The 922,746-nt window shown below is 40.4% G+C and carries 817 protein-coding genes, 14 tRNA genes, 3 other RNA genes, 17 pseudogenes, 4 CRISPR repeat arrays, 2 riboswitches and 2 other annotated features (2 of these 859 only partly in view); of the genes and pseudogenes, 390 read left to right on the forward strand and 461 right to left on the reverse strand.

What is annotated here, in order from left to right; translation table 11 throughout:
* A protein-coding gene (locus O7C57_RS10880; protein ID WP_269723137.1) for a helix-turn-helix domain-containing protein crosses the window boundary here: on the reverse strand, positions 1 to 531 show its 5' portion. Its footprint begins 279 nt before the window's first position; only the first 531 of its 810 coding nucleotides appear in the window; its start codon is at positions 529 to 531; the stop codon falls past the left edge of the window.
* Between the two features lie 89 nt (positions 532 to 620).
* On the opposite strand from O7C57_RS10880, the gene O7C57_RS10885 reads away from it, so the two are divergent.
* From O7C57_RS10885 to O7C57_RS10915, 7 genes are all read left to right on the forward strand, one after another.
* Complete coding sequence (locus tag O7C57_RS10885; RefSeq protein ID WP_154623561.1) at positions 621 to 1,163, forward strand: GNAT family N-acetyltransferase; 543 nt, start codon at positions 621 to 623, stop codon at positions 1,161 to 1,163.
* A 215-nt stretch (positions 1,164 to 1,378) separates the two neighbouring features.
* Positions 1,379 to 2,806, forward strand: coding sequence for a Na+/H+ antiporter NhaC family protein (locus tag O7C57_RS10890; RefSeq protein ID WP_154623562.1), 1,428 nt, complete (start codon positions 1,379 to 1,381; stop codon positions 2,804 to 2,806).
* Between the two features lie 17 nt (positions 2,807 to 2,823).
* Positions 2,824 to 3,816: a D-cysteine desulfhydrase gene (locus O7C57_RS10895; RefSeq protein WP_154623563.1), complete on the forward strand. Its 993-nt coding sequence runs from the start codon at positions 2,824 to 2,826 to the stop codon at positions 3,814 to 3,816.
* Between the two features lie 448 nt (positions 3,817 to 4,264).
* A complete protein-coding gene (locus tag O7C57_RS10900; protein WP_154624133.1) occupies positions 4,265 to 4,702 on the forward strand; it encodes a GNAT family N-acetyltransferase in 438 nt (145 codons plus the stop codon).
* Positions 4,703 to 4,732: 30 nt separating this feature from the next.
* Positions 4,733 to 5,245, forward strand: coding sequence for a GNAT family N-acetyltransferase (locus O7C57_RS10905; protein WP_154624132.1), 513 nt, complete (start codon positions 4,733 to 4,735; stop codon positions 5,243 to 5,245).
* An 18-nt stretch (positions 5,246 to 5,263) separates the two neighbouring features.
* Positions 5,264 to 5,425, forward strand: coding sequence for an NAD-dependent epimerase/dehydratase family protein (locus O7C57_RS10910; protein WP_269723138.1), 162 nt, complete (start codon positions 5,264 to 5,266; stop codon positions 5,423 to 5,425).
* A complete protein-coding gene (locus O7C57_RS10915) occupies positions 5,412 to 6,134 on the forward strand; it encodes an NmrA family NAD(P)-binding protein (protein ID WP_269723139.1) in 723 nt (240 codons plus the stop codon). The genes O7C57_RS10910 and O7C57_RS10915 overlap by 14 nt, the downstream gene beginning before the upstream one ends.
* A 301-nt stretch (positions 6,135 to 6,435) precedes the next feature.
* Here O7C57_RS10915 and yqfB read toward each other — a convergent pair whose 3' ends face one another.
* The 4 genes from yqfB to frmR all read right to left on the reverse strand — a co-directional run bounded on the left by yqfB (position 6,436) and on the right by frmR (position 9,122).
* The gene (yqfB, locus tag O7C57_RS10920; protein ID WP_269723140.1) at positions 6,436 to 6,756 is read right to left on the reverse strand and encodes a N(4)-acetylcytidine aminohydrolase; all 321 of its coding nucleotides are present in this window, start codon (positions 6,754 to 6,756) and stop codon (positions 6,436 to 6,438) included.
* 66 nt (positions 6,757 to 6,822) lie between these two features.
* Positions 6,823 to 7,653: an S-formylglutathione hydrolase gene (gene fghA, locus O7C57_RS10925; protein ID WP_163861761.1), complete on the reverse strand. Its 831-nt coding sequence runs from the start codon at positions 7,651 to 7,653 to the stop codon at positions 6,823 to 6,825.
* Between the two features lie 68 nt (positions 7,654 to 7,721).
* The gene (locus tag O7C57_RS10930) at positions 7,722 to 8,834 is read right to left on the reverse strand and encodes an S-(hydroxymethyl)glutathione dehydrogenase/class III alcohol dehydrogenase (protein ID WP_154624127.1); all 1,113 of its coding nucleotides are present in this window, start codon (positions 8,832 to 8,834) and stop codon (positions 7,722 to 7,724) included.
* Positions 8,835 to 8,849: 15 nt separating this feature from the next.
* Positions 8,850 to 9,122 carry a formaldehyde-responsive transcriptional repressor FrmR gene (gene frmR / locus O7C57_RS10935; RefSeq protein ID WP_163861764.1) on the reverse strand — a complete coding sequence of 91 codons (273 nt, stop codon included), beginning with the start codon at positions 9,120 to 9,122 and terminating at the stop codon, positions 8,850 to 8,852.
* Positions 9,123 to 9,288: 166 nt separating this feature from the next.
* Here frmR and O7C57_RS10940 point away from each other — a divergent pair, with 166 nt between their 5' ends.
* Positions 9,289 to 10,071, forward strand: a complete 783-nt coding sequence (locus O7C57_RS10940; protein ID WP_269723141.1) for a GNAT family N-acetyltransferase — start codon at positions 9,289 to 9,291, stop codon at positions 10,069 to 10,071.
* Positions 10,072 to 10,447: 376 nt separating this feature from the next.
* On the opposite strand, the gene O7C57_RS10945 is transcribed toward O7C57_RS10940, so the two are convergent.
* Positions 10,448 to 10,762, reverse strand: a complete 315-nt coding sequence (locus O7C57_RS10945) for a hypothetical protein (protein WP_269723142.1) — start codon at positions 10,760 to 10,762, stop codon at positions 10,448 to 10,450.
* A 54-nt stretch (positions 10,763 to 10,816) separates the two neighbouring features.
* On the opposite strand from O7C57_RS10945, the gene O7C57_RS10950 reads away from it, so the two are divergent.
* Positions 10,817 to 11,514 (forward strand): IS1 family transposase gene (locus tag O7C57_RS10950; protein ID WP_269723143.1). Its coding sequence is split into 2 segments (ribosomal slippage): positions 10,817 to 11,066 and positions 11,066 to 11,514, totalling 699 coding nucleotides; the frame shifts between segments, so codons are not numbered across the junction.
* On the opposite strand, the gene O7C57_RS10955 is transcribed toward O7C57_RS10950, so the two are convergent.
* Positions 11,486 to 11,992: a hypothetical protein gene (locus O7C57_RS10955; protein WP_269723144.1), complete on the reverse strand. Its 507-nt coding sequence runs from the start codon at positions 11,990 to 11,992 to the stop codon at positions 11,486 to 11,488. The genes O7C57_RS10950 and O7C57_RS10955 overlap by 29 nt on opposite strands.
* A gap of 707 nt (positions 11,993 to 12,699) precedes the next feature.
* Between O7C57_RS10955 and O7C57_RS10960 the strand changes: the two genes are divergently transcribed.
* From O7C57_RS10960 to O7C57_RS10975, 4 genes are all read left to right on the forward strand, one after another.
* On the forward strand, positions 12,700 to 13,863 hold the full coding sequence (locus tag O7C57_RS10960) for an MFS transporter (RefSeq protein ID WP_154623034.1): 1,164 nt from the start codon (positions 12,700 to 12,702) through the stop codon (positions 13,861 to 13,863).
* A gap of 162 nt (positions 13,864 to 14,025) precedes the next feature.
* Entirely contained in the window at positions 14,026 to 15,120 is a 1,095-nt protein-coding gene (locus tag O7C57_RS10965) for an NAD(P)/FAD-dependent oxidoreductase (RefSeq protein ID WP_269723145.1), read from the forward strand.
* Positions 15,121 to 15,123: 3 nt separating this feature from the next.
* Positions 15,124 to 15,909, forward strand: a complete 786-nt coding sequence (locus tag O7C57_RS21640; RefSeq protein ID WP_154623032.1) for a GNAT family N-acetyltransferase — start codon at positions 15,124 to 15,126, stop codon at positions 15,907 to 15,909.
* Positions 15,910 to 16,236: 327 nt separating this feature from the next.
* Positions 16,237 to 16,788, forward strand: a complete 552-nt coding sequence (locus O7C57_RS10975; protein WP_154623031.1) for a shikimate kinase — start codon at positions 16,237 to 16,239, stop codon at positions 16,786 to 16,788.
* A 129-nt stretch (positions 16,789 to 16,917) separates the two neighbouring features.
* Here O7C57_RS10975 and ddlA read toward each other — a convergent pair whose 3' ends face one another.
* Together ddlA and O7C57_RS10985 are read right to left on the reverse strand one after the other, a co-directional pair.
* Positions 16,918 to 18,021: a D-alanine--D-alanine ligase gene (gene ddlA, locus O7C57_RS10980; RefSeq protein ID WP_163861773.1), complete on the reverse strand. Its 1,104-nt coding sequence runs from the start codon at positions 18,019 to 18,021 to the stop codon at positions 16,918 to 16,920.
* Between the two features lie 122 nt (positions 18,022 to 18,143).
* Entirely contained in the window at positions 18,144 to 19,031 is an 888-nt protein-coding gene (locus O7C57_RS10985; RefSeq protein ID WP_269723146.1) for a LysR substrate-binding domain-containing protein, read from the reverse strand.
* A gap of 166 nt (positions 19,032 to 19,197) precedes the next feature.
* Between O7C57_RS10985 and O7C57_RS10990 the strand changes: the two genes are divergently transcribed.
* Positions 19,198 to 19,812, forward strand: coding sequence for a LysE family translocator (locus O7C57_RS10990; protein WP_163861779.1), 615 nt, complete (start codon positions 19,198 to 19,200; stop codon positions 19,810 to 19,812).
* Positions 19,813 to 19,814: 2 nt separating this feature from the next.
* Here the strand turns inward: O7C57_RS10990 and O7C57_RS10995 are convergent, their stop codons facing one another.
* The 3 genes from O7C57_RS10995 to leuE all read right to left on the reverse strand — a co-directional run bounded on the left by O7C57_RS10995 (position 19,815) and on the right by leuE (position 21,526).
* Positions 19,815 to 20,282 carry an NUDIX hydrolase gene (locus O7C57_RS10995; RefSeq protein WP_269723147.1) on the reverse strand — a complete coding sequence of 156 codons (468 nt, stop codon included), beginning with the start codon at positions 20,280 to 20,282 and terminating at the stop codon, positions 19,815 to 19,817.
* Positions 20,283 to 20,290: 8 nt separating this feature from the next.
* Complete coding sequence (locus O7C57_RS11000; protein WP_154623026.1) at positions 20,291 to 20,686, reverse strand: cytidine deaminase family protein; 396 nt, start codon at positions 20,684 to 20,686, stop codon at positions 20,291 to 20,293.
* 198 nt (positions 20,687 to 20,884) lie between these two features.
* The gene (leuE, locus tag O7C57_RS11005) at positions 20,885 to 21,526 is read right to left on the reverse strand and encodes a leucine efflux protein LeuE (protein WP_154623025.1); all 642 of its coding nucleotides are present in this window, start codon (positions 21,524 to 21,526) and stop codon (positions 20,885 to 20,887) included.
* Positions 21,527 to 21,937: 411 nt separating this feature from the next.
* Here leuE and O7C57_RS11010 point away from each other — a divergent pair, with 411 nt between their 5' ends.
* From O7C57_RS11010 to O7C57_RS11025, 4 genes are all read left to right on the forward strand, one after another.
* The gene (locus tag O7C57_RS11010; RefSeq protein WP_154623024.1) at positions 21,938 to 22,753 is read left to right on the forward strand and encodes an AraC family transcriptional regulator; all 816 of its coding nucleotides are present in this window, start codon (positions 21,938 to 21,940) and stop codon (positions 22,751 to 22,753) included.
* 209 nt (positions 22,754 to 22,962) lie between these two features.
* Positions 22,963 to 23,664: an AzlC family ABC transporter permease gene (locus O7C57_RS11015; RefSeq protein WP_154623023.1), complete on the forward strand. Its 702-nt coding sequence runs from the start codon at positions 22,963 to 22,965 to the stop codon at positions 23,662 to 23,664.
* A complete protein-coding gene (locus O7C57_RS11020) occupies positions 23,661 to 23,975 on the forward strand; it encodes an AzlD domain-containing protein (RefSeq protein ID WP_269723148.1) in 315 nt (104 codons plus the stop codon). The genes O7C57_RS11015 and O7C57_RS11020 overlap by 4 nt, the downstream gene beginning before the upstream one ends.
* 177 nt (positions 23,976 to 24,152) lie before the next feature.
* Positions 24,153 to 24,623 (forward strand): DUF1456 family protein, encoded by a 471-nt coding sequence (locus O7C57_RS11025; protein ID WP_154623021.1) that lies wholly within the window; start codon positions 24,153 to 24,155, stop codon positions 24,621 to 24,623.
* A gap of 35 nt (positions 24,624 to 24,658) precedes the next feature.
* Here the strand turns inward: O7C57_RS11025 and O7C57_RS11030 are convergent, their stop codons facing one another.
* The 6 genes from O7C57_RS11030 to O7C57_RS11055 form a co-directional block, all read right to left on the reverse strand.
* Complete coding sequence (locus tag O7C57_RS11030; RefSeq protein ID WP_269723149.1) at positions 24,659 to 25,561, reverse strand: LysR family transcriptional regulator; 903 nt, start codon at positions 25,559 to 25,561, stop codon at positions 24,659 to 24,661.
* Positions 25,562 to 25,607: 46 nt separating this feature from the next.
* A complete protein-coding gene (locus tag O7C57_RS11035) occupies positions 25,608 to 26,309 on the reverse strand; it encodes a phosphohydrolase (protein WP_269723150.1) in 702 nt (233 codons plus the stop codon).
* A 120-nt stretch (positions 26,310 to 26,429) separates the two neighbouring features.
* Positions 26,430 to 27,389, reverse strand: a complete 960-nt coding sequence (gene accA / locus O7C57_RS11040) for an acetyl-CoA carboxylase carboxyl transferase subunit alpha (RefSeq protein WP_269723151.1) — start codon at positions 27,387 to 27,389, stop codon at positions 26,430 to 26,432.
* A gap of 129 nt (positions 27,390 to 27,518) precedes the next feature.
* The gene (locus tag O7C57_RS11045; protein ID WP_154623035.1) at positions 27,519 to 27,935 is read right to left on the reverse strand and encodes a helix-turn-helix domain-containing protein; all 417 of its coding nucleotides are present in this window, start codon (positions 27,933 to 27,935) and stop codon (positions 27,519 to 27,521) included.
* 58 nt (positions 27,936 to 27,993) lie between these two features.
* The gene (locus O7C57_RS11050; protein ID WP_375097465.1) at positions 27,994 to 29,460 is read right to left on the reverse strand and encodes an AMP nucleosidase; all 1,467 of its coding nucleotides are present in this window, start codon (positions 29,458 to 29,460) and stop codon (positions 27,994 to 27,996) included.
* A gap of 312 nt (positions 29,461 to 29,772) precedes the next feature.
* Positions 29,773 to 30,681: an AEC family transporter gene (locus O7C57_RS11055; protein WP_269723152.1), complete on the reverse strand. Its 909-nt coding sequence runs from the start codon at positions 30,679 to 30,681 to the stop codon at positions 29,773 to 29,775.
* A 316-nt stretch (positions 30,682 to 30,997) separates the two neighbouring features.
* Here O7C57_RS11055 and O7C57_RS11060 point away from each other — a divergent pair, with 316 nt between their 5' ends.
* Entirely contained in the window at positions 30,998 to 31,543 is a 546-nt protein-coding gene (locus O7C57_RS11060; RefSeq protein ID WP_249998764.1) for an NADAR family protein, read from the forward strand.
* Between the two features lie 217 nt (positions 31,544 to 31,760).
* On the opposite strand, the gene O7C57_RS11065 is transcribed toward O7C57_RS11060, so the two are convergent.
* A complete protein-coding gene (locus O7C57_RS11065) occupies positions 31,761 to 32,219 on the reverse strand; it encodes a GNAT family N-acetyltransferase (RefSeq protein WP_154623015.1) in 459 nt (152 codons plus the stop codon).
* A 103-nt stretch (positions 32,220 to 32,322) separates the two neighbouring features.
* Between O7C57_RS11065 and O7C57_RS11070 the strand changes: the two genes are divergently transcribed.
* Both O7C57_RS11070 and O7C57_RS11075 read left to right on the forward strand, forming a co-directional pair.
* A complete protein-coding gene (locus O7C57_RS11070; protein ID WP_269723153.1) occupies positions 32,323 to 33,810 on the forward strand; it encodes a PLP-dependent aminotransferase family protein in 1,488 nt (495 codons plus the stop codon).
* A 125-nt stretch (positions 33,811 to 33,935) separates the two neighbouring features.
* On the forward strand, positions 33,936 to 34,517 hold the full coding sequence (locus O7C57_RS11075) for a YebB family permuted papain-like enzyme (protein ID WP_163861800.1): 582 nt from the start codon (positions 33,936 to 33,938) through the stop codon (positions 34,515 to 34,517).
* Between the two features lie 46 nt (positions 34,518 to 34,563).
* Here O7C57_RS11075 and alr read toward each other — a convergent pair whose 3' ends face one another.
* The 5 genes from alr to O7C57_RS11100 all read right to left on the reverse strand — a co-directional run bounded on the left by alr (position 34,564) and on the right by O7C57_RS11100 (position 37,978).
* Positions 34,564 to 35,787 (reverse strand): alanine racemase, encoded by a 1,224-nt coding sequence (gene alr, locus O7C57_RS11080; RefSeq protein ID WP_154623012.1) that lies wholly within the window; start codon positions 35,785 to 35,787, stop codon positions 34,564 to 34,566.
* A 469-nt stretch (positions 35,788 to 36,256) separates the two neighbouring features.
* On the reverse strand, positions 36,257 to 36,493 hold the full coding sequence (locus O7C57_RS11085) for a hypothetical protein (protein ID WP_141173389.1): 237 nt from the start codon (positions 36,491 to 36,493) through the stop codon (positions 36,257 to 36,259).
* A gap of 2 nt (positions 36,494 to 36,495) precedes the next feature.
* Positions 36,496 to 36,807 carry a hypothetical protein gene (locus tag O7C57_RS11090; protein ID WP_269723154.1) on the reverse strand — a complete coding sequence of 104 codons (312 nt, stop codon included), beginning with the start codon at positions 36,805 to 36,807 and terminating at the stop codon, positions 36,496 to 36,498.
* A gap of 82 nt (positions 36,808 to 36,889) precedes the next feature.
* Complete coding sequence (locus O7C57_RS11095) at positions 36,890 to 37,678, reverse strand: phospholipase D family protein (RefSeq protein ID WP_269723155.1); 789 nt, start codon at positions 37,676 to 37,678, stop codon at positions 36,890 to 36,892.
* Between the two features lie 51 nt (positions 37,679 to 37,729).
* Positions 37,730 to 37,978 carry an ogr/Delta-like zinc finger family protein gene (locus tag O7C57_RS11100; RefSeq protein WP_071599652.1) on the reverse strand — a complete coding sequence of 83 codons (249 nt, stop codon included), beginning with the start codon at positions 37,976 to 37,978 and terminating at the stop codon, positions 37,730 to 37,732.
* Positions 37,979 to 38,058: 80 nt separating this feature from the next.
* On the opposite strand from O7C57_RS11100, the gene O7C57_RS11105 reads away from it, so the two are divergent.
* Positions 38,059 to 39,423 (forward strand): hypothetical protein, encoded by a 1,365-nt coding sequence (locus tag O7C57_RS11105; RefSeq protein WP_269723156.1) that lies wholly within the window; start codon positions 38,059 to 38,061, stop codon positions 39,421 to 39,423.
* Here the strand turns inward: O7C57_RS11105 and O7C57_RS11110 are convergent.
* The 8 genes and pseudogenes from O7C57_RS11110 to O7C57_RS11145 all read right to left on the reverse strand — a co-directional run.
* Positions 39,401 to 39,838, reverse strand: a pseudogene (locus O7C57_RS11110) (phage late control D family protein); the annotation flags it as partial. The gene O7C57_RS11105 and the pseudogene O7C57_RS11110 sit on opposite strands and share 23 nt — an antisense overlap.
* 169 nt (positions 39,839 to 40,007) lie before the next feature.
* A complete protein-coding gene (locus tag O7C57_RS11115) occupies positions 40,008 to 41,057 on the reverse strand; it encodes an HNH endonuclease (protein ID WP_269723157.1) in 1,050 nt (349 codons plus the stop codon).
* Between the two features lie 241 nt (positions 41,058 to 41,298).
* Positions 41,299 to 42,879: an alkyl hydroperoxide reductase subunit F gene (gene ahpF / locus O7C57_RS11120; protein WP_196713079.1), complete on the reverse strand. Its 1,581-nt coding sequence runs from the start codon at positions 42,877 to 42,879 to the stop codon at positions 41,299 to 41,301.
* 79 nt (positions 42,880 to 42,958) lie between these two features.
* On the reverse strand, positions 42,959 to 43,522 hold the full coding sequence (gene ahpC / locus O7C57_RS11125; protein ID WP_154623842.1) for an alkyl hydroperoxide reductase subunit C: 564 nt from the start codon (positions 43,520 to 43,522) through the stop codon (positions 42,959 to 42,961).
* 183 nt (positions 43,523 to 43,705) lie between these two features.
* Positions 43,706 to 44,830 (reverse strand): ABC transporter permease, encoded by a 1,125-nt coding sequence (locus O7C57_RS11130; protein WP_163863591.1) that lies wholly within the window; start codon positions 44,828 to 44,830, stop codon positions 43,706 to 43,708.
* 6 nt (positions 44,831 to 44,836) lie between these two features.
* Positions 44,837 to 47,593, reverse strand: a complete 2,757-nt coding sequence (gene rbbA, locus O7C57_RS11135) for a ribosome-associated ATPase/putative transporter RbbA (RefSeq protein WP_163861817.1) — start codon at positions 47,591 to 47,593, stop codon at positions 44,837 to 44,839.
* Positions 47,590 to 48,660 (reverse strand): HlyD family secretion protein, encoded by a 1,071-nt coding sequence (locus O7C57_RS11140; RefSeq protein WP_154635604.1) that lies wholly within the window; start codon positions 48,658 to 48,660, stop codon positions 47,590 to 47,592. Before O7C57_RS11140 ends, rbbA begins: the two co-directional genes overlap by 4 nt.
* Before the next feature lie 375 nt (positions 48,661 to 49,035).
* Positions 49,036 to 49,512, reverse strand: a complete 477-nt coding sequence (locus O7C57_RS11145) for a GNAT family N-acetyltransferase (protein WP_154635603.1) — start codon at positions 49,510 to 49,512, stop codon at positions 49,036 to 49,038.
* A 392-nt stretch (positions 49,513 to 49,904) separates the two neighbouring features.
* On the opposite strand from O7C57_RS11145, the gene O7C57_RS11150 reads away from it, so the two are divergent.
* Positions 49,905 to 51,650 (forward strand): ABC-F family ATP-binding cassette domain-containing protein, encoded by a 1,746-nt coding sequence (locus O7C57_RS11150; protein ID WP_269723158.1) that lies wholly within the window; start codon positions 49,905 to 49,907, stop codon positions 51,648 to 51,650.
* Positions 51,651 to 51,868: 218 nt separating this feature from the next.
* Here O7C57_RS11150 and O7C57_RS11155 read toward each other — a convergent pair whose 3' ends face one another.
* The 5 genes from O7C57_RS11155 to O7C57_RS11175 form a co-directional block, all read right to left on the reverse strand.
* Entirely contained in the window at positions 51,869 to 52,066 is a 198-nt protein-coding gene (locus tag O7C57_RS11155; RefSeq protein ID WP_154622332.1) for a DEAD/DEAH box helicase, read from the reverse strand.
* A complete protein-coding gene (locus O7C57_RS11160) occupies positions 52,059 to 52,610 on the reverse strand; it encodes a PadR family transcriptional regulator (RefSeq protein ID WP_154622331.1) in 552 nt (183 codons plus the stop codon). Before O7C57_RS11160 ends, O7C57_RS11155 begins: the two co-directional genes overlap by 8 nt.
* Positions 52,611 to 52,905: 295 nt before the next feature.
* Positions 52,906 to 54,054 carry a tyrosine transporter TyrP gene (gene tyrP, locus O7C57_RS11165; protein ID WP_249998782.1) on the reverse strand — a complete coding sequence of 383 codons (1,149 nt, stop codon included), beginning with the start codon at positions 54,052 to 54,054 and terminating at the stop codon, positions 52,906 to 52,908.
* Positions 54,055 to 54,136: 82 nt separating this feature from the next.
* Positions 54,137 to 56,077, reverse strand: a complete 1,941-nt coding sequence (locus tag O7C57_RS11170; protein ID WP_154622329.1) for a pyridoxal phosphate-dependent decarboxylase family protein — start codon at positions 56,075 to 56,077, stop codon at positions 54,137 to 54,139.
* A gap of 403 nt (positions 56,078 to 56,480) precedes the next feature.
* On the reverse strand, positions 56,481 to 57,491 hold the full coding sequence (locus O7C57_RS11175; protein WP_154623450.1) for an NAD(P)H-quinone oxidoreductase: 1,011 nt from the start codon (positions 57,489 to 57,491) through the stop codon (positions 56,481 to 56,483).
* Between the two features lie 341 nt (positions 57,492 to 57,832).
* Between O7C57_RS11175 and O7C57_RS11180 the strand changes: the two genes are divergently transcribed.
* Complete coding sequence (locus O7C57_RS11180) at positions 57,833 to 58,591, forward strand: FNR family transcription factor (RefSeq protein WP_154622337.1); 759 nt, start codon at positions 57,833 to 57,835, stop codon at positions 58,589 to 58,591.
* Between the two features lie 128 nt (positions 58,592 to 58,719).
* Entirely contained in the window at positions 58,720 to 59,664 is a 945-nt protein-coding gene (uspE, locus tag O7C57_RS11185) for a universal stress protein UspE (RefSeq protein ID WP_154622338.1), read from the forward strand.
* Between the two features lie 75 nt (positions 59,665 to 59,739).
* Here uspE and pntB read toward each other — a convergent pair whose 3' ends face one another.
* Entirely contained in the window at positions 59,740 to 61,128 is a 1,389-nt protein-coding gene (gene pntB, locus O7C57_RS11190) for a Re/Si-specific NAD(P)(+) transhydrogenase subunit beta (protein ID WP_154622342.1), read from the reverse strand.
* Positions 61,129 to 61,141: 13 nt separating this feature from the next.
* A complete protein-coding gene (pntA, locus tag O7C57_RS11195; RefSeq protein ID WP_154622339.1) occupies positions 61,142 to 62,674 on the reverse strand; it encodes a Re/Si-specific NAD(P)(+) transhydrogenase subunit alpha in 1,533 nt (510 codons plus the stop codon).
* A 384-nt stretch (positions 62,675 to 63,058) separates the two neighbouring features.
* Between pntA and ydgH the strand changes: the two genes are divergently transcribed.
* From ydgH to O7C57_RS11225, 6 genes are all read left to right on the forward strand, one after another.
* Entirely contained in the window at positions 63,059 to 64,009 is a 951-nt protein-coding gene (gene ydgH, locus O7C57_RS11200; protein ID WP_154622340.1) for a DUF1471 family protein YdgH, read from the forward strand.
* A 281-nt stretch (positions 64,010 to 64,290) separates the two neighbouring features.
* Positions 64,291 to 65,679, forward strand: a complete 1,389-nt coding sequence (locus tag O7C57_RS11205) for an amino acid permease (protein WP_154622341.1) — start codon at positions 64,291 to 64,293, stop codon at positions 65,677 to 65,679.
* Positions 65,680 to 66,180: 501 nt separating this feature from the next.
* Positions 66,181 to 66,708 (forward strand): fimbrial protein, encoded by a 528-nt coding sequence (locus O7C57_RS11210; RefSeq protein WP_154635546.1) that lies wholly within the window; start codon positions 66,181 to 66,183, stop codon positions 66,706 to 66,708.
* A gap of 45 nt (positions 66,709 to 66,753) precedes the next feature.
* Positions 66,754 to 67,425 (forward strand): fimbrial biogenesis chaperone, encoded by a 672-nt coding sequence (locus O7C57_RS11215; protein ID WP_251464219.1) that lies wholly within the window; start codon positions 66,754 to 66,756, stop codon positions 67,423 to 67,425.
* Positions 67,415 to 69,886, forward strand: coding sequence for a fimbria/pilus outer membrane usher protein (locus O7C57_RS11220; RefSeq protein WP_269723159.1), 2,472 nt, complete (start codon positions 67,415 to 67,417; stop codon positions 69,884 to 69,886). The genes O7C57_RS11215 and O7C57_RS11220 overlap by 11 nt, the downstream gene beginning before the upstream one ends.
* Positions 69,883 to 70,854 carry a fimbrial protein gene (locus O7C57_RS11225; protein ID WP_269723160.1) on the forward strand — a complete coding sequence of 324 codons (972 nt, stop codon included), beginning with the start codon at positions 69,883 to 69,885 and terminating at the stop codon, positions 70,852 to 70,854. Before O7C57_RS11220 ends, O7C57_RS11225 begins: the two co-directional genes overlap by 4 nt.
* A 75-nt stretch (positions 70,855 to 70,929) precedes the next feature.
* Here the strand turns inward: O7C57_RS11225 and hrpA are convergent, their stop codons facing one another.
* Positions 70,930 to 74,820 carry an ATP-dependent RNA helicase HrpA gene (gene hrpA / locus O7C57_RS11230; protein WP_154624106.1) on the reverse strand — a complete coding sequence of 1,297 codons (3,891 nt, stop codon included), beginning with the start codon at positions 74,818 to 74,820 and terminating at the stop codon, positions 70,930 to 70,932.
* A 224-nt stretch (positions 74,821 to 75,044) separates the two neighbouring features.
* Here hrpA and O7C57_RS11235 point away from each other — a divergent pair, with 224 nt between their 5' ends.
* Entirely contained in the window at positions 75,045 to 75,644 is a 600-nt protein-coding gene (locus tag O7C57_RS11235) for an FMN-dependent NADH-azoreductase (protein ID WP_154624107.1), read from the forward strand.
* A gap of 58 nt (positions 75,645 to 75,702) precedes the next feature.
* On the opposite strand, the gene O7C57_RS11240 is transcribed toward O7C57_RS11235, so the two are convergent.
* From O7C57_RS11240 to O7C57_RS11250, 3 genes are read right to left on the reverse strand one after another with little or no spacing between them, the layout of a single operon-like run.
* Positions 75,703 to 76,029, reverse strand: a complete 327-nt coding sequence (locus O7C57_RS11240) for a YdbL family protein (RefSeq protein ID WP_154624108.1) — start codon at positions 76,027 to 76,029, stop codon at positions 75,703 to 75,705.
* Complete coding sequence (locus tag O7C57_RS11245; RefSeq protein WP_154624114.1) at positions 76,026 to 76,199, reverse strand: YnbE family lipoprotein; 174 nt, start codon at positions 76,197 to 76,199, stop codon at positions 76,026 to 76,028. Before O7C57_RS11245 ends, O7C57_RS11240 begins: the two co-directional genes overlap by 4 nt.
* Positions 76,200 to 76,249: 50 nt before the next feature.
* The gene (locus O7C57_RS11250) at positions 76,250 to 78,841 is read right to left on the reverse strand and encodes a YdbH family protein (protein ID WP_163861837.1); all 2,592 of its coding nucleotides are present in this window, start codon (positions 78,839 to 78,841) and stop codon (positions 76,250 to 76,252) included.
* Positions 78,842 to 79,073: 232 nt separating this feature from the next.
* On the opposite strand from O7C57_RS11250, the gene O7C57_RS11255 reads away from it, so the two are divergent.
* A complete protein-coding gene (locus tag O7C57_RS11255) occupies positions 79,074 to 80,072 on the forward strand; it encodes a 2-hydroxyacid dehydrogenase (protein WP_154624110.1) in 999 nt (332 codons plus the stop codon).
* Positions 80,073 to 80,087: 15 nt separating this feature from the next.
* Positions 80,088 to 80,525, forward strand: coding sequence for an META domain-containing protein (locus O7C57_RS11260; protein ID WP_154624111.1), 438 nt, complete (start codon positions 80,088 to 80,090; stop codon positions 80,523 to 80,525).
* Between the two features lie 102 nt (positions 80,526 to 80,627).
* On the opposite strand, the gene grxB is transcribed toward O7C57_RS11260, so the two are convergent.
* Positions 80,628 to 81,266: a glutaredoxin 2 gene (gene grxB, locus O7C57_RS11265; protein ID WP_163861841.1), complete on the reverse strand. Its 639-nt coding sequence runs from the start codon at positions 81,264 to 81,266 to the stop codon at positions 80,628 to 80,630.
* Between the two features lie 1,232 nt (positions 81,267 to 82,498).
* Here grxB and O7C57_RS11270 point away from each other — a divergent pair.
* Positions 82,499 to 82,813, forward strand: a complete 315-nt coding sequence (locus O7C57_RS11270; RefSeq protein ID WP_154635557.1) for a helix-turn-helix domain-containing protein — start codon at positions 82,499 to 82,501, stop codon at positions 82,811 to 82,813.
* A 151-nt stretch (positions 82,814 to 82,964) separates the two neighbouring features.
* On the opposite strand, the gene O7C57_RS11275 is transcribed toward O7C57_RS11270, so the two are convergent.
* The 6 genes from O7C57_RS11275 to O7C57_RS11300 form a co-directional block, all read right to left on the reverse strand.
* Entirely contained in the window at positions 82,965 to 83,582 is a 618-nt protein-coding gene (locus tag O7C57_RS11275; RefSeq protein ID WP_154635556.1) for a fimbrial protein, read from the reverse strand.
* 12 nt (positions 83,583 to 83,594) lie between these two features.
* Positions 83,595 to 84,602: a fimbrial protein gene (locus O7C57_RS11280; protein WP_163861843.1), complete on the reverse strand. Its 1,008-nt coding sequence runs from the start codon at positions 84,600 to 84,602 to the stop codon at positions 83,595 to 83,597.
* Positions 84,593 to 87,082, reverse strand: a complete 2,490-nt coding sequence (locus O7C57_RS11285) for a fimbria/pilus outer membrane usher protein (RefSeq protein ID WP_163861846.1) — start codon at positions 87,080 to 87,082, stop codon at positions 84,593 to 84,595. Before O7C57_RS11285 ends, O7C57_RS11280 begins: the two co-directional genes overlap by 10 nt.
* A gap of 9 nt (positions 87,083 to 87,091) precedes the next feature.
* A complete protein-coding gene (locus O7C57_RS11290; RefSeq protein WP_154623210.1) occupies positions 87,092 to 87,793 on the reverse strand; it encodes a fimbrial biogenesis chaperone in 702 nt (233 codons plus the stop codon).
* Between the two features lie 70 nt (positions 87,794 to 87,863).
* Positions 87,864 to 88,448: a fimbrial protein gene (locus O7C57_RS11295; protein WP_154623209.1), complete on the reverse strand. Its 585-nt coding sequence runs from the start codon at positions 88,446 to 88,448 to the stop codon at positions 87,864 to 87,866.
* A gap of 1,573 nt (positions 88,449 to 90,021) precedes the next feature.
* Positions 90,022 to 90,189 (reverse strand): MbeCy, encoded by a 168-nt coding sequence (locus O7C57_RS11300; RefSeq protein ID WP_154623116.1) that lies wholly within the window; start codon positions 90,187 to 90,189, stop codon positions 90,022 to 90,024.
* Positions 90,190 to 90,494: 305 nt separating this feature from the next.
* Between O7C57_RS11300 and O7C57_RS11305 the strand changes: the two genes are divergently transcribed.
* Together O7C57_RS11305 and O7C57_RS11310 are read left to right on the forward strand one after the other, a co-directional pair.
* A complete protein-coding gene (locus O7C57_RS11305; RefSeq protein ID WP_154623118.1) occupies positions 90,495 to 91,442 on the forward strand; it encodes an FUSC family protein in 948 nt (315 codons plus the stop codon).
* Positions 91,443 to 91,495: 53 nt separating this feature from the next.
* The gene (locus O7C57_RS11310; RefSeq protein WP_269723161.1) at positions 91,496 to 92,329 is read left to right on the forward strand and encodes an aldo/keto reductase; all 834 of its coding nucleotides are present in this window, start codon (positions 91,496 to 91,498) and stop codon (positions 92,327 to 92,329) included.
* Positions 92,330 to 92,416: 87 nt separating this feature from the next.
* On the opposite strand, the gene O7C57_RS11315 is transcribed toward O7C57_RS11310, so the two are convergent.
* From O7C57_RS11315 to O7C57_RS11330, 4 genes are read right to left on the reverse strand one after another with little or no spacing between them, the layout of a single operon-like run.
* Positions 92,417 to 92,863, reverse strand: a complete 447-nt coding sequence (locus O7C57_RS11315; RefSeq protein WP_208852771.1) for a YcgN family cysteine cluster protein — start codon at positions 92,861 to 92,863, stop codon at positions 92,417 to 92,419.
* A 17-nt stretch (positions 92,864 to 92,880) separates the two neighbouring features.
* Positions 92,881 to 93,537: a fumarylacetoacetate hydrolase family protein gene (locus tag O7C57_RS11320; protein WP_154623123.1), complete on the reverse strand. Its 657-nt coding sequence runs from the start codon at positions 93,535 to 93,537 to the stop codon at positions 92,881 to 92,883.
* A gap of 20 nt (positions 93,538 to 93,557) precedes the next feature.
* The gene (locus O7C57_RS11325) at positions 93,558 to 94,646 is read right to left on the reverse strand and encodes a lytic murein transglycosylase (protein ID WP_196713068.1); all 1,089 of its coding nucleotides are present in this window, start codon (positions 94,644 to 94,646) and stop codon (positions 93,558 to 93,560) included.
* Positions 94,647 to 94,692: 46 nt separating this feature from the next.
* Positions 94,693 to 94,965 carry a YcgL domain-containing protein gene (locus O7C57_RS11330; protein WP_154623156.1) on the reverse strand — a complete coding sequence of 91 codons (273 nt, stop codon included), beginning with the start codon at positions 94,963 to 94,965 and terminating at the stop codon, positions 94,693 to 94,695.
* A gap of 129 nt (positions 94,966 to 95,094) precedes the next feature.
* Between O7C57_RS11330 and minC the strand changes: the two genes are divergently transcribed.
* The 3 genes from minC to minE are packed head-to-tail and all read left to right on the forward strand — an operon-like array spanning position 95,095 to position 96,935.
* The gene (gene minC, locus O7C57_RS11335; RefSeq protein ID WP_163861855.1) at positions 95,095 to 95,814 is read left to right on the forward strand and encodes a septum site-determining protein MinC; all 720 of its coding nucleotides are present in this window, start codon (positions 95,095 to 95,097) and stop codon (positions 95,812 to 95,814) included.
* A gap of 23 nt (positions 95,815 to 95,837) precedes the next feature.
* Entirely contained in the window at positions 95,838 to 96,653 is an 816-nt protein-coding gene (gene minD, locus O7C57_RS11340; RefSeq protein ID WP_154623128.1) for a septum site-determining protein MinD, read from the forward strand.
* A 3-nt stretch (positions 96,654 to 96,656) separates the two neighbouring features.
* Positions 96,657 to 96,935, forward strand: a complete 279-nt coding sequence (gene minE, locus O7C57_RS11345; protein WP_154623129.1) for a cell division topological specificity factor MinE — start codon at positions 96,657 to 96,659, stop codon at positions 96,933 to 96,935.
* Between the two features lie 610 nt (positions 96,936 to 97,545).
* Here the strand turns inward: minE and rnd are convergent.
* The 5 genes from rnd to O7C57_RS11370 form a co-directional block, all read right to left on the reverse strand.
* A complete protein-coding gene (gene rnd / locus O7C57_RS11350; protein ID WP_154623131.1) occupies positions 97,546 to 98,670 on the reverse strand; it encodes a ribonuclease D in 1,125 nt (374 codons plus the stop codon).
* 86 nt (positions 98,671 to 98,756) lie between these two features.
* Positions 98,757 to 100,445, reverse strand: a complete 1,689-nt coding sequence (fadD, locus tag O7C57_RS11355; RefSeq protein WP_154623133.1) for a long-chain-fatty-acid--CoA ligase FadD — start codon at positions 100,443 to 100,445, stop codon at positions 98,757 to 98,759.
* Positions 100,446 to 100,796: 351 nt separating this feature from the next.
* A complete protein-coding gene (locus O7C57_RS11360) occupies positions 100,797 to 101,399 on the reverse strand; it encodes a Slp family lipoprotein (RefSeq protein WP_154623135.1) in 603 nt (200 codons plus the stop codon).
* Between the two features lie 274 nt (positions 101,400 to 101,673).
* Positions 101,674 to 102,369, reverse strand: a complete 696-nt coding sequence (tsaB, locus tag O7C57_RS11365; RefSeq protein WP_251464236.1) for a tRNA (adenosine(37)-N6)-threonylcarbamoyltransferase complex dimerization subunit type 1 TsaB — start codon at positions 102,367 to 102,369, stop codon at positions 101,674 to 101,676.
* Between the two features lie 123 nt (positions 102,370 to 102,492).
* Positions 102,493 to 104,418, reverse strand: a complete 1,926-nt coding sequence (locus O7C57_RS11370) for an ATP-dependent DNA helicase (RefSeq protein WP_163863593.1) — start codon at positions 104,416 to 104,418, stop codon at positions 102,493 to 102,495.
* A 159-nt stretch (positions 104,419 to 104,577) separates the two neighbouring features.
* On the opposite strand from O7C57_RS11370, the gene O7C57_RS11375 reads away from it, so the two are divergent.
* Positions 104,578 to 104,925, forward strand: a complete 348-nt coding sequence (locus O7C57_RS11375; RefSeq protein WP_154623141.1) for a RidA family protein — start codon at positions 104,578 to 104,580, stop codon at positions 104,923 to 104,925.
* Positions 104,926 to 104,994: 69 nt separating this feature from the next.
* Here the strand turns inward: O7C57_RS11375 and mdtI are convergent, their stop codons facing one another.
* Positions 104,995 to 105,327 carry a multidrug/spermidine efflux SMR transporter subunit MdtI gene (gene mdtI / locus O7C57_RS11380; protein WP_154623142.1) on the reverse strand — a complete coding sequence of 111 codons (333 nt, stop codon included), beginning with the start codon at positions 105,325 to 105,327 and terminating at the stop codon, positions 104,995 to 104,997.
* 2 nt (positions 105,328 to 105,329) lie between these two features.
* A complete protein-coding gene (gene mdtJ, locus O7C57_RS11385) occupies positions 105,330 to 105,737 on the reverse strand; it encodes a multidrug/spermidine efflux SMR transporter subunit MdtJ (protein ID WP_154623143.1) in 408 nt (135 codons plus the stop codon).
* 639 nt (positions 105,738 to 106,376) lie between these two features.
* Here mdtJ and pdxK point away from each other — a divergent pair.
* Positions 106,377 to 107,225: a pyridoxine/pyridoxal/pyridoxamine kinase gene (pdxK, locus tag O7C57_RS11390; RefSeq protein WP_269723162.1), complete on the forward strand. Its 849-nt coding sequence runs from the start codon at positions 106,377 to 106,379 to the stop codon at positions 107,223 to 107,225.
* A 109-nt stretch (positions 107,226 to 107,334) separates the two neighbouring features.
* Here pdxK and zwf read toward each other — a convergent pair whose 3' ends face one another.
* Positions 107,335 to 108,810, reverse strand: coding sequence for a glucose-6-phosphate dehydrogenase (gene zwf / locus O7C57_RS11395; RefSeq protein WP_163861864.1), 1,476 nt, complete (start codon positions 108,808 to 108,810; stop codon positions 107,335 to 107,337).
* Positions 108,811 to 109,216: 406 nt separating this feature from the next.
* On the opposite strand from zwf, the gene O7C57_RS11400 reads away from it, so the two are divergent.
* Both O7C57_RS11400 and pyk read left to right on the forward strand, forming a co-directional pair.
* A complete protein-coding gene (locus tag O7C57_RS11400; RefSeq protein WP_154623147.1) occupies positions 109,217 to 110,062 on the forward strand; it encodes a MurR/RpiR family transcriptional regulator in 846 nt (281 codons plus the stop codon).
* A 413-nt stretch (positions 110,063 to 110,475) separates the two neighbouring features.
* Positions 110,476 to 111,918, forward strand: a complete 1,443-nt coding sequence (gene pyk / locus O7C57_RS11405; protein WP_154623149.1) for a pyruvate kinase — start codon at positions 110,476 to 110,478, stop codon at positions 111,916 to 111,918.
* 179 nt (positions 111,919 to 112,097) lie between these two features.
* Here pyk and O7C57_RS11410 read toward each other — a convergent pair whose 3' ends face one another.
* The 9 genes from O7C57_RS11410 to znuA all read right to left on the reverse strand — a co-directional run bounded on the left by O7C57_RS11410 (position 112,098) and on the right by znuA (position 123,255).
* Positions 112,098 to 112,532: a hypothetical protein gene (locus tag O7C57_RS11410; RefSeq protein WP_154623150.1), complete on the reverse strand. Its 435-nt coding sequence runs from the start codon at positions 112,530 to 112,532 to the stop codon at positions 112,098 to 112,100.
* 117 nt (positions 112,533 to 112,649) lie between these two features.
* Positions 112,650 to 113,669: a fimbrial protein gene (locus O7C57_RS11415; RefSeq protein WP_196713066.1), complete on the reverse strand. Its 1,020-nt coding sequence runs from the start codon at positions 113,667 to 113,669 to the stop codon at positions 112,650 to 112,652.
* 8 nt (positions 113,670 to 113,677) lie between these two features.
* Positions 113,678 to 116,167 carry a fimbria/pilus outer membrane usher protein gene (locus tag O7C57_RS11420; RefSeq protein ID WP_269723163.1) on the reverse strand — a complete coding sequence of 830 codons (2,490 nt, stop codon included), beginning with the start codon at positions 116,165 to 116,167 and terminating at the stop codon, positions 113,678 to 113,680.
* 11 nt (positions 116,168 to 116,178) lie between these two features.
* Positions 116,179 to 116,841, reverse strand: a complete 663-nt coding sequence (locus O7C57_RS11425; protein WP_154635600.1) for a fimbrial biogenesis chaperone — start codon at positions 116,839 to 116,841, stop codon at positions 116,179 to 116,181.
* Between the two features lie 179 nt (positions 116,842 to 117,020).
* Positions 117,021 to 117,551 carry a fimbrial protein gene (locus tag O7C57_RS11430; protein WP_269723164.1) on the reverse strand — a complete coding sequence of 177 codons (531 nt, stop codon included), beginning with the start codon at positions 117,549 to 117,551 and terminating at the stop codon, positions 117,021 to 117,023.
* Between the two features lie 167 nt (positions 117,552 to 117,718).
* Positions 117,719 to 118,603 (reverse strand): LysR family transcriptional regulator, encoded by an 885-nt coding sequence (locus tag O7C57_RS11435; protein ID WP_269723165.1) that lies wholly within the window; start codon positions 118,601 to 118,603, stop codon positions 117,719 to 117,721.
* Between the two features lie 1,252 nt (positions 118,604 to 119,855).
* Positions 119,856 to 120,830 (reverse strand): lauroyl-Kdo(2)-lipid IV(A) myristoyltransferase, encoded by a 975-nt coding sequence (gene lpxM, locus O7C57_RS11440; RefSeq protein WP_196713063.1) that lies wholly within the window; start codon positions 120,828 to 120,830, stop codon positions 119,856 to 119,858.
* A 109-nt stretch (positions 120,831 to 120,939) separates the two neighbouring features.
* The gene (mepM, locus tag O7C57_RS11445) at positions 120,940 to 122,277 is read right to left on the reverse strand and encodes a murein DD-endopeptidase MepM (protein ID WP_163861866.1); all 1,338 of its coding nucleotides are present in this window, start codon (positions 122,275 to 122,277) and stop codon (positions 120,940 to 120,942) included.
* Between the two features lie 18 nt (positions 122,278 to 122,295).
* Positions 122,296 to 123,255 carry a zinc ABC transporter substrate-binding protein ZnuA gene (znuA, locus tag O7C57_RS11450; RefSeq protein WP_163861869.1) on the reverse strand — a complete coding sequence of 320 codons (960 nt, stop codon included), beginning with the start codon at positions 123,253 to 123,255 and terminating at the stop codon, positions 122,296 to 122,298.
* A 76-nt stretch (positions 123,256 to 123,331) separates the two neighbouring features.
* Between znuA and znuC the strand changes: the two genes are divergently transcribed.
* Both znuC and znuB read left to right on the forward strand, forming a co-directional pair.
* On the forward strand, positions 123,332 to 124,099 hold the full coding sequence (znuC, locus tag O7C57_RS11455; RefSeq protein ID WP_247046775.1) for a zinc ABC transporter ATP-binding protein ZnuC: 768 nt from the start codon (positions 123,332 to 123,334) through the stop codon (positions 124,097 to 124,099).
* A complete protein-coding gene (znuB, locus tag O7C57_RS11460) occupies positions 124,092 to 124,877 on the forward strand; it encodes a zinc ABC transporter permease subunit ZnuB (protein ID WP_154622891.1) in 786 nt (261 codons plus the stop codon). The genes znuC and znuB overlap by 8 nt, the downstream gene beginning before the upstream one ends.
* A gap of 109 nt (positions 124,878 to 124,986) precedes the next feature.
* Here znuB and ruvB read toward each other — a convergent pair whose 3' ends face one another.
* The 6 genes from ruvB to aspS all read right to left on the reverse strand — a co-directional run bounded on the left by ruvB (position 124,987) and on the right by aspS (position 130,536).
* Entirely contained in the window at positions 124,987 to 125,997 is a 1,011-nt protein-coding gene (gene ruvB / locus O7C57_RS11465) for a Holliday junction branch migration DNA helicase RuvB (RefSeq protein ID WP_154622890.1), read from the reverse strand.
* A 16-nt stretch (positions 125,998 to 126,013) separates the two neighbouring features.
* Complete coding sequence (gene ruvA, locus O7C57_RS11470) at positions 126,014 to 126,631, reverse strand: Holliday junction branch migration protein RuvA (RefSeq protein ID WP_163861871.1); 618 nt, start codon at positions 126,629 to 126,631, stop codon at positions 126,014 to 126,016.
* Positions 126,632 to 126,703: 72 nt separating this feature from the next.
* Complete coding sequence (gene ruvC / locus O7C57_RS11475) at positions 126,704 to 127,225, reverse strand: crossover junction endodeoxyribonuclease RuvC (RefSeq protein ID WP_154622889.1); 522 nt, start codon at positions 127,223 to 127,225, stop codon at positions 126,704 to 126,706.
* A 322-nt stretch (positions 127,226 to 127,547) separates the two neighbouring features.
* Positions 127,548 to 128,291, reverse strand: coding sequence for a YebC/PmpR family DNA-binding transcriptional regulator (locus tag O7C57_RS11480; RefSeq protein WP_154622888.1), 744 nt, complete (start codon positions 128,289 to 128,291; stop codon positions 127,548 to 127,550).
* A gap of 30 nt (positions 128,292 to 128,321) precedes the next feature.
* Positions 128,322 to 128,753 carry a dihydroneopterin triphosphate diphosphatase gene (nudB, locus tag O7C57_RS11485; protein WP_208852749.1) on the reverse strand — a complete coding sequence of 144 codons (432 nt, stop codon included), beginning with the start codon at positions 128,751 to 128,753 and terminating at the stop codon, positions 128,322 to 128,324.
* Between the two features lie 10 nt (positions 128,754 to 128,763).
* Positions 128,764 to 130,536, reverse strand: a complete 1,773-nt coding sequence (gene aspS, locus O7C57_RS11490; RefSeq protein ID WP_154622886.1) for an aspartate--tRNA ligase — start codon at positions 130,534 to 130,536, stop codon at positions 128,764 to 128,766.
* Positions 130,537 to 131,118: 582 nt separating this feature from the next.
* Here aspS and O7C57_RS11495 point away from each other — a divergent pair.
* The 6 genes from O7C57_RS11495 to O7C57_RS11520 all read left to right on the forward strand — a co-directional run bounded on the left by O7C57_RS11495 (position 131,119) and on the right by O7C57_RS11520 (position 135,475).
* A complete protein-coding gene (locus O7C57_RS11495; RefSeq protein WP_154622885.1) occupies positions 131,119 to 131,442 on the forward strand; it encodes a DUF4377 domain-containing protein in 324 nt (107 codons plus the stop codon).
* A 185-nt stretch (positions 131,443 to 131,627) separates the two neighbouring features.
* Entirely contained in the window at positions 131,628 to 132,032 is a 405-nt protein-coding gene (locus tag O7C57_RS11500) for an NUDIX hydrolase (protein ID WP_163861877.1), read from the forward strand.
* A 155-nt stretch (positions 132,033 to 132,187) separates the two neighbouring features.
* Positions 132,188 to 132,586 carry an MAPEG family protein gene (locus O7C57_RS11505; protein ID WP_154622884.1) on the forward strand — a complete coding sequence of 133 codons (399 nt, stop codon included), beginning with the start codon at positions 132,188 to 132,190 and terminating at the stop codon, positions 132,584 to 132,586.
* A 133-nt stretch (positions 132,587 to 132,719) separates the two neighbouring features.
* Entirely contained in the window at positions 132,720 to 133,475 is a 756-nt protein-coding gene (cmoA, locus tag O7C57_RS11510; protein WP_163861880.1) for a carboxy-S-adenosyl-L-methionine synthase CmoA, read from the forward strand.
* On the forward strand, positions 133,472 to 134,443 hold the full coding sequence (gene cmoB, locus O7C57_RS11515) for a tRNA 5-methoxyuridine(34)/uridine 5-oxyacetic acid(34) synthase CmoB (protein WP_196713062.1): 972 nt from the start codon (positions 133,472 to 133,474) through the stop codon (positions 134,441 to 134,443). Before cmoA ends, cmoB begins: the two co-directional genes overlap by 4 nt.
* A gap of 225 nt (positions 134,444 to 134,668) precedes the next feature.
* The gene (locus tag O7C57_RS11520) at positions 134,669 to 135,475 is read left to right on the forward strand and encodes a hypothetical protein (protein ID WP_154622288.1); all 807 of its coding nucleotides are present in this window, start codon (positions 134,669 to 134,671) and stop codon (positions 135,473 to 135,475) included.
* 349 nt (positions 135,476 to 135,824) lie between these two features.
* On the opposite strand, the gene cutC is transcribed toward O7C57_RS11520, so the two are convergent.
* Both cutC and O7C57_RS11530 read right to left on the reverse strand, forming a co-directional pair.
* Complete coding sequence (gene cutC, locus O7C57_RS11525; RefSeq protein ID WP_154622287.1) at positions 135,825 to 136,586, reverse strand: copper homeostasis protein CutC; 762 nt, start codon at positions 136,584 to 136,586, stop codon at positions 135,825 to 135,827.
* A gap of 179 nt (positions 136,587 to 136,765) precedes the next feature.
* Positions 136,766 to 137,320, reverse strand: coding sequence for a VOC family protein (locus O7C57_RS11530; protein WP_163861883.1), 555 nt, complete (start codon positions 137,318 to 137,320; stop codon positions 136,766 to 136,768).
* 228 nt (positions 137,321 to 137,548) lie between these two features.
* Between O7C57_RS11530 and argS the strand changes: the two genes are divergently transcribed.
* On the forward strand, positions 137,549 to 139,279 hold the full coding sequence (gene argS / locus O7C57_RS11535; protein WP_163861885.1) for an arginine--tRNA ligase: 1,731 nt from the start codon (positions 137,549 to 137,551) through the stop codon (positions 139,277 to 139,279).
* Between the two features lie 114 nt (positions 139,280 to 139,393).
* Here argS and murJ read toward each other — a convergent pair whose 3' ends face one another.
* Complete coding sequence (gene murJ, locus O7C57_RS11540; RefSeq protein ID WP_154622285.1) at positions 139,394 to 140,929, reverse strand: murein biosynthesis integral membrane protein MurJ; 1,536 nt, start codon at positions 140,927 to 140,929, stop codon at positions 139,394 to 139,396.
* 172 nt (positions 140,930 to 141,101) lie between these two features.
* Positions 141,102 to 141,689 carry a ribosomal protein S5-alanine N-acetyltransferase gene (rimJ, locus tag O7C57_RS11545; RefSeq protein ID WP_154622284.1) on the reverse strand — a complete coding sequence of 196 codons (588 nt, stop codon included), beginning with the start codon at positions 141,687 to 141,689 and terminating at the stop codon, positions 141,102 to 141,104.
* A gap of 177 nt (positions 141,690 to 141,866) precedes the next feature.
* On the opposite strand from rimJ, the gene mdtH reads away from it, so the two are divergent.
* Together mdtH and O7C57_RS11555 are read left to right on the forward strand one after the other, a co-directional pair.
* Positions 141,867 to 143,069 (forward strand): multidrug efflux MFS transporter MdtH, encoded by a 1,203-nt coding sequence (gene mdtH, locus O7C57_RS11550; RefSeq protein ID WP_163861888.1) that lies wholly within the window; start codon positions 141,867 to 141,869, stop codon positions 143,067 to 143,069.
* Positions 143,070 to 143,195: 126 nt separating this feature from the next.
* Positions 143,196 to 143,756, forward strand: a complete 561-nt coding sequence (locus O7C57_RS11555) for a lipoprotein (RefSeq protein WP_247046774.1) — start codon at positions 143,196 to 143,198, stop codon at positions 143,754 to 143,756.
* Between the two features lie 230 nt (positions 143,757 to 143,986).
* Here the strand turns inward: O7C57_RS11555 and O7C57_RS11560 are convergent, their stop codons facing one another.
* Together O7C57_RS11560 and ghrA are read right to left on the reverse strand one after the other, a co-directional pair.
* Positions 143,987 to 144,532 carry a TorD/DmsD family molecular chaperone gene (locus tag O7C57_RS11560; RefSeq protein WP_269723166.1) on the reverse strand — a complete coding sequence of 182 codons (546 nt, stop codon included), beginning with the start codon at positions 144,530 to 144,532 and terminating at the stop codon, positions 143,987 to 143,989.
* A gap of 183 nt (positions 144,533 to 144,715) precedes the next feature.
* Positions 144,716 to 145,657 (reverse strand): glyoxylate/hydroxypyruvate reductase GhrA, encoded by a 942-nt coding sequence (gene ghrA, locus O7C57_RS11565; protein WP_154622280.1) that lies wholly within the window; start codon positions 145,655 to 145,657, stop codon positions 144,716 to 144,718.
* A 319-nt stretch (positions 145,658 to 145,976) separates the two neighbouring features.
* Here ghrA and O7C57_RS11570 point away from each other — a divergent pair.
* Positions 145,977 to 146,064: transfer RNA gene (locus O7C57_RS11570), tRNA-Ser, on the forward strand.
* A gap of 6 nt (positions 146,065 to 146,070) precedes the next feature.
* Here O7C57_RS11570 and O7C57_RS11575 read toward each other — a convergent pair.
* From O7C57_RS11575 to O7C57_RS11595, 5 genes are all read right to left on the reverse strand, one after another.
* Positions 146,071 to 147,600 carry an alanine/glycine:cation symporter family protein gene (locus O7C57_RS11575; RefSeq protein ID WP_154622279.1) on the reverse strand — a complete coding sequence of 510 codons (1,530 nt, stop codon included), beginning with the start codon at positions 147,598 to 147,600 and terminating at the stop codon, positions 146,071 to 146,073.
* A gap of 81 nt (positions 147,601 to 147,681) precedes the next feature.
* Positions 147,682 to 149,166 (reverse strand): aldehyde dehydrogenase, encoded by a 1,485-nt coding sequence (locus O7C57_RS11580; RefSeq protein WP_247046773.1) that lies wholly within the window; start codon positions 149,164 to 149,166, stop codon positions 147,682 to 147,684.
* A 10-nt stretch (positions 149,167 to 149,176) separates the two neighbouring features.
* Entirely contained in the window at positions 149,177 to 150,040 is an 864-nt protein-coding gene (dapA, locus tag O7C57_RS11585) for a 4-hydroxy-tetrahydrodipicolinate synthase (RefSeq protein ID WP_154622277.1), read from the reverse strand.
* Between the two features lie 19 nt (positions 150,041 to 150,059).
* Positions 150,060 to 151,307 (reverse strand): NAD(P)/FAD-dependent oxidoreductase, encoded by a 1,248-nt coding sequence (locus O7C57_RS11590; protein WP_154622276.1) that lies wholly within the window; start codon positions 151,305 to 151,307, stop codon positions 150,060 to 150,062.
* 9 nt (positions 151,308 to 151,316) lie between these two features.
* A complete protein-coding gene (locus O7C57_RS11595; protein WP_163861895.1) occupies positions 151,317 to 152,267 on the reverse strand; it encodes a 4-hydroxyproline epimerase in 951 nt (316 codons plus the stop codon).
* A gap of 151 nt (positions 152,268 to 152,418) precedes the next feature.
* On the opposite strand from O7C57_RS11595, the gene O7C57_RS11600 reads away from it, so the two are divergent.
* The 6 genes from O7C57_RS11600 to dauA all read left to right on the forward strand — a co-directional run bounded on the left by O7C57_RS11600 (position 152,419) and on the right by dauA (position 160,045).
* Positions 152,419 to 153,234 (forward strand): helix-turn-helix domain-containing protein, encoded by an 816-nt coding sequence (locus tag O7C57_RS11600; RefSeq protein ID WP_163861898.1) that lies wholly within the window; start codon positions 152,419 to 152,421, stop codon positions 153,232 to 153,234.
* A 547-nt stretch (positions 153,235 to 153,781) separates the two neighbouring features.
* On the forward strand, positions 153,782 to 154,417 hold the full coding sequence (locus tag O7C57_RS11605) for a CDP-alcohol phosphatidyltransferase family protein (RefSeq protein ID WP_154623331.1): 636 nt from the start codon (positions 153,782 to 153,784) through the stop codon (positions 154,415 to 154,417).
* Complete coding sequence (locus O7C57_RS11610; protein ID WP_269723167.1) at positions 154,414 to 156,180, forward strand: bifunctional alpha/beta hydrolase/class I SAM-dependent methyltransferase; 1,767 nt, start codon at positions 154,414 to 154,416, stop codon at positions 156,178 to 156,180. The genes O7C57_RS11605 and O7C57_RS11610 overlap by 4 nt, the downstream gene beginning before the upstream one ends.
* 187 nt (positions 156,181 to 156,367) lie before the next feature.
* Positions 156,368 to 157,708 (forward strand): phosphatase PAP2/dual specificity phosphatase family protein, encoded by a 1,341-nt coding sequence (locus tag O7C57_RS11615; RefSeq protein WP_269723168.1) that lies wholly within the window; start codon positions 156,368 to 156,370, stop codon positions 157,706 to 157,708.
* Positions 157,705 to 158,112, forward strand: a complete 408-nt coding sequence (locus tag O7C57_RS11620; protein ID WP_154623334.1) for a hypothetical protein — start codon at positions 157,705 to 157,707, stop codon at positions 158,110 to 158,112. The genes O7C57_RS11615 and O7C57_RS11620 overlap by 4 nt, the downstream gene beginning before the upstream one ends.
* A 238-nt stretch (positions 158,113 to 158,350) precedes the next feature.
* Positions 158,351 to 160,045 (forward strand): C4-dicarboxylic acid transporter DauA, encoded by a 1,695-nt coding sequence (gene dauA / locus O7C57_RS11625; protein ID WP_269723169.1) that lies wholly within the window; start codon positions 158,351 to 158,353, stop codon positions 160,043 to 160,045.
* A gap of 263 nt (positions 160,046 to 160,308) precedes the next feature.
* Here dauA and O7C57_RS11630 read toward each other — a convergent pair whose 3' ends face one another.
* The 7 genes from O7C57_RS11630 to O7C57_RS21645 all read right to left on the reverse strand — a co-directional run bounded on the left by O7C57_RS11630 (position 160,309) and on the right by O7C57_RS21645 (position 166,676).
* On the reverse strand, positions 160,309 to 161,211 hold the full coding sequence (locus O7C57_RS11630) for a TIGR01212 family radical SAM protein (RefSeq protein WP_154623336.1): 903 nt from the start codon (positions 161,209 to 161,211) through the stop codon (positions 160,309 to 160,311).
* 12 nt (positions 161,212 to 161,223) lie between these two features.
* Positions 161,224 to 162,078 carry a 3-deoxy-8-phosphooctulonate synthase gene (kdsA, locus tag O7C57_RS11635; protein WP_154623337.1) on the reverse strand — a complete coding sequence of 285 codons (855 nt, stop codon included), beginning with the start codon at positions 162,076 to 162,078 and terminating at the stop codon, positions 161,224 to 161,226.
* Positions 162,079 to 162,122: 44 nt separating this feature from the next.
* On the reverse strand, positions 162,123 to 162,932 hold the full coding sequence (gene sirB1, locus O7C57_RS11640; protein WP_154623338.1) for an invasion regulator SirB1: 810 nt from the start codon (positions 162,930 to 162,932) through the stop codon (positions 162,123 to 162,125).
* Positions 162,932 to 163,777, reverse strand: a complete 846-nt coding sequence (gene prmC / locus O7C57_RS11645; protein ID WP_154623339.1) for a peptide chain release factor N(5)-glutamine methyltransferase — start codon at positions 163,775 to 163,777, stop codon at positions 162,932 to 162,934. Before prmC ends, sirB1 begins: the two co-directional genes overlap by 1 nt.
* On the reverse strand, positions 163,777 to 164,859 hold the full coding sequence (prfA, locus tag O7C57_RS11650; protein ID WP_154623340.1) for a peptide chain release factor 1: 1,083 nt from the start codon (positions 164,857 to 164,859) through the stop codon (positions 163,777 to 163,779). Before prfA ends, prmC begins: the two co-directional genes overlap by 1 nt.
* Before the next feature lie 31 nt (positions 164,860 to 164,890).
* Positions 164,891 to 166,153 (reverse strand): glutamyl-tRNA reductase, encoded by a 1,263-nt coding sequence (gene hemA, locus O7C57_RS11655; protein ID WP_154623341.1) that lies wholly within the window; start codon positions 166,151 to 166,153, stop codon positions 164,891 to 164,893.
* 361 nt (positions 166,154 to 166,514) lie between these two features.
* Positions 166,515 to 166,676: a hypothetical protein gene (locus tag O7C57_RS21645; protein ID WP_269723170.1), complete on the reverse strand. Its 162-nt coding sequence runs from the start codon at positions 166,674 to 166,676 to the stop codon at positions 166,515 to 166,517.
* Between the two features lie 49 nt (positions 166,677 to 166,725).
* On the opposite strand from O7C57_RS21645, the gene lolB reads away from it, so the two are divergent.
* The 3 genes from lolB to prs all read left to right on the forward strand — a co-directional run bounded on the left by lolB (position 166,726) and on the right by prs (position 169,248).
* A complete protein-coding gene (gene lolB / locus O7C57_RS11665) occupies positions 166,726 to 167,364 on the forward strand; it encodes a lipoprotein insertase outer membrane protein LolB (protein WP_375097495.1) in 639 nt (212 codons plus the stop codon).
* Complete coding sequence (ispE, locus tag O7C57_RS11670; RefSeq protein ID WP_269723171.1) at positions 167,361 to 168,236, forward strand: 4-(cytidine 5'-diphospho)-2-C-methyl-D-erythritol kinase; 876 nt, start codon at positions 167,361 to 167,363, stop codon at positions 168,234 to 168,236. The genes lolB and ispE overlap by 4 nt, the downstream gene beginning before the upstream one ends.
* 64 nt (positions 168,237 to 168,300) lie before the next feature.
* Complete coding sequence (gene prs, locus O7C57_RS11675) at positions 168,301 to 169,248, forward strand: ribose-phosphate diphosphokinase (RefSeq protein WP_006661866.1); 948 nt, start codon at positions 168,301 to 168,303, stop codon at positions 169,246 to 169,248.
* A 651-nt stretch (positions 169,249 to 169,899) separates the two neighbouring features.
* On the opposite strand, the gene ychH is transcribed toward prs, so the two are convergent.
* A complete protein-coding gene (ychH, locus tag O7C57_RS11680; RefSeq protein WP_154623230.1) occupies positions 169,900 to 170,172 on the reverse strand; it encodes a stress-induced protein YchH in 273 nt (90 codons plus the stop codon).
* 294 nt (positions 170,173 to 170,466) lie between these two features.
* Between ychH and pth the strand changes: the two genes are divergently transcribed.
* The 10 genes and pseudogenes from pth to O7C57_RS11730 all read left to right on the forward strand — a co-directional run.
* On the forward strand, positions 170,467 to 171,057 hold the full coding sequence (gene pth, locus O7C57_RS11685) for an aminoacyl-tRNA hydrolase (RefSeq protein ID WP_163861917.1): 591 nt from the start codon (positions 170,467 to 170,469) through the stop codon (positions 171,055 to 171,057).
* Positions 171,058 to 171,177: 120 nt separating this feature from the next.
* Positions 171,178 to 172,269 carry a redox-regulated ATPase YchF gene (ychF, locus tag O7C57_RS11690; RefSeq protein ID WP_154622881.1) on the forward strand — a complete coding sequence of 364 codons (1,092 nt, stop codon included), beginning with the start codon at positions 171,178 to 171,180 and terminating at the stop codon, positions 172,267 to 172,269.
* A gap of 201 nt (positions 172,270 to 172,470) precedes the next feature.
* A pseudogene (locus O7C57_RS11695) lies at positions 172,471 to 173,591 on the forward strand (tyrosine-type recombinase/integrase); the annotation flags it as partial.
* 775 nt (positions 173,592 to 174,366) lie between these two features.
* Entirely contained in the window at positions 174,367 to 177,075 is a 2,709-nt protein-coding gene (locus O7C57_RS11700; protein ID WP_154623084.1) for a DUF2345 domain-containing protein, read from the forward strand.
* 1 nt (position 177,076) lies between these two features.
* Positions 177,077 to 178,999 (forward strand): phospholipase D-like domain-containing protein, encoded by a 1,923-nt coding sequence (locus tag O7C57_RS11705; RefSeq protein ID WP_269723172.1) that lies wholly within the window; start codon positions 177,077 to 177,079, stop codon positions 178,997 to 178,999.
* Between the two features lie 3 nt (positions 179,000 to 179,002).
* Positions 179,003 to 179,968 carry an SEL1-like repeat protein gene (locus tag O7C57_RS11710; RefSeq protein ID WP_154623086.1) on the forward strand — a complete coding sequence of 322 codons (966 nt, stop codon included), beginning with the start codon at positions 179,003 to 179,005 and terminating at the stop codon, positions 179,966 to 179,968.
* A 2-nt stretch (positions 179,969 to 179,970) separates the two neighbouring features.
* Complete coding sequence (locus tag O7C57_RS11715; protein ID WP_154623087.1) at positions 179,971 to 180,960, forward strand: SEL1-like repeat protein; 990 nt, start codon at positions 179,971 to 179,973, stop codon at positions 180,958 to 180,960.
* Positions 180,961 to 180,972: 12 nt separating this feature from the next.
* Positions 180,973 to 181,236, forward strand: a complete 264-nt coding sequence (locus O7C57_RS11720) for a PAAR domain-containing protein (RefSeq protein WP_154623088.1) — start codon at positions 180,973 to 180,975, stop codon at positions 181,234 to 181,236.
* Complete coding sequence (locus O7C57_RS11725; protein WP_154623089.1) at positions 181,233 to 182,357, forward strand: hypothetical protein; 1,125 nt, start codon at positions 181,233 to 181,235, stop codon at positions 182,355 to 182,357. Before O7C57_RS11720 ends, O7C57_RS11725 begins: the two co-directional genes overlap by 4 nt.
* Before the next feature lie 439 nt (positions 182,358 to 182,796).
* A pseudogene (locus O7C57_RS11730) lies at positions 182,797 to 183,157 on the forward strand (Arm DNA-binding domain-containing protein); the annotation flags it as partial.
* Positions 183,158 to 183,541: 384 nt separating this feature from the next.
* Here O7C57_RS11730 and O7C57_RS11735 read toward each other — a convergent pair.
* Complete coding sequence (locus tag O7C57_RS11735; RefSeq protein ID WP_269723173.1) at positions 183,542 to 184,648, reverse strand: DKNYY domain-containing protein; 1,107 nt, start codon at positions 184,646 to 184,648, stop codon at positions 183,542 to 183,544.
* Between the two features lie 54 nt (positions 184,649 to 184,702).
* Between O7C57_RS11735 and O7C57_RS11740 the strand changes: the two genes are divergently transcribed.
* Positions 184,703 to 185,400 (forward strand): IS1 family transposase gene (locus O7C57_RS11740; RefSeq protein ID WP_269723143.1). Its coding sequence is split into 2 segments (ribosomal slippage): positions 184,703 to 184,952 and positions 184,952 to 185,400, totalling 699 coding nucleotides; the frame shifts between segments, so codons are not numbered across the junction.
* A gap of 41 nt (positions 185,401 to 185,441) precedes the next feature.
* On the opposite strand, the gene O7C57_RS11745 is transcribed toward O7C57_RS11740, so the two are convergent.
* Both O7C57_RS11745 and O7C57_RS11750 read right to left on the reverse strand, forming a co-directional pair.
* Positions 185,442 to 186,989 (reverse strand): type I restriction-modification system subunit M, encoded by a 1,548-nt coding sequence (locus tag O7C57_RS11745; RefSeq protein WP_163861930.1) that lies wholly within the window; start codon positions 186,987 to 186,989, stop codon positions 185,442 to 185,444.
* Positions 186,990 to 187,191: 202 nt separating this feature from the next.
* A complete protein-coding gene (locus O7C57_RS11750; RefSeq protein WP_154624116.1) occupies positions 187,192 to 188,070 on the reverse strand; it encodes a LysR family transcriptional regulator in 879 nt (292 codons plus the stop codon).
* Positions 188,071 to 188,195: 125 nt separating this feature from the next.
* Between O7C57_RS11750 and O7C57_RS11755 the strand changes: the two genes are divergently transcribed.
* Positions 188,196 to 189,845 (forward strand): alpha-keto acid decarboxylase family protein, encoded by a 1,650-nt coding sequence (locus tag O7C57_RS11755; protein WP_269723174.1) that lies wholly within the window; start codon positions 188,196 to 188,198, stop codon positions 189,843 to 189,845.
* A gap of 81 nt (positions 189,846 to 189,926) precedes the next feature.
* On the opposite strand, the gene O7C57_RS11760 is transcribed toward O7C57_RS11755, so the two are convergent.
* The 4 genes from O7C57_RS11760 to O7C57_RS11775 all read right to left on the reverse strand — a co-directional run bounded on the left by O7C57_RS11760 (position 189,927) and on the right by O7C57_RS11775 (position 196,358).
* Positions 189,927 to 190,868, reverse strand: a complete 942-nt coding sequence (locus O7C57_RS11760) for a Gfo/Idh/MocA family protein (RefSeq protein WP_247047481.1) — start codon at positions 190,866 to 190,868, stop codon at positions 189,927 to 189,929.
* A gap of 99 nt (positions 190,869 to 190,967) precedes the next feature.
* Positions 190,968 to 192,341, reverse strand: coding sequence for an ATP-dependent RNA helicase DbpA (gene dbpA / locus O7C57_RS11765; protein WP_163861939.1), 1,374 nt, complete (start codon positions 192,339 to 192,341; stop codon positions 190,968 to 190,970).
* Positions 192,342 to 192,780: 439 nt separating this feature from the next.
* On the reverse strand, positions 192,781 to 194,358 hold the full coding sequence (locus tag O7C57_RS11770; protein ID WP_269723175.1) for a S8 family serine peptidase: 1,578 nt from the start codon (positions 194,356 to 194,358) through the stop codon (positions 192,781 to 192,783).
* Between the two features lie 425 nt (positions 194,359 to 194,783).
* Entirely contained in the window at positions 194,784 to 196,358 is a 1,575-nt protein-coding gene (locus tag O7C57_RS11775) for a S8 family serine peptidase (protein WP_154635656.1), read from the reverse strand.
* Between the two features lie 1,078 nt (positions 196,359 to 197,436).
* Here O7C57_RS11775 and O7C57_RS11780 point away from each other — a divergent pair.
* The 3 genes from O7C57_RS11780 to O7C57_RS11790 all read left to right on the forward strand — a co-directional run bounded on the left by O7C57_RS11780 (position 197,437) and on the right by O7C57_RS11790 (position 199,998).
* Positions 197,437 to 197,982: a hypothetical protein gene (locus O7C57_RS11780; protein ID WP_251464296.1), complete on the forward strand. Its 546-nt coding sequence runs from the start codon at positions 197,437 to 197,439 to the stop codon at positions 197,980 to 197,982.
* Between the two features lie 443 nt (positions 197,983 to 198,425).
* The gene (locus tag O7C57_RS11785) at positions 198,426 to 198,842 is read left to right on the forward strand and encodes a structural protein (protein ID WP_269723176.1); all 417 of its coding nucleotides are present in this window, start codon (positions 198,426 to 198,428) and stop codon (positions 198,840 to 198,842) included.
* A 559-nt stretch (positions 198,843 to 199,401) separates the two neighbouring features.
* Entirely contained in the window at positions 199,402 to 199,998 is a 597-nt protein-coding gene (locus tag O7C57_RS11790; protein WP_154623903.1) for a lytic polysaccharide monooxygenase, read from the forward strand.
* A gap of 146 nt (positions 199,999 to 200,144) precedes the next feature.
* Here O7C57_RS11790 and O7C57_RS11795 read toward each other — a convergent pair whose 3' ends face one another.
* Together O7C57_RS11795 and O7C57_RS11800 are read right to left on the reverse strand one after the other, a co-directional pair.
* A complete protein-coding gene (locus tag O7C57_RS11795; RefSeq protein WP_154623904.1) occupies positions 200,145 to 200,726 on the reverse strand; it encodes a HutD/Ves family protein in 582 nt (193 codons plus the stop codon).
* Positions 200,727 to 200,825: 99 nt separating this feature from the next.
* On the reverse strand, positions 200,826 to 202,250 hold the full coding sequence (locus O7C57_RS11800; RefSeq protein ID WP_154623905.1) for a PLP-dependent aminotransferase family protein: 1,425 nt from the start codon (positions 202,248 to 202,250) through the stop codon (positions 200,826 to 200,828).
* A 247-nt stretch (positions 202,251 to 202,497) separates the two neighbouring features.
* Between O7C57_RS11800 and O7C57_RS11805 the strand changes: the two genes are divergently transcribed.
* The 6 genes from O7C57_RS11805 to zinT all read left to right on the forward strand — a co-directional run bounded on the left by O7C57_RS11805 (position 202,498) and on the right by zinT (position 207,129).
* A complete protein-coding gene (locus O7C57_RS11805; RefSeq protein ID WP_196713043.1) occupies positions 202,498 to 203,835 on the forward strand; it encodes a cytochrome ubiquinol oxidase subunit I in 1,338 nt (445 codons plus the stop codon).
* Positions 203,825 to 204,835, forward strand: a complete 1,011-nt coding sequence (cydB, locus tag O7C57_RS11810) for a cytochrome d ubiquinol oxidase subunit II (protein ID WP_154623907.1) — start codon at positions 203,825 to 203,827, stop codon at positions 204,833 to 204,835. Before O7C57_RS11805 ends, cydB (O7C57_RS11810) begins: the two co-directional genes overlap by 11 nt.
* Positions 204,792 to 204,971: a DUF2474 domain-containing protein gene (locus tag O7C57_RS11815; RefSeq protein ID WP_154623908.1), complete on the forward strand. Its 180-nt coding sequence runs from the start codon at positions 204,792 to 204,794 to the stop codon at positions 204,969 to 204,971. The genes cydB (O7C57_RS11810) and O7C57_RS11815 overlap by 44 nt, the downstream gene beginning before the upstream one ends.
* A gap of 161 nt (positions 204,972 to 205,132) precedes the next feature.
* Positions 205,133 to 205,972 (forward strand): siderophore-interacting protein, encoded by an 840-nt coding sequence (locus tag O7C57_RS11820; protein ID WP_163861943.1) that lies wholly within the window; start codon positions 205,133 to 205,135, stop codon positions 205,970 to 205,972.
* 154 nt (positions 205,973 to 206,126) lie between these two features.
* On the forward strand, positions 206,127 to 206,303 hold the full coding sequence (locus O7C57_RS11825) for a hypothetical protein (protein ID WP_163860441.1): 177 nt from the start codon (positions 206,127 to 206,129) through the stop codon (positions 206,301 to 206,303).
* 181 nt (positions 206,304 to 206,484) lie between these two features.
* On the forward strand, positions 206,485 to 207,129 hold the full coding sequence (gene zinT, locus O7C57_RS11830) for a metal-binding protein ZinT (RefSeq protein ID WP_269723177.1): 645 nt from the start codon (positions 206,485 to 206,487) through the stop codon (positions 207,127 to 207,129).
* Between the two features lie 61 nt (positions 207,130 to 207,190).
* On the opposite strand, the gene phoH is transcribed toward zinT, so the two are convergent.
* Positions 207,191 to 207,976, reverse strand: a complete 786-nt coding sequence (gene phoH / locus O7C57_RS11835; RefSeq protein WP_269723178.1) for a phosphate starvation-inducible protein PhoH — start codon at positions 207,974 to 207,976, stop codon at positions 207,191 to 207,193.
* A gap of 511 nt (positions 207,977 to 208,487) precedes the next feature.
* Here phoH and O7C57_RS11840 point away from each other — a divergent pair.
* Positions 208,488 to 209,033: a toxin-antitoxin system YwqK family antitoxin gene (locus tag O7C57_RS11840; RefSeq protein ID WP_163861946.1), complete on the forward strand. Its 546-nt coding sequence runs from the start codon at positions 208,488 to 208,490 to the stop codon at positions 209,031 to 209,033.
* An 80-nt stretch (positions 209,034 to 209,113) separates the two neighbouring features.
* Here O7C57_RS11840 and O7C57_RS11845 read toward each other — a convergent pair whose 3' ends face one another.
* From O7C57_RS11845 to O7C57_RS11855, 3 genes are all read right to left on the reverse strand, one after another.
* On the reverse strand, positions 209,114 to 210,100 hold the full coding sequence (locus O7C57_RS11845; RefSeq protein ID WP_154623912.1) for an endonuclease: 987 nt from the start codon (positions 210,098 to 210,100) through the stop codon (positions 209,114 to 209,116).
* A gap of 378 nt (positions 210,101 to 210,478) precedes the next feature.
* Complete coding sequence (locus O7C57_RS11850; RefSeq protein ID WP_163861948.1) at positions 210,479 to 210,949, reverse strand: threonine/serine exporter; 471 nt, start codon at positions 210,947 to 210,949, stop codon at positions 210,479 to 210,481.
* Positions 210,940 to 211,749, reverse strand: coding sequence for a threonine/serine ThrE exporter family protein (locus O7C57_RS11855; protein ID WP_154622126.1), 810 nt, complete (start codon positions 211,747 to 211,749; stop codon positions 210,940 to 210,942). Before O7C57_RS11855 ends, O7C57_RS11850 begins: the two co-directional genes overlap by 10 nt.
* 202 nt (positions 211,750 to 211,951) lie before the next feature.
* Between O7C57_RS11855 and O7C57_RS11860 the strand changes: the two genes are divergently transcribed.
* Complete coding sequence (locus O7C57_RS11860; RefSeq protein WP_154622125.1) at positions 211,952 to 212,581, forward strand: TetR/AcrR family transcriptional regulator; 630 nt, start codon at positions 211,952 to 211,954, stop codon at positions 212,579 to 212,581.
* A 4-nt stretch (positions 212,582 to 212,585) separates the two neighbouring features.
* Here the strand turns inward: O7C57_RS11860 and O7C57_RS11865 are convergent, their stop codons facing one another.
* Entirely contained in the window at positions 212,586 to 212,993 is a 408-nt protein-coding gene (locus O7C57_RS11865; protein WP_163861954.1) for a hypothetical protein, read from the reverse strand.
* Positions 212,994 to 213,236: 243 nt separating this feature from the next.
* On the opposite strand from O7C57_RS11865, the gene O7C57_RS11870 reads away from it, so the two are divergent.
* Positions 213,237 to 213,530 carry a DUF5339 domain-containing protein gene (locus O7C57_RS11870; RefSeq protein WP_154622123.1) on the forward strand — a complete coding sequence of 98 codons (294 nt, stop codon included), beginning with the start codon at positions 213,237 to 213,239 and terminating at the stop codon, positions 213,528 to 213,530.
* A gap of 148 nt (positions 213,531 to 213,678) precedes the next feature.
* Here O7C57_RS11870 and O7C57_RS11875 read toward each other — a convergent pair whose 3' ends face one another.
* From O7C57_RS11875 to O7C57_RS11915, 9 genes are all read right to left on the reverse strand, one after another.
* On the reverse strand, positions 213,679 to 214,116 hold the full coding sequence (locus O7C57_RS11875) for a universal stress protein (RefSeq protein ID WP_154622122.1): 438 nt from the start codon (positions 214,114 to 214,116) through the stop codon (positions 213,679 to 213,681).
* Between the two features lie 190 nt (positions 214,117 to 214,306).
* On the reverse strand, positions 214,307 to 214,645 hold the full coding sequence (locus O7C57_RS11880; protein WP_154622121.1) for a hypothetical protein: 339 nt from the start codon (positions 214,643 to 214,645) through the stop codon (positions 214,307 to 214,309).
* A gap of 185 nt (positions 214,646 to 214,830) precedes the next feature.
* On the reverse strand, positions 214,831 to 215,259 hold the full coding sequence (locus tag O7C57_RS11885) for a universal stress protein (RefSeq protein ID WP_154622120.1): 429 nt from the start codon (positions 215,257 to 215,259) through the stop codon (positions 214,831 to 214,833).
* A 280-nt stretch (positions 215,260 to 215,539) separates the two neighbouring features.
* Positions 215,540 to 216,469 carry a Gfo/Idh/MocA family protein gene (locus O7C57_RS11890; RefSeq protein WP_154622119.1) on the reverse strand — a complete coding sequence of 310 codons (930 nt, stop codon included), beginning with the start codon at positions 216,467 to 216,469 and terminating at the stop codon, positions 215,540 to 215,542.
* 371 nt (positions 216,470 to 216,840) lie between these two features.
* Positions 216,841 to 217,623 carry a YaeF family permuted papain-like enzyme gene (locus O7C57_RS11895; protein WP_154622118.1) on the reverse strand — a complete coding sequence of 261 codons (783 nt, stop codon included), beginning with the start codon at positions 217,621 to 217,623 and terminating at the stop codon, positions 216,841 to 216,843.
* A 285-nt stretch (positions 217,624 to 217,908) separates the two neighbouring features.
* On the reverse strand, positions 217,909 to 218,133 hold the full coding sequence (sra, locus tag O7C57_RS11900; RefSeq protein ID WP_269723179.1) for a stationary-phase-induced ribosome-associated protein: 225 nt from the start codon (positions 218,131 to 218,133) through the stop codon (positions 217,909 to 217,911).
* Positions 218,134 to 218,494: 361 nt separating this feature from the next.
* Complete coding sequence (locus O7C57_RS11905) at positions 218,495 to 219,514, reverse strand: ABC transporter permease (protein ID WP_154622582.1); 1,020 nt, start codon at positions 219,512 to 219,514, stop codon at positions 218,495 to 218,497.
* A gap of 11 nt (positions 219,515 to 219,525) precedes the next feature.
* Entirely contained in the window at positions 219,526 to 221,082 is a 1,557-nt protein-coding gene (locus O7C57_RS11910) for a sugar ABC transporter ATP-binding protein (protein ID WP_247048016.1), read from the reverse strand.
* 55 nt (positions 221,083 to 221,137) lie between these two features.
* Entirely contained in the window at positions 221,138 to 222,061 is a 924-nt protein-coding gene (locus O7C57_RS11915) for a substrate-binding domain-containing protein (RefSeq protein WP_375097497.1), read from the reverse strand.
* A gap of 512 nt (positions 222,062 to 222,573) precedes the next feature.
* Between O7C57_RS11915 and O7C57_RS11920 the strand changes: the two genes are divergently transcribed.
* Complete coding sequence (locus O7C57_RS11920) at positions 222,574 to 225,879, forward strand: M66 family metalloprotease (RefSeq protein WP_269723180.1); 3,306 nt, start codon at positions 222,574 to 222,576, stop codon at positions 225,877 to 225,879.
* Positions 225,880 to 226,037: 158 nt separating this feature from the next.
* Positions 226,038 to 226,664 carry a glutathione S-transferase family protein gene (locus tag O7C57_RS11925; protein ID WP_247048068.1) on the forward strand — a complete coding sequence of 209 codons (627 nt, stop codon included), beginning with the start codon at positions 226,038 to 226,040 and terminating at the stop codon, positions 226,662 to 226,664.
* A gap of 131 nt (positions 226,665 to 226,795) precedes the next feature.
* Here O7C57_RS11925 and O7C57_RS11930 read toward each other — a convergent pair whose 3' ends face one another.
* Positions 226,796 to 227,128 carry an MliC family protein gene (locus tag O7C57_RS11930; RefSeq protein WP_154635585.1) on the reverse strand — a complete coding sequence of 111 codons (333 nt, stop codon included), beginning with the start codon at positions 227,126 to 227,128 and terminating at the stop codon, positions 226,796 to 226,798.
* A 252-nt stretch (positions 227,129 to 227,380) separates the two neighbouring features.
* On the opposite strand from O7C57_RS11930, the gene O7C57_RS11935 reads away from it, so the two are divergent.
* The 3 genes from O7C57_RS11935 to ttcA all read left to right on the forward strand — a co-directional run bounded on the left by O7C57_RS11935 (position 227,381) and on the right by ttcA (position 230,350).
* Positions 227,381 to 228,073, forward strand: coding sequence for an aspartate/glutamate racemase family protein (locus O7C57_RS11935; RefSeq protein WP_247048066.1), 693 nt, complete (start codon positions 227,381 to 227,383; stop codon positions 228,071 to 228,073).
* Positions 228,074 to 228,459: 386 nt separating this feature from the next.
* Positions 228,460 to 228,708 carry a helix-turn-helix domain-containing protein gene (locus O7C57_RS11940; protein WP_154635587.1) on the forward strand — a complete coding sequence of 83 codons (249 nt, stop codon included), beginning with the start codon at positions 228,460 to 228,462 and terminating at the stop codon, positions 228,706 to 228,708.
* Positions 228,709 to 229,435: 727 nt separating this feature from the next.
* Positions 229,436 to 230,350, forward strand: a complete 915-nt coding sequence (gene ttcA / locus O7C57_RS11945; protein WP_163861967.1) for a tRNA 2-thiocytidine(32) synthetase TtcA — start codon at positions 229,436 to 229,438, stop codon at positions 230,348 to 230,350.
* Positions 230,351 to 230,719: 369 nt separating this feature from the next.
* On the opposite strand, the gene zntB is transcribed toward ttcA, so the two are convergent.
* Both zntB and O7C57_RS11955 read right to left on the reverse strand, forming a co-directional pair.
* On the reverse strand, positions 230,720 to 231,703 hold the full coding sequence (zntB, locus tag O7C57_RS11950) for a zinc transporter ZntB (RefSeq protein ID WP_154623848.1): 984 nt from the start codon (positions 231,701 to 231,703) through the stop codon (positions 230,720 to 230,722).
* Positions 231,704 to 232,066: 363 nt separating this feature from the next.
* Positions 232,067 to 233,689, reverse strand: a complete 1,623-nt coding sequence (locus tag O7C57_RS11955) for a peptide ABC transporter substrate-binding protein (protein ID WP_196713035.1) — start codon at positions 233,687 to 233,689, stop codon at positions 232,067 to 232,069.
* Positions 233,690 to 234,191: 502 nt separating this feature from the next.
* On the opposite strand from O7C57_RS11955, the gene tpx reads away from it, so the two are divergent.
* Complete coding sequence (gene tpx / locus O7C57_RS11960) at positions 234,192 to 234,695, forward strand: thiol peroxidase (RefSeq protein WP_163861972.1); 504 nt, start codon at positions 234,192 to 234,194, stop codon at positions 234,693 to 234,695.
* A gap of 46 nt (positions 234,696 to 234,741) precedes the next feature.
* Here tpx and O7C57_RS11965 read toward each other — a convergent pair whose 3' ends face one another.
* The 9 genes from O7C57_RS11965 to pspA form a co-directional block, all read right to left on the reverse strand.
* Positions 234,742 to 235,116, reverse strand: a complete 375-nt coding sequence (locus tag O7C57_RS11965) for an ATP-binding protein (RefSeq protein ID WP_154623851.1) — start codon at positions 235,114 to 235,116, stop codon at positions 234,742 to 234,744.
* 203 nt (positions 235,117 to 235,319) lie between these two features.
* Positions 235,320 to 235,742: a hypothetical protein gene (locus O7C57_RS11970; protein WP_154623852.1), complete on the reverse strand. Its 423-nt coding sequence runs from the start codon at positions 235,740 to 235,742 to the stop codon at positions 235,320 to 235,322.
* A complete protein-coding gene (tyrR, locus tag O7C57_RS11975) occupies positions 235,735 to 237,300 on the reverse strand; it encodes a transcriptional regulator TyrR (protein WP_269723181.1) in 1,566 nt (521 codons plus the stop codon). Before tyrR ends, O7C57_RS11970 begins: the two co-directional genes overlap by 8 nt.
* A gap of 238 nt (positions 237,301 to 237,538) precedes the next feature.
* The gene (locus O7C57_RS11980) at positions 237,539 to 238,594 is read right to left on the reverse strand and encodes a YcjF family protein (RefSeq protein ID WP_154623854.1); all 1,056 of its coding nucleotides are present in this window, start codon (positions 238,592 to 238,594) and stop codon (positions 237,539 to 237,541) included.
* Positions 238,591 to 239,988 (reverse strand): YcjX family protein, encoded by a 1,398-nt coding sequence (locus tag O7C57_RS11985; protein ID WP_269723182.1) that lies wholly within the window; start codon positions 239,986 to 239,988, stop codon positions 238,591 to 238,593. Before O7C57_RS11985 ends, O7C57_RS11980 begins: the two co-directional genes overlap by 4 nt.
* A gap of 119 nt (positions 239,989 to 240,107) precedes the next feature.
* Entirely contained in the window at positions 240,108 to 240,290 is a 183-nt protein-coding gene (locus O7C57_RS11990; RefSeq protein ID WP_154623856.1) for a hypothetical protein, read from the reverse strand.
* A 92-nt stretch (positions 240,291 to 240,382) separates the two neighbouring features.
* On the reverse strand, positions 240,383 to 240,739 hold the full coding sequence (gene pspC / locus O7C57_RS11995; protein WP_154623857.1) for an envelope stress response membrane protein PspC: 357 nt from the start codon (positions 240,737 to 240,739) through the stop codon (positions 240,383 to 240,385).
* Entirely contained in the window at positions 240,739 to 240,969 is a 231-nt protein-coding gene (pspB, locus tag O7C57_RS12000) for an envelope stress response membrane protein PspB (RefSeq protein ID WP_154623858.1), read from the reverse strand. Before pspB ends, pspC begins: the two co-directional genes overlap by 1 nt.
* A 79-nt stretch (positions 240,970 to 241,048) precedes the next feature.
* On the reverse strand, positions 241,049 to 241,720 hold the full coding sequence (pspA, locus tag O7C57_RS12005) for a phage shock protein PspA (protein ID WP_154623859.1): 672 nt from the start codon (positions 241,718 to 241,720) through the stop codon (positions 241,049 to 241,051).
* Between the two features lie 278 nt (positions 241,721 to 241,998).
* Here pspA and pspF point away from each other — a divergent pair, with 278 nt between their 5' ends.
* Positions 241,999 to 243,027 carry a phage shock protein operon transcriptional activator gene (gene pspF / locus O7C57_RS12010; RefSeq protein ID WP_154623860.1) on the forward strand — a complete coding sequence of 343 codons (1,029 nt, stop codon included), beginning with the start codon at positions 241,999 to 242,001 and terminating at the stop codon, positions 243,025 to 243,027.
* An 86-nt stretch (positions 243,028 to 243,113) separates the two neighbouring features.
* On the opposite strand, the gene umoC is transcribed toward pspF, so the two are convergent.
* Positions 243,114 to 243,542, reverse strand: coding sequence for a lysozyme inhibitor LprI family protein (gene umoC / locus O7C57_RS12015; protein WP_154623861.1), 429 nt, complete (start codon positions 243,540 to 243,542; stop codon positions 243,114 to 243,116).
* A 210-nt stretch (positions 243,543 to 243,752) separates the two neighbouring features.
* Here umoC and O7C57_RS12020 point away from each other — a divergent pair, with 210 nt between their 5' ends.
* The 8 genes from O7C57_RS12020 (at position 243,753) to gstA (ending at position 251,968) form a co-directional block, all read left to right on the forward strand.
* The gene (locus O7C57_RS12020; protein WP_163861993.1) at positions 243,753 to 244,361 is read left to right on the forward strand and encodes a hypothetical protein; all 609 of its coding nucleotides are present in this window, start codon (positions 243,753 to 243,755) and stop codon (positions 244,359 to 244,361) included.
* Positions 244,362 to 244,729: 368 nt separating this feature from the next.
* Positions 244,730 to 246,415: an ABC transporter substrate-binding protein SapA gene (gene sapA / locus O7C57_RS12025; protein ID WP_247047472.1), complete on the forward strand. Its 1,686-nt coding sequence runs from the start codon at positions 244,730 to 244,732 to the stop codon at positions 246,413 to 246,415.
* Entirely contained in the window at positions 246,412 to 247,377 is a 966-nt protein-coding gene (sapB, locus tag O7C57_RS12030) for a putrescine export ABC transporter permease SapB (protein ID WP_269723183.1), read from the forward strand. The genes sapA and sapB overlap by 4 nt, the downstream gene beginning before the upstream one ends.
* A complete protein-coding gene (gene sapC / locus O7C57_RS12035; RefSeq protein ID WP_154622758.1) occupies positions 247,364 to 248,254 on the forward strand; it encodes a putrescine export ABC transporter permease SapC in 891 nt (296 codons plus the stop codon). The genes sapB and sapC overlap by 14 nt, the downstream gene beginning before the upstream one ends.
* On the forward strand, positions 248,254 to 249,249 hold the full coding sequence (sapD, locus tag O7C57_RS12040) for a putrescine export ABC transporter ATP-binding protein SapD (protein ID WP_154622759.1): 996 nt from the start codon (positions 248,254 to 248,256) through the stop codon (positions 249,247 to 249,249). The genes sapC and sapD overlap by 1 nt, the downstream gene beginning before the upstream one ends.
* Positions 249,249 to 250,052: a putrescine export ABC transporter ATP-binding protein SapF gene (gene sapF / locus O7C57_RS12045; protein ID WP_154622760.1), complete on the forward strand. Its 804-nt coding sequence runs from the start codon at positions 249,249 to 249,251 to the stop codon at positions 250,050 to 250,052. Before sapD ends, sapF begins: the two co-directional genes overlap by 1 nt.
* A 150-nt stretch (positions 250,053 to 250,202) precedes the next feature.
* Positions 250,203 to 250,991, forward strand: a complete 789-nt coding sequence (fabI, locus tag O7C57_RS12050) for an enoyl-ACP reductase FabI (RefSeq protein WP_154622761.1) — start codon at positions 250,203 to 250,205, stop codon at positions 250,989 to 250,991.
* Positions 250,992 to 251,362: 371 nt separating this feature from the next.
* Positions 251,363 to 251,968 (forward strand): glutathione transferase GstA, encoded by a 606-nt coding sequence (gene gstA, locus O7C57_RS12055; protein WP_154622767.1) that lies wholly within the window; start codon positions 251,363 to 251,365, stop codon positions 251,966 to 251,968.
* A 48-nt stretch (positions 251,969 to 252,016) separates the two neighbouring features.
* Here gstA and pdxY read toward each other — a convergent pair whose 3' ends face one another.
* The 4 genes from pdxY to anmK all read right to left on the reverse strand — a co-directional run bounded on the left by pdxY (position 252,017) and on the right by anmK (position 256,361).
* Positions 252,017 to 252,880, reverse strand: a complete 864-nt coding sequence (pdxY, locus tag O7C57_RS12060) for a pyridoxal kinase PdxY (RefSeq protein ID WP_154622762.1) — start codon at positions 252,878 to 252,880, stop codon at positions 252,017 to 252,019.
* Positions 252,881 to 253,127: 247 nt separating this feature from the next.
* A complete protein-coding gene (gene tyrS, locus O7C57_RS12065) occupies positions 253,128 to 254,402 on the reverse strand; it encodes a tyrosine--tRNA ligase (RefSeq protein WP_154622763.1) in 1,275 nt (424 codons plus the stop codon).
* A gap of 159 nt (positions 254,403 to 254,561) precedes the next feature.
* Positions 254,562 to 255,215 (reverse strand): pyridoxamine 5'-phosphate oxidase, encoded by a 654-nt coding sequence (gene pdxH / locus O7C57_RS12070; protein WP_154622764.1) that lies wholly within the window; start codon positions 255,213 to 255,215, stop codon positions 254,562 to 254,564.
* Positions 255,216 to 255,239: 24 nt separating this feature from the next.
* Complete coding sequence (gene anmK / locus O7C57_RS12075; protein ID WP_196713031.1) at positions 255,240 to 256,361, reverse strand: anhydro-N-acetylmuramic acid kinase; 1,122 nt, start codon at positions 256,359 to 256,361, stop codon at positions 255,240 to 255,242.
* A 530-nt stretch (positions 256,362 to 256,891) separates the two neighbouring features.
* Between anmK and O7C57_RS12080 the strand changes: the two genes are divergently transcribed.
* Positions 256,892 to 257,359 carry a glycine zipper 2TM domain-containing protein gene (locus O7C57_RS12080; protein ID WP_154622766.1) on the forward strand — a complete coding sequence of 156 codons (468 nt, stop codon included), beginning with the start codon at positions 256,892 to 256,894 and terminating at the stop codon, positions 257,357 to 257,359.
* 498 nt (positions 257,360 to 257,857) lie between these two features.
* Here the strand turns inward: O7C57_RS12080 and slyA are convergent, their stop codons facing one another.
* Positions 257,858 to 258,292: a transcriptional regulator SlyA gene (gene slyA / locus O7C57_RS12085; RefSeq protein ID WP_154635589.1), complete on the reverse strand. Its 435-nt coding sequence runs from the start codon at positions 258,290 to 258,292 to the stop codon at positions 257,858 to 257,860.
* A 543-nt stretch (positions 258,293 to 258,835) separates the two neighbouring features.
* Entirely contained in the window at positions 258,836 to 259,075 is a 240-nt protein-coding gene (locus tag O7C57_RS12090) for a DUF1289 domain-containing protein (protein ID WP_154625076.1), read from the reverse strand.
* Between the two features lie 170 nt (positions 259,076 to 259,245).
* Here O7C57_RS12090 and gloA point away from each other — a divergent pair, with 170 nt between their 5' ends.
* Together gloA and rnt are read left to right on the forward strand one after the other, a co-directional pair.
* Positions 259,246 to 259,653 (forward strand): lactoylglutathione lyase, encoded by a 408-nt coding sequence (gene gloA / locus O7C57_RS12095; RefSeq protein WP_154625075.1) that lies wholly within the window; start codon positions 259,246 to 259,248, stop codon positions 259,651 to 259,653.
* Positions 259,654 to 259,771: 118 nt separating this feature from the next.
* Positions 259,772 to 260,413: a ribonuclease T gene (gene rnt, locus O7C57_RS12100; RefSeq protein WP_154625074.1), complete on the forward strand. Its 642-nt coding sequence runs from the start codon at positions 259,772 to 259,774 to the stop codon at positions 260,411 to 260,413.
* A gap of 107 nt (positions 260,414 to 260,520) precedes the next feature.
* Here rnt and O7C57_RS12105 read toward each other — a convergent pair whose 3' ends face one another.
* Complete coding sequence (locus O7C57_RS12105; RefSeq protein WP_163861998.1) at positions 260,521 to 260,868, reverse strand: Grx4 family monothiol glutaredoxin; 348 nt, start codon at positions 260,866 to 260,868, stop codon at positions 260,521 to 260,523.
* A gap of 503 nt (positions 260,869 to 261,371) precedes the next feature.
* Here O7C57_RS12105 and sodB point away from each other — a divergent pair.
* Positions 261,372 to 261,950 carry a superoxide dismutase [Fe] gene (gene sodB, locus O7C57_RS12110; RefSeq protein ID WP_196713030.1) on the forward strand — a complete coding sequence of 193 codons (579 nt, stop codon included), beginning with the start codon at positions 261,372 to 261,374 and terminating at the stop codon, positions 261,948 to 261,950.
* A 77-nt stretch (positions 261,951 to 262,027) separates the two neighbouring features.
* Here sodB and O7C57_RS21885 read toward each other — a convergent pair whose 3' ends face one another.
* On the reverse strand, positions 262,028 to 262,111 hold the full coding sequence (locus O7C57_RS21885) for a YnhF family membrane protein (protein ID WP_101495216.1): 84 nt from the start codon (positions 262,109 to 262,111) through the stop codon (positions 262,028 to 262,030).
* A gap of 281 nt (positions 262,112 to 262,392) precedes the next feature.
* Between O7C57_RS21885 and purR the strand changes: the two genes are divergently transcribed.
* The gene (gene purR / locus O7C57_RS12115; protein WP_154625071.1) at positions 262,393 to 263,418 is read left to right on the forward strand and encodes an HTH-type transcriptional repressor PurR; all 1,026 of its coding nucleotides are present in this window, start codon (positions 262,393 to 262,395) and stop codon (positions 263,416 to 263,418) included.
* Here the strand turns inward: purR and punR are convergent, their stop codons facing one another.
* Positions 263,419 to 264,324 carry a DNA-binding transcriptional activator PunR gene (gene punR / locus O7C57_RS12120; protein ID WP_154625070.1) on the reverse strand — a complete coding sequence of 302 codons (906 nt, stop codon included), beginning with the start codon at positions 264,322 to 264,324 and terminating at the stop codon, positions 263,419 to 263,421.
* A 123-nt stretch (positions 264,325 to 264,447) separates the two neighbouring features.
* Here punR and punC point away from each other — a divergent pair, with 123 nt between their 5' ends.
* The 4 genes from punC (at position 264,448) to O7C57_RS12140 (ending at position 268,408) form a co-directional block, all read left to right on the forward strand.
* Positions 264,448 to 265,668, forward strand: a complete 1,221-nt coding sequence (gene punC, locus O7C57_RS12125) for a purine nucleoside transporter PunC (protein ID WP_154625069.1) — start codon at positions 264,448 to 264,450, stop codon at positions 265,666 to 265,668.
* A gap of 362 nt (positions 265,669 to 266,030) precedes the next feature.
* Positions 266,031 to 267,179 carry a cyclopropane fatty acyl phospholipid synthase gene (gene cfa / locus O7C57_RS12130; RefSeq protein ID WP_163862004.1) on the forward strand — a complete coding sequence of 383 codons (1,149 nt, stop codon included), beginning with the start codon at positions 266,031 to 266,033 and terminating at the stop codon, positions 267,177 to 267,179.
* Positions 267,180 to 267,337: 158 nt separating this feature from the next.
* Positions 267,338 to 268,093 (forward strand): helix-turn-helix transcriptional regulator, encoded by a 756-nt coding sequence (locus tag O7C57_RS12135; RefSeq protein WP_154625068.1) that lies wholly within the window; start codon positions 267,338 to 267,340, stop codon positions 268,091 to 268,093.
* A gap of 27 nt (positions 268,094 to 268,120) precedes the next feature.
* Entirely contained in the window at positions 268,121 to 268,408 is a 288-nt protein-coding gene (locus tag O7C57_RS12140; RefSeq protein WP_154625067.1) for a putative quinol monooxygenase, read from the forward strand.
* 183 nt (positions 268,409 to 268,591) lie between these two features.
* Here O7C57_RS12140 and O7C57_RS12145 read toward each other — a convergent pair whose 3' ends face one another.
* Positions 268,592 to 269,248 (reverse strand): riboflavin synthase subunit alpha, encoded by a 657-nt coding sequence (locus tag O7C57_RS12145; protein WP_154625066.1) that lies wholly within the window; start codon positions 269,246 to 269,248, stop codon positions 268,592 to 268,594.
* Between the two features lie 283 nt (positions 269,249 to 269,531).
* Here O7C57_RS12145 and O7C57_RS12150 point away from each other — a divergent pair, with 283 nt between their 5' ends.
* The 6 genes from O7C57_RS12150 to O7C57_RS12175 all read left to right on the forward strand — a co-directional run bounded on the left by O7C57_RS12150 (position 269,532) and on the right by O7C57_RS12175 (position 273,950).
* Positions 269,532 to 270,905 carry an MATE family efflux transporter gene (locus O7C57_RS12150; RefSeq protein ID WP_163862008.1) on the forward strand — a complete coding sequence of 458 codons (1,374 nt, stop codon included), beginning with the start codon at positions 269,532 to 269,534 and terminating at the stop codon, positions 270,903 to 270,905.
* 158 nt (positions 270,906 to 271,063) lie between these two features.
* Positions 271,064 to 271,140: transfer RNA gene (locus tag O7C57_RS12155), tRNA-Val, on the forward strand.
* Positions 271,141 to 271,166: 26 nt separating this feature from the next.
* Positions 271,167 to 271,243 (forward strand) — tRNA-Val (locus O7C57_RS12160).
* Positions 271,244 to 271,270: 27 nt separating this feature from the next.
* Positions 271,271 to 271,347 (forward strand) — tRNA-Val (locus tag O7C57_RS12165).
* Between the two features lie 409 nt (positions 271,348 to 271,756).
* The gene (gene pykF, locus O7C57_RS12170) at positions 271,757 to 273,169 is read left to right on the forward strand and encodes a pyruvate kinase PykF (RefSeq protein ID WP_154625065.1); all 1,413 of its coding nucleotides are present in this window, start codon (positions 271,757 to 271,759) and stop codon (positions 273,167 to 273,169) included.
* Between the two features lie 544 nt (positions 273,170 to 273,713).
* Positions 273,714 to 273,950: a major outer membrane lipoprotein gene (locus O7C57_RS12175; protein WP_004919171.1), complete on the forward strand. Its 237-nt coding sequence runs from the start codon at positions 273,714 to 273,716 to the stop codon at positions 273,948 to 273,950.
* Between the two features lie 106 nt (positions 273,951 to 274,056).
* Here the strand turns inward: O7C57_RS12175 and O7C57_RS12180 are convergent, their stop codons facing one another.
* The 9 genes from O7C57_RS12180 to ydiJ form a co-directional block, all read right to left on the reverse strand.
* Positions 274,057 to 275,130 carry a L,D-transpeptidase family protein gene (locus O7C57_RS12180; protein WP_154625064.1) on the reverse strand — a complete coding sequence of 358 codons (1,074 nt, stop codon included), beginning with the start codon at positions 275,128 to 275,130 and terminating at the stop codon, positions 274,057 to 274,059.
* A 270-nt stretch (positions 275,131 to 275,400) separates the two neighbouring features.
* A complete protein-coding gene (sufE, locus tag O7C57_RS12185) occupies positions 275,401 to 275,817 on the reverse strand; it encodes a cysteine desulfuration protein SufE (protein ID WP_154625063.1) in 417 nt (138 codons plus the stop codon).
* Positions 275,818 to 276,004: 187 nt separating this feature from the next.
* Entirely contained in the window at positions 276,005 to 277,243 is a 1,239-nt protein-coding gene (gene sufS / locus O7C57_RS12190; protein ID WP_154625062.1) for a cysteine desulfurase SufS, read from the reverse strand.
* A gap of 7 nt (positions 277,244 to 277,250) precedes the next feature.
* Complete coding sequence (gene sufD / locus O7C57_RS12195; protein WP_154625061.1) at positions 277,251 to 278,555, reverse strand: Fe-S cluster assembly protein SufD; 1,305 nt, start codon at positions 278,553 to 278,555, stop codon at positions 277,251 to 277,253.
* A complete protein-coding gene (gene sufC, locus O7C57_RS12200; RefSeq protein WP_154625060.1) occupies positions 278,530 to 279,276 on the reverse strand; it encodes a Fe-S cluster assembly ATPase SufC in 747 nt (248 codons plus the stop codon). The genes sufD and sufC overlap by 26 nt, the downstream gene beginning before the upstream one ends.
* 45 nt (positions 279,277 to 279,321) lie before the next feature.
* On the reverse strand, positions 279,322 to 280,821 hold the full coding sequence (gene sufB, locus O7C57_RS12205; protein ID WP_163862014.1) for a Fe-S cluster assembly protein SufB: 1,500 nt from the start codon (positions 280,819 to 280,821) through the stop codon (positions 279,322 to 279,324).
* 16 nt (positions 280,822 to 280,837) lie between these two features.
* Positions 280,838 to 281,218 carry a Fe-S cluster assembly scaffold SufA gene (gene sufA, locus O7C57_RS12210; RefSeq protein WP_154625058.1) on the reverse strand — a complete coding sequence of 127 codons (381 nt, stop codon included), beginning with the start codon at positions 281,216 to 281,218 and terminating at the stop codon, positions 280,838 to 280,840.
* Between the two features lie 370 nt (positions 281,219 to 281,588).
* A complete protein-coding gene (locus tag O7C57_RS12215; protein WP_154623916.1) occupies positions 281,589 to 282,005 on the reverse strand; it encodes a hotdog fold thioesterase in 417 nt (138 codons plus the stop codon).
* Complete coding sequence (gene ydiJ / locus O7C57_RS12220; RefSeq protein WP_154623915.1) at positions 282,002 to 285,058, reverse strand: D-2-hydroxyglutarate dehydrogenase YdiJ; 3,057 nt, start codon at positions 285,056 to 285,058, stop codon at positions 282,002 to 282,004. Before ydiJ ends, O7C57_RS12215 begins: the two co-directional genes overlap by 4 nt.
* A 267-nt stretch (positions 285,059 to 285,325) precedes the next feature.
* On the opposite strand from ydiJ, the gene ydiK reads away from it, so the two are divergent.
* The gene (ydiK, locus tag O7C57_RS12225; RefSeq protein WP_154623914.1) at positions 285,326 to 286,441 is read left to right on the forward strand and encodes an AI-2E family transporter YdiK; all 1,116 of its coding nucleotides are present in this window, start codon (positions 285,326 to 285,328) and stop codon (positions 286,439 to 286,441) included.
* Between the two features lie 244 nt (positions 286,442 to 286,685).
* Positions 286,686 to 286,795, forward strand: an RNA gene (gene rprA, locus O7C57_RS12230) — antisense sRNA RprA.
* 392 nt (positions 286,796 to 287,187) lie between these two features.
* Here rprA and ppsA read toward each other — a convergent pair.
* Positions 287,188 to 289,563, reverse strand: coding sequence for a phosphoenolpyruvate synthase (gene ppsA, locus O7C57_RS12235; RefSeq protein WP_269723184.1), 2,376 nt, complete (start codon positions 289,561 to 289,563; stop codon positions 287,188 to 287,190).
* 272 nt (positions 289,564 to 289,835) lie between these two features.
* On the opposite strand from ppsA, the gene ppsR reads away from it, so the two are divergent.
* The 11 genes from ppsR (at position 289,836) to O7C57_RS12290 (ending at position 303,275) form a co-directional block, all read left to right on the forward strand.
* Positions 289,836 to 290,696, forward strand: coding sequence for a posphoenolpyruvate synthetase regulatory kinase/phosphorylase PpsR (gene ppsR / locus O7C57_RS12240; protein WP_154622089.1), 861 nt, complete (start codon positions 289,836 to 289,838; stop codon positions 290,694 to 290,696).
* Between the two features lie 127 nt (positions 290,697 to 290,823).
* A complete protein-coding gene (locus O7C57_RS12245) occupies positions 290,824 to 291,873 on the forward strand; it encodes a 3-deoxy-7-phosphoheptulonate synthase (RefSeq protein ID WP_269723185.1) in 1,050 nt (349 codons plus the stop codon).
* A gap of 226 nt (positions 291,874 to 292,099) precedes the next feature.
* Positions 292,100 to 292,285 (forward strand): hemin uptake protein HemP, encoded by a 186-nt coding sequence (gene hemP / locus O7C57_RS12250; protein WP_154622091.1) that lies wholly within the window; start codon positions 292,100 to 292,102, stop codon positions 292,283 to 292,285.
* A 104-nt stretch (positions 292,286 to 292,389) separates the two neighbouring features.
* Positions 292,390 to 294,528, forward strand: a complete 2,139-nt coding sequence (locus tag O7C57_RS12255) for a TonB-dependent receptor domain-containing protein (RefSeq protein WP_269723186.1) — start codon at positions 292,390 to 292,392, stop codon at positions 294,526 to 294,528.
* Between the two features lie 114 nt (positions 294,529 to 294,642).
* Positions 294,643 to 296,643, forward strand: a complete 2,001-nt coding sequence (locus O7C57_RS12260; protein WP_154622093.1) for a TonB-dependent hemoglobin/transferrin/lactoferrin family receptor — start codon at positions 294,643 to 294,645, stop codon at positions 296,641 to 296,643.
* Between the two features lie 26 nt (positions 296,644 to 296,669).
* Complete coding sequence (locus tag O7C57_RS12265; protein ID WP_163862029.1) at positions 296,670 to 297,719, forward strand: hemin-degrading factor; 1,050 nt, start codon at positions 296,670 to 296,672, stop codon at positions 297,717 to 297,719.
* 15 nt (positions 297,720 to 297,734) lie between these two features.
* Entirely contained in the window at positions 297,735 to 298,556 is an 822-nt protein-coding gene (locus O7C57_RS12270; protein ID WP_154622094.1) for a heme/hemin ABC transporter substrate-binding protein, read from the forward strand.
* Entirely contained in the window at positions 298,553 to 299,554 is a 1,002-nt protein-coding gene (locus O7C57_RS12275) for a FecCD family ABC transporter permease (RefSeq protein ID WP_154622095.1), read from the forward strand. Before O7C57_RS12270 ends, O7C57_RS12275 begins: the two co-directional genes overlap by 4 nt.
* Before the next feature lie 5 nt (positions 299,555 to 299,559).
* Complete coding sequence (locus O7C57_RS12280) at positions 299,560 to 300,345, forward strand: heme ABC transporter ATP-binding protein (RefSeq protein WP_154622096.1); 786 nt, start codon at positions 299,560 to 299,562, stop codon at positions 300,343 to 300,345.
* Between the two features lie 651 nt (positions 300,346 to 300,996).
* On the forward strand, positions 300,997 to 301,368 hold the full coding sequence (locus O7C57_RS12285; protein ID WP_154622097.1) for a helix-turn-helix domain-containing protein: 372 nt from the start codon (positions 300,997 to 300,999) through the stop codon (positions 301,366 to 301,368).
* 329 nt (positions 301,369 to 301,697) lie between these two features.
* Positions 301,698 to 303,275: a phosphoethanolamine transferase gene (locus O7C57_RS12290; protein WP_154635596.1), complete on the forward strand. Its 1,578-nt coding sequence runs from the start codon at positions 301,698 to 301,700 to the stop codon at positions 303,273 to 303,275.
* 77 nt (positions 303,276 to 303,352) lie between these two features.
* Here the strand turns inward: O7C57_RS12290 and O7C57_RS12295 are convergent, their stop codons facing one another.
* The 11 genes from O7C57_RS12295 to btuC form a co-directional block, all read right to left on the reverse strand.
* Complete coding sequence (locus O7C57_RS12295; protein WP_196713017.1) at positions 303,353 to 304,369, reverse strand: lipoate--protein ligase; 1,017 nt, start codon at positions 304,367 to 304,369, stop codon at positions 303,353 to 303,355.
* 74 nt (positions 304,370 to 304,443) lie between these two features.
* Positions 304,444 to 304,932: a C40 family peptidase gene (locus O7C57_RS12300; RefSeq protein ID WP_154623366.1), complete on the reverse strand. Its 489-nt coding sequence runs from the start codon at positions 304,930 to 304,932 to the stop codon at positions 304,444 to 304,446.
* Positions 304,933 to 305,031: 99 nt separating this feature from the next.
* Positions 305,032 to 305,430, reverse strand: a complete 399-nt coding sequence (gene arnF / locus O7C57_RS12305; protein WP_154623365.1) for a 4-amino-4-deoxy-L-arabinose-phosphoundecaprenol flippase subunit ArnF — start codon at positions 305,428 to 305,430, stop codon at positions 305,032 to 305,034.
* Positions 305,427 to 305,774 carry a 4-amino-4-deoxy-L-arabinose-phosphoundecaprenol flippase subunit ArnE gene (gene arnE, locus O7C57_RS12310; RefSeq protein ID WP_154623364.1) on the reverse strand — a complete coding sequence of 116 codons (348 nt, stop codon included), beginning with the start codon at positions 305,772 to 305,774 and terminating at the stop codon, positions 305,427 to 305,429. Before arnE ends, arnF begins: the two co-directional genes overlap by 4 nt.
* Positions 305,771 to 307,429 carry a lipid IV(A) 4-amino-4-deoxy-L-arabinosyltransferase gene (arnT, locus tag O7C57_RS12315; RefSeq protein WP_163862041.1) on the reverse strand — a complete coding sequence of 553 codons (1,659 nt, stop codon included), beginning with the start codon at positions 307,427 to 307,429 and terminating at the stop codon, positions 305,771 to 305,773. The genes arnE and arnT overlap by 4 nt, the downstream gene beginning before the upstream one ends.
* A gap of 7 nt (positions 307,430 to 307,436) precedes the next feature.
* Positions 307,437 to 308,330, reverse strand: coding sequence for a 4-deoxy-4-formamido-L-arabinose-phosphoundecaprenol deformylase (gene arnD, locus O7C57_RS12320; RefSeq protein ID WP_154623362.1), 894 nt, complete (start codon positions 308,328 to 308,330; stop codon positions 307,437 to 307,439).
* The gene (gene arnA, locus O7C57_RS12325) at positions 308,330 to 310,312 is read right to left on the reverse strand and encodes a bifunctional UDP-4-amino-4-deoxy-L-arabinose formyltransferase/UDP-glucuronic acid oxidase ArnA (RefSeq protein WP_154623361.1); all 1,983 of its coding nucleotides are present in this window, start codon (positions 310,310 to 310,312) and stop codon (positions 308,330 to 308,332) included. The genes arnD and arnA overlap by 1 nt, the downstream gene beginning before the upstream one ends.
* Complete coding sequence (arnC, locus tag O7C57_RS12330) at positions 310,312 to 311,304, reverse strand: undecaprenyl-phosphate 4-deoxy-4-formamido-L-arabinose transferase (protein WP_163862047.1); 993 nt, start codon at positions 311,302 to 311,304, stop codon at positions 310,312 to 310,314. The genes arnA and arnC overlap by 1 nt, the downstream gene beginning before the upstream one ends.
* Entirely contained in the window at positions 311,304 to 312,449 is a 1,146-nt protein-coding gene (gene arnB / locus O7C57_RS12335; RefSeq protein WP_154623360.1) for a UDP-4-amino-4-deoxy-L-arabinose aminotransferase, read from the reverse strand. The genes arnC and arnB overlap by 1 nt, the downstream gene beginning before the upstream one ends.
* Positions 312,450 to 312,579: 130 nt before the next feature.
* A complete protein-coding gene (locus tag O7C57_RS12340) occupies positions 312,580 to 313,356 on the reverse strand; it encodes an ATP-binding cassette domain-containing protein (RefSeq protein ID WP_231131755.1) in 777 nt (258 codons plus the stop codon).
* A gap of 2 nt (positions 313,357 to 313,358) precedes the next feature.
* Complete coding sequence (btuC, locus tag O7C57_RS12345; RefSeq protein ID WP_269723187.1) at positions 313,359 to 314,360, reverse strand: vitamin B12 ABC transporter permease BtuC; 1,002 nt, start codon at positions 314,358 to 314,360, stop codon at positions 313,359 to 313,361.
* 120 nt (positions 314,361 to 314,480) lie between these two features.
* On the opposite strand from btuC, the gene O7C57_RS12350 reads away from it, so the two are divergent.
* A complete protein-coding gene (locus O7C57_RS12350) occupies positions 314,481 to 315,479 on the forward strand; it encodes a RhoGAP domain-containing protein (protein WP_269723188.1) in 999 nt (332 codons plus the stop codon).
* Between the two features lie 246 nt (positions 315,480 to 315,725).
* Here O7C57_RS12350 and ihfA read toward each other — a convergent pair whose 3' ends face one another.
* From ihfA to thrS, 8 genes are all read right to left on the reverse strand, one after another.
* On the reverse strand, positions 315,726 to 316,022 hold the full coding sequence (gene ihfA, locus O7C57_RS12355; protein ID WP_004263721.1) for an integration host factor subunit alpha: 297 nt from the start codon (positions 316,020 to 316,022) through the stop codon (positions 315,726 to 315,728).
* A gap of 4 nt (positions 316,023 to 316,026) precedes the next feature.
* Positions 316,027 to 318,414 carry a phenylalanine--tRNA ligase subunit beta gene (gene pheT / locus O7C57_RS12360; RefSeq protein ID WP_269723189.1) on the reverse strand — a complete coding sequence of 796 codons (2,388 nt, stop codon included), beginning with the start codon at positions 318,412 to 318,414 and terminating at the stop codon, positions 316,027 to 316,029.
* A 14-nt stretch (positions 318,415 to 318,428) separates the two neighbouring features.
* Positions 318,429 to 319,412, reverse strand: a complete 984-nt coding sequence (gene pheS / locus O7C57_RS12365; RefSeq protein WP_154623356.1) for a phenylalanine--tRNA ligase subunit alpha — start codon at positions 319,410 to 319,412, stop codon at positions 318,429 to 318,431.
* A gap of 123 nt (positions 319,413 to 319,535) precedes the next feature.
* Positions 319,536 to 319,660 (reverse strand) — a sequence feature (Phe leader region).
* Positions 319,661 to 319,749: 89 nt separating this feature from the next.
* Positions 319,750 to 320,106 (reverse strand): 50S ribosomal protein L20, encoded by a 357-nt coding sequence (gene rplT, locus O7C57_RS12370; protein WP_004263714.1) that lies wholly within the window; start codon positions 320,104 to 320,106, stop codon positions 319,750 to 319,752.
* 42 nt (positions 320,107 to 320,148) lie between these two features.
* Positions 320,149 to 320,346, reverse strand: coding sequence for a 50S ribosomal protein L35 (gene rpmI / locus O7C57_RS12375; protein WP_004263702.1), 198 nt, complete (start codon positions 320,344 to 320,346; stop codon positions 320,149 to 320,151).
* Between the two features lie 92 nt (positions 320,347 to 320,438).
* Positions 320,439 to 320,978 (reverse strand): translation initiation factor IF-3, encoded by a 540-nt coding sequence (gene infC, locus O7C57_RS12380; RefSeq protein WP_163863602.1) that lies wholly within the window; start codon positions 320,976 to 320,978, stop codon positions 320,439 to 320,441.
* A 441-nt stretch (positions 320,979 to 321,419) separates the two neighbouring features.
* Positions 321,420 to 321,959 (reverse strand): translation initiation factor IF-3, encoded by a 540-nt coding sequence (infC, locus tag O7C57_RS12385; RefSeq protein ID WP_163863604.1) that lies wholly within the window; start codon positions 321,957 to 321,959, stop codon positions 321,420 to 321,422.
* 3 nt (positions 321,960 to 321,962) lie between these two features.
* Entirely contained in the window at positions 321,963 to 323,891 is a 1,929-nt protein-coding gene (gene thrS, locus O7C57_RS12390; RefSeq protein ID WP_269723190.1) for a threonine--tRNA ligase, read from the reverse strand.
* Between the two features lie 555 nt (positions 323,892 to 324,446).
* Between thrS and O7C57_RS12395 the strand changes: the two genes are divergently transcribed.
* Entirely contained in the window at positions 324,447 to 325,082 is a 636-nt protein-coding gene (locus O7C57_RS12395; protein WP_154623354.1) for a lytic polysaccharide monooxygenase, read from the forward strand.
* 227 nt (positions 325,083 to 325,309) lie between these two features.
* Positions 325,310 to 325,618 carry a hypothetical protein gene (locus O7C57_RS12400; protein ID WP_269723191.1) on the forward strand — a complete coding sequence of 103 codons (309 nt, stop codon included), beginning with the start codon at positions 325,310 to 325,312 and terminating at the stop codon, positions 325,616 to 325,618.
* Between the two features lie 37 nt (positions 325,619 to 325,655).
* Here O7C57_RS12400 and O7C57_RS12405 read toward each other — a convergent pair whose 3' ends face one another.
* The 5 genes from O7C57_RS12405 to fos form a co-directional block, all read right to left on the reverse strand.
* Entirely contained in the window at positions 325,656 to 326,255 is a 600-nt protein-coding gene (locus O7C57_RS12405) for a LysE family translocator (RefSeq protein WP_154623091.1), read from the reverse strand.
* Between the two features lie 307 nt (positions 326,256 to 326,562).
* Complete coding sequence (locus O7C57_RS12410) at positions 326,563 to 327,012, reverse strand: methyltransferase family protein (protein ID WP_154623092.1); 450 nt, start codon at positions 327,010 to 327,012, stop codon at positions 326,563 to 326,565.
* A 118-nt stretch (positions 327,013 to 327,130) separates the two neighbouring features.
* A complete protein-coding gene (locus O7C57_RS12415; protein WP_154623094.1) occupies positions 327,131 to 327,532 on the reverse strand; it encodes a hypothetical protein in 402 nt (133 codons plus the stop codon).
* Positions 327,533 to 327,661: 129 nt separating this feature from the next.
* Positions 327,662 to 328,186 (reverse strand): GNAT family N-acetyltransferase, encoded by a 525-nt coding sequence (locus O7C57_RS12420; protein ID WP_154623095.1) that lies wholly within the window; start codon positions 328,184 to 328,186, stop codon positions 327,662 to 327,664.
* Positions 328,187 to 328,262: 76 nt separating this feature from the next.
* On the reverse strand, positions 328,263 to 328,679 hold the full coding sequence (fos, locus tag O7C57_RS12425) for a fosfomycin resistance glutathione transferase (RefSeq protein ID WP_154635598.1): 417 nt from the start codon (positions 328,677 to 328,679) through the stop codon (positions 328,263 to 328,265).
* 555 nt (positions 328,680 to 329,234) lie between these two features.
* Between fos and O7C57_RS12430 the strand changes: the two genes are divergently transcribed.
* Positions 329,235 to 329,939: a MarC family NAAT transporter gene (locus O7C57_RS12430; protein ID WP_154622290.1), complete on the forward strand. Its 705-nt coding sequence runs from the start codon at positions 329,235 to 329,237 to the stop codon at positions 329,937 to 329,939.
* Here the strand turns inward: O7C57_RS12430 and O7C57_RS12435 are convergent.
* The gene (locus O7C57_RS12435) at positions 329,933 to 330,592 is read right to left on the reverse strand and encodes a transglycosylase SLT domain-containing protein (RefSeq protein WP_163862070.1); all 660 of its coding nucleotides are present in this window, start codon (positions 330,590 to 330,592) and stop codon (positions 329,933 to 329,935) included. The two genes, O7C57_RS12430 and O7C57_RS12435, sit on opposite strands and share 7 nt — an antisense overlap.
* Before the next feature lie 267 nt (positions 330,593 to 330,859).
* Between O7C57_RS12435 and O7C57_RS12440 the strand changes: the two genes are divergently transcribed.
* The 4 genes from O7C57_RS12440 to O7C57_RS12455 are packed head-to-tail and all read left to right on the forward strand — an operon-like array spanning position 330,860 to position 334,410.
* Positions 330,860 to 331,771 (forward strand): metal ABC transporter substrate-binding protein, encoded by a 912-nt coding sequence (locus O7C57_RS12440; protein ID WP_154622292.1) that lies wholly within the window; start codon positions 330,860 to 330,862, stop codon positions 331,769 to 331,771.
* Positions 331,772 to 331,773: 2 nt separating this feature from the next.
* Positions 331,774 to 332,664, forward strand: coding sequence for a manganese/iron ABC transporter ATP-binding protein (locus O7C57_RS12445; RefSeq protein WP_154622295.1), 891 nt, complete (start codon positions 331,774 to 331,776; stop codon positions 332,662 to 332,664).
* On the forward strand, positions 332,661 to 333,551 hold the full coding sequence (locus tag O7C57_RS12450) for a metal ABC transporter permease (protein WP_154622293.1): 891 nt from the start codon (positions 332,661 to 332,663) through the stop codon (positions 333,549 to 333,551). Before O7C57_RS12445 ends, O7C57_RS12450 begins: the two co-directional genes overlap by 4 nt.
* Positions 333,544 to 334,410 (forward strand): metal ABC transporter permease, encoded by an 867-nt coding sequence (locus O7C57_RS12455; protein WP_154622294.1) that lies wholly within the window; start codon positions 333,544 to 333,546, stop codon positions 334,408 to 334,410. Before O7C57_RS12450 ends, O7C57_RS12455 begins: the two co-directional genes overlap by 8 nt.
* 78 nt (positions 334,411 to 334,488) lie before the next feature.
* Here O7C57_RS12455 and O7C57_RS12460 read toward each other — a convergent pair whose 3' ends face one another.
* Complete coding sequence (locus tag O7C57_RS12460; protein WP_163862073.1) at positions 334,489 to 336,777, reverse strand: FdhF/YdeP family oxidoreductase; 2,289 nt, start codon at positions 336,775 to 336,777, stop codon at positions 334,489 to 334,491.
* 415 nt (positions 336,778 to 337,192) lie between these two features.
* Here O7C57_RS12460 and O7C57_RS12465 point away from each other — a divergent pair, with 415 nt between their 5' ends.
* A complete protein-coding gene (locus O7C57_RS12465; protein WP_154621832.1) occupies positions 337,193 to 338,062 on the forward strand; it encodes a fructosamine kinase family protein in 870 nt (289 codons plus the stop codon).
* A gap of 42 nt (positions 338,063 to 338,104) precedes the next feature.
* Here the strand turns inward: O7C57_RS12465 and O7C57_RS12470 are convergent, their stop codons facing one another.
* A complete protein-coding gene (locus O7C57_RS12470) occupies positions 338,105 to 338,644 on the reverse strand; it encodes a YniB family protein (RefSeq protein ID WP_154621831.1) in 540 nt (179 codons plus the stop codon).
* Positions 338,645 to 338,968: 324 nt separating this feature from the next.
* On the opposite strand from O7C57_RS12470, the gene hxpB reads away from it, so the two are divergent.
* From hxpB to O7C57_RS12490, 4 genes are all read left to right on the forward strand, one after another.
* Positions 338,969 to 339,634 carry a hexitol phosphatase HxpB gene (gene hxpB, locus O7C57_RS12475; protein WP_154621830.1) on the forward strand — a complete coding sequence of 222 codons (666 nt, stop codon included), beginning with the start codon at positions 338,969 to 338,971 and terminating at the stop codon, positions 339,632 to 339,634.
* A gap of 189 nt (positions 339,635 to 339,823) precedes the next feature.
* Positions 339,824 to 340,399, forward strand: coding sequence for a metal-dependent hydrolase (locus O7C57_RS12480; protein WP_154621829.1), 576 nt, complete (start codon positions 339,824 to 339,826; stop codon positions 340,397 to 340,399).
* Between the two features lie 179 nt (positions 340,400 to 340,578).
* Entirely contained in the window at positions 340,579 to 341,970 is a 1,392-nt protein-coding gene (locus O7C57_RS12485; RefSeq protein ID WP_154621828.1) for an L-cystine transporter, read from the forward strand.
* Positions 341,971 to 342,262: 292 nt separating this feature from the next.
* Positions 342,263 to 342,649, forward strand: a complete 387-nt coding sequence (locus O7C57_RS12490; RefSeq protein WP_154621827.1) for a YkgJ family cysteine cluster protein — start codon at positions 342,263 to 342,265, stop codon at positions 342,647 to 342,649.
* Positions 342,650 to 342,954: 305 nt separating this feature from the next.
* Here O7C57_RS12490 and O7C57_RS12495 read toward each other — a convergent pair whose 3' ends face one another.
* A complete protein-coding gene (locus O7C57_RS12495; protein ID WP_163862079.1) occupies positions 342,955 to 343,965 on the reverse strand; it encodes a luciferase-like monooxygenase in 1,011 nt (336 codons plus the stop codon).
* Positions 343,966 to 344,253: 288 nt separating this feature from the next.
* On the opposite strand from O7C57_RS12495, the gene O7C57_RS12500 reads away from it, so the two are divergent.
* The 3 genes from O7C57_RS12500 (at position 344,254) to O7C57_RS12510 (ending at position 345,389) form a co-directional block, all read left to right on the forward strand.
* On the forward strand, positions 344,254 to 344,568 hold the full coding sequence (locus O7C57_RS12500) for a hypothetical protein (protein WP_269723192.1): 315 nt from the start codon (positions 344,254 to 344,256) through the stop codon (positions 344,566 to 344,568).
* Between the two features lie 270 nt (positions 344,569 to 344,838).
* Entirely contained in the window at positions 344,839 to 345,030 is a 192-nt protein-coding gene (locus tag O7C57_RS12505; RefSeq protein ID WP_269723193.1) for a YegP family protein, read from the forward strand.
* A gap of 170 nt (positions 345,031 to 345,200) precedes the next feature.
* Positions 345,201 to 345,389, forward strand: a complete 189-nt coding sequence (locus O7C57_RS12510) for a hypothetical protein (protein WP_269723194.1) — start codon at positions 345,201 to 345,203, stop codon at positions 345,387 to 345,389.
* A gap of 108 nt (positions 345,390 to 345,497) precedes the next feature.
* Here O7C57_RS12510 and O7C57_RS12515 read toward each other — a convergent pair whose 3' ends face one another.
* Complete coding sequence (locus O7C57_RS12515; RefSeq protein ID WP_230085767.1) at positions 345,498 to 345,851, reverse strand: hypothetical protein; 354 nt, start codon at positions 345,849 to 345,851, stop codon at positions 345,498 to 345,500.
* Between the two features lie 116 nt (positions 345,852 to 345,967).
* Here O7C57_RS12515 and O7C57_RS12520 point away from each other — a divergent pair, with 116 nt between their 5' ends.
* Positions 345,968 to 346,144, forward strand: coding sequence for a DUF2526 family protein (locus O7C57_RS12520; RefSeq protein ID WP_154621823.1), 177 nt, complete (start codon positions 345,968 to 345,970; stop codon positions 346,142 to 346,144).
* A 756-nt stretch (positions 346,145 to 346,900) separates the two neighbouring features.
* On the opposite strand, the gene O7C57_RS12525 is transcribed toward O7C57_RS12520, so the two are convergent.
* The 4 genes from O7C57_RS12525 to crcB all read right to left on the reverse strand — a co-directional run bounded on the left by O7C57_RS12525 (position 346,901) and on the right by crcB (position 351,922).
* The gene (locus O7C57_RS12525; RefSeq protein WP_154623351.1) at positions 346,901 to 348,085 is read right to left on the reverse strand and encodes a M20 family metallopeptidase; all 1,185 of its coding nucleotides are present in this window, start codon (positions 348,083 to 348,085) and stop codon (positions 346,901 to 346,903) included.
* Positions 348,086 to 348,152: 67 nt separating this feature from the next.
* Positions 348,153 to 349,394 carry a Zn-dependent hydrolase gene (locus O7C57_RS12530; protein WP_231131754.1) on the reverse strand — a complete coding sequence of 414 codons (1,242 nt, stop codon included), beginning with the start codon at positions 349,392 to 349,394 and terminating at the stop codon, positions 348,153 to 348,155.
* Positions 349,395 to 350,618, reverse strand: a complete 1,224-nt coding sequence (locus O7C57_RS12535) for a hypothetical protein (protein WP_251464359.1) — start codon at positions 350,616 to 350,618, stop codon at positions 349,395 to 349,397.
* A 923-nt stretch (positions 350,619 to 351,541) separates the two neighbouring features.
* Complete coding sequence (crcB, locus tag O7C57_RS12540) at positions 351,542 to 351,922, reverse strand: fluoride efflux transporter CrcB (protein ID WP_163862087.1); 381 nt, start codon at positions 351,920 to 351,922, stop codon at positions 351,542 to 351,544.
* 113 nt (positions 351,923 to 352,035) lie between these two features.
* Positions 352,036 to 352,108, reverse strand: a riboswitch (Fluoride riboswitch).
* A 262-nt stretch (positions 352,109 to 352,370) separates the two neighbouring features.
* On the opposite strand from crcB, the gene fetA reads away from it, so the two are divergent.
* On the forward strand, positions 352,371 to 353,024 hold the full coding sequence (gene fetA, locus O7C57_RS12545) for an iron efflux ABC transporter ATP-binding subunit FetA (RefSeq protein ID WP_163862089.1): 654 nt from the start codon (positions 352,371 to 352,373) through the stop codon (positions 353,022 to 353,024).
* A gap of 9 nt (positions 353,025 to 353,033) precedes the next feature.
* Positions 353,034 to 353,810, forward strand: a complete 777-nt coding sequence (gene fetB / locus O7C57_RS12550) for an iron efflux ABC transporter permease subunit FetB (protein WP_154621971.1) — start codon at positions 353,034 to 353,036, stop codon at positions 353,808 to 353,810.
* Between the two features lie 155 nt (positions 353,811 to 353,965).
* On the opposite strand, the gene O7C57_RS12555 is transcribed toward fetB, so the two are convergent.
* Entirely contained in the window at positions 353,966 to 354,355 is a 390-nt protein-coding gene (locus tag O7C57_RS12555; RefSeq protein ID WP_154635772.1) for a hypothetical protein, read from the reverse strand.
* A gap of 1,010 nt (positions 354,356 to 355,365) precedes the next feature.
* On the opposite strand from O7C57_RS12555, the gene O7C57_RS12560 reads away from it, so the two are divergent.
* Complete coding sequence (locus O7C57_RS12560; protein ID WP_154624729.1) at positions 355,366 to 355,656, forward strand: hypothetical protein; 291 nt, start codon at positions 355,366 to 355,368, stop codon at positions 355,654 to 355,656.
* A 145-nt stretch (positions 355,657 to 355,801) separates the two neighbouring features.
* Here O7C57_RS12560 and O7C57_RS12565 read toward each other — a convergent pair whose 3' ends face one another.
* Positions 355,802 to 356,548 carry a YnfC family lipoprotein gene (locus O7C57_RS12565; RefSeq protein ID WP_269723195.1) on the reverse strand — a complete coding sequence of 249 codons (747 nt, stop codon included), beginning with the start codon at positions 356,546 to 356,548 and terminating at the stop codon, positions 355,802 to 355,804.
* Entirely contained in the window at positions 356,548 to 357,582 is a 1,035-nt protein-coding gene (locus tag O7C57_RS12570; RefSeq protein WP_269723196.1) for a LacI family DNA-binding transcriptional regulator, read from the reverse strand. Before O7C57_RS12570 ends, O7C57_RS12565 begins: the two co-directional genes overlap by 1 nt.
* Before the next feature lie 235 nt (positions 357,583 to 357,817).
* On the opposite strand from O7C57_RS12570, the gene O7C57_RS12575 reads away from it, so the two are divergent.
* From O7C57_RS12575 to O7C57_RS12585, 3 genes are read left to right on the forward strand one after another with little or no spacing between them, the layout of a single operon-like run.
* Positions 357,818 to 358,261 carry a PTS sugar transporter subunit IIA gene (locus O7C57_RS12575; RefSeq protein WP_154624732.1) on the forward strand — a complete coding sequence of 148 codons (444 nt, stop codon included), beginning with the start codon at positions 357,818 to 357,820 and terminating at the stop codon, positions 358,259 to 358,261.
* A gap of 18 nt (positions 358,262 to 358,279) precedes the next feature.
* Positions 358,280 to 358,567, forward strand: coding sequence for a PTS sugar transporter subunit IIB (locus O7C57_RS12580; protein ID WP_154624733.1), 288 nt, complete (start codon positions 358,280 to 358,282; stop codon positions 358,565 to 358,567).
* An 11-nt stretch (positions 358,568 to 358,578) separates the two neighbouring features.
* Positions 358,579 to 359,835, forward strand: a complete 1,257-nt coding sequence (locus O7C57_RS12585) for a PTS ascorbate transporter subunit IIC (RefSeq protein ID WP_269723197.1) — start codon at positions 358,579 to 358,581, stop codon at positions 359,833 to 359,835.
* A 72-nt stretch (positions 359,836 to 359,907) separates the two neighbouring features.
* On the opposite strand, the gene O7C57_RS12590 is transcribed toward O7C57_RS12585, so the two are convergent.
* The 4 genes from O7C57_RS12590 to O7C57_RS12605 all read right to left on the reverse strand — a co-directional run bounded on the left by O7C57_RS12590 (position 359,908) and on the right by O7C57_RS12605 (position 363,680).
* Positions 359,908 to 360,720, reverse strand: coding sequence for a DUF4239 domain-containing protein (locus tag O7C57_RS12590; RefSeq protein WP_154624735.1), 813 nt, complete (start codon positions 360,718 to 360,720; stop codon positions 359,908 to 359,910).
* A 739-nt stretch (positions 360,721 to 361,459) separates the two neighbouring features.
* Positions 361,460 to 361,810, reverse strand: a complete 351-nt coding sequence (locus O7C57_RS12595; RefSeq protein ID WP_154624736.1) for a phage holin family protein — start codon at positions 361,808 to 361,810, stop codon at positions 361,460 to 361,462.
* An 876-nt stretch (positions 361,811 to 362,686) separates the two neighbouring features.
* Positions 362,687 to 363,481 (reverse strand): type I methionyl aminopeptidase, encoded by a 795-nt coding sequence (gene map, locus O7C57_RS12600; protein ID WP_269723198.1) that lies wholly within the window; start codon positions 363,479 to 363,481, stop codon positions 362,687 to 362,689.
* A gap of 1 nt (position 363,482) precedes the next feature.
* Entirely contained in the window at positions 363,483 to 363,680 is a 198-nt protein-coding gene (locus O7C57_RS12605) for a ParD-like family protein (RefSeq protein WP_154621903.1), read from the reverse strand.
* Between the two features lie 330 nt (positions 363,681 to 364,010).
* Here O7C57_RS12605 and O7C57_RS12610 point away from each other — a divergent pair, with 330 nt between their 5' ends.
* From O7C57_RS12610 to copM, 17 genes are all read left to right on the forward strand, one after another.
* Positions 364,011 to 364,436: a universal stress protein gene (locus O7C57_RS12610; protein ID WP_154621904.1), complete on the forward strand. Its 426-nt coding sequence runs from the start codon at positions 364,011 to 364,013 to the stop codon at positions 364,434 to 364,436.
* Between the two features lie 456 nt (positions 364,437 to 364,892).
* Positions 364,893 to 365,207, forward strand: a complete 315-nt coding sequence (locus O7C57_RS12615) for a Rieske (2Fe-2S) protein (RefSeq protein ID WP_154621905.1) — start codon at positions 364,893 to 364,895, stop codon at positions 365,205 to 365,207.
* A gap of 2 nt (positions 365,208 to 365,209) precedes the next feature.
* Complete coding sequence (locus O7C57_RS12620) at positions 365,210 to 365,518, forward strand: recombinase-like helix-turn-helix domain-containing protein (protein ID WP_154621906.1); 309 nt, start codon at positions 365,210 to 365,212, stop codon at positions 365,516 to 365,518.
* Between the two features lie 63 nt (positions 365,519 to 365,581).
* A complete protein-coding gene (locus tag O7C57_RS12625; protein WP_154621907.1) occupies positions 365,582 to 366,619 on the forward strand; it encodes an aromatic ring-hydroxylating oxygenase subunit alpha in 1,038 nt (345 codons plus the stop codon).
* Positions 366,612 to 367,367, forward strand: a complete 756-nt coding sequence (locus tag O7C57_RS12630) for an SDR family oxidoreductase (protein WP_154621908.1) — start codon at positions 366,612 to 366,614, stop codon at positions 367,365 to 367,367. The genes O7C57_RS12625 and O7C57_RS12630 overlap by 8 nt, the downstream gene beginning before the upstream one ends.
* A gap of 32 nt (positions 367,368 to 367,399) precedes the next feature.
* Positions 367,400 to 368,176 (forward strand): IclR family transcriptional regulator, encoded by a 777-nt coding sequence (locus tag O7C57_RS12635; protein ID WP_154621909.1) that lies wholly within the window; start codon positions 367,400 to 367,402, stop codon positions 368,174 to 368,176.
* Positions 368,177 to 368,285: 109 nt separating this feature from the next.
* Complete coding sequence (locus O7C57_RS12640; RefSeq protein ID WP_154621910.1) at positions 368,286 to 369,212, forward strand: VOC family protein; 927 nt, start codon at positions 368,286 to 368,288, stop codon at positions 369,210 to 369,212.
* A 4-nt stretch (positions 369,213 to 369,216) separates the two neighbouring features.
* A complete protein-coding gene (locus tag O7C57_RS12645) occupies positions 369,217 to 370,431 on the forward strand; it encodes an NAD(P)/FAD-dependent oxidoreductase (protein WP_154621911.1) in 1,215 nt (404 codons plus the stop codon).
* Between the two features lie 22 nt (positions 370,432 to 370,453).
* Positions 370,454 to 371,728, forward strand: a complete 1,275-nt coding sequence (locus O7C57_RS12650; protein ID WP_154621912.1) for an MFS transporter — start codon at positions 370,454 to 370,456, stop codon at positions 371,726 to 371,728.
* Positions 371,729 to 371,758: 30 nt separating this feature from the next.
* Positions 371,759 to 372,274, forward strand: coding sequence for a cupin domain-containing protein (locus O7C57_RS12655; RefSeq protein WP_154621913.1), 516 nt, complete (start codon positions 371,759 to 371,761; stop codon positions 372,272 to 372,274).
* A 15-nt stretch (positions 372,275 to 372,289) separates the two neighbouring features.
* Entirely contained in the window at positions 372,290 to 373,120 is an 831-nt protein-coding gene (locus O7C57_RS12660; RefSeq protein WP_154621917.1) for an alpha/beta fold hydrolase, read from the forward strand.
* Positions 373,121 to 373,142: 22 nt separating this feature from the next.
* Entirely contained in the window at positions 373,143 to 373,937 is a 795-nt protein-coding gene (locus tag O7C57_RS12665; RefSeq protein WP_269723199.1) for an SDR family oxidoreductase, read from the forward strand.
* A 10-nt stretch (positions 373,938 to 373,947) separates the two neighbouring features.
* A complete protein-coding gene (locus O7C57_RS12670; protein ID WP_154621918.1) occupies positions 373,948 to 374,742 on the forward strand; it encodes an aspartate dehydrogenase in 795 nt (264 codons plus the stop codon).
* Positions 374,743 to 374,755: 13 nt separating this feature from the next.
* The gene (locus O7C57_RS12675) at positions 374,756 to 376,225 is read left to right on the forward strand and encodes an aldehyde dehydrogenase (protein WP_269723200.1); all 1,470 of its coding nucleotides are present in this window, start codon (positions 374,756 to 374,758) and stop codon (positions 376,223 to 376,225) included.
* Between the two features lie 68 nt (positions 376,226 to 376,293).
* Entirely contained in the window at positions 376,294 to 377,937 is a 1,644-nt protein-coding gene (locus tag O7C57_RS12680; protein WP_269723201.1) for a thiamine pyrophosphate-binding protein, read from the forward strand.
* A 750-nt stretch (positions 377,938 to 378,687) separates the two neighbouring features.
* Positions 378,688 to 379,119 (forward strand): hypothetical protein, encoded by a 432-nt coding sequence (locus O7C57_RS12685; protein ID WP_154621785.1) that lies wholly within the window; start codon positions 378,688 to 378,690, stop codon positions 379,117 to 379,119.
* Between the two features lie 325 nt (positions 379,120 to 379,444).
* The gene (gene copM, locus O7C57_RS12690) at positions 379,445 to 379,810 is read left to right on the forward strand and encodes a CopM family metallochaperone (RefSeq protein ID WP_269723202.1); all 366 of its coding nucleotides are present in this window, start codon (positions 379,445 to 379,447) and stop codon (positions 379,808 to 379,810) included.
* 254 nt (positions 379,811 to 380,064) lie between these two features.
* Here copM and O7C57_RS12695 read toward each other — a convergent pair whose 3' ends face one another.
* The 9 genes from O7C57_RS12695 to cas1f form a co-directional block, all read right to left on the reverse strand.
* Positions 380,065 to 380,538, reverse strand: coding sequence for an anti-virulence regulator CigR family protein (locus O7C57_RS12695; RefSeq protein WP_154622574.1), 474 nt, complete (start codon positions 380,536 to 380,538; stop codon positions 380,065 to 380,067).
* Positions 380,539 to 380,856: 318 nt separating this feature from the next.
* Positions 380,857 to 381,639, reverse strand: coding sequence for an elongation factor Tu (locus O7C57_RS12700; RefSeq protein WP_269723203.1), 783 nt, complete (start codon positions 381,637 to 381,639; stop codon positions 380,857 to 380,859).
* A gap of 778 nt (positions 381,640 to 382,417) precedes the next feature.
* Positions 382,418 to 383,165: direct repeats of the CRISPR family, unit length 28 nt; unit sequence TTTCTAAGCTGCCTATACGGCAGTGAAC.
* 129 nt (positions 383,166 to 383,294) lie between these two features.
* A complete protein-coding gene (gene cas6f, locus O7C57_RS12705; RefSeq protein WP_154623419.1) occupies positions 383,295 to 383,936 on the reverse strand; it encodes a type I-F CRISPR-associated endoribonuclease Cas6/Csy4 in 642 nt (213 codons plus the stop codon).
* A gap of 8 nt (positions 383,937 to 383,944) precedes the next feature.
* A complete protein-coding gene (gene csy3 / locus O7C57_RS12710; protein WP_247047992.1) occupies positions 383,945 to 384,970 on the reverse strand; it encodes a type I-F CRISPR-associated protein Csy3 in 1,026 nt (341 codons plus the stop codon).
* A 2-nt stretch (positions 384,971 to 384,972) separates the two neighbouring features.
* Positions 384,973 to 385,920 (reverse strand): type I-F CRISPR-associated protein Csy2, encoded by a 948-nt coding sequence (gene csy2, locus O7C57_RS12715; RefSeq protein ID WP_247047990.1) that lies wholly within the window; start codon positions 385,918 to 385,920, stop codon positions 384,973 to 384,975.
* Complete coding sequence (csy1, locus tag O7C57_RS12720) at positions 385,917 to 387,188, reverse strand: type I-F CRISPR-associated protein Csy1 (RefSeq protein ID WP_269723204.1); 1,272 nt, start codon at positions 387,186 to 387,188, stop codon at positions 385,917 to 385,919. The genes csy2 and csy1 overlap by 4 nt, the downstream gene beginning before the upstream one ends.
* Before the next feature lie 211 nt (positions 387,189 to 387,399).
* Positions 387,400 to 390,786 carry a type I-F CRISPR-associated helicase Cas3f gene (cas3f, locus tag O7C57_RS12725; RefSeq protein ID WP_269723205.1) on the reverse strand — a complete coding sequence of 1,129 codons (3,387 nt, stop codon included), beginning with the start codon at positions 390,784 to 390,786 and terminating at the stop codon, positions 387,400 to 387,402.
* On the reverse strand, positions 390,686 to 390,928 hold the full coding sequence (locus O7C57_RS21650; RefSeq protein WP_269724008.1) for a hypothetical protein: 243 nt from the start codon (positions 390,926 to 390,928) through the stop codon (positions 390,686 to 390,688). The genes cas3f and O7C57_RS21650 overlap by 101 nt, the downstream gene beginning before the upstream one ends.
* Positions 390,925 to 391,902, reverse strand: coding sequence for a type I-F CRISPR-associated endonuclease Cas1f (cas1f, locus tag O7C57_RS12735; RefSeq protein ID WP_154623414.1), 978 nt, complete (start codon positions 391,900 to 391,902; stop codon positions 390,925 to 390,927). Before cas1f ends, O7C57_RS21650 begins: the two co-directional genes overlap by 4 nt.
* 276 nt (positions 391,903 to 392,178) lie before the next feature.
* A CRISPR array of direct repeats spans positions 392,179 to 392,626; the repeat unit is 28 nt; unit sequence TTTCTAAGCTGCCTATACGGCAGTGCAC.
* 996 nt (positions 392,627 to 393,622) lie between these two features.
* Here cas1f and O7C57_RS12740 point away from each other — a divergent pair.
* Positions 393,623 to 394,615 (forward strand): annotated as a pseudogene (locus tag O7C57_RS12740) (chitinase); the annotation flags it as partial.
* A 284-nt stretch (positions 394,616 to 394,899) separates the two neighbouring features.
* Here O7C57_RS12740 and O7C57_RS12745 read toward each other — a convergent pair.
* The 5 genes and pseudogenes from O7C57_RS12745 to O7C57_RS12765 all read right to left on the reverse strand — a co-directional run.
* Complete coding sequence (locus O7C57_RS12745; RefSeq protein ID WP_167520921.1) at positions 394,900 to 395,070, reverse strand: hypothetical protein; 171 nt, start codon at positions 395,068 to 395,070, stop codon at positions 394,900 to 394,902.
* Positions 395,071 to 396,014: 944 nt separating this feature from the next.
* On the reverse strand, positions 396,015 to 396,383 hold the full coding sequence (locus O7C57_RS12750) for a hypothetical protein (RefSeq protein ID WP_154622959.1): 369 nt from the start codon (positions 396,381 to 396,383) through the stop codon (positions 396,015 to 396,017).
* Positions 396,384 to 397,695: 1,312 nt separating this feature from the next.
* The gene (locus O7C57_RS12755) at positions 397,696 to 398,346 is read right to left on the reverse strand and encodes a carbonic anhydrase (protein WP_269723206.1); all 651 of its coding nucleotides are present in this window, start codon (positions 398,344 to 398,346) and stop codon (positions 397,696 to 397,698) included.
* Positions 398,347 to 398,782: 436 nt separating this feature from the next.
* Positions 398,783 to 399,124 carry a hypothetical protein gene (locus O7C57_RS12760; RefSeq protein WP_154623575.1) on the reverse strand — a complete coding sequence of 114 codons (342 nt, stop codon included), beginning with the start codon at positions 399,122 to 399,124 and terminating at the stop codon, positions 398,783 to 398,785.
* Between the two features lie 564 nt (positions 399,125 to 399,688).
* Positions 399,689 to 400,354, reverse strand: a pseudogene (locus tag O7C57_RS12765) (terminase small subunit); the annotation flags it as partial.
* A 150-nt stretch (positions 400,355 to 400,504) separates the two neighbouring features.
* Here O7C57_RS12765 and O7C57_RS12770 point away from each other — a divergent pair.
* The gene (locus O7C57_RS12770) at positions 400,505 to 400,999 is read left to right on the forward strand and encodes a hypothetical protein (RefSeq protein ID WP_154635773.1); all 495 of its coding nucleotides are present in this window, start codon (positions 400,505 to 400,507) and stop codon (positions 400,997 to 400,999) included.
* 5 nt (positions 401,000 to 401,004) lie between these two features.
* Here the strand turns inward: O7C57_RS12770 and O7C57_RS12775 are convergent, their stop codons facing one another.
* From O7C57_RS12775 to O7C57_RS12795, 5 genes and pseudogenes are all read right to left on the reverse strand, one after another.
* A complete protein-coding gene (locus O7C57_RS12775; RefSeq protein WP_336298468.1) occupies positions 401,005 to 401,139 on the reverse strand; it encodes a lysis system i-spanin subunit Rz in 135 nt (44 codons plus the stop codon).
* Positions 401,118 to 401,237, reverse strand: a pseudogene (locus O7C57_RS21655) (hypothetical protein); the annotation flags it as partial. The gene O7C57_RS12775 and the pseudogene O7C57_RS21655, both read right to left, overlap by 22 nt.
* A gap of 503 nt (positions 401,238 to 401,740) precedes the next feature.
* Positions 401,741 to 402,103, reverse strand: coding sequence for a lysis system i-spanin subunit Rz (locus O7C57_RS21665; protein WP_425476426.1), 363 nt, complete (start codon positions 402,101 to 402,103; stop codon positions 401,741 to 401,743).
* A gap of 39 nt (positions 402,104 to 402,142) precedes the next feature.
* Positions 402,143 to 402,536, reverse strand: a pseudogene (locus tag O7C57_RS12790) (M15 family metallopeptidase).
* Positions 402,536 to 402,847 carry a phage holin family protein gene (locus O7C57_RS12795; protein WP_269723207.1) on the reverse strand — a complete coding sequence of 104 codons (312 nt, stop codon included), beginning with the start codon at positions 402,845 to 402,847 and terminating at the stop codon, positions 402,536 to 402,538. Before O7C57_RS12795 ends, O7C57_RS12790 begins: the two are co-directional and overlap by 1 nt.
* 244 nt (positions 402,848 to 403,091) lie before the next feature.
* On the opposite strand from O7C57_RS12795, the gene O7C57_RS12800 reads away from it, so the two are divergent.
* Positions 403,092 to 403,736: a LysE family translocator gene (locus O7C57_RS12800; RefSeq protein ID WP_154624763.1), complete on the forward strand. Its 645-nt coding sequence runs from the start codon at positions 403,092 to 403,094 to the stop codon at positions 403,734 to 403,736.
* A gap of 356 nt (positions 403,737 to 404,092) precedes the next feature.
* Here the strand turns inward: O7C57_RS12800 and O7C57_RS21670 are convergent, their stop codons facing one another.
* The 5 genes and pseudogenes from O7C57_RS21670 to O7C57_RS12820 form a co-directional block, all read right to left on the reverse strand.
* Complete coding sequence (locus O7C57_RS21670; RefSeq protein ID WP_154624764.1) at positions 404,093 to 404,227, reverse strand: DUF1133 family protein; 135 nt, start codon at positions 404,225 to 404,227, stop codon at positions 404,093 to 404,095.
* Positions 404,228 to 404,245: 18 nt separating this feature from the next.
* Positions 404,246 to 404,536: pseudogene (locus tag O7C57_RS12805) on the reverse strand (DUF1367 family protein); the annotation flags it as partial.
* Positions 404,537 to 404,629: 93 nt separating this feature from the next.
* Positions 404,630 to 404,897: direct repeats of the CRISPR family, unit length 28 nt; unit sequence TTTCTAAGCTGCCTATGCGGCAGTAAAC.
* Positions 404,898 to 405,882: 985 nt separating this feature from the next.
* The gene (locus tag O7C57_RS12810; protein WP_230085920.1) at positions 405,883 to 406,071 is read right to left on the reverse strand and encodes a hypothetical protein; all 189 of its coding nucleotides are present in this window, start codon (positions 406,069 to 406,071) and stop codon (positions 405,883 to 405,885) included.
* Between the two features lie 230 nt (positions 406,072 to 406,301).
* Positions 406,302 to 406,478 (reverse strand): hypothetical protein, encoded by a 177-nt coding sequence (locus O7C57_RS12815; RefSeq protein WP_195848194.1) that lies wholly within the window; start codon positions 406,476 to 406,478, stop codon positions 406,302 to 406,304.
* 593 nt (positions 406,479 to 407,071) lie between these two features.
* Positions 407,072 to 407,335: a hypothetical protein gene (locus O7C57_RS12820; protein ID WP_154624645.1), complete on the reverse strand. Its 264-nt coding sequence runs from the start codon at positions 407,333 to 407,335 to the stop codon at positions 407,072 to 407,074.
* 69 nt (positions 407,336 to 407,404) lie between these two features.
* Between O7C57_RS12820 and O7C57_RS21400 the strand changes: the two are divergent.
* Positions 407,405 to 407,506 (forward strand): annotated as a pseudogene (locus tag O7C57_RS21400) (ogr/Delta-like zinc finger family protein); the annotation flags it as partial.
* A gap of 128 nt (positions 407,507 to 407,634) precedes the next feature.
* Here O7C57_RS21400 and O7C57_RS12825 read toward each other — a convergent pair.
* The 13 genes from O7C57_RS12825 to O7C57_RS12890 form a co-directional block, all read right to left on the reverse strand.
* Complete coding sequence (locus O7C57_RS12825; RefSeq protein ID WP_154635775.1) at positions 407,635 to 408,171, reverse strand: hypothetical protein; 537 nt, start codon at positions 408,169 to 408,171, stop codon at positions 407,635 to 407,637.
* A 194-nt stretch (positions 408,172 to 408,365) separates the two neighbouring features.
* Positions 408,366 to 408,452: transfer RNA gene (locus O7C57_RS12830), tRNA-Leu, on the reverse strand.
* 7 nt (positions 408,453 to 408,459) lie between these two features.
* Positions 408,460 to 408,533: transfer RNA gene (locus tag O7C57_RS12835), tRNA-Cys, on the reverse strand.
* A 24-nt stretch (positions 408,534 to 408,557) separates the two neighbouring features.
* Positions 408,558 to 408,633: transfer RNA gene (locus O7C57_RS12840), tRNA-Gly, on the reverse strand.
* Positions 408,634 to 408,796: 163 nt separating this feature from the next.
* Positions 408,797 to 409,345 carry a CDP-diacylglycerol--glycerol-3-phosphate 3-phosphatidyltransferase gene (gene pgsA, locus O7C57_RS12845; protein WP_154624726.1) on the reverse strand — a complete coding sequence of 183 codons (549 nt, stop codon included), beginning with the start codon at positions 409,343 to 409,345 and terminating at the stop codon, positions 408,797 to 408,799.
* A 57-nt stretch (positions 409,346 to 409,402) separates the two neighbouring features.
* Positions 409,403 to 411,235, reverse strand: coding sequence for an excinuclease ABC subunit UvrC (gene uvrC / locus O7C57_RS12850; RefSeq protein WP_269723208.1), 1,833 nt, complete (start codon positions 411,233 to 411,235; stop codon positions 409,403 to 409,405).
* Complete coding sequence (locus O7C57_RS12855; protein ID WP_154624725.1) at positions 411,202 to 411,888, reverse strand: LuxR C-terminal-related transcriptional regulator; 687 nt, start codon at positions 411,886 to 411,888, stop codon at positions 411,202 to 411,204. Before O7C57_RS12855 ends, uvrC begins: the two co-directional genes overlap by 34 nt.
* A 220-nt stretch (positions 411,889 to 412,108) precedes the next feature.
* Positions 412,109 to 413,341 (reverse strand): peptidase T, encoded by a 1,233-nt coding sequence (gene pepT, locus O7C57_RS12860; RefSeq protein ID WP_269723209.1) that lies wholly within the window; start codon positions 413,339 to 413,341, stop codon positions 412,109 to 412,111.
* A 34-nt stretch (positions 413,342 to 413,375) separates the two neighbouring features.
* Positions 413,376 to 414,929, reverse strand: a complete 1,554-nt coding sequence (locus O7C57_RS12865; protein ID WP_154624723.1) for an AbgT family transporter — start codon at positions 414,927 to 414,929, stop codon at positions 413,376 to 413,378.
* A 292-nt stretch (positions 414,930 to 415,221) separates the two neighbouring features.
* Complete coding sequence (psiE, locus tag O7C57_RS12870) at positions 415,222 to 415,638, reverse strand: phosphate-starvation-inducible protein PsiE (RefSeq protein ID WP_154624556.1); 417 nt, start codon at positions 415,636 to 415,638, stop codon at positions 415,222 to 415,224.
* A 658-nt stretch (positions 415,639 to 416,296) separates the two neighbouring features.
* The gene (locus O7C57_RS12880) at positions 416,297 to 416,578 is read right to left on the reverse strand and encodes a hypothetical protein (RefSeq protein ID WP_154624558.1); all 282 of its coding nucleotides are present in this window, start codon (positions 416,576 to 416,578) and stop codon (positions 416,297 to 416,299) included.
* A 208-nt stretch (positions 416,579 to 416,786) separates the two neighbouring features.
* The gene (locus O7C57_RS12885) at positions 416,787 to 418,265 is read right to left on the reverse strand and encodes a DUF3999 family protein (protein WP_269723210.1); all 1,479 of its coding nucleotides are present in this window, start codon (positions 418,263 to 418,265) and stop codon (positions 416,787 to 416,789) included.
* On the reverse strand, positions 418,249 to 420,981 hold the full coding sequence (locus O7C57_RS12890) for a DUF2339 domain-containing protein (protein ID WP_269723211.1): 2,733 nt from the start codon (positions 420,979 to 420,981) through the stop codon (positions 418,249 to 418,251). Before O7C57_RS12890 ends, O7C57_RS12885 begins: the two co-directional genes overlap by 17 nt.
* Before the next feature lie 580 nt (positions 420,982 to 421,561).
* Here O7C57_RS12890 and O7C57_RS12895 point away from each other — a divergent pair.
* The 3 genes from O7C57_RS12895 (at position 421,562) to O7C57_RS12905 (ending at position 424,282) form a co-directional block, all read left to right on the forward strand.
* On the forward strand, positions 421,562 to 422,485 hold the full coding sequence (locus O7C57_RS12895) for an AEC family transporter (protein WP_154621835.1): 924 nt from the start codon (positions 421,562 to 421,564) through the stop codon (positions 422,483 to 422,485).
* Positions 422,486 to 422,621: 136 nt separating this feature from the next.
* Positions 422,622 to 423,605, forward strand: coding sequence for a class II fructose-bisphosphatase (gene glpX / locus O7C57_RS12900; RefSeq protein ID WP_154621836.1), 984 nt, complete (start codon positions 422,622 to 422,624; stop codon positions 423,603 to 423,605).
* 188 nt (positions 423,606 to 423,793) lie between these two features.
* Positions 423,794 to 424,282 (forward strand): DUF4822 domain-containing protein, encoded by a 489-nt coding sequence (locus tag O7C57_RS12905; protein WP_154621837.1) that lies wholly within the window; start codon positions 423,794 to 423,796, stop codon positions 424,280 to 424,282.
* Positions 424,283 to 424,348: 66 nt separating this feature from the next.
* Here O7C57_RS12905 and dtpA read toward each other — a convergent pair whose 3' ends face one another.
* Positions 424,349 to 425,818: a dipeptide/tripeptide permease DtpA gene (dtpA, locus tag O7C57_RS12910; RefSeq protein WP_196712984.1), complete on the reverse strand. Its 1,470-nt coding sequence runs from the start codon at positions 425,816 to 425,818 to the stop codon at positions 424,349 to 424,351.
* A 1,038-nt stretch (positions 425,819 to 426,856) separates the two neighbouring features.
* Between dtpA and O7C57_RS12915 the strand changes: the two genes are divergently transcribed.
* Positions 426,857 to 427,882 carry an SEL1-like repeat protein gene (locus O7C57_RS12915; RefSeq protein ID WP_196712983.1) on the forward strand — a complete coding sequence of 342 codons (1,026 nt, stop codon included), beginning with the start codon at positions 426,857 to 426,859 and terminating at the stop codon, positions 427,880 to 427,882.
* Between the two features lie 49 nt (positions 427,883 to 427,931).
* Here O7C57_RS12915 and dpiA read toward each other — a convergent pair whose 3' ends face one another.
* Positions 427,932 to 428,615, reverse strand: a complete 684-nt coding sequence (dpiA, locus tag O7C57_RS12920; protein ID WP_154621838.1) for a two-component response regulator DpiA — start codon at positions 428,613 to 428,615, stop codon at positions 427,932 to 427,934.
* A gap of 1 nt (position 428,616) precedes the next feature.
* On the reverse strand, positions 428,617 to 430,245 hold the full coding sequence (dpiB, locus tag O7C57_RS12925) for a sensor histidine kinase DpiB (protein WP_154621839.1): 1,629 nt from the start codon (positions 430,243 to 430,245) through the stop codon (positions 428,617 to 428,619).
* Positions 430,246 to 430,613: 368 nt separating this feature from the next.
* Here dpiB and citC point away from each other — a divergent pair, with 368 nt between their 5' ends.
* The 8 genes from citC (at position 430,614) to O7C57_RS12965 (ending at position 438,735) form a co-directional block, all read left to right on the forward strand.
* Entirely contained in the window at positions 430,614 to 431,690 is a 1,077-nt protein-coding gene (gene citC / locus O7C57_RS12930) for a [citrate (pro-3S)-lyase] ligase (RefSeq protein ID WP_154622460.1), read from the forward strand.
* Positions 431,687 to 431,983, forward strand: coding sequence for a citrate lyase acyl carrier protein (gene citD, locus O7C57_RS12935; protein ID WP_154622461.1), 297 nt, complete (start codon positions 431,687 to 431,689; stop codon positions 431,981 to 431,983). The genes citC and citD overlap by 4 nt, the downstream gene beginning before the upstream one ends.
* Complete coding sequence (gene citE, locus O7C57_RS12940) at positions 431,983 to 432,879, forward strand: citrate (pro-3S)-lyase subunit beta (protein WP_154622462.1); 897 nt, start codon at positions 431,983 to 431,985, stop codon at positions 432,877 to 432,879. Before citD ends, citE begins: the two co-directional genes overlap by 1 nt.
* A 10-nt stretch (positions 432,880 to 432,889) precedes the next feature.
* Positions 432,890 to 434,416 carry a citrate lyase subunit alpha gene (gene citF, locus O7C57_RS12945; protein WP_269723212.1) on the forward strand — a complete coding sequence of 509 codons (1,527 nt, stop codon included), beginning with the start codon at positions 432,890 to 432,892 and terminating at the stop codon, positions 434,414 to 434,416.
* A gap of 4 nt (positions 434,417 to 434,420) precedes the next feature.
* Entirely contained in the window at positions 434,421 to 434,966 is a 546-nt protein-coding gene (gene citX, locus O7C57_RS12950; protein WP_163862289.1) for a citrate lyase holo-[acyl-carrier protein] synthase, read from the forward strand.
* The gene (citG, locus tag O7C57_RS12955) at positions 434,947 to 435,831 is read left to right on the forward strand and encodes a triphosphoribosyl-dephospho-CoA synthase CitG (protein WP_154622465.1); all 885 of its coding nucleotides are present in this window, start codon (positions 434,947 to 434,949) and stop codon (positions 435,829 to 435,831) included. The genes citX and citG overlap by 20 nt, the downstream gene beginning before the upstream one ends.
* A gap of 236 nt (positions 435,832 to 436,067) precedes the next feature.
* Positions 436,068 to 437,501: an anion permease gene (locus tag O7C57_RS12960; protein WP_154623068.1), complete on the forward strand. Its 1,434-nt coding sequence runs from the start codon at positions 436,068 to 436,070 to the stop codon at positions 437,499 to 437,501.
* Positions 437,502 to 437,679: 178 nt separating this feature from the next.
* The gene (locus O7C57_RS12965) at positions 437,680 to 438,735 is read left to right on the forward strand and encodes a 4-oxalomesaconate tautomerase (RefSeq protein WP_249998984.1); all 1,056 of its coding nucleotides are present in this window, start codon (positions 437,680 to 437,682) and stop codon (positions 438,733 to 438,735) included.
* Between the two features lie 67 nt (positions 438,736 to 438,802).
* On the opposite strand, the gene O7C57_RS12970 is transcribed toward O7C57_RS12965, so the two are convergent.
* From O7C57_RS12970 to O7C57_RS12980, 3 genes are all read right to left on the reverse strand, one after another.
* A complete protein-coding gene (locus O7C57_RS12970) occupies positions 438,803 to 439,924 on the reverse strand; it encodes an AAA family ATPase (protein ID WP_154623070.1) in 1,122 nt (373 codons plus the stop codon).
* Positions 439,921 to 440,631 carry an RNA ligase family protein gene (locus O7C57_RS12975; RefSeq protein WP_154623071.1) on the reverse strand — a complete coding sequence of 237 codons (711 nt, stop codon included), beginning with the start codon at positions 440,629 to 440,631 and terminating at the stop codon, positions 439,921 to 439,923. Before O7C57_RS12975 ends, O7C57_RS12970 begins: the two co-directional genes overlap by 4 nt.
* 276 nt (positions 440,632 to 440,907) lie before the next feature.
* On the reverse strand, positions 440,908 to 442,224 hold the full coding sequence (locus tag O7C57_RS12980) for a CitMHS family transporter (RefSeq protein ID WP_163862299.1): 1,317 nt from the start codon (positions 442,222 to 442,224) through the stop codon (positions 440,908 to 440,910).
* Positions 442,225 to 442,829: 605 nt separating this feature from the next.
* Between O7C57_RS12980 and O7C57_RS12985 the strand changes: the two genes are divergently transcribed.
* Complete coding sequence (locus O7C57_RS12985) at positions 442,830 to 443,921, forward strand: NADH:flavin oxidoreductase/NADH oxidase (RefSeq protein ID WP_154622928.1); 1,092 nt, start codon at positions 442,830 to 442,832, stop codon at positions 443,919 to 443,921.
* Between the two features lie 54 nt (positions 443,922 to 443,975).
* On the opposite strand, the gene O7C57_RS12990 is transcribed toward O7C57_RS12985, so the two are convergent.
* Positions 443,976 to 444,296: a hypothetical protein gene (locus O7C57_RS12990; protein WP_154622929.1), complete on the reverse strand. Its 321-nt coding sequence runs from the start codon at positions 444,294 to 444,296 to the stop codon at positions 443,976 to 443,978.
* Positions 444,297 to 444,455: 159 nt separating this feature from the next.
* Positions 444,456 to 445,328, reverse strand: coding sequence for a DMT family transporter (locus O7C57_RS12995; protein ID WP_154622930.1), 873 nt, complete (start codon positions 445,326 to 445,328; stop codon positions 444,456 to 444,458).
* A gap of 308 nt (positions 445,329 to 445,636) precedes the next feature.
* Between O7C57_RS12995 and O7C57_RS13000 the strand changes: the two genes are divergently transcribed.
* Positions 445,637 to 445,852, forward strand: coding sequence for a 3-oxoacyl-ACP synthase (locus O7C57_RS13000; protein WP_154622931.1), 216 nt, complete (start codon positions 445,637 to 445,639; stop codon positions 445,850 to 445,852).
* A gap of 84 nt (positions 445,853 to 445,936) precedes the next feature.
* Here O7C57_RS13000 and O7C57_RS13005 read toward each other — a convergent pair whose 3' ends face one another.
* Positions 445,937 to 447,409, reverse strand: coding sequence for an anion permease (locus tag O7C57_RS13005; protein ID WP_163862302.1), 1,473 nt, complete (start codon positions 447,407 to 447,409; stop codon positions 445,937 to 445,939).
* A gap of 688 nt (positions 447,410 to 448,097) precedes the next feature.
* On the opposite strand from O7C57_RS13005, the gene cutA reads away from it, so the two are divergent.
* Entirely contained in the window at positions 448,098 to 448,445 is a 348-nt protein-coding gene (gene cutA / locus O7C57_RS13010; protein ID WP_154624575.1) for a divalent-cation tolerance protein CutA, read from the forward strand.
* Between the two features lie 337 nt (positions 448,446 to 448,782).
* On the opposite strand, the gene betA is transcribed toward cutA, so the two are convergent.
* The 3 genes from betA to betI are packed head-to-tail and all read right to left on the reverse strand — an operon-like array spanning position 448,783 to position 452,594.
* Positions 448,783 to 450,450, reverse strand: a complete 1,668-nt coding sequence (betA, locus tag O7C57_RS13015) for a choline dehydrogenase (protein ID WP_269723213.1) — start codon at positions 450,448 to 450,450, stop codon at positions 448,783 to 448,785.
* A 39-nt stretch (positions 450,451 to 450,489) separates the two neighbouring features.
* Positions 450,490 to 451,968, reverse strand: coding sequence for a betaine-aldehyde dehydrogenase (gene betB, locus O7C57_RS13020; RefSeq protein ID WP_196712977.1), 1,479 nt, complete (start codon positions 451,966 to 451,968; stop codon positions 450,490 to 450,492).
* 29 nt (positions 451,969 to 451,997) lie between these two features.
* Entirely contained in the window at positions 451,998 to 452,594 is a 597-nt protein-coding gene (gene betI, locus O7C57_RS13025) for a transcriptional regulator BetI (RefSeq protein WP_154624572.1), read from the reverse strand.
* A 210-nt stretch (positions 452,595 to 452,804) separates the two neighbouring features.
* On the opposite strand from betI, the gene O7C57_RS13030 reads away from it, so the two are divergent.
* Entirely contained in the window at positions 452,805 to 454,847 is a 2,043-nt protein-coding gene (locus O7C57_RS13030; RefSeq protein WP_154624571.1) for a choline transporter, read from the forward strand.
* Positions 454,848 to 455,157: 310 nt separating this feature from the next.
* A complete protein-coding gene (locus O7C57_RS13035) occupies positions 455,158 to 456,108 on the forward strand; it encodes a chitinase (RefSeq protein ID WP_269723214.1) in 951 nt (316 codons plus the stop codon).
* A gap of 32 nt (positions 456,109 to 456,140) precedes the next feature.
* Here O7C57_RS13035 and O7C57_RS13040 read toward each other — a convergent pair whose 3' ends face one another.
* Entirely contained in the window at positions 456,141 to 456,494 is a 354-nt protein-coding gene (locus tag O7C57_RS13040; RefSeq protein WP_269723215.1) for a hypothetical protein, read from the reverse strand.
* Positions 456,495 to 456,703: 209 nt separating this feature from the next.
* On the reverse strand, positions 456,704 to 457,489 hold the full coding sequence (kdgR, locus tag O7C57_RS13045; protein WP_154624568.1) for a DNA-binding transcriptional regulator KdgR: 786 nt from the start codon (positions 457,487 to 457,489) through the stop codon (positions 456,704 to 456,706).
* Between the two features lie 239 nt (positions 457,490 to 457,728).
* Between kdgR and O7C57_RS13050 the strand changes: the two genes are divergently transcribed.
* Entirely contained in the window at positions 457,729 to 458,682 is a 954-nt protein-coding gene (locus O7C57_RS13050) for a sugar kinase (protein ID WP_154624567.1), read from the forward strand.
* A gap of 2 nt (positions 458,683 to 458,684) precedes the next feature.
* Positions 458,685 to 459,302: a bifunctional 4-hydroxy-2-oxoglutarate aldolase/2-dehydro-3-deoxy-phosphogluconate aldolase gene (locus tag O7C57_RS13055; protein ID WP_154624566.1), complete on the forward strand. Its 618-nt coding sequence runs from the start codon at positions 458,685 to 458,687 to the stop codon at positions 459,300 to 459,302.
* 172 nt (positions 459,303 to 459,474) lie between these two features.
* Here the strand turns inward: O7C57_RS13055 and O7C57_RS13060 are convergent, their stop codons facing one another.
* Positions 459,475 to 460,200: an RNA polymerase sigma factor FliA gene (locus O7C57_RS13060; RefSeq protein WP_163862319.1), complete on the reverse strand. Its 726-nt coding sequence runs from the start codon at positions 460,198 to 460,200 to the stop codon at positions 459,475 to 459,477.
* Positions 460,201 to 460,415: 215 nt separating this feature from the next.
* Positions 460,416 to 461,498 carry a FliC/FljB family flagellin gene (locus tag O7C57_RS13065; protein ID WP_247047781.1) on the reverse strand — a complete coding sequence of 361 codons (1,083 nt, stop codon included), beginning with the start codon at positions 461,496 to 461,498 and terminating at the stop codon, positions 460,416 to 460,418.
* Positions 461,499 to 461,847: 349 nt separating this feature from the next.
* Here O7C57_RS13065 and fliD point away from each other — a divergent pair, with 349 nt between their 5' ends.
* Genes fliD through fliT form a run of 3 tightly spaced genes read left to right on the forward strand, consistent with a single transcriptional unit; the run spans position 461,848 to position 464,058 of the window.
* Entirely contained in the window at positions 461,848 to 463,275 is a 1,428-nt protein-coding gene (fliD, locus tag O7C57_RS13070; RefSeq protein WP_269723216.1) for a flagellar filament capping protein FliD, read from the forward strand.
* Positions 463,276 to 463,280: 5 nt separating this feature from the next.
* A complete protein-coding gene (fliS, locus tag O7C57_RS13075; RefSeq protein ID WP_154624563.1) occupies positions 463,281 to 463,679 on the forward strand; it encodes a flagellar export chaperone FliS in 399 nt (132 codons plus the stop codon).
* On the forward strand, positions 463,669 to 464,058 hold the full coding sequence (gene fliT / locus O7C57_RS13080) for a flagellar protein FliT (RefSeq protein WP_154624562.1): 390 nt from the start codon (positions 463,669 to 463,671) through the stop codon (positions 464,056 to 464,058). Before fliS ends, fliT begins: the two co-directional genes overlap by 11 nt.
* Positions 464,059 to 464,099: 41 nt before the next feature.
* On the opposite strand, the gene def is transcribed toward fliT, so the two are convergent.
* Complete coding sequence (def, locus tag O7C57_RS13085; RefSeq protein ID WP_154624561.1) at positions 464,100 to 464,603, reverse strand: peptide deformylase; 504 nt, start codon at positions 464,601 to 464,603, stop codon at positions 464,100 to 464,102.
* A gap of 814 nt (positions 464,604 to 465,417) precedes the next feature.
* Here def and O7C57_RS13090 point away from each other — a divergent pair.
* Positions 465,418 to 466,140: a YadA-like family protein gene (locus tag O7C57_RS13090; protein WP_244316433.1), complete on the forward strand. Its 723-nt coding sequence runs from the start codon at positions 465,418 to 465,420 to the stop codon at positions 466,138 to 466,140.
* Between the two features lie 139 nt (positions 466,141 to 466,279).
* Here the strand turns inward: O7C57_RS13090 and fliE are convergent, their stop codons facing one another.
* On the reverse strand, positions 466,280 to 466,591 hold the full coding sequence (gene fliE / locus O7C57_RS13095) for a flagellar hook-basal body complex protein FliE (protein WP_163863616.1): 312 nt from the start codon (positions 466,589 to 466,591) through the stop codon (positions 466,280 to 466,282).
* Between the two features lie 238 nt (positions 466,592 to 466,829).
* On the opposite strand from fliE, the gene fliF reads away from it, so the two are divergent.
* From fliF to fliR, 13 genes are all read left to right on the forward strand, one after another.
* Entirely contained in the window at positions 466,830 to 468,512 is a 1,683-nt protein-coding gene (gene fliF, locus O7C57_RS13100) for a flagellar basal-body MS-ring/collar protein FliF (RefSeq protein ID WP_163862325.1), read from the forward strand.
* Positions 468,509 to 469,501 carry a flagellar motor switch protein FliG gene (gene fliG, locus O7C57_RS13105; RefSeq protein WP_154623795.1) on the forward strand — a complete coding sequence of 331 codons (993 nt, stop codon included), beginning with the start codon at positions 468,509 to 468,511 and terminating at the stop codon, positions 469,499 to 469,501. Before fliF ends, fliG begins: the two co-directional genes overlap by 4 nt.
* A complete protein-coding gene (gene fliH, locus O7C57_RS13110; RefSeq protein ID WP_154623796.1) occupies positions 469,494 to 470,225 on the forward strand; it encodes a flagellar assembly protein FliH in 732 nt (243 codons plus the stop codon). The genes fliG and fliH overlap by 8 nt, the downstream gene beginning before the upstream one ends.
* Positions 470,222 to 471,589 (forward strand): flagellar protein export ATPase FliI, encoded by a 1,368-nt coding sequence (gene fliI / locus O7C57_RS13115; protein WP_163862329.1) that lies wholly within the window; start codon positions 470,222 to 470,224, stop codon positions 471,587 to 471,589. Before fliH ends, fliI begins: the two co-directional genes overlap by 4 nt.
* Before the next feature lie 7 nt (positions 471,590 to 471,596).
* Positions 471,597 to 472,040: a flagellar export protein FliJ gene (gene fliJ, locus O7C57_RS13120; RefSeq protein ID WP_269723217.1), complete on the forward strand. Its 444-nt coding sequence runs from the start codon at positions 471,597 to 471,599 to the stop codon at positions 472,038 to 472,040.
* Positions 472,041 to 473,399 carry a flagellar hook-length control protein FliK gene (locus O7C57_RS13125; RefSeq protein ID WP_269723218.1) on the forward strand — a complete coding sequence of 453 codons (1,359 nt, stop codon included), beginning with the start codon at positions 472,041 to 472,043 and terminating at the stop codon, positions 473,397 to 473,399.
* A gap of 163 nt (positions 473,400 to 473,562) precedes the next feature.
* A complete protein-coding gene (gene fliL, locus O7C57_RS13130; protein ID WP_163862334.1) occupies positions 473,563 to 474,045 on the forward strand; it encodes a flagellar basal body-associated protein FliL in 483 nt (160 codons plus the stop codon).
* 5 nt (positions 474,046 to 474,050) lie between these two features.
* Positions 474,051 to 475,058 carry a flagellar motor switch protein FliM gene (fliM, locus tag O7C57_RS13135; RefSeq protein ID WP_154623801.1) on the forward strand — a complete coding sequence of 336 codons (1,008 nt, stop codon included), beginning with the start codon at positions 474,051 to 474,053 and terminating at the stop codon, positions 475,056 to 475,058.
* Entirely contained in the window at positions 475,051 to 475,467 is a 417-nt protein-coding gene (fliN, locus tag O7C57_RS13140) for a flagellar motor switch protein FliN (protein ID WP_154623802.1), read from the forward strand. The genes fliM and fliN overlap by 8 nt, the downstream gene beginning before the upstream one ends.
* 19 nt (positions 475,468 to 475,486) lie before the next feature.
* On the forward strand, positions 475,487 to 475,915 hold the full coding sequence (gene fliO, locus O7C57_RS13145) for a flagellar biosynthetic protein FliO (protein ID WP_154623803.1): 429 nt from the start codon (positions 475,487 to 475,489) through the stop codon (positions 475,913 to 475,915).
* 12 nt (positions 475,916 to 475,927) lie between these two features.
* Positions 475,928 to 476,671: a flagellar type III secretion system pore protein FliP gene (gene fliP, locus O7C57_RS13150; protein ID WP_196712970.1), complete on the forward strand. Its 744-nt coding sequence runs from the start codon at positions 475,928 to 475,930 to the stop codon at positions 476,669 to 476,671.
* A 46-nt stretch (positions 476,672 to 476,717) separates the two neighbouring features.
* Positions 476,718 to 476,987, forward strand: coding sequence for a flagellar biosynthesis protein FliQ (gene fliQ / locus O7C57_RS13155; RefSeq protein WP_269723219.1), 270 nt, complete (start codon positions 476,718 to 476,720; stop codon positions 476,985 to 476,987).
* Positions 476,988 to 476,989: 2 nt separating this feature from the next.
* Positions 476,990 to 477,772 (forward strand): flagellar biosynthetic protein FliR, encoded by a 783-nt coding sequence (fliR, locus tag O7C57_RS13160; RefSeq protein ID WP_269723220.1) that lies wholly within the window; start codon positions 476,990 to 476,992, stop codon positions 477,770 to 477,772.
* A 709-nt stretch (positions 477,773 to 478,481) separates the two neighbouring features.
* Positions 478,482 to 479,169: a CRISPR direct-repeat array (repeat unit 28 nt; unit sequence TTTCTAAGCTGCCTATACGGCAGTGAAC).
* 254 nt (positions 479,170 to 479,423) lie between these two features.
* Here fliR and flgL read toward each other — a convergent pair.
* From flgL to flgB, 11 genes are all read right to left on the reverse strand, one after another.
* Positions 479,424 to 480,359 (reverse strand): flagellar hook-associated protein FlgL, encoded by a 936-nt coding sequence (gene flgL / locus O7C57_RS13165; protein WP_154622985.1) that lies wholly within the window; start codon positions 480,357 to 480,359, stop codon positions 479,424 to 479,426.
* A 28-nt stretch (positions 480,360 to 480,387) separates the two neighbouring features.
* The gene (flgK, locus tag O7C57_RS13170; protein WP_269723221.1) at positions 480,388 to 482,028 is read right to left on the reverse strand and encodes a flagellar hook-associated protein FlgK; all 1,641 of its coding nucleotides are present in this window, start codon (positions 482,026 to 482,028) and stop codon (positions 480,388 to 480,390) included.
* A 140-nt stretch (positions 482,029 to 482,168) separates the two neighbouring features.
* Entirely contained in the window at positions 482,169 to 483,149 is a 981-nt protein-coding gene (gene flgJ, locus O7C57_RS13175; protein WP_154622983.1) for a flagellar assembly peptidoglycan hydrolase FlgJ, read from the reverse strand.
* Positions 483,149 to 484,252, reverse strand: coding sequence for a flagellar basal body P-ring protein FlgI (locus tag O7C57_RS13180; RefSeq protein ID WP_154622982.1), 1,104 nt, complete (start codon positions 484,250 to 484,252; stop codon positions 483,149 to 483,151). The genes flgJ and O7C57_RS13180 overlap by 1 nt, the downstream gene beginning before the upstream one ends.
* Before the next feature lie 37 nt (positions 484,253 to 484,289).
* Complete coding sequence (locus O7C57_RS13185) at positions 484,290 to 485,057, reverse strand: flagellar basal body L-ring protein FlgH (RefSeq protein WP_375097498.1); 768 nt, start codon at positions 485,055 to 485,057, stop codon at positions 484,290 to 484,292.
* Between the two features lie 90 nt (positions 485,058 to 485,147).
* Positions 485,148 to 485,930 (reverse strand): flagellar basal-body rod protein FlgG, encoded by a 783-nt coding sequence (gene flgG / locus O7C57_RS13190; protein WP_154622981.1) that lies wholly within the window; start codon positions 485,928 to 485,930, stop codon positions 485,148 to 485,150.
* A 19-nt stretch (positions 485,931 to 485,949) separates the two neighbouring features.
* Positions 485,950 to 486,705, reverse strand: a complete 756-nt coding sequence (locus O7C57_RS13195) for a flagellar basal body rod protein FlgF (RefSeq protein ID WP_154622980.1) — start codon at positions 486,703 to 486,705, stop codon at positions 485,950 to 485,952.
* A 15-nt stretch (positions 486,706 to 486,720) separates the two neighbouring features.
* Positions 486,721 to 487,941, reverse strand: a complete 1,221-nt coding sequence (gene flgE / locus O7C57_RS13200) for a flagellar hook protein FlgE (RefSeq protein WP_154622979.1) — start codon at positions 487,939 to 487,941, stop codon at positions 486,721 to 486,723.
* Between the two features lie 30 nt (positions 487,942 to 487,971).
* Positions 487,972 to 488,805 carry a flagellar hook assembly protein FlgD gene (locus O7C57_RS13205; RefSeq protein WP_154622978.1) on the reverse strand — a complete coding sequence of 278 codons (834 nt, stop codon included), beginning with the start codon at positions 488,803 to 488,805 and terminating at the stop codon, positions 487,972 to 487,974.
* A 12-nt stretch (positions 488,806 to 488,817) separates the two neighbouring features.
* Positions 488,818 to 489,222 carry a flagellar basal body rod protein FlgC gene (gene flgC / locus O7C57_RS13210; protein WP_154622977.1) on the reverse strand — a complete coding sequence of 135 codons (405 nt, stop codon included), beginning with the start codon at positions 489,220 to 489,222 and terminating at the stop codon, positions 488,818 to 488,820.
* Positions 489,223 to 489,227: 5 nt separating this feature from the next.
* The gene (gene flgB / locus O7C57_RS13215; protein WP_154622976.1) at positions 489,228 to 489,641 is read right to left on the reverse strand and encodes a flagellar basal body rod protein FlgB; all 414 of its coding nucleotides are present in this window, start codon (positions 489,639 to 489,641) and stop codon (positions 489,228 to 489,230) included.
* Between the two features lie 276 nt (positions 489,642 to 489,917).
* On the opposite strand from flgB, the gene flgA reads away from it, so the two are divergent.
* From flgA to O7C57_RS13230, 3 genes are all read left to right on the forward strand, one after another.
* Positions 489,918 to 490,574 (forward strand): flagellar basal body P-ring formation chaperone FlgA, encoded by a 657-nt coding sequence (flgA, locus tag O7C57_RS13220; RefSeq protein ID WP_154622975.1) that lies wholly within the window; start codon positions 489,918 to 489,920, stop codon positions 490,572 to 490,574.
* A 172-nt stretch (positions 490,575 to 490,746) separates the two neighbouring features.
* Complete coding sequence (gene flgM, locus O7C57_RS13225; protein ID WP_154622974.1) at positions 490,747 to 491,049, forward strand: flagellar biosynthesis anti-sigma factor FlgM; 303 nt, start codon at positions 490,747 to 490,749, stop codon at positions 491,047 to 491,049.
* Positions 491,050 to 491,059: 10 nt separating this feature from the next.
* Entirely contained in the window at positions 491,060 to 491,500 is a 441-nt protein-coding gene (locus O7C57_RS13230) for a flagella synthesis protein FlgN (protein ID WP_154622973.1), read from the forward strand.
* 558 nt (positions 491,501 to 492,058) lie between these two features.
* On the opposite strand, the gene flhA is transcribed toward O7C57_RS13230, so the two are convergent.
* Both flhA and flhB read right to left on the reverse strand, forming a co-directional pair.
* Positions 492,059 to 494,155 carry a flagellar biosynthesis protein FlhA gene (gene flhA, locus O7C57_RS13235; protein ID WP_154622987.1) on the reverse strand — a complete coding sequence of 699 codons (2,097 nt, stop codon included), beginning with the start codon at positions 494,153 to 494,155 and terminating at the stop codon, positions 492,059 to 492,061.
* Positions 494,148 to 495,299, reverse strand: a complete 1,152-nt coding sequence (gene flhB, locus O7C57_RS13240; protein ID WP_163862351.1) for a flagellar biosynthesis protein FlhB — start codon at positions 495,297 to 495,299, stop codon at positions 494,148 to 494,150. Before flhB ends, flhA begins: the two co-directional genes overlap by 8 nt.
* Positions 495,300 to 495,634: 335 nt before the next feature.
* Here flhB and O7C57_RS13245 point away from each other — a divergent pair, with 335 nt between their 5' ends.
* Positions 495,635 to 496,192: a hypothetical protein gene (locus tag O7C57_RS13245; protein ID WP_269723222.1), complete on the forward strand. Its 558-nt coding sequence runs from the start codon at positions 495,635 to 495,637 to the stop codon at positions 496,190 to 496,192.
* A 100-nt stretch (positions 496,193 to 496,292) separates the two neighbouring features.
* Here the strand turns inward: O7C57_RS13245 and O7C57_RS13250 are convergent, their stop codons facing one another.
* The 12 genes from O7C57_RS13250 to flhD form a co-directional block, all read right to left on the reverse strand.
* Positions 496,293 to 496,931 (reverse strand): protein phosphatase CheZ, encoded by a 639-nt coding sequence (locus tag O7C57_RS13250; protein ID WP_154622970.1) that lies wholly within the window; start codon positions 496,929 to 496,931, stop codon positions 496,293 to 496,295.
* 24 nt (positions 496,932 to 496,955) lie between these two features.
* The gene (gene cheY / locus O7C57_RS13255) at positions 496,956 to 497,348 is read right to left on the reverse strand and encodes a chemotaxis response regulator CheY (RefSeq protein ID WP_154622969.1); all 393 of its coding nucleotides are present in this window, start codon (positions 497,346 to 497,348) and stop codon (positions 496,956 to 496,958) included.
* 40 nt (positions 497,349 to 497,388) lie between these two features.
* The gene (locus O7C57_RS13260; RefSeq protein ID WP_154622968.1) at positions 497,389 to 498,456 is read right to left on the reverse strand and encodes a protein-glutamate methylesterase/protein-glutamine glutaminase; all 1,068 of its coding nucleotides are present in this window, start codon (positions 498,454 to 498,456) and stop codon (positions 497,389 to 497,391) included.
* A complete protein-coding gene (locus O7C57_RS13265) occupies positions 498,456 to 499,292 on the reverse strand; it encodes a CheR family methyltransferase (protein ID WP_154622967.1) in 837 nt (278 codons plus the stop codon). Before O7C57_RS13265 ends, O7C57_RS13260 begins: the two co-directional genes overlap by 1 nt.
* A 69-nt stretch (positions 499,293 to 499,361) precedes the next feature.
* Positions 499,362 to 500,927 carry a methyl-accepting chemotaxis protein gene (locus O7C57_RS13270; protein WP_154622966.1) on the reverse strand — a complete coding sequence of 522 codons (1,566 nt, stop codon included), beginning with the start codon at positions 500,925 to 500,927 and terminating at the stop codon, positions 499,362 to 499,364.
* 112 nt (positions 500,928 to 501,039) lie between these two features.
* Positions 501,040 to 502,725, reverse strand: coding sequence for a methyl-accepting chemotaxis protein (locus tag O7C57_RS13275; RefSeq protein ID WP_269723223.1), 1,686 nt, complete (start codon positions 502,723 to 502,725; stop codon positions 501,040 to 501,042).
* Between the two features lie 93 nt (positions 502,726 to 502,818).
* A complete protein-coding gene (gene cheW, locus O7C57_RS13280) occupies positions 502,819 to 503,316 on the reverse strand; it encodes a chemotaxis protein CheW (protein ID WP_154622964.1) in 498 nt (165 codons plus the stop codon).
* A gap of 22 nt (positions 503,317 to 503,338) precedes the next feature.
* Positions 503,339 to 505,438 (reverse strand): chemotaxis protein CheA, encoded by a 2,100-nt coding sequence (gene cheA / locus O7C57_RS13285; RefSeq protein ID WP_269723224.1) that lies wholly within the window; start codon positions 505,436 to 505,438, stop codon positions 503,339 to 503,341.
* A gap of 67 nt (positions 505,439 to 505,505) precedes the next feature.
* Positions 505,506 to 506,465 (reverse strand): flagellar motor protein MotB, encoded by a 960-nt coding sequence (gene motB, locus O7C57_RS13290; protein WP_154622962.1) that lies wholly within the window; start codon positions 506,463 to 506,465, stop codon positions 505,506 to 505,508.
* 7 nt (positions 506,466 to 506,472) lie between these two features.
* Positions 506,473 to 507,360, reverse strand: coding sequence for a flagellar motor stator protein MotA (motA, locus tag O7C57_RS13295; protein ID WP_163862359.1), 888 nt, complete (start codon positions 507,358 to 507,360; stop codon positions 506,473 to 506,475).
* 96 nt (positions 507,361 to 507,456) lie between these two features.
* A complete protein-coding gene (gene flhC / locus O7C57_RS13300) occupies positions 507,457 to 508,044 on the reverse strand; it encodes a flagellar transcriptional regulator FlhC (RefSeq protein WP_154622986.1) in 588 nt (195 codons plus the stop codon).
* Positions 508,044 to 508,391: a flagellar transcriptional regulator FlhD gene (flhD, locus tag O7C57_RS13305; RefSeq protein WP_154622961.1), complete on the reverse strand. Its 348-nt coding sequence runs from the start codon at positions 508,389 to 508,391 to the stop codon at positions 508,044 to 508,046. The genes flhC and flhD overlap by 1 nt, the downstream gene beginning before the upstream one ends.
* Positions 508,392 to 510,323: 1,932 nt before the next feature.
* Here flhD and O7C57_RS13310 point away from each other — a divergent pair.
* From O7C57_RS13310 to O7C57_RS13325, 4 genes are all read left to right on the forward strand, one after another.
* On the forward strand, positions 510,324 to 510,848 hold the full coding sequence (locus tag O7C57_RS13310) for a Csu type fimbrial protein (protein WP_154623039.1): 525 nt from the start codon (positions 510,324 to 510,326) through the stop codon (positions 510,846 to 510,848).
* 31 nt (positions 510,849 to 510,879) lie between these two features.
* Complete coding sequence (locus O7C57_RS13315) at positions 510,880 to 511,596, forward strand: fimbrial biogenesis chaperone (RefSeq protein WP_230085817.1); 717 nt, start codon at positions 510,880 to 510,882, stop codon at positions 511,594 to 511,596.
* Positions 511,568 to 513,946, forward strand: coding sequence for a fimbria/pilus outer membrane usher protein (locus O7C57_RS13320; RefSeq protein WP_269723225.1), 2,379 nt, complete (start codon positions 511,568 to 511,570; stop codon positions 513,944 to 513,946). Before O7C57_RS13315 ends, O7C57_RS13320 begins: the two co-directional genes overlap by 29 nt.
* Before the next feature lie 189 nt (positions 513,947 to 514,135).
* Positions 514,136 to 514,990, forward strand: a complete 855-nt coding sequence (locus O7C57_RS13325) for a Csu type fimbrial protein (protein WP_244316435.1) — start codon at positions 514,136 to 514,138, stop codon at positions 514,988 to 514,990.
* 678 nt (positions 514,991 to 515,668) lie between these two features.
* Here the strand turns inward: O7C57_RS13325 and O7C57_RS13330 are convergent.
* Positions 515,669 to 515,860, reverse strand: coding sequence for a hypothetical protein (locus O7C57_RS13330; protein ID WP_154623036.1), 192 nt, complete (start codon positions 515,858 to 515,860; stop codon positions 515,669 to 515,671).
* A gap of 224 nt (positions 515,861 to 516,084) precedes the next feature.
* Between O7C57_RS13330 and cycA the strand changes: the two genes are divergently transcribed.
* Positions 516,085 to 517,488: a D-serine/D-alanine/glycine transporter gene (cycA, locus tag O7C57_RS13335; protein WP_154624124.1), complete on the forward strand. Its 1,404-nt coding sequence runs from the start codon at positions 516,085 to 516,087 to the stop codon at positions 517,486 to 517,488.
* A 418-nt stretch (positions 517,489 to 517,906) separates the two neighbouring features.
* Positions 517,907 to 518,653: a glutathione S-transferase family protein gene (locus O7C57_RS13340; RefSeq protein WP_269723226.1), complete on the forward strand. Its 747-nt coding sequence runs from the start codon at positions 517,907 to 517,909 to the stop codon at positions 518,651 to 518,653.
* 269 nt (positions 518,654 to 518,922) lie between these two features.
* Here O7C57_RS13340 and putP read toward each other — a convergent pair whose 3' ends face one another.
* Entirely contained in the window at positions 518,923 to 520,407 is a 1,485-nt protein-coding gene (gene putP, locus O7C57_RS13345) for a sodium/proline symporter PutP (RefSeq protein WP_154624122.1), read from the reverse strand.
* 455 nt (positions 520,408 to 520,862) lie between these two features.
* Between putP and putA the strand changes: the two genes are divergently transcribed.
* Positions 520,863 to 524,846: a trifunctional transcriptional regulator/proline dehydrogenase/L-glutamate gamma-semialdehyde dehydrogenase gene (gene putA / locus O7C57_RS13350; protein ID WP_269723227.1), complete on the forward strand. Its 3,984-nt coding sequence runs from the start codon at positions 520,863 to 520,865 to the stop codon at positions 524,844 to 524,846.
* A gap of 357 nt (positions 524,847 to 525,203) precedes the next feature.
* On the opposite strand, the gene fliZ is transcribed toward putA, so the two are convergent.
* On the reverse strand, positions 525,204 to 525,716 hold the full coding sequence (gene fliZ, locus O7C57_RS13355; protein ID WP_154624120.1) for a flagella biosynthesis regulatory protein FliZ: 513 nt from the start codon (positions 525,714 to 525,716) through the stop codon (positions 525,204 to 525,206).
* Between the two features lie 1,195 nt (positions 525,717 to 526,911).
* Between fliZ and O7C57_RS13360 the strand changes: the two genes are divergently transcribed.
* On the forward strand, positions 526,912 to 527,223 hold the full coding sequence (locus O7C57_RS13360; protein ID WP_154621816.1) for a DUF5339 domain-containing protein: 312 nt from the start codon (positions 526,912 to 526,914) through the stop codon (positions 527,221 to 527,223).
* 476 nt (positions 527,224 to 527,699) lie between these two features.
* On the opposite strand, the gene mgtA is transcribed toward O7C57_RS13360, so the two are convergent.
* The 4 genes from mgtA to cspE form a co-directional block, all read right to left on the reverse strand.
* Positions 527,700 to 530,402, reverse strand: a complete 2,703-nt coding sequence (gene mgtA, locus O7C57_RS13365; protein ID WP_154621815.1) for a magnesium-translocating P-type ATPase — start codon at positions 530,400 to 530,402, stop codon at positions 527,700 to 527,702.
* Between the two features lie 153 nt (positions 530,403 to 530,555).
* A complete protein-coding gene (locus O7C57_RS13370) occupies positions 530,556 to 531,254 on the reverse strand; it encodes an MgtC family protein (RefSeq protein ID WP_154621814.1) in 699 nt (232 codons plus the stop codon).
* A gap of 395 nt (positions 531,255 to 531,649) precedes the next feature.
* Positions 531,650 to 531,841 (reverse strand): protein DsrB, encoded by a 192-nt coding sequence (dsrB, locus tag O7C57_RS13375; protein ID WP_195848191.1) that lies wholly within the window; start codon positions 531,839 to 531,841, stop codon positions 531,650 to 531,652.
* A gap of 106 nt (positions 531,842 to 531,947) precedes the next feature.
* Positions 531,948 to 532,160, reverse strand: coding sequence for a transcription antiterminator/RNA stability regulator CspE (gene cspE, locus O7C57_RS13380; protein WP_008911725.1), 213 nt, complete (start codon positions 532,158 to 532,160; stop codon positions 531,948 to 531,950).
* 471 nt (positions 532,161 to 532,631) lie between these two features.
* On the opposite strand from cspE, the gene O7C57_RS13385 reads away from it, so the two are divergent.
* Together O7C57_RS13385 and O7C57_RS13390 are read left to right on the forward strand one after the other, a co-directional pair.
* On the forward strand, positions 532,632 to 533,150 hold the full coding sequence (locus tag O7C57_RS13385) for a YlaC family protein (RefSeq protein WP_154624497.1): 519 nt from the start codon (positions 532,632 to 532,634) through the stop codon (positions 533,148 to 533,150).
* Positions 533,151 to 533,272: 122 nt separating this feature from the next.
* Positions 533,273 to 533,348: transfer RNA gene (locus O7C57_RS13390), tRNA-Asn, on the forward strand.
* Between the two features lie 49 nt (positions 533,349 to 533,397).
* Here O7C57_RS13390 and O7C57_RS13395 read toward each other — a convergent pair.
* Positions 533,398 to 534,573, reverse strand: coding sequence for an anaerobic sulfatase maturase (locus O7C57_RS13395; RefSeq protein WP_154624498.1), 1,176 nt, complete (start codon positions 534,571 to 534,573; stop codon positions 533,398 to 533,400).
* Positions 534,574 to 534,585: 12 nt separating this feature from the next.
* On the reverse strand, positions 534,586 to 536,301 hold the full coding sequence (locus O7C57_RS13400) for an arylsulfatase (protein ID WP_269723228.1): 1,716 nt from the start codon (positions 536,299 to 536,301) through the stop codon (positions 534,586 to 534,588).
* Positions 536,302 to 536,521: 220 nt separating this feature from the next.
* On the opposite strand from O7C57_RS13400, the gene O7C57_RS13405 reads away from it, so the two are divergent.
* The 5 genes from O7C57_RS13405 (at position 536,522) to O7C57_RS13425 (ending at position 539,489) form a co-directional block, all read left to right on the forward strand.
* A tRNA-Asn gene (locus tag O7C57_RS13405) sits at positions 536,522 to 536,597 on the forward strand.
* A 272-nt stretch (positions 536,598 to 536,869) separates the two neighbouring features.
* Positions 536,870 to 536,945, forward strand: a tRNA-Asn gene (locus tag O7C57_RS13410).
* A 185-nt stretch (positions 536,946 to 537,130) separates the two neighbouring features.
* A complete protein-coding gene (pyrC, locus tag O7C57_RS13415) occupies positions 537,131 to 538,180 on the forward strand; it encodes a dihydroorotase (protein WP_154624502.1) in 1,050 nt (349 codons plus the stop codon).
* A gap of 212 nt (positions 538,181 to 538,392) precedes the next feature.
* On the forward strand, positions 538,393 to 538,647 hold the full coding sequence (bssS, locus tag O7C57_RS13420; RefSeq protein ID WP_154635662.1) for a biofilm formation regulator BssS: 255 nt from the start codon (positions 538,393 to 538,395) through the stop codon (positions 538,645 to 538,647).
* A 248-nt stretch (positions 538,648 to 538,895) separates the two neighbouring features.
* On the forward strand, positions 538,896 to 539,489 hold the full coding sequence (locus tag O7C57_RS13425; protein WP_163862390.1) for a LuxR C-terminal-related transcriptional regulator: 594 nt from the start codon (positions 538,896 to 538,898) through the stop codon (positions 539,487 to 539,489).
* A gap of 31 nt (positions 539,490 to 539,520) precedes the next feature.
* Here the strand turns inward: O7C57_RS13425 and O7C57_RS13430 are convergent, their stop codons facing one another.
* Positions 539,521 to 540,567, reverse strand: a complete 1,047-nt coding sequence (locus O7C57_RS13430) for a rhodanese-related sulfurtransferase (RefSeq protein WP_154623002.1) — start codon at positions 540,565 to 540,567, stop codon at positions 539,521 to 539,523.
* 268 nt (positions 540,568 to 540,835) lie between these two features.
* Between O7C57_RS13430 and O7C57_RS13435 the strand changes: the two genes are divergently transcribed.
* The gene (locus O7C57_RS13435; protein ID WP_154623003.1) at positions 540,836 to 541,471 is read left to right on the forward strand and encodes a DUF1007 family protein; all 636 of its coding nucleotides are present in this window, start codon (positions 540,836 to 540,838) and stop codon (positions 541,469 to 541,471) included.
* Positions 541,462 to 542,487, forward strand: coding sequence for a nickel/cobalt transporter (locus O7C57_RS13440; RefSeq protein WP_269723229.1), 1,026 nt, complete (start codon positions 541,462 to 541,464; stop codon positions 542,485 to 542,487). The genes O7C57_RS13435 and O7C57_RS13440 overlap by 10 nt, the downstream gene beginning before the upstream one ends.
* 137 nt (positions 542,488 to 542,624) lie before the next feature.
* Here the strand turns inward: O7C57_RS13440 and ttrA are convergent, their stop codons facing one another.
* The 3 genes from ttrA to ttrB are packed head-to-tail and all read right to left on the reverse strand — an operon-like array spanning position 542,625 to position 547,469.
* Positions 542,625 to 545,711: a tetrathionate reductase subunit TtrA gene (gene ttrA / locus O7C57_RS13445; protein ID WP_163862398.1), complete on the reverse strand. Its 3,087-nt coding sequence runs from the start codon at positions 545,709 to 545,711 to the stop codon at positions 542,625 to 542,627.
* Positions 545,704 to 546,732, reverse strand: a complete 1,029-nt coding sequence (gene ttrC / locus O7C57_RS13450; RefSeq protein WP_269723230.1) for a tetrathionate reductase subunit TtrC — start codon at positions 546,730 to 546,732, stop codon at positions 545,704 to 545,706. Before ttrC ends, ttrA begins: the two co-directional genes overlap by 8 nt.
* Positions 546,732 to 547,469, reverse strand: coding sequence for a tetrathionate reductase subunit TtrB (gene ttrB / locus O7C57_RS13455; RefSeq protein ID WP_154623007.1), 738 nt, complete (start codon positions 547,467 to 547,469; stop codon positions 546,732 to 546,734). Before ttrB ends, ttrC begins: the two co-directional genes overlap by 1 nt.
* Positions 547,470 to 547,734: 265 nt before the next feature.
* On the opposite strand from ttrB, the gene ttrS reads away from it, so the two are divergent.
* The 12 genes from ttrS to O7C57_RS13515 all read left to right on the forward strand — a co-directional run bounded on the left by ttrS (position 547,735) and on the right by O7C57_RS13515 (position 561,276).
* Positions 547,735 to 549,468, forward strand: coding sequence for a tetrathionate respiration histidine kinase TtrS (gene ttrS, locus O7C57_RS13460; RefSeq protein ID WP_163862404.1), 1,734 nt, complete (start codon positions 547,735 to 547,737; stop codon positions 549,466 to 549,468).
* 225 nt (positions 549,469 to 549,693) lie between these two features.
* Positions 549,694 to 550,290: a tetrathionate respiration response regulator TtrR gene (gene ttrR, locus O7C57_RS13465; RefSeq protein ID WP_154623009.1), complete on the forward strand. Its 597-nt coding sequence runs from the start codon at positions 549,694 to 549,696 to the stop codon at positions 550,288 to 550,290.
* 162 nt (positions 550,291 to 550,452) lie between these two features.
* A complete protein-coding gene (locus O7C57_RS13470) occupies positions 550,453 to 551,397 on the forward strand; it encodes a Kdo(2)-lipid IV(A) acyltransferase (RefSeq protein ID WP_154623010.1) in 945 nt (314 codons plus the stop codon).
* A 69-nt stretch (positions 551,398 to 551,466) separates the two neighbouring features.
* On the forward strand, positions 551,467 to 552,687 hold the full coding sequence (gene mdtG / locus O7C57_RS13475; RefSeq protein WP_154623011.1) for a multidrug efflux MFS transporter MdtG: 1,221 nt from the start codon (positions 551,467 to 551,469) through the stop codon (positions 552,685 to 552,687).
* Positions 552,688 to 553,123: 436 nt separating this feature from the next.
* Entirely contained in the window at positions 553,124 to 554,656 is a 1,533-nt protein-coding gene (locus O7C57_RS13480; protein ID WP_154624628.1) for a peptide MFS transporter, read from the forward strand.
* A gap of 155 nt (positions 554,657 to 554,811) precedes the next feature.
* Positions 554,812 to 555,603 carry a PhzF family phenazine biosynthesis protein gene (locus O7C57_RS13485; RefSeq protein ID WP_163862408.1) on the forward strand — a complete coding sequence of 264 codons (792 nt, stop codon included), beginning with the start codon at positions 554,812 to 554,814 and terminating at the stop codon, positions 555,601 to 555,603.
* A gap of 258 nt (positions 555,604 to 555,861) precedes the next feature.
* On the forward strand, positions 555,862 to 556,272 hold the full coding sequence (locus tag O7C57_RS13490) for an acyl-CoA thioesterase (protein ID WP_154624630.1): 411 nt from the start codon (positions 555,862 to 555,864) through the stop codon (positions 556,270 to 556,272).
* Positions 556,273 to 556,756: 484 nt separating this feature from the next.
* The gene (locus O7C57_RS13495; protein WP_154624631.1) at positions 556,757 to 557,803 is read left to right on the forward strand and encodes an aliphatic amidase; all 1,047 of its coding nucleotides are present in this window, start codon (positions 556,757 to 556,759) and stop codon (positions 557,801 to 557,803) included.
* A gap of 205 nt (positions 557,804 to 558,008) precedes the next feature.
* Positions 558,009 to 559,022 (forward strand): AAA family ATPase, encoded by a 1,014-nt coding sequence (locus tag O7C57_RS13500; RefSeq protein WP_269723231.1) that lies wholly within the window; start codon positions 558,009 to 558,011, stop codon positions 559,020 to 559,022.
* Positions 559,023 to 559,025: 3 nt separating this feature from the next.
* A complete protein-coding gene (locus O7C57_RS13505) occupies positions 559,026 to 559,511 on the forward strand; it encodes an AmiS/UreI family transporter (RefSeq protein WP_154624633.1) in 486 nt (161 codons plus the stop codon).
* 537 nt (positions 559,512 to 560,048) lie between these two features.
* Positions 560,049 to 560,615 carry a tetratricopeptide repeat protein gene (locus O7C57_RS13510; RefSeq protein WP_269723232.1) on the forward strand — a complete coding sequence of 189 codons (567 nt, stop codon included), beginning with the start codon at positions 560,049 to 560,051 and terminating at the stop codon, positions 560,613 to 560,615.
* A 223-nt stretch (positions 560,616 to 560,838) separates the two neighbouring features.
* Entirely contained in the window at positions 560,839 to 561,276 is a 438-nt protein-coding gene (locus O7C57_RS13515; protein ID WP_154624635.1) for a universal stress protein, read from the forward strand.
* A 181-nt stretch (positions 561,277 to 561,457) separates the two neighbouring features.
* Here O7C57_RS13515 and O7C57_RS13520 read toward each other — a convergent pair whose 3' ends face one another.
* Together O7C57_RS13520 and agp are read right to left on the reverse strand one after the other, a co-directional pair.
* Positions 561,458 to 562,069 (reverse strand): GNAT family N-acetyltransferase, encoded by a 612-nt coding sequence (locus tag O7C57_RS13520; protein WP_230085906.1) that lies wholly within the window; start codon positions 562,067 to 562,069, stop codon positions 561,458 to 561,460.
* 87 nt (positions 562,070 to 562,156) lie between these two features.
* Positions 562,157 to 563,410 carry a bifunctional glucose-1-phosphatase/inositol phosphatase gene (agp, locus tag O7C57_RS13525; RefSeq protein WP_269723233.1) on the reverse strand — a complete coding sequence of 418 codons (1,254 nt, stop codon included), beginning with the start codon at positions 563,408 to 563,410 and terminating at the stop codon, positions 562,157 to 562,159.
* Positions 563,411 to 563,719: 309 nt separating this feature from the next.
* Here agp and O7C57_RS13530 point away from each other — a divergent pair, with 309 nt between their 5' ends.
* A complete protein-coding gene (locus O7C57_RS13530) occupies positions 563,720 to 564,160 on the forward strand; it encodes an acetyltransferase (protein ID WP_154624637.1) in 441 nt (146 codons plus the stop codon).
* Between the two features lie 14 nt (positions 564,161 to 564,174).
* Positions 564,175 to 564,729 (forward strand): GNAT family N-acetyltransferase, encoded by a 555-nt coding sequence (locus tag O7C57_RS13535; RefSeq protein ID WP_154624638.1) that lies wholly within the window; start codon positions 564,175 to 564,177, stop codon positions 564,727 to 564,729.
* Between the two features lie 7 nt (positions 564,730 to 564,736).
* Here O7C57_RS13535 and O7C57_RS13540 read toward each other — a convergent pair whose 3' ends face one another.
* From O7C57_RS13540 to O7C57_RS13570, 7 genes are all read right to left on the reverse strand, one after another.
* Positions 564,737 to 565,195: a YbaK/EbsC family protein gene (locus tag O7C57_RS13540; RefSeq protein ID WP_196712955.1), complete on the reverse strand. Its 459-nt coding sequence runs from the start codon at positions 565,193 to 565,195 to the stop codon at positions 564,737 to 564,739.
* 155 nt (positions 565,196 to 565,350) lie between these two features.
* The gene (locus tag O7C57_RS13545; protein ID WP_269723234.1) at positions 565,351 to 566,031 is read right to left on the reverse strand and encodes a hypothetical protein; all 681 of its coding nucleotides are present in this window, start codon (positions 566,029 to 566,031) and stop codon (positions 565,351 to 565,353) included.
* Between the two features lie 105 nt (positions 566,032 to 566,136).
* Complete coding sequence (gene fdnI, locus O7C57_RS13550; protein ID WP_154624641.1) at positions 566,137 to 566,790, reverse strand: formate dehydrogenase-N subunit gamma; 654 nt, start codon at positions 566,788 to 566,790, stop codon at positions 566,137 to 566,139.
* Positions 566,783 to 567,664, reverse strand: a complete 882-nt coding sequence (gene fdxH / locus O7C57_RS13555; RefSeq protein WP_154624642.1) for a formate dehydrogenase subunit beta — start codon at positions 567,662 to 567,664, stop codon at positions 566,783 to 566,785. Before fdxH ends, fdnI begins: the two co-directional genes overlap by 8 nt.
* Positions 567,665 to 567,676: 12 nt before the next feature.
* Entirely contained in the window at positions 567,677 to 570,724 is a 3,048-nt protein-coding gene (gene fdnG / locus O7C57_RS13560) for a formate dehydrogenase-N subunit alpha (protein ID WP_154624643.1), read from the reverse strand.
* Positions 570,725 to 571,135: 411 nt separating this feature from the next.
* Positions 571,136 to 571,459, reverse strand: coding sequence for a YnfA family protein (locus O7C57_RS13565; RefSeq protein WP_196712951.1), 324 nt, complete (start codon positions 571,457 to 571,459; stop codon positions 571,136 to 571,138).
* A gap of 30 nt (positions 571,460 to 571,489) precedes the next feature.
* Positions 571,490 to 572,395, reverse strand: coding sequence for a LysR family transcriptional regulator (locus O7C57_RS13570; RefSeq protein WP_154622956.1), 906 nt, complete (start codon positions 572,393 to 572,395; stop codon positions 571,490 to 571,492).
* A 98-nt stretch (positions 572,396 to 572,493) separates the two neighbouring features.
* Between O7C57_RS13570 and O7C57_RS13575 the strand changes: the two genes are divergently transcribed.
* Positions 572,494 to 572,937 (forward strand): PACE efflux transporter, encoded by a 444-nt coding sequence (locus O7C57_RS13575; protein WP_251464458.1) that lies wholly within the window; start codon positions 572,494 to 572,496, stop codon positions 572,935 to 572,937.
* A gap of 45 nt (positions 572,938 to 572,982) precedes the next feature.
* Here O7C57_RS13575 and O7C57_RS13580 read toward each other — a convergent pair whose 3' ends face one another.
* The 5 genes from O7C57_RS13580 to O7C57_RS13600 form a co-directional block, all read right to left on the reverse strand.
* A complete protein-coding gene (locus O7C57_RS13580) occupies positions 572,983 to 573,246 on the reverse strand; it encodes a DUF2798 domain-containing protein (protein WP_154622954.1) in 264 nt (87 codons plus the stop codon).
* Between the two features lie 241 nt (positions 573,247 to 573,487).
* Positions 573,488 to 574,024: an aminoglycoside N-acetyltransferase AAC(2')-Ia gene (gene aac(2')-Ia, locus O7C57_RS13585; RefSeq protein ID WP_249999042.1), complete on the reverse strand. Its 537-nt coding sequence runs from the start codon at positions 574,022 to 574,024 to the stop codon at positions 573,488 to 573,490.
* A gap of 98 nt (positions 574,025 to 574,122) precedes the next feature.
* Positions 574,123 to 574,716, reverse strand: a complete 594-nt coding sequence (locus O7C57_RS21675; protein WP_154622952.1) for a YcxB family protein — start codon at positions 574,714 to 574,716, stop codon at positions 574,123 to 574,125.
* A 160-nt stretch (positions 574,717 to 574,876) separates the two neighbouring features.
* On the reverse strand, positions 574,877 to 575,890 hold the full coding sequence (locus O7C57_RS13595; RefSeq protein ID WP_195848154.1) for a LacI family DNA-binding transcriptional regulator: 1,014 nt from the start codon (positions 575,888 to 575,890) through the stop codon (positions 574,877 to 574,879).
* A 76-nt stretch (positions 575,891 to 575,966) separates the two neighbouring features.
* Entirely contained in the window at positions 575,967 to 576,518 is a 552-nt protein-coding gene (locus O7C57_RS13600; protein WP_154622950.1) for a D-lyxose/D-mannose family sugar isomerase, read from the reverse strand.
* Between the two features lie 212 nt (positions 576,519 to 576,730).
* Here O7C57_RS13600 and O7C57_RS13605 point away from each other — a divergent pair, with 212 nt between their 5' ends.
* The 5 genes from O7C57_RS13605 to O7C57_RS13625 all read left to right on the forward strand — a co-directional run bounded on the left by O7C57_RS13605 (position 576,731) and on the right by O7C57_RS13625 (position 582,911).
* Positions 576,731 to 577,768, forward strand: coding sequence for an NAD(P)-dependent alcohol dehydrogenase (locus O7C57_RS13605; protein WP_154622949.1), 1,038 nt, complete (start codon positions 576,731 to 576,733; stop codon positions 577,766 to 577,768).
* Positions 577,769 to 577,771: 3 nt separating this feature from the next.
* Positions 577,772 to 579,283 carry a xylulokinase gene (xylB, locus tag O7C57_RS13610; RefSeq protein WP_269723235.1) on the forward strand — a complete coding sequence of 504 codons (1,512 nt, stop codon included), beginning with the start codon at positions 577,772 to 577,774 and terminating at the stop codon, positions 579,281 to 579,283.
* Positions 579,280 to 580,782 (forward strand): sugar ABC transporter ATP-binding protein, encoded by a 1,503-nt coding sequence (locus tag O7C57_RS13615; protein ID WP_154622947.1) that lies wholly within the window; start codon positions 579,280 to 579,282, stop codon positions 580,780 to 580,782. The genes xylB and O7C57_RS13615 overlap by 4 nt, the downstream gene beginning before the upstream one ends.
* Before the next feature lie 44 nt (positions 580,783 to 580,826).
* Positions 580,827 to 581,867 (forward strand): ABC transporter permease, encoded by a 1,041-nt coding sequence (locus O7C57_RS13620; RefSeq protein ID WP_154622946.1) that lies wholly within the window; start codon positions 580,827 to 580,829, stop codon positions 581,865 to 581,867.
* Positions 581,868 to 581,960: 93 nt separating this feature from the next.
* Positions 581,961 to 582,911 (forward strand): substrate-binding domain-containing protein, encoded by a 951-nt coding sequence (locus tag O7C57_RS13625; protein ID WP_375097499.1) that lies wholly within the window; start codon positions 581,961 to 581,963, stop codon positions 582,909 to 582,911.
* Positions 582,912 to 582,950: 39 nt separating this feature from the next.
* Here O7C57_RS13625 and O7C57_RS13630 read toward each other — a convergent pair whose 3' ends face one another.
* From O7C57_RS13630 to O7C57_RS13645, 4 genes are all read right to left on the reverse strand, one after another.
* Complete coding sequence (locus tag O7C57_RS13630) at positions 582,951 to 583,316, reverse strand: hypothetical protein (protein ID WP_196712947.1); 366 nt, start codon at positions 583,314 to 583,316, stop codon at positions 582,951 to 582,953.
* 181 nt (positions 583,317 to 583,497) lie between these two features.
* Complete coding sequence (locus tag O7C57_RS13635; RefSeq protein ID WP_154623233.1) at positions 583,498 to 584,874, reverse strand: alanine/glycine:cation symporter family protein; 1,377 nt, start codon at positions 584,872 to 584,874, stop codon at positions 583,498 to 583,500.
* A gap of 428 nt (positions 584,875 to 585,302) precedes the next feature.
* On the reverse strand, positions 585,303 to 586,232 hold the full coding sequence (locus O7C57_RS13640; protein WP_154635618.1) for a Dyp-type peroxidase: 930 nt from the start codon (positions 586,230 to 586,232) through the stop codon (positions 585,303 to 585,305).
* Between the two features lie 550 nt (positions 586,233 to 586,782).
* Positions 586,783 to 587,673, reverse strand: coding sequence for a LysR family transcriptional regulator (locus tag O7C57_RS13645; protein WP_154623977.1), 891 nt, complete (start codon positions 587,671 to 587,673; stop codon positions 586,783 to 586,785).
* A 142-nt stretch (positions 587,674 to 587,815) separates the two neighbouring features.
* Between O7C57_RS13645 and O7C57_RS13650 the strand changes: the two genes are divergently transcribed.
* The 9 genes from O7C57_RS13650 (at position 587,816) to O7C57_RS13690 (ending at position 595,823) form a co-directional block, all read left to right on the forward strand.
* Positions 587,816 to 588,514 carry a CoA transferase subunit A gene (locus tag O7C57_RS13650; protein ID WP_154623978.1) on the forward strand — a complete coding sequence of 233 codons (699 nt, stop codon included), beginning with the start codon at positions 587,816 to 587,818 and terminating at the stop codon, positions 588,512 to 588,514.
* 11 nt (positions 588,515 to 588,525) lie between these two features.
* Complete coding sequence (locus O7C57_RS13655; RefSeq protein WP_154623979.1) at positions 588,526 to 589,182, forward strand: 3-oxoacid CoA-transferase subunit B; 657 nt, start codon at positions 588,526 to 588,528, stop codon at positions 589,180 to 589,182.
* A 14-nt stretch (positions 589,183 to 589,196) separates the two neighbouring features.
* Positions 589,197 to 590,402 (forward strand): acetyl-CoA C-acetyltransferase, encoded by a 1,206-nt coding sequence (locus O7C57_RS13660; protein ID WP_269723236.1) that lies wholly within the window; start codon positions 589,197 to 589,199, stop codon positions 590,400 to 590,402.
* Complete coding sequence (locus tag O7C57_RS13665; RefSeq protein WP_269723237.1) at positions 590,392 to 591,315, forward strand: 3-hydroxyacyl-CoA dehydrogenase family protein; 924 nt, start codon at positions 590,392 to 590,394, stop codon at positions 591,313 to 591,315. The genes O7C57_RS13660 and O7C57_RS13665 overlap by 11 nt, the downstream gene beginning before the upstream one ends.
* Before the next feature lie 45 nt (positions 591,316 to 591,360).
* Positions 591,361 to 592,755 carry a GntP family permease gene (locus O7C57_RS13670; RefSeq protein ID WP_269723996.1) on the forward strand — a complete coding sequence of 465 codons (1,395 nt, stop codon included), beginning with the start codon at positions 591,361 to 591,363 and terminating at the stop codon, positions 592,753 to 592,755.
* 130 nt (positions 592,756 to 592,885) lie between these two features.
* A complete protein-coding gene (locus O7C57_RS13675) occupies positions 592,886 to 593,662 on the forward strand; it encodes a 3-hydroxybutyrate dehydrogenase (RefSeq protein WP_269723238.1) in 777 nt (258 codons plus the stop codon).
* Between the two features lie 258 nt (positions 593,663 to 593,920).
* Positions 593,921 to 594,307, forward strand: coding sequence for a nitrogen fixation protein NifS (locus O7C57_RS13680; protein ID WP_269723239.1), 387 nt, complete (start codon positions 593,921 to 593,923; stop codon positions 594,305 to 594,307).
* Positions 594,308 to 594,665: 358 nt separating this feature from the next.
* Positions 594,666 to 594,887, forward strand: a complete 222-nt coding sequence (locus O7C57_RS13685; RefSeq protein WP_154623984.1) for a hypothetical protein — start codon at positions 594,666 to 594,668, stop codon at positions 594,885 to 594,887.
* A gap of 186 nt (positions 594,888 to 595,073) precedes the next feature.
* Positions 595,074 to 595,823, forward strand: a complete 750-nt coding sequence (locus O7C57_RS13690) for an ankyrin repeat domain-containing protein (RefSeq protein ID WP_251464479.1) — start codon at positions 595,074 to 595,076, stop codon at positions 595,821 to 595,823.
* Between the two features lie 157 nt (positions 595,824 to 595,980).
* On the opposite strand, the gene O7C57_RS13695 is transcribed toward O7C57_RS13690, so the two are convergent.
* On the reverse strand, positions 595,981 to 596,211 hold the full coding sequence (locus tag O7C57_RS13695) for a hypothetical protein (protein ID WP_244316437.1): 231 nt from the start codon (positions 596,209 to 596,211) through the stop codon (positions 595,981 to 595,983).
* Between the two features lie 988 nt (positions 596,212 to 597,199).
* On the opposite strand from O7C57_RS13695, the gene O7C57_RS13700 reads away from it, so the two are divergent.
* Positions 597,200 to 598,087, forward strand: coding sequence for a PhzF family phenazine biosynthesis protein (locus O7C57_RS13700; RefSeq protein WP_269723240.1), 888 nt, complete (start codon positions 597,200 to 597,202; stop codon positions 598,085 to 598,087).
* A 367-nt stretch (positions 598,088 to 598,454) separates the two neighbouring features.
* Positions 598,455 to 598,778 carry a hypothetical protein gene (locus tag O7C57_RS13705; RefSeq protein ID WP_244316438.1) on the forward strand — a complete coding sequence of 108 codons (324 nt, stop codon included), beginning with the start codon at positions 598,455 to 598,457 and terminating at the stop codon, positions 598,776 to 598,778.
* Between the two features lie 524 nt (positions 598,779 to 599,302).
* On the opposite strand, the gene O7C57_RS13710 is transcribed toward O7C57_RS13705, so the two are convergent.
* Complete coding sequence (locus tag O7C57_RS13710; protein WP_231131743.1) at positions 599,303 to 599,632, reverse strand: hypothetical protein; 330 nt, start codon at positions 599,630 to 599,632, stop codon at positions 599,303 to 599,305.
* A 1,059-nt stretch (positions 599,633 to 600,691) separates the two neighbouring features.
* On the opposite strand from O7C57_RS13710, the gene tssB reads away from it, so the two are divergent.
* The 28 genes and pseudogenes from tssB (at position 600,692) to O7C57_RS21890 (ending at position 637,217) form a co-directional block, all read left to right on the forward strand.
* Entirely contained in the window at positions 600,692 to 601,189 is a 498-nt protein-coding gene (gene tssB, locus O7C57_RS13715; protein WP_154623943.1) for a type VI secretion system contractile sheath small subunit, read from the forward strand.
* Between the two features lie 19 nt (positions 601,190 to 601,208).
* Positions 601,209 to 602,753 (forward strand): annotated as a pseudogene (tssC, locus tag O7C57_RS13720) (type VI secretion system contractile sheath large subunit).
* Positions 602,754 to 602,776: 23 nt separating this feature from the next.
* A complete protein-coding gene (tssK, locus tag O7C57_RS13725) occupies positions 602,777 to 604,114 on the forward strand; it encodes a type VI secretion system baseplate subunit TssK (RefSeq protein WP_154623941.1) in 1,338 nt (445 codons plus the stop codon).
* Positions 604,111 to 604,767 carry a type VI secretion system protein TssL, short form gene (gene tssL, locus O7C57_RS13730; RefSeq protein ID WP_154623940.1) on the forward strand — a complete coding sequence of 219 codons (657 nt, stop codon included), beginning with the start codon at positions 604,111 to 604,113 and terminating at the stop codon, positions 604,765 to 604,767. The genes tssK (O7C57_RS13725) and tssL (O7C57_RS13730) overlap by 4 nt, the downstream gene beginning before the upstream one ends.
* A 2-nt stretch (positions 604,768 to 604,769) precedes the next feature.
* On the forward strand, positions 604,770 to 606,506 hold the full coding sequence (locus O7C57_RS13735) for an OmpA family protein (RefSeq protein ID WP_154623939.1): 1,737 nt from the start codon (positions 604,770 to 604,772) through the stop codon (positions 606,504 to 606,506).
* A 2-nt stretch (positions 606,507 to 606,508) separates the two neighbouring features.
* Entirely contained in the window at positions 606,509 to 607,000 is a 492-nt protein-coding gene (locus O7C57_RS13740; protein ID WP_004912469.1) for an Hcp family type VI secretion system effector, read from the forward strand.
* A 170-nt stretch (positions 607,001 to 607,170) separates the two neighbouring features.
* The gene (tssH, locus tag O7C57_RS13745) at positions 607,171 to 609,831 is read left to right on the forward strand and encodes a type VI secretion system ATPase TssH (RefSeq protein ID WP_154623938.1); all 2,661 of its coding nucleotides are present in this window, start codon (positions 607,171 to 607,173) and stop codon (positions 609,829 to 609,831) included.
* 25 nt (positions 609,832 to 609,856) lie between these two features.
* A complete protein-coding gene (locus O7C57_RS13750; RefSeq protein WP_154623937.1) occupies positions 609,857 to 610,369 on the forward strand; it encodes a DUF3304 domain-containing protein in 513 nt (170 codons plus the stop codon).
* Positions 610,345 to 612,891: a T6SS phospholipase effector Tle1-like catalytic domain-containing protein gene (locus tag O7C57_RS13755; RefSeq protein WP_269723241.1), complete on the forward strand. Its 2,547-nt coding sequence runs from the start codon at positions 610,345 to 610,347 to the stop codon at positions 612,889 to 612,891. The genes O7C57_RS13750 and O7C57_RS13755 overlap by 25 nt, the downstream gene beginning before the upstream one ends.
* A 57-nt stretch (positions 612,892 to 612,948) precedes the next feature.
* A complete protein-coding gene (locus tag O7C57_RS13760) occupies positions 612,949 to 615,348 on the forward strand; it encodes a type VI secretion system Vgr family protein (protein WP_269723242.1) in 2,400 nt (799 codons plus the stop codon).
* Positions 615,341 to 616,126, forward strand: a complete 786-nt coding sequence (locus O7C57_RS13765; protein WP_269723243.1) for a DUF4123 domain-containing protein — start codon at positions 615,341 to 615,343, stop codon at positions 616,124 to 616,126. Before O7C57_RS13760 ends, O7C57_RS13765 begins: the two co-directional genes overlap by 8 nt.
* Before the next feature lie 142 nt (positions 616,127 to 616,268).
* Positions 616,269 to 616,766, forward strand: coding sequence for a DUF3304 domain-containing protein (locus O7C57_RS13770; RefSeq protein WP_154623933.1), 498 nt, complete (start codon positions 616,269 to 616,271; stop codon positions 616,764 to 616,766).
* Entirely contained in the window at positions 616,751 to 619,351 is a 2,601-nt protein-coding gene (locus O7C57_RS13775; protein WP_154623932.1) for a T6SS phospholipase effector Tle1-like catalytic domain-containing protein, read from the forward strand. The genes O7C57_RS13770 and O7C57_RS13775 overlap by 16 nt, the downstream gene beginning before the upstream one ends.
* Before the next feature lie 255 nt (positions 619,352 to 619,606).
* The gene (locus tag O7C57_RS13780; RefSeq protein WP_230085870.1) at positions 619,607 to 620,395 is read left to right on the forward strand and encodes a DUF4123 domain-containing protein; all 789 of its coding nucleotides are present in this window, start codon (positions 619,607 to 619,609) and stop codon (positions 620,393 to 620,395) included.
* 39 nt (positions 620,396 to 620,434) lie between these two features.
* A pseudogene (locus O7C57_RS13785) lies at positions 620,435 to 620,545 on the forward strand (hypothetical protein); the annotation flags it as partial.
* Entirely contained in the window at positions 620,533 to 621,075 is a 543-nt protein-coding gene (locus O7C57_RS13790) for a DUF3304 domain-containing protein (RefSeq protein ID WP_154623930.1), read from the forward strand. The pseudogene O7C57_RS13785 and the gene O7C57_RS13790, both read left to right, overlap by 13 nt.
* Positions 621,063 to 623,534 (forward strand): T6SS phospholipase effector Tle1-like catalytic domain-containing protein, encoded by a 2,472-nt coding sequence (locus tag O7C57_RS13795; protein WP_269723244.1) that lies wholly within the window; start codon positions 621,063 to 621,065, stop codon positions 623,532 to 623,534. The genes O7C57_RS13790 and O7C57_RS13795 overlap by 13 nt, the downstream gene beginning before the upstream one ends.
* A gap of 5 nt (positions 623,535 to 623,539) precedes the next feature.
* Positions 623,540 to 623,797 carry a PAAR domain-containing protein gene (locus tag O7C57_RS13800; protein WP_154623928.1) on the forward strand — a complete coding sequence of 86 codons (258 nt, stop codon included), beginning with the start codon at positions 623,540 to 623,542 and terminating at the stop codon, positions 623,795 to 623,797.
* Complete coding sequence (locus O7C57_RS13805; protein ID WP_154623927.1) at positions 623,794 to 624,924, forward strand: hypothetical protein; 1,131 nt, start codon at positions 623,794 to 623,796, stop codon at positions 624,922 to 624,924. Before O7C57_RS13800 ends, O7C57_RS13805 begins: the two co-directional genes overlap by 4 nt.
* Positions 624,911 to 628,279, forward strand: a complete 3,369-nt coding sequence (locus tag O7C57_RS13810; protein WP_269723245.1) for an ImcF-related family protein — start codon at positions 624,911 to 624,913, stop codon at positions 628,277 to 628,279. Before O7C57_RS13805 ends, O7C57_RS13810 begins: the two co-directional genes overlap by 14 nt.
* A gap of 20 nt (positions 628,280 to 628,299) precedes the next feature.
* Positions 628,300 to 629,910: a type VI secretion system protein TssA gene (tssA, locus tag O7C57_RS13815; protein WP_154623925.1), complete on the forward strand. Its 1,611-nt coding sequence runs from the start codon at positions 628,300 to 628,302 to the stop codon at positions 629,908 to 629,910.
* A 40-nt stretch (positions 629,911 to 629,950) separates the two neighbouring features.
* Positions 629,951 to 631,702, forward strand: coding sequence for a type VI secretion system baseplate subunit TssF (tssF, locus tag O7C57_RS13820; RefSeq protein ID WP_269723246.1), 1,752 nt, complete (start codon positions 629,951 to 629,953; stop codon positions 631,700 to 631,702).
* On the forward strand, positions 631,678 to 632,769 hold the full coding sequence (gene tssG, locus O7C57_RS13825; protein WP_249999075.1) for a type VI secretion system baseplate subunit TssG: 1,092 nt from the start codon (positions 631,678 to 631,680) through the stop codon (positions 632,767 to 632,769). The genes tssF (O7C57_RS13820) and tssG (O7C57_RS13825) overlap by 25 nt, the downstream gene beginning before the upstream one ends.
* A gap of 15 nt (positions 632,770 to 632,784) precedes the next feature.
* The gene (gene tssJ, locus O7C57_RS13830) at positions 632,785 to 633,324 is read left to right on the forward strand and encodes a type VI secretion system lipoprotein TssJ (RefSeq protein ID WP_154623922.1); all 540 of its coding nucleotides are present in this window, start codon (positions 632,785 to 632,787) and stop codon (positions 633,322 to 633,324) included.
* Between the two features lie 2 nt (positions 633,325 to 633,326).
* Positions 633,327 to 633,755: a type VI secretion system baseplate subunit TssE gene (gene tssE / locus O7C57_RS13835; RefSeq protein WP_154623921.1), complete on the forward strand. Its 429-nt coding sequence runs from the start codon at positions 633,327 to 633,329 to the stop codon at positions 633,753 to 633,755.
* 56 nt (positions 633,756 to 633,811) lie between these two features.
* Positions 633,812 to 635,164: a VasL domain-containing protein gene (locus O7C57_RS13840; RefSeq protein ID WP_196713458.1), complete on the forward strand. Its 1,353-nt coding sequence runs from the start codon at positions 633,812 to 633,814 to the stop codon at positions 635,162 to 635,164.
* A gap of 52 nt (positions 635,165 to 635,216) precedes the next feature.
* On the forward strand, positions 635,217 to 636,395 hold the full coding sequence (locus O7C57_RS13845) for a DUF3828 domain-containing protein (RefSeq protein ID WP_154623920.1): 1,179 nt from the start codon (positions 635,217 to 635,219) through the stop codon (positions 636,393 to 636,395).
* Positions 636,396 to 636,839: 444 nt separating this feature from the next.
* On the forward strand, positions 636,840 to 637,217 hold the full coding sequence (locus O7C57_RS21890; protein WP_230086022.1) for a CPBP family intramembrane glutamic endopeptidase: 378 nt from the start codon (positions 636,840 to 636,842) through the stop codon (positions 637,215 to 637,217).
* 234 nt (positions 637,218 to 637,451) lie between these two features.
* Here the strand turns inward: O7C57_RS21890 and O7C57_RS13850 are convergent, their stop codons facing one another.
* From O7C57_RS13850 to tssK (O7C57_RS13965), 25 genes are all read right to left on the reverse strand, one after another.
* A complete protein-coding gene (locus O7C57_RS13850; protein WP_154635718.1) occupies positions 637,452 to 637,739 on the reverse strand; it encodes a hypothetical protein in 288 nt (95 codons plus the stop codon).
* Positions 637,740 to 637,890: 151 nt separating this feature from the next.
* On the reverse strand, positions 637,891 to 638,391 hold the full coding sequence (locus tag O7C57_RS13855) for a hypothetical protein (RefSeq protein ID WP_269723247.1): 501 nt from the start codon (positions 638,389 to 638,391) through the stop codon (positions 637,891 to 637,893).
* Between the two features lie 74 nt (positions 638,392 to 638,465).
* A complete protein-coding gene (locus O7C57_RS13860; RefSeq protein ID WP_244316441.1) occupies positions 638,466 to 638,837 on the reverse strand; it encodes a hypothetical protein in 372 nt (123 codons plus the stop codon).
* Positions 638,838 to 638,924: 87 nt separating this feature from the next.
* The gene (locus tag O7C57_RS21895; protein ID WP_154635721.1) at positions 638,925 to 639,437 is read right to left on the reverse strand and encodes a DUF2569 family protein; all 513 of its coding nucleotides are present in this window, start codon (positions 639,435 to 639,437) and stop codon (positions 638,925 to 638,927) included.
* Between the two features lie 208 nt (positions 639,438 to 639,645).
* The gene (locus O7C57_RS13865) at positions 639,646 to 640,443 is read right to left on the reverse strand and encodes a hypothetical protein (protein ID WP_269723248.1); all 798 of its coding nucleotides are present in this window, start codon (positions 640,441 to 640,443) and stop codon (positions 639,646 to 639,648) included.
* Positions 640,433 to 640,639, reverse strand: a complete 207-nt coding sequence (locus tag O7C57_RS13870) for a hypothetical protein (protein ID WP_154625019.1) — start codon at positions 640,637 to 640,639, stop codon at positions 640,433 to 640,435. The genes O7C57_RS13865 and O7C57_RS13870 overlap by 11 nt, the downstream gene beginning before the upstream one ends.
* Before the next feature lie 128 nt (positions 640,640 to 640,767).
* Entirely contained in the window at positions 640,768 to 641,979 is a 1,212-nt protein-coding gene (locus O7C57_RS13875; protein WP_154625018.1) for a type VI immunity family protein, read from the reverse strand.
* Positions 641,980 to 641,983: 4 nt separating this feature from the next.
* Positions 641,984 to 642,991, reverse strand: a complete 1,008-nt coding sequence (locus O7C57_RS13880) for a type VI immunity family protein (RefSeq protein ID WP_163862552.1) — start codon at positions 642,989 to 642,991, stop codon at positions 641,984 to 641,986.
* A 103-nt stretch (positions 642,992 to 643,094) separates the two neighbouring features.
* Positions 643,095 to 643,562, reverse strand: a complete 468-nt coding sequence (locus O7C57_RS13885; RefSeq protein ID WP_163862555.1) for a hypothetical protein — start codon at positions 643,560 to 643,562, stop codon at positions 643,095 to 643,097.
* A 57-nt stretch (positions 643,563 to 643,619) separates the two neighbouring features.
* On the reverse strand, positions 643,620 to 645,560 hold the full coding sequence (locus O7C57_RS13890) for a DUF2235 domain-containing protein (protein ID WP_269723249.1): 1,941 nt from the start codon (positions 645,558 to 645,560) through the stop codon (positions 643,620 to 643,622).
* Positions 645,553 to 646,065, reverse strand: a complete 513-nt coding sequence (locus O7C57_RS13895; protein WP_163862560.1) for a hypothetical protein — start codon at positions 646,063 to 646,065, stop codon at positions 645,553 to 645,555. Before O7C57_RS13895 ends, O7C57_RS13890 begins: the two co-directional genes overlap by 8 nt.
* Positions 646,065 to 646,892 (reverse strand): DUF4123 domain-containing protein, encoded by an 828-nt coding sequence (locus O7C57_RS13900; RefSeq protein ID WP_163862563.1) that lies wholly within the window; start codon positions 646,890 to 646,892, stop codon positions 646,065 to 646,067. The genes O7C57_RS13895 and O7C57_RS13900 overlap by 1 nt, the downstream gene beginning before the upstream one ends.
* 2 nt (positions 646,893 to 646,894) lie before the next feature.
* Positions 646,895 to 649,228: a type VI secretion system Vgr family protein gene (locus O7C57_RS13905; protein WP_269723250.1), complete on the reverse strand. Its 2,334-nt coding sequence runs from the start codon at positions 649,226 to 649,228 to the stop codon at positions 646,895 to 646,897.
* Between the two features lie 4 nt (positions 649,229 to 649,232).
* Positions 649,233 to 649,754, reverse strand: coding sequence for a type VI secretion system lipoprotein TssJ (gene tssJ / locus O7C57_RS13910; RefSeq protein ID WP_163862568.1), 522 nt, complete (start codon positions 649,752 to 649,754; stop codon positions 649,233 to 649,235).
* A 45-nt stretch (positions 649,755 to 649,799) separates the two neighbouring features.
* Positions 649,800 to 650,882 (reverse strand): type VI secretion system baseplate subunit TssG, encoded by a 1,083-nt coding sequence (gene tssG, locus O7C57_RS13915; RefSeq protein ID WP_269723251.1) that lies wholly within the window; start codon positions 650,880 to 650,882, stop codon positions 649,800 to 649,802.
* Positions 650,846 to 652,615, reverse strand: coding sequence for a type VI secretion system baseplate subunit TssF (tssF, locus tag O7C57_RS13920; protein ID WP_269723252.1), 1,770 nt, complete (start codon positions 652,613 to 652,615; stop codon positions 650,846 to 650,848). The genes tssG (O7C57_RS13915) and tssF (O7C57_RS13920) overlap by 37 nt, the downstream gene beginning before the upstream one ends.
* Positions 652,616 to 652,687: 72 nt before the next feature.
* On the reverse strand, positions 652,688 to 656,071 hold the full coding sequence (locus O7C57_RS13925; protein ID WP_269723253.1) for an ImcF-related family protein: 3,384 nt from the start codon (positions 656,069 to 656,071) through the stop codon (positions 652,688 to 652,690).
* Positions 656,064 to 657,287 carry a hypothetical protein gene (locus O7C57_RS13930; RefSeq protein WP_269723254.1) on the reverse strand — a complete coding sequence of 408 codons (1,224 nt, stop codon included), beginning with the start codon at positions 657,285 to 657,287 and terminating at the stop codon, positions 656,064 to 656,066. Before O7C57_RS13930 ends, O7C57_RS13925 begins: the two co-directional genes overlap by 8 nt.
* A 1-nt stretch (position 657,288) precedes the next feature.
* A complete protein-coding gene (locus O7C57_RS13935) occupies positions 657,289 to 657,552 on the reverse strand; it encodes a PAAR domain-containing protein (protein ID WP_006662537.1) in 264 nt (87 codons plus the stop codon).
* A 142-nt stretch (positions 657,553 to 657,694) separates the two neighbouring features.
* Positions 657,695 to 658,093 carry a hypothetical protein gene (locus tag O7C57_RS13940; RefSeq protein ID WP_269723255.1) on the reverse strand — a complete coding sequence of 133 codons (399 nt, stop codon included), beginning with the start codon at positions 658,091 to 658,093 and terminating at the stop codon, positions 657,695 to 657,697.
* 214 nt (positions 658,094 to 658,307) lie between these two features.
* Positions 658,308 to 658,859 (reverse strand): hypothetical protein, encoded by a 552-nt coding sequence (locus O7C57_RS13945; protein ID WP_154635743.1) that lies wholly within the window; start codon positions 658,857 to 658,859, stop codon positions 658,308 to 658,310.
* Positions 658,860 to 658,888: 29 nt separating this feature from the next.
* Entirely contained in the window at positions 658,889 to 662,032 is a 3,144-nt protein-coding gene (locus O7C57_RS13950) for a hypothetical protein (protein ID WP_208852752.1), read from the reverse strand.
* A gap of 39 nt (positions 662,033 to 662,071) precedes the next feature.
* The gene (locus O7C57_RS13955; protein WP_154624585.1) at positions 662,072 to 664,429 is read right to left on the reverse strand and encodes a type VI secretion system Vgr family protein; all 2,358 of its coding nucleotides are present in this window, start codon (positions 664,427 to 664,429) and stop codon (positions 662,072 to 662,074) included.
* Between the two features lie 49 nt (positions 664,430 to 664,478).
* Positions 664,479 to 665,132: a type VI secretion system protein TssL, short form gene (gene tssL / locus O7C57_RS13960; RefSeq protein ID WP_196714075.1), complete on the reverse strand. Its 654-nt coding sequence runs from the start codon at positions 665,130 to 665,132 to the stop codon at positions 664,479 to 664,481.
* On the reverse strand, positions 665,129 to 666,478 hold the full coding sequence (gene tssK, locus O7C57_RS13965) for a type VI secretion system baseplate subunit TssK (RefSeq protein ID WP_269723256.1): 1,350 nt from the start codon (positions 666,476 to 666,478) through the stop codon (positions 665,129 to 665,131). The genes tssL (O7C57_RS13960) and tssK (O7C57_RS13965) overlap by 4 nt, the downstream gene beginning before the upstream one ends.
* Positions 666,479 to 667,291: 813 nt before the next feature.
* Here tssK (O7C57_RS13965) and O7C57_RS13970 point away from each other — a divergent pair.
* Positions 667,292 to 667,529: pseudogene (locus tag O7C57_RS13970) on the forward strand (GTPase family protein); the annotation flags it as partial.
* A gap of 166 nt (positions 667,530 to 667,695) precedes the next feature.
* Here the strand turns inward: O7C57_RS13970 and O7C57_RS13975 are convergent.
* From O7C57_RS13975 to O7C57_RS13985, 3 genes and pseudogenes are all read right to left on the reverse strand, one after another.
* Positions 667,696 to 667,881 (reverse strand): hypothetical protein, encoded by a 186-nt coding sequence (locus O7C57_RS13975; protein ID WP_231131865.1) that lies wholly within the window; start codon positions 667,879 to 667,881, stop codon positions 667,696 to 667,698.
* A 619-nt stretch (positions 667,882 to 668,500) separates the two neighbouring features.
* Positions 668,501 to 669,152 (reverse strand): annotated as a pseudogene (locus O7C57_RS13980) (integrase core domain-containing protein); the annotation flags it as partial.
* Positions 669,153 to 669,317: 165 nt separating this feature from the next.
* Positions 669,318 to 669,677, reverse strand: coding sequence for a MerR family transcriptional regulator (locus O7C57_RS13985; RefSeq protein WP_154624582.1), 360 nt, complete (start codon positions 669,675 to 669,677; stop codon positions 669,318 to 669,320).
* Positions 669,678 to 669,755: 78 nt separating this feature from the next.
* On the opposite strand from O7C57_RS13985, the gene O7C57_RS13990 reads away from it, so the two are divergent.
* From O7C57_RS13990 to O7C57_RS14005, 4 genes and pseudogenes are all read left to right on the forward strand, one after another.
* Positions 669,756 to 670,538, forward strand: coding sequence for an SDR family NAD(P)-dependent oxidoreductase (locus O7C57_RS13990; RefSeq protein WP_154624581.1), 783 nt, complete (start codon positions 669,756 to 669,758; stop codon positions 670,536 to 670,538).
* A gap of 418 nt (positions 670,539 to 670,956) precedes the next feature.
* Positions 670,957 to 671,546 (forward strand): annotated as a pseudogene (locus O7C57_RS13995) (recombinase family protein).
* A 280-nt stretch (positions 671,547 to 671,826) separates the two neighbouring features.
* Complete coding sequence (locus O7C57_RS14000) at positions 671,827 to 672,582, forward strand: OB-fold protein (RefSeq protein WP_196714077.1); 756 nt, start codon at positions 671,827 to 671,829, stop codon at positions 672,580 to 672,582.
* A gap of 97 nt (positions 672,583 to 672,679) precedes the next feature.
* Positions 672,680 to 672,985 carry a hypothetical protein gene (locus O7C57_RS14005; RefSeq protein WP_249999115.1) on the forward strand — a complete coding sequence of 102 codons (306 nt, stop codon included), beginning with the start codon at positions 672,680 to 672,682 and terminating at the stop codon, positions 672,983 to 672,985.
* A gap of 593 nt (positions 672,986 to 673,578) precedes the next feature.
* Here O7C57_RS14005 and O7C57_RS14010 read toward each other — a convergent pair.
* From O7C57_RS14010 to O7C57_RS14020, 3 genes and pseudogenes are all read right to left on the reverse strand, one after another.
* Entirely contained in the window at positions 673,579 to 673,797 is a 219-nt protein-coding gene (locus O7C57_RS14010; protein ID WP_247047438.1) for a hypothetical protein, read from the reverse strand.
* A gap of 563 nt (positions 673,798 to 674,360) precedes the next feature.
* Positions 674,361 to 674,963 (reverse strand): annotated as a pseudogene (locus O7C57_RS14015) (tyrosine-type recombinase/integrase); the annotation flags it as partial.
* Between the two features lie 151 nt (positions 674,964 to 675,114).
* Positions 675,115 to 675,202 (reverse strand) — tRNA-Ser (locus O7C57_RS14020).
* A 182-nt stretch (positions 675,203 to 675,384) separates the two neighbouring features.
* Here O7C57_RS14020 and tusE point away from each other — a divergent pair.
* On the forward strand, positions 675,385 to 675,714 hold the full coding sequence (gene tusE, locus O7C57_RS14025) for a sulfurtransferase TusE (protein ID WP_154623215.1): 330 nt from the start codon (positions 675,385 to 675,387) through the stop codon (positions 675,712 to 675,714).
* Between the two features lie 15 nt (positions 675,715 to 675,729).
* On the opposite strand, the gene O7C57_RS14030 is transcribed toward tusE, so the two are convergent.
* Positions 675,730 to 676,011, reverse strand: coding sequence for an acylphosphatase (locus tag O7C57_RS14030; RefSeq protein WP_154623216.1), 282 nt, complete (start codon positions 676,009 to 676,011; stop codon positions 675,730 to 675,732).
* A gap of 219 nt (positions 676,012 to 676,230) precedes the next feature.
* On the opposite strand from O7C57_RS14030, the gene hspQ reads away from it, so the two are divergent.
* Positions 676,231 to 676,554: a heat shock protein HspQ gene (gene hspQ / locus O7C57_RS14035; protein WP_195848159.1), complete on the forward strand. Its 324-nt coding sequence runs from the start codon at positions 676,231 to 676,233 to the stop codon at positions 676,552 to 676,554.
* Positions 676,555 to 676,613: 59 nt separating this feature from the next.
* On the opposite strand, the gene O7C57_RS14040 is transcribed toward hspQ, so the two are convergent.
* Positions 676,614 to 677,027 carry a CoA-binding protein gene (locus O7C57_RS14040; RefSeq protein ID WP_154623217.1) on the reverse strand — a complete coding sequence of 138 codons (414 nt, stop codon included), beginning with the start codon at positions 677,025 to 677,027 and terminating at the stop codon, positions 676,614 to 676,616.
* A gap of 260 nt (positions 677,028 to 677,287) precedes the next feature.
* On the opposite strand from O7C57_RS14040, the gene O7C57_RS14045 reads away from it, so the two are divergent.
* Positions 677,288 to 677,746 (forward strand): methylglyoxal synthase, encoded by a 459-nt coding sequence (locus O7C57_RS14045; protein WP_154623218.1) that lies wholly within the window; start codon positions 677,288 to 677,290, stop codon positions 677,744 to 677,746.
* Between the two features lie 42 nt (positions 677,747 to 677,788).
* Here O7C57_RS14045 and helD read toward each other — a convergent pair whose 3' ends face one another.
* Positions 677,789 to 679,843 carry a DNA helicase IV gene (gene helD, locus O7C57_RS14050; RefSeq protein ID WP_154623219.1) on the reverse strand — a complete coding sequence of 685 codons (2,055 nt, stop codon included), beginning with the start codon at positions 679,841 to 679,843 and terminating at the stop codon, positions 677,789 to 677,791.
* 256 nt (positions 679,844 to 680,099) lie between these two features.
* Here helD and yccS point away from each other — a divergent pair, with 256 nt between their 5' ends.
* A complete protein-coding gene (yccS, locus tag O7C57_RS14055) occupies positions 680,100 to 682,274 on the forward strand; it encodes a YccS family putative transporter (RefSeq protein ID WP_269723257.1) in 2,175 nt (724 codons plus the stop codon).
* Between the two features lie 94 nt (positions 682,275 to 682,368).
* Here yccS and O7C57_RS14060 read toward each other — a convergent pair whose 3' ends face one another.
* A complete protein-coding gene (locus O7C57_RS14060; RefSeq protein WP_230085824.1) occupies positions 682,369 to 682,971 on the reverse strand; it encodes a TfoX/Sxy family DNA transformation protein in 603 nt (200 codons plus the stop codon).
* A gap of 233 nt (positions 682,972 to 683,204) precedes the next feature.
* Between O7C57_RS14060 and sulA the strand changes: the two genes are divergently transcribed.
* Together sulA and ompA are read left to right on the forward strand one after the other, a co-directional pair.
* Positions 683,205 to 683,726, forward strand: a complete 522-nt coding sequence (sulA, locus tag O7C57_RS14065; protein WP_154623222.1) for an SOS-induced cell division inhibitor SulA — start codon at positions 683,205 to 683,207, stop codon at positions 683,724 to 683,726.
* A 355-nt stretch (positions 683,727 to 684,081) separates the two neighbouring features.
* A complete protein-coding gene (gene ompA / locus O7C57_RS14070) occupies positions 684,082 to 685,155 on the forward strand; it encodes a porin OmpA (protein ID WP_163862600.1) in 1,074 nt (357 codons plus the stop codon).
* A 223-nt stretch (positions 685,156 to 685,378) separates the two neighbouring features.
* Here ompA and matP read toward each other — a convergent pair whose 3' ends face one another.
* Positions 685,379 to 685,846 (reverse strand): macrodomain Ter protein MatP, encoded by a 468-nt coding sequence (gene matP, locus O7C57_RS14075; RefSeq protein ID WP_154623224.1) that lies wholly within the window; start codon positions 685,844 to 685,846, stop codon positions 685,379 to 685,381.
* A gap of 162 nt (positions 685,847 to 686,008) precedes the next feature.
* On the opposite strand from matP, the gene O7C57_RS14080 reads away from it, so the two are divergent.
* The 3 genes from O7C57_RS14080 to fabA all read left to right on the forward strand — a co-directional run bounded on the left by O7C57_RS14080 (position 686,009) and on the right by fabA (position 688,708).
* Positions 686,009 to 686,185, forward strand: coding sequence for a GhoT/OrtT family toxin (locus O7C57_RS14080; protein WP_154623225.1), 177 nt, complete (start codon positions 686,009 to 686,011; stop codon positions 686,183 to 686,185).
* A 181-nt stretch (positions 686,186 to 686,366) separates the two neighbouring features.
* Positions 686,367 to 688,103 (forward strand): Lon protease family protein, encoded by a 1,737-nt coding sequence (locus O7C57_RS14085; protein ID WP_269723258.1) that lies wholly within the window; start codon positions 686,367 to 686,369, stop codon positions 688,101 to 688,103.
* An 86-nt stretch (positions 688,104 to 688,189) separates the two neighbouring features.
* Positions 688,190 to 688,708, forward strand: coding sequence for a bifunctional 3-hydroxydecanoyl-ACP dehydratase/trans-2-decenoyl-ACP isomerase (fabA, locus tag O7C57_RS14090; protein WP_154623227.1), 519 nt, complete (start codon positions 688,190 to 688,192; stop codon positions 688,706 to 688,708).
* A 126-nt stretch (positions 688,709 to 688,834) separates the two neighbouring features.
* Here fabA and rmf read toward each other — a convergent pair whose 3' ends face one another.
* From rmf to rlmKL, 6 genes are all read right to left on the reverse strand, one after another.
* Positions 688,835 to 689,005: a ribosome modulation factor gene (gene rmf / locus O7C57_RS14095; protein WP_154623228.1), complete on the reverse strand. Its 171-nt coding sequence runs from the start codon at positions 689,003 to 689,005 to the stop codon at positions 688,835 to 688,837.
* 438 nt (positions 689,006 to 689,443) lie between these two features.
* Entirely contained in the window at positions 689,444 to 690,001 is a 558-nt protein-coding gene (gene pqiC, locus O7C57_RS14100) for a membrane integrity-associated transporter subunit PqiC (protein ID WP_154623431.1), read from the reverse strand.
* Positions 690,001 to 691,650 carry an intermembrane transport protein PqiB gene (gene pqiB / locus O7C57_RS14105; protein WP_196714088.1) on the reverse strand — a complete coding sequence of 550 codons (1,650 nt, stop codon included), beginning with the start codon at positions 691,648 to 691,650 and terminating at the stop codon, positions 690,001 to 690,003. Before pqiB ends, pqiC begins: the two co-directional genes overlap by 1 nt.
* Positions 691,647 to 692,921: a membrane integrity-associated transporter subunit PqiA gene (pqiA, locus tag O7C57_RS14110; RefSeq protein ID WP_154623430.1), complete on the reverse strand. Its 1,275-nt coding sequence runs from the start codon at positions 692,919 to 692,921 to the stop codon at positions 691,647 to 691,649. Before pqiA ends, pqiB begins: the two co-directional genes overlap by 4 nt.
* Before the next feature lie 33 nt (positions 692,922 to 692,954).
* Entirely contained in the window at positions 692,955 to 694,862 is a 1,908-nt protein-coding gene (locus tag O7C57_RS14115; protein ID WP_163862610.1) for an ABC transporter ATP-binding protein, read from the reverse strand.
* Positions 694,863 to 694,874: 12 nt separating this feature from the next.
* Positions 694,875 to 696,983, reverse strand: coding sequence for a bifunctional 23S rRNA (guanine(2069)-N(7))-methyltransferase RlmK/23S rRNA (guanine(2445)-N(2))-methyltransferase RlmL (gene rlmKL / locus O7C57_RS14120; RefSeq protein WP_269723259.1), 2,109 nt, complete (start codon positions 696,981 to 696,983; stop codon positions 694,875 to 694,877).
* 99 nt (positions 696,984 to 697,082) lie between these two features.
* Between rlmKL and O7C57_RS14125 the strand changes: the two genes are divergently transcribed.
* Positions 697,083 to 698,198 carry a YcbX family protein gene (locus O7C57_RS14125; RefSeq protein WP_154623427.1) on the forward strand — a complete coding sequence of 372 codons (1,116 nt, stop codon included), beginning with the start codon at positions 697,083 to 697,085 and terminating at the stop codon, positions 698,196 to 698,198.
* 87 nt (positions 698,199 to 698,285) lie between these two features.
* Here the strand turns inward: O7C57_RS14125 and O7C57_RS14130 are convergent, their stop codons facing one another.
* The 3 genes from O7C57_RS14130 to pepN form a co-directional block, all read right to left on the reverse strand.
* Positions 698,286 to 698,831: a cell division protein ZapC gene (locus O7C57_RS14130; protein WP_154623426.1), complete on the reverse strand. Its 546-nt coding sequence runs from the start codon at positions 698,829 to 698,831 to the stop codon at positions 698,286 to 698,288.
* 285 nt (positions 698,832 to 699,116) lie between these two features.
* The gene (gene pyrD, locus O7C57_RS14135; RefSeq protein ID WP_154623425.1) at positions 699,117 to 700,127 is read right to left on the reverse strand and encodes a quinone-dependent dihydroorotate dehydrogenase; all 1,011 of its coding nucleotides are present in this window, start codon (positions 700,125 to 700,127) and stop codon (positions 699,117 to 699,119) included.
* A 412-nt stretch (positions 700,128 to 700,539) separates the two neighbouring features.
* The gene (pepN, locus tag O7C57_RS14140; protein ID WP_251464494.1) at positions 700,540 to 703,158 is read right to left on the reverse strand and encodes an aminopeptidase N; all 2,619 of its coding nucleotides are present in this window, start codon (positions 703,156 to 703,158) and stop codon (positions 700,540 to 700,542) included.
* A gap of 552 nt (positions 703,159 to 703,710) precedes the next feature.
* Here pepN and pncB point away from each other — a divergent pair.
* From pncB to O7C57_RS14160, 4 genes are all read left to right on the forward strand, one after another.
* Positions 703,711 to 704,925 carry a nicotinate phosphoribosyltransferase gene (gene pncB / locus O7C57_RS14145; RefSeq protein ID WP_269723260.1) on the forward strand — a complete coding sequence of 405 codons (1,215 nt, stop codon included), beginning with the start codon at positions 703,711 to 703,713 and terminating at the stop codon, positions 704,923 to 704,925.
* A gap of 334 nt (positions 704,926 to 705,259) precedes the next feature.
* Positions 705,260 to 706,660: an asparagine--tRNA ligase gene (gene asnS / locus O7C57_RS14150; RefSeq protein WP_154623422.1), complete on the forward strand. Its 1,401-nt coding sequence runs from the start codon at positions 705,260 to 705,262 to the stop codon at positions 706,658 to 706,660.
* A 533-nt stretch (positions 706,661 to 707,193) separates the two neighbouring features.
* Positions 707,194 to 708,291 carry a porin gene (locus O7C57_RS14155; protein ID WP_269723997.1) on the forward strand — a complete coding sequence of 366 codons (1,098 nt, stop codon included), beginning with the start codon at positions 707,194 to 707,196 and terminating at the stop codon, positions 708,289 to 708,291.
* A gap of 355 nt (positions 708,292 to 708,646) precedes the next feature.
* A complete protein-coding gene (locus O7C57_RS14160) occupies positions 708,647 to 709,837 on the forward strand; it encodes an amino acid aminotransferase (RefSeq protein WP_154623295.1) in 1,191 nt (396 codons plus the stop codon).
* Between the two features lie 125 nt (positions 709,838 to 709,962).
* Here O7C57_RS14160 and O7C57_RS14165 read toward each other — a convergent pair whose 3' ends face one another.
* The 8 genes from O7C57_RS14165 to cmoM all read right to left on the reverse strand — a co-directional run bounded on the left by O7C57_RS14165 (position 709,963) and on the right by cmoM (position 722,297).
* Positions 709,963 to 710,610: an MBL fold metallo-hydrolase gene (locus O7C57_RS14165; RefSeq protein ID WP_154623294.1), complete on the reverse strand. Its 648-nt coding sequence runs from the start codon at positions 710,608 to 710,610 to the stop codon at positions 709,963 to 709,965.
* A 327-nt stretch (positions 710,611 to 710,937) separates the two neighbouring features.
* On the reverse strand, positions 710,938 to 711,486 hold the full coding sequence (locus tag O7C57_RS14170; protein ID WP_154623293.1) for a YcbK family protein: 549 nt from the start codon (positions 711,484 to 711,486) through the stop codon (positions 710,938 to 710,940).
* Positions 711,487 to 711,904: 418 nt separating this feature from the next.
* On the reverse strand, positions 711,905 to 713,632 hold the full coding sequence (gene ldtD, locus O7C57_RS14175; protein WP_163862615.1) for a L,D-transpeptidase: 1,728 nt from the start codon (positions 713,630 to 713,632) through the stop codon (positions 711,905 to 711,907).
* A 431-nt stretch (positions 713,633 to 714,063) separates the two neighbouring features.
* Positions 714,064 to 714,777 (reverse strand): acid phosphatase AphA, encoded by a 714-nt coding sequence (gene aphA / locus O7C57_RS14180; protein ID WP_163862618.1) that lies wholly within the window; start codon positions 714,775 to 714,777, stop codon positions 714,064 to 714,066.
* 258 nt (positions 714,778 to 715,035) lie between these two features.
* Entirely contained in the window at positions 715,036 to 719,481 is a 4,446-nt protein-coding gene (mukB, locus tag O7C57_RS14185) for a chromosome partition protein MukB (protein ID WP_154622458.1), read from the reverse strand.
* The gene (mukE, locus tag O7C57_RS14190) at positions 719,478 to 720,206 is read right to left on the reverse strand and encodes a chromosome partition protein MukE (RefSeq protein ID WP_154622457.1); all 729 of its coding nucleotides are present in this window, start codon (positions 720,204 to 720,206) and stop codon (positions 719,478 to 719,480) included. Before mukE ends, mukB begins: the two co-directional genes overlap by 4 nt.
* Positions 720,187 to 721,512 carry a chromosome partition protein MukF gene (mukF, locus tag O7C57_RS14195; RefSeq protein ID WP_154622456.1) on the reverse strand — a complete coding sequence of 442 codons (1,326 nt, stop codon included), beginning with the start codon at positions 721,510 to 721,512 and terminating at the stop codon, positions 720,187 to 720,189. The genes mukE and mukF overlap by 20 nt, the downstream gene beginning before the upstream one ends.
* Positions 721,509 to 722,297, reverse strand: coding sequence for a tRNA uridine 5-oxyacetic acid(34) methyltransferase CmoM (gene cmoM / locus O7C57_RS14200; RefSeq protein WP_154622455.1), 789 nt, complete (start codon positions 722,295 to 722,297; stop codon positions 721,509 to 721,511). The genes mukF and cmoM overlap by 4 nt, the downstream gene beginning before the upstream one ends.
* Positions 722,298 to 722,714: 417 nt before the next feature.
* Here cmoM and elyC point away from each other — a divergent pair, with 417 nt between their 5' ends.
* Positions 722,715 to 723,542, forward strand: coding sequence for an envelope biogenesis factor ElyC (gene elyC, locus O7C57_RS14205; RefSeq protein WP_247047597.1), 828 nt, complete (start codon positions 722,715 to 722,717; stop codon positions 723,540 to 723,542).
* Between the two features lie 71 nt (positions 723,543 to 723,613).
* Here elyC and kdsB read toward each other — a convergent pair whose 3' ends face one another.
* The 13 genes from kdsB to seqA all read right to left on the reverse strand — a co-directional run bounded on the left by kdsB (position 723,614) and on the right by seqA (position 738,791).
* Complete coding sequence (kdsB, locus tag O7C57_RS14210) at positions 723,614 to 724,357, reverse strand: 3-deoxy-manno-octulosonate cytidylyltransferase (protein ID WP_154622453.1); 744 nt, start codon at positions 724,355 to 724,357, stop codon at positions 723,614 to 723,616.
* Positions 724,358 to 724,362: 5 nt separating this feature from the next.
* Positions 724,363 to 724,542 (reverse strand): Trm112 family protein, encoded by a 180-nt coding sequence (locus O7C57_RS14215; RefSeq protein WP_154622452.1) that lies wholly within the window; start codon positions 724,540 to 724,542, stop codon positions 724,363 to 724,365.
* Positions 724,543 to 724,686: 144 nt separating this feature from the next.
* Positions 724,687 to 724,902, reverse strand: coding sequence for a cold-shock protein (locus O7C57_RS14220; RefSeq protein WP_154622451.1), 216 nt, complete (start codon positions 724,900 to 724,902; stop codon positions 724,687 to 724,689).
* Between the two features lie 385 nt (positions 724,903 to 725,287).
* Positions 725,288 to 726,286, reverse strand: coding sequence for a tetraacyldisaccharide 4'-kinase (gene lpxK, locus O7C57_RS14225; RefSeq protein ID WP_251464496.1), 999 nt, complete (start codon positions 726,284 to 726,286; stop codon positions 725,288 to 725,290).
* Positions 726,283 to 728,028 carry a lipid A ABC transporter ATP-binding protein/permease MsbA gene (gene msbA / locus O7C57_RS14230; RefSeq protein WP_154622449.1) on the reverse strand — a complete coding sequence of 582 codons (1,746 nt, stop codon included), beginning with the start codon at positions 728,026 to 728,028 and terminating at the stop codon, positions 726,283 to 726,285. Before msbA ends, lpxK begins: the two co-directional genes overlap by 4 nt.
* Before the next feature lie 35 nt (positions 728,029 to 728,063).
* Positions 728,064 to 730,385 (reverse strand): DNA internalization-related competence protein ComEC/Rec2, encoded by a 2,322-nt coding sequence (locus tag O7C57_RS14235; RefSeq protein WP_269723261.1) that lies wholly within the window; start codon positions 730,383 to 730,385, stop codon positions 728,064 to 728,066.
* A gap of 329 nt (positions 730,386 to 730,714) precedes the next feature.
* Positions 730,715 to 731,002 carry an integration host factor subunit beta gene (gene ihfB, locus O7C57_RS14240; protein WP_042846474.1) on the reverse strand — a complete coding sequence of 96 codons (288 nt, stop codon included), beginning with the start codon at positions 731,000 to 731,002 and terminating at the stop codon, positions 730,715 to 730,717.
* Positions 731,003 to 731,056: 54 nt separating this feature from the next.
* Positions 731,057 to 732,730 carry a 30S ribosomal protein S1 gene (gene rpsA, locus O7C57_RS14245; protein WP_163862629.1) on the reverse strand — a complete coding sequence of 558 codons (1,674 nt, stop codon included), beginning with the start codon at positions 732,728 to 732,730 and terminating at the stop codon, positions 731,057 to 731,059.
* A gap of 175 nt (positions 732,731 to 732,905) precedes the next feature.
* Positions 732,906 to 733,589, reverse strand: coding sequence for a (d)CMP kinase (gene cmk, locus O7C57_RS14250; protein ID WP_154624624.1), 684 nt, complete (start codon positions 733,587 to 733,589; stop codon positions 732,906 to 732,908).
* Between the two features lie 203 nt (positions 733,590 to 733,792).
* Complete coding sequence (gene aroA, locus O7C57_RS14255; protein ID WP_163863630.1) at positions 733,793 to 735,067, reverse strand: 3-phosphoshikimate 1-carboxyvinyltransferase; 1,275 nt, start codon at positions 735,065 to 735,067, stop codon at positions 733,793 to 733,795.
* Between the two features lie 106 nt (positions 735,068 to 735,173).
* Positions 735,174 to 736,262, reverse strand: a complete 1,089-nt coding sequence (serC, locus tag O7C57_RS14260; RefSeq protein WP_154624623.1) for a 3-phosphoserine/phosphohydroxythreonine transaminase — start codon at positions 736,260 to 736,262, stop codon at positions 735,174 to 735,176.
* Positions 736,263 to 736,544: 282 nt separating this feature from the next.
* Positions 736,545 to 738,179: a phosphoglucomutase (alpha-D-glucose-1,6-bisphosphate-dependent) gene (pgm, locus tag O7C57_RS14265; protein WP_163862632.1), complete on the reverse strand. Its 1,635-nt coding sequence runs from the start codon at positions 738,177 to 738,179 to the stop codon at positions 736,545 to 736,547.
* Between the two features lie 60 nt (positions 738,180 to 738,239).
* The gene (gene seqA, locus O7C57_RS14270) at positions 738,240 to 738,791 is read right to left on the reverse strand and encodes a replication initiation negative regulator SeqA (protein WP_154624622.1); all 552 of its coding nucleotides are present in this window, start codon (positions 738,789 to 738,791) and stop codon (positions 738,240 to 738,242) included.
* Between the two features lie 312 nt (positions 738,792 to 739,103).
* On the opposite strand from seqA, the gene O7C57_RS14275 reads away from it, so the two are divergent.
* The 8 genes from O7C57_RS14275 (at position 739,104) to O7C57_RS14310 (ending at position 747,900) form a co-directional block, all read left to right on the forward strand.
* Complete coding sequence (locus tag O7C57_RS14275; RefSeq protein ID WP_247047728.1) at positions 739,104 to 739,886, forward strand: alpha/beta fold hydrolase; 783 nt, start codon at positions 739,104 to 739,106, stop codon at positions 739,884 to 739,886.
* A 243-nt stretch (positions 739,887 to 740,129) separates the two neighbouring features.
* Complete coding sequence (locus tag O7C57_RS14280; RefSeq protein WP_269723262.1) at positions 740,130 to 742,217, forward strand: peptidase domain-containing ABC transporter; 2,088 nt, start codon at positions 740,130 to 740,132, stop codon at positions 742,215 to 742,217.
* A 19-nt stretch (positions 742,218 to 742,236) separates the two neighbouring features.
* A complete protein-coding gene (locus tag O7C57_RS14285; RefSeq protein ID WP_269723263.1) occupies positions 742,237 to 743,565 on the forward strand; it encodes an HlyD family type I secretion periplasmic adaptor subunit in 1,329 nt (442 codons plus the stop codon).
* A gap of 3 nt (positions 743,566 to 743,568) precedes the next feature.
* A complete protein-coding gene (locus tag O7C57_RS14290) occupies positions 743,569 to 745,677 on the forward strand; it encodes a type I secretion system permease/ATPase (RefSeq protein WP_269723264.1) in 2,109 nt (702 codons plus the stop codon).
* A 170-nt stretch (positions 745,678 to 745,847) separates the two neighbouring features.
* Positions 745,848 to 746,141: a LexA regulated protein gene (gene ybfE, locus O7C57_RS14295; RefSeq protein WP_154624617.1), complete on the forward strand. Its 294-nt coding sequence runs from the start codon at positions 745,848 to 745,850 to the stop codon at positions 746,139 to 746,141.
* 145 nt (positions 746,142 to 746,286) lie between these two features.
* Entirely contained in the window at positions 746,287 to 746,814 is a 528-nt protein-coding gene (gene fldA / locus O7C57_RS14300; protein WP_154624616.1) for a flavodoxin FldA, read from the forward strand.
* 168 nt (positions 746,815 to 746,982) lie between these two features.
* A complete protein-coding gene (fur, locus tag O7C57_RS14305; RefSeq protein WP_154624615.1) occupies positions 746,983 to 747,432 on the forward strand; it encodes a ferric iron uptake transcriptional regulator in 450 nt (149 codons plus the stop codon).
* A 306-nt stretch (positions 747,433 to 747,738) separates the two neighbouring features.
* Positions 747,739 to 747,900: a hypothetical protein gene (locus O7C57_RS14310; protein WP_269723265.1), complete on the forward strand. Its 162-nt coding sequence runs from the start codon at positions 747,739 to 747,741 to the stop codon at positions 747,898 to 747,900.
* 82 nt (positions 747,901 to 747,982) lie between these two features.
* On the opposite strand, the gene O7C57_RS14315 is transcribed toward O7C57_RS14310, so the two are convergent.
* Both O7C57_RS14315 and chiP read right to left on the reverse strand, forming a co-directional pair.
* Positions 747,983 to 750,661, reverse strand: coding sequence for a beta-N-acetylhexosaminidase (locus tag O7C57_RS14315; RefSeq protein WP_269723266.1), 2,679 nt, complete (start codon positions 750,659 to 750,661; stop codon positions 747,983 to 747,985).
* A 68-nt stretch (positions 750,662 to 750,729) separates the two neighbouring features.
* Positions 750,730 to 752,058: pseudogene (gene chiP / locus O7C57_RS14320) on the reverse strand (chitoporin ChiP).
* Between the two features lie 524 nt (positions 752,059 to 752,582).
* On the opposite strand from chiP, the gene O7C57_RS14325 reads away from it, so the two are divergent.
* Positions 752,583 to 754,046 carry an MFS transporter gene (locus O7C57_RS14325; RefSeq protein WP_163862652.1) on the forward strand — a complete coding sequence of 488 codons (1,464 nt, stop codon included), beginning with the start codon at positions 752,583 to 752,585 and terminating at the stop codon, positions 754,044 to 754,046.
* A 27-nt stretch (positions 754,047 to 754,073) separates the two neighbouring features.
* Here the strand turns inward: O7C57_RS14325 and ansB are convergent, their stop codons facing one another.
* Positions 754,074 to 755,117 carry an L-asparaginase 2 gene (gene ansB / locus O7C57_RS14330; RefSeq protein WP_269723267.1) on the reverse strand — a complete coding sequence of 348 codons (1,044 nt, stop codon included), beginning with the start codon at positions 755,115 to 755,117 and terminating at the stop codon, positions 754,074 to 754,076.
* A 194-nt stretch (positions 755,118 to 755,311) separates the two neighbouring features.
* Between ansB and ycaO the strand changes: the two genes are divergently transcribed.
* From ycaO to pflA, 4 genes are all read left to right on the forward strand, one after another.
* Entirely contained in the window at positions 755,312 to 757,066 is a 1,755-nt protein-coding gene (ycaO, locus tag O7C57_RS14335; RefSeq protein WP_247047663.1) for a 30S ribosomal protein S12 methylthiotransferase accessory factor YcaO, read from the forward strand.
* Positions 757,067 to 757,409: 343 nt separating this feature from the next.
* On the forward strand, positions 757,410 to 758,267 hold the full coding sequence (focA, locus tag O7C57_RS14340; RefSeq protein WP_154623620.1) for a formate transporter FocA: 858 nt from the start codon (positions 757,410 to 757,412) through the stop codon (positions 758,265 to 758,267).
* Positions 758,268 to 758,337: 70 nt separating this feature from the next.
* Entirely contained in the window at positions 758,338 to 760,620 is a 2,283-nt protein-coding gene (gene pflB / locus O7C57_RS14345; RefSeq protein ID WP_154623618.1) for a formate C-acetyltransferase, read from the forward strand.
* A 249-nt stretch (positions 760,621 to 760,869) separates the two neighbouring features.
* On the forward strand, positions 760,870 to 761,664 hold the full coding sequence (pflA, locus tag O7C57_RS14350; RefSeq protein ID WP_154623617.1) for a pyruvate formate lyase 1-activating protein: 795 nt from the start codon (positions 760,870 to 760,872) through the stop codon (positions 761,662 to 761,664).
* A gap of 37 nt (positions 761,665 to 761,701) precedes the next feature.
* Here the strand turns inward: pflA and O7C57_RS14355 are convergent, their stop codons facing one another.
* Positions 761,702 to 762,328, reverse strand: a complete 627-nt coding sequence (locus O7C57_RS14355) for a LysE family translocator (RefSeq protein ID WP_154623616.1) — start codon at positions 762,326 to 762,328, stop codon at positions 761,702 to 761,704.
* A 35-nt stretch (positions 762,329 to 762,363) separates the two neighbouring features.
* Positions 762,364 to 762,786, reverse strand: coding sequence for a DUF2000 domain-containing protein (locus tag O7C57_RS14360; RefSeq protein WP_269723268.1), 423 nt, complete (start codon positions 762,784 to 762,786; stop codon positions 762,364 to 762,366).
* Between the two features lie 168 nt (positions 762,787 to 762,954).
* Here O7C57_RS14360 and O7C57_RS14365 point away from each other — a divergent pair, with 168 nt between their 5' ends.
* On the forward strand, positions 762,955 to 763,428 hold the full coding sequence (locus O7C57_RS14365; RefSeq protein ID WP_154623614.1) for an Lrp/AsnC family transcriptional regulator: 474 nt from the start codon (positions 762,955 to 762,957) through the stop codon (positions 763,426 to 763,428).
* 369 nt (positions 763,429 to 763,797) lie between these two features.
* Positions 763,798 to 764,625 carry a BPSS1780 family membrane protein gene (locus O7C57_RS14370; RefSeq protein ID WP_154623157.1) on the forward strand — a complete coding sequence of 276 codons (828 nt, stop codon included), beginning with the start codon at positions 763,798 to 763,800 and terminating at the stop codon, positions 764,623 to 764,625.
* A gap of 168 nt (positions 764,626 to 764,793) precedes the next feature.
* Here O7C57_RS14370 and serS read toward each other — a convergent pair whose 3' ends face one another.
* The 5 genes from serS to lrp form a co-directional block, all read right to left on the reverse strand.
* A complete protein-coding gene (serS, locus tag O7C57_RS14375) occupies positions 764,794 to 766,083 on the reverse strand; it encodes a serine--tRNA ligase (RefSeq protein ID WP_154623158.1) in 1,290 nt (429 codons plus the stop codon).
* A 150-nt stretch (positions 766,084 to 766,233) separates the two neighbouring features.
* Complete coding sequence (locus O7C57_RS14380) at positions 766,234 to 767,577, reverse strand: replication-associated recombination protein A (RefSeq protein WP_196714107.1); 1,344 nt, start codon at positions 767,575 to 767,577, stop codon at positions 766,234 to 766,236.
* 9 nt (positions 767,578 to 767,586) lie between these two features.
* Positions 767,587 to 768,207: an outer membrane lipoprotein chaperone LolA gene (gene lolA / locus O7C57_RS14385; protein ID WP_154623160.1), complete on the reverse strand. Its 621-nt coding sequence runs from the start codon at positions 768,205 to 768,207 to the stop codon at positions 767,587 to 767,589.
* A 77-nt stretch (positions 768,208 to 768,284) separates the two neighbouring features.
* Positions 768,285 to 772,016: a DNA translocase FtsK 4TM domain-containing protein gene (locus tag O7C57_RS14390; RefSeq protein ID WP_269723269.1), complete on the reverse strand. Its 3,732-nt coding sequence runs from the start codon at positions 772,014 to 772,016 to the stop codon at positions 768,285 to 768,287.
* Positions 772,017 to 772,470: 454 nt separating this feature from the next.
* On the reverse strand, positions 772,471 to 772,965 hold the full coding sequence (gene lrp, locus O7C57_RS14395; RefSeq protein WP_004918089.1) for a leucine-responsive transcriptional regulator Lrp: 495 nt from the start codon (positions 772,963 to 772,965) through the stop codon (positions 772,471 to 772,473).
* Positions 772,966 to 773,506: 541 nt separating this feature from the next.
* Between lrp and trxB the strand changes: the two genes are divergently transcribed.
* From trxB to infA, 6 genes are all read left to right on the forward strand, one after another.
* A complete protein-coding gene (gene trxB, locus O7C57_RS14400; RefSeq protein ID WP_269723270.1) occupies positions 773,507 to 774,469 on the forward strand; it encodes a thioredoxin-disulfide reductase in 963 nt (320 codons plus the stop codon).
* Between the two features lie 175 nt (positions 774,470 to 774,644).
* The gene (locus tag O7C57_RS14405; RefSeq protein WP_269723271.1) at positions 774,645 to 776,318 is read left to right on the forward strand and encodes a DUF7057 domain-containing protein; all 1,674 of its coding nucleotides are present in this window, start codon (positions 774,645 to 774,647) and stop codon (positions 776,316 to 776,318) included.
* A 376-nt stretch (positions 776,319 to 776,694) separates the two neighbouring features.
* The gene (cydD, locus tag O7C57_RS14410) at positions 776,695 to 778,461 is read left to right on the forward strand and encodes a heme ABC transporter permease/ATP-binding protein CydD (RefSeq protein WP_154623166.1); all 1,767 of its coding nucleotides are present in this window, start codon (positions 776,695 to 776,697) and stop codon (positions 778,459 to 778,461) included.
* Positions 778,462 to 778,463: 2 nt separating this feature from the next.
* Positions 778,464 to 780,206, forward strand: a complete 1,743-nt coding sequence (gene cydC, locus O7C57_RS14415; protein ID WP_196714110.1) for a heme ABC transporter ATP-binding protein/permease CydC — start codon at positions 778,464 to 778,466, stop codon at positions 780,204 to 780,206.
* Positions 780,207 to 780,214: 8 nt separating this feature from the next.
* Entirely contained in the window at positions 780,215 to 780,916 is a 702-nt protein-coding gene (gene aat, locus O7C57_RS14420) for a leucyl/phenylalanyl-tRNA--protein transferase (protein ID WP_154623170.1), read from the forward strand.
* Positions 780,917 to 781,056: 140 nt separating this feature from the next.
* Positions 781,057 to 781,275: a translation initiation factor IF-1 gene (infA, locus tag O7C57_RS14425; protein ID WP_004244560.1), complete on the forward strand. Its 219-nt coding sequence runs from the start codon at positions 781,057 to 781,059 to the stop codon at positions 781,273 to 781,275.
* Positions 781,276 to 781,349: 74 nt separating this feature from the next.
* On the opposite strand, the gene clpA is transcribed toward infA, so the two are convergent.
* Together clpA and clpS are read right to left on the reverse strand one after the other, a co-directional pair.
* Positions 781,350 to 783,635: an ATP-dependent Clp protease ATP-binding subunit ClpA gene (clpA, locus tag O7C57_RS14430; RefSeq protein WP_154623172.1), complete on the reverse strand. Its 2,286-nt coding sequence runs from the start codon at positions 783,633 to 783,635 to the stop codon at positions 781,350 to 781,352.
* Positions 783,636 to 783,665: 30 nt separating this feature from the next.
* Positions 783,666 to 783,986, reverse strand: coding sequence for an ATP-dependent Clp protease adapter ClpS (gene clpS / locus O7C57_RS14435; RefSeq protein ID WP_154623173.1), 321 nt, complete (start codon positions 783,984 to 783,986; stop codon positions 783,666 to 783,668).
* Positions 783,987 to 784,292: 306 nt separating this feature from the next.
* Between clpS and O7C57_RS14440 the strand changes: the two genes are divergently transcribed.
* Both O7C57_RS14440 and cspD read left to right on the forward strand, forming a co-directional pair.
* A protein-coding gene (locus O7C57_RS14440) for an IS1 family transposase (RefSeq protein ID WP_269723143.1) occupies positions 784,293 to 784,990 on the forward strand; the annotation gives its coding sequence in 2 pieces (ribosomal slippage) (positions 784,293 to 784,542 and positions 784,542 to 784,990; 699 coding nt in all).
* Positions 784,991 to 785,161: 171 nt separating this feature from the next.
* Positions 785,162 to 785,413, forward strand: a complete 252-nt coding sequence (cspD, locus tag O7C57_RS14445; protein WP_154623175.1) for a cold shock-like protein CspD — start codon at positions 785,162 to 785,164, stop codon at positions 785,411 to 785,413.
* 102 nt (positions 785,414 to 785,515) lie between these two features.
* Here the strand turns inward: cspD and O7C57_RS14450 are convergent, their stop codons facing one another.
* The 7 genes from O7C57_RS14450 to O7C57_RS14480 form a co-directional block, all read right to left on the reverse strand.
* On the reverse strand, positions 785,516 to 786,454 hold the full coding sequence (locus O7C57_RS14450; RefSeq protein ID WP_154623177.1) for a DUF1177 domain-containing protein: 939 nt from the start codon (positions 786,452 to 786,454) through the stop codon (positions 785,516 to 785,518).
* 135 nt (positions 786,455 to 786,589) lie between these two features.
* Entirely contained in the window at positions 786,590 to 787,339 is a 750-nt protein-coding gene (locus tag O7C57_RS14455) for an IclR family transcriptional regulator (protein ID WP_154623178.1), read from the reverse strand.
* The gene (locus O7C57_RS14460) at positions 787,336 to 788,181 is read right to left on the reverse strand and encodes a nitrilase-related carbon-nitrogen hydrolase (protein ID WP_269723272.1); all 846 of its coding nucleotides are present in this window, start codon (positions 788,179 to 788,181) and stop codon (positions 787,336 to 787,338) included. Before O7C57_RS14460 ends, O7C57_RS14455 begins: the two co-directional genes overlap by 4 nt.
* A gap of 11 nt (positions 788,182 to 788,192) precedes the next feature.
* Entirely contained in the window at positions 788,193 to 789,539 is a 1,347-nt protein-coding gene (locus tag O7C57_RS14465; protein ID WP_154623182.1) for a purine-cytosine permease family protein, read from the reverse strand.
* 285 nt (positions 789,540 to 789,824) lie between these two features.
* A complete protein-coding gene (gene macB / locus O7C57_RS14470) occupies positions 789,825 to 791,768 on the reverse strand; it encodes a macrolide ABC transporter ATP-binding protein/permease MacB (RefSeq protein ID WP_269723273.1) in 1,944 nt (647 codons plus the stop codon).
* A gap of 1 nt (position 791,769) precedes the next feature.
* Complete coding sequence (gene macA, locus O7C57_RS14475) at positions 791,770 to 792,876, reverse strand: macrolide transporter subunit MacA (RefSeq protein ID WP_154621787.1); 1,107 nt, start codon at positions 792,874 to 792,876, stop codon at positions 791,770 to 791,772.
* A gap of 81 nt (positions 792,877 to 792,957) precedes the next feature.
* Complete coding sequence (locus tag O7C57_RS14480; RefSeq protein ID WP_269723274.1) at positions 792,958 to 794,622, reverse strand: ATP-dependent nuclease; 1,665 nt, start codon at positions 794,620 to 794,622, stop codon at positions 792,958 to 792,960.
* Between the two features lie 456 nt (positions 794,623 to 795,078).
* Here O7C57_RS14480 and O7C57_RS14485 point away from each other — a divergent pair, with 456 nt between their 5' ends.
* The 6 genes from O7C57_RS14485 (at position 795,079) to artM (ending at position 800,609) form a co-directional block, all read left to right on the forward strand.
* Positions 795,079 to 795,978: a lysine exporter LysO family protein gene (locus O7C57_RS14485; RefSeq protein WP_154635650.1), complete on the forward strand. Its 900-nt coding sequence runs from the start codon at positions 795,079 to 795,081 to the stop codon at positions 795,976 to 795,978.
* 142 nt (positions 795,979 to 796,120) lie between these two features.
* The gene (locus tag O7C57_RS14490; RefSeq protein ID WP_269723275.1) at positions 796,121 to 797,596 is read left to right on the forward strand and encodes a DUF2867 domain-containing protein; all 1,476 of its coding nucleotides are present in this window, start codon (positions 796,121 to 796,123) and stop codon (positions 797,594 to 797,596) included.
* Positions 797,597 to 797,700: 104 nt separating this feature from the next.
* Complete coding sequence (artP, locus tag O7C57_RS14495; protein WP_154622379.1) at positions 797,701 to 798,429, forward strand: arginine ABC transporter ATP-binding protein ArtP; 729 nt, start codon at positions 797,701 to 797,703, stop codon at positions 798,427 to 798,429.
* Between the two features lie 18 nt (positions 798,430 to 798,447).
* Complete coding sequence (gene artJ, locus O7C57_RS14500) at positions 798,448 to 799,191, forward strand: arginine ABC transporter substrate-binding protein (RefSeq protein WP_154622378.1); 744 nt, start codon at positions 798,448 to 798,450, stop codon at positions 799,189 to 799,191.
* 12 nt (positions 799,192 to 799,203) lie between these two features.
* Positions 799,204 to 799,944 (forward strand): arginine ABC transporter permease ArtQ, encoded by a 741-nt coding sequence (artQ, locus tag O7C57_RS14505; protein WP_154622377.1) that lies wholly within the window; start codon positions 799,204 to 799,206, stop codon positions 799,942 to 799,944.
* Positions 799,941 to 800,609 (forward strand): arginine ABC transporter permease ArtM, encoded by a 669-nt coding sequence (gene artM, locus O7C57_RS14510; protein WP_154622376.1) that lies wholly within the window; start codon positions 799,941 to 799,943, stop codon positions 800,607 to 800,609. Before artQ ends, artM begins: the two co-directional genes overlap by 4 nt.
* Positions 800,610 to 800,836: 227 nt before the next feature.
* Here artM and rlmC read toward each other — a convergent pair whose 3' ends face one another.
* The 3 genes from rlmC to O7C57_RS14525 all read right to left on the reverse strand — a co-directional run bounded on the left by rlmC (position 800,837) and on the right by O7C57_RS14525 (position 802,950).
* A complete protein-coding gene (gene rlmC, locus O7C57_RS14515) occupies positions 800,837 to 801,982 on the reverse strand; it encodes a 23S rRNA (uracil(747)-C(5))-methyltransferase RlmC (RefSeq protein ID WP_154622375.1) in 1,146 nt (381 codons plus the stop codon).
* Between the two features lie 11 nt (positions 801,983 to 801,993).
* Positions 801,994 to 802,491 (reverse strand): YbjN domain-containing protein, encoded by a 498-nt coding sequence (locus O7C57_RS14520; RefSeq protein WP_154622374.1) that lies wholly within the window; start codon positions 802,489 to 802,491, stop codon positions 801,994 to 801,996.
* Positions 802,492 to 802,620: 129 nt separating this feature from the next.
* Entirely contained in the window at positions 802,621 to 802,950 is a 330-nt protein-coding gene (locus O7C57_RS14525; protein ID WP_154622373.1) for a YbjC family protein, read from the reverse strand.
* Positions 802,951 to 803,191: 241 nt separating this feature from the next.
* On the opposite strand from O7C57_RS14525, the gene O7C57_RS14530 reads away from it, so the two are divergent.
* Positions 803,192 to 803,455 carry a GrxA family glutaredoxin gene (locus O7C57_RS14530; RefSeq protein ID WP_004918038.1) on the forward strand — a complete coding sequence of 88 codons (264 nt, stop codon included), beginning with the start codon at positions 803,192 to 803,194 and terminating at the stop codon, positions 803,453 to 803,455.
* A 243-nt stretch (positions 803,456 to 803,698) separates the two neighbouring features.
* Here the strand turns inward: O7C57_RS14530 and O7C57_RS14535 are convergent, their stop codons facing one another.
* Positions 803,699 to 804,118 carry a secondary thiamine-phosphate synthase enzyme YjbQ gene (locus O7C57_RS14535; RefSeq protein WP_154622383.1) on the reverse strand — a complete coding sequence of 140 codons (420 nt, stop codon included), beginning with the start codon at positions 804,116 to 804,118 and terminating at the stop codon, positions 803,699 to 803,701.
* 182 nt (positions 804,119 to 804,300) lie between these two features.
* Here O7C57_RS14535 and ybjG point away from each other — a divergent pair, with 182 nt between their 5' ends.
* A complete protein-coding gene (gene ybjG, locus O7C57_RS14540; RefSeq protein ID WP_196714118.1) occupies positions 804,301 to 804,909 on the forward strand; it encodes an undecaprenyl-diphosphate phosphatase in 609 nt (202 codons plus the stop codon).
* 888 nt (positions 804,910 to 805,797) lie between these two features.
* Here ybjG and O7C57_RS14545 read toward each other — a convergent pair.
* A protein-coding gene (locus tag O7C57_RS14545) for an IS1 family transposase (RefSeq protein ID WP_269723143.1) occupies positions 805,798 to 806,495 on the reverse strand; the annotation gives its coding sequence in 2 pieces (ribosomal slippage) (positions 805,798 to 806,246 and positions 806,246 to 806,495; 699 coding nt in all).
* A 60-nt stretch (positions 806,496 to 806,555) separates the two neighbouring features.
* On the opposite strand from O7C57_RS14545, the pseudogene O7C57_RS14550 reads away from it, so the two are divergent.
* Positions 806,556 to 807,362 (forward strand): annotated as a pseudogene (locus O7C57_RS14550) (L-serine ammonia-lyase); the annotation flags it as partial.
* 498 nt (positions 807,363 to 807,860) lie between these two features.
* Here the strand turns inward: O7C57_RS14550 and O7C57_RS14555 are convergent.
* The gene (locus tag O7C57_RS14555) at positions 807,861 to 809,066 is read right to left on the reverse strand and encodes a serine hydrolase (RefSeq protein ID WP_163862675.1); all 1,206 of its coding nucleotides are present in this window, start codon (positions 809,064 to 809,066) and stop codon (positions 807,861 to 807,863) included.
* Positions 809,067 to 809,225: 159 nt separating this feature from the next.
* Between O7C57_RS14555 and O7C57_RS14560 the strand changes: the two genes are divergently transcribed.
* Positions 809,226 to 809,849, forward strand: a complete 624-nt coding sequence (locus tag O7C57_RS14560) for a glutathione S-transferase family protein (protein WP_154622055.1) — start codon at positions 809,226 to 809,228, stop codon at positions 809,847 to 809,849.
* Here O7C57_RS14560 and O7C57_RS14565 read toward each other — a convergent pair whose 3' ends face one another.
* Positions 809,850 to 810,677 (reverse strand): SDR family oxidoreductase, encoded by an 828-nt coding sequence (locus O7C57_RS14565; RefSeq protein WP_154622056.1) that lies wholly within the window; start codon positions 810,675 to 810,677, stop codon positions 809,850 to 809,852. It lies immediately after the preceding gene.
* 245 nt (positions 810,678 to 810,922) lie between these two features.
* Positions 810,923 to 811,051: a sequence feature (His leader region), on the forward strand.
* Positions 811,052 to 811,092: 41 nt separating this feature from the next.
* Here O7C57_RS14565 and hisG point away from each other — a divergent pair.
* From hisG to O7C57_RS14615, 10 genes are all read left to right on the forward strand, one after another.
* Complete coding sequence (gene hisG / locus O7C57_RS14570) at positions 811,093 to 811,992, forward strand: ATP phosphoribosyltransferase (protein WP_163862678.1); 900 nt, start codon at positions 811,093 to 811,095, stop codon at positions 811,990 to 811,992.
* 5 nt (positions 811,993 to 811,997) lie between these two features.
* Complete coding sequence (gene hisD / locus O7C57_RS14575; protein WP_269723276.1) at positions 811,998 to 813,314, forward strand: histidinol dehydrogenase; 1,317 nt, start codon at positions 811,998 to 812,000, stop codon at positions 813,312 to 813,314.
* A gap of 3 nt (positions 813,315 to 813,317) precedes the next feature.
* Positions 813,318 to 814,388 (forward strand): histidinol-phosphate transaminase, encoded by a 1,071-nt coding sequence (gene hisC / locus O7C57_RS14580; protein ID WP_154624469.1) that lies wholly within the window; start codon positions 813,318 to 813,320, stop codon positions 814,386 to 814,388.
* Between the two features lie 20 nt (positions 814,389 to 814,408).
* Positions 814,409 to 815,476: a bifunctional histidinol-phosphatase/imidazoleglycerol-phosphate dehydratase HisB gene (gene hisB / locus O7C57_RS14585; RefSeq protein WP_154624470.1), complete on the forward strand. Its 1,068-nt coding sequence runs from the start codon at positions 814,409 to 814,411 to the stop codon at positions 815,474 to 815,476.
* A complete protein-coding gene (hisH, locus tag O7C57_RS14590) occupies positions 815,476 to 816,069 on the forward strand; it encodes an imidazole glycerol phosphate synthase subunit HisH (protein ID WP_154624471.1) in 594 nt (197 codons plus the stop codon). Before hisB ends, hisH begins: the two co-directional genes overlap by 1 nt.
* 5 nt (positions 816,070 to 816,074) lie before the next feature.
* Positions 816,075 to 816,812: a 1-(5-phosphoribosyl)-5-[(5-phosphoribosylamino)methylideneamino]imidazole-4-carboxamide isomerase gene (hisA, locus tag O7C57_RS14595; protein ID WP_154624472.1), complete on the forward strand. Its 738-nt coding sequence runs from the start codon at positions 816,075 to 816,077 to the stop codon at positions 816,810 to 816,812.
* On the forward strand, positions 816,794 to 817,570 hold the full coding sequence (gene hisF / locus O7C57_RS14600) for an imidazole glycerol phosphate synthase subunit HisF (RefSeq protein ID WP_154624473.1): 777 nt from the start codon (positions 816,794 to 816,796) through the stop codon (positions 817,568 to 817,570). Before hisA ends, hisF begins: the two co-directional genes overlap by 19 nt.
* The gene (gene hisIE / locus O7C57_RS14605) at positions 817,564 to 818,175 is read left to right on the forward strand and encodes a bifunctional phosphoribosyl-AMP cyclohydrolase/phosphoribosyl-ATP diphosphatase HisIE (protein WP_154624475.1); all 612 of its coding nucleotides are present in this window, start codon (positions 817,564 to 817,566) and stop codon (positions 818,173 to 818,175) included. The genes hisF and hisIE overlap by 7 nt, the downstream gene beginning before the upstream one ends.
* 383 nt (positions 818,176 to 818,558) lie before the next feature.
* Positions 818,559 to 818,984 carry a YbaK/prolyl-tRNA synthetase associated domain-containing protein gene (locus tag O7C57_RS14610; RefSeq protein ID WP_230085899.1) on the forward strand — a complete coding sequence of 142 codons (426 nt, stop codon included), beginning with the start codon at positions 818,559 to 818,561 and terminating at the stop codon, positions 818,982 to 818,984.
* Between the two features lie 96 nt (positions 818,985 to 819,080).
* Positions 819,081 to 819,323 (forward strand): DUF883 C-terminal domain-containing protein, encoded by a 243-nt coding sequence (locus O7C57_RS14615; protein ID WP_154624477.1) that lies wholly within the window; start codon positions 819,081 to 819,083, stop codon positions 819,321 to 819,323.
* Between the two features lie 57 nt (positions 819,324 to 819,380).
* Here the strand turns inward: O7C57_RS14615 and O7C57_RS14620 are convergent, their stop codons facing one another.
* From O7C57_RS14620 to gndA, 3 genes are all read right to left on the reverse strand, one after another.
* The gene (locus tag O7C57_RS14620) at positions 819,381 to 820,010 is read right to left on the reverse strand and encodes a CatB-related O-acetyltransferase (protein ID WP_154624478.1); all 630 of its coding nucleotides are present in this window, start codon (positions 820,008 to 820,010) and stop codon (positions 819,381 to 819,383) included.
* Positions 820,011 to 820,145: 135 nt separating this feature from the next.
* Positions 820,146 to 821,321 (reverse strand): multidrug effflux MFS transporter, encoded by a 1,176-nt coding sequence (locus tag O7C57_RS14625; protein WP_269723277.1) that lies wholly within the window; start codon positions 821,319 to 821,321, stop codon positions 820,146 to 820,148.
* Between the two features lie 241 nt (positions 821,322 to 821,562).
* Positions 821,563 to 822,969: an NADP-dependent phosphogluconate dehydrogenase gene (gndA, locus tag O7C57_RS14630; protein WP_154624480.1), complete on the reverse strand. Its 1,407-nt coding sequence runs from the start codon at positions 822,967 to 822,969 to the stop codon at positions 821,563 to 821,565.
* 244 nt (positions 822,970 to 823,213) lie between these two features.
* Between gndA and O7C57_RS14635 the strand changes: the two genes are divergently transcribed.
* Positions 823,214 to 824,788 (forward strand): TerC family protein, encoded by a 1,575-nt coding sequence (locus tag O7C57_RS14635; protein WP_154624482.1) that lies wholly within the window; start codon positions 823,214 to 823,216, stop codon positions 824,786 to 824,788.
* 172 nt (positions 824,789 to 824,960) lie between these two features.
* On the forward strand, positions 824,961 to 825,521 hold the full coding sequence (locus O7C57_RS14640; RefSeq protein ID WP_269723278.1) for a hypothetical protein: 561 nt from the start codon (positions 824,961 to 824,963) through the stop codon (positions 825,519 to 825,521).
* A gap of 57 nt (positions 825,522 to 825,578) precedes the next feature.
* Here O7C57_RS14640 and asmA read toward each other — a convergent pair whose 3' ends face one another.
* From asmA to apbC, 6 genes are all read right to left on the reverse strand, one after another.
* Positions 825,579 to 827,426 carry an outer membrane assembly protein AsmA gene (gene asmA / locus O7C57_RS14645; protein WP_196714061.1) on the reverse strand — a complete coding sequence of 616 codons (1,848 nt, stop codon included), beginning with the start codon at positions 827,424 to 827,426 and terminating at the stop codon, positions 825,579 to 825,581.
* 115 nt (positions 827,427 to 827,541) lie between these two features.
* Positions 827,542 to 828,123, reverse strand: coding sequence for a dCTP deaminase (gene dcd, locus O7C57_RS14650; protein ID WP_154624485.1), 582 nt, complete (start codon positions 828,121 to 828,123; stop codon positions 827,542 to 827,544).
* Between the two features lie 49 nt (positions 828,124 to 828,172).
* Positions 828,173 to 828,817 carry a uridine kinase gene (gene udk, locus O7C57_RS14655; protein ID WP_154624486.1) on the reverse strand — a complete coding sequence of 215 codons (645 nt, stop codon included), beginning with the start codon at positions 828,815 to 828,817 and terminating at the stop codon, positions 828,173 to 828,175.
* 217 nt (positions 828,818 to 829,034) lie between these two features.
* Complete coding sequence (htpX, locus tag O7C57_RS14660; RefSeq protein WP_154624487.1) at positions 829,035 to 829,991, reverse strand: zinc metalloprotease HtpX; 957 nt, start codon at positions 829,989 to 829,991, stop codon at positions 829,035 to 829,037.
* 66 nt (positions 829,992 to 830,057) lie between these two features.
* Complete coding sequence (locus O7C57_RS14665) at positions 830,058 to 830,618, reverse strand: LemA family protein (RefSeq protein WP_154624489.1); 561 nt, start codon at positions 830,616 to 830,618, stop codon at positions 830,058 to 830,060.
* A 239-nt stretch (positions 830,619 to 830,857) separates the two neighbouring features.
* Positions 830,858 to 831,970 (reverse strand): iron-sulfur cluster carrier protein ApbC, encoded by a 1,113-nt coding sequence (apbC, locus tag O7C57_RS14670; protein WP_269723279.1) that lies wholly within the window; start codon positions 831,968 to 831,970, stop codon positions 830,858 to 830,860.
* A gap of 360 nt (positions 831,971 to 832,330) precedes the next feature.
* Between apbC and metG the strand changes: the two genes are divergently transcribed.
* The 6 genes from metG (at position 832,331) to O7C57_RS14700 (ending at position 840,715) form a co-directional block, all read left to right on the forward strand.
* Positions 832,331 to 834,358, forward strand: coding sequence for a methionine--tRNA ligase (metG, locus tag O7C57_RS14675; RefSeq protein WP_269723280.1), 2,028 nt, complete (start codon positions 832,331 to 832,333; stop codon positions 834,356 to 834,358).
* A 155-nt stretch (positions 834,359 to 834,513) separates the two neighbouring features.
* A complete protein-coding gene (locus tag O7C57_RS14680) occupies positions 834,514 to 834,987 on the forward strand; it encodes a CidA/LrgA family protein (RefSeq protein WP_154624492.1) in 474 nt (157 codons plus the stop codon).
* Complete coding sequence (locus O7C57_RS14685) at positions 834,981 to 835,676, forward strand: CidB/LrgB family autolysis modulator (protein ID WP_154624493.1); 696 nt, start codon at positions 834,981 to 834,983, stop codon at positions 835,674 to 835,676. The genes O7C57_RS14680 and O7C57_RS14685 overlap by 7 nt, the downstream gene beginning before the upstream one ends.
* 276 nt (positions 835,677 to 835,952) lie before the next feature.
* The gene (gene cdd, locus O7C57_RS14690; RefSeq protein WP_154624494.1) at positions 835,953 to 836,840 is read left to right on the forward strand and encodes a cytidine deaminase; all 888 of its coding nucleotides are present in this window, start codon (positions 835,953 to 835,955) and stop codon (positions 836,838 to 836,840) included.
* 863 nt (positions 836,841 to 837,703) lie between these two features.
* Positions 837,704 to 839,401 (forward strand): NAD-dependent malic enzyme, encoded by a 1,698-nt coding sequence (locus O7C57_RS14695; RefSeq protein ID WP_154622547.1) that lies wholly within the window; start codon positions 837,704 to 837,706, stop codon positions 839,399 to 839,401.
* Positions 839,402 to 839,881: 480 nt separating this feature from the next.
* Complete coding sequence (locus O7C57_RS14700; RefSeq protein ID WP_154622546.1) at positions 839,882 to 840,715, forward strand: rhomboid family intramembrane serine protease; 834 nt, start codon at positions 839,882 to 839,884, stop codon at positions 840,713 to 840,715.
* A 14-nt stretch (positions 840,716 to 840,729) separates the two neighbouring features.
* Here the strand turns inward: O7C57_RS14700 and O7C57_RS14705 are convergent, their stop codons facing one another.
* Together O7C57_RS14705 and O7C57_RS14710 are read right to left on the reverse strand one after the other, a co-directional pair.
* Positions 840,730 to 841,518, reverse strand: a complete 789-nt coding sequence (locus O7C57_RS14705; protein WP_269723998.1) for a sulfite exporter TauE/SafE family protein — start codon at positions 841,516 to 841,518, stop codon at positions 840,730 to 840,732.
* 37 nt (positions 841,519 to 841,555) lie between these two features.
* Complete coding sequence (locus O7C57_RS14710; RefSeq protein ID WP_247046889.1) at positions 841,556 to 842,368, reverse strand: MurR/RpiR family transcriptional regulator; 813 nt, start codon at positions 842,366 to 842,368, stop codon at positions 841,556 to 841,558.
* A gap of 632 nt (positions 842,369 to 843,000) precedes the next feature.
* Between O7C57_RS14710 and O7C57_RS14715 the strand changes: the two genes are divergently transcribed.
* The 5 genes from O7C57_RS14715 to sanA all read left to right on the forward strand — a co-directional run bounded on the left by O7C57_RS14715 (position 843,001) and on the right by sanA (position 848,781).
* A complete protein-coding gene (locus O7C57_RS14715; RefSeq protein WP_154622700.1) occupies positions 843,001 to 844,395 on the forward strand; it encodes a GntP family permease in 1,395 nt (464 codons plus the stop codon).
* A 17-nt stretch (positions 844,396 to 844,412) separates the two neighbouring features.
* On the forward strand, positions 844,413 to 845,570 hold the full coding sequence (locus O7C57_RS14720; RefSeq protein ID WP_269723281.1) for an iron-containing alcohol dehydrogenase: 1,158 nt from the start codon (positions 844,413 to 844,415) through the stop codon (positions 845,568 to 845,570).
* 25 nt (positions 845,571 to 845,595) lie between these two features.
* Positions 845,596 to 847,092 carry a CoA-acylating methylmalonate-semialdehyde dehydrogenase gene (locus O7C57_RS14725; protein WP_269723282.1) on the forward strand — a complete coding sequence of 499 codons (1,497 nt, stop codon included), beginning with the start codon at positions 845,596 to 845,598 and terminating at the stop codon, positions 847,090 to 847,092.
* A 132-nt stretch (positions 847,093 to 847,224) separates the two neighbouring features.
* Complete coding sequence (locus tag O7C57_RS14730) at positions 847,225 to 847,986, forward strand: IclR family transcriptional regulator (protein ID WP_196714056.1); 762 nt, start codon at positions 847,225 to 847,227, stop codon at positions 847,984 to 847,986.
* Between the two features lie 93 nt (positions 847,987 to 848,079).
* Positions 848,080 to 848,781 (forward strand): outer membrane permeability protein SanA, encoded by a 702-nt coding sequence (sanA, locus tag O7C57_RS14735; protein WP_154622696.1) that lies wholly within the window; start codon positions 848,080 to 848,082, stop codon positions 848,779 to 848,781.
* Positions 848,782 to 848,827: 46 nt separating this feature from the next.
* Here sanA and yeiB read toward each other — a convergent pair whose 3' ends face one another.
* The 3 genes from yeiB to O7C57_RS14750 all read right to left on the reverse strand — a co-directional run bounded on the left by yeiB (position 848,828) and on the right by O7C57_RS14750 (position 852,049).
* Positions 848,828 to 850,000, reverse strand: coding sequence for a DUF418 domain-containing protein YeiB (gene yeiB, locus O7C57_RS14740; RefSeq protein ID WP_154622695.1), 1,173 nt, complete (start codon positions 849,998 to 850,000; stop codon positions 848,828 to 848,830).
* A gap of 6 nt (positions 850,001 to 850,006) precedes the next feature.
* Positions 850,007 to 850,666 carry a GTP cyclohydrolase I FolE gene (folE, locus tag O7C57_RS14745; RefSeq protein WP_154622694.1) on the reverse strand — a complete coding sequence of 220 codons (660 nt, stop codon included), beginning with the start codon at positions 850,664 to 850,666 and terminating at the stop codon, positions 850,007 to 850,009.
* A gap of 213 nt (positions 850,667 to 850,879) precedes the next feature.
* A complete protein-coding gene (locus O7C57_RS14750; RefSeq protein ID WP_154622693.1) occupies positions 850,880 to 852,049 on the reverse strand; it encodes a YbfB/YjiJ family MFS transporter in 1,170 nt (389 codons plus the stop codon).
* 247 nt (positions 852,050 to 852,296) lie between these two features.
* Between O7C57_RS14750 and moeA the strand changes: the two genes are divergently transcribed.
* The 3 genes from moeA to O7C57_RS14765 all read left to right on the forward strand — a co-directional run bounded on the left by moeA (position 852,297) and on the right by O7C57_RS14765 (position 854,802).
* A complete protein-coding gene (gene moeA / locus O7C57_RS14755) occupies positions 852,297 to 853,538 on the forward strand; it encodes a molybdopterin molybdotransferase MoeA (RefSeq protein WP_154622692.1) in 1,242 nt (413 codons plus the stop codon).
* Complete coding sequence (moeB, locus tag O7C57_RS14760) at positions 853,538 to 854,296, forward strand: molybdopterin-synthase adenylyltransferase MoeB (protein WP_154622691.1); 759 nt, start codon at positions 853,538 to 853,540, stop codon at positions 854,294 to 854,296. Before moeA ends, moeB begins: the two co-directional genes overlap by 1 nt.
* 170 nt (positions 854,297 to 854,466) lie before the next feature.
* Positions 854,467 to 854,802: a zinc ribbon domain-containing protein YjdM gene (locus O7C57_RS14765; protein WP_154622690.1), complete on the forward strand. Its 336-nt coding sequence runs from the start codon at positions 854,467 to 854,469 to the stop codon at positions 854,800 to 854,802.
* Between the two features lie 74 nt (positions 854,803 to 854,876).
* Here the strand turns inward: O7C57_RS14765 and O7C57_RS14770 are convergent, their stop codons facing one another.
* From O7C57_RS14770 to O7C57_RS14780, 3 genes are all read right to left on the reverse strand, one after another.
* A complete protein-coding gene (locus tag O7C57_RS14770; protein WP_269723283.1) occupies positions 854,877 to 856,475 on the reverse strand; it encodes an ABC-F family ATPase in 1,599 nt (532 codons plus the stop codon).
* A 353-nt stretch (positions 856,476 to 856,828) separates the two neighbouring features.
* Complete coding sequence (locus tag O7C57_RS14775) at positions 856,829 to 857,287, reverse strand: GNAT family N-acetyltransferase (RefSeq protein WP_154622689.1); 459 nt, start codon at positions 857,285 to 857,287, stop codon at positions 856,829 to 856,831.
* 18 nt (positions 857,288 to 857,305) lie between these two features.
* Positions 857,306 to 857,881, reverse strand: a complete 576-nt coding sequence (locus O7C57_RS14780) for a TIGR00730 family Rossman fold protein (protein WP_154622688.1) — start codon at positions 857,879 to 857,881, stop codon at positions 857,306 to 857,308.
* Positions 857,882 to 858,223: 342 nt separating this feature from the next.
* Here O7C57_RS14780 and rhtA point away from each other — a divergent pair, with 342 nt between their 5' ends.
* Both rhtA and dps read left to right on the forward strand, forming a co-directional pair.
* Positions 858,224 to 859,111, forward strand: a complete 888-nt coding sequence (rhtA, locus tag O7C57_RS14785; protein WP_154622687.1) for a threonine/homoserine exporter RhtA — start codon at positions 858,224 to 858,226, stop codon at positions 859,109 to 859,111.
* Positions 859,112 to 859,401: 290 nt separating this feature from the next.
* Positions 859,402 to 859,905, forward strand: a complete 504-nt coding sequence (dps, locus tag O7C57_RS14790) for a DNA starvation/stationary phase protection protein Dps (protein WP_154621974.1) — start codon at positions 859,402 to 859,404, stop codon at positions 859,903 to 859,905.
* Between the two features lie 101 nt (positions 859,906 to 860,006).
* On the opposite strand, the gene dinG is transcribed toward dps, so the two are convergent.
* Positions 860,007 to 862,124: an ATP-dependent DNA helicase DinG gene (gene dinG, locus O7C57_RS14795; protein WP_163862719.1), complete on the reverse strand. Its 2,118-nt coding sequence runs from the start codon at positions 862,122 to 862,124 to the stop codon at positions 860,007 to 860,009.
* A gap of 242 nt (positions 862,125 to 862,366) precedes the next feature.
* On the opposite strand from dinG, the gene O7C57_RS14800 reads away from it, so the two are divergent.
* Positions 862,367 to 862,528: a hypothetical protein gene (locus O7C57_RS14800; protein ID WP_167520925.1), complete on the forward strand. Its 162-nt coding sequence runs from the start codon at positions 862,367 to 862,369 to the stop codon at positions 862,526 to 862,528.
* 27 nt (positions 862,529 to 862,555) lie between these two features.
* Entirely contained in the window at positions 862,556 to 863,398 is an 843-nt protein-coding gene (sseA, locus tag O7C57_RS14805; RefSeq protein WP_269723284.1) for a 3-mercaptopyruvate sulfurtransferase, read from the forward strand.
* 194 nt (positions 863,399 to 863,592) lie between these two features.
* Here the strand turns inward: sseA and O7C57_RS14810 are convergent, their stop codons facing one another.
* From O7C57_RS14810 to rhlE, 3 genes are all read right to left on the reverse strand, one after another.
* A complete protein-coding gene (locus O7C57_RS14810; RefSeq protein WP_154621979.1) occupies positions 863,593 to 863,841 on the reverse strand; it encodes a GlsB/YeaQ/YmgE family stress response membrane protein in 249 nt (82 codons plus the stop codon).
* A 182-nt stretch (positions 863,842 to 864,023) separates the two neighbouring features.
* Positions 864,024 to 864,980 carry a tRNA dihydrouridine(16) synthase DusC gene (gene dusC / locus O7C57_RS14815; protein WP_154621977.1) on the reverse strand — a complete coding sequence of 319 codons (957 nt, stop codon included), beginning with the start codon at positions 864,978 to 864,980 and terminating at the stop codon, positions 864,024 to 864,026.
* Complete coding sequence (gene rhlE / locus O7C57_RS14820) at positions 864,980 to 866,317, reverse strand: ATP-dependent RNA helicase RhlE (RefSeq protein WP_163862722.1); 1,338 nt, start codon at positions 866,315 to 866,317, stop codon at positions 864,980 to 864,982. The genes dusC and rhlE overlap by 1 nt, the downstream gene beginning before the upstream one ends.
* Positions 866,318 to 866,609: 292 nt before the next feature.
* Between rhlE and cecR the strand changes: the two genes are divergently transcribed.
* The 5 genes from cecR (at position 866,610) to O7C57_RS14845 (ending at position 872,381) form a co-directional block, all read left to right on the forward strand.
* Positions 866,610 to 867,296, forward strand: a complete 687-nt coding sequence (gene cecR / locus O7C57_RS14825) for a transcriptional regulator CecR (RefSeq protein WP_154624720.1) — start codon at positions 866,610 to 866,612, stop codon at positions 867,294 to 867,296.
* An 82-nt stretch (positions 867,297 to 867,378) separates the two neighbouring features.
* Positions 867,379 to 868,371, forward strand: a complete 993-nt coding sequence (hlyD, locus tag O7C57_RS14830; RefSeq protein WP_154624719.1) for a secretion protein HlyD — start codon at positions 867,379 to 867,381, stop codon at positions 868,369 to 868,371.
* Positions 868,372 to 868,383: 12 nt separating this feature from the next.
* The gene (locus O7C57_RS14835) at positions 868,384 to 870,126 is read left to right on the forward strand and encodes an ATP-binding cassette domain-containing protein (RefSeq protein ID WP_269723285.1); all 1,743 of its coding nucleotides are present in this window, start codon (positions 868,384 to 868,386) and stop codon (positions 870,124 to 870,126) included.
* Positions 870,123 to 871,262, forward strand: coding sequence for an ABC transporter permease (locus O7C57_RS14840; RefSeq protein ID WP_249999199.1), 1,140 nt, complete (start codon positions 870,123 to 870,125; stop codon positions 871,260 to 871,262). Before O7C57_RS14835 ends, O7C57_RS14840 begins: the two co-directional genes overlap by 4 nt.
* 12 nt (positions 871,263 to 871,274) lie before the next feature.
* Positions 871,275 to 872,381: an ABC transporter permease gene (locus O7C57_RS14845; RefSeq protein WP_154624716.1), complete on the forward strand. Its 1,107-nt coding sequence runs from the start codon at positions 871,275 to 871,277 to the stop codon at positions 872,379 to 872,381.
* 134 nt (positions 872,382 to 872,515) lie between these two features.
* Here the strand turns inward: O7C57_RS14845 and O7C57_RS14850 are convergent, their stop codons facing one another.
* The 5 genes from O7C57_RS14850 to moaA form a co-directional block, all read right to left on the reverse strand.
* The gene (locus tag O7C57_RS14850) at positions 872,516 to 873,223 is read right to left on the reverse strand and encodes a Bax inhibitor-1/YccA family protein (RefSeq protein WP_154624715.1); all 708 of its coding nucleotides are present in this window, start codon (positions 873,221 to 873,223) and stop codon (positions 872,516 to 872,518) included.
* Between the two features lie 135 nt (positions 873,224 to 873,358).
* Positions 873,359 to 873,811, reverse strand: coding sequence for a molybdopterin synthase catalytic subunit MoaE (gene moaE / locus O7C57_RS14855; protein ID WP_269723286.1), 453 nt, complete (start codon positions 873,809 to 873,811; stop codon positions 873,359 to 873,361).
* A 1-nt stretch (position 873,812) separates the two neighbouring features.
* Positions 873,813 to 874,058 carry a molybdopterin synthase sulfur carrier subunit gene (gene moaD / locus O7C57_RS14860; protein ID WP_251464547.1) on the reverse strand — a complete coding sequence of 82 codons (246 nt, stop codon included), beginning with the start codon at positions 874,056 to 874,058 and terminating at the stop codon, positions 873,813 to 873,815.
* Positions 874,055 to 874,534 carry a cyclic pyranopterin monophosphate synthase MoaC gene (gene moaC, locus O7C57_RS14865; RefSeq protein ID WP_154624712.1) on the reverse strand — a complete coding sequence of 160 codons (480 nt, stop codon included), beginning with the start codon at positions 874,532 to 874,534 and terminating at the stop codon, positions 874,055 to 874,057. The genes moaD and moaC overlap by 4 nt, the downstream gene beginning before the upstream one ends.
* Before the next feature lie 28 nt (positions 874,535 to 874,562).
* Complete coding sequence (moaA, locus tag O7C57_RS14870) at positions 874,563 to 875,543, reverse strand: GTP 3',8-cyclase MoaA (RefSeq protein WP_154624711.1); 981 nt, start codon at positions 875,541 to 875,543, stop codon at positions 874,563 to 874,565.
* Positions 875,533 to 875,673, reverse strand: a riboswitch (molybdenum cofactor riboswitch). (Overlaps the previous gene by 11 nt.)
* A gap of 546 nt (positions 875,674 to 876,219) precedes the next feature.
* On the opposite strand from moaA, the gene yvcK reads away from it, so the two are divergent.
* Entirely contained in the window at positions 876,220 to 877,128 is a 909-nt protein-coding gene (gene yvcK / locus O7C57_RS14875) for a uridine diphosphate-N-acetylglucosamine-binding protein YvcK (protein WP_269723287.1), read from the forward strand.
* An 85-nt stretch (positions 877,129 to 877,213) separates the two neighbouring features.
* On the opposite strand, the gene uvrB is transcribed toward yvcK, so the two are convergent.
* On the reverse strand, positions 877,214 to 879,232 hold the full coding sequence (gene uvrB, locus O7C57_RS14880; protein WP_154624709.1) for an excinuclease ABC subunit UvrB: 2,019 nt from the start codon (positions 879,230 to 879,232) through the stop codon (positions 877,214 to 877,216).
* Positions 879,233 to 879,821: 589 nt separating this feature from the next.
* On the opposite strand from uvrB, the gene O7C57_RS14885 reads away from it, so the two are divergent.
* Entirely contained in the window at positions 879,822 to 879,959 is a 138-nt protein-coding gene (locus tag O7C57_RS14885) for a hypothetical protein (protein ID WP_269723288.1), read from the forward strand.
* 23 nt (positions 879,960 to 879,982) lie between these two features.
* Here the strand turns inward: O7C57_RS14885 and bioD are convergent, their stop codons facing one another.
* Genes bioD through bioB form a run of 4 tightly spaced genes read right to left on the reverse strand, consistent with a single transcriptional unit; the run spans position 879,983 to position 883,610 of the window.
* Positions 879,983 to 880,669 (reverse strand): dethiobiotin synthase, encoded by a 687-nt coding sequence (gene bioD, locus O7C57_RS14890; RefSeq protein WP_247046989.1) that lies wholly within the window; start codon positions 880,667 to 880,669, stop codon positions 879,983 to 879,985.
* A complete protein-coding gene (gene bioC, locus O7C57_RS14895; RefSeq protein ID WP_163862731.1) occupies positions 880,662 to 881,438 on the reverse strand; it encodes a malonyl-ACP O-methyltransferase BioC in 777 nt (258 codons plus the stop codon). The genes bioD and bioC overlap by 8 nt, the downstream gene beginning before the upstream one ends.
* Positions 881,419 to 882,573, reverse strand: coding sequence for an 8-amino-7-oxononanoate synthase (gene bioF / locus O7C57_RS14900; RefSeq protein WP_269723289.1), 1,155 nt, complete (start codon positions 882,571 to 882,573; stop codon positions 881,419 to 881,421). The genes bioC and bioF overlap by 20 nt, the downstream gene beginning before the upstream one ends.
* Positions 882,573 to 883,610 carry a biotin synthase BioB gene (gene bioB, locus O7C57_RS14905; protein WP_163862735.1) on the reverse strand — a complete coding sequence of 346 codons (1,038 nt, stop codon included), beginning with the start codon at positions 883,608 to 883,610 and terminating at the stop codon, positions 882,573 to 882,575. Before bioB ends, bioF begins: the two co-directional genes overlap by 1 nt.
* A 92-nt stretch (positions 883,611 to 883,702) precedes the next feature.
* Here bioB and bioA point away from each other — a divergent pair, with 92 nt between their 5' ends.
* The gene (bioA, locus tag O7C57_RS14910; RefSeq protein ID WP_269723290.1) at positions 883,703 to 884,974 is read left to right on the forward strand and encodes an adenosylmethionine--8-amino-7-oxononanoate transaminase; all 1,272 of its coding nucleotides are present in this window, start codon (positions 883,703 to 883,705) and stop codon (positions 884,972 to 884,974) included.
* Between the two features lie 38 nt (positions 884,975 to 885,012).
* Here bioA and pgl read toward each other — a convergent pair whose 3' ends face one another.
* Entirely contained in the window at positions 885,013 to 885,999 is a 987-nt protein-coding gene (gene pgl, locus O7C57_RS14915; protein WP_269723291.1) for a 6-phosphogluconolactonase, read from the reverse strand.
* A gap of 339 nt (positions 886,000 to 886,338) precedes the next feature.
* Between pgl and O7C57_RS14920 the strand changes: the two genes are divergently transcribed.
* Positions 886,339 to 887,157, forward strand: coding sequence for a pyridoxal phosphatase (locus O7C57_RS14920; RefSeq protein WP_154624704.1), 819 nt, complete (start codon positions 886,339 to 886,341; stop codon positions 887,155 to 887,157).
* Between the two features lie 119 nt (positions 887,158 to 887,276).
* Here O7C57_RS14920 and modC read toward each other — a convergent pair whose 3' ends face one another.
* The 4 genes from modC to O7C57_RS14940 form a co-directional block, all read right to left on the reverse strand.
* Positions 887,277 to 888,371, reverse strand: coding sequence for a molybdenum ABC transporter ATP-binding protein ModC (gene modC / locus O7C57_RS14925; RefSeq protein WP_251464551.1), 1,095 nt, complete (start codon positions 888,369 to 888,371; stop codon positions 887,277 to 887,279).
* A gap of 1 nt (position 888,372) precedes the next feature.
* A complete protein-coding gene (modB, locus tag O7C57_RS14930) occupies positions 888,373 to 889,062 on the reverse strand; it encodes a molybdate ABC transporter permease subunit (protein ID WP_154624721.1) in 690 nt (229 codons plus the stop codon).
* An 18-nt stretch (positions 889,063 to 889,080) separates the two neighbouring features.
* Positions 889,081 to 889,800 (reverse strand): molybdate ABC transporter substrate-binding protein, encoded by a 720-nt coding sequence (gene modA, locus O7C57_RS14935; RefSeq protein WP_231131863.1) that lies wholly within the window; start codon positions 889,798 to 889,800, stop codon positions 889,081 to 889,083.
* Positions 889,801 to 890,088: 288 nt separating this feature from the next.
* Positions 890,089 to 890,238: an AcrZ family multidrug efflux pump-associated protein gene (locus O7C57_RS14940; protein ID WP_154624701.1), complete on the reverse strand. Its 150-nt coding sequence runs from the start codon at positions 890,236 to 890,238 to the stop codon at positions 890,089 to 890,091.
* A gap of 213 nt (positions 890,239 to 890,451) precedes the next feature.
* Between O7C57_RS14940 and modE the strand changes: the two genes are divergently transcribed.
* The 4 genes from modE (at position 890,452) to gpmA (ending at position 895,020) form a co-directional block, all read left to right on the forward strand.
* On the forward strand, positions 890,452 to 891,243 hold the full coding sequence (modE, locus tag O7C57_RS14945) for a molybdenum-dependent transcriptional regulator (RefSeq protein ID WP_269723292.1): 792 nt from the start codon (positions 890,452 to 890,454) through the stop codon (positions 891,241 to 891,243).
* A 295-nt stretch (positions 891,244 to 891,538) separates the two neighbouring features.
* A complete protein-coding gene (gene modF, locus O7C57_RS14950; RefSeq protein WP_154624699.1) occupies positions 891,539 to 893,023 on the forward strand; it encodes a molybdate ABC transporter ATP-binding protein ModF in 1,485 nt (494 codons plus the stop codon).
* A gap of 221 nt (positions 893,024 to 893,244) precedes the next feature.
* The gene (locus O7C57_RS14955) at positions 893,245 to 894,075 is read left to right on the forward strand and encodes a CPBP family intramembrane glutamic endopeptidase (RefSeq protein WP_269723293.1); all 831 of its coding nucleotides are present in this window, start codon (positions 893,245 to 893,247) and stop codon (positions 894,073 to 894,075) included.
* A gap of 192 nt (positions 894,076 to 894,267) precedes the next feature.
* Positions 894,268 to 895,020, forward strand: a complete 753-nt coding sequence (gpmA, locus tag O7C57_RS14960; protein ID WP_154624697.1) for a 2,3-diphosphoglycerate-dependent phosphoglycerate mutase — start codon at positions 894,268 to 894,270, stop codon at positions 895,018 to 895,020.
* A 96-nt stretch (positions 895,021 to 895,116) separates the two neighbouring features.
* Here the strand turns inward: gpmA and O7C57_RS14965 are convergent, their stop codons facing one another.
* On the reverse strand, positions 895,117 to 895,803 hold the full coding sequence (locus tag O7C57_RS14965) for an outer membrane protein (RefSeq protein ID WP_154624696.1): 687 nt from the start codon (positions 895,801 to 895,803) through the stop codon (positions 895,117 to 895,119).
* 365 nt (positions 895,804 to 896,168) lie between these two features.
* On the opposite strand from O7C57_RS14965, the gene O7C57_RS14970 reads away from it, so the two are divergent.
* On the forward strand, positions 896,169 to 896,918 hold the full coding sequence (locus O7C57_RS14970; RefSeq protein WP_154624695.1) for a hypothetical protein: 750 nt from the start codon (positions 896,169 to 896,171) through the stop codon (positions 896,916 to 896,918).
* Positions 896,919 to 896,998: 80 nt separating this feature from the next.
* On the opposite strand, the gene aroG is transcribed toward O7C57_RS14970, so the two are convergent.
* From aroG to nadA, 3 genes are all read right to left on the reverse strand, one after another.
* On the reverse strand, positions 896,999 to 898,054 hold the full coding sequence (gene aroG, locus O7C57_RS14975) for a 3-deoxy-7-phosphoheptulonate synthase AroG (RefSeq protein ID WP_154624694.1): 1,056 nt from the start codon (positions 898,052 to 898,054) through the stop codon (positions 896,999 to 897,001).
* A gap of 365 nt (positions 898,055 to 898,419) precedes the next feature.
* Positions 898,420 to 899,145, reverse strand: coding sequence for a nicotinamide riboside transporter PnuC (gene pnuC, locus O7C57_RS14980; RefSeq protein WP_154624693.1), 726 nt, complete (start codon positions 899,143 to 899,145; stop codon positions 898,420 to 898,422).
* Between the two features lie 83 nt (positions 899,146 to 899,228).
* Complete coding sequence (gene nadA / locus O7C57_RS14985; protein ID WP_269723294.1) at positions 899,229 to 900,269, reverse strand: quinolinate synthase NadA; 1,041 nt, start codon at positions 900,267 to 900,269, stop codon at positions 899,229 to 899,231.
* A 252-nt stretch (positions 900,270 to 900,521) separates the two neighbouring features.
* On the opposite strand from nadA, the gene O7C57_RS14990 reads away from it, so the two are divergent.
* On the forward strand, positions 900,522 to 901,397 hold the full coding sequence (locus tag O7C57_RS14990) for an aminoglycoside 6-adenylyltransferase (protein ID WP_249999215.1): 876 nt from the start codon (positions 900,522 to 900,524) through the stop codon (positions 901,395 to 901,397).
* A 93-nt stretch (positions 901,398 to 901,490) separates the two neighbouring features.
* Here O7C57_RS14990 and phoC read toward each other — a convergent pair whose 3' ends face one another.
* From phoC to sdhD, 24 genes are all read right to left on the reverse strand, one after another.
* Positions 901,491 to 902,237, reverse strand: coding sequence for an acid phosphatase PhoC (gene phoC, locus O7C57_RS14995; protein WP_154624690.1), 747 nt, complete (start codon positions 902,235 to 902,237; stop codon positions 901,491 to 901,493).
* Positions 902,238 to 902,423: 186 nt separating this feature from the next.
* A non-coding RNA gene (locus tag O7C57_RS15000) (RtT sRNA) lies at positions 902,424 to 902,552 on the reverse strand.
* A gap of 43 nt (positions 902,553 to 902,595) precedes the next feature.
* Positions 902,596 to 902,724: non-coding RNA, RtT sRNA (locus O7C57_RS15005), on the reverse strand.
* A gap of 43 nt (positions 902,725 to 902,767) precedes the next feature.
* Positions 902,768 to 902,843, reverse strand: a tRNA-Lys gene (locus O7C57_RS15010).
* Between the two features lie 30 nt (positions 902,844 to 902,873).
* Positions 902,874 to 902,949, reverse strand: a tRNA-Lys gene (locus tag O7C57_RS15015).
* Positions 902,950 to 902,979: 30 nt separating this feature from the next.
* Positions 902,980 to 903,055 (reverse strand) — tRNA-Lys (locus tag O7C57_RS15020).
* A 166-nt stretch (positions 903,056 to 903,221) separates the two neighbouring features.
* Positions 903,222 to 903,989 carry a cell division protein CpoB gene (cpoB, locus tag O7C57_RS15025; RefSeq protein ID WP_269723295.1) on the reverse strand — a complete coding sequence of 256 codons (768 nt, stop codon included), beginning with the start codon at positions 903,987 to 903,989 and terminating at the stop codon, positions 903,222 to 903,224.
* 21 nt (positions 903,990 to 904,010) lie between these two features.
* Entirely contained in the window at positions 904,011 to 904,508 is a 498-nt protein-coding gene (gene pal / locus O7C57_RS15030; protein WP_014657760.1) for a peptidoglycan-associated lipoprotein Pal, read from the reverse strand.
* A gap of 42 nt (positions 904,509 to 904,550) precedes the next feature.
* Positions 904,551 to 905,843: a Tol-Pal system beta propeller repeat protein TolB gene (gene tolB / locus O7C57_RS15035; protein WP_269723296.1), complete on the reverse strand. Its 1,293-nt coding sequence runs from the start codon at positions 905,841 to 905,843 to the stop codon at positions 904,551 to 904,553.
* 139 nt (positions 905,844 to 905,982) lie between these two features.
* The gene (tolA, locus tag O7C57_RS15040) at positions 905,983 to 907,101 is read right to left on the reverse strand and encodes a cell envelope integrity protein TolA (RefSeq protein WP_163862758.1); all 1,119 of its coding nucleotides are present in this window, start codon (positions 907,099 to 907,101) and stop codon (positions 905,983 to 905,985) included.
* A gap of 37 nt (positions 907,102 to 907,138) precedes the next feature.
* Positions 907,139 to 907,561, reverse strand: coding sequence for a colicin uptake protein TolR (gene tolR / locus O7C57_RS15045; protein ID WP_154624836.1), 423 nt, complete (start codon positions 907,559 to 907,561; stop codon positions 907,139 to 907,141).
* A gap of 17 nt (positions 907,562 to 907,578) precedes the next feature.
* Positions 907,579 to 908,262 (reverse strand): Tol-Pal system protein TolQ, encoded by a 684-nt coding sequence (gene tolQ, locus O7C57_RS15050; RefSeq protein ID WP_163862761.1) that lies wholly within the window; start codon positions 908,260 to 908,262, stop codon positions 907,579 to 907,581.
* Positions 908,259 to 908,654, reverse strand: a complete 396-nt coding sequence (gene ybgC / locus O7C57_RS15055) for a tol-pal system-associated acyl-CoA thioesterase (RefSeq protein ID WP_154624834.1) — start codon at positions 908,652 to 908,654, stop codon at positions 908,259 to 908,261. Before ybgC ends, tolQ begins: the two co-directional genes overlap by 4 nt.
* Positions 908,655 to 908,787: 133 nt before the next feature.
* Positions 908,788 to 909,075 (reverse strand): cyd operon protein YbgE, encoded by a 288-nt coding sequence (gene ybgE / locus O7C57_RS15060; protein ID WP_154624833.1) that lies wholly within the window; start codon positions 909,073 to 909,075, stop codon positions 908,788 to 908,790.
* Between the two features lie 6 nt (positions 909,076 to 909,081).
* Positions 909,082 to 909,195 carry a cytochrome bd-I oxidase subunit CydX gene (gene cydX, locus O7C57_RS15065; protein ID WP_008912071.1) on the reverse strand — a complete coding sequence of 38 codons (114 nt, stop codon included), beginning with the start codon at positions 909,193 to 909,195 and terminating at the stop codon, positions 909,082 to 909,084.
* A gap of 12 nt (positions 909,196 to 909,207) precedes the next feature.
* Positions 909,208 to 910,347 (reverse strand): cytochrome d ubiquinol oxidase subunit II, encoded by a 1,140-nt coding sequence (gene cydB / locus O7C57_RS15070; protein WP_154624832.1) that lies wholly within the window; start codon positions 910,345 to 910,347, stop codon positions 909,208 to 909,210.
* Positions 910,348 to 910,361: 14 nt separating this feature from the next.
* The gene (cydA, locus tag O7C57_RS15075) at positions 910,362 to 911,930 is read right to left on the reverse strand and encodes a cytochrome ubiquinol oxidase subunit I (protein WP_154624831.1); all 1,569 of its coding nucleotides are present in this window, start codon (positions 911,928 to 911,930) and stop codon (positions 910,362 to 910,364) included.
* A 1,499-nt stretch (positions 911,931 to 913,429) separates the two neighbouring features.
* A complete protein-coding gene (gene sucD / locus O7C57_RS15080) occupies positions 913,430 to 914,302 on the reverse strand; it encodes a succinate--CoA ligase subunit alpha (protein WP_096618019.1) in 873 nt (290 codons plus the stop codon).
* Positions 914,302 to 915,468, reverse strand: a complete 1,167-nt coding sequence (sucC, locus tag O7C57_RS15085; RefSeq protein WP_154621928.1) for an ADP-forming succinate--CoA ligase subunit beta — start codon at positions 915,466 to 915,468, stop codon at positions 914,302 to 914,304. Before sucC ends, sucD begins: the two co-directional genes overlap by 1 nt.
* Positions 915,469 to 915,600: 132 nt before the next feature.
* A complete protein-coding gene (gene odhB / locus O7C57_RS15090; protein WP_154621927.1) occupies positions 915,601 to 916,815 on the reverse strand; it encodes a 2-oxoglutarate dehydrogenase complex dihydrolipoyllysine-residue succinyltransferase in 1,215 nt (404 codons plus the stop codon).
* Between the two features lie 14 nt (positions 916,816 to 916,829).
* Positions 916,830 to 919,637: a 2-oxoglutarate dehydrogenase E1 component gene (gene sucA / locus O7C57_RS15095; RefSeq protein ID WP_154621926.1), complete on the reverse strand. Its 2,808-nt coding sequence runs from the start codon at positions 919,635 to 919,637 to the stop codon at positions 916,830 to 916,832.
* A 304-nt stretch (positions 919,638 to 919,941) separates the two neighbouring features.
* Complete coding sequence (locus tag O7C57_RS15100) at positions 919,942 to 920,658, reverse strand: succinate dehydrogenase iron-sulfur subunit (RefSeq protein ID WP_154621925.1); 717 nt, start codon at positions 920,656 to 920,658, stop codon at positions 919,942 to 919,944.
* Between the two features lie 35 nt (positions 920,659 to 920,693).
* A complete protein-coding gene (gene sdhA / locus O7C57_RS15105; RefSeq protein ID WP_154621924.1) occupies positions 920,694 to 922,460 on the reverse strand; it encodes a succinate dehydrogenase flavoprotein subunit in 1,767 nt (588 codons plus the stop codon).
* Positions 922,461 to 922,746, reverse strand: the 3' portion of a protein-coding gene (sdhD, locus tag O7C57_RS15110) for a succinate dehydrogenase membrane anchor subunit (RefSeq protein ID WP_154621923.1). It continues 59 nt past the right edge of the window; only the last 286 of its 345 coding nucleotides appear in the window; its start codon lies beyond the right edge, outside the window; the stop codon is at positions 922,461 to 922,463.

Below are 922,746 nucleotides of genomic sequence, written 5' to 3' on the forward strand. Positions count from 1 at the left end.
ACACAGCTGCTCTTTACGGCTCTGCTGTGCTTTTTGCTTAAGCGGTGTTTGAGGCATTTTATTCGCAATCATTAAAAAGAAATTTTGCACATGATTACAGAGCATCAAGGTGGCATATTCCCCTTGCTGCTGAATAATAAAACTCAATAACCTTTGCCATTGTTGTAATGACTTCCAATCTTCTTGCTTGACATGAAGTACTGGCGATTCATTGAAAAACGCAAACAACGGATTAGGCAATTGAAATGCAACATCACTGGCAAAGGCTTTTTCAAGCAAAATATAGTCAAACAGTGCTGAGCGTGAACATTGCTGTAGCATGACGAACGTATCGTCATACAACACAACAATATCATGCGCTTTTACAACATATTTGTTGAAATTAATGTTAAAAATGGCGCTTCCTCGCTTGCAAATCAACACGGTTACATAAGCTGTAACAAGCGGCATTAACAGTTGTTTATCAAATGTCGTTTCGCCCAAGCTGGCAACTTGAGGGACATGATACGAATGGTTCACTAAGCTACGCATTAATCGTTACGTCCAGTATAAAAAGAGCAATGAGTTGTTAAAAGTACCTAAAATAGCGTTCACTTATTTAGATTTTAGGAGATAAAAAAATGATATTGCATACAGAAAGATTAATTTTACGTCCTTGGCAAGAAAACGACGCAGCGGACTTATATGAATATGCTAAAGATGAACGCGTTGGACCTATTGCCGGTTGGCCCCCACACCAGAGCGTTGAAGAAAGCTTAGATATCATCAAAAATATTTTTATGCGGGATGAGATTTATGCTGTTGCACTAAAAGAAGATAACCGTGCCATCGGTTTAATCGGTTTATCAATTGGCTCAGAAAGCAACTTCCCCATTGGTGAAAACGATGCCGAAGTGAGTTATTGGATTGGCGTTCCATTTTGGGGGAAAGGGTTGATTCCAGAAGCGATTCGCGAAGTTATGCGTCATGGTTTTAACGACTTAAAACTCGATAATTTATGGTGCGGCTATTTTCAAGGTAACGAACAGTCTAAAATCGCTCAAGAAAAATGTGGATTTGTTCATTATGGCACTCTTGAGCCTCAATATATTGAATTAATTGGTGAAATCAAAGTAGAAGAGCTCAGCCGTATCACATATGACGAGTGGAAAAACCTAAACTAGCTTTTGATAATTACTTAAGGTAAAAAAGCCATTTCTCAATGGTTTTTTTACCTACTTCCCGCCTGTTTTTCTCCTTATTTTAAAATTTATGCCTATTTTTCGTTGTAAAACGCAGAGTATGTGCAGTTATTTATTCAATAAACTTCCCTATTAGTGCTATGATTTTTCAACAATTATAATTTTAAAATAAAAATTCATTGCAAATAGGTAAATACATGCAAGACTATGGCATTTGGACAATCATTACTCCCATCGTAACTATTCTACTGGCGATATTCACTCGTCAAGTCATGCTGTCGCTGATGTTGGGGATCCTCGTTGGTTTTACCGTGATTAACGACCACAATATCTTGCTGGGTATCAGGGGAACAGTCGACGGCGTTATTGATACATTCGCCTCGCCAGGCAATACTCGTACTATCGTATTCATGGTAATGATCGGCGGCATTATGCGCCTAGTCGTTATTACAGGAGGCGTCCGAGCCTTAGTTCAGTTACTGTCCAATCGAACGCAATTAGTCAAAAATCGGGTTACGACGCAACTCTTGGCGATTGTGATTACTTCCTTGATTTTCATAGAAAGCTCAATTAATCAGTTGGTTGCTGGTGCTGCCACGAAGAATCTAGCGCATAAATATGCGGTTGCGCCTGAAAAAATGTCATACATCATCCAAACCGCCTGTGTCTCTGTTTGCTCTTCTGCCATTATCAATGGCTGGGGAGCTGTGATTATGGGATTGATTGGCGTCCAAATTTCACAAGGACTGATTAGTGGCGAACCTTTTGATATTTTAATTACATCAATAGGTTATAACTTAATGGCATGGTTATCGCTTATAACGATCTTATTCTATGTTTTTACCAATATCTCTTGGGGGCCAATGAAAAAAGCGGAAATGCGTTATCAAGCCAACCACGCAACAGGTATTCATTCGCAAAAAAATCAAATAGAAGACGAAAAAGAGATTATTGACCATCCTAATACACACTCCGTATTCAACTTTTTTATCCCAATTCTGTCGACCGTATTGATGGTTCCAGTGGCTTTATACATCACTGGTGATGGTGATTTTAGTAAAGGAAGTGGTTCCACATCTGTTTACTGGGGAGTTATGTTTGGTACTGTGGTCTCTTTCTGTTGGTTTATCGCTCGCCGACTACTGAATATTGAGAGTTTCTTTCGCGAGTTATTTATTGGTTATGCCAACATGCTAAAAATTAGTTCTATTATGATATTAGCGTTTTTAATGGGAAATGTTTCAGCAGAACTAAATACAGGTACATATATTGCCACCGTTACGCAAGGCGTGATGGCCCCTGGTTTTTCTGTCGGCTTCATCTTTATCATTAGCGCCATCATGTCATTAGCAACAGGCACCTCATGGGGTACTTTTGCCATCATGATCCCAATTGGTGTACAACTCGGTATATCCATTGATATGCCTATCGAATATATGATCGGTGCGGCTATCTCTGGTTCAATATTTGGTGATATGACGTCCCCCATTTCAGCAGATGCGATTGTCGCCTCAATGGCTACAGATTGCGACCATATCGAACATATTCGTACACAAATGCCTTATGCGTTAGTTACAGCAAGTATGGTACTCGCTATTTATCTATACTTAGGTTTTTCACATTAGTTTCCAAGGAAGTTAACATGTCACTACAACAAAAATTAGCCCAATTCACCAAGTTGAATTTGAATAAAACCTCGACGCCTCTTCAGCGTCTTGAAAATTTATCGCGTGTATATGGTCGTGAAATTTTCATTAAACGTGATGATATTTCTCCTCTTGCAATGGGAGGGAATAAACTTCGTAAACTGGAATTTCTTATTGCTGACGCACTGGAGAAAAAAGCGAAAGTCATTGTTACCGCAGGAGCAATTCAGTCTAACCATGTTCGCCAAACAGCAGCAATTGCCGCGATGTATGGATTAAGGTGCATTGCCTTACTTGAAAACCCGATTCAAAGTGATGAGCATAATTTCTTGCATAACGGCAATAAGTTGCTGACTAACCTATTTGGGGCTGAATCTGTGATGTGTGAGGCATTAACAGACCCTCAAGCTCAAATGGAAGAACTCATTCAAACTCTAGCTTTAGAAGATGCTTATATCGTGCCTGTAGGCGGTTCTAATGCGCTTGGTGCATTAGGTTATGTTCAATGCGCTATTGAAATCGCTCAACAGAAACCGTTGGAAATCGAATTTGAGAAAGTGATTGTCGCTTCAGGTAGTGCGGGAACCCATGCTGGACTGGCTATCGGTTTACAAGAGTTATTACCTCATTCTCAGGTCATCGGCGTGACAGTGTCACGATTTAAGCAGGAGCAAGCGCCTAAAGTGGAAAAAATTCAGCGTGAATTAGCTGAGTTATTTGCAATTTTAAAAGTGCCTGAAGTACAACTATGGGATGGTTTCTTTGAACCTATGTATGGTATGCCAAATCAAGCAGGACTGAATGCTATCACCCTATTAGCTCGTAGTGAGGGAATTTTATTAGATCCGGTTTATACAGGAAAAGCCATGGCAGGTTTGCTCAATTATCTAGAAAATTCAGATGAAAAAACGCCCGTTCTTTTTATCCATACTGGCGGTGCTCCTGCCCTATTTGCTTACCCAGAAATCAATAAAACGATTAACAATTAATGGAAAAACGGTGCATTTTATAGCACCGTTTCCTCCTATACTTTCCCCTCTGATAATCTCTGTATAATCTAGCTATATTTTAAATATGCTTTATTAGCTTGATATTATATTTAAATTAAACTGACTGACCTTACCTTTAAATCAGTCATTATTATTTTTATCTCATTTTATTGTATCTGTTATTTTCGCTAATAAATGAATAATCGGTTACTTACCAATATATAAAAATAAAAAAGCACCAATAAAATAGAATGCAACAACATTACTTCCCGCGATAAAACTTTACCCATAATAAAACTATTAGTAAGAAATACTATAGCCCTTTAAATACACTCAAATAACGATAGTGCTGTCTCATTTTTTAGCGCTAAAAATGCGCTATATCGCTCCTCCGGTAGGCAACATATAACCAATTGTATAAACTTGATACTCCATCAAGGAGAAAATAATGAATATTCATTTACGCCCAATAACAAAAGAAAATTACGAATCTATATCTTTACTCGATGTATTTGAAGAACAAGAAGACTTTGTTGCTTCAAATACATGGTCTTTGCTTGAGGCTGCCTATAATCCAGAGTATGTTACTAGGGCTATTTACCTCGATGATGATCCTGTTGGTTTTTTTATGTGGGTACCTGCCTCAGACACAAAAATAGCTATTTGGCGTTTTATGGTCGATCAAAAATATCAACACAAAGGAATAGGACGCCAAGCAATGAAACTCGCCTTGGCTGAAATCAAGCGAGCCTCATCATTGCAAGAAATCGAGATTTGCTATAATCCTAAAAATACGGTTGCCAAATCCTTTTATTCATCCTTTGGTTTTAAAGAAATAGGGTTAGATGAAGAAAGCAAAGAGATGCTTGCTATTCTTAGCATCTAGTATTTAATACACTAAATAATAAGATATTTTATGGAAGTTATACTAAGAAAAGCCACAGAACAAGATGCCACGCTGCTCTATAATATCGGTATGGAAAGCTACCTTTACCACTTTGCTAAGCTATGGTTACATGCCGATGAATTAGCCAGTTATCTTTATCATGAATACTCTCCGCACAAAATCATTGATGATATTAGCAGACCGGATACTGATTGGTTTATTATCGAGAATACTCAACCAATAGGCATAGTAAAACTAACGTATCATGCAGCGATCACTAATGAATCCATCATAGGCACTCAGTTAAATAAACTGTATTTTTTACCTACTGCAACTGGTAAAGGAAATGGAAAAAGCATATTTAACCAAATAGAATCACTCGCTAAACAGCATGGGGACCGTCTATTATGGTTAGATGTGCTGGCTGAAAATCATTCCGCAGTCAATTTTTATCAAGCAAACGGGATGAGTAAATTTAAAGAAACCGCATTCACTCACCACTCTCAGCAATCTATAGCATTTATCATGAGTAAAACATTATGATTTGGTTGGTAATAAATAATGAAAAATAGAATTCTTGTCACTGGTGCAACTGGCCAAGTTGGGCATTATTTAGTTCGTTCATTACAAGCTCAAGGGCATGAAGATGTTGTTCTCGCCGTTAGAAATCCCGCGAAACTCACTCATTCCCCCCTATCCTATTGTCGAAATGGATTACGATAAGCCAAAGACCATTGAAGCGGCACTTTCTGGTGTGAATTCTGTTTTTATGATGACGGGTTATACCATTGATATGCTACAACAAAGCAAAGTCTTTGTAGATATCGCCAAAAAAAGTGGGGTTAATTATATTGTGCACCTTGGCGCTTGTGGTGATGATGAGGCACAAGTCGCCCATTGGGCTTGGCATCAATTAGTGGAACGCTATATCGAATGGTCAGGTATCCAATATACTCACTTACGCCCTGAGTCCTATATGCAGAATTTATTAGGTTACCAAGGGGAAGATAATATCAATAAAGGTGTCCTACATTCTTACTTTGGTGATGCTATATTAAGTTGGGTAGATTGTGCTGATGTAGCCGAACTTGCAGCTTATTGTTTACTTTCCCCTGAACAGCATGCTGGGCAAGTATATCGCTTAGGTTATGAGAATAAAAATTACACACAAATTGCTGAATTATTGACAACGGAGCTAGGTATTCCTTTTCATTATCAAGCCGATGACCCAGATGAGTTTTGGCAATTTGCCCAAACCAACTCACTCGAACTTGCCTATATGAAAAGTATTTATGACCATTATGTTGCTTTCACATCTGGAAAATTGTCTCGCGAAGGAATGATATTTGACAATTTTCAGAAAATTACAGGGAAAGCCCCCACTACATTAAAACAATTTCTCATTAAACACCAAAACCATTTTAAACCATAACTAATTTGTTATAACAATAAAATAATTGGTGCGATTGATTTATACGTTCCTGCTGTAATATAAAAGAGCAAAGTTGTAATTTTTAGGCTTTGCTTTTTTATTTTCAATCAAGAGTTCTAACATCATCAAACAGCCCCCAGCAAATATCCGCAGACCCGTTTTTTCATCTAAACGTTCCGCTGCCTTTGCTATTGCTGATGAAAATGAAATGACACCAACAACTAAAGCCTTTATGAAACTAACAAAAGCAATAAGGTGAAATTGACAAAAGCAATAAGCTCAATCACTAAGTAAAATACATTTACTGAACGAGGCGATAGTGAATAACAAACAGTGATTGCTCTGTAGGGTAAATTTCACGAATTATGGTTTTTAAATTATCTAACGTCATTGCTTCTTGTTTCGCGTGATACGCTGAAATTTCATCATAACCAATAGGCTCAACAGAAAGAATTTCAATATCCGTATAATAAGTGCCTGTTTCGAGGGCAAATACTTTCACTACCGTTCCAGGAATATAATTACTTTCACTTTTATCACGAATTGTGATGACTTTTTCACCAGAAACAACCAGTGGTAATAATCGCTCAAAAAAGGTTATCGTGTCAGGCGCTTTACGCATAGCTATCCTTTGATGGAAATGGTTTAAATAAAGATTGGTGATGAAGCATTTCATCACCAAGCATAATTATGATTTCAGATGACGTGCATGAAATGCGATATGCTCGCCAATAAAGCTAGCAATAAAATAGTAACTGTGGTCATAGCCTTCACGCAAATGCAAAGTAAAATCATGGCGTTTACGCTGACAAACCTCATCAAACAATTCAGGTTGTAATTGTTCTTGATAAAAAGGGTCGTCAGTTCCCACATCAACCAGCATAGGGGGAGTCGTTTGCGCCTCATTCAGGAGATTGATCGTATCATAGCGCGACCAGAGGGACTTATCTTCCCCTAAATAAGCCGCAAATGCTTTTTGTCCCCAAGGAACTTGTGATGGTGCAACAATTGGCGCAAACGCTGACAAACTACAATAGCGTTCTGAATTACGTAAGCCAATCATCAATGCGCCATGTCCTCCCATTGAATGACCGAAAATAGCGCGTTTATCATTAACGGGAAAATTGGCTTCAATAAGATTAGGTAATTCTGACACAATATAGTCATACATTTTATAATGATGATGCCATGGTTCTCTTATCGCATTTAGGTAAAAACCCGCACCTTGCCCTAAATCATAAGCTTCATCATCTGCAACCTGTTCCCCTCTAGGACTCGTATCTGGCACAATTAAAACGACACCATGCTCAGCAGCAAATTGTTGTGCTCCCGCTTTCGTAATAAAATTTTGTTCATTACACGTTAATCCAGATAGCCAATAAATGACAGGGTACTGTTTATTTGCTGAAGTCGACGGCAGATAAACTGCAAATTTCATATCACAATTTAAGACGGTAGAGTAATGCTGATAAACATCTTGCCAGCCGCCAAAACAAGCGTGGCGTTCAATCCTTTCCATTGTGAGCTCCTTATCAATTTGAAAATACAAGCCCAATAAAAACAGGTTAAAATTGGGCTTGTTAACCGTTAATCGTAGTGGATCACAGTACGAATGGATTTACCTTCATGCATCAAATCAAAGGCGTCGTTGATACTTTCAAGAGGCAGCGTGTGGGTGACAAAAGGAGCTAACTCAATATCTCCTTTCATGGCATCTTCCACCATTCCAGGAAGTTGACTACGACCTTTCACGCCACCAAATGCAGTACCTCGCCATGAGCGCCCCGTTACAAGTTGGAATGGGCGAGTCGCTATTTCTTGTCCAGCTCCTGCAACACCAATAATAATAGATTGGCCCCAACCACGATGTGCACTTTCAAGTGCGGCTCTCATTACGTTAACATTACCAATGCATTCAAAAGTATGATCCACCCCCCACTCTGTCATTTCGATGAGTACTTGCTGAATAGGCTTATCAAAATCGTTAGGATTTAAACAGTCAGTAGCACCAAATTGACGGGCTAATTCAAATTTCGCAGGGTTCGTGTCAATCGCAAAAATACGCCCTGCCTTCGCTTGCCTTGCCCCTTGAATAACAGCAAGGCCAATACCGCCTAGACCAAATACTGCGACAGAATCCCCTTCTTGGACTTTGGCTGTGTTATGCACCGCACCAATCCCTGTGGTTACGCCACAACCTAATAAACACACCTCTTGGTGGTTTGCTTCAGGATTAATTTTGGCTAATGAAACCTCAGCGACTACGGTATATTCGCTGAACGTTGAGCATCCCATATAATGATAAAGTGGCTGACCATTGTAGGAAAAACGAGTCGTGCCATCAGGCATAACACCTTTACCTTGAGTTGCACGAACAGATACACACAAATTCGTTTTGCCTGATTGACAAAATAGACATTCACCACACTCTGCCGTATATAAAGGAATAACGTGGTCACCGGGTTTAACGCTGGTAACACCTTCACCGACTTCGACCACAACGCCTGCCCCTTCATGGCCTAACACCACGGGGAATAATCCTTCAGGGTCATCCCCAGATAAGGTAAATGCGTCAGTGTGGCAAACCCCTGTATGACTGATTTTAACTAGCACTTCACCTGCTTTCGGTGGCATCACATCAATTTCAACAATTTTCAGTGGTTCTCCAGGTCCAAACGCGACCGCGGCTCTTGATTTCATATTGATTCCTTATTATTAACGCAGGTATGTTCGAATGAGAGAAATCGCATCATCAACAGATTCTTTTTGGCTTTGCGTAGCCGCTGACGCTTGCAATCCTTCTCGTAAATGACTTTCCAAAACGCCAGCCATTAGCCCATTAACTGCTCCTCTAATTGCGGCTATTTGCTGTAACACTGCACTGCATTCCACTTCATCTTCTAAAGCGGTTTCCAATGCGAGTAGCTGTCCTTTTAATTTTCTGACTCGTGTCAAGACGGCTTTTTTCTCTTTCGGTGAATGTGGCATAGTCTGTCGCTCATTATATACATAGGGGGAGTATAGTATTTTTCAGGTAATCTGTACAGGAAGGGCAAATTGATCGCGCCAAAAATGCTCTCTTAGCCCGATGAACTGTTCAGTAACACAGACTTTTTGTACACTCAATCAAAAGGGAAACAAATGAAGTAATATTATGAAAAATAATGAAATATTATTCTACCAACAAGAACGTCATTTCTGGACTGGCATATGTAAAGACACTATTGCTATTAATGATGCAACCATTGCTTATTTCTCAGAATTACCGATACCGGCCTTCAGCTTTGTTTATTTACATTCAGGGGCATCTGTCGCTGACTTTACGACTGCTAACAACCTATTTGTTAAACAAAAAAAGCCTTATATCCTTGTCGTACACGAAGATATTCTTCCACACATGATGTCACTGATTGCAGAGAAACAGTATCAAAGTGATGGAGAAACCACCGCAATGGTTTTAACTCGAGCTGAGATGGTCAATCACACCGAGGAGGCACTCCCTGAAGGGTACAAAATTGCACTCTGTAATGATCAGTTAATTGAATGGGCACAGCCGCTAATGACTGCATTTGGTACTGAAGATAGTGATACAGATGAAGATCCTACTGTAATCAATGAATATATTCGCTATCACCAAAGAGCATTACAGCGTGATATTCAGTCTCAACACTATGTATTATTTAATGAAAACAATACGCCAGTGAGTGCTTTAACACTCACGATAAATGGGAATATGGCACGTCTTGACGATATCGGTACGGATACTCAATATCAACGCCAAGGATTAGCGACTTTACTCATTAAACATGCCTTAAAAACGTGTATAAGAAAAAATATTGAGTGTTGCTTTCTAGAAGCTTCTAGTGATGGGCTGTCTATTTATCAAAAATTAGGATTTACCCCTCTTTTCCACTATTACAGCTTTATTGTTGAGTAAGATCGCTGAGTAAAATTAATTCATTAATACGGCTTATTCACTGTCGTTCTTTTCGTGAATGTCTACGCTTTCATCCGCAAAAAGCACTGTATCTAGGAAAAAGGCGCTTATTCTTACTTGAATAAACATTAAGGTAACTTAAAAATGTGTATGTCGCCCCGCATTTATCAATTAGAAGAACAACCTTTGCAGATCAGTGAATTTGAATTAAAAACAGTCAAGTAAGCTAATTAACGCGTTAATTAGCTCACACAATAGGTTTATGGAAGGCATCAATTTTACGCCCAAACGAATATATTGAGGCTTAAATAAACGCGTAAAACTCCCTATTCATCATTAGCTATTAGCCTCCCATTATCGAAGGAGGCTAAAAATGCTATTTATCGATCGCGCGATACCATTTCTGAATATCGTTGACGATGACATTTGTCTGTGACTTCCCTTTATCATCAATAAAAAAGTGGTCAAGGTCTGGGTAAGTCTTGAACGATACATGATTGTTATTAACGTATCCCATCATCCTCATTACGCTATGCGGATCAACATGAGTATCGTTCATGGTTTGTATGACTAAATGGGGCGTTTTAACTGATTGCAGTAATTTTTGATTGTTAATCATTAACATTTCACGCCACCATTTTTTTCCATGTTCACTTGGATAATTATCTTGTTGTAATTTATTTTGGGTCATGTATTCAATCTGGTGATTAATCTGTAATATAGGGTAATTTATCGGAGAATATTCATGGCTAAAGTCGATGTAAGGTGCCCATTTTGTCAACAAACTCCCTCAGTGAAAAAACATGGCCTAGGGAGTACAGGTCATCAACGTTATCGTTGTCAAGACTGCTGCCGAAGCTTCCAACTCGACTATGAATATCGTGCCTGCCAGCCCGGTACCAAAGATAAAATTATCGACCTAACGATGAATAATGCCGGTATTCGTGATACCGCTAGAGCCCTTCATATCAGCATTAATGCGGTTGTTCGCACTTTAAAAAACTCTCGCCGAAGCAGGTAACCTCTTTACCCCTTGATAATCTGCACATTGAACTCCTTTGCGAAGTCGATGAACAGTGGTCTTTTGTGGGTAATAAGAAGCAACAACGCTGGCTTTGGTATGCGTGGGAGCCCCGCCTAAAACGGATAATTGCTCATACGTTTGGTCGTCGAAACAAAAGGACTCTTCACCAGTTACTGGCTTTACTGTCTAGGTTTAATGTGGCTTTTTGGTGCACGGATAAGTTCAGTGCTTATGAGATATTGCCCAAGCAGAAACATGTGGTAAGTAAGTTTTATACGCAACGAATAGAAAGAGAGAATTTGAACCTGAGAAACCGCTTGAAGCGCCTTAACCGTAAGACGTTAGGTTACTCGAAGTCACCTGAAATGCATGACAAAATCATCGGTACATTCATTGAACGCGAATACTACCTATTATGATGATCTCTATATTGAATACACGACCCAAATTTGTCACCACAGCCCCTTCGCTTCCACCAAGTAAAACAATGTGTTGGTAACTATTTTTAAAATGCGCTAACAGTGTTAAATAGTTATCTTTACGTTCTAATGGCGAATCATTCTCCATATAAGCAATAGGACAATCCTCCGCTGAGGCTTCTTTTCCGTCTTTGCCAACTTGACTATCTAACCCTGTTTTTTCAACCAATAAGATATCATTATCTGGAAACGCGATAGCAAAGTTTTCTACCATATTGGTATTATTAATCACACTTCGACAATCAGAACCTTGAATTAAGACCAGCAAGTTTTCAGCGGGTTGCTCGTTTTGTTTGAGAAGATAATAGTGAATCTCTTTGCCTTGTTTATTTTGAATTTTTTGTAATTCAGGTGAACTATTAGCTTGATTCGCTATAAAAAAACTCATACTACATAAAATAACAGGGAGTATTTTCATGTCATAACCATAATAACCAATATATTATATATTCCTAACAAGTATAGACATCTAACGCTATATAAATATACACCGAAAATGCTCTTTTATATAATATAGATATGATAGATTAAAAAACGTTTTTCATTATGCGATTGAATCAATAGCACCGTATACATTAATTAAGGAAAACAGACAAATATAGTAACATATACGCATTGGCATTTAATTTTGTTCACTACATTTCACCAACCATTGTGGGTTAAAAATAATATGATAATTCTATAACCCGCCATCGGTCAGTTTTCATAATATGTTGTCGCGTATTAAACCTCCACATCTCCTTTTCTAAATAGAAAAAGAAAATATGTTATAAACTATTTATTCCCACATTATTATTTGTACAAAAACGCATGCTGTTTTTCTACTATTGATAAATTAGCTACATCAATTTCCATAATAATTAACATTATTTATTTTCACGCAGCAAAAGGGTAATCTGAACCTAGTACAGATAAAAATGAATAATTACCTTAATTTCACACTTTCCTCTATGATCTTGTCTCTTTAATCCTTATTATAATCAGCGCTCACCACGAACGTTCATGTTCGATGAGAACAACATCAACATTGCATGATACGGGCAAATAATTGCCTTATTTGACATGAGTAGGTTGAAATAAGCTTCATCATAAACCATTTAATAACTAAACTAAATTATTGATACAATGACTTCATCTTCAGAATTATTAAACACAACACCGGCTATGCCTCCGGCAAAAAAAGAACAAATCGCCACACGAATTATTTTCTTCATTTCTGGCTTTGCAACAGCGTCATGGGCTGCAATCGTTCCTTTCGTTAAAATCAATACTGGTGCCAATGACGCCACATTGGGTCTATTGTTATTATGTTTCGGCGTTGGGGCGTTAGTTGCTATGCCTTTAACCGGCGCGCTGGCTGCTAAATTTGGTTGTCGTAAGCTCATGGTTGCAGCGACGATCCTCTTTTGCTTCATGCTCCCTTTATTACCGGCTATTTCACAGATCAGTATTTTGATCGTCTGCCTATTTGTTTTCGGCGTCGGTATCGGACTTACTGATTGCGCAATGAATATACAAGCGGTGATCGTTGATAAAGCGTCTGAAAAGCCGATTATTTCTGGCTTTCATGGTTACTTTAGCGTTGGTGGGATCGCGGGGGCTGGAGCAATGAGTGCTATTTTATTAGTCGGCATTCCGCCAATTATCGCTGCCACGATAATTTCGCTTGTCTGTTTATTATTACTTTCAATGAGCTTTAAAGGCTTTCTAGGTTATGCCAATGCACCGACTGGCCCGCTAATTGCGATACCTAAAGGTATCGTCTTAGTTTTTGGTATTATCTGTTTTGCTATTTTTCTCGCGGAAGGAACCGTCTTAGATTGGAGTGCAGTCTTTTTAATTGAGCACCATGGTTTAAAAGAGTCTCTCGGGGGGCTTGGCTTTACTGCATTTGCTACCACCATGACCATTGGCCGCTTAACCGGAGATCGAATTGTTATGCGTGTCGGTTCCGCTCGCGTAGTATTTTGGGGCGCTCTTTTAGCTTGTTTTGGCTTTATTATTGCAGTGTTATCTCCATATTTATCCATTGCTATTATGGGTTATGCCTTAGTTGGTGCAGGTTGCTCTAACATTGTTCCTGTCATGTTTGCGGCAATAGGTAAACAGAATACAATGCCAGAAGCCCTCGCCGTTCCAGCCGTTTCGACGTTAGGTTACCTAGGGATTTTGGCTGGTCCTGCTGCTATCGGCTTTGTCGCATTTCAATTCACTTTAGCGACTGCACTACTGATGATTGCTTCATTATTAATCATCATTGCTATTATCTCTAAATTTATAAGGGTTTAATGCATCCCCAATATTCTTAGAGGGACATTAATGCGTTGTGCTGAGTCACACTGATGCACCTTAATCATAGCATGGTAAGGTGCAATACCATCTGCTCAAAATAGAAACTTACTTATTGATTAATAAGATAAAACTATAAAATTCAGGTCAAGAGGGAAACATTTGAAACAAAATAATAAAATTATTATTGTAGGTGCTGGCATTGTTGGCACAACTCTAGCTTGGTATTTATCGCGTCATTTTAAGGGACAAATTACCCTGATTGATGCACATGAAGCAGCCAGTGGAGTCACTCAACATGCATTTGCTTGGCTCAATGTTTCTTATGGTCGCCCTAATGAATATAGTGCATTCAGAAAGCAAGCGCTTGATGAATGGCGTTCGCTGGATAAATTAACGCAAGGCCAACTCGGCATTAATTGGAGCGGAGCCATTAGCTGGCAACATGATAGAGAAGCGACACAACAATTTATTGATTCACATAAAAAAACAGGATTTAATATTACTGCCCTCAACAAGCAGCAGCTACAAGCACTGGAGCCTAATCTATTTACACTTCCTGAGCTGGCGGCTTTTTCTGTTGATGAAGGCTACGTCGACCCTGTTTATGTGACAAAAACGCTTCTTGAGCTTGCCATAAATCAAGGGGTAAACTATTTACCCAATACCGCGGTACGAACGCTGTTACAAGAAAATGATAAAATTATTGGCGTTACGACTTCAACAAGCCGTTTATATGCAGATCAGGTCATTATTACCGCAGGTCTAGGTGCTATCGAGCTATTACAACCGTTACACGTTACGCTACCTATAGCCCCTTCACCTTCAATTATTGCTCATTTTCAAGATGTTAATGCCACTCCCGCTATGCGGCATATCCTCTCGACTCCTGATATGGAAGTCCGCCCTACAACAAACGGAAATACCTTATGTGCGGAAGATTACATTGATGAGCAACCTCAGCACAGTGCGGGCAATATCGCACAAAATGCCTTATCCGTTATTCAAAATTCATTTATAGGTACAGATACATTAGTCTTACAGAAAGCGTTCGTAGGAATGCGACCTATGCCACAAGATGAATTGCCAATTGTTGGGAAAGTTGCTGATTTTAGTGGTTTATATATTATAAGTATGCATGCTGCTATCACACTTGCACCGCTGATTTGCCATTTGGCGCAAGATGAAATAATACATGGCATAGAAAAAACAACACTTAGCCCTTATCGATTAACACGCTTTGCGTCAGGTAACTGAAATATGAATATTCCGCTCTATTATTTAAGGCATTATCAGTCCATTGAAAAAACGTTTTGGACCTCCATTTGTGAGCACAGTATCCAAATTGAGCAACATACGATTTGTTACCTTACACCGCTAAATTCGCCTGTATTTAACTTTATCTATCTTCAGCCTGAGTCATCTGTTCAAGCATTCAAACAAGCCCATCATCTGTTTGTAGCGCAAAAGAAAAACCATACGTTGGTGCTTCCTGAAGAGATGCAACAAGAAATCGTCAATGAAGCGCTGGCGTTAGGTTACAAACGTGACAGCGTCACGACGGCCATGGCATTATCCCTAGATAAACAACTTACTGTAGAATTACCTAAAAATCAGGTGGATATTGTATTTGCCAACCATGATCTATCCTTATGGGCAAAACCTTTAGTCTCTGCTTTTTATATCTCAGATGAGCACGATAAAGTCGTTAATGAGTATGTTCGTTATCATGAAGATGCTTTACAACAAGGTGCCCCTCAATTCCATCTTGTTCTATTGGTTGATGGTGAGCCAGCCACCTCAATGACCGTCACTATTGAAGGGGTTCTGGCTCGTTTTGATGACATCGGTACCGAACCTACCCACCAAGGGAAAGGCTATGCAACACAATTAATTGCTTATGCACTTGCATTTTGCCGCCAACAAGGTGTCGAGCACTGTTTCCTTGATGCGTCAGAAGCAGGGTTTGATCTATACAAAAAATTCGGTTTTGAACCACTATTTCGTTATATAAACTATGTCTGGTGTAAGTCACTTATTAATTGACGGTTTTTAGCGAATAGGCCACAGATTAAACAACGGGTTTTATAATAGTACATTAACGAGTGGCCTCGCTTTATCACGCTCTAAACATTTAATATTGTATTGAAATAAGCAAGTGTAGGCAGCTATCGACAGCTGCTTATGTGTCACTTGTCTGCTGAAATCAAATAGTAAAGCATTCTTTGTTTGATCATTTAAAATAATCAACAAGTAAAATCCACCTTTCCTTCTCCTTTATACGACCTCAGCGGGAGATAATTTATTATTTACGCTGAGTTTGTATCAGGCAATTAATCTGCATGACACATTGACGATAAGATCACTCAAGTTATGAAAATCAATATTATAGGCTGTAGTGGTAGTGGAAAAAGCACTCTCGGTCATACCTTATCTTCACTTTATTCCATCCCGTATATTGAACTGGATGCACTTTATTGGCAAAAAAATTGGCAGCACTCTAGTGATGAGCAATTAAAAGAAAAGTTAACTCAGGCATTCCTAGCCGCACCAAATGGTTGGGTACTTGATGGGAACTATACCCGTACACAACCGATTAAATGGCAAGAGGTTGATCTGGTGATTTGGCTAGATTATTCATTTTCTAGAACCTTATATCAGTCAATACGCAGAGCGCTATATCGAATCATCAGCCAAAAAGAGCTGTGGCCTAATACTGGAAATAATGAAACATGGAAAAAAACTTTTTTTAGTCGTGATTCTATTCTGCTATGGGTGTTAAAAACCTATCACAAAGGAAAAGCACCAAGAATTGCAAGTATGATAAACAAGCAATATCAACACATTCGCTTTATCCGACTAACAACACCAAAAGAGACTGCATTTTTCTTAAAGCAAATACAAGAAGATATCAATAACCCGTGATAACACCCGACTTTTATAGGCAAATCACAATGAAAGAGAATTATCACGCTAACAGCTAGCGTGATAACCACATTCACTCGCTTTTATTGAATATAGGCGGTTTGGCAAACTTTCCACCCCTTGTTACCTTTAATGTGTATCACACGCTGTTTTTAAAGCGACAGTTTGTTGGTATTTTTCAATCCCCAAGTCGATCAAACGACTGATCAACTCTTGGTAAGTCATCCCACCCTGTTGCCATAATTTAGGATACATACTGATATTAGTGAACCCTGGAAGGGTATTGATTTCATTAATAATGACTTGATTATCTTCGGTCAAAAACACATCAACCCGAGACATGCCACAGCAGTTCAATGCTCGATAAGCCCTTAGTGCGATTTCTCTTATTTTATCACTTACCGCTGATTCTAAGTCTGCTGGAGCCACAACAGAGGCACCATTTTCATCAATATACTTTGTGTGGTAAGCATAGAAACTGTCGTGAAGAACAATTTCACCACACGGGCTGGCAACTGGCTGTTCATTACCTAAGACTGCGCACTCAATTTCACGCCCTTTCACCGCACTTTCGACCAGCACTTTTACGTCAAATAAGAATGCAAAATCCAATGCCGCATTAAATTCAGACTCATTGGTGACTTTACTGATCCCAACAGAAGAGCCTTGGTTGGCTGGCTTAATAAATAATGGCAATCCTAGCTGCTTAACGACTTCAGCATATTTTACTGTTGTGTGGTCAGATGCCATCAGTGTAATAAATGGGGCAATTTGCAAACCGGCATCACGCAATAGACGTTTTGTCACATCTTTATCCATGCAAGCTGAAGAGCCTAAAACACCCGGACCGACAAAAGGCAAGTTAGCCATGCGTAACAGCCCTTGCAAGGAGCCATCTTCACCTAAATTGCCATGAACGATAGGGAAAATAACATCTATTTGAGGAAGTGGTTGAGCATCTTCGAGTGAAATAAATTGTTGGGTTGATTTACCTGGGATAATCGCAATACTTCGCTTTGGTGTATTCAAGGCAATACGAGAAGGGTCATCACCATGAATTAAAAAATCAGCTTCATCATATTCATGCCAATGGCCCTGTTTATTGATACCAATCAGGCACACATCATACTTATTGCGATCAAGGCCATTGATAATATTCTTCGCTGACTGTAAGGATACTTCGTGCTCTGTTGATTTACCGCCAAAAATGACACCTACCCGTAATTTACTCATCACTCACTCCACCTTTATAAACCGACAAACCTAAGTCAGAAAATATAGCACGACATAAAATGGTTATGTGACAAAATCTTTATTTATCACATAGGGTTGCTGAAAGAATAAACAAACCACACCTAAAAAAGAGCGCTTTCTGACTGGATCCCCTTGGCACTGGCTTGTAGGTTCTCTTTTAACCATTCACTGAAGAGATATCGCGTACTGCCCATACTCGGCGCTTTAGGCGCAAGTAAATAATAAGCCGAACCATCTTCAATAAACCCTTGAGGAGCGATTAACTGCCCTGATTTGATTTCATCTTCCACCATAAGGCATGATGCTATGGCTATACCCTGCCCTGAAGCTGCCGCCTGAATGCACAGATAAAAATGCTCATATGAAACTTGCCTATTGCTCCGCTTAACCTCTCCCATTTGTTGTTGCCATTGCTGCCAAACAGATGGCCGAGAGGCCGGATAAAGTAACGTCATATCATTTGTTTGATTTTGTAAGTCAGCGCTCTGTACTAACCCCATTCTTTCACGACAGATCTCTTCAGCGTAAATACTATCATCCCATTTAAAATCATTACGCCTCAATGCAAGGTCAACACCTGCTTTAGTAAAATCTATAGGCCCCCCCGCTGCAATGAGATGTACCGTAATATGCGGATACGTTCGATAAAATAATGTCAATCGAGGAATAAGCCATTTCATTGCAATCGTTGGTTCACAAGAGATACTAACAACATGGCTATCCTGCTCTTGAGCCAATTCTTGCAGTGTCGTCTCTAATTGGGCGAATATTTCGCGGGTTGTGTGAAATAACTTTTTACCTGCCGACGTTAAAAATACCGCTCGATTACGTCGTTCAAACAGCTCGATACCAATATGTTCTTCCAGCAGACGGATTTGTCGGCTAATGGCACTGTGGGTGACATGGAGTTCATCGGCCGCTTTCACAAAGCTCCCTGTACGGGCAGCGACATCAAAAAAACGTAGTGAAGATAATGGTGGTAGTTTCATTTAAATTATACCGATAAATAGGTAACGAAAACTGACAGATTAGTGTCAGCATAAATCGCTTTTTAGTTAAACACAATCTATTGATAATTAAATTAATCAGTAATTTAAATTAATCAATAAAAAGCAATTTAACGTTATTTTTTATCATCTATTTAAAGGATTTAGAATGAATGAACTTCTTGCAGTAGCAACAATTACGATACTTGCGGTGATGAGCCCAGGTCCGGATTTTGCGATGGTGACCCGTAATAGTTATGTCTATGGAACAAAAATAGGCTTATTCTCTGCATTAGGTATCGCTTTTGGTGTACAAGTACATGTCTTCTACACCATTTTTGGTGTAACACTGGTTATTATGAATTCTCCCATGCTCTTTACTCTCGTGAAACTACTGGGTGTAGGGTATTTGGTTTATATTGGTTTTCAGTCGTTGACCAACAAACATCAAATAAATGTAGAAAGCACTGCTGTGATGAAGCCAACAACACTGTCCGCTTTTAGAATGGGCTTTCTCACTAATGCATTAAACCCGAAGACCATGCTATTTGTGGTTTCTGTCTATACCCAAGTCATTCAAAGTACAAATTCATTACTGCAAAATTTTAGCTATGGTTTATTTATCTCTTTTGCCCATTGGATCTGGTTTAGTGTAATTGCTTTATTTTTCTCAACACCAACAGTGCGCAGTAAAATTTTAAATTATCAATTGGTTATGGATAAAATCATTGGATTATTATTCATTTTTCTTGGCCTTTCTCTGCTATTTTTCAATACAAAATAATTTTATTTCAATAAATTAGACTCATTAACCATACTTGCCAATTGTAGAAGGTCATCGGGAATATCGAAATTGGCAAGTTCGCTAAACGGAATCCAATAAAATTCCGCATATGGCGTTTCATCTGGAGCAACGAGCTCACATAAATACACCATATCTATATGCCAATGGTCGCCATTAACTTTATCAGGAATAAACTCTTTTAAAATCGCCAAAGGCATGGGTAACGCACAAACATGTTCATTACTTACAACCTTCGTTGTTGTTGGATAAGCACAATCAATAACACGGCAAACTAACCCTGTTTCTTCAAGTACTTCACGTATAACCGCATCCTGTGGCTCTTCATTTTCTTCTATATGCCCCCCAGGTGGGAGCCAAATATTTAATTTACGATGTTTATGTAATAAAAACTCCCCTGAGTGATTACGTATCAATGCTGTCGCTGTGAAATGTTTGTATTCTTGAGCCATATTCGCTTTTATAAACCTCTATCTTGCCCAACTTTCCAATCATAAGGCATCAATTGTTCTAGCGTCACTTGTGTTTCATTATCTACGCCAATCAATGTTTGTTTATTTTTATAAGATAATTGACTAATGAGCTCCCGACACCGTCCACAAGGAGGCACTACATTGCCAGATGAATCAACTGCTACCATCGATTTGATCACAACCGACTTTCCTGCTTTCAGTAATTCCGCGACTGCACCATGTTCAGCACAAAACCCAAGTGAACAAGCAGTATCAATACTGATACCTGTATAAATATCACCCTCTTCAGTTTCAAGTGCAGCGGCGACATAAGCACACTCAATATAGCTATTAATGATCGTTGGCTTCGCATACTTGCGAGCTATTTCGACTAATTTTTTCATATTCAACAGTCCATTTCGTCAGCAAAAAACCTTTTTATTGTATTGTATTTTTTATCCCATTTAACAACGCAATCGTGCGCTATATTCTGTCAGCGCAAGCGAGGCTCTTACTATTATTTAAAAAAGAGAACAACGCTGAAAGAATACAGAATACAAAAAAGCCGACACTAAGTCGGCTTCATGAATAAGTATAAGAAACTAGGCTGCTAAGGCTAATTTAGCACCAAACATTAAGAATATAGCGCCAATACAGCTGTTGGATAATTTAGATAATTTTTTGTTATGTTTAACCATATTAGTCACAGCAACAGCACCAAAAATCAGCATTGATAGATAAATCATGCTACATGTTTCAAGAATGGCGCCCAAAATAAAAAAGGGGATACCCGCATTTGGATAGGCTGGATCAATAAACTGTATAAAGAATGACACATAAAAAATAATCATTTTAGGATTAAGCAAACTCAAAAATACCGCTTTTTGATATGTTCCTTTCGTTGCTAACACCATAGCATCGACATCTGCGACAGCCTCTTTCTTATGAAAGACGCTGTAAAGTGTCTTAATTCCTAAGTAAACTAAATAAGTTGCGCCGACATATTTAATAATACTAAAAAAGATTGGTGATGTTTTAACTAACGAAGCAACGCCTAAAAAGGATAAGAAAATCAGTATAGCGTCACCTGAGAATACGCCTAAAGCGGCCTTATAACCATTTTTAACACCATATTTTGCACTGCTAGTTAACACAAATAAAGAATTAGGCCCTGGTACCAATGTAATAAAAATCACACCAATTAAATAAGTCCATAAATTCGTGATACCGAGATTTTCAAGCATAGGAAACCCGCTAACTTAATAAAAGTTATAACAAAAATTAAACATCTCCTGTAGACAATGCCTATGATACACGGGGTTTGAAAACTATAAAAGATATCACTAATCTCAAAATAAAATACAGTCAAATAACCCACTATTTGATTACCAATCCATAATATAATTTCAAATATATCGACATAGGCAGACTTATCATTTGACAAAACAACTCGAGTTAGAATCGTATTGAAAAAGGTTTATCTTTTAGTTTTTTATATCAAGCCAAAGGCACTAACTGAATTTATTATCTGAAATAAAGAGTAAAAGAGTGGGAGTGAAACTTATTACGATTAGCGGTATAAAGTAAGACACGTTTAAGTCAATCTCACTGTGTGCCATACCTCTATTTAAGGTGTTTTAAAAGTAGGAATTTAGATGGAAAGCGCTAATTATTTTCATTTACAAGAGCTGGATGGGTTAGAAATGATACAGGCTCAATACCACCAGCAAAAGTTTTCTCGTCATAGCCACGAAGGTTTTTGTATTGGTGTGATTGAAGACGGTGCTCAACAATTTTTTCGTACTGGTGAGAATCACTATGCTCCTAAAGGCGATATTATCGTCGTCAATGCTGATGAAATTCACACGGGGTCTTCCGCTGTTGAAAGTGGCTGGTCATACAAAGCGATTTACCCTACCCCAGAAATGTTTCAGCGCTTAACCTTAGATTTAAAAAATGACAACTATGGTGTGACACCTTGGTTTCCTAATGCCGTAATTCAGGATGCAGGTTTAGCTGCCCAATTAAATTTATTATTTAACTTATTACTACAACCAGAAAACAGGTTATTCAAAGAAACCTTACTACTCTCTTCACTCAGCTGGCTTATTTTGAAATATAATAAAAACCCGTTTCGACTGAATGATATTACTCCTGCCAGACAACGTATGCAGGATATTTGCGACCTTATGATGAGTACGCCAGAACAAGCGCATTCATTAAGTGAGTTAGCAACAATTGCAGGCTTCAGCCAATGGCATTTTCTTCGACAGTTTAAATTACATACAGGAACAACACCGCATGCCTTTTTAGTACAAGCAAGATTATACAAAGCCAAAAAACTACTTGTACAAGGTGTGAAGCCAGCCGATGTTTCAAACTCTTGTGGATTTTCTGATCAAAGCCATTTTACACGACATTTTAAGCAAGCTATCGGTGTCACACCAAATCAGTACATTCGTCATCTTTAGCATCATCATAGTCTTGAGCGTCGATAAGTTTGATGTTCATAGCCTAATGCTATGCTTATGTATTTAATAATGATTATGACAACTCCACTATTCATCTTATTTCATCTAATCAGTGATAATTTGTGCTTTGTGAGAGCAATTTTATTCTATCTCGCGACTCACTACGCCAGTATCATAAAAATAACAAGTCGAAAAAAGGTATTAAATCAATGTATTCACAACAACGTAGCCACTGGCAACGTGCTTTTATCAATGGGGCAATGCATATGACCCCTCTAAATTTAGCGGTTATACCATGGGGAGTATTAGCGGGTTCAATGGCCGTTGAAGCAGGACTTTCGTTTTGGCAAAGTGTTGCTATGTCAGCGATGATCTTTGCTGGTGCAGCACAGCTTGTCACTTTAGGATTACTTAATTCAGGGGCTGGTTATCTTACGATCATTATTTCGGTTTTCTTTATTACATCACAGCATTTACTGTATGGTTTAACAATGCGGCCTCATGTAAAAAACTTCTCAACCACGAAGCGTCTTAGTATTGGTTTTTTACTCACTGATGAGCTCTTTGCAATTAGCGCGGCTAAACGCCACCCTCTCAGTTTTTCTTATTTATTTGGTGCTGGGTTTAGTTTTTATATTGTTTGGCTTATCACCAGCCTTTTAGGCATTTTGATGGCCAACTTTATTACTGACCTTAGTCGCCTGCATTTAGACTTCTCTGTTATAGCAACCTTATTAGCGATTGTTGTTCCTTTAACGAAGAAAATAAGCACAATTTGTGGTGTTATTTTTTCATTAGTGACCGCTGTAATACTTTCTCTTTATTCGATAAGTAGTGCTATCGTTATTGCAGGCGTTGGCGGAATGTGTGTCTCTGTTATGGTATCTCGTATGCTTAAGGAAGAAAAATGATCTGGCTCTTGATTATTATACTCACCGTCATTGTATTTTCTTTACGTTACGTTTTTCTAATTCCTCAGCTGCCGATTAGACTGCCGTTGTTTATTAAACAAGCATTGAGTTATTCAGCACCTTGCTTATTAACTGCGATCTGTGCTCCCGTTATTCTTTTAGAAAGCCATGAATTGCGGAACTTTCCTGATAATCCATATCTATGGGGGGCATTATTTTGTGTGATTGCCGCGTCATTACTCAAAAATATGCTATTAACGGTTGGATTAACCTTAGCCTTCTTCTATAGCCTTATATATTTTATTGGCTAACATTCCATGACACGGGATGCGTAAACGTAGACGAAATCATTGTCTTTACGCATCCTCTTATTGATAAAAATAGCATAACGCTCTAGTATGCCCCCTCAAATCCACTCGGTATTTTTGAATCTCAGCACTGTTGTGGTGATTGATTTAGAAAATCAACAATGACGGAAATCAATAACCATGCTTAATAATTATGTTTTACGTAGCATTCGCTACATGCTAGACCTCAGTAATAATCAAATGGTTGAAATCGTTAAATTGGCTAACTTAACGGTTAGCAAAACAGAAATGATCCATTGGTTAAAAAAAGAGGATGATCCTGAATATGTCGAATGTAATGACAAAGCACTCGCCCATTTTCTTAATGGATTAATTTATTTTCGTCGGGGCAAAAACGAAAACTTTCCAGCGCCCAAAATAGAAACACGCCTTACCAATAATCTTATCCTAAAAAAGCTGCGTATTGCTTTTGAATTAAAAGATACAGACATGATCGAGATCTATCAAAAAGCCGATTTTCGCGTCTCCAAACCGGAATTAAATGCGTTGTTCCGTAACCCTGACCACAAAAATTACCGTGAATGTGGAGACCAATTATTGCGCTATTTTTTAAAGGGTTTGACCGTGAAATTACGGGGTGCTTCTGTCTAAACCAATAGGCCTTTTACGCTTTAATCTATGCAGCTCTATGGGGTCATAGTATCCACTGATTGCATCAAATGCTGCATAAAAGCATCAATTTTTGGTGATAACGAACGGCGGCTTGCATAAATTGCTCGTAATTCAATTGGTGCGGGACTTTCATTAAAGTGAATGACCTCAAGCAACCCTTGCTCTATTTCAGCTTGGCACGCCGCCATCGCTAAAATGGCATAACCAATGCCTTTTAACGCAGCAGCCTTAGCTAAAATACCGCTATTAACACGATATTGACTGTTAATAGTGACTTTTTGGGTATGTTGTTGGTTATCAATAAATACCCAAGGCTGCCCTGATATCGCACTCAAACTTGAAATACAGGGCATATTTGCTAAGTCTGTTATCGCTTTCGGCCTTCCTGTGCGTTCTATAAGATGAGGAGCAGCAACAACAACACTTTGCCACCTTTTAATGACTCGTGAGTGATAACTACTATTTTTCAATTCCCCACGATGAAAAGTGAATAACAAATCAATACCGTCATCAATCACATCTAAAGGCATTAATTGAGTATCACAATGGATGGTTAATTGAGGATGTCGCAACGCAAATTCAGCGATGATTTCTGCTAATAATAGGCTTCCTGCCTCACTAGGAATAGTCAACCGAAGAGTTCCTGTTAGAGTCTCACGATGACTGATTTCACTCAATACATCATCCAATTCCGCATACAGATTTTGGCTATGTTTTAAGAGAATCTCACCTTGTTCTGTTAACCGCATACGTCGTGTTGTTCTTTCAATTAATCGGCAATTAAGCTGCGCTTCTAATTGTTTGATGCAACGACTGACATTGGAGGTTGGCATAGCTAATTGCTGCCCTGCTCGCGCAAAGCTGCCTTGTGAAGCCACAGAAATAAATACTTTTAGTAAATTTAAGTCGACTGACATTTAACGCCTATTACCGTTCTTTATCATATTCAACGAAGAGCAGATGTTAATTAACATCCAATGAAAACCGCGCAATAATATCATCGTCAAATTGAGCGATATTCCCGCTTAACTCTGCACTTAATTTCGCCATAAATTGAACTAAATAGTTCGCATTCTGTGTTGCCAGTAATTTACCCACTGGCGTTTGCATCGTTTCTGGGAGTTTTAATAACTTTGCTTGGAAATGATCTAATGCCCAACGACTATCATCCAATGCTCTATTTTGGGCAAAAGGATCATCCCCATCAAATAATGTGCGATTAAGCTGACCACTAACGGCAAATACTCTTACTAAACCAATGGCCCCAAGCGCTTCTAGCCGATCGGCATCCTGCACTATTTTTGCTTCTAGTGACATCGGTTCAACATTGGCACTAAAACTATGGGCAATAATACAGTGAGCAATAGGGTCATGATAGTGCTTAGGTAAACTCGGAAAATGTGTTGTTAAAATACGAAGAGTTTCCGTTGCACTCAAAGATGATGCTTGGCTTCTTTGTGGGTGATCTTTTGGCAAAGTCACAACATCATGGAAATAGCAAGCAACCAACACGACCAAAGGGTTAACTTGCTCTGACGCTCCCATCAATGTTTGTGCTGTACGCCAAACTCGCCTGAGATGGAAAATATCATGGGCATTATCATGGTTAACCCAATTCTTTAATAAGTAATTATCAAACTCACTCGCCCAGTGATCAATATCCACAGTATCCCCCGCTGTCTGCTGGTATCGATGGATATCACTATATCACGCAAGTATCGATTTTATCTTTCCTTTTACTTCTATCCACAAAAACACACTGGCAATTTAGTCAAATTCATCACGTTAACAATAACCAATAGCCATAATTTTTTGATAACGTTCCGCTAATAAAGTTTCCATGTCGAGTTTATTTAGTATTGCAAGGTCAGTCAGGAGTTGTTGTTTTAAATTTTCCCCTGCCTGTGCATAATCGCGATGCGCGCCACCAAGTGGCTCAGCAATAATAGCGTCAATAATATTAAGCTCTTTCAGTCGTTTCGCTGTCATACCCATGATTTCAGCCGCAATTTGTGCTTTTTGTGCATCTTTCCAAAGAATCGATGCACAGCCTTCTGGTGAGATGGCTGCATAAGTGCTGTATTCCAACATATTAATCCGATCACCGACACCAATAGCTAATGCACCACCAGAACAACCTTCTCCGGTGACCACACAAATAATGGGGGTTTTTAAATGCGACATTTCTTGGATATTTCTCGCTATCGCCTCCGCTTGCCCCCGCTCTTCAGCACCGATTCCTGGATAAGCTCCCGCTGAATCAATGAATATCACAACCGGCAGATGAAAACGCTCTGCCATTTTCATTAAGCGCAATGCCTTACGATACCCTTCAGGTGAAGGCATACCAAAATTTCTCATCACTTTTTCTTTCGTGGTACGCCCTTTTTGTTGGCCAATAACCATAACAGGCTGACCTTCAAGACGCGCTAAACCACCAACAAGCGCCTTATCATCTGCAAAAGCTCTATCTCCAGCTAACTCTTTAAACTCAGTAAAAATAAGCGAGATATAGTCAAGGGTATAAGGCCTCATGGGATGCCTAGCTACTTGCACAATTTCCCAAGCACCTAGCTGCGAAAAGATTTTTTTCGTTAACGTAAGACATTTTTTCTCAAGTAATTTAATCTCTTCATCAAAATTAATATCAGACTGTTGGCTATTATTTTTAAAAGCTACTAAAGCGTCGATTTTTTCATTAAGTTCGACAATAGGTTTTTCAAATGCGAGAAAGTGAGCAGACATATGACCCTTTAAATCAATACAGTGATGATCCAAGTGTAGTTAAGATCTAAAGGGCTTTCTATGCATGATAATGGGATAGATTGTTATCAAAAATGGGATAATCCCATCTAACAGTCAATAAAATATGACCTATTTATTGAGTTTTCTATTCGTTCGTAAACCTATCGACATAATTTTTTGAAATTTAGAGCATTCAAGATGGTTTTCTTCAGGGCACTGCGCGATATGCAATATGCCATTCTTCAAAACAGTCAGGTCTTCAATCATTTTTTGAATTTCCTCTGCTTTGGCTATTAAATGGCTGCGATCAATACTTGGACCCGTTTTTTGGTTCAACATAGCCCCTATCTCATCGAGCGAAAATTTAGCCTCACGCCCCAAAGAAATCAGTGATAAGCGAGTCATGACCTCTTTAGCATGATAAACTCGTTTTAAGCCTTTACGACCAATCGGAGTAATCAACCCTCTTTCTTCATAATAACGCAGCGTTGATGGCGGTAAGCCTGATAACTCACTGACTTTAGAAATATCTAGTTCATCAACCATATCGTTAATAACTCGCTTAATCACATCTCAACATGACTTAATGACTCGCGATTAGACCCTATCTAAAAGGAGGCTCATCAAATGTTCTTAACTTTCTTGAATGTAACTTATCACCTTCTTGTCTCAACAAGTCAATGGCTCGAATTCCAATCTGTAAATGTTCCGAGATAGCCCCCTCATAAAAACTATTGGCTTGTCCCGGTAACTTTATTTCGCCGTGTAATGGTTTATCTGAAACACACAACAATGTGCCATATGGCACCCTAAAACGATAACCTTGCGCAGCAATTGTTGCGCTTTCCATATCTACGGCAACCGCACGACTTAAGCTAAAACGTCGAGCTGTCGCAAAAAAACGCAATTCCCAGTTACGATCATCGGTTGTGACAACCGTTCCTGTCCGCAAGCGTTGTTTAACTAATTCGCCCGGCATATTGCTAACTTGTTTCGTTGCATCGTACAGCGCTCTTTGTACCTCAGCGATACTTGGAATGGGAATATCCGGTGGCAATACATCATCTAGAATATGATCATCACGCAAATAGGCATGCGCTAATACATAATCACCGATTTTTTGGCTTTCACGTAGCCCGCCACAATGGCCTATCATTAACCATGCATGAGGCCGTAATACCGCTAAATGGTCACAAATATTTTTAGCATTTGATGGCCCAACACCAATATTGACTAGCGTAATTCCTACACCATCTTTTGCTATCAAATGATATGCTGGCATTTGGAATTTCTTCCAAGTAAGGTCAGATGTTGCTGTTTGTGGATCGGCATTTTCTGCCGTTAAATAGTGATGACCAACACAGGATAATGCGCTATAACGGCTATTAGGATCCCGTACTTGTTCGCAAGCCCAACTGACAAACTCATCAACATAGCGATTATAGTTGGTAAATAAGATATAAGGCTGGACATGTTCCGGTGGAGTGCCTGTGTAATGTTTAAGTCTCGCTAGCGAAAAATCCACACGTAATGCATCGAAGTGTGAAAGCGGCATTTCATCCGTCGCTTGAACCAAACCATCTGTTATATCATCACTGATATCGGCCAGATCTGTAATAGGGAAATGAGTGGCAAGGCTACTACTCATACTTCTATCTAGCACTAAATCTGAACCATCGATAACAAATGGGTATGGCACTTCTGTTTGTGATGGGCGAACAGAAAAAGTGACATCATAATCCTGCTGTAAAATACCCAACTGCTCAGTTAAATACTGGCGAAATAAATCAGGTTGCGTAATCGTGATGCTATACTGCCCTGGTTTGACAAAACGTGCATATGCTCTCGTTTTTTCGCAGTGGTCGACTTGTCCTCGCCATTCTACACACAACTCTGGATACGCGAATAACCCCTTTTTTCGAGCCTCTGCACTAGGCAACTGCCCGCTATTAATGTAGGCCGCAATCGAATTTCTTAAGGAATCAATGGCGTTGGTATATAGCAATGACAGCTTGTCTAATACCTCATCAATAGACAAATTTTCATATTTTTGGCATTTTTCTAAAGACACGCATAACCCCTTATCGGATAACATTGTTTCTCTGTTACGCAGTGTATGTCTTTAGCATTTATCAAACAAGCCTCTCTACTTATAATCTACAGATGAACATTCTCTTTTACGAGACGAATATATATTCGCGGTTTATTGTCTGAAAATAAGCCACTTGTAGGCTTACTTATGTTAAATTCTACTGCTTGTTTTTTATCTGACAACACTCTTTCAGCCTACATTTCAACCATTATTTCCAGTAATAATCCGATATATAAATAAAGTACTCATCATAATGAATACTTTATTTAAGCCGGAAATAATAAAAACGAGTTAATGTATTATCTGAGTAAGCACTAAAGGTAATGTGATTACCGCAATTACCGTCTGTAATGTGATAATTCCAGCCATAAGCTGACTATCACCATTTAATTGACGCGTTAAAATATATGCGGTAGGTGCCGTAGGTATCGCAAAGAAAATGACAAATAGCACCGTTTCAAACTCAGGTAATGAAAAGAGTTTCGCAGTGAAAACAGCTAAAACAGGCATAGCTAACAAACGTAACAACGTTGAGGTCATTAAAGGTTTAAATTCTTTTCTCAGTGTTGATGTTTGCAATGCAGCTCCAATACAAATTAGCCCCAATGGTAAGCTTGCCGCTGCAAGTAATTTTAATAATTGGTCTGACCCAAAAGGCAACCCGATTGGCGATAGATTCAGTAAAATACCAATCAAACACGATAAGATCAGTGGGTTTTTAATAATAGGTAAAAACAGTTGCTTAAAAGAGACTTTTGAACCCGATGTTAGTGCTAATACAGCAATAACATTACAACTTGGCACTAATATAGCCATAATAACGGCAGCAATGGCGATCCCATCAGTTCCAAATAAATCAGCAATAATAGCAAGGCCTAAATAGGTATTAAACCGAGTGATACCTTGAATATGCGCACCAAATCGAGGTATTGACATGTTAAAAATGAATTTAAAAATTAAAACTAATACACTGCTTATTGCTAGAACAAAAAATATTGCTCCCGCTAGATATGGTAATTTAGGGCTATCAAGCGGTGCACTACCTAAACTATTAATCAGCAAAGCTGGAAACAAAATAAAATAATTCAATTTTTCAGCGCTGGGCCAAAAGTCCGTTGATATCATTGACGAACGATGCAGCACGAACCCCATTGCTATCAATGCAAACAGCGGCCATAAAACTAATAATACTTGTTCCATATTTTTATACTTTACTGTCGTTAATAACTGTTAACCAATAAGAAGCAACACTGTATCGTTAACAAAATGTGACAGTTAGGTAAAAGTGGCGCTATTTTCTTATTGATATACTGTCATTGAAGATATTTATGAAAAGTGTATGACACCTCACATTTTTGTTTTTATACAGTAGAAGACAAGCATAGTTTTTACACTGCTCTATCTGAGCATGGCATGGCAAATTACTGTACTCCCCTATAAATACAGCGATTTCCGATAGTATTTTAGTTTGTTCATCGATACTCTCAACAATAACGTATTATTAGAATAATTTATTATGAACATTGAAACTCTTCGTAAACAATATCGAGCAGGTAAAAAATTTAAATATATCTTTTTTTGGGGACATCAATCAAAGTCAACTCTCATTACTAAAAGTTGTTTCAGCCAATGGTATCCAGCTGCTTTTACAGTAGAAGGACATCGTTTTGCAAGTGCCGAACATTTTATGATGGCAGAAAAAGCAAAGCTGTTTAACGATCATGAAACACGAGAGAAAATTATTCATGCCCCTAACCCTGGTGCAGCAAAAGCATTTGGCCGCGAAGTTCGAGGATTTAACCAAGATATTTGGGATGCCCACAGGTTTAATATTGTCATTGCAGCCAATTTAGCCAAATTTTCACAAAATGAAGCCTTACAACAGTTTTTATTAAATACCAATGAGCGAGTCTTAGTAGAAGCAAGTCCAGTCGATAAGATATGGGGAATAGGTCTCGCTGAAGATCATGAAAATATCGATAACCCACTTACGTGGAAAGGACTAAATCTATTAGGTTTTGCTCTCATGGAGGTCAGGAATCAATTAATCTCACTTAAATAAGCTGTTGAATAGCTATTTTCTTCATCATATTGGCCCTTAATACAATAAGGGCATAAGAAATGCCTTTTAACTTTGCCTGAAATGACCGAAAAGGTGTGAATGGTAAAATAACCCCCGCCACTTGCAAAAATGGTGGGGGTAAGAAACGACCTGAATCGTTTACGGAATAAAATAGAACGTTTTTATTAAGTCATTCAATGAATGAGTGATTACGATATTACAATGGCATTCTATACTCAATAACCCCAGGTTTTTCAGCTACCCAATCATATAAACGTTGGCCTCGTAAATTCGTTTCTTGCGTATGCCAATATAAACGGCCACAAGCCTGCTTTTGCGCTTGTTCGTGAACAAATTCAATGAGATGTTTGCCAACCTGACGGCCCCTTACCTCCGGTGAAACAAATAAATCTTCTAAATAACAAAAATGATTTTCCGCCCACGTAGAACGATGATAAAGGTAATTAACAAAACCTACGACTTTGTCATTTTCAAGTGCTACAGCACAATACATCGGTTCATTTTCATCAAAAAAACGCGCCCATGTTTTTAGGGTCACTTCTTCACTTAAATCTACGTTGTAAAATTCTTGATATTGCAACCAATACACTAACCATTGTGAATAATGATCAGGTAAAACGAACTTAACAGTAATAGGTAACGCATTGTTATTCATAATGTATCCTTTATAACTCAATAGATAAACAATGGCGCTATGTTACCTATCAATCTGGTACTAAATAAGATACACTTTTGATATTTATTTAGGATCCACTTTGATGAGGCGTAAACCACAAGCTCACTTTCCTCACCTGCTTTTGCAATCTGGTGGCATCAAAGAAAGTGTTTACCATACGATTAGAAATGCCATTTTAGATGGTAGGCTCAGCGCGGGTATCAAATTACCTTCAAGCCGTGCTTTCGCGGAAATGATGTCTATTTCTCGCAACTCAGTCATTGCCGGCTATGAACGCTTAATAGACGAAGGCTATCTCATCACCAAAGCAGGATCAGGCACCTATGTCGCCACCACCCTACCTGATGAGTTAGTTAAGTTAACCTCTAAAACCAATTACCTTAACCACCCTCTATATTCTGCCCCTAATCTCAACCCAATGATCAGTCATTTAACGACATTGTGGAAAAATTCTCGGCCTAATACAAATCAACGACAAATGTTCAATATTGGTATTGGCTGCGTTGATCAGTTTCCCCATGATTTATGGGGCAGATTACTCGGAAGAGTTTGGCGGAAGTCAAAACAAGACATTCCCTATTACAACCACCCTGACGGCTATCCACCACTCAAAAAAATATTAGTCGATTATGTACACTCAACCCGAGGGGTTAACTGCCGAGCAGAACAAATTATTATTGTAAATGGTACCCAACAAGCAATTAACCTTACTGCGAATGTTTTACTACACAAAGGGAACTCAGTCTGGTTAGATGACCCTGGATATGATAGTGCACGAGCTATTTTAACTGCTTCAGGTGCGCATATATCACCCGTTCATTCAGATGATGAAGGCATGGATATTGAATTTGCCATGCAACATTACCCCAATGCTAACCTGATATACACTGCGCCATCCCATCAGTTCCCATTAGGTACAACGCTCAGCCTAGCAAGGCGTCTCGCGTTATTAGAGTGGGCTCAAAAGAATAATGCTTGGATCTTTGAAGATGACTACAATAGCGAATTTCGTTATTTATCCAAGCCAATTCAAGCACTACAAGGCTTAGATACCTACCAACGAGTTATTTATGCCGGTACCTTTTCCAAAATGATGTATCCCGGTTTTCGCTTAGGTTTTCTAATTGTACCAGAAGTTCTGATAGAACCTTTTACCATGATGAAGTATTACAGTGATAGCCATTCTGGTTATCTGGAACAAGCGGCTTTAGCACAATTTATTCAAGAAGGTCACTATGCTCGTCACGTGCGAAAAATTCGCAAAATATGTTATTCACGTCAAAACGCATTAATCGATGCTATTAATACCTACTTGCCTAATATATTTGAAGTACAGCGAACTGATTCAGGTATCCATGCCGTATGTTGGCTAAAAGCGGGGATCAATTTGCAACTTATCTTATCTGTCTGTTATCAATTAGGGTTTGGAGTTCAACCGTTATCTCGTTATTGTATTAAAAGCCGACATAATAACGGGATTTTATTTGGTTATGCCGCTCACACTGAAACCGATATTACCAATAATATCATCGAATTAAGTAATACCTTACGGCGACTAAATGTCATTTAATCAACAAACTCTCAACGTAAGTAAAATTTAGGGTTCAAATCACAATTTTAAGACAAGCTTTGATTTCCACCTTAAACATTAAACACTATCATGCAATCAATTAAACAAAATGTTGAGGTATCGAAATGACGAATAACAATCCTCCCAAAGACCTTGAAGTTGGTGATATTGTTTTTACAAGTATTGGTACTACTTTATTTCGCCAAATTGCCTCCGCCTCTCAGTGTTGGAGTAATCATGTCGGTTTAATTATTGGTCATAATGGACAGGATTATTTAGTTGCAGAGAGTCGAGTGCCTTTATCAACCGTCACGACTTTGACTCGCTTTATTCAGCGTTCCGCAGAAAAAAGGTATGGAATACGCCGGCTAACTAGCCACCTTACTGACGTACAAAAAGCGGCTTTAGTCGCCGAAGTCCCATCAAGGCTCAATAAATTTTATCATACCGGCTTTGACTACTATTCTTCTCGCCAATTTTGTTCAAAATTCGTATTTGATATATACCAATCTGCCCTTTCTATCAAAGTAGGTGAAATTCAAACCTTTAAAGATCTATTAGCTAAAAACCCAAATGCCAAACTGAATTTTTGGAAGTTATGGTTTATCGGTGATATACCATGGGAACGAGCAACCGTAACGCCAGCAAGTTTATGGTCACATCCGCAATTAGAGCTTATTTATCGTAGTCACACCGATATCCATTAATTTGATAAATAAGAAAAAGCAGCCAAAATTGGCTGCCCTTTGGCTATCAATCAACTAATATACGTTGATTCGTAGCCCCCCACAGAATTGACATTTCAGTAAATAATGCACCACTGATATCTTCAATTTGTTCTGCTGTGACTTCAGCATTGCCCTGTTTGCCAAAAAAGACGACTTCATCACCTGGTTTAACTTGCTTTAAATCAGTTACATCAACCATTACTGTATTCATTGATGTCTTGCCTAAGACTGGTACACGCTGACCACCGATCAAAGCATAACCTGCATTACTAAACACTCGACGATAACCATCTGCATAACCAACCGGTATGTTCGCTAATACAGAATCACGTTTTAGCGTATGAGTGCGGTCATAACCCACGGTATTCCCTTTAGGATAATGATTTACAGAAGCAATATTTGACTTAAACGTCATCACTCTCTTGTATTCGTCAGTAGCAATAGTGTCACCATAAAAAATACCACCTACACGCACCATATCTAGCCATGATTCAGGTACTGTAATGGTTGCAAATGTATTCGCAACGTGCAATGTTACATCTTTACGATCTAATCCTGTCATCTCCAATACCTTCTGAGATTGCTGATTAAAACGCGCTAAATCTTTTTTAATTTGCAGAGCATCTTCTTCTGGATAATGTGACATGATCCCAACAATTTTTAATTGAGGTAGTTGAGAAATCAGTTTTGCTTCATTTAATCCAGCCGCATTAGCCACTTCCAGACCATTACGCGACATTCCACCCGAATTTAGCGCTAAATGAATACGTACTGTCTTTCCTTGTTTTTGAGCAATCGCATTAAGACGTTGGGCCATATCAAGGTTACCAATTAACTCTTCAACATCATATTGCGTTGCTTGCTGCATCTCTTGTTCAGTGGCATTACGTACTCGCATTAATCGACCTTTAAAGCCGAGATCTCTGACCATTTTTAATTCTTGGTTATTTGTTACACCAATGCACTGAATATTATTTTCGATCATAATAGGTGTAACTAAAGAGAGATCGTGCCCATAGGCATCCCCTTTCAGGACCGCACATAACGAAGACTTATCGCCAAGCAAATTTTGCACTTTTTTAATATTAAACTCTAATGCACTACGTGATATTTCTATCCATGCATTATTCACCGCGATTGGCTGTACCTGCGCACTTTCTGATGCAACAGCTTTCATGTTAGCTGGCTGCTGACAACCCGCAACGACAAGTAGAGGTAATAACGCAAGATACCGAAGCTTGAAAGACATCAAATTTACCCTTAAGAAAGATTTCAATAACCCTTGAATCATTTGCATGATTAATCAAGACGATAACATGTGATAACTATTTGTTTGGTTAAATAATAATTAATACATTATTTATCACATAAAACATATATAGAGGTTATTACCATTCGTGACAAATCTTTCTTAGCGACTCAGAGGATTTACAGTAAATTGAAAGGGAATCAGTCCATGAACTGCATAAATTTGCAATAATTCAGCATAAAAAAAGGCACTCGCCCCCGAGTGCCTTTGGGTACAACCTACTGAATTGGTATGATTTACACCTCTTCAGCGGTTCTGGTACTTGTACGGATGAGGTAATCAAAGGCGCTAAGTGCGGCGTTCTAAAAGTGAGTTAAATAATTGATTTAAATGGATTTAGTCAATGGTTGATGTCCACATATTGACCACACTTATAAAGTCTCTTTTGATGAGAGGCTTTTTATTTTGCTTATTTTTCAATGGGTGGGAGGAGTTTTTTAGCTTGCTCAATCAAAGTTTCAATTACCTCAAGAGGAATGTTCGGCTCAAAACAAGTTAATGTAAATTGGAGGGTAACATCCGAGTAAAAGACTTCAGCGAGTTGTAATATTGGGTTAGTATTTGCAACAGTTAATTCAAGGAACATGCCATCCCTAACTATGTCGCTTCCTCTTGATAATTCGTATTCAGTATTATCATTGAACATAATTATTTTTCTTTATAAAATAGAACATCGAGCATCGCTACTCGGCCTTGCCATGCACTTCGTTCAATTCCTGAGGATGGCCATTCAGAGTTCCACCAAGGAGTATCCATGATTCTTTCAATAATCAAATCCCAATATTCCTCATAATTTAAGTTACGCTTAGATAAACAGAACTCTTCTGCAAGCCCTTTTTTATTCTGTTCATTATAACAAATAAACTGGTCAAGTCGTTTCATAGATAATAGCCGTGTGGCAATACCAACGCCATCCCGCCCTTCAGGAAACGCTCGCTTAAACAATTCAACATATTCCAAGTAAGAATCTCTCGTTATCGTTCCACTTAACGATATTTCATCTAGTGCATTAGATATATTTATGTTATTTGAATTAATGGCATTATAATATTTCCCAGCCCCGATCATGGAACCAAACCAAGCCCAATTTTTTTATTTCTTCACTTCTAAGCCTTGCTATACCACATCTGACACCTACATCCATATTTGAGAAATGTACATTCCCCTCAAAATAATAATTTATTTTTTTTAACAAATTTATTCGGTCTTTAAACCCATGATATGGATCATTTTGTATTTCTTTATATAGCTCATTCCAATCCATTGTTAATACTTTACTATGTAATATATTAGTATTTTTACTTTTATTATAGACTTCTGCAATTTTCATTAAGGATCGTGATCTAACATTCCAGATATTTCTATATCTCTTCGCCTCATTTACAGTAATACTTTGGGCATTTTTTTCATAATTACTTATTAGACCAACAAAATATTCAAGCTCATAATTCGAATCGTCTTGCTGGATTAATACACATAATTCTGTATTTTTTTCCATGGCGCCATATGTAAAATTCGCACTACCGATAACTACGCTCCAATCATATTCATCATTCCAAAAAAGATATATTTTAGGGTGGAAAACTCCATTAGGCTGTAAGATGAATTTAACCTTTTTAGACATACAAAAATCATCTAAAACATCCGGATGCGTTTGGTAAAAGTGAGTTCCAATGACACCTATTTTTATCTTATTTTTGTGGCTAAGAAGCAACTCATATAAATCCGTTTTTGACGTAGCCCATGCAACACCAAAAGAAATATACTTATAACATGAAATCATCCTTTTTAAATTAGATTTTAACTCCCTGTTTGTATTTAAAATTTTCAAAATTCAACATTCCTTATTATCTTAATCAAGTTATTAATATAATACTGTTTATCAAAACATCTCCATCTGTTTCTCTCCTCGATGTGATCTAGGTAGCTCATCTATCTGGATCTCAAAACCTTCTGGTAACTCTTGTGGAATTGTTTTTGTTAGATAGACCTCCACTGAGGTTATTGTCGTAAAAGAGCAGCCACACAGCATATTTTGACATTGGTGATAGCTTCTACGGGTTTCACTGCTCATGGATTTACTGGTTTTGGTATAGGTCACAGCGCCACACAGGGGACAATTGAACGCCATTTTTTAACCTTGGGTTTGGAGTATGCCTTAAGTTAGGTTAATCTATTCATCACAAAAATCAATTAAAAGGATTTTATTATATGTCTAAAGGTTCATATTCTTCTAAAATCACATTATTGATATCCGTATCTGTCCTTATATCACCCATAATATTATTTATTTATCTTAGTACACTGAATGCTCAAAATTTCTTTTCTTTTTTATTACAAGAGAGCTACTTATTCCCTTATCTGATATTTATTTCTATCGCTTGGTTTGTTTTTACGTTTATATTTTATAGTCTTCCATTTTTAACATTTAAATTTATTAATCTATCCATTGAAATAACCAATAATAATATAAAGCAAAACTTTAGATTATCTATTTGGAGTTATTTACTATCAATATGTATAAGTCCAATTGTAATATTTTCTATGATTTATTTAACGGTGGATCATCCCAAATATGTGACACCCATGGCATTCATGACATTTATAGTAATGGTACTACTAATATTACGATACAAGAACAATGTTAAAATCATAAAAATAAAATTAAATTTTTACAAAATTCTTTTATACAAAACTATTAGCATTTTATTTTTAACAATTGGTTTTATTATAGTTTATAGTTATTTTAGCGAGAAAAAATATCATTTAGCATCTGTGCCTTACTTTCTTTGCCTTTCATTTGTACTAACCGAAACTGTTTTTAATTTCAAAAAAGCCCAAAAAGCATTATTCAGTTTAGTGAAAAAGACCTTCCAAACAATAACAAAAATACCTTATTTCATGACACACCCTAATGAATTTAAAGATATTTTCAGAAGTAAAAAAGGCAACAACCGAATAACAAATCGTGATAGATTTATAATGCTATTATTGTTTTCACTGCTTATCATTCCTATGTCTATACTATCTATCTCTGCATTAGTAAATAACCTTAATGGTGAAATGCAATTAGAAGATGCTTTCATACCATTTGTTAGCTTGTGCCTTATCTTATATACAATTCCAAACGTGATACTTTTACTCCCAAACATTGGAATCATAAAAAAGACTGTTTGTCTATCACTGTATTTAATATTTTTATCTTTCACCACTAATATTCTTAACCTTCTGGCTTATAAAACCTTTGACTCCATACATTTCATTAATAAAAACAAAATCGAAATAACAGCAAAAAAATGGCATGATGCTGACACACCTATTCCTGCAACACTGAATAAAATTCAAATGACTGCTTTCAATGCATTTCAAACACCAACGCATTCTATCTTTTGTAACTATGATGATATTAAATCATTAACCACAAGAATTGAATTTGATTTCTTTAGACCTGAAAAAACTCCCCCTAAATGTATATTTGTCAACAATGACGATGTAAGTCTAGTTGAAAAGGATAAGTTTATAATATTAACAGAACCTCTAATGAGTTTACTCCTCATTCAATACCAACATCTTTGATCCTTATTTCTAACTCCAAACTTGTGATAAAGCCGTGACCATCGATTTGATGAACAACACGGCTAACCACCCACTGGTGACTATCAATAGTCGGTTTAAAGCCTGTCACAGTCACTGGCATTTCAGGGTAAAGGTCTGCGCGCCCCTCGGCCAAAGTGATATTAAATTCTGCTACGCCTCTTTGTAATTTTGACCACTTGGCCGCGGCGACACGTTTAGCGGATTGCTCGTTTTTAAAGGTTTGTCGCATCACAAAAACGTTACCCTCGGCACCCTCGATGTAATCACCCTCTTTTTTGCTCGATTTCTCTTTTTTAGGCTTTTGCTTGCGTTTAAGATTGGTTTTCTTTTGTTGCCCATGGTTCAAATCAAGCCAATAAGCTTGTACGCCGGTGTACGCTTGCCGGTCAGCTAATCAAAAATAATGCTTATCGCTATTTTAAAATATCTTTATTGATTACGATAGGTAATAATATACTAGACAATAAATACTATATTATTTTCAGTGAAGCTGATATTTATCAATAAGCACAGTTGTTATAACTGTACTTATTAGGCTCATTATGATAAAGAAAGCATAAAATCTATTTGTATTTTTTATATTTCTCTGCTAGTTTTAGCTTACAAGGCCTATCATCTTTATTTATAGGTAAGTTTATTTTTTTCCCTTGATAATTTTTATAATCATCAATCTGGGATAAATCATTACTTAATTCTACAGTATAATTTTCATTTATTTTTAATAATCCCAAATCGAATAAAGTATGAATATCTGCTCTTAGTAATATACCATTATTTATTGTATTTCCTTCCTGACCAACTTCGGAATAAGCTTGAATATGAGCAGCCTCAAGTATTTCTTGGAACTGGCAACCGGTTACTGCACATTTATTTTTATATGCCAATAATAGCTTTTCTCGGAACAGTCCCTGGCCTCGCCTTTGTAATATAGAACGCAAAACATACTCTTTAGATGGCATATCTAGGTTTTTATCGTTAGATGATTCCAGCCCTAGCTTAACTTTATCCGGAATATTATCAGGCAACGCTAATGCTGAAAATTCTAACGTGGTTGTTTTATTGTCTGGATTATAAACAATTTCTTTACTCTCTAATTTTTTTATAAAAAAACCAGCTATTTCCATTGAGTTTTTAATATGTTCTATTAAAAGTTTATCATCGTGATCTGTCGGTTTCTTCTTCACATAAAAAGATTCAGGATTGCAAAACACATTGTTGTATTGTGTATTTTTACCACCGCCATCAACATCTAAATCTAATTTGCTATTTTTGTTTTTTCTAATGACAATAGGTAAACCTTTAGGTGTAGTTTTAGACTCACCACACCCAATTACAGCACCTCTACCATATTTATCTATACAAATAGCAACGTAAATCCCATTGGACACCTTTTGAGCTTTTGGTAATAGACATACGTGCCAAACTACAGGGAAATTACCTACACCAGAAGATATTTTTATTGAAAACTGTGAACCATCTACAATACTTTCTAGTTCATTTTTTAATTTATTCAATAGAATCTTTGCTTTTTTAGCAAAATCAGAGCTGCTAACAATAGGATCAGGTATTGATGCTCTATATTGACAAATCTCATTCAAGATGCTGTATATCACTTATTCTTTCCCCATTAATTATTTCACTAATAGTAAATGAATAAATAATAATAACCTTTTTAATTAAATATTGTACTATTTAATTAATGTAAGTAGCATGAATCAACAGAATAAAACCCAGAAGATCCTTATTCTAATACTTATTAACAAGCACCATTGAAACCTTTATATGCAAATTACGCATAAAAAAAGGCACTCGCCCCCGAGTGCCTTTGGGTACAACCTACTGAATTGGTATGATTTAAACCTCTTCAGCGGTTCTGGTACTTGTGCGGATGAGGTAATCAAAGGCGCTAAGTGCGGCTTTCGCTCCCTCACCGGCTGAAATAATAATCTGCTTGTATGGCACAGTTGTACAGTCACCTGCTGCAAAAATACCTTTAATATTGGTTTCGCCACGCGCATTCACTTCAATTTCACCCATGCGGTTGCGTGCAACGGTATCCCCTAACCAATTGGTATTGGGTAATAAACCAATTTGAACAAATGCACCTGCAACTTCTAATAAATGAACGCTATCATTCGTCCGATCTTTATACTCAAGACCTGTCATTTTACTACCATCACCCTTAACTTCTAATGTCTGGGCATTAAGGATAATATCGACATTTTTCAGGCTACGTACTTTATCTTGTAATACTGAGTCTGCTTTCAGTTCAGGCGCAAATTCTAATACGGTCACATGTTCAACAAGACCGGCCAAATCAATAGCTGCTTCTATACCTGAGTTACCACCACCAATCACAGCAACACGTTTGCCTTTAAATAGTGGACCATCGCAATGTGGGCAGAAAGTCACGCCTTTCGTGCGATATTCTTGTTCACCCGGTACCCCCATATTGCGCCAGCGAGCGCCTGTCGCAATAATGATGCTGCGTGACTTCATCACGCCACCCGATGCCGTTTCAATTTGGTGTAAGCCACCTTCTTCCGCTGCTGGAATTAATTTGGTCACAGACTGACCATCAATAACATCGACACTATAGTCATCAACGTGGTTTTTCAGTGCTCCCGCGAATATCGCACCTTCTGTTTTAATCACAGAAATATAGTTTTCGATATCAACCGTATCCATCACTTGACCACCGAAGCGCTCACCTATCACACCAGTGCGAATACCTTTACGTGCGGTATAAATCGCAGCCGATGCACCAGCAGGACCACTACCAATAACCAATACATCAAATGGTTTGCGATCAGTTAATGCTTTAGCTGCACGCGCATCTGCATTACTGTCAACTTTATTCACTATCTCACTTAATGTCATACGGCCTTGACCAAATTCTTTCCCATTCAGGAAAACAGCCGGCACGCCCATCACATTGCGTTGTTCTATTTCATTTTGGAACAAAGCACCGTCAATGGCGGTATGAGTGACATTTGGGTTCAAAACTGCCATCAAGTTCAACGCTTGCACAACATCTGGGCAATTATGGCAAGATAATGAGTAATACGTCTCAAAGTGGAATTCCCCTTCAAGGGCTTTCACTTGATCTAATAATTCCTGTGCTTCTTTAGACGGGTGACCGCCAATTTGTAATAACGCAAGCACTAATGATGTAAATTCATGGCCCAATGGTGAACCAGCAAAACGCAACCCACTATCGACCCCTGGATTCGTAATTAAAAATGAGGGTATTCTTTGGCTAGCATCTTGGGTTTCACGAACAGTGATTTTGTCAGAAAGTGCAGCAATTTGATGTAACAGCTCTTTTATTTCGTTTGATTTATTGCCGCTATCTAAATTTGCAACTAACTCAACAGGTTTGGTTAATCTTTCTAAATAAGCCTTCAATTGCGCTTGCATATTGTTATCGAGCATATGATCCCCTTGGTCATAAAATCGGGTGCATAGCACCCGATAACATCAGTCTATTTTTGCTTTCGAGATAAAATTCGAATTAGATTTTACCAACTAGGTCTAAAGATGGAGACAGCGTTGCTTCACCTTCTTTCCATTTTGCAGGACATACTTCACCTGGGTGGCTTGCAACATACTGTGCTGCTTTAACTTTACGTAGCAAGTCAGACGCGTCACGACCAATACCTTCAGCTGTGATTTCGATAGCTTGAATGATACCTTGTGGGTCAACAACGAATGTACCACGGTCAGCTAGGCCTTCTGCTTCACGCATATTTTCAAAATTGCGAGTCAGCGCACCTGTTGGGTCACCAATCATGGTGTATTTAATTTTACGAATAGTATCTGAACTTTCGTGCCATGCTTTGTGAGTAAAATGGGTGTCTGTTGAAACAGAATAGATTTCAACGCCCATTTTTTGGAACTCTTCATAATGGTCAGCAATATCACCAAGCTCAGTTGGGCAAACGAAAGTAAAGTCAGCTGGATAGAAGAAGAAAACACTCCATTTTCCTGCTACGTCTTTTTCAGTGACTTCAATGAATTTACCGTCTTTAAATGCTTGGTTTTTAAATGGTTTGATTTGAGTATTAATTAAAGACATTTTCTATTCTCCTGTTTGGTTGCTTATTAAGTTACTGGTTTTCAGACTTTTTTTCCAATCAGTTAATACTATCGATTTGATAGGCAACACCTAATGATGGAATTAATATTAATAGATAATACATTACAACGCTTACTAAACAATTCAGCAAGCGTTTTTTGACAGTGTTGTAACAATAAAGCACTATGCCATCGTTGCTATCGTTTTACGAAAACGCAACAAGGCAAATGAAAAGAAGACAATACCTATAATTAACAACACGATAAACTGTGGCCACACAATCTGGAATCCTGCTCCACGATATAAAATCGCCTGGGCAAGGCTGACAAAGTGAGTTGTTGGCATTGTTAACATAATGTCTTGAACTAGCTGAGGCATACTTTCACGAGCCGTCATTCCTCCGGAAAGCATATTTAATGGTAATAACACAAGGATCATTAATAGCCCGAATTGAGGCATAGAACGTGCTAACGTTCCCATAAAAATACCGATTGATGTAGTCGCGAACAAACTAAGCGCCACACCGCCCATAAATAGCAAAATAGAGCCTTCTATCGGAACTTGTAATAATGTTTTCACCACCAGCAATAATGAAACACCAGAAGCGACAAGTACCACTAGCCCCATCGACCAAATTTTAGACAGCATAATTTCAAACGGTGTTAATGGCATAACCATTAAATGTTCAACGGTTCCATGCTCTCTCTCACGAATTAAAGCCGCGCCAGTAAGGACAATCGATAACATGGTGATGTTATTGATAATTGCCATTACTGAACCAAACCACGATTGAGTTAAGTTAGGGTTAAAACGCATACGAACTTCCAGATCAACTGGTAAGCTGGCATTACTACGATATTTAGCTAAGAATTCATTCACTTCACCTAATGTGATGTTTTGAATATAACTATTTCCCAAAAATGCTTGGCTCATACGCGTTGCATCGATATTAACTTGAATCTCCGGATGACGACCTGCGAGTACATCTCTTTGAAAATTTGGAGGAATATCTAAAGCAAAGGTATAGGTTCCTCTATCAAGCAGGCCATCAATCTGTTCCGGTGTTACATCCGCTGGAGGGTTAAAATAAGGTGCATAAAAACTATTGATAATGCGATTTGATAATTGTGATTTATCCTGATCAGCAATCGCTATTGGTGCATTATGCAATGACCCTGGTGTTACTGTTGCAGATGAGTAAATCGACACCGTAAAAGCAAAGACAATCAATGCTAACATCGCTTTATCTCGCCCTAAACTGCGAAGTTCTTTGACTCCCAAATGAAATATATTTAGTAACTTACGCATCATTGGTTAGGACTCCTGTTTTTTCAGGAAAATAACACTGAGGCCGATCACTATTGGAATAGTGATCAATAAAGGAATAAATGAAGCCTGTAAGTCAAACAAGTTCAGTCCTTTCGAGAAAGTCCCTCGTGTTATTGTCAAAAAATGAGATGTTGGATACACCATACCTACCCAGCGTCCAATACCTTCAAGCGATGATACAGGATCAATCATGCCTGAAAATTGTGTTGCGGGAATGAGCGTAATAATGGCAGTACCAAAGATAGCGGCAATTTGGCTCTTCATAAAACAGGAGATCAGCAACCCCATACCCGTTGCAATTGTTATATAAAGAAAAGCAGCCAGCGTTAAAGTGAGAAAACTGCCTTTAAAACTCACCCCAAAAACAAATACGCTCAATGCACATAACATCAGAAAGTTAAACATCCCCAATAAAATATAAGGGAGCTGTTTACCCAATAAAAATTCCAATTTGGTGATCGGGGTGACATAAAGATTAATCATCGACCCCAATTCTTTCTCACGTACGACACTCAACGCACTGAGCATAGCTGGGATCATCATCAGCAATAATGGAATCACTGCTGGGACAATCGCAGGTAAGCTTTTAACATCAGGGTTATAGCGATAACGGGTTTGAATATCGATAACTGGCATACCGACTACCCCAGCAGGTTGTTTGGCCGCCATCGTACTTAACCACGCTAAATGCATCGCCTGTACATACCCACGAACAGTCTCAGCACGGTTAGGCATAGCACCATCAACCCATACACCGATTTTCACTGAGTGCCCTTTTGCGATATCTCGTGCAAAATTGGGAGGAATTTCAATAGCCACAGAGACTTTGCCGCTACGTAACGCGGTTTCCAATTCATCGTAATCTTGAAGTGGAGGCTGTTCGATAAAGTAACGTGAGCCCGCAAGATTTAGCGTATAGCCTTGGCTTAATCCTGTTTGGTCACGGTCGAGTACTGAGAAACGTAAATTTTCCACGTCCATACTGATCCCATACCCCATAATAAACATCAGGATCACCGTACCAAGTAACGCCAGTGTCGAACGAACAGGGTCGCGTCTTAATTCCATGCCTTCGCGAATACTATAGCTAAACAATCGACGCAAACTAAAACGGCTTTTCAGTGCTTCATCAGCCTGTTTTTTAAGCTCAGGGTCAACATGAAATTCGGGTGCAGTATCCTTAGTTGCCCCCGCTTCCCCTACAGCATCTTGCAAGTAAGCAATAAAAGTTTCTTCCAGTGTTGTTAATTGACGTTTTTTAATAAGGTTAGCAGGCGTATCACAATCCAGAACTTTCCCTGCATGCATTAATGAAATACGGTCACAACGCTCCGCTTCATTCATAAAGTGAGTGGAAATAAAAATAGTGACACCGTCACGTCTAGACAGATCAACCATTAAATTCCAGAACATATCTCGAGCGACAGGGTCAACACCAGACGTCGGTTCATCAAGTATCAGCATTTCTGGACGATGAATAACAGCAACAGCGAGTGATAATCGCTGGCGAATACCCAGCGGTAAATCATCAGGCATTGTGTCTCGCACTTCATCTAAATCAAATCGCTGACACATTTCATCAATACGTTGCTGAATTTGCTCATCGGGAATATGGAATAATTTAGCGTGCAATACTAAGTTTTGTTCAACACTTAGTTCACTATAGAGAGAGAAAGCCTGTGACATATAGCCAACACGTTTACGTGTTTCAATGTCTTTCGGGTCAATCTCTTGCCCAAATAGCCACGCTTGCCCTTCACTTGCTTGTAGTAAGCCAGTCAACATTTTCATCGTCGTTGACTTACCACAACCGTTTGATCCTAAAAAGCCAAATATCTCACCTTTAGGGATTTTAAAGTTAACGTGGTCCACCGCAACAAATTGCCCAAAACGCATCGTTAAGTCTTGTGCTTCGATTGCGATGACATCGTCATCAGAGGTGTCACGAGGCGGAATCACAACCTTTTTATGGCCTTGACGCTTCTCTTCTGGCAATAACGCAATGAATGCGGCCTCAAGGTCATCGCATTGAGTTTGTGATTTCAGCTCAGTCGCGTGTCCTGTCGCCATGACTTTCCCATCATCCATTGCAACAAGCCAATCAAAACGCTCAGCTTCTTCCATATACGCTGTCGCGACTAACACACTCATATTCGTTTGTCGTTCACGAATACGTTCAATGAGATCCCAAAATTGCGCACGCGATAATGGGTCAACGCCAGTTGTCGGCTCATCAAGGATCAGTAAATCGGGGTCATGAATTAATGCACAGCACAGCCCTAACTTTTGTTTCATACCACCTGACAGTTTCCCTGCCGGTCGATCTTTAAAAGGAGCTAGCCCAGTACTTTCTAGTAGGTCATTAATACGGTATTGTCGCTCTTCTTTTGATTGACCAAATAGACGACCAAAAAAATCGACGTTTTCATAAACCGACAGAGTATGGTACAAGTTTTTCCCCAAACCTTGTGGCATATAAGCAATTTTGGGGCACACTTCTCGGCGATGCTCTTTGTCCGCCATGTCACCACCAAGTACCATCACTTTGCCTTGTTGGATCTCTCTTGCCCCAGCAATTAATGAAATTAAACTTGATTTTCCAACCCCATCAGGACCAATTAACCCAACCATTTTTCTAGCAGGAATTGATAAGGTAATGTCATCCAATGCACAATTATCACCGTAATGCTGGCTGACATGGCTTAAATCTACTATCACATCATCCATCAAATTATGGGTCATTGTGGTAATCTCACCTCTAGGTCAGTTGGCCATTGTGCATCCGCATCTAAACGTACATAAGCTTTACCAGGTAAGCCTGTTTTGACATATTCGAGATGTTTTTCCAGTAATTCTGGAGAAATTCGCGCACGAACACGGAACATTAATTTCAAACGTTCATTCTGTGTTTCAACGGTTTTTGGTGTGAATTGCGCGACACTTGCAACAAAAGTTGCTTTCGCGGGAATAACAATATTGGGAGCCGCGTCTAATACAATATGAACATCACTACCTAATGCAACTTTTCCGGCATCTTCAGTCGGTAAGAAGAAGGTCATATAGACATCACTGAGGTCAACCATATTCAATACTCTACCCCCAGCCCCTAATACTTCTCCCGGCTCAGCTACGCGATATTGAATACGTCCATTTCGTGGTGCTTTAAGTACACTATCATCTAAGTCAGCAATAATACGTCTTTCCGTTGCTGTCGCTGCATCAACACGCGTTTTAGCCTGTACAACACCCGCTTTTGCTGAATCAATAGCGGCTATTGAGGCGGCAACTTGTGCTTTAGCGGCTTGTAGTGCTGCTCTTGCCCCCTGAACCTGAGCGGTATCATCATCCACTTGTTGCTGAGAAACGGCTTTCGTTTTTACTAATGCACGAGAGCGATTAAGCCGTTTTTGGGCCGCATCAAGTTCTGCTTCTCGTTGACGAACAACAGCCTGCGCGGCTAATTTTTCACTTTCCCTCTGAACTAAGCCCGACTCAGCAGTTGATACATTACTAATTGCTTGGCGCAATTGCGCTTGCACTTCATGAAGCTGCTCTTGTAGCGCCCGAGTATCCATTTTGGCAAGAACTTGGCCTTCCTTGACAAAATCCCCTTCTCTCACAGTAATAGAATCTATACGCCCAGCCGTTTTCGTCGCGATATCAATTTCTGTTGCTTCAATACGACCGTTACTTTCCGCGAATCCAGCAGGTAGATTATTCGAATTCACGCTCCAATAATAAAAACCACCGGCAGCAATAATTAAAATAATAACAACATAAAATATGATCTTTTGTTTATTTATTTTCATACCATCCCTTCTTTTTTCTTTATGTGAAAGAAAATAGCTAATTTAAATTTCAGTATTACCCATGTTGTCTAATCACAGCAAAAAATAGTAAAACCAAGAAAATAAAAATGTTGATGGCTATTTTTATTTTAACATATTGACGCAACACTCCTTTTTGGACTTACTTATTTGTACATTCGCTATCCCTTTAATTTAATTCTATTTTATCCTTATTCGCCTTAAGTAAAATAGCACATATATCACAAAATACCATATTCAAAAATTAAAAAGACTTTCTTGGCACTTATTGCTTAAAATTTATTTAGCAACAAAAAAACAATGCTAACAATAAATCTTGCTAGCATTGTTTTGTTATAAAATTAACTTTTGATGTAATTAATTTATAAATTTAGCAATCGCTTTTTCATCCAGTCGATAGCGTACCCATTCATCTTGTGGTTCCGCTCCAATACTTTTATAAAAATCAATTGCAGGTTGATTCCAATCTAAAACACTCCATTCTAAACGCTGGCATTTTCTTTCACTGGCAATCATTGCGATATGTTTTAATAATTTTTTACCTGCACCTGCCCCGCGATAATCCGGAGAGACATATAAATCTTCTAAGTAGATACCATTATTCCCTAACCAAGTCGAATAACTGGAAAAAAAGACCGCATAACCCGCTGGTTTACCATCTACATAGCAAATTAAAGCCTCTGTATTTGAATTTTCACCAAATAATGAGTTTTCTATATCGGTAACTGAGGCTTTAACTTCATGACGTGCTTTTTCATATTCTGCTAGTTCGATGATCATTTCCAAAATCAAATTAGCATCTTTCATTGTGGCTGGTTTTATTTCTACATTCATTTTGGTGTTTCCTATATGTTTACGCTTTGATTTTACTCTAAAATTATTACTCACCACAGCCACTAACAGTTTTATTCATGACACTTTTAATGCCATTAGAATCATTTATAACAATACCTAAACATAATGCATCATTGTGATTGATTGATAATGGCTAGGCTTGTTATGATGACGACATTGTTCAACACTAGAAAAAAGGAGGCTTATTATGACGTTGTGTGATCTTATTGATTATTCACACTTCTTTGGTAATCGCCAAAGCTCAGGCTTTCACAGTGAAATACTGCGATAACCCTGCCTGAGCGAAGCTCCCAAAAGATATCTTCCTCAGCTTACTGGGTTGTCGTCCTGACTATACCCTGGCATTGTTATGCCTAAAATTTGAGTAAGCTATGAGCACATTATTATCTGTAAAATCATTAAACTATGATACTTCTACCACCTCTTTATTGAGTGACATTACCTTTACGCTACAACGCGGCGATCGCATTGGTCTTATTGGCCATAACGGCAGTGGCAAAAGTACATTATTGAAGCTTTTGACCGGCCAGTTATCGCCTAACAGTGGCAGCATTACTTATGCTAATCAGTGTATTACCGCTTATATTGAACAGCATCTGCCTGAAGAAGTCGCACAATTGTGTTTAATCGATGCAATCATGCAACAACTCCCAGTTGCAGAGCGTCTATCCGAACGTTGGCGAGCAGAAATTTTGCTGGCTGATTTAGGATTCACTGAGATGCAATGGACACAAAAAGCCAATCAAATTAGTGGCGGGCAGCATACTCGATTACTGTTAGGTAGAGCATTAATTCAGCAACCGGATCTCATGCTGTTGGATGAGCCAAGTAACCACCTTGATCTCCCCACACTGATTTGGTTAGGTAACTTTTTGCAACAGTGGAAAGGTAGCTTTGTTTTAGTCTCTCACGACCAGGATCTACTTGATAAAGTGACTAACTGCACATGGATATTGCGAGATAAAACGTTACATTTCTTCCGGCTTCCATGCTCATCTGCACGCCAGGCACTGAATCAAAAAGACCTTGCTGATGAAAAACGTCACCAAGCAGAACAAAAAGAGATCGATCGCATTGCAGTGAGTGCCAAACGTTTGGCTATATGGGGTCAAGTTTATGATAACGAAGACCTTTCTCGTAAAGCAAAGCAGATGGAAAAACATATTGATAGGCTTAAAGACGCCCAAACCGAGCTAACTGAGGGCTATCAATGGACATTGGCGCTAAATGGTAAATCAATCCCTGCGGATAGAGTGCTGGAATTAGATCATGCCAACATTAAGACTCCTGATGAGAAGTTGCTTTTCACTACAGGTTTTCATCAGGTCAAGAGTGGTGATCGTATTGCCATTATTGGTGCGAATGGTTGCGGTAAATCCACTTTATTACGTTTATTATGGCAACGTTTTAAAGCGGATGAGCGATACAGTGACCAATTAACGTTTCATCCATCTATCAATGCAGGTTATTACGACCAACAGCTTGAGCAACTCAATGATAATGACAGTTTATCTGATGCCTTACGACCTTTTGCTAGCTTAGTTGATGAACAACGCAAAATGGCATTAATTGGTGCAGGTTTTCCTTATGCACGCCACCAACAAAAAGTAGCCACACTGAGTGGGGGTGAACGAGCACGGTTGCTATTTATTGGCTTGAGTTTGGCTCAATATGAGCTGGTGATGCTAGATGAACCCACGAACCACCTTGATCTTGAAGGTAAGGAAGCACTGAGTGAGCAAATTGCACAATTTGCAGGCGCATTGCTCGTGGTTAGCCATGATAAATGGTTAATTGAAACAAGCTGCCAGCGTTTTTGGTATATCAATAATCATCGATTAGAAGAGTATCTTGACGTCGAGGAGGTTTACCAACAAATCGAACAACAATCACATTTGCAACATAACGACACGATGAACCAAAGAGCTGTTTCACCCGCGATAAATGAGACAGTCTCCCAATCGACCGCTTATGAAGATGAATTGTTGGAAAAGTTACTGTTACTTGAGGAAAAGCTGCAAGCTGACAAACAACGTAAGTTGGCCCATCAAAAGCCACAGCTCCAGCAACAATGGATGGATGAAATAGAAAAAATACAGGCACGACTCAACTTGTAATTAAAAATCCCCCAATAACGGGTTTATTGGGGGATTGAGAATACGAGGGAAACATCCCCTTATCACCGAATACCTTATAGTTTAAGGTAGGCTGTTTTTTATTTTCATGGCCTTTTCTGTTTAAAAAATCGGCGACATAACGCTGATTGTCGTCATTAAACGCAAAAAGTTATGCCATGAACAATAAATTGCTAAACTCCCCCTACCTAACTATTTTCTTATTTGGTACGTTGACGTTTAGCTCGTTTAAAATAGGATGTCGGCACTTTTGGGCACACAACCTCTTTAAATTTTTTATCTTGTACAACTTCCGTTTTTACTTCAGCGCCTTCGACACTTTCGCTCGATGGTGTCTTTACATTATCTTTCATATATGAAGACTCTTTTGCTTGAATAATATTATTCGTTTTAGCCATGTTCATTTTCCTCTGTTGTCAATACTGAGTTCACTTGCTCAATACGTTCAACAGCACTATTAATAATTTCAACAACACGAGTTGATTGTTCTTTAGTCAACTCCTGCAAAACAATTTTATGCCGCAACAAGGATTTAAACTTATCTACAGCGAGCTCAATTTCTTTGGCAAATTGATTGCCCGCTTTAAGCTCTTGCGCATAATTCAATTTCAGCTTTACCTCAGCTAAAATTTCGGTTTTCAGTAACAAGAAACATTTGCCTTCCGGTGTCAGTGAATAGCACTTCCGCCCTTTGCCCTGTTCTTTTTGTGCTGTGATAAACCCTAGCTCTTCCAATAACGTCAGTGTTGGATATATAACACCTGGACTAGGGCAATAAAACCCTGCGGTTTCATTTCCTATTTTCTTAATCAGCTCATAACCATAATTTGCCCCGTCAGCCAATAAATGGAGAATATAAATACGTAGCTGCTTTGGGTTAAACATACGGCTTAAACTTTTGCCATCACAAGCACACGACTCTGATTGCTGTTCACTGTTCATTCATATTCTCAGAGAGACTCTCTAAATTAAAAACCGATATATCTAATATCATAGTGTATTTTTCAAAGATTTCCAGTTTAGATATATCTGTTTTTTTGCATAAAATGCTAATGATAACCATTCTTATTTTGAATGATCGAAAAAGAGGGATTAATAAATGAATTTCTTGTTGATGCCTCAGTGGCGCTATTTTGAAAGGTTATATTCGTCACTCAGTGATAGGCGGGTTGACGTATGAAGCAAAGCCAATCACGAATAACTTGATTGGCTTTGTTTGTTTTAATGAAAATCGAAGTTAGCCCACATTTGGAATGATGTTAAATGCAATAGCGAATTGAACACCTATGACGACAATTCCACACAAGAAGACAATCACTAATGCTAATGCTCCACCTGTAACTTGATATTTGCGCTCATTTCTTAATCTTGATTTAAATGCTAAGGCACTTGGTAGTAACAAGGCTAGGATGGATAAAGCAATTGCCGCAAAGCCTAATGCCATAATAAACCCTTTTGGATAAAAGAGTGCAAAGACTAAAGGAGGCAAGAAAGTTAATAGCCCAGTTTGAATACGGCCCGACATATTATCTTGGCGTTTAAATAAATCGGCTAAGAAATCAAACAAGCCTAATGCAACACCGAGGAACGAAGTCGCAAGCGCTAGACTCATAAACATCTGAGCAATAAATTCTGTTCTCGCTGACATCACAACATTACGGATCGCATCTAATAGGCCATTTAGTCCTGAATTTTCTGCAAGTATTCCGACAAACGTCGTTGTGCTAATACTACCCAGAGTGGCAATTTGCCATAAAATATAGGCAATCAATGGGATGGCGCTACCGATAATAAAAATTATCCGAAGCTTTTTCACATCCCCACCCATGTATTTCACAATACTAGGTACACTGCCATGAAAGCCAAATGAAGTAAAAAATACAGGAATTGCAGAGAGAATTAATACTTGCTCTGTGGGTGCCGACAATAAGTTTTGCTGTTCAACATGCGGCAACATCAATGCGAGTATAATGACTAAAAAGACAATTTTAGCAGCAAACAAAATGCGGTTAATAAAATCAACAGAGGATGTACCAAAACACACTACACCTCCACCGATGATGGTAAAAATCACAATTCCCATCCAGTCCGCCATTTCAATGGATAAACTGCTTTTTAAGTTCGATGTGATGATTTCCCCTGCTCCACTCACATAGGCAGCTGTCAGCGCATACATGAGGAACATCATACTAAAGCCGGTAATAAACTTACCACCAGAACCTAAATAGCGTTGAGCTACGGAGCCTATACCTGTTTCCGACGACTCATGCTGATATACTTCAACTAACAATAACGCGGTGTAGCACATTAATGCCCAAAGAGCGAATAACATCACTAAGCTTACCATTGAGCCGTTGCCAGCTGCCGCTATCGGCATTGCCAGCATACCAGCACCAATCGTAGTACCTGCAACAATAAAAACACTACCAAGTGTGCGATTTTTCATATTGAGATCCTAGCTAAGAGTTTTATAGAGCTATTTTTTGTTTTGAATGTGTGAGTTTATTTTCTTCATCTATAAGCTGCTGTAACTTACCCTCAAAGATATTTCTTAGTTCTTCCCAAAAGGCAGTAAAATGCTGCTTGTCACGTAGGCAATGGGTCATAATCGCAGCTCTTAGTACATATAATGATTGCGTTTTATCCCATTCTTGGTCACTGAACCCCATTTCACGGCAAAAGTTTCGGGGATTATTACCATATTCTTCTGAAGTTAAAGATGTTGAGGAGGTTAAAAAGTTATTGGTATAAGAGCGACCCGCCGCATAAGAACATAACTCATATAACCGTTTATTGAGCTGATTTTGCCTTTCTAACGAGCTATTCCCAACTTCCTTAAACATAAAATTAACCATATGAAAATCAGGCGATGGCATAGCGACGATCTGAAATTCCCTATCTTCTATTTTGAATACGTCACAATGATTCATACTCTCAATCATCCAATTCGCCGTTGTTAGCCCCGCGGCGATGACCTTTCCGTAACCGAGAATATTGAGTGGTACTAAACGATGTGCAGCCCAAACCGCGGCTGCTGTTGCCCCCGCTTTTGAACCTTCCATAATTGAAGAGCCTAATAACACATTTTGTTGTTTGTCTGCTTTACGTCCTTTTTCAGCGACCTCTTCAAAAACATAGGCGGCATGGTAAGAAATAAGGTCAACAATACGTTTATCTTTCATGCAGATAGCACCTGCTGCATAAGGGATAAACCCGACCTTATGGGGATCAACAGTAATAGAATCGGCTTCTTGTAGTGCTTTGAAACTTTGATAGACATCTGGCTTAGGCCAAATGACATCTGAAGGAAAAATACCTTCGCTGTGATAGCGTTTAATCAGTGTGTCATATTCAATAAATTGATTATTTTCATCACGGAACATCGCGCATGCATATCCTGCATAGGCGGCATCAATATGGATATAAAACGAAACACCAAATCGAGCTTCACACTCACGACGTAACTCAATGAGTTCAGCGACATTATCGATAGCGCCGGTTTCAGTCGTTCCGACAACGGCAACAATCGCTAAAATAGGTTCGCCTCGCTCTATCAATGAAAACACTATCTGCCTCATCTGGTCGGTATCTGTGCGATAACTTCCATCCACAGGCAATTGCACAATATTTTGTTGCCCTAATCCTAAAATATCCATCGCTTTAAGCCATGAATAATGTTTAGATTGTGGTACTAATAACTTACCGAGTCTGCCTTGTTCTACGCCTTCACCACGGCACGTCATTTCCCTGACGTCTTCGAATAAACCACGTTTTTTTAATTCATCAATTAGGTCTAAAACAGCTGAAGTCTGCATATTTAATAACGCTTTCTCAGAGCTATCTTTAAGCAGCTGTTTGGCTTGAGGGTGCTTAGCTATTGCTAACGGTAACGTTTTAATATTTCTCGCTACCCATAAACCTTCATAGTTAGCGACAGTACCGCCAGAGGTAATATGCCCCCATGCACGATTAGGGTCATAACCGAACATTGCACACAGATCTGCCCCAGCTTCTAGCTCTAGCACGGTTGTGGTCGGCGACGACTCTTGTGCGCAGTTATTTGGGTTATACATCATCGCCATGACATACGCGAGATTAGAGATCATCAGCGTATCCGCATTCATATGGCCAAGATAACGAGGAGAAAACCAAGGAATTGATGTGGTTTTTAATTTAGAAGAGAGTTGATTTAAAATCCCTTCAGTCCGATATAGCGTATCTCTATATTCTGGTGCATATCGTTCGACGGTTGTGACATATTCAGGGTCTTCGGGATGGTATCCTGAGCGCCAGTGCATGTGTTCTGTTACTGCATATTCCATCATTTCTCTGAAAAAGACCGCGTTTTCAGATTTAGGCCCAAGAAATAAAGCATCCACATTCATTTTTGAGTTATTAAAATTTGTCATTATCACTACACCTTTAAATCATGCCCTCATTGAGAAGCATATTTAATTTAGGTAACTACTATCATTGGAAAGTGATATAACGGAATGCATGTCTCATGAAGACAACAATGTATTAATGACTTTGTTATCTTCATTATCATTTAGGAATTTTATTTGATAGACAAACCGTTAATGTGCCAACTTAGGTATAGATATAATCGATAATTATTAAAATATTAACAAACTCGTCTTTATTTCAATCGGATTTGTGCGCGGGAACAAAATTTCGAAATTTTATCAGCTGTAAAGAGATATTTACGCTAAAACAGCTTGAAAATGTAAAATATTTGTTATAGACGAGATCTGATGACAAGTCATGAGAAAGGCATAATCTCATGACTTGAATATGCCACGATAAATATAACTACTTATTAATTAAAACTATTTTCCCATAGAGATCACCAGACTCCATATAGCGATGAGCATCCGCTACGTGGTCTAACGAATACACTTTGTTAATAAAAGGTTTTAATTCACCTTTTTGCAACATCCCCCACACCTGCTGCTTTAAGTCAGTCGCTATGCTGATTTTTTCAGCGATTGTACGTGAGCGCATTGTCGAGCCAGTATGAATTAAACGTTTAACCATTAAAGGCATTAAGTTAAGGTTTTTTGGGTTACCTTGCATCATACCAATTTGTATAATGCGCCCGAATTTTGCGGCAACTTGATAATTTTTGCTGACATAGTCGCCACCAACTATATCAACGACCATATCAACCCCGCGAAGATTTGTATAATCAAGTGTTTGTTGTACAAAATCATCGTGTCGATAATTCACCACGCAATCGGCACCTAATCCTTTAGCAACCTCCACCTTTTCAGATGAACCTACGGTTGTAATGACTGTTGCGCCAAAAGCTTTTGCTAACATGATTGCGACGGAGCCAATTCCAGATGTTCCACCATGAATTAACACGGTTTCACCTTTCTTCAATTGACCGATTTGAAAAACATTAGCCCAAACAGTAAAAAAGTTTTCAGGGATAGCCGCCCCTTCAATAAAGGATAAGTTTCCTAGCGGCAATGCAATATCTTTATGAACCAAACAATACTCTGCGTAGCCGCCACCCGCGACTAGCGCGCAAATATTGTCACCCACCTGCCATTGTTCAACATTATTTGCTTTTGCAACAATCGTTCCGGCTATTTCAAGCCCCAAAATAGGGGATGCATCTGGCGGTGGAGGATAAGATCCCATACGTTGAAATATATCAGGCCGGTTAACTCCCGCCGCCTCAACCTTAACCAACAAATAGTCTTCAGATAAGGTTGGCAGCGGTTGGTCAATAAGCTGCAATTTTTCTGCGCCGCCATGTTCTGTAATATTTATCACTTTCATGGAAGTGGGAATATTTAATGGGCTATTTGCCATCTACAGCTCCTATGATATTTCAATGTTAAAACCGAATATTGCACTCTTGTTTAAATATTATAAATAATGTTAATTTTTAAAAGTCCCTAAATATAACTTTTAAATAGATATTAAATAGATAACCTATTTTATCTATAAAAAATATTTCACTTCATTTTTATTTAAGTTAAATAAATGATTTCATCACGTTATTGTTATTTATGCAAACCTAGCTGAACACCTTGTTTTTGTAAGAGTTTCTATTTACGATGACTCTGTTTTATATTTCTACTTACCAGTCGCGTTATCTTATGTTAAAATTGACTCATATCAATAATTTTAACTTGTATTGAGCATTTAATATGATCCCAGAAAAAAGAGTTGTTCGTCGCATCCAGTCTGGTGGTTGTGCTATTCATTGTCAGGATTGCAGTATTAGCCAACTGTGCATTCCCTTCACGCTGAATGAACATGAACTGGATCAACTTGATAATATCATTGAACGTAAAAAACCAATTCAAAAAGGCCAAGCACTTTTTAAAGCAGGTGATGAGTTACGTTCTTTATATGCTATTCGCTCAGGCACAATCAAAAGCTATACCATCACTGAAGAAGGTGATGAGCAAATTACCGGTTTCCATCTTGCCGGTGACCTTGTAGGTTTTGATGCTATCATTCATACACAGCACCCAAGTTTTGCACAAGCACTTGAAACATCAATGGTTTGTGAAATTCCGTTTGAAACACTTGATGACCTGTCAGGTAAAATGCCAAACCTGCGTCAACAAATCATGCGTTTAATGAGTGGAGAAATAAAAGGTGATCAGGAAATGATCCTTTTATTATCTAAGAAAAATGCAGAAGAGCGTTTAGCTGCATTTATTCTTAACTTATCGCATCGCTTTGCAGAGCGCGGTTTTTCACCTAGAGAATTCCGCCTCACAATGACACGCGGTGATATTGGTAACTATTTAGGCCTTACCGTCGAGACCATTAGCCGACTTTTAGGACGTTTCCAAAAAAGCGGTATGTTAAGTGTTAAAGGTAAATATATTACTATCGAAGATATGGAAAAACTGACTGATATAGCTGGTAAAATTTCCACTGTCTCCTGCTCATAATTCTAGCTGGGTCACAATATCTATTTTGTGACCCACCATGATTATTTTTCATCAAATCTTGCCTATTTCTCCTCAATACCTTAGTTTATCTTTAGTAAGGAATGTCCAGCCGTTATGAGGATTTTAATATGGCAAACTATAGAAATCTCCTAGTTGCAATTGACCCAAATCAGGATGATCAACCAGCATTACGACGTGCTGTCTACATAGTGCAACGTAATGGTGGACGGATTAAAGCATTCTTACCTATCTATGATCTTTCCTATGATATGACTACCTTGTTATCACCTGAAGAACGTGATGCGATGCGTAAAGGAGTCATCAATCAAAAAGCGGCTTGGATTAAACAGCAAGCCCATTTTTATCTCGAAGCGGGCATTGAGATAGAAATTAAAGTTATTTGGCATAACAAGCCTTACGAAGCAATTATTCAGGAAGTGATCAGCGGTGAACATGACCTGTTGCTAAAAATGGCTCACCAGACAGATAATTTTGAATCGATAATTTTTACCCCGCTCGATTGGCATTTATTAAGAAAATGCCCTTCCCCTGTTTGGATGGTCAAGGATAAAGTTTGGCCTGATCATGGCTCTGTTGTGGTTGCCGTCAATTTATCGAATGAAGAATCTTATCACGATGACCTTAATATCAAGCTTGTCGAGAAAACCAAAGATTTAGCCGCCCGTATTGTGAAAGAGCAGGAAATTCACCTAGTGAGTGCCTATCCTATCGCCCCCATGAATATTGCAATAGAGTTACCCGACTTTGACCCTAGCCTTTATAACAATGCATTGCGTGGACAGCACCTCATCGCAATGAAAGAGCTACGTCAAAAATTCGCGATTGATGAAAAATATACTCATGTTCGTGAGGGGTTACCTGAAAAAATTATTCCTGAGATATGTGAAGAATTACATGCTGGCGTCGTCGTTCTTGGAATATTAGGCAGAACAGGAATTTCCGCGGCTTTTCTTGGCAATACAGCGGAACATGTGATTGATAAGTTAAAATGCGATTTATTAGCCATTAAACCCGATGGCTTTGTTTGCCCAATCACCGTTGATGACGATTAATTCAATAACTTGTTTTGTGTTTTTTAGTGAATATAAAAAGCTCTGTCATATGACAGAGCTTTTTGTTTTTATAGATTATAGTGCTTTTAAAATAGCATCAACGCTGGCTTTTGCATCACCGAATAGCATTTGTGTATTGTCTTTGAAGAATAATGGGTTTTGCACACCGGCATAACCTGTATTCATCGAACGTTTAAAAACAATCACATTATTTGCCTTCCAAACTTCCAATACAGGCATACCTGCGATTGGACTATTTGGATCCTCTTGTGCTGCTGGGTTTACCGTATCATTAGCGCCAATAACCAATACAGTATCGGTATCAGAGAAATCATCATTGATTTCATCCATTTCCAACACGATATCATAAGGAACTTTAGCTTCAGCTAATAGAACGTTCATATGGCCCGGTAAGCGTCCAGCCACGGGGTGAATCCCAAAGCGTACATTAATACCACGCTCACGTAACTTAGCAGTAATATCGTGAACGGGATATTGTGCTTGAGCCACCGCTAAGCCATAGCCTGGGGTGATAATGACTGAGGTAGAATTCTTCAGTAACTCAGCCACTTCTTCCGCGGTTGTTTCACGGTATTCTCCCATTTCCTCTTCACTACCCGTTGAAGAGCCATCTGTGCCAAAGCCGCCGGCTATCACGCTAAAGAAAGAACGGTTCATTGCTTTACACATAATATAAGACAGAATTGCCCCTGATGAACCAACTAAAGCACCCGTCACAATCAGCAAGTCATTGCTTAGCATAAATCCAGCCGCTGCCGCTGCCCAACCTGAATAAGAGTTCAACATTGAGACAACCACCGGCATATCAGCGCCACCAATGGAAGCGACTAAATGCCAACCAAATGCTAATGCAATGACAGTCATAATTAGCATGGTAAATACTTGCAGGCCAACACTGCTTGTCTTAACAAAGATCACTAACAAAATAAATGAAACAACAAGAGCTGCTAAGTTCAATTTATGGCGATTTGGCAACATCATTGGTTTTGATGAGATCTTACCTGAAAGCTTACCATACGCGACGATGGAACCTGTGAATGTCACTGCACCGATAAAAATACCCAGGAAAACTTCTGTCAAATGAATGTTTTCCATAACGGCATCCATATGACCTTCGCTCGCAATGAAACTATTGAAACCAACTAACACCGCCGCTAAGCCCACAAAACTATGCAAGATAGCCACTAGCTCTGGCATTTCAGTCATTTCAACTTTTTTGGCTAAGCGGATGCCAATTACAGCACCGATCACCATTGCAACAATCATCCAACCGATATTGGCGCTATCTGGACCCAAAATGGTGGCAAGTAACGCGATTGCCATACCCGCAATACCATAGGTATTACCACGCTGAGAACTTTCGTGCCGCGATAAACCCGCAAGGCTAAATATAAATAGGATAGCAGCAACAATGTAAGCCGCTGTCACAATTCCACTTGACAACATAAGTTACCCCTTATCCTTTACGAAACATTTTTAACATGCGTTGGGTAACAGTAAACCCACCGAAAATGTTGATACTGGCAATCAATATTGCAATGAAGGATAAAAAGCCAACCCATCCCCCAGAGCCTATCTGTAGTACCGCGCCAACAACAATAATGCCCGAAATCGCATTAGTTACAGACATTAACGGAGTATGCAGCGCATGTGTAACATTCCAAACAACGTAATACCCCACCACACACGCGAGAGCAAAAACCGTAAAGTGTGATAAAAACTCTTTCGGTGCAGAATTAGCAAACCAACCAAACAAAATAATGGCTAATGCCATTAAGCCGTATTTCACTGCCGGCGACATTTTCTTCTTCTCTGGCGCCTTTTGTTTTTCTGGCGTCTTAGGTTTCGCCTGCGGCTGAGCAGATACTTGAATGGGAGGAGCCGGCCAAGTAATTTCACCCTGTTTAATCACCGTCACGCCACGGATCACGACATCATCAAAATCAATGTTGATTTCACCGTTCTTTTCTTTGCACAATAACTTCATTAAATTAACAAGGTTAGTACCGTACAATTGCGACGATTGAGTCGGTAGGCGGCTAGGTAAATCAGTATAACCAATGATTTTGACGCCATTATCCGTTACAACCAGCTGATCAGCTTGGGTTAGCTCACAGTTCCCACCGGTTTGCGCGGCTAAATCAACAATCACACTGCCCGGCTTCATGGATTCAACCATTTCTTTAGTGATCAATTTTGGAGCAGGACGTCCTGGGATTAAGGCTGTTGTAACAATAATGTCAACTTCTCGAGCTTGTGCAGCAAATAACGCCATTTCAGCTTTAATAAAAGCTTCCGACATCACTTTTGCATAGCCATCACCACTTCCGGCCTCTTCCTTGAAATCTAACTCAAGAAATTCAGCCCCCATACTTTGCACTTGCTCTTTTACTTCTGGTCGAGTATCGAATGCCCGTACGATCGCTCCCAAACTACCAGCAGCACCAATTGCGGCTAAACCAGCGACACCCGCACCGATAATCATGACTTTTGCTGGAGGGACCTTACCAGCGGCAGTAATTTGCCCTGTAAAAAAGCGCCCAAATTCATGCGCGGCTTCTACAATTGCACGATAACCGGCAATATTTGCCATTGAGCTCAACGCATCGAGTGACTGTGCGCGGGAAATACGCGGTACCGCATCCATTGCTAACACATTGATATTTTTTGCCTTTAAGGCATCCATCAACTCAGCATTTTGAGCTGGCCAAATAAAACTGACGAGCGTTGTACCTTCTTTAAATAAAGGAATCTCATCGTCTAATGGCGCATTTACTTTAAAAACAATGTCAGCAGAGAATGCGGTGTCACGATCAACAATCTCTGCACCAGCTTGTTCATAAGCCACATCATCAAAACTCGCTAAATGCCCTGCATCCTTTTCGATACAAACACTGAAACCTAACTTAAGTAGCTGAGTTACAGTCGAAGGTGTAGCAGCAACACGAGCTTCATTGGCAAGTCGTTCTCTTGGTATACCAATACGCATAATGTTCCCTTTTTAAAGCTAAAGTTATGTTGTATTTATTAAGCTTACTAAAAATTGTTCATTCTTTAATGGAATAGTCCGATTTTTAGCTAAAACGGTTTTGTCTTGTTCTAATAACCTACTGAAAATAACCTTCTTGATCCATAATTGATCGCTATTCTTAGACAGTAAATGGAATTCACAGTGAAAATCTTAGTTTTAGGTCAATAAAATACTGGATAGCACAAAAAATCTGGTAATTATGACTAGTCAATGAATATTTATTTCTTACAAAAAATAAAATAATGAGACAACTTGATTGGTTACGTGTAATAATCACGGTCATGTGATACAACTAAGATTCAGCACTTTTAAAATAAATTGCGCAAGTCGGAAGGATTTTGTATGAAGCTGAAAACTACGGCCATCGCAGCCGCGGTGTTATCATTAACTAGTATTACTGCTACACAGGCAGCTGTTGAGCTGACGCCTAAACAGGCTGAAGAGTTAAAACCTTATGAGCGCATAACAGTGACTGGGCGCTTTAATGCTATTTATGAAGCATCCGATGCCGTCTCACGTAGGGCTGATAAATTAGGCGCTTATGCTTTTTATATCCAAAGCCTTGATGATGTGGGTGATAGCGGTAATATGCGCGTTGTCGCAGACCTTTACCAAAAAGATGCCAAAGCAGTAGAAGAAAGTAAACGTCGTGTATTTGGTGGCATTGAAGAAATGTCTAAAACCGATGCTGCACAGTATGAGCCATTTGATGCCGTTACCGTCAGTGGTTTTTACCCTTCTCAACCTGACCTTTATGAAGCGATTGCTAAAAAAGCGTCAGAAAAAGGTGCCGCTTCGTTCTACGTAGTACGTAATATCGCCGTTAACGATGGTGGCAATACGCTCGCTACTGCTTATATTTACAAAAAAGATGCGCCTAAACGTCAAGTTCAACTGGAAGAAGCCGTTGTACCTGCTGACTCAGAAGCGGGTAAAGCTCTTTTAGCTGAAGGTGGAGAAGCGGCTAAAAAAGTACGCATTCCAGGCGTGGCTTCTTCAGAGGAGCCTACCGTAGCTGTAGGTCGATTCTTTGAAACGTCAAGCAGTGCACCAGGTAAAACAAGCGTTACATTACCTAGTGGTTACGTTATTGAAGAAGTTAACAAGGTTGCCGCTGCACAAATGGTGCCTTTTGATTCGATCACTTTCTCTGGCTATTACACCAACACACCAGAGGTTCGTTATCAAATAGCAAAACGTGCTGAAGCCAAAGGCGCAAAATACTTCCATATCACTCGTGAATGGCAGTCGAATGGCGGTAGCGTAACAATCAGTGCTGACCTATTTAAATAATTAACTAAGTTAAATTAGTTAACCGAAAGCCAGCTTTAGTTAAGCTGGCTTTTTTTATTTGAACCAGCCCATTTTCTGTTATGGCATCATTGAATAAAAATCTTACAAATCTGCATAGTTTTCCATTGCATAACGATCATTTCATTCGTAGAATCCCCCTCACTTTATCAAAGTAACAGATAAACAATCTGCAATTTAAAATTATGCCAGCTTAAATGAATATGCAAATTGTAGATTTAACGTTATTTTAACTTTTGATTGTAGAATAACTAGGACAAACATTGAAACATACACTCAGTCTTACGGCACTCACTGCCTTGGTGCTCAGCTCAATGGTGGGTGCTGGTGTCTTTAGCCTTCCCCAAAATATGGCTGAAGTTGCTAGCCCGTTAGCCCTGATCATTGGATGGTCTATCACGGGCATTGGTATTTTATTTTTAGCATTCTCATTGCTACTACTTTCTCGTATACGCCCTGATTTGGATGGTGGTATTTTTACCTATGCAAAAGAGGGATTCGGTGAGCTGATTGGTTTTTGTTCTGCATGGGGATATTGGCTTTGTGCTGTTGTTGCTAACGTATCCTACTTAGTTATTGTTTTTGCCGCTATTAGCTTTTTTACCGACACTCCTGATAACATCATTTTCGGTGATGGTAATACTTGGCAAGCCTTAATTGGAGAATCTATCCTACTATGGGTGGTTCACTACTTAGTATTGCGTGGAGTGCAAACAGCAGCGGGTATCAATAAACTTGCTACGATGGCTAAACTTATCCCATTGGGGCTATTTATTATTTTAGCCTTTATCGCATTTAAACTTGATATTTTTGATGCTGACTTTACGGGTATTTCGCTTGAATTACCTGTTTGGCAACAAGTTAAAGATACTATGCTCATCACATTATGGGTCTTTATTGGTATCGAAGGAGCTGTCGTCGTTTCTGCTCGCGCTAAAAATCGTCGCGATGTTGGTTTAGCAACCGTGTTTGCAGTTAGTTCCGCACTTATCATCTACATATTGGTTACCCTGCTCTCACTGGGCATTATGCCTAGAGCTGAGCTAGCCGAAATCAAAAACCCGTCCATGGCCAGTTTAATGGTGAGTTTAATCGGTTCGAGTGGTGAAATTATTATTGCTGCGGGGCTAATTATTTCTGTTTGTGGAGCATATCTCAGTTGGACAATTATGGCCGCCGAAGTCCCTTATATTGCGGCACAGTACCAATCGTTTCCAAAAATATTTAATAAGCTTAATAAGAATGATGCCCCTTCTTCTTCTTTGTGGCTAACGAATGGTGCTGTACAACTCTCATTGATACTCATTTGGCTAAGTGGTAGCAATTACAATACATTATTGACGATTGCTTCTGAGATGATCCTAGTTCCTTATTTTTTAGTGGGGGCTTTTTTAATAAAAGTCGCGATACAACGCCATAGCAAAGCCCTATTAATGGTTGGATTTATTGCCAGTGTTTACGGTCTTTGGTTATTGTATGCATCGGGCCTTATCAACCTTATGTTATCGGTTGTGTTATATGCTCCAGGTATATTTGTTTTTTGGTATGCTCGAGCACAACAATCAAAACAAGCCCCACTGAATAAGATCGAAAAACTCCTTGCCCTCGCCATCGTTGCAGCTGCGATTCCAGCAACGTATTACCTATTCTAGCGCTGTTTATCAATCACTACATTGGATGTGTAATTGACGCCAATGTAGTGGCATTTGCTATTGTCTTACGGGTTAACTTCTCGTTCTTATCAACATCTCACCCCTCAACGCCTTAATTTTTGATCAAACACCTTTAGACTATTTTATGAAACGGTTGTACATGCACTGTTGTCGCATTAGGTCAGTATTTTTCACACAGTATGTTGTAACTAAATCAATTTAAAAGATAACCAAGTTATTATTGATATACATAACATTCATACCCTTTTGTTGATTGCCATAAGCTAAACACTAGTAGATAAAACTACTAACTACGTTAGTTATATATTTTGATAGCAAAAAACAGCTGTTAAAAACCTCAAAACAGATAAAAAAATCCCATATTCGGCATCTATAAAATTACCTCTTTTTCACAAAAAAAATCTATTTATTATATTCCGCTCAATCACAGCGGTTAATATTGACAAAAGTTAAATAACACATCATTCACAAGGTTATATAATGAATAGCATCTTAAAATTTCTATTAATTATTTTATTTTTTAATCATTCAATTTCTTTTTCAGCTGATGGTGAAATCAAGTTTATTGGCAGCATAATACCCACAGCTTGTTCAGTTGATACTAATTCTATTAATAAAGTCGTGAATATGGGGAAAATCTCAGTTGCTTCCTTTAATCATAAAAATAGTGTTGCAGCAGCAACACCATTTAGAATAACACTGTCTAACTGCCCTACTGATTATAAAAAGATTCAATTTAAATTTGATGGGAAAAGTGATAACGCGAATCCAACCTTATTAGGGTTATCACCAAACACCACATCAACACCCGCCACCGGTATCGCAATAGCACTTTATGAAGAGAATAGCGTTCGTCGTATACCATTAAATGGCGGCAGCCAATTTAAAGAAGTGACATCGAGTAAGACTGTTGAAATGAATTTTGTTGCAAAATATATTGCCACGAGTGAACAAGTTACTCCTGGTTCAGCCGATGCACTCGCGCATTTTAGTATTATCTATCAATAGACAGAGGACAAGGGAGAGGCGGAATTTCCTCTCTCCCTAACTATTATGAAAAAAATAGTTCTATTATTATTGTTATTATCCTTTCATGCTTATGCAGGTGTCATTATTAATGGTACTCGTTTTATATATAAAGAAAACGAGAGAGAGTTATCTTTATCTATGGAAAATCCTGAAGAGAAAACAACTTATTTGATTCAATCATGGATTGAAAAAGAGAGTCAACGTTCTAATGATTTTATTATCACACCACCTTTATTTAAGCTTAAGCCATTATCTTTAAATAAACTGAGGATTATTAACGTTAAGCCATCAAACCATGAAGATAGAGAAACTCTATATTGGCTCCATATTAAATCTCTTCCCGCCCTACATGAAAATAGGGAAAATACTTTACAAATCATTGTTAAATCAAGTTTTAAACTGTTTTATCGACCGGAATCATTAACAGAAAACTCAGAAGCTGCATTTAAAAAAATAAATTTTCACTACCAAAATCAGCGCCTCATAGCGAAAAACCCTACAGGCTATTATATTACACTTCGAGAACTACGCTTGAATAATACGGAGATCCCTGAACCTGGAATGATAGCTCCTTTTAGTCAACTTTCTTGGAAAGTTCCATCATCGAAAACCAATACCGTATTTTGGAGTGCATTGAATGACTATGGTGGAAAAACACAATTAACTTCACAAGTGTTATCTATCAATGATGAATAAAAATAAAAATTTACTGGTTATTTTCATGTTGTTTTCATCTTATTCTCACTCCGATAGTTTCAATTTAGATGCACTTGATAATTATCATAACATTCACGACATTGAAAATATCATACTAAACTTAGATCATCAGCCAGCTGGCATATATTCGGTTGACCTGATTGTCAATAATGTAAGGTTATTGACATCTAACATTGCCTTTAAATATATTGAAGACCAATTAACGCCCATATTCAATAAGGAACAGTTAATAAAAATTGGGTTAAACAAGCAAACATTAAATCAAATGGAATTTAATGATAATGGCGAGCTAACCGATAAACTCTCTAAGATCATAATCGGTTACTCTTATTATTTTGATTTCAATCACTTGACACTAGAATTGAATATTCCAAAACATTTTCTAGACAAAGATGAAAAGGAATTGAACTCACAAGATTCATGGAGTGATGGGATAACCTCCGCCTTTATCGATTATCACTTATTAGGAAGCCATAACTCAAGCAAATACATTGAAGATAATTTCAACTTGTCACTTATGAATGGTTTTAATTATTTAGGGTGGCGACTAAGAAACCACTTTAATTATTCCTCACCACAAAGAGAATGGGAATATTATAATACAACATTATCTTACCCGATTAGAAATTTAAAAAGTCAATTAACGCTTGGTGAATATTACCTAACTTCTTCTTTTTTTATCCCCTTTTCATTCAAAGGATTTTCTCTCTCAAATGATGAGTTAATGTATCCTGAATATGATGCTTATTACTCTCCGGTTTTGCAGGGGATTAACCATAGCCCTGCCCAAGTGACCGTAAAACAAAATAATATCATTATTTTTAATGATTATTTACCTGCGGGGCCCTTTATGCTAAATAAACTCAAGCCACTTAGCCCTAAAGGCATTTTAGATGTGATTATTACTGAAAGTAATGGAACTATTCGGCAATATCAGTACCCGTTTTCCTCATCACTCGTCATGATTAAGCAAGGTCAGTTTCGGTATGCGATAAATAGTGGTTCAGTGAGCCATCAACAATCCACTTCATCACCTTATTTTCTCCATGGAGAAATGAAATATGGCCTTAATAATCATATTACTGTCTATGGCGGTTCTATTTTTTCACAACCGTTTAAATCTTTTCTACTCGGAAGTTCTTTTTCTATTGGTCGTTTCGGTAATATTAATATCAATTGGACACAAAACCAGAGTGTAAATATTAGTTCAAATAATTATCAGCTAGAATATACCAACTTAATATCCTCTACAGGAACTAACATTACATTCGGTATTCATTGGATAAATAATCCTAAGTTACGTCTAATGACAGATATATTTGAAAAAGAAACCGCCACCACGCCTTCCCATCCTCAACAAGGATTAAAAATACATTTATCTCAAAGCTTAGGTTTTTTGGGGAATTTATTATTATCGGCATCACAACAGCGAGTTATGCAAAATAATACCCAACAATGGAGCTATAACATCAACTATTCTGGGAATTTAAACGAGTATCATTTTAATCTGAATTGCCAATCGAATTACTCCATGACTGAACATAAACCAGAGTATGTATTTTCTGCATCAATGATTATTCCGATCAATGCTTGGCTGCCAAATACATATTTTAGTTATCAGGCACAACATTCACCAAACAACTATCAGAATCGACAAGCCACACTCACAGGCGCTATTCTTAATGATGATTTGATCTCCTATACACTTCAACATAACCAATTTACTGAACGATGCTGTTCATCTTCGGGAAATCAATCAGAAACTCGCTTTTACACTCAATATCATCATAATAAGTTTTTTTTAAATGCTGGGTACGGCTACAAACAAGATCATCAATTCCATTATGGTCTTCGTAGTTCAATTGTGGCTCATCCTTACGGTGTCACTTTCACACCGAGTCGTGGTGAAACCGCTGCTTTACTTATCGTGCCTGACACTAAAGATGTTCGTTTAGATACGCATCTCAATGTACGCACCGATAGCAAAGGACATGCGATTATCAATCAACTACAACCTTATCGACGTAATCACTTCGTTATTGATACCCTTACTTTGCCTTTAGATGCGGAAATTGAAACCAATTTTCAATCCACCTTACCCACTAAAGGTGCTTTGGTCGCCGTACACTTTCCTGTCAAACGTGGTAAACGCGTATTTTTTACTATTCAATTGGATGATGAAAAATTAGCGCCATTTGGTGCTATCGCGAGCCTAGTCACCAAAGTCGGCGATAGCAGCCACAATGATGTTAATGTAGGTATTATCAATGATGTGGGGCAAGTATATTTAAGTGGATTAGAAACAAGAGGCACAATTAAACTGAAATGGGGAGAACGCCAATCACAGCAATGTGAATTTCATTATCAATTATTAGCATCATATCAACAGCAAGGCTTTTATCATGTTCCCGTAGTTTGTCAACGCAAGGAAGCTTTATGATGACATTCATTTTTCGTTCGTTATGTTTCTACTACATTTTAATGGTTCATACTGCCCACGCATCTCAATGCCAATATGTTGCCAATTTTACACCACATCATACTATTTTATCTTTGGGTTCTATTATGGTGCCCCACCGGCTCGCTGTGGGTTCCATTATTCGAGAACTCACTGTAAATGAAATCGATAACTACCCTATTATGGTCGAATGCTCTTCACCTGCCTATGCTCAGTGGGGAAATAGCTTATTCACACTTTCATCCGAACACGATAATACTCTTTATCAAACGAATATTGATGGTATTGGTCTGCGTTTTATCCCGTTAGAACAGACTCTTGGCCGAGATAGGCTCCCTTTAGTTAATCAATCTCCCTATTCATGTCATACGAGTAACTATCGTTATCGTTACTGTGGTAGTGCGCTCAAAGGGATCCGTATTCAACTAATAAAAACAAAAAGTATCGTTGGCTCAGGAGAATTAAGCACAGACCAGCTCATTGAAGCCTCTATCGGTAATTTGCCCGTGCAAAGTTATCGCTTTGTTAATACAAAAATTATGACCCCAAGCTGTGAATTCGTTGAAAAACATAAACGAGTCAAAATGAATAAAGTTAAACAACGTCAATTTCAGGGCATTGGGAGTCACTCAACACCCGTACCTTTTTATTTAACTTTGAACTGTAGCGGTAAAACGTCTGTTGGTATTATTCTTAGAGGCCGTTCTAGTCACTATGCTGATAATTCAGTGATTGCTTTAGATAAAAGACCAGACAGTGCCCAAGGAATTGGCCTGCGCATTCGCTTTCAAGGAGAAGCGCTGCCCCTCAATCAAATTTTTCATTTAGGTACCAGCTTTAACCGAGAGGCTTATGCTGTGTATTTTGATGCTCAATATGTTCAAACTCAAGCATCTGTTCGTGCCGGAAAGGCCAATGCGACTGCAACATTACAGATTGTATACCCCTAAACTTTTTCACATTAAAAGCCCCCACCATAAAAATGACGGGGGCTATCTGTTTTTCGATTTAGTTACTCACTCAATTCACAATGATTGACTTAAATTCTCCATTGACTGAATGATCCGTTTATCTGAAATTGGATATGGCGTTCCCAATTGCTGAGCAAATAAACTAATGCGTAGTTCTTCTATCATCCAGCGGATCTCTTGTACTTCTGGTAGGTTTTGCTGTATTGGCGTTAATTTAGCCTTCCACTGTTGCCACATAGTCGTCACATGCTCAATTTTACTCATTTGGGCGCGATCTCTATTCGGATCAACCGCTAATTTTTCTAGTCGACGTTCAATACCATTTAAATAACGTAATACATCGGGAAGTCGCTTCCAACCATGCTCAGTAACAAAGCCTTTAAAGACTAAATGCGACATTTGTCCTTTAATATCTGAAAGTGCCATCGCCATGGCAAAATCGACCCGTCCCTTCAAACGCTTGTTAATCGCAAATACGGCGGTTAATATCTGTTCGACTTGTTTAGCTATTTGTACAACTGCATCATTGAGTTCTGCGCGCACAAAATCTTGCAGCTTGCTAAACTCATTTTCGGTCCAAACTGGGCCACCATATGTTGCAATCAGTTGGTCAACCCCACAAGCAATACAGTCATCGATTAACTCTAATACTTTCCCATATGGGTTAAAATACAAGCCAAGCTTCGACTTATTGGGAAGTTTTTCGTGTAAATATTTTATGGGGGATGGGATATTCAGTAGCAGTAACCGACGCACACCCGACCACATCGCTTGTTGTTGTTCAAACTCAGTTTCAAAAACACGGATCCCTACACTGCCCCTTTCATCCACTAAAGCAGGGTAAGCTTTTACGGAATAACCACCTCGTTTTTGCTCGTAGCGTTGCGGTAGCTCCCCAAAACTCCAGATATGCAGGCCACTTTGCTCGATTCCATCATCAACGACTTCAGAAAGTGTTTCTTGAACCTTCGCTTTTAAACTCTTTTTCAGTGCATCAAGATCTTGACCTTCAGCGATCGTTTTGTTTTTCTCGCCAACCACACGGAATGTCATTTTTAAATGAACAGGTAATTGTTCTAACTGCCAAGCATCACGTTCAACAGTAACCCCTGTCATTCGACGTAATTCGCGTTCTAACTTGTCGAGTAAACTCCCATCAGGCGTAGGAACGCGTTCTAAAAATGCCGCGGCATAATTAGGAGCAGGAACAAAGTTACGACGTATTGGTTTAGGTAATGATTTGATCAACGCAATAATTAATTCCTGACGTAAACCGGGAACTTGCCAATCAAAACCGATGTTCTGTACTTGGTTTAAAATCGCTAATGGAATATGCACTGTCACTCCATCTGCATCAGTACCTGGCTCGAACTGATAACTGAGGCGAAATTTAAGTTCGCCTTGATGCCAGTAATTCGGGTAATCCAGTAATGAAACATGTGTCGCATCTTGTTTGATCAACATGTTTTTCTCAAAATTCAGTAAATCTGGTTGCTGTTTAGAAGCAACTTTCCACCACTTATCAAAGTGACGAGCAGATATCACATCATTTGGGATGCGTTGGTCATAAAATGCAAATAAGGTTTCATCATCAACCAATATGTCACGGCGTCGAGATTTATGTTCTAAATCCTCGACTTCTGCCAATAACTTACGGTTTTCTCTAAAAAACGCATGGCGTGTCCCCCAATCGCCTTCAACCAACGCGTGTCGAATAAACAATTCTCGGCATAATAATGGGTCGATTTTGCCATAATTCACTTGGCGAGCAGCGACAATTGGTAAGCCATACAAAGTCACCTTTTCCGATGCCATAACGGCACCTTGTGACTTAGACCAATGAGGCTCACTGTAATGATATTTAACAAGGTGTTCAGCTAATGGTTCAATCCATTCAGGTTCAATCGCCGCAGCCACTCGACCCCATAATTTAGAGGTTTCAACCAATTCGGCGACCATCGTCCATTTAGGGGGTTTTTTAAATAATCCAGAGCCAGGAAAGAGGGTAAACCGTGCATTTCTTGCGCCCGTAAACTCGGTTTTTTCTACATCTTTTTGACCAATATGAGATAACAGTCCAGAAAGCAATGCCGTATGAATTCCGCGATAGTCTGCTGCAACGCTATTGATAGGAAAACCCTGTTCTTTGACGACTTGTCGCAGTTGAGTGTAAAGATCTTGCCATTCACGAATACGTAAATAATTCAAGAAATCTTGGCGGCACATTTTTCTAAATTGTGAATTTGATAAGGTTTTTTGCTGCTCTTTTAGATAATCCCATAAATTAAGGAAGGCTAAAAAATCAGATTGCTTATCATGGAAACGGCGATGTTTTTCATCAGAAGCTTGCTGCTTATCTAATGGGCGTTCGCGAGGATCTTGAATCGACAATGCTGAAACAATCACCATTGCTTCTCGAACAGCGCCTTGTTTACGAGCCTCAATCACCATTCTCGCTAAACGAGGATCAACGGGTAATTGCGCTAACTGCCGACCAATATCCGTCAGTGTATAGCCTCGTTCTGTTTGTTGATGCTCTTTAATAGCGCCAAGTTCTTCTAATAATTTAACGCCATCCTGAATATTACGTTTGTCAGGGGGCTCAACAAATGGAAATGCGCTAATATCCCCCAAACCAATTGAGGTCATTTGTAAAATAACCGAAGCTAAATTAGTCCGTAAAATTTCAGGGTCAGTAAATTCTGGTCGACTCAAAAAGTCTTCTTCAGAATATAAGCGAATACAAATACCATCCGATACACGACCACAACGACCTTTACGTTGATTCGCTGAAGCTTGAGAAATTGGCTCAACAGGTAAACGCTGTACTTTTGTTCTATAACTGTAACGACTTATCCGTGCATAACCGGTATCAATAACATATTTAATACCTGGAACTGTTAAAGATGTTTCGGCAACATTGGTCGCTAATATAATTCGCCGCCCACCATGTGGATGGAATATACGATTTTGCTCACTATTGGATAACCTTGCGAACAAAGGCAAAATCTCTGTATGGCGTAACTGTAGTTTTGACAACGCATCGGCCGTATCACGGATCTCACGTTCGCCACTCATAAAGATCAAGATATCCCCTGAACTTTCCTGCCCCAGTTCATTTACCGCATCTATAATTCCATCAAGTTGATCTCGGTCACTATCATTGTCATTCCCTATGATAGGTCGGTAACGGACTTCAACTGGATAGGTTCTACCTGAGACCTCAATAATAGGTGCCTGATTGAAGTGACGTGAAAAACGTTCAGGATCAATAGTTGCAGAAGTGATAATGACTTTGAGGTCGGGACGTTTTGGCAATAATTGGCGAAGGTAACCTAAAATAAAATCAATATTTAAGCTGCGTTCGTGAGCTTCATCGATAATGATCGTATCATATTGTAGTAATAGCTTATCGTTCTGTAATTCTGCGAGTAAAATACCATCAGTCATTAATTTAACTTGAGTATTATCACCGACTTGGTCACTAAAACGAACTTTATAACCTACCGTTGTGCCGATTTCACTCTCTAATTCTTGTGCTAAACGTGTTGCTACCGCTCGTGCTGCTAAACGTCTAGGCTGAGTATGACCGATAAACCCTAACACACCTCGCCCCAACTCTAGACAAATTTTGGGGATCTGCGTGGTTTTACCTGAGCCTGTTTCACCTGCGATAATAACCACTTGATGCTGTTTTATCGCATCATAAATCTGTTGTTTTTTCTGGCTAACCGGTAAATTTTCTGGATATACGATCTTTGGTGGATTGAGCTGCTTATTCGCAATTTTTTGTTTAGCAACGTCAATATCCGCTTTTATCGCCTCGAGTACCGCCATTCGTGACTTATCATCACGAATCTTGGCGATACCATGAAGACGCTTTTTTAGTAACCATTGGTCACGTAATGAAGTTTGTCCAATATCAGCTTCGAGAGCTGTCAGCATGGATGTCACTTTGTCAGTCCTTATAATTTTGTTTATGCATAACCTAAAATAGACACGCTCAAACGGCAACAAAACTGAGGCCATTTTTTGTTAATGTTTAGCGCTCAGTTATCAACAGTTTTTTTGACATACTTTATCTGATTTTCTTTCTTTTAAAGGTCATCTATATCTGTATGATAATTAATGAAGTAATTTCAATGCATTCTATGTTCTAAGGTTAAATAATGAATAAAGTATTATTGTTGAAATCAAGTATTCTGGCAGACTATTCACACAGCAACAAAATGGCAGACTACTTTATTGAACAGTGGCAAGGGAAAAATCCGGCTGATAGCATAACTGTCCGTGATCTTGTCAGCAACCCAATTCCAGCAATGGATGCCGAAATTTTAGCAGCTTTCTCACCCGGCGACAGCAAAACTGCACAACAAGAAGCACATTTGGCACTGTCTAACCAGCTTATTAATGAAATAAAACAACATGATGTTGTGGTTATCACTGCGCCTATGTACAACTTTACTGTTCCTTCTCACTTAAAAAATTACTTTGATTTTATTGCAAGATCAGGGGAAACCTTCAAGTACACTGAACAAGGCTCTGTGGGATTACTAGAAAATAAACGAGCTATCGTGCTAACCAGTCGTGGCGGAATTTATAAAGATACCCCTTCTGACATTATGGTTCCTTTTTTAACGCTATTCCTTAATTTTATCGGTATTCAAGATATCGAATTTATCTTTGCAGAAGGAACGGCATTAGGTGCCGAGTCGGCTGAAAAAGCGCAACAACATGCCCGCCAATGCATAGACAAGGTTATTGCGTAACCTTATCGCACTCGATGTGTATCAAAATAGTATGCGTACAACGTTTATTTTGCGCATACTACTTTTTCTTTAGCCATTGACCGTTAATACCACGAACATACTCTCCACTATCTGCACGCTCTACTAGCTTTTGCCCTGCAATTTTACCGACATCCCGTGTTTGTAAGTTATTTTTCTTAGCTATCTCACTGTATTTAATTTCTCGTTCATGGTTTATTTGAGCAACCAATTTATCTGCTGTCGCATTATTCGTATCAACGACCGCTAAATAGCCCGATAATGTCTCACCCACTAACCCTTGTTTTTTAGCTTGCTCAACAGTTAATGCCACAGCTGAAAAAACAAACACACAAGAGAGTATCAACGCTGGGAAAATGGCTTTCATTTCGCCTCCACCTTACCAAAAAGGTCACTATTTTCTTTGAGTAAGTCTTCAACTTGCCTATCTGCTTTGATTTGTATCTCGTGCTCTATTTTTACATTCATATTGATATTAATGGGTTTATCTGGTGTAGCAACTTCAACCCTCAAACACCCTGTTAGCATCATTAACATTAATGTGAATAGACTTGCGCTTATTATTTTCACAGTGAGTCCTTATTCCTTTAGAGATTTTTTTCTAACCACTCTTCTAAATTACTGCCGAAACGTAGGCTACGCCACAATTGAAAAATGTTCTCTTCATGTGTGTAGTTTAAGTGAACTTCTCTTTTTTTCGCCTCTTGAGAGTTAAAACCTTGAATAATGGTTTTCATCGTTAAGAGGCCTAAATTAGTAATATTGACATCTGTTCGGCTGCGAGAAATTTCTAAATACTGTAACCATCCTATCGCTGAACCCGCTGAAATATTATCGGCTTTTATCGATTCAACAAATTGTGTATCAAGACGCAATGCTAATGGGCCACTGTTTTCCAACCAACCATTTTTAACAATCCACTCAGGATTATTAAGATAAAAAGGTAATTCACCATTCACCTTACCTGAAGCGGCAAACTGAGTGACTTTCAGTATGGTGAATAATCGACTCAATTCAATTTGGTGTAGTCTGATTGTTGCTGGTTGCTTTTGTGGCCAACGCAATAAATCAAGATGCACCTCACCACCTAATAGATTAAATCCAACATTGCTGAGTTTTAAAGGTAAAGCGTCTGTAGGTGGATAAGTTCCTGATAAATCGGCTCGAATATCAGTCAGTTCGAATAGATTATTTAATTGTTTTATACGCAATTTGACTGCTGATTTCTCACCTAATGTCCAAGTGCTGTTTTCCAATTTCCAGGGTAAAACAAAGTTTAACCCACTAATCTCACCATCTTTGAGCCACAAGCCTGTGTTTTCTACGCGCCAGTGCCCACCAGCAACAAAGCCTGTTGTTAAGCCAATAGAAAATGCCGCTTGTGAAAAGAGTTTCCCTTCTCGCAATGTCATTCCAAGATCATTTGGGATTAACGTTTGAAATGCACTCACAGATTGTTCAGGCCAACGCGCTCGACCTCTAAAACGTTCACCATCCCAACGGCTAAAGATAACAATTGGCCCAACGTCTTTGGTACTCAGGTCCGCTTTTAATTGAAAATCAGCGGGTGATTTACCTGCAATGGCGGCATTTACCGTGATTTTAGGTAAATAACTCGCTGCACCAAATTGCATCCGATCACTTGTCAGCTGCAATTGCCCTTGCAAATTTTCTTTATTTGCATCACGCTGCCATAACAGCGGCTTGGTTAATATAAGACGTGTTGCAGTCATGGAAAGCAAGCCATATCTTATCTGATCAAAGCCCGTATTTAAGGTATTTAAGGTAATTAACGTATCCTGCCAACTGCCTTGGCCTTTAATATCCCAACGTGCTGCCAATGCTGGTAATTGTGCATTTCCCCAATAGTTCCAAAACCATTTGCCTTTATCGACCGTAAACTTATTCGCCTGACCATCAAGATGGATGGCAAAATTTCCCCAATATTGCTCTTTGACTTTTAAAATAGCTTGTAATCTGCCGGAAATCCCCTCAGCACTTAATGAAGTCCCTGCTAGCGGCAAACGAGCTTCTTGCAATAACAATGTAGGTGAAACTCGGCCATAAGCTCTTAACAACGAGCCTGGAAGAAATGACATTGATGGGGAGACTAATTGCCCTGAGATACGTGATGGTAAATGAATATCCAGCACCATATCGTTATATTTTAATTGGCCATTAAGATTAAAATGAATATCTGCATCTAATAGGTTAATTTTATTTTCAGGTAAACTGAGCACTAAGTTAGCTTTACCTTTTTGCGCCTCGGTCATCATATTCATTCGGCCACTGATCACCATCTCATTTAGGCCCAACTGCCAATTGGCGACTTGTAATGAAATAGCGCCATGAAATGGAATACCACTTTCTTCCCACTGCCAACGGCCTTCCGTTATATTAATAACCTGAGGAGCAACTCTCCAAGGCAAATGGGTAATTTCTTGCCCTGTCTGTTTATCAAACACAGAAAACGTTCCTTGTGCGCCTTCCCATTGAAGCCTGGCATACAGCTGTTTTTGTGGTTGAGATAAGGTAAATTCCGTTGCTAAGCTGCCTTTAGCAGGAAGGTCTTCAGTGGTTAACGGTAAATTTAACTCGCCATTTAAATCGATACGCTGTTCTTGGTCGGGTAATTGGATTGAGAATTGCTCAACGACTAATTGACTATCTGAGGTGATATAAGTAGATAACAATAACTTATCGCCTCGGAGGTTTAATGCTAACGGTTTTTCTCCGTTACGGTGTAACCAAATACTCGCTTGGTATTCTTCCCATGGCGATATTTTTGCCTTTTCGATGACTACCGAAAAATCGGGTAAACTCTCCAACAGCGCAACAATTTCGATGGGGGAGTCATCCTTTTTTGCCGTTGTTGTGGGTAGCTGGCTTAAACACTGATTATCTTCAGTCAATTCATTCATTGTTAAATGCAATGGAAAAATAGAAAAACGGCTCTCTTTAGCATCAAACCACAAACAGTCCCCTGCTTTCAATTGTAGAGTATTTATCAATAATTGATCGTCTTGAAATACGGGCTGACTTAATGAAAAAGTCACATTTTCAGGTAGATAGGCTTTTGCAACAATAGGAAGCCAGCGGGTGATAGTCACCCATAAAATAGATAAGAACAAAAAGCAGCCTATAACGCTTACTAGTAGTATTTTAAGAGCCCTTTTCATCAAACTGCTTCCTTGTTTTACCTATATCAATGACGAGTGTTGGTTCTGATCAAGGTCGTTTTATCTATAAACGACTATAATGGCATATTAAAAGTTAATCGAGGGTTGCTTTCGGTATTTTTTTGGTGATTTACAGCAACAATTATCTTATTCTGACCTAAGTTCTTGGTAGCCACTTTTTCGCTACCCTTTTATTTTGGTTCCTAACGAAATAGTACACGGAGTTCCTTAGATGAAAATCGTTTCTTACAGTACTAAACAGTATGATCGCAAACATATGGATCAAGTCAATCAAGGATCCGGGTTTGATTTTAATATCGAATACTTTGATTTTCCATTAACAGTACAGACCGCTAAAAATGCGATTGGTGCCGACGCGGTATGTATTTTTGTTAATGATGATGCTAGCCGAGAAGTGTTAGAAGAACTTGCAGCACTTAACATTCGTATTCTTGCGCTACGTTGCGCAGGGTTTAACAATGTCGACCTAGTCGCTGCCGAAGAGCTCGGCATTCAGGTAGTAAGGGTACCCGCTTATTCACCAGAAGCGGTTGCAGAACATTCCGTTGGCATGATGTTATGCCTAAATCGTAGGATCCATCGTGCTTATCAACGTACTCGAGATGCCAACTTTTCTTTAGAGGGCTTAACGGGTTTTAACATGCATAACCGGACTGCGGGCATAATAGGTACAGGCAAAATAGGTCAAGCTGCTCTACGCATTCTTAAAGGTTTCGGGATGCGTCTACTCGCCTATGACCCTTACCCAAATCAAGTTGTGCTTGATTTGGGTGCTGAATATGTCGATTTAGATACGCTATATAAAAATTCTGACATCATTTCCCTACACTGTCCGCTAACACCCGAAAACCACCATCTACTGGATGAAAATGCCTTCAGTAAGATGAAAAACGGTGTCATGATCATCAATACTAGTCGTGGTGCTCTGATTGACTCAGTTGCCGCAATTAACGCCTTAAAAGCACAAAAAATTGGTTCTCTTGGTATGGATGTTTATGAAAATGAGCGAGATCTATTTTTTGAAGATAAGTCTAACGATGTCATTCAGGATGATATTTTCCGCCGCCTCTCATCATGTCATAACGTTCTATTTACCGGCCATCAAGCCTTTTTAACTGAAGAAGCGCTGACAAGTATCAGCGAAACAACATTAGGAAATATCCGCCAACTTAATAATGGTGAAAATTGTCCTAACATTGTAAAAGCCTAATTGAGCCAAATGATAATGAAACGGATAATTCCTTTAACATTGCTTGGTTTATTATTGGCGGCTTGCCAGACGCAGAATGTCAGTGCTGATAATAATGATAATGTCACCGAGCAACAGTTAATACACCATAATTTCGTGCTGACAGAAATAGATGGGAAACCTATTATTGATAAAATCAGCGTTCCTAGCCTTTCTTTCGGCGAAAAAATGTTTGTATCAGCCACAATGTGTAATGATTTTCATGGAATGGGTCGAATCAACAAATCAACCCTCATGGTAAAACATTTATCTAAAACAGAACTGGAGTGCGTTGACGAAGACTTATCAAAATGGGATTCGCTAATTAACCGAATGTTAACGGATGGTGCAGACATTTCATTCAGTGATAAAAAGTTGACCCTAACGCAAGGTAGATACAAGCTTGTTTATACACTCAAAGACTATATGAATTAGTCTCTACCGTCTTGTTTATTGTATATACATATAAATCCCATTATTTTATTAATAATGGGATTTTTTATGCTTAATAAAGCCTGTTCGCGATTATTAGCGTTCTTATTTAGCTTGGTCAAATAACAAGCTGACACCCGTTATCTGTGAAATATTCTTCATATAGTTCAATATCACTGTACTAAAGGGTATGTCATTCACGATAGACAAACTGCGTAATACAGGGAATATGAAAATATCATCCATAACGTTTTCATTTTTACGATTTTCTAACCATACGTCTAAGGCATCCATATGTGGCTCAAGTTCAACAATTAACGTATGCGTTTCTTTCAATAGAATGCTTAAATCGCCAAAAGCTTTCTCTTCTCGTTCAATATATGCAGCCCTTGCTTCTGGCGTATTTAACTCAGGAAAATCAGCTTGCGTAAAACGTGGTACAACGAGTTTAAAGACCGTTTCTGATACTGTTTGATACCATTTCTCTATTTCAGGAGAAACCGTAACTTGAGTCATTTTAGGTTCGGATAATTGATCAACATAATGAACAATATCTAAACTTTCAGGTAGATAGTTACCGTCATCTTTTTCTAGAATAGGTAACATCTTACGACCGATCATTTTGGTCGGAGTGGCTTTGTCGTCCTCCATCAGGAAGATTTGCTCAACATTGATTTTTTTAAAACCGAAAATCATTCGGGCTCTAACACAAAATGGGCAATGATCGTAAAGATAGAGTTTCATAATGGGAACCTCTTTGGTTGATGGGTGTAATCCTATCGCTTATAACGACAGTATAGTGAATGAATTCTATGTGACAAAGTTATAAAACTTGTTATTAGCTATAGGATCAACCTTAAATATGTTTTAATTTTCATTGAGGTTCTTTTATTTACAAGCAGCCCGCTATAAGCACTCTTTTTCTTCATCCATAAAAGGTTGCTTTTTGTTACAATTAGCAGCAATTTATAGCGAATCGCTTCACCCCCCCCATTATCAACACTTCTCATGCGAACAATATCGATATAAATAACTGAAATTCGACTAAAGTTAGGTTTATTAGACTATAGAATGGGGAAATATCAGAGTAGAGTATCAACAAACTTGATTAGAAATGTATGTTTACATATTGCACCATTTTTAGCATATCAGTTCGGTTATACTAAAAGTCTAAATGCATATTCATTGATAGAGTTTTATAATTCATTATGACAAACTTGCTTTCACCTAGCATTTTTACATTTCTCGTTATCTTTTTAATCTCTTTAGGAGTTTATGATGAACTTCTTTATATCTTACATTTTTTTATCATTAAAATGTAAGTAATATTCCATACCTCTTTATAAGTAAAATGTAATTAGCAAATTGATTTTAAAATAAATATGAAACGCTGATACGTTAAAAATGTTTACCCGTACTGCTTACTCCCCTCACCCATTAATTTTTATAATCTTTTATCGATTAACATTACATTGTTACATCTCTTAATAATAAGTACATTTACTCAAAATAATATTTCCATCACTATAATTTAAAATGGAATTCAAAATTAATATCTATTTATTTAATATTGAATCATTATTTTTTATATTTAAACACTAAATAACTCATACTGAGATAAAAAAACAACTTAATTTGACACTCTAATTAAGAGTATCTATTTTTGAGAAAAATAATAACACTGTATTATTATATATATAACATTTAGTACCCATACAAAGATCATGTATTTATTCTATTAAAAATTCATTATATTAACCATAACAACATGTCTATACCCTCTTCATATGGATACTGCCATTAATTTATTGTCTGTTTAATCCTATAGTACCTAGCGTTAACAATATTAAAAATAATAAAATAAAAATATTAAATATGTGACAATTAATTGTTTGTTTACCATTTAATATATTGTATAATTTTACAATGCATTTAGCATTTATTCTACTATCCCTTTATCAATCGAGGGTGCCAACATGGACATTCATTATTTTATTGGAATTAAAATAAAAGCGCGGCGAAAAGAATTAGGTTTTTCCGGTTCTGATTTAGCCAAGAAATTAAATATAAGCCAACAGCAAATATCTCGCTATGAGAATGGAATCAATAAAATACCTCTAAATCATTTGGTTAGCATAGCAATTGTATTGAAGTGCCCTATAGACTGGTTCTTTCAAGGTTGTATAATTGATGAGGATGACTCAATTCAAGATAAGAATATAAACATAAAGAACCAAGAATTAAAATATGCCGCAGAAAGTGTTATTGTTCATAGCAAAAATGTTATCTGATACTCTGCTATTTTTATTATTACACTCATGATACCTCTACAGCTCAATAATAGTAACACTGTAAATTAACCTTTTAAAAAGGACAAAAAAAAATAACATAGCCCATTAACTGCTATGTTATTTTTTTATTTGATTTTATAAAATTAAATTGTTAGTTATACTGTATTTCGTACGTTGCATAGCTTGCCATTAATCCAGTGGTCACTTCACTCGCATTCTCAGCAGTATAACCAATATAATATTGGAAGATGGCGTCTTTATTGTCTGATATTTTCGGTGTCACTTTCAATTGTTCAGGATCCGCAGGAATAATTTTATTATCCGCATCTAAAATGGTGCTGTTATTGATGGATAATGCAAAGTTAATATTCTTTGCACCATCAACTAGCATATTTTTCAGTAATCCCGCTGTTTCAAAGTTTGTTTTCGGCACCAAATAACCATCAGCCCAAGTGACACTCAGCTTATTAAGATCAGCATCAACAACTTCACCATTATGTTCCACAGATTGACACTGCGATAACTTGATAGTGAACATTTTAGATTTTAAATACGCACCACCTGCACTATTGTTGATTTCCATCAGTGAGATGGGAGCAAGATAGATATTGGCATCACTTCCTTGATCATTCACTGAGACTTTACAGGAAACATCAACAACTCTCCCCGCAAAAGATACCTTTCCTTCGTCATAATTTGTTTCAAAAGTGGGTAATGCATTTGCATAACCTACCACTGAAAAAAGTATCGGCATTATCCAGTTTTTCATTGGGATCCCCTATTAATCATAGGTTATGTTGAATTGCATCTTAGCCTGCACTTCACCAGCAGAGATTTTATCTTCATGTTGGTAATAGCGGGCAATATAGTTCATATTAATCGCTTTATCGCGTGCGGTTGCTAACTCACCAACTTTATAAGTTTCACCCCAATGCAATTTTTCTCTTTTATCAGTAAGAACCTGCACGCCAATACCTTGTGCAGAAGATGATTTGGCGGTGTTCGCTAACACCCCATCTTTAGCGGTGGTATTCCGAGCTAATGTGCCATAGAAATTCATATTCACAGAAACGGAATCCGGGGAAATACTCACACCACCATTGCATAATAGATTAATTGGAAATTGTTTTTCCCCTGCTGTGGTTCCCCGTCCTCTAAACTCAGTGCGCCTAACGGTATCTAAATGAACGTCTTGGTTTGCACCTGTCGTAATTTTACAAGACGGAGATACGATGGTAATGGCATCAGCTGATAAATAGGTAATAATCGCAGGTTCAACTGAATTCGGTTTATAGCCATAACGTGTATACTCACCCTGAGTAATTCTCCCTGACCCCGTATTTTCTGCTGTCTTAATGATTTGTAACTTAAATGTTGAGCCAGCTAAATACACATTGATCTTCTTTTTACTTTCCCCTTTGACTTTATAAGTATCAGGGTAAGTCATTGCAACAGCGCCCATACGTTGGAAACGTAGTCCTATCCCTGGGATATTGGTGTTGTAGACTTTATTCGGCCCTTCCGTCACCCCTTTAGCGGTGACGATTGCATCTAAAACAGTTCCACCATAGCACACTGCCCAATAGCTTCCGGTTTCTTTCATCGGCCAGGTTTTTTCTTGTATCACACTACCGACAGGAAGATCAGGTGAGACAATAACTCGGCCAAATTGCATATCGATATTCTCTGCTGGAACCCGACTGTCTCGGGTACATGTCGCATATGCAGAGATACTCGATAGCACTGCCGTGAGTGCTATCCCATGACGTAGAATTGTATTTATCGACATACACTATCCTTACTGGTTCCTGCTTCCAGAGAAAATACACATTGGCCATTATCCCATTTTACAATGGCTTCTTTGGCTTCTTCGTTACTAATAAATACTGTTCCCCCCTGCCCAACGACACCAATAGATTCACCTTGAAGGTTAGTTACTTCAGCACCAAATGGCATAGGTTTTTTATCAAGACGTACAACGTTAAAAGTACGGTTACGTTCAACTTTGGTTCCAAATTTCACTTTAACAATACTGCCTTCATAAGGCACAACTTGACTCGATGTATTTTCAAACACGATATCTTCAGCGCTGCCTTTAGGGTCAATTTCAATATTGTTAATACGATAAGGACGTACATATGGCGCTAGCGCATACCCCCCCTTATTAACACGAACACCTGGTGCACTGATAACTGAAGCACCTTCTGCTCCCTCAGCTTCAATGAGTGCCATTGTCGTTGACGTATTTGGCGTCAGCACAACACCGTCAGAGTGGACGACAACAGAGCCATTCGCACCAACACCAAACTGTCGATACCCTTGCCCTTGGCTATAGTTGGCATTGGTGTTGACATAAGGTGTACGATAACCTGTATTCATCGCAATACTGTGTTCACCACCGCTAGCCGTTGATGTGTTTAGTCCATAAGTCCAGTTATTTTCATCATCCAATGTTCCATTAACGCCAAGCTGAGTTGAACCAAACTTCTCGTTATTAAATATGGTGTTTGACGTTAATGTGGTACTTCTGTTGTCACCAAAATAGAGTGGAATATTTAGGTTTAAACTAATACGGTCATCTTTCTTACCATAGGTACTGTTATTATCCGAATAGACTCGCATAAAGTTAATGGAATAAGAGAGACGTTGGTATTGGTTGTTATAGCTAAACTGATATTGTTTTTCAGTGCCAGAACGCTCCCAATAGCTGGATATACGACCAGTAAAATACAACCCGCCAAACCCATCAGGTAAGTTTTGGTTTACCGTGTAGCTAAAGCCATTTTTTTCACGCCAACGATTATTCGAAAGTCCACGTTTATCGTAGTCAATCGCATACAGAGCATCATTAACATTAAAATAGTCTTTCGTTGAATAACGGTATGCAGCCAACGAAATATTGGTATCAGTTTGTGATATCAATCGGTTAAAAGTGATGCGATAACTCTGACCATTATCAGTTCGATGCTTTAACGCGGTTCGAGATTGCGTCATATCTAGCGCAACCGCACCAATACCTGTATTGATACCTGTACCAATTAAATAAGCTTGATAGTCATCAAACGCCGTTACACCACCATAAAGAGAAAATGTGTTATTTAGGCCGTGTTGAATAGTCCCTTGCATAATATAAGGACGATTGTGCAAGCCATCTGTGTCCGATTTACCCGCGGCAACTTGATAGCGCGTAAAACCAGGACGCAAAAGTTGCGCTAATGATGAATATGGAACACTGAAACTACTTTCACTACCATCAGCTTCTTTTACCGTGACATTTAAGTCATTACCATAACCCGATGGATAAACATCATTAAGAATAAATGGACCAGGTGGTACTGACGTTTGATATATAATAGAACCATTTTGGCGAACAGTGACCAATGCGTTACTTTGCGCTACACCACGAATTTCAGGCGCATAAGATGTCATTCCGTCAGGATACATGCTGTCATCTGTTGCGATTTTTGCACCACGCAAGCCAATACTGTCAAACAGATCGCCATCAGTGTAAAACTGACCGGCTGTCATTTTGGACTTCATGCTTGCAATAGGTCGTTGCAAGTATGTCTGGTTGCTGTTCCAACTGGTGCTTCCGGAACGTTGCCAACTTAAATTACCAATATGCTTTAACAGCCATCCATCAAAAGATAACCCTGCATTTAATCCTAAATAGGCACTGGCATCATTTTGCCCTTGAGAACCACTCGTATGACTATCATAGTAGTTGGCCATATAGGCAACATTAAGTGCGGGTATACCTTTTTCCCAGAATTGTGGTGCAACATACCCACGTGATAAACGTTGCTCGTAAATTTGGGGAACTGAGATATCTAGACGTAAATTTGATGCGTGAAATTTATCGTTCACCTCGCTCAAACCATTCCACTCTTTTAACGGTAAACAAGTAGACTCTTGTGAATTGAGTTGTGGGTTTAGCTTTTCTGCGTCGATACCAAAATTGCTCAACATTATTGGCGTGTAACAAATCCCTAAATGACCTTCTTTTTGTCGAACAACATTTAAATCATAGCGCCCTTTCCAATTGCCATTGGTATACACATCAACGGAATATTTACCTTCACTGATTGGCGCGGTATTGAAGCGTTCTAAATCAATATTATCTTTGCTGCCTACTATGAATCCACTGTTAAACTCGTAGGTGGTACCTTCCGCACCCCATGCGTAAAATGTCGGCATCATACATACAGTGACAAAGCAGGTCACAGAGAGTGTATTACTATATTTATTTATTAACTCTCGCTGTTTCATTTTTCTGTCCTATTTAACAGTTGTTTTAACTGCTATATCCGCCCCATAATCATTGATATTGTTCAAAACAATGTTTTCGCCTACTTTAATTGCTTTTTTCAATACCACTGAACTTTGGCTTTTGGGTGCCAGCATAATCGCTTTATCAGTTAACCCATTTTTTCCATCTGTAGAAATTTTTGTAATAGTAATAAAAAATGGTGTTGGGTTATTTATGGTCAAATTGTTTCCATTAGCACTGACAATTAATTTTTCAGGTGCTAACTCACGACTACCTAAACCTACAGGACGATAAATAAATTTAAAACGTGAACGAATTGCCAGTTGTAAAAAGTTTTGATCTTCTTTTCCAGCCGTTCTAACGGTGGGGGGGATATCTAAAATATTCAGCCACCATAAACTTTCCTGATCTTGTGCTAATTGGTTTTTATCCATTAATTTTATACGGAGAGTTTGTCCCCCTTTCGCATCAATTCGAGATATTGGAGGCGTAATTTGAAATGGTGTTTTTATTGTATCTGGTGTTTCAGATGCATCACCGGTATCTAACCACGCTTGTGCGACGGCTGGTCTATCCGCGGTATTATTTAACTGCACTGTAATTTCTTTTTCATTTCCAGGATAAATAAATCGAGTGCCGTTAACAATAATATTATTCGCTAATGAAGATGCACTGAAAACGAAGCAGAAGAATAAAACAATTGCTTTCATTTGAACCTCTAAATAAAAGCGGCAGTGAGCCTACCGCTTAGATAAATATTACTTTTAAATTAATTTAATCTTATTCGTAAGTAATTTCGTAAGTTGCGTAGCTTTCTACAATACCGCTGCTAACAGTATCTGGTGTAGAAGTTGCGTAACCTACGTAATAAGTGAAGCGTGAACCATCAGCAATATCGATTGTTTTTGGCTTAGGCTGAGTAGCGCTGGTTGGGTTGATTTTGGTTTTTAAATCAGAATCAGCGTTAGTTGCTAAAACTAATTGAATATTTTTAGCACCCGTTGAATCTGTGTTAGCTAAATAACCTTCGTTAGCACCAGAAGCACCCGCCAATACGTTACCACCAGTCCAGTTAACGTTTAATACTGTGTCATCATTTGTGCCTTGGCAATTAGTTACATCAATCACAAATGATTTTGGTTTCAGATAAATGTTTGCACCTGCATCTTTAACTTCTTTAACAGAAACAGGAGACAAATAAACTTTAGCATCGCTACCTTGGCCATCAACAGAAATGGTACAAGAAACATCTGTCACTTTACCGTAAAAATTAACTTGGCCACCGCCAGCATTTTCAGTTCCAGCATAAGCAGAAGATGCGCCAATAATTGCAGTTGCAACTGCTGTCAGTAATACTTTTTTCATTATCATTTCCTAATATGAGGGGTTTTATTATTACACTAAACAGGACTTATTAAGTGCCTAGTTTTTTAATAAATAATTAACATAGTGTACTCACCATATATTTAATACGGACACATATTTATTTCTGTGTATTTAAGCTACTACTAATAATTAAATTAAAAATATAGTTTTATCTCAATTAGTCCATCTTAGAATTAATAATCATAACGTGGTCTATATGATTTCGAAGAGAGGATACATAAAAACTTAAATTACATTAAATCGTTTTTATTATTACATAGTGTAAGTTTTAATAGATGGCACCTATCAAATGAGTGCTATTGATCGAAAAATTTTATTAAGCCAATTCTCTGAATTACTCGTATTATGCAAGTTTATTACACTTGATAATTTATTTTTCAATTTTATGTTACAAATAAATTCTAAAAAATGATCTTATGATAGTTTTTTGTAAAAAATGAAAACAGCAAAATACATCTAAATATGACTATCATTATCGTAATAACTTATTCCAAATTAAAATCCACTGAAGAATGAGTCATCTAAATTTGATAGCTAATCTCTGCATAATATAAATTAATTTTATGTTATGTAGAGGTTGATATTCATTCTTATTTGAGCATATATTTATGAAATAATGATGACACATCATAATTGGACTATTTACTCACTATTGGAGTAATTCTGAGAAATTAAGCTAACAAAGAGATATTGTGGTGATAAAATACTGGGTATAACCAATATCGTTAGTGTTGATATTGATAATATTAGTCTAGCAAGTGAAATATCTAAGCTAAATTTACTTGGATTTTGATAATTTTTATTAATTTAATATTTTATTTCTTGCCAATAACTAAAAATGTTTTAATGAATAATGGAGCATCAACGTCTTCTGTTAGTAAATGTTATCAATTAATTTGATATATAGCCGTTTTTTCTACATAAAATTTTATCTGTTCAAATTATTTTAAAATTGTAACCAATTGATAATTAATATTAAAAAATAATTTGTTTTCTGGGTAACATAGGTCTATAAATCGGCATTCAGAAAACTCTCAAAACTCATCTACAGAGTAAAAATAGCTCACATTTCAACCAAACCTAACTAAAATCGATATTCGATTAAAGCCCCGATCTATTAGGAATCCTATAATCTAACTAAAAATGTAGATGCTAATTGCTAAAATAGCCACATTTTATACAACTTATTCGGGCCATAACATAAAACACACATCATATATTGAATATCTATTGTCGTTAAAAGTGAGAGTTAGATCTCTTTCAATCTATGAGCTGTACATTAATTAATCTTATTTGTTAATCTATCACTCTATCGCTTTCCGCCATTGGCAAAGTCATATGATGTCCATTGGTACGAACAGTAAAACACCCCATCCGCAAGAGAAAAGCGCCATAGAGTACAGGTAGCAGTTAACCTTTATGCGCTATTAAGCGAATGCAATTCACGCTATAGCTATAGCGCAGTAAAGATGCGTTAATTGCCTTCAAATTGGTGAGTGGCGTATCCCGATGTTTATGACCAAGTGCGCTCAATAACCGCGCTGTAATGGCACTATGAAGACTTGTGCTCAATATCATTATTCTCGGGATGATCTGGTGCGGCAAAGGCAAGTTCTTTCATCCATTCAGAAAGGATGGGCTTCGTTTTTTTTGCGTCAAGCTCCGCTCTCTCTTTTTTAGTTAACCTAATGACGACAACCTCTGTTTTCATTTGATGCATTTTAATTTCCCCCTTTAGAGGGTTAACCATGCCATAGTCAAGCCAAAGACAGGTCTTAATTACTTAATTTTACAAAAACAGAAGATAACGATACAAACAACTGAAATTAATCAATATATGTATTGATAAAAAGAGACTTGAGACTAGTTGCATGTCGAATTAATTGAAAACAACGCCATTTACCCTTTTGATAATCTAATAATGAATATAAAAATTATAATATTGTCAGTAAGTTACTCATTGATTACAGTATTCATACTAAACAAATTTGGCCTATATCATAAAATGAGAAGCGAGAACTTCTGATGTCAATTTCTTTGCACCAAATCCGTAGTGCACTTTTACTCTCTCTATGGGTTATTGCTCCTTGGATTTTCGGTATATTCTATGGACAAGCCATGTTTGGCACTCTTATGTCCTTTGGTGCTTATTTATTAGTGGTTTCATACCCTAAATTACCCAAAAAAAATCCGATTCCCGTATTACTACAAGGGGCTGGGATTTTATCTGTCTTTGCAATCATCGGGATTAATGTCACTTTAGGTAGCCTTTTGTTTTTTATTTATGCTGCTCTTGGTGCCCTTATTCAAGGCTATGCTGAATTACGAGCCACGTATTTGCGTTTACCTATCGCATTAGGCGTATTGGCTTATTTTCTTTCAATAGGACAAATACCTTCCCAAGGGAGTTTATTTTATAGTTGTGCATTTACACTCGGTACCTGTTGGGGCGTTATCATTTCTTATCTTCAGCTCCCTCGAAATGAAGCCCCCGCTTCTGCCACTCATATTGACTTACATTCTCCAGCGGTACAACGCTTCTCCATTGCAATGGTCTTAGTCGCACTAATAGGCAGTGTGCTCGCGACGCTATTGCCTAGCTCACATCCTTGTTGGTTACCGGCTGCGGGTTTAAGGGTGATGAAATCTGAGCGTATGGCGACGTGGGCGCGATTAAAACAACGGGGGATAGGCACCTTACTGGGCGCTGCTGTTGGCGGATTGTTACTTGGTTTTTATGAAAATCAACTATTACATGTCTCACTGGTGGGATTATTATTATTTGCCATGTTAATAATTGGGGCTAAACGCTACGGTTATTGGACATTCTGTTTAACTGCCATTGCACTGACTTTTAATATTACCGCTACCGCTGGGCCTATAATCCTCGCGTTCGACCGAGTATTGCTCACAATTTGCGCACTCATTATTGCAATAACCATGCTGTTAGTACTACCCAAATCGACAAAATAAGTTTCGACAAGGTTGATATATTGAATGTAATGCTAATATCAACAGGAGGCACTATGAGCCCGACATATGAATTACTCGATGGATTCCAAATTCCTCAAATTGGCTTTGGAACATATGCTTTAAAAGGCTTACAGGGCACGCGGATCATTGAAAGCGCTTTAAACAATGGCTACCGTTTACTCGATACTGCATTTAATTATGAAAATGAAGGCATCGTCGGTAGAGCAATAAAAAATAGTTCTATTCCAAGAGATCAAATCAGTGTGACTTCAAAGTTACCTGGGCGCCACCAGCAATATAATAACGCAATACAGACGATTCAAGAATCTATCACACGTCTAGGATTAGACTATATTGACCTGTATTTGATCCACTGGCCAAACCCGAAAAGAGGAACGTTCGTTGAAGCTTGGCAAGCTTTAATCGACTCACAACGTTCTGGCTTAATAAGAAGCATTGGTGTCTGTAATTTTCTTCCTGAGCACATCGAGATTTTAGAAAAAGAAACAGGCGTGCTCCCTGTCATTAACCAGATAGAATTACACCCTAACTTTAACCAAGCAACACAGCGTCAATATCATGCATCAAAAGGCATTATTACGCAGTCATGGAGTCCATTAGGACGAGCTGGATATTTATTCTCTCACCCAACGCTGGTCAATTTGTCTAAAAAATATAATCAGACTGTGTCACAGATTATCATGCGCTGGCATTTACAATTAGGTGCATTGCCGATACCAAAATCCGCGCACTCAACTCGTCAGATTGAAAATATTGATGTTTATGATTTTATCCTGTCGTCAGAAGATATGCAGGCAATAAATGCATTATCTTCAGTAGAGGGAAGACTAAGAAACCAAGACCCAGCAGTGTATGAAGAGTTTTAAATACGGTTTAGGAAGTGATACAAGCGGTTGCAGTAACAGCCCTATCGAATAGGGCTATTATATGATCCCGTGTCAATGAACACGTGATTATGTTCTGTCTACGGGACGGTTCATTATATGGTCTTCCCACTCAACCACATCTTTTTCCCTAACGGCTATGTGCCGCACAGAAATCCTTTCCGCATGCATCGCCGCTTTTGACCCCGTCTTTAACGGATGCCATGCAGGCAATGTTTTCCCTTCAAGCAACAGACGATAAGCACAAGTATGTGGTAGCCATTCAAACGTCTCTAAATTGTATCGATTAAGTTTGATACAATCTGCCTCATAGCTGAAACGGTCTTCATAATGTTTACACTGGCACGTTTTGATATTTAATTGATTACAAGCCACATTAGTAAAATAAATTTCATCTGTGTCTTCATCCATCAGTTTATGCAAGCAGCACTGCCCACAACCGTCACACAGTGATTCCCATTCATCGTCAGTCATTTCATCTAACGTTTTTACCTGCCAGAAAGGCTGAGACATAATACTTAATAATCCTATACTTATATCACTCTGGTCGTTAACGAGTGATCATTAATTGAGAGCTTTAACATATCACCCGATGTCAATGGTCCCACACCTTCTGGGGTTCCTGTCAAAATAATATCCCCCGCACGTAAGGTAAAAAAGCGAGACATATAACTAATCAATGGCAATATGGGCGTGATCATATCACGAGTCGAGCCTGACTGGCGAATTTCGCCATTAATCTCTAAGGACAGCTGGGCACTTTGTGGGTCACCAAAGCTATTGACAGGAATAAAACCCGAAATTGGGCAAGACCCATCGAATGCTTTACTTTTTTCCCATGGTTGTCCCGCTTTCTTAAATTTTGCTTGTAAATCTCGTAGCGTTAAATCTAACGCCACCGCAAAACCCGCAATGGAACGAGAAACCCGATCTTCATCGGCATTCTTTAATGGCATACCAATCAAGACAGCTAATTCAATCTCATGATGCACTGCTCCCAGATCTTTTGGGATCACTATCGGCTGGTTTGCATCACATAATGCAGTTTCAGGTTTAATAAAAATAACAGGTTCTTCTGGGTGTGCGGAGCCCATCTCTTTAATGTGTTTTGCGTAATTACTGCCAACACAAACGACTTTATTTGCAGGAAAATCCAATAAGGCACCTTGCCAGTCACGATGTTGGTACATAGTTGTAACTCCTATTATCGTTATTGTATTTTTTGAGCAACGCCGTCAGCCATCAAGCATACACTCAAAGCAAAGTAATATGAGCGATTCCAATGCATAATAGTGCGGAAATTTTCTGTCACTAAGTATGCGCGCCCCTGCGGATCATCAGGGATAACAACCCATGTTTTAACACTGGACGGTAATTGTGCGAATGCTGGTAATTTGACGCCAAGTTGTTGCCACTGAGCAACGGTTTTACCCTGCTCTGCTTTAACCCCTTCGAGCTGTTTATCAAAATCAGCAGGTAATGTAATTTGGTAACCCCACGGTAAAGCGGCTTGCCAGCCTTCTGTCGAAAGATAATTCGCGATGGAGGCAAAAACATCTGCCGTGTTATTCCAAATATCCATTTTTCCATCACCATCACCGTCCGCCGCATAAGACAAATACGATGTTGGCATAAATTGGCTTTGCCCCATGGCTCCAGCCCAAGATCCTTTTAATTGCTGATCTTCTGGGATATAGCCTTTGTCCATAATTTCCAATGCAGCTAGCAATTGTTTGCTAAATAAAGCTTCACGACGCCCTTCAAATGAAAGTGTTGCTAATGCTGAAATAACATCTTCTTTACCTTGGGAACGACCGAATCCACTCTCTAGTCCCCACAAAGAAACAATATATTGAGGCGGAACCCCATAACGTTTGCTAACCGCATTTAAGATTGCTTCGTTTTCCCAATATTTTTGAGCACCTGCGTTAATGCGCGAGGCGGGTAACACATTCTTTAAATAGCTTTCTAAAGTCACGGTGGCTCTTTTTTCAGGTTGCCCTTTATCGGCCTTAACCACACGCTCAATAAAATGGATATTAGCGAATCCCCGTTCAACCGTGCTCGGTTTAATTCCTTGCGCTACCGCGTGCTGTTTTAATAACTCAACATAAGCCGGAAATTGTGATGGCTCACGATTTTCAATTGGAAATGCTTTATCTAGCGCTTCAACTTCTTGCGCAATTGCGACATTTTGTTGAGTAGTCAATTGTTTCGGTGCAGCTGAAACCGGTGGCTTCGCTGAACAACTCACTAAAAATAAGCCGCTAATTAAAGTAAATAGTAAAGTTGGTTTCATTTCATCACTCCCACCGGTCAATTATCATTTCAGGATTATCCTAATTTTATTCGCTACAAGACTCACGATATTCAGCGAGTAAATTTTCAACTGGTGGTGGAAATTGAAGATAATATCCGACTTCAATTAAATCTGCTTTGACCTTTTCAATATCAGCATTTGCCAATTTATCGCGGTTTGTAAGGGATAATGTCATCGCAAACTGTGGAACGCCGAATTGTTTCATCAGTTCTTCGGGGACTCGAGAAAAATCATCTTTCTTCTCAATATAAAGATATGTTTGATCACGGTTAGGACTACGATATATTGCACAAATCATTATATTTAACTCTTTTTCTTGGTTCATTGGCTTGCTTGAGGAATGCAGTAACTATAACATGCTATTGTTTTACAGAATATCGTCTCCCGAAGTTTGTTTCGGATATTTTAATTTGCTGAGCCCGGATAGATGTCACAGTCGCCAATAGAACTCAAAGGCAGTAGCTTTACTCTTTCAGTGCTTCACTTGCGTAGTGAAGAAACTAAACTCATCAAAAAAGCGCTTCAAGATAAGGTAAGTCAAGCACCTGACTTCCTTAAAAACGCGCCTGTGGTTATTAATATTGCCGATTTAACAGCGAATGCGGATTTATACAGTATCCATAAGGCTGTTATATCAGTTGGTTTAAGGGTTGTCGGAATAAGTGGATGCACCGATCCTTTATTACGGAAGAAAGTCAGTGATGCAGGTTTAGCGGTACTGAGTGAAGGCAAAAGCCAAAAAGCCGTTGACATTCAGCCTGAATCAACGCCGTCTAACGTTGAAATTGCTTCGCCAGCGGACCCTGAGTTTAGTTATCGAAAAACTCGAATTATTAATAGCCCAGTTCGTTCAGGTCAACGAATTTATGCCCCAAATAGTGATCTTATTGTCACAAGTAATATCAGCGCAGGTGCAGAATTACTTGCAGATGGTAATATTCATATATATGGCATAATGAGAGGTCGAGCTCTTGCGGGCGCCTCAGGTGATACTGAAAGCCAAATTTTTTGTACACACCTGCAAGCCGAATTGGTGTCTATTGCGGGTGAATATTGGCTGAGTGATCAGATCCCTTCTGAATTTCTCGGCAAAGCAGCGAAACTTTGTCTCGTTGATAACAGATTAAATATTGAAAACTTAATTTAGACCTTATTTACAAGGAATTATTCATGGCACGCATAATTGTTGTTACATCTGGTAAAGGTGGCGTAGGTAAAACCACTTCAAGCGCGGCCATAGCTACAGGCCTAGCACAAAGAGGGAAAAAAACAGTTGTGATCGATTTTGATATCGGTCTGCGTAACCTCGACCTTATCATGGGATGTGAACGCCGAGTAGTGTATGACTTCGTTAACGTCATTCAAGGTGATGCCACGTTAAATCAGGCACTCATTAAAGATAAACGTACAGAGAATCTCTATATTCTACCTGCATCACAAACTCGTGATAAAGATGCCCTTACTCGAGAAGGCGTTGAAAAGATACTCGACGAATTAGGTAATGAATTAGCATTCGACTTTATTGTCTGTGATTCACCAGCAGGTATCGAAAGTGGTGCATTGATGGCACTTTACTTTGCAGATGAAGCGATTATCACTACCAACCCAGAAGTCTCTTCAGTACGCGATTCTGACCGCATCCTAGGTATTCTTGCCTCTAAATCACGCCGCGCCGAAAAAGGTTTAGACCCTATCAAAGAGCACTTATTATTAACCCGTTATAATCCAGGAAGAGTGACTCGTGGCGATATGTTGAGTATGGAAGATGTCTTAGAAATACTCTGCATTCCATTAATTGGTGTGATCCCTGAAGATCAATCCGTATTACGTTCATCAAACCAAGGTGAACCTGTGATTTTAGACACAGAATCTGATGCTGGTCAGGCATACAGCGACTGTGTTGATCGTATTTTAGGTGAAGAGCGCCCTATCCGATTCATTGAAGAAGAGAAAAAAGGTTTCTTGAAACGCCTATTTGGGGGGTAAATAATGGCTTTATTGGATTTCTTTCTGTCGCGGAAAAAACCGACAGCAAATATCGCAAAAGAGCGATTGCAAATCATCGTAGCAGAACGTCGCCGCGGTGATAGTGAACCTCCTTATCTTGCTGATATGAAAAGAGATATTTTACAGGTTATTTGTAAGTATGTTCAAGTTGACCCTGAGATGCTTTCTGTACAATTCGAACAAAAAGACGACGATATCTCAGTACTTGAATTGAACGTGACATTACCTGAAGGTGATGAGCTAAAAACAACTGAGAAATAATCATAGCAAATAGCCGTTGTTTTTAAGTGATAAATAGCGGCTCGCTTTATCAGTTTTTCAGTCAATTGAATTGGCTTAATCATTAGTAAGCTAAATAGCCATAATATTTTTTATGGCTTGGGTTTTCTATCGCTAAAATAATGTTTGCGATTCTTTTAGATAAGCTCTCTGCTTGCAATATAACCAAATGTTAAACACCGCATCTTGTAGATTACCCTATTAGCATAACGCACTATCTATTCACGCTAATTTTAATCCTCTTCACCAAAATAAAGACTCATCGGCAATAAAACTTGTATACAAGATCGACAAAATAATGGGTCAGTTATCTTTTCAGGAATAGAGGCGATTAACAATAACTTTAAAATGATAAACTTCATTCCACATCTTGCCTGCTATTTTGGCTAAATATTGTTCTTTGATTGTTTTTGAAAATACAGAAACAACCTTTCACAAAGAGTGAATAAAATGCTTTTAATATGCCTAAGGATTATATGGGCAGTTTTACCCAAGGTCTCATTAACGCTATGTTATTCTTTGTTGAGAGAGCCTTAAATCCAGCAAGCTCGATTTAAGGCTACAATTTGGTCGAATAACGCGGGGATACAAACTAGTGTGTTTGATTAAGCAGTTTTGTAATGGGTTCCGCTAGCAAGCGACCTCGCCAGCCATCTAATAATTCAGGCTGCTTAGACAAGGATTTAATCCCCCAATGTACCGATAACAACTGATTAATTTGTCGACGAGATGCCAGTAATTCAGCATTAAATTTTTCATGTTCAGCGATTTCTTTTACTACCGCCTTAATTTCTTTAAATAAACTTTTATACTGGGATTGTTCGTTCAAGTTTGCAACCATTGGCGGATAGTCGCTTTCATTCATTTGTTTGGCTTTTTCCACAATACTGAGCAATCGTCTTCCGTGACATCGGATTTCTTGCCCCGTGAGTCCCAAAGCATCAAGTTCACCTAACGAACTAGGCAAGTAACGAGCCACCTTCCATAAATGTTCTTCTTTAACAACAAAATTAATGGCCATATCACGTGCTTTAGCCTGATTTAAACGCCATTCAGCCAGCATTTGCAAACAAGCAAGCTGTTCATCTTTAAGCTGACACACATTCGTGATGTTTCGATAGGCTAGCGCCGGATCCGTGATTTTCTGTCTCCGCTCAACGGTTCTTTGACACTCTTCTAAGGCATCAGCAAGATAGCCCGCTTCTTCCACTTTTTGCATGAGAATTTTCGCTAATGGCAACAGATATAAAACATCTGCTGTCGCATATAGGCATTGTTTTTCACTGAGTGGACGCGCTAACCAATCGGTTCGAGATTCACTTTTATCCAGCGTTACCCCTAGATATTCTGCAACTAAAGAGGCAAAGCCACACGAAATTGGGTAACCTAAAAATGCGGCGATCACTTGGGTATCAACCATCGGCTCAGGGACACATTGAAAGTCATGCAAAAATACTTCAAGGTCTTCACTACCTGCATGCAAAAATTTAGTGACAGTCTGATTAGTCAGCAACGCTTTAAACGGTGAAAAGTCGCTGATTGATAAAGGGTCGATCAATGAAACTTGTTTTCCATCATAAAGCTGTAGCAAACCTAATTGTGGATAATAAGTTCGAGTACGGACAAATTCGGTATCCAATGCAAGCCAATCAGCTTCACTTGCCTGCTGACATACTTGTGCAAGCTCACTGTCCGTTGTTACTAAACGATAATTCAAAACAAATTTCTCTTTTTATATACTCATCACAGTAACGCCGGTAAAAACCGGCGTTACTCATAGGGATGCAAACCGATAAGCTAACATTATGCTGTTGAGCTTTCTTTTTGCTGTTTTTCTTCATCACGTAATTCTCTACGCAATATTTTTCCAACATTTGACTTTGGCAACTCTGTTCTAAATTCAAACAGCTTGGGGACTTTATACGCGGTGAGTGAACGGCGACAAAATGTTTTTAAGTCATCAGATGTTAATTTCGGATTACTGCTCACCACAAATACTTTAACGGCTTCCCCTGTGCTGGTACTTGGTACGCCAATTGCCGCACATTCAACCACATCAGGGTGAGATGAAATCACATCTTCAACTTCATTTGGATAAACATTAAAGCCAGAGACAATAATCATGTCTTTTTTACGATCAACGATACGTATATAGCCTTCACTATCAATTTCAGCGATATCGCCCGTCGCTAACCAGCCATCACGCAAAATTTCAGCGGTTGAGTCAGGTCGGTTCCAATAGCCCTTCATGACCTGAGGGCCTTTGACCCACATTTCACCCGGCTCTCCCGCAGCAACCTCATTGCCGTCGTCATCAACCAGTTTAATTTCTGTTGATGGAACAGGTAACCCGATACTACCACTATAAGCGGTCAGATTATACGGATTTCCGGTCACAAGTGGTGAACATTCTGTTAAGCCATAACCTTCTAATAAGTGCTTACCGGTGAGTTTTTGCCATTTCTCGGCAACGGCTTTCTGGACAGGCATTCCGCCACCGACCGACAACCTTAACTTGGAAAAATCAAGTTTCTGGAATTCGGCATTATGCAACCACGCATTAAATAAGGTATTAACCCCGGTAATTGAAGTGATGGGATAACGAGCTAACTCTTTGACGGTACCAGGTACATCGCGAGGGTTGGTTATTAATAGGTTTACCCCACCAACATTGATAAAAAGGAGGCAGTTCACCATAAGAGCAAAAACATGATAAAGCGGCAGTGCTGTCACCACAAACTCTGAGCCAATTTTTAAGACTGGGCCATAAGCGGCTCTCGCTTGCTCAATATTCGCTAACATGTTGCGGTGTGTCAACATTGCACCTTTCGCAACCCCTGTTGTGCCTCCTGTGTATTGCAAAAATGCTAGGTCATCGCCCGTAATATTCGGTTTAATGTACTGCATACGATAGCCATAATGCATCGCACGCCTAAACGAAATGGCATCCGGTAGATGATATTTCGGAACGAGCTTTTTGACATACTTCACCACAAAATCAACTAACGTCGCTTTAGGGCGTGAGAGCTGATCCCCCATGCGGGTCAAAATCACATGCTTAACTTTGGTATTAAAAACAATTTTCTCAAGGGTATGCGCAAAGTTTGACACAATCACAATAGCGCTTGCACCACTGTCGTTTAACTGATGCTCTAACTCTCTTGGTGTATAAAGTGGGTTAACATTAATAACAACCATGCCCGCACGTAAGATACCAAATAGCGCTATTGGGTATTGCAATAGATTGGGCATCATTAATGCCACACGGTCGCCTTTTTTAAGCCCTAAGCCATTCTGTAGGTATGCCGCAAAAGCACGGCTTCTCTCTTCCAACTTGCGGTAAGTCATCACTGCGCCCATATTAATAAACGCAGGTTGATCCGCATATTGCGAAACCGAATTTTCAAGTAACTCCGCTAAAGAAGCAAAGCGATCAGGATCGATCTCTTCCGGAACATCGCTTGGGTAATTTTTCAGCCAGATTTTTTCCAAAGTATGACTCCTGAATTTTAGTATAGTAATATGACTCAACACCCTTTTAACAAATTATTAACTCAGCGTACCAGTTTGAAAAATACCCTGTGCCAAGGTTGAGAGCTCTATCACTAAATAAATTTCATTCCTTCGAAACAAAAATAGGCGGGACAGTCCGCCTATTTCATTTTAGTGTGTTTTACCAGAACGATATCCGGTATAGATATCGTAATAATACACTCTTCTGAACAATTTTTGGAGAAATTAACACATTACCCGTGCATACGCCTAAAAATAAGTCAGTCGAACTCACAAATCAAATAAAGAGGAGGCCAAATTGCCTCCTCTTACAAATTGTCCAATTTAATCTTATTCCGTTAAATACGTTTGTACTGGCGCGACCCCGCCAGGGTAGCCGTAACCATATCCATAACCCCAAGGGTGATTATAGTAATAAGGATTACCATAATAGCCATAACCCCATGGGCCAGCCGGAGGTAAAATAACACTTTGTGTTAAATTCCAACGTTGATATCCCGTTGCATCTAAAGTGACATATTTATACGGTATATCACCTATCTTGCCTGGCTGTTCTCCTGTAATTTTACCGACAACCGTTATATAACGACCATTGTAGTCAGCTGGATCAAGGAAGCCATTCACGAAAGCATAAATACGACCTACAGAAGGAACACCTAATTCAGGAGCTGCATCATATTTATTTAACGGAATAACAGCGATTTCTAAACGTGTTTTATTAGGTTGATTAAATACAGAGATGACTTTTCCGCCAAAACGGCCTTCTTGCCCAATATACATTTCAGGCGCATTTTGTACTGATGATAAGTTAACCGCTGGATTTGGTGACGAACCTTGAATTGAGGAAGGAATCGACACACAACCTGTTAGCGCTAATACGCCGACAAATAAGACAACGTTAAGTGTAGTGCGACAGTTAATTTTTATTCCCATATACCACCTCCATTTAAGTGAATTATAAATTCAGACGGCAAGGATTAATATGAATATCATCGTATATCACACGATATGTTCAATGGGCTGAGTGAGAAATGTACTATCAAGTCAATTATAGACGTATTGCAGAACCTTTAGTCAATTTCTATTTGTTTATTTTAATCATTTAATTAAAAAATCATTCCAATTTAGATTATTTAAATTGAAATGATTCATAATTTTAATACGCTAAATAACCCTAAAATAAATACAACAACTGAAAATTAACGCATTAACGACCAGGCAGTTTTTTCCACGTCACTTCATTGCGTAAGTAAGTGGGTTCCACGTTTTCCACTGACTCCACCTTACCTGCTCGCCATAAACGCTCAGCGATAGGCAACATATCTTGTGCTGTTGGCAATTCAACAGTGCTATCATTCAAGACAATATCGTTATCTTGTAATTGTGGATAGGCTTGCCAACCTGTCCCTGCGTGGCTCCATTCCCCAGTAAGTTGGCTAATTTTATCACGGAAAAGATCTGGACTCATGACCGCTTCACTGTCCTCGCCAAGCCATATTCCCTCTGCATTACGTTGATATTGAGCACAATACACTTCTGTCATTCGAGCATCGATTGCGACCAATACCCGAGCATGACCTCCAACGCGATATGCTCCTTCAGCCAATGTCATTAGCGATGAAATGCCGATCATTGGCAAATTAGCTCCTAACGCCAGCCCCTGAGCTATCCCCACACCAATTCGAACGCCCGTAAAACTACCCGGTCCCCGCCCGAATGCTAATGCATCCAGTTGACTTAACGAAAGCCCCGCTTGTGATAAAACGTCTTCCACCATGGGCAACACTTTCTGAGTGTGCTCTCGTGGTGAAACTGCAAAGCGAGAAATAATTTCTCCATCGCATAATAATGCGACTGAACATGCTTCTGTTGCTGTATCAACAGCAAGAATACGGCTCGACATGCCACAACTCCGGCAAATGAATTAGGTTTGATGCCACTGCCTGTCAACAGTGACCTGAAAATGCGATTTATAGTAGCATAAACTCAAGAGGAAAGAGTACAAAAAAGCCCTTATGGCCTTGGTTTACTTACTATTATTAATATCAGTTCTTTTTTTCTCAAGAAACTCAATCGCTTTAGTTAAACTACGAGTTCTTGGCGATGGCGGTAAACTGTTCAAGAAAACCTCACCATATGGGCGCGTTACTAAACGATTATCACAAATCACAATCACACCATAATCGCTAGTGTCACGGATCAAGCGCCCAACCCCTTGTTTCAACGTAATCACGGCATCAGGGATTTGTACATCAGCAAAAGGATCCCCTCCTCTTAGCTGACAATCCTCAATACGCGCTCGTAATAGGGGGTCATCTGGCGCAGTAAAAGGCAATTTATCGATAATAACGCAGGTTAAATCATCTCCACGAACATCGACGCCTTCCCAGAAGCTACTCGTCGCGACCAATACGGCATTACCTGCCTCAATAAACTGTGTCAGTAATTTATTTTTACTCGTTTCCCCCTGCATAAAAACAGGCAGAGTCAAGGTCACTTTAAACTCTTCGGCTAATTCACGCATCATCAAATGTGATGTACATAAGAAAAAACAACGCCCTTGGTTTTTGATGATCAGGGGTCTTAACATGGTAGCCAGTTTTTGTGCGATGCCTTTTTGATTCGTTTCTGGCAGAAAACGCGGTACACAAAGTAACGTTTGGCTTTGATAATCAAAAGGACTTGCTAATAATAATGTTTTGGCTGAATCAATTCCTAATCTATCTGTAAAATAGTTAAGTTGCTCATTGACTGATAATGTCGCGGAGGTAAATACCCAGCTTGCTGGGGCGCTAGATATCATTTCACTAAATTTATCTGCTACCGTCAGAGGGGTTAATGCTAATAAAAAGTGGCGACCATAACTTTCAAACCAGTAGCTGTAACCTGGAATAGTGACTTCTTTCAACCTATTGAGTCTATTGCGATACAGTGTTACTCGTTCAAAAATAGAATCTAATGTTTGTGAGCGCCCTAGTGACGTTTTAATGACTTCATAACAAAGCTCAAGGGAATCTTCGAGTAGTGTTAACGCTCGCTGTACCGTGGGCGTTTTTAATAATTCACGTAAATTCCCTCGAAAGCTGTTTTCCCCCAAATTTAAACGAAAATCTAAGGTACTTTGAGTTAGCCTGTCTGCACTCTTTTGTAGCTGAACCAGATCCTTAAGCTCTGTTCGGTAACTCATTACCATATCACGAGCAAGATCCAACAATTGGCGACTGCTTAATTGTTGACCAAAGTATTGGCTAGCGATATCTGGGATTTGATGCGCTTCATCAAAAATCATCACATCAGCTTGCGGCATCAGCTCACCAAACCCCGTATCTTTCACCACGCGGTCAGCCATAAATAAGTGATGGTTTACCACTATGATATCGGCATCTAATGCCTTACGACGCGCTTTTAAAACAAAGCACTCTTGATAACGAGGGCAATCACTGCCTAAACAGTTGTCATTAGTACTGGTGACTAGCGGCCAAACGGCATGATCTTCCGCAATATCATGGCACGTACTCACATCCCCTGATTCGGATTCAATTGACCAACTACGCAACCGTACAACAGCAGAGAGAATTTCAGGTTCAAGGCTGCCACCACCTAATGATTGCTGATCTAAACGCTCTAAGCACAGATAATTAGAACGACCTTTGAGCAATGCTGTACGACCGGTATATTGCATCGCATCAATAATCGTCGGTAGGTCACGATGATAAAGTTGATCTTGTAATGCCTTCGAGCCTGTTGAAACAATCACTTTTTTACCTGATCGTAATGCAGGAACTAAATACGCAAACGTTTTACCTGTACCTGTCCCCGCCTCAGCCACTAGCACTTGCTGTTTTGCAATGGCTTCAGAGACAGCATTAGACATAGTCACCTGCGCTGCACGTGGTTGAAACCCAGGGATTGTTTTCGCTAAAAAGCCATCAGAAGAGAAATCGTCGTACACCGCAAACCTATTAATCATTCAATTTGAAGAGGATTACTTTACCATGTCTTGCCCTCACCTGCTGAGCTAAATGGTGTATTCATGCCAGAAGGGATTTTCATTAATAGAACTAACTGTTATTCTTAAAAAAACTCATAGATAAAGCACTAAGGAACCCTAATGACGATTGAAAGGATAGATCCAGATAAGCGTTGGTCTGAAGCGGTTATTCACAATAATGTTGTTTACTACACCAGCGTTCCTGAAAATTTAGATGCTGATATTATTGCGCAAACCACAGATACACTCTCCGCTATTGATATTCTTCTACAACGTGTTGGTTCTGATAAGAGTAAGATCTTAGATGCCACTATTTTCTTAGCTGATAAAGCTGATTTCGCTGGCATGAACCAAGCATGGGATGCATGGGTTGTTGAAGGTAGCGCGCCTGTTCGTTGTACAGTTCAAGCGGCACTAATGAAACCCGAGTATAAAGTGGAAATTAAAATCGTTGCGGCGATTGATTAGCCAATAGGATGGATTAATACATATAAAATATTAAAAGCGCCGCATACACACGGTATCGGCGCTTGTTTTTTATGACATTTTAATGAGTACCATTCCTAGTAGCAGTACCGCAATGCCGCCCCAACCCTTGTAGTTGAGTCTTTGGTTGAAAAGTATCCATCCCGCGGCAATTGTCGCGATAATCCCAAACGCCCCCCACAGTGCATAAGCGATTGACAGCTCGATTCCTTTTACTGCTTGAGCAAGGGAACTAAATGCCCCTAATACCGCTAATAATGAGAGAATACCTAACCAGTAACGTTTAAATCCATTCGACATTTTTAACAAGATATTCGCTAAAATCTCAAGTACGACTGCTAATACCAAAAAGGCACCGTGCCACCATTCAAATTGCATATCCATAATTAGGCCTCCGTTTTCGTCATCGATTGTGTCAAGCTGCTTGATTTAACAGCGGTGTGTGCTTTTTGAGATGACTTAGTGGCGACAGCCTTTTTAGTACCAAATTTTATCAATCCAATACCGACGATTAGCAAGATTAACCCACCGATTTTCATTGGTGAGAGTGATTCACCAAACCACAGTACGCTAAAGGTGGTGATGAATAAAATACCGATGCCTTCCCATAAGGCATACGCGACCCCTAACGCCACTTTTTTAATCGCAATAGCCAATAAAATATAGGAAAGTGCGATCATGACATACATGACGACCATTCCGGTATAGCCACCACTGACACTGGCGTGTTTCATGGATAAAGTACCGGTCACTTCGGCGATAATAGATAATACTAAAAATATCCAATATATCATTATATAATCTCTCTACAGACAACCGCATGCCTGCTTTTTTTTCATACAGAAAAAACGCACTTTTCGTCAGCGAAAAATTTCATGCGAGTATAAAAAAATAATAAATATCAAGAAAATGCTGATTTTATTCAGCAAAGTGAATATTTTAGAGAGACGCTATAAAGCACCGCACCAGTGATGCTCACTGGAAAGGATAGCTGAAAGGAAAAGTCTGTGGGTTGTTCTTCTTTGTGACTTACTGATTTTAATGCTATTCACGCTAAGCATGATATCTCATTCATTTCATCGGATGGACATCCACCCAAGTTACTCCGAACCCTCATATAATTGTTAATACATGCTATTTTTAGCATGCCAAAAATATTAAGTCAATGAATATAAACAGCTTTTTATAATGAATTTTTATTGCATAATTATGCATCTATAACCGCAAGAACCTCAGTATTGTTCATAAGATAGCGAATAAACAACCAAAAAACCCTCACTAAATAACCTTATTTTTTATTGATAAAAATACATTTTTTACTGTTTTCTTTTATTAGACAACACATCAACTGTTTATCATTGACTTCAACAACAAACAGGCTTCTTATATGAGTCATATTCGTAAAATATGTATTTCGTCCGAAAGAGAGATAAATGGCTACCTTCAACCTCACCTCTAATAGTTTTCAAAACGACACAAATGCGACACCACTCCCCTATGATGTCATCTCTATCCAATCTCAGGTTGTTTATGGCTGTGTCGGTAATAGCATTGCCGTCCCTGCATTAATGAAACAAGGCTTGCGCGTTGCCGCTGTACCAACGGTTATTTTAAGCAATACTCCACATTACGCGACTTGCCATGGTGGTGAGTTACCTTCAGAGTGGTTTCGCGGTTACTTAAGTGGCTTAGTGGAACGTGGCTGTATGGCGGGTGTACGTGCCATTTTAACGGGTTACTTAGGCTCTAAAAACAAAGCACATGATTTAGCACAGTGGCTAACTGCTATACGTAAAACGCACCCTTCTATCCCCGTGATCGTCGATCCCGTTATGGGCGATGAAGACAGCGGCTTCTACATACCACCTGAAATCGCTGACGTTTATCGAAATGACGTTATTCCACTTGCGACAGGGATCATTCCAAATAAATTTGAGTTAGCAACGCTCAGTGGCCAAGAGATACAAACTTTAGATGATGCAACTAAAGCTGCCCGTAGTTTATTAAAGGGGCATACTCAATGGGTCATTATTACCAGCGCATTTCAACCCGATGAAGAGAATATCGACGTCGTTTGTGTCACGAAGCAAGATGTGTCAGTTATCCGCCATAAACGTTACCCAGTCACCCCCAAAGGCACAGGTGATTTATTTGGTGCGGAGCTAACAGCTCAATTATTAGCGGGGTTATCCGTGCCCGATGCCGCGAAAATGGCCTGTTTACGCATTGAGCAAGGAATTATTCATATGGCGGCAACCGGTCGCAGTGAATTGGTGCTTTAATGGCGACCTACAAGAATGTGATAAATCGCCGTTGATATCACGTCAATCAATAAGGCCAGTTGGCTTATCTCTGCAACAACTGGCCTTATAAAAACAATATTAGACGTTATTATTCAAATTCATTCCATGAACGCCCATCACGGGTGATCATAGCGACAGAAGCAATAGGCCCCCAAGTCCCCGCTTGATATGGTTTAGGTGCTTCGTTATCCATTGCCCATGCGTCCATAATGGAATCAACAAATTTCCATGCTTCTTCCACTTCATCGCGACGAACAAATAATGCCTGAATACCGCGCATTGCTTCGAGCAATAAACGCTCATAAGCATCCGCTAAGTGAGTTTGATTGAATGTTTCTGAGAAACTCAAATCCAACTTCGTTGTTTGCAAGCGATGTTTATGATCGAGCCCAGGTGCCTTATTCATGATCTCAATATCAATACCTTCATCAGGCTGTAGGCGGATAGTGAGTTTGTTTTGTGGAAGCTCCTGATAACTTTCTGAAAAAATATTCAGCGCAGGTTTTTTAAAGTAAACCACAACTTCTGAACATTTTGCAGGCAGACGCTTGCCTGTCCGTAAGTAGAAAGGCACGCCAGCCCAACGCCAATCATCAATATCGACACGCAATGCCACAAAGGTTTCGGTCATACTTTGCTTATTAGCGCCTTCTTCCTCAAGATAACCAGGCACCTTATTACCTTGAACAAAACCAGCGGTATATTGGCCGCGAACTGCTTTTTCTCTAACATTCGTATGGTCAATGCGACGTAGTGAACGTAAGACTTTAACCTTCTCATCACGAATGCGATCGGTCGTCAAATCTGCGGGAGGAGACATGGCAATCATTGTTAAAATTTGTAATAGGTGATTTTGCACCATATCACGCATTTGCCCTGCCTGATCAAAGTAGCCCCAACGACCTTCGATACCGACTTCTTCCGCAACCGTAATTTGTACATGATCGATGGTTCGGTTATCCCAGTTATTGATAAACAGCGAGTTAGCAAAACGAAGCGCCAACAAGTTAAGCACCGTTTCTTTTCCGAGATAGTGGTCAATACGATAGACTTGGCTTTCATCAAAATACTTAGCGACTTCATTATTAATTTCTTGTGAAGAAGCTAAATCCGTGCCTAAAGGTTTTTCCATAACAACACGGTTAGGTTGCTTATTTAATCCTGCATGTCCCAGCCCTTGGCAAACTGCACCAAACGTACTTGGCGGCATGGCAAAATAGTGGATCGCGGGATGACGATCCTGCTTAAGCATTTGTGCCAAACTATCGAAATTTTCAGTTTGATTAACATCTAGATTGCAGAAATCTAAACGTGCGCTAAGTTTTTCCCACAGTACCGGATCAAGGTCTTCTTTCAAAAATTCGCTGAATGCTTTTTCAACAAATTCAATATAATCGCTCTGGCTCCACTGCGCACGGCCAACACCGATAATACGCGTGTCTGGGTGAATGTAGCCTGCTTTCTCCAACTGATACAAAGATGGAAGCAATTTACGACGAGCGAGGTCTCCTTTGGTGCCGAAAATAATCAAGTCACAGGCTTGAGCAGCATTATTTACCGCCATATTGGTTCTCCTCAATTTGCGGAATTTATTGTAATTTTGTTACAAAATTAGCCAGATGTTCCGCTAATGTACCCTTTTGAAGGTACTCAGTAAATATTGATGATACTGATCACAGTTTTTATGCTGAAAAAAACAACAAACGTGGCTCGTGTCATCATAACTGAATGGTGACAGCATTTGTAATAAAATAACAAAACCGTCAGTGAACTGACTGAGATGAAAATTAGATACAGCTCATAGTTTCGTAAAAAATTACGCCACAAACTTGGAACATTCGGATAGGTTAACCATAACCCATAGTATATTCCTGTTATAAACACTGCCTTCAAAAACGATATTAATAAAATACAGAGTATCTTTATGGCAGAAAAATTTCTCCTTTTGATGAAATAGGCACTTTCGTTATATGAATATTTTAGAACAAATGAAGAGCAGCCTCGATTTTTTAAGTAAATCAGAAAAGAAAGTTGCCGAAGTTATTTTAGGTATGCCACAGCGAGCTATCCATCTTAGCATTGCAACCCTTGCTCAACTGGCTGATGTGAGTGAGCCCACCGTTAACCGCTTTTGCCGCAAGATGGATACCAAAGGATTTCCTGACTTCAAACTGCGCCTAGCTCAAAACCTTGCCAATGGCACCCCTTATGTCAATCGTAATGTTGAAGAAAACGACACAGTAAATACCTACACCCATAAGATTTTTGAGTCTGCGATGGCAGGGTTAGATAATGTCAAACATACCTTAGATATTACAGCGATTAACCGAGCTGTTGACCTTCTCACCCAAGCTCGCAAGATTAGCTTTTTTGGCTTTGGTGCTTCTGCTGCTGTCGCTCATGATGCGATGAATAAATTTTTCCGCTTTAATATTCCCGTCATCTATTTCGATGATATTGTTATGCAGCGGATGAGTTGTATAAATAGTAGTGAGGGAGACGTTATCGTTTTGATTTCACATACTGGCAGAACAAAAGCGTTAGTCGATATGGCACGTTTAGCCCGAGATAACGATGCGACTGTCATCGCAATTACTTCCGATAACTCCCCACTTTCTCACGTTGCCACCCTTTCAATCATCATCGACGTACCTGAAGATACTGATATGTACATGCCTATGGTATCTAGATTAGCGCAACTAACCGTTATTGATGTGCTAACAACAGGTTTTACCTTAAGAAGAGGTGAAAAATTTAGAGATAACTTGAAACGGGTCAAAGAAGCATTACGCGATTCGCGGTTTGATAGCGTGTAGCGATAACTGCTTTTTGATTATTGATGCTAAATAACTCAAGCTATAGCAAAGTGACAAATCAATACGCCATTAGGTACGGTAATAATACGAGAAGCCACACAGATGGAGGTGACCAAGGGGGTGGCAACGTGGAATATAACGAGTATCGCTTTAATAGTTTTGCAGACCTGATAGCATTAACTAATTAGCAGTATATAATAGCTGTGCTCGTGTCAGCACAATAACTTGTCGCAAAAAGGTCTCGAAAATACGCAAAATGGTTCAAGTTATGTGCAAGCAGAAACGAGAAGTGATCCTGAATGGATAGGTTTCTGTCATGGGCAAGATAGCATTTTTGATATAAAGCATACAATTGAAGTATGAAGTCATTTCATTCAATAAATTAACACCATTACAGGTCAACGGAGTAATACATGACTAGACGGCTTAGAAGAACGAAAATTGTTACTACCCTAGGTCCAGCTACCGATCGTGATAATAATCTCGAAAAGATTATTAACGCCGGCGCCAACGTTGTACGCCTTAACTTCTCTCACGGAACTCCAGAAGACCATATTCTCCGCGCCAATAAAGTGCGCGAAATCGCTGCTCGTTTAGGTCGACATGTTGCCATTCTTGGTGATTTACAAGGTCCTAAAATTCGTGTGTCTACATTTAAAGACGGCAAAGTATTCTTAAATGTTGGTGATAAATTCATCCTTGATGCCACGCTTGGTAAAGGTGAAGGCGACCAACAAAAAGTCGGGATTGACTACAAAGGCTTACCCGCTGACGTCGTTCCTGGTGATATTCTGTTACTGGATGATGGACGTGTCCAACTCAAGGTTCGTGAAGTTCAAGGTTTACAAGTTTTTACTGAAGTGACAGTTGGTGGTCAACTTTCTAATAATAAAGGCATCAATAAACTAGGTGGAGGGTTATCTGCTGAAGCCCTCACCGATAAAGACAAAGAAGATATCATCACTGCTGCAAAAATAGGTGTTGATTACCTTGCGGTTTCTTTCCCACGCTCAGGCGAAGATTTAAATTATGCGCGCCGCTTAGCCCGTGATGCCGGCTGTGAATGTCAAATAGTTGCCAAAGTAGAACGTGCTGAAGCTGTTGCCACTGACGAAGTCATGGATGAGGTTATCCTTGCGTCTGATGTTGTCATGGTGGCTCGTGGTGACTTAGGTGTTGAAATTGGTGATCCTGAGTTAGTGGCCGTACAGAAGAAACTGATTCGTCGTTCACGTCAACTTAACCGTGTAGTGATCACCGCGACACAAATGATGGAGTCAATGATCACTAACCCAATGCCAACACGTGCAGAAGTCATGGACGTTGCCAACGCTGTTCTTGATGGAACAGATGCCGTTATGCTATCAGCAGAAACGGCGGCAGGGCAATATCCAGCCGAAACTGTCGCCGCCATGGCACAAGTGTGTTTAGGGGCAGAAAAAATGCCTGGCCTCAATGTTTCTAAGCACCGTTTAGATGCGGAATTTAGTTCACCAGAAGAAGCGATTGCGATGTCAACGATGTATGCTGCCAACCACCTTAAAGGGGTAAAAGCAATCATCGCTATGACTGAATCGGGTCGTACTGCCCGTATGATGTCTCGCATTAGTTCCGGCTTGCCTATTTTTGCGATGTCTCGCCATGAAAAAACACTTAATCAGTCTTCACTATACCGTGGTGTCACGCCGGTTTTCTGTAGCACACACACCGATGGGATCGCCGCAGCAAATGAAGCCGTCACTCGTCTACGTGACAACGGTTATTTAATGTCTGGTGACCTGGTTTTAGTGACTCAAGGCGACTTGATGGGCACTATTGGTAGTACAAACACTTGCCGTATTTTAGAAGTGGAATAAATCCAAACGGTTATTTTCCTAAACAAAAAGGGAGCGTTAACGCTCCCTTTTTAGTGGGCAATGCAAATAGAGTAAAACATCCGTTCTAGTTGTGTTATTCAGTGAACAGGGATAAATCCATTTTGGATATCTATTTCCATACCCAGAGTGATTGAATTAGTCAGCTCGTTATCACTTAATTAGAATGAAGACTGACGATCTTTCCAATTATTAAAAGCCGCTGCAATCACAGTTGCTATTTTATCGTAATTTTCCCATGTATTCTCAACATGGTATACCGTTGGCAATCCTTTCGCTAAAATGCGTTCATAATCGTCGAAATAGCCGCCCTCTTCAGCCTGATAATAAAACTCGGTGAATGCTAAACCTTCTTCATTGACATCTTCATCAATAAATTTTTCATCGCACATTGAGATTAAAAATGTGCGACCATCCATTTTACGGGCGCAAACTGCCGCGATTTCATCAACGGATTCTTCTTGATGAAATTCACCCACTAATCCATTTTGAATAAGCCATGCCAGATAAAAACCAATATGTGTTCCCGCATTTTCATGCGACAAATTTTCGGGATAATCCCCACCATAGTGCCAATCCATTCTATCAAATGCCATTGCAGACCTCAGCTTCATCACAATAAAAATAACAAGAAGCCCAACCCCCTATCAATGTGGGCTTCTCATGAGTTATAGCGAATTATGGCGAATTAATCTGTCCGATTTTTCTGGGAGTTAATGATATTGCAAATTAAATTGGAGCGTACCATTTGCTTGACCTGCTTGCGTATTATTTGATGTCTGAATATAGGCAGCTTGCAATGGGATACTATAAAGGCCTGTTGCTGAATTTCGCTCTTCTATTGTCATCATTTGATTAATTTTAATTGGCTGGTCTTTGTACTTAACTTGTATACCATACCCTTTAGCTGTGTTGATATCACTAGGGTTATTTAACGCAATTGTTCCAGGTGTTAAACTATTATCAACAGCTGTACCTGTAAACGTGATCTTAATCGGTGATACTGGGTCGCAACTAAGATTTATTTTAAAATCTTTAACGCTATTTGGACTCACGCTCCCTACGCCTGAAAAACTTCCTTTATCCACGCTATTAAATGGTACAACAATATTATTGTTAATCACTTCACAGCCTGTTGATATGATATTAACGGGCCCTAAACTCACTTTCGGTTCCGTATTCCCATAACTGTCCCTAGTTTTAAATCCATTATTATAAATAATTAACATCGCAGCTTGGGTCGCGGGTAGCACTTGAGTCTTCACATTATTGCGCATCTTATAAAAAACTATTTTTAAAGATACGATATATTCACCAGAACTTGAGTTCACTTGGCATATCATTCTGTTATCCACATTACCGTCAATCGTATTTAAACCATCAACATAAGCATGCCCTGTACATGGACTGATGACATTACCATATAATGCATAACCAACACCGGAGTTATTGAGTTCTCTCACATAGGCACCATTATATTTTGGTGAATTCCCCGGTAAGGATGGAAAATAGAGACCTACCTGAACAGGGTCTGTCACACCACTCCAACTCCAAGCGGTATAGGTCCCCAATTCAATCGAAGCAAGTTCTGTACCTACAGGTGCTGTCCTTGAGACATAAATAGGCGTGTTAACTGTATAGGGTAAATTTTTAAATAATGCTCTAAACTCTGCCGCAGCTGATTGTGTAAATAGAAGCATCGATGTACAACCAAGTAATAATAATTTGTTCATGTCCGCTCCTATTGGCAGTCTCTTGCCAGAAACTGAATTTTATCGTTATTGAGATCAATCGTAAGTGGAAATTGGCATTGTTGCTCTATATGGCTTCCCCATTGAACGCGAATTAAGCTTTGTTCAGGAACACCGCTTAAATACACTTCACCATCATTTGCCACAATACCTGTCGTTATTTCATCTTTATCGACAAACACGGTAACCTGTGCACCAAAAGGTATAAGTTGCTGATGGTGAGTTAATTTGAGCATGACACGAGCCCCCCGTTTTCCTTTAAAATCAGCTAATACAATAGCACCTCGAGTTGGCACAACTGTCGTTGTACTTAACCCCACGTCGTTATTTCCAGTTAATGTAGAGGGATCAACGCTGATTTTATTTCTTTCATAACGGGTCGCACTGGGAACAACCGCATAACCCCATGAGTCGGTATAAAGTGCCTGCGCATTGTTTACTTGCAAATTATTAATATTTTTTGCTTTCACTAAAATCGCTGAATCATAAATATTGCGAGCCGCCGTCACCCCACCTGAATGCAACAGTAATGCACCTGATGCCCCAAGGTTCGCATTTTGATAACGGGGATCATAACTATAACCAGCACTATATTCCCCTGATGAAACAACATAATTACCACTGACCGAGCCACTATTTTCATGACGGCTATGGTTATAATTTTGTGTTACATCAAACTGTAAATTATTATCCGCTAAACGCGTACCGCTGACACTCACCGAGCTGATAGAGTCGCCGTTTCGACTCGTATTATAGCGATAATTAACCCAGTTATTTTTCTGTCCAATAGTAAACGGAATACTAAAGTTAACTGATAACATTTCATTGTTGTTATTCGTGTATTCTTGCTTAGTATATGAATAAGAGATACCGTAATTAATCTGTTTATAATTTGAGTTAAAACCTATTGTTAAGTTTTTATCAACTCCGCTTCGATCCCAATAATATTGCTGATAGCCATTGAGTGATAAATAGCCCATATCTTTCAGTGATTGGGATATTGATGCTTGGAACTGCTGTTTTTTTCTGCCACTCGCATAAAGATCATTATTTGATGATGAAAAATCATAATATTCTTTTGTCGAATAACGATATGATGCAAGAGAAAATGACGTTCCCGTACCAGGTAAATATTTTGAGTATTGCACTCGATATGATTGGCCTTGAGCCTCTTTTTTATCAATTAATTCTGTTTTTGACTGTGTTATATCCGCAGAAATAGCACCGATATTACCTAAGTTTATCCCCGTTCCTGCTGTATATGCCTGATAATCTTTCGATAAAATAAATCCACCATAAATCGACAAATTATAAGGTAAACCATATATCGCCGATGCCTGAGCAAAATTAGGCTTACGATAAGCATTATCAGCATTATATTTACCAATATCGACACTGTATTTTAATGCGCCCGCACGTTGCATCATAGGGACAGCAGAAAAAGGCTGAATAAATGAACGAATAGTTCCATTTGCCTCTTCAATTTGAACCTCTAAATCCCCGCTATACGATGTAGGATAGAGGTCATTTATTTCAAATTCCCCTGGTGGCACTGTCGTTTGATAAATCACACTGCCATTCTGGCGTATCGTCACGACAGCATTCGTTTGAGCAATACCTTGAACAACAGGCGCAAAGCCACGTTGACTCTGTGGTAACATACTTTCGTCTGAAGCTAATTTTATTCCACGATACGGATTACTCTCCATAACCCCATTATCAGAGGCGGTTTCTCCAATTGTTAAATGGCTTTTCAGTGAACGAATATCTCTTTCTATATATGTTTGTAAATTATTCCAGTGACTTTCATTAGAAGTACGGCTGTAATTACTGTGGTTACGTAACCGCCATGCCCCCACGTTTATTCCACTGCGTAAGCCAACAAAAGTGTTATTTGTATCATCACGGTCTTTATACCAATTTTGGTTATGGCGAATATTATAATTAACAAAAGCAGCATTAATCCCATCATCCCATTCATTAGGATCAACATAACCACGGCTATAGTTATCTAAGCCTATTTGAGGAATACTGATTTTAAGTCTACTATTTCCAAAGTCATACGAATAAGAGGCTCCTGGTATTGTCGCAGAAATATCCGTAACTTTATCTTCATCATTGATATTGTTAAATGCTTGACTTGCTGTTTTTTTAACCCCCCAACTTAATAACATTTTTTTGGATATGAGAGGGGATAGTTTTTTATTATGCTCATCAAAGATAAAACGTAAATGTTGTTCATCAACAAATTTATCATTAACATAAATGTCTACATGATAGTTTCCTGGTACTTGTCCTCCTGAGTAGGATAAGTAATCTAAACTATTTACGTCCGCAATTTGACTTTCTATGCCTGTATTTATTGCATTTATATCAAAAACATCTTTTGTATTAGCATTGTTAGAATATAAGATTATACTGACCGCAATAAATATTTTTGAGTGGTATAGATTCTTACTGTTATAACTTAAGGCAGACATTTTTCATACTCTTAATTAGATGTTTTTTCAATAATCGCGCCATAGTCATTAATAAATTTAACAACCACTTTCTGATTATTATTTATTGTTTTTTTGATCACATATTCTTTTGAATTAGGGTAGATAAGATCAGCACCTTGAATATTTTCGCCATCAACCAATATATCTCTTACTGACAAGTGGTATGGTGTCTGGTTATTGATGACAACGCCATCTGATTTCTTTTCTATAATAACTTTACTAAAGTCAAATGGCTCAATGTCTTGCGACCTTAAAAACAGCTTAAACTGTGAATTAATAACTATTTGCAATTGATTTTCAATTTTCGAATCTTTAGGTGGAATTGATTTTATATTTAATAAATATAATTTTTCCTGATTTGAGCCAATCGGCTCACCAACATAAGAAATACGTGCCGCCCCATTACTATCAGGCTCAAGACGAAATAATGGTGGTGTCGCAACAAAAGGTGTTTTACCTTCTCCTTCAAATGGGCTTACCCAGCTTTGAATAAGAAATGGTTTTTCTTTATCACTATTATAAATAGGGATATCAATTTCACGTTTATTTTCTTGGTAAACAAAACGCGTTCCACCGACACTGACCCCCGCAGCTGAAGCTAAGTGTGAAATAGAAAATAAAAGAAAAACTGCTGAAAAAATCATTTTCTTCATAATAAGGCCATTTTTTGTATTTAGAATGAGAGGGTAACTTTGTTACCCTCTATACCTATTATTCAAATTAGCATATGACTGACATGCTCATTCCCTCCAAACAACGTTATTATTTATGTTGCTTAGAATAGTTTTGGCTTATCGATTAAATGTAATTAGAATTTTAAAGTATATATTTGTTATTGGTATTGAATACTATAAATCGCTGTACCATTTGCTGAACCTGCTGTCGCAGTAACCGTTGCTTTATAACGAGCAACATAGTCTAGTTCTACAGAATCCCCTGCCGCATTGGTAAATTCAACCAGTTTTGAATCATCAAATAATTTAATTTGCGTTGTGGCATCTTTTTCAAATAAAGCAATACCTACCTGTGTTGCTTGGCCTGTAGTTTGTGCAATCTGCAAAATATCGCGATCGTTATTATCGCGTGTACCACCGAATCTTACCGTCACTTTTGCATTCGCAGGGCAATCAATCAACTTAATTGTGAAATCTTTTAAACCTGCTACTTGCCCTGCTGTGGCTAAACTTTTTGATGATACCTTACCAAGATCAACCGTTAAATTTTGTGAGCTGCTATCCACAGCACAGGCTAAATCTGTAATTTCCCCTGTAAACTCAATAGTTCCTGAAGCAAACACAGCCGGAGAAGTTGTTACAGCTAAAGCCACCCCTAAAGTTACTAAGGATTTTTTTAGAATACTCATATCGATTCCTATAATTAGATGTTCTGATATTAATGCCACCGTATTAATAATATATTTACTACATACAAGTGTGCGATGGAAATATAACACCAGACGTTTATTTAGTTAACATCCTATTACATTGAATTTTTTGTTATTATATCAAAACAATAAATGTATTATTTTGATTAATCCTTTAATGACTGGTAAAAATTTGAGCTATTATATTTAAACTGATTAATAAACTCTTCTAACACATATTGAGCTAACGAGTTTTTATTAACATACAAATAAAAACTATAATAAATATTATCCGTTGTTATTTTGAGCTGTTTTAATGCGTTTTTACTCAGTTGATTTTGTATTAAATTTTTCGGTAGCCAAGCATAACCTATACCACTTTCAACCAGTCCAATGACTGTTTCTAATGATGCCGCTTTGATTGTTTGAGCGCTTTTAACAGCATCTTCTATTGAAGACTCCAGAACAATTTTTACGTGTTTAGATAGGTTTTCCAATAATTGAGCATCCTCCACATGTTGTAACATATGTTCAGGTTCAGTAACTAATACAGCCTCTACTTTCTCTAAAAAAATAGGGTTTAAAATTTCAACATAATGATGGGTAATTAAAATATCATAATCCTTTAAGGAGAATATATCCGATTTTGCTATGGCTTGCTTAGCAATATCAATATCATAGTCTCTGTGTGTTTGAATAAATCCCCCCATTTTATTTAAAATATTATCTGTTTGGTAAAGAGTATCAATCACCAAATTTATTTTTGAATTATTGTTTTTATTCAGCGATTTAGCCTTATTTTCTAATGAGATCGCTTTATTTGTCAGTTCTCGAGATAATGCTAATAATATTTCCCCTTTTGGCGTTAAAACTGCCCGCCTTTTTTCTAATGAAAATATTTCAATATCTAATGTTTGTTCAAGTTTGCTGATTGTATAGCTAATCGCTGATTGGGTTCGATGTAATACTTCTGCTGCTTGTGCAAACCCGCCACAATCTACGACAGCTTGCAAGGTAATCCATTGGTCCAATGTAGTTCGAGTTTTTTCCATAGCATCTCCAAATCAATTTTTGGACTCAATTTTTATTATTTAATAAAAATATATCAACATATTTAACACTCGTTAATAGGTATAAGCACTTACAGTATATTTTACCATCATTAGTTAAATAATATTTAAGTCAAGAAACATCATGAAACTGAATGAGTTCTTTTATAAATTAACTATCTTGCTTATTTTAAGATGAAAAATAAGACATCTGATTTAGATAATGGCGTTGATGCTATAAAATAAAAATATAAAATAAGTTTATTAAATAGATTTCAATATAATATTAAAGTAAAGTCTCTTAATACGGTTTATAAAATAAATTAGTCATATTAGGATGATTACTATTGAATATTCATAAAAATTAAAAGCGAGTTTTCAACTCCAAGCTTTCAATTGCTACAAACAAAATGGATTAATATATAATTATTTATAAAAAACCAAAAACAAAATTCAACTTAAGGCACTACAATAAGCCAGATATATACATCTTGATAATTAAAAATATTTCATTATATCAAAGTGACAAATTATTTTTAATTATTATGTCCTCGACAGCCCACTCGCCCGATGTGAGATGAAATAGAAATAATATAAAGACTTTTATTCATTACTAAATGAGACATTCTCTATCATTCGCTTTACCGGATTCTGATATAAAAACTTCAGGTTATTTCGATGTCTTGTTTCTTATCTTTCCGTATTTCCCTAAAACTTATACCAATATTAACTTCAGTTAAAGATTATCATATTTAAACAACCCATTTACTGATATTTATAATAATCCCTCCTTTCCTTTTCAAGAGATTAATTTCTTAAATATCCCCTCACACGTGTAATTTATTCATCATATGGCTTACATTGGTCATTGATAAGGATTTTTGACCTTTTCGCTTGATAATTTACTTAACATTGTACTATTCACAGTGTATACCCACATAAAAAACAAGGCATTTCATGTTGACGGCATAATAATAATTTCATTTATTATCAATAACATCTAAATATATTTGACATAAATAAATCATATTAAAAGTTAAGAAAAAAACCATAATAGTAAAAAATAAATATTTTTTATTTTTTTATTACTCACAATACCTACGGCATTAATCGTAATTCGATTACTAAAAAAGGATAAGAAAAGTCTATACAATAAAATATATCGGCTAAAAAAGAAAAACACTTCAACCTTAATAACATGTTGAAGTGTTTTTTTCGTTAAGTACGTCAGAAATAAGCGAGTATTGAGCCGCGACTATCGATATAAATCATCACGCTGATAAGGTTCTATTTCATCACCTTTTCTGGTTTTTAATAACTTAAGTATCCACGTATATTGTTCAGGATTTGGACCAACAAGGAACTCCAGTTCTTCATTCATTCTTCTGGCAATGTATTGATCATCTTGTCCATCAATATCATCCATCGGCTGTCGAATATAAATATGCAGTTGATGTGTACGATGGTCATAGACTGGAAATAAAGGAACTATCTTGGCTTTGCAGACTTTCATTAAGCGCCCCACCGCTGGCAATGTCGCCTTATAGGTCGCAAAAAAATCCACGAATTCACTGTGCTCTTCACCATGATCCTGATCGGGTAGATAAAACCCCCAATAACCTTGGCGTACAGAGGCGATAAACGGCTTAATCCCCGCTTCCCGAGAATGTAAACGACCACCAAAATGATAGCGTGCTTTATTCCATAAATAATCTGCTACTGGATTTTTTTGATGGTGAAACATGGCTGCCATTTTATGGCCTTTTGCAGCGAGTAACATTGCGGGTGCATCTACAGCCCATCCATGAGGCACCATGAAAATAACATGACTTCCTTGCTGTTTTAAATTATCGATAATCTCTTGATTGTGCCAATGTGTTCTCGCTAGTGTTTTATTCGCACCACGAAGGCAAAGCTCTGCAAGCATCACAAATGATTGGGGGGCAGTTTCAAACATCTTATCAACTAGCTGCTCTCTTTCCTGCTCTGTCAAATCAGGAAAACAATATAATAAATTTATCTTTGCACGACGACGTGCACTTTTCGCCAATTTGCCTACCCATTTCCCCACTTTAGCCAACATGGGATCCCGAATTTTAACAGGTATATAGGCTAAAGCAGCAAACACGCCGGCACCTAGCCAAACACCCCAATATTTAGGCTGTAAATAGGATTTATGAAAGGTAGGCACATAGCCTAATTTACTATCGGTATCTTTGTCTTTATTCATGATGTACCTAAAAGAACTATTTGCGCTCTTTTATAGCTTAAAACGATAACAAGTGGAAGCTTTACAAAAAAAACTGGCAGATATCAATTATCTGCCAGTAGTGAGATGCTTAATTAAGCTTTAACTGTGGTTTCGTTTCTTTCACCATAGCTAAGTATTCTTTACGCTCTTTCCCTGTTAAACCACCTGAGCTAGGCAATTTCGCTGTCAGAGGGTTGACAGCTTGCTGGTTAACCCACATTTCGAAATGCAGATGTGGACCCGTTGAACGCCCTGTATTCCCTGATAACGCAATACGGTCACCACGTTTAACTTTTTGCCCTGGTTTCACAAGCAGCTGACGCAAATGCATATAACGCGTGGTATATTGGCGGCCATGACGAATAGCAACGAAGTTCCCCGCAGCACCGCTGTACTTAGCCACAATAACTTCACCATCACCAACAGCCAGAACGGGTGTTCCTACTGGCATGGCAAAATCGACCCCTTTATGGGGAGCCACACGACCTGTTACAGGGTTAACACGACGAGGATTAAATTGTGATGATACACGGAATTGTTTGGCGGTAGGGAAACGCAGGAAGCCACGCTCTAAACCATTCCCCTCACTGTCGTAATATTTACCGTCTTCAGCACGGAATGCATAATAATCTTTCCCACCACTACGCAAACGCACACCAACGAGCTGGCTCTGTTCGTTACGGCCATTCAGCATTTCACGGCTCATTAAAACGGTAAACTTATCGCCTTTTTTCAGTTTACGAAAATCAATTTGCCACTGGAGAGCCTTGATCACTTCACGGCCTTCACTACGTGTCAAACCCGCTTGGCTTGCACTTTGGGCAAAACTACCATTAACGACACCCGGTAAAACACTGTTTTGCCATTCGCCAGTACGGATCTCTTTCTTTTCTTCAAATTTATTGGTACTGCCAACACGGCTATAAACACGTGTTTCACGGCGAGAGACTTCCCATGTGAGTGTGGCAAGTTCGCCTTGTTCTGTTAAGTCCCAATTTAACGTTTGACCAATTTTTAAGTTGCGTAACGCCTTATGCTGGTTTGCTAACGTCGCAACATCGCCTGATTCTATGCCGAATTGGGTTAAAATACTTGAAAGGTTGTCACCACTGGCAACGACATATTCATGAGGGATTGGTGCGCCATCGGTTTCCCCTTCGCTACCATCACCATCCGCGACACCTTCATCAGGTAGTTGATCACTACTATCTTGAATAATGTCATCGGTTGCATCCGTTAAAGGTGCAAATGTAAGAGGAATAACGGTATCTACAGAATTTTCGGTATCAGAGTTAGTTGTTGGTAAATGCGCTGGCCGCCAAATCGCGACGGCCAATGTTGCTATTGTTAATGTCCCTAACATGATTTTGTGAGACTTGGACAGGCTACCGTAAACCTGTGCAAGTCCTTTAGCCATTTGCTGCACTAAACAATTCCTTCTTGTTTAATTCAGGCAGCTCGCGTATTGCTTCGACAGTTGCATTAAAAACTGCATATAGCTATCTGGGCCTATTTCCAGCCCGCTACCTAGCGGGTCGAGAGTTCCCATTTTGACTCCCGTATTCTTAGCAACACTCTCTATGACGGCTGGCCTGAATTGAGGTTCAGCAAAAACACATTGTGCTTTATGCTCAACCAATTGAGTTCGTATTTTATGTAATTTCTGTGCACCAGGCTGAATTTCCGGGTTTATCGTAAAATGCCCCAGTGGAGCTAACCGATAGTGTTTTTCAAAGTAGCCATAAGCATCGTGAAAAACAAAATAGCCCTTGTTTTTGGCTGGCTCTAAAATATTAACAATATTCTTATCATTTTGCGTCATTTTTTCATTGAATTTACGAAGGTTTACGTCCAGCTTCTCTTTTTGGTCAGGATAAAGCACTACCAAACGATCGTGAATATCTAATGCAGCCTGTTTTGCAATCTCTGGTGACAGCCAAATATGCATATTATACTCACCATGATGATGATGTTCGTGATCCTCATCATGATTAGCTTCATCGCCATGGTCATGCCCCTGTTCGTCTTCTTCATTATCCTTCATTAACAATGGGATGATATTTTCCTGTTCAGCCAGCGCTAGACGTTTATTCTGCGGTAATGTCTTGAGTGGCTTATCTAAAAACATTTCCATATCGGGACCTATCCAAACGAATAAGTCTGCCTGTTTAATTTTTTTTAAATCAGACGGTTTAAGTGCATAATCATGCGGTGAAGCACCATCGGGGAGTAATACTTGCGTCTCTGTCACGCCATCAGCGATGCCTGCTGCGATAAAAGCAAGTGGTCGGATGGAGGTCACAACATCCGCTTTTGCGACCGTTGCCATCGTTGTTGTCAGTAGTGAAGCCGTCGCCATTCCTATAATAAATTGTCGGGCATTGAATTGAGATTTATGTATCATAGACGTCTTTTTCCGTGATTTTAATTTTGAAATGTTATAATATAACACAACATAAATTCTGCAAGATGTTTTTCATATGCAACCATTACTGAATTTAAATAAAATTTCTGTTTCCTTTGGCGAAAAGCAAGTGCTGAAAGAGGTGAGTTTCTCACTTAATAAAGGCGATATTATTACCTTATTAGGCCCTAATGGTGCCGGTAAATCGACGATTGTTAGGGTTGTGCTCGGCCTTCTCGCACCAACTTCAGGAACCATTGAACGAGCAAAAGCACTGTCTATTGGTTATGTGCCACAAAAACTACATTTAGATGCCACATTACCATTAACGGTTAAACGCTTTTTGATGTTAAAGCCGAAAGTGCGTACAGAACAATTACTACCCGCTCTCGAACGCGTCAAAGCAACGCACTTACTGAGTCAACCTATGCAAAAGTTGTCAGGTGGTGAAACACAACGTGTATTACTTGCCCGCGCGTTACTCAATGAACCCGACCTTCTGGTACTCGATGAACCCGCTCAAGGCGTTGATGTGAATGGCCAGGTCGCTCTTTATGATTTAATCAATCAGTTGCGTACTGAGCTGGGTTGTGCAGTATTAATGGTGTCACATGACCTTCATTTGGTGATGGCAAAAACAGATAAAGTGTTATGCATCAATGGTCATATTTGCTGCTCAGGCACCCCTGACGTTGTGTCAAATCACCCGGAATTTGTCGCTATGTTTGGTTATCGTGGCGCTTCGCAACTCGGCGTTTACCGCCATCATCACAATCACCAACATGATTTAGAAGGTAATGTCGTAACAGCGCATACCCACAACAAGGAATGTCAACATGATTGAGTTGCTTCTACCCGGCTGGATTGCTGGCATGCTACTCGCCATTGCCGCGGGCCCACTCGGATCATTTGTCGTATGGCGTCGTATGTCCTATTTTGGTGACACACTTGCCCATGCGTCTCTATTAGGTGTTGCATTCGGTTTATTATTTAATATCAATCCATTCTATGCCGTCATTGCTGTCACCTTACTGTTATCGTTGATCTTGGTCTGGCTGGAGCGCCGACCTCAGCTCGCTGTTGATACTTTATTAGGTATCATGGCCCATAGCGCTCTGTCACTGGGATTGGTCGTGGTCAGTCTAATGGCTAATGTCCGTGTTGATTTAATGGCCTATTTGTTTGGCGACCTACTCTCGGTAACTTACGATGATATTATCACTATCTTGATTGGCGTGATTGTCGTGTGTGGATTACTATTTTGGCGATGGCGTTCGTTGTTATCTATGACGGTCAATCAAGAGCTTGCTTTTGTTGATGGAGTCGATATTCAACGTCTTCGTCTGTTATTGATGTTAGTCACCGCATTAACTATTGGTATTGCGATGAAGTTTGTTGGGGCATTAATCATTACATCTTTATTAATTATCCCAGCAGCAACGGCTCGACGTTTTGCTCGCACACCTGAACAGATGGCCGTTGTGGCAATTTTGATTGGAATGTTATCTGTAACAGGGGGCTTAGCTTTCTCTGCCTTTTACGATACCCCTGCGGGCCCTTCCGTGGTACTAACGGCCGCGATACTATTTGCTGTTAGTTTATTAGCAAAAGTCAAAAACTGATCTTTTCGCGCGTATGTTGAGGCGTGTTATTCTCTAACGTATTGCGTCATTTCATCAAAAATCCCTTGTTTTTAACAAGGGATTTTTTTAGCCGATAATGTCGTACAACTTACACGTCTTTCGGTGTTAAACCAAAGTGTAAGTATGCATGGGCCGTTGCCATGCGACCCCTTGGCGTTCGTTGGATAAAACCTTGTTGGATCAGAAATGGTTCTAGAACATCTTCGATTGTTTCACGCTCTTCACCTATCGCCGCTGCAAGGTTATCAACACCGACTGGCCCTCCCATAAACTTATCAATAATCGCGACAAGCAGTTTTCTATCCAAGTAGTCAAAGCCTGCTGCATCCACATTCAGCATATCGAGCGCTTGACTCGCAATGAGCTCATTGATTGAGCCATCACCTTTTACTTGTGCAAAGTCACGCACACGACGCAATAAACGATTAGTTATCCGCGGAGTACCACGTGAACGCATCGCAACTTGACGCGCTCCCTCTTCACTGATTTCTAACCCCATAAATTGAGCGCTACGCTTCACGATATGCTGTAGATCATCAACGTTATAGAATTCAAGACGTTGTACAATACCAAAGCGATCACGCAATGGTGATGTTAATGACCCAGCCCGTGTCGTTGCGCCAATTAAGGTAAAAGGAGGTAGGTCAATTTTAATTGAGCGTGCCGCTGGCCCTTCGCCAATCATAATGTCGAGTTGGTAATCTTCCATGGCGGGATAAAGAATTTCTTCAACGACTGGCGACAAACGATGGATTTCATCAATAAAGAGTACATCATGAGGCTCTAAATTGGTCAGCATTGCGGCTAGGTCACCCGCTTTTTCGAGCACGGGTCCTGACGTGGTACGTAAATTTACGCCCATCTCATTTGCCACAATACCGGCAAGTGTCGTTTTCCCCAAACCAGGCGGACCAAAAATTAATAGATGATCAAGCGCATCACCTCGTAACTTAGCCGCTTGAATAAAGATCTCCATTTGTTCTTTGACTTGCGGCTGACCGATATACTCATTGAGTAATTTTGGTCGAATAGCGCGGTCAATCGCTTCTTCTTCATCATGGATCACTTCAGCAGAAATTAGGCGGTCAGCTTCAATCATCGTTATATTCTCTCAATCAGAGTGCTGCACGTAATGCATCACGGATCAATGTCTCACAATCACTGTCTGGTTTGGCGACTTTACTGACCATACGGCTGGCTTCTTGCGGCTTATAACCTAATGCCACCAGCGCGGTTGTCGCTTCTGCTTCAATATCGGCACGATTAGGTAGATGACTGTTGACATCTGGTAGCTTAATATCCGTATGCTGGTTAAATAAATCACCATTAAGGCCTTTAAAACGGTCTTTCATTTCAACAACTAAGCGTTCCGCTGTTTTCTTACCAATGCCCGGTAGCTTAACCAACGATGAAATAGCTTCTTTCTCTATAGCAGAAACAAATTGCTGTGCTGACATACCCGATAAGATTGCTAAAGCAAGTTTTGGCCCTACGCCATTCACTTTAATCAACTCTTTAAAGAGTGCCCTTTCTTGCTTATCATTAAAACCATACAGCAATTGAGCATCTTCACGCACAACAAAATGAGTAAAAACAATGGCTTCTTGGCCTATTTCAGGTAGTTCATAAAAACAAGTCATTGGCATATGAACTTCATAACCAACACCTTGCAACTCTAACAGAACAATGGGAGGTTGTTTTTCTAATACGATGCCACGTAAACGACCAATCACAATGAAGCCCTCAGGTTATTTTATTAATAGCGCTGTTTATACCACAAAAAAGGCTGGATGCATATCCAGTCACTATCTTAATCGACCGCGCGTTAATATTAGGCGGGGATCTCCTACTCGAAGTAGGTTCTGGTTAAAGTGGCAATGGGTGATAGCAATGGCTAATGCATCGGCCGCATCCGCTTGTGGGTTTGCAGACAGTTTAAGTATCGATTTAACCATATGCTGTACTTGGCTTTTTTCAGCAGCTCCTGTCCCCACAACCGTTTGCTTTACCTGCCGTGCTGCATATTCAAATACAGGAATGTTTTGATTAACACTCGCGACAATCGCAACCCCTCGCGCTTGACCGAGTTTTAATGCCGAGTCTGCATTTTTGGCCATGAAAACTTGTTCGATCGCTAATACATCGGGTTGATATTGTGTGATAATTTCCGAGACTCCCGCATAAATTCGCTGCAAGCGACTGGGTAAGTCATCAACTTGAGTGCGGATGCAACCACTCCCCAAATACAGAAGTTGTCGGCCTTGTTGGCGGATAACACCGTAGCCCGTGACTCGAGAGCCGGGATCTATACCTAAAATAATCGCCATATCAAAGCCTATTAATATTCATTATTACTTTTAACATCATCTTATCGATATATTTTAGACGCTACAATAGCGACTTCCCAACCATAAGTTGAGTCGATTATTATACATAAATAAGCAAAGTAATTGATAAGAAATGGAAATTGAAAAGAGGCGCGAGAGAAAGTAGGAATATACTCTCAATAAATCTTGGTGCAGCTCAGCAACCAAAGCCTGTTGCTAGGAGCCTATATCACTCTGTGACTACCTAAAATGTCTGTAGCCAACAAGCGTGCACTTCAAGTGTGGCGAGTATAGCCTCTTTCTCTACGCGAGTAACATCTGATTACAACTGAGCGGCGACTTCGTCTGAGATGTCACCATTGTGATAAACTTCTTGTACGTCGTCAGAATCTTCCAGCATATCAATCAGACGCAGTAATTTAGGTGCCGTTTCGACATCTAATTCTGCTTTTGTTGATGGGATCATGGAAACTTCTGCACCTTCACTTGTGAAACCAGCGGCATCAAGCGCATCCTTCACTTCACCAAAGGTCTCTGGTGTTGTGTAAACATCGATCGCTCCGTCATCGTAGGTTTCAACATCTTCCGCGCCAGCTTCCAATGCCGCTTCCATCAGTGCATCTTCATCCACACCAGGCGCGTAAGTAATCACACCACGTTTAGTAAATAAGTAAGAAACTGAACCATCAGTGCCTAAGTTACCGCCAGTTTTAGTGAAAGCATGACGAACTTCGGAAACGGTACGATTACGATTATCGCTCAAGCATTCAACCATCACGGCTGTACCACCTGGGCCATAACCTTCATAAATGATAGTTTCCATATTATCATTTTCATCATTCCCTACACCACGCGCAATCGCACGGTTCAGGGTATCACGTGTCATGTTATTGGATAATGCTTTATCCACAGCGGCACGTAAACGTGGGTTAGTCGCAGGGTCACCGCCCCCTAAACGTGCAGCTGTCACCAGCTCACGGATAATTTTAGTGAAAATTTTACCGCGCTTAGCATCTTGTGCCGCTTTACGGTGCTTGGTGTTGGCCCATTTACTATGACCTGCCATGAAATCTCTCCAAAAACGTCAATAAAATAATTAAACAGCAAATTCTAAAATAGCTTGACGGTTACTCCATGATTTCGTTAATTCCGCCGCTTTTTCTGGCGGCAGCCAACAAAATTCAGTATGTTCCGTCAAAATTGGTACGCGTTCTTCACTGAGTACCATTTTAAACCAATGCTCTTTACAGTGAGTAACATTAGGAGCATAACGATGCCTGAAATGCGCAAAGATTTCAAAAGTGACTTCGCGCGCTAAATCGAAAAACTGCCCTTCCTGAGGAAGAAACCCAGTTTCTTCGACAACTTCTCGCATTGCCGTTTCAAGGCGATCTTCGTTATTTTCCAAACTGCCAGTCACTGACTGCCAGAAATCGGGATCATCCTGACGTCTTAGCATCAGAACATTACCGCTGTTTTCAGCGGTAATGATCACCAATACCGATTCTGGGCGTTTAAAACCCTTCATAACGAATGAATTAGTCTTCCGCGTCTTTTGCAACGACTGAAATCGCCAATTCTGTCAATGCGTCAGGGTTGGCGTGACTTGGTGCATTCGTCATTAAACATGCCGCTGCCGTTGTTTTAGGGAAAGCGATAACATCGCGGATATTATCGGTACCGGTTAACAACATGACGAGACGGTCAAGACCAAATGCTAAACCTGCATGTGGTGGTGTACCATATTTTAATGCATCTAGCAGGAAGCCAAATTTTTCTGCTTGCTCTTCTTCATTAATACCCAGAATATTAAACACGGTTTGTTGCATTTCACTGCGATGGATACGTACTGAACCGCCACCGACTTCGTAGCCATTGATGACCATATCATACGCGTTAGCAACCGCATCTTCTGGTTTCTTAGCCAGATCTTCTGGTGAATAATCACGTGGAGAAGTGAATGGATGGTGCATTGCCGTTAAACCACCTTCCCCATCATCTTCAAACATTGGGAAATCAATAACCCATAGCGGCTTCCAGCTATTTAAATCTGTAATGGCAAAATCGCGTCCAACCTTCAGACGTAAAGCGCCCATTGAATCCGTCACGATATTTTTCGCGCCAGCACCGAATAAGAGGATATCACCGTCCGCCGCATCCGTAATATCAAGCAATTGATTAATGATTTCTTCATTTAAGAATTTAGCGACTGGGCTTTGAATTCCTTCTGCCCCTTTAGCGCGCTCATTAACCTTCATCCAGGCAAGCCCTTTAGCACCATAGATACCGACAAATTGACCATACTCGTCAATTTGTTTACGTGTCATGGCTGCTCCGCCTGGTACTTTTAATGCGACCACGCGGCCTTTCGGATCATTCGCGGGCTGTGCAAAAACAGCGAATTCAACATTTTTAACGATATCGGCAACATCAACCAATTCCATTGGGTTACGCAGGTCTGGCTTGTCTGAACCATAACGACGCATTGCTTCTGCAAAAGTCATTATAGGGAAATCACCTAAATCAACATTCTTCACGTCTTGCCATAATTGGCGGATCATGCGTTCCATGATTTCACGCACTTGTTCCGCCGTCATAAATGACGTTTCAACATCGATCTGAGTAAATTCAGGCTGACGATCTGCGCGCAAGTCTTCGTCACGGAAGCACTTCACGATCTGGTAATAACGGTCAAAACCCGACATCATCAGCAATTGTTTAAACAATTGTGGTGACTGCGGTAATGCATAAAACTTGCCTTTATGAACACGGCTTGGTACCAAGTAGTCACGAGCCCCTTCTGGGGTTGCTTTTGTGAGCATTGGTGTTTCAACATCAACAAACCCTTCTTCATCCATAAAACGGCGGACAAAACTGGTGATTTTAGCTCGGGTGCGTAGACGCTCTGACATCTCAGGACGGCGAAGGTCAAGGTAACGATACTTTAAGCGACGCTCTTCTGTATTCGTTTGATTACTATCCAGAGGTAATGGCTCTGATTTATTAAAGACATTAAGCTCTTCAGCAAAGATTTCAATTTCCCCTGTCGCCATATCTTTATTTTTTTGGTTATCTGGGCGAGCACGGACAGTCCCTGTAATCTGTATACAGAATTCATTACGCAATTCCGAAGCTTTTTCAAAGAGGTCTTTGCGCTCTGGATCGAAAAAGACTTGAACGACCCCTTCACGGTCACGCATATCGATAAAAATCAAACCACCTAAATCACGACGGCGGTTTACCCATCCACAAAGAGTGACTTTTTGGCCTTCATGGGCAATATTTAACTGCCCACAATAGTTAGTACGCATACAATATCCTTTTTACTCAGCTTGTTGTGCATTTGCTTGCTGCGGAAATTTGGCATTTTGCTGAACATTCAGAATGTCAAAAAAGGCAGACATTATACAGGAAATTCTGTTGCACAAACAGTTACGTATTAGGAGGCAATACCTAATATTTTTGTTTTTAATCATATTTGCATCGATTAAAAGGTCGCCAACATAACGTAACGAGTACTGTACATTGATAGAGACAGAATTTATGACTGAGGGTAATTTTAAGTGACTCTGTCGGTGATGTACATATTCCAACTCGGGTTTATTTTCTCTTGATTGCTTAATAGACAGGCCATGCCCCCGCCAATATCTATCATTGACTAGCCAATAAAGGACAAAACCATCAATATTCGCAATCTAGGCCACTTAATAACCAAACGACGCATTGACTTGATGATGGCATATTGCATCAGTCATAAAGAAAATGTGATAAATAAAAATATTCCACGCACCAATAAACTACCTGTTTCATTTCACATTCATCGATTTCAGAATCATTACCGCTGTTATTTGTTATAATTACACTAATTTCAACTGTATGTATAAGGTTATTCGATGAAAAAATGTGTATTCGTTTCTTCACTCCTTTTTGTTCTTGTAGGCTGCCAAACAGTGAAAACTACTGATAACACTAAAACTTTTTATATCGATTCAACTCTCGCGGATTGTGTCGGCGTTGCTCCGATGAAATGTATGAAAATCAAACAGAACCAACAGGCTGATTGGGAACTGTTCTATGGCACTATCCAAGGATTTGACTACCAACCGGGTTATCAATATACCTTAAAAGTCAACCAATTTGATGTCGCCAACCCGCCAGCAGACGCGCCAAGCCTGCGTTATGAGTTGGTTGAAATCATCAACAAAACCAAAAAATAAGTTTATTGTATTTTAAATCCGACCATGAGGACTTTATCACTCAACCACCCCATGGTCATTCAAACACATTCCCCATTGTTTTCATTATATTTGGGTAATATTATTGGTTACCTTAAATGGCGTAAAACAACTGGCGCCTATACACAGCATAGTAAAAAACATTCAACAGAAGGTAATGGCTCACCGTGAACCATAAAATTATCGATAAATTAGGTTTAATTACACTTTCTAACCGAAAAGTTGCCATGGTTCGTTCCCATAATAAAGAATTGTTTTACATTCCAGGTGGAAAACGTGAGCCAGATGAAAGTGATGAGCAGGCCTTGTGCCGTGAAATTAACGAAGAGTTAACCTTAACGTTAGAGAAAGACTCAATACGTTTTTATGGGGAGTTTATTGGCCCTGCTGATGGTAAACAAGAGGGTACGCAAGTGCGTATTCGTTGTTATTTTGCCAATTATGATGGAGTCGCTCAGCCTGCCGCGGAAATTGCAGAACTTGCTTGGTTTAATAGCTCAAATTTAGGCCATTGTTCCGCCACAGCCGCAAGGGTTGTTTCGCAACTACAACAAGACAACCTAATTGATTAAATAACAACCTGAACGTGTTTGGGATTTGTGTAAACTTTGTTTGAATATTAATGATTAATAGTTTTACTATTAGTAAATTTTACTAGTTTCTATTAATATAATGCGTAGTTTTAATCAGTTAGTCAGTCAATTTGATTAAGCAATGGAGTGAATAAATGGTCAGCTCTCTGTATGCTGTACTGGGCGCTTTGTTACTACTTAAGCTATCGTTAAATGTTGTAAAGCTCAGAAATCAATACCGTGTATCTTATGGTGACGGGGGTTTTTATGAGTTACAGACTGCGATCCGCGTTCATGGTAACGCAATTGAATATATTCCTATCGCTTTAATTTTGCTACTGTTTATGGAAATGAACGGTGCACAAGTTTGGATGATCCACCTTTGTGGACTAATTCTGATTGCAGGACGAGTCCTACATTCTTATGGTTTGAAAAATCATGACGGCTCTTATCGTCGTTCAGGTATGGCGGCAACGTATATCGCAATGACGTTAATGGTTATCGCCAATATTTACTACCTACCTTGGATCCAAATTTTTTCTTTCAATCTTTAGTTATTATTATCAATGCGGCACTGTGAACGAGTGTCGTAAAACTTTTATTGCACTTTTGACCGATTGATTTTCAGGTTACGTCCCTTTTCTGCTACAATCCGCAACTACTTTTTGTTTTATATATACAGATCTTATGTCAAGTCAGGAATCCAATAACAAAGACAGCCTCTTTAGCGCCCCAATTGCTAATTTGGGTGATTGGCAATTTGATGAAAAAGTTGCCGAAGTCTTTCCCGATATGATCCAGCGTTCCGTACCGGGTTATTCAAACATCATTACGATGATTGGCATGTTAGCAGGCCGTTTTGTCACCGAAAATAGTCATGTTTATGACCTTGGTTGCTCATTAGGCGCTGCAACACTCTCTATACGTCGTAATATTACAGCTCAGCATTGTCAGATTATCGCTGTCGACAATTCACCCGCCATGATTGAACGTTGCCGTCGCCATCTTGATGCCTATAAGGCAGAAACGCCTGTGGAGGTTATTGAAGGTGACATTCGCGATGTCCATATTGAAAATGCCTCGATGGTGGTGCTCAATTTTACGTTGCAGTTTCTTAATCCGAATGACCGCCAACAGTTATTAAATAAAATCTATCAAGGTCTCAAACCTGGTGGCATTCTTGTGTTATCGGAAAAATTCAATTTTGAAGACCACGAAATTGGTGAATTATTATTCAATATGCATCATGATTTTAAACGTGCTAATGGCTATAGCGAGTTAGAGATTAGTCAAAAACGTAGCATGCTAGAAAATGTGATGCTAACAGATTCCGTTGACACACATAAATCACGTTTAAAACAAGCGGGTTTTACTCACTGTGAAGTGTGGTTCCAATGCTTTAATTTTGGCTCGTTATTAGCCCTTAAAGAGGCTCAGTTATGATCGATTTTGGCCGTTTTTATCAGCAAATCGCAACAGGTCCTTTAAGTCATTGGCTTGATACGCTACCAGCACAACTTAGCGAGTGGAAAAGCAACCAATTGCATGGCGGTTTTAAGTCTTGGGAAAAAATGCTAGATAATTTACCTATCATGGAACCAACCCATCTAGACTTAAAAAATAGCGTCACGGCACTACGCGAACCTGAGTTATCCGCGGGTGAAACACGCCGCCTAAACAATATTCTTGAGCAACTAAAACCTTGGCGTAAAGGCCCTTTTTCGCTCTATGGGATTAACATTGATACTGAATGGCGTTCTGATTGGAAATGGGATCGCGTTTTACCACACATTTCCCCTTTAAAGGATAAGATGATCCTTGATGTCGGTTGCGGCAGTGGTTACCACATGTGGCGAATGTTAGGTGAAGGCGCTTCATTTGTTGTCGGGATAGATCCAACGCAACTCTTTCTTTGCCAGTTTGAAGCCGTAAGAAAATTATTGGGGGATGATCAGCGCGCTCACCTCTTACCATTAGGAATTGAGCAACTGCCAACGCTTGCTGCTTTTGATACCGTATTTTCAATGGGAGTACTCTATCATCGCCGTTCACCACTCGACCATTTGTGGCAACTGAAAAACCAATTAGTCAATGAAGGCGAACTGGTACTAGAAAGTCTAGTTATCGAGGGGGATGAATTTCAGTGTTTAGTACCGGGCGACCGCTACGCACAAATGCGCAATGTTTACTTTATTCCCTCTGCAAAAATGCTGAAAGTGTGGTTAGAAAAATGCGGTTTTGTCGATGTTCGCATTGTTGACCAAGCGATTACAACGGTTGAAGAGCAACGTCGTACTGAATGGATGAAAACAGATTCACTGGCTGAATTTTTGGATCCTCATGATGCGACCAAAACTATTGAAGGCTATCCTGCGCCATTACGCGCCATCCTTGTTGCACGTAAACCATAAAATCATAGAATAAGGGTGGCTAATGCCACGCTTATTCTTTTCCCAGCGATTATTCATCATTTTAAATCTGTCGTTATTAATACTAATTTAAATACTTAGGTCATAATAAATTAACCAAACTGTATAAACATTTTATTTCCTCAAAGCTTATCGATATAATAATATTTATATCAATATGAAATAAAATTTAATTATTGTTAATTACAGACTTATTTGGATATTCTTATGAAGCCTTCCCTTATTTTTATCGTTCCTTTCTCTTTTCTTTTACTCGCTTGCTCTCCTCCAGAAAATAGAATTCATACCGCAATAAAAAAAGAGATTGCCACATATTACCCTGACCCTGATTCAATACAATATAAAGATATTGTTGTTCATCGAAATGCCAATGAAGCTATCGTTTGTGGTGAATTTAATGCAAAGAACAATCAAAATGAGTTGATGGGGTTTAAACCATTTGTCAGTGAAATTTATATTGGTGACAATATAGAGATCAACTCTATTCGTGTTGGTAATCGTATTCGCAAAGAGAGTTTTCCTGCCTTAGTTTGTCAGCATGGCAGCTATGATGAAGGTGTTAAAGCACAGAATCGGCAAAATAAAGCGTTTTTAGATAATATGAATGGGTTAGCTCAGATAGAAAGCTATATTGACGATTCATCCGTCGGCAATCGTGTAAGGTCTTACCTTATTAATAGAGCAAAAGAGATCTACGAGAATGAATTAAGCCCCGAAACACTCAAGGTCGTGGACTCCACTGAAGGTCGTTTGGTCACTGTTGTTGCCTATAAAAAAGGTGATGATGTCTACTTTGCTTCTATACTCAACCAAGAGATCTATGAGTTAGAACCAATAAAAAATTCCGTCGTAAAATATATTCATGGGGCTGAAAAAGATAAGAACCTCGTTGTGTTAGGAAATTATACGACGGAAGATAATGGTGAAAAAGTCTCTGAACTGCTCCTATTAGCCGTAGAGATCCTAGAAAATGGTGTATCATATGCAAATGCCGTTTTCCCAGCCAAGTCTTAATTAAACGTCATTTAATTGGGCACATTATTTTTTATAATTGCCCAATCAATTTAAGTGTATTTATCGCATAAAGAAGGTTATCTTATACGCCATTACGTCTATTTTATCGATACAACCAATCATATTATTGACGCCTTTAAAGAGTGAAATTATTGTCGTCGAGTTGATACCTTCTTATTATCGCCCTACTCTTTATTTCTAGAGCAATATTATCCCTAATGGGCTTGGTATATTATTTATCGTGAAAAGAATACATTCGATGATATATTGCTAATATAGATTAACTGACCAAAAAAAGAGAGATAAATATCCCTCTTTTTTATCGTTCTATTGTTGAATAACGTCGCCGCTATGCCGAAATTTTTTCAGTAATCGAAATAAAATCTTTCATTGCCTCAACTGTTGGCCCATCAACACAGTAATGTGTAAACTCATCATTTTCACTGTTTGATGCCATCGTCACACCAACTTTACGGTAGTTCATGCTTGAGGGAACTGATTTACCCGCTGAGCTGTGCACTTCCGTCAAACCGATTTCCATAAACTTACTTAAATTGGCTAATCGTACCCCAGCGCCAGCCATAATGATTGGGCCATTGATTTCTCGGCTTTTTTCGTTTAGCTCTTTCAGTAATGGTAAACCTAACTCTGCATTTTGTTGTTGTCCAGAGGTCAGGATCCGAGCCACACCTAAGTTTTTTAACTGTTCAAGGGCAAGCAATGGATTAATACACATATCAAAGGCACGGTGAAAAGTAATATGCATTCCTTGTGCTATTTCCATCAATATATGCATACGATCAATATCAATACGCCCTTCGGTATCAAGGATACCGATGACAGCACCAGGAAAGCCCATTTCTTTTACCATAATCAAATCATCTCTGATCACATCAAATTCATTTGTGTCATAGCAAAAATCACCGCCGCGAGGACGAATTATTGGGTGAACGGGAATATGCAGTTTTTCGTTTGCTAACTTTAAATACCCATAACTCGGTGTTAGGCCACCATCAGCTGCACCAGAACATAATTCAATGCGATCAGCGCCATATTCTTGGGCGACTTGAGCGCATTCAATACCAAAACAGCAAATCTCCAGCTTTGCCATGACCACCTCCAAAGATAGAATCAAACTCTGACGTTAAAACTTAATTCATCAACTTAATATGAGCCTGTTATTCGTTAACATTTAGCTAATAATGCCATTAATTTCTGAGCGTTATCGGATAGATATCACACCATGAACAGTTTTTTCCGAATTATTAGTCATAACGTTAATTGCATCACTTATTTTTCGCTTTCTATCACCTGTTTTAGCGTGTAAGGGTGATATTTTACCGTTATCTCCCCATTAGTGACTGCTAATGTTGGATTTGGCAAGCTTTCACTCTGCCCTTTAGGCTGGCTCATTTTCACGCTATAACCTTCTGGTAGCGGTTGAGGTAACAGATCAAGCGCCGCACTTTCTAACTGTTCAGGCGCGACGTTCATCACCAGCTCAATATGTTCCCATGATTCTTGGGCATACCTTTTATCTTTTGGAAAAGGGAGTTCAACGACAGAGACTTCCTGAGCTGCAATCACTAAAGGTCTATTAAGCTCAAATAAACAAATAGGACGTCCGTTGATTTCATTTTCAGATAAAAGCTGAGCGCATTTTAATAGGCCTTTTTGCCAACGTTGTGCTGTCTCGATATGATGGCAACGAACAGAAATGTGGTCAATCTGATAATCAGTGAGTGAAAGAGATAACTCTGCCGCCATCTTCGCTAATTTTTGCTCAAACTCAGGTAATGCATTCCACAAATCATGCAACTCAAGCACTTCAACAAATTCAGTCATTCAACATACTCTTTTTCATACATTAATATTTCGTGTGTTAAATCACTCGTCGTGAGTATCCTCATTCAAATTGAAGAATGATCAGCAGACAGTGAATAAAACGGCTTGACTGTAGCACGACTCCTCAAAAATATGGTATAAAACCTGCCGAATTTTCTCTTCTTTCTTTTAGTTCTGCGCGTGTAATGGCACAATGCGCTAACTATGTTCGTTATTTAAGGTAATCCGGTGAATATTCAGGCTATTCTTTCAGATAAAATCAGTGCTGCAATGCAGGCAGCGGGAGCCCCAGAAGGCAGTGATGCACTTGTGCGTCAATCAGCAAAAGCCCAATTTGGTGACTATCAAGCAAATGGTGTCATGGGCGCAGCGAAAAAAATGGGCATCAATCCCCGACAACTGGCCGAGCAAGTTGTCAGCCATTTAGATCTTGAAGGTATTGCAAGCAAAATAGACATTGCTGGGCCGGGTTTCATCAATATCTTTCTTGAGCCAAACTGGATCACGACCCAAGCTGAACACGCATTGAGCAGTGACCACCTTGGCTTATCACCCGTGAAATCTGAAACGATAGTTATCGACTACTCTGCCCCGAACGTCGCTAAACAAATGCACGTGGGCCATTTACGTTCAACGATTATCGGTGATGCTGCTGCCCGTACCTTAGAGTTTTTAGGTCATAAAGTGATCCGCGCTAACCACGTAGGTGACTGGGGTACCCAATTTGGTATGCTCATTGCTTATCTTGAAAAGATGCAAAATGAAAATGCCAGTGACATGGCACTGGCTGATCTCGAAGAGTTTTACCGCGAAGCGAAACAGCATTATGACTCAGATGAGGCTTTTGCCGAACGTGCGCGCGGTTATGTGGTGAAACTGCAATCAGGTGATGAGTATTGCCGCAAAATGTGGCGTAAATTGGTTGATATCACCATGCAACAAAATCAGCAAACCTATCATCGCCTCAATGTTACTTTGACTGAAGATGATGTGATGGGTGAAAGTCTCTATAACGATATGTTGCCAGGGATTGTTGCGGATCTTAAAGCCAAAGGCTTAGCGGTTGAAAGCGAAGGAGCCACCGTCGTTTACCTTGATGAATTTAAAAACAAGGAAGGCGAACCAATGGGTGTCATCATCCAGAAAAAAGACGGCGGTTTTTTATATACAACAACCGATATTGCTTGTGCTAAATATCGCCACGAGGTTCTGCATGCAGATCGTGCTCTTTACTATATTGACTCACGTCAGCATCAACACTTGATGCAAGCTTGGACCATTGTTCGTAAAGCTGGCTATATTCCTGAGTCTATGTCACTTGAACACCATATGTTCGGGATGATGTTAGGTAAAGATGGCAAACCTTTCAAAACACGTTCTGGTGGCACCGTTCGCCTTTCTGATTTATTAGATGAAGCGATCGAACGCGCGCAAATTCTAATCCGTGCTAAAAATCCTGATATGCCCGAAGATGAGCTTAATAATGTTGCTAATGTTGTTGGTATTGGTGCCGTTAAATATGCGGATCTATCAAAAAGCCGTACAACAGACTACATTTTTGATTGGGATAACATGCTCGCTTTCGAGGGAAATACCGCGCCATATATGCAATATGCCTACACCCGTGTCGCCTCAATCTTCAAAAAAGCCAACATCACACAAGCTGATCTGACTCAGCCAATGGCGTTACAAGATCCTCGTGAACTCGCACTTGCTACTCGTCTCATGCAGTTTGAAGAAACAATATTGATGGTAGCACGTGATGGTACGCCTCATGTCATGTGTGCTTATCTGTATGATTTAGCAGGTCTGTTCTCTAGTTTCTACGAGCACTGCCCTATTTTAACTGCTGAAAACGATGCACAACGTCAAAGCCGTTTAAAACTCGCACTATTAACTCAAAAAACCTTGAAAGCGGGCTTAGATACATTAGGCATCGAAACTGTCGAACGCATGTAATATACCGCTTGACCATCAACCCATATCCTAGGATATGGGTTTTTTATAGGTATCTTAATAATAAAAAACGCGCCCAAAACAGCGCGTTTTTTATATATGAATCAGCAAATAATGTTAAATGCTGTGCTTTTTAAAATCCCTTGGGCGGAAGCCTAAAGCAAACAGAGCCGCAAAATAACTCCCCGCACCGATAATCACGACAAACATTAAACGCAACATGCGCATGGCCATATTCCCGTCTTGCCATTCTGGCATAAACTGCAATACACCAAACAGAACCGCTGCCATGACAATAAGTGCGACGATGAGTTTAAAAATAAAGACTTTCCAACCTGCAAGTGGTTTGAAAATTTCTTGTTTGCGTAACTGCCAATACAGAACCCCAGCATTAAAACAGGCCGCCAAACCAATTGACAGCGCTAAACCTGCATGCTTCATTGGCCCAATAAAGGCTAAATTCATTAATTGCGTTAAGATTAACGTAACAATAGCGATTTTAACTGGCGTTCTAATATCCTGACGAGAATAAAAACCCGGTGCTAAAATTTTCACTAAAATCATGCCGGTAAGCCCTACACAATATGCCATCAATGCATATTGTGTCATCAACGAGTCATGCGCCGTAAACTTATCATATTGGAATAAAGACACGGTTAATGCTTCTGACAAAATAGCTAATCCAATGGCGCAAGGTAAGGCTAACAATAAGCAAAGGCGTAGCCCCCAGTCCATTAAATGACGGTATTCTTGATGATTGCCACTCGTAAAACTTTTTGATAGTGATGGCAATAAAATAGTCCCTAACGCAACCCCAAGAACACCGGAAGGTAATTCCATCAACCTATCGGCGTAATACATCCAAGATACGGAACCTGACTGCAAGAATGACGCGAAGATCGTATTGATAATCAAAGAAATTTGACTGACCGATACCCCAATAATAGCTGGCCCCATCATTTTCATCACTCGCCAAACCCCACTATCACGAAAAGAGATCCGCGGGAGGACAAGCATACCGATTTTTTTCAAATGAGGGAGCTGATAGACCAGCTGTAAAACCCCTCCCACAATAACCGCCCAAGCCAATGACATCACTGGCGGATCAAAATAAGGGGCAGCAAATGCAGCAAAGAAAATCATACTCACGTTCAGAAGGGTCGGGGCAAACGCGGGGACCGAGAAGCGGTTCCAAGTGTTCAATATTGCCCCTGCCAGTGATGCTAATGAGATCAAGAAAATATAGGGGAAAGTAACACGTAAGAGATCGGTGGTTAACGCAAATTTATCGGCATCTGTGGTAAAACCGGGTGCAGTGACATAGATTATCCATGGTGCGGCGATCATCCCAAGGACAGTCACAATGGCTAAAGCCAATGTCAGCATTCCAGAAATATAAGCAACAAAAGTACGGGTTGCTTCATCGCCTTGTTGATTCTTATATTCCGCTAATATTGGCACAAACGCTTGTGAAAATGCGCCCTCGGCAAAAATTCGGCGCAACAGATTGGGCAGTTTGAATGCAACAAAAAAAGCATCTGCCGCGGCTCCAGCCCCAAATACTCGAGCAATGATAGCATCACGGATAAACCCAAGCACTCGAGACATCATCGTCATGGAGCTTATCGCTGCTAATGATTTTAATAAATTCATGATAGGCAAACTAAAAGAAAACAATCGTGCTAGTTTATCAGTGCAGAGCATAACTGACTATGATTGAAAAGTTAAAATCGGATTTTACTCGTCTACTGAAAGCGACAACCCAGCGAGCATAGCCAGTGGCTGGTGTTTAGCAGCTCTTCAGCATATTGAGCAAGACACTTAATCAAGGTTTTATTTGTTTCCAATTTTCATTGGTAAGTGCTGTTAAAACATGATCACGCCATTGACCATCAATTTGCAAATATTGTTTTGCATAACCTTCTCGTTCAAAACCAAGACGTGCTAATAGATTGCCACTACGCAGGTTATGTGGCATATAGTTCGCCATAATCCGGTGCATGCCTTGATGTGTTTGCATATAACGGATAGTGTGAGCAAGAGCCTCATACATCAATCCCTTCCCTTGCCATTTTTCACCTAACGAGTAGCCTAAATAGCATGCATGAAAAGCGCCACGCAGCACATTACTAAAGTTAGCAACACCGATCACTTCATTTTCTTGATTATCTAATAATAAAAAATGATAGGCATTACCCTGACGATGCAATTCGGTCATTAGGTGTAAACGATTGTTCCAACTTGATGGATTGAAATGTGAGCTATCGCGAGTCGGCTCCCATGGTTTTAAAAACTCTTTATTTTCGCTGTAATAATCCGCTAACCGATAGCTATCACGCTCATACGCTAAACGTACAACCATTCTTTCTGTCACAAGACGTACTTTTGGCTCATTTGTTCGATAACCAAACATCGTTAACCCTTTTAAAATTGAATCACCAGAAACGGCGTAATGCTAAAAAATAAAACATTAATAACTCATCGTTCTAACGATAAAAAAATATCATCTTCCCTTGCCTATTCTACTGATATTATTGATGGGAGACATTAAGAATCCTTCCTTCTTTGTTATTTTTTACGATGGTGTGTCATGGCGCAGGTATCACAGGCGAGAAGTCTGGGTAAATATTTTTTACTCCTAGACAATATGTTGGTTGTTCTAGGTTTTTTTGTCGTGTTTCCATTAATTTCCATCCGTTTTGTTGACCAATTAGGTTGGGCGGCAGTCATTGTCGGCTTTGCACTCGGTCTTAGGCAATTTGTGCAACAGGGTTTAGGCATTTTTGGTGGCGCTATTGCAGACCGTTTTGGTGCCAAACCAATGATTGTCATAGGCATGTTACTGAGAGCTTGTGGTTTTGCATTAATGGCAATCGCTCATGACCCATGGGTGCTGTGGCTATCCTGCATACTATCCGCATTAGGTGGCACCTTATTTGACCCTCCCAGAACGGCATTGGTTATCAAATTAACCCGTCCCTATGAGCGTGGCCGTTTTTATTCGCTACTTTTGATGCAAGATAGTGCTGGTGCAGTGATCGGCGCACTGATTGGCAGCTGGCTACTCCAATATGACTTCCATTATGTCTGTTGGGCGGGTGCCTTCGTCTTCGTGATTGCCGCAATCTGCAATGCTTGGTTATTACCGGCTTATCGTATTTCAACGGTTCGAACACCAATCAAAGAAGGCATGGGGCGTGTTCTTAAAGATAAACGCTTTGTCACCTATGTTGTTACCCTTGCCGGTTATTTTATGTTATCCGTACAAGTGATGTTGATGTTTCCCATCGTTGTTAATGAGCTGGCAGGTACCCCAACCGCAGTAAAATGGATGTATGCGATTGAAGCGATGATTTCATTAACGTTGCTTTATCCTATCGCTCGTTGGAGTGAAAAGCATTTTCGACTCGAGCAACGTTTGATGGCAGGACTCTTTTTAATGAGTTTAAGCATGTTCCCGATTGGCATGACAAGCTCATTACAGGTTCTTTTTGGGTTAATTTGTTTATTCTATTTAGGCACGGTGACCGCAGATCCTGCAAGGGAAACGCTAAGTGCTTCACTGGCTGATCCCCGTGCCCGCGGCAGCTATATGGGGTTTAGTCGCTTGGGATTGGCCTTAGGTGGCGCAGTTGGTTACACTGGTGGCGGCTGGATGTACGATATCGGTCATCAATGGAATGTACCACAACTACCTTGGTTCTTATTAGGAACGATTGGATTTATTACCCTGTGGGCACTGCATAAACAGTTTAACCGCAAAAAAATTGAATCCACCATGCTAAGTGGCTAATTCAACGTATGTTTAAGTGACTCAAGCAATCATAAATTGTAACGCTCACCAATAAAAATCAGAACAGAAGACCAACTAACCCCAATTATAGGATAAGATAATGGGGTTACTGTAAAAGGAGTGTTTATGAAACAATTTATCTTGGCGGCAATAATTGGCTGTTTGACGATACTGACTGGCTGTAGTCAAATCACTGAATTTTCTATCAGTGAAAACACACTTAACCAATATCTTGCGACAAAAGTTAAATATAACCATAAAGTCGGTATTTCCGGTGTGGCTGATGCAGATATTCAATTAGCTAACTTGAAATCAGAAATTGGTCGTAGTGAGCCCGGAAAAGTAGCATTAACAGGTGATGCAACCGTCAACTTAGACACTTTATTAGGTAAAACAGAGGCTAAAATTGCATTAACATTGACAGCCCGTCCCTATTTTGATGTAAAAACAGGGTCAATTTACTTAAAAGAACTCAATATTAGCCAATATCAAGTGACCCCAGAAAATATGGATACCGCTATCGCCGCTGTCATCCCTTATTTAAATAGTTCACTGGAAACTTTTTTTGAAACACAACCCGTTTATGTGTTAAATCCTGACAATGGTGCAGCTGAAGCAACCGCGAAAAAACTCGCTAAAGGGTTAGAAATTAAACCTGGGAAGTTAATTATTCCTTTAGTCGAGTGACATCCATAAATTTTTTCGATTGAAAACAGCACAAAAGGCAACGAATAATACGTTGCCTTTTTGCTATTTCGTCTTATTAGAAAGAACTTCACCGCTAATGTTGCACATGAGCAACCTATAACAGGTTCAAAAACACAAAACTTATCGTCAGAATAGTCCCTCATAAAGAGAAACGGCTCACCTATAGGATGGAGCTCCCTCTGAATGAGTGAATCGCAAAAGTGACAGCGTCACTCTGATTCTAATTCGTCACGCAGTTCAATAACTGCATCACGAGCAATTTGAGCTAATGTACGATAAAACGCGGTTGTTGCATGTGCTTCCATTTTTCCCAAAAATGCCCCATACCAGCTCAAGATAAAGCTATCAAATAACTCAATTTGGGCTGCTATTTCATCTTCTGCCGCTTGATCTTCCAACCATGATGCCGCCAATAGCAACGCACCAAACGCATCGACTCGGCCAGCAGTGAGTGTCATTCCTCTTTCAACAAGAAATTCACGAATTTCGGCTTCTGCTATTTCTTCATCATAATCATGAGCGAATACTGAAACTGCCGGTGTTTCACCAGTAAATAAAGCTTGATAGTCAGCAACGATAGCTTTCATATCAACCGATTTGGCCATACGTGCCCACAACTCATCCTGCTCTAATGGCCATGATGCTTTCAGTTTATCTTGGGCGATCATATCCAGTAGTGGCTTAACCACGCTATCATCAGGAGCACGTTGAAAAAGCGTTCCTAGAATACGACAAACGATCGAAAATTCGTTCATTTAAGTTTCCTGTGTTGCATTACGCGATAACTTATCATAAGTATACTCTATATCACTCCAAACGTAGTGAGACAAAAAACGAATCAGCGGCTAGCCATACCAATCACTCTATGGCTAGCACACCTAAACGCAGGAAAATGTTCTCTCGCACTCGCCTACCGTTTGAAGTCTCTCAAGTATACCTTAATACCCCCGCTGCATATCAACAACACCAACAGGTTCTTGTCCATTTTCAATTCGTTGAATATTGCTACTGATCATATCCATCGCTTCTTTCGGTAAAGTAATAGCAGCAATATGAGGGGTTATCGCCACACGTGGGTGGGTCCAAAAAGGGTGCATCTGAGGTAATGGTTCACTGGCAAATACATCTAAAGAAGCACCCGCAACCTGACCTGAGTCAAGTGCTGCCAGCAGATCTTGCTCAACTAGGTGAGAGCCTCGAGCCAAGTTAATAATATAGGCATTTTTTTGTAACTGACTAAATAAGCTTTGATTTAAAATACCGACGGTTTGTGCTGTACTCGGCAGTAAATTGATTATTACCCGAGTGCCCTGCAAGAAGCGACTTAATTGATCCTGCCCATAATAACTTTTCACTTTATGAATTTGTTTTTCGCTTCGGCTCCAAGTTCTCACATGAAAACCAAACTCTACCAGTCTTTTGGCGACGGCTTGCCCTAAGGCCCCTGCTCCCATGACTCCCACCACAAACTCTTCGTGTCGATTGGCAGGAAGAGGTTTCCATTGGCGCTGTGATTGAAATTGACGGTATTCATCCATGCGGCGGAAGTAATACAGCACTTTCGCCATTGCGTATTCTTCCATCTGTTGTGCCATACCTGTGTCTTCTAAGCGCATTAATGGAACGCCAGCGGGTAAAGTGCCAGGGTTCTCATGCTCTTGTTTTAAAATAGCATCAACCCCCGCACCAAGGGCAAATATGCCTTTAAGATCTTTTCGGCCTGCTAGGCACTCATAAGGAGGTAGCCAAACCATAGCATAATCGGCACTTTGCTTATCGCCTCTAACCCACTGACGAATATTGGCTTGTGGAAGTCTTGCTTTCATGCCGTCTATCCACTCATTGGCATCAAAAAATGGATGATAAAATAGAATATTCATGACAACTCCTCTTGTGTTTACCACAGAGTGTGTCGAAAATGTTTTATTTTCAAGCGAATGCAACGAATGATAAGCGCTGTGATTGAGGTTTTGTTAAGCGGATAACGAATTTAATAATTAAGACTTGAAGTTTATAATTATTAAAGATCCTCGTCGAAAGATTAGATAGTAACCAAATTGTTTTTTATTTAACTAAACAGACCATCAAACTGTTAAAAAGCATCAATAGGGAGTTGACGCAAGGCCCACTTTTCCCTATAGTAGCGCCCCGTTGCAGTACGAGTTATTATCTAGCACTGCAACAAGGTATTTAAAATACGGTGAGGTGTCCGAGAGGCTGAAGGAGCACGCCTGGAAAGTGTGTATACGGCAACGTATCGAGGGTTCGAATCCCTCCCTCACCGCCATTTTATTTATAACTGCCTATCCTCTGAGTATTTATCCTGTTCTGTTGTAAGTCGTTTCTCTGTTTCTTCCTGCTTATTGTCTTGATGATGTGATTGATATTCGCGACTAATTTCTTCCCATACTTCCGCATTTTCGATACCGGCTACTTTGGGGTCAAATACAGGGTCGATACCTAATTTCTCTTGTCTCTCATAGTCACGTAACGCACGAAGAGCTGGCTTAGATAAAAACACAATCGCAATTAAGTTTAGATAGCTCATACTGCCAAAACCAATATCACCCAAGCTCCACATCATGCTAACGGATTGAATACTGCCGATAAATATAATGACCAAAAAGACAATTTTTAGCAGCAGCTTTAAAATAGGGTATTTGAGTTTGCGATCCAAATAAACAATCGTCGTTTCCGCAATATAGTAATAAGCCATCAACGTGGTAAAAGCGAATAAAAAGACCGCTACTGAAACAAACCCAGAGCCCGTTGACTCAAAGACTGTTGAAACCGCCATTTGTGTCCATGCCGTTCCCGCCGCGACGCCCGGTATATGTTCAATGAGTGCAGTCGAGCTCCCATCAGGAAAGACGTTATACATATTAGTGACCAAAATCATCAGCCCTGAGGCAGTGCACACTAACACCGTATCAATGTAGATGGAAAAAGCTTGAATCAATCCTTGCTTTGCAGGGTGACTCACTTCTGCGGCTGCGGAACTAAAAGTGGCTTCCCCTGCTCCAGCGACATTCGAAAATACAGCTCGACGAACCCCCCAAGAGACAGCAGTCCCAACGATCCCCCCGAATACCGCATCCATCCCTAACGCACTACGGAAAATCAAACTAAACATAGCGGGCACTTTGTCATAATGGCTAGATAAAATAATCACCATCATCACAATATAAGCGAGTGCCATTAATGGAACAATTTTGTCCGCTGCGCTAGCAATACGTTTAACACCACCAAAAATTAGCCATGCCATGAGTAATGTCACGATTAATCCCGTCACCACAGGCGGAATATTAAACGATGTTTGGAATGAATCAGCTATCGTATTGGCTTGAATACCCGGAACTAATACGCCGTAAGACAGACAGATTACTGCCGCAACAAAAATAGCAAACGGCGTTAGCTTTAACCCTTTTTCGATATAGTAAGGTGAACCGCCGCGATATTGCCCATCAGAGCGTTGCTTATAAATTTGTGCAAGAGTTGACTCAATAAACGCACTCGCACCCCCTAAGAGCCCCATGACAACCATCCAAAATATCGCCCCTGGGCCACCTGCGGCAATAGCCGTTGCAACACCAGCAATATTACCGACACCAACACGACCTGATAAGGCTAAACAAAATGCTTGGAATGACGAAATCCCCTCTTTTGATGCTTTATTTTCTTTGAGTAAACAGATCATTTTAATCAAATAGCGAAACTGCACACCGCGTGTAGCTAATGTAAAATAGAGACCAACGCCAAGTGATAAAATCACTAAAGCATTACCCCAAATGTATCCAACGAGCGTGTTAACGATGGCTTCCATATGAGTACTCCTTCGTTATTGTCATGATGTTTGCAAGGTAAAAAAAAACCTGAACTTAATAAGCTCAGGTCTATCAAGGAATTAATGGTGGATCATCCAAATCACTTTTGTTTGTGTGTATTGCTCGAAAGCTTCCAGTCCATTATCTTTCCCGCCAAAACCGGATTGTTTAAATCCACCAAACGGCGTGGTAATGTTGCCCTCGCTAAATCCGTTAATGGATACCGTGCCAGCATTAATTTGGCGGGCCACTTTCATGACTCGGTGCACATTCTGACTGTAAAATGAAGCCGCTAATCCATAGTGAGTCTTATTGGCGAGAGTGATAGCCTCTTCATCGCTAGAAAACGTGGAGACGGCAAGTAAGGGACCAAACACTTCATTTTGAAACAGTGACATCTCCGGAGTAACATTGTCGAATATCGTCGGTTCAATGTACCAACCACTCCCGAGTTCACTGTGAATTTTGCCCCCAGCCACCCTTTTTGCGCCCTGTTGTAACGACAATTCAATAAAGGATTTTACTTTTTCAAAATGGGCTTTTTCGATCATTGGCCCAATTGAAACAGATTCATCCATCGGATTGCCAACTTTCCAATCCGCAATTGCAGTAACAAGCTTATCTAACAGTTTACGATGAATGCTTTCATGAACAATTAAGCGCGAACCACAACTGCAATTTTCACTCATATTCCAGAAAGCGGAGGCCATAATATGTGTTACTGCGGCATCGAGATCCGCATCGGCAAAAACGATTTGTGGGCTTTTACCACCACATTCTAAGACTATCTCTTTTAAATTACTTTCAGCGGAGTATTTAAGGAATAATCGGCCCACGTCAGTCGACCCCGTAAAAGAAACAATATCAATATCGTTATGCCGACCAATCGCCTCTCCTACTTTTTCACCTAGCCCACACACTAAACTCAAAGCGCCCTTTGGTACACCGGCTTCATAAGCCAGTTCCACCATTCGATAAGCGCTAAGTGAGGTTAATTCTGCGGGCTTGACGATTACCGAATTACCGGCTGCCAACGCTGGCGCCACTTTCCAAGCAAACATTTGCGCTGGAAAATTCCACGGTAAAACAGCACCAACAACCCCGATAGGTTCTTGAACAATCAATCCCAACTCTTGCTGACCCGTTGGGGCTACTTTGCCGAACATTTTATCCAGCGCTTCTGCATACCAATAAAAGGTTTCCACTGTTGCTGGCATGTCCGTATTCAAACATTCAGTAATTGGTTTACCTGCATCGATACAATCGAGCGCCGCCAGTTCCTCACTATGATATTCAATCAATTCAGCCCAGCGCAGCATTACCTGTTTGCGCTCTTGGGGTGATAAATTTTGCCAACAACCCTCAACAAAAGTACGCCTTGCGGTCAATACCGCGGCTTCAACATCTTGAGCATTACCATCTGCAATAAAACCGATTAGGCTATCGTCGATAGGTGTGCGGTTTTCCAGTTTTGCGCCACTATCACGATAGTTATCGATTAAGTTCCCTGCCCATAATTGACCTGCACGTGCACGTTTAAACACCTCTTCTTTAGTGGTTTTCATGGGGTTCTCCTTATTTAATCAGAGCGAGAAAATCACGTTGTTGCTGTGGTGAGATATTTGATAGCGGCATTCTTACTGGGCCAACATCAACAGTGCCCTTGATACAACCGGCTTTGGCTTTCTGGTTATAATCTCCCGACTCCATTGAATAAATGGCAGGATAAATCTCGGACATGATGCGTTTTGCTGTTGACCAATCACCTTGCTGTGCCGCGTTATAAATAGCGACTTGCTCTGCTGGAAAGACATTTCCAGCACCTGCAATCCAGCTTTTCGCTCCCCAAAAGAAAAAATCAACGGGTTGGTCATCACACCCACAAATCACTTCAAAATTGTCAAACGGGGTTTGCAATAAGCGTAGCGCTCGACTGAAATCCCCACTACTTTCTTTAATGGCGACAATATTTTGAACTTTAGATAAATGCACTACGGTGTCATATTCAATTTCAATACCAATTCGAGCAGGGAAGTTATACATGATGATCGGCAATGGCGTTGCTAAAGCGACTTTTTCATAATGCGCGATCACACCCTGTTGATCAGGCAAGCTATAGGGAGGAGGTGACAGCATCAATCCTTCGTAACCTAAGGATTCCGCTTGATGCGCTCGTTTAATCGCTCCTTCGGTAGATAAGTCATTAATACCCGCAATTAGAGTGACTCGTCCTTTGGCGATTTTACTTACTGTCTTAAGAACTGTTTCACGTTCCTCTTCACTTAATGCGTAGTATTCTCCAGTCGTACCACAGACGACTAGGCCAGATACCCCCTTTTCGATTAACGTTTCGGTTAACTTAGCCAATCCACTGATATTTAAAGAATAATCATCATGAAAAGGTGTCACAATTGGAACGACGATGCCATGAAAATTCATATTAAATCTCCTTAAAATATTAAATAAAACGCTCAATTGAATAAGGGGAACAATCGATTGGTGTCGGTTGTTTTTTAAACAAGCAATGCACAATTTTGGCGGTGATTGCCGATTGAGTTAGCCCTAAATGTTGATGGCCAAAAGCAAAAATGTAAGGTCCTTTTTTATCAATAACTGGTAAAGAATCGGATAGCGTGGGGCGAAACCCCATCCACTCAGTACGTTGGTTTTCATTAAGTGGAGTTTTAAGCATGGGGTTAGCAAGAGGAATAAAATGGCGGGCACGTTGCATATTGGCAGGACGTTTTAATCCTGCGTACTCAACGGTGCCAGCAAGACGTAACCCCCCCTTCATTGGCGTCATGATAAAACGTCTATCTAAACTTGAGACAGGTATGCTCAAGCGATCCGTTTCATTCGGTAGCATTAAGTGATACCCACGTTCAGTTTCAAGTGGCACGCGAATACGACTGACCATGTTCACTAATGATTTAGAAAAGGCACCACCTGAAATAACGACCTGTTTAGCAACTAACTGCCCTTTGGTTGTCGTTAAAATGACGCGCTCACTTGAGGGAGAGTGAATGGCAGTCACTTCACATTGAGAGAGCACTTCACCACCTAATCTCACAAAATGCTCGGTTAATTTAGTGTGTAACGCTTTTAAGTCGACAACATGGCCAGTATCCGGATAGTAGAGCCCGCCCAATTGGTTGTTCGCAAGCCCTGGCTCACGTGCTAACAATTGCGCTTGGCTCAACCATTGGTTACTAACCCCTATTGAATTGAGATATTCACCTTGCTTTTGTAACTTTTCACCGGAGGCTTCTTTTTCAACGACTAATAAAGACCCCTGAATTTTGACTAACTCGGTTAATTGCCATTGGGCGCTGAATTCTTGCCATGCGGCAAGTGCTACACCATTAATCGTAGAAAGTGCATGATGAATATGCATGAAAGGCTTATGACGCATATTACCTAACAAACGCAATAACCACGGTGTTAAGGGCAATAGGTAGCGCCAATCCAAACGCAAAGGACCAAGAGGATCAAATAGCATTGCCGGAATCGCTTTTAAAATCGCTGGGTCAGCGACAGGAAATACTTGTTCAGTCGCGATATGCCCCGCATTACCAAATGAAGCACCAGCACCAATATGATCTTTTTCCACAAGCAAAACATCGATATCATCGGCCTGTAGCGTAAGCGCGATACTTAATCCAATAATGCCGCCACCAACCACAATAACGGAATATTTTTTGTCCATAGGCACCTCTCACGAAGCCGTGATCCCCCAGCGAAACGGGTCTTCTTCATCAATGAGCAAGGTATTACGACCGCTAATATATGCCGTCCCTCGAATCGTTGGGATGATGCCATTACCATCGGCCCAGAGATAACTGGCTTCAAATTGGCTCCCAATCACACTTGCCTGATGCCAAAGTGCCCCTTCATTGAGTTTTCCATCTGCGGCTAAACAAGCGAGTTTAGCGCTGGTACCAGTACCGCAAGGGGAACGGTCATACGCACCACCAGGGCACAATACAAAACTTTGGCTATCTGCTTGTGAATGAGGAGCGAAAAGTTCAATGTGATCAATCTCTTGACCATCTTTTCCATAGATATTTTGCTCGGCTAACGCTGATTTGATTTTCAGGCAAATTTCCGTCAATGCTTTGCTATTACGGTGATGAATTGCTAATGGCGATTGCTCAACAAGAAAAAACCAATTTCCTCCCCATGCAATATCCCCTGTCACAATGCCGACTTCCGGAACATTCACGCTGACAGCTTTGCGATAGCGATAGGAGTAAACGTTTTGAATACTCACACTTCCGTCAGCATGTAATGTTGCCTGCACATCACCAACCGGTGTTTCAATCCTGTGCTCACCCACTGTTATTTTTCCGAGGTAAGCTAAAGAAGCCACAAGGCCAATCGTGCCATGTCCACACATGCCTAAATAACCTTCGTTATTAAAAAATATAACGCCCGCAGCGGCTTGTGGGTTTTGCGGCTGACAAAGTAGTGCGCCAACTAAAATATCATTGCCACGCGGCTCAAGTATGGTGGCCGTACGCCATGGGTCATATTCGTTTTTTAATCGTTGTAAACGCGATGCCATACTGCCGTTACCAAGATCAGGAAAACCGTCAATGACTAATCGCGTTGGTTCACCTGCCGTATGGGAGTCAATTACCTCAATTTGTGTATAACGCTTGTGCATATCACATCCTCTGTTCACATTAATTGTTAACAGAATGCTTGATTATTGTTAAAGATTCTTGATATCTTTCGTGCACACTGATGCGCAATTCAGCACAATATAAAAATATTTCAGAGAACTAATCACATTTGTTGAACCTGCCGGAGGCCGCATGATTAATTTAAATAAATTGCTGTTAATTAGTCAGGAAAATATGCTGTTTCCCGTTGATAATATTGAAATATTATTAAATCACCTCGGTCTCGTCATGCCGTTAATTAATACATTACCGAATGTCACTTTTTTTGTTAAAGATGAAAATGCAAAATATCTTCTTGCGAATGAAAATCTCGCTAAGCGTTGTAAAATGAATACTGTTGATGACGTCATTGGAAAACGTGCCGAAGACATCTTTCATTCTGAATTAGGCCGCAGTTACAGTTCACAAGATTATCTTGTGATGCAGAAAAAAATTAGTGTTATTAATAAACTGGAGTTACATCTTTATAAAGCTGGAATGCTAGGTTGGTGTGTTACGACGAAAGTCCCTATTTTCAATACCCATAACCACGTTATTGGTGTAGCAGGGATTTCTGTTGATTTACAAGACGAAAAGTCAGTAAGCCAAAAATTAAATAAACAGTTAGATCAAGTTGAAAAATTTATTAGTCACCATTTTGATACCCCGATCAAAATAACAACGCTTGCCGACATATCAGGTTTATCATTATCACAGCTTAATCGTCAATTTAAAGCGGTGTTTAACATTACCCCTCAACAATATATTCAAAAAAAACGCCTAGAACATGCTATAGAATTACTTGAAGAAGACCATTCAATTACTGAAATATCCATCAAATGTGCATACGCAGACCACAGTGCTTTTTGTCGCAAATTTAAAGAAATGACGACCATGACACCGAGCCAATTTAAACGAATGAGATTAAATATTGCGAATAAATATGTGATTGATGAACCGCTAATTTAAACAATAAAGTCACGGTTAAAATTAACTTATTCTTCCATCTTTTCGAAAAAACATCTTCTATTAAGATGTTTTTTTATGTTTTACATTTTATTCATGCCAAATAGCAGAATGGCTACCTTACCTATCTATACTTCATCGGCACAATAATGAATATGATTAAACAGGCTGGAGGATTTTGATTTTATCGGTGTTCTTCAACTTATTATTCATTAAACACCTCCTTCACCTTATTATTTCATTATGTCTACCTGTCAAAATATCATCAATCTATTCTACACTCTGATAACATTTAAGATTGAATGATGATCTTGCTCACAAGTAGCGACATGATTATATTTGACAAATTTGAAAACAACTCTTTTGTTTAACGGATATAAAATATCATTTAATATCAAATTATTAATAACGCTCACACTGAAACTTAATCTTGTTGAGTCCCCCATCAAGGCGCTAACTTAGGATAGATCTTATTGCGGTAGAAAGATAATAGCGTATTGATATAGTGTATATTTGCAACATAATGGTTGTGATTAGCAAGGATGAATGGATGACAATTTACGATCTGAAACCCAAATTTCAGAACCTGCTACGCCCTATCGTTAAAAAACTTTATGACGCTGGTGTAACAGCAAATCAGGTAACGCTTGCTGCAATGCTGTTATCGATTTTAGTCGGCGCACTACTGTTTATTTTTCCAAATCCACACTTATTTATTCTATTACCCTTTGTATTATTCATTCGAATGGCCTTAAATGCCATTGATGGTATGCTTGCTCGTGAATATCATCAAAAAAGCCATCTTGGCGCAATGTTAAATGAAATCGGTGATGTTGTTTCCGATATCGCATTGTATTTTCCCTTTGTCCTACTATTTCCTCATAGTTTTGGGTGGATATTACTGCTCCTCTTTCTTTCTATCTTAACTGAATTTATTGGTGTCGTGGCTCAAGCTATAGGAGCTTCACGACGTTATGATGGCCCTATAGGTAAAAGTGACCGTGCTTTTATTTTTGGGACATTTGGACTCGTTATCGCGTTATTCCCACAACTGATGACCACAAACTGGTTTACCATGGTATTTGCTCTCCTTTCTTTATTGTTGCTTTATACCTGCTATAACCGTACCCGCAAAGCTCTGAATGAACTCAGCACAAAAGTGGCGCATAATAAGGAAACTCCATGAATATTCAGGAAGACTATGCGACTCAACGCCCTGTCGTTGAATCACAATTTATCACCAGTGACCGCACTTCTTTGTTTTATCGCTATTGGCCAACAGAACAATCAACAGATAAAGCGATTATTTTATTTCACCGAGGGCATGAACACTCTGGGCGAGTCGCTCATCTTGTCGATGAATTAAATTTACCCGACTATGCCATGTTTGCCTGGGATGCTCGGGGACACGGCCGTAATGATGGCCCTCGTGGTTACAGTCCCTCTTTAGGTACATCAATTCATGATGTTGATGAGTTTATTCGCTATATTTCCACTCAATATCAAATTCCATTAGAAAATATTATTGTTATCGGCCAAAGTGTTGGAGCTGTATTAGTGTCTACTTGGGTGCATGACTATGCGCCACCCATTCGGGGAATGATCCTTGCATCTCCCGCGTTCAAGGTTAAGCTATACGTTCCTTTTGCCCGTACTGGGCTTGCTTTAATGCAAAAAATGCGTGGTCTGTTTTATGTCAACTCCTATGTTAAAGCAAAATTTTTAACTCATGATCAAAAACGTATTGATTCTTTTAATCGAGATCCATTAATTACACGCCCTATTGCTGTCAACATTTTGCTCGAATTATATAAAACGGCTGATAGAGTCGTTGCCGATGCCGGTGCAATTACGCTACCGACACAATTGTTCATTTCCGGTAGCGATCACGTTGTACACCATAAACCCCAGCATCAATTCTATGAACGTTTAAACACCCCGATCAAAGAAAAACATGTATTAGCAAACTTTTACCACGACACGCTCGGGGAAAAAGAACGTCATATACCTATCGCTAAAATCCGTGAATTTATAGATAAACTCTTTTCATTACCTCATTACCGACATAATTATCAATATGAAGATACTTGGAGCGTGAGTGCTGACGCTTATCGCAAACTTACTCAACCACTCCCCCTCTGGAACCCTAAACATCTAGGTTATAAACTACTTAGCAATTCTATGAGTACGCTAGGTAAAGCTTCAGAAGGCATACGTATAGGTTATGATAAAGGTTTCGATTCAGGCTCTACCCTTGATTACATTTATCGCGATAAGGCTCAAGGTAACGGCTTATTTGGTCGCATCATCGATAGACAATATCTTGATAGCATCGGCTGGCAAGGGATCCGCCAACGCAAAATCAATATAGAGAACATGATCAGACAAGCTATCCGTGACCTCAATGATAACCACCAGCCCGTACGTATTTTAGATATTGCAGCAGGACAAGGGCGCTATATCTTCGATGCCATCAATGACTATAGCAAGGTAGAATCGGTCCTCCTACGTGATTACAGCCCTGTTAACGTTGAACAAGGACGACTACATATCAAAGAGCGCTATCTTGAAGATAAAGCGTCTTTTGAAGAAGGTAATGCTTTCGATGCCGATAACTTAGCCGCCATTACCCCTGCCCCAACACTAGGTATTGTCAGTGGTTTATATGAACTTTTCCCTGATAATCATTTAATTCGTGCCTCTTTAAATGGTTTATCCCGCGCCATTCCTTCCGGTGGATTGCTTATCTACACTTGCCAACCATGGCATCCACAAGTTGAAATGATTGCTCGTGTATTACCAAGCCATCAAGGTGGTCAAGCTTGGGTCATGCGTTGCCGTAGCCAAGGTGAAATGGATTCACTTGTTGCAGATGCCGGTTTCGAAAAACTTAATCAGCTAATTGATAACTGGGGAATATTTAGCGTTTCTATTGCACGACGCCGATAATCCCTATTTCAGCGATTCTCTTTGATAAATAAGGTGACTTCGTTCACCTTATGTCTTGATGAATTAAAGAGTCCTAGACTTCTGGCGCTATAATAACGCCTTATGTACCGCCACAACGCATAAATCCTGTATTTCCCATAAGAATACACAACAAAATGGACAAAAATGGACATAGATGGACAGACTAATGACAACCTCACATCAGCCTTTACCTCCTACTTCACGACGAAAAATTGGGTTATACGCTTTTATTTGGTTGCTCTTTTTAGCCCCTTTTTTCTTCCTTACCTATGGACAAGTTAATACTTATACTGCCACATTAACAAACGTCCCTTCTTACGTATATTCTTGGGAACAGCACATTCCTTTTTTATCTTGGACTATTATTCCTTATTGGAGCATTGACCTTTTTTATGGCCTATCTCTTTTTATGTGTACTTCATTAAGAGAACAAAAGATCCATGGAATCCGTTTAATAGTCGCATCATTAACTGCTTGTATTGGTTTTCTATTATTCCCCTTAAAATTTAGCTTTTCTCGACCGGACACGAGTGGAATAGCCGGTTGGATGTTTGAGAGCCTTGAATTATTTGATCTTCCCTATAACCAAGCGCCCTCATTACACATTATTTTATTATGGCTATTATGGTTACGCTTTCGTGCTCATACCCCAACAAAATGGCGGTGGTTACTGCATGGCTGGTCACTATTCATATTAGTTTCTGTCCTCACAACATGGCAGCACCATTTTATTGATGTCATCACTGGCTTTGCTGTTGGAATCCTGATCAGTTATTTTTTGCCAATCGACAGCAAGTGGCATTGGAACTACACAGGAAGCCGCCGCAGCTTAAAGATGACCATTAACTATGGCTTAGGTGCTATCACCTGCCTACTATTGGCTTTTATTATTCAAGGGGCTGCATGGCTATTTTTATGGCCTGCTATTGCCTTATTTATGGTTTCATTAGGTTATCTCGGGTGCGGTGCCTCCGTATTTCAAAAGACTCCCGAAGGCCAAATCTCCCCTTCCGCTTGGGTATTGCTTCTCCCTTACCGATTAATTGCTATTGCTACCTATCATTACTATGCAAAAGCATGTCGGCAACCCAGCCAAGTCAATGAACAACTTATTTTGGGAGGACGCCCACTGTATCATTTGTCAGCTCAGTCCGTTTTCGACATGACTTGCGAATGGCCTCGTAATTCTTATAGTCGCGGCTTAACTTACTGTAGCCAACCGCAAATAGATTTGTTACCACTGAGTGCCGCTGATATTGAACGAGCCATGTCGACAATGGATGCGCTAGCCCAAAATGGCGTGGTTTATGTCCATTGTAAACTCGGTTACTCACGTAGTGCGACAGTCGCCGTTGCATGGCTAGTCCATCGCCGTAGTGCTGTTAGCATTGAAGATGCCATTGAACAAGTTATGCGGGCTAGGCCACAAGTGATCCTCAATGCTGCAACTCTTGAGCAATTACATTATTGGTACCAACAATATTATTCAAAACGGGTGCAATTATGAGTCATTTATCCAATAAGCAATGTGGCGATGTAATGATTATTTTTACAGCAAGTTGGCGTTATTTATGTTGCGCATCATTACTCGCTTTTATTTGCCAACTAATCTTATTTATCGATTCATTTACACAGCATCTTTATTTCTTTTTAGGAACTGTCTTTTTTATTATTAGTCATTATTATATTTTTAGACTCAGTTTAGATAACCATCTCTTTAAAGTATTATACCAAACCCCCGATGCTCATCATTTTGACCTAGCTCTACAGTTTCTTTTCAAGAAAAATCAACATGCTTTGTCTATGGAACAGCGTTGGATTGGAACAAAAAAACTCTTCAACTACGCCCTGGTCTTTGTCATTAGTGCGTGGGGTTGGCTATTAATTTCAATATTGATGACTAATCAATAATTAAATTTAATTCATCAGCCGTGTTATTTAAAAACGGTTATCACAATAATATAAAATCTTAAGGATCCCTTTTTAGATAGTTCAATGCCGAATATTCGTAGGTTTTTTTACTTTTGTCACTGTAAACGTTATGATAATTGCGAATTCATTGACACATAACAGACTTTTTTGTGTGAGTTCGGCGTATCCTTTGGTCTCTATTTTCCGTTATTTAACCCTGTTATTTTGGTGGGGTACAATGAGTACAAAAAAAATTAATCGTTTGCGCCCTTTTAGCGCTCTTATAGATTCATGTTGGAAAGAAAAATACACTTTTGCTCGTTTTATTAAAGATTTAATTGCAGGGATTACGGTTGGAATCATTGCTATTCCCTTGGCAATGGCGCTTGCTATTGCCAGTGGTGTTCCACCACAGTATGGCCTATATACTGCGGCCATAGCAGGGATTATTATCGCCATTACTGGTGGCTCACGTTATAGCGTTTCTGGGCCTACCGCTGCTTTCGTGGTGATCTTATATCCTGTTTCCCAACAATTCGGTTTAAGTGGGCTACTGGTTGCCACTTTAATGTCAGGAATTATTTTGCTAGCAATGGGATTTGCCCGTTTCGGTAAATTTATCGAATATATTCCTGTTTCTGTAACATTAGGCTTTACCTCTGGTATCGCCATCACTATTGCGACTATGCAAGTTAAAGATTTTTTTGGCTTGCAGATGGCCCATGTACCAGAAAACTATGTTGATAAAGTAGTTGCACTGGTCAATGCCTTACCAACATTGCAATACAGTGATACCTTGATCGGCATAATCACACTACTGGTACTGATTTACTGGCCAAAGCTGGGTTTAAAGTTACCGGGTCACTTACCAGCTTTAGTGGCTGGAACACTGGTTATGTGGGGTTTATCGCTGTTTGATAAACAAGTCGCGACCATTGGTTCCCAATTTAGTTACTTATTACCTGATGGGACTGAAGGTAATGGTATTCCACCTATTTTGCCTCAATTTATTTTACCTTGGGAGCTTCCCGGAAGTGCCCCTATTAGCTGGTCAATGATTACCGCCTTGATGCCTGCCGCTTTTTCCATGGCTGTGCTAGGTGCGATTGAGTCACTACTTTGTGCCGTGGTTCTGGATAATATGACCGGTAAAAAACACCATTCAAACAGTGAACTTATTGGACAAGGTTTTGGTAATATTGCCGCCCCATTCTTTGGTGGGATCACAGCAACCGCCGCGATTGCGCGTTCAGCGGCCAACGTCCGCGCGGGTGCCACTTCGCCAATCTCTTCAGTCATTCATTCGCTATTAGTATTAATGACTTTATTAGTACTGGCACCAATGCTTTCTTACCTGCCTTTGGCTGCAATGTCATCCTTATTATTGATGGTCGCTTGGAATATGAGCTCGGCGCGAAAAGTCATTGACCTTATTCGTAGAGCACCTAAAGATGACATCATCGTTTTACTTCTGTGTATGTCTTTAACGGTTCTATTTGATATGGTTATTGCTATCACAGTAGGGATTGTTCTTGCCTCTTTATTGTTTATGCGCCGTATCGCGAATATGACCCGAATTAGTGAGCTACCGGAAACCAATGAAACAAAAAGTCGTTTAGTCGTACGCGTCAATGGCCCCTTATTTTTTGCTGCGGCAGAACGTATTTTTGATGAATTAAGAGTCAAAAGTGAAGGTTATGAAACGATCGTTATGCAATGGGATGCCGTTCCTGTACTTGATGCCGGTGGTTTAGAAGCATTCCAGAAGTTTATCGACCTAGTAAAAAAAGATACTCACATTGTTATTTGTGATATTCCATTCCAGCCATTAAAAACTTTGGCCCGTGCACGTGTAACGCCGATTGAAGGCGTACTGAGTTTCCATAACTCTATTGATAAAGCGCTAGAAGAGTTAAATAATCCACAACACTAGGCTTAATAACTCGCCATTGCAGGTCAATGGCGAGTATGTCATTTGCGCATGATTAAGACGACATGCAGTCACTTTCATTGTGACACTGCAATTTTAAACTGAATTTATATTAACTATACATTTTTGCTTATTTATTAATAAGCTACATATAATTTGAAACAAATTGCCATCCTTAATCGCCCATCACACGATGTATCATGGATAACACAATGATCAGTCTCAATAATTAACATACTTAATCTTAGACGATACCAAGATAACGCCTATAGCGCAGAACCTTGACCGCCATTCGTCAACAAGTATTGATATAGGTGATTCATTCCCAACCAGCGGTTTTCACACCATTGAGGAGCCAATAACGTGGGTCGTCGCGCACTCGCACAGATACGATGATAAATAATATCGACTGGCGTATGCCGGATCATTTCTCCCGCAATGTGTGTGTAATCATCTAATGCAATCGGCTCTATACGTCCTGCAAGCCAGCTTTTTGCCATAATACTACCATCGACAATATGCAACGGGTGTAATTTAATACCATCAGTACCGCAATCCAGTACCTTTTCTAAGGTTTGCATATTCATTTGCGCAGTTTCATTGGGTAAACCACAAATAAGGTGGGTACAGACTTTGAGCCCCAGCTTCCGTGCCTTCACCGCTGTTTGTTGATATTCAGAAAAACCATGCCCTCGGTTAATACGATGCAATGTTTTATCATGCGCGGTTTGTAATCCTAGTTCTAACCAAATTTCATAACCTTGCTCACGATAACTGTTGAGTAAAGCTAAAACCTCATCAGGCACACAGTCAGGGCGTGTACCTACGCACAAGCCAACGATGTCAACCTGCTTCAGCGCTTCTTCATATAACTGTTTTAAGATACAAACTTCAGCATAAGTACTGGTATAAGCTTGAAAATAGGCAAGGTAGCGATTGGCTCGGGTGATCTTGGAGACTTGATGGCGAATTTGTTCACAAATAGATTGAGTTGATTGGCTTTCATCAGAAAAAGAGGCAACATGACAAAAAGTACAGCCACCGCGTCCTAGCGTTCCATCGCGATTCGGGCAATTAAAACCACCATGAAGCGTTATTTTATGGATTTTTTCACCGTAACGGCGCTGAAGATCAGCGCCGAACATGGTCACAACTTGGTTAAGCTGCATAATAGATTAGGATTAACGGCTAGTATCTAGCTCTGGAAAACTTTTCACTAACGAATCGATCGCTTGAACTTGCTGTAAGAATGGCTCTAATTTAGCCAAAGGCAATGCTGATGGGCCATCACAACGTGCATTATCTGGATCTGGATGCGCTTCAAGGAATAACCCAGCAAGACCAACCGCCATACCCGCTCTAGCGAGTTCAGCAACTTGAGCACGGCGACCACCTGACGCGGCTCCAAACGGGTCTCTGCATTGTAAGGAGTGCGTAACATCAAAAATGACAGGGCAACCATTTGATGCTTGCATCATAACGTTAAAGCCAAGCATATCAACAACTAAATTATCGTACCCAAAGTTAGAACCTCGGTCACATAAAATAATTTTGTCATTACCACCTTCAATGAACTTTTCAACAATATTGCCCATCTGACCAGGGCTAATGAATTGTGGTTTTTTAATGTTGATCACCGCGTCAGTTTTTGCCATTGCCGCAACAAGGTCTGTTTGACGGGCTAAAAAAGCAGGCAGTTGAATCACATCAACAACTTCTGCAACTGGTTGCGCTTGTGATGGTTCATGCACGTCAGTAATGATTTTCACACCAAAGGTTTCTTTCAATTCTTGAAAGATTTTCATTCCCTCTTCAAGGCCTGGGCCACGATATGAATGAATTGATGAACGGTTAGCTTTATCGAACGATGCCTTAAAGACATAAGGAATGCCTAATTTTTGTGTCACCGTCACATAATGTTCGCACACTTGCATTGCCATATCGCGGGACTCGAGGACATTCATTCCACCAAAAAGAACAAACGGAAGATCGTTTGCGACTTTGATATCGCCAATGCTGACCATTTTTTGTTGCATGCTGTTACCTTTCATATCGAGACAGTTTGCTGTCTGTGCATAAATTAATGTAACACTACTGGAAGATTATCTAATGAATATATCTGAATTTTAATCATTTCAGAAATAGGATCTTCTGGGCAGTGCTCAATAAAATAGTTTAAATCATTCAGTGCTACATGATTACAATCTAGATGTGCGAGAATTAATCCACGGTCACGAATTTCATAAGGATCTTCAGGGTCTAACGTTAATAATGTTTCACACACTTTTAACGCTAATTCCATTTTCTTCTCTTCCATTAAAGAGGCTTTTAGCGTGTCAAATAATTTACGGATGATCACACTATTTTCAGCCACATCGAGCTGGTCATCTTCTAGTTCAGAATAGGGATCAACCGTTCCTTTCATCCATAAATTTAGTGTATGCCAAGTTAGCGTTTCACCATTAACTGGATTAATAAACCATTGTGAGCCATCATTTTTTTGAGCTGATAATAACAGCTGTGTTGGAAATACCGCTGGTTCAATATCGATTTCTAGTTTTTCAGCGATATAAAGGAAAATCGAGCCTAATGAAACTGGTGTGCCTCGTTTGGAAGATAAAACTTTATCTAACCACAGCATATCAGATAGTGCATAAATGCCATCTGCCCCACCGAATTGCCATTGACGATAAAAAAGCATCAATAATTGGTTAATTTTACTTTCATTATCCGCTTTCACATCAATAGCAGTCTTAGCGGCCTCCACGAGACTATCCAACTGAGCCTGTACTTGCATAAGAGGAAAATCGACACGAATGCTTTGGGAGACAATCATAATACCTTCGCTCAAAGGTATTTTGTTAAATTCAATATTTGCTATGGTTTTCATTACCTTTCCACTGCTTTATTCCACTGCCCAAGCGTAATTCTATCTCTACCGCCATAATCTTGGCAGGTTTCGATATTGCTATAACCATACTGTTTGAACAACTCACGAACTGCCACACCTTGCTGCCATCCATGTTCAACAAGCAACCAACCCTGCTGGCTTAGGTATTCTCTCGATTTAGATACAATATGATCTAAATCTGCCAGTCCTTGATTATCTGCCACTAATGCAGTTAAAGGTTCAAATCTTACATCACCTTGTTGTAAATGGAGATCATTTTCATCGATATAAGGTGGATTGCTCACAATCATATCAAAATGTTGTGAAGAAAGTGAGGAAAACCAATTGCTTTGTAAAAACTGCACATTATCAATGGCGAGACGTTGTTGGTTTCGTTGTGCTAAAGACACGGCCTCAGGGTTAAAATCAACACCAACAACTGAGCTATCTAAGCGTTCAGAAGCAAGCGCTAGCGCTATAGCCCCCGTTCCTGTACCGAGGTCAAGAATACGACAACTTTGAGGAGGTAGTCTTGATAAAGCCTGTTCAACAAGGCATTCAGTATCAGGACGCGGAATCAAAGTAGCTGGTGAGACAAATAAAGGCAAAGACCAGAATTCGCGCTCACCGATAATATAGGCAATGGGTTCACCTTGTTCACGGCGGCTCAATAATGCTTCGAGAGCTTGATACTCCGCGGGTGTTAAGGTCGTTTCTGCAAATGCAAAAATAAAACTACGACTCTGCCCTGTAATATGTTGGAGCAGAATTTCAGCATCTCGCTTCGCACTGTCACTGCTCGACAATCTCGCAACCGCTTGATTCACCCATTCGCCGTATTGCATTAGTCTTGCTCAGACAATGCAGAAAGTTGATCTGCTTGATATTCATTAATAATTGGCTGAATCAGCCCATCAAGTTTTCCTTCCATCACTTCATCTAAACGGTAAAGTGTCAGGTTGATACGATGATCCGTGACCCGACCTTGTGGGAAGTTATAAGTTCGAATACGGTCAGAACGATCACCCGAACCTAAAAGGTTACGGCGCTCTGAAGCTTCTGCTGCTTGACGTTTATCCATTTCAGCTTGTCGAATACGCGCACCTAATACAGACATCGCTTTGGCTTTGTTTTTATGTTGTGAACGCTCATCCTGACATTCAACCACAATGCCAGTTGGAATATGCGTAATACGGATTGCCGAATCGGTGGTGTTAACGTGCTGTCCACCCGCACCGGAAGAACGGAAGGTATCGATACGTAAATCAGCTGGATTGATCTCTGGCAATTCAGCCTCAGGCAATTCAGGAAGGATGGCCACTGTACAAGCTGAAGTATGGATACGTCCCTGAGATTCCGTTTCTGGCACACGCTGCACACGATGACCACCAGATTCGAATTTCAAGCGTCCATAAACACTCTCACCAGAAATCTTGGCGATAACCTCTTTATAGCCACCGTGTTCACCATCACTCGTGCTCATTAGCTCGACACGCCAACGGTTAGCTTCTGCATAACGGCTATACATACGGAATAAATCGCCGGCAAAAATAGCCGCTTCATCGCCGCCAGCTCCTGCGCGGATCTCTAAGAAGCAGTTATATTCGTCATCAGGATCTTTTGGCAGCAACAACAATTGTAATTGTTGTTCAAGCTCTTCATTGCGCTCTTTAGCTTCTTTCAGCTCTTCCTGAGCCATTTCTTTCATTTCAGGATCATCTAACATCATTTCTGCTGTTTCGATATCTTCCTGTACAGTTCGCCACGCTGAAAAACATTTAGCGACATCTGTCAGTTGAGCATACTCTTTTGAAAGGGCTCGGAAGCGCCCTTGATCAGCAATCACACCTGCATCGGCAAGGTGTGCTTGAATTTCTTCATAGCGTTCCTGTAATGCTTCCAGTTTTGCGACAATAGAAGGCTTCATTCGTTATATCAGACCCATAATTAAAATGTGGTTATTGATGGTTCAGCCCTAAGCTGTCCCTAAGTAGATTCAGACGTTCCATATCACCATCTCCAGCGGCTTGCTGTAAAGATTTAGTCGGTGCATGGATCAGGCGGTTGGTCAATTGTTGGGTAAGTTGTGTGATAACTTGTTCAGGGTCTGCACCCTGACTAATCGCCGCGAGTGCTTTTTCTGTCATACCCGCGCGGATTGCCTCAGCCTGCGCTCTGTAATCGCGAATTGTAGACACTGCGGCTTGCGAGCGCAACCAATCCATGAAATGGCTGCTTTCTTGTTCAACGATAAATTCCGCTTCAACCGCTGCTGCTTTACGCTGAGCTAAGTTTTGCTGAATAATCGACTCAAGGTCATCCACTGTATACAGATAAACATCCCTAAGCTTTTCAACATCGGGTTCAATATCGCGAGGAACCGCAATATCGATTAATAACATTGGTTTACTACGACGGATTTTCATTGCTCTTTCGACCATCCCTTTACCAATAATCGGTAATGGGCTTGCCGTTGAGCTGATAACAATATCCGCTTGCGCCAGCCGAGTATCAATGTCAGGTAGTGTGATCACTTCCGCATTAACCTCATTGGCTAATAGCTCAGCTCTTTCACGAGAACGGTTTGCTATCATCATTTTCTGTACACCATGTTCACGTAAGTGACGAGCCACTAATTCGATCGTTTCGCCCGCCCCTACTAACAATATATTCAGGTGTTTAAGTGACTCAAAGATTTGCCTTGCTAAAGTACAGGCAGCAAAAGCAACAGAAACCGCATTCGCACCGATCTCTGTTTCGGTACGAACACGTTTTGCGACAGAAAATGATTTTTGGAACAAACGCTCTAGTTCACTCGACAAAGAATGATTATCTTGTGAAAGTGCGAATGCTTTTTTGACCTGACCGAGAATTTGAGGTTCACCGAGAACTAAAGAATCTAAACCACTAGCTACTCGCATCAGATGGCTAACCGCGCGATCACCTTCGTGCCAATACAAGCTTGGTTTCAAATCATGATCGTTGATATCGTGAAACTCACATAACCACTGGATCAGTTGCTCTTGAGCACGCTCTTGTGATTCAAGACTCAAATACAGTTCGGTTCTATTACAGGTCGACAGCACGACGCCACCGCTAACTTGGGGCTGTTTTAGTAACTCCTCAAGTGCATGGTCAATTTTTTCTGGTCCGAAAGCCACTCGCTCACGCAAGGCCACCGGTGCCGTTTTATGATTGATGCCTAATGCTAATAGGGTCATTGTGCTTAACTACATTGCTCACATTGCTAATTATTTTTTCAGCAGTATAACCACACCACTGTTAATTGTTTACCCGCTATTGTAGATGATCTAGGCCACGCTTTCTATGGTCTACACGTAATGAAAACCATAAAGATGATCAACTCCTAACTTTTTCAGTACCAATGATGAAGAAGTTAGCCGATAACAATACTATTAGTCATGTTATTTTACACCGGATTATATTCGAGATGTACCATTTTTTTATTATATATATTAAGAAATTATCAATATTGATAATATATAGTGAGAATACGGTCACTTAACAGATCAAATCCATGATCACTCTCGTTTTCCTATTGTATAGATAGGCAAAACTTCTTCAATCCGATTGATAATTTGGTCGTTTTAACGCAATATTTCCGTTCCTTGTCGCGCTATTTTCTCTTTCCATGTTATCCATGACGATAATTTTCTCGATTGCGATAACAGAGATGCTTCGGCAAGAGTCACCATTATTGAAAGACGCGTTGTTATTTTTCACCCGATGATTTTTGAGAGTCGCTATGCAACTGTTTACTACTTGGTCTTTTCTGGGTCCTTCCTCCACTCGAGGCTTTTGGCGCTTATTACCACTTTCCTGTTTGTTGCTAACGGCCTGTGTCACCACAAAACAGACGACAACATCAGGTACTGGTTCCTCTGCGGATCCTGAATGGAAAGCTCACTTACAAGAAGTGAACGCGCTTCGGAATTACCAAACACGTGGCTCTTTTGTCTACGATGGTGGTCAAAGTAAAACCTATGCCAAATTCTTCTGGCAACAATATACACCTGAAAAATATCGCTTATTGTTAACAAACCCTCTGGGTAGCCGTGAGTTAGAACTCACCGTAGAACCCGATTTAGCACGTCTGACGACAAAAGATGGACAAACTCATATGAGTGACGTGCCTTCAGAGTTGATTTATCAACTTACAGGCATGGAGATCCCTCTTGACGACCTAACAGCTTGGCTAACGGGCTCTCCGGGACGTGCAACAGAATATGAACTCGATGATAACCATTTACTCAAATCCGTCACCTTACAACAAGGTAATGGTGAAAAATGGCAGCTTAACTATCTTTCCTACGATACCAGCACTAAACCAATGTTACCAAGCAACCTTGAACTGAGTCAGGGTTCGCGCCTAATTAAGCTAAAAATGGATAGTTGGACCTTACAAAAATGACGTTAACATGGCCTTCACCTGCAAAATTAAATCTTTTTCTCTATATCACCGGTCGTAGAGCAGATGGCTACCATGAGCTACAAACGCTGTTTCAATTCCTCAATTATGGCGATGAGATTACGATAACCACTCGAGCTGACGATCAAATCAATCTACTCACCACCATGGCAGGTGTTGAGCCAGAAAAAAATCTAATCGTCAAAGCGGCTAAATTACTCCAATGCTATTGTCGTAATGTCCTTAACCTCTCCAAACCGCTGGGTGCTGATATTCACATTAATAAAATTTTGCCAATGGGCGGTGGTATCGGCGGTGGCTCGTCCAATGCGGCGACCGTGTTAATTGCTTTAAATGAACATTGGGCAACTGCAATTTCAGATGAAACCTTAGCCGAATTAGGTAAAAAACTCGGTGCGGACGTTCCGGTGTTTGTTCGAGGACACGCTGCTTTTGCGGAAGGCATTGGTGAAATTCTGACTCCAGCCACGCCTAAAGAGAAATGGTATCTGGTTGCTCACCCAGGAATTGAAATCTCAACCCCGATGATCTTCACAGATCCACAATTAAATAGAAATTCTCCAAAACGCCCACTACCCGCATTATTACTGGCTCCGTACGCAAATGATTGCGAACCAATTGCAAGAAAACGTTTTCGTGAGGTTGAACAGCTCGTTTCTTGGCTGTTAGAATATGCTCCGTCTCGCCTGACAGGAACAGGGGCTTGTGTTTTTTCTGAATTTGAAACGCAAGCCGATGCCCTAAAGGTGTTAAATAAAGCCCCATCGTGGGTGCATGGTTTCGTCGCTCAAGGAGTGAACGAATCGCCACTGCACAAGTTCCGCGCTGGGATAACCCGTGTATTGCACCAATAATGACAAACTTAACTGTCTTATTGGTCAACAATATCTCTCTGGACGCAAGCCTGAGGTTTTTCTCGTGCCCGATATGAAGCTTTTTGCTGGTAACGCTACACCGGAACTAGCACAACGTGTTGCTAACCGCCTTTACACTAATCTTGGAGACGCGGCTGTTGGTCGTTTTAGCGACGGCGAAGTCAGTGTTCAAATTAATGAAAATGTTCGCGGTGGTGATATCTTTATCATCCAGTCAACCTGTGCACCTACCAATGATAACCTAATGGAATTGGTTGTTATGGTCGATGCGCTGCGCCGTGCATCTGCTGGTCGTATTACCGCTGTTATCCCTTACTTCGGTTATGCTAGACAGGATCGTCGCGTACGTTCTGCCCGTGTACCAATCACCGCTAAAGTTGTTGCCGATTTTCTGTCTAGTGTAGGTGTTGACCGTGTTCTCACCGTTGACCTACACGCTGAGCAGATCCAGGGCTTCTTTGATGTTCCTGTTGATAACGTGTTTGGTAGCCCTATCCTTCTGGAAGACATGCTCCAGAAAGATTTGGAAAACCCAATCGTTGTATCTCCAGACATCGGCGGCGTCGTACGCGCTAGAGCAATCGCGAAACTATTAAATGACACTGATATGGCTATTATCGATAAACGTCGCCCACGTGCGAACGTTTCTCAGGTTATGCACATCATTGGTGACGTTTCTGGTCGTGACTGCATTTTAGTCGACGATATGATAGATACTGGTGGCACGCTGTGTAAAGCGGCTGAAGCGCTGAAAGAACGTGGTGCAAAACGCGTATTTGCTTACGCGACTCACCCGATTTTCTCAGGTAACGCCGTCGACAACATCAAAAATTCAGTTATTGATGAAGTCATTGTTTGTGACACAATTCCTCTTTCACCTGAAATTAAAGCGTTGAACAAAGTTCGTACGCTGACGCTTTCAGGCATGCTAGCCGAAGCAATCCGCCGTATTAGCAATGAAGAGTCAATTTCTGCGATGTTTGAGCACTAAGCATTATTAACGAGGTATAACTACCTCGTTTTTTCTATTTGCTCAGCAGCAGAACGTCATGATTTAAGTAGCGCCCCTACGCTTGATATTCAACCGTAGGGGCTTTATGTATTGTCATACAACAACGTTATTCCCTTACCTAACTCTGTTATTTATTGTTATCTACATCTTTCACTCACCGTCAATCTGAACTCAAATGAAAAAATAAAAAGATATTGATGATAACCTTGAGGCCATTCTTTATTGATAGGCTGTATTATCGCCTGTTTATTTCAACTGTTATGTCGCTTTTAACTATCACATAAAAGAAATAAAAATAGAGGTAGGAATAACGTTGGTAATATACTGGGTTGCAATCAGAAGAAATGCGTAAAACAAATTCAGTGTGTTTCAGTCTATCTAAAGATAGTCATTAAATAATCAGCTACTCATACACCAATACACATAGTTGCCAATGCTCCAGTCATTATTACAGTAACATTCACTCAAAACATTGGTATTCAATCCACAAAATAATAGCGGGTCCCCAAATAATAAAGGTGCTGTAATCAGCACCCTTAGAAACGCTTAATTGACTTGAATACGTTATTTTACTTAATTCAATTTATTTAACACAATAATTCTACATTGTATTAAATCAGACAAAATGACTTATGGATAGCGGTGATTATCACGGTTTGAATGGTTATAGTGTTTTATCAACCAGTAACGGTCTGCAACTTTGTCTCTTCCACCTAATCTTGCACCCGCCAGCCAAATCATAGCGCCGACAAAAATGCCAAATAAAGACCCCATCGTAAGCATATCTGGTAAGTTAAGACTAAATACATGAGAAGATAAATTCAGCGCAATGCTTCCTATCATGACAATTAGACCCAACGCCATTAAAATATTACCAATTAAGAGAGCTGTTTTACGTTTCATATCTACCTCCCGTATCAGTAGATTGATAAGCAAAGCATGTTTGAAACTTCCGAAAAAATATATCTTTATGCTGTTATTATAGTGCATTAAGTAAAATTATTTGCGATGGCAATCACAGGGTTAGACTTTTTTCATTATTTCTGTACAAAAGATGCTTTTTATAAAAATATTTTACCCATAACTACATTTTATATTAAATCAGCCCGCATCAGCGCTATTTCAATTTTGTACATCTTCCCCTCTCAGGGTAAACTAGGCCTAATAATTGAATTAACTGACAGTGAACTATTAGCCGTGAGCAAAATAAAACTAATTGTTGGCCTTGCCAATCCTGGTGCTGAATACGCCCAAACTCGTCATAATGCTGGAGCATGGTATGTCGACCAGCTGGCAGAACGTCACCATCAATCCTTAAAAGAGGAAGCCAAGTTTTTTGGCTACACCGCCCGTATCAATTTAAATGGTCATGATGTACGACTCCTCGTTCCGACGACCTTCATGAATTTAAGTGGTAAAGCGGTTTTATCCATGGCTAATTTTTATCGCATCAATCCTGATGAGATTTTAGTCGCTCATGACGAATTAGATTTACTTCCAGGTGTTGCTAAGATGAAACTTGGCGGCAGTAACGGTGGTCATAACGGCTTGAAAGATATCCAAAACAAGTTCAGCAATAACCCTAATTTTTACCGCTTACGTATTGGTATCGGCCATCCAGGCGATAAAAATAAAGTGGTTGGTTTTGTTCTCGGCAAACCAACTGCTACGGAACAAAAGCTGATTGATGAAGCTATCGATGAATCATTACGCTGTACCGACATTTTACTCAGTGATGGAATGGATAAAGCAATAAACCGTCTGCATAGTTTTAAAGCGACAGCGTAAAATCAGCCTATACAAAGAGTTCATTTCATCAAAAACAACTTTTTGTGTATAATCAGCGCCAATTTTCTAACATTCAGGGCAGCACTCGCCTGCCCCTTGCTATTTTAAGGTGAGAAACATATGGGTTTTAAATGCGGTATCGTTGGTCTGCCTAACGTGGGTAAATCCACACTGTTTAATGCGTTGACCAAAGCCGGCATCGAAGCAGCCAACTTTCCTTTCTGTACGATTGAGCCGAACACAGGTGTTGTGCCAATGCCAGACCCACGTCTTGATCAATTGGCTGAGATTGTAAAACCACAACGCATTTTACCCACTACGATGGAATTCGTTGATATCGCTGGTTTGGTTAAAGGTGCATCAAAGGGTGAAGGTTTAGGTAACCAATTTCTAACTAACATCCGTGAAACGGAAGCCATCGGGCATGTTGTTCGTTGCTTTGAAAATGACAATATTATTCACGTTGCGGGTCAAGTAAACCCAGCGGAAGATATTGATGTTATTAATACTGAGTTGGCTCTCGCTGATCTTGATACCTGCGAACGAGCGATCCATCGTATTCAAAAACGCGCCAAAGGCGGTGATAAAGATGCGAAAGCGGAACTCGAAGTTCTGGAAAAATGTTTGCCGCACCTTGAAAAAGCCGGCATGTTAAGAACTTTAGACCTTAGCACTGAAGACAAAGCAGCCATCCGTTACTTAAGTTTTTTAACGCTCAAGCCAACGATGTATATTGCAAACGTGAATGAAGATGGCTTTGAAAATAACCCATATCTTGACACGGTATATAAGATCGCTGAAGCAGAAGGCTCTGTCGTTGTTCCTGTTTGTGCTGCAATCGAGTCAGATATCGCTGAACTTGAAGATGAAGAACGTGATGAATTTATGGCAGATTTGGGAATTGAAGAACCCGGACTGAATCGCGTGATCCGTGCAGGTTATGAATTATTGAATCTTCAAACCTACTTCACCGCGGGCGTAAAAGAAGTTCGAGCTTGGACCATTCCTGTTGGCGCAACTGCACCTCAAGCGGCAGGCAAAATTCACACAGATTTCGAGAAAGGCTTTATTCGCGCTCAAACCATCGCATTTGATGATTTTATTAAATATCGCGGTGAGCAAGGAGCAAAAGAAGCCGGTAGAATGCGTGCTGAAGGTAAAGATTACATTGTCCAAGACGGCGATGTATTAAACTTCTTGTTTAATGTATAAGCCTATACTCTAGTTTTAGATTGTCCCATTAAGCATCATTTAAAAACAGCATAAAATTCATAATATTACTATGGTTTTATGCTGTTTAATGTCTCACTGAATTTCATGAAAACTCACACCTAAATAAATATATTGCTTATTTATCTTCTCTTTTTTCAGTGAGTATAATTATATAAATCCACATAATTACTTGAATTTATTATATTTACTGACACAAAATACAGAACAGCAAAATCTAAAGAAAAACTTTCCGTATCAATGACTTCAACGGTTTGTACCTTGAAGTGAAACCCAATGGTAAAAAAGCTGGTAGTTTCATTTTCAAATAAATGGAAAATCGAGCATGCTAGCATTAGGCAACTACCCATTGGTAACACTAGCTGAAGCCAGCTCTAAATGTGATGATGCTAGAAAACTCGTATCAGCAGGGATTAATCCAACACAAGCTAAGCAACTAGATAAGATCAGAAAAGCAAACGAATCCGCAAATACATTTCAAATCATCGCAAAAGAATGGTTGCAAATGAAAGGTTGGGCTGATGTGACCAAATACCGTCGCCTTGATATGTTGGAGCGCATTTTATTTCCTTCTATCGGTGCATTACCAATAAGAGAAATTACATCTCACTATATTCTCAAAATATTGCAGCGTGAAGTTCAAAGAGGCGCTCCAACGGTTGCTGCTGAAGCTAAACGAACGATATCCGTGATTTTTGAATTTGCGGTTGCCACATTAAGAGCCGATAGTGAGCCAGTATGGGCAATAAGAAAAGCTCTCCCAGCAAACAAAACATAAAAAAGCCCTCACTACGGATCAAATAGGTCAACTACTCAGTAACTTTGATAATAGCCGTGGCACCTTTCAACTGAACTATTGTATGTGGTTAATGTGGTGGACGCTTTCTCGTCCATCTGAAGTCGCTGAGGCGGAATGGTCTGAATTCGATCTTGATAATGCGCTTTGGACTATTCCAGCTGAGCGTATGAAAGCACGAAGAGAACATATTGTTCCTCTGCCTACACAAGCTATTACGATTCTAAAATTTCTTTATGGTTTTACTGGTAACCGTAAACATTTATTTCCCGGTCGTGATTCTTGCCATAAACCAATGTCTACTAACTCACTAAGGCAATTTCTCAAAACGAGAGGTTGGAGTGGTATATATAGCCCTCATGCGACACGCACAACAGGCAGCACACGATTAAATGAGCTTGGATATAGACCTGATGCTATCGAAGCACAATTAGCCCATATGGACTCAAATAGCGTTAGACGTTCATATAACCATGCAACTTATCTTGAAGAGTGCAAAATCATGATATTACCACTGGATACGCAATCCCTAGAATACCGTTGCTTGATTCAGGCTATCGTCTGGCAACGAATCGTGGTTTGGGTCGAGGAAATCGAAGTTGAAGGCGGTACAACCAATATATTGAAATCTGTCTCACCATTTGAATACCTGATTGATACGCACAGCGATGACATTTATCGAGATACGCTCCGCAACAATGCCAGTTCTTACCGTTTTCTAGCCACCCTGCGCCCTGAAACCCCATTAGACGTATTAAGGCAACATGGACGCATTAGTTATCAACCCTGCCGGAAGCTACCTTGTATATCACAAGAAGAATGGCAAGGTTTATGGGTGCCGAATGAGGATGGATGGGAAAGCCTATATGAGAAAAATATTCATCAACCAAAAGGGATTGGTGAGTGGCATGATTTACCTCATAAAAGTATGAAGCCATTGGTGCATGGGCTGCAAGAGGATGGCGGAGATTATTTGCGATATTTGATTTATTGGAAAAGCCAGTGCCAATAATCAAAAAATATGGCACATCACGGAAAACACGCCTATTCCCCAAGGAGGTCTAACCGCTTCCTTTTTATATTCTTTGCTGAATCCGACTAACGCTTTATCTCACCCAGATAAATCCTATTCATCACCTATTATTCAATATTGTTTCACATTCAATTTGTCTTTATGCGCAGTAATCCGTTATCTTAACGTAAATTACTTAACATTAAAGTGGGTAACCTCACTCGCGGCTTATTGTATTTTCGGTTACCACGGTGGACACAAAGGAAATAAGATGAGCTTAATGGATAATGCACTACGACCTTTTTTATCCCATAATCGCTACCAGCTTGCTGTACAAGGTTGCCAGACCCACTTAGATGTTGAGCACTTCACGGGACGTGAAGCCATTAGCGAAACGTACCGTTATCAGATTACCTTTACTTCCACAGAGAAAAACCTGCAAGCGCCACAGTTTCTTCGCCGCAGTGCTGATTTTACCTTTTCGTCACCCACTCCACCGCTGGCTGCGCTGAACACACTGACTGAACCGCAAAAACGTGTTCATGGCGTGATCACCCACTTCAAGCGGCTGTCTGGCTCCGCTGATGAAGCACAATACCAAATTGTGATAGAGCCATTTGTCTCTCTATTACGTCATCAAATGCGCTCTCACCGTTTTTTCTTAAATAAATCCGTGCCGGACGTCATTGACCTCATTTTGCGTGAGCATGACATGAAAGGCTGGGAGTTTGAATTTCATTTGCAGCGCCAATACCCCAAGCGAGAGCAAATTAACCAAATCAATGAGAGTGATTGGCAGTTTATTGAACGCCTGTTAAGTGAAGTGGGGATTTTCTATTCGTTCAGCTTGCAGCCGGATACCAAAACCGAAGTCATTCATTTTGGGGATAGCCAACGTGCGTATGTGTATGATTTGCAGCTCCCGTTAAACAGTCCTTCTGGCATGAATGATAATGGCGTGGAGAGTGTGTGGGGATTATCGCTGCGTCATCAAGTGGTGGAGCGTAGTGTGACCACCAAAGATTACAATCACCGCCAAGCAATGCAAACCTTGCAATCCATTGAAACGGACATGACCCGAGGCAATGGCGACGACATCAATTATGGTGATGTGTACCATTATCAAGCTCGCCACCTTGAGCGCGGTGAGAAGTACCAACCTGAAACGGAAACCGCTCACTTTTGGTCACGCCTTGACCATGAGCGTTTTCTGGCTCGTCAGACTCAGTTGCACGGTAAAAGTAACTCACCGATGCTAACGCCATTATTGGTGCTCAAAATTACCGATAACCAACTGCCTTCAACATTACCGTCTGACTTTCAATCTGAAATCTTAATCACACGCTTGCGATTTTCAGGTAGCCGCAGCAATGCCTTAGTCGTGCAGTTTGATGCAACGTCGTACACCGAAACTTTGTGCTGGCGACCAGCTCTCAAACCTCGCCCCGTGATTGCAGGCACATTGATGGCGCGTATTACCAGTGCCAAATCCCACGATATTTACGCTCATCAAAACGAACACGGTTTTTATTGGGTGAAATTCGATGCCGACCGTGATGAAAAACCGACGGGGTATGAAAGTATGCCCGTACGACTGGCGAAACCGTACGCAGGCGATACCTACGGCATGCACTTCCCGTTAATCCAAGGAACAGAGGTTGCCATTGCCTTCCATGAGGGTGACCCAGACCGACCGTATATCGCCCATGCGTTACATGATTCACATCGTCCCGACCACATCACTGACAAAAATAATACCCGCAATGTCATTCGTACCCCTGCGAATAATAAGCTACGCATGGAAGACAAACGCGGGGAAGAACACATCAAATTCAGCACCGAATACGGTGGCAAATCCCAACTCAATTTAGGGCATCTGGTTAATCAAGGGCGTGAAAAGCGCGGTGATGGCTTTGAGCTGCGAACCGACAGCTGGGGGGCGATACGTGCGGGGAAAGGGCTGTTTATCAGCACCGATTTACGCACTAAAGCCTCTTCAGAACAACTGGATATGCGCGAAGCCAAGCAACAACTGGATGATGCGTTGAACCTAGTGAGCTCCCTACGGGAAGCAGCCGAAGTCGCAAAAGCAGAGCTGGCAGACATGAAAGCTCAGCAACGCTTATTAACTGAGTCCATCAACGAATTGCAGCAGGCAGCGTTATTGCTTAGTGCGCCAGCAGGTATTGCCTTAACCTCACCCAAAACCGTACAGGCTCACAGCGGTGAAAACATTACCCTGACGGCCAATAAACAGGCAGATATCTCAGTCGGTAAAAAAATCACCTTAGCCGCAGGCCAAGCCATCAGCTTATTTGCTCATACCCTAGGAATCAAAGCCTTTGCAGCAAAAGGCAAGGTAGAACTTCAAGCCCAAAGCGATGAAATGCACCTCACGTCACTCAAGGACATGACCGTCACCAGTACCGGCGGTAAAACCGTCGTTGCCGCTAAAGATGAACTGCTATTGACCTGTGGTGGCGCCTATATTCGATTAAAAGGCGGGCAGATAGAGTACGGTAGCCCCAATAACCAAACGGTGAAAGCCACTAATTGGGTGGTTGAAGGACCGGCGTCTATGGATGTCACTCACCCGCAATACCCGCAATCGATGCCAAAACAAACCTTGCGTTTTCAACTGAGCTCCTCACCACAAAGCCCGATGAAGGCGCGTGCATTTGAGCCGTATGAACTGTATGCCAATGGAGCACTGATTTTAAAAGGTATGAGTGATGCGCAAGGTAATGTCCAAATTGACCATGATATTCCCACAGATAGCTATCAACTGTACCTACTCAGTGGGGATCGTTATGACATTACAGTGCCACCACCTGCTGAAGATGATGACAGTAACGAGCCTACAGTCAATATTGGATTTAGACCAAGCGCACCTAGCCAAGAGCGTGAAAATGCACGCATTGGCGATGCATGGGGCCAAAACCTTTCAGAGTTTTTAACCGCATTCAAAAAGGATAAGTAATATGTCTGGAGGTAATTGGAGTCAATTCCCGCTAGGAGTTCAACTCCCAACATCAGCAACGCCACCGATGATTGATATACCAGTATCAAGTTGCATGGTGGCACATGTGACGCCAAGCTGGATACCTGAACGAACGAAATACCCCATGAGTTTATTTACCTATGCACCATTAATTAATGGACAACAAACCTTTGCTGCCGTTGCGGAAGCTATTCGTAAAGCGAAAAAAAGTATTGATATTATTACATGGGGCTTTCAACCCTCTATGTATTTTGAACGTAGTTCGGATGCCCGAGAAGGTCAATATCCGATGATTGGCGAGTTGTTAGAGCAAAAGGCCAATGAAGGTGTGCAAGTGCGTGTACTTGTGTGGTTTGATCATGTGGGAAAACATTTTGAGAAAAGCTTTCCCGGTTGGGGGAAACAAGTGATATCGCCATCCCAACTCAATGATTTTCTTGTCTTTGGTGCAAAGCTCGATTATCAAACCCAAAAACAATATCAGTTTGATATCGCTTGGAACCGTAAAGTTCATATGGGCCTTGTCAAAAACTTGTCAGTACGGACTCGTGATATTGCAATGAGTATACCTGATTCGCGATTAAAAGATGTTACGGCGCGAACCAATCATCAATTTTCGAGTCAAGAAACTGAGCTAAGTGCTCGCTGGGCTGCTTTAGCGGCTGGTTCAACGCATCATCAAAAAGCGGTTTTAATCGATTATGAAGAGCCTGAAAATGCGATTGGTTTTGTGATGGGGCACAATATGCACTCGGAATATTGGGATCAAGATGCACATGCCATCACTCGTTATAAGGAAGAGTCATGGCTTGGTCGCGATGGCGTAACTGCGTGGCAGGATACCTCAAACTGTGTGTATGGTGAGCTACTGTATGATTTAAATGATAACTTTGTGTCGGCGTGGAAAAAAACTGATGGTTTTTTCGCCAGCAAAGGTGACGATGTAGAGCAACTTGCACAGAGAGAAAGTCGCTCACGATGTGACTATATCCCGACACCTGAGCATATCAAAAAACTCAACGCCCATTACACATTTTTAGCCAATAATCCTTTAGTTCCCACGGGCGGAAAAATTTGCCGAACCCAGCCACAACACGATGAATACGATATATTAAAAGCCTATGATCATGGTGTTAAACATGCCCGTAACTACATCTATTTTGAAAACCAATATTTTCGTTTGTCATCTATAGCGACCAATTTACGGGATATGGTTGAAGAACGAAACCGACGTTTTTTACAAGCTGCTGAAACTGACAGCAAATTACAAAGCATTAAACCACCTCCGTTCTATCTTTTTGTTGTCACTAATTCAACGGAAAAACCCTCTGTCGGAAGTTCGAATGAAGTAGGCGGTTATCAAACTTATAAGATGTTAGAACAACTTGGTCGTCGAGATTTAATGAAAGAGCACGTTTACGATCAATCGTTCAAACCTAAGTCGGGTTATTGGGGGGTCTATATTCGAAGTGAAGATATCAAAAGCCCTGATGATATTCAGCCTGAAAAAATTGAGGGGCTAGAAACAATGATCTGTACACTTGTCTCTCCTGATTCGGATAGATGGCAGCAAGTGTATGTACACAGTAAATTAACTTTAGTCGATGATACCTTTTTAATTCAAGGCTCTGCCAATATTAATTTACGCAGCATGGCATTCGACAGTGAAATCGCCGTGATATTGCAAGATACCGATGATTTTCCAATTGTGAAGCCGTTAAGGGAAAAGTTATGGGGATTGCATAAGAGGACGGGGAGTGTTTCAAGTGATTTGACAGTCGAATTTAAAGAATGGAAAAAAATAGTTGCTATAAATGCGAGCAATAAAAAAAATAAAGAATCACCTAACGGATCATTAATCCTTTTTGAAGATAAAACTATTAGCCTAAAAAATGCGGATTAACTGATGAACATAGAAATAAAAATCGCATTATTATTGGGATTTATTCTGCTGACGAGCTGTAAGCCTATCGATAAAAAGGACGTCACTGTGACTCAAAAAACAGAACCTGATTTAACTTTCACTTGTGTGTATGAAAAAGACACGTTACCGCCCGTTGATCCGGAAGCGGATGTTTGGTTTAAACAAGCGCGTGAGCTTGAAAAAGTGAATAAACATCAACGAGATTATAAGCAAATTGGTGATCTCTACCGCAAAGCCGCAGAGCGTAATCACCCTAAAGCCATGCTTAACTTAAGTAACTTAATCAGTTATGGCAAAGTGCCCCCGATTGGCGGGAAAGGCCCAGCGCAAGAAGTGTGGGATATTATCCAAAAAATGGCTAAATTGAATATCAGCTATGGTTATTACCAAATGGGACATTATCTCGATACGGGTTATGGTGTACCTGCTGATAGAACGAAAGCGTTAGCTTATTTTAGGCAGGCTGCCGATTTAGGCAGCCCAGAAGGGCAATATGTTATTGGTGATATTTTTCTCGCTCAACGTTTATCAGATAAAGACAATCCTGCTTATCAACCTGAAATTGGAAAAAAAATGCTTGCTTGTGCTGCTCAACAAGGTAATAAAGAAGCTGCATTTACAGCAGCGATGTTTTATAAGAGTGTGGAAAAAAACTTTGACATAGCATTAGAATTTTTTCAATTAGCATCGGAAAATGGACATAGAATCTCAGCTTCAATACTCATTGATACATTTAAAATAGACACAACACCAAAAGACTATTATTACCTAGCGGTTAAACCAGACCCAGAACGCTCAGCCCGTTATGAAGCAATTGTCAAAGAAATGGATGCTTCTGACGAAACCGCCAAGTTCCCCGATATCGATAAAATCGTTCCCCTCCCCCCTGCTGAACTCCCTGAGTGGGATGGGTCCTTTGAATATAAAAAACAGGTTGAAGGACAATAATCATGACTTGTTCCTTTTTATCCTCTAACCATCTAGCCTGTCAATATGCTGTCGTCGTATTAGGCTTGCTATTGATGGGTTGTAAACCCATTGATAAAAAGGACACCATTGTAACTCAAAAAACAGAACCCGATTTAGCCTTCACCTGTGTGTATGAAAAAGACACGCTACCACCCGTTGATCCGGAAGCGGATATTTGGTTTAAACAAGCCCATGAGCTTGAGAAAATTAATAAATATCAACGTGATTATGCCAAAATTGGCGAGCTTTACCGCAAAGCCGCGGAGCGAAACCATCCTAAAGCGATGCTGAATCTCAGTAATTTAATCAGTTATGGCAAAGTGCCTCCGATTGAAGGTAAAGGTCCAGCGCAAGAAGTGTGGGATATTATCCGAAAAATGGCTAAATTGAATATCAGCTATGGTTATTACCAAATGGGACATTATCTAGACACGGGTTATGGTGTAGCTGCTGATAGAACGAAAGCGTTAGCTTATTTTCGTCAAGCTGCAGATTTAGGTAACCCTGAAGCTCAATATGTTATTGGTGATATTTTTATTTCTAAACGAGTATCCGATAAGAAAAATCCTGCATATCATCCTGAAATAGGTAAATCCATGTTAGATTGTGCATCTATGCAGGGGCATGGAGATGCGGCATATCGACTCGCTAGTTATATGCGCAATGTTGAAAAAAATAATATTAAAGCTAGTATTTATTTCCAGTTATCAACAAAAAATGGAAATCGTGATGCCGCATCAACCCTCTCTGATGTATTTGATTTAGCGACTACATCAAAAGACTATTATTATCTAGCGGTTAAGCCAGATCCGGTACGCTCAGCTCGCTATGCGGCTATAGTCAAAGAAATTGACGCATCTGACGAAACCGCCACATTCCCCGATATCGATAAAATCGTGCCCCTCCCCCCTGCTGAATTACCAGAATGGGATGGCACCTTTGAATATAAAAAACAACAGGATAACCAATAAAAGGATCTTAACATGCGCGCACTTGTTCGATTAGGTGACAAAACTACTCATGGCGGCGAAGTTATTTCCGCTTCTGGCTCGATGATGTACGGTAAGCCCATTGCCTTAGTGGGAGATAAAGTCAGTTGTCCGAAAAAAGGACATGGTGTCAATGCCATTTTACCCGGATCAACGCGCATTTTAATATCCGGTCGCCAAGCGGCATTGAATGGTTTTCAAACCGAATGTGGCTGTACCCTCATTGCGAGCCTTTCCTCGTCAGGTGAACAGTCATGATGAGTTGGAAAATCCCCTCTTTAGAGCATCCACCAGAGCCTCCATTACCGCGTGTGGGGCTTTGGTTGTTTTTGGTTGTTCTCATTGGTATTGCTGGATTTGGTATTGGCGTGTATTTATCTTCAATTACCGTATTGTCTAGCGAAATCAGTAACAATCAAATAATCGCTTTATTTGTTGTTCTTCCGGTGATCATTATCTTGTTCATCCGATTACTTGTTTATTCAATCACGGCTTATCGTCATCAACTTTTTACGAATATGTTAGATGACGCCCACAATGAATGGCGTTATTGGGCGGGTAAGCACCTTGGATTATTAACGCATTCACGATTAACTCAAATCGATGAAGAGAAACTAGAGGGCGTACCTTTATCTTCATTACCAATCAATAAAGATAATATATTGACACTAAACGCCTTGAAATCCCTTTCTTCATGGGAAAAACAAGAAACGGCGATACAAAAATTGCTTGCCCCAATCGCGGCATTTTATCATCAACACGCTCTCACACAGCCGATAACACTGTATTGGCAAGCAGAAGAAAGTGGGACTAATTGGACGGAACTTATTGAGCAGGAAGCCGAACGCTTATCATTGACGCTTGAGTCTGTTGAAATATTACCATACATGTCTCTCAGTGAATGGCTATTGACACTGTATGAAAACTCCTTTGAACCTAAGTTATACGCTATTTTAGCATTTCAATTAGACTCAACGGCGAGTGAAGAGGCCGCTAGTCTATTACTCGCCCCTCAAGGATTCTACGAGAGTTTAAGAGTACCTATCAAAGCGAAGATCCTGCGCCCAATATCTACGGATAAAGAATCTTTTTCTGATGCATTGAAAACACAATGTGAATTTCAATTAAGTGGAGAGCAATTAACCGCCATCTGGCATAGTAATATTAGTGATAATAATAAAGGGGAATGTATTCAGGGTTATATTCAGCAAAACATGGCTTGTCTTTCTGAATATTTTTATGATGCTGATGCCCTACTAGGGATAAGCGACTTAGTAAGGTATGGAGTGGTGTTGTCTTTAGCAAGTGAATCACCACAACCTGTACTCATTACTCATCAAAATGGGAACAATCTGTTCTTACAACAATTAGTTACCTAACACCACATACCAAGAAATGGGTATTAATGAATAGTCTAGAGTTACGCTTTTATTCAGGTGCTCCCTATTATGAATAGCCTTTATGCTGATATACTTTTACTTAGATAATGTTATCAGCACTAAGTTTAATACGATACTTTTCTCTAAATGAGTACACCGCTGAGTACAAAATATAAACCTTAAAATAAAATCATTATGATTCAATTAAATAACCTAAACCTAACGGTTTAATGTGTAAGCCTATACTCTAGTTTTAGATTGTCCCATTAAGCATCATTTAAAAACAGCATAAAATTCATAATATTACTATGGTTTTATGCTGTTTAATGTCTCACTGAATTTCATGAAAACTCACACCTAAATAAATATATTGCTTATTTATCTTCTCTTTTTTCAGTGAGTATAATCATATAAACCCACATAATTACTTGAATTTATTATATTTACTGACACAAAATACAGAACAGCAAAATCTAAAGAAAAACTTTCCGTATCAATGACTTCAACGGTTTGTACCTTGAAGTGAAACCCAATGGTAAAAAAGCTGGCAGTTTCATTTTCAAATAAATGGAAAATCGAGCATGCTGGCATTAGGCAACTACCCATTGGTAACACTAGTTGAAGCCAGATCTAAATGTGATGATGCTAGAAAGCTCGTATCAGAAGGGATTAATCCAACACAAGCTAAGCAACTAGATAAGATCAGAAAAGCAAACGAATCTGCAAATACACTTCAAATCATCGCAAAAGAATGGTTGCAAATGAAAGATTGCGCTGATGTGACCAAATACCGTCGCCTTTGATAGATCCTGTAAATAATTCTGTGTATCTGTAATTTCTTACGGCCATAAGCATAGTAAAATCGTTAATGTTAACTTCTCCATTACAATATAGAGAATCTAACTATAATCATCCTAAATTTTCATAAAGAGAGGCTAATAATATATTATTTAATTAAAGGCGATGTATATTTATTCACTGACAAAACAGTTTCAATAGTAATAGATTGTTATCTCTAACACTCGAAAGATAAGAAAAGATTAATTTCAAAGAGAACAGTATGATGTGATTGCTAGAACAACAATGCTATCAAGTAAATGATGAGCAATGCATAACTTCTTTTAGCGAGTCATCATGATAATAAGTGACCTTGGCCACTTATTATCTAAATACTCATTGTTGAATTAACCAAAAGTGTAATAACGCTCAACATCCTTTTCCGCATACTCTTGGTGTGTATATCGATGCTCTTCGTAGTAATAATAATTTTTATCACGCCCAATAGTAGGCTTAATCACTGTAAAGGTCTCAACATCAACACCTTCAAGTAAATGTGCCTGACACCAGATGTTTTGCCCAACACGGCAAAAATTGCTTTTTGGATAAAAATATAATTCACCATCATCAGGTAGTGTTAATGGTTGAAGTTGTTGATTGAAGTACCATATATGCTGCTTATCACGCCAATAAGCCCCATGATAAACATCAATGAGTTCTACTGTTGACGCATCAGCGTTCTCTATATTTTTCCAACAAATCCTAACATTGTTAGCATCTTTCACTAACCCTAAACGCCAATCAACAATTTCAAAACTGTGGGGATCGAAACCTTCTAATAATTTTGTTCCCTCCCAGACATGTTTTTTATCGAGATAATAATTTTCTTGTTGGCGAAATGTTGCTGCGTCAGCATGTTCTAACACACCGTTATAATAAAAGACTTGATTACCCGATATTGAAAATATGTTGTCAAATTTTGTCACAGTACGAGGGTCGACTCCTTCAATTTTAAAAACTCCCTGCTGGTGGTTTGAGCCGTAAAAAGTATTTTTATCGATATAATGGCTATCATTGATTTTTTGAAAAGTTGCCATATCCACGGTGATAGAGCCAAGCTTAAATTGACGATTTTCTATCACAGAAAACCATAATGTATTGTCGATTTGTAATATAAAGTCAGTGTCGTAATCCCCCTCAAGCAAACGAATCGTTTTTCCTAATAAATTCGTATCTATCAATATGGGCATATTTAACGATAGCTTAGGATGCAGCCATACCGAATTATTGTCAGAATAGATATTGTTTAAACTATCGGTAAATATGCGCTTAAACGTGAAAGGATTAGCATTAGGCAATACCTCATTTTCCCAGCTAACAACCTGAGTTCCATTAGAGAAGAAATCTGTGTTTTTAATATGAATACGGTTATCTGGGGTCGCATTACGCAAATATATATTGTACTGACGTTTAGTTTGATTCCATAATTTGCTATCAATCCATTTTTTGGTCATGTATTCAATCTGGTGATTAATCTGTAATATAGGGTAATTTATCGGAGAATATTCATGGCTAAAGTCGATGTAAGGTGCCCATTTTGTCAACAAACTCCCTCAGTGAAAAAACATGGCCTAGGGAGTACAGGTCATCAACGTTATCGTTGTCAAGACTGCTGCCGAAGCTTCCAACTCGACTATGAATATCGTGCCTGCCAGCCCGGTACCAAAGATAAAATTATCGACCTAACGATGAATAATGCCGGTATTCGTGATACCGCTAGAGCCCTTCATATCAGCATTAATGCGGTTGTTCGCACTTTAAAAAACTCTCGCCGAAGCAGGTAACCTCTTTACCCCTTGATAATCTGCACATTGAACTCCTTTGCGAAGTCGATGAACAGTGGTCTTTTGTGGGTAATAAGAAGCAACAACGCTGGCTTTGGTATGCGTGGGAGCCCCGCCTAAAACGGATAATTGCTCATACGTTTGGTCGTCGAAACAAAAGGACTCTTCACCAGTTACTGGCTTTACTGTCTAGGTTTAATGTGGCTTTTTGGTGCACGGATAAGTTCAGTGCTTATGAGATATTGCCCAAGCAGAAACATGTGGTAAGTAAGTTTTATACGCAACGAATAGAAAGAGAGAATTTGAACCTGAGAAACCGCTTGAAGCGCCTTAACCGTAAGACGTTAGGTTACTCGAAGTCACCTGAAATGCATGACAAAATCATCGGTACATTCATTGAACGCGAATACTACCTATTATGATGATCTCTATATTGAATACACGACCACATTTTGCCACTCACTCATATCATCACCTTCGCCAAATTCTCAGCAATTGCTTGATTGAGTTTTGCTTCTTCTTCTAATTGAGCTTCGAACTCCGCTTTCAACTGGGTAAAGCGCTCTTTAAAATCAAAATCATCTTCCTCATCGGCAAGTCCTACATAACGACCTGGAGTTAGCACATAATCCAGCTCAGCCACTTTCTCAACGGAAACCGATGCACAAAAACCCGCAACATCTTCATAAACACCGTCTTTATTACGCCAATTATGATAAGTATCCGAAATTAGCTTAATATCATCATCGGATAACACTTTAGTGCGGCGATTAATTAAATGACCAAGATTACGCGCATCAATAAACAGAATTTCACCACTCCGATCTTGATATTGAGTAGAGTTCTTACGGTCACGACGCATAAACCATAATGCCGCTGGAATTTGCGTATTAAGAAACAGCTTAGCAGGCAGATTAACAATACAATCGATTACATTGGCATCTTTAACTAATGCTGCACGAATATCGCCTTCGCCTGAAGTTTTCGACGTTAATGCGCCTTTCGCTAATACAACACCGGCTTGTCCTTTTGGTGACAAGTGATACAAGAAGTGCTGCATCCATGCAAAGTTAGCATTACCTACAGGCGGAGCTCCATGCTGCCAACGAGCATCTTTGCGCAACTGTTCACCAGACCAATCAGAAACGTTAAACGGTGGGTTAGCAATAATAAAGTCAGCACGTAGGTCTTTATGAGCATCATTAAGAAACGAGCCTTCACTATTCCATTTCACTTGTTCAGAGTTAATGCCTCTGATAGCCAAGTTCATCTTCGCCAAACGCCATGTGGTCTGGTTAGATTCTTGCCCATAAATCGAAATATTATCGATATTTCCTTGATGTGACTCGACAAATTTTTCAGACTGCACAAACATACCGCCGGAACCACAACATGGATCGAATATACGACCTTCATAAGGCTCAAGCATATTCACTAATAGAGAAACTATCGATTTAGGTGTATAGAACTGGCCGCCTTGCTTACCTTCCGCAAGAGCAAACTCACCTAAAAAATATTCAAAAACATGGCCTAAGACGTCAGCGGAACGTGATTTAGCATCCCCTAAAGCAATATCACCAATAAGGTCAATCAATTCCCCTAATACCGTCGCATCAAGGTTTTGACGTGCATAAACTTTCGGAAGCACCCCTTTTAGTTGCGGGTTATCCTCTTCAATCGCCTCCATTGCCTCATCGACTAATTTACCAATATTCGGTTGTTTAGCGTTACTGAGAAGGTTTGACCAACGGGCTTTCTCTGGAACAAAGAAAACGTTATAAGCCATGTATTCATCGCGATCTTCAGGATCTGCACCAGCAAACTCACCCTCACCTTTTTTGAGCTTTTCATAATGCGACTCAAAAGAGTCAGAAATATATTTTAAGAATATCAGTCCAAGAACAACATGTTTATATTCGGCAGCATCAATATTTTTACGCAGCTTATCTGCTGATTTCCACAGAATAACTTCTAATGGTTCAACTTTTGTCTCTTTTGGTTTTCTTGCCATGATTCCATTACTTACATCAATAAAGATAATGGAACTATTGTGACTTATTTATTGATGAAAATCTAACTATGGATGGCTTATTTTAAGGATCAGGCCGATTTTACTACCTCGATATCCATCAATAAAAAGGCCACCACTTTTTATGGGGATAAAAATCATAGAAATAGTCACAGTATGTTGATATCTATAATCTTTACAATAACTACAACATTTCTATCGCCAAATCATGCCATGCTTTCGCTCTACGGCTTTGCGGTATATTTTTCAGTGTTGCTAATGCTAATTCATACGAAAGTACCGGCTCAACGACAGGGATGATCGATAAACCATCAGCCCGCGTTTTATTCCACATACTATCAGGCAGCAAGGTGATGCCGACACCTGCTCTCACCATTGCAGTAACTAAATCTAAATGGCCACTACGCCCCACAACCGTAGGCTTTTTCCCATAAATCCCGCACGCACTAGTGACGAGTTCATTAATTCGAAAATCATCTGAGAAAAAGATAAATGGTTCATCGACAACCTCTGCAAATTTTACCGAGCTGTGCAGCGCTAATGGATGCTGTTCACTCACCAGTAACATTAGTCGGTCCGATGAAAAAACATGTAAATCAAATTGTTCATTTTCGAATGGGAGCATGACTGCGGCGGTTTCGACTTCGCCCTTCAGCATCGCCTCCATCATTTTACGAGAGCCAAGCTCAATAATTTTTAATTCTATCTGCGGATAACGTTGACTGAACACCATGATAATGTCAGCAAAATACGTCGATGCAATCACAGGGGGAAGTCCGACATTTAAAACGCCAGATAACGGCCCTGCTCTTTCTTTGAGTGCTTTATTCATACTATGGAATTGCATCAATATTTGTTTTGCATGACTGAATAAAATCTCGCCTTCATCTGTCAGTCTGACCCCATCAAATTCTCTGACTAATAATGTATAACCAAGCTCTTGCTCCAGTTTTTTTATACTACGACTAATGGCGGGCTGGGTGACAAATAAGTGTTCTGCCGCTCGGCTAAACCCATTCAGTTGTACGACCTCAACAAAATAGCGTAATGAACGTATATCCATTGCTCCCCCTATGACTTTTAGTTATAGATAGAATAATTATAAATAATTTCCGTTAAAGAAAAATCCACGCTAAAACTAATAAAAAGCAGAATTATCGACCATATTAAGTATTAGGAGATAATATAATGAATAAAACCGTCATCGAATATGTTTTAGCTCGTCTAAATGAGATCGGCATCAATGATATTTTTGGTGTTGCAGGTGATTATGCCTTTCCAATAGAGGATGCCGTCTGTGAAAGCACGAATATGCGCTGGATAGGTAACTGCAATGAACTGAATGCAGCATATGCAGCAGATGGCTATGCGCGTATTAAAGGCGTTGCCGCCCTTTCTACAACATTTGGCGTCGGTGAATTAAGTGCATTAAACGGTATTGCTGGATCTTATGCCGAACATCTTCCTATTTTTCATTTAGTTGGTATGCCTACCAGTGGTGTACAAAAAAACCATCGCTTAGTCCACCATACACTTGGTAATGGTGATTTCGACGTGTTCTATCAGATGAGCCAACATTTAAGTTGTGCTCATGCGATTTTGACACCTGAAAACTGCATTGCCGAAACAGAACGTTTGATAGCGACGGCTCTTCATGAGCGTCGACCTGTTTACATAGGATTACCATCAGACTATGCAGTAATGCCCGTTATAGCAGATAAAAACACTGAAGAAACCATTATTCATAAAAGTAATAGTGCGTCATTATCATCCGCCGTTACTGCTATTTTGGAAAAACTCAACTCAAGCCAAAAAGCCTGTATTATTCCTGGTATCTTAAGTGCTCGTTTAGGCTATACCGATGATGTTCAAGCAATTATTGATAAAACAGGATTACCTTATGCCACGATGTTTATGGATAAAAGTATTGTCAGCGAGTCCAATCCATCTTATATGGGCATTTACAATGGTAAATTGATGAACACACAAGTTGGCAACTTTGTTGAAAGTTGTGATTGTGTGATGGGAATTGGCGCTGTGTTGACAGATTTTAACTCCGGAAGCTTTACCGCGACCATCCGCCCAGAAAACCGCATTAATATTCTTGCGGATCATGTTAAGGTTGGCTCAGCCATTTATCCGCAAGTCTATATGCATGACGTGCTCGCTCAACTTAAGCAACTGGCTCCAGCATTAAATCACCCAGGCATCAAAGCTCAAGATCTTGGGGCGCCTATCCAAGGTGAAAATGGGCAAATTACGGCGGGTTATTTGTACCCTCGCCTCGAAAAAATGTTTAAAAAAGATGATATTATTATCGCGGAAACAGGAACTGCCTCAATGGGATTAGGGTTTGCCTTGCTTCCTGAAAATGCACAGTTCCACAATCAAACCTTATGGGGTTCGATCGGTTGGGCGACACCTGCTGCTTTTGGAGCTGCAATCGCCGAACCACACCGCCGAGTAATTTTAGTCACCGGTGAAGGCTCCCATCAACTTACAGCGCAAGAAGTCAGTCAATTCGCTCGCTTTGGCCTAAAACCCATTATTTTTGTACTTAATAATGATGGTTATCTTATTGAACGTTTACTCTGTAAAGATCCTGAAGCGTATTACAACGACCTGCCACAGTGGAATTATGCTCAATTACCTGCCGCGCTTGGCTGCAATGATTGGTATTGTCAAAAAGTCACCACCTGTGATGAATTAGATAAGGCAATTCAACATGCAGAATCTCAAGACAGTGCGGCTTATATCGAGATTGTGATGGATAGATATGCATCCTCAGAACTTGCCGAAAAACTGGGGCAATCCATTGCGTCTTTATATTCGTTCTAAATGATTTTGATTGATGTTATTGCTGGCAGCTTTGACGATGGATATCAAGGTTGCCAGCGATGCCCTGAGTCACTGATACAGTCAGGAAAAAGAAATATCCACATCATTTCTTGATTTATGGAGTATTTTTGAAACCGTCAGCGCTAATTCGAGCAGTTCATAACATAGCGTCAACTTTTGCGATGCGATTTGATCTCGAAAGAAAGCGAATTCAAATATCATATGATTAGTTGATGCTTCATGCGCAACTGAGGTCACCTGACCTTCAATACAAGCTTCCACAGATTGGCAAAGACTCGGTGCACCTTCGACCCGGATGTATCCTTTAGTCCCTTGAATAATAAAGTAACCTGGACTAGCAGAATCTTTTGCACCTGAGCACACGGCAATGGCTGAACCAAATTGTAGTGTTAATATCCCTGAGGTATCGATGCCGTTATAACCTTTATTACACACATAATGGCTATTATCAGGAGCGCCCATTAGTGCAGATAACACATAAATATTATAAAGGTTAATATCGTATAGAGCACCGCCGGCTTGCTGTGGATCAAATGCTGCATGCACGCTACCACGTAAATAGTCATCATATCGGCTTGAGTATTGTGAATAGTTGCCTTGTATAACCTTTATTTCCCCTATTTTATTGATATTTTGTTGGATGAAATGAAAGCCCGGGGTGTGTATTGCCGTAATCGCCTCAAATAAATACAGTCTCTTTTTTTTCGCTAACAGCACAAGCTCCTGTAACTGCTGCCATTCTGGCGTAAATGGCTTCTCGCATATGACATGCTTGTCTGCCATTAATGCCTGAAACGTATAGCTATAATGCAAATGATTTGGCAAACCAATATAAACAACGTCAATTTCTGTATCTTGTAATAGCGCCTCGTAATCTGTGTAAAGTTTATTGATAGCAAATTGCTGACAGATCGCTTCACCCTTTGCAATACTTGATGCTCGAACACATAAAGCCATCACCTCAATGCCCGAAACCTCTGTTAAAGCATCTAAAGCTGACATGATTATTTTTCCAGAACCAATAAGTGCTATCTTCATATGTTATCGACCCATCTAATAGGCTTATACAAAAACGGCGAGCATATTGCCCGCCGTTATAATTTATTTTAGCAATCTCACTTTCACTGATTTGCCTTTAATTTTACCTTGTTGCAATTGTTTCCATGCTTGATGAGCAATAGAGTGTTTTATCGCAACGTAAGCGTGTGTCGGATGAAGAGTGATTTTACCAATATCCGCGCCCTCAAAGCCCAGATCACCAGTCAAAGCACCTAAAATATCCCCCGGACGCATTTTCGCTTTTTTACCACCATCAATACACAAGGTTGCCATTGTCGCTTCAAGCGGTGTGATACTTAACCCTGTTGGCAGTTGTTTCCAGTTAAGCTTCATCTGCAACATCTCTTCTAGCACGTTTGCACGTTGAGCTTCTTCGGGAGCACACAGGCTGATCGCTAGCCCCGTTTCCCCAGCTCGCGCGGTACGACCGATACGATGAACATGCACTTCAGGATCCCATGACAGCTCATAGTTAATCACCATTTCGAGTGATTTTATATCAAGGCCACGTGCTGCTACATCCGTTGCCACTAATACACGGCTACTACCGTTAGCAAAGCGAACCAATGTTTGATCTCGTTCACGCTGTTCCATATCACCATGAAGAACTAATACACTTTGACGACTTTCATTCAAGGCATCATAGACTGCTTGGCAATCTTTTTTGGTATTACAAAAGACAACGCAAGAAGCGGGTTGTTGTTGACTCAGTAACTTCTGTAATAAATCCATTTTTTCATGGCGAGCAACTTCATAAAATTGCTGTTCAATCGCGGGTAATTCATCGACAGTATTTATTTCAATCGTTACTGGGTTACGCTGAATACGTTGACTCATCGCAGGAAGAGTTTCCGGCCATGTTGCTGAGAACAATAGTGTTTGGCGATCGACAGGGGCATAACTCATCACCTCATCAATATCATCAGCAAATCCCATATCTAACATACGGTCAGCTTCATCCAATACTAAAGTTTGCAGCGCATCCAGTTTGACTGTTTCTTTACTTAAGTGATCAAGGAGTCGACCTGGCGTCGCCACAATAATATGCGCGGCATGAATCAAAGAATCACGTTGCACACTAAATGGCACCCCACCACACAGGGTTAAAATTTTAATATTGGCCATATAACGTGCTAAACGACGTAGTTCACTCGCGACTTGATCTGCCAATTCACGGGTTGGACATAGAACGAGAGATTGCGTATTAAACTGTTTCGCATCAATATGTTGTAAAATACCTAATCCAAAAGCGGCTGTTTTACCGCTCCCTGTTTTTGCCTGTGCACGAACATCTTTGCCCGCCAGGATAGCGGGTAACGCCGCTTCCTGAATGGGCGTCATCGTTAAGTAACCTAGTTCAGTGAGGTTGGTAAGTTGTTCTTCAGGGAGCGTGTTAAGTTCAGCAAATGAGGTCACAATAAAAATTCCGAGTATAATAAAAAGCTAATGGATAGCCATGATACTATCCCTTTCCTAGCATGTCGTGAGGAATTTACATAAATGGCACCTCAGCAAGTCGCTTTATCGCTTTTTTCAATGTTCATACCCGTATTTACCTATATAGAGCCTATTAGCAATTTTTATTATTGCTATTAATGACTCAATTTCATGCTTTAAATACGGCAAACTCCACAACATATCGAATATATAAATTTCGTAAAATAAAAGGTTAGAGACTATTTTATCTCAACATCTCATCACTGATTATTGCGCTGCTTTTGCGATTTTCCTGTATCCCTATCCTTTATCTCTTAGTCTCACTGTAGAACCGCTATCCAGCAAATAAAAAATGTTCGGTTTAGTCACTCTTTCTTGATAGATTAACTTAAATAAAACTCAATCTTTTATGTTTTATTTATCTATTACGCCACTCTTGACCATCAGAAACTAATAAGATCGATTCGTTTTTTTTCAAAAAACGCGGATTATCACTAAAATTCAAATACACTTCGGAGGTATATTGAGAATTATTGTTGATATAAATTCTTTTCGTTTTATTAAGTAAAGATGCTGTTGGAATAAAAATGGATTCACTCCATTCACTATCGCTAAGATTGATGATAACGACTTCATGTTCTTGCAGGTATCCTTTAATATCATTCGCATAAATATCCTCATCATTTTTAATATCAAAATAAATGATGACCCTTTTGAGTTTTTCTATGGCATTTCTAATATTTGGCAACGCACCGATATGACCACGAACTTCATTCCCTTGAGCAAGCCCCGTTTCAATCAGCAAGTTTCGCATTTCCAACGGATATAAAACATGGTTTGTTGCTCTTTTATACCAAGATTGAATCGCTACAACCGCAGAAGTCACTATAGCGCCAGCAGATGAAGTACCCGCAAAAGTATGCGTATAATCATTATCACCGGCCGGCACACCATCGTATAGATCGCCAATCCCCGTTGTTACAACAGTCCAGTCACCCCATCCTTGTACATGAACCCTTGTTCCATAATTAGAAAAACTGCATTTATTACGGCCTATTTTGGTTCCCGCCCCCACCATAATCACGCCATTGTCTCCCCAACTTCGATACTCGGCAAACTGCTCGCTCTCTAAATCCCAATTACCATTACCTGCTGTCGCGACCACGATAATACCGGCATCGGTCGCCGCTTTAATCATATCCCAAATAGCTTTATTGTAATCTGCGGGCTCTCCATAATATTCCTGCATTTCGAATAAAAAAACATCGCCAGCCCTTAATTGTTCTAATCCAATCGCAATATTGGTCGGCCGGGTGCTGTAACCCTCTGTAAATTCAGTAACACCGTACACAACATCGGCATCATAGACCATGCCTGTAATTCCAGACTCATTGTTTTTTGCATATAATACGCCGACTACATTCGTGCCATGGTAATCAAACTCATGCTTTGATAATGGAATTAACTCAACAAAACGCGCGCTTTTTAAATCAATATGGTTAAAGTTAAAACCCCAATCGATAACAGCGATCCTAACACCTTGGCCCGCAATACCAAGAGACCACGCATACATCATATCGATACCATAATAATGCCCCCTATTCCCATATTTATAATCTTGGTAATGCGTAAAATTAGGAGAATCACAAAAAGTATTATTTATTGAAACTGCTGGAGGCAACGGGGACGTTTCCGGTATCTTTTGGATATAGTCAAAATAAGGTAACATTGACAACGCGTTTATTGTGGCATTGAGTTGCTCTTCATTCATTTCTTTTTTAATGCAAGCATAGTAAATACCGACTAAACTTTTTGTATTAACTTTATTATTTTTATTATTATTTCTAATAAAAGAATCTGGCATAGCAGGAATAAAATATAAATTCTTTAATGGATTATCTTCTCTAATACAATCCTTAATATTAATGCTCAATCCATCATTGATTAATAAATAGCGAGATTTCACCTTAACAATTAATCTTTGTAGCTTTTTCACAACTGACTTCCTTTTTTGCAAAATTGAAAATCATTAATGATTTTCAAACCTTCAATTAAAGACAAACACTTTTATTTTCGTATTTTGATGTTCCAGCGTAAGGCAGTCATAACTCCACTATATGGAGACCTATCCTATCAATAACTACATTTACACTTCATAACATAATGCAGTATAAAAATATCAGAATATCTCCTTAATTTAACACCCCGAATCATCTCATAAGATGAGCATTGAAAATAAAGTTTAATATATAACATTATCAAATATTGACATACTCATTAGTCAATAAATAAGTTAAAGAATACCAACTCAATACCCTCCGTGTTGGTAAGTATTGAGATAGGTATTCATCACAATTAAATGCTTAATAGTATTTATTAAAATAGAAAGCGATAATAAATTATCTTTTTTTACATGAATTATTATCTGACATTCCACTCTTCACCATCAGAAACCAACGAAATAGATTCATTCGTTTCTAAAACAACAGGAGTTGAACTAAAGTTAAAATAGACTTCTGCATCAAGTGTCGCATAATTATTAATATAGATTCGTTTACCCATATTAAATCCCGATGCCGCAGGAATATAAGTTGTATTACTCCAATTGCCATTGCCAAAATTAATAATAACTACTTGATAATTATTAAGATAAGAATTAATTTCATTTGCGTAAATATTTTCATTATTGATAACGTTAAAATAAGTAATAGATTTTTCTAGCTTTTCAATTGCATTCCTAATATTAGGCAAAGGCCCGATATGACCATGGACTTCATTACCTTGGGCAAGACCCGTTTCAATCAGTAAATTTCGCATTTCCTCTGGATATAAAACATTGTTTGTTTCTCTTTTATACCAAGATTGAATCGCTACAACTGCGGAAGTCACGATTGGCCCAGCGGCAGATGTACCAGAAAAAGTATTTGTATAATCATTATCGCCATCAGGGAGGCCATTATATAAGTTCCCGCCCCCTGTTGTGACAACAGACCAATCGCCCCATCCTTGTACATGAACCATTGTTCCATAATTAGAAAAATTGCATCTATTACGGCCTATTGCGGTTCCCGCACCGACCATAATCACGCCATTGTCACCCCAACTTCGATACTCGGCAAACTGCTCGCTATCTAAATCCCAATTACCATTACCTGCTGTCGCGACAATAATAATACCCGCATCGGTCGCCACTTTAATCATATCCCAAACGGCTTTATTATAATCCGCAGGTTCTCCATGATATTCCTGCATTTCGAATAAAAAAACATCCCCCGCCCTTAATTGTTCTAATCCAATCGCGATGCAGGTTGGGCGAGCGCCATCACCATTAATGTATTCAGTAACACCATATAGAACATCGGCATCATGGACCATACCTGTAACACCAAAACCATTATCTTTTGCATACAATACTCCCGCAACACCCGTTCCATGATAATCATGCTCATGTCTTGTCAGTGGGATTAATTGAATAAAACTCTCTCTTTTTAAATCAATATGATCAAAATTAAAACCCCACTCTATATCTGCAATTCTAATACCTTGACCTGCAATACCGAGAGACCATGCATATTCCATATCGATACCGCTATAATTACCCATAAATCCATTTTTGTAAGTTTGGCGATAGGTAAAATCAGGCGTATCATATGAAGAAGTTTGTAATGATACTGTTGGAGGCGGTACTTCTGATATTTTCTGAACATATTCAAAATAAGGAAGCAATGATAGCTTTTTGATTATTTTATTCAATTGTTCATCAGTAACCTCTTTTTTTAAGTCAACATAATAGATACCTAAAAGATTTTCTGTATTCAATTTGTTATTATTATTACTAAGCTTCATAACAAACGAATCTGGCATAGCTGGGATGAAATGATAATTCTTTAGCTGATAATCGTTTATCATATCCTCTTTAACTCTAAATCTTAAGACATTATCAATTAAAATATGTTTCAATTTTATTTTAACAATCAACCTAACTGTTTTTTTCATAACTTTATCCTTTTTTGGTTTTATCAATCAATTTAATATTAGAATGCTTTTTCTTATTTTCATTGCTTACCAACAAATAAAAATAAAAAATCGAATAGAAGTGCTATTTTCTTATATTAAATTACACCTTTTCATTTTCAGATATCATTTACAGTATGTAAAACCAAGAATAGCATCATCACACGAATATCTTTATAGTTACGTTATAATATATATAGTTTATAGTAATGCACATTAATATAAAAAATCTTCATATAATGAATCAAGAGATCACCTGAATAATAAAATAGCCTTAAAACATTAATTAAAGATATCCTTTATAAGATTGATTTATCGTTAATACAATTATTATGAATAATTTTTTATTTTAATTCGATTCATCCTTTTATAATGGTTTTATATTATTCTTATAAAACATCCTTAAATTGGCAGGATAACAACTATTTCTAGAATAATGGTAATCGAGCAATTCATCCTCGTTAAGACGTTTAAAAAAATGTTAGTCAGCCCTAAAAAGACAAATGAAACACAACTATCAACTTAGCATCATTAAAAAATAGTCAATTACTTGTCATGTTGTATAGTTTTTATTTAAAACTATGCAGTTTTATTAAACATTGCCTTATTCGCAAAACTTCGCATCCATATCGCCATATGGATAACTATAAGCATGATATGCTGTATCCATATCATTTCATTTTTATAAAAATCAAACAGCATGACATGGTTAATAACAACAAAAAAAGTTCAACACAAGATAACGAAATTTAAAAATCATCTTTATTTTCATTGATATACCAAAAACAAAACCAACTAATAACAAAATAACCGTCATTTTTTCAAATAAATATCCAACTTGTAAATACTTTGATCCAAATTATCAAAAAAAACAATTATTTAGTTTAATACACCAAAATCACTTTACATAACAATACAAAAATCCACTATTGATCACATTATCAACATAAAATATCAAATAATATGACCACCGTTAAATAGGAAGTGGTATGAGCATAAACCACTTATCCGTTTATTTAACACTCAAACATTAATTTATTTAAAAGTAAGGGGTATTAAAATGAGTACAACATTTATTGAAAATAGCAGCATTGCATTTGCAAGTAATAATAATGGCGAGTCTTGGCAAATCTCACAAAAGAAAGGTATGCTGACGGGGATTACTGGTGCGGTATCAGGTCTAGGTGCAACAGTTAAACTTAAAGGTGATATGACTTTTGATATTATAAGTCTAGAGTCTTCGTCAACCTACAATAAATTACTCAATGAGTATAAGTTTGGTGGCGGCGTTTCAGGCTTCTTTACATGGATTGGGCTTAGCGTTAATGCTGAAGTTCATAAGGAAGAAATTCATGAGGTGCTCGAACAATTACAGAACTCTCAGAAAGTGACTGGTCGAGTGACTATTGATATGAACGTGACAGGTTTATATCCTAATGTCGAAGTCACTGCTATGGCTTATGTTAATGTTCTCCAAATTGAAAACTCAACAGGTAATACATTTAGAATTGCGAGTGCAGGTAACCCTATTGATGATACGGGTGCGACAGATGAGAATGGTAATGACCTACCAACAAAAGACAATAACTCAGTAATTTATTTATAATGTACAGGTTAATTTTTATTTATGCTTTAATAAATAACTAATATGACCTCATACATATTTAATTATGAGTTTATTATATTAATCTATCTACTGTCATATTGCTCAATGAGCAATTACCCTTTGCTCATTGAGCTTTATATTTCATTAATTTTCGCGCCAACACAGATTTATTTTATAGATAAAATTCGTCATCAAAAATAGAAGAAGAAATAAAACGAACATATGATTAACTTTAAAAACCGAATGTACTTTATTCAATGGCAGCGAGCTAATTTAACCCAAAAGTCAAATAAAACACTACATAAGACTCGTGTGTTTCGACATTTAAGCGGCCTCTATTATTAAGACAATATCTTTTTAAACATTGTCAATCATTACTTTAATGAAAATTTAATTCTAAATCTAACTGTATTAATTTTTTCGCAATTTGGAGTAAGTTAAAAATGAAAAAAATGTCTCGAGGTGTACGAAATAATAACCCTGGTAATATCAATTACAATGAGGCTCATTATTGGAAAGGACAGCTACCACATGATAGTTCTATTGAAGATAAATTTTGTCGTTTTGAATCTCCGGAATATGGTGTTCGGGCATTATTCGCCTTACTTCGTACCTATCAACGTAGATACTCACTACAAACCGTATCGCAATTAATCACACGATGGGCACCACCCGATGAAAATAATACAGATGATTATATTCATTATGTTGCTCAAAGTTTAAATGTGTCCCCTGATACGTTTATTAACCTTGAAAACAAAACCATTTTAATCAATCTTTCGACGTCAATCATTAAGTATGAAAACAACTCACAACCTTATGATGAATTAATTTTTGAAAAGGCATGGGGTTTACTGTAATGAATGTCTTAAATCATCTAACGATGTGTATTTTAAACTGATGATTTAGTATTCCAAGTGGAGAGCTTTCAGCTGTTTTTGAGTTTAAGTGATTTTTAGAAAATTTATTTATGACATTTTAAACTATTGGCAGTTTTACTTATCTGAACCTGTTGATATATATCTCAGTTTACAGAATATAATGGAGAGAGTGGATAAATTAATTAATAGACAATCGATTGATTATCTGTAATTGTTTTTCCACTGCTCAACAAGTTAAAAAACGAATATCGCCATCAATCAGGGTTCGGAACATAATAACACAAACCGTATAGTGATTTTTGAGAAAACATGATTAACCTAAAATTATAACTACTTATTCATTTTTCAAAAAACCATTAATTTGTTTTTTATTTAAAACAATATTGCTATTTATATTGCTACTTGAATCAAGACCAATATAAGTAATGATATTTTACTATTTTAAAATAGTAAAAAACCATAGAGAGGCGCTGACCTCATCGTTCTTAATCACTTTTAAAATATTTTTTGATAAATATATAATATAAGGGCACTTCTGATGAAAAAGACATTTATCACTCTATCGGTGTTATCTATCTCAACAACCACATTAGCTTATGATACGACCTCCCGCCACGGTTATATTGATAATCCACCCAGCCGAGCATATCTCTGTTCATCAATGGGGAATAATCTCAATAAAATGTGTGGCGCCGTCCAGTATGAACCTCAGTCGGTTGAAGGAGCAAAAGGGTTTCCAGATAGTGGCCCTAGAGATGGGGAAATCGCCAGTGGTGGCAATGCGAATTTTTCTACATTAAATGAACAAACTGCTCAGCGTTGGCATAAAGTCGATATCCGTAGTGGAAGAAATATATTTTCTTGGTCATTAACCGCGCCACACAGAACCACATCATGGCAATTTTTTATCACTAAGCCAGATTGGCAACAAAATAAACCTTTAACGCGTGCTGATTTTGATCTAAAACCATTTTGTGAACAATATGATAATGGGAATATCCCAATAAATAGAGTGAAAATAGACTGTAATATTCCAGAACGCACGGGGTATCAGGTTATTCTCGGTGTTTGGACTATTGCTGATACCTCTAATGCATTCTATCAGGTTATCGATGCCAATATGTCAGCTAAATAATGCGTATTTATAGAGTATTATTTAAATAACGCGTTGTTTAAATAATCCGCTAAACAATGCGTTATTTGAAAACTAACTTAAGAGCATAAAAACGTTTTAATATGATGAGAAAACCATTATTGGAAAGTAGATATTTTCCCCTCTACTTATAGCTTATTAACCGAATATGCGGTGATATCAAGCCATATTAATTTGCTACCCGCCTCGCTGGGAGTCAGATGCCCTTCACCAATATCGGGCAACCACCACCCTCCTTGGTTTACTTTCATGCTATTACAATTCGCACCAAACACATCCCATTCACCCGCTAATACATATACCATGCCAGCCTGTCCTATTGGTAAACGATGTTCCTGAGTAATAATTTGACTCGTCACCGACCAGCGTTCAGGATTAAATAAAAGATTGAGTAAGCGAACAGATGAACCTTGTAATTCAAGCTTGGCAAGCTGCTGGGCAGGAGCATAAAAAGTATCGCCAATTTTGGCCATTGAATGCCTCTGTTGTTGACAATCAACAATCGACAAATTGCCGTTATCAAGAGAAACACAAAGACGTTTCCCTTTTGTGTATTGCTTTAAATAATTCGAATCGCTAACCTGCGAAAGACTTGCTCGTAGTGAGAAGTCAGATGCGACAGGCCAACAAAAAATTTCGGCATTAGTACCATAACTCTCTTGCCATTCTTCGATCGGTAACTCAGTCGCATCAAAACATTTAATTTTCATACATTCCCCCGAGCAATCGCTGTCCATTAACTTTCGTTTCTCGTATTAAGAGTGGCAAAGTTAACCGCCCAAGGCAATGTTCCTACATGTAAAGTGTGACTAGCCGCGTTTCTCAGCAATCAACGAATGGCATAAACGACCCAGAGTTTTCATTGCCTGTTCCAACTGCTCATTCCAAGTGAATGACGCATTTAATCTAAATGCATGATTGAACTGATCACTGGTTGAGAACATGCTGCCTGGAGCAATACTGATTCCCTCTTTAAGTGCGAGCTGATAAAGGTGTATCGCATTAAATGGAGGTTCAAATTCTAACCATAAGAAATAGCCACCTTTTGGTGTATTCACTTTGACTGAGGATGGCATATATTGCGCTATAGCGCCTAACATTTGATGTTGGCGTTGCTCCATCGTTTGCCGTAGCTTACGTAAATGATTGTCATATCCACCTTGAGTAAGGTATTCCGCAATGGCAAGCTGGGTTGGCACACTGGCAGATACTGTACTCATCATTTGTAAATGTTGAATCTTGCTCGCATGCTTACCGGCAGCCACCCAACCGACACGGTAGCCTGGTGCTAAACATTTTGAAAATGACGAACAATGAAAAAAATTGCCTTTCACATCGAGGGCTTTAGCGGGTATTGGTTGTTGATTACCAAAATAAAGCTCGCCATACACATCATCTTCAATGAGAACAATTTGATTCTTGTTGAGGATCTCCACCAGCCTTTTTTTATTGGCAGGTGGCATTGTGCCTCCTAACGGGTTCTGATAATGAGTCATGAGCCAACACGCTTTGATTGGATATTTTGCCGCAATATCTTCCAGCGCATCCAAATCAATACCAAACAAAGGATCTGTTTTAATTGCGATTGCTTTTAATTTGAGGCGCTCAATCGCTTGCAATGAACCATAAAAGGCCGGTGATTCAATAACAACCCAATCACCAGGTTGGGTCACTGACTGTAAACTCAGCACTAACGATTCCATCGCTCCTGCGGTGATCACTATCTCATCGGGAGCCACGTGGATCCCTTGGCTAGCGTATCGCTGAGCAATATTTCGTCGTAATTGTTCATTACCCGGCGGTAAATTGGCTGTTGTATTAAATCTTGCTAAACGACGAGCTACTGAGGCTAGTGTTTTTCCTAGTTTAGGCTCATCAAGTAGTGCGGGTTCAGGGAAAGCCGAACCAAATGGAACAATATCAGGATCCTTACAAGCTTGTAGGACACCAAAAATCGACGCATTGATTTCTACATTTTCATTAAGATGTAGTCCTTTACCGCCTTTTGCCGCAGCGAAATTGGTATTTCTGCGGGCAACATAATATCCCGATTGTGGCCGTGCGGCTATCCAACCTTGGCTTTCAAGTAATTGATAAGCTTGCACTACTGTCATCAAGCTCAATCCAGACTGTTTTACACTTTCCCTAAGTGACGGTAACCTATCACCAACTTGCCAGATATTATCTTCAATCTGTTGGCGTATTTGTGCAGCCAGTTGTTCGTATCGCGTCATACCCGCCTCAACTGTTATAGTTAATAACTAAAAAATTGTTACTATTATAGTTTATCGTCTCATGTTCTACTTATCCATACATTTACCTGACTTTTTTCACTATAAGCACAATGCATTTTTCGATAGGTTTGCGATTTGTCACAAACCAACAGTTTTAATCGGTAATTTTGCTATGGATAGCACCGTTATTGTTGGCTGAATATCAAACATGCAGCGTGCGCATTATCAATTCCAATCAGGGGTCAATATGTTTGGACTAACTGCGCTGGAACTGGCTCGTATTCAATTTGCGTTTACAGTCTCGTTCCATATTATTTTCCCAGCGATCACCATTGGGCTCGCGAGTTTCCTTGCGGTACTCGAAGGCTTATGGCTGAAAACTCGGGATAAGGACTATATAAAATTATTTCATTTCTGGTCGAAAGTTTTTGCGGTCAATTTCGGTATGGGAGTGGTGTCTGGTTTGGTAATGGCATACCAATTCGGCACTAACTGGAGCTTTTTTTCCGATTTTGCCGGTAGTGTGACTGGACCTTTATTAACATACGAAGTACTTACTGCCTTTTTTCTTGAGGCAGGATTTCTCGGTGTCATGTTATTCGGCATGAACCGTGTTGGGGAAAAATTACATTTCTTTGCGACCTGTATGGTTGCTCTCGGGACGATTATCTCAACTTTTTGGATCCTTGCATCCAACAGCTTTATGCAAACGCCACAAGGATTTGAAATTGTTGATAACCGTATCGTCCCCGTTGATTGGTTAGCCGTTATTTTCAATCCCTCTTTCCCTTATCGCTTATTGCATATGACAACGGCGGCCTTCCTCGCGGCGGCATTTTTCATAGGGGCGTCAGCGGCATGGCACCTGCTTAAAGGCAATCGCTCTTCCGCCATGAAGAAAATGTTTTCCATGTCACTATGGTTAATCTTAATTTTAGCACCTCTTCAAGCGCTTATTGGTGATGCTCATGGATTAAATACATTGAAACATCAACCCGTTAAAGTCGCCGCGATGGAAGGACATTGGGAGAATAAACCCGGTGAAGCTACCCCATTGATCCTGTTCGGTATTCCTAATATGGAAAAAGAGAAAACTGAATATGCGCTCGAAATTCCCTATCTTGCGAGCATCATTTTGACACACAGCTTGGATAAGCAAGTTCCCGCGTTAAAAGATTATCCACCCGAAGATAGACCGAATGTGTTTATGGTGTTCTGGTCATTTCGTGTCATGGTTGGGCTGGGTTTATTGATGATCGCCGCTGGCGTTTGGGGATTATGGTTGCGCTACCGTAAAAATCTTTATGAATCAAAAACCTTCTTACGTTTTATGTTTGTCATGGCACCCTCTGGTTTGATCGCTATTTTAGCCGGTTGGTTTACCACAGAGATAGGACGTCAGCCTTGGGTCGTCTATGGATTACAAAGGACATCCGATGCGGTCAGTGCTCATGGCGAAATGCATATGAGTATCAGTCTATTAGCATTCTTTATTGTTTACGGTAGTGTTTTTGGTATTGGCTATATGTACATGATGAAATTAATTCGCAAAGGGATCCAGGAGGATACAACTCATGGGCATTGATTTACCACTTATTTGGTTTGTCATCATTGTATTCAGTATTTTGATGTACATTGTTATGGATGGTTTCGATTTAGGGATTGGTATCTTATACCCAGCCCTGAAAGATAGCCAAGATCGCGACTTGATGATGAACAGTGTCGCGCCTGTGTGGGATGGCAATGAAACATGGCTAGTATTAGGTGGTGCGGGTTTATTTGGTGCCTTCCCCCTCGCCTATGCCATTGTACTGGATGCGCTATCGATTCCTCTCACCTTTATGCTATTGGCCTTGATTTTCCGAGGGGTTGCTTTTGAGTTTCGTTTCCGAGCCGATGAATCACACCGCAAGCATTGGGATCATGCCTTTATCTGGGGTTCTATCTTTGCCACTTTTGTACAAGGTGTTGTTGTTGGTGCCTTTATTCAAGGTTTCCATGTCGAAAACCGTGTTTACATGGGAGGCTATTTTGATTGGTTCTCACCATTCCCATTATTCTGTGGTTTCGGCTTAGTTATTGCTTATGCCCTACTCGCTTGTGGCTGGCTGATTATGAAAACCGAAGGACACTTACGACAAACAATGTACCGTTTATTACGCCCATTAACGTTATTAATGCTTGCCGTGATCGCGGTCATTAGTGCATGGACGCCTGTCCTTAATGAGGCTATTTATCAGCGCTGGTTTAGCCTTCCAAACCTATTCTTCTTCCTACCAGTACCGTTATTAGTCCTTGGTTGTGTCTATATCATGTTAATCAGTGCCAAACGCAAACGGTCAGACAGCGTGCCTTTTTTAGCGGCCTTAACATTGATTTTCCTTGGCTTTACTGGTTTAGGCATCAGTATCTGGCCAAACCTGATCCCACCTGCGATTAGCTTCCGTGATGCCGCAGGACCAATGGAAAGTTTAGGCTTCATGCTGGTTGGCGCACTGTTTATTATCCCTATTATTTTGGTTTACACCTATTGGAGTTACTATGTCTTCAGAGGAAAAATTACCCCAGACCAAGGCTACCACTAATCACACTGTTTCATCGCCATGGTGGAAAAAAATAGGTTGGATGGCAATAATTTGGTTTGGGAGTGTCCTAGCGTTATTTGCCTTCTCATCCCTATTTAGGCTATTAATGACCGCCGCGGGAATGAAAGTGAAATAAATTTCGTTGTTTGGAATGCCGTATTGTGTCAAATACGGCATTTTTTTACTCTAAAAATGTTTGGTTTTCGGTGATTTATATTCAAGAAAAGCATGATATGATAATGATAACAATTCCCAAATAATAATTTTATCATTATCATTAATAAAAGGAGACCGCCTGTGGCAAATGACAAACCAGTCGAAAAAAATATTTACCGCCCGGCGCCACCACAGCTGATTCAGGTCAAATCTGTTACCGATATTAGCCCTTCAATTCGTAGTATCACTTTCACTGGCGAACGGCTTGGTGACTATCCAACCCAATGTGAAGGTGGCCATATTAAAATTTTCCTTGCCCCCGATTTAAAAAGCCAGCCTGCATTACCTATCCTCAGTGAACATGGCCGTAGTTGGCCTACCGATAAGCCACGTCCGTTTGTTCGTACCTACACGGTGCGTGCGATCCGTCCGGAAGTGAAAGAAATAGATATTGAGTTCGCCATGCATGACGGTAATGAAGGTCCTGCTTACTTGTTCGCTCGTGATGCTGTAGAAGGTAACTGGATGGGAATAACCAACCCAGGTGGTCCAGACCCATTATTACCGCATAGCCAGCATTATTTTATGGCTGGAGACTCTAGCTCCTTGCCCGCCATTGCAGCCTTACTGGAAAAAATGCATGCAAAAGCAACCGGTAAAGTGGTTTTACGTTTAGACCACCCAGACGATATGCGTGAATTAATCAAACCAGCAGGGATTGAGGTGATATGGGTTTGTGGCGGCATCAACAAAACTGAAGAATTAATCAATACCTTCAAATCTTGGGATATTCCCTCTGAAGATGCTTCATTTTGGATCGCTGGCGAAGACCAAATAATTCGCGATTTGCGCCGTTTTGTACGTCGTGATAAAGGCTTTGGTCGTGAAAGCATTTATGCTATTCCTTATTGGCGTTATGGCTATGATGAGGAAGGTTATCATCAAGAAAGACATCACGTCATGGATAACCCTGACGATTAAGAAGTAACAATAGCGAATAACATGAAAGTGATGGTTATTACCATCACTTTTTCTATAACGCAATGCGTGTCAATATGTGCTTTATTCTGTCACTCACTTTTCAATTATTATCATGTGATCTATTGTATTTGCTTAACTTTAAGAAGGAGTTCTTATGCGTATAGGATTATTAACCGCTTTGATAGTCGTCCTTTCAGGATGCTCAACCCCCTCCCCTGATGATAAAAAAGAGGTTCAAGTAAAGAGCGACCCATATGAAGATAGCGTGCTAAATACGATCAAAAAAAATCAGGACATTTATAAAAAACAACAAGAAAGCAAACCTAGATAATCAATGACTCATTTATCAATTATCAAAGGAAAAGATTTATTGCACTCTTTTCCTTTGATTTCAAATAATTAGACATATTCCCATAAATTCTATTTATTCAAATTTAAAAATAAATTTTTGCACCTAACAAATGTTATGTTATAACATAATGAAATTCATTTATGACTATGGGAACATTTCAATGATTAACAACCCCTTTATTGCTATTGCTCTGAGTCTCAGCTCACTATTGATGAGTGTTAATGCTCTAGCCCACAGCCATGCACATCCTCAGTCAGAAAAAGCCAAACAAGCCAGCAAAGGCTTTTTTGATGATGCAGATGTCAAAGATAGAAAACTCAGTGATTGGGATGGGATATGGGAATCTATTAACCCGCTGTTATTGTCAGGGAAATTAGATCCTGTTTTAGAACATAAAGCAAAAACCAATAAAGATAAAACGATTGAAGAATATCGCGATTATTATAAAAAAGGTTATAAAACAGACGTCAATAATATTAGTATTGAAAACAATATCATTGAGTTTAGCCAAAATGGTCATGTCAGCCGCTGCGAATATCATTATTCAGGATTTAAGATCTTACAGTATGCATCAGGTAAGAAAGGCGTTCGCTATTTATTTGAATGCCAAGATGCGGCATCGAAAGCCCCTAAATATATTCAATTTAGTGACCATATTATAGAACCGCAACCTTCAGGTCATTTCCATCTTTATATGGGGAATGAATCCCATGAAAAATTATTACAACAAATGGATAACTGGCCGACTTATTACCCATATTCGCTAAATGATGAACAAATTGTTCATGAAATGCTACACCACTAATTGGCATTAATACTTTAAATAGCCCCAGCGAGCTAATTCGCCGCTGGGGCTTAACAAGCTATTAATGGCTATAAGCTAATAATGCACGATGACACAGTGTCGAACGAACACAATCATCAACTGAAAAATTCACCATCGAGACCATTTCATCGCTGCTAAAACGTTGCAATGCATCGGCCAACCCCGATATGACCCCTTCAGGTAAATCACACTGAGTCACATCACCATTCACAATTACGGTGACATTTTCCCCCAGCCGCGTCAAAAACATCTTCATTTGACTAACGGTGACATTTTGCGCTTCATCTAAAATCACAATGGCATTTTCAAACGTACGACCACGCATGTAAGCAAATGGCGCAATTTCAACTTTCGCAATTTCAGGCCGTAAACAGTATTGTAAAAAGGAGCTGCCAAGCCTTTTCACTAATACGTCATAGACAGGACGGAAATATGGCGCAAATTTGTCAGCCATATCTCCGGGCAGAAAGCCTAGGTCTTCCTCTGCTTGTAAAACAGGTCGTGTGACAATAATTTTATTGATATCTTTATTAATTAACGCGTCAGCCGCCAATGCGGTACTAATATAAGTTTTACCGCAGCCAGCTTCGCCATTAGCGAAAATTAACTGTTTATGTTTAATGGAATTAATATAGAGCTTTTGAGCATCATTACGTGGGGTAATTGTCGACATATCACGTCGTTCTTTTGCCATGCCGATTGGCTCAATCCCAGTAAAATCAGCAAAAGAGGATACACTTGCCATTTCGTAACGACCAGCGCGTTCTTTACGTAATGAACGTTTCATTTCACGGCGCGTCTTTGTTGCAGCTTTCTGTCTACTCATAGTATTAACCCTTCCAGGTATCGTTAAAGTCAATTCAAATGACGGACTATTCAGAACAGAGAGGAGCTCCCTTCAAGCTCATGTTGGTTGAACATGCAATAAAAAAACCGGTTACTTATCTCACCATGACAACAACATGATGGAGTAGTAACCGGTCTTGTGCGCATACAAACAAAGACTTAGTTCCCATTAGTTCCTCCCTGCTAGGTTATACCCGTAAACTAATGAATTTCTATGACACTATTATGACAAAATCGATAAAACTTAAATGCTTTGGCTATTATTGAGTTACGCTTATTCCTATTACCAGACTATAACTCTGCCTTCACGTTGTATGCAACAATAAATTAACATTTTTCTCACTGCGTATTTAATTTGTGTTTTAGTCTAGCTTAAGAAAATTCTGACTGATATCTGGCTTATTATGACTATAGTTTATTGATACTTATTGGAAAAAACATTATTTATTACTACTTAAGTAAAATTTCATACCTCTATCAATAGGGATATTATGCTAAAGCTAAATCTATTAAAACCAACATTATCCTTTTCATTCGCTTTGCTTATTTCGGGTTGTCAGCTACTCACACCAACCTCCTCTCAATCAGATTTGAATGCTCTCAATGAGCTTAAAGGCTACGAATTCCCTTCAACTCAAGTACCTAAAGGTACACCGAATGGCCCTTATGAGTTCCACTATGATAATGGTCAATTAGAGTCAAAAAGCTGGGTGAAGAATGGTTGTTTAGATCGTTATCTTGAATACTTCTATGAAAATGGCAAAACGAAAATGTATACGCCAATTCAAAATTGTCAGGTCAATGGACTGGTGAAAATATATCATGAAGATGGGCGTAAAGATCTCGAAATGACCGCAAGCAATGGGAAATTAACGGGTCCATTTAAAGTTTATCATGATACCAAAAGCAACAAACTTCAGGCTTCTGGTGTATTTAAAAATGGTGAACCTCAAGGCACTATTTCAGAATTTGATGAGAATGGCCAGTTAATCCAAAAATTTAATGTCATCAATGGCAAGATAGTGACTGCACAATAAACGTAAAAATCCCCCAACCAATATAATTGGGGGATCCTTTACTGAGAAGATAAAACTAAAATGCCCTTTACCTGATGACGTTAAGGTTTGCAGTTACCTGCTAATTCATATCCCGCAGCTTGTGCCGCAGATTCATCAGCAAACATTACCGCATTTTTATCTGCCGTGGTTTTAAAACCAGAACAATGTGACAAATGGTATTTATGCGAATTACGATTTCCTTTTACCTGCGTCGTGGCTTTAGGCGTTTCCGCTTTTAATGCCTTTGTCATTGGTTGTGATGACGCCTTTTCGGGTGTCTTTATCCCTTGCCCGCTATTTTTATGCCCTAATTCCCATTTCATTTCTCCTGTCACGAATGGATTATGGTGTCCCATCACTGCGGCAATACGTTGGTCACGTTGTTTTTCCCATTGGCTCGGTGGATATTGTTTATCCCAAGCCATCAATAATTGCTGCTGCTGACGAGACATGGAAAGATTATAGCGATCGTGCATATAAAAATAGACACGTGCAACTTGCCCTTTGACTTCATTACGAGGTTCAAAAACGCGCTGTTGAAAATCCACCCGACTACGACACTGTCCATAAACATACGCGGCATTTGCGGGTAGCTGAGCATAACTATAATTACTACGGTCACCATTAACTTCACCTATTGATGGTGCTAAGTTATGCATATCCGCTTCCATTTTGCGAAAAATAGCATCTGTTGACACACAATTTTTACGCCCACCATTTTGCCAACATTGTCTTTGATGACCAAAAACCCATGCTGGAACAATATGCTCCCATTCGATGCGTTGCGCTCGATTTTGTTGTTTGCGCACTTGATAACCACATGAGGCTAAATCGACTACCCCCCCACTTTTTCCTGCCCAGTTCCATTCACATCCACAATATAGCGTTCCCTCTCCTTGATGGTTTTGATCCATATACACTTTGGTTTTACTTAAGACTTTTGCTTCATCAAATGTAGCTGGAGCTGCGATAAGTGGGAATGTAAATAACAATAATAAAAATGATAGCACCCATTTTGGGCACCAAAAAACATCTGTTCTACTCAAAATAACACCACTGATGGTTTAAGATTAAACGATTAACATAGATGCTTTACTGCATCCCGTAATATACTGCATATTTTCTGAACGCAGCTTCAGTTAGCTAAATATAAGCTTTTTTGTCGTGAATGAATATTAGAGGCACACTATTTTACAATTAAAGAATACTCCCAATAGGGCATCATATACTGATATTAAAGCAATTTGATAATCACAATTATCTTAATCGTCGGTAGTGTCTGTCTATTAATTAATCGAATATTTAATAATAAAAGCTAATTAAATAGCTTTAACATCTATTTTATCAATTGCAATATTTTTATAAAAACGAAGATAATAGAATCCTTCAGCAATATTATATTTGCCAAAGGTTTCTATTCAATGTTATACACTCGGGCGCTTACGATATAACCATAAACCAGGAAGGGATAATCCGATTGATAGAGCGCCAACAATAAATGAAGCTCTTAAAAAGTTAGTGACCAATGTTTCAAATAATTCGGGGGTGTAGCCTAAATGAGAAATCTTTACAACAGAGATCATGGCTGTATAAGCACTAATGCCAGGAAACATGGGAATAACTGCTGCCACAGTAAATACTTTAGGGTGTGCAAGCCACGTTCTTGACCATTGGATCCCAATCGCCCCAACAAGAATAGCAGCAATAAAACTTGCCCATTCAATATTGAGACCTAACGTCATCATGGTCATACGGGAACCATGGCCAATAGCCCCGAGCAAGGCACAATATTTTAATGCCTTAACCGGCACATTAAATACCATTGCAAAGCCAACCGCTGGAATTGCCGCAAGCAACATATCTTCTAAGAGTGCGAATAAAAAACTCATGCCCATTCCCTTAAATTCCACACAGCCATTGCAATAACAACACCTATACAGGTCGCAAGCGTCAATAAACTGGCCATCGTCCATCGAGCGAGTCCGGTATTAACATGTCCTTTAAACATATCTGCTACCGCATTAATTAATGGAAAACCAGGTACTAATAACAATACGCTTGCTGCCATAGAAATACTTGCCGTCGGTGCAAAATAAGGCATTTTAAGTAATAAGCCTGACACGGAAGTGGCGATAAAAGCAGTAATACAAAAATTAATTAATGGATTCATTTGTCGAGAAGTGAGTACCTGCCGAATATACATGGCGCAGCCACTCGCAATAAAGGTCACTAGTGAACCATCCCATCCCCCACCGTTTAATTTACTAAAACAGGCGCAAGATAGTGCCACCATTAAAACCATTATCCAACGTGGATAGCGTAGCGGTTTTATAGAAGATAACTTTTTCTGTAGATGTTTACGATCGAGTAAATGATGCTCAACTAATATCACGGCATGCTGTACTTCCGTGACGACATGCATATTAATTCCACGGTCAATAATACGTCGAGTAGAAGTTAAACAATGGTCGTTAATGATGGTTGTCAAAACCAATGAATTTGAAGAAATAGCACTATCAACTTGATCTGCGCCTAGAGCGATACCTAAACGAGTTGTTAACTGTTCGACCAACATGCTTTCGGCACCATGCTGAAGCAATAGCAGGCCACACTGCATACACAATCGTGTGATTTCTCTTTGCATCTCAGATACGGCATGCTCCCCCTGCCACTCATCACTTGCATATCCTTTCATTCCCCTTCCCCTCAAATACAGCGCCATTATTCAGATAATTATTTAAACATGATAATCTTTGACAATATCATAAAGAGAAATAATAGCCTGAATCATGATCTCTTTCAGGTTAAAGCATGATTAGTCAGCACTAGCTGCATCTTTCGTGTTAAGAATAGTTAAAATTAATCGTAAAAAATCATAATTCTAGGATAAACATTGCATGAATAGCCCATTTCCTGCCAAAACCCCTAAAGGACAGCGCCGTAATAAAGCATTAATCAGTGCAGCCTCTGATATTTTTATTCAATATGGGTTTGAAGGAACAACGCTTGATATGATAATTGAGCGTGCGGGAGGTTCTCGGTCGACTTTATATAAAAACTTCGGGGATAAAGAAGGATTATTTGCTGCCGTTATTGAGTCTATGATTGATGATATTTTCACCGATGATGATGACAGCACACCGACAAAACAGACTATTGAATCCATTTTATCTTTTTATGGCGCTCGCTTTTTATTAAATGTGATCAAGCCACAATCTATTGGTTTATATCGGTTAATCCTCGGAGAATATAATCGTTTCCCTGAAATTAGCCATGCTTTTTTCGAACAGGGCCCTGTTCGTAGCTATCGGCTATTAACTGAAAAGCTGCTCAGCCTACCTGAAGTCAAAGTCGATGAACAAACATTATTAAGCATCTCATCTCGATTTTTAGAAATGTTAAAAGCCGATGTTTTTATTAAAACTTTCTGTGTCTCTAACTTTAAACCTAGCGATGAATTTATCTCCAAGCAAATTACGCTTTCCGTAGATATCATCGCCAGTTATATTCGAAAAATTAGCCAATAACCTGTCATGATGCGACCAATGCCGTAGCACGTCGTTTTGCTGCGGCGGTGTCATTTTCAATCAATACTTCAGGTCCATATAAAGCAGAAAGTAACGGCGCCATTTGTTCCATATCTTCTTTATCACTTGCATCAGGTTGTAATGTCACAATCATGGCTCGGCAATGTTCTAACATGGGTTCTCTCGCATGCTTTAACCAACGGCGGACATATTTCATCGCGGCGATATGCTCATCTGAAGCTTTCCCTTTTTTCTGTTTAACGGGTGGATAAACTAACGCAAATTGCATTCTTTTTGCTAATAAGAGATCCATCTCCTCTAGCCATAAACGAGTCTCATCCACTGTTTCAGGGAATGATTTTATGACACAAACAGGCCATTCCGTCGTATCAATCACTATTTTATTCTGCATACCTTATTTCCTTCATGACTAAAAATGTACTTAACTGTACACTTTTAAAGTTCAGTGAGTCAATAATGATTCTCATTAATATTTATGCAATTTATGCTATCTTGATAATGCCAATATTACAGATTATTCCTAATATGCTTAAAAAACACCTTCTGCTGAAAATATTGATTGATGGAGGAGGTGTCTTTTTGAATATGGGATGCTATTCTCGGCTTATTGTTACATCAAAAAAGCGAATAAATTATGAAAAAATTACTTCCAGTTGTTTTCGGGATATTGACGGCATTAACTGCATTTAGCGCGAATGCAGGAAAAAATTGTGATACTTATTTTCAAGAAATGAATACGCTTGTTAAACAGGCGGAAGAGCAGTACAAAAGTGATCCTAATGTGAAAGAAAGAATTTCTGAAATGAAACAGCAATTAGAAGATGCCAAAAAAGCACTTGCTGATTACCCTGAAGAAGCTCAAGAACAAGCTTGTCAACAAGGTATTGAAGCAATCAAAAAAGCGAAAGAAGCCGTAGAAGGTAAATAATCGTTTTATTTTTATACCCATAGCACTTCACTTATATGGGGATAAATGCCCTTCGAGTTAACGTAACAATATATTATCTCTCAATATGCCATTACATTAACTTAACTTGGGTAAGACCAGTATCATACTGGTCTTACCCTTAATAATATTATCTCACGACTAACACAGAGATTGTCGCATAAGAAACAATACCTGAAGCATTTGAGCCTAATAAATGTGTTGAAATACTAGGGTTACGTGAGCCAATAACAATTAAGTCAGCGCCAATTTCTTCTGCTTCCGCGAGTACTTTATCGCGCGGCGATCCAAAAGCCACTTTATAAGAGATATCTTCATGCGGATAATCGATCTTAGCGATAATTTCTTTTAACTGCTCTTCTGAGCGTTCAACCGCTTTTTTGGCGAATGAAGATAAAAGATCATAATGATAGCTATAGCTCATCGAAAATCTTGATACATCGGGAACTGAGTGAAAAAGATGTATTTTTGCTCCTGACACTTTTGCCAAATAAATTGCATGTTTTAATGCCTTATCTGTCAGAATATCCTCAGAAATATCTACAGGAACCAAAATTTTACTATACATGCGATACCCCCATTAATTATTTATATTTTGTTATCAGTCACTTAAACCATTTATGACTAAGTTCTGATAACAAGGAGACACTGTTGGATGCTTATCATTTTTGTTCACTAAAAGTATAGTATTAATAAAATCAAACTGCCGTGAGCTACCAGACTATTTGTAAAATCGAGTTCACAATTTTATCAAGACACTAGTTATCTTCTAAATGCCATTTATGCAAAATACGGTGTAAAAAAGGCGTGACAATTAAACCAATACTGATAATGAACACACTCTGTAAAAATAAGCCATAAATAGCAATAAAAAATCGTCCACCTTGAGTTATTGGCGCTGGTTCTATTGATTGACCACTTAACATCGATAATGCGTTAAGCATCGACTCCATTAACGAATGCCCTTCAATAACATAAAAACCAAGAATACCCGGTAATAGCCCAAGGAAAAAAACCAGTAATGATATAAAATAGAATCGTAATACCCTTAATACGAAATGCTCAATTCTCAGCACTTCTTGAGAAAACTTTTCCATAAATACGTTTACCATCCCGATAGAATAACAATAATCAGGTTGAACTATAACATTCAATGCATTAGGTGAATAACAGTAAAATACGAATCTAATCGTAAATCATCATTTAACGATGAATAAAATAAAAAGAAAGCCTAGTGAACAATTCCATGAGCCTAAGCATTAGCATAGGCTCACGGTCAATATTAACGGACAACCAATACAGAAGTTTCTGCGTAACGAACAATTCCTGCGGCTGTTGAACCTAAGAGGTGAGTGGATATATTAGGACGGCGCGAACCGATGACAATAATATCTGCATTAATATCTTTCGCTGTATTAATGACTTCATCACGAGGTGAGCCAAACGTAATGGTATAGCTGACATCGGCAATAGGTAAATCAATGGAGTCCATTAACATTTTCATATCTTCTTCTGCTTTAACCGTTGCTCGGTCTTTTATTTCCATATAACCCAGCGCGTATGCATTAATAATCGCAGAAGAAATTGGCAATACATGAATCAAGTGAATTTTTGCACCTGATTGTTTGGCTAAATTAACCGCATGACGAACAGCTTTACTTGTTAGTTCATCTTCGGTGAGATCTATAGGAACCAGAATCGTTTTATACATATACCCCTCCTGATAGAAAATAAAATTTAAGTTAACGGTAAAATTATAATCGAATACTCAAGAATGTCTCTAAAACAACAAGATAAATGAGATCTACCGCCACAAATGATTAACGATTATTCTTTTAGCCATCGTGTAATTGTTAATCCAACGAATGTATTTTTAGGATCCAAGAACTGAGTAATAACGTCCTTCTCCAACATCATGCGCTGAAAAACCTAAACGGAATAATTTTTATAGCGCAATTATCATATAACTGTTTGCGGTTAATCCCTTCCGCTTATCTCAAACGCGACTCAGCCATAGACCACATTTTTTCAATCATTTGTTGCGCATATATGGCTTGCTCTCCACTAATATCCGGTGGCGTATTATGGCTTACTGCCTCAATAAAGTGACGGATCGCGCCATCAAAGCCACGCTGTACTAATATCGAGTCCCAATTAGAAGGCTGTTTTTGTATCACACCTTGTTGATTTTCGCTGACCCAATGATTCATATTTGTCACTTGATAAACACTACCATCACAGATGGCCGAGACTTGCTCTTGTTGACTTCCTGCACGACGATGCATTGATGTCGTTATCCAGCATTGATTAGCATTAAGATGATGCTCAGCGTAAAATAACTCTCGATTCGCTGTCGTACTAATACTACCACTTACTAACGATGCATGGCCTCCCGCCAGCCAAATAGCGGTATCCACTACATGCAAATAATCATCAAGCAAAGTGAAACACACATCGTTAGGGCCAACACTATCACTACGGTGCTTTTCCATCCGTATCGAAGAGACCTGATTAAGTTGTTGTTTTAGCTGCTGATAAAAAGGTGAAAAACGTCGATTGAAGCCAACCATCAGCGAGCGTTTTTGTTTATATGCTAAATGAATAAGCTGTTCTGATTGAGTCAGCGTTTCGGCGAGTGGTTTATCGACATAAACATGCACACCCGCCGATAGCAAACTGTGGATCACACTAAAATGACTTGAGGTACTACTATGAACAAAAACCGCATCGCAGTCTGCTGCTAGTGATTTTATGCCTGAATACAACGGAATACGATAACTGTCACAAACGATTTTCGCTTTCGCTTGGTTAGGCGAAAAAGCCCCCATAAGTTGCCAATTCTCAGTTTTACTGAGCACAGGTAAATAGGCTTTCTGTGCAATAGCCCCCAAACCAACAATGCCGACACGTAGTTTTCTCATTAAACCATAACCTGTATATGAGGTTTCACAAATGCATTCCGCTGAGTATAACGAATAATTTCTTTATAAACCCATTGTTTTCTTAGAATTTAATGCCTATCGCATAAAAACATCAAAAGGTAACAACTTGAAATCTCAGTTTTTTTTAAGACTGATTAATGCGTAAGAAAATAAAATCATGTTAACACAGAAAAAAGGGGTTGATTTATTAAATGAGAATGGTTATCTTTTACCTAACGAATACCTGAGTAATTTACTCAAGCTTTCGTAAACGACATTGCTCACATTGCTTCCAGTTTTAGCAGGCCAACTTCTCTGAGTTGGCCTTTTTTTTCAATAAATATCGCCAATACTCCGTTTGGCGTCCTGCATTATTTCCGACTAATTGCGCTGGAAAAGCTCCATGATTTTAAATGTCCAACGTAACTTAAGCGCTGAGTTGGCACAAAGGTTGGAACATCTCCTGTTCGCATATGCAGAATATCTGCTGGCGTTATCCATGCAGAATTACCTTCAAACAAAGGCAGCCCCGCATATTTATATGCGTCTAGGACAAACTGCGAACAAAAGAAACCATTCGCTTGATCAACATCATCACCTAGTTGTACTGTCGCAAGCGTTTTTAAACAAAAATTACGTATTGTTTGGCCAATAAAGGGAAGTTCACAAACACGTTTAGTGAGCATCCAAGGTGCGATCATCACAATACCTTTATAGTTATACTTGCTACCATCATTTTGCATTGAGAATTCGCGAAGTTTATCCGCATGAATAGAGGTTAAACCTGCTTGCCGTAAAACGACCATATTATTTGAATCCGCAATTGCTTGGTCGAGAGAGATAATCCTCACCCCACTCCCTACTGATTCAGCGACTTCACCAGCGCCTAAATAGATTGATGCATGGCTAACACCGCTAATACTGAATAGTCGGATCCCCCATGAATTCAGTCCTGTTGCTGAAGATAATAAAATATCACCAGGTAACATATCAGAGACGGCCAGCACTTCTACCGATTCTTTAATCGGTATGGTGTTCGGCTGCTGAATGCTAAACTTTAGCCGATTACTTTCTTCATCTTTTTTAAATCCGGTTGAACAGCCTGTCACAATAATAAGACAAAAATAGCAGAATAAATATTTGAAGTTTATCAATAGAGATACCTAGTTAATTTTTATATTTATGAGCTAATTTAATGTAACCAAGTTCTGCTATTTTTTCATCGGAAATATCTTAATATTCGATGTTATTCGTGATGTAGAAACGCTTACCACATCACATGTTGACTCGTTAAATCACGTTAAAACTGAATATTTATCTCACAATCAATATGTTGGGGGAAATAAGGCAGGTATGCTATTAGTAAATCAGCATATCAAAATGATTATTTTTTTGTTCTTTAACCCCCTAGCGATGCCAGAGGGTTAACATCCATTCAATTAACTAATAACATATTCTGGATAGAATACTGTCGTTGAATGATATGTTTTTTTCTCTGTCGCCTTATTACTTAATGCAGCAACTACTGATTTATTTTGTAACTCAGTAGGCAGTTGTTGAGTTGCATTTTCTTTTGCAATGATGGAAACACGCATATTTTTTTTAGAACGACTCAATTTATAAGGCATTCCTAATAAGCGACGTGCTGTATTATTACTTACCATTATCGACTCCTTAACTACAACATTTAAATTCAGCGATATGCTGAATATCAAAAACATAGTCAGTGTTGACCACATGGTGTTATTTTTTTCTTTCCATAGGGAAAGCTAAAATAACGATAGTATTATAGCAGCAATAAAACATAAGTGAATGAAATTAAACTAATTAGTTTCATGATGTGATTATGAGAGAGAGAAAAAATATATACTTAAAACCTCACTAAGTGCTAATCATAAAATAAAACATAACGACATTCACAAATTGAAAATAAACTAATTTATAAGGTTAACTTTATTTTATGATAAAAAAACACCTTTTTATTCATTTAAAAAGGTGTTTGTACTATCATCATTGGTTAATTATTTAACTCGCCCCTCGGCGATTTTTCGCATAAGTATCAAAAGCAACAGCTAAAATAATAATTAAACCTGTAATGATCTGCTGGTAATACGCTGAGACATTCATTAAAACTAGACCATTAATTAATATTCCCATGATGATTGAGCCAATTATTGTCCCGCCTATACGCCCATATCCTCCCATTAATGATGTCCCTCCAATCACGACCGAGGCGATCACACGCAGCTCAAACGTCATACCTGCCACAGCTTCAGCACTCCCTAAACGAGCACTTAATACAAACCCCGCCAGACCAGCTAAACAACCAATGACCACGTAAACACTCACGAGAACGCGTTTTACATTCACTCCAGCCAATCGTGCGGCTTCTTGGTTGCTACCCACGGCATAAACAAAACGTCCCCAACGACTTTTATGCAGAGCCAAATAACCGATTAATGCCACTAACGCAAAAATCCAAATAGGCACCGATATCCCTAATAATTCTCCTCTTCCCCACCAGCGATAGCCGGCATCAAAACCTGATATTGGTGCGCCATCATTAATCACTAACGTTAAACCGCGCCAAATTGTCATTCCGCCTAATGTCACGATAAAAGGAGGGATATTTAATCGAGTGATACCGAGACCGTGTAAAAAACCAATGCCCGTTCCTACCGCTAGGCAGATAGCTAATCCCACTAACCAACTCATTCCCCCCCATGCATTCGGATCTAAACCAACTAAATTGTCACCTTTAATCACGAATGCCGCTGTCATTGCACAAACAGCCAATATCGATCCCACCGATAAATCAATACCTGCTGTCAGAATGACGAGTGTCATACCAACAGCCATAATTCCATAGATAGAGACTTCAGTGAGTATGTTAGTAATATTACGTTCAGTGAGAAAATTACTGTTTTGTGTTTGAAAAAAGAGCACCAGCAGTACCATGAAAATCAATACGCCAAAACGTTCGAAAAATGCAATAAAATCTATTTTTTTACGGCTAACTGCCGTAGAAGATTGTTGTTGCAACATATTAACCTCTCTTATACGGCAGCTTCTGCTGATAAATTTTGATGACAAATCGCCATCATCGTCATTAATTTTTCTTCTGTCGCATCATCACCCGTCATTTCTCCAGTTAATCGCCCTTCACTTAATGTGATGATCCTATCTGAAATAGCCATAACTTCAGGTAAATCAGACGAAATAACGATAACTGCAACCCCCTTTTTAGCCATTTCAAAAATGACCTGATGCACTTCTGATTTGGTACCAACATCGATTCCCCGGGTTGGCTCATCCACAATTAATACTTTTGGATCCATTGCCATACAACGTGCAAGAATCACTTTTTGTTGATTTCCGCCCGATAATTTACGCACTTCTTGCTCTTTACTGGCCATTTTTATTTGTAGTGCTTGCTGATAACTGTCTATCAAGGCGTTTTCTTTATTGGTATCCACTATCCATCCCATTTTTAATAGATGGGATAAGGCGGAAAGCGAAAGGTTATAGCGAATCGACAGCCCCAATGCCGCACCTTCTTTTTTGCGGTCTTCAGGAACCAGGGCAATTCCCTTGTCTAACGCATTCATTGGCGTTGTTGGTTGATATGGTTCTCCATCGAGAAAAAACGTCCCAGTGGTGTATTTATCCGCCCCAAACAAACAACGTGCAATCTCAGTTCTGCCAGCCCCCATTAATCCTGCAATGCCAAGAATCTCACCTTCATGCACATCAAAACTAATATCATGAAGCGCAATACCGTGCGGGTCGAGTGGAGGCTTAGCTTTAGATAAGTGCCTTATCGATAGACGAATAGGCTTATCACGATGATAGGTTTCACTCGCTGGTCGACGTTCAAAAATAACGTTACGGCCCACCATCATACGGATAATTTCTTGGACGGTTGTTTCTGCCACATTACCTGAACCCGTATAGCGACCATCTTGAAACACGGTAAATTTATCGCAGATTTGAAACACCTCATGTAGGCGGTGTGTAACATAGATGACACTTACGCCTCGATTCTTCAATTCTCTGACAACACGATGTAAACTTTCGACTTCTGTATCACTTAGTGCAGCAGACGGCTCATCCATCACGATAAGCTTAGCGTTAAGGGTTAACGCTCGAGCAATTTCAATCATCTGCTGTTGAGCCACACTTAACCGTGCGACTTGAGTCGTTGGCGAAATCGCTAATTGAAGGTAATCAAGAATCGCTTTAGCTTCTTGATTCAACACCTTTTCATTCACCATCCAATGCATTTTAAGCGCTTCACGTCCGAGAAACATGTTTTCAGCTACTGTCATATTGGGAAGGAGATTAAACTCCTGATAAATCGTGATAATGCCCTTTTGTTGACGATCTATTGGAGAGTCTACGGCTGACAACATTTCACCATTAAACCAAATATCGCCACTGGTTTGCGGTTGAGCCCCTGCTAATGCTTTGAGGAAGGTCGATTTACCTGCGCCATTTTCACCCAATAAAGCATGTACCTCTCCTGGCATCACAGTCATCTGTGCTTGGCTTAATGCCCAGATCCCTGAAAAGCTTTTGGCAAGATTAGTAATTTTAAGTAATGGCTCTGACATAAAAACTCCTTTTCAGGAAAACAGGGCTCGTAGAGCCCCGAATAATGCTAAGTAACTATTTCAATTCACCAATACGTTCAGCTTGTTCAAGGTTATCTTTGCTAATAATGGTCGGTTGGTAATCCGCCCCCGTGATTTCTTGCTTATCGCGAATATTATTCACCAATTGTTCCATCGCCATTTTCACTGCATACCCTGCCCGCTGATCGGCCGTTACTGCCATCCAACCCTCTTTGATACGGCTAAGCGCTTCTGGACTTGCATCAAAACCTGTCACTAGCACTTCACCCGGTTTAAATCCTTGTGCACTTAATGCTTCAATCGCGCCGAGTGCCATATCATCATTAGCAGAGAGAATGACATCCGGTTTTTTGGGTAAGGATGGTAATAAGCTCTCTGTGATCCTCATACCTTCTGCTCTCATCCAATTACCATTTTGATCTGCAACTAAATGGTATTTACTCCCCCCTGCCTTTAAGCTGTCGCGGATACCTTTTGTCCGTTCAATGTTAGAAGAGGAGCCTGGTTGGCCTGTAATTAAGATTAAATCAGCACCATTAGGAAACTGCTGCTTAACATACTCTGCGATGGCATAACCGCCTTTATAATTATTGGCACCAAAATGCGGTACAGGTTTTTCAGCATTAATATTTCGGTCCAGAGTCACAACGGGTAGGCCTGCATTTTGAATTTCAACGACGGCATCAGCGATAGCATTAACATCATTGGGTGAAACAATGAAACCTTGTGCGCCACGCGTGATGGCGTTTTCGATGTCCGCAACTTGTTTAGGTGAGCTACCTTGTCCATCCAAGACTTGAATATTCACATCCAGTTCCTTGGCCACTTTCACCGCCGATTTTTGCATATGCACTTCAAATGGGCTTGCCAGTGTTGGTGGACTAAATACGATTTGTTCATTTTTTGCCATCGCATGCGATGACAAGCCAAGTACAGCAACCAGCGCGGTTAATTTCATGATATTTTTCATTTTGCCCTTCCACTGATTATGAATAGAGATGTGTTTAAATTTCACCAATTATTAACATGGCGATAACATAGGTATACATCAATGAAATATACATTCCAATTTTTATTATATGAAAATTTTATTTTTGTAGCGTTGATAACGAAATTAAGCCAAAAGTCATAAAATAGTGTTAAGAGGATCACAGATTATTCCCGCTATGGCAGCAATAGTTGACAGTATATCGCTGAATTTTTCATGACATTTCACCTATATTTCCTTACAATAAAAATGAAATGTTTGTTTCATTTAGTGTGTTTGTTGATTATTTTTAATCTAATCAATAGGTAAGCAGTCACTGATAATCCCTATTTTATTGCTACTTATTTAATGAATAATTAAGTAGCAGTTTAAGATTAACTATAAAATTATTCTCTTATCATTTTTATTTTTTTATATATGATTAACGTTAGTTAATAGGATGGACTCATTAGTAAAGTATTAATCACTTAAAAGGAACTTATATGTTAATTTGCACGATATGTGTATGTCAGAACCAGCAAAACAATATTATTCCGGTCACAAATTCATTTAATGAAAATATAAATAATTCAACTATCACTGGAGCGTCTGATCCATTACACAGTAACACCCTATCACTCTATGATATATGGCAATTCCTGAATGAAAACACCTCAATTTCTCATCACTTAGAGGTGGCCTTACATAATAGAAAATTAGCCCTTGAAAATAAAAATGAAGATAGCCGCTATAATGCATTACTATCTGATTATAGAGAAAAATTAGGTAAGGTTTTTTATTTTAATCAAAATAATTATCCGAGTGATACCGCCGGCGACCTTAAAGGGAACGTATTTTATGCTCAAAATAGTATTATTCCCGCTGTTAACCGGATAGACGGTGATATACACCCTCACCTTGTTCCTGATCGTAAAACGCTTATTATTTTCAAACCTCATGAAACCATTAAGCAGAATGAAAATATTGAAGTGAAAGTCTACAATGATAAAAAAGAAGAAATATATTCAACTCATTTATTATCACCGTCTCAACTCCCCAATATTGCAGGGAAAAAATACAACTTTACCCATTTAACACCTAGTGATTTTAACATACCCGAGGCAAGTGATTTATACATTAATTCATCCGACATGCTTGAAAAAGTCATGACAGATAAAAGTTACTTTAATCAAATTATAAGTGAAAACAATATCATACAACTAGATATTGGCAATTCAACATCAAACATTAATTTGAATGCATTAAAAAATCATGTTAATAAAAAAATTATATTTAAATTAGATGATAATGCTAAACTTAATATAAAATACAAAAATAAATCAATTTCACGAGAACACCAACAATCCTTTGTTATGGTAAGTGATGCTTCTGGGAATTGGTATAGCCGCGATGACGCTAGACTCAATCAACATTTAAAACAAGCGTTACATCAACATAAAAATCAAATCCCAGACTCTTTTGACACTGAGTTTAGTACTAATGCCGATATTAACAAAATATCCAATGATACAAAGCTATTTCATCAAATTATCAGTGAAAATGATGCTATCAAAATAACGACCAAAAATTGTCATTGGGCAAAAGACTTTATTATTCCTAATGGTCGTCAATATGCCAATAAAAAAATACTGTTCACGTCTAAGGCACATTATAATAGTGATGTTGTTTACGGGGATAATAAAGTCAGCATCGTCACTAATGATAGTCTCCTTTTTGTCAGTGATCAAAATGGTATTTGGTCCATCGCAGAGACTCAATCCAATACCCAAGAAAACAGCTATTATGATATTCCCAATTCATTTGCTTTAAAGATTAACACCAATAAAGAATTACTAACCCTATCCAGAGATATTGATTATTTTAATAAAATTATCGAAAATAATGATACAATTCATATCGCAACACGCAATGCAAATTGGGCAAGACATTTTACATTAGAAAACAACGTTAAATTTAAAAATAAAAAAATCTATTTCTCTTCTGAGGCGGATTATAGTAGTCATGTTTTTTATGGCGATAAAAAATTAACCATAAAAACGAATGAAAATCAGTTGTTTGTTTGTGATGAAAACGGCTTTTGGCGCACTTCTAAAGATGAGCCACTGATCAATGAGTTAACTGAAGAGATAAAATATATCGAAAATGGTTGGTCTATTTCTCTCCCTAAACACATTATTAAACCCGGCATTGAGCTTGAGTTTAATTACAAAAACCAGAAAGGTACTTTATCGGATATTAAAGTTGGAGCTGCTAGTGAGCTCTTATTGCATACAATTGATATTGGAATGTTAACGCCAAACAAAAATCAATTCGCGTTTCAAACAGACCCTGAGCTTCAGCGTCAATACTATCAACAAATTCCTGTCAATCGTATGATTGTATCTAGTTATGCCCCTGTCTATTTAAAAGAAATTGTTTTTCCTAATGGGCAATATTTAATTGAACGTTCAACGGATGAAGGTGGAGGCCATAAAGGTGATATGAGGGAAATAATCGGTAAAGGCCTGATTTCCGATGGCATTAACTTGGCAAATTATGGGGTTAACTCTTCCTCACTAGAAGAAAACCGTTTTTTACCTACCTCACAAATCACTCTCCATCATTCACGTGGTAGGTATAAAAATGGCCTACAAGTACACGGCTGGTCTGGCGGTGCAGGAAAAGCCACATTGTCGAAATCAGTAGATAATGAATTTAGCCATGAACTTGGTCATAACTACCACATAAGCCACTATTTTAAAGGATTCCATGGTGGCGTTCATGCGACAGCCGATAAACCTAATTCAACTTGGGGCTGGGATGCAGACAATAACTTCTTTATTCCAAATTTTGAAAAGGCACAACGAAACCAAACAACCTATTTAAAAGAGAAGAAAGAAGGTGAAATGGCGGCAGAACCCTTTATGCAACACTCTATGGCGAAAGATGCGATGTCTGGCGGAGAAATCTATGATGTAGATTATAACGCCTATACATTACACACGCCTGCAAGTTCAGAAGCTATTCAACAGTATTTCGAAAATAATGCGGTCTTTAGTAAAGAATCATCAACAGGTTATAAAAAATGGAATTCAGATACACAAAAAATGGAAGATTTTTTACTTCCTCATAGCCTAAAGAATATATTCATTGAGGCAAAAATCCAAAACGGTCATGATGTAACCGAAACTCAGCTAATAGACTTACTTAACGTCAATGACCACATAAAAATCAATAGCTATAACGCGCATTACCCACCAAATGTTTATATACCAAAAGCAGATGTAACAAATATCAATAAAGTCATTGAAATCGATTGTACTTCTCAGCTCAGTATAGCGCTACACGTTAATGATCAGGTTGAAACAATCAAAGAAAATACAAAAATTTACTATATTTCAAATGGAAACACATGGGAGACTCATTCTGAATATACTTACAGTAAGACACCTTATAAACAAGGTGTTCCCGTTGTCACCTTGGTAGGTTTTTATGATACCAACAATCAATTAAAGAGTTATATTTACCCTGCTTTAGAAGGATCTTATGGCATGGTGTATGACACTCATACGATTAATAAAACCAAACCTTATATTGCAGTGACATTAGCAGATGGAACTAAAAAGAAATATCAGCTTGATGAAAAACAAACGAATAAAGATTTAATGAATAAATTCCACATCAATATTGAGCGTGATTTAAACCCAATAAAAGCGGAGTTATTTATTGATGATCAGCTTATTTCATCAAGAGATATAGCACTTAGCAATCTCTCTCTTAATACGATGGTAAACGGTATTATTCAATAAATTGATGCCTTCTAGCCCTTTTTATTATTGATAAAGGGCTAGAACATTTCTTGCATTAGCAATAATGGCTATTTTTCCCTCGATAACGACTTTCAAATTGCAGTTTTTACGAGGCTATGCTATTTCCAGTATCTCTATTGATGCTTTTTGAGGCCACTATGCTAAAAATTTTAGGTCGTACTACATCCATCAATGTTAGAAAAGTGCTTTGGGCTGTAAGTGAAACTCAGCTACCTTTTATTCATGAACCTGAGTGGGGAAAAGAATTAAGTTTAAAATCAGCTGATTATCTTAAACTCAATCCTAATGGGCTGGTTCCCGTACTTATTCATGACAGTGGCGTGTTATGGGAAAGTAATACGATTTGTCGCTATCTTGCCACAAAGGCACAACGTGTCGATCTTTTACCTGAAAATCCTGAAGCAAGAGCAGATGTTGAAAAGTGGATGGATTGGCAAGCAACAGAACTCAATAGTGCATGGAGAGCCGCTTTTTTAACTCTCGTTCGCAACAGTGACAGTTTTAGTCAATACCCTGAATTAATTGCTAAGAGTACCCATGATTGGAATAGTAAAATGTTACTTCTTGAAAAGGCGCTGGAAAAAAACGGTGACTTTATTAGTGGTCAGCAATTTACTGTCGCAGATATTACAATTGCGTTATCGATTCATCGCTGGTTACTCACGCCTATTACTCGGCCAGAAGCTCCTGCGATCGCTCATTATTATCAAAAAATGTTAGCTCGCCCTACTGCAAAATTATATTTAGACCCGAATATTGCTTAAACCCGTTATAGCAGCAGAAATAACCTATATAAAGTGGTAGCAGAGATAACTGCCCCACTTTATTTTATAGAATCAATAATAAATATTTAAATTTATTAATAAAAAATAGACAACTCGTTGAGAGTAATTGCCTACTTCACTAATTTACAGATACGGCCTTTGTCATCAGAAACGCGTTTATTGACGACATCATCTTCAGAAATTGAGGCTAGATTAAACTCATTTTTTCCTTGAGCCCATAACTGCATATTTTCCCCAACATAACGAGCACCACTTGCCGATGGAGCACTTTTTAATACGATAAGTTCATCGCTATAAAGCATCACAGCCGTATCTTCGTCTGGGAATGAAACTCTAATTTTTTGATCTTCGCACTTATAGGTATCTGTCTTTGCTGCAAAAGCAGAAGATGCTGTTAATGCAGATAAAAGCGCTATTGCCGAAACTGTAATAACTTTACGCATAAATTCTCCTTGAAACACTTAGAACCATTATGACTCTACGCCTATATCATTACAAAAATCGTTATTTGATACATAAGATTCATCCGTAATTACTCTTTTTTTGACCTGTAAATTTCGCCCATTAAATTAAAATAAGAATTTATACTTATTAAATTAGTATCATGTATAAACTACATGCTAATGCTGTTCATTTAATGACATTATTGTTATAACGAGAATATGTTTTTAAACGGAATAGGCGAAAAAATAAAAATGAAAACCATTGGTTTAATCGGGGGAATGAGCTGGGAATCAACTTTACTTTATTATCAGCAACTCAATGAGGGTGTCAAACGGCAACTGGGTGGCCTTCATTCAGCAAAAATTGTTTTATACAGTGTCGACTTTGCTGAAATAGAACATATGCAAGCGACAGGTCAATGGGCGCTGGCTGGTCAACATTTGGCGCAAGCGGGAAAAAGTATTGAAAGCGCTGGAGCCGATTTTATTGTGTTATGTACTAACACGATGCATAAAGTCGCCGAATATATTGAAGAGAGCACTAATATCCCACTACTTCATATTGCAGATGCAACTGGAGAAAATATTATCGAATCTGGAATAAAGACCATCGGTTTATTAGGAACCGCTTTTACAATGGAGCAACCTTTCTATAAACAGCGACTTCAAGATAAATATGGCCTTACCGTGCTCACGCCAATGCCTGAAGAACGAAAAATTATCCATGACATTATTTATCAAGAACTTTGTATGGGTGAAGTGAAAGATGCATCAAAGAAACAGTATCAACAAATCATGGCTTCATTAGTAGAAAGAGGTGCTAAGGGGATCATTTTAGGCTGTACTGAAATAACCCTTTTAGTCAATCAAAACGATACTTCCGTGCCTATTTTTGATACAACCGCCCTACACGCACAAAAAGCCATTGAATTGGCCTTAAGCTAAATATTGCGTTAAGTCATATTTGGACTCACTATGATTACATGTCTGCTATTTATTAAAATGGCAGACACTTTTTTCATCAGACTAAGTAACTAATTGATATTAAATTTCATTTTTAATCTTAGTTTATATTTACAATGAAAAATAAATGAATAAGCATATTTTATATGGTTAATCTAGCCATAGTATCTCCATAATCGTAAATTAGTTTTATTTTCTTCAAATTCACCAATTAGCTATTTTTTTACTTAATTTATGGGTAAATCCAATATTTAATAAAGCGACATTTTATCGCTTTTATTTTTATTTAACATAGGAATTAGACTATTGAATTATCCATTTTATTTCTGATAATAGTATTACTCTTTTATGCTAGGGATAATAGAATCATGAGGCACTCAAATTCTAGAGGGATCGCTTTAGGTAAATATATTAGAGAATTACGTATATCCCGTCGTATTTCAACATTAACAATGGCAACGGCACTGGAGATATCAGAGAGTCACTATATTCAATATGAAACAGGAACTTCTTCTATTTATGTTGAGCATCTTGTGATTATCTCAAGTATTCTTGATATTGATATTAAGCATCTACTTAATGCTTTCGAAGGCGCAGAAAAAAACATATGGATATAAAAAGTCCATCATTCGTTGAATATTATAGAGTGAGCAGTGAGGCCCCCCCCTTACTGTTCAAGCATCATCATATTTATTATCTTTTATAAATCCTCTCCGTACTATTATTAGTCGACATTTTAAAAATTGATGATTCATATATCTTTATATTATCGCTTCACAGAGAATAATAATCATATTTTGAGTAATCGATATAACCCTATGCTATTTTAAAAATAATAATTTTATAAAGCTGTTTTTACTTTAATGACGGCAGATTTTGATAAATACTTGTATTTTATAATAGTATTAACGCTATACTTATTCCGTTATTACACTTCAGAATGGAATACTCAAAAATTTTTTTAAATTAATATAAATCAGTTAGATACAAAATGATCACCCCCACAATAATCATAATACTGGTCTGATAATATTCATTTTTTCATTTGGCTTCTGCTTGTATTGCACCCCGATAGAGGCGCAGTGACCCACTACAGCCCCAAAAAAATTGTTCTGTCTAGACTTATCCATACCAAAACCCCCCCTGTATCTGTTATTATGGCCTCCTTTTTGATAATTTAATGGATCGTTTGTCACATGTAACAGCCTATTCTTTCTGTTTGTGAGAGAAAATATTCATAGGTTGTGCAAATTGTTATATCAACTTAGCATCCAAAAAGAACACATAAGCCATTAATTATCATTAAGTTAACGTATAATCAGCAACGGTACAGAACAGCAAAACATGAACGCACAGAAAGAACAATATAACTTCAATAAGCTACAAAAAAAATTACGCCGTGACGTAGGACAAGCTATTGCCGATTTCAATATGATTGAAGAGGGTGATCGCATTATGGTATGCCTATCTGGTGGTAAAGATAGTTATACTTTGCTATCTATTTTGCAAAGCTTACAAAAAAGTGCGCCAATCTCTTTCACGCTGATTGCCGTTAACTTAGATCAAAAACAACCCGGCTTCCCCGAGCATATTTTGCCTGAATATCTCGATAATTTAGGGGTTGAATATAAAATTGTTGAAGAAAATACTTACGGCATCGTCAAGGAAAAAATCCCTGAAGGAAAAACGACCTGTTCATTATGTTCACGCTTACGTAGAGGTATTCTATATCGTACAGCGACAGAATTAGGCGCAACTAAAATTGCGCTAGGACACCACCGAGATGACATATTACAAACACTTTTTCTGAATATGTTTTACGGTGGTAAATTGAAAGGGATGCCCCCTAAACTAATGAGTGATGATGGAAAACATATTGTTATCCGCCCTCTTGCTTACTGTCGTGAAAAAGATATTGAACGTTATTCGCAGGCAAAAGAATTTCCAATTATTCCGTGTAACCTGTGTGGTTCACAACCTAACTTACAACGTCAAGTGATCAAAGATCTGCTTCGTGATTGGGATAAACGTTACCCAGGGCGTATTGAAACGATGTTTAGAGCAACACAAAATGTTGTTCCATCTCACTTGTGTGATACTGAGCTATTTGATTTTAAAAATATTTCTCATGGTGATGAAGTCGTTAATGGCGGTGATCTTGCCTTTGATCGAGAAGAGATGCCTGCTCAAACTCAGCTCGACGACGATGAGCGACCGGCATTCACGGCACAACGTCTGGATGTGATTGAAGTTAAATAACCAGCCCACCACCCTTGATAGAGGGTGGTTGTTTTGCCCATTTGAGCATTTATTTCCTTACTCACAGAATCTATTCACTCCCGATAAGCTATCTGTAAAGTGAACGTTTGCAGCGCTAATGCTTCAAACACCGCTAATGGCTGTGGATTGCGTAAATTTAGAATAAAAAAAAGCCGATGTAACATACATCGGCATTACAGTGGTCAATTATTCTGTATAAGAACTCAATATGAGAAAAACTACAATTATGGAGCACAACGTTCATCGCTCAACGTTGCATTCACCTGCGGGATTAATAGTGCCCCAAAACCATAGGTCTTTTATTGATTTACCTCAAACTAGGGTCGGTTTATGCCAATAACTTGCAGACTACAGCCAGCGACTTTTTCTCAACCACCAGAAAACGGTTCCGATTAATGCAGCAAGTAAAAGACAAAATACACTAAAAGCGAATCTGGATTCACTACCAGGAATACCGGTTAAATTGACGCCAAATAGCCCCGTTAAAAAGGTAGTTGGCAAAAAAATCATCGCTAACATAGACATCGTATAAATACGACGATTCATCATCTCGGTGATCATGTTCGTTATTTCATCGGACATAATCGCGGTACGTGCTACAAATCCGTCTAAATCTTCAATACAACGACCTAAACGATCTGAAATTTCTTGTAATCGTCTTCTATCTGTATCGTCAATCCACAATAGTTTTTCCGTCGCTAAACGTGCCAGCATATCACGCTGTGGCGCCATATAACGGCGTATGACAATAATCTGTTTACGCAATAATGCGAGCTCACCACGTTCAGGGATATCACCATTGAGAATGGTATCTTCCATTTCTATCAAACGTTCATGTAGGGTATCTGTAAAATCGCTGATTTCATCGGTAATGGCATCAGCAACCTCCACCAGCCAATCTCCGGTACTTTGTGCACCCACGCCTTCTTTCAGGTCTGTTATCACAGAATCTAATGAATTGACTTTTCGATGGCGACTGGAAATGATGAGGCGGCTGTTAATAAATACTCGAAAGGCAACGAGTTGTTCGGGACGTTGGCCAGCATTCGTATTTAATGTTTGTAACGTTAATAAAACACCATCCCCTACTCGTAAGATCCGCCAACGGCCAGCATGACCGCAAAGTGCCGCTTTGACTTGTTCGCCAAGTAGTTCTGACCGTTGGATCCATTTCTCACTCTCACGATTTTTATAGTCATAATGCAACCAAAAAGGAGATTGCTGAGTTGCACTCGCATTAACATCAATGGGAAGAAACCCACCGTCTCCATTTAATTGAAATGCATGTACGGGGTTTGAGCTCTGAAATAATGAACCATAAATCAGCGCCATGCGGCATTCTCCTTCCATTTAAGCGATTTATTAGTTATAGCATAGAGGGAATACAGCAGGAATATCAAGCAAAGGTTATAAAACAAGCGCATATTGAGAATAACACTGAGACCTAATGTTAAAAAACCTGCAATTAAGGAGAGGTCATGAAATAACGACAAACACCAAACCGCCATAATTGCTAAATAACAACGGCTTTTTGCCACAAAAGAACAATAAATTAACATCGGACTACACTAGTATTCTCTGTGTAGTGTTTATTCCTTTTTTGGTCCTCCTTCTGACTCTCCAGCAGAAGGAGTTTTTTCTTTTTTAGCCGTACAAAGAGACAGCCCATATCACCTATATAGGCTGAATGTACGATTAATGTGCAATAATATAAAAACTATGACTGTAAGCCACATCTTCTGGGTTTTCTATCGGGTATCCTTTTAGCCAAGGTTTAATCAATCGCCCATTAGTATATTGATAAATTGGCGCTATTGGTGCTTCTTGTGCAATTATCGCTTCCGCCTGATTATAATAACGATTACGTAAATCTTCGTTAGTTTCTATACTTGCTGAAGCCATCACCGCATCGTAATTTTTATTATTAAATTTTGGAATATTGCCATTATGCTGTGAGGTTAATAGCGACAAAAAGGTTGATGGCTCATTAAAATCACCTATCCAAGATGCCCTAATCACATCAAAGTTACCTGTATTGCGGCTATCAATATAAGTTTTCCATTCTTGGTTAACTAATTTAACCTCAACGCCCAATTTTTTCTTCCACATTGAGGCAACGGCAATCGCAATTTTTTGGTGATTTTCCGAGCTATTGTATAAAAGCACTAATTCAAGTGGTTTTTTGGGCCCATAACCAGCCGCTTGCAATAAGACTTTGGCTTGCTCATCCAATTCTTTTTGAGTGTAATTTTCATAAATACTTTTTTGTGGTTTAAAACCAGCGGTTACATCCGGTGTAAAACGGTTTGCAGGCTTCTCTCCAGTACCTAATACCTTTTTGGCTATCACTTGCCTATCTATCGTCATCGCTAACGCTTTGCGTACACGAATATCGTTAGTCGGTGCTCGCTGCGTGTTGAAGGCATAATAATAGGTGCCAAGTTGATCAGGGGTAAACACCTCATTCGGTATTTCGGCAAGTAATTTTTGATAACGTTGTTTAGGGAATGATTCAGTAATATCTAAATCTCCCGCTAAATAACGATTAGTCGCACTGGACTCTTGGTTTATTGGCACAAACGTCACTTTGGTGATCACCGTATTCGCATTGTCCCAATAGAATGGATTTTGGGTTAAAACGATTTTTTCATTAACCACTCTATCGGTAAGTTTAAATGCGCCATTTCCAACTAAGTGGTTCACTTTTATCCAGTCTGCGCCATATTTTTTAACCGTATTCGCATGAACCGGAAATAAACTAAAGTTAGCCGTTAATGAAGGGAAATAAGGAACTGGTTTATCTAAAACGACTTTAAGCGTCTGTTTATCAACGGCCTCAACGCCTAATTGCTCAGCAGGTAGTTTTCCATCAATAATTTGTTGTGCATTATTGATCCCAGCTAATGCCGCAAACCATGCAAATGGAGAGGTATTTTCTGGCGTCACTAAACGTTGCCAACTATAGACAAAATCTTCCGCTGTTACAGGTTCGCCATTCGACCAGCGCGCTTCTGGACGTAATTTAAAAAGCCATGTTTTATTATCCGTCGTACTCCAACTTTGAGCCACGCCAGGAATCGGTTTGCCATGCTTATCTTGATTCACTAATCCTTCGAATAAGTCACGCATAACTTGTGCTTCGGTCAACCCAACCGATTTTATTGGATCTAATGATGCCGGTTCATCTTTAAGATGACGGGTTACCTCTTGCTTTGTTGCCAGTACTGTTCCGGCAGGAACCTCTGCCGAAATAACAGGAGCTGCTGTAAACATCGCGGTGAAAACAATCGCTAAAGATGAAAGTGTGCGTTTATGCATGTTGGGAATTCTGTCGTATTAGCAAAAGTGAACTAGCAACTCTCTCTTATGGATATAAGTCAATGGACAAACAGAAAGAATTAACTAAGCAAATAAGAAGGTACTTTAAATACCATTAATCAATAAAATACCTCGGTTAAAGGTTGCTGACGTTATAAAACGGCCAAAAAAACCTTTCCAGCATCATATTCTTTCAGCGATTAAAAATCTATACACGATGACTTAATCTGTAAGCATTTCATACTTTTAAAATTTATCCTAATCTCTTCAAGGTATTATGAACAATTTTTTATCAATTCATATGATTGTTCATCGACTTAGCTGACTTTTTTTCGCGCAATAATGCGTAAACGCAGTTATCCGCAACGGCATCCCCCCCGAAGCCAAAATCACTGTGCTATGTTGATATTGAATGCATCTAGTGCTAGCTTGGTCGTTAACAAATTGATCAATAATAATATCCACGCTTTCACGCACTGACTCATTAATGGGAGAAATCGATATGTCACAGTCAGTTAAATTAAAAGGTAATGATGTCACTGTTAGCGGTGAGTTTTTACAAGCTGGCCAACAAGCAAAAGCATTCACTCTAGTGGCTAAAGACCTGTCTGAAGTCACTTTAGAAAACTACAAAGGTAAACGTAAGGTACTGAATATTTTCCCAAGCGTCGATACCGGCGTCTGTGCGGCATCTGTGCGCAAATTTAATCAATTAGCAAATGACCTTAACAACACTGTTGTACTGTGCATTTCAGCTGATTTACCGTTTGCACAAGCACGTTTCTGTGGTGCAGAAGGTTTAGATAACGTCGTTACCCTCTCTGCTTTCCGCAATCCTGAGTTTGCTCAAAACTACGGCGTTGCAATGACCAGTGGCCCACTGAAAGGCTTAACTGCGCGTTCCGTTGTTGTCTTAGATGAAAATGATAAAGTGATTTATAGCCAATTGGTTCCAGAAATTACAGAAGAGCCTGATTACGATAAAGCACTTGATGCATTAAAATAAGTCTATTATGCAGCCAGTTTCAAACTGGCTGCTCATCCCTAATCAATTACTCTACGTAAAGCCAATTGAGGGTTTTATGCTGTTTTGCGTTAACCACATTCGCAAATAACTTATTTTCACTCATCATATTCACGAGTGAGTGAGAACAACAGCTGAGAATTTTCAGTGCCTGCTCTTTATTGGCAGGGCATGACGAGGTGAGAATATCAATAATCAGATCACGGGGTTTGTTACCATTTTTGACCAACGCTTCCCAAGTGAAACGATTTCTTTTTTCTAGGTAACGCACTGCCGCTCTATTCATTAAATATAACTCTGCTGCTGAAGCGGCGGACTCAAACATATCATTTTGATAATGACGTTGATTGAGATATTCTCGCAGTTTGGTATTCACAATAAAGTTAAGAGCAAATTGATCCATAGCAACTCCTTGCAGGCACACGGGCGGCCTTGCTGTTTTCGTTATCATCAATCAAAATATCGCTTTAACACTTCAAATGAATATTCAGTTAATTTAAGTATAGTTTGCTTTCTGTGCTAAAAGATATCACTGTGGTCGAAAAAATCGCCAACGATCACATATTTTCAAAAAATGATGAGTTACTTGCATAGGGTGCAGCCTGATTAATCAGGAAACATCCTTATTTCGAGCTTAGTTCCCTTTGCCTCTTCAGTATATTTGTAAGTTGTTTCTCCACCTTCAAATAGTAAACTGATATCTAGCTGTTTATCATTCGGCCAATAATACTCTGCTTCAACACAACCACCTTGACTGCATGTCACCTTCATATTTTTATTTCTAACCAGTTTGTTAATAAAGTTAGCGTTGTTTTCAATATCCAGCTGTTTATAGCGTTCAAATGCCGAAGGAATATCTGCCCCATCAAAATGACATTCGATTAAATAACCATTCTCATAAATCTCTTCAGGTGTTTGTTGTTGATTGCGGCACAGATCCTCTAATACTTGTGAATGTGTTGACTCCTGCCCATAGCTCGGCCCAATGAAGCAGACGAATAAAAAGCCTAATATGAGGGACTTATTCATTATCCGGCTCTTTTTTCTGGTTTAGCCCATATTCACGTAATTTATTGGCAATCGCGGTATGAGACACTTCAAGACGTTTTGCGAGTTTACGCGTGCTTGGGTAATCGCGATATAAACGTGATAACACTGAGGCTTCATAGCGTTTGGTTATTTCATCTAATGAGCCATTTAATGAATCAACAGCTACTGCGGGCAAATTATCTGTTTCTGGTAAATCAATATCATGCGAATTTAGCACTTCCCCTTCTAGCTGTATCAATCCTTGATAAATCGCATTTCGTAGTTGTCTGACATTACCAGGCCAATAATAACGGCTTAAATAATCAATTAGAGACGGTGCTAGTCGTGGTTTTGTAATATTCAGTTCTTTAGAAAAGTTAGCTACAAAAGCTTCTGTGAGGGGTAATATATCTTCTTGTCTTTCACGTAGTGGCGGAATAGTTAACGTCAAAACATTTAAGCGATAATAAAGGTCTTCTCGGAATTTCTTCTGAACGACGAGTTCTGGCAGGTTTTTTTGTGTTGCACAAATAACCCGCACATCCACTTTCACTTCTCGCTCCTCACCCACCCGTCTAAATGTGCCATCATTTAAAAAACGCAGTAACTTGATTTGCATTTGTGGCGACATTTCGGCGATTTCATCTAATAAGACGGTTCCACCATTGGCTTGTTCAAAGAAACCTTTTTTACCATCTACTGCATTTGGATATGCACCAGCCGCATAGCCAAATAATTCACTTTCAACCACATCATCAGGCATTGATGCGCAATTTAAACCTAAGAAAGGCGCATTACCACGCGGACTGTGCAAATGGCATGCTTTCGCTAAAATATCTTTTCCTGTGCCAGTTTCCCCAACCAATAATAATGGTTCATCTAACATGGCAATGCGTTTTGCACGTTCAACCACATGTGACATTGCGGGACTATTGGCGATAATTAAATCGAATCCTTCCGTATCCACACCAACGATTTGTTTTCGTTGCTTTTCGAGTAACGCGACAGATTTTAATAATAAAACAGCACCGGTACAGTGCAACTTACCATTCTCATCCGCCAAAACAATCGGCGTAACTTGCATCAGATAGTCATTGCCTTTAACGGTGACTCTTTCTGTGTAAGGTTCGGGATCTTCGCGTTCAAACCAACGTTGTAAACCGTGATTGCCAACGAGCTGTGAAAAGGTTTTTTGTTTTATCTTGTTTTCATCAACCCCAAAAATCTGTAATGACATCGGGTTAACTAATTCAATATTCAACTTATTATCAATGGATAGGACAGGCTCTGGGAATGAGTTTAACAGTGCCCATACCGCCTTATGCTCTCGCTCTGACGGCATGAAATAGATGCGACGTACATCAATCACACCATTAATACGACGTATCTCCGCCATTAGTGTGCTGAATACCTGAAAATCAACAGGTGTGAAATTAAGGTAAATCCGTCTCTGTGCTGATATCTCAATACCCTTAAGAACAATATTCTGTAAGACTAATAAGTCAAGCAATTCACGCGTTAGACCGATCCGATCTTGGCAAGTTACTTCGAGACGCATGGATAAAAACCTTTAGCAGAAATGATATAGGCTTATTATTTTAGCTTGATTTACGGTAAGAATACAGCACATGTGTCACATATTGTTGACACCCGTGATTTACAATAAGGAAAAACAGAGAAAATCACTATTAGAACAAGGAATAATAAACGCATTTAATCGGACAAATAACAATTAGGCGTTTTTTTGCTGGAAAGTGTACTTTACTATTCAGTCCACCTACCAGCAATATCGTGATTTATTGGGGCGCTTTTTTACTGGGCATTGCCCTTTTGATTTGGCTCAGTAATTGTCCACGAAAATCGGCTAACCTTGGCTTATCCTCAATCCATGGCAATGGTCGACACAATTCCATCGCCTTGATGCCTAACCGAGCGGTTAATAGTCCTGCACCAATACCTTGTGCCGCACGTGTAGATAAACGAGCCGTAATATCTTGAGATAGCCAATCCATGCCTACTTCACGAATTAATTCCGAAGCTCCCGCAAAAGCGATATTAATCAGTACCATTCTGAATAATCGAATGCGACTGTAATAGCCCAACTCAATACCATAAATGGCTGCAATTCTATTTATTAAGCGAATATTGCGCCAAGCAATAAATGCCATATCAACAATTGCAAGTGGGCTGACTGCAATCATCAAAGCAGACTCTGCCGATGAACGACTAATTTCTTTACGTGCTTGTTCGTCAAGAACGGGTTGAACTAACTGGCTATATAACTCAACAACTTCACGGTCGTTATGCGAGTCATGAAGCGTGGCCTGCCAATGCTGTACTGCTGGGTGTTGAGCAGAAAGGGCGGATTGTTTGGCCAGTTTTTCACAGAATGCTTTCCCTTGCCCCATGCCATGGCTATGGAGTAACTCACGCGCAATATCACGTTCCTGAGCGCGCTCTTTTAAACGATACAAACGACGCCACTCTGTGACCACAGAACCAACACCAGCAACAACAATTAATCCGCCAGCTGCCGCAGTACCTAGTGCTGTCCAATCTTGAGTTACCCATGAGGTATGGATCCAGATCCCCAATTGCGCGATCACACTCACCCCAAAGATACCTATCGCTGTCCCGACTAGCTTACGCCAAAAACTACGTTTTGGTCTTAGCGCCTCATTGATGAGACTTTCCACTTCCCCTTCCTGAATATCTTGTTCCGCTTCAGCTTCTACGGGGATAAATTTATGTTGCTCTTGTGAATCAAAATGATGGGCTTTTTTTAGTGTTTCAGTCTGTTCAACACGACTATTTTGATTAAAATCGACGCGTTGTTTGATAGGTTCATTCATTTCAATTTATCTCCCAACAAGAACTCAAGCGCACTATCCATTCGAATATGAGGCAACGGCTGGTCAAACGGTGTTTGTCGAGGACGAAAATTTTCAAACTCAAACCGCTGATTTTGCCAAAATGTTTCACTCGGTAATCTTTTCGGCACCTCGCCAGGATAGAATGTCATTGAGTGACCATCACTCAAACGCTCACCTTTTAATGCGGGTAGCTTTTCCCCTTGATAATCAATAATGCCGCTTTCGGTAGCTTGAATTGAGGCTAGCCCCATACAGTCCATGCTGATCCCTTCAAATGCTGCATTTTGCCATGCTTCTTGTACCAGCTGTTGCAATAGCGATACTAAATTAGCATGTTGATCAGGCGTGACATGGTCTGCTTTGCTTGCCGCAAACAAGAGTTTATCAATACAGGGAGAAAATAGGCGTCTTAGTAAAGTACGCTTACCATAATGGAAGCTACGCATCAATTGCGTCAGCGCCATACGCATATCATTAAAAGCATCAGGCCCACTATTTAATGGCTGTAAGCAATCAACTAACACAATTTGGCGATCAAAACGCTGGAAGTGATCTTTATAAAAACCTTTTACCACGTTTTCGCAATAATACTGGTAGCGACGCTGTAACATGCCAAAGTTGGTATGTTTATCGGCTTGAGAAAGTTGTTTTTCACTATATTTTTCAATGTTAGGCCATGGAAAAAATTGTAATGCCGGTGCACCTGCTAATTCACCAGGCAGAACAAAACGTCCAGGCTGAATAAAATGCTGTCCTTGTGCTTTACACTGCTCTAAATAAGCGGTGTAGGCTGTCGAAATCGCTGCCAATAAATTCTCATCAGCGGGTGCCAATGGGTCACAGGACTCACACAAAGTTAACCATTCTTGCGCTAATTTACCGCGTTCCCCATTTTGCAGTTTTTGCATTTGAAGTGACCAATCTACGTAGTTTTGGTCAAGCATCGGGAGGTCAAGTAACCACTCGCCGGGGTAATCGACGACCTCAAGGTATAACGATGAGTTATCCACAAACCGCCGGAAAAAAGAGTCATTTGAACGATAATGTAATTTTAAACGTATTTCGCTCACGCCGCGCGTCGGTGTTGGCCATTGAGGTGGATTGCCATATAGTTGCGCAATGCCTTCATCATAGGTAAAGCGTTGAATTGAAAAATCACGTTGAGGAATGCGCTTTACCCCAAGTAAACGTTTATCCCGCGCAGCAGAAAATAGCGGTAATCGAGCACCACTATTCACATTCAATAGTTGATTCACAAGAGAAGTAATAAATGCCGTTTTTCCACTACGGCTAAGTCCGGTTACTGCGAGTCTGACATGGCGATCGACACTACGATTTACCATATCGGTCAATTCATTTTGCAGCCGTTTCATAGTTCTCCCACTCGCTCAATATTATTAATGCCTAATTTAGCATAAATTCAGCATCTCTAATTTGTTGAGTGCAAATTGTTTTTATATCGTTCAATAAATAAACACAACGTTTAATATGATTATTTCACCATCCTTTGTGTGAAATAGCCTATCACCCATTTACTGCCTACTATTTTTAATATTTTACCAATAATCCCACCGGGCCCATAAGTGATTGCAAGAGTGACAATGATTTTTAACCCTTTACTAATCGCTTGCTTTTTGGCTTGCCGTTTTAATTTACGTTTAATATCCATTTGCATGGTGCTACCACATGAATTTAATGAATCAAGAAAGCCATTTTAGGGAATACAACCCGAGTTCTATTCCCCGAAAATGTGAGGGCATTCATGTATTATAAATGACGGAACTTACTATTCACGGTATAGGTATCAGACGTGACATAACGTTCTATTTGACGTAGACGTTGTTCTCCCGATTTTAACTGCGCATCAACCTCATTAAATAAATTCGTTACTTCCACACTGATATCTTGTTCGCTTTGATAACCACTCGGTGCTTTTGGCACCACAAAACACATCACAATATAGAGGATCAGTGTTATCCCAAAGCTCATAAACAGTGCTAATACAGCTAATGCTCTGACTAATGCAACCGGTAGGTCTAAAAACTGTGCAATACCAGAGCATACCCCACCAAAAACACGGCGGTCAGTTAAACGATATAATTTACGGTTGCGAAAATCAGTCATTATTTTTGCCTCCAATTAGGATGTTCCGCATCCAGAATATCTTCTAGCGTCTTGATACGTTGTTGCATACGCTGTGATTGTTCTGCAAGCTGCACTAAACGCTGAATTTCATTTTCTGTTAGCTGGCTCCCCTGCCTATTATTTTGCTTGTTGTAATGCAACCACAACCAAAATGGCAGAATAAAAATAAGAAAAACAATTAAGACGAGAGACAGAAAAACATAGCCCATCACATTTCCTTATATCAAATGGTTATATCCGTTTCTCCCTAGTGCAATCGTGAACCGCACTAGGGATTAGGATGATAAATTACTGTTCTTTATTAGTGTTAATTTTAGCCTTAAGAGCAGCTAACTGTGCACTGATTTCATCATCCGCTTTTAATTCAGCGAATTGTTGATCCAACGATTTTTGCTTACCGATACCGTAGCTTTGCGCTTCGCCTTCCATATGGTCAATACGACGCTCAAACTGTTCGAAACGCGCCATCGCTTCATCAAGTTTACCGCTATCAAGTTGGCGACGTACATTGCGGCTTGATTGCGCGGCTTCTAAACGAACCACCATTGATTGCTGTTTCGCGCGAGTTTCTTGCAGTTTGTTTTCGAGCTCAGTAATTTCACCTTTTAAGCGAGCCAGCGTTTCTTCAACAATAATAAGCTCATGTTTCAAGGTATCAACCATTGAATTAACTTTCTGTTTTTCAATCAGTGCGGCACGCGCTAAGTCTTCTTTGTCTTTAACTAAGGCTAACTCAGCTTTTTCCTGCCAATCCGCAATCTGTTTTTCGCCCATTTCGATTCGGCGCTCTAAACCTTTTTTCTCTGCCAAAGTTCGAGCCGATGTAGAACGAATTTCAACCAACATATCTTCCATTTCCTGAATCATCAGGCGGATCATTTTTTGTGGATCTTCTGCTTTATCGAGTAAAGATGCGATATTTGCATTAATGATGTCGGCAAAACGTGAAAAAATACCCATTATTTATATCCTCTTGATGGATTTATCATTCAGTAGAGCCTCAACCCACTTTGGCTTCCAACCAATACGTGACGCTCCATAGTAAAACTGACTTAGCCAAATGATGGCAGTGATATCTTGCTTATTACAATCAGTATATTGCAACCACTGTGCCAACTTATAAAAATAAAATACAACACATTGATTTATAATGAATTAATTATTTTAGTATCAATCATTCTCGTTCTAGACTATAGTCTTAAACTGGTCAATAAAACCAACTATTGGTGAAAATAACCATGAAAAATACGAACGATATCATTATTGGTAATTCTTCCAACTTTTTAGATGTACTTGAGCGAACTTCAGAACTGGCCAAACTTAATAAACCTATATTAGTTATTGGTGAACGAGGAACCGGAAAAGAGCTCATTGCAGATCGTCTGCATTATCTTTCACCTCGCTGGCAAGAGCCTTTTATCTCTCTCAATTGCAGCGGACTCAATGAGAATTTACTGGATTCTGAATTATTTGGCCACGAAGCGGGATCTTTTACAGGCGCTCAAAAACGACATCAAGGCCGCTTTGAGCGCGCCGATAAAGGCACACTCTTTCTCGATGAGCTGGCTACTGCGCCCATGTCAGTACAAGAAAAGCTCCTGCGCGTTATCGAATATGGTGAATTAGAACGAGTAGGCGGTAGCCAATCATTAAAAGTTGACGTTCGTCTGGTGTGTGCAACTAACGCAAACTTACCGATATTGGCGAAGGAAGGCCGCTTCAGGGCAGATCTACTCGATAGGTTAGCGTTTGAAGTCATCCGCATTCCACCATTACGTGAACGAATATCTGACATTATGTTGCTCGCGGAGCACTTTGCTATCGCCATGAGTGGTGAACTAAAACGCCCTTATTTCACAGGTTTTACCTCTGCGGCCCAACAGGCCTTAGAGCAATATTCATGGCCCGGCAATATCCGTGAATTAAAAAACGTTGTAGAGCGTTCCGTTTATCGTCATGGAAACAAAGAAGCGCCTGTTGATACTATTATTTTTGACCCATTCGGCGAAAAACTCGCTGAACTTTCAGATACAAATACGCCAATAGTGCATAAGTCTATATCCCTTCCTTCTTTACCGTGTAATTTACGCCTTTGGCAGCAACAAAGTGAAAAACAATTAGTCGAGCGAGCTTTACAGCAGAGTCAATTTAATCAACGAAAAGCGGCTCAACGATTATCTCTGAGCTACGATCAAATCAGAGGTTTAATTAAAAAGCATCAGATTGAACTTAATTTAAATTTTGATAACGATGAGTTTTCTAATTGAAATCATATTTAATTTATTCATTATTTTTGTAAAATAACACATGAGTTGAGTAAGTCTAAACAATCGGCTTACTCATCATCAATGCATTATTTTTCTTGTAATGTTTTCGTTCTCATTTCTGTTTGCTCTATTTGACAAGCGAGATAAATATCGCCTGCGCCACTCCCCCCTAAAAGGGTATCTGATTGACGTTGGCATTCGCTATTACGATATACGATAAAATCTTTTTGCGATGTCGCCAATGATTCAAGTGCTGGTTTAGTGGCGCTAGAATCAACGGCAGCTAAGCTTTCTCTGGCTTTTAACAGAGATTCATTCATATTTTTTTCTGCAACAACTAATTTGACTTTTAAGCAATCCGCTATTTGTGTCCGTGGATTATCACCTATTTCTTGGTAACATTGCGCTAATGAATTCGCTATATTTCCGTTTGCAGCGAATAACATACTTGAATAAGATAATAATAACGTAGTTAAAATAATAGGCATTGTTTTTTTCATATTGTTAATATTCATATATCACTCTACTATTATCTAATATATTGAGATTTAACCACCTCAACACCAAATGAGTAAAATTACGTACAATCAAATAAATATAAAATAATTCATAACGAAAATATATGACATTTACTTTAATTTAATTTATATCGATAACAATTGAATTTCTAACTTACTCATTATTTGCACTTATAACTGCTTATGACTACTATTTGAGGGTAATAAATGAAAATCATTAAACAAGTGACCTTGTTTTTTTTATTTATGGGTCTTACCTACTCTGTCAATGCCAATAGTATTATCGAATCCCTCTCGTTCTGCGATCATCGGTTTTTTGATAAAGTCAAACACGATTCGCAACTTGATACCCTTCCTCAAAATATCACGCTTTCACAATTATTTAGTGATTCCGGCCTCACCATTCCACTGCAATACACGACCGAAGAAGGCATTGAGTTGACTCGTTTTGTGGCTATCGCGATTGACCTCGAGCGTGACAACAAAATTTCGAATAATAAAATTGATGAAACCTTTTATTATTGGGGGTTTGAAACATCGCTACCTGAACAGGAGGTCATTCAACGTTTATCCACCCAGATCCCACTCACTGAGGGAGGTGAGTTTTATGTCGCTAATTCAATGATAAGAGATGCTATTTCAGCGCCTTGGCAAAAAAATTTAACGCCGATTAGTCGTATCTCCCCAACAAATGACTGGGCAGAAAAACTCTTTTTTATTGAAGCAAACAAGGAAAGTGGGATCGTCAGGATAATGTGTACTTTACAGGGTAATGTGAATGAGAATGATTTGAAAACAGTGGGTTTAATCAATTAACTCTCACACAGACTAGCTAAAAACCACTTTAACCCCATAGTTTTTAGATAAAAAAAAGCCAGCACCCATGCTGGCTATAAAAAAACACTGGAAGCAATGTGAGCAATGTCATGCCAGACCGTAAGCTTTTCACTTAGGTGGCAAAGCGAATGATAATAGTTATCAGTACTATTTGTAAAGCTTTTTAATGAGATTTTTTCTCATTAAAAGGTAATAATATGATTTTAAAAATAATTATATTTTCTTTTTAGATAATTTTTCATCATAATCATTGGTATTAGAACGAAAAATAAGCACGATTTTGCTTATACCCTGTTGAACCATTTTTACGATACAATACGTTTTTTAAGGTTAACGATATCAGTGCTATGCGCCTAATAATTCTTTGGCTTCTATATACTCTTTCACTAACAGCTCAGGCTCTTAGTGGCAATATGTCATACAAAGATACCATGGCAAACGATGTTCCAGAGAACATCCGCCAAAATGGCTTTATCTATTGTGTTAATGGCATTGTCACCACATTTAATCCACAGTTAGCGAGCAGTGGCCTGATCGTCGATCCTTTAGCAGCACAAATCTATGACCGTTTACTGGATGTTGACCCTTTTACCTATCGGCTAATTCCGGAGGTCGCCTCTAAATGGGAGGTTCTTGATAATGGTGCCACTTACCGATTAACACTGCGTAAAGACGTAAAGTTTCAAGAGACGCCGTGGTTTACACCAACACGTAATATGAATGCGGATGATGTCGTTTTTAGTTTTTCCCGCATGTTTGAAGTCAATCACCCCTATCACTATATCAGTGGAGGTCATTACCCCTACTTTGATAGCTTGCAGTTTGCTAATAGTGTGCAGAGTGTCCGTAAATTGAATAACTACACTGTCGAATTTCGTCTTAATGCGCCCGATGCTTCTTTCTTATGGCATTTAGCCACACACTATGCCCCCATTTTGTCAGCCGAGTATGCAGACCATCTTTCTCGTATTAATCGACAAGAAATGATTGATTGGCGTCCAGTAGGAACCGGCCCATTCCGTTTTGATGATTACCAAGCAGGACAATTTGTTCGCTTACTGCGTAACAATCACTATTGGAAAGGTCAGCCTCGTATGGAGGAAATTGTTATCGATATGGGAGCGGGTGGCACAGGGCGCATATCAAAATTACTAACGGGTGAGTGCGATGTACTGGCTTATCCCGCAGCTAGCCAACTTTCTGTCTTACGTGATGACCCTCGTTTACGTATTTCGATGCGTTCAGGTATGAACATTGCTTATTTAGCGTTTAACACTAGCAAACCACCGCTTAACCAATTGAAAGTACGTCAAGCGATTGCTTATGCAATTAATAATGAACGTTTAATGCAATCAATCTACTATGGTACCGCGGAAACAGCAGCTTCTATTCTTCCTCGCGCGTCTTGGGCTTATGATAATCAAGCCAAAGTAACAGATTATAATCCTGAGCTATCAAAAAAGATGCTACAAGAACTAGGTCTCGAAAACCTGACCCTTGATTTGTGGGTGCCTATCTCCTCACAATCCTATAATCCCAGCCCACTTAAAATGGCAGAGCTTATCCAAGCCGATCTAGCACAAGTTGGGATTACCATGAACATTCGTTCTGTTGAAGGGCGTTTTCAGGAAAACCAATTAATGGATCGCTCCCATGATATGACCCTCGCTGGCTGGGCAACTGACAGTAACGATCCCGATAGTTTCTTCCGTCCGCTGTTAAGTTGTGCCGCGATAGCCTCTCAAACCAATTTAAGTCATTGGTGTAGCCCCTCCTTTGATGAGATATTGCATAAAGCTTTATTGACAGAACAACTTGCCGCTAGAATTGATTATTATCATCAAGCACAGCAGATATTAAGTGATGATTTGCCTGTTTTACCCCTAGCCTATTCTTTACGTTTGCAGGCATACCGTTTTGATATGAAAGGATTAGTGATCAGTGCATTTGGCAATACCTCGTTTGCTGGCGTATACCGAGATATGAGTGAATATGCTCAAAAAATCAAACCTAAACAGGAGCAGCAACCATGATCATCTATTCGCTGCGCCGTATACTGTTGCTATTAGTTACCGTCTTTTTCCTTTCATTGGTAAGTTTTAGCCTCAGCTACTTTACGCCTAATGCGCCTTTAAGTGGTGCCTCATTAGTTGATGCTTATTTATTCTATTTCGATGGTTTACTCCATTTCGATTTTGGCGTTTCCAGCATTAATGGCGAACCTATTACCGAGCAATTAAAGGATACCTTCCCCGCCACCATGGAGCTGTGTATTTTAGCCTTCATGTTTGCTCTCATCGTCGGTATTCCTCTTGGTATGATCGCCGCATTTTGGCGCAATAAACCTGCTGATGTCGCAATCAGTACGTTTGCATTATTAGGCTTTTCGGTGCCTGTATTTGTACTCGCATTAGTACTCACACTGTTCTTTTCATTGCGGCTCGGTTGGCTGCCCGTTTCTGGACGTATTGACCTTCTCTATAATTTAAAGCCGATTACTGGCTTTGCATTAATCGATGCTTGGCTTTCTGACTCACCTTATCGCCAACAGATGATTATCAATGTGCTAGAACATATGGTGCTTCCTGTTTTAACTCTCGCGTTAGCACCAACAACCGAAGTCATTCGCTTAGTGCGAAACAGTACCGAGGAAATTGCCAGCGCAAACTATATAAAAGCCGCTGCAACGCGTGGGCTATCAAGGCTGACGATTATTCGCCGCCATATTTTTCATAACGCAATTCCCCCCATTATTCCTAAATTAGGCTTACAGTTTTCTACCATGCTAACATTAACCATGGTGACTGAAGTCGTATTTAACTGGCCCGGACTAGGCCGTTGGTTGGTGACAGCGATACGCCAACAAGACTATTCCGCTATTTCAGCAGGTGTCATGCTAATCGGAGCCTTAGTGATTGCCGTTAACGTGTTATCAGACATTTTAGGTGCGATGATGGATCCGTTAAAACATAAGGATTGGTATGTCCTCAGATAATTTTTATCGTGAACAAAAAATGCCTTCCCCAACGCGGGTAGTTTGGAATATTTTTTCATCTGATATTATTTCGATGATTGGCTTCTATGGCGTATTGTTTTTATTAGCCCTTTCTTTTATAGGCAGTTACCTCGCACCTTATACTATCGACCAGCAATTTCTAGGTTATCAATTACTGCCGCCCTCTTGGTCTCATTACGGTAATGTGGCATTTTTTCTGGGTACAGATGACCTTGGAAGGGATATCCTTAGCCGGCTTATTCTGGGTACTAAATCCACTTTCGGTGCGGCTCTATTGGTAACATTTATCGCCACCATGATAGGGCTGGTGCTTGGTTGTCTTGCCGGTATGACACGCGGTTTAAAATCCGCCATTTTTAATCATATACTCGATACCCTTCTCTCAATTCCCTCTCTGCTACTTGCAATTATTGTCGTGGCATTTATGGGGGCGAGCTTACAAAATGCGATGCTGGCTATCTGCTTAGCCTTGATCCCTCGCATGGTCAGAACCATCTATGTCGCCGTTCACGATGAGCTGGATAAAGAGTATATTGTTGCGGCACGTCTTGATGGCGCTTCAAATATTTTTATTTTGTGGTATACCGTGTTACCTAACATCACCCCGATATTAGTCACCGAATTAACCCGAGCGCTCTCTATTGCCATTTTAGATATTGCGGCTTTAGGATTTCTTGACCTTGGTGCACAATTACCCTCTTCAGAATGGGGCGCTATGCTCGGTGATAGCTTGGAACTGATCTATGTTGCACCTTGGTCTGTGATTTTACCTGGCGCTGCCATTATGATGAGTGTCTTATTCGTCAACTTATTAGGCGATGGTTTACATCGAGCCATTAATGCGGGGGTTGAATAATGCCTTTACTAGACATCCGCAATTTAACCATTGAGTTTATGACCGCCAATGGCCCCGTCAAGGCGGTTGACCGTATTTCTATGACGCTGACCGAAGGTGAAGTTCGAGGCTTAGTCGGTGAGTCAGGCTCAGGTAAAAGCTTAATCGCAAAAGCCATTTGTGGGGTAACTAAAGACAATATTCGCGTCACGGCAGACCGCTTTCGTTTTCAAGATATCGATTTATTAAAATTGAGTCCGCGTAAACGCCGAAAACTAATTGGTCACAATATCTCGATGATTTTCCAAGAGCCACAATCTTGCCTTGATCCTGCTGAGGATATTGGCAAACAATTAATACAAGCCATCCCAAGATGGACGTATAAAGGCCGTTGGTGGCAGCGATTTAATTGGCGAAAACGTCGTGCTATTGAACTGTTACATCGTGTTGGTATTAAAGATCATAAAGATATTATGCGTAGCTACCCTTATGAACTGACCGATGGTGAATGCCAAAAAGTGATGATCGCTATCGCTATTGCTAATCAGCCTCGTTTATTAATTGCTGATGAACCCACTAACGCGATGGAATCCACGACGCAGGCACAAATTTTTCGTTTACTCGATAAGCTAAATCAAAACAATAACATGACTATTTTATTGATCAGTCATGATATGGAAATGATGTCAAAACTCGTCGATAGAATTAATGTACTTTACTGTGGGCAAACCGTTGAAAGTGCCACACCTGAAGATATTCTACAGCGACCTCATCACCCTTATACGCAAGCACTTATTCGTTCAATACCTGATTTCGAAAGCCCTATTCCGCATAAAGGACGGTTAAATACGTTACCCGGTGCGATCCCATCACTGGAGCATTTACCCATTGGCTGTCGCTTAGGCCCTCGATGTCCTTATGCTCAACGAACCTGTATCGTGGCGCCCCCTTTACGTAATATTAAAAACCATCTATTTGCTTGCCACTACCCGTTAAATACGGAGGAACCAAACTGATGGATACCTTACTTGAGGTACGTAACCTCACAAAAACATTTCGTTTTCGTGAAGGGTTATTCCGCCGATATGAATTAGAAGCCGTTAAACCGTTAAGTTTTAATCTGCAAGCAGGGCAAACTTTAGCGATTATTGGCGCGAATGGTTCAGGAAAATCAACACTGGCGCGCATGCTATCAGGTGTCACTGAACCAACCGCGGGTGAAATTATGATCCGCGGTCATCGACTTAGCTATGGCGATTATAGCTATCGTAGCCAGCGGGTGCGTATGATATTCCAAGATCCTAGTACCTCATTAAACCCACGACAACGTATTGGGCAAACACTTGAATTACCGTTAAAGCTCAATACTGATTTGACCGGAATTGAACGAGAACGCCGTATTATTCAAACACTACGGCAAGTAGGCTTATTAGCCGATCATGCAGAATATTATCCGCATATGCTAGCATCTGGTCAAAAACAGCGTGTTGCGCTCGCAAGGGCACTGATTTTACAACCCGAAATTATTATTGCGGATGAAGCATTGGCGTCACTCGATATGTCAATGCGTTCACAAATCATTAACCTCATGTTGGAACTACAGGCCAAACAAGATATTGCCTATATTTACGTAACCCAGCATTTAGGGATGATGAAACATATTAGCGATAAAATGCTCGTCATGGATAAAGGCGTTGTTGTCGAACGGGGCAATACCGCTGAGGTACTCGCATCACCACTTCATGATGTGACACGCCGATTAATTGAGAGCCATTTCGGTGAACCACTATCCATTGATGCATGGCGCCAGGATATTTGACTGCTCCGAGGAGAACAGCAAAATACCCTTCTTAATGTAATACATGGTAAGATATCGATAATTCGTCAATAAGGAACGCGAAAACTACCCAAGACACGGTGTCTTCTGGTATATTCGCGCTTTCAATAGAAAATAAACAAGGATAATGCTATGGGTTTTTTAACCGGCAAGCGCATTCTAATCACTGGTGTTGCCAGTAAATTATCAATTGCATACGGTATTGCTAAAGCAATGCATGATCAAGGCGCTGAACTGGCGTTCACTTATCAAAACGAAAAATTAAAACCGCGTGTTGAAGAGTTTGCAGCATCTTTAGGCTCTAACCTCGTTATTGAATGTGACGTTGCTGTTGATGCAAGTATTGACGCTCTGTTTGCTGAATTAGGAAAATCCTGGCCTAAATTTGATGGCTTTGTCCATTCAATCGGCTTTGCTCCAGCAGACCAACTCGATGGTGACTATGTTGATGCGGTCACTCGTGACGGCTTCCGTATCGCTCACGACATCAGTGCTTATAGCTTTGTTGCAATGGCAAAAGCATGTCGTGAAATGCTGAACCCAGATGCCTCTCTGTTAACGCTGACCTACTTAGGTGCTGAGCGTGCGATCCCTAACTATAACGTCATGGGCCTGGCAAAAGCCTCTTTGGAAGCTAATGTGCGTTATATGGCCAATGCTATGGGTCCTCAAGGTATCCGTGTGAACGCGGTTTCTGCCGGTCCAATCCGGACACTAGCGGCATCTGGTATTAAAGATTTCCGTAAAATGCTTGCGCATTGTGAAGCTGTAACGCCAATCCGCCGTACTGTCACGATCGAAGATGTTGGTAATACAGCCGCCTTCCTGTGCTCTAACCTTGCTGCCGGTATTACTGGTGAAGTCGTTCACGTTGACGGTGGTTTCAGCATCGCTGCGATGAATGAGTTAGAACTAAAATAAGTGTCAGTTTATCTTGAAACGCCATCTTATGATGGCGTTTTTCCTCTTAACGTCCAATAGCAACCTTTCTTTTATATCGCTAAGGTGAACGATAATCATAAAAGTCACGCTCACCAATCATGGCTAAGCCTTCCACTCCCCTGTATACATCATTAATCACACGTCCATTTAAGCTGGATATCTTCAAAATCAAAGCAAGGAACAATCGTAATTATTTATTGATATCGCGCGACTTATCGGTTTGCACTAAGCCAATTAACTATTTTGCGATTAAACTGACACCTTAAAGCAAATTCTTTCCCGCCAGTCATGATATACTCTATAAAATATGTGTCTTCTGATTGCCAACATAACTATTTAGGAGTTTTATGATGAAATTGTATTATGCTCCCGGTGCTTGTTCTCTTTCTCCTCACATTATCTTGCGCGAAACAGGGCTGGACTTCAGCATTATACGCGTCAATTTAAAAGATAAAACAACGGAAGATGGCCAAGATTTCTTAGCTATCAACCCTAAAGGGCAAGTTCCTACCTTGATTTTAGATGATGGTGAACAGTTGACGGAAGGTGCAGTGATTGTGCAATATCTCGCTGACCAAAAACAAGATAGACATTTAATCGCCCCTGCAGGCACGATGAAACGTTATCATCAACTTGAAGCACTGAATTTTATTTCCACTGAGCTACATAAGAATTTTGCGCCTTTATTCACACCAGGAACCCCTGAAGAATACAAGCAAATAGCCAGAGCAACTCTCTCAAGAAAATTCCAATATGTTGATGATGTATTAGCTAAACAAGCTTTCTTTGCAGATGATAGCTTTACTGTTGCAGATGCTTATTTATTCACCGTGAGCAATTGGGCAAAATTAGTGGGTGTTGATATTACTCACTTGAAACATTTGACTGAATATTGCGGCAAAATTGCTAAACGTCCTAAAGTTCAAGAAGCATTATCGGCTGAAGGGCTGATCTAATTTATCATAGCGCTTCATCACTGGAGCGCTATGTAAACGATAAAAATATTAATCGAGTTCTGTGGCGCAAAATTTATGGTTTGGCGTCACTAATTTATCTTGAGCCGCCACTAACTGAAGCTCATACTCGCCCATTTCTTTGGTGGTTAGCATCACTTCATACACTGCTGCGGTAACATGTTCCAGAGCTTTTGGTAAACTTGCGCCTTTTAATAAATTCACCAACATTAAACCGCTGGTTAAATCACCTACGCCCACGGGCTGTTTTTCGCCAAAATCAACCAGTGGACGACTTACATGCCAACTGTGTTCAGCCGTCACTAAGATCATTTCAAAACGATCAGCACGATAGCCAGCTCGGCTCAAATGTTTGACTAAAACAATTTTAGGTCCTTTACGACACAATTGCCGTGCCGCATGTACCGCCTGCTCTACCGTTACAATCGTTTCACCTGATAACGTTTCTAACTCTAGTAAATTAGGCGCAATCACATCACTCATTTGTAGGGCTTGCTGACAAAGAAATTCAGCCACTCCCGGTGCAACAATACAACCTTTTTCAGGATGCCCCATTACTGGGTCACAAAAATAAATTGCTTGTGGATTAGCCGCTTTGACTTGCTTAACAATCGATAGAATATCCTTACCTTGTTCCGCTGAGCCAATATAGCCACTTAGGACAGCATCACATATTTCCAGTTTATGAATTTTGGCTAAACCACTGGCAATATCTGTCAAATGCTGAGCTGGAAAAACCGTTCCCGTCCACTGTGGATACTGCGTATGATTCGAAAACTGTACAGTGTTAAGTGGCCAAACATCGACCCCCATACGGCACATAGGAAATACCGTAGCACTGTTTCCAGCATGACCGAAAACTACGTGGGATTGAATTGAAAGAATACTTTTCATGGAAAATCCAAGGATTTATTATGACGAATGAAGAGAAATTAGTGATTAGCCATTGTCGATATACGCTAATAATTCAGAGACATAGCATTGGTGACAAACACTGCTTGCTATTGTTATCTTGCCAACTGTCGATGCAAAGCAATCCGTAAAGCACGTTAAGACATCACACCTGCCAAGTAGCTTGAACTATCACAAGTACAAATAGCCCGAGATTTTCTCGGGCTATTATCACAACGGTTAGTCAGAGTTATTTCCAGTTGATTAAACAGTCGTTTTTCTTACCACGACGAATCAATGTGAAACGACCGAATAAGCGGTCAGAATCATTAAATACATACATAGGGTCAGTTTGTTTCTGACCATTAATGGCTACGGCATTTGAGCTAATCGCTGTTCTTGCTTGGCCACGTGATGGTGTTAGCTCTGAATCAACTAATGCTTGTTGTAAGTCCGCACCATTTTCAAGCGTAATACATGGCATACCATCTTGAGCAAGCTGTTCAAAATCCGCCTCAGTCAAATCAGAAACAGCGCCTGAGAAGAGACTTTCAGTAATACGACGAGCAGCCGCTAAGCCTTCTTCACCATGTACCAGTCGCGTGACATTTTCAGCCAAAACATATTGTGCACGTGGAGCTTTACCACTGTTTTTATCTTCTTCTTCTAAGGCGTCAATTTCACTTAACTCCATGAAAGTGAAGAACTTCAAGAAGCGATAAACATCGGCGTCTGCGGTATTGATCCAGAATTGGTAGAATTTATATGGGCTTGTTTTCTTCGGATCAAGCCACACTGCCCCACCTTCTGTTTTACCAAATTTTGTCCCGTCAGCTTTTGTGATGAGTGGCACCGTCATACCAAAGACTTGGTTTTGATGTAAACGACGGGTTAAGTCGATCCCAGAGGTAATGTTACCCCATTGGTCTGAACCACCAATTTGTAATTCTACGCCGTGCTCTTTGTTCAGATTTGCAAAGTCGTAACCTTGGAGTAAGTTATAAGCAAACTCAGTAAAAGAGATACCGACATCATCACGATTTAGACGCTGTTTAACGGCTTCTTTATTGATCATCTGGTTAACAGAGAAGTGTTTGCCGATATCACGTAAGAAAGTCAGCACATCCATTTTGCCAAACCAGTCATAGTTATTGGCTAATTTAGCGCTGTTATCGCCACAATCAAAACTCAGGAAAGGCGAAACTTGATTACGGATTTTTTCCACCCACTCTTGGACGGTCTCTGCGGTATTTAATTTACGCTCAGAGGCTTTAAAACTCGGATCACCAATCAGACCCGTCGCGCCACCGACCAACGCCACAGGCTTGTGCCCGGCTAGTTGGAATCGTTTTAAACACAGCAAGGGAACCAGATGTCCCAAATGCAAGCTGTCGGCGGTAGGGTCGAAGCCGCAATAGAGAGAGATAGGGCCTTGCGCCAGTCTCTCTGCTAACGCATCCTCATCCGTTACCTGGGCAACGAGGCCCCGCTCTTGCAATTGTTTAATCAGGTTATTGCTAGACATCAATGACTCCATCAGTTGAATTTTGTCTATCTATTTTTAATAAAATGCCCCTGAGATGAGAAGACTCTCCCGATCTCATGGGGATCGCTTGTCAGTTTTCGTAAACGAAGCTATAGCATAAAGCGCCTAGCTTTTAAGTGCCAGCTAAAAAACAATTTATTACGGCGCTAACCTATCAATTTTCCATCCGTCCCCATCACGCTGGTAAATAAAACGGTCATGTAAACGATTAGCTCCCCCTTGCCAAAACTCAACACTATTAAAGACCACGCGAAACCCGCCCCAAAAACTAGGAAGAGGTACTTCGCCATTTTGGAATTTTTGTTTTAGCTCTAAAAACTTACCTTCTAAAATACTTCGAGCCGAAATTCTCGATGACTGTTGAGATGCCCAAGCTGCAATTTGGCTATCTTTTGGCCGACTATGAAAATACTTCACCACTTCAATCGGATTCAAACGTTCTGCCACACCTAAAAAACTCACTTGTCGCTCAAGTGGATACCATGGAAAATGTAAGCTCACCTTATTATTTTTTTCTAGATGCTGAGCTTTACGGCTCCCCATATTCGTGTAAAAAACTAACCCTTTTTCATCGAAGTGCTTCAATAACACAATACGTTGATAAGGTTGACCTGTTTCATCAACCGTCGCGACGCACATAGCCGTTGGATCACTGAGATTTGCCTCACAGGCCTGTTTTAACCATCGTTCAAATAATGCCAGAGGTTCTGGCGTTAAATCGGTTCGTCTTAAGCCGCCTTGAGTGTATTCACGGCGTAGTGCTGCAAGCTTTAAGTTTTGTGCGTCGTTCATCGTTGTCTCATTTCCTTAACGCAATTATTTTTCATCGGTATTGGCAGGGTAAATCGCGCCAAGAACAGTGGCACGCTCAGCACCTGTCACTGACGCAAGGTTACCCGGTAGATTCGCGATCGTTCGTGCAGCGAGCCAAGCAAAAGCCAGCGCTTCCATATCATCACCACTTAATCCATATTTATCGCTTGGGCCAACTTCTGTTCCCGGCAGTAACGCAGCAAGGCGCTGCATTAAAAAGGTATTTTTTGCTCCGCCACCGCACACGATTAAACGCTCACAGCCACCACAAAGCAATATTTGTTCAGCAATGGACACTGCGGTTAATTCACATAAGGTGGCTTGCACATCTTGAGGTAACAGTGCGGGGAAATTCGCTAAATGTTTATCTAACCATTGCATATTAAAATATTCTCGCCCCGTGCTTTTAGGCGCCGAACGTCTAAAATAGGGATCGCGTAACATCGCTTTAAGTAGTGGTTGATGCACAATTCCCGAGCTTGCCCAATTACCGTTTTCGTCATAGCCACATTGTTTATGACGCCATACCCATATATCCATCAACATATTCCCAGGCCCGGTATCATAACCTTTAACATAAGCGCCTGGCAGTAAAGCTGTAATATTCGATATGCCACCAATATTTAATATAATTCTTTTTTCTATCGCATGACCCAATACCGCTAAATGAAAGGCAGGCACAAGTGGTGCCCCCTGCCCGCCATACGCCATATCTCGCCGTCTAAAGTCACCGACTGTCGTAATACCCGTTAATGCGGCGACCCGATTATTATCACCAAGTTGCATTGTGAAAGGTGCTTCACCATCAGGCTCATGCCAAACTGTTTGCCCATGACAACCTATTGCAATGATATCGGTAGCCGCGACTCCCGTTTTAGCTAGCAACTGGTTCACAGCATCTGCATAAAGAGAACCTAACTCACGATCAATTTTTCCAACTTCAGATAATGTGGTTTCCTGACCTTGGCATATATTGAGAATTCTTTTTTTCAACTCAACAGGAAACGCAATACTAATACTGGATTGCTCAGCAACAAATTTATCGCTGATCGCTGCAAGAACAACATCGACCCCATCTAAGCTGGTTCCTGACATGATCCCTATATAACGACCTTGCTTTATCATTATCGTTCCTTTAGTTAGCGTTACGGCTTGTGAGTTTAAACCTAAAAAGATTGTGCTTTGATGGAAGTTTTTGTCAACCAGACATTGTGATTTCTCGGGCTGACTCGCAGAAAAAAAGAGAGTTAACGAAATAATCCCCTTCTATGTTTAAAATATACACAAATCTCATTATTTGAACGCACTGATATCTATATCTCACTAATTATAATTTAGTGTATAATTACTAAACTGAATTTAATAAAGACAAAGATAATTGATCGTAAGAACATATTTTTTGTATGATTAATACTCAATTATGATTGTTCATGAATTTGTATCATGCAAGAATTTAACAAAGTGTGCCTTAGTTTATGAAATATTTCCTACTTTGAGATATTTTACCTAGTGTTTACACTCTGTTTAAATCAGAATCAGTAGTCTTATACCCGTTTTAACTTGACCCAAATGTAACATTCATATTGCGAATATGGTTAAAACAACTATCCAATGCTATGTTAGTGCCACAGACAGCAAGTCTCATAGGAGTAATTATGCTTAAGAAAGTTTTCGTCGGTGTTGTAGCAGTCGTTGTATTATCTGGCTGTGTCAATACCAGTACACTTTCTGGTGATACTATTTCAGCTAAAGACGCTAAACAAGTACAGACTGTAACTTACGGTACTGTATTGAATGCACGCCCTATTACCATCCAAGCTGGTGAAGATGAAAATGTTATCGGTGCGATTGGTGGTGCAGTACTAGGCGGCCTATTGGGTAATACCATTGGTGGCGGTTCTGGTAAAACGCTTGCTACCGCAGCGGGAGCAATTGCGGGTGGCTTAGCCGGCCAACAAGCTCAAGGTGCGCTGAATAAGAGCCAAGGTGTACAATTAGAAATTCGTCTTGATAGCGGTAAAAATATCGTCGTTGTTCAAAAACAAGATCCAAGTGTTTTCCGCTCTGGCCAACGTGTCATGATTGCAAATAGTGGCGGCACAGTCACTGTATCACCACGTTAATAATAATGAGTATATGTTCACCGGTACCCTACCGGTGAACATACTTTTTATCTTAGGGAATTTATAAACTATTTCCGTATAGCCTCTTCATACCTCTAGTTGTCTATATACTCACCTAATTTGTATTTACATCATCTTGGATTCTAATAACCGATTGATAATGTATAAGTGATTTACCACCATCAATTGCCAATCCTATTTGATTTATTGTTTGTTTGCTCTGTGTGACTTATTCCTTAAAAACCAGTTAATCTTACAAACGTTTATGAATACTAAAGCTTGTCATGAATACCGCTTTGAATAACTTTTCATCTTTAATTGGTCAATTTAGTTAAAAACGAGTTATTACTAAACAATAAGCTTAATCAATAATTAAATATCAAAAAACATCTATTTAGCAAAAACTCAGAACAATAATGGCCCCAGCAAAATAGAAAATTAATTCTGCTGTAATAATTGAAACACTAATAATACACTTAATTTATTATTAAACTCTAACTACAAATCTCCTTGTAATCTTAAGATATTTTTTTCTAGCTTTAACAACAGAACGGATAATTGACCAAGCTCATCTTGAGATATATTGCCTAAAATTTCTTTCCGTGTGTTATCAATAACTTCATCTACTTTCTTAATAAAAGGTTCAGACTCCTCCGTTAACTTTATTCTTTTCGCACGTCTATCATTGACACAAGTGTGTCGAGATATCAGTTTTTTTTCTTCTAACTGATCAAGTGTTCTCACTAATGATGGCTGCTCAATACCGATAGCTTTTGCGAGTTGAATTTGAGACTGTTCAGGTGGTAATTGACTAATATTGTGCAATGTAATCCAATGCGTTTGCGTTAACTTAAGCGGTTTCAAACGATGATCAATGAGTGATCTCCACATGCGTACCACACGTGATAAATCAGTTCCTATTTGTGACTCCAATGTTCCCTCCTTATATAACACTATTCTGCCTAACAAATATACAACCAATAAATTATTTTTTAAATTATATATTCACTCCCTCTCGCTATGACAACTAATTATTAAAAATAACCATGATAAATACCCATTTATGGTCATAGTCAATCATTTGATTTGTGATTTCCATCATAAATCAAATTCAATTTTCTTATATATTAAATATCATTTTATTCACTAATATGAACTCTCAATTATCTTGTTAATAAGAATAGCCTTACTCTTCTTTCAAATCTATCTATTTTAACCCTTATAGTAATTACAATTAACAATAAAAAAGACAATTCCAAATTACTTCTTAAAAAACAATTAAATATAGTTATTCTTAAAATCATGCTATTTTTAATCACCGACACTTTATTTAATAATTATTTTGAATAACTAAAATTTAATTGAAGAATATGTGTGGTTATTAACTTTTTTGAATTAATTAGAATTGAAATTAATTATATTCGAATAAAATTTACTTTTTAAAATAGTTACTCTCTATTTCAGTTTAGATATCGACTAAAACAGCTCTTGTTGCGTTGAAGGTGGCTCATCTTTTTGTGTTTTAACCGAGATTGAACGAAGGTAGCGCTGGCGACATAAACGTAGAATATTGCGTTTTTGGCTATCTGTAAATTTTAACCACTGAAAGCGTTCTTCCCTCGAACGAAAACAGCCTCGACAATAACCTTGTTCATTGGTTTGACAAATTCCACGACAAGGGCTTTGAATTTCAAAAAACTCGAGTTGCTCCGCCATATTGATATCACCTAACTAAAAACACCCATTAATGATATACTCCATGAATTAGATTATATCTACTATTTGGTTAATAAATAAACCTATTTCATTGTGTTCGATCCTATAGGTGCGTTATATTGATCGTTAAACGATTCAGTTTCACTTAGTTACTTTTAAGGGAGTTCTTTATGCGCTTACTACATACTATGTTACGTGTGACAGATATGCAGCGTTCAATAGATTTTTATACTAAGGTTTTGGGTATGCGTCTACTGCGTACCAGTGAAAACCCTGAGTATAAATATTCGTTGGCATTCGTCGGTTACAGTGACGAAAGTGAAGGTGCAGTCATTGAGCTAACCTATAACTGGGGTGTTGATAGCTACGAGATGGGAACCGCTTTTGGCCATATTGCGCTTGGTGTCGATAATGTTGCTCAAACCTGCGAAGATATTCGTCACGCGGGTGGTAACGTCACTCGAGAAGCAGGCCCTGTAAAAGGGGGCAGCACGATTATTGCTTTTGTTGAAGATCCCGATGGCTACAAAATCGAGTTGATTGAAAATAAAAGTGCCAGTAAAGGCCTAGGTAATTAATTTACCTTGATGAGTGAATCACTAGGCAGTGTGCTTCCTGCCTAGTTTTAGTTTATCTGCAAAATTTTTTTGGCTTTGGCATAATAGCCACTAACCAGAAACCTAATATAAAAACCTAATGTCTGATAAAAATAATCCCAATGCACTCGTTAACCGCTTCAGAGGATACTATCCTGTCGTCATTGATGTGGAAACGGGTGGGTTTAACGCCAAAACGGATGGCCTACTTGAAATTGCCGCCATTACTTTAAAAATGGATAAAGACGGCTGGTTATCCCCTGATGAGACCTTACATTTTCATGTAGAACCCTTTGAGGGAGCAAATTTAGAACCAACAGCTTTAGCCTTCACCGGTATTGATCCCACTAACCCATTACGTGGTGCAGTTAGTGAATACGACGCTTTGCACGCTATTTTTAAAATGGTACGCAAAGGGATGAAAGCTACCGATTGTAATCGAGCCATTATTGTTGCTCATAATGCGACATTCGATCATAGTTTTGTCATGAATGCAGCTGAACGTGCAGGCTTAAAACGTAATCCATTCCACCCATTTGCCACATTCGATACTGCGGCATTAAGTGGTCTGGTTTTCGGACAAACGATTTTAGCGAAAGCTTGTGTGACAGCGGGTATTCCATTTGATGGCAAGCAAGCTCACGGGGCCTTATATGATACGAATCGTACCGCACTGTTATTCTGTGAATTAGTAAATAAATGGAAAAAGCTAGGTGGTTGGCCACTCGCAGAGCAAGAGTAACCCCGCCCCCCTTAAGCCCCTTAAGATACAAAAAAACCGCATTAGCTCAACCTATGGGGCTAATACGGTTTTTTAGATTTACTCGGCGTTCTTAACTAAGCAGATACTTACTCCGCACGAGTCTCATCCGCAGAGCGATACTTATCAGCAGTTTCTTTAATCAGTGACTGGAGTTCACCACGCTGATACATCTCCATGATGATATCGCAACCGCCTACTAGCTCACCATCAACCCATAATTGTGGGAAAGTTGGCCAATTAGCGTATTTTGGTAGTTCTGCACGAATATCTGGATTTTGCAGAATATCGACATAAGCGAAACGTTCACCACAAGCAGATAAAGCTTGAACTGCCTGAGCAGAAAAACCACAGCTAGGGAGCTTAGGAGAGCCTTTCATGTACAGAAGGATTGGGTTTTCTTTAATTTGGCGCTCGATTCTTTCAATTGTCGTCATTTTTACTTCCTTAGAACATGGGTGCTGATTTGCAGTCAGTCGCCATCGTCAGCCATTTTCTCAACGATGGCGACTAAGCTAGAATATTTGACCGGAATGTTAAAACGTGATTGTTTCATACAATATGCCAGTTTTACAGGGGTATTACTATAGCACTCCAAGCTGGAAAAAGGGATTTTTTCTAGAATCCCGTTTTAAGTTACACGAACTTCCTTCAGCAAGGCAGAAAAGCGCGATCTTAAACTCTATTGATTAAGATAATTATCTCTATGATTTTAAGGTGTTTTTGTTGAAAAAATTTGTTAATATATGACGCAGAATATCCATGCCTATAACTCGGCAAGCATCTCATGCTATTATTAATCTATTAAAGAATAAGCAAGACCGCATGAACGTTCGGTTCGTGTATAACTCATAGCAAGATATACGTATTAAATTATTTGCTCACTTTTATGAGCACCACACCCATATGTGTTGTTTTAAACGCAAACAAGGAGTACGCAATGTCATTTGAACTTCCCGCTCTACCTTATGCTAAAAATGCGCTAGAACCTTATATCTCGGAAGAAACCTTAGAGTATCACTATGGTAAACACCATAATACCTATGTTGTTAATCTCAACAATTTAGTCAAAGGTACGGCTTTCGAAGGTAAATCACTGGAAGAGATCATCAAGACTTCAGATGCGGGTATTTTTAATAACGCCGCACAGGTTTGGAACCATACTTTTTACTGGCACTGCTTAGCACCAAATGCGGGTGGAGAACCAACCGGTAAAGTTGCTGAAGCCATTACTAAAGCTTTTGGTTCTTTCGCTGAATTCAAACAACAGTTCACAGATGCTGCGATTAAAAATTTCGGTGCCGGTTGGACTTGGCTGGTTCAAAAAACCGATGGCAGCTTAGCTATTGTGAATACATCAAATGCGGCAACCCCTATCTCTGGTGATGATAAACCTATCCTCACTGTCGATATTTGGGAACACGCTTATTACATTGATTACCGTAATGCGCGCCCTAAATACCTAGAGAACTTCTGGGCCTTAGTCAACTGGAAATTCGTTGAAGAAAACCTCGCTTAATCATTTTCTTTAGAGAATAGCTAAAGGGCGAGTCAATACTCGCCCTTCTTAATTTCACCTTTAATTAAACAGTAAAATTAAAAAATATGTACTGCAAAAGCAATGATCACAGCCAAAGAACCTAACGCTGCTAATAGTCCAAATTTAAAATCTGTATCCATGAGTCCCTCTCATCATAACGAACAGTTAACCAGCAAAATAACCATAACTTATACATGGTTAAATAAGTATGACATGACGATTTATAAAAACCAGTGTCTATATCACAGGTTATAACATCAATTATTTCTTTTGTTTTTGCGCTAGATCAGACAAAATCGATAACTAATCGCTAAATTATTGCCAGTTAAGGCACTATGCCTCAATATGTAGGTAATATTAGGTAATTTTTTAATAAGAATTCATAACAAGACCGATTATTGGTCAGGAGTTTTTTTTTCCCATGGCAACGATTAAAGATGTGGCGAAGCGCGCTGGCGTCTCCACCACAACCGTATCCCATGTAATAAACAAAACGCGCTTCGTAGCTGATGATACTAAAGCGGCTGTTTGGGCTGCGATAAAAGAACTCAACTATTCACCGAGTGCTGTTGCTCGTAGTTTGAAAGTTAATCATACAAAATCGATTGGCCTACTCGCGACATCAAGTGAGGCGCCTTATTTTGCTGAAGTGATTGAGTCAGTCGAGAATAGTTGCTATGAGAAAGGTTATACCCTTATTTTATGTAACTCTCATAATAACTTAGGTAAGCAACAAGCTTACTTACAAATGCTTGCGCAAAAGCGTGTTGATGGGCTACTCGTCATGTGTTCTGAATATCCCGATAAACTAATCCATATGCTGGAAGATTATCGCAATATTCCTATGGTCGTCATGGACTGGGGCACTTCCCGTGGTGATTTTACCGACAGTATCATTGATAACTCTTTTCATGGCGGTTACCTCGCAGGTCGTTATTTAATTGATCGGGGTCACCGTGACATCGGCGTGATCCCTGGCTCTTTAGAACGCAACACCGGTATTGGTCGACTGACGGGTTTTAAAAAAGCCATGGAAGAAGCGAAAGTGACTTTACGTGATGAATGGATCGTGCAAGGCGACTTTGAACCAGAATCTGGTTATAAAGCAATGATGCAGATCTTAAGTAATAAGCAAAAACCTACTGCCGTGTTCTGTGGCGGTGACATTATGGCGATGGGCGCAATTTGCGCTGCGGATGAGATGGGATTGCGTGTTCCTCAAGACATTTCTATCATTGGCTATGATAATGTGCGCAATGCGCGTTATTTTACTCCCGCGTTGACGACTATCCACCAGCCTAAAGAGCGTCTAGGCCAGATGGCATTCGCTATGCTGCTTGATCGTATTGTGAACAAGCGCGAAGATGCACAAACGATTGAAGTCCATCCTCGCCTAGTTGAGCGTCGTTCTGTCGCTGACGGACCATTTATTGACTACCGTCGTTAATTAAGGCGCTAACCATTCGGCGTTGAGTGTTTCACTATCCCCAAGATATTCAAGTAACCAACTCAACGCCGGTGATGTATTCTTTTCCACCCACGTTAAACAGCAAGGACTCGGAGGGAATGGCTGAGATAGCTGCAATTGGGCTAATTTCCCCTCATCACAAAAGGGCTTTGCTCGGTGCTCAGGTACCATGCCAACACATAAGCCATTAACAAGACATGTCATACCATTTTCCCAAAATGGCACCACTAAACGCCGCTGATTATCTAATGCCCATGTATCTCTTTTCGGCAAGTTACGTGAGGTATCTTCAAGGCATAAACTTGGGTATTCGCGCATTTGATCGTCTGTCAATTTTCCTTTTAGCTGTGCCAGAGGATGGTTTGGACTGGCCACACAACGCCATGACATAAACCCCATATCACGAAAACTATAACGCTCTCCGATGGGTGAAGCACGCGTCGCACCAATCGCAACATCAACACGCCCATCGGCGAGTGCATCCCATACGCCGTTAAACACTTCAGGATGAATATATAATTCGATATCAGGAAAATGACGATAGAAATCTAAGATCAGTTGCTCTGTTCGCTGAGGTTTGACAATACAATCTACCGCGATACTAAACTGCCCTCGCCAACCATTTGCTGCCTGTTGACATTGGTGACGCGTTTGTATCATTTTTTTGATAACGGAGCGACTTTGCTTGATGAAAATCTCCCCTGCCTCAGTTAAGGCAACATCGCGGTGACGACGTTCAAAGATAGGTACAGCAAGCCATTCCTCTACTTGCTTAACCGTATAGCTAATTGCTGAAGGAACACGATGCAGTTCTTCCGCAGCGCCACTAAAACTTCCCGTTCTTGCAACGGCATCAATAACTTCTAGAGCATGAGCTGACCACATAATGATACCTTTCAAAAATTTTGATAGCAGATTCCAAATATTACCGTTTCACAATGTAAAAATACAACCTATAAAATAGAGTCTCTGTTAACAATTATGTAAATTCTGGATAAGTAAGCTTCCATGACAAATTCTGCGACAAAAAACTCCCCAGGCTTTATGCTTTACCTTGCTGGTTTGAGTATGCTTGGTTTTTTAGCCATCGATATGTACCTGCCTGCATTTGGTTCAATGCAAACGGCATTAAACACTTCTGAAGGTGCGATTAGTGCTTCTTTGAGCATTTTCTTAGCTGGTTTTGCCTTTGCACAACTTTTGTGGGGGCCATTATCTGACAAACTGGGACGCAAACCGATATTGATCGCAGGTTTATCGTTATTCATTGTGAGCTGTTTAGGCATTTTATGGGTAACGGATGCGACTCAACTCCTTATTTTGCGTTTTTTACAGGCGGTTGGCGTCTGTAGTGCGGCTGTGCTCTGGCAAGCTCTGGTCATTGACCGCTATGATGCTGCGAGCACTCAAAAAGTCTTTGCTTCGATTATGCCTTTAGTGGCTCTTTCTCCGGCTTTAGCACCGTTATTAGGTGCATGGGTTCTTGAACATTATAATTGGGAAATTATTTTTATTGTCTTAATGGCTGTTGGTATTTTATTGTTAATTCCAACCCTGTTATTGAAAAAGAATCCTTCAAAAGACATGACGGTGGATTCCCATGACCAAGAATCTATTTCGTTTTTAAAACTACTGGGTTCACGTATCTATAGTGGTAACGTGTTAGTCTACGCTTCATGTAGTGCGGGTTTTTTTGCTTGGTTAACAGGTTCACCATTTATTTTAAGAAATATGGGTTTTAACCCTGCTGATATTGGTTTGAGCTACATCCCACAAACGCTAGCATTTATTATTGGTGGCTATGGCTGCCGTTTTCTATTAATCAAAATTCGTGCTGAAGTATTATTTCCATTACTGTTGGTCGGTTATGCGGTGAGCATGTCGATACTCTTTTTGATGGCGATATACACAACACCGAGCCTCACCATGATCTTAATTCCATTCTGTTTTATGGCAGCAATGAATGGGGCGTCTTATCCAATCGCGGTGTCAAAAGCACTCAATACCTATCCACAGGCTAGCGGTAAAGCCGCTGCATTACAAAATGCTTTGCAACTTGGTTTATGTTTTTTAGCCAGTTTATTGGTTTCAGCGTTACCTTTCGATCCTTTATTATCGACAACCGGTGTCATGGCGGTGACCATCATACCGATGGTTATTGGTTATTTTATGCAATATACAAAAGATTGCACCAAACAGACTAATGAAAGAACAAGTTATCAGAATTAACAACCTGTTAACTCATCAGCCACTGCTTTGTCGTGGCTGATTTCCTCAAAAAACCCTCTTCCGACCATCTTTCTATGATTATCCACACCTTATCTGATACTCTAATTCAGTGTTATCGTTTAAAATTCTCCTTTTTTACCAAAAGTGACATTTTTCGCCATTGTTAAATAAAATTATCACTTCTATACTCGGATAATACTTAGTCCGAAGTGATTTTTGAGTTAATACGATATTCATGGTTTAAACTCAGGGCGCGACGGTATAAATGCGTTCCTGTCTTTGTGAAGCAATTCTTCGCAATCCTACACCTTCAGCAAGCTGAAATTCTATCTCAAAAACCTTCATCTCAAGTTGGAGAGCATATGAGCACTTGTGTAGATGAAACCAAAACTAAAGTTTCTAATTGGCAAAGAATCGCAGAATCTTTATTAAATCAAGCTGGAATTGAAATAAACGGCTCTAGACCGTTCGACATCCAAATACATAATACTGATTTTTATAAAAGGGTTCTGCAAAAAGGTTCTCTCGGTCTAGGCGAGAGTTACATGGACGGTTGGTGGGACTGTGAACGCTTGGATATCTTTTTTTATAAAGTTTTAAAAGCCAAGCTTGATACAAAGCTGCCAAATAACCTCACAGATATCATGAAAATCGCCATGGCGCGCCTACGAAATTTGCAAACAGAAAAACGCTCTTGGATTGTTGGGGAAGAACATTATGATTTGGGAAATGATCTTTTTACCCTAATGCTAGATCCTTATATGCAATATTCTTGTGGCTATTGGAATCATGCAACGACACTTGAGCAAGCACAAGAAAATAAATTAGATTTAATCTGTCGCAAATTGCAAATTGAGCCGGGTATGCGTCTGTTAGATATTGGATGCGGATGGGGTGGCCTAAGTGCTTATGCTGCACGCCATTATGGCGCATCTGTTACCGGTGTTACCATTTCTAAAGAACAACAAAAATTGGCTCAAGAACGTTGCGCTGGCCTAGATGTTAATATTATTTTGCAAGACTATCGCGAACTAAATGATAAATTCGATCGTATCGTTTCTGTCGGTATGTTCGAACATGTTGGACCTAAAAATTATGCAACCTATTTTGATGTAGCACGCCGCAATATTAAAGACGATGGCTTATTTTTGTTACATACCATTGGCTCTAATAAAAATAAGGTAAATGTCGACTCATGGATCGGTAAATATATATTCCCCAATGGCGTACTTCCTTCCATTCAAAATATAGGTCAATCCAGTGAAGGAAAATTTGTCATGGAAGATTGGCATAATTTTGGTGCTGATTATGACAAAACGCTCATGGCTTGGTATGAGCGCTTTTTAAATAGCTGGCCTGAATTAAGCGAGAATTATACGCCTCGCTTTAAACGTATGTTTAGCTATTATTTAAATTCCTGTGCTGGTGCTTTTCGAGCCAGAGATATTCAGCTATGGCAAATTCTCTGGAGCCCCAATGGGGTCAGCGGCGGAATGAGAGTACCACGTTAATTAACCAAGCGAGTATTCTTTAAAACCGTCGTTAAGGCTCTATTATTGAGAAAAAATCTCTTGATAGAGCCTTAATTTCGTCGTGAGTATTAATTTATTAGTCTTTCGACTAAAAAACGTTATTATATGTTATCTTAATAACTCTTTACGTATAGACTATGCTCAAACAGTATTATCCACCAGCTGAATTGAATGGTTTTATTAGCTCCATCTTAATTTTTAAAAAATTTACTAAACCCATTAAAATTTTTCCTGGTACTGGCGCTGAGATTTGGATTTCCACCAAAGAGTTACATTTATCAACAGCACACCAACAACAAGTTAGCCAATATCAACTTGTCATTCCCCGAGTCGAGACATTTACAGCAAAACCGAATCAAGGAAAATTAATTATATTACGTGTGCGTCATGATGCGGTGCGTTTTTTACTGCCTGAACGTACTTTAGCTTATACGGATAATCCCACCTCGCTTGAGAGCATATGGTCAGAACCTTGGTATCAAAACTTAATCAATGCTTCTTTTAAAGAGCTATTAGAATGTTTTACTGTGACTAAGGCCTCAAAACAGCATCAATTAGTCGATGATATATTGGCTATTCTCTATCGCCATCCAAACAAAAAGATTAACGATATTGCCGATGAAATGGGATATAGTGCACGTTTTATCCAAAAAGAATTTGTCAAAGAATATGGGATCACGCCTAAAAGATATCAGATAAATTGCCGTTTAGAACAATTACTTAAAAGCATGCTTCACGAGCAAGATACCTATCGTTGGCTGGAAACAGGCTATTATGATCAGTCTCACTTTTACCGTGATTTTAAGCGTTATTTTACCATGACCCCGTCCGCCTTCTTAAAGTCCAGCTATTCGTTTTTTTACAATACAAAAGCCAAGTACCCTTTAAGATAGTTCTCAATACACATTAAGGAGAACGGAATGAGTATTGTTGTATATGCACAAATCACAACGGAAAATAAGGATGGGTATTTAACCAAGGATATTATCAAAAATTTAGCTAAATTAAGTCGACGTGAACAAGGGTGTATCAAATACGACCTCTTCACTAAAGATGATGGCTACATTGTTTTTGAAGAATGGGAAAGTGCTGATGCTCTTGAGATGCATAAAAAATCAGCGCATTTTAAACTGTTGGTTGAAGCTATTGAACGTGATAATGCAAGCATCTCGATTAATTTTAGTGAAAATTATCAATGCAAAGATTAATTAAGTAAGTTAATGGCAAGGGCTGCAAAGCGCCCCCTCACCGTTAACTTTTCAAACAAATAGGTTTTCACGCTAATGCATAACACCTTTAATTTGTTTGAATTTTTTAATGCTATAACCGCCGTTGATCTTACGGTGTTATAGCATTTTAAGTAAGCCTCACTGCCTACCCCGCTCGGGTATTTAACTATCGCTCTCTTGTGTAAGCGCTTCTTGGGCTTTCTTTTCTTGTTCTTTCTGCGCTAAAACCCTTTCCACTGTATCTACAATGGCTTGCGTTTGTGGGTCTATTTCTATATTCACTTTGTCCCCTAAGCGTTTTTTACCTAATGTCGTTCTTGCTAGGGTTTCAGGAATTAAATGAACACAAAAACGATTATTGATAACATCGCCTACCGTTAGGCTTATACCATCAATCGCAACAAACCCTTTGTGCAAAATATATTTCATCAGCGATTTGTCATAAATAGACAGCCAAATTTGATGGTTATCTTCTGAGGTGAAAATTTTGCTAATTTCCGCGGTCGTCACAATGTGTCCTGATACCACATGACCACCTATTTCATCACCATATTTCGCGGCTCTTTCGATATTAACGACATCGCCAACTTTCAATTCGCCAAGATTGGTCAGCCTTAATGTTTCCTTGATGAGATCAAAACTAACATACTCGCCATCTATTTTTGTCACGGTCAAGCAACAACCATTATGCGCAACTGAAGCGCCGGTTTCTAACCCGACAAGTAGTTCTGGTGTAAATTTCATCACATGGGTACGAAAATTCGCTCTTTCCGTGACCTCAATAATTGGGGCTGTGCCTTGAACAATACCTGTAAACATAATGATTCTCAGTGCTGTGAATTGATAGACTCAGTTTACCTGACATTTCTTAGAGATCTACCTAATTTGAGTGGTTTTATCTAACCTCGTAATGAATTCTTCTAGGCCATCACACTTGTCTATTGATGACTTTATTTGATATTCAGACTTGCGAGCCATTGGATTAAATTATTAAAAGAGTTAAAATATAACGTTGCTATTAACTATTTGATATATCAAAAATCATTAGCATTTCTTTCTCTAAATTCTATTAATCAGTGTTTATTACTCTAAAGGTGTATGCGTGCAGAAATATTTTACAGAAGCGCGTAGCTTGCTAGCTCTCGGCATTCCGATCATTCTTGCCCAATTTTCACAAACTGCAATGGGTTTTGTGGATACCGTCATGGCAGGTAGCGTCAGTGAAACTGAGATGTCAGCAGTTGCAGTCGGATTTTCTATCTGGCTGCCAGCTATTCTTTTTGGTCAAGGGCTATTAATGGCATTGACACCTATCGTCGCTCAGATGAATGGTTCCGGTCGCCGTAATTTAATTGGTAATCAAATTCAGCAGGGATTATGGCTCGCCTTCTTTCTTTCACTTGGCGTGATTTTTTTACTTTATAATAGCAAGTTAATCATCGGCAACATGCCACATATTGATGAAGAACTGGCAGATAAATCGGTTCGTTTCTTGCATGCCATTATGTGGGGGGCGCCTGGTTATTTATTTTATCAAGTGTTCCGCAGCCAGTGTGAAGGCCTGTCAAAAACCAAACCGGGGATGGTGATTGGTTTTCTGGGTCTAATGGTTAACATTCCGATTAACTACATCTTTATTTATGGCCATTTTGGTGCGCCTGCGTTAGGTGGCGTGGGTTGTGGTGTTGCAACGGCGTCGGTTTATTGGGTTATGTGTTTAATGATGCGTTGGTATGTTCGAAGAGCGCCGACACAACGTGATATTAGAGCGACCCAACGATTTGCGTCCCCTAACCCACAAATTATGAAACGTATTTTTGTATTAGGTGTACCTATTGGTTTAGCGTTGTTCTTTGAAGTGACATTATTTGCCATCGTTGCCTTGATGGTCGCGCCATTAGGTGTTGTCGCTGTAGCGGGTCACCAAGTTGCATTAAACTTCAGCTCAGTGATGTTTATGTTCCCATTGTCATTAGGCATTGCAGCGACGATTCGTGTTGGCTATAACCTTGGGCAGCAATCCACTGAAGCCGCCAAAGTCTCCTCTTATACCAGTTTGGTTGTTGGGTTATTAGTCGCTTGCATGACGGCGATCCTCACTGCAACCTTACGTGAACCTATCGCCTTAATGTATAACAAGAGTCCTGAAGTCGTCGTACTGGCTTCAAGCTTAATGCTATTTGCAGCCATTTATCAGTTATCGGATTCAGTACAAGTTATCGGTGCAGGTATCCTACGTGGCTATAAAGATACTCGTTCTATTTTCTTTATTACTTTTACCGCCTATTGGATTTTAGGGTTACCTATTGGGTATGTGCTCGCTTTAACAGATATCCTATTGCCAGCGATGGGGCCTCAAGGTTTTTGGATTGGCTTTATTGTTGGTCTGAGCGCTGCCGCTATCGGTATGGCAACGCGTATTTGGTGGATCCATAAACAACCTGATAGCGTTGTGCTATTACGATCAACACGCTAGTTGAGCGAATAATCAGCAAATTATCGTATTGGGGAATGTATTTTCGACTTAGTCGCTGTAAATACGAGCAAACTATCACGAAAATACATTTTCCCCTTGCCAGAACGGCGACAGAAAGTTAATATTCGTTCCCGTTGTCACCCAGACAATTTTGAAATGCGTCCGTAGCTCAGTTGGTTAGAGCACCACCTTGACATGGTGGGGGTCGGTAGTTCGAGTCTACTCGGACGCACCATTCAAAAACGTCAATGAAATCATAATGCGTCCGTAGCTCAGTTGGTTAGAGCACCACCTTGACATGGTGGGGGTCGGTAGTTCGAGTCTACTCGGACGCACCATTTCAAAGACGTCAACGAAATTGTAATGCGTCCGTAGCTCAGTTGGTTAGAGCACCACCTTGACATGGTGGGGGTCGGTAGTTCGAGTCTACTCGGACGCACCATCTTATCATTCTCTAGTATCATCAATATCCGCTTATATTCATGCATTAGTGCACATAACTTGATTTTGTTGCGCAACTTCCCATCTTAAAACCATCATTTTTTGATCTGAAATATCCCTTCGCTCAATTTTGTAAAATTTGATTTGTCTCACAGTTTTTTGTTGTCTATAATAAGCTCACTAGCTGAAAGGTTTCATCAAAAATAAATCAGTAAGTTAGCTTTAGTGATTTAGGTTACAATAACAATAATTTACATAAAAAATGAGATCTAATTCACAACATAATTGGATTAAACACCAGACCGTCGCCTATTCTTAATACAATGTGTTGCGCAACTTTTAATATTCTGCGCACCGTAAATAAGCCGGCGACGATACCGATTTCCTTTATAACCTTTAGATAGACTGCCATGAAAAAAACCAAAATTGTTTGTACCATCGGCCCAAAAACCGAATCAGAAGAAAAATTGAGTCAACTTCTTGATGCAGGCATGAATGTCATGCGTCTTAACTTCTCCCACGGCGACTATGAAGAACATGGTCAACGTATCAAAAACCTACGCGCAGTCTGTGCGAGAACAGGCAAACAAGCCGCTATCCTGCTTGATACTAAAGGACCAGAAATCCGCACAATGAAACTCGAAGGCGGTAATGACGTTTCTTTAGTCGCTGGTCAAACTTTCACATTCACGACAGACACCTCAGTCATCGGTAATAAAGATAAAGTTGCCGTAACCTATGCGGGTTTAACGTCTGATCTGAATGCTGGTGATACCGTTTTAGTTGATGATGGTTTGATTGGTATGAAAGTGAAAGATGTCACCGCAACAGAAGTTATCTGTGAAGTCTTAAATAATGGTGACTTAGGCGAGAAAAAAGGCGTTAACCTACCAGGCGTATCTATCGGCCTACCTGCTCTCGCAGAAAAAGATAAAGAAGACTTGGTGTTTGGTTGTGAACAAGGCGTTGATTTTGTCGCTGCCTCTTTTATCCGTAAACGTTCTGACGTTGAAGAAATTCGTGCGCATCTGAAAAAACATGGCGGCGAGAATATTCAAATTATCTCAAAAATTGAGAACCAAGAAGGTTTAAATAATTTTGATGAGATCCTTGAAGCTTCTGACGGTATCATGGTTGCTCGTGGAGATTTGGGTGTTGAGATCCCAGTAGAAGAAGTCATTTTCGCGCAAAAAATGATGATTGAAAAATGTATTGCTGCACGCAAAGTGGTTATCACAGCAACACAAATGTTAGATTCAATGATCAAAAACCCTCGCCCTACTCGTGCCGAAGCGGGTGACGTAGCGAACGCTATCCTCGATGGTACCGATGCCGTGATGCTTTCTGGTGAAAGTGCGAAAGGTAAATACCCTATTGAAGCAGTCACTATCATGGCAACGATTTGTGAGCGTACTGACCGTGTTATGCCTTCACGTATCGATAACCAAAAACCTGGTCAGCGTTTACGCGTCACCGAAGCCGTTTGCCGTGGTGCAGTAGAAATGTCACAAAAATTGGAAGTACCACTGATCGTTGTGGCAACTTTCGGTGGTAAATCTGCAAAATCGGTCCGTAAATATTTCCCTACCGCACCAATTTTAGCATTGACCACCAATGAAGAGACGGCGCGTCAGCTGTTATTGGTAAAAGGGGTTATTCCAATGATGGTCGGTGGATTCACGTCAACAGATGACTTCTATCGTGAAGGTAAACGTGCAGCGCTAAATAGTGGTCTCGCTAAAGAAGGTGATGCCATTGTCATGGTTTCTGGCGCACTCGTACCAAGTGGAACAACAAATACTTCATCAGTACACGTTTTATAATCGTAATATTACCTATAGCATGACTTTACTATAGGCACTCCGATTATCTTTGAAACGGGAAAAACTCACTTTTTCCCGTTTTTTTATTTATCTCCGACATTTCAATAACACAATTCACAGGACTTTGTCCTAGCGCAATAAACAGGTCGTCGTTATCCGCTAATTTCAGACTAATACTATTCGTCTAATATAGAAGGCTATTTTGGTTTAACATAAAATGCTTTCATTAGATAACTTTTTAATTTATGACATTATTGCAATCTATTATTCATTTGCTATATTAGACTAATATCTGAGAGCTAACTGAGTTCTACCGAATAATAGCCTTGAGAGTTAAAAATTAATTTTCTTATTTTTCCTACTATCTGGCGTAAAGTATTTCTAGCAAAACTGGAAATTAAGTACTAGCATAAGACTAAGTGGGTACCATTCCACAACACATTAAGTGTTAAAGTGGATAAGTAGATGTGGAGCAATCTAATATCTATTTTGTTGGTAGCTTACTTTGATATTTTCAAGATAAATCTATCTAGAGGGTAAAATAATGATTCGTACTAAAATTGTACTGGGCTCTATCGTATTAGCTTCAGCATTACTGGCGGGTTGTTCTAACAGCACTGAAGTGCAAAAACTCTCTTCAGACGTGCAAACTCTGAATGGTAAAGTTGATCAACTGAGCAACGATGTTCAGACTATCCGTGCTGAAGTACAAGCTGCACAACAAGAAGCAGCTCGTGCTAACCAACGTCTTGATAACCAAGTTCGTTCTTACAAAAAGTAAGTTTAAATTAGCTGCGATATAGCAAGTATGTTTTGATATCGTACAATAAATAATAATAAGAGGGCCTAATTTTTAGGCCCTTATTTTTTGTACTTTAAAACCCCAATCAGTGGCTTTCAGACTCCTGATACACAGGCTGAGGCTGTGTAATGGTAAACTGATCGATCGGTTTTAATTCAGGATAATGTCCCTGATCAGAAGCTTCCTCACTCTTTTCTGGTTCGTTGACTGCGTATTCAGGTTCATATTGTCTCTCTACGCCCTGCTCTGCATTCACCTTCACAGGCAACCCTGAACGTCTTGCCAGCTCTTTTTCCACTAAGGATTTATCAATGCCTTCATTCTCAAGGAAACGTTTGAAATCATCAGATAGCGGGATAGGCATCGTTTGGGGATCATCTGTCGCTTTCTTCGAAAGGGGTTGGTGTACTTCAATATAGTAGCTACCATCTGGCTCTTTGGAATACTTAACAGGCTGGTTAATAACCTGAACGCGCGTTCCTTTAGGTACCGTTTTAAACAAGGCTTCAATATCATCAGGGCGTAAACGAATACATCCCGAGCTCACACGCATACCAATCCCAAAATCGGCATTAGTCCCATGAATTAAGTATTCACCTCTGCCGTAGGCTAAGCGTAGTGCATAGAGTCCCATTGGGTTATCTGGCCCAGCAGGTACTACCGCTGGTAATGTAATACCTTCTTTTGCATAATTTTTACGAATATTGGCTGTAGGTGTCCACGTCGGATCTTTAATTGATTGACTAACCGACGTCACCATTTCCGGTGTGTCACGACCTAATTGACCAATACCGATCGGGTAGACGACCACTTCTTGGCTACCAGCAGGATAGTAATAGAGCCTTAATTCAGCAAGGTTGATAACAATGCCCGTTCTAGGCGTGGCGGGGAGTAACATTTGAGTTGGGATAATCAACTCTTTTCCCGCTTCCGGTAAATAAGGATCAGTACCTGGGTTCGCTTCTAACATCGCAAGTAAACCGATTTGATATTCACTGGCGATCATTTCTAGCGAACGCCCATCATCAGGTACGACATAACGCGCATTTTCCCCGATAAGACGCGTATTGCTATCTGGTAATGGATAATCCATTGCTTGCACTGGCGACAGCAATGCACTCGCTATAAACAAACTTGCTACAGTTAACGCTTTCTTCATACCGACTCCAGGGAATAATACCATATGCATACTCTAATTATTCAAGGTGCAACTTAAAGCCTCATGAGTATACCGTTTAGTGAGAGATGTACATAATAGCAACTATATTACATATCTTTAATAGCTATTAAATATTTTAGGCTGTAACCGCTGCCGTGGGCTGACGAAACGACATACAATCATTAATGAATAGGTTAACAATTCACTTAAGTACCGTTGATAGGAATAACACGAAAAAAGAGCAGGGAAATGCATTCCCCTGCTTACCGCTTATTGTAACTCGGTTGCTCGAGACAAAATGGTACGGATCATTGCATTTAACCCTTGAGTGCGTGACGGGGTTAAATGCTGCTCTAAAGCAAGTTGCGAAAAAAATGCTTTTACATCTAACGACAGAATATCTGCTGCTGTTTTATCCTGAAAAAGAATAATGACTATTGCCACTAACCCTTTCACAATAGCTGCATCACTGTCACCAGCAAAATGAATGCGGCCATCCGCTTGCTTTTGCATGTCTATCCATACTTGGCTCTGACAACCTGCAATCAGGTTCTTGTCACTACGCTGTTGCTCTGTTAATGCCGTTAAACGTCCACCAAGCTCTATCATATACAGATAACGCTCTTCCCAGTTTTGGCAACGTGCAAAATTCCGTAGCAATTTATGTTCATCGGGTAAAGCAGGCATACTTCTTTCCTTAAAAAGTCACAAATGTATCTAAGCTTAGTTGGCCTGATTAACGCTTTGTTTATTATCGATTCATGATGGAGATAAGGCTAACTCAGTACAAAACTCGTTATGCTAATAATTAAAAAAGCCAATCGTGATTGGCTTTTTCAGTCAATAATAACAAAAAATCATCAGGCGTTAATGCTTAGCCTAATAATTTTTTAATGCGCAGTAATGCATCACATAAAGAGTCTATCTCTTCTTTCGTCGTATAGATACCCACGGATGCCCGACACATTGCAGGAACATTATAGCGCTCCATTAATGGCAGTGCACAATGATGCCCAGTTCGAATGGCGATACCGTATTGATCTAAAAAAGAACCGACGTCATAAGCATGATGAACTCCCAGATTGAAAGCGATCACCCCTTCACGCTGGTCGTTACCATATAACGTTAACGATGGAATCTGTTTCAACTTTTCGGTGGCATACTCCATCACTGCTTTTTCATAAGCAAATGCGTCAGCTCTTCCTAAAGCATTCAGATAATCAAACGCTGCACCTAGGCCAATAATTGCGCTGACATTCGGGGTTCCTGCTTCAAAACGCCATGGCGCATCGGCATAGGTAATACCTTTCTTAAGGCTAACATGGCGGATCATTGCTCCACCACCTTCCCATGGCGGCATCTTATCAAGAAGGGATTTTTTGCCATAAAGGATACCTATCCCTGTTGGCCCATACAATTTATGTCCAGAAAAAGTATAAAAATCACAATCTAAATCCTGCACATCAACAACACTGTGCATTGCGCCTTGAGCACCATCAACCAGTACATAAAGCTCTGCACCACGCTCGGCGGCAATCGCTCTTGCATCTTGAATAATGGTTTTCACAGGATTGACAGTACCGAGCACATTAGAGATATGAGTAAAGCTCAACAAGCGCGTATTCGCATCAATCAATGCGTCAAGTTTTGCTAACTCTAACTCACCATGATCAGAAACAGGAATGAGGCGAATTTCACAGCCGATCTGCTCTGCCAATAAATACCAAGGAACGATATTGGCATGATGTTCCATCTCGGTAATGACAATATTGTCGCCTTTACCGATAAATTTGCGGCCAAAGGTGTTCGCTACCAAGTTAATTGCTTCTGTTGTTCCTTTAACAAAAACAATTTCCTCTGCTGAGGCGGCATGAATAAAATCCGCGGCTTTTTGGCGAACGTTTTCCATCATCGTTGTGGCTTGAGCACTAAGCGTATGTATGCCCCGATGTACCGCAGCATATTGATGCAACGTAAACTCGCTCTCTTTTTCAATCACCTGAAGAGGCTTTTGTGCACTAGCCGCGCTATCAAGATAAACCAAAGGATGATTATGGATACTTTGGGATAAGGCAGGAAAATCCTGCCTAACTGCTGCTACGTTGAATGTCATACGCGTATTAGACCTCTGCTAAGCGCTGACGAATATTCGCCATAACCGCTTGTTTGAGTTCTTCAGATTCGATCGATTCTGTCAATTCAGCTGCAAAAGCAATAATAATCATATGCTTTGCGGCTTTACCATCGATCCCTCTCGAACGCAGGTAAAACAATTGTTCATCATCGATACGACCAACCGTTGCACCATGTCCGCATTTCACATCATCAGCATAGATTTCTAATTGAGGCTTAGTATCAACTTCGGCCTTATCACCCAATAATAAGGTGTGATTACTCATTTGACCATCTGTTTTCAACGCATCCGGAGCAACTTTGATCATGCCGTTGAAGACGGCTTTACTGCTATCCATCGCAATGACTTTATGTAACTGACGGCTTTCGCAGTGACCGACATTATGTTCGAGATAGGTACGAGTATCGACAATTTCATTATCTTTAGGCAATAACATGCTATTCAATGAAAAGTCAGCATTTTCACCCGATAACTGTGCGCTAGTATGGTGGCGAGTCAAAGTACCGCCAAGCAGAAAACTGCTGCTCAACACTTGGCTATCACGACCAACGACGATGTCATTATGCGCAAAATGTTGTGCTTGGTTATTCTCGTTATTCAATTTGAAGTGCTGATATTGTGCGTTATCGCCCACCTCAACCGTTAAACGACCACCCGTAAAGTGCGGTTTATCATTAACACTGACATAGTGCTCAATCACTTGTGCCTTGCTATTGGTATCCAATGTCATGTGATAACGATAATGACTGTGATTCACGGTTTCCTCATCATCACCACTCGAAATATTCAGCAGATAAAGTGGTTTTGGTGCGATTTGGTTTGCACCGAGGTGAATAACAATCGGTTGTTGCGCAAGACTTTCTGTTAAATGCAAGAAAACCTCTCCATTAACAGCATCTGGTAACATATCTTGGCTGTCTAATAACGCAACTTTGAACGGCCCCATATCAATTGAACTGAGTGTCGAATTATAACGACCGTTAACAAGTACAATTCGGTAAGCATCGATAGGTAATGCCAATAACTCACATGCTTTTTCATCAACAACGTTTTCAGCAAAGCGATATTGAGTATTTAAGACCGTTTGCAATGGCGTATAATGCCAATCTTCATGACGAAAGGCAGGTAAGCCAACGTGGTTCGCTTTTTCCCAATGTGCTGCTGCATGCTGGGATTTATCCCCAGAACGTTGTTCGAAAAGTGTTGCAAAACGCGCCATTGCTTGCTCATTTAGTGCAGCGACCTGAGCACGTTTGTTTGCTCTTTCACTGTTGGTCAATAAGCCAGCCATAACCTTGCTCCTCCAGTTTTTTCGCCAAGCTGAAATCACCTGATTTGATGATTTTCCCCTGATACAGTACATGCACGAAATCAGGTTTGACGTAATCCAGAATGCGCTGGTAATGCGTCACGATAATAAAAGAACGTTCTGGAGAGCGCAGTGAGTTAACACCATTTGCAACAATCTTCAATGCATCAATATCCAAACCTGAATCGGTTTCGTCTAAGATACACAGCTGTGGCTCAAGAGCTGCCATCTGTAAAATATCATTACGTTTCTTTTCCCCCCCCGAAAAGCCAACATTCACTGAGCGAGTCAGTAGATCTTGTGGCATTTCAAGTAAGTCGATTTTATCTTCAATAAAATCTTGGAAATCAAAACGATCTAAGGGTTCTTGCTGACGATATTCACGTACCGCATTCACGGCTGTTTGCAAGAAAAACTGGTTACTCACACCCGGAATTTCAACCGGATATTGGAACGCTAAAAAGATACCTTCCCCTGCACGTTCTTCAGGGTCTAACTCGAGTAGATCTTTCCCTTTAAAGATCACCTCGCCGCCGTCAATCTCATATTCTTCACGGCCAGCTAACGTCGCAGATAACGTACTTTTACCGGAACCATTTGGGCCCATAATGGCGTGAACCTCACCCGGTTTAACTTCCAGTGATAAGCCCTTTAAAATTTCATTACCTTCTACACTTACATGTAAATTTTTAACACTTAACATATCAACATGCCTTTGGCGCTTTTGCGCATATAAACCTGATTGTGATCAGCCGACGCTATGTTCTAAGCTGATTGCCAGCAATTTCTGTGCCTCTACCGCAAACTCTAATGGAAGTTCCGAGAAAACATCTTTACAGAAACCATTTACGATCATTGAAATCGCATCATCTTCACTAATTCCACGCTGTAAGCAGTAAAATAGCTGATCTTCCCCAATACGGGAGGTGGTTGCTTCGTGCTCGAGTTGCGCAGTGTTGTTTTTGACTTCAACATAAGGGAAGGTATGTGCTCCACACTGAGTTCCAATTAACATTGAGTCACACTGAGTGAAATTGCGTGCATTATGAGCGCTTGGTAATATTTTGACTAAGCCGCGATAGCTGTTTTGACTTTTACCGGCGGATATACCTTTAGAAATGATCGTAGAACGGGTATTTTTCCCGATATGGATCATTTTTGTTCCCGTGTCCGCTTGCTGATTACCGTTCGTGAGTGCGACAGAGAAAAATTCACCAACAGAGTTATCCCCTTTTAAGATAACGCTTGGGTATTTCCATGTGATAGCCGAGCCTGTTTCAGACTGCGTCCATGACATTTTCGAATTTTCACCTTCACATAACGCGCGCTTGGTCACAAAGTTAAGGATGCCCCCTTCCTCACTGTCTCCACCTGAAAACCAGTTTTGTACAGTTGAGTATTTGACTTCGGCATCTTTATGAATAATAACTTCCACGACCGCGGCATGCAGCTGATAGCTATCACGCACAGGTGCAGAGCATCCTTCGATGTAGCTAACATAGCTACCTTCGTCGGCAATCAAAATAGTCCGTTCGAATTGCCCTGTTTTTGCGGCATTAATACGGAAATAAGTCGAAAGTTCCATAGGGCAGCGTACCCCTTTCGGGATATAGACAAAGGTGCCATCTGATGCAACTGCTGCATTTAAAGCGGCAAAGAAGTTATCGTGACTGGATACGACAGTACCTAAGTACTTTTGTACCAGCTCAGGATACTCTTGAATTGCTTCGCTGAATGAACAGAAAATAATACCGTGTTTCGCAAGATCATCACGATATGTAGTAGAAACAGACACTGAGTCAAAAATCGCATCCACAGCAACGGCTTTCCCCTCACGTACAGGAACCCCTAACTGATTAAATGCTTCTTCAACTTCAGCTGTCAGGTAATTATTCGTTTCTGTCACGCCAGTTGCTTGTGTCGCACCGGTTTGCGAGCCACAACTATCGTCACACGAACCACAAGACGGTGCTGAGTAATAACTGTAGTCTTGATAATCTAAATTTGGGTAATGGGCTTTTAACCAATGTGGCTCTTCCATACCTTTCCAATGATGATAAGCATCAAGGCGGAATTTTAGCATCCACTCGGGTTCATTACGTTTCGCGGAAATAGCCCGGACAACATCTTCGTTGATCCCTTTGGCCATTTCATCTGTCGCGACATTTGTAAAAAAGCCTTCTTTATAACGCTGGTCATTAAGCCAGCTTTGAACTTCATCGCCAATTTCTACATTGCTCTGAGACATAATCTGACTTCACATATTAAATACCAAAGCTTTCACCACACCCACAGGCATGTTGCGCTTTCGGATTATTGAATTTAAATATACGATTAAGACCTTCTTGGACATAATCGATCACTGTGCCATCGATAAATGGCATTGCTTCTTTAGGTACAAATAGACATGCACCATCGTGCTCAAAGAGTAAATGGTTCTCTGTTGGGTTTTCTATCATTTCGAAAACATAGCCAAAACCGGCGCAGCCTGACTGTTTAACTCCCAGCGAAAGCCCTTTAGTTTCAGGATGTTGTTCCATCAATTTTTTGATTTGTTTCGCTGCGCTGTCAGTCAGGTTAACACCCTGCCAATTCGTTTCATCTATAGAAAAAGTTTCTACATTGTCATTCATTTTTGCAGTCATATTGACCCCACAATTTTCATGGCTTTTCAGCCAGTTATCAGGAGAATTCACTCCGTTTGTACTATGGTAGCGATAACCCTTGTCACTTCAACCATTTGTTTTGAAAGGTTATACCTATTTCAGTCTATTTTTTAGGCATTATGAGCCTATTTATTAGGCAAACAGAGCAAGAAGCTATTCTAACTTATTAAATATTAACGATTAAAAAAAGTTACATTTTTTTTAATATTATGTACTCATCAATACATTTAAATGGCACAAATTAATAAACATACATTTATTATACAACTTAATTTACTCAACAAGAATTGAAATTATAATGAAATAGTTGAAGTAACCTCAACTCGATATGAATTGAGGTTAACGAGGATTAATCAGAGAGTACTGCTGTTGTTAATCGAGAAGTACAACACAGTTGCCCTTTCTCATTGAAAATATCAATGTTCCAGACCTGCTGACGACGTCCAAGGTGAATCGGTTTACAAATACCTTTAACCGTACCTTGTGTCGCTGAACGAATATGATTGGCATTAATTTCAAGGCCAACAACACGCTGTTCACCTTCACTGCACAGATAACCTGCTATTGACCCCAATGACTCCGCCAAAACCACTGAGGCGCCACCATGTAATAATCCAAATGGTTGCTTGGTACGCTGATCAACAGGCATCGTTCCTTCAATATAATCATCACCATAACCTGTGATTTCAATGCCGAGATGGCCTAACATACAGTTTTTTGCCATTTCCGACATATGGTCAAGCGTAAATTTACGTTTCCAAATCATTCAACTATCTCCAATAGCGCCTGTATAGGGTGCTTAATTTGCGTATTTTCCATCCGCTTCACTTGGCTACGGCATGAATACCCAGTACTCAGACAACGTTCTTTAGGTAACTTCTCTATTGCTGGCTTCCACGACAAATTATAGATGCCTTTTGAGTTTTTGATATTCGCAACTTCATGACCATATGTTCCCGCCATGCCACAACAACCCACGCTGATATTCTTCAACTCTTGCCCATAACGTTTAAATAAGTTTGCCCATTGGGAACCACTGTTTGGCAGTGCTGTGGTTTCAGTGCAATGAGCAAAGAAGTACCACGGCTCCGACGGTGCTGTTTGGCGTTGTGGCGGCTCTGGCAATGTAGCAAGCCATTCATGCGCAAGTTGCACAGTAAACTGACACTGCTGTTTTCCTAAGATTTCATGATATTCATCGCGATAACACAGTACCAACGCAGGATCCACACCCACCATAGGCAGTTCTAACTTAGCCACTCTATTGAGAAACGTTGCTGTTTTTTGTGCTGTTTTAGCAAAACGAGATAAGAAGCCTTTGATATGTTGGGCTTTACCATTTGGAGAGAATGGTAACAATACTGGTTTAAAGCCCAATTTTTCGACTAATTTAACAAAATCCGCGACAACTTTGGCGTCGTAATAACTCGTAAAGGGATCTTGTACAACCAAAACATAATGTTCACGTTGTGATGCAGACATCGCTTCTAACTGCTCGAGCGTCACAGTTATCGCAGCATGGCCGGAGAGTTGCTGTTTCAATGTTGGCTGTGAGAATAAAGGCAAATCGACCATGCCAATGGTTTGTTCACTTAACTTTTGTACCCAAGGTTGACGCAAGAAGAAATTAAATACGCTAGGGGCCTTAGACAATAAAGGGGCGCTATTTTCAACTCCCGCAACGATATGATCACGAATCGGCCTCAAATAACGCCCATGATATAACGCCAAAAATTTTGCTCTAAATGAAGGTACATCAATTTTAATCGGGCATTGCGTTGAACAGGCTTTACAGGCTAAACATCCCGACATAGCCGCTTTAACTTCATGAGAGAAATCATAATCCCCTTTTTGTGCCCGCCATGTGTTACGAGTTTTATCTATTAATCCACGTAGTGATGGGCGATCTTCTTTGATACCTTTTTCAAGGCTTTCAGGGGTTACTCCCTGCTCGGAAAGTAATCGTAACCATTCACGCACTAAGGTCGCACGACCTTTCGGGGAGTGAATTCGCTGCCCACTGATTTTCATCGATGGACACATAGGGCTTTTTACATCGAAATTAAAACACAAGCCATTACCGTTGCAATCCATAGCGCCACGAAACTCTTGACGTACTGATATGGGTATTTGGCGATCATAAGTGCCTCGTTTCGCCGCATCAACTTGTTTCATCGGCGCATCGAGACCAGCGGGAGGACAAATTTTTCCGGGGTTAAGGCGATTGTCTGGGTCAAAAGCGGCTTTAATATTTCGCAGCTCACCGTACAGCACTTCACCAAAGAATTCAGGACTGTATTCTGCCCTAAAGCCTTTACCATGTTCTCCCCATAGCAAGCCGCCATATTTTGCGGTGAGCGCAACAATTTCATCCGAAATTTGTTTCATCAATACTTCTTGCTGTGGATCACACATATCTAGGGCTGGGCGAACATGTAACACCCCAGCATCCACATGACCAAACATACCATAGTTTAAATTATGGCTATCCAAAAGCGCCCTAAACTCAACAATATAATCGGCTAAATGCTCTGGGGGCACGCAGGTGTCTTCAACAAATGGAATTGGTTTCGCCGCGCCTTTACTGTTCCCTAATAAGCCAACGGCTTTTTTACGCATATTATAAATACGGTTGATATCATCTAGGTCATCACAAATTTGGTAACCAATCACACCCGCTTTATGCTGCTCCATTAACTCATCTAGACGCTGGCACAAGCTCATTGTCAAATGATTAATTTCGTCTTCATCATCACCACTAAACTCGACAATATTCAGGCCAAGCATCTCTTTATTAGGCACATCGGTAATCAATGCTTTTACTGAATGCCAAACGATATCTTCCCGCGCTAGGTTTAATACTTTTGAGTCGACCGTTTCAACAGATAGTGCTTTCGCTTGCACCATAAAAGGGGCATTACGCAAGGCGGATTCAAATGAATCATACTTTACGTTAACCAAACGGCGCACTTTTGGTAAAGGCGTAATATCTAACGTCGCTTCCGTAATAAAAGCTAACGAGCCTTCTGAACCCGTTAAAATACGCGTTAAATCAAATTCGCTAAGATCGTCATTAAAGACATGACGTAAGTCGTACCCAGTTAGAAAACGATTGAGTTTGGGAAATTTTTCTTCAATCAAAGGGCGTTGCTCCAAACAACGCTCAAGTACAGTTTTATAAATACGTCCCGTCACAGAATCTTCTGACGCAATCGTTTGGGCAAGCGCAACAGGCATAGCGCGAGTATCGATGCATTCGCCCCCCAATAAAATTGCTTTAACGCCGAGAACGTGGTCAGAGGTTTTGCCATACACCAAAGAGCCCTGTCCAGACGCATCGGTATTGATCATGCCACCTAACGTCGCGCGGTTACTGGTCGATAATTCAGGTGAGAAAAAATAGCCATAAGGCTTGAGGAATTGGTTTAGCTGATCTTTGATCACCCCCGCTTCCACCTTTACCCAACCTTGCTCAGGATTAATCTCTAATATGCGGTTCATGTAACGGGACATGTCCACCACAATCCCTTCCGTTAGCGATTGACCATTGGTGCCCGTTCCCCCACCTCTTGGAGTGAAAGTCAGCTCACGGAATTTCTCTAGCCCAGCGACCCGAGCAACAATTTGCACATCGGCACTGGAGCGTGGAAAGACGACCGCCTGAGGTAATAATTGGTAAATACTATTATCCGTTGCCATTGATAGACGTTCTGCATAACTAGTACCATTATCACCGGTAAAACCGTGCTCTTGCAGTTGATGTAGAAATTCAATGACAAGCTTACTTAAATTAGGTGCTTCTATTATACGCGGGATCATTATTAACGATGACTCTTGTTGTTTAGTGTTCGCATTACTCGTTATGTACTATCTTTACTTTAAGTAGCACAATAGTGCCTGATTGGTTTGCAGAGTTTCTCCTGCAAAACCTGTTGTTGATAGAGAGAGTACAACCGCTGATGACATTGTCAGTGATGAACCATATCACAATATTGTTTTTTTTTGATCGTGAAAAAAAATTACATTATTTTCACCTAAAAAAACGGCTCACTTGCAGTGTTTTTATTTGTTAAGGATTAGGCATTAATGGAAAAATCGCAAAAACGACTCGACTTACCCAAACTTATCTTTGGATTGGCATCTATCATTTTAATGATAGCCGCCTGCTTTTGGGTACTAAATCCCTTTATTCTTGGCTTTGTATGGGCTGGTATGATGGTGATTGCTACATGGCCTTTGCTGTTACGTATCGAATCTCGATTATGGAATAAGCGCTGGCTTGCAGCCTTGATCATGGTCTCATTAATACTCCTTCTATTTGTAATACCTCTCGGTATTCTCATTGGTAGTATCATTCAAAATAGCACCCCGCTTGTTGAATTGGCGAAATCGCCAAACAGTTTACGCTTACCGGATTTAGAATGGCTTAATACAGTCCCCTTTATTGGTGAAAAAATTTATTATGCTTGGCATAGCTTAGTGGCTAGCGGAGGCAACGCATTATTAGCGAAAGTTCAACCTTATTTTGGCCAAGCGGCTGGCTGGTTTCTCGCTCAAGCCATCAATGCAGGACGCTTTATGTTCCATCTTGCATTAATGCTGCTCTTTAGTGGATTACTGTACCTAAAAGGGGAATCCGTGATGCTTGGTATCCGCCATTTTGCGGTTAGATTAGCAGGGATCCGGGGTGATGCAGCGGTGGTATTAGCCGCACAATCTATTCGAGCAGTAGCATTAGGTGTCGTTGTAACGGCATTAATTCAAGCCATTGTCGGCGGTATCGGCTTAGCACTATCAGGTATCGGCTACGCGGCTATCCTCACCGTATTATTGTTTATCTGTTGCGTCGCACAACTCGGCCCCCTTTTGATTATGGTTCCTTCTGTGATTTGGTTATTTTGGACGGGGGATACAACATGGGCGATTATCCTTGCTATATGGGCTGCCGTTGTCGCAACCATGGATGGTGTGTTACGCCCGTGGCTAATAAAAATGGGTGCTGACTTACCTATGGTACTCATTCTTGTCGGCGTGATCGGCGGCATCCTCTCTTTTGGTATGATTGGATTATTTATCGGTCCTGTCGTACTTGCCGTTTCATATAGCCTATTAAAAGCGTGGATGAATGAAGTCGCAATGCCAAATGAAAACCTTGAAGAAACCGAAAAGTTTCTTGAGGAAGAGTTTATGAGTAAAAAATAAATTAAAGTAAAATTCACCAACAGTATGCTTGCTATTAAGCATACTGTTGGATTAATGTTTATTCTCATTAATATTTAGAAACAATATTTAACAGACTTATATTAGTATTCAAACTTATTTGTGATATTATCCTTTGCGTTGAAACGAATTCTATTTATCTTACAGTCACTAAAGTTTACATTAAGAGTCTTCTTAATGAATATAAATTTTAAATAAATTATTATTAGTAAGCTAATGATTTACGTTTTGATTAATACAGATCTCAAAATCATGCCTCTTTTTTAAGCGTGATTGTCTCAATAGAATTGCTGTGTGTAGTCTTTGCCTGTCAGCCCATGATAGGCTTTTTTTTTATCTCCCCATTCAACATGAAGTTTATTCATATTCCCTAAGCGAACACGTTTCCATAGCAATAATTTCCCCCATGACATTACTCTAATTTAGAGTAAAGCATTATCGCATTGGGTTTATATGTTTATTTACTTATTCAATTCGAATTTTACTTAAAATGATTAACACTAATGGATCGGTTTATTAACCTTCTTAGGATTCTAATATGAGTAGTTCTAATTAAATTTTTTATGACTTATCAAATAGCTTCTTTTATTTTAAAACCAATAACGGCAATGAAACCTATCGATAGATTTTATTAATTTCTTTAATTGGTATATTCAATTTGATTTATAAAAAAGCCGACAATAAATTTGTCGGCTTGAGACTCTCGTCTTAAATAACGTATTAAGTTATTAAGAATCCGCTAATGTTAACCAAGTTTGGACAACAGTATCTGGATTTAAAGAGAGGCTATCAATCCCCTCTTCAACCAACCATTGTGCAAAATCTTGATGATCTGAAGGACCTTGCCCGCAAATACCGACGTATTTATTTTGACGTTTAGCGGCTTGAATTGCCATCGATAGCATTGCTTTCACGGCATCATTACGCTCATCGAACAATTCAGATACCACACCTGAGTCACGGTCTAAGCCTAACGTTAGCTGTGTCATATCGTTAGAGCCAATTGAGAAGCCATCAAAATGCTCAAGGAATTGATCAGCCAATAACGCATTAGATGGGATCTCACACATCATAATCACTTTCAGGCCGTTCTCGCCACGTTTAAGGTCGTGCTTCGCTAATTCGTCTACAACCGCTTCAGCTTGAGCAACGGTACGTACAAATGGGATCATAACCTCAACGTTCGTTAAGCCCATATCATTACGTACTCGTTTAACTGCTGCACATTCAAGTGCAAAACAGTCACGGAAGCTGTCAGACACATAGCGACCTGCCCCACGGAAGCCCAACATTGGGTTCTCTTCTTCAGGCTCGTAAATATCCCCTCCCACAAGGTTGGCATATTCATTAGATTTGAAGTCAGACAGACGCACGATCACACGTTTTGGCCAGAACGCAGCGGCTAGCGTTGAGATCCCTTCGGTCAATTTACCCACATAGAATTCAATAGGCTCATCATAACCTGCCATCATGGTCCGTATTTCATTTTGTAGCGCTGGTGTTTGAGCGTCAAACTCCAGTAATGCTCTTGGATGAACACCAATCATGCGGTTAATGATAAACTCCAGCCTTGCTAAACCAACACCTTCATTAGGTAAGCAAGCAAAGTCAAATGCACGATCAGGATTCCCCACATTCATCATGATCTTGACATCAAGGGCAGGCATTTCATCTACAGCGGAACTATGAATTTCAAAGCCAAGTTCACCTTCATAGACAAACCCCGTATCGCCTTCTGCGCAAGAGACAGTGACTGGGCTATTTTCAGCTAGGCGTTCTGTTGCATCACCACAACCCACAACAGCAGGGATACCTAATTCACGCGCAATAATTGCAGCGTGGCAAGTACGTCCCCCACGGTTAGTGACGATCGCGGCGGCTTTTTTCATGATAGGTTCCCAATCTGGGTCAGTCATATCCGTCACTAATACATCACCAGGTTGGATGCGATCCATTTCATTTAAGTTATGAATCACTTTAACTCGCCCTGCACCTATGCGATGACCAATTGCACGCCCTTCAACCAAAACATTACCTTGCTGCTTTAATTGATAGCGTTCCATCACTTGCTGATTTGAACGAACCGTTTCCGGACGAGCCTGAACAATGTACAGACGACCATTATGACCATCTTTTGCCCATTCAATATCCATCGGACGGCCATAGTGTTTTTCAATCTGCAACGCTTGGCGAGCTAACTCTTCCACTTCCTGATCAGTTAAAGAGAAACGATTGCGCAATGCTTCTGGTACATCTTCAATCTGTACCTGTTTGCCATGTTCTTGGCTATCTGCATAAACCATTTGCAGTTTTTTAGAGCCAAGGGTACGACGGACGATCGCTGGACGCTGATTGATTAACGTCGGTTTATGAACATAAAACTCATCAGGGTTAACCGCGCCTTGTACAACCATTTCACCTAGACCATAGGCGGAAGTAATAAACACGACTTGATCAAATCCTGACTCAGTATCAATGGTAAACATCACGCCAGAAGACGCTAAGTCTGAACGAACCATCCGTTGAACACCCGCAGAAAGCGCAACGCCACGGTGGTCATAACCTTGGTGAACACGGTAGGAAATCGCACGATCATTAAACAAGGAAGCAAAAACATGTTTAATCGCGACCAATACCGCATCAATACCTTGGACGTTCAAGAAAGTCTCTTGCTGCCCAGCGAATGATGCATCCGGCATATCTTCTGCCGTTGCAGATGAACGCACAGCAAATGAAGCATCCTTTTCGCCTTCCGACAACGTTTGATACGCGGCGCGAATATCACTTTCTAACTGTGGTGTGAGAGGTGTATCAATTACCCATTGACGGATCTTTTCACCCGCGGCAGCGAGTTGATTAACATCATCAATATCCGTTTCATCTAGCAGCTGATAAATGCGTTGATTGACGCCGCTCTGCTCAAGAAAATCATTAAACGCCTGTGCGGTTGTCGCAAATCCGTTAGGTACGGATACACCAAGATCGGACAGGTTGGTAATCATTTCACCGAGCGAGGCATTTTTGCCGCCAACACGGTCAACATCATTCATCCCTAATTGGTTATACCAAAGTACATTACACGGAGTGAGGCCATTTGTGGACATTGAAAGCGATCCTTTATCTTTATCTAGCAATTTAGTGACAAGGTACAAATCGTAAAAAAATCTCATTGGCGATAATTCGCCTCACGAAATAGACTAGCACAGACAATATATGAAGATAGATAGGTGAATCGTTCCAACTAACAAGAAAAAATTTTTGTTCTAAAAATTGTTCAAATATTGGCTATACTTTCCCCTATAAACTATTTTTTAAACTTTAATCAAATATAATATCTCTCTAAAACCAACGAAAAATACAATAAAAGATAAAATATATGAGTGAAATAACCGCAACTAATCGTAAAACAAACCTCGCAGAACGAACGGTTTTCTTTATTTCTGATGGAACAGCCATTACCGCAGAAACATTAGGGCATGCTGTTTTGTCGCAATTCCCTTTAGTTTTCAACTCTTATACGCTGCCCTTCGTCACGACAGAAGCACGTGCTCAAGAGATAAAACAGAAAATAGATACCATTTATCAAGAAACACAAAATCGCCCCCTCGTGTTCTATTCCATTATTTCACCTTCTGTTAAAAAAATTATTACTGAAAGCGCCGGTTTTTGTCAGGACATCGTACAAACCTTGGTTGCCCCTATCCAACAAGAAGTGGGCCTTGAACCAGAACCTAAACTGAATCGCACTCACGGTTTATCCCTACAAAATATCAACCAATATGATGCCCGTATTGCCGCTATCGAATATACCTTAGCGCATGATGATGGCATTTCATTACGTAATTTGGATCAAGCCCAAATCATCTTGCTGGGTGTCTCCCGTTGTGGCAAAACGCCCACCAGCCTATATTTAGCCATGCAATTCGGTATTCAAGCAGCAAACTACCCTTTTACTGCCGATGATATGGATAATTTACAACTGCCAGCCGCATTACGTCCGTATACTCACAAATTATTTGGTTTAACCATTAGCCCAGAACGATTAGCTGCCATTCGTGAAGAACGTCGGGAAAATAGTCGTTACGCCTCATTGAGGCAGTGTCGTATTGAAATTGCAGAAGTAGAAGCATTGTTTCGACAAAACAAAATTAACTACCTCAATACAACCAACTATTCTGTAGAAGAAATTTCAGCCAAAGTCATTGATACAATGGGCTTACAACGACGAATTTTTTAATTCGTCAGCATTTTTAAAAAAATCTTTCATTCAATCTCATGTTGTTGGTTGAATTTGAGCCATTTTCGTTTATTGTGATCTCAATCACTGATATGGCTCAGCCTATTACCGCTTTTGAGAAAAAAGAATGCAAAAAACTGATGAACTACGTACTCAGCGTGTTGATAGCTTGATTACACCACAAGCACTCGCTGATGAATTTCCTATTTCTGAAAAAGTCGCACAAAACGTGACAGCGTCACGTCAACGCATAGAAAAAATATTATCGGGTGAAGATCCTCGTTTATTGGTAATCGTGGGTCCTTGCTCTATTCACGACATTGATGCCGCTCTAGAATATGCAAATAGGCTTAATGTATTACGTGAACGTTACCAAGATCGCCTCGAAATTGTCATGCGGACCTATTTTGAAAAACCACGCACTGTTGTTGGCTGGAAAGGATTAATCTCTGACCCCAATTTAGATAATTCTTGCCAAGTTAATACCGGGATCCGTCTCGCGCGAAAACTGCTTATTGATGTTAACCAACTTGGGCTACCGACTGCGACAGAATTTCTCGATATGGTCACTGGACAATATATCGCCGACTTAATCAGCTGGGGGGCAATTGGCGCGAGAACAACCGAAAGCCAAATCCATCGCGAAATGGCATCGGCCCTTTCCTGTCCGGTTGGTTTCAAAAATGGCACTGACGGCAATATTCGAATTGCTATTGACGCTATTCGTGCGGCAAAAGCACAACATATGTTTTTGTCCCCAGATAAACATGGCCAAATGACCATCTACCAAACCAGCGGTAATCCTCATGGTCACATCATCATGCGTGGTGGTAAACAACCAAATTACTCTGCTGGTGATATTGCCGCCGCTTGCGATACATTGCGTGAGTTTGAATTAGCTGAGCATTTGGTCATTGATTTTAGCCATGGCAACTGTCAAAAAATTCATCGTCGCCAACTGGAAGTGGCTCGAGATATCGCGGAACAAATCAAAGGAGGCTCTACAGCCATTAGTGGGGTTATGGCTGAAAGCTTTTTAATCGAAGGTACTCAGAAAATTATACCTAACCATCCTCTCACTTACGGTCAATCCATTACTGATCCTTGCTTAAGTTGGGATGATACTGAACAACTAATCGACGTTTTAGTGAAAGCGGTAGAAAGCCGATTCAAATAATATCGACGAATGATTTAACCACATCGGCTTTTTTCATCCTATCCTGAGTAAAAAAGCCGATTTCTCTCAAATTTTCTGAACAAATCCCCCAGCTATTCAACTAGGTAAACGATTAACATACCGATTGTCGCCATTTTGTCACCTAAATGTAAAAACCTCTTGATGTTACCAAACAACTTAAAGATAATGATTCTCACTATGAGTTTTATTATCACTTGGGTTGATTATGACTGATAACATGACAAAACCAGCCGTTAAAAATATCGCCAAACCCGTGGTTCAACCAGTCAAAGTTGATGTTGTCGATAGCCTGCAACTATTAGGTTCTGAAGGTAAACTGACCATTCAACATCATGGAGAGATTTACCAATTAAGGCAAACTCGCGCTGGAAAACTTATTCTCACTAAATAGTTTTTTATTCAAAATTTGTTCATAGCAAGCCACCCAGATCTCGTATCAAGGCAGCCAGCTTAATTCACCACATAAGGAAAGGATTTCCTATGGAGTTTAAACTGATGTCTGCTACACCTACCCTATCGTTAAATGGATCAAAACTCACCGCTTCCGCCATTGCGACAACACTTGCTATTTCAGGATTTAGCGCGGTGGCAACAGCAAAAAAAACGATAGGTGATACTGTTCATGTCACCGCCCCCCCTTATCATCACGAAAACATTGCCGTCGCCGAGCAAGTTGATGTCATTGATGCGCAACCCCCTGAATATCAATCAGCAACTTCTGCACTCGATTTGCTCAAAGGCCAAGCAGGTATCTTTGTTTCAGGTACTGGGGGAACTTATGGCCAAGAAATTCATATGCGTGGCTACGATTCTCGCGCAGTAAAAATCACGGTGGATAACGTCACTCAAGATTTTAATTCTGGGTTATATAACGCGACATTTATTGACCCGTCACTGGTAAAAAACGTCTTTATCCATAAAGGTGCATCCTCTGTTGCACACGGTAGCGGCGCATTAGCAGGTGTTGTGGCCATGAAAACCGTTGATGCTGCCGACTTATTAAAAGAAGGTCAGCGTGTAGGTGGTCGTTTATTCAGTGGGATCAACCGCAATGACCATAGCTACCTTGCTGGGGCATCTGTATACGGATATACAGGCCCTCTGGATATGCTATTGAGTTATAGCCAACGTAAAAAATACTCTCTCACCTCTGCGGATTTTCCGACCCAAGATAATCACGAGAAAGTGCATAACTGGTTATTAAAAACCACTTGGTATGCACAGCCTAATTATCATTTAGCCCTACAACTACGTGAATATCGCAATGATGGATTGGGTCTCAAACAACCGACAGTAAACAATTTCGCAGGTACGCGTTTTAAAAACACGCCCCACGAGCGCAATAGTCACCAGCGTGATGTTTCAATTAGTCAGTATATTACGTCAAACCGTTTTCCTAACTGGCAAACAAATTGGGAGCTGTACTATACCGACCTCGCTTTGAGTCAGTTAGATAGAGAAAAAGCAAAAGCCGATCATCAATATCAACGCGAAAAGCGGACGCAATATACCTATGGTACAAAATTGACGAATCACGTTATCGTCCCTATTGAGGGTTGGGTGAACAACCAAATAGAAAGTGGTCTCGAGTATTATCAACAACAACAAAAACCCAATCAACACGCAATCAGCTATCCCCCGACTCGACTCGCTAATATTTCGGGCTGGATTAACAACGATATGACGTTGCACCACCTGCCTATTACGCTTTCAACGGGAACCCGTTTCACAAGCTATGAAGCTTCACGCCAAGGGTTTGCAAAAAATAGAGACACGAATTGGTCGTCACGTTTTGCGGTCAGTATCACGCCGGCACATTGGTTAAACCTATACTCCTCTTACTCCGAAGGTTATCGGACGCCTCGTATGGCAGAGCTGTATAACAATTCTAATCACTTTTCGGTGATGGGCGGCTGGCTAACTTCCGATTTTAGACCTACGCCTGACTTACAACCTGAGACAAATAAAACAGTAGAAGTTGGTTTAAAAGCAAGTTTTGATGATCTGTTATCAAATGGCGATGAGCTGCAATTCGGATCCACGTATTTTGATACCAAAGCGAAAAATCATATTGCCGTTGAAGGTCGTTACACCAAAAAATACCATTTCATGAAAGGGCAATATCAATGGTTCCCTAATGAAATTTATTTTAGCAACATTCCTTCCGCCACCATTCGAGGTATTGATAGCTTTATTCGCTATAAAACCCACTGGTTTGATTTAAATATCAGTCATAACAAAACAACAGGTAAAGAGGACGGCACAGGCTATTCCCTCTCTTCCATTCGCCCTGAAACGTTACTTGTTCGCTTCAATGCCCCTATTGCAACCACTGGCCTTAGTCTTGGCTGGGTAGGTGAATTTGCGGCTAAAACACAGTTCCAAGGCAATGCTAAGTACCAATTAAAACAACACAAATCTCAGCATGGACTCGATCGTTACCATAAAGAAGTCATCCAGTATGCAGGCTATAGCCTTCATGACTTTTATATGCACTATCAAGCTGACCAATTTATAAAAGGGTTGAATACGACATTAACGATGAAAAACGCCTTTGATCGTCAATATGTCTCTTCGATGGGGGTTCCCCAAGAAGGCCGTAATTTCTATTTCAATGTGAGTTATCAATGGTAACCATTTAATAATTATAAAATAAATAATACTCGCCGGTTTGTTTCCCTGCATACGGCTTTAGGCAAAATCGAAACTTAGGGAGCAAACCGGTAACACTTTATGGAGTATAACTATATGTCTCATGTTTTACGTTTATCCGTTCTGACAAGCGCAATACTTTCCGTTATGGCAAGCGCTCATGCAGAAACAACAACATCAAATCGCAATGATGTGATGACCGTCTATGCTACAGGTACTGAAAGAGATAGCTTCGATGCCCCGATGATGGTGACTGTTATCAAAAATAATTCACCTGAAACACAAACGGCAAGTACTGTAAATGACATCTTACGTAAAGTTCCGGGTATTGGTGTCACAGGCACCAGCCGTGTAAATGGGCAAGATATCTATATGCGTGGTTTCGACCGTCGCGGTATTTTGACATTAGTCGATAATGTGCGCCAAGGTACTGATACTGGCCATGTAAATGGTACTTTTATTGATCCGGCATTGATAAAACAAGTTGAAATTGTTCGCGGTCCTTCAGCTCTACTGTATGGTAGCGGCGCAATGGGCGGTGTGATCGCTTGGGAAACCGTAGACGCTAAAGATCTATTACGCGAAGGCCAAAACAGCGGTTTCCGTGTTTTTAGCCAAGCGGCGACAGGGGATCATAGTTTTGGTTTCGGCGGTACATCTTTTGGGCGAACTGAACAATTTGATGGTTTATTCAGTTTTGTCACCAAACAAGTGGGTGATATTCGCTTGAGTAATGGCGATGATATGGAAAACAAAGAAACCATAGCCAACATGCTTGCCAAAGGCACATGGCAGGTGAATGATGACCAAAAATTGTCAGGGCAACTGCGCTATTACAATAACAATGCTTATGAACCCAAAGACCCACAACAAATCGATATTACTAAGGATAATCTAAAGGTTAACCGCACTACACGTCAACGTGATGCCCAAGCAACTTACCAATTAAATCCAGAATCAAACGATTGGTTAAATCTTAAAGCGACCACTTACTATTCTGACGTCAATATTACCGCTAAAGGTAAAAATACTCACTATGAAGGCCGTACCCAAAAAACTTATGGTCTGAAAGTTGATAATAAAACACACTTGTATGATTTACCTATCGCAGCCCATAACTTTACTTATGGCGGCGAAACATACAAACAAAATCAAACACCTTACGCGTCAACAACGCAATTCCCTGATGCTGATATCACCTTTGCATCCGGTTTCTTGCAAGATGAAATCGCCTTAAAAGATTTACCTGTATCGTTTATTGTTGGCACTCGCTATGACCATTATAAAGCAACCGCTAAAGATAATGAGGACGTGAAAGAAGGCAAATGGTCTTCTAAAGGCGCCGTTAGCATTACCCCAACAGACTGGTCAATGTTATTTGCCTCTTATTCAGAAGCTTTCCGAGCACCTTCTATGATGGAAATGTATAACGATGAAATTCATTTCCAAATGGGCCCAATAGTCAATAGATGGCGACCAAATCCCAACCTCAAACCAGAGTCTACACGTACTGCTGAATATGGGTTTGGGCTAAGGTTTGATGACCTCCTAACTGAGCGTGACAATCTACAATTTAAAGCTAGTTATTTTGATACTAAAGCAAAAGACTATATCAATACCTATGTGAATGTTGACTTTAGAAATCCTCAGAATAACTACACAACCTCCATCAATACAAAACGAGCTAAAATTTGGGGTTGGGATGCTTCAATGGACTATAAAAACGACTATTTTGGTTGGAATTTGGCTTACAACCATACCGAAGGTAAAGACGAATCAAATGGTAAATCAATTACCTCCATTAAACCTGACTCGCTAACCAGCAACCTTAACGTCCCCATTTCAGACAGTGGTTTTTCTGTGGGTTGGTTAGGTGAATTTACTCGTCATACCGATTTCAACGATGCATCCAAAGCACCACGCCAAGCAGGCTATGCTGTTCATGATTTTTACGTTAGCTATCAAGGTGAAGGCCAATTAAAAGGCCTAGGAACCAGTGTCGTTTTAGGTAATGCTTTCGATAAAGAATACTACTCATCACAAGGCGTCCCGCAGGATGGACGTAATGCGAAGCTATTTGTCAGTTTCCAATGGTAATTTATTGTTAATTAAGGAGATACACTGTGAGTTCAACACTGTTTGAGCGTTATCAACAAGCAAAAGTAGAAAACAAAGCCAAATATGCTCGTGATCTAGCTGCTTATCTCAATGTTTCGGAAGGCGAACTTTTACATAGCCGTGTTGGCCATGACAAAGCGCAAAGACTGAATGTTGATGCCCCTACACTACTCAAAGCGTTAGCGGCGGTTGGCAATGTTAAAGCCATCACTCGCAATGAATATGTTGTTCATGAACAAATTGGTCGTTATGACAATGCTAAATTCAGTGCGCATGCCGGATTGATTTTAAATCCACGCGCACTCGATTTACGCATGTTTTTCAGCCATTGGGATTCGGTTTTCACCTTGACTGAAGACGCTAAAAACGGTGAACGTCATAGCATTCAGTTTTTTGACAAACAAGGTGATGCGCTACATAAGGTCTATACTACAGATGAGACCGACATGGCTGCTTGGCATGCATTGATTGAACAATATGCAACCTCTGATAATCCTCCATTGGTTATTGAAGCCGCAGAGCCTTTCTCTGAACAGCCTATCAGCGATGAATTGAAACAACAGCTTGAGCAAGAATGGCGCAACATGACCGATGTTCACCAATTCTTTATCTTACTGAAGAAAAACAATTTAAGTCGCCAACAAGTATTCCGCGCTGTCAGTGATGATCTCGCGTGGCGAGTGCCTGCTGATTCATTTAACCAATTGGTTAATACTGCGTTTAACGATCAAAATGAAATTATGATTTTTGTCGGTAACCGCGGTTGCGTACAAATTTTTACAGGCCAACTCAAACGTTTGATGCCATATCAAGCTGAAGGTTCTGATATTAAATGGCTGAATATTTTCAATCCAGATTTTACCTTACATATGATTGAAAATGGTGTTTCAGAGTGTTGGGTAACGCGCAAACCAACTCAAGATGGTTTCGTAACAAGCCTTGAAGTCTTCGATAAAGACGGTCATCAAATTGTACAGATGTATGGGCAACGTACAGAAGGTACGCCTGAGCAAGAACAATGGCGTAATCAGGTTATGGCGCTACCGCACATTTAATCGTAGGTAAATAAAATGAAACAATGGCTTCTAATTGCAGTCACTTTAATCATGAGCTTCACTGCTCACTCGGCAGAACGTATCATCACACTTGGTGGTGATGTCACTGAAATTGTTTTTGAGCTTGATGCAGGTTCACAAGTTGTTGCTCGGGATAGCACCAGCCTTCATCCCGCTCAAGCTGTTAAGCTACCCGATGTCGGTTATATGCGAATGCTCAACGCTGAAGGCGTACTTTCTATGCGCCCAACGCTTGTGCTAGCCAGTGAACTAGCAAAACCCTCAATCGCACTTTCCCAAATAGAAAAAAGTGGCGTAAAGATTATCAAAGTCACTGGTAAACCTGCATTAGAAGCCATTCCAGAAAAAATTACGACTGTTGCCAACGCAGTTGGCAAAACAGAACAAGGTCAACAGTTGGTGGAACAATTTAATCAACAAGTTGCCGCCGTAAATACGTCACCAATAGATAAAAAAGTATTATTTATCATGAGTCATGGTGGTGTACTCCCTCTTGCCGCTGGACAACAAACTGCCGCAGATAGCCTTATCAAAGCAACAGGGGCTAAAAATGCAATGACAGGCTTTAATAGCTATCGACCTTTATCACAAGAAGGGGTTATCGCGAGCCAACCTGACCTCATTATCGTGACTCATGAAGGCATTAAATCGTTAGGTGGAGAAGATAACGTTTGGAAACTCCCCGGATTAGCCATGACTCCGGCAGCAAAAAATAAAGCACTGATCGTTGTTGATGATATGGGAATGCTTGGTTTTAGTCTCGGTACGCCAAAAGTCATGCAGCAAATACGAGAGGCATTAGAGAAGTTTCAATGAATCGAATTAAACACCCAAGGTTAGCTATTGTTGTCCTTTTACTGGTTTTGAGCGTCATTGCCTTACTCGCTTCCAATACGGGTGCAATGAATGTTTCCTTTAAGACTCTGTGGCAAACACCAGCCACAGACCCCGTTTGGCAAATTTGGCTTAATATTCGCCTACCGCGTATCTTATTGGCTATTTTAGTCGGCTTAGCGCTTGCCGTTTCTGGCGCTATTATGCAAGGACTCTTCCGTAATCCTCTCGCCGACCCAAGCTTATTAGGGATCAGTAGCGGTGCGGCTTTATGCGTTGCCGCTTTTATCGTTTTTTCATTTTCATTGCCAAGTGTCTTACTTAACTATGGGCATATCGGTGCGGCTTTCATTGGCAGCCTTATTGTTTCAGTGATTATTTTTAGCTTGAATCGTTACTCTCATGGCAACCTGTCACGCTTATTACTTGCTGGTATTGCTATCAATGCATTATGTATGTCATTCATTGGGGTGTTAAGTTATATCAGTGATGACCAACAATTACGTACCTTTAGTTTATGGATGATGGGAACACTGGCGAATGTCGATTGGTCCTCACTGTCCATTGCCGCTAGTGTGATTTTACCTACCTGCTTTGTCTGCCTTTGGCAAGGTAATAAACTTAACCTACTTCAACTGGGTGATGAAGATGCGCACTATCTCGGATTAAACGTTGAACGCTCAAAATTTATTTTGCTTTTCCTCAGCGCTCTACTTGTCGGGTGCGCTGTCGCAATGAGTGGTGTGATTGGGTTTGTGGGATTAGTCGTGCCTCATCTCATTCGCATGACTCTGGGTCCAGATCATCGTTGGCTGATCCCTGGTTCCGCAATTGTTGGCGCAACGTTACTCCTAGTCGCAGATACTCTTGCAAGGATCGCGGTTTCCCCCGCTGAAATCCCAGTTGGGTTACTTACCGGTTTAATTGGTGGCCCTTACTTCTTATGGCTAATTTTACGTCAACCAACAGGGAGGGTTTAAAAACCATGACGACATCATCTCTCCTAGAGGCACGCAATCTCAGTTACCAAATCGGTGATAAGCGACTAATACAGGACATTAGTCTATCCATACAACCGCATGAAATGGTTGTCATTATTGGGCCTAACGGTGCAGGTAAATCCAGTCTACTAAAGCTATTAACTGGATTTACGCCCCCAACCACCGGCGAATGCTTATTAGAAGGCATAGCGCTGGGCCAATGGCAACACAAGGCATTAGCAAAAAAACGTGCGGTGATGAAGCAGCAAAATAGCCTATCATTTGCTTTTACCGTTGAAGACGTCGTTGCCATGGGGCGAAGCCCTTACGGTTCAGAGCATAAGCAACAAGCCATCGAAGAAGCTTTAACACAAACAGATTGTCTTGAACTACGCCAGCGTGATTTTCGCCAACTTTCAGGCGGTGAACAGCAACGGGTTCAACTTGCGCGAGTACTGGCGCAAGTATGGCAACCAAATACGACGCCAGCCTGTTTATTTCTGGACGAGCCAACATCTGCTCTTGACCTTTATCATCAACAACATAGCTTACGTTTATTGCATCAGCTAACTCGTGAGCGCCCATTTGGCGTATGTTGTGTTTTGCATGATCTCAACCTCACTGCACTTTATGCTGATCGGGTTTATTTAATTCATCAAGGGCAACTCGTTGCAGCAGGTACACCTGAACAGGTACTCACTACCGCAAATTTAACTCAATGGTATAAAGCCGATCTCGGTGTGATCTCACACCCAGAAATTGCAACACCTCACGTATACCTACGACGCTAACAATCTCTTAGGTTTCTTGGCGCATTTTATTCAAGAAACCCTCTTTCCTTTTTATCAATTTATCACGCCATACAGTCGCGACAAATATGCGTCATGACCGCTTCCCCCCTCTCCCATCACTGACCTTTTATTATCATCGATAAATGACTTTTCAGGTTGTTACCAATAAGTTAATACGAATTACTTGTCAAATTAACTTCCTAAAATTAAAAATACAGTTAATAACATTGAAGAATAAAAATTATAAAGCATTTACATTCATTACTATTAGCTCGGTATTTCCTAACGATTGATGGTTAAAATCGCGTCTCACTACAGATTTAAGCAAAATTAATTTTTCAATATTTTACTTGGTTAATAATTTCGAATGCTTCCGACAAAAAATTTGAATAAGGGGTCAGATAAGGATACAGATTGATTAAAATAAAACACACAACTCATATCATATTGATTTGAAATAATAAATAACATACACTAATGTATGTATAAAATTGACCGATTGGTAAAAACTATCGAAGTTATTATTATTCTCATTAAAAAAAAGCACGTTATGCCTATCGATATATCGGAAAAATAGGAAGAATAGATACTAATTTCTTTAGTTATTATTAGTTATTAATGAACAATAACCCATAGCAGTGGGAGGTAAATATGTCTGAGAGTGTAGTCAACGATATTGTTAAATGGCTGGAAAGTCAGTTACAACGCAATGAAGGCATCAAAATCGACACTATTGCCGATAAAAGTGGTTATTCTAAATGGCATTTACAGCGTGTTTTCAAAGAAATGAAAGGCTGCACGCTTGGCGAATACGTCCGTAAACGTCGTTTACTCGAAGCAGCAAAATCATTACGTGATGGTAATCTACCTATTTTAGATATTGCTCTACAGTATGGCTTTAGCTCACAAGCGACATTCACACGTATATTTAAAAAACATTTTGATATCACTCCAGCAAAATTTCGCCAAAGTGGTCAAATGCCTGAGTGTAAAACCTTTATGTCTTGCAATTGTAATAGCTAAGTAAATTTCAGTTGTATAGTTGAGTATTATTAATCCCCTTAACAATTTTTTCATTCCCTAAACATTGAAGTCTATGTCCGAGCCGGTAAATACCGGCTCTTTTTTATACCGCGTCAGCCCCACACTAACGTTGAATCTTTCTTTAAAAAGAGAAAAATTTCCGCCTGCTACTATTACGTTCGTTCCAATAATCGCTTAAGTTCGCTTTCTTTTTAAATAAAACGCTCGCTATGATCTTTTGACATTCTACAAAAAAAGCAATAACCTTCTTTCAATTATTCTACAGCGTTATAATTAAGTCACTCTTAAGTATATTTTAAAGGCTATTTGTGAAACACCCCAGATTATCTGAATGGTATAAAAATAAGTTACAAGATAAGATTGTAAAAATAAAAAACTTACTTATCTACATTATCCCTCTTATCATACTTATTATTTCATCTAAATTAATGTTGAAGGGATCAGGCTACGCCCATCCAACCCCTAGAGATATTACTCTCGTTTGTGCTCTTTATATTATTCTCTATGCATCCAAGAAAGCCTATGTATGGATAGGAATACCAATTGCTATTCTGTATGCAATTTATACGCCCATTGGCTTAACATTTGATAAACCGACATATCAATATTTTGCATCGGTTATTGCAACCGATGCGATCGAAGGGATTGAATTTTTTACACAGATTTCAATAGTAAATTATTTTTATGCCATATTAATTATTATTGGTATTTTAGCCTTTAAAAAATTATGCTCTAAGCTAAATATTAATTACTATCGCAACAAAACATTAATGATTGTTTTAGTCATAATCGCCTTGATTAATCAATCTCCATTTGAATATTTCTATAACGTTTATGAATCTGCCACCAAGGTGAAAGAAGAAATTATCACGCTACGTGATTTTACTAAATCTAGTGAGTGGGGAAAATCGACATTAGATAATAACCAACATTATGATGATTATGTGTTAATCATTGGTGAAAGTGTGCGCCGTGATTATATGGGAATTTACGGATACCCGATAAACAATACGCCATTTTTGAATCGCGTGAATAGTACCATTATTGATGGTTTAAACAGCGCAGATAACAACACCATTGGTTCATTGCGGTTAATGCTAACGTTATCGGATAAAGAAACAGTTAAACCAAATTACGGACTTAATATTGTTGGATTAGCTAAATCAGCGGGTTTTAAAACGTACTGGATATCTAATCAAGGTTATATTGGTCAACATGATACACCGATTACGTTTATCGCAAAACATGCCGATGTCAAAAGATTTAATAAACTTGGCGCATTTAATTCTAATGATGAGAGTGATTTTTCACTGATCCCTCTCTTTAAAAAAGAATTGACTAGCCCGACTCAAAAAAAACAAAAAAGGCTTTTTATTATACATCTCTATGGCTCTCACCCGAACCCATGTGGCAGAATTGAGGACTATGATAATCCGTTTACCACTAAAGATATTAAATATCACAATATCTCGTGTTATGTCGCTAGCATCAATAAAACAGATGAAGTGATTGAGGCAATTTACTCATTACTAGAAAAGCAATACAAACAAAAAGATCGTACATTCTCAGTGATTTATTTTGCTGACCATGGTCTTTCTCATCAAGACACAGAAGAACAAATAAAAATTATGCATGGAAAAACGAAATATGCGTATCGCGTACCTTTAATTCAGCTTTCTTCAGATCAGGTATCGACACAATATATTATCGCTAAAAAGTCAGGCATGATGTTTATTAATGGATTAGCAAGTTGGCTTGGTATTTCTAACCCACATTTAAAGGAAAGCTATCATTTATTTACTCCAGAGAGCGATGAAGAAGATTTTGGCTTAAGTGAAAAACTCGAAGCTAGAATGGATGATGCGATTAATATTCAAGGAAAATAAATAACGTTAACTGTTACTTGGCCTCCATTTATTTAGGTTCAATGGCTAAGTAACCGTTAACGAAAAGTGAATTTTATTTAGCTTAATTCGTGTATTAACCAACCTTCTAGGTCTGAAATTTGTTCAGCCAGTTCAGGCCACATCTGACGCATTTGTACAATCAGTTTACGGATAGTGTCAGTTTGATAAACTTGTTCGCTCAACTGCTGACTAAGCCATTCTAACGGTGATGGTTCAAGACTATCTGTGAAAAATTGGCAACGTTTAATGACCCCTTTCTCGATATCAAAATGAAACTCAATACCTCCCCAAGGGAAACGAGTATCACTGTAGTGAGTAAAAGCAGGTGCTTGCCCAAAATTCCACTCCCAACGACTTTGTTTCGCAAAAGTGTCACTAAAATTGGGTAAATCTGGCAGTTTTTCAGGGGAAATAAATTCAGCGTCAACAGTTTCGCCGTAATAATCGAAGAAACTTTGTATAATGCCTTCACACACCTTTTCATGGCTAATATCCGCGACCAATTCGCACAAATTAGCCACTCGTGAGCGAACCGAGGTGATCCCTTTCGCCTGTAATTTTTTGGGATCGGGATTGAGGTAATCAGCTAAACGGTTTAAATCTGAATTAATTAATAAAGTGCCATGATGAAAGCCTCTATCTTTTGTTTCACGGTACGCTGAGCCGGAGATTTTACGCGGCCCATCAATCGTATTTAAGATTAAATCATTGCGTCCAGAAACTTCAGCGTCGATCCCCACACGCATCAAACCATCAACAATAATTTTTGTCGATATACTTTTATCATATTCAGGTTTGCCCGCCATAAAGGTGAAACAGGTATTGCCTAAATCCTGAAAAACAGCCCCTCCTCCACTACTACGGCGAGCTAAGCGGACATTATCTTCTTCCATACGACGCGTGTTACATTCTTTCCATGGGTTCTGCGCGCGTCCAATGACGACGGTATCCGCATTGCGCCATAAAAACATGACCCGCTGGTCTGCTGGCATTTGGCGAAAAATAGTCTCTTCTACAGCAAGGTTAAACCAAGGATCGAACGATTCAGATATCAATAAACGTAAGCTAGACATAGTGCTACCTTAAAAGCAAAATTTGCTCTTAAGATAGCATAAATGAAGATAAAAATGAGGCAATGACAGTGAAATCAGATGCGACGAGCTTGCCAAAACACTTTTCGCCAATAGACGTTATCCATTGAAGAACGGATGACACCTTTACTGGTTGAAGCGTGAATAAAGGTATTATCTGTATCATAAATCCCAACATGTAAGCCATTTTCACCTGAACCGGTTTTGAAAAAAACCAAATCACCTGGCATTAAATCTGATTTATCAATACGGGTACCTAATCGGGTTTGATCTATCGTGGTACGAGGTAATTGAATGGCAAAACGATCATTAAAGGTTCGATAAACAAAACCAGAGCAATCAATACCGCTTTGACTCATCCCACCATAGTTATAAGGCGTGCCATACCACTGTTGTAATTGCTCCTTAAGTTGAGCAATTGTCATAATGGGATCCGATAATTGTGTTTTTAATGGCGGGGGCGGCGTCTTTTTTACCGATGTAGACGAACAGCCGATTAACACCAATGAAAACAATAATGGTAGATACTGCCATTTTATTATCATGCTGCACCCTGTGAATAAATCAGTGACATGTTTAATTTATTATCATAGCCGCTGAAAGATGAAAAATAAATAATCAGAAGTTTAAACTACCTCATTCTATTATTGAGACTTTGCTTTCACAGGTCGACTAATCAACCAGACGCCCAGAATAATAAAAGCAATTCCCCCTGCTTTTAGCCATGTCGCAGGCTCATTATACCAAGGCAAAATAACGGCTAATAGATAAACAAAAACATAGCTTAAGCTAATCAATGGATAGGCTTTATTAAGTGGAATTGATTTTAATGCCAATAGCCAACACAGCATCGATAAGGCATAACAAACTAAACCAACGCATACAATACTCAGATTAACCACATTGGTGATTAACCATTCGAGTTGCAACCAATGCCAGCCTAAAGTAAATGAAGGCAATCCCACAACGCCAGCTTTTAAGCTTAATTGTGCAATCGTGACTAATAGTGCGCTACCTATTACCCAAAAATAGCCTTTATTCATCCACTTATACTCATCAAGAAAATACCAAACATAATTGCCGCCACCCCTAACCAATGATTAAGACCTGTAGGTTCATGGTAAACAAATTGGCCAATTAAGGTAACTAACACAAAATTAATACTGAGCATAGGGTAAGCAATACTGAGTGGCATGCTTTCCAGTAGTTTTAACCAAAACAACATACCTAACCCAAGCATCAATACTGCTAGCAGCAGCCAACGAATGGCCGCTGCTGTTTTATTATGTTTATCACCTTGCCAACAGACAACGGCTTGTTTTTGTGCAATTTGCCCAAGACACGTTAGTACGCTGACGAAAAGCAATAGGAATAATTGTGCAATCATTGTTTGTGATATACCACTATCGCAATACGCGAATTACTAATGACTTCATCAGGTTTAGGAATGTCAGGTAATCCCTCTTTACGGCCGAGCAAGAAGACGACCGTTACTTGACCTTCTTGACGCGCTTTTGCTAGCCAAGCTGCAAATTGATCCGGTTTCACCAAACGATGTTGACTGTCTGGGTACTCTAGGCCGTAAGTCAATTCACCACTGCTATTATACAAGTAAATATTTGAGTTTTTAGTTTCCCAAGCCAGTCCAGCCGCAATACCAACGTTACTTGCCATTAAATATTTGCTATCCATCAATAAATCATGATGCTTATGAATAAAACTTTGTGGCAATTTTGAATTAATGGTGTTGTTTGGCAGAGCACTACCGATACATAAGCTTACTGCGAGTGAACAAGATGCAGCCCATAACCAATACTTCGCATTTAACACGGTACATAGGTAACCAATGATGCCCCAAATGGAGAAAGCAACGATACCAAGCACCATTTTCGACCACTCATCCGCTTCATACAAAGGACGCTTAATCACCGTTCCCGCCACAATAATTGCGATCACTGCTAGAACACCAATTGCAACATTGATGATCCCATTGGCTTTTAAAGCTTTCATTTTACCGCTACGCACACAATCCACACCATATTTGGCCATAAGTAATGCGAGCGGAGCCATAAATGGCAACATATACGTAGGAAGCTTACCGCGCGAGATACTGAAGAAAATAACTGGCACAATAAACCAACAAAACAAGAAAAACATATCTGGATTGGATTTACGCTCTTTCCAACCTTTAATTAGCGAGCCTGGTAGCAGACCAGCCCAAGGGATACTTCCTAACAGGATAATAGGAATGTAATACCAAAATGGGGCGATATGCTGAGCATCATCAGCGGTAAAACGCTTAATATGTTCTATCCAAAAGAAGTAATTCCAATAATCAGGCTCTTGCTTGGCGATAGATAGTGCCCAAGGTAAGCTAATGATTACTGCGGAAATAATCGCCAATGGCCCATACTTCACCATCTCTAAGAAGCGTTTTTGATAAAGGGTAATCGGTAACATCACAATCACAGGAATCGCTAATGCTAAGAAGCCTTTTGTCATAAAGGCCATCCCACACGCTAAACCAAGGCATATCCAAGCGCCTAGTTTTTCTTTTATCCCTCTCGCCTTCATCGCCCATAGGCAACAGTACATACTTGCCGCAATCCACAATGATAACATCGGGTCGAGTACACTGTATGTTCCTACGGCAAATACGAGAAACATAGACACATAGATGAAGCTGGCAACATAAGCTACATGATTGTTACGCCACATCATTTTTGCCATGCGATAAATCAGTAGCGCACTGAGCAAGATACAGAATACTGAACCAAAACGAACCGCAAAGTTAGTATCACCAAAGATCATTTGGCTGATATTGTTAATCCAATAGCCCGCAACAGGCTTTTCAAAATAGCGTATATCCAGCATATACGGCACGATCCAATCACCGCGTTGCAGCATTTCACGGCTAATTTCTGCGTATCGTGTTTCGTCTGGTTGCCAAAGTAAACGGCTATTTAACGGTAGCAAATAAGTTAAGATAAAAAAAAGAGCCAGCAGAGAGGCTCCTACTTTGCTCGCTCGGTTATTCAACATGCTTATACTATCCCTCTTCTTGGCAGCCAAGCCAGCCCTCACGCCCTGGGAATGGTGCACGAACCACTTTTCCTTTAGGCAGTGTGTTTATGTCTTCTGGCAGTAAATCACTCAATGTACAGAATTGGATTTCTTCTTGGGCAATTCGTTCCAATAATTGTGAAAATTGTTGTGATTTCGACATCCCTTCAACTTCGGTATGAATGGTGTAAACAGGCACACCTAGATCATCTTTAATGGCCTGTAGGATAAAATCATTAAAATCCTCATCACTCACAACAGTCCCAACAACTTCATCATAAGTGGGTAATGTGACAGGAATTTGTACTGTACCTATTGAACCATCTCGTAAAACAGGTCGAAATGGGTATTTACCACGACAGTCACTGTTGTAGTGAAACCCAAATTTTTGTTTAACTTCCAAGACACGCTCATCACCTCGCCACCCTGCAACAGCCGAACAGGTCACTGGTTGCCCAATCGCTTGCTGCAATGCATCGACCCCCAATTTAACTTGCTCAGTCAATTGAGCATCGCTCCATTTGGCGACTTTAGCTTGCCAACCTTGATGATCCCAAGCATGTAATCCAACCTCATGGCCTTCATCTAAGGTTTGTTTCATTAAATAGCCTAAATCTTTAGCTATTTTTTTGCCGGGCCACGCCGTACCCGCAAGTAAAATATCGAGTCCATATAAAGAAGCTGCATTCGACCTTAGCATTTTCCACAGGAATTTAGGACGCAAAAGGCGCCATAAATGGCGCCCCATATTATCGGGTCCTACACTGAAGAAAAAGCTGGCCTGAATATTATGCTGTTTAAGCACTTTGAGTAGCTGTGGTACACCTTCTAATGTGCCTCGATAGGTATCCACATCAATTCTCAAGCCAACTTTTTTCATTAGTTCTTACCTAATTCTTCCACTGCACCTTGCAAGAAGAAATCCAGCGTTTCTTCAATGGTATCTTTCATGTCAATGGTTGGCACCCACTCTAGCAGGCGACGCGCATTTTCAATACTTGGTTTACGATGCTCAACGTCTTGATAACCTTTACCATAGTAGCTGCTACTTTCAATTTCACGGAAGCCCGCAAACGGAGGGAAGTGGCCACGTAATGGGTGATTTTCAAAGCTTTCAAGCAACATTTCCGCTAACTGACGAATGCTCGCTTCGTTCGTTGGGTTACCGATATTGATAATCTGACCGTCACATTTACCATCTTTGTTTTCAATGATACGGAACAGTGCTTCAATACCATCTTTAATATCAGTAAAGCAGCGTTTTTGTTCACCACCATCCACCAACTTGATTGGCGAACCTTCAACTAAGTTCAAAATAAGTTGCGTGATAGCGCGTGAACTACCGATACGAGCCGAATTCAAGCTATCTAAACGTGGTCCCATCCAGTTAAATGGACGGAATAGTGTAAACTTCAAGCCTTCTTTCGCACCGTATGCCCAAATCACTCGGTCTAACAATTGTTTAGACACGGAATAGATCCAACGTTGTTTGTTGATTGGGCCAACAATCAAGCGTGATTCGTCTTCATCAAACTCTTTATCATCACACATACCATAAACTTCAGAGGTCGATGGGAAGATAATACGCTTGTTATATTTCACACAGTAACGCACAACTTTCAGGTTTTCTTCAAAGTCTAACTCAAAGACACGCAGTGGGTTACGCGTATATTCAATTGGCGTTGCAATGGCCACCAGCGGCAAAATGACATCACATTTTTTGATGTGATATTCGATCCATTCAGTATGAATGCTGACATCGCCTTCAATAAAGTGGAAACGTGGGTTACCAATGAAACGATCAATCGCCGATGAACTGATATCCATACCGTAAATATCATAATTATCATCTTGCAATAGACGCTCAGTTAAATGGTTACCGATAAACCCGTTAACACCAAGAATCAGAACACGCTTACGACGCTTGATTTGAGCGGTTGGCTTTGGTCCTACACGAACATCGGTGACGATGCCCATTTCGTTCGCCAGACGGTTTCCTTGCATATATAAGCCGGAATCGCCTTGTCCGCTAACGACTTCAATCGCACCTTCACCACAAGCGATACGCAGAGGATCGCTTGAGAGTACCGTTCCCGCACGTTTACCTTGATTGTCATCTAATACACGGGCACGCCAAATAACCATTTTACGCTCACCTAAATAGGTGAATGCTCCTGGATATGGTTCAGTCACTGCACGAACTAAGCAATCAATCTCTTTTGCAGAACGATTCCAATCGATCAAACCATCTTGCGCAGTACGACGACCAAAATAGGTTGCTTGGCTCTCATCTTGAGCGATCGCTTTATAGCTGCCCGCTTCAATTAATGGTAATGTTTTGTCTAACAAAACTTCAGCAGCTTCACGAACTTTTGCATGTAAAGTCAATGCGGTATCTGTGTCAGTAATCGCGACTTTTTCTTGCGCAATAATGTCACCAGCATCCGCTTTCGCAACCATTTTGTGTAATGTGACGCCAGTTTCTTTCTCACCGTTCAATAGCGCCCAGTTAATAGGTGCACGGCCACGGTATTTAGGTAATAAAGAACCATGTAGGTTAAATGCACCCTTAGGAGCGAGAGCCAACAGTTCTTCACTCAACATATCACGATAATAGAATGAGAAAATCACATCTGGTTTTAATTCACGAATACGTTCAATCCACAGTGGATGGTTCACGTTTTCTGGCGCGTAAACAGGAAGTTCCATGTCTGCGCTGACACGCGCTACTGAAGAGAAAAAGTGGTTTTCGTTAGGATCATCAGTGTGAGTAAAGACTGCCTGAATGTCGAAACCTGCTTTTTTAAGCGCTTTCAGCCCTACACAGCCAATATCATGATAGGCAAAAACAATAGCTTTCATTAGTTTTCTTCCTGATTTTTGTCAGTCTTATCACTAGCACCGACGACTTTTTGAATAAAATAACGGGGTCTCGCGCGCACATCATTATAAATTCTGCCGATATACTCACCTAGTAAGCCCATCGCGACAAATTGTGCACCGATAAACATAAACAGTATGGCGAACAGTGTGAATACGCCGTCGGCAGCCCAAGTTGCACCGAAGAGTAGACGTAATACAATTAACAACACTGCTAGCAAGAAACCACCGACTGCAATAATACTACCAACGACACTTAACAAACGTAGAGGCGCCGTTGTTAAACAAGTCAGTAGGTCATACATTAAATTAATCAGCTTCATAAAGCTGTATTTTGAATCACCAAACTCACGTTCAGCATGAGCGACATCAATTTCAATGGTTCTACGCGCAAACGTATTTGCTAAAATTGGAATAAATGTGCTTCTTTCATGGCATTGCAACATCGCATCAATAATGTGACGACGATAAGCGCGTAACATACAACCGTAATCGCCCATTGAGCGGCCAGTTGCTTTCGTGATCATCGCATTAATCATTTTAGATGCGGTTTTACGGAACCAAGAATCCTGACGATTTGCTCGGCGCGTACCAACTACATCATAACCTTGAGCCGCAGTTTGGACTAAACGTGGGATCTCTTCTGGAGGGTTTTGCAAATCTGCATCCAGAGTGATAACTAAATCACCATCTGCCTGATTAAAACCAGCCATAATTGCAGAGTGCTGCCCATAATTACGATTCAAAATAATCGCGATAACGTGGTTATCAGGATTTTCTGCCGCCTCAGTTAACATTTTAGCTGAACGGTCGCTACTGCCATCATCAACTAAAATTAACTCATAATCTTGCGTAAGTTGTTTACATGATTTAATTGTACGCTCAAGTAACTGAGGAAGACTTTGCTCTTCATTATAAACAGGGATTACAACAGAGACCTTTTTGATCTCTTCAAATTCATCTACAAATGACACTATTTTGACTCCAAAAGGATTTCATTTATCGCTTTAACAACCCGGTCAACATCTGCATCAGACATATCAGGGAAGAGAGGCAGAGAACAAAGCGTCGCGGTGTTCCATTCTGACTCTACAAGTGAGAGTTGCGGATATTTCTCACGGTAATATTTCTGTGTATGTGCTGCACGGAAATGCAAACCTGTACCGATATCATACGCTTTCAATTTTTCCATAAAGCTATCTCTATCAATACCACAGACATTTTTATCAACACGCACCATAAATAAGTGATTGGCGTGTAAATGCGGGTATTCAGGAACTGAAAGCATTTGCAATGGCGAATTTTTCAGCGCTTCACGGTAACGTGCCACCAATTGTGCGCGTCGTTGATTCATCTCTTCAACACGGGACAACTGAACAACAGCTATCGCAGCATGAATATCAGATAAATTATATTTTAGACCGGGTTCAACCACTTCGGCTTGTGGTTTTCGTCCTTGCATTTGTCTATCAAAAGCGTCAACACCAAGTCCATGGAATTTCAATGTACGAACACGTTGCGCCAGCTCGTCGTCATCAGTAACAACAAGACCACCTTCTGCACAGGTGACATTTTTAATGGCATGGAAAGAAAAAATGGCCGTGCCGTGTTGACCAACCCATTCCTCTTTATAACGGGTACCGACCGCATGGGCAGCATCTTCAATTAATGGAACCCCCGCCTTTTGCGCAATAGCGCGTAAAGCGTCGAGATCACAAGGAGCACCTGCATAATGCACAGGAATTATCGCTTTCGTTTTCGCAGTGAGCGCTTTTTCTACCGCGTCAGGTTGCACCATTAGTGTATCACGGTCGACATCGATCATAACCGGTGTCGCACCTAGTAACTCAATCATATTGAGGGTGGATACCCACGTTTGTGAAGGAGTGATAACTTCATCGCCGGGACCAATCCCCAATGCCATTAACACAACGTGCATACCCGCAGTGGCTGAAGCTAATGCTATGGCATGCTTGCAACCATAACGCTCACAAAAATCTTGCTCTAACTGGTGGTTCTGAGGACCCGTAGTGATCCACCCCGAACGCAGAACTTTCTCTACTGCCTTAACCTCTTCGTCACCGATTGCCGGTTTTGAAAACGGAAGGAAATTGCTCATATAGTTTGCAGCCTAATTTTTTTATTAAGAAGAGAGTATTCTAGTCAAAGTTACTTTAACCGAACATCAACACCTGAAAACATTTATTATTACATAAAGCATAACCAAACAGACGATTAAAACAATTTTTCTACTCATCGTCAAAACTAATTACTCGCCAACTTTTGGCATCATTATTTGTGATTAAACTTATTTTACTTGCAAATATCTCAGATAAATTAACCTCAGTCATAACTTGCTCAGGTTTACCTGAAAAAATAATTTTACCTTCTTTTAACATCCAAATTCGGTTGGCATGTTGATAAGAGTGGCTAAGGTTATGACCACTCATTATAACCGTTCCTTGGCAATCACAAAAATATTTCGCCCATTTATCGAATCTGGATTGTTGAATAATATCCAAATTGTTCGTTGGCTCATCAAATAGGATAAATTTTCCACTTAAATCTTGACGATCCCAAACTTGCAAAAAAGTTGCAATAATACGTACTCGCTGCCACTCACCACCTGAAAGTTGTGCAATAGGTTTCATGAGCAACGATGTTAACTGAAAATCTCGGCATAGTTCCTCAAACAGTGCAATTTGATAATCCGTTGACGAATGGAAAAGGGTTAAATATTGAAACACCTTTAAAATAGGCTGTGTCGCAACTTGCTGAGGAAAATAGGCTCGCTGTTGACGTAGATCTTGAGTTCGATACTCTTTAAGTGCCCTACCATTGATATTTAACTGACCTGTAAAATTCAAAAAACCGCTCATCCCATTCAACAACGTACTTTTACCAGCCCCATTTGCGCCGAGTATATGGATTTGCTCACCCGGAAATACGGATTCATTAATATTGATAAGTCGATGGTCTATTGAAAATTGAATTAGCTCAATGGTGGGTTGTTCATTCATGCTCATATTTATCGCCATTGGTTATTACGCGCTAAAAGCCAAATAAAAATAGGGGCTCCTAAGGTTGCCGTTATCACGCCAATTGGCACTTCGGCATTAGCAATTAATATTCGGGACAAAATATCGGCTAATAATAACCCGCCTGCCCCCGCAATGGCACATCCTGGTAATAATGTGCGATTATCCGTCAAGCCAATTAAACGTAAAACATGTGGGATCACCAAACCGACAAAACTGATAGCCCCTGCAATAGCAACACTCAATCCAATTAAAACCCCTGTTGCTATAATTAATACAAGGCGCCAACGATGATGAGAAAAACCAAGTTGATAAGCTTGTAACGAACCGAGGGACAAATAATTAAGTGTATTACCTTGGCAAATAGCCCATAACAAAAAAGGAGCACATGCCACAATTAATCCAAATTGACGCCAATCGATACCGCTAAAACTGCCCATCATCCAATAAAGTAGCTGACGCAAATCCAAGTTACTACTCATGTAAACCATCCATGTCATGATGGCACCGCATATTACGCCAAGGGCAACCCCTACAAGCAACAAGCTACTATTATTAAAATGTTTTACACGTGCGAAAAAAGATAATAGTAAGGTTAATAATAATGCACCAATAATGGCACCAACACTGATTAACCCATACTGAGTGATGCCATGGGATAATAAGACGGTCAATACGACTGCTACCCCCGCCCCATTACTGATACCCAATAGCCCTGGTTCCGCCAATGGGTTTTCAAATAGGGCTTGCATAATAGCCCCCGTCACCGCCAAAGATGCACCAATCGTAATAACAGCCAATAAGCGAGGAAAACGAATTTGCCAAACAAATAATTGCGCTGCCTCTTCACGCCATTGATGAGGCCATAACCACACTTCCCCCGCACAAAGAGAAAATAGTGCGATCACTATCAGCAATAGCCCTAGTACAGCAATACGTCGGCAGTCTGTTTTACGCTGTTTGGTCTGTAAGTATTCAACCGATTGATTCATTTAAAAATTATCTGATTTTTCCAATGGATTAAAGGATTATAGCTTTTTATGAAAGCAAAACCAAAGCAACGATTTTATGCTCCAGCTTAGTTCTAAGATCATTATTAAATAAGGTATTATATGGCTATAAAAACTTCAAACACTCCAATAAATAACCCCGTATCGTTGATTGAACCCGTCTTTCATCATGAGCAAAAAGGCTTTCTGGCTTCTATTCGCAAGATCATTAATTGTTGTAAAAGTTACTTTGGCATTCCTGCTCAATATCAGCATGAGTTAATAGAACAAAAAAATAAATCTATTGAGCCAATAAGTATCAAAAGATTAGATATACAGGAGCAAGAATCTTTGTTGCCACCTTCGCATTATAAAACATTTGATGAATTACAAGAGATGGAATCAAGAATAACACAACAACAAACAGCAAAACGGATTGAAAAACATAATGTATGCGCTATCAATGAATATATTGGTATCGCTTATGAAGATCGCCTTAAATACCAACAAATTAATGAGATTGGTACGGCTATTTTATCTCATCCAAATTACTTACATGAAACAGGACCCTTTCGAATCTCAGGCAACAAACAGAGAGTTGAAATAATATTGCAGCATCTCGCTAGTAATAAATCTATTGATTCCTTTTTTATTCAACAAAATAATATTGAAGTATCTGATCTAACATCAGCATATAAAAAATTAGTTGGCAACGTGTTAGATGGCTCATCAAGTGAACGAAAAACATTATCGACTCTCTTCACAAAATATCATGATGCCGTCGTAAACAAAGCCACCGTTAAACGTTTTATTGAAACAAAACCAACATTAGCAACAAGCGAAAATCATATTTTAGCCGTTTCTGATACAAAAATTGCAGACTCACTGCCACCACTAAAAAAACAGCCATTGATATTACAAATAGCAGTACCTCTGCTGATCGAAATTGGCCGTCATGCAGAAAAACACCAGATGACCCCAGAAAATTTATCGATTGCCTTTGCCCCGACTCTCGATAGAACCGATTATTCTAAAACAACGGGAAATCCGCTTGATCAACTCAAACAAATAGAACTTGCACAATTACCGATTCATTATTTTAGCGCATTGTTGCATAGATAGACGTCTGAATATAAATTTTTGCACCTTTAAATCTATAGCTACCGATACCATTGGTAGCTATTTAAAATATCGATAAATACATTCGTGTTATCCATTCTTAATAACCTCTAACGATTTTTTAACTGACCGTCTGAAAGTCCTCTTCTGCCTCAATATAGATAGATAAAATTTATTGAGATAATGCTTTGCTATTAAAAAAACAAAAGACCGCCTAGGCGGTCTTTTATTAGCACTGCAAGTTTGCAATTACTCTTTCGGTGTTGCTTTTTCCACACGGCTTTTCAATTTTTGGCCAGGGCGGAAAGTAACAACACGGCGTGCAGTAATTGGAATATCTTCCCCAGTTTTTGGGTTACGTCCGGGACGTTGATTTTTATCACGTAAATCAAAGTTACCGAATCCAGATAATTTTACTTGCTCACCATTTTCTAAGGAAAGGCGGACCTCTTCAAAGAAAGTTTCCACAAGGTCTTTAGCATCACGTTTGCTAACACCCAGTTTTTCGAACAAATTTTCTGACATTTCAGCTTTAGTAAGCGCCATAGGTTTAGTCCCTCAAGGAGGCTTGGAATCGCTGTTTTAACGCAGCAACACACATATCAACGGTCGCGGTTATCTCTTCTTCTTCCATGGTACGAGCGGTATCTTGGAAGATGAGACTGATAGCCAGACTCTTGTAACCATCTGCTATCCCTTCACCACAATACACATCAAACAAGTTTATGCCAACTATATGATTTATGCCAACTTTTTTACACTCTGCCAGAACATCTGCGGCGGCAACGTCTTCTGGCACAACAACAGCGATATCACGGCGGTTCGATGGATAGCGTGAAATCGCCTTTGCATCAGGGATTACACGTTCTGTTATCGCATCACAGCGAACCTCAAAAATCACTGTACGACCATTTAAATCAAGTTTACGTTCTAACTCAGGATGAACAACACCAATGATACCAATATGTTCATTTTCCAGATAAATCCCAGCACTTTGTCCAGGATGCAACGCTGGATGTGCCTCAGGTTTAAATGTAATTTGATTCAGTTTGCCAGTCAATTCTAAAACAGCTTCGAGATCACCTTTTAAATCAAAGAAGTCCACAACTTGCTTATCTAATGACCAATGTTCTTCGAATCGATTTCCCGCGATCACGCCCGCCAGCATGGTTTCTTGGCGTATTTGATATTCTGCTTGATTATCAGGGATAAAGCGTAGGCCTGTTTCAAATAATCGAATTCTATTTTGCTGACGATTTTGATTATAGACGACGGTTGTCAAAAGTCCGGTTAACAGCGACAAACGCATCGCTGACATATCCGCTGAAATTGGGTTTGGTAACACTAACGCTTCTTGTTCAGGGTGAAGCAAGGCTTGTACTTTAGGGTCGACAAAACTATAAGTAATCGCCTCTTGGAAGCCACGGTCAACCAACAGCGCTTTGATACGCTTAAGTGGCAATTTAGCCTCTTTGTGTTCAGTCATGACAAGATCGGCACGTAACGGTACATCAGGAATATTGTTATATCCATATACCCGTGCAACTTCTTCGACCAAATCTTCTTCAATCTGCATATCGAAACGCCAGCTAGGTGCAACAACATCCCAACGGCCTTCAGACACCGCAACTTGGCAACCTAATCGCGTCAAAATATCGGTAACGATATCATCGGCAATAACATAACCAATCAATCGATCGAGTTTATTGCGTGTTAACGTAATATTTGCCGCTTTTGGTAAATATTCTGCATGGGTCGCATCGATAATATCACCGACTTCCCCACCACAGATATCTAAAATTAACTGTGTCGCACGCTCAATTGCTTTGAATTGCAATTCAGGATCAACACCACGCTCAAAACGATGAGACGCATCCGTGTGCAAACCATAATTACGCGCACGACCCGTAATAGATAGTGGATTGAAAAATGCACATTCTAAAAGAATATTTTTCGTTTCACTGTTAACACCAGAATGTTCACCACCAAAAATACCCGCGATACCAAGTGCTTTTTGCTCATCGGCAATGACTAATGTATCCGTTTTCAGTGTCGCTTCACTACCATCTAGCAAGACTAGCTTCTCATCCTGCTTCGCCATACGAACGACGATAGCGCCGTTTAAGCGGTCAAGATCATAAGCATGCTGAGGTTGGCCTAATTCGAGTAGTACATAATTGGTAATATCAACAACCGCATCAATTGAACGGACACCACCACGACGTAATTTTTCTTTCATCCACATCGGAGTTGGTGCGGACACATCAATATTTTTGATGACACGACCAAGAAAACGAGGACAAGCTTCTGGTGCTTCAACACGGATTGGGAATGTCTCTGAAGTGGTTGCTTTCACTGCGTTAATTTGCGGTTCGATCAGCTCATGCTTATTAATCACCGCAACATCACGAGCAACACCGAGAATACTTAAACAATCCGCTCGGTTCGGTGTAATGCTAATTTCAATAACACGGTCATCAAATTTCAAATAATCACGCAAATCAGTACCAATTGGCGCATCAAGTGGCAATTCTATGATACCACTATGATCATCAGAAATACCGAGCTCAGAGAATGAGCAAAGCATCCCTTCTGAAGGCTCACCACGCAATTTTGCTGCTTTGATTTTGAAATCACCAGGCAACACGGCACCTACCGTTGCAACTGCGACCTTCAAACCTTGACGGCAGTTTGGGGCACCACACACGATATCGAGTAGACGCTCACCACCCACATTGATTTTTGTGACACGTAATTTGTCCGCATTTGGGTGTTGGCCACACTCAACCACTTCACCAACAACCACACCTGTGAATTGCCCTGCCACCGGTTCAACACCATCAACTTCCAAACCGGCCATTGTGATTTGTTCAGATAATGCTTCACTGCTAATGGCTGGGTTTACCCATTCACGTAACCAAAGTTCACTGAATTTCATGAGAAAGTCCCGCCTTATTTAAACTGTTTGAGGAAACGAAGGTCATTTTCGAAGAATGCGCGTAGATCAGAAACACCATAACGCAGCATTGTAAGGCGCTCCATTCCCATTCCGAATGCAAAGCCAGAGTAGACTTCAGGGTCAATCCCCACATTACGCAGAACGTTTGGATGAACCATACCACAGCCCAACACCTCTAACCATTTGCCATTTTTCCCCATAACATCCACTTCAGCAGAAGGCTCTGTGAATGGGAAATAGGACGGACGGAAACGAACCTGGACTTCTTCTTCAAAGAAGTTATTCAAGAAATCGTGCAATGTGCCTTTAAGGTTAGTAAAGCTGATATCTTTATCCACAATCAGCCCCTCTGTTTGGTGGAACATTGGGGTATGCGTTTGGTCATAGTCGTTTCGATAGACACGGCCTGGGGCAATGATACGAATTGGCGGTTGCTGACCGTTCATAGTACGAATTTGTACACCCGAAGTCTGGGTACGCAATAAGCGTTTAGCATCAAACCAGAAAGTATCATGGTCTGCTCGTGCTGGGTGATGAGCAGGAATATTCAAGGCATCGAAATTGTGGTAATCATCTTCAATTTCTGGTCCCGTTTCCACACTAAAGCCTAACTCACCAAAAAATTCTTCAATTCGCTGAATGGTACGGGTAACTGGATGTAATCCACCATTTTCCATACGACGGCCAGGCAATGAGACATCGATCTTCTCCGATGCCAAGCGTGCATTCAATATATCAGCCTGCATGGCTTCTTTACGCGCATTTAATGCATCTTGTACCTGTACTTTGGCTTCATTAATCACAGCCCCTGCTGCTGGACGTTCATCAGCTGGCAGATCACGCAACGTTTTCATCTGTAGTGTGAAGTGGCCACTTTTGCCTAAATATTCAACACGAACTGACTCTAACGTAGCAACATCTTGGGCCTGTTCAATGGCTGCTTTTGCCTGTGCAACCAACTCAGCGAGATGTGGCATTGTTTCCCCTTTATGACCTTCTGGTCGTTTTGCTAGTTATTCACCGATTTATTAAGTTATCACTTGCCATTCGTTAAATGGATAAGCACTTAACTGATTTTACTGCATTTTTCTTCAATCAAAAACAAAAAAGCCTCCTAGCGGAGGCTTTAGCGTAACTTTTAGTTTCTTTTCTTACGCGCGAAAGCCCCCGACATTCAGGTGCTAAAGTAAAAGAAGAAACGAAAAGCGACGATTAGCATATAATTAACTCGGTAAATAATGTGTACTATTAATGTAGTAACATAAAACAACATAAATGAAAAGAGGAAGTTACCTTCCTCTTTTCAAGCAAACATTAAGCTAAAGCGCCTTTCGCTTTTTCAACTAAAGCAGTAAATGCTGCTTTATCGAATACGGCGATGTCTGCTAGGATCTTACGGTCGATTTCAATAGACGCTTTTTTCAAGCCATTGATGAAACGACTGTAAGACAGACCGTTCTGACGAGCCGCAGCGTTAATACGCGCGATCCACAGTTGACGGAACTGACGTTTACGTTGACGGCGGTCACGGTAAGCGTATTGACCAGCTTTGATTACCGCTTGAAATGCTACGCGGTAAACACGAGAACGTGCACCATAGTAACCTTTCGCCTGCTTCAGAATTTTTTTGTGACGTGCACGGGCGATTACACCACGTTTTGCGCGAGCCATAGCTATCTCCTATCGTCTTTAATCTTATTAACCAATGTTTACTTATGCGTAAGGCAGGCAGGCAACTACCAGACCCAGATCGCCCTTAGATACCATTCCTTTCGGACGTAAATGGCGTTTACGCTTAGTAGACTTTTTAGTCAGAATGTGACGAAGGTTTGCATGCTTGCGCTTAAAGCCACCGCCTGCAGTTTTTTTAAAGCGCTTTGCTGCGCCACGTACAGTTTTAATCTTTGGCATTTCTTTAATTTCCAACTTCGCATTGTGATAAACTACGAATTAATTAGGCGAATAATCGTGCATTGCTGCACAGTTACTACTTGATGGCCTAATTATTTCTTCTTCGGTGCCAGCACCATGATCATCTGACGTCCTTCAATTTTTGAAGGGAATGACTCCACTGACGCCAGCTCATCTAAATCAGCCTTAATACGGTTAAGTACTTCCATGCCGATTTGTTGGTGAGCCATTTCACGACCACGAAAACGTAGTGTAACTTTGGCTTTGTCACCATCTTCGAGAAAGCGAATCAGGTTGCGTAGTTTGACCTGATAATCACCTTCATCTGTACCAGGGCGGAATTTAATTTCCTTCACCTGAACAACTTTTTGCTTCTTCTTCTGTTCTTTTTGAGATTTGCTCTTCTCATAAAGGAATTTGCCGTAATCCATGATACGACAAACTGGCGGTTCGGCATTTGGGCTGATTTCAACAAGGTCTACCCCTGCTTCTTCTGCTTTTTCTAGCGCATCGCGCAAGCTCATAATGCCAAGCTGTTCGCCGTCTAAACCGGTTAAACGGACTTCAGTCACACGAATTTCGTCGTTAATACGATTTGGACGTGCTGTTGGGATTCTTTTTCCGCCTTTAATACTTTATTCCTCCAACTGGATAAAGAGAATTGCTAATCTTCTCTAAAGCATACATTTCAATAATCATTAAAGGTAACATATTCAACATGTTGATTACTAAAATGTCATATTCATTTGCCTATATGGGTTCCAATCTCTACGGACCGATATGGCGATTCGACCGCGGATTTTAATGCTTATTGCCCGATTACTCAAGTAGATAATCAATTTTTTCGCATTAATCGTTGCCTTTTGTTATTACCAATAGGGCCTAACAGAACGAAATATAAACAAATAAACACGTTTTAGGTTATTTGGTCTGCCGTGGTATCGCGTCATTCAATATACCACTAGCGTATAGGCAAAAAGGCTGTTAACGCCGGTATACTCAATAACCTTGCCAATGACAATAAGGCAGTATAGCACCCACTTTTACTGTGGGTGCTGGTCATTATGACTTAATTATTTTTTCTTTGGTGCTAATACCATGATCATCTGGCGACCTTCAATTCTTGAAGGGAATGATTCCACTGACGCCAGTTCATCCAGATCAGCTTTAATGCGGTTAAGCACTTCCATACCAATCTGTTGGTGAGCCATTTCACGACCGCGGAAACGCAATGTCACTTTGGCTTTGTCACCATCTTCCAAAAAGCGAATGAGGCTACGCAATTTAACTTGGTAATCACCTTCATCTGTTCCTGGACGGAATTTAATTTCCTTCACTTGAACAACTTTTTGTTTTTTCTTCTGCTCTTTTTGAGATTTACTCTTCTCATAAAGATACTTACCGTAATCCATGATTCGGCAAACAGGTGGCTCAGCATTAGGGCTAATTTCAACTAGGTCAACACCAGCCTCTTCCGCTTTAGCGAGTGCTTCACGAACACTCATTACACCGAGTTGCTCACCGTCTAAACCGGTGACACGGATTTCAGTTGCACGGATTTCTTCGTTAATACGATTTGGACGTGCTGTTGGGAGTTTTTTTCCGCCTTTAATACCTTATTCCTCCATCTGATTGAGCTGACGACTGCGAATTTCTTCCAGCAGTTTGCTTGTAAATTCATTAACATCTAGGCTGCCTAAATCTTTACCACGACGGGTACGAACAGAGACTTTACCTGATTCAACTTCTTTATCACCACAAACTAGCATGTAAGGAACACGACGCAAGGTGTGTTCGCGAATTTTAAAGCCGATTTTCTCATTACGTAAATCCGCTTTCGCACGAATGCCAACACTTTGTAGCTTGCTAACTAATTCTTGAACATAATTTGATTGAGCATCCGTAATATTCATCACAACGACTTGTTGCGGCGCTAACCAAGTTGGGAAGAAACCTGCATATTCTTCTGTCAAAATACCGATAAAACGCTCAAGAGAACCTAATACCGCACGGTGAATCATCACAGGAACGATACGTTCGTTGTTTTCACCGACATAAGATGCATTGAGACGCCCTGGTAAGAAGAAGTCCAACTGGACAGTTCCGCATTGCCAAGCACGGTCTAAGCAGTCATACAGCGTGAATTCAATCTTAGGACCGTAGAATGCCCCTTCCCCTGGTTGGTATTCAAATTCAATACCTTGATCTTTTAATGCCTGAGCCAGATCCGCTTCTGCGGTATCCCACATATCGTCAGTACCGATACGTTTCTCTGGGCGTGTAGACAATTTAACAACTATTTTTTCGAAACCAAAAGTTGCATAAACGTCATAAATCATTTTAATGCAGTTAGTGACTTCACCTAAAATTTGCTCTTCGGTACAGAAAATATGCGCATCGTCTTGTGTGAAACCACGTACGCGCATTAATCCATGTAGTGCACCTGATGGTTCGTTACGATGGCAGCTACCGAATTCCGCCATTCTTAACGGCAAATCACGATAAGATTTCAAACCTTGGTTGAAAATTTGCACATGTCCTGGGCAGTTCATTGGTTTAACACAATATTCACGGTTCTCTGAAGAGGTTGTAAACATCGCGTCTTTATAGTTTTCCCAGTGACCTGTTCTTTCCCAAAGTACACGATCCATCATGAACGGACCTTTCACTTCTTGATAGTTATAAGCTTTTAATTTAGTACGTACAAAGGTTTCCAATTCACGGAAGATAGTCCAACCGTCATTGTGCCAGAATGCCATACCAGGCGCTTCTTCCTGCATATGGTATAAATCTAATTGCTTACCAATTTTACGGTGGTCACGCTTAGCGGCTTCTTCAAGACGAAGCAAATAGGCATTCAATTGTTTTTTATCTGCCCATGCGGTGCCGTAAATGCGTTGCAACATTTTATTATCGCTATTACCACGCCAATATGCGCCTGCCACTTTTTGTAATTTAAAGTGGTGACAAAAACGCATGTTTGGCACGTGTGGACCGCGACACATATCAATATATTCTTGGTGGTGATATAACCCAGGACGATCATCTTGACTAATATTTTGATCAAGAATTTCCACTTTATAATCTTCACCACGCGCAACAAATGTTTCACGAGCTTCAGCCCAAGAAACACGTTTTTTAATTACGTCATAATCTGTTTTGGCAAGCTCCAGCATGCGCTTTTCAAGCTTCTCCAAATCTTCCTGCGTCAGCGCATAGTCCAGATCAATATCATAGTAAAAACCGTTATCAATCACTGGACCGATAGCCATTTTGGTATTTGGCCAAAGTTGCTTAATGGCATGACCTAACAAGTGAGCACAAGAGTGACGAATAATTTCAAGGCCATCGTCATCTTTACTTGTGATGATGGATAGATTGGCATCATTTTCGATGATTTCACAAGCATCAACTAGCTCACCGTTTACACGACCCGCGATACACGCTTTTGCTAGACCTGCGCCAATATCGCACGCAACATCCATGACAGAAACGGCATGGTCGAACTGACGCTGACTTCCATCAGGAAGAGTAATAACAGGCATTAATAAATCCTTATCAGCAGTGGTGACCCACACGAAAGATCACTTGCTTGATTATTCCAAAGTTTATAAATCAATACGTTACCTTTAATTTCTCGCTGCACAATGCGAGGTATGCACACCAGTCTGTACACAAATGACAAAAATACTATGCACATTAAATGCAACTCAAAGACAATAATAACACAGACATATTTTAAGGCGATAGAGAGATAAGATTATTAATCCATTATATAAAGCCGCTAAAAAAGATATGCCTGTATAAAAAGGATCGAAAATTTAATCAATACTGCACAAAATTATTCAGCAACTCACCCCATTGAAAAGCGTAAATATAAAGTTGCTGATATTCATCATCGCTAGCCTAGCCGTATACTCAGCGACAAGTCAGCAAACAGTAATTATCTAACTGACATTGACTCCAAATAAATTAGGTTGTGCTTAGACAACACATAATCAGATCTGATAATCGTTAATAGTGAATTAACTCAGATAGCGTCGTTGCCAATCTTATTATCTGCACAACTTGACTTATAAGGAGCATAAGTGAGGTGTAATATGAAAAGCTTATGTAACGCTATACTATCGTTCTGTGCTATTGGTGTTATGTTACTCCTGTCGTCATCCCAAGTGAGTGCTCATGGTTACGTGTTAAGCCCTGAAAGCCGTGCTTACCAATGCTATAATGGCTATGGAAATGGCAAAGAACCAACCAACTTTGATTGTGGTATTAGAGGCACATCTGACCCACAAAGTATTGAAGGTTATAAAGGTTTTCCAGAAGCTGGCCCTCCAGATGGTCATATTGCGAGCGGAAATATTTCAACCTATTCTGAGTTGGATGTACAAACCCCAGATCGTTGGACAAAAGTTGATATGAAAACCGGCGAGAATACTTTCGTTTGGTATCTAACAATGAGCCATACATCGGCTTCATGGCGTTTTTTCATCACTAAAGCAGATTGGAATCAATCAGAAGCTTTAACTCGAGCAGCATTTGATTTAGAAAACTCTATTTGTGATCCTGAGCCAATCAGTGTGAGTGGCATTAATCCACCCACAAAAGAAAATATAGAGTTTAAATGTTATATTCCGACGGACCGAGAAGGCTACCATGTTATTCTCGCAATATGGGATGTTGCTGATACGAATAATGCTTTCTACCAAGTTATTGATGTTAATTTAAGCAATTAACGCAATAATGGCTCTCTTTATCCCTTTATTAAGAAGAGAGGCTCTTTAATTTAAGAGCCTCTCTACACTCAAATCATGATGGATTAACCAACAGATTATCTCAGTATCGACTTAGCGCTATTGATATCCTTAAAAACTATCAATAATCAGCAATATACTTTGTCACCGTTAATTTCTTGCCGCCGCGAGATAGGTCTCTATCATCGGTTTTTTTATGGGGTGTTTTTATGAAAAAAATTATACTGTTACTGTCTTTGTTTTTTGTATCAGCAGTCTCTTTAGCTGATTGCCATTTAAAAAAAGCCGCTAGGAATAAAATGTTGGATCAAAAAATTGGAATCTCCGGTCGTTGTGACACACAAAAAGCGATTAAAGATCAAGCAACCAAGCAAATCGATGAACGTTTGGGTATTCATTCTCAAGACATCAAGCAAAATATCAGCGATAAAAAGAACATATCGAGATTAAAGCCACTCGCGTTAATATCAATAAAGCTACCGACAAAACAACATAGTTTAAATATGAGTACTATTTAAACATCCCATCATGGACAATAGTACTCGTATGATTTGATTATTGAAAAAGAACAGATATTGCACTGGCTGCTAATAATAACCCCATCACTAGGTTAAATTTTTTCAATACCTGTGGATTTTTCAATCGCTCTCTTAATTCACTACCAAACATTGCCCAAATCGTCACACACGGAAAATTAATCAAACTAAAAATAATGGCGACTATCAACATGGAGCTATAAGGATTCATAGATTCTGTATACAAAGCCATCCCTGACACGGCCATCATCCAGGCTTTAGGGTTAACCCATTGAAAGAGTGCGGCTTCTAATAGGGTTAATGGCTTTTCATTACCGTCTTTCGGTGAGCCAACTGAACGGCTAATCGTCGTTTTCCATGCCAGCCACAATAAATAAATAATGCCTATATATTTCAGAATATTGTAAACCACTTCTGAAGATTGAATTAAGGCCCCTACGCCTAGGCCAACAGCAACCAACATCACAAAAAAGCCAAGGGATACCCCTAAAGCATGCGGCATAGTCCGTTTCAATCCAAAGTTCATTCCTGACGCAAGCAACATAATATTATTGGGTCCAGGCGTGATGGAGGTTACGAAAGAAAACATCGATAAAGATAAGAAAGTTTCAATATTCATAGTGTGTGCATCTATTGAGCAAATTATTAATAAAAAATAACCACAGAACCTTTACTCAATGCAGCAACTTTTACCCCGCTGAATACTGAGTAACTCGCAGTGTAAAGCGGTTTGATTTCAACTTTTTTATCTCTACGTGCGCATGCTTAGCTTAACCCCATTAATTCACAAACAGATATAACTGGTCATTGCTTTTTCTACCTATCTATAAATCAAACTATGTGGTCAATCGCGATATATTTCTCTAGCTGTCATAAAGAGAGATAATATTTAGTCGCTATTTTAGTCGCGATTCTATTGTGTATGGTTACAACCAGCGCCGAGTCTGTTGGCGATAACGTTGCCACTCTGCTTTAAAGTGTTCCGCTAAACATTTTTCTTCTTGCGGGATGGTATACAAATCGGTGATTAACCAAAACACTAGGCCAGACACCAAAAAATAGGGGGATTGAGTGAATAGCGCTAAGCTAACGCACATTGAAGTAAAAGCGAGATAGAGAGGGTTGCGAGAAAATCTAAATGGGCCTTCGGTAATTAAAGCTGTCGCAGGGCTGATAGGATTAGGAGACGTTTTGAAACGATAAAAATAATATAAACTGGCGGCTATCCATCCAAAACTTTCTAAAGCAACTAAGATACCTAGAACCCCCGTCCAACCAGAAAAACTCCACGCCAATATGTTTTTTGCGTAGAGCGCATAGAAGGCAATTGTGTTTAAAATTAACCAATTTAAGAAGGGTAATCTAAATATGCTCATGACAATCTTCCTGAATCAACCTAGCATACGTAGACTAACATAAATCAATTAGCTTGTTTTAAGTCGCCAATCATATTTTTTGATCTTGGGGGGATAAAGCGGCTGTGCGTTTGTACCATCAACGCTGATTATGTCCTAAAAAGAAAACACTTTTTAATCCTTCAAGACGAGCATATTCTTGCTGACAGACTAATTTACGCACTTGCATTGGCATACTATCAATACGCGAGCGAATTCCATTGAGTTGATCATCTAGCCCATTCATCCCTTTGATACTGACGATATCTTCATTGGTCTTTAAATAGTCTGCGAACGTTTGTAGGTTACTTTCTAAACTATCGCATACATTATTATTGACATCCCGACTTGGTATTAATGAGCTAATGGATTCCGGCAAAAGGTTTGCAACACTAGGATAAATATTTTGTTTCCATTGTTGTGGGAAAACAATAAATAGTGCAGCCATTGAGATACCAATCAGCATCACTAAGGCTGTTAGAGCCGTCATTACATTTTTCATTTACAACCCCAAACTGTCCTGTTTCACTGTCTCTAGGATACTGCATAAGGCGTAAAGCAATTTTTATAATAAAAAATTGTTTGTAAAGAAAACTTTAGCAAGCGTATTTTACTAATAAAAGCAGACAAATTAAGATGATACGTTATTGTCCAATAATTTATAGAAGAGCGTTGTACTTTCAAATTCATGCTGTGCATTTGTCACAAAATGAGGGATTTCTCCCGCTTTAATATAGCCTTGTTTACAATACAAATGAGACGCGGTATCCCCCGTTCGGGTATCCAGTACCAATAATGTCCGTTTATGATTAAGCGCTAACTGCTCAATATTCATCAACAACTGTTTCGCCATACCATGCCCCCGAAAAGCAGTATGTACCATGAGTTTTTCAACTTCTGCTCGATGACGTCCATTTGCTTTTAAACATAAAGAGAGTTGAATGGCGCCAGCTAACTGTTGATCAATATATTTCACCACTAATAGGCGCTCACCTTTACGTAAATCATTATCGACCTTTTGCCAATACTGTCGGGCGTCCTTCGGCATTAATGGTGCAATAAATCCGATTGATGCTCCACTATTAACACTATCGATTAATAGAGACTCTAACTGCTGTTCTATGCCTTCTATAGATGTCATTTCTTTGATAGACATTGTATTTTTCCTTAATACCTTATTTTGTTATTAGCATCAAAAATAGTTATTTTGTAAAGGCCAGTTAACAAGGACACTAATCGTAAAACACCATATTCTCATAAGGTGCTTTTTGGCAATGTGCTAAACGCTCTATTAATGAACCAACATGAATTTCTAGCTTATGGCCATCCGGATCCAAAAAGTAAAACGAATCCCCTTCGCTACGATTATCTTTCCAAACGGTAACATCTGCACGTTGTAGCTTTTCAACTACCGTAGAAAAGTCTTTTGATGATACGGTGAAAGCATAATGCGTATAGTCTGTCTTCTCTGGTCGTTGGGCCTTTCGGGTGGGATCGACTGAAAGACATACCCATAACTCCCCGCAAGTGAGGTAAGCACCATTTTTCCATCTTGCATGAAGCTTCATTCCTAATATTGAATGATAGAAGAACAGACTGTTCTTAATATCTGTGACCGCCAGAGTCAAATGATTAATCCCCGTAAGCATATAACCTCTATATTAAATTGCCAAAAAAATATGTTTTTTATATATATTCAATTAGTTAAATAATATACGGATGGGTATTTCGATAATAATAAACAATAAATGTTTATTCTTTTAATGAATTTACATAACCAATAGTTAACTAACATAATTAAGCGTATAACTTAAAGCATATCGAAATTTTGACAACCTACTAATAGATGCCCTTTCCCTTTTTATGTCCCCCATAAAAAGGGTTTTTTTACCCTAAAAATTGAACACTTTTAAAACACAAGCCTATCTAACTGTTATATAAGAAATAAGATAAGTTATTCACAATGGAATGCTAATGTTATCCACAGTTAATGTGAACAACTGCTCTTATTTCATATTATTTGAATACACCTCTTTGTAATTTAGAAATGTCATTATGAGACTCGTCATGGCAATATTTTATCGTTAACTTCACTAGCAAACAGCAGTCGGAGTGCTTTTACGGGGCATACAATAATAATTTTTGTTATAGTGCTCATTCATACTCAAAATTGTTAACATCTATAAGAGCTTAATTTGCCTATTATGAATGATATTTTGGAACTGTTTCAGGCCATCGGTATTGGATTGGTTTTATTACTACCACTTGCCAACCCTCTGACAACAATCGCTGTAATGCTCAGTTTGTCTGGCAATATGACCAAAGAACAACGAAACCATCAATCACTTTTGGCTGCCATCTATGTTTTTGCAATCATGACAATTGCCTTTTATGCTGGGCAGTTAGTCATGAATACATTCGGTATATCCATCCCCGGTTTAAGAATTGCAGGTGGGCTCATTGTGGCCTTTATCGGATTTGGAATGCTATTCCCTAGCAGTGAAAATAATGATGACACTAGTGCATTAGCGCCTGATGATTCGACTATTTCTAAAAAACGTCAACGATCTCCAAATATTGCCTTTGTTCCCCTCGCCATGCCAAGTACTGCTGGACCAGGAACTATCGCTATCATCATTAGTTCTACGGCATCTTTGCAAGGTGATGTCGGATTTGCACCTTGGATCTTAAAAGTTGCTCCTGTTTTGACATTTTTTATTGTCAGCCTAATCGTGTGGTTAGCGCTAAGGGGCGCAACTTCAATTATGAAATGGTTAGGTAACGGTGGGATTGATGCTATTTCTCGTATTATGGGATTCTTATTAATTTGTATGGGAGTCCAGTTCGTTATCAACGGTATCGTTGAAATAGTCGCACAACTCCCACATTTAATCGCAACACATCAATAGTTTATGGCTAATGCATTATAGGCATTTTTCACTTTCCACAAATAGCGCGGAGCTTGAGGCGCTGGATGCTTAGATTGAACGTGCTGGTAGAACTCTTCAGGCGTCAAACTATTAATCATCGCAATAGCTCTGCCCTTATCATTATCAAATGTTCGCAATAACGCCCCTGCACCATTAACGTAAGCAACAACAGTCGCATAGTACATGGTTTGTGGATGATTAATCCCCGCTAGGTGCTGCTCTTTAAGTATACGAATATAGGTGGTACCGATATCAATATTGGTTTTTGGGTCTTTTAATTCATGACTTGACGGTTCCCCCGACTTACCCTGATAACGATAAGCATCCCGACCCGCTGTCGATGCTTTTATTTGCATTAGGCCAATAGCATTGGATTTACTCACCACTTCAGGTCTAAAGTTGGATTCGACCTCAATTATCGCTCTAATCAACGTTTCATCGACATTATACCGATTTGCTGATTCTCGAATAAATTCATCAAATGGCGTGCGAGGGAATGAAATATTTTGCTGTACGGTTGATAAATTGCTACTTTTATTTAACATCCGTTGTGTTGATACTTGTTTTTCTGGTTCACTGGAGCATCCCGCCAGTAACAGAAATACCAATGCGCCACCGATATTTTTTTTCACCGAGATATCCTCTGCTAACAAAACTGACGGAAGAATAACTAATCGTAAGAAAAATAAAACAATTTTTACTTAACTTTTACTTTAAGACATGTTCTATTCATACCAATATATAATCACAATAATTGATGAATCACACACTTTTTGTCTTGACTTTATCCAATTGATATTGATAGTCATTATCAATTGAGTTTTAATCCTGTTATGCTTTTTTGTTAATAACAGTACAATTAAAAAATCCACTAAGCCAATGATGTCAGGGTCTGAACTATGAACAAAAAATTTTCGCTCTTTTCTAAACCACTGCTTTCTGCTCTCTTTGCTTTATCCGCTATTCTACTAGTCAGTCAACCTGCTTTGGCTAAAAAGTTTAAGGTCGTCACAACTTTTACTATTATTCAAGATATCGCACAAAACGTGGCGGGTGATGCCGCAATCGTAGAGTCCATTACTAAACCTGGAGCAGAAATCCATGGTTATCAACCTACCCCAAAAGATATTATGAAAGCTTATGATGCTGACTTAATCTTATGGAATGGTCTAAACCTTGAAGTGTGGTTTCAACGTTTCTTTGAGAATTTCCAAAACGTTCCTGCCGTCGTAGTCACTGAAGGTATAGAACCTATGCCAATTCGAGAAGGTGAATATAAAGGAAACCCAAACCCTCATGCTTGGATGTCTCCTGCCAATGCCAAAATTTACATCGAAAATATTCGCAAAGCCTTGGTAAAGTATGATCCAGAAAATGCAGAAATCTATAACGCAAACGCTAAAAAGTATGCTGAAAAAATCGCACAACTTGATACACCGCTTCGCGAACGTCTTAACCGTATCCCTGAAGATAAGCGTTGGTTAGTATCCAGTGAAGGTGCATTTAGTTATTTAACAAAAGACTACGGTTTAAAAGAAGTGTATCTATGGCCTATCAATGCTGAAGAGCAAGGCTCCCCACAGCAAGTTAAAAAAGTTATCGATACCGTACGCGAATATAATATCCCTGTTGTTTTTAGCGAAAGTACTATTTCAGATAAACCCGCACGCCAAGTTAGCAAAGAAACTGGGGCAAAATATGGTGGGGTACTGTATGTGGACTCATTATCAACTGCTGATGGCCCTGTACCCACCTATATTGATTTGCTAAATACAACAGTAGACACCATAGCGAAAGGATTTGATCAGTAATGATGAGTAGCTCAAACCGCTTTGAACACCCTAAATTGATTGTTGATGATGCCACTGTAACGTATAACAACGGTCATACCGCTATTTATGATGCAAGTTTTAATATTACTGGTGGCTCAATTTGCGCACTCGTTGGCGTCAACGGTAGTGGCAAATCAACCTTGTTTAAAACGATCATGGGGTTAGTCACCCCATCATCTGGTAGCGTCACTTTAAATGGCGAGCCAATTAAAGCTGCGCTAAAAGAAAATATTATCGCCTATGTTCCACAAACAGAGGAAGTTGATTGGAACTTCCCTGTGCTCGTTTCTGATGTAGTGATGATGGGACGTTACGGTAAAATGGGCTTTTTCCGTATCCCCAAAAATGAAGATAAAGAAGCAGTCAAAAAAGCGCTAGAGCGCGTGGACTTAGCAGGGCTTGAGCATCGCCAGATAGGTGAGCTGTCTGGAGGCCAAAAAAAACGGGTCTTTCTCGCTCGTGCTCTTGCTCAACAAGGTAAAGTTCTGTTGCTCGACGAGCCTTTTACTGGGGTTGATGTTAAAACTGAAAATGCCATCATTGATTTACTACGCAGTTTACGCGATGAAGGCCACCTGATTTTAGTATCAACCCATAACTTAGGTAGCGTACCCGAATTTTGTGACCAAGTGATTTTGATTAATCGTACAGTACTGGCCAGTGGCCCAACTGAAACCACCTTTACCCAAAAGAATTTACAAGTTGCTTTTGGTGGCGTACTGCGTCATATCAATCTCTCCGGACAAGAGCTTCATGATGATGATGACCCCCGCTCTATCACGGTCATTACCGATGATGAAAGGGCTGCTGTCTTCTATGGTCACGACCACGATGCACCCGTTAGAACGAACCAACCTAAGGATTCAGAATGATCGAGTTGTTACTTCAGCCTTTCGAGTACAACTATATGGTTAAAGCCATCTGGGTAAGTGCCATTGTAGGTGCCGTCTGTGCATTTCTGTCCGCTTATTTGATGCTCAAAGGCTGGTCATTAATGGGGGATGCCCTTTCCCATTCTGTTGTTCCTGGGGTAGCAGGCGCTTATGCGTTAGGGTTGCCTTACGCCGCTGGTGCTTTTTTTACTGGGATCTTGGCAGCTCTTGCGATGACGTTTATCAAGCATATCACCCGTTTGCGTGAAGATGCCGTAATTGGCTTTATCTTTTCCACCTTCTTTGCTGCGGGCTTATTGATCGTATCGTTAAACCCCACTTCAGTGAATGTGCAGACTATTATATTTGGTAATATTTTAGGTATTGCGGATGCCGATGTGCTGCAAGTTGAAATCATTATTGCCGTCTCTTTCATTGTATTACTCGCGCTTTGGAAAGATCTACTCGCAGTATTTTTTGATGAAAGCCACGCGCGTTCAATTGGGTTAAATCCACTACGTTTAAAAATAATCTTCTTTACCTTGCTGAGCGCCTGTACTGTTGCTGCGTTACAAACAGTTGGGGCAATTTTGGTTATTGCAATGGTCGTGACACCTGGGGCAACCGCCTACTTACTGACTGACCAATTTAAACGTTTATTGATCATTGCGGTGGCTATTGGTACAGCAACCAGTGCAATAGGTGCTTATGCGAGTTATTTCCTCAATGGTGCAACTGGTGGATTAATTGTTACTTTACAAACAATTATTTTCTTGTTGGCTTTCTTCTTTGCACCCAAACACGGTATTTTTGCATCACGACGCAAAGCAAAACAAGAAGTGGAGAATTTGCATAAAATAAAGCAACAAGGAGCCTCTAATGAGTGATTTTATTGACTTACTAACGGCACCGTTTCTCTTCCCTTTTATGCAAAAAGCGATCATCACCGCCATCGTGACAGGTGCTGTATGCGCCATTTTATCTTGCTTTTTAGTCCTAAAAGGCTGGTCATTGATGGGGGATGCTATCTCTCATGCCGTATTACCAGGTATCGTCATCGCTTCTGTGGCAGGTATTCCTCTTGCTATAGGCGCCTTTATTTCAGGGCTATTTTGCGCATTCGCGACGGGCTATTTAAAAGAGAACAGTCGAATAAAAGAAGATACCGTGATGGGAATTGTGTTTTCCGGCATGTTTGCCGTCGGTTTAGTGATGTTTGCTAAAATCGATACAGAACAACACCTTACCCATATTTTATTCGGTGATATTTTGGGAATTACTGATGCCGAGTTTAAACAGAACTTATGGTTTGCAGGTATCACGATCGCCATAATCTTACTAAAACGTAAAGATTTTATGTTGTACTGTTTTGACCCTAATCAGGCAAGGGTCATTGGACTCCCCGTTAAACTCATCCATTATGGTTTACTGTCCTTACTTGCTTTAACTATTGTCGCCTCGCTACAAGCCGTCGGGATCATTTTGGTTATTGCCATGTTGATTTCACCGGGGATCATCGCATTCGTGCTATGTCGAAGTTTTGGATGGATGTTGGTGGTTGCCGTCATCGCCTCCGTCACTTCCAGCGTGATTGGTACTATTATTAGCTTCCACATTGATGGGGCAACCGGCCCTTGTATCGTGATTACCCAAGCGGTTTATTTCATTATTGCTCTGCTCTACAGCAAAATGGTATTAACACGCAAAAGAGCTAAAATGCCGCAAGAAAAGTTACAATCAGCCTAAAAATTCTTTTGTTATTAAAAAATAAAGGCCGCTTCCTATAAGAAGCGGCCTTTGACTATGCAGATTAATCATGAGTACTTAAGAAGCTACATCAACTTTTTCCAATACGATTGGAATATTTTTATAAGCAGGAATACCGCTTTGTGGATCAAAATTATCCAATGCGATTAGGTTATTCGCTTCAGGAAAATAGGTCGCAACACAACGGTCTGCCATATCATAAATCACGACTTTCAAGTTATCTAAACGGCGATGAGTGCGTTTTTGATCACTATCAAGTGCGATAATGTTGACCCTATCACCAGCTGCCAAGTTTTGTTTTTTCGCTTGCGCTTCACTGATAAACATCACGTCACGTTGACCAAACACGCCTCGATAACGGTCATTTAATCCATAAATCGTGGTGTTATATTGATCATGGCTGCGAACTGTCGCTAAGATTAACTCGCTGTTCACGGCTGATTTAGGATCTTCAATCACCCCTTCTGTGGTCATGAAATTTGCTTTACCAGACTTCGTTAGCCAGCGTCGTTCTGACGCCGCGTTAGTGAGGTGAAAACCGCCAGGCACACGAATACGTGCGTTATAATCGTCAAAACCAGGTAAAACAGCTTCCATTGCGTCGCGGATTTTATCGTAATCATCAATAAAATCATCCCATTCCACTTTAGTATTTGGCAATGTGGCTTTTGCCATACCAGCAACAATGGCACATTCTGATTTTAAATGTGGGCTAGCTGGTTTTAACTTACCGTGAGAAGCATGTACCATCGACATGGAATCTTCCACTGTAATACTTTGTGGCCCTGTTTTTTGCATGTCACGTTCAGTACGCCCTAATACAGGGAACAAAAAGGTATTTTTTGCCGTTAATAGATGTGAGCGATTCAGTTTTGTGGCTGCATGTACCGCCAAATCTAATTTTTTCATGCCATTAAAACAAGCATCTTGATCAGGCATTGCTACTGCTAGATTTCCTCCCATGCAGATCAGTGCGCGAGCTGTTCCCTCCGCGATTGCCTGCATGCTTGCAACTGCGGCATGACCAAACTGAGCTGGTGGTTTAAATCCAAAGCGCTGCTCAAGTTTATCCAAGAAAGATTGGCTTGGTTTTTCGGTGATCCCGACAGTACGGTCACCCTGAACATTGGAGTGCCCACGTAAAGGACAGATACCCGCCCCTTCACGACCAATATTGCCTTTTAGCAAGAGTAAATTGACCAATTGTTGAATATTTTGCGTACCATGTTGATGCTGAGTGATCCCCATGCCATAGCAAATGATCGTTCTGTCCGCCTCAATATATAACTGTGCTATTTGTTCAATGTCTTCTTTTGAGAGACCACTAACACGTAAAATATCTTCCCAGCCTGTTGTCATGACATCATGCTTAACGGCCTCAAAACCAACGGTATGAGTTTGAATAAATTCGTTATCCAAAATAGGTGCTTTTCCTTGTGCAATCGCAGCTTCATGCTGCTCAATCACACAACGCATCACGCCTTTTATCAAAGCGGTATCACCACCAATGCGTACTTTATAATAGTGCTCAGCTAACCGCGTTGATTCAAACGTTAACATTTCAATCGGGTCTTGAGGGTACTCAAAACGCTCCAATCCACGCTCTTTCAACGGATTAATGGCAATGATTTTAGCGCCTCGTTTTGACACCTCACGCAATGAACTTAACATTCTTGGGTGATTCGTTCCCGGATTATGACCAATACAAATGACTAAGTCGGCCTTATCAAAATCCTCCAGCAAAACCGTACCTTTACCAACACCTATCGATGCAGCAAGCCCAACACTCGTTGGTTCGTGGCACATATTGGAGCAATCGGGAAAATTATTAGTACCGTATTCTCTCGCAAACAATTGATAGAGAAACGCGGCTTCATTTGACGTACGACCTGAAGTATAAAACTCTACACTGTTTGGATCAGGATAACTTGATAAAAGCTGACCTATTTGTGCAAATGCGTCTTCCCATTCAATCGGCTCATAATGGTCAGTTTGTGCATTATATTTCATTGGATGCGTTAATCGACCTTCGTTTTCTAAATCGTAATCATCCCATTTTAATAATTCGGAAACAGAATATTTAGCGAAAAATTCAGGTGTGGTTCTTTTTGATGTTGCTTCCCATGACATGGCTTTTGCGCCATTTTCACAGATATCAAATGAGGCATAATGTTTTGGATCAGGCCATGCACAACCTGGACAATCAAATCCTTGAGGTTTATTCATTTCAAACATTGCTATCACATCATGACCAATATCCATTTGGCCTCTAATGGCTTCCGCGACGGCTTTTACCGCGCCCCAGCCCGCAGCCGGGCCAGTGTAATTTTCAATTTTTTCTTTCATTTTCATTACTCTTTTAAATTTAAAATATTACAAATAATGAACATCAAATAATTACAATCTAATTTTGATTAAATTTTATTTAATTATATACATAGAAAAATATAGCAAATAATATTAATAACAATAAGCCATTATTTTTATTAATAGGCAAATAGAATTAAAAATATGTCATTATTACGACTCAAATTTAATTCACTCTATTTATTGTCATATTTCAATATTTAATTACGATGATTTATCAACGTCATAATGATTATTTAATTACAACAAATTTTCAAAAAAACCATATTCCATCAAATGTTATCACTGGGTAATTTCGTGATAGGCTCTTCTTTTTAAATAATTATTGCTGTTAATTCCTAAACTGTCGCTATAGAATTGTGTTAATGAAGACCAAAGCAAAGCGAGGTGTGTCATGTGGCAAGCAATGTATCGTTTATTAAGCGAACACTTGGGTGAAGCAGAACTTCATAACAAAGAGATCCTGTCTGGAGGAGACATTCATCACACGATGAAAATCGATTATGGTGAACATACCATTTTCGTCAAACAGAACCTGCGTGAATTTTTGCCTTTGTTTAAACAAGAAGCTGAGCAGCTTGAGATGCTTGCCAAAAGCAATACTATCACCGTGCCAAAAGTCTACGGCGTCGGGAGTAATAAACACCATAGCTTCCTGCTACTCGAATATTTTCCGTTGAAAAAATTTGATGCAACCAATGCATGGCGCTTTGGTCAACAATTAGCACAACTTCACCAATGGGAAGAGCAGCCTAGTTATGGTTTTGACTTTGACACCATGTTAGGGACCATCACTCAGCCAAACGGATGGGAAAAGCGTTGGAACTCGTTTTTTGCTGAAAAACGCATTGGCCTACAATTACAACTTGCAGCAGAAAAAGGTATGGTATTTGGTGATATTCAACAAATCGTTGATATTGTCAAAAAACGCCTTGCAGGACATCAGCCTCAACCCTCATTGTTACACGGTGATTTATGGCCCGCCAATTGTGCTATTACCTTGGAGCAAAACGGTATTTTATATGATCCCGCTTGTTATTGGGGGGATAGAGAATGTGATATCGCAATGTTACCGCTGTATCAAGAATTACCAATCCAGATTATAGATGGCTATCAAAGTGTTTGGCCATTACCAAGCGGTTTTCTCGATAGGCAGCCCCTTTATCAACTGTACTATTTACTTTGTCAGTCAAACATATTTGGGCTTGAAAAGAGCTACTTGCATGCTCGAACGATTACCGATGAGTTACTTGGTGAAAAGTAACGACGTGTTTTGGCCCAGTTTTGTTTGACTGGGCCTGATTGATTACCAATTCAAAAATTTTAACGCGAAATAAATTGCGACACCTAACACGATCGGCCAAAAATACAGAATAAAGAACTGAGTAAAAATGGTATGACGAGGGATCGTAACCTTGGCTTCCAATTCCTCTTTCGAAACATCGTTACCTTTCGCCTTTTCTAAAATCACATGGTCTTCAATACTTTCACGAATAAACTTAATTTGTCGATACATTCGTAGGCCCGACGCACTTAGCGCTATACCAACAAAGATAAAAATAAAAATGATTATAAAACCGATATTCGCCCCGACAAACCCTTCAGAGACTCGGGGAATGGGAGAGTTATGCCAAAACAGATTGAGAAACGGTGTACTTTGACGGGTCATTTCAGCCATTAATTTAATAAAATCATTGGCGACCGCGTTAATTCCCTCACCTTCCAGCCCTTTTATTGCTGCAAGTTTGATGAGTGAAGCTAAAGTAGAAAGCAATGCTACAAGAAAAACAATCCAACCGAGAATACGTTTGCCGATTGCGACATAACTTGCAGTCTGGTAATTCATTATTAACCCTCAAAAAATTTTTTTTATAACTAATCATAACTGAATTTTCATAAACCCACCAAATTTACAACACTGAATAATAGTGTTCCGACTATTTTCAGATTTTTTAACTTGTTATTTATTAAGGCTATTAACAAAGATCCCCGTTCTGATATATATAATCAAGTAATGACTTGCTACAATATCTCGTCACACGAAAGGGCTAAGCATTTCAAGTTGTATGCCACTCATTAACCAAGTGACCAGTGAAATCAATCCATCATTTCACTGCATACAACGGATTGAAGCATGGCAAGGTCACACATACATGAATGGAGTTTTGACATGTACCATAATTTAACCATCCAATCTGTTATTTTTGATATGGATGGCTTGCTGATTGATTCTGAGCCTTTTTGGGCACAGGGAGAGCGAGAGGTGTTTTCTCAGTTAGGCATCGACTTGTCTATTGCCGATAAATTACCTGATACTCTCGGTTTACGTATCGACCATGTTGTAGAGCTTTGGTACCACGCTTCTCCATGGCAAGGCCATAGCCTCAAAGAAGTTGAGCAAATGATTATTGACCGTGTCATTGGATTAGTTGAGGAACAACGTCCTCTCCTACCTGGTGTGCATCATGCCCTTGAACTGTGCCGTTCAATGGATCTCAATATCGCGCTCGCTTCAGCATCCCCACTCTATATGCTGGAAAAAGTCTTAAACTTATTTGATATTCGCGATTATTTTTCTGCGGTCGTCTCTGCTGCTGATTTACCTCACAGCAAACCACACCCAGAAGTTTATCTGAATGCCGCAGCGTTGTTAGACACCAAGCCTATTCATTGTGTGTCATTAGAAGATTCCTTTAATGGCATGATTGCCGCTAAAGCAGCACGGATGCGCTCGATCGTCGTACCCGATAAACAACATTTTAATGACCCGCGTTGGGGCCTCGCTGATGTTAAGCTATCTTCACTCAATGAATTAACTGAAAAACATTTGCGTTAATTTTTATTCATTTCTTTTTTTATCTAATCCCTATCATTTTTTGATAGGGATATTACGAAAAAGTATAAAGCTCTGATGTTATTCGCTAATAAATAAGCGTTTTTTTCGCTACTCACCTATCATATTCCTTGTAAACACTTTATACTTCCCGCCTAACTGTATAGATAAACAGATGGTAATTTATCCACCATGACTGCTGAAGGGCACCTGCTATTTTCTGTCGCCTCATTAATAATGGCACATAAGCTAGAAATCACGACTGAGCTTGCTCAAGGTGACTGGCTACATATGGTGCCAGGCGTTCTGCTGGGTGCCTTATTGCCAGATATCGATCACCCTTCTTCTATTCCTGGGCGGCTATTAAGGATCTTATCAATACCGATTTCTAAATTATGCGGACACCGTGGATTCACGCATAGCTTGATTGCTTGGCTACTATTAATGATCGCCTGCTACCAGTGGTTACCATCACAATGGGCTATCCCGAATGATTTACTGCAAGCATTCTTACTCGGTTATATCAGCCACTTAATTGCAGATATACTAACGCCTTCTGGAGTGCCATTCCTATGGCCACTGCCGTTGCGTTTTTGCCTGCCACTACTGCGTAGTAAGTCCAATAAACGGGCTGAGCGCTTTGTTGCTATTGCATTGACGGTTTGTGCTTGCCTTCTACCTGCTGGCTACAACTTTGATCTGCACTCACAATTTGATAGCGTTATAAAATATATTCATAATCAAATAGATACATACTTACCTACCTAATCAATCGTTTTGTAATATACTGTAAGTATCAATCTTTATATGTTATTACTTTTCATTATAAGAATTGTATTTTATCTACTGTTAACATATAACCAGTTGTTAGGATAAGCTAATCCCTTATAACCTTTAAGGTTTACAGTGCTAATAACATAATTCAAAAACTGCGATTGGAGTTCGGAATGAATATTCCTTTAATAATTAATGTGCTCATCTTTGTAGCACTGCTTATACTGCTAGCAAAATTAGGGGCAAAGGGCTGGAGTCTATCTAAAAAAGTTTTATTAGGCTTGGTTTTCGGTGTTGCTTATGGTGTAGCGCTACACTATGTGTATGGTACTGGTCACCAAACGCTGAAGGATTCCATTCTCTGGTTTAATATCGTCGGTAATGGTTATGTGCAATTATTACAAATGGTTATTATGCCATTAGTATTTGCCTCAATACTCAGCGCTGTTGCACGCCTACACAAGGCTTCCTCTTTAGGAAAAATTAGTTTTTTAACGATTGGTACACTACTATTAACGACAGCCATTGCCGCACTGATTGGTATTTTGATGGCTAATCTGTTTGGCTTAACGGCCGAAGGTTTGGTTCAAGGCCAGCAAGAAACCGCACGTCTTGATGCGATTCAAAATAACTATGTCGGTAAAGTATCCGATCTAGCTGTTCCACAGTTAATTTTATCCTTTATTCCAAAAAATCCATTTGCTGATCTGACTGGGGCTAGCCCAACGTCAATTATTAGCGTCGTGATTTTTGCAGCCTTCTTAGGTGTCGCTGCCTTACAATTATTCAAAGATGACCAAGAGCGTGGTGAGAAAGCATTAGCGGCTATCGATGTGTTACAAGCTTGGGCGATGAAACTGGTTCGTTTAGTGATGCGTTTAACACCGTATGGTGTAATGGCACTAATGATAAAAGTTGTCGCAAGCTCTAACTTATCCGATATCATCAACTTAGGTACTTTTGTTATTGCCTCTTATGTCGCAATCGGATTAATGTTTATTATCCACGGTATTTTCATTGCGGTAACTGGCCTAAGCCCGATTAAATTTTTCAAAAAAGCAGGTCCAGTATTAACGTTCGCTTTCACAAGCCGTTCTAGTGCAGCGAGTATTCCATTAAATATTGAGACGCAAACTCGCCGTTTTGGTGTGCCAGAGTCTATCGCTAGCTTTTCCGCTTCCTTTGGTGCCACTATCGGCCAAAACGGTTGTGCAGGTATTTATCCTGCGATGTTGGCGGTAATGGTTGCGCCAACAATGGGAATTAACCCATTTGATCCTCTATGGATTGCCACCTTGGTTGGTATCGTCACAATCAGTTCCGCTGGGGTTGCGGGTGTTGGTGGTGGTGCAACATTTGCGGCATTAATTGTATTGCCAGCGATGGGTCTCCCCGTCACGCTTGTAGCATTATTGATTTCCGTTGAACCATTGATTGATATGGGCCGTACCGCATTAAACGTGAGCGGTTCAATGACTGCGGGTACCGTAACCAGTCAGTTAATGGGTGAAACCAACAAAACAATTTATAACCAAGAAGAGGATGGCGAACTAAAACACGTCTAATCTTCGCTCATGATTAACTGCTCACCGTCCTATCGGGCTCGGTTAGTAAAATAACAATCACACCCTGTGAGTCTTAGGCTGACAGGGTGTTTTTTTATCTCACGCCTTTAATTAAATTTATTTATCGTATGGATAACGATAAATTTCAGTGTTTAATTCTAAAATACCTTGCCAATAGTCAATAGTACGTAAGATAATAGCGGCTGAGTAACGATTCTAGGCTATCTGCCTATGTTACGTCAGCCCGTGTTCTGCGGGTCACCATCATCAATATTTTTTAGTGATTTTATATATGACCAATATTCATATACTAAAAACTGATCCTGAAAATAACCCATGTGTAAGTTGCGGTGCATGTTGCGCTTATTTTCGCGTCTCTTTCTATTGGGCTGAGAGTGAAAGTGGTGGTGGGTTAGTCCCTCAAGAGTTAACTGAGCAAATCACCCCCTTTATGAGTGCAATGAAAGGGACAAACCAAAAACACAATACGCGCTGCACCGCATTGACAGGTACCATTGGCGAATGTGTCTCTTGCTCAATTTACACACAACGACCAACGCCTTGCCGCGAGTTTGAACAATCATGGTTATCAGGAGTTCACAATGAAGCTTGTGACCGAGCTCGAGCAGCCCATGGCCTTCCGCCTTTAGAACCTCACTTGCCACAGATCGCGTGTTAACCGTCTATGACCCAGGTCACTCTGGGTTATCTCTTTGAATCCATTGATGATACATCTTACTTCAATGAAGAAATTGAGCTTATTCATCTCAATAGATTAATTGAATAGCAATGAAAAATGGTCATCTCCTTTAGCCACACCCCCTCTTCTTTAATGCCTCTGAATGATATTCAGATCGACTGTTTATCTAACGTCAATCAACATAACCCGAATGGGTTATGTTGAGGATTTAAATGGCTTTCAAGGACTATTTCTTTGTTTTGCGGATGTTAAAGCGTTATCTACGCAAAAAAACGCTAATATGTTTATTCTTCCCTTAACTCTGTCATGGCTTCCATTGCTAATTCAAATGAATATAAGCGAGCCTGATGGTCAAAAATTTGCCCATTAACCATGATTTCATCGGCCTGGGTTTGCCGCAATATAGACGCTATCCCATGACGAACTTTCGCCTTATCTCCTACCAATGACATCCCTAGGGCTTGCTGCACACCCAATTGCTCGGCTGGAGACCAAATTTTATCCATATCTTGAACAGGTGGTGGCAATTGAGCAGGCTGTCCTCTACGCAACATAACAAAAGCTTGCTGCATTGATGTAAATAAAAATTCAGCATCACGCACCGTATCAGCTGCAATTATATTGATACAAACCATTGCATAAGGCTTTTCAAGCCTTGCTGAAGGTTGAAAGTTTTCACGGTATACATGCAGTGCCTGTAGTAACAAATCAGGTGCAAAATGTGATGCAAAGGCGAAAGGTAAGCCCATCTGAGCAGCAAGCTGTGCGCTGTATAAACTTGAACCTAATAACCAAACTGGAATTTTTTCGCCATAACCGGGAACAGGCCTAACAGGTGGGTTAGGATCTATTGCATCAAACCAATTGACTAATTCAGCCACATCTCGCGGAAAATTATCAATATCCTGACTCATGTGCCGACGTAGTGCCCTCATGGTCTGTTGATCGCTTCCCGGAGCACGCCCTAGTCCTAAATCTATTCGATTTGGATATAAGGTATTCAATGTTCCAAATTGCTCAGCGATCACCAGAGGTGAATGGTTAGGTAGCATAACGCCTCCCGAACCTACACGTAACCTTGTGGTATTCGCAGCAAGATAGCCAATCAGCACTGATGTGGCAGCACTTGCTATCCCAGTCATATTATGATGTTCCGCTAACCAATATCGATGATAGCCGAGTTTTTCAGCTAATTGAGCTAAATCGAGAGAATGAGAAAAGGCTTCCTTAGCGGTAGCACCTTGAGGGATAGGCGCAAGATCTAACACGGAAAAAGGCATATTGATATCAGACATAATGACTCACTTTGTTATCATTTTGTTCGTTATACAACATGCTAATCGATTACTCTCTCACCTGCCAGTCACTCTGTTTCCTACAGCACAAGTGATGCTATCTCGCTATACTAATACCCCATAATAAAGCCTTAATTGACTCTGCTATTTGTGTTAGGAAGCTAAATAAGTAGAAAATATGGAAAAAGTGCAGCAATTGTGAAGCTTCAGTCAAAGCAGGTAAAACCGATTGCGGTAAAAAACCAATTCATTGATTATTCAAATCAGTGCAAATAAGAGGATATATCAATGACAAAATTAAATTCTGGTTTACTTGCTATCATGTTGATGTCAATTGGATTTTCGGCTGCTGCTAATGGCCCTAATAATAAAGTGCCACGCAGCCATATGGGGAATCACCCTAATATGCTATTCAGTGTGACTCAACAGACAACAACCCCAAATGAAACATTGAAAAAACTTGCTAATGATGCACCCAAAGTGGCAGAAGGTAAACGTTACATGGTTAAAATGAGCATTGTAGAAATGCCTGAGTATGCCCCCATGAGACGAGGTGCAGCACCGCAACCGGACAATGCAGCTACAACGACTCCAGCACAATAGTTTTTTAAGATAAAATACCTCATAGGTATTACCTTTTAGACTAATACGCAGAATCAAATAGCATCTCTTGCAAATGTTCGTTATCTTAAGCGAATAACAAGTAGATCTATTAATCCTACGAATTGCCTCTATTTATAGAGGCTTTTTTTTATCCTAATTAAATTTAGTCTAAAACTAGTAAATTTCCTTATTTATTTCTAATCTTAATAAGCAACAAACAGTATTGTGTAGACTTGAGTATCTATTTTTATACAACCGTTGGAGCAAATCATGGGTTATTTCGAACTGAAAAAATCGACAAAAGATACGGCTCAGCCATACTATTTTGTTCTTAAAGCTGCAAATCATGAAATCATCGCAAGTAGCGAGATGTATTCGACGAAGCAAGCTGCATTAAAAGGAATTGCATCTGTTCAAAAAAATGCCGTAACAGAGGAAATCAAAGATCTCACCGCTTCATAGCGTCAAAAAAGGTTTTTCGACTTAACGGCTGAAACGCCTTGTGAACCTACGAGGCGTTTTATGCGCAACTCGCCTAATAAAGCACACTCATTCAGTCACAACAAAGACTCATCGTACAGGGGTAATAAAAGGATTCTGATATCACCAACCGAAATTGCCATGACTTTGTTATGTCAGAAAAGTGTTCACCTTCAAAAGCCATTGATGTCATTGCTTCTGGAAATAACGTCATAATAGCCATAGCTGAAATCGCGCTTTCCTATTATCAGATCCCTCCAATGCATCTATCCAGTCAGTTTCCAGCAGCGATAATAAAATACCACTTCACTGACAGAGATAATCTCCATGTAACGTTATAAATAGTCACACACGATCACTTGCCACAGCGATAAGAATTAAAGCCCTAATGATGATAAGGGCTTTGTGATAAACTTCACTGAACCTACACTTTATAATGCAAGAAACGTTTACGACTGCCAAAAATAATCGTTTTTTTCTTGCCAGCCTTTACGTTTCATACAACGAACATATTCTTGACGACGACTCTCTTTATTAACATCTAAAACATAGCTCTCTGTCTTCGGTACTTTCTCTTCATAAGTTTTTTCTTTACCGCATTCATCGTCTTTCTTGCACTTTTTTGAAATGGTTTCATACACAGTGTGCTGGGCGACTTCGTTACGAACGGGAAATCGTTTAAAGGCATCAAATTCACATTGTGAATCCGCCTCCTGATATGTCCATTCAGATAAACCTACGGGTTCCCATTTTGACGTGCAGGCAAATAACAACAAACACATCAACATAACGGTTAATTTCAATATCTTATTCCTATGCTTGTCTTAATATAAAAATACGCTAATCACTACTTATAATAAATAAGGAGACCGACATTCCATATGTTATAATCTTTTCATCACAACGATTGGAGGATGCTATGCAACACTATAAAAATATCGTTAAACACGTCGATTCGCTATTAGAAGAGAATTCGATCCCTAATATGAATGCGTTACTTATGCAACTTTCCCACGATGAATTGTTAACACAAGAGCAACGCTTCGAACAACAGCAACGCTTAAGAAACGCAATTTTTAAACATCATGAATCGTAAAGCCAATGTGATGAGTATAAAATAAAAAATTTATTACCCATCACATGCTTAATCGAATTTTGTCTAATTAAATTGGTCATGTCAATATATAGCATCAATTACGCTAAATATATAATCGATTGTTTAAATTAAATCAGTTTATTAATATCAGTGTATATTAAAAACAATAATAATTATTTTATTTATTCGTCATTTCAGCGCGGCTTTGTCTCTATAAATAATCATAAATAACTGTTCCCTTAAACTCTCACTCTTTATTTTACTTGCTTATCAACCTCTAACTTGATTAGCTTACCTATTTAAATTCAACAAGTTATAGTGATGATAGGTTTTATTTTAAACAACCCTGAATACCCCCAATAATAACACCCTATATAGTAAGGCAATTCTCTAAAAATTAAACACATAAAAACCATTAGCACCTTTAAATTCAAAAAAAACATCTAGCATTACCTATTTTTGAAATTTAATTATCAACAATTAAATAATCAATAGATTGTATATGAGAATTTTTATGTTCATTTTTAAAAGTAACCGTACTATTTTTATTCATTTACGCCTAACTCACCTCAATAGCATTTTACTTGATGACAAGAATCCTTCTTTTCATATGCAGGATAAAGTGTGATGATTATCATAGCGCGATCATAAGTTTGAAAATAGGCAGTGGAGAGACGTTTTTGAGAAGGGAATCGGCTTATATTGTCAAAAATATAAACCTTGTCGCTATCGTCACGACAAGGTTAACGCGGTTAATTAAAATTCATCTTGTTGCAAATAAGACCAAGCGTATTGAGCATAAAGTTCAGCACCTGTCACCATTGCATCTTCATCAATATTAAAACGCCCATGATGATGTGCCCATTGTGTATCTTTATCTGGATTACCTGATCCCAATAAAGCGAAACAGCCAGGAATGTTTTCAATATAAAAACTGAAATCTTCACCACCCGTTGTTGGTTTCTCAAACATCAACGTGTCTTCACCAAATGCTTGCGTAATAACAGATTGCGCCAACAATGCACTACGTTCCTCATTAATCACAGGAAGTGTGCCATAAGTATAAATAACTTCCGCTGTCGCGCCATACATTGCGGCGGTATGTTCTGCATAACGTCTGATTGCCGCTTCAATACGACTGCGAGTTTCAAGATTAAAACAGCGAACAGTTCCGTCTAATACCGCATTTTCAGCAATCACATTAAAGCGAGTACCAACCTCCATCTTCCCAATACTGACCACTGCTGATTCCAATGGCGATGTCTCACGAGAAATAACTGATTGTAGATTCATCACAAAAGAAGATGCCACGACAGCGGCATCAATTGTGGCTTCAGGCATTGAACCGTGACCACCACGCCCTTTAAACTTCACGACTAACAAATCAGCGGAGGCAAATGTCCCCCCTACGTTACAAGAGACTTTTCCGGAAGGCGTCGTTGACCAGATATGCATGCCAAATACATTATCCACATTTTCCACGGCACCTTGTTTCACCATTTCTTTAGCGCCTTGGGCTATCTCTTCAGCCGGCTGAAAAATCAACCTCACATTGCCTTTCAAATCCGCGCGGACATCGTATAGCGCTTTTGCGGCTGTCAATAACATCGAGGTATGTGCATCATGTCCGCATGCATGCATTTTTCCTTGATTCTGTGATTTATATTCCAAAGAATCATTCAATTCCAGCACGGGTAACGCATCAATATCTGCACGTAACGCCACCGTTTTGCCTGGTTTTCCGCCCTTAATTTCAGCAATAATCCCTGTTGGCTCTGTTAGTCGATATTCGATACCAATCTTAGTTAACTCTTCTGCAATCCGTTTTGTTGTCCGTATTTCTTCCCACGGTAATTCAGGATGCGCATGCAGGTCTCGACGAAAGGCAATCATCGCTGTTGTGTATTTTTTGATTGCTTCAGTAATTGTTGTATTTACCATTGTTCTACCTTTACCTCAGAGCAGAGATCTCTTCATCTGCTTAATCACGATAAGACTGATTATGAGTTCAACATTCGGTTAATGACCGCACAGACTCAAACATAACGTCAACACCACGAGCGATTTGCTCATAATCCGTCCATTCATCTGGATGATGACTTAATCCATTACGACTCGGTACAAAAATTAGCCCAGTGGCTGTGATACCGGCAAAAATCATCGTGTCATGCCCTGCACCACTTACCATCGTTCGATAACGTAATCCCTGTTTTTGTGCATGATTTACCATCAATTGATGAATTTCAGGGGCTAATTTTGTGGGTGAAACATAAAGAGGCTGAATAACATCACTTTGAATATTCCTCTTAGTACTTTCCTGCTCAACCAGCGCGATGATTTGTGCAATGGCTTGACGTAACGCTGTTTCATTTCTCGAACGAATATCAACACTGAATGTGACTTCACTCGGGATCACATTTGCCCCATTAGGTAACACATTCAATCTTCCGACTGTTGCAACCGTACTTTCACCTACTGTTATCGCTATGTTCGCAATTTGGCTGATAATGTGACTCGCGCACACCAATGCATCAGCACGCATATGCATTGGTGTCGTTCCTGCATGCCCCGCTTTACCCGTTAATTTGACTTCAAGCTGAGCAATGCCAACAATGATATCAACAATGCCAACGTCTTCATTTGCTTGCTCTAAGACGGGGCCTTGCTCAATATGCAGTTCTAAGAAAGCTTTCACTGTCGACGGTACAAGTACGGCTTCTGCTGCTTTATCGGCATTAAATCCCGCATCAGCCATACGTTGTGCCGCAGAAATACCTTGTCTGTCAGTTAATTGGTGCAACTCTTTGCGACCAATCAGACCTGTTATCACACTCGAAGCCATCAAACCCCGCCCAAAGCTGGTTCCTTCTTCTTCAACCAATGCAATGACTTCAAGGGGATAACGTGGTTGAAGTTGTTGCTCACGAATACGCGCCACAACATCCAACCCTGCCACAATCCCTGCTGGCCCATCGAAAGCGCCACCATTGGGTACAGAATCAAAATGTGAACCAATCATAACGGCAGGCAACCCACTTTCCGTGCCTTCTAATCGTCCATAGAGATTACCGATGGCATCCTCACGTACCTGTAAGCCAAGCAGATGCATTTGCTCTTTTAAATATGCTCTAGCTTGCTTATCTTGCTCACTATAGCTCATACGAGTCGTTCCTTGACCCGGTGTCGATGTAAATTCGGCCAACTGCTCTAAATGCCGTTGAATTCTGAATGTGCTTGTTTCCATCATCATTTACCCTGCAAGTGGTGTAATAAAACCAACCATAATTCCAGCAAGTACCACAGAGACCATGGTCACTGAAATAAATCCACCGACTAACATGGGTCCTAACATATGGCCGGTCAGAATTTGCCTTTCTTTCTCATCTTTCGTCAGCGCATTAATCGCTTCATTCGTAATGATATAATCGGCTGGAAAACCATAGAGTGCGGTTAACGATACGGCGAATGCCATTTCTTTAGAGACACCCAGTATCTTTCCGACTATCCAAGAAGCGAGATACATCCCAATTACTGCGGCAGCAATTAAAACAATCATTGGATAAACCAGTCGTAATAACATATCTGGAGTCGCATGGTTTAAGGTATCGAAAATAAACAGCATCAACGCCATAATGGCAAAGCCAAACCCATTGGCTTTTTGTAAAGGTTGCCTTTCTAAAAAGCCGAGTGAAGAAGCAATAACCCCAAATAACAGACATAATACAAATGGGCTAATGCTCACAATAGGGGCAGCCCATGTTGAAACTAAATAGGCAAGATACCCAACCGCTGCTAAGCGTAAAAACTTAAAATAACTGGTATTGTAATGTGAAGGTATTTTCTTGAATAAACGCGGCATCTCTTCTTCAGAAACCACCGTTTTTACTGCAACATCTTTTGCCCCTTCAACAGATAATGACGCGTTCCATTGACCATTACGGTATTGTTCAAGAACTCTGCGCCCTTCTCTTTTTAACATGACCGCTGTTAATGGGTATCCGGCAAAACCTTGCATAACATAAATTAAAATAGCAAACACGGATAAATCAATCAGGCCAGCATCCGCTGCCCCTTTAGACATAATAAGTGAAGAAACAATTCCCCCCACTAAGGGTGGAATAGCAACCAAGATTGTATTGAGATCAAATAACACCATTCCCACAGCGAATATAAATATAATAATGCCTAAAATTCCAGATAAGGAAATTAAAATGGTTTTCCACTGCCGTAAAAGTTCCTTTAGCGATAACAGTGTTCCCATATTGGTTATTAACAGATACATCAACATCACTGCAACCACTTGCGGTATTCCAGCAATACTTACAATATCCTTTGGAAAGAATGTCCAATAACCGAATAGGAATAAAACGGCACACACGAATACAGAAGGGATCCAAGCTTTGGTTCTCACCGCAATTGCATCGCCGATATACAATATCAAAACTATGATAAACAGAGCTAACATCTGTGACATAACTTTTCCCCGTCAATATCTTTTTCTAATTCAATTTTTTTAAGGCTATACGTTTTATTATTTTTTATAACGCGCGATATAACTTCATAATTAGTTTGATATATAGCCAAATATGAGATTATTTCGCTATCGATAATGGAAAATAGCAACAAAAATCATAATATCATCGAAAATCAATATGTATAGATAACGCTCTGGAAGACTAGGCAAATTGCCAAATAGAAAACTCATTATTAAAATAGTGATAAATAATAAAAAATCTATTGCAACATCAGGAATACGCTGACAATGGCGTGATTTTTTAGCGATATATTTCACAAAATACAGAGTTAATAATAAATAATTTCTTGGTTTATTTTTTGTTCAACGAGATTATATTCTGTTGTCGACCGCCATAATTCCAAAAAATACACTTATGATTTAGGAAAAAAGGTTGTTTTTCTCATAATAGAATCAAATTACTCCAAACAATCTACTTTATTAGCATTTTGTTAAAATTAGTGTATAAAAAGTGTTTTTTTGCTAAAAGCCATTCTGAAATAATGCGTTCTTCATTTTAAAGATACGATGTGAGGATAATTGATCATATTTTTAACTAGACAAAATTTCACTCATTGAGAAACGTAAATACAATATAAAGAGATTCAATATCGTCTCCTTTAAAATAACTGATCGTAATTAGGGATTAATAAGGAATATTCATTTATAAAAATTATCTTAATATTTATAAATACCCACCTTACCCGTTGTCATTAACAAATAAGCGCCTAGTTTTTGCAACCAGAGTAAGGCGGTGATATCAATACTTTTCTTCTAAGCAGCCCTTGTGAGCTTACTCCTATTTTTCGCCTATTATGCATCCAGCCGAAAATATTCAATTTATCGTTAATCATCATCCACAATGGAAGAGCCGTTTTCAGGCATTACTGTTGCAATAGCCAATGATGACAAAGCATGCCTAAGAAGGTAAAAAATAACGCTCCTACAACATGAATTGCGATAGTACTCAGCGCAATCATCAATTTTCCTTCTTGAATCCGCATCAAAACTTCCCATGAAAACGTTGAGAACGTCGTAAAGGCACCACAAAAACCAGTCACAATAAACAATTTATAAGCTGGATTTAAATTTGAGCTAGCAAAATAAGCAATAGCAAAACCAATAACAAAGCCCCCGACTAAATTCACAAACACTGTGCCCATTGGAATGTTTGGATAAAGATGATTAAGCCTTAAACTGACAAACCATCTTAGCCAACCGCCCAAGACGGAACCTAACGCAATAGAAAAAAGTGATGCATACATAGACAATCCCTTATAGCTGTAAACAGGGGATAAATGAGAAGGAAACGTTGAAAGCATTTATGCCCCAAAATATTCAGGGCGCATAATCGCTACGCCCCCTATCAATTGAAAAGGTTAACGTAGGCATCATTAGCCCTTTTTCTTTGGGCGGTTTTTGATAGGAGGAATGCCATCTCCTATCAATAGGATATCCATAATGAATATTAAGGTAAAGCGCCGAGTCTTGCAGTCATATTAACTCAACAATAAAACGTAAATTTTATTAATATCTTTTTCCGATTGGCATTCTATTTCGTCTTAATATGTAAATTTTAACGTAAATGGCGCATAATGTTTTGCACTGCAAAGCATATAACGGCTTATATCGTTTCATGTCACTATTGAGATCGATAATCAATGATAAAATTTCCACATGAAGTCAGATTAATTTTCATAGGATAAATCTAAAATGGATAAAAAACGCACACTATTGACCGCGGAGAATATTGGATACGTCATTGATAATAAAGTCATACTAGACAAAGTAGATTTTCGTTTATATGAAGGTGAATTCAAATTAATAACAGGGCCTTCTGGTTGCGGAAAAAGCACACTACTAAAAATAATCGCTTCGTTACTCTCGCCAACTTCTGGACGTCTGCTTTTTAATGGTCATGATTATACGACTCTCTCACCGGAAGAATATCGCCAACAAGTTTCTTACTGTACACAAACTCCCTCTTTATTTGGTTCTACTGTTTACGACAACCTATTTTTTCCTTATCAAATACGTAAGCAAACTTTTAATAAAAACAAAGTGCTTCAAGATCTAAGCTATTTTTCTTTACCCGAATCTATCTTAGAAAAAAGCATCAATGAGCTATCTGGAGGAGAAAAACAACGTATCTCATTGATTCGTAACCTTCAATTTTTACCTAAAGTTTTATTATTAGATGAAATAACCAGCGCTTTGGATGAGGCGAATAAAGTGAAAGTCAATGAATTAATCCATCAATTAGCAACACAACAAAATATTGCCATCTTATGGGTTACACATGACCAAGATGAAATTTCACATGCAGATAACATGATTACCCTTCCCGCTCATCATACCGAAAAATAGGAATAAGCCATGCACCAACCTAATATTACCAATGAATCCTTGGCTTTCTCTATCATGCTTGTTCTGGTTGCCATTTTTATTAGTCACAAAGAAAAACTCACTCTAGAAAAAGACATCATTTGGAGTACATGCCGTGCGATCGTCCAACTATTAATTGTTGGTTATATTCTAAAGTATATTTTTCATGTTGATCATGAAATTCTCACTATCGCTATGGTTATGTTTATCTGCTTTAATGCCGCCTGGAATGCGAGAAAGAGAAGTAAATATATAGAAAAAGTTTTCGTAACCGCTTTTATCGCCATTACCTCCAGCACACTTTTAACCTTATTGATCTTGATTATCACCAAAGCCATTGTCTTTACACCTATGCAGGTGATTCCAATTACAGGCATGATTGCCGGCAATGCGATGATTGCTGTCGGTTTATGTTTTAATAATTTAGGGCAGCGTTTTAGTAATCAACAACAGCAGATACAAGAGATGCTAAGCCTAGGTGCAACCCCAAAAACGGCCTCTATTTCTATCATTCGTGATAGTATCCGAGCATCACTCATCCCAACAATTGACTCAGCAAAAACAGTCGGTATCGTCAGTTTACCCGGAATGATGTCTGGATTAATTTTTGCTGGTGTTGATCCATTGGAAGCAGTTAAATATCAGATCATGGTAACATTTATGTTATTAGCTACGGCCAGTTTATCGACCATTTTAACGGGATATATGACCTACCTTAAATTTTATAATAATCGTCATCAGCTACTTATAAACACGCTAAATAAGTAATCACAGAGGAAACACTGGGTAACAGCGCAATTATCCAGTGTTTTCTTATAAAGCGAATTTTCGCAATTTCCGATTTGGCTATTAGACCATAAAAATAAGTTATTTGAGTGGTTATATACTATTCTCTATTACAGCTAAATTCACTAAGCATTAATTTAGCTGCAATATCGCTTCCATAACGATTCCATCACTGACAACGGTAACAGATCATAATCCCCTTCAACTAATGGAATTGACAATACTGTTCTGCCGTCTTGATTTTTGTAAACCTTTACCGTGAACCGTTTATATCCTTCTATTTTTGCATTTTTTACCCTTAATACTTCCCCACAAACATAACCGACTTCCCCTTTGTCAGTTGTTGCACGAATAAAATTATATTTTATATTTCTAAATGCCGCTGACTCAGGATAAGACAAATAATCCACTACGCTATATTTAACCGATTTGATCAAATCCGGTTGAGGCTTATAATTAAAAATAACCCCTAATAGAAATGCACCACCGACAATCAGCACGATCGTGAGCAATTTGACTATATTCATACTTTACGCTCTTAAAAAGCCAACACATTGATAATTAAACAAAAAAATATTTAACAAGCGTGTTAATTAAAGCATCTCTAAATAGTATAAGGTAGAGTACAGCTTTAGGTAACGATACGTCTCACATTAATAACTTAAATTTTTCTTACTATTATCTATTAAAAATAATTATGATAAGGCGAGAAACAGCGATGAAAATATAACAGTTAAAAATAACTCAGTTTAATAAAATTAAATTATTTTAACTCGTCTCACACAATCAAAGAGTAATCCTATCAGTAATAACGATTGAAAATAAGAGTTATTGCCCCACCAAACTGTTACAGTTTGTTTCTTTTAGCGAAAAAGAATATTTTCAGCATAATCACCATAAAACATTTAACTTAATAACAAATAATATGGCATTTTAAAACATGAATAAATAAAAATATTTCCTTCAATAAGCAAATATTTGTATCTAAATATTTACACTCCCGCAAAAGGAGTAAATGAAGGATAAAAAATAGAAATCATAACGATAATTCATAATACAATCTAAATTTGTTATCTGTCGTTCGGCTATATCACCAGTACCGGCGGTCTTTAATTTATACAGATGAATCAATAAACCACTTTTTTCTATTTTGTGCTATTTTACCTTTCTCGTCGACTAGACTAATCGCGCTTCACTCATCTGGGAAAATATGACTCTAATCTCACATCACCATAGCGCGTCAAAACACGACATAGTGAGAAACTCAGTACATCAATAGAATAAGAGGTTAGCATTCAACACGCTTTTAAGGTGCAATTTGCGCCAGATATCCCCTTAAAAATATACTTAAAAGCCCAATAGAAATAGTGAATACACCATGCCTTATTGATTGCGGTTACAAATTTGCAGGCGTATCAATACAGAATATTCCTATAAATCTATCTTGAATGAGAAAACTAAAATTTTACGGCCAATTTTGACAATGGATTTCATTTTAGTCAGGTAGCATTTATACGTCTCTGTGATAGGGTGTATTATGACAAATACTCAATTGCTCTTACTTGCAATCAACAATATAAATGCAAATATCGATCTTTCAGATACACAAGCATCATATGTATATCAGTTTTACCATACACAAATTGCTCATAAGAATCTAAGTATTGATGATTTTTTAAAACAATTTATCGAACAAGTGGAACCCACTTTGGCGAGCAATAGCAATTTATGCCATAAATCTGAGCAGATCTATCAACTCATTCTGAGTTATTTGCAACAAGCGGAAGCGCGTTTTATTTATAATAAAACGTTGATTAATAAAAAATAAGAAATCAAACGCCTCTTTAACTTGCCCTAAAGAGGCGTTCACCGGAGATATAGCGAATTTCATTCAAAGGACAGCAACTCAGAAATCATCAATCCTTACGACCATATCGATAACTGTCACACTCACTTATCACTTAAGCGGTGAGTTATTTACCTTCCCCTTGAACCTCATAGAATTGTGTTTCAATCACTAAAGACTGCTTTTGAGTTTGCATTTTTCCATCAACATCATAGGTCGTTAAAACTTGGCAAGTTGTTGGTGCTCCCGACGGATCATATTGACATTTTCTGTCAACGCTATACCCCAAATCACCAAGCATTTTCTGTTCTATCCGAATATCCGCATAACGCTCACTATCGGCTATTGGCGTGTAGATCGTCTGCATATACAATTGATTGTTATCATAGTAATTCATTTCCTGAAGCTCACCTAAATGACTATAAACTAATGTATCAATGGTATCGCTACGGCTATTGGTAATACTCTTGATATAACCCCGTTCATTGTATTCAAAATACGCAGTACCATAATGATCTTTTTGAGAGATAAAACGACATTGGTCGTCTAAATTAATAATAATCTCCCCTTGAGCGCTACGACCTTTTAATTGGTTATCTTCTCTTGCTAATTGTATATGCTGGTTAGCGGCAGAAGAAATGGACTCAAAACTCTCAATACAACTGTTTTCGTCCAATTTTAAATTAATCTCATGAGCGACTATATTATTTTCAGTATAAAACGTCGCATTTATTTCTTTTACAGGCCCCTTTATTAATACACCACTGTACAATGCGTATATATTTTGTATTGCTGGCAGATATCCCTTTTCTGCTGATGCCGTCGACATTAATAAACTCGCTAATGTGAAAGCGAAAGTTATAAACTTCATCATTATGCACTTTGCCTTGCTTCAAATTTATAAGGAAAGATGATCTCTTCGTGTTGATTCGAGTAATCACTATCAGGATCTGCTAACCATTTTTGTAGTTTCTTCGCCGTCTCTTTTGCCATTTTGCTATAATCAATACGCACAGAGGTTAATGACGGATGAATATAATCACAATTAGATGATCCTTCAACGCAAGCAACCGCTAACATAGACGGTACTTTTACGAGTCTTCTTTGACATTCAAATAGCACACCTAACGCAATCATTTCATGGCTACATATGACGGCATCAAGCTCAGGCTGCCGTGTTAGCATTTCGCTAATCGCTTGGCGCCCAAAATCCATCGTCGCAACATAGGGCGTCGTAATACTTTGTTCAGCGCTATGATAGTGACTGAGCATGGCTTTTGTCCAACCACTCAATTGCTGACTTTGTACTTTGCTATCCATCTGTGCGCCTATATAACCAATTCTTTTATACCCTTTTTGCAGCATATAGTGGGTTAAAAAAAACACGGCTTCACCAATATTACTTCTGATGTTTAATGACAGCGGATAATTCGATTCACCTGCAACACCGATGACGGGAATATCAATATTTTTAAGGTAATTAAAAACGCTCTCGGAATTAATTGCCCCAAAAATCACTACAGCAGCAGGATTACTTTGTAATAACGTAAATAGAACCTCTGCTTCTTTTTTTTGCTGATAATCATGACTACCAATGACAACCTGATAACTATTTTTATTCAGCACGTCTTGTAATGGTTGCAGGAATGCCGAACTCGCGTAGTCCCTTAATGACGGTACTAACACTGCTATGGTTCTGCTTTGGCCTGATGCTAATATTCCAGCCGCAGAGTTTGGTATGTATCCCAACTCGGCAACGGCTTCATTAATTTTTTCTCGCAGTTTATCTGATACCAAATCAGGAGTACGCAACGCTCTCGATACAGTCATTGATCCCACACCTGCATATTTGGCCACATCCTGAAGCGTTACCCGTCCTGTATTTTTTCTTTTGCGTATTTTTTCCATAAAAGGTTTTTTTGCTCTATTTCATTCTCTATCTGGCTATAAGTTACCACAGGTTAGTTTTGTTAATGAGCGGACTTTTATGCTCTTTGCTTTTTATTCGCTTTATTTTTGCGAAATGATAGCGCTATCACGAAAATGAATAATTCAACTAGATAGCGCTACCATTGATCACTACTATGCTCTTAGTTAGAAGAAAAGCTAAAAAAAGAGTTTTACATTACCAGGAGCAAATTTAATGCTAACGACATTACTGACCCCCAATGTTATTCAGGTTGTCGAAAACGCCACTGATTGGCGAGAGGCGATTAATATCGCTTGCGAACCCTTGATTAAAAACAATTCCATTCAACCTTCTTATATTGATGCCATCATTCATTCACATGAAAAAATTGGTCCTTATTATGTCCTAGGTCCAGGCATTGCAATGCCCCATGCTCGCCCGGAAGACGGTGTTAACCAATTATCACTGGGTTTAACCGTTATCAAGAATGGTGTGGAGTTTGGATCTGAAGGCAACGACCCAATCAAGCTGTTAATTGTTCTTGCTGCAACTGACAGTGATAGCCATATTGGCGCCATCGCTAAACTTGCAGAACTTTTTGATAATCAAGAAGATATTGACAGCATTATGCAATCAGAAAACATCGATGACATTCTCAATATCATCGCTCGTTACTAATTATTAAAAGGAAATCACATGAAAATCACAGTCGTATGCGGAAATGGTTTAGGTACTAGCCTAATGATGGAAATGAGCATCAAAACAATTTTGAAAGACTTGCAAGTCAATGCAGATGTTGATCATGTTGATCTTGGTTCAGCAAAAGGGACTGCAAGTGATATTTATGTCGGAACTAAAGATATCGCGGAGCAATTAGTCGCACAACACGTTAATGGTGAAATTGTTGCGCTAGAAAATATGATCGACAAAGTTGCAATGAAAGAACATTTGAGTGTCGCTCTGCGTAATCTCGGCGCGCTATAAACGGAGGCGGTATGTCATTTTTTCGTTTTCTGATGGAAGATGTGCTATCAGAACCCGCTATATTAGTGGGTCTGATCGCACTTATCGGTCTGATTGCTCAAAAAAAACCGGTGACCGAATGCATTAAAGGCACCATCAAAACCATCATGGGTTTTGTCATTTTAGGTGCAGGTGCTGGTTTAGTCGTTAGTTCACTCGGTGATTTTTCAGCGATTTTCCAACATGCCTTTGGCATTAACGGTGTCGTTCCAAACAATGAAGCGATCGTCTCTATCGCTCAGAAGAGCTTTGGCCGTGAAATGGCGATGATTATGTTCTTTGCCATGTTAATCAACATACTCATTGTACGCCTGACACCATGGAAATTTATTTTCCTCACCGGCCATCACACATTATTCATGTCAATGATGGTTGCCGTTATTCTAGCAACTGCTGGAATGCAAGGAACAATGTTAGTCGTCGTTGGTTCACTGATTGTCGGCTTTTGTATGGTGTTTTTCCCAGCCATCGCGCACCCATACATGAAAAAAGTCACGGGTTCTGATGATGTCGCCATTGGTCACTTTTCCACTATTTCATATGTCCTCGCCGGTTTTATTGGCAGTAAATTTGGTAATAAAGAACATTCAACTGAAGATATGAATGTGCCAAAGAGCTTGCTTTTCTTACGTGATACCCCAGTGGCTATTTCATTCACTATGTTCATTATTTTCATTATTACCTGCCTATTCGCGGGTGGTGATTATGTACGTGAAGTGAGTGGCGGTAAAAATTGGTTCATGTTCTCATTAATGCAATCTATTACATTTGCTGCGGGTGTTTATATTATCCTGCAAGGTGTTCGTATGGTGATTGCTGAGATCGTACCTGCTTTTAAAGGTATTTCGGATAAATTAGTACCAAATGCAAAACCAGCTCTAGACTGCCCTGTCGTCTTCCCTTATGCGCCAAATGCTGTATTAGTCGGTTTCTTAAGTAGCTTTGCTGCCGGCATAATCGGTATGTTTATTCTCTATGCGCTCAATATGACCGTCATTATTCCAGGCGTTGTGCCACACTTCTTCGTTGGTGCAGCAGCTGGCGTATTCGGTAATGCAACAGGCGGACGTCGAGGTGCCATTTTAGGTGCCTTTGCGCAAGGTTTATTGATTACCTTCTTACCTGTATTCCTATTACCTGTTCTTGGTGATATCGGTATCGCAAATACAACATTTAGTGATGCTGACTTTGGAGCTATCGGTATTCTATTAGGTATTATTGTACGCTAGAAATAAAATCCCCATAGCCACCTTGGCTACGGGGATTTTTCACTTCATTAAGCAATCAATTTCCAAATGCTATTAGCCCAACTTACCCACTAACGCCCCTTCTTTAAATAAGAACTCCTGCAAAGAAATCAAATCATCCGGAGTCACATGAATAACCCCTTCTCCCGGAATATCAATCTCTGCAATCATAAATAACGCTAATGTTGTTAAGGAAGGCAATATTAAAATTAACCAGTTCTTTCCTTTCGTGCCTCGGATGTTGTATCCAATCAAGATATTAGAACAAATCGCAAAGAAAATGAGCAAAAACCAAGCTGCGTTTGGTATTTGATGACGCCAACTTGCCATGGTTTTTTGCTGTGAAAGATAGAGGTCACTAAACGCAGTGAGTACAGAAGCAATGACAGGGTTGGGAGATTGGTTCGCTTCCTTAACGGCGATATCCCAGAGTGCGGCTTGCTTTTCTAAAGATACCCTTCGCCATTGATTATTTTCATCACTGATACCCGATTTAAAAAATTCAATCCTTGCTTCTAAATACTGCTGTAATAGATGGATTGCATCATTTTTATCGCTATTGTTGAGTATTTGTATCCGTTGATAAGCATTGCCAATCGCAATCGCTTCATTTTCCTCAGTTTGTTGACGGTTATTATAGCCATTGATTGAAATTGACAACACAAAACCAATCAATAACCCCAGTAAGGATAAAATTGCGCCTAATATTATTTTCGCTTCGTCATCCGCAATGTCTTCATGTGCATTCCTACGCTTAAATATAAATTTACCGATGTAAGCTGAAATCACTAACAAAATAAACGTAATAACAAATAAGAGAATAGAGTCAATAGGTGTGTCATTAATTAATTCAGAAAGGCTAAACATAGAGAAGTTCCAGATAAGAAATTTCTCGATGATATAACATATCCAGAATAACACTTTCTAGCTTTTTAACGACCAAAAACAAGTTCAGATTTTAACGCTAAAATGCCATCTAAAAATGATTATTTGCTTGCCATTATTCATGTTCACACCTAAAAAAACAGCTAGTTAACCTACTGTTTTTTAATTGGTTTTTGATGTTCAAATTCAAGCTTTGGCATACACTCCTCGAGCTTCCCCAATTAAATCCCAGTGTGTCATCGTGAATTAACCCAAGTCCCTTTTAATACAAAATTTCATCAACCTAGTTTTAGTGTTTGCATATAGTCAGAATATCTACCGCCACGTGTATGAAATGAGGTAACATCGTTCCCTTGGCAAAGTCGATTAGCTCAGCAGATCAAATGCCCTACGCTTTTCTCTACAATAAGATAATTTTGACCGGATCTCTGACGCGTTGTTCACACACATGACCGCACGTCTGGAAAACGCATAAATTGAATTATAAATCTTAACAAGAATAACCCAATGAAAGGAATGAATTAATGGATTAATGGATTAATGGATTAATGGATTAATGGATTAATGGATATAAGTTATCTCTGTTGATGAGACGGGCCAATTAAGTTTTATATTAGCGATTACTCTTTTTATGAATAACAATATACTTCGATAAGCCTCATTAGGGCTTATCGTACTACTCAGTTTTCATTCTTCATTACTCGGAAACTAAAATGACACGTTACTCTTTATCTCCATAGCGCTTTTTTATTGAAATTAAAAAAGAATCAATAATCCAACTTAATTTTTTTGTCCCAAGAAAACCTATCATCGCTCCACAAAACTCCGCAAGGGATGACCAAGCCTCAGAATAATTCATATATACAAGTAACCATTGTAGAGTACGAATAGCACTAACGGTAATAGCACCACATATGACTGCTTCGGCTAATGATTGCCATGCGCTGTTACCATCTCGCCATTCTCTAATAAATGCAATTAGCGTTGCCAACATAACACCACTTAATAAAGGAAAATTGAGTTGAATCCAGCGAAAAACCTGCTCCCAAAAATCAATATTTTTCTCATGCATAATGAAACCTCCTAAATGGAGTGAAAATTATTATCAATAAATGAAGCCCCCTTATCATTGATATCAAGTCGTAATTAATCTCAATTACCCTTGATATTTTTTATCGCTACTGACACAGAAAAATCTCCCAAATGACATTATTGCAAAAACCTCCTTTTAACTTTGAGAAATAAAACTAAAAGCATTAATTGAAAACATATTTAACTTTATATTATTTTTATATATAGCAGCTGATAGATTTGTATCCTCACACACACAAAAGCCAAATTAAAGACGTTAATTTTTTAGTCATTAATAATAATTACGCTTACCAAGAAAATGTAAAAAACGCTATTATTTATATACCATGCAGCTCTCTAATAATTAAAGGTATTTCCTTGTAATTATGACTTTCAATTATCATTTTTAATGTGAATCGAGTACTCAAAAACGCCGATAACTCGCTATATTAGTAAAACCTAATAAATTTATTTATTGAAACAGAATGGCCAGCACGAATTTATTCACTGAGTCATCGCCAAAACATAGCTATTATTGTATAAAATCAAATTGTTATAAAATTATACATCTGATTAACTCAATAACATGATGTCGGATTTAAATGTGCAACTTAGCATTGTAAAAGTGACTAAAAACATCAGTGTTATCACGACAACGACAGAATGGTATATGACCAAGCCAATGGCGAGTCAATCGATTCATACAGTCAAAAGTCTGTTAGACGTGATGTTATTCTACTGTCAATGCAGCATATTAACTTGAGTGAAATCAGTAAAATCAAACTGAGCTTTTAACAGCAACGCATTCCCTTAGTAAATAAAGGAATAAATAGACAAAAAGCCGCATAAGCGGCTTTTTACACTCATTTTCGCTCTATTAGAGGTGATGTTTAGCGACATAAGCCTTTTCTTCATCGCGCAGGGTTAGCACTTCATAACCTGTTGCTGTCACTAAAATCGTATGCTCAGATTGTGCTGACAACTTCTTGTCTCGAGTCACCACAGTCCAACCATCTTTTTTAGTTTTAATTTTCATGCCACCTTGGTTAATCATTGGTTCGATTGTAAATGTCATCCCTTCTTTCAACACCGCACCTTGACCCCGTACGCCATAGTGGAGGACCTGAGGATCTTCGTGCATTTCGCGGCCTATACCATGACCACAGTATTCACGCACAACACTGTACCCGTTGGCTTGTGCATGGTATTGAATTGCGGCACCAATATCTCCCAAAGTTGCACCAGGTTTGACCTGCTTAATCCCTTCCCACATCGCTTCATAAGTATCTTTAACTAGTTTACGCGCAAGTGGAGAAGCCTCTGGCATGACATACATTTTGCTTGAGTCAGCAATAAAACCATTTTTTTCTAATGTAATATCTACGTTGATAATATCTTTGGCTTTTAAATATTCATCAACTTTCGGTACGCCATGGCAAACGACCTCATTCAACGAGGTATTTAACACATATTGGTAATCATACTGCCCCTTACTGGCCGGCCTAGCTTGTAGATCGTTTACAATATAGTCTTCAACCTTATTATTGATTTCCATGGTGGTAATACCTGGCACGATAAACGTATCCAGCATGGCAAATACTTTAGCTAGCAAGCGGCCTGACTCACGCATCAATTCAATTTCTTCCGCTGTTTTGATTGTGATATTACTCATGCTACTTCCCTTTATGATTAACAGATTCTTTTTCTAACATTTCACTAATCAGTGTCGTGAAGGTTTTGTCTGGATTTAATTCTGCTTGAATACCTATTTTTATCCAAAATTCCGCCTGAGAATTAATAGAACGTGACATAACATGGCTAGCACGACGCAAATAGTCATGTAATTCATCTGAAATTTTGACAATTCCCAAAATAGTCCCTCAAAGCATATAAAACGTTATGGTTTATATATAAACCATATAATATCTACCATGATAAAGATAGGTGTTAAATAACTATCTAGAAATAAATCGCACGAATGAACCTGTTTAAAACAGCCAATTTTAATTTTCTGACTTGAATCCTCCGTCAAAGTATCAAACGTTATCATGTTGTACTCTAATTGTTAGTTAGCGCTATATTTATACTTGTATTAAGAGAGAGTTTTTTACCGTGCAAAAGCTAGGGTGAATGTTGTTTCCAGCGATTGTTTTAATCAGATAAGTTTTGAGCATACTATTCATGATTGTTCGGAGAACAATATGTACAAAAAAATCTTAGTCCCCATTGATATCACAGAAAAAAATTTAGCGAACCTTGTCCTTCCTCACATTCAATACCTTTCTGAGGAAGAAAATGCTCACGTTCATTTTTTAGCCGTCATTCCAACCATTCCTTTTTATACTTCTATGGGATTTGGTTTTGCTGAAAAAGCGGATAGTGAACAAGATAAAGTGACCAATCAATTGATTGATATAATTAAAGATTTCAAATTATCAAAAGAAAAATATACGGCTCAAGTTGTCATGGGCACACCGAGAGATGAAATTTTACGTATTGCAGATCAGATACAAGCCGATTTGATTGTTATCGGCTCAAAACGGCCCGGTATGTCCACCTACTTCTTAGGTTCTACCGCCTCAATGATTATCCAAAACTCTAACATTTCTGTTTTAACTATACGTTAATATTTGCACCCACTTTATCGGTGGGTGTTAATACCTATCAGTTAACGAATAATACAATACATGGTGTTATCAACCCGTCTTTGCTGACAAGTTTCACCTCCCTACCCATGGGATATACGCCAAAATAATATTCAGAATCGTTCTACCGTCTCATCGTTTAAACTTTTCTTAACCACCTCTTTTTACAGTCATTATTCCTTACTGTAGGCACGCTAGCCTAAACTGAATACTCGACAATTCAATGTATAAGCGACCCTTATGCTGTATTTCCCGATACGGTTTCTTATATGAAACCAGAAATAACGATAAGCTCGACACAACGCACATTTTAAAACAAATATTTTACATATCCGCAACATTAGATTGACTGTTTATCGCTCAGCCCATTAGTCTGGTTTTAAATAATAAACAATGTTTTATATATGAAACAAACTGTCTTGCTGTGGAGGAAGTAATATGAGTTGGGTCGCCGTATGTAATGTCTCACAAGTACAAGAAGAATTTCCTTATTCCGCCAGAGTCAATGATGCAGAGATTGGTATTTTCTTAGTGGAAAACCAGTACTACGCCATGGAGGACGTTTGCCCCCATGCTTACGCTTTACTGAGCCAAGGTTTTGTTGAAGATGGCAAAGTTGAATGCCCACTGCATGAAGCGGTATTTGATATCAAAACAGGAAAATGTCTGCGCGAGCCTGGGGGACGTGACTTAAAAACTTATCAAACTCGCGTTAATAACAACCAAATCGAAATTAGCTTCATTGAGGAGTAGAAATGGAACCGATACAGAATTTCAACCCTTATTTACCTGCTAATCATCAGATTATACCTGCACGTGAAGGCGGTAAAGGGCAAATCCAGTCGCCTGGTACAGCACCCAATATTATTTGGCAAACTCGTTCACGGCTCCCCGATGAATACGAAGTCGCACTCATTGCCGCATTAGAGACCCTATTTGATTCCGGTATTGAGACTCTCGAACAAATCATCAGTGCACTCAATCAAAAGCACGTGTTTGATAGGCAAGGCCAACCATGGAATGAGGCAAGTTTCCGCGAATTTCTCCAAGTAAATGGGTATTAATTCACTGCCGCTAGCGCAGAAATAATAATAAAGAATGATACCGCTGATAACAGGAAGCAAATTATGACAACTAATACACAACCTCAGAACTATCAAGATTATTTAGACATTGGCCTTAGAGGCCAGTGGTACCCTGTTTTATCCAGCTGGGAAGTCACCAGTAATCCGATCGGAATTACTCGCTTAGAAGAGCAAATTGTTTTATGGCGAGACCAACAAGGTCAAATTCACGCATTGGAAGACCGTTGCCCACATCGCGGCGCTCGTTTATCGATGGGATGGAACCTTGGTGAACGTATCGCTTGCTGGTATCACGGTGTTGAGGTGGGAGGTGATGGCGTTGTTAAAGATGTGCCGGCTGTTAATCAATGCCCATTAGAAGGCCAAAAATGCCTAAAAACTTATCCAGTTCAAGAGTGTCATGGCGCGATTTTTCTTTATTTCGCCATCGCCGATGAAACACCACCGCAGCTCGCATTCCCTGAAGAGCTTGCTGATAGTGAAAACCATAGCCACTTTTTATGTACTGCAACTTGGCATTGTAATTATCAATATGCACTGGAAAACGTCATGGATCCAATGCATGGCACTTATTTACACTCCTCTTCACATTCCATGGCTGACGGTGACAAACAGTCTGAAATGATCTTAGAACCGACCCAAAATGGTTTTATCTTTCGCAAAAATGACCAAATGGGTGTCAATTTTGACTGGGTAGAGTTCGCGAGCACCGGCGCTAATTGGCTTCGACTCTCTATCCCTTACCAAAAGCGTTTCGGGCCCGGTGGCCATTTTTGGATTATCGGTATGGTCGTGCCTGAAGATAGAGACAATACCCGAGTCTTCTTCTGGCGTATCCGTAAAGTTAAAGATTGGCAACGAGATCTTTGGCGTTTTATGTACCGCAACCGCCTAGAGGGCTTGCACTGGGATGTTTTAGAACAAGACAGAGTTATTCTTGAAAATATGGCGCCTAATGCACGTCAGCGTGAATTCCTCTACCAACATGATGTCGGGTTATCGCGTCTTCGTCGAATTATGCAACGTGAAGCCAAAAAACAATTTGACCAAATCTACAAAGAGGAAACGTCAAATGCATGATTTGTTGGCAGGCAAACGTATTGTGATCACCGGCGCAGCGAGAGGGCTAGGGTTTGATTTTGCCAAAGCGATTGCTCAACAAGGAGCGCAAGTGGTGCTTTGCGATATCCTCAGTGATCGCTTGCAACAAAGCGTTGCTCAGCTACGTCAAGAAGGTTTGGCTGCCGATGGATTGACTCTGGATATTGCCGATCCCAAAGCGATAGAGGATGTATTCCAGACTATTGGTCAGCAAGGCAAGATAGACGGCTTGATTAATAACGCAGCCCTCGCAACAGGCGTAGGGGGTAAGACATTAGAAGAGTACGACCTAGAGTTATGGGATCGTGTTATGACGGTCAATGTGAAAGGAACTTGGCTCGTGACCAAAGCCGCGCTGCCTTTTTTGCGCCAGAGTAACAATGCCAAGATCGTGAATATCGCCTCCGATACGGCATTATGGGGTGCCCCTAAACTCATGGCTTATGTTGCGAGCAAAGGAGCCATTATCAGCATGACACGTTCTATGGCAAGAGAGCTGGGTGAACAACGAATTTGTGTCAATGCTATCGCCCCTGGGTTAACCAAAGTTGAAGCCACCGAATATGTTCCTGTGGAGCGCCACCAGCTATACGAAAATGGGCGAGCTCTTCAAGGTGAACAAAAACCTGAAGACGTCACTGGTACGGTTTTATATTTGCTGTCACCGCTGGCCAATTTCGTCACTGGGCAACTCATCCCTGTGAATGGTGGTTTTGTATTTAACTAAAGGCGCCGCTTTAATGCGGGGAGGTTAAGGATTTGAGTTCAACATGCAAGTATTTGATCCCGGGTCTGGAAAAAGGATTGCAGCTTTTGTTACTCCTCGCACAACAGCACCGCGAGCTAACCTTCGCTGAGATTTTACGCCTAGTTGATATGCCAAAGGCCACTGCTTATCGCGCGATACAGACGTTAGTACATTTAGATTTTATTGAGCAACACCCACGCACTGGGGCTTTTTCACTTGGTCGCAAAGTACTTAGCTTAGGGTTGGGCTATATCGCGTCACTGGATCTTACACAATTAGGTCAGCCCATTATTGAACAATTGCGTGACCGTAGCCAATGTAACAGCCATTTAGTCATACGTGATGGGCGTGACATTATTTACATTGCTCGGGTCAGTGGCGCAGAGTCAAAAATTAACCATGTCAGCGTGGGAACACGTTTATTAGCTCATCGAACATCGCTTGGACGTATGTTACTCAGTGGATTGAGCCGAGAGGAATTTGATGCTCTCTACCCCGATGATGAATTACCGGATGATGCAGGCAGTAAACAAGCGTTTTGGGCAATGATCCAAGCGGATAGATTACGTGGCTACGTGATTGGAGAATCATTTTATCGCCGAGGCATCTCCTCGATTGTTTATCCTGTTTTCAATCGTGATAACGGTGTGGAAGCTGTGATCAGTATTATGGTTCCTATGGATACCATCCCTGTACAGGAACGACAACGGCTACAGAATGAAGTGAGCAGCGCCGCGCAAAAACTTACTGAGTTTATAGGTGGTATGACATCCGCTAAAGCGATATAGCGTTACCCATAAAAAAATCAAACATTAGGTTTATTGCCATAAGCCTCGGGTTTCTGCTTGCCCAAAATCAAGGTGGGCAATAACAAATGCATACATAGAGGGTCAAATTATGTCAGTCATTGGTATTGAAAAATTAGAATTTGGTGTGGATAACATTGCCGATTGTCAGCAATTTTTACAGGATTTCGGTCTGCAAGCATCACCCAATACCCCTTCTTATTTTACAACACTGTCCGGTGCTAGCGTGACATTATCAGCCATTGATGATCCCCGCTTACCCACCCCATTTGAATCCGGTTCGACCTTACGCCGAATCACTTGGGGCGTGAATACTCGTGCAGAACTTGAACACATTATTCAACAAATCGAAAACAGCCCAAATTTCCAATTGACGCCTGATGGCGCACAATGCCTTGATCCTAATGGAATGACTGTCGCTTTTTGTATCACGCAACAACAACAAGTCTCCGTTGATATTTCGCCCATCAACCAATGGGGGGATATTCGTCGTATTGATGCACCAAGCCCTGTTTACGACAAAGCCACCCCTATTAATATTGGTCATGTCGTCTTTTTTGTTGATGACCTAGCAGCAACAGAAGCGTTTTATTGCGATAAGCTCGGTTTTCAAGTCTCTGATCGCTATATCGATCGTGCCGTTTTTTTACGCACGCAAGTTAATGGCTGCCATCACAATTTATTTTTACTCAAACTCCCTCATCGTGGGCGTGGCTTGAATCACGTAGCCTTCACCGTTCGCGATATCCACGAGGTTATTGGCGGCGGTCTCGCAATGAATCGGCAACAATGGAGCACCTTTATCGGTCCCGGTCGTCACCCTATTTCGTCAGCCTATTTCTGGTATGTCAATAGCCCAACTGGCGGGGCTTTTGAGTACTACACCAATGACGATTATTTAACCGAAAAATGGCAACCACGTGAACTTGAACACTCCCTCGTTTCCTTTACCGAATGGGCTGTGGAAGGCGGTATCGACCATGAAACTCGTCGACAAGTGAAAAAAGGTCAGGGGTGAAGCGATGAAACCATTAATTGAAGGCGGTATCGTGATTATCGGTGGTGGACAAGCCGGAGGCTGGGCAGCCAAAACATTACGGGACCAAGGTTATCAAGGGCGTTTATCCGTTATTAGTGATGAACCACATGATTTCTATGAACGACCGCCGTTATCAAAAGCAGCCCTTGTTCAAGAAAACACCACATTATCACGTCTATTCAGTGAAGAAGAAACCAAGGCGTTAAATTTAACGTGGTATCGCCCTATTCGGGCCACTGGCATTGATAGCGAGAAAAAACAGGTTCAACTCAGTGATGGACGCGGCTTAACATTTGATAAGCTATTGATTGCTACAGGCGGGCGGCCTCGCTACCTTTCCTCTGCTTGGCAGTCCCACCCACGAGTATTTGCCCTTCGCTCTTGGGATGACGGGCAAAAATTACGCCGCGCGCTATTATCAGCCAAAAAAATTGCCATTATTGGTGGTGGATGGATAGGCTTAGAAGTCGCTGCCTCCGCACGCCTAATGGGGATCGATGTCACTATTTTTGAACGCCAAGAGCGTTTATGTCAGCGAAGTGTGCCCAGCAGCGTATCAAACGCATTAGCCCTACGCCACCAACAAGCTGGCGTGAATGTTATTACCGATTGCGGTGAAATTTTACTTGATGAAAATACAGACGAACTCTGTATTCGCTGTGCAAAACGGCCTAACCAATCATTTGACCTTGCCGTCATGGGAATTGGTGTTGAATTAAATCTTGAATTAGCGGCTCAGGCAGGCCTTGAATTAACCCATGGCATCGTTGTCAACGGACAGGGGCAAACCTCACACCCTGATATTTATGCCGCTGGCGATGTCGCTTGTCACCCCACATTATCCCTTTGTTTGCAATCTTGGGCTTATGCACAGAACCAAGCCATTAGCACCGCAAAGGCCATGCTTAACCACCATAGTGAAGGGTTTAATGAGCTCGCGTGGCTATGGTCAGACCAATACCAAGATAATATCCAGATTTTAGGAGTCCCTACTTCACAGGCAACCCAACATATTCAACGAATAACGCCAACGTCCGAAGTGCATTTTTCACTGAATAATGACAATGAATTAGTTCAAATGGTCGCATTTAACGATGCTCGCACCATTAAATTAGGCAAAAGGTGGATGCAAAACAGCCGTCAATTATCCCCTTTAGAGCTAGCTGATCCTCAATTTTCACTCATGTCACTGAAGTAAATGTACAGACAGGAGACATACTATGGCAAATCAATCAATATCTGTGCCCTCAGTGACACAAACCGGTGAAACAGCTACCCAACACACAGAAAAAGTGAATTGGCTCATCCCAATCGCTCTATTTTCCTGTGTATTGCTAGCCTTTTTCGACAAAATCAGCATCGCCGCTTTATTTTCTGATGAACAATTCCAAAAAGCATTAGGGATTGATTTTGATCCAACTCGTCTTGGATTGTTGATGAGTGCTTTTCTGTTTTCTTATGGTATTTCATCCATGCTACTCAGTGGTATTGGCGATAAATTTCATCCAACAAAAATGCTACTGTTTATGATTAGCAGTTGGTGTATTTTGATGATTTTTATGGGCTTTACCCATCACTACACAACGATGGTTGTCTTACGTGTCTTACTGGGCATTGCTGAAGGCCCCTTACTGGCGATTTCTTATGCCATTGTTCGTCGCACCTTTCCACAAAAAATGCAAGCAAGAGCGACAATGCTTTGGTTATTAGGTACACCGATTGGTGCCGCACTCGGTTTTCCTATTTCTATCTATTTACTGCACAGTTTTGGCTGGCAAAGCACCTTTTTTGTTATGGCGGCTTTCACGGTGCCTGTGTGGTGGCTTGTCGTTATTGGTATTCGCCACCCTAATTTAGTCAATCAACACGCTAAAAAAGTTGATGGAAAAGTATCCATTACCGAACTTGCTGAAGCCAAAACACAACGCAACATCCTCTTACGCAATAGCCATTTTTGGATTATCTGCTTATTTAATATTGCGTTCCTCGTTTATCTATGGGGAATGAATGGCTGGTTACCCAGTTATTTAATCAAGGGTAAATCCATCAATTTAGAGCATGCAGGGATCCTTTCTTCTCTCCCCTTTATCGCCATGTTGTTTGGTGAAGCGATAGGCGCATGGCTTTCAGATCGTTATGACCGTCGCGCTCTGGTTTGCTTTATCTCATTGCTAGGCGCCGTCGCTGGATTGGCAGGCGTGTTATTCCTAAGTACGACCTACAGCATCATTTTAATGATGGCTTTTAGCATGTTCATGTGGGGGGCGGGAGCACCCAATATTTTTGCACTACTCGCCAAAGCCACACAGAAACAAGTCAGCGCACTCGCTGGTGGCATATTTAATGGACTCGGCAATCTTGCTGGCGCGGCAGCACCGTTATTGATGGGGGTATTAATCACACTGACCCACGATATGGATAGCGGCCTACTATTTATCGTCATTATCGGTTTAATCGGTAGCGTCTTGTTGCTACCTATCATCAAAAAATACTGATTTTACTACTCAATATCCGGAGATATCACTATGTCACAACAAGCCCAAATAAAACCACAAGACACCTCGATGGCAGATTGGGTTGAATCACGCATCGCCCGCTTCGAAGGTCGTAAATATGATTGGAACGCGTTGAAATTTCAGGCTGATTTTGATCCCAAATATCGCCGTGCACAAATGCGCTACATCGGTACAGGCGCGACAGGTGTTGCTAACGATGTAAATACCGTTCCCGCTGAAAATTTTACCTTTTCAACAATGGTTCTTCCCTCAAAATGTGAGGGCCCTCTTCACTTACACCCTGATGTTGAAGAGGTTTTCTTCATGCTAAAAGGAACAATTACCCTATTCATTAAGGATGGTGATGAAGAATATGAAACGATACTTAAAGAGCGCGACCTGATTTCAGTTCCAGCAGGTATTTATCGCGGCCTATTCAACCATGGTGAAGAAGAAGCATTAATGTGCGTCATGATTGGTACACCAAAACCTGCGATTCCAACCTATCCAGACGATCATCCATTATCAAAAGTGAAACGTGGTTAACAGGAGAATTGAGTGATGAAACTGCCTATTGAACAATTGCCAACTATTCGGTCCGCTGATTTTGGTCAATATCATGTTAACTGGCGTGAAGCAGGTGAAGGAGAAACTATCATTTTACTTCACGGTATCAGCTCTGGATCTGCATCGTGGATTTATCAACTGGCGGATTCATCACTGACTCAACAATACCGACTACTCGCATGGGAGGCGCCGGGTTACCTCAATAGTCTAGCCCTGACGACCGACACACCAACAGCTAACGATTATGCAGAGGCATTAGTGGCTTTGATTGACGGTTTAGCTATTTCGCAAGTGGTGCTCGTTGGTCATTCCCTTGGTGCCATTATAGCCAGTGCATTTGCGGCAAAATACCCACAGCGTATTAAAGGATTACTATTAGCTAACCCAGCGCAAGGTTATGGAACTAAAGACAAAACGGAACAAAAACAAGTTTATGAACAAAGACAGACTATCGTCTTCAATTCCGGTATTGAAAATTATGCGCAACAACGTGCAGCCGCCTTGTTAAGCCCAACAGCCAGTGAGCAACAAATAGATTGGGTTAGGCAGACGATGCGTAAACTGAATCCTAAAGGATTCTTAGCGGCGGCTTGGATGCTGGCATACGATGATATTAATCGTTATCTCAGCCATTATTCTGGTCCGCTCCAGATGCTAGTAGGCCTTGATGATACCATTACGCCGCCTCAAAAAGTCCAAGCGATCGCTCAACAACAAGGTTGTTCACTCGTCTATATCGAACAGGCTGGACATGCAAGCTATCTCGATGCATCTCAGCCATTTAATCATTACCTGAAACAATTTTTGGCGACTCTGCCGTTGTAGAAGTTTAATTAAGGAAAGCGCTATGAATTTACAGCTAAAAAATCGTGTTGCCGTCGTCACCGGTGGCAGTTCAGGGATTGGATTATCAACCGTTCAATTATTGCTCGAAGAGGGATGTAAAGTGGCTTTCTGTGGGCGTAATCAAGACAAATTGATGCAAACACTCACGATGTTACAAGCTGATTATCCACAAGCGGAGCTTCTTGCTGTCTGCTGTGATGTTATGGATAAAACACAAACAGAAGCCTTTGCACAACAAGTACAGTCGCACTTTGGCCAAGCTGATTTACTGATCAATAATGCGGGACAAGGGTATGTCGCTCACTATGCCGACACGCCCGAAGAGGCATGGTTACACGAGGCCCAACTAAAATTATTTGGTGTCATTAACCCCGTTAATGCATTTATGACATTATTGGAGCAATCTGAGATTGCCTCCATTACTTGTGTCAATTCACTGTTAGCCTTACAACCAGAACCTCACATGGTAGCAACCTCTGCTGCACGTGCAGCATTACTCAACCTCACTCTAAACCTATCAAAAACCCTCTTACCAAAAGGCATCCGTGTGAATTCTATTTTGCTCGGCATGGTTGAATCAGAGCAGTGGCGGCGCCGTTTTGAACAGCGCAGTGATAAAAGTCTTAATTGGGAAAGTTGGATTGGCGAGATTGCCCAAAAACGCGGTATTCCAATGCAACGCCTTGGTAAACCTGAAGAGCCAGCTAGAGCTCTCGTCTTTTTAGCTTCACCAATGACTTCTTTTACCTCAGGTGCGGCATTGGATGTTTCAGGTGGTTTCTGCCATCACATTTAAAGGAATTATGATGAAAACATTAATGCTGATCGGATATGGTGCAATGGCCAATGAAGTAATTAGTCGCTTACCCAAAGGCATTGAATTGCGTTGGATAGTGGCAAGAGAACATCATCATCCTGATATCCAACAACGCTTTCAAAACCGTGTGACGCCACTCAGCTCGCCGACTCAGGCCATACAACAACCTGATTTGGTTCTAGAGTGTGCAAGTCAACAAGCTGTAAAACAATATGCTGCCAAAATATTAGAAAAGGGGTGGACACTCGCGATTATTTCAACCGGTGCTCTTGCTGATGCGCAATTCGCTGACACTCTCCGTCATCAAGCTCACCAGCATCAAGGCACATTGATACCCTTATCAGGTGCGGTTGCTGGATTGGATGGCCTACGCTGCGCAAAAGAAGCCACGATCAATCAAGTGACCTACCAATCAAGAAAGAGCCCTGCCAGTTGGCGTAATGGCCCTGCTGAAAATTATATCGACCTTGATGCGGTTTCCGAACCGACGGTGTTTTTTAGTGGAACTGCACGAGAAGCGGCGTTGAAATTTCCTGCCAATGCCAATGTCGCAGCAACTGTCGCTCTTTATGGTATTGGCATGGATGAGACTAAAGTTGAGTTAATGGTTGATCCAATCACCACCCAAAATAGTCATCGCATCGATGTCTCGGGGGATTTCGGCCATTTTTGTATCGAACTAAACGGTAATCCGCTGCCTTTAAATGCCAAAACATCTTTGTTATCAGCATTAAGCGCCGTCGAAATTTGTCGTCGCATTGCAGAACAAAAAGCCATTATCTGACTGGAGTAGGACCATGAAAAAAATCGATATCTTTGTCGGGGGAAAATGGCAACTAGGCCGTGGTCACGAAATGCATTCACGTTTCCCTGGTGATCAACATATTGTTGCAACACTTAACAGCGCCAGTTTAGACGATGTTGAAGAGGCTGTTCTCGCCGCAGATAACGCATGGCGTGACCCCGCTTGGCGCTATATGCCCGCCCACCAGCGAGCCGCAATTCTGCTGAAAGTCAGTGCACTCATTGAAGAACGCGCTGAGGAATTAGTACGTTTACAAACTCTCGATAACGGTAAACCATGGGCAGAAGCCCGTGGCTTAGTAATGAGTGCAGCGGCAACAGCGCGCTATTTTGCCGCCGTTTGTGAGGTCAGTGGTGGCGAATTACCCCCTCGCCGCCAACCTGATATGATGACATTAAGTACCTACCAACCTCTTGGCGTCATCGCTGCGATAACCCCATGGAACTCCCCTATTGCCAGTGATATGCAAAAAATTGCTCCAGCAATAGCGGCGGGAAATGCGGTGATATTAAAACCAGCGGAAGCAACCCCATTAATTTCGTTAAAACTAGCCGAATTATTTGAAGAAGCCGGATTGCCCTCAGGGCTACTCAGCGTGTTGCCCGGTAAAGGCTCTGTTGTGGGTGATGCCCTTGTTCGTCATCCATTAGTCAGAAAGATATCCTTTACTGGTGGTACCAATACCGGCAGACAACTCGCTCATATCGCTGCTGACAAATTGATCACCACCTCATTAGAGCTTGGAGGCAAATCACCTACCATCGTCTTAGAAGATGCGGATCTCGATCTTGCTGCACGTGGTGTTTGCTACGGCATCTTTAGCTCGATGGGTCAAGCATGTATCGCAGGCTCTCGACTCTTTGTTTCACGTGCAATTTATCAACCGTTTTTAGAAAAGTTAACTGCACTCACACAACAATTAATTATTGGCGACCCCCGTCAAGAGCGTGTGCATGTTGGCCCATTAATATCACCAGCGCATCGAGAAAGTGTAATGCGCTATGTCGCTCAAGCAATAACAGAAGGCGGTAGTATCCGCTTGGGCGGAACAATACCTCAAGACCCTCACTTACAAGAAGGTAATTATTTCTTACCGACCATTATTGAAGGACTAAATAATCAAGCTTCTGTATGCCAAGAAGAAATATTTGGTCCTGTATTAGTCGTGATCCCTTTTGATAATGAAGCGGAGTTGATAGAAGAAGCCAACGACTCACTTTATGGCCTCGCAGCAGGTATTTGGACTAAAGACTATACACGTGCATTTAAACTCGCGGATGCATTAGATGTTGGCACCGTTTGGATCAACACCTACAAAGTTTTCTCCATTTCAACACCTTTTGGTGGGTTCAAAGAGAGCGGACTCGGTAGAGAAAAAGGCTTAGAAAGCCTAAAAGCTTATATGCAACAAAAAAGTATTTTTCTGGCACTAAACCCACAACCAAACCGTTGGTGTGAATAAATGACCATTGATATGCAGCCCTACACACGTCGCTGTTAATTGGTTATCAAATTCTTAAGGAGAACACTATGCATGAGACAATCACGGTTGGCGAGGCGATCGCCAGAACATTAGAACAATATCAAGTTAGCACTGTTTATGGCGTTATCTCAATCCACAATCTCCCCATTGCCGATGCCATTGGTCGACGAGGCCTTATTGATTTCACACCTAGTCGTGGGGAAGCGGGAGCCGTTACCATGGCTGATGCACATAGCCGCTTTACAGGATTAGGCGTTGCCTTAACCAGCACAGGTGCGGGTGCGGGGAATGCTGTAGGCTCGATGATTGAAGCAATGAACGCGTGCTCACCACTCATTCACATAACTGGGCAAGTTGAAAAAGCCTATCTCGACATGGATGCTGGCTTTATTCATGAAACACGTGATCAACTCGGTTTTTTAAGAGCCAGTTCTAAACAGGCTTTTCGTGTTCACAGCGCTGCCCAAGCAGTCGCAATTTTGCATAAAGCGATTCAAGTGGCTCAAACCATCCCTTGCGGACCTGTTTCTATCGAAATTCCTATTGATATTCAAAATACCCCCGTTCCCTTATCAATACTCAGTACTCCCCTGACCACTCAACCGCTACCCACCGCAACCACAGATCAAGTTGATGCGATTTGGCAAAGATTACAACATGCACAACGCCCTTTATTATGGATTGGAGGCGGCGCTCTCCATGCTTCAGCAGCGGTTAAAAAACTAGCCGATTTAGGCGTCGCCGTGATAAGTAGTACCCATGGTCGAGGCATTTTATCTGATGACCATCCATTCAGTTTACGGGCTTTCCATAATGCGGATTCAATTGATAAATTAATGCGCACTTGTGATATCACACTCGTTGCAGGTTCACGATTACGCAGCAATGAAACCAAAACCTGGTCATTGCCATTACCGCAACCTTTAATTCAAATTGATATTGATCCTCAAGCGACCAATCGCAACTATAGTGCAGACCTTGTCGTTACCGCGGATTGCCACAGCATTCTAAGTGCATTGGCTGAAAGACTTGAAAAAGCGAATAGTGTGATTTCACCGCAATGGCGACAACAAGTACAAGAGGCGACTCATTTAGCAGAACAACAACTTAGAGAACAGTGTGGCCCCTACAGCCAACTCAGTGATGCCGTCGAACACGCCTTACCGACTCAAGGTATCTTTGTTCGAGATATTACAGTTTCGGGTAGTTTATGGGGGAGCCGATTATTAAAGGCCACTCAACCACGGCATAATATACATTCGTTAGCTGGAGCTATAGGCCTTGGTTTAGCCATGGCGATTGGCAGTGCCAAAGCCAACCCACAAATTCCAGTTATTGGTTTAGTCGGTGATGGTGGTTTGATGTTAGGTGTCGGTGAACTCGCCACCATGGCCCAAGAACAATTACCCATTGTCTTAATTATCATGAACGATCATGGATACGGTGTTATGCGCGGGATCCAAGAAAAATATTTTGCTGACCGCCAATATTATAATGACCTACTGACACCTTCATTCACTCGATTAGCCGAATCAATGGGAATTAAAGCATTAACTATTGATAAAGCAGACGATTTTAAGTCAACTTTACAGCTTGCCGTCGACTTAAAACAACCTGTTGTTATCGAGGTTTTAATGGAAAATATTGGTAAAATGAATTTCTCTGGGCCTCCTCAGAAAAAGTTATTTTAATCATTTATTATTAACGTTATTCATCTACAACGATTTCTGATGATCACACCATAGAGTGAGTCTTATAGTCTCACTCTATTTTACTTAATTGATGGATTTTTAGCTTTTCTGTATGTTACACAGCCTAATGTGGTTCGTTTAAAATAGCTGGTATATGTTAAAACTTAAATTAATCAAGATATTATAAGAGTAAAAATGGGTTGTTTAGATTCACTTTAAACGTTCTCAATACTGAAAGATGAAAAATCGTTTAAAATAATCATCATTTATACTGCCCCAAAGTAACACCACATAAATAACCTTTATTTTAAAGTTATTTTTGTTTGTCAGATTACAATATTCTAAATAAAGATCTAAAAGGAATATAACCGCTAAAACATGTCACATCGTTTGATGGATAACATAACGCATCAACCACAGCGCTTTGAAGGTACAGAAAATACGGTCAATGTCGCCCTACATGCTGAAAAATTAACATGAAATTTTTACACTTTATGCAACCCCGTAGCGGTTCTCAATAAAGTTGAGCGACAGATATTACCTAGTTGAGTATCTTCTTTTATCGTAAAAAGTTATCTCTTTTCTAGCCGTTTCTCGACCATAAAAAGCCTTCGGTTTACTCGCATAATTAAGATATAAGGTTACAAATATTTACCTATTTTATTTCACTGTCATTAAAGGTAGATGTTATATTATGAGTAATAGGAAAACAAACACCTCTGCTATAGTAATAATTTTTAAGGGAATATAATGAAAAAATATTTACTACCCATTAGCCTCTTCATCAATCTCGTTTTACTTATCGCTATTATCGTGATGGCAACACTATTTTTTAACTTAAAAGGCAAAATTGATACAACGGTTGCACAAATAAAAAATGGTCAATATGCTGAATTAATTAAAGATAATACAGCCAAATTAATTCCTGAGGGGCTAAAGCGCATCGATACAATTCAACCTGGCCAAAGTCAGTGTGCCTATTTCTACCAAAATATAGACTCAATAACTGAATATTTAACAGCAAACCCAACAATTGCTGGTGCTGAGACCTATATTAAACAATTAAATAATTTAAAAAAATCAGCAGAAAAAGCCCCTTCTGCACTCAAAGAAACAGCGTGTGAAAAAGGTGTTTCAACGATTAATTATATCAGTGAAAAAATATCTACAGTGACAGATTGATGACTCTAGCCCTTTACTATTAGTATCAGCGATCTAAATTCAACCTCAAATAGCGCCAGACGATTAAAGCCAACAGGGGGAGCACCCGCTGATTGGCTTTTTTGTACCGCAATAAGCCCAGCATTATCAATGCCATTGTATCGCTCTTCTCAGCAAAACCCACATTAAACAATCCGCTATCTTCACCACCCTATATCGAATTAAAAATTCACAATCAATTCATATGTAAAATAAGTTAAATTTGCTATAGGGCCAATTGACCTTAACCTTAGGGGAAGCTTTATGGTTACTTCCGTTTAATCTATCATTTCATAAGGACATTACCATGAAAAAAATACTTCCTATCGCCACACTTATTGCCGCTAGCGTTTCATTGAGTGCTTTCGCTAACTCAGGTCATTCAATGCATATGTCTTCTTCAACAACAAATGAAATGCAGAAGGAGTTAAACCAATCTATGGATAAAATGCATTCAGATATGGCCAAAAGCATGAATGAACAAAATGCAGATGTCGCCTTTGCTCAAGGCATGATCGCTCACCATTTAGGGGCAATAGAGATGGCTAAAATTGAACTAAAATATGGTACAGATCCTGAAATGAAAAAACTCGCAGAACAAATCATTAATGCCCAAGGCCCAGAAATAGAGCAAATGCAAAAGTGGTTAGAAAAAAATAAAGATGAAAAGTAATAGACATTATCTTTATCACTAAGAGTCCAATAAGCGAGTATTAATCGTAGTATCCATTTAAGAGTGTTTATCTAAAAAACCAATAGTGGCTATTTATCTCTCGCTTTAATTAGATTTCTGCGTGTTTAATCACTGAGTCACCAAGACGTATGCCTAAGGCATATTGAAAACAATAAAGCCCCCATTTAATTTATCTAAATTAAACGGGGGCCATAAAATAATTATTGAATCGCTAACCCACTATTTAAAGTTAATTAATCAAAAACATCATTAATAATTGTAGTCACGATTGCTGTACTCAACGCTATTAATACTAAGTCATTACCTACAATATTCCATTCATATCCTGGATAATGTGGCAATTGAAGTAGCATGGATTGAGGAACGGCTTTCTTAGCAATTCCCGGAGGCAATGGTTTACCTCTTGCGAAATTTTTGGCGATACCCGGCGGTAAGGCATTATAACCTGTAATACCACTATCTAAAGCCAATGCTCTCGCTTCATTGTATGTCAACGCCACTGATAAGGTATTATTTTTATCTGAAGAAGCATCATGCCTTTTATCTTTACCGTTCCCCTGATTACTCTTATTTCCTTTATTTTTAGGGTGCTCTTTATTTTGTCCATGACCTTGGCCACCATTTGGCTCCGCGTAAGAGACGTACGGCGCTAATGATAAGCTTGTCGCTAAAATCAATAGGCCTGACAATTTAGTCATTTTATTCATGATGATACCCTCATTGACGCTGTAGCATCCAAAATACACCTCAATAGACCTTGCCTCTATAGGTAATATTCCTAGAATAAAGCCCTAATTAAAGAATATTATCATCCATAACCCTGACATAGTACATTAATGCAGTCATTTACTCTAAAATCGGCAGCTAACCAAGTCTGATTTATAAAGTGAATATATCAATAAGACTAACAATATCATTTTGTGCTGATTACGTTAGCCTATTACCCTACAATTGACACACCCAAATTTAGTCACATAAAATCAGACTAACCTTGTTTAAATATCTTTAACAAAGACTAACGCGCTTTAAATATCATTTTTAGAAATCGTAATGAAAGCCATACTTAATTTATTATTTAATGTCCCTAAGCAACGTGCATAAATTGGAATAAGTGTTGGATTTTCTAATTGTAGTATAATGTTTGAATAAGTCTCACCTCGCTGAATAGGCTCTTGCACTCGTACGGTGCCACTGCTTATGACATCCTGACAAGCAAATTCGATAACTGTTCCATCCATAATAGCGTCATTACTTGCCGCTTCTTCTTTACTGAAGATATAGGCGTGGCTATAGATTTGATTCATTAATATCGCTTTTTCTGGTAGAACTCTCTCCACCGTATTTTTCTGGGATAGAAATTTTTCAAACGAATCATCTAACCAATCATGATAAACTGCGGTTACTTGCATATCATATAAGTTTAATAATTCGTTCACTTCCTCAATAACTAATGACATAAGTTGCTGAAAATCTTTGTCATCCAGCATTTCTTTTGGTAGATGTTTACCGTGAAAGTAGATTTGGACAGAGTTATGACCTGATTGCCTTGCAACTAAAATTGATTCTCTAAGTTTTTGAGTAGGTCCATCAGCCATATTAACAACTAGGATGATACTTTCTTGGCTAAATGCCTGTTTAACATCTTGAATTAGCGAATTACTAACTTTAGGTGCCACAAATTTTTTGTTCGGGAACGCATTAACTAAATTGTAGCGGTAATCATCCCCAAGAAGCATAACAGAATTGACAGATGAAAATGCTAAGGATGAAAATAACAATCCTCCTAAGAATACAACGAACACCTTCATGGAAACCAACACCTATGACGAGATAATCTCTACAGTTTCTTTGATATCATGCTCTGCTACAGAAACTGCCCCCACCACTATATACTAACAATATAAACGAAAGAGTAAATCGTGATAACCGTTTATTTCATCAAGGATTTCGTCTCCTCTGATCATATATTGCTCTTAATATACCAAACACTTTAAAAGTGTAAATTAAATTATCTTTTTTATTTATATTACCTTATCAATAACATTGTCTTTCATTCACTAAAATAGTTCAAAACAGTACATTCCATTCAGTATTTGGTAACATATTCTTGTTATGCAATTAATTAAAACTACTGTACTATACTTATCACATTCTCCCCCTACGAGAGAATGCATTGATTACTGGATTTTCCCTGTAATGCTGATTTTAAGCTTCGCCCCAATATATCTTGGGGCTATTTTTTACTATTTATATCAATAGCAATGTTATTTAGCGAATATTTACAAATACGCTAAACATTATCTAAATCATAACAACTAAAACGTAAATTTGACTATTATTAAATAATATCATTCTATTTATTAGGTTACGTATTTGATGTGCAGTATTATTTACTGCTCTATTGATAGATTCTTTTGATATATTATCTTCAGCTTTAACTATTAATGGGATGATATCTCACAAACAACACTAGCGACTATAAATTCCCATTTTTATGATTATGGTATATTTCACTTATTTAAAACACCAACAAGCTACCTATACGGCAGTGGATCGTTTTGGTTACCATTGGCTCATAAAAAGCCATTTCTAAGCTGCCTACACGGCAGTGAACACCTAAGTTGTGCCTCTGTGCCGCCCTAGCGCTTTCTAAGCTGTTTATACGGCAGTGAACACATTCTTAGCGGTTTTGCGTAAAAATTCATTTTTCTAAGCTGCCTATACGGCAGTGAACTATTGACATCGCCGGCGGCGAGCACATATTGCTTTCTAAGCTGCCTATACGGCAGTGAACTGATAGCATCGCTGCAATTGCAGAAGCCTTAGTTTCTAAGCTGCCTATACGGCAGTGAACCATTGGCGATGGGTGGTGCTGCGATGGCTCTTTTTCTAAGCTGCCTATACGGCAGTGAACTTTTCTTAGGATCCGCGCATCAGCAGAACTCTTTTCTAAGCTGCCTATACGGCAGTGAACTTTAATATACTCGCCTATATATCTTTTTGCTCTTTCTAAGCTGCCTATACGGCAGTGAACGTAATGCTTATGGTTCAAGAGAGAGTTATACATTTCTAAGCTGCCTATACGGCAGTGAACTAACAAGGAAACCAGAAATACCAATAAAGATATTTCTAAGCTGCCTATACGGCAGTGAACGTCACTATCTGTAAACGGTACTGTTTCAGAGTTTTCTAAGCTGCCTATACGGCAGTGAACTTATCAATGATTTCTTTTAATTTTTTTCCGATTTTCTAAGCTGCCTATACGGCAGTGAACTTACTGGCATTGAGCGAGTACAGAATGAAGAATTTCTAAGCTGCCTATACGGCAGTGAACGCGAGCTTATCAAATAAAAAATAAGTTACAACAAACAGTTAGTGATATTTTAGAGAAAATACCTTCTTTTTACCGTTAATTGTAACTCATTGTTTTATAATTTTATTTTTAAAGAGCAAAATAATAAGGTTAAAAATGAGGAACTGTCGCTAACTCAACATCTCTTCCGACTTGCTGACTTAATCCATAACAGTTAAACCCACCTAATTGTGCTTTTCCCGCAGAAATACAGCGAATAAATAACGGAAACGGGCGATGAATTGCTCCTTCATATTTAGATTTACTCTGTTGACTCTCCATCCAGATAAAAGGCAATCGACTAAATTCATTAACCTGATTTTTCCTCAACACATGTAAGCAAACTTCCGCAGGCTGCCCCGATTTTATTGAGAGAAATTGCGCTTTCTTTTGTATATCCAGTTCAGTCCGTTTTTTACCTTTCACATGTTGTCGTACATAACTGACTGGTATGGCATTTTCTGGTACTGTCAGAATCGACTTAACATGCACATAATCAGATAACCGTGCTAGCCAATGATTGACATTGAGCTGGGCAAGCATAGCTTCTGTATTTGCCATCAATCGTATCTTTTTACCTAAACGAAACCCGACACTTCCATATTCAGGAAAAGCAACAGCAACCTCACTATGACCCGTTTCAGACTTATTTTCTACCAATGCGATATGTATTTGTTGGTAAACCCTTTGCCATAGAAAGTCCAACGGTATCGTCGAATCAGGTAGTAGTGTAATCTCCTGATAATAGTTCATAGTTCACCTTATTTGTCACTTTCGCCAAAGACACCACCACGCACTAATACCGCCATAACATAGTGTTCATCTTCAATGCGTGCCAACTTTTCACCACGAGCCCATTTATCAAAATGAGTATAAAAATCTTGTTTTGCTCCTGGTGTTCGATAAGCCCGACCAAGATTAGTCACCGCTCCATAAGGTTCAATAGCGATAGCACCACCACTATTCACGTCATCATGATAATCGGGATACCAAGTATCAATGGAACGTAATGCATTACCTATCTTTTGTGAGTGCATTGCGGCATGCCCATTCACATGGTAAAGAATTTTACTTTTACTCCCTTTACCTTTATCTAATACCAACTCTTCACTGGGATAAACTTCTTGAGATTGGCCTAACAGAGTATAAGTTGTTATTTCAAGAAGTAATGCTCCCTCACTGTTTGCTAAGGCAGCAGCAATTTTAGCGCCGAGTTCATTCACCTTTTCATCTTGCTGGTCAAAGCTACGAATGCTGTATTGCGTTGCATCAAAAGTCCATTGTTGCTCGAGACCTTCACTCAAGATTTTTACCTCAACCTCTATTTTTTCAGCGCCGACTCGGTTGCGCCATAAAAAACGTGCATTCGCAATATTATGGGCATAACGGCGGCCAAGTTCACGGAAGCCTTCTTTTTCAATATATTCTTTTGCCGCTTTTGTGTAGCTTTCTTTAAACAGTGCGTTATTACAAGCGGATGGCGTTTCTACCCCACCTAAGATTTTCAAGGTGAATTGATGTTTTAAGGTATCTTGCTGTGTACCTAATGCACAAGCATCGACCGTTTGTAAGTTCGCCTTTTCAACTTCAGCATTTAATTTTAGCGGATCGTTTTTGACAGGGCCTTTGAGACGATTTGAGATTGTTCCTCGGACCGATTTTTCTTGCAAAGCAAGCGGTATACACTCCGTTCTATTTTCCCAATTCGTACCATAAAAATACCCGTCCGATGGAACCAATTTTTTTTCAAATGCCAATACGGATGCTACATCATTATTCTTTGCCATTTTTACTCTCCGCGCGTAAAATATTGAGATTCAACTTGTTGACATAAATAGAGATTATTTTCTAAATCAGTGTGATATTCCCACAGCATTTCATTTAGATGGCCAATTTTGTTTACCATGACAAATTGTCCTAGCGTTACAACGCTTTCTGCAAACCGATGGGGAACATTGGGGTCACGCTGATTTTTAGCGATGCCTAAAGAGGAAATACCTTGATAACCCGTCGCGATGGGAACAATCCAACCATTCGTTTTACGTTGTGTTTTCCATTCAAACGACTTATCTTTTGATTCGTTTTTACTTTCTATTTCAATACATTGGTTATTAACTGTCACATAATCCAATAGTGCATCCATTGCATCTTGCCCCTCCTCCATTGAAGCCACCATTAAATCCCTACGTTCAACCAAGGCATAACCAGGCATTAAGCTATTGAGTAATTTACGCTTATAACTACCGTCCCTATCATTGGCAGGTAAATAATATATTTCAGGCTTTTTAGCCGATAAAATATCTCCACCCGCTAACTTCATAGTAGAAAGAATTTCAGTAACACGATGTACATTGGCGGTATCTAATAACACGTCACCTTGCTCGTTATCAGCATCAGAAAAGTGAATCACCAATGAAACATCTAAATGGCAGCGCGCTTCTTCAATAAATGCAGAGCGGTTACCCTCTTTATCCAGAGGATTACCCGTTCCTATAATTGAATTCACAAAGTCATCACGACCACGATATGTCTGTAAATTACACTCGTGACTAATCACAGCGATTGATTCAAACTCTAACGCCGAAAAACCAATTTTTCTTAATTTAAGTTCCAATGCATGCATAAACCCTAGCCACGCAGTCATTGCAGGAAATCCGATTGTAAATGGGCTTGATAATGCGTTGGCATTGTGCACTTTCAAATGTGGGAGCTTCAGTAAATTCATTGGCTTGTTCATCTCAGCAGCTCCTTATTTTTCGCAACAAGATCCTTAATGAAATTAAACTCATCATTACCTAAGAATAATGCTTTCTTGCCATTAACAACCTTATAGCCTGCTATAAATTGACGAGCGATTTCAGGAATTAATATTTCAAGCCAATCCTCCATATTATTTCGTTGCTCTTCAGTATCAGGGAATAGCCAGATTTGTTGGTACTTCGCAATATTCACAGGAAGAACGACTTTTTCTTGTTCTAATATACGGCGAATTTTCCACATCATGACGATGATATAATCCACATATTCTTGAATTCGGTTATCACGATATTCAGCAAAGTCGCTATTTCTTTTTTCTTTAGGAAGTGTGATTAATCCGTGAAATGCTTGAAATGTTTCCTTGCTATGCCATGGGTTTATCACATCAGTAAAGAAATTAGTTTTAGGCAAGCGCGTTTCGCGAATATTTAATACCGGAGGCAAAGAAGGCAATAGATGCGCTTTCCCTGCATTTTGGTTATTTAAAACGGAAATATTTTGTGGCTTAGTACCGCCAAAGCCGATCGTGGTGATCCCATAGATTTCTTTGAAGCCAATCTCACTATATTCCCTTTTACGTTTTAATTCCCGCAGCTCCTTGGTTTGCTCTGAAAAACGAATATCATCAATACGACGACGCATTTCAAATAATAATCCAGAAGGCGTCAAAGGTGAGAGTAGATGGTAATCATCTTCATCCGTCCAAACAGGAAAATAAACCTGTTTAATTTTTGAACTTGTCACAACTGAATCATCTGCTGCACTCATTGCTAAAAAACCTTCTCTTAATTGTTCGTAAGGCATCCCCTCGAAAGTAAGCAACGATTTAGCAAGTGAAGTTTCTGCTTCAATATGTGCCAACAGTGTTTTTCCATCATACATTTGTAAGGTCAAGAACTTATAAACATCTAATGCAGCAGCATTGCCTAATGCATCGGGTTCGACTTCCACATTACCTGAACGTAAAAAACCGTCATTAGCGGCCTTTGCATTAGCAATGATTGCACTCACAGAGCCATTTTTGTTTTTACGGGCGCTTGGATGGCTGAAAGTACAAGGATGAGTCGAAAGTGATATCTGTCCAGCACGTTTTGCAGCATTTGGTAACCACTGTGATAGCGCAAATACCTCCTCACACTTCTGCTTTATTTGACTAACCTCATCCTCACTCATTGATGCCTTTAAAGTCTTTTTAAGCCAACCTTCTTTACGTTCTTCAAAAAAGGCCTCTATTGCTGGATCTAACATATCTAGGGTCCTTGTGACTAAACTTATACATTAATCTAGCTGAACAAAACATTGACTCTTCATACCACAAATAACATAACCACCATGGTTTTCATCTATCTACATCGACTAATTTCATTCAGTTAAATGTAATTATTTATCATCTATATAACGCTTTTAGATTTACATCACCGTCCAACCTCGAATGATCAAAAGGTATCTTTTATCTTCATTATCTTATTACCGGATAGATCCCCATTTGGTCATCATAATGATAGATAACATCTCTATTCTGCTGTTTTAAAAATGTTAACTCACCATAAAACCGTGACAGTGAAGTCGCTTGTTTCCCATCTATTCCCTGCGATTGAATGGATTGTTCATAGTCCCGAACCAACCATAATCGTTTTTTTATCGACTCAGGAAATTTGTTGTAATAGATGCCATTTTGAGGCCCTACCGATATCCACCCACTTTCTCGAGTATATTCACTAAATTGTATTGTGCCTTTTGGTGATATTTCCAAAACAAGCCGAAAAGATGGCATTTGACTTCGAAAAGAGGCGAGTTGCTGGGACACTGCGGTCATCCACCAGCAACCATGGGTGTATCCCCAAATATGCGATGCCGCATTACGGGGTAACGTATGATAATTTTTACTTTGCGACCGTCTTTTTGTAGCCACCGGTTTTTCTACCTGTTTAGGAGGGAAAATATATTCAGTTTTAAGTGTATACTTGATTGCCGCATGCTCTAGACAAGCTAGATCCCTGTGCTTTTTATTTTCATAATTAGTTTGCTGTTGTATCCGTGGTGTCGCATCAACTGATTTGAGTAACTGTTGCTCATCAACAAGATCACAAAGGTTATGAGTAGATAAGCCAAGTCCAATATGATTATTTTCATAGCCAGGGCGAGAAAAAGGATTATCTATCCCACCTTCAAACCCTTTCTTGTTGTATTGTAGTAATGCGATGTTAGGCTGCTGAACTTCGCCTTCTCGATGTCGGCGAACACGCCCTGCCATTTGAATAACAGAACGATAAGATGATGGCTCTACAACTGCCCAATCAAAGTCATGGTCACGCCCTACTTCTTCCACCGGAGTTGCAACTAAAATAAATAGCAAATGCTGAGCTTTCCCTTCTATGCTCACATTTTCTAGATGCTGGCGAATAATTGGATTATTGAGAGCATTCGCCTCTTCTCCGACCTGCTCTTTACGTTTTAAAACGCTATCTAAATGTTGCTCCTGCTCATGACGTAGTAAAAGAACTTGCTGGCTGTGATAAGCCATGGTGCGAATTTCAACACCTTCAGGACATGCACATTCAAGTAAGAAACGTGTTAAATCAACGCAAGGTAAAATATTCGCAACACGTATCACACCAAATGAAACTTGAATACCCGTACGTTTATCGAGAAAGGCATGCTGGTCATGTTGAGCTAATGCTGCATTGAGGATGTGATTAAAATAACATTGTTGACTATCTTGAGTATTATCCTTCGGTGTAGGTACTATTAATGCTTTACGACGTGCAGGCTGTTGCGCTAACACATTGACTCTTCTCTTAATAAACTTGTCATGGTACTGCTGGTATAAATAAGGCGTATTGTCATCATTAGCGACTAATGTCGCCGCCAAGGTTGAAGATTGACATTTATCTTTTATTGAGTCGTATTCACCTTCATCCACCCATAGACAACCAACCTCTAAGGGCTGTTGACGGCTTTTAGCATAGGCATACCACCCAGACTGATACGCATGAAAGTAAGCTAACGCAGTATCTGGGGTTATCGTAGCAGAGGAGATCATGACTTTACGCCCTAATAGTCCAGCCATATAGATAAGACGCGCTACGGCTATCGAGTCACTATCAGTAAAGTCATCCACTTCATCAATGACAAGGTCTGAAGACATTAACCGCAAACAAGGTAAAATGTAGCGACCTCCACGAACTGTTTCAGTGGCTCCCATGATATGGTCAATAGTACAAGCTAAAACAGGTGCATAGAGTAGAGCCCGATCTTTTGCTCTAGTAAGCACCGTTGATAACAGTTCCTCAGGGAGAACTCCCTGCCATTTATCTTCTGCCCATCTCAGCTCTTCTTCATTTTCATCGAACAACATTTCTTGTGATTCAGAACCGGTTTGATAAGGCAATAAGTTATTCGAGTTGGTATTAAGCTGCGGCGATGAATCTTGATCATCGGCTTTTAAGTTATCGTCATTCTCTTTTGCTTGTTGGTGTAACTGAGCGACCGCTTTAGAGCCAATTAAAACCGCAATATCCCCCTCATTTAACCCAATACTATTTTTATCTTTATATTCATCCCCTGTTTGTAATGCTAACGTACGTAGCCCCAGCGCCAAAATAAACCGAAAACTTTGCTTATCTTCTGATAACGCTTGCATAATTTTGACATTCGCGCGTGTTTTACCACAGCCAGTACTCGCCATATTGACAATAAAATAACCTTTTATCTCATCATCGCGCTTTTTACGATATTGATAGATTGAATTAACTGCATCTTCTTGCCAGCTAAATTTCCCTTTACTGTTTTTATCATAAGCTAACTGAGGAATATCACTGACAGGAGATGGCTCGCTTTCAAAATAAGGTAACGTTTCTGCAATATCACCGGCTATTTCTGCTACTTTCACCAGATGTTCATCAAGTTTTTGTTTAAATTGGGGGATATGATTAATTTTATGGGTATTAGCATATAGCGCTATCTCACTGCGCCATTGAGGATCATTCCCTTTGGATGAGTAATTATGATCCCCCAACATTAAGCAAAGGCGCGCATGATGGGCAATCACTCTCCAACTTCCATCGGTCATTGCTTGTCGAAATAACGGTAATTGATTTTTTAGCTCATTTGCGACTTTCTGAACGGTGCGAATCCAAACAGTCGAGTGACTTAATAAGCCATTAGGGAACTCAAAACACATCTTAATACGTCGTTGAAATTGAGATATATCATCATTATTTTCATAACCCCAATTTTGCCTTATTTCAGTTAGTAACTGATTATGTGTATTAAGCGCTATGTCTTGCCAATTTTTAAGTTCTTGTTCATCAAGAAAAGGCAACCGATGATGAGATAATATCAACCATGCTAGCAAAGCTGCGGCATCAGGCAAATTAGCCAACGGTGATTGTAATAAATAATTTTCAGTTGCCCCTTGCTGTAATTGCAGTTCATCCCATTCATTCTTAATGAGGGTTTCAAGCCATTGCTCATCGCTCTCACCCCCTTGGTTTTTAACTAATAAACTAAACAATATTGTGGATACCCATTCATGACGAACAGGGTCACCTTTAAATGTCGTTTTAATTGCAGGATTGAGCTTATCTTGAAATAAGCGTGATGCTTTACCCCAGTCATGAAATAAAGCGGCTAATTTTGCAAAAGTACTAATTAAAGAAAGGTATTTCCAATCATTTTCATCTTCTCGCCCCAAAAATGATTTTTCAGTGCGATTTACTGGCACATATCCTTGTGAATTAAATTTATTTCGATTTCCAACAATCCAGAGAAGTTGCGAACGTGAGCGAGAGCGTATCCAGTGACAACTGACAGCAGTACTGCGACTCGCGCTTTGCTTCAACATTTTTTTTTACGGTAAGTAACCCTTCCTCCGTAATAAGCGTTTGCCATGTATTATCGCCAATACGATTGGCAAATGCGTCTAATACACGCCGAGTTCTTTTTAAAGCATGTTTTTCACATTGTGAAACAAAAGTCACCATCATAATTCTGACCTTTGTATGTGTTGCTGTGACCCCGCTTGTAATGCAATAGCTTTAACGGTATCAAACAGAAAATCTAAAGCGTGATTATCAATAAAAGACTGTAAAATTTGCTGACGAAATTCTTGTTCTGTAGCCCCTTCTTTAGCGCAAATAAATGCCCATGGCAGTACAATGGCATCTTTAATTAAATCTGCAATATCAAATATTAACGCACCACGGCGCGTTTTTCCATGCATCACTGCAAAGCCATGAGGGATCCCCAGAACCCATAAACAGCTTGCAGCTAAACCGTACGCTAAATAATTACCATGGTTTAAAAAAGTATTCGCTTTATCTATTGCTTGATGCTGACGGGTAAAATTGTTTTGCCCAGTATTATTTGCCGCATATTTATATAGCACTTTAGTCAACTGTGCTTCGATTAATAATAATATTTGTGTGTCATTGGCTTCATCAGTTCGCGTTTGAAAGGTTTTTAATGCGTTTTGAATAACTGTGTCGTCATAAATAAACCCTTCGCTTTTCAGTTCCCGAGAGTTTTGCCATATTTTCTGTAAATAGTTAATACGTGAACACTGTAACGTTTTCGCAGCGGATAAGCGTTTCTGTTCATCAAACCAAAAGCTCATCCAACCTTGTAAATATTCCGTTGGCCGATATTCGCTTTGTGGTGTAAACCACTCAACTTCGGTAGCCATATATAAAGGCGTTCCACCACCGCCGCAGAACCCCACCAGTACCCCTGCTTGTGATAACATTCTCATCGCCGCTTGAGTAATAGAGGTGCCGGTTCCTAATAGTAAAACCGTTGTGTTCGCTATCGGAATATTAAAGTAAAGATTTTCATTTTTTGCTTCAGTAAAATAGAGAACTCGCCCCTCTTTTTGCATCACTCGGCAATGCTCCAAGTAATACATATTGGCACGTTTAGAATGAAGGATTGTTTTTAAATCTGATGGAGAGAGATCATCCATGATAAGCCAACCTTCCGTTTGTTTTGATAAGCCATCTTGCTATATTAATACAATTTAACTTAGGCTGCGTCTACCGTTACGCCTTTAATTTCATAGTGTATAAGGTAATTTTGGGAAGCAGATCCCAATCCATATCATAAAAATAACTTATATGTTGTATTAAGACTAACAGATAATAATTTTTACAGTATTGCAGGCATATAGTGATAAGTGGATTTTGAGCCACTGATATAATCGCACACTAGTGACCTACGGCCTTCTAAACCGTAGGTCACATTTCTAAGCTGCCTATACGGCAGTGCACCAGCTGCGGCGAATGCGGGGCAGAACTGGTTTTTTCTAAGCTGCCTATACGGCAGTGCACCTTGTCGTAGTCAGGCTCAATGCCAAACGTTATTTCTAAGCTGCCTATACGGCAGTGCACTCGGGTATGTCACCGATCACATACGCTAAAAGTTTCTAAGCTGCCTATACGGCAGTGCACCGATTATTACTTTAGCGATGGGGTTTATGTATTTTCTAAGCTGCCTATACGGCAGTGCACACTATACTGGCACAAAATACTTCAATGAGCGATTTCTAAGCTGCCTATACGGCAGTGCACGAATAGTAAAATCCCAACTTGCATGAACTAGTTTTCTAAGCTGCCTATACGGCAGTGCACTATTATTTTGACTGAGCGTTTGACGAATAAACTTTCTAAGCTGCCTATACGGCAGTGCACTATAAATTATCAGCAAAAAATCTAAGTTCAACAATATATTACATCTGATTTTGTGGAAAATACCTTTTATTTTTTAATGACATATAACCAGTTGATTTTTAATAGAAACATTTCAGCAAGAAAAATAAAGGGGTAAAAAACACTGAACCTTATATAAACTTATATCATCCCCTCAAAAAAGATAGAAATACGTTAAGAATTTTCAATTTTGAATAACACACGCCCTTCTGCCAATTTTTCGATTTTCATCGGTTGCATAAGTCGGCTCGCTAAGTTAGCTATCAAAAGAATAGTCACCTACCGTAATTCTTTTGTCTCTTGTATTTAAACTCTACTAGATAAATACTTTTGTTTATGTGTAAAAGCAATCCATATCATCTTGTGAATAACCTCTTCATTAACAAATAGAAGCAATTTATCATCAGAAATAAAATATAATCACTGGAATACGAAGAGTATGCTTTTGAATATTAACAGTATTACGCTTCACAAAATATAAAAATAGGACATAAATGGTATATTCGCCTCTCTCCATCCCCCTATCCCCTCAAACACTCACGCTGACTCTATCATTTCTTCTTTAGCAACCATTAATTTCAGGCAGTGAGTTAGTATTGTTAGTATTGTTAGTATTGTTAGTATTGTTAGTATTGTTAGTATTGTTAGTAAAAATATATTACCTAGCAGAACATAAACCACCTTTATTTGTTAATAATGACTTTTGAAAAACATTTATTATAAAAGTAAAGTTGTTATTTTATAACTATCTAAATAATCGACCTTATATTCGCTATCGCCGATAGCTTACTCTAATATTAGATGACGACTCAAACGCTAGAATATAGCGTATTATTGCTAGTTTGAATTTAATTTATTATTGGTAGGAAAATTTTTCAGCACAGCCTCATAGAAAATTCGCACTATATCTTTACGTTCTACCAATATTGAATATTGGGAACGAGTGGAATTAATCTTACCTACAATAATGAGGTTACTATGAGCTCAAATGACATTACCAATACATCCCTTGTCGATGATGCAGCCACTATGCCTGATATATCCAATAAAAAAATCATGATGGGTTTTTGGCATAACTGGGCCGCAGGGACTAGTGATGGTTATCAACAAGGCCAATTCACCAACATGGATCTAACTGATATTCCCGTAGAATATAACGTTGTCGCCGTCGCCTTCATGAAGGGAGAAGGCATTCCAACCTTCAAGCCTTATAATCTGACTGACACCGAATTTCGTCGTCAAGTCGGCGTACTAAATAGCCAAGGTCGTGCGGTGTTGATCTCTCTCGGTGGCGCAGATGCACATATCGCGTTGACATCTGGCGATGAAGACAAGCTGACTAATGAAATTATCCGTTTGGTAGAAGTCTACGGTTTCGATGGTCTGGATATCGATTTAGAACAGGCTGCCATTGGTGCTGCCAATAATAAAACTGTTTTACCTGCCGCGTTGAAAAAAGTAAAAGCACATTATGCGGCAGAAGGTAAAAACTTTATTATTAGTATGGCGCCTGAATTTCCTTATTTACGTATTAATGGTACTTATCTTGACTATATTACCGCGCTCGAAGGCTATTATGATTTCATCGCACCGCAATATTATAACCAAGGTGGTGACGGTATCTGGGTCGATCAAACAACAGCTGGTACAGGTGCTTGGCTCGCTCAAAATAACGACGCCATGAAGGAAGATTTTCTGTATTACCTCACCGAAAGTTTAGTAACGGGTACTCGCGGCTACACTAAGATCCCAGCGTCAAAATTTGTTATTGGCTTACCAAGTAATAATGATGCCGCTGGTAGCGGTTATGTCGTCGATAAGCAAGCAGTTTATAACGCTTTTTCACGTCTTGATGCTCAAAACCTATCCATCAAAGGCTTAATGACTTGGTCAGTGAACTGGGACAATGGAAAAAGTAAGGCTGGCGTAGCGTATAACTGGGAATTTAAAACTCGTTACGCTGCACTACTCTGAATAAATAGCTCTCGAAACTAGCAAGCTAGCTGCCAAATAATGTATTTGATACTTATCAATATAACATTCCCTCGCCTCCGGCCATTCGGAGGCGAGTCATTTTTGCTTTCGCTTAACTAGCATCATAGACCAGACCACATCAGCAAATACAACCAACCTGATAGGGTTTATCTCTCTTCTTTGAGAGCTAATTTTTTAGTCATTCTCTTGCTACCCGTTAATTTTTCATGATGAAAGAGATTAAGCTAAATGAATAACTCAACTCTTTCATCCTAATGTCATCAGTGCACAGAACAGAAATGCTCGATAGATAACTCATCGACTCTGGCGCCATCTAAGTTTGCCCAGAATGCGATTGTTGAGAGAACATCTTTTTCACTTGTTGCAATAAAAAGAGTTATGAAAGATTTTTCGTTCCATAAACCGCTAGCTTTATAAACCGACTTTTTCATTTTCACTCCAACTCACTACATTCAATAACCTTATGACAAAACGGCTGTCTATCCGCTATAAAATATGTAGTTATATGATGGGAGCGATTTTACTTTTTCCAAGTGTATCGTCAGTCATATTCTCATAACCTATTGCTGATAACTCACCAACCTCTAGAACATGTCCCATGCCGCATTAGCGATTTTTCAATTTTTTCTCTGTAAACGCATCAAACTTTTAAGATATCGAACAAACTGGCTAGCTAATAATCAAATTATTTCTAGTTATAATGTATGTTTGATTTATTTGAATGGCATGCAGGGCTATGAACTGTAATTTGTCTCATACCGCTATGGCGAAGTGAGCCGCCTTGATGCCTATCTCAACCGATAAACTCAATGTACCTCCATAGTAGATTTAATCCCACTAACCAAAAACCAAAGAGGAAGCTGGAAACAGCTCATCTAATTAGATTTTTAACGTTTCATGTTTTGAAGGTGAAACGAATATTAGGCCTATCAGGCATTATTGATGAGAAACAATGTCTTTCTAACCACAAACGTCATCAAAAACAACTTAGTTTGCTCGAAGAGCACTGCTCCTGAAGCGGTTGGAGAGAAAACCATTCATGAATGGTTAAGTGAGTAGCGAAAGAGGATTTCAATGACAAAAAAGCCACCTAAAAGGTCGCTCTTTCTTTCCTAACCCTTTATTATTAAAAGCTATTTTATTTGACACACAAGACAGGAGAAGTCCCTTCACGACTTTGCATCAAGAGATTTTAAATTCACTTTTAACTGTATATTTCAAATAATGATATAACGCTTTCACTACAATCATTTAACTTAATAAATAATTAAATCAATAGGATAGTAAAACACTATAACAACAACTCTGAAAGGTTATTACGCCCATACACAAGTGGCTGCTTATTTCTCGTAAAAGTTTTATTTGCCGTCATTGGTTATGCTTTTTGATTATGCTTTTTAATTATGTCGCAATTTTCATCATCTAACTTGTATATTGAGCCATAGCCTTGATCACAGAGGTCTTGTAGAAATATCAACGCTTTTTTAGCATACTCATAACTTTTAGGATCAAGCTCAATTAATAGTTTTTTGATCATTTCTCTTTTTTCTCGTTCTGACTGATCAAAATTTAATATCCTGAGTTCTTTTTCTGGAACCGTTTCTATTTCATATATACCAATCGCTTGCGCCATGATAACCTTTTTTAAAAGAGGCGTGTTCAAGTCTTGATTCTCGCGAAAAAAATCATCAAATTTAAGATTTTCAGCGCTAGCCAGTCCTGACGTTAATAATAAGATATACATGAACTTCTTAAACATACTAAGGTACCTTTATTTATTTTCTGAATATCTATTTTCCTTTTTATTCTCTAATAACACAAACATTTTCATTAACCACCGATGGCTACCACTTTTTGCATTTTATTTCAGTAAATTATCATCATCAGTAATATTCCTATTTTACCCATTTTATATTCCGTCACCCAAACACTTAAGGTGAAAAATATTTTTAGAAAAGCCAAATAGTCAGGCTAAATAACTAGACGGCTATGACTATAAATGAGCGATGATAGATAAAGACCTTTTCAAGCAAAAATCACTACCAGAAGCTGCAACTGATAAAAAAGGTGATAAGCACTTTAGAAAACGCAATGATTGGCATTAGAACCGTGTAGGAATATGAGTATCTAATTCAAAGAATCACTAAAACAGTTAGCCCCATATATCGTTTCGTTAACTAAGCGTATAATTGACACATTATTCAATAATTAAATGGATGTTTTTTGAAAAAATTAAGTCACTGGCTGACTAATAAGACAAATACAACATAGGAAAAATGAGAACTATAGCTAATCAGGATGGTACATAGTGTTAAAATTAACTTACGGCTGCCCTAGAAAGGTTGATAAGGTTACTGTTACTGCAAAAAAACACATTTTACTGATATATTTTGAAAATCTTTTCATCATATGACCTCCCATTGAATTCAGTTCGTTAGCACTATTATTTTCAGATATCATTTCAAAGATTACAGCTACGACTAAAGCAATGCCGAAGATTATACAAAATAAGATAGAGTCAGTTATTATCACTTTTACTAGAACTCCGGCCGCAGCCGTAAATTAACTTAGCAATGCTTATTATACATTACTAAGCCGCTTTTATAAACAATGCATGACACGCTGTCATTTCGCCTCTCCTCTTTTCAATTCAACTACTATTTAAATAAAAATCGAGAAAATTTAAGTTAAACTCATTTCTTTAGTAAAAGAGCTTTCTTTATCCCCGATGTTTTATTGATAAAAATGACATTACCTGCTCCTCGTTTTCATAAAGATGTTTTAAAAATGGAAACAGTTAATAAAGAACTTCTTTAGTCTTTTATACATTAACAGATAGCTAAAGATTGATTGAAACAACTGGAAAAGCATTTTTATGGTAACCCTGAAACATAGGAATTAGGCCATAAAAAACACTTTATGTGATTTGAAAATGCGCCAACTACTCCCGTTGGCGCTTTATACTGAAGCTTATATCAGTTTACAATCAACCGACCATATAATGGCTGAACGGGCCGATTGTTTGAATGCCCCAAGGCTTGTTGAAATTTCTTTATTTATTCTTTTGATGCTTTTATCGGCTGTTTCATCACTAACCATACCACGCCTTCAGTACACGGTGGTGTCGTTAAAGAACCGCTAAAACGATAATAGCTTTTGTCTTCTGGATAAAGAGCAGCTAAGTTAATATTTGTACCTAACTCTTTTTCCTGATTTTTTTCTTCCGGTATATTACTCAACACTTGCTCGATGGCAGGATTCTCATCACCTTCCTCTAACATAATTGCGAGTACAGCAACTCCACCATCATTTTTGGAATGAACAAAATGCAACTCCAATGGATATTGCTTACCTTTTATTTCATTTTCGCTTGGGCTATGAAAGTGAAATTGTTTTAATTGGTAAGTTGCTCCATCAATAGAAAAGTCATCATCATCATTAACATTGATTTGTATTGAGTGCCCATTATTGATGATTTTTTGTGCGTGGGTATGTATGTTTATAGATAATGGCTTTAATTTGCCATCAATGACCTTATCAATATTAATCGGGGATTGGTTAAATCCATTTTCACAAACTTTGAATTCGTCGCTCAGCTTCCCCCAATTTTCAGGTGCTCCACTACCTTCGTAAGTCCATAATGAATTAGCTTGTGATGAAAAAGCGAGAGTAGCTAAGATATATAACATAGCCTTATTGTAACTCATGTGATAGTAACTCAAGTTGTCAATGTGAGTTCTAAAGCTACACCTTGGCTTACACAAATATCATTAGGATTTATCTTATAATAACAATTAATAGCACATCTTATCTAAAATAAAACATACTATATTCCATTATATCTACCCTCAGTTGCAGATTGTTGTGCACCTTTAATGGCAGTAATAATGTCATCTGTTGGGAACCGAACACGATCAGATGCTCCACCGGCTTGGCGTGTATCAGACTCAAAAATCTGAACAGAATAGATCCATTAATGATGTCACGCCTCCTTTAGAGATAAAAAAACCGCCAATTAGGTGGTCTAAATTATGATGGAGATATCATTACTGCTGGTATTTTGACTCACAACCACCTCTCCTAAATAGAAAAAGGCTACACAATGTGTAGCCTTTGCGTAATTTTTTGAATAAAAAGGAAAAGCTACTGATAGAAGATAATCAACGTACAACCCCCCACAAACAAAGCAACGGTACCATGTAAAAATGTGGCTATCATTGCCTTTTCAGTATTAACATGACTCTTTTTCCTGTTATCTAACCACTCATTTATAGCAATTATGAAACAAAAAAAGCAATAAACGCCAGCACCAAAAATAATAAATACCATCGACAACCCTCTGGAAAGGGTTGACCATCCTCCATAGTGACTATGTGGGTTAACATGATTGATGATCAATGCAATGATGAATACGATAAGCCCGAACCAGAATGCATTTAAAATTCCTTTTCCAACTACTTTATATTCTACTTTTTCCGTACTCATATATTTTCACTTTCATTGAAATTTAGGTTAAGTACACTATAGTTCTAAATTTTAAAAAGGAAAATAGTTAATAGCAAAATATAGCGGTTGTGTCTTTTATTCATGCATGATAGAACACAGTCACTTAAATGGGATTTACTATGCTTGATGGTATTGTTCAATTATTAGTCGCCGCCCCTATAATTGGGTTTGCGATCTCATTCATAATTATTATTTCGTCCAGCCAAAGCAAAGGAACTTTCGGTATATCTGTTGGTGTAATACTCGCATTTCTTTCATTTATGTTGCTCATGTGGACCTCTAAATTCTACTGATATTTAGCCAATTAGCTTTGGCATTCTCCACAACGAAAAGGTAGTTCCCAGTTTTTCGAATGGATTTCAAGAGCAGCAGGCCTACTACTTAAAGTTACCTTATCGTTATAGAAAATAGCTACACTTTCGCAGTAACCTTCCTCATGACATTGAGTTCACCATACCAGTTCATCTCAGCTCCCCTTTGGATCTAACCAATGCATACTTGGCTATCATGCTTCCTCACAGGTGCCCGTAGCCACCCACGCGCTTTATTTGCTAACATGGCTTTTTTCACAGCATCATCATATTCGACCGCATCACGCCACTGGTAATTGAAGCCAAAGCCCCAACAGCGACGACAGCATAAGCGACGGTATTCAGTTAGCTCATTAACGTCTGCGGTCGCAATATCCCACCACATTTTTAATACGGCATCTTGGGTTATTTCTGTTCTGCGTTCTCGTTCTGCTAGCGCGTCTCTTATTGCTCGATTGACCTCAATATTTCTATATATCTGACTTGCGCTAGCGTAGGCATTATGGCCATCACATTTACCACCAGCTCTTTTATATGCAGCCGTTCGATTTAAGTCGATAAGATACTCATTGACGAAACGAAATTGTAGGTCTGTAAGCTTGTAGTTGCGCAGGTTAAACGTGTTTTCATCATCGTGCGCATTATCTTGTTCACTACTCTGCGCAGTTGGTATATCACTATCGTGTATCGGCTCTTTTGCGCATTCTTTTTCGTGCGCAGTGCGCAATTTCTTTTGCGCAGTTTTTTGCGCAGATTGCGCAGCTGGCTTTTTAATATATCGCCTTGCTGTTGCGTAATTGAGTCCCTGGTCTTCACACCACTCTTTAGGGGATATTCCTGATATAGCATGTTCGGTGAGGAACTGTTGCTGTAGCGTCCCCCAATCCGGTTTAGCCATTGTGTTTATCTCCTTAGCCTATTAAAAAGCCCACTAGTTCTTTTAAGGTAAGCTTTATGATAGTTTTGATAATTTCCTCTAAAACTATATATTGTTATTAGATTTAGAACTTTCCCTACTCGTAAGTTAATACCATAAGGACACTAATGAATGTCTAAATTTCAATGTAGTTGTGGTCACATAATTAGGGATAATACTGATTACCTCAGTTACAAGGCTCATTACATAGCTGACCAAGACTTGTACGACTTTATTGACGAGCTAGAAGAAGGCTCCAAAGATAACTTTGCTTCTATATTATTCAAATATATTAGAGATATATATCAATGTACCCATTGCAATAATATATTCCTTTTTAAAGGTAATTTTTTTTATGAATTTAAGCCAATAAAAGAAAATAGTCATAGCTTATTAATGTCTAAAAAAAATGAGAAGTGGTCAGGTATTTTAAGAGGGCATTTCATCCAAGGTAAAGGAGAAATCTACTGGGAAACAAACCAACAACAAGATTTCCTCACTGGTCTTTCTCGCGAACAAGTAGAGCTTACTTACTATCAGAAATTTAATGAATTACTGTCCCTTGGAATATTAAGAGACGCATTCCTAAATGTTGATGGTGTTATGATCCATAAATATGAAAATTAACTAATTCACCAGATACACTCTGTTCTTATAGAGCTCTGCAATCCTTTAATCATTTGCTCTGATTCTGCAATTCGCTCTCTGAGTAACCAATAATTTCGAATAGCGGTGTTAGTAGATCTGGGGGTGATTGCATCATCCAAGCCGTTGGCGGTGGTGCTTTCAGCTTTTTACAACTGGCTTGAATGTACACCCGTTCAGGATGACGCTCAGAAGCAATACTGTAGATGTTTATTGTCATACTCGTTGTTGTTCAATTTCACGTATTGCTTTCTTACATAAAAAAACACCAATAACTAGTTGATAGCTATTAGTATTTAACTTATGTACAATTAGTTGCAATTAACCAAGTAAAGAGCGCTAATTATGAATGAATATCACATGACAGGGATTGTAATTGAATTTATGTTAATCATGTGCACATACTATTGCTTCAAAGATATAAAAGAAGCATCCCCATCGGGAGCAGCATTTAGAACGCTAATTGGTGTCGTTTTTTTTCTTGCTTCAGCATATGGTGCAATGCTGCTTTTCATCACTCTTATTATTTAACCTCAGTAACACATATTGCTTTCTTATCTAAAATATCCACTTGCAGAGATAAATCAGGCCTTCGATTATTACCCATCCAAGCACAGCACATACAATGCCTAGGACAAGGAAAGCTGATGCGTATGAATCATTACCAAATATTAACAGCCCTCTAATAACACTCCGTTCTAATGTAATCTTGCAAGCCAAGTATCATTTGCTCTGATTCTGCAATTCGCTCTCTGAGTAACCAATAATTTCGAATAGCGGTGTTAGTAGATCTGGGGATGATTGCATCATCCAAGCCGTTGGCGGTGGTGCTTTCGGCTTTTTACAACTGGCTTGAATGTACACCCGTTCAGGATTACGCTCAGAAGCAATACGCAACTGGTCAATTTCAGTTTTTACATTTGTTAGCTCTTGGGGATGTTTAGTGTCGAGTTTGTGAAGGGAGTTAATGCGCTTTTCGTAGTTTTTAATGCTATCAAAGAGTTCTGAATTTTCTTTTTTCAGTAGCTTGTTGCTATCGAGAACAGTAACAACCACCCCAACCCTACCACCATGATAAATAGCCAAAATGACTTATCGAATTTCATTACAAACCCTCAATAAACATTAAGCCGGATATGATTTATGTGTTAATTGGGAATGAGGACCATCTTTAAAGCTTTTCCAGTTTCTGCCCCACTCAACATCGATACCAAGCTCTTTACCAGCTTGAAGTACTGCATCCGCAACTAACCTGAACTTAGATCAGTCTTTCCATGGGAATATCACGATTAACTAACGGCGCACAATTTGCAGCATGCTCCGTTAAGTGCCGACTATTCATCGTCTGACTCTCACCAATTGCGACTAAATCACGCTGACGAGTTTCGTTACGCTTGCCTTCGATGACCATAAAATCAATATCGGTTAACTCGAGCACTCGCCGTATTACTTTCACTAAATCAGGATGAATGCCGCGCAAGTTCTCTTCGCTGCGTTTACTGAATACATATTTCGACATTACCTATTTACTCCAAACTTATTTTTAATAAACATGAATACGGCATCGATAATCCGACTTAACTTTTTGGTACCAAGAAAACCCACCATGGCGCCACAGAACTCAGCTAATGATGACCACGAGTCAGAGAAGCCCATGTAAATAAGGCCCCATTCAAGGGTTCGAATAGCACCGACGGTTAGCACACCACAAAGCACAGCTTCTGCAAATGATTGGCGTGTAGTGTTTCCTTCGCGGCGCTCACGAACAAATGCAATGAAGGTCGCTAGCGTTACACCACTTAAAAAAGCAAATTGATTTGTACCCAACACAAGATTTGCGCCCAGATATCGAGATTTTTATCAGGCATACGCATACGCACCCCCATTGGTGTGTCCGATATTTAGTTAATAGATAGCCGCGCACAGCTCTTGCGTTAATTAAGTGTATGTGATTAGAATTCTGTGGCGGCGTATACGAAAAAAGACCGCCTAAGCGATCTTCTGAATGATTCTTTTTCAACTTATATGTATGATTATCTTGCAAACATACATAAAAAAATACAAATGGAATTATATGGAACTTTCAACGCTACTTCTTTTTATCCCAGCCTGCTTTGCTTTAAATCTCGCACCGGGACCAAACAACCTGCTTTCAATTAGCAATGCAGCATACTATGGATTCACTCGTTCATGCGTCGGAGGTCTCGGCAGGTTGCTCGCGTTTGTGGTTATGATTGTCCTAGCTTCGTTTGGACTAGCTGTTGTATTACAAACATCAGAAGTCATTTTCAGTACAATCAAATTTGCTGGAGTGGCTTACCTTCTGTGGCTAGCATACCAATTATGGAAATCCCCAACCTCAGAATTCAGTATCACCGAATCCAAGACAGATACATCCATATTTAAATTAGCAAAACAGGAGTTTTTTGTTGCGGGAGGAAACCCAAAGGCAATCCTAATATTCACAGCCTTTCTTCCTCAGTTTATTGACCCACAAATTGAGGCTGGCCAACAATTTTTAGTGCTTGGTTCACTATTTTTACTTCTTGAATTCATCGCGATCATGTTGTACGCCTTGTTGGGTTTACACATGAAAAAATTACTCAATAAACCAAAGGCTAAGACTATCTTTAATCGAACTTGTTCCGGCCTTTTAGCAGGTGCTGGAGTAATGCTTTTACTTTCCCCAAAAAGCAATTCCTTAACAACGAATATGTGACCTGTAAGGATTACTTACAGGTTGAATATAAATAAGAGTTTCATCTTTACCGAAAACTTAAAAATTGAGGTAAGAGTTAAAAACCTCGAATTCGGGGTAATTAAAATAGAAGGGACACCAGTTATCCGTCGGCCAAAACATCATCTGGTGTCCCTAATTACACAGCTCTCCACAATGAGAGCCCTACTCGCTTTAATGCCGCTATATGAAAGATAGAAGCTGGCAAATAGAGTTTTCATTGTCTAGAAAGTAAAAAACCACAATTAGCGAGGCCTTAAATTCATTTCCTGCTTTGCGTTTAAAGCTTCACTCAGCAAATATAAAAACCATAACCATTTCGGCATAATAGTGAGCTTTTATTCATCGTAGTGATATTTTCTATCGAATTCATCGTACATTGGGCGATACAACATAAACTCAGCAACACTGAGCGATGCTTTAACTCTATCTTGATAAGTGCGTAAGCAGTAACAACTTTCTTTTTCACACAATTCTAATGCGATTTAATGAGCAAACTGAAGAGCATCATCATTATCTGTGTAGTAGGCTAGGAATTTAATGTAGCTGCGAACGAGTTCTTTTTCTTCAGGCGAAATAGTGCCGCCTGTAGGTTCCCTGCATTCATACCCTAGATTGAGGAGTGCAAAGTACTTGCGATGGAATCGTGGGTTACGAGCTTTCTTGAAATCAGACGAAAGTACATCATCACACTTGATTTTGGGATGCAAAAAATCCGTTGCCGCCGGATTAGCCGGTACAAGAGTGTCGTTAAACATTTTGATAACGCTATGCTGTGCCATACTTTTTTCTCTCAGTAGACACAGCAAATGTTAGGATTGGGTGTTCAGGCCAATAAGTAAATTATATAACCAGTTAATGTCATCAAACCTTATTTTTTAAGTTGCCTATACGGCAGTAAACAAGTCGGCAAAACGGAACTGAGTACCGTCGATTTTCTAAGCTGCCTATGCGGCAGTAAACTTATACAGCAGAACGGAGAACCGTCAGATAATTTTCTAAGCTGCCTATGCGGCAGTAAACTTCCTGAGCATCGTTGTTATGTAGAGCCGTTCTTTCTAAGCTGCCTATGCGGCAGTAAACCAACATTACAAGCATCTATTCTTCAGTATTGTTTTCTAAGCTGCCTATGCGGCAGTAAACTATAACTTATCATGAAAAAAACCATATTCAACAATAAATTACACCTGATTTATGAGAAATACCTTTTATACTTCAACACTATTTAACTTTTTGATTTTTAACCAATATATTCTAAGTGAGAAAATAAAGGGTAAAAAAGAGGAAAACAGCACATCTTGTATCCCCACCTAAAATTAATAGCGATATTTTAAATTTGAACTATTTGTAATGCTTTGTTACATCAACGTTAACTAAGCCATGCTACTTGTGCCTGTCCCGCTGCTCAGCTTTACCATCCTGACGTAATCATTTCATTAGTATTGCCTTTTAATCGTCTTTTGGCGCTACGCACAGATCAACAATGTCTGCAATACAATGCGATATAGCCTCCTCTCGTTCATCTTCATTCACAGAATTCCAATCAGACTCAGTAGTGCCAAGATTGGTACTTCAGTAAATACTGGAGCAATCTAAGTGGCTGTATAGACCATTTCGTTGTCGCTCACTGTTAGTTCTCCTATTTCAATATTTGCGTTAAATGTTCACTTATAGTATTTTCCGTACCTCAAATTTATTAAGGGAAATAAATAATGGAGTTGCTAAACGGAATTATTAGAGGCAAATATTCAATTCATTTCTTAGCCATTTCTTGGTATTTGATCACCACTTTTATTAGCTTTGTTTTTGAAAAATTTCCCAGTACAAATCCATCATACAGAATAGAGACTGTGCTTTATCTCACTGCAACATCTAGAACCCTACAGACTTTAGTTTCAGCTTTAATTTTAATAGGACTATTTCGACGACTAACAAATGATTTAACCAAGCTTGGCATTCTTTACTTCCTTACTATAACGGTGATGTTTTCTATTAATATTGCGACTCTTTATGACCTTGTTGGATATATCAATTCCGGTGACTGTGAAGTCTCATATTGGTGCATGAGAACTTACTTCAGTAAGTAACAAATGCGACTCTTTCTCTGGCATCACCTTACGTCAATAATTCAGCCTCTCTCTAATACTGCCAGTGCCATCTCAATATACGCTAGCATGCGTTCACTGTTTATTTTTTGATTTTTCAGTTGCCGAATTGGCTGACTCACCAATAAATTACGCTGCTCCAGCTCTTGATACTTTTCTGGCCACAAAGCACGATTGTGCGGTAACCCATCAAGCAAATATTTACCTGACATAGCTACCTCGTCGTTTTTTGTGGTTTTAACTTGGGTTGATAAGGTGTTTTCATTCTCGCCCTTGCTGCTACATGAAGGCAGTCGATATGACATTGTGAATAGTCACAACCATCATCAGGAAAAGTAGGCCTGTTATCATTCACGCGTAATTCGTGTGTGATAAGATCTTTGATTATCATGGTCTGCCTCTAATTTATTGATCAATGGCTTGGTCGAGCCTTGTTAACTGCTTAAAATGCGTTTGTGTTTTGTGTTCCTTTTTGAGAGTAAATTCGGTTATTTTTTCGCCCTTTAAAGGCTAATAGTTCTGCATCTCGTTGGTTTATATTTTTGATATACGAGTTAACCAATTGAGCATAAGCGGTACCGGTTTTACCATCACGGCTTAATCGTAAAATTATCTCCATCAATTTCACCTAAAATTACCACTATTAATGTAAACATTAATAACGGTTATACTATAGCTGCCAGATAAGCCTGACTTCATTTTTCAAATACTAAAATAAATGTACTAACTCACTTTTATTTCTAAAAATAATTAACCTCAATAAATAATCAACTAAATAGGCAATGAGTGTTACAAGAAAAACGAATTGAATTATATAAGAGGTTATAAAAGTATCCGAAAAAATAACGCTAAGCTTCATAGAACTATTTATTACATTATCACTAGAAAGCCAAACAACAATGTTAATCCAATATGGAATTAAAAAATAAACAGTTAATCGATATCTTTTACTGATCATTAATGACTTTTTTGATAAAAACACAATAAAAAAACAAAGCAGCACCAAGTATATAAATAAAGAGTAAGAGATTAATTTTATAGAGGGCATTATTAAACTTGAGTTAACCGAAACAGGATAGAATCGAAAAAAATACTCATGAACTAATTCAAGATAAAAAAACAAAACACTAAAGAACAGTGAAGCATAAGATATAGCTAATTTTAATTTAGCGTCATTCATAACTTTTAAATATTCCTGTAATTTATAAAACACTATTTTACAGTGTAGGTCATAAAACCTCTTGTACTTGGAAAATACAATTCAAGTAATTTATGCCTTAACGTCCATGGGTCTTCACGCATCAGCGAATTCGCTTCAAGTGAGCTAAAGATACCACCACTTTGCTTCAAAATAGTAAACACAGTATCTGAACACATAGCCCATCCAGCCATACCATGATCATAAAGAAGCGCTTCTTCGCCTTCCCCTACAACTAAACCTGTGTGGCCTATTCCCCAGTTATAATTTATCATCACAAATATTTTTACTGGATCTTCAATTAAAGAATCTGCGTAGACATTAGGTGAGATAATGAACCTACCCGCATTCGTAGCTCACGCTATATCACCAACGAAACCAAAGAAAATTATAATTAGTGCCAAAATATCAATTGTAGCACCACTTTTGTAAGTCATGAGTCCGTGGCGTGATGCATTATTAAACCACTATTGGTTAATACACTAATATTAAAGAGTAAATTATAGTAAAATCAATAAGGTTAGTGAGTTAAATATAATTCACTAACCTATAAATATCCTCATAATATATCCAAACACTATCCTAATCGTTGTTTTAAACGATCCTGTACACTTTTTGACACAGCCAACCATTCCATAGCTTCCGCTTCAGTGATTTCAGCATCTAAAACATGAACAATTTCATTTCTAAGTTTAAACATTTTTAGTATTAATTTAGCTAGGTTAGGGTCAATAATATGTGACTGTTCTAAATCTTTAATAATCATTGATACGGATCTCTTACTTTGCCCAGCACAGCCACTCCTAAGAATATCCTCTATAGCTTTCCATGACTGCAAAAACGCCCACGCTGGAGCAACTTTAATCATCTGTAGATCATTGTTATTATAAGTGGAACGTGGATAAAAAACGGTTATTCCCAATTCGATAGCATTATTTGTGACGTCCTTAATAGCCTCAGATAAATCAACTTCAAAATCACGGAATTTTGCTTTTCTAATTTTATTAAGTAATTTAAAAATATCTTTCCTAAGATAGATTATCGAGCCAACAACAACAGCAGGCCATGCTAAGTGGTCTATAAGCTCCACAAATAACTTTAAATACTCAACCATTTTATCCTCTAAAAGCTAGTTATAAAACTATATAACCGAATACTGGTACTAGATACCCAGTTACCCGTGTCGCCACCCTGCCGCCATTCCGCTGCCACTTTTGATTTTCAGCGACAAATTCCAGATGCAAAAAAGCCACCTATTAGGTGGCTTTTTCTTTCCCTAACCCGTTGTTATTCAACGCGGTTTTTATTTGGTGCCCAGGGCGGGACTTGAACCCGCACAGCCTAAAGGCCGAGGGATTTTAAATCCCTTGTGTCTACCGATTTCACCACCTGGGCTAAATTTTGGAGGCGCGTCCCGGAGTCGAACCGAGCTACACGGATTTGCAATCCGGTGCATAACCGCTTTGCTAACGCGCCTTCTTCTTAATCTCTTACTGAGATTGGAGCGGGAAACGAGACTCGAACTCGCGACCCCGACCTTGGCAAGGTCGTGCTCTACCAACTGAGCTATTCCCGCCTAAAGCTTTCGCTTTTCAAACTGGCTGATTTACTTATTTTTTTTCGTAAACCGTGTTGCCGTTCGATGCGTTGCATTCTACTGATTTCACATTTTGAGTCAACACAATTATTTAAAAAAATCACTTAAAACCGTTCGTTCGCTGTTTTTTCAATCATTTCGATCAAGCTTCGCTCAAATCTGCCCATGCAGCCTTCAAATATTGATACATTGACCAGAACGTTAAAATAGCGGCAACATACAATAATGCGATAGCCAGATTCTCAATAAGTAAATTTGGACGCCATAACAACCCAACTAAAGACATCATTTGAGCAGTTGTTTTAAATTTACCTATCCAAGACACAGCGACACTACTTCTTTTACCAATTTCAGCCATCCATTCTCTTAATGATGAAATAATGATTTCACGTGCAATCATTGTGGCGGCAGGTAAGGTAACATACCAAACATCAAAACTTTCAGTGACAAGAACTAATGCCGTCGCCACCATCACCTTATCAGCAACAGGGTCTAGGAAGGCACCAAACTTAGTTGTTTGCTTCCATAACCTCGCTAAATAACCATCAAACCAATCTGTTACTGCGGCAATAACAAAAATTAATGCACAAACAAATGGGCCCCAGCTTACAGGTAAATAAAAAGCTAGCACAAAAAACGGTATCAAGATGACACGAAACAGGGTCAACCACGTAGGAATATTTAATTTCATCATGCTCAGTAACTTTTTGACCAAATTGGATTTAATAAGTATGGTGCCCTAAGACACCTACTGTTTCAATGCATTATAAATCTTTTCTGCCAACGCGTATGAGATCGAGGGCACTTTTGCTATCTCTTCTATGCTCGCATTTTTCAGTGGCTGTAAGCCTCCCATATATTTTAGTAGCATTTGACGACGTTTTGGTCCAACACCTTCAATTGACTCTAACGCGCTGGTATTCTTTACCTTTGCTCTACGCTGGCGATGTCCTGTTATCGCATGATTATGTGACTCATCACGAATATGTTGAATCACATGTAATGCAGGTGAATCAGGCGGTAAAGCTACGCCCTCGCCCTCAGGCTTAAAAAATAGCGTTTCAAGGCCCGCTTTGCGATCGCTCCCTTTTGCAACGCCAATAAGTTGAGGTCTATTTTTATCCCAATCAACATCCAGTGAATCAAAGACATCTTTCGCTTGCCCTAATTGCCCTTTTCCACCATCGATAAAAATAATATCGGGTATTTTACTTTCATCCAGATGCTTACCATAGCGACGGGTTAAAACTTGATGCATGGCTGCATAGTCATCACCGGGAGTAATTCCTGTGATGTTATAGCGTCGATATTCTGATTTAATGGGGCCATTCTTATCAAACACAACACACGATGCGACCGTTTGCTCTCCCATCGTATGGGAAATATCAAAACATTCCATACGTGCTATGGCATCCATACCCACAATTTTTGCTAAAGATGCCATTCTTTGATGAATGGTTGATTGCTGAGCACGCTTAGTTTGTAGTGCAGTAAGCGCATTCGTTCGAGCTAATTTTAAATAGCGCGCCCTCGCCCCTCGAGGTTGGGTTTGGATCTGCACTTTTCGACCTGCAATATGTGATAAAGAGTCCGCTAGCAATTCTTTTTCTGGTAATGAAAAATCTAAGAGGATTTCACCGGGTAATGTTCTATTTTCACTGCCTTGCAAATAAAACTGCCCTAAGAAAGTTTGTACTACTTCTTCAAGTAAAGTGTCTGCTGGAACTTTTGGATAATAGCTACGGCTTCCCAATACTTTACCTTGTCGAATAAATAACACATGAATACAGGCAAGCCCTGATTCGAATGCAACACCGATAACATCAAGGTCTTCACCATCACCAGAAACAAATTGTTGTTCCGTGACTGCGCGTACGGCCTGAATTTGATCGCGAAAACGTGCAGCATCTTCAAAACGCAGCTCCTGACTTGCCTTTTCCATCCGTTCTATCAATCCTGTTAAGACCTGTTGGTCTTTGCCTGTTAGGAATAAACGTACGTAATTGACTTGCTGATCATATTCTTCATCGCTGACTAACCCTTTAACACAAGGCCCTAAGCAGCGACCTATCTGATACTGTAAACAAGGCCTTGAACGGTTTTTGTAAACACTATCTTCGCATTGACGAATTGGAAACAATTTTTGCATCAGCGCTAATGTTTCGCGAACCGCGTAGGAATTAGGGAACGGACCAAAGTATTCCCCCTTCGCGTGTTTTGCTCCACGGTGCATAGAGAGTCGCGGATGTGTTTCTTTACTTAAAAAGATATAAGGATAAGATTTGTCATCCCGCAACAAAACATTGTAGCGTGGCTGATAAAGCTTGATATAGTTATGTTCAAGTAACAAGGCCTCGGTTTCTGTGTGTGTGATCGTCACATCAATAGAGGCAATGTTTTTTACTAGCTGCTCAGTTTTTCGGCTACTGACTGTCGTTCGGAAGTAACTGGAAAGCCGTTTTTTTAAATCTTTAGCTTTTCCAACATAAATGACTGTTCCCCCAGCATCATACATTCGATATACGCCAGGTTGATTGGTGACTGTTTTTAAGAAAGCTTTTGGTTCGAACTGTTCTGACACCCTAATAAACCCTGTTTGGCTACGATTAACCCATAGCTGATAGCAATATGAGTTAATTCTACATCACTACGGATATTAAGTTTACCAAACATTCGATATCGATAGGTATTTACCGTTTTAGGGCTCAAATTAAGAAGCTGTGCAATCTGTTTGGTCGAAATCCCCTGAGTGATGAAGAGCATGATTTCAAGTTCACGAGTGGATAATAACTCATAGATATCCGTCTGATCGTTTTGATGAATGCGTTTCAATGCGATGGCTTGTGCAATATCGGGGGAAATAATTTTACTGCGCGCATTGACTATCTGTATGGCTTCTAAAAATTCATTAATTTCAATTTTTGCACTCAACACACCTTGGATCCCAAGCTCAAGAGCCTTTAATAAAAAAGCATAGTGATTGTGTATATTATAAATGATAATTCCGACATCAGGTTGAGTCCGTCTTAAGGTTTGCAAGTTTTTTAATGATTCAAATTGGCAATTATCGCTATTAATTAAGATAATATTGGCTTTTTGTTTTCTATTCCACGAAATGGCTTGCTCGATAAAGGGAAATGACGCGACAACATGACAGCGTTTATGACGATTAAAAATAGCTTCCAGCCCGCGAATTAAAATATTATTATCGTCAATAATTATAATATTAATCATTTATTTCTCTATATGTTATTGCACGTTAATATCCATCTCCATAAATAGCAATTTTATAAGATAAAATACAGTTTTTTTATTTCATCATTAGCCGATGGATTTAATATTCCGCAGTTTAATAAAAATTAAAAATGGATTTTTAAAAACCATACTGAATACAAATAAAATAACCATGCATAAACATGGTTATTTGATAATGAGAGAAACGACTTGTCATAAACTATTTTTGGCCGACTAAGCGGCAAATGCTCTCTGAAACCAAATAGCTTTTCTCGAAAGAACTTAATGGTAAGAACTCAAAACGAGAATGGAAATTCAACGCACCCGTGAAGTAGTTAGGCGTTAAAATCCCTCTTGCTGACAGAGCTGAACCATCAGTGCCTCCACGCATAGGAATAACATTTGGCTCGACGCCTTGAATTTTTAGCGCGTCAAAAATTAAATCAATAGCAGTACGGTCACTACCTAGTGAATCACTAATGTTGCTGTACACATCTTCTATTTTGAATTCAATTTTTGCTTTTGGATGACGTACTCTTATCAACTCAACCACTTCACCGATATAACGCTTACGAGCTTCATAGCTATTACGGTCAAAATCGCGGATAGCCATTTTAATTTTTGCATTATCCGGATTGGCTACTAAGTCAGTCACATAAAAATAGCCTTCGCGCTGTTCTGTATGCTCAGGCGTATCAAAACGGTCAAAACAACCAATAAAGTCATGCGCCACACGAATTGGATTTAACAACACATTTTTTGCAGACATTGGATGTGCGGTTATTCCTTTAATCGAAACATCAATAGAAGCCGCATTAAAGGTTTCATAAACCACCTCGCCCAATGCACAGCAATCAATAGTGTAAGCGAAATCGACTTTAAAGCGTGACAAGTCCATGATTTTTGAGCCGCGCAACCCAATCTCTTCGTCAGGAACGAAAGCAACGTAGATATCGCCACATGCAAAATCAGCATATTGCAGTTTATCCATTAACTCCATAACAACAGTGACCGCCGCTTTATTATCTGCACCGAGTACACTCGTGCCATCACTGAAAATAATCTCTTCCCCTACATAAGGTGCCGCTTCTGGGTGCTCTGCTGTTTTAAACCAAATATCTTCTTGTGCATTCAAACACAGATCTTTACCTTCATATTTTAAGGTTTGAGGCTTAATGACGGGTGATAATCCAACATCTACGGTATCTAAATGGGTCACAAAACCAATTTTCGGTGCTGAAGGATTATTACCAGGGCGAACCGCGTACAAAATAGCATGATCATCGATATAAATATCTTTTAAACCATAGCTTTCTAGCTCTTTTGCCAGCAATTTTGCTAAGTCACGTTGCCCTTCCGTGCTTGGAACAACCGTTGCTGCTGCATCACTTTGGCTTTCTATTGCTAGATAGCGAAAGAAACGTTGTTCAAGCTGTTTACCTAATTCATTCATTTTTTTGTTCCTTTTACTCAATCCGCCAACTTATTTATGGCGTTGGTTGCCATGTGTAACCACTATCAAAACCAATTGGAATATCAAATGCCCAGAACAGATACAACGTCGCGGTTAATGTTACCAACAAGCCGACCGTGAACGGTATCATCATCGAGCAAAGTGTTCCAATACCAGCATTTTTGTAATATTTTTGGCAATACATCAAAATCAACGGATAGAATGGGAACATCGGTGTACTGACGTTCATCGCTGAATCACTCACGCGGAAAGCCGCTTGTGTTAGTTCCGGAGAGATCCCAACCGCCATCAACATGGGTACCAAAACAGGCGCCATAATCGCCCATTTGGAAGTTGCTGATGTGATCATAATATTCAATATTGCAGTCAATAAAATGACACCGAATACCGTCAATTCTGAAGGCATATCTAAGGTACGCAATAATTCAGCACCCGATAGCGCCAATAATGTGCCGAGGTTTGAATGCTGAAATGAATATAGAAACTGCGCCGCGAAGAAAGCAAATACAATAAATGGAATTAATGACTTAGTAATATTTTCCATCGCTTTCACAACATCTTTAGTCGATGTGAAAGATTGAGTCATATAACCATATACAATGCCCGGCAATGCAAAGAAAATAAACAGCAATGGCACAACAATTTGCATTATTGGGGCTTTCGGGCTAGTCAAACTACCGTCAGGACCTCGTAATAATGAATTCTCTGGCCATAATAAAGCAAATAAACCAGCAGCCAGTGCAAGCACAACAAGGCCTGATACACGAAATGCTTTATTTTCTAACGGCGTAATTTTGCCTAAATTTTGCTCTGCGTCAGTATCAACTTGGCTTGTTGTAATTGGGCAGTTTTTATTTAGCCAAGGTTCGACAATTTTTTCAGTAATGAACCAACACGTAAAAATAACACCAAACGTACCACCAAGGCTGAAGAAATAGTTACATAAGACATTAACGCTATAGCCTGGAGCCATCATTTGCGCTGCATCTTGTGTAAAGCTCTGCATAATTGGATCAATGATTGAAGGTGTATAACTTGCTGTAAACCCACCCGCTAAGCCTGCAAAGGCGGCAGCTATACCTGCTAATGGATGACGACCACTTGCGTAGAACATCATCGCTGCGACCGGCATTAAAATAACATAAGCGGAGTCAGACGCGATGTGAGAAACGATACCCACAAAAACCACTGTTGGTGTCAGCATTTTTGGCGTAATAAACGAGAGCATTTTTTTCAAGGCTGTATTGATAAAGCCACTACTCTCAGCGATCCCTATCCCCAAAGTTGCAACGATTGTTATTCCAAGAGGTGGGAAGTTAATGAAGTTTTTCACTGCCGACGTAACGAATAATATGATTTCCTCATAGTTAAACATATTTACGACAGATATTTTTTCTTTTGACACTGGATGGTAGTAATTAAAATCTACAAATGAGAGTAAATAAGATAAAAACCAACAGATTATCAAGGCATAAATAAATAGCATTGTAACGTCAGGCATAACGTTACCAATACGCTCAACGCGATTTAAGAAGCCCTTTTTTTTAGGGAGTGTATTTGTTGTCATATTCGCAAGTACTTAAGTTATTAGAGTAATAAACTTTTACACACTAAATAACCCTTTATAAAAAGTAAAATACTTTCTTTCGAATATTTAACAGGATAAACCAGTTGCCCACACTTGCATTAAGATAATTTATCATTGCAAATTACTTAATGTTTTCCACTAAAATAGAACAGGCTTTTGGTAAGGGGAAATGTTTTAGTTAAGATATTAATGGCTATATTTTAACTAAAGAAATATAAGAAAAAGGAATGTGTAACATTCCTTTTTATAAACAAAAATTATTTTAAATATTCTACTCTCGTTTGAGTTTTTCGGTATTGGCGATATAAAGAGCAATCACTAAAACTAAAATCGCGCCAGCATGAAGTAACGTCGTCATGGGGTCACTGTGATCGACAATAATCAAGCGTATCACGGCAGTAATACCGATATAGATAAAATACCTTAATGGGAAGTGGTAACCAGATAAAAAATATTTAGTTATCAAAGCAATAAACTCAAAATAAAGGAAATAGATGACAATTCCTTCTAATAATTCATAAGCTGTTGCTTCCTTCTGCCCACTAAACATTAAAGATGCCATGGTGTATGTTTCTTTAGCCAAAAAGAAAACAAGTACGATCGCTAATGCTATCAATCCAATATTCAGCACCCATTGCAATACCCATGCGATATTGCTGGCATGTCGCATATTTCTCATACTATTCATTAGTTAAATTTCCTAAACTAGGCGTCATATTACTATAGGGCATTCATCTATCTTTTTTATATCAAATAAACAGCGTTAAATGAATATCTATAACAAGTGATAAGTCTTTTTATTTATTGTAATCGATATTTATGACATTAACAGGATAGAAGGAAAACAAAACCGATAATATTTTGAATAGCTCGCAGCAACGCTCTCTACATAGTCTATTTATTCATCAACTTTATCATATTTTGCTCTGTCAGCATTGGTATTATTTCAATAAAGTGATAGTAGTTAGGTTTGCTATCAACAAATATCTGCATAGCAAGATTAGCGTGGCGACTTTCTGCAAATAAAGCGGCGGAAACATAATAAGAAGAAGGTGAATGAAAGTGATAAAATAAATGTGTACCACATCGCTGACAAAATGCACGTTCCCCCACAGCGATGAGGCAAAACGCGTTACGCTATTTTCCCCCTTCAATAATCACATCCTCTTTGCAATCAAGAGTAAAACTAGGGCCGCCATTCCAACGTTGACAGCTATTGCAATGGCAGACACTGATTTTATCGATAGGTTGAGACGCGACTATTTTTACCGCCCCACAAAGGCATTGCCCCTGATACAGGGTCGTTCCTTTTTATTATTAACGTTGTTGTATCACTATAGAATCGGCTAATGAAAAAAGCGATTTTTTTTATGATGAATACGGAATTGTCGATCACTAAGACGACGGTCTGTATTCATTTCCTCTAGCTCTGCGCGATTGACTTCTACTCGTTCACGTAGTGATTCAATATCACCTGAATCTTGCATTTTATCCTGTTTCAATGAATATACTATTTTCACTTTTTCGTAATCATGCAAATTCACAGTATCCGTTGCTTGTGCAACGATAGAAGCACTAGTTAATAATGCAATAGCGATAAATAGCTTTGAAAAAAAACCTCTTTTCATTGGTCACCCTCCTGTTTCCAAGTATTTGTTTTAGCGCATTACCGCATCAAAATATACTGTCTGAAGGTAATCATTTGGAAAAAATTGTAAATTTTTTGGTGTGGTAGATTTTTTTATTTAAGAATAGGCTGGCCAAATAATAATAAAGTGGATGAAGCCGTTTAACTCACCCACTTTATTGATTCAGGAACACAATTAATGCATTGTGCTATTTTTTAGTCGATTTAGTGTTAATTTCTCTTAAGAGATACCAACAGAAATACAGTAAGGCAATAATCCCAATCCCTAACAGTAACCAGATAACAAGGATCATCCAATCAAAATTATTACCCTCTGAGCCATTGATGGTTAACTGCTCTTCACCACCTAACTCAATAACTTCTTTTGCGAGTGATAATTCAGGATAATTATGCATGAGCTGCTCAACCGTTAATGATTGCCCAATAAGCTCTTGGTAATTTAGCCCATCCATACTAGCGAGGTGACTCCCCCAAACTAATAAATAAGGCGACGCACCTTGTACATTAAAAACTAAATTAACCGCATCTCGTTTTCCTTCTATATAAGGGGGCTTATCATCCCAGCTCCCTTTCAATGCCGTAATCCTCAGTTTTTTAATCATTAAGTCATTTAACGCTATCTCTGGGTTACGAGTTTGTTCTCCATTATTCACTTGATGGTAAGCAACCATATTTGTCAACGGTAGCCAATTTTCGCCTGAATTAGAGGCATATTCAATTTGTAATGGAATTACGCGATTTGTTTGTTGTAACTGAATGACAATTGAGCTCAATGGCTGAGGTGAAGGTAAACGGTAGATTAATTGATTTAAAGAGACACCTTCATTCTGAGTAATAAAACGACAAATTTCTTGCTGTCTTGTTGCATGGAATGTTTTACCAATTCCCTGTACTGTCTTGAGTTCAGGTAGGGTTGTATCTTTAGTCGTAACAATAATCACCATTAGATAAGGCGCACTTAGCGCTGAATCATTCCCCTTTAATAATTCAATTGTATTATTTTGAATAACACCGACATCCGAGCTGAGATTCATCACTGGCTGATAAGCTGAAATATTTACCCAATGTTGTTTGTCATCACTAGCATAAATAAATGCTTTGCCTTGCCAATCTTGATCACTCTTTCCCCACTCTAAATTTAATGTTTGAGCAGGGAAAAGAGCTTGTTGATCCTGTTGGCGAGTTAAAAGATAAGCTTGATACCGTGTATCTTTCGACTGTTGTATAGAGGGTAATTCTAGGCGAGTCAGTTTATTCGGTATGGTTTCCACCAAAAGATACTGTTTATCGTCCTCTGTTTCTTCTTTTAAGTTTAATTGTTCTTCACGCGTCATTAAAGGCTGTAAAGAGAAACGAATTAGTGATGTTTGACTGCTTTCTTCTGAATGGTAAAAGAGCGCAGAAGGCACTTCCTGACCCGTACCGTTAAATACCCTGACATCTTGTAACGTTTTAGGGTAAGCAGAATTAACATAGGCTTCAACGGGAAGTTCAACCCAAGCAAATGGAATGTTATGACTGGACTCTTTTAACTCAACCCCCTGATAAAAATCATAAGGTGTTAATATTTTTTTATTTTCGGCATAAATTGTCCCCGAGAATAAGAGAAAAAAAGCTAGCATCACAAATACCAGCCAACTCCTTGGATTTTTATTTAGTTTCATCATCAGCCTCATTAAGTCCTTTCTCTTGAGCCATTTTTGGTGGTAGTGGAGAAAAATAACCAACAACTAAAATAAGTATTGCGACAACAATAAAGCTTATAGCGCGGAATAAACCGTCCTGCCCATAGATATCAACCAAGAATAATTTCACGACTACACAGGCAAAAATTCCCGCGCCAAACAGCCAACTGAGACGGTTTTGTTTGAGGCTGGCAAAAATCATAAAAGCTAAAGCAGCTAATGACCAACTAATAGAAAGAATAGTTTGCACCAAGCGAGAATCAAAGAGTGCTTGAGCATTCCAGTTAATCTCGGCAAAATCAGATATTGCTCGAAGCATAATGCCATTAAACCATAATATGCTCAGAACAATAGCAGCAAGACTTAATCCCCTAATAACCCAGAGATCGAACACCCTTATTTTTTTCAATTTTTGTACTAAACCACGACGCATCAATAGTAATGATGCGATGCTAAATAACCCAGCTTCATCTAATGGATTAATCAGAGGAACATAATTCCAGAATGTCAGTTTGCCATCCTCTAAATTAGCGACAAATGACAACACAATAAGCACAAGAATAACTGGCAAGAAGCTATACCAATAAATAATACCATTTCGCTTCATTGGTGGCATTTTTTGGCTTTGTAGCCAATACAACACTAGCGTCGTTAAGGTTATCGTCATGACATAAATAAAATAACCTAACTCATTCATCCCCCAAGGGAGGATCGCAACAAACCAATTCACTTGTGCCGCAATAAACGCGATGATTAGCCAAAATGTTGCGCCATGGAGAATACGTTGCATCCAAATATAATGCGCTTTTTGGGCATGCATGGCGAATAACACCGAACTACCCAACATGACGGGCCAAATAAGAGACCCCTCTCCTCTACCCATAGGGTTTTCATCTTGAATAAAATCTACGGCAAGATAGTAATACCCCACCAGCCAAATAAAGGACTGACACAATAATAGTGCAATCCAATCAGCTTTAATGGCTAATATTCGCCAGAGCCAGGCAGAAATAATCACTAATGCCATAATGATGAAGCTTTCAGATTCCCCACTCCAAGACAAAATATCCGTTATGGCTGGGAGCCAAAAATACCAAACGGCTAATCCTAGAAGTAATAACCCATGGCTCACAATATTGAAGTTGGTTGAGGTTTCACGTCGAACATGGAACATAGCCCCTGCACTAAAACAGGCTGCTAACAAAACAGGAACCATATAAACACTGGAACGGCTCCAAGTATATAGTGAGAAACCACCTAATAGCGTTATCGCACTCACTAAAATAAGCAATACTCCAACTGTAGCCAATTTTTTATTTTGTACCGAAAACCCATAATACAGCAGCAATAGCCCTTCAATAGACCAAATAATAGATGTCCATTCGAATGAAAGCGCCAAGGGTATCGCTAACGTGACAAAACTTGCCCCAATAATCATATTTCCCAATGCAAGTTCTTTTCCGGTGGCTGCATATTTTTTATGGATCCGGAAACCGGCCAATAAATAAAATGCGCCTAGCAACAATGCAACAAATGCAGGAACAACATTGATTTGCCAAGAAATAGCATACTGTATCGCAAGGCTGATAAAAGGAGGTACAAATAATAACGTATTATCAACAACTAATTGCTTATCATGTGGGTAACGTAAAGCAAATAGTTGCGTTAACACATTAAAGACAATCAAATTTGCAATAAGAAAAATTTGGCTAGAGACATAATAGTCAGTTTGACAGTATTCCCAACCCCATAGAACCGCGACAAAATAAGTCATAAACATACCGACTAGATTAAGCGGGCGCCAAGCTTGCCAGACACTAATAATTAAGATAGCGACAGATAGCATCAAATAATAGGAGAAGAGAAATATATGATTACCACCACCAGTAGACAGCAGGATAGGTGCTAAATATCCGCCGAGCGAGGCTAAAATCGCTAAGCTGATCGCTCGTTGCGATAAGGCAAGCACAATACTGGCGGCACAAATTATCAGCATTGCCACAAATGCCATGCCGTATGGCAGTAGCGAATACATTTTAAATGCTGCAATAACGGTTATATAAAAACACCCTACGGCACCACCTTGTAATATTAATGCAAATAACGTCTTTTTATGCCGTAAATACCAACCGATACCAAGCAGTAACAAACAACCAATCGAACTGACTATTAAACGTAATTGTGGAGATAATACGTTATTTTGTACGCCAAATTTCAATAAATATGCGATACCAAAAAATAATAATAAAATACCGATTTTAGCAAGCGGATTACCTTTCCAAACCCAGCTAAAAAAGTGACTAAATAAAGACCAATTACTGTCATTTTGTAATTGCGTTTTATTATTTGCACGACGCTCAAAGCGATTAACATCCACGGAGGTTTGCGATTCCTGTGCTGACATTATTACGCCAGTTTGCGAATGCGGCTCCAATGATGCATTTGTGGTTGAATGACCAGTTAAACTGTGTGGATAATGAGGGGGTTCTTGAAATAAAATTGGCGGCGTTTGTTTTTTTTCTGACGAGGCCATTTCCGCTGTATGGACTAGCTCCGATTGGCTATTTTCCAAGCTCCCAGCATCAGGCTTTAACGCTTGTTCTAATGAAATAACGCGTTGATTTAACTCTGATAGCTGAGATCTCATTCGACTTACGCGATGCATCGCAATAATGGCAAGTATAGGTGAAACTACCATTAAAAGAATAACTACGAACCCTACTAGTATCAAAATATCCACAAATAGGCTTCCCTCATCATTAAATTAGCCAAAAAAAGAGCATCTAAATATTGGACTAGTGTAGATAGCATTCTACCTATTGCCAACTAGCTGTAATAAATTATTACAAATTAAAGCCAAGGCTGAACAATACCTCAAAATACTAGTCAAAAAAAGAGTTATTATGAACAGTAGGTCACTATCCGTAGTCGAGTCAAGACTGTTCTAAAATAGCGTTATTTTATTGTAAAAATGACCCTCATTTTATGTTTACTTATTATTAAGAACCTCTTTTTTTGTCATTAACGACCTTATTTAATAGATAATGATTATTTTTCCATATTTTCTAATTTATTTGTGATATTTATATATTTGCGTTATTAAAAATTAGCGCTAATTAATAATACAGTGAACACTACCACTAAAAGAGGTACTGCCCGTACACTTGAAATCAGCACAAATAAGATTATCTAAATAAGATAATTTTTTAAGTGGTGAATTTTCGTGCGTCATAATTTGTCTATTCGGGTAATATTTTATTTCATCTCATGAGGACATTATGTTATTACAAGTAATAATGGCCGCACTTGGACCAATCATTCTCGGTTTAGCGGTCGGTTGGCTATCAGGAAAATACGGCTTTATAAAACGTGAATATTCCCAAGCATTTGCTGACTTTGTTGTTAAAATTGCACTACCTTTTGCCCTATTCCTTGCCGCAGCACAAGCCCCACCTTCTGTGCTGCTCAATATTGACTATCTATTAGCATTAGCTGTTGGCTTGATCGTTTCTTATATAATCGGTTTCTTAGTCGGTAAAGTTTTTTTCCGACATAATAAAAAAGACTCAGCGATGCAAGCGCTATCCGTTTCTTTCCCTGATATGGCCTATTGTGGGCCACCGGTGCTTTTAGCAACAGTAGGCTCATCTGGTCTTATTGCGATGGTGCTAGGAAATTTAATTTATACCATTATTATCATTCCTTTTACCCTGTTGCTGATTAGTGGCAAGCAACAAAACAACGGTATTTTAAAATCAATTGGTAAAGCCGTCGCACAACCGTTAGTGTTCCTACCTATTCTAGGTGCCTTATTCGCTATTTTTGGCGTTAAGTTACCTGAAATACTGCAAAACTCAGTAAACGAATTAGGTAAAACAGCGGGAGGGGTCGCATTATTCTTCCTAGGCTTACTACTGTCTGGAATTAAGCTAAAAATTAGCGTCGAGATCGTTTTCAACGTCTTTGTGAAGAACTTTGTGCAAGCTGCCTTAATACTGGGAACCGGTATTGCTCTTGGCTTACAAGGCGATATGTTAAAATCTGCCTTTATTATTGGGGTATTGCCGACAGCGACAGCCGTTCCAGCATTAGCCATCAGTAATAAGGCTTATACTGAGACTGCGGCAGGAACCGTATTACTCAGTACGCTCGCCGCTTTAATTTCGATTATTGGCGGTATTGCGATCGTTGAAGCGCTATAACACACGGGCAGGCTACTAATTAGCCTGCTTTTCTTTTATTTCTCCAGCCGCTTTCCTCACCAACGATTTGCCAGATAGATCACAAAAAAAGTATTATATGTCTAGATATGATGTTTTACTATTCAGGGAATAAATAATGCAAATTAGCGATGAACTAGCTTATGCAATCGCTTCCGTTACAGAAGTTGCAGCTTTAGCAGCTCACGATTGGGTGGGTAAACAAGATAAACATGCGGCAGATAAAGCCGCCGTCGAAGCAATGCGTAATCGCCTTAACGCCATTGATTTTCACGGGCAAGTGGTGATTGGTGAAGGTGAAATTGATGAAGCGCCTATGCTGTATATTGGGGAACAGGTTGGAAACCCTTCTGCAAAACAGAAGTTAGATATCGCTGTTGACCCTATCGATGGTACGCGCATGGTTGCCTGTAATGAACATAATGCGATTGCGGTACTAGCCGCAGCCCCAACAGGCGCTCTTTTACAAGCACCAGATATGTACATGGAAAAATTGGTTGTCGGCAAAGAGGCTAAAGGTGCGGTCCATCTTGCCAATCCATTAGAAAAAAACCTTGAGAATTTGTCATCTGCACTCAATAAACCCATTGCTGATCTATCAATTGCTATTTTAGATAAGCCTCGCCACCAGCATATTATGCAAACACTACGTCATTTTGGCGTGAATGTTGTTACCATCCCCGATGGCGATGTTTTAGCTTCACTATTAGCTATATTGCCAGAGCAACCTATCGATATGATGTATGGCACGGGTGGTGCCCCCGAAGGGATTATTAGTGCTGCTATTGCACGTGCGCTAGGTGGAGACATGCAAGCCCGCTTAGTTACCCGAACTTTAGCGAAAGGCGATAGCCCAGAAAATAGATTATTAGCCGAACAAGAAGCGTTACGTTGCCAGCAAATGGGTGTCGCTATCGGCGAGATACTGACGTTAGAGACGATGGTCAGTACCGATGATGTTATGTTTGCCGCCACCGCCATTACTCCTACCGTATTAATGTCAGGGATCGCTTATAACGCGAATGGCCGTACTTCAAGTACACTATTAATTAATGGTAATAATCGTTCATTAAAAATAATTAACAACCGTCACTTCAACTGACGGCCTCCCCTAAAACTGGTATTTTGGTTAAGTACCAGTTTCTTCACACGCATTTATTGCGTAAAGATAACTATACGATAGACATAATTGGCAATAATTTACGCCTTCACATTTCATCATTAATCTTCTAGTTTTATATAAGGACTCTCTTTAATCAATCTATAATGTCATCTAATAATGGAGTATTTATGAAATTGAAACCTTTTATTGCCGCTATCATTGCGCTGTCTAGTGTTGCGGCGTTCACAGTCCAAGCTAATACAAATTCAACAGCCTCTGTTGGTTTATCAGCTTCTGTCGAAAAGAAACTCAATGCGTATGAAGATATCATGGTAGATAAAGTGTGGGTGACAACAGAAGCACTTGATCAAGACAAAAAACGTGTTGACCCTGCCAATGAGCAAGTGGCTAACTTCTTCGGACTTGCGGAATACTACCCAGATGGTACTTTTAAGATGACCACTTTAGAGGGTAAGCCGAAAATGCAAGGTGACTGGTCATTCAGTGAAGATGGAAAAAGCCGTTCCCTTACCGCCAAAAATGATAAGGGTGAAGTATTATTTACTCGCGTTGTCGAAAACGTGACGGTGACCCCAGAGGAATACACTTACCGCATCTATCCATCACAAGACGATACCTCAAAATATGTTGATATCGTCCATAAAGTGAAAAAATAATTTTTCATAAATAACAAAAGGGCCTGTTTCGGCCCTTTTGTTTAATCATCGAGCAATAAAATTCGTTTAATCACGCTCTAATGTCATACGATTTAACATTGGTGCGGTGACGACCATCAAAATCGCAATCACACCTGTAACAACACCTATTTTCAAGAACACATCACTGTACACCGCCAGAGAATCAACAGAACTCGTGAGTTCCCCTTTTGGCACTGCTGCCATAGAAGCAACATAACCAGCAATAAATGCCGCTGCGGAGTTTGTTAAGAACCATGACCCCATGATAAAGCCCATTAAACGTTGTGGAACTAATTGTGCCACCATCGCCAGACCTAAACCAGAAATCATCAATTCACCGATACTTTGGAAGCCGTAGCAGATGATCAACCAATTGACTGACACAATACCCGCTTCGTTAGCGAATTTTGCACCCAATGGCAACACAAGGAACGCCGCAGAGCAAAGCAGCATACCAATAGCAAATTTATGCGGCATCGGTAGATGGTCGCCCATCTTATTATAAATAGCCGCAAGGATCGGACTACCAATCATAATCCACAGTGGGTTTAAAGCTTGATACTGTGCAGGCTCAACGCTGAAACCTAAAACTTCATGTTCAACGTTATGTAACGCAAAGAAGTTAAGAGATGTTGGCATCTGACTATACAAAACAAAGAACACAATCGCTTCTAACATCAGGATCAGCGCAACGATCATACGGCGACGTGCTATTCCCTCTAACGCGACCGTTTCTTTAATAAAGATAACAATGATACCTAATGAAATAATCCCTAGCGCTGCACGAGCAATATCCATGTTGTGCAGTAGCCAAGTTGAAATCGCAATCAGTGCAACAATACCAACGAGCGTGGCTAAGAGCTTTGAAATGACCATGGGTACAAAGTCAGGCTTAGAGCCATGAGCCGCGACCCATTTTTTGCACATAAAGAAGTTAATCAAGGTGATAACAAGACCAACAACACTGAGTGAGAATGCAATATCCCAACCATAATGTTTGGCTAACCACGGTGTTGCTAACATAGAGAAGAAGGAACCAATGTTAACAGACATATAGTACATCGTGAATGCACCATCCAAACGTGGATCGTCTTTAGCATAACAGGTTGATAATAATGATGATGGGTTAGCTTTAAACAAGCCGTTACCTACGGCGATGGTTGCCAAACCGACATATACCATGGAGACATCATGGTCAGAATAGGCCACTAAAGCATAACCGGCGATTAAAACCAGCGTACCAAGCACAATAACACGTTTAGTACCTAGGATTTTATCACCTAACCAGCCTCCTATCGCCACAAAGCCATATACTAAAGCAGCAAAAGCAGAAAACAGCGTAATTGACTCTGTTTCTGACATTCCCAGCACTTGGCTAAGATAAATAGGAAGGATCCCCTGAAGACCGTAATAACCGAAACGCTCCCAGAGTTCGATGGAGAATATAAGATAGAACGAGCGAGGTTGCTTAAACGCGTTAAGACTGATTTCCTCTTTGTTGTTAGTTGTGGACACTAGTTACCTCTATGACAACCTGTACGTAAGCAAAAAGCAAAATGGGGTACTGTCTGTACCCTCAGCATTGTTATTGTCTCAAGAATTAAAGTTGAAAAATCCAAACTTTGCGGGCTAATGACGTCAAAATCCCTGACCTTAGGCTCCATAGATTTAACCTTCAAAATTAACATCTCTGTGTGTAAAACGATGTTTATGAATCACAAACATAAAATTCAATGAGTTAAAGCAGATTTGATTATTTATTCAACATTTATAGGGATAAACACCGCTAGGAATGCGAAAATCAATTAAGCAATATACGCTATTTATGCACCAAAAATAAAGATTTAGCTAGCACTAATTACCCTATCAATAGTTTTATATCGTGATTAAGCTCACTTATACAGCCAGTTTCCCCCACCCACAACGAACATTAATTAATCAATTGTATATCATATGTTAAGCATATTGTTCTGATTTAAAGCGCATAGCGACAAAATTTATATCTCCTTGGTGCTAATGTGTAAATCAACTACACATTCTTATTTTTAATTCCATAAAACAGCCGTTGAATAGCGCTATTCGTCAAAACGTGTCGTTATCTCACACACAATAATTTGATTAAAAATAAATCAACATAGAATATGAATAACAATGCAGACAACTAAGATGAAAAGGATAACGGGGGTTGTTGAGAGGAAATTTAGATAAAAAAAAGCCCAGCAAATCGGCTGGGCATAATGCATTCTACTTAAGGATCTTCGTTGCTACGAGTGAAACTCTCACTACTTAGATGCATTATTGCATTACTTCATGTAAAGAAATGAATATTGAGGGTAAATATATGAATGTTTACGCAAGCAAACAGATATACTTACTAATAAGACCTCTTACCCTTAATAAAGGTTCATAATTTTTTCTTATTTCCTTGAAAAAATTCTCTGTTGACATCGCCAAGCACGCTGTTCACGAAAAACGTCCTAGTTATATTCATTATTGCTTAAGTGAAAACAGCAAGTTAACCTACTCGTAGAAAAAACGATAAAAGGGTCTCCCGTGAAAAATTTTTTGCTATCGCTGTTTATTATTTTCAATGCCTTCGCGCTGCACAGTTACGCTGAGCCAGCGCCTCAAGATAAACAAAAACTGTACGAAAATGCACAAAATGGGCAGGCCGAGGCACAATTCAACCTTGCTATGCTATATCAATCCGAAAACCAACTTGCCGATGCGGCTAAATGGTATCGTTTATCCGCAGAGCAAGGATTTACAAAGGCACAAATTAATCTCGCCCTTATGTATCAACAAGGTAAAGGGGTAGATAAGAATGAAGAGCAAATGCTGTTATGGATGAAAAAAGCCGCCACCGCCGGTGATCCTCTCGGTCAGTTAAATATGGCCGAATATTCTTTAACGGGGATACATAATTTACTGCCACAAAACAAACAGCACGCTGAAGAGTGGTTAGTTAAAGCCGCAGCACAACATTTCCAACCGGCTGAATTGATGCTGGCTTATTGGTATGAAAAAGGTATTGCAGTCACTGAAGATCCGCAAAAGGCCCAGCAAATCTATCTATCGTTGGCGAAACAAGATCAACCTCAAGCACTTTATCTATTAGGTTATCAGGCCGCGACTGGCATGTATGATAAAGTTAACTATCAACAAGCTTATCACTATTTTTCACGTTCAGCGCAGCTTGGTTTCTCTCCTGCACAAAATAGTTTAGGTATGCTGTATCTGCATGGACAAGGCGTCAAACAGGACATTAAATCTGCTATAAAATGGTTAACTTTGGCTTCTGAACAAGGTGAAATTTCGGCGCAATTTAACCTCGCTTTGATCTATGCTCGAGGCGATGGTGTAACTGCTGATCAAGCAAAAGCTTGCCACTGGTTTATTCGTGCGGCACAACATGGCAGTGCTGACGCGCAGTATGCCACTGGTGCCTGTTACCAATATGGCATGGGCGTCAATCAGGATGATAAAAAAGCACTGTATTGGTACAAACTCGCCGCCGCACACGGCAATGAAAGAGCAGAGAAAAAAGTGTTGATACTTGAAAATAATTTAAAAAAATAGTGTTAGTTGTCTGCATAAAAATCACGTTATGCAGACGCTAATGATAAGCTTATTTTTGAACCGCGCGATAGATACGCTGAGGACGCCCTACCTTACCATACTCAATTTCTGCCTCTATTTTGTGTTGTGCCAAGCAGTACTCTAGATAACGACGCGCTGTAGTACGGCTGAGCTTGATAGTTTCCGCAATTGTTTCCGCAGTATGCTCCGCTTCTGGTTGCGTAAATAGTGACAAGACTTTTTCTAACGTTAACCCATCGATACCCGTTGGTAGTTCCTCTTTCGCTTCACCGCGTGCATATGTGTTAAACATATCATCAATTTGGCTCTGATTCGTTTTACGGCTCGCCTGCAAGACCGATTTACGTTGAATATAGCGATCCAGTGTCTGACCTAATCGCTCATAAGCAATAGGTTTCACCAAATAATCAAAAACCCCTAAACGAATCGCTTCAGAGACAGTTTCCATATCACTCGCCGCCGTTGTAAAAACAATATCTGCGCTATTTCTTTCTTGGATTAATTCATGAACCAAATCTATCCCCTTTCCATCAGGTAGATAGTTATCCAGTAAGATCAGGTCAGGCTTCATATATTCGATCATTTTTTTGGCCTGTGCCAAGTCCCCTGCCACCCAAACTTTATCGCAAGCAGGATAGGATTTAATGTATTCGCCATGCATCTCAGCGAGCAGCAGTTCATCTTCCACAATGAGGATTTTTATCTTCATCATTTTATATCTTCACTTTTGGAATAAAAATTGAGAATAGAGTACCATTTGGTTGATTATCTTCAATAATAATCACACCATTACATCTTTTGACATACGAAGCCACCAGATACAAGCCGATCCCATGCCCATCGACAGACTCCGTTTTTGTCGTTATGCCCCTTTCATACCATTTATCTTTTATTTCTGAAGGGAAACCACAGCCTTCATCAGCCACTTCAATAACAAACTCATTACCTTCATCTGAGAGATATAATTCAATCTGCTTGTTTCCTTCCTGACTTTTTAGGCTTGCTTCAAATGCATTATCTAAAAGATTACCTAAAATTGCACAGAATTCAGTACTGCTTAATAACGGTGGGAGTGAACTCAATTGGCAACCTGGCGTGAACACCAACTGCAACCCGAGTTCTCTGGCTCGGTGATATTTTCCAAACAGTAGACCTGCGACCTGTTTATCCGCAAATTGTTGACGTAGCGCATCAATGAGATGCTGTTGTGACTCTGATTCCCCCTTTATCATTGCCAATGCTTGGTCATACTCCTTCATTTGCAATAAACCACTTAGTGTCGACATCCAATTAAGGTGCTCATGACGTAATGAGCGAAGATTCTCAACGTATTGACGCACTTGTGTCAATTGTGAGTTGAGGGATTCAATATCATTTTGGCTACGAAAGCTAATCACCGCACCAATGAGATGATTTTCATCTAATAAAGCAATGCGGTTAGCGATAACATTCAAACCATTAAATGAACAAATAACATCATGCTGCGTTGTTGCGATATCATTAATAAAGAAAGTCTCTGGGGTAATCAACTCACTCACTGAACGCCCAACTAAATGGTTCAAGGGTTCACTTAACGAAAGCATTTTACGTGCATTATGATTGATATTAATGATCTTTCCTGCGCAATCAACAGCAATCACCCCTTCAAAAACCGCTTCAAATATTCCTTTTTGTACGACAACCATTTGTGTAATTTGCTCAGGTTCCATCCCCAACATTTGCCGCTGAATCAAGCGAGTAAAGGCCCATGATAGGAATAACAATATCACTAACACCCCAAAAAACATGGCTCCCGTCTGAACCAATAATTCACTTCTGGACGTCTCTATTTTATTAGTGAGATAACCAATAGAGACAACACCAATCACTTGATTGTTTTCATCAAATATCGGGGTTTTCGCGCGAACGGCATTGCCTATAGAACCTTCCCCACCGATAAAATAGCTTTCCCCCCGCTCTAATGCACCGGGTTTGTTCCACTGCATCTTGAAGCCAACTTTTTCTTCATTGGGGTGATATAAGCGTAGCGAATTTTCATCCCCGATGACCACATAATCATAGTCAGAATCTTGATTAAGTTTATCCGCAATTATCTTTAATTTTGGGATATCGCGTGTCTTAACAGACTGAATAATACTTTCCATGGAGGCGATCAACTTCGCTTGGCTCATTGCAAGTGAGCGAATATTCGCCATTAAACGATTTTCAGCGGTTTCGGTAAAGTACTTACCCAAACTAAACGTCAACACAACGGAAACGAGTAATAAAAGAAAGAAAACTCGCACAGAAAAGGATATCGAGTGGCTTTTTCTAAATGGAGACCGCGGGTACTCTTTTTTCATGGATATCCTATTACCTACTGAAAAGTAAAAATATTGTTACACGAAAAAACACCGATTAGCGCATTATGAAGCTAACTGAGCTCACGAATAAGAGACATATTAATAATTAAATACATTAAAACCAAGCAATAAACAACATATCCCATAATTAAACACATTAAAACCATAAAACAAATACAAACTCCTTTTAGAAACATGAAATAGGTCAAATATAATAATGAGATAATCTTTAATATTAATATCGAACAGGGTAATTAAATAAAAAGCTAATGAGTTATTTATTAAATTAATATCTGAATTTTTATTTAATTAACTTTAACATTAGTAACAACTTAAAAACATCTCTATATGAGATGCAGGATACTAATATGTTCGAAAACATAACGTTTAACCAAGTAAAACGTCATGAGAACAGGAAACTAGCTGAAATAGCTCAGTTTTTAAAAGAAAACGATTTAGATATAGATTCCAGTATTGACGTTTTTATTACGATTACGCGTAATGATAAATTAATTGCGTGTGGTGGCCTCGCTAAAAATGTTATTAAATGTGTTGCAATTAGTGATCATGTTCGTGGTGAAGGTTTAGCGTTAAAGCTAGCAACCGAATTGGTTAACCTTGCCTATGAAAATAATACGACTCACTTATTTATTTATACTAAAACACAAAATGAAAGTTTATTTCAACAGTGTGGATTCCATACCCTAGCCACCGTGCCGAATATTATGGTGTTAATGGAGAACAGCTGTTGTTATCTAAAACGCTATATTAAAAGTTTAAAAGCCCAGTATAAAGAAGGCAAAAAAATTGGCGCGATTGTGATGAATGCCAATCCATTTACTTTAGGGCACCGCTATTTAATTGAAAAAGCAGCCAAATCCTGTGATTGGCTTCATCTTTTTGTTGTCAAAGAAGATACCTCTCGCTTCCCTTACAGCGTCAGATTACAGTTAATTGAAGCTGGCACTCAAGGAATAGAGAACCTTACCATTCATAGAGGCTCTGAATACATTATTTCTCGAGCAACTTTCCCGTGTTATTTCATTAAAGATAAAGCGGTTGTTGATAATTGTTATACCGAAATCGATATTAAAATTTTTCGACAATATATTGCCCCCGCGCTTGGTATTACTCACCGTTTTGTTGGAACAGAGCCTTTTTGCAAAGTCACTCATCAATATAACGAAGACATGCGCTTTTGGCTCGAAACTCGCACGCTCAACTCCCCACCTATTGAGCTGGTTGAATCTCCGCGAATGGTCTACGACGGCACGGCAGTTTCCGCCTCACAAGTACGTAGGCTACTTGCTAAAAAAGATCTGGCGGCGATCAAGCCGATTGTGCCTGAAGCAACCTATCACTATTTAGAGAATATGTTAGCTTCCCGCTCACCATCTGCCTCTCACCGCATCGAAAATTCTGAATTAGTCACAGGTGAACTATGAAAATACTCCACGCAGCCGTTGCTGGCACGCTTGAATCAAGTGATGTCATGGTACGAATAGAACCCTTAGAAGACACCCAAGAAGTCTCGATACAAATCAGCAGTAGTGTTGAAAAACAGTTTGGCGATGCAATTGAACACGTGGTGCTTGAGCTAGTTAAACAACACGACATCCAAGGGGCTCAAATTATTGTTGACGATAAAGGCGCTCTGGAATGTGTTCTTAGAGCACGCTTAGAAGCTTTATTTGCCAGAGCTGCTGACATAACTGCCTTACCTTGGGAGGAGCAATAATGACTCCACAACAAAAAAATCGCACCCGTAGAAGTATGCTATTTGTGCCTGGCTCCAATGCGGCCATGCTAAGTAATGCCTTTATTTACAAAGCGGATGCTTTGATGTTCGACCTTGAAGACTCTGTCACACTCCGTGAAAAAGATACGGCTCGTCGCTTGGTTTATCATACGCTACAGCACCCGCTATATCAGGACGTTGAAACGGTTGTACGTGTGAATGCCCTTGATTCTGCCTTCGGTGTCGCTGACTTAGAAGCCGTTGTTCGTGGTGGTGCCGATATCGTACGTCTGCCAAAAACAGATACGGCGCAAGACGTTATTGATATCGAAAATGAAATCTTACGTATTGAAAAAAGCTGTGGTCGTGAACAGGGTAGCACCGGTTTACTCGCAGCAATTGAATCACCCATGGGGATTACACAAGCAGTCAATATTGCTCACGCATCACCCCGACTTATTGGCATCGCATTAGGTGCTGAAGACTATGTTCGCAATTTGCGTACCGAGCGGTCTCCAGAAGGCATTGAACTCCTCTATGCTCGGTGCGCTATTTTACAGGCAGCGCGTTCAGCAGGTATTCAAGCATTCGATACCGTGTACTCTGACGCGAATAATGAACAAGGCTTCTTAAAAGAAGCTGCTCACATTAAACAGCTTGGTTTTGATGGCAAATCCTTAATTAACCCTCGTCAAATCGAGCTACTGCATAACCTTTATGCCCCAACCCAAAAAGAAGTGGATCATGCTCAACGTGTTGTTGATGCAGCTAATGCTGCTGAGCAAGAAGGTCGTGGTGTCGTTTCATTAAACGGGAAAATGGTTGATGGCCCAGTGATTGATCGAGCACGTTTAGTCCTTTCACGAGCGGCATTATCAGGAATTCGGGAAGAGTGAGGCATAAAAAATGACAAATATGACACAGCGTCAGGCTCGCGTATCAGCCTATTTTGACCTTATGACAGACGAATCACATCGTCAGTTTAATGATATTGGCAAGGTTCAGCAGCAGGTGCAAAAACCACGTAATCGTAAACTGTGTGAAGACTTGCAACTCGCTATTCGCCGTGCGGGTTTAAAAGATGGCATGACTATTTCATTTCATCATGCATTTCGTGGTGGCGATTTAACGATTAACCTTGTTATGCAAGTCATCGCAGAAATGGGTTTTCGTCATCTCACACTGGCTTCAAGCTCGTTAAGTGCCTGTCATTCACCATTAGTGGAGCATATTCGCCATGGTGTCGTACGTAAAATTTATACTTCAGGTCTTCGAGGCCCATTAGCTGAAGCCATTTCTCGTGGTGAGCTAACTGAACCCGTACAAATCCACTCTCATGGTGGTCGAGCTAATCTTATTCACATCGGTGAGCTCAGTATCGATGTCGCTTTTATCGGGGTCCCCTCTTGTGATGAATATGGCAATGCTAATGGTTACACTGGTGAGGCCTGTTGTGGCTCACTCGGTTATGCCAAAATTGATGCTGAAACTGCCAATAAAGTCATCATGTTAACGGAAGAACTACTGCCATACCCACACAATCCCGCAAGTATTAAACAGGATGAAGTGGACTATATTGTCAAAGTGCCACGGGTTGGTGATGCCGATAAAATTGGTGCCGATGCGACCCGCATGACCTCGAATCCTAGAGAACTCTTGATCGCTCGAACTGCCGCCGACGTTATCGAAAAGTCAGGCTATTTCAAAGAAGGCTTTTCATTACAAACAGGTACGGGGGGGGCGTCACTTGCTGTTACCCGTTTCTTAGAAGATAAAATGCGCCGTCACAATATCTGTGCCGGTTTTGCCCTCGGTGGTATCACATCCACAATAGTCGATTTACATGAAAAAGGCTTTATTCGTAAATTAATTGATGTGCAAAGCTTTGACCGTGCCGCTGCAATGTCATTAGCTCGCAACCCAAATCATATCGAAATCAGTGCCAATCAATACGCCTGCTTTGATTCCAAAGGTGCCTCGGTGGATATGCTCGATGTGGTGGTGTTAAGTGCACTCGAAATCGATACAAAATTCAATGTTAACGTACTGACAGGATCCGATGGCGTGATACGTGGCGCATCAGGGGGTCACAGTGACACTGCTGTTGCATCAAAACTGTCCATCATTGTTGCACCGTTAGTACGTGGCCGTATACCAACGCTTGTTGATGAAGTGATCACCTGTGTTACGCCTGGGTCTAGTGTCGACATTTTAGTCACAGACCATGGTATCGCTGTTAATCCAGCTCGCCCCGAATTGAAACAACAATTGGAAAACCAAGGAATCAATACCGTTTCCATTGATTGGCTACGTGAACGGGCTGAGTTATTAACAGGTAAACCTAATCCTATTGAATTCACTGATAAAATCGTCGCCGTTGTTCGCTACCGAGATGGCTCTGTGATTGATATCGTGCATCAAGTTAAGGAGTAACACCATGTTTTACCCACTGCCTGATACCATAGAGCAACCTGAAATTTCTTTACCTGAGCTGCTACAAAGTCGTGATAACCGTCAGGCTAGACAGCAGCAGTGGATTGGTCTCCATCAGGTAACCCTGATTTCATTTACTGTCGTTTTTCCTGGTCCTGTCAAAGATAATCATCTTGTCAGACTGATCTTTAACCAGGGATTAAATGCGCTTAAACAGGTCGCTCAACGCAGGCAGTGGGTACTTTTAGCGCAACAATCTTTTGCCTTATCGACGGGGCCTGAATGTTTCGTCGCAGTAGATGCCAATGCCATTGAGGTAAAACATGCCTTAATTGAAGCAGAAGCGTTATCTCACGTAGGTCGTTTATGGGATTTTGATGTCTTTGACGCTGAGGGGCGGCAATATTCACGCGCCAAGCTAGGCCTTCCCGCTAGACGCTGCTTGCTGTGCGAAAAAGAGGCCAAAATTTGTGCTCGGGAGCGTATCCATCCGCTGAATGAGATTCTTACTCAAATCGAGGTGCTAGCTAATGCGTCCGCTAACGATTGAGCAAACAGAACGGCTCACACATGAGGCCGTACATTATTATAGCCAACTGGGTTGGCAAGCCATGATGGCTGAGGTGAATCTAACCCCAAAACCCGGCCTTGTTGATGCATGGAATACAGGGGCTCACAAGGATATGGCGTTGACTGATTTTCATCTCAGTGCCCGTGCTATCGCTCAGCATTTTCCTGATTTTCTCTTCGCTGGCGCAAAGTATAAACAACTCCCTGTTCAGCATGTTTTGAAAAAAATTCGCCCAATTGGTATTGCATGTGAACAATCGATGTTTCGTGCGACAAAAGGCGTTAATACGCATAAAGGTTCAATCTTCTCTCTAGGATTAGTATTAACCATCATCGGCCGTCAATTAGCGTTACAGAAACCGGTTTCGGCTGCCTCTATCAGTCAAGACGTATCACTGATGTGCCAAGGTATTACGACTGAATTAATGCAAATAACGGATACGCCTACCGCAGGCCAGCGTTTATACCAATCATTTGGTTTAACAGGTGCTCGTGGTGAAGCGGAAAGTGGTTACCGACTCGTGGTTGATTTATCTCTGCCTTATTATTTAAAACAACTTATTGAAGGTAAACCTCAACAACTCGCATTACTTGAAACACTCATCTTATTAATGGCAAACAATGATGATACCAATGTGGCCAATCGTGGCGGACTAGCCGGTTTATCATGGCTGAAAACCCAAGCACAAGCGGTACTTGACCAAGGTGGATTAGTTGATTCGACAGATTTAGAAAAAATTAAACGCTTCGATAGGCAATGCATTATAAAAAACTTAAGTCCAGGTGGAAGTGCAGACTTATTAATTCTCACTTGGTTTTTAGCTCGCTTACCTTATTCAAAATAAAATTAACACCAATTCAATATTAACCGACACAGGAAAAATAAAATTTAATTAACAAAAATAAAAAACTTAATTATTGATTACTGTTTTAACGAATTTATCCCGTATTTGGCATTGAAGGATTTCCAATATCCATTCAAAGCATAGCTGTATTCCAAATACACCAGACAAAAATTCATAATATTAAATAATAAATTTTAATATTAACCAAATTTAGTATTCATTAAGGAAATTGGCCTATGCAAAAAGATAAAATATGGAAGCTATTTCTTCTCATAGCGATTCCCATAATCATATCGTTAATCCCAACACCGGAAGGGTTACCCCACATTGCGTGGTTATTATTTGGTCTTTACTTAGCCGCTATCGTGGGGCTGGTATTAAAGCCCTATTCTGAACCTGTTATTTTGTTAGCCACTATCGCTGCCAGCGCAGTGGTTATTGGTGTGACAGGCACTAAAGATGTCAAAGTCAGTGAAGTGCTTAATGGCTATGCCTCCGGTACAACCTGGCTCGTCTTTGCTGCCTTTACGCTCAGTGCGGCATTCGTGATTACAGGCTTAGGTAAACGGCTCTCTTATATTTTAATTGGCAAGCTCGGTGGAACAACATTAGGTCTTGGTTATGTCACCGCAATTCTTGACTTAATTATTGCACCAGCAACGCCATCAAATACGGCACGTGCAGGGGGAATTGTCTTTCCAATTATTAACAGCGTAGCGGTGGCATTAGGTTCAGATCCTGAAAAAAGCCCTCGTAAAGCCGGCCATTACCTGTTAGTGAACGTTTATATGGTGACAAAAACCACCAGCTATATGTTCCTAACCGCGATGGCACCAAATGCATTAGCATTAGCCATGATGACTGACATTATGGGGATCCATTTAAGTTGGGGTGGATGGGCGCTTGCGGCTGCTATTCCTGGGCTAATTATGTTGATCCTGACTCCCCTTATCATCTACAAGTTGTATCCTCCTGAGTTGAAAAAAGTCAACAATAAAGAGATTGCTGCGAAAGGATTAGCTGACCTCGGCCCAATGACGGTAAGAGAAAAACTGCTCAGTATTATCTTTATCTTAGCTTTGGCGGGATGGATATTTGCAGGTCAAATTGGCGTTAGCGCCTCCACCGTTGCGATTTGTGTTATGGCCTTAACATTAATTCTAGGCGTGGTGACTTGGGATGATGTGTTAAAAAATAAAGGTGGCTGGAATACCTTAATTTGGTATGGCGGTATCATCGGAATGTCTGGCGTGCTAACGAAAGCTGGCTTTTTCAAATGGTTAGCTGATGTGATGGGGCAACACCTTTCATTTGGCGATCAAACAATGCTGGCCTTCTTTGTGATCATGTTTATCAGTGTTGCGATACGTTATTTATTCGCCTCTGGTGGTGCTTATGTCGCTGCGATGGTTCCTGTATTTGCAACCGTGGGTATGGTGGCTGGGGCACCGCCAATGTTACTAGCACTAGGTTTACTGTTCTCTAATGCATATGGCGGTAGCTTAACTCACTATGGCGGCGCGGCAGCTCCAATTGTTTTCGGTGCTGGTTATAACGACATTCGTTCTTGGTGGATTATTGGGGGTATCGTCGCATTCTTAAGTTTACTGGTACATATGACCATTGGTTTAGGCTGGTGGGAAATCTTAATCAGTGCTGGTTTAATTTAAATAATAACGTTTAGCCTAAACGTAAAAATAACCCATGGGATCCAAGTATTATTTGGGTCCCATATAAATATAAAACCTCCCTCTTCTATTATTTTGCTGTGTTATGGGCAGCGGTTATCTTATTTCATGCCATCAACAGCATAAATAATAATAAGCGATACTCTACAGAGGAAAATACATGAAAAAAATACCTTGTATGTTGATGCGCGGAGGCACATCTAAAGGCGTATTTTTATTAGCGGATGACTTACCCCAAAATATCCAAGAACGTGATGAACTCATATTAGCCATTATGGGGTCAGGTCATGCCTTGCAAATTGATGGTATTGGAGGAGGCAGCCCACAAACCAGTAAAGTTGCGATTATCAGTCGTTCATCTCACCCTGATGCAGATATTGATTATTTATTTGCACAAGTATCGATTACCGATCGTCTTGTTGATACGGCACCGAACTGCGGCAATATACTCTGTGCGGTAGGTTCATATGCGATAGAAAAAGGTTTAATACCGGTTACAGGCGATGAAACGATCATTCGTATTCGCAACATCAATACTCATACCTTCGTCAATGCCACAGTGCAAACGCCAAATGGACAAGTGTTGTACGAGGGAAGTACGACTATCGCCAGTGTTCCGGGCCAGGCAGCACCGATTTCCCTCACCTTTTTAAATGCATGTGGCACCAAAACAGGAAAATTGCTCCCCACTGGGCACGAAATCGATATTTTTGATGGGGTGGAAGTGAGTTGCATCGATATGGCGATGCCCGTTGTTTTAATCGATGCTCCACAACTGAATAAAACAGGTTATGAAACGGCGGAGCAGCTTGAAGCAGACGAGACGTTTATGCAACGCTTAGAAAGCATTCGCCAGCAAGCAGGCCTTGCAATGGGGTTAGGTGATGTGAGCCAAAAAGTTATCCCTAAACCCATATTAGTCTCCCCAGCTATTCATGGCGGAACCGTCAATGTACGCTACTTTATGCCACATAAATGCCATGGTGCACTGGCTGTCACTGGTGCTATTGCCATTGCAACCGGCACTATTTTAGAAAACAGTGTGATAAAACGATATTTATCTCAAAAAGTCGATATGCAGCACATCTCTATCGAACATTTAAGTGGGCATTTTGATGTGTCTCTCAATCAACGAGGACATTTCCCTGAAGGATTACAAGCCTCAATTATCAGAACAGCAAGAAAACTATTTGCTGGGGATGTCTATGTCCCTTAACCCGTCACAATGTAAGTTGAAAAATGGCGCCTACTCATCATAGACGCCACTTCCTTGCAGTATCTCGCTATTGAAACTCACCATTAATAAAATAAGAGACTTGGTGTGCTTCATCGGGTGTCGGTATTTCCAGTTTATCGGCCATACGCGACATCACTTTTTCAGGCACCGCATACTGACGTTGGCGATTTTGTTGCTGCCACTGTTTATAAGGTACTTCTAAATAAATCAGATGAACTTTAGCCTGATAACGCGCAAATAAATCGATCATACTGGCGCGCAATGACGCACTGAGTGACGTAGCATTCCAAATAAAATCCTGCTTTTCACGCAATAACCCTTTAGCTTGCTCTTTTGCCTGCTGTGCCACCCAACCTTGGGCATTTCTATCCGCTGGATTAATTTTATGTTTGCGACGAATTTCATCGAGGCACACAACCTCTTTTTGAGGAAAGTACTGAGAAATAAAGTGATCCTTCCCCATTCCAGGTAATCCACACAGCATGATAACTTCACTTCCGGCTTCCTCAAACGGTGCATAATCAGGTGTACCCCGTTGATAATGGAAATAATGAAATTTCCCAGCCATAGAAGCAAAGGCTTTTGGTTGTTGCCAGCAACCTTGTTCACGACAAAATAGCTCAAATAATTCAATGCGAGATAAGAGTTCCGCTTGGTCTTCACAGATACGCCCCAATACATCCGCTTTTGCTAACAAACACAGCAGCGACATATCGACACGTAAAGAGGCGGCAAAGAGCGCTCTTTCAGGATCCTTTTTTTCCATCACCCATAATGGTAAGCCATGATAGCGAACTAATGCGGCAATTTGCTCTCGAATAATGAAAGGCGTTTCAACCTGCCGAAAAAGAATTTGCCGCGTTGATAACTCACCTTTTTTAGCATGACCCGGCGAAATAATGCGCCCGTTTTCATCCTCGCGCGTCGTACTTCGCTTTTCAACATCATGCATGAGTGCCGCCGTCCATACGATATTTTTCTGCAAGTCAGAAAGTTGCTGGTATTCAGGCAATGTTTCTAACGCTGCAAGCACCATTTGGGTATGTATCGCAACATCGCCTTCGGCATGATGTAATCCATCTTGAGGAACCCCTCGCATATCACGAACAAACTCAAATTGAGACTCTAACTGTGACCACTCCGTTGTGTCCGTTAATTGCCAATTCATCTCGCCTCCTTTTTGCGCTCGAACGCTAACTTTGCTCGCTGCCAGTTTCTTTTCCAATGAATATCAGTCTTAACATGATTTTTGCGTACATACTTAAACACATGCGACATGAAATCATCGACTAAAAAGCGCTGGCTATCGCGAGTGACAATCCCTTCCATGCTGCAAGGGAGTTGAGTATGCGTATCGCAAGCACCGAAATGGCTATCCTGTGAAGCCGCCTCGATGAGTTGTTGTGCGTACACTTGCGGCCCTTGCTGTTGGCTAATACTCAGGGAAAGCTCAGGCACTGTCGGAAAATCAAACAATGCTGCATAAAACTTGACTTCATCCCAACTTAACCAGTAGCGGCCTTGTCGTACGGCAAAAATATAGAAATAATCTTCAATATGTTGATATTCAATAGAGTGTACGGCGTAGAGATTTTCTCCGAATAGCTCGATATCCCCTAAATCATGCTTGATTAACTGCCAGCGCTGACGTATCTGTTGGCTCCATGCGGACTGCGTTGGCGTCGCATGAGAACGAGCAAACACCCCATATTGGCTTAAGCAATTATTTTCACCATCGAGTTTTTCAGTATGTACCAGCTGCTTAATATTCTGGATGTGTGACCACCAATCGCTATTGATACGATCATCGCTAGTGGTGCCAGGTGAGAACGGATAGTGATACGTTCTACCATACTTTCTTGATTGCATAGTCATTATGCTCTCTCTACAGAAATAGAAAAAACAACAAATCTTTTCGCAAGATTTGCCTCTGCGTTATATGAGAAATCAAGAGTTGGTATTACATATTAATTCCGCGAAACGGCCTCATAATGGAGTGGTATAGATTTAAAACCTATGTATTAAAGCGGGGGCATTCTAGACTAACAGTGAAGCAAAAAGCGAGGAAATTAATCCGAATTTATACTATTCAACAAATTACCGTAGCCAATTAGGCTACGGTTTGTGAAATATTGGTCAAACGGCTAGCATCTAATAAAGCCCGAGCACAGCACCAATGGCTAAAGTAAAGAAACTGAACAACCAAATCCATCCGAATGAATAACGTAAATGACGTCCCATATCAATTCCTGCTAGCCCCATCGCAAGCCAAGCTGCTGGCGAGAATGGGCTCACAAATGTCCCCGCATTATTCCCAATCGCCATCGCATACACGACAGATGAAGGATCGACTCCAGCTGTTTCAGCAATTTGTTGAATGATCGGTAATAGCGCGAAATAATACGCGTCCGTACTGGTGAAAATATCCATCGGCACACCTAAAATTCCAACAAAAATATGAATTTTAGATACCCACTCTGTTGGCAATATTGCCGTTAAGTCTTCCGCGATAGATTTCAGCATGCCTCCCTCGGATAGAATTCCAAGAAACGCGCCAGCAGCTAAGATAATAGCGACCATGCCTAATGCCTGTGGAGCATGTTGTGATAACACCTTCATCTGATCTTTTGGATTAGGGAAGTTAACTAGCAAAGCTATCGATAAGGCGATCATAAAGACATACGGCGCCGAAAGTAGCCCAAAAGCAAGGCAAATCACGGAGGCTAGGATTAACCCGCCATTAATCCACGGTTTTTTCGGTTTATGAGTTTGTTCACTAATATCTGCCATCTGTTCATTTGCTGGCAACAAGGAATCCATCATGTATGGCGTAGTGCCTTTAGCGGCAGCGGCAGCAATACGACGTTTTTCACGTACTCCCATTAGTGCAGCGAAAACGGCAGCACCAGCCATGCCAATGATTTGTACTGGAATTAAACTCTGCCATAACGTTGCCGCATCAATACCTGTTACCGCCGAAGCACGTCCCAATGGGCCTCCCCACGGCACCATATTCATAATCCCCATGCTGGCACACATCAATAGCAGCATTAAGTAAGGGCTCATGCCAAGCTGCCGATATAGTGGCAGTAACGCAGGGATAATAATTAAGAAAGTCGCAGCCCCTGAGCCATCTAAGTGTACGAGGCCCGCAATTAATGTGGTCATAACACAGACAATAATGACATTGCCTCGCGTCATTTTAACCATCAAACGAATCAGCGGATCAAAAATATGCAGATCCTTCATCAAACTAAAGAATAAAATGGCGAACAAGAACATCGCAGCCACTTTGGAAACTTTATTAATGCCGCTTTCAAAAAAAGTCGATATTTCTGCTATTGAATATCCCGCAATTAATGCGCCGATAAAGGGGATACATGACATAGCAATGATAGGGCTAACTTTGCCCATCATCAGTAGGGTGACGATAGAAAGAATGATCAAGATACCAATAATTGTTAACACATTGAGTTCCTTATTAGAATTATATTTTCAGGTGAATATTAAAAATTAAATATACTTAAAATGTGTATTGATTTATTTCATTGTTTAATTTCAATCGTGAGACATTTATTTTTAATATGCTCAAGTAAACACATCTACCTATCAGCTCTTATATAAATCAAAATTCAATTTCGCAAGTGTCATTTGTCTTTTTTGCGGAATAAATGACGATAAATCAACAAGTAAAATTAGCATTTAAAATAAAAAAACAGATAAAAAATCTATTAACTCCATTAAAACCATTAATGAAAATTAACGCCAATTAGATTTGTTTTTTTTTATTTAATTGCTAAGCTAGCGAATATCAGACAGTAATTATTTTAAATTATTAAATCAGTTTATATTTTCTATTTTTTTTTAACTTTTTTGTTTTCAAATCACCGGTGAGAAGCAGGAAATTATACTTTTTTCACTTAACACTCAAATTTATACTTATTCACTTGCATTATTCCGTTATTACTAGCGCGAGATCATGGATAGGATAAAACCACATGAACAGCACAGAATAAGACTAAACTTATGAGTACTATAGACAAATGACTCACGACCACTAAGGAACAAGACAAATGAGCTTCCTATTTTCTCCCGCCTCTCTTGGGCAGGTCTCCTTAAATAACAGGATCATTGTTCCACCAATGTGCCAATATTCTGCTACCGATGGCATGCCAACAGCTTGGCATAATGCCCACTATATGAACCTTGCCTTGTCAGGGGCTGCTTTGGTCATTATTGAAGCCAGTGCAGTGACGCCTGTAGGACGCATTACCTATAAAGACTTAGGTCTGTGGAATGATGAACAAGCCGATGCATTAAAAAAAATGTTAGAAGATATCAGACAGTTTGCTGATGCACGCTTAGGAATTCAACTCGCTCATGCAGGTAGAAAAGCCTCTTCCGACCTTCCTTGGCTTGGCGGTCAAAGTTTAGCCAAAGAACAACCGCATGGTTGGCAGACAGTGTCTGCATCCAATTTACCTTTTGGTCATGCACATCCACCGCGTGAACTCAGTCAACAAGAGATCACTGAAACAGTACAACATTTTGTCGATGCCGCTAAACGCGCGGAATATGCTGGGTTTGACGTTATTGAAATTCATGCGGCACACGGTTATTTATTGCATCAATTCTTATCCCCATTATCAAATACACGACAAGATGAATACGGCGGTAGTTTTACTCATCGTAGCCGTTTATTAATTGATGTTTTTCGGGAAGTCAGAGAGGCCATTAGCCCTAATATTGCTGTTGGTGTAAGGATCTCAGCAACGGACTGGGTTGATGGTGGCTGGAATGTGCCTGAATCCATTGAACTTAGCGAATTATTGGAAGAATTAGGTTGCGACTATATCCATGTTTCTTCCGGTGGGTTATCTGAACAACAACAGATCCCAATCAGCCCAAATTACCAAGTCCCACTTGCTCAAGCGATCAATGAGCATACCTTTATGCCTGTTATCGCGGTTGGTTTAATTACGGAGCCTGCTCAGGCAGAAGCCATTATTGCAACAGGGCAAGCTGATTTTGTTTCGATCGGCCGAGGAATGTTGTTTGACCCACGTTGGCCATGGCATGCAGCGACACAATTAGCAGAACACATCAAAGTCGCCCCACAATATTTGCGAAGTGCGCCACATCAATTTAAGCAATTATTTAGCTAAAAAAGAAGCAATCACAGCGGTAGATGATTTAACCGCCGCTGTGATTGACGCTAATTAACGCTCAGCCTGCGTGCACTGATTAACAAATTCAATCATTGATTTTTGGAAATCAGATTCAGCGGTTGCTGATTTCGCTAATTCACCTTCAATACGTTTGAACTCTTTCAAACCATATTTTTCGATAGTCTTATCATAGGCACAACCACAGATAGCACTAATAGCATCTGCGGTTTCACCGGCTGGGCTACCGGATGCTTTTACACAATCATTCACAAAACTTGCTTTATATTCAGCAATTTCCGCTTTATCATCCGAACATGCTGCCAATAAAGTCATAACGCCTGCCATACCCAAAACTAATGCGATCTTTTTCATCTTTAGCCTATTATAAATTTAGTTTGCATTACGATTAATCTAAAAAACCAAATGAGAAAATCATATTTAGATTAATTCCCCATACCTTTTACATGTGAATAATAATAGCTGCTTTAGATTAAAAAATCTCTAGTATAAAGGCTATTTTTCATTGCCGTCTTATTTCGATAATAAGCGAAAAGAGCGCCATCGATAATAAAACAATGCGCTTAAAATAAGAATACAGCCTAAAATTTGGATGGCAGGCATTCTCTCATGATACCAAATAGCGGCAACAAATACCGTCATAACAGGCTCGAGTATCATAATGATCGCAGCATTTGCAGCAGTCGTATTTTTTTGTCCAATTAACTGCAAAATAAATCGTAAACTCGTTGCGATCACCACACTTGCGATAAACCACATTAAGGTCGATGTGGCTATCGTTGTAGGCCACTCTTCTAAAAAGAAAGACAACATTAGCCCAACGATACCTGTACAAGCTAATTGAATGGTCGTTAGCGGTAAAATAGGCACACTGCGGGCATAAACACTGGTATAACAAAAGTAAATTGCTTGTACGATTGCTGCGGCTAAAAACCAAAGTTGACTACTTTTAAATTGGATTTGCCCTTTAAATAGGGTCAAACAGGCAAGACCTAAGACTGCCACAGGTAGTGCTTGCCAAAAGTAACGTGTAGGACGAATTTTTAACAAAACCCATCCGACTAATGGCACAAACAGCATCGCTAAACTCATAATAAATGCCCCCTCACCTAATGAATCGGTTGTCGCTACCGCATAAATCCATAAGACGAGGTTAAGAGCCATCCATCCTCCGGTCATTAAAATGCTCGGAATTTGCTGTAATTGAATTCGATTTCGTTTACCTAGGCAAAAAGGTAAGAGAATAACCGCTGCAAGTAAAAAACGGCTTCCGAGAAAAGCAAAGATTGGCATACCTTGCACGGACTCACGGGAAAATACCCATCCCCATGCAGCAATAAAGGTAGTCAGCACTAAGAACACTTCCGCTTTTCTTTGTGGCTGCATAATTTATTTTACCTATTGATTATGTTTATTAGTGATAATCATACTGCCTATATGTTTTATGCCAATCGATATTTTATATTCACAATCAAATAAGACCTTTATAGCAACAAAATTTCCTCTTTATAAATGACTCGTCTCACCGAAGTTTGCTTTTTTCGTTGCCATCTCCTCTATTTCCTGTTTTTCATTTCGTAAATGAGGAAATCAGCTCTTTAATCCGTCAATTTTTCTCCTTTTTAAGCATGACATAATATCTTCAGTTTTATGCCAAGACGTGATCAAAACTATATTTGAAAAGGCGGGTCAATATGAGGAATATTCCTAAAAACGCGGATACCGATCCTGCGGCCGTTCAGAATATTAAGCGTGCTATTCAGGCTCGTAAATATGCGTATCCTGCGGAAATCAGTTTATTATGGAAAAACACAAGGGATTCATCATTCAACATCAGTTGGTCAAGCATTATGTTGACAGCTTGTTTAGTCAGTGCCCTGTTAATATTACTGATTAATTATTTGCTGTAATTGTATTATAAAAAAGCCCCCAGTAATTAGTGGTTCAACTACTGGGGGTCTCTTCAAAATGACCAAACTAATTCATTTAATTAATCACCAATAACCTAAGAATTTCCACCAAACGCTACCTAAGCCGATCCAAATAATTAGGTTAACAACACTCATCACAAAACCGGCTTTCCACCATTCACCTAATGTTACATAACCTGAACCAAAAATAATCGGCGCCGTCCCTGTACCATAATGCGTTAATGACATCATTAACGAAGATGAGAATGCCAATGTTAATCCAAGTAACATTGGAGGTGCGCCAAGTGCTAATCCAGCAGCAAAGAAAGCACCAAACATCGCGGTAATATGCGCTGTTGTACTTGCAAAGAAATAGTGCGAATAAACATAAATTAGAACAAGTATTAAGGCTCCCGACGCCCAGCTCAGTCCCATATTATCAATCGAAGTTCCCACTGAGACAGACATCCATTTAATCAGCCCTAATTTACCAAGGAAGCTCGCCATCATCACTAAAGCAGCAAACCAGACGACGGTATCCCAAGCGCCTTTATTTTTTAATACATCATCCCAATTTATTACGCCAGTTGAGAGTAAAATACCTAACCCAATAAATGCCGCTGTTGTCGCATTAACACTGTAGCTTGGGCCAAATAACATTGCCGGTACCCCAGCCCACATTAACAGTAATAATACGAATACCCCGAGTGTAATAACTTCAGGTAATGAAATAGGGCCTAATTGCTGTAAACGCTCTTTGGCAAAGTTAGGCGCATCGGGTGTTGAAGTGATTTCAGGTTTATACATGAAATAGATGACTAAAGGCATCAAAATTAATGAAACTAAAGCGGGCGCAAATGCAGCAATAGCCCACATTGACCATGTTAATTCATTCGCTCCCCCTGCTTCACTGACGATCAAACTGACAATGAGTGGGTTTGGTGCTGTCGCGGTAATAAACATTGCAGAAGTAATAGGGTTAATATTGTAGTTCACTAACGAGAGGTAACGACCTATTTTCCCAGAAGTACCATCATCCGCTTTAGAGCCAAAGCTATCAGCAATTGAGCGCATAATCGGGTGAATGATTCCCCCTCCTCGAGCAGTATTACTTGGCGTTACAGGAGCAAGTACTGTCTCAGCAATGGCAAGTGAATAAGCTATCCCCAACGTTTTTTTACCAAACAATGAAATAACATAATAACCAATTCTAGCGCCTAATCCGGTTTTATTTAGGCTCATAGAGACCATGATTGAAATACCAATTAGCCAAATCAGGTCATTAGAAAAACCACTTAATGCATCTGCAATCGCAGCCTTTGTTGAATTCGGATTAGTCACTCCCGTCACGGCGACTAACGCGATAGCAATAATAGACACACCACCAATTGGTAGTGCTTTACCAATAATAGCGGCAATCGTACCAACAAATAGCGCTAATAAATGCCAAGCATTCGGATTAACGCCTTCCGGTACGGGGATAAGGAACCAAATAATGAGTGTGATTGCAACTGCAATCAATGTAGGTATCGGTTTTAGAGGGGTCAGTTTATTCATATCAGGATATCCATACGAGTTTTAAAAATGGAAATAAAATTTTTTCTAGTCATATATTTTCTATCTTTGTAAACATGTTAGCGAAATATCTCTGCCAGACTTTGATCGTTATCATTGAGTTACTTAGTTTTACATATAAGAAACGATTTTAATTTAGTAACAGAATGTAATTCATGATTACAAAAAATATTGTTAACAATTAACAAGTAATTATCATAGAATTAACATATTCCTAATTGAGAAAATGAGATGATTGAAGATAGCCATTTATAAGATCCTCCCTAATCTTTAAATTCATTTTCCCTCATAAAGAATATCGGCTTAATTATTAAAGCAATATGAAAGTGAAACACCACAATATACAAAAAACCAGACTAATTTATATTAAAATTAACAAAAATGAAGGCTGAATCGAATTATTAATATAAACAGCTTTTATTATGCAATAATCACATTAAATAAAAGACTTCAATCTTCATTTACTATAGTGTTCAAATAATAATCTCTTTGTACCTATTTTCTCTTTCATAATTTTGTTTCTCTTACCATCATGATAATTAAGGTATGAAACTATTACTCTCTGCACTACAATTATCTGTTGATTGAATTTCATACCCTGTATGGCTATTTAATCTAACCTTAATCATGAATATACTCCAAATAAACTCACGACTCTGAGGAAATATAAATGACAAAAAATGATGTTAGTTATGATAAAGAACAACAGCCTTGTATTATTTTATGCACGACGAATAGCCAAAACAATGCCATCAAAATTGCTCAGCAATTATTAGATAAACGGTTAGCGGCATGTGTCTCTTTGCTACCCGAGATAACATCGATATATCAATGGAAAAACACGATCGAACAAGATAAAGAAATAATGTTATTCATTAAATCTACGCATAAAAATCAGCCTGAATTATTCGCTGCCATCAAGGAAATTCACCCATACGAAACCCCAGAGTTGATTAGCCTAGATTTAGATAAAATCGATAGCCGTTATCTAGAGTGGTTAATAAAAGCGGTAAAATGAACCAATAATCATCCTAAATAGTGAGTAAGCTCTCAATATTTCAATCACATCTCTCATTATCTAAGGGTAAACAACTGGTCAGCTCTGGTAAGTAAAAAATTAATGTTATACAGAAGTTCTCGTTTTCGATTTATTTGCCCTCTTTTAGGAGGGCTTTTTTATCCTATTAAAACATATCAATAAAAGTATAAAAAAGACCCTCATTTAAAGAGGGGTCACTTGAAAATTAACGGAGTTAAATAAGTAACTTCACCTACTGTGATATACGCTTATTTTTACTGTTCAATAAAACAAGAAACCCCCAATAAATCGGGGGCGAAAATAAAATGAATGATGATTAAATTTGGCGTACAGGCGTATCACCTGCAACATAGTAGTCTGCTTGGCTCGCAGGTAACGGCTCACGACCACGGATTTTATCCGCCATCTTTTCAGCTATCATGATGGTTGTTGCATTCAAATTACCCGTGATAATCAGCGGCATAATTGATGCATCAATTACCCTGAGATTTTCGAGTCCATGAACCCGACCTGCACCGTCAACAACGGCCATTTCATCATATCCCATCTTGCATGAACCGCAGGGATGAAATGCTGTTTCAGCACGTTCACGCACAAATGCATCCAGCTCTTCATCCGTTTGGATATGCTTACCAGGGCTAATTTCTTTACCTCGATAAGGATCCAGTGCTGGCTGTGCCATAATTTCACGTGTAATACGAATGGCTGCGCGGAACTCTTCCCAATCCTGTTCACTGGACATGTAGTTGAACAAAATACTAGGGTGCTGATAAGGATCCGTGGATTTTAATCTTACACGACCACGGCTAGGTGAACGCATCGACCCAACGTGTGCTTGGAAGCCATGCACATTTACAGCATTACTGCCGTTATAGTTAATGGCTACAGGTAAGAAGTGAAATTGAATATTTGGCCACGCAAATTTATCGCTGGTACGAATAAATCCGCCAGCTTCAAATTGGTTACTGGCACCAATCCCCGTACCTTTAAATAACCATTCAGCACCAATTGCGGGTTGGTTATACCACTTTAATGCTGGATAGAGAGATACAGGCTGCTTACATTCATACTGCAAATACATTTCCAGATGATCTTGTAAATTTTGCCCTACTCCCGGTAAGACATGTACAGCAGGAATATTAAACTCTTGCAGAACATCTTCAGGCCCAACCCCCGAACGTTGCAAAATTTGAGGTGAAGCTATCGCCCCAGCACATAATAGGACCTCCTTACGTGCTTTTGCCTGAACGACCGTTTTATTATTCCCTTGATAAAACTTCACACCGACTGCTTTTTTGTCTTCAAATTCAATAATATCTGTCGTAGCATGCGTGATAATAGTTAAATTAGGACGTTTTCTGGCTTGATCCAGATAACCACGAGCCGTACTCGCACGACGCCCTTTTGGCGTTACTGTTCTATCCATAGGGCCAAAGCCCTCTTGTTGATAGCCATTCAGGTCATCAGTTCGCGGATAACCCGCTTGAACACCGGCCTCAACCATGGCATGAAACAACACGTTATTGCCATTTTTCGGTGTCGTCACACTCACGGGGCCATCGCCACCATGATAATCATTAGCCCCTATATCACGCGTTTCTGCTTTGCGGAAATAGGGCAAACAATTGAGATAACGCCAATCTTCTAAGCCTGGTGCTTGAGCCCACCCATCAAAATCTAATGCATTACCACGGATATAGCACATGCCATTGATCAGTGATGAGCCTCCTAATCCTTTTCCTCGTCCGCACTCCATACGGCGATTATTCATATGCGGTTCAGGATCAGTTTCATAGGCCCAATTATAACGTCGACCTTGTAATGGATAGGCTAAAGCCGCTGGCATTTGTGTACGAAAATCGAACCTGTAGTCCGGTCCTCCAGCTTCAAGGAGCAGCACAGTAACATCAGAATCTTCTGTCAGGCGGGTAGCAAGAACGTTACCGGCTGAACCAGCACCGATAATAATGTAGTCATAGACCATTGTTATCTCCTCTGTTTCAGTCAAATTTAAAATAAGCGATTAAAATACCGAGGCAAACTCCCCAAGTTCGACTTGTATTGATTTTATTTGAGTATAATTTTGGAGTGTTACTAGGCCATTTTCACGACCCACCCCTGAGTGCTTATAGCCCCCAACAGGCATTTGTGCTGGTGATTCCCCCCAAGTATTTATCCAACAGATACCCGCTTCTAATTGATGGATGACTCGATGCGCTCGTGAGATATCACGAGTGACAAGCCCTGCGGCTAAGCCATATAACGTATGGTTTGCACGTTCGATAACTTCATCTTCCGACTGATAACTCAAAATACTCATCACAGGACCAAAAATCTCTTCTTGGGTGATTTGCATATCATCAGAACAATCAGTAAAGACGGTTGGCAGCACATAAGCGCCTTGAGCAAATGCTCCTTCAGTCAAACGCTCACCACCACAAAGTAATTTAGCGCCCTGCTGTTTGCCTATTTCGATATAGCGCAATACATTTTCCATATGTGGAAAACTCACCAATGGACCAAAGTTAGTTGTCTCATCGAGCGGTGAACCTATTTTGATGCGCGCCACACGTTGTTGAATTTTCTCTTCAAATTGTGCTTTTAAGCTTTCTGGCACAAAAACTCGAGTGCCGTTAGTACAAACTTGGCCTGAACTATAGAAATTGGCCATCATGGCAATATCTGCTGCGTTATCCAGATCAGCATCATCAAAAATAATAAGCGGTGACTTGCCACCAAGTTCCATCGTGACATCTTTTAATGTCGAACCCGAAGCATTTGCCATCACTTTTTTGCCTGTCGCAACGCCACCGGTGAAGGATATTTTTGCAATCCCTGGGTGTTCTGTTAGCCATTGACCCACATCCGCACCAGCGCCCGTCACAACGTTAAAAACGCCTGCTGGCAGTCCGGCTTCCGTATAAATTTCAGCCAGTTTTAGTGCGGTCAGCGATGTGACTTCACTTGGCTTAAATACCATGGCATTACCTGCCGCCAAAGCGGGTGCAGATTTCCAAAGTGCGATTTGAATTGGATAGTTCCACGCACCAATCCCAGCAACAACTCCAAGTGGCTCGCGGCGTGTATAGACGAATGCGCTCTCACGTAAAGGAATTTGCTCTCCTTCTAACGCGGGGATCAAGCCTGCATAGTACTCTAAAACATCAGCACCCGTGACAATATCCACATAGCGTGTTTCAGATAATGGTTTACCGGTATCCAACGTTTCCAAGTGTGCCAATTCGTCATTGCGCTCACGTAAAATATCAACAGCACGGCGCAAAATACGAGAACGCTCCATTGCCGTCATCGCTGCCCATACTTTTTGCCCTTGTTTGGCACTTTCCACAGCCCAATCAATGTCTTCACGCGTTGCAGATTGTAAACATGCGATCACTTCACCATTCGCTGGATTCATTGCATCAAACTGCCCACATTCAGGTTGTGAGCTATCCACATAACCACCATGAATATAAAGTTTATGTAATTGTGGTTGGTGCATAATATCTCCTTTCTGTTAAAACGGTTGGCTTAGCTATCCTTATGCCGAGTAAATTGCATATCGATATATTCATTCGTAATGGTTAAAGCATCTTGCAGGGGAAAAGCCTCATTGCTCAAGGCACTACGCAACCATAACCCATCGATCAATGCCGCTAATCCTTTAGCAGCCATGCGTGCAGATTGTTTATCAAGTACACGCGAAAATTCATAACTGAGATTGGAATACAGCCGTCTATCATTCACTTGCTGTAACCGATTTAAACTCGGTTGATGCATGCTACTTGCCCAAAATGCCAGCCATGTTTTCATCGCCGCTTCACTTATTTGTGAAGAATCAAAATTACCTTCAACGATGGCTTGAATACGCTGCTTTGGCTGAGCATGACTCAACAGTCTTAAACGCATCGCAACAGCAACGCCTAGTTGGTACTGTATATGGCGCATTGTCGCCTCTAGCAGACCGTTTTTATCACGAAAGTAATGACTAATAATGCCGGTTGATACCCCCGCCTTTCGGGCAATTAAAGCGATACTCGCCTCTTGCATACCGACTTCATTAATTACATCAAGTGTGGCTTGAATTAACTGCTGCTTACGTATCGATTGCATTCCTATTTTCGGCATGATTTCTTAACCCAAAAAATACAGTGAACCTATTTATTAAACTTTTTTTTAATTGAACATTCAATCAATATTAACTATATTTTATCACAATTACTTTACAAACATAAGGAGAGGATAGGCGTAAAAATTCAACTCTTTGCTTTTAATTCAACAAATTAGCAAAGAATGTAACTTTTAACTTTCGAATAAATAAAATTGTGGAAACTGCCGATGACAATTCAAAATAGTCCAAAAAATCAGCAGAAAGACAAATTAAACTCTGTGGTTTTTTTCACTTCTGCTGGTTTAATACTAGCATTTTCATTTTTCACCATACTCATGACAGAAACGGCCAATCAGTGGATCGTTGCCACCCTTGGATGGGTATCAAAAACGTTTGGTTGGTATTATCTATTAGCCGCAACGCTGTATATTGTCTTTGTGATATTCGTAGCGACTTCTCGTTTTGGTAATATCAAATTAGGTCCAGAGCAATCGAAACCTGAATTTAGTGTACTCAGTTGGTCTGCCATGCTGTTTGCTGCCGGAATCGGTATCGACCTGATGTTTTTCTCCGTCGCCGAACCCGTGACACAGTATATGCTGCCACCTACAGGCGAAGGGGAAACATTAGAAGCAGCTCGTCAGTCGATGGTGTGGACTCTCTTCCACTATGGCCTGACGGGCTGGTCTATGTATGCATTAATGGGAATTGCGCTTGGTTACTTTAGCTACCGCTACAATTTACCGTTAACCATCCGTTCTGCACTTTATCCGATTTTTGGTAAACGTATTTATGGGCCTATCGGTCATACCGTCGATGTCGCCGCGGTTATTGGTACTATTTTTGGCATTGCAACCACACTCGGTATTGGTGTTGTTCAGCTCAATTATGGTTTAAAAGTCCTGTTTGACCTCCCGCAAGGGCTTGGTGTTCAGGGGGGATTAATCTTGCTCTCCGTCATCATGGCCGTGATTTCAGCCACTTCTGGGGTCAATAAGGGGATCCGTATTTTATCGGAACTTAATGTATTGCTCGCATTAGGTTTGATCTTATTCATTTTGTTTGTTGGTGATACTGAGTTCTTACTCAATGCGCTAGTCCTTAATGTCGGTGATTACATTAATCGCTTTATGGGGATGACGCTCAATAGCTTTGCCTTTGACCGCCCAACGGATTGGATGAATAGCTGGACCTTATTCTTCTGGGCTTGGTGGGTCGCATGGTCGCCATTTGTTGGTTTGTTTCTTGCGCGTATTTCACGAGGAAGAACCATTCGCCAATTTGTCATTGGCACACTGATTATCCCTTTTGTGTTTACCCTTCTCTGGTTATCTATTTTCGGTAACAGTGCGTTATACGAAATCATTCATGGCAATAAAGCACTTGCTGAAACCGTTCTAGCGGCGCCTGAAAAAGGATTCTATTCACTGCTTGAACTTTACCCAGGTTTTGGTTTAACCGCTTCCGTTGCGACAATCACAGGCTTACTCTTTTATGTGACCTCCGCGGACTCAGGCTCATTAGTCCTTGGTAATTTCACGTCAAACTTAAGCGATATCAACAATGACGCGCCGAACTGGTTACGTATCTTTTGGTCTGTCGCAATTGGTTTATTAACCTTAGGGATGTTAATGACCGATGGCGTGGCGGCGTTACAAAACACAACCGTCATTATGGGTTTACCTTTCAGTTTTGTTATTTTCTTTATTATGGCTGGGCTGTATAAGTCACTTAAAGTGGAAGATTTCAGACGAGTAAGTTCACTGACGACCAATGCACCAGCCCCGTTATACGGTAACGGAAAATTAAACTGGAAACAGCGATTAGGTCGTGTGATGAACTTCCCAGGTACCACCTATACACAGCGTATGTTGGATTTAGTCTGTACACCCGCAATGCAAGAAGTAGCAAAAGAGTTATCGCTACGTGGTGCTAACGTTGAATTTAATAGCCTTCCCCCCGTTGGCGATGAACGTTTAAATCACTTAGAACTTGTCGTTGATCTGGCCGAAGAGCAGAACTTTATTTATCAAATTTGGCCTCAGCGTTACTCTGTGCCGGGCTTTACTTACCGAGCTCGTTCTGGAAAATCTCATTACTATCGCTTAGAGACCTTCCTTTGGGAGGGAACACAAGGCAATGACTTAATGGATTACACCAAAGAACAGGTGATCAGTGACATTTTAGATCAATACGAAAAACATCTGAATTTCATTCACTTAAGTAGAGAAGCTCCAGGGGCAACATTGACCTTCCCTGAAACTAATTAAGCGTTTTACTGCAAGGGGGCAATGAGTCCCCTTCAGACTGCTGACAAACCTATTATGTTTGGCGGCAAGTCGAATAGGTTTTGAAAACAAACGAGGAAAATCAATTTATTGATTTTCGGCTGATAACACAACGCGGGAAAAACCAGGCTTTTATCCCGCTTTGCCAACCACCTCAAGGGGCCAATTAGGCCCCTTTTTAAATAACAATAACATGCCTGTTTTTGAAATAAATTTCATGACAAGTCATTAATCTGTTCATCATTTAACCAATAAAGATCGCGTATTTTGATCATTAATGGCGCGATGCCAGATGGTTAAAATTCCCCCGACTAAAAGAGAAATGATGATGAATAAGACACTATTTGCACCTTATTTCGATGTTACCGTTGATGCTATTTGGAACGACCCACTTGCTCCTAACGGCAAACCAAACCCTAAATATAGCCAAGCCGCGATAAGTCACAGCGTTGATGGTGTGTACTTGGCTTTTTTAACTGCGGATCCTAATAATAATGCCGCATGGGGAGCATACTCCAGTATGCCTATCTCTTGGGCTAAACCATTTTGTGATGCGTTAATTGAAGCCAATATCAAAGTGATTGTGTCGTTCGGAGGTGCGGCTAACTATGATGTCTCTGCAAGGCAAACTGTTAACCAACTGATTGCAACCTACCAAGAAGTCATTGATATTCTTGGCGCCTCGCAGCTAGATTTTGATTTTGAAAATGATTTATACGATGCCGATAAAACCTTCACCGCGCTATCAACCACAGTAAAAAATAACCCTGATATCACCTTGAGCCTAACGTTACCGGTGATGCCTTATGGCCTTGTCGAAAAAGGGTTAGCGCTAGTACAAAAATCTGTTAATGCAGGTTTAAAAATGAAAGTGAATGGTATGGCGATGGATTATGGTCAAGGAACTGATAAAAATATGGGGCAGGCCGCCGCAGATGTGGCAACCAGCCTAAAAGGTCAATTAAAAACCTACTACCCAACACTAACAGATGCAGAGCTGTATGATTTAGTACAAGTCACTCCAATGATTGGTCTTAATGATGATAGATCCATGTTTAATTTTAATGATATCAATACATTAAGTAATTTTGCGAAAACCAATGGCGTGAACTTAATTTCAATGTGGAGCTTAACCCGCGATAGGGTCGGCGTCGGCGAATTCGCATCAGCCTCTAATTCAGGCAACCCTGAGCAAACCAAAGATTTTGAATACACGGAACGCTTTACTAACGCACTGAAATAACGGGCCAAGGTGAGGCGATACATTGCCTCGCCTTATTTCTTCGCTTGTTCAATCATGTGCTTCAGTTGTTGCGGGTCATGCAACCAGGCTGGCTCCCCCGGGCATCCCATCGTGGCGAAAGCATGATGACAGACACCATTATTCCAACTATCCCACTCGTCACTTTGTTGTTTTTGAGCCAGTAAGTCTTCATAGCGGCGATCCTCTTCAGCCACTTTCTTTTTCGGATCAAAAATGAAACCTTGTTGCTGCTTGATAATATCAATACCTTGATAATCTTCATTATATACACGGTCAGCAGGCGCTTTTTCTGTGAAGGTATAATCCATTGCTATGGCTTGGATAGGGATAATAAATAGGCTAAATATCAATAAATTTTTAAGCATAATCATATTTTAATCACAAAATAATGCCAAAATTATAGATATGACGAATGAAATGGCGAGTTTTATCAGCCAAAACTTGTGTGACTGCCCTTTTTATCTGCAAAAAAGTGATCATTTAACCAAATTTCAAACGATTGATTTGGTTAAATTTAAATGTTAAATATTCACTCATATACAGCTTAGTGAAGAATTACAGGTTTAACCCCCTACTATAACGGATAATCGTGATAGCCCATTTTTTCTGAAATATGACGTCCAGCAACCTTTAGCAAACGAATATAATATTCCAATTGCTGTTCATCAAAGCGAATGGTAGGAAAAGATATTGATAGCCCAGCAATCACATGGCCTAAACGGTCATAAACAGGCACTGCGATGCAACGTAGCCCCAGCTCTTGCTCTTCTCTGTCCTGTGCATAATGCAGCTTACGCACTTCAGCAAGCTCTCGCATAAATTGTTCGCTACTGAGGATCGTCGTCTCCGTTTTTTTCACAAACTCCACATTCTCTAAAATGCTGTTTACCGTGGCTTCATCTTGCCAAGCTAAAAGTACTTTGCCGATAGCGGTACAATACAATGGGTTACGCCGCCCGACCCGCGAATACATACGCAAGTTATAGCTAGAATCAATTTTATGAATATAAATAATGGCGTTATCATCGAAAGCACCAAGATGCACAGCTTCATGTGTTAATTGACCAATATGCTGCATTTCTTTATCAGCAATTTCAATTAAATCAACATACTCTAAAGATTTAGCACCTAATTCGAATAGTTTAAGCGTCAATGAATATTTATCCGCCTCCCCTTCCTGCGCCACATAGCCTAATTGTTTCATGGTTTGCAAGAAACGATAGGTGGTGGCTTTTGACATCAGCAGTCGTTGTGAAAGCTCAGACACGCCTATCTCTTTTTGTTCTCCTAATGCATTGAGAATACTGAATACTTTTACTACTGACGAAACGGCATCCGTTTGCGTGACCTTATCCACCATTCACCTTCCTATTTATTCAAACCAATATGATAACCATATCAGATGGTTTGATGTGCCGATTTTATGTTTACTCAACAGCATAAAGATCACTTTCATGAAAAACAAGAACGCTGATTCGATATTTTTAAAACGGCGTTTCATTTTTATTTGAACTTGTCTAAAAAATAGGTTTTAATGCTGTTAGCTAATGAGGTTTTACTCAATTGAGTGATAAAAAATAAAAACGATAGGTGGTAAAAATGGCTACAGCTTTGCAAGTTGCCGTGATTGGCGAATGTATGGTTGAGTTACAAAAATCAGGGGAATTATTTAAGCAAACTTTTGGTGGGGACACGCTAAATAGCGCTCTCTATCTTGCACGTTTAACCCATAAACAAGGTGTTATCACTCGCTATTTAACGGGACTGGGTCAAGATCCCTTTAGCCAACAAATGTTAGAAAGCTGGCAAGCTGAAGGGATCAATACAGACCATGTGCTGATCGCCGAAAAACACCTCCCCGGTATGTATTTAATTGAAACTTCAGAAGAGGGTGAGCGCCGTTTTTTTTATTGGCGTGATAACTCAGCAGCGAAATTTTGGTTAAATGCGCAAACCGCCGAGCGCACCCAACAATTACTGAATCAACAACAATATCTCTATTTAAGTGGCATCAGCTTAGCTATTTTACCTGAAGCCGCTCGCCAATTGCTGTTTACACTGTTAGCAACAGCTCGCCAGTCAGGCGCTAAGGTCATTTTTGACAATAATTACCGTCCGGCATTATGGCCTTCTGTCGAGGCGGCACAGCAAGCCTACCAACAGATGTTATCGCTGACTGATATCGCATTTTTAACTTTTGATGATGAGCAACTGCTGTATGGTGATCAGCAAGAAAGCCAATCAATTGCACGTGCACAGCAGCATGGCGTTGAAGAGATCATTATTAAACGCGGAGCAAAACCCTGCTATATCATTATTCACGACCAACAATTCGAAGTCGCCGCGAATAAAGTGGCGCAAGTCATTGATACCACCGCTGCTGGTGATTCTTTCAGCGCTGGTTATCTTGCCTGTCGAATTCTGGGTGGCTCACCTGAAGAAGCGGCTCGCACAGGCCATTTACTTGCAGGAACCGTGATCCAACACCGAGGTGCCATTATTCCGCGTGAAGCGATGCCCATCATAGAGCTAAACAATATCAAAGGGATCTAAACATGAATCAACTCATCGAGAAATTAAAAAAAATTAATGTCGTGCCTGTTATTACTATCAATAATGCAGAACATGGTGCTCCCCTCGCTAAAGCGTTAATGGAAAATGGGCTGCCGTGTGCAGAAGTGACTTTTCGAACTCCTGCTGCCGTACAAGCCATCAAAAATATGCGAGCGGCATACCCTGAAATTCTGATTGGGGCGGGCACAGTACTGACAACTCAACAGGTTGATCAAGCCATTGATGCAGGCGTGGACTTTATCGTAAGCCCAGGTTTTAACCCTAAAATCGTCGCTTATTGCCAGCAAAAAAATGTCATTATTATCCCTGGGCTCAATAATCCAAGCTTAGTTGAACAGGCGTTAGAATTTAATTTAACCACAGTGAAGTTTTTCCCAGCAGAAGCTTCTGGTGGCGTAGCGATGTTAAAAGCGTTAAGTGCCGTCTACCCTGTGAATTTTATGCCTACGGGGGGAATTGGTCCAAAAAATATCCACGAATATAAGGCGCTACCTTCTGTCCTTATTTGTGGTGGTTCATGGATGGTACCTAATGACCTGATTGATAATGAAAATTGGCATGAGTTAGGTAAGCTGATCGCTGAGGCTGCCAGCCTTTAATGCTCAAGTAAGTGCTCCTGACGCCATGATGTAGGGAGCGCTTATTCAACAAAGAAATGTCATTCTCCACAGCAAAATAGTTAACTAAGCGGACTTTTTAGTCCTATCACCCCATCATCAGTATGCTAACGCGGCTTCTGTGACTATCGCGAATGCGGCGAACGCCGCAATATTACTCGGAAATAGACTTTAAACGACCACGTAAGCGCTTGATAGCTTGGCTATGCAGCTGACTAACACGTGACTCCCCAACCTCTAACACCGCTCCAATTTCCTTTAAATTCAATTCTTCTTGATAATATAGCGTCAGCACAAGCTTTTCTCGCTCAGGGAGTTGCTCGATGGCATCAATCACCTGTGAACGCAAATTCGACTCCATCAAAAAATTCAATGGGTTGCCACCATCACTTTCATCAATGACGGGTTCACAGCTCTCGCCATGAATTTCATGCCACTCATCATAGGAATAGAGTTGGCTGTTATTCGTATCCAGTAAGGCTTGTCGATATTCAGTAATATCTATTTTTAGTGATTGCGCTATTTCACTTTCAGTGGCTGTACGACCCAATGTTTGTTCAAGCTCACCAATCGCTTTTGCCATTTCTCGTGCTTGGCGGCGTACACTACGAGGCGCCCAATCGCGACTGCGTAATTCATCCAACATGGAACCACGAATACGCTGTACCGCATAGGTGGCGAATGACGCCCCCTGAGAAGCATCGAAACGTTCCAATGCATGTAATAGCCCAATACCTCCCGCTTGTATGAGGTCATCAACATCTACACTGGCTGGCAGTCTCACTTGTAACTTTAGGGCCTCATGTCGTATTAAGGGATAATAACGCTCCCATAGGCTATTTTTATTAATTACACCTTCGGCAGTATACAAATCACTCACAACCGGAATCACCCTTTAAGACTGATATAAAGGTATTCATTATGCTAGTGACTTAATAATTCAATCCGTTGAGTAATGAGGTAAATTAGCGCTATTTTCCCTAACACAAATGTTTACTGGCGAAATGGTATCGCGCCGAAATGAAATTCATGCCGTCATCATAATACAAAAAAGGCCAGAATATTCTGGCCTTATAAACGAGAGAGTGAAACGAATTAACGTAACAGGCTCAGAACACCTTGTGGAACTTGGTTTGCTTGTGCCAGAACTGAAGTACCTGCTTGTTGCAGGATTTGACCACGGCTCATGTTAGACACTTCTGTTGCAAAGTCAGCGTCTTGGATACGGCTACGTGCTGCACTCAAGTTGTTGACTGAGTTGTTCAGGTTATTGATAGTAGATTGCATACGGTTTTGGAATGCACCCAGTTTAGAACGGTATGAATCCACATTTTTCAGTGCAGTATCTAAAGTATCTAATGCGTCAGATTTTGCAGCAGTACCACCACCTAGAGCAGTGATCTCAGCACCTTTCACATACTCAGCCTTACCAGTGGTAGTGGTTGTGTCTTTAGTCGCTTCGTACCATTTATTATCTGTTGTATCCTTGATATAAAATTTAGCAGGATCTGTTTTATCTGCATAAATTTCAGCTGTACCAATTTTTGTACCGCCAGCGGTTTCAACCGCATAGTTATCAGCATCTACGGTGATTGCAGTGCCTTTACCCGCTGGCTCTTTTGGACCAGCCGCAGCCGCGGAAACTTTTTCAACTTTATCTTTAAAATCTTTGATACCTAATGTATCAAGATCCATTTTTTGCATTTCCATGCTGATAGTTTGACCATCTTTCGCACCCACTTGGTAAGAAACAGTCTCACCGTTTAGAATTTGTGTTCCGTTAAATTCAGTGTGTTGATAGATACGGTCGATTTCATCCAGACGTTGTTGTACTTCATCACGAATTGAAGTGATATCGCTGTCAGAGTTACTGCCGTTAGCTGCTTGAACAGTCAGTTCACGAATACGTTGCAAGTTTTCGTTGATTTCGTTAACTGCGCCTTCAGCCACTTGCGCCATTGAAATACCGTCGCTCGCATTACGAGAAGCTTGGGTCAAACCTTTGATGTTAGCAGTGAAACGGTTAGCAATCGCTTGACCCGCAGCATCATCTTTTGCGCTATTGATACGTGAACCTGAAGATAGACGCTCAATTGCAGTACCCAGTACGCTTTGTGAACGGTTTAAATTGTTCTGAGTTGTCAGAGACAGGATGTTAGTGTTGATAACCTGTGCCATAATATATGTCCTTGTTATTCCGTAATAATAAAGTTAGCCAATCTGTTAGGCTTTACAGTTTGTTGCCAGCAATACCATTATCGGCGGCATAAAAAAGGGCTTTAGGGCTTTCAACAAAAATTTTTTATCTGAAAGCCAAAAAACCAGCAACCACAGCACTTCGAGCGATAAATTATTTTGTCAAAATAATTTTATAAACCGCAAATTTTAACTTATTGATTATCAATAGAGACAAATACCCTGTTTTGTAGGGCCAACTCCTGCCATCATTATTTATCGACTTAGTCTAAGATTTCCGTTCTTCTCGCCGATAACCCTGTAAATGAGAATAATTTTTTAGGAGAGAACAATGGCTGGTATATCGACACTCGGTATCGGGGCAAACTTAGACTTAAATAACCAAATGGACCAACTTGAAGCGATGGAAAAACGCCGCCTTGAGCCATTAGCCACTCAAAAAGCCAGCTATGATGCGCAAATCAGTGCCTTTGGTAAAATGCAATCGTCACTCGAAAAATTAAAAAAAGCGGCTGAAGATCTTAAAAAATATGGTGATATCAGTACCACCAAAGTCAATGGCGAATATAAGAGTTTTGATGTAAAAACAGACGGCAAAGCGGTAGCAGGTGTACATGATGTATTAGTCACCCAGTTAGCCAAAGCTCAAACTATCGCCACTAAAGGCCATGATGATAATAAAAAATTATTAGGGAATGGCAGTGCAGAACGCACCATCACCATTACTCAACCCGCTGAAAAAGAACCTATCATTATTAAATTAGATAATGAACATACTTCTTTAATTGAAATAGCAGATGCGATTAATAAGACCGATAAAACGGTTACCGCAGCAGTGATTAAAGATAAAACGAATAATTATCACCTTGTTGTTACCTCCAAAAAAGAAGGTACAGACCACCGTATTAGTATTAATGTTGAAGGTGATGACGAACTCGCAAAAATACTGAATGTTGAATCTGAATTAAACAGTGATGGTAATGTCGTTTTAAAAGATGAAAAAAACATCGGCATAGAGCAAAAAGTTCCCCCGCAAAATGCCTTGTTAAATATTGATGGTTTTGAACTTGAATCACAAAGCAATGAAGCAAAAGATCTCTTTCCTGGTTTAACTCTGACACTAAAAAAAGAGAGTGAAGATAAAAAACCCGATCATCTGATCGTTTCTGAGGATATTGAACCTGCTAAAGCAAAAATTAAAGCCTGGGTAGATGCCTATAATGAATTCCAAAATCTCGCTAAGGAATTGACTAAATATACGCCAACAACGAAAGGAACTGCGCCAGATAAAACCAACGGCCCATTGATTGGTGATTCTACACTACGAACAATACAAAGCCAGTTACGTACGCAAATACGTTCAGCACAAGATAGTGGTGAGATTAATTTATTGAATAAAATGGGGATCACACAAAAAGTTGATGGCACATTAGAGATAGAAGATAAAAAATTCGAAAAAGCGCTAAAAGATAACCCTGGAAGTGTCAAAAGTTTCTTTATGGGAGATGGTAAAGAAACAGGCTTTGCCACAGAAAACTTTAATTTCTTAAAAGAGACACTTGACGCTCGTGAAGGCACACTGCATAACGCAACTGATGGCGTGCAAAAGAAAAAGAAAAGCCTTGATAAACGCATTGAACAAACAAATAAACAAATTGAAAACACTATGGATTTATACCGCCGTCAATTCCAGAATTTAGATAAAATGATGAGCTCACTCAATAGCACCAGTAACTCATTAGGCAGACTGTTAGGTTAATAATTATGTATCAACAAAAAGCAAAACAAGCCTACCAACAAGTCGATTTGGAAAGTGAAATTACCAACGCGACACCGTATCAATTGATCACTATTCTATATAAAGGGGCGTTAAGCGCCCTAAAACGTGCTGAAATTTTTATGCAACAGAATAATATCGCGGCAAAAGGCCAAGAAATTACAAAAGCCATCGATATTATTGATACGGGTTTGAAACAAGCGCTTAATCATGACGCGGGTGGCGAAATCGCGGAGAACCTTGATCGTCTATATGATTACATGATTATGCGCTTATTAAATGCTAACCTTGAAAATAATGTGGCTTATATCCAAGAAGTTTACCAATTACTCTCCGATATCGCGTCAGCTTGGCAACAGATCGGGGCAAATGTGGATGAAAGATAAACAGGTGAATAATAAAGAACCTATTGATTTATATGAAATCTATCGTGATGTTTTAGTATTAAGCGAAAATTTAGTCGCGCTAGCACAAGCAAAACAGTGGGAACAACTCGTTGCCCAAGAAACAGAATATGTGTATGCCGTCGAAAATTTAACGCAATTAACACATGAATTCGAAGCGCAGAACCCCATCACAGATGAACTGGTGGGGTTATTGCATCAAATCATCGAAAATGAAAAGATCACTAAAACCTATTTGCAACAACACTTAGATTTTTTAAGTAAAGAAATGAAACAGTTGGATCAAACACGGGTCATCAATAACAGTTATGGCCAATTTAATGAGCCAGATACACCAATGACAATTAAACCCATTGAATAGCCATGTGTGTCAGGCGCCCCTACCTGACACTTATGGATAACTTATTGCCTTAAGCGTTGCTGTTTCTTTAATTTTTTCAACAGCATATTCCGCTTTAGTGGCGATAAATGATCAAGAAACACTTTTCCATGTAAATGGTCGATTTCATGTTGCATCACAATTGCCAAAAACTCGTCAGAATCAAGAGTAAATTCTTTTCCATCTCTATCTAACGCTTTGACTTTCACACGTTTAAACCGCGCAACATCTGCATAAATTTCAGGTACAGATAAGCATCCTTCTTGGTAGCTCGTCTCACCTTCACTTTCAATAATTTCAGGGTTAACAAATACCATCGGTTGATCGCGATTTTCAGAAATATCAATTACCATTACCGATTGTGTTGCTGCAATTTGCGTTGCTGCTAAACCAATACCATTCTCGGTGCTATACATGGTATCTAATAAATCATCAATTAATGTTTGTACCGCCGCAATGTCAGTCACTGGACTGCATTTGATTCGCAAGCGCTCATCAGGTATCTCAATAATCGTTTTTACTGCCATATCTCAAAAATCCTATCTGTCGTGCTCTTTATTCAAACTATTATCATTATCGTATTTTTAAATTTACGATAAGATGCAAAAAATGGCATTATGACTCAATGAAAAAATCACATAACAATCAATTAGGTTACCGCTACGTCGCCTAAAGTAAAAGAATACATAATGGAATTTCACAGAAAAATAACATGTAATTTGGGAAAAAACACCAAAAATAGACCTAAAACAGCAAAACAATTCAAATTAATGATAAATAACCCAATTTATAATAAGGATTAATCATCTCATTCGCTATGCTGCAATAATAGCCTTACTTATCGAGGGGATTTATCATAATAATATACATCTAAAATCATTTTTAGCCCACAATCAATCTGCTCTATTTTTAGCCTAGATTATTTCCCTCATCAATAGAATGAAATTGGCGGAGTAAGCGATAAAAACATTATCTATGTATAAATTAATAGAATTGCCAGTAAGACATTACCTGATTATCGCTTTTTGTTATTTTTTGTGTCATTTGATTGAGCTTCAGGAACCTATCAATTCCTATATCAACAGGATTATATTTAAACCCATTTATCATAAAGTTAACACTGAATATGCTGCTTCACTCCGGTTGTTTCATTCACCAAAATTATCAAAGAAATAAATAGCCTTCAATTTAATTCAAATAAAATCACTTTTCACGAGCTAATTAAAAACAAATTCAGAATATTAATAAAAACCAATTAACTTTATTATAAAAAACAGAACGCACTATATTAATTGAGTTAATTAAAGTAGATGGATTTATTTCATTAATAAAGGAATCAAGATGAAAAAACACTTTCCCCTAAAGGCGATGACTTTCCTATCAATCGTTTCTCTTTCAAGTGCCACGCTCGCCGCCCCTATTCATTTTTCAACATTATTAATGGATTCAGCCATGACACTCTATGAACTGCAAGAGTTCGGAAAAGAAATCAAACAACATCTCGCTGAAAAAGAGCAAAAATCAAAATTTAAAACCTTTGATGAGCTTCTTTTGGAACAATTAAAAAAAGTAGACAAAAGTTTTACACCCACCATGTCTGAAGTAGATGAAAACATAAAACAATCAATAGAAAATAATAATCATTATATTAATGCTCAGCTAAGCATGTATTCCCATAATAGCGAAAAAAAATGGTTATTACTTAAGAGGAAGCATCATAAAGCTCAGACAGATAATTTGAATCAGTTTGCTAACCTACACCAAAGCATAGATAAAACTCAGAATATCAATAACACACGTTTTACTAAGCTGGATAAAAAAATTGATAAAACAGCCAAGCAAGCTAATTCAGGCATCGCTTCTGTTGCGGCGATGTCGAATATTCCCTATACCATGAATACCCGTTTTAGTGCAGGTGTTGGCCTAGGTCATTATCATGATGGTCATGCTATCGCGGCTGGCGCACAATACCAAGTAAAAGAGAATATTAACCTTCGTAGCTCTATCTCTTGGAATAATTCAGACCGCGCCGTGGTCGGTGCTGGTATTGCCATTGGTTGGTAGTTGGCTACGCCACACTCTTTTTTGATATCTTTAAACGTTCACTTCCCATACCACAGGAAGTGAACGCTTCCATTGCATCATTAATGCCAAAATCCTAACAACGATAAAATTCATATCATCATAATTTAAAAATCATTGTTTAAACGGGGATCGCCATAATTTCTTGATATGCCGCGACCAGTTTATTTCGCACTTGGATACCCATTTGTAAACTTAAACTGGCTTTTTGCATATCCACCATAACATCATTCAGCGAAATATCACTTTTGCCCAATGTAAAATCTTCAATCTGTTTTGCCGATTGATTCCTAACAGAATTAATTTGATTTACGGCAGAAACAAGATGATCAGCAAAACCAACAGGTTCAATCACGGGCTTACTGTGATTTGCAGCTTGTGATGCGGTCATTTGTAGCTGCGATAATACGCCTTCAATAGCTTGGATTGTCATTTTCTTCCCTTCAATTTCTGTGCGAGCCATCGTCGCTGTCTTATTTGGCATGCATACCCTAGCACAGCCTTTTTAACTTGAAGCCGATAAATAACACCAAAATTATGGGCTGATTCCGTCATTAGATTTATCAGAGTCATCAATAATAGCAACGTAAAAAAGTGATGTACGAAGAGGGAATAACATTGTTTCGCCAAAAGTGTTTTCATCTGTTGATTCTGCAAGGCAGGGAATATTTATGAGTGCCGCATCTAAAGAGACCGGAGAAGCTACCAAAGGGTTTGCATCTATTGCATCACGCTTTAAGACTTCCCCAAAAATCCCATTAATGATTGCTGGCGCCGCCGCGATTGCGGTCGTTGTCGCCCTACTTCTTTGGCTACGCAGCCCTGACTACCGCGTACTTCTGAGTAACCTCAGCGCAAAAGACGGTGGTGATATCGTCAGTCAATTAACGCAAATGAACGTGCCGTATCAAATTGCCGATAATGGCAGTGCAATTTTGGTACCGGCCGATAAAGTTCATGAATTGCGCCTAAAATTAGCCCAGTCAGGTTTACCAAAGGGCGGAAATACAGGCTTTGAGCTGTTAGATAAAGAACAGTTTGGTATTAGCCAATTTAGTGAGCAAGTTAACTATCAACGTGCATTAGAAGGTGAGTTATCGCGCACGATTGAATCACTCAGTCCAGTGCAAAATGCTCGCGTTCATTTGGCTATTCCTAAACCGACCTTATTTGTCCGTGAACAAAAATTACCGACTGCATCTGTTACCGTGGGGTTACTCCCTGGTCGTATGCTCGATGAGGGCCAAATCAATGCCATTATCCACATGGTATCGAGCAGTGTAACAGGTTTAACAGCCTCAAATGTGACGATTGTTGACCAAACAGGTCGGTTGCTGACTAACAATGACAATAGCCAGCAATCGGCTAACAATGCGCAAATAAAAATGACGAAAGAGATGGAGTCTCATCTCAAACAACGTATTGAAGACATTATTTCGCCTTTAGTTGGGCGTGCTAACGTTCATGCTCAAGTTACCGCACAGATGGATTTCTCAAAAGTTGAGCAAACCTCTGAAGAATATAAGCCAAACCAAACTCCCAATAGTGCGGCGATACGTTCTCGTCAAAATAGCCATAGCATGCAGAACAATGCTAGTGGTACCGGTGGCGTACCTGGGGCGCTGTCGAATCAACCTCCCAGCGCTCCGAGTGCACCGATAACGACGGATAAAAAAGAACAAACATCACAGCAAAGCAGTGCTTCTCATAATGGTTCAAGTCATTCTCAAAGTGATGAAACCACCAATTATGAAGTCGACCGTAAAATTAGCCATACTCAGCGCCAAATAGGTGTCGTTGAACGGTTGTCCGTTGCAGTGATCATCAACTATTTACCGCAAGAAGGTGAAAATGGTCCACAAATGCAGCCGTTATCACCGGAAATGATGGAACAAATTGAATCACTTACCCGTGAGGCAATGGGCTATTCGACTGATCGTGGTGACTCATTGAGTATTACAAATTCACTGTTCACCAACGATAGCGTCGTAGAAGAACAACCTTCAATGCTTGAGAATCCACAACTTCTCGCACAAGTATTGGATTACGGCAAAATTATCTTAATCGCTATTATTGCTTGGTTTATGTGGCGTTTTGGTATCAAGCCTCAATGGCTCAAATACCGTCAAACACAGCAAGCCCAAGCAGCAGAGGTGTTTGTTGCGGCTCAGCCTAAAACCCCTCTCGTCGTTGAAGAAGAAATTAATGAAGATATGGATGAACAAACACGTCGCCGTCTCACTCGCCAACGTGTCAGCGCAGAAATCCAAAGTCAGCGTATTCGTGAAATGGCAGAAAAAGATCCACAAGTCGTGGCTATGGTCATTCGCCAGTGGTTAGGAAAAGCACAATGATATTAAGTGGAACCGAAAAAAGTGCCGTGATGCTGATGACACTCGGCGAAGATCAGGCAGCTGAAGTTTTCAAGCATTTGAATCCTAAAGAAGTGCAGCAATTGAGTATGGCCGTCTCGAATATGCGCCAAATCTCTAACAATGAGTTGGCGGAGGTTTTAACAGAATTTGAGGAATCCGCCATTCAATTTGCCGCACTCAATATCAATACGAATGATTATTTACGTTCCGTGCTTGTGAAAGCACTGGGTGAAGAGCGTGCCGCTAGCTTACTTGAAGATATCTTTGATAAGCAGGAAAGCACTTCAGGTATTGAAAGCCTCAATTATATGGAACCGCAAACCGTTGCCGATATTATTCGTGACGAACATCCACAGATTATTGCTACGATTTTAGTCCATCTGAAGCGTAACCTGGCTGCGGATGTTTTGGAGCTATTCGAAGAGCGTCAACGCAACGATATTATGCTACGTATCGCAACCTTTGGTGGCGTTCAACCAGCAGCGTTAGCTGAATTGACCGAAGTGCTAAATAACCTGCTTGATGGACAAAACCTCAAACGCAGCAAAATGGGTGGCGTAAGAACTGCTGCTGAAATTATTAACTTGATGAAAAATCAGCAAGAAGAAAGCGTTATTAATGCGATGCGTGATTACGATGGTGAACTGGCACAACGCATTATTGATGAAATGTTCCTATTCGAAAATCTTATCGAAGTCGACAATCGCAGCATTCAGCGCATTCTACAAGAAGTTTCCAACGACTCGTTGGTTATCGCGCTCAAAGGCAGCAATCAAGCTCTACGAGACCATTTCCTCAACAATATGGCTGTTCGTGCTGCTGAAATTGTTCGTGACGATTTGGAGTCCCGTTCACCAGTACGCATGTCTCAAGTCGAAAACGAGCAGAAAGCGATTCTTATGATCGTTCGCCGCCTAGCAGAGAAAGGCGAAATCACCATTGGTGGTGGAGATGATGTCTATGTCTAATTCATCGATTCCTCCGCATGCATGGCAGCCTTGGCAATTACGCGAGTTGAACCAGTGGGACCTTAACTCTTCAGGGTTACCTTCCGCTGATGAACAGCCTGAACCTGATAAACCTAAAGTGCCCTGCCTTGAACCACAAGAGGTACTAGAGCAGATTAATATTCTCGATAACCTAAAAGAAGAAGCGCATCGTGCTGGCTATCAACAAGGTTATGATTTGGGGAAAAAGGAAGGTTATCAAGCAGGCTTTGAGCAAGGGCTTCGCGCGGGTGAAGAGCAAGGCCGCCAACAAGCATTAGCGCAAGAGCAACCCATTATTGAAACATGGCAAAAACTACTCTCTGAGTTTAATTATTCATTAGATAGTTTCGATACCGTGATCACAACAAAGCTGTTGCAAATCGCTTTAACCGCTGCAAAACAGGTATTGGGGCAATCAACCATCTGTGACGGTACCGCTCTACTTGAAGAAATCAGCCATCTGCTACAGCAAAAACCTATTTTTACTGGGCAGCCTGAGTTACACGTTAACCCAGCGCATACCGAACTGATCGAACAGCATTTAGGCTCACTGCTGAGCTTAAACGGCTGGCGCTTAGTGGGTGACCCCAAGTTACACCTTGGGGGTTGTCGCGTTGTCGCTGAAGAGGGTGAAATCGATATGACCGTTGCAACACGCTGGCAGGAATTGTGCCGCCTTTATGCGCCGGAGACCCTATCATGACAGTACGAATGAGCCGTTGGATTGCCGCACTGGAAGGGTTTGAATCACGTATGAAAGGGATCCCAATGACACGCCATTATGGGCGTTTGACTAAAATTACCGGTTTAGTCATGGAAGCTGAAGGCATCAAAATGCCATTGGGAGCCACTTGTATTATTGAGCGTACTATCAATGGCCGCCATGACGAGGTGGTTTGTGAAGTCGTTGGATTTAATGGTTCGCGCATGTTACTGATGCCGCTTGCGGATCTCGAAGGCATTGCGCCGGGAGCGCGTGTCTATGCACAAACAACGGGAGATGATGGGCAAACTAGCCGTTTATTACCTCTCGGGGATGAGCTATTAGGGCGTATTTTAGATGCGCAAGGCACCCCTCTTGACGGCAAGGGGCCGCTTGATGTTAAGCAACGTGCTCCCTTGATCACTCCACCAATCAACCCACTAGAGCGTACACCTATCCACAGTGTTTTGGATGTGGGGGTTCGAGCGATCAATGCCCTACTCACTGTGGGTCGAGGGCAGCGCATGGGCCTGTTTGCCGGTTCTGGCGTGGGGAAAAGTGTCCTGCTTGGGATGATGGCGCGTTTCACACAAGCTGACATCATTGTCGTTGGCCTTATCGGAGAGCGTGGGCGCGAAGTTAAAGATTTTATTGAAAATATTTTAGGTGCCGAAGGTTTAAAACGAGCAGTGGTTGTTGCGGCGCCTGCCGATGTTTCACCATTACTACGCATGCAAGGTGCCTCCTATGCTACCCGTATCGCCGAGTATTTTCGTGACCTTGGTAAGAATGTTTTACTGATTATGGACTCCCTGACGCGTTATAGCATGGCACAACGGGAAATCGCTTTAGCCATTGGAGAACCGCCTGCGACCAAAGGCTATCCGCCATCTGTTTTTGCCAAATTACCCGCATTGGTTGAGCGCGCAGGTAATGGCAAAAATGGTGGTTCAATTACCGCCTTTTATACGGTGCTAACGGAAGGGGATGATCAGCAAGACCCTATCGCGGATTCTGCTCGCGCTATTCTTGACGGTCATATCGTATTATCACGCTCGCTGGCTGAATCAGGTCACTACCCCGCTATTGATATTGAGGCCTCAATCAGCCGAGCCATGACGGAATTAATTGATAAGCAACATTATCGCCAAATTCAACGCTTTAAGCAGCTGACTTCCAGTTATCAACGAAATCGTGACCTCATTAATGTGGGTGCCTATGCAGCAGGCAGCGATCCGCTGCTAGATATGGCCATTCAATATTACCCTCGTATGTCTAAATTTTTGCAACAAGATATCGATGAGCGCTGCGACTATCAAAGCGCTTGTGAACAATTGGCGCATGCGGTTCCTAATGAGTCATGAGGGTTAGATGAGTAAAAACAATGCGTTAACTACATTATTGAGTTTGGCTATTGAGGCTTCTGAGGAAGCCGCAAAGGTTTTAACCCAAGTTAGACAAACGCAAGTACAGATGACTCAACAACTCAATATGCTAGAAAACTATCAGACTGAGTACCGACAAAAGCTCAATCAGACACTGCATAGCGGGATAGATGCCGATAAATGGCAAAACTATCAACAGTTTTTAGTGACATTAGAGCTGACAATTGAGCAACAGCAGCAACAGTTATCCCTATGGGAACAACGTGTCAATGAAGCAAACCGTCACTGGCAGGAAAAACAACAGCGGGTCAATGCTTTCGATACTTTAATTCAACGTGCTGAGCAGACTAAAAATCAGCGCTTAAGCCGATTAGAGCAAAAGCAAATGGATGAATATGCTCAACGTGCAACGTTACGGAGAAACCAATAAATGGACGTCAATACGCATAACGCCGCCAAGGCAGCCATCACAAACAGTAAAAATATCGGTAACGCACAACAAAACGAGCCGCGTTTTGAGGATAACCAAGCGCCTGCGGTGCCTTTTCAAGCCGTGTTGGATAACCAGCAGCCAGCGCCACAAAAAACATCGACTAATCATTCTACGTTAGAAAATACGCCTAACAGCACCTCGGTGTCGACAAATACGCCGACAGCAGCGGCTGAGCGTGATACCTCACCGATTAAGGATAAAACTGAACACGCGATTGACCAGCTCAATTATAGCCGCCACATACGCAACGAAGCGAACCAACCGGCGTTACAGGCACAGTTACTGAACCAAGCAGATGCTGTCGAACAAGTGTGGTTAACCAACCTAAAAAGTGATTTAAATCAGCAAGCGCTTGCGTCGGTATCCACGAAGTTTGCCGATGGTCATCGTTCAGCTTTAGTGCCTTTTGCGCAAAAAACATCACCACTCAATAGCCAATTGGTCGCTAACCCCGACGCTGATGAGAGCATTGATTTTCGTGCACAAATGCAGCTAGCTGAAGATGAGGAGTCGACATCAATCGCGGCATTTATTAAAAACGAGAAACAAGAACGTAAAGACCAGCCGCTATTTTCCCTTAACGATAAACGCGAAATACCGGCTAAAGAGTTAACCCACGACTTTATGCCATTAAATAAAAAACTGGCCGATAAAGACCCACTTTCTGTAACACAAAACGTCTCCGTTGTGGATAACAGTCAAAATATCAAAGGAGCATTTACATCAACTGTGGAGAATGGTTCCTTTCAGGTGACACCAACACAAACCGTGGTAGGCACAACTGTCAATTTGGCAGCACCACTCGTTAACTCACATGCAGCTTCCGCCAATATGCCTGTTGTGCCAATGCCATCCGGAGTGCCTTTAGGGAGTGACGCATGGCAACAGCAATTAAACCAACACATGCTGTTTTTCTCACGCCAAGGTATTTCACATGCGCAAATACGTTTACATCCAGAAGAGCTAGGCTCCTTGAATGTTCATCTGCGTATTGAAGATAACCAAGCGGTAATGCATTTTGTTTCGCCACATAGCCACGTACGGGCCGCCATGGAAACGATGATGCCGATGCTACGTAATGCGTTGCAGGAAAGTGGCATTCATCTTGCTCAAGGTTCGGTTGGGCAAGATAACTTTAGTGATCAAAATGGCTCAGATGCACATTCGCAAAACAGCCATGAACACCAACTTCATACCCGCCATTCTGTGGGAGGCGTTGTGAGTAGTGATTCGGTAACCGCCACGCATATTACCTCGATTGCCCACTCTCGAGGAGGAATCGACACATTCGCTTAATTTTTAAACAAGAGGTGGTGATTTCCTATTTAAAGCGCCGAGTTACCCCCTTTTTGTTTCGTTTTTCCCCCCTTTAGTCTGGCTCAAGCAAGCCATAATGCTAAAGATACAAAATAAAAAGCCCATGTTGGGTTTAGTCTTCATAAATAGGAATTTTGCTAACATGTCGTCTTCAAGCAATGCATCTAAAAGTTCAAATAAAGGGCTGCTCGTACTGCTTACCCTTCTTGCCATTGCCGGTGTAGGTTTTGGTGGTTATACATGGTGGACAACACAGCAGATAGCAAAATCAGCAAATGAAGAAGACACCCCATCTAACATTAGCCAACCTATTTTTATGGATTTAGAACCTTTTACGGTCAATCTTCCCGGCCTCAATGAAGCCCCTGACCGTGTGTTGTATATCAATATTACATTACGTTTAGGCAATGAAAAATCACGTAAGCAACTGCATGACTACTTACCCGAAGTACGTAGCCGACTGCTATTACTGCTATCGGAACAAAAATCAAAAGTCCTCAGTAGTCATGAAGGTAAATTGCAATTAATGCAATCTATTAAAGACACTTTGTCGCCGACGATGATCCCTGGTGAAAAAGATCAGCAAATCACAGACGTACTATTTACGACATTTATTTTACGGTAATTCAGATGAGCGATAATATTTTATCTCAGGCTGAAATCGATGCGTTGCTCAATGATGACGCACCGGCGTCGAATGAATCAGCGACACAATCGAAAGACAAAGAACACATTCGTCCCTACGACCCAAATACGCAACGTCGCGTTATTCGTGAACGCATGCAATCTCTCGAAATTATTAATGAGCGCTTTGCTCGTCAATTTCGGATGGGGTTGTTTAATATGTTACGCCGTAGCCCGGATATTACTGTTGGGGGAATAAAGATCGAGCCTTATCATGAATTTGCTCGTAACTTGCCAGTTCCTACTAACTTGAACCTGATTCATATGCCGCCTTTGCGCGGTACGGCTTTATTCACTTTTGAGCCGGCCTTAGTGTATATCGCTGTCGATAACTTGTTTGGTGGTGATGGCCGGTTTCCCGTTCGTTCAGAAGGTAAGGAGTTCACCAATACTGAACAGCGCATCATCAACCGAATGCTAAAGCTAGCGCTTAGCGCTTATCGCGATGCTTGGAAACCTATCGCAGATATTGATGTGGAATATGTGCGCTCGGAAATGCAGGTAAAATTCACCAATATCACAACGTCACCGAATGACATTGTGGTGACAACCCCCTTTTTGGTTGAAATCGGCAATACCATCGGTGAATTTAGTATTTGTATTCCTATCGCCATGATAGAACCTTTACGTGAACGGTTAATTAACCCGCCAGTAGAGCAAGGCCACCAAGAAAATGAGGCTTGGGTGAGTAATTTAGTCACACAAGTCAAACGTTCTGAGTTAGAACTCGTCGCGAATTTTGTCGATATTCCATTACGAATATCTCGCTTACTGCAATTGCAAAAAGGGGATGTTATTCCTATCGAGAAGCCAGATCGCCTCATCGTGAGCGTTGATGGTGTGCCAGTATTAACCAGCCAATACGGCGCGCAAAATGGCCAATATGCATTGCGTGTAGAACATTTGATTAACCCTGTTTTAAACACTCTAGATGAGGAAAGTACCAATGAGTGAGGCGAAAAATTCTCCTGATGCATCAACCAATCACGACAGTGAAGATTTATGGGCTGAGGCATTAGAGCAACAAAAGAAAGCGGAATCCGCCTCTGCCGGTGCACAGGCGTTTGCAAATCTCGATGGCCAAAATGCACTCAATCAGCTGTCTGATATTAACCTGATTATGGATATCCCCGTTCGTCTTTCAGTCGAATTAGGGCGTACCAAAATGACGATCAAGAAGCTATTAAGTTTATCGCAAGGGTCTGTCGTTGCGCTTGATGGATTAGCGGGTGAACCTTTGGATATCCTCATTAATGGCTATTTAATCGCCCAAGGTGAAGTGGTCGTGGTGTCAGATAACTATGGTATTCGCATCACCGACATTATTACGCCATCGGAACGTATGCGCCGTTTAAGTCGTTAATATGGCAATGGGGAGTGACATGAAAACAACACCATTTATTAGCCACACAGAACAGCCTAGCAGCCAAACGCCCCCGGCAATTAGCAACAGTGACAGCTTAGCGCAAATTTCAGGCGCTTTAGGCGGCATCATCTTATTGATACTCGCTGGCGCTTGGTTGGTAAAAAAAATCGGCTTTGCCCCAAAAAGTTTCGGTAAAAACCCATTAGTAAACGTGAAAAGTCACTGTTCACTCGGTAATAAAGAGCGTGTTGTGGTCGTTGAGATAAATAATGAATGGTTAGTGTTAGGTGTTACTGCACAATCCGTGAATTTGTTGCATCAATGCCCTGCTAAGCAAGCAACAACGTTAACATCGGTGACTGAACCACTGACATTTCAGTCTCTTCTGAAGAAAAAACAAGAAGCCGCTCAGCAAGCGGCCTCCAACATCTCCTCTTGTCAATAATTGGAAGCACACATGTTCCCTTTGAAATCTACCACTGTGATCGCTTCATTATTATTCATACTACCAACACACGCTCTGGCGGCTTTGCCTCCCATCATAAGTCAAACGCTACCTGATGGGGGTCAAAGCTGGTCATTGCCCGTTCAAACACTACTTTTTTTAACTTTGCTTGGTTTTATTCCTGCACTTTTGTTAATGATGACCAGCTTTACACGCATTATCATTGTGTTAGGTCTATTACGTAACGCTCTTGGTACCCCTTCAGCACCACCAAACCAAGTGTTATTAGGACTTGCGCTCTTTCTGACATTTTTTGTGATGTCACCTGTTGCAGACCAAGCTTATCGCGAAGCTTATCAACCGTTTAGTGAAGATAAGATCAGTTTAGAAACGGCTTTAGAACGGGGAACCGCCCCATTTCGTACCTTTATGCTAGGACAAACCCGTGAAACTGATTTAGCTCTGTTTGCTCGAATAGCAAAAGTCGGTGATATCCAAGAAGCTAAAGATGTTCCTATGCGAATTTTGGTACCAGCTTTTATTACCAGCGAACTCAAAACCGCTTTTCAAATCGGATTTACCATTTTTATTCCATTTTTAATCATAGACTTAGTGGTTGCTAGTGTTTTGATGGCGCTCGGTATGATGATGGTTCCACCTGCGACAGTTTCGTTGCCATTTAAATTGATGTTATTTGTTTTAGTGGATGGCTGGCAGTTATTACTCGGTTCTTTATCACAAAGCTTTTTTAATTAGCAATAAACATCATTTATTCATTGAGTTATTTAAATAAGGAATAACGATGACACCTGAATCAGTTATGGCGATGGGTACCGAAGCGATGAAGATTGCTTTAATGTTAGCCGCCCCATTATTGCTCGCTGCACTATTCGCGGGGTTGATCATTAGCTTGCTGCAAGCGACTACACAGGTGAATGAAATGACCCTATCATTTATTCCTAAAATTCTCTCTGTTATCGCTGTCATTATTATTGCGGGTCCATGGATGCTCAATTTATTGCTGGACTATATGCGCACCCTATTCAGTAATTTACCATTCATCATTGGCTAATCATGTTAACGATGACTAGTGAAACACTCACTCTCTGGCTCAGCCAAGGCTTTTATCCTTTCATACGCCTTTTAGCGCTGTTCGGTACAGCGCCCTTGTTTAATGAAAAACAATCGATTACTAAAGTCAGAGTGATATTAGCTTTTTTTGTGATTTTGATCGTATCACCTCAACTTCCTGTCGTGAATATTCCATTATTTTCAGCAATGGGCTTATGGGTGATAGTGCAACAGCTGGTTATTGGCGTTGCTATAGGCTTAACCATGCAGATGGCATTTGCTGCTGTACGCCATGCAGGTGAAGTGATTGGTTTACAGATGGGGTTATCTTTTGCCACCTTTTTCGACCCTACAGGTGGCCCTAACATGCCCATTTTAGGTCGAATTCTAAATCTGATTATGTTGTTGTTATTTCTCTCATTTGATGGACATTTATGGTTGATTTATATTCTTGTTCATTCATTTGAGCTGATCCCAATTCAGGTTTCGCCTCTAAATCGCGATGGATTTTGGTCATTGGTGCAATTTGCCAATAGCATTTTTATCAATGGGTTAATGTTGGCATTACCATTTATTACGCTATTTTTAATTCTTAACTTAGCACTGGGTATTCTGAATCGCATGACACCACAACTTTCTGTATTTGTGGTCGGTTTCCCACTGACACTCACGATTGGTATTAGCATGCTCGGGTTGATTATTTCAATTTTACCGCGTTATAGTGAACGCCTTATCCACCAAGCTTTTGAACAGCTTTCATTAATGTTTGGGTTATTTTCTGGATAAATAATACAGATGAATAATTTTAAAATAAGTAGTACCGCATATAACTACTTATTTGCACACCTATATTTCATTTAAACATTAATAAGAGTAAGTTAAACAGCAGCCTTAACTTAAGGTGCTTTGTTATAATAACTATTTCAATAAACATAATTAGTCCTTAATATACCTTAGTAAATAAAAAATCCATATTAACAGTAAAATTATCGAGGTTAAAATTATAAAAAACAACAGTCATTAAACATATAACCATATACCTATAATTGATATCAGTTGATAAATCATCATTTGTTCATCTCGCTAAAGGCTAACAAGCCTATAATAGCTATCACCTTGATATGGTTTATGTATTAATCTACCTGTACGGCAGTGAACGTTAACAGTAAAATCATCGATTTCTAAGCTGATAAGATATCAGTAAAATTAACATATATAATAAATAGTTAACGAGAAACATTTAAAAAGCGACTTAAATGTATTATTTTGAATATCAATAAAACCACATAAATTAATTTCAACATATCACGTTAAGTATTGATAAAAGTAACACACTCGCCTTAACATGCCAAATCAAATATTGATAGAGATAAAGTATCTAATAATTGAAATGATCACTCTTATTAATATATATTAACCTCTATATCTCCGACTAAAACCTATTCATTATAAAAGTATTCTAATTATTCATTAATATATAGCGTCGATTTCGTGATTTCTAAGCTGCCTATACGGCAGTGAACACGGGATGAAAGTCCAGATAGTCCCCGTTGTATTTCTAAACTGCCTATACGGCAGTGAACTAGCTGTGTGTACTGTTCGCGCAAAGCTTCAATTTCTAAGCTGCCTATACGGCAGTGAACTCGTGAATCCCTGTTCTTTTCGCCACTTCTCTTTTCTAAGCTGCCTATACGGCAGTGAACTTGATATTTTGCGTAAAAATATTGGTTTCTTATTTCTAAGCTGCCTATACGGCAGTGAACTGTCGTTCAGTAATTTTAGGCTGAGTATTTGGTTTCTAAGCTGCCTATACGGCAGTGAACTTATTTCTTTTTTGAATGGAAAGGGTGGTGTTTTTCTAAGCTGCCTATACGGCAGTGAACACTTTATGCAATATTCGAAGTGGTCAACTAAGTTTCTAAGCTGCCTATACGGCAGTGAACATATGCGTCTCGGGAATTTTTCCTTTGCTTTGTTTCTAAGCTGCCTATACGGCAGTGAACGCTATAAAGGTGCTCCCGTTGCCGATGAGCTATTTCTAAGCTGCCTATACGGCAGTGAACTTTAAAGCCGTGGATAACTCTACTCTGCGCTTTTTCTAAGCTGCCTATACGGCAGTGAACCGATGATTGTTATAGGGGCACTAATTAGTATTTTTCTAAGCTGCCTATACGGCAGTGAACGATAGCCTAGCAAATAAAATGCATTAGACAACAATAAATTAAGCTAATTATTGGCTAAATACCTTCTTTTTTTACTACCTTAGTAACATCTTGTTTTATCAGAAATTTTTAAAGAGCAAAAATAAAAAGGTAAATAAAGGGTAAAACATACGAAGAAAAATACAATGGTTTGATAGGAAAAATATGAACAAGAGGGAAAAAGAAGTGGGTAAACCAATTAGCCAGCCTCAACCCAATTGAAGCTGGCTAATAAATTAGCGACCGCCAAACAGTGACATGCTATTTAAATCTTTAAAAATATCCTGAGACGCTTGGAACATTGCCATCTCTTTATAATAGTCTGATGTTGCCCCTGTCCAATTTGTATCTAACAAATTACTCATACGCTGACTATTTTGAATACTGCGCGTATCTGCAAGGAAATCTAACTTATCAATTTCTTGCAATTGCAACCCTTGCTTAGCCTCAATGTTTGAAATCTTATCTAACGCCGATTTAATTGCTGAGTTCGCCTCACCCAATGCTTTTTGAGCAGCCTCTCGCTCAGCTTGAGTCGCATTTTCTTGTGGTGTTTTCAATGCAGCAATACCTGCATTTAATCTTTTAAACACCTCAACCGTATTCGTGCTATCTGTTGTAAATACTTGAGCACCAGTGAAATAGGTTGTCATTTCGCGATCGCTCGATACATTCTGCATAATCGCTTTATCGCCGCCTTTATAGATCACTTCACCACTTGCATCGACCTCAAATGGGGGCTTATCCGATTTAAAACCAGCAAAAATATAACGGCCATTACCATCGGTTGTATTACCCAAAGCAACCAACTGGTCCTTTAAGCCACTTAATTGTTCTGCAAGAGATAATCTATCGCTATCGCTTAAACTGGCTTGGTTGGAAGCTTGAATAATAGTTGTATCGATCTGAGTTGTTATATCCGTCATTTGAGTCAAAATACTCATTTGCAACAACATACCGGTTTTTGCAAACCCTCGGCTTGCGACATATTGCTGATTACGGTTTTCTGACTGATTAATTCGTACCGCCTGTGAGGATGCTTGAGGGTCATCCGATGGCTTACTCACTCGTTTTCCCGACGCTAATTGACTGCCTGCATCCATCCAACGTGCTTGTGCATTGTTCATGTCTTGCAAACGTTGGTGATAAATCATATTAGTACTTAAACGCATAATAGAATCCTTTTTAATTCACTGAAACTTAGAACGCTCTCATCAAGGCATTGAACAGGTCATCAACGGTTTTTAGTACCTGTGCATTGGCATTAAAAAACTGTTGGATTTTTTGCATCTGAATACTTTCTTCGTTCATATTGACGCCAGAAATAGCCTGCTGCTGCTCATAGAAGCTTTCTGTCATTTTATTTTGTGTTTCGGAATCAATTTGCGCTTGCTTTGTTTGGTTACCAACATCATTGACGATAGTGGCGTAATAATCTGAGAATGTCGATGTTCCCCCCACTAATTTTTGATCTTGGAGTTTTACTAGCTCTTTTAAATTTTCATTATCACCAGGGCCACTACCTTTACTGCCCGCAGCAGCAAAATTTGCCGCCTCACTCACCAACGTCTGCATACCGTTGATGACACCATTGACTGGTTTTACTAAGAATGTGTCACCACTTTGTGCATTATTATTGCTAATCTTCAACGCAATACCATCAAACTTCAGTGTATCCGCGGTTGACGTATCCACAGTGACTTTAGTCCCTTCTGGTAACCTTGTGACATCCCAATTTTTACCATCGAAGCGCATCTCATAATTATTACCCGTCACTTGAGAGACATCACTGTAGTGAAAATCGAAATCCGCTTGGCCCCGATTAAAGGTATTGCTGACGACATTCCCTTTTCCAATTTCGAAAAAGTCCTTACCTGTATTGCCGTTAGCGTCAAAGCCCTTTTGATGGATCTCATTAAATTTACTCGCAAAGACCAATGCTAATTTATTGATTTTTTGATAAGCAGGGTCAATAACTTCTTTGCGTGAACGTAAAACACCACTGAGCTCGCCACCACGAAATGCATCATCCGGAATTTCTCGCGCTTGCCCATTCGCTCCCACAAACCCAATACTGAAACGGCTATCATCTTGTGAGGACGGAACCGCTTCTAAACGGTTAGCGTGTTCCCCTGTGACTAATGGCAAGCCATTTGCGAAGGTAACGTTATAATTCCCATTTTGTTCGATGACTTTTACACCAACTAATGAGTTAATTTCACTGACTAAGCGATCACGTACATCAAGCAGGTCATTCGGTTCGGAACCACTCACAGAGCGTACTCGAGCAATCTGCTGGTTCAGACCTGCGATTTTTTCCGCATAGGTATTAATGTCTCTCACCTTAGTTTCAATTTGGCGATTAACATCACGCTCCATGTCTTGCAGTCGTCGATTTGCTTCTTTAAATTGACCAACTAATGCATTTGACTTACCCAAAAAAACATCAATCAGTGTCTTATCACTCGCATCACTACTCGCAGCATCAAGAGCAGTAAAGAAGCTACCGATATTACTGGAAATATCTTCGATATCATTAGTGAGCAAATCATCAACTTGGCTACTGTTTTTCGCGTAAGCCTCATATTCACCACTACGAGCCCGTGATTGACCGTATTGCTGGTTGATAAACTCATCAAATTCGCGGCGAACATGGCTGAAATAGGTGCCGTTACCAAAATAGCCGTTAGGTGTCATTGTGCCGGGATTCTCCCCGAAAACAGCACTTTGGCGGTGATAATAACCGACACCAGCGTTAGCTAAGTTATTAGAAATAACACTTAACCCACCTTGTGCCGCATTCACACCACTAAGCGCATTATTCATTACATTATTCAGCATAAGCTTTTCCTTTATCTGGTGCTTATCGCCATGGCTTATCGATGAAACCGTCGCAATATCAACCCAAATTTTTTCATTGCTTTAGTTATCGGAAAAATGCCGTAAACATTTAGTGCTTACGGCACCTTTCTAATAAAAAATTAAAAAATATCACTGAGATCGACGGTATACGCTTGAACCGCTTTTGAGGCTGTTTTATCGACCCCATGATGACTACGAATTTGGTTAATCAAAGCAATTAACTTATCCGAGTAGTTAGGGTCTGTTGCATAACCGGCTTGATGTAAACGGCGTGCCGCAACTTCCGGTGATTGCGCATGCTTAACGCTGTGATAACGAGGGTTTTCGGTGAGTAAATTAATATAGTCCGCAATCGCTTCTTCATAAGAAGCATAAACGCGAAAATTATCACGCATTTTCATGCTTTTACCGTTAATCACCTCGGTCGTCATAATGTTAGTCACAGGTCCTTGCCAGCTTTTCCCTGCTTTAATACCGAATAGGTTATGACTGGCTTTCCCTTCTGCCGTTAAAATTTCTCTGCGACCCCAACCACTTTCCAGCGCGGCTTGAGCAAGCACTAACAGAGGCGATATACCACTTTTTTGACTCGCGGCTTTGGCTGGCTCAATAAGCTGACTGATAAAGTTTTGGCTATTTAGCGAGAGGGATTTGACTTTTCGCATTGGTGATGACAATGCATCACCTAATGGCGCAAAACGGCGTACAATTTGAGCCATTGCTGGATTAGGCAGCGAATCCAGTAACTTACTCTCCATACTGAATGGCTTTATTGGTTCTTCGGGGGAGGAAGTCTCACCTTGAGTTTGTTTTAACTGCTGATACATCATTTCGCCGAACCCTAATCCTTTATTCGACAAATCTTGAGCAATTTGTTGATCATACATACTGGTCAGCATGCGTGTTTGATCGCTGGAAAATAAGCCATCTTGAGGTAGCGCATCACGCATACTTTTCAACATCATTTGCACAAATGTCGCTTCCAGTTGTTGGGTGACTTGACGTAACCCTTTATCTGGGGAATCAGCAATTTCACGTTTTAGGCTACTGAGCGACTGCAAATCAAATGCCGCACCTTGCATGAGTTGCATATCATTCATTAGATGATCTCCAACTTAGCACGTAAACAACCCGCGCTCTCCATCGCTTGTAAAATAGACATTAAATCTGTTGGCGTTGCGCCTAAAGTATTCAGCGCCTGTATGACTTGGTTCAGCTGTACACTTGCGTTCACTTTTTGTAGCGCGCCACCTTGCTCACGAAGGCCGATATTTGTATTACGCGTCACTACGGTTTGTCCGCCAGCAAACGGCGTGTCCGGTTGGCTCACTTGCGTTTGCCTATCAACCATCACAGATAAACTGCCATGTGCCACGGCACAGCTTTCTAATGTCACACTGCGATTGATCACGACTGAACCTGTACGCGAGTTAAGGATAACTTTCGCTTCAGCAATCGGCGTGCGAACGTTCAACTCTTGGACTTGTGCAAGAAAACGTACTTGCTCACTATTCGTCATCGGCACACGTAACTGTACTGTGCGAGAATCTAATGGTGTTGCTGTACCTGCCCCACGTAACCGATTGATCGCATCACTAATATCTTGAGCTAATGTGAAACTATCGTCATTAAGTTGTAGATTGATTACACCATTTTGGCCGAAACTCGTTGGGAGTTCACGTTCTATCGTGGCTCCTCCAGTGATCCGCCCACCAGCCAATTGGTTAACTTTGATACTACTCCCCCCCGCACTGGCGCCTGCTCCCCCGACTAAAATGTTGCCTTGTGCCATCGCATAAATTTGTCCATCAACCCCTTTCAAAGGCGTCATTAGCAATGTTCCTCCGCGTAGGCTTTTCGCATTCCCCATTGAAGAAACAACAACATCGAGTGACTGACCAGAACGGGCAAAAGGCGGTAATTTAGCGGTGACCATAACGGCCGCCACATTTTTCAATTGCATATTGGTGCCAGGAGGAACCGTGATCCCCATCTGAGATAACATGTTACTCAAGCTTTGGGTGGTAAATGGCGTTTGCATGGTTTGGTCACCCGTGCCATCCAGCCCGACCACCAATCCATAACCAATTAACGCGTTATCACGCACACCCTGCACCGTAGTTAAATCCTTGATGCGCTCACCATTAACGGGGGCAACAAACACACAGAGTAGTGTCAGCAGAAGGGTCACTAATTTATTCATTCGATTATCTCTACGAGTTTACAGCTCAATTTTCACCTTAATAAGGCGAAACATTTAAGAAAAAGCGTTGCAACCAGCCCATGGTTTGTGATTCGTTAATATAACCATCACCGACATATTCAATACGTGCATCCGCCACTTGTGTGGAACTGACATTATTATCCGCACCAATTGTTCGAGGGTTCACAACACCCGAAAAGCGAATCGATTCTGTACCTTGATTGATAGCAATGCGTTTTTCACCAACAACATGTAAGTTGCCATTCGCTAAGAGTTGATCGACCGTGACGGTGATTGTGCCTTTAAATGTATTATTAGCATTCGCTCCTCCCTTCCCCGTAAAATCGCTACTTCCTTTCACATCCAATTCGGTATTGCTACCCCCTAACCAGCCCTGCATAAAACCGGGTAAAATGGCGGCTAAAAAACCTGTTTTGCCACTACGATTCGCATTGGCCGATGAGTTCTTACTGGCGCTAACATTCTCTTGCAAGTTAATCGTTAAAATATCCCCCACATTACGAGGCCGCCTATCTTCAAACAGTGGCTGATAGCCATAATATGCAGGCTGTGCACTTTGAAAAATGGCGCCATTAGGTGCAGGTGCGGTCGGTGCTGTCGGTAACGCACTTGTCTGCGTATCCACCAGAGGACGAGGTTTGACATAAGCGCAGCCACTGATAGCGAATACCAATGTCAGCACGAGAACCTTACTGGGTGAAAATAATGAATTTTCCTTATTTTGAGGGACAATACCGCTTTTCATCATCATGGTGCTCTTTAGCTGCTGTATCTGTTTTATCATCACGTTGAATTCCCTCTCATTCGCCAAATGACAACCTGCAATCATCCGCAAATTGCCATTTAGCTTGTACTGGATTGCTATTCCATCAAATTAAAGTTGTGTTAAACGTTGCAGCATCTGGTCAGAAGCAGAAACCGCTTTACTGTTAATTTCATAGGCACGTTGAGTTTGGATCATATTGACTAACTCCTCTGCAACGTTAACGTTCGAGGTTTCCAGCATATGTTGATACAGCAAGCCAGCACCGTTAGTGCCCGGCGCACTTTCATTTGGAGCGCCTGAGCTGGCAGTTTCCATATAGAGGTTTTCCCCCATACTTTCTAAGCCTGCATCATTAATAAAGGTTGTCAGTGTGATTTGCCCAATTTGTTGTGGTTGGTTATCACCATAAACTGTGATTGAAACGGTACCGTCCGAGGCAATAGAAAGGCTATTTGCATTATCTGGGATGGTAATTGCCGGCACGATCTGGTAACCACTGGAGGTGACTAATTGGCCATCCTGATTAGGCTGTAGAGCGCCATCACGGGTATAAGCGTCGCTACCATCAGGCATCTGCACGTGTAAAAAACCTTGCCCTTTAATCGCAATATCCGTGGTATTCCCTGTTTTATTCAACGCACCTTGGCTATGTATACGCATTGTTGCGACAGGACGGGAACCCGTACCCAATTGTAACCCCGATGGCAAAGACGTTTGCTCTGAGCTCATTGCCCCCGGTTGACGAACATTTTGATATAACAAGTCTTCAAATACAGCACGCTGACGTTTAAAACCATTAGTACTGACGTTTGCCAAGTTGTTGGAAATAACATCAAGGTTGGTTTGTTGGGTATCAAGCCCAGTTTTCGCAATCCATAGAGAACGGATCATGGTGATTCCTTACTAAAAATTAGCTAACGGCAAGCAGTTGGTTGGCTTTTTGTGCATTTTCATCCGCACTACGTACCACTTTCATCTGCATTTCAAAATATCTCGCATTGGCGATCATCGACACCATAGCTTCAGCCGCATTAACATTGCTGCCTTCAATCACTCCCGATGTGAGTGATGCTCGTTCACTTTGTGCCAGCACATCACCATTCGCGGCTATTGCCTGTGGTGAGAGATGAAATAATCCATCTTCACCGCGTAGCAAATCCTGAGGTTGAGCTTCCACAATTTTCAAACGACCAATTTGACCTAACATGGTTGGCGGATCGGTGGCGAGTAGCGCGGTGACCGTACCATCCTCACCAATGGTTAATTCAGCATTTGGGGGAACGTTAATTGGCCCGCCATCACCTTGTAAACGGTGTTCACCAATCACCAGCTCACCCTCAGATGAAATTTGGATGTTCCCGTTACGTGTATAAGCCTCACTGCCATCAGCAAGTTCAACCGCTAAGAAATGCTTATCGTTCAATGAAACATCCATCGGCCGGCCGGTATAATTAAGCGGCCCTTGGCTCATATCAGCGCCTGGCGTTGAAGCAACGACTAACGTACGTGTTTGCTCGCTATCACCATTAATCGGAACAGCGCGCATCGCCGCTAACTGTGCTTTAAAACCAGAGGTAGAAACATTCGCAATGTTGTTAGAAACAATCGCTTGGTTTTCAAGCGCATGTCGAGCTCCACCCATTGCGGTATAAATGACGTGATCCATGGCCACCCTCTACTATTAACGTAAATTAACCATCGTTTGCAGCATCTGATCTTGGGTTTTGATTGTCTGCGCGTTCGATTGATAGTTACGTTGCATCACAATCATATTGATCAGCTCTTGGCTCATATCAACGTTAGAAGACTCTAACGCTCCACTCGTCAATTTCCCGAATTGACCAACCCCCGGTACGCCATCCATTGGGTTACCTGACGCATTTGATGATGCCCACACGTTACCGCCTTGTGAAACTAAACCACTTGGATTAGCAAAAGCAGACAGGGCCACTTGACCAACCACTCGCTTTTGTTGGTTTGAGTAGTTAGCGACAATCAGACCGTTGTCTTCTATTTTAAAATTGGTGTACTCACCGGCAGGATAGCCATTAACATCAATAGCACTGACAGAAGATTCACTGACTTTTTGCTGACGAGTTTTATTTAAGTCAACCTGCAATGTGCCATCATTAGCGCCATTCAATCCGTTGTAATCAAATGCAAAAACGGCATTCGTTGGGCTGGCTAAGCGACCATTACCATCGAATTCTAGGTCACCTAATTTTTTCGCCACCTTATCGCCTGAGTCTCTTCCATAAGCCGTCCATTTATTGTCATCCGTTTTAACAAAATAAACTGAAATTTCATGGGTGTTACCTTGGCTATCAAAGGCACTCATTGTGGTACTAAAGTTATAACTTCCTGTGTCATCAGGGTTATTAACATCAAATGGTTTTGATTTAACTTTATCTTCGGAGTTTAGATTAATGGTGAGCTTTGCCGTATCAGATGCTCTTGCATCCATCATATCCGTTGGGATATTTAATCCTTGAGGTACGCCACCGCTTTGAACAACGATATTGCCATTTTCATCTAAACCCGCTGGGTAACCCGTAATAATCATTCCTTGGTTATTCACCAGATTACCGCTTTTATCGCGCGTAAATTGTCCATCACGGCTATAAAAGATATCGCCGTTTTGATTTTGAACTCGGAAAAAGCCATTACCAGAAATTGCCACATCTGTCGGTCTATCCGTCCGAGTAATTGGACCATCTTTAAAATTTTGAGTGACTGCCGCAACGTTAACACCCAGACCTACGCCTGAACCGGCAAACATATCGGCAAAAGAGGTGGTCGCCCCTTTGAAACCATTGGTTGCGGAGTTGGCTATGTTATTACCAATCGTATCAAGCCCCGCTGAGGCGGCATTTAAGCCACTAACTGCTTGTGAAAAAGACATGTGTTCTCCATGACGGTTTGGGGAATAAAATTAAGATGATGGGTAGACCTTAAAAATGCTGCTAAGTGGCACACTCTGCCCTATCCCAACATCCAATAAAGGCGCATCAGTGCCCGGTGTGACACCATTCACTCGGGTATAACCCAGTTTAGTGACTTCTATCTCAGCACCGTTTTTAATGGCCTTTACATCAAAGAAATATTTACTTTTAGTATCTGCAACTAATTGACCGTTGTTATCACGACCATCCCACGACATATCGTAAATATCGGGTTTTACTTCTGTTTCGTAAGAAATCGTACGAACCACTGCCCTATTTTTGTCACGAATGGTGATCTCAACGCTGTCTGCGTGTTTAGGTAGGAAGAAACCAAATGGTGAAGAAATGTAATCGTCTTGAGATACCTCACTCTCATCACCACTATCATTTAACACCGACAAACTACGGTTGAGTTCATCATCAGGTAGAGGATTTGTTGGCTTAGAAATATCGCTATTTTCACCACTTTCTTGTTTTTTAAGCGGCGCAAGCACAATTTCATTACGCGGTATCAAAACCCCTTTTCCTACTAATTGGGTTGCTTGCAACGATTGACCTGAACCGATTTGACTTGAGATCCCGCTGACTTTATCGCTCAACTTATTCATGCTTTCGAGAGTCGCAATTTGGGCAAGTTGACTCGTCAAGTCCGTGTTTTCCATCGGCTTGGTGGGATCCTGATTTTGCATCTGCGTCACGATCATTTTTAAAAATGTGTCACGCATATCATCTGTTTGACTTTTTGTTGGAATATTACTTTTCAATGGCTCAGGGCCAGTCGTTGTATTATCCAAAGAATCATACATTGTGGCTGCAATGCCCATTTTGCTTCCTCGTTACTGGCCTATGGTTAAGGTTTTTTGAAGCAACGTTTTCGCGGTGTTCATTACTTCTAAATTCGCTTGATAGCTACGGGAAGCAGAAATCGTGTTGATCATTTCACCAACCATATCGACATTAGGCATACGTACATAACCTTTCTCATCGGCTAATGGATGACCGGGCTTATATTCCATACGTGGCGGTGTAGGATCTTCAATCAGTTGGCTGACTCGCACACCACCGACTTCATTGCGACCTTGAGGCGACATTTGAAAGACCACTTGTTTCGCACGGAAAGGTTCACTGTCAGGGCCAACGACACTTTCTGCGTTAGCCATATTGCTGGCACTCACATTGAGGCGCTGTGATTGAGCCGTCAATGCAGATGCTGAAATATCGAAAATACTTAATAAAGCCATAATCATTACCCTTGTTGTAGCACGGCCAACATGCTTTTAACGCGACTATTAATGAATGTCAGATCTGCCTGATATTTCAAGGTATTATCTGCAAATTGGCTGCGTTCTATATCCATATCAACCGTATTACCATCCATTGACGTTTGGTATGGCACACGATATTTAAGATCAAGAGCGGGGGCTTTCATGCCTCGGCCTTCTATATGGCCCTTTGCTGTCACTGCAAGCGCAACACCTTTACCGTTGATCCCAGCGCGATCGACCGCCTGTTGTAACTGACGACTAAAATCAATATCTCGCGCCTGATATCCGGGTGTATCCGCATTCGCAATATTTGCGGCCAATACAGTTTGTCTTGCCTCGCGTATTGATAATGCCTGCTGCTGAAAAGCAAATGTGGCATTTAATTTATCAATCATGTTCGCCCTCGATAAATATGTGCTTACCTAGCGTTTCAATCTTATCGCTCTAAATAAGCTGGAATATGTCACGTCATTCGCCAACGCGATTCTTCAAAGAATAGCAATGCAGAAAACGCTGAAATTTAAAATTCGACGCGCTTATATTAGCGGTATGACAAAAAATCTAATGGCAGGATAAAGGCAAAATTATTGACCTATTTGCCCCATTCAATATTGATGGCATGCGTAGAATGCGAGCAACTAAAAAGTGTATGTTGATAAGGTGCCAGTTCGATGAATGGTTTTCAAACAACAATATTCAGTACATTAATTTTACTGACAGCCACCGCTGAAGCCTCTTTACCTCAAGACATTAACGACTATTTTCGCCAAATACACACAAAACCTAATCAAGTTTCTATTGAGATAAAAACCCCAATAGAACGTTGGCCCAATTGTGAAAAACCACAAATTTTCCCACCCGTCGGTAGGCGAAATATGGGAAATATTTCATTACCTGTACAGTGCGGTAAAAAGAAGCAATTTATCCAATTAACCGTTAATGTCACAGGGCAGTACCATGTTGCAACACGCAATATCACGCGTGGTGAAAAAATTGAATTTGTTGATATCGGGACCAAAAAGGGGTTATTACACAAATTACCCTCTGGCACGATAAATGATAAAGTCGCAATACGCGGTAGTATCGCACTACGTGATATCAATGCAGGACAGACGCTGACGCAATCCATGATGCGTAAACCATGGGCTATTAAAGCAGGACAAAACGTCTATGTTTTTGCCAATGGAAATCATTTTTCTGTGAAATATGAAGGACGAGCCATCAATAATGCTGCCATAGGTGAAAATATACGCGTGCGTCTCATTAACGGCCAAGTTGTGAATGGCTCGGCCCTCGAAAATGGCAGTGTTCAGATAGCGCTCAAGTAGCAAATTTTAATTGAGATTCAATAACATAATATATAGTATGTACCCGCTAATAATGAATAGTAGCGGCATCATTTCAAATATTAGAATTGTCTTAAAGATAAGCATAACATTAAAGAACTCGTAATTAATGCCGATATTCCATTCATAAAAATATCGGAACAGGAAAAACACTATGGCTATTGAGCAAACATCTGCAATTTCAGCGTTAACGCAAGTCACAAACCGTGACCCTCAAGATCCTGCGGCACAACTTCGCGAGAAAAAAGTCTCAGAAGCCGAATCAGTCAAAGAAAGTACTTTTTCACCAAGTGAACTCAAAAAGAAATTACTCCAGCCTCAGGCGAGCGATATTAATAGTGAAAAGGTTGAAAGAATTAAGCAAGCCATTAAAGAGGGAACATTGCAAATGGATGCAGGAAAAATTGCTGACGGTATTTTACGCGATGCCCATGAATGTATGCTGGCGATGAAATAAGATAGTTAATATGAACGACGAATTATTAATATTATTGGAACAACAGCTAACACATTTGCAGTCATTACAAATTGTGATGAAGAATGAAGAGCTGTTGTTAGGCTACCACCGTGTTCCACCTTCACCTTTTCAGGAAGCGACTGAGCAAAAACGCTATTTAGTCACCACGATAGGCCATGGTGAAACAAATCGGTTACGTCTTGAGCAAGAACTTGGTATTGCCGCACCTTATGATGAACATCCTGCTCTTTATCATCTATGGGCTGAAATTAAAGCGCTAACAACGACGTTAAAAGAGCTTAATTACCGTAACCACCAAATGTTGCAGTTGCACATTGAACTGAATAATCAGCGACTTGCTTTTGTCAAAAAGCATAATAATCAATCAACTTATGGTGCGGATGGTTTAGAAGAGAAACGCCCTGTTTTAGGGAAGAAAATCTCTATTTAATCTCAGTGATATACTGGTCAATTATGACTCGCTAGCTAAAGTCGGTATATCATTGAAGAATCATTTATTTTTATTATCGTCGCATCCCATCATCATCGCGTTTACGAGCCAATAAAAGAGAAGCTATCATTTAAGGTATATCATTGGTTAAACCAACCTCGCCCTTTCGCTGGGCAACTAGATCTATCCAATAGTAATAGATGACTCATCCAAGCATCTTATTCTATAACTTCACAACAACCAGCAGCCACAAAACATAATAATGATCCAATTGGCATCATACCTATTGGTGATATAACTGTTGGTATGTTTCAAGCCATTAGAATTCAACGTGACATCATCGACGTCACAGAAGCGTTTCTATCAAACATCAACATTGCGTTTTTTATGTCTTCTGCCAGTGATAGCTGTGTGATATCGATAGGCAATGATTATGGGGAGGTTATTCTTTTATCCAAAGATAAAAATGCCATGGCGGACAGTGTGTGATGCCTGACTGGATTACCCAATAAGGCATCGTACTCTTTTATTAAATACTCATCGCTTTCATAAACGGATTTAGCTGCCACTGATCATGGATGTCATACGAATTTTACGACGATCATTTAGTTCAAGATTTGACATCACGACCAGCTGTGGCAAGCTTCGACGTAAAAAACGAGAAAGAATCAAACGTAAGCCATGGTTAACTAACAATACCGTCGGGGCTCCCATGGCTTCTTGATGCCTTATCGCCTCTTCTGCCTGATTTTGAATAAATTGTGCTAAATTAGGCTCTAACCCGCCGCCATTTTTTGCCGCCTGTAATAAAATTTGTTCGAGACCGGCATCTAATCCAATCACTTGAATTTCTTCTGCATGACCAAACCACTGTTGGGTTATTGCTCGTCCTAGCGCGATACGCACCTGCGATGTTAAATAGTCAGTATCTTTTTGCTCACCATTTTCACCTGCCATTTCAGCGAGTGTTTCAAGGATCGTCCGCATATCTCTGATCATCACCTCCTCCGCCAATAAATTCTGCAATACACGATGCAGTATTGTCAGAGAAATGGTGTCAGGGATCAGGTCATCAGCCAACTTCGGCATCTCTTTTTTCACTCGGTCATACAACAATTGAGCTTCTTGACGACCAAACAATGTGCTGGAGTTCTGTAGCAGAATTTGATTAAAGTGCGTCGCCACAGCCGTACTCGCGGAGACAACGGTATATCCTTGAATTTGAGCCTGTTCACGTAAATCATCATCAATCCACACAGCTGGCAGACCAAAGGCGGGTTCTTTAGTCGCATCACCAGGTAAGGTGCCTGCTGCATTACCGGGGTCAATGGCTAAACTACGCCCTGGTTGAGCTTCACCGCGCCCAACCTCCGCACCTTTGATAAGGATGCGATATTCACAAGGGGAAAGCTCTAAGTTGTCGCAAATATGAACAACTGGAGGCAAATACCCCACCTCTTGAGCAAATTTTTTGCGTAGCCCACGAATACGTCCAAGCAATTCGCCTTGTTGGTCGTTATCCACTAAAGGGATCAACCGATAGCCAACTTCCATTGCCAACAAATCTTCTAATTGAACATCGTCCCACGTCGCTTCAACGACTTTATTTGCCTCTTGAAACTGTTTGAGTTGACCATCCTCAGTTTGGTTTTCAGGCTGTTTTGATTTACGTACTAAATACCAACCCAATCCAGCTAACGCCACCGTAAACAGTAAAAAAACAAAGTTTGGCATGCCTGGGATTAAGCCAATTAACCCTAATACCCCTGCACTGAGCCACATAACTCGTGGGTTATTAAATAATTGGGTGACCATCTGCTCACCCACATCCTCATCGGTCGCCACACGAGTCACAATCACCCCCGCGGCAGTGGAGATAATCAGAGCAGGGATCTGAGCCACTAAGCCATCACCGATAGTCAGCAACGTATAAGCACTGGTTGCATCACCTAGCGTCATATTATGTTGCCCAACACCTATTATCAGTCCACCAACGACGTTGATCACCATGATCATGATCCCCGCGATTGCATCTCCACGCACAAATTTACTCGCACCATCCATCGAACCATAAAAATCAGCTTCTTGAGTGACTTCTGCTCGACGTTTTTTGGCTTCATCATCATTAATAATTCCCGCATTCAAATCCGCATCAATGGCCATTTGTTTGCCAGGCATACCATCGAGTACAAAACGTGCGCCGACTTCAGCGATTCGTCCAGCCCCCTTAGTAATCACCATGAAGTTAATCAACACTAAAATGATAAAAACGACAATCCCGATCGCAAAGTTGCCGCCGACCAAGAAGTGACCGAAGGCTTCAACAACACGCCCTGCCGCATCAGGACCGGTGTGACCATCCAGCAAAATGATACGTGTTGAGGCGATATTCAGTGATAAACGTAATAATGTCGCGAACAGTAAGATGGTTGGGAAAGCAGCAAAATCAAGTGTACGCTTGGTGAACATTGCCACTAATAGCACCATAATGGATAGCGCGATATTAAAGGTAAATAGCAAATCCAAAATAAAGGCCGGTAGCGGCAGTACCATCATTGATAAGATAAGTAAGATAAGCACTGGGCCAGCAAGAATTTGCCACTGTGTACCCTGTAAATTTTTAGGCAATTTTAATAATGCAGCCAAATTAGCCATCGCGATTGTTTTCTCCAGCAAAATCCAGCGCCGGTGGCACTGGTAAATTTTTCGGTTTTCTTGGTTTTAATCCACCCTCACGCCGCCAGCGACGCAGTTGGTAAACCCATGCTAAGACTTCTGCCACCGCAGCATACAGTGCGACAGGAATGCTTTGCCCTATTTCAGCATGGCGATAGAGAGCCCGTGCTAATGGGGGAGCCTCTAGCTGTAAAATTCGATGCTCTTGGCCGATTTCTTTGATGCGTTGCGCTAACACGCCAGCGCCTTTTGCCAATACTTTCGGCGCCCCCATATGTTTGTCATCGTATTTTAATGCGACTGCATAGTGAGTCGGGTTGGTGACAATCACATCGGCTTGAGGCACATCCGCCATCATGCGATTACGCGCTATTGCTCGCTGCTGCTGACGAATTTTTGCTTTAATTTGAGGGTCACCCTCTTGCTGTTTAAACTCGTCTTTGATTTCTTGACGGCTCATTCGTAATTTTTTCAAATGAGAGCGAAACTGATAAAACACATCAAATGCCACCATCGGGATCAGCAAAAATACAATTAAATAGCCGGCAAAAATCACCTTGTACATCGCGTTTTCTAACGCACTTACTGGTGATTCGGTTACCAGATGCAACAATGATGGCCAGTTTTGCCATAAAAAAATGGCCGCCCCTAATCCAACAAACATCGACTTTAGGACTGCTTTAAACAGTTCAGAGAGTGCGTTCATCGAAAAAATTCGTTTTAATCCACTGATTGGATTAAGCTTTTTCAAATCAAATTTAATTAATTTACTATTAAATAATAAGCCACCAACAAGTGAAGATGCCGAAATACCAACTAACGCCAACCCGCCAATGACAGGTAAGAGTGCAAATAATGCTTCCCCTACCATTTGTCCAAAGTAACTCACCATCAACAAGGTGTTTTGTATATAGTGCCCATCAAAAATAAAGCCTTGACGAAAAATTTGCCGCAACTCGTCGGCAAGGTGCCCACCACTTAGCCATAATAGGCTGATACCCGCCAACATCATCATTAGCGAACTTAGCTCTTTTGAACGAACTATCTGCCCATCATCTTTTGCTTTCTGTTTTTTATGGGGCGTGGGTTCTTCTGTTTTTTCTACATCACTGTCGTCGGACACGCCATTTCCTTGCTGGTCAGCAGATTGGAAGTTTGGGCTATAGCATGACAGAGTGTAAAAAAATCAATGCAAGAAAATAGACGACGTTCACTAGGGTTATTTACCCATTGAGTAATATTTCAGCTATTTTGCGAAACGTTACGCAAAAAATAACGGCATCGTGCATTAAAAAGATGTCGAAATTACATGACAAAAATAAAGACGAAAATCCTGAGTATGCTGATTAAGCGTAGGCATGATCAGTACTGCAAAATAAATACACCGAATCCTATTTTGTTCGGTCATGTCAGAAGGTAAGCTAATCAGCTACTTTCTTGTTTAAAGGTCACCACGATATGGATAGTTGCCATCTTGTCGCCCCAGAGGTTTTAGCTGAAGATGCCAAAAAAGAAGCGGAACGCATGCTAAATTGGTTAAAACAACAAGGTATTATTGACCCTGATTATCAGCAGCTAGAAGATGATGAAGTGTTGTATCGCCCGACGCCAGCGTATAAACAACCCATCTTATATGTGATTGATGATAAAATCGTACCGACACAACTTCCCGAAAACATACTGAAAAACTATTTAACCATTACCACTGAGCGTACGGTTTTCCATGCCGGAGGAAATGGTCTGGGTATCTACTGCCCAACGTGTAAAAATGAGCAAAGCGAGCAAAGTGAACGTTGGAGCGATGCGGTGACGGCTTGGTACGAAGGTCATCCTCATGATTTAGAATGTGTCAATTGTGATTATCACGCCCCTATTTCAAACTGGCATTATGACCCACCATGGGCATTTGGTGATTTAGGGTTCAGTTTTCATAGTTGGGATATGAGTGATGATTTCATTCAGCAATTTACTGAAGCATTTGGTGGCAAAATTGTTGAAGTCTATCAACATGACTAAGTAATAGGTCGATAGTGTGCTCTGTTTCATGACTTGAGCGACATATTCTCTACATGATGAAATCCCCCTGCATCATAGTTGAAGGGGGATCTACCGCCAGTTAGAAACCTAACTCATCTAACAAATCATCGACTTGCGATTGTGATGCCATCACATTCGCACCGTCTTTATTAATCTGTGGGCCATTTAATAAGCTGTCATTCTGCTGTTTAACTCGCATTTCTGGTGGCGTATTTTCCATTAACAATGCGAGTAGCTGTTTCTCTGCTTCTTCGACCACTTCCATCATTTTTTTAATGACTTGCCCTGTCAGATCTTGAAAGTCTTGTGCCATCATGATTTCAAGTAATTCTGCTTTAGTCGTATTACTATCAGTAATCACTCGGCCGAGAAAATCATTCGTAGATTGCTGTAATTCAGCACTAATTTGGTTATTAGTCACACCATTCCATTGCTGCTGCAATGCTAGCGCTTGGTCATGCATCTGGGCTTGCAGTGGTTTGATTACATCAATACCATTTAATGTTTTTTCAGCTGCTTGAGCCGTCATTTGCGCAATATAGCGCAGACGGTCTTTGCCATCAGGAATGCTAGCAACAGCCTGCTGAACACTTTTTTCTAAGCCAAGTTCCCGCATGCTTTCGCGCAAAGTTCTCATCAAGGTACCAATCCGAGTAATGACCTGTTTTAAATCATCATTACCAGTGGGACTGCTCGCCGTTACTATTTGTTCTGTCATCACACTCTCCTTCAGCAGGTGCGTTTATTGCAATCCCATCTTTTCAAATACTTTGTTCAATTTTTCTTCTAATATCGCCGCGGTAAATGGCTTCACAACATAGCCACTCGCACCCGCTTGGGCTGCTGCGATGATATTTTCTTTCTTCGCTTCAGCAGTCACCATCAAAACAGGAATATGTTTCAACGCTTCATCGCCACGAATAGTTTTCAATAACTCTAAGCCATCCATGTTAGGCATATTCCAATCCGCAACCACAAAATCAATATGTCCGGCACGGATTTTTTCTAAGGCATCAATGCCATCTTCCGCTTCTTCAATTTTATTAAAGCCAAGTTCTTTTAATAAGTTACGAACAATACGTCGCATCGTGGAAAAATCATCTACTACCAAAAAACTCAGATCTTTAGCGGCCATAACCACTCCTTCAAAAATACAATTGTAAATTCTGCAACCGTTATGCGGACACAGATGAAAGTCGAGCCAAAACACTCGGCGCAATTTTGGCAATATCTTGAATTTCGTCGACAGCATTGAGTTCGATAGCTGCTCGCGGCATGCCAAATACCACGCAACTGCTTTCGTTTTGTGCGTAGGTGACCGCGCCTTGTTGACGCAAGTTCAGCATGCCTTTTGCCCCATCCATGCCCATTCCGGTTAATAAAATACCCACACACTTACGACCAACACATTTCGCCACGGAGTCAAATAACACATCCACAGAAGGGCGATGACGGTTTACAGGTTCAGTTTGCTGTAAACGGATGTGATAACCACGGCCGTTATCGACTACCAACATATGTGAATCACCGGGGGCAATATAAGCATGGCCTTTCTGTAGTGGTTCATTGTGTTCGGCCTCTTTCACGGTCAACGAACACAATTTATTTAACCTTTCAGCAAATGAACGCGTAAAACCGGCAGGCATATGCTGTGTAATCACCACCGGAGGACATTCACGAGGGAGCATTTCTAAAAATTGGCGAATAGCTTCTGTCCCGCCAGTTGATGCCCCTACAGCAATCACTCTGCTATGACAAACATAGGGTGACAGTGGCTTAACCATTTTTGTTGGCTCAGCAACCCCCTTTTCTGGACGCGCAAAACGATTTCGCTGAGTAATTTTTGACATGGCCGCGGCACGGATTTTTTCGCCGATCACATCACGGTAGCTCATCATGGTTTCACGGATACCAATTTGTGGCTTAGTGACAAAATCAACCGCACCAAGCTCTAATGCTTTCAGTGTGACTTCAGAGCCTTTGGATGTGAGCGTAGAAACCATAACAACAGGTAATGGGTGTAACCTCATCAATTTCTCTAAAAAATCAATGCCGTCCATCCGCGGCATCTCAACATCAAGCGTTAAGACATCAGGTTGATGTTGTTTGATTAAATCACGCGCCACATAGGGATCCGGTGCCGTATCAACAACCATCATGTCGGAGTGACTATTAATGATTTCACGCATGATTTGACGCATTAATGCTGAGTCATCAACACAAAGCACTTTAATTTTGTTCATCACCCCCTCCTCGCCGATTGTAAGCTGTAGACTGTTTGTCCTTTAATTACAAATCGTTGTGATAATTGTGATAAATTTTCTGAATGGCCGATAAATAACAAACCGTCTGGTTTGAGTAATGGCGCAAACCGCTCTAATAGTTTGATTTGCATCTCTTTATCGAAGTAGATCATGACGTTACGACAAAAAATTGCATCAAAGCGATGTTGCAGCTGCCAATCGTTATCGCTAAGATTTAAATACCGAAATTCAATCATCTGCCTTAATGTCTGTTTAACACGTGCGTAGCCTTCAAAATCTCCCACCCCTTTCATGAAATAGCGTTGCCGCTGTAATGCACTGAGTGATTTGAGTTCTTCAATGCGATACACACCTTGTTTCGCCTTATCTAATACCTCTGTATCAATATCACTTGCGATGATTTTGGCATTAGAGGCTTGAGCACCCAGCACATCGCTTAGTGTCATCGCAATAGAATAAGGTTCTTCCCCTGTTGAAGAAGCCGCACACCAAATATTGATGTTGCTATTTTTACGAGAACGAACAAAATCGGCCAAAGTGACAAAATGATGAGGTTCACGGAAAAAAGCGGTTAAGTTTGTCGTCAATGCATTCACAAATGCTTGCCATTCAGGATGTAACGGCTCTCGCTCTAACATATGGAGATATTCAGCGAAATTACTGACATTACAGTCTCGTAACCTTTTTAATAACCGGTTATACACCATGTTTTTTTTATTCATGGTAAGAACGATGCCTGATTTTTTATGAATAAATCGGCAAACCCGACCGAACTCTTCATCGGTCAATGGTTCTATCTGTGGCGCAAAAAGCATCGTACTTTGTCCTATTTAATAAAAACCCAGAAGCAGCCGATAAACGGCTGCTTAATACCTAGCAATGAATTAACGAATGTGTGCGACTTTATTTTCCGATACTTCAAAGAATGCAACGGTATCAACTAAGTTATTGGCTTGGTCTTCCAAGGCCGCTGTTGCACTGGTCGATTGCTCAACCAATGCGGCGTTTTGTTGTGTCACTAAATCCATTTGGCTCACTGCTGTTGCAACCTGTTCAATACCTCGGCTCTGTTCATTAGAAGCAGACGCGATATTCCCCATCAATTCAGTGACCTGATTCACTGCCGCCACCAACTCATTCATGGTTTGTCCCGCTTCGTTAACTAATTGAGATCCTTGGTTGACTCGTCCGACGGATTCATCAATCAATGTTTTAATCTCTTTCGCCGCTTCAGCACTACGCTGAGCCAATGCACGAACTTCACCTGCAACAACCGAAAACCCACGTCCCTGTTCGCCAGCTCTAGCGGCTTCTACTGCGGCATTTAAAGCGAGAATATTGGTTTGGAAGGCAATGCCATCAATCACACTAATAATGGCACTGATTTTTTGTGAGCTGTGTGAAATTTCTGTCATTGTTTCAATAACATCGACAGTAATATCACCGCCTTTAGTTGCCGTTTTTGATGCTGAGATCGCGAGTTCACTTGCTTGACGTGCGTTGTCCGCATTTTGTTTTACTGTCGCAGTTAATTCTTCCATGCTCGCTGCTGTCTCTTCTAATGATGCAGCTTGTTGCTCCGTGCGAGAGGATAAATTGTTATTGCCCAACGCAATCTCACGAATACCGGTATACATTTGGTCAGTGTTGATGCGTAAATTAATAACTGAAGTCGCAAGTGACTCTTGCATCAGTTTAAGTTGTTCAAATACTTCACCAATTTCATCTCGGGTTGTGACGCGAATATCTTGATTCAGTTTGCCTTGCGCGAGTTTCATAAAGTGTTCACTCATGCTCATGAGTGGATAAATGACTTTACGTTTCATCCAAAAATGCGCTAAACCAGAAACGGCTAAAATAATGAAGGTCACAGCAAAGAACATAAACCAGGCCACTTGATTATAGAAATTCGCAGAATCTAGTGAGTTTTTGCTGTCGTTGTTCAGTAACTCAAGGTATTGGTTGATAATTTCAGCCATCTGATCTTGATGCTGCTGTGCAGGCAATGCGACATAGCCAGGAATGTCATTACTCTCAATCAACGCTCTTAATTCTTTTAAAATTGCCACAAAAGCTTGGTAACTCTCTTCGATTGCCGCGAGATTTTCATGCTCATTCAATAGCGGCTGAGCTTTAAATTTTTCATAGTCGTCAGCCGCTTTTTGTAGAAATTGATCAAAAACACCTTTCGCCTGCTCAATGCTCTTCGTGTCAGAATCCACTTTCATGTGCACCACGATTTGGGTCAGAGTACTACGGGCTTGCATAAGATCTTCATAGGTGGTTTCGAGTAAATCACGTTTTTTCGAACCGAGATCGATACGTTCTAAAGAAGAGAGTTCGCTAGACACTATTCCCAATGAAAGGGCGCTAGATACTATCTGCATCCCACAAAACATAATAAGCAGTAGATATAAACTGACTGAAATCCTTATACTCTTACCAAACATATTTTATCCCCACATACGCCAGCTAAGATTTCTATGTAACAATCACTATTTCAGTGATGTACAGAAACGCTGCCAAGCGTAAAACTTGGCAGCGCTAAGCTGAGCTGAGTCTTTAGAAAGTTTCCCAATTGTCATCATCTTGATGATTCTTCGATGCTATTTTTTTCAAATCTGGCGTCTTCACGACATTTGAAATTGTTCTTGCCGCAGGCTCTGTCACTTGGCGCTCTGTTTGCTTCATGGCAGGCAAACGGAAAATCGATATCAGTTGAGCAAGCTTAGCGACTTGTTCTTCCAAAACATTTGCCGCAACCGCAGATTGTTCAACGAGTGAAGCATTTTGCTGAGTCACCTTATCCATTTCAGCAACGGCAATACTGACCTGTGAAATTCCCTTGCTCTGCTCATCTGATGCCAATGCAATATGGGACATAATGTCAGTGACACGAGTAACGGACTCAACAATTTTTGTCATTGTTTCACCCGCATCACCAGCTTGACGCGCGCCTGTATCGGTTCTTGATACAGAGTCTTCAATCAATGCTTTGATCTCTTTTGCGGCATTTGCACTGCGCTGCGCGAGGTTACGAACCTCATCGGCCACCACCGCAAATCCACGCCCATGTTCACCAGCACGTGCCGCTTCAACCGCCGCATTCAATGCTAATATATTGGTTTGGAAGGCAATGCTATCGATAACAGCAGTGATATCTGAGATCTTTTGAGAACTTTCAGCGATATTCAGCATGGTATTTACCACATTGGACACCACTTTCCCGCCTTCTTTAGCAATCGCTGAAGCTTGACTTGCATACTCGCTAGCTTGATGCGCGTACTCCGTATTTTGTTTTACTGTCGCGGTCAGCTCACTCATACTCGCGGCAGTTTCTTCTAAACACGCAACTTGTTGCTGAGTACGAGAAGAAAGATCATTGTTACCCGCGGCTATCTCACTGGTTCCTTGATAAATAGTCTCACTACCATCACGAACCCCACGAACCGTATTAATCAGTTCTTGTTGCATATGTTCGACACCCCGAGCCAATTCACCAATTTCATTGGTCGCCTTGGTATCAACGGTTGGTGTTAAATCACCCGCAGCAAAAATTTTGATTCGTTGAATTAAATGCCCTAAAGGTTCAATAATTCCCTTACGTACATAGCGGTAACTCAAGAAGCCAATAAGTGCTAATACAACCGATAAAAAGATAATTAAATATAAGGATTCGCGATAATTAGCATCGGCACGTTTAACTTCACTTTGGAAATCGGCTGAAATGTCAGCAAAATAAGCATTAAATTGTTCTTCAAATTTAATTTGATGTTCTGACGTACGATGTGCATAGAATTGCTCTAATTGACCTTTTTGAGCGTATTCCCCTAATTTAATTAACGCATTACGGTAAGTTTCATAAGTTGAAAAGAGCTTTTCAAATTTAGCCTTATCATAATTTGTTTCTGACATCAGCTTGTTATAACGCTGATAGGCAGCATCCGCGGCTTTAAAATTACGATTTGCTGCCTTAATCAAGTCGTCAGCGGAAGCATCATCCTGATAGGCGCGCCCTTCCAATAAATAAGCATTGACTGAGCGATTAAGATTAGCGCGAGCTTGTAAAAGATTAACCCAACTTTCGGTTAATACTTGTCTTTGGCGTTGGAGCGAATTCAAATAATTAATACTGTCACTGTTATCGCCCAGTTTATTAAACATCAAACTGCTGGATATTAACTGCAACAGAATAAAGACAACAATGACGGACAAAAGTCCTGATACGATTTTAATTCGGCTGTACATGACGTTTTACTAACATAATGTTGTTGTATTTTTGGTATCGGTCGTAAGGCTAAAAACTTTAGCCGTTGAAACGAGAATATTTATGGCTGAGGGTTACTCAGCCATGCTGTCAATCAGCGCCATTTCGTCACTGGTTAACAGTTTTTCAATATCCACAAGAATCAACATACGCTCTCCCACAGTACCAAGCCCTGTCAGATATTTCGTTGATAATGTGACGGCAAAATCTGGCGGAGCAGCAATTTGCTCTTCATTCAGCACTAATACGTCGGATACGCCATCAACAACAATGCCAACAACCCTGTCTTTTAAATTCACAACAATCACCACCGTGTTGTCGTTATAGGTGACGTTTTGATGGGAAAATTTAATGCGTAAATCAATAATAGGGATAATCACTCCCCTTAAATTGGTAACCCCTTTAATGAAATCAGGTGTATTAGCAATACGAGTAACTTGCTCATATCCTCTAATTTCTTGTACTTTTAATATTTCGATGCCGTATTCTTCTTCGCCTAACGTAAAAATGAGATAACCTTCCCCATTTTTTTCTTCATCAAGCTTATTTAAATCATCATCCAACATTGACATAGTGTTTAGCCTCTATCTCTATTTAGTGCAGAACGGGTTGTGCAATTTGCTGCTTCTTTTTCAGCAAAATGCTGTTATTCATCTGTTGTAGCTCAGCCACATCTAAAATCAGTGCGACAGAGCCATCCCCCATAATGGTAGCGGCAGAAATTCCCGGAATTTTGCGGTAATTACTTTCAATATTTTTTACAACGACTTGCTGCTGCCCCACCAACTTATCAACCAATAATGCAAAACGATGCCCGGCATGTTGAATGATCAGCACGATACTATTGGCCAAGTCGCGCTCAGCGCCAGTGATACTAAACACTTGATGTAATTCAACTAAGGGAAGGTATTCGCCGCGGACCAATAACATTTTTTCTTCGCCCGCAAGGCGATAAATATCTTCTTGGCGTGGTTGTAACGTACTGATAATGGCACTTAGTGGAACGATAAATACATCCTCTGCAACTTTCACTGACATACCATCTAAGATGGCTAAGGTAAGCGGCAGTAAGATACGAATGATGGTGCCTTTTCCTTCGGTGAAACCAATCTGAATGCGTCCACCCATGTCTTGAATATTGCGTTTTACAACATCCATACCGACACCACGCCCAGAAACATCGGTGACAACTTCTGCGGTTGAAAAGCCCGGTGCCATAATCAGCATGGCAATCTCTTCATTGCTCATGCCATCATGAACACTCATGCCTTGAGAGCGAGCCTTTGCAAGAATACGTTCACGATTGAGACCTGCGCCATCATCCCGAACTTCAATACAAATATTGCCACTTTGATGTGATGCCGAGAGTGTTAATGTACCGGTTTCAGGCTTGCCATTAGCAACCCGAACATCAGGCTTTTCAATACCATGGTCAAGGCTGTTACGAACGAGGTGATTAAGGGGATCAACGATACGTTCAATTAAACTTTTATCGAGCTCTGTCGCACTACCTTCGACTTTTAACTCAATTTTTTTATTGAGCTTAGTGGCAATATCACGCACCATTCGAGGAAAACGGCTAAAAACGTAATCCATCGGCATCATACGAATCGACATAACGGACTCTTGCAATGCACGAGAGTTACGTTCCAATTGCACTATCGAACTCAGTAAATCACCATATTCATTGTGGTCGAGCTGCTGACTGTGTTGAGTCAGCATGGACTGAATAATCACTAACTCACCCACTAAATTAATAAGCTGATCAACCTTTTCCACGGCGACACGAATACTACTAGAATCGGCTTTTGTTTTTGAAGAGACAGCTTTGCGAGAGTCTGCATTTGCTTTAGGCTTGACTGCCGCGGTTGAAGGCGCTTCCTTGTTAAGGTCCTGTTCAACCTCTTTTGCAGAATCAACCGCTTCTGAAGCAACATTTGCTGAATCAGCCGCTTCTAATTCATTATTACTGTCTGCGAGTAGGTAAGCTAAACAGGTTTGTGCATTGGTTAATTGATGACTGATCTGTGACTCATCAACAACAAAACATAACACGCCGCAAATATCTTCAATTGCTGTATTGGTTCCAACCCAAACCGTTAAACTATCTGCTGTTTTTTGTGTGTTATACAGGGTGCCAAATAGCGCTAACTCCTCCGCTAATAGCTCTACCTCATTCTTTTTCAATTGATTAAGCGTGATGATAAAATAATGCTCGTATTCACTTTTTATCGTGTCTTCAGCAACTTGAACAGAGGTTGATTGGTTCAAGGGTAATGCGATGCTGGTTTCTTCAACAACCACTTCTTCGGCTTTCTGCTCTACACGTCCAAGTACTTCACAAATATGCTTAAATGATTCTTCATCCGGTAATGAATCATTTTTATAAGCTTCAAGTTGTGCGGCCATCACATCCTTTGCATCAAGAAAAATATCAATGATATCAGGTGTTAATGTCAGTTCATCATGACGTGCCTTATCGAGCAGGTTTTCTAATGTATGCGTGGTGTTTTGCAACTGTGTGAAACCAAAGGTCGCAGCTCCACCTTTTATTGAATGAGCACTACGGAAGATTGCATTTAACTGTTCGCTATCTGGGTCGACAGGATCGAGCTCAAGCAAATGTTGTTCCATATCCCTAAGTAACTCATCAGCTTCATCGAAAAACGTTTGATAAAACTCAGTAATATCCATGGTTCTTATCCAATTTAGCTTAGGTTTCACTTCATGTTGTAGGCCGATAAATGGCGATACAACTCAATCAGTTTGAAGGTGTTGGTGTTGATATTGATGATGAATGAGCGTCCTCATTGGTTGCATTTTCTGCATTTCCAATTGAGGAAGGCTCAGGCCTTGATGAAGATTTATGTAACACTTCACTCAAGGTTGTTGCGCCATCGTATTCATGTAAGATTTGCTCCGTTTCACTTTCATTTAATACAATGATGCTAATACGGCGATTGATCGGCGCTAATCCGTTGCTTTTATCGAGATGAATACTGGAAGCCATACCAACAACCCGTAAAATCTTATCTTGGGTGAGTCCGCCAGCGATCAGTTCACGGCGTGAGGCATTTGCCCTATCCGCGGAAAGTTCCCAATTGTTATAGTTTGCGCCATTGGCATACGGCAGATCATCCGTATGGCCTGAGATGCTGATCTTATTAGGAACGTCATTAAGTAACGGAGCAAGCGCGCGCAAAATATCACGCATATAAGACTCGACATGTGCCGAACCGACCATAAACATAGGGCGATTTGCGCTATCAACAATTTGAATACGCAACCCTTCATCAATCATATCGATCAACAAGTGAGGCTTGAGTTCATTTAATCGAGGGTCTTTGAGGATGGCTTGCTCAAGCGAACGCTTTAGTTTTTCAAACTGAAAATTAGCATGACCTTGAATCTCATTATTCGGTTCAGGCAAAACATCTCCATCACGAAATATGATGTCCTTGCCCCCTCCTGGTATTGGATTTGTCGCATCACCACTTTTCGCACCCGGATTAATCGCTGTTTTTAATGGGGTACGAAAATATTCCGCTATCTGAGTTAGCTCTTGTGGACTTGATATAGAAATCAGCCACATAACTAAAAAAAATGCCATCATCGCCGTCATAAAATCCGCATAGGCGATTTTCCAAGAGCCACCATGTCCACCTTGATGGCTTGAAACACGCTTTTTAACACGAATAATATGGGCGTTATTTGCTCTCATCGGCTGCTCACTCCTCGTTCTGAACTTGTGAACGATTACCCACTTTCACTTCACGAACCCTCTCTTCTAACTCAATAAAAGAAGGACGATCCGTGCTGTATAAAACCTTACGTCCAAATTCGACAGCGATTTGTGGTGCATACCCTTGCAATGCAGATAGGAATGTCACTTTGATGCATTCCATCATTTTGAGTTGCTCACTCGTACGTAAACGAATAAGTGCGGCAAGCGGTAAAATAAATCCATAAGCCACTAAAATACCTAAAAAAGTACCAACCATGGCATGCGCAATTAATGCCCCCAGTTCGCCAGCGGGTCGATCCGCTGAACCTAATGCATTCACCACACCTAATACTGCCGCAACGATACCGAATGCTGGCATCGAATCACCGACCATATTCAGTCCAGAAGCGGGGACTTCACTTTCTTGGCGAAAAGTTTCTAACTCTTCATCCATCAGAGCTTCTATTTCATGACTTTGAAGATTACTCGTCACCATTAGACGCAAATAATCCACCACGAACATCAGCGTAGTTTGATCTTTTAAAACGCGGGGATACTGAGAGAAAATTTCGCTTTCTTGAGGATTTTCAATATCTTTTTCAAGTGCGAGCAAGCCTTCTTGACGTGACTTATTTAATAACTGAAACAACAATGCCATCAAATCCATCGACATTGCTTTGTTGTAGGAAGAACGGCGAAATAAGCGTGGTAACACTTTGCATAAGGCGATAATCGATTTACCACTGTTACCAACAACGAATGCACCGAAGCCAGCACCTAAAATAATAACGAATTCCGCAGGTTGATAAAGCGCCCCTAAATGCCCACCGAGCATCAAATAGCCGCCGATAACTGTACCTGTAACAATGATATATCCGATGAGTATTAACACAATATTCCCTTCAACTCAGTTATGTAACAGATGGCAGTTAAAGGGAATATAAGGAAAGTCAGGTAATCTTAAGACCTGTTGACCAAATCAATCCAATCACATTACCGCTTTAGTAATGCCATCCTGTCGATATACCGTTATATCGGCGAGATGTTCGGAAAGTTTACGTTTTTTTATTGCCCTTGATGGCGGTTGGCATAAACTGCAAGTAAAACTATTTTCGGGTATATGTGCATAAGTAATAAAAGAGCCATGGCAACAGCTACATACAGAGCTTTGCAACATGCCGCTTTCAACAAAACGAACAAGTGTCCACGCGCGTGTTAAAGCTAATAATGGTTCTTCTGATTGTGGTGCGCATTGTTCCAAGTACAAACGATAAGCCTTTACAATGGCATCCACACCTTTGCAACGCCCTGTATTGATTAAAAACTGATAGGCGTTATAAAACATGGATGAATGGATATTCTGTTCCCATGTCATAAACCAATCTGTTGAGAACGGTAACATTCCCTTTGGTGGTGGGCACCCTCTTAACTCTTTATATAAACGAATTAACCTCCCGCGGCTAATTTGAGTCTCACTTTCTAGCATTTGGAGACGAGCACCTAAAGAAATCAGTTCCATCGCAAGGCGAATATCGCTAGCTTCTTTAACAATACTTTTTTCAGTAATGCTACTCATCATTTTCTCGCTGTTTCATTGTCATTTGCCTTGTGCGTTTGCAACAAGTGAGTTGAAAGTAATATACCTGTATGAATTTGTTGTAATTCATCTACCCTTGAGTCACGAGTTAATTTCTCTATTGTGCCACTGTTTTCAAATCTAAATTGACAGATAAGCTGGTTTGTCTCTGCTAATTTGACCAATTGAGGGAGAGAAAGATCTGCTAATGTATTCGCCATTGATTCAGAAATACCAAGCCGGAACATAGCAGAGGCCTTTTCCTGGGAGATAAGTTTTTGAGCAAGCAGTAGATATGAAAGATTAATATCGTATATATGCTTCAGAAAATCAGTTGTTGAGGTCATTTTTTTTCCTTTTAAATATTACCTACATCTACGTTCAAATAGGACAAACATGAAGTTTAAATGTGTTTCTATAACCTAATTTTTAATAATTAGAAAAATATACTAGGTGACAGTCTCCATTGCCTTTTCATGTGATTCATTAAGCGAATACCTAGTAAGGGGTATAAAATACTCAAAAATTAAAACTTAAATTAAATCTATTTCCTGAATACCTACAGACAATAATGGCAAAGCTAAAATTTGAATAAATGTCGGAATTTACCGATATCAATTTCAGTCGGTATTTATTATGCACCACTGGATTAACTATTCAAGATGCTTATGTTTCTTTTTATTCCTTTAGGGTAACAATCCATCGATTCATAAAGATTTCTTCATTATATCTTTATCTTACTCTTCCATATCTCAAATAACCGCGACACATAAGATCAACTTAAACCAAATGATAGGATTTTAGTTGATTTTTTCACTCCTATTTATTGAATAAACAACGCAAATAACCAATCACAACATACAAAACAGGATATTGATCCATATCAAACAAAGTTATTAAGAAAGTCCAGACCAACTTCGTGGTAGGTCAAAATAACAGCTACAACAAATTTCACTTTATCTATTAAATTTCAATTAGTTCGATAAACCCAATATTATTCATTCAAAATTTCTCAACATAGAGTGGCTATTTTAAATACAGAATATTAAATGATGCATTATTAATTCCACTTAATATTTGATAAGTAAAATTTATGGATGAGATGCTATTGATTATTATTCACCCTTACTTTTTAGGGTGATTTTTACTCATAAAAGAGTAGGTCATTTTTCATATAAAACTGAATTTCTATATATGTAAATTCAGCTGACTAATATTTATTTTGGTTAAGTTAATTATTTAAAGTATTACACTTTTATTCATTACATAATAAATTCCCTTTTTACGAGTAAATTATTCTAGGCTGTTTTTTTTAATGAAATGATCAACCTACATTTCCAAAGCTACTGTCATTAAAGCTAAAAAGACAAATTATTCGCATGTTAAAAATACATTTTTTATTAATTTTTTGTTTCAATTGTTATTTCACTGTTTGTGAAAAACCATAAGTTTTCAAGGATTATCCGATTAACGCTTTTTTTTAATAGAGATAAAATTTGCTTTCATAGTGGACACCAAATAGTAACTAAAAGAGATTATCAATACATGTTACTATATATTTTTATTTTAACAATCCACTCATTTCCTCAAAGGCAACATAAGTAAAATTTCTTAGTCACCATTCGACCTAACCATCAACTCTCTCTTTTCATTTCAAATTTTCATTTGAAGCGTAAATTTTGATTTTAAGACTAAATTGCTAGCTTTTTAGACATAAAAAGTGATGATGAAAATGTGAATGACATCACAATCCATTTTGGAGTTTCTGAAAATTTTCTAATTAATTCGCTCATTTTGATGAAAACTCGTGACGCAAATTCACCTTGTCATGCCCCAAAGCATTAACAAAATATTCTGCTGCTGAGTTACGCTAACTGCCATGGAAAGCTATCTACTTTACGAAACGCTTGCTATTTAATCGATTAAAAATACAAAAAAACCAAATAAAAACATAGACAAACATAAACAAGAAAAGCCCCTAATAATCAGCTTTATTTGCAAACCAAAACTCAAACAACTGATTTAGTTTTCATTTTTTACTGCTTAAAATCACGACGCCGCTCAAGCAGTGTTCGTTTTTTAAACAATAAAAATGTAAACATTATTAATACGTTATCTAGAGCCTCAGGATGATCAAAGATTAAAATACAAAAAATAATGGATAATAATATTGCCTTTACTCCAATTATGATTAAACAATTAACACATCTGAGTTGTTAAAACAGAAAAGCCCATGATTAATATATATCTATGCCAGAGACGGCTATGCGAGGTTTTCTATGCTATTGACAGTGAAGAAAACACAATTTCTTATTGGGTTAGCTTTTGTATCATCGCCATTTTATGGTGCTAACTTAGCAACAACGTCCTTTCAAGTACTCATGACAGTCACCAGTACTTGTCAGATCAGTGTTGGCTCAAATATCAACTTAGGATCAGTCACTTCAAATACCACCAATTTATCTTCAAGTAATATACTCAGTGTCACTTGCTCAAAAAACACACCATTTAATATTGGACTCGCTCCCTCTCTTGCAAATAAAGGTACTGACGAAGGTAGTGGCTATTTAGCACCACTCACCAATCCAACAGGCAATACAGATAGGATCCCCTATCAATTAAAGCAAACCTCTGCAACTGGCACTAATTGGGGAAATACAACAACATTATTTGATGAAGGGAATGGGGTGTCTGGAACAGGTAATGGAGAAACGCAAACTTTCACCGTTTATGCCGTGGTGACGAATGCCAATTTTACACCGGATACCTATTCTGATGTAGTTACGGTCAACGTTAATTACTAAACGTGACTGTTTCAGTATAAGGAAGAGCAAATTGATTAAATGCCCCCTTATTCTACTGTTCATCAACCTACTCGCTACTATCAGTTTTTCCAACCAGATAAGTGCGAGTGGGTTGCAAGTCACACCCGTGACATTGACATTCACCGCGCAACAAAAAGCAGCCGGAATTTGGTTAAGTAATAATGGAAAAGACCTTATACAAGTTCAGGTGAGAACATTTATCTGGCAACAAAAGAATTTAGGTAACCAATTAACACCAACTCGAGATATCATTATTAGTCCACCAATGATAAAGCTTCTCCCCAATGAACAACAGCTCATCAGGGTTATTCGTAACAACAACCTACTAGGGAGCCAAGAACAAGCATATCGACTCTCAATTAATGAAATTCCATTACCTCAGAAAAACAGCAGTCATTTACGGCTTGTTTTACATTATTCATTGCCTATTTTTATTCAACCTTTAAACATGCCTCCTCCCAGCACGTTATTAGAATGGCAAATAAAAAAATTCCAATCCCAAAGCTATCTAGTTATACATAACAGAGGCAATACGCATGCCCAGCTGTCAGATATTCGTTTGATAAATTGCAGAGGTAAAACGACGGTAATTAATTCAGGTTTATTAGGATACGTCTTACCGCAATCCACTATGCAATGGAATATTAAACTGACTGACCTATGCTCTGCCCCCAACAACCAAATAAAAGTTATGATCAATGGTGAGCGACAATCCTACCCCCTCTAATCGCTTTCATCATCATTACTTAGCAGATATCTCACTGCTATACGTGATGTTTTATCCCCTATTTGTTATCGCTCAATCCGATATCACCTCTACGACAGTGGAATATGTGTTCAATGACACAACGCCATTATCAGGTACCGAACTGTATCTTGAAGTCACAATTAACCAAACTCATTTTGGTATTGCTCGTTTTGGCTACGATAATGATCGGCTGTGTACCACGACAGAAACACTGAAACAACTGCGTTTCAAAGCAATAAAAACGCATGCTAAGACTATTTGCTTGGATGAATTAACCGGCCTTAGCTACCACTATGCTCCCAACCAACAAGCCGTTGCAATTCATTCTCCTCTTTCATTATTAGAACTCGGCTCGACAACAATCGAACTTATCCCATCGGAACAAGTGCAGGCAAAATCCTCCTCTGGTGCTTTACTCAACTATGATTTACGTGTTGTAAAAAATAAAACCACTGCATTAAGTAGCTTTTCAGAATTGAGATTATTTAATCAACAAGGCTTATTTAGTACGACACAACAAACCCAAAACACGTTTGGGCACAGCGAGTTCAGCCAACCTTTTATTCGTTTAGACACAACTTGGCGTTCTTCTTTTGAAGATAAAAAACTATTTTTAAATATCGGCGATACCATAACTCGTTCACTAACTTGGTCACGAGCAACTCGGATAGCAGGGCTACAAATAGCGACTGACTTTTCTTTGCAGCCTTATATTCCAACCGCCCCGTTAATCGCTTTTTATGGCTCCGCCACACTTCCTTCAAATGTTGAGTTATATATTGATGGTATCAAACGCTATAGCGGTGAAGTTCCTATAGGTCATTTTACCTTGAACAGTTTGCCGAGCGTTAATGGAGAGGGAAATGCACAAATCATCCTGACTGATTCTCTAGGTAGAGCAAACGTGCAAAACATTTCATTCTATAATGACCAAACATTACTACGTGAAGGCATTTTTGATTGGTCCACTGAATTTGGTGTCGTACGCGAAAATTATGCCCTCCGATCTTTTGACTATGCCAATTCACCGATTGCAAGTACCACATTGCGTTATGGTATGAATAATCACTTCACTGCAAGTGCCCATTCTGAATTAACAACTGATTTAATCAATTTAGGTATTGAAGGTGATTGGATCCCAAAAATGGGAGGCGGCACAATCTCAACGGCTGTTGCCGTAAGCTCTGATTTAAATAGCCAAGGCTGGCTTTATTATGCAAGTTACTATTGGTCAAATAATCACTTTAATTTCGGGGCATCCGCCACCGCTACCACCTCTAAATATCAAGATATTGCCGCAACCTATTCATCCCCACCCTATGCATTTAACGGTAATACCACTATAGGTTATCACTTTGAAACCCTTGGCAATATTAATCTATCCTATTTAGGTTTTCGTCCTCAGCATGATCATGCCATTCGTTATTTAGGAGTGAGTTGGTATAAATCCCTCGGTGATCATCTATATCTTAGCGCCAGCATGAATAAAAAACTCAATGATGATAAAGAAAGCCTTTTTTATCTTGCCGCGACTCTGCTATTTGAAAATAACAAGAGTATCCGCATGACTAGCCAACACAATAAAGATGGATTCCTGCATCAAATTAATGCCAATAAATCGATCACTAACGAAGGTGGATTAGGTTGGGATATAACCGCAAGTAAACAAGGTGATGAAAGCCATCATCAAATAGATATTCGTTATCTTACCGATAAAATAGATGTCAGCGCGGGTATGAATAAAATAAACCAAATGAATTCACAATATCTTGGCGCGAGTGGCGCTATAGCAACTATCGGTAATGGTTTATTTATTTCAAAATCCATCATGAACAGTTTCGCTATCGTTTCAACTAACGGTATCAGCCATATTCCAATTAAATTAGAAAACTCTATTGTCGGTATTACTGATGATGACGGGTTACTGTTAATACCGTCACTCAATAGTTATCAAAAAAATATTCTAGCTTTAGATTCCACAGACCTTCCAGCCAATATACAGGTCAAGCAATCGAGTATACAAGTCATACCTAAATACCATTCCGGTGTTTTAGCAACATTTGAACTATTAAAAACACATTCCGCACTCGTTATTCTTTCAGATGCTGAAGGAAGACTGTTGCCCGCAGGTAGCCTAGTTCAATTAAATGATCAAAAAGAAAATCTAATCACAATTGGATACGATGGAATGGCTTATTTCGATACATTACAAGAAAGCAATACGCTTTTCATTAATTACGGTAAAGAGCAATGTAGCCTCACTTTCCACTATCCCAAAACGGAGGAACTTATTCCTCAAATTGGGCCATTACGCTGCCATTCAGAGTAAGTATCCTAATACTTACTCACTATATTCAATCACAAATTGAATAGGAGATAAAAAATGTTAACTCTTCATAGAAAATATAAAATATCTTGCATTGTTTTTTTCTTATCTCTGTCTTTAAATTTACCTCGTCACGCTTATAGCCTAGCTTGCTCCATTTCAAATATTAGCACATTGAATTTTGGTCACATAATGCCTTTAACGAATAACGTGGCAACCACCTCTTTGACCTTTAATTATAGCTGCACTAAAGAAACTCTCGAAACACTTGTTGGTGCCACACTTTGTTTAAATATTGGTATCTCCAGCGTTTCTGGACAAATTACCTCTCGCCAAATGTTACCAGTTGGATTAAATAGTCCCATTAATTATCAGCTCTATCAAAATGCAAATCATAGTCTAATCTGGGGGAGTCAACATATTTCTGGCTCCAGTCCAATTATGATTAAATTAAGCTTAAACCAAGGACTAACACCTGCGACTGGTTCAGTGACTATTTACGCTCAACTATCAGTTAATCAATCAAGTGTTATTCCTGCAACTTATATTGACACTTATACCTCACTAACAGCCACCTCAACCTTAAATCTTGGTATCCTTAGTACGCCTAATAGCTGTGGTTCAATTGTTGGCCCTAGTTTTCCTTTTGTCGTAACCGCAACAATTACTGATCAATGCCTAGTATCAAGTAATGGAGACATTAATATTGGCAGTGTACAGAGCTCAACAAATAATGCAGCGGCTAGTGGCCATATTTCGGTCACTTGTACAAATACAACACCGTTTAGTATCGGACTCTTACCCTCAAATAATAATTTACAAGGTTCAGGGGTTTTACAAAGTATTTCGACTACTGAAAAAATCCCTTATCAATTAAGCTCAACACCGGGGTTAAATGGCGCAACGTGGGGAAATAATCCTTTAAATTTAATTACCGATATTGGCTCGGGGATCACTAAAGACTACCCGGTTTATGTCACGGTACCATCAACAAATTATCCTCCAGGCAGTTATAGCGATACCGTCACTATTAATGTAACCTATTAAAATACCAGAGAATCATTAGCGTATTTTGCGTCACCCAGATAAGAAAAAAACAGCTCCCAAAGGTTATTCTCAAGTAATTTGTTACTTAATACACATAGATTTTTTCTAATATTTTCGCTCTTGGTTGGAAAAAATTAATATTATGAGAATTGAATAATAATTGAATGATAATTAGCCTTGTTGGTATCATATTGCGATTTGTGGGATGCGCCAGCAAGCCGGAATTTGATAATACATAATCTAATTATCCGGCAATTGGCTTATTTATTATCAAAACGGTCATTACAAGGGGAGCTTCTTAGCAATCATTGCATTGTTGCGAAAGAAGAGCAGCGTTTGGCGGGCGCTCACTTTTTTATGCGTACATTGAATGGATAATTAACCGCTATTTTTCGTAGTCGGTATGAGTATTTTTTATATCCCATTTAACTTTTATAACCGTGTCGTTTTGCTGCATCAAGCAGCAAAGATTTTTTCAAGGTTAACAAAGGTATTACTCTTCAGAGTTATCAGTCATATGAAGATGACTGATTCAATAGCCCTAGTTTAGAAACATTAGTCACTCTCCCATTAGAACATTTTATGGGAATACAATATCAAGTAATCATAAACAATCGATTGCTTAGTGTATTAACTCCTGATAAACGCTGAGGCTAATATTCCTGAATCTGTAGGCGATCAGTGTGATTGAAAACTAAGTAATATAACGCTTGAAATTAAGTTAAAATATCCATCAAGAATAGAACTATTCATTTCAAAAAATGCTTTCGCGATTCGATTATCGACCTCAATACTGTTTGGCTGTGGCTCAAAACCAATCGCTCTACCTACTGAGCTGACAATCCGATAAATTTGTTTAATCTCTCTCATTTAGCAGAATCCACATTATTCTGCTATTTTATTTATATAATTAAATTTTGGTTATTGATGTTAATTTGGTGTTATCTTTGGATTAAGATATCACCACTCTACTTACAATCAGTTAAGTTTTCCTTACACTGACTGAGATTTGTGTCACAATATTTATGCAAACACTATCACACAACTAAAAATATACTGTGACCGCACTAACCAACCTCTTTGGATAAATACCGATGGAAGAAAATCAATCCACAACATCAACACGCTCGTCTGCTGATCGGCAACAGCTAAAACGTAGCCTGAGTAACCGCCATATCCAACTTATCGCTATCGGTGGCGCGATCGGAACTGGGCTATTCATGGGTTCTGGGAAAACCATTTCACTCGCGGGCCCTTCAATCATATTTGTCTATATGATTATTGGCTTCATGCTCTTCTTTGTCATGCGAGCCATGGGCGAATTATTACTTTCCAACCTCAATTACAAATCCTTTAGTGATTTTTCATCCGACCTCATTGGTCCTTGGGCTGGCTTTTTTGTCGGCTGGACTTATTGGTTTTGTTGGGTCATTACAGGTATTGCCGATATTGTCGCCATTACATCCTATGTCAGTTTTTGGGTCCCCGATTTCCCTGAATGGGTGACCTCTTTTATTTGCGTTGTCGTTCTATTAACGCTGAATTTAGTGTCTGTCAGGCTATTTGGTGAACTCGAATTCTGGTTTGCCATGATCAAGATTGTTGCCATTGTCACGCTCATCGCCGTTGGTGGCACCTTAATCGCCATGAACTTTCAATCACCGGCAGGTCATACTGCATCATTAAGTAATATTTGGAATGATGGCGGCATGTTTCCGATGGGAATGAGTGGCTTTTTCGCGGGCTTCCAAATCGCCATTTTTGCCTTTGTAGGAATAGAATTAGTCGGCACTGCCGCAGCAGAAACCCGTGATCCTGAGAAATCTCTGCCAAAAGCAATTAATGCTATTCCTTTTAGGATCATTACCTTTTATGTGTTATCGCTGATTGTGATTATGGCGGTAACGCCATGGCGCACAATTTTAGCGGATAAAAGCCCATTTGTTGAAATGTTTGTATTGATTAGCTTACCGGCAGCTGCGAGTATTGTTAACTTTGTTGTACTGACATCGGCAGCCTCTTCGGCTAATAGTGGCGTCTTTTCAACCAGCCGCATGCTATTTGGCCTATCAAAAGAAGGCGATGCACCAAAACAGTTTAGTCGTTTATCAAAAAAAGCTGTTCCAGCCACGGGACTGATCTTTACCTGTATTTGTCTCAGCTTTGGTATCGTACTGATCTATTTCATTCCTGATATCATGCATGCTTTTACATTAGTCACGACTGTATCAGCGATCCTATTTATGTTTATCTGGAGTATGATCTTATACAGTTACCTCAAATTTAGAAAACATCGCCCACAGCTCCATAAAGCTTCACTTTATAAAATGCCGGCGGGTATTGTGATGTCTTGGATTTGTTTGGCTTTCTTCGCATTTATGGTCGTGCTACTGGCATTTCAACATGATACAAGACAAGCACTGATCGCGACTCCTGTCTGGTTTATCATTCTATTAATTGGTTACCAAGTCGTTAAACGCCGTAAGAAAACGCATTAAAGACCAGATAGTAAAGCGCTACTATAAAATTGAATATGTTATTCAAATAGCTTAAAAGGCCTGAATTCAAGACACTCCTGAACTCAGGCCTTTTAACTTTTATCGACTTCTTAATACCTTATGCATTCATACCTATAGCCTATCGATATGGCATATTTCTGAACCAAATATCATCAGCTCAAACTTCTTCATCTGTGCTAGTACATTTTCAATGCACTTTTTCCTAACCGTACAAGCACCTTTTATTAATGCCGCCGTTTACTTAAGTTAGTGTAGAGAATAAATATCGACAGATTATTAAGCAGTTGAGCTGTTATTTATTAATTTATTTTGGTATTACATTGAAAGAGATAAGTCATAAACATGATCGTAAAGTTCACTTTATGTCTAATGAGCAACGTTAAATTAAAGGTAAAAAATGACAAATTTATCCGCATTGACTATTTTTCATGATCCTACCTCAGAGCCAAGTAGAGCAGTTCACTGGCTTTGTATTGAGGCTAATATTCCCATCGATATCAAATACACGTGGTTGACGCGAGGAGAACATCTTTCTAAGGCGTTTTTAGCCGTCAATCCGTTGCATCAGATACCCGCAATGCAGCACAACGACTTTTGCCTTTCCGAAGCAACGGCAATCATGAACTACCTTACCGATATTCACGGTTGTAGTGATAAATGGTTTGGAGCGAACCATAGATCTAAGGCTGTCATCAATAAACATTTATCTTGGTATCATACGAATCTTCGTAAAATTTCAACATTGGAATATTTTCTTCCCGTACTATTAATGCCTGCATATCTTGGGATAGCAAAACCCTCAGCAATTGAGATTGAAGCTAAATTAAATGCACTTCATGCTATGTTTAAAAATTTAGATTTTCTGCTTGAAGGCAAAGATTTCTTATCTGGAAATGATATTTCCGCCGCAGATTTACTCTATGCTTGCGATATTTTTGCTTTAAGGATTGACCCCAATTTTAAGCAAATAATAGAAAAATACCCTAATATCTGTGGCTGGTTAACAAAGCTCGAGTCAAGGCCAAGTTATAGGCTTTCACATAAAGCATGGGATTACATTGTTCCACAAATACTGGCACTAAACGGGGGTTCTAAAGGGTCTCCAGCGTGGATAGCTGATACTTGTGAACAAGTCATCGGGTAACAAAAACGGATAAGCGATTTAGACAAGTCTAAAGGAAACAAACTGAGCGCCTTACTCAAAGAAAGGCTTATTTGGCTTATTTGTTTTGATTATTTTTACCATCACTTGCGGTGAATAAACATCCCCACAAGCTCAGATTTGAATGCTCAAAAAATAAGGCTATACAAAATAAAATCAATGAACAATATTCAATAGTCATTTTCTATTTGCTCATAAAAAACCCCCAGCAGTTGATTACCCAACTACTGGGGGTGACTTTATTTTATAAATTACTTCGTTTTATATTCCGCCTCAGCTTGTTCGAAACGCGCCTGAGCAGCAGCACTTGGTGCCTTTGTTAATAGGCTAACAAGGACAATTGCAATAGTCGCAAGAATAAAGCCAGGAATAATTTCATACAGTGCAAACCACTTGTACTTCATCCAAACTAATACTGTGACAGCTCCAACTATCATCCCTGCAAGAGCCCCTGTTCGTGTCATGCGCTTCCACAATACTGACATTAAGACAACGGGACCAAAAGCAGCACCAAAACCAGCCCATGCATTACTAACCAGTGCCAGAACTTTGCTATCAGGGTCTCTTGCGATGTAGATCGCAATCGCTGCCACTAACAGAACCATTAAACGACCAACCCAAACGAGTTCTTTCTGGCTTGCTTTTTTACGAATGAATGGCTTATACAAATCTTCAGTTAAAGCACTTGCGCATACTAATAATTGGCAACTTAATGTACTCATAACCGCGGCTAAAATAGCGGATAATAAGATACCGGCAATCCAAGGATTAAAGAGTATCCCCGCTAGCTCCATGAAAATACGCTCATTATTCCCCATAACCGAAGAGGCTAATGCAGGATTCATTTCAAAATAAGCAATACCAAAGAAACCAACAGCCGTCGTTCCACCAAGACACAAAATCATCCAAGTCATACTGATACGACGAGCAGAACGGATAGTACGATGAGAATCCGCAGCCATAAAGCGAGCTAAAATATGTGGTTGCCCGAAATAGCCTAGCCCCCACCCTAATAGCGAGATAATGGCAACAAAATTCAACCCTTTAAACATATCTAAATATTCAGGGTTTTTAGCTTTAATCACCTCAATTGCGGTATCGGCACCGCCTAATGAGAAGATGATCACGATAGGCGTTAAAATCAATGCGAATATCATTAACGAGGCTTGGACGGTATCTGTCCAACTTACCGCTAAGAATCCCCCTAGGAATGTATATGCGATTGTTGCTAATGCCCCAAGCCACATTGCTTTTTCGTAGCTAATATTAAAAGTACTTTCAAACAATAGGCCACCAGCGACAACACCAGAAGCACAGTAGATGGTAAAGAACACTAAAATGACAACAGCGGAGATAATACGCAAAATTTTACTATTATCTTCAAAGCGACTAGTAAAATAATCAGGCAAGGTTAACGCATTATTATTTTTCTCAGTTTGAACGCGTAAACGCCCAGCGACAAATAGCCAATTGAGGTAAGCGCCTAAACTCAATCCTATCGCAATCCAAGCTTCCGAAATACCCGCGAGGAAAATAGCGCCAGGTAACCCCATTAGCAACCACCCACTCATGTCGGAGGCACCGGCCGATAAGGCTGTTACCACGCTACCCAAACTTCGCCCGCCTAAAATATAATCATCAAAATTTTTCGTTGAGCGATAAGCTAAATAGCCAATAAGTAACATGCCAGTAATATATACGATGAACATAATGATCATCGGAGTGCTTACAGTCATCCGTCTTCTCCATAGAATAGTTATTCTTTTTTGGTTTGTTGCACTAAATTGCACGTCAACAAATTAAATTATAAATTTATGTGTCTTGTGTTTGTGTTGTGTTGCACTTAATAAAAAATATCACCTTAGCATGCTAGACAAACTCATTTACATTTAACAAGAAATTAACGCCATTTTATTCCATAAACGATACCCATATCACAAATGTTAAATTAGTGGTACTAAAGTTAATAGATTGATTAACATTCCACTCATTAAGGGGTTAAATTCAACCGATTGATTTTCAATAAAAAATTAATTTATTATTATTGACCATCTCATTTAACAAATAAAAATACGATATATTTCACAATTCCTTTAGAATAGGCTTTAACAACGTTGCACAAAGTTGCAACATCATGCTATTGATGTGTAACTTTTTTGTTTCTAGTAGCTAATTATTTAGAGGAAATGGGATGAGTAGTACGACAACTATGGGTGTGAGACTTGATGAAGCGACTCGTGAACGCATTAAAACTGCTGCTCAACGTCTTGACCGCACGCCGCATTGGCTAATTAAGCAAGCCATATTCAATTATCTTGAACAGCTTGATAATCAGCAGTTCATCCCTGAGATCTCCGCAGGACAAGATAACAAAGACGGCCAAATATCAGAAGAAGAATCACTAACAGAATCGAATTATCAGCCTTTTTTGGATTTTGCTGAACATATTTTACCCCAATCGGTTAAACGCTCAGCGATTACATCCGCTTATCGCATTCCTGAAACGCAAGCGCTTCCCATGTTATTGCAACAAGCGCAATTGCCCGCTGAACAAGCCGATGCAGCACACCAGTTGGCTTACTCCATAGCGGAAAAACTACGTAACCAAAAAAATAGCATTGGTCGTTCTGGATTAGTTCAAGGCTTATTACAAGAGTTTTCACTTTCTTCACAAGAAGGTGTTGCGCTCATGTGCTTAGCTGAAGCGCTATTACGTATCCCAGACAAAGCAACACGTGACGCACTGATCCGAGATAAAATCAGTACGGGTAATTGGCAATCCCATTTAGGGCAAAGTAGCTCAATGTTTGTCAATGCAGCAACTTGGGGCTTATTGTTCACTGGTAAATTAGTTTCTACACATAATGAAGCAAAACTCTCTAGCTCTTTAAACCGTATTATTAGTAAGAGTGGTGAACCATTAATCCGCAAAGGCGTTGATATGGCGATGCGCTTGATGGGTGAGCAGTTTGTTACTGGTGAAACTATCGCACAAGCATTAGCAAATGCTCGGAAACTGGAAGAAAAAGGGTTTCGCTACTCTTATGACATGTTAGGTGAAGCAGCACTAACAGAAAAAGATGCCCAAGATTATATGGTGTCATACCAACAAGCTATTCATGCAATCGGTAAAGCATCTAATGGCCGAGGCATCTATGAAGGCCCAGGCATTTCTATTAAATTATCTGCCTTGCATCCCCGCTACAGTCGCGCACAATATTCGCGCGTCATGGAAGAGTTGTATTCTCGTTTATTATCATTAGTGCTACAAGCACATCAATATGATGTGGGGATCAATATCGATGCGGAAGAAGCAGATCGCTTAGAAATCTCACTCGATTTACTCGAAAAACTCTGTTTCGAGCCTAAACTTGCCGGTTGGAATGGGATTGGCTTCGTCATCCAAGCCTACCAAAAGCGCTGCCCATTTGTAATCGACTCTATTATTGATCTTGCAGAACGCAGTAAACGTCGATTAATGATCCGCCTAGTTAAAGGGGCTTATTGGGATAGCGAGATCAAACGTGCACAAGTTGATGGCTTAGAAGGTTATCCTGTTTATACACGTAAGGTCTATACTGACGTTTCATATCTAGCTTGTGCTCGTAAATTATTGTCTGTTCCAAACCTTATCTATCCACAGTTTGCAACACATAACGCTCATACCCTCGCTGCTATCTATCAAATTGCAGGGAAAAATTACTATCCAGGCCAATACGAGTTCCAATGCTTACATGGCATGGGGGAGCCGCTATACGAACAAGTGGTTGGAAAAGTTGCTGACGGCAAGCTTAATCGTCCTTGCCGTATTTACGCGCCAGTTGGTACTCATGAAACGTTGTTAGCCTATTTGGTTCGTCGTCTACTCGAAAATGGAGCTAACACTTCATTTGTTAACCGTATTGCGGATGCAACGATTCCTCTTGATGAGTTAGTTGCTGACCCAGTGAAAGAAGTACTTGAGCTTTCTAAAGTCGAAGGGCAAATTGGTTTACCACATCCTAAAATTGCATTACCTCGTGATCTTTATGGCCAGCGTCGCGTCAATTCAATGGGGCTGGATCTGTCAAATGAGCACCGTTTAGCTTCACTTTCTAGCGCTCTTTTAACGGCTGCAATGCAGGAAAAATTAGCTCAGCCACTGTTAGGAGGGGATTATCAATCTACGGAAGCAGCCGAAAACAGAGTGCCTGTCATTAATCCTGCCTGCCATTCCGATATTGTTGGTCACGTGCGTGAAGCAACGTTAGAGGAAGCTGAATATGCATTAAATATCGCCAGTGATGCCGGTGCGATTTGGTTTGCTACTCCACCTTCAGAGCGTGCGGCGATATTACTACGTGCCGCTGATATCATGGAGCAACAGCTACAGCCATTGTTAGATGTGCTTGTTCGTGAGGCGGGTAAAACCTACGCGAATGCGATTTCAGAAGTTCGAGAAGCCGTCGATTTCCTCAATTATTATGCAACTCAAGTCAGAGATGATTTTGATAACAATACGCATCGACCACTAGGTCCTGTCGTCTGTATTAGCCCATGGAACTTCCCATTAGCTATTTTTACAGGGCAAATAGCGGCAGCATTAGCGGCAGGTAATACCGTATTAGCAAAACCGGCGGAGCAAACTCCTCTTATAGGCTCAATTGCAATATCGATACTCCATCAGGCGGGTATTCCACGTGAAGTATTGCAATTTTTACCGGGTAAAGGGGAAACTATCGGTGCGAAACTGGTTGGTGATACAAGAGTTCGTGGCGTTATGTTTACTGGTTCTACTGAGGTGGCAGGTTTATTGCAACGTAACATTGCAGGCAGGCTGGATGCTCAAGGCCGCCCAACACCACTCATTGCCGAGACGGGCGGGTTGAATGCGATGATCGTGGATTCATCAGCCTTAACGGAGCAAGTTGTCACCGATGTGGTCGCTTCCGCGTTCGATAGTGCGGGTCAACGCTGTTCGGCTTTACGTATTTTGTGTGTTCAGGAAGATGTCGCGGATCGCACAATTCGTATGCTTAAAGGTGCGATGGAAGAGTGCCGTATGGGGAATCCTGAGCATTTGTATACTGACATTGGGCCTGTCATTGATAGCGAAGCTAAAGAGAATATTGAGCAACATATTCAACAAATGCGTAGCAAAGGCAAAGAGGTGTTCCAAGCCGTATTCAATCATAATGAGGATCTCCATGAGCAATCTGAAGGTACTTATGTGAAACCAACATTGATTGAATTGGATAACGTCAGTGAACTGAAAAAAGAAATCTTTGGTCCTGTGCTACATGTTGTTCGTTACAAACGAGAACAACTCGTTGATATTATTGAGCAGATCAATGCTGCGGGTTATGGATTAACGTTAGGCGTTCATACTCGAATTGATGAAACCATCAACCAAGTCGTTGCAAGAGCCAAAGTTGGCAACCTGTATGTTAACCGGAATATGGTTGGTGCGGTTGTCGGTGTTCAACCATTTGGTGGTGAAGGTCTGTCGGGTACTGGACCGAAAGCGGGTGGACCACTCTATCTGTATCGATTATTAAGTGAGCGTCCAGATAATGCTGTCTCTCGTACGCTCGAAAGACAAGATAGCGAGCTTGCACTAGATGCCACTGCACGCCCTATTCTACTTGAGTCTTTCAATGCCCTTTCTACATGGTTAGAGAAACAAGAACACCATATAGAATCTGAAGTCTTAGAGCAATTTGCACGCCATGCACAAGCAGGTACATCACGTTTACTACCGGGACCTACGGGTGAAAAGAACACGTATACCTTAACACCACGTGGCACGATTTTATGTCTTAGTGATAATGAAAAAGACTGTTTAGTGCAATTGGCTGGGGTTCTTGCCAGCGGCTGCCAAGCATTATGGCCTGAAAGTGAGATCCACCAAAAGCTCTACAAATCACTGCCTGAAAAAGTGCGTCATGCAGTTGCAATGACAAAAAATTGGCAAGAATATCATGGCCATATTGAAGCCGTTATTTATCATGGTGACAGTGACCAACTCAAAGTTGTCTGTGAGAGTATCGCTCAACGTAAAGGCCCAATCATTTCAGTACAAGGTTTCGAGCGTGGTGAAACCAACTTATTACTTGAAAGATTAGTCCATGAACGTTCATTGAGCATCAATACCGCAGCAGCAGGTGGTAATGCAAGCCTAATGACCATTGGCTAATTAAAAACGCCTGAGCCTAGTTAATATTAGGTTCAGGCGTCGTTTTATTTATTTGCTTCCTACCTTCCCGTCATGCCCTTTATTATTTCAACCCAATCTGTATTGTTCTTTTAATAACCAGATATTCAATATTGGTAATTAATAATATTGAGCTCAGATTGAATCTAAATAATTATCCATTGTGGTTAGTACTTACTCTTAATATGACCATCACAATAGACAGTTCTAATTAACCTCGATTAATGACGAAGAAAATCACTATATTCATTAGAAACAAAAAGGTGCCCATAATGGACACCTGACGTACTATAACCGTATTGCACTGAACAAGTTGTTAACTAGGTTCTTTGCTATGGATTAATTTTTCTCTGATTCCCAATACAAGTATTGCTCATATTTACGTAGCGCAATATTGTAGTTGCTAAAAGCAGATTCAGTCATTTTATCGCTTAATTGCTCTTGAATTTTGCTCGCTGTAAACTCTTTCATTGAAAAATTAGACGATGAGAGAAGTTCATCAAGACGGCGCAAACGAACAACATATTCGCGAACTGTGCTGTGGCTCATTTCAGTCTGTAAGAATAAATACTGTTTAAATGACATGATGTCAAAGAAATCAGTATTACTATTGCAATAAATTTCACTGCAAAAACGACAAAGTGCGGTAAATTTATCTTGTAATTCAACCCATGTATTTTCATCAACTAGCTCGGTCATCTCCGCAATAGCTTCTTTATTCAAGATGCTATCATTAAAGACTAGAGAGATACGATCCAGTGTTTTATGACAATGTGCACAATGAGTTTGGCTGTGTTTAAAGTCTTTGATATAACGACTCAGCGGCCGTTTCTTAACAATAGAAGCAGACATGATGATAAAGCCCTGTGTGTAAGTCTAAAATTAAAATTGTAACGTGGTATCCACGCTACATACTTAGCATGCCCATAGCATTATTATTTATCCGCTATGTTGCATAATAATACAGATTTATCTGTATCAAGCTCTTTTGCTTTCTCTTAAGAGACTAGTTCATACTAAAAATACACGGTATGAGCTATTTTCCCTCTGTGAAATGCATTCTATCGCGTCTATCACTCTTTGGCGAATTTCTGCGAAGACTAGAGTTTGGTACGAATTTGATTTAGCGTCAACCTATTAAACCAGTCATTTATTGCCTTTGCACAGAATAAAATCACAATAAAGCATTATAAGTCGCTAACTATACCAACAGTTAAAGTGATGACTTTACCCGATAATCAACCGAGCATTCAATAAAAATTTAATTTATAAATCAGTTTGATAGTTAAATTGGCGTTAAAATAGTAAAAATGTGAAGTAACTCACCTAACATAACCAAAATTTAACTATTCTCTGCGTAGATATTAATTTTTTAAATAGCTCATAAGCTGATATAAAAGAAAAGTTGTAAATTTAATTTTACATTTATGTGCTTATTAAGCATATGAATTTATTTTTTTAACATATGCAAAAAAGTTATAGCTCATAACCAAAAGATATATCTAATTTATAGATTATAATTTCACCCCAAACAGCCATCTGAGATATTAATTTATTTTTTTTAAGTAAATTTACCCATTCACTTATTAAGATCGTTACACTGATATCACTCATACCACATCGCTAATATACGACACCTATAAATTGATACCATCCACATTTTCTGTGGGTAAATTCACGCTCAGTCTGTGGATAACTTTCTTGATTCATGGTGATACCACGCTTTAAGCAAATTGAATAAAAAACAGTCGACTTATATTAAAATATTCCCATTACTGCAAATGCCCCGCTTGTGATAACAACAGACAACATTATCTTGTCAATGGCCTATGTTATTACGGCATCTTGTAATATATTTTCAATACATCACACTCACCTTTTAGATTAAAATGCCAAATATCTTGGCTCATAGATTTTAGATATCAGTTTTAAGCTAACTTATAAGGTATTTTTCGAGTTATTTTTTAGGATTTGTTACGTTTGATATCGAGAAAAACTTTTATATACTCCCTCTGCTACTTCAAAAATAAATAATTTAAGGTTGATTATGAAAAAGTTAATTCTAGCTTGCGGTATGGGTTTAATGGCATTAACGATCACAGCTTGTTCTGATGAAGAGAAAAAATCAGAAGTTGCGGGTGCAACAGAAACTTGTAATACCTACTTTGCTGAGATTGATTCTCTGATTGCAAAAGCGTCTGAAAATCCAGAAGCAAAAGCTCAATTAGATGCTATGAAAGGCCAATTAGAAGAAGGTAAAAAACAAGTTGCAGCACTACCTAAAGATCAGCAAGATAAAGCTTGCCAACAAGGTATTGATGCAATGAAACAAATGAAATCTGCTTTAGGCCTACAGTAATAAGATTTCTCTATACCATGGGGCTATAGATATATGGCTCCATATTTTTATAATGAGAGTACAATCGCAAGCCTTCAAATATTGTCTCGTCCTGTCTCCCTTCATACTCAATTATAACAATAAAAATGGCTTATTATAATTTCCTGAAAATCGGCCATTCGATAATGATAAAAAATAGCGTCATCATGCTGAACTGTTAAGTACCCAGAAAATAGTTTCTCAAAGCCTACTCTACCCCCTATCGAAGAGATGTTTCTCATATTATTTTTAATAATCATCCTGTATTCAGTAAAAATGTTCCAGTATAAAAATATGTCACAAATACACTGTTATTATTAAAGCTGTTCAAGGCAGTAAATTGAATGAAGACTACCCTGTTGTTATTATCTTTCAAAACAAGCAAATGACGCTTTAATCTCTGTATTTAGCTGAGTAGTAAGGCGATTAAAATAGCCTTACTACCGCGTTTTAATTATCTACAACCAAGTACCAAAACGTTTTATGTAAAACTGTTTCATTAGCTGTGCAACAACACAATAACTGACTAACGTTAACACCAGCCAAGGGAAATATTCTATTGGCAATGGTTGTAATCCGATCCATTCACCGAATGGGGAGAACGGAATATAAAGACCAAGCGCCATTATCAACCCTGTGGTTAATAAGACGGGTAACGCCGCAGTGCTTTGAATAAACGGTATTTTTTGCGTACGTAACATATGAACAACTAAGGTTTGTGATAATAGCCCTTCAACAAACCAACCTGATTGGAATAATGCTTCATGAGCAACACTATTAGCTTGAAAAACGTACCACATCAAAGCAAAGGTAGTAATATCAAAAATGGATGATGTAGGACCTATCCATACCATGAAACGGCCTATGTTTTTTGCATCCCATTTGCGTGGACGTTTTAAAAACTCTTTATCCATTTTATCCCAAGGCAAAGCCAGTTGAGAAATATCATATAACAAGTTTTGTACTAATAGATGAATCGCTAACATCGGTAAGAATGGAATAAAGGCGCTAGCGATCAAAACAGAAAATACGTTACCAAAGTTAGAACTTGCCGTCATATTTAGGTATTTAATGATATTGCCAAAGGTTTCTCGTCCTTTAATCACACCTTGTTCCAATACCATTAAATCTTTTTCTAACAAAATAATATCAGCAGATTCTTTTGCAATATCAGTTCCTGTATCAACGGAAATCCCCACATCTGCATCACGTAATGCCGGTGCATCATTGATTCCATCACCTAAGAAACCCACGGTATGACCATTGGCTTGCAATATTTTTAAAATTCTGGACTTTTGTAATGGTGTTAGCTTACAAAATACCGAGACTTGCTCAACTTTCTGTTTTAATTCTGTATCTGACATAGCCTCAACTTCAAGGCCAGTCATAATCTCACTCACATTTAAACCTACATCGTGACAGATCTTTTCCGTAATAATGGCGTTGTCACCCGTTAATACTTTTACGGTCACACCATTTTCACGTAAAGCTGCAATCGCTGAAATTGCGCTTTCTTTCGCCGGATCAAGAAACGTTAAAATACCACGCAATTCTAACTGTTGTTCCGCAACGGCAGAAAGTGGCAAACTGGCTTCATCACTATTTAGTGAGCGAGTGGCCAATAGCAACACGCGAAAACCTTGTCGATTATAATCACTGACTAATTCGGTAATCTGTTGTTTCGCTTGGGAGTCAAGTTGCTGAGATTGACCATTGTGTTGATAACTCGTACATACAGCAAGCATCTCTTCTGCTGCACCCTTACATATTAATAGTGCCTCTCCTGCTGGGGTCCTCACCGATACAGAGAGCTTACGACGAATAAAATCAAAGGGAAGTTCATCAATTTTTTGATAAGCACGCAATTGCTCTATTGCATTTTTTCCTCTGCCGCGCCGAATGATCGCTTGGTCCATCATATTCTTAGCACCGCTTTGGTTAAAACTATTCAACCATGCCAGTTGCAAAACTTGATTATCTTTTTCGCCGTTACTTCCTAAATAATGCTCTAAAATAATCCTATCCTGCGTTAATGTGCCTGTTTTATCAGTACAAAGTACATCCATTGCCCCAAAATTTTGAATCGCATTGAGCCTTTTTACAATCACCTTATGTTTAGACATGGCAATTGCGCCCTTGGCTAGATTTGAACTGACAATCATAGGTAGCATTTCAGGCGTTAAGCCAACCGCAACAGCCAGAGAGAATAACGTTGCCTCAAACCAATCACCTTTTGTAAAACCATTAATAAGTAAAACAATAGGCACCATAACCAACATAAAGCGAATGAGTAACCAACTAACGCTGTTGACTCCACGATCAAACGCCGTTTGCGCACGACTACCAACAATCGATTTGGCCAGTGAGCCAAGATAGGTTTTTGCGCCCGTTGCTACAACGATCCCTCTCGCTGTTCCACTGGTCACATTGGTTCCCATCAAACAAATATTAGAGATTTCCAACAATTCATTTTCGGTTGGTGAGATGGGATCTATACTTTTCGCACTGACATCCCCCAGCGTGTCATATTTTTCTACTGGTATCGACTCCCCAGTTAATATCGCCTGACTAATAAATAGATCGCGAGACTCAACCAGTTTTAGATCTGCTGGAACCATATCCCCAGCAGATAACAAGACAATATCTCCTGGAACCAAACACTTGATGGGAACTTCCTTGCGTACTGAACGCCCTGTTTTATTGTCTCGACGGAACACCGTTGCGGTGGTACGAACAAGGGATTTCAACGCTTCAGCAGCCTTATTGGTTCGATATTCCTGCCAAAACCTTAATAATCCGCTTAATAACACCATGGTGACAATAATAATAACGCCTGTTAAATCAGTTTCTTCACCTTGGCGTTCAGGGATGAAATAGTCAGTGAAAAAACTCACTATTGCCAATGTCATTAAGACAAAAATGAAAGGATTTTTAAATGAGGAGAGGAGCTGCTTCCACGCTGGAGGGGCTTTCTCATGGGCAACTTCATTTTCGCCCTGTTCTACTAATCGATCGAGTGCCTCATTATCTGTCAAACCTAATAAATTAGTTTGATATTCATTAAGCACTTGTTCCATTGTTTTATTGGCTTGTTCGCCAACAATATATTTTTGGCGCGCAGTGGTCTTGGCACTTTTGCGCGGATGCCTGATTTCAGTCATAACGTTTATCTCTAATACGGTATTTACCGTGCTAATTGAACGCTATCTAACTGAAAATAAATTATTTATTCATAGTTAGATAGCTCCCATTTTTTACTCCATGACGGAGGGTGATCGTCCATTTCGGCTCCTTTAGTTAATAATTATTCAGCATTAGGCTGGTAGCTCTGATGCCACTTTCCAGTTAATTGCACTGACACTCTGTTCAATACTGATCCGGCAAACCAATGCTTCAATTTCTTTTTGCTCCGCCGGTGTTGCTAAAAATTCAGCAATAACTTCTAACTGTTCCGGTCTAAGCGTATCGGCACTGCTTAATGATTGCAGCCGGATATGTAATCCATTTATTGCTTGTAAAATTAATGTTCTAACTAAGATTTCATCGTCTTGATGACACATCACACGAATTTTATAACGTTGTTCAACATCAAGCGCTTGGGTTTGTGGTTGTTTATTAATTCTTTGTGCCGCTTCACGCAGTAGAATATTGGCACAAAGGATAAGCATCGTAGCCATCGTCGCTAAAGAGTACTGCCCGAGGCCACATAACACCCCAATACCAGCAGAGCACCAAAGTGTGGCCGCCGTATTCAAACCACGAATATTCATTCCTTCACGCATGATAACCCCGGCTCCCAGAAAACCTATTCCAGATACAACTTGTGCTGCGATTCTTCCTGGACTATCAGGTGAGGTGGTGACCGAACTCAAAATAAATACGGCAGCCCCTGTTGCGACTAACGCATTTGTGCGTAAACCCGCCATGCGCTGACGCCATTGACGTTCCGCACCAATTAAAGCGCCTAAGCACATTGCGAAAACTAAATTTAAAATATCGGGAGTAAATAACATGATGATCCCTCCAAAAATAAATTGGATAATAAAAATAGGTAAAATATATTTCACCTAGCCTTAAGCATGAATAATAAAATAATTATTCAACGTTATAGGCTATTACCTGGAGGAAATAATGAATAGAAATAGAGATTCATGACCTTTACTCACAAAAAATACAACCTATTGATAAACAATAGTTATTTAATTAAGGAGTATCGAGAGAGTCAACGCTTGATACTGCCCACCATCGCGGCAAGCAGTTAATAGAAGGAATAATTAATTACTTGCCAATAAAATTAAATTTTTATTACAACTCTGACTGTCCAAGTAATTATCTCCTAACGAAATTTGCAAGAAGTATAGATTGCGTTATTTATGAAGTAAAGCTTTAAAATAATATTTCATAATAATTAGCTTTCTATGGGACTGACAAATATCCCATCTCCCCCTTCTTTTTCATTAAAAAACCAGATACCACCTGGGTATTCAGGTAGAGAAACTAAATACATTATGCCTTCATTAAAAGTTTCAATGAGTAATATTTTGCCTTCACGTCGTTCTTGGCCGTCAGTTTTGACATAAACACGATCATTAATTTTCATCAGATGGCGGTCTCCAGTAAAAGTGTACTGAAACCTAGTGTAGCGGGAATGAAAAAGCCCGTCATTAAAAATGACGGGCTTTAGAAAATCAGTTAAGCAATTAAGCTTAGATTGCAGTTACGTTAGCAGCTGCTGGGCCTTTCGCACCATTTTCAATGGTGAATTCAACTTGCTGGCCTTCTGCCAGAGTTTTGAAACCAGCGCCCTGAATGGCAGAGAAGTGAACGAAAACGTCTTTGCTACCATCAGCAGGAGTGATGAAACCGAAGCCTTTAGACTCGTTGAACCACTTAACTTGACCTTTCATTTTGTCGGACATTTGACTTTTCCTATATAACATCAAAAAAACTTGCCTTTTCGGCATATATGGGCCAGAGTCAGCTATTTAATCAGGAAAAAACCAAGATGAAGCGTCACGGTCAAAGGCTATCTGGGATAACTTTCTTCTTTAGAACACACTAACTCAGTAATCATACATCAAATAGGACTGCTAAACAGGCCGATGACCATTAACTCATGAGTTAAGGATAATAGCAACTATTTTATAGAGATTCCCCTGAAAAAAACGCTGTTTTTTAGGCTACGTCACTTTTCACGCTATTAAATTAACAATTTTTTCGCATTTTGTTGATAGATTGAAAGAATTATTGAGTCAATCCAAACGCTATCAATAAGATAATTCTTATGCCGTGACAATTACACTCAATTTTTTTCGTAACTGATATATAACAATTCGACTTACGCATGATACTCTTCATTGCATAGATGTCTTACAGAGAGCTATCACACCATGGATATCATTAAAAAAATACTTATCGAAGATTTGGACACTATCAATAAAAGCGAAAAGCGTGATGGTAAGCCGTACTTCAACAGTCAATTTATCGCTAACCATCCCTATTTATGTATCGGTATGGTTGCCGCTTATATTCCATTAGCGATTTTAGTCCTCTATGCCCCTTATTTTGGGTTGTACTGGATGCTTGGTTTTACCGCATTATTTATCATTTTAGCGGCTGTTCTGCTATTTGATATTAAACCTGTATATCGTTTTGAAGATATCGGTGTCCTTGATTTACGCGTTTGCTATAACGGTGAATGGTTTGTAACCGAGAAAGTTTCTGATACCTCGATTCAAAAAATCCTTGATTCGAATGATGTTAGTAGTGCAATCAAACAAGAAATTACACGTTTGGTCGAACTTAAAGGGATGGTTTCATTTTATGATATTTATCATATTGCCTATCCGGAAGTTCCTACACGAGTAGAAACACCATTAATGACTCAGAATAAAGCGCAATATCAATAAGCTAGAGTAAAAATCAACCATAATGCACAGTCCGTAACCAAACGAATTATTTTTGTGTTTTTATCGTTGACAGCCTGAGGCGATATCGTTAATATTCGCCTCGTTCTCAGGAACACTGCAATTCCTCCATAGTTCAGTCGGTAGAACGGCGGACTGTTAATCCGTATGTCGCTGGTTCAAGTCCAGCTGGAGGAGCCAAATTTGAAAAGCCCGCTTTATAGCGGGCTTTTTGCTATTAATGTTCGTTTTATTTCAACATAGCATTACGCCAACGCTGCACACCTTGCGCATTTCGCTGGTATTGCCTTATCGGCTCTAACACCAAGCTAAAAAAAGCAAAATATCCCTCACATAATTGATTGCGACCTAATAGGTTTACATGCGCGGGACAACCACCTTGACACACCATTTTCACCGCACATTGCTGGCATTCTTTACGGCGGCTTTTATTTTGTCCAAAAGGGAGCGAAATAGCAGAAGTGACAAATTCACTGAATCCCTGCTGTCCATTAAATTTGCCAAGATAATGACTTTTATTTGCCTGATGGTCACAAGCATAAATTTCACCTTTTGTTTCCATCATCATATTCGTGCCGCAGCGCTCCGAATGAACACAGCTTGTGCTTACATGGGTAAAATATTGGCTGTATACTTGTTCGATATTCATTACAAAGACTTTGCCAATATGCGCCGACGCCTGCCACTGTCGATACACTGAACTTAAAAACTGCCCCCAGTTGTTTGCACTTAAGGTAAACCCTTGGTTAATCGCATCCCCTTCTAACATCAAGGGCTGAAATTGAATATAATGAGCGCCAAGCTCAACCAGATGGAGATAAATTTCTTTGCCTAAATGAGCAACCCCATCATGAACAACGGTTAATATATTAAATTCAATAGCAAACTGTTGCAGTAATTTAATGCCTTGTAGCACAGCCAGATAGCTACCGTTATTACCTCGTCTGTCATGGCGATAGCGGTTATGAATATGTTCTGGACCATCAAGACTAACGCCAATGATAAAATCATGCTGTTTAAAGAAACGGCACCATGCCGGCGTTAATAACGTTGCATTTGTTTGCAATGTATTAATAATGCGGACACCTTGAGGCACATATTTTTGTTGTAAGGACATCGCTCGTTTATAAAAATCTAATCCTGCGAGTAGAGGTTCCCCACCTTGCCAGACAAAATTAATTTCTTTGGTATAGATGGGCTGGGATGCAATGTAATTTTTAATAAAAGGCTCCAGCATATCCTTTATCATCGGTGCCGCTTTTTGCTCATTATTTTGTGGATAATAGCAATAGTCACATTTTAAATTACAGCCCGAACCAACGGGCTTTAATAAAATATGAAAAGGAATCGCCGATCTGACCGATTTTTTATCAACGACAGGTGGATCATAAAACGCAATTTTCATTTTATCCTCCTATTACTGCCCTTTTTTCGACTCGATACGTTGGTTCGTTTTAGGATCGATACCAATATAATGCCCCGTTGATTCATCGACGCCGATATAATCTATCGCTTCGCCTTTAGCCTCGATAATCATGCCCGTCTCAGCAAATTGTTGATATTGCCCCTCTAATTTTTTTACAACTTCAGGGTATTTCGACGCTAAATCATGTGTTTCTAGTGGATCCTCTTTTAAATTAAAGAGCTGCCAAGGCGCCATTTCCGCTTTTGACGAACCTTTCACTAAACGTCTTAATTTCCAATCCCCGTCAATTAATGCAGCTTGATTATGTAATTCCACACCAAATAAATGTCGAGGATTAACCGTGCTTTCACCTAGGAAATGGGATTTAAAGCTTGTGCCTAACATCGGTAATGGATGGATATTTTTAATTTGTTTATTTGCATCAATACCTGCAAATTCATATAACGTTGGAGCGATGTCATAAACAGCCATCGGGGTATGGTCAATACTGCCTTTTTTGCCAATACCAGGGCCAGTAATAATCAGGTCAGTATTAATTCCACCTTGCGCGCTGGTTGTTTTATGGAAATTTGCATAAGGGGCATTGCTCACATTTGCCCAGTGAGGCCCAACAGATACAAATGAATTCTTACGACCAAGGTTTTCATAACTATTATCAAATTGTTCCCAATATTGCGGATCCGATTCATAATAAAAACCAGAAGCTGGATTAGCACCATTATCCGTAGCAAAAATAATAATGGTATTTTTCTCTCTACCAGTGGCCTTTAATGTATTTATGACACCGCCAATTTGATCATCCATATAGGCAATCATTGCAGCATATACTTGCATTGTTTTCGCAGCATAACGCTTTTCTTCAGGCGTTAACTGCTGCCATTCTTTATCTAAATCCAAATTGGGCATGGGGGTTTTATCATTGATAATACCCAATTCTTTGAGTCTATTTATACGTTGGCGATAAACTTTGCCAAACCCTTCATCGTATTTTCCATCAAATTTACTGATCCAATCGTCAGGCGCTTGAATGGGGTCATGCGGGGCAGTAAAAGCGAGGTAAGCAAATATAGGTTGGTCTTGCGGCGTTTCTTTTATCCATTGTTCAAGTTGTTGCGCATAATTTTTACTTGAATAAAAATCACTCGGCAATGATGTCTTTTCGCCATTTAACGTATAGTAAGTATGAAAACGTTCAACTGTTCCAAGTGGCATCGCATCATCAAAATGACTGGTTCCGCCTCCCATAAATGCAAATGCTTGATTAAAACCTCTGTCCGTTGGCCTTGCTCCTTTGGTATAACCTAAATGCCATTTACCTGACATCATGGTGTTATAGCCGGCATCTTGGAAACGCTCCGCCATAGTGACCACACGGTCGGTTAAACGCAGCTCATAGCCGGGTTGCCCTACCGTATTTTCATACCACCACATTCCCCCCATTCCTGCTTGTTGGTTGGTTGCCCCCGTCAACAGCATCGAGCGCGCAGGCGCAGACATTGGAGAGGTATAATATTGACTCATCCTAACACCTTGATTAGCCATTTCTTGTAAATTTGGCGTAGGGATTTCCCCTCCAAATGGGCTAATGTCAGAATATCCCATGTCATCGACAATGATGATCAGAACATTAGGCTTATCAATAGGTGCAGCAAATGTTGTACTAGAAATCACAGAGGTTAAAGCGACAGCTAACAGTGTTTTTTTCATTCAAGCTCACTCTCATTGTTAATTTTTTGTAGCTTTAACGTTAAATATAGTTTTCATCAATGACTATCGTTCTTAGGTACGATACCTATTGGTCCTATTTTTGCTGACATAACCGCCATATTGTTTATTTAGCAATCACTTGGCAATTTTTTTCATATTTATGCTTTACAAGCATCAATAGGATGGGTAATATTCGCCTCGTTCTCAGGAACATCGCAATTCCTCCATAGTTCAGTCGGTAGAACGGCGGACTGTTAATCCGTATGTCGCTGGTTCAAGTCCAGCTGGAGGAGCCAAATTTAAAAAGCCCGCTTTATAGCGGGCTTTTGCTATTTGAAGATAACCTCGCTTTTCCTATCACTATTTTTCACTACTATTTTTCACTACTATTTTTCACTACTATCGTCGTTTATTCATCACGTCTTTCCCCCTCGAAAGCACGTTACCATGCCCTATTCGATGAAACTTACAGCAATTCGATCACAGAACAAGCAATCAAACTTTTCTTACCGTTTCTTCTTTGACATTTCGATCCAGTAACGCTACTATTCCTCTCGCTTTAAGGAGTTCCTCCATAGTTCAGTCGGTAGAACGGCGGACTGTTAATCCGTATGTCGCTGGTTCGAGTCCAGCTGGAGGAGCCAACTTAATTCACCTACCTTTAGTACACTCCCTGTTTTTTCCTTTATGATAAATCCAAATTGAAAACGCTTATATTTCAAGATAATTGTCAATTAGCGTAGCTATTTTATCGTTTTCGTTTTATTATTCTGCTCCGGCTTGAGCATCTTGCTCATTACTCTATTTCCCCCTTTATGGAGCCGGTTTCATGACAACTGCAACAACTTTAACGATCCGCCGCCCAGATGATTGGCATGTTCATTTTCGCGATGGTGATATGCTGAAAACTGTTGTGCCCTATACTAGTCAGTTTTTCGGTCGTGCCATTGTCATGCCAAACCTTGTCCCCCCAGTTACGACCATTGAAATGGCTAAAGCCTATCGTGAACGCATTATGCAAGCGGTTCCTGTGGGTCATCAATTTACGCCATTAATGACTTGTTATTTAACCGATACGACGAATGCCGATGAACTCATTCGTGGTTTCCAAGAAGGGGTATTTACAGCGTGTAAGTTATACCCTGCTAATGCGACAACCAATTCAAGTCATGGTGTTTCTGATATCAAAAATATCTATTCCGCACTTGCTGCAATGGAGCAAGTTGGCATGCCACTATTGATCCATGGTGAAGTCACTTCAAGTGATATCGATATTTTTGACCGCGAGGCGCGTTTTATCGAGCAAGTCATGGAACCACTCAGAAAAAGGTTTCCTAAATTAAAAATTGTGTTTGAGCACATCACGACAAAAGAAGCTGCTCAATATGTACAAGAGGCAGACAATTATTTAGCTGCAACATTAACACCGCAACATTTAATGTTTAACCGTAATCACATGTTAGTGGGTGGTGTACGCCCTCACCTATATTGCTTACCTATTTTAAAGCGTAATGTGCATCAAGAAGCACTACGTGCAGCCGTTGCATCTGGTAATGAGCGCTTTTTCTTAGGGACCGATACGGCGCCTCACGTACAACATCGTAAAGAGTCATCTTGTGGTTGCGCGGGCGTATTTAATGCACCGACCGCACTCGCAGCTTATGCAACGGTATTTGAAGAACTCGGTGCACTGGCACATTTTGAAGCCTTTTGCTCATTAAATGGGCCTAAGTTCTATAATCTTCCTGTTAATGAGGGCTTTATCCAATTAACAAAAGAAAAAAATATCACTGCCTCATCGATTGATTGCGGTCATGATAAATTGATCCCATTTCTCGCTGATGAAGATGTATCTTGGTCTGTACGCGTTGTTAGCTAATCATTTTGACGGGAAGCTAATCACTTCCCGTTAGTCTATTAATCCCTTTTCTGTGACTTTTTTGCATAATCTGTCATTTAGATGCAAAAAAAACGACTTTCCTCTTTTCAAATGACAAAATCCTTTTATACTAAGTGATACTCGTTATGAGTATCTCGCCCTTAGTCAGTTATCGATATGTATTTATCACGTAGTATGATTAGGAGGTGTCTATGAATAGAAAAAATGATGTGATTCAAACCCACCCTGTTGTTGGTTGGGACATCAGTACCGTTGATGCCTATGATGCAATGATGCTGCGTTTGCATTATTTGCCAGAAAAAAGTGAAAATAGTGAAAGTGCTGTTGTTGACAAGACAATGTGGTTAACAACCGATGTAGCAAGGCAGCTGATTAATATTCTACAAGCCGGTATCGATAAAATAGAATCTGGTGATTATGTAGAACCAGATTTTAAAACGCACTAGAGAAAGTAATGGATATTCGGGTTTATCCCCAATATCCATTAGCACATTCAATGCCTTCTTATTCTTAATTTAAATAGATTCAATCTTTATATTTAATATAGTTAATATTAATAGCATAAAATTGATAATTGTTATTTTCGATTTATTATCAAAAACAAACAAAATTAATTATTTTTTATCATTAGTTTATTGACTTTAATATCCCTTACAATTTATTGTAATATTCTTTTCGAACAAGGATGTTCCTTATGAGAATACTAGTGATTGATGAGTGTTATTATACTCGAATTGGCATTACTGAATATTTATCATCTAATAAAAAATTAGAATTTATCAGTGTGGGGTGTATTGATGAAGCGATTAGTTGTATTAATGACACCAAGCCGACAATAGTCCTTGTGAATTTAACTTACTATTGCCATCACTCTAATTATTGCTTATCACTAAAAAAACTTTTAACATCATCGAATGAAACAAGGTTTTATATTTATATCAATGCCACCTACCCAATATCAGACAAGCCATTATTATTAAAGGACAACTATTTTATTATGTCTAAAAAAATCATTATTCCTACTTTAGATAAAGTGATTAATGATTCAGAACATATCAAGGAAACAATAAAACTAACAAATAAATCAAACTCATCAATATTTACATTAAAAGAACAGTGCATTATTAATAGTTGGATGAATGAAACACCTAATCACCTTATTTCTAAGAAATTGGGGATCAGTAATAGTACGGTTTATTCACAAAAGAGGCATATCGTCACAAAAGTGTATGTTAAAAATCGTATAGAGCTTTTCTTTATTTATAATATTTTTAAATATCTCTATTAAAAAAAAGCCCTACATAGGGCTTTTTTAAAAATTAATTATCACTATTTAATAAGCCATCCTCTAAACGATGACGTGATTTATTAAATATTTTATTGCTGACTTCACGGCCTGCTCGGCGGGCACGTTGCTGCTCTTCAGGTAATTTCATTTCTTCAGTACATGCAGCGCTACAGCAGCCTTCATATTTCTCAGCACAAGATGGGCATTGGATAAATAATAAATGGCATCCATCATTCCGACAGTTAGTATGTGAGTCACAAGGTTCACCACATTGGTGACAATGCGCTAATACTTCATCAGTGATACGCTCTCCCATGCGGTTATCGAACACAAAGTTTTTCCCTTTGAAACGCAAAGGTAAACCCTGTTCTCTCGCTTTACGCGCATACTCAATAATACCACCTTCAACATGGTAGACGTTTTTAAAGCCATTATGCAGCATGTATGCGCTAGCTTTTTCACAACGGATCCCACCAGTACAGTACATGACAATGTTTTTATCTTTTTGTTGTTGCAACATGTCAACAGCCATTGGTAGTTGCTCTCTGAAAGTATCAGATGGCACTTCCAGTGCATTTTCGAAATGGCCTACTTCATATTCATAATGGTTGCGCATATCCACAAAAACAGTGTTTGGATCATCAATCATCTCATTCACTTGTTCCGCTTTGAGATACTGTCCCGTCTTTGAAGCGTCAAACGAATCATCTGTAATACCATCAGCAACCACACGATCACGAACTTTCATGCGAAGTACCCAGAAAGATTTTCCGTCATCGTCGATAGCAATGTTAAGGCGTAAGCCATCTAATTCAGGGCTAGTCTGATAAATAAGTTCGCGTAGTGCGTCAACCTTTGATGAAGGTATGCTGATTTGCGCATTGATACCTTCTTTAGCAATATACACTCGCCCAAACACATTAAGTGCTTTGAATTTCACATACCAATCATTTCTAAACTCGACCGGATCTTGGATATTGAAATATTTATAAAAAGAAATCGTTGTTCGCGGCTCAGTCTCAGCCAACATACGTTCTTTAAGAATTTTATTCGAAACTTGATTGTGTAACACTGGCATGGTGTTCTCTTTTCCTTTGTAACTAACTCATCGTTAAAGCTTAAAATCAGATGGTGTCCACGAAGTGTCCACACGAGCTCATTCGCCAATATTATCGCTGTTATTTTGTTAATAAAAAACCCCTAATGTTAAGGGGTTTTGTTTTTCAGTAATACAAAAGGGAAACTTACCGTAATAGATGAGTTTATTTCAACGTGAAATTAAGTTATATTATAACATTAAAATTTGACATTATTTACTCAATCCGACTCATTAACATAGATCGCCTATGAAATTCAAAGCGTTGCTTCTTGTTCTCTGTTTAATATTCACAGCAAAAAGTATTTCTCATCCTCATAGCTTTATCGATATGCAAGTAGTGCCAGATATCAAGCAACAGCAATTTATTGGCCTAACGTTTACTTGGAAAATGGATCCCATGACGTCCGCTGATATTGCTTATGAACTGAAAAATAGTAAGGAAGATGACCCTAAATGGAAAGCTCAGGCAGCAACGCTTATGGCAAATATTCTAGCTCAAGACTATTTCACCGATTTTTATTCGCAAGGCAAAAAAGTGGCCTTCCACACAATACCGAGCCATTACCAATTACGCCGTGAAGGGCTGCAACTAATTTTCTCTTTTAGCATGGTTTTGAAACAGCCTATCGCGATAAAAGGTTCAAATATCGAGTTCATGACCTATGACCCTACCTTTTTTGTCAGCATGACTTACCCCAATCAGCAATCGGTGATTGCCCCACAAGCGCTTAATGCCGCATCATGCCACCTCACCTTGCAAGAGCCTAACGTGTCTGACGAATTACGTTTCTATGCTTATTCACTTGATATTAATCAGACACCTGAAGAGGACACAACCTTAGGGCTGCAATTTGCTCAGAAGGTAAAAATACAATGCCAATAAGTCGATTAGCTCAAGTTTTACGCCCCAAAATTGTTCTCAGTCTCTTATTATTCGTAACTCTTAGCGCTGTTGCTTATCAAATTTACCAGTACTGGCCCCTTTGGTTACAAACCAGTGTTGCTTGGCAACGTCAGTTAAATCTTTCTCTGACTGAGTTATTGCAATCAACTCAACGAGCCCCTTTACAAGCAGGAAGCTTACTTGTCGCGGTCAGCTTTCTCTATGGCTTTTTACATGCGGTTGGCCCTGGCCATGGTAAATTGATTATTAGTACTTATATTGCAACACAACCAACTCGCCTAAAACAGAGTGTCCTACTCAGTTTACTGGCCTCCCTGTTACAAGGTGGTGTGGCGATTGTCCTCGTCTCCGTTATCTTAGTCGTTTTCCAATTATCCACCCGCCACCTCAATATAGTCAGCTTATACAGTGAAAAACTCAGCTATGCATTCGTCATCTTGCTCGGTTTTTTGTTCTGTTTAAAGGCGATTCACCAGTGGTATAAAACCGCTCAAAGACGCCCGGCATCTGTATGGAAAATACACACAATCTCACCATCGAAACTAAGCCATGGCGCCGTTCTTAAACCGACACTTTCCACGGGTGCTGTTTGCGGTTGTGGTCATCAACACGTTGTTTCAAGTAGTCAATTACAAACGAGTATACGTACACAAATCCTTGTCGTGCTCTCTATGGGGCTACGCCCTTGTTCAGGGGCGATACTTGTTTTGCTATTTTCGTCAGTAATAGGCGTTTATCTGTGGGGAGTACTTGCCGCCCTAGCGATGGCAATGGGGACAGCCTTAACGATTTGTTTAATCGCTTGTTTTGTCTATTTTATGCGTGATAGCGCAATGCGGATAACGAAAACGCGCAGTCCCCTTTTTTCGCCGTATTGGGGAATAGCGATTAGCTTATGTGCTGGGATTGTGTTTATCTTGTTAGGTGTCTTGATGTACCAAAACTTAACACTCAATGAAGTGAGTTCACCTTTACTTACGCCTCGAATACACTGAGTAATATGCGAAAAAAAGGAGGGCTCCCCCTCCTTGGCATCTGCCGAAGTTACGATGAGGTAGCTACATCGTAAGCGCAATGTCAACTGTCTAAACTGAATGTGACCAGAACCCTCCTCTCTGGCCACCTGTTATTTCTAACCAATAAGTTCAATACGAGCAGGCAATCCTTGTCTTACCGATGCTCCTGAAACCCAATCTAACCACGTGTTTGCCACTTCACGCGTTGGGTCGGCAAAACCTAGGTCATTTAGGTTGATACCTGAACCATTCGCTGCATTCATCGGCATCGGTTCACCATCAAGAAAGTGCTGTTTCGCCCCCATTTCTTTGTGACCATAGCCATGTTCAATCGCAAGTACCCCTGGCATCACACCATCTAATACACTGATTTGAGCTTCTACATGGCCTCCTGGCGTCGTGATTTTGACCCAATCGCCATGCTTAACACCCATTTTTTGTGCATCATTAGGGTGAATAGCCACAAGGTTGGTCGGCTTCACATGGCGTAAGCGTTCAATCATCGTGGTAGAACTGCTCATAACATGTGATTTAAATGACATGAGTTTTAATGGCCATTCGTTTGGTGGGAAGATATTGTTGACATCCTCACCATTGGCTAAACGCGGTGGATAATAGGTTGGACATCCACTGTAACGCTCGCCTGTAATGGCATGGCGATTAACCGCAACCGTTGGGTTCCAAATCTGTAAACCTTTTTTCCATTGTGGTCCTGTCGCATCACCATCCCATGCTTTTTCATAAGGAGCAAAACGACCACCACGTGTATAGATATAGGCTACGCGTCTGATCTCTTCAGGTTTTAGTGTTTTCTCCATGGCTGGCATAATGCGTTCCACACCACTGAGCTGAATGTCTTCGCTTGCCGCTTCTGGTACAGGCTTCTCACCCAACCAAGCCATATTCGCTGCCACACGTAGATAATAATCTTCTGCACTGTTCAATGAATGTTTATTGCCATCCATATCTTCAATAACGTTATCACCAAATCCTGGAAGGTTTAGTTCTTTAGCGACCGCAATACAGAATGCTTCCATCGAAATAGGCTGACCATCCGCCGTTTTCGCGGTACGCGGCTCAACAATCGGCCAGCGAGCTGTACTTGCTTTGACCTGGACGCCAGACCAAGGAGCACTGAATCCCCAACTTTCAAAATTATGAGTATCAGGAATAATATAGTCAGCCAATGCGGTGGTTTCATTCATAAAGGCATCAATACCAATGATAAGAGGAAGATGTTTTGGATCTTTCAGTTTCTCTTCCATCACTTGACGGATCCCTGCAATACCGTAAACAGGGTTCGTCATATTGGTGATCCACGCCTTCAATTGATAGGGATATCCCATCAGTGCCGATGCTAATTGCTCTGTTAATTGGCCTTTAGCAAACGGATACCAAGGTGCTTTCGCAGGATAAGGTGATTCACCCGCAGCGACACGAGCTTTGAATTCATCAGATTTTTCATAGACTTCGTTACTACGTGATAATACGACACCCTTTGGTTTCACTTTACCTGCATAGCTCGCTATCTTATAACGAGGACCATCGGTTTCGCCGTTAAATTTGCCGCCACCAACAGAGACTCCCCCTTTGAGGTTTAAGTTACCAATCAGTGCATTCAACATAATGACCGACCAAGCGGTATAAAAACCATTGCCTCCCATCATCCCACCATGGGAAATTACAGCGGCTTGACGATCATAAGAGGTCAAGGCGCGACCCAATGATTCGATCGTCTTCACAGGAACTTGGCAACGTTCGCTATACTCTTCTAGAGTCATGCGCTCAGCCGCTTCTTTTAAGCATTGGAAACTTGATTTCACAGTAACTTCACTACCATCATGTAACGTTACTTTACGCGTCACAAACAGTTGTGCATTCGTGACATCATCAGCAAGTTTTAGCTCACCCGATGCATCCTGTACCAAGTATGCTTTTTTACTTTGTTCATCATCCGCGACTTGTCCATTCAAGTGTGAAGCAAGTAATAATTGTCCTGCTAATGGATGTGCGTCATCAGTGATCACCAAGTGCGTCGAGTTAGTCCAACTCTTCTCCCCCGCTGCTTGCATCGATTTTTCGCTCGGCACACTCAAATAGGCCGCATTATAACGCTCATTTTCGATGATCCAGCGGATCATTCCCATGACGAGCGCGGCATCAGTACCCGGTTGAACAGGTACCCAATGACCATGATCGTTAGCAAGTGTTGTCGTTAACGGTAATGCAGGCGCAACTACGACATAGTTAAAATTATCTCGTAAACGAGCAGACGCTAATTGGCGACCTTGACGTTTAAATGGGTTCCCTGACTGTGCTGGTGAGGTTCCAATAAATAAGGCAAAACGAACGTTATCCCAATCGGGTTTGACGTGTGCGTTTTTATCCAAATCATCCATTAATGCACCAGAACCCGCACGATAGGCTAAACCACAATAGGAGCCGTGGGCACCAAAGTTCTTGCTACCAAACGCATTTTGCGCAAAGCGTCGAATGAAACCATCTCGGCCATCATCCCCAGCATTAGTGACTAATAATTGGTTTGCTTTTGGACCTAATTTGGGTTGTGCAGGATCCAGAGGGGTTTCGAGGTCACGAATAGCACGTAGTCCATCAACATGTCCCTCTCCAAATAAATCACCGCCCTCAACCACTTCTTTAATCAGTTGCTCAAAACTAATACGTTCCCATTTACCTTCACCACGCTGACCAACACGCTTCATTGGCTCTAGGATACGTAACGGACTCGTTAGTCCTTCCATCAACGTCGCACCACGTGCACATGCCGTTGAACGATGCTCTAAACCACTTTCTCCCCCCATTTTGTTGAAGGCCGTTTTCAAAGGCATACCGTAAGGAAAATGCTTTTCATGAGAAAGTGGATGGTATGGGTTACCTGCAATACGTAATACTTCATTCTTTGCCGTATCAACACGTGCGCGAATACCACACTGTGTCCAACAACCGAAGCATTGTGTCATGGCAACGACTTGTTCTGGATTTTCCTTCCAGCCACCATTCGCTTGGCCTTCAGGACGTAATGAGTTGCCATTGATACGATCTAATGTCACTTTACCGGAGGTGCCATTGGCGAGGCCATCGACTGCACGCTTAGCAACGTCACGGTAACCTGCACCAAACAGTGCTAATCCACCGACAACTAAACCACCTTTAAGCCATTGACGTCTTGAGAATTTAGCCATGTTGCACTCTCCTTGCAAACCAACGAACACCTTCACGAACGATAATAATTAGTGCAATCCACAATCCGAATGTACCGAGTAATGCGAGTAGCCCAGCAGTGCCCATCGGGAAATGATATGGATTAACGATAACGTTGTATTTTGGTACCGCTTGAACTTCCATCAAGAATACCCAACGTAAACTCCAAGTTAGCCCCATCGCGACTAATGCAGCAACGGTGATATAACCTATCGAACGAGTCGCCTTCAGATTGAATACTGACATCAATAACGCGGCAACCCATAGTGCACAAATCCCCATTAACATCCACCAGCCAGGGCTTGCTACATCGAGTTGATGACGTACTGCAATACCTGAAATGGTGTCACCTGATAACCATAATGCGAAGCACACGGCTAATAAAAGTAAGGTGATGACCTGAAAACGTGCTAGACGTTGTTGATATTGTGGCTCACGTCGTGCACCTAAACCGATTAAAGCGGGCACTGCTTGCATTGCACTGAAGAATAGCAATACTGGGATCCACCAGCTAAACCAAATTGGTCGTGCGATTAATACTGACGCTTCACGTCCGGTATACAGCAATAACCCTATGGCGGATAGAGCAGACAATAGCGCAACCCAACGCGTTGCTTTAAACTCTTTTTTCCAAATAAACTTAACCAAGAGTGCGATGAAATACAGGCCAGTAAAGGTCGTAAATAAAGGCAACAGCACAGATCCCCACCACATCCATGACCAAATGGTTGGATGGGCATAGAAATGCCATACACGAGCCGTTTGGTGCAGATCCGCTGTCAATGCTAATGGTGCTGTAATACCCATCGTTATCGTGATAAATACCGCTATCATTTCTAAACGGCTATTTTCACTCTTAGCTTGCCAGTGTAAGTAACAAGCGTACAAGGTTGCACATGCTGCAATACCGATAAAAAAGAAATACTGAACCGCCCAAGGCAACCAAAAAAACTCTTGCGGTTGAGCCATAATTTCTGAGATATAAGCCACTTGTTCACTCATCAGAACACCTCCTGCCACAGTGCTGGTTGCCCTTTGCCGGCTAACGGCTGAACAAAAGCATCATCCAGACCTAAATAAAACACTTGCGGTAATGTGCCACTTTCAGGTTTAAGAACTTTAATTTCTGCTTCATGTTCTGTGAGCATTTTCCGAATAGTACTATTCGGATCTTTTAAATCACCGATAATGCGTGCCCCACCAACACAGGATTCAACACAAGCAGGTAATAATCCCACCTCAAGGCGATGAGCACAGAAAGTACATTTATCTGCGGTTTGTGTTGTGTGGTTGATAAAACGCGCATCGTATGGGCAGGCTTGAACACAATAGGCGCAGCCAACACAGCGTTCATTATCAATCACCACGATGCCATCTTCACGTTGGAACGTTGCTTGCACAGGACAAACAGGCACACAAGGCGGGTTATCGCAATGGTTACATAAACGGGGCAACAGGACGTTTGTCAGCCCTTCTTCACCTTGCAAAGAGACTTGATATTGGTTAACCGTCGTCCGGAATTGGCCTTGTGGCGTCTGATTCTCAACAGCACAGCTAACAGTACATGATTGACAACCGACACAGCGGCGTAAATCGATCAGCATTCCATAACGCTTTTCAGGATTACCTTCACGACGAGTTGGAGCGAAATTAAGTCCTGCTTCAGCAATCGGTATCAACGATGCCCCGGCAGTCACAGCTCCTAATTGTTGTAGAAATTTTCGTTTACTCAGATCCATAATTGGCTCCAGTAGGACATTGCTAATGCTAAAATAGAGGATAAAAATTGCTATTCTTTTGGTTTTACAGGTTTTATTTACCTGTTACATCAAGCTATTTTTGATAACCCCAGTAATTCTTATTTCTCTTTAAAAACGGTGTGTTATCTTTAATTGGTCTTATTGTAAGAGGGGCAGCGTAACGACCCTATTGTGGTTTACCACATACCCGTAGCTAAATTGATCTAACGCAACTAATAAGCCAAATATGTTAAAGAAATACTCTATGTCTTTGTATCGATTACTGATAATCATTCTTATTGCCGGGTCATTTCCGGCCATGGCAGCAGAATGGAAAATTGGGGTGCTTGCCTTACGCGGTGCTAACTCAACCCAAACCCATTGGCAAACATTAATTGATACATTGAATAATGCGCTGCCTGATGAGCATTTCACTTTGCAGCCGCTTAATTTAGATGAGATGCGTAATGCGATTTCAGAACGTAAAATTGACTTTTTACTCACTAATCCCGCACAATTTATTCAATTAGATAGCCGTTATCATCTACGTTGGTTGCTCTCTTTACGCTCTTCCGTCGAACCTGATAGTACAACACGCAATGTGATTGGTAGCCTTATTTTAGTGCGCGCTGATAGCGAGGTTAACGAAATAAAAGACCTCATCGGTAAGAAGGTGGGGGCAATTTCTCCGGATGCATTTGGAGGCTATCTGTTAGGTTATAAAGTATTGCGAGATATGGGCTATGATGCCGAAAAAGATTTTCGCATGCAGTTCCTCGGCTTTCCTGCCGATGCATTATTGTATGCGTTACGGGACGACTCACTTTCTGCGGCCATTATCCCTGTCTGTTTATTGGAGAATATGGATAAAGAAGGGTTAATTGATAAAAACCATTTCCGTCCTTTAATCGAACATGAGAGCAATTTACCCTGTAAAACCAGTACAGAACTCTACCCGAATTGGTCGTTTGCCGCGCTGAATGATGTTCCTGATAATTTAGTTGATAAAGTGACTAAAACACTGCTTTCATCGGATAAGTCAGGTATGCGCTGGGGAGCCCCCGCCTCGGTCAATCAAGTTGAGACGCTATTGCGTGATGTGAATCAACACCCACAACAACGCCAAATTTGGCAAGATATTGTGAGTTGGCTGATCCAGCATCAAATCACTATCAGCATCGCGGTACTGTTTTTTATTCTACTTGGCATCAACCATGTTTGGATCGCATTTTTAGTTCGTCGCAAAAGTCGACAACTCGAAGACGCGCACAATCGCTTACGACAACAAGAAGCCAACTTAGCAAAGGCGCAACGGCTGAATATATTAGGCGAAATGGCTTCTGGGTTTGCTCATGAGTTAAACCAACCTCTTTCGGCAATCCGCCACTATGCCCAAGGCTGTATTTTACGTCTTCAAAAAGAGTCAGATGAACATCCACTGATTAACGCCCTCACTAAAATTGATAATCAAGCGCAGCGCGGTGGTGATATTATTCGCAATCTTCGGTTATGGGCAGGAAAACCAAACCAAGAAGTTGCGTTACCTTTAAGTGAGCAATATGTCATACCGACCATACAACATATCTGGCAGCTACTACGAGTTCCACAGCATTATCCACTCGTCAAACTGATTTTACCTAATAGCCATGATGTCTGCTTGAAGCTCCCAGAAACACTACTTGACCAATTACTCTCCAATCTAATCAGTAATAGCTTACAGGCTGGTGCAAAGACTTTATGTTTTAGTTTTCACTTTGCACCAGAACGATTTTTATTGGTTTTACAAGATGATGCCGGTGGTATGGCGCCTGAACAGCTCACTCAAGGGATTACGCCCTTTGCGACGACGAAAAAAGAGGGACTCGGACTTGGCTTAGTGATTTGTCAGCGGCTGATTCAAAGCCAAGGAGGGGATATTCGTATTGAAAATAATCTGAGTGAGGAGGGGTTAAATGGCCTAAGAGTGACCTTAATCTTTCCTTATGAGGAAAAAGTATAAACACCAACCGCCTTCATACATCGACGGATAACATGAAGGCGAGGGTCATCTATTTTCAAGGTGATGTTCAATGAGAATGGAGTCATATCCCCTCACGCTAAATTTTAATGAATGTCGATTTACTTTCGCATACTATTGATAACATTAATCATGTGAATATGAGACAATCACGCTTCACCCGTTTAGATATTGATACCCCAGTTTGATGAAATGAGGTACTTATTCATGCCTGTTATACATCTGGTGGACGATGATCCTGCTGTCACGGATGCCTGCCAATTTCTTCTTGAAACACTCGGTTATACCGTTGTGGTTTGGAATGACAGTGAACAATTTATCCAACAAGCAAATCTTCATCAAGAAGGTGTGGTACTGCTCGATATGCGCATGCCAAAACTTGATGGCCGCCAAGTCCATCAATTACTCAAAGAACAGCAAAGTACATTAGCAGTCATTTTTCTTTCTGGTCACGGTGACATCCCTATGGCTGTCGAGCAAATCAAACTGGGTGCGGTCGATTTTCTCCAAAAACCCATTGATAGCCAATTGCTCGCTAAAACACTCGAACAAGCTCAAACAAAAACAACGCAAGCGACGGCCAGTTACCTCATCCAGCAACGCTACCAAACACTGACACCGAGAGAGAAAGAGATTTGCAAGTATGTCTTACAGGGCTTAATCAACCGAGAAATTGCAGACGTCGCCTGTGTATCAGTGCGAACTGTTGAAGTACACCGCTCCCGAATGATGGAAAAAATGGCTGTGCGTAATATTGCTGAATTAATGAGTACGCTACAGACGGCTAATTTATTAAATGAATAATTTGTTATAATAAGAACATTATTGATAAATAGGCTAATGTTTAAACTAAATCAGTCATTTCATGATGCTTTAGTCGTCAAAACCATAGATTAATCGTTGTTATAATAACAATGTCAATAACGAACAACGGTATAAAATCACTAACCTAATTTTTGGAAACCAATGATACAAGCTCCAAAGTTTCATAAAAGTTTATTACACCCACGTTACTGGCTCACTTGGTTTGGCATCGGCTTGCTGTACCTGCTAGTTCTGTTGCCCTACCCCATGATCTATTGGATGGGCACACGTTTAGGCATGCTATCGAAGCGATTACTGAAAAAGCGTGCACAGATTGCCGATCGTAATTTAGCACTCTGCTTCCCTGAAATGAGTTTAGAAAAACGCCAACAGTACATTAACAAAAATTTTGCATCCGTTGGCATGGGCGTTTTTGAAACAGGAATGGCTTGGTTTTGGCCTGAATGGCGTATCCGTCGCTGGTTTAAAATTGAAGGACGTGAACATATGCTCGCGGCGCAATCAACAGGTCGTGGCATTATCGTTTTAGGGATCCACTTTTTAACCTTAGAGCTAGGAGCAAGAGCATTCGGTATACTTAATCCAGGCATTGGCGTTTATCGTCCAAATGACAATAAGCTGATGGATTGGTTACAGACTCGCGGGCGTCTGCGTTCTAATAAATATATGTTAGACCGGAAAGATGTTAAAGGGATGGTACGTAGCTTAAAACAGGGGGAAATTCTCTGGTATGCCCCTGACCATGATTATGGTCCTCGAAACAGCTCTTTTGCACCGCTGTTCGCGGTAAAAAATGCCGCTACCACAAATGGTTCAGCGATTTTATTACGCCTTGCCGACCCGTTAATTGTGCCTTTTATTCCTCGTCGATTACCTAACGGCAAAGGATATGAATTAATCATTCAGCCTGCTATCGACAACTTCCCCGTTGATAATGAAGTGGCGGTGGCAACAAAAATGAACCAGCTCATTGAACAAGCGATATTATTAGCCCCAGAACAGTACATGTGGCTACATCGACGGTTTAAAACACGTCCCGAAGGAGAACCTTCATTGTACGGTGATTTAGACAAAATCCATCATTGATAAAACACAGCGGCTGTCGGTTTTCTGACAGCCGCTGTGTTTTAAGCATTACAGTTGAGTAAGGAGTCTATGTTAAACAGAAACAGTTATTGGAAACGTAACCTTTATGTGGTCTGGTTTGGTTGTTTTTTAACGGGGGCTGCATTTAGTCTGATCATGCCTTTTCTTCCGTTATATATCGAAGAACTCGGCGTGACCGATCATAGCTCTTTAAACCTTTGGACAGGTGCGGTTTTCAGTATTACGTTTTTGTTTTCTGCGATTGCAGCGCCGTTTTGGGGGCGATTATCTGACCGAAAAGGCAGAAAGTTAATGCTGTTGCGTTCGGCATTAGGTATGGCCATCGTAATGGTATTAATTGGATTTGCTCAAAATATTTGGCAGTTACTCGCCCTTAGGGCGCTATTAGGCTTACTCGGCGGATTTGTTCCCAATGCTAACGCATTAATTGCGACGCAAGTACCGGTTAAGAAAAGCGGTTGGGCGATGGGCGTGCTCGCAACCGGTGCGGTAAGTGGCGCATTAATTGGTCCGCTTATTGGGGGATTACTGGCCGACCAATATGGCCTACGCCCTGTATTCTTTATTACGGCTAGCGTACTCTTTATTTGCTTTATTGTTACGCTATTTTATGTCCGAGAACGTTTTACCCCAGTTTCACGTCAAGATGCCCTTAATAACAAGCAAGTCTTTGCATCGCTAAAAAATAAAAATCTGGTGATCAGCTTATTTTTTACGACCATGATTATCCAAGCAGCAATGGGTTCAATCAACCCAGTTATTACACTGTATGTTCGTGATCTCGCTGGTACAACAGAGAACTTAGCTTTTATTAGTGGTGTCATCGCGTCCATTCCCGGTATCGCCGCCCTGCTTAGCGCCCCTCGGTTAGGTAAATTGAGTGACCGCATTGGTCCTGAAAAAGTTTTACTGGCGGTATTAGCCGCTTCTATTTTTGTGTTATTCCCGATGGGACTTGTCAGTAATTATTGGGAACTTGGCGCACTACGCTTTTTACTCGGGGCATTAAACGCGGCCTTATTACCCGCCGTACAAACATTAATTATTTACAATATCTCTCACCAAGTGACAGGCCGAATTTTTAGCTATAACCAAGCATTACGTGATGTGGGAAACGTCACGGGTCCACTAATGGGGTCATTTGTTGCGGCAAGTTATGGCTTTAGAGCTGTGTTTTTCTTTACCGCAGCCTTGGTGTTATTCAATTTAATCTATTCATGGTACATCATTAAGCGACAATCCCAAGGTTGTCAGTCTCCCTCTGTTTGAATGTGATAGAAAGCAAAAAATTTTTTTTCGCTAAAAAAATTCGTTCCATACCGCCCGCTGATAAATGCAGTTATTTATTCATTTCCCTGATTTATTGTAGGTATAACAGCATTTTATGCAAAAAACAGAGAAAACATAACTTAAGCTTATGTTTTTGAAGGCTATGATTGTTTTATAATCATCTCTTTTCTTGTCAACCAAATTCCTGTATTGTCGCCTACCTTATCGTGAAAAGTGCGATTGATATCGACTTTTCACCTTAAAAATACACTTTTAACAAGAAATATATTCTGTTTATAAGTGTTTTTATAATAATGTATGTTAAAAATATGTTTACAAAATTAAGTTAACATATCTATAAATTTTAACACCTACAGATTCGCTAGGTGTATTTCCAAGCACAACCAATCAAAAAATAATTTATCGGAGTTCACAGATGAGTCATTCTGCGACTAAAACAAAAACCTTTTTTGGGCACCCGTACCCACTAAGTTCACTCTTCCTCACTGAAATGTGGGAACGGTTTTCTTTCTATGGTGTACGCCCTCTCCTCATATTATTTATGAGTGCAGCACTATTACAAGGGGGAATGGGGTTACCCATTGAACAAGCATCCGCAATTGTCGGTATCTTTGCTGGTGGTGTTTATATCACCTCACTTCCTGGAGGCTGGCTTGCCGATAACTGGTTAGGGCAACGTCGAGCAGTTTGGTATGGCTCATTGATCATCGCGTTCGGTCACCTATCCATCGCGATGTCCGCCTTCTGGAGTAATACCTTTTTCTTCGTCGGTTTGTTACTGATTGTATTAGGTACGGGTTTATTTAAAACTTGTATCACCGTCATGGTAGGGACACTGTACAAGAAAGAAGATACTCGTCGTGATGGTGGCTTTTCACTATTTTATATGGGCATTAACATGGGGTCATTTATTGCTCCTTTGATTATTGGCCCTCTACATGAAAAATATGGTTGGCACCTCGGCTTTGGCCTAGGCGGCATCGGTATGTTGATCGCGTTGTTAATTTTCCGTTTCTATGCCATTCCGCAAATGCGCCGATATGATAAAGAAGTTGGATTAGATTCCACTTGGAACCGTCCAACTGTAGAACGTAAAAATGTTGGTAAATGGGTTACTGTTGCAATGGCATTGCTAGCAGTCTTAGTTATCTTAATCGATAATGGCACGATCCCATTCAATGCATCGACAATTGCAAAAAGCTCCGCTTATATCATTGCAACTTGTGTTGGTATCTATTTCTTCTTTATGTTCTTCTTTGCAGGCCTAAATAGCAGCGAACGTTCACGTCTACTGGCTTGTTTAATACTGCTCATTGCTGCCGCATTTTTCTGGTCAGCGTTTGAACAAAAACCAACGTCGTTCAATATCTTCGCGCGTGACTATACCGATCGCCAAATGGGTTCCTTTGAAATCCCAACGATTTGGTTCCAATCTATCAACGCATTATTCATCATTCTGTTAGCGCCGGTATTCAGCTGGTTCTGGCCTTCCCTCGCCAAACGCAATATGAACCCAAGCAGCATGACTAAATTTGTTATTGGTATCCTATTTGCTGCGGCAGGTTTTGCGGTCATGATGATGGCTGCTAATCAAGTTCTAGCGACACAAACGGGGGTCTCTCCCTTCTGGTTAGTATCAAGTATCTTGTTGCTGACATTGGGTGAACTGTGCTTAAGCCCTATTGGGTTAGCCACAATGACATTATTAGCACCACAAAAAATGCGTGGTCAAGTGATGGGCCTGTGGTTCTGTGCTAGCGCACTCGGTAACCTTGCGGCTGGTATTATGGGCGGTAATATCAATAAAGAACAATTGAATTCAATGCCTGAGCTGTTCTCACACGTTTCAATAGCATTAGTTATCTGTGCCATTGTTCTGGCTGCCTTAATTATCCCAGTCAGAAAAATGTTAAAAAACGCAGATGAGAATGAAGCGAAAGCAGAATAATCCTCATTAACGTCTCTATGCCCGATAGGTTTTTACAGCCTATCGGGCATTTTTATTTCAAGCATTAACCTATTATGTTGATGCTTAATTAGCGCTATACTCCTTTCCCTCTTACTCATTTAGCACCCTATTAAACTTGCCTTTGGAAAACCATTATGAGTACTACAACCTTTCCTGTTTATTATGTTGATGCCTTTACTCAACAACAATTTCACGGTAATCCTGCTGCTATTGTGTTACTCGAAACATGGCTTCCAGATGATCAATTAATGGCTATTGCTGCTGAAATTAATCTTTCAGAAACTGCATTCTTAGTTGGAGAGCATATTCGCTGGTTCACACCTAACGTAGAAGTTAAATTATGTGGTCACGCGACACTTGCGGCGGCATTTATACTGCATCAGTTTAAGCAACACCCGATTTCACCTTTCGTATTTCAATCTCTTTCTGGAGAACTCATCGTATACAAAAATGAAAAAGGGTTTACACTCGATTTCCCTGTGCTAGAAACAAAACAGGTTGCTGTTACCGATCACCCTCAATTAACCGACATTTTAGGGGTCGATATAGAATCATTATGGCTCGCTAAAGACCGCTATGTCTGCTTTTTAAGTGATGCCAACCAAGTTGCCAACTGTACGCCTAATCTGAGCGCGATGGCAGCGCTCCCTCTACCAGGCCTAACCATTACTGCCCTCAGTGATAACCCAAATGCTGATTTTGTATCCCGTTACTTTGCTCCCGCCAAAGGGGTCGACGAAGATCCGGTAACAGGTACCTCGCATTGCGCTATCGCACCATTATGGGCTGCACGTTTAAATAAAAATCAGCTAATCGGTCATCAAATATCTGCTCGTGGTGGTGTCGTGTTATGTTCAGTCGACAATGAGAGAGTCAAACTGACTGGAGAAGCAACGCTATTTTTAACCGGTAACATCCATATTTAAGCTCACGAATATGTGTTTGACTACGTCCCTATATTGACCCAAAAAATAATTATCAATGAAACATCGCCGGTGTAACTCATTTTGGATAGCGTATAACAATAAATTTATATACCCTAAATAAGGGGAATGTGGCAGCAATGAGGTAATCATTCGCCAGCCACATTCAATATGGATGGCTTGGACATATAAACCGAGTCATCACCACGGTGTGAAATATGGCTAATTTAGTCCCATAGCAAATAATTGTAAGGCAACATTATGCGTTCTGACGTTGATGAGATAATCACGCAAAAAATCGAAGATTCTATTACCAGTGTTTCCAAGGTTATTTTTCCTACAACCACAAACCATCATGATACCTTATTTGGTGGAACCGCCCTTGCGTGGATGGATGAAGTCTCTTTTATTACTGCAACGCGTTTTTCTCGTAAACGTTTGGTCACCGTTTCAACCGAAAAAATCAACTTCACTCACCCGATCCCCTCCGGCACCATTGTTGAATTAGTGGGTAAAGTGAGCCGTGTTGGTAGAACAAGTTTGACAGTAAATGTTTCTATCTTTTTAGAAGATATGTATCGTGAAGGCCGCGAAGAAGTGATCCATGGTCAATTTAACTTTGTCGCTGTCGATGATCATGGTAAACCAACACCACTTTTCGATTTTCAATAGGTCAGCATTCAATCTGGGTAGCAAGTCTAAAGTCTTACCTCATGAATGTATTGAGGTATTATTCTAAACGCTACCCTATCACACAGAGTAATCAGTCATTAATCCTGCCTTATTGGAAATAAAAAATAATAACCATCTACTTAAAAGATAACTTTAAAAAGCAGCAATGTGACGATATTGCCAGTTTTTCCTTCCATATTTAAAGATGATTCATAGTAAATAACATACCTACACAGCCTGATTAACCTCATTTCACACTACAAAAACCGCAATGACTCACCAATAAAAATACCAAATAAACTATAGGGGTCATTTTTCAAAAAAGTATTTTCTATTTAAATCAATACATTATACTCCCCAGTAACTGATTACAAAAAAACGTGATAATTATCACATATAGTCGCGAATTAACTCCCCTGATACCTCCATTTAGTTACATTTACTTGGTCATTAAACGAGTAAAAATAATATAGAGAGGAAATCTATGAGACATGGTGATATTTCGAGTAGTCCTACATCCGTGGGTGTTGCTGTCGTTAATTACAAAATACCTCGCTTGCATAACCGAGATGATGTTATTGAAAATGCAAATAAAATTTCAGATGTCATTGCGGGTATAAAAACAGGCTTTCCAGGTCTTGACCTTATTATTTTTCCTGAATATAGCACCCAAGGGATCATGTATGATCATGAAGAAATGATGGCTACCGCAGCAACGGTTCCCGGTGATGAAACAAGAATATTTTCAGCGGCTTGTAAAGCGAATAAGGTTTGGGGGGTATTTTCTATCACGGGTGAACAACATGAAGAACATCCTTTAAAAGCACCCTATAACACGCTTATTTTGATCGATGATAACGGTAATATAGTCCAAAAATACCGTAAAATTATTCCATGGTGCCCTATCGAAGGCTGGTACCCCGGCGATAAAACTTATGTTTCTGATGGACCTAAAGGATTAAAAATAAGCCTGATCATTTGTGACGATGGAAATTACCCTGAAATATGGCGTGATTGCGCAATGAAAGGCGCAGAACTCATTGTTCGTTGTCAAGGTTATATGTATCCCGCTAAAGAACAACAGATAATGATGGCAAAAACCATGGCATGGGCAAATAACTGTTATGTTGCTGTCGCAAATGGCACTGGGTTTGATGGGGTTTATACCTACTTTGGGCATTCTGCGATTATTGGTTTTGATGGACATACATTAGGTGAATGTGGTGAAGAGGAAATGGGTGTGCAGTATGCTCAACTCTCAGTAACTGAAATCCGCGATGCTCGCCGATATGATCAATCACAAAACCATCTATTTAAGATTTTACATCGTGGCTATACCGGTATTTATAATTCGGGTGACGGTAATAAAGGGCTTGCTGAGTGTCCTTTTGAATTTTATCGCAGCTGGGTACTTGATGCAGAAAAAACGCAAGAACAGGTTGAAAGCATCACTCGAGATACTATCGGTATTTCAGAATGCCAAGTTTACGATTTACCCACGGATGAAAATAAAATAAAAAATGTTGGTTAACTAAAATTTGAAGTAGTAATTCATTATTGAATAAACGTTAAATATATTAATACTTGCTATTAATTTTCCACATCAAGGATAAATGGAGAGTATTTGGCATCTCTATTAGCCAAATATTATATAAATAGCAACTTGCATAATTAATAGAAATACACTGCTGTTCTTGAATTACTACTTTATCCATTATCATTAATTAGGAACAAACATGCCTTTTATCAATGATATGTTAGCATCGAACCTTCAAGAAAAAAACACTTCATCTCTAAAAATAGAGAAAAGACATTTTCGTTTTATCTTTGACCCAGAAAATGTTATCGAGAATATTGAAAAAACTATCATTGGGCAAGATGAAGTATTAACTCAGCTAAAAGATATTCTTTATTGCATTAAAACCAATATATTTGATCCCAATAGACCATTAACTACATTGTTATTCTTAGGACCAACTGGGGTAGGAAAAACAGAAACAGTCATTGCTTTAGCGAAGGCAATCAATAATGGTAAAGCGCATTATTGCCGAATAAACATGAATACTTTATCTCAAGATCACTATGCAGCCTCTTTATCAGGTGCACCACCAGGTTATTCAGGAAGTAAAGAGTCCTACTCGTTATTTGATACTGATAAAATAGAGGGCAGCTATAATACTCCTGGCATTGTATTATTTGATGAAATCGAAAAAGCCAGCAAAAGCGTCATCAGAACATTACTGAATATTCTTGATACTGGAGAATTAGAACTTGCCAATGGCCAAAAAACGATTAACTTCAAAAATACAATAATTATTATGACGTCTAATTTAGGGTCTAAAGATATTTTAAATGAAAAACAGGGTATAACTAAGTTATGCTCAAAAAAGAGTTATGATAATAAAATCATCTCATTACTTGAAAAACAGTTTGACCCCGAATTTATTAATCGAATAGATAGAAAAATAAGCTTTAAGAAAATAACCTCTGAACAAGCGATTAAAATAATTGATATGCAATTATCCAATCTTAATCAAAGAATAGTACAGTATTCAATTAATATCACACTCGATGTTTTAGCAAAAGTGAAAATAAATTCAATGTGTGACCCACGTTATGGAGTAAGAGATATAAAGCGTATTTTTAAGATACATATAGAACCTTTAGTCGCAAGAGCGATATTCAATAATGAGCACTCAAAGCATATAGTGCTCACTGTCGATAATAATCAATTTATCATTAAGAGGTGAACGATGGAGGGGATATTACTTATTTTTATTGGTAGTGTTTTGAGTATAAATGGAATTGCAATTATAAAAGGATATGATGATAAAGAAACGGGAATATTTAATGGTATTATTGGTTGTTTTTGTTTAATTGGTAATATCATTTTAATGATCAATGCTAAAGAGAGTATAGCCTACACTGCAATAGCACAATCTATGCTATTTACCTTCACTTATCTATTTTTAAGTTTTGTGAAAATATATTCTTTATCGGGTAAATTATTTGGATGGTATTGTCTTTTTGTCTTTTTTAATGCCTTATTTTATGCCTATTATGCCAGTTCAGATATTCGCATGGTTGTGCTCTGGTTAGTATGGGCAATATTATGGTTACTGTTTTTTTGTACATTCTCACTGAATATTAAAATTAATCATCTAGGTACGTTAACACTACTCGTTGGTATTGTTACCTGCGCCATACCCGGGCTAATGATGGTGACTAATCACTGGTAATCAACAGCAATAAATAAATCGCTAGTACCCTCTAGATATTGTAGGGGGATTAGCATTATCAGGATTTCACGTTAATTAACCCCTTATAATAGGAAGAACCTCACTTTATACGCCTATCACCGTGTGATAGTTCTATTCTTAACGAGTATGAGATACCGATCGCACTTTCTTAAAATAGAACAACGAAATTGCCTCTTTAAAAAAGCAGGATTTTCCTATAAATAAAAATACATCCGTTCACTACAATACTAACCCTGCATAACACACACCTAAAACTAGTAAATTACGATAATGAACGAGATAAAAACAACTTTACGCACATTCTTATTTTAAAAAGCGTTAGCAAAGTGAGATAAAAAACTAAAACACATTGATATTCTATGCCTAGAGACGTAAAGTATTTAAAGTAAAATTTTGTTGCTAACGCTAATCCTGAGTGTTAATGATGTTGTTATTTGTTTGGACTATCATCTTAACATAGCGCGTACAACCACCTTTACCTTGCTCACTGACACAATATAAGATATTCACAACATTATGTATAAAATCTATTCATTCATTTTACTTTTCATTATTTCGATGCATTCAAGCTTTGCCGCTGTCTCTAACGAAACGATCAAATTGGTTGAAAAAGAGGCTCAAAAAGGTGACATCAAAGCTCAAGTCATGCTGGGTATCGGCTACTACTTGGGAAATGAAGTTAAGAAGGACTACCCGAAAGCTAAAAAATGGTTAACCATGGCCTCTAATAAAGGCAGTGCAGATGCACAGCTTTTTTTAGGCGATATGTACTTAAATGGTAACGGTGTTGAGCCGAATATTGAAACTGCGATTCAATGGTTTGAAAAATCTGCCAACCAAGGTAATCCCGAAGCTCAAAATTATATGGGGCAAATTTATTACCAAGGGATCGGTGTTAAACAAAATTATATCGTGGCTTTTGACTGGTTTAAAAAATCTGCCGATAAAAAATATCCACCAGCACAATTTCAAGTCGGAAAAATGTATGAAAATGGTGAAGGTATCGAAATAGATGATAAAGCAGCCAAACAATACTTGAGTCAAGTCTGCAAAGGCGGTTTAAAAGAAGCTTGTAAAAAATAATTGATACCAAATCGTGCCACAACTCTAGCGAAATTCGTTATGAGTTGTGGATTAGATATATTATATTTTCCTGATAATACTCCTCTCTATTTTTCATCCTACTCCCCCACTATCTGCTCCATTTAAGTCTAAATAGTTCATTGTCTTTAAAATAGTAATGATTAATTTCAATATGCATGGAAATGTTCTAAACTTATAAAATAAAAGACAAAAAGGAGGATTTATGTACAAAACGATTCTAGTTCCGATTGATGTTAGTGAAGACGCACTTACCGACCTTGTCATCCCTCATGTTACTGCCATCCAGAAATTAAATAATGCCGAAGTGCATTTTCTCGCTGTTAGTGCTCCCATTTCTAACTATTTACGCTACGGTGGAACCATTCTTCCTGGCGATTTTCCCGATGATGAAAAACAAGCGGAAATCATCCTCAATGAATTAAAAGAGAAAGTAAAACGCTTTGCTATCCCTGCTGATAAGGTACATGTTACATCCTCTGTAGGTTCAGTTAAGGATGAAATTTTGGCTATCGCCGAAGAGATCAATGCAGATATCATTTTAATTGGTTCTCGCCACCCAAGCATGTCTACCTATTTACTCGGCTCTAATGCTGCATCAGTCGTACGTTACGCAAAAACATCTGTTTTGGTGATCCGCTGAAATATAGGGTAGTAAAAAATAACATTTTTAGTGAAATGTTTGGATTTTAATCTTATTGAGATCATCTCTTTAAGACCAATTCAAGAGATAATAAATACACACAATTTATAAGACTATTACACAAGATTATAGGTTAGATTGAAGCCTCATAAACATTTTCGTGGCTTTCACGCCCTGCTTTCTAGCAGGGTTTTTTCTTAGATAGTTCGGCTAATTTCAATCTAAATCGTTTGAAAATGACCCCATCAAAACTCACTTCACCTTCTTCCACAAAACCATAACGGTAAATAGCCCCCAGTTTTTTACGACTGAGTGGAAGATGAATGGTTATTGAGGGTAATGACATATGAGTCACCGCTTGTTCAAGCATTTTATTCACGATTTTTTTACCGCACCCCCAATAATCTGGATGCAATACTAATGCTAAATCAGCATCTCCATTTTCATCTTGAAACCCTCCCCATCCAATAAACCTACCATCAACAACCAATGCCCATACACCAAATCCATGTGTATGCCAGTGTTGCTCTTTTTGCTTAACCCATTGGTGGCAAAATGGCTCATCAAACTGGTCATCTCCAAGAGGCATGTGTGCTAATACGAGAGGATGCGTATTGAGTGCGATAATGTCATTACAGTCTATTTGATTTAAGTGCAGTAGTTGAATGTCCATGCTATATAATTTATCCGTGAATTCCGCTAATAAACAGCCATAATAACAACGAGAGTTGCCATTCTTCAAGTCGCCAGTACTCGCTAATAACTCGCTAAATTGAGTATCGTTAAGCCGCATTGACTATCGACTTAACGCAACACGATAATGATTCAATAAAGTAAAAAGCCCGCTTTTATCACGGGCTAGTGCGTATCAATAAAACCATTATTGCGCTAATGCAGATTGCATCACTTTTTGAAAATCTTCCCAAGAACAATAACCGTTCTTATCGATAGGGCAATTTTTCATAGATAACGTGACGTGTTTAGGTGGGGTTTCTAAAGAAAGGTAGCTATTATCTCTAAGTTGATCTGCTGTTTGATAAATATATTCCACCTTCACATAATCTTTATTATCACTCTTATCATGCCAACGTTGGAAAACTAATTTTCCACCAATTGGGGTATATTCATATTGCTCTGGCAATTGGTACGGATTGAAATCCATGGCTGACATTAAGGAAGCAATATTTGAATCATGACCAACCAGCATAATAAATTTTGCCGTTTCTCCTTTATCGACAGAAACGAAGCCTTTATTGATGTAATTTAATAAAGGATGAGCAACATTTTTAGCAATTAATTTAGGAGAGAATAAAGTTTCCTGATAGCCATTTTTTAACGTGTTTAGCTTACGCCATTTATCTGCTGTATTTACCATTCCCCATGCAACTTGTTTTTCTGAGAACCCTTCATAATATTGCAAATCGATCGCATCGACTGCTGAGTTCGCAATTTTAAGCGCCCCAGCGACACCTGGCTCTTTATTAGCCTCAATAATAAAACGATTATCTTGTGATGAAAGTTCACACAGCTTATCCGTTTTACATTTTGGCGAGTTTTTAATATCAAGAACAGTATCTAGCTCATCATATCCTAGTTTCAGGTTGAGCTGTTTTAAATGCTCTTCCATCGCTAATAAGGCTTTTTGCTTAAACTCAGAGCTATCGTTAGTAATAATAGGATTAAAGACGGGATCCATGGTGCCAATTTCAGGTTGATGATGAATTTTCACAGTACAACCGGGAAATGCACCCGCGGTGAAAAATTGTGCTGTCGCAATTGTTCTTTGCAAGCTATTTGTATAAACAAATAATTCTTCATTACTCGTTGGGCATAATTCATCGGCGAGTAACTTCTTTTCATCCGCCCATTCCCGAAAATAATGCCCCATATAAACTTCAAGTGCGCCGCCTTTTGTCGTTAAATACCCACTCTTCGCATCCCATGCAGGCCACTTTTTATCGGTAACTTCCGTTAAGATCCCCGTATTAACAATAGGTGTTCGTAAATTATGGCGACTTAATAATAATACTTGGTCGAGTTGCATATTTTCAGCATTATCGGTATTTGCAAATGCAGGCGCGATTGGCGCCAATAGTGCAGCAGATAAACAGAGTGTTAAAACCTTATATTTCATCGAAATACCCCTACCATTTTGTTGTTGTATTTTGTCGCATGACATTAATTTATTGTAAAATAAATAACTTATTCCTATTTCTAGTTGAATTTACTGCTATCTTATAATGAAGTAACTGACTTTTTTTTCTGCGATTAATATCTCAAAAACAGACTTCACTACGAAATAAGAACTAAGCGAGGTCATTAATGGCTATTTATTGTTATAATCGCTTCAACCAAGAATATTAGCGAAACCCTATAAAGGCATGGTTGATATTAACCGCAACGACTGACAATATTCTATTCACCAAATTAGGAGTTTACTCCGATGAGAATTCAAGCCGCTACCCCATCACAATACAATGAAATTATTGATGTTTGGGAGTCATCCGTCAGAGCAACACACGATTTTTTACCTGAAGCAACGTTACAGAAATTAAAAGTCGCCATCTATAAAGAGTATTTACCGCAACTCTCAGTCTATGTTGCGGTTACTGAAGATAATAAAATAACTGGGTTTATCGGTGTTGACCAAAATAAACTAGAGATGCTATTTATTTCACAATCTCATCGAGGTTCAGGGATCGGCAAACAATTACTTCGTTTTGCTATTGAGCAACTCGCAATTACTGACGTTGATGTGAATGAGCAAAATCCACAGGCCATTGGTTTTTACCAGCATATGGGATTTAGGCAATTTGCACGCTCAGAAAAAGATGGTGAAGGTAATCCCTTCCCCATTCTTCATCTGAGGCTACACACAAAATAATATAAGGCTTTTATATGTCAATTATTACACTTGAAACTCCCCGCTTACTTCTACGTGGCTGGACTGAACAAGACAAAGCGCTGTTTTTTGAAATGAATAGTTCCCCTGAAGTCATGCGTTATTTTCCTTTCGTATTAAATAAATCACAAAGCGATCACTTTATGGATACGATTATGGCGCGATTTGCCAGCCAAGGAGGATGGGGATTGTGGGCTGTTGAATTAAAGTCGACACATGAATTAATTGGTTTTGTTGGTCTAAATATTCCCGAATATCAATTTCCTTTCTCGCCGTGTACCGAAATTGGATGGCGATTACGTCCTCAATATTGGCGACAAGGTTATACCATTGAAGCGGCTCAAGCTGCAATTCAGTTTGCTTTTAATCAACTGAAATTAAATGAGATCGTTGCTTTCACCGCGGTCGCTAACACACCTTCTGAGGGCGTGATGAAAAAATTGGGCATGACGAAAGACCCTGAAAACTTTGCTCATCCCGCCCTCCCTGAAGGCCATTGGCTACAAGAGCATGTATTATATCGTCTACAAAACCCTTATTTATCAAATTAATCCATCATTATTGGCAAATATCGATCCAAGAACCTTGAGTAAGTTCTAACATGCGCTGAGGTGAAATACGTAATGCACTGTTAACCGACCCTGCGGCAGGTAGTACCTCAGTATATTGTTGTAGCGATATATCACAATATACCGTTAACGCTGAAGGTAAACCAAAAGGACAAACACCCCCAACAGGGTGGCTGGTTAACTCCACCACCTCATCCGCTCTGAGCATTCTTGCTTTCGAACCGAGAGCCTGTTTGACCTTTTGATTATCCAAACGAGCCTCTCCTGCACACACGACAAGGATAACCTCATTTTTTACTTTTAGTGATAGGGTCTTCGCTATCTGATTAGGCTCGACATTATGAACAAGTGCGGCTTGCTGAACAGTGGCTGTCACCCCGTCAGTCTCAATAATCTCGATATCAGGAGCATGTTGGGCGATAAACTTTCTAACAGATTCTATACTCATCGTTGTACTCTTTTGTTATGGTTTGCAAGTGATTATTATTTTTTCGTTTATTGCTTTAGAAATTAAAAAACACCATTAGGTGCCGCAAATTAATGAAAACCACCACCCTAAAATAGGATGTCTTTAATGAAAACTTTTCAGAAAATGTGCGTTTTTTAGCTCTCGGTGCTCACATCACAATGATTTGCTGAATAACGGAGAGCATGCTGAATATGATGATATAATTGGTGAGTTAGCTTATCATACTCAGGTTCTAAGCCTTTTTCATAAGCTAAAAAAGGCGCTGAATCATTCCATGAGCCCATCCCACCAAAAACCCAAGCACCACAAGCCACATCAAATAAGCATTCACAAAGCATTTCATTATTTTTAACTGGTTTTAGTAGTTTTTCTGCTTGTGATCTAAAAATAGCGGCAAAACCTGTTTCCCCAATTTGCATTGCTAGCCGTTCAATTTCTTGTAGCGTCTTTAAAAATGCCTGTTGATTATGTCCTTCATTTTGCAATGACGATATGGATTGTTCCGCCACAGTCTCAATTAAAACTGCATTTTCTCCCGTCCATTCCAAAGTAAATAATTTTACACATACATCACCATCCGCGATGACTATCTGTTGTTGTTGATCGAAATAAACCTGTTTGCTTATCATTCCATCCAGATAATCGCGTAATTTATCAAGGAAATATGTAATTTCTACCGTTCTGATAACCTCAACACCCGCTTGGTTACATAATACCCAATGTTTCACATAAGACATTTTTTGCAATAATAAAATATCTTTTTCCCGCTTCATTGCCCTCACAAAACAGTACGCAATATATTGATCAGCCCGCATTATTTTTCCTATGACAACATTCGTGATAAAGAACATTAGCAAAAAAACATACAAAAAAGCCACCGCATAAAATGACGGTGGCTCAAATAACGGCAGTTTATAAGCTTACGGTTTGTTTTTTTCCGCTTCCGCCTCTTTCGCTTCAACTTCACGATACCAACGAGGGTGATGTTTTTTCGCCCAACGTCGGCTGACTTTACCTTCTACCATGCCTTTAATCGACCCTTTAACCCAAAAAGCCATGTACATATGGATCAAAATGGCATGAATTAAGATGATGGCTGCTGCTGCATGAATAAATAAGCTCCAGCGAACCATCCACATTGGGAAGATATGCGCAAAATAAGGACGCCATATTATGATGCCAGTCGCTAAGAGTACAAAAATCATACTCATAATGCTCCAAAACATCATTTTTTGCCCAGCGTTATATTTTCCTACATCCGCTACATGGTGTTCATTACCTTTTAAAACTTCAACGATGTTCTTAATCCAAGGTAAATCCTGTTTATCCGGAATGTTATGTTTCACAAAACGGAAAAACATAAACATCAACACCACAAAAATTAATACACCAAAGAAAGGATGCAGAATCCGTCCCATTTGCGGCGTTCCGAAGGTTTCTGTCAGCCATTGCAATGTTGGGAAAAATAGGGCAATCCCTGACAAAGCAACTAAAAAGAAGCAGATAACCACGGTCCAGTGGCATGCTCGGTCAATAAATTTTGTCCGAACAATCATTTTGCTCTTTTTACTCATGACCATCTTCCTCCTCTTCATCATCCACTTCTTTATTAGGACCAATTCCAACATAGTGGAAAATTAGCCCTGCAAAAGTGGCAATAAAGCCCACCACTGAAAGTGGTTTTAACACCGCCTTCCACAGGTTAATTGGGGTATCAATTTGCGGATTTTTCGGTAAACCATGATATAACTCTGGGTTATCCGCATGTTGTAGCACATACATTACATGAGTACCGCCAACACCTTCTGGATCATAGATCCCCGCATTTTTAAAACCACGTTTTTGTAGCTTATCGACACGTTCGGAAGCGTACTCCAGCATTTCTCTTTTGGTACCGAAATGGATCGCGCCTGTTGGACAAGTTTTCACACAAGCAGGCTCTTGCCCTACCGCAACCCTATCCACACACAGTGTACATTTATAAACACGGTTATCTTTTGGATTTAAACGCGGGATATTGAACGGGCAACCCGCGATACAATACCCACAACCAATACAGTGCTCAGATTGAAAGTCCACGATACCATTTGCGTATTGAATGATTGCTCCCGCCGACGGACAGGCTTTTAAACACCCAGGGTCCGTACAATGCATGCAACCATCTTTACGAATTAACCACTCTAGCTTGCCATTTTCAGTGGTTTCGCTAAATCGCATCACGGTCCATGATTTCGCGCTCAAATCCATTGGGTTATCGTAAACACCAACGCAATGACCGACTTCATCACGAATATCGTTCCATTCTGAACACGCAACCTGACAGGCTTTACAACCAATACAGGATGTCACATCTATCAGTTTCGCAACTTCAAACTTATCATCACGCGCCTGTGGGGGAGGCGTAATGCTATTGGTCGCGGAACGTTTAATAATGTCTTGAGATTGCATTCGTTCCCTCCCTTACGCCTTCTCGATATTAACTAAAAACGCTTTATACTCAGGAGTTTGAGAGTTCGCGTCACCAACAGATGGAGTTAATGTATTCGTAATAAACCCTTTTTGGGTTGCACCTTCAAAGCCCCAATGGATAGGTAGCCCGACCGTTTCGATCGGTTTGCCATCCACCATTAATGTCTGCAATCGTTGAGTGACCACAGCCACCGCTTTAATGAAGCCACGTTTACTGCTGACTTTAACCTTATCGCCATTCACGATGCCTTTCGCTTTTGCCAGAGTTTCGCTAATCTCCACAAATTGCTCAGGCTGTACAATCGCATTCAAACGAGCATGCTTAGTCCATGTATGGAAATGTTCAGTTAAACGATAAGTGGTACCGACATAAGGGAATTGCTCGTGATTTCCGAGGCGTTTTTTATCTTCCTCAAAAATACGTGCTGCTGGGTTTGAAACCACATTCGGGTGCAACGGGTTAGTTCCTAATGGCGTTTCAAATGGTTCGTAATGCTCAGGGAATGGACCTTCCGCCATTTTATCAATCGCAAACAAACGACCTAAACCTTCCGGTTGCATAATAAATGGTCCAGTTCCTACTTCAGGCGCAGAAGCATTGAAGTCAGGAATATCATTACCGACCCATTTTTTGCCATTCCATTCAATCAAGATGCGTTTTTTATCCCATGGCTTACCTTGTGTATCACAAGAAGCACGGTTATAAATGACGCGACGATTGAGTGGCCATGCCCAAGCCCAGCCTAATGTGTTACCAATGCCAGATGGGTCGCTATTATCACGATTTGCCATCTGATTGCCTTTTTCTGTCCAGCTACCTGTATAGATCCAGCAAGATGATGCCGTAGAACCATCATCGCGTAATAACGCAAAAGAACTGAGTAGCTCGCCTTTTTTCGCTTGCAAATTACCATCCGCATCATAGAGGTCAGCCAATGCAATACCGTTATTTTCCTTGGCTACTTCTTCTGATTCAGGATGGAATTGACGCTTGTAATCCCAACGCATCTGCATAAGCGGATCACGACCCTGACCACCTTCTTGCTCATAAAGCTCACGGATTTTATACAAAATGCCGGTTAGGATTTGACCATCATTACGTGCTTCACCAGGTGCATCTGCGGCTTTCCAGTGCCACTGTAGCCAACGGCCTGAATTAGCGATCGAACCATCTTCCTCAGCAAAACATGTTGATGGCAAACGGAATACCTCAGTTTGAATGGATGCCGTATCAACATCATTCATTTCACCATGGTTTTGCCAGAAGTTAGCCGTTTCAGTGACGAGTGGGTCAACAACAATTAAATACTTCAGTTTACTTAAGCAGCTAACCACTTTGTTTTTATCTGGGAATGACGCAACAGGGTTAAAGCCTTGGCAAATATAGCCATTGACTTGTTCTTTGCTCATCATGTCAAAATACTTCATCACATCATAAGCTTGATCCCATTTTGGTAACCAGTCATAACCCCATTGGTTATCTTTTTGTGCCGCATCACCATAGAAAGACTTCATCAAGCTAACAAAGAATTTTGGATAATTACTCCAATAGTTAACCTGATTAGGTAAAGTGGCTTTTGGCGTATTCGCGGCCAAATAACTCTCCACCGTCAGCATTTTTTCAGATGGCAAAGTGAGATAGCCAGGTAAGCTAGTCGATAACAAGCCCAAATCGGTAAGACCTTGGATGTTTGAGTGTCCACGTAGCGCATTGACTCCGCCACCTGCCATTCCCATGTTACCCAATAGCAATTGGATCATCGCCATTGTGCGAATATTTTGCGCGCCAACCGTATGTTGGGTCCAACCTAATGCATACAAGAAAGTCGTTGTCCTATCCGCCACACTTGTTGAAGCTAAGATTTCACAAACTTTCAAGAAGTCATCTTTCGGTGTACCACAAATTTGTTCTACAATTTCAGGTGTATAACGAGAAACATGCTGCTTCAGTAAGTTCCATACACAACGTGGGTTTTGTAGCGTGTCATCACGTAGTGCGTGACCATTTTCATCAAATTGGTAGTTCCATGTCGTTTTGTCATAAGCACGTTTTTCCGCGTTATAACCACTAAATAAACCATCCTCAAAGCTGAAATCATCTCTGACCAACAACGCTGCGTTGGTATAGTGTTGAACATACTCCGCATTAATTTTATTATTTTCAATCAGATATAGCAGAACCCCTGATAAGAAAGTAATATCAGTACCTGAGCGAATTGGTATGTAGTGATCGGCCACAGATGCCGTACGAGTGAAACGCGGATCGATCACAATCAGTGTCGCATCATTGTTATTCTTTGCTTCTATCGCCCAACGGAACCCAACAGGGTGAGCTTCCGCAGCATTTCCGCCCATCACAACAACAACATTCGCATTTTTAATATCAACCCAGTGGTTGGTCATCGCACCGCGACCAAATGTTGGAGCAAGACTTGCTACCGTTGGTCCGTGTCAGACACGTGCTTGGTTATCGACGGCTAACATGCCGAGGGAACGTGCAAATTTCTGAGTTAACATACCCGTTTCGTTGCTTGCCGCTGATGCACAAAGCATCCCCGTCGATAACCAACGATTTACTGTTGTACCTTGTTCATTTTTTTCGATGAAATTGGCATCACGATCATCTTTCATTAACCGTGCAATGCGGGTAAAGGCATCATCCCAACTGATGCGTTGCCATTTATCAGAACCTGGCGCGCGATATTCAGGATAACGTAAGCGGTTTTCACTATGGATATAATCCAGTAGCCCAGCCCCTTTAGGGCATAAAGCTCCTCGATTGACAGGATGATCAGGGTCCCCTTCAACATGGAAAATAGCAGATTTAGCATTCATGGCACCATCGCCCATGCTATAAATTAATAATCCACAACCTACAGAACAGTAAGTACAAGTATTACGAGTCTCTTTAGACCTGAGTAATTTATATTCACGTACATTAGCCATTGCCATTGAAGGCATAAAACCTAACGCAGCTACTGTCGTACCTGCCATCCCGCCGGCACAGATTTTAAAAAACTTTCTGCGACTGACGTTCATTGCTTCCCTCTTTATATTTATTGTATAAATCGGAGGGAGAATATCAACGTATGATAATTATATATTGCCTAAAATCAATGAATGTGAAAATAAAAGGTAAATTAATATTAACTGAGTAGTTAATCCTCAATTAAATATACTACTAATAGAGTAATATTTTAAAATAATGATACAGATCAAATAACAAGAAAACACATTAAATATAAAAACAAAGTCAGGATCAATTTTTAGCGTATAACACTTGCCTCAATAATAAACGCTTACTTAATTTAAATTAAGTTTTCCTTATCAATATTCACTAAATCATCTCTACTCTGACACGCCTTCTATATTAAAAAAATTTATTAATAATAAAAAAGCACTCAATTCCCATAACTAAAATTTACATTTTTATGTCAAATTAATTTAACTTTATTTCCAACCGCTAATAATAATTCCAGCACCAATAAATACCACCAGCGCACCAATCCAATCGGTTGTCGTCAGAGAGACCCCATCCACCACACGTAACCATAATAATGCTGTAGCAATATAAATTCCGCCATAAGTTGCATAAATTCTGCCGCTAGACTCAGGGTGGAGCGTCAGTAACCACACAAACACCATAAGGCACAGCGCCGCAGGTAATAATACCCATGCACCAGCTTGTTTTTTCATCCACAAATAAGGGAAATAACAACCTGCAATTTCAGCTAACGCAGTTAAGAAAAACAAACCAATAATTTTTAATGACATAATAATATTCTCTAACGTAGGGTCTAGGGCTCAAACACGAGGAACTTTGATGACTTGATTATTTGACTTTAATAATTCGATACATTCCTGTGCACCGCGTTTTAATACCTGCCCTTTTAAACAAACTATATGAATCGGTAACTCTAACCCATTTGGCGTATTTTTAAACTCTAATCGCTTAAGCGTACCGTGTTTTAACTTATCTTTAATTAATGAAATTGGTAAGTTACCCCACCCCATTCCGGCTTCAACTAAACCTAATGCCATTGCAAAGTTATCCGTTCGCCAATAATTACTTGCCACAACGGCACGAATATCACTCAACTCATGTTCAAAACTGGTTATGACAATCTGCCGAGTTTGAACAAGATCTTCCATATATAAAGAAGATGCCTGTTTAATCGATGGATGAGCCGCTGAAATGGTTGCAACCAACAATTCATAACCAATACATTGGAATTGTTCTTGAGCGTTAACAGAAATACCACCAAAGGCAATCGCAAGGTGTAGGCGGTTCTGGTGTAATAACGACAGAATGTCATCTTGGGGGGCCGTCATTAACTCGACGTGCATTAAAGGATAACGCTGACTCAATGTTTTCAATGAATCAAATAATAAATTGGGGTTAATGCCTTCTGCAATCCCGATAGTTAAGATGCTTTCCACCCCTTGTGTTAACTCTCGCGAAAAAACATTTAACTGCCGCAGATTATCGACAATAGTACGTGCATAAGGCTCTAGAGAAAGGGCCTTTTCAGTAGGCTTAGGTTCTCTAGTATGCCTTTCAAACAGCAAAAAACCCAACTCAGCTTCCAAATTAGCGATCGCCATACTCACCGCAGAGGGAACTCGATGCAACGCTCTTGCAGCAGCCGAAAATGAGCCTTTCTCCAGTACAGTCAAAAAGATAGTGAGATTTTCGCTATTAAATGGCATATCCAACCTTTCAATTATATTGATATTAGCTGACTTTTATTATCATCAATGTTGATTTAATTTACCAGACTAAAACACACAGTATGTAGGATAAAAAAATGCAAGGTATCAAACGAAAAGTCGTTTTTATTACCGCCTATGAAGTGATTGGCTGGTTAATTTCATCACTGGCACTTGCCTTTCTTTCTGGTAATTCGGCAGAAACCACAGGGCCATTAGCGCTTGTTATCACGACGATTGCCGTGAGCTGGAATTTTATTTTCAATACCGCATTCGAATATTGGGAGTCAAAACAAACATCGAGGATCAGGACATTCCGTCGACGGTTTGCCCATGCAATTTTATTTCAGCTAACCTTAGTGGTCTTTTTAATTCCACTTATTGCATGGTGGTTATCGGTTAGTTTGCTGCAAGCCTTAATACTCGATTTTGCGTTAATTATATTTATTCCTATTTATACTTTCTTCTTTAATTGGGCTTTTGACAAAATATTTGGCTTACCTAAATCGGCCTTACCACAAGAAGAGAATATAATTCAGTAATATGACGTTAATGATATGCCATCTTACATAAAGATGGCAAAGTCATTAGCTTTTAACAAAAAATAAAGACACTTTTTTCGCTAGCGGTAAAACAATTAATACTGTCGGAAAAGCTATCATCCATGATAACAACCAAGAACTTAACCAAGGTGCGAATATTTCACTATTCAAGCCCAAGGCTTTTACAATACTAATAAAAGAAACAATACCGCTCATCACTAATGATAAGAAAAAAGGAATAAGAAAAATCAAAGCTCTGGTAGGAAGTTTGGGGATCCCCAAAATTGTATTTTTATTTTCTAATGACATTCTATAGACTCCAAATTACACGCATACAACAGCATATAACTGTTGCATAACAAAGTTATATGCGTTGATTAACGTAAACGCTTACGAGTCTTTTAGACCAATAGAAAGTCATATTTTAAGTATATCTTTCTGCTTGTCAAATAGTATATCTCAACAGTAATTCCGATCTTAATTATTCATGACATGTGGTTGGCTCTTACCTAATGAGCAATTATTCTACAAATCCAACTCTGCTGATTAATTACCATTGATCACCGCCGCGAAAATCACAATACAGTGAAGCACTCAAATCAATTTCACCATCAGCTTTCCAGCCCATAACCCCACCTTCTTCTTCAATAGAGCGGATATAGTGGCCTTGATTTAATTCGAATAGTTTGCCTTTCCATACTCTCCAGCCAACCGAATGATACAATTTCTCTCCTTCTTCCGAAGCCGATAACAAACCTAACGGATAACATGAACCAATGATTTTATTCGTTTGTAACATCAATTGTCGCCCAATCCCTTGACGTCGATAGTCATGTAAAACCACCATAGCTTCAACATAACCAACAGAAATAGGCGCTTCATTGATTGCCATATGACGCTGAATTATCGCAACATGGCCAACCATTTTTTGTTGGTCAAAGGCAACCACATGCATTCCACCGAGAGTATGTGCAAAATCATCATGCGTAAAATCCCCTTCAAAGCCTTCCACAAGCAAGTGATAAAGCCTCTCTTTTTCATCTTGTGATAATTGGGATGTATGCAGATTGCGATATTCGATAGCCATAAAAATCCTATATAAGCATTGATAAAAATCGTAGTCAGTATATTCAAAACATTTATCAAATAACGGAAAAAATGTGCTGTGCTGTTGAACTCAACGCCTCACGGCTGAGTGATGTGATGCTTTATTTGTGTACTCATAAACTGATAGAGTTGATTAAACTCTTCTATTGATGAAACAGCACGAATAGGAAAAATAATAAAATCGTTGTCACTGGTTTGTACAAATATCAGTTCGTTATCTCGTTTGACTTTTTTTACTCGCGGCCAAAACACTTTATAACTACTGTTATCTTGGATGAACTCAATAAAATATCGATTTATTTTGATATGACGTAGATAGGTTTCATCATTCTGTTCTTTATTTTCATATTTTTTCATAAAATAATTTTCTAACTTTTGAGATAGAAAAAATGCGAATAATGCAACAACAACCAAAGCCAAGCCTAACCAGCTCATTCTCTGTAACCGTGCTATTTCAGGGTCGATATCTGTTGATAACATTAGCAGAGATAACACGATAAAAATAATGAATAGGCCACCAATACTCAGGCTGTATAAACCGATCTTTGCTAAATAGAGTACCCACTGATAAGGCTTAGCGATTTCAATTCTTTGATATTCTTTTATCTGTTTTTGGATCTTTCTTATTTCAGAAATAGAAAGTGAAAATTTGACTTCGTAGCGATCTTTCATCTTACAGATACTTAATAGTGATAGTGGCTCTGATACGCTCAAAGTATCATAACATTGCTAACTCTAATAGCCACGATGAAACAGAGATGCCATACCTGTCGCAGTGGGTAAGTCATCGAATAACAATGCATAATACCCACTCGTCGCGAATAGATAGCGTTTAAAATGTATTCGTAAGCTTCCCTCTAACAATAACCTTTGCAGGTTTTGCCGTTTCATCCGATGCTCTTCTCACCGCCATATTAATCACTTGCCACGATATTTCTTGCAAATCGTGTGAAATACAAGGGAAGTTAAAACCATAGATTGATGAATAAGAAACTTCATCAATGCTGAACAATGAAACATCATCTCGCAATGATATTTGATTTTTAATACAAGCCTTAATAATTCCTAACGAAATTTGGTTATTACAACCAACAAAAAAATCGGGAGATTTATTTTTTTGAAGATAACTATCTGTAATCTTATAGGCTTCATCCATCAGAAAATCCGCATATAAAATCTCAACATGATTAACACTACCTTGTAAAGCGGCTTTCAGCCCTGTCACCCTATCGCGGGCAACATTTGAATCTTCAGGCCCTGATACGATAACAACACTTTTTGCATCCTGCGATTGGATAAAACGCCCTGCTTGCAGCCCACAATCTAAATTATCGATGTAGACACCACTACATTGTTTAATATCCACTTCCCGATCAACAAGGATAACGGGAATATTAAGCAGTTCAAGTTGCTTAAAGTAAGCGGGCTGATAAAAACGGTCAGAAGAAACAACCGAAAGAATAATCGCATCCACATTGTAACCAATCAGTTTTTCAATGATTCGCGCTTCATTTTCTTTCGATTCGTAAGAGTCAAAAACTAATGTGTCATAACCGACTTGATAGGCTTCTTGTGTCATCAATTTCGCTAACCCCCCGAAAAAGGGGTTTCCCATATCAGGGGTAACGATGCCTATCGTTTTTGATGATTTCGCACGTAGATTACGAGCAACCGCATTAACAACATAACCGATTTTATCCGCCGCTTCTAAAATCCTTTTCAACGTCTCGGGATGAACTTTATCTGGCTGAGAAAAAGCACGAGATGCTGTAATTTTACTTACATTAGCAAGTGCCGCTACGTTTTCTAACGTCACTTTCTGTGACTTATGCTCTGCCAATTTCATCTCCTTATTAAATTAATTATCATTTCGTACCATTATAGTATCATTTAATCGTTTCAGTCATGTAAAACCCACAATATTATTCAATACCTTCTAAACGACGTACTCTAGGATCCGTAAAAATATCGAACTCATCACGGCTTTCGCTGGAAAACTCTGACACTACCGCCCCCATGCTACCCGCTTTAAACCAGTGTAGTGTATTCGGTTTGATGGTGTACTGCTCCCCCGGCTTCAATAGAATAAAACGGTTACATTGATACCATTGCTCATCCCCTTCCGGTTTATGACAAATGGGGTCACCTGATTCATTTTCATTCAATGTTAATGAGTCATCATCAACAAACAAGTACACCTCCCCCCAACGACAACGAAAGGTTTCTTGCTTACCGATTGAAGAGCCGAACGGTGGGTGCCGATGTTCTGGGCACACTTGATCAGGAAAAAGAACCAATTCTTTAGCACAATAACGTTCGTTATTACAATAAGTTAATAGTTGTAAGCCTGAACGAGGATAATCAGGTAATCCAAAACTCGCAATCTCAATACGTGCTTTTTCTTCTTCAGTGATACGCAGTTGTGCTTTCTCTAGGAAATTAACGACTTGCTGTTGATATTGTGCTTTATTCATCAGATGAATCTCCTTAATGATACCGATAACATTATAGCGGCATCATGGTTACAAAAAATGTGATCCACTAGCCTATTTCCCCCCTTGTATTTACAAAAATGCTACTCATTTAATGAAACTACAACCTACATCACATAAAAATAATAAAATTCGATCTAATATCCGCATCATTAAAATGATATCGATACCATAGAAATGAGCCAGAGGTAATCATGAAAGCATTAGTACTCGAAAAAGCAGGAAAAATTTCTATTCAGGATTGGCAAAGCCCTGAAGTCCTCGGTGAGGATGACGTCGAAATTAAAATTCATACTGTGGGTATTTGCGGTAGTGATGTTCACTACTACCAACATGGGCGTATTGGTCCATTTGTCGTTGAAAAACCGATGATTCTAGGGCATGAAGCATCAGGTGTGATCACCGCTGTCGGTAAAAATGTCACTCATTTAAAAGTCGGTGATCGTGTTTGTATGGAGCCTGGCATTCCTAATTTACAATCAACGCAATCACGTGCGGGCCTCTATAACCTAGATCCTGCGGTTCGATTCTGGGCAACTCCGCCGATTGACGGTTGTCTGCGTGAAAGCGTTATTCATCCAGCCGCCTTTACCTTCAAGCTTCCTGAGAATGTTTCTTTTGCTGAAGGCGCAATGGTTGAACCTCTTGCTATCGGTATGCAAGCTGCGACAAAAGCAGAAATTAAGCCCGGTGATATCGCTCTCGTTATTGGTGCAGGTACCATCGGCATCATCACCGCGTTGTCTGCGCTCGCTGGCGGCTGTTCAGACGTTATTATCTGTGATTTATTTGATAAAAAATTGGAAGTTGCTAAGCAATATCCGGGGCTACACCCAATTAACAGTAAAGATACCCAAGCCATCGCGGATAAAGTTAACGAATTGACGGAAGGTAATGGCGTGAATGTTCTGTTTGAGTGCAGTGGTGCCAAAGCCGTTATTGCCAACATCACTGAACACATGGCGCCGGGTGGAACCGCTGTGCTCGTTGGTATGCCAATCGATCCTGCACCTTTAGATATCGTGTCTGCACAAGCGAAAGAAATTACCTTTAAAACCATCTTCCGTTACGCAAACATGTACCCACGTACTATCCGTTTACTCAGTGCCGGCAAACTTAATGTAAAACCATTATTATCAGCAACCTATAAGTTTAAGGACAGTGTTGAAGCTTATGAGCGCGCTGCCGAAGGTCGCCCAACCGATATTAAGATTGTATTAGAAATGGAGTAATACATGACACTGTATGCTGGGATCGATTGCGGTACGCAAAGTACTAAAGTCGTTATCGTTGATAGCGAAAGCGCACAAATATTGGGTGAAGGTTCCGCGCCTCACCCTCTCATAAGCGAAGCATCTGGGCGCCGTGAACAGCATGCTTCTTGGTGGACAGATGCACTGGAAATAGCATTTCACCAAGCAATTAATAACGCTGGAATTGAGGGTAAAGAAATTGCTGCTGTTGCCGTTTCGGGTCAACAACATGGTTTTGTGCCACTCGATAGTCAAGGTCATGTTATCGCCCCCGTTAAACTATGGTGCGATACTGAAACGGCCGCAGAAAATCAAAACATTGTTGATGCATTAGGTGGCACCGAAGGTGCTTTATCCCAACTAGGGTTAATGCCTCAAACGGGTTATACCATTTCTAAAATTTTGTGGCTAAAAACACATCATCCAGAACTTTGGGAGCAGTTAGACACGGTGTTGCTGCCACATGATTACCTTAATTTTTGGCTAACGGGTGTTCGTATTGCTGAATTTGGCGATGCATCAGGAACTGGGCTACTGAATATTCGCACGCGTGAATGGGATACTCATACCATCAATCTGATTGATGATTCAGGCCGTTTACAGCGAGCGCTTCCTCCGTTGGTTACCGCTGAAACCTGTATTGGTACTGTATTGCCGGAAATTGCTTGTCGATTAGGCATATCGAGCCAAACAAAAGTGGCGACTGGTGGCGGTGATAATATGATGGCAGCCATTGGCACTGGCAATATTGTACCCGGTATCATCACAATGAGCTTGGGGACTTCAGGCACACTCTTTACCTACTCGAAAACGCCTGTTGTCGCAAATTCAGAGATGATTGCTGGTTTTTGTTCATCAACAAATGGCTGGTTACCATTAATTTGTACAATGAATGTGACCTCAGCAACCACGGCAGTACAAAAATTCCTCAATCTTGATTTAAAGAGCTTTAATCAAGCCTTAGAACAGACCGAACCTGGCGCTAATGGTTTGAAAATGTTGCCATTCTTTAATGGCGAGCGGGTTCCACAATTACCGCAAGCTAAAGCCAGTATTCATAATATTGATAGCGGCAATCTCAATGCTCAAAACCTAAGCCTCGCCGTTGTTGAAAGTGCAACTTATGGCCTACGTTTTGGTATTGATTTATTCCGTAAACAAGGAATACATGCTCATGAAATTCGTCTCACTGGCGGTGGCGCGAAAAGTGCCAAATGGCGTCAAATTGTTGCAAATATTATGAATGTTCCTGTTATTTGCGTCACTAACAGTGAAGCGGCGGCGTTGGGCGCGGCAATTCAAGCTATCTGGTGCGATACCTTAACTGAACATGATGATAAAACAGCATTATTAGAAAAAATTTGTCGGCAATTTGTGCATCTTGATGAGAGCACACTCGTCATACCCGACAACCAAAACGTATCTTGCTATGAAGGTTTATATCAAGATTACCTTTCGTTACTCCAAACTGAATATCCAGAGGTGGCAATATGACAAACTCGGTGGACATTCAAGCGGATGAACTTTTACATATCACTGGGGTTAAAAAATCATTTGGGCCTGTAGTAGCATTAAAAAATGCACAATTTAGCCTGAAAAAAGGATCTATTCATGCTTTATGCGGCGGAAATGGCGCTGGCAAATCGACCTTTTTAAGTATCCTAATGGGGTTCATCCAGCCTGATTCGGGTGACATCATAGTGAAAGGCAAACATTGCCATTTTCATCAACCAAAAGATGCACTTAATGCAGGCATTGCAATTGTTCAACAAGAGCTTAGCTCAATTCCTGATCTCACCATTGCTGAGAATATCTGGTTAGGTCGCGAACCTAAAAAGCTCGGCTTTGTCGATTTCAAAAAAATGAATCAGCTAACGGCTGATTTAATGGCAGACTTGCATTTTGATCTCTCACCCACAGAAAAAGTGCGTAATCTCAGTGTTGCTGAACAACAGCTGGTCGAGATAGCCAAAGCACTGTCTCACTCTGACGCTGATATCATCATTATGGATGAGCCGACATCCGCAATTGGTGAAGAAGATGCACAAAAGATTTTTGACGTTATTACTCGTTTAGCGCAAATGGGGAAAGGGATTATTTATGTTTCCCACCGTCTCTCTGAAATATTTCAAATTGCTGACACTTTTTCTATTTTCCGCGATGGCACATTTATTACGGAAGGTGCAATTGCGGATATCACACGTGAGCAGCTCATTGAACATATTATTGGTGGTGAATTTAAAGATGAATTTGCCAAATTTAATCAGCCTACCAATGAAACGATCTTAACTGTCGAACAGTTAAGTTGGCTCGATAAAATCAAAAATATCAGTTTAACCCTTAAAAAAGGGGAGATTCTGGGAATATATGGACTTGTCGGCTCAGGGCGAAGTGAATTTCTCGATCTTATTTTCGGTATTGAGCACGCCTCTGCGGGAACCATTAAAGTTAACAATACTGAATTAGGCAAGCACTCTCCTCAAGATGCGATCAAAGCTGGTATTGCTTATGTAACTGAGGATAGAAAAGAAACGGGTTTAATGTTAGGCCGTTCAATTAATGAAAATATTAACATCGCCTCTTTTTCAGAGATTAGTCGTGCCAGTTTCATTAATGAGAAGAAAGAACAAGCTCGCGCCGATGACATGATCAAATTATTCAACATTAAAACCCCCGATGCCGATCAACTGGCAGGAAATCTCAGTGGCGGTAATCAACAAAAAGTCGTTCTAGGCCGTTGGGCACTGCTTGACCCTGAAGTGATGTTACTTGATGAACCTACTCGGGGTATTGATGTTGGCGCCAAAAAAGAGATCTATCGTTATATGTCGGAATTTGCTCTGAAAGGTAAAGGGATCATCATGGTCTCCTCCGAATTATCGGAAATTATCGGGATGAGCGATCGCATTATTGTCTTCCGTAACGGTGAGCTTGCTGGCGAACTTTCTGCTGCTGAAGCAACTCAGACAGAATTAATGAAACTTGCTGTTTAATTCAGTGACATTGATTTTTATTTTAAATAATAAAGAGAAAAACAATGAATAGTACTTACTCTACACCAACACCGGGGATGTCCTTTCTCGCTCGCAATAAGAAGAATATGCATAAGTACGGCATTATTATGGCTTTCTTTGTTCTTTGCCTGATTGTCGCTGTTATTGGTGAAGTGCAAGTGGCGCGCGGCGAATGGACAAATAACTATTTCCTTAGCCAAGACAATATGCTGATTGTCTTACGTCAAATATCCATTAACGGTATTTTAGCGATAGGGATGACCTTCGTTATTATTACTGCTGGTGTTGACTTATCAGTCGGCTCTGTTCTTGCTCTTAGTGGTATTGTTGCTGCTCGTTTTGCCACAACAAATGCTGGCTTATCGATTGGCGATACTGCAAATGCCGTGATGGTGCCCATGATCATTGCCTTAGGCATCGGTATTATCTGTGGCCTGATTAACGGTACTATTTTAGCTAAATTCAATCTCCAGCCCTTTATCGTAACGATGGGAATGCTCTCAGCAGCCCGTGGTTTAACATTATTAACCACTGACGGTAACCCTGTTTCTCAACTTAATAGTGACTTTAGGTGGCTAGGTAACGGCTACATCTTTGATATTCCTGTACCTGTCGTGTTATTGATCGTCATATTCGCACTTGCTTGGGTGCTGCTAAATAAAACAACATTCGGCCGCTATGTTTATGCCGTAGGTGGAAACCCTAAAAGTGCAAGAACATCAGGTATCAGTGTCATCAAAGTAAAAGTCCTAGTTTACACCCTGTGTGGTGCGTTAGCTGGTATTGCCGGATTGATCTTAACGGCAAGAACGGGTTCTGCACAAACCAGTGCTGGTGGTGCTTATGAATTAGATGCCATCGCCGCCGTTGTTATCGGTGGAACCAGTATGTCTGGTGGTGTAGGCACCTTGGTTGGTACTTTCTTTGGCGTATTGATCATCGGTGTCATGAACAATGGATTAGATTTATTGGGCGTTCCTTCTTATTACCAACAAATTATTAAAGGCGCCTTGATCGTCATTGCCGTACTGCTCGACCCTTCACGTAAACAAAGACGTGATTAATTAAAACAACACTGAACCCTAACTGTGAAAGGTATTATAATGAAAAAAATGACTAAAATTGCAGCTCTTACCTCTGCATTATTTATCAGTAATATGGCGATCGCCGCCAAAGAAGATCCCGTCAAAATTGCTATTTTGATGTATGGAATGAAAGCGGAATTCGTGCAATTAATGGAAAAAGCGGCCAAAGAACACCCTGCGGTTAAAGACGGTGAAGCAGTAATTACCGTCTATGATGGCCGTTATGACCCGATGGTACAGAATAACCAAGCAGAAACGGCTATTCAGACCAAGACCGATGCGATTATCATCAATCCAATGGATTATGAAGCAAACATTGATGTCGTCACTATGGCAAATGATGCCAAAATCCCGGTTATTGTGACTAACGCACGCCTTAATACCGATAAAATGACCGCGGAAGTCGTTTCAGATGACGTTTTAGGTGGCTATATGGAAGCCAAAAATGTCCTCGAGAAAATGAACTGTGAAGGTAATGTCGTTATCATTGAAGGCCCTAAAGGGGGTAGCGGTGAAATCCAGCGTGGTGAAGGTAACGATAAAGCTATTGCAGAATGTGGCCCAGGTAAAATCAAAGTATTAGAGCGCAAGACTGCAAACTGGTCACGTGCAGAAGCGATGCCATTAATGGAAAACTGGTTACAAAAACATCGCGGCAAAATCAATGGTGTTATCGCGCAAAATGATGAAATGGCGCTGGGAGCAATCGAAGCAATCAAAGGTGCGGGCCTTGAGGTAAATAGTTTTGCGATTGCCGGGGTTGATGGGGTTTCCGATGCCATCATTGCTGTTCAAAATGGCGAAATGGTATCTATCCTGCAAGATGCAAACGCACAAATGCAAGGCTCTATCGATATTGCCATGAAATCCGTTAAAGGTGATAGCTATCAACCGAAGTCTGCTATCTGGAAACAGTATGCAGATCAATTACAGTGGAACGATGGTAAAGACAAACGTTATCAAATTCCTTGGACTGTTGTCACAAAAGACAACGCACAACAACTCTTAGACGCTCGTCAATAAGCACATCTCATCGTCACTCATCACTTGGGTGACGATGAATTACCCAACATTATGCACTCTTGGTAATTTTGTTATTTCTAATTCCGTTTCCTTTATTTTATTACACTCTACTTTGTGACCATTTTTATAAACAAAATAGTAATGCTTATTATCGCCTGTTGTTTTAACTAACGAATCTCCATTTAAAAAATTATAGATTTTATATTTGATATTATTATCGCTATAACGAACCGTTGGATGAGAAATAATAAAACTAGAGCCCCACTTCAATGTCGTAATCAAATAATTGGTATGGAGTATTGTCATCACATCTCTTTCAGGACACTGTAACTGATATTCTTTCATGGCTTGCGCTGGCATATAAGCCGCACACAACATAGCTATCGCAAAAACCCTTTTTATCATTGTGACTCCATATTAAAAATAATCTGAACCATCTTCATCCAAGATCTGAGAATGGCTTCTATAAAAACATTTCATTCCCTCAATTGCAAAAAATTTTGATGATGAATTGAGCACCTAATGTATTCTTCAATCACACATGTATAAAGCCCCTCATACTGACGGGGCTTTAATATTAAACGAGTTATTTTTCATAGAGCTTATTAGCCATATCAATGCTATCAGCATTGACATCTTTAATATGGTCTCGAGTTAACCGATAAACCACAGGGCTTAGCATGATCAATGCAATCAAGTTTGGAATTGCCATCATGGCATTCAAGGTATCAGCTAATAACCATACAAAATCAAGTGATTGTGTCGCGCCTATAGGTAAAGCAATTAACCATAATATTCTAAATACCTTAATTGCCCTCAAACCAAATAGATATTGCACACATTTTTCACCATAGAAGCTCCACCCAAGAATCGTCGTAAACGCAAATATGGCTAAAGCAACTGCAACAATATAGTTCCCACCAGGAATTGCTGATTGGAAAGAAGATGCGGTGAGTGTTGCACCTGTTTCACTTGTCAGCCATCCCCCCGTAATAATGATCGTTAAACCTGTTACCGAACAAACAATAATCGTGTCGATAAATGTGCCTAACATGGCAATCAAACCTTGGCGAATAGGATTTTGCGTTTTCGCTGCGGCATGTGCGATAGGTGCGCTACCTAAACCCGCTTCGTTGGAAAATACCCCTCGAGCGACACCAAAACGAATAGCGGCCCAAACTGCCGCACCAGCGAATCCTCCTTGAGCTGCAACTGGTGTAAATGCAGAAGTCACAACTAAAGAGAATGCAGCGGGAATTTCGCTGAAATTAATCCCTAACACCAACAAGCCAGCACCAAAATAAGCGACTGTCATAAAGGGCACTAATTTCCCTGCCACATCAGAAATGCGACGTAAGCCACCAATTAAAACAGCACCAACCAGTATGACAAGCGCCCCAGCAGTCAACCATTTATGTATACCAAAATTACTTTCTAATACATCTGCTACCGAGTTTGCTTGCACTGTATTACCAATACCGAAACTTGCACATGCACCAAAAAGCGCAAAGAGCGTTCCTAACCAAATCCATTTCGGCCCTAAACCGTTTTTGATGTAATACATTGGGCCGCCCACATATTGCCCATATTTATCAACTTCACGGAAACGGACCGCAAGTACAGCTTCAGAATATTTCGTTGCCATACCGACTAATGCCGTCATCCACATCCAAAATAGTGCTCCAGGCCCTCCCATAACAACAGCAGTCGCAACACCAGCAATATTCCCCGTACCAATGGTCGCTGATAATGCAGTCATTAAGGCATTAAATGGTGAGATTTGCCCTTCCCCTCGGGATTCATTCTTTTGAAATAATAATTTAAACCCTGTCCCGAGTTTACGAATAGGCAAAAATGCTAGCCGTAGCTGCATATAGATCCCAACGCCGAGGATACCTATCAACATCGGTACCCCCCATACAATACTGTTTAACTCACCTAGCCAAGTTGTTATCAGCTCCATCCTACCCTTCCCCCATTTTTTTATTGCTCTTTATTTGTCCATTACAAACTCATAACATTTTCTTATAATTTTTAATAAAGACGATAAACAGATTTAGTGCGAGAAAAAATTTCACAAAATGACATTATTAGTGAAAGAATGTGAGTGACGTCACTAGTTACTATTTGAATTTAAATCATACGAGTTATTTTTTGGACGCAGATCATCCTGAATAAATCCATCAGACTCATTCAAGATTATTATTGTGATTCGTTTAATCTACATGACGACAAGAAATGGAAGAATATATTGGATATTTTATTTATTTAAACGAAAATTATTTAAATCGCTCACCGAACTGACTAAGTTTCAATCATAAATTTTAAGCCATAATCTTCGAGGTTAATTTAATAACCTCGAAATGACGTTTAAAATAATACTCTACACTTTTATTCAATATCATCTAATAGCGACGGTGAAGGAACAAAAAACAAAGTACCTGTTACTGCTGTACTGTATTTGAGTAACTCATCTGTTGCACCATTTTCTGTTCCTAGAAACATACTTTCTAACATGCGTCGCGTTGTTGTAAAGTATCTTGCATAACCAATAAAATAAGTGCCATATTCATTTTTAGAAGGACTAGAAAATGGCATATTGGCTCGAACAATTTTCAGATCTTCACCCTTTTCATCTTTAATATTCGTGACGACATTATGAGAGCTAGGTATTTTTTGCTCATCCGTTAATTCGATATCATTAAACTTATGACGACCAATCACCTTTTCTTGCTCTTCAACACTCAAGTTTTGCCATGCTGTCATATCATGGATATATTTTTGAACAAATGCATAACTGCCACCAGCGAATTGTGCATCTTCATCGCCAATCACCGCATATTCAGCACGTTCATCTTCCATTTCTGGGTTTTCTGTTCCATCAACGAAACCAATAATTGATCGCCCGTCCATATAGCGAAAACCATGAACTTCATCGATGTGAGTCACGATTCCATTTAATTGTTGGCTGATCATTGAGGCTAGCTCATAACAGGCTGAAACATTCAATGCACGGATATGAAAAAAAAGATCGCCCGGTGTTGATACCGCGGTGTAATGCTCCCCTTTAATTTCTTTAAAAGGACTCAATTGCTTAGGTTTAGGCAATTGGGGAAATAATTGTTCCCAAGCTTCTGCGCCAAATCCCATGACACAACTCGTTTCCAGTGCTGGAAAACGTGTTCTCATACTACGTATTAGACCTGATAAGTTATTACAAAAAGACACCAGTTCATCTCGGTTTTTTTCTTTATCTAAGAGATTAAAAACAAGAAAGTAAGAGTTTTCACCTGGGGTTTTAGTCACATCTTGATATTTCATATAATTTATACCCTTTCTATTTTCATTCATTTTAGGATTGTTATTTGATTTAAAAACATCATAATTTATCTCTTTTATTTAAATTAACCTTTATTAAAAACACCTTTAACGCACTTTTAATAAAAAGATAAAAATATTAATCCCCCATAAACAAGCAAAGAAAATCAAATTTCAATCCAAAAAAGATAATCACATTCTAAAAAATCATCTAATCTTAAAAAACATCTTTAAATTATTTTTATTATTGTCAACTAATAAAAATAACTCTATATAAAATGTTATATCATCATCTAAATTAATTAGAAAGGAAGGGCTTCACACTATTCACTATCCTATAAAGCCTTTATAAAACTTTCGCTGTCATGGTTAAAATAGAGACAAAAAAGCCCTGTTAGGGACTACAGACCGCTGACAAACCTATTATGTTTGGCGGCAAGTCGAATAAGTTTTGAAAATAGACTACGAAAATCAATTTATTGATTTTCGGCTGATAACACAAAGTGGGAAAAACCACGCTTTTATCCCACTTTGTCAACAACCACAAGCCCCGTTAGGGGTTATAGGCTTTCTTTAAGGTATTCACCAACGCCTGTGCCGCAGTAGAAAACTGATTATGTGCTGAATATAGCAAGCCTACACGACGCTCAATAACGGGATTATCCAACTCAAGGCACACCGCCCCCAATTCTTTCATCTGAGTACGACACAGAGCAGGAACAGCACTTCCCCCCAAACCATTTGCCACTAATTGACCAACCGTTACCAGTTGATGGCTCTCAAATGCCACTTTCAACGAACGCCCATTTTTTTTCAGTTCTTCTTCTAACATAAAACGTACCGATGACGGACGCTGTAAAGTAATAAAATCAAGGCTGAGCAATTCTCGCCATGAGATACGTTCACGATTTGCTAGATGACAATCAGGGGGCACTATTGCAATAAAACGTTCGAGACCTAAAGGTGTAAAATTAACCTGTTCAGAGCAATTAGGCTCAAAAACGATACCTATCTCAACCCGTCCTTCATGAACCATCTCGATCACTTGTTCATTAATCACATCATGAACCGTAATATTGATCCCAGGATAACGCATACGAAATGTTTTAAGTATTGGTGGTAACACATTCGTCGCAAATGATGGCATAGCCGCGATAGAAACCTTACCACACTGAAGATTAAAGTGTTGGCGCATCGCTTCTTCTGTACTGTCCCAATCAGAGAGTAGCTGACGAGACATCTTCAGCAAAGTTTCACCTTCTGGCGTTAACATCACTTTGCGGGTTGTCCTCAATAATAACGGTCCCCCTAACGTTTCTTCTAACCCCTTAATCGTCAAACTAAGTGCTGGCTGAGACATATTTAATCGTTCACTGGCATGGGCAAAACTTAAAGTGTGAGCTACCGCTGAAAATGCGCGTAGCTGTTTGATACTCATCCTCATGACCAACCTCGTTAACCTTATGAATACATTTAATTAACATTATATTAATAAGAAAAACAAATGAATCCGTCACAAATTTAAAATTAACAAATCATTTTTGGTCATGAATCATGTCTGTAAAGACAACTGAAGGAGTATTTCTATGGCTGGACTCGATAAACGTGTTACCTCCTATCAAGACGCGCTTGAAGGGTTAACTGATAATATGGTCGTGCTTGCTGGCGGCTTTGGGCTATGTGGTATCCCTGAAAATCTCATCTCAGAAGTTCGTCGCCGTAGAGTGAAAGAACTGACTGTTGTATCTAATAACTGTGGTGTTGATGGATTTGGTCTAGGCGTACTCCTTGAGACACAACAAATACGCAAAATCATTGCCTCTTATGTCGGCGAAAATGCCTTATTTGAAAAACAGGTTCTCAATGGGGAGCTTGAAGCATTACTCACCCCACAGGGCACATTAGCTGAGCAATTACGCGCAGGTGGTGCCGGTATTCCCGCTTTTTTCACTGCAACGGGTTATGGAACCCCCGTTGCAGAAGGTAAAGAAGTTCGTGAATTTGATGGGCGTCACTACATTATGGAAAAAGCGATCACCGGTGACTTTGCACTCATTAAAGGATGGAAAGCCGACTGGTATGGCAATGTCATTTACCGTAATACCGCACAAAATTTTAATCCACTTATGGCTGCCGCTGGGCGCATTACCGTTGTCGAAGTCGAAGAAATCGTTCCGCCAGGTGAGCTTGACCCTGCCATGATCCACACCCCCGGCATTTTTGTCGACCGCCTAATACAAGGTCACTTTGAAAAACGCATCGAACAACAAACTCTGCGTAGTTGAGGGCTATAAACATGTTAACACGCGAACAAATGGCAATGCGTATTGCCCGTGAATTACAAGACGGTTATTACGTGAATCTCGGCATCGGTATCCCGACACTGGTTGCTAACTACATTCCTGATGACATCGATGTCATGTTGCAATCAGAAAATGGTTTATTGGGTATTGGGGCTTTTCCAACGCGAGAACAGCTTGATCCAGACATGATTAATGCAGGAAAACAAACTATTACTGCTCGCAAGGGGGCGGCTATTTTTGATTCCGCATTATCCTTTGCCATGATCCGAGGCGGCCATGTTGACTTAACGGTATTAGGTGCATTTGAAGTTGATGTCAATGGCAATATTGCCTCATGGATGGTTCCTGGAAAAATAGTTAAAGGTATGGGCGGAGCAATGGATTTAGTGGCAGGTGCTGACAATATCATTGTTGTGATGACGCATACTGCCAAAGACGGAAAATCTAAATTACTACCTGCCTGTACTCTACCCTTGACGGGGGCTGCCTGTATCAAACGGGTTCTAACGGATTTAGCGTTACTTGATATTGCTGATGGAGCATTTATTTTACGCGAACGCGCTCCAGGAATAAGCATTGATGAAATCGCGATGAAAACGGCTGGAAAATTAATTATTCCAGAACATGTTCCTGAAATGAATGTTGCCTAATTAAGGAGTAAATGATGCAAAACGTCGTTATAGTTGCAGCCACACGTACGCCTATTGGGGCTTTTCAGGGAGCATTATCCTCTCTTTCAGCCGTTGAACTTGGCGCGACCGTGATCCGTTCACTCCTCGAAAAAACGGCTATCTCGGCAGATGAAGTCGATGAAGTCATACTCGGGCAAGTATTAACAACAGGCTGTGGGCAGAACCCTGCCAGACAGGCTGCCTTAACTGCGGGGCTCTCCGAAACAACCCCAGCGATTACAATTAACTTAGTTTGTGGCTCAGGTCTTGCAGCAGTGAAACAGGCAGCTCAAGCGATTCGTTGTGGTGATGCCAACATTGTGATTGCAGGTGGGCAAGAAAATATGAGCAAAGCCCCTTATTATCTTGATGGCGCCCGTTCAGGAATGCGTCTGGGTCATCACACAATAAAAGATAGCCTAGTGCATGATGGACTATGGGATGCTTTCAATGATTACCATATGGGGATCACCGCAGAAAATTTAGCCGAACAATTTAACATAAGCCGTGAACAACAAGACCTATTTGCCTTGAATTCTCAGAAAAAAGCGGCAATGGCAATAGAAACCGGTCGCTTTGCCAGTGAGATCACTCCTGTCAATATCCGACAAAAGAATAAAACTACGATAACCGTCGATACCGATGAACAACCGAGACCGCATATTCAAGCTGAAAAGTTAGCCCAGCTTCCTCCCGCATTCCGCGCTAACCATGGTTCAGTGACTGCTGGAAATTCATCTTCAATTAATGATGGTGCTGCCGCCGTCATGCTAATGAGTGAACAAAAAGCTCAAGCACTCGGTCTGCCAATTTTGGCTCGAATTGTGAGTTATGCGGTCTCAGGGGTTGACCCCGCCATCATGGGAATTGGTCCAGTCGATGCATCACGTCGCTGTTTAGCCAAAGCGGGATGGCGCATTGACGATTTAGACCTAATTGAAGCGAATGAAGCGTTCGCGGCCCAAGCGCTCGCGGTGAGCAATACGTTAGGTTGGCATAGCGAAAAAGTTAATGTTAATGGGGGAGCAATTGCACTGGGCCACCCTATTGGCGCATCGGGATGCCGTATTCTTGTCACTCTACTTCATGAAATGGCTCGTCGAGATGTCTACAAAGGGTTAGCCACCCTCTGTGTTGGCGGAGGCCAAGGCATTGCATTAGCCGTTGAACGACCAAAAGGAGCGTCTTATGCAGAATAATCATTTTAGCGTTATCGGTGCAGGCTTAATGGGCGTTGGGATTGCCACGCATTTTGCAAGACATGGACATACAATTTGGTTGTATGACACTGATGATACAAGAATTGCTGAAATCGGCACTGTTGCTAATCACATTCTTGATGAGTTGATTGCCGCTGAACAATGCTCTCCAGATGATAAAGAACAGATTATCCTGCGTTTAAAAGGAACAACTTCATTAAATGACATCGCGCCATCGAATTTAATTATCGAAGCTATACCTGAAAAATTGGACTTAAAGCATGCACTGTATGCCCAACTTGAACAACTTATTTCGCCAAATGCTATTATTGCTAGCAATACCAGCGGTTTTCTTCCCGATGTGCTAGCAGCAAACCTTACCTACCCAGAGCGTTTATTAATCGCTCATTTTTGGCATCCTCCTCATTTTATTCCGCTTGTAGAAATTGTTCCTAGTTCAGCCACACAACCTGAATATCTCAATATGCTGCAAAAGATACTCGTTGGCATGCAATTGGAGGCTGTGGTACTAAACCGTGCTGCACCAGGCTTTGTTGGTAACCGTTTACAATTTGCCTTACTCCGAGAAGCGCTACACATCGTGAACAGTGGCATTGCTAGCGTTGAAACCGTCGATCAAGTCATGAGAGCGTCATTAGGACGACGCTATGCAATGATAGGTCCATTTGAAGCTGCGGATATGACCGGGCTTGCTACTGTGCAAGATATTTATCGTCATTTACTACCTGAATTGGCAAACGGAAGTGACATGGTCGCCTTAATCGATGAAAAAGTTAAGGCTGGGCATATAGGGATACGTAGTGGGCAAGGGTTTTATCGCTGGGATGATTCACGCAAGGAATACATTCAAAAACGCAGAGAACACCAATTACGTTTTGGCTTAAAACCATAACGTCTCTTTGATTTTCCACAAGCACAAGCAAAAAATTGAGGTGCCATAATGAGTGTATTAATTGCCCTAGCCGCACTGTGCCTTCTAATGTTGGCAGCCTATCGTGGATATAGCGTTATTCTATTTGCGCCAATCGCAGCTCTCGGTGCTGTACTACTCACCGACCCTAGTGCTGTAGCGCCAGCCTTCACAGGGCTATTTATGGAGAAAATGGTCGGTTTCGTAAAATTATACTTTCCCGTCTTTCTTCTAGGTGCCGTATTTGGAAAACTAATTGAATTATCTGGTTTTTCTCATTCAATCGTTGCCGCTGCCATCAAAATATTAGGGCAACGCCACACTATTCCAGTCATCGTATTAGCCTGTGCATTATTAACCTATGGCGGAGTTTCCTTATTTGTGGTGGTCTTTGCTATTTACCCATTTGCCGCCGAACTCTTTAGGCAAAGTAATATCCCCAAACGCTTGATCCCAGCAACAATCGCTCTTGGTGCTTTTTCTTTCACCATGGATGCGTTGCCGGGTACCCCACAAATACAGAATATCATCCCAACCAGTTTTTTTGGGACAACTGCTTGGGCAGCTCCTTGGCTGGGTTTAATTGGTTCATTATTTATCATTTTACTTGGCCTTATCTATTTAGAACGTCAAAGACGTAAGGCCAAAATAAAAAATGAAGGTTATGGAACCGAATTACTCAATGAACCAGAAACGCCCAAAAATATTGATCTGCCTAATCCTATTGTCGCTATTTCACCTTTAATTTTAGTGGGTGTCTTAAACTTAGTATTCACTTATCTCATTCCTAAATGGTATGGGCCAGAACACGAATTAATATTACCGGGGCTTTCTGCGCCCATCATGACTAACTTAAGTAAAATTACTGCGATTTGGGCTGTTGAAGCCGCCCTGCTATCCGGTATTTTATTAGTTATCATTTTGGGGTTCCGTAATATCCGTGGGCGTTTAGCTGAAGGAAGCCGAAGTGCTGTTAGTGGTGCGATTCTTGCCGCTATGAATACAGCATCTGAATACGGTTTTGGTGCCGTTATTGCCGCATTACCGGGATTCTTAGTTCTCTCTAACGCACTTTCAACCATTCCTAACCCATTACTTAACGAAGCTATTAGTATCACGACATTAGCAGGTATCACTGGCTCAGCATCCGGAGGAATGAGTATTGCATTAGCGGCAATGGCCGATAATTTTATTGCGGCGGCTCACGCTGCACATATCCCTCTTGAAGTCTTTCACCGTATAGCATCAATGGCTAGTGGTGGCATGGATACCCTTCCTCACAATGGTGCGGTGATCACATTACTCGCTATTACAGGTTTGAGCCATAGGCAAGCTTATGGTGGGATCTTTGCTATTACCATCATTAAAAGTCTCGCCGTCTTTTTCGTCATCGGTGTCTTTTATATGACAGGTATAGTGTAAGCCTCCTGTTCAAAATGAGCCGCATTATGCATGAGTTAGTGCACAGTAAATTGATCGTTAACAATACGGTAGCTCAAAAATACCTTATTGATTTGTTTTATACAGTTCGCTTTATTTGAGGAGAATAATCATGAATTTACATGGAAAAACAGTACTTATTACAGGTTCCACTAGCGGTATAGGATTAGGAATTGCACAAGTATTCGCCCAAACTGGCGCCAAAATTATTCTCAATGGATTTGGCGATATCGAGATGGCAAAAGCCGCGGTGGCACAAAAACAAAATGGCAATATACCGGGTTACCACAATGCCGATCTAAGCGATGAAAAACAAATCATCGATATGATGCACTATGCAGATAAGGAATTTGGCGGTGTGGACATTCTGATTAACAATGCAGGGATCCAACATGTCTCCCCAACAGAATCCTTTCCTGTCGATAAATGGAACGCTATCATCGCCATCAATCTTTCGTCTGTATTTCATACCACGCGGCTAGCCCTACCAAATATGCTTAAACATAATTGGGGAAGGATTATCAATATTGCTTCTGTACATGGTCTAGTCGCGTCAAAAAATAAATCCGCTTATGTGGCGGCTAAACATGGTGTCATAGGCTTAACCAAGAGCGTCGCTCTTGAAACCGCTCGCACTAATGTTACCTGCAATGCCATTTGTCCGGGATGGGTATTAACCCCACTGGTACAGCAACAGATCGATAAGCGTATCGCTGATGGAGCAAAGCCCGAAGCAGCACTCAAAGACTTACTCGAAGAAAAACAGCCGTCAGGCCAATTTGTTACACCTCAACAATTAGGCGAATTAGCCCTCTTTTTATGTTCTGATAGAGCCACACAAGTCAGAGGCGTTGCTTGGAATATGGATGGTGGATGGGTAGCCCAATAAACACACATTGAAGTTAGGCAGTCGTTGTGGTTAATTATTCTACTATTAAATAATACTAACCATCCATACCACTGCCTTATTTATTATTTTTGATAACATATATTCCGCTGATAAATTATTTGAAACTTAAAATAAATCATCAATGAATCCGTTTATTTTTAGTGAATATCACTCTTTAAAATAAAAACATTGATCACACCAAAGCATGCTATAGTTTTAATCCTTAAAACTATCTCCATCCTCATAAGGATAGTCGTCGTGACAATAGAAGCAAAAAAAGTCTACCTTATTTATCAACCTAGTCCAACACTTGGTAGAGCAGCCTTTACATGGCTAGATGGTTCTAATTTCATCGCCCGTATATTGTCAGGAAATACCGTTGAGCACTATGTCTCTCTATTACAATCCACTATCCAAAAAAAGAATTTAAATTGGATTGTTTATAAAGATAATACAGAGTCAGATATTGAAATGTTGATACAACAAAATGCCTCCCTGCTTATTTGTATTCCAGGATTAAAATACCAATTTTACAAAAAGGATTTTGACACAAAAAATATTATCTACCTGAGTACAATGGAATATGCCAACAGCGATACAACCTCTGTGATAAAAAGAATAGAAGAAATTGAAAGGCAATCATAGCTTGTTACCTAACTCTCTATTGCTCAACAACGCCCTTGTGATAACAAGAGCACACTATTTCCGAGTCAATACTGGCCATCATGACGATTTTTATTTTGCTACACCGTCATAACACTAGCACTCTCAACAATATCATATCTATTACGACCTTTTGATGCTTGCTTGATATGGTGTAAGCGAGCGCTCATTATTTTCTCAACAGGCATAGACAGTTATCATTATCAGAAGTTTTAGAATATTTTTATAAGACTCACATCCAATATCACGAACACATTGTTTGGCTCTTCCGATATCTCTCGTTATAGCTACACTGCTCTGATATTAAGAAACTCACCATGAAAACTCACATGCTAACATCGTGTTATTTGATCAGTTTGAAGCCTTAGATGCCATGGCACCCGTTGAAATTGTTGACCCTTTGCCAAACTATCACATCAAGTTTATCTCCCCCGCTGACCGCCATAAAACCAGCTCCAAAGGTATTGTTATTGCAACCATAGCAATATCCAATCCTGAGTTTAAACAGAACTGCTCCTTCAAGGACAAGACACCAGAAAAAACTAACGAAACGTTTTTATAGAGAGCAAGTGCCCTCTAAGCAATTTTTTATTGATTAAAAATCACTTTATCAAATAAAATCAAATAATTACATAAATCACATTTCCAATTAAACAATCAATTTCACTTTAGCATCATTTAAATACAAATAATTTATTTTTAGTTAAAATAATAACCTGATCGTCAAAAAATAATATTGGAGTTAATAATGCGAGTATTCGGATTAAAAGTTGTTCTATTATCTTTATCAATGGTGGCAGCATACGCTCAAGCTCAGGTTATCAATAAAAATAATCCGCCAGAATATCAATCATTTAAATATAATTATTCTGAAATGATTGAATTAGCTAATGAAAATCGCTTACCTCATAGAATTTTCTATAAAACACCCAGCACAGGCGAAAACGCTGAATGGTTTGATGCAGTAAAACAAGGTGACTTAGTCAAAGTCAAAAAAATGGTCGCTAATGGGCAAAATATCGAAGCAAAAGATACTGGTAGTTTAGACCAAACAGCGCTTGGCTGGGCTGCATTTATCGGTGATGAAGAAATGGTTGATTACCTTATCTCTCAGAATGCGAATCTATGGGCAACTGATAAAGGAGATGTGTATAACGTATTAAAATCCGCAGTGCTTGGGAATAATGTTAATGTCGTTGAAAAAATCCATAACTTAATGAAAAAAGATGTTGATTTAAATGACCAAACGCTTGAAAGCGACGGTGAAACACTTGTTATGGTCGCCGCCAGCAATAACCGCCTTGATATCGTAAAATATCTTTTATCGCAAGGTGCTGATATTAATCGCTCCACGACAACCGATGATAAAACCTACCCTTCCTACGATCAAAGCGCGCTAACCTATGCATGTAAGAATAATCTGCCAGATATGCAAAAGTTATTAATTGCTAATGGCGCATTAAATCACCGTACGGGTAAACCATCTTGCGACGAATAACGCTGAAAATACCGTCTACCATAGACGGTATTTTTATCAAAACACCCTTGCTAACATCGTTTTTGCTTTAATATAATAATGTCATCAAAAAAACTAGTTTTTTGATGACATTTCAATTAGTTAATTAATAATTATCATAACTTTTAATCACGCATCATTATCGCGAAAGAGTATCACAATCGAGTGTCTTTTTAGGTTCTGATAAAGATTCAAACAAAGGTTTCGCCGATGTGATAATGTCTATCACATCATCATTTGTCACAACTAAATAATGTTCAACACACGCATCATGGATATTCGCACTTTGCTCATGGAACCACTGTAAATAGGATGAATTTGCGACTTTATATAACCCTGTCGTCATCTGACCGTCAAAATAGTCAAGCATTTTTAAGAGGTTTCCTTCATCCGTTACCCTAAATGAATAAACCCATTCAAATGTTAATTTGAATATTTCCTCTGCACTACTCAAAATTAAAGAAATAGCGTGTAAGTCATAATGAAAATTATCTAACTGAATTCTAGACAATGATCTGTCACTAAGGCTAATTAACCGCTCTTGCATGGTTTAATTTCTCTAATTTAAATAAGCTTCAACCTACAGATATGATATTCCTATTGTACATGACATAAACATGTCACATGGCTCAATTTATCAACAACAAGACTCAAGCATTCATCATTATCCCATTGATGACATGATACTGTTATATCGCCACTTTACCGTTATTACCAGCTTGCTATTATCACCAACCCTTCACGTATAATCGTAAGGATATAACCATAAAATCTTCTATTCCTATAACACCCAAAATAATGTCCTCAATGTCTGTTAACGCTCAAAAAGTCACATCAAGTATATCGCGAGTCACTACAGAGCAGAGGTAAGCCCCGCATACATCAACCCGATGATCAAATAGGCGTTAGCTAATGGTCAATAAAGCGCCATAGTCTCCACTGTAATAGAATGAGGACTCTATAATTCGTCTTTTTCCTTTACCCTGTCTGATATCACTAATGAGCCGATTTTAAACAAACTGGGCATTGATGTTCTACCCACTTTCTACCTAAAAAGAGAGAAAAAATCATTTTTGTTATACAAAACCACTTGATGATGGTAATGAGTCATAAGTTCCGCTAGTCCTGTATAGAGAAATAGTCAAAAATATGAAATCCCGACCATCTGGCTGTAAAAAATTATTCAAGCTTGACCTTTTTAGACCATTTATTGACCGACTTCATCGCGATTCGATTAAGCAACCATGTTTCGGCTGAAATGGTAAACGTTCATAGTAATTATTTATCTCTATCAACGATAAGAAAGCTTTATACTCAGAAAAATCAAGCAAACTGAGTCAAAAAATATTGGAGAATAGATGCAAAACGAGATACTAGATTCGGTTGGACTCGACGTTCAGGTACACCTCATAAATTCATTTACACGAAATAATTCTGGCGGTAATCCCGCTGGGGTCGTGCTCTATCCCCCTGAGCTAAGCGATGCACAAAAAATAGCCATCGCACGGAAAGTTGGCTTTTCCGAGACAGCGTTTGTCTATCGTGGCGAAAAAACCGATTTCAAGGTGGATTTTTTCACTCCAGAAGCAGAAGTAGACTTTTGTGGGCACGCTACACTAGCCGCATTTTTTACCCTTTTTTCACTTCATCAGCTGACTTCTGGGCATTATACACAGAAAACAAAAGCTGGAATTCTGAGTGTCGATGTCAGTTCTGATGGGATCATCATGGAGCAAGCTTTACCAATCATACGCAAAGGACCTGATGTTGCAGATGTTGCAAGCGCTCTTGGCATACCACAAGAAACTATCGAGGCAACGGGTCTCCCCATAGAGGTGATCTCAACAGGATTACCAGACATTATTATCCCCGTACAGCCCGGTCAATTAGATGACCTACGTCCAAACTATGCGCAAATCACCAACCTAAGTCGCCAATTTAATACGATAGGTTTCCATGTATTTGAACTGAGCAGCGATGCATCTATCACCGCCCACTGCCGTAACTTTGCACCTCTTTATGGCATAAATGAAGAATCTGCAACGGGGAGCTCCAGCGGCGCTTTAGGATGCTATTTAGTCAAGCATGTCTTGCCTAATGACACGCATTTTCTGTTAGAGCAAGGGCGTGCTATGGCATATTCTTCCCTCCTTCAGGTGATAATTAATAAACAAGGACAAACGATAAATCGTGTCAGAGTTGGTGGGCAAGCTGCGATGGTTGGTACAAAAATAGTTAGAATTTAAAAAGACAAATGAATATTACGTGGGTTTAACTCAGATAATGTCAGTGTAAAAAGCTACGATTATCGCCAAAAGCAATATCAATGCTTTACTCGCATCTTTGCTACATCCGGCCCCGTAATATTATTGTGTTGATAGATTATGCATGTCACGCCTTGTTGATATTGCAACAACCGTACCTGAAAGAAGACTCACCCGAAAATTTGTGATGGCGAAGACTAAAAACACTCATGAGTGGAAAATATTGAGTATACTGATGTGACATAAAATATATTTGCTTAAGTTGGTCTTTATGTCGACAAATTTTCACGTTTACCTCGCGACTAAATCGCTACCATCGCCTTCTAAATGGCAAGCGGAAATAACAAAAATGAATAGCTCGCTGATTATGGATACTGACATTAACTTAGTCACTTTCTCTGGCTTTCTGCCTTTTCAATTTAATCAAGAAATAACGGGCTTTGAATACTGTTCATGGTTTATAGACCATGAAGAAAAACAAGAGGTTAATATACCTAGTGCTGATTTCTGTATGTGTTTTTCAATCGGTAACAATCCCTTAGAACTAACCATAACGGTGATATCCATATACTGCCTCATAAAATTAACTGATGGCGTACTTTTTGACCCTCAAAAGGGTATATATATCGAGCCTTCTAATATTTTCACTTGGAAAAAAGAAATGTTGACTTAGCTAACCTTAACGCCTCAAAGTTTGGCATTATAGACTTTCATCAATAAACATAAGCAAAGACTCTTTAAAAGTTACTTAGCGAGTATTACCAGATTGTATCTTAGGGATTAATGAATAAACTCAACAGCTATTGAGGTGTTTACACTTCTCCACCTCCCCTAAAGTGAGACAGCTATAATCAGATTTTCTGCCAAAGCTACAACCTGAATTGAACTGAACTAAACTCATAAAAGTTTAATTCCCCCCAACGGAGAGACATCGAAAACAACGAGAAAACTCTAAATTACTATGTCTTACTTAATAAGAGTCAACCGTCACTTATGGCTATACCATAGCCCGTTTGATTAAGGAGTGGAGACTCCTTACTGACATGAAAAACAGTCAATCTATATTTCGTTCATCGTACTGAGCCCGATCATGAACCGATAAAGAAACTCATTATTGCCGCAAAAGGTCAAACTCACTAGCGTACTTGCCGAACAATCCAAGGCTTAAAAACGTTGCGAAAAATGAATAAAGGTCAATTATTGACTTAATATTTTCTGTACCCAATCGCACCAACATTTACAGTCTAAGCTCGATTCAATAGCTTCGGGATGTAATTCATACCACCATTTTTTGACTCCCTCATATTCTTGCTTTGTGAGAATAAAAGGCTTCCATTCCCCCATTCTATAATCTTGGTCACAAGGGTCGCTTCCATGAAATAAAAATTCATTCAAAAAATCACAAGGAGGAAAATAACCTGAGCTATCAATCATCCCAAAGATTCCGTAAAGAACTTTAGAGTTTTCATCAATGATATTTATTGCTTTAACAATATTAACTTTGTGTTCCATTTTATCCATTGTCATTAAATTGTTATTGCTCTTATTAGCTGATAGCCATTAAACCAATCATCACGACTTGTAGCGGTTACTTTGTTTACTTTCTGGCAAGTCATTAACTCCAGCGCGCAAATATCGAGTATCATTGGATGAGCTACGTTTGTCGCTCTTAATCTGAATGGTCATTATAGCGATAACTTTATCTGTCGCTATTTTAGTTCATGACAAATTATTTATTTTTGTCCCTGAGATAGTTAACTTAAATGATTTCAAACTTCCATTATTTGGTTTATTCATCTTAAAACAATCACAGAAAGCATACTAATTAAAATAAAATTCCAGCCACCCTATGACACCTTAGATAATAAATTCAACAATTAAGATAATTCCAAAAAATAAGTAATCTAGCTTAATACCAAACTGAATACGCACGTACTGCACACCTCAATTAAAAATTAAAAATCACATTTAATAACAGATAGTTAAACATTGTGTTGTATATGATTCAATCAATGACACCACTGTAATTTATTTTCAGTATTATTTTGTTACGTTATTAACGTGAGTGTTTTTAATTTCAAAGTGGCTACACCGTATTTTTCGGTATAGGTTCGCTGTATTTTTTACTGCAACCCTAATGACATTCAATATACCGCATGCCTTCCAAAGACCTCAGGAACAATCATTTTTGATAGACAGTCATATATTCCTTTTTCATAGCAAGACTATTTTAATCAAAAAACGACAATCTACTAACAAAACGAGTAAAAAATCTTATATATGACACCCACATACTTTCACATATCAAATATTGCGTATAAATCTATTTGATACATCTTAATAAGTAGACATACAAAAAACAATATTACCAATTGATATTATTTACTTTTTAATTTAAGGCAAAATAAAACAGGCCATATACTAAATTTACCGTCACATTTACTGATTACTGATAAGAAAAGTTGATTTATTCCATCAATAAAGATATAAATTGAATAACAACATAAGTGAAATAAACGCAATGTTATTGCAACCATTTATCAATATGCATTTCAATATGCGTGACAAATTCAAGGAATACTTCGCATGTCAGATAGCTTTCAAAATGAAGTCCCCAAAGCTCGGGTTAATATTAAATTGGATCTGCACACCGGTGGCGCTCAGAAAAAAGTCGAATTACCTCTAAAATTATTAGCCGTTGGTGATTACAGCCACGGGCAGGATGATAGAGCGTTATCTGAACGCGAAAAAATCAATATTAACAAGAATAACTTTGATAGCGTGTTAGCCGAATTCTCCCCGTCAGTGAACTTAACAGTCAAAAACACCCTTGCAGCGGATGGCAGTGAAGAAAGCATCGCATTGACGTTTAAAAATATGAAAGATTTTGAACCTGAGCAAGTCGCTCGCCAGATTCCTCAGCTTCGTGCCATGTTAGCCATGCGTAACTTATTACGTGATCTGAAATCTAATCTGCTCGATAACGCCACGTTCCGTCGAGAACTTGAAAATATCCTTAAAGACCCATCACTTAGTGATGAGTTGCGTGAAGAGCTTGCTCAATTAGCACCAAAAAAAGATTAATTTGGATTACGAAAGGATTATGCTGATGTCTGTAAAAAATGAACCAACACAAGGCGCAACCACGGTACTTGATGACACCTCAAATCACGGTGTTTATGCCTCTTTGTTTGAAAAAATTAATTTAACCCCTGTAGCAAGTATCAGTGATATTAATGCATTCCAAGATAATGCTGCATTAGCCGATGCAACCGCAGATGAACGTGTTACCGTCGCAGTTCAAGTCTTTCTTGACCGTTTGAAATCTTCAGGTCAAAAAGTGGAGCGTTTAGACCGCAATCTACTCGACCACCATATTGCTGAGCTTGATAAACAAATCAGTCAACAACTAGATGAAGTCATGCATCATTCCGAATTTCAACAAGTCGAATCAACATGGCGTGGGTTGAAATTTCTCGTTGATCGCACCGATTTTCGCCAAAATGTTAAAATTGAACTGCTCGATATTTCAAAAGACGACCTACGTCAAGATTTTGAAGATAGTCCAGAAGTCATTCAAAGTGGTCTATACCATCACACCTATATTGCCGAATACGACACACCAGGTGGTGAGCCAATTGCCGCAATGATCTCCAACTATGAATTTGACCGTAGTGCCCAAGACATTGCGCTATTACGTAATATTTCAAAAGTTTCCGCATCAGCGCATATGCCATTTATTGGTTCTGTAGGCCCTAAATTCTTCGGCAAAGATACAATGGAAGAAGTGGCTGCAATTAAAGACATTGGTAACTACTTTGACCGCGCTGAATATATCAAATAGAAAGCATTCCGTGATTCCGATGATGCCCGTTACATTGGTTTAACTATGCCTCGTGTGTTGGGTCGTCTACCTTATGGCCCCGATACAGTCCCTGTTCGTAGCTTCAATTATGTTGAAGAAGTTAAAGGGCCAGATCATGAGAAATATTTGTGGACAAATGCAACTTTCGCGTTTGCAGCGAATATGGTGAAAAGTTTTATTAATAATGGCTGGTGTGTCCAAATCCGAGGGCCTCAAGCTGGTGGTGCAGTTAAAGATTTGCCAATCCATTTATTTGACTTAGGCACTGGCAGTCAGGTGAAAATTCCTTCCGAAGTAATGATCCCTGAAACACGTGAATTTGAATTTGCAAATCTTGGATTTATTCCGCTGTCATACTACAAAAACCGTGATTATTCCTGCTTTTTCTCTGCTAACTCAGCGCAAAAGCCAGCCCTGTATGACACGGCAGATGCAACCGCTAACAGTCGCATCAACTCCCGTTTACCATACATTTTCTTGCTATCACGTATCGCCCATTATCTGAAACTTATTCAGCGTGAAAATATCGGTACGACCAAAGATAGACGCCTACTTGAGCTAGAACTCAACAATTGGGTACGTGGCTTAGTGACTGAAATGACTGATCCAGGTGATGACTTACAGGCCTCCCACCCTCTGCGCGATGCGAAAGTCGTGGTTGAGGACATTGAAGACAACCCTGGCTTCTTCCGAGTGAAACTGTATGCAGTTCCACACTTCCAAGTTGAAGGTATGGATGTCGATTTATCTTTAGTTTCACAGATGCCTAAAGCAAAATCCTAACGGTTATTAAAGGTCATTTCAGGATGAAAATCTATCGTCCCCTATGGACTGACGGGGCCTTTTTGGCCCCCCAACAATTCCAGCAACAATCCCGTTGGGATAGCTATGTTGCCGAAGTCGTTGCCAAGATGGGCATAGCCTCAACATGGGGTGTGATTAACGTTGAATTTGATGAGAGCGCCTTAACGCTCTCTCGAGTCAGCGCTCAAAAAATGGTTGTGCGATTCCAAGATGGTACACTCATTGATACTGCTCTTGCTGATTCATTACCTCCAGTATTATCCCTCAATGACTATGCTGATCGCCAGTCATTAGATATCGTTTTAGCACTGCCTTTAATGTTGGCTAATGGCGGTAACTTAGTCCCTGAAACCGGAACAGACCGTCCACGTCGATTTAACCAAGAATGGGTTAAAGTCCAAGATTTACTGGGGCATGAACAAACGGATATTGCTGTATTACGCCATGAAGCAACACTGCGTTTTGCCCACGATGAAAACAAAGCTTACATGACTTGCCCTGTTGCTAGACTCATACGTAATACGCAAGGCATGTGGGAGTTCGACAGCCATTTTATTCCACCATTACTTGCCTGTCAGGGAAGTCTCGAGTTACGAAAGCTGCTCTCTGAGTTTATGCATCGTTTAGTGGCCAAACGCCGTCGTTTAATGACATTACGCCGTGAAAGTAATGAAAAAATGGCTGACTTCGTGGTGGCTGATGTATCACTATTTTGGCTATTAAATTCTCTAAATAGTGCAGAACCCGTATTAAATGAATTTTGTACGGCATTACATCGTCATCCTGAATTACTCTATCGGGAACTTGCTCGTTTAGCTGGAAGCTTATTAACTTTCTCATTAGAAAGTAAGCTGGAAGATATTCCGCTGTATAAGCATGATCAACCTGAACAGGTTTTCCCACCACTTTTTACACTATTAAACACCTTACTTGAAGCCAGTTTACCTTCTCGCGTCATCAATATTGAACTGATAAAAGAAGGTCCATTCTGGAAAGGGCAACTCCATGATGGTCGATTACGTGAGGAAGCCGATTTTTATTTATCTGTTCGCTCCTCCTTACCTGCGCATTTATTAATCGCCCAGTTCCCTCTCCTGTGCAAAGCTGGTAGCTATGACGATGTCGCGGATGTAGTGAATATTGCTTTAAATGGTATACCGCTAAAACCTCTTAGCCATGTGCCAACGGCAGTTCCTCTTCGCTTAGAAAATCAATATTTCGCGTTAGATATTGAAACACCAGAGGGTCAAGCCATGTTGTCCTCTAGCCAGTGTGCTTTTTATGTCCCCAGTACATTAGGTGATGTTCAATTAGAGCTATTTGCGGTACTTCGTTCATGAATAAAACTACATCACACCATACTATTGATATGATCTTTGCGCCAACTTGGTTGATGGTCTGTCAACTTCATCAAGGAATATCTATCGCCCACGGTGATAGTTTTTATCGTCGAGTCTGCCAATTAATCGATGAAACTCGACAAAAATTACTTGAGCTCGGATATTCGGAAGCCGCTATTGAGCACATGCAATATGCCCAATGTGCACTGATTGACGAAAGTGTGATGAACCGTCAGCAAAAAGATGAAGGCTATAACACTTGGCTCCAATCCCCATTACAAGCTCGTTATTTCAATACACTAGAGGCGGGCGATAAACTATGGGATCGCCTACGTGAGATCTTAAATGAAACCACGCCAAACCAAGATGTATTACTGTGTTTTCATCGCGTGCTTACACTTGGATTTGTGGGAAAGTTTCGCCGGATAGATGCACCTGAACGTGAGCGTATTGTTGTTCAGCTCAATACCCAACTACCCGATTACTTAATTTCGTCAGAGCTTCCGCTTGTGGTGAAGCCAAAGCTACGTTTCAGTCGTCGCCGACTTTACTGGTTTGGCTGGGTCGCCGGTATTCTTGTGCTCGCTGCCATGTGGTGGGGATTCAGTACATCCTTAGAACAATTATTGCAACAATGGATGATACAAGGGTAGGCATGCAAAATCTAATTAAGCAATGCCTAACGCTTTTTGCGATGGGACTTTTTCTGTGGTTACTCTGGGGATTTTGGTCCCTTGGGCAAACTGTCACCCTTTTTGTTTCCATCTTAGTCCTCGTACTCACTAGCGGGGTACTATTTTGGCAATACAAACAACGGGCGCAAACGCTTTCCACTCAGCATAACTATCATGATGTACTTCCTGCCAATAATTACCAAGGTCCCGTCATTCTGGTATGCGGGCAATCACAAGCACTATTTCCTGATGAGCAATTGCATCGTGAAACCGAGCAAGGCTGGTACCTTCGTGTTCCTAATCCACCAGAGCTCGTTAACTTACTAGTAGCATTGATGGAATATGCTCCCTCATTATCAGGGCAAATGTCATTACTTTATGCTGTATTACCGCAGCAATTGACCCAACAAGAAACACTCACTCAAGACGCCCTCAATTGGCGTAGAGCCATCGGTGAAGGTCGCCAAAAAACAGGGGTAAAACTCCCGTTTTGGGTTACTATTTACCTGACATTTCCACAACAATCTGAAGATATCTTCTCTCTTAGTGATGGGCAGATACCGTGGATGACCTTACTCAGTCATCAAACAGAGTTTCAAGTAGAACAAGAAGGGGCTATTTCCCTTGCATACTCTGCATGGTTACCTACACATATTGGTCATTCTGAGCAACGCCTTCAACTTTCTTTATGGCTTGATAACTTACAGCATTGGTTAAATCAGATTTTAGTTCCTCAGTTTACTTTAGCTCAAACAGGCGCTCCTAAACTGACGCCCTCTGCATGGGCAATCCAATGGATTGATGTAACGAGTGAGCCTAATAATTTATGGCAACAATTCATTCAAGCGAAAACCTCGCTACCACTCGTTGTCTCTACTCAAAAAGTCGACGTACTACCTTTACCCGATGTCATGTTACGCCGTTTACATCATGATATTAGTTTAAGTCGTACAGAGAAAACTGTCGGTATGACTGGACTTATTTTTGGCATTTTCTTAATAGGCGCTTTAATTGGTAGTTACTACCACAATCAGCAATTAATTCGTCATACAGGGGAAGACATAACGCGTTTTTTACAGTTATCCGATACCCCATTGCCCCCTAAAATGACTGCTTACCAGCAACTGCAAGATGATGCGGCTCAATTAGCAAGTTGGGCGCGTGAGGGAATCCCAACGTCTTATTCTCTCGCCTTATACCAAGGTGATCGTATGTTGCCTTACTTGCACTCACTATTAAGTAGTTGGGCACCACCACAACCATCACCACCTACCATTATTCAAAATGCTCCAGAAGTGGTTACGCTTGACAGCTTAGCGTTATTCGATGTGGGCCAATACACACTCAAAGCAGGCGCCACTAAAGTCTTGGTAGATGCATTACTCAATATTAAAGCGAAGCCCGGTTGGTTAATTGTCGTCTCCGGCTATACCGACAACACTGGAAACGCTGAACTTAACCAAACACTGTCTTTAAAACGTGCGGAATCCGTCAGGGATTGGATGATTTCTACCAGTGATATCAGCCCAGCATGTTTTGCCGTTCGAGGAGACGGTCAAAATAACCCCGTTGCCGATAATCAGACTGCTGAAGGTCGAGCAAAGAATCGGCGCGTTGAAATTCGTTTGATCCCCCAAGCTGATGCTTGTCAAGGAACAAATACTCAAATCGTGTCATCGATGGACGATGACACACATTCGACCCAAAAGGAGAAATAACAATGGCTATTCCTGTTTATTTATGGCTAAAAGATGACGGTGGCGCGGATATCAAGGGCTCTGTTAATGTACAAGATCGTGAAGGTAGCATTGAAGTGGTTGCACAAGACCATAACCTATACATACCAACCGATAATAATACTGGTAAGTTAACTGGAACCCGTATCCATACACCATTCATTTTTGTGAAAGAAATTGATGCATCCAGCCCGTATCTGTACAAAGCGGTCACCACTGGTCAAACCTTGAAAGAGGCTGAATTCAAATGGTACCGCATTGATGATGCAGGGCAAGAAGTTGAGTATTTCAACACTAAACTAGAAAACGTCAAAGTCGTGAAAGTCGCGCCTAAAATGCACGATATCAAAGACCCAAACAAAGAGAAGCACAATCACTTAGAAGAGATTGAGCTGCGCTACGAAAAAATCACTTGGACTTATAAAGACGGCAACATCATTCATTCCGACTCATGGAATGAGCGTGCAACCGCTTAATGATCTATGCAGGCGCTTGCCGCCTGCTTTTTTGTGCTTATTTGCACCCCAATGATACACACAACACACAATTTATCTTGATACCTAATGAACCTCGGTTAACGGTTAGGGGCGGTAGCATGCCTTGCTGCCCCTAAAAAAACTTTTCCCCCCAATACGAGAGAGAGAATATGGACAATTCATCCGTGATGCTATTACGTCGCCTAAATCCTTACTGTGCCAGCGCATTAGAAGCCGCGGCTTCGCTCTGCCAGACACGAGCGCATGCGGAAATCACCATTGAACATTGGTTGCTCAAATTATTGGAAATGGGTGAAAGTGATATCACCGTATTAGCTCGTCGCTACGAATGGGATGTTTCCGCCCTTTGGCAAGACTTACTGACTGAAATCGATAGCTTACCGCGTTCTATTCATACCCGCCCTGCCTTATCGAAATCCCTACTTAAACTCATTCAACAAGCATGGGTAATAGCGTCATTAGATGAAGATATCGAACATATTCGCAGCGTACATTTATTGTCTGCTATGACTCAGCAACCGTCACTGGTGCCTAACGATAACTTATGGCCACTAATGACATTAAGTGCAACTCAACTTCAACGCTTAAGGCCCATGCTTGATGCTCAATCTGATGAGCGTCCCAACGTACAACAACTGGCCGCACATAATCAATTATTATCCCGAGAAACCCCACTTGAGCCATCATCAACAGAAGCCCACACAACCCCGAATGCCATAGGCGATACACTGAATGAGGCTTTACTTGCAGTACTGAATAAATTTACTGTCGATGTCACGGAAAAAGCCCGTGAAGGTGCGATTGACCCTGTGTTTGGGCGTGATGATGAAATTCGCCAAATGGTGGACATTCTTTCTCGTCGCCGCAAAAACAACCCAATTTTAGTGGGTGAACCTGGAGTGGGAAAAACCGCATTAGTTGAAGGCTTAGCCCTACGTATCGCTGAGGGAAATGTGCCTGTCAGCTTACAAACTACTGCGCTACGCACCTTAGACTTAGGTCTACTGCAAGCAGGTGCGGGTGTCAAAGGTGAGTTTGAGCAACGCCTAAAGAATATCATTGAAGCAGTACAACAATCCCCTACACCAATTTTGCTGTTTATTGATGAAGCACACACTATCATTGGGGCCGGTAACCAAGCAGGAGGTGCCGATGCAGCAAACTTACTCAAACCAGCTCTCGCTCGTGGTGAGTTGCGCACTATTGCTGCAACAACATGGTCAGAATACAAGCAATACTTTGAGCGTGATGCTGCTCTTGAACGCCGTTTCCAAGTAGTAAAAGTCGATGAGCCAGATGATGAAAAAGCTTGCTTAATGTTACGTGGCTTAAAATCACGCTATGCTAAATACCATGGTGTTCATATCACAGATGATGCAGTAAAAGCTGCTGTTACTTTATCTCGCCGCTATTTAACCGGTCGTCAACTACCTGATAAGGCAGTTGATTTACTTGATACTGCCAGTGCGCGTATTCGTATGAGCCTCGACACGCTGCCTGAAGAGCTGACGCGTTTAAAAGCCAAGCGCAATGCATTAGAACTGGAGCAACAGGCGATCCTTGATGATCTCGCCATAGGCAATACCGCTAACCAAACCCTTCTGAGTGAATTAGTCACTCAAGATGCACAAATAGCGATACAACTAACGGAGCTGGAACAGCGCTTCGAGAAAGAAAAAAATCTTATCAGTGAACTACTCGAGCAGCGCCGCCAATCACAAGATGTGAGTGACATCCAATCTCAATTAGAACAAGTGCAGCAAGGCGAACCACTGATCACCCCTGATGTCGATGTGCGAACGGTGGCCACTGTGATTGCCGACTGGACTGGCGTGCCATTATCCAGCTTATTAAAAGACGAGCAAACCGAACTACTTGAACTGGAAGATTCTTTGGGCAAACGCGTAGTTGGTCAAGAAAGCCCATTATTGGGGCTTGGACAACGACTGCGTGCCGCTCGTACGGGACTCGCATCAGAAAATGGCCCGCAAGGGGTATTTTTACTGGTCGGCCCAAGTGGTGTAGGGAAAACGGAAACTGCCTTAGCCTTGGCAGATGTGTTATTCGGCGGTGAAAAATCCCTTATCACTATCAACATGTCTGAATACCAAGAAGCTCATACAGTTAGCCAATTGAAAGGCTCCCCTCCGGGATATGTGGGCTACGGTCAAGGGGGTATTTTGACTGAAGCGGTACGCAAACGTCCTTACAGTGTGGTCTTACTCGATGAAGTGGAAAAAGCGCATCGCGATGTCCTTAATCTATTTTATCAAGTCTTCGACCGAGGCTTTATGCGTGATGGTGAAGGTCGTGAAATTGATTTTCGCAATACCGTGATTTTAATGACCGCCAATTTAGGCAGTGATTTATTAATGCAACAACTGGAAGAATTCCCTGAATCGACAGACGGGGAACTACAAGAACTACTGCGCCCAACCTTGCGCGACCACTTCCAGCCCGCTTTACTTGCCCGTTTCCAAACACTAATTTACCGCCCATTAGGAACAGAGGCGCTACACAAAATTGTCGAAATGAAACTGGGCAGCGTCATCAAACGTCTCTATACCCACTACAAACTTGAATGCATTGTGGAAGAAACCCTATATGACACCCTCGTGAGTGCCTGTTTATTACCCGATACCGGTGCACGCAATATTGACAGCCTACTCAACCAGCAAATTTTACCAGTACTTAGCCAACAATTACTCATGCGACAAGCTAACCACCAGCAAGCTCAAAGCCTCACCTTAGGTTATGATGCAGAAGAAGGAATAATCCTAACGTTTGAAGACATCCACAATGTTCACTAAATATTCTTAGTTTCGGAGGGTTCCAATGAAAAAAACCGTCATAATCGGTGTGTTTTGCATTGCCCTATTCAGCTTAATAGGCTGCTTTCCGGAGAAAAAAACAAACATGCTACCGGCCAATATTTGGGGGTTTAACCATGTGAAAGACACGGCAGTTAACTGGTATAAAGTCAATGGTGCCCGTGGTCGTGGTGCAACTGCATCCTGCTGCATTATGGTGCCTGAAAAATGGACACCTGACCAAACTGTATTAGTTGAATGGGAAGTGGACCCTGATGCATACGTTAGCTCCCCCCCTATGGGAACAAAAGAATTTAGTGATTTTGTTAAAAAACACGAAGCCAATTACCGCCATTACAGCAAAGTGGTACCTGTCCCACAGTATGATGAAGCCTGTGATGTCAAAGTGCATTTTCTACCCTGCCAAGAAGTGAAAATCACCTTGTCGTGTTTAGCTCCTTGGCACCCTGACTACCCAATTCAAGAGCCTTTAGACCAAGAGGAACCCGCTGAATGTCCGTCACCAACCTCAATCTAATTGCTTTAATAAGCGGCGCTAAAAGTATTATTGCTAGAAAGCAGGTTACTCACGGAGACCCTTGCTGGGCCCCTCCTCCATTTCCTGAACAAGGTCGTTTACCGCTCTCTAGAAAAACACTGAAAGCCAATATTGAAAAAATTGAAGATAAAGAGCGTGCATACCGCCAAGGCTTCCCTAAAAAAAACCGTAGCCTATGCTGCAAAACAGTGCATGTTAGCCTATTTTTTGATGGTACCAATAATAATGAAAACAATGATACAGCAGCCAAACACCCTTCCAATGTCGCTAAGCTGTACCATGCCAGTGCACCTAATGATTTTAGGGCGATGAAATCCGGTTTCTTTGCTTATTATTTACCTGGCGTCGGTACACCTTTCCCTGAAATTAACACTAATGAGTATTACAGTTCTGGGCTAACCTTTGCCACTGGGGGAGAAGATCGAGTAAGTTGGGCATTGATGAATGTTTGCAATGCGTTACATTATGAAGTAACTAAAACGGAAATTTCTATCGCAGAGCGGCGCCGCGTGTTAGACAATATCCGCACTCGCACAACTGAAGGAACCTATACTAACGGTACCTATGATACGAGCCTACCATCATTTAACCATTACAACCCTATATATGGAATTTTTGAGCTACTCAAACCGATTAAAGATAAATTGTCAACTCATGTCCCTAAATTAGTGGCATTAAAATTGTATATTTATGGTTTTTCCCGAGGGGCAGCTGAGGCTCGAACCTTTGTCTATTGGTTAGATAGACTACTCGGTAGCGCTCATCATTCTGCCCAACAAAAAGACCCTCAACATGTTAGGGGACATTTATATGGCATTCCCGTTTCAGTGGATTTTTTGGGGCTATACGACACTGTAGCAGCGGTGGGAATAGCCAACGTAGTACCGATGATGACAGGGCATAATGGTTGGGCTGGAGGCACTCAGCAATTACCAAAATCTGATTTAGTTAAATGTTGTTATCACTTGGCTGCCGCCCACGAACAACGACAATCCTTTTGTTTAGACTCTGTTCGTACTCCTGAAGGAACTTATCCTCCCAATACGTATGAAGTGATTTATCCTGGTATGCACTCAGATGTAGGAGGTGCATACCCAGTGGGCGATCAAGGAAAATCGAGAGATAGCGCTAGTGACATACTTTCTCAAATAGCCCTTCATGATATGTATGCTGCGGCCATTGATGCCGGTGCCCCATTGGCTATTTCACCTGAGACCTTTGGATTATTATCTCCGCAGTGGCAAGAGTTTTATCTTTTTAGGAAAATGACGAATGCTTCATATATCGAATTTGAATTTTCCGCCAATCTCGTTGACAGGTTCAATTCTTGGTTATCTTATACTCTGCCAGAAACAATCGATACCCCACCTCGTCAATCTGAACAATGTTTTTTGCCGCCGCGTTTTGCTACTGCTAGCCTTGAAAGCGTCATTGAAGATCAGTTAATTCTCATCACAGCTTGGCGCATTGGCCGCTACGCATCACAGCCTCATTCTTCTATCAATTTAACGCAGCAGGCTTTTTTCCAACAGGCGCCTCAGCATTCTAAAATTACCGCACAACCATTTGAGGCTGATTTCGGTCACCAAGCCGTTGATGCACTGTCGGAGGAGTACCACGATACTCAGCAAAAAATTCAAGAAATAGCGGAAAAAAGAAAAAAGGAAAAAGAGATGCAATCCGATTTAAAAAATTGGGTTGCCACTAATGTGGGATCTCCAACCTTTGACGCTACAAATGCCAGAGGACAGTTATGGGAGGCCGCACTAGAATTTGCAGCCGATTATAACGAAACCCCGCGCCCCCCCCCTTTAATTGATATTTCGTCTCGCCAAACACAAGCAGATTGCATTCGTGATATACAACCCTACATCGGAACGGCTGCAAATTGCGAATTATTACCTAAGCATAGTTTTCCTATTACTGTTTCAACGCAATCGTATTTATTGCAATTCCTTGATGGCAAGATTGAAGAGTTTGCCTTTATCCTCACCAATCAATTTGAACACGAAGAATATAAGCAGTTAAAAATCGCTAGCCAAAAGCTGTTTACTGATATCATTTCCCCCCAACTTTATGGGGTGATCACAAATCCTGAACTTGCCAAAATTATTTCACTGTTTGATGACTATATTCATGACTCCCGCGCTTGGTTTATGCATTCTGAAAGTGGAGTGAGAGAGCCTTTTTCTAGCTACTTTTTATCACGCATGATTTACTTTGGTGATCATTGGAATAAATCTTTGAAACTTATCACTCCACAGCAAACAATGGGTATTCCGGTAACACTCACTTCTGCACTCGCGTTCTATTATATTCCGACATATGGGGTACGGTTATACAACCAACAAACCAAACAAGAAGTACCTTTTGATGACAGCCATTTTCCACCCGCTAGCAATAAAGTCATCGTACTTATCCGCGAAATTATTAAAAAGCGCCAAGAACAAGCCTACCGAAATACCGCCGAACAAATGCGGATCATCGCAGAAGCCAAATAATCGATATATTTTCATTATTGGTTTATTGCATTGATAAATAACTTAGGGAGCCACACCATGAGCTTAATGGATACCACTAAAGCCCTACTCCAAGGTCAAAATCGCTATCGTCTTGAAGTGCAAGGCTGTAATGAATTATTAGATGTTGAACATTTTACAGGGCGTGAAGCCGCCAGCGATACCTATCGCTATCAAATTACATTTACATGTTCAGCCCAAGATCTTTCCGCACAACAATTCTTACGCCGCAATGCCAACCTGACTTTTTCAGCGCCAATGAGTAACTTAATGGGACTCGCCACTCAACCTAGTGTTGCCAAACGCGTCCATGGCGTGGTCACCGATTTTCGTCGCCTTTCAGGCTCTGCTGATGAAGCGCGCTATCAACTGGTGATTGAGCCTTTTTTCGCCTTATTACGTCACCAAATTCGTAGCCACCGTTTCTTTATCAATCAATCTATCCCAGATGTGGTTGAACAGATTCTGCGTGAACATAACTTTAAAGGTTGGGAATTCGAATTTAATTTAGAAAAAACGTACCCTAAACGTGAACAAATTAACCAAATCAATGAAAGTGACCGTCAGTTTATCGAACGTTTATTGAGTGAAGTGGGGATTTTTTATCGTTTTGGTTTACAAGATGAAACCCAAACCGAGGTACTTCATTTTACCGATAGTCAACGCGGCTATGTGTATGACAAAACGCTGCCATTAAATAGCCCATCTGGGCTGAGCGATAACCATGTTGACAGTGTTTGGGGATTATCTTTACGTCATCAAGTGGTTGAAAGCACTGTTTTTGCCAAAGATTATAATCATCGGCTTGCGGAAGATACCTTAATTTCCGCTGTCGCTGACATGACGCACGGTGATGGAGAGAAAACCAACTACGGCGATGTTTACCACTATAAAGGTCGTCACTTAACCCGTGGGGATAAAATTCACCCTGAAACTGAAACCGCTAACTTCTGGGCAAGACTCGACCACGAACGTTTTTTAGCAAGGCAAACATTGCTTCGTGGAGAAAGTAGTGCAGCAGACCTAACACCATTATTAGTATTAAATATTCAAGACAACTCACTTACCTCAACACTGCCTACCGTCTTCAAATCGCCAATTCTAATTACGCGATTACGCTTTACAGCTAGCCGAGATAAGGCCTTAACCGTACGTTTTGATGCCGTACCTTACACAGAGTCGCTGTGTTGGCGCCCTGCCCTTAAACCGCGTCCAGTCATTGCGGGAACGTTAATGGCACGCGTGACCAGCGCGAAAGACCACGATATTTATGCCCACCAAAATGAGTACGGATTTTATTGGGTAAAATTTGACGCTGATCGTGATGATAAAACCAAAGGCTATGAAAGTATGCCTGTGCGTTTAGCAAAACCATACGCTGGCGATACGTATGGGATGCATTTCCCGCTGATCCAAGGTACTGAAGTCGCCATTGCATTCCATGAGGGTGATCCTGACCGCCCTTATATCGCTCATGCACTCCATGACTCCCGCCATCCTGACCATGTGACGGATAAAAATAACACCCGCAATGTGATCCGTACCCCTGCCAATAATAAACTGCGTATGGAGGATAAACGCGGGCAAGAGCATATCAAGCTCAGTACCGAATATGCTGGAAAAACCCAGCTCAATTTGGGGCATTTGGTGAATGCCGAGCGTGAACAGCGTGGTGATGGTTTTGAGCTACGCACCGACAGCTGGGGCGCAATTCGCGCGGGTAAAGGGTTGTTTATTACCACCGATAAACAAGACAAAGCCGGTGGTGAAGTGCTGGCGATGGCACCCGCTATCTCATTATTAAAAGGCGCTAATCATCAGTTAGCCAACTGGGGGGAAATAACCAAACAGCATAAAAATACACCGCCAGAGCAAGATAGCTTAAAAGCGTTCCAAGAAAATGCCGAAAACTTAGCTTCACCTGCTGTTTTGATGCATGCGACTGACGGAATTGGCTTAGTCACTGAGCAGTCTATTTTGCTACAAAGTGGACAAGCTCATTATTCACAAAGTATGGGTGAAATGCACATTGCTAGTGGCGAACACATTAGTGTAAATGCGAGCCAAAAAATCTCATTACTTTCGCAAAAAGAAGGGATTCGCTTAGTCTCAGGTAATGGCCCTTTTGAAATAGAATCACACGCCGATAAGCTTGATGCGATTGCTCTTAAAGATATCACGGTACAATCTACCCAAGGTCATATTCAAGTCACCGCTAAAAATGGCATCACGCTTGGTTGTGGAGGCGGATACATTCATATTGCCCCTGACGGTCAAATTGAAATACATAGTCCAAGCCGTATAAGTCTGAAAGGCCAACATGTATGGGATGGCCCTCAAGGTAAAGATTTCCCACTACCCGATTTGCCACAGTCTGTTTGTAAAGAATGCTTACAAAAGGCATATGAAAGTGCTATGGGGGTTGTTGTTCGTGAATAATCAGAATACAGCCAAGTCAATTGACTCATACTTAAATCAATTACAAAAAATTAATTCATATCTTTCTTTTAACCATATCGATATCATCATTGATCAATCGGGGTTAGAGGAATCTTTAGTCCCCTTATTATCAAAACTTGATGATAACTTAGTTTGGGCTTCTTTATTTGAATCTTTCCCCGAAGAGGGACTATTGGAACAAGCTCCCTTACTAGTGAGAATACAGTGGAGTGAGCAGATCCACCGATTATTACTCAATGAAATATTAGAATATTTATATGGTAAACCTAGAACGCTATTTATTTATTCTGAACTTCATTTTGACGAGCTATTCAATAGACTGCAATCTCAATTAGAAATAACGTGGGGAAAACAAAATTGCTTATTGCGATTTTATGATCCTCGCATTTTTCCAGAGTTAATGTCACACATATTAACGCTAGAGCAACGTCAAACCTTCTATAAAATTGCTTATATGTGGGGGTGGCTAAATAGAGATCAAAAAATAAGTTGGTTACCTGGGCTATTTAAACCTAATGCGACTATTAGTCAGTCGTCTATGATTGAGTTAGATGATAAGCAATTTAATATGCTAGATGGTATTAGCGACGTAACACGACTTATGTCAATGAAAAAGTTTCATCGACCAGAACTAACACAAGAACAGAATTTTTCAGTTCTTTATCAACTTACCCTCCAGTTTATTGACAGTGATTATCTAGGTGACTTAAACAGTTACATTCTTCAGCAGCAATCAACAACATCTTTTATTGAGTAACATTAGGTATGTTATATACCAATAGCCAAAAACATAGACGTTTAGTCCGATAAAATTGATTGCAAATGTGGGTATAAATAAGATGAAAAATAAGCATAAAATATATCTTAATATAAATAATGGAGAATATCGAAAAGCTTTAATGAAACCCTTCGTATTATTTCTGCTCCTCACTGCCACACAACTTCTTATCGGCTGCGAAAAAAAAGATGAATATCTTGCAGGCAATTTACACGGATTTAACCATGTCAAAGGCACCTCCGTTAACTGGTTTAAAGTCAACGGCGCGTATGGTCGAGGCGGGGGCGGTACTTGTTGCATCATGGTGCCTGCTAAATGGGCACCTGGACAAAAAGTATTGGTTGAATGGGAAGTTGACCCTGATGCCTATGCCACTGATGTACCAGAGTTCAATGACCCGACTTATCAGGATTATATAAAACAGCATAAAGACAATTATCGTCACTACAGCAAAATGGTAGAGGTTCCCAAATATGATGAACCTTGCAGTATGAAAGTTCATTTTTTACCCTGTCAGGAAGTAAAGGTGACGTTATCTTGCAAATCATGGGGCCATCCTGATTATCCCATCAATGAACCCTCTAAAATGGAGGAACCTACTGTATGCCCAACAAAATAAATTCAACACTTATTGAGATAATTGAAGAAGAATCAGCAAAGTATCTTGCTATCCGTCCAGCTCACTCTCAAGGTGATCCTTGTTGGGCCCCTCCTCCGTTCCCTAATCAGGGTCGTTTAGCGCTAACCAAAGAGCAGCTTATTACTAATTATGAAAAAATAATTGATAAGGAAATCGTTTATCAAAAAAGGGCAAAAGAAACGAACAGTGCCCCATGCTGTAAAACCGTGCATATTAGTTTATTTTTTGATGGTACCAATAATAATGATAAAAATGACACCGAAGATACGGTTAAAGAAGGTTTTCTTCCTCACCCATCAAATGTTGCTAAACTTTATCATGCATGTTCACCTGATAATGTCGAAGCGAGAGATAAAGGATTTTATAGTTATTATATTCCAGGGGTTGGAACACCCTTTCCAGATATTGGCACCTATGAATATTACAGTGAAGGGTTAACTTTTGCTGCAGGTGGTGAAGCAAGGATCAGTTGGGGGTTACTACAGGTTTGTAATACGCTCTATCATGCCACTACGGGTAATGAATTAACATTATCCCAAATGCGTTCTGCCCTAAAAAAAATGAGTTCAAATACAAACTATCACTCAACAACTATCTTCTCTGAATCTCCATACCAACCAATGAAAGAGCTTGCTAGACTATTAGCAGGATTAAAACGAAATATTAATAGAAAGCCTAAAATTATTGCCTTAAAAATTTATATTTATGGTTTCTCTCGCGGAGCCGCAGAAGCACGAACATTTGTGTATTGGTTGGATAAATTTATTAAATACCACCATGATAGCCTCAATAATTTTTATACCAAAAAGCAAAAATCTGGTTTGTCGTATGTTCCTTTGGGCACTCTCTATGGTATTCCTGTTTCTGTGGAATTCTTAGGGCTATTTGATACTGTCGCTGCCGTTGGTCTTGCCAACATGGCCCCGGGAGTCACTGGGCATAATGGTTGGGCATACGGCACTCAACAGCTACCCAAATCATCACTCGTAAAAAATTGTTGTCATCTTGTTGCTGCTCATGAACAACGATTATGCTTCACTGTTGATTCGATTAGAACCCCTGAGGGTCATTATCCCCCCAATACTGTGGAAATCATTTATCCCGGCATGCATTCTGATATTGGGGGGGGATATCCACCTAACGATCAAGGTAAAGCTCGAAATGGAAGTGAGGAGTTGCTCTCACAAATAGCATTACATGATATGTATGCTGCTGCAATCGATGCAGGAGCCCCTTTGGCAATTAGATCAGACTGTTTTGCCCAATTACCTGATTTAGCAAAGCAACATTCATTTAGAGTCATGGATGCAAATATAAGGGATGAATTTGAAATCTCCGCTCAATTAACTGAGCGTTTTAATTCATGGCTAGAGTATACACTTCCAGAACAATCACCAGCCCAACAAAATTCCACTACTCGTACTTTTCATCCCCAACGTTTTGCTCGTGGAGATTTAGAGTATGTCATGGAAATCCAACTTATTTTGATCACCGCATGGCGAATTGGTCGCTATGCCTCACCACGCGAAGATAGTGCTAATTTGATTCATCAGGATTTCTTCCAGCATGCTCCTCAACATGAAAATATTTCGGCACAACCTTATGAGTCAGCATTTCCTACTCAAGCTATCGATGCTTTTGCAGAACAATTCACAAAGAATGAAATAAAAATAACGGAACAAGCAAAAAACAGAGATGAGCAAAAAAAAGTCATATCTGATTTAGATAACTGGAAACCAGATGATAATAGTATTGGTTCTCCTCTTTTTGATGCTACCAATGCCAGAGGGCAATTTTGGGAAGCTTCTTTAGAGTTTAAAGCGGATTTTGAAGAACGGGAACGAGAAAAGCCACTACTTAATTTGTCTTGGCGAGCCACCCAGGAATATTGCAAGCAATATGAAGGCATCACAAAAGCTTACCTTGGAAATAAACATCGAGAATGCACAACCTATCCAATGTATACCTTACCGGGTTCAGGTATGTACCCAGAATTAACCCATCTCGTTCAAAATCAAAAAGGGAATGTAAATAAATTAGTCTTTCATTTTACAAACCAGAATGAGCACCAAGAGTTTATTAGCTTAAAGGCTATTAGCATGAGCGTTTTTCAACGATTAATATCCCCACAAATGTACACCATGCAAAAGGATACCCACCTTACAAATATTATTAAAATGTTTGATGACCAAGTACATGATTCGAGAGCATGGTTTATGCATTCTGAACTTGGTATACGAGAACCTTTTGCTAGCTATTTTTTATCTAGAATGATTTATTTTGGAGAAAAATCAAGTAAATCTATGCAGCTAATCGTTAGTCAAAACAACATCTATGGTTATTATGGATATTTAGCTTCTGATTCGATTGGCATCGGTTACAAACCGCTTCATGGTGCTATATTAATTGACTTATCTACAGGAAAAGAGATTAATGTTGATACAAATCAGCGTCCCTCACCAACTTATCTTATTCAACAGCAAGTTCAGTCTATGATAGAACAACAAAAAGAAGCCGAATATAACGAGACTCGACAAGCATTACAGGCTATTGCTGAAAAATAACCTTTATATTACTCATTCATAATTTCGGTTCTTCTTAAAGGCTATTACTTAAATTCCCAACGTATGGGTGAAATGCACATTGCCAGTGGCGACATATTAGTATGAATGCGAGCCATATAAATCTGAAAGACCAACATGTATGGGATGGTCCCCAAGTCCAAGATTTCCTATTACCCGATTTACCACAGTCTATTTGTAAAGAATGTTTGCAAAAGGCACATCAAAATACGGTAGGAGTGATGACCCGTGAATGATATGAAAAATAATGAGTCTCAAGAGTTAGCCAACTCTTGGTTAGAAAAATTACACTCCATGAGTGTCCAAGCCCAAAATAGCTATATTGATATTATCATTGACCAAGCAGGCATGCAGTCCCCACTAATTCCAGCATTGAGAACATTAGATACTGACATAAATTGGTTTTCCCTATTCACAGGTCTGCCAGAAGAAGCATTTATTGATGACTCTCCCCTACTTATTCGTTTTAAATGGGATAACGATTTACATGTAATTCTCTTAACAGAAATTTTGGCTCACCACTACCATTCATCACGAATTCTGGTGGTTATTTCTTTATTACCTTTCGATACCCTTGCGAGGTTTTTACAGGCATTGATTGAATTTAATTGGGAAAATCGAACCGGAATTTTACGCTTTTATGATCCCCGTATTTTTCCTGAACTGATTAAGCGCGTTTTAAATGTTCAAGAAGGTCGTTATTTCAGCCAACTCGCCTATATGTGGAGCTGGATAGACAAAGATGGAGAAATGAGCTGGTTACAAGGTGATTTCTCTACTGACATTGAAAAGCTAACGCCTCCTACACTCACAATTGATAGTAAACAGCTCACTAAAATTGGCTGCATCAGTGATGCTATCAAGTTAATGTCTTTAACAAACTTTGAAAATCCCCATTTAACTCGTGAGGAAAACTTTGAGTTACTTTATTCCCTTTCACTGCAAGCTTATGAAAGTGATTTTATTGGTAATACCAATGATTATATTCTCCAGAATCTTCCTGCATCACATACACTGCAGTCGTAACAAAAGGATTGTATCGTCTTGAGATTTCATAAATTTATTTTGCTCTGCAACCAAGCCAAAGTGACCACCTCTTGTTATAGCAACCTTGACCCTGAATATTCGATTAAAGAACCGATTAATATGAAGGAGCCTGCCGTATGCCCGAAATAACCCTCTCACGACTAATGATTATACAAGGAACTATCGCAACGACCCTCTGCACTCTGGTTTTGATGCTCTCCGGTTGTTCTTTCGCCGCCAGTACAAACCACCCCATGGCAGCTGGACTTAGTGGCTATAACCATACACAAGGCAGCATTACCTCATTTTCAGTCAATGGCTCGAGTGCTAGTGTCGGTGGGGTACAATGTTGTGTGCTACTCCCTGCCAAATGGGCTCCCGGCCTTCAGGCCAGAATAAAATGGGAAAGCTTGGATACAAGCAAATTGTCGCCAATGCCTAAATTTAGTCAAGTAGAAGCTTATAAGCGATGGGAGGCTGAACTCGAACGCTACAGTACCCAACATGAAGTCAGTGTACCGATCCCAGAGTATGACAGTAAAACGGCCTGTGGCTTAGATGTACATTTTTTACCCTGCAATCAAGTCAAAGTAACCACATCTTGTAAAAGTTATGGTTCTGATGGTTACCCCATTAACGAACCGATGGACATGAAGGAGCCTGCCGTATGTCCGAAATAACCAACGCACAACCTGCTTGGGGTCCTCCCGAGTTTCCTTTGGATGGTAGATTAGAACTTTCACGCAAACAACTAGAGGCTAACTATCTACTGCGCCAAAAAGAACAAATGGCCTTTGACATCGAAAATAACCAACGCCATAATGCCAACTTAGGCACAAGCTGCAGCAAAACCTTGCATATCAGTTTCTTTTTTGATGGCACTAACAATAACAAAAAAAATGACCTTGAAATTGCCAACCCGCCTCATCCCACCAATATTGCTCGGCTTTTTGAGGCCACTTACAGTGATGATAATAAGCCTAAAATCAAAATGCGCGAATATTTTAAATATTATATGACCGGCGTGGGCACCGCATTTCCCGAAATTGGCGAATACAATTTTTCCAGCAACGGCTTAACTTTTGCCACTGGGGGCGAAAACCGCATTAATTGGGCCTTATTGATGTTAGTAAATAGCCTTTACCTTTCCGCAGGCAAAGAAAAACTCACTAACGATACCTTAAGAGCATCCTTAGATAAAATGGCGACCGTCTGGCCTTTAGATGGAGAAACTAGCCGTAAACAAGTGATTGCAAACCTGTTACAGGCTGAAAAAATTGGGGAGCTATTAAGTCAAAAGCCGAAAGCCTTAGCCATTAAACTGTATGTTTACGGCTTTTCACGGGGTGCAGCTGAAGCTCGGGCATTTATCCATTGGGTGGCGCAGTTATTTGACTTAGACACCCCCAAAGGAGCTGTGTTACCCCAACAAACCCTCGCTAACCTACCGTTATCCATCGAATTTTTAGGCATTTTAGATACTGTGCCTTCCGTCGGTATTGTGCATTTAGTTCCCGCATTTACAGGACATTTTGATTGGGCGAATGGCACCCAACAATTACCCGATGAAAAACGCTACCCTGACTTTGTACGTTGTTGTCGTCATTTTGTTGCAGCTCATGAGCAGAGACTATGTTTTCCACTTGATACTGTGCGTCGACCACAAATTAAAGAGGGTTTTAGCAAAGGGCACCGAGCCTATCCACCCAATACCATTGAGGTAGTTTACCCAGGAATGCATTCTGACGTAGGCGGAGGTTACCCCCTTAATGACCAAGGGAAAGCCCGTGAAGGAGATGACTATCTGCTGTCACAGATTGTTCTACACGATATGTATGCAGAGGCTTTTAAAGCAGGAGCCCCCCTGTGCGCTGCAACCACCGAGGTCCTTCCTCTCAAGATTGATAACACTCCGCTAGTTCCTCCAATGGCGCCTAAAACAGCACAACTATTTAAAATTAACCCTGTTCTAGTCATCCGATTTAACGCATGGCGCACTATGACATTAAAACTAGGTAATACAGGTAATCCCCCTATTGAATATACCGCTGAAAAGCTGGGAGCCCATTTAGAACAAATCATTGAAAACCAAATGGCTTGGATGACTGCATGGCGCATTGATCGCTATGCAAAAGGACGCTACCTCAGTCTGCCTTTTTACCAAAGCTCAGAGGAGTGGCCAATAGAAAGCGATATCTCAGTAAAAAATATCAAAGATGAGAAAGCCAAAAGCGCAGCTGAACAAAAACACAAAATTGATTTACAAAAAAAAGCTAAAGACATGGGTAAAGAAGGATTTTCTTTCCCAGTGACTGATGATAGAGGTAATATCATTACACATGAAGTGATAGATGCAGAGACAAACGAAAAGCGTATAGAACCTGTTGATTTTGGATTTGATAATTTAGCGGGCCCTCCCCTTTTCGAAAGCAAACGCGATAAAACCCAAATATCAGAAGCAGCCACCGAATTTAAGCACGATTATGACGGAAAAATTCGTCAACATACCAGTACATTCGACTTCCCTATTGATACATTATTTAAATACACCATGTATTTACTCAATTCCGATGATGAACGCCTTGAATATGATCGAATGAAAAAGTCAGGGGATAATATTTATGATAATGGACGCGGTTTTCCTGTTAAAACATCACCAGATTTGATCCTTGTTAGTGCTTTATTTGACGACCAAATTCACGATTCTCGTGCATGGTTTATGCATTTTGAGCTAGGCACTCGTGAACCGTGGGCTGGGTATTTTCGCTATAGAATGATCTATTCAGGTAATGAAACCAATAAATCACTATCACCAATTGCGCTTGCAGGACAATTAATTGGGGTTGCAACTCTTGTTGGTGGTGCCATTTATACGGTTAAACAAAAAGACATTAAAGGCGTACTCGGAGGCATTAGCGGCACCGTTGGACTGCTTTCATTAGAATATGAAGTGATTGATATCGCTACTGGTCTGAGCATTCCTTTCATTGATAATGCCGCTGAATTGTTTCAACCCACCCGAGATACCAGCAAGGTGTTGAAAATAACACAAGCCCAAACCGCGTATAACTATTCACAAGGAATCATTGATACGCTTAGCCAATCTGTTGATCCTAATAAACTCTTAAAGGTAGGGTAATTGCAATGAAAAACATTATTCGCGTCGGCGATACATTAAAACCTTACGGCGGAAACGTTTTGACGGGGAAATACCTTGCTTTTGGTAAACCCATTGCCTGTGTTGGCGATAGTGCGAAGTGCAACCGCCATGGGCACACCACCATCGTGGAAGGGACATCGGGATCATCGATGAACGGCAGTCCTGTTGCGTTAGATGGGCATCGCTGTGCGTGTGGCTGCACACTGGTCAGCTCCCTTGCAATGATGGATATCAAACCATGAGAATGCCTCCTTACTACCCTGAACCACCCAATGTCCCCCCGATTAATTGGAAACGCTGGGGACAAGGTATCCTTGTTATCGTCTCTGTTTCATTGCTTATCACTAATATTTTTTGGCCCAAAGACATCCCCAATAAAACAACACTATTTTGGATTATCAGCTTTATTTTACCCATTCTTGTATATCTATTGATATTTTCTATTTATTACTTTATTTACCAAATACGCACCTACAATAAAAATATTTATCTTGTGTCAATTGAAAAAGATGAAAGTATGTGGTGGGATTATCAATCAAAATACTTACCTATTATAGATACTATCGTTATTGGTTGTTTGGGTAGTAATCAGATGGATTGGGCAATGTTAATTCTAAATAAAACAGTACCACCACTGCCTAAAATTAATGATAACACAGAAGTTTTATATACCCCTCTTTTGATTGGTGATAAAGAAAATAAAGACAAAATGCTGGCTAAATTATTATTCAGTGAATTGGAAAAAAAATATTCAGTCTCTAATTTAGACATTAAATACATTTACTGGTTGGGTTCAAAATCGACTCTGAATATCTTTTCGAATTTATTTGATGAACAATATAGGGCTTCGCCTATTTCTAAAAAGCTGATTCACTCAATCGAAGATATAGACGACATTATCGATTACCATTATGAAAATCACCATAATGATGAAAAGTTAATTATCGCGGGTAGCAACCTCAATGATGACTCCGAACGTGTAGTCCAATCTGAAAGTGGTTTTCTTTGGTTAATCGGCAATACGGGGAATTATGCTATCCACCGTTGTGAATCTATTGATTGTGATAATGAAAGCGTTTCTGGCCTCACATCTCAATTAAAACGCTATGCGGGGTTAGCATCAGCACCAACTCTCACTATTTCAATGGATCATAAAAGCGCAGAGGCATTTACATCTAGCGACTGGAACAGTGTTGATAATAACCTGTCACGTTACTACGGTGACATCTCCCTCGCATCGCCTTTTTTAGCCATCTCACAGGGCGTTATGCACTGTATACAAAACTCCGTCGATTCTTGTGGATGGACCTCAAATATCATTGATAGTAAACACTTTGCTGGAGTTATTTCTCGTCATGAGCAAAAATAAAATAAACAATCCTGTCCCAATAAGTACATTAATTATTAGTTATTTACTGGTAATTACTGTAATAGTGATATTGGCTGGTAGCTTTTATTCCTTAATCGGTAACGACTACTTTGTAACGCAATATTCTAATAAATCAATTTTCTTGTATTCAGTTATTTCTTGGTTAGTCTTACTCTTAATTTCCCCGATCTATTTATTCTTTGTACGACGAATATCTCTGTCGTCAATAACACCATTTCTGCATAAATATAAATGGTTAAAAAAATCTAATGATAATAATACACCCAATGAGATGTTGCAGACGTTAAAACAAGTATACGGTCGATCTAGCCTGCATAAACTTTCTATTATTTACCTTATCGGCTCCCACTCCGCCGTCGAAAAACTTGCCCCTAGCCTGACGCAAGAAATCTGGCAAGAGTGTGATGGTACCTTGCTTATCTACGGTGGGGATATTGGTAGTTCGGTAGACACTGAGCGATTGAATACCCTCAAACAGCTGCGTCGACGTCGCCCGCTCAATGGCGTTATTTGGGTGACAGAAAACAGCATTTCATCTCAACTTTTAGACAACAAAATTAACTTCACCAACCTGAATACTGCTACAGCTCATAACGCGGGGCGGACTATCCAAAACCTCTTTCAAACGTTAGGTTGGCGCGCCCCTGTCTGGGTTTGGAGTGTCAGCGATCAACAACAATCCCTTAGTGCAGCAGAAACCCCTTCCATCCTCTGTATGACTGAGCCTAATATGTCTGCTGAATCACTTTCACCCAGCCTGCTAAGCCTCATTCCTGCATTAATCGTTAACGGAACTCAAGCGTTACTACGTGAACAAAAACACACATACCTGCTTGCTTTAGCACAATTTTTACAAGCTGGAGGAAGCCAACAACTCGCCACTGCATTAGCGCCGCTCAATACACAATTACGTACACTGCCTTTTTCGGGGATCGCATTTAGCCCTTCGATCAGCCGCGCCAATCAGCAACGTTTACCTAATAGCTGGCATCCTGATATCCGTTGGAGAAGCTGGTTAAATGTGCAATCTGAACTGGCAGCAGCTTTACAACCCGCTTCTTTAGGTGTTGATAAGAAACGTCTCGTTCAATACGGTGCCGCCACTGCCATGACCTTGTGGGGCGCGGGCATGATCGTCTCTTACTTCGCCAATCGCCAGCTTATCGAAGAGAGCTACCAAAGCGCGAGCATCGCCGCTAACGGCCAATTACCGGAAACTGAACGCCTCAAAGCCCAGTATGATTTTCAGCAAACCCTAGGTTTACTCAATCATCGCGAACAAACTTCTGTGCCTTTCTGGCTCCATTTTGGGCTAAACAGTAATCAGCCACTATTAGCCCATTTATGGCCACTGTATCAGCAAACAGTACTCCCTCCTCTGCGAGATAATATCCGCCAGCAACTTGAGCAACGATTACAAGCCTATGCCCAATTATCACCTAATAGTGATGAACGTCGCCAAGCCACTCAAAGTGCGTATCAAGATTTAAAAACTTATCTAATGATGAGTACACCAGAGCGTATGGATCCGACTTTTTTCACCAACAGCGTTCTGACTAACCTTCCCGCACCTAAAGGAATGAATGAAGGAGAATGGCACACACTCGGAAAAGAGTTGTTAATGTTCTATGCCCAGCAGCTACTCCAACATCCTGAGTGGCAATTAAAATCTAATAATAACCTTATCAATCAAAGTCGTACGTTGCTCATTCGACAAATCGGCCAACGTAGCGAAAGTGCCTCGTTATATCAAAAGGTGCTTTTGCAAGCACAACATCAATTCCCTGATATGACATTAAATGATATGACTGGCGATACCGATGTTAGCTTCTTATTAACTACTGAAGAGTTTGTACCAGGAATTTTCACCCGCAAAGCGTGGGAAGAGTCCATTGAGCCAGCAATCATAAAAACTGTCGAATCGCGCCGCAATGAAATTGATTGGGTACTGAGTGATAGCCAGCACGAACTGAGCCAAGAGGTTTCCCCAGAAGTTCTCAAACAGCAGCTAACTGAGCGTTATTTTGCCGATTTTTCAAGCAGCTGGTTAAACTTTTTGAACAGTCTGCAATGGCGACATACCGAAAGCCTATCCGATACCATTGACCAACTCTCATTAATGAGCGATGTTCGCCAGTCCCCCGTAATTGCACTGATGAATACCCTTGCTTACCAAGGTAAAACTGGGCGTCAAACAGAAAAACTGGCTGACTCTTTTGTCAACTCAGCTAAAGAACTTCTCAACAAAGAACAAAAACCGGTAATCAGCCAAAAAGCCGAGTTTACGGGACCATTGGAAAACACCTTCGCTCCCATTCTGAACTTTGTCGAGCCGCAAGCCAACTCTCAAGCTGGCGATAACCTCAGTTTGCAAGCCTATTTAACCCGTATCACTCGCGTACGATTAAAACTACAGCAAGTGGTCAATGCCCCCGATCCACAAGCGATGTCCCAATCCTTTGCTCAAAGCATTTTAGAAGGAAAAAGCGTTGATTTTTCCGAAACACGAGATATGGGTAGCTTGATAGCCGCCAGTTTTGGACAAGAGTGGCAAAGTTTTGGTGATGCACTGTTAGTGGAACCTATGACCCAAGCTTGGCAACAATTACTGACACCAACCGCTCAAGGCATCAATAGCGAATGGAAAAATGCCATTGTCAATGAATGGAATAACGCCTTTGGTGGGCGCTACCCACTCAAAGAGACCCAAAGTAATATTTCTTTGCCTTTGATGGCACAATACCTGCGCCCTGACAGTGGCCGTATTCAGCGCTTCTTAGAAACTCGTTTGCAAGGCGTTTTACGTAAAGAAGGGAATCACTGGGTGCCAAATAGTACTAATGCGCAAGGGCTACACTTTAATCCCGCATTTTTGAAAGCGTTAAACACGCTCACTGAATTAGGCGATGTAGCCTTCGCCAATGGAGAAGCACGCCTCTATTTTGAGCTACGTCCGGGAACTAGTAAACAGGTGATGCAAACCATATTGGTGATTGATAAGCAAAAACTTACCTACGATAACCAATTCCCGCAATGGCAACGCTTTGTGTGGCCTGCCGATACAGTTGCGTCCGGTGCATCACTTTCTTGGATGGCGACTTCGACGGGAACACGACTCTATGGCGATTACCCTGGAGTATGGGGTTTTATTCGTTTACTTGAAACTGCCCATGTTGCCCCCTATGCGGGAAGCACCAGTAGCTATACTGTGACATGGAAAACACCTGATGGTAGCACGCTCAATTATCAACTTCGCACTGAAATGGGCCAAGGCCCACTGGCATTATTAAAACTTCGCAACTTTGTACTGCCAGAAAAAATCTTCTTGGATTAGTCCTAATAGGAAATTGTTACATGCCTTTAATGACTGCATTACGCACAGCCTGCTTTACAGGTAACCCACTTGCTGCGGATCAATTAGTAGAACAACAAGTTGTGTTGTGGGAACGCTGGTTACTGCCTATTACTCCCGAAAAGCCAATTGGAGAAGATCCTGGCTATGATGATGACTTCGAACGCATGAAAGAAGAAGTCAATAAACTGTCAGGATCAGATACCGAATTGATTTGTTCCCTTGCCGAAAATCTTCTGACTAACAGGTGTAAGGATGTACGTGTTGTTACTTACTACGTTTGGGCGCGATTACATCGAGAAGGCGAAAAAGGTTTAGCCGACGGATTAGGTTTACTCGCGGGGTTACTTCGCCGTTACCATGATACCTTATTACCAAGCCGCCCAAATAGTCGGAAATTAGCCATTGAATGGCTTGCAGGTCAACGTGTTATTGATAGCTTGTCTCTCTACCCTGAAGTGGATAGCAACGAGTTTTCTCGCATCGTCGCACTACTTGGAGCTATTACTGAAGAATTTACGGCATGGGATGAAGCGAGTCGCCCTAACCTCAGTCCACTACTACGAGCATTGGAAAACCGACTCGCCCAATCGGGGGGAGCGAATACTGTTGTTCCGCAGAATATCAAAGCTGCTGAAAATATATCCTCCAAACAAACGGCTTCAGGCATCAGCACAATTGCCCCTATCCAATCGGGTCGAGAGTTACTGGACCAAGCTAAAGTATTAGCGAATTATCTACGTAACCAACCCAATGGTTGGCTATCCGGTCATCGACTGATGAAATCAGTACGTTGGGATACCCTACACCAGTCTCCTCCTCAAAATCAGCAAGGTTGTACTCGACTTGCCCCTCCACGCTCAGATGCCAGAGCGCAATTAAAACGTTTATATTTACAACAAAATTGGCTAGAGCTAACTGAGCAAGCTGACCGATTATTTGCCGAGGGTGTTAACCATTTTTGGTTAGATGTGCAGTGGTATTTACATCAAGCATTGAGTAAATCACCTGCACCTTGGGATGGTTGGGCGGACGTGATTGCGTCTGATTTAAAACAATTTTTACTTCGTTTGCCTGGATTAGAAAATCTCGCTTGGGAAGATGGCACTCCTTTTGCCGATGAAGTCACATTAGCTTGGATCAAACAACATATCCTTGAAGAGAATATGCAATCCCTACACCATATACCCACTCAAGATACCGATGAAGGGGATAACGGTTCCATATTTGCGTTAGAACAAGAAGCCTTAACCCAAGCCGACATGGAAGGCGTGGAGGCCGCTTTAGCGTGGTTAATGTCTCGTCCGCATATACAAACCTCCCGCCAAAAATGGTTATTGCAGCTGGTGATGGCAAGAGTCGCAGAGCAATTTGCTCGCCATGATTTAGCCTTGAATTTACTGCGAGAATTAGACCATCGCGCTGAACAAATGCACCTTTCTGATTGGGAACCTCATTTTATTTTCGAAATCAAAGCGCGCCAGTTACATTTACTACGAGGAAAATGCCAACGTAACACCCCAGATAAAGCCGACTTACATCATCAAATGACAGATTTACTCGCTCAATTAACACGGTTAGACCCCGTGAGAGCACTCGTACTTTATCCTTAAAATTAACACTATTAAACTTGATGAACGGAGAGTCACGCTAATGGATGATTTAACCCTTCGCTACTATGATGCCGAAATGCGATATTTGCGTGAAGCAGCGAAAGAGTTCGCTCAAGCTCACCCTGATCGCGCAGCGTTATTAGATTTAGATAAAGCCGGAACTCCCGATCCTTTTGTAGAACGACTCTTTGAAGGTTTTGCCTTTTCAATGGGGCAACTTCGTCAAAAAATTGATGATGATTTGCCAGAGTTAACGGAAGGACTAGTAAGTCTGTTATGGCCACATTACTTGCAAACAATTCCATCTCTGTCAATTGTTGAGCTATCGCCGGATATTCAGGAAATGAAGCTTTCATCAGTGATCCCTGCTGGCTTTGAAGTGCTTTCACGTCCTATAGGCCCCAAAAAAACCGTATGCCGCTACCGTACAACACGCGATTTAACACTCAACCCAATTGCCTTATCGGAGGTCAATTTATCCACTGAGCCCGACGGTCGCTCAGTTTTGCGTTTGCGTTTCGACTGTGCAAAGCTAGCAGACTGGAAACAAATTTCCCTTAATACAATTTCTTTTTATTTGGCTGGCGATGTGCCAACCACATATGCACTCCACTTAGCGCTAACAAAGCAAGTTGCAGCAACCTATATTCGTTTGCCTTCTTCACCTGATCGTATTCGTTTACCATACTGGTTTTCACCAGGTGGATTTGCCGAAGAAGACCGTCTTTGGCCAAAAGCCGATAGTACCTTTAGCGGTTATCAATTACTGCTTGAGTATTTTTCTTTTCGTGAAAAGTTTTTTTTCGTCAACTTGAAAGGACTGGGGGAAATCCAGATCCCCACAGAGCTTAGCCATTTTGAGTTGGATATTGTGCTTAACACACAATGGGATAGTGACATCCCGTTAAGTATAGATAATTTAAAACTACATAGCGTTCCAGTAATTAATTTATTCAATGTTGAGGCCGACCCACTCACTGTAAACGGATTAGAAAGTGAATATTTACTGCGTCCTCGCCGCTTGCAAGATGGGCATACAGAAATTTATGCTGTCGATAAGGTTCATGGCACACGACGAGGAGAGCATATTCATTATGTGCCTTTTAGTAGTTTTCGCCATCGTGGAGGTATGCTACGTCACAATGCTCCTGAGCATTACTACCATACGCGAATTAAGCGTGGCGTAAACGGTTTGCATGACACTTGGTTAATTTTAGGTGGAGAGCGTGAACCCCCAATCGCATCCCTTGAAAGCGAAACACTATCTCTACAATTAACAGGTACGAACGGGCAGCTTCCTCGCAAATCACTACAGAGTACAATACTCGATAGAACTGAAGAAACCTTACAAACCCACTTAAGGGTGCATAACTTATGCAAACCGACCTTACCATGCTATCCCCCCGCTGAAGATAGGTTTCACTGGCGTGTATTAAGCCATCTCGGTGCTAGCTTTCTTAATATGATGGACAATGTGGATGTGTTACGTGGCACTTTGGCGCTTTATGATTGGCGAGAAGATGATCTCAACAGCCGTAAACTCGACGCCATGCTCCATGTTGAACAGCATCTTATCGAACGTTTTGAGAAAGGTTTTCTGCAACGTGGTATTGCTATTGACATCACTCTCGACAGTAGTGGTTTTAATGGTGATGGGGATATCCATCTTTTTGGTGAAATGCTTAATCGCTTTTTTGCTCTCTATACTGATGTACACCTATTTAATCAACTGACTTTACATATTGTACCGACAGGAAATAGCCTAACATGGACAGAGAATCACCCTCAGTAAATCAAATTATTGATGCTCTTGGGGCACGCCTTCCGTTAGTTAATTTCTATCGGTTTTGTCAACTTCTAGAGCAGTATAATCAGCAACACCTACCTTTAGGTAGCACTCAAGATCCAAAAACAGACGCCATTCGCTTTCGCCCTCATCGCGGAATGGGATTTCCAGTCACTGAAATTAAAGGGCTGGATATTGAAGATAGATATCGAAACAGCTCCGTTCCCAGTATTCGAACCACTTTTTTAGGCTTATATGGTATAACGTCTCCACTACCAACTGCCTATATTGATGACATAGCGCAGAGGCGAGAAGGCACTGAATCACTCACCGATTTTCTAGATATTTTTAACCATCGGCTCATCACCCAGTTTTATCGCATATGGCGTAAATATTCCTATCCAGCCACTTTTTTAGCGGGTGGTAAAGATGAAACTTCCCAGTATTTATATGGATTAATCGGCTTAGGTATCCCAGGAACAGCGCAGCATATTCAAGCACCACTATCGCGCTTTTTAGCTTTACTCGGCACATTACGTTTTCCGACGCGCACTGCTGAAGGAGTCATTTCACTAGTGAAATTACTCGCTCCTGATACTCAGGTACAAGTAAAACCTCATGACCCGAGACGTATTGAGCAAGAAAGTCTATCAAAGCTATCTTGTCAAAAACCAATGACATTAATCAACAAACCCGTTTTAGGCCAGTATGCAACGGATGTAAATAGTCAAATCTTAATTATGTTACAAACAGATAACCTTAATGAGGCACGCAACTGGCTACCTGATGGGCAGTTGTATCAGGATTTACTCGCGTTACTTCATGTCTATCTTGGTTCGCGCGTCAATGCTCGACTCAGCCTAAAATTACCGAGATCATTATTACCTAATGCAGCGTTAAGCACACAATCTCATCAAGGAGTGCAACTAGGCCGCACTGCGGCCATGGGCGCATTAAACCCTCAAGCTAACCTTAATGACCCTTTGATTGTGTTAAATCTGGGGCGCTATCAGCGATTGACTCCTTCACCACAACCTATACCCACCACAAATTATGCTAATTATCGATTTTAATTTTGGAATATATTCATGAAACAGAGACTTTTATTGTCATTTTTCGGTAAAGCTTTATTGTTAATCGCCACGATAAACCTCACGGCTTGTGGGCTCACCCAAATGGTCAGTGATGGTACTCGTAGTGCTGCAAACGCGATTTTCTACAAACAAGTCAAAGTTGTACACTTAGATTTCGTTGCACGAGAAGCCTTAAATACCGATGATACTGGCACCTCGCTATCAACCATTATCCGTGTTTATCAACTAAAAAATTTCGAAAGCTTTGCAGAAAGCGACTATGCCACACTTTTCGCTAAAGATAGCCAAGTACTCAAATCCTCATTAGTTACACAAAAAGACCTGCGAATTCGTCCTGGTGAATCGATTTCTCTCGATATGCCCCTCGAAAAAGAGGCTGAATTTGTCGCGGTTGCTGCTATGTTCCATCATCCCGACCTTGTGACAGACAACTGGCGAGTAATTATTCCTAAAAAACGTTTACTACCTGATGAGCCTCGCCTACTTACTCTTCTCGATAACACTATGACTTTAAAGCCACTCGGAGAAAAATGATCATGTCCCAACCTTCGCTGTATGAAATGTTGACGGGCTACTTTGCTGGGGGGCTAATGATTGATGACATTCCTGAACACGATCAGGTGATCCTTTCTGTCATGGATAATATCCGTCGTATCCTTAACGCACGCGCAGGTAGCATTGAGCACCTGCCTGATTATGGTTTGCCTGATATGAGCAAACTTATCCAAGGGCTTCCCGGAACAGCTCATAATATGATGAATCTTTTATCAAAAACGCTACTAAAGTATGAACCGAGGATCAAGTCACTCTCATTAGTGTTATTGCCACAAAATAGTTTTGGGACACTACGTTATGCCCTTGAGGTGGAACTATATGAAAAAGGGTTGATCCGCTATGGTACTGAGTTTGTACCTGATGGACGTATTCTACTCCATCATTTAAAAAAACAATTTGACACAATTTAATTTCTACCAAGTGTGCTTTTTTCTTCGATTTAGACCAACAATTGCATGAGACGATGATGACCCCTGATTTGAACACATTACGCCTAGGCGGCGACCCACGCACATTAGCTGATTTTTCTGCTCTAAAAAATGAACTAAATAAACGCTTTCACCCTGCTCGTCCCGATATTGACTGGACGCGTGCACATGAGCTGTGCTTATCCTTATTCAATCAAAACGGGGCTGACTTACAAACTTGTGCTTGGTTTACCTTAATTCGCCAACACCAAAACGGTATTGTTGGCCTCAATGAAGGCCTCATTCTACTTCAACATTTATTGAATCAGCACTGGCAAGGGCTCTGGCCGCAACAAATTCACGCTCGTGTTGAAATTCTGGCGACACTGAGTCAACAATTAATCACTGGATTACGAAGTCATCCCCCTGTCTATACCGACCTTTCTGCACTTTACCAAGCCGAATCTCACCTCAAACAGATTGGACAGTTGCTACAAACTCTAGAATTAAAACACCTTACCCAACTAGAACGGCTGCACAACTTACTGACAACTCAAGCAAAACAATTAGAAAGCACCGATGCGCCAGACAGTGGTTTTATCCCACCAACACCGTTACAGATACCAAAAGTCCCCCCTACTACGTTTCATGCCAATATCGCGACAACACCTGTATCGATTAAGGCTAATGCAACCATTAGTACTGCGCCTCCCACTAAGCCATCTTATCGTAAGGGACTTTGTATTGGGATCGCTTTGGGCACCGTTCTTACAGGGACACTTTGTGCTGGGGCATTATATATTCTCCATCCACCAGTCAATAACCATATCTTAGCGCAAGTACTACCCCAATTACCTGAATTTACACCTAATATTGCATCGATAATTGAGCAACAATTACAACCTAATCCAAACCAGACAACTTCTTTTTCTAATGAGAAACTGAGTGCTATTGACCGCTATCTAACCGAACTGGGCGCGGTATCACCGATTTGGGCACAGCAATATAGCTGGAATATGGTCAATTACCTGACAACTCAATTTGGCACTCAACCTGAAGTGCGCGTATTGAATGATAAATGGCTACAAGCCATGCAGATCAATGCCGTTTCAGCAACGCAAATGAGGCAGTGGTCTCAGGGAATGGAGCAGCTTAATCATTTGAGTGAACGATTGGACAAATTAGACGGTAAACCGCGCAGCTACATCACGGGCTCTGAACTAAAAACGATTATTTTTACTGCTCGCCAGCATTTTAATCAAGGTTTACCCCTTGAGGAAGAACTTCGCCGCTTGGAAGAGCGGCAAGCACAAGGTGTGGTACCTGAATCGGAATACCAACGTATCGATACCCATTTTAAACAATTACTGAATCGATATGCGTTGTTACGCGATACGCAGGAAAAATCATGAATATCCTATCACTTACATTTAAGCCAACTGCTTTCATTCATGGGGTAAAAAAATGACACAATATTTATTGCCCGTATTCCTTTCTCTGAGCTACCCCATTGTTGTCGTAGCACAACCATCTGATTCACTTTTTAACTGTGAAAAATACAACCAAAACAATGATAAATATGAGCAATGTCAACAACGCGAAATAGCCTGCCAAACACTGATTGATAGTACACCATTAAGGGCTTCACTGCCTACCACGAGTACTTTTATCATAACAGGTAATGAAAGGGCCTATTTTCATGCCTTTCCATCAGAAATGTGCCGTTATGAAAATAAATTTGTGATCCCTGGGGACCGTTTAGGTTTCGTCGGGTATACGACTCAACCCCCCATTGTTAATGATGAGCATACATATATACTTCTTAGTTATAATGGGGTATTTGGCTGGATAGATACACGTCAAGTGGAAGCCTCTGAGGAAAAAAACTGTGATGAAATTAATAAATTAGCGCAGGAAGAAGCAAGCACCCAAAAAGGAAGAATGGGTCAGACCTATTTGATTAATTATCCAAGAACCCCCATATATTCCGCGCCAGATCTTGATTGCCAAGATAATAAACGTTACTTAATTCAAAATGACCGCGTTAAAGCAGTATACCCGGACCCCATTAATGGTTTTTATTTTGTAAGCTTTACTCATTCCTCTACAGGGACACATACGTTTGGCTGGCTACAAACACAACCGCTTGTTTCAGTGCCTAATGTAATGGACCCTAACGAACTGCCAGCTATACCGCCAGATATCGTTGTTTTAGACTTTTATGATAATGACCTACTCCCCTCTGACTACTCATTTCACCACAACTATGAGTCTGATTTCATTACACCTGAACTTTTGGATAAAATTTCAAACTCCATCACATGTGATTATGGTGATGAAGATGAATTTTCAGCAGAGCAAAAAGCCATTTGTGATATAGAAAGGGAATGCGATCAACGAGGATGTAATTGGGATGGGACGTGGATACCAGGAGGCGCTAACTATTATACTAAGTCACAAGATGTCCTTAATTCATGGGTAGAGAATCGCAAAGCCAAAGTACTGTCAATTAACAAACAAAATGCCATTGTCGATTTAATTTTAGGTGAGGGAAAACCTTATCCGCTTCATTTAATTGTTCGGTTAATCAACACGGATGGAAAATGGATGATTAATCAAATTGATGAGGTTAAGGTTAAATAGTTATTTTAATGAATTGGTTAGCGCTATTTTATGCAAATCCCTGTTTATTATAATGGTAAAACAGACTGATTTTTTAATTTCAATAAGGATTCTAATAAGTGAACTTCACTGACATAACAACTCGAATAAAAGAAAAAAATGGATTGAAAATTTTTTTAGCTATTTCTTTGGCAGTAATATGGTTTAACCTTGATTATAATTTATTGCAAATTTTTTTTGGCATATATTGTGGAACCATTGCATCTAGAAGCATTTTTTATTCTAATATACCGATTAACATCAATTGCACTATTTGTATTACTATTCTTATTTTTTCGATGGTATAGCAAAAACATTGGTGAAATAGCGCTGGGAAGGGTGTTCTCAATAAAATCAGTTATCCCATTTCTTCTAACCATTCTTCTATCTGTGCTTGTTATTGCTTATTTTAAATTAGGCGGTGATATGGTTACAAGAGAACTCCTCATATTTGATGAGGGAGTTATCAATAACATATTGTTATTCATTCTAACATTTATCATAAGCCCCATTGTTTATGAAGTCATCTTTAGAGGCATTGTGTTTAGCGCAATCCAAAAAGAAAACAAAACAATCATTTGGTTATTTTCTGTTATACCATTTGTTATATTCCACATTTATACAATGACTAATGTAATTTCTCCTTCGATTTGGGTGAGGATCATGATTTACCAGTATGATGTGAGCATCATGCTAATTCTTCTTTCATGTGTTTTGACGTTTGCTCGAATGAGATCGGGCGGTGTGCTATTACCTATAATATTGAACTCATTATTTTTTATGTCATATATTAAAATGATGTGATTTTTTAAATTGGGTTGTGTATATCAGTATATATCTAAGCAGAATTAATATTGTGCACGCCCAATGACATTAATGGTACTTTAGTGATTTAATAAGTGTAATAATCTATTAAGTGGTTCACATCCCCCTAAAAAATTTCAAGTTAACTAAAAGTTGAATGTTATTTTAAATTTGAACTTTAAGTTTTTTGGCTACACAGTCTCAGCCATTTAAAATATATCATTAAACCTACTGTTAGCCTTTATTCTGCTGAGCTAAAAATACCTGCATAAATTTTTCAAGATGTTTTATTTTCTCTTCAAGTTCATTTACAGTTATCATAAATACACCTTCATCGACTGGAGCCGCGGATATAGACAAATAATCACTCTCCCAATTCATCCCCATCTCTTCTTCATCACATCCCCAATCTTCAGCATCAGGATTAATTTGCATCTCAATTTCTGGGTGCAGTGAATCTGCTAGAGTTAGAATAAAACCTTCATAATAAAAATGAGTTTCATGATCGTTAATTTCAACCATCTTAACACCTAAGGGAAGCCACCTTTTCCTCAGGAAGAAAACTAAATCATTAAACTTAGTAAAGTTCATAGTATTTCCAATAAAGTATATTTTTTAAATTTTATTTCAGTCTAAAGCTAAATAAAGCATTCGAAGCTAAACCAAAATAATATTAAAAATTCATCTCAAATCGAACATCAATAATTTTTTCAATGGGAGTTTTATTTATCAACGTTAACTCTCCATTTTCCAATAAATAATAATATCGAAAGGTTTCATGCGTATCTTCATCAGTGCCAGCAGCTATAATTAATCGACTATATTTATCTATATACTCAATTTTTTCACCAATAACCTCACCTTGCATTGAGTAATATACCGTAAACGATTTATTTAATGCTTTCCCTGTTTGTTTGTTAATAAACGCAGTTGAATGACAGCCACTTGAACCACAACCCCAAACGGTACTTGCATACAAACCTGCAAAAGTAATTTTTCCACTTAATGCCGCTTTGAAGCGAGTGCGAAACATTCTTGTAAATTCATCGGTTAGATCGACTTGTTTTGCAACTGCTCCTTGATAAAGCTGTTTAACTGGATAATCAGTTCCAATCGGAAAAATGTTTTTTGAATATGACGGCTCAGAAAAAAAATAAAACCATAGAGAGTACAATATATTTATTCATATTTATGAATTCCATCTGATTAATTTTGTTCGTGAATTCAGGTATTATTATACGGCTTATTTCATACTCTAGTTTTTGCTATCGGCAATGCTATTCCGGTAGTAATAAAAAGCAAAAAGACTATCGTCATATTAAAATAATCTGAGATACTATTTTTTAATACAGGCCGCGATACTAACACCTCATGTTCACCGTCATCCGTGATTGCAAACTCACCTTGATGTAATTTTTCTAAAATGTCTAATGCCATTGTTAATTCATCTTTATTCACTAATAACTTAACACCGCCCACAGCTTGAGAATACATCTGGTTATTCCAAACCATATTCTCATCTAACAACATAGGTGTGACACCTTCAGTTCTCAGTAAACCAGCCTGAATTCTTGCTTCTAGAGGAGAAAGGTATTGTGTTAGTAATACATAATCACTCATAGTTTGATGGATATCCCACATCATAGCACCCTAATTATTTTGTTAATATTAATGTTTTAAATTTTGAAAACTTCATTTATTGAATCATTAATATATAAATGTTTTTTTGACACGTTTTGATTTATGAAAATAAAAACCCCAGATCAAACCATAAAAAATAGCATATATCACATCTACAATTATAGAAATTGAAAATCCCCAGTTAAAATATGATGGCCAAATACTAATACCGATAATGATGGGTGCTAGTATTTTCCAAGAAATGAAGCCATAAAAAACATAAGAGATCTTATGGGAGCGCTTAAGAAAATAATGTAGAGTGATTACAGATATAATGATATTAATACAGTTAATTATCGCCATTATGTTTAATGTTACTGTCGATGAACCGTAGTAGCCTAGCGCTATCATATAATCAAAAAAATAATATAGCGATGATACAATCGTTAACAGTAAGCTAATCAAAGGAAACCATAACCAGCCATCTATTTGGGTATAGAATTTTTTATTACATTCCTCACAATAATCTCCATGCGGTTCTATTTCTACATTATAACATTCAATACAAGTCCATCTTGTTTCAATTGTATCGGATTCCACTTTTCATCCTTATTATTCGACTCTATTTTCATTCATTAAGAATTGAAACTGTTCTACACAATAAAATTAAGGTTATTTCAGGCGTAATTATCACCGTTAACGAGAACGGGATAATGCGTCATGAAAGCCAAAGGCAATATAGGGTCGACCAAAGATAAGTATTCCCTGATTTACTGTGATCACGGCCAACATCTAATTTAACAGGGAATTAGAACCGCTTACCCAACTGCCCCCAAAATTGCTCAATGCTTTTATTCGGATCATAAGCGGTGGGTTCTTTGACTTGCTTTGGCTGCCCAATTTTTTCCTGTTTAATTCTAATCTTCTCATCCCCGGGCAGCTCCAACTTACGAATGGCAAAAAAGTTATCTGTAATACTTTCGCTTTTATCTTTTGCCTGAATATCATGCACAAAATAAGCAAACAAAACGTTATCGACAGGTGGAGCCCAAGAGGGACGTCGAGGGAAAGGCAAACCTTTATTTGCACTTACTTGGCACTCCATGAACCATTCAGCTCTACAGTATGCGGGATACCATATATTCTTCAGTAACCCTTCATGATGAAAACGCATATCCCCTCGACGGTAATAATTACCCCGTTGATGATAATCTCGATAAAGTTTAACAGCTTCATCATTCACGTCATCCAACCATCCCCAGTGTTTTTTCAATGTTGCCACTTCTTTTGATGTATCTTGGAAAGTGTCTCTATCAGCTCGAATCGCACCATAAGTCATACCAACATAACCTGACTCTTCTCTTTTACGGGCTTCTAGCTTCTGTAATTCCAACCGATATTCATAAAATTTTTCACCGAGCCAAATAAAATAGCTGTTCAGATGCTGATTCATCCACGGTACATTGAAATATTTTTTTAGCAAAATTTTTTGGTATTCAGCCACCCAGTGTCTAACTGATTTACCCGCTTCATTAGGCGATTGGCTAGGACTTTTCACACGGTCTCGGATGATAAAATATTCCGTAACATCCTTATCAAAATTCATCAATGAAACGTTCAACCGCATTGGCTAGCGCTTCACACTTTTCCGGTCGCCAGCATTCATCAATATAAAAGAGCGCAGTTAATCCTACTTGAACGATATTCCGCTCCATGTCTTTGTCACTGCCATAAGTGAACTCCCAACTAGCTTCTTCGAATTTTTCAAAAAATGTCATTTCTTTTTGTGTATCTTTTCCCATATTAGTCATCCCAATAAATATATTCTTGGTGTTGTCTTAGCGTATAAGATGACATATGCAGTAATTAACGGATTAAAATGCACCTTTCTCGTTTTCAGAAGGACAGGGGCGGTACGGGTTGTTTCCCCCTAATCCTCCACATCAATAAAAACACTGCCCTTATCATCTCGTTCTAATAATGACCAATTAGCGTGGTGCTTTTTACCTTTTTTATCTTCAAAAAAAGGTAATTTTTTCCCGGCTTCAAGATGAACAAACTGACTTGTACCATTCACAATACAGCCCCAACGACCAGTATACGGTGCAATTTCATCCGTATATCGAGTGACGCGTTCTTTAGCTTTTTCAACAGGTGCGGATGGAAGGGACTCCGGTGGGGTATACGGTTCTTTATCAAAACGGGCAAGCCATTCCTGTGTTGAACGTTTATCAAAGCGAATTTCTCCCGCAATCGAACCATAACCTAAACTACCAGAATATGGCGTTCGAATTGGTTTTAAAGCTTCATTTACCGCCAGATACAGTGAAGGATAAGGATTATCCTTTATCCAACCTAATTCGGGGTATTCTCCTGCCTGTATAATTACGCCCCCCAAATATTCCGTTATCGCGATACCCTGCATCTGTAAAACTGATTTTAAATGGGTTATTCCACCTAATTTATCTAACCATTGAGTGTTAAAAAATGTCTGCCAGTTGATGGAACGCAAACCATTTCTCATTCCTTTGTTAGTATTGCTATTTGTGATATCAATACCTAAAAATTCTTGTCCAATTTCGTATTCTAAGTGTTGGTAACGATGTCTTTCAAAAGATTGTTGAACACCTAGCCCCATAAGGCCGTGCATGGGCTGCAAAATAATGCAAAATTGTTTTAATAATGCAGCTAAGTGCGAGGTATCTTTCAACTCACTTACAGGTAAATAAAAGCCAAAATAACTTACCCTGCTATGGGCTAATTCGTACCATCCAGCAGGTGAGCCTGCGCCTACCCAATAATCCCCTGTATGATCAAAACCATCAGTTGAGCACCAAAAAAAATCACAATTATCCCCGTAACTGTTGGTGATACGCTCTGCAAAGTTGTGTGTATTTTTTGGGGTATAATCCAGCACTTTATTCGGGTCATCAAAATAGCCTGTCTTTAATTTATCGCCATATTCTTGTTGGTATAGCTGAAATGCTTGCGCCATTCTGGCTCGGTTTTCTTGGGTATAGGCTTTATCCAAATAAAACCATGCCACTAAACCGACTTGTAATACATTACGATTTTCAGGATCATCTTCTTCACCATAAGTAAATTCGTATTTTGCTTGCTCAAATTTTTCAAAAAAATTCATTTTGTTATTCTTGTCTATCCAATTTCTCACCTTCCGAGTCAAATCGCTCTTGCCATTCTTTCGTTAAACGTTCATCAAGCCGAATTTCGCCAGAAATTGAGCCCAAATGAAATGATTTAAACGACGGTGTTCTAATTGGTTTTAAGACATGGTTGACTTTGACGTACAATTTCGGATAAAGATCGCGTTCAACCCAGCCTAATTCAGGCCACTCACCCGCTTTTATCACAATCCCACCTTGGTAAGGTAATAAATGAATATCATCATTCATAAATTGTTGCTTCAGGTACGCTTCACCGCCGATTTTATTAACCCACTCATCAGATAAAATCGTGTACCAGTTAATCGAACGGATACCATCACGTAGTCCTCTATCAGTAACAGAAGTAGTAACATCGATTCCATTAAAATGACGGGCAATATCACATTCGATAAATTGATACATATTACCGTTATAAAGTTGTTGTGTTCCTAAGCCAGCTACACCATGCATCGGTTTCAAAATATTACAAAAATCTAAAATTAACTGTTCGAATTTATTAGCATTTTCATCTGCCAATTCGGTTATTGGCAAAAAAAAGCGAATATATGAAACACGACGATGAACATGTTCATACCAGCCTGCTGGTGAAAAAGCATTTACCTGATAGTTACTTACAAAATCTCTATAATATTCTGAACACCACTGTAACTCTGCCGCATCATCCTCCAGATCTGCCAACCGTTTTATGCGAGTTAATTTATCCTTTATAACAAACTTTTCTGGTTTATTAACATCATCAATAAACCCCCATTTTAATTTATCACCAAATTCATCAATGAAACGTTCAACCGCATTGGCTAGCGCTTCACGCTTTTCCGGTCGCCAGCATTCATCAATATAAAAGAGCGCAGTTAATCCTACTTGAACGATATTCCGCTCCATGTCTTTGTCACTGCCATAAGTGAACTCCCAGCTAGCTTCTTTAAATTTTTCAAAAAATGTCACTTCTTTTTGTGTATCATTTTCCATATTAGTCATCCCAATAAATATATTCTTGGCACTGTTTCATCATTTTAGTTACGATCCTTTCATCGATAGCCAAGGGTATCTCACTATTTAACAATCAAATAAGTTATTTATTGGAAATATAAAATTCTTTTTCCGAAAGGAAAATCAATGCAATAAAATAAATGAGTGAAATAACACCGATAACAATCGAAATCCAATTTAAACCTGCTAGTGTATAAAAATAATTAGATACTCTATTCAGTAAGAACATAATGAAACAGATAGCAATCGGATGTCGGTAACCAATACTACGCAATCGCTGAATTTCCAGTAATGAAAAAGTACAATAAGCGAGACCATAAATGATAAGAATAACCAAACCATAAGCAAATGAAATGGAAAACCCCAAATCCAAGTCAATACTTTTTGATAGAGCCTCATGAGTGTATCGATAATTAGCACTTACAAATAAAGAATTAATCACCTTAATTGATAGTGTCAATAAAATAGCAGTTAAAATATAATAACAAAAAAATGAAAGTGACTTTCTTTTGGTATATAAAAATGCGGTGCCTATTTTTCCTTCTGACATATGCTCCCTTTTTGATGTCGTTATTAGGATCAGTTCAAGTAATAAAGTCTACTATATTTAAAACTTAGGAAATCCGGTAAATATAAAATCATTTCCAACACCTTGAGGGGCTTGTGGTGGAATATACACCTCAGGCTCATCCGGTGCAAACTGCCCAGAGAGTGGCTCCATTAAACGAATATAAAAATAGTGATAATCTATTCCTTCTGCGCGCTGTATATCGTGGATAAACCAACTATAGAGCTCATTTGAAACAGGAACATATGATATCGGAAATGGCATATTATCATATCCCGCCGTACCACAGTCGATATAGTATTGTGCCCGACGTTTAGCGGGCCAGTATATTTTATCAAAAATATCAGGAGGGACTGGATTAAGCCTTCGTGTTTTGACCTGCCATGCCATTCTTGCTACATCTGATAACCAACCCCAATTTTTCTTCAATAACGCCATTTTTTCAGAAGCACCGAACGCAGCTTGTCTAGACTTAGCTGAAATATTAAAACCACCTTGATGTGAACCTGCGGATAATAATTCAGCTTTTTCTTGCTCCTCTAACTTTCGTAACTCATTTTTATATTCATAATGTTTCTGACCTAACCACGCAAAATAGCTATCAAGATGGGCATTTAAAGCTGTATAACTTAATTTTTTAAGCGGAAGACCTGATTGGTAAAATTCAACCCACTCCGTCGCCTTTTTACCTTTCACTTCTTGTTCATCTTGAAAATAGAGCCATGTTTCGAAATCCGTCTCGCGAAGTTCATCGAGTTCAGGAAACGGGACCCCTGCATGAAACGCAGCTAAATGCATTTTGTTTAAGGCGACCTTAGCGAGTTCTTCATTGGGCTTCTGTTCATTATTTCTTAATCCCCCGCCAATATCCTCACTGCAACCAGGTAATAGTTCCTCTTGATGATGCTCCCCACTTCTGCCCGTTAAATAGAGACAACGCCATTTGCGTTTTTCATGGGCAGCTATCAAATGTAAAGACTTTTTAACTTGCTTAGGTAACGGAGTCATATGGTCAATGTACTTACGCCCTGCAACGGTAGTAATTAATGAATCAACCGCAACCTCTGTCACTTTATTGCTTTTTGCCATTATCGTTAGTGCTTTCAGCCCATAGTCCAGCCCATTGTCATCACTTTGAGGCGTGTCACGAGAGCAATCAAATAAACCAACAAAAGGAATATCCACCCAAGCACCACCGTGAATCCCCCCGTAAAAATAGAGGCCCGTATCATAATCTTTTTGGCAAAGTTGGTTAATTAATACGCCGATAAAGTATCGGGCTAGTGTCGCGCCCATATCAAAGCCAAAGACTGAAACTGATATGCGATGAAGTGGAATGTCACCTGTATCTTTCGCTTCTTGATAAGCCTGTTTTATGACTTCTTTTAAATCATTAATCCGTGTTTCAACCCCAGTCAAAAAATTATAGGCAATAAACTCGTTATCTCTTAAAAAAGGTGCTGCCTCAATGCCTTTTTTGGTTATTTTGGCCGTATAATCGATAAGAGTCTCCCCCATCAATTTCATTTGCCCTTTAGGAGATAATAATTCTTCAATCTCTTTAACTCCACCGCCACCAAATAAAGTATCAATACCAATATCTTTAAACGCATCAATCTCAGCATTGACAATTTCATCCTTAGTCTCATCTTTAAAATCACTATAGACTTCCGATGCGACCTGACCTGCCTTTTTATCCGTAAGAGCTTGATAAGGAGTTCCTAGGCCTGAAATATAATATTTCCAATAAATATCATTTTCTGTATTCTTATCAGATCTCTTAAACACATCATATAATTTAGCAATATTACTTGCTTTTCCAATAGGTTTATCTTTTTCTATATTACGGCCTACACCATCAAAAAATAAGCCAATGTGCAATGTTTTCGAACAATTTCCTAATTTCCCCTCGCGTGCATGTTTTGCTCGATTACTCGCGCCTATAATAGCGTCAGTGCTTGCCCTTTTTTCATTACTCATGGCTTTCCTCCGTTAAACGTTGCGTTTCATCGAAGGGATTGTAAGAAGAGCTTATTTTTGAGCTCCACTCTAATTTAATTTTTTTCATGGGTAGAAAATGAACATGAAGATTTTTCTCTCCTGCCTTACGTTCAGGCAAAAGCACCTTCATTTGATAATTTTCAGGGCGCATACCAGCATCATACTGTGAACCTTTAACGCTTAGCGTCCATTTGACTATTACCTCCTTTCCTTTAATGATGCCGCAACATGTTGTTGGCCCCATACCATTGCTATATGGATTGTAAGTATAAGCCGATACCCCTCCCCCCCAAATACTATTTACGCTAGAATTAAAAATAGGTCTATCTTGCCAATTATGAATAATTAATCGAACTTCTTCATCTTCGATAGATGTCTCCGCACTAGCTGTTGGTAGAAACAAGCTCCATATCCCAATCGCTATCACAAAGGGTAACAATAAAAACCATAATGATTTTTCATTACATCGTTTAATCCACTGCATTAAATAACCGCCTTATTTTTGCGTTCAAATTCTTTTATTGCATGGGCAAGGGAGTATTTCCCTTGCTGAATATTTTCTATATAGGGAGCATCTAACAACTGCGTTAGCAGAGATTGATAACCTTCCAAATACAGTAAAGCATAGGTTGTTCTATCATCACTTTCGGTTAAACCTGCTTTCTCTGCTTTTTTGAGAGTTTGGATAACCTTCTGCCGCTGAATGCACGGCGGAAAATGCTGGCTCATTGGCATCTGTTGCCATTGGGCTAAAACACTTTTGACTTCTGGATCATCATCAATTTGCTGCCAAGTCGTCTCATCCAAATACACCGTTCTGTCGTGGGTTTTGGGCTGCGCTTTAGTAGCGATATCGGTCGGTTGCCAGCCCGACAATGTCTGGTGCCACCACGTGGTTGTGCCCGAAAACAGGTAGTAGTGCCAATCTTCTTTCTGGCAACGGGCTAACACTGGCATCACCGCATGAATATAAAACCGGCTCACTATCGTTTCGAGATCGGGTTTTACTAAGGTGCATCCCCACGCCAATTGCATCGCCAAGGGTTTGAGCGCTAATGATGAAAAAATGACGGTGGCAACTTGCTGAAACTGCGCCATTTCAGCGGCTAAATCTGCGTTGTTTTTCACCTGATACAGCCAGGGTCCCACCCATTTGGCTTCAATTAGCTGAGGGTGCTGATAAAGGGAATACAGAGAACGCGTATGTTTTTGCTGAAAAGGCTCAATGGTCTGTTCGGCAAACGCCCCGCCCTCGATTAACAGGTAAATATTTTTCTGTGATTGATTTGCCGCTTGAACTAAATTTTCCATGGCTAAAATTTCCTAAGGTCAACACGGGGATCATTGCCTGCTATGGCATTAAGTAAACACGGAATACAAATGGGTAAAGGCAATGCCGGAAATTGTGCCATCTTCATCGGTAAAGTATTCGGCCCTGCGGTGGCCATCTTCGGTATCTTGCGCAAATAATCCCCTGAGGTGCCGTACTCTATTTTTCCGTTCTCCAATTTGAGATAACTGCCGCCGCCGTTTAGGATAATCCGTTTTTTGCCGGTAAAATTGATATCAGCCCCCGAGGTGATAGTCTGCTTTTGTTCACTGAAGATATCTAAACGATTATTCTGCGCTTGAACGGTCAGTGAGCCTTCCCCTGCAATCACCCCCAATTTCCCAGTACGCGCAAACAGTCCTAACTTATCCCCTGTGGACATGGTCATATTGCCGATAACGCCCACACTGATATCACCGTCAGCATTGATGGACAGGTTTTCACTGGCGGACAGTTGTATATGTTCACCACTGGTAAACGCCATTCCTTGAGGGGCTGAAAATAACAGGCTCTGGTTCAGTGGCTCTAAACGTTGCTGTAACAGTTGTTTTTGGCTTTCAATATCCGCTTGCAGGGCTTTGGCTTGTTTCGCTGCAATGTTGAGTTGCTCGCGCTGCTGTAGAAGATGAGCGATTTCTTTAAGTGCGGCATCCATATCCAATACCTCACCTTGCGCTTTTGGCTGTTCATCGGCACTGATAAACAGCCCTTTACCGGCTCGAATAGCGCCCCATTCATCGGTACGCAGTTCAGCCCCTGCGCCGCGCATTTTCCCTTGCGCATCGACGAGATGCCCCTGATTCAGTTGCGTTTTACCGTATTCCGTCGCTAACTTGATATGCGTTTTTTCCCGCTTATCTTCCATGCGTAATTTATTGTTGGCGGGGGTGCGAAGTACATTGCGGGTGTGGTTATCACGGTTAACATGGTCAGGGTGTTCTGAGTCATGAAACGCAAACGCAATATACGGTCGGTCAATATCCCCATCATCAAAGGCAATGGCGATTTCAGTGTTGGCAATCAACGGCGCATGCAATCCGTAGGTCTCCCCCGCATACGGTTTGGCTAAACGCAACCAAAGATACGCATAGCCGGATTCGCTCTGACTGCGGTCAAAATCCAACTTAACGCGATAGCGCCCGTGCTCATCCAGCCATGCGTAAATATCGTTGCTATTACGGCTTTCAATACGGGCTGGCAAGGTTCCGGCGATTTTCGGGCGCGGTATTTCAGCAGGGCGATAGGCGTATTGCTCACTGTACGGCATGCCCTTGAGGGTCATCTGTAACGACACATCACGGGCCGCATGGTAAGTGATTTGCGTGATAAATACGCCGTCTTTCAGTTCATTAATAGGGACATTTGCAATCTCCAACACACTGCCGGTCATCAGGTAAAAGGCGTTGGTTTGTAGTGCAAATTCAGCGGAGGGATTGAGGAAACGCTCTTGCCGCAAGCGGCTGTAAAATGCGCCACTTTCGGCGTCGAGGGTTTCTGCGTGTTCATCCCCGGCACTCAAATAAGGCGGCGCATAGTGATACTCATCACCCAGTGTTGTGTTACTGAGTGGATGCAGCGTGCTCGTTTCCATCGGCGAAAGTGCGGTGCGATAATTGTAGTCTTTTACCGTGACGTTGCCTGTCACCACTTGATGAGCCAGTTGCACATCCCATACCGAAAGTTGCCCGTTATCGTGTTGACCGGATGGCAGCTGGTACGGTAATTTTTCACCAAATTGGTAATTGAGTTGGCTGTCGAAAAATAGCACTTTGTCGTTATCGGTCTTTGCCGAGTATTCAAGGCGATAACCAACCCCGACTTCAGCGAGTAAACGTTGGATAAAGGCTAAATCGGTTTCACGCCACTGAGTTATCAGTTCTCGCTCGGGGTATTGCTGTTCTAACTTAAACTCATAATCTGCCCCTTCAAAACCGTGGAATTGCAGCACATTTTCAATGACTTCAATGACCGAGACATTTTGGTAAATGGTGCTGCGCTCGGTATGACCGAGTAACGCTAAACGAGGTTCGAGCAACACGGCATAATGGGACTCATCGGCGCTGGTGGATAACCATTGTAAACGGGTGATTAACCCCGACACGCGCTTATTTGGCCCCATGCTGAACGTGGCTGGCTTTAATAGCGCCTGCTCAGGTAGGATTGAATCGAACGTTGACGTAAATTCAATCCGCCATGATGAGGTCGCATTCAATTTTTCTACACCTTCAAATTTTAGGATATCGATATCAAATCCAGCATCTTGGATCTCAAGTTGATAAGCTTGATGGGCAAGAAAAGCGTTTACTGTTTCTATCATGCTATTAATCCTTTAGCGGTAACAATCTCAGCCAACCGTCACCCAATTCAATCACACGTGGTTTATCGGCATCTAAGTCTTCACGGTTAATCACCAAACGCCAGGTGTTTTCTGATAAGTCGGGATTGCGAAACATGCCGAGCACCGCAACAAATTTGGTCTCTTTTTCGAGGGGCTCATCCAGAGAAACTTGCCCTTGGGGCATCACCATGACCGAAGTGGCATTGAGGGTGTCCTTTTTTAATATTTCATCCGACTGCGTTAACAGTGCTTGATACATCGCCCCTTCGACGGCTTTTTTGTCTTTCAGTTGATACACCCACACCATGGTGGCGAGCGGTGTTTGGTCTTCATCGGCATTTAGCCCTGAACGCGGGGTGAAATCTAAGCGCAATGTGGTAATTTTTTTATAAAGGATCGCGTCTTTCATGCTGACTGTCCCTTCTTTTACTGCCTGTGCTAATCCGCAACCTGCCAGTAATCCGCACAGACCAAGCACCACTATTTTTTGGCTAATGTTTTTCACGGATGCAATTTTCCTTTCATTAATGTATCCCTCATTTGTTCGCGCTTATTCAAAACGATAATCCCCTCGCTCGGCTTCAGGTCGCCCTGCATGCTCAATACCGTGATAACGCCCTAAATTCACGGTCAGAAATTGCCGGTTATCACTGAGCTTGCCCCCTTTTAGCCCTAATAACCCTGTTCGTCCCAATTGAATACGCGACGTTTTTTGTAAACGCGGCTCGGGAAGCACTCTCACGGGAACTGTTAGTTTTAAGCGCGCATCGCTGCGGTACCCCAAATACACGCGTAATAGCACTAAAAGGTCGGCATGCAAATGTCCGCCCGGCAACCAGCCTTGTGCCTCTTGGGGGTGGTGTGTGGTGAGGGAGATTAGAATTCGGCTTGTGGTGTCGCAGGCGGTTTTACCCAGTGTCGCCCGCGTTGCCAATGAAACACGTTGATGGCGGGCTAACCCCGTTCGTTCGTCGACGGGGACTTTAACGACATCGTATTCATTAATGACCGCCTGAGTATTCGGTGCCAGCAAAGAGACCAGCGCTTTGACCCCTTCGCTGTTGCGTGTGGGTAATCGCATGGTGCTCAGCAAGGCTAAAAAGCGTGATATTGGCGTGGCGATCCTCTCCGCACTGCCGGGGATCCCCAAGCCAATCAATCCCAATAGACATTGAGAAGTGGCATCCGTGCCTCCGGCTTCAAAGGTCGCGGGATACGCATATTTGCGCCAGATACGGTAATACTGAGTGGTGATACGGTGATTAAAAATATCCAGAAATTCCGTTAAGGCTTCCGTCCCCTCCACACCTTGTGCGATATCATCGAGATAACTGGTCGGTAACGGTGAATCGACGCCGTACAACCCTAAAAAGTTGGTGCGAACCGTTAATGGGAGTTCGAGGTTGTTCGGGTTTTGTTCCACCGTGCGAAGTTCACCCGCCGGAAATCCCATACCCGGCCAAGGACGAAACCGTAGTGGATCATCTTTAATGTCGTTAGTGGTGCCGAGTAGTGGCGATTGCGGTGCGGCTTTTTCCAGTAATTGGCAAAAACGGTAGAAATTCGCACGCCAAATCGTCGGCTCAATGTGTTTTATCAGCCGGGTACGTGTTGACTGTGATTCTCTTTCCATCTCAGGCGCTTTCCTGTGGGTTGAATAACAAGGGTTAATTGGTTAAACAGGTGGATATCCGCATACAGCGAAAAAAAGCGCTGAAGCATTTCGCCAAATAAATTGATATCCCCCTCACCTGCGAAGTTATTGCCGTTTAGCGTGATTTCAATATCGACCCCGCGCATCATGTAGCCTTGTTCGAAACGGCGTATCAACGTGTGTTTCACCCCGACAATGGCTTCCAGTCGGCGACGATTCATTTCATCATCGGTCCAATCATATAGGGCCAAAGTGCCGCGAAGCACTTCCGGGTTATCCATCATACTTAAAAAGTTAGATCCCAGATGGCTCATCACTCGCCAGTGAAAACGGTCGTTCGCTGGCGGATATAACGGAATGGTCGGTGCGGTAAGATTGCGGACTGTCACTGGCACTTTACCCGCTTTTAATACGCTATCTAGCACTGTGCTTTCAAGGGCTTTACGGGGGAGTTGCCCATTGGTGCCAGTTAAACGAATGGATAATAGCTCAGGCTTTTCGGCAAGCTGAGCCAGTTCAAATTCTTTACCGCCTAAAATCAGCCACGTATCGTAAAGACCGGAGGGCCCACGTTTAATGCGGGTATGAAAATAGCGTTCAGGGGCATCATGGCGCATCATGCCCCCACGATGACGAAAACTGCTAAATGGCACGTATTTCGGTTTACCATTTTTAATTGAACCGTGAATGCTGTCTACGCTGTAAATTTCGGTATGGCCGTCTTGTAATCGCAGGGGACGAAGCAGGTATTCATTCTCCAGTGGATTGACGGTTAACGGATCACCTTCCAACGGAAAAAGATTGATGACCGGCGCACAATGCAACCGGAAGTTCTCCGTTTCAAAAGGTAAATCTGCGGACCAGGTTTCATTGAGCACGATATCAATTTCAAACCAGGTCGTCGTTTCCGTAAACTTGGCTTTCTCTAATCCCTGTAACGCCAAAAACATAAATTTATGGCGAAAACTAAAGTATTCCAGCAACAGCTGATACCCACTAAAGGCCGTATCCCCTTTCGGCCATAAATGGTCGTCATCGGTAAACCCCATCGGTTTAAACCAACCGTCAAAGGGAATACGTTCTTCGCCTGTTTCTGCATGGCGAAGGTACATGCCATGCACTTGGCGCGTCATCGCAAGGTGTAATGCGGAACTGATCGGCGCATCTGCACTGAGAAAAATCGGTAGGTTATCAAGGTAAGTTTTCGACCAATCCACTTTTTCAGGGCAGGCAAAGCGTAAGCGAATGGTGGAACGCCCATTTGGTTCGGTCTGTAATTGGGCGTTGGCAATGGAAAGTGGGCGTAATAACACATCTTGCGTGGTGCGGTACTGGCAACGCGTGCGCTGGGCGCTGATGGGTCTTGAAATCACGCCAAACCCCTCAGGTAGGCATTCAGCTTGGCGTAAATGTTGCCACTCTGGCGCAAATTCAACAATAGACAGTGATGGGATGGTGCGCAAATAATGGGGCCACAGTAAGCTCACCAGTCCTTCTGTCAGCTCAGGCAGGTCATCATCCAGTTTTTCCCGTAAGCGCCCCATCAAAAAGGCAAACCCCTCAAATAAACGTTCGACATACGGGTCGTTCGCACCGGGTTTATCTAAGTTGAGCATCGCCGCTCTATCAGGGTGTGCATTGGCAAATTCTTTACCCGCTTCTTTCAGGTAACGTAATTCAGCTTCGTAATAGCGTAGCGTCAAATCATCCATTTTAGGACTTCCTAAAACCTATTAAAAAATGAAAATAGCGGAGGCTCTTGACCGAGCCTCTCATCAATTAAGTCAACGTGGGTCAACAAGGTCACCCACAACATCGGAGGTATTCAGAAAGATATTATTAGGCAAGCGGAACTGCTGGAGTTTTAACAAGGCCAGTGGACCACTGTCGAGTTCACTGCGTAAAATAAATCGTAATGTTTCGCCCCCTTTCGTGCGCCACACCAACTGATAACGGCTACTGTCGAGTTGTGTAACTTCGGCTTGCTCTAATAAGCGTATCAATCCCCAATTACCTTGATAGTTTGCGTAGATTTGCATTCCCGAACGCACACTTTGCCAATTGAGCGTCACGCCCGGATAATAGCTTTCCCCCGGCCAGATAAAACTTTTCCAACTTTCCATTTGGTTGAAGTAATCCAGTTTTTGACCATCAAGAACCAGCTGAACTTGAGCGACACCTTTGGACGGTCTCGCCATCAATTCAAATCGAATATTGGCATCACCTTGTGCAAACACAATGTCAGCGATATCCGCCAACTGATTAATGGCTTTGAGGAATTCCGGGTTGATGGTTAAGCCTTGGCTCATCGACGGGTCTACCACCCAGCGATTGCCTTCTTTATGGACAATGCCCCCCAGATTGCTTTTGATGAATTGATCTATACGCCCTGAATCACTACGTAAGAATTGGGCAAGTAACGGCAATGACGCATCACTCCCTGTCGCTTTGAACGGATAACGTCCAGCAAAGGCTTTGTTCCATTGCGCCACGATGGTAGTTTGCCAACGGGTATTAAGGTTATCAGACGCAGGAGCCAATATTTGTCGCCACGCTTGTTCTAACGGCTGCACAAACAGAGACTGCCCAAAGCTGTTCCATTCTTGCCCTAAACTGGCTGCCACTAAGTTGCTGTAATCCAAGGTGTCAGTTAAATCGATAGTTTTACCTTGAAAAACCGTTTGCGCTAACATTTTTGCCATCGCTTGCGGATCTGACGCATTACTCACTTGCTGTAATTTCAGACGGACTTGGGTGACACGAGCCAGCCACGATTGGAAACTGAGATTGCCATTTTTCCCGGTACCATCCTTACCGTCCATCATCTCCAGGATCGGACCAAATACGTCATCCAGCGGGCCTTTAGGCGCTTGGTTTTGTTCAATAAATTGCTTAACGTGCTTTTTCTTGTCTAGCAATTTCACCGCAGAATCCACAATATTATCGGCAAGCGCCTCGGTTTTTTGCCCCGTCTTACCTTGCCACGCTAAGGTGTTCATTAACGCCACCAGTGGGGATTGGCGTACATCAGCTAACACATTCAGCTGCGCAATCACTTCCGATAACGAATCCGCTTGGTGCCATTGAATGCTGTTGATCATATTGAGCCAACTGTTACCGAAGTCCACGAAATAGCGCTCTGTGAGTCGGGCTTTTAAAGCTTCGGGTGAGACCTCGTTATCCACCGCTTGGGTCTTATCGGTTAATACCCAGTCGATTTCATTACGGCGTTTATTGACGACCTCATCAATGGCGGCTTTGACTTGCTCTTCCCACGCCTGCCGGGTAAACACGCCAGGGACTATTTCATCGGTGCTAAATAACAGTTGTGCATCGGTATCACCCACCATGTCCATTAAGGTTAAATCGGGCCAATTGCTGGCAACTTGTTTTAAGACTTCTTGATACAGACCCGCTTCCGCATTTTGTTGACCGATTTGTTTTAACAAAATCTTACGCGTGGTGTTTACCAAGGTCATGTCGGGTTTGAGAGACAGTTCAGAATGCTTAGGAAGATTGTCTGCCCAGAACTGAAATAGCGATGGGGCGAGATGTTGCCATTCCCCTTTCGAAACGCCACTACGTTCAGGCCAAATCGTCAAGAGATTTTGTGTGAGCCAAGTGGTATCAACGTGGTCGGTTGAAGCTAACATCAGATAGAGTTTCAAGGCGTTGTAGGCTAGCTGTGTATTTTGTTCCCGTGCACTGCTCGCTGGCGGTAATGCGACATACGCCGCTAATTGCATTTTTAGCTCATCCATCGTCGCGGCTTTCATTAACGCTTGATGATTTTGTGTATATAGCGGCCAGAGCCTTGCTAAAGTTTGGCTGTCTTGATTTAACCCAAAACGGGTGTACCACGGTGCCCCATGCGTTTTACGGTATTGCAGACGGGCAATGTCTTCTTGAAGCACATACTGATTTTTCAAACGCTCCCCGAGTGGAACTTGTTTATCTGCGGCAATGCGAGCGGTTTCTTCTGCATGCCGAATAGCGGTTTGGTTCACGATGAATGACGTGATTGCGCCTGCACACCACAACAATAATAAGGTGAGGATGGTAACCTGAGCGGCTTGCCTTGCATTCCAACCTAATTTTTTGGCTTTGAGGCCGGATGCGGTATTGAAGAAGGTTTGCCAGACGGATGAACTCCCAAGCGCATTACTCTGGCGGTGAGGAAAGCGTTGCTCCGCGCTGAGGATCACCCCTTGAACCTGTAATGAAGCATGCCCTGCCATGATGTGTTGGAGTAATGCTCCCAATTGAGATTGGAGTTGTTTTTGTAACTGCTCACTGATACGCAATAGCCAACTCTGCTGAGGTGATTGCAATAGCACTTCCATGCCCGCGTCCCGCAAAGATGTGACTAAGTCAGTTAAATCTGCGACGGCCTGTTCAGGTGTTGCCCTTGACTGAAAAACAGCACCAATGGGCGATGATGTGCCACTTTCTTCCTTCCATAGCGACTTTTCAATTAACCATAACCAAACGGGCACACGCCAACCCAGCGATGAAGACAGCTGTTGATGGCGGCGTAAAACATTATCTCGCTCAACCTGCGTAGGCAGAGATGGTAAGTCAAACACAAGAACACAACCATCTAATGGACGCGTTGGGCTCACGGCTTGGATTGATGAAAGATACTCATCACTTAAACTTTGTTCTGGTGCTCCACCGTAAAATAACACCACGCCATCCTGTTCTTGCCAACCCTCTTGCTTTAATCCAGGGGTCGCGAATTCAATCTCCGCATCTTGCCCTTGAACCAACAATAATTTGACCTTGCGTCGCCAAAAGCGCCCATAGCGTAATCGAAGGTGATCTTGTATCGCATTGGCATCAATGACCGCCTCACCCTGCTCGTCATCGAATCCAATCACGGAGGCATTTTTTGATAATTGCTGTTGCTTATTTTTACCCCATTGAACATACAGCCCGGATTTTCCAGAGAGCATAAACAGCTTTTCGGTGATCCAGCCCAATAGCAGAACGAATACAGCGACCAAACAACTCACGGTTAAAATGCGATCGCCCTCATAAGGGCCTAATCCGAGGGATGACGCCATCGATTCAGGAAAAGCGTAAAATAAGAAAGCCACAATGATAATTAAAAAAATCAACACGACGGCGGTGGCACCCATCAATGTTTTTACTTTCACCTTAGACATGTCTTGTGCTTTCCTTATTATTGTCTGTTTGGCGTGAAATCACCGTTATCCAAATTTCGTCATCTTCGTGCTTAGGTTGAATTGCTATCAGCTGGGCAGCAGAAGCATTGTCTTGGTTCAAACTGGCCTCGGCTAAGGCCGTGGCTATCCAAGGCGCCGTTTTTCCTGTATTCCCTAGAACCGGGTCAATCATTTTATTGGCCTTGCTCATGCTAAATTGCAACTGGTTGTGTTCGCAGGCTTTGCTCCAGTCCCCCTCTTCGTCTACTGACTGCCCTGCAACCCATGCCGCAGAGATCGTTTCAGGGGGGACATTTCCCCATAACATGGCTTGAGATAAACCTTGAGACAGATTGTCATGGCCACTTTTTTCTGGGCGATGAAAGCGAGTGGTGCAAGGGATATCGTGGATTGGTCGATTGCTCAAGAGAATACAGCCGATGGCCTCACCGTCATCATCCACAGGCTTCGAGTTATATCCAATAGATACAATCAGTAATAGGGAAGGAATATCCCAACGGGTATCTAACCATGCATCGATGGCCTCTAGTCCTTGCCCCGATATAAGACGAAAAACGTGTGAGCTTTGTTTTTTTAAGGTTTCCAACAAGATTGACTCAGTTAGTGGCTGTAACGCACTATCGATTTCCAATACGCAGTAACAAGGGATATCATCGGGGATTTTTTGTAATATCGGTTGAATTTTTACTGCGATGTTATTGATGCAGTCGGTGAGCATCAACATCGAGTCTGGCTGGTCAAACGCAGCTAAAGGCGCATAACGAAGAGGCTGAGAGCCTGAACGAGAAGGTTGTAACGCCACAAAGGGAACCGATTTGTTGATCGCTTCAAGGCTACGATTTGCACCTTGCCCCGCAGGCGTTTCAATATAAGCATCCAATAAATAGGCGAATCGCTGACCGCGTTTGATTTCAGATTGGATCAGTGTTTCGCGTTCGTCATTCCACGTGCTTGCAGCCACCTGTTGCATTTTATACGCCATCCGCCGCGCACCGAAGGCTAAACCCCAACCACAAATAGGTAATCCCACGGCAGTAAACCAAAAAATTAATCCCGTTCTGTCTTTTGTCCAAAACCATAAGGTCAGCGCAAAACCCATAAATACGATAATCAATAACGCCACTAACCAGCGGCGTGTATTAGGACGAGGCACTTTCGTGGCAGCAGGCGGAATGGTGTTAAGCCAAACAGGCATGTCAGCCTACCTTGGCAGGGGAAAAGGAGCTGATTAAGGTGCAGCCGCAACCGCATTTATGCCCCTGAAAAGCGACAGGTATCCCGTTATCGAGGTAGTTAGGATTGCCTTCAATGATGGTCGTGGGACCATGACCTTTTTTCGGGCAAGAAACCTGATCGCCTTTGCGTGCCACCCCAATGCCCCCGAATTTCATGGTATCAGAGCCCGTTAGCACGGTGCCACCGTGGGTGGTTTTATCCCCTTTACGAATAATTTGTTGCATGGTTTAGTCCTTAAAGATCTGACTGAATTATTTAATAACGAAGTGTGTATTCACTATATTTATTTCATATGATTTTAAACAATGCTTTACTGAGCCTTATTAATATCGATGCCATTATGGATAATACTGATTTTTCTTTGCATTAATATTTAGGCAGTTTTTCCAAGGGATGCCAAACATCGTTGTAGAATAATGGGCTTTTGACAAAATATTTACCATTAGCTCTTTTAATGGTAAATTGTGGTGGGTTTTCGTCACACTCATCCTCATTATTTTTATTGTAAATCAATTCAATTTCATTTTTATTGTGCTGAATGTCATAATTTCCATCACACCGAAAAAGTTCATGCCAAGATGATATGGATAATTTTGCCGTTCTATTGTCAATAAAATTGAACGTCCAATTAATAAAAGATGTGTTACCATCATTTAATTTTTCACCTGTATATTCATATGAGTACGCACCGTGGATGTTTTGCACCGAATAAGATGAAAAAGAGACGGCCATTAATAATGCCGCTGTATAAATTCTATTTAGCAACCTGCTATTCCTTTTTAATTACGTTATTTATTATATATTACACGCTTGACTTTAGATTGACGCTTATACCTAACCTTGCTGTATCGTACACTAATTTAATTGACAAAATCACCTCAACCATTTAATCATCAATGTGATGATTTTCCTTATCTTGAAATTTTCGCAAAAAGACTTCGATATTAAGCTGTAATATACATGTCTTCAAGAAAGATGATTATTGAACTGAATATAAATATTCAGGGCAACTGCTTTCAACATCGTAACCGAGATAGTAGTATAATTTAAGGTTGTTAGGCTTATTTTTATCATAAAAGTAAAGCCCTTCCGTGCTTAAGCAAGTCGCAAGCTTTAAAGTGTGATTATTATAATTTACAGTGAAACTTGATGGATCTTGGGCAGTGAAATGGATTTTCACCTTGTGACCCTTATCATAAATATAGGCAAAAAATATACCATCACTATCGTCATGTAGTTTCTTTTTGTAATTATATTTAACTAACGGTAAATTATTTATCAAATTATATCCATCATTTCCTTTTTCGGTTTTTTGAAAGTCATTCCCATTCATATTGTAACACTTAAATTCACTGTTGTTATATTGATTATTTACACAAGCTGTAACCATTTTATTGTTTAAGTCATTTTCAGTTGAGTACAGTATTTTTTCATTTGGTGAATAGGAAAAAAAACCAATGCTTAATGAATTATCATTCATCGCATAAGTCATGCCGCTAAATAATAATATAATTAATAGTTTATAGTTCATATGATTAAACTCCCATTTTAATAAAAGATTTATGCACCATCATCCGACCAATGCGGTTCATCAACAACTAATTTAATGACCCCAAAAGATGCCCCTGCATCAAAAAGATTTTTCAAATTTTTAATTGGAACGTTTGCACCACTGCCGTTAATCAAGCTTTTTCCAATTATATTCGTAATCGTCATATCAATAGCTCTTCTCTGGGTGTGCCTAGAGGTCAATGATGGTTTATATTTAATGACATATGCCCTATCCATTTGCTGCGCAGCTTTTTTTGCTGATGCTAAATCACCATTGTGCGTCCAATCAATATTGACTCCTTCTTTTTCTGGAACTTTACTCGGGTCAAAATTTTCCCGCGAGATGGCATATGCATAGTGCATAAGGTAAGCGCGTTCTGGTGGTCTGAATGTGGCAGAAATTCTTACATTTCCCCCTGCATCTCTTATAGCTTGTATAAAGCGGGTGACAGAGGAAGAAAAATCAGGTGTCAAGTCATTAACATCGACGCTTGTCGGAAATCGACTAACCCAGTGTACGCCACTAGGTTCTTTTATTTTTATTGTATTATCCTGTTCAGCGAAGCATGTACAATTATTTATTAATTGTTGGCCTTCCGATATAAGTCTATTTAATCTAACAAGCAACTCATTTCTTGTTATTTTACCATCACTATTACCGTCTTTTGTGTCTATACTTTTATTCGCTTCATAAAAGTTTTTTCCACTTAATTTGTCTTTTTCTACACTGTACATAATGTAGTCGTTATCTTTACCCACAGCTTCAGGACAAAAAATATACAAATAAATATCTTCAGGAGATTTAACTCTGTTCAATATTAATTTATTGCAGAGAAAATATAGTTTCACAACATCTAGTTGCTCCAATTCATCCATTAATGCAAGATCTTGTTTTGTATATCTTTTGTTATTAATGTTATTTATCTGAGTTATTGCTTCACCTGTAAATTGAATTAGACCTACGGCATTATTTTTAGCAATCGAAGGATCCGAGATTATATTTTCTCTAGGTACTCCTTGATATCTTTTTTTTGTTTTTCCACTTGAATCAGTATATGGAAGTAATTTTATCACTGAAGATGAAAACGTTCTTGATGTTTCCGCTGCAATACACGCCATTAAAACATTGGCATAATCATACTTTTTCTCCTCCCCCCATAGTTCAGAACAGATTCGTAAAATTTTTCGTCTAAATTCGCATCCTTTGGTGTTTCCAAGTTTTTCTGAAACAGTTTTACCCCATATTAATTTGACGCATTCATAATCTGTTTTAATTGCCGATAAAAAAACTAACGGATGCATATGCCACACTTCAGGACCGATTTTTTCATTAGTCACATCCTGCATCCAAACCATACTATCAAGAAACTCTTCGCTGTAAGAACGCCATAAGGGCGCTTCTTCACTGAGTATATTTAAAAATTTTTGCCAAACACTATCGCTTTTCTTGTAATACCAATCACTAGGGTGTTTGACTATGGTTTTATTGACGATATGGGAAAACATCGGGTTATGAAAAGCGCGGCGGTATTCCTCGGGTGAGTAAGTTTCTTGTTTATCCGATTTAATCTTATTAATTAGTCGCTGATAATTATGGGCGATAATTCCTTTTTGCGGCACAGAGGAACCCGTGATTTCGGCTTTAATATTTTCATAAACTGAGCTGATAAATTCGACTTGGGGTTGCACATGACCATTTAAGTGGTCAAATGCATCTGCATTTGCAACTAAGGCTTTAAATCCTAACTCTGCAAGGTCGCATTGGGAAAGAAATTTTGAGTATTGGGCGATATTTTCTTTAATAAGTTGGTCTTGATGCCCCATAGCCCCGAGCTCATTTGTTTTTTTGCCTAATGCTCCGAAAGCTGACTCTTGTAATTTTTTCTTGTCAGTTTCGTTGAGCTCATTTAACGTTATTTTCGGTATTGCCCCTAAATATTCTGGTAGCAAGTAAAACTCTTTATTATCTTTGCCTTTTTCTGTTTTTAACTCACTCAGTTTAAATATTTTTTCCCACTCAACCACGCGTTCTGTTTTTATAAAATCATCACCTTGCTTGTCCCACAGCATTAAATCGGGCAAACATTTTAAATACAGGGGCTTATCATGCCCAATCTTTTCTGGATTTTGCAAAAATTGAGGCAAATTGTCATCGGCACTAAAACACTCTATATGGACTTGATAGCGTGAATCAATCCCTTGTTCTTTAGGCGCTTGATAGAAGCCCATATGGCCAATACTATCGCCTGCCTTAATGGTTGTTGGTGTCGTTAAACTGACCACCTTATCAAATTGCATCATTTCTTTGGCAGGGCTGACTAACTGTTGCCACCAACTCGGCTCTATCTCAGGCAAAATGTTATTGTTATCCACCAACGTCCAACATTGGTCTCCCACGTTTAATTTTGATGTGCCTGCTATTTTTTCAATTGTCACCAAGCCATAAAGTCGCCCATTCACTGCTTTAAGCTGGCGTTGACTATCATGTTTATCCCAAGAAACAATGGAGCCTTTTGGTAGCGCGTCTAATTTGTTCTGGTCTTTATAAGTATTCGTGCCAGCAACCGCTTTCCATTCTGGTGAATAAGTCGGCAGCTTATCTTGTGTAATCCATGAGGGATTGGCTTGATAGGCGGAATATGGAGCAAGGTGCATATAGAGGGTATAAAAGTGCAGTCCGCTCTTTTGTGTTTCACCTGGTTGGATATAGTGGCGCACCAATACAAATGAACCAGATAAATTTAAATTACCGTTTTTCCAACCTAGAGGTAGATAATCTTTATTCATTCTATAGGCAACGATTTCTCCATCCGCCATACAGCGAATAGCTTGCTGCCCTTTATAAGGAATAGGGAAACTCGCCTTTTCGGTGATGGCATTACCACTTAAGGCACACCAAGGCGTAGTCGCATTGGTAATATGGATACCGCTGTGCCACATTCCATTACGACCCAACAAGTAGTTCCCTGTCGATTCCCCGCTCACATGCGCCATGATTTCATCTAGGTTTGAAAATTCTTGACCACGTTCATTTTTAGGGATAGGAAAAACAATCTTTATATTTTTGTTACCCAAAATTTTATTATTCTCAGTATTCTTTTTTTCTGGATTCGACACGGTACCGTTAGTTGTATTACTGTTTTTATCTGCCATTACAATTCCTTAAATACTCGTTGATTTTTAACCATCCCCTTAATCATGCAATGGGTGCTTTGTCACTAACTTCTGTATTTCAATGTCCGTCACATCAAACTGCAATGTTTCACATGCGATATCGCTTCCAGATCCTGGAACAAGGTAATTCGCGGCTTTGATGATGTAATCGCCTGATGAACCATGTTCAACACCTTGTCCGCTCAATTTTAGGTATGAGCCGCCGCCGTTAAGGGTCAGGGTTTGCGGTGTCGATATCACAATTTCATCTTCGCTGCTGGTGATGGTGATTTGCTGCTGGGCAAACAACTCCATCGTATTGTGTTGGGCACTAATTTCCACAGCGCCTTGGTTTGCAATGATTTTCACTTCTTCTTTGTGTGCAAATAACCCTAATGCTTTTTCAACAGCGACGGATAAGTTTTGCATCGCGCCCATATCAAGATGCTGCCCTGCGTTAACCATCGTGTTACCTAAACTATTTAATTGAAGGTGTTCACCAGACGTTAATGCAATTCCTTGCGGCGCACTGGCAAGTAACACGGCGGATTGTAACTGCTGTAAACGAGAATCTAAGAGGTCGATTTGCGATTGAACATCTGCGGCGAGTGCACTCGCTTTTTCCGCTGTTTGAGACAATGTTTGCATCTGTTGGTTAGCTTGCTGGATTTGCTGCACCGCTTGGGTCATGTCCAGTACATCCCCTTGAGCTTTTGATTGCTCATCTGCACTGATAAACACCCCTTTTCCTGCGCGGATTGCACCGTGTTCGTCAGTACGTAATTCAAACCCTGCTCCGCGCTGTTCTCGCTGCGCATTAACCAAGTGACCTAGATTGAGTTGGGTCTTGCCATACTCCGTCGCCAGTTTGATATGTTCTTCCTGACGCTTATCTTCCATGCGCAGTTTGTTATTGGCTGGGGTTCTCAGCACATTGCGGGTATGATTATCGCGTGTTACGTGATCGGGATGTTCAGAGTCATGCTGCGCATAAGCAATATACGGTCGGTCAAGGTCACCACCGTCAAATTGCACCGACACTTCAGTCCCATCCAATAAAGGTGCATGCCATCCATAGGTATCACCTGCATAAGGCTTGGCTAAACGTAGCCATAAATAAGCAAATCCCGCCTCAGACGACTCTCTATCAAAATCCAATTTCACTCGATAGCGCCCGAATTCATCGAGCCACGCATAGGTATCGCCTTTTTCGCTACTTTCTACTCGCGCGGGCAATGTTCCGGCAATGATAGGCCGAGGGAGTAAAGGAGGTCGGAAGCATAAGGTTTCACGGTAGAGTTGCCCGGTAAACTGCACCTGAAGGCTAGCATCTCGAGCGCCATGATGGCGAACATGGGTGATTAACACACCGTCTTTCGCCAGCTGAGGAAAGACACCAGTCATTTCTAAGACTTGACCAGGCGCCAGCATTGGGCTGGTCGACTGCCCCGACACCCACGATTGGGCATTAAGAATGCGTTCATGGCGTAGTTGAGAAAAAAAGGCACCACTTTCTGGGGTATCAATATCACCGACATTCAAGAAAGGTTCCGCATAGTGGTACACTTCCCCTGTAGTGACTCCCTCAAACCCTGAAATTGCTTCAGTGCTATCTTGAGGCGTTAATGCCTGACGGTAGTTATAATCACGGGTTGCGACCCCCTCACTAACCACCTGATGCGAAATTTGCAATCCCCAGACACTGTCTTGCCCATTGTCACTCATACCTGATTCATGGCGATAAGGCAGTGAGACGCCAAACTGGTAGTGTTCTTGGGCGTCATGGAAAATCACTTTATCCAATTCTAATTGAGTGTCCATTTCCATACGCCAATAAATGCCGACTTCAGCAAGAAGTCGTTGAATAAAGGCTAAATCCGTTTCCCGCCACTGGGTAATCAGTTCTCTGACCGGATATTCACGAGAAAGCTGAAACTCAAAGTCTGCCCCCTCCAAACCATGACGGCGCAGTACTTTTTCAACCACTTCCGTGACCGATTGATTTAAATACACTTCACTGCGTTTGGTGTACTGAAGTAAGGCAATACGTGGCATTAATATCAAGCTGTACCGCGTTTCATCCGTAGACGTTTTCAGGTGTTTGAATTCACTGATAATCCCATACACCGTTCGTACCGATTGATTAGGAAAACTGGGCAATAATGACGTTTGATAGGTAAAGGCCCCCGACTTCAGTAACATCTGCTCGGGAGTGATATGTGCATTGCTGCACGTTACTGTCACTTCATACCGCCAAGGTTGACTGAGGGCCTCTTCAGATTCAAAGCTCAGTACATCTAAGAAATCAGAACAGTCCTGAACCGTTAAATGATAACGGGCGTGAGAAACTGCGTTCTTCACCGTTTGTGTTAATGCATTGATGACTGAATTAGGCATATTCTATTCCCTCAGAAATGGACACGAAGTGAAAGTAAAGACGAGGCGATTACACTACTGACAACAATTGATTGAGCCATGTTTGACCGCCCCAAGTGATGGCGGTAATACCAATAAGCAACAATGCACTCCAAAACCCGAAAGAGCGCATCAATTTTAGACTGGATTTTTGATGATACTGGATAACTAACGGCAAAGTAGACTCCGGCGGTGATATCTGTGCAGTCAGTTTATCCATTAATAATTTTCGCTCGGGACTTAGCGCTTCAGTTGTAGCCTCGTGGGCGCTAAAACCGAGCATTAAGACGCGATGGAAGCAGGTTAATACGGCATCGTTCGGTTGAGCCTGCCCCAACACTGAGCGAATACGATCCCATAATGCTTCCCCTGCATCCAACGATGAAAAATAGCGCGCTTGTAAGGGGGCAACTCGCCAAGCATAGAATGCGTCACCTTCTTCATCACCCCGAGCCAATAGTTCCATCGCGGTTTTATCCAATAATGCACACTGTGCATAGATAATGTGCTCAATATTCTCGGGAGCTAGTTTTGTTTGGCCCAATGCACTTTTTACGACATCAATTTGTTGACAACACGTATCGTAAAGGGACTCTGAATCGTGGTCATACCGACCGTATTTTAGCTGGGTCACCATCAACCAGGTTTTTGCCATGAGTTTATCGATATCGATGTATTGGTTCATGAGCGTAATACCGCAAACAGTTCTAGCTCTAAGAAACCAAATAAAGATGGCACATACAGCATACAGACACCTTCTTCCAACATTTCACGCATCTCCGGAGCCTCCATATCCAGCGCAAAGTATTGGTTTTCCATGCGCACAGGGAGTGCCGCAGGCACTCGGTCAACCGGTGTGAGTGGAATACCATTTAATGCTTTACTGTAAAGTGTATTAACCGTATCAGGCGCACCAATTTTGCACAGCGTTGGGAATTTTTCGGCAATTTCCCACGCGGTTTTATCAGAACGAACAGACAGATAAAAATCCGCTTCCTCTCTAAGCCTGAGGTCATGCAATGAAGCTCGCCAAGTTTGTGGGTCTGGGTGCGTCATTTCAAGCGCAATCACGCGTGAAGGCAAGCTGGTTTCTAACAAGGTACTGAGCAAGTCAAACAAAGGTGGGAACGTATTTTCTAGGTCGTCATGGACATAGGCAGGAATGGTTGCAAGATCATGCTCTAACGAAAAGGTTAATAAACTCCCCGCCAGACGCGTCAATTCAGCCCAAATGATTTCAGGGTGGCGCTGTGGGTAACGTTCATAATTCATCAGAACATTAGCATGGGAGTTTAAGGCGTTTAACAACCAAAATAAGGAAACATCAGCGACGGCAAAATCGGCTAAACGTTCATTGCTTTCTCGACGCATTGCCATCAGTCGTTGGCAACGAGAGCGTATTTGCCGATTCAGCAAGGCTAACCGTTCTTGTAGCTCTCGACTCGCAGAAAATTGAGTCATCGGAGGAATAAACTTTCTATCTATAATCCACCCTCCCTGACCATCACGAGTTAGACGCGCAATGGGACACGTTTGCCAAGCTTCATTATTTTCATGTTGAAAACGAATAGCGATATTAAAGCGAGCAACGGCCATGGATTCATCATCTTGACCAAATAAGTCCGACACATTCACCCACTCTTCACGATAGCGTAACGCGCGTTCTGAAAAAGCCCCTTTTTTTTGAACATTCACGATCCCTTGCTGGAGAAGTGGCAATGCTAACACAATAACAAGACTGTCTGTTTGAGATAACGCGGCTGAATTTAATTCTCGGGGCTCAGGAGTGATATCACTGACTTGCGTATCGACTAATGCCCCATCAGGTAACCATGCCCTTAATTGGTGAACTTGTAAACGACCAGACGACAAGAGCGATTCGTCAAGTTCCACTGTTTCTATCCTCCAAGTAAAGGGAGAGGATAAACCTGAAACACCTTGGTTTGTAAAGTCTTCCCACTGAGCTTGTTGTTGAAATTGTTGCGGAGAGAGCAATGCCCCTTCATTCCATAATGGGCGGTAAATTTTCATTTTATGATCCTTTTAAGCAAAGATAATCGGCATGTTAACTCGTTTTTCTAATGCGACACGAAGGTGAGATAGGCGTTCAACAACTCTCGAAAATGAAATATTTCTAATATTTTGATACGCTACCGCCCTTAGCTGTCACCCAAAGCCCATAAGGTTAAAATAATCTATTGTTGTCCAAATAAATCAATCCAGATTAATAAAAATGCCATTTTAAAACGTCCGCCCCCCATCAAATGATGAATTCGATTGATAGACAGACTGAGATTAAACGACCATATCCTAAATACACTATTCAAATCATAGGGATTAACGGATAAGCCAGCAATTATTTTTATTAATTTACCTTATGTAATGATAAATACGCATAATAAGCGTTATAGACTAGCTGAACTAGAAATAAAATGTATTGTAAGGTAACAGAATGAAATACTCTGGAGTGAAGACGAACTTAAGAAGGTATGTTAGCGCATTCAATGCTGTGTTGTATGTTATCAATTAGAAAAATAACGTAAGAAAATTTAATATATTATACCTATACTATGAGTGAAGAATGTTTCTTTCCAGTTTCTCAATACGATGCTTACTTTCATGATTCGCCTCAGTATTGCGTGATAAGCATCAGAGATAGATGGGATAACGAAGCCAGTATGTAGAAAATGATGATCGACTTTATCTGTGATTTTTTCTAACTCTCCCGCTATAAGCCCAGTAGAATTCACTCATGTAATAGGTTCAAACGCATATAGAAATAACTGTTTTTCAATGCGTTTTCTTGGTTTCATAACAATCTAACAATCCCCTCTTTAATTTAGAGATTTAGCAGAGCAATTAATACAGGCTTGACCGACAGAGGCTAGTAGCGGAGGTAGCTAGGCAACTGAACAACACTTACCGGACGCAATCCGTGGAAAATTCAGCACGTAACGATTTTGGGCAATATATCAGTGATATTGTTGGTACTTTAATCGACATCATTCCCTTGTCACCACTGATAAAAAATACGATTAGTACAGTCAAAAATAGCATCGTATCTGTTGCTAAATCCCTGTAGAGCCTGTTCTTTTAACTTCTTACGTTAACTCACCGTTTAACCTTGCCGTAAATCCCTGCCGTGATTTTGTTGTTATTTTGTTGTGATTTTGTTTCAGCCTTACTACTCACCATAGATAACCCATTGATTTATTGGGTAATACATATTTGCATCACGGTAACTTATACTAAATAGTAACTATCTGCGCCCCTGTTAGCTGATAACCATTAAACCATTCATAGCGACCTGTAACCGTGGCTTTGTTTTCTTTCTGGCAGGTCATTAGCTCCAGCGCGTTAATATTGAATGCCACTAGATTTAATGGGTACGGGCTACGCTTGTCACTCTCCGCCTGAATAGTCATTGTGGCCATAACTTTACCTGTGCGGTTCTAACTCTCTCAGAGGCTTTTATTACCGTTCCTGACGTGTTGATCCTGATTGATTTCGCTTTTCTCATTTTTGGTTTATTCATCTTGATACCATCACAATATAAGCCACCGGTTAAAATATAATTCAGGTAGGATTCTGTGTGTATAGATAATCAATCTAATTATCAGAGGTGATCGAAACGTTAATTTAACCATGATGATACGGGATTATCCTGTATGTGGCTATAACCTGTTGATTATACTTAATTCCGTTAAAACGACGGAATCAAAATACAACTAATTGATAACGTTTAATTCAGTCACAAAACCAGATTAACGCTCATTGGTCATCGTTTCAGTGACCAATGGTAAGAGGTGGCAACACATTGTTTTTATTGCGAGAGGTCACAGTGACCACTAACCTTGTCACAACTCATTGATGTAACTACTAACGGTCAAATTGATCGCCAGAAACCTCACCGTAATCTCACCGTTATCGGCTTAATCCTCCCCGTAACATCCCCGTTTAATCTTGCCGTAGTTCGTTATTGTTGCTATCTATCTTTCCCTCATTAGTGAGGGCAACATCAATTTTATAATATTACGTTATGTCCACTCCCCTTTAATTGAGACACACCAATTTAGCGTTTTCTAACTGTTGACGATAGGCCTCCGGTGGGAGGTGATTTAAACTTTCATGGGTTCGATTTTGGTTATAATCTTGCAGCCAAAACCACGCTAATTCTCGCACTTGGCTTAATGGTTCAAATAAATACGCATTTAAAAACTCACGACGGAACGAACCATTAAAACGTTCGATAAACCCATTTTGCTACGGTTTTCCCAGTTGAATATGGCACAGAAAAATTTGGTTATCTTCACAATAATTCAATAAGTTAACTGAAATGAGTTCAGGACCATTATCGACTCGGGTCTGTTTCGGCAACCCTCTTTCGGCTTTCACGCGTTCCTTCATCAATAATATTGAGGGTTCTGAAGCGTTTGCCGCAATATAAACTGTCGTGCATAAAATCCAATGCCCATTGAATATTCGGGACTTTCTCTATGACTAATGGTCTTTTTTCACGCTTCGGAAGCACTTTTTTAACCCGTCGTTTCAGATTTAATCCTAATTCACAATAAACGCGATAAACTCGTTTATGATTAAAAGGATAACCTTGAAATCTCAGTCGAAAATAGCATTTCCAGAATCCCGACTGTGGAGATTTAGCTAAAACGGATTGTATGGCATCGATGACGATTTTATCTTTCTCTAATTATAGCTGTCTTATTTTAGGGGAAGTGGACAATGCCAGTAGAAAGCGTGATGATGTAAAGAGATTGTGGGTGGAATGTTCTAAAAATAGCAGGAGCATTTAAGCACCACATCCACAATAATATATGGTGCTTGTGAGTTAGTCGTGTAAGTCAATTAGTATTCATTTTTTTAATTGTTCTTGATAATGCTGAATCTTAAGTTTTAAGTTACTTAAGTGTTCATTCAAAGATAAAATTTGCTTTTCAAGGTTAGCGTAGTGTTCAGTCAGCAAATTCATTCTCTCAAGTGAGGTAGATGAGCCTATATTTCTTAGTATCGAGTATTCTTTAATCTTTTTTAAAGGCATACCCGTTTCTTTTAAGCGAGTAATAAACTTAACCCACTCAATATCATCTTCAGAATAGTACCTATGATTATTGGTTTGCCTAGATGATTTCAATATTCCTTCTTTTTCATAGTATCTAAGGGTGTATATGGTGAATCCGGTTAGTTGTGCAAACTGACTGATTGAATAATTCATGTATTACCTAGAAATTCCTTGACCTAGAGTTAACTCTATCTTTTACCATTTTGAGACTTTTGTCAAAGAGGGTGTGTTATGAAAAATAAACATTATGCGGTCGTTACAGGTGCGAGTTCAGGTATTGGACGTGAAATTTCAATAAAATTAGCTGAACGCGGGTTTAATATTATTGCAGTAGCGAGGCGAGACTCCTTGTTGAATGAATTGAAAGTCGAATTAGGCAAGATTAATGAAGGCATTGAGGTTGTCACAAAATCATGTGATTTATCTATTATCGATGATGCTATTTCACTTTATGAAGAGCTGAAAGTTTTTGATATTCGAGTATGGGTAAATAACGCTGGTGTTGGGTATTATGGGAAAGCATTTTCTCAGCCAATAAAAGATACAAAAGCTTTATTAAATTTGAATATTAATACACTCGCGATTTTATCGTTAATGTTCGTGCGCGATAACCAGAATATTGATGGTTCACAGCTGATCAATGTAAGTTCAGCAGGAGGATACACTATAGTACCTACAGCCGTTACCTATTGTGGTTCGAAATTCTTTGTCAGCTCTTTTACTGAGGGGGTGGCACATGAATTATTAAACTTAAACGCTAAAATTAAAGTTAAACTACTGGCTCCGGCAGCTACTAAAACAGATTTTGGTCGAGTTGCTAACGGGGTAGAATATTATGATTATGATAAGGTGTTTGGTACATATCATTCTAGCGAGGAATTAGCTGATTTCTTCATTCAGCTATATGATTCAAATAATGTTGTTGGATACGTCGATAGAGAAAGTTTTAGCTTTAAATTACTAGATAATAAAATGCCTTACGCGAACAACAACAAATTTAATCAAAAAATATAAGTACGATGAAACCGCCAAGGCATAAGCCGAGGCGGTTATATATAATTGGCCTTATCAACGAAAGGGAGCACCAAATATCACATGAAAAAATCATGATAAGTGACTTTAAACGTTGATGATTTAGTGACACGTTAGGACAATAGTTTTTTGGACATCGTATAGGGGCTAATGTGGATAGAATTATTTGATTTTAGAGTAATAAATAAAATGAAAATATAAATTTCTATCCTTAGGGGTGACGCTAATTATGAAAAGAGAGCTAAAAATAACAAAACAAAATTCACATGCGTTATTAAATTAATAGTGTACGAAACCGCCGGATTGGTACATATAGTTATAACCATGTACGAAAACTAGTATAGTTAATTTCATACTCGAAATATAATTGATACATTCATTTCGTATAGGCAATTTAATTATGTCTCGTGTTTTTGTTTATTGCCGAGTTTCAACCCTTGAACAAAACACCGAAAACCAAAAGCGTGAAATTGAAGCTGCTGGTTTTTCCATCATGCCTCAACGTTTAGTTGAGGAACATATCAGCGGTTCTGTTGCTGCAAGTGAAAGACTGGGATTCAGTCGATTAATAGACCGTATGAAAACTAGCGATGTATTAATCGTTGTTAAACTCGACCACCTTAGGCGTAATGCTATGGATATTAGAAAAGCGGTAGAGCAGTTTGCTGAATCTGGTATCAGGGATCATTGCCTAGCATTAGGTGGCATTGATTTAATAAACCTTGCCGGAAAAATGACTATGCAAGTAATTTCTGCTGTTGCTGAATTTGAGCGTGATTTACTTCTTGAGCGTACTCATTCAGTTATTGAGCGAGCCAAAAATGCAGGTAAGTATTTTGGGTGTCCCCTCGCGTTGAGCGATGACCAAAAAAGGAAGTTATTAAGAGGATTGGCTACGGTCAGAGTATCAGCTCAATAGCTAAAGAATTTGGAACAACTAGACAAACAATTACGCGGGTTAGGGCAGCTAATCAGGTTCCTATTACCTGACATAGTTTTGCTTCCTGAACTGATCATTATTTGGTGCACACATGGGGATCGATTTTGATTTTCTTTGATCAGGAAGTAGAAAAGGAAATTACTTGTCGGTGTTTACATGAATTTATCTAGTATATAAACTCTGATTACATAACTAGTCATTTTACTGAAACTGTTTGTAATAAGCTAGATAAGTTCATAGAAAGTATGATTTTATAGGGGTTGTAGATAATTCATTTTAACCTTCGTCTGTGCTAGCCTTTAGTTTTTCATTTTTTAATATGGAGTCATTATGAAATTCAAAAAAATCGCCATTCCTCTCTTTTTCGGTTTATCTTCATTTGCTTTTTCAGAAAGTGCGATTGAATTAAGTAGTAATGAAAATGAAATATTAAACTCTCTGATTAACGATGATATTGAAACTAGCTTAACTGGTGGTGAGAGTTTATTTTCAAATAATATGATCTACAGCTCAGCACATGATATGAGGGAAGTTTATTCTAAAAATGAAGCTAGAGGAGATAAAAAATTCAAAGGAAAAGACATAATAATTAACGGAATAGTTGATAATATCCATTCTGGACTTGGTGATATCCCTCAAGTTCATTTAAAAACAAAAGATAAGTTTCATGGAGTAGTGCTAAGTTTCTCAAAAAACTATCAAGATATACCCATAGATTTAGATAAAAATCAAGAGGTTGTATTTTATTGCAAAGGGGGCAGTGTTGTTGTTGGCTCTCCAACATTAAAAAACTGTGCGCCAATAGAAGTTGCAAAAGAAAAAATTAAAAATGATATTGATAATTCCTTTCAGTATGCATTAAAAAACCCATCGAAAGCAGATAAAAAACAAGCTCAAATAATATCTACGATTAAATACTTATCAGATAAATCTAATGATATGAACGAATGTAAAACTAAAGACACAAATTGCTTTGCTGAATTACACAAAAAATATTTTAAACAAAAAAATGCAAAAGAAGAGTTGATAGAAAAGGCAAAATTATTAGGTTTTTCTACAGAAAATAATGATAACAAAAAGGTATAAAATATATTTAGCCCCTAGATATAGGGGCTTTGCCGCGAAGCATTAGCAACATTACCGAGTTTTCTAAGGTGTTTAAAGCACTTCCGAAATCCCAAATATGATATCTTTCGACGAGCATCGACTTAATTCAGTTTTGCATACCTACGGGTCACCTCGGCTTTATTCGATAACTGTGATTAATGGCTTACCCGACATTACTCATTATCGTCATATAAATGGTTCTGATGTGGTGCCTCGTGTATCACCTGAAGCTAATCTTGAAAGCTATCTTCTGTCTTATAAAACCGCTTTCACTGCGTTATTAAGTGTATTCTTTTTGCATGGATATGCAAAAATGACACCTTTACGTCGCCAACAAATGGCAAAGACATTCATTTCACTGCGATTCTTCCTGAAGAGATAGAAGCATTACCGCCTTACACGGTATACCGTTCTGAAATTTGTCGTAAAGAGAGTCGAACGGCGAATATGAAATCCTATATGGCTCCGGGGTATCATCGAGAGTGGTACCCGTTAACGGTGCTTGCATTAAATAAAGTGGAAGTGGTCACTATCAGAGGGCATAGATAACGGGCGCTTATTACTGAACGAATTAATGAGGCTGGTTATCAAACGAAAGGCGGTAAAGTGTGGGATAAGGATATTTATTCAGCGTGGAAGCGTCACAAGGATATTATAGAAAAACTCATTTAATTATAAAGCATGTAGGGGGCGGTTTTAGCTAACTAACTCGCCCGTCTAACAAAAAAAGATTAGGAAAAACTATATGAACTCTGTTTAATAAAGGCAGTTAGAAGATGACCAGTCTTTAATTAATCCATTTTTATCGGTAATAAAGTTATCTACACATAAGCGAGGGTTATTAAGGTACGGGTCATTAGAACTATTTTGGGTTTTCTTAAAGGTATATTGAGAGCCCCCATTCTGTCTCTTATGAACTCCAAAAGGACTGCCCCTTTGCATTATTAGGTCATCTATAGATTTACCAATCCAACTTTAGCGGCGATTTTTGAATTCATACTCTTCTTTTTCTCTTTCTAACTGTGCTTTTGATTTCATTGTGGTGTTATTATTCCCATTGTTTTTGTGCTTTGCACCAGGGACACCCGTTAATGCATAAGTTATGTCTGATATGGTATCTCTATGTTTCTGGGTACAACCACTTAATAAGATCAGTGAAACCAAAATAAGACTTAAATTAGATTTTTTATTCATCGAAGATAGCTCAAAATTAATAAATTATAATAATTTCATATATATGCGAAATTTAAGTGTATCTTATACTAACTATAGTAATTATTAGACATATAAGAATCGTTCGATATTGATGTAGAAATAACCTAATACCCAATATTACACCAATCAAAACGGTACAAAAGATATTGTCCACTTCCCTTAAAATGAAATAGCGATAATTAAGTTCAACCTGAAGTTTTATGAAGTAGCAAACTGCGAACAACCTTGATATTTCTCAACAACTCACCATAACAATTGATAACAGGCCATCATTGAACAAAGCCAGCCGGAAAGGGGCTTTAACGCTACATTTCTATTTCATGGCCAACTGCGAAATTCGCACTTTTGTTCGCAATTTTCAAACTGCGAATTCGCAATTTCGTTCGCAGTTTTAGTACGCAATTTTGGCATCAATGCGCAATTTTATTTGATACTAAATACTATTTACTTATCAGTATATTACTTAAAAATAGCTCAAATTAACTGTTTAGTGTGAGGGTTTCGTTTTGCACAATAACCTCTAGTTTTCTAGCAAGGCTAGTTTTGGCATGTGGAACAAAGGTACTGGCTAAATCTGGTGCAGGGTTATACTCTGCCCTACCAGTAATAATGGCGTACTTCCATACTTCGCCGCAACGTTGGCGCACTTTCTTTAGTTTCCCGGTTGCTCCGCGCTTTTCCATAATAGAAAGCACTTCAAGTAATTCCATGGGTTTGATTTCGGCAATCGGGCAATGACCTATATAAGGAAATACATCTTTTTTCGAATGCGTCCATCATGTCATCACGATACCCAACAGACCAGCGATCCTTTCTGCCCTCATACCATTCAAGGGCAAGATTTTTAAAGGTGTTTTCAGTTTGGTTAATGGTGGTCGCTTTTTCTGCTTTTCTGGATTCATTTGGATTAATAGCATTGGCAACCTGTTTTCGTGATTTGTCTCTTTTCGCTCTTGCTTCAATGAGAGTGACAACAGGATAGATACCTAACGATATCATTTTAGTTTTGTCAGCAAATTAATAGCGATAACGCCAGCCTTTGGAGCCGTTAATTTCAACTAATAAAGATAGCCCGTTGGCATCCGCCAGCGTGTAGAATTTTACTTTTGACTTGCACGCTTGATTGCCATGTCTGTTAGCTTTATAAATCACCAATATTGTAGAAGGGAATTCGATACAACAAATTGCAGAGATTTAGAAAGTCGATAGTCGATTTTATTAGCGTGAGATTTTGTTAGGAGATTGGATTATTACTGAATAATAGGAGATTTCAGAAAACGCTAGGAGATGTTGAAATGGCGGAGGAGGAGAGATTCGAACTCTCGGATGGTTTCCCATCGGCGGTTTTCAAGACCGCTGCCTTCAGCCGCTCGGCCACCCCTCCGCAATGACGTGCACTATAAACATCTGGGCTTTCGATGTAAACCCTTATTTTTATCAATTGCTATAAAAATAGACGCTTAGCGTATCGTTGGGCTAAATTATCGGCATATTTAACAGGTTACTTGGGTTATTGACTATTTTTTGCTAAATTTGCACTCTATTTTTGTTTAGGTAGAAATTTGTATGTTGCGTTTTAACGGTCAAGAAATTGAGACTGATTCACAAGGCTACCTTATTGATAGCCAACAATGGAGCGAGGCGCTTATCCCTCTTCTCGCTGAGCAAGAAAATATTACGCTGACAGAAGAGCACCTTGAAATTGTTCGCTTTGTTCGTGCCTTTTACGAAGAGTTTAACACCTCACCCGCTATTCGTATGCTGGTAAAAGCGGTTTCACAGCAATTTGGAGAGGAGAAAGGAAATAGCCGCTACTTGTATCGACTATTCCCTAAAGGTCCCGCAAAGCAAGCCACGAAACTTGCTGGGTTACCAAAACCTGTCAAATGCATTTAACTCATTACCCTAAAATTAATAGCGGACTGAAAAATCCGCTATTTTTTCAGTTGCCCAGTTTTCGCTAAAATAATGGTCGATTTTTGCTCCAGGGGGGCCACCTGCATTAAGCCATTCCTCTACAAAGCAGATATCTTGCTCTGAGCCGTAAATGCCTAGCGCAACGCTGCCATCTTCGCGATTACAAACATATCCTTTTATTCCATTCTGATTAGCCCAATGATATGTTTGATAGCGAAAACCAACCCCTTGTACACGGCCATAAATATAAAACAAACGTCCGGCTGCTTTTGTCATTTTTAGCCCCCTTTATCAGTAGATTATTTATAAATAACCTATTTATTACAGTTGTGTTTTATGCGTTGAACAGATAATCTGAGATCGAGGCACTGCTTTTCATGTTACATATAAGACAGTGTATTGCGTTATGAATAATTGTCCATACATTGGCTTGAAAACGCGGAACACTGCCCAGATATAAAGTTATAGCATAAGCAAGGCTTTTAGGAGGTGGCTATGATGATCACCAGTAAATATGGGATCGGGCAACAAGTTAGACATAAATTACTCGGCTACCTAGGCGTTGTAGTAGATGTTGATGCTGAATACTCGCTCGAACAACCGCATGACGATGATGATATTGCTGCAAACAGCACATTACGTGATTTGCCTTGGTATCACGTTGTTATGGAAGACGATAATGGCGAAGCTATTCATACTTATTTGGCAGAAGCTCAAATTACTTATGAAACCGCTGATGACCATCCAGAACAACCCTCTATGGACGAATTAGCTGAATCTATTCGTTCACAATTACAAGCACCACGCCTACGTAACTAATCCTTTATCGTTCATCCACAGTAAAGCAGCGCGTTAGCTGCTTTACTACGTTATGGCGCTTATTTTTCTAAGCCTAACGCCGGAATTTCTTGTTTTGGACACTTATCCATGACAAATTTCATACCAGCAGACAAAGCGATTTGTTGAGCTTCTTCACTGATAACGCCTTTTTGCAGCCATAACACTTTTGCTTTAACGTCTACGGCTTCCCGTGCGACGCCAACGGCAGCATCGGCATTACGGAACACATCTACCATATCTATAGGTTGGGGAATATCGCTCAGCTTTTCATATACTTTTTGCCCTAATAATGTTTGACCCGATAGTTTAGGACTAACCGGAATCACGGTGTACCCCTGCTCTAATAGATATGCCATCACTTCATAACTTGGGCGATTTTGTTTATCACTTGCTCCGACCAATGCGATCGTGTTAACACGCCGTAATATTTCAGCAATTTCTTGACTATCCATCAAAATATCTCCCAAAATCAGTAAACTATTAACTCACAATATGATATACCTTGTCCTGCGTGATCACTCAATTTCTCTATTATAGGCCATCACGCTAAGGTTGCTGGCAATACGGGAAAACGTATTTATTCCACTTTAACCATTTGTTATAAAATAATAAATTGATTTCCCTAATTATTTCCATAACAACCAGCCACAACAGGTAAATAAGTATTATTAATGCTCTTAGCGTGATATCACGCGACTTTTAAGGGAACATCATGGAATCAACAACTCGTAGAATAAAAACCCCGAAAAATATAGCACTGGTTGCCCATGACCACTGCAAATCCTCGCTATTAGCATGGGCGACAAAAAATAGTGAGCAGCTAAAGCCTCATAAACTGTTTGGGACAGGAACGACAGCCAGTCTAATTAGTCACCATACTGGTCTTAATGTCACCGGTATGCTGAGTGGCCCGATGGGAGGTGACCAACAAATTGGCGCAATGATCGCTGAACAAAAGATCGATGTGATGATATTTTTCTGGGATCCACTCAATGCGGTTCCTCATGATCCCGATGTTAAAGCCCTATTACGCTTAGCAACAGTCTGGAATATCCCCGTTGCGACCAACCCCGCAACAGCAGACTTTATCATTACCTCACCATACTTTGATGGTGAAATTGATGTCGTTATTCCTGATTATCAACGATACTTGCAAGAGCGCACCAAATAACGAATCAGTGCCGGATAGTTCGTGTCCGGCACCTATCATCCATTATGGTTTTTTCTGTTTAGGAACACCTAACTGCTTTAAGATATCCACAAACTCTGAAGGCTCATCAGGATGGTAAAGTAGCCATACCTGCTGTTTAGCACGCGTCATTGCAACATATAATAATCGTCGCTCTTCCGCATACTCGAACTCTTCGTGTTTCGGTAGCAAAACCTGTTCCATAATAGATTCTCTCGCCACCGCTGGAAAACTATCTTTCCCACTATTAAGCCCACAAATAATGACATGGTCCGCTTGTTTGCCTTTTGAAGCATGAATAGTCATAAACTCGATATTCAACTTCGGCCAGCGTGTTTTAGCTTTATTTAAAATTTCGGGTCTTAAGTAATGGTAACGCGCTAAACACAAAATAGTTTCATTATCTGTAACGTAGCCACTCATTTTGTCTAATAAACGCTCTAGCGCATTTTCATCGAGCAAAATGACCGATTTCTTACTGCCTTTCACTAAGCTATTGAGCGGTTTATCGAGTTGAGTCGGATTTTGTAATATGAAGCGATTAGCTATTTCGCCAATACGTTCATTAAATCGATAAGTTGTATCTAAAGCGCATAGCGCTCCTTGCCCAAAATTTTGTTCAAAAGATGTTGTGAGATCTAATTCTGCACCACTAAAACGATAAATCGCTTGCCAATCATCACCAACTGCAAAGAGTGAGGTCTGCTTATTTTGCTGACGTAATGCTTGTAACAACTTTGCTCTTAATGGTGAGATATCTTGGAACTCATCAACTAAAATATGCTTCCAAGGACTGATAAAACGCCCTTTCTCCAATAAATTAATTGCTTGGTGAATGAGTCCCGAAAAATCAATAGCCCCTTCTTCTTTTAACGCACTCTTCCATGCTTTTAAAAGAGGCGACATAAGACGAATACGTTTTTGAAATAGGCTTTGTTGCTGTTCATCTGCGGCCTCGATCATCTCTTTTTGGCTGCCACCATGCATACGCATTAAGCTTAACCAACGATCTAACCGAGTAACGACCCGTTTACTGATTTTTTCATCTTGCCAAAACTCACCTTCAGGAACATCCCACTGTAATTCATCGGTTAACCACTCACGCCACCCCTTGGCTTGTGCTTTTTTACTACTACACTGTTCGCGCCATTCATTAAGTAATAATTCACTGCGTTTTTGTGAATTTATTTCTAATTCACTGATAACTGGTGATTTGTTACTACCTTCACGAATAATCTGTAGCGCTAATGCATGAAAGGTTTTTGCCTCAATATCCTCTTGTTGCAAGCGCTCATGAATGCGCTCATTCATTTCTTGAGCCGCTTTACGACCAAAAGCCAATAATAAGATTTGCTCAGGCTTAGCGAGTCCTCTTAAAAGCAACCAACCTGCTCTGGCAACAAGTACCGATGTTTTTCCGCTCCCCGCACCAGCCAGCACCAAAATATTTTCTTCGCCATTAATCACTGCCAGAGATTGGCTGGGGTTCAGTGGTGATGTTTCAACATGTTGAAAAAAGTCACCATAGCGTGACAATATTGATTCACTCCATTGTTGATTAATATGCTGTCGACAGCGTTCGCCATCTTCTAGCCACTGTAAGCAATAACGATAAGCGGCAGCACAGTTTTCAAATTGGCTAACACGAGCCAATGGCAAAGGGAGAGACGAAAATTTTTCGCTAATTTTTTTCCGAAAGGACGCTAACTCACGTAAGTTGAGCCAACTATCTTGTTGAGTTTGTTGCTGAATAGATTTTGCGAGTGAAGTCAGGACTTCAGCACTGATTTCACTCATTTCTAGGCTCCATTGCTGCCACTTATCATTTAAATAATGATAAAAGCGTTGAGTTTGCTTCCATTCAGTACCATGTAAACGTACGACTTGCTCATCAGAGAGTTCAAACTCTAGCTCTCCCCAGACAATGCCTCTTTTACAATGGATATCAATTAACTGATTAAAAGGTATAAGGTATTGATGTTTTTCCCCACTCACCTCAATGCCAGCATTCAATAAGCGAACCCGATTATAGGGATGCTGAGCCAGGCGCTGCCCAATCTGTGTTGATTTCAGTTCCATACATCCTGCACCTGAGTTGTTCAATTATGAAAATAACGGTAGCTTGATTCCAAACAGTTTTTTATTACTCATAAACACGCTATCCTATATAGACTCTACATAATTCGAGTTGCATCTAGAAAATGTTCAACAATGTGTTGAAAAGAAAACTAGATTATATAGGCACTTAAATTTGCAGGTTGAAAACACATCAACAACTAAGCAACTTGAAATATGACGAGTATAGACTAGGGAATGTTTGCCTTTGAGGTACTTTGTGTTAACGCTGCTTACCAGTTATCGTCGTGTTTTATATAACAGCCATATTTTATATTATATCCGAATCTTAATCGCCCTGACAGGGACGACTCTCATTCCTTGGTTATTAAACCAAGAGCCCAAAGTCACAATTCCCTTAACCTTAGGCATGGTTGCGGCGGCTCTGACGGATCTCGATGATAGATTAACTGGCCGCTTAAAAAACTTAGTTATCACACTATGTTGCTTTTTTATCGCATCCGTCTCTATTGAATTGTTATTCCCACATCCAATACTTTTCTTCTTTGGTCTGGCAATTTCAACCTGTGGATTCATTCTATTGGGCGCATTAGGTCAACGCTATGCTACGATTGCTTTTGGTGCGTTATTAATTGCCATCTATACCATGCTGGGTGTGCCTATTTTTGATACATGGTATCAACAACCTGCTTTGCTACTCATTGGTGCTATTTGGTATAACGTCTTGACCTTAATCGGCCATATTCTATTTCCAGTTAGGCCGTTGCAAGATGCCATTACGCAATGTTATCAGCAATTAGCGGCTTATCTTGATGCTAAAGCTAACCTATTCGACCCCGATTTGGAAGATGACTACCCGCAGTCAGTCTACGAGCTAGCACTCGTTAATAGCACATTAGTCAGTACGATGAATCAAGCAAAAATAGCGCTTCTTAGCCGACTAAAAGGTGATCGCGGACAAAAAGGCACCCGTACGACGTTACAATATTATTTTGTGGCGCAAGATATCCATGAACGTGCCAGCTCATCACACATTCAATACCAACAGCTGAGTCGCACCCTGCGCCACAGCGATATATTATTCCGTTTTCAACGTTTACTGAGTATGCAAGCAAGAGCTTGCCAGCAAGTCGCTCAATCAGTCCTATGGCGTAAACAATATCAACATAATCCACGCTTTGAAGGTACTTTCACTTACCTTGAAAACTCACTGCAAATACTTAAGCAACGCTCCCCAGCGATTCATGAAATAAAAGCGTTGTATAACTTACTCAAAAACTTGAAAGGTATTGACGTGCAATTGCGTGGGCTTAGCCTTGAACAGAATTCACGGCAACACCACAATAAACAAATTGAACAATTATCAGATGAGTCCCCTTCAGGTCTCAGTGATATTATTGCCCGCTTTAAACATCATTTAACGCCTAAGTCTGCACTTTTCCGCCATGCCGTTAGAATGTCACTCTTACTCTGTACAGGCTATCTCATTATCCAGTTATTTGATTTAGAAAGAGGATATTGGATTTTATTAACCAGTTTATTTGTTTGCCAACCTAACTATAGTGCAACCAAACGACGACTCGCACTACGGATAATCGGTACCCTCATCGGGATACTCGTTGGGTTACCTTTATTAAATTTTGTGCCTTCAATGGAAGGACAGCTGACCTTAATCGTTATTTCTGGTTTGCTATTTTTTGTTTTCCGTAGCAGCCAATATGCTCAAGCAACCCTATTTATTACCTTGCTTGTTCTCTTTTGTTTTAACCTATTAGGAGAAGGATTTGAGGTTGCTCTTCCTCGGGTCATTGATACTTTAATCGGTTGTTTTATTGCCTTTCTTGCAGTGAGCTTTATATGGCCTGATTGGAAATTTCGCCAATTACCTCAAGTGGTACAAAAAACCATGGACAGCAATTGCCGTTATTTAGATGCGATTTTGCAACAGTACTATCAAGGTAAAGATAATAGCCTTGAATACCGAGTAGCACGGCGAGATGCCCATAATAATGATGCAGAATTTGCTTCTATTGTTTCGAATATGGCATCAGACCCGAAGTCCTATCAAGTCACCCAAGAACAGGCATTTAGGCTTCTATGCCTTAACCATACATTGCTGAGCTATATTTCCGCCCTTGGTGCACATCGAGAGCAGATGCAAAATAAGGATAACCTCACGATTTTAAGTGATGCTATTTGCTATGTAGAAACCTCATTGCAAATCCTGACGTTGGACGCTCAAGCCGAAGAGAAATCAGAACAGTTACGAGAAAGTATTACGCGTCGCATTGATAGCATATCCGTCAGTGATGATGAAAAAACAGTACTGATTATGGAACAAGCAAGATTATTACTGGAGCTTATTCCTGAAATCAAGGCTATGATCATACAAATTAATACGTCAGCAAATCATTATGTACGCGAGCAAAATTAAGTCAGTTAGCCGATAAATAAAACAGATGAGCGGGTGTCAAAATGTGGCGAAACAGTGACATCCCCTCTCATCGTTTATCTCACCTTAATTAGCCCTACCCCACACTGTTATACCAATTGATCAATTCTTGTTTCATTTGTAATGGTAAAACAGCACTATGATAGCCTTCTATTGCCCCCGCTAATCCAATCAGTAATTTAATACTAGGAGAAAATCGCCCCAACTGTTTTAGCTTCAAAAAGCAAGCTTTCGCACCTATTGCTCGTAAATCATCAACTTTATGAATGCCGATTTTGCCTAATGCTCTCTCTACTGACATATTCATATTCGGTAAATCTTTGATGCGTAATACCGCTGATTGTTTTTGTTTTCGTTCTTCAATCGCAGAACGATAAGCTAACTCAATACAATGGAGCAATAACTCTTCATTTTCCCATATCTGCTCAGGGATCTGATAATAACGCAGTTCTAGCGGTATGCCTTTTTTGCTAAACACTAGCCGCCTAAGTTTAATAGATTCAAAGTAGCTTCTTGCAAAAAGACATCCACGTAAATATAAAAGGCCATCTAATGTTAACCCGATGATGGCACTATCGATGATTAGACAATATCCACCAAAGTGGTTTTTCTTTTTAAACTCACCAAAACGTTTTAATAGCTGATCTAATCGAGGATCATTCTTTTCCAGTAAAGACATACACCCAAGCTCCTTATGAGTATTCATCTACTTCCATCCTTGTATGTGAAACTATAAATATCCTAATTTTACAAACAATTAGCAGAAACCTATTCTGAGATGAACAGCCTAAAACTCCAAGAATATTGCAGATAAAAACACCAAAGTTGCGAAGCGCTTTGAAAAAATAGGCTTGATATTGTATGAATATACAGTTACTGTATATTCATACAGCTTGATTGGTGAGGTGAATTATGGCTATCTATTCTTGGAACAAAGCAACTGAACATTCTGTTAACCACAGTACGCAAGTCATGCCTTCAACTCCACATATCCATGATGCCATGCAGCATGGTATGGTGAGTGAACTGGTTTATGATGAAAAACATCCTATTATGGATTACATCCTACTGCCAATGTTGCGCCAATTTGGTGTGCAATCTCGCTGGTTGCTTTGGTTGAGTCCAAATAAAAAGTTGAGTCGCCATTGGCTAGAGCAGTCTGGTTTACCTATAAATAAAATCATGCAATTAAGTAATATGCCGTCAATAACGACAATAGATGCAATGGAAAAGGCATTAAAGAGTGGTAATTACAGTGTCGTACTCGGCTGGCTTCCTGAATTAAATGAACAGGACTTTGCTCGATTACAAAGCGCGGCTCAAGAAGGTCATTCTATTGGCTTTATTATGCGCCCTCAAAAAACACATAATATTGCAAGTATCCATTCTGGACAGCTAAATAACCTAAAAATTCACTCTAACTATTATCACTAGCCAAGATTAAGAATATTCTTAGTAAATTTGACATTTGGATATAACAAGCTCAAAAAATGTAGAAAAAATAATTGAGATCAATGGGATAGATAATAATCAATCTAAAATTAGGTTATGTTTATCTCTCTGATTTATCCACTAAAATATGTTTTTTTATAACGATTTTTGCTTGCTCTACTTGTATCTTTTTAAGTTCGTTGTAGACTTTAGCTTGTTAAGGTTATGGCATTATTTTTTACTTTTTATAAATTTTTGTAGATAATGTCAGCGAAACCTAGCAAGTATTTTAAACCAATGGCGAATAATAAGGCTCATTGAAGCCATGCCTATATTGGATGATAACGAGGCGTAAAAAATGAAAAAGACAGCTATCGCAGTAGCAGTGGCAGTAGCAGCTTTCGCAACTGTTGCGCAGGCAGCTCCAAAAGACAACACTTGGTATACCGGTGCTAAACTGGGTTGGTCTCACTATGAAGACACAAGCTTTACTCCAGTTGATCGTAATGCAACTGTAGGTAACAGTACTGACCGTGATACTTTCGGTGCTGGTGCATACGCAGGTTACCAATACAACCAGTACATGGGCTTCGAGCTTGGTTATGACTGGTTTGGTAAAATGAAATACAAAGGTGCTGGTAACAACGGCGACCTGAAATCAATGGGTGTTTCTCTGACGACCAAACTAAGCTATCCAGTAATGGATGACTTAGACGTTTACACTCGTTTAGGTGGTATGGTATGGCGTACTGATGTTAAAGCACATCAAGAAGGTCAACCAAATTACAAAGAAAACGACACTGGCGTTTCTCCTGTATACGCACTGGGTGTTGAATATGCAATCACTCCAAACTGGGCGACTCGTTTAGACTACCAGTGGGTGAGCAACATCGGTGATAACGATAACTTGGGCGTACGTCCAGACAACGGCATGCTGAGCGTTGGTCTAGCATATCGTTTCAACCAAGAAGCAGCGCCAGTTGTTGAGCCAGCGCCAGTTGTTGAGCCAGCTCCAGTTGTTGAGAACAAACGTTTCACTCTGCGTTCAGACGTTCTGTTCAACTTCAACAAAGCAACTCTGAAGCCAGAAGGTCAGCAAGCACTGAACGAACTGTATAACGAACTGAGCAGCATCGACCCAACTCAAGGTCGCGTACTGGTAGTTGGTTTCACAGACCGTATCGGTTCACAAAACTACAACCTGCCACTGTCACAAAAACGTGCTCAGTCAGTTGTTGACTACCTGGTAGCTAAAGGCGTTCCAGCTAGCGCAATCGCTGCTGAAGGTCGTGGTAAAGAAGATCCAGTAACTGGTAACAAATGTGACAACGTTAAAGGCCGTGCTGCTCTGATCGAGTGTCTGGCACCAGACCGTCGCGTTGAAATCGAAATCCAAGGTACAACTGAAGTTGTAACTCAACCAGGCGCTTAATAACAAGTTCCTCGGTCGAATTTCGATCTGAACACAAAAAACCCCATTTCGATGGGGTTTTTTTTATCTCTAAAGTCACTTAAAGCAGGCGATAGCCTAAGTCTTATCCCGTCACAACTAGGCTTTGCTTATATCCCAGTCAGTGAAGCGTCAATGATTACATCTTTTACTCATAGAGCATCGCGATCTTAGTTGATCATTCAATAACAACAAACGATCAATATTACGGCTTGTTAGTATTTGAATTACCTAAAATCGCTTGCAGATCTTCTTTTAATAAGCTCATTTGGCTTTCATACTTATCCTTATGCTCTGCATCCTCGATCAACTGAATGATCGTTTCCGATAATGTTTTATTGCGCTTAACGGCAAGATTAGATAATCGCTGCCAAACAGAAAAATCAAGGTCAATAGACTTTTTTCTCGTATGCGGATGCTCTGCATTGAAATGGCGTTTACGCCTAGCGCGAATACTCTGTTTCATACGATTATCTAATTGTGGATTCATATGTAAATTAATCCACTTCATAACATCTGTCGGCCGATTCTCCATTTTTAACAGCAAGGCAATCGCTTCATCTTCTGCACTTCTTTCAATATATCGAGTGATTGCCTCACCACTTCTGGACTTCTTCACCAGATAATCCCATTTCCAGCCACATTCTAGATTTTCAAGCTGTTGATATTTCATAATTTTTCCCGACGAAGATCGAATCTAGTTTTATATTAGCAATTTTAACTGAAGAAGCACAATTCAGCGGTAACAACAAACAACCCTTCACAAAGAAGATAACAACTTAACACAAAATAGTGTACAATCTGCCCTCATCTGTTAACAAATTAATGAATTAGCATGTCCACATTTGAATGCATACTCCTCGTTTATGGAATAGGTGGCGTATGCTCTGCTCTAATAACACTACGCCTAACAAAAGACCCTAACATAGTTATGAGATTACTCAGTGCACTACTTATAGGCGTTACATGGCCAATGTCTTTACCTGTTGTACTGTTATTTGCTTTATTCTAGTCGATTATACGTCAATTATTGCTGCAAGATTGACGCTCAGACGCTAATATAGCAACCTTGCCCAATGGGTAATAAATGGACCTGAAAACAATGTAAAATATTCAAACAGGATTCAGGCATACGCGCCCTGCTCACCAACAGGCATTTTACTTATAATCATTTTAATAGCAGAAAAATTATAGTGATCAGTCAAGAACTAACATGGCAAGGCCTAACACCTGAACTAACACCTTATCAGGCAACTTTTGTCTCTTCAGATACCCTGACCCCTGCTACTTTGTCAGAAATTCAACCTAGGCTATTTAATAGCATTGAACGTTTTATCAAAGAAAACTCACGCACTCGTTTCATGTTTATCAAGTCTGAGCAAAGTGAGCATTATTTACAGGTATTTTCTGAAGCGATCAGCCCTTTACTGACCCAATTTTCGCCGATTAAGGGTGATTATCAGCTCACTGACAATAAACTCGCTTTTAAATGGCATCCTGAAATTGACGGACGCTTTTCTAGCCAGACTAAGATTGCATACCGCGACTGGATAGAACCAGAACAATTGTTTGGCTATATCACAGCTTCACTGCATTTAGTTCCTGGATTATTACATCAAATCAACGGTGGTGTCCTAATATTATCGGCATCATCACTGATTGCCCAACCATTGATGTGGCAAAGATTACAGAATATGGTGGCTCGTCGCCAACTTGAATGGTTGCCATTTTCTGATAACCAGCCTCTACCTATAGAAATTGATGCTCAACCGCTTGATATAAAATTGATTATCGTTGGTGATAGGCTGGAGTTAGAAGAATTTGAATATATCGACTCAGAATTATTTGAGAATGCTATCTATGGTGAATATGAACCCATCATGTTCTTTGATGATAAAGAACAATTAGTTCTGTGGATGCGCTATATCAAATCACTTATTGACGCTAATCATTTGCCTGAAATTGCCTCCGATGGCTGGATGACGTTTATTACACAAGCTACGCGGTTTTGTGAAGACAAGTTTAATTTACCTCTTGATAGCCAATGGCTCATCCGTAAATTAACCGATGCGTCTCATTACCAAATCGATAACATGATGGGTGATGAAGCATTCAAACAGGCACTTGAAAATCGCCTATGGCGTCATAGCTTTCTTTCTGAGCGCTCACAAGACGACATCTTACAGGAACAGGTTTTTATCCGAACAGAGGGAGAAGTTATCGGCCAAATTAATGGTTTGTCCGTTTTACAGTACCCCGGTCACCCTGAAGCGTTAGGTGAGCCTTCACGCATTACCTGTGTGGCACATTTAGGTGATGGTGAATTTGTGGATGTTGAAAGAAAAGCAGAGCTTGGTGGTAATATCCATGCTAAAGGCATGATGATCATGCAAGCTTATTTAAATTATGAACTAAAATTAGAGCAGCCACAGCCATTCTCAGCCTCAATTGTCTTTGAGCAGTCCTATGGTGAAGTCGATGGTGATAGCGCTTCTTTGGCTGAACTATGCGCCCTCATTAGTGCATTAGCACTACAGCCTATCGATCAACAAATAGCGGTAACCGGGGCGGTAGATCAATTTGGTTATGTGCAACCTATTGGCGGCGTGAATGAAAAAATTGAAGGCTTCTTCGATATATGTGCTCAACGTCACTTAACAGGCCAGCAAGGTGTCATCATCCCAATGGCAAATGTCCGCCATCTGTGCCTCAATCAAACCGTTGTTGACGCAGTCAAAGAAGGTCAATTTCATATATGGCCAGTAGAACATGTCGCTCAAGCGATCACCTTACTGACCAAACAAGCTTACTTTGAGCAACAAGCTGAAGGTGACAACGTACACTTGTTAGCTTTAATTCAAGAACGGATAAATCAAGCTAACTCGCCAGAAAAACCAAAGCTTCCTTGGTTTCTGAAATGGCTTGGTTGAGTAAAAAAATATCAGATCGGAGTTGTTCAGCGTACAAGTGTAAGCTATCCTGTATCCTTAAACTTAATTAAGGCTATAAGAAGAACATGGTTGATAAACGCAGTTCCTACACAAAAAGTGATTTAGAAGCTTCTGGAAGAGGCGAATTATTTGGCGAAAATGGGCCTCCATTACCTTCTGGCAATATGTTGATGATGGATCGCATCATCACCATGACTGAAGATGGCGGTTCTTTCAATAAAGGCTATGTCGAAGCTGAACTGGATATCAATCCAGACTTGTGGTTCTTTGGCTGCCATTTTGTGAATGATCCTGTTATGCCTGGCTGTTTAGGTCTGGATGCGATGTGGCAGTTGGTCGGCTTCTACCTTGGTTGGCTGGGTGGCGAAGGCAAAGGTCGCGCATTGGGCGTTGGTGAAGTTAAATTCACCGGACAGGTTCTACCAACAGCGAAAAAAGTGACTTACCGTATCAATTTTAAACGTGTTATTAATCGTAAATTGATTATGGGACTTGCTGATGGCGAAGTATTAGTTGATGGTAAAGTCATTTACGTTGCTAATGACCTGAAAGTTGGTCTATTTAAAGACACAAGTGCTTTCTAAACCGACTGACGCTATATGATCTAAAACCTCCGCAATCGCGGAGGTTTAAAATTGTGGTTTAAAGGGAATTAAAAAACCGTTTATCTAGGTTCTCTAATCAGTAAGTTATGCTGTGCTATGCTCTGCCTATGCAGAGAGTGTCGTCCGGTCCTCCATGGCCTTTCGCCAGCCTCCCAACCAATGCGAACGCGCGTCCACCGACTGATAAGGGCATAATTCTTTTGAACGCCCTGCAATACCTGCTTGATAACCTCTTGATAAAGCTCTTTCTAAACGGTCTCGCTTCTGTCTTTTCATGCCTTACTTCCCTCATTGTTTAAATGGAAAAGAAAACAGCACCTAAAACCCTTAATAGCTTTAAGTTAAGTCATTAGTCAGATTGTACTTAACGACGTTCTCTGTGTGCACCTAGAAAACCTAGGTGATAGCTTAGTTTGTTAGCGACAGGAACCTAAAACTACATAGGGCTCTTAATTTAGGTACAGTATAGAAATACCGCTGGCAGTTCAGAAAATCAAGTAAAGAATTTCATATGAATGTCATAAATGTTATAAATGTGATATATACATTCAAAAAGTGACAACTAATTGATATTAAATATATTAATATCATATTCCTTATATAAGTTCATAGTACGATAATTTATATTTGAATGATTTATAAGCAGTTTTACAAAAAAAATGCGCCTCCGTTGATGAAAACACGAGGCGCATTTATCCGTAATCATAGTGTTAATTAGGGTTTGCTGATCTCTTTCGCTATCCCATCTGCCACTTGCTGCCATCCTTGCGATAAGGTGCGCACCAAATCAGGATAACCATCTTCTTTTTGTTCAAGCTGTATATCAAAGTTACGGCGGATCACTTCACGACCATTCGATAATGTCCAAAAACCTTGTACTAAAACCATCCCATCATAACGCCCATTAAACGCGGTCAGCGTGATATCTAGCGTATCAGGTGAATTCTGTAGCGGCTGTAGAGACACTAAGCGCCCCGGTAACGCAGACGATAGTTCACTGACCATGGATTGTCCTAACTGCTGTTCAAGTGGACTAGCCCATAAGTGTGAGCTTGCATTACTGTAGCTGACATCCGATGTCTGGTAAGTAATGCCGTTTGATGTCAAAACATCAGCCAACATAACTCGTTGCAGCCAAATTTGATTTTGTTGCCCCATCACTACCGCTGTTTGTGTTGCCGGCGCTTTTACCGGCAATTGGTAGTACATTTTTTCAGGGGTGCTGCTACAAGCCGCCAGCATTAAAACAAATATCGATACCAGATATCTCATTATTTTTTCACTCCTTTAGGCACAGGATCCTTCGACGGCTCGGCCTCGAATACTAAGGCATTACTCTTATTATTCAACGTCCGTAATAATGGCTGCACTTCCCTAAGCACCTGATCTAAACGCTGCATATTATCAACCATCTTATTATATGCTGGTGAGCCAGGTTGGAACCCTTGCATTGCTCGATTCATCTCGTTCAAGGTTTTTTGCAAGTCTCTAGGTAAGTTCTGGAACTCTTTACTGCCCATGACTTTATTCAGTTCAGCCAGCATCACCTGCGCTTCTTTAATCGTTTTCTGCCCTTCAGCCAGTGTTTGGGTCGTTTGATTCAACATAGGCTCAATCGGCATACTATTGATTTTATCCAAGACTGAAATCACTTTTTGCTGAATTTGCGCCAAACCACCACTGGTTGTTGGAATCACTTTATAACCAGCCACCACATCAGGCCCTTTATAATCCGGTACGTTAGGCACGAAATCAAGGTCAACAAACAGCGCTCCTGTCAGGAAGTTACCTGATTTCAGTGAGGCACGAAGCCCATCTTTCATCGCTAATTTCAGTTCATTTTTCAGATTGAAGTCAGCCCCCACATCTTTTCTGAATCGTTCTGGCTCTATATGGATTAATACCGGAATGCGGAAGTCATTATCCAGTTTCTGATCAAGACCTTCAGTATAGAAAGGCACTTGAGCTACTGTACCTAAACGGATACCACGGAATTCTACAGGCGCCCCAGGCTGTAAACCTCTTACTGAATCCGAGAAGAACAGAACAAAATCTTGATACTCGGTATACAGGGAATTTTGGATACTACTTTGGTTATCAAAGAGTTTAAATTCCGTATTTTCTTTCACCCCTTCACCGGGGACCCAACCTGCTGGCACATCAAAACTAACCCCACCAGCAAGTAAGGTTGCTATTGATCCCAGCTCCACATGAATACCTTGCGATGACATATCGAAAGCGATGCCGCTATCCTTCCAAAAGCGCACATTGGTGCTAATGAGCTTATCATACGGCGCATTGATGAATAGCTGATAGCGCATATCACGCTTATCCATGTCAAAATTACTGGTTTCAACAGAACCGACACGATAGCCTCTAAACAAGACAGGGTCCCCAGGATTCAATTGACCAGCACGATCACTCACCAATATCACTCGGATCCCTTTTGCATCAGGAGAAGCTAACGGAGGCGAATCTAACAGCGTAAATTCGTTATGCTCTTTTGATGAACTACCGGGTTGTAATTCAATGAATACCCCTGATAGCAATGTTCCCAGACCTGTCACACCTTCACGGCCGATAGCTGGTTTCACAATCCAAAAAGCAGAATCAGTGCGTAGCAAATCTTTCATATCGCTATTAAGGCGAGCCTTAATGACAACTCGGCTAAAGTTGTCGTCTAATGTCACACTTTCAACGATACCAATATCTACACTACGGCTTTTAATCTTGGTTTTACCGGCTTCAATGCCTTCTGCATTATAAGTAATTAACGTCACTTCAGGGCCTTGATGGCTGAAGTGATAAAATAATATCCAAGCACCAATTAAGACAGTGATGATAGGGATCACCCATACAGGTGACCAACTTTTCAGTTTACTGACTTTGGCATTGGCCTGTGGCGTTTTTTGTTCACTCACCCGATGGCTCCTTCTTGTTCAACAACTTTTATTGCATTTTTCTTTTCGCAGCGATCCCATGTCAGTCTGGGGTCGAAAGTCATCGCAGCAAACATCGTTAAAATGACCACGACGCCAAAGAAAATAACGCCCTGTGCAGGGACGATACTCATTAATTGCCCCATTTGAACTAATGCAGCCAAAATGGTAATAACAAATACGTCAATCATTGACCAACGACCTACATATTCAACTAATTCATAAATAAAGTGCATACGATGGGGGTCTCGATTGCCATACCCCTGAGAATCAAGGCATAGCCACGCAATACCTATCATTTTTAATGAAGGTACCATAATACTGGCAATAAAAATCACTAACGCAACGGGATATGAACCATCCCCCCACAATAGTATTACGCCATCCATAATAGTCGCCGGCATGTCGCTACCCAGCATATTGGTTGTCATGACAGGCAGCAGATTCGCTGGGATATACAATATAAAAGAAGTCAATAACAGTGCGGCTGTCCATTGTATGCTTTGATGCTTACGCACACTACCATGTGCATGGCAGCGAGGACATTGAGATTGCTCAGCGGGTAAAATCGCTGTACACACTAAGCACAACCGAACATTTTGACTGATCCCTGTACGTCCAACCTCTAGCTTTTGTGCCAATTTTGGGGCAGGTTCGATTTTGTTCCACATCCAGTGCCTATCAAGGCATTGAAACGCCCTCACTTGTAAAACACAAAATAAACAATAAGGCAAAAAGCTTAATCCAACGCCAATATCCCCATAGGCAATCAGTTTCACGAAACTGACCAGCACGCCCGCAAGGAAAATTTCTGCCATACACCAAGATTTCATTTGAAACAGGATACGGCTCATCCACACTTTAATCGGTTTTGGTACATACACTTGCATACCAAAGAGTATGATAGTCACCATACAAAAGGCGGGGATCACTAATGAAAAAAACAGAAAGAATAGAGCCAACCCGCTGTAACGGGTTGTCGCGATAATCTCTATAATTTGAAATAAAGAGATTTCATTTTCGATTCCGGCCGCACTCATTTTGACAAATGGAAACATACATGCAACCAGCAGCATGATTAATGCACTGAATGCATATGCCGCTGGCTGCTTATACGGATAGCGCCACTTTGCAACCAACACAGTATGGCAACGTGGACATGTAGCTTTAGTGCCTTGCTCTAATTCAGGCACTGCAACTAGCATGTCGCACTGTGTACACAGCACATGTTCATGAGACTCATGAGAGCACAAGGTGATTCGCCCCTTCTATTTTTGATCTATAAACTAACTATTTTTTAATAGTTCAAGTTCTTGCCAACGATCAAATGCTTGTTCTAGCGCTTGTTCTTTCTCAGCCAATGCATTTAATGTTTTTTCTGTAACATCATGAGGCTGATTAAAGAAGTCTGCATCACTGATTGTGGCTTGCAGTGTTTCAATTTCGCTCTCAAGTTGCTCAAGCTTTGATGGTAATTGTTCTAATTCACGTAGTAAATGGTAGCTAATCTTATTATTTCGCTTTGTAGGCTCTTTTACTTTAGTAAATTTCTCTTCGTCCGATATTTTACTTTGTTGCGTGGTTTTCAAACTCACGGTTTGTGCTTTTTGCTGCTGAGCGTCAAAATATCCCCCCGCGTAGCGATTGATCACCCCGTTGCCTTCAAAAATCCAACATTCCGTGACGCTATTGTCAACAAACTCACGGTCATGGCTGACTAATAGCACTGTGCCTTGATAGCTGTCCACCAACTCCTCAAGTAGTTCTAGAGTTTCCACATCAAGGTCGTTAGTCGGTTCATCGAGGATCAATAAGTTACTGGGTTTTAAAAATAACCGAGCAAGTAATAGCCTATTACGCTCTCCCCCCGATAACGCACGAACCGGAGTCATCGCACGTTTCGGTGGGAACATAAAGTCTTGTAGATAACCTAAGACATGGCGTGGTTTGCCGTTCACCATCACCTCTTGCTTTCCTTCTGCGAGGTTATCCATTACTGTTTTATCGGGATCGAGAGCCGCACGGTGTTGATCGAAATAAGCGACCTCTAACTTAGTGCCGCAATGCACCTTACCACTATTGGCTTGTAAGTCTCCCAGCATTAATTTCAGCAGCGTCGTCTTACCACAGCCATTTGGCCCCACTAAGGCAATTTTGTCACCGCGCATCACTTGTGCACTAAAATCTTTGACTAAGACTTTGCCATCAATGTGATAGTTCACATTTTCGATCTCAAACACAATTTTTCCTGAGCGAGCCGCTTCTTCAACTTGCATTTTTGCGCTACCCAGTACTTCACGACGCTGAGAACGTTCAACTCGCAAAGCTTTTAACGCACGCACTCGCCCTTCATTACGCGTACGTCTTGCTTTGATGCCTTGACGGATCCACGCCTCTTCTTGGGCAAGTTTGCGGTCAAATTCTGCATTTTGCATCTCTTCTACACGCAAAGCTTCCTCTTTTGCGATCAAATAGGCATCATAATTACCCGGCCACGATGACAATTTGCCTCTATCGAGATCAACAATACGTGTTGCCATATTGCGGATAAATGAACGGTCATGGGAGATAAAGACGATACTACCTTGGAAATCTTTCAGGAAATTCTCTAACCATAAAATGGTTTCAATATCCAAGTGGTTAGTCGGCTCATCAAGAAATAATACACGTGGATTGCTGACTAATGCACGGCCCAATGCCGCTTTGCGTAGCCAACCACCTGATAATGAAGACAACTGCGCGTCCGCAGGAAGATCCAGTTTTTTCAATACGTCACTAATACGAGCATCGAGTAACCATAAATTCCGACTATCAAGAACCTCTTGTAATTCAGCTAATTTGTTTAAATTCTTTTCACTTGGATCGCTTTCCACCAATTTAGACACATGATGGTAATCTTTAAGATACTCAGCTTGCTCCGCAACCCCTTCCGCAACAAAATCAAAAATAGTCCCTTCAATATTACGTGGTGGGTCTTGTTGTAAACGGGCAACAATCAGATCTTGTTGATAAAGAAGCTGCCCATCATCAAGCGGCTGCTCCTTCGTTAATACACGCATTAATGTGGATTTACCTGCACCATTACGGCCAACTAAACAAACACGTTCATTGTCTTCAATATGAAGTTCAGTACTATCCAATAAAGGTGCATCACTAAACGATAAATATGCACCTGACAAATTAATTAAAGCCATTGATTTTATCCTTTACGCTGCGTGGCGTATCAGCCAGCAGTTATGAATCTGACGGTTACGAGCAAAGTCTTCTGAACGTGTTTTCGCTGTAATTTCTTCGGCTTGTAATCCAAGGTCGCCCAGTGCTTCGCTATCCATTTTAAAACCTCGCTTATTATTGGAAAACATAATCGTTCCCCCACGGCGTAACATGCGTTTTAAATGGCTGATCAACTGGATATGATCACGTTGCACATCAAAAGTACCGTCCATTCGTTTTGAGTTTGAAAAAGTGGGTGGATCAATGAAGATCAAATCAAATTGTTCATGACTATTTGCTAACCAATTCAGGCAGTCCGCTTGAACCAAACGATGTTGACGTCCAGTTAAGCCGTTTGCTTGTAAGTTTTTCTCTGCCCATTCTAGGTAGGTACGAGACATATCCACCGAGGTTGTACTTTTCGCACCGCCCAAACCCGCATGGACGGTGGCTGAACCGGTATAACAAAACAAGTTCAAAAAGTCTGCACCGCGGCTCATTTGCCCTAACATACGACGAGCAATACGATGGTCTAAAAATAACCCAGTATCAAGATAATCCGTTAAATTGACGAGCATTTTAGCGTTGTATTCTTGCACTAAAAAGAAATCTTCTTTTTGTGCCAATTTTTCGTATTGCTGTTTCCCCTTCTGGCGTTGGCGCGTTTTTAACACCAGTTGGTTGGATGATAGCTGCAATACGTTCATTGTCGCCGTGATAACATCAAATAGTCGTTGACGAGCTTTGCGCTCATCTACCGTTTTCGGTGGGGCATATTCTTGGATTACGACTTTGTCACCATAGATATCGACGGCAACATTGTATTCAGGCAAATCCGCATCATAGACGCGGTAACAATCAACACCTTGCTGTTTAGCCCACTTGCTGAACTTTTTGTGATTTTTACGTAGACGATTCGCAAAATCTGGTGAAATTTCCCCCACGGTTTCAGACGGGGTTTCAGCCAGAACATAATTTTTTTGTACGCACTCCAATGGCCCATTTTTCGCTTTAAATTCACGTTCTGAACGCAATTGCAAACAGCTTAAAAGCTCTGGGGAAGCACTAAAAATGGATAAACGCCACCCCGGAAAACGTGATTTAACCACACGACCTAATTGGCTATGCAACGCAATCAACGCAGGCTCACTTTCAAGACGTTCACCATAAGGAGGGTTACTTAAAATAGTACCTTTATGATCCGTTTTAACCGGGTTTTCAAGCATCGCCGCATCGCCTTGATTCAAGCTTATCAATTCTTGAACCCCAGCTCTGCGTGCATTAGAACGCGCCATATCGAGTACACGTTTATCAATATCAACGCCATAAAAACGCGAGGTTGTTTCTTTCAAACCTTGACGGAAACGTACCTGAGCTTCTGTGATCAGTTCACGCCATAATTCAGGATTATATTTTGACCATGCATAGAATCCCCAATGTTCACGATATAAACCAGGGGCTCTATCCGCCGCAATCATTGCCGCTTCAATGAGCAATGTGCCTGAACCGCACATAGGATCGACAAGAGGCGTATCTTTTTGCCAACCTGAACGGTTTATAATCGCAGCCGCTAAATTTTCTTTTAATGGCGCTTGGCCCGCTAAATCACGATAACCGCGAATGTGGAGTGCATCACCACTTAAATCAAGCGCGACACTCGCCCTCTCTTTATTTAAATAAACGTTAACACGAATATCGGGTTGTTGCCGTGCAACATCTGGCCGCTGGTCTAATTTACGTACAAAGCAATCGACAATCGCATCTTTAACTTTTAACGCCCCATATTGGCTATTGCGGATTTCGTCATTAGTACCACTAAAATGAACTGAAAATGTATCATTAACCGAGAAGATTTCGGTCCAGTCAATGGCCTGTACACCAAGGTATAAATCTAAGTCGCTGTAAACGTCAAACTCATTCAATGGTAATAAGATACGGGATGCCAGCCTGCTCCAGAGCAGACTCTGATACATCACCCGTTCATCAGCCTGAAAATAGACACCCCCTTGTGCAATTTTGCACTGGCTAGCGCCCAGAGCTTCTAATTCGGATTTCAATAGTTCTTCAAGGCCACGAGCTGTGCTGGCAAACAGAGAATTCATAGTATTTTTTACCAATTTGGATGAAAAATTGTTGCGCATTATAGCTAATCTTATGGAGTTGTCATAAAGTTGCTCAGCAACAATTATAAGGATTAAATAATGATAACGCTTTCACGCCTTTATACCCACCCAGTCAAGTCCATGAGAGGCATACGTTTGTCTCATGCTTACGCTGATACCAGTGGATTAATCTTTGATCGTAATTTTATGGTAACAACGCTGGAAGGTAAATTTATCACCGCGAGAAAATACCCTCAGATGTTACTATTCACACCAGCAATGTTAAATAATGGTCTTTATCTTAAAGCACCCGATGGCGAAAGTGTGACGGTATTGTATCAGGACTTTGATGAGAATCAGAGCCCAACTGAAGTTTGGGGGAATCATTTTCATGCCTTGATTGCACCCGAAACGATTAATTCTTGGTTGAGTCGCTATTTTGAGGAGCCTGTTCAACTTCGTTGGATAAGCCCTCATCTGTCTCGCCGAGTCAAAACCATGCCCGATGTTCCAATGTCTTTTGCTGACGGTTACCCCTTCTTATTAATTAATGAAGCCTCAGTGCAGGAACTCCAAAAGCGCTGCCCTGCCAGCATTAAACTTGAACAATTTAGAGGTAACCTGATCATCACAGGTGCGCAACCTTTCGAAGAGGATACTTGGAAAAAAATCCAGATAGGGGATGTCATCTTTACCCTTGATCGCCCATGTAGCCGCTGCATTTTGACCACCGTGAGCCCAGAAAAAGGCATAAAGCACCCTAATAGTGAGCCTCTCGCCACTTTGCAAACGTTCCGCACCGCTGAAAATGGTGATGTCGACTTTGGCCAAAATGTGATTATTCATAATACCGGAGTCATTCGTGTGGGTGATGAAGTTACCGTACTCGAAAAGAAACAACCTAATCGCTATATCCCAAAAGAAAGGGAAACAGGCAGCAAGGCGACCGGTACAACCACACCACTAAGCACTGTGACCATGACTTTTGAACATCATGATTATGAAGGGAATAACCAAGAAGTCATTCTTGAACAATTAGAAGCAAAAGGAGTATCGCTGCCTTATTCCTGTCGCGCAGGCATTTGTGGTCAATGCAAAATAAAGCTGCTCGAAGGAGAAGTGACACCATTAAAACAGAGTGCAATTAAAGGTGATGGCTATATATTAGCCTGTAGTTGTATTCCTAAAAGTGCAATTAAATTAGCTTTACGTTAGTTTTTAAACACCATCATACCAATAATTATTTTAATGATGGTGTTATGAGTCATATTAAAAAAAACATAAACGATCAAGGATGATCAATTAAATGACATTGCCATACAATAAGCGATTAGACTTGCGCTTATATTCCCTCATACGATCGTTCATGATCTTAATGGGATCACAGAAGCGTAATTTACGATCTGGTAATTCTAATTGTGCTTCTGCCAATAAACATAAACTTGCCGATGCCCCCGCTTCAGCAATAATAAATGTGGCAATATTGCGGGTGCTTTCTAAACAAACTTGAATAAGCTGGCCTTGAGCTGGCTGTTTAATATCGTGAAAAGATGAAAAATACCAACTTTTTGGCATTTGTGGTTTTAGAAAACGAAATGCCACTAAACTATTGAGCACTAATTCGGCTCTTTCTTCATTGGATAAATTTAATCTTTTAGCCTGTTCGTCGAATATATAAAACTCAGCAGCATCTTCAATACTAAAAGGCATTTCATCACGCGCAAATGCAGTTAGCATTTTTGCGGGAAAACATGAGCGAAATATCATGCCGTTGGCGAGATCCAACATCACCCTATCATGGTCATGATCAAAATACCAACGCCAATGATCATCAGGTTTTATTATCATAAACGATCCCTTAGCGATTTATCGGTATACTCACCATACTTGAAGTTGCTAGTTGAGCCGATTCTATTAGCCTAATTATATTATCAGCGCTTTTTAACGAAACGAATAATGTGACTTAACAGCTACGTGCAACTCAAATTAGTCAGAGTACAAATACATTTTTTAGATAGAAATATAAATAATTCGGTTCTAAAAATGTCAAAATGATTTAAAAATAAGCATCCAACTCAATATAGATTAAAAGGGAGCATAAATAAAGCCCCCTTTAGGTAAATTTACAGTTAACTATATATGGTTCACAATATCTTTAATTAACTTTGGACCATTATATATAAAACCTGAATAAATTTGGATCAATGATGCGCCTGCATCCATTTTCTCACGTGCGGATGTTAATGAATCAATTCCACCCACGCCAATAATTGGTAACTTGCCATTTAATTCACGAGAAATGATCCTAATAACTTCAGTACTTTTTAGTTGCACTGGGCGTCCACTTAAACCACCAGCTTCATTACAGTGATTTAAACCTTGGACTAAGGAGCGATCTAAAGTGGTATTCGTGGCGATCACACCATCTATATTATGGCGAACTAAACTATCTGTAACTTGTATTATTTCTTCTTCGCTTAAATCCGGGGCAACTTTAACGGCAACAGGAACATATTTTTGATGTTTCGATTGTAATTCCAACTGCTTTGTTTTTATTCCGCTTAACAAATCGTCCAAAGCTTCTCCATATTGCAGCGTGCGTAAACCCGGCGTATTTGGTGACGAAATATTAATAGCAATATAACCTGCATGTGTATAAACCTTATCCATGCAAATTAAATAATCATCCTTACCTTGCTCTACTGGCGTATCTTTATTTTTGCCAATATTAATTCCAATCACCCCACCGTAGGTTGATTTTTTGACATTCTCAACAAGGTTATCAACACCTTTATTGTTAAACCCCATACGATTGATCAACGCTTCTGCTTCAACTAAACGAAACAGCCTTGGCTTGTCATTACCAGCCTGCGGTCGAGGAGTGACGGTACCGATTTCAACAAAACCAAAGCCCATTGCACCGAAAGCGTCAATACATTCGCCATCTTTATCTAACCCTGCGGCTAGACCAAGTGGATTTTTAAATGACAGCCCCATACATTGAACAGGTTTAGTCGCCACCGATTGGCGAAGAAGACATTTAAGAGGAGAATTATTTAAGCGCTGAAGCTGACGGAAGGTCAGTTCATGGGCTTTTTCTGGGTCGAACTGGAATAGAGCCTTGCGGGCAAGGTGATATAACATATCCAATAACCTATTTCTGTCTATACCTGCCATACTTTAAGCTGAAATGCGCACTGATGCTTAACGCCAACAACTTAAATTACTTTGTGTATAAAGCGATTAAAAGACACAATGTTCCGCGCATCAAAACACCCAACAAATAAAATTTGCTGAGCCTATATTAAGCAAAGGGAACATTTTCATCCGATAAAACGCGACATAGATTACCCTATCTTGCGCTACTTTTTCTATGAAAAAATCAATTTATTGCACACAAGCTGATTAGTCGAGAGTTAACAAAGCGGATTCACCCATTCGAAACGCCCTATCATGAATAACACCCTGCCAGCTTTTTTGTGGCGGATTGAAAAGAACAAGCCCTTGAAAAATATTCTCAAGGGCTTGTATTGGTTACTGATTGGTTATGAGAAACTTAGCTCTCAAGTGCCTTCGTCACTTTTTCAAACAGGTCACCGGATAGGTTATCTAACCCTTTCAACTGCTCTAAAGTATTACGCATTAGACTTTGACGTTTTTCATCAAAACGTTTTAAGCGGATCAACGGCTCAATCAACCGTGATGCAACTTGAGGGTTGCGTGTATTTAAATCAACTAAAATGTCATACAGGAACTGATAACCACTTCCATCTTGTGCATGGAATGCAGACGGATTACCAGAAGCAAACGCACCGACTAGAGAACGAACACGGTTCGGGTTACTCATACTAAACGAACGGTGAGTCAACAAGCTCCGCACTTTTTCCAATACATCGGGCGCTGGGCTAGTGCCTTGCAGCGTAAACCATTTATCCATCACCAAGCCATCATGATGCCAACGTTCATCAAACGCAGTCATCAACGATTCAAGGCAAGGTAATTGAGATTCGCTCGCTGCTGTCAATGCGGCCAATGAATCCGTCATATTGTCAGCCGATGCAAATTGCGTAGAAACTAATTTATCCGCCAGCGCCTGGTCATCCCCTGCTGCAAGGTATTGCAAGCACACATTGCGTAATGAACGTTTCGCAATATCACCATGATCAACACGGTAACCATCAATATGAATTGATTGATAAACGGCTAAGAACTCATCCGCCATTTCCACGGCCAATTGATGTGCAATAAAATCAGCGACAATGTGGATAGCATCAGGGTCGATAGTTTGAAAATACTCCGCCATCTCATTCTCAGAAGGCAGTGTTAAAATCAATGCGGCCAATGCTGGATCGATAGAATCACTCAATAACACCGCTCTAAATGCATCAATCACATGCTCAGGCAAAACGAATTCTTTGCCCGCTTGATGATTCGCAACATTGAGCTTCACATAGTTACCGATCAATTGCTGAGCCGCATCCCAACGAGAGAACTCATTGCTTGCATATTGCATCAAAAAGGCAAGTTGCTCATCACTATATGGATAATCTAATTTAACAGGTGCAGAGAATTCACGTAATAATGAAGGAACCGGACGGCTAGGAACTTCATCAAAAGTGAACGTTTGTGATTCTTGTGTGACGTTCAACACTGAATTGATATGACTTCCCATATGTTTCAACGGGATAATAGAACCGTCTTCAGCATATAATTCAATATCTAACGGAATATGTAACGGCAGCTTTTCCGCTTGATCCGCTGTTGGTGGCGTCATTTGACTAACATGTAATACATATTCTTGTTTTTCAGGGAAATATTCATCACGTACCGTTAAAACAGGCGTACCTGATTGGCTGTACCAGCGACGGAATAACGACAGATCCACATTCGAGGCATCTTCCATGGCTTGCACAAAATCATCACAGGTCGCAGCACTACCATCATGGCGATGAACATACAACTGTATCCCTGCTTGGAACATCTCTTCGCCTAATAATGTGTGGATCATTCGAATGACTTCTGAACCTTTTTCATAAACGGTTAAGGTATAGAAGTTATTCATCTCAATCACTTTTTCAGGACGGATCGGATGTGCCATAGGGCTAGCATCTTCAGCAAACTGAGCAGCACGCATCACTTTCACATTGTTGATGCGGTTGACAGAACGCGAACCGAGATCTGAACTAAATTCTTGATCGCGGAAAACGGTTAAGCCTTCTTTTAAACTTAATTGGAACCAATCACGACAAGTAATACGGTTCCCTGTCCAGTTATGGAAATATTCGTGGCCGATCACCGATTCAATATTTAAATAATCTTTATCCGTGGCAGTCTCATTTTTCGCGAGCACGTATTTGGAGTTGAAAACATTCAGACCTTTGTTTTCCATCGCACCCATATTAAAGAAATCAACCGCGACTATCATGTAAATATCGAGGTCGTATTCCAGACCAAAGCGCTCTTCATCCCACTTCATCGCATTTTTTAGGGATTGCATTGCCCATGGTGCGCGGTCAAGGTTGCCTTTATCAACAAAGAGTTCTAAAGCCACTTCTCTGCCAGTGCGTGTAATAAAAGTATCGCGAAGCACATCAAAGTCACCAGCGACTAACGCAAATAGGTAGCTTGGTTTTGGGAAAGGATCTTGCCACTTAACCCAATGACGCCCATCATCCAGTTCACCTTCAGCGATGCGATTACCATTAGATAATAAATAAGGATAACGTTGTTTATCCGCAGTAATCGTCGTTGTGTAACGCGCTAAAACGTCAGGACGATCCTGATAATAAGTGATATGACGGAAACCTTCAGCTTCACATTGTGTACATAGCGCATCCCCTGAAACATATAAACCTTCTAGCGCTGTATTTTTTTCGGGGCTGATTTCATTCACAATACGTAATGTGAAAGCTTCAGGTAAGGATTCCAATATCAGCTTACCGTCTTGCTCTTGATAATGCGTCCAAGACTGACCATCCACTTCGACACTGATTAATTTCAGGTCTTCACCATGCAGTTCCAGTGTCGATGATTCTGGGTTAAGGCGTTTTACTTGGCTAATCGCCGTGACAACCGTTTTTGCTGGGTCGAGAATAAAATCGAGATCAATTTCAGAGATAGTATAATCAGGGGCTTTATAGTCCTGACGATATTTCGCTTGTCGCAATTGGGTCATAAGTAACCTTTTTTATTCGTTAATTCGATACAGTCGTTTATCATTTATTCTTTATATTACTATACGCTGCTGCAACAAAAATGCCTATGAGAAACAATTGCATCATATTATGTTGCCTATTTATGACTATCAGTATCAACAATTGTTAAGAATTGGTTTGCTCGTTGATGCTATAACACTGTTAAATAGAAAATTACGTGTTAGTATCATTTCATACCTGATGACTAGTATAGATATATTAACGCTTGTTAAATAACCATAACAGCCAGTATTCCATCCTAGTCAATCATGTCAATGATGATACGTTCAAGGGGAATCTAAGCGATAAGAAAGGTATCGCAAGGAACAAAATAGCCGTCGATGATGAGTATAGACAAACTTAATCATCACGCTATCACTTGAAATGTGAAGGGTATAAATAAATATTGGAAGAGCTCACATAGATAAGAGTGATGCAATAAGGCTTCTATCTTCTGCTAAAGTGAGTATACTTTTCCAACTTTAAACGATTTAGCTAATAAGTAGATAGCTCCGCGAGGACGCCTGCGCGCCATGAATTTAGACGCTACTCCCATTATTACATCACTGCTTGACACTGATGCTTATAAGCTTCATATGCAGCAGGCCGTATTTCACCATTACAGCCAAGTTCCGGTTGTTGCCGAGTTCCGCTGTCGTAGCCGTGAAATTTTAGGTACTTATGCGAATGAAATCCGCCAGCAAGTCCAATTGATGGCCCATCTTTCACTAACTAATGAAGAAGTTAATTATTTAAGTGGTCTTCCTTTTTTCAAAGACGACTATCTTGCTTGGTTAAAAAACTTCCGTTTTAAGCCAGAACAAGTGGACATTACCCTTGCAGATGATGGGCAGCTCGCTATCCGTATTAGCGGCCCATGGTGCGAAGTCATTATGTGGGAAGTCCCACTGCTTGCTTTGATCAGTGAAATTGTTCAACGCGATAGACACCCACAGATTACCCGCGAGGATGCGGTGAGTCAGTTAAAAAAATTACTGACCGTCTTTTATGCCCAAGCGGCCGAAAATCATATCGACCTTAGCCATTTTAAATTAATGGATTTCGGCACCCGTCGCCGTTTTTCCTATGATGTACAATCCGCTATCGTTTCCATGCTCAAAGATGAGTTTCCTTATCTTGTCGGCACCAGTAACTATAAATTGGCTCATGAATTAGGATTAGCCCCTGTTGGTACGCAAGCTCATGAGTGGTTTCAAGCTCATCAACAAATCAGCCCTGAACTCGCAAATAGCCAACGAGCCGCATTGCAAAGCTGGCTCGATGAATACCCCGATCAACTCGGTATTGCTTTAACAGACTGTATTACGATGGATGCTTTTTTGCGTGATTTCGATGATAATTTTGCGAAGCGCTACCAAGGACTACGTCATGATTCGGGTGCCCCTATCGAATGGGGTGAAAAAGCCATCGCACACTATGAAAAATTAGGCATTGATCCAATGACGAAAACATTAGTGTTTTCTGATAGCTTAGACCTGCAAAAATCATTGGAGCTGTATCGTTATTTCCATAAACGTATTAATCTGGTATTTGGGATCGGTACAAGGCTCACGTGCAATATTCCCGGAGTCGTTCCTTTAAATATCGTCATCAAATTGGTTGAATGTAATGGCAAGCCAGTCGCAAAACTGTCTGATAGTCCAGGCAAAACCATTTGTGAAGATGATGAGTTCGTTAATCAACTACGTAAAGCTTTCGACCTACCAAAAATGGAAAAAGCCTGTTAATGGCATTTTCAGCCTGTGTGATACTCAAGCGCCTTCTTTTTGAGTATCACACAAAAAGTGCCATCTTCATTAATATTCATAGTAGATGATTATATTTACTTGCTATTAGAGCCCTAACTAAGGTATAGCTAGGGACTACGACCTTTCTGGTAGAAAAGTCACGATTTTTTACTTGTTTCCTGCCTCACGGCAAGTAACATAGAACATCAATCTTGAAATAGAGAATTTCAGGAAAACAAATACTTTCACTGGTCATATCAATATGGTTGATAAACAATCAGAGCAGTGGAAATGTCATCGTTAATTTCGTTTATATAAAAAGAGAGTAATTTTTATGATCGTTGCGCCTGTAGTCGATGTACTGCAAGGCCGTGTGGCGGTGGGCTCTGAAGTCACCGTTCAAGGCTGGGTACGTACAAGGAGAGATTCAAATGCTGGTTTTTCTTTCCTCGCCGTTTATGACGGTTCCTGCTTTAACCCATTACAGGCTGTCATCAATAATAATTTATCTAATTATAACGACGAAGTCCTGCATCTGACGACAGGCTGTTCTGTTGAAGTCACGGGGATCGTGAAAGAATCACCAGGCCAAGGCCAATCTTTCGAGTTAGAAGCAACAGCAGTTAAAGTGGTAGGTTGGGTTGAAGATCCTGACACTTACCCGATGGCGGCAAAACGCCATAGCGTTGAGTATCTACGTGAAGTCGCACACTTGCGTCCACGCACTAACTTAATCGGTGCAGTAGCGCGTGTTCGCCACACGCTTGCCCAAGCATTACATCGTTTCTTTGATGAGCAAGGTTACTTTTGGGTTTCAACCCCAATTATCACAGCATCTGATACCGAAGGTGCGGGTGAAATGTTCCGTGTTTCGACACTGGACTACAATAACCTGCCACGTAATGACAAAGGTGAAGTTGATTTCAGTGAGGATTTCTTTGGTCGTGAGTCCTTCTTAACCGTATCAGGACAATTGAATGGCGAAGCTTATGCTACAGCATTAAGCAAAGTTTATACCTTTGGCCCGACTTTCCGTGCAGAAAACTCAAACACCAGCCGCCACTTAGCGGAATTCTGGATGGTTGAGCCGGAAGTGGCTTTCGCTAATCTTGATGATGTGGCGGGTCTTGCAGAACAAATGCTGAAATTTGTCTTCAAGGCAGCACTTGATGAGCGTCGTGATGATCTCGAGTTCTTTGCTCAACGTGTCGATAAAGACGTCATCAACCGTTTAGAAAACTTTGTTAATTCAGATTTCGCGCAAGTCGACTATACCGATGCGATCAAGATCCTAGAAACTTGTGGTAAGAAATTTGAAAACCCAGTGTACTGGGGGGTTGATATGTCTTCTGAGCATGAGCGCTATTTGGCTGAGCAACATTTCAAAGCACCGGTGGTTGTTAAAAACTATCCTAAGGACATTAAAGCTTTCTATATGCGCCTTAACGAAGATGGCAAGACAGTGGCAGCAATGGATGTACTCGCCCCCGGTATTGGTGAAATCATCGGTGGTTCACAACGTGAAGAGCGCCTTGATATGTTAGACGCACGTCTTGATGAAATGGGAATGAATAAAGAAGATTACTGGTGGTATCGCGATCTACGCCGCTATGGCACAGTACCACACTCTGGTTTTGGCCTTGGCTTTGAGCGCTTAGTGGCTTATGTCACTGGCGTTGGTAACGTTCGTGAAGTCATTCCCTTCCCACGTACGCCAAGAAATGCAGCATTCTAAGACTTATTAGCCTTATCTTTTATATCGAATATCGGGTCGCTATAGACCCGATATTATTTTTAATATCTTTTATTACTTTTATAATATTTTCAAAGGCTATAACCACGTTGACACCAGTGTACAAATTAACACCATTTTTTAAGCCAATTTAATTTAGATCAGAAAAATCTGCTTTTTTCCTCATTTCTTGTCTTATCTATAAGCAAATCTGTCAATTATACTTATCTAAATTGTTCAAAAAAAGCGCAATTTAACCTCTCAAAAAGTTCCCTAAATTTTGTAATTATTTTTAAACTGGTCATACCTGCGGTTGTTTTTTGATCTATTTTTTACATTTTGAAACACCTTGTTACCATTTGTTTCAGAATCTTTATTTTTGTAGCACTTTGAGGGTAGATAAATTTATTTACCAATGGAACACTGGACGCCGACATAGACGACACTAATCTCTCATAAATAGTTCCAATTTTTTTTGAGAATTATTTTTGGCAGTGGCAGGTGTCCGAATAACACCAATGAGGGTAATAATAATGATGAAACGCAATATTCTTGCAATGGTTATCCCAGCTCTGTTGGCTGCAGGCGCAGCAAACGCAGCTGAAGTATACAACAAAGACGGCAACAAACTAGACGTTTACGGTAAAGTTGACGTTCGTCACTATTTTGCTGACGCTAAAGGCAGCGGTCACACTAGCAGCGAAGATGGCGACGATTCACGTGTTCGTTTAGGTGTTAAAGGTGACACTCAAATCACTGACCAACTGACTGGTTTTGGTCGTTTCGAGTGGGAAACTAAGACTAACAAAGCTGAAGGCCAAGACGAAAACAAAAACCGTCTAGCATATGCTGGTCTGAAATTTGCTGACTTCGGTTCAATCGACTACGGCCGTAACTACGGTGTGGTTTATGACACGAACGCATGGACCGACGTATTCCCACTGTGGGGCGCGGACACTATGGCTCAGTCTGACAACTTCATGACTAGCCGTAACCGTAACCTGTTAACTTACCGTAACAACAACGCATTCGGTTATGTTGATGGCCTGAGCTTCGCTCTGCAATATCAAGGCAAAAACGGCGACAACAACAAATCATCTTCAGGCGTTGCTAAAGACAACGGTGACGGCTACGGTTTCTCTGCAGCGTATGATTTAGGTTGGGGCGTATCACTGGGTGGTGGTTACTCTAACTCTTCTCGTACTCCTAAACAGCAAGATAACACAACTGCTGGTGGCCAAAAAGCACAAGCATGGAACGTTGGTGGTAAATTCGACGCTAACAACGTTTACTTAGCAGCTATGTACGGTCAAACACTGAACATGACTCGCTATGGTGAAAATAGTAATATTGCTAACAAAACTGAAAACGTTGAATTAGTTGCTCAATACCTGTTCGACTTCGGTCTGAAACCATCTATTGGTTATAACCAATCTAAAGGTAAAGACCTAGGTGCTTGGGGTAACAAAGACCTCGTTAAATATGTTTCTGTAGGTTCTTACTACTACTTCAACAAAAACATGTCTGCAGTTGTTGATTACAAAATCAACCTGCTGAAAGACAACGACTTCACTGATCAAAACGGTATCAACACTGATAACGTAGTTGGTCTGGGTCTGGTTTACCAGTTCTAATTATTGTTTAAACAATAATTCAGACAACAGTGAAATCTGTTTTGAAAAGCAACGCTTCGGCGTTGCTTTTTTTGTTGTGTGACGCGCTATTTTTATCCTTATTTGTCCCTTTACCCTCGTACACTCTCTCCCTAACCACTAAATCCTGCGTTAAGATCAATTATTAATCTAAAGTGTCGATACGTTAGAGAAAATCGCTGCATTTAGTGCGGTTAGTGGTCAGATCCCATGCAATTTATACCTACATCACAAGATCTTACCAATTTTTAGTAAAACGGTTGGCAAATTGTTTTCTGCGCGTTAACCTGAGCACTCAACATTTTCGGCTTAACAACTGAGCTTTGGAATCGACAACATGTTTGAAAAAATTACTGCTGCCCCTGCTGACCCTATTTTAGGCCTTGCTGATAGTTTCCGTGCTGACCCTCGTGATAACAAAATTAACCTCGGTATCGGCGTTTACAAAGATGAGTCTGGTAAAACTCCAGTTCTAGACACTGTGAAAAAAGCAGAAAAATTCCTGCTTGAAAATGAAAACACCAAAAACTATCTTGCCATCAGTGGGATGCCAGAATTTGGTCGTGTCACTCAAGAGCTGTTATTTGGTAAAGAGCATGAAATTGTCACTTCTCAGCGTGCTCGTACTGCACAAGCACCGGGCGGAACTGGTGCTCTGCGTATTGCGGCTGATTTTATCGCTAGCCAAACCAACGCTAAGCGTGTTTGGATAAGCAATCCAACTTGGCCAAACCATAAAAATATTTTTGAAGCTGCTGGCTTAGAAGTCCTGACCTACAACTACTATGATGCCGCTAATCACGGTATGGATTTTGATGGCATGCTAAACAGCCTATCTGCTGCCGTAGCCGGTGATGTTATCGTTCTGCATGGTTGCTGCCATAACCCAACTGGCATCGACCCAACGGTAGAGCAATGGACTAAACTGTCTGCACTATGTGCTGAAAAAGGTTTACTGCCAGTATTTGACTTTGCTTACCAAGGGTTTGCAAAAGGTTTAGATGAGGATGCTGAAGGCCTGCGTATCTTTACTAAACAAAATCCAGAAATGATCGTAGCAAGTTCTTATTCGAAAAACTTTGGCTTATATAATGAGCGTGTCGGAGCTTGCACCATTATTGCTAAAGATAGTGATAATGCAGAGCGCGCATTTAGCCAAGCAAAAGCCGTTATTCGTGCTAACTACTCAAACCCACCAGCACATGGTGCCGCTGTCGTCACAACCATTTTATCTGATGATGCCCTGAAAGCTGAGTGGATCCAAGAATTGACGTCAATGCGTGAGCGTATTAAACGTATGCGTCAGTTGCTGGTAAGCACACTTGAAGAGAAAGGCGCTAAACAAGACTTTAGCTTCATCATTAACCAAAATGGTATGTTCTCCTTCAGTGGTCTGACAAAAGAGCAGGTAGAGCGTCTACGTAGCGAATTTGGTATCTATGCAGTGAGTTCTGGACGTATTAACGTCGCGGGCTTAACACTCGAAAATATGGTTCCACTGTGTGAAGCGATCGTTAAAGTCATCTAAGTTGTAAAACAATCTGAACAGCAAAAAGAACGATACATATGTATCGTTCTTTTTTTTATTAATGAATACCGTGTCTAATTATAAAACGCCCCACTTAATGAGGCGTTTACTGTTCAAACTGTTAATTACCAAACAGGTAAGTCATCCTGCAAGAACGGGTTTGTCTGCCGCTCATGACCTAAATTCGACATAGGACCGTGACCGGGTATAAATTGATAATCATCGCCAAGTGGTAATACTTTATTTTTAATCGATGCAATCAGTGCTTGATGGTCACCACGAGGGAAATCACTACGCCCTACACCCCCTTTAAATAATACATCCCCCATGGAAATCAGTTTATCTGCATGATTAACAAATATAATATGACCAGGTGTATGCCCTGGACAATGCAGAACATCAAAAGTTATTGGGCCACAGCTCACCGTCTGCCCCTCTTCTAACCAATAATCAGGTGTAAAGTCAGGACAGCCTTCAATATTAAACATCGCATTTTGTTGTGCCAACGCCTCAATCCAGAAAGCATCTTCCTTTTGCGGACCATAAATAGGTACCGAAAAATGTTTGGCAATAGCCGCGGTAGCACCGATATGATCGGCATGCCCGTGGGTAAGAAGAATTTTGCTGAGCTTTAAGCCACGTTCTTCAATCGCAGCAATCAGTTTTTCAGCCTCACCGCCTGGATCAACAATCACGGCTTCCATTGAGTTTTCATCCCAAATCACCTGACAATTTTGCATAAAAGGGGTTACTGGGATAATCGTATATTTCATCGAACATTGACTCCGCATCTATGCTACATAGGCTTACGCCGTCTGAGTAACAGAATAATAAAAAAATAATTATTAGGAGCATACAGAAGTCAGAGAGGTGTGTAAATGAAGGGAAGCAATGCGCATAGAAACACGGAAAACAGTCATAACGCTCACCACTTAAAACCAGATAAAGCGACGTTAATTGACTGACAGGTATTCTCAATAATTCGCGTTGCAGCTAGGCGACAAGTAAGGGTATCCCGAGGAGCATACAAAAGCATGTGGCTCGGGTAACCGAGCGCAGTCAACAATGCTGCGACGTGAATTATGACGAATAACCCAAACCTACCAAGTCCGTGCAGGCCCCGTATCTATATGAACAAAATTACTTCTTGGATAATAACCAACACCACCCGCCTTCATTTTTAAAGCTGCTTTACGAATGTTACTGAGTTGGATACCTTCAATATGGAAATCCATCGCTTGCCCGCGTGTATGGTAGCTCTTTTTCGCCACACCACTACTGCTTCGACGCAATGCATTATTAGTTTCAAGTGAACGATAACCTGAAATCAGCTGAATAGGCTTATTAGTTCCTAACATAACTTGCAGCATATAGATTTGATCAAATAATTTAGGGTCTATCGTTTTGATTTTATCGCTACGGTGATCACGGAATAAATGATTTAATCGGGCTAGTTCTGATTTATTATAATGGCGTCCATCAAAAAACTCTGTTTTTAAAAATTCCCCGGTATTGAGGTTTTGAAAACGCAAAATTTTTGGTCTAGGCGTCGTCATAGCGGCAAAGACATGGTTAGGTAATAAGCTCAGCCCAAAAGCAGCTGCACCAACACCTAACCATTTGCGGCGGTTTTGGTCAATGATATCCATAGGTAGTAGCTCAATTTCAATTAATTAAATATACTGATAATGTTTCAAAGCACTGCGTTATTCACTATCTGTTGCAAGCCGATTGACATAAATACTTATGTTTTCTGACTGACTTCATAGCCGCCTAGCTGAAACTCAAAACAATTAGTATTAGGAACAAAATTTATACTAATAATCAGTCTAACAAATGATATTTAACTTGAATGTATATTAATGTAAATAAATAGGTAAATAAGCGCAAATTTTACATATCATCATCCAAATAGTGACCTGTATCACTAATAATTAGCGAAATATACTCCTTTCATCCTCTGATAATGACTGAAAATTTAGCAGATTAATTTAACGACACACTATCCCCTATCTACCAACAATCAATGGTACTACGGCAGGAAGAAAAATCCCCCTGCCGCTAAGCTTAGTGTAAGAAACTTTTAATGACGGGCAATTGCTTTTCCACATTTTCAATACTGTTATCATATTGATAAATATCTGCACGATACTGTGGCTTTTGCTCTTTATCTACCCAAGCTGTTTGATAGTAAAGATAAACAGGGATACGATCTGGAATATTAACATAACGTGTACTGCCTGCTTTTACGGCTCCATCTATACGCTTTTGCTCCCAGCCTGCATCACCTAATAAAATACTTGCCAACTCATTTGCTTTATTGACTCGAACACAACCGGAACTGATAGCACGTGCGCTACGATTAAATAAACTGTGATTCGGCGTATCATGCAGATAAATCGCATCCGAACTTGGCATATTAAATTTATACCGGCCTAATGAGTTCGTTGGCCCCGGCGCTTGGCGGATCCGATAGGGAAAATTCGCTGGGGTAATTTCATCCCAGTTAATTGAATACGGATCGATTTCAAATGAGTCCTGCCCCCAGCCCGAATAGACGGTGTAACCCTTACGGCTAAAATAACTGGGATCCTGCTTACCACGAGGTGCGATATCTTTACGAGCCATGCTTGTTGGAACGCTCCAAGGTGGATTAATAACAACGTTATTTAATGCACTGCTCATAATCGGCGTCTTCCGGTCGGGACGCCCCACAATCACCTTTGAATCCAAAATAACGTCATCATTTAGATAAAAATTTAATGAGAAAGCGGGAATATTAACTAAAATTCCTGTTCCACTATCTTCAGGAATGATACGTAAACGTTGAATATTCAGCGCCATTAGCCCTGCTTTTTGCTGAGGCTTCATATTGAGCCAAACTTTGGTTCCTTTACCCACCATGCCATCGGCTTCTAGCCCATAGCTTTGTTGAAACTTCTTCACAGGTTCAATCAAGTCTTCACTGTATAAACGGGCTTGGGCAGTTGCTTTTGCTTTCTCTTCCTCGCTTGCTGCTGCATCTATCTCAGTAGAGATAGCGGCAGCATCGATAAATCCTTGGCGGTATAAGATTTCACGCAAAGTGATAACATCATCACTCGATTGACCCGGTTTCAGTGTTTTGGTCTCCACTAATTCCAGCCCATCATCGTTCATGTTAAGTTGTTTCAACATTTCTTGACGCATAGGTTGATACAACGCATGTTGTGGCGCCTGAGCCTTTACCCATTCGCTTAAATTATTTTCAGCCACTGACTCTAGCCATGGTTTCATTTGCTCAACGGTTGGCGCACTAATGTTATACGGCTTCTTTTGGTATAACCAAAATTGCCCATTCGCTGAAACCCCTGAAAGGTACTGCAAATACCCCAACATCGCATCAGACAGCATCACATCTCGGCCTAACTCACTTAATTGTGTATTTTCTAATGCGACTAACCATTCACTAAATTGTGGCTGCACCCCAGAAAGAGCCAGCTCTGCTAATTGTTGTTGGAATTGTTCAATAGCCGTTTCATCTTGCCATAACAATTTCATTTGCCGATCTGCGTAGATCTTGGCAATTTGCGATGAAAAAACGGGTTTTACATCAGCAGGTAATGAGGATGTAATTTGCGCTAAACTTTCAGCCGGTGTCATTACCACGGTAGGTGTCGCAATAACCGCTTGTTGTGGTGCCGTTTCTTCAGCTAGCACTTGCCCATTATCTTGTGCGGAAAGTACTGGGAGCTGTATCGACAATAGCCCACAAATTATTGAGAGTTGCAGCACTTTCACTCTTTTCTTTGCCATAAATCCACCTTAAGTCACGACATGGATAACAATCATTTTTATTATATTGAATATTTATTGTATTTAAATTTGAAAAGAATGTTATAGGAATTAGCTAATTTTGTCTTTAAATAAGCGTCAACATTTTTCTTACTCTGCATGAAAACAGAATAATTTCAGCAAATGAAAAATAGAATTATTTAGCTTTTGAGTTTATGTAGAAGACCGATAAAAAAAACTGCTTTTAATTAATCACTCCAATGTCAAAATAAACTTATTCAGTGTATTTGATATTCAATATGACTTAAGAAGAAAAATTTGCAACGTGGGATATTGTTACAATGTACTGTCCATTTTTACTATCACAATCGAATGCCGTATCATTTTTTGACTCGAAAAATTAAAGACGCTAAGCGCCTTTAATTTCATTAATATAAGCCAATTAACGCAAATTAGTACTCTGAATTAATCACAACTTCCTCACCAAACTGCCCTGCTTTTGGCAGTGGCTGATAAGAGGAGTTTGCTGCACGTAAGATACGAATACCGCGAATATTTAATTCTCGTGCTGCTGCAATATCGGCATCAGCATCACCATAATAAATTTTTAATTTGTGATCACGCATCCAACTGACTTTATTATTTTGACCAGGCTCATCACCTGCAAAAATGACAGGATTCATTTTATCTTCTGGGATTTTTAGGCCTTCTTGAACATATTTAGTGACGGTTTCTGTTTTTGTTTTAGTACGGCCAGTAATAAAATAAACCGTATCGCCACGTTTTAAGTGCATTTGGACTAAATCGATGCCAACTTTTTTAGGCATACTGAATTTATCCCACTCATTATTCATTTTTTCCCAAAACTCAATATTTTTTAAGTAACTAAAATCATTTGGGGAATATTCCAACTTACCACGATAAAAACCTGGACTAGAAAATAACACGGTATCATCAATATCAAAGCCTACCGCCATTGGAGCTTGACCTTCTAGGCTATTTTTAATTTGCTCAATAGACACCCAATGTATAGGTTTCTGTTCAGCAAGTTCAGCCACCGTCACCCCTGAACTGACGACTTCAGGCATTAATACCTTAGCCTGTGATGTTGCCGTCAAACTGAGTACCAAAGCAACGGCGCTTAAGGTTAATGTCGTTTTTTTCATGTTTAATCCTTATTCATTTATTGACTATGCAGGCATCATGAAAGCAAACCATAACGATATCAAATCTAATTTATTGGGATGCATCACAAGAATTCAGATAATAATGTCTTTCTCTTCATGAAAATGAGACGCAAATCTCATTAATATTTTCTGTTTTAGAAGATGCGGCCGAAATACAGTAAATTTAGCTTTAGCTTATTAAAAAAAACGGTGTTAAAAATAACACCGTTTTTCATTTCGCATTAATCAATGAGTGAATTAACTTTGCGATAACTGAGCCTGAATATTTGAATTATCTTGGCCAAAACCTTTAAGACCAACAACATGAACGTGTTCACGGTTATCAAATACTTTACGAACCAATTTATACGTGGTGCCTTTTTCAGGGCTGATATTTTCAGGTGCAGCAATAATTAATTGCATTTCTAATCGTTCACAAAGCTCAAATAAGGTCGCAATAGATTTAGCATCTAGACGAGCCGCTTCATCGAGGAACAACAAACGACAAGGAATAATGTCTTTTGCACGTAAGCGACGTGACTCTTCTTCCCAACTTTGAACGACCATCACCAGTATCGACATCCCCGTACCGATAGCCTCACCGGTCGATAATGCCCCACTTTCCGCTTTCAACCATCCATCTGAACCCCGGTTGACTTCAACCTCAAGTTCAAGATAGTTACGATAATCAAGCAGTTCTTCACCAATAGTCTGTGGTAAGCGTTGCCCCATATCGATCTGAGGATTTAAACGTTGATACAGTTTCGCCATTGCTTCCGAGAAAGTGAGACGCTGGCTAGTAAATAAATCTTGATGTAATTCGCTCTCTTCTGATAACACTGTCAGCATTAATGAGTGACTTTCGCGAATATTAACATTCAGTCTAACCCCTTTAACTTGACCAAATGCAACAGATTGTAAGCCTTGGTTCAACATGCGAATACGGTTTTGCTCACGCTGAATCGTCTTACGAATAATATTCGCCACACTCTTCGAGCTAATCGCCAATTTCTGCTCGCGTGCCGTCAGCTCTTCAGTTAAACGCGCCAGTTCAATTTCCATTTGCTCAATCGCGTCAATAGGATCATCTGTCCGAATGATATCTTGTCGGATACGTTCACGTAGATGCTGATAGACCGCGATAAAGAACTGGATTTTACGTTCTGGACGTTTAGGATCTTCAGACAGGCGTAACACATCTCGCAAATGTTCGTTATCAGCGACCGCGAGACGTAAGGCACCTAATGCCTTATCCGACATAGAACGCAGACTATCGCCATCCGTATACGCTAATTCACGGCGATGTAAGCGACGTTCGACACCATTATCCTTCACTAAACGCATGACAGCACACCAGCCTGCTTTGGCTGAAACCACTTGTTCACGTAAGAGATAATAATCTTTTTCTAACTTACGAATGCGTTTTTGTAAGTTTTCCATTTCAGCTTCGCACAAGGTCAGCTGTTTTTCTAACTGGTTAATACGCGTGCGATTTGCCATCACAGATTGATGCAGCTCATCACGGCGTATACGCGCGCGCTCTTGTGCATCAGGATCAGCTTTCACACCAATATCCTGCATTTCGGCTTCTAACTCTTTCAACATCTCTTGTTTAGTATCAAAAGAGCTGCGTAAAGACGCGAGTACCTGATTAAACTGTGCTGACTGAGATTGTTGCTGACGTAATAATTCACGAGCTCGACTTCTTTCGCCTTCCGCTTGCTCTAAGCGTTGACGCAGCTTATCGTTGAGGTCGGCATTTTCGTTGACCATCCCCGTCGAATCACTGTAGCTAAAGTGAGCTCGACGCTGCACCACTTCGACCAACGCGAATGCCTGCTGTTTCGCAATTTGTTGGCTATGTTTTGCCGTTTCATAGTCTTGGCGCAATTGATCATGTTGTTCAGGATCACTGAGTAGCACGGTCACAATCGGCTCAAGTTTTATCAAAGATTGACCATGCTTATTCAAGAAATGCGCCGCTTCTTCAGCCTCTGAGAGCTCATCGCGAATTTCATCAACACGATCAGCCAGCGTTTCATCCATCAATAACCCAACCAATGGTAATAGTCGGTTCAAGGCTGACACAGACTCTTTACCTTGGACAAATTGTTGGCGCTGCTGCTGAGTTTGCTCCTCAAACTGTGCCAAGCTACGCTCAAGTTCCGTGCGTTTTTGGTTCAAAATACGGATTTCAGCTTCAGGGTCGGCTTCAAAGGCGACTGAAATATGTTGGCCGATAAAACGACTAAATGCTTGGTGCGCACGTTGAATTTTTTGTACATCGAATGATAGCGTTGCATAGCGCTCAGCCAAACTATCACGCTCTAATGTTAAAGCATCAAGATGAGTTTCACGTGCGGCACGGCCAAACAATGGCACTTCCGGATAGCGAGAGAAACGCCACTGTCTATCTGACGAACGAACTAGTACCGCGTTTTCAAATTCTTCTGCATCAAAAACACTATCATCAAAAGAGGATGGATCTCCCTCAATAAAATATACGTCTTCAGGGCAATCCTGTAGTGTTTCTAATTGGCTACGAACTGCGGAGAGATCTTGGACAACGATACCATTACGGGCCGGGCCATACAGTGCTGAGAAGTATGGGGCATCATCAATAGTAATATCATCATAGATTTCTGAAAGTAAAACACCACCAAAACGTTCAGCAAGGGCAAGTAAACGACTATCTTCAGCACCACTCGGTTGGCTAAGACGCTCTATTTGCTTTTCTAGCTCACGCCGTTGCGCGGCGACTTCATCACGTTCAACAGTAATTTCCCTTTCTTGCTCAAGCAATTGCTGCATATATTCAGTAACAGCACTGCTTGACTCAAAGGATTCCCCTGACTGTTCATTCAGCTGAGTCAGCGCTTCTTGAGCCATTAACCAAGCTGGTGCTTTAGTCGTTAATGTTTGAATACGCTGGCGGATCTGCTCAATCTCTTGACGCATTTGCATGCGACGTTCGCCGCTTTCATTAACGCCAATACTGAGTTCTTCTTGCTGAGCTTCAATTTCTGCCATTAAGGCATCTAATTCGTCAGGTTCATAGCTTTTGTTATGACGCTTACAAAACTCACTTAATAGACGTTCTGCATTTTGCTGGCTATCTAAACGTTGTTGTAACTCAGATAGCTGCATGCGTAATGGCTGCACACGTTCAGCCAAATGTTGCTGGGAAGACCAGTCACGTAGGAGACTCCTTGCTTGTTGATAAGCATCACTACGGCTGACTTCACCAACGATATTTCTGACGAGTTGATACGCTTGCTCAAACTGACTATGCGCAGCATCGGCAACACTCATTTTCTGCTCTAATGTCAGTAATGCTTCCGTCGCTTGCTGTTCACGGGCTTCAAATGTTTCTAGCCATTCATCTGCATTATCTATTGATAATTCAGGTAATTGGCAGAGTTCACGCGCTCGAGTTAATGCCTGTAAAGCCTGTTGATATTGAATTGCGCGGGTTTGCTGGACATCTAATGCTTGTTGGTAATCGGCCAATTGGCTTTTCAATTCATCAACTTCAATTTCCGCCGCCTCGGAACGTGCTTCAAGTTCTTCCTGCTGTTCAGTCGCTTCAGCAACAACCTCTGATTGTTCTTCCAAGCGATAGGTCAATTCTTCGATATCGGCTTGATAGCGGTCAATTTTTTCTTGTTGGCGTAAAGCGGTTTGCACAAGGTTTAAGTGATCGCTTGCCGCTTGATAATCGGCCTCTAAATCTGAAGACGCGCTGTTTTGCTCATTTAACTCACGCGCAATTTCTACGCTACGAACTTGCTCTTGGCGCAGCTGTTTACGGCTAGCGAATAATTCACTCCGAGCCGCCATTGCCGAATCAAGATGAATACGCCTTTCATTGGAATGACGCATATAATCGGCAGACACATAGTCTGTCGCTTGGCTAATTAAATGCTTAAATAGATCACGGTCGGATTGAGTAACACGAATGGCTTCAAGTGTGAGTCGGTTTTCACGTAGTGCGGCTTCCATATCTTGGAATGCCTTACGGACGCCACTATTTTCAGGTAATAAATAATCACGTAACGAACGGGTAATCGCACTGGAAATCCCGCCATAAAGTGAGGCTTCGATCAGACGATAATATTTACTACGATCACTCGCTGAGCGTAAACGTTTTGGCAAAACGCCTAATTCAAAAAGAACCGAATGATAATCCGTAATTGAGTTAAATTGTTTAAAATGAATGCCTTCTTGCTGCTCCATGCGTTCTTTTAAATCATTTAACGCAATCACTTTAGCCTGACGTCCATCGAGTACTTCGGTTAGGATTTCCGTCGGTACTGTCGCGATGGGAACCCCTTGGATCATAAAGGGTTTGATATCAACTTTTTTATCACGCCCAGCGACTTGTTGTAGCCTAACCCCTACCATCACCCGTTGGTGTTTCGAGTTCAGCACATCCAAAATGGCATAGCAAACACCGGGGCGTAATTTACCGTGTAACCCTTTATCTCGTGAACCTGACGTTGCACCTGCTTCGGTAGTATTACGGAAGTGAAGTAATGTGAGATCGGGGATCATAGCAGTAATAAAAGCGGCCATGGTCGTCGATTTACCGGCGCCATTTCCTCCTGAGAGGGTGGTAACCAACTCATCAAGGTCAAAGGTACGCGCAAAAAAACCATTCCAGTTAATCAGCGTCAGTGAGCGAAATTTACCACGTTCAATCATACTTGTTCATCCTCATCACTCTCAGGCGCATCTTGATTTTCATCACTCTCGTCATCTTCACTATCTTGTAAGGATAATCCACCTTCAAGGGAAATCGCCTCACCATCACGGATCATGCGTAATTGTGCTTCTTGTACGTTGTCACCACTACGAACATCGGCACCAAAACGGAAGACTGATTCAGAAATAATAAATTTATTCGCGTCATTTTGAATAAAATGCACCATACCTAGGCGGCGTAAACGGTTCAGAGATGTTCTCAACTTTTCTTGCAGTTTTTGTTTATCTAAGTCCGAACCTGTTGAGCGTTGGTTAACAAACTTCAGCAACTTACTCTCGTCCGCTAAAGACAATAGTTCTTCAAACAGCTCTTGCGCCGTAAAAATACCTTGGTTAGTTAATCGTTCTGGACTCAAGTAGAGGTAACAAAGAATTTTACCTACCATCATGTCCAGTTCAGATAGCACTGAGCGAGGAATCAAGGTCGTTGAGCGAGGACGTAAATAAAAAAAGCCTTCTGGAGCTCGAATCAATTCTACATTATAGCGTGCATAAAATTGTTCCAGTGCTTCTTGAAAATCCATCAAAAAGGCATGGTTATCAAGATCATCAATACTAATATGACGTCCTGAACGCAACTGGCTATCTAGCTCTGGAAAAATGGGATTAGCCAATGCTTGTGCCATTTTAATTGGCATAAATTGTTCAATATTTGTCGATGACATGTGCCTGCACCTTGGCTCCGTGATCATTAATTGCCTGCCACTCTGACGGAAGCCCCGCCAAATCAGCTTCTGCAATACCTAATTTTACAGCCTGATCAATAATAATTCGTGCAACGTCAAAATGACGTTTCTGAGGATACTGCTTTAAGTACGCTTGTACTACCCGAGCAACATCCAGTGGCTGTTGTTCTCGTTTATAGAATGCCAACTCAGTTTCCATCAATTCTGCAAGTCGATCATTCACTTCACTGAATTCTTCAAATTCAAGCTCTGGAGGCAGCTCTCCCATGACTTCTTCGTCATTTAATGCCAGCTCTTCATCACGCATGTCAAATAAGCGATCAGCGTTGGCATAAGTCAATGCCCATGGACTATCTAAGTATTGTTGAACCGACTGACGTAAACGTTGGGAGAAAATACGGTTTTTATCCATATCAATTGCCGTACGGATAAATTTATGAACATGGCGGTCATAGCCTATCCAAAGGTCGATAGACTGCTGTCCCCAGCTGACGATACGGTCTAATTTATTTTGCAGATCATAAACTAACCGATCAACCATATCGGAAAAGACAGGCGCATTCATATTCGCTTCTTGAATGCGTAATAAATTCGCTTGTAACTTATCGCCTGCGGCCTCTAGTGTATCTTGAAGCTCGCGCAATGTGCCTGACGTTTCTGATAATAATTGTTCACAGTTAGCAATAGCGGCTTGCCAGTCTTGGTTTAACAGTGCCGCAATATCTTCTTTGACGCTGTTTTGCTGCTCATCCATAACGCGCTGAGATAAATCAATACTATCGAATATTTCAGCAACTGAATATTTTAATGGCGCAAAGACAAAACGATGCCAATAGAATTCATCACCACCTTCCTCGGCCGCCTCTGCGGCTCTTTGTAGCTCTCCCGCTACAATGGATAGCTGCATAGACAGCCTTAAAGTGGAAAATTCACGTTGACGAATATAGTAGTCACTAATACCGATACCAAGCGATGTTAAACGGTATATTGCGTTGCCTTCCGCAATATCACTTGTGAAACGGTTAAATATTTTCTGGCGAACCATATCGTTGATGGCATTATTCGCTCTGACAGATAACGATTCCGTGGTTTGCTCAAACCCTTTACACACCTCACGAAATGCGTCGATCAATTCCCCTTCACTCATTTCACCGTTAACACGTTCGCTGTTTAATACTGCGACTGCCAACAAAAAAGCCAAACGCTCTGCTGGCAGTGAAATTGAAAAATCATTTTTTCGTGCCCAGGACACGAGTTCAGGGACGGTCTGGGAAAAATCACTCATAAATCGTCCTTTATTATTGGTTTTCGTGCCATGACATGAATATAACGTCCCATACTGATATAGGGCTCCTGACGACAATATTGCTGCTCTAAAGCCAACAGTGCAGGAAAATCTTGTTGCTGTAATTGCCTGCTTTGTAGGTAATCATGAAATACTCTGACACCGCTTTTGCCAATAATATCCATTTTACAATCCGACAGCCACTCATCGACCTGTTGGGGTAATAATGGATTTTGTGGCGATAATGAACGTTTACGTCGACGCTGAATATGCGGTGTAGCAAGATGAAAGTTGCCTAAAATTGCATTTCGCATGACTAAACCATTAGCATTATAGAACATCACAGAAAAGACGCCTTCTGGCCTAATTATATCGACCAACTGTTCAATTGCATATTTCTGATCACTAATCCACTCGAGTACAGCATGAAATAACACTAAATCTACGGGTTCTTCAATATGTTGATCAATATCCTGTACTGCACAATGGATAAAGCGCATATTCTCGCTAATCCCTTGTTGTTGAGCAAGTTCGCTGGCACGCTCTAACATTTCTTCAGATAAATCGCAAAGTATGACTTGATGTCCCATTGCTGCAAGTTTGCGTGAAAAATGCCCTTCTCCACCACCTGCATCCAATATACGCAATGTTTGTCCATCAAACTGAGAGTTAATCAGTTGTGTTAAATCTTGCCAAACAACCGCTTCACGTATTTTACCTTTTGTTGTGCCATAGATATTTTTTGCAAATTTATCAGCAATATCATCAAAGTTGCGGTCTACCATGTATTATCCGGTGGTCCTAAAAATGGGCAATTTATGTCCGTTAACTTAACGCCAATCGCCTAATAAACGCCAAAATCAGCCTGTTCTCATCTTGTAAATGATGAAATAAGATCAAATCCAGAATATGATCCAAAACACGCTCAGCTAAAATAGGCTCGAACATCATGCAAAGTATGCAAGGTGGCTGACGCCTAAATGACATACTCTAACTAATTCGAAGTGCAGTTGGCGACCAGGACATTAGTCGCTGAGAGTTTCGATAACTCTATGACTCATACGTATAAACATAGTCAACAACGCTGCAACTTGAAGTCCTGCGAGTATAACAGATAATAGCCTTATTTTGGCATAGTGCTGTTCTGAATTCAGCAATCGGAACAACGAATTGACGATAAATTCCAAAAAATAGGTTCACTTATGCTATTTCTTTTAAAAAAATATCTTGGGGCATTGCTTATGCCATTGCCTCTGCTGCTGATTCTCGGATTCATTGGCATCCTATTATTATGGTTCACTCATTGGCAAAAAAGCGGCAAAACCTGTGTTTCTATAAGCTTAATATTGATTACCTTATTAGGCTTACAGCCCATTGCTGACAACTTACTGTCTCCTGTCGAAGAGGGCTTTGATAAACGGTATGAGTTAATTACGAATAATCCACCAGACAATATTCACTATATTGTCGTACTCGGTGGGGGCTTTACCTACAACCCCGATTGGAGTCCAAGCTCTAATTTATTAAATAACAGTCTGCCACGCGTTACCGAGGGCATTCGTTTATACCTAAAACACCCTGGAAGCAAATTGATATTTACGGGGGGGAAAGCAAGTAGCTCGATAAGTAGCGCGGAAGTGGCTGCAATGGTCGCCCAATCGCTAGGTGTACCCGCAGAAGATACCATTGCATTGACCGAACCTAAAGACACTCAAGAAGAAGCATTTGAAGTCGAAAAAATTACCGGTAAAGAGCCATTTTTATTAGTGACATCCGCCAATCATTTGCCAAGAGCCATGTCCATGTTTACTGCCCGAGGTATGCAGCCAATTGCCGCCCCCGCAAATCAGCTCGCCATCAAAAGTGCGTTGAATCCTTGGGAAAAATATATCCCTTCAGCCTATTATTTTAGTCATAGCGAACGGGCCTGGTATGAATTAATCGGCTCTATCTGGTTTTATTTAAAACCCGATAATACTCAACCCCTTGAAACGCCTTTACTCACCCCTGATACCGTAGAGGCTGAATAAATTAAAGCTAACAAAAAAGGTGTGACTCAACGATGAGTACACACCTTATTTCACAATAAGCTATGGGCGGATTATTTGAATTGCTTTCTCACGACTTCAAGGTCTTCGGGTGTATCCACGCCCGCCCCCGGTGCTTTTTCGGCCACCGCGACATGAATTTTCTCTCCATACCACAGCACTCTTAACTGTTCTAGCATTTCGATTTTTTCTAATGGGCTTGTTTCCCATTTAATATAGCGACGGATAAAACCCGCTCGGTAAGCATAGATGCCAATATGACGTAAGAAGTGATCACCGATCGTGTCTTGGTTAATCGCAAATCTATCTCTCTCCCATGGAATGGTCGCTCGAGAAAAATAAAGCGCATAACCTTCATGATCCGTTACCACCTTCACCGCGTTTGGGTTAAAAGCTTCTTGGACATCATGAATAGGAACAGCCAATGTTCCCATTTGTGCCTGACTACCGTGAAGATTTCTAGCGACTTGACTGATAATTTCAGGTGGGATCAAAGGCTCATCCCCCTGTACATTCACGATAATCTCGTCATCAGAAAACCCGTAGGTGTCAATCACTTCAGCTAATCGCTCTGTACCTGATTGATGATTCGGGTCAGTCATGCAGGCTTCACCGCCTGCTTGAATAACCGCATGCGCAACATCAGGATGATCTGTTGCGACAACAACACGTGATGCACCTGATTTAATCGCTTGTTCCATGACTCTTACCACCATCGGCTTGCCATGAATATCAGCCAGTGGTTTACCTGGTAAACGAGTCGAAGCATAACGAGCAGGAATAATGACGGTAAACATAATGATTACTGTCCTTCATCCAGTGCAACTTGGCGTGCTTCCGTTTCTAACAGGACAGGAATACCATCACGAATAGGATATGCAAGGTGATCGAACTTGCAAATAAGTTCAAGGTTTTCTTTGTGATAACTTAATTTGCCATGACAAACAGGACAAGCAATGATTTCAAGTAAACGGTGATCCATGTTTTCTCCCAAATGGATTTAACTCACTTCCCATCAGGATAGCACAAGCAGATATCACCGTTAACTTTAATCTTTTTGAATAGACTCTCCTGCGAGCGATTGAGAGGATAGGTGCAGGAGATAATAGCTCTGTTAATTATTTAATTAATAAGCGATGACATCAGCAGCCGTTATGCCATCAGAATTGCGAGTAACAGAAAACTCGACGTTTTGACCTTCAGATAATGATTTGATTTTTTTATTTGCAATTGATTTACGTGTAACAAAGATATCGTCACCGCCATTCATTGGTGAAATAAATCCATAACCTTTATTTGCATCAAACCATTTCACTCGGCCCATATGTAATTGAAAATTCATATTAAAACTCCTTTTGTTCTTAGAACAATAATTCTATTTATTGTTTTACTATTACTCTTTACACGTTATACCCCATGATAAATTGCCGATTTATTAAAACGCTTTAAGAGCAAGTAAACTATTACCATTAGATGTGCTTTATCAAATAACACATACAATTAACGACCTTCCACGTACCAATAATCCACTGTAACTTAACAGCACTCTTTGACATTAAGATGACAAAACTGATGAGTAAACGTGGAAATTGCGAGGATATAAAGACTAACTAAATAAACTGGTCGTGAGTCAATTAAATATAGTCTCTATTTATCAATGTATTACATTTATACATACAATAAGGAGATCTATATCACGTTGTAGATATTATTATCACAGTAAATGGTTAGAGACAAGTTTTTTTATGGCGCTCTATCGTATTTTTTATTTCATTGAGTATTTTTATCTCACCTTGAGCATCAAAAGATGCATCAACAGGTAGATACCACCAATTAGCTTGAGCGAAAGACTGGCATTTAACCGCATCTTTTTCTGTCATTAATAATGGCTCATCATTTGGTGTTAGCGCTGACAGTTGCTGTTTTTGATAAGGATGATGATCTGCAAAAGCGTAAGATTGAATAACTTGTATACCCTTTTTTTCAAGAGAATCAAAAAAACGAGGGGGATGACCAATACCAGCCATAGCAATCACTTGCTTGAGATCGCTAACGGCACATTTTTCACCACTGAGTAAATTAACGGCCGCATCACCTTCTAATGCCATGGTTATTTCATTAGATTTTGGTTGCCCACCATTGACGATCACCGCGTTAACGGAGTTCAAACGCCCTGCTCGTTCACGCATTGGCCCTGCGGGTAGCCACCAGCCATTTCCAAAACGACGCTGACCATCAATCACAACAATTTCATAGTCTCTAGCAAGGGCATAATGCTGTAAACCGTCATCAGTCACGATCACATCTAATGAATAAGCTTCGAGTAATGCTTTCACTGCATCACTACGCTTGGGAGCCACGGCTACGGGGACTTGAGTGCGATAATGAATTAAAATTGGTTCATCACCGGCCTCTGAGGTGGTAGTGGTGGATGAAACGACTAACGGATAGTGTTGAGCTTTCCCACCATAGCCACGAGAAACAACACCAACGCGATAACCTTTTTGGGTTAGTGATTCAACTAACCAAATAACGACAGGCGTTTTACCATTTCCCCCTGCCGTTAAATTACCTACAACAATCACTGGAACGGGTGCCTTCCAAGAAGGCAATAGGCCAACTTTATAAGCCATACGTCTAACTAACGCGATCACACCATATAGTAGTGATAGCGGAAGGAGTAAGATATAAAGCCATGATTGGCCCGCCCAGATTCGTTCTATCATTGGCTAAACTGTATCTTATGTAATTGAGCATAGGCACCATTTTTAGCCAATAATTCTTTATGGTTACCACGTTCAATAATACGACCATCTTGGACAACGACAATTTCATCCGCGTTCTCAATCGTCGATAAGCGGTGAGCAATCACTAAAGATGTTCTATTTTTTTGCAATTCATCTAACGCGGCTTGAATCGCTCTTTCAGATTCCGTATCAAGTGCTGATGTTGCTTCATCCAAGATCAGGATCGGTGCATCGCGCAGTAATGCTCTCGCAATCGCGATACGTTGGCGCTGCCCTCCAGATAACATCACCCCATTTTCGCCAATAACCGTATCTAATCCCTTATCAAGTTTTGAGATAAAGTCCATCGCATAAGCCATCTCTGCTGCTTTTTCAATTTGTTCGCGGCTAAAACGCCCATCGGTAGCATAAGCGATGTTGTTCGCAATAGTGTCATTGAATAAATAAACGTGTTGCGATACTAAAGCAACTTGGCTACGAAGTGACTCCAGCGTGTATTCTTTGATATCGTGGCCATCAATATAAATACTGCCTTTATCAATATCATAAAAACGCGTAATCAAATTGGCGATGGTAGATTTACCAGAACCTGAACGCCCGACTAAAGCAACAGATTTACCTGCGGGTAAAGTGAAAGAAATATCCTCTAATGCTGGATGCTCTTTCGTCGCATAGGTAAAGGTCACATTTTTAAACTCAATATCCCCCTTCACATTCGAGAGTACTTTAGTTCCTTCATCTTTTTCTTGTTCACTGTCTAAAATCGCAAACAGCGTTTGGCATGCAGCCATACCACGTTGAAATTGAGAGTTAACATTAGTTAACGATTTCAAAGGGCGCATTAATGCAAACATTGATGAAAAGACAACCGCAATAGTTCCCGACGTTAATTGCTCACGAATCTCAGGGAAGCTTGCTGCATATAAAACAAATGCCAGTGCAAAAGAGGCAATTAACTGGATGATAGGATCTGAAATCGCCGATGCGGTAACCATTTTCATCGACTGGCTACGCATATTATTACTGACTTTATTAAAGCGCTCAGTTTCAACTTTCTGCCCACCAAAAATTAAAACTTCTTTATGCCCTTTTAGCATTTGTTCAGCACTGGCCGTCACATGCCCCATGCCTGTTTGCATATTTTTGCTGATCTTACGAAACCGCTTTGAAACGATACGGATCGTAATCGAGACAATAGGTGCGATAACAATCAGAATGAGGGACAGTTGCCAGCTATAATAGAACATCATCGCAAATAAACCGATGATGTATGCGCTTTCGCGAATAATGGTGATTAATGCACCGGAAGATGATGCTGCAACCTGTTCAGAGTCATAGGTAATACGGGACAGTAGCGTGCCAGTTGATTGCTGATCAAAAAAGCTGACTGGCATCCCCATCATATGGCGGAATAACCTACGACGCATACTCATGACGACTTGCCCAGAAACCCAAGAAACACAATAGGTCGAAACAAAACTGGACAATCCGCGGATAACAATTAGACCTAACACCGCAATAGGGAGCCATTTTAAAACGTCATTATCTGCTTTATCAAACCCTTCATCGAGTAAAGGTTTTAATAAAGAAATCATAAACGCATCCCCTGCTGCGTTGATGATCAAGGCAATAGCTGCAACAACCAAACCCGCTTTAAACGGCGAAATAGTAGGCCATAACCGGCGAAACGTTTGTCGTGTCGAAAGGTCTTTATCAATCATATTATTATTACCAAACTTAATGTAAGCGCACTATTCTACTCGGGAAATGTCAGATCACCAAACCAGAGATGATACCAGCGTGGATGTATTTCCTGTCTATACCGAGCTATTTGTAATTTTTCTTTTTTAAACCAAACGGTTATCTGTCCAGATTCCGCCGTGTTAATCCATTTAATATTACTGTGTTTGTACCGTAAATACACTTTATGCGATGGTATTTTCCAAGGGCTGTATCTTGCAGAAGAGACTAATACCACCTTTGGTGAAACGGTTCTAATGAATAATGAGGTTGATGAAGTATTACTACCATGGTGTGGTGCAAACAGAATATCTGAATCTAATTGATGCTTATAAAGTGCGGTGATCGCTTTTTCTCCCTGATTTTCTATATCACCTGTCAGTAAAATTTTATGCTTTCCATCACTCAACATAATGACACAAGAATCATTATTGTGTGACTTTTTAGATAACTGTTCCGGCCACAGTACTTCAAAATTCAGCTTGCCCCATTGCCAGCGCTGCCCTTTATAACAAGGAAGGTGCTTTTTACCGCCAAAACTGCTGCGTATATTTAACCAAGGGTATTGCCTAGTTAGGAAATTAACACCACCAGTATGATCGAGATGGTTATGACTCAAAATAATCCCCATAGGAATAATTTTTTTGCGTTTGAGGTAAGGGATTATCTGCCGTTGTGCATTATTTCCATCAGCCCAACGGTTTCCTGTATCATAGAGATACGCCACCCCATTTTGTTGTATAATGACAGCAAGCCCATGGCCTATATCAAGGGTAGTTAAGCTCCATTGTGGCTCCTCTTTATCAGCGTTGTTCTCTGTCCCTATACATATCGCAATAATACAACCTAATAATCCAATATAAGATTTATACCAACCAAATGTGATAAATCCGCCGATTAGCCAACAAAATAAAAAGAGCCATACTGATATTGATGGTAGCTCAAACCAAAAATGACTTAACCCCTTTAATGGCTTTATGCCTAGCGATATGATCCTATCGATAAGCTGTAAAATAAACTGATGGATATCAGGTACTGGAAACGGCAACAATAGAAATGATAACAAAATGAAAGGAACAACTAACCATGACACAATTGGCACTAACCATAAATTAGCCCAAAAATTCATTAAGTTAAAACCTTGAAATAGCATGATTTGTATTGGCGCTAATAAGATTAATAACCCGACTTGTAGATGAATAAAGGGAATAATCCATCGCATTATTTTAGGGTAATGAGAATATGACGCCAAAGGGAATAATTGGAACCAATATAAAATGGCTAACACCGCAAAACTGGACAGCCAAAAACTATCAGACAATATTGCTAAAGGGTCCGCCGCAATAATTAGCCCGATACTCCATATTGCCCATTGCCATGAGAAATAACGGCTATTTTGCTGTGTAATATATATCCATAACCCTAATGCAATTAGAGCTCTTACCGCAGGAATCGCGAAGCCTGAAATCCATCCATAAAGCCCAGCAAAAATAAAACCGATGACAATCGGTATGTTAGGATTAATGAAGTAACGGGGAAGTCGGTAAAGTAAAAGCCGCGCAATCCAATAGCCTAAAAGATAAGATAAACCAATATGTAAACCAGATATCGCAATCAGATGACTCACACCCGTATTTTGCAACAGCATGGATAATTCTGTTGTTAATAACCCGCGTTCTCCAAACATTAATGCATAAGTGATACCTGCATTTTCTAATATGGATATATTCTTCTTGTACGACTCGATGATATTATGTCTAGGTGAGCACTGGGAATTAATCACTGTAGATTGTGAGCTTTTTAATTTCCCTATAATACGTTGAGATAAGCGATAACGTTGTTGGTCGAATCCTCCTTCATTCAAAGAGGCATGTAATGGGTTTAAACGCGCATGAATCCGCCAAGACTGCCCTTCACAAAGTTTATTATTCGTTTTACCTTTCGCTTGCCATACCGCATAAAGTGGAGGAAAAACAAATTTCCCCTCTATTTTATCTATTCTGACCTTGATTTTCCCTTTCTCTTGATTGAATAAAGGAGAACTGATAATCGTAATATCTAAAGGTTGATACCGTTGAGATAAGAGATTTATTTTTTCGATAACCTCATTTGCATGCCAACATGCCCATATAAAAGAGATGATGATTAAAATAAAAAACTTTAAATTGCGTTGGGCTTTAATAAAAGCGAAGAAAAGCAATAAAATTATTAATAAATAATTTATTTGGGGAATATCATGAATAAATAAAATAGGTAGTGCGCCTATGAAAATGGCTATTGCTGCTAAAGTATAGGAAAGTTTTCCCCCTCGAAAAAGCGCCAACCAACTTTCAAGCATAGTATCGCCTCTCAGTACGCCACGTGAATAATTAGCATACTTAGGCCAATAATATTAATAAACGTATCATAATCAATGATACGAGCAGCTTCCCAGTTATGAATGCAAATCAGAAAAATGTGATCTTTTTTAAGTGCGCCTTCGCAAATTGCGAATAATTTTCTTATTTAAGATGCAAACCCCTCTACTTACCATTTATTTGTTTAGTTAGTTAGTTAGTTAGTTAGTTAGTTAGTTAGTTAGTTAGTTAGTTAGTTAGTTAAATAATAAAAAACGGCGCTACATAATGTAAACGCCGTTTTGAACTAATAATTAAGATTTATAGTCAATTACTGACCATAAATATTTACACGGTCACGTAATTCCTTACCGGGTTTAAAGTGAGGAACGTATTTACCTTCCAACTCCACTTTGTCTCCAGTTTTTGGGTTACGCCCAACACGCGGAGCACGGTAGTGAAGAGAAAAACTGCCGAATCCGCGGACTTCTATACGTTCACCACCAGCCAGGGTATCTGCCATATGCTCGAGAATTTCTTTAACAGCTTCCTCGACCGTTTTTGCTGACAAATGAGATTGCTGGCTAGCCAGTCTTTCGATTAACTCAGACTTGGTCATAGTACCTCCCTAAACTACCGTTACGAAGGGGCAACTTTCGTGCCCCCACCTTAATTATTCGCCTTTAGCTGCTTTGAAAGCTTCAGCCATTGCGTTGTTACCAAAGCTAGTATCTTCTTGCTTGTTCACAGTAGCGATAGCGTCTTTTTCATCAGCTTCGTCTTTTGCACGAACAGACAGGTTGATTACACGGTTTTTACGGTCAACACCCGTGTATTTAGCTTCAACATCATCACCTACTTTCAGAATCTGTGTTGCATCTTCAACACGGTCACGTGAAGCTTCAGAAGCACGTAGGTAACCTTCAACGCCCAGAGTCAGCTCAACAGTTGCACCTTTAGCATCAACTGCGATAACTTTACCAGTTACGATTGCGCCTTTCTTAGTTGCTGCTAAGTAGTTGTTGAATGGATCTTCAGCTAACTGCTTAACACCTAGAGAAATACGCTCACGCTCTGCATCGACTTGCAGAACAACAGCTGCGATTTCGTCACCTTTTTTGTATTCACGAACTGCTTCTTCGCCTGCAACGTTCCAGGAGATGTCAGACAGGTGAACCAGGCCATCGATACCGCCTTCCAGTCCGATGAAGATACCAAAGTCAGTGATTGACTTGATTTTACCTTCAACGCGGTCGCCTTTGTTGTGAGTTTCTGCAAATTGCTGCCATGGGTTAGATTTGCATTGTTTCAGGCCCAGGGAGATACGACGACGTTCTTCATCGATATCCAGAACCATAACTTCAACAACATCACCAACATTCACAACTTTAGATGGGTGGATGTTTTTGTTAGTCCAATCCATTTCTGAAACGTGAACCAGACCTTCAACGCCTTCTTCGATTTCTACGAAGCAACCATAGTCAGTCAGGTTAGTAACGCGACCAGTCAGTTTAGTACCTTCTGGGTAACGTTTAGCGATTGCGACCCAAGGATCTTCGCCCAGTTGTTTCAGACCCAGAGAAACACGAGTGCGCTCACGGTCGAATTTCAGAACTTTAACTGTGATTTCATCACCAACATTGACGATTTCGCTTGGGTGTTTAACACGTTTCCAAGCCATATCAGTGATGTGCAGCAGGCCATCAACACCGCCGAGGTCAACGAATGCACCGTAGTCAGTAAGGTTCTTAACGATACCTTTAACTTCCATGCCTTCTTGCAGATTTTCGAGCAGTTGATCACGTTCTGCGCTGCTTTCAGATTCAATTACAGCACGGCGAGAAACAACAACGTTGTTGCGTTTCTGATCCAGCTTAATAACTTTGAACTCTAGCTCTTTGCCTTCCAAGTGCGTAGTGTCACGAACTGGGCGAACGTCTACCAGTGAACCAGGTAAGAACGCACGGATGCCGTTCAGTTCAACAGTGAAACCACCTTTAACTTTACCGTTGATAACACCTGTTACAGTTTCAGCTTCTTCGTAAGCTTTTTCCAGCATCAGCCATGCTTCATGACGTTTAGCTTTCTCACGAGAAAGGATAGTTTCACCGAAACCATCTTCAACTGCATCCAGAGCTACGTCGATTTCGTCGCCAACTTGGATTTCTAGCTCACCCTGAGCATTTTTGAATTGTTCTACTGGGATAGCAGATTCAGATTTCAGACCTGCGTCAACTAGAACAACGTCTTTATCGATGGCAACAACTGTACCACGGACGATAGAACCAGGACGGGTTTCAATATTCTGCAGGGATTCTTCAAAGAGTTGAGCAAAAGATTCTGTCATATTAATGATCTTCAAGGGTTTTTAATTAACGTCCATTCAGCTTCCGGCCAAATGGGGTTGTTTCACATACCCCACAACTTTCCATGTCATAAGGTTGCTACCATGTTGAACTAAAAATCAACATAGTATTAAGTGCGTATACTATCTACATTATAAGCTAAAATACAGCCAATTATTAAGATAATTGTAGAATTTTTTTCGCATAGGCCTGTGCTTTTTCAATGACTTCCCCAATAGACATACTTGTGGAATCCAGTATTAAAGCATCCTTCGCGGCGACTAAAGGCGCAACTTTACGGTTACGATCCCGATAATCACGTTCTTGTATTTCGGTCAAAAGTCGTTCAAAGTTAACATCAAACCCTTTTTCCTGCAACTGCTTCATACGTCGATGAGCTCGCTCTTCGGCAGAGGCATCCAGGAAAATTTTGACTGGCGCATCAGGAAAAACAACGGTTCCCATATCACGGCCATCCGCAATCAGCCCAGGCATAGCCCTAAAAGCGCGCTGACGGCGCAGCAAAGCTTCCCTTACGCGGGGGAAAGCCGCTATTTGTGATGCTGTCTTACCGACATCTTCAGTACGAATTTGATTTGAAACATCTTCGCCTTCTAAAATCACTTTTAACTGGTCTTCTTCAGGTACAAAGCGTACATCGAGATTTGCCGCTAAAGGCACTAACGCATCTTCTGACTGAATATCAACATGATGATGCAGTGCTGCTAATGCGAGAACGCGATAAATAGCGCCAGAATCTAAGAGTTGCCATCCAAACTGATTTGCCAGCGCTTGGCATAATGTACCTTTACCAGCTCCGCTTGGTCCATCAACGGTGATTACAGGGGCTACAGCCACCATAAAAGGTCTCCTTCATCTGCAAGTGATTTAAGCACCTGCAATTAAAATCTGTGGCTGTATTATACCTACTCGACGATTTTGTGAAATAAGTGCTTGCCAATGAGTTAAAGAAAAAACCTAGACCAAATAACGTTAGCAACGATGAAATGAAGGCACTGACTGACATTACGGCTATTTATGTCAGTCAGTCGATTGATTAAAATTTAACTCAAACGTGCCAGCTGTTGGAAATAATCAGGGAATGTTTTTGCTGTACAGCCAGGATCAAGAATTGTCACTGGTGTATCGGATAGAGCCACCAGTGAAAAACACATTGCAATTCGATGATCGTTGTACGTTTCAATTTCCGCATGCTGCAATTGTGCTGGAGGAACAATACGAATAAAATCATATCCTTCTTCAACTTCAGCACCGACTTTTCGTAATTCTGTCGCCATTGCATACAACCTGTCAGTTTCTTTTACACGCCAGTTGTAAATATTGCGGATCACGGTTTCCCCTTTCGCAAATAAGGCGACGGTACCAATTGTCATTGCCGCATCGGGGATAGCATTCATATCCATATCAATGCCGCTAAGAGTCCCTCGTTCACACTCAACAAAGTCATCCCCCCAACGGATTGTCGCTCCCATTTTTTCCAGTACATTGGCAAATTTAGTATCACCCTGTAGGCTATTACGGCCAATACCTGTCACCCTTACTGTTCCCCCTTTAATTGCCGCTGCGGCGAGGAAATAAGAAGCGGACGAAGCATCACCTTCAACCAAATATTCACCCGGTGATTGATACTGCTGTTGTCCCTGAATAATAAATTGCTGGTATTGATGATTTTCTACTTTGACACCGAATGTATCCATCAATGCAAGTGTAATATCAATATAAGGTTTTGAAACCAAATCACCTGAAATCGTAATGACGGTATCTTTCTTCGCCAAGGGCGCTGCCATGAGAAGCGCGGTTAAAAATTGGCTGGAAACCGAACCATCCACCGATATTGCGCCACCAGAAAAACCACCTTGTAAACGAATGGGGGGATAATTCTCTTGTTCTAAATATTCAATAACGGCCCCGCCTTCACGTAAAGCATCAACTAGATGCCCAATTGGGCGCTCTTTCATGCGAGGCTCGCCGGTTAGAATAATGTTATTCGCGGCTAACGAGAGTACTGCCGTTAAAGGACGCATTGCCGTACCCGCATTGCCTAGAAAAATATCTAATTGTTCTGGGTGACACAGAATGCCGCCAAGACCTTTAACACTGCAACGGGTTTTATCTTCAGACAATTGATAATCAATACCTAATTGGCTTAATGCATTCAGCATATGGCGAATATCATCACTGTCTAATAAGTTTGTCAGCACCGTTGTGCCGTTAGCCATTGCCGCTAATAAAAGCGCTCGGTTCGATACACTTTTAGACCCTGGCAGGTTGATCGTTCCGTTGATTGAAGAGATAGGTTGTAATGTCAGGGATTGCATAAAGCGCGGGTTCTCCAATACTGTTTTCCTAATAATTTATTATCGTTTTCAAAATAGAAGAGAGTAAAACCCGACCTAACATTCAATGCTTAGGTCGGGAAATCGATTACGCGTGGCGACGTTCAAAGTCAGCCATAAAGTCAACAAGAGCTTGGACCCCAGCTAATGGCATTGCATTATAGATTGATGCACGCATACCACCAGAAACACGGTGCCCTTTGAGTGACAATAGGCCTTGTGCTTTTGCTTCCTCAAGGAATTTTTCATCCAGTGCAGGGTTTTGCATTTGGAAAGGCACGTTCATCCACGAACGATTTTCCACCGCGACTCGGTTGATATAAAACTCACTGTCATCGATTGCGTTATACAGTAACTGGGATTTTTCATAGTTACGTTTTGCCATCTCTTGCAGGCCGCCCTGTTCTTTTAACCATTTGAAAACCATGCCTGATAAGTACCAAGCAAAGGTAGGCGGTGTATTAAACATAGAGTCATATTTAGCCAGCACCGTATAATCCAGCACGGAAGGTGTTTGTTTTGCTGCTTTACCGAGTAAATCTTCACGAATAATCACAATTGTTAAGCCGGCAGGACCAATATTTTTCTGTGCACCAGCGTAAACAACCCCGTAACGGCTAATATCGATAGGTTTAGAAAGAATGGATGATGAATAATCTGCAATAATGACTTTATCTTTAGGGAAATCAGGTTCTTCATGAATAGCGAGACCATCAATGGTTTCATTAGGGCAGTAGTGAACATAAGCTGCCTCTTGGCTTAATTGCCATTCACTCATCGGTTTAATACCTAAAACACCGTCTTTTTCTTGTTTTACTTGAATAATATTAGGTGAGCAGTATTTTTGTGCTTCTTCTGCTGCTGATTCGGCCCAATATCCACCAACAATATAGTCAGCGGTGGATTTATCGCCTAATAGATTCATCGGCAATGCCGCAAAATGACCGCGGGCACCCCCATGGCAAAATAACACTTTATAATTTTGTGGGATATTTAACAGATCACGTAGATTTTGCTCTGCTTCTTCTGCCACAGCAATAAAATCTTTACCGCGGTGGCTAACTTCCATGACAGAAACGCCCAAACCTTTCCAGTTACAAAACTCCTGTTCAGCACGACGCATGACCTCGACGGGTAGCATTGCAGGACCCGCACTGAAATTATAAACCTGACTCATTGATTTCACCCTATCTTCAATTTCAACAATGTTTGTTAAATTAATTCAGTGACTATGGTTGTATCATCCCCCGTCGCTGGCTGCAACGGTTATTGTCGGGTTAGGCAGAAATAGAATGAGGCGAATGAAAGGTAAAAAAAGAGCGGAATTTTGTTAATCGCGTCACAACAAATACCGTCACAATATTATCAAGCAATCGCAGGCTAAAAAAAAATAAAATCCCGATTATCGCTCGTTGGCCATAATCGGGATTTAAATATTTTTCAGTGAATAACTGAGTGACTAAGCAATCACTTTATTGACAATTTCTATTGCTTCTTGCTCTATTTGACGCAAATGTTCTTCACCACGGAAGCTTTCACAATAGATTTTATAAGCCTCTTCCGTTCCTGATGGACGTGCAGCAAACCAACCATGCTCTGTAATGACTTTTAATCCGCCAATAGAAGCGCCATTACCAGGAGCCGTTGTTAATCGTTGAATAATTTTATCACCCGCTAAAGAATCTGCGGTGACCATTTCAGGTGATAATTTGCTTAACTTCGCTTTTTGCGCATGAGTGGCTTTAGCTTGGATACGGCTATAGATTGGCGCGCCAAATTTTTCAGCTAATTTATTATAGCGCTGCTGAGGATTTTCCCCCGTTACTGCCGTGATTTCAGCCGCTAACAAACACAAAATAATGCCGTCTTTATCTGTGGACCATGGCGTACCATCAAATTTTAGGAAAGAGGCACCCGCGCTCTCTTCACCCCCAAATCCTAATGACCCGCTAAAGAGTCCATCAACAAACCATTTAAAACCAACCGGAACTTCCACGAGCTCACGACCGTTATCAGCAACAACACGGTCAATCATGGCACTGGATACCAGCGTTTTACCGACAGCAACCTCTTTTCGCCATTGAGGACGATGCTGGAATAGATAATCGATCGCGACAGCAAGGTAGTGGTTTGGATTCATTAAGCCTGCTGGGGTCACAATACCATGGCGGTCATAATCGGGATCATTAGCAAAGGCTAAATCAAACTTCTCTTTCATCCCTAGCAACCCCGCCATCGCCCAACGTGACGAACAGTCCATACGGATCACGCCATCATGATCGAGAGGCATAAAGCGGAAGGTTTGATCTAACTGATCGTTAACCAGTTCTAGGTCTAATTGATAATATTCCGCAATTTTTCGCCAATATTCGATACCTGAGCCACCAAGCGGATCCACGCCTAATTTCAAGCCCGCTTTTTGAATCGCTTGCATATCAATGACGTCACCGAGTGCTGCGACATACGGCATCACTAAATCTTTTTCTGTCACATAATCGCTGGCGAGAGCCTCTTCAAAAGAAATACGTTTCACGCCAGCCAATTTTTCTGCCAATAATTGATTCGCTCTCTTTTCAATAACTGACGTTAAATCGGTATCCGCGGGTCCCCCATTTGATGGGTTATATTTAATACCGCCATCTTCAGGGGGATTATGTGAAGGGGTAATCACAATGCCATCGGCGACATCTTGATGGGACTGGTTATAACTAAGGATGGCATGAGATATGGCAGGCGTTGGGGTAAAACCATTATCTGCTTGGATAACAACGTTAACCTGATTTGCAGTTAACACTTCAATAACAGAAATAAATGCAGCTTCAGACAACGCGTGAGTATCTTTACCAACAAAACATGGGCCAGTTAGACCTTGCTGTTGGCGTAACTCTGCAATCGCTTGAGCAATAGCAAGAATATGATTTTCATTAAAATTCTTTCTACTGGCACTACCTCGATGCCCTGACGTGCCAAACTTGACAGCGTGCTCAGGATTACCGACTTGTGGTTGCAATTGATAATATTGAGCGGTTAGTTGTGCAACATTAATCAAATCTGTTTGAAATGGAAGCTGCCCTGCACGTTCATGAATTGTCACTTGTTATCTCCCAATGCGCTGGTCCTTGGTCATAGCACCAGCGATGCCTCAATTTTTAGATTAGATAGTATTACAAACTTTCTCAATCACATTGGCAGGGAACTGCATCTCCTGCATGATGGCTTCAACCATGCTACGTTTGCGATTGGTATTTGTATTGGTGATTACCCAGAATGGCGTTCCTGGGATATGGCGAGGTTTTGACTGCTTGCCTGCGGCTAGCAGTGTTTGCTCATCGCCAGCAAAATACACGCGGGTACGACCATGCATTGACTCTGTGGCATTAGCAAAGATAGTCGCATCTAAGCTATAGAGTGTCGATAAAATTAGCATAAAACGGTCTATGGCTTTGCCTTTTTCTGCATACGCATCAGAAAGCAGAAGTTCTCTCATGACCCTAACTGGATTTTGCGGCGTAATCGTTGTTTTCTTTGTCTCTTCAACAACCGTTTGTGGCAGTTGTTCATTGCCGAGTTCTTTGGTGGCTTGTACTGGCTGACCGGACTTTAAATTTAACATACGGCGCAAAATATCCGATGCACTTTCACCGATATGCAGTGTATGGCTGGCTATATAGCGGTAAAGCTCTTCATCAACTTCTATCGTTTTCATTTTTTCCCAGTACTTTTTTAACTAAAATTTGCTTTGCGATTATAAGATAGATTTCAAAAAAACAAAACAATTAAAATTTCAATAACTTAAAGTAAACAGCTCGCTAACTTCAGCGATATTTCAGTAAGTTATCACCTGATTGATTATTTTGTGTTTAATTAAGAAAAAAATACATAGATAACTAAATCAATTCCGTTATGTTATGTTTATTCTTTTATTGATAGCATAGATGAATTAATCAGCCAATTTGGTTTTTGATAGCGTACATGTCATCATATCTTTATATAGGATTAAAAGGCTGATTAATAAATTATGACTACCCTGCTAAACCATACCATTCATAAACCTGAAGCTCCAATCTCATCGACCCCCGTTGTTCTTATTCACGGCCTATTTGGTGATTTGCATAATCTCGGCGTGTTAGGTCGCGATTTACAAAAATATTTTGAGACTATCCAAGTTGATGTCAGAAACCATGGCGATTCATTTCGTGCAGATACCATGGAATATCGTCAAATGGCCCAAGATGTCATTACATTATTACAATCCCTCGGCTATAACAGCGCCATACTGATAGGTCATTCAATGGGAGGGAAAATTTCCATGGCCGCAACAGAAATCGCACCTGATTTTGTTGAGAAAGTTATCGCCATTGACATGGCTCCTGTTGCTTATCAGGTTCGTCGCCATGATACGATTATCGCCGCCCTTGAAGCCGTTCTCCGAAACGGAGCTAAAAACCGCCAAGAAGCCACAGCCATTATGCGTGAATATCTTGATGAAGACAGTGTGATTCAGTTTTTACTCAAATCATTCCGTCAGGGTGAATGGAAATTTAACCTTCCTGCCATCAAAGAAAATTATGAATCCATCATAGGTTGGAAAACTGTACCAACCTGGGATAAACCTGTGTTGTTAATTCCCGGTGGCAACTCTCCTTATGTTCAGGCGGAATACCGCGAGCAAATTGCAGCACAATTTCCTAATGCGAAAGCTTGGGTGGTTGCGGATGCTGGACATTGGGTTCACGCTGAAAAACCCGATCATGTGCTAAGAGCCATTCATCGTTTTCTCTCATTGCCTGAATACGAATAAATTCAGGCTTCATTGATAATGAAGGGAATAAATAACCCTTCATTATCAATATCCCCGAAATAAAAATATATAAGACAAACTTTAATACACTGATAATTATTATTTCTGTATTATCTTTGGACAAGCTATTTATTCAACTCAATCTATTGCTATTAATAATTATTTTATCATCAATTTTGATGATAAATAGATGTTATGTATTTTTACAACCAGCAATAAAACAAAGGAATGTTCACAGATATAATGGACAATAATAATACTCAATCAATACTACATTTTATTGGTGTGATAATAAGATTAACTCATGGGATGAATCAGGAAGCGTTTAATCAACTCATTGATAATACCAAAGATCTCAATGAGGCATTACACGTCATTAAAAAAAAGGTTCATGTCACCGTTCAATATAAAAATCAAAAAAACAAAAACATTGAAAAAATAGATACGCCCTCTATTATTTACGACCATGATGACACCGCTTATTTATTAGCTAATTTCAATCATGAAAAAGTTCTTATTCAACGATTTGGTCATTATCCACCGGAACTTTGGAGCTTAGCGGAATTTAAGCAAAAATGGAGTGGGAAATGGCTACACGTTAAATCCAAGCAAAGTCAATTTGATATTACATGGTTTCGAACTGAGTTTTTAAAACATAAAAAAATTATTGCATGTATTTTATTATTTTCATTTATGTTGCAAATACTTGCTTTGATCAGCCCTCTTATGATCCAAGTCATTATGGATAAAGTTTTAGTTCATAATAGTATGATGACCCTAGATGTTCTTATCTTTGGTCTGATTGTCGCCGCCATAATGGAGGTGACTCTCAAAGGGTTGAGAGAATATATCTATAACCATACTGTAAATCGAATCGATATCACTTTAGGATTAAAGCTAGTTAATCATTTGCTACACCTCCCCCTTTCTTTTTTCAAAAATCGTCAAATCGGCGCTATTGTCACAAGAGTTAAAGAACTAGAAACTATACGTGAGTTTTTAACAGGGAGCTTTTTTACACTTTGTGTCGATATTCTCTTCTTATTTGTCTTTATATATGTCATGAGTGTATTGTCTCTGACGCTCACGCTGGTTTTTCTCTGTTCTATTCCTTTTTATCTATTAATTGCTTGGTGGCTAACGCCTAAAATTGAAGCTGCGGCACATGAACAATTTACCAACATAGCGATAAACACTTCATTTTTAACAGAAAGTATTAATGGTATTGAGACCGCTAAAAGCCTGTCTATTGAACCTCATTTTACGCGCCGTTGGGATCAACAAACTTCTGATATGAGCCAGACTTCTTTCACTGCTGGCCAAATCGCTTCTCGTTCCGAATATATTGTGATGGTCATTGAAAAATTAACCAGCGCCATTATTTTATGGCTTGGAGCGACAGAAGTGCTGGCATTACAGCTGACTATCGGACAGTTTATTGCTTTTCATCTAATGGTTAATCACGCAAGCCAACCATTACTGAAATTAGTTAAGCTTTGGGGAGATTATATTAGAACCAAAGTGGCTATTGAAAAACTCGCACAAATGATTAATTTACCGATCGAGCAAATACAAGGTCGCGATAATAATCAATTAAACGGCAATATTTATTTACGTAATATTTCTTTCCGTTATCAACCTGATCAAGCTTATATTCTTGATAATTTTAATTTAGCCATTCGTTCAGGTGAAACATTAGGTATCGTCGGCACATCAGGTTCGGGAAAAAGCACCTTAGCACGCTTATTACTGCGGCTATATACCCCAGAAAAAGGCGAGATCTTTTTAGATGATACGCCAATATCATCGCTGAACATACACTCTTTAAGAAAACAAATTGGTATCGTTTTACAAGAAAACTTTCTTTTTAACCAGACTGTTTTCGATAATATCGCCCAGACTTATCCCAACGCATCCATGGATGAAGTGATCCATGCAGCTAAAATGGCCGGCGCCCATGAATTTATTTTAAAACTGCCCATGGGGTATGACACTTTATTAGCTGAAGGTGGCGCCTCATTATCGGGCGGGCAAAGGCAGCGAATAGCGATAGCACGAACACTACTAGCGAATCCTAAAATTATTATTTTTGATGAAGCAACAAGCGCATTAGATGATGAGTCTCAAACCGTTATACAGGAAAATATGCAGCTTATTGCTCAAGGTAGAACCCTTATTACGATTGCTCATCGTCTCTCTACCATTCGTCATCACCAACGCATTATCGTTATGCAAAAAGGTAAAATTGTCGAGCAAGGTAGTCATCAACAGCTCATTGAGCAAGGCCAATTTTATAAGCATTTGTGGACACTACAACAATCTTTTAAATAATTACATGGATGTTAACCCAATGAAATTAGGATCAGCGAACACTCGGTATCATCATTTTTTACCGTCCCATTTGGCTTTATTAAAAAACCCACCGTCATACCTTGCATTAATAACAGCCATAACCATCAGTATCGGTATTTTATTAGCCATTGTTTGGTCATATATCGGTAAATTGGATATTCAAGCCACAGCACAAGGTAAACTCGTGGTTTCAGGTCATACGCAATTTATTCAAGCTTTTGAGTTGAGTCGTTTACAACATATTTATGTGACTAATGGCCAAACAGTTAAACAAGGCGACCCTTTATTAAGAGTCAATGTGTTAGGGGTAAGCCAAGATATCCTCACTCTCAACTATCAAATTAGTTTTCAAAAAATTGAAAAATTAGTACATCATGCATTGTTAGAGGAAACTCATCCCAAATTCGCTCATGAATTTAGTCAATTATTAGCCCCTGAGCAGCAGCGCGTTTTAAAAAGCTATCAAAATTTAAAAAATGAGTATGACGCATTAATTAAAGAAACCGAAAATGAAATGGCTCTTAATCGTACCCATTACTTTGCAAGAACGCATGAGTTAAAAGATGTGAATGCACTATTAAATAATATCCAAAAACGTCTTGATGCACACCGGACGTTAAGCAAGAAACACCTGATTAGCCAAAAGGAATTTTTAGAACACGAAAAAGAACTGTTAATGGCTAAAAAAGAAAAAACCGCAAAACTGTCAGAACTAACCATTCTCAATAACCAATATGATTCATTACAAGAAAAACGTCATCGGTTACAAACACAAAAAAGACAAGAATGGTATGAAAAATATCGACAAGCAGAGTTTAAACAGGATTCTGCTGAGCAAGAATTACTAAAACATCAAGAAAGAGAACAGTTAAAGATCGTTCGTTCACCAGTGGATGGTACCGTACAACAATTGGCTACCTATACACTCGGCGCGGTACTACAACCTACTCAACAACTGATGGTAATAGTCCCCAACAAAGATGTTCAGCTGGCCGAGGTAAAAATTCTCAATAAAGATATTGGCTTTATTCGAGAAGGCCAAAATGTAACGGTTAAAATCGATGCCTTTCCCTACACTCGCTATGGCACGATTGAAGGAGAAGTCGTTTCTATCTCTAGAGATAGCACTCAAGATGAACAATTAGGCTTAGTCTTTTTAGGACAAATTGCGTTAAAGAAGAAAAATTTATTTGTTGAAGGCGAGAAAATTGAATTAACACCGGGTCTCTCTGTAACGACAGAAATAAAAACCGAAAAACGGCGTATTATCGATTATTTGTTAAGCCCAATCCAAGAATATACGACCACTGCCATGAGGGAAAAATAATCCATGAACGGAATTGAAAATAACTCAGGTCTAGAGGCTCTGGTATGGATTGCAAATTATTACCAAAAAAATGTCACAAAAGATCAGTTGATGCATGCAATTGGTATGCATGCGCTTTCCCCCACAGATTGGGAGCTCAGAGAATGTGCACATATTATAGGCTATGAAACTGAAATCACCCTATTAGATACCTCCAATATCCATGATGTGCCATTACCAGCCCTTATTTATTTAAATGGATTTTGGAGAATTCTGTCCAAAGATAAATCGAATGAATTAATTTTAATTGATCCAATTAATAATGAATTCATTCACTGGCATGAACGTCATTCAACTTATCCTGAAAGCCTAACACTCTTACTCATAAAAGAACAATTTGAAACAGAGAAAAAAACAACGTTTGGTATTAGTTGGTTTATCCCTTCAATACTTAGACAACGGTCGCAATTAAAAAATGTCTTTATTTTGGCAGCAATTGTGCAAATTTTTGCTTTAATTAGCCCGTTGTTTTTTCAAAATGTTATCGATAAAGTTTTAGTCGGACGCAGCTTAAATAGCTTACAGGTGTTGGCCATAGGAATTGTAGGTTTAGCATTCGTTGAACCTATTTATAGTTTTTTGCGTAATAAAATTTTTAGTTATACCAGTACACAGATTAGCGCTGAGTTATCAGGTAAGTTATATCGCCATTTAATGGCGTTACCTCTCGACTATTTTAAACAGCGCCCAACAGGAAAAATTATTGCTCGTATAAGAGAAATGACACGCATTCGCCAGTTTTTAACGGGGTCAACATTAATGTTATTTATCGACCTAGTATTTGTCATTCTCTTTATGGCTGTTTTATTTTCTTACAGTGTTGTCATGTCATGGATCTTAATGGGGTCTTTAGCACTCTTTTGTATTCTATGGATGATACTCGGCCCAATCATTCGTCTACACACTGAAAAATCCTATCAAGCAGATGAAAATAGTCTCACTTTCTTGACTGAGGCAATGACTGGCATTGAAACCATAAAAACCACCGCGACCGAAAAATACGTCTATCGCCGCTGGCAAAAACGGCTCAGTAAACAGCTTATTCAAGGTTTCAAAGTGACTTTACGGAGTATAGTGGCAACACAATTAATGACGCTCGTCAGTAAAATCACCACCGCTTTGTTACTTTGGATCGGAGTAAAAGAAGTGATGAGTGGTGGAATGACTGCGGGTGAATTAGTCGCTTACAATATGTTAAGTGCTCATGTCACTCAACCAGTACTGCGCTTAGCTCAAATTTGGCAAGATTTTCAACATACCATCATATCGCTTCGTCGTGTAGGGGACATCCTTGATGAGCCGATTGAAAATGAAAGAAAAGGGATTACCAGTAGTGCTTCTATACAAGGCAATATTGATTTCCATAATATTCGCTTTCGTTATCACCCAGAAACACCTGAGGTGCTATGTAACCTAACGTTAACCATTAAAGCGGGCGAGTTTATTGGTATTACAGGACCATCGGGGTCTGGAAAAAGTACCTTAACCAAACTGCTACAACGGTTATATATTCCGCAACAGGGACAAGTTATCGTTGACGGTATGGACCTAGCTGTCAGTGATACCATCGCGTTGCGACGTCGCATGAGTATAGTACTACAAGAAAGCCAGCTATTTGTCGGTACTATTGAGGAAAACATTCGTTTGAGTCACCCCCAAGCGAGCCATGAAGAGGTGATTGAAGCTGCCACTCTCGCCGGTGCCTATGATTTTATCATGTCACTACCCGATAATTTTAATTATCCTGTGTCTGAACGCGGGCTTAATCTATCAGGGGGACAACGTCAACGTATCGCACTCGCTAGAGCACTGTTAACAAAACTCGATATTCTGATCCTTGATGAAGCCACATCGGCGTTAGATTATGACTCAGAGGCCGCAATCATGAAGAATATGCCACTTATTACTAAAGGAAGGACAGTCATCAGTATCGCACATCGCTTAAACACGATTCAGTATGCCGATAGGATTTGTGTTATTCGCGATGGCGAAATTGCCGAAATCGATACCCACCCAAATTTACTACAGAAAAATGGCGTTTATGCCCATCTGTGGCGGCAGCAGACCCAGTAAATTGTGCTTAATTAGCACCAATAGAATCTAGATTGGTGCTTTTTCAAGCAAATCATTCTTTTTTTTACTATCAATAACTTTCGCTCCATATACGCTATGGTACAAGGGAGTCAGCTAGGGTATCATTGCGCGCTGGATTATTGGTACACGCCCTTTAGCATTAAAAAAATATGGCAAAAGAACAAACTGATCGCACTACCCTTGATTTGTTCGCTGAGGAACGCAGGCCTGGGCGACCTAAAACAAGTCCGCTATCGCGGGATGAACAATTAAGAATTAACAAACGAAACCAACTTAAGCGTGATAAGGTCAAAGGACTACGCCGCGTCGAATTAAAACTCAATGAAGATGCAGTGGCCATATTGAATCAATTGGCTGATGAAAAAAACATGAGCCGTAGTGAGCTAATAGAAGAAATGTTGATGTCACAACTAGCACTGGTCTACGAGCCTTCTGGTGAATGATTTCCTCTTCTAAATCACACAAATTCGACAGATTTATTCACGCTTTTTCGCCAAAATAGGGCCAAAATTCTCGTTATTTTAGTTCAAATTTAGCCCTATCTGGCTTGAACAAACCAGATTGGAAAAACAAGAGGTTATTCACTTTATGGCAGTCATAGGCATTTTCTTCGGTAGTGACACTGGTAATACAGAAAATATTGCCAAGATGATCCAAAAGAGATTAGGCAGTGAGAACGCGGAAGTTCATGATATTGCTAAATGCAGCAAAGAAGATATTGAAGCATTCGATATTCTACTTCTCGGTATCCCAACTTGGTATTACGGCGAAGCTCAATGTGATTGGGATGACTTTTTCCCAACCCTCGAAGAAATTGATTTTGATGGCAAACTTGTCGCGCTATTTGGCTGTGGTGACCAAGAAGACTACGCAGAATACTTCTGTGATGCAATGGGGACCATTCGCGATATTATTGAACCACGTGGCGCTGTCATTGTCGGTCATTGGCCTACAGATGGCTACCATTTTGAAGTGTCTAAAGGTATGGCAGATGATAATCACTTTATCGGCCTTGCTATTGATGAAGACCGCCAGCCTGAGCTGACTGAAGAACGCGTTGATGCATGGGTACAACAAATTTCAGAAGAGATGTCTCTAGCCGAAATTTTGGGCTAAGCTGACGATAGAAATAAAATGAAACTATTATAATAATGAGACAGAGCATGGTTTCTATTTTTTATTTCCATGCCTATAATTGTAAATCAGTTTCGATGACAACTGAGCTTATGTTAAAAATGTCTCATTATTGTTAAATTTATGATTTAAGATACAGGACAAACCCGCATGACAGACAACAACAAAGCATTGAAGAATGCTGGACTCAAAGTCACTCTTCCAAGATTAAAGATATTGGAAGTACTTCAGGAGCCTGAGTGCCATCACGTCAGTGCGGAAGATCTCTATAAAAAACTCATTGATATGGGCGAAGAGATCGGTCTGGCTACGGTATACCGCGTATTGAACCAATTTGATGATGCTGGCATTGTCACACGTCATAACTTTGAAGGCGGTAAATCCGTTTTTGAACTGACTCAACAGCACCACCACGATCATCTGATTTGTTTAGATTGTGGTAAAGTTATCGAATTCTCTGATAAATCCATTGAAGAACGTCAGACCAATATTGCTGCACGCCATGGTATTAAACTCTCTAACCACAGCTTGTACCTATATGGTCACTGTGCTGATGGCGATTGCCGCGAAAATGCGGATGCTCACGAAGCAAAAGAGTAATTTAATGGTTGAAAAACCATTAACATAATTCATAAAAAGGAACGTATTTAGCTCCTTATATATATACTGATAAACCTCATGAATCACATGGGGTTTTCTTTTATTTATCGCTAAATACTGACGCATGTCTTGCGTCAGCTTGCCTTATTTATCAAGAAAAACATCCTGAGTCATCATCTCTCCCATCCTTCTATTTTCCAATCATCGATCTCATGACAAAACAGACGTTAATCAAACAGTCGCATCATTATATTGTATCTATAAACTCAGCTAACTATAAATAGCTAACAGTTTACGATGAACCTGATGCTGCGATTGTCAGGGAAAGGTGTATTAGAAAAGATAAAGCACCTAAGTGCCAATGACGAGATTACTGAGTCTCCTCAAAATACATGTCGTCTGGATATAGAAAAAGCGGTGTCTATTGAAGCTGAAAGCGTTAATTTCTTGGCAATCATCGTCTATTAAACATACACGAGTACTGTAATAGGCGGTTAAACCTAGCATTTAAAAAGGTGGTACGCTCTGGCACCACCCTCATAGCCTCTCGTTATTTTTGTACCACCGTTTCTACACGACTTGTTCTTGTTCCAGCTGGGTTTTTGGCTCGTACTTTTACATTACCCTTAACCTTTGGAGGCTTTTGTGCTGAATACGTTTGCCAATGGTCGCTATCTGCTAAAGCATATTCAATCACTAAACCTGGATAACTGATATTGGCGAGTAAAAGGCCATTTTCAATTTTCGCACCAGGCACAGGGATACGATAAGCCACCCCTGCTCTATCTAGACGGGGTAACTCTTTCATACCAACGAGACTCGCAAAACGGCTCCAATCATCTGCCAGTTTTTGCTGTGAAACATAATTGGTTTTACCGCCGATATATTCACGACCTATTTGGTACTGATTTTCCCATTGCGCTTTATGCCATGCCCTTTCAGCTAAAGGCAGGATGCGAGGAAATAGCATATATTCCGCCTTATCATCCGTCCTTACAGCTTCGCTCCATAGTTGTCCAGAAAGACCATAGACACCTGGCCATGGCTTATCACTTTTCGCACTAAATGAGTTACCATCCCTATCAACGGAAGTTTCCGCATTTTGTGGTAAATTATCAGGCGCAAAAGAAAAGATTTTTTGTTCGTCACTCGCTCGGGTCGCCCAGTAATAGCCACTTTCATTTGGATTGACTTCATAAGGCATATCTAAATACACATAGTCAGGGTTCGAAATGACCACTTGATAACCTTTATTAGCCCAATCATTCGCCGAATCGAATCCTCCCCAATACAGTGTATCCCAGAAGTTAACCCTGACATTATCCGTTGCAAAATCGTTTGCACTAGAAGCATCTTTCAAACCATCCTGCCAAGCTTGCATTGTTGTCACCCCTTTTTGCTGTAAACTTTCACTCACTTGTTTAGCAAAATGGCTGGAGAGATGATCAAAGTCACTCACATCACCTCGCTTGATCAATGCCTGACACGCTTCCGATTTCGCCCATGGCTTATCTTCTATTTGTTTATCGATTATGCCTTTGCCCGGTTCGATATTGCCTGCTTTATCTTGGAAACCCGCACCTAAACGAATATTTTTCGCTTCATCACCACCAAAGTGCCATGTTTTTAATGGAACCCCCGCCTCCTTGTGCATTTGCATAACCTCACTGACCACTTTATTAACAAAGTTTTTAGAGGAATCTAAACAAGGATTTAAATAACTGCGTTTATCGTAGAATTGGACAGAGGTTGTTACTGATGTATCCGATGGATCAACTAAGCGGTATTCACTCGCGGCAGCCTCATTGCCAGCCGCTTTTAATTTGTTATAACGAGCTTCCATTGAAACAACGGCGGCACGGGCATGTGCAGGCATATCTATTTCAGGGATGACCTCAATATTACGATCTTTGGCATAGCGTAAAATGTCAATATAGTCATCACGGGTAAAATAGCCGCTTCCCATATTATTATTCTCTGCCCCCGATCCTAACTGCGGTAATAAACACGTTTGTTCATCCAAATCATGACAGCGTTGGCTTCCCACCTCTGTAAGCTCAGGTAACCCCGGAATTTCAATTCGCCATCCTTCATCATCGGTTAAGTGAAAGTGGAATTTATTTAATTTATAACGAGACATTTGGTCAATTAAACGTTTAACCATCTGTTTACTATGGAAGTTTCTTCCTACATCTAAAAATACTCCTCGATAATCCATACGAGGTTTATCTTTCACAATCATTGTCGCCACACTAGGCTTATCGGCTTCTGTTACGGCAGAAAGCAGTGATTGCATACCATAGAATAAGCCGACATGGTCATAACCAATAATTTCAGCCTGTTGTGGTGTGATCACTAACTCATATGCACCACTGACTTGATTCTCTGGCGCGAACTGTCTAGGTGCGATCTTCCCGAGTATAGGGAATCCCTGAACATTCTGTTTTAATTTGACCTGTTGTAAATGCTCATTAATGACAGCTAATTCTCCCTGAGTCAGGCCATCAAGTTGTAATTTAACACCGTTGGAAAGATCCGCATTCCCTTCTTGTATCTTAATATCGAGTGGCGTCGGTAAGATTTGTCCTCGTAACTGTTGCTCAGATAATGTTTGCAAAGAAAGATTTTTTTGGTAACGATTTTCGGGGGTCATTAAGACATTATTATCGGCTCCCGTTCTTTTCCAGTTTTTCATTTCAAATGGTGCAACGAACATGGTTGAGTCTTGAGTATCTGTGCTTTTCAAATTACGAGGCCGAGCATCACCCGAGGTCGCATACCAACGAGGCATAAAGTCAGAATAGCTCACTTGCCAATATTCCCCCGTCACTGGCAACACAATTTTTTCATGTGCTTTTATGCCATTAAACTGCTCAGTGGGGGTGATTTTATGCAAATCCCCCGTTAAATGGGTGATAGTAAACTGTGGGTTATCTTGTTTGAGTATTTGCCGAATACTATGAAAATAAAGTGCCCAATCAGCCGATTCAATCGCTTGATCACCATTGGTCAACGTAATATCAACGCGATTACAAGCCGCCCAATCCGCCCCAAGTGCAGCGCAATCCATGCCATGCTCACCTGCTTGGTTATCAACCACATTAATTTTTACATCGATATGACTTAATGCATCAACGATTTGATCCGATGTTTGCTCAGCATTCGCCATCGTAGAAATAAAGGTGGCTGAAATTAATAACGCTAAAGGATGTAAATAATGTCTTTTCATTGTGACCTCAATATTAAATTCAATTTAGCCACTGCCACATAATATTTTTAATAGCAGTGACCGTGCTATCAAAAAATAGTGAATGGCATCATGACCATAAACTTAATATCTTTTTCATCCTGAAATATATTACCGAACCCACCACCATAACTTGGAATATCGGTATGGTTATCATATTTAGTAAAGTGCAATTTAAATAAAGTATCTTTAGCTCTACCTGTTTGGATACTATATAAAATATCGATATTCCAAGCGCTTTCTCTTAATTTTACATCTTGGGCATATTGTGTATTAGTACTTGGTTTAGCATCCCAACCATAAATATAAGATGTACCTACTTTCCAACCAGCCAGATCCCAATGAGCTAAATCGTACATGACACCAGCAAAAACCGCTTTTTCATTATTCGCGTTATAATCTGAACGCCCATCCCACCAAATATCCAATCGACCATTTGATGTCGCGTAGCCTGGCGTCATGCGCTGTAAGAAATAGCCTTGATTACCTTTCGCTTTGGCGTAAGTTCCTTCCAAGCGAAAATCAAATTGCTCGTAGGTATAACCTAATGTCACCGCCTGTAAGAAAGCGAGGCCATCATAAACATCATTCACTCCGCCATCAGATACCTTATCTTTTGCGCCATAGAATTGATAAGACATTCGTAAATCACGATTAACAATAGGTACCGCATAAGAGGCCTTTGCAAAGTATTGATCTATATAGTCTTTAGCTTGTCCATAAGCCCCTTCTAATACTAATGAATTTTTAAAATCATATTTAAAACCAATCGATTGTAGATAGCTAATCCCTGTTTTACTGTCAGCTTCACGGAAGTTGTACATATCACGATACCAAGGGGCTTTATATCGATCAGTCCACATATAGGACATGCTCAAAGCCCCTTTGTTTTCAAAATCAAATACCGCTCCGACTTCAATTCCTCGATAAGTACCGGGCATATAGCTCCAATGGGAAGCCAACAGTGTTTGTCCTGTGGGTTGGATATAGCCTCCTTTCCCCCAAAATGGACCATATTTCATTTTGGCAGCCGCTTTATAAACACTGACGCCGCTACGATCGCCTGACCATTTTTCATCCCAACGCGTTTTCGCATCACTAAAACCAATTTCATTAGGTGCCGCGGGACCACTATTTGATAATTCAATGGCAGTAAATGCCGCTAAATCTAAACCGATGAGATCCTGAAAATAACCTGAAGAATAATCAAGACTGGCATTTACGGTAGAATGCTTAAGGTTATCGGCATATTTTTTATATTTATCGCTTTCAGGGTTTAACTCTTTTCTAGAACGATCGCGTTGCCAATAATACAAACCGCCTTTAAGTGTTGAATCATCTAAAAATTACTCAGAAAAACTTATTGGTTGATAACTCATAGGAAGAAGTGCGATACATATTTTAAGCACGAGCATCCCCCTGCCACGATTGACATTTTTATTAACCATTCGCTGTTTCCTCAGTTTTTTATATTATTTTTTAGTGATAAGTTTCAGTAGTCGCCCATTAGGTAATTATTAATTTCAATAAACAAAATACGAGTACCTACTTAGCCTATTTTTCGCGACGCGAATTATCAAGGTTAAAAATATATTTATTCCTAAAATATGACCCAAGACACATTAATTTTTCTATTCATTCTCAGTGTTAATCATTCGAGCCGATAATGTTTTTCGCATTAATATCCTGAATTAAAGATTAAACTTAGATAAAAAACCCTGTATTGAGGGTCCACCTAATACTTATTTCAATATAAAAAATAACATTCTTTGCCTGTAAGCGTTTCAATCAAACTTGCTAAGTTGATGCATAACTGCTTTAGTTGAGAACACGTTTTTTAATCACAAATAAACCAAGTGAATATTTCCATGTAAGCAAAGAAAAATGAAATTAGAGAGATACGATGGAACAATCGCACGAAAATATTGACGGGAAACATCAGGAAGGCTGGCGAACACTCCTTACTGGCAAAAATCTCTGTTTAACACTCGCCTTGTCCGGCGGTATATGCCTTCATGCTATTAACGTTTATATCACCATAACAACGCTACCTTCTGTTGTACGGGATATTGGCGGCATTGATTTTTATGCCTGGAATACCACACTGTTTATCCTATCTTCGATTATTTCATCAGCATTAACATCACGACTTCTTAATTATTTTGGCCCAAGAAAAAGTTATGGCCTTGCTACATTGATTTTTCTGATCGGCTCAATGGTTTGTGCTATGACGCCTTCCATGCCTATCATGCTATTAGGCAGAGTTATTCAAGGTGTGGGTGGGGGTATTTTACTCACATTATCTTATTCCATGGTGCATATCGTATTTGCTCAGCACTTATGGTCGAGAGTATTAGCCATGATGTCGAGTATGTGGGGAATGGCAACGCTATTAGGCCCTGCTCTAGGGGGAATATTTGCTGAGTATGATGTGTGGCGAGGCGCTTTTTGGTGTCTAGTGGTGGTTGGTATCCCCTATCTATGGCTAACTTGGCGAGTATTACCTGCGCAAAATCCTAATGAACAATGCCCACAGCAACCTATCCCACTGCAAGCGCTTTTATTGCTTTCCTTTGCTGTTCTCGCTATCTCTTTAGGAAGTCTAAGCCAAGATAAATTTATTCCCATCGGGGGAATGTTAATCGCTATCTTATTGTGTGTACGACTTGTCATTATTGAACGCCGTGGACACAATACGCTCTTCCCGCATGGCACATTTCATTTTTCCGCACAGCTCGCGCCAATCTACCTGACCATGGCACTACTTGGCCTAAGCGTACAGACTGAAGTTTTTGTTCCTTATTTTTTACAGATATTGCATGGCGTTGCCCCATTATTATCGGGTTATTTGGCTGCGCTTGTCGGCGCTGGTTGGTCAAGTGCGGCTATCTTGTCATCTTCTTTTAAACCGAATATTGCCGTTCGTATTATTCGTTTAGGCCCCCTATTCACACTTATCGGTTTAATCACACTTGCCTTATTCATGACGAAAATCATTCAGCTAGAGCAATTGCAAATATGGATAATTTGCCTCGCTTTATTTATCACAGGGGCAAGTATTGGCGCGGCATGGCCACATTTATTAACGCGAGTATTGCAAGTGTCAGTTGGCAGTGAATCCCAGAAAGCCTCTTCTGCGATTACAACATTACAGTTATTTTCTACCGCTTTCGGTGCCTCACTAGCAGGGATGATCGCAAATCTTGCAGGGCTTTCTGTACCTGGCGGGATGGATGGTGCAAAATCAGCGTCTCTTTGGTTATTTGTCTTATTTTCGTTAGTACCTTGCTTTGCATTAATCACGGCAAATATTGTCGCAAACAGGGTTAATTTGTCATCTAAAAATGAACAAGAGGGGCATAAATAGCCCCTCTTTGGTGACGTTATATCCGCATTAATATTTTTCAAATAATGATTGGATTTTTTGTGGATCTTGAGTTTCAGTCAGGGCGAGTTGCAATAAAACACGTGCTTTTTGCGGGTTCAAGCGTTCTGAAGCCACAAAGCCATATAAGTTATCATCAACTTCGGCATTGCGTGTCGTGTAACCTGTTGGTACACGGCTCGAACGAACAACCACAATATCTTCTTTAGCTGCTGTGGCTAGCGCATCAAAAACTGTTTTATACATATTACCGTTTCCGACACCAGCGCTGACAATCCCTTTCGCTCCCTCTTCACGCAAAGCCTTGACAGGTGCGGCTGAAGCATTTGCATAGTTATAAACAATACCGACTAGAGGTAGCTTATCCAGTTTGCTCACATCAAAAGCTGCCTTCGTTGCCCTTGGTTCGGCTGGTTTATAAAAGGTTACTTTACCGTCATGGATAAAACCTTGTGGGCCAGCATTCACAGCATCAAACGCTTGTACTTCTGTGGTGCTCATTTTCACCACATCCCGTCCCTGAACGACTTTGTCATTCATGGCCATTAACACACCACGTTCACCAGCAGATTTATCCGCTGCCACCACCACTGCATTATAAAGATTAAGAGGACCATCAGCACTCAATGCAGTTGATGGTCTCATTGCGCCAACTAACACAATTGGTTTTTGGCAGGATGTTGTTAAATCAAGGAAAAAAGCGGTTTCCTCTAATGTGTCTGTACCATGAGTAATCACAAATCCATCGGTGTTATCACACTCTTGATTGATTTTTTTCGCTAATGTCAGCCACACCTGATCATTCATATCTTGAGAGCCAATATTGACGATCTGCTCACCTGTAAGATTGGCAATTTTTTTAATCTCAGGCACCGCATTAATAAGCGCATCAATCCCCACTTTACCGGCTTGATAGCTAGAAGATGTGGCTGAATCACCACCACCTGCAATCGTGCCTCCCGTTGCTAAGACCGTAATATTAGGTAATGCATACACCGATGCAGTACAGAGTGTGAGCGCTGTCGCCAGTAATACCTTTTTACCTTGTTTCATCCTATGACCTCTATTTTAAATAAACTTACGTTATTATGTGGAATTGAAACAGTATTTCCGTGATGCCTCTATCTATTTTAGATGAAATTATGAATATTTAGATGATTTACTCTAATAAGAATAAAAAGCGTGAGCAGACATGGAAAAATCCGTATCATAGGCCGCCTATACCCCTTTTTAACAAGTGATTGACCATGACCCAAACCTTTATCCCAGGCAAAGACGCCGCCCTTGAAGTGTCTATTGACGCTTTTCAAACTAAATTGAAAAAACTAGGCTTTGATATTGAAGAAGCCTCATGGCTAAATCCTGTGCCTAACGTTTGGTCAGTCCATATTCGCGACAAAGAGTGTCCGCTATGCTTTACCAACGGTAAAGGCGCCAGCAAAAAAGCCGCTCTTGCTTCAGCCCTTGGCGAATACTTCGAACGTTTATCCACTAACTACTTCTTTGCCGATTTTTATTTAGGCAAGTCTATTGCTGAAGGCGATTTTGTTCATTATCCAAATGAAAAATGGTTCCCACTCACCGATGATGATAGTTTGCCAGAAGGTATTTTAGATGCTCGCTTACGCCGATTTTATGATCCTGATGGTGCATTAGCAGGCAGTCAATTAATTGATTTGCAGTCAGGAAATGAAGAGCGAGGTATCTGTGCGCTACCTTTTACTCGCCAATCTGATAATCAAACCGTTTATATTCCAATGAATATTGTTGGTAACCTGTATGTGTCTAATGGCATGTCGGCAGGTAACACGGCAAATGAAGCACGTGTGCAAGGATTATCTGAAGTCTTTGAGCGTTTTGTGAAAAATCGTATTATTGCGGAAAGTATCAGCCTACCTGCAATCCCGACAGACGTTATGGCTCGCTACCCAAATGTTGTTGAAGCCGTTGAAACCTTAGAAAAAGAAGGCTTCCCAATCTTCTGTTATGACGCGTCTCTCGGCGGCCAATTTCCTGTGATCTGTGTTGTGCTATTTAATCCTCAAAATGGCACCTGTTTTGCTTCTTTTGGTGCGCATCCTGATTTTGGTGTTGCCTTAGAGCGTACAGTCACCGAACTGCTACAAGGCCGTGGCCTCAAAGATCTTGATGTGTTTAACGCGCCAACATTTGACGATGAAGAGGTGGCTGAACACACAAACTTAGAAACCCACTTCATTGACTCAAGTGGACTTATTAGCTGGGATCTGTTTAAAGATGAAGCCGATTACCCATTTGTTGATTGGAGTTTCAAAGGCACCACTCAAGAAGAGTTCGCCACATTGATGGGGATCTTTAATCAATTAGATGCGGAAGTGTATATCGCCGATTACCACCATTTAGGCGTCTATGCATGCCGTATTCTTGTGCCTGGTATGTCTGATATTTATCCCGTAGAAGATCTGCATATTGCCAACAATGCAATGGGCGCACATTTACGCGATACCATTATTAACCTGCCTGATAGTCAATGGGAAAAACAAGATTACCTCAATCTTATTGAGCAGCTTGACGATGAAGGCCTAGATGATTTTACTCGTGTACGTGAATTATTGGGTCTTGCCGTAGGCAAAGATAATGGCTGGAGTCACTTACGTATTGGCGAATTAAAGTCTATGTTAGCCTTAGCCGGTGGCGACCTTGAGCAAGCGCTCGCTTGGGTTGAGTGGACACAAGACTTTAACAGCTCCGTATTTACAGCTGAACGAGCGAATTATTACCGCTGTTTACACACCTTGCTGTTATTAAATCAAGAAGAGCAGCGTGATAAGTCACAATACTACACTGCATTTGTTCGCATGTATGGTCAAAAAACTGTCGACGCCGCTTCCGCCGCTCTTTCAGGTGAATCATGCTTTTATGGTTTGTGGTCTATCGATGATGAATTAACGGCATTACCAGCACACCAAGCGTTACTTGCAGCCTATGAAAAACTGCAAAAAGCTAAACGTGAAAATGCCTAATCCCATTCTCGATCATCTTTTTAAGATAATGGCCTTTAGGCCATTATCTTCACATAAACTAAATTAATTAAAAACACGTCTAAATTTGCAATATTTAGATAACAAATAGGCCCGTTTTTTTACTTGTATTTTGGGTTAAACGGTAAAACATAAAAATTTTTAGTAAATTTTAAAATTTATTTAATTTATATAAATCAAGAAGATAAATCAAAAATTAACTATTTTTCAACAATTTAAGTCGATTTCTTACGACAGTTCATGATCCATATCAAATTTCTCTGTTATGCCGTTTGTTACTATGATTGCGTGCTATAATTAATCAACTTTGTAAGAGAGTGTTAGTATGAAAGCTGACAACCCTTTTAATCTTTTGCCTCCTGCTGTAATGGCTCAAGTTGCAGATGACTCTGGTGTCTACAAAGCCAACAAACATCCTGCAATTACATACTTGTCAGCATTCACTGCCGGTATCTTTATCTCAATCGCATTTGTTTTTTATATTACTGCGACCACTGGCGCACAAGCAGCTCCCTTCGGCTTTACCAAACTCATTGGTGGTGTCTGCTTCTCTCTTGGATTAATGCTCGTTGTCATATGCGGTGCAGATTTGTTTACTTCCACTGTATTGACCATTGTTTCCAAAGCAACAGGGCGAATCACTTGGGGACAAATGTTTCTAAACTGGTTCAACGTGTATATTGGCAACCTGATTGGCGCACTGTTCTTTGTCGCGTTGATTTGGTTCGCTGGGCAATATACTGCGGCAAATGGTCAGTGGGGACTTAATGTCTTACAAACTGCCGATCATAAACTGCACCATACATTTATTGAGGCTGTTTGTTTAGGTATTTTAGCTAACTTAATGGTTTGTTTAGCTGTTTGGATGAGTTATTCGGGTCGTAGCCTAGCCGATAAATTATTGGTTCTTGTGCTCCCTGTCGCCATGTTCGTCGCTAGCGGCTTTGAACATAGCATCGCAAACATGTTTATGATCCCGCTAGGCATCATGATCAAAGAGTTTGCCCCTATTGAATTCTGGACACAGATTGGTGTTTCACCAGAACACTTTTCACAGTTAACTGTTAGTCATTTTATTACAGACAACCTTATACCAGTCACTATCGGTAACATTATTGGCGGCGCACTTTTAGTCGGCCTAATTTATTGGTTCATGCATTTACGTGGTGGCCAAAAACATTAATAGCCACTGACACTCACGAAAAGATTTATTAAGATCCTTAAAAGATCCATTGTTAAAAGGTAAAAGTATCATGTCAGAATTAAATGAAAAATTCGCTTTAGCATGGCAAGGTTTTAACCAAGGTAACTGGCAGGATAACGTCGATGTACGTGACTTCATCCAGAAAAACTATACTCCATATGAAGGTGACGAATCTTTCTTAGCAGGCTCTACCCCAGCAACTGATACGCTGTGGGACAAAGTCATGGAAGGAATCAAAATCGAGAACCGTACGCATGCGCCCGTTGATTTTGACACTGATGTTGCATCAACGATTACTTCCCATGATGCGGGTTATATCGCCAAAGATTTAGAACAAATCGTTGGTCTACAAACTGATGCACCTCTAAAACGTGGACTCATTCCATTCGGTGGGATCAAAATGGTTGAAGGTTCATGTAAAGCCTATGATCGTACTTTAGATCCTAGCCTGAAAAAAATCTTCACTGAATACCGTAAAACTCATAACCAAGGTGTTTTCGATGTCTATACACCAGACATCCTAAAATGCCGTAAATCAGGTATCTTAACCGGTTTACCTGATGCTTATGGTCGTGGTCGTATCATCGGTGACTACCGTCGTGTAGCTCTGTATGGTATTGATTACTTAATGAAAGATAAGTTTAATCAGTTTGGTTCACTGCAAGAAAGATTAGAAAAAGGTGAAGACTTGCAGATGACCATCCAACTGCGTGAAGAAATTGCTGAGCAACACCGCGCATTGGGTCAAATCAAAGAGATGGCTGCAAAATATGGCTATGACATCTCTGGTCCTGCAACTAACGCAAAAGAAGCCGTTCAGTGGACTTATTTCGCTTACTTAGCGGCTGTGAAATCGCAAAACGGCGCAGCAATGTCATTTGGTCGTGTTTCAACCTTCTTAGACGTCTATATTCAGCGTGACCTTGAAGCAGGTAAACTGACTGAACAAGAAGCGCAAGAGCTAATCGACCACTTAGTCATGAAACTGCGTATGGTACGTTTCCTACGTACGCCTGAGTATGATGAACTGTTCTCTGGTGACCCAATCTGGGCAACAGAATCACTGGCAGGTATGGGTCTTGACGGCCGTACGCTGGTGACTAAAAACACATTCCGTTTCCTGAACACGCTGTATACCATGGGCCCATCTCCAGAGCCTAACATGACTATCCTGTGGTCAGAGCAACTGCCGATTAGCTTCAAAAAATTCGCGGCAAAAGTGTCTATCGATACTTCATCGGTTCAGTATGAGAACGATGACCTAATGCGCCCTGACTTCAACAATGACGACTATGCTATCGCATGTTGCGTAAGCCCAATGATCGTTGGTAAACAAATGCAGTTCTTCGGTGCGCGCGCTAACTTAGCGAAAACCATGCTATACACTATCAACGGTGGTGTGGACGAAAAACTGAAAATGCAAGTTGGTCCTAAACATGCACCAATCATGGATGAAGTCCTTGACTTCGATACTGTGATGGATCGCATGGATCACTTCATGGACTGGTTGGCAACTCAATATGTCACTGCGCTGAACATCATCCACTATATGCATGACAAATACAGCTATGAAGCTGCATTGATGGCACTGCATGATCGTGATGTCTACCGTACAATGGCTTGTGGTATCGCGGGTCTCTCTGTTGCAGCTGACTCACTGTCTGCTATCAAATACGCCAAAGTTAAACCAATTCGTGATGAAGACGGTATTGCTATTGACTTTGAAATTGAAGGTGAATACCCACAATTCGGTAACAACGACTCACGTGTCGATGATATCGCTTGCGACTTAGTTGAACGTTTCATGAAGAAAATTCAGAAACTGCCTACTTATCGTAATGCAGTACCAACTCAGTCAATCCTAACCATCACGTCTAACGTGGTTTATGGTAAGAAAACAGGTAACACCCCAGATGGTCGTCGTGCAGGTGCTCCATTCGGACCAGGTGCGAACCCAATGCACGGTCGTGACCAAAAAGGTGCGGTTGCTTCACTGACTTCCGTTGCTAAACTGCCATTTGCTTACGCGAAAGATGGTATTTCTTATACCTTCTCTATCGTACCAAATGCGTTAGGTAAAGATGATGAAGTACGTAAGGCTAACCTAGCCGGTTTGATGGATGGTTACTTCCACCATGAAGCGTCTATCGAAGGCGGTCAGCACCTGAACGTTAACGTGATGAACCGTGAAATGTTGTTGGATGCGATGGAAAACCCAGAGAAGTATCCTCAGTTAACCATCCGTGTTTCTGGTTATGCAGTGCGTTTTAACTCACTGACTAAAGAGCAACAACAAGACGTTATTACTCGTACTTTCACCAGTTCAATGTAATAATGAGCATCATAAATTAATAAAATAACTAAAAAGCCCCAACCATGGGGCTTTTTTAGAACTAAACCCGAATATTTTAAGCTATTGGTCACTGAAAGTTGTTTTCACATAATAAATAACCAATAAATCTACAGTTCAAATTATTAATGATGAATACCTTAAATAATTCGAGTTGTAAGTAAGCGGCCACTCAATAGCCTTACTCTCCGCCGCTTGAAGTATGACGGGTCTTTTTTTGGAGTTCCTGCTATGTCGACAACAACCAATACGATTCCAACCACAGATATCAGTACCACTTCACCGCCTGCAACTCTCGGGCGTATCCACTCCTTTGAGTCTTGTGGGACCGTTGATGGGCCTGGAATACGCTTTATTGTCTTCTTTCAAGGTTGTTTAATGCGTTGTTTATACTGCCACAACCGTGATACTTGGGACACTCATACTGGCAAAATGGTCACTGTCGAAGAGTTAATGAAAGAAGCTGTGACATATCGCCATTTTATGAATGCGAGTGGTGGCGGTGTAACGGCATCCGGTGGTGAAGCGATTTTGCAAGCAGAGTTCGTTCGTGACTGGTTCCGTGCATGTAAAACACAAAATATCCATACCTGCCTTGATACTAACGGTTTTGTTCGTCGCTATGACCCCGTTATCGATGAGCTTATGGATGCCACTGATTTAGTCATGCTGGATTTAAAACAGCTTAATGATGAGATACACCAAACTTTAGTCGGCGTCTCTAATCATCGTACACTTGAATTCGCGCGTTATCTTGCCAAACGTAACCAAAAAACATGGGTACGTTATGTGGTTGTTCCAGGATGGAGTGATGATGACCATTCCGTACATCTCTTAGGTGAATTCACCAAGGATATGAAAAATATCGAGAAAATCGAATTACTTCCTTACCACGAACTGGGTAAACACAAGTGGGAAACCATGGGGGAAGAATATAAACTCGATGGTGTAAAACCACCTTCAAAAGAGAGCATGGAACGCGTGAAAAGTATCCTAGAAAGCTACGGCCACAAGGTAATGTATTGACAATAATGGCTCTACCCTCGCGTAGAGCCACTCTTATTTATTGTGTCTTGAGTAACATACCTATTGCAGCAGCAGCCATCATCAATGCCGTTCCTCTAAATATTATCCTTTGTGATCGTCTACTCGATAAGAACTGGCTCGCTTTCTTAGCTCCCAAAATAAATACCATTCCGACTAAAAGTAATATTGATAATGTAATCGGTATTAATATTGTGCTCCAAATTGTTATGGTAATCTCATTCAAAGAAATCACTAAAGGTAATATCGCCATATAAAAAGCGATTGTTTTTGGATTACTTAAGGTGATCATCAGCCCTGAAGCACCGATTATCGCGAATTGTTTTGTTGAGATAGAATCTGAAGTCTTTAATGGTTGAATATCCTGTCGCCATAATGAATATGCTAACCATAATAAATACAAGGCGGCTCCCCAATAAATAACATTAAAAATAATAGCTAAATGATCTGCGACCAAAACCAAGCCAAATATCGCAAACGAAAGATAAAGAATATCCCCCAATATTAATCCACTCAGTAGTGCAAAACCCATTACAACCCCTCCATTCAAGGTACGTGCGACGACGGCCGTCATTCCCGGTCCCGGAATAATGGCAGCAATAGCCAACGCACTCCCATAAGAGAGTAACTGTGTGATGCTTATCATATTATTAACCTATAGAAGAGTGGTGAGATAATCGCTTATTTAAATAACGATAAATTTCCCGTTAATTTATTTATCTTATTTTTTTTACCCACTAAACCAATAGCCGCTAATTGAATATCTTGATCTAGAGTACTCATTAATCTGAGCTTATACTCATCATAATTTTTACAGGACTGAGCAATTAGACTAAAAGGTAATAAATAAATATCTTCAATGTCATAACACTCTTTTTGTATTTGTTTAATTCGATCAGCAGAACCTTTTAATATTGGTAATGATGCTAGAATGACGCCGGGATAATGAATATTATCTGCACTCGCCAAATCTTGCCCTATCAGTTGTTCAATTTTATTCCCAATGCCAACACCGATAATACTTGCTGCATTCATAGCTAAGCCTAACGCTAAGTCTTGATTAATAATAATGGCACAACGATGAGTAGATACATCAAATTGCATACTTGCCTCTTTAATTCATAATGGGAAGTGACTTCATACTACAAGGTGTAATACGCGATAATTATGGCATCAATAAATAGAAATTTGTTGTCTATCTTATCTATAGTAGAGTAACAAAAAGAAATAATTGACCGGTGATTCGCCAAATTAAGCAAGGAAATTCCCATTATGGCCATAGATAAGACAGAAATAAAAATTCTTCAGTTACTGCAAGATGATGCCCGCATCACCAATCAGGTATTAGCAGACAAAGTGGGTATGTCGGCCTCGCCATGCTGGCGACGAGTCCGTAAATTGGAAGAGGATGATGTTATTCAAGGCTATCGTGCTATTCTCAACCGTAAAAAAATTGGTTTAGGCGTGATGGTATTTGTCAGAGTAACAATCGATAGTCATAGCGAAACAGAAGCCAAAAAGTTTGAGCAAGAAGTCAGTGAATTAGAAAATGTGGTTTCATGCTACAGTATTGGTGGTGATGCGGACTTCTTATTACAAGTTGTCTCACATGATTTAGATTCCTATGCCGATTTTGCGATGTCAGTGATCCGCCGACTTCCGGGGATTAAGGAGATGCAAAGTATGTTCGTACTTAAAGAAATTAAGCCATTAGTTTCTTATCCCGTAACAACAGTAAATAGTTAACGAATATTATTACTGATAAATTTTTGTGAGTTGTAAAAACGGCTCACTTTTATTTAGCTTATTCTTCCTCATGTTTAAAATATCCGTTTAGACCTTTTGTCATATTTTTAGCACTAATACTCAAAAAATGCATAAAAAAGGATAAATATTTGTATAACCATCTAATAAAAACCCTATTCCCAACTCTTTACATTGAATTTTTCTTCCCAGAATAGTCTGCTTTGAATAAATTTTATTTAACTACATAATCATGCACGGCACACGGTACTTGAATAATTCAAGTATATTTTTATTTGTTATTTAAATTTTGACCATATTTCCATTAAAAACATTACACTTTCATTACACATTACGGGTTATTTTTCTATCATGAATAACGAAAATTTCGATTCCCAAAATGCACCTGCATCTTCTGTAAACAAACAAAACCCTATGGATAATTCTGTATTTCTCGCTGAGCCAAGAGCTGTTGATGCTGGCGAAGGAATTAATTGGATTAGCCAAGCATGGGCTATGGTTAAAGAAAAGTTAGGTATGTGGGTACTGATTAATATTATTTTCTTTGCTTTTATCTTAGTTCTTTCAATGATCCCATTGGTGAATTTCTTTGTGACTTTCGTAAGCCCAATTCTTATTGGTGGTATCATTGCTATCTGTGAAAAACAGCGTACAACAGGTGAAGTCGATATTGGTACCTTATTTGCTGGTTTCCAAACGAAATTTGGTGCTCTATTTGCTGTCGGCGCAATTAATTTTGCTGTGACACTCGTTGGTGGTTTTATTGCAACCATGATCGGGGGTACGGCATTAATGGCTGTTCTATTAGAAGCAGGTCAAGGTGGACAAATTTCACCAGAAGCTATCTTTGCTTTAGGTGGTTCATTCTTCTATATCGCCATCATTATGGCCATCACTGGTATCGTCGCTGCCGCAATGACTTGGTTCGCTCCTGCTCTTATCATGAACCATAATTTCAAAGTAGGTGCAGCGATCTCTGCAAGCCTAAAAGCGGTCAGTAAAAATATCCTTCCAGGTATTCTATTCTTTATCGTGATTACCATCATTCTGTTTGTTTCCGCAATCCCATTCGGATTAGGTCTTTTAATCACGATGCCTATCATGTGTGTTTGTTATTACACTTCCTACCGTAACCTATTCTTTGCACAAAATGATGATAAACAAAAATTAATTAACTAAGTTTATCCTCTTTCGTTTTGACTGAAATTAGAGGCTACAAATCAAAACCACCCACTCGGGTGGTTTTATATTTGAGCCTCTAATAGAATGCAAACGGGCAAATACCGTCAAAATAATAACGCCACTAAAAAGTGGCGTTATTATTTCTAGTTAATTTAACTCAATCAATTAGCCGATATATTCGAGGCCTTTCATGTATGGACGTAATACTTCAGGCACTTCAATACGACCATCTGCTAATTGGTAGTTTTCCAATACAGCAACTAATGTACGGCCCACAGCCAAGCCTGAGCCATTCAGTGTATGCACCAATTGAGTTTTCTTATCACCCTTACTGCGGAAACGAGCTTGCATACGACGTGCTTGGAAATCCCACATATTCGAGCAAGAAGAGATTTCACGATACGTATTTTGAGCAGGCAGCCAAACTTCTAAGTCATAAGTTTTACGCGAACCAAAACCAATATCCCCCGTGCAGAGGATCACTTTGCGATACGGCAGTTTTAGCAGTTGTAGAACTTTCTCAGCATGACCGGTTAGCTCTTCTAACGCTTCCATCGATTTTTCTGGATGAACCACTTGCACTAATTCTACTTTATCGAATTGGTGCATACGGATAAGACCACGCGTATCACGGCCATAAGAACCCGCCTCGGAACGGAAGCAAGGTGTATGCGCTGTCATTTTCAGTGGTAATGCATCTTCTTCAAGGATCTCATCACGAACTAAGTTAGTCACAGGAACCTCAGCCGTCGGGATCAACGCATAAGTGCTTTCTGCTTCTTCTTCCAGCGGCTTAGTATGGAATAGATCTTCACCGAATTTAGGTAATTGGCCTGTACCATAAAGCGTATCATGGTTAACCAAGTAAGGAACATACAACTCTTGGTAGCCATGTTGCTCAGTATGTAGATCCAACATAAACTGTGCCAGTGCGCGATGTAAACGAGCTATTTGCCCTTTCATCACCACAAAACGTGCACCTGTGAGTTTAACCGCAGCTGGAAAATCTAATCCGCCCGCTAGTTCACCGAGGCTAACATGGTCTTTAACCTCAAAATCATATTGACGAGGTTCTCCCCAACGAGCCACCTCAACGTTATCTGAATCATCTTTACCATCAGGTACAGCATCATCAGGCATATTTGGGATGCTTAATGCAATATCACGGATTTCTTGTTGTAGCTTATCTAGTGCTACCTTCGCGGCATCCAATTTTTCGCCTAACTGATTCACTTCCTGACGTAAAGGCTCAATATCTTCACCGCGCGCCTTAGCGGCACCAATGGATTTCGATCGCGAGTTACGCTCTGCTTGCAGGGATTCAGTTTCAACTTGTAAAACTTTGCGGCGTTCTTCTAATTCACGCAGCTTTTCCACATCAAGGGTAAAACCCCTGCGAGCCAGTTTTTCAGCAACCGCGTCTAGCTCCGTACGCAGTAAATTGGGATCGAGCATGCTTATCCTGTGATTATTGTTAGTAAATATTGAAAGAGAGTATAACACGTTCCAGTATTATACCCTGTACACCTTCAAGTCGCTGGTGACCATGCGACTCAAAAAATTTTATAAAAAATCTTATTTTATAACCTTACCGCATTGCCCACATTAGCGATAGCGTTTTGTTGGGCTATTTTGATCCTGTTGCGCTAACCAGTTTAATTTTTCTGCTATTTTCGCTTCCAGACCCCGATTTGTGGGATGGTAATATTGGGTATGCTGCATTTCAGGTGGAAAATAGACCTCTCCAGCGGCATACGCATTCTCCTCATCATGAGCGTAGCGATATTCTTTTCCAGCTCCCAGCTCTTTCAATAGCTTTGTTGGGGCATTGCGCAAATGAGCGGGAACGTCATAGTCTGGTTGCCTCTGTGCATCTGCCAATGCCGCCTTATAAGCGGTATACACCGCATTGCTTTTCGGTGCACATGCTAAATAAACAATGGCCTGAGCGATTGCTCGCTCACCTTCCGCAGGCCCTACACGGGTAAAACAATCCCACGCCGAAATTGCGACCTGCATTGCTCGAGGATCCGCATTACCAACATCCTCAGATGCTATTGCTAACAAGCGACGGGCCACATATAACGGATCGCCCCCCGCAGTGATAATACGCGCATACCAATATAAAGCAGCATCAGGAGCCGACCCTCTTACTGACTTATGTAAGGCTGAAATCAAGTCATAATAACGGTCGCCTTTATTATCGAAACGTGCGGCGCGTTCTCCACTGACTTCTTTTAACAATTCGGCAGTTAAAACACGCTGACCATGGCTATCACTTTCCGCCATATCCGCCATCATTTCTAGCAAATTGAGGGAGCGTCTTGCATCACCATTCACTAATTCAGCAATTAATTTACGAGTACTCTCAGGCAAAATAATATTTTGTCCACCCAAACCATGTTTTGTATCGCTCATGGCTTGCAACAACACTTTTTCAATATCACTGGCATCTAATGATTTGAGTAGATAAACACGTGCACGAGACAAAAGCGCTGAATTCAATTCAAATGAGGGATTTTCTGTTGTTGCGCCGATAAAAGTGATCGTGCCATCTTCAATATGTGGCAAAAAAGCATCTTGTTGGCTTTTATTAAAGCGATGTACCTCATCGACAAATAGAATCGTTCGACGCCCTGCATCACGGTTTTGCCGTGCTTTTTCGATCGATTCTCGAATCTCCTTAATACCGGATGTAACCGCAGAAATCCGTTCGATATCGGCTTGAGCATAGTGGCCAATAATTTCAGCTAACGTCGTTTTACCTGTTCCCGGAGGTCCCCACAAAATCATTGAATGTAGATGGCCAGCCTTAATTGCCCGCGGTAATGGTTTTCCCTCCGCCAGCAAATGTTGTTGTCCTATATACTGTTCAAGCACCTCTGGGCGCATACGCGCCGCTAGAGGTTGAAATTCATTTTGTGAAAAATCGAGTGATAGGTTACCCACTATTTCCTCTTATTGACCACCAGAGCGTTGATCATCGAGTGTGACACCTTTTGGTACAGTAAAGGTGAATTGACGCTTATCAACAGGCCCATTCTTTTGTTCTTTAAGTTGGTAGGCACTTGTTTGCCCATCTTGTTCAATCGCAGAAAACTTCTCAATGGTACCTTCAGGTGAAACGGTAATAGAAAAGCGTTTCAAAGTGCCATTCGTGAGCTTAGGCTTCAAATCAAACGTATTCCCCTGCTGAATAATCGAATACTGTTTCCAATCTGACGGATTATTGCGGGTAATTAATAAAAATGGCGTATCTTGGGTCGCATCTGCAAGATTTGTCACCGTAACTTGTTCTACAAATGGGTTGTAAAACCATAAGTTTTTACCGTCAGAGACTAAGACACTCTCATCAGGCGATGTCATATTCCAATTAAATAAATTCGGGCGCTGTAACCATAACTCGCCAACACCTTCTTGAACCAAATCACCTTCAGGGCTAGTGACTTTTTGAGAGAAGCTAGCATGAAAGCTATTGACCTTATTCAGACGTTCCTGAAGGTCTTTGCTGGCATCTGCCAGCACTGAGCCGATATGTAAACTTAGGGCTAATGCCCCCAATAACATCATTTTTTTCATCGAACAAAGACCTTTTATTGATACCGTAATAAGCACTACGCTTTGGCCATTGCGCTTGCAACAACCCACACTATAAATTAGTAATCAGCTTGCCGCGGAGAGAGTACCTCACGGTTACCATTATGGCCCGGCTCACTCACAATACCTTGTGTTTCCATCTGTTCGACAATTCGCGCTGCGCGGTTATAACCGATACGGAACTGACGCTGAACACCAGAAATTGAAACACGTTGTTTATCGACAACAAACTCAACGGCTTGGTCAAATAATGGATCGAGCTCCTCTTCCGCACTATCGTAGCCGCCTCCCTCATTTTCATCGCTGCATTTAGTGATGCTATCGATATATTGAGGACGCCCACGTGCTTTCCAGTCATTCACCACCGCATGCACTTCTTGGTCACGAACAAACGCACCATGAACGCGAACAGGAATCGATGAGTTAGGAGGTAAATACAACATATCCCCCATTCCCAGCAAGGACTCTGCACCGCCCTGATCAAGGATGGTTCGTGAATCAATTTTACTCGAAACAGTAAATGCAATTCGAGTTGGAATATTGGCTTTAATCAAACCAGTAATAATATCCACCGATGGGCGTTGTGTCGCCAAGACTAGATGAATACCTGCCGCACGTGCTTTTTGTGCAAGGCGAGCAATCAGCTCTTCAACTTTTTTACCGGCAGTCATCATTAGGTCGGCAAATTCATCAACCATCACGACAATATACGGCTCTTTTTTCAGCATGGGATGTTCCATTTCCATGCTATCGCTCGGTTTCCAATGAGGATCTGGAATGGGTCTTCCCATCTCCTCAGCGGCTTTAATTTTATCATTGTAGCCTGCTAAATTGCGCACCCCGAGCGCCGACATTAATTTATAACGGCGTTCCATTTCGTTGACACACCAACGTAATGCATTTGCAGCATCTTTCATGTCGGTAACAACTTCCGTCAATAAATGAGGAATGCCTTCATAAATAGACAATTCCAACATTTTCGGGTCGATCATGATAAAGCGTACATCTTCGGGCTTAGATTTATATAGGATACTGAGGATCATGGCGTTGACCCCTACAGATTTACCTGAGCCCGTTGTTCCCGCGACCAATAGATGAGGCATTTTTGCCAGATCTGCGATAACAGGATCCCCTTCAATATCTTTCCCTAACACCATGGTTAATGGTGATGAACTATGCCTAAATTGTTCGCAATCTAACACTTCTCTTAGATAAACGGTTTGCCGTTTCTCATTAGGTAGCTCAAGGCCTACGTAAGGTTTACCTGGGATAACTTCAACCACCCTGACTGCCGTTGTTGAAAGTGAGCGAGCAAGGTCTCGTGATAATGTCGAAATACGTGCGGCTTTTACCCCTGGCGCTAAATCCAGTTCAAATCGGGTAATAACAGGCCCCGGTGAAAAACCAACAACATCAGCTTTAACACGATAATCATTTAAACGCGCTTCAATCAATCTCGCCGTCTGCTCTAATGTAAACATATCCACAGGCTCTTCTTGAGCTGGAGGCGTGGTTAACAAGTCCAAAGAAGGCATTGGCGTTGTTGGTTTAGGCAACGGCTGATCATTACGCACCAAGAATGGGTGAAATAGACTATCTTGTTGCGGCTGTTGCGGCTGTTGCGGCTGTTGCGGCTGTTGCGGCTGTTGCGGCTGTTGCGGCTGTTGCGGCTGTTGCGGCTGTTGCGGCTGTTGCGGCTGTTGCGGCTGTTGCGGCTGTTGCGGCTGTTGCGGCACAACAGTATCAGTCCGGTAAGCAGCGCTGTCCAGCATTGGCGACACATTTTTTACTGTATTGTCGACTGGAGGTGTATTTGAGTTATTCGCCGTTGTTGTCGCGCTAAATGATGGCATAAACAGTGGATCCGCCGGTTCTTCATTAACCAGATCATTAACTGGAGAGAAACTATCCAGCACTGAAATATGTTCACTTAGGTCAAAATTCGGCTCAACGCTATCATTGGCTCTATCATGCTCTGACGGTTGAGTCGATAGGCCATTATCAGGCGTTGTCAATTGATGAGCCTGAGGCTCTACTTGCGTTGATGAGGTAGGCCAACGGTGCTCGATGTCCGGTTGAGTATAACGCGTAGCAACTGGCTCAATTTTTTCGCTCCTCGGTTCCGATGGCGTGATATCGAGAGGGATTGATGCATCATCGTCATGGCCACTATCTTCATCAACGCCATAACGTTCACGTTGCTGCTGCAAAAATTGCTCACGTAGCCTATTTTCTTGTTCGTTATCGTCATCTTGCTGCTGATTCTCTTCAGAAGAAGACCATTGCTGATAAACTTGCTCGCGTTGTAATGCTTCTTCCTTGCGACGCTGAAGCTCAGCATCACGCAGTGAAGGAATTCGAATACCATACAGCTCTCTACGCGTTGGCAGGCGCACAGGATTTGGACGAGGTAATTCAGGCTCTAAGTTTTGTTTTACCTGTGCATGGCGCTCCAGTGCCGCAACAGAAATTCCTGCTGCTGCTAATGCCGCAGGGTCGGCAACCCTATCAGACATCGATTGCCCATTTGCCTGAGATACGGCATCGCTTACCGGTGAAATAGGCATTGTTGGCTCAGGTGTATTTTGTGCACCCGACGGCCCCGAAAATGAAGAAAGTGTGTTCTGTTCAATCGGTGCTTGCTTTTGTTGTTCAGCTTGTTGCCAACTTAATGATGGCGATGCTGTTTGAGGTTGTGCATGATTTAAGGATTGCCAATCAACAGGTTGTTCACGACTTGGATTCATTGAGTGAGTCGAAACATCATTGAGACTATTTTCAGGTTGCTGTACCGCGTGGCTTGGCGCTTGCGGATTTTCATTCGTTTTAAATTGAAAATCTCTATCGTACACAACTGGTTGATAATCGTCAGGCACTTCAAAGTGATATGCCTCTTGCTGCTCGGTGGCTGAAAATGAGGGTAAATTTTCATCCTCTGCTGCTAGGGATGAGGCCACCGGGGTATCCGTGTGTTCAGTCTGCATTGCCACGGGTTGTGTTGTCGCTTGTGGTTCATCCACGTCAACCGCGGCTAATTCACTAATTGTGGGTGAAGAAAATAATACATCGTCGCTATCCGCATCGAAATTTTCGATGGCCTGACGTTCAGCTTCTTGTGCCCGTTGCAAAGCATCTTCTGCTTCTTCCACGTCATAGTCTACAGTATCATCACCACGTGCACGGTTAGTCATCAGCGTAAGAGGGATTAGTACCGCAGCACCAATTTTTTCCGCTATCGTCAACCAAGACCAGCCTGTAAATAGCGTAAAGCTGATTGCCCATAGAAAAAGCAAGGCAAGTGTAGCACCTAATGCGTTGAACCATGGCATGATAGCGTTACTGAACACACTCCCTATCACGCCACCAGAAGAGAAATTGGGCAAATCATCGAAATTAAGTGCAGCGAGGCCACAGGATGATAAGATCAGTGCTAACCCACCAATCAAACGTAATGAGAGTGAGAAAAAGTCGATGTAACGACGCTGGCTTTCATAGCGATAGATGCTCCAGCAACCAAGCAACAATAACGGCGGGATGGCAAATGCAAGGATCCCAAAAGCAGAAAAGAGAATATCCGCACTCCATGAGCCAACACTTCCCCCCAAGTTTTTAACTGGCGCATTCCATGTGGTCTGTGACCAGCTCGGGTCTGAAGGGTTGAAACTCAACAATGCGACCATTAAGAATATGGCACTCAAACAAATGGCCAGCAAAATGACTTCGAGTAGTCGTCTGCCGCTACTGAGTTTTTTAAATCGAATGTGTTTGTCTTCTGTATATTCTTGGCTCATTACTGTTTCTTTACTGACTGATGATGTCACCCATGTCGAAACGAATTCATCGGAATTCGCTATGATGATAAGCACATTGTGAAAGCCATTCTAACACCAATCACCGTCTTGTGCGTGACTTGTTGCCACTATGGCAAACTAAACAACTATAGGCACTGCAAGATGCAGTATTTCATCTTACAGTTGATGATTCAATTTCTATTTGATGTTAAAAATCTTAATTATTTATAGCTTTAATATCAATAGATTGAAACTAGAACTTGCGGTTATCTAGGGTATTTTCAGAAAAAATCATATCAACAACGCACGGCGTGACTGAAAGTGGATGGAAAATTACTTAAAAAGAGAGAAAATCCAACATCAAAAACGGAACAACGCTGAGTAAACTCAGCGTTGAAACAGCAGTGCGGCAACAATCTGTTATGTTGCCCAGAAATGAGACTATCGAAGATAGTTAGCGCGTTTTAATAACCAGACGGTTACTTTGCTTCACTTCTTCCATAACTACATATGTACGCGTATCGTTAACACCTGGTAGACGCAGCAGAGTCTCACCGAGTAGCTTACGATAAGCGGACATATCAGGCACACGCGTTTTCAACAAATAATCGAAGTCACCAGAAACTAAATGACATTCTTGGATCTCTTCGAGTTTTTGCACCGCGGTATTAAATTGCTCAAACACATCTGGTGCACCACGGTTTAAGGTGATTTCAACGAAAACCAGTAGTGATGCGTCTAAATAGTGAGGGTTCAGTAGTGCTGTATAGCCAGAAATAAACCCTTGTCTCTCCAAACGACGAACACGCTCCAAACATGGCGTTGGTGACAACCCCACACGCTTAGACAATTCTACGTTTGAAATACGCCCGTCTTTCTGTAGTTCGTTTAGAATATTCCTATCAATACGGTCGAGGTCTTTTCCAGGACGCTTTTTATTGTCAATCATCTCTTTATCTCTCTTTCTCTAATTGTTATTTCCCACACCTATAAAACAGCACCATCCTCGCTCATACTTTATTTATTAGGTATTCGTGTTCAGGAGCAAATTTTATGCGCAATGCTGAGATCGACGTGAACGGAAACCCTGTTCACAATGATTACCTGTTTGTTAAGTTATAAGTGTTGTAAAGTTAACTTTCCGTCTAGAACAAAAATGCACCGTTTACATTGGTTCACTAGATAATTAACTCTTACATAGATGTTTTCGCAAATGCACAGCCGATTGTCAAAGCAAATGAATAAAAATCAGTACAAGATTTCGCTTTTTTTTCTATTCAAACGTTTCGCTAGCCGGATTCAAGAATATTCCTAAAAATCCGCTTCCCCGATGTTACAATACTTGCCATAGCAAATTTTTACTTTAATCACTATTATCTATCGCAAAAATAGCCCAGTTACAATTTACTTAGTATTTAAATCACTTTTTTTAGCTAGCCAATTCTCCTACAATCCCATTATTGCTATTTTTAATTAAAAATGAGGTATTCATGAGCACAGCCATACATCGCAAGTTAATCATTTTGGGTTCTGGCCCTGCCGGATACACAGCTGCCGTCTACGCTGCTCGTGCCAATTTAAGTCCCGCACTGATTACTGGGGTGGAAAAAGGTGGTCAGTTAACCACAACAACCGAAGTTGAAAACTGGCCGGGTGACCCTGAAGGCCTAACAGGTCCAGGTTTGATGGATCGTATGTATGAACACGCGACCAAATTCCAAACAGAAATTATTTCTGATCACATTAATAAAGTTGACCTCAAGCAGCGCCCTTTCCGCCTCTTTGGTGATGAAAAAGCATATACTTGTGACGCTTTGATTATTGCGACAGGTGCATCTGCGCGCTATATCGGCCTGCCTTCTGAAGAAGCCTTTAAAGGCCGTGGCGTATCCGCTTGTGCAACCTGCGATGGTTTCTTCTATCGTAACCAAAAAGTTGCCGTTGTTGGTGGTGGTAATACTGCTGTTGAAGAAGCACTTTATCTGTCCAATATAGCCTCAGAAGTTCACTTAATTCACCGCCGTGATAGCTTCCGCGCTGAAAAAATCCTAGTTGACCGTTTAATGGACAAAGTGAACAACGGTAATATTATCCTGCATACTGACCGTACACTGGATGAAGTTCTCGGCGATGATATGGGAGTAACAGGCGTTCGCTTACGTAATACAAAGAGCGATGAAACTGAAGAACTGGACGTAATGGGCGCATTTATTGCCATCGGCCACAGCCCAAATACGGGTATTTTTGATGGCCAGCTAGATTTAGAAAATGGCTATATTAAAGTGCAGTCCGGTACTCACGGGAATGCAACACAAACCTCTGTTCCTGGCGTCTTTGCTGCGGGTGATGTTATGGATCATATTTATCGCCAAGCAATTACATCAGCGGGTACTGGCTGTATGGCCGCACTTGATGCAGAACGTTATTTAGATGGTTTAGCGGATAAAAAATAATATTAGCCGAGTATCAACACCATTAGGCACCTTAAACTGGTGCCTTTTTTATTTCTATCTCTCATTCAAATTCATCGAAACATCCGTTTTTTTCAGAACAAGTTCAATAGGTATTTGATGCCTCCAATCTATAATGAACTCATCGCCAATATACGCTTCTACTAAAGGGAACCTCATGGGTCAGCAAACACTGAAAGAATCAGTTAGTCGTTACGCCTATCTTTTTGTTGCCCTACTTGCCATTGTGCAAGCAACGATTATTCTTTACTCAACGAATTATTCAGTACAGCAAGCGATTGGCTTAAGTGAACAATATTTTTATTTGTCATTATTACTCGCGATTTTTGTTCCTTCTGCCACCAGTTACTTATTTACCCAAGTTAAAGCAGGCGTTTTCTATCTTAATATTTTGATCATCATTTTATTAACGATTTGGATCAGTTTATGGCAGGCTAGGCACTCAGCATCAAGCAGCGATGCCCACTTCTTTCTCGCATTTTTGACATTAACCATCCTGTTTTTCGTCTTACTGCCTTGGATGCAAATGCGTCAATTTTCTGGTACATGGCAGATCAATTATGCCTGTTTGATTAGTTTCTATATCAAAAATACGCTATTAGGCATACTGGCCTCAGTGATTGGCGGATTACTGACCGCACTCATTTTACTGGCCAGTTTCTTATTTCAAACTGTTAACTTATTTTTTTTGCACGATATATTGAGCCATGAATTTACCTTATGGTTAAGCTTTACATTAGGCTTTAACATAGGGCTGATTTTTTTACGCTCCAACTTTGAGCTTCAATTAAGTCATTTCGTAAGTTATATCGCCCGCTTCTTCTTGATCGTTTTACATGTTATTGCCATTGTATTCGTGATTGGCCTTCTCTTTTCATCTTTTACGGAACTGAAATATTCAGATTTTGGTTCTATCACGCTATTGTGGTTTTTACTCCTCAATATTATTTTAATTAACCTAACTTATGGCGATGGTAGTTATCAATATCAGCTCCCTTCATGGCTAACCCCGTTTATGTTATTGAGCATTCTTTTGCTGAATGTTTTCTCCTTCCTATCACTCTACGGTATTTTTATTCGTGTCAATCAATACAGTTGGAGTGTTGAGCGTTTATATGCCTCTACAATCGCACTCTTTTTCACTGCTGTTGTTTTAGCGTATAGCGTTGTGGTGATCCTCAAAAGGCAACGTTGGGTACTAACATTAGGCACCATTAACAAAGTGGCACTCTTAGGCTTAATTGCCACTATTTTGCTCATTAATAGCCCTATTTTTGATTTCCAGCGGATAACGTTAAATAGCCTATTAGCCGGTGTTGAAAAGGGGAAAATTGAAGTTAACCCAATGCTTGCCCGTGATTTAGGTCAATTAGGTCCCGACGGTAAACAAGCCTTAGCACAATTAAAATTGAATCCAGACTATAAAAAACAGCTTGAAATGGTGATGCCTTATGACGAATCCAGGAGATCACTCAAAGATGTGTTAGTAATAGCGAAAAACAGTGCAGATTTGCCTGATAGTTGGTGGAATATCAGTGATAAATCATATGAATGGTACTGTACTGCAGGTGTTGAGCCTAATAACTGTCTTGGTTTTATGGCCGATGTCAACCAAGATGGGCGTGATGACGTTGTGATGTGTTATGCATATAAAGAAAGCAATTATTTTGATTGCCTTATTTGGCAGCAAAAAGAAGAAAATTGGCTCGTTGTGGATACACAAACACACCAGTATGATTCGTCGGAATCGCTAAATGCGGCTTGGAATAAACTGTTAAATGGGCAATTTGGCTTAGCACCTAAAGAATGGCGTCAAATTGTGCCAAAATAATCAAGTTAACACTGGAGGTAATAGCAATACTGATAAGTAAAGCTATTACCTACTATTATATTTATTCCCAATTAAATATGATGGAATTGCTTAGGCTCCCCTTAGCTTCATATATCAATGGCACGATTAGAGGATACCGATAAATTATTTATTCATTCTCTTGATTTTAATTTCAAATAACCGTCGATTGTTCTTTACCTTTATAAAACATATCAATAACAATTATCTGGACTGTTTTAATAACACACTTTTATTATGCAACATATCGCAAAGAAGCTGTTATGATAGATAAAAAATTCCGTTATGCTGTAACCTATCACTTATTTTAGCTAGCGGCACACTCTCAATATAAAACTATACCTGCACACTGATCATTATGGATAAAACAAGACAGACTGAATTGGTACGTTGGTTAAAACAGCATAGTACATCGGCAAAACGCTGGTTACGCATTTCTATGCTATTAGGCGTTGTTAGTGGCCTGCTCATTATCGCTCAAGCATGGTTCTTAGCGGTGATACTGCAAGCACTGATTATGGATCATATCCCTCGGGAACAATTGGTTACCCCCTTTGTACTGCTCCTTATCGTATTTGTATTACGTGCGCTCGTAACCTTAATTCGAGAACGTGTTGGCTTTCGTTGTGGGCAAGTCGTACGCCAAGAAGTTCGCGCTATGGTCTTGAATAAGTTGCAACAATTAGGTCCTGTGTGGGTAAAAGGTAAACCCGCGGGGAGTTGGGCAACGATTGTTCTCGAACAAATCGAGGATATGCAAGAATACTATTCACGCTACCTACCGCAAATGTATCTGGCAAGTATCATTCCAATGATGATCCTGATTGCCATCTTTCCATTTAACTGGGCAGCGGGTTTGATACTTTTTGCGACAGCGCCATTGATTCCCATTTTTATGGCGCTGGTCGGCCTTGGTGCGGCAGATGCCAACCGTCGTAACTTTATTGCGCTAGGTCGCCTCAGTGGCAGCTTTTTGGATCGGTTACGCGGGTTAGATACTTTGCGGTTATTTTTCCGTGAAAAAGCAGAGGTTCAACAAATTCGGGAATCAACCGAAGATTTCCGTTCACGAACCATGGAAGTACTCAGAATGGCGTTCCTCTCCTCGGGGGTTTTAGAGTTCTTTGCTTCTATTTCAATTGCTATCGTTGCCGTCTATTTCGGTTTTTCTTATCTCGGCGAGCTAAATTTTGGTAGCTATGGCTTACCTGTTACCATGTTTGCGGGTTTTCTTGCCTTAATCCTATCCCCTGAGTTCTTCCAACCGCTACGCGATCTGGGCACCTATTATCATGCGAAAGCACAAGCAGTAGGTGCGGCCGAAAGCCTCGTGACCTTGTTAGAAAGCGATGGCGAACAGGTAACCGAAACAGGCAATAAAACACCGCTCGATCAACCTATTCGCATCCAAGCCGAAGGATTAGAAATTTTTTCTCATGACGGCCAACGTCTTGTCGGCCCTCTCGATTTTATTATTGAACCACAACAACGCGTTGCCATTGTTGGGCAAAGTGGCGCGGGGAAAAGCTCTTTACTTAATCTATTGTTAGGGTTTTTGCCTTATCAAGGTTCAATTAAAATTAACGGTGATGAACTGAACGAGCTTTGCCATGAAAAATGGCGAGTATTCATTGGCTGGGTTGGGCAAAATCCGCATTTACCTGAGCAAACACTCGTCGAGAATATCTGTTTAGGTAAACCGAACGCTTCAGCAGCAGAGATACAACAAGCAATGGATGACGCTTATGTCTCAGAGTTTCTTCCTATGCTACCTGATGGCTTAAATACCCGTCTTGGAGACTATGCGGCACGGTTATCGGTTGGGCAAGCACAACGTGTTGCGGTTGCGCGTACACTGTTAAAACCATCCCGTATTTTATTGCTTGATGAGCCTGCCGCCAGCCTTGATGCACACAGCGAACAACGCGTTATGCATACTCTAAACCAGCTAGCGCAAAAGCAAACGACAATTATGGTCACCCATTTGCTGGAAGAAACCGTTAATTATGACCAAATTTGGGTGATGGCAAATGGCCAAATCATTCAGCGTGGCAATTATGCAGAACTGAGTCAATCCGCTGGGCCATTTGCCCGTTTATTGACCCATCGTAATGAGGAGCTTTGATAATGCGAGTTCTATTACCTTTTCTGGCACTCTATCGCCGTCATTGGTTTCTGATCCTACTCGGCATGATCTTAGCCATCGTGACTTTACTTGCCAGCATCGGGCTCCTCACCTTATCTGGATGGTTCTTAGCAGGTGCGGCTATTGCCGGCTTCCCCGGTATTTACTACTTCAACTATATGCTGCCTGCTGCGGGAGTGCGAGGCGCCGCAATTTTCCGGACCGCAGGACGTTATGCTGAACGATTAGTCAGCCATGACGCGACATTCCGAGTATTGGCACATTTACGTGTTTTCGCCTTCAGCAAAATATTACCCCTGTCACCAGGCGGAATTAGTCGCTTCCGTCAAGGCGAGGTGCTTAACCGCTTGGTTGCTGACGTGGAAACCTTAGATCATCTGTATTTACGTGTGCTATCACCTATTTTTGCCGCTTTTGTGGTGATCTTCGTCCTGATTTTTGGTTTGAGCTTCCTTGATCCTCGCTTAGCGTGGACACTTGGTTGCATCATGCTCTTGTTACTGTTTACATTGCCATTCGTATTTTACCGAGCAGGTAAGCCTATCGGTCAAGAACTGACGCATTTACGCGCGCATTATCGCACAGTGCTCACATCGGCCTTGCAAGGGCAAGCTGAATTGACCTTATTCGGTGCCCTTCCCCGTTTTCGTAAAACATTGTCTGATATTGAAAGTCAGTGGCAAGTACGTCAACAACAGCAAGCTAGCCTAACGGGGTTATCCCAAGGGATTATCCTGTTTGCTTCCGGCTTTACTGCAACACTCTTGTTGTGGATGGCAGCAGATCATGTCGGAGGGAACACAAACCCTGGTGCGTTGATCGCTCTATTTGTGTTCTGTGCATTAGCCGCCTTTGAAGCCTTAGGGCCTGTGGCCGTTGCATTTCAACATATGGGCCAAGTGATCGCTTCAGCGGAGCGAGTATCTCAATTAATCGATGCCAAACCTGAAGTCACCTTTCCACAAAAAGGTTTATCGCTACCTCAATTGGAAAGCCTTGTCGTCGATAATATTTCTTTTACTTATCCTGAGCAGCCTTTCCCTGTTTTAAGACAAGTGTCACTTTCACTAAAACAAGGCCAACATATTGCTTTATTGGGTAAAACAGGTTGCGGCAAATCGACATTATTACAGCTATTAACCCGAGCTTGGGATGTTGATAGTGGTATGATCTACATTAATGGGCAGGATATCCGTGACTATAGTGAGCAAGCTCTACGCGCGATTATGTCTGTCGTTCCACAAAGGGTGCATATCTTTAGTGATACGCTACGTAATAATTTACTTCTTGCGAATGATAAAGCGACCGATAAGCAACTTAATGAAGTTCTACAACAAGTCGGCCTCGGCAATTTGCTTGAGAATGAACAAAAACTTAATGCATGGATGGGTGAAGGCGGTCGACAATTATCAGGTGGGGAGCAACGTCGTTTAGGTATCGCTCGCGCGCTTCTACATGACACACCATTAATTTTAATGGATGAACCCACTGAAGGACTTGATGCACAAACGGAACAACAAATCCTTTCGTTGTTGAAAGAGAAATGTGCTGAGAAAACACTGATTGTCATCACGCACCGTATGCAAGGCATAGAACAAATGGATGCCATTTGCGTGATGGATAACGGTGAAATTATTGAGCAAGGTTCGCATCAAGCATTATTAGCGTCAAAAGGACGTTACTTCCAGTTTCGTCAACGCCATTTGCAACAACAGGTTCTGTGAGGCACATCATGTACCAACTCGATGATGACTCCTATTTATTCCCGCCAGTGCATGAAGCCATGCGGGAACCTAATGGCCTGTTAGCAATAGGCGGCGATTTAGCACCTGAACGGCTTAAGGCTGCTTATTATGATGGTATCTTTCCTTGGTTTAATCCCGGTGAAATGCCATTGTGGTGGTCGCCTGACCCCCGAGCTGTTTTAATGGTGGGTGAATTGCATATTAGCCGTTCAATGAAAAAATTATTGAGAAAGCAAAAATATCGCATCACCATCAACCATGCCTTCAACGAGGTTATTGAGGCGTGTGCTATCCGTGAAGAGGGAACATGGATTGTGCCTGAAGTTTGCGTTGGTTATCAGGCTCTACATCAACAAGGGGTCGCACATTCTGTCGAAGCTTGGTATGGTGAAGAGCTGGTTGGCGGCCTATATGGCGTGAACCTAGGGCACCTATTTTGTGGCGAATCTATGTTCAGTAGAATGAATGATGCATCCAAAGTTGCTTTTATTACATTCTATTTTCATTTTTTGCGCTATAATGGGCAGCTTTTTGATTGTCAGGTACTTAACCACCATACCGCCTCATTAGGCGCAAAAGAAATATCCCGTCGGGATTTTTTACATATTCTTTATCGGTGGCGTAACAAAGCGATTGATCCCGCCTGCTGGTTACCGCAATCGATTGAAATACAGTCATTATTCGAATAGCGAATTCTGGCTTTAAGCTATTTTATGCCCACACTGCTCAAGAAAAATCGCTTTAAAATGCGACATTTCTTTACTTAGTGAGGGTTTTTGGGCATTATCTTGCCCGTTAAAAATCATGGTTATTAGACTTAGAGGATTAGATGGCCAAAGAAGACAATATTGAAATGCAGGGCACAGTACTCGATACCCTGCCAAACACAATGTTTCGTGTTGAACTGGAAAATGGTCACGTAGTGACTGCCCACATTTCTGGAAAAATGCGTAAAAACTATATCCGCATCCTGACAGGCGACAAGGTAACTGTAGAGTTAACTCCGTACGACCTGAGCAAAGGCCGTATCATTTTCCGTAGCCGCTGATTCTATCTCTTCAGGCAAGGCCTGATACAGCCACAGGTGGTGTGCTATTGCACAACACACCTGTGGTCTATTTGTCAGAATACCGCATCCTCCGGAGAGGCCTTGTGCACGCTACTGAAGCTATATGTCAGTGTGTTACTTTTTTCATCAAGCCCGATACTCACCGAGCCACCATTAGTTAGCGAACCGAATAACAACTCATTTGCTAATGGTTTTTTCAGGTTATCCTGAATAACACGTGCCATGGGTCGGGCTCCCATTGCCTTATCATAGCCTTTCTCACATAACCAGCGGCGAGCCGCTTGGCTAACCTCAATAGACACCCCTTTCTCATCCAATTGTGCTTGAAGCTCGACAATAAATTTATCCACCACCTGAGTGATAATCTCAACCGACAATGAGTTGAACCAAATAATGCCATCAAGGCGGTTACGGAACTCAGGCGAAAAGACTTTCTTAATTTCAGATAAGGCGTCAGTACTATTATCTTGCTCAGCAAATCCAATAGAACGGCGTTGTGTTTCTTGAACCCCCGCGTTAGTCGTCATCACAATAATAACATTACGAAAATCCGCTTTGCGCCCATTATTATCAGTCAGAGTACCGTGATCCATGACTTGCAACAGGATATTGAACACATCTGGATGTGCTTTTTCAATTTCATCCAGTAGCACTACTGAATGAGGATGTTTAATCACTGCATCCGTTAATAAGCCACCTTGGTCAAACCCAACATACCCTGGGGGAGCCCCGATCAAACGGCTCACAGTATGTCGCTCCATGTATTCGGACATGTCAAAACGCAATAATTTAATATCAAGCGCTTTAGCTAACTGCACGGTAACTTCTGTTTTACCAACACCTGTTGGACCTGCAAACAAGAAAGAACCAACCGGTTTATGCTCTTGGCCTAAACCAGCACGACTCATTTTTATCGCTTCAGTTAACGCTGCAATCGCATCATCTTGCCCAAACACCAACATTTTTAAACGGGCATCCAAGGTTTTCAAACGCTCTTTATCACTTGAAGAAACGGTTTTTTCTGGAATACGCGCAATACGTGCAACCACAGATTCAATTTCAGGCACCCCGATTGTTTTCTTGCGCTTGCTGGGTGCGACTAAACGAGTCCTAGCCCCTGCTTCATCGATCACATCAATCGCTTTATCAGGTAAATGTCTATCCGTAATATATTTAACGGATAAATCAACTGCCGCCTGAATCGCTTTCGCGGTATAGCGAACATCATGGTGAGATTCGTATTTTGGTTTTAACCCATTAATAATACGAACGGTTTCTTCTGCTGTAGGTTCTACAATATCGATTTTCTGAAAGCGGCGTGCAAGTGCTCTATCTTTTTCAAATACATTGCTGAATTCTTGATAGGTTGTTGAACCAATCACGCGAATGCGGCCACCTGACAGTAATGGCTTGATTAAGTTTGCGGCATCCACTTGTCCACCAGACGCTGCGCCAGCACCAATGATAGTATGGATTTCATCAATAAAAAGAATGCTTTTACTGTCTTTTTCCAACATTTTCAACAGTGATTTAAAGCGTTTTTCAAAGTCACCACGGTATTTAGTCCCCGCCAACAAAGCGCCAATATCGAGTGAATAGATAGTGCAGCCTTTCATCACTTCAGGTACATCATTTTGCTCGATACGCCATGCAAGCCCTTCCGCTATCGCGGTTTTCCCCACGCCTGATTCACCGACCAACAATGGGTTATTTTTACGACGGCGGCACAGAACTTGAATGGTTCTTTCTAGCTCGGCCTGACGCCCCACCAGAGGGTCAATATTGCCTTGTTTCGCCAATTGATTGAGGTTCGTCGTAAAGTTATCCATGTGATCATCGGAAACAGGCTGCTCTTCATTGCTAACTTGGCTATTAGCGGCATCTTGCTCAGATTGCGCTGGGTTTTCGCCTTTAATGGTGCCATGAGAAATGAAGTTAACAACATCTAAACGGCTTACGTCATGTTTACGCAATAAATAAGCGGCTTGTGATTCTTGTTCACTGAAGATTGCCACAAGAACATTTGCGCCACTCACTTCATGACGCCCAGATGATTGAACGTGGAAAACAGCGCGTTGTAGAACACGCTGAAAACTTAAAGTGGGTTGCGTATCACGATTATCATTTTCAGGTAACAGTGGTGTCGTTTGCGCAATAAAGTGCTCAAGCTCTTGCCTCAAGACAACGAGGTCAACTTTACAGGCATCCAATGCTTCACGCGCTGACGTGTTACTTAATAATGCCAGCAACAGGTGCTCCACTGTCATAAATTCGTGTCGATTATCTTTCGCTTTTGCAAATGCGACGTTCAGACTAAGCTCCAGTTCTTGATTGAGCATAAGCACCTCCCAAAATTGATATTAGCTAGTTCACACTTTTTCTATTGTGCACAACAAAGGGTACTCATGTTCGCGCGCATAGCTGTTAACTTGTGCCGCTTTTGTTTCAGCAACCTCTGCCGTAAAAATACCGCAAACCCCTTTTCCCTGAAAATGAACATCTAACATTATCTGTGTAGCGCGTTCTTCATCAAAAGAAAAGTATTTTTGTAACACTTCAACAACAAAATCCATTGGAGTGTAGTCATCATTATTTAATATAACCTTATACATTGAAGGTGGCTGTAAGACTTGTTCCACTTCATCCTTAATAATGACATCTGTTTTAAATGTACCAAGAAAATCGCTCATTACTTGTCGTGCTCGGAGTTAAGATTCAATTAAGCATAACCTTTATTATCAATGATTTCTATTAATCAAGATAACAATTAAATGTCGTGAGAATCATTTGTTTTATCAATCATTGATTCACTCTAATAACAGTGTAACACGCTATTCAAAGTAACTCATATGACCAATAGTTTGTGACCAACTTCAAAGTTTATAAAGGAAGGAGCGTTAGCCATATCAAATTTTTATCACTTTGCCAAAAATCCGGGTCATGTATTCAATCTGGTGATTAATCTGTAATATAGGGTAATTTATCGGAGAATATTCATGGCTAAAGTCGATGTAAGGTGCCCATTTTGTCAACAAACTCCCTCAGTGAAAAAACATGGCCTAGGGAGTACAGGTCATCAACGTTATCGTTGTCAAGACTGCTGCCGAAGCTTCCAACTCGACTATGAATATCGTGCCTGCCAGCCCGGTACCAAAGATAAAATTATCGACCTAACGATGAATAATGCCGGTATTCGTGATACCGCTAGAGCCCTTCATATCAGCATTAATGCGGTTGTTCGCACTTTAAAAAACTCTCGCCGAAGCAGGTAACCTCTTTACCCCTTGATAATCTGCACATTGAACTCCTTTGCGAAGTCGATGAACAGTGGTCTTTTGTGGGTAATAAGAAGCAACAACGCTGGCTTTGGTATGCGTGGGAGCCCCGCCTAAAACGGATAATTGCTCATACGTTTGGTCGTCGAAACAAAAGGACTCTTCACCAGTTACTGGCTTTACTGTCTAGGTTTAATGTGGCTTTTTGGTGCACGGATAAGTTCAGTGCTTATGAGATATTGCCCAAGCAGAAACATGTGGTAAGTAAGTTTTATACGCAACGAATAGAAAGAGAGAATTTGAACCTGAGAAACCGCTTGAAGCGCCTTAACCGTAAGACGTTAGGTTACTCGAAGTCACCTGAAATGCATGACAAAATCATCGGTACATTCATTGAACGCGAATACTACCTATTATGATGATCTCTATATTGAATACACGACCAAAATCCGCAAACTGATCGCTTGACGTCCGAAGGCAATTCACTACAGTATGATTTGCAGACAGTCAATATGGGTAATTATACTTAGTCGATGCATAGTGATTATGCATTTATGTCAAACACAACTTGTAAATACGAAGGACGATGTATGGAGACAGGTACAGTTAAATGGTTCAATAACGCCAAAGGCTTTGGTTTCATCTGCCCAGAAAATGGGGGAGAAGATATTTTCGCTCATTACTCCTGCATACAGATGGATGGTTACAGGACATTAAAGGCTGGCCAGAAAGTCAATTTTAGTATTAATACTGGCCCAAAAGGAAACCATGCCAATCTCATCATTCCGATTGAAAATGGTACATTGAATAATACAAGTGCGGAGGCAACGCCTCAAGAATAATTCAGCCTAATAGAGCACAGTTAATTACTTCATGCGTTCAGTAATGATGACATGACAACTTTTGGTAGTTAACTGTGTCTATTTCTAAACAATATGCAGAGATCAGCGCGGGCGGCTGTGTGTTTGCAAAAATGATAGGTCACCGTAAAGTGATTTAAGTAAAGCAAACTGCTCTTCATCATAGAATTGGCAATGCCCGCTACTAAATTCTTTAGCAACTTCAATCATAAACTTCACCGCGGCAGCAATGTCCACTTCATGGCTGGCACCTGTGGAACACCCTGGGACAATCGTTTGTGTGCAAATAGCAACCCCCACCACAGGCGCTGTGGTTGATACCGATGGTTGCATAATACTATTGATGTGGTGTAAGCCATTACCGTAAGGTGTAATATCTTGCACTGCGAGTGGGAAGGTCACCGCATGTTGCCCGCTGCTCCATTCCATTAATCGCAATAAGTCTTCAGCAACCGGTAGGATATAACCTTCTTTAACTGTCGGCGACAATGCATACCCTTTGTGGTTCAGTAAGCGATTTCCCTTGGTTGTATCTACCGATAATATGGCATCAGCTTCAGGAATGGCTTCATGTTGATTCATCGTCTCATCATTAAGAGGGGAATCCATAAAATCAACGGGGCTATGAGGACGGGTCGGTGCTGTTGGGCAGATATGTGTTGTTATAATCACATCACCCTTCAAAATATCACCGCTTTCACGCATATTGGCGAGTTTTAGCGCCGCCGCAATCGCCGCGATCGCACCATCGGCATCAGAGACAACGCCAATACGCGATGGCCTCGCGCCAATTCCGCCCAAACGACCTATAATGCCAAGTGTCGGTGTGTTTTTACCTTGTAATTTCCCCTGACTTCCTGGAATGACTATACGAACAAAATCACTTTGCCCTTTTTCGTCTTGCACTGTTTTTGAGGATACCTCAACGCCAGTGAAATGCTTAAATAAGGCAACAATATCATCCCCACTAACAACGGCACTATCGATTAACTCGTAAGCGCACAGGGTCTGTTTTAAACTCATATTTTACCCTTGGTATTTTTACAACTTCAGGTCAATTCTGTTGTTATTTCGCAAATCATTGAGAATAACAACAGATAATTGACCCTATTTCCTGGTGAAGGCGTATTCACGCACTATAAAATTTAATTGTTATGTTTATGGTTTAATACTACGTTTTAACCAATAAGAATCGCCTACCATGCTGCCAATATAGGATGCTTTATGACATATTTGTGTGGCTAGCTGGTCTAATAATTCAGGCGTAATCTGTGATGCAGGTAAACTCAAGCACAATGCATAGAGGGTACCTTGCGCTGGGTCATAAACAGTACTCGATACAGAAGCCACTCCTGGAACCGATTCATTAATCGAATATGCCCAACCCCGTTCTTCAATCATATTCAGTTCTTGACGTAACTGATCTTGTTTCTCTTGTGGTTCTTGGCAAATAATCACCTCGCGCTCGCTTAACGAGTTACGAGATAGCAAGGCTTTTCCTGTCGAAGTCCCCGCTATCGGTAACTTAGTTCCCGGTCGAGTGATGACTTGCAACATACTATTACCAATTCGGGCATGCACGACCCGAACCTTATCTTTATCTCTTAAAGAGACATAAGTGGTATAACCCGTTTCTTTCGTCAGCTCATCCAGCGATTCAAGCACCATATCAATAACAGGGTTCATCCCTCTAGCATGATGAGCTAATTCCATAATGATCAAACCCGGACGATAAATAGGCGCATCATTTTTCTTTTCGAGTAAGCCATACTCCGCCATCTGTTTTAATAAACGCGATGCAGAGCTTTTTGGCATTCCCAATTCATTAACTAACGTTGTCACTGTAAGCTCATCGCCTGAGCGAAGAAACAAACGGTATACATCGACAACACTTGAGAGAATACTCATAACTCACCTGTAAACGGAGAATTTTGCACCAATGCCTGATAGCTTTGTGGTTTTCGATCTCTTAAATAAGGAATATTCAGGCGAGTATGTGCCTGAACAAGAAAGTTTACTTCTCCAATGAGCAATGCCTCGCTATCACAGCGAGCCTCATTAAGAAGTTGTCCTCTAGGACCTAAAATTTTACTTCCACCAAACAAATGTAAATCACCTTCATGACCCCAACGATTCACTGCTAGCAAGTGAGTCCCATTTTCAAGAGCACGACAAGCGGTATTAATATCCCACATGTCTCTGTCTTGGATGCACCATGCAGAAGGTGCGATCAATAATTCTGCACCATTTAAAGTCAGAATTCGTGCCACCTCGGGGAAGCCCATGTCATAACAAATCATGATGCCTATTTTGCCGATTGGCGTCTCAAAGACGGGATAGTCACTGCCACAGCTGAACCACTGTTTTTCGATGCCAAATGCATGAACTTTGCGAAAAACACCGCTGATATCTTCACACCCAGGGTTCCAGACACCGACAGAGTTATATACCTCGACTAAATAATGACCTCTTTCGGCAAAACCACTCACAATAGTGAGATCCAAACGGGTAGCCAGTGAACTGAATAATTGATAGGTTTCACTGCCTGTACTATCGCTAAGATCCCATAATCGCGTAGAGAGCAAATCGCCTCGATAACCTGTTGTTGCCAATTCAGGGAAGCAGATCAGCTTAGCGCCTTGTTCAGCGGCTTGATGACAAAAATCCGTCATACGCTGTAAATTTTGGGTCTTATCACCAAGCGTAGAATTAAATTGTGCAAGCGCAACTTTAACGATGTGATTACTCATCGCTCTCATCCTTAATCTGAGTGACTTACTTTACGGAATTGAACCGTATCAACACCTCTAATGCGAGCTTGCCAACGCATTCCAATCCAATATAGAAGAGCACTTGCAAGCAGTGAATTCAGTGCAGGTACACCAAAGTCGGCATTAAAAGGACCTAATTCAGAACTTAGCCAACCGACGATCACAGCAATGATCCAAACAATTAGCGTAATAGGGTTAAACGCCTCACAAGTCAGTGGGAGTTCCCCTTTCGCTCTTGTTGTCTCTAATTCTTTACGATCACGTTTTAATAAGTAGTAATCAATGACCATGATGCCAGCAACAGGCGGAATCGCTATTCCTAAATAAATCAGAAAACCAATAAAGTTATCTAAAATACCTAGCATTGAAGCAATAGTGCCAAAAATACCAATGACCCATGTGAGATAACGACGATCAAAACGTTTATTAAAAATAGCGTTCAATAAAGTCGAAAAACCTAAAGAGGATGAATATAGGTTAATATCGTTCATTTTGATGGTTGAGAAGATAACAATTGATGCGCCAACTAGCCCAGTTAGTGTCATCATCAAATCGAATACCTGAGACGTATGTAATGCCAGCGCCATCAATACGGCGATCATATTAACTAACAACTCACCAAAAAAAGTCCCGATAAGAGTCATCCAAAAAACCTCTTTTGGGCTTTTCATGAAACGACTAATATCGGGCGTTGTGACAGCGGAAATAATAAACCCACCAGCAACCATAGTAATGGCCGCGGGTAAAGTCATAAGAGGCCCTGCTGGTTCAGCACTACTGATGAGGACACTAATATCCTGCCCTGAAAGCAGATTATAAGTTGCCCAGACTAACGCGAGTAAAAATAGCGGCGTTGAAATATTGGCGGTAATAGATAAAAAGCGATACCCATATACCGTAATAATCGTCACCGCAATACCTGTAATAAGCGACCAAGTCCCTGGTGTTAGCACATTCGTCGCTTTATACATACCATCCGCAAAGAAACCGTTTTGTACGCCGAACCACCCCATCAGTGAAATCGCAATAGCGCCACCAATCAGAGCAGATCCTAACTTACCAAACCCAGACCACCGTGACAGTAGACTGATTGACATTCCTTCGCGGCACGCAGCTGCACCTAATGCCCAGCTAACGACTTGTAAAATAACTGAACCTAGCATGGTGGCCCAAAACGCTTGCCAAAAAGTCAGTCCATAACCGAGAGCGGCCCCTAACATCACCTGTGAAACACAGGCCAGTGAACCAATACGGATTATTAGGACTTCATAAAATGGCCGACGGGCACTGAGAGGTACCCTAGCCAGAGAATAATCTTCACCCATTTTATTCGCCATTTTAGTATTCCTGCTGTGAGAATCTTTGCTGTTAAATTTTTTTTGGCTTATTATCCGGTTCCATTTTATGGAACTGGGTTTCATTTATTCCACGAGATGAATGATATCCGCCTTCGCTACCAAATCGCAAGTAAAATTTATCTTTTAAGATATATTTTTAGGTGTCGAAATATTACTAAAGACGGAAAACAAAACCTTTAGAAGGGAAATTAATATAAAAATAAGGATGTTGAAGCACCTCTTTAATGATTAGAGGTGCTTCACAAATTTGAAAAAAGAGGGAAATTATTCTCTGGCTAACGCATCAATAGGGTTTAATCTAGCGGCACTTCTTGCAGGTAAGAACCCAAAAATAATACCGATCGCAGTCGAACACACAAATGCACTAATCAACGCGATTGGCTGAAAAACAAACTCCCAGCCAGGTAATGCCATTTGAGCAAGTAGGCTGATACCATAAGAAAGGGCTATGCCCATTCCTCCCCCCATCAAACAGACGAGCACTGCCTCAATTAAAAATTGTTGCATCACATCACTCGTTCGTGCTCCTACAGCCATACGAATACCAATTTCTCGTGTGCGCTCTGTTACAGACACCAACATGATATTCATTACCCCAATTCCACCAACAACCAGTGAAATAACAGCCACTAAGGTGAGAAATAGCTGCATCGTACGCGTGGTTTTTTCGGCGGTTTTCACTAGCGTGTCGATATTATAGGTAAAAATATCTTTTTTACCGTGTCGCAGTGTTAACAAACGAGTGATTTGTTGCTCTGCTACTTTGGCATCAATACCCTCTTTAACCCTAACAACAATACTATCCAAATAAGGTCGGTTTACGATTTTGCTATTGACGGTGGTATCAGGCAACCAAATCGATAATGAATTATCTGAACCAAAAATTGATTTTTGTTCCGCTAATACCCCAATCACCGTTGCTGGCATATTACCAATCAAAATAGTTTCACCAACCACTTGTTTCTGATTAGGGAAAAAACGTCGTTTCGTATTAGCATCAATCACGACCACTTGAGCTCTACGTCTCACCATATCTTCAGTAAAGTTCATCCCCTCAGAAAATTTTTCGGCATAAACTTGAAAATAATCACGCCCAACGCCTAATAATCGTGCTGAAGCATCTAAATTGCCTCGGCGTAATCGAGTTGATTGAGATAACTCACCAGATACCGCTTGAACATAGGTCTGCTTTGCAATGGCATCAACATCGGCTGGTTTTAACGATTGCCGGTCTTGTGCATTATCGCTACCAAAATCCTCGCCTGGATACACTGAGATGGTATTCGTACCAATTGATTTAATATCATTAAGTACCATTCCCTGTGCAGCATCCCCTATCACCATGATGGAGACGACTGACGCAATACCAATAATAATGCCCAGCATCGTCAATAAGGTACGCATTTTATTCACGACCATGGCACGCCATGCCATTAACAGTGCTTCACTGAATCGGCCGTACATTTGTGACAAGGACATTTTTCTCGGGGCGGATTTTTTTAATCGCGGTGGTGCTGACGTTGTCACTGTTCCGGAATCACGAATGATTTCACCGTCTTTAATTTCAATGATGCGTTCAGCCTGCTGGGCCACTTTTGGATCATGAGTAACAATGATTACGGTGTGACCTTGTGCGCGCAGGTCTTTGAGGATTTTCATGACCTCTTCACCTGAATGGCTATCAAGAGCACCTGTAGGTTCGTCAGCAAGGATCACTTGACCGCCATTCATTAATGCTCGTGCAATACTGACTCGCTGTTGTTGCCCACCAGACAGCTGATTAGGCCGATATTCTGCGCGTTCTTTAAGCCCTAATTTGGCCAGTAATTCAATCGCTCTTTGACGTCGCTGTGTTTTGCCCACCCCCGCATAAACGGCTGGAACCTCAACATTTTGCTCCGCCGTTAAATGGCTTAACAAATGATAACGTTGAAAAATAAAACCAAAGTGCTCTCGACGCAATTCCGCTAACTGATTATTATCAAGCTGTGAAATTGTTTGTTGAGCAACGAAATACTCGCCTGAACTCGGCTTATCCAAACATCCAATGATATTCATTAATGTTGATTTACCTGAGCCTGAGGCGCCAATAATGGCAACCATCTCCCCTGCTTCAATCTTTAGTGAGACGTCTTTCAGTACGGTAATTTCGGTTTCACCAGCGGGATAACGTCGAGTTATCCCTTTCAGTTCTAATAAGGCCGACATATTAATCCACCGTGCTGCGACTAGTGATAACCTGTTCGCCTTCTTTTAAGCCATCAATGACTTCAACATAAATATCATTGCGGCTACCAATTTTTATCTGGCGCTTCTCGGCATTTTCACCGTTAAGGATCTCAACGTCATACACCTGCGGTGAAACTTCTGTGCCTAATGCCGACAAAGGTAAAAGTAGGACATCTTTATGTGATTCGAGATCAATTTGCACCTGTGCCGTCATTTGCAATTTCAGTAAATGCTGAGGATTAGGCACCTCAAAACGCGCGTAGTAAAAGATTGCATCATTAATTTTTTCAGGCGTCGGTAAAATATCTTTCAATACCCCTGAAAAGCGTTTATCGGGAGCACCTAATACGGTAAATGAGGCCGCTTGACCAGGCTTAAGATAAATCACATCAGCTTCTGATACTTCAGTCTTTACTAGCATGGTATCGAGATCAGCTAACGTTAAAATGGTAGGAGCCTCTTGCGCCGCTATCACCGTTTGACCTTGTAATGTTTTAATAAAGGTCACAATGCCATCCATTGGCGCGGTAATCTGCGTGTATTTAAGATTCGTTTTAGCGGTATCTAAAGTGGCTTGATTACGCTTAATCTGTGATTGATACGTTGCTACCTGTGCCTTTTTCACTTCAACATCTGTTTGCGCTTTATCTAAATCTTGTTTAGAAACCGCTTGAAGTTTGGATAGACTCAATTGGCGTTGGTAAGTCACCTCTGCTAAACGTAATTCCGCTTTTGCTAAGGCTAAATTAGATTCTAACTCATGAATCGTTTCTTGAGATTCGGTAACATCGTTTTGTGCTTTTTGGGGATCGATAACAGCAAGTAAATCGCCTTTTTTAACGTTATCGCCCTCTTTCACATACAAGGTTTGTAGTTGCCCGCTAACCTGCGCACCAACATCAACTTTTCTGACCGCGTCCAGTTTCCCTGTTGCTTGAACTTGCTTATTTAAATCACCTCGCGTCACAGAAACTGTTTGAAAGACTTCTTTTTGTTCTCCCCCAAAAAATAACAATGCGATAACCATCAAAATCAAAATTACTGATAAAGAAATCAGCCACTTTTTTTTACGTGAATTTGCTCTCATTCAATCCATACCTATAACAATAAAGAGAGGGCTACGCCCCCTCAAAAATTCACTCTCTTCAAAACCTGCTTATGATGTTACTTAGTAAGCTTTCCCCCTCGCTAGCCACGCGACTCGTGAAAACATGCTTTTGAGTTGTGATGGTATTGAGTCGGGCCCTAATTCTGCCGCGCGGTTAACAATGGCTATCGCAAGGTCAGGTTTTGAGGCTTTTGAAATCGCTTTAATAATCACTCGTCGCGTTGACACTTTTGCGTTATCAGGGATCCCCGATATTTCGTGGTAAAGATGTCCAAAGCCTTCACGATACAAGAAATGCTCCATATCGGGTGCGGGTAACCGTGTTAATCGGTCGCGCTCTGTATCATGCATTTTTTCAGCAAAACTAATCGCCGTTGCCGCATATTTTTTGCCTGCTTCGTCACCATCAACCAATGTATGCCATTCTATACCCATTCCATTGGCAAACTTTAACAAAGGCTTAAGACCACTTTGTGCAAATTCAATCACCTTGATCCCTTCGGTTTCAAAGTAATAATTACATTGTCTGGCTAACTCATTCATCAACCAAATTTCAGTTTCTCCTTCCACCAGTAACCAACAGCGAGCAAACATTGCAGAAGGCCGGTTAAAACGGATATGAAAGGAGATTTTACGAATTTCTTCTGCGGATAACTCATTCTCTCGTAAACGGTAAGCAGAGACTTTGCCGGAATCCCGTACTAAACGGCAAATATTTTCAATGGGAACCTGTGATAAAAGCTCCCCTGAGTTTGTTGTCGTAAGACGTTGTAGCGAAAAAAGATTTAACAGCCCCCAAGCAATCGACAACATAATCGGGTGTAATCGTGTCTCAGGGTCTTCGACAATGACGAGAGGCCGAGCATACTTATCCAGTTGCATATTGCCTTTTGATTGTAGCAGAGAAGAAAACATTCCTAATATAATCAACCGGATATTACGTTGATTGGGTTTAGCAATAATGCGGCTGATATTATCTAAGGCCTGCCAACCACGTTTGTGGGGCTCAATTTTAATCGTTTCATTCTTTTCTTGAAACATGAATGCGCTTTGCCCAGCAAAATAATGGCTGAGTAATTGCTGCATTGCATCAACGCCTTCAACTAACTCTTCATCGCTCAGCCTTTGTGGGTTATTGATCAAGGCTCGCGTCAGTTCTTCCATACGTACATTAAAAATATCACGAACTTCTTTTTCACCTGACACAATGGTCTCGGTGTTTAATGAGGGGAGAAAACGGGCGTCACGTAAACGGATAACAGGGTACAAACGAATAATTTCTTTAATATACTTACCGACATTATCCAAAGATAACTTGTTTCCTCCCGCATTAAGGAAACTACGATCAACACTAATGCTTCCATCGTCATTTAATACTGCACTAACACGATAAAAAATATGTTTTAAATCATCACCATTATCGACCCAAACAGAACTAAGATGACGAAAACGAAATGAACGATGGCGTCCGGGCCGATTTTCACAAAATTTAAGCACTATCTGTAATGAACGAAACCGCGAAGTATCATCGCCCGTTGGATGATAAAAGTCGTGCTTATTAAACTGATAATGTTCCTGTTCTGGTGAAAGTAAGAGAGTCAATGCATCTAAAAGACTCGACTTTCCCCACGAGTTTTCACCTACTAAAACCGTATTTTTATTCAAAGCTAATGAGAGCCGGTTAATCCCTCTAAAACCGTATATTTCCACACGTTCCAGATACATACACCCTCTCCTTGCTATTCACTATTTTTAGAGCTTACCTTATTAACCGATAGACTGACTATAAGAGTGCTCAAAAATTAAATATATTTACATCAATATATACTCTAAATAATTCGACACGTAGTAAAACAGTAGATAAATGGATTGGAAAAGCATGTAGAGCCAAATCGCTAACAAAAATGCAGGTAGTCAACCATTCAATACACTTGTAGTATACCGAGTATAGCGAACCATATTGAGCATCTATTTTTAGTGTTATAAAATAGTTAAACTTTATTTTTTAGTCTTTTTATCCTATTTTTTATCGATAGCTAGAGAAAAAGACGTTGCTGTAATAGTTGTTGTAATAAAAGTATTTGGCCTGCTGTTATAAAAACAGGATACAGGCAAAATCATTTTAAAATATAATAATGATTATATAACTCCTTGTTAATGGGATAAATTTAAGGATGCAAAATGTATTCAGGACTACTCATTATTTTACTACCGTTAACACTAGGTTATCTTATCCCTATAAAAAATAAAAAGATCTTAGATATTACCCATCGTGCATTAAATTCAATGGTATATATCATTTTATTTTTAATGGGGGTTACACTCGCCTTACTTGAAAACTTAAGTGTTCACCTCTTTTCCATTTTAATCTACGCACTAACATTTTTTGGTTGTATCTTTTCGCTCAACCTGATTTCACTCTTGCTATTAGATAAGCTTGATCCTTGGAAAATTCCAAAGCATAAACAAGAAAAACCGCCTTCACGTATCAAGATGGTTTTCGAATCACTCCAGCTATGTGGTGTTTTGTTAATCGGTTTCTTGGTCGGCTTAACCGGCTTTGATTTTCTTCACTATGCCGATAAAGGTAGCCAAATAGCTTTAATGGCCCTATTACTCTTAGTTGGCTTGCAACTACGTAACAGTGGCATGAGTATTAAACAGATATTAGTTAACCGTCGTGGTACAACGATTGCCTTTGTAATGGCCGTCAGTGCACTCGCAGGTGGTGCTATTGCTGCAATATTATTGGGTCTACCGGTCAAAATGGGACTGGCATTAGCCTCAGGTTTTGGCTGGTATTCCTTAACGGGTATCGTATTAACCGATGCTTACGGCCCTGTTATGGGAAGTGCCGCATTCTTTAATGACCTTGCTCGTGAACTTGCCGCAATTATGCTAATTCCTCTAATGATTAATCGCTACCGTTCTACGGCTTTAGGGATATGTGGCTCCACATCAATGGATTTTACACTTCCCGTTCTCCAGCGTAGCGGAGGGGTTTCTATTGTTCCCGCAGCGATTGTTCATGGCTTCGTGCTGAGTCTCGTTACCCCTATCTTAATGGCCTTCTTTACCTAACCCCCTTTTTCTTTATATCCACCTGCTTATTCATGACTAAGTGAATAAGCAGGTATCCTAAAATGACGATATTTAACAGCGCTTTACATAAGTAGAATTTCAGTCACAATAGCGTTAGATGAGTGCGAAATAGGAAACCAACATGAATGAAAAACAACGTATTTTAGTCTTGGGGGCGAGTGGTTATATCGGGCAGAATTTAATCCCTGAATTAATTAAACAAGGCCATCAAGTGACAGCAGCAGCAAGACGTGTAGATTGGATGCTCTCCCAAGGTTGGCAAGGCACGCAATGCATCTATGTTGATTTACAAGATCCTGAAACACTCAACGATATTATGAAGGAAATCAATATTGTCTATTTCCTCGTTCATAGCATGGCGGATCAAGCCAATCTCATTGAACGTGAACGCACTGCGGCACGTCATGTTCAGCAAGCGCTTGATGAATCTAATGTAAAACATGTTATTTATCTTAGTTCATTACAGCATGGCCATAGTTATTCACAGCATTTAATCTCTCGCCGTTTAACCGGAGAGATCCTGCGCGAAAGCAAAGTGCCTGTCACCGAAATTCGCTCGGCTATCATTGTTGGCTCGGGTTCCGCCGCCTTTGAAATCATGCGTGATATGGTTTACAACTTAGCCATTTTGACTCCGCCACGTTGGGTTCGCTCAAAATCATCACCAATCGCATTGAGTAATATCCTTTATTATTTAACTGAATTCGCAAAACTGCCTGTCACGGAAGATCATATCTATGATGCCGGTGGCCCAGAATATATGAGCTACCAAGAATTATTTAAACGCTTTATCAAAATCAGCGGCAAACGTCGGTTACTGATCCCTATTCCCATTCCAATCAGTATGATTTCGGTACATTTCATTAGTCTAATCACTTCAGTACCACCTTCCATTGCGAAAGAGTTGATCCAAGGCCTACAACATGATCTGCCAGCAGATGATAAAGCGCTACGCCAATTGATCCCACAAACGTTAGTTTCATTTGATGATGCTGTCAGAATGACTTTATCTCAAGAAGCCGATGCGATCGATAATGCAGATTGGGGATACGATCCTGAAGTTAAAAAACGTTGGCGCCCAGGTTATGGTTTTTATCCTAAACAAGCAGGTTTTACCCTCGGTACCTCCGCCAGCACAGAATCTTTATGGCACGTCGTACAACAAATTGGGGGGAAAGATGGCTACTTTTATGCCAATGCCCTTTGGAAGACCCGTGCGATTATGGATGACATGATGCTAAACAAGGTGAAATATGGTCGGCCTGATCGCGAAGAACTTCAGCTAGGTGATGAGATCGATGGCTGGAGAGTGATTAATATCGAACCAGAAAAACAGCTTAGTTTATTATTTGGTATGAAAGCGCCTGGTTTAGGCCGTCTCACCTTTACGATTCATGATACCGGAAGTCGCCGTTCAATTGATGTGCGTGCTTGGTGGCATCCTGCTGGCTTCAGTGGATTACTGTATTGGTTCGCCATGATGCCAGCACATTTATTTATTTTTAAAGAAATGGCAAAACGCATCAGTGAGCTGGCTTTTGAACGCGATAAACAGCGTGCTCATAAACCACAAACAGAGCAATTATCTTCAAAATAATCATTGATTGAAGATAAAAACCAAATTTTTATGCATACAATATTGCATAAATATGCTTACAGGATTAATATCTGTGTCAATTAAACAAGGTATTATTGGTAAGCATGAGCATTCAATTAAAAAATATAAACTGTTTTTACGGCTCTCATCAGGCACTTTTTGATATTAACTTAGAGTGCCCAGCCGGAGAAACCATGGTGTTACTCGGTCCTAGCGGCGCTGGTAAAAGCTCTTTATTACGCGTGTTAAATCTGCTCGAGATGCCACGTTCAGGTTTGCTTAACATTGCAGGTCAGCAATTTGACTTTGCATCTACACCCGATGCCAAGGCGATCCGTGCATTGCGCCAAAATGTAGGTATGGTATTTCAACAATACAACTTGTGGCCACATTTGACCGTTTTAGATAACCTTATTGAAGCACCATGCCGAGTTTTAAAGCTGTCACGTCAAGAAGCAAAAGCCAAAGCGGAGAAATTGCTAGAGCGTTTACGCCTAACACAATTCGCAACACGTTTTCCGTTACATTTATCGGGTGGTCAACAACAACGTGTTGCCATTGCCCGTGCACTGATGATGGAACCCCAAGTGCTGCTATTTGATGAACCTACTGCGGCACTTGATCCTGAAATTACGGCACAAGTTGTCGATATTATTCGGGAATTGTCAGCAACAGGAATTACACAGGTTATCGTTACTCATGAAGTAGAGATCGCCCGTAAAGCCGCTAGCCGTGTGGTGTATATGGAAAACGGCCATATTGTTGAACAAGGGGATGCTAGCCACTTCACTGCTCCTCAAACTCAAGCATTTGCAAACTATCTGTCACATTAATAGATATAGGATTAAGCAATGAAAAAAATGATATTAGCTGCACTACTTGGCGCTGTAACCTTATCTGCAACTGCGGCGGAAAAAGAGACTATCCGTTTTGCAACAGAAGCAACATACGCACCATTTGAAATGTTCGATAAAAATAACCAAATCGTTGGCTTTGATGTTGATTTGGCAAATGCTATGTGTGAAAAAATGAATGCGACATGCACATTTACTCACCAATCCTTCGATAGCTTGATCCCAAGTCTAAAATTCCGTCGTTTTGAAGCATTAATGGCAGGAATAGATATTACGCCAGATCGTCAAAAACAAGTTGATTTCACGGATACTTACTATCCTAACTCAGCCGAATTTATCGCCATTAAAGAGAAGGTTTCTTCAGTCGATCAACTGCAAGGTAAAAAAATTGGTGTACAAAACGGAACAACTCACCAAAAATACATCATGGAACAACATAAAGGTATGACAACTGTGCCTTATGATAACTATCAATCTGCCATTCTTGACCTACAAAATGGCCGTATTGATGCCGTGTTTGGCGATACTGCGGTTGCCGACGAATGGCTAAAAGCTAAAGGTAACGAAAACTTAGCACCTGTTGGTGAAAAAGTCACAGACCCACAATACTTCGGCATTGGTCTCGGTATTGCAGTACGTAAAGGTAATAAAGAGTTATTAGATAAAATGAATAAGGCTCTCGCAGAAGTCAAAGCAGATGGTACTTATGACGTTATCTATAAAAAATGGTTTGAACAATAATCGATACTGTTAATGAATAATTTTCTTTTTCTAACAAGTGCCGCCGGTCTGACCGTCGGCCTTGCTGTTTCTGCCCTTATATTGGGTTTGATTCTCGCCATGCTATTCACAGCTTGGGAATCCGTTCGATTTAAACCAATCGCATTTTTAGGAACCTGTTGGGTAACGTTAATTCGAGGCTTACCAGAACTGCTGGTTGTCCTGTTTGTTTACTTCGGGACACTGCAACTGATAAATCTATTAGGCGATGGTATTGATATCAACCTTGGTTTCTGGCAAACCACCTTACAAATTGATCCAAGCATTTTCTTTGCGGAAAGTGGTGAGTTCGACTTTACGCCTTTTGCTTGCGGTGTGGTTGCACTGGCTCTACTGTATGCATCCTATGCATCACAGACGCTACGAGGAGCCTTAAAAGCCGTACCTTATGGGCAATGGGAAGCTGGTTTAGCCCTCGGATTAACTAAACGAACTATTTTCTTTCGCTTTATCATGCCTCAGATGTGGCGTCATGCGCTGCCCGGATTAGGGAACCAGTGGTTAGTTTTACTCAAAGATACCGCTTTAGTTTCTTTAATCAGTGTTAATGATTTAATGTTGCAGACTAAAACCATCGTTAACCGTACCCATGAACCGTTTACATGGTATGCGATTGTTGGCTTAATCTACTTAGCGATCACCTTATTGAGCCAAGTCATCCTAAAACGAATCGAGTTGCGTACAACCCGTTTTGAGCGAGGTGAATCGCAATGATCGATTTAATTCTTAATATTCTTCCTGGCTTACCGACCAGTTTATCATTGACGTTCAGTGCATTGTTTATCGCTTTTGTCTTGGCGGTAGTCTTTACATTGATTCTATCTTTGAAAACACCGGTGATTTCCCAAGCGGTGAAGGTTTACATCACGCTATTTACGGGAACCCCATTATTAGTGCAGTTCTTTTTAATTTATAATGGCCCTAGCCAATTTAAATCATTACAGAACTACCCTGTTTTATGGGATTTTATTTCGACACCATGGGTCTGTGCTGTAATTGCGTTGGCATTAAATAGTGCGGCTTACTCAACATTACTTTTCCACGGTGCGGTAAAAGCGATTCCTTCAGGACAGTGGCAATCTTGCCAAGCATTAGGTATGTCTAAAGCACAAACTATGCGCATTATTCTGCCTTATGCTTTCAAACGCTCTCTATCTTCTTATTCAAATGAAGTCGTGTTGATCTTCAAGAGTACATCATTAGCCAGTACCATCACGATGATGGATATTATGGGCTACAGTAGCCAAGTGTTTGGGCAAAGTTGGGATGTTATGGCGTTTGTCGCTGCTGGTATTATTTATCTTGTTGTTAATGCCATCTTAACCATTATTATGCGATTGATTGAGCGCCAAGCACTCGCGTTTGAACAACGAAGTTAAGCTTTCATGATGGCATATTGCCATATGCCATCATGAAATTAGCGCCATCATATCCAATTCTACGAATTTACGTCGCAGCCACTCAACAGATGGCTGCAACTGTATCGTTCCTGTCTACCAGATACCTATCAAGTCAAAGCGCCATCACTCGCCATTATGCTCGGCGTAGCTTGCATTTCTCGAGGAGCAGTCAGCCACTTGCTAACATGCAAGTGACTGTGAATAAATCAATGCTTGTGTTCTGTGGAGACCTTGGCAAGCAAGGTTAGCACTTCATAATGCGATGTGTGAGGAAACATATCAAACAGCTGAACTTTGCGAACGTCGTAGCCGACCAATTGCTCTATATCTTTTGCCATTGTTTGCGCATTACAGCTCGAATATAAAATATAGTCTGGCTGCATTCTTGAAAGATAATCACACAGCGCTTTACCAATCCCACGCCTTGGTGGGTTGACTAAAACAAGTTGAGGAACACCTTCTTTAGCTGTCGCAAACTGAGTGGAATCTAACGCTTGGAATTCAACCCGCTGTAAACCTAGTTCTTGGGCTGACTGCTTTGCACAAGCGATAGCAGGTGCGCTAATTTCAATGCCCGTTAATTTAGTTTGTTTATCAGCACAATGTAAACCAAAGCCGCCAACTCCACAGAAAAGATCCCATAAGCTATCAATCTTAAGTTCCCTTACCCATTCACGCGCTGTTTGATATAGCTGCGCAGCAACAACAGGGTTAGTTTGAAAAAAACTGTGAGGGCGTATAAACAAAGGAACTTGGTTAAACTCTTCCCGTAGAACCTGTTGCTCAGTAAGATAGATTTCTTGCTCACCCTCTAAAATCGCCATATGAATAGGCTGTAAATTGACGGTGATAACGGCTAATTGTGGGAGTTGCTGCTTTAGCCAAGGCAATGCCTTTTTTAATTGCTCAACTTTTTTTTCTGAACGCAATACAAAGCGCAACATAAATTGCCCTGTATGCTGGCTCTGAGTTAACAAGATATATTTTAATTCCCCTCGTTTGCGTTCAATGTTATATGGCGTTAAGCCTGCACGCGCAATAAAAGGCTTAAGCACGTCAAACACGGGTTCGAAACCTTCAGTATAGAGAGGGCAATGAGTTAAGCTAACCGCCTGTCCTTGCGGGTTGATGATGCCAAATACAGGCTTTTCAACACTACCGCTAATGACCATTTTTGCTTTATTACGAAATCTGACCGAGGCGCTCGCAACGGGAGGCTGAAATACTGCTGGTGAAAGCGTAGGTAGCAGGGAAAACAAATTGTCTTGTTTTAGTCTAAGTTGTTGCTCAGCCGGTAATTCAAGCCACTGGCAGGAACGACATTCACCTGCCTCATATTTTTCACAATACATAATATAAAAATTTAGTGAAGGATCACGGAAGGATTATCATCAACATCAAGTTCAATGGTTTCTTCATCAAACTCATCTTGGTTAGCATAAAGTAGATTATTACTATAAATTTCAAACACAATTGATGATATTTGCTCTTCGGCTTGCTGTAAAAAATGACAAAACTGACGATAAGTCATCCCAGCTTCAAGAGAAAATGATTGGCTAACAATTAACTTAGGTAGGTTTTCGTTATTAATTTCTAAAAAGACTTTCGCCGTCAGCGAACTCGCATTAATTTGGCTAATATTTGCCACCAAAGTCACGATTGCGGTCGGTTTCAGCTCAGCTAAAGCAGAAAGAACCAGTACATTATTAATAATGTCCAGTTTAGCATCAAAGATACCTTCTATATTTTGCATATGAGGCAAATGCAACGCCGCGCATGAATCACACTCGAAATAGGACGTTTTGAGTTGATCGAGCCATTCACGCAATTGTGAGATGTCTGGGTAACAAATAGAATCCATGGGTAACAACCTTCTTCAACTCAAATAATAACAAATCGCCTGACTCTAACTAAACCAAACCGAACGTTTATGGTTAGAAAAGTGGATAATTTTCACACATCAACCGTGAAAACGCCAGTAAAACCATGCTCACTCATCCTTTTTCTCTTTTTCATCATCGTTATTTCGATTTTTTCTACTTCCCGGCCTTGCCGTTTTTTGACTATCAATCCCAAGAAAGCTTAATCGATGAATCGCACGCCAAACGATGTTAATCGTTGCAGGTATCAAGCAACCAATTCCAACCATCACTATCGCCACCATTGCATTTTTTTGCATCAATGGTTCAGGTAACGTCAAGTAACCATTCATGGCAAGTAATACAACAATGAGTAGCAGAATACCGATAGCTTCTAAAATTAAAATGGGTTTAGGTAGATCAGATAGTGAACGCATTTCACGTTGTGGTTTTTTATTCATCGTATACCCTTTGGTCAATTTTTATCAATAACCTACTCAAATTAGCAGATAGCTATGTCATGTCAGTGGCTGGCGCACATCAACCATCCTGTACTTTAAAATATGACCAACAGCTACTCACCGTATTATATGACAGACCTATACTAACAAAAGGAAAAATCATCTTTTATTTCTTTGCTGTTATAGGCATAGTATTGAGCATTGTGGATAAAAAAACAGAATTAGTCATATAGGAGATACTATGTATACTGTGATTTTTGGTCGTCCAGGCTGCCCATACTGCGTGCGTGCGAAAGAGTTAGCGGAAAAACTGAAAAATGATCGTGATGATTTCGACTATCGCTATGTCGATATTCAAGCAGAAGGCCTCACCAAAGAAGATCTTTCAAAAACAGTAGGTAAAGAAGTTCTGACCGTGCCACAAATTTTTATCGATGAAAAACACATCGGTGGCTGCACAGATTTTGAAGCTTATGCGAAAGAGCATCTAGACCTTTATAAATAAGCATTCACTTTCAAGCGGTTCACGCCTTCCTTTGAGCCGCTTTCTTATCCAATTTGTGCTATTCCAGCCAGAAATTCAAAAATAAAGCAAATTTTTTTTCTTACATGCGAACTTTCTTATTGAGAAGGAGTCTTAATTTATGCCACTGCTTTTCTTTGATGTCCCCATATTGAGGAGCCCGATAGCCAACTTTACGTCTTACTGCTATCGGGTTTTTTGTTGCCCATTTTCAAGCGATCCCTCTTATTCCCCTTGTAATGTCAGAACGAGCCTACGCTGACCGCCATAATTTCGATGTTCACATAGATAAATCCCTTGCCATGTTCCCATTTTTAATTGCCCTTTGCTCACAGGAATGGTCAAACTCGCCCCTAGAATGCTCCCTTTAAGATGAGCAGGCATATCATCACTTCCTTCATAATTGTGCTGATAGTAAGGTTCATCTTCAGGAACCATACGATTAAAAAAACGCTCAAAGTCCTTTCTTACCGTATAATCCGCATTTTCATTTATCGTCAATGAGGCTGAGGTATGTTGAATGAACACATTCAGTAACCCAATCCGAATCTGTTTTAGCTCTGGTAGCTGCTGTAAAATTTCCTCAGTAACAAGATGAAATCCCCTTTCTTTTGCCATTAGCTTTATTTCTTTTTGAACCCACATCACCTGTCCTTTCCCCCATTTCATGTTTTTCATTGATAACCATTGAGCAAATCATCAACAAAACGTCAATTTATCGACTAATTTCACCAATATTAAGATAAAGGTACTTTACCTGTCATGTAAGAGACTTTACTCTCTCGCTTTATTGTCTTTAATATCACCATTTTCAGAGGTATACACTCGTGCTGGAACAACTTAATCTGGATCTTTTTAATCTCATTAATGCGGCCCCAGCGTCTGCAAGTGGTACTATCGCATTTGCAACCGTTATCGCTAAACGCTTAATTCTCCTTTTCCCCTTATTCACCGCAGCATGTTGGTTTTGGGGAGCACAACAAGACATGACTCGTCAAAGAGCCTTTGTGTGTAAAACTGCATATGCATTAGTGATTGGCTTAGCAATTTCATGGTTGATTGGTTTAGTCGCGCCTCACGACCGACCTTTTGTGATGGGTATTGGTACTAACTTCCTTGAACACGAACCGACTTCCTCGTTCCCTAGTAACCACGGAACGATTGTCTTTACCTTTGTATTTGCATTTTTATTCTGGCTAAGAACTTGGGTTGGCGTATTAATGCTTGTTCCCGCCATTGCTATTGCATGGTCACGCATCTATCTCGGGGTTCACTGGCCGTTAGACATGGTTGGCGCATTTATCTTAGGCCTAATCTCATGCGGATTAACTCAGATTTTTTGGTGCCTTATTGGCCATAAAATTCAAGCTCCTCTCACTCGCCTCTACCACATGATATTTGCGTCTCTGATCCGTAAAGGCTGGTTGCAAGCCTAATAATCTTATTAATCGGTACTGGCGTTATTTCCGCCAGTACCTAAGCTATTTAAATATTGCGTTGTATCAATATTTAGTTTTATTTTTTTATCCTTCAAATGAATAAAATAACGCTTCCCCCACAAAAAATAACAACAATTATTTAACAAATATTTCGTTACGTTTTTTAATTATTTTTTGCATCGAAAAATAAGTATTAACCTCTTCCTCTTCTCACCCTATCATTCATTAATGTATTTAGAATTAAAAAACTAAAAAAACAATAATTATTCACTAAGTAAATCACTTAACCACCAATAAAAATACCACTAAAAATCAATATGTTATATAACTCATCGCTTGAGTATAATATTTTTCACATTAACATTTTTTTCTTAAATTAATTTATTTCACTGTTATTTTTTTATATTAATTTAATTTATTAATATAATAATAAATTGCAGACTAAATATAAAAAGACATATAACGCCCTTATCTTGGTTATTTTTCATTGTCACAAATAGCATTATATCCGTTAATCTTAAGGTAAATCTTTTAACATTTTTATAAAAATCGAAAAAAAGCATCATTAAAGACATTTTTCTCTTTTGAGAGTATGATCACGGTGATTTCTACTAATAATATGTACATTTGCACCATCAAAAACGGTTTATCAAATTTACATATAAAATTAACAAAACTGATTGAAAATAAATTTACTATCAGTTTTATATTTATTTCCAATCAGATTGTTACGTTGAAACAAAAACTGCACATTATATTTGGCGATATTTTGTTCGTACCAAAAGATTAAAACATCAGCGATGACTTATTGTCCTCGCTCAGATGCCTATTTTTTGACTTTTATTTCGGAGACTATTATGGGTCGTGTATTCAATATAGAGATCATCATAATAGGTAGTATTCGCGTTCAATGAATGTACCGATGATTTTGTCATGCATTTCAGGTGACTTCGAGTAACCTAACGTCTTACGGTTAAGGCGCTTCAAGCGGTTTCTCAGGTTCAAATTCTCTCTTTCTATTCGTTGCGTATAAAACTTACTTACCACATGTTTCTGCTTGGGCAATATCTCATAAGCACTGAACTTATCCGTGCACCAAAAAGCCACATTAAACCTAGACAGTAAAGCCAGTAACTGGTGAAGAGTCCTTTTGTTTCGACGACCAAACGTATGAGCAATTATCCGTTTTAGGCGGGGCTCCCACGCATACCAAAGCCAGCGTTGTTGCTTCTTATTACCCACAAAAGACCACTGTTCATCGACTTCGCAAAGGAGTTCAATGTGCAGATTATCAAGGGGTAAAGAGGTTACCTGCTTCGGCGAGAGTTTTTTAAAGTGCGAACAACCGCATTAATGCTGATATGAAGGGCTCTAGCGGTATCACGAATACCGGCATTATTCATCGTTAGGTCGATAATTTTATCTTTGGTACCGGGCTGGCAGGCACGATATTCATAGTCGAGTTGGAAGCTTCGGCAGCAGTCTTGACAACGATAACGTTGATGACCTGTACTCCCTAGGCCATGTTTTTTCACTGAGGGAGTTTGTTGACAAAATGGGCACCTTACATCGACTTTAGCCATGAATATTCTCCGATAAATTACCCTATATTACAGATTAATCACCAGATTGAATACATGACCCTCTCTGCATTAGTGATGCAAAATGAGCTTGCCTTGCACAGCAAAGAAGAGATTCATGAATACCTATCTGCCGTTTGGGATGTCATGAAAGCCGGTATTGAACGTGGTGTCACTACAGAAGGGTTATTACCGGGGCCACTGCGTGTTCCTCGCCGTGCAGCCGCTTTACGCCGTCAATTAGTCACTAGCGACAATACCAATATCGACCCTATGGCCGTTATTGATTGGATCAATATGTTTGCTTTAGCTGTAAACGAAGAAAATGCCGCTGGCGGCCGTGTGGTCACCGCACCAACGAATGGTGCATGCGGTATTATTCCTGCCGTGTTAGCTTACTACGATAAATTTATTCGCCCTGTTAACGAAAACTCTTACACCCGCTATTTCTTAGTATCTGGTGTGATTGGGTCATTATATAAAATGAATGCCTCTATCTCAGGTGCAGAAGTTGGATGTCAAGGTGAAGTCGGTGTAGCTTGTTCAATGGCTGCGGCAGGACTGGCTGAACTCATGGGTGGAAGCCCTGAACAAGTTTGTATCGCTGCTGAAATTGCAATGGAGCATAATTTAGGGCTAACTTGTGACCCCGTTGGCGGTCAAGTACAAGTACCTTGCATTGAACGTAATGCGATTGCTGCGGTGAAAGCAGTGAACGCGGCACGTATGGCATTACGCCGCGTCAGTGACCCACGGGTATGTTTAGACAAGGTTATCGAAACCATGTATGAAACAGGTAAAGATATCAATGCTAAATATCGTGAAACCTCACAGGGCGGCTTAGCCATCAAACTAGCACATTGTGAATAATCCATAAAATACAAGTAACCATCTCTACGGAGGTGGTTACTGCTATTTTAAATCAGCAAATTAATGCGTAGAAAATATAATAGCGTCAGAAACTACGCTTTCCTTTTTATCTGGTAGCCCCCTCTGTATTTTCCATCAAACGTCATTTAGGCAATCCACACACGCGATTTACTTCCCCCAATATCTTCGATTGTTATGCCAATGGCCACGCGCCATTAAAAACCTAAGATATTGATAAATTGAAACTTACCGAGCTACCGTGATTGAGGCATTTGATTTGCTGACGTTAAAACGGGAAGAGGTCTCTCTCTTCCCGTTTAGATTGGCGGGCTGCTAAACCATAAGGTTTGCTTTTATTTATGTCGTTAACTTCGTTTTCTATCAAAACCATGGTAGAAAACGTTTATTAACGGCTCATCTTCACATAGGCTTTATTGATATACCTAACCGTAGTAGCTGCTAATATCTCCCTGGTTAAAATGTTTTTAACATAACAATTTAACCAAAAATAGCCGTCCACCAGCCGCTAACCGTTTTAACGATATAATCCCAAATTCGGCCAAAGAACCCTCCTTCCTCAACAGCTTCTTTTACGACTAAAGGACGCTGCTCAATCACTTCATCATTCAAGATAAAGTTGACCGTGCCTACAGCCTGATTCTTAGCTAATGGCGCCTCAATTGAGGGATCAGACAGTGTATAACTCACTTTCAAATTCTGTAATTGCCCTTTTGGTATGGTAATAGCAGCATCTTTTTCTACGCCGAGTGCAACTTCTGATTTATCACCAAACCAAACTCGTTGAGTTTGTAATGTTTGATCAGCCTTTATTGGCGTGACGGTTTCAAAGAAACGGAATCCCCAAGTTAATAGTTTTTCACTTTCAGAAAAACGCACACGATCACTTGGCGCACCAAGCACAACGGAAATTAAACGCATTGGGCCATCTGTCGCTGATGCTACTAAATTATGCCCTGCCCCACTGGTATGCCCCGTTTTCACGCCATCCACGTTGAGGTTTTGGCTCCACAATAGACGGTTACGATTCGGTTGACGGATTTTATTAAACGTAAACTCTTTTTCTTTGTGTAATGCGTACTCTTCTGGTACATCGCGGATCATGGCTTGCGCTAGGATTGCCATATCATGAGCGGTACTGTATTGCCCTTCGGAGTCTAAGCCATGTACCGTTTTAAAATGGGTATTTTTTAAACCCAACTGCTGTACATATTGATTCATCAAACTCACAAACGAGTCTTGGCTACCTGCGACATAATCGGCTAATGCAATACTGGCATCATTACCCGATTGAATAACAACCCCTTTATTTAAATCCAATACTGACACTCGATCTTTTGGCTTCAAAAACATCAATGATGAACCTTTCAACACTGGGTTCCCCGTTGCCCAAGCATCGACGCCAACCGTTACCATATCTTGTGGGGTAATTTTGCCCGCTTTAATGGCTTGACCTACCACATAGCTCGTCATCATTTTTGTTAGACTTGCCGGATCTAACCGTTCATCTGGGTTGCCCGAGGCCAATATTTTACCGCTATCGTAGTCCATCAAAACGAAAGCTTTGGCATCAACCTGTGGAGCAACCGGTGTCTCTGCTGCATAAGAAAAACTGCTTACAGCAACTAAAAGGCCTAATCCAGTTCCTAGATATTGTGCCTTTAAGGTTAAAAATTTTCTGTTCATCGGTTACTCCTTTACAAATACTAAAACGGTTAATTCATTATTAATGTAGGACTTTTTACGCTATTAAGCTACACACAACAAATAAAGATTGTTCCCATAATGCAATTTCATCTATCTTAGAGACGATAAACAACGAAATATCAAATCATGGGGTAAACTATGCTAACTGTATGGGGTCGTAAAAACTCATCAAACGTCAAAAAAGTGCTTTGGTGCCTTGAAGAACTGAATGTTGCTTATAATCAAAAAGATGTTGGAGGTCCTTTTGGCGGACTTGATACACCCGAATATCAGAAAATGAACCCAAACGGCACTATCCCAACTTTACAGGATGATGACTTCACCCTGTGGGAATCAAATACCATTTTACGATACCTTACGGAAAAATTTGATCACTCTCACTTATTAGTCTCACAAAACCTCCAAGAGAAAGCTGCGGCAGACAAATGGTTGGACTGGGGATGTGGGACTTTATTCGACAGTATTAAACAAATGATGAATAAAATTGTGCGTGTTCCCGTCGCTGAGCGCGATCCTGAAGTCGCGCGTGCAATTTATCATCATCTTGAAAAATTGTTTAAAATTGCCGATGAGGCACTGGCAAATCAGCCTTATTTTAATGGCCAAAAATTTGGTATTGCCGATATCGCCATTGCCCCATTATTTTATCCATGGCATGAAATTGCCACCGAACGCCCTGAATTCCCTAATTTAGAGCGTTGGTATCAGCAATTAAAAACGCGCCCCGCTTTCCAAAAAATTGTGTTGATCCCACTGAAATAATTAAATTGTCATTGGCATATTCATCGGGTTTGGGTATTGATACTCAAACCCGAGTTCTTGGCAAATACGGTTACCGTTCACAATCTTTCCAGTTGTTGCTTCCGTTTCAAGCATAAACTCAGGCAATTCTAAATTTAGAGATTGGGAGGCTTGACGATAAAAATCAGCGCGTTGTGGATGCTCTGGTGCACACAAGTTATAAATATGCCCACCCTGAGGTTGTTTCAACAATAATTTGATTGCCTCAATCACATCATCTTGATGAACAATATTCACCGGCTGTTGCGCCCCTTTGAGTGATTTTTTGCCTGCAAGGAAACGTCCAGCATGGCGATTCTCACCAACTAAGCCTGCGAGCCGTAAAATATCTACCGAAATATTTGGTAGCGCATGCAGCCAATTTTCAACATCAATCAAAGCTTGTGCTGATGCCGTGGTTGCCTGACGTTCGCTCTCTTCATTAACTTCACCGCTAAGATCACCATAAACCGATGTTGAAGAAGTGAAAATCACGCGGGGGATCCGAAAAGTTATCGCCGTATCGACAAGTAATTCAATTGTTTCAACATAAGCAGATACATTAATTTTTGAAGGTGGTAGTAAAATAATGAGTGCCCCTGCCTCTTCCATTAATTGAGCGAAATCAGTGGGATCACAGTCTAATTCCGGCGTTAATTGTAAATAATAACAATCAATCCCTATAGCACGAGCCGCCGCAATACCATCCGGCGTTGTTTTGGTACCAGAAACATCCATACCAGCAGCTAACAAGGCTCTCGCAAGCGGTAATCCCAACCAACCTAATCCAACAATCGCAACCTTTTTCATCTATCACCTCTGATTACCGATAACGACTTAATTTCATCTAGGTTAACTGAAAACCTTTTAACTTCCGAATATATTATTTATGCGATTATTCACTATGAAACCTCACTATCTAATTATTATTGGTTATTTTGCAAAAAACAGTTGCATTGTAGGGAGGAGATCGGATAGGTTGATAGGTAATGAATGTTTAAGCAACTAACACCATTACTAACGGAAGCTATTATGACTCGTATTTCTCGCAACCATCATCATCACCATCATCCTGATTAGTCTTTCGGGCGATGTGTGCTGGAAGACGATCAACGACTCTTCCGGTGGCTGAAATGCGAATTAGAGAAAACCCTCGGAAGATAATCTTCCGAGGGTTTTTTTATTATTAATCAAAAATATATTACAAAATAAGCAGGGTAAAATTATGTTGGACAAATCACGATTAAGAATTGCCATTCAAAAGTCAGGACGCTTAAGTGAAGACTCACAAGAACTACTTGCACGCTGTGGAATTAAAATCAATTTACAGCAACAGCGACTGATTGCTTATGCAGAAAATATGCCTATTGATTTACTGCGTGTACGTGATGACGATATCCCAGGACTGGTCATGGACGGCGTTGTAGACCTTGGAATTATCGGTGAAAACGTTCTTGAAGAAGAATTATTAAGCCGTCGCGCTCAAGGCGATAACCCCGCATACAAAACACTACGTCGTCTTGACTTTGGTGCTTGCCGCTTGTCATTAGCTGCACCCCTTGACTTTAACTACACAGGTGCAGAGTGCTTAAATGGCGCTCGTATTGCGACCTCTTACCCGAACTTATTAAAACGTTATTTCGATGAAAAAGGCATTCAATTTAAATCTTGCTTATTAAACGGCTCTGTCGAAGTCGCGCCTCGGGCAGGTCTTGCCGATGCCATTTGTGACCTAGTTTCTACTGGCGCAACACTCGAAGCGAATGGCCTCAAAGAAGTTGAAGTGATTTATCGTTCAAAAGCCTGCTTAATCCAACGTGACGGCGAAATTTCTTCAGATAAACAACAGCTTATTGACCGCATGATGACTCGTATTCAGGGCGTTATTCAAGCTCGTGAATCCAAATACATCATGTTGCACGCTCCAAGTGAACGTTTGGAAGATATTATTGCATTGCTGCCAGGCGCAGAACGCCCAACTCTGCTCCCATTAGCAGGCGATCAAAATCGCGTAGCTATGCACATGGTCAGTAGCGAAACCTTGTTCTGGGAAACCATGGAAAAACTTAAAGCATTAGGTGCCAGCTCTATTTTAGTTCTGCCTATTGAAAAAATGATGGAGTAAGTGCAATGGAAATGGGATTTAACCAACCGATTCGCTGGTCAGAATGTAATGCAAATGAGCAAACAGCACTGCTGACACGCCCAGCCATTGCGGCATCAGACAATATTCGTCGCGCGGTCACACAGATCATTGAGCAAGTACAAGCTCGTGGCGACAATGCACTCATTGAATTTAGCCAACATTTTGATAAAACGGCCATTTCTAGCATTCGAGTCATGCCAGATAGCATTGAGCAAGCTGAATCACGCCTCGATGACGACATCAAAGTCGCGATGAAAAATGCTATTGGTAATATCCGTCGTTTTCATGAAGCACAAAAACCTGAAGTTATTCGCGTTGAGACTCAGTCAGGCGTGGTTTGTCAACAAATCACCCGCCCAATTGATTCGGTTGGCTTATATATTCCCGGCGGCTCAGCGCCATTGCTCTCAACGGTAATGATGCTAGGCACCCCTGCACAAATTGCAGGTTGTCGACAAATTATCCTTTGCTCTCCCCCAACGATTGCGGATGAAATTCTCTATGCTGCAAAACTGTGTGGTATTAGCGATATCTTTCAGGTGGGCGGTGCGCAAGCCATTGCTGCAATGGCATTTGGTACAGAGAGTATCCCAGCGGTCGATAAGATTTTTGGCCCAGGCAATGCTTATGTAACAGAAGCGAAACGCCAAGTGAGCCAAAGCCACGAAGGAGCAGCCATTGATATGCCAGCAGGCCCATCAGAAGTGCTTGTTATTGCAGATAGCCAAGCAAACCCTGCATTTACAGCTTCAGATCTGTTATCGCAAGCTGAGCATGGACCTGATTCACAAGTTATTCTACTAACGGATAGCCAAGAATTTGCTATGCAGGTTATTGATGAAACAGAAACACAACTGGCTGAATTATCACGTGCTGACATCGCGAGAGCCGCACTGAGTGCTAGTCGTGTAATTATCGCCGATTCAATTGCACAATGTGTCGAAATTAGCAATCGCTACGGGCCTGAACACCTGATTTTGCAAACTCGTAATGCCGATGCACTCGTTGACAGCATAACCAGTGCAGGCTCTGTGTTCGTCGGAGATTGGTCACCTGAATCAGCGGGCGATTATGCATCAGGAACTAATCATGTGCTGCCAACTTATGGCTATACATCGACATATTCCAGCTTGGGTCTTGCTGATTTTATGAAACGGATGACAGTACAAAAGCTTTCACCTCAAGGGTTACTTGGGTTAGCGACAACGATTGAAACACTCGCGCAAGCAGAGAGCCTAACTGCCCACAAAAATGCCGTAACATTACGTGTTACTGAACTCAAAAAACAAAGTCAGGAGTAAGTGATGAGCGAAAACTTTAAAGCCGCTAGCCTTGCGCGTGAAAATGTGAAAGTGATGACCCCTTATATGTCTGCTCGTCGCTTAGGTGGTAACGGCGATGTTTGGTTAAATGCCAATGAATACCCTATTGCACCAGAATTCCAATTTAACGAACGTAATCTAAACCGTTACCCAGAATGCCAGCCCGCCAGTGTCATTCTCAACTATGCCGCTTATGCAAATGTTGCTCCTGAGCAAGTATTAGTTTGCCGAGGTGCCGATGAATCTATCGAACTGCTGATCCGTGCATTTTGTGAACCGGGCAAAGACGCTGTGATGTTTTGTCCTCCAACCTATGGTATGTATAGTGTCAGCGCTGAAACTTTTGGCGTAGAACAGAAAAAAATTCCCGCTTTACCAGACTGGTCATTAAATATTGATGCCATTCGTGAAAATTTGCCAAACACCAAATTGATCTATATTTGTAGCCCAAATAATCCAACTGGCAACATCATCGATAATAAGGCACTGCGTGAAGTGCTCGACATGGCGGCGGGTCAAGCGCTTGTGGTTGTTGATGAAGCCTATATTGAATTTTGCCCACAATACAGTGTGGCAGGCTGGCTCGCTAACTATCCAAACCTTGTGGTATTAAGAACATTATCAAAAGCCTTTGCGCTGGCTGGCCTACGTTGTGGTTTCACATTAGCCTCCGCCGATGTAATCGAAATACTCTTAAAAGTGATCGCTCCTTATCCTCTTTCGACACCCGTTGCGATGATAGCCGCAGAAGCATTGAGCGTGGAAGGAATAGCGACAATGAAACACCGTGTCGCAACAATCACGAATGATCGTATTGCCTTGTCTGAAGCGCTAGCGGAACTCTCTATCGTAGAAAAAGTGTATCCCAGTGAGACCAACTATATTTTGGTGCGTTTTACGGATGGAAATAAAGTATTTAAAGCGCTGTGGGAACAAGGCATTATTTTGCGTGACCAAAGTAAACAGCCAGGACTTTCTAACTGCCTACGCATCACTGTGGGTACTGAAACCGAAAACGTGCGTGTTATTGAAGCTATTGAAGCCCTTTGCTAAACCTGAAATAGGAAATATTCATGAGCCAAAAAATTCTTTTTATTGACCGTGATGGTACATTAATCACTGAACCACCTACTGATTTTCAGGTCGATAGCCTAAGCAAATTAGCTTTTGAAAAAGCAGTGATTCCAAGCCTGCTGGCCTTACAAAAAGCCAACTACCGCTTAGTCATGGTCACCAATCAAGATGGTTTAGGTACCGACAGCTTCCCAACCGCTGATTTCGAACCACCACACAACTTAATGATGCAGGTTTTTGAGTCACAAGGGATTAATTTTGACGATGTATTAATTTGTCCTCACAAACCAGCGGATGGCTGTAACTGCCGTAAACCAAAACTAGGCTTAGTGGAAAACTACCTAGTTGAAGGTAAATTAGATAAAGCGAACAGTTATGTGATTGGTGATCGTGAAACTGACCTACAATTGGCCGAAAATATGGGGATCCAAGGCCTACGCTATAGCCCTGATTCACTTGATTGGGTGGCTATCACCGATAAATTAACTCAGCGTGATCGCCATGCAATCGTTGAGCGTGTCACAAAAGAAACCAATATTCGCGTCGAACTCTGGCTTGATCGTGAGGGTGGAAGCGAAATCAATACGGGTGTCGGCTTCTTTGACCACATGCTTGACCAGATCGCCACTCACGGTGGTTTCCGTTTGAATATCCAAGTTAAAGGTGACCTGTTTATTGATGACCACCACACCGTAGAAGATACGGGTTTGGCACTCGGTGAAGCATTACGCGTTGCTCTCGGCGATAAACGTGGTATCGCACGCTTTGGCTTTGTACTCCCAATGGATGAGTGCCAAGCGCGTTGTGCATTAGACATTTCAGGCCGACCACACCTTGAATATAAAGCAGAATTTAAATACCAACGTGTTGGTGACCTCAGCACTGAAATGATCGAACACTTTTTCAGCTCCCTATCCTATGCGATGGGATGTACCTTACACCTGAAAACGAAAGGGAAAAACGATCACCACAAAGCTGAAAGCCTATTTAAGGTATTTGGTCGTACCTTACGTCAAGCTATCCGCGTTGAAGGAGATACGTTACCTAGCTCGAAAGGGGTTCTCTAATGAACGTTGTTATCCTTGATACAGGCTGTGCAAATTTGTCTTCTGTGGCCTATGCCGTCAAACGTTTAGGCTATACCCCACAGATCAGCCGTGATACCAACACCATTTTACAAGCAGATAAAGTTTTCCTACCGGGTGTCGGAACTGCAAGCGCAGCGATGGAACAACTCCAGCAACGTGAACTGATCCCCTTAATTAAAGCACTGACTCAGCCTGTTTTAGGTATTTGTTTAGGTATGCAATTAATGGGGAGTGTTAGTGAAGAAGGAAAATCGTTGATCCCACTGCTTGGCTTGATAGATAGCCCAGTCCAAAAAATGAATGCGGATGGTTTACCTGTTCCTCATAGTGGCTGGAATCAAGTCAAACCTTTAGCAGGCCACCCTTTATTTAAAGGGATCCGCGACGATGCTTACTTCTATTTTGTGCATAGCTACTCCATGCCTATTTCAGGCAATACCATTGCACAAACCCAATACGGTAATCCATTTAGCAGTGCTGTCAATCAGGATAATTTTTATGGTGTTCAGTTTCACCCTGAGCGCTCGGGAGCAGCTGGCTCTCGCCTGATCCAAAACTTTTTGGAGATGTAATTGAGATGATCATTCCTGCTTTAGATCTTATTGATGGTAATGTTGTTCGTTTACATCAAGGCGATTATGCCAAGCAAACCGCTTACGGCAGTGATCCCCTGCCACGCTTACAACAATACCAACAAGAAGGCGCAAAATTATTACACTTAGTTGATTTAACTGGGGCAAAAGATCCACAAAAACGTCAAATTCCCCTCCTTAAAAAACTGTTAGCCGGAGTGTCTGTACCCGTTCAAGTCGGTGGCGGGATCCGCACAGAAGAGGATGTAAAAGCACTTTTAGATGCAGGGGCTACACGGGTGGTTATTGGTTCAACCGCGGTGAAACAGCCTGAATTAGTTAAAACCTGGTTCGAACGTTATGGTGGAGAAGCCATCGTACTCGCCCTTGATGTGCGAATTAACCAACAAGGTATAAAAGAGATTGCCATCAGTGGTTGGCAAGAAAACTCTAATCTTTCATTAGAACAAGCCATTGAAATGTATCAACCTTATGGGTTAAAGCACGTTTTATGCACGGATATTTCTAAAGATGGCACATTGGCAGGTTCAAATGTCAATTTATACCAAGAAATTAGCCAAAAATATCCAGCTATTGCATTTCAAGCATCTGGTGGTATTGGCTCTTTGGCGGATATCGCTGCTATTCCAGGGTCAGGCGCCGCGGGGGTGATTGTTGGTCGTGCCCTACTCGAAGGCAAATTCACAGTCGCGGAGGCAATCGCATGTTGGCAAAACGCATAATTCCTTGTTTGGATGTTCGGGATGGACAAGTAGTAAAAGGGGTTCAATTTCGTCATCATGAGATTATTGGTGATATCGTTCCACTGGCACAGCGCTACGCCCAAGAAGGTGCTGATGAACTGGTATTTTACGATATTACAGCATCATCTGATGGAAGAGTGGTCGATAAGAGTTGGGTATCAAAAGTTGCAGAAGTCATTGATATTCCATTTTGCGTTGCGGGTGGTATCAAAAGTGTTGAAGACGCGGCGCAAATTTTATCATTTGGCGCTGATAAAATATCCATTAACTCACCAGCGCTATCGGATCCAACACTAATTAGCCGCCTTGCTGATCGTTTTGGCGTACAATGCATTGTCGTCGGTATCGATACCTGGTTTGACCATGAAACGGGTGACTACCTCGTTTATCAATTTACAGGGGATGAAAAACGGACCACCCAAACACGCTGGAAAACCCTCGATTGGGTCACTGAAGTTCAACAACGAGGTGCCGGTGAAATTGTCTTAAATATGATGAACCAAGACGGTGTACGCCAAGGCTATGATTTAATCCAACTGAAAAAAGTCCGTGATGTCTGCCAAGTGCCATTAATCGCCTCTGGTGGTGCTGGTGAAATGGTACATTTCTTAGATGCTTTTACTGAAGCAAAGGTTGATGGTGCCCTCGCCGCATCCGTCTTCCACAAGCAAATCATCAATATTGGTGAATTAAAGCAATACCTTGCAGAAAATGGAGTTCAAATAAGAGTATGTTAACCACAGAACAATGTCGCCAACTTGCTTGGCAAAAAGTGGATGGATTAATGCCCGTGGTTGTGCAACACGCAACTTCTGGTGATGTATTAATGTTAGGTTATATGAACCCAGAAGCGTTGCAAGCCACATTAGATAGCCGTAAGGTAACCTTTTATTCACGAACCAAACAGCGCTTATGGACTAAAGGCGAAACATCGGGCAACTATCTTAATTTAGTCGATATCTATCCTGATTGTGATAGTGATACGCTACTCGCCCTAGTGCAACCGGTTGGACCAACTTGCCACAATGGTACGGAGAGCTGTTTTGCTCCCGCTCAAAGTGATTGGGGATTCTTATTTGAGCTGGAAACCTTATTAAAATCACGTAAGTGTGCTGATCCGGAAAGCTCATATACGGCGCGTCTATATGCAAGTGGTACTAAACGTATCGCTCAAAAAGTTGGCGAAGAAGGCGTTGAAACGGCACTTGCAGCCACAGTCAATGATCGTGCTGAGCTAACGAATGAGGCCGCCGATCTAATGTACCACCTGCTGGTACTCTTACAGGACCAAGATCTTGATTTAAGCACCATTATCAAACGTCTGAAAGAACGCCATCAATAATAATGCGGTAGCCTGCTTAAGGTGGGCTACCCAATATAACAAAATGCGCTGATACTTGATCGTCGACCAAATCCTCTCTATTCTCTTACCTATAAGTGGCGACTTAGATAACTGAGTCAACCAATTCACGTAAAAGCCTATTTTAATCAACATGCGATTTAGACAATGAGTTCGCTATTAACTTAAAAACTCTCTTATTGCGTTGTCTAGCTCCCATTATTTCTTCCAATTTTCATATCATATCCATGGTATTTAGCTTGTTATCTAATTTTGCTACTATCTCAACTGTTTATTTTTATAAAAAAGGAACCGTCGTGTCAGAAAGCCCTATTTTTATTCAATTAACCCAATTACTTGATAAACAGAATGCGCGATACCGCGTGATGGAACATCCAACGGCAGGTAAATCAGAAGAAGTGGCAAAAATACGTGGCACACAATTAGGTCAAGGTGCTAAAGGCTTAGTTTGCCACGTTAAAGGAAATGGTATTCGTCAACATGTCCTTGCTATCCTTCCTGCTGATAAACAAGCGGATTTAACGAAGATCGCTCATGCCATCGGAGGCACTCGCGCCTCATTAGCAAGCCCAAAAGAAGTGGATGAATTAACTCAATGTGTTTTTGGTGCAATCCCGCCCTTTAGTTTTCATCCATCTCTAAAACTCATTGCTGATCCTTATTTATTTGTTCGTTTTGAAGAGCTGGCTTTTAATGCAGGAACACTTGAGCGCTCAGTTATTTTGAATACAGAAGATTACCGTCGTATTGCTAATCCAACTTTAGTCGATTTTATTCGAGATGATGAATAAAAGTAAAAGTACCTATTTTTAAGTAAAATCAAGTATCATATTTTTTAAGGCTGCTACACTTAATAGTGACTGTTATTCACTCTTAAGGAGAATATAATGAGTTTATTCGACAAAGCAGAAAGCAAAGCTAGAGAAGCAACAGGTACAGCAGAACAAGCCTACGGTGAAGCAACGGGTTCTGCTGAGCATCAAATAAAAGGTACTGTCAGAAAATGTGCAGCTCAAGGCTGTGACACGCTCAATTCTGCTGTGGATACAGTAAAAAGTAATCCTCTTGCCGCAGCAACTGTCGCTGCGGGTATCGGATTTATATTCGGTTATTTAGCCGGCAAAAAATAATTCTGATAAATAAAATGCAAAAAGGGAATGATAATAAACTCATTCCCTATGTATTATTTATTTTAAATATTTAGCCAAGGCTATTTTCAAAGCTGTTATATCTGAATTACACAAATAAGGCTTTAAGGCATTAAATTGTGCTTCTGGCCAATCGTAGATCTTTAATGCCAGAAGTTCTGCAATGATATCAGGCGCAAAACGATAGCTAATCCGTTTAGCCGGATTGCCACCCACAATACTGTATGGTTCGACATCCTTCACCACAACACTATTTGCTGCGATAACTGCGCCTTCACCAATGTTTATGCCTGGCATAATCAATGCCCGCATTCCAATCCAAGCTCCGTCACCAATAACCGTATCGCCTTTACCAACATAGGCTTCATTAACATATTCAATAAATGGATATAAACAAAACCAATCTGTTCTGTGAGTATGGTTTCCCCCCATCAATATGACGGCTTCTCCCCCAATACACACATAATCGCCAATATAAAGTTGATCGACATCCCAAGGTAATTGCCAATCACGGCTGACTTCATCCCCTTGTAAATAGCGGACTACTGATTGTTCAAACCCATTATCCCAGCAGTCACTATAATAACTATGACGTCCTTTGATATGGATATTCGGATTCTGTACAACTTCGTGTAAAAGTTGATATTTTGACCAATGTTTTTGATTCATGGTAACAATCCTAATTATAAAATTATTATTACCATAGAACGCTGTCTATGGTGATGTATTCGCGCTCAAAAATACATCACCTTTAGCAACCCTTGGCTGCTTTAATAACGGATTTATCATCTATCTTTTCTCTACTTAATGCGTTAATTTTAAGTTGGTATTTCGTGCAACCAACGCAATCACTCCGCCTACTAACATTAACATAGCTAATGCCCAATTTGCAGGTAAGGGAGAGCTGATCGCCAATAAACTCAGAGCTGCACCTACTGCCATTTGAATAAAACCCACTAAAGCCGAAGCCGTTCCTGCCTCTTTTTCAAAAGGTTCTAAAGCATAACTCGTTGCGGTTCCCATCATAAAGGCAAGGCCTGTACAGGCACACGCTACAGGTAACATATAAGCTAACCAGTGGTTTTGTAACTCTGTTGGTAAGACAAGTAAACCGAATAACAAGCCTAAACACCCCGCTATCATAAATAGGCTGCCGGCTTTTAAACAGTTAGGGCGACCAATTTTGGGGATATAATAGTTAGCAATGTAACTCGCAAACATAATCCAAAAACCATTAGCACCAAACGCCAATGAAAACTCTAGTGGCGTGAGTCCTGCATCCCCCATTAAGACAATCGGTGCGAATGAAACATACGTCAGGACCATGCCCATACTACCTGCATTCACCAATGCAAAAATAATAAAGTGCTTGTTACGCAAGATATGCAGGTAGTGATTGAGTTGCAACTTCTTCACATTTTGCAAACTTGCCGGGCGAGTTTCTGGCAAAAATGCGATGACTAACATTAAAATGAGTACCGCATAGAGAGCCAAAAACCAAAAAGGGGCTCGCCATCCCCAATATTCAGCGAGAAAGCCCCCCAAAAGCGGTGCTAATGCTGGTACGATATTGAGCGTTCCATTTAAAAAACCAAATGCACGCGCAGCTTCCGTGCCGTTCATCCGATCACGAACACCACTAAAAGCCACAACGCCAGTGCAACAAACAGCGACCCCCTGTAATACCCTAGCGGCAATAAAAATTTCCGGGGTTGTTGATAACGCTGCGACAGTTGAACCGACAATGTAAATTAGGATGCCCACAATCGCGATGGGCTTACGTCCATATCGGTCGATCAAGGGGCCAGAAATTAGCTGCCCTATACCAAAAATTAGTATAAATAGTGCAATAGTAGACTGGATCAGCGACTCGGGCGCCCCTAACGCAATCGCAATTGTAGGAATTGTTGGCAGATATAAATCAATTGCCAATGGACTCAGCAGCACAAGTAACAACAGCAAGACAAGGAACTTTCGCATAAATAGAATTCTTACTTATAATCATAAAATGATCAGCTAGGCTTACAGTAATACCTGAGGCCTAAGAATAAAAACAAGCTTTCGATTCTATCAGTATCATCAATCAAAACCATACTCGATCCAATAATAAAGATAAAAACGACCAATAAGTATTGATAGTACATCCCTATTTTTATACTTAAAAATAAAAAAGGTGCTGGAAAACCAGCACCTTAATAATTTAATACGTTATTTTAACGTATTATTCCATCCATTCGGTATGGAACACACCTTCTTTATCAGTACGCTTATAAGTGTGAGCACCAAAGTAATCACGTTGCGCTTGAATTAGGTTTGCAGGCAATACCGCTGAACGGTAGCTATCGTAATAAGAAATTGCCGCAGAGAAGGTCGGTGTTGGGATGCCGTTTTGTACGCCATAGCACACCACATCACGTAGTGCTTGCTGATATTCATCAGCGATTTGCTTAAAGTATGGCGCTAACAGCAAGTTAGCGATCTGTGCATTATCATTGTATGCATCAGTGATTTTTTGCAAGAATTGTGCACGAATGATACAACCCGCGCGGAAAATTTTAGCAATTTCACCGTAGTTCAGATCCCAATTGTATTCATCTGAAGCGGCTTTCAGTTGTTGGAAGCCTTGGGCATAAGAAACAATTTTACCTAAGTAGAGTGCACGACGAACTTTCTCAATAAATTGTTTTTTATCGCCTTCAACAGGCTTCAATACTGGACCTGTTAGTACTTTAGATGCGGCAACACGTTGGTCTTTCAGGAAAGAGATATAACGTGCAAATACAGATTCAGTGATCAACGTTACTGGGATACCTAAATCCAATGAACTTTGGCTTGTCCATTTACCTGTACCTTTATTCGCAGCTTCATCTAAAATCACATCAACCAAATATTTTCCATCTTCATCTTTTTTCTTGAAGATATCCGCAGTGATTTCGATCAAATAGCTACTAAGTTCGCCTTGGTTCCAATCAGCAAAAATTTCCGCCAACTCTTCATTGCTCAGGTTTAAAGAACCTTTTAGCAATGAATATGCTTCAGCGATCAACTGCATGTCACCGTATTCGATACCATTGTGAACCATTTTCACATAGTGACCAGCACCATCTGGACCGATATAAGTTACGCAAGGCTCGCCTTCGGCTTTAGCGGCAATTTCTTTCAAAATTGGTGCAACCAGCTCATAAGCTTCTTTTTGACCACCAGGCATAATAGATGGGCCTTTTAGAGCGCCTTCTTCACCACCAGAAACCCCTGTACCGATAAAGTTAAAGCCTTGCTCAGACAGTTCACGGTTACGACGGATAGTATCTTTATACAGAGTGTTGCCGCCATCAATCAGGATATCACCTTTGTCTAGATGCGGAGTCAATGCAGCAATCGTTTTATCCGTTGCTTCACCCGCTTTCACCATCAACAGGATACGGCGTGGTTTTTCCAGAGAGTCGACAAACTCTTCAATCGTGTAGCTGGGAACTAATTTTTTCCCTGGATTTTCGGCAATAACTTCATCCGTTTTATCTTTTGAACGGTTGAAAATAGAGACGGAATAACCACGGCTTTCAATATTCAGGGCAAGATTGCGCCCCATGACAGCCATACCGACAACACCAATCTGTTGCTTTGACATGAAAAACTCCTGTCTGATTAGGACCTAAGCCAGCCATTTTTATGCTGGCAATTCTGTTAACAGGATCACATGTTAACTCAGGTTTGTTCTGCTGGGTAGTTATTGATGCAATCGATGACGCAAACGGAATATTATTTGTAGATTATCGTCTCATACGCGACAATTTTTATTGAAATTTAGGGAAACAAACCGCATTATTCACGAGTCGGCATATGCCGTCATATCAGAAGGTAAAACAAACTGTATGGAATGGATCGCAGATCCTTCGATTTGGGCGGGGCTTGCCACCTTAATCGTTCTAGAAATCGTTCTTGGTATTGATAACCTCGTCTTTATTGCCATTTTGGCAGACAAACTGCCGCAAAAATTGCGTGATAGGGCTCGTGTGACGGGTCTCATGCTCGCTCTCGTGATGCGAGTTATTCTGCTATTTAGCTTGTCTTGGCTAATCACTCTCACCAAGCCTTTAATAACATTATTCGATCATCCATTTAGCGCCCGAGATCTCATCATGTTGGTGGGTGGGTTATTCTTGCTATTTAAAGCCACAATGGAGTTAAACGAACGATTAGAGGGGGGGGATGAGCACACCACTAATCAACGAAAAACATCGAATTTCTGGGCTGTTGTTGCACAAATTATCGTCCTAGATGCGGTATTCTCTCTTGACTCAGTCATTACCGCCGTTGGGATGGTTGACCATATTGGGGTTATGGTTGCAGCAGTGACTATTGCCATGATCCTTATGATATGGGCAAGTAAGCCGCTAACATCGTTCGTCAACAATCACCCAACTATTGTGATCTTATGTCTCAGCTTCTTGCTGATGATCGGCTTTAGTTTAGTTGCTGAAGGCTTTGGTTACGCAATACCAAAAGGTTATCTGTATGCTGCGATTGGCTTCTCTATTATGATTGAAGTCTTAAACCAGTTTGCACAATTTAACCGTCGCAAATTCCTCAAAGGTAGTCGTCCACTTCGTGAACGTACGGCTGAAGCCGTTTTACGTATTCTAAGTGGTAACCACGAACGTGCGGAGCTAGATGCGCACACTTCAGACTTAATCGCGGACAACCAAGCAGTTTTTGACCCTCAAGAGCGCCAGATGATCGCCCGTGTTTTAGGTATGGCTCAACGTAATGTCGAAAGTATTATGACATCACGTCATGATGTGGAATATCTCGATGTCAATAAGTCTGCTAATGAGCTGCTGCAATTGCTGGAAAAAAATCCGCATTCACGTTTTGTTGTCATCGATGAAACCGTGAGTGATGAGCCTGTTGGTGTTGTTCACATGCTCGATTTAGTCAAACAGCAGTTAAGTGGTCAGCCGCTGAACTTACGAGCTTTGATTACTCAACCTCTTATCTTCCCTGAGGGTCTCTCGCTATTAAAAGCATTAGAGCAGTTTCGTAAAGCACAGACTCACTTTGCTTTTGTCGTCGACGAATTTGGCTCTGTCGAGGGTGTTGTCACCTTAACGGATGTGATGGAAACGATCGCCGGTAACTTACCAGATGGTGAAGAAGAAAATGACTCACGTCATGATATTCAAAAGCTAGAAAATGGGAGTTGGATTGCTAACGGCTTTATGCCATTAGAAGATTTGATCCTATTTGTTCCTATGGAACTGGATGAAAAGCGCGAATATGAAACCATTGCAGGCTTATTGATGGAACACCTACAACGAGTGCCTGAAGAAGGTGAACAAATTGAAGTCAATGGCTGCATTTTCCAGCCGCTTGAAATCAAAAACCACCGTATTAGTAAAGTGCTCATTGTTCCTCCGAAAGTACCGGAAGAAGACGAAGAAGAATAATTTTTGTTTATTCATACAATACCGGCCAAATTGGCCGGTATTTTTTTATAGTACGGATAAGTATTTCCATAACAAGTCACTTGAAGCGCCAAAATAACAGCGTTTTTTAAAAGCATTAATCATTTGATTGTTCAATAATTCGGATAACTTAATAAGGTTATTCGAGGTTAACATGGTCCAGTCAATCACTCATAAAGCATTAAATTACACACAACAGTTACAACAGCCAGAAATAACAGCTCACAACTCAGGTATTACTGGAAATATCAAACGTACAACCAATAATGTTCAATCAAATCCAGTTCTAAATCAGCAAAACACGTCTAAAGTTGATAGTGGAATCTTTAAGCTTAAAGAATTAAAAGGAATAGAAAAAGAGGTTAACTCTATTCAGCAAAAAATGAAGACATTATTAGAAAATATAGGTCATGAACGAGGAGCGATGGAGAGAGAAAATAATAAAAAAGAGTTAACAATATTTTCAAACACGCTTCATTCTCTGAAGGCTAAAACAGCAAACTATCAAGAAAGACTCAATAGCGTAAACTATAAGCAAAACTCTAAAAAACGGGAAATGCTTGCAAAATTTGAAAGTAAATTAAATACAGCAAGCTTAGATAAAGATATGGTTGAATCAAAAGAAGGCTATAAAAATATGAAAGCGACTCAAGAAGCCAATAAAAAATTTGATAACACAACACCAAAATACGTCACCCCTCGTAGTTTACTCTAATCATTTTATCCCAATAAATGGCATCATGACCTATGATGCCATTTATCAATAGAAAAGCTATAGTGCATTCAGCAAATCACTCAATCCTTTTTGTTCCTCTTTCTTCAAAAAGTTCCCTAATGCCTCTTTGGCTTGTGTCTTTAATTCATTACGTAGCAATCTTTCAACATTAAGTTGATATTGTAAGTTGCTCCAACCGCCATAAATACGTAGCGGTATTGTCATTGATTGCAGTTGTTGAATAAAGCGAGAGTCTCCGCCCCAACCTTGCGTAATTTGCACACCGAGGTTCACATCCAATGTTTCTGCTGGCACATTTGCCCATCCTTGCCCCGTAATTGAAATTAAAGGAGAAGTTGCATTCATGGATGCAATGTTAATCGTGCCTTTATTTAAGCGACCATTAACGGTGAACTGCTCTACTTCAGTATAATTACCTGTATTAACAGGTGCATTGATTTTATTGGTCACCCGTGAAATAGATTGTTGGATTAATAATGGAATATTTAATCCTGCTAAGCGTGCATTTTGTAAACTGAAATTCACCGGGCCTTGCCATAAATTTTTCACCGCATAATCATCATAACCTGGGCCCGATAAATCGGCATTGATTGTCACAATACCACTCAGTTTTTCTGGCATATTAAACGCTTTCAACAATGGCGTTAAATTAATATTTTGAATATTAGGTTTCGCTGTAACTTGCGCTGGAATATTTGAGTAATTAATACTCACAGGAAGCGAAAACTGGCCATTAAAGGCCTGACCTTCTAATTGGGAAATGGTTAATTGCGGCGCTTGGTTTTGTGCTGCAAATTTTACCGCATTCACTGCCATTCCACGATAAACTAAATTCTCAATATTTAAATTAATATTTCCAGTAAATGATTTTAGGTTAGATAAATCATATTTCTGTGTTTCTTTTCCAGAAATCACCGGTTTAACGCCAACGCGAGTAGAAAGGTTCGTTTCATTAGACGAATTAGCCGCTGTACTTGAATTTGGTGCGCCAATTAATTTATCAAGATTTAACGTTTGAGAAGATAACTGAACATTAATATCTGGAATAGCCCCTAATTTTGCTTCAACGTGACCCGTTAAATCACTGTCATTGGCTTTAATCGCGATGTTATGTAAACTCGCTGTTGCAATATTATCTTTAATATAAGCAAAATCACTGGTCAGTTGTCCGGTGATCCCACCTTCAGGTAAATCAACCCCCGTGAAAGTATAATCAAACTGAGTTAATTGACCATTAATTTGATGTGATAGTTGGGAAAGATCAAGTTCTGCCCGCGCATCAAAACGTAGCTCTTGTTGATTCTTATTTAAGTTGCCGCTGAATTTAGCGCTGATTTTGCGCTTATCACTTTTCTTTAAAGAAAGATCAATATTGCGTAGATTGTACTCATCATTTTGTGTTTTCCAGATCACCAAGCTGTTTGATATTTCAACTTTTTCGATATCTAATAACCATTGATTTTTTTCTGGAGAATTTGGTGTTCTTTGGTTACCGGCAGGCGCAATAGGTGAGTTCGCATTCATTTGGGGTTCGCTTTCAGGCGTGTGGCGAATCACTGCACCATCGACAACAATTTGTTCGACGGATAAATGATGAGAAAGTAGCGGCCATAATTCCACATCTAAGCGCATATTCTCCGCACTTAAAACAGGTTGGCTGGCATTGGGAGCGGTAATCGAAACAGGGCCGGTAATAATACTCAGTGTTGGCCAAACATGCCAACGCATATCCCCTTTAAAGTCAATTTGATACCCGCTTTTTTTCTCAACTTTTTCCACAAGATATTGCCTAAAGTCGTTTGGGTTAACCAACATCACTAATGCGGTTAGACCAACCACAATCACGACTAGCAAAATGACCAGTGTCGTCAGAAATCGTTTCATTCTTCCCTCACTAAAATTATGTCTGCTACGCCACACAAAAGGCTCACACTACACCTATCCCTGCGCTATGCGGAATTACCCCATATAAGCAATAATTCCGTCATACATATTACTATCAGTCCTCACTGATACGACTACCAACCGCCCCTTGCTGATTTTTATATTTCGCATCTTGTCGGCTATTATAGGGGCGATCTGCGCTGCCTGATAATGGCTCAAAACTTAACGCACCAATCACCATTCCAGGGCGCAAAGCAAGTGGTAGTTTGCCTGAATTATAAAACTCTAGCACGATTTGCCCACACCAACCGGGATCGATTCGATGTGCTGTCACATGCACCATTAAACCTAATCGCGCCAATGAAGAACGGCCATCTAACCATCCTACGAGGTTATCAGGCAGGGTAACAGACTCAAGAGTGACTGCAAGTGCTAATTCTCCTGGGTGAAGGAAAAATGGCTCATTATCATTGAGAATAATTTCATCGCTCATCACACGGTCAAGCGCTGCATTTACTTCATCTTTCGGGCCACTTAGGTCAATAAAAGCGGCGGTATGTCCTCGAAAAACTCGAAATTGATTTCCTAGGCGCACATCTGCTGTTGCTCCATTGATCCGTTCAATAGGTGGACGAGGGCTAATAACTAACTTTCCTTCATCCATCCATTGAATAATATCGCGGTCACAAAGACGCATGATTATATCCCCCTTCATTATTTTTTATCGCCATGTCGCCTAGCCAAGTTTAGTCTTGGCAAAATTCGCCGATTTTTGCTTTTAAGATATCAATTGCCACACGGTTTTTACCGCCACGAGGCACAATAATATCGGCATACTGCTTCGACGGCTCAATAAACTGTAAGAACATAGGACGCACGGTTTTATTATATTGTTCAATAACCGAATCTAATGTTCTCCCTCTCTCATTTACATCACGTTTTATCCGTCTCATCAAGCAAATATCAAGCGGGGTATCAACAAAGATCGAAAAATCCATCTCTTCACGTAAACGTTTATCCGTAAGCAGTAAAATCCCCTCGATAATAATGACTTTTTTAGGTTTGAAGTGAATGCTGGTTTCTTTACGTGTATGAGCGACATAGTCATATTGAGGAATTTCTACAGATTTACCGCTTTTTAATGCTTTAAGATGTTGATAAAGCAGGCTATGGTCCATGGAGTTTGGGTGGTCGTAATTGACTTTTAACCGCTCTTCCATTGGTATATCTGTTTGATCTTTATAGTAACAGTCTTCTGGTATAACACCGATATTATGATCACCGACCTTTTCCCTTAATTCTCTATATAAGGTACTTGCGATAAGGCTTTTTCCGGATGCAGAAGCTCCTGATATACCTACAATGGTACATTGATGCGCTATGTCAGTCATAAAATGATAACCTGGTTAAATAAATCTGAAATGAAATGCCTAACTTTATCTTCACAAAGTTATGGTTGCCGGAATTATAGGAGTTAATGGCGTGAGGTTCCAGCTTCGCAACACAAACAGACTCAAAAAATACCAAATATTAATGGGAAACATCATAAAAAGTGTATGTCAATATGTGACTAAAATAGTGTGCCCCAAATTGTTATCACTCAACCCGCTAAAATTTTTTACGGCCTTCTAAAGCTGCAATGCGATTTTCTATCGATGGATGCGTCGACAATATCGAATCACCTTTATTAAAGATATAGGCTGCACTACGGTATGCATCACCAATACCCGACTTATCGTATTGCTGTTTTTCATGCTGACCCGAAATTTTTTTCAGTGCGCTGATCATTGCTTGATTATCGGTGGTTAAATCAACAGCCGCTGCATCGGCCATATATTCACGCGTTCGCGAAAGATAAAAATAGAGAATTTGGGTGATCCACGGTAAAACAAAGTTAAGAGCTAATAGAATTAGCTGTGCTTTATTAGATGCACTATTTCGGCTACGCCCTGCCGTCCGAATAAATAGTTGGCTAAATATATTCGTAATAGTCAGGATCACATTCGCTAAAATACCAACATACAATGTCAATTTAGAATCACCATGAATAATATGCCCAACTTCATGAGCCATCACCGCTTGAACTTCGTGACGATTGAGTGTTTGCAATAAACCTCGAGTGACACCGACTAAAGCGTTTTTAGCGCCCCAACCGGCAGCAAATGCGTTAGGCTCATCACTGTCTAAAATATACAGGCGAGGCACATAGCGTAAAGTAGCACTTAAACTGAGCTCTTCTAAAATATTATACAGTTGTCTTTCTTCAGGAGTGCTGGCATTTTGCGCTGTAATTTCTTTTGCGCTCAGACCTGCTAACATCATTTTATGGCCACGAAAATGAATATATACCAATCCTAAAACGGTAAGCCCTAAAATAATTAATGTTGCTACTGGTAGTTTTTCAAAAGTCACAAATATGAGCATATTTTCAAAAAATCCAATACGCTCGTCTGAGTGCGTCGCTGTATCTGCTAATAAACCGACGATCAGCATAATAAATATATAACTAATGACCACCAATCGCGTACGAAAATTATTTTTACGTATGATGTTTCTAAAATCCATGAACAAGTACTCTGTATAATTTGTTAGGGGCATCCCCCTAACAAATATCATTAACGATTGTCGTTTTTAATCAAAATTAATACGGCGAGCTTCCTCACTCTTAATCGTTTCTTCATCAAGACGCCAGTAGTCTTTATCGATTTTCAAACTCGGAATAATGCCGACGATAAGCGCTGCTGGCATTGACGCAATATACGCTTTGTAGCTTTCCAATGCGCGATTATAACCGCGTTTCGCAAACGAAAGTTTATTCTCTGATGAAACGATTTCCTCTTGTAAATTGGCCATAATCGCGTCTGATTTCAGCTCTGGATAGGCTTCTACAGCAACATTAATCGCACCACTGGTCACCATTTTTGATAAAGCATCTTCCGCTTCTCGCGCCTGTGCACCTGTTGCGGTTTGAGCTTTTGTTCTCAGCTCAGTAATTTTACTGAAAACCTCTGACTCATGACTTAAATATTTTTTGACCGTTGCCAGCAAACTATCAAATACTTTTCCACGGCGATCTAATTGCACTGAGATTTCAGTTTCGCTCGATATAACAGCTTCACGCATGGCGACAATACGGTTATAAAAGTAAATAACAATCAATACTAAAACGACAATCAAAATTAAAAATTTCATAATCACCTTTTAGGCATCCGCCATAGGAAAAAAATGCAATATTAATGCCCTAACTTAACAGGTATTCATTAAACATTATATATTCAGCATTCTACGCTATCCTCATGAAATAGAGAAATAACCAAATAATAAATCAGAAAAATCGAAATGAGTTAAATCAGGAAGAAGCGGTGTTAGTAAGCTGAAAAATAAGGATCTATCCCATTAAATTGAAATAGATCCTTACAATAAGCAGAGTATTAAACTGCGCGGAATGAGATCTCAGTTGGGATTTTATCCCCTTCCCAGTACATTAGTGACGAAATATTTGACGCAATTTCTCGATAAATATCCGCAAATTCACCTTCAGGGTCACGCATCACCGTTGGTTGACCACGATCTAAGTCTTCACGCAGTGAGATATGCAATGGAATTTGCCCTAACAGTTTAGTGTTATATTTCTCAGCGAGTTTCTCTGCACCACCGGTACCAAAAATCGGCTCGACATGCCCACAATTGCTACAGATATGTGCGCTCATGTTTTCCACAATGCCAAGGACAGGGACATTCACTTTCTTAAACATCACAATCCCTTTCATCGCATCCACCAGCGCGATATCTTGTGGCGTTGTCACAACCACAGCACCTGTAACCGGAATATTTTGTGACAGCGTCAACTGAATATCCCCCGTACCCGGCGGCATATCGATAACTAAATAATCTAAATCTGGCCATAAGGTATCTTGCAACATTTGCATCAACGCTTTACTTGCCATTGGGCCACGCCAGACCATTGCGTTGTCATCAGTAACCAAATAACCGATTGAGTTTGTCGCGAGGCCATATGCCATAATCGGTGCCATGTGCTGGCCATCTGGTGATGTTGGACGTTCCATGGTAGTTCCCAGCATGTTAGGGATCGATGGACCATAAATATCCGCATCAAGAATACCGACTTTTGCCCCTTCTTGAGCTAGTGCTAACGCAAGGTTGACAGAGGTACTGGATTTACCGACCCCACCTTTACCAGAACTCACAGCCAAAATATTACGCACACCATTAATGCCAGCTAAATCATTTGCACGTTTTAGTGTCGTTATGTCATGACGTAGTTTCCATTCAACTGCGTGAGCGCCAGTAACTTGTTTCAGTTCTGCCGTTTTTTCGCTGATCAGTGCCTGAAAAGGCCTTTTCCAAACGAATGGCATCACGAGTTCGACATGCAACACATTATCCAACATTGCGCAATGATGTAATGCTTTGATAGAAATCAGATTGCGCTTCAGTGTTGGGTGTGTAAATGAAGCCAAAACAGTGGAGACGTTTTCAGTCAGCAGTTCTGGGTTGTTCTGCTCGGGGGATTTATCGTTCATCCCGGCTCCTTTATTTTATATTTTTAACACTATGATATACCCCAAATAATTCGAGGTGCAGCTCACAACAGGCTAATAAAAGCTAGCCGTATGGAAGGTGTTAAGACTAGTGTGAATATGCTAATCCCCATTCCACAACGTAACGCTACAACTTGAAGTATCACGAGTATACTTTGACTACTGTTCATCATAACAGAGAACCACAAAAATAGTGATCGCCTTCCTAACTAAAAGCCACTGAACAGCAAAAAAACCCTTTTTCGTCTGATTTGACAATTAATATCCTATTACCCTAGCAGCGAAAGTTGTGATCGGGTAACATCAAAGTCCCTTTTTAATTACGGAAGTAAGATCATTACTATGTCTCAAGTCGCGAATAAACTATTGGTAACCTGTGCGTTACCCTATGCTAACGGTTCAATCCATCTCGGTCATATTCTGGAGCACATTCAGGCTGATATTTGGGTCCGTTATCAGCGAATGCGCGGCAAAGAGGTTCACTTTATTTGTGCAGATGATGCACACGGCACACCAATCATGCTTAAAGCTCAGCAATTAGGTGTTTCTCCGGAAGATATGATTGCCGCAGTGAACCAAGAGCATCAGGAAGATTTTGCTGGTTTTTCTATCAGTTACGATAACTATCACTCCACACACAGTGAAGAAAATAAACAGTTATCAGAGCTGATCTACAGTAAATTGAAAAATAACGGTTTTATTAAAAATCGTACTATTTCACAGCTTTACGATCCTGAAAAAGGCATGTTCTTGCCTGATCGTTTTGTCAAAGGCACCTGCCCAACCTGTAAAGCAGAAGATCAATATGGCGATAACTGCGAAGTCTGTGGTGCGACTTATAGTCCGACAGAACTGATTAATCCGCGTTCCGTTGTCTCTGGTGCAACACCTGAAATGCGTGATACCGAGCACTTCTTCTTTGATTTGCCTGCCTTTAGCGACATGCTGCAAGCGTGGACACGCTCAGGCGCGCTGCAAGAGCAAGTTGCGAATAAAATGCAAGAGTGGTTTGAGTCAGGACTGCAACAGTGGGATATCACCCGGGATGCGCCATATTTTGGTTTTGAAATCCCAGATGCGCCGGGCAAATATTTTTATGTTTGGCTAGACGCCCCTATCGGTTATATGGGGTCGTTTAAAAACCTATGTGATAAACGGGGTGATATCAATTTTGATGAGTTTTGGAATAAAGACTCAAAAACCGATCTGTATCACTTTATCGGCAAAGATATCGTTTATTTCCATAGCCTATTCTGGCCGGCAATGCTTGAAGGCAGCGAATATCGTAAGCCAACTAACCTGTTTGTTCATGGTTACGTGACGGTCAATGGGGCAAAAATGTCTAAATCACGCGGCACCTTTATTACCGCGCGTTCTTACCTTGATCATTTGGATGCCGATTGCCTACGTTACTATTACGCGGCCAAGCTTTCATCACGTATCGATGATATCGACTTGAATTTAGAAGACTTTGTTCAACGCGTAAACAGTGACATCGTCAATAAAGTCGTTAACCTTGCCTCACGTAATGCCGGTTTTATTGCTAAGCGCTTTGGCGGGAAGCTGTCAGCTAAATTGGCTGACCCTGAACTATATCAGCAATTTGTTGATGCAGCCCAAACTATTGGCGAGGCTTATACAAGCCGTGAATACGGTAAAGCCGTGCGTGAAATTATGGCACTCGCAGATATTGCAAACCGCTATGTTGATGATAAAGCCCCTTGGGTTGTTGCAAAACAAGAAGGTAAAGACCAAGAGCTACAAGATATCTGTTCAATGGGTATCAATCTGTTCCGTGTGTTAATGACTTATTTGAAACCCATTCTACCAGGACTGGCAAAACGCGCAGAAGCGTTCCTCAATGTTGATCTGGCATGGGATTCCATTGCAAAACCATTGACTGACCATGAAGTTGCACCCTTTAAAGCGCTGTTTACCCGCATTGAAATGGCGAAGGTTGATGCTATGGTTGAAGCTTCTAAAGAAAGTATTAAACCCGCTAAAGTCCTGACGGGACCACTTACCGATGATCCAATTCAAGAAACCATCTCCTTTGATGATTTTGCTAAAATTGATCTACGCATTGCGTTGATCAAGCAAGCTGATTTTGTTGAAGGTTCTGATAAGCTATTGAAACTACAATTAGATATTGGTGGCGAGACGCGTCAAGTGTTCTCTGGTATTCGCAGTGCCTACCCTGACCCGAAAGCATTAGAAGGTAAACTGACGGTCATGGTGGCAAACTTAGCACCTCGAAAAATGCGCTTTGGTATGTCTGAAGGTATGGTGATGGCTGCGGGTCCTGGTGGGAAGGATATTTACCTACTTAGCCCTGATAGCGGTGCTCAACCAGGAATGCAAGTAAAATAAAATAACGCAACCTACTCTGGAAAGAGTTAATTATTAAGCGAAAAGCGGAGAATGATGAATTCTCCGCTTTTTTTATCACCTTTTAACTGTGATCTGTAGCACAATAATAAAGTTAATTGTATGATGAATGCACTTAGCATAATAGGACGGGTCTCATGTCATTAAAACAAGTGCTGATAACCGGATGGCAGTATTTACGTGCTTTTGTCATACTTTATCTCTGCCTAATCATTGGGAACTTGTTATCAACACTACTGCCATTTTCTGTTCCCGGTAGTATCATCGGTATGTTAATACTGTTTGTGTTACTCGCTTTACAAATTATTCCTGCGCATTGGGCGCAACCGGGTTGCTCACTTTTACTAAAAAATATGACACTGCTGTTCGTACCCATCGGTATTGGCATCATGAACTACTACAGTCAATTAAGTCAGCAACTGGTTCCCATTCTTGTAGCCTGCTTTATCAGTACGTTAGTGGTGATGGTGGTGGTAGCTTTTAGTTCTCACTACATCCATAAAGAGCGTCAAATCGTTGGGGCAAAGCCAGATGAGGTCCCCCTTCCCCCTGAAGAACCAACAAAAATACCAACAGATAATCAGCAAGATAAGGGGAATGGCAAATGTTAGAGCATATTTGGTGGTCACTACCGTTAACGATCGCTGTTTTTTATCTGGCACGGTTTTTATCGGTTAAATTAAAACTCCCACTGTTGAATCCATTATTAGTTGCGATAGCGATTATTGTGCCATTGCTGATTTTCACTCATACCCCCTATGAGCACTATTTCGCGGGCAGTAAAATTCTGAATGACCTATTGCAACCTGCTGTTGTTGCATTGGCATTTCCACTTTATGAGCAAATGCATCAAATTCGTGCCCAATGGAAATCTTTATTCAGCATATGTTTAGCCGGTAGTTTAGTCGCTATGTTTACTGGTACAGCCATTGCTTTATGGTTAGGTGCAACACCTGATATTGCGGCATCAGTATTACCAAAATCTGTTACAACACCGATTGCAATGGCTGTTGCTGATTCTATTGGTGGTATTCCCGCGATTAGTGCAGCTTGCGTCATTTTTGTTGGGATGTTAGGTGCTATGTTTGGTCATTCATTGTTCGATGCTTTACGTATTCGAACACATGCCTCACGAGGACTGGCTATGGGCACAGCGTCTCATGCTTTAGGAACAGCTCGTTGTGCAGAAATTAATTATATTGAAGGTGCTTATAGTTCTTTAGCATTAATGACCTGTGGGATTATTACATCCTTACTCGCCCCGTTTATCTTCCCTGTCATACTTCATCTTTTCGGCTAGACTCAATACAACGAAGAGAGGCTTATCGCCTCTCTCACTCTTTTTTGCATCAAAAACTTGAGATACATCTCTCAATTATAAAATTTGTTTCATTCATTTCACAAAAATAGTGACTACAGTCACATATGAGGGTATGACTTATTACATATACTCTCAATCATTCGAGGTATAGTTAAACGACGAGAAAAGGAGTCGCTAGGAAGCTAAACACCATACCTCAACATAAAGCGCCGCCATTGAGTATAGAATGTAAGCAAGTCATTAGGAGAGCAACTCATGCATTCAAGATTTAAGTCCGCTTGGTCTCAACTTCCAGAAAAGTTACAAACTGCGCTCAGACCTATTATTGATACACCTGACTTTCAAGCGATGCTGAGTGCCGAACACGTTAATCAGATTAAAACTGATTGCGGTTATAGTGACAGCGAGCTGGCATTTTTATTATTACCCCTCGCCGCCGCCTATGCCGTTACCCCAATTTCACACTTTAATGTGGGCGCAATTGCCCGTGGTGTGAGTGGTAACCTGTATTTCGGTGCAAATATGGAGTTCAGTGGTGTCGCTATCGCGCAAACTATCCACGCCGAGCAGTGTGCGGTGACACATGCGTGGTTAAAGGGCGAAAAACAATTAGCGTCGATCACCGTCAACTATACGCCATGTGGTCATTGCCGACAGTTTATGAACGAATTACGGGGTGGCGGCCAAATCGCAATCCACTTACCAGAACGCCAACCAGCAACATTGCATGATTACTTGCCCGATTCATTTGGTCCATCTGACTTAGAAATCACAACGCTACTGCTGGATACCGTTGATCATGGTTACAGTACGCCTAGCCGTAACCGGTTATTATGTGCTGCTATTGAAGCTGCAAACCAGTCACACGCACCTTATAGTCAATCCCATTCAGGCATTGCACTACAGCTAAAAGATGGCTCATTATTTACTGGCCGCTATGCCGAAAATGCCGCATTCAACCCAAGTCTACCGCCACTGCAAGCGGCATTGATTATGGTTAATTTGGCAGGTAAAGATATGCATGCCATTGAACAAGCGGTGTTAGTTGAAAAACAAGATGCCATCGTTAAGCAGTGGTGTATAACTGAAAATACATTGCAAGCGCTCGGTTGCCAGCAAAAAGAGGTTATTTATCTCGATTAATTGTTTATCTGTTTAACTGCCGCCAAATAAAATAGCGGCAGTTTTATTCATATAGACTTTAACAATCGATAATAAAATCAAGAGAAGATCAACACACTTAAAATATAAGCACATCTCATCATACGTGTCTTGCGATATAGCGTAAAAACACCAAAACCAAAATTAAATGCAGCTATAGTCGACACATCAAATCAATATGCCATTATATTTTGAGAATTATCAACCTCCTCTTCTTATCTTTAAGCCTTGATAAACGATCGATTAACCATTCTGCCTTTTAACTATTGAGATATCATCAATGGCAGTAATCGCAAAACAAGCCTGTATCAAACCGATAGACAGTGGTCGTAGATAAAATTCAATGAATAACGTTAGTTTGACATTATCATACTTTATTTTAATATCGCTATATTCTCTACGAATAAATTAATTTTATCACGCCTTTAAATTCTATTTATCAATATGTATATTTTATGCTTCAGATATTTAGCAACCTATTATTGTCATTCATTATTGAAAGCTAATGACAATATTTTAAATAAATATATACGTTAATGTAGCACAAGGCATCGCACTTTATTATTTGAGCCCTATTGCTCGTTTCCACTGTTCGTCGCTTTTTTGGTGCTTTTGACTCCTCTTAAGCGCACTGTGCTGGCGCTAAGCATCCTAGGTTATCCTTACCCTTTAAGTCGTACAATTTCCCTTTTGGTTTAAGTCTTCTATTATATTGTTTATTATGCAAATAATATAAATTAACATTTATTTTAACTCTTTGTATCAATAATCACTGTACATATTTTTTGTTTGCCTTAGGATCTATCCCGACTGTTGTTTTTTAATCGTCCGAAGAGTGATATTTCATGGAACATGAATACGAAACAAAACGCCCTCTGTACATTCCTTATGCAGGCCCTATCCTGCTCGAGTTTCCTTTGCTAAACAAAGGAAGTGCTTTTAGTGAAGAAGAACGCGCTAGCTTTAACCTTTATGGCCTACTGCCAGAGCAAGTTGAAACTATTGAAGAACAAGTTGAGCGTGCCTATCGCCAATTAATTGATTTCAAAACTGACATCGATAAGCACATTTACTTAAGAAATATTCAAGATACCAACGAGACCTTGTTTTATCGCTTGATTGATGCCCATCTTACAGAAGTGATGCCAATCATTTATACCCCTACTGTTGGTGAAGCGTGTGAACATTTCTCTGATATCTATCGCCGTGCACGTGGTTTATTCATCTCTTATCCAAACCGTGAATATATTGATGATATGCTGCAAAATGCCACCAAACAAAATGTTAAAGTGATCGTTGTCACTGACGGTGAGCGTATTTTAGGTTTAGGCGACCAAGGCATTGGTGGTATGGGTATCCCTATCGGCAAGCTCTCACTTTACACCGCCTGTGGTGGTATTAGCCCAGCGTATACATTACCAATTGTCATTGATGTGGGAACCAATAATCCACAACGCCTCAATGATCCTCTATATATGGGATGGCGCCATCCACGTATTACTGGTGAAGAATACGACCAGTTTATCGATGAGTTTATTCAAGCGGTGAAACGTCGTTGGCCAAATGTTTTATTGCAATTTGAAGATTTTGCACAAAAAAATGCCATGCCATTGCTCAATCGCTATCGCGATGAGCTTTGCTGCTTTAATGATGATATTCAAGGTACTGCGGCTGTCACATTGGGAAGCTTAATTGCAGCCAGCCATGCTGCGGGCAGTAAATTAAGTGATCAACGCGTTACCTTTTTAGGTGCAGGCTCTGCTGGCTGCGGTATCGCCGAGCAAATCATTGCTCAGATGAAATCTGAAGGGCTAAGTGATGAACAAGCGCGTTCACGCATTTACATGGTTGACCGTTTTGGTTTATTGACTGATAAACTGCCTAATCTACTTGATTTCCAAAGCAAACTAACCCAAAACAGCAATCATTTAAGCGATTGGGATGTCAATAGCGATTCTATCTCTTTATTGGATGTCGTACGTAATGCAAAACCAACGATCCTAATCGGTGTGTCTGGCCAAGCCGGTCTGTTTACAGAAGAGATCATCAAAGAGATGCATAAACACTGTGAACGTCCTATCGTGATGCCACTCTCTAACCCAACATCACGAGTAGAAGCCCGCCCAGAAGATATTATTAATTGGACAGACGGTAAAGCATTAGTCGCAACAGGAAGCCCATTCTCTCCAGTTTCTTATAAAGAGAAAATCTTCCCAATTGCTCAGTGTAACAACTCCTACATCTTCCCAGGTATTGGCCTTGGCGTTATCGCGTCAGGTGCAAAACGTGTCACAGAAGCAATGTTGATGGCAGCAAGCCGTGCATTAGCTGAGTGTTCACCACTGGCAAAAGAAGGTGAAGGCCCACTGTTACCACTATTGTCTGATATCCAACAAGTGTCACGCATTATAGCAAAACAAGTCGCTAAAGAAGCTCAAGTGCAAGGTGTTGCAACAGTAACATCAGATAGTGCATTAGATGAAGCGATCGAACGTAACTTCTGGAAACCTGAATACCGGACTTATAAACGGACTTCATTCTAAGATAATAAGGGCACCTTAAGGTGCCCTATATAATTCCACCAATAATTATCTTTTATCATCAACCTAAAAATAGCTTTCATGTCTCAGTGAGTGAATATTGGCATTCATTTATTGATGAGTTGTTATTTGTCATCATAAGATCTCATTATACCTATTTGTACTGAATAATGGTCCATCATGTTATGTTCATCAATATCGCTATCCTTCTAGTAGAAAAAGAAAAATCACTGAATTTAATTAAAACGTTTATTGGGTAAGAATAAAAAAGAGAAATGTTTTTTCAACGTCGTTAGCGCATAATGATTGATTCATATATAACGTCTAAATCTCATACTTCTTTCTCTAATTCTTGAGCCGACTTAAATTTAAATTCATTACGTATGTACTTTGCTGTGCTAATGATGCTTTTCATCATAAAATAGCCGTGATATACCGCCGTATTTTTATTAAGATCGTTATCTTTAAAGAGGGGGAGTTGAGATGATAGGACAACAAAGGCATACACTAAAATCACGCTCTTTCTTACGGGCAATGGCTCTCACGCTGATCCTTGTCCTGCTGAATATTGCCGTCTATTTCTATCAAATTGCTTTCGCTTCTCCCCTCGAATCACGGGAAAATAACTTAATACTGTTTGGTGCGAATGTTTACCAATTATCATTAACCGGAGATTGGTGGCGTTACCCTATTAGTATGATATTACATTCAAACGGGATGCATTTAGCTTTTAACTGCTTAGCGTTATTTGTGATTGGCATAGAATGTGAACGTGCTTATGGTAAATTAAAAGTATTAGCTATTTATATTATCTCAGGTGTCGGAGCGGCGCTATTTAGCGCCTATTGGCAATATTACGACACGATAAACAATCAAATATGGTCAGACAATACGGTTTATATCATCATTGGTGTAGGTGCTTCCGGTGCAATTATGGGGCTTGCGGCTGCATCCGTCATCTATTTGCTAAAAGCGATTAATAAGCCACACCCTCACCCTGTCATACACTCAAAGCAAAAGCGCCAACTCTATAATATTATTGCAATGATCGCATTAACGCTGGTAAATGGTTTGCAATCTGGTGTTGATAATGCTGCCCATATTGGAGGGGCTATTATTGGTGCATTAATCAGTATCGGCTATGTTTTAGTGCCCAAAAAGTCAGCGATGACGAGTGTTAGCATCACGGTTATTGCCGTGCTCCTGCTTGCGTTAGCGATCCACTCTTTTTCATTTTCTACAGATGAAAATTTACTGTATGAACGTCAATTTATTTATCAAGAGATCAATAAAGAACTTCACATGGCACATAAATAAAGTATTAAAGGAGATCATGCCTGCATGATCGCTTTTAGGGTCATCATAATTGCGCTACATAATATCAGCAACAATGTCATATATTGAAAAGCTCTTTCTGACAGCTTGATTAATAAATATTTAGCTAATGGCATCACCAATAATGCACCGATACACAAAGTTAGCGCCAATTTGAGATTTGTATACTCATTTTGGGCATAAGCCAATGCAGAAGCGCCCGATAAGACTGTTGTAACAACAATTGAAGTTCCAATAGCTTGCTTAATATTTAATTGCATATAACGCAACAACATCGGTAAAACGACAATGCCCCCACCAACCCCCGTTGCACCAAGTACGATTCCCGCAATTACCGCTGGTAATGCCATTGTTTGAAATGGATTTCCTTGAGCAATATTTTTTTGAATCGGTGCAGCATAAAACATTCGATGAACAAATAAATACAATGAAAAAATAATTGCGGCAGCAACAAGTAGGTTAATTGCCCATTCAACCGTCTTTTGATATTCAGGGAAACTTCCTAGCCAAGCAACCAATAAGCTCGACAAAAATGTGCTTGGCAACATAATTGCTAACACAATAGCCGCGCCCTTTAATGGGATATTCCCTAATCGAAAATGCATATACGAGGATGATACCTTCATCAACATCGACAGAAAATTAGCAGTTGCAACAGCGGCTAATGCATTAAGCCCAAAAAAATAAGTCAAGATGGGCAAAACGATCACACCACCACCGACACCAGTTGTACTAATAATCAAGCCAATCAATGCACCGATGGCTAATTCAGTTAAAATCACGATACCTTATCCTGCTTTACATAAATACTCATCATTTCTTCTATGATACGTTATTTATATCTTGATTAACGAGCGTTAAGTATTTAAAAAATAAAGTGTCGAATACAACCATTTGCAAAATTTGAGGTGTGATTATGCCAAATTGAGAAGGCTGTTCATCATAAAAATAAGGCAGTACTATATCCGCTAAACGTGCCGACTCATCTTGCCCAAAACGGGTTATCGCCACGATGGTACAACCTTTTTGTTTAGCTGTTTTTAGCATGCCATTCATATCGGGCTTATTACCCGTTGCAGTGACTGCAATCACAAGATCATGCGCATTCAAATTAACTGAATAGCTAAGTTGCATATAGAGGTCTGGACTAAATAAAACATCTTTATTTGCATTAATCAGTTTATGAAAAATATCATTCGCAACAATAGTCGAAGAGCCAATTCCCAATAACACGACACGTTTTGCGGCAACCATCTGTTGCGCAATACGATCCACTATTTTAGGTTCAAGTAACTCTAATGACTTTTCAATAGCCACAGTAAACATTTGGCCGGATTTAGTAATGATCTGATTTGTATCATCATAATAGGTTAGATTACTATACTCGTTTTTTATTCTATGTTGTTTTTCATCAGATAAGTAATCGACCTTAAACTCGGGATACCCACGATAACCCATTTGACGAGCAAAACGAATCACCGATGCACTACTGACACCCGCTGCCTGAGCAAGTTCAGCAACATTCATTGCAAGATGGCTCATATGACTGCTATCTAACAAAAAACTGGCGATACGTTGTTCAGTGCCTTTTCCCCTAGTGAGTAAACATTCCAACTTTACCCTCATTGTCGACATACCTATTCCTTCTTGTTATTTTTATCAAAAAAACCAGTTTTGACATAGCAACAAGTCCAATACTCTTTTTCTTAATATTATGATTTTAATTACTTTATTTAGTCTAACTCTGAGATTAAGACGCGATTTTTTTATACTAAAATACGAATAATATTTTTATATAAGTAGAATATCTAAATGTCGTGATTATGCTGCCTTTCATCGCTCTGACTCTGACAAATAAGCCCTCACAATATTTTCAGCTAGAAACGTATATTATCTCCAAAAGCATTATATTTTATAAACAGAACAAGTAATGAGCTTTGATTTAAACACCAAAAAAATTTCTTTTTCTCCTAACTTGCGTACTCCTCTTCATCGCAATCAATGCGGATGCCATTTTTATCTCAAATTTCCTCCAATAGCTGTTTGCGATCTCAATCACGAGTTATTAACGATTTGTTAACTTTTCTGTGATCCAGACAGTTTTTCTTTTCTTTTCTCTCCGAATCCATTTGCTCATTACAATTATCTCATCTATTAATACAATTCATATCAACTAACGATACAGATTAACAAAAAGATTATTTTGCGGCCGATAAAAATAGAATCCTAATAATCAGCCTGCGATTAATAACACTGGAGAAACGGTTATGTTGAGTATCCTAGGTATTATTCTTTCCCTACTGATGTTGATGTATTTTGCTTACCGTGGCGTAAGCGTTTTACTGCTCGCTCCTATCCTAGCGCTATTTGCTGTGGTGATGAGTGGAGATATCACACACTTATTTGGTGTCTACACACAGGTCTTTATGACTGGTCTAGGCGGCTATGTCATAAAGTATTTTCCATTGTTTTTACTGGGTGCCGTCTTTGGGAAGTTGATGGATGATTCAGGCTCAGCTCAATCTATCGCCTATTCATTGGTCAAAAAATTAGGTGGTCACCGTGCGCTACTCGCCGTCGTTATTACTTGCAGTATCTTGACTTACGGTGGGGTCTCATTATTTGTGGTTGGCTTTGCTATCTTCCCTATTGCAGCTGCAATTTTTCATGCTGCCGCTATTCCTAAACGCCTAATCCCTGGCGCTATTGCCCTTGGCTCACTCAGCTTTACGATGACTGCTTTACCAGGAACGCCTGCGATTCAAAACACCATTCCTATGCCATTTTTTGGAACCGATGCTTTCGCGGCTCCCGGTCTTGGCTTGATTGGTTCTGCCGTGATGTTTGCGGCTGGCTATGGCTGGTTGAGCTATCGTGTCCGTAAAGCCAAACATGCCGCAGAAGGCTACGGGGATATTTATCATGCACCAGAAAAGCATACTGATGATGAACACCATCATTTACCTGCACTATGGAAAGCCCTGTTGCCAATCGTATTAGTTGTCTCCAGTAACTATGCACTCAGCAAACTCATTCCTCTAATGAATACCGAATACCTCTCTGATGCTAAATATGGACATGCCAGCTTAAATAGCGTTTTAGGCTTGTGGGCGATTATCGGCGCGCTGGTACTTTCTTGTGTCACGATCATTTTACTGAATTGGTCACGCTGGAAAGATTTGAAAGAAACCATGAACAAAGGTGTGATGGGTTCGTTATTACCTATTTTCAATACCGCGTCAGAAGTTGGATATGGTGCAGTCATCGCCTCGCTCGCGGCATTTGCCGTAATCAGTAATTATTTACTCAGTATCTCCGCTGGCAATGTGCTGATTTCCGAAACAATTGTCATTAGCATGCTTGTCGGTACAACAGGTTCCGCTTCCGGTGGCTTGAGTATCGCTCTTAGTATGATGGGGGAACACTTTTTACAACTTGCTGAAGCAACAGGCATCTCTCCTGAATTACTACACCGAGTTGCAGCTATGGCTTCTGGCGGTCTTGATACTTTACCGCATAACGGCGCGGTGATTTCACTACTTGCTATCTGCGGTCTAACTCACAAACGTTCCTATCTCGATATTTTCATGGTGACCGTCATTGGCAGTCTGTTAGGACTCATTGCTGTTATCTCCCTTGGCTCAATATTTGGCTCATTCTAAAACAAAAGGAAATGGTTATGTCTACGATTGTGCTACCAAGAACACTTGAAATTGGTCATAATTCAACCAAGCGTCTACCGAATATCTTACAAGGCCTAAATTGCCGTAAACCTTTGATTGTAACAGATAAGATGATGGTTAAGCTCGGTTACCTGAGTGATTTACAATCGATATTATCTCAGGCAGGTATTGAAAGTGATGTCTATTCAGACACCGTTCCTGAACCGACTGCGGCCTCTATTCAAGCCGGTATTGATAAAGTCCGAAGTGCCGATTTTGATGCTGTCGTTGCACTTGGGGGTGGCAGCCCAATCGACAGTGCAAAAGCAATTGCAGTGATCGGTAAATTGGGGGGAGTTATCAATGAATACCGGTTTCCTCGACAAGTCGAGGAGCAAGGTCTTCCCATTGTTGCTATTCCTACGACGGCGGGAACAGGCTCCGAATGTACCAGAGTCACCATCATTACGGATGAGAAAACGGATGAAAAACTAATGTGTATGGGCACCGGTTTTATGCCCATCGCCGCTATCGTTGATTACAATTTAACACTGAGTGTTCCTGCCAGAACAACAGCTGATACGGGTATCGATGCGATGACACATGCCATCGAAGCTTATGTAAGCCGTAAGGCGAATTTATATTCAGACAGCCAAGCGCTGTGTGCCATGAAGCTCATCGGCCCTAATTTACGTAAAGTTTATCATAATGGTAACGATAAACAGGCACGTGAAGCCATGATGCTAGGCTCAACACTTGCTGGCGTTGCTTTTTCTAATGCTTCCGTAGCACTCGTACATGGTATGAGCCGCCCTATTGGTGCCTTTTTTCATGTTCCACATGGTCTTTCTAATGCCATGTTACTTCCTGCCGTCACTCGCTTTTCATTAAATACAGCAAAAGCACGCTATGCGACATGTGCCCGTACATTAACCTTTGCACAAGAGACAGATAGCGATGATGTCGCCTGCGAAAAGCTGATTAATACCCTTGTCGAACTCAACAACGAACTTTCTGTTCCAACACCAGCGGAATTTGGCATTGATAAGCAACATTTTTTCTCAGTTGTCGACACCATGGCAAAACAAGCGGAAGCCTCAGGTTCACCAGGTAATAATCCGCGAGTTCCAACTGTTGATGAAATGATCGCTATCTACACACAACTTTGGGATTAAAAACTGAATTAATTGGAGAAATAAAATGAATATCGTCGGACACCTCATTCATGGTGCAATCAATGAAACCCATTCACGCTTACAAGATATTTATAATCCAGCTACCGGAGAAGTGAGCCGTCAGGTCGCTATCGCACCAAAAGCTACCGTCGAAGATGCAATCGATGCGGCTCACAAAGCATTCCCACAATGGCGCGATACCCCCCCGATGAAACGTGCACGCATCATGTTTCGTTATAAACAGTTACTCGAAGAGCGTGCCGATGAGATTTATCGATTAATAGGTCAAGAGCACGGTAAAATTGTGCACGATGCTGCCGGTGAGTTACAAAGAGGCATTGAAAACGTCGAGTATGCTTGCAGTGCACCAGAACTCTTAAAAGGTGAGTTTAGCAAAAATGTGGGGCCTGGCATTAATTCGTGGAGTGATTTCCAACCTCTAGGGGTTGTCGCTGGGATCACCCCCTTTAATTTCCCTGCGATGGTGCCATTATGGATGTATCCATTAGCACTCGTTTGCGGGAATACCTTTGTCTTGAAACCTTCAGAGCGTGACCCAAGCGCCACCCTGTATATAGGCCAACTGCTAAAAGAAGCAGGTTTACCTGATGGGGTCTTTAATATTGTTAATGGTGATAAAGAAGCTGTTGATACGTTATTGACTGATAAACGCGTCAAAGCTGTTAGCTTTGTTGGTTCAACCCCTGTTGCACAATACATTTATGCGACAGCTACGGCACATGGCAAACGTTGCCAAGCTCTCGGAGGCGCTAAAAACCATGCCATTGTTATGCCAGATGCCGATATGGAAAACGTGGTTAACTCACTCTTAGGTGCTGCTTTTGGATCATCGGGTGAGCGCTGTATGGCTTTATCCGTGGCTGTTGCCATTGGTGATGAAATCGCTGATGAGTTGGTCAGTCAGTTACAAGAACGGATGTCTACCCTAAAAATGGGAGTTTACAGTGATAAACATAACGATTTCGGCCCCGTTATCACTCGAGAGCATCAACAAAAAGTCATTGGGCATATCACTAGTGCAGAAAAGCAAGGGGCAAAAATTATTGTCGATGGACGAAATGCCAAGGTAGCAGGCCATGAAAACGGCTTCTTTGTTGGCGCTACACTTATCGATAACGTCACCACCGCTATGGATAGCTATCAAGCTGAAATTTTTGGCCCAGTTCTGCAAGTGATCCGCGCTAAATCGATGCAAGAAGCCATGGATATTATTAATGAGCATGAATATGGTAATGGTACTTGTATTTATACTCGTGATGGTGAGGCAGCGAATTATTTTGCAGACTATATCCAAGTGGGCATGGTTGGGATCAATATTCCATTACCTGTACCAGTTGCCTATCATAGCTTTGGGGGGTGGAAAAATTCACTATTTGGTGACCTGCACGCTTATGGGCCAGATGGTGTCCGTTTCTATACCCGCCGTAAAACAATTACTCAGCGTTGGCCTTCAGCAAACTTACGTGAAGGCGCTGAGTTTTCAATGCCGACAATGAAGTAAAATTTAACGCATAGCTTCTCATCTTTTGCTTGATGAGAGGCTATTTTCTTCCCTCCTTCCCTCTATCACTCTTGCTTCACACCTGCGATAATGCCACCATGGCAAAAAATTTATGTTAAGAGAAACCGTCTATTGAATACACAGCATGATAAAAGTTCAGCCGTAACACGCGTTTTGGCCATTTTGGAGCACATTGCAAAATCTGATAATCCTCTTTCACCTGCTGATATTGCTCATGATCTGGCTATCCCTAAACCGACTGTTCATCGTCTTCTTGCTCAACTTAAGCAAGATGGTTATCTACAAATGAATTTAAGAGGGCTTTGGGAACCGGGAAATCGCTTACTCCAGATATCGCAAGGTGTTTGGAATAGTGTTCGTTTTAAGTCTGCACGCCAAGTCATACTGAGAACACTGGCAAACAATATCAATGAAACCTGTGGAATTTCAGTGCCGAATGGCTTAGAAATGCTGTACTACGAAAGAATTCAAACCAATTGGCCACTACAAATTAACTTACCGGAAGGCAGTCGTACGCCGCTTTGGTGTACAGCCAGTGGTAAGCTGTACCTTGCAAGCCTTAGCGAAGCCAAACGACAAAGCTTGTTAAAAGCCCTCCCTATTCATCAAATGACACGCAATACGCTAGTTGACATGTTTGAATTAAATGCTCAACTCGATAAAATCGCTCAAACTCAAATCAGTACGGATAATGAAGAGTTTATTGATGGGATGGTAGCCTGTGCAGTACCTGTAAAAGATGAGAAGAATCGGTTAATTGCTTGCATTTATACGCATGCACCATCAATTCGAACCCCTCTAGGATCTCTACTTGAACATGTTCCTGTAATGCAACAATCGGCACTTGCGCTGAGCCAACTCGAACACTGTTAAATCTATTGACAGGATTTTACGTTGCTCAACTTGCTTCCCCCATTTAAGTCAAGTAGCCTTATCATTACGACTATTATTATGAAGGCAAGGACAATGAGGAAACGTCTGCTTTATGGTCTAATAACTATTTTAGGGATAACTTTAGTCACTATTATTTTACTTGACCGCTGGATCGCTTGGGAAACTGCCCCTTATATCTATGAAAAAGTTGAAGAGCTGCCCGCACGTGATGTCGGGATGGTTTTAGGGACATCGAAATATTATTCGACAGGCGCTCAAAATTTATACTACCACTACCGAATCCAAGGTGCCGCAGATGCTTACCATAGCGGAAAAGTAAAATATTTACTGCTAAGTGGTGATAATGGCGCTCATAGTTACAATGAACCGATTACCATGCGCAAAGATTTAATCAAGGCCGGTGTTCCCGCCTCTAAAATTGTTCTCGATTTTGCAGGTTTTAGAACGTTAGATTCTGTTGTTCGTACTCGCAAAGTATTTGATACGGATAATTTCACGATTATTACTCAGCGCTTTCATTGTGAAAGAGCCTTATTTATTGCTAAACATAAAGGTATCGATGCACAGTGTTTAGCTGTACCAACGCCAAAAGCCATGTTTAAGGTAAGAGTACGTGAAGTATTTGCACGGTTAGGGGCGTTGGCTGATCTCTATATTTTAAATCGTGAGCCTAAGTTTCTAGGGGAACAAGAATCCATTCCTGCACCAATCAAAATGCCTGAAGGAATGAAGGGTTATCCTGCCGTTTCACCCGATGAAGTAAATAAAATTTAATCCTTTTTATTCATTAGGCAGTTATCAAACATAACTGCCTAAATGCTTATTTCGGGCTTTCTAAGCAATTGGATATGGTGTCAGTCAGTTTGCGCCATCCCCATTCGATTGGGCCTTGCGTGAAAAAGTGTAACCAATAATAAGAAAACAGTAAGTTGATTAGCCATATTGGCACAATAAACGTTAATAACTCGAGTCGAGAAAACTTATTAAAGTAACTCAAATGATAAAAAATCGTTGTACAAATAAGGGTTTGCAATAAATAATTACTTAATGCCATACGCCCTGTACATTGCAACATCTTAGCAATGACACACGTTTTTATACTTTCCCAGAAACCATAAACTAGCGCAATATACCCTAGTGATTGTAGCGGGATCATCAATTCATTAATAATATAGCCAACAATCGAGGTAGCAAAATACCCCCAACCAAATTGACTTTGTAGATAAAGTGACAAAATTTGCACCAACAAAGCCGGTGTGATCAATAAAATGGCCATACGTCGATAATGCTGCGAACTAAATTGCCCACATAACCATCCATTACGGATTAATAAAAACCCTGTTATCATTAATCCAAGTAACTGCCAACCATATTGAATAAATAGCATTTCGACCATGTTGAGTACAGATTGTGCTCGATATAGCAGGCTAACACTTCCCCCCGTTGTTTTTTGTAAAAATTCAGAGAGTGCTTGTTCTTCAGACACACGCCAGAAGTTATCTGCATCGACCGAAATACCAAGGAAAAATAAAATAATGAGCCCAATGACATAAATAAAACAGGCAAATTTTAACAAATATTGCTGTGTATACTGCTCAAAAATAAATAATGCCATTACTCCCGTAATCGCGTAAGCGAGTAAAATATCACCATCCCAAAGCCCTACACCGTGAATCACGCCTAAAATCGCTAAGATCGCTAAACGGCACATATTCCACCGATAGCCTTTACGATGTAAAAGTGCCAAAGTTGCACCAAATAAAATCGAAAAAATAGCTAAAAACTTGCCTTGGAAAAAGAGATTAAAGACGCCCCAGACGAGGATGTCTGGTTGGCTTACCGATTGAGAATACACAGGATTCATATAGGCCATTTGCGGCAAAGCAAATCCAAAAATATTCATTAATAGAATACCTAAGATTGCAATGCCGCGCGTTGCATCAAGCCTATCAATGCGCCTTTGTTGGGATTCAGGCGATGCCATGACAGCCATAATACATTACTGATGGCGTACTGCGCGCAAAAACTCTTGGCGCGTATTTTGACTTGATTTAAATAGCCCACCTAAAGAAGTCGTCGTCGTTGCGCTGGTTGCATCACGAATACCGCGAGCTTTGACACAGTAGTGTACCGCATCAATTGATACCGCAACATTATTTGTTCCAAGTAATGTCTGTAGCGCAACTAAAATTTGCTGAGTCAAACGTTCTTGAACTTGAGGACGTTGAGAAAAGAACTGAACAATTCTATTGATCTTCGAAAGACCTATCACTTTATCTTTTGGAATATAAGCAACCGTCGCTTTTCCATCAATAGTGACAAAGTGATGCTCACATGTACTCGTTAATGTAATATCACGTACAGTCACCATTTCGTCGACATTCATTTTATTTTCAATGACGGTGATTTTTGGGAAGTTCGCGTAATCTAGACCTGAAAAAATCTCATCAACATACATTTTAGCAATACGTTTTGGGGTATCTGCTAAGCTGTCATCGGTTAGGTCTAAATTCAGTAACTTCATGATCTCTGCCATATGCCCTTCAATTAGCTGCTTACGCTCTTGCCCAGATTTAGGTTGGATGCGTAACGGCGTTTCAAGCCCTCTCGCTGCCAGAGCAGCATGAACCAATTCGGCTTCTTTACTCAGAGATGACATTAGATTCTCCACAAACGATATAACGATTTTTTATAAAAACGCAGGTGTGCGCCGTACTCTAAAACAGCATGTATCGATAATCCAGCATTACCGCCATGGTTCATATGAAATATTTGCATGAACCAATATTTATTTCATCATGATACACCGTCGAATTCTTTAGCGGCTATATTATTATTTCTCTAATAAATAACATATTTACCGCTATAGTCTTTATCTAGAACGGCGATAGACTAACCCACCGGCAATACACAAAGCCATAAATGCGGTATACAGTGCAGGTTCCAGTTTTCCTGTTAGAAAAGTAGAAATGAAGGACAGTGTTGGGCCCACTAATTGACCTATGGCATAAAAAGTAGTGAGTAATCCAGCCATAAAGCGATTATGTTCGGGGGCTAATTCACGACCTAATTGCATTGATAGCTGTACAGCACACATAAAGCCACCACCAATCAATATCGCGGCCATCACTAATCCCGAAATACCTGAAATCACTTCCGCAATGAGAATGCCAACCCCTTGTAACCATAACGTGATGGCTAAACGATTTTGCGTTGTAGATACCGTCCTTAATAGCATGGCGATAAGAATACCAAGTACAGCTGACGCACCAAAAACGGGCCAAACAAACTGGGCAAATAGGCTATCAGGAAAGCGCTGGGAAGCCATTTGTGACAAAAAGGTCGCAGGTAATATATAGCCAAATCCAGCTAATCCATAACTCCATACCAAGCGCTTAATTTCCGGCGTAAGATGCAGCTTTTTCACGTCTCCTGCTGGACGATGCCATTGACCCGTTCGAGGAATATAACGACTGATATACAAGCTAAAAATAAGGGCCAACACACCATAAATCAACCAACCTTGGCTGGCAGATAATTGCCAATCTTGAATCGCAACGGCGAACATACCGCTAATAAATATGCCTGCTCCTGTCCCCGCAAACACCGCGACACTTAACGCTGGACGATTTAACCTCGCTAAATTTTCATTCGCCCAAGCAACGACCAACACTAATGACATGCCACTCGCCCAGCCAATAACAAAACGCGCGAGACTATGAAGTATGACATCACCAAGAAGTGATGATATTAATGTGATCGCAACTGCTCCCCATATCCCCAACCACATACGGACTTCAATATGCTGACGAGCTCGCATCGCATCAAATGAACCCAATAAATATCCTAGATAATTAAATGCAGCAACGACACTGGCGGTAGAGAGGGTTAGCTGATGCTCTTCAATCATTAACGGAACTTGAGGCGTGAGCGTAAAACGCCCTATTCCCATCACGACAATTAATGAAAGAAATCCGCTAAAAGCAATATGAAAAGCACTAGCGCTACGGCTTGAATGGGGATGTTTCTGCGCTACAGCCATAAAATCCTTTGTTTCATCTCAAATGCAATAATTAATTTGATTACTGGTTTAACATAGCATTCACAAAAAAACAATTTTGTTTATGCCTAATAGCAGACTGTTTTCTGTGTGGTTTTTCCTACGAAATCCAATCAAAAGCTATTCTGAATCAATTTCTATTCATTCACCCATCGCAATATCTCTGCCATAATAAGCAGTACGACAGTATTTTAAGCCTCAATGGCAAAGCAGAAATATAGGGGTAATAATGGACATGTGTCATACCGCGGGATTGATCTCTCTTGAGCAAGCACTAGAAAAAATTCTTTCTCAAACACAAGCTGTGACTAGCTCAGAATCCATTCCGCTCACAGAATCGGCCCAACGCATCACCGCAGCTGACATCATCTCACCAATGAATGTTCCCCCATTTGATAATTCTGCAATGGATGGCTACGGTCTTCGTTTCGCAGAGTGGGATGGTAAAACCCCTATGCCTGTAGCAGGAAAATCATTCGCAGGCCAACCAATGCAAGGGGAGCTTCCCCACGGTAGCTGTGTTCGCATTATGACTGGCGCTCCCATTCCACAAGGTGTCGATACTGTCGTCATGCAAGAAGAGACGGAAGAGACAGCTCAAGGGATCTTATTTACAGGTACTGTCAAGCAAGGTAGCAATATCCGCCGAGCAGGCGAAGATATCGCCAAAGGAAGTTGCGTACTCCCTAGCGGCACGCTGCTATCCACAGCCCAATTACCCCTTATCGCGTCTTTGGGCATTGCAACGGTCAATGTACATCGCCGTCTAAAAGTTGCACTATTTTCTACAGGAGATGAGCTGCAAGCAGTTGGTCAACCGTTGCAAGAGGGGCAAATCTACGACACTAACCGCTTTACTGTCCGCTTGATGCTCGAAAAACTCAATTGTGAAATTATCGACTTAGGTGTTATTCCTGATTCCCCTGAAAAACTTAAACAAACCTTTATTGATGCCGATAGCCAAGCTGACTTAGTGATTAGTAGTGGCGGTGTCTCCGTGGGGGAAGCTGATTACACGAAACACATTTTAGAGGAGCTAGGAGAAATCGGCTTCTGGAAACTTGCCATAAAACCCGGCAAGCCATTTGCTTTTGGTAAACTCCATTCAGCGTGGTTTTGTGGATTACCAGGTAACCCTGTCTCCGCAGCACTTACCTTTTATCAACTCGTACAGCCGTTAATTGCTCGCCTTTCTGGAAATAGCCAGTGGCAAGCGCCAATGAAATTTAAAGTTCCTGTGACTACGCCATTGAAAAAAAGCCCCGGCCGTCTGGATTTTCAACGTGGGATCCTAAGCGTCAATGAACATGGGCTGCTGCAAGTTGCAACAACAGGGCATCAAGGCTCTCATGTGTTTAGTTCCTTTAGTTTAGCCAACTGCTTTATCGTCTTAGAAAGGGAACGAGGACATGTCGCCGCAGGCGAAATCGTTGATGTCGAAATGTTCAATGACCTACTCAAAAGTGAATAATGACAGTGCAAGAGCTTACCGATCAAGAAATGTTACGCTATAACCGTCAAATCATTTTGCGTGGATTTGATTTTGACGGTCAGGAGAAACTCAAGGCCAGCAAAGTGCTGGTCATTGGTCTCGGTGGTTTAGGTTGCGCAGCCACACAATACTTAGCGGCTGCGGGTGTCGGTCAACTCACCTTAGTCGATTTCGATACCGTTTCACTGTCTAATTTACAGCGGCAAACCTTGCACCGTGATGCGACGATTGGCCAACCTAAAGTGGATTCCGCTAAAGCTCAATTAACAGCGATCAATCCACATATTTGTATTGAGACGATCAATGCACAGTTGGATGATGTGCAACTAAATGAATTAATCACAACACATCATGTAATACTTGATTGCACCGATAATGTCGCTATTCGTGAACAATTAAATCGTCTATGTTTCCAACAAAAAAAACCGCTGGTGTCAGGTGCTGCTATTCGCATGGAAGGACAATTGTCAGTTTTTACCTATGAAGATGACACCCCTTGTTACCACTGCTTGAGCCGCTTATTTGGTGAAAATAGTCTAACCTGTGTAGAGGCAGGTGTAATGGCTCCATTAGTCGGAACGATTGGTACACTGGAAGCGATGGAAACCATCAAACTGCTCACGCAATATGGGAAAGTGAATACGGGTAAGGTGTTATTCTTTGATGCGATGACGATGGAGTTCCGCCAATTTAAACTCACCAAAGACGCCCATTGTGAAGTGTGCTCTCAGCAATAACATTGCTGTCGATGATATGTGGCGGTTATTCAAATGCCGCCAAAATTAAGAATAATCCTAAAAAATAAATTATTTTTGCTTTAACCTTATACTATCCCCTTTCGTGTTGGCTGGCATGAATAATCAGTCATCACTTTACATTACTAAATAAGTTACTGAGAGTATTTAATATGCAATTCCCTCCTTGCCCGAAATGTCAGTCTGAATACACCTATACTGATAACGATATGTATATCTGCCCTGAGTGTGCGCATGAATGGAATGATGCCGAGCCTGTTGAAGAAAGCGATGAGTTGGTCGTTAAAGATGCGAACGGAAATCTATTAGCAGATGGCGATACTGTCACTGTCATTAAAGATCTAAAAGTGAAAGGCAGCTCATCAATGCTAAAAATTGGTACTCGTGTAAAAGGTATCCGCTTAGTCGAAGGCGACCACAATATTGATTGTAAAATTGATGGATTCGGCCAAATGAAGCTAAAATCTGAATTTGTGAAAAAGAACTAATTAACTTATTTTGTTAAAAACTAAGACCTAGCTAGGCTAGGTCTTTTTTCAATCATTTATAAACTATAGTCAGTTTATTCAACAACCCCTTGGCTCTTCAAATATTCATCATAAGTGCCTTTGAAATCAATCACTTTATCTTCCTTAATTTCTAAGATACGACTTGCTAATGAACTGACAAACTCACGGTCGTGAGAAACAAAAATCAATGTTCCTTTATAGAGTTCTAACGCAAGGTTTAAGGATTCGATCGATTCCATATCTAAGTGGTTGGTTGGCTCATCCATAATTAAGATATTTGGTTGTTGCATCATGAGCTTACCAAATAACATACGGCCTTGTTCACCACCCGATAAAACAGAAACCTTTTTCTTAATATCATCTTGAGAGAACAGTAAACGACCTAAAATACTGCGGACGGCTTGTTCATCATCCCCTTCGTTTTTCCATTGGCTCATCCAATCAAAAACGGTTAAATCAGTATTAAAATCCTCGGCATGATCCTGAGCATAATAGCCGATAGAGCTATTTTCAGACCATTTTACTGTACCACTTTTAGGTGGTAACTCACCTACCAGTGTTTTCAAAAATGTCGTTTTACCAATACCGTTCGCACCGATAACCGCCATTTTTTCACCAACTTCTAGCAATAAGCTCACATTTTTGAATAGAGGGGATTGCTCATAACCGTTGGTCACAGCTTCAAGTTCCAATGCATTTCGGAACAATTTTTTCTCTTGTTCAAAACGTATGAATGGGTTTTGGCGACTAGAGGCTTTAACTTCTTCCAATTGAATTTTATCAATTTGGCGTGCACGAGAAGTTGCTTGTTTTGATTTAGAGGCATTAGCGCTGAAGCGACTCACAAATGATTGCAATTCGGCAATTTGCGCTTTTTTCTTCGCATTATCGGCAAGTAAGCGCTCTCTTGCTTGTGTTGCGGCAATCATATACTCATCATAGTTACCCGTGAACAAACGCAGCTCACCATAATCTAAGTCGGCCATATGGGTGCAAACTGTATTCAGGAAGTGCCTATCATGGGAAATAATCACCATCGTACAGTTACGGTCGTTCAATACTTGCTCTAACCAACGAATAGTATCGATATCAAGGTTGTTGGTTGGTTCATCGAGTAACAAAATATCGGGATCAGAGAACAGTGCTTGAGCCAAAAGTACCCGCAATTTCCAACCAGGAGCAACTTCACTCATTGGGCCGTAATGCTGCTCGACAGGAATACCAACACCAAGCAGCAGCTCACCCGCACGAGCTTCCGCACTGTAGCCATCCATTTCACCGTAAGCGACTTCAAGGTCTGCAACGCGATAGCCATCCTCTTCACTCATTTCTGGGAGGGCATAAATACGGTCGCGTTCTTGTTTTACATTCCATAGCTCAACGTGCCCCATAATCACAGTATCCAGTACCGTGTATTCTTCAAAGGCAAATTGATCTTGGCGAAGCTTACCAATGCGCTCATTAGGATCTGTGGTACTTACATTTCCCGCAGTTGGTATAAGATCGCCCCCTAGTATCTTCATAAATGTCGATTTACCGGCGCCATTTGCGCCGATTAAACCATAACGGTTTCCTGTTCCGAATTTAACGGAAATATTTTCAAACAGCGGCTTACTGCCGAACTGCATAGTGATATTGCTTGTCTGTAACACTTCTATGCCTTTAATTTATGATGTCGAGGATACCCAACCAAATAGCGGCGCATTATGCCACATTCGTTCGCTTAGATCTTGTACTGATTGCGCCACCGAGATCAATAGTCATCCACCTGCTCTGTCTATAATCAAATGAGATAAACATGAATCGGTTATGAGCTTATATATCAATACTAATTATTGCTATTATGACGATATAATGAATGGTATTAAAAAGTTGTATAATGACCTTTAAGTTCTAAATAAAAATATTCTTTGTTAAGACAACGGAATATAATCGCAATAAAAAATAGAATATATTGATAATATCGTGATGGCCCAATATTTATTATTAGGCCATCAATGGGCTTTTATAGCTTAATTCCCATGGTACGAGTGATTTCTGTTAACCCTTCTCTCTCATAAAACTTAATAGCTTGATGATTTTGTGATAATACAGAAAGTTCTAAATGACTTAAATTGCGTTCTTTCGCCCATATTTTCATATGCTCAAGAAATTGATGCCCCATTTTTTGACTTCTTAATTCTGGAGCAACGACAAGGTCAAAGATATAACAAAAATCTCTAGGAACCATACAGTTATAGGGAGATGCTGATTGTTGTTGAGCGAGGCAAAAACCTTTAACTTTTCCATCATGCTCTGCCACTAGCAACTGAAATTTTTCATCACTAATGGCATGTTCGACAAACTCTCTAGCTTGTTTTGCTGGTTGCATTCTTTCACTGTCTAAATTCGCCATCTCTGAAAATAATAGCTCGTATAGGGAAAGCACTGCTTCAAGGTCTTGTTTAACCGCACATCGGATCATAAATCCCCTCTTAATAAGTTAGCTATATGTTTTTATTGATGGCGCGATATAGCTCTCAAAGCGATCAAATAATGCCGCTGGAGAAGTTTCAACAATCGCCATGTGACGATATTTTTCCTGCAAAAAAGCCTCATCTGCCATTTTATTGGTCATATCGATTAATGGTTGCCAATAGTTATTAATATTGAACAGGCCGCAAGGTTTGGTATGTAAACCAATTTGGCTCCAAGTAAATACCTCACTAAATTCCTCAAGCGTGCCATATCCTCCGGGTAAAGCAACGAAACCATCAGCTAGCTCTATCATTTTATTTTTACGCTGGTGCATTGTTTCAACTTTATATAATTCAGTGAGGTTTTTATGTGAAATTTCACGTTCTTCAAGTAATGAAGGAATAACGCCAATGGCTTTTCCGCCTAAAGATAAAATGGTGTCAGCCACTGTTCCCATAATGCCTACGCTAGCACCACCATAGACTAAAGTAATATTACGTTTGACCATTTCTTCAGCAAATTGAATAGCCTGCTGCCGATAAACCTCATTCGCCCCCATGCTTGACCCACAATATACCGCGATACTGTTAATTTTTTTCATTTTGTCCTCATTATTATTGTGTTTTTATTGAAAAATAATTATACGTCACATAAAGATAACCTCAATACACATTGTATAAAGCCATAAAGTCGCATATAAATTATTGTCCAAATTTAGTCTATACTTTAGTCGGTATCGGGTTAACAAGACAAACATTAAATGTCATGTATTATTGTGCTTTATATTTTATAAACACATATTATCTATGTTGAATTTATGCCATAATTACGTCCATCTTATTGCTAAGCTATGTGTTTTTCCTTTTGTCGCAAAATTATTCATATTTAAGAATAGCCAAGCATTTTATAGGCTTGATAACGTATTTCTGAGGTTTAATTATTCATGTCTGCCGATACTAAAAAGAGCGCTTTTCCTCTGTTACCTGTAGGGTTGTTGTTGCTTGCAATGACCTCAATTCAGAGCGGTGCATCTCTAGCTAAAACATTATTTCCTGTTATCGGTGCTCCGGGGGTAACTGGGCTACGCCTATTGCTTGCGACCGTTATTTTATTTGTTATTTTTAAGCCTTGGCGATTGAAATTTAGACGCAACTCCCTTGTTCCTCTGCTCACATATGGCCTTTCTTTGGGAACCATGAACTATTTGTTCTATCTCTCTTTAGAACGAATTCCATTAGGGATCGCGGTTGCACTCGAATTTACTGGCCCACTTGCCGTTGCTATGTTTTCATCTCGCCGCCCTATTGATTTCCTTTGGATAGCATTGGTTATCGTTGGCTTGCTATTTTTATTACCTATTGGTGATAATATTAATGCCCTTGATCCGATTGGTGCTTTATATGCGCTCGGTGCTGGCGTGTGTTGGGGCATTTATATTATTTTTGGTCAACGTGCCGGCGCGGGTTATGGTGCTGCAACTGTCGCTATTGGTTCATTTATTTCCGCGTTGATTTTTTTCCCGATTGGATTAATGCAAACTGGTGTTGAAGCCATGTTTGATCCCGCTATTTTACCATTGGCATTAGCGGTTGCTGTTTTATCAACTGCATTTCCTTATACTCTTGAAATGATCGCCCTAACGCGGCTTCCAGCAAGAACCTTTGGTACCCTGATGAGCTTAGAACCCTGTATGGGCGCATTCCTAGGCATTATCTTTCTTCAGGAGCATTTAACTGCAACCCAATGGTTAGCGCTATTATGTATAGTATGTGCATCTATTGGTTCAACATCTACTGCGCGTCCAAAAACTAAAATAGAAGAAGTCACTTAAATATATAACGTTTGAATTTCTTTTATTATTTTTATCTTATTCAAGGTTAATAAAGTTAAAATAACTTTCTTTATTAACCTTATTTATTGTAAATTTTCTTTAACGTCATTGAAATATTACCTTATTAATCCTATATTATTATTTAGTAATAATTAATTTACTTGTAATTCGTTATCAATTTTACCTATCAAAGTAATAGAATATAGCATTATGACAAACTGACTCTGTTGTTTTATATTATTTAACAGAAACAGGATACTGATAAATTAAAGACTTATAAGGGGAAAATTATGAGTACAGCTAAATTAGTTAAAGCACCTCAAGCAAACCTTTTATATACCCGCAATGATGTTGAAGATAGTGTCAAATTAGAAACTATTGATATGTTGAATGTCATGGTGGTTCATTTCACCGATCTATCTTTAATGACAAAACAAGCACACTGGAATATGCGTGGTCGTAATTTCATTGCTGTACATGAAATGCTTGATGGTTTCCGTGCCTCTTTAGTTGAGCACCTTGATGAATTTGCAGAACGTGCAGTTCAACTTGGCGGAGTCGCTATTGGGACCACTCAGCAAGTGAATAAGTTTACTTCGTTAGAGGCATATCCAATTGATATCCATGATGTGCAGGATCACCTCAAAGCACTAGCCGATCGCTATGCTGTTGTTGCTAATGATATCCGTAAGGCTATTGATGAAGTCGAAGATGAAGACACTGCGGATATGTTTACAGCAGCATCACGTGACCTTGATAAATTCCTATGGTTCTTAGAAGCCAATATTGAGTAATGTCGATAACAATAGTCAACCTTGACTGCCCCTTGGCCACACCATGGTGTGGCCTTTTTCATCCCTATTGGTTATTAAACCCCTTCAATTTTTAGTTCACTTCATGTGACCTGTTTATTTATTGGCATTTGAGGCTGTTCAATAGGAAAAACGGGTAGCGCATTCAATAACCGCTTGCCATAATTTTTGGTGATTAACCGTTTATCATAAATAATAATTTCACCGTAGCATTCATGACTACGGATCAAGCGGCCAGCTTGCTGAATTAGATTAAAAGAAGCACTCGGTAAACTTTGAACTTCAAAAGGATAGCGCTTAAGCGATTTTAGCCACTCCCCCTCTGTGATAATGACTGGGTTCGTTACAGGTGGAAATGCAATTTTATGAATATGCACCTGAGTTAAATATTCGCCTTTTAAATCAAGCCCCTCAGCGAATGATTGCAAGCCAATTAATACGCTAACTAAACCTTTATCGATGCGTTCACAGTGCGTTTCCACTAATCGGTAACGAGGTTGATCCCCCTGTACTAATAATTGTAAACGCAAATCTTTCACATGTTCTAAAAAACCGTCCATAGCGCGTTGGCTACTAAATAGCACCAACATCCCTCGATGCGTTCCTTTCTCTAATTCATGGCGAAAATAGGTTGCCATCTCCGCTAAATGTTGCTCTTCGGTCGCGATAGTTGGCTCATATTTCATTTGAGGAATAACTAATTTTCCCTGTTCAACATGATTAAAAGGAGACGATAAAGTGATAAAACGATCATCACTTTTTTCTGATAACCCACTCAACTCTTGAAAACGCGCGTAACTGTTGAGTGAACGTAACGTTGCAGAGGTCACCACAATATGTGGCACATTGCGCCATAACAGTTGCTGAAGTTGTTCACTCACTCGAATACCAGCACAGTGCATAAATAAACGAGACTGATTTTTCTCATAACGACGACTAAGCCATTTAGATACCGGAGCGCCTGATGTTTGCTCAAGAGTCGCTAAACGCCACAATTTTGCCATATTTTCAAAATAACCTAACGCTCTGCTAGTTGATAAAATAGCGCGATGTAGGCGAACAATATCTTGTTTCGCGGTCTGTTCAGTTAAATCATTTAAAATCGCTTCAGATAAGCCTTTAAGGGCATCTGTTAATTTGAATAAATCCTGACAGCATAATTGCATTGCCTCAGGTAACTGTCCCAACGGAAATAAATATTCACTGTCCTTCGAGGTTTCTGGCAATAAAGCATTTGTTAATAGTGAAAAATCACGAAATGCCGCCCTTAATTTTTCTGCATGTTGATGCAATCGTTCGGGATTCGCTAACTTCGGTGGTTTAGCTGGGCTAAACTGAGCAACATACTGCCCTACATTATGAATAAAGTTATCCACTTGCGCAGTTAATTGAACAAGGGTGATTTCACCTTCTACTTCTAATGCATCTCTCGCAACATCAGGCACATGATGACCTTCATCGAGTACCAAAAGCAGCTTTTTAGGTTCAGGCAATACGGATTCACTTTCCATCGCTGCCATCACTAAGGCATGGTTTGCCACCACGACATCCGCATCTTCAATTTCTCGGCGGGCAATAAAAAATGGACAGCGCTGATAAAATTGGCAATTGCGACCTAAGCAATTCATTTTATCAGTACTCACCTTTCGCCATAAGCTATCACTAAATGCTCGTTTATGGTGATCCCTCAACCCATCCCATGCAAAGCTATGAAAGTCATTACGTAGCTGCTGACAAATCGCTCTTTCTTCACTATTGGCTATTTCAGCCTTATCTTCGACTAACAACATTAAGTCAATTTGTTCGCCTTCAGCTGCACAAATTGCCTCTAAATTGCGAGGACATACATAACGTGCTCGACCAAAAGCGCCTGTATACTTAAGGTCGGGAATTATTTTACTGAGTAATGGTAAGTCTTTACTGAAAATTTGATCCTGTAACGCGACATTCGCCGTGCTGACGACTAATATTTTGCCTTCTTCACGCCCAACAGCAATACCGGGTATTAAATAAGAGAGTGTTTTGCCTACTCCTGTTGGTGCCTCAATCACCAAATGTCGCCCTTCTTCATCAGACAAATTTTTTGCAACTTCAGCAATCATTTGGCGCTGTGGTGCGCGGGAAACGAACCCGTCAATATGGTGTGATAACCCTTTATACCATTGGGTTATATGTTCTTTAATTTTATTTGACAGAGACATAGGCTCACTGCTGTTTACATTAGAAGGTGTAGAATAACCAATGTGGTTAATAAACCAGACGTTATCAGAAAGTATTTACGATGTGCTTTGCAAAAACTACTGTTTAAAAAACCATTATGCCACAAAATTGGGAACAGGTTGGCAAATTCCCCATTCATCCGCACAAAAAAGAGTATTTAACTTGTCTGCAACACTCATCGAGTTATACTTTGGGTCTACTTCTTCAACTCAGGCTATAAAAAATGAAAAAGGTTGTTATCGCTCTCTTCGCGCTATGTGCATTCGGTTCCGTTGGTGGGATTGTTTTAGCGGGCATGAATATTTATACACGTTCAACGACACCTATTGAACACAGTCAACCACAGCAACCTTCTATTATTCCTGCGGTTAATCAGGCTCAATAATATTTACATTCAGGATGAAGATAATTTATGTATGACGCTTATTTTGTCACACCTCACTGGTTACATGACCACCTGTCAGATACTAACCTTATCGTACTAGATGCTTCATCTCCCCCTCCAACCGCGCCTTATGATTGTCGGCAGCGTTGGTTAGAAGAACACATTCCTCATGCCCAATTCTTTAATCAAGATGAAGTGGCAGATACGCGTATTGCCCTGCCACATATGCTGCCAGATGAAACTACATTTAGTCAGGCCGTCGGTAAAATGGGAATAAATAATGATACTCAAGTAATCATTTACGCTCAGAATAATTTATTCTCTGCGCCTCGCGCGTGGTGGACATTTACAACGATGGGCCACAAAAATGTCAAAATTCTAGCTGGTGGCATTGATGCATGGAAAGCGGCAGGTTTTGAAACTCAGACAGGAGAAGTTATCCCTCCGACACCGCAAACCTACACGGCCAAATGCCAGCGTGAAAATGTTTTAAATCAAGCTCAAGTCCTTGAACTAGTAGAAGAGCAAAAGCAAGTACAGATTATTGATGCCCGTGCCGCCGCACGCTTTTTAGCGCAAGCCCCTGAACCTCGTCTGGGTCTACGCATGGGGCATATCCCTGGTAGTAAAAATATGCCTTGGGATCTGTTAGTCGACAAGGGTGAGTTTAAATCAGAAACAGAACTGAAAGCGCTGTTTGCTAAACAAGGCATTGATATTCATGCCCCTTCTGTCACAACTTGTGGCTCAGGTATGACCGCCGCCGTCGTCTTAATGGCATTAACACTATTAGGTAATACCAATGTTAGCCTGTACGATGGCTCATGGGCTGAATGGGGGCAAGATAACGGCTTACCGATAGAACCTTAGTCACTGTGCTATCACTCCCTTGCATATAAAGCGACTTAACTCACATAAGGGAGTGTTAGCTGAAATCTTGGGAACTCATCAGCCATAATTGAGTGAGCCAAGATATCTATAGTATCAGCATGACGATTTCCATAAAAATAAACCACCTAATTAACGGTGGTTTATTTTAAGGTTCATTCTGATTGGGTATCAGGTTATTTAGCAAATATTCCAGCTAAAAATAGCACGACTATCGCACCGATCACGGCAACCACAAAGCTGCCAAAGTTGAAACCATCTACCTTACCTTTGCCAAAGAAAGTACTGATATATCCACCAACGACGGCCCCAACAATTCCGAGTACGGTCGTCATGACAAAACCGATTTGGTAGGTTCCTGGCATGATCCACTTCGCCAAAATACCTGCAATAAGACCAAAAATAACCCAAGAAATAACTCCCATCATAGACCTCCATACAAATTAAACACGGTAAAATAGAGTTTAATCCTGTGAGTTTGCCATTCTATGACAAACAATTTAAACCCAATTTAACATGACTTAAAAATGATTAACCAATTTAAGTAAAGATCTAATACGCTATTTTGGCAAATAAAATACAATTGAATGATTAAATTTCAAACAATTTAACTTTTATTTAATGTTTGTTTAACTTCTTTTTCGATTATTTCTGCGATCTGATTGGCAGTTTTTAGTGCTCTAATATGTGAGAATAATAGGTTGGCCTGCTCATATTCTTTGCGTAAATAACCTAACCACTGTTTGATACGAGCAGCGTGGTAATGCCCTGTATCTCCTTGTTTCTCTAACTCAGTGTACTTTAAGAGTAGCTTCCCAACTTGTTCCCAAGGCATTTTAGGCTGGTTTGCTTTCACCACATGGCTAAGATTCGGCGTATTCAAGGCACCTCGGCCAATCATAATGGCATCACAGCCTGTCATTTCAAGGCAGCGTTGAGCGCTTTCATAATCCCAAATTTCGCCATTAGCAATAACGGGGATCGATAAACGCTGACGAATATCACCAATAGCTTGCCAATTAATTTTCTCGGCTCGATAACCATCTTCCTTGGTTCGCCCATGTACTGTGAGCTCTGTCGCGCCTGCCTGTTCAACTGCATCGGCAATTTCATAGCAAAGCTGGCTACTATCCCAACCTAATCTTACTTTAACAGACACAGGGAGCTCCTTTGGAACAGCCTCACGCATAGCTTTCGCTGCACGGTAGATCAATTCAGGCTGCTTCAGTAATGTCGCTCCGCCACCATGTCCATTGACCGTTTTAGAGGGACATCCACAATTAAGATCAACCCCCCATGAACCTAAAGAAACCGCTCTAGCCGCGTTTTCCGCGAGCCATTGCGGATGCTGGCCCAATAGTTGTACGCGTACTAATGTTCCCGACGGTGTACGACTCCCATGACGTAGTTCTGGGCATAATCGATAAAACGTTTTCGCAGGAAGTAGAGTATCGACAACACGCACAAACTCGGTAATACAGAGGTCATAATCATTGACCTCACTGAGTAGCGAACGTACCAGAGAATCGAGAACGCCTTCCATTGGAGCCAGAACAACACGCATTAGCCTTCACCATGCCCCTGACGCACTTTCTTTTGTGATTTTTTCCACGGTGAACCAGAAGTTGCCGGCTTACTTTTCGTATTCTCGGTGCGTTCACGGCGAGGCTTCGCAGACGTGGTATGGCGCTTACCGCTACCGCTACGTCTCTCATTATTGCGCTGAGGGCCTTTCTGAATAGGTTCAGGCTTAATTGAAGGGTCGGGCTCATAACCATCAATCGCCATAACGGGGATGGATTTTTTCAATAATTTTTCTATATCTTTTAATAACTTAACTTCATCCACACAAACTAGTGATACCGCCATTCCCGTTGCTTCTGCTCGTCCTGTACGACCAATACGGTGAACATAGTCTTCCGCCACATTAGGCAGTTCGAAGTTAACGACGTAAGGAAGCTGTTCGATATCCAAACCACGCGCAGCAATGTCTGTAGCCACTAAGACACGTATGTCACCTGATTTAAAGTCTGCTAGGGCGCGTGTACGTGCACCTTGGCTTTTGTTTCCATGGATTGCAGCGGCTTTTATTCCATCTTTATTAAGATGCTCAGCAAGTCGGTTCGCGCCATGTTTTGTACGCGTAAACACGAGCACCTGTTGCCAATTATCACGACCGATCATGTAGGATAAAAGTTCCGCTTTACGTTTTTTATCAACATGATGCACAAATTGGGTGACTTGTTCAGAGGCTGAATTACGGGGAGCGACTTCAATAGTAATTGGGTTATCTAATAGCTTATTCGCTAGCTGTTTAATTTCATCAGAGAACGTCGCTGAAAACAGCAAATTTTGGCGTTTCTTAGGCAATTTATTGATAACACGGCGAATATCATGAATAAATCCCATATCCAACATGCGGTCAGCTTCATCAAGAACAAAAATTTCAACTTGGGATAAATTAACCGCATTTTGATGTTCTAAATCGAGTAAACGTCCGGGTGTCGCAATCAAGATTTCAACACCACCACGTAATTTCATCATTTGAGGGTTAATGCTGACCCCCCCAAAGACCACAAAGGAGCGAACCTTCAAATGGCGGCTATATTCTTTAACATTTTCAGCAACTTGAGCAGCCAATTCACGGGTAGGCGTCAAAATCAATGCTCGAATGGGTTTACGATCTTTCCCTGTGCGGGGAGTGGAGATCAATTTCTGCAAAATAGGTAACGTAAAGCCCGCGGTTTTTCCCGTTCCTGTCTGGGCGCTTGCTAATAAGTCATGGCCAGCAAGAACTGCCGGGATAGCTTGCTGCTGAATTGGCGTCGGTGATTCATAGCCTAACTCATTGATGGCAAGCAGAATTTCCTCGTTTAATGCGAGGTCTGAAAAACTAGTCAACTTAAATTACTCCGGGCTTCACCACTCTGAATAATCAGAGGCAGTTCGAGGGGAAGGATCATGTAGAAGGATAAAGGTGCAAACTGCCGTGCTATTGCAAAAATTGTAACATTATTTGTTCCTAATAAGTATATTAATTTAGTTTATAAAATAAATTAATACAAAATTACTTGAATATAGTATATATAACTATTACACACTGCAATATATCGTTTTCCGTCAGTGCGGAAAGCAAAAAGCTGCATAGCGCTAGTTAAGTTAATATTTAATTTTAACTGTTTAAGGAAATTTCATGACCATAAATACACCATCAACTCATAGAGGAGAAAACGCCAAAGTGCAGTTGTTATATTCGGCTGCTGATGTCTATGGTGAATTAGGTCTGGATGGAGCAACAACCCGCAAAATTGCTCAGGTTTCAGGCCAAAATATTGCTGCTATTTCGTATTACTTTGGTTCAAAAGAGGGTCTATACCTAGCTGTAGCACAATTGATTGCAGATACAATAAAAGAAAATTTTAGTGAAAATATTTCAGAAATAGATACTTACCTTCGTCAACCGGCACCCTCGCCTGATGAAGCCATTACGCATTTGCAAAAAATCTTAGTAGGTTACAACTACTTCCAATTAGAAAAAAAGAACCTTAGCTTTTCACGGATACTTGCTAGAGAACAGCTCAATCCCACTGAAGCTTATACGATTATCCATGAACAGGCTCTAGGTCCTATTTACACTAAATTGAATCGGCTTATTGCTATCTATATAGGCTCCGATCCGAACAAATTAACCACGTTAATTCAGACCCATGCCATTTTGGGGGAAACGCTCTCATTCCGTATCGCAAGAGAGACACTCCTTCGGCAAACAGGCTGGAAACACATTAATGAAGAGGAGTATAAAATTATCAATCAGGTACTGATAGAGCACACCAATATATTATTAGAAGGTTTACGCCATCGCAAAGAAGGTAAAAAGTGATATGATTAATCTATAAAAATTGGTTATAGATTATTGTTCTATCTCTTTTAAATCACAATATTTACACGAAATAAGGTTAATTATGAACAGTAAACGTCGTTCTGTCTTTTTTATTCTTATTGTCATAGTAATCGGGATCGCGGCTGGTGGCTATTATTGGTATCAATCACAACAAGATAAAACATTAACCTTATATGGCAATATTGACGTACGAACCGTTAATCTAGGCTTTCGTGTAGGTGGGAAGCTCGCGTCTTTGAATGTTGATGAAGGCGCGCGCGTTACCCAAGGTCAAACACTCGGGGAGCTTGATAAAGCTCCTTATATCAATGCGTTGAATAAAGCTAAAGGGATCAGGGATAGTGCCAAAGCGCAACTAGCCATGAAGGAAAAAGGTTATCGAACTCAAGAAGTTGCACAAGTTGAAGCGGAAGTCGCGCAAAAACAAGCGGCATGGCAATACGCAGAAAGTTTTTATCAACGTCAAAAAGGGTTAGCAGCATCCCACGTTATCTCCGCCAATGAATTGGATAATGCTAAAACGAATCGTAATCAAGCTCTTGCAGCTTTGAAAGCAGCACAAGATAAATTGAATCAATATCAGAGTGGATTCCGTAAAGAGGAAATAGAAGCCGCTCGTGGTGAATGGTTACAAGCGGAAGCGGCTGTTGCACAAGCCGAATTAGATTTACAAGATACCATTTTGACAGCCCCTTCCGATGGCACCATTCTTACTCGAGCAATCGAACCAGGCACTATTGTCGGGGCTGGGAATACCGTCTTTAGTGTCACTCTAACAAGCCCTGTTTGGGCTAGAGCTTATGTGAATGAGCCCAATTTGGGTATGGCCGTTCCCGGCAAAGAAGTTTTACTCTACACAGATAGCCGCCCTGATGCACCTTACCATGGCACCATTGGCTTTGTCTCACCAACCGCTGAATTTACGCCGAAAAGCGTCCAAACGCCTGAACTACGCACTGACCTTGTGTATCGATTACGTATTATTGTCAGCAATCCTGATGATGCTTTACGTCAAGGAATGCCTGTCACTATTCGTTTCCCTCAAGAGCAGTAATAAGAGTGTATGATGAGTGAATCAGATTATCATATTCGTCTTCAAGAGGTCGAAAAGACATTTATAGGACTGGATTCGCCGGCAGTAGAACGCTTAACCACTGAAATCTATGGCGGTTCAGTCACTGGGTTAGTTGGTCCTGATGGAGCAGGAAAAACGACGCTGATGAGAATGCTTGCTGGTTTATTAAAACCAGATTCTGGCTCAATCAGCCTAATGGGGTTAGATCCTATCGCGGATAGTGTACAAGTTCATGCTAACTTGGGATATATGCCACAGAAGTTTGGTTTATATGAAGATTTAACCGTCCAAGAAAACCTCGATTTATATGCTGATTTACGTGGCGTTATTGGAGAAGAGCGCCAAAAAACCTATCAACAACTACTCAGCTTTACCGATTTAACCCGTTTTACTCATAGGCTAGCGGGGAAATTATCAGGTGGAATGAAGCAAAAATTGGGATTAGCCTGCACACTGATAGGTAAACCTAAAGTGCTTCTTTTGGATGAACCCGGAGTGGGAGTCGACCCGATAGCACGGCGGGAATTGTGGCAGATGGTTCATACCTTAGCTGATGAGGGCATGTTGATCCTATGGAGTACGTCCTATCTTGATGAAGCCCAGCAATGCAAAAATGTTTTATTACTAAACCAAGGTAAGCTACTTTTTTCAGGACAACCACAAACACTGACCCAAAAAATGGTCGGGCGCTCATATTTATTAGAGGTTCCTGCCGAAAATAAACGCACCGTTTTACAAGATGCCCTTGTACTTCCTGAAACGACCGATGGGGTTATTCAAGGTCGATACATTCGTTTGATTTTAAAAGAAAACGCATCTAAAGAATCACTATTACAAGGCTTGAATATACCTAATGGTAAACTTGTTGAAGCAGAGCCTCGTTTCGAAGATGCCTTTATTGATTTATTGGGTGGAGGGCCATCTCATCGCTCAGAGCTAGCGGCTATCATGCCTCAAATTCCTGCAAACCCCAGTGAAACCGTTATTGAAGCACGTAACCTTACCAAAAAATTTGGTGACTTTGCTGCAACGGACACGGTGAATTTCCAAGTAAAACGCGGCGAAATCTTTGGCTTACTCGGCCCTAATGGCGCAGGAAAATCAACCACTTTTAAAATGATGTGTGGGTTAATGAAACCCACGGAAGGGCAAGCTTTGGTCTTAGGGATGGATTTAAAAACTAGCTCAGATAAGGCACGACAACACTTAGGCTATATGGCCCAAAAGTTTTCTCTCTATAGCAATTTAAAGGTCGGACAAAATCTGAAATTTTTTTCAGGGGTTTATGGCCTACATGGCAAACATCAAGTTCAAAAAATCGCTGAAATGGTTGAAGCTTTTAATTTCACCCCCATACTGCATCAAATAACAGATTCTCTACCACTTGGTTTTAAGCAACGACTGGCACTGGCTTGTTCATTGATGCATGAGCCTGATATTTTATTTCTTGATGAACCAACTTCAGGTGTTGACCCTCTCACTCGGCGTGAATTTTGGTTACATATCAATGGAATGGTAGATAAAGGAGTCACCGTCATGGTCACAACCCATTTCATGGATGAAGCGGAATACTGTGATCGAATTGGGTTAGTGTATCGTGGCAAAATTATTGCAGCAGGTACCCCTGATGCCTTAAAACAACAAGTTGCCACAGAAGCGAATCCGAACCCTTCAATGGAAGATGCCTTTATTGAGCTGATACTCGACTATGATAAACAGCAGGAGGAACAATGACCGCTAATGCGTCTCATTTTTCTTGGCGTAGACTCAAAGCATTATGCATTAAAGAAAGCAAACAGATTGTGCGCGATCCAAGCAGTGCATTAATCGCTGTCGTCATCCCATTGATGCTGCTATTTATCTTTGGCTACGGCATAAATTTAGATTCAAGCCAATTGCGAATTGGCATATTAATGGATCAACAAAGCCATGAAGCGCGAGAGCTGGTTGATACTTTCACAGGCTCTCCTTTTATTGATGCCACAGTGAGTGATAACCGACAATTATTGATTGATAAAATGCAAGCAGGAGAAATTCGCGGCATCGTTGTAGTTCCCGTTGATTTTTCACAACAGCTATTACGGCCTGAAGGACATGCCGCCATACAAGTGATTACCGACGGCAGTGAACCTAATACCGCCAACTTTGTGCAGGCCTACACGAAAGGTGTTTGGCATACATGGTTAGTGCAACAAGGTGAAAATAAAGGCTATTCAACAGAACCACTTATTGATCTAAATATGCGTTACTGGTTCAACGAAGCAGCGATTAGCCAGCATTTTATTATACCCGGTGCAATCAGTATTATCATGACCGTTGTCGGCGCGATTTTAACCTCATTAGTTGTAGCTCGAGAGTGGGAACGAGGCACAATGGAAGCCTTACTTTCTACGCAAATTACTCGTACCGAGCTATTACTGTCGAAACTATTACCCTATCAGATTCTTGGCTCTTTTGTGATGATCCTCTGTATGGTCGTCACGACCTTGGTGCTAGATGTCCCTTATCGAGGTTCTCTCCTAGTCCTGTTTTTGATCACGAGCCTCTATTTAGCGACGGCGCTGGGGATGGGCTTACTGATCTCAACGATCACCCGTAACCAATTTAATGCCGCTATGGTTGCCTTAAATGCGGCATTTTTACCAGCAATCATGCTGTCAGGCTTTATTTTTGAAATATCAAGTATGCCTATAGTTATTCAAATCGTGACCTACTTTATTCCAGCGCGCTATTTTGTCAGTAGTCTACAGACGCTATTTTTAGCCGGTGATATCTATATTGTTTTACTCACCGACTTACTGCTACTTATTGCTTCCGCCATTTTATTTATTGGTTTAACGGCATGGAAAACGCGCCGACGCCTTGATTGATAAGGATTTGCTATGTTTTATCGCTTATACACCTTGATCATGAAAGAGTTGCAATCTTTATTACAAGAAAAGCAAACACGGATCATTTTGATCATGCCGGTTATTTTCCAAATGATCTTATTTCCGCTTGCGGCAACATTAGAGGTAACCAATACAACCATTGCGATTTTTGACCAAGATGGTGGTCAACACGCCATAGAGCTAACTCAACGCTTGGCTAAGGCGGAGGCCTTCTCAAAGGTTCTATTACTTAAAAATGAACATGAGATTCGTGAAACACTGGATAACCGTGAAAGCTTGTTAGTCGTACGCTTTGGGCAGAATTTTAGTGGAGACATAGATAGCCAACATACTGCCAATATGATGTTGCTGCTTGATGGCCGTAATTCTAATAGTGCACAAATTGCGGCTAATTATATCCAACAAATTGTTCAGCAGTATCAACATGAACTGACTGCGGGAAAACCTTTAGCCAATAATAGTGAGTTAATAGTACGCAACTGGTATAACCCCAATCTCGATTACAAATGGTTTATTGTGCCATCATTGGTTGCGTTAATTACTACTATTGGGGTGTTAATTGTTACCTCGCTATCGATTGCCCGTGAAGCAGAGCAAGGCACTCTCGATCAATTACTTGTCTCACCCCTTACCACTTGGCAAATTTTTATCGGTAAAGCGGTTCCTGCGCTGATTATCGCAACAGCACAAGCTACATTAGTCTTAGTGATTGGTATCTTTTGCTATCAAATACCTTTTGCAGGCTCCCTCCCTCTTTTTTATGCGACCATGATTTTCTATGGCTTATCTTTGGTAGGGTTTGGCTTGTTAATTTCAGCATTATGCTCAACACAGCAGCAAGCTTTCATTGGCGTATTTGTCTTTATGATGCCCGCTGTTTTGCTATCGGGCTATATCTCTCCAGTAGAAAACATGCCTGTATGGCTACAAGATATCACTTGGGTAAATCCGATTCGCCACTTTACGGAAATAACCAAACAAATTTACCTCAAAGATGCTGATTTCAATATTATTTGGCACAGTTTATGGCCGTTACTCTTCATATCGGTGATAACCAGCTCCATTGCTTATTATCTATTTCGCAAGAAAATAGCTTAGATGCTCTCATTCACTTGTTTTTTATGATCGACAAGCAATAAAAAACCCTTGTTGGTTAAACCATAACAAGGGTTTATGTTCTTTTACTTTATCTATTCACGTATCAGCTAACCACGATACGCAAAACCGCTAAATTAGCGACGGTCTCCGAAAATACGGAGTAACATCAAGAACAGGTTGATGAAGTCCAGATACAGGTTCAATGCACCTAAAATAGCGAATTTACGCATATTTTCTTTATCTTCGACATCAATTTGTGCACCCATTTCTTTCAGCTTTTGAGTGTCATATGCGGTTAAACCAGCGAAAATTAACACACCCGCATAAGTAATCACCCAGTACATTGCAGAGCTTTGCATCCAGATATTAACCAGTGATGCTACGATCAAGCCTATCAATGCCATAAACAGGAAGTTACCCATACCCGATAAGCTGCGTTTAGTGGTATAGCCATAGAAGCTAAGTGCCCCAAACATCACCGCTGTGATAATAAAGGTACCGACAACTGACTCTTGCGTATATACCGCAAGGATCACAGAAAGTGTCACGCCCGTTAGCATTGAGTAGAGCATAAACATGCCCGTTGCAACCATTCCACTCATTTTTGGTAGTAGGAATGATAAGCCAAGTACGAGACCAAACTGAACAACAACTAAGCCGATAATAAGACCTTGGCTTAGCATTATTTTACCTTCGAGTAAAAGACCCAACGTGTACCAAGCGACAAAAGCCGTCAGTAACAGGCCAACGGTCATCCATCCATACACCTGAGACATAAATGTCTGAATGGTGGCACTGCTGCGCTGGACAAGAGAATCATTACGTTGATCGAATCGATCCATGATGGTTACCCTTCATACATTAGTAAGAAACGACCACAGCAATGTGCCGTAGCCAGACAATATCTTGCAAAGTTTATCACAATTTATTGACATTAACATTCAACAAACTCAAAACTCAATAAGAAATCCAGATGATTACCAGCGCTCTGCACTGGCCTCATCACTCTCTTTTGCCTCAACCCAACGTTCATTATTAGGCAACGTTTCTTTCTTCCAAAATGGGGCTTTGGTTTTCAAATAATCCATTATAAATTCAGCAGCTTGGAATGCGGCTGCACGATGAGCGCTAGTGACACCAACAAAAACAATTTCTTCACCCGGTTGTAAAGTTCCCACACGATGGATCACACTAACGCGTTGTAATTCCCAACGTTGTCGTGCTTCTACTACTATCTGGGTTAACGCTTTTTCCGTCATTCCGGGATAGTGTTCAAGTGTTAATGCCGCAACACTGTCGCCTAAATTGTGATTTCTCACTTTACCAGTAAAGGTGACCACTGCTCCGTCGCTATCACACTCTGCAAGCCATTCGTATTGCTCACCCACGCTGAAATTTTCTGTTTGAACGGCAATATGGGTATTTTTCATCTTATCCCCCTGTCACTGGAGGGAAAAAAGCCACTTCATCACCGTCGTTCAAAGGATGATCTGTGGCAACAAAAGATTGGTTTACCGCCGATAGCAACTTACCATCCTCTAACGCGAGTGCCCAGCGATCACCACGTTTAGATAGGGATTGGCGTAGCGCTTCAACAGTTGGATAATGTTCTGATAACTCAAGGCAATCTGTACCAACTAATTCACGCACCTGAGCAAAAAAAAGGACTTTAATCATGCATCCACCTTAAAATGACCTGATTTGCCGCCTGTTTTTTCCAATAAACGAACCGGGCCAATAACCATGTCTTTTTGCACCGCTTTACACATATCATAGATGGTTAAAGCCGCAACAGACGCTGCCGTTAGTGCCTCCATTTCCACCCCCGTTTTCCCTGTCAAACGGCAGCAAGATTCAATACGTACTTGATTTGTTTCAGGCAAGGCTTGGAGAGTTACTTCCACTTTGGTGAGTAACAAAGGATGGCATAGCGGGATCAATTCCCATGTTTTTTTGGCTGCTTGGATCCCTGCGATGCGGGCTGTTGCAAAAACATCACCTTTATGATGACTTCCTTCAATAATCATGGATAAGGTGTCTGCATTCATGGTAACAAAAGCCTCCGCCTTCGCTTCACGGACTGTTTCCGCTTTTGCAGAAACATCCACCATATGCGCTTCACCCGACGCATTGATGTGAGTCAGTTGTGACATATTTTCTCCTGAAAAAATCAAAAATGGGTTAGCCGCCAATTACCGATAAATTAGGGGTAATGCCGCTGTCGCCCATATGCAAGAAATGGGTTTCTCGCTTGAATTGTAATCCACTTTGAATACGTGCTTTCAGTGCTTCATTTTGGTTGTCATCGCTGAGCAAATCACGTAGTGGTATGCCATTCTCACCAAATAAACACAGATGAAGATTTCCCAATGAAGAAACGCGTAAGCGGTTACAACTTTGGCAGAAATCTTTTTCATAAGGCATGATAAGGCCAATTTCCCCTAGGTAATCAGGGTGGCTAAATACTTGTGCGGGACCATCGCTCCGTGCACGGGGTACACTGTACCAACCTTCTTCAATAAGGCGGTCACGAATCGTTTCTCCCGAAATATGGTAACGGTTAAAAAGATCACTGCCTTCCCCCGTTTCCATTAATTCAATGAAACGCAATTGAATAGGACGATGCTTAATCCAATTTAAAAATGATTTGAGTGCGATATCGTTGACGTTTTTCATCAACACCGCATTGACTTTGACTTGCTTAAAACCAGCGTCAAAGGCTGCATCAATGCCTTGCATGACTTGATAAAATTTGTCTTGGCCTGTAATGGCCGCAAATTGACGAGGATCTAAGCTGTCGACACTGACATTAATCGCACCAAGCCCCGCCTCTTTCCATTGCTGCACATCACGCGCCATACGATAGCCATTGGTGGTAACCGCAATTTTCTTTATTGATTTATTTTCGTTTATCGCAGCGATAATATCGGTAAAGTCTTTACGCATCGTCGGCTCACCACCTGTGATACGGACTTTTTCTGTTCCTAATTCAGCAAAAGCACGGCTAACACGCTGAATTTCACTCAGCGAAAGGAACTCGTGGCGACCACTAGGTTTGTAACCATCAGGGAGACAATAGGTACAACGAAAGTTGCACACATCAGTAATAGATAGGCGGAGATAGTAAAATTTCCGAGCAAATTGATCGACAAGCTGCTGCATAATGACACCTTTCCAAATACGGGAGATGCAGACATTTCTATCTTGCACCCTGGTGGTTCAAAGACCACGGCCAAAGCATCATATTCGTTAGCGCGAACTTAGACACAAAGGCTAGGAGTTTTTATCTATAAGCGAATCAAGTTAACGTGGCGAATGAGCTCTCAACATTGTTTACTTTGTTCACTTATTATATGTAGGGATTTTAGCGTAAATAAAAGCAAAAAGCGAATTTGAATTTCGATATATAATATATTATACAACGACTTAGCATTTAGTTATGCATTTGTTAATCCAATATAAATTTAATGTCATGACGTATGTGGGTAAATGTATTTTGAACATTTTGAAAAGATTTGAAGATGATAAGAAAATCACTTCAATTATCGTTTTTTTAGTTAATTAAGAGCAATCTGAATTTAGGTTTAACACAATTATTGATCCTTTCTTGATTATCACAAATAACCCGATGAGATAATTAATTTTTAACTCATCATAATTTTAAATTTTTACTGTGAATAATGATGATAAATGAACCCAAACCAGGGTTTTGTGATAGATTAACGCGGTTTTGTGTTAAACGTGACAAATCGCGCCGTTTTTCGTTTAAATTACATCTCACTAACGAGAACACTGTATAATAGCCATGGCGCTGGAAAATAACTGATATAGGAACACTATGCCGAATAGTAGTCTGACTGATTTTAGGCATGTTGTCGCTCTTGGGGGCGGACATGGGCTTGGTCGTGTAATGTCTTCTCTCTCATCTTTAGGTTCTCGATTAACAGGCATTGTTACCACTACCGATAACGGTGGGTCGACTGGTCGTATCCGTCGAGCAGAAGGCGGCATCGCTTGGGGAGATATGCGTAACTGTCTCAACCAACTAATCACAGAACCTTCAATTGCCTCAGCTATGTTCGAATATCGCTTTAGTGGGAATGGTGAACTCTCTGGACATAATTTAGGTAACCTAATGTTAAAGTCATTAGATCACCTCAGTGTTCGCCCCCTTGATGCCATCAATTTGATCCGCAATATGCTAAAAGTGGATGCAAAACTCATTCCTATGTCTGAATCCCCTGTGGATTTGATGGCAATAGATGATATGGGGAATGAAGTCTATGGCGAAGTGAATGTTGATGCTTTAGTTGAATTGCCTCAAGAGCTACGTTTATACCCCAGAGTCAAAGCCACCGCAGAAGCGGTTGAAGCAATTCACCAATCTGACTTGATTTTAATCGGCCCAGGCAGCTTCTTTACTAGCCTAATGCCCTTATTGCTGCTTGATGACATCACCGATGCATTACGTGAATGTAAAGCCCCTATGATTTATATTGGCAACCTTGGTAAAGAACTCAGTACCTCTGCTGCCAGTCTAACCTTAAAAGAAAAGTTACTGATGATGGAACAACATATTGGCTGCCAAAAAATTAATGCCGTCATCGTTGGCCCAAGAACCAATATTGAACCTATTCGCCATGAACGTTTAGTAACACAGCGTGTGTTAGAAGCCGACGATATCCCTTATCGTCACGACCGCAAATTGCTTTTGCGAGCGATTGAAGAAACAGTACAACTACTTTAATCATTCGTATAGCCGTCGACAATTTGCCACTCAAACGCTCTGAAGTTAACCACGAGAAAGGCATCTCGTGGTTAACGTTATCTCATCATGAATTAGCAATAAAACGTTCTCTGAGTTCTTGTAATTGATCGCGAACATTTGCAGCCGCTTCAAATTCCAAGTCTTGAGCATGTTTATACATCTGAGCCTCAAGCTGTGAAATACGTTGCTCCAATTCTTTTGTTGATAGCAATTGGATATCATCGCGATGATCAATTTTCGTATTCTCTTTATTGCGCCCTTTCGATTTTCCGCCCACTTTGTGGCCGATTTGTAGAATATCGCCGACTTTTTTATTCAGCCCTTGAGGAACAATACCATGCTGCTCGTTAAAGGCGATCTGCTTAGCTCGGCGTCGTTCCGTTTCTTTGATGGCTTTTTCCATCGAATTGGTAATTTTATCGCCATACAAAATCGCTTTACCATTTAAGTTACGAGCAGCGCGTCCTATTGTCTGAATCAATGAGCGTTCTGAACGTAAAAAGCCTTCTTTATCCGCGTCCAAAATCGCCACTAGTGAGACCTCTGGCATATCAAGACCTTCTCTAAGCAAGTTGATCCCGACTAAAACATCAAATTCACCAAGCCGTAAATCACGAATAATTTCAACACGTTCAACTGTATCAATATCAGAGTGAAGGTAGCGAACGCGCTCCCCATGCTCTTCAAGGTATTCTGTTAAATCTTCAGCCATCCGTTTTGTCAGTGTGGTGACCAACACACGTTCATTTTTCTGGGCGCGTATGCGAATTTCGGAAAGTAAATCATCAACCTGAGTCGCGACTGGACGCACCTCAATAATGGGATCCAATAATCCTGTTGGCCTAACCACCTGCTCTATCACTTCAGAGCCCGATTTTTCTATCTCGTAGTTACCCGGTGTTGCTGAGACATAAATCGTTTGTGGCGCCAACGCTTCAAACTCTTCAAAGCGCATTGGCCGGTTATCCAGTGCAGAAGGTAAACGGAAACCATATTCTACCAACGTTTCTTTACGAGAACGGTCTCCCTTATACATAGCACCAATTTGTGGAATGGTGACGTGAGATTCATCCACCACCAATAGGCCATCTGCGGGAAGATAATCAAATAAGGTTGGAGGTGGTTCTCCGGGAGCTCGACCAGATAAATAGCGTGAATAGTTTTCAATCCCAGAGCAATAGCCAAGTTCATTCATCATTTCAAGATCGAACTGAGTTCGCTGGGTAATGCGTTGCTCTTCTAAAAGTTTATTATTTTCGAGTAGCACTTTACGTCTATCAGCCAGCTCCACCTTGATTTGCTCCATCGCTTCTAAGATCCGATCTCTAGGAGTGACATAGTGGGTTTTAGGGTAAACGGTAAAACGAGGCACACGATGTTGGATCTGGCCTGTCAAAGGATCAAATAAAGATAGCCGCTCAACTTCTTCATCAAATAATTCAACCCGTAGCGCATATTCATCTGATTCCGCGGGGAAGATATCGATAACTTCACCGCGTACGCGAAATGTTCCCCGAGTAAAAGCTTGATCATTACGTGTATATTGTAGATCCGCTAAGCGGCGCAAAATAGCGCGTTGATCGATAATCATGCCATCGGTTAGATGCAACATCATTTTTAAATAGCTATCCGGATCACCAAGACCATAGATGGCAGAAACAGAAGCCACAACAATCACATCACGTCGTTCCAGTAAGGCCTTTGTGGCTGACAAACGCATTTGTTCAATATGCTCGTTAACAGAGGCATCTTTTTCAATAAAAGTGTCTGAACTCGGAACATAAGCTTCAGGCTGATAATAATCATAATAAGAAACGAAATATTCGACTGCATTATCAGGGAAGAAAGCTTTCATTTCGCTATACAATTGTGCAGCCAACGTCTTGTTGTGTGCCATCAACATGGTTGGACGGTTTTCTTTGGCAATCACATTGGCAATAGTAAAGGTTTTACCTGAACCCGTTACACCAAGTAAGGTTTGATGAGCTAGGCCATCTTCCAACCCTTCAGAAAGCCGACGAATGGCTTCTGGTTGGTCTCCTCCTGGTTGAAAATCAGAATACAATTTAAATACTTTACTCATTACCCACGCCTCTTAAACGATCATTCCCTTATAATACTGGATAAAAAACCAGCTTCAAGTACTGAATTTAAAATTTCTCTAGCACAAATTTTATTGTGGATAGCGTTAGGTTATCCCCAAAATTTTACTTGACCTAACGTTATTTATATATTTTATGCTGATGCCATTTCTGCTCTTATCTCAAATAAAAAATTGCGTATTGATTTTATTTAACTTATTGTATTTCAATATGATTATTTATGAGTCTGAAATCACATCAAATAAAGGCAAAGCCGCTTGTCACCTTGGATACGGTTGTTTTTTTAGATCTAATTCACAAGGTTATCCACAGAAATAGTGGATAACTCTGCAATCCCTTTAAGATAGTGCGTTTCCGTTCTACTCTAAAAACCACATAGACCAAATAAATGACAGAAAAATGGCAATTCAGTGAAAATTTTTTTACGCAGAATTTATCACAAAAACAATATTTATTCTGGTTTACAGGATCAGAGTTGACAAAAATGGCGGATTAACGATCCAGAATCACTTTTTACACTGTACAAACAGAAACATAAAAAATTATTCAGTAAGATCCATGAGATAGAACATGTCATGCTTTAATGGCAACACGGAACATGCAAGTGTCATGGCGAAACAACTGGTGTTCGTCAGTATGTTTCCAACAATACCTGCGAACACTGCAAAACAAAAAATCCACTTTATTGTGGATTTTTTTGGCATTTAAATATTCCCACTCTTTAGCACTCATCACAACGCTGTCAGCAACCGTCTCACATCAATATACTGACCAACATCCAAAAATGTATCGCTATTTTGATAGGGAATTGTACCAAGACATGGGGCATTGATCGTGCGGTGTAACGTCTCTAAATATTCTGCTTGATAGGTTCCTGCTGGCTCGACCTCATTAGCTATCCACCCCACCAATTTTAGTCCTGATTGCGCGATGGCCTGCGCTGTTAACAACGCATGATTAATACAGCCTAACTTGATACCAACAACCATGATCACAGGCAATTGTTGCTCAACCACCCAATCGGCATAACTGTGGTGTGCTGATAGTGGCGTATACCAACCGCCAGCCCCTTCAACTAACACCCATTGGGCTTTTGATTGCAACTGTTTTAATCCATCAGTCATTACCGAAAACGCGATTGGTTGCCCGACTTTTTCACTAATAATATGCGGAGACGTTGGTGCTTCAAATACAATCGGATTCACTTCTTGGTAAGTTAATGGCAGTGTACTGTTTGCCTGTAAAAAGAGTGCGTCACTATTGCGTAGCCCTTGTGCCGTCTGCTCGCTACCTGAAGCGACAGGCTTATAACCCGCAGTTTGATAACCTAATTGATTAGCGGCTTGTAGCAATGCACAACTGGCTACCGTTTTGCCGACTTCAGTATCGGTGCCAGTCACAAAAAAGGTTTTAATCACGATAAATTATTCCAAATACAGTTTGATAAGTCAGTTCTAGGCCGTTCACTGACGCTGGGTAGGCATGTGTGAGTTGCTGTAATCGTTGCCTTGTCATCAATCCACCTTGGCGTCCTGCCGTAAGATGCGTCGCGCCTATCCCTTTTAATGAATTCAACAAGCGAGCTAAATCAGGAAAATACAGTTTATCGGGCTGAAGCAGTAATTGATGCTTCCATGGCTGGCAGCTCGCCGTAATCAGCTCAAAGCTCAAAAACTCATTCACATGTGAATAGCCATCTAACTTAGCCCAAGCTTGTGATAATTCAGACAGTGAGCCTTTCGCAAGAGTCGTAAATACAATAACGCCCCCACTTTTGGTCACTCGATGTAATTCCGTTAACGCTTGTGATAAGTTTGAGCACCACTGGATCGCTAAATTAGAAAAAACGATATCGAAGGTTTGGTCGGCAAAAGGCAGTAATTCCATATCTGCACAAATATATTGTGCAGCGGCCTTTTTATCGCGAGCAACCTCTAACATGCCTAATGACAAATCTAATGCGGTGACTTCAGCGCCTTGTCTTTTGATAATTTGGCTGAAAAATCCCGTTCCACAGCCAACATCAATCACTTTTTTATCACTTAAATTTACCTGCGCTGAGGCTAATAAATCCAATAATTGGTGACCGCTGTTTTGCTGATAATACGCTATCGAATCATAGCGCTTTGCCGCTTTACCAAACGCAGAGGCAATTTTTTGCTTTTCATCACTTAATGGCAAAACCATGTAGCGCCTCCAACAGTTGGTCTATATCTTGTTGGCGATGAGCCGCACTCAGAGTAATGCGTAATCGTGCACTTCCGGGCGGGACAGTAGGCGGGCGGATCGCTTGCACCCAGAGCCCTTTTTGCCGAAGATAATTAGAAAGCTGAATACTGTCATCATTATCACCAACAATGAGCGGTTGGATTGCCATCGATGAATTCGCTAATTGCATACCACTCAACTGACGATTTTTTCTAAAATACGCAATATGCTGATTAAGCCGTTCCCTCTCGTCATCAGCGTTACGGATCTGTTGTAGAGCCGCTGATAGTGCAATAGCCTGAGCCGGTGGCATTGATGTACTATAAATAAGATGGCGAGCTGCTTGGATAAAATAATCTGCGGTAGCTTCATCACACAAAACCGCGGCACCACTCAAACCAAAAGCTTTGCCGAAGGTGACAATCAGCAGTTCGGGTTTAATACCATCAACATCACAACTACCGCGCCCTTCTCGCCCTCGCACGCCAATACCATGTGCATCATCCACCATAAGCCATGCATTATGCTGTGTGGCAAGCCGCTGCAATTCAGTGAGCGGCGCACAGTCACCGTCCATACTAAAAACACCTTCAGTAATGACAAGCGTTTTCCCTTTTGCTGGAGGAGCGAGCAATTTTTCTAGTGATAGCGGGTTATTGTGGGTAAAACGCCGTAAAGTAGCGCGAGATAACATTGCTGCTTCAAGGATCGATGCATGGCTAAGTTTATCGGCTAAAATGCGGTCATCTTGGGTCATCAAAGCGGTGATTACCGCTTGATTTGCCGCAAAACCAGAGATAAAGAGCAGTGCTCTCGGATAGCCTAACCATTCAGACAGCGCATTTTCTAGCTGGTAATGGGCACAAGAGAACCCTGTAACATGCCCTGAACCACCGCTGCCTGTGCCATATTGAGCAGCGCCTTGCTGCCAAGCCTCAATGACTTTGGGATGGTGACTTAGGCCTAAATAATCGTTGCCTGAAAAATTCAGGTACTGATGGCCATCAACCTGCAATTCACGCCCCGTATTATGCTCAACACAGGTTCGTTTGCGCCAAATCGCATTCTGCTGGCGCTGTTTTAACTCTGCTTGAATAAAAGATTGCCAGCTCATTAGATCGCCGCATTGTAAAACTGTTGGTTGTCTGCGGTAAGGATTTTTTCCGCTAAATGCGCGGCTTGTTGATTGTCGCCTTCATTAACCTCAATACGTTCAGGGTTAATATTCAATTTTCTGAATAGTGCTAAATCTTTATTTTCATCTGGGTTTGGTGTCGTGAGTAACTTACAACCATAAAATACTGAATTCGCTCCTGCCATAAAACACAATGCTTGAGTTTGCTCATTCATGTATTCACGCCCAGCAGATAAGCGTACATAAGAGGTTGGCATCATAATACGTGCAACCGCAATAGTTCGAATGAAATCAAATGGATCGACATCGTCGTTATCAGCCATTGGCGTCCCTTCAACCTTCATCAACATGTTGATCGGCACACTTTCAGGCGGCTTAGGTAAATTGGCAAGCTGTACTAATAATGCTGCCCGATCGCTAATTTTTTCTCCTAAACCTAAAATTCCACCAGAACAAACTTTAATGCCGGCATTACGTACATTGTCTAGGGTATCTAAGCGGTCTTGATAAGTTCTCGTGGTAATAATGTTGCCATAGTATTCTGGTGAGGTATCAAGGTTATGATTGTAGTAATCGAGGCCTGCTTGCGCGAGGCGTTGAGCCTGATGATCGTCAATCATGCCCAATGTCATACATGTTTCCATGCCAAGAGATTTTACCTCTTTCACCATCATTTCAAGATAAGGCATATCTCTTTCACGCGGGTTACGCCAAGCGGCCCCCATGCAAAAACGTGTTGATCCTGCTTGCTTAGCTTTTTTTGCTGATTCAAGAACTTGCTGTACTTCCATTAAACGTTCGGTTTCTAAACCTGTTTTATAGCGAGCACTTTGCGCACAATATTTACAATCTTCAGGGCAAGCGCCCGTTTTGATTGACAGTAAAGTACTCACTTGCACCTGCTGTGGATCAAAATGCTGTCGATGCACTTGCTGAGCTTGAAATAGAAGTTCAAAGAAAGGCATAGAAAACAATTCATTAGCCTGTTTAGTTGTCCACTTTTTTAATTCGCTCACGGCAGTTCTCCATCGTAAAAAGTCGTTGCCAGTTTAAATATTGCGGTTATCATGTCAACCAAATTTAATAAAATAAGTTGACAATAAAATAAATGGACAATTCAGATATTGCTTTCGATGCTAAACATATTTGGCATCCCTACACCTCGATGAGCCAGCCAATCCCAGCCTATCCTATTGTTGAGGCGAGAGGGGCAGAACTCATTATGGCTGATGGAAAAAAACTGGTTGATGGTATGTCTTCTTGGTGGGCTGCGATCCACGGCTACAATCACCCTGTGCTCAACCAAGCAGCAACAGAACAACTGCAAAAAATGTCTCATGTGATGTTTGGGGGTATTACGCATCCCCCAGCCGTCAATCTATGCCGTCAACTCGTTGACATCACACCTGAACCTTTAGAATGTGTTTTTCTTGCTGATTCAGGTTCAGTGGCCGTAGAAGTTGCACTAAAAATGGCGCTTCAATACTGGCAAGCGAAAGGAGAAAAACGTCAGCGTATTTTGACGTTACGTCATGGTTATCATGGGGATACCTTCGGTGCGATGGCGGTGTGTGATCCTGACAACTCTATGCATGGCCTCTACAAAGGTTATTTACCTCCGCATATTTTTGTCACAGCCCCCCAATGTGGTTTTCATGACCAATGGGATGATGATGACTTATTACCGATAAAGCAAGCATTGGCAGCGAACCATCGACACATTGCGGCGATAATACTAGAACCGATTGTTCAAGGTGCTGGTGGGATGCGTATTTATCATCCTCAATATCTGAAAGGCGTTCGCGAGCTTTGTGACTACTACGGGATCTTATTGATTGCGGATGAAATCGCCACCGGTTTTGGCCGTACTGGGGCATTATTTGCTTGTAACCATGCTAATATTTCCCCTGATATTATGTGTTTAGGAAAGGCTTTGACTGGCGGCTATATGACACTTTCAGCAACCTTAACCACTCGTCACGTAGCAGAAACGATTAGTGACGGTGAAGCGGGATGCTTTATGCATGGGCCAACCTTTATGGGGAATCCCTTAGCTTGCGCAGTTGCCAACGCGAGTCTGCAATTATTGCGTGAAAGCCCATGGCAGCAAACCATCGCCAATATTGAACAACAACTTTTTCAAGAGCTTACACCACTTGCCCACCATGCCGATGTTAAGCAAGTTCGCGTTTTAGGTGCGATTGGCGTCGTTGAGATGCACCAGTCTGTCAATACTGCTGAGCTACAGAAAAAATTTGTTGCTGAGGGGGTATGGATCCGGCCGTTTGGGCGGCTCATTTATGTCATGCCACCTTATATCATCTCACCAGAACAACTGAGTAAAGTGACAGGGGCAATAAGAAAAGTGATCGAAGGGTAAAAGACCCCTTTATTCGTAAAGGGATCTTTTCATGCAATTTAGCGTGCAAGTACCGTTACCCACATAGGGCCTTTTCCTACTGGGTAGCGGCCAATTTGTGTGAGCTTACCGGTAATTGGGTCGATTTCGCTAACCGAAATACTGTCGGACTTTTGTCCACTCGAAATCAAAAATCGTCCCGTCGCATCGATATTAAATCCACGAGGCTGCTCTTCAGTTGGATAAGTGCCCGCAAAGGTTAATTCACGGCCATCATCAGAAACCAGGAAGTGGCTAATATAACTATCTGAACGCTCACTCGCATAGAGATGACGACCATCTGGCGTAATATGAATATCTGCGGCCCAGCGTTGGCTGTCACTGCCTTGTGGATAGACATTGATATATTGCGTTTGACGATAGCGTGTAAATTTATGGTAGACATTAATCGTCGAATCCAATTCATTAACACAATAAATCACTTTATGCTGAGGGTGGAAAGCCAAATGGCGAGGCCCTGCACCTTGTGCAGCACTAATTTGCTCAGCAGAGGCTTCCGTTAAATAACCGTCAGCATGTAGATCAAATAAACGGATATGATCTTCCCCTAAACAAGGTACCCATAATTGCTGATTGTCTGCATCAACATGTGAAGAGTGCGGGTTACGTAACCCTTCAATAACTTGGATCGCCGTTTGCGGCACACCTGCGCTGTTTATTGGTAATACCGCCAAATTGTGTTGATGGTACGACGGCACAAACAGATACTTACCTGTGTTATCCAATGATAAATGTACTGGTGTACTTGGAATTGAGGTTTCCGCTTTGAAACTTAATGTGCCGTTATCTTCTATACGGTAAGTGATGACGCGAAAGTTGGGTCTTACCCCAATATAAAGATGTTTTTTATCATGGCTTAATACCATTGGCTGTACTTGGCCTGGCGTCGTCACAGTCTGCAACAAAGTAAGTTCACCGACTTCGTTCATAGACCAAACGTGGATCTGATGGCTTTCGGGGCTAGCAATATAGACAACCTGATTCATCCTGTCTCCTTTGTGTTTCATGATAAAGCGCTATTTTGTCATTATGACGGTTAATCTCTAGATACACTAGCGAATAACAATTAATAACGCTTTTTTAACGATATCAAGTTATTAATTTGTCGTAATATGACTAAAACAGTGGATTACCAATAACTTGACTCGATTCGTCAATACGCCACTTTAGTTAATCTCGAATATCCGCTAAGATGGTAAATTATACTCAACCTAGATTATTATCAGGCTAATCAGATTTCCCTTTCTGTTCAGCCTCCGACGTCAAAACCACCATATCGCCATTAAACCATGGCATATGTAACCTCAAATCACGTGGAGCCGTTTATGTCATACCGCGTTATTGCGCTCGATCTCGATGGAACACTACTTGATCCTCAAAAGAAGATTTTACCTGAATCTCTAGCTGCTTTGAATGAAGCACGCCGTCAAGGCGTCAAAGTACTGATTGTGACTGGACGCCATCATGTTGCTATTCACCCTTTCTATCAAGCTCTTAATCTTGATACTCCAGCGATTTGTTGTAACGGAACTTACCTTTATGACTATTTAGGTAAAAAGGTTCTTGCCTCTGATCCAATGACATTAGAGTCAGCAACACAAATGATAGAAAGGCTACGTGATACGGATATTCAACATTTAATGTATGTTGATGATGCAATGTTGTATAACGCGCCGACTGAAGGGATCAAAAGAACCCTTAGCTGGGCAGAAACCTTGCCAGAAGCACAGCGTCCAAATATTCAATTTGTCGAAAATTATGCTGATGTCATGCACGATTATCAATCGATCTGGAAATTTGCGGTAAGCTCCGAAAATCTGGATCAGCTTAAAGAAGTTGTCCATGGCATTGAAACTGATTTCGGTTTGGAGTGTGAATGGTCCTGGGTTGATCAGGTTGATATTGGGCGTAAAGGAAACAGCAAGGGCCTACGTCTCAAACAATGGGTTGAATCACAAGGCATGACCATGGATGATGTAGTTGCTTTTGGCGATAACTTCAATGACTTAAGTATGCTAACGACTGCTGGTCTAGGTGTTGCAATGGGCAATGCGGTCGATGAAATCAAACAACAAGCCAAGCTGGTCACTCGCGATAATACCCAACCGGGCATTGCCGAAGTGATCCGCAAGTATGTTTTGTAATTCCCATCAAGAAAATAATAATAAAGTGATCACTCAAAATACGTTAAGTTTTCACTAGGTTGCAATGGCGCGGATCCTGAGAAATCTATGGCTAGGATCCGTGTTCAGCACCAACAATACTATGACTTGGGGCTTGGAGTATGAAGCGTAATCTGCCGGCTGAGCGAAACACTCTTCACTTGAGCATAAACTTTCCGCCCTTTGCGGATAGAAAGCTCATCGCGCGCCCAGCGAGTAATTCGCGCCCATAAATAGTGCTGCTCCCCTAAATCTAACTTCACGTCAACCTGTTCACCATCTTCTATCCACTCAACAACCTCCGCAGATAAAATATTACGAATACTGCTCACTTGAGGTTTTTCTAACACCAACGAGACATCTGAGGCATCAATGCGTAAACGTAACATGTGGTCTTTTTGAGTATCAATACGTGGGATCCACAGTTTTTGGTGACCTACCGTCACGGCGGTCATTGCATAATCAGGATGGTGACCATGGCAGATCACATTCAGCACACTACTTAATGTTTCTTGCTGCAACCAAGGACGTAATGCACTACTTGCCCATACCTCTTCTAACGGGCCGAAAGCTTTTACTTTCCCTTGTGCCATCACAATCACTTTATCAGCTAAACGTAAAATTTCATCAAGGCTATGGCTCACATACAAAATCGGGATTTTGACATCCTGAGAAAGCCTTTCCAAATACGGTAATAATTCACGTTTACGCGGTAGATCAAGAGAAGCCAAAGGCTCATCCATTAATAAAATTTCAGGGGCTGTTAACAACGCACGACCAATCGCAACACGCTGTTTTTCCCCCCCCGATAGCGTAATTGGAAAACGATTCAGTAATTTTTCGATCCCTAACAAACCCACGATTTCATCAAAACGCCCTTTCATCTCTGGCGCCATCCCGTAACGTAGGTTGTTTTTTACGCGATAATGTGGAAAAAGCCGAGCATCTTGAAACACATAGCCTATATGTCGCTGTTCAGGTGGTAAGCAGATCCCTTTTTCCATATCCACCAATGTGCGCCCATTAAGCACAATACGCCCACGATTCGGCTTGGTTAGCCCCCCAATGACATTGATCAAGGAGGTTTTCCCCGCACCAGACAAGCCAAATACTGCCGTTATGCTTTCTGTGGGTAACTCAGTGTTCACTTCAAGCTGTAAATCACCCAGTGTCTGTGAAAAATCAAGTTGTAACATATCAGGCTACCCCTAATCGCTTTTTACCCCAACGGGTTAGCCATTCTGAAATTAATAGTGAGATCAGTGCGAGCACTATCGCGATAACACACAGACGAGCAGCATCAACTTCTGCTCCCGGTGTTTCAATTAGCGTATACATCGCCAATGGTATCGTTTGAGTTTCACCTGGAATATTTGATACGAAAGTGATCGTGGCACCAAATTCACCTAAAGAACGCGCAAAGGCTAATACCGTACCCACAATAATACCGGGTAAAGAGAGCGGAATAGTGATAGTGAAAAAGACACGTAAAGGTGTCGCCCCTAGCGTTCTAGCGGCCTGTTCTAATTTACGGTCAACAGCCTCAAGCGCTAAACGAATGGCTCTCACCATCAAAGGAAATGCAACAACAGCAGAAGCCAAAGCCGCACCACGCCAACTAAACGTGAAGCTAAACCCAAACCAATGATACAACCACTCACCAATAAATCCACGGCGTCCCATACTGATCAACAGTAAATACCCCACTACCACTGGCGGTAATACCAGTGGTAGATGAATAATACTATCAAGCAGTGTTTTGCCAGGAAAATGGCAACGAACCAATACCCATGCAACTAATATCCCTAGAGGTAGGCTAAAGATCACCGCAACACTAGAGACTTTTAAACTTAGGTAAATCGCTTCCCATTCATAAGCACTTAACATCTGCAATACTATAATCTCTTAACGTGGAGTGAAACCGTAACGTTTGAATACCTCTGATGCCGCTGGCGTTTTCAGATATTCATAAAAGTCACGAGTGGCTTTATTATCTTGATCTTTCACAATAGCCATTGGGTATTCAACGGGTTTATGTGAGTCAGCTGGAAAGATACCGACAACTTTCACTTTTTGACTGGCAACGGCGTCAGAACCATACACGATACCTAAAGGTGCTTCATCGCGTTCAACAAGCGCCATACCGCTGCGTACGTTGTTTGTTCTCGCTAACATGGGATTGACAGTATCCCATGCCCCTAAGTAGTTCAACGCTTCTTTAGCATAAATCCCAACAGGCACATGATCAGGATCACCTACCGCAAGACGTCCGCCATCGAGCAGTTTTTTCCAATCAGTCTGTTTATTGATATCGACTTTTTCAATTTTCGAATCTTTTGGTGCAATAAGCACTAACTCATTACCTAATAAAGTGTAACGGGTATTTTCAACCATTAACTGCTTATCAATAGCATAATCCATCCATTGTTGATCGGCAGAAATAAATAGATTTGCAGGGGCTCCTTGCTCGATTTGGCGTGCAAGCGTTGATGATGATGCATAAGATGAAACCACTTCTACTTTGCTTTCTTTCTGAAATTGCTCAGAGATTTCATTCATCGCATTTGTCAAAGAAGCGGCAGCAAAAACGGTAATCTTCTCCGCAGCAACACTGTGGCTTGCCATTGAAAGCGTTATCGTGGCACCCGCCAGTAACTTAATTAAGCTTTTTTTCATGTTAATCCATCCTAAAATTTAACTGTCCCGTTATATATAACAGGACACAACGATAACTTAAAGTCATAGGATGCATAAAAGTGTGCTAGCGCAATGAATTGACCAAAAATTGGCGTCAATGGCACAAAATGCGGGGAGCCTACACTCAAATCGGATTAGTCAAAGAAAGGATGTTGAGTAGCCTGTTTCTTCACATTATCCGTCAAGAAACAGGCACACTTAAATAAGGAGGGAGAATTATTTATTCTCGGAGTGATGATGCGGAACGTGAGCTTTAGATAACAGGTTAAAGAAAGCCCCAAGGCCATAAATTAGCCCCATAATCAAAAACATCACAACTGGAACCATCAACAGGGCAAAACCCATGCTTTTTAGAATATCTAACATTAAAGCCTCTTCAGTGATACTGTGCCCACCAGCCAACTGATGCGCTGACGAGGGAAAATAAAGCTGAATTTAAATAATAACGTATATAATAGTGATAAAACAGCCACTATTGTAGACAAATTACATTTCAAACGACACACTAAACGTGCTTTTTCATCGCAGTTTCGTTGTTCATGGCGTCGTTCTTAACAGGAAATAGGAAGGGAGATATTTATGCAGGCAGAAATCTTACTCACGCTAAAACTACAAGGAAATTTATTTGCTGACCCTCGCCGAATTTCACTGCTTAAACAAATCAAAGCCACAGGATCGATTAGCCAAGGCGCTAAATTAGCAGGGATCAGCTATAAGAGTGCTTGGGATGCCATCAATGAAATGAATCAGTTGGCGGATGATATTTTAGTTGATAGAGCGACAGGCGGTAAAGGCGGTGGAGGAACAACGCTCACTCATTATGGTGAAAGGCTGTTACAACTTTACGATTTACTAGCACAAATCCAGCAAAAGGCATTCGATGTTCTCAAAGAGGACAATTTCCCCCTTGATAGTCTTCTCGCTGCTATTTCTCGCTTCTCGCTACAAACCAGCGCACGTAACCAATTCTTTGGTACCTTAATTGCAAGAGACCATAGCCAAGTCCAACAACATGTCCAAGTGTTGTTAGCGGATAATAAAACCGTTATTAATGCCGCCTTAACAGAACAGAGTGCCAACCGCCTAGGCCTTGCCGAAGGTAAGGAAGTACTCGCTTTAATTAAAGCACCTTGGGTGAAATTGACTAAGCCGTCAGCAGCAACGGACGAATTTGATAATAAACTTGCAGGTAAAATCACAACACTTGAACGTGGTGACGAAAATAGCGAAGTTATCGTCACCTTATTAGGCGGTGAAACCCTGTGTTCAACACTCAGTAACCAAGAAGTCGATCAACAGCAGCTCCAGATCAATGACGATGTCACCGCCCAATTTAATGCCGATCAAGTGATCATCGCAACGCTTTGCTAATCAAACGCACTTATTTATTGCCACCATCATCCTCAATAAATAAGTGCCCTCATCTTTTTTATGCTTCATTTCTCAGTGAATTATTGACATTGTCCGCAATCATGATTATTTGTGGAGGAGACAGATAGGTAAATATAACATCGATACTCTAGCTAATTCGAGTTGGCAGCCAAAAAGCAAGTTAATGCATCACTAGGCATAAAGACAACAACCTGACTAGTGAGCGGGCGCTTAGCCAATATTATTCATACCGTGCAGCCGCTTGAAGCAGAGGGGTATATAAGAAGGAAGTATTATGGCTTCAATTACTCTGCGTCACAGTAGCTTTAGGCTCAATGACACGCAAACACTGGATATACCTGAATTAACAATTAATCAGCATGAAAACTGGGCATTTATTGGTGCTAATGGCAGTGGTAAATCCTCTCTTGCCAAGGCCTTATCAGGAGAACTGAAGCCGTTATCTGGTATCGTGGAAAATACGTTTAACACCCCCATTCGTCTCTCTTTTGAACAACTGCAAAAAATTATTAATGAAGAATGGCAACGTAATAACACCGACTTACTCGGCGAAAATGAAGATGACACGGGCTATACCGCCGCTGAAATTATTCAACTCCACCATCGAGATAATGAATATTGTTTAGAATTAGCCGCAAAATTTGGTATCAGTGATTTACTCTCTAGGCGCTTTAAATATTTATCTACGGGGGAAACCCGTAAAGTATTACTCTGCCAAACCTTAATGGCACAACCTGATTTATTGGTGCTTGATGAACCTTTCGATGGACTAGACGTCTATTCAAGAAATAATCTTGGCGAGTTGCTATACAGCCTATCTGAAAAAGGGCTAACCATTATATTAGTGCTTAATCGATTTGATGAAATTCCTGATTTTATTGATAACATGGGCGTTTTAGCTGATTGCAAGCTCAGCGTATCGGGAAATCGTGAGTCAGTACTTGCTAACACCCTAATCACTCAGCTGCAACACAGCGAAAACCTTAAACAACTCTCTATCCCTGAAATCGAAGACCCAACCGCACAAATTTCATTAGCAGACGATGTGCCACGCGTTATTTTGCGCAATGGCGTTGTCAGTTATAACGATAAACCTATTTTGCACGGTTTAAACTGGCAAGTTAACCCGAAAGAACATTGGCAAATTATTGGTGAAAACGGGGCGGGAAAATCCACATTATTGAGCTTAATTACAGGTGATCACCCGCAAGGCTACAGTAATGATTTAACTTTATTTGGTCGTCGCCGAGGAACGGGAGAAACCATCTGGGATATCAAACGCCATATTGGTTACGTCAGCAACAGTATTCACCAAGAGTATCGCGTCGCAACTAGCGTGATTAATGTCATTATTTCAGGTTTTCACGACTCTATTGGTTTATATCAAACACCTTCAGATCGCCAAGTACAATTAGCTTATGAATGGCTTGCTTTACTAGGATTTTCCGCACAATCCGCACAACAACCTTTTCATAGCTTATCATGGGGCCAACAACGCCTTGTACTCATTGCACGCGCACTTGTTAAACACCCAACAGTGTTAATTTTAGATGAACCCCTACAAGGGCTTGATGGCTTAAATCGTTTATTAGTACTCCGCTTTATCGATATCATGCTGAACCAAGGTTCGACACAACTGCTGTTTGTCAGCCACCACCAAGAAGATGCGCCTAGCTGTATTACGCATCGACTAAAATTTATTCCCGATAACGGCAAATACCGTTATGACATAGAAGTGGTTGAGCATCATCCCGCTTAATATCATGATAATCAGGGTCGATAATGTGATTTGATGATTTATCGACCTTAATTAATCTAATGATTGGCTTACCTATTCTAAAACAAAAATGTATAACTTCTTTATTTACGTTTACTTGTACAAATACTGTTTCCATATATTGGATTGATGCCTCGAAAAATGAGTCAAAATCATTACACTGTGCCGCTTTCAATAATTCTCAGTACGATTTAGGAGTATTTATGGCCGGCTGGCTTGTCTTGGCTATTTCACTTGCAACACTGGCAACACATCGATTTATCGCCCTATTTTTATTTTTTATTGCGGTCATTATAGTCTTGTTCACTCATGTCCTTAGCTGGCAAGCTATCTTACTGCTTCTTGTCATAACTATGATTGGAATAATTCGCTGGCGTTTTCAATACCATTTAGTCGTCAAAATCGTCAGTGAAATCGCACTGCTCGCCATTGTAGTTGGTCTATTTCTTCATGTATTCCCAGGTTTTAACAACCTCAAATACCTTGATAAGGTTATTGTCGGTGAGCAAAGCGCCCCTTTTACCCTGTATTTAAATTTCGACAAGGCAATAGTGCCTGTTGCTTTATTATTTTGTCTGCCTAATCTATTTTCTACTCAACCACTTAAAACCGCTAAACCTTGGCAATGGTGGATTTTAATATCCGCCGTTCCTGCATTACTGATTATTGCCGCGATCAGTGGAGGAATTGATGTTGAATGGCATTTCCCCACATGGCTGCCGATATTTATGATCAGTAATCTGTTGTTTGTCTCACTCGCTGAAGAGGCGCTCTTTCGCGGTTACTTACAACAACGATTCACCCAATGGCTAGGCTCCCCCTACCTAGCACTCATGCTCAGTGCCCTACTTTTCGGTGCAGCACACGCCGCTGGAGGCCCTTTATTGATCCTCTTTGCCACCCTTGCGGGGATTATCTATGGTTTAGCGTGGATGTGGAGTGGAAAATTATGGCTTGCTGTATCGTTTCACTTCGGGTTAAATCTATTACATCTATTGTTTTTTACTTACCCAGTCAAAATGGTCTCTGGATGAAAAATAAGCATAGAAGAGGATATTTTGCGGCTTCATCAGCGAAATTTTTGTCTAGTTAACGCGCTTACCATCACTTTTTTGATTTGGTTTGGGTAAAACATCAGTTGTGACTAGCGTTCGGATTGACTATCCCTATAATGTAGGTCAGCAATGATTCATTTTAATTTGAATGTACTGATAGGAGTTTAAGCTATGGCTGTAACTAAACTGGTTTTGGTAAGACACGGTGAGAGTGAGTGGAACAAAGAGAACCGTTTCACTGGCTGGACTGATGTTGAACTGTCAGACAAAGGCCGTGAAGAAGCAAAAATTGCAGGTCAACAGTTGAAAGAAGAAGGTTTTGTCTTTGATTTCGCATATACCTCAGTTCTGAAACGTGCTATCCATACTTTATGGAATATCCTTGATCAGGTTGATCAGCAATGGCTGCCTGTTGAAAAAAGCTGGAAACTGAACGAGCGTCACTATGGTGCACTACAAGGCCTAGATAAGTCTGAGACTGCGGCGAAATATGGTGATGAGCAAGTTAAATTATGGCGTCGTGGTTTCGCAATCACGCCTCCTGAGCTGACTAAAGATGATGAGCGTTACCCTGGTCATGACCCACGCTATGCAAAACTATCAAGCGATGAACTGCCAGTGACTGAAAGCTTAGCAACCACCATCGAGCGTGTTGTTCCTTACTGGGAGCAAGAGATCAAACCACGTGTTGCAGCAGGTGAAAAAGTGATTATTGCCGCTCACGGTAACTCACTACGTGCACTGGTAAAATACTTGGATAACATGGGTGAAGAAGAAATTCTCAACCTGAATATTCCAACCGCTGTCCCTTTGGTTTATGAGTTTGATGAAAACATGAAACCAATCAAGCATTACTATCTTGGTAACCAAGAAGAAATCGCGGCTAAACAAGCTGCGGTTGCCAACCAAGGAAAAGCGAAATAATTAACGCTTTATCCCACGTTGTCAACAACCTAAAGGGTTGGCAAATGCCAACCCTTTATATACGACATATCCCAATGAATAACAATGAGTTAATGTTTAAAACAGATATCTCACGCCCAGCACTAGCTCTTGTGATTTAAGATGCGCCTTCATTTGTTCATCCTGTAGGCCACGGGCATTAGCAAAATTGTTCATTCCACTTTCGATCTTACCTAAATCAATATAACGGTAGCCTAAATCAAAATTCAGTCTTTCAATAGGCTCATAGCTGACACCCGCCCCAAGAGAGTATGCTAAGTTAGTATCGGTGTTACTGCCATATTGGCGTGAAGGGTTGCCTTGCCACCCTGAAGATTTCACTTTTGCAATACCGATACCCGCTGTACCGTACACTGAAACCCCTTGATGGATTTCATAGTCACGATAAACATTCAACATTAAGCGCTGTGATTCCGTTTTATGATGGTTAAAGCTTGTCGAAAAAATTGATGAACCACTCGTGTATTCTGCCTTTTTATTAAAGGTATATTCAGCTTCTGTACGCCAGCCATTACCATACTGATAACCCGCTGCCAGTGAAGCATTATAAAAATCATCTTTATCATCGCCCGAAACAAACTGACCAATTCCTGGGCGAAGACTCGTATCCATGCTATCCGCTTTTTGCCACACTTTCGCGAGTCGTGCAGCTCCGTAATATCCCTCGTGACCTGTTGATGCAATAGCACTACCAATCGAACTAATCAAAGCAAAGGCTAAAGATACAATTTGTACTTTTTTCATTAAATAATCCTATTTAGTTATAATTCCAGATAGTGATTATTTAGCTTAAGTCAAATTAAAGATAGGTGACTTTTTTGAACGATTTGTTCATTTTTATTGAAAAAACAAAATTAAAATCTTGGAAGAAGATAATGTAAAGAATATAAAAAACGAGTAATCTCAGAACATTGATGATTAGGAATGTTCTTAAATATTGATTTTCTTGATTAACCCAAATAATGATAGAAAAAAACCCACCTAGTGGGTTGCGTTTTTTTCTGCCTACCATCAAAGAGTGCCAATAAATTTCGATTTATCGCGATAGCACTCGACACCCTACTTTTTTATGGCACAATTTATTTAATGATGAACTAATTGAGAATTTTATGAATAAATTCAATCTCTATGTTTGGGTTGGGCTGGCGCTTAATATTTCACTACTTGGCTCACTGCTGTATATGCTCCAAACAGGTGAACTGATTATTGATGGCTCTGACGGCGCCCAAAATGCACATTTAATGAGAATATTAATGATCATTGCGTGCGTTAGCTTTCCAATCCAGCTGATCAGCATGATGATCATGAGCTACAAACCCAGAGTTGCGATTGGTGTCGCGCTAATAAGTAGCTTAGCACTCATGCCAATCACGATTGTTTTCCTTTGTGGCATGATCTTTTCGGCGATACGTTGGCGTTTCCATCAACTGGAAAGCGTTGATCCAACCATCAAAGTTGATTTCGATACCAACCTTGTCTTTAACAATCGACATAATACACTGCGGGCCATCATCGTTGGCGTACTCGGCGCGGTATTCGTGGTTTTGAGTCAAAGCTTAGGAATGTTCTTGATAGTCCTTGCGATTCTGCTATTTATTTTGGGAAAACGCATTCATGGCACACCTTACGTAGCAACCAAAGGTAGCTATTTTTATATCCGCCCCAGTTTATTTAGTCTCTATTACCGAATCCCATTAAAAGATGTTACTTACTTAAGACACGAAAAAAATACTGTTTTATTGCAAGCTCAAGCAGGACAAGGTAGCCAAAACATGATTCCTTTATCCATTTCACTGTCCCATTTAAGCGAAGAGGATAAAAACAAGTTGGGTGAAATATTAGAAAAAGTCGCTCATTAACCGATAACCCCCCCTACAAAGCAAAAAGCCCGTGTCGCAAAATACACGGGCTTTTCTTTCGTATTACCGCTATCAGCCAGTTACTTCTGACGACGAGCAATCACAGCATCAGATAATTGACGTAGTACTTTTTCAGTATCATCCCACCCAATGCATGCATCTGTAACGCTTTTACCATAAACCAGTGGCTCACCAGAATCTAAGCTTTGGTTTCCTTCTACAAGATGACTTTCGATCATCACCCCTGTGATAGAACGATCGCCTTGGCGTAATTGTTCACTTACATCATCAGCCACAATCATCTGCTTCTCAAACTTCTTACTACTGTTAGCATGGCTGAAATCAATCATAATGCTTGGCGTTAGCCCTGCGTTGGCTAGCCCTTCACGTACCGCTTTAACATGCTCTGCGCTATAATTAGGCTCTTTACCACCACGCAAAATAATGTGGCAATCCTGATTACCACTCGTATTCACGATAGCTGAATGGCCCCATTTGGTGACAGATAAGAAACAATGCGGCGAACGTGCAGAGTTAATTGCATCAATAGCAATTTTAATTGTGCCATCGGTCCCGTTTTTAAAACCGACAGGACAAGAAAGACCCGATGCGAGTTCTCGGTGAACTTGGGACTCCGTCGTACGTGCACCAATTGCTCCCCAGCTCATTAAATCAGCAACATATTGTGGGCTGATCATATCCAAAAACTCACCCGCCGTTGGTAGCCCCTGATCATTAATTTTGACCAATAGCTCACGAGCAATACGCAATCCTTCATTAATATCAAAGCTATTATCCATATGAGGATCATTAATTAGCCCTTTCCAGCCCACAGTGGTGCGTGGTTTTTCAAAATACACGCGCATCACGATTTCAAGTGAACCTTTAAGTTCTTCTCTTAATTTATTCAGGCGCTCAGCATATTCTAGAGCCGCTTTAGTATCATGAATAGAGCAAGGGCCAATCACAACAACAAGGCGATCATCTTCGCCTGACAAGATATTATGGATGGCGAGACGTGCTTCATGAACGGTAAACGCCGCTTTATCTGTTGCAGGAAACTTCTCCAGCAATGCAATAGGTGGCAATAATTCTTTTATTTGTTTAATTCTGACGTCATCGTTCTGATAATTCATACCCGTTAATCCAATGTTTATTTTTTTATACTGATGATTTACATACCCTATGGATCCCAATAGCAGAGCGATGGTAAACACTTACTTTAAGCGAAAAGATAATAATAAAATCCTTTTACCACTAACAAAGCTGCGATTAGAAAGACGGCAGGTATCGAAATTTTAATCTAACCGTTCAGCCGCCTTCTGTAAACAGCTAAACATGGTATGAAATTATCACTTTTAGGCTTTAAGATTATAAAATGAGGCTAAAGTCAATTAAATGGCGTAATAGCCCCATTTTTAGGATGATTTTTAGAGGAAAAAGAAACAAAAACGGCAAAACATCGATAATGTTACTTTCACCGTTTTATGATTAAATTTTGTCATGATGAGCGAGAAAGTGGCGCTGAACCATTTTGCTTCGCTGATTTCACCCACAATCTTGAACCATTCAACGCAATGCCTAGTAAGATTAAGTACTCTAAAGACATCGCATATACGCCTTGCTTATAGAATACAACAATACTAATCACGTTAATGATTACCCATAAAAGCCAGTTTTCAACATATTTGCGAGTCATTAGGACCATCGCTACCACAGATAAGACCGTCATAGTTGAATCCCAGAATGGAAACGCATCCGGTTCTAAGGCAGGTAACTGCAAGTTAGCGCCAAATAAATTTAATACGTCAACAGCCCATGTCGCCAATACCCCGAAAACCCTATCAATATTGTAAGTTAAGTAAGCGATTACTAACACAGAGACTAATAACGTTATCATTGCTTTCGGTAAACTCAGCCAACGAATTTTTAACTCCGTTTGCTGCTGATTATCAACACGGCTCCATGCGTACCAGCCATAGATATTCGCGATGAAGAAAAACACCTGTAACAGCAAGTTAGCGTAGAGTTGAATTTGAAAAAAGATCACCGCAAACAAGGTGACGTTGATTAACCCAAAAAAGTAATTGATGGTCTTTTCAAAACTGGCCAACAGAATGCATAATAACCCCGCAATCGTCCCTACCGCTTCGATATATGACAACTCATAAATACTACTCCACAACGGAATAGTGACTAAAATATTACTTGTGCTAAAGAAATCCATCCCAAAATCCTTATATTCATCATGTGTGACACTATAAATAGATTGCTCATCATCACGACACAGATAACAAAACGACTCCCTACCTATTTTAGACTCTCTGCAAAATCTAGCATTCTATTTAAGGGAAGCATTGCCTTTTCACGCAAAATATCACTCACATGAATTTGGTGCTGTTCACCATAGCTCTCTAACGCCTGTGTTATTGCCTTAAGTCCATTCATTGCCATCCAAGGGCAATGGGCGCATGTACGACAAGTCGCGCCTTCACCGGCGGTAGGTGCGATGTATAACGACTTATCTGGGCAAGCCTGCTGCATTTTATAAAAGATGCCTTTATCCGTCGCAACTATGATTGAAGGATTCGGTAACGTTTGTGCAGCTTTAATTAATTGACTGGTTGAACCAACGGCATCCGCAAGGTCAACCACGGCTTGAGGCGATTCAGGGTGAACTAATACAGCGGCTTCAGGATATAGCGCTTTCATTTTAGTTAAAGACTGAGTTTTAAACTCATCATGAACAATACAGGCCCCCTGCCAACATAAAATATCTGCTCCGGTTTGCTTTTGAACATAGCGACCAAGATGGCGGTCCGGCGCCCAAATAATTTTTTCGCCTAAACTATCAAGATGTTCGATCAATTCCACAGCAATACTGGATGTCACAACCCAGTCAGCTCGTGCTTTAACCGCTGCTGAAGTATTTGCATAGACTACGACCGTACGGTCTGGATGCTGATCACAAAAATGCGCAAATTCATCTTCGGGGCATCCGAGATCGAGAGAACATTCTGCGTCAAGTGTCGGCATTAATACCGTTTTCTCTGGGCTTAAGATTTTAGCCGTTTCCCCCATAAAACGCACACCGGCCACCAATAATGTGGAGGCAGAATGGCGGGCACCAAAACGAGCCATTTCTAAGGAATCAGCAACACAACCCCCCGTTTCTTCCGCTAATGCTTGAATATCAGGATCGGTATAGTAATGTGCAACAATAACCGCATTTTTTTCAATCAGTAAAGACTTGATGCGTTCACGATAAAACGCTTTCTCATCAGAGCTTAATCGTGTGGGTTTCGCTGGGAATGGGTAAACCGACTGATTAAAATCAATAAACTCGCTCATCTTCCGCCTCTGTTTAGCATAACGCAATTTTATTTCTAAAATTAGCGATAAAATAAGTAAAACAGCACCTTTTTGTTTTATATACTAAACAAGATACGCTAATTTATCGAGGAAGTCTCGTCGATTTTTCAGCCATTATTTTGTTAATTCAAACCAATAACTAAATAATAACATCTATAATTGTTATGTTTCTTAGCATTTCATTGACTTTACAGGTATCTTAACCGTTTTTATAAATTCGATGGGTTAGTTATGGAATCACCTGCATCTTTAATAAATAAAATTATTTCTGTTTCTTTAATCGATCCTAGAATTGAAGCGGTCATTTTAACGGGCTCTAGAGGAAGGGAACAACATATTGATCGCTATTCAGATATCGATATTGAATTAATCGGTTTAGGCGTAACAGACCTTTTTCATAACCCTAAATGGATTAATACGTTTGCTCAACCTTTGGTTGCATTGCATCTTATGAATGGCGGTGAAAATGAGCCTGAGTGGCCAACTTGTTTAGCGATTTATGAACAGGGCAGAAAGGTCGATTTTACATTTGCAGAACCCTCTCGACTGCAAAAAATGGCTCAGCATGGGCTTGATAACACCTATGCACGCGGCTATACCGTGTTACTCGATAAAACGGGTATTACGGAAAAACTCCCTGAAAGTCAGCAAGCTCAACTTCCCCCCAAGCAACTTACCCAGAAGAAGTTTACATTTATCTGTAACGAGTTCTGGTATGAGGCACACCAAGTCGCTATCGCCCTGTCACGTGATGAACTCTGGAGTGCTTGGTCAAGAGATGTTGATATGAAAAAGGCCTTATTAACCATGGTTGAACTCCTCGCCTCTATCAAAAGTCATGGTCAGCAAGATGTGTGGTACCATGGAAAAGCTTATCAATCGTGGATGCCTGAACGGATACAACAGGCCACTCAAACCCTTTTTGACTATCGAACCTCACAGCAAGCGGCTCAATCTTTGCACCTATTGATGTCATGCTTCGATGAAGTCACAACCGAGATTGCTCAACACCTTAACTACCCTATCGATCATACATTGAGCCAACGGATGCAAACGCTAGTGATTGGTTTATTGCAGGATAATAGCCTACTCCCTGAAAATATTTGATTTAGACGCTTTCTATTAACCTCACCAACCACTTCACAATAAAAAACCGCCTTGCTACAGATAAATCAGCAAGGCAGTTCTGTTTTATCACAACTATTTTTTCAATTTAGCAAACTCATCTTTTGCTTTTTGTAGCTGTTTTTGAAACTCAGGATTAGAGTGCAGCGTTGCTACAGCCCCTGATGCAACAATACGTGCCGCATCAACATCACTTTGCCAATGGTAACCGCAAATCACACGGCTTTGACCAAGTTCATAACCGCGTTTTAAAATTTTGTCTTGGTTTTCAGGATTAATTTCTGATAGCACTAATGCTGAAGCCCAGCCAATTGATGTATGCCCTGAAGGGTAAGAACCATTTTTAGATAATTTATCTTGGTCTTTCGTGTTACAGGTTTCAACGCCATAGAATGCAAACGGGCGGATCCGCATGTATTTTTCTTTTGCAGAACGAGTCGCTAAATCCCCCGCATCTTCAATCATATTGGTGAGTAATTTATGAATTTCTGGCGAGTCTTTCTCAGTAATAGGGTAACCAAACGCCTCTGAGAATGCATTTGCCACCCCTCCAGCAGCGAGATCAGCATCTGCCGCAGCTTGTTTACCTCGCTCAGTGTTACGCAATAAACGCCCTTTTTCATACATTGCCTGATCATTTAAAAACAGAATACTGCCAACTTCGGGTGGTGGTGGTAGCAATGCTAAGCTATCAATCGCTTGAGCATTTTTTAAATAGTAAAGATCCGGTTTAGTGGTTACATCATTTCCTGGCGGAATGGCCGCAAATACACTCGTTGAAACAAATGCCCCTGCACAGAAAACCGCTAATAATTTTTTCATCCGTTAGTCCTTGCCTATGATTACTTAAAATAAATAACTTATATTTTACAATATGATCAATTATTTATGCTTTATTTAGACTAGTCTAAATCTGTATTCAATACCTTGAGTGAGTTCTCAAAAAAGGAAGCGTCATACGTTCGAATCATCGGGTCGTTGCCACAAGCGCAAGAGGAATAAGTGAGAGGATGGGTCGTGCAGGATGATTTGGCCTTTGGCCTCACCCTTCGGGTCGTTGCCACAAGCGCAACGCGGTCTCGCTTCGCTCGGCTCGAACCTGAACGCAGCGTCTCACCGGCACGTTTAGTGCAATCGGTAATTTCAACGTTTGCTGGATGACTTAGAGAAATAAGTGAGAGGGTGGGTCGTGCAGGATGATTTGGCCTTTAGCCTCACCCTTCAGGTCGTTGCGACAAGTGCAACGCGGTCTCGCTTCGCTCGGCTCGAACCTAAACGCAGCGTCTCACCGGCACGTTTAGTGCAATCGGTAATTTCAACGTTTGCTGGATGACTTAGAGAAATAAGTGAGATGGTGGGTCGTGCAGGATTCGAACCTGCGACCAATTGATTAAAAGTCAACTGCTCTACCGACTGAGCTAACGACCCATCTAATATATCTGATTTTGAACTTTAAGATGGTGGGTCGTGCAGGATTCGAACCTGCGACCAATTGATTAAAAGTCAACTGCTCTACCGACTGAGCTAACGACCCATCTACTATATCTGATTTTGAATTTTAAAATGGTGGGTCGTGCAGGATTCGAACCTGCGACCAATTGATTAAAAGTCAACTGCTCTACCGACTGAGCTAACGACCCATTTTAAAATACTTTTATCAACACAATTTATTCTTGTGTCAACGGCGGCTTATATTACTGATTTCTGACGATGGTGCAATGATTTTTTTGAAAAAAACGATTGAATGCACACTTATCATACGGTTAACCCCGAAATATTCGGTAACCACTTCTTCGGGGTTAATCATTATAACGAGCTGAGTTTCTTCTCCGCGAGCTTCGCTCCAGAGCTATTTGGATACTGCTTCAATACCTGCTGGTATACCGCTCGCGCTTTATCCTTTTGCCCTTTGTCTTGCATAATCAAACCGACTTTATACAAGGCTTCACTGCTTTTTTGAGATTTAGGGTATTCTTTGACAACAGTGGCAAAATAGAATGCCGCGTCATCTTTGCTACCTTTATTGTAATTAAGTTGCCCTAACCAATAGTTAGCATTCGATTGATAGTTCGATTTAGGATAATTTTTCACAAAGCTTTGTAGTGCACCGATAGCTTCATCGATTTGCGCTTTAGATTTGCTGTTCATCGCCAGTGTAACCGCAGCATTATAATCTTCTTTTTCACCGCCGCCCGATGCTGCTGGTGCAGGGGGGGTCGAAGAGGAAGAATTCGTTGCTGCTGAGTCAGGCGATGCTGCCGCTCCACCACTAACCTGATCTAGTTGCATATACAAATCTTTTTGACGCTCAACAATTTGATTCAGTTTATATTCACTTTCCTGAATTTGCCCACGCAACATATCAATATCGCGTTGGTTGTCAGCAATCTGTTGCTGGATTTGATATAAGATCTGGCCTTGAGAGTTAACTGCTGTCTCAAGCTGAGTGAGGCGGTCACCGGATGATCCGGATCCGACATTAATGATTGGCGCTTGGGCAATAGCGGCCCAAGGGGCCGCTACACCAACCAATAACGACAGACCTACAAATAAATGTCTGAAGTTACTGTTCATAAGAGATAATTCGCTTATTAATTAGTATGCAATTACTGCACGACGGTTTTTAGCGTAATCAGCTTCTGTGTGACCTAACACTGCTGGTTTTTCTTTACCATAAGAAACCAGAGAAACTTGATCGCCTGCTACACCTTTGCTTTGCAGATACATTTTAACTGCATTAGCACGACGCTCGCCCAGTGCGATGTTGTACTCAGGAGTACCGCGCTCATCCGCGTGACCTTCAACAACAACTTTAACAGATGGGTTGTTGCGCAGGAATGCAGCGTGAGCGTCTAACATATCAGCATATTCTGGAGATACGTTGTATTTATCGAAACCGAAGTAAACGATATTGTTATTTTGCAGCTCTTGCATTTGCTGACGTGCCAGCTCTTCCGCAGACAGACCTGAGTTAGTTTGGTTCATTGAAGAATCCGCACCATTTTGGTCATTGTTTTTGTTAGAGCTACAAGCTGCGACTGCCATGATTGGTAATGCGATCATCAGCCCTTTAAGCACTTTATTCAGTTGCATCGTTTTGATCCTTAATAGTTTGCCACACATTATTATTATGCATCACAGATACGGCGACCAAGCAGGGAATTTAACCTGTCCATCGGTAGCCGGAAGACGCGCTTTGAAACGCCCGTCGGTCGAAACTAGCTGCAATATAGTCCCCAAGCCTTGAGAGGAGCTATAAATAACCATAGTGCCGTTAGGTGCGATACTCGGCGTTTCATCTAGAAACGTTTTCGTTAAATATTCAACGTTACCCGTTGCCAGATCCTGTTTGGCGATATGCTGCTGACCGCCACCGGAACTGACCATTACAATGAAAGATCCATCCGGGCTAACATCAGCGTCCTGATTTTGTGTACCTTCCCAGGTCACACGTTCAGGGCTACCGCCATTAATATTAATTTTGTAAATTTGCGGGCGACCCGCTTGGTCTGAGGTATAGACCAACGTTTGACTATCTGGCATCCAAGTAGGTTCAGTGTTGTTACTACGACCATCAGTCACTTGACGAATTTGGCCGCTCGCTAAATCCATCACATAAAGATTTAAGCTACCTGTTTTTGATAGTGCAAATGCCAGTTTAGTGCCATCTGGAGAAAATGCCGGCGCACCATTATGACGAGGGAATGATGCCACCTGACGAACAGCTCCAGTAGACAGTGTCTGAATAACCAGAGCAGAACTGCCACTTTCAAATGTTACATACGCCAAACGCTCACCATCAGGTGACCATGCTGGCGACATTAACGGTTCTGGAGAACGATGAACTGTAAATTGGTTATAGCCATCATAATCAGAAACGCGTAATTCATATGGGTATTGACCGCCTTTATTTGTGACCACATAGGCGATACGAGTACGGAATGCACCACGGATACCTGTTAGCTTCTCAAAAACTTCATCGCTTGCGGTATGGGCTGCATAACGTAACCACTCTTTGGTCACTTTATACTGATTCTGAGATAAAACAGTGCCTGGGCTACCCGCAACATCAACGAGCTGATAGCTAACCACATAACTACCATCTGCCGCAGGTTGAATCTGACCTACAACAACAGCATTGATTCCAAGTGTTGTCCAAGCCTCTGGCGTAACTTCAGAAGCGGTACCCGGTTGTTGTGGCATACGGCTAGGGTCAATAGGATTAAACTTGCCGCTATTGCGCAAGTCAGCACCAATAATTTGTCCGATTTCTTGCGGAGGCGTACCTGAGCCAGACCATTTAAAAGGCACAACACCTATTGGCTGAGCACTGTTTACACCTTCCGTGATCTCAATACGGATTTCAGCCTGAGCCACTGTTACCCATAGCATTAAGAACCCGAGAACTACTTTAAAAGCCTGCTTCATCCTTATCTCCCTTACTGTGGAATTCACCGCCACAATAATTCGCTGAATTTTAACAAAGGTATACTAACAAAACTAGATATTGTAAGAACTATTTATGCTATAGCAGACATAAATTCAATACAGACAGCTCCGACTTATCTTATTTTGGACTAAATATAACTGTACTTCCTTGTTTTTTAAATGCTTCATACACATCTGGCGATGGACGCGGTAACGTGGCAAGTTTTGCTGCTCTGATTGCCGCATCACACAGCGCTGGGTCATTAGAAGCATTACTTTTAGGAGTAATGTTTACTAATAAACCATCCGATGCAATTTGTAACTTAAGTTCACACGTCCGTCCACGGTAAGTGTCTGAATCATAAAACTTACTCTGAATCGCTGCTTTTACTTTACCTGCATAACTATCGACATCTGCATTTGATGCTCCTGAGCGTTTTCCACCACCTTGACCAGCGGAAGCAGCACCACCTTGCTTACTTGGACCTGAAGCAGTCAAATCGCCGAGTAAATCATCAACGGAAGCCGAATTTTTAGCGGCCTCTGCTTTCGCTTTAGCAGCTTTGGCTTTTGCTTCTTTTTCGGCTTTAGCTTTCGCTTCTTTTTCAGCTTTAGCTTTGGCTTCTTTATCTGCCTTAGCTTTCGCTTCCTTCTCTGCTTTTTCTTTGGCTTCTTTTTCTGCTTTCGCCTTAGCATCGGCAGCAGCCTTGGCTTTTACAGCTTCGGCCTCTTTTTTCGCCTCAGCTTCCGCTTTTTCCTTCGCGGCAGCCTGCTCTTTAATCAAACGTTCTTTTTCAGCTTTTGCTTTTGCAGCCGCTTCTTCAGCAATTTTTTGCTCTTCCTTCGCTTTTTTCGCTGCTTCTGCCGCTTGCTTTTGCTGCTGCTCAGCTTGTTTTTGTCGTTCTTGAGCTTCACGCTCGCTCTGAATACGTTCTTGTTCAAGCTGTTGCAGGCGCTTTTGTTCCTGCTCTTGCTTTTCCCTTAACTCAGCTTCTTGTTTCTGTTCTTTCTCTTTGCGCTCTTTAGCGGCCTGTTTGGCGCTGTTTTCTTGTTGCTGCATTTGATTATATTGTTGGACAACTGCGCCTGGGTCGACCATTACAGCATCGATAACAGTCCCCTCTTCTCCGCCACCGCCAAGTTTGACGACGGAGACTAAGGAACCAATTATAATTAGGCCAATCAGTAGCACGTGCAGTGCTACTGATGTCAACAAAGAGCGCCTAAAATTATCTTTTTTCTCTTTTGTCTTTCCCACAATTGGTATCCAAAAAAAGAATCGTTACTCACTCAAACTACATGGGTTGAGTCATTAAGCCGACGGATTTGATGCCTGCCTGATGCAAAATATTTAATGCCTTAATCACTTCATCATAAGGAACTTCTTTTGCACCACCGATGAGGAAAATCGCCTTTGGATTTTTCTCTAATTGAGCTTTCGCCTCTGCGGCAATCTGTTCTGGTGGCAGCAAATCTAATCGCTCACCATCAATTAACATATTGTATTGCCCAACGCCCGCCACCTCTAAAATAATCGGTGGATTATCACTTGATGATACAGTTTGGGTATCTGTGGCATCCGGCAGATCAACTTCCACACTTTGAGAGATAATCGGTGCTGTCGCCATAAAAATTAGCAGTAACACCAACAATACATCCAATAATGGAACAATATTGATTTCGGATTTCAGCTCACGTCTGCGACTATTGCGCGCCATTCGCTTATCCCCTCGTATTATTTCTTGTCAGCAGAGAATGCTTGGCGATGTAAGATAGCCAGAAACTCTTCCATAAAGTTATCGTAGCTCTGCTCTAGCTTGTTCACACGCAGGTTCAAACGGTTATACGCCATAACAGCAGGGATCGCGGCAAACAGACCAATTGCAGTAGCAATCAACGCTTCTGCAATTCCCGGTGCCACCATCTGTAGCGTCGCTTGTTTCACCGCACCTAACGCGATAAAGGCATGCATAATTCCCCAAACAGTACCAAACAACCCAATATAAGGGCTGATAGAACCAACGGTACCCAAAAATGGAATATGCGCTTCAACAGATTCAAGTTCACGGTTCATCGAAATACGCATAGCACGAGACGCACCCGTAACCACCGCATCGGGCGCGTGAATATTAGCTTGGTGTAAACGCACAAATTCCTTGAAGCCCGCATGGAAAATTTGCTCTGCCCCACTTAGCGAATCACGGCGTGCCTGACTTTCTTTATATAAACGCGATAACTCAATACCTGACCAAAATTTATCTTCAAACGCTTCAGCCTCTCGAGTGGCCGCATTTAAAATTTTTGTTCTCTGTATAATGATGGCCCAAGAAGCGATAGAAAAACCAATCAAAACGAACATAATGATCTGAACCAATAGGCTCGCTTTTAGGAATAAATCCAGGATATTCATGTCAGTCACTGTTTAAACTCCGCGACAATAGACTTAGGAAGCGCTGTCGGCTTCATTTTTGATATGTCCACACAAGCAATCAGGGCTGTCGCCCCACAAAGCAGGTTACCTTGTGAATCAATTAACCTTTGTTGAAAGGTTAAAGAGGCACGCTTCATTTCCACGATTTGTGTCTCAATTTCCAATAAATCATCCAGCCGAGCTGCTCTCACAAAATCAGTTGTCATACTCCGAACAACAAATCCAATGTTCTCGGCTAGTAAACTTTGTTGATTGATACCTTTATCCCGTAGCATCTCGGTTCTAGCTCGTTCAAAGAAAGCAAGATAACGTGCATGGTAAACCACACCGCCCGCATCTGTATCTTCATAATAGACGCGAACAGGCCAACGAAATAACATAACAACCACTCCATCCTAGGTTAAATTAATTAACCGTGCCACTATACTCAAGACGGTGTCGCTTTGGAATGACCTAGGGGTAAAGTTATCAAAAAAAAATTATGGATCCGCAGACCCATAATTGACAATTAGATTAGCTGAGGACTTTAACCAAGCCCCAGATAAGGATGATGACAGCAGGTAATGGATGGAAAACTGTTCGCCAAATCAATTTGTTAGGTCTAAAACCAACCCCAAAGATCATCGCGCTACACGTTGCCCAAATAAGTAATAACCCTTGCCAAATTAGGAATGAACTGGTTTTTGCAGCGAATTGGGTCGGATCCCACATAACGCTTCCCGCAATAACCAAAGCTAATAAAAGGATAAGGAACCTTATCGGCCCCTTATCCAATAGCTGATAGCATTTATCCACCAGCATTATTTATTACTCGCCATCTTTAGCTGCGGCTTTGTCTTCCGCATGCTCTAACGCTAGAGCTGCAATCACTGCAAAACTACAAGCTAACAGCGTGCCGAGGATCCAGGCAAAATACCACATATGTTATGCTCCTTAATACAGTGAATGCTTGTTGCCTTCGATAAAGTTTTTGTCCAAACGGCCAAACATTTTGTAGTAACACCACGCTGTGTAAGCCAATACGATTGGAACAAAGATAATAGCAACAACTGTCATAACTTGCAGAGTAAACAGGCTAGATGTTGCATCCCACATAGTCAAACTTGCGTTTGGCATAATGCTTGAAGGCATAATGAATGGGAACATAGCAACACCGCAAGTTAAAATGATACATGCGATAGTCAGTGATGAACTCACAAACGCAAGCGCATTTTTGTCTGCTTTACTAAACAGCATCGTTAACAGTGGTAAAACCACACCCAGAGCAGGCAGAGCCCACAATACAGGGTAGTTGTTAAAGTTAGTCAACCAAGCGCCAGATGCAACCTCAACTGTTTTATTCAGTGGGTTTGATACGCTTAATGTATCGATAGTTGACGTCACCACATAACCATCAATGCTCATCACTAACCAAGCACCTGCACCCGCAAATGCGATTAGGGTCAGTAATGCAGTGACATAAGTTGCTTTACGAACGCGTAGGTGTAGTTCACCCGTTGTACGCATTTGCAAATAAGTTGCACCTTGAGTCACAATCATCATTAAGCTAACAACACCCGCTAACAAGCCATATGGGTTTAGCAGACCAAACAGGTTACCTGTATAAGTCAGGTACTGTTGGTTATCGATTTGGAATGGAACACCTAACAGTAGGTTACCAAACGCAACCCCGATAACCAGTGGTGGAACGAAACCACCGATAAACAGACCCCAGTCCCACATGTTACGCCATTTTGGATTTTCCAGCTTAGAACGGTAGTCAAAACCGACTGGGCGGAAGAACAGCGCAGCTAGCACTAAAATCATAGCGACATAGAAACCAGAGAATGCAGCAGCATAAACTTGTGGCCATGCCGCGAACATCGCACCACCGGCAGTGATTAACCAAACTTGGTTACCATCCCAGTGCGGTGCAACCGCATTAATCATGATACGGCGATCAGTATCTGTTTTACCTAAAATTGGTAATAAGAAGCCGACGCCCATGTCAAAGCCATCCGTGACAGCGAAGCCAATCAGCAGAACGCCGATTAGAATCCACCACACAAATCGAAGAACTTCATAATCAAACATAAGTGGACTCCTGTTTACTGAACGTCTTGTGCAGAGCTGTTTTTCTGTTCAAAGTGATAGCGGCCAGTTTTCAGGCTGCTTGGCCCTTTACGAGCGAATTTGAACATTAGGAACAATTCAGCAATTAAGAACAGTGTATACAGACCACAGATCAGAGCTAGAGAGAAAATCAGATCATGGGTTGTCAAGTTTGAGTGTGCAACGGATACAGGAAGAACCTCACCGATAGCCCAAGGCTGACGACCATATTCTGCAACAAACCAACCTGATTCAATCGCAATCCATGGTAATGGGATACCGAACAATGCGGTACGCAGCAGCCATTTGTTTTGGCCGATACGGTTGCGAACAACAGAAAGGAAGGAGAGACCGATGATAATCAGTAGTAAGAAACCGACACCAACCATGATACGGAATGCCCAGAACAATGGACCGACATTTGGAATACTATCTTTAACCGCTTTTTGGATCTGTGCTTCAGTTGCATCAACAATGTTTGGTGCATATTGTTTCAGCAGAAGACCATAACCTAAATCTTTCTTATTTGCTTCAAAAGACTTACGTAATTCAGGATCTTTATTGCCCGCTAACAGCTCTTGCAGTTCACCGTATGCGATCATACCGTTACGGATACGAACTTCATGCTGCTTCATCAGATCTTTCAGACCTAAGACAGGCGTGTCGAGTGAGCGTGTTGTGATAAGCCCCATCACCCATGGAATTTCAATCGCAAATTTGTTTTCCATTTTTTCGGTGTCAGGCCAAGCAATTAGGTTAAACGCCGCAGGTGGTGCATGCGTTTCCCACTCAGCTTCTACCGCAGCCAGTTTGGTTTTCTGTACGTCACCCATTTCGTAACCTGATTCATCACCAAGAACGATAACAGACAACACAGCCGCAATACCAAAGCTTGCAGCAATCGCAAATGAACGTTTAGCAAATGCAAGGTCACGACCTTTAAGCATGTAGTAAGAACTAATGCCCAATACAAACATCGCACCAGTACAGTAACCAGCAGCAACGGTGTGAACGAATTTAACTTGTGCAACTGGGTTTAAGACTAGCTCAGAGAAGCTAACCATTTCCATACGCATAGTTTCAAAGTTAAAGTCTGCTGCTATTGGGTTTTGCATCCAGCCGTTCGCAACAAGAATCCACAGTGCAGAGAAGTTAGAACCTAAAGCGACTAACCAAGTAACTGCAAGGTGCTGGGTCTTGCTCAAACGATCCCAACCAAAGAAGAATAAACCAACAAAGGTCGATTCAAGGAAGAATGCCATCAAACCTTCGATTGCAAGAGGTGCACCGAAGATATCTCCAACATAGTGGGCATAGTAAGACCAGTTAGTACCGAATTGGAACTCCATAGTCAAACCAGTGGCAACACCTAGAGCAAAGTTAATACCAAATAACTTGCCCCAGAACTTAGTCATATCTTTATAAATTTGCTTACCAGACAGCACATATACCGTTTCCATAATCGCAAGCAAAAACGCCATACCGAGCGTTAATGGCACGAATAGGAAGTGATACATCGCAGTTAAGGCAAACTGTAATCTTGACAGTTCGACAATATCAAACATCTTGACTCCTTGCTCCTAGCAGGAAGACACCGACTTGCGGCAACCCAGCTTCCAATAAAATTAAAGAAAGCCTCTTAACTACCAGCAAAAAATGCCTCAAAACAACAAATAATTAACAAAATTCAAAACTCTAACGACACTATAATAATAGTACGCTTATCTTCACATACAATAAACTTCTTTTGCGTGATTCAGATTTGAATTCTGAATATATATCAATAATTATACCCTATAATAGAAAAACGAGTATTTGATCGAGCACCAATTTAAGCAATTTAGAAAAATAATGCCAGCACTAATGAATTGATTTACGTCAATTTTTTAAGCATTGTTAATTGATTATCCTTATCATCAATTAATGGTTAGTTAAATGTTAATTGAGTGTTATTGAGAATAGTACAAATATTCTTATTTTTCTAAAAGACTACCTAAAAAAATTAACTTTTGATTTGAAACTTCATAAAAAGATAATTTAATTTATAATTTTAGCCTATTTTGTTTTTATTATGACTTTTATTAATTACTAAATAAATTCTGATGACTTGCTATTTCTGATTAATTAATTCTGACCGACACCGTTATTATTAACGAAACACAATTCATCAGCATTATATCTGTTGATTGACAAAAAATAGCTTATTTAGCCTACCAAAATGACGAAATAACCAGCAGTTTATCCTTGATTGACTATCTATTTATTCAAGTAATCACAAGAATACTGCCATCAACGACGTGAGATACTCTTTAACGCCAAAGTATCCACAAGCGCATTCAGTCAGCATTGTAGCCTGTCAATTTACGCCCCCCTTGTTAGGACATCGCACGTAGCTTGCTTTGCTCCTAGCGCTATAGCAGGCATCAGCGGCTTCTTTTTAGCATACTGTTGATTCTGAATGATTGTTTGTGAAATAACTCGCTATTGAATAACGGTTTTATCATTTAAAGGAGAAACCTTCGATCGCCCAAATACCGCCAAACGTGCCACCGTACGGCAGAATACGGCTAGGCTTGCACTCCCTCCCCCACATCACCCAGTAAAACGGTTATCATGAGTGGTAGACATGCGTTCATCGTGTAGAAAGGGATACATACCGCCGTTGGCGGCTTTACTTGCAAAGCCCCTGATTTCACAATCAAAAAATATTCGAGTATTTAGGCGTTGCTCTCAATCATGACGCTTTTTTAAAGCCTATAGGCTAGAAATTTCTCTCGACCATACAAAGCGCGGATACACAAAAAATTGACCAATGGATGGATAACAGTCGCGCGTTTGATGCCAGGATGGATAGCGATAGATAGGTAAGTACGTACTCGAAGATGTTGTCAGCAACTCAACTTATGATTCAGCCACCTGATCTGAGTTCTGAGAATACACACTGACCACAGAGTTAATTGCGCTTGAACAGGAGTTGCAATTTCATCTTTTTAAATAAAAAGCCCGCGATTCGAATTTGAATGCGGGCTTAATTGGGTTTAATCGTCAGTTCAAACGACTAAACTTATTTTGCTAGCAGTGATTTTACTGCATCACCGATATCCGCTAAGCTACGAACCGTTTTAACACCGGCCGCTTCTAATGCAGCAAATTTCTCATCAGCAGTACCTTTACCGCCCGCGATAATTGCACCTGCGTGACCCATACGCTTGCCTTTAGGTGCAGTTACACCGGCAATATAACCAACAACAGGTTTGGTTACATGGTCTTTAATGTAAGCAGCCGCTTCTTCTTCAGCATTACCACCAATTTCACCGATCATCACGATCGCTTCAGTTTGTGGATCTTCTTGGAACATTTTCAGGATATCAATGAAGTTTGAACCCGGAATAGGGTCACCACCGATACCAACACATGTTGATTGACCAAGACCAGCATCTGTCGTCTGTTTAACCGCTTCATAAGTCAGTGTACCTGAACGAGAAACGATACCCACTTTACCTGGCATATGAATGTGACCGGGTTGAATACCGATCTTACATTCACCCGGAGTGATAACACCTGGGCAGTTTGGACCGATCATACGAACGCCAGCTTCATCTAATTTTACTTTAACAGTCAGCATGTCCAGAGTTGGAATACCTTCGGTAATCGTAATAATCAGTTTGATGCCCGCATCAATAGCTTCAAGGATCGAATCTTTACAGAAAGGAGCCGGAACATAGATCACAGAGGCGGTAGCACCTGTTGCTTCTACAGCTTCACGAACGGTGTTAAATACAGGCAGACCTAGGTGAGTTGTACCACCTTTACCTGGCGTTACACCGCCGACCATTTTTGTACCATAAGCAATAGCTTGCTCAGAGTGGAATGTACCTTGACCGCCAGTGAAACCTTGGCAAATTACTTTGGTGTTTTTATCAATTAAAATAGACATTATTTAGCCTCCGCCGCTGCTACTGCTTTCTTAGCTGCATCTGTCAGGCTATTTGCTGCGATGATATTCAAGCCGCTATCTGCCAGTTTTTTCGCACCTAACTCTGCATTGTTACCTTCTAAACGAACCACTACTGGTACATTTACGCCAACTTCTTCTACTGCACCAATGATGCCGTCTGCAATCAGGTCACAGCGAACGATACCACCAAAAATGTTAACGAAAACAGCTTTCACGCTCTTATCTGAAAGGATAATTTTAAACGCTTCAGTTACGCGTTCTTTCGTTGCGCCGCCGCCAACGTCAAGGAAGTTAGCTGGTGCACCACCGTGCAGTTTAACGATGTCCATCGTCCCCATAGCAAGACCTGCACCGTTAACCATACAACCGATGTTGCCATCTAGCGCAACGTAGTTCAGCTCCCACTGAGCTGCTTGTGCTTCACGCGCATCTTCTTGAGATGGGTCATGCATTTCGCGCATTTCTGCTTGACGGTATAGCGCGTTGCTATCAACACCTAATTTACCATCTAAACAAACAAGGTCACCCTCAGTATTAATCACTAATGGGTTAACTTCGATGAGTGCAAGGTCACGTTCTAGGAACATCGTTGCTAGACCCATGAAAATTTTAGCGAATTGGCTAACTTGTTTACCCGTTAGGCCTAATTTGAACGCTAACTCACGGCCTTGGAAAGGCATAGGACCCGTTAATGGATCGATAACAGCTTTATGGATAAGCTCTGGCGTTTCTTCAGCAACTTTCTCAATCTCAACACCACCTTCCGTTGATGCCATAAACACAACACGACGTGTGCCACGGTCAACTACCGCACCTAGGTACAGTTCTTTAGCAATGTCAGTCGCGTTTTCAACCAAAATTTGGTTAACTGGCTGACCATTTGCATCTGTTTGGTAAGTGACAAGGTTTTTACCTAACCATTTATCAGCGAACTCTTTGATATCATTGATATCATTTGTCACTTTTACGCCACCAGCTTTACCACGTCCACCCGCGTGAACTTGGCATTTAACAACCCATGGGCCGTTTCCGATTTTTTTTGCTGCTTCTACAGCTTCAGTTGCTGATGTACAGGCATAACCCGTTGGTGCTGGCAAACCATAGCGTGTAAAAAGCTGTTTTGCCTGATACTCGTGTAAATTCATGATGTTCTATCCATAATTGAGTCTGAAGAGGCGTTTATTCGCCTCCTGCAATTGTTACTGATTTAGCAACCGGCGAACCGGTTGCATCGGTTACTTCAGACCGGGCAGGTCATACCCTGCCCTGTTATGTTGCTATACGTCCAGCAGTAAACGAGTTGGATCTTCCAGCATATCTTTGATGGCGACTAAGAAGCCAACTGACTCGCTACCATCAATCAGACGGTGGTCATAAGATAGTGCAAGGTACATCATTGGAAGAATTTCAACCTTACCGTTAACCGCCATAGGGCGATCTTTAATAGCATGCATGCCTAAGATTGCACTTTGTGGTGGGTTAATGATAGGAGTAGACATTAGAGAACCGAATACGCCACCGTTGGTAATTGTGAAATTACCACCCGTCAGATCATCAACAGTCAGCTTACCGTCACGACCTTTGACTGCCAGTTCTTTAATTTTCTTCTCAATATCAGCCATGCTCATTGCATCAACATCACGCAATACTGGGGTGACCAGACCACGTGGCGTTGAAACAGCAATACTGATATCGAAATAGTTATGGTAAACAACGTCTGTACCATCAATAGAAGCATTCACTTCAGGATAACGTTTGAGTGCTTCAACCGCAGCTTTAACATAGAAAGACATAAAGCCTAAACGTACACCGTGACGTTTTTCGAATGCTTCACCATATTGCTTACGCAGATCTTTAATTGGCTGCATGTTAACTTCGTTAAACGTCGTTAACATCGCGGTGTTATTTTTCGCTTCCAATAAACGCTCAGCAATACGCTTACGTAAACGCGTCATAGGAACACGTTTTTCGCTACGATGAGCCAGAGGTGCTTGTGGTGCAGCTGGCGCTTCAGCTTTAGCCGCCGGTGCTGATTTATTCGCTGCTAAGTGTTTCTCAACGTCTTCACGAGTCAAACGACCACCAACACCCGTGCCTTTAATGTCAGCAGGATTGAGATCATGCTCAGCCACTAAACGACGGATCGCTGGAGAAAGTGCATCATTGCTCTCTTCTTCCAAGCTCGCTGTTTGACGTTGTGCAGGTGCAGCTTCTTGAGTGGATTTCACTTCAACAGGCATCCCCGTGCTGTCACCTAAGCGAATACGACCTAACAGCTGTTTAGACAGTACCGTTGCGCCTTCATCTTCAACGATAGCTTCTAATACACCCGCTTCACTTGCAGGAACTTCTAATACAACTTTATCCGTTTCGATTTCAACCAGCACTTCGTCACGTTCAACGCTATCACCTGGTTTTTTATGCCATGTGGCAACCGTAGCATCGGCAACGGATTCAGGAAGATCTGGAACAAGAATTTCTACACTACTCATTTTCTATCCTTTAATTATTCAATGTTCAACGCGTCATTAACCAGAGCTTGTTGCTGCTCTAAGTGAACGGACGTATAACCAACTGCTGGAGATGAAGAAGCAGCACGACCTGCATAACGTAAAGTAGCCCCTGCTGGGATAGCTTCACGGAAGTTGTGTTGGCTGCAATACCAAGCGCCTTGGTTCAATGGCTCTTCTTGACACCAAACAAAATCTTTAACGTGCGCATATTGCGCCAGCGCTTGTTGGATATCTTCGTGAGGGAACGGATACAGCTGTTCAATACGGATAATCGCAACATCTGTTTGTTCGTTCTTACGACGCTGTTCTAACAGATCGTAATAAACTTTACCGGAACACAGAATGACGCGTTTCACGTTTTTCGGATTGATTTCATCTATTTCACCGATAACTGGCAAGAATTTACCATTCGCCAATTCCTCCATACTCGATACCGCTAATGGGTGACGTAGTAAGGATTTCGGTGACATTACAATCAGAGGACGGCGCATACCACGTAGAGCCTGACGGCGCAGCATGTGGTAAACTTGAGCAGGTGTTGATGGTACACACACTTGCATATTTTGGTCTGCACACAGTTGCAGATAACGTTCTAAACGTGCAGATGAGTGCTCAGGACCTTGACCTTCATAGCCATGTGGTAACAGCATAACTAGACCACACATACGACCCCATTTCTGCTCACCAGAGCTAATAAATTGGTCGATAACCACTTGAGCACAGTTTGCGAAGTCACCAAATTGCGCTTCCCAAATTGTCAGAGCACGTGGTTCTGTGGTTGCATAGCCATATTCAAATGCCAACACTGCGTTTTCAGTCAGAACAGAGTCCCAAACATTAAATACGCCTTGGCCATTATGGATATTTTGCAGTGGCACATAGACCGAACCGTTCGTTTGGTTATGTACAACAGCGTGACGGTGGAAGAATGTCCCACGGCCTGAGTCTTCACCAGACAGACGAACAGGGATACCTTCATCAACTAAGGTTGCATAAGCTAATGTTTCAGCAGCACCCCAATCCAACAGTTTTTTACCTTGCGCCATTTCCGCGCGGTCTGCATAGATTTTTTCTACACGAGACTGGGTAACCACTTCAGCTGGAATAGTACTGGTTTTAACTGCAAGCTCTTGTAAACGTTTTAAATCAAATGTGGATTTATACTCTTCATTCCATTCATGGTTCAGGTACGGTTCCCATGTATAAGAGTGCAGACCCATTTCACGCCATTCTTCAACGACACAATCACCTCTATCCAATGCATCGCGATATAAGTTAACCATTTCAGTCACTTCATCAGCAGTCACAACACCGCTTTCGATTAAGCGATCCGCATAGATTTTACGTGGTGTCGGATGTTTTTTGATTTTTTGATACATAATTGGCTGAGTTGCATTTGGCTCATCAGCTTCGTTATGACCATGACGACGATAACAAACGAGGTCAATCATCACATCACGTTTAAAGGTATTGCGGAAATCCAGAGCCAGACGAGTGACAAAAGCAACCGCTTCAGGGTCATCTGCATTGACATGGAAAATAGGTGCTTGAACCATCTTCACGATATCGGTGCAATACTCTGTTGAACGGGTATCTTTCGGGTTTGACGTGGTGAAACCAATTTGGTTATTGATTACGATACGCATTGTACCGCCAACTTCATAACCACGAGCCTGAGACATGTTCAGCGTTTCTTGAACAACACCTTGACCTGTTACCGCCGAGTCACCATGAATAGTGATTGGCAGAACCATATTACTACGCCCTTCATCAAGGCGGTCGCGACGAGCACGAACAGAACCAATAACAACTGGGCTAACAATCTCAAGGTGAGATGGGTTAAAGGCCAGCGCTAAGTGGACACGTGAGCCCGCGGTTTCAAAGTCAGAAGAAAAACCTTGGTGATATTTCACGTCACCAGCACTTGAATGGTCTTTATGTTTGCCAGCAAACTCATCAAATAGTTCTGCTGGTTTTTTACCTAAGATATTAATTAATACGTTAAGACGACCACGGTGAGCCATACCTAATACGACTTCACGTGTATCTTGTTTACCCGCATGGTGAATCAAATCTTTCAGCATTGGGATCAGTGAATCACCACCTTCCAATGAGAAACGTTTTGCACCTGGGAATTTTGCGCCTAAATAGCGTTCTAGCCCTTCTGCTGCTGTTAGCTCAGCCAAGAAGCGACGTTTTTCTTCTTTAGAGAATTGCTCAGCGACATTCACTGATTCAAGGCGTTGCTGAATCCAACGTTTTTCCTCAGTATTAGTGATATGCATATATTCCGCACCGATAGAACCGCAATAAATGCGTTTCAGCGCGTCATACAAATCGCTCAGTTTCATGGTCTCTTTGCCAATTGCAAAAGAACCCACATTGAATGTTTCGTCAAAATCTTCTTTCGTTAGATTATGGAATGCTGGATCTAAATCTGGAACAGATTCACGTTTCCATAGACCTAATGGATCAAGATTTGCGTTTTGATGTCCGCGGAAGCGGAATGCGTTAATCAGCTGCAAAACTTTCACTTGTTTTGCATCGATTGCAGGATCGCTAACAGAGGTATGATAACGAGTCGAGTCTTTTGCTAAGCGACGGAAATAATCGCGTGCTTGTGAGTGGAATTGCTCAGCGTTGGTGCCTGCTCCAGGCAGTTGCTGGAAGATTTCTCTCCAGCCAGCATCAACAGAATTGGGGTCAGTTAGATAATCTTCATAGAGCTGTTCTATGTAAGTCTGGTTCGCGCCTGCCAGAAAGCTCGAATCCAGCCAGTCCTTCATTACGCCGTTCTGCATTGTGATCCCTTAAGCTTTGATAGCTTTAGTTTTCGCCGTGGTTAACTAATTGCCGCGTTTAGGCGGCCTCGATAAAGGTTCTTCTGGACGTGCTTTATGCATGTTCTCACTTTGGGTTTCCCTTTATCACTCCGGGCTCCCCTTCTAAGGAACCTTTAAAAACTGTCTGCAGTTTTTAAAGGCCCCTCGAGTCAGCTCGCGTCTTCATCATTTGCAGTTTGGCTTATTACTTTCACTTTTTTGCTTTTACTTTGTTACTATTCAACAGCCTGCGGCACTTAGGTGCCGCAGGTAATCACCGGTTTTATGCACTATGTTTTAGTAACATAGATTTAATATGACCGATAGCTTTCGTTGGATTTAGTCCTTTAGGGCATACATTGACACAATTCATGATGCTATGACAGCGGAAAACACTAAAAGCGTCGTTCAGATCATCTAATCGAGCATCTGTTTCAGTATCTCTACTATCAATTAAGAATCTGTATGCGGCTAAAAGACCTGCCGGACCAATAAATTTGTCGGGATTCCACCAGAAAGATGGGCAAGACGTTGAGCAACATGCACACAGAATACACTCATATAACCCATCGAGTTTTTCACGTTGTGCCGGCGACTGTAAATTCTCACGCGCTGGTGGATTCTTATTATCATTAATCAGATAAGGACGAATTTTTTCGTATTGAGTATAGAACTGGCTCATGTCAATAATCAGGTCACGAATCACGGGTAGGCCTGGTAATGGACGAATAACAATTTTCTTCCCACCACGAATTAAAGCAGACAGTGGTGTGATACAAGCCAAGCCATTTTTACCATTCATGTTCAGACCGTCAGAGCCACATACCCCCTCACGGCAAGAACGACGGAATGATAAAGTGGGATCTTTTTCTTTCAGTTGGATCAACGCATCTAGCAACATCATGTCACGCCCTTCAGGAACCTCGAGCGTGTAATCCTGCATACGTGGTGCGTTATCTACATCCGGATTATAGCGATAAATCGAAAATTCAAGTTTCATAGTTCATTTCTCCGCAACTGGATTAACACCACGCATTAATAGGTACGTACTTTCGGCGGGAAGGCTTCGCGCAACTTAGGTTGCATGTTGACTTCTCGGCGGGTCATCGTTTCAGATTGCGGTAAATACAATGAGTGACATAGCCAGTTAGCATCGTCACGATCTGGGTAGTCGAAACGGCTATGTGCACCGCGGCTTTCTGTACGGAAATTCGCTGCCTGCGCTGTTGCATAAGCCGTTTCCATCAAGTTATCCAGCTCTAAACATTCAATACGCTGTGTATTAAACTCGGTAGAGGTGTCGTCAAGACGAGCATTTTGCAGACGTTCACGAATCACTTTCAGCTCTTCCAAACCTTTCGCCATTGCATCACCTTCACGGAATACCGAGAAGTTGTGTTGCATGCAGGTTTGCAGTGCTTTACGGATTTCAACAGGATCTTCACCTGTACGCGCATTTTCCCAACGGTTAAAGCGAGTCATGGCAGCATCAATATCCGATTCAGATGCATCACGCATTGAACCTTGCTCCATCAGAGACTCTTTCAAGTGGAGACCCGCTGAACGACCAAATACCACTAAGTCAAGCAGTGAGTTACCACCGAGGCGGTTTGCACCATGTACAGATACACAAGCAATTTCACCCACAGCAAATAGACCTGGAATAACCTCGTCTTCGCCTTTTTCGTTATAACGAATTGCTTGACCTGTTACTTTAGTTGGGATCCCCCCCATCATGTAGTGACATGTTGGAATAACTGGGATTGGCTCTTTAATTGGGTCAACGTGAGCAAAGGTACGAGATAATTCAAGGATACCCGGTAGACGTGATTCCAGAACTTCTTTACCTAAGTGATCTAATTTCAGCTTAGCATGCGGGCCCCATGGACCATCACAACCACGGCCTTCACGGATCTCAATCATAATTGAACGAGCAACAACGTCACGACCAGCAAGGTCTTTCGCGTTAGGCGCATAACGTTCCATGAAACGTTCGCCATCTTTGTTCAATAGATATCCACCTTCACCACGGCAACCTTCCGTTACAAGTACACCTGCACCAGCAATACCTGTAGGATGGAACTGCCACATTTCCATATCTTGTAATGGAACACCAGCACGGGCAGCCATACCAACACCATCACCTGTATTGATGTGCGCGTTAGTGGTTGATTGATAAATACGACCTGCTCCACCTGTCGCTAAAATAGTCGCTTTAGCTTTGAAGTAAACCAGTTCGCCTGTTTCCATACAGATTGCAGTACAACCAACGACATCACCATCCTGATTTTTAACTAAATCAAGGGCATACCATTCAGAGAAAATGGTTGTGTGATTTTTTAGGTTTTGTTGATACAAGGTATGTAACAGTGCGTGGCCAGTACGGTCAGCAGCGGCGGCAGTACGCGCTGCCTGTTCACCACCAAAGTTCTTCGATTGGCCACCAAATGGACGCTGATAGATTCGCCCGTCATCAAGACGAGAGAATGGCAGCCCCATATGTTCTAATTCGAGGATCGCCTCTGGACCCGTTTTACACATATACTCGATTGCGTCTTGGTCACCGATATAGTCAGACCCTTTAACAGTATCGTACATGTGCCACTCCCAGTTATCTGGATGAGTGTTACCTAGTGCAACTGTGATCCCACCTTGCGCTGACACTGTGTGAGAACGGGTTGGGAAAACTTTTGACAACAAAGCACAAGATAGGCCAAGTTGTGAAATTTGTAGTGCAGCACGCATACCAGCGCCACCAGCACCAATAACAATAGCGTCAAATTCTCTTATTGGCAGATTCATTTATGCACCCCACACCACAATTGTTCCGTAAATTAAGTAAGCCAGCAGAGCAACAACAATCACAAGTTGCAGCACTAAACGTAATGCTAGTGGCTTAACATAGTCAGTCAGTACTTGCCATAAACCAATCCAGGCATGTACTAAAATCGAGAACAATGTGAGGACTGTGAATACTTTTGTCACAGAAGAGGCAAAGAAACCACGCCATGTTTCATAGGTGATGTCATTAATGGCAATAAAGCCAACGAGATACAACACGTAGAGTACGATAACAATCGCAGAACCA

It is taken from the genome of Providencia sp. 21OH12SH02B-Prov (assembly GCF_027362595.1).
GTDB lineage: Bacteria > Pseudomonadota > Gammaproteobacteria > Enterobacterales > Enterobacteriaceae > Providencia > Providencia zhejiangensis.

Coding starts and splice junctions, on each gene's coding strand:
- O7C57_RS10885 (WP_154623561.1), top strand. CDS start 621: ATGATATTGCATACAGAAAGATTAATTTTACGTCCTTGGCAAGAAAAC.
- O7C57_RS10890 (WP_154623562.1), top strand. CDS start 1,379: ATGCAAGACTATGGCATTTGGACAATCATTACTCCCATCGTAACTATT.
- O7C57_RS10895 (WP_154623563.1), top strand. CDS start 2,824: ATGTCACTACAACAAAAATTAGCCCAATTCACCAAGTTGAATTTGAAT.
- O7C57_RS10900 (WP_154624133.1), top strand. CDS start 4,265: ATGAATATTCATTTACGCCCAATAACAAAAGAAAATTACGAATCTATA.
- O7C57_RS10905 (WP_154624132.1), top strand. CDS start 4,733: ATGGAAGTTATACTAAGAAAAGCCACAGAACAAGATGCCACGCTGCTC.
- O7C57_RS10910 (WP_269723138.1), top strand. CDS start 5,264: ATGAAAAATAGAATTCTTGTCACTGGTGCAACTGGCCAAGTTGGGCAT.
- O7C57_RS10915 (WP_269723139.1), top strand. CDS start 5,412: ATGGATTACGATAAGCCAAAGACCATTGAAGCGGCACTTTCTGGTGTG.
- yqfB (WP_269723140.1), bottom strand. CDS start 6,756: ATGCGTAAAGCGCCTGACACGATAACCTTTTTTGAGCGATTATTACCA.
- fghA (WP_163861761.1), bottom strand. CDS start 7,653: ATGGAAAGGATTGAACGCCACGCTTGTTTTGGCGGCTGGCAAGATGTT.
- O7C57_RS10930 (WP_154624127.1), bottom strand. CDS start 8,834: ATGAAATCAAGAGCCGCGGTCGCGTTTGGACCTGGAGAACCACTGAAA.
- frmR (WP_163861764.1), bottom strand. CDS start 9,122: ATGCCACATTCACCGAAAGAGAAAAAAGCCGTCTTGACACGAGTCAGA.
- O7C57_RS10940 (WP_269723141.1), top strand. CDS start 9,289: ATGAAAAATAATGAAATATTATTCTACCAACAAGAACGTCATTTCTGG.
- O7C57_RS10945 (WP_269723142.1), bottom strand. CDS start 10,762: ATGACCCAAAATAAATTACAACAAGATAATTATCCAAGTGAACATGGA.
- O7C57_RS10955 (WP_269723144.1), bottom strand. CDS start 11,992: ATGAAAATACTCCCTGTTATTTTATGTAGTATGAGTTTTTTTATAGCG.
- O7C57_RS10960 (WP_154623034.1), top strand. CDS start 12,700: ATGACTTCATCTTCAGAATTATTAAACACAACACCGGCTATGCCTCCG.
- O7C57_RS21640 (WP_154623032.1), top strand. CDS start 15,124: ATGAATATTCCGCTCTATTATTTAAGGCATTATCAGTCCATTGAAAAA.
- O7C57_RS10975 (WP_154623031.1), top strand. CDS start 16,237: ATGAAAATCAATATTATAGGCTGTAGTGGTAGTGGAAAAAGCACTCTC.
- ddlA (WP_163861773.1), bottom strand. CDS start 18,021: ATGAGTAAATTACGGGTAGGTGTCATTTTTGGCGGTAAATCAACAGAG.
- O7C57_RS10985 (WP_269723146.1), bottom strand. CDS start 19,031: ATGAAACTACCACCATTATCTTCACTACGTTTTTTTGATGTCGCTGCC.
- O7C57_RS10990 (WP_163861779.1), top strand. CDS start 19,198: ATGAATGAACTTCTTGCAGTAGCAACAATTACGATACTTGCGGTGATG.
- O7C57_RS10995 (WP_269723147.1), bottom strand. CDS start 20,282: ATGGCTCAAGAATACAAACATTTCACAGCGACAGCATTGATACGTAAT.
- O7C57_RS11000 (WP_154623026.1), bottom strand. CDS start 20,686: ATGAAAAAATTAGTCGAAATAGCTCGCAAGTATGCGAAGCCAACGATC.
- leuE (WP_154623025.1), bottom strand. CDS start 21,526: ATGCTTGAAAATCTCGGTATCACGAATTTATGGACTTATTTAATTGGT.
- O7C57_RS11010 (WP_154623024.1), top strand. CDS start 21,938: ATGGAAAGCGCTAATTATTTTCATTTACAAGAGCTGGATGGGTTAGAA.
- O7C57_RS11015 (WP_154623023.1), top strand. CDS start 22,963: ATGTATTCACAACAACGTAGCCACTGGCAACGTGCTTTTATCAATGGG.
- O7C57_RS11020 (WP_269723148.1), top strand. CDS start 23,661: ATGATCTGGCTCTTGATTATTATACTCACCGTCATTGTATTTTCTTTA.
- O7C57_RS11025 (WP_154623021.1), top strand. CDS start 24,153: ATGCTTAATAATTATGTTTTACGTAGCATTCGCTACATGCTAGACCTC.
- O7C57_RS11030 (WP_269723149.1), bottom strand. CDS start 25,561: ATGTCAGTCGACTTAAATTTACTAAAAGTATTTATTTCTGTGGCTTCA.
- accA (WP_269723151.1), bottom strand. CDS start 27,389: ATGTCTGCTCACTTTCTCGCATTTGAAAAACCTATTGTCGAACTTAAT.
- O7C57_RS11045 (WP_154623035.1), bottom strand. CDS start 27,935: ATGGTTGATGAACTAGATATTTCTAAAGTCAGTGAGTTATCAGGCTTA.
- O7C57_RS11055 (WP_269723152.1), bottom strand. CDS start 30,681: ATGGAACAAGTATTATTAGTTTTATGGCCGCTGTTTGCATTGATAGCA.
- O7C57_RS11060 (WP_249998764.1), top strand. CDS start 30,998: ATGAACATTGAAACTCTTCGTAAACAATATCGAGCAGGTAAAAAATTT.
- O7C57_RS11065 (WP_154623015.1), bottom strand. CDS start 32,219: ATGAATAACAATGCGTTACCTATTACTGTTAAGTTCGTTTTACCTGAT.
- O7C57_RS11070 (WP_269723153.1), top strand. CDS start 32,323: ATGAGGCGTAAACCACAAGCTCACTTTCCTCACCTGCTTTTGCAATCT.
- O7C57_RS11075 (WP_163861800.1), top strand. CDS start 33,936: ATGACGAATAACAATCCTCCCAAAGACCTTGAAGTTGGTGATATTGTT.
- alr (WP_154623012.1), bottom strand. CDS start 35,787: ATGTCTTTCAAGCTTCGGTATCTTGCGTTATTACCTCTACTTGTCGTT.
- O7C57_RS11085 (WP_141173389.1), bottom strand. CDS start 36,493: ATGTTCAATGATAATACTGAATACGAATTATCAAGAGGAAGCGACATA.
- O7C57_RS11100 (WP_071599652.1), bottom strand. CDS start 37,978: ATGGCGTTCAATTGTCCCCTGTGTGGCGCTGTGACCTATACCAAAACC.
- O7C57_RS11105 (WP_269723156.1), top strand. CDS start 38,059: ATGTCTAAAGGTTCATATTCTTCTAAAATCACATTATTGATATCCGTA.
- ahpF (WP_196713079.1), bottom strand. CDS start 42,879: ATGCTCGATAACAATATGCAAGCGCAATTGAAGGCTTATTTAGAAAGA.
- ahpC (WP_154623842.1), bottom strand. CDS start 43,522: ATGTCTTTAATTAATACTCAAATCAAACCATTTAAAAACCAAGCATTT.
- O7C57_RS11130 (WP_163863591.1), bottom strand. CDS start 44,830: ATGCGTAAGTTACTAAATATATTTCATTTGGGAGTCAAAGAACTTCGC.
- rbbA (WP_163861817.1), bottom strand. CDS start 47,593: ATGACCCATAATTTGATGGATGATGTGATAGTAGATTTAAGCCATGTC.
- O7C57_RS11140 (WP_154635604.1), bottom strand. CDS start 48,660: ATGAAAATAAATAAACAAAAGATCATATTTTATGTTGTTATTATTTTA.
- O7C57_RS11145 (WP_154635603.1), bottom strand. CDS start 49,512: ATGAATGTAGAAATAAAACCAGCCACAATGAAAGATGCTAATTTGATT.
- O7C57_RS11150 (WP_269723158.1), top strand. CDS start 49,905: ATGAGCACATTATTATCTGTAAAATCATTAAACTATGATACTTCTACC.
- O7C57_RS11155 (WP_154622332.1), bottom strand. CDS start 52,066: ATGGCTAAAACGAATAATATTATTCAAGCAAAAGAGTCTTCATATATG.
- O7C57_RS11160 (WP_154622331.1), bottom strand. CDS start 52,610: ATGAACAGTGAACAGCAATCAGAGTCGTGTGCTTGTGATGGCAAAAGT.
- tyrP (WP_249998782.1), bottom strand. CDS start 54,054: ATGCTGGCAATGCCGATAGCGGCAGCTGGCAACGGCTCAATGGTAAGC.
- O7C57_RS11170 (WP_154622329.1), bottom strand. CDS start 56,077: ATGACAAATTTTAATAACTCAAAAATGAATGTGGATGCTTTATTTCTT.
- O7C57_RS11175 (WP_154623450.1), bottom strand. CDS start 57,491: ATGGCAAATAGCCCATTAAATATTCCCACTTCCATGAAAGTGATAAAT.
- O7C57_RS11180 (WP_154622337.1), top strand. CDS start 57,833: ATGATCCCAGAAAAAAGAGTTGTTCGTCGCATCCAGTCTGGTGGTTGT.
- uspE (WP_154622338.1), top strand. CDS start 58,720: ATGGCAAACTATAGAAATCTCCTAGTTGCAATTGACCCAAATCAGGAT.
- pntA (WP_154622339.1), bottom strand. CDS start 62,674: ATGCGTATTGGTATACCAAGAGAACGACTTGCCAATGAAGCTCGTGTT.
- ydgH (WP_154622340.1), top strand. CDS start 63,059: ATGAAGCTGAAAACTACGGCCATCGCAGCCGCGGTGTTATCATTAACT.
- O7C57_RS11210 (WP_154635546.1), top strand. CDS start 66,181: ATGAATAGCATCTTAAAATTTCTATTAATTATTTTATTTTTTAATCAT.
- O7C57_RS11215 (WP_251464219.1), top strand. CDS start 66,754: ATGAAAAAAATAGTTCTATTATTATTGTTATTATCCTTTCATGCTTAT.
- O7C57_RS11220 (WP_269723159.1), top strand. CDS start 67,415: ATGATGAATAAAAATAAAAATTTACTGGTTATTTTCATGTTGTTTTCA.
- O7C57_RS11225 (WP_269723160.1), top strand. CDS start 69,883: ATGATGACATTCATTTTTCGTTCGTTATGTTTCTACTACATTTTAATG.
- hrpA (WP_154624106.1), bottom strand. CDS start 74,820: ATGCTGACAGCTCTCGAAGCTGATATTGGACAAACTTCATTACGTGAC.
- O7C57_RS11235 (WP_154624107.1), top strand. CDS start 75,045: ATGAATAAAGTATTATTGTTGAAATCAAGTATTCTGGCAGACTATTCA.
- O7C57_RS11240 (WP_154624108.1), bottom strand. CDS start 76,029: ATGAAAGCCATTTTCCCAGCGTTGATACTCTCTTGTGTGTTTGTTTTT.
- O7C57_RS11245 (WP_154624114.1), bottom strand. CDS start 76,199: ATGTTAATGATGCTAACAGGGTGTTTGAGGGTTGAAGTTGCTACACCA.
- O7C57_RS11250 (WP_163861837.1), bottom strand. CDS start 78,841: ATGAAAAGGGCTCTTAAAATACTACTAGTAAGCGTTATAGGCTGCTTT.
- O7C57_RS11255 (WP_154624110.1), top strand. CDS start 79,074: ATGAAAATCGTTTCTTACAGTACTAAACAGTATGATCGCAAACATATG.
- O7C57_RS11260 (WP_154624111.1), top strand. CDS start 80,088: ATGAAACGGATAATTCCTTTAACATTGCTTGGTTTATTATTGGCGGCT.
- grxB (WP_163861841.1), bottom strand. CDS start 81,266: ATGAAACTCTATCTTTACGATCATTGCCCATTTTGTGTTAGAGCCCGA.
- O7C57_RS11270 (WP_154635557.1), top strand. CDS start 82,499: ATGGACATTCATTATTTTATTGGAATTAAAATAAAAGCGCGGCGAAAA.
- O7C57_RS11275 (WP_154635556.1), bottom strand. CDS start 83,582: ATGAAAAACTGGATAATGCCGATACTTTTTTCAGTGGTAGGTTATGCA.
- O7C57_RS11280 (WP_163861843.1), bottom strand. CDS start 84,602: ATGTCGATAAATACAATTCTACGTCATGGGATAGCACTCACGGCAGTG.
- O7C57_RS11285 (WP_163861846.1), bottom strand. CDS start 87,082: ATGAAACAGCGAGAGTTAATAAATAAATATAGTAATACACTCTCTGTG.
- O7C57_RS11290 (WP_154623210.1), bottom strand. CDS start 87,793: ATGAAAGCAATTGTTTTATTCTTCTGCTTCGTTTTCAGTGCATCTTCA.
- O7C57_RS11295 (WP_154623209.1), bottom strand. CDS start 88,448: ATGAAAAAAGTATTACTGACAGCAGTTGCAACTGCAATTATTGGCGCA.
- O7C57_RS11300 (WP_154623116.1), bottom strand. CDS start 90,189: ATGCATCAAATGAAAACAGAGGTTGTCGTCATTAGGTTAACTAAAAAA.
- O7C57_RS11305 (WP_154623118.1), top strand. CDS start 90,495: ATGTCAATTTCTTTGCACCAAATCCGTAGTGCACTTTTACTCTCTCTA.
- O7C57_RS11310 (WP_269723161.1), top strand. CDS start 91,496: ATGAGCCCGACATATGAATTACTCGATGGATTCCAAATTCCTCAAATT.
- O7C57_RS11320 (WP_154623123.1), bottom strand. CDS start 93,537: ATGTACCAACATCGTGACTGGCAAGGTGCCTTATTGGATTTTCCTGCA.
- O7C57_RS11325 (WP_196713068.1), bottom strand. CDS start 94,646: ATGAAACCAACTTTACTATTTACTTTAATTAGCGGCTTATTTTTAGTG.
- O7C57_RS11330 (WP_154623156.1), bottom strand. CDS start 94,965: ATGATTTGTGCAATATATCGTAGTCCTAACCGTGATCAAACATATCTT.
- minC (WP_163861855.1), top strand. CDS start 95,095: ATGTCACAGTCGCCAATAGAACTCAAAGGCAGTAGCTTTACTCTTTCA.
- minD (WP_154623128.1), top strand. CDS start 95,838: ATGGCACGCATAATTGTTGTTACATCTGGTAAAGGTGGCGTAGGTAAA.
- minE (WP_154623129.1), top strand. CDS start 96,657: ATGGCTTTATTGGATTTCTTTCTGTCGCGGAAAAAACCGACAGCAAAT.
- O7C57_RS11360 (WP_154623135.1), bottom strand. CDS start 101,399: ATGGGAATAAAAATTAACTGTCGCACTACACTTAACGTTGTCTTATTT.
- tsaB (WP_251464236.1), bottom strand. CDS start 102,369: ATGTCGAGCCGTATTCTTGCTGTTGATACAGCAACAGAAGCATGTTCA.
- O7C57_RS11375 (WP_154623141.1), top strand. CDS start 104,578: ATGACGATTGAAAGGATAGATCCAGATAAGCGTTGGTCTGAAGCGGTT.
- mdtI (WP_154623142.1), bottom strand. CDS start 105,327: ATGGATATGCAATTTGAATGGTGGCACGGTGCCTTTTTGGTATTAGCA.
- mdtJ (WP_154623143.1), bottom strand. CDS start 105,737: ATGATATATTGGATATTTTTAGTATTATCTATTATCGCCGAAGTGACC.
- pdxK (WP_269723162.1), top strand. CDS start 106,377: ATGGCTACCTTCAACCTCACCTCTAATAGTTTTCAAAACGACACAAAT.
- zwf (WP_163861864.1), bottom strand. CDS start 108,810: ATGGCGGTAAATAATGCTGCTCAAGCCTGTGACTTGATTATTTTCGGC.
- O7C57_RS11400 (WP_154623147.1), top strand. CDS start 109,217: ATGAATATTTTAGAACAAATGAAGAGCAGCCTCGATTTTTTAAGTAAA.
- pyk (WP_154623149.1), top strand. CDS start 110,476: ATGACTAGACGGCTTAGAAGAACGAAAATTGTTACTACCCTAGGTCCA.
- O7C57_RS11410 (WP_154623150.1), bottom strand. CDS start 112,532: ATGGCATTTGATAGAATGGATTGGCACTATGGTGGGGATTATCCCGAA.
- O7C57_RS11415 (WP_196713066.1), bottom strand. CDS start 113,669: ATGAACAAATTATTATTACTTGGTTGTACATCGATGCTTCTATTTACA.
- O7C57_RS11420 (WP_269723163.1), bottom strand. CDS start 116,167: ATGTCTGCCTTAAGTTATAACAGTAAGAATCTATACCACTCAAAAATA.
- O7C57_RS11425 (WP_154635600.1), bottom strand. CDS start 116,841: ATGAAGAAAATGATTTTTTCAGCAGTTTTTCTTTTATTTTCTATTTCA.
- O7C57_RS11430 (WP_269723164.1), bottom strand. CDS start 117,551: ATGAGTATTCTAAAAAAATCCTTAGTAACTTTAGGGGTGGCTTTAGCT.
- O7C57_RS11435 (WP_269723165.1), bottom strand. CDS start 118,603: ATGGAAAAAACTCGAACTACATTGGACCAATGGATTACCTTGCAAGCT.
- lpxM (WP_196713063.1), bottom strand. CDS start 120,830: ATGAATAAAGACAAAGATACCGATAGTAAATTAGGCTATGTGCCTACC.
- znuA (WP_163861869.1), bottom strand. CDS start 123,255: ATGATACATAAATCTCAATTCAATGCCCGACAATTTATTATAGGAATG.
- znuC (WP_247046775.1), top strand. CDS start 123,332: ATGCAACCATTACTGAATTTAAATAAAATTTCTGTTTCCTTTGGCGAA.
- znuB (WP_154622891.1), top strand. CDS start 124,092: ATGATTGAGTTGCTTCTACCCGGCTGGATTGCTGGCATGCTACTCGCC.
- ruvB (WP_154622890.1), bottom strand. CDS start 125,997: ATGATTGAAGCTGACCGCCTAATTTCTGCTGAAGTGATCCATGATGAA.
- ruvC (WP_154622889.1), bottom strand. CDS start 127,225: ATGGCGATTATTTTAGGTATAGATCCCGGCTCTCGAGTCACGGGCTAC.
- O7C57_RS11480 (WP_154622888.1), bottom strand. CDS start 128,291: ATGGCAGGTCATAGTAAATGGGCCAACACCAAGCACCGTAAAGCGGCA.
- nudB (WP_208852749.1), bottom strand. CDS start 128,753: ATGAAGGGTTTTAAACGCCCAGAATCGGTATTGGTGATCATTACCGCT.
- aspS (WP_154622886.1), bottom strand. CDS start 130,536: ATGCGTACTAACTATTGTGGGCAGTTAAATATTGCCCATGAAGGCCAA.
- O7C57_RS11495 (WP_154622885.1), top strand. CDS start 131,119: ATGAAAAAATGTGTATTCGTTTCTTCACTCCTTTTTGTTCTTGTAGGC.
- O7C57_RS11505 (WP_154622884.1), top strand. CDS start 132,188: ATGGTCAGCTCTCTGTATGCTGTACTGGGCGCTTTGTTACTACTTAAG.
- cmoA (WP_163861880.1), top strand. CDS start 132,720: ATGTCAAGTCAGGAATCCAATAACAAAGACAGCCTCTTTAGCGCCCCA.
- cmoB (WP_196713062.1), top strand. CDS start 133,472: ATGATCGATTTTGGCCGTTTTTATCAGCAAATCGCAACAGGTCCTTTA.
- O7C57_RS11520 (WP_154622288.1), top strand. CDS start 134,669: ATGAAGCCTTCCCTTATTTTTATCGTTCCTTTCTCTTTTCTTTTACTC.
- cutC (WP_154622287.1), bottom strand. CDS start 136,586: ATGGCAAAGCTGGAGATTTGCTGTTTTGGTATTGAATGCGCTCAAGTC.
- O7C57_RS11530 (WP_163861883.1), bottom strand. CDS start 137,320: ATGACTGAATTTGTTGAAGTGCTTGAGTTGCATGATTTGTGGAATGCA.
- murJ (WP_154622285.1), bottom strand. CDS start 140,929: ATGAATTTATTAAAATCATTAGCAGCGATAAGCTCCATGACGATGATG.
- rimJ (WP_154622284.1), bottom strand. CDS start 141,689: ATGTTTGGTTATCGAACAAATGAGCCAAAAGTACGTCTTGTGACAGAA.
- mdtH (WP_163861888.1), top strand. CDS start 141,867: ATGGCGCAGGTATCACAGGCGAGAAGTCTGGGTAAATATTTTTTACTC.
- O7C57_RS11555 (WP_247046774.1), top strand. CDS start 143,196: ATGAAACAATTTATCTTGGCGGCAATAATTGGCTGTTTGACGATACTG.
- O7C57_RS11560 (WP_269723166.1), bottom strand. CDS start 144,532: ATGAACGAATTTTCGATCGTTTGTCGTATTCTAGGAACGCTTTTTCAA.
- ghrA (WP_154622280.1), bottom strand. CDS start 145,657: ATGAATATTCTATTTTATCATCCATTTTTTGATGCCAATGAGTGGATA.
- O7C57_RS11575 (WP_154622279.1), bottom strand. CDS start 147,600: ATGGAAGCCATCGTTAACACGCTCGTTGGATACATTTGGGGTAATGCT.
- O7C57_RS11580 (WP_247046773.1), bottom strand. CDS start 149,166: ATGAAAACCACTAAAGAAGAGGTGTTTAAACGTGCACGTGCAGGTCAA.
- dapA (WP_154622277.1), bottom strand. CDS start 150,040: ATGAATTTTCATGGCATCGTCGTTCCAATTGTGACACCTTTTCATGAT.
- O7C57_RS11590 (WP_154622276.1), bottom strand. CDS start 151,307: ATGGACAAAAAATATTCCGTTATTGTGGTTGGTGGCGGCATTATTGGA.
- O7C57_RS11595 (WP_163861895.1), bottom strand. CDS start 152,267: ATGCACAAGCGTTATACACAAATTGAGGTAATTGACTCCCATACGGCA.
- O7C57_RS11600 (WP_163861898.1), top strand. CDS start 152,419: ATGATTAATTTAAATAAATTGCTGTTAATTAGTCAGGAAAATATGCTG.
- O7C57_RS11605 (WP_154623331.1), top strand. CDS start 153,782: ATGACAATTTACGATCTGAAACCCAAATTTCAGAACCTGCTACGCCCT.
- O7C57_RS11610 (WP_269723167.1), top strand. CDS start 154,414: ATGAATATTCAGGAAGACTATGCGACTCAACGCCCTGTCGTTGAATCA.
- O7C57_RS11615 (WP_269723168.1), top strand. CDS start 156,368: ATGACAACCTCACATCAGCCTTTACCTCCTACTTCACGACGAAAAATT.
- O7C57_RS11620 (WP_154623334.1), top strand. CDS start 157,705: ATGAGTCATTTATCCAATAAGCAATGTGGCGATGTAATGATTATTTTT.
- dauA (WP_269723169.1), top strand. CDS start 158,351: ATGAGTACAAAAAAAATTAATCGTTTGCGCCCTTTTAGCGCTCTTATA.
- O7C57_RS11630 (WP_154623336.1), bottom strand. CDS start 161,211: ATGCAGCTTAACCAAGTTGTGACCATGTTCGGCGCTGATCTTCAGCGC.
- kdsA (WP_154623337.1), bottom strand. CDS start 162,078: ATGCAACAAAAAATGGTCAGCATTGGCGATATCAAAGTCGCAAACGAT.
- sirB1 (WP_154623338.1), bottom strand. CDS start 162,932: ATGAAAACCATAGCAAATATTGAATTTAACAAAATACCTTTGAGCGAA.
- prmC (WP_154623339.1), bottom strand. CDS start 163,777: ATGCAATACGGCGAATGGGTGAATCAAGCGGTTGCGAGATTGTCGAGC.
- prfA (WP_154623340.1), bottom strand. CDS start 164,859: ATGAAGCCTTCTATTGTCGCAAAACTGGAAGCATTACAGGAACGCTAT.
- hemA (WP_154623341.1), bottom strand. CDS start 166,153: ATGACCCTATTAGCATTAGGCATCAATCATAAAACGGCACCGGTGGCC.
- ispE (WP_269723171.1), top strand. CDS start 167,361: ATGACGTTAACATGGCCTTCACCTGCAAAATTAAATCTTTTTCTCTAT.
- ychH (WP_154623230.1), bottom strand. CDS start 170,172: ATGAAACGTAAAACAGCTCTCTTAATTGGTAATATTTTAATGGCGTTG.
- ychF (WP_154622881.1), top strand. CDS start 171,178: ATGGGTTTTAAATGCGGTATCGTTGGTCTGCCTAACGTGGGTAAATCC.
- O7C57_RS11700 (WP_154623084.1), top strand. CDS start 174,367: ATGAGCTTAATGGATAATGCACTACGACCTTTTTTATCCCATAATCGC.
- O7C57_RS11705 (WP_269723172.1), top strand. CDS start 177,077: ATGTCTGGAGGTAATTGGAGTCAATTCCCGCTAGGAGTTCAACTCCCA.
- O7C57_RS11710 (WP_154623086.1), top strand. CDS start 179,003: ATGAACATAGAAATAAAAATCGCATTATTATTGGGATTTATTCTGCTG.
- O7C57_RS11715 (WP_154623087.1), top strand. CDS start 179,971: ATGACTTGTTCCTTTTTATCCTCTAACCATCTAGCCTGTCAATATGCT.
- O7C57_RS11720 (WP_154623088.1), top strand. CDS start 180,973: ATGCGCGCACTTGTTCGATTAGGTGACAAAACTACTCATGGCGGCGAA.
- O7C57_RS11725 (WP_154623089.1), top strand. CDS start 181,233: ATGATGAGTTGGAAAATCCCCTCTTTAGAGCATCCACCAGAGCCTCCA.
- O7C57_RS11735 (WP_269723173.1), bottom strand. CDS start 184,648: ATGACCAAAAAATGGATTGATAGCAAATTATGGAATCAAACTAAACGT.
- O7C57_RS11745 (WP_163861930.1), bottom strand. CDS start 186,989: ATGGCAAGAAAACCAAAAGAGACAAAAGTTGAACCATTAGAAGTTATT.
- O7C57_RS11750 (WP_154624116.1), bottom strand. CDS start 188,070: ATGGATATACGTTCATTACGCTATTTTGTTGAGGTCGTACAACTGAAT.
- O7C57_RS11755 (WP_269723174.1), top strand. CDS start 188,196: ATGAATAAAACCGTCATCGAATATGTTTTAGCTCGTCTAAATGAGATC.
- O7C57_RS11760 (WP_247047481.1), bottom strand. CDS start 190,868: ATGTCAGCTTTAGATGCTTTAACAGAGGTTTCGGGCATTGAGGTGATG.
- O7C57_RS11775 (WP_154635656.1), bottom strand. CDS start 196,358: ATGAAAAAAACAGTTAGGTTGATTGTTAAAATAAAATTGAAACATATT.
- O7C57_RS11780 (WP_251464296.1), top strand. CDS start 197,437: ATGAGTACAACATTTATTGAAAATAGCAGCATTGCATTTGCAAGTAAT.
- O7C57_RS11785 (WP_269723176.1), top strand. CDS start 198,426: ATGAAAAAAATGTCTCGAGGTGTACGAAATAATAACCCTGGTAATATC.
- O7C57_RS11790 (WP_154623903.1), top strand. CDS start 199,402: ATGAAAAAGACATTTATCACTCTATCGGTGTTATCTATCTCAACAACC.
- O7C57_RS11795 (WP_154623904.1), bottom strand. CDS start 200,726: ATGAAAATTAAATGTTTTGATGCGACTGAGTTACCGATCGAAGAATGG.
- O7C57_RS11800 (WP_154623905.1), bottom strand. CDS start 202,250: ATGACGCGATACGAACAACTGGCTGCACAAATACGCCAACAGATTGAA.
- O7C57_RS11805 (WP_196713043.1), top strand. CDS start 202,498: ATGTTTGGACTAACTGCGCTGGAACTGGCTCGTATTCAATTTGCGTTT.
- cydB (WP_154623907.1), top strand. CDS start 203,825: ATGGGCATTGATTTACCACTTATTTGGTTTGTCATCATTGTATTCAGT.
- O7C57_RS11815 (WP_154623908.1), top strand. CDS start 204,792: ATGTCTTCAGAGGAAAAATTACCCCAGACCAAGGCTACCACTAATCAC.
- O7C57_RS11825 (WP_163860441.1), top strand. CDS start 206,127: ATGCGTATAGGATTATTAACCGCTTTGATAGTCGTCCTTTCAGGATGC.
- zinT (WP_269723177.1), top strand. CDS start 206,485: ATGATTAACAACCCCTTTATTGCTATTGCTCTGAGTCTCAGCTCACTA.
- phoH (WP_269723178.1), bottom strand. CDS start 207,976: ATGAGTAGACAGAAAGCTGCAACAAAGACGCGCCGTGAAATGAAACGT.
- O7C57_RS11840 (WP_163861946.1), top strand. CDS start 208,488: ATGCTAAAGCTAAATCTATTAAAACCAACATTATCCTTTTCATTCGCT.
- O7C57_RS11850 (WP_163861948.1), bottom strand. CDS start 210,949: ATGGGCATGAGTTTTTTATTCGCACTCTTAGAAGATATGTTGCTTGCG.
- O7C57_RS11855 (WP_154622126.1), bottom strand. CDS start 211,749: ATGAAAGGATATGCAAGTGATGAGTGGCAGGGGGAGCATGCCGTATCT.
- O7C57_RS11860 (WP_154622125.1), top strand. CDS start 211,952: ATGAATAGCCCATTTCCTGCCAAAACCCCTAAAGGACAGCGCCGTAAT.
- O7C57_RS11865 (WP_163861954.1), bottom strand. CDS start 212,993: ATGCAGAATAAAATAGTGATTGATACGACGGAATGGCCTGTTTGTGTC.
- O7C57_RS11870 (WP_154622123.1), top strand. CDS start 213,237: ATGAAAAAATTACTTCCAGTTGTTTTCGGGATATTGACGGCATTAACT.
- O7C57_RS11875 (WP_154622122.1), bottom strand. CDS start 214,116: ATGTATAGTAAAATTTTGGTTCCTGTAGATATTTCTGAGGATATTCTG.
- O7C57_RS11880 (WP_154622121.1), bottom strand. CDS start 214,645: ATGGAAAAGTTTTCTCAAGAAGTGCTGAGAATTGAGCATTTCGTATTA.
- O7C57_RS11885 (WP_154622120.1), bottom strand. CDS start 215,259: ATGTATAAAACGATTCTGGTTCCTATAGATCTCACCGAAGATGAACTA.
- O7C57_RS11890 (WP_154622119.1), bottom strand. CDS start 216,469: ATGAGAAAACTACGTGTCGGCATTGTTGGTTTGGGGGCTATTGCACAG.
- sra (WP_269723179.1), bottom strand. CDS start 218,133: ATGGTAAGTAATAATACAGCACGTCGCTTATTAGGAATGCCTTATAAA.
- O7C57_RS11905 (WP_154622582.1), bottom strand. CDS start 219,514: ATGTTGCAACAACAATCTTCTACGGCAGTTAGCCGTAAAAAAATAGAT.
- O7C57_RS11910 (WP_247048016.1), bottom strand. CDS start 221,082: ATGTCAGAGCCATTACTTAAAATTACTAATCTTGCCAAAAGCTTTTCA.
- O7C57_RS11915 (WP_375097497.1), bottom strand. CDS start 222,061: ATGAAATTAACCGCGCTGGTTGCTGTACTTGGCTTGTCATCGCATGCG.
- O7C57_RS11920 (WP_269723180.1), top strand. CDS start 222,574: ATGTTAATTTGCACGATATGTGTATGTCAGAACCAGCAAAACAATATT.
- O7C57_RS11925 (WP_247048068.1), top strand. CDS start 226,038: ATGCTAAAAATTTTAGGTCGTACTACATCCATCAATGTTAGAAAAGTG.
- O7C57_RS11930 (WP_154635585.1), bottom strand. CDS start 227,128: ATGCGTAAAGTTATTACAGTTTCGGCAATAGCGCTTTTATCTGCATTA.
- O7C57_RS11935 (WP_247048066.1), top strand. CDS start 227,381: ATGAAAACCATTGGTTTAATCGGGGGAATGAGCTGGGAATCAACTTTA.
- O7C57_RS11940 (WP_154635587.1), top strand. CDS start 228,460: ATGAGGCACTCAAATTCTAGAGGGATCGCTTTAGGTAAATATATTAGA.
- ttcA (WP_163861967.1), top strand. CDS start 229,436: ATGAACGCACAGAAAGAACAATATAACTTCAATAAGCTACAAAAAAAA.
- zntB (WP_154623848.1), bottom strand. CDS start 231,703: ATGGCGCTGATTTATGGTTCATTATTTCAGAGCTCAAACCCCGTACAT.
- O7C57_RS11955 (WP_196713035.1), bottom strand. CDS start 233,689: ATGCATAAACGCACACTTTCATCTTTAGCGATTGTTTTCACCGCGATG.
- tpx (WP_163861972.1), top strand. CDS start 234,192: ATGTCACAGTCAGTTAAATTAAAAGGTAATGATGTCACTGTTAGCGGT.
- O7C57_RS11965 (WP_154623851.1), bottom strand. CDS start 235,116: ATGGATCAATTTGCTCTTAACTTTATTGTGAATACCAAACTGCGAGAA.
- O7C57_RS11970 (WP_154623852.1), bottom strand. CDS start 235,742: ATGAATAAGTCCCTCATATTAGGCTTTTTATTCGTCTGCTTCATTGGG.
- tyrR (WP_269723181.1), bottom strand. CDS start 237,300: ATGCGTCTCGAAGTAACTTGCCAAGATCGGATCGGTCTAACGCGTGAA.
- O7C57_RS11980 (WP_154623854.1), bottom strand. CDS start 238,594: ATGAATGAACCTATCAAACAACGCGTCGATTTTAATCAAAATAGTCGT.
- O7C57_RS11985 (WP_269723182.1), bottom strand. CDS start 239,988: ATGAAACGGCTGCAAAATGAATTGACCGATATGGTAAATCGTAGTGTC.
- O7C57_RS11990 (WP_154623856.1), bottom strand. CDS start 240,290: ATGCAAATGGATATTAAACGTAAATTAAAACGGCAAGCCAAAAAGCAA.
- pspC (WP_154623857.1), bottom strand. CDS start 240,739: ATGACTGATTTTCGCAACCGTAAATTATATCGTTTAACTGACCGCCGT.
- pspB (WP_154623858.1), bottom strand. CDS start 240,969: ATGGGCTATGTTTTTCTGTCTCTCGTCTTAATTGTTTTTCTTATTTTT.
- pspA (WP_154623859.1), bottom strand. CDS start 241,720: ATGGGTATTTTTTCACGTTTTGCCGACATCATTAATGCAAATATCGCA.
- pspF (WP_154623860.1), top strand. CDS start 241,999: ATGAAAAATACGAACGATATCATTATTGGTAATTCTTCCAACTTTTTA.
- umoC (WP_154623861.1), bottom strand. CDS start 243,542: ATGAATATTAACAATATGAAAAAAACAATGCCTATTATTTTAACTACG.
- O7C57_RS12020 (WP_163861993.1), top strand. CDS start 243,753: ATGAAAATCATTAAACAAGTGACCTTGTTTTTTTTATTTATGGGTCTT.
- sapA (WP_247047472.1), top strand. CDS start 244,730: ATGCGCCTAATAATTCTTTGGCTTCTATATACTCTTTCACTAACAGCT.
- sapB (WP_269723183.1), top strand. CDS start 246,412: ATGATCATCTATTCGCTGCGCCGTATACTGTTGCTATTAGTTACCGTC.
- sapC (WP_154622758.1), top strand. CDS start 247,364: ATGTCCTCAGATAATTTTTATCGTGAACAAAAAATGCCTTCCCCAACG.
- sapD (WP_154622759.1), top strand. CDS start 248,254: ATGCCTTTACTAGACATCCGCAATTTAACCATTGAGTTTATGACCGCC.
- sapF (WP_154622760.1), top strand. CDS start 249,249: ATGGATACCTTACTTGAGGTACGTAACCTCACAAAAACATTTCGTTTT.
- fabI (WP_154622761.1), top strand. CDS start 250,203: ATGGGTTTTTTAACCGGCAAGCGCATTCTAATCACTGGTGTTGCCAGT.
- gstA (WP_154622767.1), top strand. CDS start 251,363: ATGAAATTGTATTATGCTCCCGGTGCTTGTTCTCTTTCTCCTCACATT.
- pdxY (WP_154622762.1), bottom strand. CDS start 252,880: ATGAAAAGTATTCTTTCAATTCAATCCCACGTAGTTTTCGGTCATGCT.
- tyrS (WP_154622763.1), bottom strand. CDS start 254,402: ATGTCTAGCAATAACCTGATTAAACAATTGCAAGAGCGGGGCCTCGTT.
- pdxH (WP_154622764.1), bottom strand. CDS start 255,215: ATGAACGACGCACAAAACTTAAAGCTTGCAGCACTACGCCGTGAATAC.
- anmK (WP_196713031.1), bottom strand. CDS start 256,361: ATGATAAAGCAAGGTCGTTATATAGGGATCATGTCAGGAACCAGCTTA.
- O7C57_RS12080 (WP_154622766.1), top strand. CDS start 256,892: ATGCTTAAGAAAGTTTTCGTCGGTGTTGTAGCAGTCGTTGTATTATCT.
- O7C57_RS12090 (WP_154625076.1), bottom strand. CDS start 259,075: ATGGCGGAGCAACTCGAGTTTTTTGAAATTCAAAGCCCTTGTCGTGGA.
- gloA (WP_154625075.1), top strand. CDS start 259,246: ATGCGCTTACTACATACTATGTTACGTGTGACAGATATGCAGCGTTCA.
- rnt (WP_154625074.1), top strand. CDS start 259,772: ATGTCTGATAAAAATAATCCCAATGCACTCGTTAACCGCTTCAGAGGA.
- O7C57_RS12105 (WP_163861998.1), bottom strand. CDS start 260,868: ATGACGACAATTGAAAGAATCGAGCGCCAAATTAAAGAAAACCCAATC.
- sodB (WP_196713030.1), top strand. CDS start 261,372: ATGTCATTTGAACTTCCCGCTCTACCTTATGCTAAAAATGCGCTAGAA.
- O7C57_RS21885 (WP_101495216.1), bottom strand. CDS start 262,111: ATGGATACAGATTTTAAATTTGGACTATTAGCAGCGTTAGGTTCTTTG.
- purR (WP_154625071.1), top strand. CDS start 262,393: ATGGCAACGATTAAAGATGTGGCGAAGCGCGCTGGCGTCTCCACCACA.
- punR (WP_154625070.1), bottom strand. CDS start 264,324: ATGTGGTCAGCTCATGCTCTAGAAGTTATTGATGCCGTTGCAAGAACG.
- punC (WP_154625069.1), top strand. CDS start 264,448: ATGACAAATTCTGCGACAAAAAACTCCCCAGGCTTTATGCTTTACCTT.
- cfa (WP_163862004.1), top strand. CDS start 266,031: ATGAGCACTTGTGTAGATGAAACCAAAACTAAAGTTTCTAATTGGCAA.
- O7C57_RS12135 (WP_154625068.1), top strand. CDS start 267,338: ATGCTCAAACAGTATTATCCACCAGCTGAATTGAATGGTTTTATTAGC.
- O7C57_RS12140 (WP_154625067.1), top strand. CDS start 268,121: ATGAGTATTGTTGTATATGCACAAATCACAACGGAAAATAAGGATGGG.
- O7C57_RS12145 (WP_154625066.1), bottom strand. CDS start 269,248: ATGTTTACAGGTATTGTTCAAGGCACAGCCCCAATTATTGAGGTCACG.
- pykF (WP_154625065.1), top strand. CDS start 271,757: ATGAAAAAAACCAAAATTGTTTGTACCATCGGCCCAAAAACCGAATCA.
- O7C57_RS12175 (WP_004919171.1), top strand. CDS start 273,714: ATGATTCGTACTAAAATTGTACTGGGCTCTATCGTATTAGCTTCAGCA.
- O7C57_RS12180 (WP_154625064.1), bottom strand. CDS start 275,130: ATGAAGAAAGCGTTAACTGTAGCAAGTTTGTTTATAGCGAGTGCATTG.
- sufE (WP_154625063.1), bottom strand. CDS start 275,817: ATGCCTGCTTTACCCGATGAACATAAATTGCTACGGAATTTTGCACGT.
- sufS (WP_154625062.1), bottom strand. CDS start 277,243: ATGACATTCAACGTAGCAGCAGTTAGGCAGGATTTTCCTGCCTTATCC.
- sufD (WP_154625061.1), bottom strand. CDS start 278,555: ATGGCTGGCTTATTGACCAACAGTGAAAGAGCAAACAAACGTGCTCAG.
- sufC (WP_154625060.1), bottom strand. CDS start 279,276: ATGTTAAGTGTTAAAAATTTACATGTAAGTGTAGAAGGTAATGAAATT.
- sufB (WP_163862014.1), bottom strand. CDS start 280,821: ATGTCTCAGAGCAATGTAGAAATTGGCGATGAAGTTCAAAGCTGGCTT.
- sufA (WP_154625058.1), bottom strand. CDS start 281,218: ATGACTGCAAAAATGAATGACAATGTAGAAACTTTTTCTATAGATGAA.
- O7C57_RS12215 (WP_154623916.1), bottom strand. CDS start 282,005: ATGATTTGGAAACGTAAATTTACGCTTGACCATATGTCGGAAATGGCA.
- ydiJ (WP_154623915.1), bottom strand. CDS start 285,058: ATGATCCCGCGTATAATAGAAGCACCTAATTTAAGTAAGCTTGTCATT.
- ydiK (WP_154623914.1), top strand. CDS start 285,326: ATGGAAAAATCGCAAAAACGACTCGACTTACCCAAACTTATCTTTGGA.
- ppsA (WP_269723184.1), bottom strand. CDS start 289,563: ATGTCCACAAATGGCCTCACTCCGTGTAATGTACTTTGGTATAACCAA.
- ppsR (WP_154622089.1), top strand. CDS start 289,836: ATGAGTGAAATAACCGCAACTAATCGTAAAACAAACCTCGCAGAACGA.
- O7C57_RS12245 (WP_269723185.1), top strand. CDS start 290,824: ATGCAAAAAACTGATGAACTACGTACTCAGCGTGTTGATAGCTTGATT.
- hemP (WP_154622091.1), top strand. CDS start 292,100: ATGACTGATAACATGACAAAACCAGCCGTTAAAAATATCGCCAAACCC.
- O7C57_RS12255 (WP_269723186.1), top strand. CDS start 292,390: ATGTCTGCTACACCTACCCTATCGTTAAATGGATCAAAACTCACCGCT.
- O7C57_RS12260 (WP_154622093.1), top strand. CDS start 294,643: ATGTCTCATGTTTTACGTTTATCCGTTCTGACAAGCGCAATACTTTCC.
- O7C57_RS12270 (WP_154622094.1), top strand. CDS start 297,735: ATGAAACAATGGCTTCTAATTGCAGTCACTTTAATCATGAGCTTCACT.
- O7C57_RS12275 (WP_154622095.1), top strand. CDS start 298,553: ATGAATCGAATTAAACACCCAAGGTTAGCTATTGTTGTCCTTTTACTG.
- O7C57_RS12280 (WP_154622096.1), top strand. CDS start 299,560: ATGACGACATCATCTCTCCTAGAGGCACGCAATCTCAGTTACCAAATC.
- O7C57_RS12285 (WP_154622097.1), top strand. CDS start 300,997: ATGTCTGAGAGTGTAGTCAACGATATTGTTAAATGGCTGGAAAGTCAG.
- O7C57_RS12295 (WP_196713017.1), bottom strand. CDS start 304,369: ATGTCTAGCTTACGTTTATTGATATCTGAATCGTTCGATCCTTGGTTT.
- O7C57_RS12300 (WP_154623366.1), bottom strand. CDS start 304,932: ATGATAATAAAATGGCAGTATCTACCATTATTGTTTTCATTGGTGTTA.
- arnF (WP_154623365.1), bottom strand. CDS start 305,430: ATGAATAAAGGCTATTTTTGGGTAATAGGTAGCGCACTATTAGTCACG.
- arnE (WP_154623364.1), bottom strand. CDS start 305,774: ATGATTGCACAATTATTCCTATTGCTTTTCGTCAGCGTACTAACGTGT.
- arnT (WP_163862041.1), bottom strand. CDS start 307,429: ATGTTGAATAACCGAGCGAGCAAAGTAGGAGCCTCTCTGCTGGCTCTT.
- arnD (WP_154623362.1), bottom strand. CDS start 308,330: ATGAAAAAAGTTGGCTTGAGAATTGATGTGGATACCTATCGAGGCACA.
- arnA (WP_154623361.1), bottom strand. CDS start 310,312: ATGAAAGCTATTGTTTTTGCCTATCATGATATTGGCTGTGTAGGGCTG.
- arnB (WP_154623360.1), bottom strand. CDS start 312,449: ATGAGCAATTTCCTTCCGTTTTCAAAACCGGCAATCGGTGACGAAGAG.
- O7C57_RS12340 (WP_231131755.1), bottom strand. CDS start 313,356: ATGAGCATGAATGAACAACCCACCATTGAGCTAATTCAATTTTCAATA.
- btuC (WP_269723187.1), bottom strand. CDS start 314,360: ATGAATCAATCGGTTGAATACTTACAGACCAAACAGCGTAAAACAGAC.
- O7C57_RS12350 (WP_269723188.1), top strand. CDS start 314,481: ATGGCTATAAAAACTTCAAACACTCCAATAAATAACCCCGTATCGTTG.
- ihfA (WP_004263721.1), bottom strand. CDS start 316,022: ATGGCGCTTACTAAAGCTGAAATGTCAGAAAATTTGTTCGAAAAACTG.
- pheT (WP_269723189.1), bottom strand. CDS start 318,414: ATGAAATTCAGTGAACTTTGGTTACGTGAATGGGTAAACCCAGCCATT.
- pheS (WP_154623356.1), bottom strand. CDS start 319,412: ATGCCACATCTCGCTGAGTTGGTTGCACAGGCAAAAGCAGCCATTGAA.
- rplT (WP_004263714.1), bottom strand. CDS start 320,106: ATGGCTCGCGCAAAACGTGGTGTAATCGCCCGTGCACGTCACAAAAAA.
- rpmI (WP_004263702.1), bottom strand. CDS start 320,346: ATGCCAAAGATTAAAACTGTACGTGGCGCAGCAAAGCGCTTTAAAAAA.
- thrS (WP_269723190.1), bottom strand. CDS start 323,891: ATGCCTGTTATTACTCTTCCTGATGGAAGTCAGCGTCAGTTCGACCAT.
- O7C57_RS12395 (WP_154623354.1), top strand. CDS start 324,447: ATGAAAAGCTTATGTAACGCTATACTATCGTTCTGTGCTATTGGTGTT.
- O7C57_RS12400 (WP_269723191.1), top strand. CDS start 325,310: ATGAAAAAAATTATACTGTTACTGTCTTTGTTTTTTGTATCAGCAGTC.
- O7C57_RS12405 (WP_154623091.1), bottom strand. CDS start 326,255: ATGAATATTGAAACTTTCTTATCTTTATCGATGTTTTCTTTCGTAACC.
- O7C57_RS12410 (WP_154623092.1), bottom strand. CDS start 327,012: ATGAGCATATTTAGATTACCCTTCTTAAATTGGTTAATTTTAAACACA.
- O7C57_RS12415 (WP_154623094.1), bottom strand. CDS start 327,532: ATGAAAAATGTAATGACGGCTCTAACAGCCTTAGTGATGCTGATTGGT.
- O7C57_RS12420 (WP_154623095.1), bottom strand. CDS start 328,186: ATGTCTATCAAAGAAATGACATCTATAGAAGGCATAGAACAGCAGTTA.
- fos (WP_154635598.1), bottom strand. CDS start 328,679: ATGCTTACGGGGATTAATCATTTGACTCTGGCGGTCACAGATATTAAG.
- O7C57_RS12430 (WP_154622290.1), top strand. CDS start 329,235: ATGAATGATATTTTGGAACTGTTTCAGGCCATCGGTATTGGATTGGTT.
- O7C57_RS12440 (WP_154622292.1), top strand. CDS start 330,860: ATGAACAAAAAATTTTCGCTCTTTTCTAAACCACTGCTTTCTGCTCTC.
- O7C57_RS12445 (WP_154622295.1), top strand. CDS start 331,774: ATGAGTAGCTCAAACCGCTTTGAACACCCTAAATTGATTGTTGATGAT.
- O7C57_RS12450 (WP_154622293.1), top strand. CDS start 332,661: ATGATCGAGTTGTTACTTCAGCCTTTCGAGTACAACTATATGGTTAAA.
- O7C57_RS12455 (WP_154622294.1), top strand. CDS start 333,544: ATGAGTGATTTTATTGACTTACTAACGGCACCGTTTCTCTTCCCTTTT.
- O7C57_RS12460 (WP_163862073.1), bottom strand. CDS start 336,777: ATGAAAGAAAAAATTGAAAATTACACTGGCCCGGCTGCGGGCTGGGGC.
- O7C57_RS12465 (WP_154621832.1), top strand. CDS start 337,193: ATGTGGCAAGCAATGTATCGTTTATTAAGCGAACACTTGGGTGAAGCA.
- O7C57_RS12470 (WP_154621831.1), bottom strand. CDS start 338,644: ATGAATTACCAGACTGCAAGTTATGTCGCAATCGGCAAACGTATTCTC.
- hxpB (WP_154621830.1), top strand. CDS start 338,969: ATGTACCATAATTTAACCATCCAATCTGTTATTTTTGATATGGATGGC.
- O7C57_RS12480 (WP_154621829.1), top strand. CDS start 339,824: ATGACTGCTGAAGGGCACCTGCTATTTTCTGTCGCCTCATTAATAATG.
- O7C57_RS12485 (WP_154621828.1), top strand. CDS start 340,579: ATGAATATTCCTTTAATAATTAATGTGCTCATCTTTGTAGCACTGCTT.
- O7C57_RS12490 (WP_154621827.1), top strand. CDS start 342,263: ATGACCAATATTCATATACTAAAAACTGATCCTGAAAATAACCCATGT.
- O7C57_RS12495 (WP_163862079.1), bottom strand. CDS start 343,965: ATGTCTGATATCAATATGCCTTTTTCCGTGTTAGATCTTGCGCCTATC.
- O7C57_RS12500 (WP_269723192.1), top strand. CDS start 344,254: ATGACAAAATTAAATTCTGGTTTACTTGCTATCATGTTGATGTCAATT.
- O7C57_RS12505 (WP_269723193.1), top strand. CDS start 344,839: ATGGGTTATTTCGAACTGAAAAAATCGACAAAAGATACGGCTCAGCCA.
- O7C57_RS12510 (WP_269723194.1), top strand. CDS start 345,201: ATGTCAGAAAAGTGTTCACCTTCAAAAGCCATTGATGTCATTGCTTCT.
- O7C57_RS12520 (WP_154621823.1), top strand. CDS start 345,968: ATGCAACACTATAAAAATATCGTTAAACACGTCGATTCGCTATTAGAA.
- O7C57_RS12525 (WP_154623351.1), bottom strand. CDS start 348,085: ATGGTAAATACAACAATTACTGAAGCAATCAAAAAATACACAACAGCG.
- O7C57_RS12530 (WP_231131754.1), bottom strand. CDS start 349,394: ATGATGATGGAAACAAGCACATTCAGAATTCAACGGCATTTAGAGCAG.
- O7C57_RS12535 (WP_251464359.1), bottom strand. CDS start 350,618: ATGTCACAGATGTTAGCTCTGTTTATCATAGTTTTGATATTGTATATC.
- crcB (WP_163862087.1), bottom strand. CDS start 351,922: ATGTATGCATCACTTTTTTCTATTGCGTTAGGTTCCGTCTTGGGCGGT.
- fetA (WP_163862089.1), top strand. CDS start 352,371: ATGGATAAAAAACGCACACTATTGACCGCGGAGAATATTGGATACGTC.
- fetB (WP_154621971.1), top strand. CDS start 353,034: ATGCACCAACCTAATATTACCAATGAATCCTTGGCTTTCTCTATCATG.
- O7C57_RS12555 (WP_154635772.1), bottom strand. CDS start 354,355: ATGAATATAGTCAAATTGCTCACGATCGTGCTGATTGTCGGTGGTGCA.
- O7C57_RS12560 (WP_154624729.1), top strand. CDS start 355,366: ATGACAAATACTCAATTGCTCTTACTTGCAATCAACAATATAAATGCA.
- O7C57_RS12565 (WP_269723195.1), bottom strand. CDS start 356,548: ATGATGAAGTTTATAACTTTCGCTTTCACATTAGCGAGTTTATTAATG.
- O7C57_RS12570 (WP_269723196.1), bottom strand. CDS start 357,582: ATGGAAAAAATACGCAAAAGAAAAAATACAGGACGGGTAACGCTTCAG.
- O7C57_RS12575 (WP_154624732.1), top strand. CDS start 357,818: ATGCTAACGACATTACTGACCCCCAATGTTATTCAGGTTGTCGAAAAC.
- O7C57_RS12580 (WP_154624733.1), top strand. CDS start 358,280: ATGAAAATCACAGTCGTATGCGGAAATGGTTTAGGTACTAGCCTAATG.
- O7C57_RS12585 (WP_269723197.1), top strand. CDS start 358,579: ATGTCATTTTTTCGTTTTCTGATGGAAGATGTGCTATCAGAACCCGCT.
- O7C57_RS12590 (WP_154624735.1), bottom strand. CDS start 360,720: ATGTTTAGCCTTTCTGAATTAATTAATGACACACCTATTGACTCTATT.
- O7C57_RS12595 (WP_154624736.1), bottom strand. CDS start 361,810: ATGCATGAGAAAAATATTGATTTTTGGGAGCAGGTTTTTCGCTGGATT.
- map (WP_269723198.1), bottom strand. CDS start 363,481: ATGAGTAATATCACAATCAAAACAGCGGAAGAAATTGAATTGATGCGT.
- O7C57_RS12610 (WP_154621904.1), top strand. CDS start 364,011: ATGTACAAAAAAATCTTAGTCCCCATTGATATCACAGAAAAAAATTTA.
- O7C57_RS12615 (WP_154621905.1), top strand. CDS start 364,893: ATGAGTTGGGTCGCCGTATGTAATGTCTCACAAGTACAAGAAGAATTT.
- O7C57_RS12620 (WP_154621906.1), top strand. CDS start 365,210: ATGGAACCGATACAGAATTTCAACCCTTATTTACCTGCTAATCATCAG.
- O7C57_RS12625 (WP_154621907.1), top strand. CDS start 365,582: ATGACAACTAATACACAACCTCAGAACTATCAAGATTATTTAGACATT.
- O7C57_RS12630 (WP_154621908.1), top strand. CDS start 366,612: ATGCATGATTTGTTGGCAGGCAAACGTATTGTGATCACCGGCGCAGCG.
- O7C57_RS12640 (WP_154621910.1), top strand. CDS start 368,286: ATGTCAGTCATTGGTATTGAAAAATTAGAATTTGGTGTGGATAACATT.
- O7C57_RS12645 (WP_154621911.1), top strand. CDS start 369,217: ATGAAACCATTAATTGAAGGCGGTATCGTGATTATCGGTGGTGGACAA.
- O7C57_RS12650 (WP_154621912.1), top strand. CDS start 370,454: ATGGCAAATCAATCAATATCTGTGCCCTCAGTGACACAAACCGGTGAA.
- O7C57_RS12655 (WP_154621913.1), top strand. CDS start 371,759: ATGTCACAACAAGCCCAAATAAAACCACAAGACACCTCGATGGCAGAT.
- O7C57_RS12660 (WP_154621917.1), top strand. CDS start 372,290: ATGAAACTGCCTATTGAACAATTGCCAACTATTCGGTCCGCTGATTTT.
- O7C57_RS12665 (WP_269723199.1), top strand. CDS start 373,143: ATGAATTTACAGCTAAAAAATCGTGTTGCCGTCGTCACCGGTGGCAGT.
- O7C57_RS12670 (WP_154621918.1), top strand. CDS start 373,948: ATGAAAACATTAATGCTGATCGGATATGGTGCAATGGCCAATGAAGTA.
- O7C57_RS12675 (WP_269723200.1), top strand. CDS start 374,756: ATGAAAAAAATCGATATCTTTGTCGGGGGAAAATGGCAACTAGGCCGT.
- O7C57_RS12680 (WP_269723201.1), top strand. CDS start 376,294: ATGCATGAGACAATCACGGTTGGCGAGGCGATCGCCAGAACATTAGAA.
- O7C57_RS12685 (WP_154621785.1), top strand. CDS start 378,688: ATGAAAAAATATTTACTACCCATTAGCCTCTTCATCAATCTCGTTTTA.
- copM (WP_269723202.1), top strand. CDS start 379,445: ATGAAAAAAATACTTCCTATCGCCACACTTATTGCCGCTAGCGTTTCA.
- O7C57_RS12695 (WP_154622574.1), bottom strand. CDS start 380,538: ATGAATAAAATGACTAAATTGTCAGGCCTATTGATTTTAGCGACAAGC.
- O7C57_RS12700 (WP_269723203.1), bottom strand. CDS start 381,639: ATGAAGGTGTTCGTTGTATTCTTAGGAGGATTGTTATTTTCATCCTTA.
- cas6f (WP_154623419.1), bottom strand. CDS start 383,936: ATGAACTATTATCAGGAGATTACACTACTACCTGATTCGACGATACCG.
- csy3 (WP_247047992.1), bottom strand. CDS start 384,970: ATGGCAAAGAATAATGATGTAGCATCCGTATTGGCATTTGAAAAAAAA.
- csy2 (WP_247047990.1), bottom strand. CDS start 385,920: ATGAACAAGCCAATGAATTTACTGAAGCTCCCACATTTGAAAGTGCAC.
- csy1 (WP_269723204.1), bottom strand. CDS start 387,188: ATGTTAGATCCAGCAATAGAGGCCTTTTTTGAAGAACGTAAAGAAGGT.
- cas3f (WP_269723205.1), bottom strand. CDS start 390,786: ATGTTGAAGCAAAGCGCGAGTCGCAGTACTGCTGTCAGTTGTCACTGG.
- O7C57_RS21650 (WP_269724008.1), bottom strand. CDS start 390,928: ATGATGGTGACTTTTGTTTCACAATGTGAAAAACATGCTTTAAAAAGA.
- cas1f (WP_154623414.1), bottom strand. CDS start 391,902: ATGGATGATCTCTCTCCATCAGATTTAAAAACAATCCTTCATTCTAAA.
- O7C57_RS12745 (WP_167520921.1), bottom strand. CDS start 395,070: ATGAAAAAGTCGGTTTATAAAGCTAGCGGTTTATGGAACGAAAAATCT.
- O7C57_RS12750 (WP_154622959.1), bottom strand. CDS start 396,383: ATGTATATCTTATTATTAACGTCAGGACTGGCTAGCGCTGAAAATCTT.
- O7C57_RS12755 (WP_269723206.1), bottom strand. CDS start 398,346: ATGAGTTACAATAAGGCTATGTTATATATCTTAGCTACTCTCGCTTTT.
- O7C57_RS12760 (WP_154623575.1), bottom strand. CDS start 399,124: ATGAGTACGGAAAAAGTAGAATATAAAGTAGTTGGAAAAGGAATTTTA.
- O7C57_RS12770 (WP_154635773.1), top strand. CDS start 400,505: ATGTCTAAATTTCAATGTAGTTGTGGTCACATAATTAGGGATAATACT.
- O7C57_RS12800 (WP_154624763.1), top strand. CDS start 403,092: ATGGAACTTTCAACGCTACTTCTTTTTATCCCAGCCTGCTTTGCTTTA.
- O7C57_RS12810 (WP_230085920.1), bottom strand. CDS start 406,071: ATGTCAGGTAAATATTTGCTTGATGGGTTACCGCACAATCGTGCTTTG.
- O7C57_RS12815 (WP_195848194.1), bottom strand. CDS start 406,478: ATGGAGATAATTTTACGATTAAGCCGTGATGGTAAAACCGGTACCGCT.
- O7C57_RS12825 (WP_154635775.1), bottom strand. CDS start 408,171: ATGGTTGAGTATTTAAAGTTATTTGTGGAGCTTATAGACCACTTAGCA.
- pgsA (WP_154624726.1), bottom strand. CDS start 409,345: ATGAAATTAAATATTCCTACGTGGTTGACCCTGTTTCGTGTCATCTTG.
- O7C57_RS12855 (WP_154624725.1), bottom strand. CDS start 411,888: ATGATTAATATTATAATTATTGACGATAATAATATTTTAATTCGCGGG.
- pepT (WP_269723209.1), bottom strand. CDS start 413,341: ATGAATGAATTAGGTAAACAGCTTGAACAACGTTTCTTTCGCTATCTA.
- O7C57_RS12865 (WP_154624723.1), bottom strand. CDS start 414,929: ATGACAACAAATACACTCCCTAAAAAAAAGGGCTTCTTAAATCGCGTT.
- psiE (WP_154624556.1), bottom strand. CDS start 415,638: ATGAATAGTATGAGAAATATGCGACATGCCAGCAATATCGCATGGGTA.
- O7C57_RS12880 (WP_154624558.1), bottom strand. CDS start 416,578: ATGAAAAGAGGTTTTTTTTCAAAGCTATTTATCGCTATTGCATTATTA.
- O7C57_RS12885 (WP_269723210.1), bottom strand. CDS start 418,265: ATGATGAAACTAAATAAAAATCCAAGGAGTTGGCTGGTATTTGTGATG.
- O7C57_RS12890 (WP_269723211.1), bottom strand. CDS start 420,981: ATGGTAGTTTCACCTATACTTGCCATTATTGCGATGCATCGCGTAAGT.
- O7C57_RS12895 (WP_154621835.1), top strand. CDS start 421,562: ATGTTATTACAAGTAATAATGGCCGCACTTGGACCAATCATTCTCGGT.
- glpX (WP_154621836.1), top strand. CDS start 422,622: ATGCAAATTAGCGATGAACTAGCTTATGCAATCGCTTCCGTTACAGAA.
- O7C57_RS12905 (WP_154621837.1), top strand. CDS start 423,794: ATGAAATTGAAACCTTTTATTGCCGCTATCATTGCGCTGTCTAGTGTT.
- dpiA (WP_154621838.1), bottom strand. CDS start 428,615: ATGATGAAGATAAAAATCCTCATTGTGGAAGATGAACTGCTGCTCGCT.
- dpiB (WP_154621839.1), bottom strand. CDS start 430,245: ATGAAAAAAGAGTACCCGCGGTCTCCATTTAGAAAAAGCCACTCGATA.
- citC (WP_154622460.1), top strand. CDS start 430,614: ATGTTCGAAAACATAACGTTTAACCAAGTAAAACGTCATGAGAACAGG.
- citD (WP_154622461.1), top strand. CDS start 431,687: ATGAAAATACTCCACGCAGCCGTTGCTGGCACGCTTGAATCAAGTGAT.
- citE (WP_154622462.1), top strand. CDS start 431,983: ATGACTCCACAACAAAAAAATCGCACCCGTAGAAGTATGCTATTTGTG.
- citF (WP_269723212.1), top strand. CDS start 432,890: ATGACAAATATGACACAGCGTCAGGCTCGCGTATCAGCCTATTTTGAC.
- citX (WP_163862289.1), top strand. CDS start 434,421: ATGTTTTACCCACTGCCTGATACCATAGAGCAACCTGAAATTTCTTTA.
- citG (WP_154622465.1), top strand. CDS start 434,947: ATGCGTCCGCTAACGATTGAGCAAACAGAACGGCTCACACATGAGGCC.
- O7C57_RS12960 (WP_154623068.1), top strand. CDS start 436,068: ATGCAAAAAGATAAAATATGGAAGCTATTTCTTCTCATAGCGATTCCC.
- O7C57_RS12965 (WP_249998984.1), top strand. CDS start 437,680: ATGAAAAAAATACCTTGTATGTTGATGCGCGGAGGCACATCTAAAGGC.
- O7C57_RS12970 (WP_154623070.1), bottom strand. CDS start 439,924: ATGAATTGGCAATTAACGGACACAACGGAGTGGTCACAGTTAGAGTCT.
- O7C57_RS12975 (WP_154623071.1), bottom strand. CDS start 440,631: ATGACTATGCAATCAAGAAAGTATGGTAGAACGTATCACTATCCGTTC.
- O7C57_RS12985 (WP_154622928.1), top strand. CDS start 442,830: ATGAGCTTCCTATTTTCTCCCGCCTCTCTTGGGCAGGTCTCCTTAAAT.
- O7C57_RS12990 (WP_154622929.1), bottom strand. CDS start 444,296: ATGAAAAAGATCGCATTAGTTTTGGGTATGGCAGGCGTTATGACTTTA.
- O7C57_RS12995 (WP_154622930.1), bottom strand. CDS start 445,328: ATGCAGCCACAAAGAAAAGCGGAAGTGTTCTTAGTGCTGACTACCTTT.
- O7C57_RS13000 (WP_154622931.1), top strand. CDS start 445,637: ATGAGGAATATTCCTAAAAACGCGGATACCGATCCTGCGGCCGTTCAG.
- O7C57_RS13005 (WP_163862302.1), bottom strand. CDS start 447,409: ATGAATAAACTGACCCCTCTAAAACCGATACCTACATTGATTGCAGTT.
- cutA (WP_154624575.1), top strand. CDS start 448,098: ATGACAAAAAATGATGTTAGTTATGATAAAGAACAACAGCCTTGTATT.
- betA (WP_269723213.1), bottom strand. CDS start 450,450: ATGGTCTATGACTACATTATTATCGGTGCTGGTTCAGCCGGTAACGTT.
- betB (WP_196712977.1), bottom strand. CDS start 451,968: ATGCACCAACCACAATTACATAAACTTTATATTCATGGTGGTTATGTG.
- betI (WP_154624572.1), bottom strand. CDS start 452,594: ATGCCGAAAATAGGAATGCAATCGATACGTAAGCAGCAGTTAATTCAA.
- O7C57_RS13030 (WP_154624571.1), top strand. CDS start 452,805: ATGACAATTCAAAATAGTCCAAAAAATCAGCAGAAAGACAAATTAAAC.
- O7C57_RS13035 (WP_269723214.1), top strand. CDS start 455,158: ATGGTTAAAATTCCCCCGACTAAAAGAGAAATGATGATGAATAAGACA.
- O7C57_RS13040 (WP_269723215.1), bottom strand. CDS start 456,494: ATGCTTAAAAATTTATTGATATTTAGCCTATTTATTATCCCTATCCAA.
- kdgR (WP_154624568.1), bottom strand. CDS start 457,489: ATGGTGGATAAGGTCACGCAAACGGATGCCGTTTCGTCAGTAGTAAAA.
- O7C57_RS13050 (WP_154624567.1), top strand. CDS start 457,729: ATGGCTACAGCTTTGCAAGTTGCCGTGATTGGCGAATGTATGGTTGAG.
- O7C57_RS13055 (WP_154624566.1), top strand. CDS start 458,685: ATGAATCAACTCATCGAGAAATTAAAAAAAATTAATGTCGTGCCTGTT.
- O7C57_RS13065 (WP_247047781.1), bottom strand. CDS start 461,498: ATGGCACAGGTTATCAACACTAACATCCTGTCTCTGACAACTCAGAAC.
- fliD (WP_269723216.1), top strand. CDS start 461,848: ATGGCTGGTATATCGACACTCGGTATCGGGGCAAACTTAGACTTAAAT.
- fliS (WP_154624563.1), top strand. CDS start 463,281: ATGTATCAACAAAAAGCAAAACAAGCCTACCAACAAGTCGATTTGGAA.
- fliT (WP_154624562.1), top strand. CDS start 463,669: ATGAAAGATAAACAGGTGAATAATAAAGAACCTATTGATTTATATGAA.
- def (WP_154624561.1), bottom strand. CDS start 464,603: ATGGCAGTAAAAACGATTATTGAGATACCTGATGAGCGCTTGCGAATC.
- O7C57_RS13090 (WP_244316433.1), top strand. CDS start 465,418: ATGAAAAAACACTTTCCCCTAAAGGCGATGACTTTCCTATCAATCGTT.
- fliE (WP_163863616.1), bottom strand. CDS start 466,591: ATGACAATCCAAGCTATTGAAGGCGTATTATCGCAGCTACAAATGACC.
- fliF (WP_163862325.1), top strand. CDS start 466,830: ATGAGTGCCGCATCTAAAGAGACCGGAGAAGCTACCAAAGGGTTTGCA.
- fliG (WP_154623795.1), top strand. CDS start 468,509: ATGATATTAAGTGGAACCGAAAAAAGTGCCGTGATGCTGATGACACTC.
- fliH (WP_154623796.1), top strand. CDS start 469,494: ATGTCTAATTCATCGATTCCTCCGCATGCATGGCAGCCTTGGCAATTA.
- fliI (WP_163862329.1), top strand. CDS start 470,222: ATGACAGTACGAATGAGCCGTTGGATTGCCGCACTGGAAGGGTTTGAA.
- fliJ (WP_269723217.1), top strand. CDS start 471,597: ATGAGTAAAAACAATGCGTTAACTACATTATTGAGTTTGGCTATTGAG.
- O7C57_RS13125 (WP_269723218.1), top strand. CDS start 472,041: ATGGACGTCAATACGCATAACGCCGCCAAGGCAGCCATCACAAACAGT.
- fliL (WP_163862334.1), top strand. CDS start 473,563: ATGTCGTCTTCAAGCAATGCATCTAAAAGTTCAAATAAAGGGCTGCTC.
- fliM (WP_154623801.1), top strand. CDS start 474,051: ATGAGCGATAATATTTTATCTCAGGCTGAAATCGATGCGTTGCTCAAT.
- fliN (WP_154623802.1), top strand. CDS start 475,051: ATGAGTGAGGCGAAAAATTCTCCTGATGCATCAACCAATCACGACAGT.
- fliO (WP_154623803.1), top strand. CDS start 475,487: ATGAAAACAACACCATTTATTAGCCACACAGAACAGCCTAGCAGCCAA.
- fliP (WP_196712970.1), top strand. CDS start 475,928: ATGTTCCCTTTGAAATCTACCACTGTGATCGCTTCATTATTATTCATA.
- fliQ (WP_269723219.1), top strand. CDS start 476,718: ATGACACCTGAATCAGTTATGGCGATGGGTACCGAAGCGATGAAGATT.
- fliR (WP_269723220.1), top strand. CDS start 476,990: ATGTTAACGATGACTAGTGAAACACTCACTCTCTGGCTCAGCCAAGGC.
- flgL (WP_154622985.1), bottom strand. CDS start 480,359: ATGCGTTTAAGTACTAATATGATTTATCACCAACGTTTGCAAGACATG.
- flgK (WP_269723221.1), bottom strand. CDS start 482,028: ATGCTGAATAATGTAATGAATAATGCGCTTAGTGGTGTGAATGCGGCA.
- flgJ (WP_154622983.1), bottom strand. CDS start 483,149: ATGAATGATATGCAACTCATGCAAGGTGCGGCATTTGATTTGCAGTCG.
- O7C57_RS13180 (WP_154622982.1), bottom strand. CDS start 484,252: ATGAATAAATTAGTGACCCTTCTGCTGACACTACTCTGTGTGTTTGTT.
- O7C57_RS13185 (WP_375097498.1), bottom strand. CDS start 485,057: ATGATAAAACAGATACAGCAGCTAAAGAGCACCATGATGATGAAAAGC.
- flgG (WP_154622981.1), bottom strand. CDS start 485,930: ATGATCCGTTCTCTATGGATTGCGAAAACTGGGCTTGATACCCAACAA.
- O7C57_RS13195 (WP_154622980.1), bottom strand. CDS start 486,705: ATGGATCACGTCATTTATACCGCAATGGGTGGAGCTCGACATGCGCTT.
- flgE (WP_154622979.1), bottom strand. CDS start 487,941: ATGTCTTTTTCACAAGCAGTTAGTGGCTTAAATGCCGCCTCAGCGGGG.
- O7C57_RS13205 (WP_154622978.1), bottom strand. CDS start 488,805: ATGGGCATTGCAGCCACAATGTATGATTCTTTGGATAATACAACGACT.
- flgC (WP_154622977.1), bottom strand. CDS start 489,222: ATGGCTTTATTAAGTATTTTCGATATTTCAGCATCTGCATTGACGGCT.
- flgB (WP_154622976.1), bottom strand. CDS start 489,641: ATGATTGATAAATTAAATGCCACATTTGCTTTTCAGCAGCAGGCATTA.
- flgA (WP_154622975.1), top strand. CDS start 489,918: ATGAATGGTTTTCAAACAACAATATTCAGTACATTAATTTTACTGACA.
- flgM (WP_154622974.1), top strand. CDS start 490,747: ATGGCTATTGAGCAAACATCTGCAATTTCAGCGTTAACGCAAGTCACA.
- O7C57_RS13230 (WP_154622973.1), top strand. CDS start 491,060: ATGAACGACGAATTATTAATATTATTGGAACAACAGCTAACACATTTG.
- flhA (WP_154622987.1), bottom strand. CDS start 494,155: ATGGCTAATTTGGCTGCATTATTAAAATTGCCTAAAAATTTACAGGGT.
- O7C57_RS13245 (WP_269723222.1), top strand. CDS start 495,635: ATGGATAGTTGCCATCTTGTCGCCCCAGAGGTTTTAGCTGAAGATGCC.
- O7C57_RS13250 (WP_154622970.1), bottom strand. CDS start 496,931: ATGACAGAACAAATAGTAACGGCGAGCAGTCCCACTGGTAATGATGAT.
- cheY (WP_154622969.1), bottom strand. CDS start 497,348: ATGGCCGCTAAAGATCTGAGTTTTTTGGTAGTAGATGATTTTTCCACG.
- O7C57_RS13260 (WP_154622968.1), bottom strand. CDS start 498,456: ATGAACAAAATTAAAGTGCTTTGTGTTGATGACTCAGCATTAATGCGT.
- O7C57_RS13265 (WP_154622967.1), bottom strand. CDS start 499,292: ATGCTTTTTGCGCCACAGATAGAACCATTGACCGATGAAGAGTTCGGT.
- O7C57_RS13270 (WP_154622966.1), bottom strand. CDS start 500,927: ATGTTTGGTAAGAGTATAAGGATTTCAGTCAGTTTATATCTACTGCTT.
- O7C57_RS13275 (WP_269723223.1), bottom strand. CDS start 502,725: ATGTACAGCCGAATTAAAATCGTATCAGGACTTTTGTCCGTCATTGTT.
- cheW (WP_154622964.1), bottom strand. CDS start 503,316: ATGTCAATGTTGGATGATGATTTAAATAAGCTTGATGAAGAAAAAAAT.
- cheA (WP_269723224.1), bottom strand. CDS start 505,438: ATGGATATTACTGAGTTTTATCAAACGTTTTTCGATGAAGCTGATGAG.
- motB (WP_154622962.1), bottom strand. CDS start 506,465: ATGAGAGCAAATAACGCCCATATTATTCGTGTTAAAAAGCGTGTTTCA.
- flhC (WP_154622986.1), bottom strand. CDS start 508,044: ATGAGTAGCATTACTGAAAAAAGTATTGTTAAAGAAGCTAGCGATATT.
- flhD (WP_154622961.1), bottom strand. CDS start 508,391: ATGACCTCAACAACTGATTTTCTGAAGCATATATACGATATTAATCTT.
- O7C57_RS13310 (WP_154623039.1), top strand. CDS start 510,324: ATGCTATTGACAGTGAAGAAAACACAATTTCTTATTGGGTTAGCTTTT.
- O7C57_RS13320 (WP_269723225.1), top strand. CDS start 511,568: ATGGTGAGCGACAATCCTACCCCCTCTAATCGCTTTCATCATCATTAC.
- O7C57_RS13325 (WP_244316435.1), top strand. CDS start 514,136: ATGCCTTTAACGAATAACGTGGCAACCACCTCTTTGACCTTTAATTAT.
- O7C57_RS13330 (WP_154623036.1), bottom strand. CDS start 515,860: ATGAGAGAGATTAAACAAATTTATCGGATTGTCAGCTCAGTAGGTAGA.
- cycA (WP_154624124.1), top strand. CDS start 516,085: ATGGAAGAAAATCAATCCACAACATCAACACGCTCGTCTGCTGATCGG.
- O7C57_RS13340 (WP_269723226.1), top strand. CDS start 517,907: ATGACAAATTTATCCGCATTGACTATTTTTCATGATCCTACCTCAGAG.
- putP (WP_154624122.1), bottom strand. CDS start 520,407: ATGACTGTAAGCACTCCGATGATCATTATGTTCATCGTATATATTACT.
- putA (WP_269723227.1), top strand. CDS start 520,863: ATGAGTAGTACGACAACTATGGGTGTGAGACTTGATGAAGCGACTCGT.
- fliZ (WP_154624120.1), bottom strand. CDS start 525,716: ATGTCTGCTTCTATTGTTAAGAAACGGCCGCTGAGTCGTTATATCAAA.
- O7C57_RS13360 (WP_154621816.1), top strand. CDS start 526,912: ATGAAAAAGTTAATTCTAGCTTGCGGTATGGGTTTAATGGCATTAACG.
- mgtA (WP_154621815.1), bottom strand. CDS start 530,402: ATGACTGAAATCAGGCATCCGCGCAAAAGTGCCAAGACCACTGCGCGC.
- O7C57_RS13370 (WP_154621814.1), bottom strand. CDS start 531,254: ATGTTATTTACTCCCGATATTTTAAATTTAGTTTTCGCAATGTGCTTA.
- dsrB (WP_195848191.1), bottom strand. CDS start 531,841: ATGAAAATTAATGATCGTGTTTATGTCAAAACTGACGGCCAAGAACGA.
- cspE (WP_008911725.1), bottom strand. CDS start 532,160: ATGTCCGACAAAATGAAAGGTCAAGTTAAGTGGTTCAACGAGTCTAAA.
- O7C57_RS13385 (WP_154624497.1), top strand. CDS start 532,632: ATGGATATCATTAAAAAAATACTTATCGAAGATTTGGACACTATCAAT.
- O7C57_RS13395 (WP_154624498.1), bottom strand. CDS start 534,573: ATGAAAATTGCGTTTTATGATCCACCTGTCGTTGATAAAAAATCGGTC.
- O7C57_RS13400 (WP_269723228.1), bottom strand. CDS start 536,301: ATGAAAAAAACACTGTTAGCTGTCGCTTTAACCTCTGTGATTTCTAGT.
- pyrC (WP_154624502.1), top strand. CDS start 537,131: ATGACAACTGCAACAACTTTAACGATCCGCCGCCCAGATGATTGGCAT.
- bssS (WP_154635662.1), top strand. CDS start 538,393: ATGAATAGAAAAAATGATGTGATTCAAACCCACCCTGTTGTTGGTTGG.
- O7C57_RS13425 (WP_163862390.1), top strand. CDS start 538,896: ATGAGAATACTAGTGATTGATGAGTGTTATTATACTCGAATTGGCATT.
- O7C57_RS13430 (WP_154623002.1), bottom strand. CDS start 540,567: ATGCCAGTGTTACACAATCAAGTTTCGAATAAAATTCTTAAAGAACGT.
- O7C57_RS13435 (WP_154623003.1), top strand. CDS start 540,836: ATGAAATTCAAAGCGTTGCTTCTTGTTCTCTGTTTAATATTCACAGCA.
- O7C57_RS13440 (WP_269723229.1), top strand. CDS start 541,462: ATGCCAATAAGTCGATTAGCTCAAGTTTTACGCCCCAAAATTGTTCTC.
- ttrA (WP_163862398.1), bottom strand. CDS start 545,711: ATGGCTAAATTCTCAAGACGTCAATGGCTTAAAGGTGGTTTAGTTGTC.
- ttrC (WP_269723230.1), bottom strand. CDS start 546,732: ATGAGTGAACAAGTGGCTTATATCTCAGAAATTATGGCTCAACCGCAA.
- ttrB (WP_154623007.1), bottom strand. CDS start 547,469: ATGGATCTGAGTAAACGAAAATTTCTACAACAATTAGGAGCTGTGACT.
- ttrS (WP_163862404.1), top strand. CDS start 547,735: ATGTCTTTGTATCGATTACTGATAATCATTCTTATTGCCGGGTCATTT.
- ttrR (WP_154623009.1), top strand. CDS start 549,694: ATGCCTGTTATACATCTGGTGGACGATGATCCTGCTGTCACGGATGCC.
- O7C57_RS13470 (WP_154623010.1), top strand. CDS start 550,453: ATGATACAAGCTCCAAAGTTTCATAAAAGTTTATTACACCCACGTTAC.
- mdtG (WP_154623011.1), top strand. CDS start 551,467: ATGTTAAACAGAAACAGTTATTGGAAACGTAACCTTTATGTGGTCTGG.
- O7C57_RS13480 (WP_154624628.1), top strand. CDS start 553,124: ATGAGTCATTCTGCGACTAAAACAAAAACCTTTTTTGGGCACCCGTAC.
- O7C57_RS13485 (WP_163862408.1), top strand. CDS start 554,812: ATGAGTACTACAACCTTTCCTGTTTATTATGTTGATGCCTTTACTCAA.
- O7C57_RS13490 (WP_154624630.1), top strand. CDS start 555,862: ATGCGTTCTGACGTTGATGAGATAATCACGCAAAAAATCGAAGATTCT.
- O7C57_RS13495 (WP_154624631.1), top strand. CDS start 556,757: ATGAGACATGGTGATATTTCGAGTAGTCCTACATCCGTGGGTGTTGCT.
- O7C57_RS13500 (WP_269723231.1), top strand. CDS start 558,009: ATGCCTTTTATCAATGATATGTTAGCATCGAACCTTCAAGAAAAAAAC.
- O7C57_RS13505 (WP_154624633.1), top strand. CDS start 559,026: ATGGAGGGGATATTACTTATTTTTATTGGTAGTGTTTTGAGTATAAAT.
- O7C57_RS13510 (WP_269723232.1), top strand. CDS start 560,049: ATGTATAAAATCTATTCATTCATTTTACTTTTCATTATTTCGATGCAT.
- O7C57_RS13515 (WP_154624635.1), top strand. CDS start 560,839: ATGTACAAAACGATTCTAGTTCCGATTGATGTTAGTGAAGACGCACTT.
- O7C57_RS13520 (WP_230085906.1), bottom strand. CDS start 562,069: ATGCGGCTTAACGATACTCAATTTAGCGAGTTATTAGCGAGTACTGGC.
- agp (WP_269723233.1), bottom strand. CDS start 563,410: ATGAAATATAAGGTTTTAACACTCTGTTTATCTGCTGCACTATTGGCG.
- O7C57_RS13530 (WP_154624637.1), top strand. CDS start 563,720: ATGAGAATTCAAGCCGCTACCCCATCACAATACAATGAAATTATTGAT.
- O7C57_RS13535 (WP_154624638.1), top strand. CDS start 564,175: ATGTCAATTATTACACTTGAAACTCCCCGCTTACTTCTACGTGGCTGG.
- O7C57_RS13540 (WP_196712955.1), bottom strand. CDS start 565,195: ATGAGTATAGAATCTGTTAGAAAGTTTATCGCCCAACATGCTCCTGAT.
- O7C57_RS13545 (WP_269723234.1), bottom strand. CDS start 566,031: ATGCGGGCTGATCAATATATTGCGTACTGTTTTGTGAGGGCAATGAAG.
- fdnI (WP_154624641.1), bottom strand. CDS start 566,790: ATGAGTAAAAAGAGCAAAATGATTGTTCGGACAAAATTTATTGACCGA.
- fdxH (WP_154624642.1), bottom strand. CDS start 567,664: ATGCAATCTCAAGACATTATTAAACGTTCCGCGACCAATAGCATTACG.
- O7C57_RS13565 (WP_196712951.1), bottom strand. CDS start 571,459: ATGTCATTAAAAATTATTGGTTTGTTTTTCTTAACTGCGTTAGCTGAA.
- O7C57_RS13570 (WP_154622956.1), bottom strand. CDS start 572,395: ATGCCATTTAATAGCGAAAATCTCACTATCTTTTTGACTGTACTGGAG.
- O7C57_RS13575 (WP_251464458.1), top strand. CDS start 572,494: ATGCAAGGTATCAAACGAAAAGTCGTTTTTATTACCGCCTATGAAGTG.
- O7C57_RS13580 (WP_154622954.1), bottom strand. CDS start 573,246: ATGTCATTAGAAAATAAAAATACAATTTTGGGGATCCCCAAACTTCCT.
- O7C57_RS21675 (WP_154622952.1), bottom strand. CDS start 574,716: ATGAAAGATCGCTACGAAGTCAAATTTTCACTTTCTATTTCTGAAATA.
- O7C57_RS13595 (WP_195848154.1), bottom strand. CDS start 575,890: ATGAAATTGGCAGAGCATAAGTCACAGAAAGTGACGTTAGAAAACGTA.
- O7C57_RS13600 (WP_154622950.1), bottom strand. CDS start 576,518: ATGAATAAAGCACAATATCAACAGCAAGTCGTTAATTTCCTAGAGAAA.
- O7C57_RS13605 (WP_154622949.1), top strand. CDS start 576,731: ATGAAAGCATTAGTACTCGAAAAAGCAGGAAAAATTTCTATTCAGGAT.
- xylB (WP_269723235.1), top strand. CDS start 577,772: ATGACACTGTATGCTGGGATCGATTGCGGTACGCAAAGTACTAAAGTC.
- O7C57_RS13615 (WP_154622947.1), top strand. CDS start 579,280: ATGACAAACTCGGTGGACATTCAAGCGGATGAACTTTTACATATCACT.
- O7C57_RS13620 (WP_154622946.1), top strand. CDS start 580,827: ATGAATAGTACTTACTCTACACCAACACCGGGGATGTCCTTTCTCGCT.
- O7C57_RS13625 (WP_375097499.1), top strand. CDS start 581,961: ATGGCGATCGCCGCCAAAGAAGATCCCGTCAAAATTGCTATTTTGATG.
- O7C57_RS13630 (WP_196712947.1), bottom strand. CDS start 583,316: ATGATAAAAAGGGTTTTTGCGATAGCTATGTTGTGTGCGGCTTATATG.
- O7C57_RS13635 (WP_154623233.1), bottom strand. CDS start 584,874: ATGGAGCTGATAACAACTTGGCTAGGTGAGTTAAACAGTATTGTATGG.
- O7C57_RS13640 (WP_154635618.1), bottom strand. CDS start 586,232: ATGAAATATCAAGATGTGACTAAAACCCCAGGTGAAAACTCTTACTTT.
- O7C57_RS13645 (WP_154623977.1), bottom strand. CDS start 587,673: ATGAGGATGAGTATCAAACAGCTACGCGCATTTTCAGCGGTAGCTCAC.
- O7C57_RS13650 (WP_154623978.1), top strand. CDS start 587,816: ATGGCTGGACTCGATAAACGTGTTACCTCCTATCAAGACGCGCTTGAA.
- O7C57_RS13655 (WP_154623979.1), top strand. CDS start 588,526: ATGTTAACACGCGAACAAATGGCAATGCGTATTGCCCGTGAATTACAA.
- O7C57_RS13660 (WP_269723236.1), top strand. CDS start 589,197: ATGCAAAACGTCGTTATAGTTGCAGCCACACGTACGCCTATTGGGGCT.
- O7C57_RS13665 (WP_269723237.1), top strand. CDS start 590,392: ATGCAGAATAATCATTTTAGCGTTATCGGTGCAGGCTTAATGGGCGTT.
- O7C57_RS13675 (WP_269723238.1), top strand. CDS start 592,886: ATGAATTTACATGGAAAAACAGTACTTATTACAGGTTCCACTAGCGGT.
- O7C57_RS13690 (WP_251464479.1), top strand. CDS start 595,074: ATGCGAGTATTCGGATTAAAAGTTGTTCTATTATCTTTATCAATGGTG.
- O7C57_RS13695 (WP_244316437.1), bottom strand. CDS start 596,211: ATGCTTGACTATTTTGACGGTCAGATGACGACAGGGTTATATAAAGTC.
- O7C57_RS13700 (WP_269723240.1), top strand. CDS start 597,200: ATGCAAAACGAGATACTAGATTCGGTTGGACTCGACGTTCAGGTACAC.
- O7C57_RS13705 (WP_244316438.1), top strand. CDS start 598,455: ATGAATAGCTCGCTGATTATGGATACTGACATTAACTTAGTCACTTTC.
- O7C57_RS13710 (WP_231131743.1), bottom strand. CDS start 599,632: ATGACAATGGATAAAATGGAACACAAAGTTAATATTGTTAAAGCAATA.
- tssB (WP_154623943.1), top strand. CDS start 600,692: ATGTCAGATAGCTTTCAAAATGAAGTCCCCAAAGCTCGGGTTAATATT.
- tssK (WP_154623941.1), top strand. CDS start 602,777: ATGAAAATCTATCGTCCCCTATGGACTGACGGGGCCTTTTTGGCCCCC.
- tssL (WP_154623940.1), top strand. CDS start 604,111: ATGAATAAAACTACATCACACCATACTATTGATATGATCTTTGCGCCA.
- O7C57_RS13735 (WP_154623939.1), top strand. CDS start 604,770: ATGCAAAATCTAATTAAGCAATGCCTAACGCTTTTTGCGATGGGACTT.
- O7C57_RS13740 (WP_004912469.1), top strand. CDS start 606,509: ATGGCTATTCCTGTTTATTTATGGCTAAAAGATGACGGTGGCGCGGAT.
- tssH (WP_154623938.1), top strand. CDS start 607,171: ATGGACAATTCATCCGTGATGCTATTACGTCGCCTAAATCCTTACTGT.
- O7C57_RS13750 (WP_154623937.1), top strand. CDS start 609,857: ATGAAAAAAACCGTCATAATCGGTGTGTTTTGCATTGCCCTATTCAGC.
- O7C57_RS13755 (WP_269723241.1), top strand. CDS start 610,345: ATGTCCGTCACCAACCTCAATCTAATTGCTTTAATAAGCGGCGCTAAA.
- O7C57_RS13760 (WP_269723242.1), top strand. CDS start 612,949: ATGAGCTTAATGGATACCACTAAAGCCCTACTCCAAGGTCAAAATCGC.
- O7C57_RS13770 (WP_154623933.1), top strand. CDS start 616,269: ATGAAACCCTTCGTATTATTTCTGCTCCTCACTGCCACACAACTTCTT.
- O7C57_RS13775 (WP_154623932.1), top strand. CDS start 616,751: ATGCCCAACAAAATAAATTCAACACTTATTGAGATAATTGAAGAAGAA.
- O7C57_RS13780 (WP_230085870.1), top strand. CDS start 619,607: ATGAAAAATAATGAGTCTCAAGAGTTAGCCAACTCTTGGTTAGAAAAA.
- O7C57_RS13790 (WP_154623930.1), top strand. CDS start 620,533: ATGCCCGAAATAACCCTCTCACGACTAATGATTATACAAGGAACTATC.
- O7C57_RS13795 (WP_269723244.1), top strand. CDS start 621,063: ATGTCCGAAATAACCAACGCACAACCTGCTTGGGGTCCTCCCGAGTTT.
- O7C57_RS13800 (WP_154623928.1), top strand. CDS start 623,540: ATGAAAAACATTATTCGCGTCGGCGATACATTAAAACCTTACGGCGGA.
- O7C57_RS13805 (WP_154623927.1), top strand. CDS start 623,794: ATGAGAATGCCTCCTTACTACCCTGAACCACCCAATGTCCCCCCGATT.
- O7C57_RS13810 (WP_269723245.1), top strand. CDS start 624,911: ATGAGCAAAAATAAAATAAACAATCCTGTCCCAATAAGTACATTAATT.
- tssA (WP_154623925.1), top strand. CDS start 628,300: ATGCCTTTAATGACTGCATTACGCACAGCCTGCTTTACAGGTAACCCA.
- tssF (WP_269723246.1), top strand. CDS start 629,951: ATGGATGATTTAACCCTTCGCTACTATGATGCCGAAATGCGATATTTG.
- tssG (WP_249999075.1), top strand. CDS start 631,678: ATGGACAGAGAATCACCCTCAGTAAATCAAATTATTGATGCTCTTGGG.
- tssJ (WP_154623922.1), top strand. CDS start 632,785: ATGAAACAGAGACTTTTATTGTCATTTTTCGGTAAAGCTTTATTGTTA.
- tssE (WP_154623921.1), top strand. CDS start 633,327: ATGTCCCAACCTTCGCTGTATGAAATGTTGACGGGCTACTTTGCTGGG.
- O7C57_RS13840 (WP_196713458.1), top strand. CDS start 633,812: ATGACCCCTGATTTGAACACATTACGCCTAGGCGGCGACCCACGCACA.
- O7C57_RS13845 (WP_154623920.1), top strand. CDS start 635,217: ATGACACAATATTTATTGCCCGTATTCCTTTCTCTGAGCTACCCCATT.
- O7C57_RS21890 (WP_230086022.1), top strand. CDS start 636,840: ATGGTTACAAGAGAACTCCTCATATTTGATGAGGGAGTTATCAATAAC.
- O7C57_RS13850 (WP_154635718.1), bottom strand. CDS start 637,739: ATGGTTGAAATTAACGATCATGAAACTCATTTTTATTATGAAGGTTTT.
- O7C57_RS13860 (WP_244316441.1), bottom strand. CDS start 638,837: ATGAGTGATTATGTATTACTAACACAATACCTTTCTCCTCTAGAAGCA.
- O7C57_RS13865 (WP_269723248.1), bottom strand. CDS start 640,443: ATGAATTTTGATAAGGATGTTACGGAATATTTTATCATCCGAGACCGT.
- O7C57_RS13870 (WP_154625019.1), bottom strand. CDS start 640,639: ATGGGAAAAGATACACAAAAAGAAATGACATTTTTTGAAAAATTCGAA.
- O7C57_RS13875 (WP_154625018.1), bottom strand. CDS start 641,979: ATGAATTTTTTTGAAAAATTTGAGCAAGCAAAATACGAATTTACTTAT.
- O7C57_RS13880 (WP_163862552.1), bottom strand. CDS start 642,991: ATGGAAAATGATACACAAAAAGAAGTGACATTTTTTGAAAAATTTAAA.
- O7C57_RS13885 (WP_163862555.1), bottom strand. CDS start 643,562: ATGTCAGAAGGAAAAATAGGCACCGCATTTTTATATACCAAAAGAAAG.
- O7C57_RS13890 (WP_269723249.1), bottom strand. CDS start 645,560: ATGAGTAATGAAAAAAGGGCAAGCACTGACGCTATTATAGGCGCGAGT.
- O7C57_RS13895 (WP_163862560.1), bottom strand. CDS start 646,065: ATGCAGTGGATTAAACGATGTAATGAAAAATCATTATGGTTTTTATTG.
- O7C57_RS13900 (WP_163862563.1), bottom strand. CDS start 646,892: ATGGAAAATTTAGTTCAAGCGGCAAATCAATCACAGAAAAATATTTAC.
- O7C57_RS13905 (WP_269723250.1), bottom strand. CDS start 649,228: ATGATAGAAACAGTAAACGCTTTTCTTGCCCATCAAGCTTATCAACTT.
- tssG (WP_269723251.1), bottom strand. CDS start 650,882: ATGGAAAGAGAATCACAGTCAACACGTACCCGGCTGATAAAACACATT.
- tssF (WP_269723252.1), bottom strand. CDS start 652,615: ATGGATGATTTGACGCTACGCTATTACGAAGCTGAATTACGTTACCTG.
- O7C57_RS13925 (WP_269723253.1), bottom strand. CDS start 656,071: ATGTCTAAGGTGAAAGTAAAAACATTGATGGGTGCCACCGCCGTCGTG.
- O7C57_RS13930 (WP_269723254.1), bottom strand. CDS start 657,287: ATGCCTGTTTGGCTTAACACCATTCCGCCTGCTGCCACGAAAGTGCCT.
- O7C57_RS13935 (WP_006662537.1), bottom strand. CDS start 657,552: ATGCAACAAATTATTCGTAAAGGGGATAAAACCACCCACGGTGGCACC.
- O7C57_RS13945 (WP_154635743.1), bottom strand. CDS start 658,859: ATGAACTATAAACTATTAATTATATTATTATTTAGCGGCATGACTTAT.
- O7C57_RS13950 (WP_208852752.1), bottom strand. CDS start 662,032: ATGGCAGATAAAAACAGTAATACAACTAACGGTACCGTGTCGAATCCA.
- O7C57_RS13955 (WP_154624585.1), bottom strand. CDS start 664,429: ATGCCTAATTCAGTCATCAATGCATTAACACAAACGGTGAAGAACGCA.
- tssL (WP_196714075.1), bottom strand. CDS start 665,132: ATGAACCAATACATCGATATCGATAAACTCATGGCAAAAACCTGGTTG.
- tssK (WP_269723256.1), bottom strand. CDS start 666,478: ATGAAAATTTACCGCCCATTATGGAATGAAGGGGCATTGCTCTCTCCG.
- O7C57_RS13975 (WP_231131865.1), bottom strand. CDS start 667,881: ATGGCCACAATGACTATTCAGGCGGAGAGTGACAAGCGTAGCCCGTAC.
- O7C57_RS13985 (WP_154624582.1), bottom strand. CDS start 669,677: ATGAATTATTCAATCAGTCAGTTTGCACAACTAACCGGATTCACCATA.
- O7C57_RS13990 (WP_154624581.1), top strand. CDS start 669,756: ATGAAAAATAAACATTATGCGGTCGTTACAGGTGCGAGTTCAGGTATT.
- O7C57_RS14000 (WP_196714077.1), top strand. CDS start 671,827: ATGAAATTCAAAAAAATCGCCATTCCTCTCTTTTTCGGTTTATCTTCA.
- O7C57_RS14005 (WP_249999115.1), top strand. CDS start 672,680: ATGATATCTTTCGACGAGCATCGACTTAATTCAGTTTTGCATACCTAC.
- O7C57_RS14010 (WP_247047438.1), bottom strand. CDS start 673,797: ATGAATAAAAAATCTAATTTAAGTCTTATTTTGGTTTCACTGATCTTA.
- tusE (WP_154623215.1), top strand. CDS start 675,385: ATGTTGCGTTTTAACGGTCAAGAAATTGAGACTGATTCACAAGGCTAC.
- O7C57_RS14030 (WP_154623216.1), bottom strand. CDS start 676,011: ATGACAAAAGCAGCCGGACGTTTGTTTTATATTTATGGCCGTGTACAA.
- hspQ (WP_195848159.1), top strand. CDS start 676,231: ATGATGATCACCAGTAAATATGGGATCGGGCAACAAGTTAGACATAAA.
- O7C57_RS14040 (WP_154623217.1), bottom strand. CDS start 677,027: ATGGATAGTCAAGAAATTGCTGAAATATTACGGCGTGTTAACACGATC.
- O7C57_RS14045 (WP_154623218.1), top strand. CDS start 677,288: ATGGAATCAACAACTCGTAGAATAAAAACCCCGAAAAATATAGCACTG.
- helD (WP_154623219.1), bottom strand. CDS start 679,843: ATGGAACTGAAATCAACACAGATTGGGCAGCGCCTGGCTCAGCATCCC.
- O7C57_RS14060 (WP_230085824.1), bottom strand. CDS start 682,971: ATGTCTTTACTGGAAAAGAATGATCCTCGATTAGATCAGCTATTAAAA.
- sulA (WP_154623222.1), top strand. CDS start 683,205: ATGGCTATCTATTCTTGGAACAAAGCAACTGAACATTCTGTTAACCAC.
- ompA (WP_163862600.1), top strand. CDS start 684,082: ATGAAAAAGACAGCTATCGCAGTAGCAGTGGCAGTAGCAGCTTTCGCA.
- matP (WP_154623224.1), bottom strand. CDS start 685,846: ATGAAATATCAACAGCTTGAAAATCTAGAATGTGGCTGGAAATGGGAT.
- O7C57_RS14080 (WP_154623225.1), top strand. CDS start 686,009: ATGTCCACATTTGAATGCATACTCCTCGTTTATGGAATAGGTGGCGTA.
- fabA (WP_154623227.1), top strand. CDS start 688,190: ATGGTTGATAAACGCAGTTCCTACACAAAAAGTGATTTAGAAGCTTCT.
- rmf (WP_154623228.1), bottom strand. CDS start 689,005: ATGAAAAGACAGAAGCGAGACCGTTTAGAAAGAGCTTTATCAAGAGGT.
- pqiC (WP_154623431.1), bottom strand. CDS start 690,001: ATGAGATATCTGGTATCGATATTTGTTTTAATGCTGGCGGCTTGTAGC.
- O7C57_RS14115 (WP_163862610.1), bottom strand. CDS start 694,862: ATGGCTTTAATTAATTTGTCAGGTGCATATTTATCGTTTAGTGATGCA.
- rlmKL (WP_269723259.1), bottom strand. CDS start 696,983: ATGAATTCTCTGTTTGCCAGCACAGCTCGTGGCCTTGAAGAACTATTG.
- O7C57_RS14125 (WP_154623427.1), top strand. CDS start 697,083: ATGATAACGCTTTCACGCCTTTATACCCACCCAGTCAAGTCCATGAGA.
- O7C57_RS14130 (WP_154623426.1), bottom strand. CDS start 698,831: ATGATAATAAAACCTGATGATCATTGGCGTTGGTATTTTGATCATGAC.
- pyrD (WP_154623425.1), bottom strand. CDS start 700,127: ATGTTATATCACCTTGCCCGCAAGGCTCTATTCCAGTTCGACCCAGAA.
- pepN (WP_251464494.1), bottom strand. CDS start 703,158: ATGACCCAATTGCGACAAGCGAAATATCGTCAGGACTATAAAGCCCCT.
- pncB (WP_269723260.1), top strand. CDS start 703,711: ATGAATTTAGACGCTACTCCCATTATTACATCACTGCTTGACACTGAT.
- asnS (WP_154623422.1), top strand. CDS start 705,260: ATGATCGTTGCGCCTGTAGTCGATGTACTGCAAGGCCGTGTGGCGGTG.
- O7C57_RS14155 (WP_269723997.1), top strand. CDS start 707,194: ATGAAACGCAATATTCTTGCAATGGTTATCCCAGCTCTGTTGGCTGCA.
- O7C57_RS14160 (WP_154623295.1), top strand. CDS start 708,647: ATGTTTGAAAAAATTACTGCTGCCCCTGCTGACCCTATTTTAGGCCTT.
- O7C57_RS14165 (WP_154623294.1), bottom strand. CDS start 710,610: ATGAAATATACGATTATCCCAGTAACCCCTTTTATGCAAAATTGTCAG.
- O7C57_RS14170 (WP_154623293.1), bottom strand. CDS start 711,486: ATGGATATCATTGACCAAAACCGCCGCAAATGGTTAGGTGTTGGTGCA.
- ldtD (WP_163862615.1), bottom strand. CDS start 713,632: ATGGCAAAGAAAAGAGTGAAAGTGCTGCAACTCTCAATAATTTGTGGG.
- aphA (WP_163862618.1), bottom strand. CDS start 714,777: ATGAAAAAAACGACATTAACCTTAAGCGCCGTTGCTTTGGTACTCAGT.
- mukB (WP_154622458.1), bottom strand. CDS start 719,481: ATGATTGAACGTGGTAAATTTCGCTCACTGACGCTGATTAACTGGAAT.
- mukE (WP_154622457.1), bottom strand. CDS start 720,206: ATGTCATCGACAAATATTGAACAATTTATGCCAATTAAAATGGCACAA.
- mukF (WP_154622456.1), bottom strand. CDS start 721,512: ATGAGTGATTTTTCCCAGACCGTCCCTGAACTCGTGTCCTGGGCACGA.
- cmoM (WP_154622455.1), bottom strand. CDS start 722,297: ATGGTAGACCGCAACTTTGATGATATTGCTGATAAATTTGCAAAAAAT.
- elyC (WP_247047597.1), top strand. CDS start 722,715: ATGCTATTTCTTTTAAAAAAATATCTTGGGGCATTGCTTATGCCATTG.
- kdsB (WP_154622453.1), bottom strand. CDS start 724,357: ATGTTTACCGTCATTATTCCTGCTCGTTATGCTTCGACTCGTTTACCA.
- O7C57_RS14215 (WP_154622452.1), bottom strand. CDS start 724,542: ATGGATCACCGTTTACTTGAAATCATTGCTTGTCCTGTTTGTCATGGC.
- O7C57_RS14220 (WP_154622451.1), bottom strand. CDS start 724,902: ATGAATTTTCAATTACATATGGGCCGAGTGAAATGGTTTGATGCAAAT.
- lpxK (WP_251464496.1), bottom strand. CDS start 726,286: ATGATAGAACGAATCTGGGCGGGCCAATCATGGCTTTATATCTTACTC.
- msbA (WP_154622449.1), bottom strand. CDS start 728,028: ATGATTGATAAAGACCTTTCGACACGACAAACGTTTCGCCGGTTATGG.
- O7C57_RS14235 (WP_269723261.1), bottom strand. CDS start 730,385: ATGCTTGAAAGTTGGTTGGCGCTTTTTCGAGGGGGAAAACTTTCCTAT.
- ihfB (WP_042846474.1), bottom strand. CDS start 731,002: ATGACCAAGTCTGAGTTAATCGAAAGACTGGCTAGCCAGCAATCTCAT.
- rpsA (WP_163862629.1), bottom strand. CDS start 732,730: ATGACAGAATCTTTTGCTCAACTCTTTGAAGAATCCCTGCAGAATATT.
- cmk (WP_154624624.1), bottom strand. CDS start 733,589: ATGGTGGCTGTAGCCCCTGTAATCACCGTTGATGGACCAAGCGGAGCT.
- aroA (WP_163863630.1), bottom strand. CDS start 735,067: ATGCAATCCCTGACATTACAACCTATCTCTTCAATCAACGGAACGATC.
- serC (WP_154624623.1), bottom strand. CDS start 736,262: ATGAGTCAGGTTTATAATTTCAGTGCGGGTCCTGCAATGCTACCCGTC.
- seqA (WP_154624622.1), bottom strand. CDS start 738,791: ATGAAAACGATAGAAGTTGATGAAGAGCTTTACCGCTATATAGCCAGC.
- O7C57_RS14275 (WP_247047728.1), top strand. CDS start 739,104: ATGACTACCCTGCTAAACCATACCATTCATAAACCTGAAGCTCCAATC.
- O7C57_RS14280 (WP_269723262.1), top strand. CDS start 740,130: ATGGACAATAATAATACTCAATCAATACTACATTTTATTGGTGTGATA.
- O7C57_RS14285 (WP_269723263.1), top strand. CDS start 742,237: ATGAAATTAGGATCAGCGAACACTCGGTATCATCATTTTTTACCGTCC.
- O7C57_RS14290 (WP_269723264.1), top strand. CDS start 743,569: ATGAACGGAATTGAAAATAACTCAGGTCTAGAGGCTCTGGTATGGATT.
- ybfE (WP_154624617.1), top strand. CDS start 745,848: ATGGCAAAAGAACAAACTGATCGCACTACCCTTGATTTGTTCGCTGAG.
- fldA (WP_154624616.1), top strand. CDS start 746,287: ATGGCAGTCATAGGCATTTTCTTCGGTAGTGACACTGGTAATACAGAA.
- fur (WP_154624615.1), top strand. CDS start 746,983: ATGACAGACAACAACAAAGCATTGAAGAATGCTGGACTCAAAGTCACT.
- O7C57_RS14310 (WP_269723265.1), top strand. CDS start 747,739: ATGCTGCGATTGTCAGGGAAAGGTGTATTAGAAAAGATAAAGCACCTA.
- O7C57_RS14315 (WP_269723266.1), bottom strand. CDS start 750,661: ATGAAAAGACATTATTTACATCCTTTAGCGTTATTAATTTCAGCCACC.
- O7C57_RS14325 (WP_163862652.1), top strand. CDS start 752,583: ATGGAACAATCGCACGAAAATATTGACGGGAAACATCAGGAAGGCTGG.
- ansB (WP_269723267.1), bottom strand. CDS start 755,117: ATGAAACAAGGTAAAAAGGTATTACTGGCGACAGCGCTCACACTCTGT.
- ycaO (WP_247047663.1), top strand. CDS start 755,312: ATGACCCAAACCTTTATCCCAGGCAAAGACGCCGCCCTTGAAGTGTCT.
- focA (WP_154623620.1), top strand. CDS start 757,410: ATGAAAGCTGACAACCCTTTTAATCTTTTGCCTCCTGCTGTAATGGCT.
- pflB (WP_154623618.1), top strand. CDS start 758,338: ATGTCAGAATTAAATGAAAAATTCGCTTTAGCATGGCAAGGTTTTAAC.
- pflA (WP_154623617.1), top strand. CDS start 760,870: ATGTCGACAACAACCAATACGATTCCAACCACAGATATCAGTACCACT.
- O7C57_RS14355 (WP_154623616.1), bottom strand. CDS start 762,328: ATGATAAGCATCACACAGTTACTCTCTTATGGGAGTGCGTTGGCTATT.
- O7C57_RS14360 (WP_269723268.1), bottom strand. CDS start 762,786: ATGCAATTTGATGTATCTACTCATCGTTGTGCCATTATTATTAATCAA.
- O7C57_RS14365 (WP_154623614.1), top strand. CDS start 762,955: ATGGCCATAGATAAGACAGAAATAAAAATTCTTCAGTTACTGCAAGAT.
- O7C57_RS14370 (WP_154623157.1), top strand. CDS start 763,798: ATGAATAACGAAAATTTCGATTCCCAAAATGCACCTGCATCTTCTGTA.
- serS (WP_154623158.1), bottom strand. CDS start 766,083: ATGCTCGATCCCAATTTACTGCGTACGGAGCTAGACGCGGTTGCTGAA.
- lolA (WP_154623160.1), bottom strand. CDS start 768,207: ATGAAAAAAATGATGTTATTGGGGGCATTAGCCCTAAGTTTACATATC.
- O7C57_RS14390 (WP_269723269.1), bottom strand. CDS start 772,016: ATGAGCCAAGAATATACAGAAGACAAACACATTCGATTTAAAAAACTC.
- lrp (WP_004918089.1), bottom strand. CDS start 772,965: ATGATTGACAATAAAAAGCGTCCTGGAAAAGACCTCGACCGTATTGAT.
- trxB (WP_269723270.1), top strand. CDS start 773,507: ATGAGCACAGCCATACATCGCAAGTTAATCATTTTGGGTTCTGGCCCT.
- O7C57_RS14405 (WP_269723271.1), top strand. CDS start 774,645: ATGGGTCAGCAAACACTGAAAGAATCAGTTAGTCGTTACGCCTATCTT.
- cydD (WP_154623166.1), top strand. CDS start 776,695: ATGGATAAAACAAGACAGACTGAATTGGTACGTTGGTTAAAACAGCAT.
- cydC (WP_196714110.1), top strand. CDS start 778,464: ATGCGAGTTCTATTACCTTTTCTGGCACTCTATCGCCGTCATTGGTTT.
- aat (WP_154623170.1), top strand. CDS start 780,215: ATGTACCAACTCGATGATGACTCCTATTTATTCCCGCCAGTGCATGAA.
- infA (WP_004244560.1), top strand. CDS start 781,057: ATGGCCAAAGAAGACAATATTGAAATGCAGGGCACAGTACTCGATACC.
- clpA (WP_154623172.1), bottom strand. CDS start 783,635: ATGCTCAATCAAGAACTGGAGCTTAGTCTGAACGTCGCATTTGCAAAA.
- clpS (WP_154623173.1), bottom strand. CDS start 783,986: ATGAGCGATTTTCTTGGTACATTTAAAACAGATGTCATTATTAAGGAT.
- cspD (WP_154623175.1), top strand. CDS start 785,162: ATGGAGACAGGTACAGTTAAATGGTTCAATAACGCCAAAGGCTTTGGT.
- O7C57_RS14450 (WP_154623177.1), bottom strand. CDS start 786,454: ATGAGTTTAAAACAGACCCTGTGCGCTTACGAGTTAATCGATAGTGCC.
- O7C57_RS14455 (WP_154623178.1), bottom strand. CDS start 787,339: ATGAGTATTCTCTCAAGTGTTGTCGATGTATACCGTTTGTTTCTTCGC.
- O7C57_RS14460 (WP_269723272.1), bottom strand. CDS start 788,181: ATGAGTAATCACATCGTTAAAGTTGCGCTTGCACAATTTAATTCTACG.
- O7C57_RS14465 (WP_154623182.1), bottom strand. CDS start 789,539: ATGGCGAATAAAATGGGTGAAGATTATTCTCTGGCTAGGGTACCTCTC.
- macB (WP_269723273.1), bottom strand. CDS start 791,768: ATGTCGGCCTTATTAGAACTGAAAGGGATAACTCGACGTTATCCCGCT.
- macA (WP_154621787.1), bottom strand. CDS start 792,876: ATGAGAGCAAATTCACGTAAAAAAAAGTGGCTGATTTCTTTATCAGTA.
- O7C57_RS14480 (WP_269723274.1), bottom strand. CDS start 794,622: ATGTATCTGGAACGTGTGGAAATATACGGTTTTAGAGGGATTAACCGG.
- O7C57_RS14485 (WP_154635650.1), top strand. CDS start 795,079: ATGTATTCAGGACTACTCATTATTTTACTACCGTTAACACTAGGTTAT.
- O7C57_RS14490 (WP_269723275.1), top strand. CDS start 796,121: ATGAATGAAAAACAACGTATTTTAGTCTTGGGGGCGAGTGGTTATATC.
- artP (WP_154622379.1), top strand. CDS start 797,701: ATGAGCATTCAATTAAAAAATATAAACTGTTTTTACGGCTCTCATCAG.
- artJ (WP_154622378.1), top strand. CDS start 798,448: ATGAAAAAAATGATATTAGCTGCACTACTTGGCGCTGTAACCTTATCT.
- artQ (WP_154622377.1), top strand. CDS start 799,204: ATGAATAATTTTCTTTTTCTAACAAGTGCCGCCGGTCTGACCGTCGGC.
- artM (WP_154622376.1), top strand. CDS start 799,941: ATGATCGATTTAATTCTTAATATTCTTCCTGGCTTACCGACCAGTTTA.
- rlmC (WP_154622375.1), bottom strand. CDS start 801,982: ATGTATTGTGAAAAATATGAGGCAGGTGAATGTCGTTCCTGCCAGTGG.
- O7C57_RS14520 (WP_154622374.1), bottom strand. CDS start 802,491: ATGGATTCTATTTGTTACCCAGACATCTCACAATTGCGTGAATGGCTC.
- O7C57_RS14525 (WP_154622373.1), bottom strand. CDS start 802,950: ATGAATAAAAAACCACAACGTGAAATGCGTTCACTATCTGATCTACCT.
- O7C57_RS14530 (WP_004918038.1), top strand. CDS start 803,192: ATGTATACTGTGATTTTTGGTCGTCCAGGCTGCCCATACTGCGTGCGT.
- O7C57_RS14535 (WP_154622383.1), bottom strand. CDS start 804,118: ATGTGGGTTCAAAAAGAAATAAAGCTAATGGCAAAAGAAAGGGGATTT.
- O7C57_RS14555 (WP_163862675.1), bottom strand. CDS start 809,066: ATGAACAGAAAATTTTTAACCTTAAAGGCACAATATCTAGGAACTGGA.
- O7C57_RS14560 (WP_154622055.1), top strand. CDS start 809,226: ATGCTAACTGTATGGGGTCGTAAAAACTCATCAAACGTCAAAAAAGTG.
- O7C57_RS14565 (WP_154622056.1), bottom strand. CDS start 810,677: ATGAAAAAGGTTGCGATTGTTGGATTAGGTTGGTTGGGATTACCGCTT.
- hisG (WP_163862678.1), top strand. CDS start 811,093: ATGTTGGACAAATCACGATTAAGAATTGCCATTCAAAAGTCAGGACGC.
- hisD (WP_269723276.1), top strand. CDS start 811,998: ATGGAAATGGGATTTAACCAACCGATTCGCTGGTCAGAATGTAATGCA.
- hisC (WP_154624469.1), top strand. CDS start 813,318: ATGAGCGAAAACTTTAAAGCCGCTAGCCTTGCGCGTGAAAATGTGAAA.
- hisB (WP_154624470.1), top strand. CDS start 814,409: ATGAGCCAAAAAATTCTTTTTATTGACCGTGATGGTACATTAATCACT.
- hisH (WP_154624471.1), top strand. CDS start 815,476: ATGAACGTTGTTATCCTTGATACAGGCTGTGCAAATTTGTCTTCTGTG.
- hisA (WP_154624472.1), top strand. CDS start 816,075: ATGATCATTCCTGCTTTAGATCTTATTGATGGTAATGTTGTTCGTTTA.
- hisF (WP_154624473.1), top strand. CDS start 816,794: ATGTTGGCAAAACGCATAATTCCTTGTTTGGATGTTCGGGATGGACAA.
- hisIE (WP_154624475.1), top strand. CDS start 817,564: ATGTTAACCACAGAACAATGTCGCCAACTTGCTTGGCAAAAAGTGGAT.
- O7C57_RS14610 (WP_230085899.1), top strand. CDS start 818,559: ATGGAACATCCAACGGCAGGTAAATCAGAAGAAGTGGCAAAAATACGT.
- O7C57_RS14615 (WP_154624477.1), top strand. CDS start 819,081: ATGAGTTTATTCGACAAAGCAGAAAGCAAAGCTAGAGAAGCAACAGGT.
- O7C57_RS14620 (WP_154624478.1), bottom strand. CDS start 820,010: ATGAATCAAAAACATTGGTCAAAATATCAACTTTTACACGAAGTTGTA.
- O7C57_RS14625 (WP_269723277.1), bottom strand. CDS start 821,321: ATGCGAAAGTTCCTTGTCTTGCTGTTGTTACTTGTGCTGCTGAGTCCA.
- gndA (WP_154624480.1), bottom strand. CDS start 822,969: ATGTCAAAGCAACAGATTGGTGTTGTCGGTATGGCTGTCATGGGGCGC.
- O7C57_RS14635 (WP_154624482.1), top strand. CDS start 823,214: ATGGAATGGATCGCAGATCCTTCGATTTGGGCGGGGCTTGCCACCTTA.
- O7C57_RS14640 (WP_269723278.1), top strand. CDS start 824,961: ATGGTCCAGTCAATCACTCATAAAGCATTAAATTACACACAACAGTTA.
- asmA (WP_196714061.1), bottom strand. CDS start 827,426: ATGAAACGATTTCTGACGACACTGGTCATTTTGCTAGTCGTGATTGTG.
- dcd (WP_154624485.1), bottom strand. CDS start 828,123: ATGCGTCTTTGTGACCGCGATATTATTCAATGGATGGATGAAGGAAAG.
- udk (WP_154624486.1), bottom strand. CDS start 828,817: ATGACTGACATAGCGCATCAATGTACCATTGTAGGTATATCAGGAGCT.
- htpX (WP_154624487.1), bottom strand. CDS start 829,991: ATGGATTTTAGAAACATCATACGTAAAAATAATTTTCGTACGCGATTG.
- O7C57_RS14665 (WP_154624489.1), bottom strand. CDS start 830,618: ATGAAATTTTTAATTTTGATTGTCGTTTTAGTATTGATTGTTATTTAC.
- apbC (WP_269723279.1), bottom strand. CDS start 831,970: ATGAACGATAAATCCCCCGAGCAGAACAACCCAGAACTGCTGACTGAA.
- metG (WP_269723280.1), top strand. CDS start 832,331: ATGTCTCAAGTCGCGAATAAACTATTGGTAACCTGTGCGTTACCCTAT.
- O7C57_RS14680 (WP_154624492.1), top strand. CDS start 834,514: ATGTCATTAAAACAAGTGCTGATAACCGGATGGCAGTATTTACGTGCT.
- O7C57_RS14685 (WP_154624493.1), top strand. CDS start 834,981: ATGTTAGAGCATATTTGGTGGTCACTACCGTTAACGATCGCTGTTTTT.
- cdd (WP_154624494.1), top strand. CDS start 835,953: ATGCATTCAAGATTTAAGTCCGCTTGGTCTCAACTTCCAGAAAAGTTA.
- O7C57_RS14695 (WP_154622547.1), top strand. CDS start 837,704: ATGGAACATGAATACGAAACAAAACGCCCTCTGTACATTCCTTATGCA.
- O7C57_RS14700 (WP_154622546.1), top strand. CDS start 839,882: ATGATAGGACAACAAAGGCATACACTAAAATCACGCTCTTTCTTACGG.
- O7C57_RS14710 (WP_247046889.1), bottom strand. CDS start 842,368: ATGTCGACAATGAGGGTAAAGTTGGAATGTTTACTCACTAGGGGAAAA.
- O7C57_RS14715 (WP_154622700.1), top strand. CDS start 843,001: ATGTTGAGTATCCTAGGTATTATTCTTTCCCTACTGATGTTGATGTAT.
- O7C57_RS14720 (WP_269723281.1), top strand. CDS start 844,413: ATGTCTACGATTGTGCTACCAAGAACACTTGAAATTGGTCATAATTCA.
- O7C57_RS14725 (WP_269723282.1), top strand. CDS start 845,596: ATGAATATCGTCGGACACCTCATTCATGGTGCAATCAATGAAACCCAT.
- sanA (WP_154622696.1), top strand. CDS start 848,080: ATGAGGAAACGTCTGCTTTATGGTCTAATAACTATTTTAGGGATAACT.
- yeiB (WP_154622695.1), bottom strand. CDS start 850,000: ATGGCTGTCATGGCATCGCCTGAATCCCAACAAAGGCGCATTGATAGG.
- folE (WP_154622694.1), bottom strand. CDS start 850,666: ATGTCATCTCTGAGTAAAGAAGCCGAATTGGTTCATGCTGCTCTGGCA.
- O7C57_RS14750 (WP_154622693.1), bottom strand. CDS start 852,049: ATGGCTGTAGCGCAGAAACATCCCCATTCAAGCCGTAGCGCTAGTGCT.
- moeA (WP_154622692.1), top strand. CDS start 852,297: ATGGACATGTGTCATACCGCGGGATTGATCTCTCTTGAGCAAGCACTA.
- moeB (WP_154622691.1), top strand. CDS start 853,538: ATGACAGTGCAAGAGCTTACCGATCAAGAAATGTTACGCTATAACCGT.
- O7C57_RS14765 (WP_154622690.1), top strand. CDS start 854,467: ATGCAATTCCCTCCTTGCCCGAAATGTCAGTCTGAATACACCTATACT.
- O7C57_RS14775 (WP_154622689.1), bottom strand. CDS start 857,287: ATGATCCGATGTGCGGTTAAACAAGACCTTGAAGCAGTGCTTTCCCTA.
- O7C57_RS14780 (WP_154622688.1), bottom strand. CDS start 857,881: ATGAAAAAAATTAACAGTATCGCGGTATATTGTGGGTCAAGCATGGGG.
- rhtA (WP_154622687.1), top strand. CDS start 858,224: ATGTCTGCCGATACTAAAAAGAGCGCTTTTCCTCTGTTACCTGTAGGG.
- dps (WP_154621974.1), top strand. CDS start 859,402: ATGAGTACAGCTAAATTAGTTAAAGCACCTCAAGCAAACCTTTTATAT.
- dinG (WP_163862719.1), bottom strand. CDS start 862,124: ATGTCTCTGTCAAATAAAATTAAAGAACATATAACCCAATGGTATAAA.
- O7C57_RS14800 (WP_167520925.1), top strand. CDS start 862,367: ATGAAAAAGGTTGTTATCGCTCTCTTCGCGCTATGTGCATTCGGTTCC.
- sseA (WP_269723284.1), top strand. CDS start 862,556: ATGTATGACGCTTATTTTGTCACACCTCACTGGTTACATGACCACCTG.
- O7C57_RS14810 (WP_154621979.1), bottom strand. CDS start 863,841: ATGGGAGTTATTTCTTGGGTTATTTTTGGTCTTATTGCAGGTATTTTG.
- dusC (WP_154621977.1), bottom strand. CDS start 864,980: ATGCGTGTTGTTCTGGCTCCAATGGAAGGCGTTCTCGATTCTCTGGTA.
- cecR (WP_154624720.1), top strand. CDS start 866,610: ATGACCATAAATACACCATCAACTCATAGAGGAGAAAACGCCAAAGTG.
- hlyD (WP_154624719.1), top strand. CDS start 867,379: ATGAACAGTAAACGTCGTTCTGTCTTTTTTATTCTTATTGTCATAGTA.
- O7C57_RS14835 (WP_269723285.1), top strand. CDS start 868,384: ATGAGTGAATCAGATTATCATATTCGTCTTCAAGAGGTCGAAAAGACA.
- O7C57_RS14840 (WP_249999199.1), top strand. CDS start 870,123: ATGACCGCTAATGCGTCTCATTTTTCTTGGCGTAGACTCAAAGCATTA.
- O7C57_RS14845 (WP_154624716.1), top strand. CDS start 871,275: ATGTTTTATCGCTTATACACCTTGATCATGAAAGAGTTGCAATCTTTA.
- O7C57_RS14850 (WP_154624715.1), bottom strand. CDS start 873,223: ATGGATCGATTCGATCAACGTAATGATTCTCTTGTCCAGCGCAGCAGT.
- moaE (WP_269723286.1), bottom strand. CDS start 873,811: ATGAAAAATACCCATATTGCCGTTCAAACAGAAAATTTCAGCGTGGGT.
- moaD (WP_251464547.1), bottom strand. CDS start 874,058: ATGATTAAAGTCCTTTTTTTTGCTCAGGTGCGTGAATTAGTTGGTACA.
- moaC (WP_154624712.1), bottom strand. CDS start 874,534: ATGTCACAACTGACTCACATCAATGCGTCGGGTGAAGCGCATATGGTG.
- moaA (WP_154624711.1), bottom strand. CDS start 875,543: ATGCAGCAGCTTGTCGATCAATTTGCTCGGAAATTTTACTATCTCCGC.
- yvcK (WP_269723287.1), top strand. CDS start 876,220: ATGCCGAATAGTAGTCTGACTGATTTTAGGCATGTTGTCGCTCTTGGG.
- uvrB (WP_154624709.1), bottom strand. CDS start 879,232: ATGAGTAAAGTATTTAAATTGTATTCTGATTTTCAACCAGGAGGAGAC.
- O7C57_RS14885 (WP_269723288.1), top strand. CDS start 879,822: ATGTCATGCTTTAATGGCAACACGGAACATGCAAGTGTCATGGCGAAA.
- bioC (WP_163862731.1), bottom strand. CDS start 881,438: ATGGTTTTGCCATTAAGTGATGAAAAGCAAAAAATTGCCTCTGCGTTT.
- bioF (WP_269723289.1), bottom strand. CDS start 882,573: ATGAGCTGGCAATCTTTTATTCAAGCAGAGTTAAAACAGCGCCAGCAG.
- bioA (WP_269723290.1), top strand. CDS start 883,703: ATGGACAATTCAGATATTGCTTTCGATGCTAAACATATTTGGCATCCC.
- pgl (WP_269723291.1), bottom strand. CDS start 885,999: ATGAATCAGGTTGTCTATATTGCTAGCCCCGAAAGCCATCAGATCCAC.
- O7C57_RS14920 (WP_154624704.1), top strand. CDS start 886,339: ATGTCATACCGCGTTATTGCGCTCGATCTCGATGGAACACTACTTGAT.
- modC (WP_251464551.1), bottom strand. CDS start 888,371: ATGTTACAACTTGATTTTTCACAGACACTGGGTGATTTACAGCTTGAA.
- modB (WP_154624721.1), bottom strand. CDS start 889,062: ATGTTAAGTGCTTATGAATGGGAAGCGATTTACCTAAGTTTAAAAGTC.
- modA (WP_231131863.1), bottom strand. CDS start 889,800: ATGGCAAGCCACAGTGTTGCTGCGGAGAAGATTACCGTTTTTGCTGCC.
- O7C57_RS14940 (WP_154624701.1), bottom strand. CDS start 890,238: ATGTTAGATATTCTAAAAAGCATGGGTTTTGCCCTGTTGATGGTTCCA.
- modE (WP_269723292.1), top strand. CDS start 890,452: ATGCAGGCAGAAATCTTACTCACGCTAAAACTACAAGGAAATTTATTT.
- modF (WP_154624699.1), top strand. CDS start 891,539: ATGGCTTCAATTACTCTGCGTCACAGTAGCTTTAGGCTCAATGACACG.
- O7C57_RS14955 (WP_269723293.1), top strand. CDS start 893,245: ATGGCCGGCTGGCTTGTCTTGGCTATTTCACTTGCAACACTGGCAACA.
- gpmA (WP_154624697.1), top strand. CDS start 894,268: ATGGCTGTAACTAAACTGGTTTTGGTAAGACACGGTGAGAGTGAGTGG.
- O7C57_RS14965 (WP_154624696.1), bottom strand. CDS start 895,803: ATGAAAAAAGTACAAATTGTATCTTTAGCCTTTGCTTTGATTAGTTCG.
- O7C57_RS14970 (WP_154624695.1), top strand. CDS start 896,169: ATGAATAAATTCAATCTCTATGTTTGGGTTGGGCTGGCGCTTAATATT.
- aroG (WP_154624694.1), bottom strand. CDS start 898,054: ATGAATTATCAGAACGATGACGTCAGAATTAAACAAATAAAAGAATTA.
- pnuC (WP_154624693.1), bottom strand. CDS start 899,145: ATGGATTTCTTTAGCACAAGTAATATTTTAGTCACTATTCCGTTGTGG.
- nadA (WP_269723294.1), bottom strand. CDS start 900,269: ATGAGCGAGTTTATTGATTTTAATCAGTCGGTTTACCCATTCCCAGCG.
- O7C57_RS14990 (WP_249999215.1), top strand. CDS start 900,522: ATGGAATCACCTGCATCTTTAATAAATAAAATTATTTCTGTTTCTTTA.
- phoC (WP_154624690.1), bottom strand. CDS start 902,237: ATGAAAAAATTATTAGCGGTTTTCTGTGCAGGGGCATTTGTTTCAACG.
- cpoB (WP_269723295.1), bottom strand. CDS start 903,989: ATGAACAGTAACTTCAGACATTTATTTGTAGGTCTGTCGTTATTGGTT.
- pal (WP_014657760.1), bottom strand. CDS start 904,508: ATGCAACTGAATAAAGTGCTTAAAGGGCTGATGATCGCATTACCAATC.
- tolB (WP_269723296.1), bottom strand. CDS start 905,843: ATGAAGCAGGCTTTTAAAGTAGTTCTCGGGTTCTTAATGCTATGGGTA.
- tolR (WP_154624836.1), bottom strand. CDS start 907,561: ATGGCGCGCAATAGTCGCAGACGTGAGCTGAAATCCGAAATCAATATT.
- ybgC (WP_154624834.1), bottom strand. CDS start 908,654: ATGTTATTTCGTTGGCCTGTTCGCGTCTATTATGAAGATACAGATGCG.
- ybgE (WP_154624833.1), bottom strand. CDS start 909,075: ATGCTGGTGGATAAATGCTATCAGCTATTGGATAAGGGGCCGATAAGG.
- cydX (WP_008912071.1), bottom strand. CDS start 909,195: ATGTGGTATTTTGCCTGGATCCTCGGCACGCTGTTAGCTTGTAGTTTT.
- cydB (WP_154624832.1), bottom strand. CDS start 910,347: ATGTTTGATTATGAAGTTCTTCGATTTGTGTGGTGGATTCTAATCGGC.
- cydA (WP_154624831.1), bottom strand. CDS start 911,930: ATGTTTGATATTGTCGAACTGTCAAGATTACAGTTTGCCTTAACTGCG.
- sucD (WP_096618019.1), bottom strand. CDS start 914,302: ATGTCTATTTTAATTGATAAAAACACCAAAGTAATTTGCCAAGGTTTC.
- sucC (WP_154621928.1), bottom strand. CDS start 915,468: ATGAATTTACACGAGTATCAGGCAAAACAGCTTTTTACACGCTATGGT.
- odhB (WP_154621927.1), bottom strand. CDS start 916,815: ATGAGTAGTGTAGAAATTCTTGTTCCAGATCTTCCTGAATCCGTTGCC.
- sucA (WP_154621926.1), bottom strand. CDS start 919,637: ATGCAGAACGGCGTAATGAAGGACTGGCTGGATTCGAGCTTTCTGGCA.
- O7C57_RS15100 (WP_154621925.1), bottom strand. CDS start 920,658: ATGAAACTTGAATTTTCGATTTATCGCTATAATCCGGATGTAGATAAC.
- sdhA (WP_154621924.1), bottom strand. CDS start 922,460: ATGAATCTGCCAATAAGAGAATTTGACGCTATTGTTATTGGTGCTGGT.